Source organism: Pseudomonas sp. SG20052, from assembly GCF_031766055.1.
In the GTDB taxonomy this organism is placed as follows: domain Bacteria; phylum Pseudomonadota; class Gammaproteobacteria; order Pseudomonadales; family Pseudomonadaceae; genus Aquipseudomonas; species Aquipseudomonas mandelii.
Genome location: NZ_CP134498.1, coordinates 4,056,835 through 4,979,580 on the forward strand (window position 1 = coordinate 4,056,835; position 922,746 = coordinate 4,979,580).

Here is a 922,746-nt window from a genome sequence, read left to right on the forward strand (position 1 = left end):
AGGCTGGAAGGAAACTCCTCGTAATCGACTTCGTGGGTCAGCCATTCAAAGCCGACGATGTGCGCTTTGGCCGTTTCACAAGCCTCAGTCAGGGTGACAATCAGGCGACGCTCGATGTGTGCCTGATCGCGTTTGCTTAAACCCATGGGGAATCCTTTGATGGTCGAAATATTAAACCGCTGTCAATCGTTCACGTCTTCGGGCAATCGATGCTCCCTGCCAATCAAACCGATTTCGCCGGACTCCAGGTTCCTGAGTCAGCCCACAAAAGGCCCCGCCAGCCACTGTCTGATGGAAGCGACAAGATCGGCAAAACCCGAAACCCGGTACATTTTCCCCTTGTTGAATAGTCTTCAACAGCTCCAGCCGCAACCCTTCCAGATCCTCTGATCGAGCGCCCATGCGCTTGGCGGTAGCGACCAGGACATCCGGAGGCATCCCGTCGTCCAACAGGGCCCAGATCGTTAGCGCTGATGGTTTTGTTCATGCTATCGAACCCCGACTCACTCGAACGGGATAACCGAAGTGTTCATCATCTAGCCCCGCTCGCCGTTGAGCATGGCCTGATGAAACGTCGGCAATTCTTTCAAAGCATACAACGACGCCTGCTGAAGCACGGACTCCCGACTGCCAGAAAATCGCTGCTTGCGGCTGAATACCGCCATTTCCTGCCCTGCCATGAAGGCCCATGCAAAGCAAACCGTGCCGGCTGGAATACCATCAACATCCTCCGGCCCCAGCAGCCCTGTCGTGGACACCGCCACGTTGGCCGGGCTGTCACGCAGCGCGCCGATGGCCATTTCCCGAGCCACTTCGCAGCTGGTGAGATTAAAGGTCTCGATAGTGATTGCACTGACTGCGAGCAAGCGTTGCTTGGCCTCGGGTGAGTAAACCACGTAGCCGCTTTCAATCAGCTCACCGCTGCCGGGCACCTGGGCCAGCAGCGTGATGATACTGCCCGCCGTGCAGGATTCTGCGGTGGTCAGCCGCAACGACTGTTGACGCAGATAATCGACGACTGTTTCAACGATCGACATCGCACTTAACCCGTTTTCCGTGTTTAACACCGAATCAAACTTCAGCCTCAGCTGTGCACCGGCGAAGCTCATCAACCGCTCCTCTTCCTTAGTGCTCGGTGATAATCCTCGCCCGCGATGGCGCGCAGGTACGCTTGATCGGCCTCAACCCTGAGGTCGCGCCATTCCTGCCAGCTCACGATTCCCAGGCGATCCATCTCGTCAGACTGACGAATCAGTTCCTCGTGATACGCATCGGGGCACTCCATGCGCAGCTTCAAGTCCTCAAGGACAAGATGCCAGGTGTTGAGCGCACGCAGCTTTTGCTCTTGCGCCGGAGTCAGCAGATTGGCAAACGAGTGCATGGCAGCGCCCCCCGAGAGTTCTTTCAGAATGGATCAATCCATCGTGAAAGCGGTTCAGGTGCACCGACCAAAGGCAGTTTTTCAAGGCTGCGCCCCAATGGTGAGACGCAGTCCATTGCCATGGCTTATTTCCCGTTAAGAAACTCGACCGTTTGCGCCGTACTCCACAACGCATTGGCGATGTAGCGATAGTTGATCAGCGCTGCCAGGTAGCCATCGCCCTCGGGAGTCGTCGGGCCGGCGGTGGCGTCCCGAACCACGGCCACTTCGAAGCCAAGCTCCAGCAGTTCACGCAGGTGCGACTCGACACAGAGGTTCGCCGCCATGCCCGCCAGAATGATTTGCGACACGCCGTGCTTGCGCAGCTGTAACGCCAGGTCATTGGTTTCCGGGCCGTACACCTTGTGCGGTGACGCGATGATGGTTTTGCCGTCAAGAATGTAGGGCTTGTACTCGGGCATGAAGTCGGCACCGGAGTTCTCGAAACCGTCGAGGGTCAGCGGCCCCTTGCGATCAAACATGCAGATACTGTGCATGACCTTCTCAAGCGGTCCGCCGAAATGCCAGTCGTGGTCACATGGATAGTAATAGTGCGGCGAAACGGCGACCGTGATGCCCGCGCCCTTGGCGGCCGCAAACAGCTGACCGATGTGCTTGACGGTATCGTGCTCGACGATGCTTTTTCCAAACACGCCCCAGCTCACGCCTTCGGGGCTGAGGAAGTCGATTTGCGGATCGATCACCACCAGCGCGGCCCGCGAGAGATCAAGCTTCATGCCGGGATCGGGCAGCGCAGGCTCTGCCGGGTCTGCATACTGGGGGGCGATGCGGTTCGAATCGTTGCTCATGACAGTGGACTCCGGTCGATAACAGGAAAATCGCTCTGCGCCATGGCGCCCGGGTGGGGCGTTGTCTACCATCGGCGAGAACTTCATCCTATTGCCCTGCCCTGCGCGGCTTTTGCCAGGACGTGCAGAGTCTTTACCCGGTCGTCTCTATCATGGATATCCTGTCCGAATTCTTCGAACGCACCAACCTTCAGGGCAGGCTGTTCTTCTCTGGCAGGGTCGATGGCACGCTGGTGCTCGACAAGCCTCCTGGCATGGCGTTCATCCATGTCATCAGTGAAGGCGGGATCGACATGGTGCAACCCGGCCTGCCGAAGATTTCCATCACCGAACCCAGCGTGTTGTTTTGCCCGAGCAGCTGCCGCTACCAGTTGCGCGCCAGTTCGGCACACGGCGCCGAGCTAATCTGCGCCTCGTTCCAGTTCGGGCGCAACGCCCTGCAACCCTTCCCTCTGGGCCTCAAGGAAACGCTGGTTTTCCCGTTCAGGGAACTGCAGAACATCACGCCCGTGATCGGCTCACTGCTTGCCGAATTCAAGGATCAGGCCCCCGGCAGAACCAAAGCGCTCAACCTGTTGCTTGAGTACATTTTCGTGGTGTTGGTGCGCCGTTCGGTCGTCGAGCAAAAGATTTCCAGCGGCCTGCTTTATGCGCTTCAGGATGGGCGTCTTGGGGCGGTTTTCCAACGTGTTCACCAGGAGCCGGAGGCGCTGTGGACTGTCGAGAAACTTGCTGGCCTGGCGAACATGTCCCGGTCGAAATTCTCTGCGTACTTCACGCAGATCATGGGTGCATCACCAATGGGCTACGTGACGGCCTGGCGGATGAAAGTGGCCCAGGACCTGCTGCGCGACGGGGTTCAGATCAAAGTGGTTGCCGCATCGGTTGGATACAGCTCGCAAGCTTCTTTCTCCCGTACTTTTCTCAACGTGATTGGCTGTCCACCGGCTGAATGGTTGAAACGTGATGCCGCTGGGGAGTGCCGCGGGTGACCGCGCGCGTGCAGCGGGTTCGGTCGGATGACGCGGCAAATGAAACTGCGTGAGCTCGCGCTTTTGTGTCTTCTAGCGCCTTGAGTTTTATACTTCTGTCCCGGTGGCCAATACACCGGGGTGCGGTATCACCACCGCCCATGGAAGACGTCCGCGCACGACAAATCAATCGAATGGAATCCATCACAATGAGTTTCACTGCTATACAAAAAGTCTCCACTAAAGCCTGGTTCGCGCTTGTGGCCCTGGTGACAGTTCTAAGCGGCATTGCAACGATTTACGCCACGTTTCACGAAACCAACCCCAACAATCCCCGCTTCATAGGTCGCTGGACGACCGATTACACCTACCCGATCACCAACGGCACGTTCGAATTCAAGGGAATGACAGAGTACTTCCGCAACGGACGGTACAACGTCAATGGCATTGTCTTTGTAGACGGAACCGTTGAAGCCAAACCTTACCGGCTTGAGTACAGCGTAAACGGAGCCGGCAGCTGGACGGCCGATTCCAGCCTGCTTTCGTTCACATTGGCTGACATGAAATCAATTCCCAAGTCTTACGTAATCAACGGCACAGCCATTTCCCCCTCGCTGGTTGCCAAGTTTGCCGGGCCCTCCTTGCCAAACTTTAGCGACGGCTTAGCGTCCGGCGCTTCCGACGAACTCAAAATCCTGATGATCAATGACAATGAGATAACGCTTGAGGGTAAAGACCCGGCAGGGAATGCCTTCACCCTACAGACGTACAGACAGCACTAGGTTTCAGCAGAAAAAGCGTTTGTGCCTGTGCTGCTGTCTTCGCAGGCAAACCACGCTTCCACAGAGATATAGGTCGATCACGTCTTGTGTGAACGACGCAGGTCAACCGTAGGAGCGTGGCTTGCCCGCGAAGAGGCCGGAACAAACAGCACATATTCCGAAGACGTCCCTGTTACCGCCCCAGCCTTTGCGACCAACGGCGTAAACCACCTCAAGCCCGCCACAATCCCTCTGGCCCGGCAGTCTCCGGCGCTCAATCAAACTGAACGCGACGACATGGCTGGCCGCTACAAATACCTGCTTACAATTTAGCCAGTCATAAAACCCGATCGTGTACTAACGAGTGTTAGTTTGGCCGCCTTATCGGTCCATGAGATGCCAACGTAGTCATGCGCATCAAACTTCCCAGTTTTCCTGCCTTCTGTGCTTACCTTCTAGTGTCCTGCCTGTTTGCGACCGCGTGGATCACCAATCCTGCCAATACGCACTCTTCCTTTGCCCTGATCAGCCCCGTGATGGCAGTGGCCGGCAAAGTGGCCAAGCCCATCTATACCAGCCGTTTCGCCTCCTCCGGGTTGGTGGATTTCGTGCATTCCTCGGCGGTCACCGCACTGCCCGACGGCAGTCTGATGACGGTCTGGTTTGCTGGCTCCCGCGAAGGCGCAGCCGATGTACAGGTGCGCTCCGCCCGGTTCGACTCGAAAACCGGCGAATGGGGTGCTGAACAGGTATTGGCCACTCGGGACTCGACCCAACAGGGCACTCGAAAATACATCCGCAAGCTGGGCAACCCGGTGGTGGCGCTCGCGCCGGATAATCGGGTGTGGTTGTTCTACGTGTCCGTGTCCATGGGTGGCTGGGCCGGTAGCGCGGTCAACGTGATGGTTTCCGATGACTTCGGTGAACATTGGTCCGCTCCGCGCCAACTGATCACCTCGCCCTTTCTGAACATCAGCACCCTGGTCCGGTCGGCACCGGTGTTTCATGCCGACGGTTCCATCGGCCTGCCGGTCTACCATGAGTTCCTGGGCAAGTTTGCCGAGTACCTCTACCTGAGCGCAGACGGCGATGTAATCGACAAATTCCGCATCAGCCACGGCATGAATTCATTGCAACCCGCGGTGGTGCCGCTGGATGGCCAGCGCGGCATCGCCTTGCTGCGTTATGCCGGCAACACCCACCACCGTGTCCTGGCGACCCGCACTGAAGACGCCGGTCAAACCTGGAGCGAACCTTATCCACTCGACCCCTCGAATCCGAATTCCTCGTTGGCTGCGGTCGCAACACCCGAACATGGGTTGCTGGTGGCGCTCAACGACCTGCAGGAGGGGCGCTTCAAGCTGAGCCTGTATGGGACCGACGCCAAAATGGACGATTGGCGCTCATTACGCGACCTGGACAAATCCCCGGATCCACTGGGCGCGCCATTTTCTCCCGAAGCCTACAAGGAGATCATCGGCAGAGAATTCCGCGGTTCCAGCGGCGCACGCCGTCATTCACTGGAAGCGGAGTTCCTGGATAACCTCGACAACCGTGTCTGTAAAAACCAGGGGTGTGAATTCGAATACGAATACCCGTATTTCATCCGCAGTCCTGACGGTATGTATCACTTGGTTTATTCCTGGAACAACACCTTCATCAAGCACGTCACCTTTAACGATGCATGGCTTAGCGAGCGCCTCAAATGATCAGCCTGTGGCAAGCCCATCTCAGCTTCGCAATGATCATCTTCCTGCTGCTGCCGTCGTTCGGCTTGTCCAGGACCTGGCGGATCGCACTGCTGGCCGCCTTGCTGGCCGTCAGCTTCTTCTCGCCGGACGGCTTGTCGTTGGCCGCGTATTTGCGCAGCTACATTGATGACCTTGCGATCACCACCCTGGTGTTCATGGCGTGGGGCTGCTTGCGTCGACTGGACATGCTGCCACCGGCACGGGGAAGGACCGGCGTATTGATCCTCTTCGCCGCGATGGCCCTGGTGTTGTACCCGGCCACTCTGGGCATGAGTGATGTGGACCCCTATCGGTTAGGCTACAGCCCACGCCCCATGTTGATTTTCTTCGCAGTGCTGACGCTGGGCCTGTTTTACCTGCGTAACGGCCTGGCCGTCTTGATGCTGGCCAGCGCAACCCTGGCCTTCATCGCCGGGATCAAACCTTCGCAAAACTATTGGGATTACCTGGTTGATCCGCTGCTGGGTCTGTATTGCTGCGGGGCACTGCTGACGCTTGCCCTGCGCTGGACCTATCGCCGCTCAAGCAAGCGGCGCGGTGCAGTGAGCGACGAACTCAAATCCGTTTGAGATTTAACGACTTTTTAACAGGGGAACAAGGATGGGTTGGCTGCACTCGAGACGTTTACATTATTGGCTAGGCGCTACAGCGATTGCGTTTGCGCTGTTTGCACTGCTGAGGATGGCGTTCTTCTTCGGCTTTTCCGGGTTCGAACCCAAAGCCCTGATCGACACAAAGGGCGTCTGGGAAACCCTGAGCATCGGCTTCAGTTTCGATTTGCGCCTGGCCATCCTGACCATGTTGCCGTTGGCGTTGCTGGCCTGGATGCCTCGCTGGAACCTGCTCCGCAGCCGCCTGCTGCGCCGTATCGCACGCGTCTATCTGGTCGCCGCCCTGAGCGTTTTGCTGCTGATCTACATCATCGACTTTGGCCATTACGCCTACCTGGGTGTGAGGATCAACGCCACCGTGCTGCGCTTCATCGAGGATGCGCAGATCTCCCGCGACATGGTTTGGCAGACTTACCCGGTGATCTGGATTTCACTGGGCTGGCTGGTAACGATCGCGCTGGTGACACTGGCCCTGGTGCGTCTGGAACGCGTCACGCTGGACCGCCCTCGCAAAGCCATTCGCAAGCTCTCCGCGACGTGGGGCGGTGCGTTGATGGTCGTCCTGGTGCTGCTGGGCATTTTGGGTCGTGTCGAAAACATGAACCTTGAAAACCCCGTTCCGTTGCGCTGGAGCGATGCGTTCTTCTCGGGTAATAACCAGATCGCCGCACTCGGCCTGAACCCGGTGCTGTTTCTCTACGATACGGGCAAAGTCGGCCAATCGCGTTATGACGAGGCGCAAGTGCGCGAACATTACGCGGTCATGGCCAACTACCTGGGCGTCGACAAACCCGACCCGCAGACCCTTGATTTCGTGCGGCACCAGGCCCCCCAACCGTACAAAATCCCGGGCTCACGTCCCCCGAACGTGATGTTCATCATGCTTGAATCGCTGGGCACCAGTGCTGTCGGGGCCTACGGCAACCCGATCAATCCGACGCCCAATCTCGATCGGCTGGCCACTCAGAGCTGGTTCTTCGAGCACTTCTACGTACCCGTAACGGGGACCGCGAAAACCGTCTGGGCCAGCATCAGCGGGGTGCCTGATGTCACGCGACAGGAAACCGCGACGCGTAATCCGCTGATCACCCAGCAAAACACGCTGATCAATGCGTTTACCGGTTACGAGAAGATCTACACCATCGGCGGCAACTCCGGCTGGGCCAACATGAATGCCCTGATCCGGCAGAGCATCGACGGCGTGCGTCTGTTCGAAGAGCGGGACTGGAAATCGCCGGTGGTGGACGTCTGGGGTATTTCCGATCTGGACCTGTTCAAGGAAACCGACCAGATCCTGCAAGCACTGCCCAAGGACAAACCGTTCTTTGCCTATGTGCAGACGGCCGGCAACCACCGTCCGTTCACGATCCCAAAAAGCAATGACGGCTTCGAGGTCAAGCACCCTACCCTGGCCGAAGTGCAGGCCGCCGGATCGCGCAGTGTCGAGCAGTACAACGCCGTGCGCCTGCTGGACTTCAACCTCGGCCGCTTGATGGAAATCGCCAAGGCCGGTGGCTGGTACGAAAACACCATCTTCGTGATGTTTGGCGACCACAACACCCGTATCGCGCAGATCCCGTTCCTGGCACCGGCCTACGAGCAACTGGGCCTGGAGAGCAACGCGGTGCCGATGATCATCCACGCACCAGGCTTGATCGGGACGCGCCAGGTCAAGGAAGCGGTCGGCCTGGTGGACCTGCTGCCCACCGTGGCGGGGATGGCCGGCCTTGAGTTTCGCAACAGCGGCATGGGCCGTGATATCCAGCAGCCCGCGCGCGAGGGTGAACGCGTGGTGCCGCTGGTATTGCGTGAGGGCACGTTCCCGCTGATTGCCGGCGTGACTCAACACTACATGGTGCAGATGGAGCACGACGGCAGTTCGCCGACCCTTCACGACCTGGCCTCGATGACGCCACGGGACAACGTTGCCGAGAAAAACCCTGAAGAGTTCAAACGCCTGTCGGCGCTGACCCGCGCCATGCATGAAACCTCACGGTTGATGCTGTACCAGAACGTTCGAAAGTAACCGTTCAAGCCCCGCAAACCCGCGTCTATGCTCCAGATAGACGCGGGCCCTCCCCGCGACACCCGTAAAAGACTCTGTCTATTACTCCCCAATACTCCACCTATTAGCTGACTTCCCAAGTGGGGTCTAACCTGTATCCAGCGCTGGCGGAACAAGCTGGCCGGTTTAGTGCTGATAAGGAGACAGGAATGAGTCCGAAGCTTGACTAGGCCACCTGTGGGCCACCGCGCAGGCAACTCGATTGCCGCAGTTCAGAATTCCCGTGTGGTCCAGACAATCAGTTGATCCAACTGTGGGTCCTGCAGCCTATGTCATTGAATTCGCTCGTTGCTATCTAACGCCCACCCCGGGCCGATAGCCGGATGAAACACGACCAAAGGTAGCTCACACATGGCAAATGAATCGAAATGCCCGTTCAATCACGCCGCTGGCGGTGGCACGACGAACCGCGATTGGTGGCCGAACCAACTGAATCTGAAGATCCTGCACCAGCACTCGTCCCTGTCCGACCCCATGGACGAGGGCTTCAACTACGCCGAAGAATTCAAGACCCTGGACTTTGAGGCGGTCAAGCGCGACTTGACGGCGCTGATGACCGATTCGCAAGACTGGTGGCCGGCGGACTTCGGTCACTATGGACCGCTGTTCGTTCGCATGGCCTGGCACGCCGCAGGCACTTACCGCACAGGTGACGGTCGGGGCGGCGCCGGCTCGGGCCAACAGCGTTTTGCACCGCTCAACAGCTGGCCGGACAACGTCAGCCTCGACAAGGCGCGCCGGCTGCTCTGGCCGATCAAGCAAAAGTACGGTCGCAAAATTTCCTGGGCCGACCTGATCGTCCTTACCGGCAACGTCGCGCTGGAGTCCATGGGCTTCAAGACCTTTGGTTTTTCCGGTGGCCGTGCGGACGTCTGGGAACCCGATGAAGACGTCTACTGGGGCTCGGAAAACAAATGGCTGGGCGGCGACACCCGCTACGGCAAAGACGACAATGCTCCCGTGGAAGCACCCGGTGACGGTCCACTCGTGGCCGAACCCGGCAAAAACGAGGAGAGCCGTACCGAACACGGTCGCAATCTCGAAAACCCGCTGGCCGCCGTGCAAATGGGCCTGATTTACGTCAACCCCGAAGGCCCGGAAGGCGAGCCAGACCCGGTCAGATCCGCCATAGACATCCGCGAGACCTTCGGCCGCATGGCAATGAATGACGAAGAAACCGTGGCGCTGATTGCCGGCGGCCACGCCTTCGGCAAAACCCACGGCGCCGGACCCGCCGACAACGTAGGCGCCGAACCTGAGGCGGCGGGACTCGAAGCACAAGGCCTTGGCTGGAAGAACAGCTTCGGCACCGGCAAAGGCCCGGACACCATCACCAGCGGCCTGGAAGTGACCTGGACCACCACACCCACCCGGTGGAGCAACAACTACCTGGAAAACCTGTTCGGCTTCGACTGGGAACTGAGCAAAAGCCCGGCCGGTGCGCACCAGTGGGTTGCGAAAAACGGCGCGGGCGCCGGCACCATCCCGGATGCTTTCGACCCGTCCAAACGGCGTAATCCCACCATGCTGACCTCAGACCTGGCCCTGCGATTCGACCCGATCTACGAACCGATCTCTCGGCGCTTCCTGGCCAATCCGGATCAGTTGGCCGACGCCTTCGCCCGTGCCTGGTTCAAACTGATCCACCGTGACATGGGCCCCCTCTCCCGCTACCTCGGCCCGGAAATGCCCGGCGAAGAACTGCTGTGGCAAGACCCGATCCCGGAAGTCGACCATGCTTTGGTCAACGACAGCGACGTCGCAGCGCTCAAGAGCAAAGTGCTTGCCTCGGGCCTGAGCGTCTCGCAATTGGTATCAACAGCTTGGGCAGCAGCTTCCACCTTCCGTGGCTCCGATAAACGTGGCGGCGCCAACGGCGGTCGTCTGCGTCTGGCGCCGCAGAAATCCTGGCAAGCCAACCAGCCTGAGCAACTGGCGAACGTGCTGGCGAAACTGGAGAGCATCCAGAGCGAGTTCAACAACAGCGGCAAGAAAATCTCGCTGGCGGATTTGATCGTTCTGGCGGGTAATGCAGGTGTCGAACAGGCCGCAAAAAATGCCGGCCACAGCGTCACCGTGCCGTTCACACCCGGGCGGATGGACGCCTCGCAAGAGCAGACGGATGTCGAGTCTTTCGGCTTCCTCGAACCCATCGCCGATGGCTTTCGCAACTACCTCAAATCCCGTTACAGCGTGTCGGCCGAGCATCTGTTGATCGACAAGGCGCAACAGCTGACGCTCACCGCGCCAGAAATGACCGCGCTCGTGGGTGGTCTTCGCGTGTTGAACACCAACGTCGGGCAAACAAAACACGGCGTGTTCACCCAGCAGCCAGAGGCATTGACCAATGACTTCTTCAAGAACCTGCTGGACATGGGCGTGGAATGGAAACCGACCTCAGAGGCCAACGAGGAGTTTGAAGCACGCGATCGCAAAACCGGCGAATTGAAGTGGACCGGCACGCGGGTTGATCTGGTCTTCGGCTCTCATGCGCAATTGAGGGCGCTGGCTGAGGTGTACGCGAGCAGTGATGCGAAAGAGAAGTTTGTGAAGGACTTCGTGGCGGCGTGGACCAAGGTGATGAACCTGGATCGCTTTGATGTGAAGTGATGCCGTTGTTGAATCTGTGAGCCTGAAAGGGGCCACCTCGATCCAGTGATACGGAGAGACGTGGCCCTTTTGTCATTTGCGGGTGCCTGTCACCCCGCACCGGTCGCAATCATCACAGGATTCAGTAACCCACCCCACGAACACCACCCGATGCCCTGATGGATTCGCCGGTGACCCAATGCGAGTCGTCGGACGCCAGGAAAACGGCCAGCGGCGCAATATCTTCGGGCTCACCGAAACGACCAAGCGGCGTACCGGCGATCAGCTGTTCACCAAACGCTCCGGCGAAGTTGCCCTCCGTCGCCGGCGTATTGGTGTGACCGGGCAAGATCGAGTTGACCCTGATCCCTCGCGGCCCGAGCTCTCTGGCCAAGGCAAACGTCAATGTATCAACCGCGCCCTTGGTGGCCGAATAAACGCTGGAGGCCAAGTAGGGATCGGTGCTGAGAATCGAGCTGATGTTGATGATGCTGCCCGAGGGGCCAAGCAGCTTGACGGCTTCTCGGACCGCCAGGAGATACCCGAGCACATTCAGATTGAATTGCTGGTGGAACGCGTCCTCGGTGAGGTCTTCGATCATTTGAAATACCGCGACGCCCGCATTGTTCACCAGAATATCCAGCGCCCCGAAGTCCGCCTTGACCGTGTCGAACAGGCGGACCACATCGGCTGATTGGCTGATATCCGCCTGAATGGCGACGGCTTTACCGCCCTGTCCCTGAATCTGCGCGACCACCGCATCGGCGTCGGCTTTGCTCGACGCGTAGTTCACAACGACCGTTGCTCCTGCCGCGCCCAATGCTTTGGCAATACCTGCGCCGATGCCTTTCGATGCGCCCGTGACAACAGCAATTTTTCCTTCGAGTTTCATGAGGCTGACCTTTACCTGAGTTGATTGATCCATCGCAGGTCTGCCTGCCATCAGGTTTTGAAGGCCTGAATGCAACCTGCCGCTTGCCCCCAGTATCCGGGCAGGCGAAGGACAAACGGTTGCCAGTTGTTATCGAATGCTTGCCTATTTTTCTCGCATGGCTTGCCCTGCTCGCGGCGATGGCTCATGTTCAGCGCATGAATCCTGCGATCGAAGAACTGCGCCGCCTCGTGATGCGCGCGGAAAACAAGTGGACGGACAGCGGGCTGCCGCGTGTGACGATGGTCCAGGCGGAGGCGTGTGCGAGCCAGGTGTATCAGCCGATGCTGCACCTGGTGCTCCAGGGTGCGAAAACCTTGTCTATCGGCGATCAGGTTTATCAGTATCTGCCGATGACCTACTTCCTCGTGCCGGTGGACGTGCCCGCCACCGGTGAGATACACCCCGGCGGACCAGGCTTGCCCTATCTTGCGATCAGCCTGACCCTGGACCCGAGCGTCATCACGACGCTGCTGACAACCGACATCAAGACGACCGCGCCGCCACCCGCAAGCCGCTTTGCGGCGGTGCCGGCACAGGCTGAAATGATCGACGCCTGGTTGCGCATGATGCGGCTGATGGACCGCCCAAACGAAGCCGCGATACTGGCGCCGATGCTTGAGCGGGAGATTCTGTTTCGAGCCTTGCAAGGACCGCTAGGGCCGATGCTGCGTGAAATCGCTCGCCCGGATGGTCGTCTGGCGCAGATACGCCGCGCCACCCAATGGATCCGTGAGCACTACACCGAACCCTTTCGCGTCGAGCCACTGGCGACCATGACCGACATGAGCGTTGCGGCGTTTTATCGGCATTTCAAATCCATCACAGGCATGACGCCCATTCAATATCAAAAGCGCCTGCGCCTGCTCAGGGCTCGCTGGTTATTGCTGTTCGACCCTCGCGATGCCGCTTCAATTGCCTTCACCGTGGGGTATGAAAGCGCATCACAATTCAGCCGTGAATATGCACGCCTGTTCGGGATGCCTCCGGCGCGTGATGCTGCAAGGTTCAGGGCGCCCGTTGTCCCGGGTGATACTGACATGACAACGCTTGATTTGCGGCTTGAGCTTAGTCCTGCCTGACAATATCGACCGAGGGGTTGGTCGAACCCTATCTTCAATCGAACCCCTCCACGCCTGAAAGGTCTGCTCCTGTAGTACTTCTCTGGAATGAGCTCTCATGTCTGCGCACCAAAGCCTTGTTGTACTCGCTCGGGGAGGCTATGCCGCTCGCGGCGTTCTTTACCTGATCATTGGCATCTTCGCGCTGCTGGCGGCTCAAGATTCGACAAAACCCAAAGACAGTCACAGGAGCCTGGAGGCCGTGTTAAGCCAGCCTTTCGGTTACGTTTTAGTCGGATTGGTGGTCGCAGGCCTGCTCGCCTTCGCCTGTTGGCGAGTGCTGCAAGCCCTGCGCGACGTTGATCATCATGGTCACGAAATGAAGGGGTTGGTCATCCGGGCAGGACTGTTGGCAGGAGGTTTGGTCAACGGCGCGCTGGCGTTTTTTGCGTTGGGCTTGCTCATCAGCGGCATCAGCAGCTCGGGCGATTCCGGCGGCGGGCAGACCAGGGATCTACTGGCGCATCTGTTGTCCTGGGAACACTCGAATGTCGTGGTCTACCTCGTCGCGCTCATCCCTCTGGGCGTAGGCATTGCTCACATCATCAAGGGCTGGAAGTCGTCGTTCGAGAAATATTTCGAAGCGGACGAAGACGTCATGCGCTACGTCCGTCCGGTCTCTCGATTCGGTCTTATCGCCCGTGGCGTCGTGTTCATCGAGATCGCCCTGTTGCTGATCATCAGCGGCTCCCGCTATAAAGCCATGGACCCGCCCGGCATGAAGGAGGCCCTCGATGCGCTGCAGAACCTGCCGGCCGGCGGCGTCATCTTGATGGTGATGGCCCTGGGATTGATCGCCTTTTCGGTGTACAGCTTATCCGAAGCCGCCTGGCGCAAGATCAACATGGATGTGCCTGGCGTACCGGGCGCCTAGCGGCATGAATGGCCGACCGGTTTTTACAACCCCCACACAGCTGACTTCAACGAAGGACTGATGATGACCTTTCTGATTTTTCTTTTAGCCTGCGGCGCGGCGGCCAGTACTGGCCTTCTTTTCAAACCGGGCCAGTGGTACGAATCACTCGTCAAACCGAGCTTCACGCCACCCAACTGGCTGTTTCCCGTCGCCTGGTCGATTATCTATCTGTTGCTCGCCTGGGCCGGTTACCGGTTGTCCCTGATACCTGGAAGTCAGGTGGTGCTGGCGTTATGGGCGGCGCAGATTGCCCTGAATACGCTGTGGACACCGGTGTTTTTCGGCGCACACCGCATTTTTGCCGCGATGGTGATCCTGACGCTGCTCTGGCTGGTGGTCGCAGCGATGGTGGTGATGGCGATGCGGCTAGATGTGATCACAGGCTTGATCCTGTTCCCCTACCTTGTGTGGCTTTGTGTGGCGGCAGCGTTGAATTTTTCCATCTTGCGCAATAACCGCGGATAGCGAACTTCGAGCAGCTAACTCGACTGCTGTTGTTTCACGACTCGCCGTCGACAAGTCTCACCCTGTGGCAGTCAGACGGCCCCAGTTTTTGCCCGCTTGATGAACGAACATCCATCGGCATCAGGGCCTGGCCGGATGCCTTGTCCAACAGCACAGAACGCGTTTCCTGCGGCTGGAACAGGAAACGTTCGCCCCACTGCCTCATGCTGACCACCACCGGAAAGATCTCACGTCCTTTGTCCGTCAGGACGTACTCCTTGTAGGCGCTTCCATCTGACGCCGGTCGAACGTCGAAGACCCCGACCTCAACCAATGCCTTTAGCCGCGAGGCCAGGATATTTTTGGCCACGCCCAGGCTCTTCTGAAATTCGCTGAATCGGCGAATATCGTCAAAGGCGTCGCGAAGGATCATGAGCGACCAGCGATCCCCAATCACCTCCAGTGTTCTTGCTACCGGGCATTCGCTGCTTTGTGGTGAAGTGCCTTCGACCATCGTATCTACCTTTTGGATAACGGTTGCCAAGTCTGCCGACCAAGCTGGTTGCAATTTGAAACTTGATTCAGCAATAATCGAATCCGGTTTTTAATTGCAACCAGCTTAACGCCATGGAGGCGCTTATGACAGCAGATGCCAACGCAATAGCCAAACGTAGCACCGGGCAGCCTGTGGGATTGCCGCCTACGGAAACCGGAGAATGCAGTAGGACTGGCCAATCCTCGGGGCTTTCTCCGTCACTCACGTTATTGTTTTCTGTCACCTGCGCGCTAGCCGTCGCCAATGTTTACTTCGCCCAACCCTTGCTCGCCTCAATGGCTGAAAGCCTGGGGGTCACTTCAGGAGTGATCGGGGTCGTGGTGACGGCCACTCAGGCCGGATACGCGCTGGGGTTGTTGTTCATCGTACCGCTGGGCGACAGGGTCAACCGTAAACGGATGATTTTGACTCAAGTGATGCTGTCTGCCCTCGCGCTGGCGGCCGTCGGCGCTTCACAGCAGTGGCTGGCTCTCTTGGGCGCCATGATTGTGATGGGATTACTCGCAGTGGTGGTTCAGGTGCTTGTAGCCTATGCCGCCGCGCTCGCAACGCCCTCACAACGCGGGCAGGCCGTGGGGACCCTAACAAGCGGAGTTGTCCTGGGCATTCTTCTGGCGCGGTTTATCTCTGGGCTGATCGCCGATCTGGCGGGCTGGCGCGCCGTCTATTTCGTCTCCTCAGGATTGATGCTGACCCTCGCGGCGGTCCTGTGGAAAGTGGTGCCCGCCACGGCGTTGCCACGCAATCAAGACACCTACCCCGCGCTGATCCGGTCGCTCTTCAAGCTGTTCATGACCGAACCGGTTTTGCGGGCCAGGGGCCTGTTGGCCTTGCTGATCTTTGCCGCTTTTTCAGTGCTGTGGACCTCTATGGTGCTGCCGTTAAGCGCTCCGCCGCTGTCGCTTTCACACACGGCCATCGGCCTGTTTGGCCTGGCGGGCGTTGCCGGTGCCCTGGCTGCAAGAAGAGCCGGCCAGTGGGCCGATAGAGGTTGGGGTCAACGCGTGACCGGCCTTTCGCTGGGGCTCCTGACGCTTTCCTGGTTGCCCATCAGTTTTGCCCAGACGTCCCTGATCGCGCTGGTTTTCGGTGTGGTCGTGCTCGACTTCGCGGTGCAAGCCGTGCACGTCACCAATCAGAGCTTCATTTTTGCGGCACGACCCGACGCGCAAAGTCGGATGGTCGGCGCCTACATGTGCTTCTACTCGGTCGGCAGTGCGCTGGGGGCGGTCGCCGCAACCCAGGTTTATGCGCGCTGGGGCTGGATGGCAACAAGCGTGCTTGGCGCCTTGATCAGCGCTGCGGCTTTGGCGCTTTGGGTTTTTACGAGTCATCTATCACCGACCAATCAAGGAAGATCAGCATGAAAGCCAGGCACCTGCTACTCGCCATCTCGATTACGGCCATCTGGGGTGTGAATTTTTCAGTGATCAAACTGGGCCTCACCACCGTTGACCCGCTGATTCTTGCCGGCATTCGCTTTACGCTTTGCGCACTTCCAGCGATCTTTTTCATTCCGAAACCCGATGTACAGTGGCGCTACATCATTGGTTACGGTCTGGTCTTCGGCATAGGACTCTGGGGCGTCGTCAACCTTGGTATCAAGTCGGGCCTCTCCGCTGGCATCGCTTCGCTGGTGCTTCAGTTCAGCGCTTTTTTCACGATTCTGCTGGGCTCATGGGTATTCAAGGAGACCATTTCCCGCTACCAACTGGCGGGCATGGGCATCGCCTTCTGTGGCTTGTTGAGCATCATCTCGATTGTTGACGGGACAGTGACGACGGCAGGGCTGATGCTGGTGCTGCTGGGCGCGGTGGCCTGGAGTGCGGCCAACGTAATCAACAAAAAAGCCAGAACAACTCAGGTCTTTGCTTTCCTGGTGTGGTCCAGTGCTTTTTCGCCCATCCCTCTTTTCGCGCTTGATTACGCGGTCAACGGCTCGACGGGTTACAGCGCATTGGTGAATCAACTCGACTACCGTGCCGTCCTGTCGATCCTGTTCCAGGTCTACCCCAACACCCTGTTCGGCTACTGGGTGTGGAATTCACTCCTGAAACGATACCCAGTGTCTACCGTCGCGCCGTTATCGTTATTGGTGCCAGTATTCGGACTGCTGGGTTCAGTCATGATTTTCAATGAGCCCCTGTCATTCAACAAAATCGTTGCTGTCGTTCTCATCGTATCGGGGCTTGGCGTCGGTTTATACGGACAGCGTTTGCTCAGTGCCGTGCTCAGGCGAGCAGACCGACGCCATAGTGCAGCAGAAGCAAGTGCATCGCTGCCTCATGGACGGGCAACCAAGGCCACACGAAAATTCTTCTAATGCCGAGGCAGCGGTCGTTACCATGGACACGGGTTCAACCGGAGGAATGCAATGGAGCTGAAGTTCAGTCACGTCGATGTGCTGGTCAAGAACCTCGAAGAAGCCTGTGCTTACTACGCACAGATACTGCAAGCCAGGATCTCTAAAACGCTTGTCTGGGAACGCGGTGGTCTGCACGTGCGCTACGCGATTGCGTTGATCGGTGCGGAGCGATTCATACTGGTACAACCGCTGGCGGGGAACCTGAAGGCGCTCCTGGATTGCGCGGGCGAAGGCATGATTTACCGCCACTGCTACTCCACACCGGACATCGAGAAGGCCTATGACGAATTGATCGCCGCGGGTGTTCAGCCAGAAGACGAGAACGGAAAACCACTCGCCCGTGCGAACCTGCAATCTCCGTCCGGGACCCGCATCATCTGGCTGCCCAAGCGCTTCGGGCACTTCTCCATCGAGATATTGGAAGACAAGGCGTTGGAGGCCTTTATCGAGGATGCGTTTGCCTGAATGGGGCTGCGGTGAATGCCCGCTTTCGCCGGTTGGCGATCGATTGTCCCATCCGAGTTGACAGTCAAACCGTTTTCACCCTCTTTTTCCCTTTCCTGTAGATCATTAATCTGAGCCCATGTTGAACGAAGCCACTTACCCCTACAGAGAAAGGATTTCATCATGAGCAACGCCACATACAACCGCCTGAACAAAGACGACGCCGTAGTCCTGATGATCGACCACCAGACCGGTCTGATCTCGCTGGTGCAGGACTTCTCGCCGAACGAGTTCAAGAACAATGTGCTGGCTCTGGCTGACGTGGCCAAGTTCTTCGAACTGCCGACCATCCTGACCACCAGTTTCGAACAAGGCCCCAATGGTCCGCTGGTCCCGGAGCTCAAGGAAATGTTTCCGGACGCGCCCTACATTGCCCGTCCTGGCCAGATCAACGCCTGGGACAACGAAGACTTCGTCAAGGCAATCAAGGCGACCGGTCGCAAACAACTGATCATTGCCGGTGTCGTGACCGATGTGTGCGTGACCTTCCCGACGCTGTCGGCCCTGGCTGAAGGGTTTGAAGTGTTCGTGGTCACGGATTCTTCCGGCACCTTCAACACCACCGTGCAACAGGCGGCGTGGAACCGCATGACGCAAGCCGGTGCGCAAATGATGAACTGGTTCTCGGTCGCCTGCGAGTTGCAGGGCGACTGGCGCAACGACATCGAAGGCCTGGGCAACTTGCTGTCCCAGCGCATTCCGAACTACCGCAACCTGATGAACAGCTACTCGGCCATGGCAGCGCGCCAGGCATAAAGAAAACGGGCGATGATGACCTCATCGCCCGTTATCTTGTCAGCCTCATGGGACAGTCAGACACGCTGCCTTCTATGAATTGGCAGGAGTGGAGCATGACCGTTGTCGAGATCGAAGAGCGGCATTGACGAGGCTGCGGTTGTGTAAGAAGTGAGAATGAAAACAAGGCCGCCTTCGCGGCCTTGTGTGTTTTCAGGTGTTCAAGGCTGTCGCGTGCTGACTCGCTGCCCGCCTTGCTCGAACATCGCTTCGAAACGCGGTTTGTTGGCCGCGTAATAAGCGGCCACGGCCTGGTCAGAGGAGGTTTGGCGTGCCTGCATCATCAGCGCTTCCAGGTCCGCCTGGGGGATCGAGTAATGAGCGAAGAAATACGCCACTTCCGGGTACTGCTGGCTAAAACCTTTGCGCGCCATGGCGTGAATCTGCTCGGCGCCACCAAAGATATGCTTGGGATCATCCAGGTAACGCAGTGACCACTTGGAGAACATCCAGTGTGGGCTCCAGGCATTGACCAGGGACCATTTGTCACGTTTGAGGTTGCGGTCCAGCTCATTGAGCATGCCGGTTTCCGAGGAGGCCACCAGCTTGTACCCGTCGAGCTTGTATTCTTCCATGGCCTTGACCGTGAGCTTGTATTGGCCATTGCCGACTTCAGAGGTGAGGATCTTGCCGTCGAGTTTTTCCCGGACCTGCGGTTTGTTCAGATCCTCGACGCTCGCCACTTCACTGATGGGCACCGAGGTGGGCACGGCCATGCCGATCCGCCCTTCATACAGCACGCCGAGGTCTTCCAGCCGGTCCTTGTACTTGTCGTAAAACGCCTTGTGGGTACTCGGTAGCCACACCATCGGGATCAGGTCGATATTACCGTTGGCCAGCGCCTGGAATTGAATGCCAATGTCGGCCATCACCAGTTTGACCGGTTGCTTGAGATGTTCCTGCAACGCGGTGCTGGCCAGTTTGACGGTGATTTCGGTGTCGGACCAATTGACCCAGCCAATGCGCACGGGCTCGGGTTCAGCAGCCTGTGCCAGTGCTGCACTTGCTCCAAGCGCAAAGCCGAAAAGGCAGGCACAGGCTTTTTTTCGATACGGCGAACGAGCGTTCATCAGGCGTCTTCCTATTGATGTGGGATAGGCAGGTTGTCTTCATTTGAACGGCCTTACGGTCGTGAACAGTGCAGTCTTCGCTGCTTTAAGCCCGGGCAGCGCAGCCCTCTTCTTCTGCCCCTCGCAATCCCATGCATGTCATCCATCCAGAACACTGACGACGGGGTCTCTGCACCCTTTCGAGCTTGATCTTATCGACGAGTTTTGCGGCGCGCAAGAAAAATGTACACCTGTGTCAACGATGATTGACACAGGTGTACAGTTATCCTAATTTCAACTCGCCAAGCCCGATGAAGCCCCACTACGGAGCGCACCACGATGTCCAGCGATCCCTTGCTGCAACCCTACAAGATCAAGCACCTGACCCTGAAAAACCGGATCATGACCACCGCGCACGAACCGGCCTACCCGGTCGATGGCATGCCGCAGGCGTTGTATCGCGCTTACCACGTCGAACGCGCCAAAGCCGGCGTGGCCCTGACCATGACCGCCGGCTCCGCAGCCGTGTCCCGAGACAGCCCTCCGGTGTTCAACAACGTGCTCGCCTACAAGGACGAAGTGGTCAAATGGATGAAAGACCTGACCGACGAATGCCATGAACACGGCGCGGCCGTGATGATCCAGCTGACACACCTGGGCCGCCGTACCCGCTGGGACAAAGCCGACTGGTTGCCCGTGGTATCGCCCTCGCACCGACGCGAGGCTTCGCACCGGTCCTTCCCGAAGAAGATGGAAGACTGGGACATCGAGCGGATCATCAAGGACTACGTGGATGCCGCCGAGCGCATGAAGGCGGCCGGGCTTGATGGCCTGGAATTACAGGCTTACGGGCACCTGATGGATCAGTTCTGGTCACCGCTGACCAATGACCTCGAAGGCCCTTATGGCGGCTCGCTGGAAAACCGCATGCGCTTTACGTTCGACATCCTCAGGGGCATCCGCCAACGGGTCGGCGAAGATTTCCTGCTGGGTGTGCGCTATACGGGTGATGAACAACTGCCGGGCGGCTTCAATGCCAGCGAGGGCATGCAGGTCTCACACATGCTCAAGGACAGCGGGCTGGTGGACTTCCTGAACGTCGTGCGCGGCCACATCGACACCGACGCGGGCCTGACCGACGTCATCCCGATCCAGGGCATGCGCAATTCCCCGCACCTGGACTTCGCCGGCGAGATTCGCTCCGCCACGGGTTTTCCGACCTTCCACGCCGCGAAGATTCCCGACGTTGCCACCGCGCGTTACGCCATTGCGTCAGGCAAGGTGGACATGGTCGGCATGACCCGCGCGCACATGACCGACCCGCACATCGTGCGCAAAATCATCGAGAAGCGTGAAGAGGATATCCGCCCGTGCGTGGGTGCGAATTACTGCCTGGACCGGATCTATCAGGGTGGCGCCGCCTATTGCATCCACAACCCGGCGACCGGCCGGGAAACCACGATGCCCCATGACATTCCCAAAGCGGCGGTGAAGCGCAAGGTCCTGGTCATCGGTAGCGGCCCCGCAGGTCTGGAGGCGGCGCGCGTGGCCGGCGAGCGCGGCCACGATGTCACCGTGCTGGAAGCGGCCGACCGCCCTGGCGGCCAAATCCGGCTGACGGCACTGAGCGAGCGCCGACGCGAAATGATCGGCATCATCGATTGGCGGATGAGCCAGTGCGAGCGCCTGGGCGTCAAATTCCACTTCAACACCTGGGCCGAGGCCGACACGGTATTGGCCCATGAACCGGACGTGGTAATCGTTGCCACCGGCGGCCTGCCCCATACCGAGGTGCTGTCGCAGGGCAATGACCTGGTGGTCTCGACCTGGGACATCATCTCCGGCGATGTAAAGCCTGGCCGCAATGTCCTGATCTTCGATGATGCCGGCGACCACGCCGCCCTGCAGGCGGCCGAAGTCATCGCGCAAAGCGGTGCGACCGTCGAGATCGTCACCCCAGACCGGTCGTTTGCACCCGAAGTCATGGCGATGAACCTGGTGCCCTATATGCGCAGCCTGCAGGACCTGGCCGTCACCTTCACCGTCACCTATCGGGTCGAAGCGGTCGAGAAACGCGATGGCAGGCTCATTGCGACCTTCGGCAGCGATTACGGCAAGGTCCACAAGCAACGCGTGGTCGATCAGGTCGTCGTCAACCACGGCACGATCCCCCTGGATGACCTGTATTTCGACCTTCGTCCTCATTCGAGCAATGAAGGCGCAGTCGAACAGCACGACCTCATCGCGGGCAACGCACAGCACATCGTCACCAACCCGCAAGGGCGTTTCCAGTTGTTCAGGATTGGTGATGCAGTGTCCGCTCGAAATACCCACGCGGCGATCTATGACGCGTTGCGACTGGTGAAAGATATTTGACTCCACAGCCTCCTTCCCTGAGCGGAAGGAGGCGCTTCGGGCGCAAAGTGTGCGCCCAAACCGATCGACTACATGCCTCGCCGGGCCACTTGCGCGCCCTCCTGCACGGCACGCCCCACCATGGCTTCGATGCCCTGATCAGCCATCGACTGCAGCACGGCCGCCGTCACCCCGCGATAAGCCATCAAGTTTTCAATCATTTGCCGGGGATCATGGCTGGCGAGTAATTGACCGCCGCCCACCACCACACCTTGTGCGGCTCGTTGTGCGATCGCGGCCGGGATGCCCGCCGCCACCGCCTGATTCATCAACGCCTGATGCAACATCGCCGCCAAGGCAGGCCCGGTGCCGGACAGCGCGCTGAGGTAATCGATACAGTCCTCATCCGGCACTTCATCCGCCGCGCCCACGCACTCGAACAACCGTTGCACCAGCGCTCGGTCCTGCTCGCACAGGCTGGCAGGACAGCACCAAGGCGTGAACGATTGCCTGATTTCCACCGCCGCATTCGGCATCGCCCGTACCACCACTTCGGCGCCCGTTGCCGCGCGAATAGCCGCCGCCGGAACCCCGGCCATCAGGGAAATCACGAGCTTGCCCTTGGCGTTTATCCGCAGTTCGCGAAATTGTTCTGGCCGGATCGACAGCACAACGATATCGCTGAGATCCACCAGCTGCTGGTTGTCAGCCAGCAGCCGCACCGGTGGTTCGAACGCGTGGGTGCCGGACCGGTTCGAGACCAGCAAACGATCAGGACAGATGAAGCCGGTATCGAGCAGCGCCTGCGCAATCGCGCGGCCCAGCCAGCCGGTGCCACCGATGATGCCCAGGGTTCTATTCTGCATCGGGGGTGGCCTCCTCAAAGCTGTCGACCCGTGACACGAAAACCCCCGGCTCTTTTTCTGCGTAGCCGAATTTCCCATAAAACCGGTCGAGCTCGCGCCGCTTCGGTGCTTTGCCGGTAAATACGGTGACGTACTCAGGGATTCGCCGGAAACGCACGACGATATCCTCAGTGGTTTTCATGGAGATGTAGCCGATCTGGGTGAGATAGATCGTTCTGGCCCGAGCGTCGGCGGCCGCAACCTCATAACCGAACCGTCGGAACATCGCGGCCAGGGCATTGATTCGCGCTTCATCAGCCAGCGCGATTTCGGCGGACACCTCAGCCGATTGCAGCGCCCAGCTGCGCACGGCAAATTCAAACTGCGAGTCAAACAAATCAGGGTTTAACCAGCATTCGAAAACGTTGAGGATCGCTTCGGAAATACTTTCTGAATAACTCTCGCACTGGCCAATCAGGCCGCCGGTGTTCTTGTCCCGCCACCGCGCCAGCAGCGCCGCGAGCAACTGCTCCCGGTCTTCATAAAACCAGTAGAAACTGGTGCGCGACAAATTCAGCCGCTTGGCCAACGGCATCACCCGCACGGCGTCCACACCGGATTCCTTCAGCGCATCGTAAGCCGCGTCCAGCCAGCCATTGACGGAGCCACGCCAACCCGCTTCTTGCGCCTTGATTCGCGTCTTTCCTGCCTGCGGCATTTTGGCTTCCTCTTTGATATCTGATGTCCCGGCAACTGTACGCGGCTGCGTGCAAGGCGTACATAAAATGTACATCAACGTACATTTTTTAGACGGCGGTGGACACTGGAATTATTTTCAAGAGGCGGCATCGGCCTGACTTCACTGCTCACCAGGACGTCACCCTGACAATCGTCGAATCTTGACGTCCGAATTTCACGTAGGAAACCGCCCCCTGTGGCGAGGGAACTTGCTCCCGTTGGACGGCGAAGCAGCCCCAAAATCCGACAACATTTTAAACATGCCCACATCCCGTAGCTGCTGGCGAAGCCTGCGTTCGGCTGCGCAGTAGCCGCAAATCCGGCACGCACGGCTCAGCTGGCATTAAACACGTTCTGATTTTCCGACTGTTATTCAGCTGAATGCAGGATCCGCCATCAGCCACAAAGTAACGATTTTGGTCCTACACACCCGTTTGCAGGCACCAAAATCGCCGCCTATATTCGACCCGTCGCTGACCAAAGTTAGCGATTGGGTTTCGCAGCCCTACAGAAGTGATCACACCGCTAAAAACAACTGTGGCAAACTTTGCCGCCGTTCCGTTTTATGGCGGCTGTGTGTGGGAGACTTTCGGGTCTGCCGGCTTTGATCTCTTCTCCGGTCTGCGAACCCACACATAGCTGCCACCCCTTTGTTTCGCAGCAGAAAGGTGGCGCCTCATAATTCCTTGAAGAGCTCATCCTTATGTCCACAAACAATACGCCTCGCCGCTTCACCCCCATGTCCCAACTCGCCACCGACTACCCCGTCCTGCTCATCGACTACGACGCCCCGCTGCGCGAACTCCATAACTGCCTCAGCGAACGCCTCAACGCCGTCCTCAAATACCTCAACCTCATGGCCTGCACCAGCCTCCCCGACTATGCCGAACACGACATCAACACCGTCACCAACATCGCCCGGATCATGGTCCAGGATGTGAGCGATGTGTTTCGGGTGATTGAGCAGCGCGGGTTTGATGCACCCAAGAGTCAGTGATCAAAGTTGAGTCGTAAAAAAACCCGCACTGAGTTGCGGGTTTTTTGTGTTGTTCAGGCCTGTCGAGTTGGCGAGTGAATTGTCTTCTCTATCAGCGCCGCGACATCCTTCGCACCAAAACACCGGAATTTAACGCTGCCAGCGCCGGTATCCAGACGGATGATCTTCGTCATGAACCCGCCTTCAATAGTGACCTTTCGGATGAATGCCAGTGGGAGCTCAATATCCAGCGTCCCGTCCTGAACAAGACGGTTCATGGCATTGGCACTCAAACGAACCATTTTTTGCGTCAGCTCCATCTTCCCGCCGACCCAAAGTCCTCCGTATGCTTCCTTGAAGGCCTCCAGCACATCGCCCAACGCGTCCACATTGCCAGCCTCAGCCACGGAATATAAATCGTCCACGTTGTCGTAATTCACCTCGGCATCGGCCACCAGAAAATTGACCAACTTCGACTTCAAAACCTGTCCAGTCAACTTTGTCTCTCCATAATTTGAGTCGCAGCCCTGAAATCCAGATGCCTGTTTGTCGGTAAAAACGGCGTTCTATTGGGCGGCCAGCACTCATGCTAATATGCCATCATTCTTTCAATGAAGTACACCTGCATGGATGCCACGTCCCGCCCTTCCAGCTTTTTTTCACTGCTGACCGTTGCCCTGATCCTCTCTGGATGCCAAGCAACAAAACCCGCTCAAATCACAACACCTGAGGCCCAGCCGGGTTTTGCGGTTTTCAACAGTGTGCTGTTCGAAACACCCGAGCCGAACTCGATCGTGCGCGAGGGTGATCGGATCACCTATCTAGTGACTTCGTCCCCAAGTCCGGAACTCCATTATCTGGCCCGTTTCGACGCCCACTGCAGCCAGCCCGATGCGCAGATGGCTTACCGCAGCAAAGCGGGAATGTCGCTATTCGCCGCGAACCCGCGAGGGCGTTCGGAAGACTCCCGACAATTGCCTGCTGAACAAAAAAGCCGGTACCTGCAAAGTGCGCAGTTTAAGCAGGTGTGTGCCCAGACAGCACCTCCTCAATGGCGCGTGTTCTCCGCACCCGAGCATCAGGATTGGCAGATGATCGACCGCAGCAGCCTGAAAGTAACAGGTGATGAGGTGACTTTCTGGACGGCCCGCGTACTGCCCGGCGAGATGTTGATGCCCGGCAAAAACGCCTTGTATGGGCAGGTACGCCAGCGGTGGACGGCCAACTGCGCCCTGCAACAACTGACCGCGTTAAGCCATTTCTACCTTGATACTCACAGTCGTGTACTCGCTGGAAGCATGCAGACAGATCTTAAAGCCATCGGATCGCAAAGCCTCAGCGCCGATGAGCGTCAGCTGGTTCAAGTGGCCTGCGGCAAACCGCAATCGCTAGACCAATACACTCAATTTGAAGGGCGTGAGCAGTCGCCTTTCGAATTACCGGCCCCCGTCGTTGCCGCCCCGGTGTTGAAAGCCATCGAGGCATTGAATATGCCCAAACCGGAGAAAAGCATTCAGCACCTACGCCGGGTGTTCAAGGATAACTCCCAGCCAAGGCAGTATTCAGATGAAGGCGTGCGGCTCAACGGGCGTGACTCGACATACCTTTCAGGCAAGACGGGTAATCAACTGACGGAGCGTTATGAAGACCGACGCGGTCAGTGGGCCAAAGCCACGTTCCGAGGCCTGATTGTCCTGGCTGAAAGTCAATTCAGCAGTCGTGCAGGTGAGATAACGATTGAGGATAAAGCGCTGACGAACCTCAACTTCGAGGGCGATTGGGCGCACATGCCGGTCGGCGCACTCCTGCGATACACGGCGCAAGAAATGCGGCTTCAATACACTAACGGCGGGAAAGGTCCCAGAGCCCTGGTGCCCGTCGACGACAGATACAGCTGTGAGGTGCAGTCGCAGAAACCTGCGAGCACGTATCACCCGAGTTTGACCGGGACTGCCAAGGTACTCAGCTGCATAAAAGATACTTACCAATACAGCACCGACATTTACGTCTACCTCGAGGCGTATGGAATGTTTGTGCCGTTCCAATACGTCACGAAGAACGTGCTGGGCGAATGGACGATTGAGGTGGTGGAATCTTGAGTGGCCCGGCCTTTTGCATTTTTTGCAGCGCTACCCTTGCTCGTGCGAAATTGCGCTCCACTTGACCGCCCGCTTGCGTTCGACTTGACCAATCATTTGCATTGGTTCTGACCACCGATTGCATCGGATTTGACCAGCACGCTTTGTAACCATGATCGGCAGAGCACGGCCAGAAGCAATGGGATGGACTCCTCCTCACCTCGGCATCTTGAGTGCCAGACTGAAGGTACGAACCGCAGTCAACCGTGAGAAGGAGTCCACACATGAAGCTTATGCGCATTGGGGTCGACTTGGCCAAGAACGTGTTTCAGATCCACGGCGTGGATCGTCATGAGCAGCCAGTCTGGCGGCAGCGTCTGCCTCGCGATCGCTGGCTGCAAACGGTGCTGGAGAAGACCGAACCCGGCTGTGAGATCGGCATGGAAAGTTGTAGCGGTGCGCACCATTGGGCGCGGCAGCTACAGGCACGCGGATTTCAGGTGAGGCTGATCGCGCCTCAGTTCGTCAAACCGTACGTCAAGAGCAACAAAAACGACGCCAACGATGCCGAGGCAATCTGTGAGGCGATGAGCCGCCCCAGCATGCGCTTCGTCGCCGTCAAGACCATCGAACAACAGGATATCCAGGCGACGCATCGCATCCGGGCCGGCTTAATTGAACAGCGGACCGCCAAAGCCAATCAGGTTCGTGGGCTGATCGCCGAGTACGGCCTCATTGCGCCGAAGGAGTTACTGATGCTGCGTCGCGCAATACCGTGCTGGCTAGAAGATGCGGATAACGGTTTGACGATACGTTTTCGTCGTCTGCTGAAGGGTTTGTGGGATGACCTGCGCGCACTTGATGAGCGCGTGGGCGAACTCAATGGCGAGATATCTGCGATCGCGGCATGTGAGCCAATGGCCGTCCGTTTACAGCAGCTGCGTGGAGTCGGCCCGATGATTGCCACCGCGCTGGTTGCTGCCATCGGTGATGCCAGTCAGTTTGCCAACGGCCGACAACTGGCCGCCTCGCTAGGGTTGACGCCAAAGCAACACAGCTCTGGCGGCAAGGATCGACTGCTTGGCATTAGCAAACGCGGGGATGCTTATCTGCGAACGCTGATGATCCACGGTGCGCGGTCGGCACTGCGCACAGCAAAATCCAAAGACGATCGACTCAGCCAGTGGGCTGTCCGTTTAGCCGAACGTTCACATCCCAACGTGGCCGCTATCGCACTGGCCAACAAAACTGCACGCATGGCCTGGGCGATGCTGCGCAACGGCACTGATTACCAACCGGATCGGGCAGCGGCCTGAATTATTCACTCCAGGAGAATCCCCCCCACACCACGATTGCGAAGCAACCCGAGCAATGGCAAACCGGTCGAACCGGCGTCGGCAAAACCCTCTAATGTCCAGGTGCGTAAAGCACGTAGAAGCGATTGGGAGCCGACGCGCGAATAGCCCATCATGGCCCTGCATCAAAACGATGCCGTTGTAAGAGGCCGAATATACGTGTGCAGTCGGCACGGGCGCCAAAGCGAAGGAGGCTTGCAACGAGGAGGAGTCCATATACGGACATTCTATTCAGAGTGATTGGCACCGCCAGCCAGTCCGCAACCTCTCGCCTTTTGGGACTCGCATAAACAGCCTAAGATGCGTTTTGAAAACGGCCGGAAAGCTGAGATGAATTCCGAAACTTCAAACGCCCTGCTACCGATGCGGAGAGCCTGTCACTTTGAATTATGGAAAAGACGTTGCGGTTGTAGAGGACTTTCAAAGGCTTGCGCGCAATATAGACATTCAGTTTCCTGAACGCCTCGCGACTCTCATGGGAATAGCGCATACGCATCCAGCGACGGCCGCACTGAGTAGCCTTGAAGATTTTATATGGCTTGATGTCGAAGAGGCCGAGCGAGAAATCAATGAGTGGCTTAATCCTGATGACCAGCAAGGTCGAACCTTTCTTCCCTTTGCGGCTACAGGCGGTGGTGAGCCTTATTGCGTGGTTAGATTGGAAAACGGCGCTTCGGGGATTGCTCAGGTACTTCATTTTGCACAGCCATCTCCACTTGCCCATGCCGATATCTCTTCGTTCGTGACAAGGGAATACGTGCGCGTCGCTAGAGATCTGTCTAGGCTACCACCTAAAGCAGACTTCAGTGTTGCACTGAAAAGTGAAGTGGCATTGATCCAAACGGCTCTGCTACCCGCAGATTATGCACTTCTTGAGGCTATTTTCAGTCGACAGTGTGTTGCCATGAACTACCAGGCAGGGCCTCGAAGTATCCCGAAAATTGTCAAAGCTTTCATTTCTCAAGACGAAGAGGAATCTTTAGCCGCCCGACTGCGCCATCCGAGCCCAATTGAGTTCGAAGCTCTTCGTGCCTGGATGCGCTAATTGTCCATTTCGTGCTCGGGGCCTAAAAATGGGCAAGTTTTGGCCAATAAATGACTGCCGTGAATGGCCGCAATGAGTAGCACTCGGCCCTCTTTTAAAGGCACCGATCGGCCAGAAGCAGTCACTCGAACGAGGTTTTTACCTGATCGGTAGGAGGCATTAAAGACAGCTATGACACTTTCCAAAGGCGACTTCATAAAACTAACCCACGTCGATTCTACGAAGGCTGTGTATGTTGATTGGATAAATGCTCGTGATGCGGCGCCTGGGGATATCGCAGTCGTCAAAGAAACTTTTAGTACGGAGTCCGGACTCATCATCCGTCTACTGTGCGAGCCCCGGTCGGGCTTTCAAGAATGGTGCACCACATTTTATGAAGCCGATTTGACCTACGAACTGTTGCTCGTAAAACCAATTCACGATGACTAAGCTTGAAAGTCCGCTTCGGGTTATGGATTCCTGCCTCTCGCGAAAGGCAGGATTCGGCCAAAAGCGGCCCGTGGACACCCTAATGGCGAAACAGTAGCTTATGTAGCTAGCGGGCGAGAAATACTCAACAGCGGATCATCCCGCCCATGCCGTGTTTCACTTTGGACGATGTCGAGAAATGGGACCGAAAACTGAAGAGCTGATCTGCATTCTTGATCAGCTTGCAATCGTGCTTGAAAGCGATGGAGACACCCACTGGTGCTTTTGGATGCGTAAGGCAAGGGCACTATTGCTGGATTCTGATTACTATGGGATTGAGTATCTACTGTCAGCCTATGGCGGAATGGGCTCATTAAATGATCTCATTCTTGGTCAAAGCTATGTCGATGGCGTCCTTTCTTGGAATCCAGGTCATGTCGAGCTAAACGAAAAATTCATTGAATTGCGCAACAACGCTGAACAGCTCGCCAACGCAATAAAACGGTCTCAAACTTGATCAGGCACCTAAACAACGCCCCCGCAGCCACGTTTCTGTATTCCCTTCGCGCCAAACCTTAGACGGCAATAGATGAACCCAACTCTCGACACGGCAGCTAATGGACATCTGACACTCAGTTTCAACGAGTTGTCAGACGCTTGTTGGCTATTGCTAGCTGAAAACCTGATCAAACTCCGAGGGTTCAAACGATTGGGTTCACCTGTCATAAGCATTGATGAAAAAATTCACCAGAATTTCCAATGTGCTGAGTTCAGCCTCGCAGCCGGCTGGGACAATTGGTCTGGGCATTATTTGCTATCAAACTCAGTGGTGGGCGATGTTTTTCTGCAAAAGCTATTCGATCAGCTCCTGACAGGCGACTCAAGTCATTCGCTCCGCTTACTGGGAATGCGTGCCTGGGCGTTCGGGAACGTCTGCAATGGGTCGTTCTCTGCCGGTCATGGCCACACAGCGGGAGGGTCAAATCCGATGCAAATGATTGGTCAGGTCGAATGCAAATGGGTGGGCAAGTCAGTTCGATTACCCAGCTTGAGGCGGGCTTGAAAGAAAGCAATAAAAAGCCCGGTTGCAGGGCCGGGCTTGTCTAGCTGCGTGGGTTGACCAGCAACTAACCCCCACCCGAGTTTCCTCCGCTACTGCTACCACTCCCCTGCCCCTGTTCACCTGTCTTTTGATCCGGCAGGCGTCGGGCCGTTATCGGTTGTCCCGCCGTCGGCCCCTTTAGGAAGTGAACCTGCGTCGGGGTCTGCGTTGGTGCTTTTAGGTGCAGGGTCGCGGCTTTGACTCGTGCCATCAAGTAGAGGTGGTCCCGGGTGTTGAGTCAGCTGCAATCGCATACAGCGAACTGCCAGACATCATGACTGCGAGCGTCAGCACCGCCATTTGTGATTAATCATGTTGGTTCTTCCTGAGCGTGGGTAACACGACATTGGAAGGATTAGCCGCGAGAACGTGCCGGGCAGTGTACGAGCGGTTGACGTCTGTGCAGAAGTCGCGGCGGCAACCCTGCCCGCCTTCTCCGACCAAGGCTAAAGCCTCTTCACCATTGGCACACACGCCAACTGAAGCCCTGAAGGTGAATGGTAAATAGAAGGTTCGTCACCTACAAAACCGCAGCGCCGGTAAAAATCAGTCGCGTTCAACGTAGCGTCCAGATTGACCGCCTTCAGGCCCAACTCCCGCGCCAGGCATTCCAGATGGCTGAGCATCTTCAAGCCGATGCCTTGTTGCATGAAACCCGGCAGCACAAAGATCGCGCCGATTTCGCTGTTGTCCAGATCAAGCATCCCTGTCGCCACCGGTTCACCTTGAATGCAGCCCAGGTAAAAGTGCTTCTCCATTAAGTCGCTGTAACCGTCCTTGGCCGCGCCTGCCGTCCAGGCAAGCATCTGTTCTGCGGTATAAGCGCCGATGCATTGGTGCCGTATCGCTTGAAGGCGGATGTCGAATGCCATTTGGGCATCGCTAGGTTTGGCGCGTCTGATTTCGAACATTTCTTTCTCCGTTAACCATCGGTGCACGGAGAACTAAAAAGCCCCGTCCATTTCTGGCGGGGCTTTGGGTAACTACGTCAAATCCTGCGAACGCGTGACCTCACGGCCCGCCAGCGGCGGTCATGGAGGAGCACATCATATTCATGCGGGGAATGTAGGTCATGGGGCAATAGTGTTTTGGATGATCGGGCTTGTCAATTTTGAGGGGGAAAATAAATGCGTCCCCTTTTACCTCGTGATAAAGGTGACAGGTCCTTTGTTTAAATAGATCTGTCACCTTTTCCATATAGAAACCACCCTCCGTGGCGAGGGAGCTTGCTCCCGCTGGACGGCGAAGCTGTCCCGGCCTCCCCTCGTCACGAATCTGTACTATTTTTAAGACTCTCTGGATTGACCTGTTCCCGATCAGAACAGGTCGACGGTCATCAATGATCCGTAACAGGAGATTGCATCATGAAGCGCTTGCTTGGGGCTCTTGGATTCTCAACGTTACTGGTGGCATCGACGGTGTTCGCTCATCACGGCTGGAGTGAGTATGACTCGAGCAAACCCTTGCAGTTGAACGGAACGATCGAGGAGTCCGGTTATTCCCACCCGCACGGGTTCATTCGCCTGAAGACCGACGACAAGACCTGGAGTGTCGTGCTTGCGCCGCCATCGCGCATGGAAAACCGGGGGCTTTCCAGGGAAATGCTGAGTGTCGGAAAACGGGCTACGGTGGTGGGCTATCAGAATCGCAACAACCCCGATGAACTGCGCGCAGAACGCATCACGGTCGACAACAAAACCACTGAGTTACGTTGATGCAGACAACTGGCACCCGCGGTGGATCGAGTCTGGACGGCTGGCTGGACGATGTGGGTGACTCGCCACTCGGTTTGGCCATGCGAAGCGAGTTATGGCTGTATCCGATCGTCGAGGTGGTTCACATCATTGGCTTCGTGGTGCTTGTCGGCTCGGTCGTCATGTTCGATCTGCGGGTTCTCGGGCTGTCGAGAGATCTTCCGGTGACGGCACTGGCCCGCCACCTGCTGAGGTGGGGAGTCGCGGCCCTGCTGTTGATCGTCCCGGCGGGGCTGATGATGTTTTCAGCCCATCCGCACGACTTCGCATCTAACAGCGTTTTTATTCTGAAGCTGTGCTTGATCGGTATTGCGGGCCTCAACGCGGCTCTTTTTCATGTGGGCGTCTTTCGGTCAGTAGCCCGGTGGAACACCGACACCGCGGCGCCAGGAATAGCAAAAATCCAGGCGATATTTTCGATTATGTTATGGATCAGCGTGGTGCTCTGCGGACGATTGCTGGCTTACACCTGACTGGGGAGACATGAAAAAAAGTACCAGATCTATGCATCAAATAGATCCGATTTCCGCGTGTACTGGATTGGTCATCGCGATGCTGACCAACGCTTCGGCAGTCAATGTCATTTTCGCTCCTTGAAAGGTGATCGCATCCTTGGCGATCAATACGTTAAACAGCGCTATTGCTAATGACCGAGCATCCGTCCGGCAGCACAACCTTCTTCAGCAACTCGTATAGCCCAGCAGGCACCAACGGCGTTTCGCCAGTAATACTGTCGAGCGCCAGCCACTTCGCTACAAAGGCAGCGCCATCGCTTTCTTGAGCATCCAAGTGGAGCAGTTCATAGACGCTGGCATCCACGAATTTCGCATCGTAGACCTGCACGATTTCGTGCCCGGGCGTGCCGGCATAGGTGAAGATGTTTTCGAGTGTGCCCAACAGGCGAACATCGGTAATGGATAAGCCAAGTTCTTCATCGACTTCACGTAGTACGGCTTGGGCGCTGGTTTCGCCGAACTCGATTCCGCCACCGATTGGGCGCAAGAAGGGCTTTCCAGTAACGGGGTCGAGTGCTTCGTTGACCAGTATCCTGCCATCGTGATGGAAGATGCAGAGTGCGAGGGCTCGGATGCGGGGCGTGGTCATGAGGTGAAGTCCATTTGCTTTGATCAAACCCTGTAGCAGGTGCGTCCATTGGGCATGGCTGTTGGCCGCGGACGCAGCCTTCGGCAGCTGCTAAAGGATGGCGTCCGTTTTGATATCAGAAGTTGGCCGGGGTGTTAGCGCTGATGATTTCCGCTTCATCCTGGCCAATATTGCGGAACTTGTGAGGCAACGTCGTCGGGAAGTAATAGCCGTCGCCAGCGTTGAGCACGCTGATCTGACCATCAACCGTCAACTCAACCGTCCCCCGCGTAACCAGCCCGCACTCCTCGCCTTCCGAATGCACAATCGGCTCTTCCCCCGAACTCGCGCCAGGCGCGTATTGCTCGCGCAACAGGCGCATCTGCCGGCTCGGCACCGAAGCGCCAATCAACAGCAGCCGCAGCCCATGACGCCCAAGATCCGGCTGTTCATTGGCGCGAAACACGTATTGATGCTCACGCGGCGGTTGGTCGAAGGTGAAGAAATCCGCCAAGGACATGGGAATGCCTTCGAGCAGTTTTTTCAGGGAGCTGACGGAGGGACTGACGCGATTCTGTTCGATCAGGGAGATGGTGGCATTGGTGACGCCGCTACGCCGGGCCAGCTCGCGCTGGGACAGTTTGTAGCTTTCGCGTACTAATTTGAGTCGTGAGCCCGTGTCCATGACAGCCTTATGCGAGAAATACTTAAGGGTTATGGGGGTGGATGGCGGGCGACTTTTGGCCGCGAAAGTACCGCTTCCCTGTCCCGGAAATGTGAAAGGCGGGTATTAAATCACGTTTGGTGGTGTTGCTCAGCAGGTTCGATAACTGGTTAGTGAAAAAGCTGAGGGTGCTCATGTCAGACCGTTTGGCGATGTGGGTTCTGGGGGTGTCAGGTGGCGGTGATGGTGGCTGATCTGGCGCCATCGCGAGCAGGCTCACTCCTACAGTTTGGGCCGGGGCGTACACACATTCTGTGCACGCCATAGATCTCCTGTAGGAGTGAGCCTGCTCGCGATGGCGGTGTGTCTGGCGACGTCGATGTTGACTGTGCCGCCGTCTTCGCCAGCAAGCTTGGCTCCTACAGGGATTGCGTTGGGCTTAGATCCCGAACCGATCACGCAGCGCGTAATACGCGGCGCCCATGGCAGTGAGTGGCGCCTGGAAGGTGCGGCCGCCGAGCATCGGCATGTGCGGGAGCGAGGCGAACGCGTCGAAGCGTTCGGCGTCGCCGCGGATCATTTCCGAGATCAGTTTGCCGGCCAGGTGCGAGCAGGTGACGCCGTGGCCGCTGTAGCCTTGCATGTAGTAGGCGTTTTTCTCGATGCGGCCGAATTGCGGCATGCGGGACATGGTCAGCAGGAAGTTGCCGGTCCAGCGGTAGTCGATCTTCACGTCCTTCAGCTGTGGGAAGGTCTTGAGGATTTTCGGCTTGATCAGTTGCTCGATGTCGTCCGGTTCGCGGGCACCGTAGACCACGCCGCCACCGTACAGCAGGCGGTTGTCGGCGGTGAGGCGGTAGTAGTCGAGCAAGTAATTGCAGTCTTCGACGCAGTAGTTGTTTTTGATCAGGCTGCGCGCCACCTTTTCCGACAACGGTTCAGTGACGACGATTTGCGAACCGCACGGCATGCTTTTGCGCGTGACGCGGTTGTCGAGGTCTTGCGGCAGGTAGGCGTTACCGGCGATCAGCAGGTACTTGGCGCGCACGACGCCTTTGGCGGTGCGCACGGTGATCGGTTCGCCGTAGGTGATTTCCACCGCTGCCGATTGCTCGTAGATTTTGCCGCCCAGGCCGATGATGGCCGAGGCTTCGCCGAGGGCCAGGTTCAGCGGGTGGATGTGGCCGCCCTGCATGTCGAGCAAGCCGCCGACGTAGTTGTCGCAACCGACTTCGCGCTTGATGTCCGTCGCGTCGAGCATGGTCAGGTTTTTGTTGCCGTAACGTTCCCAGCTGCTTTTCTGCTCGGCCAGGCCTTTGAGCTGCTTTTTGTTCAGCGCAGCGAAGATGCCGCCCGGCTTGTAGTCGCACTGGATGTCGTAGTGCTGTATGCGCTGACGAATGATGTCGGCGCCTTCGAAGATCATGCTGCCGAGGACTTCGGCGGTTTTGTCGCCGTAGCGTTCTTCGATGACATCGACGTCGCGGCTGTAGGAGTTGACCAGTTGGCCGCCATTGCGACCGCTGGCGCCGAAACCGACTTTGGCGGCTTCGAGCACGGTCACGCTGTAGCCCGCTTCGCAGAGGAACAGGGCCGAGGACAGACCGGTGTAGCCGGCGCCAATGATGCAGACGTCGCAGTCCACAGCTTGTTCCAGGACGGGGAAGTCGCCGGTGAAGTTGCGGGTTGCGGCGTAGTAGCTATTTACATGAGTCTGTTTCATAGGTTTCTCCGATGGTCGCCGACACAAGCCGGCGGCCGCCGTTGTAGAAGTATTAGAGCTTGATCCAGGTCGCTTTGAGTTCGGTGTATTTGTCGAACGCGTGCAGCGATTTGTCCCGACCGTTACCCGACTGCTTGTACCCGCCGAACGGCGCGGTCATGTCGCCGCCGTCGTACTGGTTGACCCAGACACTGCCGGCGCGCAAGCCACGGGCGAAGGTGTGGGCCTTGCTGAGGTTGCTGGTCCACACGCCGGCGGCCAGGCCGAAGATGCTGTCGTTGGCGATGGCCAGCGCTTCTTCCGCGGTGTCGAAGGTGATCAGCGACAGCACCGGGCCGAAGATTTCTTCCCGGGCGATGGTCATGGCGTTGGTCACGCCGTCGAAAATCGCCGGCTCCACGTACAGGCCACCGGTGGCTTCGAGGGTGCGACTGCCGCCCGCGATCAGTTGCGCGCCCTGGTCTTTGCCGACCTGGATGTAGCGCAACACGTTGTCCAGTTGACGCTGATCGACAACCGCACCGACGGTGGTTTCCGGATCGAGTGCGTGCCCCGGTTTCCAGGCTTGCAGCGCTTCCACCAGCAGCGGAATGAACTGCTCGCGAATCGAACGTTCCACCAGCAAGCGCGAGCCGGCGGTGCAGACTTCGCCCTGGTTGAAGGCAATGGCACCGGCCGCCGCTTGTGCTGCCGCGCGCAAATCCGGCGCGTCGGCGAACACCACGTTCGGGCTCTTCCCCCCTGCTTCGAGCCAGACGCGTTTCATGTTGCTTTGCCCGGAATAGATCAGCAGTTGCTTGGCAATCGCGGTCGAGCCGGTGAAGGCCAGCACGTCGACGTCCATGTGCAACGCCAGCGCCTTGCCGACGGTATGACCGTAACCCGGCAGGACGTTGAACACGCCTTTGGGGATGCCAGCGTCCAGTGCCAACTGGGCGATGCGGATGGCGGTCAGTGGCGACTTTTCCGAAGGCTTGAGGATGAACGAGTTGCCGGCCGCGAGCGCCGGGGCGAACTTCCAGCTGGCCATGATCAACGGGAAGTTCCACGGCACGATGGCGGCGACCACGCCCGCTGGCTCGCGGGTGATGAGGCCCAGTTGATCATGCGGCGTGGCGGCGACTTCGTCGTAGATTTTGTCGATGGCTTCGGCGCTCCAGCGGATCGCGTTGGCGGTCGCCGGGATGTCGATGTTCATGGAATCGTTGATCGGCTTGCCCATGTCGAGGGTTTCGAGCAGGGCGAGTTCTTCCTGGTTGGCCAGGATCAGATCGGCGAAGCGGATCAGGATGCGCTTGCGCTCGGCCGGGGCAAGGTTGGCCCAGATACCGGATTCGAAGGTACGGCGCGCGACGGCCACGGCTTCGTTGGCATCGGCTTCGTCGGTGCTGGCGACGTTGGTGAGGAAGCGACCGTCTACCGGGCTCATGCATTCAAAGGTGTCGCCGCTGAGTGCCGGGCGGTATTGGCCGTCGATGAATGCGCGGCCTTCGATAGTGAGGGACTGGAAGCTTTGTTCCCAGTCGCTGCGAGTGTTTGTCATGGTTGTGACTCGACGCAGAGGAATAAGAAGTCGATGGAAGGTGGTGTATCAGGCGAATTGCATCGCTGACTGCGCGGCCGTCTTCGCGGGCAAGCCTCGCTCCTACAGGTATTGCAGCGTGCACGGCTTCTGCGCCAGGCACTTCTCCCTGTAGGAGCGAGGCTTGCCCGCGAAGAGGCCCTCACATTCAATATCGAAAGTAATTGCCCCACCGCTCAACCCATCAAACGGTATGCAGATACCAGTTGTACTCAAGATCGGAGATGGAGTTCTCGAACTCGGCCAGCTCGCTTTCCTTGCACGCCACGAACACGTCGATGTACAGCGGGTCGATGTAACGGGCCATGACTTCGCTGTCGTCCAGCTCGCGCAATGCATCGCGAAGGTTGTTCGGCAGGCTCTGCTCGTTTTGCTCGTAGCTGTTGCCTTCCACCGGGGCGCCCGGCTCGATCTGGTTGGTCAGGCCGTGGTGAATACCGGCCAGCACCGACGCCATCAACAGATACGGGTTGGCATCGGCACCCGCCACGCGGTGTTCGATGCGCACCGAATCGGCGGAACCGGTCGGCACACGCACGGCAACGGTACGGTTGTCGATACCCCAGCTCGGCGAGTTCGGTACGTAGAACTGCGCGCCGAAACGGCGGTATGAGTTGACGTTCGGGCACAGGAAGGCCATCTGCGCCGGCAGGGTCTCGAGCACACCGCCGATCGCGTGTCGCAGCGCGGCGTTCTGCTCGGGATCCTCGCTGGCAAAGATGTTGTTGCCTTCTTTGTCGAGAATCGAAATGTGCACGTGCAAACCGTTGCCCGCCTGGCCCGGATACGGCTTGGCCATAAACGTGGTGTCCATCTCGTGGTCGTAGGCGATGTTCTTCACCAGACGCTTGAGCAACACCGCGTAGTCGCAGGCCTTTATAGGGTCGTTGACGTGATGCAGGTTCACTTCGAACTGCGCCGGGGCGCTTTCCTTGACGATGGCGTCGGCAGGAATGCCCTGCTCTTTCGCGCCTTCAAGGATGTCTTGCAGGCAGTCGACGTATTCATCCAGGTCGTCGATCAAATACACCTGGGTCGACACCGGACGCTTGCCCGAGACCGGCGAACGTGGCGATTGCGGGCGACCGTTCACGTTGTCCTGGTCGATCAGGTAGAACTCAAGCTCGAACGCCGCGCAGATGGTCAGGCCCATGTCGTCGAACTTGCGCACCACATTGGCCAGCACTTCACGCGGGTCAGCGAAGAACGCCTCGCCTTCCAGTTCGTGCATGGTCATCAGCAACTGCGCGGTTGGACGCTTCTGCCACGGCTCGATGCTCAGAGTGCCAGGGATGGGATAGCAGATTCGATCCGAGTCGCCGATGTCCAGACCCAGGCCGGTGCTTTCCACCGTAGAACCATTGATGTCCAGAGCAAACAGAGACGCCGGCAGGTTAATGCCTTTTTCGTAAACCTTATGAAGACTGGTGCGTTCGATGCGCTTGCCGCGCACCACACCGTTCATATCCGCAATCAGAAGGTCGACGTACAAAACCTCAGGATATTTCTTAAGGAATGCGTTTGCTTCGTTGAGTTGAACGGTACGCAGAGGGACCGACATGATGCACCTATTAGCTGTTAATTATTATGTTCACTACCTTGTTGCGAGCCCAGTCAACCCGAACGGCAAAGTGAAGTCAATAGCGAACACTTGGCCTCTCCACCTTTATTTTCGGGCCTTTTTGGGGGGCGAGAGTGCCATAACGGTCTTGAGCACCGCGTAAACCCTGAGGATCGGACGATCGGCGTTTAGAATTTTTTACATGAGAGTTGTTAATTAAAATCAACAAGGCTAAGCTCCGGAAAAGCTCGTTCAAGTGTGAAACTTCGAGGTGATAAAAATGGCATTCAAGCCATTGATCGGCGTTACAGCGTGCGTCAAACAGATTGGCCTGCACCCCTACCACATCAGCGGCGACAAGTACTTGCGTGCTGTCAGCGTTGCGGCTTTGGGGCTGCCCGTCGTTATTCCTTCCCTAGGCGAATTGACCGATATCGACGATCTGCTCGCGCAGCTCGACGGTCTGCTGCTGACCGGCTCGCCCTCGAATGTGGAACCCTTCCACTATCAAGGCCCGGACAGTGCCCCCGGCACGGATCACGATCCGGCGCGGGACGCCACCACCCTTCCTTTATTGCGTGCAGCCATTGCGGCGGGCGTGCCGGTGCTCGGCATCTGCCGCGGCTTTCAGGAAATGAACGTGGCGTTCGGCGGCAGCCTGCACCAGAAGGTGCATGAACTGCCCGGCATGCTCGATCACCGGGAAGCGGACAGTCCCGAGCTGGCGGTGCAATACGCCCCGGCGCATACCGTGACGGTGCAACCGGGTGGCGTGTTCGAAGCGATGGAGTTGCCCGCCGAGTTCAGGGTCAATTCGATTCACAGTCAGGGTATTGATCGATTGGCGCCAGGCCTGCGCGCCGAAGCGGTTGCGCCGGACGGTTTGATCGAAGCCATTTCGGTGGAACACAGCCAGGCGTTTGCCGTCGGTGTGCAATGGCACCCGGAATGGCAGGTCCTGTCGAACCCGCCCTACTTGAGCATTTTCCAGGCGTTCGGTGATGCGTGCCGGCGACGGGCCGCGTTGCGTAAAACCCGCTGACTTAAAACAACCCTTTACTGCCCCCGCGAGTCAGGCGGGCGTGTCTTTGCGCGTCCGTGACTTGCGACAACAACACACTGCGATAACAACAAGTACTACCAGGCAGCCAGGACGGCGGCGCCGAACAAGCCCGAGCGACAGGGACCAGGCGAGCGCAACCTCTTGTAGGAGCGAGGCTTGCCCGCGAAGGCGGTGTATCAGGTATCGATGATGTCGACTGACACTCCGCCTTCGCGGGCAAGCCTCGCTCCTACAGGGTTCGTGCTCCGACTGAACCTGTCCGGGCTAGCAATCCACTCTTAAGTCAGGCCGCGTTGGCCCGACGACTGAAACCTGTTGGGAGTTTCACATGGCAAACGCCTCCAGCATCTACAGGAAGGCTCTTGAGGGTCACCAGGCACCGAAAAAGGTGCTGGTGAAAGTCGACCGCGTCACCAAGAAATTCGACGAAACCACCGCGGTGGATGATGTCTCGCTTGAGATCCATCAAGGCGAAATCTTCGCCCTGCTCGGTGGTTCCGGCTCCGGCAAATCGACCCTGCTGCGCATGCTCGCAGGCTTCGAGCGCCCGACCGAGGGACGGATTCTGCTCGACGGTGTCGACATCACCGACATGCCGCCGTATGAGCGGCCGATCAACATGATGTTCCAGTCATACGCCTTGTTCCCGCACATGACAGTGGCGCAGAACATTGCCTTCGGCCTCAAGCAGGACCGTTTGCCCGCCAGCGAAATCGACGCCCGCGTTGAAGAGATGCTGCGCCTGGTGCACATGACCCAGTACGCCAAACGCAAACCCCATCAATTGTCCGGCGGTCAGCGTCAGCGCGTGGCCCTCGCCCGCTCCCTGGCCAAGCGTCCGAAGCTGTTGCTGCTCGACGAACCGATGGGCGCCCTGGACAAGAAGCTGCGTTCGCAGATGCAACTGGAGCTGGTGGAAATCATCGAACGGGTCGGCGTGACCTGCGTGATGGTGACTCATGACCAGGAAGAGGCCATGACCATGGCTGAGCGCATCGCGATCATGCACCTGGGCTGGATCGCGCAGATCGGCAGTCCGGTCGACATTTATGAAGCACCGGTCAGCCGCATGGTCTGCGAGTTCATCGGCAACGTGAACGCCTTCGAAGGCACGGTGGTGGAAGACCTTGAAGGTCACGCGATCATTCACAGCCCGGACCTGGAACAGAAGATTTACGTTGGTCACGGCGTCAGCACCTCGGTGCAGGACAAGTCGATCACCTACGCGATCCGCCCGGAAAAAATGTTGGTCAGTACCCTCAAGCCGGACACTCGCTACAACTGGTCCCAAGGCAAGGTGCATGACATCGCCTACCTCGGCGGTCACTCGGTGTTTTACGTGGAATTGCCTGGCGGCAAAGTCGTGCAATCGTTCATGGCCAACGCCGAACGCCGTGGCGCGCGACCGACCTGGGACGACAAAGTCTACGTGTGGTGGGAAGACGACAGCGGCGTGGTACTGCGCTCATGAAAACACTCAATCAGCGGTTCATGCGGCTGATGCCGAGTGGTCGAAAGCTCGTCATCGGGATTCCTTTCCTGTGGCTGTGCCTGTTTTTCCTGTTGCCGTTCTTCCTGGTGATGAAGATCAGCTTCTCGGAAGCGGCCCTGGCCATTCCTCCTTACTCCGAGATCTACACCTTCGCGGAGCAGAAATTCCAGCTGCTGCTGAACCTCGGTAACTACTCGCTGCTGACTCAGGATGAGCTGTACATCTCGGCCTACTTCGGCTCGTTGAAGGTCGCGTTTTTAAGCACATTGATGTGCCTGGTGATCGGTTTTCCGATGGCCTACGCGATCACCAAGGCCAACAAGGAAACGCAAAACGTTTTGCTGCTGCTGATCATGATGCCGACCTGGACCGCGATCCTGATCCGCGTGTATGCGTGGATGGGCATCCTCAGCAACAACGGTTTGCTCAACGGTTTTTTGATGTGGACCGGGCTGACCGATCACCCGATCGAGATCCTCAACACCAACACGGCCGTGTATATCGGTGTGGTTTACGCCTACTTGCCGTTCATGGTGCTGCCGCTGTACGCCAACCTGGTCAAGCACGATCAAAGCTTGCTGGAAGCGGCGTCGGATCTGGGTTCGAGCAACTTCAACAACTTCTGGAAAATCACCGTGCCGCTGGCCAAGAACGGGATCATTGCCGGTTGCATGCTGGTGTTCATTCCGGTGGTCGGTGAGTTCGTGATTCCGGAGCTGCTGGGCGGCCCTGAGACGCTGATGATCGGTCGCGTGCTGTGGCAAGAGTTCTTCAATAACCGCGACTGGCCGGTGGCGTCTGCCCTGGCGGTGGTGATGCTGTTGATCCTGATTGTGCCGATTCTGCTGTTCAACCGCAGCCAGGCCAAAGAGATGGAGGCACGGGGATGAAACGCTTCGGATTTTCAAAGTTCATGCTGATTTTCGGCCTGTCGTTTATCTACTTGCCGATGTTGATTCTGGTGATCTACTCGTTCAACGCTTCCAAACTGGTGACGGTCTGGGGCGGCTGGTCGTTCAAGTGGTACGCCGGTCTGCTCGACAACACGCAACTGATGGGCTCGGTGGTGCGCTCGCTGGAAATCGCCTGCTACACGGCGATTGCGGCGGTGGCGTTGGGGACGTTGGCGGCATTCGTGCTGACTCGCGTGACGCGCTTCAAGGGTCGCACCTTGTTTGGCGGTCTGGTGACCGCGCCGCTGGTGATGCCGGAAGTCATCACCGGCCTGTCGCTGTTGCTGCTGTTCGTGGCGATGGCGCAGTTGATCGGCTGGCCGATGGAGCGTGGCATCGTCACCATCTGGATCGCCCACACCACGTTCTGTGCGGCGTACGTCGCGGTGGTGGTCTCGGCGCGTTTGCGTGAGTTGGATTTGTCCATCGAAGAAGCGGCGATGGACCTTGGGGCGAAGCCGTTCAAGGTGTTTTTCCTGATCACCATTCCGATGATCGCGCCGTCACTGGCGGCCGGCGGCATGATGTCGTTTGCCCTGTCGCTGGATGACTTGGTGTTGGCGAGTTTCGTCTCGGGGCCGGGTTCGACGACCTTGCCGATGGAAGTGTTCTCGGCGGTACGTCTGGGGGTGAAGCCTGAGATCAACGCCGTGGCCAGCCTGATTCTGTTGGCCGTTTCGATCGTGACCTTCATGGTCTGGTACTTCAGCCGCCGTGCCGAAGCCACCCGCAAACGTGCGATCCAGGAAGCGATGGACCAGACCGCGAGCGAATCGTGGCAGCAACCTGAAAAGCGAATGGTGGAAGCGACGGTTTAGGTTGTTGAGTTAACTGTGGCGAGGGAGCTTGCTCCCGCTTGAGTGCGCAGCACTCACACAATTGGCAGGGTTGCCAGAATTCTTGGGGCCGCTTCGCAGCCCAGCGGGAGCAAGCTCCCTCGCCACAGGTTGTGTATTGCCCCACAGGTTTTGTGTTTACCGCATTTTTGCTTTGTGTCACTGAATAAAAAGAATGGAGTTGTACCGATGAAAATGTTTGGCAGGACTCTGCTGACACTGTCCTTAGTGGGCGCGATTGCCACCGTTGCCCAGGCCAATGACAAGGTTCTGCGCGTCTACAATTGGTCGGATTACATCGCCCCGGACACCGTCAAGAAGTTCGAAGACGAGACCGGCATCCGCGTGACCTACGATGTGTTCGACAGCAATGAAACCCTTGAAGCACGTCTGCTCGCCGGCAAGTCCGGCTACGACATCGTGGTGCCGTCCAACAGTTTCCTGGCCAAGCAGATCAAGGCCGGGGTCTATCAGGAACTGGACAAGTCGAAGCTGTCGAACTGGAAAAACCTCAACCCGGTGCTGCTGAAAAACGCGTCCGCCAGTGACCCGGATAACGGCCACGCTTTCCCGTACATGTGGGGTTCGATCGGCATTGGCTTCAACCCGACCAAGGTCAAGGAAGTGCTCGGCGCCAATGCACCGACCAACTCCTGGGACTTGCTGTTCAAACCGCAAAACGCGGAAAAACTGAAAGCGTGTGGCATCAGCTTCCTCGACTCGCCTACCGAGATGCTCCCGGCGGCCCTGCACTACCTGGGTTATCCGGTGAACTCCCAGGACAAGGCTCAGATCGCCGAAGCCGAAGCGCTGTTCATGAAAATTCGGCCGTCAGTGGCGTATTTCCATTCGTCGAAATACATCTCCGACCTGGCCAACGGCAACATCTGCGTCGCGGTCGGTTACTCCGGGGACGTGCTGCAAGCCAAGGCGCGCGCCCAGGAAGCGGGCGACAAAGTGAAGATCGATTACAGCATTCCGAAAGAAGGGGCCGGCAGCTTCTACGACATGGTCGCGATCCCCAAGGACGCGGCGAACGTGGAGAACGCCTACCTGTTCATGAACTTCCTGATGCGCCCGGACATCATCGCCGAGATCACCAACAACATCGGCTACAGCAACGCCAATGCGGCGGCCACACCGTTGGTGGATGAGGCCATCCGGGATGATCCGGGGTCGTATCCGCCGCAAGCGGTCATGGCGACGCTGTATGCGATTCCGGATATGCCGATCGGCGTTCAGCGCGTGATGACTCGGGGCTGGACGCGGGTGAAACTCGGGAAATAGTCGCTCAATGATCGTTCCCACGCGTGGGAACGATCACTGTCAAAGTTTCCGTTCACGCAGCGCCTTACCACCGCTGCATCCTCTCTGACGAACGGCCTCACCTGGCTTCCTCGGTTAAGGTGAACTTAGGCGCCCTCCTCGGGCGCCTTTTTTTATGCAAGGGCCAGCGGCCATTCCGCCAGCGCCCGATACCGCCCCTTATGGGATTCAAACAAGACAAAGCGATCAGCCCGCAGGAAAAATTCGGGCGGCGTCGCGGACTCAGGCACAGGCATTCGATAATCACGCATCAACGTCAGGTGCGGCCGAAACGCCTTCGGCGTCTCTTCAACGCCAAACGGCAACATCGCCTGTTCCAGCGCATACACCAGACGCAACAACTCCGGCGGTGCCTGCTCCGGCGCCAGAACCAACACCCCTGCCCGGCGCCAGACCTCCATTCGATCCAGCGCCAACCTCAGCGGTATACCCGGTATGTGGACCTTCCCGGCCGCCGTACAGATCTCGCCAATCTGCGCCACGCCGACAGCCCCCAAAAACAACAATGTCAGGTGAAAGTTTTCCGCCGGCACCGGACGCCCGCTGCGCAGCTCAAGGGCGCTGCGCCATTGAGCAATGGCCTTGCGCTGCTCCGGCGGGCAATTGAGCGCGAAAAACAGCCGCTTGAACGGTTCACGGGATTCGTCAGTCATGCCTGGCAGCTCCTGACATGCACGTTATAGTTGAACCAACCGAATCAACGGGAGGGGGCCATGCGACAGATCATCAGCAAAGAGCCATGGTGGGCAATGCCACCGAAACCGGGGCAGGATGAGTCCGAGCTGGAATGGGGCTGGCTGGTTCACTATAGCGAAGGTGAGCCGCGCTTCGAATTCGTCAGGGAGCGGCCGACGGACAGCGAGATCCGCAACCGCAAAAGCTGCAGGATCACCCCGTCGCCGGAGTGATCCTTTCAACGGGATCAGGCCTTCACGATCATTTCAAAACCACCAAAGACCAGCCGCTGGCCATCGAAGGGCATCGGATTGACGTCCGGCTGCATCCGCGGATCGTTCATCATTTTGTCCATGCCCGCGTTACGGGTGGCCTTGTCCGGCCAGATGATCCAACTGAACACCACGGTTTCATCCTCCTTGAGTTTCACCGCCATGGGAAACGAGGTTACTTTGCCGTCCGGCACGTCGTCGCCCCAGCATTCAGCGACGCTGAGCGCGCCACATTCCTTGAAAATAACGGCGGCGGTTTCGGCGTGTTTCTTGAATTTTTCGCGGTTGGCGGTGGGCACGGCAGCGAGGAAGCCATCAACGTAGGACATGGTGTTTCTCCTTCGGTTATGGAACGGTCTGCTGGGTAGTCGATTCTGTCGGGCTCCAATCGACAGCGCCGCCGCCCGAACTGACCGACGGTATGTCAGCGCTCTCCGCCAGGTTGCCCTCGATCTGCGCCGCCATGTACAGCGTCCCTGCCATGACGCCGGAGGTCGGGTTCTGCACGAGTTTCATCCAGGCCTTGTCGAACGTATTGCCCAGGCTGGCGCGAATCAGCGCTTCGCTGTCCGGCCGGTCATTGGCCTGAATAATCGCCCGAATGCCGGCTACCCCCACCGAAATCAGGGCGCCGGCCAGTTTCCCGGCTGCTGCGGCCACCGCACTGGCCGCGCCTCGCGGGGCCATTTCGGCCTCCATCCGTTGACTGGCGCGCTTGGCCACCGGCGCCATGGCGGTGTCGGTCGAATCAACACCTTTGTCGCCCCCCGCCTTGTGGATCTTCTCGATCAACGCCGCGTAGGCCGGCAACGAATTCAGCGGTTGGGTGTGCACGACCTGATACAGCGACGCATCACGCGCGGGCGGTGGCCCGAGTGCTATCGCGGGGATTTTCTGGATGCGGCCGTTGAGCTGGGCCATCGGCACGCCGTGGCGCTGGGAGATTCGCTGCAGTTCCTCCTGAAGAATGTCCACGTAGAAGGCCGTCGCCAAGCCGAGAATCGCGTCGGGATCGATCTCTACCGCGACCGGCGCCAGCACGCGTTTCTGGTATTGCTCCAGCAGGTAGGCCGCCAGGCGCTTGGCCGAGGCATCCTGCTCACCCTTGGCACTGAGGCTGTACCAGCTGACCTTCACCGATAGCCATTCCTGGGTCCAGTAACTGCTGAACCAGGGAATGAAGTTCTCTTCGGTCAGTTGGTAGACCCGCGTGCGCCAGTAATCCATGGCGCCCCGGGCATAGATTTTGGTCTGCTCGGTCGCGGACTGCGACGCGGCGACAATCTCCTGGTCCACCTGCCGCCAGGTGCTTTGCGACACCACCACGACCGGCGCCACCACCGGGGCACGCACAGGCGTGGCGCATCCCGCCAACACCACCATCACGGGGACGATCAGCGAACGCAGGTTCAAGATCGCGGTTCCTACAGTGTTCCCCGGACGGTATGTCCGGTGTTCAAAGGACTGTTTATTTGAGTATAGGTGGCGGGGTTTGTTCGCTTGGAGCTGGTGGTGTTTTCCAGGGCCTCATCGCGAGCAGGCTCGCTCCCACAGTGGTCTGTGGTGAAACACAGGCTTGCGAACGACGCCAATCCCTGTGGGAGCGCGCCTGCTCGCGATGGGGCCCTGAAGATCACCATCAACGGCGTCGATACTCACCATCGCGACGATTGCCTTCCGCTAAAAAACCGCCAGGCGCAGGATCAACCCATCCCAAGGCAAAAGCCCACACCGGAGGGGAAAATCATGTTGATCCATCTGCTGACCTGCCTGGCCCTGACGGCCGTTACGCTGACTGTCTTTTCCTACATCGTCCTCGCCAAGGAGCGCAGATCATGATCCACGCCATTACCCTTTGCGTAAGCTTCCCGGTGTTCGGCAACAACTTCTATTCGCAGCCATTCGTCTCTCGCAAAGAGTTGTCACTGGTGTTCGACAAAAACTTCGAGGCATTGCTGATACCGGCAGCCGCGAACCACTTCAACAATGAAGTGGTCGGGCTCAACGATCAATTCCGGTTCCTCAATGACGTGTTGGTTGAACACCTGCTGGAGATCGAATTGGCCCAGAGCGCGCCTCGGTCTTCGCGTCAATTCACGTTTTAGGATCAGGCGGGCCGACGAACGGCCCTCACCTTGCCACTATTGCCTCCCCCGCAAAAAAATCGGTCCGCACCGTCGGACTCAAGCCCTGACACGCCGACACCGGTTGGTAGCGTGAGGCTTTCCAGCACCTCGCCGGTGTTCGGATCTACTCGCCGCAATTCACCTTCCTCACCTTCCCAAGTGCCGTGCCAGAGCGCGCCTTCCACCCAGGTCACCCCGGTGACGAAACGGTTGGACTCGATCGTGCGAAGAATCTTGCCGGTGTCGGGGTCGATTTGATGGATCTTGCGTTCGCGATACTGGCCCACCCAAAGCGTGCCTTCAGCCCAGGCGAGCCCTGAGTCACCCCCACCGCCGGGCGCCGGAATGGTGCCGAGTACACGACCATTCGAAGGATCGATCTTCTGAATGCGATCCTCGGCGATCTGGTACAGGTGCCGGCCGTCAAAGGCTGTTCCGGCATGCGCGGCGACATCGATGGAACGAGGCGTCTTACCGCTTACCGGGTCGAGGGCGTTGAGTTTTTCTCCGGAGGCGAACCAGACGTGCTCGCCGTCATAAGAAACGCCATGCACGGCGTCGACGCCCGGAAAGGGTCCGTATTCGTGGATGATCTCGGCAGATGATTGCTTCATGGTTGCATCCTCTTCGTTGGGTGGTGAGATGGATCCTAGTCACCCGGCACCCAAGCTGTGAGTAACAAAGTCGTCGCGAATCCAGGCAGCGGCGGCGTCATCCAGCGTCGGGCGCGCCCGCGACCAAACGATTGCACTTTGCCGGCGCTTGCCAGCGAATCGAGGGCCCGTTGCACCGTGCGTTGACTGGCCTTCAGCGCCAGGGCCAGCGCCGAACTCGACCACGATTCGCCGTCGGCCAGGAAGGCCAGCAGCGCCGCCTGGGGCTCTTCGACGGGCCACGCCAGTACGACAACGTCATCAGCACTCTCTGGTTGCAGCGCAAACCCGCGTTTCGTCGCACTGATACCGGCCAGGGGTTTCAGCGCTTTGCGAAGCCGACCGATTTCGACGCGCAGTCTGGCGCGATGAGATTCATCGGTGAGCTTCTGGCGAAAGGCCTGGGTGATCAGTGTTTCCCGCGCCACATCCTCGGGCCAGGCTTCGGCCAACGCCCGCACGAGGGTGAACAACACCGGTCGTTTGGCCAGGGACACCGACATCCCCGCGCCGCGCACGCCGTATCGGCACGCGTCGACGACCAGAGACGGTGAACTCAGCAATGCTTCCACCTCATCCAGCCTCAGGGGGCGTTCTTCACCCCGGGCAATCAGTCGCGCAGCGGGCGTGTCGAGGACTTGAGCGGCGTGTTCAACCTCGGCGGTGAGCGCGGGAATACCGGCGTCTGAGGCCGCACGTTCGGCCCTTTCGAGCGCAGACCGCGCCCTTCTTGTTTCGAGTCGCCGCACGGCGATCCCGGCCACCACTAATTCATGAACGACGCGCAATGCCGGCGGCAGCGGTGCGGGGTCGAGCTCGGCGAGCAAACGGTCGACCTCATCCAGACGCCCGATCAACAACAAACGTCGAACCTGCAAATACCGCGCATGGGCCGCATTCGCGCCATCGCCATGCGCCTGCAAAGTCACTCGCGCCGCTTCGAGCGCCTTCACCGGCCAGCCGAGATCCCGTGAAGCCAGGGCGATTTCGGCCTCGGCGACCACGCACCGCGCCCGGGCCACAGGCGCTTTCGGACCGAAGGCGCGTGCGGCGCTGCGCACCAACGCCTTGGCCCGGACCAGATCGCCCAATTGCGCCATGGCGATGCCGCGAAGCGCCAGCGCAGGAGCATCGTCGCGCAAGGCAACCCGGTTCAGCGCACCGAGGGGATCGCCCGCCGCGAGTGCGTGCGCTGCGGCGGTGATCAGTGAGTCCATTTAAATTGCGCCACAGGTGTCACTCCCACGGTTCGGTGCCCGTAGATGAGTCTATCTCACGCCCACCCAACCTCTGGGAGCGAGCCTGCTCGCGAAGAGGTCGGCACATCCAACATCGATGGCGACTGATCCAGCGCTTTCGCGAGCAGGCTCGCTCCTACAGGGAACGTGCTTGACCAACGGGGGTGGTCACCGCGGGCGTTTGGCGTCTTGCAACCACTCGCGCGGGCTGGCACCGGTTTTACGACGAAACGCCCGGGCCAGCGCCGAGGGGCTTTCGTAGCCGACTTCATCGGCGATCAGCGCGATGGACTTGCCCTCACGCAAGCGTTTCTGCGCCAGGCTGATCCGCCAGCTCACCAGATAGTCGACCGGCGTCTGCCCCACCACCGAGCGAAAGTAGTCGGCGAAACTGGCCCGGGACATATTGGCTGCCGCCGACAGTTCGGCCACGGTCCAGGCCTTGCCGGGCGCGTCGTGCATCAGGCTCAAGGGGCGCGCCAGGCGTGGGTCGGCGAGACCGGCCATCATCCCGGGCGTCTGGTCACGGCTGGTCAGGATGTGCCGCAACAACTGAATCACCAGCAGTTCGAACAGCCGATCCATCATCGCTTCGCGACCACAAATGCCGCCGAACGCCTCGCTGAACAGCCAGTCCAGCGTGCCAGCCAGGGTCGGGATGCTGTCGAGTTTGAGCACCAGGTATTCAGGCAACGCGGCCGCCAGAGCGTTGCCCGCCCCACCGTCGAACTCCAGAGAGGCGCACACCAATTGAGTGCCCGACGCTTCGCTGGCGAACAAGCGGTGACGATAAGGTCGCGGGAAAAAAATCAGCGTCGGTTCATTGAGCTGCAGGACTCGCTCATCAGCCAGTTTGAGCGTCAGTTCACCAGCCTGAAGCAAATGCAGGTGCCCGGTGGCCTGTTCGCCATCGAAGGACGTGACGCCGCAAAAATCGCCACTGTGGAAAGTGCCGGCACTGACACCGAAATGCGTGAGCAAGGTGGACAAGCGATCCATGGAACGACTCCCCGGGGAACAGATCTGGACGATCTGTCGCATATCCTCGACGATTTGCACCCTTAAAGCCAGCAATGATCCATAGCATGGACCCCGTACCCAGCGCATACCGCGCTTGAATCGACGGAGTCTCAACATGAGCCGCATCGCCCCCCTGAACCTTGAACACGCCACCGACACCACTCGCCCGCTGCTGGAAGGCGTGCAGAAAAAAATCGGCTTTTTGCCCAATGTCTTCAAGACGCTGGCAATCGCCCCCGCCGTCCTGTCGGCCTATCTGCAACAGTCGGTGGCCTTGGGCAAAACATCGCTGAGCGCCCCTGAAAAAGAAGCGATCTTCCTGGCCACTTCGCAGGTCAACGGTTGCGACTACTGCCTGGCGGCGCACACCGTGTTTGCCGGCAAGGCCGGGCTGTCCGCGCAAGACATCGTCAGTGCTCGACACGGCCAACTCAACGCATTTGCCACGCTGGCCCGGCAAATCACCGAAAGTCGCGGCCACCTGAGTAACGAGCAGATTGAAGCGGCGCGTGCAGCCGGCATCACCGATGCCAAGATCATCGAGGTGGTCGCCCACATTGCCTCGCAGACGCTGACCAACTACCTCAACAACCTGGCCCTGACCGACATCGACTTCCCTGCCATCGATGCTTGAGGCGGATGTCTGACCCGAGGAGTACACCCCATGAGCACTGTGACGCTTTACACCACCGACACCTGCCCTTATTGCCGCAATGCCAAGGCGCTGCTGGCCAGCAAAGGCATCGCCAGCCAGGAGATCAATGTTCAATCGGACCCCGGAAAATTCCAGGAAATGCTCACCCGCAGCGGTCGTCGCAGCGTGCCGCAGATATTCATCGGTGACACCCATGTCGGAGGCTTCGACGACCTGGCCAAACTGGACCGTCAAGGTGCCCTGCTATCGATGCTGGCCTGAAGCTGCAATCCAAACCCCCTCCCTTTAACCGGCAAGACTTCTATCAGCCCGTAGAAGTCTTGCCACGTCGTATTGCCACTATTCATTAAATTTCTGCTAGGTTGTACGATGACCGATGAGTCATCCATAACAACAAGGAACTACCCATGAAAAAAGTGAAAGTGCTGATTGGTTTTCTGTGCCTCTTCAGTGGCTACGTGGTGGCAGCCCCTGCTCCGGGCGAGAAGGATGTGGCACAGGCGGTGGACCATCTGACGCAAGCCATGCTCAACAAGAACATCCCCGAACTGAAAGCGCTCACCGCTGAAAACCTGACCTACGGCCACTCGAGCGGCAAGGTCCAGGACAAGAAAGACTTCATCGCCGATATCGAAACGGGCAAGAGCGCTTTCAAAACCCTGGAAATGCAGAACCAGACCATCACCGTCTCGGGTGATGTAGCGCTGGTTCGTCATCATTTTTCGGCACAGGCGATCAAGGGCACCGAGGTGGTCCCGACTGAAATCGAAAACTTCCAGATCTGGCAAAAGAAGTCCGGCAAATGGTTGCTGGTAGGCCGGCAAGCCTTCCGCATCTAAATAAAAAAATCCCGCCCAAGGTGACTTGAGCGGGATTTTTCATACAGGCAGCCTTATCGAGACAGCTGCTTATCAGGCCACAACCGGAATCATCGGGTCCGCAGCCGCCAGCGCAGTTGCGCGGTCAGCGGCCGGCGGATAGATCCACACCGTATTGATCTGGGTCTTCAGCGATTTGCCTTCCTCCTTGACCAGTTTCACCTGGCGATCCCAACCCTCGGTGTACACCGCGCCCCACGCGCCCAGATCCAGACAGGTAACGTACTTGGGCTGGCTGTACGCCTTCGGCGCCACGCCCAGGATTTGCGCAGCGACGTTGTTGCCGGCATGACGGCCCAGCGAGATCGCGTGCTGGCAGGTCATCATGGCGTAGTTGCCGATGTCATCCGCGGCGGCATAAGCCACATCACCGGTGGCAAAGATGTCGTCCTGACCGATGACTTTCAGGTGGGCGTCAACGTGCAGGCGACCGAGGTGGTCGCGTTCGGCCGGGATCTGCTCGGTCAGCGAGCTTGCCCGCACCCCGGTGGTCCAGACCACAGTCTTGGCGTCGATGCGTTGGCCATCGGCCAGGGTCACACCGTTTTCATCGACAGCAACGACCGACGACTTCAAGCGCCATTTCACGCCCAGCTCAGTGCTGGCTTCGGCGATCGACTGGCTGATTTCGCTGCCCATGGACGCCCCGACTTTTTCACCGCGATCGACAATGATCACTTCAATGTCAGCGTCCTCTCCGAGGATGGCCCGCAGACGCGCCGGCATTTCAGTCGCCGTTTCAATCCCGGTAAAGCCGCCACCGGCCACAACCACGGTGTTTCGAGCTGTGCTTTGCGGCAGGTTGGCCAGGGATTTCAGATGGTTTTCCAGGCGTATCGCCTGTTCAATCTGGTCCACGTCAAAGGCGTGTTGGGCCACGCCTGGAGTGTTGGGCAAGGCGAGACCGCTGCCGGTGGCCAGAACGAGTTTGTCGTAGCTGCACACCTGTTCGGCACCCGATGCATCGGTGTAGCCGACTTGTTTTTGCTGCACGTCGATGGATTGCGCTGCGCCCTTGATGAACTTCACACCGACGGCATCGAACAGGTCGCCAAGGGGTGCCGCCAGTTGATGAGCATTCGGCTCGTAGAAGCGTGGACGCACCCGCAGCTCGGCCTGAGGCGCCAGTACCGTGACGTCTACGTGGTTGTGATCATGGATGTCCAACAGGCGCGTGGCGCTCAATGCCGTCCACATGCCACCGAAACCTGCGCCGATGACCAGAATGTGCTGTTTCATTGTTTTAACTCCGAAGAAGACCAAAGACTGAACTCGTCGCCGAGCTGACAACGGCGACTATAGTGATCCGAGTTACAGGACGCAACAACCTTCTATCGATGGTTATCATCACACATTCAGATACCTCGACAATCCAGGCACAAGCTTCGATCCATATGCAGCACAGGACAGGCAGGCGATCAAGGGCATGCCGATGCTTCGTTGCACCCCTGACAATCGGCTGGTAACATTGGCGACTCTTTCAGTCGGAGATAACCATGTCTCTCTACAGCGCGGGCGTTGAGTACGGCATTCACTGCCTGCTTTTTCTGGTAGGCGATTACGGCGACAGCCGTGAGGCAAGCGTGCGCGACCTCGCTGAGCTGCAAGGCGTGCCGCTGGACTACCTGGCGAAAATTTTCACCAAACTGGCCAAGGCCAAACTGGTGGTCGCGACCGAGGGCGTGCGCGGCGGGTTCAAACTTGCTCGGCCGGCGGACGAAATCAGCGTGCTGGACATCGTTAACGCCATTGATGGCCAGAAGCTCATCTTCGATTGCCGTGATATCCGTGGGCGTTGCGCGTTGTTTGAAGGCTCCCCGCCGACGTGGGCAGTGGAAGGTCATTGCTCGGTTCACGCCGTCATGATGACCGCGCAGAAACGCATGGAAGACGCCCTCGCCCAGCAGACCATTCTCGACCTTGCCCGCAGGGTCGGACGTAAAGCCCCGGCCGAGTTCGGCGCCCAGGTGGACAACTGGATCAATGATCGTCGGGAAAGGAAAACGGTGACCGGCACTCAGCCCGACGGCGAACAGATCATCCCGGTGACCGATATTTCCGACTGACGATTCGTCTGGGGCGCTCTATGATTAAGGCCCATGACGACCTCTGCTCCGATCCGCTCACCCTGCCCGCCCGGCGCCTGCATCTGCGGGCGAGACCCGTTGCTGGAAACACCGGGCGCGGACGTGCGCATCCTGTTTCTGACCCGACAGGAAGAAAAGCGTCTGCTCGATCGTCTGGAAAACCTGGAAAGCCTGGCTGACCTCGAACGCTTGCAAAACCGCATGTACGCACAACTGGGCATCCGCGTGGACATCGTCCCCAGCTTCAATGAAGTGCGTACCATGCGCGGCATCGGCATCACCCTCGGCGAGTTGCCGGGCTTGTGCCGCAAGACCCGCCAGTCGATCCCCGCCGCGATTCGCCGCAGCCTGGAGAAACGCCCGGAGATCGCCTTCGAGATCCTCAACGCCAATGACCTGTTGCGCGACGCGTGAGGTCCGTACCGATGAACCCCCTTCTCGAATTCCCCGTGACCGACGAAATACTGACGTCCTACGCCCTGGCGGTCGGTGCCGATTTGTTGGGTTATCGCAATCACATTTACCGGGTGCTGAACTTCTACCGCGCGATCAGCGGCATTGAAGGCCTGCCCTCCGAAGCCGTGCAGATCGCCGGGGCGTTTCACGACCTGGGCATCTGGACCGATCAAACCATTGATTACCTGGAACCCTCGGTGCGCCTGGCCACCGACTACCTCGCCAATCGGCAACTGTCGCACTTGAGCGGCGAAGTGACGGCACTGATCCTCGAACACCACAAAGTGCGGTCCTATGCTGCCGACCATGCGCTCAGCGTCGAGCCCTTCCGACGCGCCGATATCATTGACGTGTCGCTCGGCCTGCTGACGTTCGGCCTGCCGCGGGCCTACATCAAAACGGTGAAGTCGGTACTGCCCAATCATGGTTTTCACGGGATGCTGCTCCGGCAAACCGCACGGCAATTCCTGCGCTCCCCGCTCAAACCGCTGCCAATGTTTCGCTGGTGATGGAGTCGTCGGGCAGGGATTGGTGCGAAAAGATCAGTTGAATCCGGCCGTCGCCGACCATGCTGTAAAGCTCATGAGACAGCTGCACATCACTGTCAATTACTACTGGATATTTCCCAGTTCATACCTACGCTCTTTCGGGGGATACCCATTTAAAAAAGGTCGGGGGGCCTGACTTCGGTACTTATCAGTACGCAGGAGCTGCTCATGAACCAGACACAATTAACCCGGTTGTTTGCTGTTTCAATGTTGTTGTCTGCAATGGTTCTACCCGGCATCACCCAAGCGGCCGACAAACCCGCCCCCAACATCGTGGTCATCATGGGCGACGATATTGGCTGGTCCAATATCGGCGTCTACAACCAGGGCATGATGGCCGGCCGGACCCCCAATCTCGACCAGCTCGCTGCAGAAGGCATGCGCTTTACCGACTACTACGCCGAAGCCAGTTGCACCGCTGGGCGTGCCAATTTCATTACCGGTGAACTGCCGATCCGTACCGGCATGACCACGGTCGGCCAGGCCGGCTCACCTGTCGGTATTCCCGCTGAAGCGGTCACCATTGCCACCGCGCTCAAGGCCATGGGTTACTCCACTGGCCAGTTTGGCAAAAACCATCTGGGCGACTTGAACGAATTTCTGCCCACCGCGCACGGGTTCGACGAGTTCTTCGGTTACCTCTATCACCTCGACGCCATGGAAGACCCGGCACACCCCAATTATCCGCAAGAACTTCTGGCCACCGTTGGCCCGCGCAACATGGTCCACAGCTGGGCGACCACCACCGACGATACGACGGTGATGCCGCGCTGGGGCAAGGTCGGCAAACAGAAAATCGAAGACGCCGGTACGCTCTATCCCGAGCGGATGAAAACCGTCGACGACGAAATCCGCGACAAGGCTTTCACCTTCATCGACAAGGCCAAGACCGATAACAAACCGTTCTTCCTGTGGCTGAACCCGACCCGCATGCACATCGTCACGCACCTGTCCGACAAGTACGAAGCGATGCGCAATTCGCAGAATGGCTGGTCGGAGCAGGAAGCCGGCATGGCGCAGCTCGATGACATCGTCGGCGACGTCATGGCCAAGCTGAAAAAAGACGGCATGGATGACAACACCATCGTGATTTTCACCACCGACAACGGCGCGGAAAACTTCACCTGGCCGGATGGCGGCACCACACCTTTTGCCATGGGCAAAGGTACCGTGATGGAGGGTGGCTTCAGGGTTCCGGCGATCGTCCGCTGGCCTGGCAACGTACCGGCCAACACCGTGGCCAACGGCATCATGTCCGGCCTGGACTGGTTCCCGACCCTCGTTGCCGCCGCTGGCAACCCGAACATCGCCACCGAACTGCTCAAGGGCAAGCAACTGGGCGACAGAACGTACAAGGTCCACCTCGATGGCTATGACCAGACACCGATGATCACCGGTAAAGGTCCGTCGAACCGGCATGAAATTTTCTACTTCGGCGAAAGTACGCTGGGTGCGATCCGTATCGATGACTTCAAGTACCGCTTCATCGATCAGCCCGGCGGCTGGCTGGGGGCTAAGGTCACGCTGGACATGCCGGTCCTGACCAACCTGCGGCTCGACCCGTTCGAACGCGCCGGGTGGCCGGAAAACATGGCAGCCAGTGGCTCACTGGAGTACTTCGAGTGGTTCAAGTTCCAGTTCTGGCGCTTTGTGTTTGTACAGCAGCAGGTGGTCAAACTGGCTGAAACGGCGGTTGAGTTCCCACCCATGCAAAAAGGCGCGAGCTTTAACCTGGAAGCGGTCAAAGCCAGGATCGAAGCAGCCCGGGCGGCCATGGCCAAGTAGACAGGCGAATACACGGGTGGCGGCTGCCAGCCACCCGCGTTCATGACGGACATCCGCTGAGGTGATCCATGCAATTAAAAACAGTCGTCCTACCCGCCTGCACCCTGTTTGCGCTGTGCTGCCAGCAGGCCCAGGCCGGCGGCATCATGCTCTATGAAATCGGCACCGATAACGTGGGGCTTGCCAACGCCGGTGCCGCCGCCCGCGCACAAGGCCCTTCCACCATCGCCAGCAACCCGGCGGGCATGAGTTATCTGCCAGGTACGCAAATTACCGGCGGATTGCAGCTGCTCTACGGCGACCTGAGCTTTGATCGCGACTCAAACACCAACGGCACGGGCAGCGGCAGTGGCAATGCCTTCGACCCGATTCCCGGCGGCAGCTTTTTCATCAGCCATCAATTCGATGACCACTGGAGCGTCGGTTTCGGCAATTACGGCGACTTCGGGTTGGCGGCCAATTACGACAACGACTGGTCCGGGCGCTATTTTGCGCAGAACGTCAGCCTCGCCGGTTTGTCGTTTGTGCCCAGCGTGGCGTATCGCTTCGATGATCAATGGTCGGTGGGCGTCGGTGTGAAAGCCATGTACGGCATGCTGCAAGCGCAAACCGCGATCGATCGTTCACCCTTTGGCTTCACCGACCGCAGCGACGGCCAATTCAAGTACAAAGACAACGATTGGGGTTTTGGGGCGAATGTGGGAGTGATCTACGCCCCGCAACCCGGCACCCGTATTGGCCTGGCCTACACCAGCAAGGTCGATCTGGACTTCGAAGACCGGCTGGATGTGAAAGGCGACGGCCGTTTGCTGGAGCGCGTCAACAACACCAATACCCAACTCGACATGACCGTGCCGCAAACCGCGACCCTGAGCCTGTTCCAGCAACTCGACCCGCGATGGGCCTTGCTCGCCTCCGTCAACTGGCAGGACTGGTCCGAGTTCGGCGATATCGCGGTGCAAGTCGACACCACCGCAGTCGGTTCACAATCGACCACCGTCGACGCCCATTTCAAAGACACCTGGCAACTGGCCCTGGGCGCGCAGTACCAGGCCACCCCGCAGCTGTTGTGGAATTTCGGCGTGGCTTACGACAGCAGCGCCGTTTCCGACGGCAACCGCACGTTTACCGTGCCCATGGACGAATCCTGGCGCATTGCGGCCGGGGCCACCTATGCTCTGAACAAGGTCACCGACATTAACGTCAGCTGGGCCATGGTCTGGCTTGGTGACATGCCGGTGGACCAGACCAAGTCCACGTCGGGCACTCGAACTTCCGGTCAATTCGACAATGCCTGGATTCAAGCGGTGACCGGAAACATGACCTGGCGTTTTTGATGCCTGCAATCGAAAAAAAAAGACAACCCCCATGGAGCACACACCACAATGAACCTGTCCCGGAAATTATTCATCGGCGTCGCATTGACCAGTCTGCTACTCGGGGGCTGCACCTCGAAAGTCACCGAAAAAGACCAGTACTCAGGCTTCCTTACCGACTACAACAACTTGCAGCAAGTCACCACCACCAGTGGCGAAACCGCGATGCGCTGGGTGAGCCCGTCCTGGAATCCAAACGCCTACGACACCGTGGTCTTCAACAAACTGGAGCTCTATCCGGCGCCCAAGCCGACCGAGCGGGTCAATCGGCAAACCCTGGATGAACTGCAGAACTACATGACCAGCAAGGTCAAAGGTGTGTTGGGGCAGAAATACCGCGTGGTATCGAGCGAACAATCAGCGCCGGGCGGTTCAAAAAAACTGATCATGCGCGCGGCGATCACCGGGGTGAATGCCGAAAACGAAGGCATGAGATGGTATGAAGTGGTGCCTGTCGCGGCCGTTGTCGGTGGTGTTTCCGCTGCCAGCGGGCATCGGGATCAGGACTCCACGTTGTTCATCGAGGCCGAGTTTAAAGACGCCAGCACCAACCAGACCGTGGCCAAAGTCGTGCGCAAAGTCTTCGGCAGCACGCTGTCCAATGCCAGCCAGGAAATCACCGCCAAAGACTTCAAAGTGGCGATCGACAAACTGGCCAGCGATTTGCAGGCGTTTGTCCGGTAGCGGCAGCTGCAAAGAACGCGACTAACCAAGACGCTATTTTTTCATTCCGACCCGCCGACGCATGTCGGCGGTGATGGTTTGCCGGGTTTTCTTCAAGTCCGCCCAAGGTTCATCACCCACTTCAGCCAGTCGTTCCTGCACGTTGTGGATATTCCACTGATTACCGCCCTTGAGCTCTGCCACCTCTTCCCGAAAAATCGGCACTGACACCGGCAACCCTTCGCGGGTGCGGGCGGCATAGGCGCAGATGGTAGTGGCACCCAGTCCATTGCGCAGGTAATCGATGAAGATCCGCCCGACGCGATTCTTCGGCCCTGACACCGCCGAAAAGCGCTCCGGCAGCAACTTCGCCATGTGGCTGACAATTGCGTGGCTGAAGTCCTTCACCTCGTCCCAACCGTGCTTTCGGGTCAGCGGCACCACCAGGTGAATCCCCTTGCCGCCGCTGGTCTTGAGGAAGGCCTTGAGCCCCAGTTCATCCAGTACCGACAGCGTCAGCTGAGTCGCCTCGACCATGCTTTTCCACGGCAGCGCCGGGTCCGGATCGAGGTCGAGAACGAAGCGGTCAGGTTTGTCGAGATTCTCCGTGGTAGCGTTCCAGGTGTGCAGTTCCACCGTGCTCATCTGCACGGCGCCAATCAGCGCTTCGGCGTTGTTGATGATCATCACCGGTTGGCCGGTGACGTCCTTGTCCAGCGTGGTGATGCCCGGAATGGCCAGGCGCTCGGCGTTTTTCTGGAAGAACAGCTCGCCGGCGATGCCATCCGGGGCGCGCACCAGCGCCACTGGCCGATCCTTGAGCTCGGGCAGAATCCATTCGGCGACGCTGGCGTAATACTCCGCCAGCTGCACTTTGGTGGTGCCGCTGCTCGCATCGATCACCCGGTCCGGGTGGGTGATGCGCACTTTGCCGTCGCCGAGGCCGACTTGTGAGGGCGCGGGCGCTGCCTTGGCCGGTTTCTTTTTCGTCGCGGTGGCCGGTTTGTCAGCGGCGGATTTCCTGCTGGTCTGGGCTTTCACGGCTTTCGCACGCTCCTCGGTGATGTCTTCAGCGGGCTTGTCATCGCGCAAGCCATGGAATACGGCATGGCGCACCGACCCGTCCTTGGTCATCTCGGCGAACGCGACTTCGGCGAGCAACACCGGTTTGAGCCAATGCACACCCTTGGCGTCGAAACCGGTCGGCGGATTGACCACCGCCGGTTTTTTCACCTGCAACGGTTTGAGCTGTTCATAAATGTGCTTGAGCGTGGTCTCGTTGAAACCGGTGCCGACCTTGCCAGCGTAGCGCAACTCGCCGCTGTCCCGATCATGCAATCCCAACAGCAGCGCGCCGAAGGCATTGCGCGCACCTTGGGGATCGGTGAACCCGACCACGACGAATTCCTGCCGATGTTTGCACTTGAGCTTGATCCAGTCACTGCTGCGCCGCGACACATAAGGCGACCCCAGGCGCTTGCCGATCAGCCCTTCCATCTGCATTTGGCAGGCACTGTTGAGCAAGGCTTCCGGCTCCTCGCCGAACGCGTCGGAGAAGCGCAGCAAAGGAGCTTTATTGGGTTTGAGCACCGTTGCCAGCGCGACCCGCCGCTCCTCGACCGGCACCTCGCGCAGGTCCACGCCATTGAGGTAAGGCATGTCGAACAGGTAATAAAGGATGTTGCCGCTGCGATTGGATTCAAAGGCATTTTGCAGCGCCTGAAAGTCCGGCACACCCTGCTCGTTAGCCACCACCATCTCACCGTCGAGCCAGGCCGACTCCAGGCCCAGAGCGGCCAGCGCCTCGGCCTGTTTCGGCAGTTTGTGGGTCCAGTCGTGGCCGTTGCGGGTGAAGAGTTTCACCTCGTCGTGGTCGATGCGCGCCATGATCCGGTAGCCGTCGAACTTGATCTCATAGCTCCACTCGCCCGGCGGAGCTTTTTCCACCAGCGTCGCCAATTCCGGTTTGAGCTGGTCGGGCAGCCTGGCCTTGTGAGCCCCGGTGAGTTGCGCCGACCGCTGTTTAGCCGCGACCTTGCGCGCCGGCTTCTTCACCGGTTTGGGCTTGACGGCGGTCTTGGCCTTTTTGGGGACAATGGTGCGGTCACTGAGCACGCTGTCGGGCTCGGCGGCGACCACATCGTAATCACTCTCGGGTTTCGCCGCGCTGTCCTGATGTTTGATCAGAAACCACTGCTCCTGCTTGCCCGGCATGTGCGTGCGAACCAGGTTCCACAAGCCGCCGAGTTTCTCGCCTTGCAGCTCGAACTTGAGCTTGCCTTTGGCATAGGCCTTGGCCGGATCTTCCTGGGGGATCCACACGCCCCGGTCCCAGACAATCACATCGCCGGCACCGTAATGCCCTTCGGGAATGCTGCCCTCGAACGTGGCGTAATCGATCGGATGGTCTTCAACGTGGACTGCCAGGCGCTTGACCTTGGGGTCCAGCGAAGGGCCTTTCGGCACGGCCCAGCTTTTCAGTGCGCCATCGAGTTCCAGGCGAAAGTCATAGTGCAACCGCGAGGCATCGTGCTTCTGGATACAGAACTGCAAGGCATGGTCTTTCGCAGTTTTCTTGCCTGAACGTTTCGCGGCGGGCTCAGAGGTCGCCGAAAAATCGCGCATGCGGTTGTAATCGTCCAGATTCTTGTTCATGGCGCACCTGTTGGCTCGACGCGTCCCCCAATGCCGGGGCCGATGCGCGTGACGATCAAGGCCACGACCGCAATCCGCTCCACCCGTTGATAGCCGGGCGTCAGCAACTCTTCACCGAACACATCGGGATCGAGTTCGCGATAGGTCCAGCCGAACATCGGCGATTCAAGGCGCGGGGTCAGTGCCTCAAGAAACGGATCCTGGCCATCGATCATTGCCACCCCGGTGTACAACACCAAAGAGCCACCGGGCGCCAGTCGAAGCAACGCCTGCTCGACAATGCGCAACGATAACTGCGCACCGAGAGCGCCGCCACCATGCCGGTAAGCGCGCTCGGTGGGGTCGGCCATGTAGGGCGGGTTGGCGACGATCAGGTCGAACTGGCCGTCGACGTCCTGCAGCACATCGCTGGCCTCGACCGTGACGTTAGCGACTTCCGCCAGGGCCGCGTTGACCGCCGTCAAACGCAGCGCCGCGGGATTGATATCGACGGCCAGCACCTCGGCTTCACGGCGTGCGCGGGCAATCACAATCGCCCCGACACCCGCGCCGCAACCAATGTCGACGGCGCGCCGGATCGGCGCGAAGGATTGTTGAAGATGAGCGTGGATCAGCTGCGCGAACCGGTAGCTGTCCGGTCCGAAAAACACCGCGTCCGCCGCGTCGGTGGGAAACCCCGAGTGCACGAACAGCAAATCATCGAGGCTGGACCAGCGCACACGGCTTTTCAGTCGGCCGTTGCTTTCTTGCAGCACGCCCGCCTCCTGCAACTGCCGCTGTTCATCGGTCGACAGCAGGCCCGGTTCGAATGCGCGCGACCAGCCGAACACGTCGCGCAAGGTCCGGGCGCTTTGCCCAAAGGCGCGGTCGTTGACCCGCTGGTGCGTGAGCGGCGTCGGGGTGATAAACCGGTAACCATCGGCCTGCAAACGGCGCCCCAGCTGCACCAGCGCCAGATCGGCAGCACCCAGTTGCTCTTCCTGATTCATGCCGTGCTCCTATCGCAGGCTGGATTTGAGTTCGATGAACCGTCGCGTGGCCATCAGGCCGGCCGGATGGGAATGCCGATGGGCCGACAACCACGGGATCAGCACCGGCATCTGCTCGTGTGCGGCAAGCCCCTCCAGCGAGGTTTGCAGGCTCTGGATATCCGGGTCGTTGTCGGGCACTGGCGGTTCTGTCGCGACACTCGTGCCCCGGCGAACCGCTGTGGCTGAGCGCTCAGGCGTCCAGTTGCCGGCAATCCAGTCATGCAGCAGCTGTTTTTCATAGGGGCTGAATACGCCGAACATGGCGGCACCATCCCCCTCGATCAACTGCCAGAAGCGACTGGCCTGAGGATCCTGCCCGCGCTTGATCCAGCCCTTTTTTTCCATGGCGGCAAGGAACCCTGGCAACTGCTCCGGCGCGGACAGCCACTGGTTGACGGTCTTGCCTTCAAAACGGCAGTAGTCGGAATGCATGTGCTGGCCGAACGGACGCTTGCGCTCAAGCATGTTGAGCAGCTCGGCGTCGAGGTCGAACGACTCGATGATCGCGCGACTGCCCTGCCCCAGATCATTGAGTCGATAACCCAGCGCAACCCGACGCAGAAAGTCTTCGCGATCGCCTTCCACCGGCAGCAGTTGCAGCACCGACTGCACGGCTTTTTGCGCGTGGCCGGTGCTGGCGTTGTCGATGGTCACGTGCAGGGTGAAGTAATACGGATCGATGCCCAATTCGCTGAGTTCATAGGCGCTGACCAGCAGGTGCAACGGCAGCTGTTCGTAGCCCAGGTTGTAGCCGATCACCTCCGGCAAAAACTCGTCGGCGGATTCGCCCAGCGCCAGTTGTATCGCGCCCTGCAGGTAATGCTCGTCGGCGATCACCCCAGGGTCTTGCAGACCATGTTCGGCGAGCAGCTTGCGGTAGATCACCACATGATTCTGCGCCGGGTTGCCGTCGCCGAGCTCTTCCAGATAGGTGCAGATCAGCCCTTCGAAACGCGGGTCGCGCCACTGACGCAGCAGGCCGTACAACCAGGCGCCGTCGACCAGTTTGGTCGGGGCCACGGCTTGCAGGAAAAACAGCGCGTGGGCCTTGTTAGTGAAAAACTGCCGGGGCCCGCCTTCTTTGCGTTGTTGCAGGTAGTCGGCGTATTGGCGGGCAACGTCGACGCTGTGGTGTTCGACGAACGATTGCAGGGCCGTCAGGTCCGTTGGCATTTCTTGAGGCAAGTGGGTGGCGCGTTCCAGCTGCACTTCGAGAAAGTTTCGCGCCAGAGCGCGCCGTTGCTCGGGGTCGACGCCCAGCAGCAGGTGTTCATAGGCTTGTTTAAGGCTCCCGGCGGCCGGGATCGGGTGTTCGTGGGCGGGCCGCGATTCAAGTCGGGTCAGGGCAGTCATGGGCGCATCTCTCGGTCTAAGGCCAGTGGCAGGACGTTGAATCAACACGTCTCTACATCAGCAGAGCGATTTGCCCGGAGAAAAATTCAATCGACGTTGAAATCGCCCTGACGGACGGACCTGTGCAGCACCGCCCGCCCGGTGCACGCGGCCTATAATCAGCGGGTGCGGGGTCATCTTCGGAGAGCAATCATGCGAACGGTGCACGTCATCGAGCAATCGCCGGCACCCGTAAATGTCGTGGGCGAGGCGATCACCATCCTCGCGGGCGGCGACCTCAGCAAGCCCTTTGAGATGCATATCCAGGAAGGCGTGCAAGGCGGTGGGCCGCCGCTGCACTTTCATCCGTGGGACGAGGCGTTCTATGTGGTCGACGGCCAGGTCGAAGTGACCGTGGCGGGCAAGTCCGCCACCGTCTCGGCCGGGGGGTATGTGCATATCCCCGGAGGTTCGATCCATGCCTACAAGAACATCAGCCCTACCGCGAAGATGATTGGCGTGGTGTCGGATCCCCGGGGCGGGCAGTTTTTTGCGGCGGTGGATCAATTAAGGGTGCCGGAGGATTTACCGCGGATACTGGAGATTGCCGAAGCGTACGGGGTTATTTTCCTGGTGCCCAAACCGGCAGTTTGATCGCGTTATCGTTCTTCGTAAGCAGGCTAGCGCCCACAGGGACCTTGCGCACACCGCAAATCCACTGTGGGAGCTGGCCTGCTAACGAAGGCGGCCTGAAAGACAACCCGGTTTAAAGGGCCCCTAAACCGCACCACCCTTGGCCTGCTGCTCCAGATGCACTTGCAGCTCAGGGTCAATCTTCAGCGCCGCCGCCAGCTCATCCAGATAGTTGCGCTCGGCATCCTGCTGATCGTCCACCAGCATCACGCTGGCCAGGTACATCTCTGACGCCATGCCAGGATCCGTCGCCGACTGCGCCACATCGGCGGCATCCAGCGGCCGGGCCACTTCGTCATCCAGCCATTGCTGCAATTGCGGGTCGTCGGTGTGGCGGCCCAGTTCGGTACTGATCATCTGTTTCTCGGCGTCGTCAATCCGGCCATCGGCCTTCGCTGCAGCAATCAACGCCCGCAGCACAGCATGGCTGTGCTCCTCGACTTCCGGGCCGGACAAAAGGTCTACAGTACGCGGTGCCTGTTGCGGCGCAGCCGCCTGACTGCGTTGCCACGCCTGATACGCCTGGAAGGCCATCATCCCGAGCGACGCCAGGGCCGCATAGTTGGTGCCGCCACTTGAGCGGGTCCGGGTCGAGCCGCCCAGCGGTGAGCCGCCGCCGAGCAGGCCACCGAGCAAACCACCCAATCCGCCCCCGCCCATGGCTGAACCACCGCCACCGCCCAACAAGCCGCCAAGCAACCCGCCCAGACCGCCGTCGATGCCGCCCTGGGCAGATGCGCCACCCTGTCGCTCCCTGGAGCCCTGGCCGGCCCGCAGGAGTTGTTCGAGCAAATCGCTGGTGTTCATGACGACGTCCTCATCGATGGGAGTGACCCGGTCAGGCAACAATAGTCCTCGCCGGCAAATGCGCCATTACCGTTTGGCCTGTGGCGAGGGAGCTTGCTCCCGCTTGAGTGCATAGCACTCACAAAAACCGGCATTGCTGCCACATTTTTTTGGGGGCCGCTACGCAGCCCGGCGGGAGCAAGCTCTTATCAAACAAAAAATAACCCATTGTTTTTGCTCTTGAAAAATCATGCTGCTTTGACCAGTTGCATGCCTAGCTTGCGCGCTTTTCGCTCCAGAGCGCGCAGCTGTCGGCTGCGGCTTTTTTCTTCAAACTCTTCAATTCCCTTCTCAACATAGGGCTGCCCCTTGGTCAGCATGGCGTAAATCAGCCGCGCCAATTGGTGTGCGGTGGCTTTGATCGCGCAACGGGTGTCCATCCGCGTCAGGCGGGCGCGGTGGCTGGCGCCGATGAAACTCTTGTCCTGTCGCCCATTGGAAGCCGCTTGCTTAAGCGCTTGAGCTGCTCGATTAATGATTTTCGGTGCTTTCCCTGGAAGCGGTTTACCTCCTGATATCCGCGTAGGCGGTGCCACGCCCAGCCAGGAACAAAAGTGCTGAGAGGTGGGAAAACGTGACAAATCCGGCCCCAATTCACTGGCTAATACCAGCGCCGTATCAATCCCGATGGTGGGAATAGCCGTCAGGTCCACACCCATTACCTTGTTCAATGCCCGGTGCAACGCTTGCTGTTGGTCGGTCGAGCGGTGCGGGCTGCGCAGCGGCTTGCCGGGTGCCACTGGTTCATGCTCAAGAACAGGTAGTCGCTCAAGTGCCTGGGCGATGGCCCGGTCACACTCGGCGATCTGGGTTTCCAGAAAGTCATGGCAGGCCAATTCCTGACTCAGAGCATGCAAGTGCTCGGCTCGCCAGTTGCCATGCAAACTGCGGGCAATGGTCGCCTGATCTGCCTTGATGCGCCCGTCTTTCATCGTTGCGAGTTGTTCAGGGTTACGCTCGCCGCCGACAATAGCCCGCAAAATCTTCAGGCCCGTCACCCCGGTGATATCGCTGATGACTTGGGCCAGCTGGATGTTCATCTGGCTCAAGGCTTTTTGCATGCGATTGATGGACTTGGCTTGATCGCAGACTTTATTGGCTCGCTGACGGACCAGAGAGCGCATTGAGCAGATTTCATCCGAAGGGCGAAACGCACCGCTGAGCAGACCATGGGTCATGAGCTGCCAAATCCACTGGCAGTCGAGCACATCGGACTTGCGACCTGAGGTCTGCCGGGTGGCGCGCGAGTTGACGAGGTAAACCTCGAATCCGCGTGCATCCAGCACTTCGAAAAGGGGGATCCAGTAGACCCCCGTCGCCTCCATGGCCACCACGTTGATGTTCAGTGACTGGAGCCAGTCGGCCAAAGCAATCAAGTCGTCGGTGAAGGTGGAGAATTGACGAACAGGTGAATCACATCGCCCTGAATCCACGGCGACCCAGTGTTCGCGAAGGCCGACATCAATGCCGGCACAGTGATGATGGATAATCTCAAAACGCTTTTGGTTCTTGCGCGCCATGACAATTCCTCGCAGGATTGAACAACGCGCGCGGGGTACACGGTGGCGAACGGATTCACTCTCTTATACGAGGTCATGGCTTACGCCATGCCGTCAGCGACTCCACGCCGATACCGTGCAGGCCACTCTCCCTCTCGGGTGCTGTCACACCAGTGCTGGTTACGGCCTTTGCCCCGCGCGCGTTCTTCAAACTTTACGATGAACCTGTTTGCTGCGCGACAGCGCGGCGTCGAAGACGGCGCGGGGCCTCCCTCGCCACAAAAACGGGTAAGCCTGTATGCCAGTGTTCAGTGAACAGCACTGCAGATTAATCCAAAGTATTTTTTGCCGGCCCAGCTAAGATTTACTGGCGGTGAACCTTATTCCCGGATTTCCGGTCGATACCTGCAACCGAACCGGTTTGCCGCCGCCCTTGATAATGAGGGTGATGACTGGCTTGCTTCATCTTTCTGGAGAACGCCCCCCGTGATATCCACCCTACACATCGCCAGACTCAAAGCATGGGGCGCCCATGGTTTTACCGCCACCGGCGTGGTCACTGCCTTCCTCGCCACCCTCGCCTTGCTGGAAAACCAGGCCACCAACTGCTTGCTGTGGCTGGGCGTGGCCCTGATCGTCGATGGGCTGGACGGTGCATTGGCACGCAAGGTCAATGTGCAGTCGGTGTTGCCGAGTTTCGATGGATCGATTCTCGATCTGGTGATCGACTACCTGACGTATGTGTTCATCCCTGCGCTGTTCATCTATCGCTACATCCCCTTGCCGGACTACACGCTGCTGCTGACCGTGTCGCTGATTCTGGTTTCGTCGCTGTTTTGCTTCTGCAACGTCAACATGAAAAGCAAAGACAATTACTTCCAGGGCTTCCCCGCCGCCTGGAACGTCGTGGCCCTGTGCCTGTACATCATCGGCCCGTCGCCGTGGATTACCTTCCTGACGATCATTGGCCTGGCCTTGCTGACCGTGACCCGCATGAAGTTCCTGCACCCGTTCCGCGTGCGCAAGTTCATGCCGATCAACATTGCCGTGACCGCCATCTGGCTGCTGTGCAGCTTGTCGCTGGTGGTCAATCACCCGGTCATCAACCCGATGGTCATGGGGCTTTGGCTGCTAATGTCGGCTTACTTCCTGGGGATCTGCATCTGGCGCACCGCCATGGAGTGGTTCGACGGATCGCGCCAAAAGTAAAGCAGCATGGCCATCCATATCGTTCGACTCGGCTCGCCGCGCCTGCCTGATGAAGGGTTGCGGATCGGCACGGTACGCCGCCCACCTCGTGGTGTACCGAAGGCCGATTTCGCCCGTCGGGACTTTTATGATGTGTGGCAGCCACTGCTGTCGCCGAGTGCGGAACTGGTGGCCGAAGCCAAAGCGGCCACCGATGACAAAGCCTGGGAAGCCTTTCGGCGCAAGTTCAAGGCGGAAATGAACCACCCGGCGCCCAGTCAACTGCTGGATCTGCTGGCCGCCCTCTCCCATCAAACCGCGCTGGCGGTTGGGTGTTATTGCGAGGATGAAGCGCATTGCCATCGTTCTGTGTTGCGGGAGTTGCTGGCAGCACGCGGCGCACAGATTGCCTAGATCCCTGTGGGAGCGAGCCTGCTAGCGATGACTGCTTTCCAGCCGATGTAGATGTCGACTGACACTCAGCCATCGCGAGCAGGCTCGCTCCCACAGGGGAATTGGATGTTCAAAGGACTGAGGTAGCACCATGAAACCGCAAATACGACCCGCCACCGCAGCTGACGCGTCCGCCATCAGCCAGGTCATCATCCAGTCGCTGCGCCAGTCCAATGCACTGGACTACCCACCCGACATCATCGAGCAGGTGGAAAAAAGCTTTTCCACCGAGTCCATTCGCACGCTGCTGACCCAACGCCAGGTGTTCGTCGCAATGATCAACAGTCATATCGTGGCCACGGCCAGCCTTGATCGCGATGTGGTGCGCAGCGTCTTTGTCGACCCGACTCAACAAGGACGCGGCCTCGGGAGGCAATTGATGGCCACGATCGAGTCCATCGCCGCCGAAGCCAAAATCGAGGTCTTGCGCGTCCCCTCCTCCATCACCGCAGAAGCCTTCTACTTCAAGCTGGGCTTTCGAAAAGTCCGCGACGAATTCCACGGAGCCGAGCGCACGATCATCATGGAACGGCGACTGACCTCCCTCTGACTGCCACGCCCACCCAACCTGCGCCGGTCTGACGGACGGGAGGTCGATCATGGTCAATACTTAGGGGATTGAACGACGCGGGAGGTTCGACATGTCTGGTCAATCACGCTTCATGCTGGTCGCCTCGCCACTGATGGAACACAGCCCCGCCTTCGACAGAGCCGCGGCGCTGGCCAAGGCTGAAGATGCGGCGTTGCACATCGTGGCGTTTGATTACCTGGAAGGCCTGGCCACCGCCAGCCTGGTCAACGAAAAGGCCTTGGAACAAATGCGTCTGGGCTACGTTGATCGACACCGCCAGTGGCTCGAAGAACAGGCCCGTCCCCTGCGCAAGATCGGCGTCCACGTCACCACCGAGGTGGCGTGGGTCGAACGCCCGCTGGAAGAAATCCTGATTCACCTCAAAGAGCAGCCGATGGACGTGCTGATCAAGGCGCTGGAGCACGAATCACTGCTGTCGCGGTTGTTGTTTACCCCGCTCGACGTGCATTTGCTGCGTGAATGCCCGGTGCCGCTGCATTTTGTCAGCCATGCCGTTCACGCCCTGCCACGCAAGGTTGTCGCGGCGGTCGATCCTTTTCATCGCGATGATCACTACAAAACGTTCAATGACCGGATCCTGCACGAAGCGTCGAAGCTGGCGAGTGCCTGTAACGCCGAGCTGGACGTGGTCTACGCCTATGACCTTTCCTCGATCAGCGCAGACGAGTTCGGCTTTGACAACGGCTCGGCGTTTTTCAATTCCGGCAAGGCCAAGACCCTGTTCGACTACCAGGAGGACGCCTTCAATGAATTGGCCGAGCGCAACGGCATCGCGCCCGAGCAGCGGCACATGATCATGGGAAACCCGGCCAAGGTCCTGACCCGCTATGTCGACGCCTACGACGTCGACGTGATCGTCATGGGCCGGGTCGGCCATCGCGGTCTGGGCCGGTTGATCGGCAGCACAGTGGAACACCTGCTGTACAAAATGCCCTGCAGCGTGTGGGTGGTGTACACCGAGCGGGTGGATGAGTAACGCTCTTCCAGACACCGCATCCCCCTGTAGGAGCGAGGCTTGCCCGCGAAGACGGAGTATCAGTCGACAACGATGGGCCTGACGCTCCGTCTTCGCGGGCAAGCCTCGCTCCTACAGGGTTTTGTGTTGTCTGGTTAACGTCGGGTGATGACGACCTCCAGGTATTCACTCGGCACCACCACCGATTTCTCTCCCGCTCTGTTCATCCGGTTGATCAGCTCAGTCAGGTCGCTTTCAAAGGCTTGGGCTCCCTCGGGAGACAGCGCCGCGAAGGCCTTGTGGACCGGGCCGTACCAGGTGCGAAACGTGTCGATGAAGTGCGCCGCCGAGCGATAACGGAAGTTGAAGGTGCGGCGCGTCACCTGGACCTGAAAGTCACGCTCATCGAAGTGCGAGTGCAACCAGGCTTCGGTTCCCCAGTTTGAAGGCGGTTGTGCGCCTGGCGGTGGCGGCAGGTGTTTGCCCAGGGTCTTGAACATCTGGCCGACAAAACCTTCAGGTGTCCAGTTGGCCAGGCCGATGCGTCCGCCAGGACGGCAGACCCGCGCCAGTTCTGAAGCCGCTTTGGCCTGATCCGGCGTGAACATCACACCGAAGGTCGAGAGCACCGCATCGAAGCTGGCGTCTTCGAACGGCAGCGCCTCGGCGTCGGCGACCTGGAAGGTCACCTCCAGGCGCTCGGCCCGGGCCCGGTCTTCGCCGCGCTCCAGCAGCGCCGCCACGTAGTCGGTCGAGGTGACGTTGCAGCCTCGGCGTGCAGCGGCGAGCGTCGCATTGCCGTTGCCGGCGGCCACGTCCAGCACGCGTTCGTCGCAGAGCAAGTCACAGGCTTCAGCCAGTTGCTCGCCGACAATTTGCAGGGTAGTGCCGATCACGGCGTAGTCGCCGCTGGCCCAGGAGGCCATCTGGCGGTTTTTCAGGGCAGTGAGATCAAGGGGGGTACTCATTAAATCTGCTCCGTAAGGATTGGAACGCGGGCCCGGCTTACTCCGCCGTGGTCGGATCGATGATGTGAGTGACCTGGGAAATGCGGTTGGCCGGGAAACCGCTCTGCCTGGCGTGCTCCTGGATCAGCGCTTCGCTCGGCGAGATGTATACGCAGTACAACTTGTCACCCGTGACATAACTCTGAAGCCACTGCACCTGCGGCAGGTCGCGCAATGCCCGGCAGGACTTTTGCGAAGCGGCTTTCAAATCCCTTTCTGACAGTGTTCCAGCACCTGGAATCTCGCGCTCTATGACGAACTTTGGCATGGCAACCTCTCATTGTTGTTATTGATGACAGGGTCGGCAGTGGCCCTGTAGGCAAACTATCGCTCCGGCGCGGGCCGGCGTCCTGCCCGATCGTCGGGCAACACTGCCCGATCGTCCGGAGAATTCACGTTACCCGGCAACGCGCTCACAATCAGAAAGCCCTTAGTCGCATGGGAAGTCACCATGGACGCCCTGTCCCAAACCCTGCGCGTCGTCCGCCTGGTCGGCGCGATCTTCATCAATGCCAGGTTCACGGCGCCCTGGTGCTACCAGTCGCCCAGTGCCGACACGGCGGCCCCCTTTCTGGAGCCCGGTGCCGAGCGGGTGGTGATATTCCACCTGATCACCGAAGGCGAGTGCTATGTCGAGATGGGAAACGCTGCGCCGCTGCGCCTGACCGCCGGCGATGTGGTGGTATTCCCCCAGGGCGATGCCCATCGCATGAGCTCGCAACCGGGGCTGACGCCGGTCACTGGCAAGCGGCTGGACGTGGTGCTGGCGCGCCGTCCCCGGCAACTGAGTTACGGCGGAGGCGGCGCGGTCACGCGGCTGGTGTGCGGTTATCTGGCCTGCGATACGCGGTTGGCGGGCATGTTGCTGACGGGATTGCCGGCGGTGGTCCGGGTCAATGTGCGCGGCTCCAATGCCGGAATCTGGCTGGAATCATCGGTCCGTTATGCCTTGGCCGAAGCACGCTCGCCCAGGCCCGGGGGCGAAGGTGTGTTGGCGAAACTGGCCGAGGTGTTGTTCATCGAGGTGTTGCGCCTGTACATGAACGAGCGCGGTGAAGGCCGGACCGGCTGGCTGGCGGGTGTGGGTGACCGGATCGTCGGTGCCGCCCTGAATGCGCTGCACAAAAAACCCTGTCACGCCTGGACCCTGGATGAACTGGCGCGAACCGCCGGCACCTCAAGGTCGGTGTTGGCAGAACGCTTTGCGCAGTTGGTGGGGAGTTCGCCGATGCAGTACCTGACGCAGTGGCGGATGTTGCTGGCGGCGAACCTGTTACGCAGCAGTAACAGTTCGTTGATGCGGATTGCCGAAGAGGTGGGCTACCAGACCGACACGGCCTTCAGCCGTGCCTTTCGTCGAGAGTACGGCGCGCCACCGGCGGCGTGGCGGCGCAATCAGGAGAAAAAACCAATGGCCCGCGGCGCGCAGCCTGTGAGCCATTGATGTCGAGGGTTACGCCGAAGGTGCCTTGGCCTCTTCCAGCAGTTGCTGGATCATCTTTTCCTGGGTTTCGTAGGCGCCTTCACCGAAGTGGGTGTAACGCACCTGACCCTTGGCGTCGATCAGGTAGTGAGCGGGCCAGTACTGGTTGTCGAAGGCGCGCCAGATCGCGTAGTTGTTGTCGATGGCCACCGGGTAGGTGATGCCGAGCTTTTTCACCTGATCCTTGACGTTGTCGATGATGCGCTCGTAACCGTATTCAGGGGTGTGGACGCCGACGACCACCAGGCCATCCTTCTCGTATTTCTTCGCCCAGTCCTTCACATACGGCAGGGTGTGCTGGCAGTTGATGCAGTCGTAGGTCCAGAAGTCCACCAGCACCACTTTGCCTTTGAGCGAATCATTGCTCAGCGCTGGCGAGTTCAGCCACTGGACGGCACCGGACAGCGACGGCATGGCACCCTTGGCGTTGTCCATGGAGTCGGCCCTGACCTTGCTGACGAAGTAGTCAACGACTTTCGGCACGCTTTCCATCACACCCTTCTCGAGGCTGCTGACGCCTTCGGACGAGGTGCCGGCCAACAGTGTCCGGTCGGCACCGGTGGAAATCACCGCCACGGTCGCCAGCACGGCAACACCGGCACCACGACGCAACCAACCAGTGACCGGGATCGACACTTTCAAGCGATTGACCAAACCGCGACCGGCGAAGATCAAGGTCCCCAGGGACAGTGCGCTGCCCAGGCCGTAGGCCAGCAGCAACAGGCTGGTTTGTGCGTTCGCACCCTGGAGCATGGCGCCGGTGAGAATCACCCCGAGGATCGGGCCGGCACACGGCGCCCAGAGCAGCCCTGTGGCCACACCGATCATGACCGAACCCAGCGGGCCGGACATTTTGCGGGTGTCGGGATCAAGGCGATTGCCCAGCGCCACGAACGGGCGGGCCATCCAGTCACCGACACGGGCGGAAATCAGCGACAGAGCAAACAATCCCATCACGAAGAGCGCGACGTGACGACCGGTGTTGTTGGCTTGCACCACCCATTCGCTGCTGACCACCGCCAGGCTGGCGATCAGGGCAAAGGTCAGGACCATGCCGCCAAGGGTCAGCAGAATGGATGAACGGGTGCGTTTGACACCAGCGAACAGGAACGGCACCACCGGGAGGATGCAGGGGCTGAGGACGGTCAATATGCCGCCCAGAAAAGCGATGAGAAACATGGTAATCACCTTGAAAATAGAGAAGAACGACACACCACCTACCCCCTGTAGGAGTGAGCCTGCTCGCGATGGCGGTGTGTCAGATAACACTGATGTCGATTGACACTCCGCCATCGCGAGCAGGCTCGCTCCTACACTGGAATTGTGGTGTTCACAAAACAGGGTTCGGGCATCAGGCCTTCTGGTTTTCCTGTAGCTGACCTTGCGGCGTGCGGCTCGAGCCGTCCTGTGCGAGGAAGGCATGAGCGCCCTGCTCGGCCACCGGCGTCAGCTGGAAGCAGGTCGCACTGCCACAGCTTTTCTGTTCAACAGCGGCATTGGCATGGGCAGCCGCGCCGGCTGCGGAGAAAGCAACAGCGGTCAAAAAGCGGGTGACGTTGTTCATGGTGTTCTTCCTGTTTCAAAGGGGGTTGGCAATCGGTCCGCGAAGGACTCAGTTGTCCGCGTTGCAGCCGTCAGCAAATTTGCGGTAATCCAGCACCTGGGTTTTGTGCTGGGAATCGAGGTAGGTCAGCTGGGCATTCACAACCCCGCAGGAAGGCGCGGCGTCTTCTTTCAACGACACCACTTTCTTGATGTCCAGGTGGGTGCCGTAGGTGTAGGTTTTGGCGCTGACATCGGTGGCTTCGGCGCGGGCCGACAAGGTGCAGATGTTCAGGGCGGCAAACAGGCAAGCGGCGTAGATGGCTTTGGTGTTCATGGCGGTTTCCTCAAGGCTTCAATGGGTAGGTCGTTCGATTGAGCAGAGGCGGTGTGGGTTGCCTCGATGGAACCCATTAGAAGCTCGCGAGGTATCTCGTCTGTGTCGAAAACAGCCGCGTGTAAATCGGTACGTATCAAAGCCGGCCCCTGATACAGAGCGATACAAAACCCCTGGAAAACCGCATTTTTGCCTTTGCATGTATCCGTCGCTACGCCAGATACACTGCAATACAAAGGGCTGCGGGCGAGCGGGCCAAGGCCCGATAGACTGCGCAACATCCCCCATTGATAGAGGCTTGGCCCCCATGGAACACGTCGATCACATTCTCATCGTGGACGATGACCGCGAGATCCGGGAACTGGTAGGCAACTACCTCAAGAAGAACGGCCTGCGCACCACGGTCGTCGCCGATGGACGCCAGATGCGCAGCTTCCTTGAGTCCACGCCGGTGGACCTGATCGTGCTCGACATCATGATGCCGGGCGACGACGGCCTGATGCTCTGCCGCGAGTTGCGCGCCGGCAAACACAAGGCCACGCCGGTGCTGATGCTCACTGCCCGCAACGACGAAACCGACCGCATCATCGGCCTGGAAATGGGCGCCGACGATTACTTGGTCAAGCCATTCGCCGCCCGTGAACTGCTCGCGCGAATCAACGCCGTACTGCGCCGCACGCGGATGCTGCCGCCAAACCTGGTGGTCACCGAAAGCGGTCGCCTGCTGGCGTTCGGGCGCTGGCGCCTGGACACCTCGGCCCGGCACTTGCTGGACGAAGACGGCACCATGGTCGCGCTCAGCGGTGCGGAATACCGATTGCTGCGGGTGTTCCTCGATCACCCGCAGCGGGTGCTCAATCGCGACCAGTTGCTCAATCTGACCCAGGGCCGCGACGCCGATCTGTTTGACCGTTCCATCGATTTGCTGGTCAGCCGCTTGCGCCAGCGCTTGCTGGACGATGCCCGCGAACCGGCCTACATCAAAACCGTGCGCAGTGAGGGCTATGTGTTTTCGCTGCCGGTGGAAGTGCTCGGTGCGCCGTCATGAACCTCACCCTTCGTTGGCCCCGCACCCTGGCCTCGCGCCTCTCGCTGATCTTTCTGATTGGCCTGATCCTGGCGCAGGCGCTGTCCTTCGGCGCGCAGTATTACGAGCGTTACGAAAGCGCGAAAAACACCATGCTCGGCAATCTGGAAACCGACGTCTCGACCTCCATCGCCATTCTTGACCGCTTGCCAGCCGAAGAACGCATGGGTTGGCTGCAACAACTGAACCGCCGCAACTACCGTTATTTGCTCGACGAAGGTTCGCCGGGCGTGGCCATGAGCGACACGCCCATCGCGATGACATCGATCAAGGACGCCATCGGCAAGGATTACCCGATGACCGTGACGGACATTCCCGGCGAACAGAAACACTTTCAGGTGCACCTGAAACTCGCGGACGGCAGCCCGGTGACCATCGACGTCAGGCCATCGATGGTGCCGTTGTCGCCGTGGTTGCCCATCGTTCTGCTGGGCCAGTTGGCGCTGATGATCCTCTGCACCTGGCTGGCGGTGAGAATCGCCATCCGCCCCCTCACCCGCCTTGCCGAGGCCGTGGACAACCTTGATCCCAACACCCACGCGGTGCACCTGGACGAACAAGGCCCGACCGAAGTCGCACACGCCGCCATCGCCTTCAATTCGATGCAGGCACGCATCGCCGCGTACTTGAAAGAGCGCATGCAACTGCTGGCGGCGATTTCCCACGACCTGCAAACCCCGATCACCCGCATGAAACTGCGCGCCGAATTCATGGACGACTGCAGCGAAAAAGACAAACTGTGGAGCGATCTCAGTGAGATGGAACACCTGGTGCGCGAAGGCGTGGCCTATGCCCGCAGCGTTCACGGCGCCACCGAAGAAAGCCGCCGCACCGACCTCGATTCATTCCTCGACAGTCTGGTGTTTGACTACCAGGACGTGGGCAAAGACGTGACCTTGGGTGGCAAAAGTGGCGCGGTGATCGACACCCGGCCCCATGCCTTGCGGCGGGTACTGGTAAACCTGACGGATAACGCTCTGAAGTTCGCCGGCGCCGCCGAGCTGTGGGTGGAAGCGAAAAACGGCGGCCTCTCGGTGAAGATCATGGATCGCGGACCGGGCATTGCCGAAGAGGAACTGGCCCACGTGATGGAGCCGTTTTATCGGGTAGAGAATTCGCGCAATCGCAGCACCGGCGGCACGGGGCTGGGGTTGGCGATCGCGCAGCAATTGGCGTTGGCGCTCGGGGGATCGTTGACGTTGAGCAATCGCGAGGGCGGCGGGTTGTGTGCGGAGTTGAAGTTACCGCTTCGACCTGGCAGTCAGTAAACAGACACAAAGGCCAAGGAAAGCCTTTATATTGTCGGACACCGTCGTGCAGCAGCCGACGGCGATGCCCTGATAGCAACCGACACCTATATGGATATTGGCAAAATGGATGACAACAGAAGGCCCATCAAGACGCGCTCTGCGGGCTGGGCGAAATACATCACCGACCTTCTGGTGAAACGAGACATCTCCCCCAATCAGATCTCCGTCGCCAGCATCGCCTTCGCGCTCGCCGGGGCGGCGGCACTGAATCTCGATAACGGGCTCATCGGCTCGGTCCTCTGCGCCGTCGGCATTCAATTGCGCCTGCTGTGCAACCTCTTCGACGGGATGGTAGCGATCGAGGGCGGCAAGAAATCCGACATCGGCAGCCTCTACAACGAATTCCCCGACCGCATTGCCGACAGCCTGCTGATCGTCGCGCTGGGGTATGCCATCGGCTACGCCGATCTTGGCTGGTTCGCGGCGCTGGCCGCGGCACTGACGGCGTATGTCAGGGTGTTCGGCGGTTCGATTGGCCTGAAGCAGAGTTTCATCGGCCCAATGGCCAAGCAGCATCGAATGGCCGTGATGACTGTGGCCCTTCTGTTGAATGCTGTCGAGGCCAGCGTTTATGGCACTCACTACGTGCTGTTGATCGCGCTGGTCATCATAGCGGCCGGATCCGCCGCGACCTGCGTCACGCGAACCTTGGCCATCTCGCGCCAGCTGAAGGGGAATCACCATGTGGATCAGTAACGCGCTGATTTCTGTTCTTCGCTTTCTGATCGGCGTCACCGCCCGATGGGAAAGCCCGCCGGACCTGACACGCCAGCGCATCTATTTCGCCAATCACTCCAGCCACATGGACACCCTGGCAATCATCGCGGCGCTGCCCCCGGAAGCCCGGGTGAACGTGAAACCGGTCGCCGCTGCGGATTACTGGGGAAAGAACAAATTTCTGTCGTACATCTCGCAAAAAGGCCTGAACGCAGTGCTGATCGAGCGAAACCCGGCGCCCGGCGTTAACGTGCTGGAGCCGATTTTCGATGTGGTGCGCGCCGGCCATTCGATCATCATCTTTCCGGAAGGCACGCGTGGCAGCGAGGCGTTGCCCGGTCCTTTCAAATCAGGGCTGTACCGTTTGGCCGAGACATTCCCCGAGGTGGATCTGGTGCCCATCTACCTGGAAAACCTGCATCGCTCCATGCCGAAAGGCAAACACGTCCCGCTGCCCATTATCTGCACGATCCGTATCGGCGACCCGCTGCCGAGGATAAGCGGCGAGGAAAAACAGGTGTTTCTGGATCGGGCGCGTGAAGCGATTGTGAGGTTGTCGGAATGAATCTTGACGAAAAGTTCTTGTGGTTCTTCGGCGCCATTGCCGTCCTGTTGGCAATCGCTTCGGTCATCGGCCGGATTCTGGCGAAGCGCGCCAAAACAGAAAGCTCGATGTCGACCATCGAGAACCTCAACCAGCGGGTGAATGCCTGGTGGGGCATGGTCATCATCTTCTTCGTGTCCTACCTGCTGGGCGGGAACGCGACGGTTATTCTGTTCGGCTTCATTTCGCTGTTCGCGCTCAGGGAGTTCATTACCCTGACGCCGACCCGGCTGGGCGACCATAACGCGCTGTTTTCGGCGTTCTTCATTCTGATCCCGCTGCAATACGTGCTGATCGGCACGCACTGGTATTCGCTGTTCACCCTGTTGATTCCGGTGTACGCGTTCCTGCTATTGCCGGCGATTGCGGTGCTGAGCCAGGACACCGACGCTTTTCTGGAACGGGCGGCCAAGATTCAGTGGGGAGTGATGATTTGCGTCTACTGCATCAGCCACGCGCCGGCCCTATTGCTGCTGGACCTGGAAGGTTTCAAGGGGCAGAACGCGCTGCTGCTGTTCTATCTCGTGTTCGTCGTGCAACTGAGTGACGTGTTGCAGTACGTGTTCGGCAAACTATTGGGCAAGCACAAAGTTGCGCCGCTGGTGAGTCCGTCGAAAACGGTGGAAGGCTTGGTCGGTGGCGGTCTGTCGGCCACGTTGATTGGCGGGTGCATGTTCTGGATGACCCCGTTCAGTTTCTGGCAGTCGCTGCTGATGTCGCTGGTGATCGTGGTGATGGGTTTTCTCGGTGGGCTGGTCATGTCCGCCATCAAGCGCAGCCTGAGCGCCAAGGATTGGGGGACCATGATCAAAGGGCATGGCGGCATGCTGGATCGGATGGATTCGATTTGTTTCGCGGCACCGATCTTCTTTCACCTGACGCGGTATTTCTTTTCCGCCCCATAAAATGGACACCACCCCCTGTCAGTGATCGTTCCCACGCTCTGCGTGGGAATGCAGCCCGGGACGCTCCGCGTCCCTGAAGCGGACGCGGAGCGACCGGTGAGGCATTCCCACGCAGAGCGTGGGAACAATCATGCAAACCCAATCACCCCTTCCCCATGCATCTGCCGCAACAATGCCGTGCCACTCGCCATAAACTCCGGCGATCCAACGGCCCCCGCCTCCACTGCCAGCCCTTCCAACTGCGCCTGCCCGTCCAGCTCGGGAAATTCCTCGATCCGCTGCAACAACCGCCACGCCAGCGGGCTCAGCTCGGAAAATTTCACACTCCAGTCCTCGGCTCGACGCACCAGCAGCAAAGTCGGTTGAACCGGTGGCGCTTCCGGTTGATGATCCGGCCCCACCAACTGCACCGGCCAGGCATAAGCCAACGGCCACGCCAACGGTGACACCAGCAACGGTCGCGCCAGAATCAACGCCACATCACTCGGCGGCAACGGCTCCGCTTCGGACTGTTGCAACGCCATTTCGACCCACTCGTAATGCGCCAGCTCCACCATGAACGGAGGCCACACACCTTCGCTCAATGCACTCGGTTCCGAGGCCAGGAACTCGACAAACTCCTGGGCGATTTCGCCGAATTTCGGGGTACGCGCACGACAGTCCCGCAGGAAGATCCGTACCAGCGAACGCCAGCGCTCATCACCGAGAATCTTGATCAGCACCGGAAAGGTCCCGCTGAGCAACAACGACAGGTTGGAAAAAATCAGGTCGCGGTAAACCTGTGCCCGCGCCACATCCATCCCGGCTGGCGGCGCGCAATGGTCCGGGTCACGCAGGTACAGACCCAATGTGTTTTGCTGGTCAAACAGGCCTGGCTTATCCACGGTTCACCCCCTCGGCCTGCAAGCGACGAATAGTCTGCAATTCAGTCACCAGTTCAGTGAATGCGGGGAAGTTGAAATCCCGCTCCAGCAATGTCGGTTGCGCGCCAAACCGGGCGTAGGCCTGGGCCAGCAACGACCAGACCACCGGTTTCACCGACGCGCCATGGGTGTCGATTTTCAACGTGTCGGACTCATCGAAGTGCCCGGCCACGTGCATCGCCACCACCCGGCCCGAATCGATGCCGGCCAGAAAGGTCTGCGGATCGAAGCCATGGTTGATCGAGTTGACGTAGACATTGTTGACGTCCAGCAACAGGTCACAATCGGCTTCACGCAGGACCGCGTTGGTGAAGGTCACTTCGTCCATATCCTGCTGGGGCGCGGCGTAGTAGGAGACGTTTTCCACCGCCAGGCGCCGGCCGAGAATGTCCTGGGCCTGGCGAATTCGCGCGGACACGTGGTGCACCGCTTCTTCGGTAAACGGCAACGGCAACAGGTCGTAAAGGTGACCGTCATCGCTGCAATAACTCAAGTGCTCGCTGTACAGCGGCACGTTGTAGTGATCGAGGAACACCCGCACTTCCTGCAAAAACCCGACGTCCAGCGGTGCCGGCCCACCCAGCGACAGCGACAAGCCGTGGCAAGACAACGGAAAACGCTCGGCCAGGGCCCGCAGCGCATGGCCATGGGCGCCGCCGATGCCGATCCAGTTTTCCGGCGCGACTTCCAGGAAATCGAAATCGCCGGTACGGGCGGCCTGAAGGTCCTTCATTAATCCGCGACGCAAGCCAAGCCCGACGGTGGCTTTCGCTGAGGTGATGGAGGTCTGCATGGTGTCGATCTCAAGGGTTGCCAGTACGGAGTCACAGTTAACCGAAGCGATGTATCGGGGCTGTGTTCCGGTTCGGCAGAACATCGTGGCGGTTGTATCGCCGACGGGCCTGTACACACTCCGGTACAGACCCTTCGGCAGGCATTACGCCAGGTCGTATTTCTCGCGTACCAGATGGCCGATGCCGATGCGATCGAGCACGTTCATCGGGCACAGGAAGGTCACGCGCACGGTGCCCGGCAGGCGGCTGATGTCGATCGAGCCGGTGATGGTCGCGCGGTTGAGCACTTCGTCATACGGCAAACCGGTGACCGAAGCGGCACGTTTCAAGCCGTTCTCGACGGCGACGTTGAGGTTCTCGCCGCTGCCGATAAAGGTGATCGGCCCGCTCTGCTCGATTTCATGCTGACCCCAGCGCTCGCCCAGTTCGCGGACTTTCTGCCGTTGTCGGGCATTCATGGGCCGGGCCATCGGCGGCAGATCGTCGAGGTTTTGCAGGAGGATCGGCCCGTCCAGGGTCAGGTTCTTCACCACTTGCACCACCACTTCGGTTTCCCCGGAGCAGTCGGTGGCGTGCCCTGCGATCTCGCCGTTGCCTTGCTGGGCATGCATGTCGCCCATGTACACACCGGCCCCCGGCACTTTCACCGGACAGATCAACACGCAGCCTTCGCGGATCGAGTTGGTGTCCATGTGGCCGTCGGTCTTGGCCGCGTGCAGCTCTTCGCGGGTCATGCCGAAACGGTGTGGGGCGTTGATCAGGTATTGGCCGAAATCGGCGCAGTTGTGCGAATCGGGCAAGTCACGGGACGGCGTGGTGCCGATGTTGCCGAGGAACGGGCGCATCTGCGCGGCAACTCCGGGGATGTCGGCACGGGCCAGAGACAGGATCGAATGCTGGGCGGCGAATTCCGGCAGCGCCGACATCTCAGAGGCATTGCCGGCCAGTCGGTTGGCGACGTCCTGGTTGACGGTCAGGCTGACCTGATTCTGTGCATCGAACACGATCACGTAGCCATGGCTGAAGCGAAACGCACTGACCTCGGCGCCGCAGTTGTTACAGCGAATCGACTCCTCGCCAATGCCTTCGACATGACTGGCCGGGTGGTCGGTGCCGCACTTGGAGCAAAATTTGGCGACAAACGGGTCGCCGTTGTAGCGCCCCTCAACGAAGCTCATGACCCCGGACGACGTCGCCAGCGAGGTGACGCGCATGCTCTTGATCTTGATCGCCACGGCGTCGCCGATTTCCGCGCCAGCGATGGCCACCGGTTGCGTCACTTCGTGGCCGCCCTCGAAGGCGGGCGTGATCATCGGGCCCCAGCAACCCGGCGGTGTGCCGGTGATCAGGGTGCCGCCGTCGGCCAGAGGGCCGAGCATCGGCTGGCTGGGGCCAATGAGACCGTTGGTGTACTGATCGACGCGCAGATGGTTGACGGGAGCGGATTTCAGGTCGGTTTCAGGCACGAGCGTGGTCATTATTGTTCCCTTCACGGAGTCACGAGCAAAGACGGCCGCCTGTTGCGACGACCCTGAAAAGTGCCTCGACAGCCCCGGATTTCGGGCGCTGGTTAGCCTTTACAGTTCATCGCAGGTTTGTATCTGGTCTGTGTTCGGTGGGAGCCGCGAATGAAGTGGAATGTATCGGGACGGCGGCTGGATACAGTGCGATACACGTCGCAAATTCTTGTAGGAGCGAGGCTTGCCCGCGAAGACGGAGTGTCAGGCAATACTTTTGTCGACTGACACGGCGACTTCGCGGGCAAGCCTCGCGCCTACAGGGGATTTGTGTCGGCCAGGGGAATGGCGCTTTCGTCGCTTCAGGCCGCCGCGCACGGGGCTCGGACTAAACTTACTGCACGCGGGACGTGCACAGCGTCCTGTTCATTCCCACGACCACCGCCCAGAGGTGTACGCCTCGATAAACAAGGCCTCTGGACCGTGATCCTGCTGAAGGAGCACATGTGATGGACGAGGCCAGACTCAATGACTTCATGGGCAAACTGGTGAACGACATGGGCGGCGCGGCGATGCTTGCCAACGTCATCCTCGGCGAAGAGCTCGGCCTGTACCGGGCCATGGCCGACAGTCAGCCGATCACCCCTGAAGCACTCGCCGACAAGACCGGCTGCAACCCCCGCCTGCTGCGCGAATGGCTCAGCGCCCACGCCGCTTCCGGTTACATGGAACACGAGGGCGGCCAGTTCCGCCTGCCCGAAGAGCAAGCCCTGGCGCTGGCGATCGAAGACTCGCCGGTCTATATCGCCGGCGGTATCGGGGTGGTCGCGTCGTTTTTCCATGACAAGGACAAACTGGTCAACGCCATGCGCGGCAACGGCGCCCTGGCCTGGGGCGATCACCATCCGTGCATGTTCAGCGGCACGGAGCGGTTCTTCCGCCCAGGGTACAAAGCGCACCTGATCGCCGAGTGGCTGCCGGCCCTGGAAGGCGTGGTCGCCAAATTACAGGCGGGCGCCAAAGTCGCCGACATCGGCTGCGGACACGGCGCCTCCACGGTGATCATGGCCCAGGCGTTCCCGGACTCGCGGTTCGTCGGCTTCGACTACCACGCACCGTCCGTCACCGTCGCGACCCAGCGCGCCGAAGAAGGTGGCGTGTCCGGGCGCGCGCGGTTCTTTCAGGGCACGGCGAAAAGCTTCCCCGGCGACGACTATGACCTGATCTGCTATTTCGACTGCCTGCACGACATGGGCGACCCGGTGGGCGCGGCGAAACACGCCTATGACGCTCTGAAACCGGACGGCACGGTGCTGCTGGTGGAACCGTTCGCCAACGACTCGCTGGACGACAACGTCACCCCGGTTGGCCGGCTGTTCTACGCCGCCTCGACCTTCATTTGCACGCCGAACTCGCTGTCCCAGGAAGTCGGCCTTGGGCTCGGCGCTCAGGCGGGTGAAGCGCGGTTGCGCAAGGTCTTCACTGAAGCAGGGTTCAAGACTTTCCGGCGGGCCACGGAAACGCCGTTCAACCTGATTCTGGAGGCACGAAAATAACCACGCCGCTCAAGGGCTCGCATTCGGCAGGTTGGCAAGTGCTACGCTGCAAACACTCAAGAGACCCGGAGTGTTGAACATGCTTGACCGCCGCATCCGCGAACAACTCGATCGGCTCCAGCAGCTGATGGCCGAGCAGCCGTTCATGGTCCTGACCGGCGCCGGCATCAGCACCCCGTCGGGCATTCCAGACTACCGCGACAACGAGGGCGTTCGGCGTGGCCGGCAACCGATGATGTATCAGGAGTTCCTGTCGGCCCCGGAATCACGGCGCCGCTATTGGGCGCGGGCGATGCTCGGCTGGCCGCGCGTGCGCCAGGCTCAACCGAACGTGGCCCACGAAGCCCTGGCCAGTCTGCAAAGCAGCCGGCAGATCAGCGGGCTGATCACTCAGAACGTCGACACCTTGCACGATCAGGCCGGCAGCCATGATGTGATCGAACTTCACGGCAGCTTGCACCGGGTGCTGTGCCTGGACTGCGGACAGCGCAGCGAGCGGGATTCGATCCAGCACCTGATGGAGGCGCAGAATCCCTATCTGACCGGGGTCGATGCGGTGCAGGCGCCGGATGGCGACACGTTGCTGGATCCGGCGTTCGAGGCGCGGTTCCAGGTGCCGCATTGCCCGCATTGCGCGGGTGAGCGGATGAAGCCGGACGTGGTGTTTTTTGGCGAGAACGTCGCGCAGGTGACGGCGGCCAAGGCCATGGCGGCGGTGGAACAGGCGGCGGGATTGTTGGTGGTGGGCTCTTCGTTGATGGCGTATTCGGCGTTTCGCTTGTGCCGGGTGGTGGCGGATCAGGGCAAGCCGTTGATGGCGATCAATCTGGGCAAGACCCGGGCAGATGACCTCCTGGATATGAAGATTGAGGCCTCGTGCGAACAGCTGTTGCCCTTGCTGGCACAGCACCTCTCCCCCTCATCACCCTAAACCCCTGTAGGAGCGAAGCTTGCTCGCGAAGGCGTCGTGTCAGTCGACTTCAATGTTGAAGGTGCCGGCCTTTTCGCGGGCAATCCTCGCGCCTACAGGGGATTGTGATCAGGGCATGGACACTCGCTCGCCCAGATTCTCGGCTTTGAGGATATCGAACAACGCCTGCGCCGCCGCCGACAGTTCCACTCCTGGCTTGGTCAGCACCCCGATCGCCCGCTCCACCACCGGGTCGCGCAAGGTAATGCACCGTGCGCCCAACTCGCGCATCTGCCCGGCGCACAGGGCTGGCACGGCGCTGACGCCCAATCCGCTGGCCACCATCCTTCCGACTGTCGCCAACTGATGGCTTTCAAACTCCACCGGCAATTTCATCCCCCGGGCCTGCAAGTGTTCTTCCAGCATCACCCGTACCGTCGACGGACGCTGCAAGGTAATGAACGGTTCCTGGAGCAAAGTCTGCCAATCAATGTCGTGCCGTTGCGCCAAGGGAGAGTCGTCCGGCACCACGGCAACGAAACGGTCCATATACAACGGCGTGAATGCCAGCGATGAACTCTGCGACGGCTCAAACGCCACCCCCAGCTCCACCTGCCGGTCGCGCACCATTTCCAGCACTTGCTCGTTGATCACGTCGTTCACCGTGACGTTGACCTTGGGATAACGGGCGCGAAAAGTCTTGAGGATCGGCGGCAGCAGATTGCCGGCAAACGACGGCATTGCCGCCAGGGTCACGCGCCCGCGCTGGAGGGTGAAACGCTGGCGCAGTTCATCCTCGGCGTTGTCCCAGTCCGCAATCAGCCGGCGAGCCAGGGGCACCAGGGATTCGCCTTCCGCCGTCAACGCCACATTACGTGTGTTGCGGGTGAATAGCCGGCCGCCCAGCCCCTCCTCCAGCGCTTTGATGGTCAGGCTCAAGGCCGATTGCGACAGGTGCAACCGCTCGCAGGCCACGGCGAAACTCAGGCTCTGGGCCACGGCCAGGAATGCGCGGATCTGCTTGACTGTCATGGGCGCGGGCTCCAACGTTTTAAAGATAAGTGATTGGTGAGTTTTATCTATCAATCAACCTTAAAAATCAACTTAACAAATAAATCATCCAGCGAGACACTCCTACCCCATACGGCTAGCCAGCCGCCCACAAAGAATAAAAGAGGTGCATATGGCAGGTTTCGACAAGCGCGTGAGTTCCTATGAGGAAGCTCTGGCAGGTCTTGAAGACGGCATGACCGTGATCGCCGGCGGCTTCGGCCTGTGCGGGATCCCGGAAAACCTGATCGCCGAGATCAAGCGCAAGGGCACCCGTGACCTCACCGTGGTTTCCAACAATTGCGGCGTCGACGGTTTCGGCCTCGGCGTGTTGCTGGAAGACCGGCAGATTCGCAAAGTGGTGGCCTCCTACGTCGGTGAGAACAAACTGTTCGAAGACCAACTGCTCAAAGGCGAAATCGAAGTCGTCCTGACCCCGCAAGGCACCCTCGCCGAAAAAATGCGCGCTGGCGGTGCCGGCATCCCCGCTTTCTTCACCGCCACCGGCGTTGGCACTCCGGTTGCCGATGGCAAGGAAGTGCGCGAATTCCATGGCCGCAAGTACCTGATGGAAGAATCCATCACCGGTGATTTCGCCATCGTCAAAGGCTGGAAAGCCGACCACTTCGGCAACGTGATCTATCGCCACACCGCCCAGAACTTCAACCCGCTGGCCGCCACTGCCGGCAAGATCACCGTGGTCGAAGTCGAAGAAATCGTCGAACCCGGCGAGCTGGAACCGTCGCAGATCCACACCCCTGGCATCTACGTCGACCGAGTCATTTGCGGCACGTTCGAGAAGCGCATCGAACAGCGCACCGTGCGTAAGTGATCCCCAGCCCCCGGACCTGAAGGAAAAATAACAATGGCACTTTCCCGCGAACAAATGGCTCAACGCGTCGCCCGCGAAATGCAGGACGGCTTTTACGTGAACCTGGGCATCGGCATTCCGACCCTCGTTGCCAACTACATCCCTGAAGGCATGGAAGTCATGCTGCAGTCGGAAAACGGCCTGCTCGGCATGGGCCCCTTTCCTACTGAAGAAACCATCGATGCCGACATGATCAACGCCGGCAAACAAACGGTGACCGCGCGTATCGGCGCGTCGATCTTTTCCTCGGCCGAGTCCTTCGCGATGATTCGCGGGGGTCATGTCGACCTGACCGTGCTGGGCGCCTTTGAAGTCGACGTGCAAGGCAACATCGCCTCGTGGATGATCCCCGGCAAACTGGTCAAGGGCATGGGCGGCGCCATGGACCTGGTGGCCGGCGCGGACAACATCATCGTCATCATGACTCACGCGTCCAAGGACGGTGAGTCCAAGCTTCTGTCCAAATGCAGCCTGCCGCTGACCGGCGCCGGGTGCATCAAGCGTGTGCTGACCGACCTGGCTTACCTTGAAATCGAAAATGGCGCGTTCATTCTCAAAGAACGTGCGCCGGGCGTCAGCGTCGAAGAGATTGTCGCCAAGACCGCCGGTAAACTGATCGTGCCGGATCACGTTCCGGAAATGCAGTTCGCTGCCCAGTGAGGAATTCTTCCATGCAAGACGTCGTTATTGTTGCCGCCACCCGAACCGCCATCGGCAGTTTCCAGGGCTCGCTGGCCAATGTGTCCGCCGTTGACCTCGGTGCCGCGGTGATCCGTCAGCTGCTGGCGCAAACCGGCCTGGACGTTGCTGAAGTCGATGAAGTGATCATGGGCCAGGTGTTGACCGCCGGTGCCGGGCAGAACCCGGCGCGCCAGTCCGCGATCAAGGCCGGCCTGCCGTTTACCGTGCCGGCGATGACCCTGAACAAGGTCTGCGGCTCGGGTTTGAAAGCCTTGCACCTGGCCACTCAAGCGATCCGCTGCGGCGACGCCGAGGTGATCATTGCCGGCGGCCAGGAAAACATGAGCCTGTCCAACTACGTCATGCCCGGAGCCCGCACTGGCCTGCGCATGGGTCACGCTCAAATCGTCGACACCATGATCAGCGACGGCCTGTGGGATGCGTTCAACGATTACCACATGGGCATCACCGCCGAGAACCTGGCGGACAAGTACAACCTGACCCGCGAGCAACAGGACGCCTTCGCCGCGGCCTCGCAGCAGAAAGCCACGGCTGCCATCGAAGCCGGGCGTTTTGTCGATGAGATCACACCGATCCTGATCCCGCAGCGCAAGGGCGATCCGCTGTCCTTTGCCACCGATGAGCAACCGCGTGCCGGCACCACCGCTGAAGCGCTGGGCAAACTGAAACCGGCCTTCAAGAAGGACGGTTCGGTGACTGCCGGTAACGCCTCGTCCCTGAACGACGGTGCTGCCGCCGTGATCCTGATGAGCGCCGACAAAGCCAAGGCCCTGGGTCTTCCAGTGCTGGCGAAAATTGCCGCTTACGCCAACGCCGGCGTCGACCCGGCAATCATGGGCATCGGCCCGGTCTCGGCCACGCGCCGTTGCCTGAGCAAGGCTGGCTGGTCCATCGACCAATTGGACCTGATCGAGGCCAACGAAGCCTTCGCCGCGCAATCCCTGGCGGTGGCCAAGGACCTGGAATGGGACTTGAACAAGGTCAACGTCAACGGCGGCGCCATCGCCCTCGGTCACCCGATCGGTGCGTCGGGCTGCCGGGTGCTGGTGACCCTGCTGCACGAAATGATCAAGCGCGACGCCAAGAAAGGCCTCGCCACCTTGTGCATTGGTGGTGGTCAGGGCGTGGCTTTGGCGATCGAACGGGCGTAAAGCGTTCAACAGACTGCGCGGGGACCCACGAAGAACCGCGCGGTCTGGTAACACCCCCGGTGTTCCTGCGTTGCAGGCTTTTGTGGCGAGGGAGTTTTGCTCACGCTGGGTTGCGAAACAGCCCAAAAATCCCGGCAATTGTCGAAGATTTTGCGAGCGCTTCGCGCTCGAGCGGAAGCAAGCTCCCTCGCCACAGTCAGTATCTATATGGGCTGACAGTCATCAGAAGCACCGGGGTCTTTTTTGCCCCAGCCTTCAGGCAAATTTCACCAGGTTCAGCGTGGGCAACGGGCCGCCCGGAAAACCGAGTTATCGTTCATCGCGAGCAGGCTCGCTCCCACAGGGTTTTGTGTTCACCTCAGATCCACTGTGGGAGCGAGCCTGCTCGCGATGAGGCCAGCCCAGTCACCCCAAAAATTGCAAGATCAACCAGCTATTCGCTCCACTGATCACCCCAAACAACCCCCACGCCAACACCCGCGTCGGCCAGCGATTCACAAACGGTCCCATCAATTTGTGATCGTTGGTCATGCGAATCAGCGGGTACAACGCAAACGGCAACTGCAGACTCAACACCACCTGACTCAACACCAGCAACTTGCCGATCGCATTGTCACCCATCAGCCAGACGCCGATGAACGCCGGGATCAACGCCAGCCCTCGCGTAATCAGCCGCCGTTGCCAGCAGGGAATCCGCAGGTTCAGATAACCCTCCATGATCACCTGCCCCGCGATGGTCCCGGTAAACGTCGAACTCTGCCCGGACGCCAGCAAGGCCACGCCAAACAACACACTGGCCAAGGCGCCGCCCACCAGTGGGTCGAGCAAGTGATAGGCGTCCTGGATGTCCACCACATCGGTATGCCCGCTCTGATGAAAGGCCGCTGCGGCGAGGATCAGGATCGCCGCATTGACCAGCAGCGCCAACGCCAGAGAGCCAATGGTGTCGATGCGCGCCAGTTTGACCGCGTCCCGCTTGCTGGCCAGGTCCTTGCCGATCATTCGGGTCTGTACGATCGAGGTGTGCAGGTACAAGTTATGCGGCATCACCGTGGCCCCGAGGATGCCAATGGCCAGGTACAGCGGCGCGGCATCGCCAATGGCTGAAAGGGACGGCGTAAACCCACGGGCGACGTCCGGCCAGTACGGCTTGATCAGCAGCAACTCGACGAAGAAGCACACGCCGATGGTGCTCACCAGCACCAGCATGATCGCTTCCAGGCGGCGGAAACCACGGTTTTGCAGGGCCAGCACCAGCAGCGTGTCAAACGCGGTCAGCGCGATGCCGACAGTCAGCGAACAACCCAGGAGCAAGTGGAAGGCCAGCGCGCAACCGAGCACTTCCGCCAGATCGGTGGCGATGATCGAGATTTCCGCCAGCACCCATTGAGTCCGCGCGGTCCGTGTGCTGTAGCGCTCCCGGGACAGCTGCGCCAGATCGCGGCCGGTGGCGATGCCGAGGCGCGAACACAGACACTGCACCACCATCCCCGCCAGACTCGCCAGCAGCACCACGAACAACAGGCTGTAACCAAAACGCGAACCGGCCTCGATGGCGGTCGCCCAGTTGCCCGGGTCCATGTAGCCGATGGACACCAGCAAGCCAGGACCGGCAAAGCGCAGCATGCGTTTGAAAAATGAAGCGTTGGGATCAACTGCAACGCTGCCCGCCACTTCCGGCGGGCAAAATGGCGCAGTGCCAACCTTGGGCAAACTGAATTTCACGGACACATCCGTCGACAGTTGGAAAAGCGCAGCTTAGACGTTTCAGCCCCCGCGCCCAAGGGGCAAATGCCCGGGTATCAGGCGCCGTGGCGGCGGAAGAACAAGGTCACCTGGCCCAATTCAACACCAAACTTGGTCATGGCGGAGCGATTGGCCATGGTGTTTTCGTCCAGCAAGTACATCCAGTCGTCGAAATGCACCTGGTAGACCTTGTCGTCCACCGGCAGGCTCAGTTCATAGCGCCAGTGCAGCGCGTTGCCGGCGACCTCACCGCGAGACTCGCCGACCACATCGCCGGCCGTACCGCGCCAACGGCCAGGGCCGTCCGGGTACAACGTCCAGACACGCGTCTGCTTCGTGCCGTCGCTGTAGGTAAAGGCTTCATGCATGATCAGGTTCTGACCGTCCATTCGGCTGTTGATCAGCACATGAAAGCGTTTGACCACCTCGCCCGAGCGCTTCTGGAACATTCCCCAGCCATCCACTCGCCCGACGAAGAACCCGGGTAGATCGAGCTTGGGGTTTTGCTCGCTGTAATGCTGCACATCGACGCTGCAACCCGCCAGGCAGACGCACAACACCAGCAGCAGATTTTTCAACATGTCATGCACCTCAAGGCTTGGCGCTGCCCAGCAACTGCTGGCGCAACTCCGGATTACGTGTACGTGGGTCGAGCCAGATATCGAAAAAGGCCCGGGCGAATTGCGGGTCTTTCACTTCGTGTTGCGGCTGCTGGCCGACAAAGAACCGCGCGCCCTGCCCCGGCAAATAAACGCCGGTAATGCGCATGCCGGCTTTTACGTCGACGAACGACTGTTGCATCTGCACCTTCCAGCGCTCGAGTTGCTCGGTGCTGACCGAGGCGCCGGACAACCGCTTGATTTCATCGACACTGGCCTGCACCAAATCATCGCGGGAAATGCTGCGCTGATAGATCAGCTCCAGGGCAAACGGCTGATCTGGTGCCAAAGGCCGGGCCGCACTCCAGAGCCGAGCGTTGTAGACATCGAATCCGAACACCCGAAACTCGCCGGCACCGATGATCTGCGCGCCGGGCAATGCCTCCTGCCAATTGGCCAAGGCCTGGGTGCATGACAATCCCAGCAACAACACACCGTGATACAGGCGCAACCGGAGTCTGTTCATCGCGTTTTTCTCACCATGGGCATCTGTTAAAAACTTATACGTAAAGCTTCGTTTTGTACAATTATTTGAGTTGCAAGTTTTGTATACAAAATCCCCTCATTCCTAGAGCAATCCTGCGTCCGCGGTGCTAACGTTGGCGCCTCACTCAGGTCGGAGACGTGTGCGTGCTGATGCTCAAGCTGCTGGTGATTCCAGGCTTCCTCTTATTGATTTCCCTGGCTGGCAAACGCTGGGGCCCCAGCGTGGCCGGTTGGCTGTCGGGATTGCCGGTGGTGGTCGGGCCGATTCTGTTCTTCCTTGCCATCGAACAAGGCCAGGTGTTCGCCGCTCAATCAGCGACGGCGGCGTTGTCGGCGATGTCCGCGATGATTGCCTTCTGCGTAACCTACGCCCAGGTCGCTCAACGGGCAGGATGGCCATGGGCGTTGACCATTTCACTGCTGGTATGGGCCGCCGTGGCCGTGGTGCTCTCGCTGATACCACCCTCGCTGATGTTCTCGGTGATCGCGGCCGCCACCGCGCTGCTGGCGGCGCCGTACCTGTTTCCCAGTGTGCAACCCATCGTTACAGGCCCGGCGCCGAAGTCCGACAGACTGCTGCTGCGCATGATGGCCGGCGCCCTGCTCACCCTCGCCGTGACCTTACTCGCCAGCACCGTCGGCGAAGGCTGGAGCGGTTTGCTCGCGGTGTTCCCGGTACTCGGCAGCGTGATGGCGGTGTTTTCCCAGCAAACCCGCGGCCCGGCGTTTACGGCAGCATTGCTGCGGGCGACGGCGACCGGCATGTATTCGTTCGCGGCGTTTTGCCTGGTGTTGGCGCTGGCGTTGCCCGACATGGGCATGAGCGCCTTTGCCCTCGGTGTTGCGGTGTCCGTGGGGATGTTGGGCATAACCAGGCGCTTGCTGGCGCGACCGATCAACTCGACGACCGAGACTGGACGATCAGCGATCAAACGCTAAGCTCCTTCACATCCAGAGGGCCAGGATGTCGCCCGCTACGTGCTGAAGGAACAGACATGAGTCTCGCATCGTCCCTCGTCCGTCCCCCCCACTCAGCCACCGCCGTTGGCGTGATCGCGATAGTTCTCTGGTCCTGCCTCGCGCTGTTGACCACCCTCACCGAAGGCATTCCGCCCTTTGAACTGCTGACACTGAGCTTCGGCATAGCGTTTGTGGCGAGCCTGGTGATTCTGGGTCGGCGCGGGCTCGCCGGCTTCAGTAGCTGGCGACAGCCCTGGGCGGTATGGGTGACCGGGTTCGTGGGCATTTTCGTTTATCACGCGCTGTATTTTTTCGCGCTCAAAGTAGCCCCGGCGGCCGAAGCCAGTCTGATCAACTACCTGTGGCCGCTGTTGCTGGTGCTGCTCTCGGCGTTCTCGGCCGGGGAAAAGCTGCACAAGCGGCAAATGCTCGGCGCGCTGCTGGGGCTGGCCGGCACCGCGTTCATCATGCAACAACACGGCCCGGAGGCTGGCGCATCGATGCCCATCGCCGGTTATCTCGCGGCCTTCGGCTGTGCGGTGATCTGGGCCGGTTACTCGGTGATCAACCGACGGTTCAACAACGTGCCCAGCAGCATCATCGGCGGGATCTGCGGTATGTCGGCCGTGTCCGGTCTGATTTGCCATCTGGCCTTCGAAACCACGGTACTGCCTGATCCCGGCCAATGGACCGCGATTGTGGTGCTTGGCCTCGGGCCGGTCGGGTTGGCATTTCTTGCCTGGGACCACGCCACCAAACACGGCAGTCTGGCGACGCTGGGGGCGCTTTCCTATCTGGCACCGTTGATATCGACGTTATTGCTGCTTGCCGTGGGACGTAGCCAGGCCGGTCCGATCCTGATCATCCCTGCCGTGTTGATCATCGCGGGGGCGGTGATCGCCACGTCGAGCGCAAGCGATAGAGCGCCCGCAACACGTTCAATTGTTCCGAACGAGTAAAGCTGCCGAACCCGATGAACGTTGCCCTGCTACTTGAAGCGTCTGGCTACGCGCATTACATCCTCGGCGAGAACGGCCTGGCGGCCGACCCGAACGTCAAGCGTCTGTCCGATGAAATCAGCGCCCGCCCGGGCGCCCAGAGTGTGCGGGGTCTGAGGGAGAAATGGGTGTTCAAGGCCGAGTTCAACGAAGAAACCCGTCATAACTGTTTGCGCAAAATCAGGCCTGAGACTGTGGCGAGGATGGCTTTCGGCAGCTGCTACAAATCGTGTTCCATGGGATGATTGCGGCGAATGCGCGATTATCCCTGGAGTTTCCGAATGTCATTGTTGAGTAAAAAAGCCGTTGTCCTGTTACTGACGGCGGCCGCCAGCCTGGGGGCGTTGAATGCCTCTGCCGCCAAGGCCACCGCCAGCGATAAAGCGCCAGCGCAAGTGGTCTCGATGCTCGGCGGCAAGTTCAAGTTCACCCTGCCCAAGGGCTTCATCGCCAACCCGCTCCCGGCCGGCGACGCGGCTACCGGTACAGCCGGGGCAACGGGCACCATGTACACCAACCAGACCACCAAAACCGTCGTAATCGCCGCTGAAAACACCATCCCCGGTGGCGCCAACGTCAAGGATAACGACGGTCCGTTCCTCGACTCCGCAGCGGCCGACTTCGCCTCAGAACAAGCCAAGGCGCTGCCGGACTTCACCAAACTCAGCGAAAAAAGCCTGACGCAGAAAGGCACCGGTCTGGGCTTGCGGCAGATCGACAGCACCGCCACCCAGGGCGGCGGCAAAACCCTCGACACCACAGTGATGGCCGCGTCCAACACGCGCATGGCGATCGTTCAGGTGATTTCCCGCCTCAGCGACAACGGCGGCCACGAGACGCTGGTCAAGCAGATCGTCAGCGGCAAATAAGCTTCAGGGGTTGAGGCGCTGCAACCAGGCGCTCAAATCCTGCATTTCGGTGGCACTGATGCTGTGACCGACACCGGGGTAGGCATGAAATTCAGGCTTGAGAGACAGGCTCTGTAACAGGCTGTTGGCCTCGGTGCCGTCGATGTACGGCAAGCGTTTGTCTGCCGTGCCATGACCGATGAAGATCGCCAGCTTCTGGCGTTTTTCATCCGGTTTGAGTTCGGATTTCAGCACCGGCAGAACCCGCCCGCTCAGCGCCGCAATCCCGCCGACGGCTTCGGGATGACGCAGCGCCACCTCGTAGGACATGATCGCGCCCTGGCTGAAACCCACCAGGAAGACCTTGTCCGGTTCGGTGTGATACTTCTTCGCCGCCTGTGCAATGAAGTCCAGCAGCACCTGGCCGCTGGCCTTCAGATCATCGGTCTCACCGTTGTAGGCAGCGTTGCCCTTCTCGCGAAACCACTTGTAACTGCCCTCCTCCATCACCATCGGTGCCCGCACTGACAGGAAGGTGTATTGCGCAGGCAATTGATCCTTGATATCGAACAGGTCCTGCTCGTTACTGCCGTAACCGTGGAGGAAAATCACCAGGGGCTGGTGGCGGGACTCGGGATGCGCCTGCTCAAGATAATTGAGCGGCAGATCAGTGTGCAGCGGGGATTCAGCGTGGACGGTGGCCGAGGCCAGCAGCGTCAGCAGAGCGAGAAACTTCAACATAAACCTTCCTTCACAAGTGCAGGATTCGGGGGGAGCCTAACACTGTGCGCACAGCAAGGGGATTTGTGGCGCTGTTGATGCCGTCTTCGCGAGCAGGCTCGCTCCCACAGTGGATGTGTGTCGCACATCAAACCTGTGGGAGCGAGCCGGCTCGCGAAGAGGCCTTTGGCAATGGCGACAACCCTCAGTCGTTAACCAGTTTCCCCACCCGAATCACCTCACGCCCCGCCACCTTCGCCTGCCACGTCCCCGGCTGCGTATACCGCCCGCGATCAATCGCAAACAACACACCGCTGGTCCCGGCGCGCACGGTTGTCACGCGGTCGCTCAGCGGATCAACCACCTCAAACAGCGCATCGCCCTTCTCCACCCACTCACCCGAATCACGCAGAAAACTGACGACACCGTGATGCGGTGCAAACAGGTATTCGGTGCCCTCGAACGGCATGCCTTCACAGCACTCGCTGGGTGCCGCAGGCCAGGTGCCCGTGATGAAACCCTGCTCGGCGAGGAACCCCAGGATCGCCTCGCAATTGGCCTGGGCCTGATCGACTCGCGTATCGCCCATGCTGCCCAGTTCCAACGTCGTCGCCAGATTGGCCGGGGGAATCGCCGCCTCGGGGAAGGCCCGCGCCAGGCGCAGCCACGGCGACGAACAGGACTCATCGAATGAACTGCCGCCGGAGTCTTCACAGAGCAACGCCACCCCGGCCTTCAGACGCGCGGCCAGGGATTGCCACTGCGGCCAGTGTTGTGGCAACGCATACAAATGAATCGCCGCATCGAAATCGCAATGCAGGTCCAGCGTGATGTCAGCCTCGCAGGCGTGCCGCAGCAGCAGGCGGTGCATGGCTTCCAGCTGCGAAGCCGGTGCCGGCAAGTCGTCGAGGACTTGGCCCATGGTCTGGCGAATCAGCGCGATGTTGGCCTGCGCATCTTGACCCAACTGGTCGCCAATCAATGCGGCCACCGGGGTGCTGAGTTCAACGAAGGCGCGGTTGAAGTTCTTGCCGCTGCCCAGCTCGAAGCGCCCCATATGGCTGCCTTGCAGGTGCTGGTCAAGACCGATCGGATTGGCCACCGGCACCAGCTCGATCACGCCCTGCAACTGGCCCCGGGTTTCGAGTTCGGCCAGGCGCTTCTTCAGCTCCCAGGCTGTGCGCATGCCGGGCAACTCGTCAGCGTGCAGGCTGGCCTGGATGTAAACCTTGCGAGGACCCGCGCCGTAACGAAACACGCTGAGGGTGCGTTCGGTGCCCAGGTGGCTCCAGGGCAGAGGATGGTCGATGCGTTGCATGGTCACTCCTGAATGGCTGAACGGCGAAAATCACCTGTGGGAGCGAGCCTGCTCGCGAAAGCGGTGTGTCAGTCAACATAAATGCAGCTGACCTACCGATTTCGCGAGCAGGCTCGCTCCCACAAGGGATTTCATTTCAACACAGAGAGGGCATAAAAAATGGCAACCGCGTCAACGGTTGCCACTTTTTTGAACGGCGTGATTACTGGCCGTAAACGTCAAAGTCGAAGTACTTGTCTTGCACTTGCTTGTACTTGCCGTTGGCGCGGATTTCGGTGATGGCGGTGTTGAATTTGTCGGCCAGCGCAGTATCGCCCTTGCGCACAGCGATACCGGCGCCGCCGCCGAAGTACTTGGCGTCTTCGTAGGTCGGGCCGACGAAAGCGAAGCCTTTACCGGCGTCGGTTTTCAGGAAACCGTCGTCCAGGTTGACCGAGTCGGCCAGCAGCGCGTCTACGCGACCGGACACCATGTCCAGGTTGGCTTCCTGCTGGGAGCCGTAGCGAACCAGGTTGATACCGGCCGGAACCAGCACTTCGGTGGCGAAGCGGTCGTGGGTACTGGCGCGCAGCACACCGACTTTCTTGCCCTTGAGTTCGGTCAGCGGGTCCTTGATGTCGGTGCCGGCCTTCATCACGAAACGAGCCGGGGTGTGGTAGTACTTGATGGTGAAATCGACGTTCTTCTTACGATCGTCAGTGATGGTCATGGACGACAGGATCGCGTCGATTTTCTTCACTTTCAGTGCCGGGATCAGGCCATCGAATTCTTGCTCGACCCAGGTGCACTTCACTTTCATCTGCTCGCACAGCGCGTCGCCGATATCGACGTCGAAACCGGTGAGTTTACCGTCAGGGGTTTTCATCGAGAATGGCGGGTAACCGGCTTCGATACCGATGCGGATCGGCTTGGCGTCATCGGCCAAGGCGGTCAGGGACAACATCGACAGTGCCAAGGCACCAAACATCACTAGCTTCTTCATTTATAACTCCTGTGTGCGGAGGCTTTTATTGGCAGCTTTCGAATGACTTTCGGTCGGTGAAGATCGAAGTGGCCGGCAGTCTAGAATGGCTTCTAATGGGCAAATTGTTTTTAAGCGACAAATACTTATAGAAACGTGGCTGCTCCATTCAAAGCCCTTGAAGCGTGCGCCAAGGCGGTGCAAGGACTGTAGGACAAGCCCTTTTTTCAGACAAAACCTACACGCAAAAACTACAGAGAGTACCGATGCCCACCTTGAATCTGATCCAGCACCACCCCGCCGAAGGTCCTGGCGCCATCGCCAATTGGGCGCAATCCAGAGGGCTGGCGCTGGAGGTATTTCGCGCCGACCTCGGCCAGTTACCGCCGGTTAGCGCGGCGCCCGTGATCGTGCTGGGTGGACCTTATGAATCCAACGCCGGGCCGGCGTGGCTGGAAGCAGAACGGCAGTGGCTGGCGGCCAGCCTGGATCAGGGCGCGGCGGTGTTTGCGATTTGTCTGGGGGCGCAGTTGCTGGCGCTGAGTCTGGGCGGAAACGTGCGGCGGATGGATCGGTCCGAAACCGGCTGGACCACCGTGACGTTCGTCGATGGCCGGACGCTGAAGGTGCTGGAGTGGCACGAAGACGCAATCGACTTGCCGCCTGATGCGCAAGTGCTGGCCAGCAGCGATCAATGTGAACAGCAGATGTATCGCGTGGGGCCGACGCGGGTGGGCTTGCAGTTTCATCCAGAGTGGAATGCGGAGTCGGTGGCCATGCTCAATGCGCACTTTGGAGAGGAGTCGCCGTTGCCTCGGGGGCAACAGGACAGCGCCGCCCATGCAGCCGTGTTCGAATGGTTGCAGGCAACGCTGGATGGGTGGCGGGCAGCGTGCTCAAGCAGTCGCTGAACTAAGGATCGACGGGCTCCTGTGGCCAGTGAGCCTTTGTGGCAACGGAGCTTTTGTGGCGAGGGAGCTTGCTCCCGCTAGAGTGCGAAGCGCTCCCAAAAATCTTCGACAATTGCCAAGATTGCGGGGCTGCTGCGCAACCCAGCGGGAGCAAGCTCCCTCGCCACGATGGTTCAGCGGTGTCTGAATATCAACATTCGCAACCGATGGCGGTGGTGGCAGGCCGCTGCACCGCAACACTCAGTTCCAACCCCTCATCCAGCCACCCGGTCGCGCCGCCGATCATCTCCTTGACCGGGTAACCCAGCGCCGCCAGCTTCACCGCCGCCTTGTGCACACCGTTACAGTGCGGCCCGGCGCAATAAACCACAAACAAGGTGGACGTCGGGTAACCCGCCAGGCTCTCGGCGGTGAGCAGGCGTCCCGGAATGTTGATCGCGCCGGGCACATGCCCGCGTTCGAACGCCAACGGTCCGCGAACGTCCACCAGGACAAAATCCACATCGCCGGCCTGCTGGCTGCCGTACACGTCGGAACAATCGGTTTCAAAGGTCAGACGGTTGCTGAAGTGCATCAGGGCAATGGCCGAAGGGGCTGCGGGAATGGCGCGGACCAGGCTGGTCATGGGCTGTACTCCAAAGTCTTGAGTGGGTATGAGAAGACTTTATCCGCCCGACGCTTGCGGCTACAGTGGCGCACAAGACACTTACCGGGAACTTTCCGCCAAATGCAACCGAACCCTGGATTGGTCGCGATTCTGGTCTACGACGGCCTCTGTACGTTCGAATTCGGCATCGCCGTGGAGATCTTCGGCCTGGCGCGGCCGGAGTTCGACTTCCCTTGGTACGAGCATCGTATCGTCGCCGTGGATCAGGGCCCGATGCGCGCCATGGGCGGGATTCAGGTGCTGGCCGATGGCGGCATGGAACTGCTCGAAGAGGCCCGCACGATCATCATTCCCGGCTGGCGCGATCGCAACGCGCCGGTACCGGAACACGTGCTCGCCGCCCTGCGCCAGGCGCATGCGCGGGGAGCGCGGTTGCTGTCGATCTGCTCCGGTGTGTTTGTGCTGGCGGCGACCGGCCTGCTGGACGGTCATGGCGCCACCACCCATTGGCGCTATGCCGCTGAGTTGGCCGAACGTTTTCCGAACATTCGGGTGGACCCGGATGTGCTCTATGTCGATTCCGGCCAATTGATCACCTCGGCGGGCAGCGCGGCGGGGATCGATGCGTGCCTGCACCTGGTGACGCGGGACTTAGGCACGCAGGTGGCCAACTCAGTGGCGCGGCGCCTGGTGATGTCGCCGCAACGCACCGGCGGTCAGGCGCAGTTTATTCCTACGCCCGTCAGCCCGACGCCGCGCAGCGATTTGTCCCGTGTCATGCAGTGGGCCCGGGAACGCTTGCACGAACCGCTGGAGGTTCGCGAACTGGCGAGCGAGGCGGCCATGAGTGAACGCACGTTTCTGCGTCGGTTTACTGAAGCCACCGGCATGCCGCCCAAGGCGTGGTTGCAGCATGAGCGGCTGGCGCGGGCGAAGGAGTTGCTGGAGAGCACCGGGCAAAACACCGACCAGATTGCCGCGCAGTGTGGGTATCGCTCGGTTGAGAGCTTTCGCGTGGCGTTTCGTGGGGTGGTGGGCGTGCCCCCGTCAGTGTATCGGGAGCGGTTTGGGCGTGGGATCAAAGCCATTATTTGAGGTGCGGTTGAGGGCCTCTTCGCGGGCAAGCCTCGCTCCTGCAAAGGCGACGCAATACCTGTAGGAGCGAGGCTTGCCCGCGAAGACATCAGCTCAGGCACCGTTTACCTCAAGGCTTGCGCAACAGGTAAGTATCCATAATCCACCCATTCGCCACCCGCGCCGCCTTGCGCACCCGCTCAATCTCCGGCGCCACGTCCTTGAGCTTGCCGCTGATCAGGATTTCATCCGGCGTCCCCAGATACGCGCCCCAGTAAATCTCCGTCTCCTGATCCGCCACTTGATGGTAGGAATCCTCGGCATCGAGCATCACCACGAGGCTGTCGGCATCGCTCACTTGCCCCGCTGCCAGCCGTCGGCCGGTGGTGATTTCAATTGAGCGGCCGATGCGATTCAGCGGTACCTTGTGTTGCGCCGCCAGCGCCTGAACGCTGGTGATTCCGGGGATCACGTCATACTCGAACGCACAACGGCCCGAGGCCAGGATTGCCTGCAAAATCCGCAGGGTGCTGTCGTACAACGCCGGATCGCCCCACACCAGAAAACCGCCGCACTGGCCGTCGGACAGTTCCTCATTGATCAGCCGCTCGAAGGTCTGCTGCTTGGCGAGGTTCAGATCATCGACACTGGTCTTGTAGTCCACCTCCCCGCGCTCGCGTTCCGGGCTATGGGCTTGGACGAAGCGGTAGTCGTGACCGGTGATGAAGCGCTCGCAGATCTCACGGCGCAGGTCGATCAATTTGTCCTTGCTCTGGCCCTTGTCCATCAGGAAAAACACGTCGACGAGGTTCAGCGCCTTCACGGCCTGCATTGTGATGTAGTCAGGGTTGCCGGCGCCGATGCCGATGACCAGCAGCTTCTTCATCAAATTTCTCCTTCAAGCAAGCGCAGGCGCCAGCGGCCGGTGAACCGCAACTCGACGGCCGACAACGGTTCGACGTCGATCAGGTTGAATGCCTTGGCCTGCAACACCTGCGTCAGTGCTGCGCGAATGACAAAGGGATGGGTGATGGCAAGGACATGCCCCGGTGTTGCCACAAGGGCCTGGAGCCACTGCGCCACGCGTTCACAGAGTTGCGCGACCGACTCACCGCCATGGGGCGCCGAGGTCGGATCATCTAGCCAGGTTTGCAGTGCCTCGGGTTCGGACTTTTGCAGGTCATTGATCCGCACCCCGCTCCACCGTCCGAAGTCACAATCCCTCAGGGCCGAAACGATTTCAACGTTATTGCCAAACAACTCGGCGGTCTGCTGCGTGCGCAACTCCGGCCCACAGAGCACCCGTGGCGCCCCCTCGAACTGACTGCTGCGCGAACCCTTTGCCAATTGGCCATAAAATTCCAACGGCTCATTCGTAGGAAAACTCGCCAATTTTTGTGCGACTGTTCGCGCGTGGCACATCAGGGTCAAACGGGTTGCCTGCACGGTTTATCACCCTGTCGATGAAATGGAAAACGGCTCGATGCCGCCGATAATCACGCAATTGTGCCGCAAGACGCTTGATCCAGGGCGTTTCGTTTGCATCAGCACCGACGGGACGCGAGCTTGTTTAACCCATTAAGTTAGGCAATCTCTGACACCCGTATGGGCGATGGACTACAAAGCCAGTCGACTTCCGTGTAGCCCTCAGCGCACGGGCTTTTCGCCCCATTTTGGGGCCTTGAAAAACCACGGAAAGTTTCGCTAGACATGTAGCATGCGCTACATAAATACTGTTTTAGCGATTTATGAAACAAAACCGACATACCCATCCAGCAGGAGCCCGGATGCCCTCTCTCAGAGACCTGATCACCGATCCCGCCCTGGACCTTACGCCGGCGGAACGCAAAGTCATCCGTGCCTTGCTGGACCAATACCCGCGTAACGGGCTGGGACCGATGTCACGCTTGGCCGAACATGCCGGTGTCAGCGACCCCACCATTGTGCGGCTGGTGAAAAAACTGGGTTTCAGCGGTTACGCCGATTTCCAGGATGCCTTGCTCAGTGACATGGACCACCGCCTCCGGTCCCCCAGCGCCCTGTTGCAGCTTCGTTCTCATGTTCAGAAAGACGACGCCTGGAGCCATTACCTGGCGGACACCCATCGGGCGCTGGTGGATACCCATGCGCTGACCCAACCCGAAGATGTGCGGATTCTGGTGCAGTGGCTGCTCGATACCCGTCATCAGGTTCACTGCTTTGGCGGGCGCTTCAGCAGTTTCCTCGCCAATTATTTGCTCAACCATTTGCGCCTGCTGCGCCCGGGCTGTTTCGCCCTGGAAGACAACGCACAACTGCCGGATCGGCTGTTCGACGTGCAGCGTCAGGACGTGGTGCTGGTGTTCGACTATCGCCGCTACCAGTCACAGGCCCTGCGCGTAGCCAATGCGGCGAAAAGCCGATACGCCCGGGTGGTGTTGTTCACGGACATCTATGCCTCACCGCTGCGGGAAATGGCCGACCTGATTATCAGTGCGCCGGTGGAATCGGTGTCGGCCTTCGACACCATGGTCCCGGCGCTGGCCCAGATCGAGGCGCTGATTGCCTGCCTGACCCTGCGCAGCCCGGAGCTGGCCGATCGCCTGGAAGGCATCGATGCCCTGCGAACCGATTTCGCCACCCACCTGCTGGAGGATAAATAAGGATGTTCATGCTCCCCCACCACTCGCCCCGGGACTTGCCGTTCACTGCCGATCACACCGCGCTGTTGCTGGTGGACATGCAGCGTGCCTGGCTCGAACCGCAGTTCGACCCACACCTCAACGGACCGGATGGCGAGTACTTCCTGACCCGCACCCACATGCAGGTGGTGCCCAATCAACGCCGATTGCTCAGTGCCTTTCGCAGCGCGCAGCAAAATGTGCTGCACACGATCATCGAAAGCCTGACCGCCGATGGCCGCGACCGCTCGCTGGACCACAAGCTCTCGGACATGCACTTGCCCAAGGGCAGCCCCCAGGCGCGGATCATCGACGACCTGACGCCGACAGAAAACGAAATCGTCTTGCCCAAGACTTCTTCCGGGGTCTTCAACTCCACCAACATCGACTACGTGTTGCGCAACCTTGAAACGCGGCACCTGATCATCGCCGGCATCGTCACCGACCAGTGCGTGGACATGGCGGTGCGTGACGCCGCCGACCGTGGCTACCTGGTGACGCTAGTGGAGGATGCCTGCGCGACCTACACGCCGGAGCGTCATCAAGCCTGCCTGAACGCGATCAAGGGTTACTGCTGGATCACCGACACCCAGACCGTGCTCGGCCGGTTGCAGGAGATGCAAGCATGAGCGAACGCCTGTCGCCGCTGCCCATGACCACCCTCGTCACCACCGACCTGATCGGCGTGACACGTGGCCGCTCGTTTCCCACGGACGAACTTGAACATTACCTGGCGACGGGCTGCGGCTGGGTGCCGGCCAACAGCGCCCTGACCCCGCAAGACATCATCGCCTCCACCAACCCGTGGGGCGCCTATGGCGATCTGCGGCTGATTCCCGACCTGAGCAGCCGGGTGACAGTCAGTAACGGCCCGGATGCCACGGCCCCGGCGCTGGACTTCATCCACAGCGACATTCACGAAACCGATGGCCGCCCGTGGGGCGCCTGCCCACGCACGTTGTTGCGCAATGAAGTGCAGCGGTATCGCGCCGAATTGGGCTTGCAGGTCAACGCCGCGTTCGAACATGAATTCAACCTGAGCAGCGGCGCGGCCGATCAGCTGGCGTTCTCCCTTGAGGCCCAGCGTCAGGGCGCCGAGTTCGGTGGCTGGCTGCTCAGCGCCCTGCGCGCCGGTGGCGTCGAACCGGAAATGTTCCTGCCCGAATACGGCAAGCATCAATACGAAATCACCTGCCGCCCCGCCCTCGGCGTGGCCGCTGCGGACCGTGCGGTGAACGTGCGCGAGATCACCCGCGAGATCGCCCGGCAGATGGCCCTGGACGTGAGCTTCGCGCCGAAGACGTCCGAGCATGCCGTGTGCAACGGCGTCCATCTGCATGTCAGCCTGTTGGATCTGGACGGCCAACCGCTGATGTACGACGCCGGCACGATCAATGGCCTGTCGACCCTCGGCCAGCACTGGGCCGCCGGCATCCTTCATTACTTGCCAGCGCTGTGCGCGTTTACCGCACCGACACCGGTGTCCTACGAGCGCTTGCAGCCGCATCACTGGAGCGCCTCGTACGCCTGCCTCGGCCAGCGCAACCGCGAAGCGGCGCTGCGGATCTGCCCGACCGTGAGCCTGGGCGGCAAATCGGTGGCGGCGCAATACAACCTGGAATTTCGCGCCATGGACGCCACGGCGTCGCCGCACCTGGCGATGGCCGCGCTGCTGATCGCCGGTCGCCTGGGCATCGAGCAACGCCTGGCCTTGAACGCGATCACCGATGAAATCCCCGATTCCCTGAACGAAGAACAACGCCAGGCCCACGGCATCGTCGCCCTGCCCGCCTCCCTTGCCGAGGCGCTCGAGTGCCTGCGCAACAGCGAGGCGCTGATCGAAGCCCTGCCGAGCGCGTTGATGGACACCTGGTTCGCCCTTAAAACCGAGGAACTGACGCTGACGGAACAGCTGTCCCCCGCCGAACGCTGTGAGCACTATGCACGCCTGTACTGAATCCGCTGAACTTGGCCTGTACACCGAGCCCGCGTACACCCTGAGCCGCGAAGACTCGGCGCACCCGTTGATTCTGGTGTGTGAACACGCCAGCCGTTTTATTCCACCCGGGTTGAATGACCTGGGCCTGAGTCACGACGCGGCCCGCGAGCATATCGCCTGGGACATTGGTGCGCTGGCGCTTGCTGAAGGTTTGTCCCAGGCACTGGGGGCGACGTTGCTGGCGGCCAATTACTCACGGCTCTTGATTGACCTCAACCGCCCGCGCCATGCCCCGGACAGCATCCCGCTGCAGAGCGAGATTTATCCGATACCGGGTAATCGGGATCTGGACGAAGTCACGCGCGAGTACCGCCGCGAATGCCTGTTCAAGCCGTTTCATGCCCGGCTGCAAACCTTGATCGACCAACGAATCGCCCAAGGGCGGCCGGTCCGGGTGGTCGGCATTCACAGTTTCACCCCGGTTTTCCACGGCCAACCGCGCGCGCTGGAAGTCGGCGTGCTGTTTGGCGAAGCCAGGGACTACGCCCAACGACTGATTGACGGGTTGAGCCAGCACCCCTTGAAGGTTGCCAGTAATGAGCCGTACAAAATCAACCCGCTGGGCGACATGACCGTGCCGGTCCACGGCGATGCACGGGGACTGGAATCGGTGTTGATCGAGGTGCGCAACGATCTGCTGCGCACCGCTGAAAACGTCAGTCGCTGGGCAGGTTATCTGGCTCCGCTGTTGTAAAAAATCGCGTCAAACCCGCAGCATGCAGCTGCTTTCATCCCAAGGAGTAGGGCTTCATGGAATTAGAAGAATTCGGCTACAAGCAAGAGTTGCAACGTAGCCTGTCGCTGACTGACCTGGTGGTGTACGGGATGATATTCATGATCCCCATCGCCCCGTTCGGTGTGTACGGTTACGTCAACGCCGAAGCACCCGGCATGGTGCCGCTGGCCTACATCATCGGCATGGTGGCGATGCTGTTCACCGCCCTGAGTTACGGCAGCATGGCGCGGGCCTTTCCGATTGCCGGCTCGGTGTATTCCTACGCGCAACGCGGCCTCAACCCGCACGTCGGGTTTATCGCCGGCTGGCTGATGCTGCTCGATTACCTGCTGATTCCACCGCTGCTCTACGTGTACGCGGCCATGGCGCTGAATCACCTTTACCCTGACATCCCCAAGGTCGGTTTCATTCTGGCGTTTCTGGTCAGCGCGACGTTCGTCAACCTGCGGGGGATTACATTCACTGCCCGCATGAACATTGTCTTTCTGCTGGCGCAACTGGTGGTGCTGGGGATCTTCCTGTTCTACGCCTGGAATGCGCTGCACAGCGGCGGCGGTAACGGTCAACTGACCCTGGCGCCGCTGTACAACCCGGACACCTTCAATTTCGCCCTGCTGATGCAAGCCGTGTCGATTGCGGTCCTGTCCTTCCTCGGTTTCGATGCGATCTCCACCCTCGCCGAAGAAATCAAGGGCGACCCTGGCCGCAGCGTCGGCAAGGCAGCGCTGATTACGCTGCTGGTGATGGGCGTGATCTTCGTCGTGCAAACCTGGATTGCCACAGACCTGGCGGCCGGCATGGGCTTCACCTCCGCCGACACCGCGTTCTATGAAATCGCCGAAATCGCTGCCGGCAGCTGGCTGGCAACCCTGACTGGCGTGGCCACCGCCCTGGCCTGGGGCGTGGCGGTTGCCATCACCTCGCAAGCGGCGGTATCGCGTCTGCTGTTCGGCATGGCCCGGGACGGCAAGCTGCCGAAAGTGCTGGCCAAGGTTCACCCGAAACACAACACCCCCTACCTGAGCATTTACCTCGTAGCGGTACTGTCGCTGGTGATCTGCTACCTGTTCATCAACTCGGTGGACACCCTCACTTCGCTGGTGAACTTCGGCGCGCTGAGCGGTTTCATGTTGCTGCACCTGACCGTGATCAATTACTACTGGCGTCGGCAGAAGTCCGGCCAGGTGATCCGCCACCTGGTCTGCCCGGTGGTTGGCTTCATCATCGTCGCGGCCATCATGTACAACATGGGGGTCGATGCACAAAAACTCGGACTGATCTGGATTGCCCTGGGCCTGGTGTATCTGTTTTTCCTCAACAAACTGGGCGCCAGCACAGCGTTGCCCGACCCGAGCAACGGCTGACAAGAAAAAGAGCGGCGTCTGACAAGAAATCAGGCGACCGCCGATTTAATGCGTGGAAACCGACAGTGATAGTCAGGTTCGGCACACAGCGCCGAACCCTTTGATACAGGAGTACATCCATGCTGGTCTTACGCCCAGTCGAGTTAGCCGACCTGCCCCAGTTACAGCAACTGGCGCGCGACAGCCTGGTCGGTGTCACGTCCTTGCCGGACGACACTGAACGCCTGCGCCTACGAATTCTCGACTCCTGCGCCTCGTTCGACAAAGACGTGGAAGGTCATGGCCCGGAGAACTATTTCTTCGTGCTTGAGGATCTCGCGGCCCGGCGTCTGGTGGGGTGCTCGGAGATCCTTGCCACCGCCGGTTTCAACGAACCGTTCTACAGTTTGCGCAACCGTCACTTCACCAGCGCCTCCCGGGAGCTGAACATCGAGCACGGCGTACCGGCGTTGTCGTTGTGTCAGGACCTCAGCGGCCACACCTTGCTACGGGGCTTTCACATCGAAACAGCGCTGGTGCGCACAGCGTTTTCGGAGTTGCTGTCCCGGGCGCGCCTGTTGTTCATTGCCGCCCATTCGCAGCGTTTTGCGCAAGCGGTGATCACCGAGATCGTCGGCTTCAGCACCGAGGAGGCGCAATCACCGTTCTGGGATGCGCTGGGCAAGCATTTCTTCGACCTGCCCTACGCCGAAGCCGAGCGGCTCTGCGGTCTGGAGAGCCGGACCTTCCTCGCCGAACTGATGCCGCAATACCCGATCTACGTGCCGATGCTGCCCCAGGCTGCGCAGGATTGCATCGGCCGGATCCACCCCGATGGCCAGGAGGCCTTCGATATTCTTGAGCGTGAGGGATTTGAAACCAACAGCTACATCGACCTGTTTGACGGTGGGCCGACGCTGTACGCGCGCACCTCGAACATTCTCTCCATCGCCCAAAGCCAGACCGGCACGACGCAACGGGCTTCGCTGATCGATGCGTGCGGCCGTTACCTGGTGAGCAATGACGCGCTGAAGGACTATCGCGCGATCGTCGCCGAGTTGAATGTCCAGGCCGGGCAACCGGTGGGGTTGAGCGCCGAGATGTGTGCTGCCCTGAACGTCACCGATGGCAGCCCGATCCGGCTGATTGCCCTGTGAGCAGCACCCGGCCCCATGCCCAACGACAGCGCCCGAACTGGCGCGAAGAAGGAGCTGCATCATGATTGTCCGCCCGGTTCGCATCACCGACCTGCCCGCCTTGATGGATCTGGTGCAACAGGCCGGCCCCGGGTTTACCACCCTGCCCACCAACGAAGAACGCCTGGTGCACCGGGTGCGCTGGGCCCAGCGCACCTTCGCCGAGCAGGTCGAGCGTGCAGATGCCGATTACCTGTTCGTGCTGGAAGATGACGATCAGCAAGTGGTCGGCATCAGTGCGCTGGCCGGTGCCGTTGGCCTGCGCGAACCCTGGTACAACTATCGGGTCGGGCTGACCGTCAGTTCGTCGCCGGACCTGGGTATTCAACGGCAGATTCCGACGCTGTTCCTGAATAATGAAATGACCGGGCAATCGGAAATCTGCTCGCTGTTCCTGCGCCCCGATCAACGCCACGGCAGCAACGGTCGGTTGCTGTCCCTGGGGCGCTTGCTGTTCGTGGCCGAGTTCCCGCACCTGTTCGGCGACAAACTCATCGCCGAACTGCGCGGCAGCGCCGACGAACACGGCTGTTCACCGTTCTGGGACAGCCTGGGCCGGCACTTCTTCAAGATGGATTTCAGCCACGCCGATCACTTGTCGGGGCTGGGCAGCAAATCGTTCATCGCCGAACTGATGCCGCGCCAGCCGCTTTACACGTGCCTGCTCACCGAACAGGCCCAGGCCGTCATCGGCCAGGCCCACCCAAACACCGAACCGGCACTGAAGATCCTCAAGGCCGAAGGTTTTGTGCATCAGGGTTACATCGACATCTTCGACGCAGGCCCGGTGATCGAAGCCCCGGTCGCGAAAATCCGCACCGTGCGCGACAGCCAACCGCTGGTTTTGGCTATCGGCACGCCCGACGAGCAGGCCCCGGTGTGGCTGATCCACAATCGCCGCCTGGAAAACTGCCGCATCACCACCGCCCAGGCCAGGCTGGTGGGCAACAGCCTGGTCGTCGACCGACTCACGGCCAAACGCCTGCAACTGCAACCGGGTAACTCGGTGCGGGCCGTGCCGTTACCCAATCGGCAACAGCAGGCGGTGGCAGCGTGATCAGATCCTGAGTCCTCCCCCACCCTTGTGGTGAGTGCGGTTCACCTGTGGCGAGGGAGCTTGCTCCCGTTGGGCTGCGAAGCGGCCCCAAAACTGCCACCCTAATCTATTTTTCCAGACACACCGCCCCCATCGTTTACGACTGCTGTGCAGCCGAACGGGAGCAAGCTCCCTCGCCACAGGTAAACCCGCTCGTCACAGAGGTCCGCGTCTATCTGAGCCCCCCAGCAAAATTCGTCATCATCTTCCCCTCCTTCGCGTGATAGCCTTTTGTTCCTTCGGCGTTGACACCTTTGCTCAAGCCTTTCCATTCCTTTGTATTGGTGGAACTCATATGTCCAGGCTTTCTCATCAAGATTTGCGCCGTAACTTCCGCGAGCTGTTTGCTTCCAACACCTGCTATCACACGGCGTCGGTCTTCGACCCGATGTCGGCCCGCATTGCCGCTGACCTGGGGTTTGAAGTGGGCATCCTCGGCGGTTCTGTTGCCTCGTTGCAGGTGCTGGGCGCTCCCGACTTTGCCTTGATCACTCTCAGCGAGTTCGCCGAACAGGCCACGCGCATCGGTCGAGTGGCCCAATTGCCGGTCATCGCCGACGCCGACCACGGCTATGGCAACGCGCTCAACGTGATGCGCACCATCGTCGAACTGGAACGCGCCGGCATCGCCGCCCTGACCATCGAAGACACCCTGCTGCCGGCGCAATTCGGCCGCAAATCCACCGACCTGATCGGCGTGGCGGAAGGCGTCGGCAAGATTCGCGCGGCACTGGAAGCCCGGGTCGACTCGGAAATGGCGATCATCGCGCGTACCAACGCCGGGATCCTGCCGGTTCAGGAAGTCATCAGCCGCACCTGTCATTACCAGCAGGCCGGTGCGGACGGGATTTGCATGGTGGGCGTGCGGGACTTCGATCACCTCGAACAGATTGCCGAACACCTGAGCGTGCCACTGATGCTGGTCACCTACGGCAACCCGCTGCTGCGCGATGACAAACGCCTGGCCGAACTGGGCGTGCGGGTGACCATTGATGGTCATGGCGCGTACTTCGCGGCGATCAAGGCGACGTATGACAGCCTGCGCGAGCAACGGCAGATCTTTACCCAGGCGTCGGATTTGAGCGCTACCGAGCTGACTCATACGTATACGCAGCCTGAGGAATATATCCGTTGGGCGGAAGAGTTCATGAGTGTGAAGGAATAGCGCTGCAGCTTGTTGCGCTGTAGGACATCGATTTTACTAACACTAAAAATCCCTGTGGCGATCCGACAAGCCCCCTCGCCACAGGGAACAATTTTCAGCGCTTCGCCAACTCCATGATCATCCGCGACAGCAGATAAATCCGCGGCGCTACGCTCTCTACCTCCGCGTATTCTTCAGGCGTATGAATATTGCCGCCGACAATCCCGAACCCATCCAGTGTCGGCGTACCCACCCCGGCCGAGAGGCTGGCGTCTGCCGCCCCGCCGCTGCCTTCTTCCGTCAACTTGCGCCCGATCTCGCCGTAAATCCCCTGAGCCATGGCCATCAGCCGATCCGATTCCGCCGTTTGCGGCATCGGTGGCAAACCGCGTTGTAGCGTGGTGGTGACTTCGGTATCAGGAATCAGCTTGTCCTTGGACACCCGCGCCAGGTCCTTCTCGATCCGGTCGAACTCTTCGGGTACCGCCGCCCGCACGTCGGCCTTGGCCGTGGCCTGGTCCGGAATCACGTTGGTGCGGTCGCCCGACTTGATCACGGTGAAGTTGATGGTGGTTTTCTTCTCGGCGTCGCCCAGTTTGCCGAGTTGCAGAATCTGGTGCGCCGCCTCCATCGCCGCGTTACGCCCCAGCTCCGGCGCAACACCGGCATGTGCGGCTTTGCCTTTGACTTCCACCACCGCCGTCGCGCTGCCTTTGCGCCACACCACCAGGCCATCCGCCGGGCGGCCCGGTTCGAGGTTGAGGGTCACGTCGTGGGCCTTGGCGGTTTTCTTGATCAGGTCGGTGGCGATGTCCGAGCCGGTTTCTTCGCTGGCATCGAGCAGGAAGGTAATTTGAGCGTAGTCCTTGAAATCGAGGTTTTTCAGGACTTTCAGTGCGTAGATCCCGGCGACGATGCCGCCCTTGTCGTCCATCACGCCCGGCCCGTAGGCGCGGCCGTCCTTGATATGAAAAGGGCGCTCGGCGGCCGAGCCTTCCTTGAACACGGTGTCCATGTGCGCCATCAGCAGGATTTTCGCCTTGCCGGTGCCTTTGAGGGTCGCGATCACGTGGCTGCTTTTGTCCGGTGTGTTGGGTACCAGTTCGATGGTGGCGCCGAGTTTTTTCAACTCGTCGATGGCGATGTCGCGCACTTGCGTCAGGCCGGGTTCATAGCCGGAACCGGAGTCGATGTTTACCAGACGCTCCAACAGTTTCAGGGCTTCACCCTTGTACTGTTCGGCGTCGGCGAGGACTTGTTTGTGGGGTTCGGCGAAGGCTGCAGGGGCGAATGCGCCGAGGGCGAGGGTCAGGCCAAGGCTGGTGGCCAGCAGGGAACGAGGGAGATTGAGCGTCATGAATCGATCCTTGTTTCGTGTCGGGGGTCAAAAACACCCTACCTGACTACGGCGCAAGGCTCTAGACCGAATGCGACGCACACGAACCTGAGGCCGATCCCGCAGGGGGATGTGTGCAGGCCCTCAGACCGGGTCGAGCAGCTCGTGATGGGGTTTGCCGTCTATGCGGTAGATCACGCGGTTGCGGCCGGTGGTCTTGGCTTGGTAGAGCGCCTGGTCGGCATCATTGAGCCACAAGGTGGCGTCGGTGTGTGACGGGTCGAATGCCGCCAGGCCAATGCTCAAGCTGACTTTCAGCGCCGGGTTCTGCTCGTAGCCCAGGGTCGCGAAGCGATCACGCAAGGCGTCCATGGCAGCCGCTGCGCTGTCGAGGGGCAAATCCGGGAGGAGCACGCAGAATTCGTCGCCACCATAGCGCCCTGCCACATCGGTCGCCCGCAGGTTCTGCTTGAGCATTTTGCTCAGTTGCCGCAGCACGATGTCCCCGGCGACATGGCCATAGGTGTCATTGATGGTCTTGAAATGGTCGATGTCGATCAACGCAATCGCCCCACCCTGCTGCTGGCGTTGGCAACGCTGGAATTCAACTTCCAGCTGGTCTTTCCAGGCGCCATGGTTCAGCAGGCCAGTGAGGCTGTCGGTACGGCTCAGGGCCAGCAATTCCCGTTTTTGGCGGCCCAGGGTGGTGGCCTGTTGAAAACAGATCCAGCCCAGCGCCAGCGGATACAGGCTCAGCAAGGGCAGACAGGCGTAGAGCTGCAACGGGCTGGTTTGCGCAACGAAGGCCGGTGTGAACACCAGCAGGCCGACACCCACCCCGAGAATCTGCGCAACCGTGCCCACCAGCAGGAACCGCAAACCGCCGATCGCCACGTTGTTCATGGCCATCATGGACAGCGTCGCCGCGCTCGGCAGTGGATTGAACTGCATGGCGGCGACCCAGAATCCACCGAGAAAGGCGTCGACGAGAATGTTGCGATGTTCGGCGTGAAACGGCACCTTCGCCCGACGCGCCCATTGATAGGCAACATGCGGCCAGAGCACGCCATTGACCACCATCAGCCCCCAGACCCATGACGCCGGGTTGAGTGGATACATCGCCGCGCCTACGCACAGCAGGCCCAAGGCCAGGCCCAGGGTTCGCGATGTATAGAGCCTTCTGGCCAGTGAAAGCCCTTTTCCTCCCGTTTTTCCCATAAGGGCCTCTGCGTCACACAACGGAACCCGACAAAACACGGGGTGCGGGTGTGGTGGGAGTCTATCAGGGCAACGTTAAATAGCCATCACCGGCGGGCAGCCTGAATCCTGCGCAGTCTTTGTGGGCCATGTTTGGGCTATACATGAAGGAAGAGTTGGATAAACAACGATAAAGGAGACCCATGCAGACTTTTCAGGTGTTGATCATCGGCAGCGGTTTTGGCGGTCAGTGCGCGGCGATCAATCTGCTCAAGGCAGGCATCGACGATTTTCGCCTGCTGGAACGACGGGACTTTTTTGGCGGCACCTGGTGCCAGAACACCTACCCCGGCGCGGCCGTCGATGTGCCCTCGCCCCTCTATTCGCTGTCCTTCGCCCCTTACCGCTGGACGCAAATGTTCGCCGGTCAGGCTGAACTGCATCACTACACCCAGTACGTGGTGGAGCACTTCGGCCTGCGGGACAAGGTCGAACTGCAAGCCAATGTCGAGCGCATCGAATGGGACGCCGACGGCCAGCGCTGGGCGGTGCACACCGGCGCCAAAGGCACGTTTTACGCGCAGTTCCTGATCAACGCGACGGGGCCGCTGAGTCAACCGGTGGTGCCTCATTTCGAAGGCCAGGAACGCTTCCAGGGCAAGACGTTTCACACCAACAACTGGGATCACACCTTCGATTACCGGCACAAACGTGTCGCCATCGTCGGCAGCGGCGCCAGTGCGGCCCAGGTCATTCCGACCATTGCTCCAGACGTCGAGCACCTGCATGTGTTCCAGCGTACGCCGCACTGGGTGTTGCCCCGCGCCGACCGTGCCTTCGGGCCTTTCCAGCGTTGGCTGCTGGGCCTCAAACCGGCGTACAAACTGCTGCGTTGGATGCTCTACTGGCAGTTCGAAACCCGGGTGATTGCCTTCAAATACTCGAAACCGGCGATCCGCATGGTCCAGCAACACGCCCTGCGCTTCCTCAAGCGCCAGGTGCCTGACCCCGAATTGCGCCGCAAACTGACACCGGACTTCACCATCGGCTGCAAGCGCGTGATCGTCTCTAGCACCCTCTACCCGGCACTCGGGCGCAGCAACGTGACGCTGCACAGCCGCGAACAAGGCATCGCGTCCATCGACGAAACTGGCATCGTCACTCAGGACGGTCAGCACATCGACCTGGACCTGATCGTCTGGTCCACCGGGTACGACGCCACCGACGGGGTGATTTCCTACCCGGTCACCGGTAAAAACGGTACCCGGCTCAAAGACGTCTGGGCCCAGTACCCGCGGGCTTATCTGGGCACCAGCCTGCCGGACTTTCCCAACTTGTTTATCGTCACCGGGCCCAATACCGGCATCGGCCACACCTCGGCGCTGTTCATCATCGAGTCACAGATGAATTACATCCTCGATTGCATCCGCACGCTGAAAGAAAAGGGTTTGCGCAGCATCGAAGTACGCCCCGAGGCAGAACGTACCTACACTGAGATGATCCACCGTGAAATGGAGCGTACCGTCTGGAAGTCCGGGGGCTGCCACAGTTGGTATCAAAGCAAGAGCGGTCATGTGATCGCCATGTTCCCGGGGTTCAGTTTCAGCTATCACCGGTTGACCCGGACGCTGAAACCCGCCGATCACATTTTGTCCTGATCACGTAAAAGGAAGATGCCTGATGCTTGTGTTGGTTGTCCTTATCGCGGTTTTTGTGGCCTGGAGCTGGCTGAGTTACCCGGCCATCGGCTATTGGCTCTATGACCTGAATATGGCCCTGGAAGCCAAGCTGTATCGGCTGCACAAAATCGTCGTACCCATCACGGAAATGACCGTCTCGACCTGGCAAGGCGGGCCCTATGAAGCGTCCAGCAGTGTGCTGATGCTGCACGGCTACAGCGCCGACAAGAACATCTGGCTGCGCTTCGCCCGGCATTTTGTCGGCAACTATCGGGTGATCATCCCGGACATCGCCGGTCACGGCGAAACCGGCTTCAAGGCCGGTGGCGGCTATGACATCCCGCTGCAGGCCAAGCGGATGATCCAGCTGCTGGACGTTTGCGGGGTCGAGAAAGTCCATGTGATCGGCAATTCGATGGGCGGCTACATCGCCGCGTGGCTGGCGGCGACGTACCCGGACCGGATTGCCTCCGTCGCCCTGATCGACCCGGCTGGCGTCACCGCCCCCGAGGCCAGCGACCTGGAGCGACATCTGGCCAAGGGGCACAACCCGTTTCTGATCAACTCGCGGGAAGAATTCCAGCGCTTCTACGCGATGACCATGGCCGAGCCACCGTGGGTGCCGGGCGTGGTGCTGGACGCCATCGCCCAGCGTTATGAACAGAGTCGTGATGAGCTGGAAGAAATCTTCAACGACTTCCGCGCCAGCCCGCCGATGGAGCCCAAACTCCCAGACATCAAGTGCCCGGCGCTGCTGCTGTGGGGGCGCAAGGACCGTCTGATCGATGTCAGCAGCGTGGCGGTCTGGAGTAAAGGCATTGCTGATTTGCGCGTGGACATCTGGGACCACATTGGCCATATGCCGATGGTCGAACAACCGGCCAATACGGCGCGGTTGTATCGGGAGTTCCTCGGATCGCTGCGTTCGGAGAGCCGTTCGCACCTGTAATCCCCAATCAATCCTGCAGGACCGCCGCCCGCTCGCTCCTACAGGGTTTGTGGGCAACCAATAGTGCGAAGCAGTCCTTGGCAGAATGAAGTCCGTAAGATTCTTCGTTTGTCGGCGTTGCAGAAGGCTGCGATCTTTTCCCCCATCCTTCACGTCACCGCGCCAGGAATTTTTTTCATGAGCCACCCAAGCTTCGTCAGCCCTGACCTGATCCGCCAACGTTTCTCCAAAGCGATGTCCGACATGTACCGCGAAGAAGTGCCGCTGTACGGCGCGCTGATGAAGCTCGTGGAGCAGACCAACCGTCACGTGCTCGACAGCGATCCGCAGGTGGCCCGCCAGTTGAACAGCACCGGCGAAATCGAGCGGCTGGACCTGGAGCGTCACGGCGCAATCCGCGTCGGTACCGCTGGCGAACTGGCCACCCTCGCCCGATTGTTCGCGGTCATGGGCATGCAACCCGTGGGCTATTACGACCTGACCCCGGCCGGCGTGCCGGTGCACTCCACCGCGTTCCGCGCCGTGCATGAAACCGCCCTGCAAGTCAGCCCGTTCCGGGTGTTCACCTCACTGCTGCGCCTGGAACTGATCGAAGACCTGGAGCTGCGAGCCTTCGCTCAATCGGTGCTGGATAAACGCCAGATCTTCACCCCGACAGCCCTTGCCCTGATCGACCGCGCCGAAACCGCAGGCGGTCTGAACGAACAAGAGGCGCAGGACTTCGTCGAACAGGCGCTTGAAACCTTCCGCTGGCACCACAGCGCAACCGTCACCGCCGAGCAGTACCAGAAACTCAGCGCACAGCATCGCCTGATTGCCGATGTAGTCGCGTTCAAAGGCCCGCACATCAATCACCTGACGCCGCGCACCTTGGACATCGACATCGTCCAGGCGCAAATGCCCGCCCACGGCATCACGCCCAAAGCCGTGATCGAAGGCCCGCCCCGCCGTCAGTGCCCGATCCTGCTGCGCCAGACCAGTTTCAAGGCGCTCGACGAACCGATTGCCTTCACCGATCAAGCCGGGACACGCGGCAGCCACAGCGCACGCTTCGGTGAAATCGAACAGCGTGGCGCGGCGCTCACCCCAAAAGGCCGGGCACTTTACGACCGCCTGCTCAACGCAGCCCGTGATGAGTTGCAGGACTTCCCCAACGAGGCCAATGCCGCACGCTACAACGCGCTGATGATGCAGCACTTTGCAGAATTCCCTGACACGTATGAAGGCATGCGCCAACAGGAACTGGCGTACTTTCGTTATTTCGTCACGGAAAAAGGCCTGGAGGCGGATGAGCTGAAATCGTTGTCGCTAGACGATTTGCTCAGCGGCGGGTACTTGCGGGTCGAACCGTTGGTGTATGAAGATTTTCTGCCGGTCAGTGCGGCGGGGATTTTCCAGTCGAACCTGGGGGATGCGGCGCAGGTGAATTATGGCGTGCATTCGAACCAGCAGGCCTTTGAACAGGCCCTGGGGCGGCCGACCATTGATGAATTGGGCTTGTATGCCGAGACGCAGCGGCGTTCGATCGAACAATGTTTTGAGACTTCGAGATTGTCGCGTCTGATTTGACTCAACGAACTGCCAGCCGATTGCAATGTGTGGCGAGGGAGGCCCCGCGCCGTCTTCGACGCCGCGCTGTCGCGCAGCAAACAGGTTCATCGTAAAGTTTGAAGAACGCGCGCGGGGCAAAGGCCGTAACCAGCACTGGTGTGACAGCACCCGAGAGGGAGAGTGGCCTGCACGGTATCGGCGTGGAGTCGCTGACGGCATGGCGTAAGCCATGACCTCGTATAAGAGAGTGAATCCGTTCGCCACCGTGTACCCCGCGCGCGTTGTTCAATCCTGCGAGGAATTGTCATGGCGCGCAAGAACCAAAAGCGTTTTGAGATTATCCATCATCACTGTGCCGGCATTGATGTCGGCCTTCGCGAACACTGGGTCGCCGTGGATTCAGGGCGATGTGATTCACCTGTTCGTCAATTCTCCACCTTCACCGACGACTTGATTGCTTTGGCCGACTGGCTCCAGTCACTGAACATCAACGTGGTGGCCATGGAGGCGACGGGGGTCTACTGGATCCCCCTTTTCGAAGTGCTGGATGCACGCGGATTCGAGGTTTACCTCGTCAACTCGCGCGCCACCCGGCAGACCTCAGGTCGCAAGTCCGATGTGCTCGACTGCCAGTGGATTTGGCAGCTCATGACCCATGGTCTGCTCAGCGGTGCGTTTCGCCCTTCGGATGAAATCTGCTCAATGCGCTCTCTGGTCCGTCAGCGAGCCAATAAAGTCTGCGATCAAGCCAAGTCCATCAATCGCATGCAAAAAGCCTTGAGCCAGATGAACATCCAGCTGGCCCAAGTCATCAGCGATATCACCGGGGTGACGGGCCTGAAGATTTTGCGGGCTATTGTCGGCGGCGAGCGTAACCCTGAACAACTCGCAACGATGAAAGACGGGCGCATCAAGGCAGATCAGGCGACCATTGCCCGCAGTTTGCATGGCAACTGGCGAGCCGAGCACTTGCATGCTCTGAGTCAGGAATTGGCCTGCCATGACTTTCTGGAAACCCAGATCGCCGAGTGTGACCGGGCCATCGCCCAGGCACTTGAGCGACTACCTGTTCTTGAGCATGAACCAGTGGCACCCGGCAAGCCGCTGCGCAGCCCGCACCGCTCGACCGACCAACAGCAAGCGTTGCACCGGGCATTGAACAAGGTAATGGGTGTGGACCTGACGGCTATTCCCACCATCGGGATTGATACGGCGCTGGTATTAGCCAGTGAATTGGGGCCGGATTTGTCACGTTTTCCCACCTCTCAGCACTTTTGTTCCTGGCTGGGCGTGGCACCGCCTACGCGGATATCAGGAGGTAAACCGCTTCCAGGGAAAGCACCGAAAATCATTAATCGAGCAGCTCAAGCGCTTAAGCAAGCGGCTTCCAATGGGCGACAGGACAAGAGTTTCATCGGCGCCAGCCACCGCGCCCGCCTGACGCGGATGGACACCCGTTGCGCGATCAAAGCCACCGCACACCAATTGGCGCGGCTGATTTACGCCATGCTGACCAAGGGGCAGCCCTATGTTGAGAAGGGAATTGAAGAGTTTGAAGAAAAAAGCCGCAGCCGACAGCTGCGCGCTCTGGAGCGAAAAGCGCGCAAGCTAGGCATGCAACTGGTCAAAGCAGCATGATTTTTCAAGAGCAAAAACAATGGGTTATTTTTTGTTTGATAAGAGCTTGCTCCCGCTTGAGTGCGCAGCACTCACAAAATCTCCGTCATACGTAGAATTTTTGGGGCCGCTTCGCAGCCCAGCGCGAGCAAGCTCGCTCGCCACATAGAATCTTCAATCCGCTGAGATTCCGTGTTTAGCGGAGTTTTGCCAACAGCGCCTCAGCGGCAGCCTCGGACGACGCCGGGTTTTGCCCGGTGATCAGCAGGCCATCGGTGAGCACATAACTTGCCCAATCCGCGCCCTTGGAATACTCACCGCCCTTCTCTTTCAGCATGTCCTCCACCAGAAACGGCACGACCTTCGTCAGTTGCACCGCCTCTTCCTCAGTGTTGGTGAACCCCGTCACCCGCTTCCCTTTGACCAACGGCTGGCCATCCGCACCCTTGACGTGACGCAGCACACCCGGCGCATGACAAACGGCCGCGACCGGTTTACCCGCCTTGATGAACGCTTCGATCAGCGCGATCGAGTTCTTGTCTTCGGTCAGGTCCCACAACGGCCCATGACCGCCCGGATAGAAAACCGCATCGTAATCTTGAACCCTCGCGGTGCTCAGCAGCGCGGTAGACGCCAATGCGGACTGGGCTGCGGAGTCTTTGCGAAAGCGATCAGTGGCAGCGGTTTGCGCGTCCGGCTCGTCGCTTTTCGGGTCCAGCGGCGGCTGGCCACCCTTGGGCGAAACCAGGGTCAGTTGAGCGCCGGCATCCTTAAAGGCGAAGTACGGCGCGGCGAATTCTTCCAGCCAGAAGCCGGTTTTCTTACCCGTGTTGCCCAATTGATCGTGGGACGTTAAAACCATCAGGATTTTCATGTCGTTCTCACTCCACTTCCAGGTTGTTTGGACGCTCGACGGCGCTGTTTTTATGGACCGCTCAGCCCATCGATTCGTTGCACTGAGTTCCAGACACCTTCACGTGATGGCGCAAAGCCTTGCTGTGCAAGAAGTTGCGCACTGCTCGGGTCAAACGCGCTTGCAGGATCGCTGATCGCCCGGCCTGCCAGGCTCTCCGGCCAAGTGCGCAAGTTCTTGCGCAGTGCTGCGCAAGAACTTGCGCACATTCATGCGGCGCTCCTTGCAAAAACCTTCCAGGCACTTTAAAAAAAGCCTCAACACCTTGATTTGTATAGCCTTAACCGTTTCTGGCACGGACCTTGATAACAGTCAGGCACCCACCGGGCGATACCGCCTCCCGGGCACTCTCACTATATTCAGCAAGGAGCACATCCATGGCTACTCCAGCGTACATGTCCGTCACTGGCGAAAAACAAGGTCTGATCACCGCCGGCGCATTCACCGCCGACTCGGTTGGCAACACTTATCAAGAAGGTCACGAAGACCAGGTCATGGTTCAGGCTTTCAGCCACGACGTGATCATCCCGCGTGACCCACAGTCCGGCCAGCCAACCGGTCAGCGCGTTCACAAGCCAGTTGTGATCACCAAGGTCTACGACAAGGCTTCGCCACTGCTGCAAGCTGCTCTGACCTCCGGCGAGCGCATGAGCGAAATCGTTATCCAGTGGTACCGCACTTCGGCTCAAGGTACCCAAGAGCACTACTACACCACCAAACTGGAAGACGCGATCATCGTCGCCATCAACAACAAAATGCACAACTGCCAGGATCCGTCGAACTCGCACTTCACTCACCTGGAAGAAGTGCAATTCACCTACCGCAAAATCACCTGGACCCACGAAGTATCCGGTACTTCGGGTTCCGATGACTGGCGTCTGCCGGTCGCCTAAGTCAGGCTGACCGTCACAAGCATCGGCCAGCTCTGCTGGTCGATGTTGTTTCCGCCCTTCCAGAATTTCGCGTCCGTTGACCCGGTTTCCGGGTGTCAGCGCATGCCGCAGCACTGCACGAGGAACAAGGGATGTTCGCGCCGGCCAATCAAACTCACTTTGCCCTGACCATCGAAGGTCTTTCCAGCGACTTCCAGGTCTTTTCCCTGCAAGGTCGGGAAGCCATCAGCCAGCCTTTTGTGTTTGAGGTGGAGCTGGTCAGTGAACAGCCGTCCCTGGACCTCGAGACCCTGCTGCACAAACCGGCCTTTTTGCAGCTCTCGCCTGACGGCAGCGGCATCCATGGCCTGATCTATCGCGCCGCCCAGGGTGATTCCGGCAAACGCCTGACCCGCTACGCGGTGACCCTGCGCCCGCAACTGTCCTACCTTGCGCACCGCATCAACCAACGCATCTTCCAGAACCTCAGCGTGCCGAAAATCATCGGCATGGTCCTTGAAGAGCACGGCATCCAAAGCAATGCCTATGAATTCAAAGTCGGGGCGATCTATCCCGAGCGCATTTATTGCGTTCAGTACGATGAATCGGACCTGCAGTTCATCCAGCGCCTGTGCGAGGAAGAAGGTATCCACTACCACTTCCAGCACAGCGCCACGGCCCACAAACTGGTGTTCGGCGATGACCAGACGGTGTTCCCGAAACTCGCACCCGTGGCCTACCAGCAAGACTCCGGCATGGTCGCCAACAACCCGGTGATCAAGCGCTTCGATCTGCGCCTGGAAACCCGCACCAGCCGCACCACCCGCCGCGACTACGACTTCGAAAAACCGCGCCTGACCCTCGAAAGCGAAAACCGCGGCGACGCCCTGCCCGACCTCGAAGACTACGACTACCCCGGTCGCTTCATCGACCGTGAGCGCGGCAAACACCTGGCCAAGCGCAACCTGGAACGCCACCGCAGCGACTTCCAGCTTGCCGAAGGCAAAAGCGATCAGCCGTTGCTGGTCAGCGGCCATTTCCTGGCCCTGACCCAACACCCTAAGCCTAAATGGAACGACCTGTGGCTGCTGACCGAAGTCCTGCACGAAGGCAAACAGCCTCAAGTGCTGGAAGAGTCGGTGACCAGCGACACCACCCGCCTCAAGGGCGATTTCCACCAGGGTTATCGCAACCGCTTCCAGGCCACCCCGTGGGACGTGCCGAACCGCCCGCCGCTGACGCAGAAGAAGCCACGCATCCTCGGCAGCCAAAGCGCCGTGGTCACCGGGCCCAAGGGTGAAGAGATCCACTGCGACCAGTACGGCCGAGTCAAAGTGCAATTCCACTGGGACCGCGAAGGCCAGGCCGACGACAAGACCAGCTGCTGGCTGCGCGTCTCCTCCGCCTGGGCCGGCGCCCACTACGGCGGCATCGCCATCCCGCGGATCGGCATGGAAGTGCTCGTCACCTTCCTCGAAGGCGACCCCGACCAACCACTGATCAGCGGCTGCCTGTACCACAAGGAAAACGTCGTCCCCTACCCGCTGCCGGCGAACAAAACCCGCAGCACCTTCAAAACCTTGAGTTCCAAGGGTGGTGGCGGCTTCAACGAACTGCGCATCGAAGACAAAAAAGGCCAGGAACAAATCTTCCTCCACGCCCAGCGCGACTGGGACGAAAACGTCGAACACGACCAGAAAATCCGCGTCGGCAACGAACGCCACGACACCGTCGAGCAAAACAGCTACAGCGAATTCAAGGCCGAAGAACACCACACCGTCTACGCCGACCGCAAAGTCGAAGCCCGGGCCAACGACCACCTGACCGTGGGCGTGAACCAGCACATCAAGATCGGCACCGGGCAATTCATCGACGCGGGCCAGGAGATTCACCTGAGCAGCGGCATGAAAGTCGTGCTTGAAGCGGGCAGCGAACTGACCCTCAAGGGCGGCGGCAGCTTCATCAAGATTGATGGCAGCGGCGTCACCCTGAGCGGGCCGGTGATCAACATGAACTCCGGGGGCAGCCCCGGCAACGGGACTGGCGCCGCACCACTGATGCCTGGCGTGCTGAAACAGGCGGATGCCGACAAGGCTGGCGCGGTCCTGACCCCGGCGCAGATCAACACCCTCAAACGCAACGCGCCGTTCTGTGAAGAGTGCGAGAAATGCAAGGCAGGTGCTTGTGCGATCTGATCTTTTGACCCCGCTGGAATGGCTGGCTGAACGGCCGTTGCAGGCTAATGAACGACTTTATTTGATTGTCAGCGCGGCCAGCGATGCCGAGCCACTGAAGGCCTTCTACCAGCAGGAGATGGCGCCGGAGCTGATCCCGATCTGGAGCGGCACGCCGTACGCCGATTGGCAACCAGTGATGCCCTACCTCGCCGAGCTGAAACCCAACGCCGGTTTCCTTCTATGGATTGCTGAAACCGACGCTCAGGATTGGGGCTGGCTGGCGGTGTCCACCAGCACCCCGGACGTGGTGTTCGAACATCTTCGCAGTTTGACTCAAGTGCGGATGCCGGATGGGACCGAGGTGTTCTTTCGGTTTTGGGATGGGCGGCATATTTTCCCGATTCTTGAAGGATTGGGAGCTGGCGCGGGAGAAGTTTTGCCGGTGTTTGACCGCTACCTGATCAATGGCCAGCCACTCGACGTGGGACCGAGGGGAGTGCCACCAGCGAAGGCCTGGCCATGGTGGGAGGTGCCGCAGAAGTTAGTCGACACGCTGGCGAAAAAAGACCACACCACCGTCGTCGACAACCTGATGCAGTGGCTGGGAGAGGACTGCCCGGAACTGTTCTTCGCCTTCCCCGAAAGTAACTTGCGCCATAAGGTCGAGCGCTTCGTGCGCCAACAATCCAATACAGAAGATATGGCAGAGCGTCTTGCTGCTCAGCTGACAAAGGAAGTCACGTCATGAATACCCCGATTGGTACCTTGGTCCTGCGCGTGCTGGACGCCAAAACACCTGACGTGAACCTGATTCTCAAAGACTTCAAGAATTGCCTGAGTGACTACAAAGACTGGGCCGACGGCTTCTGGACCGGTTGGGCGCTGGACGTGGATCAGACTTTCAAGGTCGGTAATGAAGTCAGCATTACCAAGCGCAAGACCAAGACCGGCGCCGTCGAAACCTACGCCACCTGCCCCCTGGCCGGCGATTTCACCGTGATCCACATGTTCGACTCGGCGCGTTTCGTACCGATCGGCAATACGCCGGTACGCTTGGAGCCAGTCACCAAAGGCGTCGTTTACGACGACGTCACCGGTCCGGCGATTGAAACCACCATTGGCCCCAGCGGCATCAAGGTCATCGATGGCTGCAAAAAAGGCCAGATGTATCGCATCACCTTCTTCCCGAACGTGTCCCAGAGCGACGTCAAGGCACTCTACGACTCGTATCAGGGCGTGATCGGCAAACTCAACGGCTGGCTGCAAAGCGAGTGGTCGGGCAAGTTCCAACCGCAGTGGACCAGCTACTCGGCGGCTGACCGCATGGGCCGCTCGGTCATTTTGTTGAAGCGCGCGATGGATGGCCTGGAGCAAGCGTTGCTCCGGCTGTGGGACGACATCAAAAGCCTGTTCGAACTGCTCGCGCACCCGAAGGAAAACCTGGAAAAACTGCGCAAATACCTGTCGGACGTCGAGATCGACAAACTCTATGCCGCGTCCAAGGAATCGATTGCCTCGGGCTTGTTGATCCTCAGCGACGAACCGCTGATGTTCATCTACGTGTCGGCGATTGTGGCCTGGGTCGGTATGCTGCCGCCGCAAGTGGTTGTCGATGTGGTGACCACCATTGCGTCCGAGTTCCTGGTCAACGTGGTGCTGGGTATCTGCCTCACCGGCGGTGCCGGTATCGCAGTGCGCGTGGGGACCAAAGCCCTGTCCACGGTCAAATCCGGTGAGGCCGTCAAATACCTCGAAGAACTGGCCGCGACACTGATGAAGTTGAGTGGCGAGCACAGCTTGCCGGCGCACGCCGAGGTTTCGAAACCGGTGATTGCCAGCGCCAAGAACGTGCCGATGAAACCGACGAAAACAGCGGCGATCAAGATCGACGAGGCGGCGGCCAACGGCTCGAAGAGTCAGGTGCCGAAAACCACGGACACGCCGAAGCAGGAAGTGAAAAATGCTTCTTCGTTTCCGCGAGATAAAAAACAGCAACAGAACAATCTTGAGCCGAAAGAAAAGGTTGACGACGCTTCTAGTCAGTCGAAAACCCCTGACGATAAAAGTGCAACCAGTGCCGAGAAAACCTGCACCAACAACTGCCCGGTATCTATGGTCACTGGCGAAGAGCTGCTAACGCTGACCGATGGCGAACTCGGCGGACTGCTACCTTTCGAGTGGACTCGCCTTTACCGTACCAGCGCCGCGGAAATCGACTGTGGCCTCGGTTACGGTTGGAGCCACGCCTTGGCACAACGCGTGGATGTGAACGGAGAGGAGGTGGTCTGGACCGATCACGAAAATCGTACAACCACCTTTCCGTTACCTAGCCGCAAGCGACCTGCAATCACCAACAGCCTGTCACAAGCAGCCATTTTTGTTGGCGAAGACCCATCTGAGCTAGTTCTCGCACAGGCAGGTGATCGCGCACAGTTCTATCACTTCCGCTACAACAGCAAGGGTTCTACGCTGATCGCAATCAGCGACAAATACGACAACCGCCTACACATCACCCGTGATATTCACGGGCGAATCAAACGGGTCGATAACGGTGCCGGTCGGGCCCTTCTCGTACGATATGACCGCAAACACATCGTTGCTATCGACTATCAGCAGTTCAGCCCGGCAGACAACCTGGAGGATGCTTGGAACACCATCCAGACGATGGTTAGTTACAGCTATGACTCACAACACCGGTTGATTGAGGCAAAGAACGCGGCAGGTGAAGCAGAGCGCTACGACTACGACGATCAGAACGTGATTCTGGAACGGCAACTGACTGGTGGCGCCAGTTTCTACTGGGAGTGGGAAAAAGAAGGCAAGTCGGCTCGTTGTATCCATCACTGGGCGAGTTTTTCGCAGATGGACACGCATTACGCGTGGGACGACAAAGGCTCCGTCGTCGTTACCAATATCGACGGCAGTGAAGAAATTTACACCCACGACGATCAAGCCCGTTTGATTCGAAAATTGGATCCGGACGGTGCGGAGCATCTCAAAGGCTACGACGACAAAGGCCGTTTAGTTACAGAACAAGATCCGCTCGGAGCGGTTACTGAGTACCGTTATAACGAGGCCGGCCGGCTGGTCGCAGTCATTCCCCCAGAAGACGAGCCCACCACTTACTCCTATTACAACGGTCACGTCCGTCTGATGCAGCGTGGTCAAGCGACTTGGACATATTGGCGTAACGATCAGGGTGATATCACCGAACAAATTGATCCGGATGGCCACTCGACCTACTACATCTACGACCAGCAAGGTCGTTTGCTGGAGATCCGCCAACCCGACGGCAGCCGTCATCAACTGGGCTGGAACAACCTCGGGCAATTGCTTGAAGAGCACCTGCCTGACGGTGGTCAGCGCAAGTACCGCTACGATGCGCTGGGCCGTCAAATCACCCGTCAGGACGAAAGTGGTGCCATCACCCAGTACCAGTGGGACGCAGCCAATCGCATCGCACAGATCATCCTGCCCGGCGGCGCCATCCGCGCGTTCACCTACAACGCCTACGGTAAAGTCACCGCCGAGCGCGATGGGCTAGGCCGTATTACCCGCTACGAATACGCCGACAACCTCCACCTAGTCAGTCGTCGCATTAATCCTGACGGCAGCCAACTGCGCTATCGCTATGACAACTCGCGCTTGTTGCTCAGCGAAATCGAAAACGAACGTGGTGAGCGGTATCACCTCGACTACTTCCCTAATGGATTAGTACAACAAGAAATTGGCTTCGACGGACGTCTCACCGCCTATGAATATGACCTCAATGGTCAGTTGTTAAAGAAAACCGAATTCGGCGATGATGGCAGCGAACTAGTCACTGAGTTCCAACGTGATACTGCTGGTCGTTTACTAGTAAAAACATTGGCCGATGGTCAGAAGATCCATTATAGCCACGACTCGTTGGGGCGGCTGGTTAACATTGATGACGGCAATTGGCCGATCGCTTATGAGTACGACCTTCAGGATCGCCTGATTACGGAACATCAGGGCTGGGCCACTTTGCGTTACGAGTACGACGCCGTCGGCCAACTAAAACATTGTCGCCTCCCTGACGGCAGCAAACTCGACTACCGCCATAAACTTGGGGGTAGCCTCAGCAGCATAGATCTAAACGGCTCACGACTGACTACCCACCAATTTAGTGGGGGGCACGAACAACAACGCCAACAGGGACTGTTGCTAAGCGAATATCAATACGATGAACAAGGCCGACTGCAGGCTCACGCAGTCAGTCAGCAAGAGCGAAATTTGTTCCGGCGCAGCTACGCTTACGACGCCAACGGCAATCTCGCCGGCATCGACGACAGTCGTAAAGGCAATCGCAGCTATCACTACGATCCACTTGATCGCCTGATCAACGTCCGTGGCGCAATCCCGGAAAGCTTTGCCCACGACCCAGCCGGTAACCTTCTCGGCCAGGGCGACCAACCTGCCGCCAACCTGGCCAACGTCAAAGGTAACCGCCTGCTAATGCAGGGCGACCGGCACTACGATTACGACGCTTTTGGCAACTTGGTCCGTGAACGTCGTGGCGCCGGTCAGAAACTGGTTACCGAATACCGTTACGACTGCCAGCACCGATTAATCGGCGTTAGCTTGCCAGGCGGCAGTAACGCAACCTACAGGTATGATGCTTTCGGTCGCCGCGTTGCCAAGACCGTCGACGGATTAACGACTGAGTTCCTCTGGCAGGGCAATCAACTGATTGCCGAAAGCGGCGACAATCGTTATCGCAGTTACATCTACGAGCCGGGTAGCTTCCGGCCACTGGCAATGCTGGACGGCGAAGGCCCACTGAAAGCAACGCCGTTCTACTACCAACTCGACCACCTTGGTACCCCACAGGAACTCACCGACTACAGCGGCGAGATCATGTGGTCGGCGAAATACCGCGCCTATGGCAATCTCGCCGCCCTCGATATCGCGGAAATCGACAACCCATTGCGCTTCCAAGGGCAGTACTTCGACGCAGAGACGGGCTTACATTACAACCGGCATCGCTACTACAATCCGAGTAGCGGGCGGTATCTGACACCGGATCCGATCAAGCTGGCGGGTGGGCTGAACAACTACCAGTACGTGCCAAACCCTACCGGATGGGTGGATCCGTTAGGATTGCAAACGCTAAAAGACTGCCCGCCGCCTAAAACGGAAGAGTTGGCAATCCACCAGCAAGCTCAGTCCAAGGGATTTGAGAACGTAAAAGTAACGCCAAATGGCGGCCCTACATTCCGGGATTCTGAATACCTGTATCCCGTTGAACCTGGCCAAAAAAACATTGTGAAAGTCCCGATGACTGGTAGCAGAAGGAACGATTTTAAGTTAGCCAATGAGGAAGCGGGTTTGAAGGATCACATACCTACAGGTATGGACTCTCCACCCGACTATACTTGGCACCATTTGGATGATTATGATCCTGTAACGAATACATCAACATTAGAACTTGTGCAACGGAAAGCTCATAAAGCTACTATTCCTCACAAGGGCTCCGTAAGCCAATATGAAGCGCATCACGACGTAGAATATAAACGCTAGGAGAATTTACAAATGAATTTACAAGACCAAAAGCTACCAGTAACAGACGCAGACATAAAAAACGCAGAGCAACAGCTAAATATAAAATTCCCAAAAGAATTCAAAGAGTTCTACAAAATAAACAACGGAGGCCACTCGGAAGTGAATTTGTTTGAGCTTAATGGTAACGGCTATAAGATAAACGAATTCCTACCTTTGAAATATGGGGGCGACACTATCGAGTCAACCTACAAAGAGACATTCGTTGATAACTCATTAATGCCGAAAAACCTTGTTCCTTTCGCTGCTGATGCGGGTGGGGACTATTTTTGTTTTTCTATCAAAGAAAATGAATATGGCAATATTTACTTCTATGAATCCGAATACTACGACAAACCTGTCAGATCACATGTTTTTTTAGCTAACTCGTTCTCGGAGTTCCTAGAAAAGCTTGTAGTTGATATTTAATTTAGAAAAATAGGGGACAGATTTACTTTCCACGCAATCACGAAAATAAATCTGTCCCCTTTTGGTTCGCTGATTGCCATCAGTGACGATTATGGCAATCGCCTGCACATTACTCGTGACATCCACGGTCGAATCAAACGTGTCGATAACGGTGCCGGTCGCGCCCTCCTCGTGCGTTACGATCGAAAGCACATCGTCGCCATCGACTATCAGCAGTTCAGCCCGGCTGACAATCTGGAAGACGCCTGGAGCACCATCCAAACCTTAGTCACCTACAGCTACGATGCCCACCAGCGTCTGATCGAAGCCAAAAACGCCGCCGGTGAAGCCGAGCGTTAAGGTTACCAACGCTGATGGCAGCGAAGAGGTCTACACCCACGACGATAAGGCTCGACTGGTCGCCAAAGTCGATCCGGACGGTGCGGAACACCTCAAGGCCTACGACGACAAGGGTCGCCTGATCGCCGAAAAAGACCCACTCGGTGCAGTCACCGAATACCAGTACAACGACGCCGGCAGCAAAAAGGGGACAGATTTATTTTCACTAGAGAAAATAAATCTGTCCCTTTTTTCGAAATTGATAACCCGCTGCGCTTCCAGGGCCAGTACTTCGATGCTGAGACGGGCTTACATTACAACCGGCATCGCTACTACAATCCTGGCACTGGACGGTATCTGACGCCGGATCCGATCAAGCTTGCAGGCGGGTTGAACAACTACCAGTACGTGCCTAACCCTACGGGGTGGGTGGATCCATTGGGGTTGGATAACTGTCCGGGAGCGGATGGGTGTAAGCCTCCATCAAGACTTGAGTCTCCTGAAACTGACGCTAAGGTAAATGAAGGTGCACCGGATGCCCCGGGGCCTGAAAGCGGTAAGAATCCAAAGTTCTTTAAAAAAGAGACAACATGGAAAGCCCGAGGCAAAGGAACTGGTAATGAATATAAGGTCTTCCAGCAAGACATTGACTGGGACATGGAAGTAGGAGGAAAGTCAAATTATCAACGAGCTAAGGAAGGCGGGTCTCCGTTTGTGATGAAAGACGGTGTGCCGGAGCAATTGCAACTTCACCACTCTAGACAAAATGGTAAAGGCCCCCTCTTCGAACTGAGCCGAAAGACTCACCTTCAGACGAAGAAAGACAAGGGAGGCAAAGCAATTCACCCTTATGGAAGAAATAAAAACCCTGACGCACCTGTAGACAGAGAGCTATTTGACAAAGAGGTTCCTCAATATTGGAGGGATCGTGCAGCCGAGGTAAAAAAATGATACCCCAAGACTTAGTTAGCCTGATAGAAAAGCAGCCAGACAGCATACATAGAACCGACAAGGACTTGGCTATAAGCGCCCTTGAAAAACTAGGAGTCTCTCCAGACAGCGAGTTCGGTAGTATTTATATAAATTACCTACCTGCTAATTTTAAGAGCTCTGTATCTGATGAGTACATTTGTGACGTATCCGAGCCTACAGAGCAGATCTTGATGGGTACCGAGTTCATTCACGATATGTGGGAGCTACCAGAAAATTACATAGGCTTCACATCCTTGCAAGGTGAGGGAGGTTACTTGCTGGACAAAAATAGTGGTGGCGTTTGGGACTTCGACTTAGCTCAGCAAGAAGACTTCGTATCTGGCCTGATTCCTCCAAAATGGAGTGGATTTTTTGAGTTTATCAGGTGGTACCTTTCGCCAGCAGAATAAAGAAAATAGGACAGGTGTATTTTATATACACTCACGAAAATAACCCCGCTCCCTTTTTGCTTGCTGAATGGGAATGCATCTAGACAAGGTTCGGAAATTGCCCCGCCGAAACGATAGGCTCCCATAAACTTGCACGCTCCCACCGTCTCCAAGAGCAAAAAGGGGACAGATTTATTTTCACTAGAGAAAATAAATCTGTCCCTTTTTTCACCGATTACAGTGGGTCGACGTGAAACCGGAGCATCTACATGCTTGAAAACAAATATGATCGGCTGCCTCACGCAGGTGATGTCGAGAGAGAACCGGGGACTGAGATAGTCTATTTATCACCAAAACCGGTACCGACCGGAGTGCTACCTTTCAGTGCGCGCCAACTGCACCGCTATGCCAATGAAGTTTTCTTAGACTTTGCCATCTCCCGAGGAAGTTTTGAGTTTATGGCCCGAGCAGGAATTGGGGCGGTGATGTTCCTGTTAATTTTTCTTTTTTTTACAACGGGGTTTGCGTCTTGGATAAGAAGAGATGTAGAGCCGTTTTGGAGTAGTTGGCTTGATTTCTTTACAAGCATTGCGGTTTGGGGTTTTGTGGGAGCACTTGCAACTCTTTACCTTTGCGTATTTTTCTTTGCAATTCGCCAAGCCAGCAATCAACCTCCCATACGCTTCAATCGCCAGCGTCGGGAAATTGTTTATGTTCCCAAGAAGGGAATGACCCCTCGTTATGTGCCGTGGGAAGAGGTTATCGCGAGCGTTTCAGTTAGCAAGCTGATCACTCAATATGCTGTAATCCCCGAGTTCAAACTAATGATCGGACTTCGCGACAAAAATGGCGATGTGCTTTGGGTCAGTGTTCCAAGTGGAAATTTGAACCAAGCCATAGCTGAGTGGGAGGCCATACGTGTCTATATGGAGGAAGGGCCTCAAGCGTTACCCATGAAGCAATCAGATGAATTCGAAGCAGGATCAGTCGCGTATTTCCATATGTGTAGACAAGGATACCGTTCTCATCATTCATTCCTACGGTATATCTGGGGATTTTTGATTATTCAGTTTTTCAGTGGCTGGACGATACCTTGTTACATCGCAGCCTGGATCAATAACCGCCCCAAAGCCGCCTTCCCTAAAGAAATCCTGGAATGGTCAAGACCTCTCCCCCTCGAGCAACACGCTATGCCAAGCGAAGCGTTGCTCAAGGAGAGCGCCGAAATCCGGAAGGCCTTCACCAAAGGTCAGAATCTGTTGGATTACTTCAAGGTGAAATTTGCCGAACCGAACCAAGAGACTGAGGCCACCACCTGATGAGCCGTTTTGTTGAAGCATAATTACGATCGACTACCTCATGCCGGACATGCATTTTATGGTTATCCGGCTTGACACCTACTTCTCCACAGTACGACAAGTTCGATATTCGACAGCAGCGCCCCATCGCTGGTGAATATCGACGCTTTACTACTGGCGATGCGGTGTTTTTCTCGCCACTACCCGTTCCGACCGGACAAATCCCAATGGATCTCGGCGGAAGTTTTGTTGAAGTCAACGACACCTATCTGGACTTGGGTAGCAGCAATCTCACCAAGTCTTTCCAAGCACGATTAGCTGTGTCACTCCCAACAGTCGTAGTTATCGTTTGTCTATTTGTTCTCCCAACATTGATGGGCTTCGCAGCATTCATAAACCCATTCGGCAGAAGCTTCTGGTTTTACTTCAACGATTTTTTTGAGTTCGGAATATCACTAGCGCTCTGGTGTGGAGGGGGAGCAGCGCTGATTGGCCTGTACGCGATTATCAGCACCACAAGGAACAAAGCCCGCGCCAGACCCATCCGATTTAACCGTCAACGCCGAGAGGTCTGTTTCTTCCCGAATGGCTCCGACGAAGCCGTGATCCAGCCTTGGGAAGACACGGTTGCGTGGATCTCAGTCAGCACCGGACTCACTGGAGTAGGCGTAATCAGTAGCTACGCCTTTGGCATGGCCATAGATAATCCCAAGGCCGATACGGTGCACTTTCTCACACAGGAGGTCATGACTCCTGTTCATGGACTAGGCAAATGGGAAGCCATACGTGCCTACATGGAAAAAGGACCGGATTTCTGCCCTGGTAAAGCACCCTACGAGGGTCGCCACACCTTCGATAAGGAACGACAAGACATGCACGAGGAATACCAGCACAACGAACGTTCCGCATTAGGAGTTGGTTGGTGGTACCTGACACACCTGATCACTTGGTGGCGCTTTCCTTACTGGGTAGCAGAATGGGACCATCGTTTCAGCATGAAATCTCTACCTGAATCCATTGCTCAGTGGTCCAAACCGTTACCCTCTGAACAATGGGCCAAACCAAGCGCCGCTCTGAAAGAGCAAAGCATGAAGATCGAAAAAGCCTTTGCTCAAGGACATGATTTCATGGCGTACTTTAACACCAACCTAAACGAAACCAAGGCAGAAGAATCAACAAATAATTGAATGGAACTGAACAAACTTTATGGTTTTCTGCATGACACCTACCTCTCCGCAGTACGACGAGTTCGATATACAAAAGCAGCGACCTATAAAGGAAAAGGGGGACGGATTTATCTTCTATGTAACCACGAAAATAAATCTGTCCCGAGATCCGTCCCATTTGATTTCAATACATCTGACAGTCACGTCGGAGATTTCCTGCAAGCTACGGCGTATATTCGAACTTGCGCTCAGCTTCCCATGCCGATAACCTTCGACAGTCGCTGCATATTAGTGACCGGTTTTGACAGACCGAACGTTATCAAGGCATGCAAGTGCCGTCATGTGAACAGTTGGCACTTTTTTATGCCCGCCGTTCCGTATTATGGCGGCTGTGCGTGGGGCACCTTCGGGTGCGCCGGGTTCCTTGATCCTCGGTCTGTCAACCCGCGCACAGCTGCCACCCTTGTTTGACAGCGAGTAGTGGTAGCTCCATTTGATCAAGGAGATTCACCATGAAAAAGATCACCCAAAATCCCCCTGGACTCTCGGATTCGGCTGCCCCTCTAGACACGATAGAACTAAGCAAAGCCACCCAACGCGCCGTCAGCGCCCGCCTCCGCGACCCAAAAAAACCTGACCCCGTCAGCCACGTCTTCACCATCCTCCCCAACATCGACACCGAAACCCTGCTAAGTCATGCCTGCGAAACCCTCGCTTCACTCAACGTTCTCACCACTGACCTGGCCTGTGAACTCGAGGGTTCACACCGCAGCCTCGCGCTGTCGATTCAGCAATTGGCCGTCCTGGGCGAGCTGCTGGTAAACCGAGCGCTGGATAACCTCGATCCACCCGGCGAGGCGTCCGACGTTCCGTCGGGCACTGAGTCTTGAGAGAAAGGAGAATCAGCCATGGCTCGATACATGCCCATCACCGGCATCGACTGCATGATCCCTTCCCTGCTAATTGATGCTGAAGCTCCCCTCGACGTATTGCATGACACGGCGGCACATCGAATCCGCAGCGTGACCCAACTGCTGGAATCAATGGCACTGAATGAATCACTCACTGGCGAAGCCACGCTATTGCGGGATTTCGCTCAGGTAATTGCAACTCAACTACGCGACGGCTGCGATTTGCTGGATGTCATCGGTCGACGATTACAGGCACGAACTTAAACAAACAAAAAACGGGCGATCTTATGATCACCCGTTTTTCATCCATTCACCACCAACAAACTCTCCCCAACCTCACACTTAACAACCACCCAATTCCTATAAAGCCGCTCATTCCCCAACACCTCACTCCCCTGCCCTTTACTCCGCACCTCCCGCCAAATCTCATTCCCCCGAAACACCCGCCCACCCTCGCGCAAAAACCGATGCCAACCTGATAAATGTGATACCAAAAACCCCCGCAGCCGATCACACAACAATTCCCCTTCCAACTGCTGCTCGCCCACGTTCAACTTCAACTTCAACTGAAAATGCCGATCCGTCGGGTTATGCAATACCAGATCAACGTAGTTATAAAAAATCGCCGCCCCTGAACCGAATGGCAGTACCCGACCTTCATCAGGAAACCGATCGAAGCTGTGGTTTGACCGCTCCACCACTAAAAGCGGCGACTGAATGGCTACCAAATGACAGGTCCATACCTTCGACGTAACCGCGTTTGCGGGTCAGTCGGCCGACCAGGCGGCAGAGGGAAAAGTATTCACCCGACGCGATGACTATGCCGTAATTGATGACACGGCCTGTTTGAGGTTGATGACTTTGTTGTGTTGCAGCGCAAAATATCGGAGTTGCCGAGTTTACGGGTCAGCTTGGAGGTGTGTTTGAGGTAGCGAAACGGCAAGCGGGATTCGGCGTTGATGTATTGCTGCAGGTGCGTATCGCACCCGGGAGGTGTTCGCCCAGTGTAATGGCCTCGGCAATCCATGCACTGGTAAAGAGCCTTGCCACTGGGCGAACGGGAAGTATTTTAATGGAAGTTGGCGAAGTTGTCCGCATACATAATCATGAAATTTATCGATACAACATTAATTAAATGTCATCTTAAATATTATTTGTACGACAACAAAAACTCACCAGTTCGACCATTAAAACTGATTGTTCTTATACAAAAAAACTGTACGAGAACAATCAATATATAGAGCTAATACTCAACTTCAGTGTTTACTGGTCACTGTGAGGATATCGGTGTAGGTCACGACGACACTCTGTCCAACTTTCAGGTCTTTCAATTTTGCTTGAACTTCGGGCCGTACAACGTCGATGGTTTTGGACTGACCAGCAGGGTTTTCGAAGGTCAGCTGGTTCTTCTTCAGGTCGATTTTGGTGATTTTCAGCTGAACCTGCACCTGGCGGTAGGCTTGGCCGCCCGGGTTGTCGCTGCCGGGGGCGGCTCGGACTTCGCCGGTGCGCTCGACAGTGCCTGGCAAGCCTTTGTCGACATCGGTGTCGAGGTAGGCGGCGACAGAACTGGTGACCTTGATGTCGACTTGATCGCCGACTTTCAGATTACCGAGGTTTTTCGCCTTATCGGTCAGCTGTACATGGACCTGACGACCTTCCGGCCCTTCCAGGACAACCCGGTGATTAGCCGCGTCGACCGAGACGACTTTGGTGGTGACTTGATCCGCTTCCACAACGGCAGACAGCGGAATATCCGCAGCCATGGCGCCAAGGCTGGTGGCAGACAGCAAGGTAGCGAGGGTGATGGCTTTCGTCAGTGCGTGGAGTTTCATAAGCATACTTTCCCTGTGATTGGGTGGCAGCAGACGGCTCTGGCCCGAGGGTCAGCGCCGACTGTGCAACTCAGCATAGACGCAGTTCAGGGATTTTTTGCAGTTTCTTGCGCGGTGGATTCACCGCTTTGCGTGCCCTTGCCGCTTTCCTTGCGCCGGGTCGGATCGGTGGGGCGCAGGGCATCGTTGTCGCGTTCGACTTCGCCGGGTGGTCGCGGTTCGTCAGTGTGTTCGGCGGTGTCGGGGGATTGGGGTTTCATGGTGGTTCTCCTCAGGCTTCGGGATCATCGACTTCTTGTGCAACGTTCACCGCGGGCGAGTCTTTGTGGGATTGCTCGGCCTTGGCCTTCAAGGTCTGCCACTGTTCCAGGTCAATGGCGCCCTGCCCCAGCAAGTCGTCGGCCACCCGCAGCAGTTCGCTGTAGTGGGCGTCGGGGGATTGCTGCCAGTAGGCCTTGTCTTCGAACAGGCGCTGCCAGGCATCGAGGTCAGGTGGCTTGAGGTCTTCGCTCATGACGGGCTCCATTGAATGGGCTTGTTAACTTAGGAGGCCGTCGCCGAACCGAGAGTTCCGACTCAATACCCGGTCATTTCCAGATAACCCGTGCCGCCGTTGAATTGCACGGGGCCTTCCCAGTAAGGAATGCGCAAATCCATCCAGGCGTTGGGATTGAGGGCGGTGATGGAGATGTCGAGGTGTTTGGCCGGGATTTTGATCGCCCAGCGCACCGGCATTTCACGCCCGGCGACTTTGGCGGTGTCTTGCGGTGTGAGGCTGATGTCCGAGGCGTGCAATGACTGAGCCTGGCCTTGAGCATCGATCCACGTGCCTGTGAGGTAAGGCGCGCCGTCCTTTTGCCGCATGCGATAAAGCATGACCTGTTCGCCGCTGTCCAGGTGCAGCGAAAACCAGTCCCATCCTGTCTGGTTCGCAGTCAGCGGCTGACTGCTCCACTCGCGATCGAGCCAGGCCGGACCGCTGACCTGATAAGTCTTGCCGTCGATTTCCAGCGCGCCGCTGGCCTGGAAAAACGGTTGGCTGTAGTAATACGACGCCTGCCCTTGTTCGGATTTCTGACTGAAACCCTTGTCACCCTGAAGCACCAGCGGGCGGGTGGACGTTAGCCGCAGTTGGTAGCTGAAGCCCTTGTCCCGCGCGCTGAGTTGCAGGTCCGCCAAGGCGTCGGCCCCCTGGCTGCTGAAGCGCCAATCGTCGATCCAGGCATTGAACGGTGCGAGACTCACCCCTGCCTGACCCACGCCACCACGGGCGTAACGTTCGGCCGCGTGATGGGCCGTTGCCGACGTCACGGCTGCGTGCCCCAGCCAAATGGTATGATTGCCCCAACCCGACTGCTCCGGGACAGCTTTCAACGCGCTGCGAAACAACGTCCATTGCACGCCGAACTCGCGGCCCTGATCGTCCTTGAGATTGGCAGTGACGTACCACCATTCGATGCGAAAGCCATCGTGAGGACCGTGATCTGCCGGGAAGCTGAATTCTCGCCCGGGCACTACCGGTGTGAATACGGAGGCGTCACCACCCAGACCTGCGAAGCCCTTCTCGTCAGGCGCGGGGTTGTCGCAGCCGCTCAACAAAACCAATAGCAATACGCCGACCTTAATCCTCATGCGCAAACGTCCTCAGCAGATCCGCCGGTTGCGTGCGGTACAGCGAATACAGCGGCCACGCCGACGCCAGTAACGTTGCGAGCAACGCCAGCCCCATCAATTGCAGCAGCTGCAACGGAAACACCCGCAACGGCAATCGCCAGCCAAACGCTTGCACGTTGATCACCGTGTCCAGGCACCACGCCAACGCGATCCCCAACGGCAATGCCAGCACCAGCGTCAGCACCGCCAGCAGCCAGGTTTGTCCGAGGTTGAGCAGCATCAATTGCCGGCGCGTCACGCCCAGCGCCCACAGCGGCGCGAGTTGGCCGAGGCGGCTCTGGCTTTGGGTCAGCAGGCTGATGAACAACGCCACACCGGCGACGGCCAGGGTCAGGCTGTTGAGCGCCGCGGTGGCGGCGAAGGTGCGTTCAAACACCTGCGTGGACCAGCCCTTGAGGCGCGCCTGATCGACGATACGGCTGTCGTCCAGGGTAAAACGGCTTTGCAGCGTTTTGAGGAATGGTGCAATCAACGCGGGCTCGATGCGCAGGTTGAAACGATTGGGCGTGAGCTGCGGCCACCCGCGCAGCAAATGGTTGGCGTTCACCAGAAGGTGCCCCTTGGGATTGCCGTAGTCGGCGTAAATCCCGACGATCCGAGGTGACCACGGGCCGCCCGGTGTGGGGATGGTCAAATGATCGCCGAGCCGCACCTTCAACCGGCGGGCCAGTTGTTCGCTGAGCATCAGCGCATCGTCCTTGGCCAAACGGTCCCAAGGATTGTCGCCCAAGGCTTCCAGCAGCGGCCAATGCTGGCGATAGGTCGGGTGATCGATCACGCCGAAGATATCCGCCGGCCAGCCTTGCAGCTGGATCGATACCTGCCAGTTGGGCAGCACGGCAGTCAATGAAGGTTGCTGTTTGAGCCAGCTGTGCAGCTCTCGGGACTGGGCCGGGTTTTGCGGATTGACGTAAAGTTCGGCGGTCAGGCGTTGTTCGAGCCAGTCGTTGAAGGTCTGGCGAAAACCGGCGGTCATGCTGCCGGCACCGATGTTCGCCGCCAGCGCCAACAGCAGCGCCATCAGCGCCAGGCTCAGCGCCGGCAGTTGCTGACGGCAGTCGGCGAGAAACCATTGGCCGAGCACCGAATGACTGCGGCTCAGTGCCAGGTTCAAGACCAGATTCAGCACCACCGGCAAGGCCAGTGCGGCACCGATCAGCAGAGTTGCCATCAGCACAAAACCACTGGCCAGGCTGTCCCCCCGGAACAAGGCGATAAGCGCGATGACAGCGGCCAGTGCCGCGACCCAACCCTGACGCCGTAACCAGCGCGCGTGAGCCTGATGCCAGGCTTGCGGATCGGCCAGGGCCAGCAACGGCAGGCGCGCCGCCCGCAGCAGACTGTTGGCCCCGGCCAGCAGCGCACCCAGCAGGCTCAAGCCCACCCCGCTGAACCACCACCACGGACTGAGGCTCAACTGCCCCGCCACTTCGGCGCCGTACAAACCGCGCAGGCTGGCGGCCACGTCCGGCAACAATACGCTGGCCAGCAGGTAGCCGCTGGCGACGCCGGCAATACCGCCGATCATCGCCAGTGCTCCGAGTTCAACCACCAGACAGGTGATCAACATTCGGGCGCTGACCCCACAGGCGCGCAGGGTTCTGAGCAAGCCTCGACGTTGCTCCAACGCCAGCCCGATCGCGGCGTGAACGATGAACAGGCCGACCACGAAGGACAGAAAACCCAAGGCATCGAGATTCAAGTGAAAGCTTTCCGTCAGCCGCGAGAGATTGTTTTCTTCACCGCTGGTTTTGAGCTGCAACTGGCCTTTGTATTGATCGGGCAGTGCGGCGCTGAAATCCTTGGGCAACAACAGGCGCGACAGTTGCTCCGGCAGGCCGAGAATCTGCTGGGCGAAGCCGATGTCCACCAGCAACATGCCGGGGGCCATATCGGTTTGGACGTGCAGCGGTGGCAGAATCTCGCCATTAGAGTTCACTGGCCGTTCACCTTCGTGCAGACCCAACGCCTGCAAGGTCTGCGGTGAGATCCAGGTGCGGCCCGGCGGGGTGAAAAATTCGACAATCTGCTCGATCGCCAACGACCGCCCCGCCACCGCCGAGCCGGCCGGCAGCGACACCGGTTCGATGCCCATCAGCTGCAGACGTTGCTCCTCATGGCCCTTGAGCGTCACCCGCCCTTGCAGCACGGGCGAGACCGGCCAGCCCGCGCGTCGCAGGTCGACAAACACTTGCTGGGAAAAAGTCGCGCCACTGGGCGCACTGAGGCTGGCCTGCGGTTCACCGCCGATCAACTGACTGGCTCGCGCATAACTTTCACGCGCCTGGCTGTTCAGCGCCTCTACACCGGTCAGCAGGCTGGTGGCGAGCCAGAGCCCGGTCAGCACACTGAAAAATTGCACCGGGTGCTGCCACCAATGGCTGAGCAACGCCCGCAGCGTTTCGCGAAAGACGCGCACCTCAGTGTTCGCCCGCGCCAGCCAGACGGCCGCGATGCAGCACCACCTTCTCCGCCAGCCGTGCGGCAACGCGATGACTATGCGTGACCATCAACAAGGTGGTCGGACTGTCGTCGAGCAATTCCAGCAGCAACTTCAACACTTCATCGCTGGTGGCTTCATCGAGGCTGCCGGTGGGCTCGTCGGCCAGCAACAATTTGGGCTTCGACGCCAGGGCGCGGCCCAAAGCGACTCGCTGCTGTTGCCCACCGGAGAGCTGCTCCGGGTAACGCCGCAGCAAATCACTCAAGCCCAGCCGCTGCACCAGGTGCGCCTGCCAGCGCGGATCATGCCGCCCGGCCAGGCGTGCCTGAAAAGCCAGATTGTCCTCGACCCGCAGGCTGCCGATCAGGTTGAACTGCTGGAACACCAGGCCGATTTCAGTCCGTCGCCAGTTCGCCAGCTGCCCTTCGTTCATCTGGTCCAGCCGATGCTCGCCGCTTTGAATGCTGCCGCGATCGACCTTGTCGAGGCCGGCGATCAAGTGCAGCAAGGTGCTCTTGCCACTGCCCGACTCACCCATCAGCGCCAGGCTGCTGCCGGGTTTCAATGTCAGGTCGACACCTTGCAACACCGGCAAAGGACCTTGCGGAGTGGCGTAGCTTTTAAAGACGCCTTGGACCTGAAGCATGAAGGGAGGCTCGCTGAAGTCAGAGCGCCTAGGATAGCCGAGAGTACATCCGAAAACTTCTCTCTGATCTGGCTGACGCCATCGCGAGCAGGCTCACTCCCACAGGGGACTTTTGAACGACACACACCCCTGCAGGAGCGAGTCTGCTCGCGATGAGGCCGGATCAGTCAACCAAAAACCTCACTGCCCCACAGCAACATTTGTAGGCGCCTGCGAAGGCGTCACAATGCTGTTCAGATCAATATACTTCCACTCAGGCTTCGCCCCCAGCCGCGCATTGAACCGATAGTTGAACGTAAAGTCGTCCGCCGTCGGCACACTCAACGGCTTGCCATAAACCGCCTCGATCCCCGCCAGGTCATAGCCCATCAACTGCAACAATGTCGGGAAGATGTTGTAGTGACTCGACCGATCCTTGTTCGCGGCCAGCGCTTTCTGCCAATCCAGCGTGCGCAACTGATCCCCTTGAATCACCACCAGCGGCACCAAGCCCTCCTCCGCCACCGGATCACCGCCGCAGTGCAAATTCAACCCGGGATTGCCCCGTTCATGCAGGTCCTGCCCATGGTCCGAGGTGTAGATCAGCAGCGCATTGCTCATGTCTGCCTGGGCAAACACCCGTGAGAAAAACTCCCCGACGTTCCACAGCAAGGTGTTCTTGTAGGCGTTGCGGTAGAGCACCCAGTCATCCGGCTGACCGTTGAAACCATCGCGCTTGCCGGTGTCCGCGATCTCGACAAACTGCCCCCGAGGCAATGTCGGACGATAGGCCATGAACGCATCCGGGTACTTGTCATGCACCGGAAAATGCGCGCCCACCTTGTTGATCACCACCAGCTCGGGCTTGCCGTCGTTGAGCAGGTCGATCAGTTTCGCCGCGGCCGCCATGTCGCGATCACGCACGCTGGCCTGGTCGAATTGCACAAACTCGTCGATGTCCTTTTTCTCGGCGTCGTTCATCAGGTTCTGCAAGTTGCCCCCGGTGCGCTGGGCATCGATGTAGACGGTGCGCAGGCCGGCCTTCTTCGCGTACTGCCAGATCGACGGCATCGTGCTGTTGATACGCATGTAGTCGGCGCGGGTGCCGCCGTACCGCAGGGTGATGTTGGTGTCGGCGCTGCAATTGGCAATGGACGCGGCGTAACCGTAATTGAAGATCGAGACGCCCGGGCGCGGTTCCTTGAGGTTGCTGTGCACACCGAACGGGGCGTTGATGTCCAGGTAGTTGCCGGAAATGCTTTCGTCGATGATCAGAACGATGTCGTGCCCCGGCGGCGCGTCGTTGCGCGCCAGGCTCACAGGCTCGCGTGGGCCGACGGTGTTGTGCAGGGCTTCATAGGTGAACAGGTTCAAGTAGGCCAGCGGCGTGTACATGATCGGCAGGCCACGGGCGCCTTCGCCGGCTCGCACGAACAACACCGCACTGAGCAGCAGCACTCCGAGCACCGGCGCCGCCACCAGCAACGCACCGGGCAGCGGCATTCGCCGACGCGGTTTGAGCCCGATACCAAACAACAGCAGCAAGCCGCCGACCACCCCGCTGATGATCGCGTCGCGGTACTGGTACGCCGCCTCCTGAATGAACCCGCCGGAATACACCAGCGACACGAAGCTGCTGTAGGTCAGGTAGTCGGCCGTGACGCGGGTATAGACATCGAAAAACACGGCGGACACAAACATCATCAGAGCAAATAGATGACGGATCAGCGTCTGGCGAATGTACGCGGTCATGAACAGCGCCACGGTCAGCCCGATAAACATCCCGCCAAACAGCAGCACCGGCAAACTCATTCCCAACGCGCTCAGGCGCTCCAGGTAATAGTCGTAATTTTTGAATAAATAGAGAACTAAGAGCAGTTCTTTGAGATATCGAATCATAGTATTTCCGATGCTCGCGGCCGTCCGTTGGCCAATAGATTGTCAGCCATTTTTTGACACTAGCACCGGGCCATCAAAGCGCAAGAAATGTCGGGTTTTTACACAAAGCGTCAAAAAAACGTTGACTCAAATCTGACACACCTGACCGGCTACAACCCTTGTGTTTCAAGCCCTACGACCGTTTATCGTTTTCTTCGAATTGTGAAAAACCCGTCAAAACCGCGGCAAATCCAGCAGTGGCAAGCACTTGATGGCAAAACGCCCCAAAAATGGGGCTGTTATAGCTGCGCAACATGTCATTTTGCTGACACGTTTTCCCAACGCTGGGCTATACCCCTTTTGACAGTCTTATTTCAGTTCTTTCAACCGTCTTACGAGGCACGCCAATATGGACGTGAGCGTATTTGGTACGGGCTACGTCGGCCTGATACAAGCAGCGGCACTGGCCGATGTCGGACATCGTGTCTTATGTGTCGACATCGATCCCAACAAGATCAAGCAATTGCAACAGGCCGTGCCGCCGATCAGCGAACCGGGGTTATCCGGCACGCTGGAAGAGAACATCAAGGCCGGCCGTTTGCTGTTCACGACCCAGGCCAGCGATGCGGTCGAACACGCCGAGCTGATTTTCATCGCCGTCGGCACGCCCGCCGATGAAGACGGGTCGGCCGACCTCAGTCACGTACTGAATGTGGCCCGCCAGATCGCCAGTTACATGGAGGCCGATCGCACCCTGATCATCAAGTCCACCGTGCCGGTCGGCACCGCGGACCAGGTGGCCGCCACCGCCCACGAAGAACTGCTTCGTCGCGGCAAGAGCACCCTCAATGTGCGGGTGGTCTCCAACCCCGAGTTTCTCAAGGAAGGCAGCGCCCTCGCCGATTGCATGCGCCCGGACCGGATCATCGTCGGCACCGACGACGAGGAAGCCCGCGGCCAGCTCAGCGAGCTCTATGCGCCATTCTGCCGCAACCATGAAAAGCTCATGTTCATGGACAACCGCAGCGCCGAGCTGACCAAATACGCAGCCAACGCGATGCTCGCCACGCGCATCAGCTTCATGAACGAACTGGCGAACCTCACCGAGCTGCTGGGGGCCGATATCGAAGCGGTTCGCAAAGGCATCGGTTCGGACCCGCGCATCGGTTACCACTTCATCTACCCAGGTTGCGGTTTCGGTGGCTCGTGCTTCCCCAAGGATCTGCGTGCCCTGCTGCATACCGCCGAACACAACGGCATGCCGCTGCGCTTGCTGCGTAGCGTCACCGACGTCAACGACAGCCAACGCCACATTCTTTTCAGCAAACTGAAAGCACAATTCCCCGATGGGCTGGCCGGTAAATCCATCGCGATCTGGGGCCTGGCGTTCAAGCCCAACACCGATGACATGCGCGAAGCCCCCAGCCGTTACCTGATGGATGCGTTATGGGCTGAAGGCGCGAGCGTGCAGGCCTATGACCCGGAAGCCATGTCCGAATGCCGACGCATCTACGGCTACCGCAATGACCTGCACCTGTGCGCCACCCGCGACGACACGCTGGAGGACGCCGACGCCTTGGTGATCTGCACCGAGTGGAAAAACTTCCGTGTGGTCGACTTTGAATTGCTGGCAAGCAAACTGCGTTCGCGGGTGATCGTCGACGGTCGCAACCTCTACAACCCGGAACAGGTAGCGGCCGCCGGTTTGCACTACAGCGGCATCGGCCTGCGGCACATCGTTCCCGAGGCGCCGCGGCCATGAAGATTCTCGTCACCGGAGCGGCCGGTTTCATTGGTGCCCATTGCGTGTTGCGGTTGATCCGTGACGGGCATCAGGTGTTCGGCCTCGACAATTTTAATGATTACTACGATCCGCAACTCAAACACGACCGCGTGAATTGGGTGCAGGAGCAGGTTGGCGCTTTCCAGCTCGCGACGGTTGACCTGGCCGACGGTCCCGCCATCGAGGCCCTGTTTGTCCGTGAAAAGCCCGAGGTGGTGATTCACCTCGCGGCCCAGGCCGGGGTGCGTTACTCCCTGGAGAACCCACGGGCTTACCTCGACAGCAATTTGAGCGGGTTCCTCAACATTCTCGAAAGCTGCCGCAACCACCCGGTCAAGCACCTGGTCTACGCCTCGTCCAGTTCGGTGTATGGCGCAAACCAGCACACGCCTTACTCAGTGAAGGACGGCGTCAACCATCCGCTGTCGCTGTACGCCGCGACCAAGAAAGCCAACGAGCTGATGGCCCACAGCTACAGCCACCTGTTCGGCATTCCCTGCACCGGCCTGCGTTTTTTCACCGTGTACGGGCCCTGGGGTCGGCCGGACATGTCGCCGATCCAGTTCGCCCGGGCGATTGCCGAAGGGCAGCCACTGAAGTTGTTCAACTACGGCGAACACCAGCGCGATTTCACCTACATCGACGACATCATCGAGAGCATCGCACGCCTGATCGACCGTCCACCGCAAGCCAACGCCGAATGGGACCGTGAACAACCGGACCCGGCCAGCAGCATGGCGCCGTGGCGGATCTTCAACATCGGCGGCCAGCACCCGGTGGAACTCAAGGATTACCTGGCGCTGCTGGAAAAACACCTTGGACAAAAAGCCCTCGTCGAGTTGCTGCCACTGCAGCCAGGCGACGTGCTCAACACCTGCGCCGATGCCAGCGACCTGGCTCGGGCAACCGGATTTCAGCCTTGTATCGAGCTGGATGAAGGACTCGGGCGCTTCATCGCCTGGTTCCGCGATTACTACCCACTGCCTATCGCCCACGCGCCGCTAGCGGCTGAACTTCAGCGGAGGATTCTATGACTGGACATGAAAAAACGGTGCCGATGCAACAGATGCGCCGAGACAAGCGCCTGGACCCGGAGCACCGAATGCGCCTCGACACCGCGATCCATATGCAGGGTCGTGGCTGGATGACCGGCCGTGACGGCGGTCGCCCCTGGACGCTGTCGCGCACCAACCGCGTGGTCGCCTGCCTCGGTGCGTTGGTGATTCTGCTGCTGATCTCGCCCATCTTGTTGGGCCTGGCACTGGCGATCAAATTCAGCAGCCCGGGACCGGTGATGTTCGTGCAGAAACGCACGGGCTACCGCGGTCGCATGTTCGGCATGTACAAGTTCCGCACCATGGTGGCCAACGCCGAGGAGCTTAAAGAGTCCCTGCGTCACCTGAACAAGCACGGAGCCGACGCGATCGATTTCAAGATCGACAAGGACCCGCGCATCACCGGCATCGGTGGTTTCCTGCGGCGCAGCAGCCTGGATGAGCTGCCGAACCTGATCAATGTGGTGATGGGCGACATGCGCCTGGTGGGCCCGCGGCCAACCTCGTTCAACGCCTACCGCTACAAGGACAATCACCTTGCACGCCTGAGCATCTACCCCGGCATGACCGGCCTGTGGCAGATCTCCGGGCGCAGCAACATCGACTTCGACCAGCGCGTTGAGTTGGACCTCAGCTATATCGCCGAGCAGAGCCTGTTGCTTGATCTGAAGATCCTGTTGAAAACCCCCTTCAAAGTATTCAGCGGCCACGGAGCGAGTTAAATGGACGGTTCATCAGCCAAAAGCCTAAGCATTGCCAACCCGAGCGAGTCCAACCTGACCTCGACCGTGCTCGATCAAGATCTGCGGATCCTATTTCTAACCGCCGCCAACCCCGGCGCCGGCACCACCACCAGTGCCCTGGCGCTGGCCAGTCAGCTGGCGAAAATGAGCAGCGGCGAAGTGTTGCTGGTCGATGCCAGTCAGTCATCGACCAACCTCACGCAACAGATGGGGCTGACCAAGGAGCGCGGTTTTCGCGACCTGCTGTTCAACACCCAGAGCCCGCCCCTGCTGCAGGACTGCGTGGTGAACGTCTCCAGCCTGCCCTTCCACATCCTGCCCAACGGCCGGTATGTGCGTGGCACCGAGCACCTGACCCCTGAACGCCTGGGCCCGTTGCTCGATCAGCTCGGCAGTCAGTATCGCTTTGTGGTGATCGACGGCGACGCGGTGTATTCCGCCGCCGACACCATGATCATCAGTACCCAGGTGGACGGCGTGATCATGGTCGTGCGCTCCGAAGACACGCGCTGGGAAGTAGCCCAGGCGGCGGTTCAGCGCTTGACCCAGGCCGGCGCGAAACTGGTCGGCAGCGTCTTCAACCGGCGCAAGTACTACATGCCGAAATGGCTCTACAAAAACCTGTGAGCAATCAGAAAAGGATGACGACATGAACGCCAAAATGCTTGTCCTGCTGTTGCTGCCGCTTGCAGGTTGCTCCAGCACTTCCGAAACCCAGAACATGCCGGTGAATATCCTCACGGCCTCACCGGCCAACGCCCAGGCCACTGACATGCCCAAGGTCGAACAGACCTTGCGGCCACAGGATGTGCTGGACGTGATCTTTCACATCAGCACCAGCGGCTCGGACGCCTACCGCATCCAGTCCGGCGACCAGATCGGCCTGAATTTCACCGCTGCCAGCCAGCTCAACGGCAATCAGCTGGTGCTGCCCGATGGCACCATTGAACTGCCGGGCGCCAACACCTCGGTGAAAATCGCCGGGCTGACGTCCGAACAGGCGCGTGAGGAAATCCAGCGCGCCTACCAGCGCAAACAGCTGTTCCAGCCGAACCGCAACCAGTTGTCCGTGCAGGTCATCAGCCCGCTGAGCAACGAGTCGAACCTCAAAAGTGCCCTGAACCACCCCGCTACAGGCATGAGCCGGGAGATCACCGTGGGCACCGACGGTTACGCCAGCTTCCCGGAAATCGGCGCCGTGCCGCTGCAAGGCATGACCGTCAATCAACTGGAAACCTTCCTCAACCAACGCTACGCGAAGCTGCCGGGGCGGATGACCGTCGACGTGCTGCTGAAGTCCACGGCGGGTAACGAAATCTATGTGCTGGGCGAAGTTGGCCAACCGGGGTCCTACCCGATCCGCCGGCCGGTCTCGGTGCTTGAAGCGCTGACCCTGGCCCGTGGCAGCAACACCAAGGCGCGGCTCGATTCGGTAATGATCATGCGCCGCAATGGCAACCAGGTGCAGGCCGTGCGCTACGACGTCGAAAAGGCTTTGGCCGGCGATGCGTCGCAGATTGCGTACCTGCAACCGGACGACATGCTCTATGTGCCGAAGACCAAACTGGCGAGCGCCGGTGAGCTCGCGCGGCAACTGGCAGACGTGGTGTTGTTCCAGGGCGTGGGCTTCAGCTTCGGCTACCGCGTCGACAACAAAGACAGTGACAGCAACTAACTCTCAGGTGACCGACCATGAATCCAAAGGAAAACTACCTGCACGAGTTCTTCAGGATCTTTTTCGCCAACAAGCAGTTGGTGAAACGAGTCTTCCTGGTCTTTGCAGTGATCGCGCTGGTCCTGCCGCTGATGCTCAAACAGAGCTTCGATATCACCGCCCAGGTGATCGTGCAGTCCAAAAAACTCTCACAGGGAGACGCCACAACCTCCCTCAACCAGGAGAACGCCTCGTTCATTCCACCGTCCCTGGCGGACATGGAAACCGAGAGCAATATCCTGCGCTCGCCGGCCTTGATTCGGCAGACCATCAGCGAGTTGCGCGACAAGGGTGAGTACACGCCTACCCCTGGCGCTTTCAACAAACTGGTGACCCAGCCATTCAAACAGTACGTGACCACGCCGCTGCGTGAATACGTGATCAACCCGATGAAAGCCACCCTGGGCCTGGAAACCGACCCGGTACGCGACACGGCGCTGGATGCCCTGACCCAACAGGCGATCGACAGTCTGAAAATCGAGACCCTGCCAGGCTCCAACGTGATCTCCATCATCTACAGCTTCGACAATCCAACCCAAGGCACCCATTTTGTCGCAGCCTTGCTGCAGAACTACCTGACGAGCCGTCAGGCACTGCAATCGATCGATTTGCCGCAGTCGTTCTACGAAACCAAGAAGAAGCAATACCAGGTGCGTCTCGATGGCCTGGAAGGCACTCGGCTGGGCTTGCTTGAAGCGGTCGGCTCGTCCGATCCGAAGGAAGAAATCACCTTCCGCCTCAACGCCATCAACACCGAGGAGCAGGCGCTCAACCTGTACCGCGATCGCCTGCTGCAAAGCCAACGCTGGCTCGACTACCTGAAAACCAGCCTGGCCGCAGCGAGCAACTCGAAACTCAACGACTACACCTTCCCCTACACCTTCACCACCACCGTGGACAATGTGGCGTTCGAGGATCGTGAGATCAAACAGATGGGTGAGGCCCTGACCACACAGGTCAGCCGCTACATGAACGACCTGGCGATCTTCCAGCCAAGCAGCGAACCGATGTTGTTGACCCGCGAGCAAATCGCCCGCACCCGTCAGCAGTTTCTGAAAGTGGTCAGCAACCGGATTCAGGAACGCAACACTGATCTGGCGATTGTCAGCTCGGTGATCGACCAGAAAACCAAGCGCATTGCCGAGTTCAAGGAGCGCATCCACCAGTTGCAGGAAACCCAGAGCAAGCTGCGGCAGATGGACACCGAGATCAACGCGTTGCACGCGGCGTTCTCGACCTATGCCCAACGCTTCGCCGAAAGCAGCAGCGCACGTTCGCTGGACAACGACCTGTCCAACGCACGGGTGCTCAGCCCGCCGTATGAGCCCACCGAAGCGGCGTTCCCGAAACCGATGCTGATCATTCCGTTCGGCTTGTTCACCGGTCTCTTGCTGGCGATTGCCCTGGTCTACGTGCGTGAGTTCTTCGATCACCGTTTCAAACACCCAGCGCAAATCACCCACGAACTGGGCTTGCCGGTGCTGTTGGTCATCAACGATCAGAACATTGAACCCACCAATCCGCACAGCAACTGGTCCGTACCTGGCCTCGTGCATTGGGTGCGCAATTGAACGCGCCTCTCATCCCTTCCCTGCCGATCATTCATTTGCTCAGCAGCGGCGGCTTCTACGGGGCTGAGCGGATGCTGCTGGACCATTGCCTGGCGACGCCGGGGCAGCACCAGGTGCTGTTTCTCGATGCGCCGCCAGACTTGATCGCGCGGTTTCGTCAGGCGGGGGTCGACTGCCGGGGTTGCGCGGGGTTGGGGGAATTACTGGCGCATTTGCGCCAGCGCCGGGCGGAACGGCCGTTGATCAATACGCACAACTTCAAGGGCCTGTTGTTTGGCTGGGTGGGCGCAACGTTGTTGCGCCTGCCGCTGGTGATTACCCAGCACGGTTTCACACCGCGCAGCCGCAAGCAGAAGTTCTACACCTGGCTGAGCCTGCAACTGTGCCGCACCGCGTCGGTGAATCGCGTGGTCTGCGTTGCCGAAAGCATCGCAGTGCTGTGCCGTCAGGCCAGCGTCCGGGCGGAAAAGCTGCAGGTGATTCCCAATGGTCTGCCGGCGACTGACGGACTGTTGCCGCGTCACGCGAAACGCCAGCGTTGGCTGGCCGGTTACGTCGGGCGGCTGAGCAGTGAAAAGGGCCCGGACTTTTTTCTCGATGCGCTGATTCCACTCTGCCGGCAACACCCGCAACTGGACGCCGTGATGCTCGGCGACGGCCCGGAACGGGAGACGCTGCTGGCGCGTATCAACGAAGCGGGTTTACAGGACCGCATCACCCTGCCGGGTTACCAGACCGACATGAGTGTGTGGTGGCGACAACTAGATGCGCTGGTGATCAGCTCGCGCACCGAAGGCACGCCGATGATTCTGCTCGAAGCGATGCAAGCCGGTGTGCCGGTGGTGGCGTTCGGCGTCGGCGGGATTCCCGATGTGCTGCAAGACCGGCACAACGGCCTGCTGGCGACACCCGCCGACAGCGCCGCCCTCGCCCGCCAGATCGGCTCGTTGCTGACTGAACCGGCCATGGCCCGCGACCTGATCGACAACGCAAAACGTACGCAATTGGACCGTTACGACCTCAAGGCCCTGGCCGAACGCTGGTCGCAACTTTATCTCCGTACTGCACGGGAGGCACGCGCGTGATCTTTCCGCTCTCGATCGTCAGTTTGTTTGGCCTGGTCTGCCTCGCTTTGCTGGCCAGCCCTTATCCGTATCTGGCGCCGGGAGCGGTGCTGGGCCTGGTCGGTGTCGCGCTGCTTTACCGAAAACCCACCTGGGGTTTGCTCGGGATCGCGGCGCTGGTGCCGTTCGAAGGTTTCTTCAAGGACAGTTCGCTGTCGGGCACCAAGTTCCTCGGCGCGTCACTGGCCGTGATCCTGATGCTGCAACTGGCCATCCATCAGATTCCCTCGGAACGCCTGCGCAGCAACATCTGGCGTTACCTGATCTGGTTCATGGTCTTGTACCTGCTGAGCGTGATCAACACCGATAACATGGGCATGTCGATGGCGCATCTGCGGGAGCTGAGTGTCGGCCTGGTGCTGTTTGTGATCACCCTGCTGATCGGCCGCGAGCTGAACATGGACCTGTTCGCCAAGATGGTCACCCTCAGTGTCACGGCGACCTGCGTGTTGGCGATGTTCTCCAGCAAATACCAGGACCAGGGGCGCGCCGCCGGCCTGCTGGAAGACCCGAACGCCTTTGCCATGCTGATCGCCTTCGCCGTGCCGCTCGCCTTGCTGCTGGTGGTGCGCAGCCCGCACTTCCTGCATCGGGTGTTCTGGGTCGCTTGCTGCATTTTGCTGCTGGGCGGCATGACCAAGACTGAATCCCGTTCGGGGCTGGTGGTGCTGTTCCTCAGCCTTCTGATCGGCGTCTGGCACTACCGCCTCGAGCTCAAACGCATCCGTCCACGGCATCTGGGGTTTGCCATGCTGGGCCTGGTAATCGTGATTCCGCTGGCCCTTTATGCGATGCCGAAGGGGTATATCGAGCGCATTCAGTCCTTGAGCATCTTGAGCGCCGGCGCCAAGAGCCAGGACCAATCCCTCGGCCGTCGCGCCTCGTACATTGTGGTCGGCAGCGAGATGATCCGCGAGAACCCGTTGCTGGGCACCGGTCCCGGGACGTTCCCGCTGCACTACGCCACCACCGGTTATGCCAAGGCGTTTTCGGCCAACCGCAAGATCGGCGACCTGTACCGCCGCGCCCACAACACCTACCTGGAAATCTTCAGTGAGCTGGGGATTCCCGCCGGCCTGTTGTTCGTCGGCATGCTCGGCCTCGGTTTGTACAACCTGGTCCGCGCCCGTCGTGCATGGATGCAGCGACGCAACCGCGAACAGGCGGATTTGCTGACGCACCTGAGCATGAGTTTCCTGTCGTTGACGCTGTTTTTGATGTTCCTCAGCGCACCCAATCAGAAGTACGTGTGGATCATGCTCGCCCTGACCAGCGTGCTGCGTTTGAAAGCCGAAGAAAGCCCACTCGCGGAGGCCAAGGCATGAGCCGCATCAGTATTGTTATTCCGATGTACAACGAATCTCGCCACATCGCTCGGACCTTGTTGGCTGCGCAACGCGCTGCCATCGCCGCCGGTCTGGAATGCGAGCTGATCGTGGTCGATAACGGTTCCGACGATCAGGGCCCGCAGATAGCCCGGCAATTCGGCGCTCAGGTGCTGGTGCTGCCGGGCGTGCTCATCGGCGCCTTGCGCAATCGCGGTGCGGCCATCGCCACCGGCGATTGGCTGGCCTTCATCGATGCCGACGTCGAGATGCCCGAGGACTGGCTCACGCTGTTGTTGAAAATCGAGCCCGCGGTTCAGGTCGACGTCCTCGGGCTGGACCTGCACACCCCGGCCGAAGCCCCTTGGTATGCCAATGCCTGGCAACGTCGCACCTTGCGTCCGAACAACGAGACGGTGCAGACGGTGCGCTGGCTGCCCAGTTCCAACCTGTTGATGCGCCGCCCCTGGTTCGACAAGGTCGGCGGCTTCGATGAAACCCTGCGCACCGGCGAGGACAAGGATTTCACCATGCGCCTTTCCCACGCTGGCGCGCGCCTGCTGTCAGTCAACCAGACCGTCGCCCTGCATTGGGGGTATGAGTGCAGTTGGCGTGAATGGATGGGCAAGGAATTCTGGCGTCAGGGCAGTCATCTGCAGTTACTGCGCAGTCACGGGATGAGCATGCGTCTGCTGCGCTTCCCGCTGATGTCGCTCGCCGCCTGGATGTTGGATTTCCTGGCAATCTCCGCCCTGCTCGATGGCTTCCCCCACCATGCGGCGCTCATGTTGTTCCTGACCAGCCTACCGGCGCTGGCCTTGAGCATGCGCCAGACCTTAAAACACCGTGATCTGCTGTTGACCCTGCAACTCTGGGGCCTGCATTGGTTGCGTCTGCACCTGGCCGGTGCCGCGTTTGTTCTCAGTTTTTGTCATTGGAAAGCCAGGAGGCCTGCCCGTGGCTGAATTCATTTTCTGGTTGTGCCTGTTGCTGCCGGTTTACGCCTATCTCGGTTACCCCTTGCTGTTGACGCTGCTGGCGCCATTGTTTGCGGCGCGGCGTAACGCAATCGCGGAACCGATGAACATCAGCATCGTGATTGCCGCGCACAACGAAGCGCGGCACATCGAACACAAGTTGCGCACGTTGCTCGCTCAGGATTATGAGCCGGCCTCGCTGCAGATCATTCTGGCCAGCGACGGTTCGACCGATGACACCGTGGCCTGTGCGCGCAAGGTCATCGACCCGCGCATCACCATCCTCGACCTGCCTCGCCAGGGCAAGGCCGCGACCCTGAATGCCGGCGTGGCGTTGAGCACCGGGGATATTCTGGTGTTCACCGATGCCGACAACCAATGGTCCCGCGACACCCTCGGTCACCTGCTGGCGCCGCTGTGCGATCCCCAGGTTGGTGCGTGCGCCGGGCACATGGTGATCCCGGTCACCGGCGGTGGCCTGAGTATCGGCGACAGTCTCTATCGGCATTACGAAGGCTGGCTGCGCAGGGTGGAAAACCGCACCGGCTGCATGGTCTCCGCCGACGGCGCCCTGCTTGCCCTGCGCCGCGAGTTGTTCCAGGAGGTGCCGGCCGAGGTCAACGATGACTTCTTCATCAGCACCTGCGCGCCGGTGGCGTTCAAGCGCATTGTCTATGTGCCCGAAGCGCAAGTAATCGACCAAGGCGTCGATGAAGCAGACAAACAATTCCGCCGCCGTCAGCGGGTTACCGTCGGGGGCTTGCAAAGCCTGGCCCAACGTAGCGAGCTGCTCAATCCGCTGAAACATGGCCTGTATTCGATTGCCTTGATCAGCCACAAGTTGATCCGCCGTCTGGCGCCGATTCTGTTGCTGCCGCTGTTGCTGAGCAATTTCTGGCTGTGGGAAGAACACGGTTTCTATCGCCTGAGCCTGGTCGCGCAACTGCTCGGTTACGCCGTGGCCATCGCCGGTCTGCTGGATTCGCAACACCGTCTGCCCAAACCTTTCCGCCTCGCCGCGTTCCTGCTAGTGACCCTGGCCGGGATGAGTATCGGTCTGTGGCAGTTCCTGCGGGGGCAGCGGTACGCCCAGTGGAACCCTGAGCAAAACCGTTGAGAGGATGGAGCCATGGCGATCAGACAATTATTAAAACGCACCAGTGGCTGGCTGTATCTCAACTCGCCGGTAGGCCGCAATCAACTGCAAGGCGCCGGGGTGATCCTGATGCTGCACCGGGTGCTGGCCAGCGACCACGCCGCCGAACTGCCCCATCGCAATGAGCTCTGTGTCGGGCCAAAAGCCTTCGAACACTTGCTGGTGTGGCTGAAAAAACACTTCGACTGCGTGTCGTTGATGGATATTTTGCAACCCGGCACGGTGAGATCGGATCGCCCGAAAATCACCCTGACCTTCGACGACGGCTGGCGAGATAATGCGCTGAATGCCTTCCCGCTGCTGAAAAAATACCAGGTGCCGGCGAGTATTTTTCTCTCCACAGATTTCATTGGTAGTCGTCAGCGGTTCTGGTGGGAAAGCATCGGCGAAACCCTTTGGGGCAGCTACGGTGAACGGGCCCGGATGCAATTGATCGACTGCCTGAAAGAGCTCGGTCGGCCATTGCCGGTGCCCTTCGATGAACTGGATATGGAGCGTCGCAGCCTGGCCTTGCTGCACTTTCTGCACAGCCTGAAAACCCTCAGCCCTGCTGACCTGAATCGCCTGACCGATGAGTGCCCGGACGAGTCATTGCCCCAGGCGCTGGACTGGCAGCAGGTGCGCATGCTGGAAGGCTCGGGGCTGGTGCGGTTCGGTCCCCACGGCGCCAGCCATGCAATTCTCACCGGCCTCGATGATCAGCGTTTGCATGAAGAACTCAGCCGCAGCCGCGACGCCTTGCACAATGGCTGCAACCGTCCGCTGCCGGTCTACTGCTACCCCAACGGCGACAACGATGCGCGGGTACGCGAACACGTTGCCGATCACGATTACCCGTTCGCCCTGGGCACCGGCACCGGGATCTATCGGGGCACCGATGACCCCTTGAACCTGCCCCGTTTCGGCGTCAGCCAACGGGTGGCGCGCAATCCGCAGCTGCTGTCCTGGCGCTTGTTCCGCGGGGCCCGCACATGAGCCGCAGCCATTACCTCAAGCATCTGGCCCTGAGCATGGGCACCAAACTGGCGATGATCGGTTTGCGGCTGATGCGCAACGTGTTGCTCGCAAGGATCCTCGGGCCGAGCGAACGGGGTTTGTTTGCCCTGCTCAGCACCTTGCCCGACCTGATCAGCGCCGCCACCAGCGGCGGGCTGAATTCGGCGGTGGGTTTTCAGGCGGCCAAGCAACGCCCCATGGGGTTGCTGCTGAGTCAGGTGCTGGTGTTCGGTTGCTTGCTGGCGGGTCTTTTGACTTTGCTGGTGGTCGCCCTGGTGCGTGAGTTCGGCAGTGAACTCGACATCACCACGCAACTGGGCCTGCTCGCCTGGCTGTTGTTGCTGGCGGTGCCGCTGACCGTACTCAAGAGCGGACTGCTGACCTTGCACAACGCCTCCGGCGGCGTGGTGGCCTTCAACGCGTTGCGCCTGGTGGAATCCCTGGCGCCGCTGCTGCTGTTTCTCGCCTTGTTCTGGATGTGGAAAGACGCCGCGCTGGAAGCAGCGCTGATCAGTTGGCTGGCAGGCATCAGCCTGGTGGTACTGGCGGGCTGGTTCTGGCTCAAACGCGCTCAGCCCCTGAAATTGCAATGGGACCGCGCCAGCCAGAACGAGCTGCTGCGCTACAGCGCTCGCAGCCATCCCGACCTGCTGTTCCAGCAAGTGATCCTGCGCTCCGATTACCTGTTCATCGGCGCCCTGCTCGGCAGCACCGCGCTCGGTCATTACGCCATGGCCAGCGCCGCCGCCGAGTTGCTGCTGATTGTCCCGGAAGCCGTGACCACGCCATTGATGAAACGCCTGCTGCAACAGGAAGAAGGCATCGACAAAGTGACGCCTCTGGCCCTGCGCCTGACCGCCACGGTGATGCTCGGCGCCTGCGTGACCATGGCGGTGATCGGCGAATGGCTCATCGTGACGCTGTTCGGCGCGGCCTATCAGCCGGCGTATCCGGCCTTGCTGGCGCTGCTGCCGGGCCTGTTGGGCCTGTGCTACGCGAGCATCCTGCGCCTGGACTTGCTGGGCAAAAACCGTCCCGGCACGATTTCGCTGTTGATGGGGCTGGGCGCCTTGCTGAACCTGGCGCTGAACCTGGTGTTGATTCCGGCCTACGGGATCGTCGGCGCGGCGGCGGCCTCGTCCATCGCCTACCTCGCGGTCACCCTCGCGCTGCTGGTGATGTACTGCCGGTTGAGCGGCGTGCCGGTCTGGCAAACCCTGATCATTCTGCCCAGCGATGTAACGCCGATGCTGCACATGCTGCAACGGAAGTCGGCATGAAACGCCTGGTCCTGCTGTTTAGCCTTGGCCTCGCGCTGAGCGCCCAGGCGGCGCCCATGCGTTGGGCCGATATTCGCGACGGCAGCCTCTACCTGCAACCGGATCGTCCCGACACGCTGACCATTCGCTGGGCGCCGGCGTGGCAGGCGGATGCCAACGAAGAACGCCTGTACCTGCTCGACGGCCAGGGCAAACTCCAGGGCGAGCGCCTGATCGCCGCCAGCGAATCGCGCGGCAGTCAGAGCTGGCCGTTGACCCCGAGTGCCTCCAGCTATCAACTGGAAATTCCGGGCTACAGCTTCCGTCGCTACCGGGTTGAACACGACGAACACACGGTGGCGTTGTTCGCCCCGGCCAAGGTGCATTTCAGCGCCGAAACCCACAATGGCGATGAGCTGTACTTCAAGGTAGCGCCGGGTGAGCGCGCAGTGCTGGCCGGTAAGTTCCATGGCGGTGTCAGCGCCTTGCAAGCGCAGCGCGTGGGCGACGGCAAACAAGTGGCGCTGGCGCTGAAACCGTATCGGGGTTATTGGCAGTTCGACAAGGTCGAGTTACCCGTCGCCACAGAAGCACAGGTCTGGCGCCTGCGCCTGCAAGGCAGCGGCAAGGTGGCGTTCTGGCTAGATGGCACCGCCAACCTCTTCGCCCAGAATCCGCAGCAACTCAAGCCCCTGCGCGAAGACGATGGCCAGGTCCGGCTGACATTGCACAATAAAATGCTGGGGCCGACCCCGAACCTGGGCATCGCCCTGCCCTACGTCAAGGTGCCGGAATCGAGTTATGCCGTGCTCGATGCACTCAAGCCACAGGCGGGCACTTACTACAGTTTCGTCGACATCACGGCGAAGAATCCGCACTACGAAGATGAATTCCGTCGGCTGTATCAGGACCGCTTCGGCATCACCCAGGACATCACGCTGTTGGCCGGGAGCCAGCGCCAGGCTGACTTGCGCGCCGACACCCTGAGCAACGCCGGGCTCGACGCCTGGCTCGCGTCGACCCGGGCCCTGGGTGGCAAAGGCACGCACTACATCGGTTTTGCCGACGAGCCGAACCTCAATTACCCGGACTACGCCAACTACCAAAGCATCTTCAACAGCATGGCCCGGCAAGTGCGTAGCAATCCGGCCAATGCCAAGGCCGGCGTGCGCATCGCCATGCCCGCCAGTTCGCGACTGGTCAACGGCCCGTTTGCCGACAACGCCGCCGACAAGCGCGGCATCGATTGGGCCAAACGCTTGCTGGCCGAATCCGGCGACAACATCGATGCCCTGGCCTGGCACGAATGGATGATTCGCGACCTGCTGGCAACACGGGTCTACCGTGACAGCGTGCGCCGAGCCGCCGACCTGGTCGGCCTCGACGCCCAGGGCCGGCCGCGCAAAGCCTTGCTGCTGGACCAGACCAACATGTCCAGCGGTTCCAGCCTCAGTCCTTACGATCAGGAAACCCACTTCGCATCGTTGTGGTGGACGTCGGTCGTCATCAACTCGTCTCAGGATGGCTTGCTGGAGATGCTGAGCTGGTTCCAGGCCGCCGACGAACCGAACTACCCCAAAGGCATGTTGCGTGTCCTCGGCGAGGATCGCTTCGAGCTCAAGCCCGTGGGCCTGGCTCAGCAGTTCATCCGCCAGCATTGGCTGCACGACGTGATGCTCCTCGATAACGACGCCTTCGAGGTCGACGTGCTGGCCATGGCCGAGGACAAGAAGCGCAGCCTTCTGGGCGTCAATAAAGCCACGCGCTTGCAGCGTGTGGCCCTGACTGGAGTCCAGTGTCCGCTGGCCAACGGTTCATTAAGCTACTTCGGTACCGACAACCGCGCCCGCGACGCACCCTTCAGTTGCCAGGACGGTCGCGTCAGCTTCGAGCTGCCAGGACGGACCCTGTTCAATCTCAGCTGGAGCGCCTCATGAATTGCCAAGTATTGAATAGCGAAATCGGCCATTGGCCGCACCTCGCATCACTCCACTCGCGGCCGAGACCGTCAGGAGTCAATAACATGAGCGTTTTGCAGAAAATCAGCCAACACATCAGACAAAAAGGTTTGCGCGCCACCCTTAGTAAAATCTGGAAGCACTACGTGTTTTTCCATCAGGAACTGTTGTGGATGGAGCGCGACCTGGTCACTCCGGTGCCGCCTTACAAACTCAGGCCCTACCCGCCGCTGCAGGTAGTGCGCATCACCCCGGAAAACGCCGTGGCGTTCACCCGTTACTTCGGTGACCGCGTGGAGACCATGGCCGAACTGGCCCGTGAAGGCTACACCGGGCATATGCACCTGGACGACAAGGGTGATGCGGTGGCCTTCATCTGGGGCGCTGCGCGCAACTATCACGACAAGCACTACTACGGCTGCTGGTTTCCGGTGAAAGAAGGCGAGTTCTTCGAATTCGGCGGCGAGCTGACCCGTGCCTATTGGGGCACCGCACTCTCGATGGACCTGCAGACGGAGTTGTGGAAAGCCATGCTGGCCCAGGGTTGCCACACGGTGGTGGATGTCTGTGAGTTCCACAATGTCCCTGCCCTCAAGCTGCACATACGCACCGGCTACAAGGAACAAGGGCGGATCATGAACGTCTACGAGCTGTTTGGTCGCTGGCGCTTCTACCGCGAAACCCATTACAGCGGCTCACGCCTGGATGCCTTGCGCAAACCGGCACGTGAACCCGCCCCAGCAGCGGTGAGCTGACCCTATGGCAGCACGATTCGAATGGCGCACTTCGTTGTGCGCCGCTGATTTCCCGGAAACGGCTTATGAAGCGTTGCGTCTGCGAGTGACGGACCACACACCGTTCAACACACTGGCCTGGATGCGTGCATCCGAACAGGCCCTGACCACCGGGCAACGCTTGCATGTGTTGCTTGGCTGGCAGGGTCATGAGCTGGTCTTGTGTTTGCCGTTGGTGGCCTCCGTCGAGCGTTTCGCCAGGCTGCCGTTTCGCGTGCTGCATCACCTTGGCTACCCACTTGCCGACCGCCTCGCGCTCCTTGCAAAAACGGACTCGGAGAATATCCGCAAGGCACTGATCGAGATCCGCCGACAACTTCCCCATGCCCTGCTGCAACTCAACGAGTTGTCGGAACCGGTCGGCGAAGAAAGCGTGCTGACCGAGTGGATGGCGCACAGCTCGACCGGTGAACGGCGCCTCAGCTGTCGGGTGCCGGTGCACGTGATCAGCGACGCGGACCACCAGGAAGTTTCGGGTGACCCCCGCTATAAACTGCGCCGCGCACGCAAACGCATCGCAGCCTGTGGTGCCCAGGTTCGACGGATCACCCCCGATGCGTCGACCATGGGCCCATTGTTGCAGGCCATCAGTGAAGTTGAAGCGGTCAGTTGGAAAGGCGATGAAGGCGTCGGGATTTTCGCCGACGAACGTCACCGACAATGGATGGACCGAGCCTTCACCGCCCTCGCCGAACAGGGGCTGGTGCGGGTCGTGGTGCTGGAGCTGGACGGGCGCTGCATCAGCTACCGCCTCGGGTTGCTGGAGCAAGGCCGGTTGTACGATTACAACCTGGCGTTCCTGCCGCAATACGCCGATCTGGGCAGCGGTCGGGTGTTGCTCGACGAGTGGATTCGCTGGGGGCTGGACGAGCACTGGCGCTGGATCGATGCCTCGCGGGTGAGCCTGGAAAATTCCAGCCATCAACTGCACGAACGCATGACCGGGCAACTCGAACACTGGCGCTGGAGTTTCTATTCCTGGCGCCCCAGCGGTCTGGCGCTGGGCCTGGCCCTGAGACTCTGGCAGCGGCTCAAACCCTTGTTGCAGAAATGGCAAGCCAAACGGGCAGCAGCGACCGTTGCCACTGCACCGGCGCCCGTTGCCGCAGTGGTCAAAGCAACGAAGCCAACCGACACAAACAGGGAGGGCGACCATGCCTCGCCAAGTCATAGTCAACGCTGACGATTTCGGTCTCAGCCCGTGCGAAAACGCGGTAATCCTGGGCGCCTTCCAGGCGGGGGTGATCAGCTCCGCCACGGCCATGGCCAATATGCCGGCCTTCGAAGCGGCGTGCGTCATGGCCCAGCATCCGTTGCTCAAGGACCGGATCGGCCTGCATTTCAACCTCACGTATGGGCGTCCGTTGAGTCAGTCGATTCTGGGTCGAAGGAACTTCTGTGACAGCCATGGGGTGTTCGATCTCAACCTGTCCCGCCATCGCCTCTGGCTCAGCCGGGGGGACCGCGACGCAGTGCTGGAGGAGCTCAACGCCCAATGGCAACGCTGCGTGGACAACGGTGTACGGCCCAGCCACATCGATTCCCATCAACACGTTCACAACATCTGGCCCATTGGTGAGATCGTCGCCCGTTTCGCCGCGAGCCAAGGGGTGCCCGTGCGCCTTGCGCGCAATCTGGGGCAAAACCTGAGCTTGCCCAAGCGCGTGTTCAAGACCTTGCTGAATAATCGCTTGCAGAGCCTGGCGGGTGTGACCGCGGATTATGTGTGCACACCGGTGGACCTGCGAAATGAAGCCATGCCGACCGACGGTGTGCTGGAAATCGTGGCTCATCCGACTCAGCTTGGCGCTGATTTCGGTGATGCCTATTTGCAGCCAGAAGAGTCTCTAACCCTTGCTCTAGAGCGGCGTCTTCACGGTGTACCGCGGGCTTCCTATGGTGCTTTGAACGGCCATTTGGTGACCGGTGAAGCCGCGCTCGAATGAGTTACATACATTGCAACATATTCAAAGCTGGCGCTTTGACATGAACTTTCAAGCTTGATCTATACACAACAAAAGCGTTTCCACCCACACCCTGGCCTTGGCTAAGGAGAGCGTCATGAGCATCATCGAAAAGCTTCGCGAACGCATAAAACAAAAGGGCCTGAGCCGCACGTTCAACACGCTGTGGAGACGCTACGTGTTCTTCCATTGGGAGCTTTTATGGATGGAACGGGACCTGATCAGCCCGGTACCGCCGCACAAACTGCGTCCTTATTCGGGCGTGCGCATGGTGACCATCACCCCCGAAAACGCCAGCGCCTTCGGCAAGCATTTTGGTGACCGCGTCGGGACCATGGCCGAACTCGCCACCGAGGGTCACACCGGGCACATGTATCTGGACGAAGAAGGCCACGCTGTTGCGTTCATCTGGGGCAGCGCCCGCGACTACCACGACCGTCACTATTACGGCTGCTGGTTCCCGGTCAAACCTGGTGAGTTCTTCGAGTTCGGCGGCGAAATGGCCCGCCCCTACTTCGGCACCAGCCTGTCGGTGGATGCTCAGGTAGACCTCTGGGCAGCAATGGCAGCCCAAGGCTGCAACAAGGTGGTGGACGTCTGCGAAACCCACAACATCCCTGCCCTGAAGCTGCACATCCGCATGGGCTACCACGAACAGGGTCGCGTTACCCACGTCTACAGCCTTTTCGGACTCTGGCGCTTCTACCGCGAAACCCGCTACACCGGCTCACGGCTTGATCCGCTGCGCAAACCGGGACGGCCAGTGGTAACAGGGGCGGCTAGCGCCTGATATCCGATAGACAGACCGAGTTGCGGCCATCGCGAGCAGGCTCGCTCCCACAGTAGATCCTCAGCGCACGAAGATTTTGTGTCCGACGACGATCCAATGCAGGAGTGAGCCTGCTCGCGATGGCGGCGGCACATTCAGTATTGATGTGACTGACAGAGAGCTATCGCGAGCAGGCTCGCTCCTACAGTGGATCTTCAGCGCATGCGTATTTCGTGTTCGACGACGATCCAATGTAGGAGTGAGCCTGCTCGCGATGGCGGCAGCACATTCGGCATTGATGTGACTGACAGATAGCTATCGCGAGCAGGCTCGCTCCCACAGTGGATCTCCAGCGCACGAAGATTTTGTGTTCGACGACGATCAACTACAGGAGGGCCGGGTGATTTCGCTGCTGAGAGCGTGATACGTCCCACATCTATGGGAAAAACCATCCCTGGCGAAGGAAGCGCCTGACTGCTCATTCGTATCCAAGTGGATACATTTGAGCAATGAATTATATTGTTCAACAAACTATGATCTTCGTGGCATGGCATGCCTCAGTTCGTGACTTGCGGGCGAAGATTGCTATCGCTCGTCGCATTGATCGTGCCTCTGCAGGTAACCTGGGTGATATCAAACCGGTGGGAGACGGCGTTTCCGAAATGCGCGTGGACGTCGGCGGCGGCTATCGGGTCTACTTCACTTTGCGAAACAGTGTCGTCATTGTGCTTTTGGCCGGTGGTGATAAATCTTCGCAAACCGCCGATATCAGGCGGGCTAAAAAATTGGCAAAGGAGGTTTAAACATGAGCCAGACTTTGACTACTTTCGATATGGCGGCACTGCTGGACAGTGACGAAGCCATTAGCGAGTACCTCTCACAAGTGCTCGCAGAGGGCGATAACGAGGAATTTCTTCGTGCTATCGGATACGTGGTGAAAGCGCGCGGAATGACACAGATTGCCAAGGACTCGGGTATGGGTCGCGAAAGCCTGTACAAGGCCTTCGCGCCCGGTGCAAAACCACGCTTTGATACGGTTTTGAAGGTCATCCATGCCCTCGGCATCGATCTCTGTGCGCAGCCAGGTCATTCGATCAATCACTCGGTGCTTTGAGAGATTCTTCTGGCTAGGCTGCTCGCTTCACCCCCACCCACGTAAAACACAACGGCAACTGCGCCGTCTGCCGCTCATACCGGTAATAGAGTTCCTCGCGGTTGGAATGCGGGTACTCCTTGAAATGGCTGATCTGCAGTCCCGCCTCGATGGCGCCGGTGAAGATGGCGCCCAGGGTGTGGACGAACCAGTAGGACGACGCGGTGTGCTGGTCGACTTTGCCTTCGTAGACGATCGGCAGGTCCTGCACGAACGGCTCGCTGCGAAAGTACGAGCTGTCCAGACGATAGGGATCGGCGGCCTCGGGGTCGACCATTTCCAGGAAGGGGTGGGTTTCGTACACCACCAACGCACCGCCGGGCTTGAGGGTCTGCGCGACATGGTGGAAGAATTCGCCGATGTCGGGCATCCAGTTCAAGACGCCGATGGTGATCAGCGCCACGTCGAAGCGGTCATGCAATTCAGCCGGCAGGTGATGAATGTCGGCCTCGATGAATTCGGGCTCATGGGGTGAGAGTCCAGCCAGTTCCCGCGCCTGATCGAGAAACGCGTCGGACTGGTCGACGCCCACCACGCTGCGAGCCCCCAGCGCAAACAGCGAAAGACTTTCCCGCCCGTTGTTGCAGCCCAGTTGCACCACGTCCTTGCCATCGACGCCGACCTGCTCCAGTACACCGCGAAGTGTGTCATCGATGCAGCAAAAATCGCGATGACTGACCACCTTCACCAGAGCCTGCCAATCGGGCGCGTCCTTGTGGTGTCGGGCGGAGTCGTTCCAGGCATCGCGGTTGCTGGCGATGGCATTTTTTTTGGTCGGCATTTCCATTGCACACTCCAGAATCCGGGTCATTGTTGACCGGCACGAGTCTAGATCAGGGTGCTGAAAAACCCCATTGGGCGTTTGTTGGAATGTTGTAATCCGGGCGCCGCGAACGCGTGCCCGTAGGGCAGCTATAGTTAATGGCCTTGGGGAAGTGCGGGAAAACCGATTTCGCAGGTGTTGCCATGAAAAAAACTGATCTGACGCTGTTGCTCGCCCTCAGCCTGACCGCCCTCACCGGCGCCCAGGCGGACGATACCCTGACACCCACCACTGACTACAGCAGTGAGTTCAACTATTACGGGGCCGACCAGCCCTTCGCCCACCCGGTGCCGCCCTCCCTGAGCACCGTGCCGCCTCGGTCATACATCCCGACCGCACCTCAGGATTTCATCCCGATTGCCAGCCAGCATGAGTTCCACGACTCAATATTACCGACCGTCGCGGATGCCTCAGTCCGGGTATTCATCCGCTCCTACGATCCGGTACGTGGCGTCTACGTCAACCAGGAAGTCCTCGACCCCACATGCGTGCTCGAATGCCTCATCCGTCAGGGGGCAACGTTGCAATAAATCTCACCACTGGCGTTTGTCCGGGCGTGCGAGGCCGAGCTTTTCGATCCGGTAACGCAGCATGTCGCGGCTCAGGCCCAGCAAGCGTGCGGACTTGGTGACGTTCCAGTCGGTCTTGTCGAGCATCTTGCGCACCATGTCGCGCTCGACTTCCGGCAGGTTCATCGACTCGGTGCCGTTGTAGGCCGGTCGCGGTTCGTGGTGCTGGGGTTCTTGCAGCACGATCGGATCATCCACCAGGCTCAGGCAGACGTTGAGCTGATGGGCGGCAATCGTATCGCTTTGCGCCAATAACACGGTTTGCTCGAGCATGTTGCGCAATTCGCGCACGTTGCCCGGCCAACTGTAGCTGAGCAGCAACTCTTCAGCCTGGTCACTGAAATGCAGGTGCGGTTTGCCATAGCGTTTGCCGTGGATCGCCAGGAAATGCCGGGCCAGCAGCAGGATATCGGCGCCGCGGGCATACAGGCGCGGCACCTTGATCGAAATAATGCGCAAACGGAAGAACAGGTCACGACGGAACTTGCCCTGTTGCACCATTTGTTCGAGGTTGCAGTTGGTCGCGCTGATTACCCGCAAATCGACCTTGCGTTCCTTGACCGAGCCGACCCGGCGGATGGTCCGGTCTTCCAGCAGCTTCAGCAGTTTGGCTTGCAGCAGCAGGTCCATTTCACCGACTTCATCGAGGAACAGCGTGCCGCCATCGGCCGCTTCCACCAGGCCAACTCGACGGTCCTTGGCGTCGGTGAAGGCGCCCTTCTCGTGGCCGAACAGTTCCGACTCCACCAGATTGGAAGGGATCGACGCGCAGTTGAATTCAATGAACGGACCTTTGCTGCGCGGACCGTCGAAGTGCAGTGCCCGGGCCACCAGTTCCTTGCCGGTACCGGTCTCGCCTTCCACCAGCACGGGCGGCAGGTCGGTGTTGGCCATGCGCCGCTCGGCGTCGAGCAACTGGGTAATGGTGTTTTTCAAGTATTGCATCGGCGCCGATTCGCCGATCAATGCCTGTACGCCTGACTTCTGCGCCTCGCGCTCCTGATAAAACGACAGCGTGCGCTCCATTCGATCAGTGGCCAGGGCCTTGTCCAGCAGCAGCTTGAGTTCCGGCAAGGCCACCGGTTTGGTGACGTAATGAAAAGCGCCCTCTTTCATCGCCACCACGGCATCTTCGACGTTGCCGTAGCCGGTCATCATGATCACCTTCAGATCCGGCGCGCTGATGCGCAGCTTCTGGATCAGGTCGTGACCGCTCATGCCCGGCAGCGAGTTGTCGGTCAGCACCACATCAGGGGTGAACGTACCCAGTTTATCCAGTGCCTCTTCAGCCGAATGGCAGACCGTCACCTCGAAGTCTTTGCGCTCCAGGTAGGTCTGAATATTCTCGGCCAGGAGTTCATCATCCTCGACCAGCAGTATGCTGTGCTCCATATTCCCCTCCCGTTGCCACTTTGAAATTGAGACAGACGCGGGTTCCTTCCTGCTCCTGGCTGGTCAGTTCGACCGAGCCTTCGAAACGCTCCATTATTCGTTTGACGAGGGCCAGGCCTACGCCCAACCCTCCCTGTTTGGTGGTGAAAAACGGCTTGAAGACCATCTGTTGCTGCTGCTTGGTCATGCCTTTGCCGGTATCGCTCAGGGTCATCCGCACCTGAGCGGGCCTGGGGTGCTCAATATCGATACTGAGCAAACCGCCCTTGGGCATGGCCTCAAGGGCATTGGCAATCAGGCTATTAAGAATCTGGGTGAGCAGCACCCGTTGGCTGACGACCGGTGGACAGGTCTGCGGCGTGAAACGCACCTCCACGTTCGAGCGTCGGATCAGCGCGTCGAAAGCGCTCAGGGTGTCGTCGATGGCCAGCACCAGGTCCACCGTTTCGGAGTCGTCGTTTATCGGCCGCAATGACACCAGCAACTCCCGGACCCAGCGCGACATGCGATCGACCTGGTTGATGATGTCGCCGATGTTTTTCTGCGCACTCTGGCTGGCGATTTCCTGGGCCAGTTCGGCGCTGGAGCGTATGTTCGCCAGCGGATTGCGCAAGCTGTGGGCGACGGCCGAGGACATTTCTCCCAAGGCGACGAAGGTCTCGTTAGTGATCAATTGTTTTTGCTGGCTCTGCAGCAACACGGACGCACGCCGCACGATCCAGAACAGCCCAAGGTAGATAAGCAGGCCACCGAGCAAGGTCGCCAGCCAGATCGCCTTGAAGCCACGCTGAATGCGTTCCACCAGGTCCGCCGGTTCCTTGTAGATCTCGACCATGGCAATGACCTTGCTTTTGTCGGCATTGAACATCGGGATGTAATTCTCGATGAACAGGTACTTGGGCTCGCGCAACAGCATCTGTTCGGGGCGTTCCTCGTCGATCTGGTGATAGCTGGTGGAGACCGGTTCCTTCATTTCAAAGGATTCGTCCAGTTCTTCATCACCTTCGACGCGCATGCCGATCATCTGTGGATTAGTCGACCAGACCACCGTGCGATCCAGGGCATACACCACCGCCAACAGCGTGTCCGGCAAGTGTTCGACGTGATCGAGAAACTCAATGCGGGCAGCGGCACGGGCATCTGGGTTTACGTCGGGATAGGCGTTGTCTTCGCGCGGATCGAGCATCTCGCCCATGGTTCTTTTCAGGGTGATGCCGGCGTGGCGAATTTCCGCATCACCGATGACCTGAATGAATTGCGCAGTCAGCATGGAATCACGCTCGATGCTCTCATCGACAACAAACCGCGTGGACACATAACCCAACCCCATCGCCACCGCCGCAATGATGAGAAAGCTTCCCAGCGAAAACCAGCGCAGCAGATTGAACTGTCCACTTCGACTTTGGCCTTCTGCTGCCGGGGCGTCCGGCGCAGGTACTTTTTGTTGTTTCAGTATCTGCATGGGTCTTGTCCAGGGTGCTTGCATCAAGCCTTTTCAGTCACGTTTCGGATCAGTGTAGGTGGCATTGATCGTGGTCGACGGCTTCACTGATAGTATTTCGCCGCTATGGCACCTGCGCCGCTTGTAGCGGTTGCTGGCGATCGGTTTCTTCCTGCAAAAACCCCAGAATTGACTGCGCAGCATTCTCATCCAGACGCAGGTTGGGCATCGGGATTTTGTCGAAACGTTCAAACAGTGCCAGCGCGAGCGGGTCCTTTTCAGCGAGCATGCGGTCCGGTTCGCGAATCCAACGGTTGAGCCAGGCCAGATCCCGTTGGCGCGTCACGCCGACCAGGTCCGGGCCGAACGCCTCAAACAACACCATCTGCTGAGTGAACGGCTGAGCGCCAAAGAGAGGGCTCGGTTTGCCATTGGTGGGGTAGTTGAAACTGGTCTGCATGGCAGGCGGCAGGATGTTTTCCGTGCGCGTCGTGTCTCGGCTGCCTTTGACGCCGTCGGGCAAATCGAAGGAATCTGCGTTGGCCTCGGGCAGGGTCAAAATGGCGTTCAGCGCCGCGGCTTCGTCAGCCGGTTCATCGTAGTAAGCCGAGGGGACGGAAGGTTCTGGCTGTCGCTCGTCATCGATCGGGCTGGCCTGTAGCGTCGTGGTGCCGAGCGTCATTGTCAGGAGGACGCTCGAAGGTGCCAGGAGTCCGAACCACTTGCAGGGGGGCCGCGCGTTTCTGTCCATCACCAGCCGCCTCGACGTCATGAAGGAGGTGGTGGTGGCTTTGCAAGGAACTCGCCAGATCCATAACACTTTTATACAAAAGCATTAACACTCAACAAAACAATGGCTTATCAACAACGATGCACCCCGACCGGCGAAACGACTGGGTCCTGGTACCCGCTAGCGGGGAAAGTTCACACCCATGTTCAGGGAATCCGCCTGAACGACAGACGGACGCAAGTGCCCTCGCCTTCACGGCTACCCAGGCTTACCCCGCCGCCGAAACGCTCCATGATCCGCTTCACCAGCACCAACCCGACACCCAGCCCGCCCTGCTTGGTGGTGAAGAATGGGCGGAACGCCATCCGGCGTTGTTCTTCGTTCATGCCTTTGCCGGTGTCGCACACGGCGACGCCGATGCCCCGGGTATCGGTCGGCTCCAGGGTAATGGTCAGTGTGCCACCCCGTTCCATCGCTTCCACGGCATTGGCCAACAGGCTGTTGAGGATCTGCGTAAGCTGCACCTGCTGGCTCAACACCATCGGCGTCTCCTGCGGCTCGAACACCACCCGCACACCGGCCTTGGCAATCTGATGCTCGAAGGCCATGAGGCTGTCATGCAGGGCCGCCACCAGGTTCACCGGCTCGGCGTCATCATTGAGCGGGCGTAAGGACTGCAGCAACTCCCTGACCCACTTCGACATGCGATCCACCTGACCGATGATGTCGTTGATGTTCTTGTGGGCCAGGCCAGTGTCGAACTCCAGGGCCAGTTCGGCGCTGGAGCGTATGGTCGCCAATGGGTTGCGCAGGCTGTGAGCCACCGCCGAGGACATCTCCCCGAGCGCCACGAAGGTTTCGTTGGTAATCAGTTGTTTTTGTTGCACTGCCAGCAAAATGGCTGCCCGGCGCACGATCCAGTACAACCCGAGATAAATCAGTCCGCCGCCCAGGGCCGTGGCCAGCCAGATCAGTACCAGGCCGCGCTCCATGCGATCGATCAGGTCCCTGGGTTCCTTGTAGATCTCGACCATCGCCGTGACGGTATTGCCATCGGCATCGAACAGCGGGATGTAATTCTCTATGAAGATGTAGTCCGGGGGCGTGATGAACTTCTGCTCCATGCGGCTTTTGTCGACGTTGTGATAACTGGCCGACACTGGAGTCTTGGAAGCGAAGGCCTGGTCCAGGTCTTCGTCGGCATGGATCGTGGTGCCCATCAGTGCCGGGTTGGTGGACCAGATCACCATGCGGTCAGGGGCATAAATGTTCGCCAGAATCACGTCTGGCAAATGCTGGATATGGTCGAGGAATTCACCACGGGCACTGGCGCGGGCCATCGGGTCGACGTCAGGAAAGTCCCTGTCCTTGCGCGGGTCCAGCAGCTCGCCCATGGTTCGCACGTTGGGGATCGAGACATGGCGCACCTCGGCGGAGGCAATCGCTTGAATGAACTGGGAGGTGAGCAAGGCATCGCGCTGCACGCTTTCGGTAATCACGAACCGCGTCGACACCGCGCCCAGCGCCACGGCCACCGTGCCGATCACGGCCATGCTGATCAGCGAGAACCAGCGCAGCAGATTGAACGGCTGTTTGCGCGAGCTCAGGCGGATATCGCCCTCTTCTTTCAGGAGGGTGGTGATCTGACTGGTCATGGACGTTGTTCCCGGAAACTCCCTATAGGGTTATAGCCCACTGTCCGGTCTTTGCCCGACATCGGGTTTTGTCCCCCCCACCCAATTCCCCACATACCCCACTGCCCCCACCTACCCCCAATGCTGGGGACAGTCGCCCGCTTACGCCCTCGCCCCCGCGAAACCGTTTGCGCGCTCCACGCCTTCACTGCGGGCCTCTGCCGGCCGTTTTGAAAGATTGGTATGGAAGTTGCCGAAGCCCTCCCAACTGACCCATCCCTACGGGGCAGGTACTCTGATAGAGGGAATACTCATGCACCCTTTACTGTCCAAAACGGCGGCCGCCCTGGTTGTCAGCGCTCTCGCCCAAAGTGTTGCCCAGGCAGCGCTGTTTGCCGTCGACCCCGGTCCCTATGTGCCAGCCAACGGCTCGTTTGCCGCCTGGTATCAGGACACCCATGGCCGCACCCTTGATCTGTGCCTGTCCAAGGCGCTCAGTTCGCGCGTCCCAAGTGCTCCCGGCGCTCCCTCGTATATGTGCCTGCTGGGGGCGACCCCCGGCGTTTTCGACGACACGCAGCCGATCGTTTTCCCGAGCAACTTTCCCGATGAGGCGTTCTGGTTTACCGGCGACGGCTCAATCGTCGATGCCGCACGGGGCATCGACCTGACCTATGTCAGCGCCGTCGAAGCGGCCTTCGCCGCTGAAGAACCGAAAGAAGGTGACCAGGTCAGTTTTGGCCGCATTCGCATTCGAGTGGATGTGCCCACCGCCGGCGTCTACACCATCACCCACCCCTACGGCGTCGATATCTTTGACGTTCCCGCCGGTGGAACTCGCGCCATCAACATGACCCGCGACATCGGTATCGGCACGCCGAAAACCTACGACGGCGCCCTCAAGAGTGACATCGGCCCGTTCCTGCGCAGCGTCAATGGCCCCTACACCGAGACCAACCCGGTCACAGGGGAGGCCGAGCGATTCGTTGGCGATCCGAACCTGGAAGAAGCCTTCACCGGCAGCCCTTTCAATACCAACTACATCCGCATCGAAGGGCCTAACGGTCTGGACTTGCGCACAACGGTCATGGCCATTTCCGGCAAGTTGTCGACCGTGATCCGGCCCACCCCGATGATCACCGAGCGCAGCACTTACTCGCGCAAGGCCGGTGAAAGTGCACCGGTGGCGCAGCAGGACGTGTTCGTCATGGCCCCGCCGCCGCCAGCCACAGTGACCCTGGACAGTAACAGCCCGGTGCTGAACCTGACCGAGGCTGATACCTCCGGCCACTGGTACGCCCAGTCCTCAACCAACCCGACGTTACCCAGCAATCTGGTGGTGACCGCCGACAACCACCTGGCCATTCCCAGCAGCACCCCGACCACGCTGTCAATGCCACTGACAGACCTGGTGGTGATCCAGACCGCCCAGTACAGCTTGAGCACCGCGCAAATCACGGTAGTGGCTTCGACCAGCGATGAAACCTCGCCGCCGGTACTCACCGCCACCACCGGCACCGGTGTCGCCATTGGCGCCCTGAGTGGCGATGGCGCAGTGAAATCCCTGGCGACCGGCATCTCGCCGATTCCACCCGCCAAGGTTCGAGTGACGTCATCCAATGGCGGCAGCGACATCGAAGAAGTGGTCATCGTGCAATGAACGCACACATGCCCGGATCCTCATCAGGAGGCATCATGAACAAATTGCCACGCCTGGCGCTCAACGCCCTGGGACTGACTCTATCGCTGTCCGGCAGCGCTTTCGCGCAGCTCAATGCCGTCGACCCCGGCCCTTATACCTTCGCCACCGGGAAATTCCCGATGTGGTATCAGGACAACAATCTACTGTCGCTGGAACTGTGCCAGTCGCGGGCAACCAGCTCGCGGTCGCCTGGCGCACCGGGTGCGCCTTCCTACATGTGCATCTTGAATCCGGAACCCGGGGTTTTCGACGACACCCTGCCGATGGTGTTTCCGGATAACTGGCCACCGGAAACGTTCTGGTTCCTTGCCGAAACCACTATCGCCGATGTCGGTGGCTATGGCGTCGACGCCTACGTGGCCGGGATCGAAGCGGCCTTCGCTGCGGAAAACCCTGTCGATGGCGATCAGGCAAGCTTCGCGCGGATTCGTCTGCGGGTGAACGTGCCTATCGCCGGGACTTACACCATCACCCACCCGTATGGCGTGGAAACGGTCAACGTCACCACACCGGGCCGTCGGGCGATCAACATCACCCGCGACATCGGCATCGGCGCACCGGGTAACTTCTCGGGTGCCCTCAACGGGGAGGTCGGGCCATTCCTGCGCAGCGTCAACGGTCCGTACACCGAAGTGAACCCGGACACCGGTTCCATCGAGACGTTCGTCGGCGATCCCAACCTCACCGAAGCGGTCACCGGCAGCCCGTTCAACAACAACTTCCTGCGTGTGCAGGGGCCTGCCGGGACCATCCAGACCACCCTCTTCACCGTGTCTGGCAAAGTCCTCGATAACCGGGCGCAAACCCCAGTGGAAATCGGCCGCGCCACTTACCGCCGCACCTCGTCAGGCTCGGGCAGCAGTACCCGAGTAGAAGTGTTTGGCAAATCGACCAACGGTTCGAGCCTGTGCTTCCGCGAAACCGTGGCTCTGGTGGTTGGACCACCGCAGTCTCCATGCCTGACCACCATGCTCGGCGACAACAATGGCCAGTTCTTCGGCCAGCGCCTGACGGGTACCACCGTGCCTCCGGTGGTGGTCGTCACCGCCACCAACCCGGCCGGCACCACCCGGCCGACGGCGGTATCGAGCAAGGTCACTGACCTGGTGAAAATCCAGACCGCTCGCTACAACTGGAGCGATCACAGCCTGCTGATCGAGGCCACCTCCACGGATGAAGTGGCCGTGCCGGACATGGTTGCGCAAGGTTACGGACGCCTGTCGAAATCCGGCACCCTGCAACGACTGACCATCGCAGACCTGACTCAGCCACCGGCTACCGTCACCGTCAAATCCGCTGCTGGCGGCAGTGACACCGAACCTGTCGTGGTGGTCGGGACGGCTCCGGATACCGGTGAGAACCAGGCGCCGCTCTCAGTCGCCGACACTGGCAGCACCAGCTTCGGCGTGCCGCTGACCCTCAACCTGCTGGCCAACGACAGTGATCCCGATGGCAACACGCCGCTGAGCATTACCGCGCTGACCCCACCGGCTGCCGGGCAAGGCACCGTGGCATTGAGCGGCACGACTTCGGTGGTCTACACCCCGCCAGCCGTGGTCAATGCACCGCTGACAGCGACCTTCACCTACAAGGCTCAAGACGTCAAAGGCCTGGCCTCGACCGCTCCGGCGACCGTGACCATCACCGTGGCGCCGAACCAGTCTCCGGTGGCCGTCGCCGACAGCATCGCGACCCTCGGCGTGGCGATACCGATCAACGTGCTGGCCAACGACACCGATCCGGAAGGCAACGTGCCGCTCGCCGTCGCCAGCCTGACCCAGCCGGCACTCAATCGCGGCAGCGTCAGCACCGACGGCACCATCATCACCTACACCCCACCAGCGACGGTCACCACGGCCTTCACCACAACCTTCACCTACGTCGCCCGGGACAGCTTCGGCGCCCTGTCGGCTCCCGCTACCGTCACGGTGCAAGTCTCGCCACGGCCTGCTGCGGAAACCTTCACGGTCACCACGGCCACGGTGTCGGCGCGCTCCAACAACCGCTTCACCTGGGACTTTGCAGGTACCTCATCGGTGATTACCGGCAACGTCATCACCGTCAAGGTCAGCACCCCGACAGGGCTGGCAACTCTGGGCACCACCACGGTGCCGGTGACCGGTCGCTGGCGGTTGACGGTGAGCAACAGCACCACGGTGATTCCGTCGGCGAACCCGACAGCCACGATCACCTCGTCCCAAGGCACCGTGCGTACCGTGACGGTCATCTCCAACTGAGCCCTCGCCCCACCCGCCGATTCGGTGGGTGGGGCCGGCCTCTTCCCACAGGACAGCGCCATGAAAACGCCGACCGCCGCCCTGCTCTGCCTGCTTCTGCTTTGCAGCAGTGCAGGCGCGCGTGCCGACGATTTGATGGAGAACGACGACCTGGCACCCTCCGCCGACCTCGGCGAGTTGCCTCCACCGGTTGGCCAGCACGCGCTGATCGACCAGAACGGCCAGGCCAACGTGGCGCTGGTGCAACAGAACGGCCAGTCGTTGCTCGGCACCATCGTCCAGTCGGGCAGTAACCAGGAAGCCTGGATCCTGCAACAAGGCAGCGACCTCATGGCATTGATTACCCAGCAAGGTTCCGGCAACGCCGCCTCAATCACGCAAAACGGCAGCCACAACCGCGCGCAGATTTCGCAGAACGGCAATAACAACGACGCCAGCATCGACCAGGCCGGTACGGGACTTTCAAGCGCCGTGACCCAGTCGGGAAATGGCATGAGCGTTTCGGTCAAACAATATCGCTAAAGCACTGCACCACTTGGAGGTTTCATCATGTTCAAACTGACGCCCCTCACCGCTGCCATCCTGGTCATTGTCAGTGCCCAGGCAATGGCCGACGACAGCGTTTCCAACCAGTCCCAGGTCGGCACCGCCAACATTGCCGAAGTGAAACAGACCGCGGCCCCGTTCAGTACCGCAGCCCAACAGCAACTCGGCGAGGGTAACGATGCCATGGCGGTGCAAGACACCGCCACCGGCACCATCACCCAGGATCAGGCCGGCGACTTCAACGCCGGTTACGCTGAGCAACTGTTCGAGAACGGCAGCACCATCGTCCAGCAACAGGTCGGCAGTCTCAACATCAGCCATGCCAGTCAATCGATCGGCATGGGCGAAAACCAGGCGCTGCAACAACAGACGGGCAGCGGCAATTTCTCGTTCCTCTATCAGGACAGCCAGGAAGCCACCAAAGGCCAGACCTTCCAGTTCGGTGACGCCAACGAGGCCAATATCGAGCAGATTCAACTGGGCATCGCCAACAACGCGACGATCATCCAGTACGGCACCGCCAACTACGGCACCACTGAGCAGATCGCGCACATGGGCGGCGAGATCGGCATCAACCAGGCCGGCGAAGGCAACTATGCCTATGGCGACCAACGCGACGGCAACGGCGGCGTCATCACGATCAACCAGTTCGGCGACTTCAACGGCAGTGAAGTCTGGCAAGGCGGGCAAACCGCTAATAGTCAAGCCACCGTCAACCAGTACGGACAGACCAACGAAACCGTGGTCGACCAAAGCTTCGGCCAAAACAACAACGCCCAGGTCCTGCAAGTTGGCGACGTCAACGCCATCTACGCCGACCAGTTCGACTCCGTCGGCTCGGTGCTCGCGCTGTACCAGCAAGGCACCGGCAACGTGCACTTCACCTACCAGAGCGGCGACAGCCATGTGCTGAACGCCACCTCCGTGGGCACTGAAAACAAGGTCTACGCCAGCAACTGGAAAGGCCCGCAACTGGGCGGCCAATTCGGCAGCAACCAGCGTGCGACCGTCACCCAGGCAGGCAATGGCAACATCGCCAGCTTCAACCAGGATGGCGTCGGCCACATCATGACCACCAACCAGACCGGCACTGGCAACAAAACCACCATCAGCCAGGCCGACTCCTATAACGAGCTGTACTTCGACCAGAACGGCAGCGACAACATCCTGATCGCCGACCAGCGCGGCACCACCAACCTGGCCCAGGGCACCACCAACGGCACCGGCAACACCACCGAGTTCGACCAGTCCGGCACGGGCAACCAGGCATTCACCACGCAGCTGTATGGCAGCGACAACATGATCAGCATCAAACAGGCTGACACCATGAACGTCGCCTACGTGACCCAGGGCGGTACCGGGAACATGGCCAGTGTCGATCAGAGCGGCGTGACCCAAATGGCGACGGTTCAGCAGTTGGGCAGTGACAACCGGGCGACTGTGTTGCAGCAGTAATCGCAAGGCATAAAAAACCGTGGCCCTCGGGGGTGGGTCGCGGTTTTTTTGTGTGAGGCTGCGGCGAATTGGATGCCTGACAAGCCGCTTTCGAACGATTCGCGGCCCACTTGATGAACTCATACTGTGGCGAGGGAGCTTGCTCCCGCTGGGCTGCGCAGCAGACCGCAAACGCATCTCCATTGACACACCGCATTCACTGGTTTTACGACGGCTTCGCCGCCGAGCGGGAGCAAGCTCCCTCGCCACAGAAACCCTCCCGCTCCAGACTCAGTGTTTACGCCTGCGGAACGACGTTATCCAGCGCCCGATTCACCGCCAGCTCGCCCAGCATAATGATTTGCTGAAGGGCCAGCATCGTGTTGCGTTGCGGGCCTTCGAGAAACCCGGCGAAGTCGCTGGCCATGACACTGGCTGAAGCCAGGGATTCGCAAGCGTTGACCAACAGGGTTTCGGTGTCGATATCCGGGGCGATGAGGTAAATGGTGCTGGGCTTGCGTGGCGGGATCGCGCTTTTCAGCGGATTGAGATAGTGATCCAGCGCACGGTCGGCGGCTTCGTTGAGCTTTTTGGGGTCGAGGGGATCGTAGGGGGAAACGTCGTCGGAGTGCGGGGGGTTGGGTGTGGCTTTGAACATGGTGAAACTCCATTTATACCTGTTGGAACCACCGGCACCTGTCGCTAAACAAGTAAGGGTGGCGGCTGTACGCAGGTTAGCGAACCGAGAGGTATAAGACCCGGCAGACCCGAGGGTCTCCCGCGCACAGCCACCATATCGAAACTGCAGACATCCGCCTGCAATAAAGATGGAGCGTTGTTGCGCTTATACCTGTTCAGGTCGCTAAACCCGGCCGCTGAATTCAGCGACCCGGAAACGATAAAGACCAGGCACAAAGCGCACAAGCCGGCGGATTCTGGCGCAGTCGTAGGCAACGGCGCAAGGAACTGTAGCTTTCAGGAAGTAACGCTAAACACAATTAAACACACCCCTCAAATCAGCACACATTCCCTGTAGGAGTGAGCCTGCTCGCGATGGCATTGGATCAGCCGACATCAACGTTGAATGACACACCCCCATCGCGAGCAGGCTCGCTCCCACAAGGTTTGGTGCATGCCTGAAAGAAAATGGTCGGCTGTTAGGCCGCCATCGCAGGGCAGATAAACCACCCTCCCCCAAACACCGCGAAAAATTCGGACTTCCCCTACAAGCCAAACCGAATCCGCCGGCATCCACCCACAAGCCCCATCGCCAAAGTGCCCCATTTCCAAGGACCGGGCAAAACGCGTGACAAAACTCATCCCCCAACACCAACTCGGCGGCGAGCGCGGCCAGGTACTCGATAGACATCAAGCTGCCGACGCTCTTCGCCAAGCCCTCAACTACCCGTACGACGTGCAAGGCTTCGACGACCTGCTGAATGCCGTTGGCGCCAACCGCTCCAACTACATGCAAGCCGCCCACCAGCAGAAACTGATCAACGCCGTGAGCAGCGGCGATTGGGCAGTTGTCACGCCTCGCGTCAATCCGGATAACGGGGGCGGCTCATGGAATGGGTTCAAGACCCAACCCGAACCACCCCCGGCGCAACATCTGGTCGAAGATCACGCCTTCACGCAGCCCAAACCGGCGGAGTCGGGGTTTCACATTATTGAGAAGCCCATGAGTCTTGAATCACTGGAACGCTCGCTGTACGAGAACCCGCCCAGCGATGCGTTACGTCGCGAATTCCGTTCGCTCAACCGCCATCTGGGTGAGCACGTGAAGCCGGGGCAAATTGTGATCTTCAGTGACTCACGGCATTACATGTGTCGGCGTGAAGAGGCGCAGATGATGATCGCGGCACAGAAGGTCAACGACGCGCTGAAGGATCTGAGTGATGAAGAGGCTTCGTTCTTGGTTGAGCACCATGAGGTCATAGAACCGTTTCTAGGTATCACTTCCGGTGGACTAGGCGTGGCATCGTTTATGATCAGTCGTCACTTGGAAGACCTCGGAGACACTCTCAAAGAATTGGAACGCCTACATCAAGAGCAGTACCAACAACATCGTCATCTTCATTCACCAGAATTTTTTGCTCGTCGCAAACGCCTGATGGCGAAACTGGACGCCGGATTCGGGCCTTTGGTGCGCAAGGGACTCGGACTCGCCGATCATCCCAAGCTCAAAAAAGCGTTGGGACTTTCGTCTCGTAAAACTATTCATCATTGGAACAAAGCAGGTTCTCCAACTCAGTTACCAGGATACGCAACGAACATCTCAGCAGTTTCTCAAGCCGTTAAATATATGAAGACAGGTGGTTACGTGGCGATTGCTCTGGGAGCAGGTTCAGCGGCAATGAAAATTAGCGAGGCTTGCCGCAGTGGGCGTGAAGAGGAGTGTCGTCAGGTGAAGTTTGTGGAGGGCTCGAAATTGTCTGGCAATGTTTTGGGAGGCATAGCGGCTGGCCGACTGGCCCCTCTGGTTGCCCCTGCAACCTGTGCTGCGATCGGCGCTGGAACGGCAGGGTTAGGTGGACTCGTTTGTATGTTGATGGTGAGTGGGGCCGTGATCGCCGGTACCGCAGACGGGGGGGCCGTTCTCGGTGAAGTTGCCGGCGAAATGCTTTATCAGGTTACCGCTCCATGAGTCAGCATGATTGGGCATTTTTGGCGTCTTGTTTACTTTGGGCGGCAGTGATGTTGGTGAACACAGCGGTATCGGTATACGCAGCCTACGTCAAAGCAGAAGAATGCCAGGCGCACTTTGTGAAATCGAATCTGGTCAAGCAATACCGATTTGAACCGTTCGATAGCTTCTTGAGCCGGCTAGGAAGTATGGGAATGGTCTATTCCCTATTGGTATTCAAATATCAGCGCCGTTTAGATCCCGTCGCAATTGAAGAAGTGAGCACGTTTCCTGCACACCTGCGTCCTTGGATTGTAATTCCTGGCCACATCAATTTGTTCTGCGTTGCCTGGATGTTTGCAATGTGTGGTTGGGCCAAATACACGGGCCTGGTTTAGGGGAGTCAAGGGAGCGGACGGACGCCTGTGTTTAAAAGAACTATGCGATCCGAAACTGCGAGCCGAACTCAGGCTTGAAAAATACAAAGACATCGCCTTTAAGTCGAAGTGAAGCAGTCCAAGTACAAATAAATCTGTCACATATTCTTGATCGCCAATCAACGCGGCACCACCAACCTGGCCCAGGGCACCACCAACGGCACCGGCAACACGGCCAGTGTTGATCAGAGCGGCATGACCCAAAATGGCGACGGTTCAGCAGTTGGGCAGTGACAACCGGGCGACTGTGTTGCAGCAGTAATCGCAAGGCATAAAAAACCGCGGCCCTCGGGGGTGGGTCGCGGTTTTTTTGTGTGAGGCTGCGGCGAATTGGATGCCTGACAAGCCGCTTTCGAACGATTCGCGGCCCACTTGATGAACTCATACTGTGGCGAGGGAGCTTGCTCCCGCTGGACTGCGCAGCAGACCTAAACCCGGCAAACGCATCTCCATTGACACACCGCATTCACTGGTTTTACGACGGCTTCGCCGCCGAGCGGGAGCAAGCTCCCTCGCCACAGAAACCCTCCCGCTCCAGACTCAGCGTTTACGCCTGCGGAACGACGTTATCCAGCGCCCGATTCACCGCCAGTTCGCCCAGCATGATGATTTGCTGAAGGGCCAGCATCGTGTTGCGTTGCGGGCCTTCGAGAAACCCCGCGAAGTCGCTGGCCATGACACTGGCTGAAGCCAGGGATTCGCAAGCGTTGACCAACAGGGTTTCGGTGTCGATATCCGGGGCGATGAGGTAAATGGTGCTGGGCTTGCGTGGCGGGATCGCGCCTTTCAGCGGATTGAGATAGTGATCCAGCGCACGGTCGGCGGCTTCGTTGAGTTTTTTGGGTCGAGGGGATCGTAGGGGGAAACGTCGTCGGAGTGCGGGGGGTTGGGTGTGGCTTTGAACATGGTGAAACTCCTTTGAAAATTGGCGCCACCAAAACCCGTCGCTAAACAAATAAGGGTGGCGACTGTATGCAGGTTAGCGAACCGGTCAAAGGCACCCGGTAGACCCGAAGGTCTCCCGCACACAGTCACCATGACGAAATTGCAGACGTAAAAGCCTGCTAGAAAGTCTGGAGCATTGATGCACTTTGAATGGTCCGAGTCGCTAAACCCGACCGCTGATTGGCAGCGATGCGGAAACGATAAAGACCAGGCACAAAGCGCACAAGCCGGCGGATTCTGGCGCAGTCGTAGGCAACGGCGCAAGGAACTGTAGCTTTCAGGAAGTAACGCTAAACACAATTAAACACACCCCTCAAATCAGCACACATTCCCTGTAGGAGTGAGCCTGCTCGCGATGGCATTGGGTCAGCCGACATCAACGTTGAATGACACACCCCCATCGCGAGCAGGCTCGCTCCCACAGGGAATGACCTACATCTGCAAGTGATTGTTCGGCTGTCAGACCGCCTTCGCGGGCAAGCCTCGCTCCTACAGTGGAATGGGTGTACCTGCAAGAGATTGGTCGGCTGTCAGGCTGCCATCGCGAGCAGGCTCACTCCTACAGTGGAATGTGGGTACCTGCAAGAGATTGGTCGGCTGTCAGGCCGCCATCGCGAGCAGGCTCACTCCTACAGTGGAATGTGGGTACCTGCAAGAGAATGGTCGGCTGTCAGGCCGCCTTCGCGGGCAAGCCTCGCTCCTACAGTGGAATGTGGGTACCTGCAAGAGATTGGTCGGCTGTCAGGCCGCCTTCGCGGGCAAGCCTCGCGCCTACAAGGGGTTCGGTGTACACGCTTCGCTTTTCACCACTCATTAGGCCGAGCGTTAGCTCGCCTGCTTTTGATCTTGATCTGCCCGCCCCTTCGGGAGGCCGAGTGGAGGCGTTCATCTGGGGGTGGGCGCGTAGCGCCGTGCGGCGAAGCCGCACACATCGAGAGGAGGTCGAAGCGAAGCCGACCGGAGGCGATGCCCCCAGATGAATGCCGGAGCGAGGGAACGCCGAGCCTAGGCGAGGGGCCGGACGCTGGGGCGAAGCCTTTTGCTTACTTTTCGGCGTTTGGAAAAGTGAGTCGCTGTAAGAGCGAAACCATAAGCAGCCGTTACCGCAGAAATGGATATGTACTCAGTCAACAAGAACCAGGTCGGCCCGAAGGCCGCCTAGGTTCACTCTTCCTCACCCTCAGGCACAACCTTGTTCTGGGTCAGGTAACGATCCAGCGTCGCATTGTTGTCAGGTGAAGAATTATCCCCCGCCACCTGCCACAAACGCCGTTCGATCCCTTGGGCCAACAGGTGCCCGACAGCCGCCTCGATCGCCGACAACACACACAACTGCGCCGGCTCGTTCGTGGTGTACCCGACCTCAGCCTCAAGCAACTTCTTGAACTCGATAAACTTGAACACCCCGGCACTGCGGCCCACGGAATAAATCGTCTTGCTGGTCATCACATTCGCCAGCACCTGCCCACTGCGTACATCCACCGCCCGCAGGTTGACCGTGACCTGATCTATCCGATACTCCCGGGAAATATCGATCCCCAGGTAGCGCGCCCCTTCCCCGCCACTGCGCACATTGGTGTCGTAGGCGATGATGCCGCCTTCGAGCATCATGTTCGCCGCTTGCAGCGGTGGCAGCTCGCCCTGAATGTTCACCGGCGTATTGGGCTTCTTCTGCGAGGCGCGGATGATCTTGCGCTCGGTCAGCAGGTTTTGCAGCCCTTCACGTTCCAGCACCACAAACCAGCCGCTGGCCTGCAACGCATCCATCAACATGCTCGCCGCGCCCTGGGTCACGCTGGTCGAAAACGAACTGGCCGGGGTCGGTTTGTACTGCCCGGTCTGGTCCCGGAAGCCGTACACCACCGCCATCAACCGGCCCTTGGGTCGTGGCATGTTGATCAAGTCGTAATAGGTCGACGCCCGGGGTGTCAGGGTCGGTGATTCGGTGTCCTGCTCGGCACCCACGTTCTCGCGCAAACTGCACCCTTGCAATGCCGCCAACATCAGCCCCAGCGCTATTATTTTTTTCATGTCCGTCTCTCCCCATCGCCCAGATCCCCGTCAAGGGGCGAGGCCATTCACCTGGATTTCCGAAATTTCACCGGTCGCTCGGTCGGTCACTTCAATGGTCAGTGCACCGGAGTCGTCGACGACGTTGACGATAAAGGCGTCGGTGGACAGGCTCCCGGTGTTGCCCGTGGAGATGTTGTCCAGCAACTGCCCCAGCAGCCGCGACTGCAACTGGCTGGTGAAGCGTTCGAGGGCCGAAGTCCCGGCCACAGACGTGCGGTTTTTCAGGTCAGGATCGTCGTAGTCGTTTTGTGCCTGGGCGTTGTTCAGCAACCAGGTGCCATTCAACGGGTTGCCGCCGAACGAAGGGTTGATGGGCGTGTAAACCAGCTCCGTGGCCTGCACCAGGCTGCAACTGCCCAGCCCGATCAACCAGAGCCCGAGGTTCCGTGAGACCGTTGTCGTTTTCATAATTCGTCCCTCTCAAGGTCCGTAGTGTCCTGCAACAAGGCTTCCAGCTTGCGCTGGACAATCTGTCCGCGAACCCAGTCGGCGGCGTCATAGGCCTCGTCCTTGAGTTCCACGGTGTTCGGCGGCAGGAAGCGTCGATAAACCAGTCGCTGCTGATATTCCACGGTCACCAGACTGCCCCAGCGTGCCGAAGGTCGTTCGCGTACCACCAGGTTGAAATCCATCGGGCTGGTGGCACGCAGGCGTTCACTGAACGAGTAGTAAAAGTCGTGACCGATGTGCGAGATCGTGTCATCGACGATAAAGCCCAGCATCTCGTCCTCCTCGCCGGCGCTGGCGAACGTCGCCACGCATGCGAGGATCAGGGCCGGCAGCCAGTGGCGGTTCATGGCGACACCGCCTGAGGCGATCCGGCCTGGGTTTTCACCGGCCCCGAAGCACCATCGAGGAAGGCTTTCTCGGCCACGAACTGCCAGTCCTTGTAGCTCGCCATGCCGGTGAAGTCCGACCACTGGCTGGGAAAATCCGACTGCTTCAGCGGCAGGTCCGTGGAAGGACTGCTGAGGCCGGTGATGCGTCCGTCGAACCCACGCATCAGCGTCCATTCACCGCCGCCGATCGGGTCCGGGTAGAGCTGGCGAATGTGATGTTTAGGCGTTGGAAAACGCTCGTCCTGCAACAGGTCTTCAAGTTCTTTCGGGTACTGCGCCAGCCCCGGAGAACTGCGGTAATAACTGCGCAACGCCTGGGCGTATTGCGTGCCGACCCACAGCAACTGACGTTCGCGATCACGGCGCGAGGCGGTTGACCACAACTCGCCGGCACTGGCCAGGCCCATGCCCATCAGCATGATCAGAAACAGCACGCCCAGGTACGTGAACCCGGCCTCGTCGGCGGGCTTACCACTCGGAATAAAGGCTGCCATCACGCGCCCTCCCTGTGGCTCCGCTTTTGATATCGGCGACCCCGCCCGGTACGCCGTCAGGCGGCGCGACCAGCACCCAGAGGTCCTTGCGTTCGGAAATCGGGTCCATTGGCGGGTTGCGCAAGTAGCGCTGCTCCACCAGTTGTTCCAGGGAATCGGGATAGCGCCCGGTGTCGCCGTAGTAGTGATCCAGGGCTTCGCGCATGGCCGACAGGCTCTGGCGCAGCGTGGTTTCTTTCGAGGCCTCGAGGCTGTTGAAATAACGTGGCAAGGCGATGGTCATCAGGGTCGCGATGATTGCCATGACCACCATCAGCTCCAGCAGGGTAAAACCCTTTTCCCGACGCATGATTCACCACTCCTTGTACGCTATGCCGTTGAGACCCTTGCCGCGTGCATGGGAGTAAACGTCAAAGACGTCTTCGCCCTCCCGCGGGTTCTGAGCCGTACTGTCGTAAGAGCGCAAGCCCCAACCACCTTCATCGTCACGCTTGACCGGCGTCAGCGGGTCATGGGGCACGCGCCGTAAAAAGTAGAACTTGGCACCCTTGGCGCTGCGCACATCACGCACACCTTCCACCAACACTTGCAGGTTCGGTGGATAGCCGCTGCTGTTCAGCGACTTCTCGATGTAACCGGCGTCGAAGGCGCGTTTGTAGGCGTCGATGGCGTCGCGGATCTGGTACAGCGCCGCACGCAATTCCTGCTCTTTGCCCCGGCGCACCACGGTCTCGGTCAGCGGCGCGGCCATGCCGGCCAGCAGGCCGATCAGGGCCAGCGTCACCACGACTTCGATCAAGGTAAAACCACGTTGCGAGGCGTTCATGATCAAGGCTTCTCGACGACAACAGTGGTGGAATTGACCGCAACCGGCCGATCGATGTGTTCATTCTGAATCGGCGCCTGCATCCGCCGGTCAGGCGCCTGGATGTGCATGCTGGTTTCGGTGCCGGTGGGGAATTCCATGTCCGACGGGCTCTGGTACGGCAGGTTGCGCACGATGCGCGGGGTGATAGAGAGCACCAGTTCCGATTTGCCGACGGTGTCCTTGTTACTGCCGAACAACCGGCCAAGACCGGGAATGTCGCCCAGGCCCGGAATCTTGTTGCCGGTGGCGCCATGGTCGTTACGCACCAGGCCAGCAAGGATCTGGGTTTCGCCGTCATGCAAGCGCAGCGTGGTCTGGGCATTGCGGGTGTCGACCTGAACCGGAATCGTGCCTTGGCGGGTCGGTTCCAGTGGCGTGGCGTTACTGACTTCGAGTGCGATCTTGATCGCCACTTCATTGTTCAGATGGATGGTCGGCTGCACTTCGAGCTTCAGACCGACGTCCAGGTAGGTGACGCTTTCAGTGATCACCGGACCTTGGGTCGACGGCACGGAGGTGGCGCTGATGATGGGCACACGCTGACCGATGTGGATGCGCGCCTGTTCACGGTTGCTCACGCGAATCACCGGGCTGGCCAGGGTGTTGATGTCGTTGTCCTGGGCGTTGATCTTGGCCTGAGGCGATGGCGAGATGGTGATCCGGCTGGAGTTGATGCCTTTGAGTTGATCGAGCAGGGTCACGGCCGAGCCGTCGCTGTTGACCACGCCGAAGGTGTTCGGCCATTGCAGTCCCAGGTCGAGAATCCGCTGAGTCGCGACTTCCATCACCTCCACTTCCAGCACCACTTCAGGATTGGACTGGTCCTGCGACTGCAAGAGTTTTTCGGCCATGCGTATGGCGTCTTCGGTGTCGCGCATGGTCAGGGTGTTGAGGCGTTCATCGACAAACACGTCACGGGTCTTGAGCATGGTCTTGATCATGTTCAGCGCGGTGTTGGCATCGATGCTGGTCAGGTAGAACGTGCGCATCACCAGCTCTTGATAATCCTTGAGCTTCTGCGGCGAGTCCGGGTAGATCAGCAAGGTGTTTTCGTTCACCACTTTCTGATGCAGCTGGTTCTGTTGCAGCAGCAGTTCCACGGCGTCTTCGATGCGCACGTCACGCACGAAGATGGTGGCTTTCATGTCGGGGCGCAGATCCTTGTCGAAGATGAAGTTCAAACCGGCGACCTGGGACAGCACTTCGAAGATGGTTTTCAGGTTGGCGTCGCGAAATTCCAGGGTCACCGGCCGGTCGAGACGGGTGCGCAGTTGCGGATAAGGGATGACGTTGCGGCTTTGCACCAGACGAATATTGTCTTGCAACTCCAGGGCACCGCCATTCTTGGGGTCCAGTTCGAGGATCTGTTTCACCTGACGGTCGGCGCCGTAGATGTCGCCGCGACGCAGGTCACCCCGGGCCAGTTCGAGTTTGTCATCAAGACTGCGCATGTGCTCTAGCTGGCGCATTGAATCCTGGGCGCGGCGGTTGTTGGGTTCAATGGTCAACACCCGGCCATACTCCAGACGGGCCGAAGCGAAATCACGCTGGGCGCGATCCATGTCGGCCTGGGTCAACAATGCCGTCACGGCACGGGCACGGCCGCTGGTCAGCGCCAGGTGCAGCTCGGTATCCCGAGGGTTTTCCTTCAGCCCTTCCTCAATACGCGCCAGGCCGGCTTCGTACTGCCCCGACTCCATCAGGTCGGTTGCTTCCTGCTTGGCGACCTGCGCCGAACTGCACGCAGCCAGCCCTACGCATATACAAAGATTCATCAACAAACGGGAACTGTTCATTGCGTGCTCCCCACAGACAAGGTCTGGGACAAATGCAGAGGCAGGTAGACAAAGCTGAGTTCCACATCGGAAATCCCCTCGATCCGCCAGGTGTCGTCGATCACATCCCCTTTGCGCACGACGTATATTTTCTCGCCGTTCTGCAAAAACACTTGCAGGTCGGAACGGTCATTGAGCTTGCCGACGAACTGGAAAGGCATCGGCGGTACGCTGGGGACTGGCACCACCGGGGTCTGGTTGACGGGTTGTTCGGTGACGCTGGCCAGCATCGGTGCAGCCTTCCAGCTGCGGGCGGCGAACAGATCGCCGGACGGGCTCAGGTCCTTGATCACCGCGGGTTTGCCACTGGCTGAAGCGGCCGGCAGCGTGCCGCGTATTTTGCTTTTGGCGGGCGTAGCAGCGGTCGCAACCGACGCCTCGCCTTCGTCCGAAGGCATGAAGTAATCAGGCCCCCAGGTCAGCGCCGCGGCTACGCCGAAGAACGCCACCCAGCCCACTACGCGTTTGGTATTCATCATGACCTCGACAGGTAAAGGGTCATGCGGATCCGCCCGGTCAGGTCGGTGTCGGCGATTTTTTTACGCTGAAACTCCACGTCCTCCACCACCACGGCCGGCAACTGGCCGAGCAACGCGTGCAGGAAGCGCCGCAGTTGCGGGTAGCTGCCCCGCACCGGCAGCAGAATCTGATAACGGGCCAAGTGGGTCTTGGGGTCGATGCCCAATGAATATTCACCGCGCGCCAGGGTGATGTGTTCCTGGGCCGCCAGCGCGTAGATCTTGTCGATGGCCACCGTGGCCTGGGGCTGCGACGGCAGTTTGCTGCGAAAGTCGTCGAGCTGACGTTGCGGCACCACCGGGGCGGCAACACTGCCGTCTTCAACCTTGGCCAGGTACTCGCCGGCTTCGCGGGTCTGCTGGCTGAGGGTTTGCAACGAATTCCAGTCCGGCATCAGGCTACCCAGGACCCAGGCCAGCGCCAGCAGCAACATCGCCAAGCCTGCCAGGCCGGGCATACCCAGGCCTTGCAGGTATTCGTGGACGATCAATCTAGGGATTCGCATCGCCGATCTCCCAGCTAGCCGACAGGTTGAATTGCACCGGTTGTTCCGGCGATTTCACGACAATTTCGTGGCTGAGCAGCGACACATCCGAGAGCTCGTCGCTGGCTTCGAGACGGCGGTGGAAGTCGAGCATCGCTTCCAGGTCCCGTGCTTCGGCGCTGATGCGCACCTGACCCTTGCGGGCATCCGGGGTCAGTGTCAGCAAAGCGATGTTGTCGCGCGGCATCGCTTCGAGCATGGCGAACAGACGTTCCCAGGGCCGGCGCAGTTGCTGCGAGACCTTGCGCATTTCTGCCAGGTTCTGTGCTTGCTCGCGGGTTTCGGCCGGGCTCAAAGTGACTTTGCTGCCGGTGTCGCCGGTGAGTTCGCGCTGGGCGCTTTGCAGATGGCCTTGCTGTTTCGAGGTCTGTTCGGCGACGTGCTGCTGGGCGACAAAACAGGTCACCACCAGCACCACGCCGCCCGCCAGCAGGCTCCAGCCCAATGGGCCCGAGCGGCGGCGCGGCTGGAAGTCGAGCGTCAGGGCGCGCATATCAGGCCACCGCCCGGGACATCACGTACAAACAATCGTGTACGGCTGTCCGGTCTTCTTCGAGGGTGCGCAAGTGCACACCGGGTACGTCGGGCTGTACCTCGATCCGCGCTGGCGCGTGCAGGTAAACGTTCAGCGGCCGTTCGCTGGTGGAGGCTTGCAACTGGCTTTCCCGGCCGATCAGCGCGGTCAGTGCGGCATCGCTGTCGCTGCTGCCCACCGAACGCACCGAGGTCCATCGCCCTTCCCTGGCCAGCAGCAAGACACTGCGTACCGGCTCGGCGACCACGAACAGGAAGTCACCGGCGTCGAGGCTTTTATCGAAGTGATTGAACGCCGCCATCAGGTACGGCTGTACCGACCGCAGGCGCAGGCCGCGACCGCTGACCAGATTGCGCAAATGCGTCAGCAAGTCTTGCGGCAGCGCGGTGGCGATCCGGTCGTAACCCGCAGGTTCAGCCGACAGCACCATGCTCCAGGGTTGGGCCGGTACACCGTAGAGGTCTTCGAAACACAGTTGGGCAAACCCGAGCAATTCGTCGGGGCTGCTGATCTGTTCGCTCCAGGGCACCAGGCAGAAGCGGCTGAAGTGACCGGAGACCACCACGCTCAGTTCCGCGCCGGCCGGGGCGTGTTCGCCCAGCAAGCGGTCGAGGGTTTCGAGGGCGACGGTCCAGGCATGGAAGCCTTCGTCGATAAAGCCGACGCTGCCCAGCCACAAGGTGTCGCCACCCTTGCGCTGACCCAGGCCGACACCACTGGCGCCGAGTACGGCGACATAACGATCACGAGACAAAAGTGACACGATTGATCTCCTCGAGCGTGGTCCGCCCCTCAGCTACCAGTTCCAGAGCGGACTCGCGCAACAAGCGCAAGCCACGTTTGCAAGCGTGTGCCTTGATTTTCGAAACGGGTTGGCGCTCGACGATCATCTGCCGCAGTTCGTCGTCCAGGTGCAGCAGCTCGGCAATCGCGGTCCGCCCGCGATATCCGGTGCCGCGGCAATGGCCGCAGCCTTTGCCATGGACGAAGCGGTAGTGATCGACCTTTTGCGGATCGAGCCCTGAGAGGCGTAGTTCTTCATCGGTCGGGGTGCTCGGCGCGCTGCAACTGGCGCACACCAGGCGGATCAGCCGCTGGGCGAGCACGGCGTTGAGGGCCGAGACGAGGCTGTAAGGGTCGATTTCCATCTGGGTGAACCGGCCAATCACGTCGAACACGTTGTTGGCGTGAATGGTGGTGAACACCAGGTGCCCGGTCAGGGCCGATTGCACGGCGATCTGTGCGGTGTCGGGGTCGCGGATCTCACCGACCATGATCTTGTCCGGGTCATGGCGCAAGATCGAGCGCAGGCCACGGGCAAAGGTCAGGCCTTTCTTTTCATTGACCGGGATTTGCAGCACGCCCGGCAGTTGGTACTCCACCGGGTCTTCAATGGTGATGATCTTGTCCACGCCGTGGTTGATCTCGGTGATCATGGCGTAGAGCGTGGTGGTCTTGCCGCTGCCGGTCGGGCCGGTCACCAGCACCATGCCGTAGGGTTCGGCGGCCAACCGGCGCAGCTGGCGCAGGGTGTTTTCTTCAAAGCCCAGGGCTTGCAATTGCACGCCGCTGACCTTGTCCGCCAGGTCCTGTTTGTCGAGCACCCGCAGCACCGCGTCTTCGCCAAAAATGCTCGGCATGATCGAGACCCGGAAGTCGATCTGCCGGCCGCTGATGCCGATCTTGAAGCGACCGTCCTGGGGCACGCGTTTTTCGCCGATGTCCAGTTCGGCCATGACTTTGACCCGGGAGATCACCTGCTCGGCGAACTCGCTGCCCTGGATTTTGCTGATGTTGTTCAGCACGCCGTCGATCCGGTACTTGATCACCAGACCGCTGCCGGTGGTGCCCAGGTGGATGTCGCTGGCGTGCATTTTCAGCGCGTCGTAGAGGGTCGAGTTGACCAGTTTGACCACCACGCTGGCGTCTTCACTGATGCTGGTCAGGGACAGGCTTTGCAGGGTGTCGATTTCGACATTGGCGTCGGCCTGGGCGTTGAGCGATTCCACCGCGTGGAAACTCTCTTCGTGACGCGCCAGGTAGGCTTTCAGGTCGTCGGCATGCACCAGGTACAGCGGCGCGCCGTGCAGGCAGTCGTCGATCCACGCCAGACGGGTTGTGTCGAACGGGTCGGCAAACACGCCAATGACCGCTTCGTCATGACGCAGCAGGATGAATTCGCGCTTGAGGCATTGGGCCAGGGTGACCCGGTCGAACACCGGGGTGGCTTGAAACAGGGTGTCGGTGTCGAGCACCGGATAATGCAGGGTAGCGCCGAGGCACTGGATGAAGGGCATGGGGGCCAGTTCGCACAACCCCCCGAGGGCCTCCAGAACCCGCTCGCCGGAACCGGTTGCCAGGGCCCGGGCCTGGGCCAGTTGTTCACTGGAAAAGCGAGACGGTACACATTCCAACTGCGCCGGTTCTACGGCAAGGGATAGACGGTCCATGGCATGCTCTCCAACGCCGGGGGCTTTGAGCCCTGTCGACGCGGCAGGCCATTGCGGCGTATGCCGGAACGTCTTGTCGCGCCACTACTCCCCGGTGAGCAATTGTTGGTCGTCTGGTGCCTTGGAGGTCGATGGAGTTCGTCGACGATCTGCCAGCACCCAACTGCCGTCGTACAACTGCAGCGGGAAGCTTTCGGTCCTGCTCTGGCGTCGTTCGACGAATCCTTCGGACTTGCTCATGCCTGCTTTGGGTTCGCGCTCCATCCCCAAAAGGTCACAGACTGCACGGGCCAATTCCGCCAATGGAAACGGTTTGAACAGGATATGGCTGACTCCCAGTTGCCGGGCCCGCTCACAGACTTCAGCGGTTGGGTGCCCGGTAATCAGCACAAAATGGCAGTTCCTGTTCTGGCGGACGGCATCGAGCACCTGAAAGCCTTCCATGTCTGGCAAGCGGTAATCGAACACCATCACATCGGGTGAAAAACGTTCGGCTTCGCCGATGGCCGTTTCACCGTTGTGAGCTATCCGGACTTCCAGCGCTTGCGCCTGCAGGTATCCCTGGAGGTTTTCCGCCAGCAGCTGTTCGTCTTCAACAACCAGTACTTTGTTTAACAAGGTGGACTCCTTGAAACCGCAGGTCCGATATTCGTGCCTGGGAGTACGCGCCTTAATTAGGCTAACGCACACTTCATGCCAGACTGAGCGCCGGTTTTCGACCGCTTCATCTCTATGATTTTCATGAAAAAACCTTTTCGTTCAGGAACCCCGTCCCCCAAAGGCGGGGAAGCGCTCGGAATTGCCCCTGAAGCTTTCCCCACATTTGGGGGGGAACCTTCAATCGTCGTCAATCCGCTCGATTCGATTGCTTGATCGCAACTGCCCCAGAACTTGTAGACGAGCCTGGGACTTTTGCTGTCGGGCAAGGTAAGCCCGAACCATTTCAAGTCCCTGAGCTTCTGAGACATCGGCCGCCTCCTGGTGGTTCTGTAGGTAGATCAAATGCCAGCCCAACGGTGTGCGCACTGGCGCGCTGACGGCCCCCGGCGCCAGCGCAAATGCCGCGGCTTCGAATTCCGGCATCATGCGCCCACGGGGGAAATAGCCCAGATCCCCGCCTTCGGTGGCGGAAGCATCTTCGGAGCCGGCCCGGGCAATGCTGGCAAAGTCCTCGCCCTGGCTGATTTTCACCCGCATCTCTTCTAAGCGTAGCCGGGCGGCTTCAACGGTGGCGGCATCGGCGCCCTGAGGCACTTTGACCAGGATGTGCCGCGCCTGGATTTGCTCGGGAGTGCTCATTTCGGCGCGGTGTTCCTCGTAGAACGCGCGGACCTGTTTTTCGTCCGGCTCAGCCACCTGGAGCAGGTCGGCGAACACCTTTTGCGCCGCGAGCTCACGGCGCGTGTACTCGATAAAGGTGGCTTCGTCGAAACCGGCGTCTTCCAGCCGACGGGCGAACACCTCGGCACCCCCCATCGCTTGCCGCGTCTGCTCAACCTGGCTTTGTACGACCTCATCGCTAATCTTCACCCCGCGTTTGCGCGCTTCCTGCCACAGCAACTCCTTGTCGATCAGCGCATCCAGTGCTTTCTGGCGCAATTGCTTGTACGCCTTGGGGTTGCGAATGCTGCCCACTGCGCGGCCCTGGTCCTCCAGGTATTCGGCAAAATAGCGCTCGAGACGGAACTCGGAAATTTCCTCGCCATTGACCCGTGCGGCAGCCGGGCCGTTGCTGCAGAAGGCCACGGGGACCCACATCGTCAGCAGAATCAGCAGCGTCTTGAGTTTCATCATCAGCCCTCTTTTCAGGGTGTCACTGCAATCGGTTTGTATGGTGCGACCAGAAAGAAGCGCTGCTCGGGCAAATCTACGGTGACGATGTGGGCACCACTCAAGCCCAGTCGGCGACCCGGACCGAAGCTGAGCAGCGGGGTCAGCCCGGTGTCGAAATCGTGCAACCCTTCCAGGGCACTGATGAGTTTTTCGCGGCTGGCGTCGCGCCCGGCCTGTTTCATGCCTTCGCTGAGCAGCAGCATCGAGCTGTAGGCGCCGACTTGCAGCACCGCGTGCTCACCGCCGAGCCCCTGGTGCTTGCGCAGTTGCGTCAAGGCCAGGCGCCCGGCCAGCGTCCAGTCACTGGGCACGAACGGATAGGCCAGAAACACTCGCCGGGAAAACCCGCTGGGCAATTGAAACAGGTCACCTGCCACCTGATTCGACGCGGCGAACAGGTAAGGCACCTGCCCCGCCGTTTGCAGGCGCTCGGCGAAGCGACTGAAACCGACGCCGCTGCCCAGGTAAAACACCGATCGCGAGCCCAGCGGCAACTCGTCCCGCGCCGAGTTGTAGGCCTGCAGCCGCACTTGCTGCCAGGCGTGATCTTGCAGGTACTGGCCGAGGTGCTGCGCCGCCTCCTGTTGGCTCGGCTCGTCCGGGTAGACAATCAGCGTCGGGCCCTGGAGCAAGCGCAAATTGGCGGCACCGTAGTCGGCCAAGGCGATCAGTTGCTCGCGCAGCCCTGACAGCGGTTCGAAAATCTGCCGACTGGCCGGGGCCATGCCCTGCAACGAGAGCGGCCCGATCAGTGGAATGCCGGCGCGTTCCAGCCGCGTGACCAGTTCGGTGTCGAGCGCAGGTGCCAGTGGTGCGATCAGGGCGAACACCTGTTCCTGCTCAATCAAGCGATCCAGCGCCTGTTTGGCACTGGCGCGGTCCGGGCCCGGATCGAGGATAGTCAGGCGCAATTGCCGGCCATGGATCCCGCCCGCCTCGTTAATCCGCGCCACGCTGCCCTTGAGCACCGCCGCCACCGTGGCGCCCTCCGTGCTCAGCGGCCCCTGCCTCGGCAACAAGGTGCCCAAGTGCAGGCTGTCGGCGGTCAACCCGGGGTCGCGATCATCGGCCACGCGCTTGAGGTAGGCCGTCAGGTTGCGCTGATCATTCATCGACAGCACGAACCGGGGCATCGCCGGGTCGAGCCGATTATTCGCCGAATCGCGCCCATCCTGGATCGCCCGGACCAGTGCGCCCTCGGTGTAGGCCGGGTAGTTGCGACCGTTGATCTGCTGTTGCCCGTAACTGCTGGAGAGCCGCGACCAGCTGATGTCCGGCGGCCGTACCCCGCCTTCGGGTCGCCCCTGGGCATCGGCGCCATGGCAATTGGCGCAGGGCAGGCTGGTGGCGGGCAGCAACATGCCCGCCGCGCCCACCCGAGCCATGATCGGCTCACCGCTTGCCGACACGCCCTCGCGATACAGCCGTTTACCGGCGCTTTCGCTGGGGCTCAGCGGCAACGCATTGGCGGCGAGATTGATGCCGCCAATCAGTAGCAGGCCGAGGACGAGGGCAATGTTCATGGCGCGTGCTCAACGACTGGCCACGGGCATTGTCAGCAACTGCAAGCGCTGGGCAATGGCGGCGGCCGGTGCATCGGGACGGATCTTGCTCCAGCGCTTGTTGGCCACGTCACCGACAATCAGCTGCGTCGAGTGCTGCTCGGGAGTCGGCACAATCTGGCCGATGCGCCCCAGTACAAGGTCCATTTGTGCCTTGTCGCCGGTGAGAAAAAGCCAGTGGGGGCCATCGACGCCCTGCTTCAAGGTGTAAGCCTTGAGTACCGCCGGCGTATCGCGCAGCGGATCACTGGTAAGGGAGATAAAGGTGATGCCATCGGCCTTGTCGCCCAGCACTTCGCGGACTTCCTTGAGCTTTTGGGTGATCAGCGGGCAGGCATCGTTGCAACTGGTGAAAATCACGTTAAGCAACACCACGCGGTTTTGTAGCGCGTCACTGTAGAAACGCAGCGTGTTGCCGTTCTGGTCCTGCAACGGCGTGTCGGTGAACCAGGTTTTCGCATCCCGGGTGCCGGTTGCCGGTTGCGCAGCGGCCACGGTAGGTGCGGGCTCTGTGTGGCCTTCATGGGAGAACGCCATAAAGCTGATGACGCAAAAACACATCGTAAGGAAGATCAAGGCGAGGGCTTTCATGGTTGGTGCTCCATGGCAATGGCCGTGTGTTTGGCGTGGGCGTTGCGCTGGCCGCTGAGTTTCTCGACCTGGCGGGTCAGCACGGTCGGGTCGGTAAAACCGTAATAGCGTGTCCAGTGGCGGCTGTTGCCGTCCCCCACCAGAATCAGCGGTTGATGGCTTTTGAAGTCACCGCTGAAGGAGCCGAGGCCCTTGAGGGTTTCGTTGATCGACTGCGAGCTGCCGGTCAGCCAGCTCCAGCCCGGCCCCTTCTGGAAGCTGCGGGCGTAGTCGTTGAGGCGCTTGGCGTCATCGCGCTGCGGGTCGATGCTGATGGACACCAGTTGCACCTCCTCGCCGACCCGGGCGCCGAGTTGCTTCTGCACCTTGCCCATGATCGAGGACACCACGGGGCACACCGTGGTGCAGCTGGTGTAGATGAAACTCATGACCACGATTTTGTCGGTCACCAGGTCCTTTTCCAGACGCACCGGTTTGCCGTTCTGGTCCACCAGCGCAACGTCGGCGAATTTGACCTGGGCGCTTTCCGAACTGGCACTTTTGGCCGGCATGTCATGCCCGGCGTGTTCATCCGCCGAGTGCGCCAGGGCCTGGCCGATGCCGACGGCCAACAGGCAGAACGTCAGCAGTCCACGGTGTGCGAATCGGTTCATGTCGGTTTCCTCTTCAGTGGGCATCGCCGGGAATCACCCGAACGCTGGCAAAGGTCTTGTCATCGAAACTCGCGCCAAGGGACGCCGCGCGAACGTGCAGGTACCAGGCGCCGTTCTGGTCGAGGGTCACCGGGGCTTCATAGATGCCATTGCCCACGTCAAGGGCCGCGACTTGCTGGGCCCGGGAAGTCGGAGCACGGAAGTAGCGCACCTGAACGTCCTTGACCCCGCTGCGCTGTGCCTTCTGCTGGCCCTGAACAATGCGAAACCGCACGGTGTAAGGGCTGCCGAGGGCGGCCGTGGACTTATCGAGCATGAACTCGACTTTTGGCACGCCGGGGAGCGTGGCGAGGTTCGGGTCTGGCTCAACCAGCGCCGTGAAGCAATGGATGATGTTCGGCTGGTTGAGCAGGAACGCCACGTCGAAACGCCCGGCGGCTGGGAGCTTGATCCGTGAACTGTAAAGCCCTGGCTCGACCTCGCGCAGGCTGCGGTCGATGACCATGGCGGCCCGCGCCACCTGCCCGCGATTGGGGTAGCCGGACATCGGCGCGTTCATGCCTTCGGCGTAGAAATAGGTGGTGTTGTCCACCGGGTTGACCACGAACACCGCGTTGTCGTCCCGCGACACCGCCAGGCTCGAAGCCAGGGGCAAATCACCGGCCAGTCGTGGCGCCTGGGGCCCGGCTTCGAAACCCTGACTGATCGGCGTGCGGCCGGCCCCCAACGACGAAAGGTTGATCATCGTGACCTTGGCCGAGGCCAATCCACGGATGTAGGCGTAGGCCTTGGTGAACACCACTTGGTAGGGTTCGGCGGATACGTCCAGCTCGTGGATCATCGAATCGGTGGCCGCGTCGATCACCGCCACCTGGTTTTCCAGGGTGTTGAGGACGATGCCAAAACGCCCGTCCGCACTGAACCCCATCGGGCCCAGGCCCTGTTTCATTTTGATCACCCGCCGAACCGCGAGGCTGGCGGTATCGACCACGGTCACGCTGCCGTCCTTGCCGTCGGCGACATACACCGCTTGGGACAGCGGCGAGTACGCCACCGACAGCGGGTGCGAGCCGGTCTTGAGTTGCTTGCTGATGGTCAGACTGGCGATGTCGATGATGCTCAGGGTGCCGTCGTCGCGGTTGCTGACGAAGGCAAAACGGCTGTCTTTGCTGAAGGCGATTTCATGGTGCCCGGCCCCGGTGGCCAGGTGTTTGAGTGGCTTGAGGCTGCGGGTGTCGATCACCGTGACCCCCGACTGCTCGGCGGTCTTGGCATTGTTGCCGACCCACAGCAGGCGCTCGTCCGGCTGCAAGGCTACGCGCACCGGGTTGCTGCCAGCGGCGACCGAGTCGACCAGCTTGAACTGCTCGCTGTCGATCACCGCCACTGCATCGGCGGTCGGCATGGAGACGAACACCCGTTTGTTGTCCTTGGGCGTGGTCCAGTCCATCGGCGGTTGCTTGATATCAATCCGCGTCATGGTGCTGGTGATGCCGCCCACCGACACCGACGGGTCGACCACCGAGACACTGGCGTCGCGGTTCATCACCAGCAGGAAGTAGCTGTTCAGGTCGAGCAGCGGCCGCGCGCCAATGCTGGATTTGAGGAAGACCCCGACCCGGGATTTGCAGCTTTGCTCGCGGCCCTGAGCCTTGTCGGCGGCGATGGTTTCCGGGTCCAGCCAGGCGCCGGGATTGACGCCCGACAACGGCTGGCCCGAGGCACTGTCGCTGACGCGGAACTGCACGTCGGCAAACTCGCCTTCACGCAGCACGCCGTCCTGGGCCAATGACTTGACCTCAAGCGCCACCGAAATCCCGTCTCGGGAGAGGTTCTGACCGCTCCAGGTGTCCGGCAGTGCGACTTCGCTCAGCAGGTTGGGCGGCGCGGTGCGCCAGACGCCGAAGCTGATGAGTGCCACTGCGACGACCAGCCCACAACCGGCGATTTTTGTAGTCCTGTTCATTACCCTCTCCCCTTACAGATCTGTGCCTGCCTTGTCCCTTGTAGGTGCGAGCGGTGTCAGCCCCCCAATTCCTGGCTTTACGGTGCCGGTGCCGGTTCTGGCTCGTTGGTCACCCGCAGTAATCCCCAAAGCCCGGCGGTGTTGCCGTAGGCGCCGTAATCACGGAACAGGTAGTCGCCCGGTATTGCGTTGCTGCCCCCGGCGCTCGGGTGCATGAAGCTGAAGTGCGCCGCCGGCAGGATGCTTTCACGAGCGCCGATGTACATCGACATCGGGTTGTAGCCGAACCGCACCGAGCCCACCCCAGGAGTTGCCATCGGATAACCCCCGGTATCGCTCTTCTCCGACTGGAACGGGTTGACCGACCAGACGTGACCGTCCAGTTGGAAGGTCGTGCCGCGACTGCCACCGGTCGGCATCAGGATGTGGGTGCGGAACGGTTGCCCCGGTTTCACATACAGCACCGGTGTCTGAGGATCGCCCCCGATCAGCGCATTGCTGTACGCCATATGCGCGTTAGGCACGTCACCGTAACCGGCGCCATTGGCGTGCCCGAACGGCGCATCCGGCGCCAACCCGAAGCGGAACCAGATCGGCTCGGCCTTGTAGTTGATGGCCATGCTCGAGTTGTCCTGTGGATCGGTCGGCACACCAAAGCCTTCGGCGGCAATACCTTCCACCGGCCGACCGTTGGCCCAGCGGATGTTCAACGCTTTCTGCCAGACCATCGCAAAGTCGCGGTAAGTGGTCTGCCCTGGTGCCGTGACCGTTGCGTTGGTTTTACGCGCATCCTCAACCCAGGTTGCGCCGACCGGCAGGATGGTCATCGCCCCACCCAAGCCTTTCTGCGGTTGTTTGATGAGGTCCGCCGGCGTGATATTCAGTCCGCCGAACTCCACCGCCGTGGCGTTGATGTTGTCGACACTGCGGCCCAGTTGCGAGATCGGCTTGCCTTCACGCTCCAGGTGCCCGGCGTAGTACTGATAAGTACGGGTCGGGTACGCGCCGCTGTTGCCGATGCGCGGTGGCACGGTCTGGATCGGGTTGGCGCCGACATTGGTGCCATCGGATTTGGTGATGTCATACGCCAGCAGTTGTGCATGCAGGCCAACGTGGCTCGACGGCCGCAGCAGGTTGTTGGTGAAGATGGTCGAGCCCTGGCCATTGTTGCGATCTCGCTTGACCAGCCCTTGCATCACGGCAGTCTGGGTCAGGTCGGGCATGACCACAGGCAAGCGGTTTTCCAGGGTGACGTTGATGCAGTCACCCGCCGCCGCGCGTAATACCAGCGGCTCCACCGGTACACCTGGTTTCATTTTTCCAGTGAGCGGATCGAGGTCGGATTTGCGCACGTACAGGATCGCAGTCGGATCATGCAACGGGCCGCTTTGACCGCCGATGGTGATGGTTTCGCCATCTTCAGGATCGACCACGGTGACCTGAGGGATGTTCACCGGCCGCGAGTTGAACACCAGGGTGCCACCCGCCGGGTTCAACGGCCCACCCACGTGTTGCCCGATACCGGCCGGATCGCCGATGGTCAGGTTCAACGGATTGCGCAGGATGTCGTTGGCCAGCGCCGCAACCACTTCATATTTGCGTTGCACGGTCGGCCGGGTGCCGATGCCGTTCGGGTTGGCGCCATACCGTGGGCAGATGCCATCGAACGCCACGGTGTTGCGCATACCGGTCGGTTTCGGGTTGTTTGGCAGTGCGAACAGATCGCTGCGCTGGGTCGTGTAGTTGCGCATCACGCCCCAGATACCGTTCCAGTAACCTTCAATCGAAGCGTCCATCGAGTACAGGTAATCCCCCGTGGCCGCCGCCGAACTGGAGAGCATCGAGACCGGCGCGTTGAAACCCAACTGTTCGGAGATACCGACCATCTGCGACGAGCGCCAGCCGGAGTTGGAGCTGTTGCCGAAGCCGGAACCGCTTTGCAGCCATTTCACGCCGTGCAGGGTCACGTTGTGCTCTTCTTCGTGACCGCCGGCATGCACCCGCAGCCGCACGTTGTCACCGGTGTAAGTGCGCAACATTGGCGTGAACGGGTCACCCGGTTCCGCGCCGCCACGGTTGACGTGTGGCGGGAACAGTGTGGTGCCGCCGGTTGGACCGGTGGCGGCGGTGACCAGGTTCGGTGCCAGGTTCATCGCCGGGATGGCGCGGTCGGTACGGCTTTGCATGGCGTACGCCAGGTCGCCGCCGAGGCCGTCGGCCTGCATGCCGCGCTTGCCGTCCGGGCCGACCTTGTTCGGGTCGTAGACCCGCAGGGCCAGCGGTTCGTTGCGGTAGTTGACCACGAACATGCCGGGGTCATCGACCGAAATCGCCTGTGGGCATGGCCGAGTCGGACAACCCGGCACCATACCGCCCTGCACTTCGATGATGCCGTCGAGCAAGGTGCTGGCGTTGTTGCGCACTGGCGGGTTGATCGCGTAGCGGAAGCTGTCCGCGGTGGCCGGGAAGGTTTGTGGATCAGGCACGCCGTTAGGACCGGCGCCCACATACACTCCGGCTTCATAGGCGTGCTGGAAGTCGCTGTACTCGAGGAAGAACTCACGGAAGCTGTCGTTCTTGCCGTCGCCGTCGATGTCCCCGGTGGACACCACCGCTTGCCACGACGTCGGCCCGCCGTCCTGGCGCGCGCCGCTGTACAAAGGCTCGCCGGTTTCGGCATGGAACCAGGTGGAACCGGCCGGTTCAGCCAGTACGGTGGCGTACAGGCCAATCTGTTGGTGAGTCGATGGGCCCAGGTGGTCATGGGTAAAAATGGTCCCCAGTCCACGGTCGACACCTTTGGCGTTTACCACCGGATCGGCGAACCAGCGCTGCATCGCCGTGCGCGCGCCCACCCAGTCCGCCCGGCCAAATTGGCCGAAGTACGGGTGATTCCTGGCTTTTGGACAGGCCGGTGTGCCGTCACGTGGATCGGTGCCTTCGCACTGGTTGAACTCGCGAATGGCGCGGATGCGTTCTTGCACGGCCCCCGGGGAAAGCACGCCGTCTTCATAGTTCCAGCCGTTGGCCGAACCGTCGGCCGCCGTCAGGTCCCATTTGGGCAGGTGAATGTGCTGACCGATCACGTCGGTCGGCGTGCGCACCTGATAGTCATCCATCTCATAGACGGCCGGCACCAGGTTGGTTTGCTGGTATTGCACGCAGTCGAAGGTGTTCATGCGCATCACCAGCGGCTCTGGTGGACGCTGCTTGGTGATGACCGGCCAGGCGTCTTCCCACAGGGCCAGAATGCGCGCTTGCGGGAAGTGGTAGCCGACCTTGTTGTACACCGCGTCGAACTGGATGTTCGCCGCTTTGTAGACCCGTGGACGGTCGGCGGTAAAGGTCGAAGAGCCGGTATAGGACATGCCGTCGATGCGTTCACCGCTGGCAAACTCGCCGGTGCCGGCGCTGCTGGTCAGGCGTTTTTGCCGGTCGTCCATGCACGGTTCGTAATAAGGCGCGCCGGCAATCGGCAAGGCACCGTTGGTGCGGAAGGCCTTCGCCACGATTTGATTGCCGGGCAGCAAGGCAAAGCTTGGGTGGTCCTTTTTGGCGTGGAAGGCCATGGCCGCCTGTTCGACTTCGGTGCCCTCTTCCGGCATGTAAATCGGTTTGGCGCGGGTCACTTCCTTGGAGAAATCCAGCGACGTGGTAATGGTGTGCGCCACGCCACCGGCGGAGAAACCGTCCAGAGAATGACGCCCCAGGCCGCCATCCCAGCCACCGGACTGCGCCGGGTCGAGGTTGGCCCACAAGGCGTTGCCGCTGGTTTTCAAGGACTGGGCCTTGGCCGCGTCGAGCATGTCCAGCGGTGGCGTCGGCGGACGTTGGCCGACCGAAGTTTCCATGCCGCCGATCCAGAACGGATAGCCAGGGTTTTTCAGGCTGCCGTCGGCATTGCGGTTGGCTTCGCTGCGATCCACCAGGGCCAGGGAACCGATGGCCTGAGCGCCGCCGCTGCTGCCGCTACCGCCGCCGTCGTCATCTTCTTCGTCATCGTCGTCACCACCACCGGCGACCAGGGTCTCGCCGATTTTCGGCACCACCGCGACCTTGCCTGGCATCGGCGCCATGGCTTTGCCCGGCAGCGGCACGACCGCTGGAATCGGCGTACCGGCAATGATTTCGCCATCGGGCAAGGCCCGCGCACCGGCCGCCGGTTTGCCGCTGCGCAAGGCGTAGGGTTCGCTGTGGAACCCGTCGGCACCTTGCTGGGAAACTTCGAGTCGGGTGCCTTCTTCAAACACGTCATGCACCCGCCACATGCTCCACATACCTTGTGCGAAGTGCGGATAGAAGTGGCAGTGGTAAATCGCATCGCCCGCTACGCGGTTACGGTTGCCCGAACCACCGTTGGCGATTTCATAGGTGTAGCCGGCACCCGGGCCGATGCCCTGGGCATCCACATAGTCGGAGTTGTCGTCGTTGGGGTTGAACAGCCATTGATGACCGTGCAGGTGGAAGATGTGCTGCTCGTGGCCGTTGTGGGTGTTGCGGAATTTGACGAAGTCGCCAATGTAGCTGTGGTTGACGTTGGACGGCTCGGACGGATACAGCGCCATGGTCGCCTTGACCCCAATCTGATCGGCGCTCGGTACCTGCCCTGGAAGAATGCCTTCCAGGCCAGCGTTGGCCGGCACGTCCACCAGCATCGCCACGTCGCCGACAGTGTGCGAACTGAGGAAGAATTCTTCATAGGCGCAGGACAGGCAATCGTGCATCGGCCCGACACCCAGCCGGTTGGCCACCACCTCGGCGCCCATGCCGCCGGAGCCATAGTTGATCATGAACGAGTCGCGGGTCGGCTCCAGCACATGGGCCATGACCGGGTCGGCCCAATATGCGGGGAACGCCTGGGTCGCGGCGGTTTCATCCTGGAACTGCGAGGCGAAATCGCGGAACGGTTCCAGCCGGTTCGGAATTGCCGGGTTGCGTTTGCCGACGGCTTCCAGCGGATAGGTCGACGGCGGGAAGCTGCCGTCGGCGTTGCTGCCCATCACAATCGCGTCGCTTTCGCTGGAGATGATTTCATTGCCGTCGACCATGTTGATGATCGGTGTGCCGGCCTTGCCTTCACGGATCCACGGTTCGCGTTGCGGGTAGCGCGCCTGGTAGTCGACGATCGGTTGACCGGCCGGGGTGCGGCCGCTGCTGGCCAGGCGCATCTCTTCTTCGGTCACGGTGTTGCGGTAGCTGCGGCCGCCCTTGGGCACCACCACGACCTGGCCGAACAGGCCGTTGGCAACGTTGCCCGCATCGCCTTCACCACCGAAAGTCGCGCCACGGCTGCTGGCGGCGAATGCACCTTCGCGCTCGGCGAACAAGGTGTAGGAACGGGTGCCGCCGGGGGCGACCAGCGAATTGCCGTTGCGCCCGGTGTACGAGGCGATGTCATCGATGCTGTTGACCGCTTGCATGCCGTTGACCTGGAAGCCGACGTGGCGGTCGGTGACCTGCTCATCGACTTTGAACTGCTCGACGTCACCGATTTCGACCTCCCCCTCGACCCCTTCCTCGCCGTTTTCGTGGCTGCCGGGATTGGCCTGATACGCCAGCAGGTTCTGCAGGTTGATGGTCAGGCAGTCACCGGCGGCCACCCGCAACACCAAGGGACGCGGACGCTTGTCGGGCCGCAGCGAGACTTTGCCCGGCACTGCCGCGCCGCCCTGAGCCAGGGACACATTGTGGTCGTCGACCACGTCACGGCGCAGGGCGAACATCATGCCGTTGGCGTTCTGCGCCCCGAGGCGGTTGAACATCAGCGGCTGATCCAGCGCCACGACGTTCGCCACCAGATTGCGCTCGCAGCGCAGGGCCGCCTCAGCCAGCTCGATGCCGAACATCGACACCACCAACAGCGCGAATTTAAACAAGGACGAAGTGTTGGGTATGCCGGTCATGATCACGGGCCTCGCTGTGGGTGCTCACAGGGAATAATTCTCGACAAATCCGCTTGAGCAATCCGCATGCCATAAATAATTCAGTTAGTTTTCAGCCACTTGAAGCGACGATCTGAGAACCCGGGGGATATTCCCCACTTATTCCCCACTTTTCGGCCCAGTCCTTGTTGCCCCACTATTGGGGGACGTTCCCCACACTCGCCAATCACAGCGGTGCGTCCATGGCCAAGCCTTGCAAGCGCCGGTACTGACGCAAGACGCTGGGCACATAACGCTGGGTTTCAGCAAACGGCGGGACCACTCCGCCACGGCTCAGCACCGCTTGCGGCCCGGCGTTGTAGGCCGCCACGGCGAGGGTGATGTCGTTGTCGAACAGGGTCAGCAGGCGCTTGAGGTATTTGGCGCCGCCCTGGATGTTGGCCTTGGGGTCATAGACGTTTTTCACCCCCATCTCCCGGGCGGTATCGGGCATCAATTGCATCAGCCCGCCGGCGCCTTTGGGGGACGTCGCATCCGAGTTGTAGCGGGACTCTTCGCGGATGACCGCGTGCAACAACGCGGCCGGCAATTCATTGGCCGTGGCGGCCGCCGACACCAGCTCTGCATAGGGTTGCCTGGCAATCATCTGGGGCTGCTGATCAAGACCGACCAGCGAGGATTGGGGCTCGTGAATCACCCGTTCATAGGTGCGGCCGGGACGGTGAACATTGGACAGTACGTAACTGCCCTTGGCGTCCACGGAAACGAACACATCGGCCTGTACGACGCTCGTCAGCAGCAAACAGCCGAGCAGTCCTGTGGTGAGTGTTTTCATTTTTTTGTCTCCCCTGCCCGGCCCCGAAAAATGGGGGTAATGCCCCAATGGCCGGTAGTAAACAAGCCATACGCAAGCACTGTGCCGAAAGCGCAAAGGCCCGGAATACAGGGGTTGTGGAAGAATGACCGGGGGTGAGCATGGCAATTGCATACGCCTCCATGGCGACCCTTCTGCCGACTGTGTGAGGTCATCATGAATCAGCGTTTGCGTTCCGCCCCGCGTCCTCAAGGCGGGTTCACCCTGCTCGAACTGTTGGTGGTGCTGGTGGTGCTGGGGCTGTTGGCCGGCATCGTCGCGCCGAAGTATTTCGCCCAACTGGGCCGCTCCGAAGTGAAGGTGGCCAAGGCGCAAATCGAAGGCTTGGGCAAAGCGCTCGACCTGTACCGTCTGGAGGTCGGTCATTACCCATCGACCGAACAAGGTTTGCAGGCGCTGGTCACTGCGCCAAGCGATGAAACCAAATGGACCGGTCCTTACTTGCAGAAAAAACTGCCGCAGGATCCGTGGGGTCGTAACTACAACTACCGCTACCCCGGCGAAAACGGCGAATACGATCTGCTGTCCATGGGCAAGGACGGCCAACCCGGCGGCGAAGGCGAAAACGCCGAAGTCACCAGCTGGCAATGACGGGGGGGGGCCGACCATGCGCTTTCATCTCAAGGCAGTGGGCAAGGCTGGCGTGGTCTCGATGACCGTCGAGGCCCCCGGCCACAGCGAGGCCCGGCGCATCGTCGAAGACCAGGGCTTGCGGGTAGTCAGCCTGCACGTCGAGCGGCACTGGCGCGCGTTGCGCCTTCGACAGCGCGAGACATTCAATCTGGTGCTGTTCAGCCAGGAACTGACCACCTTGCTCAACGCCGGCCTGCCGTTAATCGATGCGCTGGAAAGCCTCGCAGAAAAAGAGAACGCGCCACAGGCCCGTAAAACGTTGAGCGAACTGGTGCGCCTGCTGTATGAAGGCAAATCGTTCTCCCAGGCATTGGCCCAGCTGTCGACAGTGTTCCCTCCGCTCTACGTCGCGCTGGTGCAGTCCAGTGAGAAGACCGGCGCCGTGGGTGATGCCCTGGGCCGCTATGTCAGCTATCGCCAGCGCATGGACGAGGTTCGGCAAAAAATCGTCAGCGCTTCGATCTACCCCCTGCTGTTGCTGGTGGTGGGCGGTGGCGTGGTGTTGTTCTTGATGGGTTACGTGGTGCCGCGCTTCAGCCTGGTGTTCGAAGGGCTGGGGTCGAATCTGCCGTGGCTGTCGCAAGTGCTGATGAGCTGCGGGATGTTCCTGCACGCCCACCAGGGTGAGTTCTTCGGCGCATTGGCGGCAATCATCGTCGCCCTCGGCTTTCTTCAGCGACAACCGGCTTTTCGTCGGGGCGTCGACCGTGTGATCGAAAAACTCCCGGCGGTCCATCAACGCATCTTCATGTACGAACTCGCGCGCTTCTATCGCTCCCTGGGCATCCTGTTGCAGGGCGGCATTCCCCTCGTCACCGCCATGGGCATGGTTCGCGGCCTGCTCACCCCCGCCTCCCGCGTGCGCCTGGACCAGGCCTGCGAACGGGTACGCGAGGGGCAATCACTGTCGGCCGCGCTGGAGCTCAATCACCTGGTGACCCCAGTCTCCCTGCGCTTGCTTCGAGCGGGCGAACAATCCGGCAACCTCGGCCAGATGATGGAGCGCAGCGCTGACTTCTACGACGAAGAAATCAGCCGCTGGATCGAATGGTTCGTGCGGCTGTTCGAACCCTTGCTCATGACCTTCATCGGCCTGCTGATCGGGGTCATCGTGATCCTGATGTACATCCCGATCTTCGAACTGGCCTCGAGTATTCACTGACCCGCTGGAACAGGGTCGATGTGTACCGTTCATCGTTCATACGCGTTGCCACTGAATTAATCGGCGCGTTGCGGTGTTCTCCCATTGAATCGAGCAGCAAGTTGCATTGTTCATCAACGTTCCAACCTGAATAAGAAGACGGAGAACGACATGCACATCAACAAGCTTTTACTGGCAGTAGCTATTGGCGCAGTTCTGTCGGCGTCTACCGTATTGATCCCGGACAGCTTGTCCGGGGTATCGAGTGCCCAGGCCAAGGATGGTGGTAGTGGTGGCGGCGGTGGATCGGGCGGCGGGGGCGGTGGTGGTGGTCACGGCGGAGGTGGGTCTGGCGGTGGTGGCGGAGGTCACGGCGGCGGTTCTGGTGGCGGTGGCGGCGGTCACGGCGGCGGCGGTTCCGGTGGCGGTGGCGGCGGTCACGGCGGCGGCGGTTCCGGTGGCGGTGGCGGCGGTCACGGCGGCGGCGGTTCCGGTGGCGGAAGCGGGGGCGGCGGCAATGGCGGTGGTCACGGTGGCAGCGGCGGCGGTGGCAATGGCGGCGGCCACAGTGGAAACGGCAGCGGCGGCAACAGCGGCAGCGGTCACAGCAGCAGCGACCATGGTTCGGGACACTCAGGCAGCTCAGCCTCATCCGGGCGCAGCGGCACTCACTCTGAGCCCGGCGACGATCACGGTGTACACCGCGCGGGCGAAATCGGCGACGACCGCGGCGTGCATGTCGATGGCGAGCCAGGCGATGACAAAAGGACCTGACAGAGACTGACCTTCAAGCTCCACAAATCCCTTGTAGGAGCGAGGCTTGCCCGCGAAGGCGTTGTATCAGTCAGCGCTTGTTTTGAATGTCACGACGCCTTCGCGGGCAAGCCTCGCTCCTACAAGGAGATGTGTGATCCGGCGTTCTACAACCCACACTCAACCCGATCCAGCCGCTCGCGCAAAAACTCGATCAACGCCTGCACCGGCCGCGAACTCTGGCGATGCTGCGGATACACCGCCGACAACGTCAGCGGCGGCGGACGAAACTCATCCAGCACCGGCACCAGCCGCCCCTCCTTCAGCGCCGAACCGACAATGAACGTCGGCAAGTAAGTGATCCCCATCCCGGCCACCGCCGCATCCTTGAGCAACTCCCCGTTGTTGACCCGCATCCGGCCCGTCACGTTGACGCTCAGCGGCTTGCCCTGCCCTTCGAAACGCCATTGCACCTGACGCCCGTGGCCGTAAGGCAGGCAGTCATGAGTGTGCAAATCTTCGGGTTTGAGCGGCGTGCCGCGCTCAGCCAGATAGGCCGGACTGGCGCAGTACACGCGCTGGATGGAGGCGATGCGGCGGGCGATCAGGGTCGAGTCCTCCAGGATGCCGATGCGCAACGCCAGGTCGTAACCCTCGCTGAGCAAGTCCACCGGCCGATCGCTCAAGTCCACTTCCACCGTGACATCGCGATAGCGCTGCAAAAACAACGGCAGCAAGCAACCCAGATGCGCCAGCGCAAACGACAACGGCGCACTCACGCGGATGGTGCCGCGAGGCTCGGTGGTCTGGCCGGCGATGCCCTGCTCCACTTGCTCGACTTCACCGAGCAAACGTAACGCGGACTCGTAATAACTCTGGCCCAGCGGCGTGACGTCCAGCCGCCGCGTGGAGCGATTGAGCAGGCGCACGCCCAGACGCTCTTCGAGCTGCATCAAGCGCCGGCTGACAAACTGCTTGGACAGGCCCAATTGATCGGCTGCCGAGGTGAAGCTGCCGGAGTCCATGACCTGGCAAAAAATACGCATATCTTCGAACGGGTTCATTGTCACGCCTTGGTTGACAGTCAAACACTTTATAGCTGCTTTTTCCCTTTTGGGCGACCTATTAATCTGTGTCCACGGTGTTGCTGAGGCCTGACCTACAGCGCCAGCAGCGACCTGACCTCAGGTAATCAAAAATTAATTAATTAAAAAGGATTTGCCCCATGAACATCGTCAAACACACCCTGACCGCTTCCCTTCTCGCCCTTTCCATCGGCAATGCATTCGCCGCTGGCAGCCCGGGCGTCGAACACAATACCCAGGCCTTCCTCGAAGCCCTCGCCGCCGGCAGTGGCAAGCCACTTGAGCAGTTGAGCCCCAAAGATGCCCGTGCGGTGCTGACCGGTGCACAAAACTCGGTGAAGGTTGATCTGTCGGGTGTGGACGTCAGCGATCGTGCGATCAAGGTCGACGGGCAAACCATCAACCTGAAAATCGTCCGGCCGGCCAAGGTCAAAGGTGAATTGCCGGTGTTCATGTTCTTCCACGGTGGCGGCTGGGTGTTGGGCGATTACCCGACTCACCAGCGTCTGATCCACGATCTGGTGGTCGGCTCCGGCGCTGTCGCGGTGTATGTCGATTACACGCCGTCGCCGGAAGCGCATTACCCGACTGCGATCAACCAGGCCTACACCGCGACCCGTTGGGTGGCCGAGCATGGCAAGGACATCGGCGTCGATGGCAAGCGCTTGGCGGTAGCCGGCAACAGTGTCGGCGGCAACATGGCGGCGGTCGTGGCGTTGATGGCCAAGGAACAGAAAGCCCCGGCGCTGCGCTTCCAGTTGTTGATGTGGCCGGTGACCAACGCACAGTTCGAGAGCGGCTCGTACCAGCAATTTGCCGAAGGCCACTTCCTGACCAAGGGCATGATGAACTGGTTCTGGGACAACTACACGACCGACCAGGCCGAGCGTGCGCAGATCCATGCCTCGCCGTTGCAAGCCAGCGCCGAACAGCTCAAAGGCCTGCCCGCCGCCCTGGTGCAAACCGCCGAGTTCGACGTGTTGCGTGACGAGGGCGAAGCCTATGCCCGCCACCTCGACGCCGCCGGTGTGCCGGTCACGGCGGTGCGATACAACGGCATGATCCACGACTTCGGCCTGCTCAACCCGCTGAGCCAGATTCCGGAGGTGAAGGCGGCGGTTCGTCAGGCAGCACTGGAACTCAAGACTCACTTGAACTGAGTCACCTCGCCTCGCCACACAGCAATGTGTGGTGAGGCTGCTTTTTGTAGGAGCCAGGCTTGCCGGCGAAGGCGTACTTGAGGGCGCCTTCGCCGGCAAGCCTGGCTCCTTCAAAAAACTACCGCCAACAACAACCAGTCTGCCGGAGTTCTCCCATGTCTTTTGTCCTCGCTCACCTGCTGTCCTGGAGTGCCCTGCTGCTGGTGATCGACACCGTGCTCTGGCACCTCGCGCCGTTCAAGCATCGCGTCACGCGGGTTGGCGTGCGGCTGGCGTTGTTTGTGCTGTTTAGCGCCCTGGTGATCAATGCCGGTGTGAGCCCGTTGCAGGCACCGTTGTTCGCCGAGGATCGTGTCGCGCAATTGGGCGCCACGGCGTTGGGGATTCTCTGGTGGCTGTACTCCGCGCGGGTGCTCACCGAAGTCATCGGCCTGGTGCTGATGCGCCGCATCGGTCACAGCGGTCGCTTGTTGCAGGACGTCATCGGCGCGCTGGTGTTCCTGATTGCAGTCGTCGCGGCGGCCGGTTACGTGCTGGAGCTGCCGGTGAAAGGCTTGCTGGCGACGTCCGGTGTCGTGGCCATCGTCGTCGGTCTGGCGTTGCAAAGCACCTTGAGCGACGTGTTTTCCGGGATCGTGCTCAACACCACCAAGCCGTATCAGGTGGATGACTGGATCATGATCGATGGCGTCGAAGGCAAAGTCCTCGACATCGACTGGCGCGCCACGCACCTGCTGACCAGCGCCGGCAGCACCGCTGTGGTGCCGAATTCGGTGGCGGCCAAGGCGAAAATCGTCAACCTCAGCCGGCCTACCAACATGCACGGCGTGTCGATCAGCATTCAAGTGCCCAACCACATCCGCCCGCGTCGGGTGCTGGATGCGCTGGAGCGCACGCTTCAAGGCAGCAGCAGCTTGCTGCTCAGCCCGGCGCCGAAAGCCGTGCTCAAAGAGGCTGGCGAAACCATGTCCGAGTACGTGGCCAGCGGCTTTATCGCCGAGCTCGGCAAGAAGAGCGAGGTGCGCAATCAGCTGTTCGACCTGGCGCACCGGCACCTCGAAGCGGCGGGAATTTCCCGGCAGATCGATGGTGTGATTGAACCGACAACCCGCGCACGGGCGTTGCTGGATGAAGTGAAAGTCTTCCGCTCCCTGAGCGAGGACGAGCGTGATCAATTGGCTCAGTCCATGGTCCCGCAGCAATACGCGGCGGGTCAGGTGGTGCTGGAATTGGGCGAAGTGCCGGACAGCCTGATGGTGATCGCCACAGGCGTGGTCAGCGCCACCGTGCCCGATGGCACCGGGCAAACCGAAGCCGGGCGCATGGGGCCGAGTGAGGTGATGGGTGAACAAAGCGTGCTCACCGATACACCGTCCCAGGCCACCTTCACCACCCTGACCTCGTGCATCATTTACCGGATCGACAAATCCCTGACCCGTGGTTGCATGGAACAACGGGTTGAAGTGGGTCGGGCACTGAACAAGCTGCAAGCGGTGCGGCAGCAGAACAGCCGGTTGGCGCTGATGGCCAAACCGGTTCCGATCAAGAAAAACGGCTTCCTCAACTGGCTGCAAAAACGCCAACAGGCCTAGTTTTTGTGGCTGCCTGAATGTTGTGGTGGCGTACTTTTGTGGCGAGGGAGCTTGCTCCCGCTTGAGCGCGCAGCGCTCACCAAAATGGGGCTGCTTCGCAGCCCTGCGGGAGCAAGCTCCCTCGACACAAAAAACCTCACCACCCAATGAGGTTGTCCCAGACATAAAAATGCCCGCACAGTCGCGGGCATTTTTATAGATCGCCGGGCTTACTTCGAAGTCAGCGCCACGTAGCTGTTCATCAAGTTGCGATAGTTCGGAATACGCGGCGACAGCAGGTTCGCCAGGCCTTCCATGTCGTTGCGCCAGTCACCCTGTAGCTCGCACGCCACCGAGAACCAGTTGACCAATTGTGCTCCGGCCGCCGACATGCGTGCCCAGGCCGCTTGCTGCACGGTTTCGTTGAAGGTGCCCGAGGCGTCGGTCACTACAAACACTTCAAAGCCTTCCGCCAGTGCCGACAACGTCGGGAAAGTCACGCATACGTCGGTCACCACACCCGCGATGATCAGTTGCTTGCGGCCAGTGGCTTTAACGGCTTTGACGAAATCTTCGTTGTCCCAGGCATTGATCTGGCCTGGACGCGGGATGTACGGCGCGTCCGGGAACAGTTCCTTGAGCTCAGGCACCATCGGGCCGTTCGGGCCATTTTCGAAACTGGTGGTGAGGATGGTCGGCAATTTGAAGAACTTGGCCAGGTCCGCGAGGGCCAGCACGTTGTTCTTGAATTCGTTCGGCGAGAAATCCTGGACCAGCGAGATCAGGCCGGTCTGGTGGTCGACCAACAGGACTACGGCATCGTCTTTGTTCAGGCGCTTGTACGGAACGTTGCTCATGTGAAACTCCTCGATGGATGGGTATTACGCAAGGCGCCGACGCAGCGCATCGGCGCGTTTTGTGATCGTCAGAACGCGAAGCACGAGCAGCCGAACGCGCCCCAGAAACCGGCGAAATCGCTGACCGGCGCGTTCGACAACCGGGCCTTTTCATGGCTGTGGGCATGCACGCCGCACGGCCCGCTGCAATGGTGAACCTGCGCCTGCATCGGCGACGTCGGACGCCAATGACCCGGCACCTTGACCACCGGCGACCAGTCCGGCAGCACCGGCACGCTGGCAGGTCCCAGTTTTTCGAAATCACCGGCGGCGTACACCACCTTGCCGCCGACCACGGTCAACACCGATTCGATCCACTTGATCGCTTCTTCATCGACGCTGAAAAAGTCAGCGCTGAGCGCCGCGACATCCGCCAGTTGGCCAATCTTGATCTGGCCTTTCTTGCCCTGCTCGGACGAGAACCAGGCGCTGCCGTGGGTGAACAGCTCCAGCGCGGTCTGCCGGGACAGGCCCTCGGCGTGCAGTTCCAGGCCACCGACGGTGCGGCCACTGACCATCCAGTACAACGATGTCCAAGGATTGTAGCTCGACACCCGCGTGGCATCCGTACCGGCGCCGACCGGTACCCCTTCGGCCAACATGCGCTTGATCGGCGGGGTCGCCTCGGCGGCCTTGGCGCCATAACGCTCGACGAAATACTCGCCCTGAAACGCCATGCGATCCTGAATCGCAATACCGCCACCCAGCGCCCTCACCCGCTCGATGTTCTGCGGCGTAATGGTTTCAGCGTGGTCGAAAAACCATGGCAAACCGTTGAACGGAATGTCGCGGTTGACCTTCTCGAACACGTCGAGCATGCGGCTGATGGATTCGTTGTACGTGGCGTGCAGACGGAACGGCCAGCGCTGCTCGACGAGGTGGCGAACCACCGGTTCCAGCTCATCTTCCATGGTCTGCGGCAGGTCAGGACGTGGCTCGAGGAAGTCCTCGAAATCCGCCGCCGAAAACACCAGCATTTCCCCGGCGCCGTTGTGTCGCAGGTAATCGTCGCCCTGATGCAGGGTCACGCTCGACGTCCAGTTCTTGAAGTCGGTCAGCTCTTCTTTCGGCTTCTGCGTGAACAGGTTGTAGGCGATGCGAATGGTCAGCTGCTGGTCCTTGGCCAACTGTTCGATCACCTGATAATCGTCGGGATAATTCTGGAAACCACCGCCGGCATCGATGGCGCTGGTCAGGCCGAGGCGATTGAGTTCGCGCATGAACTGGCGCGTCGAGTTGACCTGATACTCCAACGGCAACTTCGGCCCCTTGGCCAGCGTCGAGTACAAAATCATCGCATTGGGACGGGCGACCAGCATGCCGGTCGGCTCACCGTTGGCATCGCGCACAATCTCGCCACCCGGCGGGTTCGGCGTGTTGCGGGTGTAACCGGCCACGCGCAATGCGGCGCGGTTGAGCAACGCGCGGTCGTACAAATGCAGGACAAACACCGGGGTGTCTGGCGCGGCCTGATTGAGTTCTTCGAGGGTCGGCATGCGCTTTTCGGCGAACTGGAATTCGTTCCAGCCACCGACCACCCGCACCCATTGCGGTGTGGGCGTGCGATCGGCCTGGTCCTTGAGCATGCGCAAGGCATCGACCACCGATGGCACGCCTTCCCAACGCAGTTCGAGGTTGTAGTTCAGACCGCCGCGAATCAGGTGCAAGTGCGAGTCGTTGAGGCCGGGAATGACGCAACGACCCTTGAGGTCGATGACCTGCGTGCCCGACCCGCGCAGGGCCATGGCTTCAGCGTCGGTGCCGACCGCGACGAAGCGACCTTCGCGGATCGCCACCGCGCTGGCGCGTGGGTTTTCACGGTCAACGGTATGAAATTGGCCATTGAATAAAATCAGATCGGCGTTCATCGCGTTTCCTTGGACGGAGTGGATTGAGACAGCCAGGGCGCGAACAGACGCGTCGCCATCGGCATGAACAGGTACACCACCGAAACGACGATGGTCAGCGTGATCAGGAACGTCGCGACCACGTAATTGGACAGGATGGCGTTAAGTTGCAGCAGCGGGCCCCAGAGCAGCGGCACCAGCAAGGTGTGCGGCAGAATCACCAGCAAGGTCACCACGGCCTGCTTCCAGCGCGGCGGCGGTGGCGAAGCGGCGTCGGCCTGCGGCGCGAACCAGAATTCGTTGACCGGATTGACCTCGGTCTGGTCGCCATCGGCGAGCATCGGCGTGGCTTCGTTGACCAACTCAAGGCGCTGCGGCGAATCGAGCCAACGCTGCATCGCGTCGGTGGAACAAAAGCGCAGCACGCAGGTGTACATGTCCAGGCCAGCGTTTTTACCGCGCATCACATCCACGCCCAAGTGCCCTTCCTGCTGCCCGGCGATGCTGACAATGTTGCGCAACCAGGCTTCATAGGGCGCTTCAAAACCGGCCTTGACCCGGTGCTTGATGACCAGGGTCACGACTTCCTCGAAACGATTGGATTCAGGCATAACGCAAAGCTCCGGCAAATCGGACATTGAGCGCCAGCCGTCCCGGCCCGGCGATAAGTAGGCTGGTGAACACAATCAACAGCAGCCAACCGAACTGCCCTTCATCGAGACTCCATTGCGCATGCACCACCAGCAGCGCAATCAGCAACACTGCCAAAATCGGCAGGCACGCCAGACGCACCAACACCCCTGCGATAATCAGCAACGGGCACAGCACCTCGGCAAAAATCGCCAGCATCAGAGTGACATTCGCGCCGAGGTGAAACGGGTCTTCGATGACTTGCAGTTGAGCGCTGAAGTTAAGCAGCTTCGGCAAACCGTGCACCCACAGTAGAAACACACCGCCAGTGACCCGCAAAAACAGCAGTCCGAGATCCTGCGCCCGCTCATCCCATCGCGATGTATTCATGGGCTACCTGCACAAATGAAAAACCACCGACGTTCATACGCCGGGACCTGGTTTGATAGTGCCGGGACGGGAGCGGGGAAAATTGGATGTACGTGCTGTTTTGCGGATGAGCCAGATCTACAACCGACGAAGATCCTGTGGGAGATTCTATGGTTGAGGGGAAACCCTCAACTGACCTTTGACTGATATTCGCTCTGCCCTTTCAGCAAGGCGAATGCCACCCGCGCAAGCTTGCGAGCCAGCATCACCAGCGCCTCAGTAGTGCTGAAGCCCCGGGCTCTTTGGGCTTCGTAAAACCCTTTCCAGGCTTTCGTACGGCTAGCCGACATCGCTGCATTGTGCAGAAGCCGGCGGGCCTCGGGGTCACCGCGCTTGGTCAAACTGCGGCGACCGTCCTTCTGTCCTGATTTAGACACCCGTAAATCCATGCCCAGGAAGGCGATAAACGCATCCGCGTTTCTAAAATCCCCGCGCTGAAATGCAGTTATCAAGCGAGCCCCAGTCAAAAATCCAATGCCTTCAACTTTCAGGCAACGTTTCAGTTGACCGAGTAAACCGGCTTCTTTGAGCTGATCGTTGATCGTCTTTTCGATCAGCGTTTCAAGCTGCTGCATGGACTTCACTTGTTCTGCAAAAGCCGCTTTCAGCAGCGGCTCATTCGACCAACTCTGCACCAGGCCAACCCTAGCCTGGACCAAGGCAGCCCGGCGGCGGAAGAGGCTCAGGAGCTGGCGGTACAGCGGTGATGGAGGGGTCCAGGGGCGCAACTCCTCGGCTTCGTTCTTCAGGTAACGGGCCAGCAACTTGGCGTCCAGCGCGTCGGTTTTGGCGCGGATTTTCACGCCTTCGCGATAATGTTTGAGTTCATAGCCTCCCACCATGTAAATCGCACATCCGGCCTCATAGGCCAGATCAGCAAAGTCCAGGTGATAGATGTTGGTCGCCTCAATGGCAATAGCCACCGTCCCCGGCAACGTATTCAGCCACTGCTTGATGGATGTTTTAGTGTTGGGAATCTCTTTAAGCAAATCGTTATCAGCCTGATAAATCACCAGTTCATTCTTGGCGACATCCACGCCCACGATCGGTTTTGATAGAGAGACCGGCATTGCCATAGGATTTCCTCCGAGATAAGGTTTGAGCACTTGAAGGGCTCACCCAGAGGCGCAGGCTTGTTCCTATCGTCGGTCTAGCCAGATGCATTCTTTATCGGCGCTTGGGTGAAAGGAGGAGGGGCGAAATCTCCCACAGTCTGTACTGCGTCAACAGTCAGAATCGAGCCTTGTCCCTCCTCCTCCCTTCAAGTCCTACCATACAAGCGAGCCTGCTCGCGATAGCGGTGGATAATTCAGCATTGATGGTGGCTGATACGCCGCCATCGCGAGCAGGCTCACTCCTACAATTGGATTGGGTGCATCTGCGAAATATTGATCGGCTGGCAGGCCGCCATCGCTGGCAGGCCAGCTCCCACAATTGGATTGGGTGTATCCGCAAAATGTTGGTCGGCTGTCAGGCCGCCTTCGCGGGCAAGCCTCGCTCCTACAGTGGAATGTGGGTACCTGCAAGAGATTGGTCGGCTGGCAGGCCGCCTTCGCCGGCAAGCCTCGCTCCTACAGTGGAATGTGGGTACCTGCAAGAGAATGGTCGGCTGGCAGGCCGCCTTCGCGGGCAAGCCTCGCTCCTACAGTGGAATGGGTGTATCCGCAAAATGTTGGTCGGCTGGCAGGCCGCCTTCGCGGGCAAGCCTCGCTCCTACAGTGGAATGTGGGTACCTGCAAGAGATTGGTCGGCTGTCAGGCCGCCTTCGCGGGCAAGCCTCGCTCCTACAAGGGGTTCGGTGTACACGCTTCGCTTTTCACCACTCATTAGGCCGAGCGTTAGCTCGCCTGCTTTTGATCTTGATCTGCCCGCCCCTTCGGGAGGCCGAGTGGAGGCGTTCATCTGGGGGTGGGCGCGTAGCGCCGTGCGGCGAAGCCGCACACATCGAGAGGAGGTCGAAGCGAAGCCGACCGGAGGCGATGCCCCCAGATGAATGCCGGAGCGAGGGAACGCCGAGCCTAGGCGAGGGGCCGGACGCTGGGGCGAAGCCTTTTGCTTACTTTTCGGCGTTTGGAAAAGTGAGTCGCTGTAAGAGCGAAACCATAAGCAGCCGTTACCGCAGAAATGGATATGTACACCTGAAAGAGATAGGTCGGCTATCAGGCCGCCTTCGCAAGCAGGCTCGCTCCCACTTGGGGATGGGGTACATCAAGGGGAACCTGGTCGGCCCGAAGGCCGCCACGTTCAAGCCGAAACCACCAAAGGCCTCGACATAAACTCACTGATCCGCGACCGCAACCACCGCTCCGCCGGATCATTGTCATGCACCCCACTCCAGGCCATCGACAACTGCGCCGCATCAATGGGAAACGGCGGATCCTCCGCCCGCAACGCACACCCCTCCACCAGCGCACACGCCGCATAATCCGGCACCGTGGCAATCATCTCAGTCCCGGCCAACAACGCCCGCAACCCGCTGAACTGCGGCACACCCAACACCACCCGACGGCTGCGACCGACCTTGGCCAGATCCAGATCGATATTGCCGCTCAAATCACCCGAGAACGACACCATGGCATGCGGACGTTCACAATATTCGTCCAGCGTCAGCGTCCCCGGCCGCTTGTCCCCGCGCAGCACCTTGCAAGGAATGTCCCGCAACTTCTTGCACTTGGCATTCGCCGGCAAATCCGTGGTGTAACTCACCCCCACGGAAATCTCACCCGAGGCCAGCAACGCCGGCATCAGCAGATAGTTGGCGCGACGCACCACCACCACGATCCCCGGCGCCTCTTCCTGCAATTGCCGCAACAACGGCGGAAACAAACCGAACTCGGCATCGTCAGACAGCCCGATGCGGAACACATCGCTACTGGTCGTCGGATCGAATTCCTTCGCCCGACTGACCGCCCCGGAAATCACATCCATCGCCGGTTGCAGCTCCTTGAGAATAGCCAGTGCCCGCGCCGTCGGCTCCATGGCGCGACCATTGCGCAGCAACAACGGATCGTCGAACAAATCCCGTAACCGCCCCAGCGCCGCACTCACCGCCGGCTGCCCCATGAACAGTTTTTCAGCGACCCGGGTCAGGTTCTTTTCGAACATCAACGCTTCGAAAATCACCAGCAGGTTCATGTCGACGCGACGCAGATCGTTACGGTTCATAGGCACGGTTTCCTTGTGTGTTCAGCCAGGCTTGAGGGTAACGATTGTCTCTGACTTTACGTGAGACTGCCCACCCGGCATGAGGAATTAACAACGTTTAACTCGCCTGACAAGGCCTCGCAACCAAGAATGAAGCTCACCGACACGGACATTTGTCATGGCCCATTCTCAGCAAAACGTCGCCCGTGCTGCAGTCGATGAAGCACCCAGAAAAGCCACCGGCGGCTTGACCCCATGGCGTGAAGAGCTGGCCAAGCAACTGATCCTCGAACGCCTGGGTGAAACCGTTGAAGTCACCGAACTGGCCCGCGCCTGCGCCCTGTCGCGCAGTCATTTTTCCCGAGCGTTCAAGTGCAGCACCGGGCTCTCGCCGCAAGACTGGATTCGTCATCAACGCATCGCCCGGGCCAAGCAATTGATCCAGAACACCGACATGACGCTGACGCAAATCAGCCTCGAATGCGGCTTCTGCGATCAGGCGCATTTCTGCCACATCTTCACCCGGAGCGAAGGCATCAACCCGTTTGCGTGGCGTTGCCGTGCGGTGCGCACCCTTCCCCCACGTCGCGCCTGCACCGCTCAAACTCACGCGTTATAAAGCCTGTTTTATCAGAGCGAAAACCGGCGCGGGTCCATGCCCGCGCCGGGGCACATCACCCCTTGAGAAACGCCAACAGATCAGCATTGAGCTGATCCTTGTGGGTATCCGTCAAGCCGTGGGGCGCGCCGGGGTAGACCTTCAGCTGCGAACCTTTCACCAGTTTTGCTGAGGCGATGCCCGCCGCTTCGAAGGGCACCACCTGGTCCGCGTCGCCGTGCACCACCAGCGTCGGGATGTCGAACTTCTTCAGGTCTTCGGTGAAGTCGGTTTCCGAGAACGCCTTGATGCAGTCGTAGGCGTTCTTGTGACCGGCCATCATGCCTTGCATCCAGAACCAGTCGATCATGCCCTGGGACGGCTTGGCGTCCGGTTTGTTGAAGCCGAAGAACGGCCCGCTGGCGAGGTCGATGTACAGCTGCGAACGGTCGGCCAGAGATGCCTGGCGAATGCCGTCGAACACTTCGATCGGCAGGCCACCGGGGTTGGCTTCGGTCTTGAGCATCAGCGGCGGCACCGCGGAAATCAGCCCGGCCTTGGCCACGCGACCGGTGCCGTGGCGACCGATGTAGCGCGCCACCTCGCCGCCGCCGGTGGAGAAGCCGAACAGCACGGCGTCTTTGAGGTCGAGCAACTCGATCAACTGCGCCAGGTCATCGGCGTAGGTGTCCATGTCGTTGCCGGTCCACGGCTGGCTGGAGCGGCCATGACCACGACGGTCGTGGGCGATCACCCGGTAGCCTTTGGAGGCCAGGAAGATCATCTGCGACTCCCAACTGTCGGCGTTCAACGGCCAGCCGTGGCTGAAGACGATGGGTTGGCCGGTGCCCCAGTCCTTGTAGTAAATCTCGGTGCCATCTCGGGTCGTGAATGTACTCATGCGATGTCTCCTTTGCGAGTGTTGGGGGTGTATCAAAGCGGTGATGGGTTCATTCGTTCAGCCAGCCGCGCCACCCGCTCGCCGAGGTGCGCGGCGGTGCAACGGTCTTCGGGAGGTGGGGCGAGGTCCGGGGTCTGTTCGACATTCGACTGGGCCATGGCGCCGAGCGAGCTGCCGAGGCGATTCATTTGCCCGTCGAAGGCGCCGGTGCTGGAGCGCGCCGGCAGCAGGTCGAGGCCGACCCAGATCATCGAGTGCTGCGCGGCGAATACCGCCATCTGCAGCAAGGTGTTGAGTTTGTCGCCGCACAGGCAGCCGGAATTGGTGAAGCCGGCGGCCAGTTTGTCGCGCCACGGCTGGGCGAGGTAGAACGCCGCCGTGGACTCCATGAAGCCTTTGAACTGCGCCGACGCGCTGCCCATGTAGGTCGGGGCGCCGAAGATGATGGCGTCGGCGCTGTGCAACCGGTCCCAGTGCTGGTCCACTTCATCGACCGGAACCAGCAGGCAGGTGCTGCCCACGTGCCGTTCCACACCCAGGGCCACGGCTTCGGCCATGACCCGGGTGTGCCCGTAGCCACTGTGATAGACCACCACCACGTTGCTCATCCCGGTGTCCTCATGACAAGTTGATCCCTTTGCTACATGCCCCACTCGCCAGCCCGGCACAATTCCCTGTGGGAGCGAGCCTGCTCGCGATGGCGGCGGCACATTCACATCGATGCAAGCTGACCCACCGCTATCGCGAGCTGGCTCGCGCCTACAAGACCAGCGGGTGTTGAAGCAGCAGAGTTTTGGGCGTAGACCAGACGCAGGACGAGTTAAACGTTGTTAATTTTCGTTGGCGCGCCAAAAGCCTCAACAGCGGCTTTGCCAAGGTTGCCCCTCAATAAATGCGGCGCCTGCCAGGGACGCCAGGGACAGGCAGTTGCAGCGGATACCCGACAGTCAGGCGAACACCTCGTTGCGTTGCCGGAAAAACCTGAGGAATATGCTCGGAAACCGCGTACCAGACGGCTGCAAGCAGGAGCGACACGTTGACCCTTTCCCCAGAACAGGCCATCCATTTCGGCCCCTACCGGATCTATCCCGGACAACGCCTGGTGCTGGAGGCCGACCAGCCCCTGCGCCTGGGCCGGCGCGCCATGGATATTCTGCTGATCCTGCTGGAGCACGCCCCAAACGTGGTCAGCAAACAGCAACTGATCGCCGGGGTATGGCCCAAAAGCGTCGTCGAAGACATCAACCTGCGCGTGCACATGGCGGCGCTGCGCAAAGCCCTCGGCGACGGCCAGGCCGGCCAGCGCTATATCGTCACTGTCGCTCAGCGCGGCTACAGTTTTGTCGCGCCCTTCTCCCTCGAGTCCATCGAGCAGCACCCTGCGAGCGAAAGCCTCCAGCCGAGCGCCCATAACCTGCCGATCCGCCGGACGCGCATGATCGGTCGTCAATCGCTGGTCGAAAACCTGGTCACTCAGCTGTCACGCCAGCGCTTCATCACCCTCGTCGGCCCCGGTGGCATCGGCAAGACCACCGTGGCGCTGCGCGTCGCCGAACTGTTGATCGGCCGCTACCGGGACGGTATTCGCCTGCTGGACCTGGCGCCGCTCAGCGATCCGAGCATGATCAGCGCCCAGTTGGCGACGCTGCTGGATTTGTCCCTGCACGATGCCGAATCTACAAACGGACTGGCCGCGTTCCTGCGCGAGCGGCGGATGCTGCTGGTGATCGACAACTGCGAGCACCTGCTCGACGCGGTCGCGCTGCTCTGTGAAAGCATCCTGCGCGCCGCGCCGCACGTGCACATCCTGGCCACCAGCCGCGAGAGCCTGCGGGCCGAAGGTGAGTTCGTCCAGCGTCTCGAATCGCTTGATTGCCCACCCCCCATCGCGGTGCTGGACCGCGCCCAGGCGCTGACCTTTTCCGCATTGCAACTGTTCGTCGAGCGGGCCATGGCGAGCCAGGACAGTTTCGAGCTGAGCGATGACGACCTGCCGTTATTGATTGACATCTGCCACCGCCTGGACGGCATTCCGCTGGCCATCGAACTGGCGGCGGCGCAAGTCAGTCACTTTGGTCTGAGCGGGTTGCTGACGCAGTTGCAAGGCAGTTTTCGCCTGCTCACCCAAGGCTGTCCGTCGACGCTGGGCCGGCACCAGACCCTGCGCGCCACGCTCGACTGGAGTTTCGAACTGCTCAACGCCTGCGAGCAAACCTGCCTGCGCCGACTGGGGGTGTTCAGGGGCGGTTTTACGCTGGAGTCGGCCGCGGCGGTGATCGTCGGCGAACACATCGAGCCCGGCGAGGTGTTTGGCTCGATCACGCAACTGGTGGCCAAGTCGTTGCTGAACGTGGAAGTGGGCGACGAAGAAGTGTTCTACCGCTTGCTCGACACCACCCGCAGCTACGCACTGGAAAAACTCGACCAGACTGTGGACCTGCCGGACACCCGAAAGCGCCACGCCGAACGCTGCCTGGCCTTGATGCATCAGGCTCAAACTGACTGGGAGCTGATTTCCACGGGCCTGTGGATCGAGCGTTACGCCCGCAGTCTGGATGACATTCGTTCGGCCCTCGACTGGGGCTTTAACGCCCAAGGTTCGCAGGCGCTGGCGATCCGGCTGACCGCGACGTCGACGCCGCTGTGGCAGGAGTTGTCGCTGCTCAAGGAACATGGCGTTTACGTGCGCAAGGCGCTGGCCTTGCTGGAGGCCGCGCCCGAGCCCTGTCCTCACCTGCAAATGGCCCTCAAGCTCGCCCTCGGCAGTTCCTGCTACCACACCCAGGGCGGCACGGCCGAAACCATTGCCGCGTTCGTCAGCGCCAGAACCCTGGCCAGACACAACAACGACGTGGCCGGTCAACTGCGAGCGGTGTCCGGGCACATGGCGGTCAATCTCAGTTGCGGCCACTACCAAATGGCGCTGGAGCAGAGCCAGCTGTTCGACCGCCTGGGCGCCCAGGGTGACCCCGTGCTGTCGCTGAGCACGCACCGCTTGCGCGTCCTGGCCCTGCACTTTGCCGGCAATCAGCAACTGGCCCGGGTGAATGCCGAACAGGTCATCCAGCGCATGGCCCAGAGCGGGCACCTCAACCGCTTCACCCACGGCTTTGGCGTGCAATACGATCAGAGCGTGGCCGCCCTGACAATTCTGGCGCGCATCCTCTGGTTGCAAGGTCAGCCGGAGCAGGCGTGGCGCACCGCCCGCCAGGCGCTGGACATCGCGCTGCAGATCAACCACGGCACCTCCATTTGCTACACCCTGGCGCTGGCCGGCTGCCTGATCGCCCACTACAACGGCGACAGTACAACCGCACGCAAACTGTTACGGCTGCTACTGGAACAGGCGCAGAAACATTCGGTGCTGCTGTTTCATACGTGGGCGCAACACTACGCGCAAGTGATCGACCAGGCTGGAGCACCGTCGGCGCCACCGCCGGGTGCCGGGCTGATCAAGGAAATCATGGTCACGCTGGACGCCACGTTCGTCGATGACGCCTTGTGGCAACGGGCCGATACCGGGGCAGCGGGCTGGAGCACGGCGGAGATACTGCGGGCCAGGGCTGATGCGTTGCTGACTGAAGAAAATGCGCAGGCAGTGGATGACCCGAGTGAACGCGTTCGCGAGCAAGCTCGCTCCCAAAAAAGCGAGATGGCGGAGGAGGTATTGCTGCGAGCGTTGAATGTCGCCAGGCATCAGGGCGCCCTGGCCTGGGAGCTGCGCAGCGCCACTTCGCTGGCGCAATTGTGGCAGCGTCAGGGTCGGCATCAGCAGGCTCATGAACTGCTGACGCCGATCTACAACCGGTTCACCGAAGGCTTTGCTACCCCGGACCTGAGCAAAGTCCGTCGGCTACTCGACGAGCTGCATGGGCACCTGAACGCCTGAGACCCAGCGTGCCCGGCTGATGTAATGCGAGTAGCGCTGTTCGAACGTACGCAGGTGGCCGCTGTGTTCGAGTTTCTCCAGGGCATAGGTGCGCGTGGTATTGAGCAAGCGGTACCGCGTGGTGCCGTTGACCTGATCCATCGACAGCAGCGACTTGGCGACCAACCGCTGCACCAGCGTCGCCAGTTGATCGGGTTTGAGCAGCTCGCAACTGCTGACGCCAATCGCCGCCTCCAGGGTGAAGGACATCTTGAACACCGAGAGACGCTGCAACACGGTTTGCTCCCCCTGGCTCAGCCGTTCATAGCTCCAGTCCAGCGCGGCCTTGAGGGTCTGATGCCGGGGCACGGCTGTGCGCCGGCCCTGAGTCAGCAGTTGAAAACAGTTATCCAGTTGAGCCTGCAAGCCGACCAATGCCAGCGCATCGATCTGCGCCGCTGCCAGTTCAATGGCCAGCGGTAAACCGTCGAGCCGTCGACAGATTTCACGCACTGCCTTGAGGTCCTGTTCGCGCAAGGCAAACCCTTGTTGACGGGCTCGGGCGCGACTGACGAACAGCTGCACCGCCGAGTAGCCCATGGACTCGGCTACGCTGTGCAACGCCGACGCGGGCGGCACCGCCAACGACGGCAAGCGCTGGACTGTTTCCCCCGCCGCCATCAGCGGTTCACGACTGGTGACGAGAATCGACAGCCGAGGCGCCGACGCCAGCAAATCGTCGACCAATGCCCGGCAGCGTTCCAACAGGTGTTCGCAGTTGTCGAGCACCAGCAACATATGCCGATTCGCCAACACGTCCAGGGTTGTGCCGACCTCCAGTTCCAGGGTTTGTGTCAGGTGATCCACCACGCGTGCGGGATCATCGAGCACCGCGAAATCCACCAGCCAAACGCCATCTTTATAGTGCTGCAACAGCAGTTCGGCCACGCGGAGCGCCACGGTGGTTTTGCCGATGCCAGCGGGGCCGACCAGGGTCATGAGCCGCCGAACCGGTAATTGCCGGACCAGGCTGCCGACCATCGAGTCCCGTCCGGTCACGGGTGTGAGCCGCGCAGGCAGGTTGTGCTGATGCTTTAGCACGGTCTCGATCGAGACCACGGTGGTCGCCGGCACCGACTCCACCGGGGCGACAAAGCTATAACCGCGCTGGGGGATGTTGACGATGTAGCGCTCACCGTTCTGCCCGTCGCCAAGCGCCCGGCGCAGCGCCGCAATATGCACGCGCAGGTTGATTTCTTCGACCACGGACGTCGGCCAGACGTGGGCAATCAACTCGTCCTTGCTGACCACATGGCCGGCGCGCTCAACCAGCACCTGGAGGATATCCAGGGCGCGACCGCCCATGCGGAGCGGCCGATCACCGTCCAGGATCAGCCGTTGCCGCTGGTGAAAGGCGTAGGGGCCGAACCGCAGCACCGTATCGCTGTTTAAATCTCTGAAGCTGTTCATGCACGTTTGCGTGCTGAAAACCTGGCCCGGCTCACAGTGCAGAAATATCGATCGCACCCACCTTCCAGGCTCCCGCACCTCCATTGCAAAGAGTTCACGGCTATCTTGGCAGGCCTCGGTGACGGTACAACTGCCCTGGGGGGAGCGTCACGGCCATTGCGGTGCGCACAACGGCCAAGAACGCTCTAGCTGAACTGTTCGCGGTATTGCGTCGGGGTCAGACCGAGCTTTTCAGCGAACAGAAAGCGCATATGGCGCACGCTGCCAAAGCCACTTTTGAAGGCCACGGTCTTGAGTGGCAGATCGCTGGTTTCCAGCAGATTCCTGGCGCAATCGATGCGCGCGCTTTGCAGAAACTCCATGGGCGTCATGTTCACGTCCCGGGCAAACATCCGGGCGAAGTGCCGCGTGCTCATGTTCGCCAGGCCGGCCATGCGTTCGATGCTGAAGGCTTCGTCGAGGTGTTCGAGCACGTGATTCTGCACGCGGGTGATCGGCGTTTCCTGCGGCGCGACAGTGGCCATCAACGGACTGAATTGCGCTTGCCCGCCCTGGCGTTTCATCACCACCAGCAACACCTTGGCCACGTCCTGGGCGACTTTCTTGCCGTGGTCTTTGGCGACCACCGCCAGTGCCAGGTCAATACCGGCAGTGACGCCGCCGGAGGTGATGAGGTTGCGGTCCTGCACGTAAATCTGATCGGTCTCCACCGTCGCCTTGGGAAAGCCTTTGATCAGCCGTTCGGTATAATGCCAGTGGGTGGTGACGCGATAACCGTCCAGCAAACCGGCATGCCCCAACACGAACGCGCCGGTGCAGATAGAGCCATAGCGCCCGGCGCGATCGACAGCGGCTTTGAGCCAACACAGCAACGGCGGATGTTTTTCGTTGTACGCGCCCGGGCCGCCCGGCACCAGCAGCAGGTCATAGGCTTGATCGGCCTGATCGATGTGCAGATCGGCCTGCACGCTGACGCCGTTGGAGGCCCGCAGCGCGCCATGCTCGGTGCCGATGGTCGCCAGTTCATAACGGTCATCTGCTGCCAGGTATCGATTGGCGATGGAAAACACTTCCATGGGCCCGGCCATGTCGAGCAGCAGAAAGTCCGGAAACAACACCATAGCCACGGTTTTCATGGGTTCACAGTCACTGAAGTCAAAAGAAGGTCCCTCTAACAAACACCAATCCCCTGTAGGAGTGAGCCTGCTCGCGATAGCGGTGTGTCAGTCAGCATAAATATTGAATGTAATGACGCTTTCGCGGGCAAGCCTCGCTCCTACAGGGTTCTTGCCGGGCATTGCTGTGCATTATGGCCAATGTCCGGCGCCAGCGTCGGATAAGAATACGCAATCGCACGCTTATTACTGTCAACCACAAAGCGACAGTATTTCAATTTCCATCTACTTATTGCACCAGCCAGTAACCATTAACCTTCTCCTCACTCGGACGAATCAACGTCCCCACAGGAGATTTCATCATGCTGACCCTTCGCAAAGCCTCGGATCGCGGCGCCGCCAATCATGGTTGGTTGAAGTCGTTCCACACCTTTTCCTTCGCCAATTACCGCAACCCGAAAGAGCAGGGTTTTTCTGACCTGTTGGTGATCAACGATGACCGTGTGGCGGCCGGTAAAGGCTTCGGCCAGCACCCGCACCGCGACATGGAGATTTTCTCCTACGTGCTCGAAGGTGCTTTGGAACACAAGGACACCCTGGGCACCGGTTCGGTGATCCGTCCTGGCGATGTGCAATTGATGAGCGCCGGCAGCGGTGTGGCCCACAGCGAGTACAACCACTCGGCCACGCGGCCGGTGCACTTTCTGCAAATCTGGATCGTGCCGGACGTCAGCGGCGCCAAACCGCGTTATCAGCAAGAGCACTTCAGCACCCAGAAAAAACGTGGGCGCCTGCAACTGATCATCTCCCCCGACGGGGCCAAGGGTTCGCTGAAGGTGCGTCAGGACGCACGGGTGTATGCCGCGCTGATCGACGGCAAGGAAAGCGCCACACTGGAACTGGCCGCCAACCGCTACGCCTATGTGCACGTGGCCCGTGGCAGCGTCGAACTCAATGGCGTGCAGCTGCAAGAAGGTGATGGCGTGCGGGTTCGTGATGAGCAGGTGCTGGCGTTGAGCAACGGTGTGGATGCCGAAGTGCTGGTGTTTGACCTGCGCCCGCAAGAACTGCCGGAAATGCCATGACCGTGACTGACCTGGGGGCTTCTGTGTCCCCAGGCTTTTACCAGCCAATCACATCATCTGTGGCGAGGGAGCTTGCTCCCGTTGGACTGCGAAGCAGTCCCCTTCTCTTTAGATAGATAGGGGGCCGCTCCGCAGCCCAGCGGGAGCAAGCTCCCTCGCCACAAGGGTTGTGTGAGTCCTTCGATTAGCGACGACTCACTCGCCGGTACCGGAAAACACCGCGACAATTTCATCGATAACCGCCCGAACCCTGGCCGTATGCCGCAAGTCCGCGTGGGTCACCAGCCAGACGTCATAGGGCACCGGTCGCGTGCGCTCCGGCCATAACCTGACCAGCCCGTCCCTCTCCCCCATGTACACCGGAATTTCCCCGACCCCGAGCCCCGTCGCGATGGATCGGCGCACCAGCAGACTGGAACTCAGACTCGCCACAATCCGCCCGCGCCCCAGCGGTTCCGAGACCAGGGTCATGTCTTTATTGCCTTGCAGGTACGGCTGATACACCACCAGGTCGTGCCCTTCGAACGCCGAGCCCGGCGTTGGCACGCCATGGGCATCTACGTAATTCTGAGAAGCAAACAAACCCACCGGCCAGCGTGCGATGCGACGGGCGATCAGGTCCGGGTTGTCCGGTCGGGTGTTGCGCACGGCAATGTCGGCTTCGCGTTTGGCCAGGCTGAGAATCTGCGTGGAGGCGTCCAGTTGCACGCGCACGTCGGGGTGCTGTTCATGTAAGTGGGCAATGGCCGGGATCAGAAAATCGATGGCCAGGGAATCGGTGGTGCTGACCCGCACCAGCCCGGTCAGTCGATCGTCGAGCCCCTGAATCCGACGCTCCAGTTCCAGTGCCGAATGCTCCATTTTTTCCACGGCCGTCAGTGCCGCCTCCCCCACCGCTGTCAGCGCATAGCCTTCAGAGGTGCGCAGAAACAGCGTCGCACTCAACGACTTCTCCAGCGACGTGATCCGTCGACCGACCGTGGCCTGATCGACCCCCAGCACCCGCGCCGCGCCCCGCAGCGTCGACTCTCGGCACACCGCCAGAAACACCCGTGCGTCATCCCAATTCATACGGCTACCCCGCTGATGCAAATTTGCATCACCATAGCGCAAACTCGCCGCGTTATTACATCTACCGATCGGGATAGTCTGAAGGCCAGCGTAAAACCTTCTCAGGACCTTTCCCATGCACAGCACATCGACTACCTCGCGCAGTGCGATCTGGCTGCCGATCTTCGCCGGCCTCAGCGCCAGCCTGGTCAGCATCGGCCTGGCGCGGTTTGCCTACACGCCGCTGATTCCCTCATTGATCCAGGCGCACTGGTTTTCCGCCAGCGACGTGGTGTACCTCGGCGCCGCCAACCTCGTGGGTTACTTGATCGGTGCGCTGATCGGCCGGCCAGTGGCCAACCGCACGTCGAACAAAACCGCGTTACGCCTGATGATGCTGGCCGTGACCTTGTCGTTTTTCGCCTGTGGTTTTCCATTGTCGGTGAGCTGGTTCTTCGGCTGGCGATTGCTGTCGGGGGTTGCCGGTGGCGCAATCATGGTGTTGGTGGCCGCGACGGTATTGCCCCACGTGCCGGCGTCCCGCCGAGGTCTGGCCAGCGGTGCGATTTTCCTCGGCATCGGCCTGGGCATCGCCGGCTCGGGGACGATTGTGCCGCCGCTGCTGAGCCTTGGCTTGCAGCAAACCTGGTTTGGCCTGGGGCTGCTGTCACTGCTTCTGACAGCCACGAGTTGGTTCGGTTGGCCGAAAGAGGCGCATCATCAAGCCGCTGCGGTGTCGATCGAGAAAACCACCACACCAACCGACCCAGGGGTGTACCTGTTGTTCGCCCAATACGCCTTCATGGCCGCCGGGCTGGTGCCGGCCATGGTGTTTTTGGTGGATTACGTGGCCCGCGGCCTCGGCGCCGGCCCGCACATCGGCGCGCTGATCTGGGTGATGTACGGACTGGGCGCGATCATCGGGCCGGTGAGTTACGGTTTTCTGGCCGATCAACTGGGCGCAAAGCTGAGCATCCGCCTGGTGCTGGTGGTGCAGGCGATTGCCGTCGGCCTGCTGTCGATTTCCAGTTCGTTTACGGCGCTGGCCGTGCTGGCCGTGATCCTCGGTTCGTTCCCGCCAGGCATCGTTCCACTGGCGCTGGCGCGGGTGCATGAACTGCTGCCGAACCATCACCAGCAGCAGATTGCCTGGAGCCGTGCGACGGTTTCATTCGCCACCTTCCAGGCGATTGCCGGGTTTGCGTATTCGGCGCTGTTCAATGCCAGCGGCGGGCAGCATGGGTTGTTGTTTGTGATTGCGGCGGGCGCGATTGTGATTGCACTGTTGCTGGAACAGGCCATGCGTTTGCTGAACAGACCCACTGTAGGAGTGAGCCTGCTCGCGAAGACGTAGGCAGATCCTGCAGCAATGTGACTGATATACCGCTATCGCGAGCAGGCTCGCTCCTACAGGGGGTCGGTGGTTTGGACTGAATTATTGGTTCACTGATGCGATCCCATTTACAGACGACTTTCTCGACAGGACTCCAACATGACTTTGCCGCAAACCATGACCCTGATTGAAATCACCGAGCCCGGCGGCCCCGAGGTGTTGAAGCCGCGCCAGGAACCGGTGCCCACGGTCGGCGCAGGCGAAGTGCTGATCCGTGTGCACGCCGCCGGGGTCAACCGTCCCGATGTGATTCAACGCGCCGGCAAGTACCCGATGAAACCCGGCATGAGCCCGATTCCCGGGCTGGAAGTGGCCGGTGAAGTGGTGGCCGTCGGCACCGGCGTCAGCGAATTCATCGTCGGCGACAACGTCTGTGCGCTGACCAATGGCGGTGGTTACGCGCAGTATTGCGTCGCCCCGGCCAGCCAGACGCTGCCGATCCCTGAGGGCATGGATTGGGTGCACGCAGCGGCCGTCCCGGAAACCTTCTTCACGGTGTGGGCCAACCTGTTCGACATGGGCGGCGCCAGCAAAGGCCAGCGCGCGTTGATTCACGGCGGCACCAGCGGCATCGGCACCACGGCGCTGATGCTCTGCCGCGAGTTCGGCGTCAAGGCCTTCGCCACGGCGGGCAGTGAGGAAAAGTGTGCGGCGATCCGCAAGCTGGGCGCCGAGGCGATCAACTACCGCGATCAGGATTTCGTCCAGGTCATCGCGGAAAAAACCGCTGGCAAAGGCGTCAACGTGATCCTCGACATCATGGGCGGTTCGTACCTGAATCAGAACATCGCGGCACTGGGCATGGAGGGGCGCCTGGTGATGCTGGGCTTCCTCGGCGGAGCCCGCGCCAACGATGTCGACCTGATGGCGATCATGGGCAAGCGAGCGACGATCACCGGCTCGCTGATGCGCTCGCGCACCCGTGAAGAAAAAGCCTCGATCGCCGAACAGCTGCGCGAGTATGTGTGGCCGGTACTGGCTGCCGGGCGTTGCCTGCCGATGATCGACAAGGTTTACCCGTACACCGAGGCCGCGCAGGCCCATGCACGGATGGAAGCCGGCGATCACATCGGCAAGATTGTGTTGCAGGTGGACTGATCAGTAACCCTCGCCAGCCGCCAATGCGCCGCCGATGATCGCGATGCCCGAGCTGGTGCCCAGTCGCGTGGCGCCGGCTTCGATCATCGCCAGGGCGGTCGGGTAATCGCGCACGCCACCGGAGGCCTTGACGCCGATGTCGGGGCCGACGGTGCGACGCATCAGCGCAACGTCTTCCACGGTGGCGCCACTGCGGCTGAAACCGGTCGAAGTCTTGACGAACGCGACCTTCAGTTCACGACAAATCTCGCAAGCCTTCACCTTTTCGGCATCGGTGAGCAGGCAGTTTTCCAGGATGACTTTCAGCGGCACCTGGCCGCACGCCTGCAACACCTGGGCGATGTCGTCGCGCACCTGATCAAACAAGCCGTCTTTTAACCAGCCTATGTTCAACACCATGTCGACTTCCCCGGCACCGGCGGCAATCGCCCGCTCGGCTTCGAAGGCCTTGGTGTCGCTCAGGCCGGCGCCCAGCGGGAAGCCGACCACCGCGCAGATATTCACGCGCTGCCCTTCAAGGCACTGAGCCGCATGAGGGACTTGACCCGAATTCACGCACACCGAATAGAAGCCGTGTTCGGCAGCTTCGCGGCACAACGCAGCGATTTGCTCGCGGGAAGCATCAGGCGCCAGCAAGGTATGATCGATGTACTGCGCCAGCGCTTGGGGTTCGAGGTGTGCCATCGCAAAAACTCCTGTTTGTATATTCAAATGCCCCTGCGCCACAATCGAGGGTGATTCGCGCAAAAACGTTACAAAACTCACAAATAATGTTACTTAAATAACATCAACAATCAACCCCGGAATGCCTGTGGACAGTAAAAAAGCCGAGCGTCTCAAGCTGATTCAACAAGCCCTGCAAGACCAGAGCGCCATTCATCTGCGCGAGATGGCGGCATTGCTGGACGTGTCCGAGATGACCCTGCGCCGCGACCTCAGCAAATACACCGACCACCTGCGCCTGCTCGGTGGCTACATCACCAGAATCCACGATGGCAACGAGCCCGGCGATTACCGCGTGGCCGAACAGGACACCCGCCACGTCGAAGAAAAACGCCGCATCGGCAAACTCGCCGCCGGGTTTATCCAACCGGGCGACACGGTGTTCTTCGACTGCGGCACCACCACGCCTTTCGTGATCGATTTCATTCCCGACGAGCTCGAGTTCACTGCGGTGTGCAACTCCCTGAACGTGCTGACCAAACTGTCGCAAAAACCCAACTGCCACATCGTGGTGTGCGGCGGCACGTTCCATCGCAAGAACCAGGTGTTCGAGAACACCCGCGAAACCGGCATCCTCGACAGCGTGCGCCTGACCTGGGCCTTCGTGTCCGCCGCCGGCATCAGCCAGGACTTCGGCGTGACCTGCTTCAATTTCAATGAAGTGGAGGTCAAGCAGAAGGTCCTGCGCCAGGCGCAACAGCGGCTGCTGCTGGCTGACCACAGCAAGTTCGACACGGTGCGTACCGCGCATTTCGCCAACCTCGGGGATTTCCAGTTCGTGGTCAGCGACAAGAAAATCCCCAAGGCCTACCGCGACGCCATCACCGCCAGCGGCGCGCAGTTGATCATCTGATCAAGGCCTGTTGTTCCGCTGCACTCAGGTAACCGGTGGTGACGCGAAAATCCGTCGTCGCCCCTGCCGCCAGCGAACGCACATGGCCCTTGGTGGACTCGGCACGATAGCCTTCCGGCTCGCAAGTGGACGGCAGCACAAACGCTGCCACTTGCTGATCGGGGTTGTGCAGGATCCAGCGCGCGGCGTGGTCGAATTGGTCTGGACGGTAACGGGTGTAGAACGCCGCACCGTCGGGATGGCTCAGCAGAAAATGCGCATGACCGCTGTCGTCCGCCCGCACGCCGTCGAAGAAAAACACAATCTCGGGGTCGTAGAGCCTCGGCTGATCCAGGCAGGTGAACTGCTCCGGGTCTTTGGCTAGCACCTGCATGTATTCAGTCCAGGCCGGCGTCGGTTTGACGTGGGCCGGCACGCTGCTGCGCAAGCGCACGCGCTCGACCCCCAAGGGCTCGATGAAGCGGGCGCCGTCGACATAGGCGTAATTCATGTGCGCCATGTACATCAGGTCCATCGGCTTGCCTGCCAGATTGGTCACCTGCATGGCGATGTCGAACAGCCCGGAATCAGCGCGCAACGTCACGCTGGGTCTGGCCAGGTATCGGTCACCAAACCCCTGCGCATATTCATACTCGCCACCCAGGCGCAGGTATTGACCGCTGCTGTCTTCACCGACCTCCAGCCAGGCACGATCCATCGCTGCGCAAGGCATCTCGCCGTGCAGCGGATGATCGTCCCCGGGGCTCGGGCAACCGTTGCGCAACAGGCCGCTGTGAAACATGAAACAGCCGTAAGTGCCGATCACCGTAGGGCTCGGTCGGGGCTGGCTGAACAGGTTGCTCATGGTCAGGTCGCAACCGTCGAACACGGCGGACCAGATCATCTGTCCCAGATACGGCAACACCACCAGACGGCCACGACTGTTGGCCAACTCCAGCGCCAGCACGCCACTGGGGTAAACCCAGGAACTGACCGTGAACGCCTCCGACTCCAGCAAAGTTTTGCGCGCCTCACCGAACTGCGACGGCTGCAGGTTGATCCGCGTGTTCATGAAGTCACCACCGCACCCACTGGCCTCCGTTCGCTGTCGGAATGACGCAGGCAACGCACCGCGTACATCACGATCACGATGAAGCACAACAACGGCACGCTGTACGCCAGTTGCATGTTGCCGCCGCTGTAATCGGACAGCAGGCCCTGGAAGATCGGGATCACCCCGCCACCGACAATGCTCATCACCAGCAGCGAACCGCCGACGCCGGTGTCTTCGCCCAGGCCGTCAATGGTCAAGCCGTAGATGGTCGGCCAGCAGGGACCGAGGAACACGCTGACGCCAACGGCGGCGTACACCGCCGTGATGTTCGGCACCAGGATCGTATACGCCAGCAACACAATGCAAAGCACGCCATACACCGCCAACACCTTGGCCGGGTGCAGTTTGCGCATCAGCACGTTGGCGATCAGCTTGCCGACGAAATAGGCGGCGAAGGTGGTCAGCAAAAACCACGACGCGCTGCGTTCGTTCATGCCGCCCAACTGCATCGCCAGGCGAATGGTGAAACTCCACACGCCGACCTGTGCGCCGACGTACAGAAACTGCGCCAGCACGCCAAAGGTGAAGCGCTTGTTGCGCCACAGTCGCGACAGGCTCTGGCCGAGACTGGCGGATTTCTTGCTGGCCACCTGATTGCCCTTGCACTTCGGAAACCGGGTGATGGCGATCAGGATGAACATCAGCACCAGCACCGCGATCATCCATTTGTACGGCAGCAAGGTGGACTGGATCATTTGCAGTTGCTGGACCGCCGCGTCCGAAGCGCTCATTTGCGTGAGCTGCTCGCGGGTGGCGTCGGTGTCCTTGAACATCACGAAGCTGCCGACGTAGACCCCGGCCATCGCGCCGAACGGATGGAAGGTCTGGGAAATATTCAGGCGACGGGTGCCGGTTTCACGCGGGCCCATCAGCGTCGAATAGGTGTTGCACGCGGTTTCCAGAAACGACAGCCCCGCCGCGATCACAAACAGCGCCAGCAGGAACATGCCGTACTTGGCGGTCGACGCCGCCGGGAAGAACAGCAGGCAACCGAACATGTAGAGCATCAGGCCAATGAGGATGGTGGTCTTGTAACTGAAACGGCGGACCACCAGCGCGGCCGGGATCGCCACGAAGAAATAGCCCAGGTAAAACGCCGACTGCACGAACGCGGTCTGGAAATCGCTGAGCAGAAAGGCCTTCTTGAAATGCGCGATGAGCACGTCGTTCATGCTCGCGGCGGCCGCCCACAGCGCGAAGATGCTGCACAGCAAAATGAAGGCGAACCAGGGCGTGCGATTCAGGTAGAAACCATCGGCCGTCTGTTGGAGCGGAGGCTTTGTCATTGTTGTTCTCCGTGGTGAGTGTTGAGGGGTGAATCAGCTTGATTTCAAGCGCCGAGCTGGCGCTGGAATTCAGCGAATGCAGTGGCGTCCGGGTAGGAGGTCTGGGTACCCAGGCCGGTGACCGAGCAGGCGGAATACGCCACGGCCTGGGTCATGGCGGCGCGGATGTCGCGGTCGCGGCTCCAGTGATGAATGAAGCAACCGATGAAGGCATCGCCTGCACCGGTGGTGTCGCGCGCGGCAACCGACAGGCCGGGAATCTGGAACTCGCCTTCCTCGCCGACGTACAGCGCGCCTTGCTGGCCGAGGGTCACGATGACGTGGCGAATGCCGTCGGCGACCAAGGTCTGGGCGGCTTTATGGGCCGACGCCGGGGAGTCCACGACCTGGCCAGTGATCAGCGCCAGCTCGGATTCGTTGGGCACCAGGAAATCCAGGTGCGCCAAATGCTCACGGCTCAGGCCGGGCAAGGCTGGCGCCGGGTTGAGCAAGACTGGAATGTCGTGCGCGCGGCCGAATTCGATGGCGTGGTAAACGGTGTCGACATTGATTTCCAGCTGCAGAACGATCAGCGAGCACTCGCGCAACGCCTGGGCCGCCCCGTCGATATCCGCCGGGACCAGATGCGCGTTGGCGCCTTTGACGATGAGGATGCTGTTGTGCGAGTCGGCCTGGACGAAGATCGGCGCCACACCGCTGGACACGCCGGGTACGCGCTGCACGTAACGGGTGTCGATGCCAAAACGCTGGAAATTGGCCAGGGTGTTGTCGGCAAACATGTCATCGCCGACCTTGGTGAGCATCAGCACATCCGCCCCGAGCTTCGCCGCGGCAACCGCCTGATTGGCGCCCTTGCCGCCGCACCCGAGGGCAAACCCCGGCGCTTCGAGCGTCTCACCCTGGGCCGGCATGCGGTCGATGTAGGTGATCAGATCCACCATATTGCTGCCGATGACTGCGATCTTGCTCATTGCTATCCCACCTTGATCCGGCTTGCCAGACTGATGCTGGACGTTGTTGTTTTGTTATTTAAATAACATTTTGTGTGATTATTCAATCTTTTTGTTGAGCGGGGTTTGAGGCAAAGACGAATGGCTTTGCGAGATGCGTGGGCAGAAGGGACGCCATCGCGAGCAGGCTCGCTTACACATTGGAATGCGTTCCCCTGCAGGAGTGAGCCTGCTCGCGATGGGGCCCTACGCATCACCGACTGATCCGTGCCCTTCATACGACTGTCGAATTTATCCCCACCTCCCCCACGCATCTGTTAAAACCCGAACTTTCCTTTTCACCCTCAGGCCGCCTGCATGTTTTCAAACCTGATGAGCCGCATAAGCCGCCGCTGGCTGCCCTGGCTGTGCATGGCCACGCTGGTCGTCGGCTTGCCCGTCGGGTGCGGCGCACTCAAATACAAAGAGCGTGAGCTGTTGTTCCGCATCGAGCCGGGCACCGCCGGCTGGTATCGCGGTTTGCCAACAGACGTCCAGGAATTCGATATCAAGCCTGCCAGTTTCAAGGACGGGCAAAACCTGCATGCCTGGTGGTGGCCGGCCGCGCGTCGCGATGCGCCGTCGATCCTGTATTTGCATGGCGTGCGCTGGAACCTGACCGGTCAGGCGTTCCGCATCGAGCAATTGCGGGCCATGGGTTATTCGGTGCTGGCCATCGACTACCGCGGCTTTGGCCAGAGCAAGGGGGACCTGCCGTCGGAAGCCAGTGTCTACGAGGACGCCCGCGTCGCCTGGGAGCGCTTCAAGACGATGCAACCGGACGCCAACAAGCGCCTGATCTATGGCCATTCACTGGGCGGCGCGGTGGCCATCGACCTCGCGGCAGACCTGGCGGCGCAGGCGAAAAAACAACGCAACCCGATACCGGTGCGCGGTCTGGTGATCGAGTCCACGTTCACCTCGCTGGGCGATGCCGTGGCGCAAGTGGCCGACAGCAACCTGCCGGTGAAATGGTTGCCGGTGCGCTGGCTGCTGTCGCAGAAATTCGATTCCATCGACAAGATCGTCGACATCGACATGCCGCTCCTGGTGGTGCATGGCCTGGCCGACCCGTTCATGCCCTCGCGGTTCAGCCAGCAGCTGTTCAACGCCGCCAGCGAACCCAAGCGTCTGCTGTTGATCCCCGGCGGCACGCACAACAACAGCATGAGCCGGGGTGGCAGCCAATACCGCCAGGCACTCGAAGGTCTGATGAAAGCAAAACCACCGCAGATCGCCGGGCCTAGCGGTAACCCCGGGCTTGCAGGTTGAACAGCTGCGCATAGCGCCCGCCCGCCGCCACCAGACTGCCGTGATCGCCGCGCTCAAGGATCGCCCCCTGATCCAGCACGATGATGTGATCGGCGTTGCGCACGCTGGAAAACCGGTGCGAGATCAGCAACGTCATGCGGCCTTCGGTGTGCTGGCTGAAATGCTCGAACACCGCCGCTTCCGCTGCCGGGTCGAGTGCCGAGGTCGGCTCGTCCAGAATCAGGATGTCGGCGTTACGGCGCATGTAAGCGCGAGACAAGGCAATCTTCTGCCACTGCCCTCCGGACAACTCCTGGCCACCGGCGAACCAGCGGCCCAGTTGAGTGGCGTAGCCTCGATCCAGCCCCTCGATGAACGGCGCGGCCATGCCTTCGGTGGCCGCTTCCTTCCAGCGTTGCTCATCGTTGAACGCCAGCGTGTCGCCGACGCCGATGTTCTCGCCGACGGAGAACTGATAGCGGATGTAATCCTGAAAAATCACGCCGATGCGCCGACGCAGCGCGTCTTCTTCCCAGGCCTGCAAATCGCTGCCGTCGAGCAGAATGCGCCCGTGATCGGGGCGATACAGACGGGTCAGCAACTTGATCAGCGTGGTCTTGCCCGAACCGTTCTCCCCCACCAGCGCCAGGCTGCGCCCCGGCACCAGGTGCAAGTCGATGCCTTCAAGGGCCGCGCGGCTCGCCCCCGGATAACGAAAACCAACGTTCTCGAATCGCAAACCATCGCCGGGCACGGCGCCCACCGTGAGATGCCCGGCATCGGCCACCACCGGCTCGGCGAGGTATTCGTAGAGGCTCGACAGGTACAGACCATCCTCGTAGAGACCGCTGATGGCGCTCAAACTACTGCTCACCGCCGTCTGCCCCTGCTTGAACAGCACCAGGTACATGGTCATCTGCCCGAGGCTGATCTGGCCGTGGACGGTATCGACCACCACCCACGCATAGGCCAGGTAAAACGCCCCCGTGCCGAGCAACCCCAGCACAAATCCCCAGCCATCGCGGCGCAAGGTCAGCCGCCGGTCTTCGGCATACAGGCGAGCAAACGTCTCGCGATAGCGCTTCAACAGCAGGGGCGCGAAGCCGAACAGCTTGACCTCTTTGATGTAGCCCTCGTGGGAGAGCAGCGTCTCGATGTAGTTCTGCTGCCGACTTTCCGGCGCCCGCCGCGTGAACAGCCGGAACGCATCCCCGGAAAAATGCGCCTCGGCGAAAAACACCGGCAACGCACCCACCACCAGCAACACCAGTGCCCAAGGCGAAAAATGCACCAGCAACACGCCGAAGCTGATCAACACGATCAGGTTCTGGACCAGCCCCAACGACTTCATCACCAACGCCAAAGGCCGGGTCGACGCCTCGCGCCGCACCCGCACCAACTTGTCGTAAAACTCGGAATTCTCGAACTGCACCAGCGACAACGTCTGGGCCTTCTCCAGAATCATCGTGTTGACCTTCTGCCCCAACTGCACCCGCAACAACGACTGCTGAACCGACAACGCCCGCTGCGTCCCGGACAACAACGCCAGCACGCCCGCCTCGAACAACACGTAACGCACCACCGGCCACAACGGCGCACTGCCCTGCTGCGCGTGCAATTGCATGGCGAAAACCACTGCGTCAACGATGCGCTGGCCCAGCCACGCGGCCAGCGCCGGAAGGACACCAGCGATCAGGGTCGCCAGCACGAGGCCGAGAAACAGCCCACGAGAAGTGCCCCAGACCAGCAGCAAGGCGCGTCGGGCCTGGTCGAGTAATGAGGTGAAACGGGAAAGTGCCGCAGGCATGGATTGATGAACTCGGCAAAGGAAGTCGCTGAACACTACAAAGACGTCATGGTACTTCAGCCAGAAATCCCACAGGCGAGAAACACCTGTGGCGAGGGCGCTTGCTCCCGCTGGGTCGCGCAGCGGCCCCAAAAAAGGCACCGCTGCACACCCCAACATCAGTTGCCACTCACCCCGACAAACCGCACCTACTTGGACAGATCAATCCTATCCAATACCCGGTTCGCCGTAATCTCCGCCATCATGATGCTGTTGGAAATACCCAACAGCGCATAACGCGACTCACCCTCCAGATGATCCACCAACTGGTGAACCATCACATCGACCGAGGCCAGCGTCTCGACCAGATACACCGCCAGCGTTTCGGCCGTGGCTTCAGGGTCCACGGAAAAGAGGGTACTGCGTGTTCGCGGGGTGGCTTTGATGTCGGCATTCGACGGGAAGTGGAAGTCGAGCGCGCGCTCGGCGGCTTCGTTGAGCTTCTTTGAATCAGGTTCGTAGGGAGAGACCGGATCGGTGTCCGGTGGGTTGGGTGTTACCTTGAACATTGGCTCTAACCTCATCTAAGAGTGAGGCTGCAACCCGTTCGCGACTAAACGAAATGGAGGCAGCTGTGCACAGGTTAGTCGACCGATGAGCCAAGAAATCGGCGCGCCCGAAGGCGCCCTGCGCACAGCCACCATCAGGAGCAGGATGAGATACCCGACTGATAGAGACATCGTGCGACTTGACTACAACGGGCGACTAAACCCGACCACTGATGAGCAGTGGCAGGGAAACGATAGAGTCCGGGGTCAAACCGCACAAGCCGGCGGATTCTGGCGCAGCCGTAGGCAACGGCGCAAGGTTTTGTAGCTTTCAGGACGTAACCTTGACGGGTTTTAAACAAGCCCCGTTTCATGGTTAAACAACCGAGTCAGGTGGCTCACAAAATGCCCGCTCAAAACGCTCACTGGGAATCCTGAAACCGCGCCCGATACCGCCCCGGACTCTCCCCCGTCCACTTCTTGAACGCCCGATGAAACGCGCTCGGTTCCTGAAACCCCAGCTGCTCAGCAATGTCACTGATACTCGCCCGGCTCTCACGCAGCTGCTCAAACGCCACCCCGCGCCGCACTTCATCCTTGATCTCCTGATACGAACAGCCTTCCCGCTCCAGTTTGCGGCGGAAGGTGCTGGGGCTCAGGTGTTGTTCGAGGGCGAACGCCTGTAAGGTCGGCCATTGGCTGTAATGGCTGTTGCGCAAGCGCTGATGGACTTGTGATGCCAGGCCATGCTGGTTGCGGAAGCGGATCACCAGCCATTGCGGTGCCGTGCGCAGGAACACTTTCAGTGAGGCCAGGTCCTGGACCACCGGCAGGCGCAGGTAGTGGCTGGCGAATTCGATTTCGGTGCGTTCGGCACCGAAGGTCAGGTTGGGGCCCCAGAGCAATCGGTCGTCGCTGAGGGACACGCGCTCGTGGCGAAAGTCCGCGCGGTCGATCGGGATGCGCCGCCCGCCCAGCCAGCACAGCAGGCTGATCATCAACACCAGGAACGTCTCTTCACCGAAACGGCTGGCGTCTTCGTTTTGCGCGTGGCTGTCCAGGCTGATGATGGCGCGTTTGCCGCGCACGGTCAGGGTGCCGCGAAAGTCGCGCAGGAACAGGGCGAAGTTGGCCAGGCACTGGCGCATGGCTTTGTGCAGGTCGGGTTCCTGGATCAAGGCGCGGCAGATCAGCGCGAAGCTGCCGGGGGGCATGCCGTGGGAGTCGAGTCGGAAGAACTCATCGTTCAATTCGCGGATCTGAATCAGCCATAGCGCAGCAAACGCGCTCGCCGGCACGCGGGCGGTCGGCTGCTCGATCAATGCCGGGTCGATGCCCGCCTCTTCCAGCGCAGCTCGCGAACGCTGCGGATTGTCCCTCTGCCCATGGATCATCGCCTGCACGAAGTAGGCCGCCACCGAGTCCTTTTCCCGCATTTGAACGCTTCTCTCCCCATCGCCCGAATGGCAAAAAACACCAGCACCGTTGAACAGTTGCGGCATAGGACAACCGCCCTGCCGGTTCTAGACTCACGGCCAATAGTACGCCTTCGGCCGTTACGTCGGCCAAGGTATCGCAGGGTTTGATCGGAAGGACGGAACATGAATCTGCAAAACATCGGCGTGATCGGCGCGGGCACCATGGGCAACGGCATTGCGCAAGTCTGCGCAGTGGCCGGCTTCAACGTGACCTTGATCGACATCTCCGAGAGCGCGCTGCAAAAAGCCCTGGCCACCGTTGGCAAAAACCTCGACCGGCAGATTGCCAAGGAAACCCTGACCGAAGCGCAAAAGCTCGACGCTCTCGCCAGGATCCGCACCAGCACCGATTACAGCAGCCTGCACAACGTGCAGCTGGTGATCGAAGCCGCCACCGAAAACCTCGACCTGAAACTGCGCGTGCTGCAACAGATCGCCGCGCAGGTCAGCGCCGAGTGCGTGATTGCCTCCAACACCTCGTCGCTGTCGATTACTCAACTGGCCGCCAGCGTCAGCCAGCCTGAGCGTTTCATCGGCCTGCACTTCTTCAACCCGGTGCCGGTGATGGGCCTGATCGAAGTGATTCGCGGCCTGCAAACCAGCGACGCGACCCACGCCCTGGCGTTGGATATGGCCACCACCCTCGGCAAAACCGCGATCACCGCCGGTAACCGTCCGGGCTTCGTGGTCAACCGGATTCTGGTGCCGATGATCAACGAAGCAATTCTGGTGTTCCAGGAAGGCCTGGCCAGCGCGGACGACATCGACGCCGGCATGCGCCTGGGCTGCAATCAGCCGATTGGCCCGCTGGCGTTGGCCGACCTGATCGGTCTGGACACCGTGCTGGCCATTCTCGAAGCGTTCTACGACGGTTTCAACGACAGCAAATACCGCCCCGCTCCGCTGCTCAAGGAAATGGTCGCCGCGGGCTACCTGGGACGCAAGACAGGACGTGGCTTCCATGCCTATGCCTGAGCGTTGCTCGCGCTTCGCCGAGTACCGGGACATCGTGCTGGAGTTGTTCGCCAGCAAGGGGTTCGGGCAGGTCGGCATGCGTGAGCTGGCAACGTGCCTGGGGCTGTCCCCGGGCTCGTTGTATCACCATTACCCGAGCAAGCAGCACTTGCTGCTCGACCTGATCGAGGAGTTCTACGAAGAACTGCTGTCGACCCTGGGGCGCATCGACCAAAAAGGCTCGGCGAAACGCGACAAACTGCCTAACCTGATCCGCGCGCATTTGAATCTGCACCGGGAAATGCCGTGGCATTTTCGCCTGGCGGAGCGCGACAGCGGCTGCCTGAACGCCGAGCAGCAAGCGCGTGTTCGACAGTTGCGCGAGCAATACGAGCGCACGCTATTGAAGATGCTCGGCGCCCCGTCCCGCCTCGGCGAACAGGGTTTGATCGCCGCCGGACACGCCATCGCCAACTTGCTCAACAGCGCCCCCGGCTGGCTGGCACATCACCCGCTGGAGGAAGCGCAGCGCGATGAGTTGCTGGAAAGCCTGGTGATCGGCGCCGTCGAGCGTCTGCTGCGCCCATCACCCGCCACGCGTGCGGCGGCCTGAGTGTTCAAGCAATAAGCCTCGCTTCTTCCATAGAAAAAACGTCTAAACAAACCCGGCACGATTCCACGTCTAACGCTTTGCTACTTGGAGTCCATTCAAAGGCCAATGTGGGTCTCCAGACCCACGGTTACCGGGAGCAAAACATGAAAATCAATCCCTACCTCATCTTCAACGGCGACTGCAAAGCCGCCTTCACCTTCTATGAGCAAGCCCTGCCAGGCCAGATCGAAATGATGATGACCTTCGGCGAAAGCCCGGCGCGCGAACACTTCCCCGCCGACTTGCACAACCTGATCATTCATACCCGTCTGGCCGTGGGCGATCAGGCGATCATGGGTTCGGACACCACACCGGATCGCCCCACGGATGACATGAGCGGTTGCTCGGTCTCGCTGAACGTCGACAGCATTGCCGAAGCCGAGCGTGTATTCGGTGCGTTATCGGAAGACGGAAATGTGCAAATGCCCCTGGAAGAGACTTTCTGGGCCGCACGCTTCGGAATGCTGGTGGACCGGTTTGGTGTGTCGTGGATGGTGAATTGCGAAAAGGATCAGTGACGAGTTCCAGACATCCAACAGCCCGACCAGAAAAGGTTGGGCTGGCGCAGTAGCGCCTATCCCTTCACACACACCACCTGCCGCAAAGTGTGCAGCACTTCCACCAGTTCGCGCTGGGCGTGCATGACGTGGTCGATGTTTTTGTAGGCCATGGGGATTTCATCGATCACCGATGCATCTTTGCGGCACTCGACGTGAGCGGTGGCGCGGACCTGATCTTCGACGGTGAACAGGCTTTTCGCTTTGGTGCGGCTCATGACGCGGCCAGCGCCGTGGCTGCAGGAACAGAACGATTGCTCGTTGCCGAGCCCGCGAACGATGAAACTTTTCGCGCCCATCGATCCCGGAATGATCCCCAACTCGCCCTTCTGCGCCGACACCGCGCCCTTGCGGGTGACCAGAATATCCTGGCCAAAATGCCGTTCTTTCTGCACATAGTTGTGGTGGCAGTTGACCGCTTCCAGGGCGACTTCAAACGGTTTGCTGATCACTTTACGTGTGGCCTGAATCACCGCGTGCATCATCAAGGCCCGGTTCTGTCTGGCGAAGTCCTGAGCCCAACCGACGGCTTCGACGTAATCATCAAAATGCCGGCTGCCTTCTTCGAAGTAGGCCAGATCACGGTCCGGCAGGTTGGCGAGGTGCTGGCGCATGTCGGCCTGAGCCAGTTGAATGAACAGGTTGCCGATGGCGTTGCCAACCCCGCGTGAACCGCTGTGCAGCATGAACCAGACGCGGTTGGTTTCATCCAGGCACACCTCGATGAAGTGGTTACCGCTGCCCAGCGTGCCCAGGTGCCCGCGATTGTTGGTGTTGGCGAGTTTCGGGTATTTGTCGGTGATCGCCTTGAACCGCGGGTTCAGTGCGGCCCAGGCCTGATCGGCCTGTTTCGGAACGCTATCCCAAGCCCCTTTGTCCCGCACGCCACGCCCGACTGTGCGGCCATGGGGCACGGCTTTTTCGATTGCGCAGCGCAATCCATGCAGGTTATCCGGCAAGTCAGCGGCGGTCAGCGATGTGCGCGCGGCGATCATGCCGCAGCCAATGTCCACGCCGACAGCGGCGGGAATGATCGCGCCCACCGTCGGAATCACACTGCCAATGGTCGAGCCTTTGCCCAGGTGCACGTCAGGCATCACCGCCAGGTGTTTGAAGATAAACGGCATCTTCGCGGTGTTGATCAATTGCTGCCTGGCTTCGTTTTCGACCGGAACGCCTTCGGTCCAGAGCTTGATCGGTTTACCGTTGGCGACTTCCAGCAGTTGGTAGTTAGGTGCTTGCATGTTTTCGAACAAGTGGCGCCTCGGCCCCTTGAGTTCCTTGGTTATTTCCTGGTTTCCAGGATCTTGTCAGCGAGCGCTTAGGCCCGCTTGATCGACAGGTTGTGCGTGGGCACCGTCTGATGAAAGAAGCGCCTCTATCTTACGCCCGAATATTCCCCTGAAAACCTCAACGTGATCACAGAACCAGTGGGAGCATGGCTGCCCGCGAAGAACGATGACACGCAATACCTGAAAAACCGCGGTGCGTGCTTCGCGGGCAAGCCTCGCTCCCACTGGATTTTCGTCGCTCGTGGACTTAACGGCATCCGCCGAGGCCGCAGATATTGAATGTCGAACGCGCTCTTCAGAGCTTGGCGATGGAGACCTCGGTGGATTTGACGAAGGCAATCACCTCGCTGCCCACGCATTTAAACCGTCGCGCTGAAGCCGACAACCCAGCAGCACGACAACCATTCGTCGCCTATGAAAACCTGGCGCACAACAGGCGGCCCTCTCTGGCTTAGGGATTGCACAAGCCGGTCTTGGCAGCCCCGGAACGACGTAATTCTGACGCGGCGGCCCTCTAATCAATGCTTGGTCAGTCCCCCCGGAGATGTAACGTGTCAACTCTCAATGAAATCGCAGCGAACCACGCGAGAATGGCTATGGCAAAGGCGCAAGAGTCGACCGGACTGAGTGAGCGACATCTTCAAATCGTCGGCAGCGTCGAAATCCGCACCAGCGATGAACAACCGCACGTTCCACTGCACTTCATCATCGTGACGCCGGAAAACCACCTCGCCCAGGCGGCTGGCTACTAACGCCGTCCCCTGACGATAGAACCCGGCGCAATGGCCGGGTTTTTCTGTTAATCAACCCAAGCCCTTGCCCACGATTGGCGCCGACGCGCCTAAACTCAACTGACAACGAACTCGCCCTGCGATTGGAGGATGAGGCACTGTCATGTTTGAAATCTCAGCGGTGGCGCGGGTGAAGCGCTTCGCCGCAAACACGGCCGGCCGGGATTTCGCGGTTGGCGACATCCATGGCCACTTCACTCGGCTGCAGGCTGCGCTGGATGCCGCCAGGTTCACCCCTTCGGTCGATCGCCTGTTCAGTGTTGGCGATCTGATTGACCGCGGGCCCGAATGCCGCGCCGCGCTCGATTGGCTGGACAAGCCGTGGTTCCACGCCGTGTGCGGCAACCATGATGACTACGTGGTTCACTTCGATACCTGTGCCGTCGATAGCTGGATCTTTAACGGCGGCTTATGGTTCACGCACCTGTCGCTGCCCGAACAGAAAACATTCGCCGCGACGTTCGCCGAGTTGCCAATCGCAATCGAAGTCGAAACCGCCCAGGGCCTGATCGGCATCGTGCACGCCGATTGTCCGTTTCCATCATGGGCTCAACTGCGAAACGAACTGCAATCGCCCAAGAGCAGCCAGCGCCTGATGCAAGTCCAGAACCGCTGCCTATGGTCCCGCAGCCGCCTCGAACAACGGGAAACGCATGGCGTTGCGGGCCTGCGTGCGCTGGTGGTCGGGCATAGCCCCATTCCCGTACCCGTCAGGCTTGGCAATGTGATTCATATCGACACGGCGGGATGGAGGCCGGCGGAGGGCTATTTCACCCTGCTGAATCTCGAAACGCTTGAGCCGGCGCCTTGAGCATCCTGTACCGCTCGTCCTGACCGCGGCACGTTCACCTTCCATGCTTTTCCAATGGGTACATTCACTCGCACAGCAGGTGCAAACGATGAACAGCAAAATTGCCCCTCTCATGCTCGCCGGACTTGTCTCGATCTGCCCGCTCTACTCGCTCGCAACCGAGAAAACCACGGAAGACGCCACCCTCCCACCCAGCGCACTTCCCGGGCTCAACCAAGGCGAGTCGAATGCAGAAAAGGCTGACAAAAAGGGCGAGGAAGCATCGGGTTCCAATTCTGGCGCGGAATCGCATGAGATAGAAAAAGACGCCGCTGGTTCGAGTGGTTCAGGGAATGAAGGAGCCAAGTCGAAGCCGCAACAGTAGGCCTGCAGGCGAGTGGTGCACGGGCGTGAGTACGATAAAGGGCATCCCCCACAGCGCGAACTCATCCAGGCACTGACGGTGATTGGCCGAAAACCCGTCACTTTTTGTGGCGGGCTTTTTTGCGTACGGCGCGTCGGATCGACGTTAGTCAGCCATTTTTATATTGAGGACGTCGTGCACATGAGCCATCAGTTGCTCACCATTGAAGGGCTTCCTGAAATAACCCCGCGCACCCAATTCCCGCGCCCTGATTTCCGTGCTCTCTCCCACGCTGGCAGTGATGAAGATGACCGGGAAACGCATCGCACGCGCTTGCAGTGCTTCAACCAATTGAATGCCGTTCATGCCGGGCATCCGGATATCCGAAATAAGGCACGCCGTTAAATCCAGCGCCTTGCAAGCCAGAAACTCTTCGGCACATGAAAAAGTACGACAGGCATACCCCATCGACCTCACCAGGCTGTCCAGTGAAGTACGAACAGTGTCGTCGTCATCAACGATCGAAATGATTGGAATGTTTGACAATTAATTCAACCTTGAAGTGATGGGAGCTAATCGATAAAGCGCCTCTTTTTCTTGAACACGCTCGTTCTGACGGGTGGCGTTGAAACCTGCATCGCTCATGGCCCTCAATGCCTGAATGGTTTCTCTGCCCCCCCTTCATGCTGCTTTAAAAAATCAATGAACACGCGCAGCTTTGGCGGCATGGCGCTGCGGCTGAAATAGTAAAGTGACAAACTGCGCCTGGGGCTCCAGTCCTCCAGCACTCTGACCAGGCGGCCATTGGCAAGGTAGTCCTGAACATAGCGGTCATACACATAGACAAAACCACAGCCATCAAGCGCAGCGCCGAGCAAGGTCATCCCGTCGTTGCTGGAAATGCGCCCTCTTGTCTCGATCTCGACATCCTGCCCCTCGCATGAAAATGTCCACCGCTCGCAGGCACCGGTCACGGCGCTGTTGTAGCGGACGCAATCATGGTCCAGAAGTTCTGCCGGAACCTTCGGTACGCCGTGAGCGTTGACATAGGCGGGCGATGCCACCACAGCCATCTGGATATCGGCGCCCAAAGGAACGGTCACCATGTCCTGTTCCAGCATTTTGTTCACTCTTATGCCGGCATCGAAACCGTCATTGACGATATCGACCACACGACTTTCGATGGCGATATCCAGATTGATGTCTGGATAGGCCGCCAGGAACCTGGGCACCAACGGTTCCAGAAACATCACATAGGCGCTGCGTGACATGGTCAACCGCAGCGTACCTGAGGGGTTCGCCGCGACCTCAGCCAAATCTGAAAAGGCGCTTTTCAGCTCAAGCACCAGCGGCGCAACCTTTCGATAGAACACTTCACCGGCCTCGGTCAGGCCCACGCTGCGCGTCGTTCGGTTGAACAGTCGAACGCCGGCCCGTTTTTCCAACTGGCGGATGGCGTGACTGATCGCTGATTTGCTCACGCCCATCATGACCGCTGCCGCGGTAAAACCGCGCGAATCAGCCACGCAAACGAAGACTGTCAGCAGCTCGAATCCATCCGTATCGATTGTCAAAGCGGGTTCACCTGATAGTCAGAACAGCGCGTCAGGACAGTCGCAGCCCCGTGATGCCTAACATGATCGACAGGCTGGTCAGCACGCCGATAACGGCGCCACTCCACCAACAGATATTGGCTTTAGACAGGGAAACGCCGTGCGCCAGCATCACCACCCTGAGCCCTGAAAACAGGTGAGCAATGATAAAGAACACGCCAATTGCATAATGCGGCAGCAAACGAATGCCCCAAGGGTCATGAATCATTCCCACCGGATCACCGGACGCAAAGTCCCAGCCCGTTTCAATTCCGGCGTAGGTTCTTGCAAATACAAACACGGCGTTGAGGTGGCCCAGGATGAAGATGGACAGGAACACCCCGGAGCCCACTTGGAAAATACGATAGTTATCGCCACCGACCGAGCTCCAGTTCCAGGCAAGGCGCAGGCCGCTGACCACCTGAAACAGCAGAGCAACGACCAGGATCGGTTCGACAAAGGATGAACGATAAACGGTGCGTCCCAGCTCCATGACCTTCGCGTGAACGTCCGGTCCGGCCAGGCCGAACAAATGATTGAACAAGTGAAAGACCACGAACAACAACACGATCACCCCGGCAATGCCGTGGGCCACTCGCAGTGCCGGCATGGAACGAATGGGCTTGATTGGCTGCTCGTTCTTGCCACCGTCTCTACTGAGATAAACTCCCAGCCCTATCCAGGACGCTGCCCAGAACCACTCATCCGGCACTGGGCTGCCCAACATGATCAGATTGACACCGACAAAGCAGTATAGCGTCGGCGCGCACATGATGAAGAGTGCCAAGCGTCTTGCTCTGAGCTGTGCTGCCGCGTTCTGTTGACGCGTAATGCGTTGGCACGCCAAGGCAAACCCCATGGCCGGCACCGCGAAAACGGCCACCATCAAGGCAATGGCCAGAAGCATGGAACCCAGCGGCATCGTCGAGCCCGGTTCAACCGACATGACCTGCGCGTGGAAGGCATTCAGGAAATAAGGGTATACGGCGGTCACCAGCACAGGCACCCAGATAGCCCATTTATGCGGCGCGTTTTGTACCGCCCTTTCGTAAGGGCTGACTGCCCACTTATCGACCATCCAACAACCCTCGAAAATAAGATAGTTATCGCAAGGATTGTTAAAGCCTATTCGCCCTGTGATATTCCAAGCAGAATGCCAGAGAAACGAAAAAACTAATGACTAACTAAGTATAGTCACACTATATGAAGGTATTAATCCTCAGAAAAAAACACACTTACTCTAGCGACTCACAAGTACTGACACACCCGTAAATCCATTCAACCGACGATTGTCCAATTTCATTACACAGTCTGTGCACTGTCAGGATGATTGTCGCCTCAGCGCCAAGCCCTATAATTCGTTTGCCCCTATTGGCTACTTACAAATACCTGACTCCCTGAGTTGGCTGCTCACTCGAGCAGACACACACTCGCAATCATCAAGGAATCCAACATGACTCATCGTGCAAGAGCAGCTCGCATCCATGCTTACGGTCCGCCTGAAGTACTGGTATTTGAAAACATCGAAGTAGCGGAGCCCGGCCCCACTCAGGTATTGATCCGCAACACGGTCATCGGTTTGAATTTCGTCGAGGTTTATTACCGACGCGGGACATTTCCAGTGCCTGCATTCCCAGCCATTCTCGGTAATGAAGCGGTGGGTATCGTCGAGGCCGTCGGCGTCGATGTCGTGGGTATCAAGGTTGGAGACCGGGTCGTTTATTCGGACGATGTGCATGGCGCCTATTCAACGCTGTGCCTTTATCCCGCCGATCGCGTGGCAATCGTTCCGGATGACATCAGCGACAAACAAGCAGCGTCCAGCTTCTTGAAGGGCCTGACCGCACGTTACCTGCTCAAGGAAACCGTCAACCTCAAGGCGGGCGATACAGTGCTTTATCATGCCGCGGCAGGCGGCGTCGGGCAGTTGTTCACCCAGTGGGCAAAGGCGCTCGGTATACGGGTGATCGGTACGGTGTCTTCGGATGAAAAGATGGCCATTGCTTTAGCGGCAGGCTGTTCGCATGTCATCAACTACCGCACGGAAAACTTCGCCCATCGCGTCATGGAGCTCACCAATAATGTCGGCGTGAAAGCCGTATTCGACTCCGTGGGCAAGGACACTTTTGTCGACTCGTTGTCGGTGCTGCAGCCGAGGGGAACGCTTGTGGTATTTGGCAAGGCTTCCGGCAACCCTCCCTTGATCAACCCGTTCGACCTCGCACCGCGATCGCTGAACCTGACCTGGCCGGTATTGCCCGTGTACGTGGCAACAGCCGAACAGTTGGCGGTCGCGGCGCAAGACCTGTTTAACGCAATTACGACGGGAATAATCAATGTTGAGCCTGGGCGGGTTTATCCATTCGATCAACTAGTAGACGCCCACAGAGACCTTGAAGAACGCCGCACTACCGGTGCTACTGTTTTAATCGTTTGAACGACTCAAGTACGCTCATCCCGCCACAGGCCATACCAAGGGATGAGCAACTTATACGAAGATGCCTGCGCAGAGACCGTAGGCATAAGTGACGTCTCTGTTCATTCCTTTACTATTTGAATGGCTCTAACGAAACCAGCTTTTCACACGTTACCCGTTCAACTACATAAATAGCGCCTCGCAAACTTAAGGTTATTTATGAATTGAGCCTACTGACTAATCAGGGTGAATATAATGAAAACTTCCGAATTGGGTCTGGCCATCGCCTTTCTTGCCGCGACGGGTCTGATCGCTACCCAAGCTATCGCCTCCGAAGGGTACGCCGAACAAAATATTGCCGTCGGCCGTGAAAATAATGCACCGGATGATCGTGACCCACCGGTGCAACAACATCGCGCCAGATCGGCGCCAACTCGTGTTGCCGAAGGCGGATCGGATCGCCTGATCGAGCGCCGCAGTGTTGCCGAAGGTGGATCGGATCGCCTGATCGAGCGCCGCAGTGTTGCCGAAGGCGGATCGGATCGTCTGATCGAGCGTCGCAGGGTTGCCGAAGGCGGATCGGATCGTCTGATCGAGCGCCGCAGTGTTGCCGAAGGCGGATCGGATCGTCTGATCGAGCGCCGCAGTGTTGCCGAAGGCGGATCGGATCGCCTGATCGAGCGTCGCAGGGTTGCCGAAGGCGGATCGGATCGCCTGATCGAGCGCCGTGTTGCCGATGTTGGCAATGCATACAACGGCGGGATGGATATCAATGCCCACTTTTCCATGGACTGACAGCTGTCGCGGGGGCGAGGACTCATTTCGCCGCTACGGTTACGCCCAGAAGCGTAAACATTCCGGGCGTAACACGGCGAATGCGAGCGGTGTCAGGTTCAATCCGTCGCAACAGGCAGCGTGAATTGGACCGTGGCCCCGCAAGGTTGATGAGCGCTTGCCCACAACCGGCCACCATGGGCCTCGATGATCGAGCGACAGATCGACAAGCCCATCCCCAGACCCGCAGGCTTGGTGGTGTAAAACGAGGTGAAGATCCGCTCAGCGGTTTCTGCCTCAAACCCGGGGCCCGAATCGCTGACGCTGATCAGCAAGTAGCCTGAGTCGCCCTCACCTGCGCTGATCAACAGTCGACGTTCGCCTTCAGGGTTGCTACTCATGGCTTCCAACGCATTCATGATCAAGTTGAGCAGAACCTGTTGCAGCTCTACCCGATCCCCCTCAATGGATGGCAACCCGTCCATGAGTCGAGTGTCCAACAACACCCCGTTTTTCATCATCTGGCCCCGGGTGAACTCGATCATTTCGCCGACTGCCGAATGAATATCGACTGGCCCCTTGGGCTGCGGCGCCTTGCGAATATGACCGCGGATTCGTCCCAGCACATCAGCCGCGCGATTGGCATCCTTGATGAGGCTGTCGAGTACCTGACGAACCTCGACGAGTTCAGGGGGCTGGGCGTTGAGCCAGCGTTTCGCCGCATTGGCGTTAAGGATGGCGGCGGCAATGGGTTGATTGACTTCATGAGCGATGGACGCCACCAACTGGCCCATGGTCGCCACGCGGTTTGCATGGGCCAACTCCGTCTGCACCTCGCGATAACGACGCTCGCTGTCACGGATTTTTTCTTCCGCCTCCTTGCGCTCGGTGAGATCCAGCACAAAAGCGACCCCTTCCGTGCTGCCAGGTTCGATCATGGCCAGGCCCACGATAACCGGCAGGCGACTGCCGTCCTTTTTGAAGTATTCCTTTTCGAAAGGCTGGGCATGTCCGGTTTGCACCGCCATCACCATCGAGCGTTCGCTGTTGTCGCGAAACTCCGGGACCGTCAGGTCACGCCAACTCAAAAGGCCCTTGTCCAGATCCTCCCGGGCGTAACCCAGCATGCTGAGAAAAGCGTCATTGGTTTCCAGAATGTCGCCGTCGGCGTTCCACACGACGATCCCGATAATGTTGGCATCAACGAGGCGCCGGATCTTCGCTTCGCGCTCCCCGACCTCGCGGTACAAACGGGCGTTTTCCAGTGAAATGGCCGCCTGCGACGCCACCAGTTTGAGAATCGCGACGCGGTCCGGACTGAACACCCGCACGCTCAGATTGTTTTCGAGGTAGAGCGCGCCGACCAGATTGGCCTGGTTCATCAACGGCAAGCACAGAACAGAACGGGTGCGATGCTGACGAATATAAGCGTCTGCGGCGAAGGGCGACTGCGTCACGGCATCGTCCAGAAACACACTCTCCCGGGTGCGCATGACATGGTTCAACACGGATTCGGGCATCAGTTCCATGCTGACCGGCGCATCGCGCAGTTGCGCAGCGCTGTCACCGGCGGTCACCTGCGCGGCGATGCGGTACTCGACACCCTTGCACAGAATCAACAGGCCGCGCTCGGCACCCGCCAATTCAATCGCCGTGCGCATCACCGTATCAATCAGTTTCTCCAGCACGATTTCACTCGACACGGCCTGCGACACCTTGAGAACGGTGGCGAGGTCAAGGTGCTCGACCGGCGTGGCCATGGTCGTTATCGCGCCAGGCGCGTGTTCTTCAGTCCTGAGCGACGGATACTTGGCTTCAAGCTGACGCACCTTGCCATCGCTGCCCCAGCGCAAGTAGCCATATCGGGCATCCTGCAAATAGACACGGGCAATCTTGCCAAGACCGCGGGCCGCGTAGAAGCGTGAGGCAAGTTCGTTGGCCAACGCTTCGATGTGGATGAAACCGCTTTCCTGCGCCGTTTTGATCGCCTGCTCGTACAGCAGCTCGGCCTCAATGAGGCGCCCTTGCAGTCGTGCGATTTCGGCACCGACCAGTGCGGCCCGGCTCGCGAAATTCTCAGGACATTGCTGCTCCCACGTCTGCAGCTGCGCATGGTCGGCCTGCATGGCGAGCAGGTGCTGCGCACGTTGCTCACCCGAAACGCCATCACACGAGGCGGCCCGGGCCAGCGCGTCGTAGAAGTGATACTCGGCTTCCTCGAAAAACGAGTAGGACGTCCAGAGCAACTGCCGCGCCTTGGCGGAAGCGGACATTGCCGCCTCGATTTCGTCGGCCATGTAGTGCGCTTGCAGTTTACGAACCCAGTACCAACAAGCGGCCAATGCCAGGTCCGGACTGCTGGACAGATGGGCTTCGGTCTCACGTTCCTCGAACTGTCCGTCGTCGAAGCAACCGAAGGCAGGCGTCAGGCCTCGGAGCATTCGGATCAGGGCAAGCTGCGTCACCATGAAATCAATGACCAGACCAAAACGGACTTTCCTCGCGTACGCCAGCCCCCGCTCGGCTTCGGCCTGGAGCTCGGGAAGCGAATCCCCGGCGAACAGTGAATCGGAGGTGAGGCAATTGCCTGCATAAGCGCCGTATGGAAGATCGCCTATGCGGTTCGCCGCGACAAAGGCTCGATGCAGCAGGTCGCGACATTGCTCTACGGGTTTCATCCAGCGGACGGCAAAACTCGAGAAGCATAAATAGGTGCTGGCCTCGAATCGCGTCAGGCCGCGTTGCTCCACAAGATCACAGCCGAGCTGCCCAAACCGGAACCCTGCCTGGTAGTCACCGAAGCGCCTTCCGGCCACTCTGAAGACGTTGGCATAAAGCACACATGAGGCGTCGCAGTTACCCCGTTCGAGGCTGAGGCTGACCGCTTTGCAAATCAGCAGGCAAGCCAGGTTCGCGTCCGTCTGCAAGGCGGGTGCGAAGAGCTTGCCCAGTGTGTTGACGGTCATCAGTGACGCCGCATCGTCCATCAACGGCAGGTCGATGAGTGCCTCGATCTGTCGGCTGCCCAGCAACGACCAGATGTGGTCATATTCTTCGCGCACTTCATCGTCGCTCGGATGGGCAGACCACTCGATGCCCACATGCCGCAGGTAAGCGAGGCAGACCGCCACGGCGCCGTCGCTGCGGTCCAGAAGCAAGTAGACGTCCATCTGCAAGCAAGCGACATTGGCTCGTTCGACCGTCGTCGTCGCGTGTGCCGACAGTGTCGTCAGGCGAGTGTCCGCGACGGCCAGTTGCCCGGTCAGGAACTCGCACTCGGCCCGGTTCAACTCCATTTCAAAGCGCAACGTGTGGCGGCGCACCCAACACTCGTCGTCCAGCAACTGGACGCCGGTGGTGAGGTAGTTGAGCGCTGACGCATAGGCGCTAGATGCCTTCGCGCGCTGGCCGGCGATCAGGTTGAACTCGGCCAGTTGTTCCTTTTCACTGGTGTCGGTGAGCAGTGCCGCGCCTTGATTGAGTTGACCCACGATGTCAAAGATCGCCTCATCCAACACTGACACCGGCGTTTGTGCGGCCAGTAACCGCCCTATTCGCAGGTGCGTGTGGGGGCGCAGTTCGACGGGGATCAGCGAATACGCCGCCTCATGGATGCGGTCGTGGACGAAACCGAACGCCCCGTCCAGGCGCTCGACCAGTTCCAGTCGGATCGCCTCCCACATCACCGCACGCAACTGTGACTTCGACAGGCCCAATGCCAGGGAAAGCGTAGCGATTGCAGCGACGTTGCCCAGGCACGCCAGATGCTGCAACGCCCGCTGTGTCTCGGCAGGCAGTCGGGCGAGTTTAGCGACCATCAGGTCTACAACGTTGTCTGTGTAGCCCATGGCGTGGATGCGATTGGGGTCCCAGCACCAGCGGCGTGCGCCATGATCGAAGGTCAGCAACTGCGCTTCGGCGAGTGCCTGCAGAAACTGAATCACGAAAAAAGGATTGCCGGCGGTCTTGTCCTCGATCAGCTGCGCCAAAGGTTCGACTCGCACGATCTCTTCGTGAAGGGTCTCGGCAATCAACTGCTCAATGTGGGTCCTGGCGAGCGGTGCCAGCATGATCTCATGGACCCGGCCCCCAGCCTTGCGGATGGACTTGAGCTTGGTCGTCAGTGGATGCGTGACATCCACCTCATTGCTGCGATAAGCCCCAACCAGCAACAGATGTCGCATGTCGGCGCTGGTGAGCAGATCCTCCAACAGGTCGAGCGTGGCGACGTCGAGCCATTGCAGATCATCAAGAAACAATGCCAGCGGATGTTCGGCCCGGGCGAAAACGCCGATGAAGTTGCGGAACACCACCAGGAAACGCCGTTGCGCCTGTTGCGGATCGAGCGTGGGGACCGGTGGCGGTTCGCCGATGACCAGTTTCAGCTCCGGGATGAGATCGGTCATGAGCCGTGCATTGGCCTCCAGTGCCTTGTGCAACTTCTCACGCCAGTCCGCCAGTTCGGCGTCACTCTTGCCCAATAGCGTACGCACCAGGCTTTGAAAAGCCTGCACCAACGTTGCGTAGGGAACATCACGGCGATACTGATCGAACTTGCCGGACACGAAAATTCCGCGTGGCGGCACTAACACTTTGTGCAGTTCGTTGACCACCGAAGACTTGCCGATGCCCGAATACCCGGTGACCAACACCAGTTCCGGCGCGCCGTTGGCAACGATCCGACCGAATGCGGCAATCAGTGTGTCGACCTCTTGCTCGCGACCGTACAGTTTTTCGGGGATCAGCAGGCGTTCCGAGGTGCCATGCTCGCTCAACGCGAAGGCGTTGATGGTGCCCAGGCGCTCCCAATCCGCCAGGCACTGGCGCAAATCATGTTCCACGCTGGACGCGGTCTGATAGCGCTCCTCGGCGGTCTTGGCGAGCAGCTTCATGACGATATCGGAGATCACTGGCGGTATGGTTTCAACGCGCAAACCAGGCGCCACCGGTTTTTTGGCGATATGGCAATGCACCCATTCCATCGGATCGGTCGCCGTGAATGGCAGCGAGCCGGTCAACATCTGGTAAAGCGTGATGCCAAAGGAATACAGGTCGCTGCGCGAATCGATCGAGCGATTCATCCGGCCGGTCTGCTCCGGTGCCATGTAAGCGAGTGTCCCCGCCATGGTTTCGGGCGCCTGCCGCTCGCGCGGTAACCGCGAGGTCAATCCGAATCCGGTCAGGCGCGCTTGCCCGTCGGCACAGTTCACCAGGATATGGCTGGGCTTGATGTCTTTGTGAACAAGCCCGCGCTGATGGAGCTTGCCCAACGCCACCGCAATGCTGATGGCGTGCTGCAAGAACGGCGACGTTTGCATGGGCGCGGCAAGCAGCTGCACCAGCGGGTCACCGCCGACATCCTCAAGCACCAAGTGCATCTGGCCGGCTTCGCGCACCAGTTCGAGGGGCCTGAGCGCCCAACTCTCGTCCAGTTCGTCCTTCAGGCCGAACTCATGCACGATGCGGCCCAGGCAGGCTGGATGCGGTTGTTCCGCTGCCGCTCGCGCCAGGAGAACCGTGCGATCACTGCCGCCCTGGCAGCGTCGCTCCCGACTGAACGTGCGCTCACCATCGTCCCACAGTATTTGCATTCTGGAATCCATTGGAGTTGGACATGCCGCAGTATGGCCTGCTGCTTTAATCTGTCGACTGATCGTCCAATGAATTCCAGTTGCCGGCACCATCGCACGGACGTGGCTTCCGGGGCTGCCAAGGGTCTGAGTACTGCGCAAGATGGCACTGAACGGCGGCTGCGGCATCAACACCTAAAGGTTAGTCAGTCATACATAGGTATACTTTCCCCCCCATCTGGACTGCGTATCTTGTAGTGACGACAAGTGCTGTCACGAGAAAACCCAATGACGCAAACCACTGCCATCCGTACGACAGCAATTATTGCGATTGTCGACGATGACGACTCCGTACGGAGTGCCCTGCAAAGCCTGTTAAGGTCCGGCGGTTATCAGACCCGAACCTACAGCAGCGCCTTAGCGTTTCTCGACGCAAACGTGTCGGCTGAAACCCATTGCCTGGTGTCCGATATTCAAATGCCGGGAATGAGCGGTGTCGAGATGTGTGAGCGGCTGGTCTCGATGGGCTTTCACATCCCCACGATTCTCATTACCGCCTACCCTGGTGCGGCGCCCGCCCTGAGTGCCCACAATCCAGAGCTGATCGCCTGCCTGTCCAAACCCTGTGACGCCGACAGACTGCTGAGCTGCATCGAAGCCGCCCTGCTCCAGCGGCATTGAGGGCCGACTAAACCTATGGATGATGGTGACGCTGTCCGAAAGATGATGTATTCACGGACAACGCATCTTCCATTCCTGCCTGACGCCGCGACTCACTCGCCAAGGAAGACCAATGTTAATCGGTTCCACCGCATCGAAAAGTGCGATGTCTGCCTACACGACTGCCGTCGACACCCAATCCGCCACTGAAGCTCAGCAGCGCATGGCCCAGGACGAGGCGCCACCGGTCAAAGCGAAAGAGGCCGATTCGGTGAGTCTCTCCAGCACCTCTACCGACTACAGCAAATCGATCGCAGGCAATGCGCCGTATTTCCCCGTGCGCGAGGGCATGAATGCCGATGCCCTGGTGTTAGGCGCCTCCAAGCCGGGCGCGGTCTCGAGTTCGAAGGACAAGACGTTTGAGCAAGTGGCCACCGATGCTCGCAAGCGCATGGATGAGAAATACGCCCAGATGAACGCCAGCGGCAAACCGTACACCGGCAGCGATGAGGACCGTAATGGCCTGATGGGTGATCTGGATCGCCGTTCGCTGAACGCAGTGGCCACCAATGAAGGCGGGATTTTCACGGCGCAGGAACAGGCCTCGGCACAAGCCTTGATGCGTCAGCAGGGGCGGCTTGCCACTGGCTATTACAGTGGCCCGGCGGACCAACAGCAAAACTGGAAAGATCCGTTTGCCAACGACCCTTTTGGTCGCGCCCGGGCGGCACTGGATTTTATGAATAACATGAGCCCGGAAGAAAAGGCCACGCCCGAATGGCTGTCACAACGCCTGTCTCTGGAAGCCGCCTTGAACCTGGGTCACAACACTGGCGCAGACCCAGTGGAAAAGAAAAGCGGACACTTTCACAACCTGGCTGAAATTCTGGCGGGGGTGGTGACCGAGCCGGATACCCGGCAATCCAGCCAAGCCAAATACGGCGATCCCTCCGCGCAGATCTTGAAGAAACTCCAATCGCTGATCGCCTGAGCCAGAGATAACGAAAACGCCGCCTCATCGGGCGGCGTTCTCATTTATCGGACAAAGTCCCCAACCATTGATCTTATGAGCTTCGATGCTCAGGGCACGCTTTCAGCCAGAGGGGCGTCGCTGAGGCCTTGTGTCAGGTCGGTATAACGGGCGACACCCAAGTCGAACAGACCGGCCATACGCGCGGCCTCGAAATCCAGTGGATCTGTATCCAGATCGGATGGCAGCGCCGCATACCGGAGCTGTACGTGATGGCGATGGGCAAACGCCGTGGCCATCGCAACGTGCATGCGCAGGTTGGCGCGACTCAGCGAGTCGAACGAACGCCCCATGATAGCGACGGCACCGCCACTCAATTGATTGTTACGGGGCGCCATCGGCGCGTTGATGATGATGAAAATCTTGCCCGGCATCAGGCTCGGCTGATTGATCTGCCACTGCACCAACGCTTCCGGCAACAGCAGGAAAGGCACATTGACTCCGCCATCGGCATGGATCTCCGAGGTATTACCATCAGCAATCGGTATCGGCGGAAAAATCCCCGGGACGCTGGCTGAAGCGGTCATGATCGTGCGAAACAGCGCCAGCGCCTGGTGTTCGTTTCCGGGTTCTTGAGCGGACAGCGCAATGGCCCCCATGTCCCAGATGTGCGTTTCCTGGGTATCGAGGTTGGTGGTCGCCACCAGCAGACGGCGACCCAGACGGTGCTGATCCGCCACGGCGTGCAACAACGCCGCACTGGTGTAGTGCTCAATGATCGCTGCAAGCGGTTCACCACTGTAAAGCGAGGGTCGCGCCAGCATGCCCAGGCCGCGCTCGGTCAATTGCGTCGCACCGACATTGCGGTAACCCCGAATCAGGCGCGGGTCCCAGTATTTCCCGGCAAAGGCCAGTGGCGCGATCAACGCACCGGTGCTGACGCCGGTCACGAGATCGAAATCAGGGCGGGTGCCACTGCGACTCCAGCCCACCAGAACCCCAGCGCCAAACGCGCCATTGGCCCCTCCCCCGGAGATCGCCAGCGCAGTGATGCTCGTTCTCCCGGCCTTTTTGCGATCCGCCTCCCAGGCTTGCATGAACGCCATGGATTGCTGCGCGTTATCGGCCACAAAACGGAAGCGATTCAACGACGCGAATTCGCGAGTCGGCTGCGGGGTGGAAACCGTATCAATCATCGGGCGGCGGAGCGAGCCGCAGCCGCTCAACATCAATTCGAAAGTGATCATGATCACCAGCAACGGCTGGCGAAATTTCAGGCGTAGTGACTGATCGACCATGACAACGGATCTCTTGGCGAATGCTGGGGAAATTCAGGGAGAGCGCCCTGGTGAAGACAGCGCTCTACATAACAAACGTCAGTTTTTGCCAACCCTGAAAAGAAACAGCCAGACAGGTTTTGGGCGATATCTTTTTAGTTCTTAGTCGCTTAGTGAATTCGGTTACGAATCGTCGACTAACAGGAAATATTATCGATTGGCACCGTTATTCGATATGACATATAACCCTGAATTACGGCCAGGAAAACGGGGCCTGCTCCTGCGTATAACCATTCGCAGATTGAGTGATCGCGAAAACTTGACAGGTTTTCAATACCGGCTTATTTCAGTCGCGCCAGTCAAACCCCTTCATCGCCAATAACAGCGATAACCGAGTCTCGACGCAGCCATGAATTCCATTGTTCACGACACCGCCCCGCTCCATGAATCACTCTCTCAGCCGCGCAGCCTGGTGTTCCTGGCTTACCCCCAGATGGGCTTGCTTGACCTGACCGGCGCGCAAACCGTGTTCTGGGCCGCCTCCAAAGCCATGGCCGAACGCGGTCTGCCAGGCTACTCGCTGCACACGGCAAGCCACGACGGTGGATTGATCGCTACCGCCGAAGGCCTGTCGGTCCACACCACAGCCCTGCATTCACTCAACGGGATGGCGATCGATACGCTGATCGTGCCCGGAGCGCCGAACATCCGTCAGGCCATGATTGACAGCGTCGACCTGGTGAATTGGTTGCGCGAGGCGTCGGTCAAGGCCAAACGCACGGCCTCGGTGTGCAGCGGCACATTTCTGCTCGCCCAGGCAGGGCTACTTGAAGGCTTGCGGGCCGCCACGCACTGGGCAATGTGCGACATGCTCAAGAGCGGTTTCCCGACGATTGATGTCGACATCGATGCGATTTTTGTCCAGCAAGGAACTGTCTGGACATCGGCCGGGGTCACCACCGGCATCGACATGGCGCTGGCGTTGGTCGAGGCCGATTGCGGTCGTGAGGTCGCGTTGCAGGTGGCTCGGGAACTGGTGGTATTTCTCAAGCGCCCCGGTGGTCAGGCGCAGTTCAGCCAACTGCTGCAATCTCAAACGGACGACAGCGCCGGCTTCGACGATTTGCACCTGTGGATCAGCGCGAACCTCAGCGATGCCAGCCTGACGGTTGAAGCACTGGCTCGACAAGCCCAGATGAGTCCGCGCAACTTCTCCCGCGTCTACAAACGCAAGGTGGGACGGACACCAGCGAAGGCACTTGAGCTGTTTCGCATGGAAGCTGCACGGCGGATGCTCGAAGACTCTCAGCGCAACATCGACCAGATCGCGCAGTTGTGCGGTTTCGGCGATGAGGAGCGCATGCGCTACACCTTCCACCGCCACCTCTCGATTTCGCCTCGGGAATACCGCAGCCGCTTCTCACGCTGACGGCAGGCGTTTTTTCTGCAGCCAGCCGAGTAAGCCGCTGCGCTTGATGTGCGGCGTTTTTTTCGCAACCACCGACTCACGAATCTCCTCGCGCTGGTGCTGCAAATTATCCAGCGCGAGCTGCAGATCACTGTGGTGTTCCAATTGCGAGCCGAGAATGGCCTTCTCGATGCGGAACAGACGCCCGCTGGTGAGGCTGCGAAATTCCGCTCTTGAGCGTCCTTGCGCGAGGATGCCCTCCTCGCCCATGACTTCGCCCGGGCCCAGGCGTCCGGCTTCAATGAAACGCTCGCCATCATGGATCGACGCTGAGATCACGCCGGTACTGATGAGCATGAGGCAGTCGGCGATTTCTTCGAACGCAAGAATCACTTGATCGGCCTGATAGTCCACGGCCGTCATGTGGTCGGCGAGTCGGTCACGGTCTTCCATGCTCAACGAACGGAACACTCTCACGTCTTCCAGCAAGCGTCGCGGCCGGCTCCATGCCTGAACGGCCGGCTCTGAAAGCCACGTCACCCCCGCCGCTTCGAGGTGCCGATGCGCGAGGTCGAACATCAGGTTGCGCACTTCGGTCTTGTGCGAAATCGATTCGATAAAGCCTTTGAGCTCGTATTCGTTGTATTCCAGGTGTGAGCTTTTCACCGACACTTTCGGCTTGAATCCGGGGAGCAAGGCGCGGGTGCCCTGCAAGGCTTTTTCCAGCGCGTCCATGGCCCGTCGTGGGCGCACATGACTGGGGATCGCGATGATCACAATGACCCCGTGCACATTGCCGGGACGGCTGAAATTGAGGATTTTGGTTTTCGCCGCCAGTGAGTTGGGCACGACGGCCATACTGCCCAGATCGGTCAGCAGGTGGGTGGAACGCCAGTCAATTTCCACCACTTTGCCTTCAATGCCGTCGATGGAAATCCAGTCGTCCAGGTCGTATGGCTTGGTGGTGTTGAGCACAATGCCGGAAAACACATCACTCAAGGTGCTCTGCAACGCAAGGCCGACAATGATCGCCATCGCCCCGGAAGTCGCCAGCAACCCTTTGACCGGCAACTGCAAGACATACGCCGCAGCGCCGACGATGGCGATCAGGAAAACGCCAGCCCCCATCACGTCATGCAACAAGCGTGCGGTGTGCCCTTCGCGCGAGGTCAGGCCATTGCCCAGAACCACCGTCAACGTCCTGGCCGCAAACAGCCACCAGGCGATGCCCAGAACGGTCGCCGCCAGATTCAGAATGGCGTCGTCAGGCCACAGCGGTGGCTGCAACGGGCTGATGCCGGCTGCCATCAATACCCAAGAGAACGTCACAAACAACACCATTCGTGAACAGATCCGCAACACAGGTTGGGTGGCGTCCAGGCAGTGCCACAGTGACAAGTCCAGCAGCATCAGGACGGCACCGATAATCAGCGGGTGTTCTTGCAAGAACATGAGCATTATTTCTTCCCGGAAGTCTGGATCGTCTCAGGCAACGGCGTAAGTGAAGGCCTCGGCCGACGCCGGGCGGCAGAGCGTTCCATCCTGCTCAGCCAGAAACGCGCTGCAGCGCGAGCGCAACCAGCGTTCGGCGGGGTCGTTGTGCGTCGCTCCGCGCCAGACCATTGAAAGTTCCTGCTGCGGCAGTTCGAGCGGCGCTACTTCGGCCCTCAGGCCACCGATCAAGGCCATGGACCGGGCAATGTAGTCCGGGACGATGGCAATCATGTCGCTGTTGGCCAAGAGCACCGGCAACGCGCTGAATTGCGGCACGGTCAACACGACCTTGCGATGACGGCCCAGGTGACTCAGCGCGCTGTCCGCGTCTTCAATGACATTGCCCATCGACGACACCACGGCATGTGGGCGTCGGCAGAATTCGTCCAACCCCAATTCACCGGCCTGCGAATCGGCGCGCAACAGCATCGGGCGAATCGAGCGCAGCGTTTTGCGCCGGGCATTGGCCGGCAGCTCAAGGGTGTGACTGATGCCCAGGGAGATGTCCCCTGAAGTCAACAGCTGCGGCATCTGCCAGTGATCCGCTCGGCGCACCACCAGCGTCATGTTCGGCGCCTCTGTCCGCAGGCGGCGCAGCAGTGTCGGCAGCAGCGCGTATTCGACATCATCCGAGAGACCGACATGAAAGGTTGCTTCGCTGGTCGCCGGATCGAAGGCCTGGCAACGACTCAGGGCCGCCGCAATGCCGTCCAGTGCTGGCGCAAGGTTGGAAAAGATCTCTTCCGCACGGGAGGTAGGCTCCATGACCCGACCGGACCGGATGAACAGCGGGTCGTCAAACATCAAGCGCAAACGCCCCAGGGCGCTGCTGATGGTGGGTTGGCCCAGAAACAGCTTCTCGCCGACACGACTGACATTTCGTTCGTGCATCATCGACTCGAAAACCACCAGCAGATTGATGTCAGCACGACGCAGGTCATTTCTGTTCATCATGGAAACCGCCCGACCATCAGGTCATTGAGGTTAAAGGATGCGGTGTCACCTCGCCCCTTCAAGCAATCGGAGCAGCGATGCGCGGTGTATGAACAGGTTATGCAAGTGGCCGCAGAACGTCTGTCGTACCTGAGGACAGCGCATTCATCCATGCGTCTAGCGTTCGATACTTGAGTATAGGGAGGGGGCATGAGCGGGAGCGCGGGAAGACTACGCGCGCGCACTTGGCGGTATTTCAGGGGTTTATGTCCTATTAGATGGAAACCATTGCTTTTACGATAGGCATCCATGCTCCGCCCCCATGACATCAGGAATGCATGACCACGATGAAAAACAACAGGTCAGCTACTGCGCGCAAATCGTCGCCATTTTTCTTCAACTTATTCGCCGCCACGCCGCGCACCTCCGACACGAGGACCGTTGACGCGGCCTCCAGCATCAGTCCCAATCCACTGATCAACGCATTGGGTTGGCTGGTCGGCCTGGTGGTGGTCATCGGCATCCTGGTGATCAACTCCGAAACCCGATCCGACTTCGCCCCGACGATTCTTTACATCACCTTGTTGTTGATGGCGGCCAATCTGTTCTCCATTAACGTGGTGATCAACATTGCACTAATGTGCATAGTGCTGCTGACAGCCACGTATTTTTACAACGGCGGTTATGAACGCTGGGAGTCGACCACTGGTTTTTTCCGATGCCTGACGGCGCTCTCGGCAATCACCTTTCTCGCCCTGCGCAGCAAACACGCCGCGGACCGGCTGCGCCATAACGAGCTGTACCTGATCGGCGCGCAGCGCTTGAGCCAAACCGGCAGCGTCGGTTTCTGCGGTGACGACGAAGCAATGAGCTGGTCCGACGAATCGGCGCGGATTTTCGAATACCCCCTGACCCAACATCCGACGGCGGCGATGGTTCTGGCGCGGACTCATCCCGACGATCTGCCCTTGGTGCAGGAGGTGTTTGCCAAAGCAGCGCGCCATGAGCCGCTGCTCGAAATCCAGCACCGACTGCTGATGCCCGACGGGCGCATCAAGCATTTACATATGATTGCCAGCCCACTGTTCGAACAGCAGGACCGTTGTGAATACATTGGCGCGCTGATGGACATCACCGCCAGCAAGGAAGCCGAGACGGCGCTGTTCGGCATGCAGGCGCAATTGGCACATGTCACGCGCGTCACTTCACTCGGTGAGCTTGCTGCTTCCATTGCCCATGAAGTGAACCAGCCACTGACGGCGATCACCAGCAGCGGCGAAGCGTGTCGGCGCTGGCTTGATCGCCCAGTGCCGGATCAGAACGAAGCCCTGCAATCGCTTGATCGCATCATCGCCAGTTCGTGCCACGCCAGCGATGTCATCCGCCGAATCATCGCGCTGGCGCGCAAATCCGATCCACTGCGACAGCGCGAGTCGCTGGAGGACATCGTCAGCCAGACGCTTGGCCTGGTCCAGCATGAGCTGGCCCTGCACAAGATCAGCTTGAAAGTCGAGCTACCGGAGCACTCGAACTACGTGCATGCGGACCGGGTGCAATTGCAGCAAGTCATCATCAATCTGGTCGTCAATGCCTGCCACGCGATGGACGGGGTCAAGGTTGGCGACCGTTTTCTGCAGGTGCGCACGTGGGCAACGGATGATGAGGCCGTGGTGGAAGTGGCGGACCAGGGTTGGGGCATCGCGCCCGACGTTTTGTCTTCATTGTTCAACCCATTCTTCACCACCAAGGAACGCGGGTTGGGCATGGGGCTTTCCATCTGCCGCTCAATCATCGATTTCCATGGGGGACGGATCTGGGTAACCAGTACAGTCGGGCATGGCGCGTCATTCAAATTCGCGCTACCGCTTCTCTCCCAATGCGAATCGGACTAAATTGCTTTGACGCAGAACATTTCGCTTGAATCAGGATTGCTGCTCTCTATGGATGCCTCATGAACGAACATCACCCTATGAACAAAGTCGTGAACCATGAGCCGCTGGTCTATATCGTCGATGATGACGCCCCGCTGCGCGAAGCACTCGGCAGCCTGTTGCGCTCCATCGGATTACAGGTGGCGCTGTTTGGCACGGTTACAGAGTTCATGAACTACGCCCGCCCCGACATCCCCAGCTGCCTGGTGCTGGATGTGCGACTGCAAGGCACCAGCGGGCTGGATTTCCAGAATGAGTTGGTGGCCGCCAATATCAACGTGCCGATCGTCTTCATGACCGGCCACGGCGACATCGCCATGACGGTCCGGGCCATGAAAGCAGGCGCCGTGGATTTTCTGGCCAAACCGTTCCGCGAGCAGGATTTGATTGATGCCGTTTCCGCCGCGCATGCCCGAGACAAACTGCGCCGCGAATCCGAACGTGGCAATGAGGAGTTGCGCAGCCGCTACGCGACACTCACACCGCGCGAGCAAACCGTCATGGCGCTGGCGGCCTCGGGGCTGATGAACAAACAGATTGCGGGAGAGATCGGCCTGAGCGAAATCACGGTAAAGATTCACCGTGGTCAGGCCATGCGCAAGATGTTCGCCCGCTCCTTCGCCGATCTGGTACGAATGGCGCAAGCACTTGGCGTCGATCGTTCTCAGTAAGGTTTTATACGCACGTATAGTACGTCCCCCGGGTGGACGGCGTATCTTGCGCTGATGGCGGGCGCCCTTGATGGGCTGCCTGATATCAGTCCAGGGATTGAAATGCCCCATACCGCTGTTGTTTCCGTTGTCGACGATGATGAGTCCGTGCGCATGGCGCTCGACAGTCTGTTGCGCTCCAACGGTTATACCGTGCGGGTGTATGCCACCGCCGAAGCGTTCCTCGCCGCCACCGGGACGCAAGACACCGGCTGCCTCATCTCCGATATACAAATGCCCGGCATGTCAGGCATTCAAATGTATGACGAGTTATCGGCCAGGGGGATCAGGATGCCGGTCATCTTCATCACCGGCTACCAAGGCTCGCCGCCCCGGGTCAGCGACAGATCCCCCGAGCCCGTCGCTTATTTCCCCAAGCCCTTCCCCTGCGGCGAGCTGATGGCCTGCCTCGAAGACATCCTCGATCGCAAGGCCTGAGCGTCGACGCTCCCTTGCTTTAATACCTTGGTATACACACCCCACACTTAGGCGTGTCGCAAATTACCCTATGTAGAAGTGCCCTGCCCATCCCCCCTCGATACCATCTCCTACAGCGAACCAAGCCGGATTAAGTGTTGCGGTTTTCCATTGAAGCCACGCACCTGGATCAAGCCGCATCACGGTCACGCTTAAACCGACAAACCCTTCAATGATCGACTTTTGTCTTCAGGAGCAACCCCATGAAACAGAACATTTTAGTAATCGGCGCAGGGTTTGGTGGTGTGTGGAGCGCATTGAGCGCTGCCCGTCTGTTAGACAAACATGACCGTAAAGACGTGCAGATCACCGTTTTGGCTCCCCAGGCAGAATTGCGCATCCGTCCGCGCTTCTATGAAGCGGATGTCCACACCATGATGGCGCCGCTCGGCGACCTGTTCGACGCTGTGGGCGTGAAATTCGTCAAAGGCAGCGCTGATCATATTGATGTGGAAAACAAGCAAGTCGCCTACAGCGACGTGTTTGGTACCCAAGGCACGCTGAGCTACGACCGACTGGTGCTCGCCGCTGGCAGCCGCGTGATTCGTCCAGCGCTTGAAGGCATGATCGAACACGCTTTCGACGTCGACCAGATCGAAGAAGCCAGCCGTCTTGAAGCCCACATCAAGTCACTGAAAAACCTTCCGTACAGCACCGCCCGTAACACTGTGGTGGTCGCCGGTGGTGGCTTTACCGGGATTGAAACGGCCACCGAAATGCCCGCCCGTTTGCGTGCCGCGCTGGGTAGCGATGCCTCCATCAGAGTCATCGTGGTGGATCGCGGACCGCAAATTGCCGCCTCGATGGGCGATGGTATTCGTCCATCCATCATCGAAGCGTCGAACCACCTGGGTATCGAATGGGTGCTCAACAGCTCGGTCGCGTCGGTCGATGCCGGCGGCGTGACGCTCGCCGACGGCCAGCGCATTGAATCCAACACCGTGATCTGGACCGTCGGCTTTCGCGCCAGCCCGCTCACCGAACAAGTGGTGGGCACTCGCGACCCGCAAGGCCGTCTGCACGTCGACGGCAACCTGAAGGTGCTGGGCCATGCCGACGTTTTCGCCGCGGGTGACGTGGCGTACGCCGCCACCGACACCCTTGGCAACTTCGCCGGGATGTCCTGCCAGCACGCCATTTCACTGGGCCGCTATGCCGGCAATAACGTCGCGGCGGATTTGCTGGGCGTCGAACCGATAACCTACAGCCAGCCCAAGTACGTGACCTGCCTGGACCTAGGCGCCTGGGGCGCGGTATTCACCGAAGGCTGGGATCGTCAATTGAAACTGGTCGGGCATGAGGCCAAGGAGCTCAAGACCCAGATCAACACCGTGTGGATTTATCCGCCGGCGGCTGATCGCGCGACTGCGCTGGCTGCTGCCGATCCGTTGATTCCAGTGGCCTGAACCTCTTCACAATGACCGCTCGCGGCCTCGGGAGACCGAGCCGCAACTCGGCGAACGACAACGCTGCGAGCGTTCATTGTGCTTCACGACATCCACCAGGGGCTGACCGACATGTATGACTTTTTCGAAAATCCGCACCGTGTGTTGAAGCTGTCGCACCTATTGCTGATCGGCGGGCTGGTGATGCTGTTGGTCGGGATCATCCTGGCGTATGGCTGCGAGGCCTACCTGAAGTTACCCGAACTGATAGGCGCACACGCGATGACGATTCTCGGTCCGACCGCGATCAAGCTGGGTTACGTCATGCGATTGCTGGCTTTCAACCGCTTGCGCCTCGACGGGATCGCGCAAGGCTATGGCGTCGCCGTTTGATCTGAATGTTCTTCCCTGACCGGTTCGGCTCTCTCCTTGCCGAACCGGCACTTCCCAAGCGCCCGCCACTGTTTTTTTTGGCGGGCGTTTTTTTGCCTGGAATTCACCGGTGCTCAGCACTCACCTTTGAGCGCAGGCAACGCGATCGAGAACACCGCCCCTTCACCTTGATTGCTGGTTGCCCAGATGCGTCCGTCGTGGAACTCGATGATGGAGCGGCAGATGGAAAGCCCCATGCCCAGCCCGTCAGCCTTGGTGGTGAAGAACGGATTGAACAACGATGGCAACGCCTCGGCTGTGATACCGGTGCCACAATCCCTGACTTCCAGAATGGCATCGTCGTTGTGCACCCACGTGCGGATCTTCAATATCCGCGTGCGTGGATCCACCTCGGTCATTGCCTGACAGGCATTGATGATCAGGTTCAGGATCACTTGCTGAAGCTGCACCCGGTCGGCGCCGACGTGCACCGGTATCACGGCCAGCTCCACACGCAACTTCACATGGTTGCGGCTCAGTTCGTATTGCACCAGGGCCAGCGTGTCACTGACGATCTCGTTGAAAGATTCACGCTGACGTTCAGGGTCGCCGTTACGCGAAAGCGTGCGGATGCGCCGAATGACTTCGCTGGCGCGATTGGAACTGCTGATCATGCGGTCAAGCGATGTGCGCACTTCACCGAGATCAGGTTCGCTGCGGTCGAGCCAGCGATGACAGGCTTCACCGCTGGTTCTGATCGCGGCAAGTGGCTGATTGACCTCGTGAGCAATGGACGCTGCCAGTTCGCCCAGCGAGGTCACGCGCGTGACATGCGCCAGTTGTGACTGTGATTGGAACAGCGCGTCTTCGGACTTTCTGGCTGCCGTGACATCCATCACCGCGCCGACGTACTCGAAGCCGTTATGTTGAGCCGGCAAGGGGTGAGCAATCATGTGGATGTACTTGATGCGACCATCCGGCATCTGCAACCGATGCTCGACTTCCAGGCGCGGTTCATGATGCGAGACCTGGTCGAAAACGCTTTCGACCAAATGCCGGTCATCGGGGTGCGTGCGCGCCAGAATCTTCAGCATGCTGGGGGTTTCTTTTACTGAGTACTCGAAGATCCTCGCGGTCTCCGCCGACCAGAAAATCTCTGAACGGTCGACCCGAAACCCGACGCTGCCGACCTGGCTGAGCCGTTGGGCACCCACCAGATAAGTCTCGTTACGACGCAACGTGTCCGCCAGTTGCTTGCTGCGCAAGGCTAGAAAAGTGATGGCAGACAACGAAACGATACAACGCACATAAGCCCCCACGGCTTCAGTGTTCAGGTAATCGCGTTCGACGATAAAAATGAAGGTCAGCACTGACAGACACGCCAAAGCGACGCAGATCACCAGTTTCACCGAAAACACATTGGCGGACATCAGCACCAGGGTCACGTACAGGACCGTCGTCGCCACGCTCAAGTTGGTAAAGAATTTGAACACGACGACGAAAGAGGCGACCAGCAAGGCGATCAGCAGCGCCATGGCATCGGTCTGGAAGTAATCTTTTCTAAGGGTCAGGGGCGGCATGAATTGTCCGGGCGTAACGGGTTGGCAACATACCCGCAGCGGACCGTGAGCTCCGCACCGAGCGACTGAAAGTCGACGTATGGAACGTTCGAAATGTGGACCGAATATAGTAAAAACACAGGCCTGGTGACAGGACGAATAACCCTGAAATCAAGACGTGTCAGCGCCCAAGGCGCTGACCTGTTGCACCCACCACGCCTTTCAACTCGATACGCTTTTCCGGATGAGTTTCTTGTCAATCTTCCCGACGCTGGTTTTGGGGATTTCGGCGACGAACTTGAACTGCTTGGGGATCGCCCATTTGTTGATGCGGCCGCGCTCGACAAACCCTTGCAGGTGCGTCTCCAGGATCTTGCGGTCGAGGTACTGCCCCGGTTCGGACACCACCAGCGCCATGGGCCGTTCGCCCCATTGCTCATCGGCGATGCCCACGACCGCGACCGACATCACGGCGGCGTGCTCGCTGATCAGGCTCTCCAGTTCCAGGGAGCTGATCCACTCCCCGCCTGTCTTGATCACGTCCTTGATTCGATCCTTGATTTCCACACCGCCCAACCCGTCGATGGAAGCCATGTCGCCGGTGTGCAGCCAGCCATCGCGCCAAAGTTCTGCACCCTTTTGCGGTTCCTTCAAATAGCCCTGGGTCAGCCACGGTGCGCGCACCACGATCTCTCCCAGCGACTCGCCGTCATGGGCAACGTCTTTGCCACTGGCGTCGATGATTTTCAGGTCGACCATCGGCACCGGCGTGCCCGTCTTGATACGAGCAGTCAGTTGGGCTAGCGGGGATTGTTCGAGGTCTTCGTCACGCAGGTACGTCAGGCACAGCAATGGACAGGTTTCCGACATGCCGTAACCGCTGTGCACCTGCATACCTTTGGCGTTCGCTTCGCTGGCAATGCCTAGGGTCAGCGCGCTGCCGCCCAGGAGCATTTTCCAGCCATCAAAACGGGTGTGTGCCGCTTCCTCACAGCCCAGGATCATTTGCAGAAGGGTCGGCACACAGTGGGAGAACGTGACTTTCTCCTCCCGATACAGCCTGACCAGGCTGTTGGGTTCGTAGCGACCGGGGTACACCTGCTTGATTCCCATCAGGGTGGCAACATAGGGCACGCCCCAGGCATGCACGTGAAACATCGGCGTGATCGGCATGTAGACATCATCCGAGCGCAGCAGCGGCAACCCCTGATAGACGCCCAAAGTGCCCACGGCATTCAAGGTGTGCAGGACCAGTTGGCGATGGGTGAAATACACGCCTTTAGGGTCGCCAGTGGTGCCCGTGGTGTAGAAAAGGGTCGCCACCGAGTGTTCATCGAAATCGGGAAAGTCGTATTGGTCTGCGGCCCCGGACAACAGGTTTTCATATTCCCCCAGCACCGGTAGCGACGTGTCGGTTGCTGTGTCGTCCGTGAGCTGCAGGTAACCTTTGACGGTTTCAAGCCGCCCGTGAATCTGTTCAACCAGCGGCAGGAAATCATCATGCACCAGCACCAGGTCATCCTCGGCATGGTTCATGGTGAAGAGCACCTGATCCGGCGAAAGACGGATGTTCACGGTGTGCAGCACCGCGCCGATCATCGGTATGGCAAAAAAGCACTCCAGGTAGCGATGGCTGTCCCAGTCGAGCAGGGCCACCGTATCCCCGGCCTTGACGCCGGCAGCGGTCAAGGCGTTGGCCAGTCGGCGGATCCGCTGGTTGAGGGTCTGGTAGCTGTAGCGCAGTTTGTCGGCATACACGATTTCCCGGCCCGGCTCGTAGCGCACGCCGGACAGCAATAATTGCTTGATCAGCAAGGGGTAGGCATAGGCGCCGTCGGCGGGCGGAATTATTTTTGTCGCCATCATGGTTGTGGTTCCCCGTCCTTTTTACGTGGGCTCAGAACTGCTCTGCATCCAATTGATAGAGGCATTCGCTGCCCGCCTTGGCCGACGCGCTCAACGAGTGGATACGTGGCAGCAAACGGGCGAAGTAGAAGCGTGCGGTGGCCAGTTTGCTGGCGTAGAAATCGTCTTTGGAATGCGTGCTCATGGCAGCCTTGGCCATTCGCGCCCACATGTAGGCGTACGCGGTGTAGCCGAATACATGCAGGTACTCGACCGACGCCGCACCGATTTCATTCGGGTTGCTCTGGGCTCGGTCCAACAGCCATGCGGTCAGTTCGTCGAGGGTGTCGAGGGCGGCGTTCAACGGTTGGGTGAACTCGGCGAGGTCAGCGCAGGCGTTGGCGGTAAAGTTGCGGATTTCCGAAGCGAACAGCCGGTAGAGCGCCCCGTCGCTGCCGACGATTTTACGCCCGACCAGGTCCAGGGACTGGATACCATTGGTGCCTTCGTAGATCTGGGTGATGCGCACATCGCGCACCAATTGCTCCTGGCCCCACTCGCGAATATAGCCGTGGCCGCCGAGGATCTGCTGACCGTGGAGGGTGGTTTCCAGGCCCATGTCGGTGAGGAATGCCTTGGCCACCGGGGTCAGCAGCGACACCCGTTCCTGGGCGCGACTGCGGATCGCTGCGTCATCACTGTACTTGGCGATATCGAGTTGCAGCGCCACGTAGCTGGAGAACGCCCGCCCGCCTTCGTTCAAGGCCTTCATGGTCAACAGCATGCGGCGTACATCCGGGTGAACGATGATCGGATCGGCCGCTTTGTCCTTGTTCTGCGCGCCCGTCGGCGAACGACTTTGCAGACGGTCACGGGCGTATTCGACGGCGTTCTGGTACGAACGCTCACCCAACGCCAGCCCCTGGATACCCACGCCCAGACGTTCGTAGTTCATCATGGTGAACATCGCCGCCAGGCCCTTGTTCGGCGCATCGATGATCCAGCCGGTCGCCCCGTCAAAGTTCATCACGCACGTGGCCGAGGCCTTGATGCCCATCTTGTGCTCGATGGAACCGCAGGACAGCGCGTTGCGTTCGCCCAGCGAGCCATCGGTATTGACCAGCACCTTGGGCACCAGAAACAGCGAAATCCCCTTGGGACCGGCGGGTGCATCCGGTAACCGGGCCAGTACCAGATGAATGATGTTTTCGGTCAGGTCGTGCTCGCCACCGGTGATGAAGATCTTGCTGCCGCTGATCTTGAAACTGCCGTCGGCCTGAGGTTCGGCACGGGTGCGAATCAGGCCCAGGTCCGTGCCGGCATGCGCCTCGGTCAGGCACATGGAACCGGTCCAGGTGCCGGCGTACATGTTCGGCAGATAGCGTTCCTTGAGCTCCCGACTGGCGTGGGCATTGATCGACAGGCACGCACCGGCGGTCAGCATCGGGTACAGGCCGAACGACAGACTGGCCGAGTTGACCATCTCCTCGACCTGAGCCGAAATGGCCTTGGGCATGCCCATGCCACCGAACTGCGGATCACCACCAACACCCACCCAACCGCCGTCGGCGAATGCCTGGTACGCCGCGACAAAACCGTCCGGAGCCGTGACCGTGCCGTTGCTCCAGGTGCAGCCCTGCTCGTCGCTGCTGCGGTTCAGCGGTGCGATAACCTCACCACTGATTTTGCCAGCCTCTTCAAGGATCGCAGCGGCCGTTTCTTCATCGATCACCTCGCCAAGGCCAGGCAATTTGGCCCACAACCGGGACACCTGGAAGACCTCGTTGAGTACGAAGCGCATGTCGCGCAAAGGAGCTTTGTAATCAGACATCGTTGGCTTACTCGGAAGTGGTCAGGGCATGTGGCATGCCGGGACGTTGAGAGATCGGGGTGTTGTCGGCCTGCGTAACAGGCCCGGGTTCCAGCGCTCGTTCGCGAAGGAGGAAATAAGACAGGGCAGGAATCAGCACCAACGCGCCCAGCATGTTCCACAGGAACATGAAGGTCAGCAGGATGCCCATGTCGGCCTGGAACTTGATCGGCGACCAAACCCAGCACACCACGCCAGCCGCCAGGGTGATGCCCACCAGGCCCACGACCCGTCCGGTAAACGATACGGCGTTGCGGTAAGCCTGAGACAGCGGCAGGCCCTGGCGCTGGTAATGCAGTTGCACGCTGAGCAGATACAACGCGTAGTCCACGCCGATTCCCACGCCCAATGCGATCACCGGCAGGGTCGCGACCTTCACGCCAATGCCCATGGCCACCATCAACGCCTCGCAGAGGATCGACGTCAGCACCAGTGGCAACAGGGCAACCAGAGTCGCGCGCCAACTGCGGAAGGTGATCAGACAGAACAGCGTCACCGCCGCATAGACGTACAACAGCATGGTGCGATTGGCCTCGCGCACCACAATGTTGGTGGCCGCCTCAATCCCGGCCGACCCGGCCGCCAACAGGAACTGGCGATCTTCGCTGTTGTTCTCCCGGGCGAATTTTTCCGCGATGCCGACCACGGCATCGAGCGTCTCGGCCTTGTGGTCCTTGAGGAAGGTGATCACCGGCATCAGCGAACAATCGGTGTTGAACAACTCCGGCGAGTTGACCGAGGCTTGCTGCGCAGCGTAATTGAGCACGTCCTGATTGCGCTGGATGCTGTTGAGCTTGGGGTTGCCTTCATAGGTGCCAGCGGTGATTTGGCGCACCGCGTTCACCAGCGAAGCCGTCGCCTGCACGCCCGGATACTGCTGCAGCTCCCAGGCCAGTCGGTCGGCGAGAATCAACGTCTTGTAGTTCAGACAGCCTTCCGGTGCGGTCTTGATCATCACTGCGAACAGGTCGCTGGACAGCGCGTAGTGGCGGGTGATGTAGGCGTTGTCACGGTTGTAGCGCGAGTCGGCACGCAACTCCGGTGCGCCACTTTGCAGATCGCCGATTTTCAGTTGCAGGCTGACCATGAAGCCGCCGATGCCCATCAGCACCGCGACCAATACCGCCCCCGTGGCCCATTTGCGCGTGGTGAAGCGGTCGAGCACGTCCCACAGTTTGCCGAAGCCTTTGTGCCCTTCTGCGCGCGTGTCGATGTTCAGTGCACGCTCGGCCGCCTTGGCGCCGACGCCGACATAAGACAGCGCCACCGGCATCAACAATAGCGAGGTGAAAATCAGCACCGCCACACCGATACTGGCGGTGATCGCCAGGTCCCGGATCACCGGAATATCGATCAGCATCAGCACCGCGAATCCGACGGCGTCGGCCAGCAGCGCCGTGACGCCGGCAATAAACAGACGGCGGAAGGTGTAGCGTGCGGCGATCAGTTTGTGGGTGCCACGGGCGATGTCTTGCATGATCCCGTTCATCTTCTGCGCCGCATGGGACACACCGATGGCGAAGATCAGAAAAGGCACCAGCACCGAATACGGGTCGATGGCATAGCCGAGCCAGGCGACGATGCCGAGTTGCCAGACCACAGCGATCAACGAGCAGCCGACCACCAGCAGGGTGCTGCGCACGCATCGTGTATAGGCGTAAATGATGACCAGCGAAGTGACCACGGCCAGGCCGAAGAACATCATCACTTGAATCAGTCCGTCGATCAGGTCGCCCATCAGTTTGGCGAAACCGATCACCCGGACTTTGTACGGGCCCTTGCCCTCCTCCCCGGCCTTGCGTGCAGCGCTGTCGCCGGCAAACTCGATCTTGTCGCGCAACTGCTCCTCAAGCATCTGCGAAAAGGCGTGGTAGTCGATGCGCTGACCGCTGGCCGTGGCCTTGTCCAGCAGCGGCACGATCAGCATGCTCGACTTGTAGTCGCTGGCCACCAGACTGCCGACGATACCGGCGCGGGAAATGTTCTGGCGCAGTTGTTCTATTTCTTCAGGCTTGCCCTGGTAGGTATCGGGCATCACCGGACCACCCTGGAAACCTTCCTCCGTCACTTCGGTCCAGCGCACCGCCGGGCTCCACAACGACTTCATCCAGGCGCGGTCGACGCCTTCGGTGAGAAACAATTGATCGTTGACCTGTTTGAGCACGTCCAGGTAAGCAGGGTCGAAGACATCGCCCTGAGTGGTCTCCACCACCACCCGCACCGAGTTGCCCAAACCTCGCAGTGACTGGCGGTTTTCCAGGAAGTTCTGGATGTAGGGCTGGCTCTGCGGAATCATTTTCTCGAAACTTGGACGCAGCTCCAGCCGAGTCGCGGCCATGTAACCGAAGACCAGAGTGGCCAGCGCCATCAACAGCATGAACAGCGGACGGTAGTTGAACACCAGCCGCTCCAGCCGATTGCCGGAATCGCGGTCGAAATCATGCAGATCGCGGATCACCGGCATGGCGTCTTGTTTGATATTGCCCATGTCTGGGTTCTCGCTTTAAGGGTTCGAGGACTTATTCAACGGACAGCGTCCGCGCACCACGGCTGCCGACCACCACCAGCGCACCGTCGGCGGCGCGCGTGACGCCCGTCACTGGCACCGGCTGGGCTTTCTGCACCCAGCGCTTTTGCGCACCGGAGCCCTGGCTCGCCAGCATCTGCCCGCCCTGGGTAAACAAGCGGTAATCGCCATGGGCATCGACAAGGCCGGCGGTGATGCTGACGTGCAGGCCAGTGACCAGCGAGGTCCAACTCAGGCCTGCATCGGTGCTGCGCAGCACATTGCCGCGCAAGCCGTAGACGAGCACTTCGCCGGGTTTGCCGACGACGCCGAAAAAGCTGCCCTGATAAGGTGTTTGCAGGGCGGCGAATCGCTGCTGGGCGTCATCCCACTTCAGCAACAGGCCCTGCTCGCCGGCGATGTAAAGCGCATCGCCGGTGGCGGCGATGGCGTTGAGGTGAAAGCCCTGCGGGTTGTCGGTGCGATCCTGGAACGGCGTCCAGCTCTGGCCGCCATCCTCGGTGCGCAGGATCAGGTTGAACACCCCGACCACATAGCCGAGGCGGTCGTTGGCGAACCAGACATCAAGCAAGGGTTTGTCGGCACCCTGCGCCTCCAGCCGCTGACCTTCGGCGACCCGCAGCGGCCATTGTTCATTGCCAGGTTCGGCACGGGCCAACGCCTGGTAATGCTTGACCAGCAAGGCACCGATCTCGCGCCCGTCGAGTTGCTTGCTCCAGGTTGCACCCGCGTCATTGCTGTGCAACACCACGCCGTCGCCGCCCACCGCCCAGCCCTGAGTGGCGGAAGGAAAACTCACGGCATTGAGGTCGGCACTGACCGGCACAGCGGCCTGCTGCCAGTGCTGGCCGGCATCATCGGAATACAGAATGTGGCCACGCTGCCCGACGGCGACCAAGCGGTCGCCGGCGCGGGCCATGTCGGATAACGGGCTGTTGACGGCCAAGGCGCTGACCCTGGCCGGCAGATCCAGCACGTCGACATAAGCGGACGCCTGGCTCAGGCCCTGCAACACTGCAAGCAGAGCGCCGAGCGCCAGCTGCAGGTAACTTTTGTACGAACACATACCGCGTCCTCTTCGGAAAACTGCGCCGGGACACACGTCCGTGTGCCTGACGTTCCAACCTGGCGTCCGAAACGGTCGGTATGCGCCGACCGTCGCGCGATCCCCTGCCTTGCAGGCAGCGGACCGAATGGACGCTTGTCACGGTTTGCTTAACGAATCCCGCTACCTGCCAGAGACTCCGACGACCATTGCGCCTTGGAAAGCGGATCGGTGTACTTGATGCCGCCATAAGGCCCGACCACGCCGTTGATGTTGTAGGAACCACCCACCAGGTCGTAGATCATGAAGGGCGTGGAATCCGGGATCTGCTTGTCGTAGCTCTGGCTGAGGAACGCGAAGGAGCCACGGTACAACTGACCACGTGCGTCGTATTGATCAGAGGCCAGCGCGGTCCAGCTGTCTTCATCGAGGTAGAAGCGGCGCTTCTGATAGATGTGTCGGGCGCCGGACTTGAGGTTGCCTTCCACCACCCAGACGCGGTGTTTTTCCCAACGCACGTAGTCGGGTGCCAGGTGATTGGCCGTGGTCAGCGATTTGGGATCCTGGGCGTAGGTCAGCTTGTAAGTGTTGTAGGGCACGATCATTTCCTGCTTGCCCACCAGCTTCCAGTCGTAGCGATCCAGCGCACCGTTGAACACGAAGACATCGTCGTAAGTGCCCGCGCCAGCGGTGCCAGGGTTAGGCGTGTCGTAGGCCAGGTTCGGTGCCAGCTTGACCCGACGCTGGCCCGGCAGGTACTGCCAGGCACGGCGCGGTTGTTGCAACGGGTTGGCGGCGTCCTTGAGCATCACCGCTTCGCCGGCCCGGCGCGCAGGGCCGGTGTAGGACAGCTTCATCTGGTAATACACGTCGGCGCTGCTGATCGGCTGCGCGAGGTTTTCGTAGATCGGGTAGGAAATGAACGCCTGCCCAGTGGTCGCCAGGCTTGGCACGCCAGCGGAATCGACGTTCCAGGAGTCGTACTTGGAGCTGATGCTCACGCCCTGATATCGCAGCAGGAAGTTCCACATCGCTTCGTTGCCCGACTGCGGGATCGGGAACGGCACGCCCGGCAGTACGTTGTCGATGGCCAGCCCGTTTTCGAGGGATTTGGCGCCGCTGGCGTTTTTCACGCCGTTATCCAGAATGGCCTGGGGCAGCGAAACGGTGCGGTGGGTCGGGAACACATCGACACGGAAAGTCGGGAAACGCTTGGCCAGTTCAACGGTGGTAGCGCTGAGCATGCCCTTGTACTGCTCGACGTTTTTGCCGTCGATCTGCAGCAACGGTTTTTCACTGGCAAACGGATCCGGACGCATGCTGTCACCGGATTTGAAGCTGGCCGGCGGCGTGGTCAGGCCACCGTTGTAGGCGGGGATGGAACCATCAGCGTTCCCGGCTTTTTCAGCGCCCACCAGGGTCAGGCTGGTGCCCAACCGCGCAGCGTCCTGAGTTGAAACAGCGGCCTGTGCCTGGGCGGCAAGGACCATGGCCAGCGAAGCGGCCAACACGGTTTTTGCGAATGTCATCTTGTTATTCTCCTGCTTGCATTGAGCAAATCAGTGGTGAATCAAAAAGTGGTTTTCATCGTCAGGTAAACGGCGCCACGGTCCTCAGTCGTGGCCCCGCCACCGGAGAAGGCGGAGTAGCCACCGGCGTAACAGGCGTAGTTTTCGTTACCGCTAAAGGCATTCGGCGCAGCGCCGTCGCCTCCGGTCGGGCCGGTACTCACGCCGCTGACGTTGCACTTGTCGGCCTTGCCGAATGAGTCCACGTACTTCAGGTCGACAAAGTATTTGTTGTACACAACGGCCCCGAGGCCGATGGCGTAGTTACCGGTGTCTTTGGCGCCGCCACCGGAGACCGGTGAAACACCATCGAGACCGACGTTGATGGACATCGGTGCGTTGAGGTCGACACCGGGAAACACCTGGTACCAGGTCGGGGTGAAGTTGACCGCGATGCCCCAGTTGTCCCGGGTCGGCTGGTCGATGCCGCGATAGGTGTCCTTGCCCTTGTAGAGCGCCTCGTTGTTGCTATCGAGCTTGAGCAGGTTGCTGTAATACAGCTCGCCCAGCAGAGTGGCCGAATCGAACACAGGCGTTTTAGCAATGGTCATCAGGCCGTTGAGCGTCCAGTGCAAGGTGTCGCCGGTGGCGGCCATGCTGTCGCCCTTCTGCGGGGTGTCATAAACCACGCCGGTGGCAGCCGTGCGCGCAGGCAACAGGCCAAGACCTGCGCCCAGGCCCAGCGGACTGTTAGTGCTGACAACCGCCGGAATACTGGCCAACGGCATATTGTGACGAATGTTCAGGTCCGAACCGACGCTGATCCCGCCCACGTCCTTGGACAGGCTCAGGCCAACGATCTTGATGTTGTCGGCATAGGCCATTTGATAGGTGGCGGTGCTCAGCGAGTTGAGGGTGTTGACCACCGCAGGCACTTGCCCTGCCGGCCGGGTGCCGTTGGGATTGGCCGAACTCAGGCCTCTGGCATCCAGCCAGGCCTGCGGCAGGATTTCCGAGGTTTCGCGGTAGTAAACGCCGAGGGTCCCATCCAGCCAGGCTGGCGACCACTTGGCCATAACCCCCCAGTCTCCGCGCTTGTCCGGCGTCAGGTCGTGACCGCGACGCACATTGGTCAAACCGTTGCAGGGTGCCAGACCACACCCCAGCGGACTGCCCGGCACCACGCCATTGGTATTGCCCAGCAGGAAGGATTGCGCACCGAAACCGACCAGATCGGAACCGCCGTAATAAGTACCGGCTTCCGGCAGGCGCGCGGCGTCCCAATCCAGGAAATACTGAGCGCCTACGGTCAACTCGGGATTGACGGTGAATGACATCGACAACTGGTTACGCGGAACGAACAGTTCCTTGGCTTCGGTACCGGGCGAGGCAGCCAGTTTGGCCAGGTCCAGGCCCGATTGGCCGTAACTGTTCGAGTGCACCGGGTTGAGAATAGTCTCGCCCCAGAACACGTTATGCTGACCGGCCTTGACGCTTAACAGCGACTCCTCGCCCACTTCGGTGCTGTAGAACACGAAGGCGTCGAGGATTTCGCCGGAAGGACCGGTGTAATAACGCTGGGCGTAGTTGCTCAGGTGCGGGCTGCCATTGCCGACGTTGTCACGGGTGACCGCGGCCAGACGTGGGTCGTTGGCGACCAGCCCCGACCTTGCGTCGTTGCCGTTGACGAACGGATTGGAATTGGAACCGGTGTTCTCGTAGGCCTTGTCGTACCAACTGGCAGCGCTCACACGGAAACCCATGTGGTTCTGGTAGACCACATCCATCTCGGTCAACAGGTCGACACGGTGGGTGATGTTGGTCCCGGCCTTGCGGAAGTTGTAGTCGCCGTCGTTGTTGTTCGGCGTTGCCAGCATGCGCTTGTCGGCGCTTTCGGTGCGTACGCCGTAGTTGTACTTCACAGTGTTATCAAAACGCACGGTCCAGTCCGGGTTCCCGGTGTCGAGCTCGATCGCCTGCGCGACCGGCACGCCTGCGGCCAGAATGGCCGAGGCCAACAAGGTGTAACGCGAGGGTGCGAACCCGTGACTCTTATTGTTGTGCATTGCGTTGTCTCCGCCTTTTTGTATTTGTTTTAAGCGCAGCCGCCCTCGCGCAACCCCTTGTTCCAGGGGTTTACGTTTTCAGGAGTGAGGGCAAATGCCGGATGGCGCGGGCCAACCGGCGCCTGAATCAGCGGTCCAGTTCGAGGATGAGAGCTTCGGCTTGTGGCCAGCGCCCATACCCGGCAGCAGGATTGAGATGACCGACTTCGCCGAGATTGAGCAGCTCGCTGCCCCAGCCTTCGGCCATGCGCGTGGCGGCGTCCAGACTGGCGAGGTGGTCGTTGGTACTGGCGGCCAGCAGACTGCGGAACGGCAACCGGCCTTTGGGTAGAGGGTCCCAACCCTGGGTGCGCAGGGTTTCAGCGCAGGGGTAGCCCTGCGGCCATTGGGCATCAAGGTCCGGCGGAGCGGCCAGCAGCGCGCCCTTGATCGGCCGACTGTGACGCGCAGCCCAGTGCGCAACCATTAGCACGCCGGCGCTGTGAGCGACCAGAATCACCGGCCCGTCGATCTGCGCAAGTGTGTGCTGAATGGCTTCGACCCGCTTGCTGCAATCAAGCTTGTCGGTATCAAGCGCCGGCACACTGCGCACCTTGCACAGCCTGGATTCAAGCAACGTTTGCCAATGCTCGGCAACGTGCTCACGCAGACCCGGTACGATCACAACGGTTGCGGCAGTTTGCAGTTTGTCCACGTCAACACCTTCGCTTTCTCGATGACTCGACTGGCTCTATTGGCCAGGGGCTTTTTGTAGGAGTGACATTAAAGAGCGCCCGACCGAGGCGCTTTTCATTGGACGTCAGGCACTTTTCTTTTCATGACAAAATTCCGCGTGTTGTCGCGCAGCGACCATTGGTCGAATATCCCCGCAGCTTCTCTCCAGCTCACTGTAATCAATGGGTGCGTGTCGTTTTTTACACTGTAACGATGTGATTCCGGCCAGCACCAGGCGAGCGCCCTCGACGTTGTCACAACTGTTCAATTGCTGAAGTGCTGGATATAGTCGCCACGCTCATTTGAATCGCAACCGGCCCAGGAAAGACCTTCGCATGCCCAAGCTTGTTCGCGCCGCCGTCTTGACCAACTACCTGGAGGTCACCCAGTACCTGGGGTTCAACCCCCGAGACGTACTGGCCGGCGTCGGTTTGAGTAAAGCCATATTGCAAGCTCCTGAACATCGCATCCCCATCGACGCCGCCGTGCGGTTGCTGGAGGATTCAGCCGCCGCCAGCGGCTGCCAGAGCTTCGGCTTGAGCATGGCCGAGTCGCGCCAGCTCTCGGACTTCGGTGTGGTCAGCCTATTGCTCTCTCATCAGCGAACGCTGCGTGATGCGTTGCAAGTGTTGGTGCACTACCGTCATCTGATGAACGATTCGCTGGCCCTCTTCATCGAGGAGGCAGGCAAGATGGTGATCATTCGCGAAGAGGTGGTCACCGAATCGCCGATGCCCTGCCGACAAGCCAATGAACTGGCCATCGGGGTGATGTTCCGCCTGTGCGCCGCCCTGCTCGGCGCACACTGGCATCCCTACAGCGTCAACTTCACGCACCAGCCTCCCGACAACCTGCAACTGCATCGCCGCCTGTTCGGCTGCAAACTGGAGTTCGGCAGCGAGTTCAATGGCATCGTCTGCCCCAATGCCAGCCTCGACATGACCAACCCCCATGCCGACCCGGCCATGGCGCGCTACGCCCAGAGTTACCTTGACTCGCTGCTCAGCCACGAAGGCCCTTCGATGCTGTTCGAGGTGCGCAAAGCCATCTACCTGTTGTTGCCGATGGGGCGCGCCACCATCGAGCAGATCGCCCAGACCCAGGGCATGAACGTTCGGACCCTGCAGCGCCGCCTCAAAGACGACGGCTGCGCCTTCAACGACCTGATCAACGACGTGCGCCGCGACCTGGTGTTGCGCTACCTGGAAAACCCGAATTACTCGTTGGGGCGCATTGCCGACATGCTCGGCTATTCGATGGCGAGTTCCTTCACCCGTTGGTTCATCACCCAGTTCGGCATGCCGCCAGCGGCTTGGCGCAGTGCGCAAAAGCACACCGTCAAAGCACCGCCGGAGCTGACCACCCGGCCCGGCTCCAGCGAACCCTGAACCGAACGCAACAGACCCGGCGTTTTGCAAAAAAAAAAGCGGCGACTGCTGGTACAGTCGCCGCAAAAGAACCGGTGTCTGTGACACCGGCCGAGGAGTCCTGTGGCGAGGGAGCTTGCTCCCGCTGGGGTGCGCAGCGGCCCCAAAAAAAACGCCGAGTAGTTTCTGAAAAAGCGCGGTGGTCTTTGTGGGGCGCTTCGCTCCCCAGCGGGAGCAAGCTCCCTCGCCACAAGTTTGTGTACCTACATTCCCCAGCGCAGCAACAACAGCACCAGCACGACGAGGAACACCGTCTCCCCCACCATCAACAAAATCGGCTTGATGCCCACCGCCGCCAGCTCCTTGAGTTGGGTTTTCATACCCAGGGCGCTGATGGAAACCACCAGGCACCAGCGCGACAACTCGTTGACCGACCCTTGCACCACCGGGGCCACCCAGCCGGTGCTGTTGATACAGGCCAACAACAGAAACCCGACGGCGAACCAAGGTAGCAGCGGAGGTCGTTTGCCGGTCGGGTCGGCGCCCTGCATGCGGGTGATCATGGCGGCACACACGATCACCGGCAGCAACATGGCAACCCGCATCAACTTGACCACCGTGGCCGTATCGCCGGTCTCGGTCGACATGCTGTAACCGGCACCGACGACCTGGGCGACATCGTGAATGGTCGCCCCCAGAAACACGCCCGCCACTTGTGGCGACAACGACAGCCAGTTGGCAATCATCGGATACACGATCATCGCCAGGGTCGACAGCGCCGACACCCCGATCACCGTGAATAACGTCGCGCGTTCTTTCTGCGGATGATTTGGCAATGCCGCCGCCAGCGCCAACGCGGCCGATGCCCCACAAATCGCTGTGGCGCCGCCGGTGAGCATGCCGAACAAACGCTGAAAGCCCAGCGCCTTGGCTGCGATCACTGAAACGCCGATGGTCACCACCACCAGAATCACCACCAGCGCCACAGGCTTCCAGCCCAGCGCAGCCATCTGTTCGAGGGTGATGCGCATGCCCAGCAGCGCCACACCAATGCGCAACACGGTGCGTGCGGTGAACTCGATGCCCGGCTTGCAAACACCGTCACCGGCCAGGAAGTTCAGCGCCATGCCCAGCAACAAAGCGAACAGCATCACCGGCGCGCCGTAGTGCTCGGACAAAAAGGACGCAGCCGCTGCAACGATCAGACTGACGATAAAGCCCGGCGCCAGTTCGCGCGTTCGGCTGTGGATACGGGTGAGAGCAATGGCGCTCATGGCGCGGCCTCCTCGGGAACGATAACGATGAAAGCCTGGCCGTCGATGATCTCAACCGGGTAGTTGGCGACTTTGACTGCGGTGGAATTGAGCAAGTAACCGCTGCGCAAATCGAAGCGCAGGCCATGGGCGCAGCACTGAATCACCCACCCCTCAAGGCGCCCGCCACACAGCGAGGCGCCTTGATGGGGGCAACTGTCGTCGACGGCGAACACGTCACCTTCGACGTTGAATAACGCCAGGCTTTTGTCATCGAATTCGAACAATGCACGACCGCCCGCCTGCGGGAGCTTTCCGGCAGGCACGGGGATACGTCGGTTCATGCAGGTTGCCGCTCGTGATCACTTTCTTTCAGGGCCTGGTTCATGGCCCCGAGCAGCGCCTGAGCAGGTTGTGCACCGACCATCGTCATGCGACGGTCGAACTGAAAGCCCGGCACCCCACTGGTCGCGCCGGGAAAGCCGTCAAATGGCGTGGCGTCGCCCTTCAGGCAATCGAGCACCACCTGCGCATCAACGCCGCAGGAGCGGGCAATGGCGAGCAAGGTCTCGCGGCACCCCAGGTTTTCGCGTTTGCGGAAATAAGCGGCGAACAGCCGTTCGAGCAACATTTCACGCTGAGTAGCATTGCCCAGTACGCTGACGCGTTCGAACAAACGGTGGGCGTCTGCGGTGTTGGGCATTGTCTCGATGCGGCTGAAGTCGATGGTCAGCCCAACCGCCGCGGCAGCCTGCTGTACCTGGGCCTGGCGCATGGTCATAGCCTCGGCATTGCCCAGGCGTTTGCGGTAGAAATCGGCGAAGGGCTCCCCTTGTACCGGCAACTGAGGCAGCAACTGCACGCCATGCCACACCGTGGTGACCTGCACATCCGGGTGGCGACTGCGAAACTGTACTTGCGCATGCTCCAATTGGCGTTTGCCGATCAGGCACCAGGGGCAGATGAAATCGAAGAACACATCAATACGTAAACGACGACTACTCACAACTTCACCTCTAACACTGCTTTGCTAACCGAATCGTGGACTTGCTCGCCCTTAAGCCGGGCAATGTCCTTGTGGTAATGACACTTGGCATAAAAGAACACGGCCGCAGCCGCGATGCTGACCAGCGGCACCCATTGAAAAGTAGCCTGCAAGCCAATGAGGTCGGAGACCCTGCCGGTAATGAACGGCCCAGGCGCCAGCCCCAGCATGTTGTTGGCCAGGGTCAGCGTGGCGAAGGCTGTGCCATGGACCGAGTAATGGGTCAGGTTGGCAACCATCGCTCCGCAAGGGCCAGTCGTGCCGGCGGCAATCAACATGCCCAGGCAGATCAGCGCCAGCTGCACAGGCCCTGCCGGCAGGGCAAATGCCGCCGACAACAGCAGACAACTGCCCAGGCAATAGGCGATGGCCAAAGTGACTTTGCGCTCCGGCGAATGGCGCGACAGTCGATCGCTGAGCATGCCGCACAGGATCATCCCGGCCCCGCTGCACAGCACGATAATGGCCGCGACGCCGCCCGCCTTGTCCGTGGCCATGCCGTAATAGCGATTGAGGTAACTGGGCATCCACACAATCACTGTGCCGCCGACGAACAGTTGCAAGCCACTGCCGATGTAGGCAGCGATCACCGAACGGCTGGAAAACAGCGTACGCAACGGACGCTTGACCGCTGCCGCCGCCTTGTTCGCCGCCTGGGCGGCACGTTGCGGCGCAATGCGCGCCTCCTTGACGATGACCGGGTAAAGCACGGCCAGCAGCAGGCCGAACAACGCCATGCCGGCAAACGACCAGCGCCAGCCAAGTTTGGCGGCGATTGCACCGCCCAGCGCCATCCCTAATACCGAACCGAACATGCCGCCCGCCATGAAGGCACTGGCCAGCGTTGCACGCAGGTGCTTGGGAAACACCGAAATGACGACTGCGATGCCGACGCTGCCGTACGCCGCTTCGCCAACGCCGACCATGAATCGTGCAATGAACATCTGCTGATAGTCCTGCGCCACGGCGCAACCCAGCGTCGCCAGACTCCACAGCAAGGCCATCAGCGCCAGGCTCTTGACCCGGCCAAAGCGATCCGCCAGCAATGACAGGGGAAATGTCAGCAGCCCCACCATCAGCGCGACAATGCCACTGAGCAAGCCAAGCTGGCCGTCGCTCAGTGCCCATTCGCCCTTGAGCATCGGGAACACCGCGTTCAAGACCTGGCGCGACATGTAATCGGATATCAACAGCCCGAACGTCAGTGCGAAGACGATCCAGGCATACGGTCGCGCAACACCGACAGCACTGTCGTCATCGTCTGCGGCGATTGGGTGAAAGGCCATGCAGCCTCCTCAAAGCTTTGTTTTATTGTTGTTATCAAGCGTGTTGCAGTGCAGCGAGCGGGAGGCCTGACCGCCCGCTGCGTCTGCCGATCAGCCGCGTTGCGGCACACCTTTCTGCCCAGCCTTGCGGTTGGGGGCCATGCCGTTGGCCAACAGCGTTTCTTCGATGCTCTGGTACTGCACGCCGATGCGGTAGATCTCACGGGCTTCTTTGCCAGTGGCGATTTCGCGTCCCAGTTCATGGGCGATACGCACGGTCTGCCTGATCTGCGCAACTGAGCCGAAACGATCGCCCTTGTGATCAATGATAGTGTCTTCATTGCCCACTCGCGGGTGCAGCCCCATGGCCATCGACATGGTGTTGAACGGCATGACGTTCTTGAGCAGCGACTCGGAGGTCAGGGTGCAACCGTCCGGCGCGCGGTGGATGAAGTTGAAGAAGTTGAACGGATTGGGGCCATCGAAACCGCCGCCAATGCCGATCCAGGTCAGGTTCAACGGGCCCTTGTAGACGCCCCTGCGCACCAGACGCTCGAGGGTTTCCATCGCGTGCATGCCGGTCAGCTGGAAGTGCGGCTGGATGCCGTTGTCCATCAGACGCTTGAGGTGTTCGGCGACCCAGGCCGGACCTGCCGGAACGGTCATTTCGCTGTAGGCGGCCTGAAACAGGGGATTGGCCAGGGACGTGCCTTCCAGGTATTGCGGATACAGCAGCTCCATGATGTTCATCTGGGTGGTGTTGATAGCCACCGTGACCTGATCCGGTTTTGGCGTCAGCTCGGCCAGCATGTGTCGCGTATCGTCAGACAGCCACTTGGCGGCTTCGCCATCGCTTTCCGGCGCGAAGGAAATCGAACCACCGACCTGGATGATCATGTCCGGCACGGCTTCACGCACACCGGCGATCAATTCGTTGAATTTGGACAGGCGCTTGGAACCCTTGCCGTCCAGCTCGCGCACGTGCAAGTGCAAGACGGTGGCCCCGGCCTCATAACATTCGACCGCTTTTTGCACCTGTTCATCCATGGTCAGCGGGATGTCTTCGGGGAAGTCTTCCGGCATCCATTCCGGGCCGTACGGGGCCACGGTGATGACCACCTTTTCCATGTTTTCCGGGTGCAGGGAATCGTCAAAAAATTGCATGAGTTACTCCTGTTCTTATGATTGTCGCGCCCACCCGGGATCGTGCCGGGCAGACGCGTTTACGAGTGCGAATGCAGAAGGGGTCGATCAGTAGGTCTTGTCGCCGATGATTCCGGCACGCTCCATCTTGCGATGGCACGGCGGATAATCCATGACGGCGTAGTGCTGGGTGCTGCGGTTGTCCCAGATGGCGATGCTGTTGGGCTTCCAGCGCCAGCGCACCTGATACTCGGGGATGTAGGCCTGGCTGATCAGGTAGCGCAGCAACTCGCTCGCGCCAGGGTTGGCGTCCTGGCCGAAGCGCACCCGCTCGGGGGTGTGGTAGTTGCTCAAGTGCGTCGTGAAGGCGTTGACGAACAGCACCTTTTCCCCGGTTTCCGGGTGGGTGCGAACCACCGGGTGTTCGGCATCGGGATACATCGCCTTGAGCGCCAGACGCTTTTCGATTGGCATGGCAGCACCGAAACTCGCTTCGATGCTGTGGCGGGCGCGCAGGTCGGCAATTTTCACCTTCACGTCCTCCGGCAAACGCGCGTAAGCCTCGACCATGTTGGCCCACATCGTGTCGCCGCCCACCGGCGGGCATTCTACGCAGCGCAGCACGCAGCCCATCGGCGGCGCCTCGCGCCAGGTCGCGTCGGTGTGCCAGGCGTTTTCGTAGCGGTCCATCGGCTGGTCCGGATTCTTGTAGATGCGCACCAGCCCGGGATGATCCGGATCGCTGCCGGCCACCGGATGGTCCTCCAACTCACCGAAGCGGCGGGCGAAGGCCACGTGCTCGGCGCGAGTGATGTCCTGATCACGCAGGAACACCACCCGATGCTTGAGCAACTGAGCACGAATCTCGCAAAAAAGACCGTCGTCATGGACCGCGTCGGCAAGATTTACGCCGATCAGTTCGGCGCCAATGCTGCAGGTCAATTGTTCGACTTTCATGGCAGATCGCTCCTTAGATGACGAAAATCGACGAGCCCGTCGTTTTGCGTGACTCAAGGTCGCGATGGGCCTGTACGGCGTCCTCTAACGCATAATGCTGGTTGATCTCGATCTTGATCCGACCACTGCCGACGTGGTCGAACAGCTCGCCGGCCAGGGCAGCTTTCTCTTCCGGATCGGCGATGTAGTCGGCCAGCGCCGGACGGGTCAGGAACAGTGAGCCCTTCATCGCCAGCATCACCGGGTCGAAAGCCGGAATCGGACCGGATGCGGTGCCAACGCAGACCATCAGTCCCCGACGCTTGAGCGAATCCAGTGATCCCATGAAGGTGTTTTTGCCAACGCTGTCGAACACCACGTTGACTCCCACGCCGGCAGTCAGCTCGCGCACGCGCTGGGCGACATTTTCGTGGCTGTAATTGATGACATGGTCGCAGCCATGGGCCAGGGCAATTTCACCCTTGACCTCGGTGGACACAGTGCCGATGACGGTCAGGCCGAGCAGCTTGGCCCACTGTGAAACGATCAGCCCCACGCCACCGGCAGCGGCGTGCAGCAGAATGCTGTCGCCGGCCTTGAAATCATAAATGCGCCGCATCAGGTACGACGACGTCAGGCCACGCATGGTCATGGCGGCGGCCGTCTCGAAACTGATGGTTTCCGGCAGCTTGATCAGCGGCGCGGCCGCAATCAGTCGTTCGGTACTGTAGGCGCCCAAGGTATTGAGAAATCCGGTGTAGGTGACGCGATCCCCCACCTGAACGTTAGTCACACCCTCGCCGATGGCCTGGACCACACCGGACGCTTCAACCCCCATGCCGTTGGGCATCGGGATCGGATAAGTGCCATTACGAAAATAGGTGTCGGCATAGTTCAGGCCGACCGCCACATGACGAAGACGGACCTGGCCCGGACCGGGTTCGCCGACATCGACCTCTTCATAACAAAGAACGTCGGGACCACCGGGTTCGTAGAAGCGTACGGCTTTGGCCATTTTTTCTTATTCTCCAGTCTGTGCAGCGTCGATTTACGCTGATTGGACTGTAGGACGCCGCCTGGCCAGCTGCTTTTCATCAGACGACAATGGCTTTTCATTTCATGACAATTGGCCCCTGGCGCGCCCTTCTTCGCAAACCCGGTCAGCGCCATAGCGCAAGTCAATTGATGCGCCACGGCCGGCTGTATGGGCTCTCACACTCAAAACCCGGACACAAAAAACCCCGCACACTGGCGGGGTTCTCAAACAGCAGGTGACTTACCAGGTACCCGTGCCACAAGGATTTTCTTTTGAAGCATAAGGCTTGGTCAATTTGCTGAATCCCAACTTTCAATCGACTTAAGGCTTGGGATGCTCGCTCGATACTGAATTATTGGCATCCACATCGGCCATTTCTTCATCGACAGGCGCCTCGTCTCCCCCTGGCAGCGGAACCTCAGGTTCATTCTCCTTTGGATCATGGCCTGTTTCGTTATCAGTCCCGCCCGTGACGCCCTGTTGGGATTTGTTTCCTGGGGCATTTTCATCAATGTCCATGCTGGCTCTCCGTTCTGATGCACGGGATGTCGGTGCATGAACATCAGAGAGAAGCCAAGCCTCGCTAGTGCCGGGCACTGGACGAACGGCAGTGTGAACTCGGATACAAAAGCAGACCGCCGGCATAACAAGCCCGAAAAGTCATAACCCGACCTTTTCACCTACGTCTCACGCTATAGAGGCAGAGGTCGATCTTGCACAATGCGTTTCATGACAAGCGTTGAGGTTAACCGTTGAGCGTTGGGCCCTGACTCCCATTTCGGAGGCTATGGTCGCAGCGTTTCCGGTTGATCGTGATAGCCACCCTGGAGGCGCCCCTGAATCGGTCTTTCAGCACCACATCCTTGAAAATTTTTTCTGCGTGCAACTGATCGAAGTCAAACCCGGTCAACGCACAGCGGATACCATAAAACCTGACCTTAACGCTAAGGATTGAGGGCTCTCCATGGACCTCGTACTGAAGCTATTCAATGGCGGAGCTGGCAGTCTGGCTTCCTACTTGGCAGCCCACGTCCTTCTTTGCCTGTTGCCGGCGTTTTTTATCGCCGGGGCCATGACAGCACTTATTCCTAAAGCCAGCATCACTCACTGGCTAGGTCGACATGCACCTGTTTACGTTTCCTACCCTGCGGCGGCACTAGCCGGGTCACTGATTGCCGTCTGCTCATGCACAATTGTTCCTTTGTTCGCGGGCGTTTACCGCAAAGGAGCAGGTATCGGCCCGGCGATCACCTTCCTGTTTTTTGCTCCCGCTGGAAACATCATGGCCCTGGCCTATACCGGCAATATTCTGGGAGCGGAGTTTGCAATCGCCCGTCTGATCCTCTGCCTGATCTTCGGCATCGGTATTGGCTTGCTGATGGCTACCCTATTCTGGAAAGACGACCTGACCCACGACGCACAGGCGGATGCCCTGTTCGCAGAGAAGGCCAGAGTTTCCGGGCCTGCACTGGGCGTACTGCTATCTTTGGTGGCCTTGCTGATTGCGGGCACCTTGAAACTGTGGCCCCTGACGGCAGATCTGATCAGTTTCAAAGTCCCGCTTTTCTGGCCCCAGGCGTGGCAAGACACCTTGTTTGACTGGGTTCCATACGACGCCAGTAAAGGAGAAGAAGGCGTGAGCTTCCAAGGGTCTGTTCTCATCGCCCTACTCCTGATGATTGCCGCCACGGCCAAACGTGGTCTGGATAACATCACTGAAGGTGCCAACAACTGGACATGGGTTGCGCTGGGGCTGACCGCTAGTACCTTGCTGATCGCGTCAATGCGACTGACGCCAGAACCTGGCACATTAGCCTTTACCTTCACGGGTCGTGTATTCGGTGTCGCATTGACCATGCTGTCTGTTGGGTACTTTGCCCGAAAACTGCCAGCCGAAGACTGGCAAGGCTGGCTGTGGGAAGCCTGGCGCTTCGTCAAGCAGATATTTGTTGTGCTGGTGGTGGGTGTATTCATTGTCGGCATGGTTCGCCAGGTGATTCAACCCGAGTGGATTGAAAGCCTTGCAGGCAGCAACACCGTGCTCGCCAATGCCATAGCGGTAGGGTTCGGCGTGTTCATGTACTTCCCAACCCTGGTAGAAGTGCCCGTCGCCCGCATGTTCCTTGATCTCGGCATGCATCCTGGTCCGCTCTTGGCCTACTTGATGGCGGATCCTGAACTTAGCTTGCAGAGCATGCTCATGGTGGCGGCGGTGATTGGTCGCAAGAAGACCGCAGCCTATGTAGGGTTAGTCGCTTCGTTCAGCATCGTGGCCGGCCTGCTCTATGGTGCCTGGGTCGACGGCACCGGCTGGCTTACCCTTGGTGCAGGAATGGCGGCCTCACTGGCCATAACCGCTGCAATTTACCAGTTGATACGTTATCAGCGTAAACAAACAGCAAGCTGACTTACACACTAAGGAGCTTCCAATGCTGAACATCAAAATCCTCGGTTCAGGGTGCGCCAACTGCAAGAAGCTTGAGGCTGTAGCCCGTCAAGCCACGCAGAATCTAAATATCCAGGCCGAATTCGAAAAGATCACCGACATGGGCAAGATGATGACTTATGACATCCTCGCCACGCCGGCTCTGGTGATCAACGAGAAGGTTGTAAGCAGCGGGAAGATTCCGACTGTTGCGGATATCCAGGGCTGGATTTCGACTGCGCAATGATGCGCTGAAGGAGGATATCCCTCATCCCCCTGGTTATTGCGCCACTCACCTGTAAATCATGTCCCTTCAATCGTCTTGTCCATACCGGACGGACGCTTGGCGGGTGTCTCGCCTTATCACAAGCGCTCAATGCGAACGCTGCAATCACCACGAAAGACAGTGCGGGGATGTGAATAAATTGCCCATGGCGTACCTCCGACAGCTGCTGATTCAGGCTCTACCCGCCCCCCAAACGCACATAGCGCGAAGAGGCTCATCGGCCTGACAGTTTCATATCGCCTCGGCATGCCTTGGCAACCCGATAGAAATCAGTGCTGCGAGCAGAACGAATGCGCTCGATATCCACAAGCACGCTTGCAGCCCATACACCTGATAAACCCACCCGGACAGTACGGTCCCTATCAGCCTTCCCATCGCATTCGACATGTAATAAAACCCCACATCCAGCGACACGCCATCTTCCTTGGCATAGGACACGATCAAGTAGCTGTGCAGCGACGAATTCACCGCGAACAGCGCACCAAAGACCATCAATCCGCCGAGTAGCATCATCTGCTGCGACAAAGCCGTGTTAAGCCCGAGAGCAATTGCCGCAGGCAAGCCTGCCAGTGCAAGGGCCCACAGAAATGCCGCACGACCATCCGGTACGTGGCCGCGTTTCTTGCCAGTGATGTTGGGCGCAAACGACTGCACGATGCCGTAGCCGATCACCCACGCCGCAAGGAAGCCACCCACCTTCCAGAAGTCCCAGCCGAACACGCTGCTCAGGTACACCGGCAAGGCCACCACAAACCAGACATCACGGGCTCCGAACAAGAACATCCGCGCCGCCGAGAGGATATTGATCGCCCGACTCTTGGACAGGATGTCGCGAAACTTGGGTTTGGCTTTCGCTTTGCCCAGGTCCTTCTTCAGCAGTATCAAGCTGCTGATCCAGATCAGCGCCAGAACACCCGCCATGGCCAGCAATGCACCTTTGAAGCCGATCAATGCCAGCAAGGCTCCGCCGAGAAAGAAGCCGACCCCCTTGAGTGCGTTCTTCGAGCCGGTGAGGATTGCCACCCACTGGTAGAGCTTTCCCTGTTGCCCATCCGGAACAAGAAGCTTGATGGAGCTTTTGGCACTCATCTTGTTCAGGTCTTTGGCGATCCCCGACAGCGCCTGTGCGCCCATCACCCATGGGATGGTTAGCCAAGCGACAGGAACCGTCAGCATCAACAGCGCCACGACTTGGATACCCAGGCCGATATTCATGGTTCGATTCAGTCCCAGCCGGGCGCCGAGGTAGCCACCCACCAGGTTGGTGATCACGCCAAAGATTTCGTAGAACAGAAACAACGCCGCGATTTGCAGTGGGCTGTAGCCCAACGCGTGAAAGTGCAACACCACCAACATGCGCAAGGCACCGTCGGTGAGGGTGAAGGCCCAATAGTTGCCCGTGACGAGCAAGTACTGCCGCACTTCCGGAGCGAGGGCTGACAACGCTTTCATGACCGCTCCTTAGTCCGCCAGACTGACCAGTCTGGCCAGTTCGACGGCGCGATTGGCATAGCCCCATTCGTTGTCGTACCAGGCATAGATCTTCACTTGAGTGCCATTGATCACCATCGTCGACAGTGCATCGATGATCGATGAGCGCGGGTCGGTGCGGTAGTCGATGGACACCAACGGACGCTCCTCAAAACCGAGGATGTCTTTCAGCTCGTTCTCGGAGGCGTCCTTGAGGAGTTGATTCACCTCCTCAACAGTGGTGGCACGCTCGACTTCAAAAACGCAGTCGGTCAGCGACGCGTTGGCCAGCGGCACACGAACGGCATGACCATTCAGGCGTCCGCGCAGTTCGGGGAAGATTTCGGCAATGGCGGTGGCCGAGCCGGTGCTGGTTGGAATCAGGCTCATGCCCGAAGCACGCGCACGACGCAGATCCTTGTGCGGTTGATCGAGGATGCTTTGGGTGTTGGTCAGGTCGTGGATGGTGGTGATCGAACCGTGGCGAATGCCCAGTTTCTCGTGGATGACTTTCACCACGGGTGCCAGACAGTTGGTGGTGCACGAAGCGGCGGTAACGATGCGATGTTCAGCCGGTTTGAACAACTGATGGTTGACGCCCATGACGACGTTCAACGCCCCTTTTTCCTTCACCGGAGCGCAAACCACCACACGCTTGACGCCCTGATCCAGGTAGGCTTGCAACACCGCCACGGTTTTCATCTTGCCGCTGGCCTCGATCACCAGATCGCAACCCGACCAGTCGGTGTCGGCAATCGCTTTGTTAGCGGTCACCTTGATGCGCTTGCCGCCAATCACCACCTGATCGCCTTCCGCGCTGGCTTCGTGGTGCCAACGACCATGCACCGAGTCGAAGTTCAGCAAGTGTGCATGCGTCGCCGCGTCACCCGCTGGATCGTTGATCTGCACGAATTCGAATTCTGGCCAGCCCCAGGCTGCTCGCAGCGCGAGGCGACCGATCCGACCGAAACCATTGATGCCAACTTTGATAGTCATGTTGTTGTGCTCTGTATCTGTTGTCAGTGGGAGTTCGACTGGGTGTCGAACTGGCCGATGTATTCGATATGGGCAGGATGTTGAATGGCGCGTGGACGCAACGACTGAACATCGCGGATGGCATCGCTGAATGGCACACCGCTCTCGATCAACCGTTGAGCGGCGACCAAACCGGTACGGCCCGAGCCGCCCTTGCAATGGATGGCGATGGTTCTCCCTTCGGTCAGCCGCTGCGGGGTGAAGATCAATTGGCCATTGAACTGTGCCAAGGGAAGTACGGAATAAGGGTGTTGTTGCACGGTGAAAAATCCTCAGATGGAGCGCTGATTGACACGTTTCATGAGTTCTTCCGCCGACTCTTTGCGCTCGGAATAACGATCAACCAGATAGTCCTGACGGTCGCGAAGCAGCAGCGTGAATTTCACCAACTCTTCCATCACATCCACGATGCGGTCGTAGAACGGAGAAGGTTTCATCCGGCCGTTATCGTCGAACTCCATATAGGCCTTTGGCACGGAGGATTGGTTGGGGATGGTGAACATGCGCATCCAACGTCCCAGCACTCGCAGCTGATTGACCACGTTGAACGACTGCGAGCCACCACACACCTGCATGACGGCGAGGGTTTTGCCCTGGGTCGGGCGTACCGCACCCATTGCGAGTGGCACCCAGTCGATCTGCGCCTTGAAGACCGCGCTCATGGAACCGTGACGCTCCGGGGAACACCAGACCTGCCCTTCCGACCACAACATCAGCTCGCGTAACTCCTTCACGCGCGGATGGTTGTCGGGGGCGTCATCTGGCAGCGGCAAACCGGACGGATTGAAAATCCGCGCCTCGGCGCCGAAGTGCTCCAGCAGTCGAGCGGCCTCCTCTACCATCAGGCGACTGAAGGAGCGCTCACGGGTCGATCCGTACAGCAGCAAAATGCGCGGCTTGTGGATGGAGGTCTTCTCGATGCCCAGCTTGTCAGCCGAGGGAAGATCAACCAGGTCGGTATCGAGTTGGGGGATGTCGTCTTCAAACATAGTCTTTGTCCTGCGCAACAGCGCTCTTGGATTCATCGAACCAACGGCACTTCAACCAGATATCAGTCCAGGAAGGAAAGGCGATTTTTACTCATGGTCATTGTTCCTGTGGTTACAGCATGCCAATCAGGGCCAGTTCTGCCTTGAGCTGTTCGGCACTCAGTCGGGCAAGCGGTAAAGCCAAGAAAGCTTCAATACGGGTTTTGATCTGCTCCAAGGTGGCTTCAAAAGCCGCCTCGATCTCTTCTTGCGTCCCGTGGTATTCCGAAGGGTCAGCCAACCCCCAGTGCGCCTTGGTGGCCGGTCCGAAAAATACCGGACACGCCTCACCGGCAGCCTTGTCGCACACCGTGATGACGAAATCAGGTGCCAAATTTACATGGACATCGCTGGACTTACTGAACAGCCCGAGCGTCGAAATACCAGCGCTTTCCAAAGTTTTGAGGCTCAACGGATGCACTTCGCCTTTGGGTTGACTGCCCGCGCTGTAGGCTTTCATGCCTTGCGGTGCCAAGTGATTGAAGACCGCTTCACAAAGGATGCTGCGGCAGCTATTGGCCGTGCAGAGGAACAGGATTTTCATCGAGCGATCTCGTAGTCGAAGGCGGAATCAGGCGATTTTGCTTTCACAGCACACGGCTGCCCGCTCAGGACGGTCACCCATTTCATCAAGGCGTTTGGAATCAGGGCTCAACCAGTGCTTGTTGCTTTCCAGCACGGTGGTCAGCACTTGATGAACCCAATCAGGGAGATTCGGGTGCAGTCGGTAATACACCCATTGGCCTTGCCGACGGTCCGACAACAGGCCGCAAGTACGCAGTTGCGCCAGGTGCCTGGAGATTTTTGGCTGACTCTCGTTCAACGCGCAGGTCAGCTCGCAAACACAAAGCTCTCCTTCACGGGTGATGAGCATCATCGTGCGGACCCGAGTGTCGTCAGCAAGGCATTTGAAAACAGTGGTCGGTGTCAGATGGTCAGCCATATCGTTTTCTCAGTGCTTGTTTTTGACCAAGACGAACATCTTGATGCGCTCATGAATTTCGTGAAGGGTGTGACGGAAGGCATCGGGTTTGGTGCTGGTGACTGGGTCTTCAAAACTCCAGGCCAATGCCTCACCCGCTCCAGGTAAAGACCGGCATTGCGCAGCGGATTTATCACACAAGGTGATGACGTAATCGAAACGCTCACCATGGAACTCGTCTATCGACTTGCTACGTAATCCTTCGGTGCTCACACCGATGTGTGAAAGTGCCTCGAAGGTGCGCGGATCTACCTGAGTTGGAGTTGTGCCGGCGCTGAACGCCTCGAAATGCTCCGAATCGGTATGCCTCAGCAACGCTTGGGCCAACTGGGAGCGTGCAGCGTTGGCAGTACAGACGAACAGGACACGGGCTTTGCTGGTCATTGTGAAGCCTCAGCTCATATGCGGTTTGACGAATATATGTTTTCCCGTATGTAAGGTAAAGAGCCAACGAACATTAATCCATCAAAACGATTGGACGCCGCCGAGCACCTTCAATAAAAGCTTTGTATCAAGGCGCTAGCCAGCCTTCCGTGTCTCCTCAAATATCTGCGACGATGTATATATGGTTTCTGTAATGAATCTGTCACCCACGCAGAAATAGGTCGCCCTTGGTTCAAGGACTACCTGGACGTGCAAAAGAAAATAAGAAGGTCGCCCCTATGCCGCCCCGGTCATCGGGGGCGGGTCAGGTTGATGCGCACTGGGCTTTGCAACAAACCGGCGAGGTACGCTTTGAGTTGCGGGATCAAGTGCGATACGCAACTCGGCGAGCAGGCTCATGTCAGGTCGGATTCCAGTCGCCACAATGATTGGGTCCACAGGTGGAAGTATCTGGCCTCCCGCCTTCACAACCAACCCTTGATCTATCCTTCTGGCATCAGATCCGGATCAAAAAACAGATCAGCATCTCCAGCAAAAAAAGTATCTTGGAGGACGGCTCGATGGAACGATGGCGACCAAAGGATCTCGGTCTACCCGTTGGATAAACCTCATATCTAATGCTGCCGCTTCCGACTGCGAAACTATCTCGTCACCCAGTGAATCCATGCTCACCGCCCCAGCAAAAACGCTGTTAACACCCAAGCGACTTAGCGCTCGTGCAACGTTCCAGGGAGCACCGCCTGGGTAGCCTTTCCACTGTCCAGGAGCGCCTTGGACAAGGTCGGTCAGGGCTTCGCCAAATACTACTGCGCGAGGCAATACCATCGTCATTTCCTCATTTTTTTTCGTAGGGATAACTGCTGGCTGATCAGTTTTGACCGGTAATCAACTACTCAATACGCTTGGTGAAAAGCAGGGATCGATGAGCTGAAGGCGTGTTGGCCGACGCGTTCAAACATTAAAACCAGGTTTCCATTTGTATCCCGTATTGCCACACACCTCCGGCGTTGAAGTCCGTCTTGCCGAAGGAGTCTGAGGTACTGTATCTGTCCAGATCCGAAGACCAATTCATGAAGCTCGCGAACACACGCAGTTCGGGACGAGTGAGCAGGTCTCCAACGTCAGGTTTGAATGTCGGCGCGATCGTGAATTTCCAGAAGTTACCGTCGACCGCATTACGTTGTAGATAGCCCTTCGGGTCGAGGTTCATGGTTTGCCAGCTCATTTCGTAGGCCATCTCGAAATTGCTGTTGATTGCATTGGCCAAACGCATGTTCAGGGTCATCCAACGGTAATTGTCACCTTTAACGTATCTATCCTTGCTCTGTTCGACCAACAAGCTGGGGCCGATGCGCCAACCAGGCGCTATGGGTGTCTCGCCGTAAAGTGCCAGGCGCAGAGCGCGGGCATCGTCAATCAGTTCACCATCCGAGCCGACGTTCTTGACCTCTGCCCCCAGACCTTGCCCATAGAGCAGTGCCGTTTTGAAGAAGCCTTCTCGGCCGAAAAAGTTTTTCTGGTGATTGGCCAGCATGCTGTTTTTGAAGAAGCCTTCTCGGCCGAAAAAGTTTTTCTGGTGATTGGCCAGCATGCTGTGCAACCCGGAATCTGCTGGTGTCAGCCCCGCTTCATTACTGCGGGTGCCAATGTCGTTTTTCCTGGAGCCAATGGCATTGAACATCCACTGCCACTGACCATTATCGAAGAACTGGTTGGAGGTCAGAATGTAGCTTTCCACGTCTGCGTTGATGCCGCCCTCACTGAAATCCCCGTAGTTACGCCCGACCAAGGAGTAATTCGAGCGCCAACTCTTGTTCATCTGCACATCGTAGATTCCCCCCCCGGTACCAGCCAGATAGACAACGTCCGAGTCCAGCCAGTGGATATCGAAGTTATCTCGATCAAATCGCTTACCTGCCCACAAGGTCGCGTTCTCGAACACTGAATTACCCTTGAATGCAGCGAGATGGTCGAGCTCTGTAAATACCTGACGCACGTTCAGGTTGCTTTCGTCGGCCGTCCAGTCATTGGAGCTTTCCACTCCATCGGCGATGGAAACCGTGAATTTGGAACGGGTGCCGTTCTGCGCATAGGCCTCTTTCGACAGGTCGATGCGCATGTAGGTGTCGTCTTCATTGCCGAGTCGCCCGACGGCGCCACCGACTGAACCGGCCGGGGTTGTATAAGGGCCGCCACGACCACCACCTAGCCCATCGTTGATCAGCAATCCGGAACGGGCATAACCCTTAAAGCTGAAGCCGTCCGTGAGGTGGCCGCTGCTGCCCTGCTTTTCCATGCTTTGCTGACGGGCTTCCAGTTTTGCCAGCCGGGTGTCCAACCCAGGCGCCTCAATGGCTGTCGCAGTGGACGCAACAGGCTGCGCGGCGGGAGTGGCGAGTTTGATCTGCTGCAATTCCCTGGCGAGTGCCTGGGTTTGTTGTTCAGCTGCGGCTGCGCGCTTTTCCGCTGCGCTGGCACGGACTTCAAACGCGGCCATGCGTTCTTCCAGAGTCGCGGCCTGAGAGGTCGCCGCCGAGGTGCCGAGCACACCTGCGAGTAGCCAGCTTGATGCTTTCTGCATGTGGATTCCCTGTTTTGTTTTTATTGTGTAATTCCCGCGACCATCCATTTTTCGTGAGTTGTAAATTGTGGTAATCGACGAAAAAATGGATGCTTCATCGCAAATACGCTGCTACATTTGGCGATGTTAACGTTAACTTTTCTAAAAACAAAAATAAAGGGTGCTCAATGAAACATCTGAAATCTCTCCTTCCAGCAGCACTAATCACCCTCTGTGCCGGACTTCCATCCGTCTCGAGCGCAGCCGATTTGACGATTTCGTGCGGTGCAGTGGGGGCCGAATTACAACTGTGCAAGGAGGCTGTCGAGGCGTGGTCGAAACAGACCGGCAACAACGTCGAGGTGGTTTCCACGCCTAACTCGGCAACCGAGAGGTTGTCGTTCTACCAACAGATCCTCAGTGCTCAGTCCACCGACATCGACATCATTCAAATCGATATGGTGTGGCCAGGGATGCTGGCCAAACATCTGATGGATCTGCGCGAGGTGCTGCCCGCCAACGCGACTCAAGGTTACTTCCAGACACAGGTGGATAACGCCACGGTGAATGGACGACTGGTGACGATGCCGTGGTTCACCGACTCGGGCCTGCTGTATTACCGCAAGGACTTGCTTGAGAAGTACGCCAAGCAGGTTCCCCAGACCTGGGAGGAAATGACCGCTACCGCCAGGGATGTTCAACAAGCAGAGCGCACTGCCGGGAACCCCAATGCATGGGGTTACATCTTTCAGGGACGCGCTTACGAGGGGCTGACGTGTAATGCGCTGGAGTGGATCAGCAGCCAACCGGAAGGCGGACTGGTCAATCCAGCAGGAGATATCGTGGTCAACAGTCAGGCCTCGAGAACTGCTTTGACCCTGGCGAAAAGCTGGGTAGGAGACATCTCCCCGCGTGGCGTACTCAACTACACCGAGGAAGAAGGACGAGGCGTATTCCAGTCGGGAAATGCGTTGTTCATGCGTAACTGGCCTTATGTCTGGGCCTTGGTACAAAGCCAGGATAGTGCCGTAAAAGATAAAGTCGGCGTCGCTCCCTTGCCCCGAGGCGGCATGACCGGCACCCATGCCTCCACCCTCGGTGGCTGGGGCCTGGCGGTATCGCGTTACAGCGCCCATCCAAAACTTGCCGCAGAACTGGTGACCTACCTGACCAGTGCCCGGCAGCAAAAACATCGAGCTTTAGTAGGCGGCTATAACCCGGTTATCGAGTCGCTATATCAAGACCCCGAGCTGCTCGCGGCCATGCCTTATTACAGTCAACTCCTCAGTATTCTCAACGAAGGGGTCATGCGCCCCGCCTCAATAACAGCCGAGCGCTATCCACGGGTCTCCAACGCGTTCTTCGATCGAGTGCATGGCGTGCTGGCAGGCGAGTTGCCGGTCGATCAGGCGCTGGCCGAACTGGAAAGCGAACTCACGCGCATCAAACGCCGGAACTGGTAAGCCACAAGGAAGGAATTCACCATGTCTGTCTCTATTACCCATGCCCCCTGTGACGAGCTCCTGGTCACCAGGGAAACGCCTGTACAGCGTCGCCGAGTGCGCGCCGCCTGGCTGTTTCTGACACCGATGTTGATGTGTCTGGCCCTCGTGGCCGCCTGGCCGCTACTGCGTACATTCTGGTTCAGCCTGACTGACGCCACCCTGACTGACACCCGTGGTGGATCCTTCGTAGGCTTGAGCAATTATCTGTTCCACAACGGTTCCAACTGGTCGGGCATCCTGGTCGATCCACAATGGTGGAACGCTGTGCGCAACACGTTGCATTTCACTGTGGTGTCGGTGGGACTGGAAGTCGTACTAGGGCTACTGGTGGCGTTGCTGTTGAACATCAAGTTCACCGGCCGTTCTTTGGTGCGTGCGTTGATTCTGATTCCGTGGGCGATTCCTACCATTGTCTCGGCGAAGATCTGGTCATGGATGCTCAACGACCAGTTCGGCATCATCAATCACCTGATGCTAAGTATCGGCCTGATTGACGCTCCCCTGGCCTGGACAGCAGACGCGGATCTGTCGATGTGGGCGGTGATCATCGTCGACGTCTGGAAGACCGTCCCTTTTGTCACGCTGCTGATGCTGGCGGCCTTGCAGATGTTGCCGAGCGATTGCTACGAAGCCGCCAGGGTCGATGGCATTCATCCGCTGAAGGTATTCTGGCGTGTCACGCTTCCCCTGCTGATGCCCGCACTGCTGGTGGCGGCGATCTTCCGCATCCTCGACTCGCTGCGGGTTTTCGACGTCATCTATGTGCTGACCTCGAACTCATCGAGCACCATGAGCATGTCGGTCTATGCCCGCCAGCACCTGGTGGAGTTCCAGGATGTTGGCTATGGCAGCGCGGCCTCGACTCTGTTGTTTCTGGTCGTTGCGGTAATCGCCATGCTTTATCTCTACCTCGGACGCCGTCAACTGGAGGTTCGGTCATGAGCCAGCGCCTACTGAAAAAAGCGCTGTGGCGCCTGGGGTTCTGGTGTCTGATCGGGGTGTTGCTGCTGTATGCGGTCTTCCCTTTCTACTACGCCATCGTGACTTCGCTAAAGCCGTCCAGTGCCTTGTTCAAGGTGAGCTACTGGATCGAAAACCCCGACTTCTCCAATTACGCGGCGGTACTCCATCAAGCCTCATTCCTGCGGGCTATCGGTAACTCGCTGCTGGTCGCGCTGTGCGTGGTGACGCTGGCGCTGTTTCTCAGCCTGACCGCCGCCTATGCCTTGGGAAGGGTGAAATTCCGTGGACGTGGCACGGTATTGATGATCGTTCTCGGCGTGTCGATGTTTCCCCAAGTCGCTGTACTGTCGGGGCTGTTCGAAGTGATCCGCGCCCTGGGTCTGTACAACACGTCTTTGGCGTTGATCCTGAGCTACACGATTTTCACCCTGCCCTTCACCGTGTGGGTGCTGACCACGTTCATGGGGCAACTGCCCCATGAACTGGAGGAAGCAGCAATCATGGATGGCGCTTCGCCCTGGGTCACGCTGACCCGCGTGTTGTTGCCGCTGCTCTGGCCTGCACTGGTCACCACTGGCCTGTTGGCCTTTATCGCAGCCTGGAACGAGTTCCTGTTTGCCTTGACCTTCACCCTCACAGACACGCAACGCACAGTACCGGTCGCCATCGCCTTGATTTCCGGCGGTAGCCCCCATGAGTTGCCTTGGGGGCTGTTGATGGCCGCCTCGGTGCTGGTCACCGTCCCACTGGTGATTCTGGTGCTGATCTTCCAGCGCCGAATCGTTTCCGGTCTCACTACCGGCGCGTTAAAGGGTTGATGCCCAACACGTACAAGGAACAGCATCGTGATCAAATTGAAACTGGACAACGTGAACAAACAATTGGGCGGCGTGCGGATTCTTCGCGACGTTAGCCTGGAGATTGCTGCGGGTGAATTCGTGGTGTTCGTTGGCCCTTCTGGCTGCGGAAAGTCGACCCTGCTGCGACTGATTGCCGGACTGGATTCGATCTGTGGCGGCGACCTGCTGATCGACGGGCGACGGGTCAACGACCTGGAACCGCGCGAGCGTGGCGTCGGTATGGTGTTTCAGTCTTATGCGCTGTACCCGCACATGAGCGTCTACGACAACATCAGCTTTGGTCTCAAACTGGCCAAGACTGAAAAGAGCAGCCTGCGCGAGCGCGTGCTGAAAACAGCGCAAATCCTTCAGTTGGACAAACTGCTGCAACGCAAGCCAAAAGAACTGTCTGGAGGGCAGCGTCAGCGAGTGGCAATGGGCAGAGCCATGGCGCGCGAGCCGGACATTTTGTTGTTCGATGAGCCGCTCTCCAATCTGGATGCATCCTTGCGGGTGCAGATGCGCAACGAAATTGCCCGGCTGCATGATCGACTGGGCTCGACGATGATCTACGTCACTCACGATCAAGTGGAAGCGATGACCCTGGCCGACAAAATTGTTGTACTCAACGGCGGTCGCGTAGAGCAGGTCGGTTCACCGCGCGAACTCTATGAACGTCCGGCCAGCCGCTTTGTCGCCGGTTTTCTCGGTTCGCCCAGAATGAACTTTCTGACGGCGCGCCTGCATGCCCCGGGCGAGACCAGCCTGGTCGATACTCCCGTTTTGGGTATGACCTCCCTGCCCTTCGACAGCTCGAACCTGGCGGCAGACGCCCCGCTTAGCCTGGGAATTCGCCCGGAACACATGTCGCTCAAGGCGGCGCAGGGAACTGCCGGCGTCGTCGTTACCGCGGTCGAATACCTGGGCAGTGAAACCTATGTGCACCTGGATACAGGTCAGGACGAGCCACTGATCTGTCGTTGTGAAGTCAACGCCGGATGGCAGGCAGGCGATCAGGTCGAACTGCAGCTGGACTTCGACAACCTGCACCTGTTCGACGCCGACGGCGCGGCCTTGAGGCGCCACCCACAAGTCATTGAAACCCTGCCGGATGACGTCTCTCCACGCTCAGTCCGAGCAGGCGCCCTATGACCTTATCTTTGAATACCATGAGCGATCCAATGTCTTCGTCCCTTGACCTTGCGCAGCGCGCACTGGGAGACAGCCTGTCTCGCGTCATCCAGGATTATCGACCCGGTTATCATATTTCCCCGCCGGCAGGCTGGATGAACGACCCTAATGGGGTAGTGTACTTTCGTGGCGAATATCACGTTTTCTATCAGCACCACCCCTTCGACGCGAAATGGGGCCCGATGTATTGGGGCCACGCCAAGAGTGCCGATCTGGTTCATTGGCAGCACCTGCCCATTGCGCTGGCACCCGGCGATGACTTCGACCGTGACGGATGTTTTTCCGGTAGCGCAGTGGTGTGTGGAGACACCTTGGCACTGATCTACACCGGACACACCTGGCTGGGGGAAGTGGGTGATGAACGCTTGATCCGACAAGTCCAGTGCCTGGCCACCAGCATCGACGGCATCCGGTTCGTCAAGCATGGCGCAGTCATCGAGACCGCGCCGCAAGACACTATCATGCACTTTCGTGACCCCAAGGTATGGAAGGAGGATGACTATTGGTACCTCATTGTCGGCGCACGTCTGGGCGATATGCCGCTGCTTCCGCTGTACCGTTCCACGGATCTGCATACTTGGGAGTTCCTTGATTACGTGTCCAGCGGCAGCGAGGGCGATGGCTATATGTGGGAGTGCCCGGATCTGTTTCGACTGAACGGACGCGATGTGCTGCTGTACTCCCCCCAAGGCATGCTACCCCATGGCTACGAACGGCTTAACAAGTTCCAGACTGGTTACCGAGTGGGCCGACTCGACAACGAGTGGAACTTCACCGGCGGGCCTTTTATCGAGTTGGATAACGGCCACGATTTCTATGCGGCGCAGACGCTATTGGCCGCCGATGGTCGACGCCTCGTGTGGGCGTGGCTCGACATGTGGGAAAGCCCGATGCCGAGCCAGGCCCATCACTGGTGCGGCATGCTCGGATTGCCACGCGAACTTGAACTGTGCGCAGATCGCCTTTTCGTGTATCCGGCACGGGAGCTCACCGCTCTGCGAATGACGCAATTGCCTGGTACGTCGTGGTGGGAGGAGTCGGGAACCCGGTGGGTGCCGGAAGTAAATGGCGATATGCTCGAAATCCATGTGCATCTGGATTTGTTCGGGTGCACCGACGGCCACTTGGGAGTCGCCTTGCGTTGCAGCGACGATGGCCGTGAAGAAACCCTGCTCTACTACGATGCATCACTGAATCGCCTGGTGCTTGACCGCAGCCGCTCGGGTGCGCAAGTCACAGGCCAGCGCAGCGTATCGATAGACCCGATACAAGAGCGACTGGAACTGCGCGTGTTCCTCGATCGCTCGTCCATCGAGGTGTTCGACGAAAACGGGCGATTCAGCCTCAGCAGTCGCCTCTATCCGCGGCCCGACAGTCTGGGCGTGAAGCTGCTAGCAAGCGGGAGTGGCGGGCGTGTCTCGATTCCCAAGGCATGGCCTCTCGACTCGGGATGGCTATGAGCGGCGTCATTCGGGTCGCGAGAAGCGCGGGCCATGTGTCATGATTCTGCGTCAACCTGACCGGCCTCACTTCGCATGACTTCAGTGAAAGACGTTGCACAGCTGGCCGGCGTATCCCTGATGACGGTTTCTCGAGCGCTCAACACTCCGGAAAAACTGAGCCCCGAAACTCTTCTGCGGGTGCGTCGTGCCATTGATGAACTGCAATTCGTACCGAGCCTGTCGGCACGCAAGATGCGCGGCGACAACCTCCAGTCGCGAACCATCGGTGTGTTCGCGCTGGACACCGCGACCACACCATTCGCGGTCGAGCTGCTGCTGTCCATCGAGCAGACCGCGCAGCAAGCCGGCTGGAATGTATTTATCCTCAACCTGTTAAGCAACCCGCCCACCGACCAGAACATCGACCTGATGCTATCGCACCGTCCGGACGGCTTGATCTTCAGCGCCATGGGGTTTCGCCAGGTGTGCATTCCCGAGCGATTGAAGAGCAAACCCCTGGTGCTCGCCAATTGCCTGGCAGATGACAGCCGTCTCGTCAGCTATGTACCAGACGACGAAATGGGGCAGTATCGGGCCGTACACCACGCGTTGAACCTCGGCTATAAGCGCCCTCTGTGTATCAATCTGCCAAAACAGAGTCTGGCCTGGGGCCTGCGACAAAAAGGCATGCAGCGTGCCTGTCAGGCATTCGGACTGGCGCCTGACGCGCTCCTGCAATACGACCTTTCCGATCATGATGCCTATTGTGAAACAGCAGCTATCCTCGACCGGCACGTCATTGATGGTCGTCCCCAATTTGATATTCTGATCTGCGGCAATGACCGCATTGCCTTTTGTGCCTATCAGCTGTTGTTGGGCCGTGGCCTGAAAATTCCCAACGATGTCGCCGTGCTCGGCTACGACAATATGATCGGTATTGCTGAGCTGTTTATCCCGCCGCTGACCACGGTGCAACTGCCGTACTACGAGATCGGTCGCAAGGCTGCACGGCACCTGATAGAGACCCTCGACGTATCGGGAGCCCAGCCAGTTGATTGTCCATTGGTGGTTAGGGCATCGCTATAAGATTTAGTTAATTCGGTGATAGCGCCCCCGCTTGCTTTCGATTTGCCACTGGCCTGTCACCGACCACTTATGGCCCAAAGTGTGCTGCATTTCTGCACTCCAAGCCTCCCCTTCCGCTGTTCCTCTGACTTTCGACGCACAACCTACAGTTACCGCGCCCGCAAGTGCGGTCACTCCGGAACGAATTGGCGGTAACTGGGATTCCAACCCTTGGGTCTGGGCGGTTCCGTTCAAGCAGTCGATTCCGTGATCGTCCCTATCGCCGCCCTCGCCTATATGGCCTGGCTCATCTACAAGGGGCCACGGGGATGAGTGACGCACCTATCGAACCGCAGGACTATTTGTACGGCGTGAATGTGGTGCAGATCGAAGACCTGCGGGTCGCCAAAGGGATGAGTCGACGCCTAGCGTCTTCCTGCCAACACAAGAAATTGGTTTACGACGATAAAGAACGGCGCGTTTGGTGCAGTTGATTGTGAAACAGAAGTGGAGGCCTTCGACGCGCTCATAGGGCTCGTTGAGGTATTCAGCGGTGGTATGAGCTCGATACAGCGACGTCGCCGTTCACTGGAAGAGGCCGAGAAACCCCAGATAAGAAGCTGATAGAAACATGCGCAGACGAAGGACCACTGGACGAAGATTGAAGAGAGGTATTTGACTCGAGGGCTCAAGGACGCCCGGGAGGCGGCAGACTGCTACAAGGGATGGAGGAGGAAAAGTTGCCGGACTTTCACAAAGTGCGAGTGCGCTGTCGCTGCACCTGTACAAGAAAGCCGGAAAGGATGGTCAAAAAATTGCGGGCCATGCGAGCGAGGGCATGACCAGAAACTACCAGCGAGACCACGAGGAAATCGTCTGGTCCGAAGCAATTCCGGACCTGAATATCAGCGAAATCACCGGGTAGTTTTGCGCGGGTTTTGCGCAGGCACAAAAAAGCCGATCTAGCTGATCGGCTTAAGCGTCTGATTTTACTCAGTAAATATGGTCGGGACGGAGTGATTCGAACACTCGACCCCTAGCACCCCATGCTAGTGCGCTACCGGACTGCGCTACGCCCCGACTAGGCGTGAAACTCGTTCCTCTTCTCGAAGAACGCTCAAGAATATATCGCAAGCTTTTGAAAACTGGAAGTATTCAAATGCAGGAAATTATTTCTTGAGGACAACCAACACATCTTCCAACTCAGCAATCATCTGCCGAATCATCTGTTTGTATTGGGTGGTGTCGTCTTTGGCTTCATCGCCGGATAAACGCAAGCGCGCGCCGCCGATGGTGAACCCTTGATCATAAAGAAGCGCGCGGATCTGCCGGATCATCAGCACGTCTTGTCGCTGATAATACCGGCGGTTTCCGCGGCGTTTGACGGGGTTGAGTTGAGGAAACTCCTGCTCCCAATAGCGCAGCACGTGCGGTTTTACGGCACACAGCTCGCTGACTTCACCAATGGTGAAGTAGCGTTTGCCTGGGATGACGGGTAGCTCGTCGTTATGACTTGGTTCCAGCATAAGCCTCAACTCGGGCCTTCAACTTCTGCCCTGGACGAAAGGTGACCACACGGCGAGCCGTGATCGGGATTTCTTCACCCGTTTTCGGATTGCGGCCAGGCCGCTGGCGTTTGTCCCGAAGGTCGAAATTGCCGAAACCGGACAATTTGACTTGTTCGTTGTCTTCAAGAGCGTGCCTGATTTCTTCAAAAAACAGTTCGACCAATTCCTTGGCCTCCCGTTTATTCAGGCCCAGCTCTTCATACAGACGTTCCGCCATCTCAGCTTTCGTCAGAGCCCCCATACGTCACTTCCTTAACGTGGCGTTCAACCTTTGTTCGAGCGAGGTGAGGATGTTTTGCGTCGTGGTATTCACCTCATCGTCATTAAGAGTGCGCGATGGATGCTGCCAGGTCAAGCCGACTGCAAGGCTTTTTCTATCAGGATCAATGCCTTTACCCTGATACACGTCAAATAGCCTGAGGTCTGTGAGCCATTCGCCTGCATTTTCACGGATTACATCCAGTACGGCACTGGCCGCAACGTCTGTGGACGCAATCAGTGCCAGGTCACGACGCACTTCAGGAAAGCGTGATAACTCCTGGAATTTTGGCATTTTTCCCAATGCCACTTCGGCCAGAACCAGCTCGAAGACGAAAACCGGACGGTCGAGACCGAGGGTTTTTGACAACTCAGGGTGGATAGCGCCGACGAAGCCAACCAGACGACCTTCTCGTTCGATGCGCGCGGTTTGACCCGGGTGCAACGCAGGGTGTTTGCCCGGCACGAAAGTGAACGAATCCAGCGCACCGGCAAAGCCCAGCACCGCTTCCACGTCGGCTTTGACGTCGAAGAAATCCACGACATCGCGACCCTGAGCCCAGCCTTCCGGCAGACGGCTACCGCAAACAACACCCGCAATCATCGGCTCTTGCTTCAGGCCTTCCAGCTGACCGACAAAACGCAGGCCGCTTTCGAACAGACGGACGCGATCCTGTTGACGGTTCAGGTTGTGCTGAAGCGCCTTGACCAGACCGGGCCACAAGGACGAACGCATGGCAGCCATGTCGTTGGAAATCGGGTTAGCCAGCAGCAGCGGCTCGACACCCGGATTAAACAACTCGAATTGTTTCGGATCAATGAAGCTGTAAGTGATCGCTTCCTGATAACCACGAGCCACCAGCAGACGACGCAGTTCAGGCAGATCGCTGCGCGCTTCGGCCTTGGCTTGCGGCGCCAGACGGGCTTGCGGGTAGCGAACCGGCAGACGGTTGTAGCCGTACAGACGGGCCAGCTCTTCGATCAGATCGACTTCCAGGCTGATGTCGAAGCGGTGGCTTGGCACTTCAACGCGCCACTGCCCTGCTCCATCTGCAGCAATCTTCAGGCCCAGGCCGCTGAGCAGACGCTCGACTTCGGCCGACTCCATTTCCATGCCCAGCATCTGAGTGATGCGCTGCGCACGCAGGGTGACCGGAGCAATCTTCGGCAGGTGCTGTTCGCTGACGGTTTCGATGATCGGGCCAGCTTCGCCGCCAGTGATTTCCAACAGCAGGCCAGTGGCGCGCTCCATGGCTTCGCGGGCCAATTGCCAATCCACGCCACGCTCGTAGCGGTGCGAAGCATCAGTGTGCAGGCCGTAAGAACGAGCCTTACCAGCGACGGCAATCTGATCGAAGAACGCACTTTCCAGGAATACATCACGCGTGGTCGCGGTGTTGACGCCACTGTGCTCGCCCCCCATGACGCCGGCGATGGCCAAGGCGCGGGTATGGTCGGCAATCACCAGCGTATCGCTACGCAGGCTGACTTCCTGGCCGTCGAGCAGTACCAGCTTCTCGCCTTCTTCGGCCATGCGCACGCGGATGCCGCCATTGATTTCAGCGAGATCGAACGCGTGCAGCGGCTGACCCAGCTCAAGCATCACGTAGTTGGTGATGTCCACGGCAGCGTCGATGCTGCGCACGTCGCCACGACGCAAGCGCTCGACCATCCACAGCGGCGTAGGCTTGGACAGATCGACGTTACGGATCACACGACCCAGGTAACGCGGGCAAGCGGCTGGCGCCAGCACTTCGATCGATCGCACTTCGTCATGCACGGCGGGCACGACAGCCACCACCGGACGGGTGACTTCAGCGTCATACAGCGCGCCGACTTCACGGGCCAGACCGGCCAGGGACAGGCAATCGCCGCGGTTCGGGGTCAGGTCAACCTCGATGCTGGCATCGTCCAGGCTCAGGTACTCGCGAATATCCAGACCGACCGGCGCATCCGCCGGCAATTCCATCAGGCCATCGTTGCCTTCGCCGACTTGCAGCTCGGCTTGCGAGCACAGCATGCCGTTGGACTCAACGCCACGCAGCTTGGCTTTCTTGATTTTGAAGTCGCCTGGCAGTTCGGCACCGATCATGGCGAACGGGATCTTAAGGCCAGGGCGCACGTTTGGCGCTCCGCACACAACCTGGAAGGTTTCCGAGCCATTGCTGACCTGGCAAACGCGCAACTTGTCGGCGTCCGGGTGCTGCTCGGTGCTCAGCACCTCACCCACGACCACGCCACTGAATTCACCGGCGGCCAGCGTAACGCTATCGACCTCAAGACCGGCCATCGACAGACGGGCAACCAGCTCGTCGCGACTTACCTGCGGGCTTACCCAGCCACGCAGCCATTGTTCACTGAATTTCATCCTGCTCTCCTAAGAATTCGTTACGACTAGCGAAATTGCGCGAGGAACCGCAAGTCGTTGTCGAAGAACAGACGCAAGTCATTCACGCCGTAACGCAGCATGGCCAGACGCTCAACGCCCATGCCGAAGGCAAAGCCCGAAAACTCTTCCGGGTCGATTCCGGACATGCGCAGCACGTTCGGGTGAACCATCCCGCAGCCCATGACTTCCAGCCAGCCCGTCTGTTTGCAGACGCGGCAGCCTTTGCCGCTGCACATCACGCATTCCATGTCGACTTCAGCGGACGGCTCGGTGAACGGGAAGTACGAAGGACGGAAACGCACGGCCAGCTCTTTTTCGAAGAACACGCGCAGGAACTCTTCGATGGTCCCTTTGAGGTCGGCGAAGTTGATGTCGCGGTCGACCAGCAGGCCTTCGACCTGGTGGAACATCGGCGAGTGGGTGATATCGGAGTCGCTACGGTACACACGGCCTGGGCAGACGATGCGGATCGGTGGTTGTTTCGATTCCATGGTGCGGACCTGTACCGGCGAGGTATGGGTGCGCAGCAACATGTTGGCATTGAAATAGAAAGTGTCATGCATCGACCGGGCCGGGTGATGGCCTGGGATGTTGAGCGCTTCGAAGTTGTGGTAGTCGTCTTCGACCTCAGGACCTTCGGCGATGCCGTAGCCGATGTGGGTGAAGAACTGTTCGATACGTTCCAGAGTACGAGTAACCGGATGCAGGCCACCCGAGGTCTGGCCGCGGCCAGGCAGGGTCACGTCAATGGACTCGGCAGACAGTTTGGCGGCCAGATCGGCCTCTTCAAACAGCGCCTTGCGGGCATTGAGAACCTCTGTGACACGCTCCTTGGCAACGTTGATCAGGGCGCCGACTTGCGGACGCTCTTCTGCCGGCAAATTCCCCAGGGTCTTCATCACCTGAGTCAATTCACCCTTCTTGCCAAGGTAGTGAACCCGGATTTGCTCCAGGGCATTGATATCTTCAGCGCTTTGCACAGCCTCTAGTGCTTGAGAGACGAGCGCGTCCAGGTTTTCCATGTACAGACTCCAGATACAAAATAGGGGAAGAGCTTGAAGGCTCTTCCCCTATTTATGACGTTTAACACCTGGCCCCACAGAGGTGAGACCGGGTGACTGTCGGGGGTACTTAAGCCAAGGTGGCTTTAGCTTTCTCGACAATCGCAGCAAACGCCGCTTTTTCGTTCACTGCCAGATCAGCCAGAACCTTACGGTCGATCTCGATGGACGCCTTTTTCAGGCCGGCGATGAAACGGCTGTAGGACAGACCGTTGATACGTGCACCAGCGTTGATACGAGCGATCCACAGAGCGCGGAACTGACGTTTTTTCTGACGACGGTCACGGTAGGCGTATTGGCCTGCCTTGATTACCGCTTGCTTGGCAACACGGAATACGCGCGAGCGAGCGCCGTAGTAGCCTTTAGCAAGTTTCAGAATTTTTTTGTGACGTTTACGGGCAATGACGCCACGCTTTACACGAGCCATGAGTTACTTCCTCTATTCTTGACTAAAATTAACGAAGGCGCAGCATGCGCTCGACTTTTGCCACGTCAGACGGATGCAGCAAGCTGCTACCGCGCAGTTGACGCTTACGCTTGGTCGACATTTTAGTCAGAATGTGGCTCTTGAAAGCGTGCTTGTGCTTGATACCGTTAGCAGTTTTCAGAAACCGCTTAGCAGCACCACTTTTCGTTTTCATTTTTGGCATGTTCGGATACTCCGCATTCAGTTGATAAACATAATCAGAAGGCCTGCCGTGCCCTGATGATTACTTCTTCTTTTTCGGGGCGATGACCATGATCAGCTGGCGTCCTTCCATCTTAGGATGCTGTTCGACCGAACCGTACTCGAGCAAGTCACCTTCAACTCGCTTGAGGAGTTCCATCCCCAGCTCCTGGTGGGCCATCTCACGGCCGCGGAATCGCAAGGATACCTTGGCCCTGTCCCCATCACTCAGGAAACGTACCAGGTTGCGCAGTTTTACCTGGTAATCCCCTTCCTCCGTCCCTGGACGAAACTTGATTTCTTTAACCTGAATCTGCTTCTGGTTTTTCTTGGCCGCGGCAATCTGCTTCTTCTTCTCGAAGATCGATTTGCCGTAGTCCATCAGTTTGCAAACAGGGGGTACTGCATCGGCGGAAATTTCCACCAAATCCAGTTTGGCCTCTTCAGCCTTAAGAAGCGCGTCTTCAATTGACACAATCCCAAGCTGTTCACCTTCAGCCCCAATTAACCGAACCTCGCGTGCCGAGATATTCTCGTTGATCGGGGCTTTCGGTGCAGCTCGTTTATCTTGTCTCATTTCACGCTTAATAGTAATTACTCCGAATCTGGGCGACCACGCCGGGAAACCGCTTGCGCGAGAAACTCAGCGAACTGGGCGACGGGCATCGAGCCCAGGTCAGCACCTTCACGAGTACGCACAGCGACAGTCTGCATCTCGACTTCCCGATCTCCGATAACCAAGAGATAAGGAACCTTGAGCAAAGTATGCTCGCGGATTTTAAAGCCGATCTTTTCATTTCTCAAGTCAGACTTGGCACGAAATCCGCTTTCGTTGAGGGTTTTTTCGACCTCGGCGGCAAAATCGGCCTGTTTGTCAGTGATATTCATGATCACTGCCTGGGTCGGAGCCAGCCACGCAGGGAATGCACCCTCGTAGTGCTCGATCAGGATTCCGACGAAACGTTCGAAGGATCCTAGGATCGCCCGGTGCAACATCACCGGGTGCTTTCGACTGTTGTCTTCGGAGACGTATTCGGCTCCCAGACGGACAGGCAGGTTAAAATCGAGCTGAAGGGTACCACACTGCCAGACACGGCCGAGGCAATCTTTCAGCGAGAACTCGATCTTCGGACCGTAGAACGCACCTTCGCCCGGCTGCAAATCATAGGGCAAGCCAGCGCTATCAAGGGCTGCAGCCAATGCGGCTTCGGCGCGATCCCACAGTTCGTCGGAACCAACACGTTTTTCCGGACGAGTGGACAGCTTCATTTCGACGTCTTTAAAGCCGAAGTCGGCATAAACGTCCATGGTCAGCTTGATAAAAGCGGCGGATTCGGCCTGCATCTGCTCTTCAGTGCAGAAGATGTGGGCATCGTCCTGAGTGAACGCACGCACACGCATGATGCCGTGCAGCGCACCCGATGGCTCGTTACGGTGGCAAGCACCGAATTCGGCCAGACGCATCGGCAACTCGCGATAGCTCTTCAGGCCTTGATTGAACACTTGCACATGGCAAGGGCAGTTCATCGGCTTGATCGCGTAGTCGCGGTTTTCCGACTGCGTGGTGAACATGTTGTCGGCGTAGTTGGCCCAGTGCCCGGATTTCTCCCACAGGCTGCGGTCAACGACTTGTGGAGTTTTGATCTCCAGATAGCCGTTGTCGCGCTGAACCTTGCGCATGTACTGCTCGAGCACTTGATACAAAGTCCAGCCGTTCGGGTGCCAGAACACCATGCCCGGCGACTCTTCCTGGGTATGAAACAGGCCCAGGCGCTTGCCGATCTTGCGGTGATCGCGCTTTTCAGCTTCTTCGATGCGCTGGATGTAAGCCGCCAGCTGCTTCTTGTCCGCCCAAGCGGTGCCGTAAACGCGCTGCAACTGCTCGTTCTTGGCATCGCCACGCCAGTAGGCGCCGGACAACTTGGTCAACTTGAAGGATTTCAGGAAGCGCGTATTCGGCACGTGCGGACCACGGCACATGTCGACGTATTCTTCGTGATAGTACAGGCCCATGGCCTGCTCGTTCGGCATGTCCTCGACCAGGCGCAGCTTGTAGTCTTCGCCGCGGGCCTTGAACACTTCGATCACTTCGGCGCGCGGAGTGACTTTCTTGATCACGTCGTAATCTTTCTCGATCAGCTGCTGCATGCGCTGTTCGATGGCTGCCAGGTCGTCCGGAGTGAAAGGACGTTCGAAGGCGATGTCGTAATAGAAGCCTTCGTCGATGACCGGACCGATGACCATCTTGGCGGTCGGGTACAGCTGCTTGACCGCGTGGCCAACCAGGTGGGCGCAAGAGTGGCGAATGATCTCCAGCCCCTCTTCATCCTTTGGCGTAATGATTTGCAGCGTGGAATCGCTGTCGATGATGTCGCAGGCGTCGACCAGCTTGCCATTGACCTTGCCGGCCACGGTGGCCTTGGCTAGACCTGCACCAATGGATGCGGCGACCTCGGCTACGGAAACCGGGTGATCGAATGAACGTTGACTGCCGTCGGGAAGAGTAATAGTTGGCATGGCGCCTCCTCTCCTAGTGGTGACCCCTACCAAAGGTCACGTGGGTTGGGATGAGCCAGTACAAGATCCGATCCAGGCCATTCAATGACGAACGCCTGCCTTACAGCGGCAGGAGCCTTGCGGCCAACCGGAAAACCGAACCAGAGTGACTGGGATTCAAATCAGGGTTATTCGCGCCGTTGCCGCCACCGGGACTGAAGGTCATCCGGAGCCCGCAAAAGCCCGAGCGAGGCATGCTAGCACAGATGAACGGTCATCGATGCAACGAGGCTTATGCCGGGGCAAATCTCGCAATTTATGCCAGAGTGCTGAACTTGAACCCCGCTTTACCCCTCAGATAACAAGACATTGACCCACAAGGAGCATCCCAGCATGCGTCTGAATCGTTTGTTCGCAGTAGTCGCCCCCATCGTTCTGTTGCTGCCACTGGCTGCCCACGCCGATTGGCCCAAGGGCGAGCGCGAAAAATACATGACTCAATGCACAGAGGCTGCGACTCCACAGATCGGTGCGGCTGCAGCGAAGGCCCACTGCGCTTGCGGTGCTGATGCGATCAAATCGTATCCGGCTGGCGATATCCAGGCATTGATGGACAATAAGGCCAGCCCGGAATTGCAGCAGAAAGCTCTGGGTCAGATAGCCAAATGCAAGGCCAATACACCGGCGAAGAAGTGACAAAAAAGTCCTTTTGACTCGGCTTATCGCTGATAAAAACCGCTGCATTTGAGCTTTTTCGTACAATTTATGCAGGTTTTACAGGTTTTTTTATCGTCTTTACTTTCGGCTGAAAGCCTTGTAAAACGGGGCTTTCAGCTACATCAAGCAGCAAACGGAACGCGACTGCACGGCAAACAGCACGTCCGGGGGGCTCCCAAAGCGAACATTTCGACTATGATACCCCGGTGTGCCCAGTTGGCCTGAGCAGCACAGCACTACTGAAAATATATGTTTCTTGGAGATACACCATGTCTAATCGCCAAACCGGCACCGTTAAATGGTTCAACGATGAAAAAGGCTTCGGCTTCATCACTCCTCAAGGTGGCGGTGACGACCTGTTCGTACACTTCAAAGCTATCGAAAGCGACGGTTTCAAAAGCCTGAAAGAAGGCCAAACCGTTTCCTTCGTGGCTGAGAAAGGCCAAAAGGGTATGCAAGCTGCACAAGTCCGCGCTGAGTAATTTTCAGCCGCACTAAAAAAACCCCGTCCATGTGACGGGGTTTTTTATGGGTGAAGCAAAAGCCTGAAGCGATCAGCCGCAGTTGACGCGGGTGACCACCCGGCTGGCATCGGTGTTGAGGTTCAGACGATCGGAGCGGTATTCCAGCGTCACCATATCGTTAGGCGACAGGAACCGTGCGTTCTGTGCGCCTGCGCGGGTACGTGCCTGCTCCAACAGTGCGGGCGAAGCCGGTTTGCCGATGGCGAATTCGGCTGCCTTTGCCTCACAACGGCTGTGACCTGTGTCAGACGTCGCTACAGGGTCTGCCGCCGACTCGGAGGACGTGCTACTGCAACCAGCCAGCAAAGTGACGGCGAACAAAGTACCCAATGACGCGAGCTTCCAAGGCATGAAGCCTCCTTTTTTCCAATAGTTAAACTGAGATATTGCGACCGCCAATCCGGCATTTGGTTTCAAGGTGAGTGCCATCACTCTGCCCTGGAACCGCACGAGCGGCGAGTTTGCCTGAGCATCGCCGCGCCGTTCATCACTCAATCGTGACTGAATATGAACAGCCCTCAATAGACGTCGATGTAATCGAACGGCGGGTTCGGCCAGTTCTCTTTCAGCGCATTGAAGATCTGCATGACCCAGACCTCATCGCTTGCTGCGACCAAGCCTACGTAACCGGAGCCCTTGGCCCACGTCTCCAGCCGAAACAGTAGTCCGTTGATATCGGTGCCGCCCACAACACCCGATGAAATATAGGCAACGCCAGCCTTGGTCACCCGCAGTTGCGTATGCTCGTCATCACTGGCAGAAGCCAGTAACTGGTGCACCGCCTTGAGGGTCAAGCCGTCGGGCGTGTTCAAATCGATCTGCACAGCACGGTCCTTGAAAATTCGTCAAAGACCAAGTGTCGCATAGCCCTCCTCTCATGCCTAAGTCGGAGTGCCAAACGCCGCGCAAAATGGTTAACTCGACACTCAGACTTTCCCGACTTCACGAGCGCCATCATGTCCACCATAAGCATCGACGCCAACATCACCGTCAAGTGGCCGCAGGGTCACAGCTCTTACAGCCCAGGCAGCCCGGAAGAGTTCGCAATCATTGGCATCGATCTATTGGTCAAGGAACTGGGAACTGAAGCGGCCAGGAAATTCATCGCGCAGATATTCGAAAAATACCCCGCCGGCTATATGGGCTTGACAGAGAACGAGCGGGCGTAAAACCCGCAGGCTGGAACCTGCGGGTGTGAAACTTACTTCAGACGAGCCAGACGCTGGGTAAGCAAGTCGAAGAAACCCTGGGCGTCGCCGCTTTCTACCCAGAATGCAATCTTCGGCGCCTTCAGGCCGTCATACCAGTCGACGATGGTTTGACCGAAGGTCGGGCCTTCGCGGCTATCAACGACCACATTGACCGAGCGACCGGTGAACAATTCAGGCTTGAGCAGGTAGGCGATGACGGTGGCGTCATGCACCGGGCCACCCGGAATGCCGTAGTGTTCCATGTCGCCTTTGACGTACTCATTGAGAATATCGCCCACCAGCTTGCTGGCGTTGTTGTTGATCGCGGCGATCTGCTTCAGGCGCGCCTCACTGGTGAGGATCTTGTGGGTCACGTCCAGCGGCAGATAGGTCAGCTTCACGCCGCTCTTGAGCACCACTTCCGCAGCCTGCGGGTCGGCGAACAGGTTGAACTCGGCCACCGGGGTGATGTTGCCGCCGTTGAAATGCGCTCCCCCCATGATCACCACTTCCTTGATGCCCTGAACGATTTCAGGTTCCTGGATCAGCGCCAGGGCCAGGTTGGTCTGCAGACCGAGCATGGCGATGGTGATGCTGTGAGGCTTGGCGGCCTTCAAAGTGTCGATCAGGTACTCGACCGCATTGCCTTCGGCCAGGCCTTTCTTCGGCTCGTGCACGGTGACGCCCGACAAGCCTTCCTTGCCATGGATGTTCTCGGCATAAATCGGTGTGCGCATCAACGGTTTCGGTGCGCCTGCGTAGACCGGCACCTCCTCGCGCCCCGCCCACTCACGGGCCAGTCGCGCATTTCGCGAAGTCTTGTCCAGTCGCACGTTGCCCGCGACGGTGGTCAGCGCACGGATATTCAATTCTTCCGGCGACGCCAACGCAAACAGCAAAGCGACGACGTCGTCGGCACCCGGATCGGTGTCGATGATCAAATCGATCTTTTCCGCAGCCTGGGCGCATGTTGCAGTAATCAGGGACAAAAGCAGCAAACTCCGGAGCAGGTGGTGCAGTTTCTGAGCATAGCGGTGCATATCGCACTCCTTGTGCGTGGGGAAACAGATTGTGTACAGCGGGTCAGAAGGTCACCCCCGAGACCAGCACGATGTTGCAGTACGGCGCACATTCGCCGGTACGGACAATCGCTCGCGCCTGTCGACTGAGGACTTTGAATTGTTCATGGCTGAGCAGCTCACGCTGGCCCAGCGCGCCTTTGGCATTCAGTTCATCCAGAGAGCGCAAGGCGGGTGGTTGTTTGTCCAGAATTTCCTCGGCCAGCACATGGCGCTCAACCTGCATTTCGCTGAGCACGACGTTCAAGGTGCTGACGAAATCCGGAATACCCTGGGTCAGGGCCAGGTCGATCAGTTCGACGCCCGGCGGTACGGGCAGGCCGGCATCGCCGATCACGACCATGTCGCCGTGCCCCAGGGAAGCGATCAGCCGAGACAGCGCGACGTTGAGCAAAGGTGTCTTTTTCATGGTGTTTTGAACGCCTGTACATCGGACAAGGTGGGAATCGAGGGTTGTGCGCCGGCACGGGTGACTGAAAGCGCCGCGGCTACCTGGCCGAAACGGATCGCTTCAGCCTCGGTTTTGCCGGACGCCAGCGCGGCAGCAAAACCGCCGACGAAGGTATCGCCGGCCGCCGTGGTATCGACAGCCTTCACCGTCGGTGCCGGGAAATGTTCGAAGCCTGTACCGTTGGCGAACATTGACCCTTGAGCACCCAGGGTGATGATGACCTTACCGGCACCCAGTGCGATCAATCGGGTTGCGGCGGTTTCGGCGGACGCAAGGGAGTCAACCGGCAAACCGCTCAGCGCCGAGGCCTCGCTTTCATTGGGAATCAGGTAATCGATGGACGCATACCAATCTGCTGGCAGCGGACGACTGGCCGGCGCCGGGTTGAGGATCACGATTTTGCCCAGCTCACGGCCGCGCTTGAGGGCGTGACCCACCGTGGCATCCGGCACTTCCAGCTGACAAATAATCACGTCCGCCGCCTGCAACACGGCATCGAACCGGTCGATCACCTGTGGCGTCAGCGCACCATTGGCACCGGCGACGATCACGATTGCGTTCTGGCTGTTGTCATCGACCACAATCAATGCCACGCCGCTGGAACCCTCGACAGTGCTGACGGCCTGGCAGTCGATCTGCTCGACCATCAGAGCCCCGCGCAGTTCTTCACCGTAAGCATCGCTGCCGACACAACCGACCATCGACACCTGCGCCCCCAGCCGCGCCGCGGCGACCGCCTGGTTCGCGCCCTTGCCGCCGGAAACCGTGGCAAACGACTGCCCGATCAGCGTCTCACCGCCACGGGGCAGCCGTGGAGCCCGGGTCACCAGGTCCATGTTCAGGCTGCCTATCACCACTACTTTTGCTGGCATACATCACTACTCGTCAATTCGGTTTCAGCGGTATTCGTCGAACACACCGGCAAGCGGCGCAGTCGATTCTCGCAGGACAATACTGGGCGTCACGATCCGCTGATCGGTGGCCATGTCGGGTGTTGCGATTCGTCGTAACAGAACCTCGGCCGCCATCTCACCGAGTTGCAGGATCGACTGGCCCACGGTGGTCAGCGCCGGGTAGACATAACGGCTCATCTGGATATCGTCGAAGCCGATCACCGACAGTTCTGTCGGCACACGCACATTGCGCTCGGCAGCCGCTCGCAACACGCCAATGCCAATCATGTCGTTGCCGGCGAAGATCGCGCTGGGCGGGTTCTTTTCCAGCAGAATCGCGGCGGCGTTGTAACCGCCAGTGCTGGTGAAGTCACTTTCCAGCATGCGCTCGCGATGCACTTCCACCCCCGCCTCTTTCAAGGCTCGGCAATAACCGGCCAGACGCATCTGCGCCACACTGGTACCTGCCGGGCCACCGATGGTGGCAATGTCCCGGTGGCCCAGCTCCAGCAGATGCCGGGTGGCCAGGTAGGCACCGTATTCGTGATCGATACGCACCAGGTCGGCATTTACACCTTCCAGCCCGCGGTCGACGATGACCATCGGTGTGCGCACGCCGGCGAGACCTTCTGCCAGCCCCGCGTCGCCACCGGCCGAGGCCACGATCAACCCGTCGATGCGTTTTTCCAGCAGCACGCGCAGGTAACTGCGCTGTTTGTCCGGGTTGTCGTCGGAGTTGCAGAGGATCACGCAATAGCCGTTACGCTCGCAGTAATCCTCAATGCCACGGGCCAGTTCAGCGAAGTACGGGTTGAGGCTGTTAGGCACCAGCAAACCGATGGTCGCCGTGGTCTTGGCTTTCAATGAACGGGCCACGGCGCTCGGCACGTAGTCCAGGGTCTTGATCGCCGCCTCGACTTTGATCCGTACCTCTTCGCTGACCGGCCGGGTCTTGTTCACCACATGGGACACCGTGGTGTAGGAAATCCCCGCGAGTGCCGCTACATCCTTGATCGTTGCCATGACTCAGGTCCGCCGGCTTGCGCGCTGACTGCGATAAGTATCAAGCACCACCGCCACCACGATCACTGCGCCGGTGATGATGCGTTTGGTCGGCTCGGTCGCGCCGATCTGCGCCAGGCCCGCCGCCAGTACGGAAATGATCAGAACCCCGAAGAAGGTGCTGATCACCGAACCACGGCCGCCCATCAGACTGGTGCCACCGATCACCACCGCGGCGATCACTTGCAGCTCCAAACCGGAGCCGGCATTCGGGTCCGCCGCTTCCAGACGGGAAATCTGAAACAGCGCGGCAATACCGGCCAACAGCCCCATCAGACTGAATACCAGGATCTTGTAGGGTTTTGGATTGATCCCGGCCAGACGCACCGCTTCTTCGTTGGTGCCGATGCCGATCAGGTAGCGGCCGAACACGGTACGGGTCAGCACGGCCTGGGCGATGATGATGATCAGCAAGGCAATGATGAACGACGGCGAGATGCCAAAGGCAATCGGGTTGGACAGCCAGGCAAAGGCGTCACCGATGTAAGCCGTGCGCGAGCCGGTCATCTGATACGCCACGCCACGGGCCATTTCCAGCACGCCAAGGGACACGATGAACGACGGAATTCGCCACGCCACGGTGATCGATCCGGTGATGGTCCCGGCCAATGCCGCGATCGCCATGCCGAGCAGCGCTGCAGGCAGGACGCTCCAGCCCCAGCCAAGAATCGCCACGCTGACGGCCGACGCTGCGAGCGCCAACACCGAGCCGACCGACAGGTCGATACCGCCGATGATCAGCACGAACGTCATGCCGACCGCCAGCACCATCAAATCGGGAATCTGGTTGGCCAGGGTGCTGAAGGTGTCGTAGGACAGGAAGTGGCTGCTCAATACCGAGAACAGCGCAACCATCGCCAGCAAGGCACCGGCCAGGCCCAGATAGGTGCCCAGGCCGTAGAAATTGCCACTACGTTTGCCGGCAGGAGATGCAGTTTTCATGGAAGATCCCTAGGCGCTGCTTCGTTGAGCAACGCATCACGTTTTTGGTAGCCGGCGAACGCGGCAGCAAGCAAATCATCCTGGGTCCAGCTGTCGCGCTCGAAAGTGTCGATCAGGCGCCCCGCCGACAACACGCCGATCCGGTCGCAGATCAGCATCAGTTCACGCAGGTCGCTGGACACCACCACCAGCGCCTTGCCCTGCCGGGTCAGTTCACCGAGCAGCGCATAGATGTCGAACTTGGCGCCCACATCGATGCCACGGGTCGGTTCATCGAACAGCATTACCGAACAGTCACGCTCCAGCCAACGGCCGATCACGACCTTCTGCTGGTTGCCACCCGACAGCTCGGAAACCAGTTGCGTCGGGCTCGAACTGCGGATGCGCATGGCGTCGATCTGACGTTGGGCCAGGGACATTTCGTCAGCGTTGTTGACGATGCCGCCACTGGAAATCACCGGCATGTTGCCCAGCGCGATGTTGGCGCTGATCGACTGGGTCAGCAGCAGGCCTTCGCCTTTGCGGTCCTCGGTGATCAGGGCGATGCCGTGACCGACCGCATCGGCCGGCGAGCCGATGCTCACTACCTGAGCCGGTGACCCCAGCGCAACGGTGCCACTGTCCGCGGTGTCGGCACCGAAGATCAGACGCAGCAACTCGGTGCGCCCTGCCCCGATCAATCCGGAAATCCCGTAGATCTCACCGGCGCGGACTTCGAAGGACACGTCGCGAACTTTGTCCGAGCGAGTCAGCCCTCTGACCGTCAAGGCGGGAGCGCCAATGTTGCGCGGCCCCAGGTCGATGTGTTCGCCGAGTTCACGGCCGACCATCAACGTGACCAGTTGCTCGCTGTTGTAATTGGCCATCGGCTCGACGCAGACCAGGTTGCCGTCACGCAACACCGCAATGCGCTGGGCGACCCGCGCCAGTTCTTCGAGCCGGTGGGAGATGTAGATGATCGACACGCCCCGAGCTTGCAGGCGGGTGATCTGCTCGAACAGCATCTCGACTTCACGGGCGGTCAACATGGCCGTCGGTTCGTCGAGGATCAGCACATGGCAATCGCCGATCAGATTGCGCGCGATCTCGACCATTTGTTGGTGGCCGATGCCGAGTTCGCCGACCAGGGTGTCCGGGTCGATCGCGTCGAGCCCTACCTGGGCCATGGCCTCGATCGCGGCTTTGCGCAGTTGTTTGCGGCTGATCCAGCCGCCATTGCTGGGAAGGTTGTCGAGAAACAGATTTTCCGCCACTGACAGGGTCGGCAACAGATTGAGTTCTTGCATGACCATGCGGATGCCCAGGTCTTCGGCCTGGGTGCGGCTGCCAGGGCGGTATTCCTGCCCCTGAAATTGCATGTGGCCGGTGGTCGGCGTGACCAGCCCGCCAATGATTTTCGACAGCGTGCTCTTGCCGGCACCGTTCTCGCCGGTCAGCGCCAGCACTTCACCGCGCATCAGCGTCAGGTCAATGCCGGTCAGGACGGGTTGGGCGTAGGTCTTGCCGATGCCGCTGACCGAGAGGACAGCGTTCGGGGCGGAAACTGACATAAAACTCTCCATGCGCTCGCCCGGACGGGCGAGCGCCGTTGTGTCGCCAGAAGGGTTACTTGGTGACCAGTTCTACCGGCGTTTCGATCACGCCGTTGGCGCCGCTGTCGACCTTCTCGCCCTTGATGATTTTCAGCGCAGTCTCGATACCGAACACGGCTTGCCTGGCGGCAAACTGGTCAGCGGTCGCCAGGACGCGGCCGTCTTTCAACATTGGCTTGATGGCGTTGATGTTGTCGTAACCGACCACTTGCACCTTGCCGGCCTTGCCTGCCGCACGCACGGCGGAAACGGCACCGACGGCCATGCTGTCGTTGCCGGCCAGCAGGGCTTTGATGTCCGGGTATTCGCTGAGGATCGAGGCGGCAACCTTGTTGCCCTTGTCGATCTCCCAGTCACCGGACTGCAACGAGACGACCTTGATCTGCGCCGCTTCCATCGCGTCCTTGAAGCCTGCGGTGCGGGCCTGGGCGTTGGTGGTGGTGGACACACCTTCAATGATGCCGACTTCGTCACCGGCCTTCAGCTGCTTGGCCAGATACTCGCCGACCAGACGAGCGCCTTTGCGGTTATCCGGGCCTACGAACGGGACGGTGATGTTCTTGCTTTTGACCACGGCCGGGTCGAGCTGGTTATCGATGTTGATCACGGTGATACCGGCATCGATGGCTTTCTTGATCACGGGAACCATGGCCTTGGAGTCAGCCGGCGCGATGACCAGCGCATTGACCTTGGCCAGAATCATTTGCTCGACGATGCGCGTCTGGCCCGCAGTATCCGTTTCGTCCTTGATGCCGTTGGAGATCAGCTCGAAATCGCCGGAATGGTCTTTCTGATAAGCCTTGGCACCGTCTTCCATGGTCAGGAAGAACTCGTTGGCCAGGGACTTCATGACCAGTGCGACTTTGGGTTTTTCAGGAGTCTCGGCGAAAGCCGAAGAGACAGGCAGCGCGGCGGATGCGGCGGCCAGCATAGCGACAGCAAGAAGACGTCCAGCGAATGGCAGCTTCATGGGTTCACTCCGATCTTATGATTATTGTGAGCAACGCTTGCGCTGGCGTAAGCTTCATGGCGTCCGACAATGGACGAGCCATCAAGAACAACGCGCAAACGTTTGCGTAGACCGAACTATGCGAACCCTGCTGTGATTTGTCAACGACCTGTTTTGTGTCTCGGTTGGCAAAAACCAACCCACCAGATCACGCCGTCGTGCTGACCAGCGCGCCAGTGCTGGAGTCCTTGGCCAATTCTTTCACCAGATTGCCCGTGACCTGGGCCAACGCGCCATTGGTCTCGGCGATCTGCCCCTGGATCGACATGACAGCGGTGACTTTGGCTTCCTCGGTTGGATAAGACGCTGCCTGAGCAGCGGCCAATTGCTGCTGTTGTTCGCGCAACTGCTGTTGCAGTTCCTGCATGCGTTTGAGCAGCACTTGCACCGCAATACTTTGAGTGCTTTTGCTCTCGGATTTGCTCCCTGATTTGCTTTCGCCTTGAACAGCACCACCGGTTCTGACCTGATTTTCTTCTTTTCCAGTCAGCTGTGTCGACGCTTCTTCCGTCGCTTCGCTCAAGGCATTGATCGTCGACGGTGTCTTGCCACCAATGGTGATTGCGCCCGCATTTGGAAAACCGACAGAAAAAGACATGTGAACTCCCGAAAAAAAATCCTTTGAAGGGACATCGACCTGCGCGCGGGTTTCTTTAGCACCAATTTTCTATCTGGCAAGGCGATGAGTTCGCCAGAGGTCGTAGGCCTTTTCGGAGAGCCGAACGCGAAACCTCAACTAATTCGGAAACCCGGACACGAAGCTGTTTAAGGCCGGTAACCCACTGGGTAAATATTGATATAAATCATCCAGTTAAAATTTTTTCTCATTCAACGTAGGGCTGGTACAGATCCTGCTCTTCACCTAGACCCCAAGCGTTCAGATCTGCCTGGGGCGTATCTAGATGAACTTGCATCAGCACCGTCTCACTACTAGAGAGAAAATAATGAAATCTGCCTTCAACACCTTTATTCCGGGCGCTTTGGCCCTCCTGCTGCTCCTGCCTACCGCTCTTCAGGCAAAAGAAGTCGAAACCCAACAGAAACTGGCCAACGTGGTGATCCTCGCCACCGGCGGCACCATTGCCGGTGCCGGCGCCAGCGCTGCTAACAGCGCGACCTACCAGGCAGCGAAAGTCGGCATCGAGCAACTCATCGCCGGGGTTCCGGAGCTCAGCCAGTTGGCGAACGTTCGCGGCGAACAGGTCATGCAGATCGCCTCGGAAAGCATCACCAACGACAACCTGCTGCAACTGGGTCGCCGCGTCGCCGAACTGGCCGACAGCAAAGACGTCGACGGGATCGTGATCACCCACGGCACCGACACCCTGGAAGAAACCGCGTACTTCCTGAACCTGGTGGAAAAAACCGACAAGCCAATCATCGTCGTCGGCTCCATGCGCCCAGGCACCGCAATGTCGGCTGACGGCATGCTGAACCTGTACAACGCCGTCGCCGTCGCCAGCAGCAAAGACGCCCGCGGCAAAGGCGTGCTGGTGACCATGAATGATGAGATCCAGTCGGGGCGCGACGTCAGCAAAATGATCAACATCAAAACCGAGGCATTCAAAAGTGCCTGGGGCCCGCTCGGCATGGTAGTTGAGGGCAAATCCTACTGGTTCCGTCTGCCGGCCAAGCGTCACACCATGGATTCGGAATTCGACATCAAAACCATCAAGAGCCTGCCTGACGTCGAAATCGCCTATTCCTACGGCAACGTCAGCGACACGGCCTACAAGGCACTGGCTCAATCCGGTGCCAAAGCGATCATCCATGCGGGCACCGGCAACGGTTCGGTCTCCTCGCGTGTGGTCCCTGCCCTGCAAGCCCTGCGCAAGGACGGCGTGCAAATCATTCGTTCGTCCCACGTCAACGCCGGCGGTTTCGTCCTGCGTAATGCCGAACAGCCTGACGACAAGTACGACTGGGTCGTGGCGCATGACCTGAACCCGCAAAAAGCCCGCATCCTGGCCATGGTCGCGCTGACCAAGACCAACGACAGCAAAGAGCTGCAACGGATGTTCTGGGAATACTGATTCGCCCTCGCCCGACCGACTCCGGTCGGGCACTGCATTCACCACTCGCCAGCCTGGGCGAGTGGTTCATACCCCGTCTGATACTCCGATAAAAATTTTCCCTTCTTCCTACACCAAATGGAAAAAACTGCTGTCAGAGGATTTTCTTGAATTTTAAGCAGTTGCGAAAATGCCTACAGTTAAATACTGTATGCACGTACAGCTTAATAAGGATAATTCCGTGGCCTCCACCTCTGCTTCTCCTGATGCCTATCAACGCATGGGCATACGCGTTCAGAAAATCATCAACTCCCCCACCGCTCAGAAAGCCAAAGCCGCACTGATCTTCCGTTTACCGGACGAGCCTGTGGATGAGTGGGAGCAATTGCTCGAAGAAATTGATGAGAACGACAACGTCACCCTCGCCTATCGCGACGATGGCGGTGTGCAGATTTTCTGGGTTGTGCCGAAGGAAGATTGAGTCAATGAGTGTCCGCTGGTTTGCTTTGCTGTTTCTGTTCATCACCCTTGGCGCCCAGGCTGGCGCCCCCCGCACCTTCAACGAAGCCAAGAAAGTCGCCTGGAAGCTTTACGCGCCTCAATCCACCGAGTTCTATTGCGGCTGTAAATACACCGGCAACAAGGTCAACCTCGCAGCCTGTGGGTATGTGCCGCGCAAGAACGCCAAGCGCGCCGCCCGCATTGAGTGGGAGCACATTGTTCCCGCTTGGCAAATCGGCCATCAGCGTCAGTGCTGGCAAGAGGGCGGGCGCAAGAACTGCACGCGGTACGATCCGGTCTATCAAAAGGCCGAGGCTGATCTGCACAACCTGGTGCCGAGCATCGGCGAAGTGAACGGCGATCGCAGTAACTTCAGTTTCGGTTGGCTGCCGGTGCAATCGGGTCAGTACGGTTCGTGCCTGACCCAGGTCGATTTCAAGGCGAAGAAAGTCATGCCCCGTCCCTCCATTCGCGGCATGATCGCCCGGACGTATTTCTACATGAGCAAACAGTACGGTTTGCGCCTGTCGAAACAGGACCGGCAACTGTACGACGCGTGGAACAAGACCTATCCGGTTGAAGCCTGGGAACGTCAGCGCAACCAGAGCGTGGCGTGCGTGATGGGTCGCGGCAATGAGTTTGTCGGGCCCGTGGACATGAAAGCCTGCGGCTGATCGACCGCATAAAACCAAAAAGGCCTCGGGTATTCATGCCCGAGGCCTTTTTACGTTTCTATCCGCCGCTTTTGTTGTAGCGCCAGTAACCCATCAGATTGAGTGACTCCCGAGCGATGCCACGCTCCTTGATCAAGTACTTGCGCAGGCTCATCACAGCCATCGTTTCCCCGGCGATCCAACCGTAGAAACCATGACCGGTCGAGTCGGATGTTTCCCAGAGAATCTCTTGGTCGACATCGACCTTGGCCAGCTCCACTGTTGCGTGAGTCTGCGAGGAAGTAACCGGCAGCTCCGCCCCACGGACCGCTTCAACCATCAGCGAACCTGCTGCCCTACCGGCGGAATGATCCCGGACCAGCCACCGCACTGACAACCCAGGCCATTCAGGAACCGGCAATGCGTCTTCTGCGCTGGCCACCTCGAAAAATGCCTGAGTCGTCGGCGGCTCGGCCAAGGCAGCCATCTCGTCCAGAATGCCGAGAGCGGCGGGCAATGCCGTGGCATCAGCCACCAGCAACAGATGCTTGAGCGTGTGAGGCGGCTTCCATTCGAAACCTCCCGCGTCTTGCGCTGAAAACTGACGATCAGGCGCAACAATCTGGATTGGCTCGCCCACTCCCGACCGGATTGCCCAACGGGAGGCCGGACCGGTTTCACCGTGCAATACGAAGTCGATGTCCACTTCGCCTTGCTCGGCCCGCAGATGCCGGATGGTGTAAGTGCGCATTGCCGGACGCTGGTTGGCCGGCATTGAACGGTAGCGCGCATACCAATCCTGGTCATGAGCCAGTCTGGCAGGCGACCCGTCTTCGGCTGGAAAGAACAGTTTGACGCGCTGATCCGGCGCCCAGGTGGCCATTTCGGTGACCATCGGACCGGCCAGGGTCACGCGCATTAAATGTGGGCTGAGGGTCTTTTTGTGCGCCAGGACCGCGTCGAATATTTTGTAAGGGGTGGCGGAGGCCATGGAGAGCTCCTTCTGGGAATCGACAGTGACTACGCTTAGGGACGAGTCAATGTGGATCCCCTTTAAGGGGCTTCGACGGAAGGCCTGCGTGAAAAGGGCTGTTACTGGGCTACGGGACGATCAAGCACCAGCACTTCGATGTTCTGTTTCTTGGCGCGGGTAAGCGCCGCAGCCACCTCGGCCTGCTTGGCTTCGGCCTCGGCTTTCGAATTGAATGGTCCGAGCAGAATGCGAGTCTTGCCGTTTTCCTTGACGATGCTGGACACAAAGCTGTGCTCGATCAGCCAGCCGCTCAGGTCGCTGACAGCCTGGGGCGTTTCGCCTCGCACTTCGACATCCCATTGCGGCCCGGTGACTGCCGCAGGCGCGGAAACGACTGCCGGTTTCGGCTTTTGAGCGTCAACGCCCTTACCTTGATCGCACCCAACCAGCGCCAGTACTGCGATTACCAAGACCATTTTGCGCACAACGTGTCCCTCTGAATGCTGAAAGCGGCGATTTTAGCATTCATGAATACTTCCCGAGTGCCGCAAAATGGGCGCAAAACAACGAGAATGATGGTTGCGGCCTCTGTATAGTTACGCCTTGGGAATTAATGCAGCATCTGCGCGTCAGAAAGAGGCACCCAAACCGTGAGACTTCGCACTAATCTATACATACCACCGACCTCTGCACTGTTCGAATCAGGTGCCCTACAAAGCAATCAAGGAGAAGACCATGCTGATACTCACCCGCAAAGTCGGTGAAAGCATAAATATCGGTGACGACATTACGATCACCATACTGGGCGTGAGCGGCCAGCAAGTCCGGATCGGGATCAACGCGCCGAAAGACGTCGCAGTGCATCGCGAAGAAATCTATCAACGCATTCAGGCTGGCCTGACCGCTCCAGACAAGCCGCAAACTCCCTGAATCCTGTTGCAGTCAGTAGCCAGCCCGTTCAGTCCCGGACAACGGCTGGCTAAAGATTCAAGCGTAGTATTGCCATCCGTTCGCCCCTGCCCGCCAAAAACGTGAAGCCGATATTAACGACACGTCCCCTGCCCTGACTGTCAGACGTTTCTGATTATCCCCCAGGAAGAACGTGATCCGACTCGGCTAACCAAACGTTACGCCGCGCGCCATGCCCGTGGCCGCCACCACCATCAGCAACACCAGCAGCCCTTCGATATGACTGATCCGCGCAAACAGCTTTGCGCGCCCGGTATCGATCGCCGCGCCACGACTCAGTGCTACCCGCCATTTGATCAGCGTGATCATCGGCGCCACTTCGAGCAGCAAGATCAGCACGAACAGCGTCATCTTGAGATGGAACAATGGCTGGTGAAGGTAGTAATCCGTACCTTTTTCGTACCCACCGAAGGCCCGCATCCCACCGGAGATCAAAAGGATGACGGCAGAGATCCCCCACAGATTATCGGCCATCAACACTCGGCGAGCCTCCCCCGACCCGGCCGCCAGACGGCTGAATGCGGTTCCCCGCGTCAGTACAGCCCAGAACCCCAAGGCGAAAGCCAGCAAGTGAATTGCCGCAAGCGACCAATGAACCAGCATCGATTGACTCCTATCAGACTGAGTTTGAGTTTGGCCAGTCAGTAGTAGTCCAAAAAACCGCGATTCGCCCGGGTTTGCACAGGAGGCGTTTAGCGCTTCTCCATAGAAGCGGCACGGCACACAGGCAACTTTTTCAGAGTGAAGGCAGGCAGCTGAGCTGTCCTTGCGATGTTCGAGCGAACCAGGACAAACCTCAGGCAAAAAAAAATCCCAAGCAGCTGATGGACGCTTGGGACTTAAAAATGCATAAACCGTGGTGGTGAACGCGAAGCAATCTTACCTAAAACCGACACTTGTAACAATATATTTTGAGGACCGTTCGGTTAATTAATTTTATAAGTTCTTAAATATCCACACTATTTTTGTGGAGCTTGAACAATCCTATAACGACCAGTGTCGTAACTGAGCATCTATTAGAGCGCCAAACAGAGAGCCCAGCACGATGGCTGGGCCCTGGTTATTTTCTGTTTTCCATCATCTTATCGGCGAGCGCTTTGGCCCTTTCAATCAATAGATTCTGCCTGTCTTCGTGAGTAGCCCCTCCGACAACGGGTGCCGTCAGATTGCTTTCCGCAATCAACGCAGCGCAGAAGTATTGATCCCAAACAGCCTTGCCCTCAGACGCCTGTTTGTTCATTTGGTCGGCGATCATATGCGGCTCCTTTTGGTGGGATAGCACCGCTATCTTACGCCTGAACCGCAAACAACCTCAGCCGCTGAAGACCAACGCAAACGCGCCAACCCATAAACTTTCCGACACAAGACAGTTTCATTTCCAAGAACTCGTTAACCTTTTGCAAATTCTTGCCGATGTCTCAAGCTTAGGGCATAGGAGCAACACAGATGAGAAACAATCAACCCGTTACACAACGTGAGGTTGCCCTTGGACCTCAACAGAAACTCATCTCGACAACGGACTCACGAGGGGTCATCACTTACTGCAACGACACCTTCGTAGACATCAGCGGTTTCAACAAGTCAGATCTGATAGGCGCGCCTCAAAACATCGTTCGTCATCCTGACGTGCCATCCGCCATATTCGCCCATATGTGGAGCGCCCTCAAACAAGGCAACCCGTGGATGGGCATCGTCAAGAACCGCTCCAGGAACGGCGACCACTACTGGGTCAATGCCTACGTCACGCCCATATTTGAAGGGAGCCAAGTCGTTGGTTATGAGTCGGTCCGGGTAAAACCGAGCATCGAACAAATCCGCCGGGCCGAAGCTCTCTATAAACGAATCAACCGGGGCAAGTCGGCAGTCCCCGGCAGCGACAAATGGCAACCCGTCTTGATGGACTGGCTGCCGTTCCTGGCCATGGGCTTAGCGGGGACTTTGGGCGGTGTTTTCCTCAGTCCTCCCTTGGCAGCATTGGTAGCCGTAGGTGTATCGGCTCCGATGGGCCTGATTGCTTCGCGCCGGCAGAAGCGCGGTGCGCTGCATCTGCTGGAAATGGCAGAGCTTCCACTTCCGACCAACTGATCGCGCAAATGTATAGCGACGAGCGAGGTCATCAGGCGCGTCTTGAAACGGCCTTCGTGAGCCAGGCATCACGCCTCAAGACTTGCCTGACACGCTTACAAGACACCGCAGAGCAGCTCACCGGGCTGGCCGGGAGATCTGATGCTCTCGCCTCCGACAGTTCACGTGGACTTGATCGCCAACGAATCGAAACCGAGCAGGTATCGGCCGCCGTCAATCAGATGGCAGCGACCACGCAAGAGGTCGCAAGCCACGTCCAGCGCACTGCCGACGCCACCCAGGCAGCCAACGTGCTGACAGGCCGCGGACGTGACGTAGCCCGGGACACCCGCGACGCCATTCAGCGGCTCTCCAATGTGGTAGGCGAGACAGGCCAGACCGTCGCGCAACTGGCCAAAGACAGTAACGAAATAGGGACGGTCGTCGATGTGATCAAAGGCATTGCCGATCAAACCAACTTATTGGCGCTCAATGCCGCAATCGAAGCTGCACGCGCGGGAGAAATGGGCCGAGGTTTCGCGGTCGTCGCAGACGAAGTGCGCCAATTGGCACAGCGAACAACCGAGTCGACGACCCAGATTCACGGCCTGATTTCCAAGCTACAGGTCTCTTCAAACAATGCCGTGAAGACTATGGAAAGCGGCCAGCGCCAGGCCGAAGAAGGAGTTGCGTGGGTGCTGGAAGCCGATAAAGCCCTGATCGGCATCAGTGAAGCCGTCGCCAACATCACCGATATGACCACCCAGATCGCGGCCGCGACTGAAGAGCAGTCGGCCGTCGCAGAGGAAATCAGCCGCAACATCACCACCATCGCAACCCTCGCCGATCAGACGTCTGAGCAAGCCAGGCATTCCGCCGAGGTAACCAAGGAACTAACACAGACAGCTAAAACTCAGTATTCGCTGGTTGAGCGCTTTAACCGATAGCCCCTGCTCTTACTGATCAGGGATCTAAATAGAAAAAGCAGGATGATCAATCCTGCTGTTTACGTCAGTTATCTGCTCGACGCTCAAGATTAGCTATGGCGTAAACGGCCGAGAAGCTCACTTGTTCCTCTGCATCCAGCCGATCAACATAAAGGCGAGCCCTGGAATGAGCAGCCCGGGCGCCATGTCACTGAACGTTGCTTCGTTCAACAAGCCGGTCAAGCCAAAGCTGGATCCGCAAATGGCCAGCGGGATGCCGGTTAGAAACATGGGATTTCGAAATGCCTTATCCATAGCAAGATCTCCTTAACAATTTAGCTGACTGAACTATACCGTCTGTAGGTGAGAGGCTGGAATTGCTAAACGCCAGTGTCTAGTCCTGAAATAGGTTTACACCTGTTTCACCCTAACGCCCGATGCACCGCATCGGGCGTTTTGTATTTCAAAGACAGGTGCGGTCGCTCGCCGTTGTAGATCGATACCGACTCACTCACCATCTTCTTCGCTTGCGTCAAATCCTGCGGCCGCTGAAGCATAAGCTCTGTCTTCAGTATCCCGTTGACCCTCTCTGCCAAGGCATTTTGGTAGCAGTCATAGCCATCCGTCATTGAACATCGAATGCCGTATTTCGCGTGCAACGCTTGGTACATCCCCGAGCAATATTGGATACCTCTATCTGAGTGGTGCACCAACGGCTGCTCTGTCCGACGGTGCTTTACCGCCCAGCTCAGCGCGTGTGCTACCGACTCGGCATGAAGGCTTTCATGGACGTGATAGCCCACGATCTTTCGCGAAAAAGCATCCGTCACAAGGCTCAGATAAGCCACACCTTCCTGAGTTGGCAAATAGGTTATGTCAGCCACCCAGACTTGTTCCGGGCCGCAGGGAACAACCTGATCAGGACCTGGTTTGAGCAGGTTCGGGTGGCGGTGAAAGCGATGATGACTATTGGTCGTCTTGTGATAAGCCCGCTTGCGAGCCACCAATAAACGCCGTTCACGCAGAATCGAAAACAGCCGATCTCGCCCCACTTGCAGCTCAAGTTGAGGCTGGCATTGCAGCAAGTAATACAGCTTTCGGGTGCCCAGCCGCGGCTGCCGCAGGCGCTTTTGTTGAACGAAATCGGCAACTTTCTGATCCAGAACCAGACGAGCTGCATCGGCGCGATTGCGTTTGTAGTAAGCCTGGCGGCTTATCCCCATGAACTGGCAAGCCCTGCTGATGCTCAGGTTTTGGATTCGTTTTTGCGCGAGGACTTGCCGGGACGCTTTTTTACGACAGAGAGACCGTAGTCATTTTTCAAGACATCCACGACCGCCTCGAAAAACTGCGCTTTCTGATTGGACAGCGCCAACTGTTCTTCAAGCTCTTTGATGCGTTGTTCTGGCGTTAATGGTCGGTTTTTGTCGGGCATAGACCCCATCCTCGGCGAGCCAATGTATGTGCCTGGGCTCCAATCCTGCCGACCGTGCTTGCGTAACCACGTCAGAACGGTCGTTTTGCCTTGAATCCCGTAGCGCTCCTGAGCCTCTTTATAGCTCAGCTCGCCTTTTTCGACCTGATCGACTACCGACAATTTAAAGGTCAGCGTGTAGTCTCGCTGACTACGCCTTTTTGCTGATTCCATTACGTCCTCCTGAAAAACAGATCAGAAGGTGTAAACCTTATTCAGGACGGGACACAGACAACAAAAAAGGGCCCACCTTTCGGTGAGCCCTTCTAGACCGCCCAGCAGAGCGGATTTTGTTTGGTAGGCGCGATTGGACTCGAACCAACGACCCCCACCATGTCAAGGTGGTGCTCTAACCAACTGAGCTACGTGCCTGCTGTGAGGCGGCATTCTACGGAATTCCGGAGGGGTGTCAACACCTTTTTTCGAGCTAACCCTATGAATATGCAAAATATTTAATTTAGCGGCGGTTAAGAAGATTTTCCGGTGGCTGGCGGTCGATTTTTAACTCGGGTAGGATCGAGGCACTCGTAAAATATATTAAACAGAGGCAGCCGGATGGCGAACACCCCCTACCCCGAATCCTATTACGCCGCGTCGGCCAATGCGGTTCCGCCGCGCCCGGCCTTGCAGGATGACGTAGAGACTGATGTCTGTGTGATCGGTGCCGGTTACACCGGTCTGTCCTCAGCCCTGTTTTTGCTGGAGAACGGTTTCAAGGTCACGGTGCTGGAAGCCGCCAAGGTGGGTTTTGGTGCGTCGGGCCGTAACGGTGGACAGATCGTTAACAGTTATAGCCGTGACATTGATGTGATCGAACGCAGCGTCGGTCCCAAGCAGGCTCAGTTGCTGGGGCAAATGGCGTTTGAAGGCGGGCGGATCATTCGTGAGCGGGTCGCCAAATATAATATCCAGTGCGACTTGAAGGACGGTGGCGTGTTCGCTGCCATCACTGCCAAGCAGATGGGCCATCTGGAATCGCAGAAACGCCTGTGGGAACGTTTTGGTCATACGCAGCTTGAGTTGCTGGATCAAAAGCGCATACGTGAGGTGGTGGCCTGCGAGCAATACGTCGGCGGCATGCTCGACATGAGCGGCGGGCACATTCACCCACTCAACCTGGCATTGGGCGAAGCGGCGGCGGTCGAGTCGCTGGGCGGTACTATTTATGAGCAGTCGCCAGCGGTCCGCATTGAGCGCGGCGCAAATCCGGTGGTGCATACGCCGCAGGGCAAGGTCAGGGCCAAGTTCATTATCGTGGCCGGCAATGCCTATCTCGGCAATCTGGTGCCGGAACTCGCGGCCAAGTCGATGCCTTGCGGCACTCAGGTCATCACCACCGAGCCTTTGGGCGATGAAATGGCCAAGCGTCTGCTGCCGCAGGATTACTGCGTCGAGGACTGCAATTACCTGCTCGATTACTACCGCCTGACCGGCGACAAGCGCCTGGTCTTCGGGGGTGGTGTTGTCTATGGCGCGCGGGATCCGGCGAACATCGAAGCGATCATCCGGCCGAAGATGCTCAAGGCGTTCCCGCAACTCAAGGACGTGAAGATTGATTACGCCTGGACCGGCAATTTCCTGCTGACCCTCTCGCGCCTTCCTCAGGTCGGGCGGATCGGCGACAACATCTACTATTCCCAGGGTTGCAGCGGCCACGGCGTCACGTACACGCACCTGGCGGGCAAGGTGCTGGCCGAAGCGCTGCGTGGCCAGGCTGAGCGTTTCGACGCGTTTGCCGATCTGCCCCACTACCCGTTCCCCGGCGGGCAATTGCTGCGCACACCGTTTGCCGCGCTGGGTGCTTGGTATTACGGGCTGCGGGACAAGTTCGGGTACTAAGAACGACTGAAATCCTTTGTAGGAGCGAGCCTGCTCGCGAAGGCGGCGAAACAGTCAACATGGATGTTGGATGTGCCGGCCTCTTCGCGAGCAGGCTCGCTCCCACAAGGGGAATGGTGTCTAAAGTCGATCCCGTGCGATGCCGCTGCGGATTCGCAGAATGTCGGCGAGCACGGCGAGGGCAATTTCCGCAGGGGTTTTACTGCCCAGATTCAGGCCGATGGGCGCATGAATCCGCGCCAGCTCTGCGTCTCCCAACCCACCAATCCTGCGCAACCGCTCGAAGCGCTTCTGCGAGGTCTGCAGGGAGCCCATCACACCGATGTAAAACGCCTCGGTGCGCACGGCTTCCATCATCGCCAAATCGTCGATGCGCGGATCGTGAGTCAAGGCCACCACCGCGGTGTCGCTGTGGCAGCCGCCATCAGCAATGAACACGGACGGCAATTGACGACGAATCTCAACGTTTTCCAGCACGACACCTTCCAGCACCTCGTCGCGCGGATCACAGAGAATCACCTCGAACCCGAGGCCAACCGCAAACTCCGCGCACACCTGGGCGACGCTGGAATACCCCGCCAACAGCAAACGCTGAGCCGCGCCGATCCGCACGCGCACCCGATCAATCTCCCGTTCGATGCGCACGCCCTGCTCACGATCAGTGAATAGGCTGCGTGCACCGCTGGCCAGATCGATCTCGCGGATCAGCCGCCGCTGGCCGAGCAACGCTGACTCCAGTTCCCGCAAATGAGCCTGAACTTCACACCCGGATTCGAGCTTCTCCACCAGTACATCGAGCACACCACCGCAGGGCAAACTCACACGAGAATGCGGATCGTCGCCTTCGCCATAACGGACCACGCTGACCGCATCAACAAACGCGCCCTCGGCGACGCGTTCGAGAAAGTCTTCCTCGACGCAGCCGCCGGACAGCGAGCCGATCCATTGTCCGTCGGTGTTCACCGCCAACAACGAGCCCGGCGCGCGCGGCGCCGAGCCATAGGTGGCGAGCACCGTGCACAGCCAGATGCGCTGGCCGGCCATCGACCATTCCAGCGCCCGGCGCACGACTTGCAAATCGAGATGCTGCATGTCAGTGCGCCTTGTGCTCGAGTGGCGGTGCATCGGCGCGCAACGTCTGCACGTCGCTCACGGCCAGATCACCTGTCTGACCACCCCACCCTTGACGCAGGTAGTTGAGCAGATCGGTGAGTTGCTCGTGACTGAGCTTCTCAGCGAACCCCGGCATCGGTTGCATGTGTTCGAACCCGGTGAATTTCTGCTCACCAATGCCGTCGTCGATCACCCGCACCAGGTTGCGCGGATCTTCCAGGCGCAGCGTGGTGTTGCCGCGCATGGCCACGGCGATGTGCGGCTTGCCCTCGCCGCCGACCGCGTGGCAACCGGCGCAGACGTTCAGGTAATCCTGACGACCGCGCTGGGCGCTGGCACCGAGCTTGTCCAGCGGCACGTCGGTCAGTACCTTCGCGGTCGGCGGTTGATCGCCGAGCAGGAAGGTTGCCATTGCTGCCAGGTCCGGGTCATTGAGGCCTTGGGTGCTGTTGTGAAACACCGGGAACATCTCGTTGAACATCGTGCCCTGGGCGCTCATGCCGTGTTTGAGGAACGTGCTCAGGTCCTGATGATTCCAGCCCCGAGCGGCCAGGTCGTTGGCCAGCAGGCTAGGCGCCAGATAGCCGTTGAGCACGCCGCCGGTCATGCGTTTGTCCTGCCGCATCGCGCCCGGCAAGCCGCGCGGGGTGTGGCATTCGCCGCAATGACCGAGCACGTCAACCATGTACTGGCCGCGCTTCCAGGCTTCGCTTTTGCCGTCGGCCGGCGCCAGTTTCACGTCCTTGCCGTAGAGCATGTTCCAGCCCGTCAAGCCCAGGCGCACGTTGAACGGAAAGCTCAGGCTCGTGACCGGCGCTGCCCGTTCGATCGGCTCGACGGTTTTCAGGTACGCGTGAATCGCATCGGAATCTGCGCGCGGCATCAAGTGATAGGAGGTGTACGGCATCGCCGGGTACAGGTTCGCACCATCGCGACGCTTGCCCTCGGTGAGCGCGGCGAAGAATTCGTCATCGTTGTACAAACCGATGCCGTGCTCTTTGCTCGGGGTGATGTTGGTGCCGTAGATCGTGCCGAACGGCGAGACGATCGGCAGCCCACCGGCATACGGCGCGCCACCCGGCGCGGTGTGGCAGGCCATGCAATCGGCGGCGCGGGCGAGATAGGCACCACGAACGACTTGATCATCCGCATGAGCCAGCAACACAGACGCAGCCAGACCCACCGCCAACGCCAGACGGGACAGTAAATGCTTCATGCTCAACCCTCCTTGACCAGGCCGAGATCGGTCAGCACGTTGCGCGTCGCGCTGTAATACCGCACGTAGCCGGTGCAGCGGCAGATATGGTGACCGAGGCTGTCCTCGATGACTTTTTCCAGCTGGCTTTTGACGATGGGCTGACGTTGCAGCTTCTCCACCAACACCGTCGCGGCATTTACAAAACCCGGTGCGCAGTAGCTGCACTGGAAGGCAAATTCATCGACGAAGCGCTGCTGGATCGGATTGAGTTCAGTGACCTGGCCCTGTTCATCGCGGGTCGCGTGGCCTTCAATGGTCCGCACTTTTTTGCCTTCGAAATAGTGCGCACCGGTGATGCAGGTGCGTACTTCTTCGCTGGTGCCGTCCGGGTTGTCGACGATCACTACGCAGGCGTGGCAGATGCCCTGGCCGCAGCCCAGGCGCGAGCCGGTGAGGTTTTTGTATTCGTGCAGGTAATCGATCATCGGCAGGTCATCAGGGATGTCCACCGGGCCGACGGATTGACCATTGAGGGTCAGTTGAAGCGGACGGTTAGCCATTGAGGGCCTCCTTGATGCGGGCAGAAGTGATAGGCAGGTCGCGGACCCGTTTGCCGATGGCATGCGCCACAGCGTTACCGATGGCACCGACCACCGGGATCATCACCACTTCGGCGATGCCCTTGGATGGATCGCTCGGCGACAGCGGCGGCAGGATCTCGGCCGTCTGCGTCCACACCGCTACGTGTCGCGCCATTGGCAAGCGGTAGCGGTTGAAATTCCAGTCACCCTCCCCCGGCCCGCCTTCGTACAGCGGCATCTCCTCCATCAGCGCATGGCCGATGCCCATGGCGATCCCGCCTTCGAGCTGGCCCTTGACCAGTTCTTCCACCAGCACCCGACCGCACTCGACCCACGAGTGATGGTTGAGCACCTGCACTTCGGCGGAGCCCTTGTTCACTTTCAGTTCCACCAGCGTCGCCACCGGGCTGTAATAAGTCACCGCCGCGTTGTTCAACTGCGTGTCCGGGTAATGCACGTTCTGGCGATCCAGCAAGTGAAAACCGGCGCTGTTCATCTGTGCCTTTTTCACGCTCGGCGCGCCGTCGCCGTACTTGACCGCCAAGCCGTCCAGCGGCAGACGTTCACGCACGCCGTCGATGCTGAACTCGGCCTCGGCCCAGCTCCAGCGGTTGAAACCGTGCACGGTCGCGCCGGTCACCAGGCCTTTTTCGTGGGCGTGCCTGGCCAGTTGCTCAAAGCTCAGCGGCTGCATGCCGTTGGCGGTGAGTCGGCCGTCGACCCAATGCGCATCTTCACGGCGCACCACATACGGGTTGGCCTGGCCGCCGTAAGGGCCCTGACCCCAGATCTGCAACGCCGCCGGCCACAAACCGTGGTTGAACAACACGCGCGCCGCTTCACGGGTGGCGTGGCTGAAGTAATAGGCGGAGTTGGTCGCCGATGAGGCCGAGGCGAGTTTGCCGACCCAGCGCGGATTGCGCAGCACAGTGTCCTGCTCGGCCTGGCTCATGAGGTACGGGTTGCCGCCGGTGATCAGCTGCAACTCTTTCCATTCGGTCTCGCCGGTCTTCACTTCAGTCGCCGGGACGCCAAGGAAATCCGCCACGACCAAGGCTTGCGAGGTGGACATGCCGGTGCCGATTTCGATACCGATGTGGCGCAGGGTGATGTGCCCATCAGCGGTGAATTCGATGCTGGCCATCGGCGCTTCGGAACCGGTGCCGAAGTCTTTCTGGCAGATGGCAAAACCGACGCCGTACCAGTTGTCCGGGTCCCGGGCTTCGCGCTGCTTTTTGATCGCGTCGCGGTTTTTCCAGACTTCGTGGACAGCGGCTTTATCGAGAATTTCGTGCAGGCGCAACGCGCCTGCCGGCACCGCGCCCTGGGTGTTTTCCATGCCCGAGACCATGGCGTTTTTCTTGCGCAGATCAATGGCGTCAATGCCGAGGCGATCGGCAATCTCATCGACCATCATCTCGGTGGAGGCCATGCTTTGCAGGGTGCCGTATCCACGCATCGACCCCGCTTCAACGGCGCGGGAATGGTAGGCGGTGACCTGCAAATCGTTCTGCGGCATGTAGTAGATCGACTGCGCCGCCGTGGCGCCAACCGCCGCCACAGAGGGGCTGTAGTTGATCCGTCCACCGCCGTCGACGTTCATCTCGGCGCGGAAAATCTTGAAGCTGTGATCGGTCTTGTCCACCGCCAGTTGGTAGCGGATGTCGAACGGGTGACGCTTGATGCCGCTCTGGAACTGCTCGTAGCGATCGTTGGCCAGACGCACCGGCACACCGGCGCCGTACAACGCCGCAAGCGCCGCGTAGTACACGAAAATGTTGTGATCTTTGGAGCCATAACCGACGGTGTAGCCCGGGTGCATGTTCAGGTTGGCCAGGCCGAAACGCGACGGTGCGATCATCTTCGCGGTTTCGGTCGCGGTCTCCAGCGGGCACTGGGTGGCGACGACAAAATGCAGGGTTTTGGTCGCCGGGTCGTACCAGCCGTTGCCGTTGTCCGGTTCCATCGCCGCCGGTTCGATCGACGGGGTTTTGTAACGCTCGTCGAACACCAGCCAGTTGTCTGGCGGCGTGTCGATTTGCTGCTTCATGCGCTCGGCGTAGAACAAGCCGCGCTCGGTCAGGTTGCCGTGCAGGTTCGGTTGGGAATTCCACACCGGACGACGGTTGCGCAGCATTGGGAACAGGATCGAATCCTTCAGGCTGGCGAATTCGTCTTCATCCGCCGAGGTCGCCCCACCGACGCGCACGTAGCGGAAACTGCCGTAGGGATCGCCTTCATAGAACGGCACTTTGTCGCCGTAACGAATCGCTTTGTCATTGAATTTGAGTCTGGCCTTGGCCTGGCGGAAGCGTTCGAAGTCGTTCCAGATCAGGATCGCCACGGGATGGCCGATGAACATCGGCACCTTGCCCTCCGGCAGCAGCGGATCCGGCGCGTGCTCTTCCGGGAAGGCGATGCCGTCCTTGTCCAGGTCGGCGGCGGTGACGATGCGGTCCGGCTGCAAGTCGGCGCCGAGCCACGTCAGGTCGTAACCGGCATAAATGCGATCGGCCTTGGTGGTCTTCAGCAGCATGGCGTGGCCTTGTTGCTGCGGCCAGCCCGGCATGTCCTTGGCGCGGATGTCACGGGCAAACACTTTGCTGCCGCAGACCTTGGACAAGGCATCGTTACGCGAGCGCGCCTTGCCGTTGTTGCCGAGCCATTGCTCGGACGGCACGGTCACGCTGTTTTCCATCAAGGCCGCCAGCGCCTGACTGCTGAGCGGCGTGAGCGTCACGCTCACACCCGCCACCAGCCCGCCCTGAAGGAACGAGCGCCGGGATATTTCACGGTTGGACATGGATCATCCTCTGGGCGGTTATGGGTCCGCCCTTCTGGTTATGTTCTGGGGATCTCGAGTCTTGCAGAAGCCCTTTTTGACGAAGCAAAGGGCTGTGTTGACAGTGCAAAGCTGACCGAAAGGTTAACTTTATAGATATATCGGCTTGTAGAAAACAACTGGCAACAAAAATCTGACCAAATAATCAGAAAACCGCCGCTTTCCGGCGAAGCAAATCGATGAACAAACCCAACTCCCGGCTGATGTGTTCGCCCTTGCGCAGCAACAATCCGAATGGCGCCAGTTGCACATCCAGCTCCACCGGCAGCGCCACCACCAGACCCATTTTCAGGTAGTCGCGCAACGCGGTTTCCGAGAGCACCATGATGGCGTCGGTCAGTTGAATCAGTTGCTGCATCGAGTACACCGAGCTGCATTCGATGATGTCGGCGGGTGTCGGCAAGGCCAGGCGCTGCAAGGCCTGATCCAGCCCGATGCGCGCCGGGCTGGTTTCCGGCTGCAGGATCCACGGCCAGCCGCTGACCAGTTCCGAGAGTTCGAGCGTTTCCCGTTGCACCAAGGGATGACCGGCGTGAACGACAACCAGCAACCGTTCGTTGCCCAGTTGTTCGAACTCGTAATGTTCGCTGTCGGTGGCAGCGTTGCGACGGGCAATGGCGAGGTCGATGCGGCCCTGCTCCAGCAACTGGATCACCTGATCGCTGGTGTCGCCCATGATGCGAATGCGCAACTGCGGATTGAGCGCCTTGATTTCGGCAATCGAATCCATCACCAGGTCCGGTGCGGCGCCCATGATGGTGCCGATGGACAGATAACCGTAACCGCCCTGCTGCCGCGCGATCAGGTCTTCGGCGCAGCGGTCGAGGCCGCTGAGGGCGGATTCGGCGAAACGAATCAACTCGCTGCCCAGTGCTGTTGGCCGCATTCCGCGCGGCAGGCGCTCGAACAGGTCGCAGCCGAACATGTCTTCAATCTCATGCAGCATCCGGGTCGCCGCCGGTTGCGACATGTTCAGGCTTTGCGAGGCGCGGTGCAGGTTCTGGCTGCTGCTGAGCGTCACCAGCATGTGCAAATGCTTGTAGCGCAGACGGTTGAGCAGGCTGCGGGAGATGATCGGCGTGGTCATGGCGGGCCTTTGTTATCGATACCCTCGAGGTATCAGTTGTGAGCTAGATTCGATTTGTAACGCATCGATCCGCGGCCGTACAGTCTTTCCCATAAGAACAAATGCCCTACCAAAGGAAAACTGCGATGAAGACTCTACCTGCGCCTCTGCTCGCCAAAATTTCCTGGCGGCTGCTCCCCTTCCTGCTACTGATGTACATCATGGCCTTCCTCGACCGCGCCAACGTCGGGTTCGCCAAGCAAGCCTTTCAAGCCGACACCAACATCAGCGACGCCGCCTTCGCCTTCGGCGCCGGGGTGTTTTTCGTGGGTTACGCGCTGCTTGAAGTGCCGAGCAATCTGATCCTGCACCGTGTCGGCGCCCGCCTGTGGATGTGCCGGATCATGGTGACCTGGGGGCTGGTCTCCGCCGCCATGGTCTTTGCCCACACCGAAACCAGTTTCTACGTCCTGCGCTTTTTGCTGGGCGTGGCCGAGGCCGGTTTCTTCCCCGGCGTGATCCTTTACCTCACCTACTGGTTCCCCAGCGCCGCGCGCGGCAAAGCCATGGGTTTTTTCTACTTCGGTGCACCGCTGGCGTTCATCTTTGGCAGTCCGTTGTCTGGCTTGCTGTTGGAGCTGGACGGATTTGCCGGCGTCCACGGCTGGCAATGGCTGTTCGCGGTTGAAGGCTTGATGGCCACGGCGGTGGGCGTCTGGGCTTATTGGTATCTGGACAATCGCCCGGCCGACGCGAAGTGGCTGACGGTTGAAGAACGCCAGCAAGTGCAAGGCATCCTCGATCAAGAAGATAGCCACAAACAGAATCATGGCCGCAGCCTGCTCAATGTTCTGTGCCAACCCTCAGTTCTGTACTTGTGCCTGATTTATCTGCTGATTCAGGCCAGCGTCTACGGCGTGGTGTTCTATCTGCCGACCCAGGTCGGCGGGCTGCTGGGCACAAAGGTCGGGCTGATGGTCGGACTGGTCACGGCGATCCCATGGATCTGCGCGATAGTCGCGGCGTACCTGATCCCCGGCTACAGCGACCGCACCGGCGAACGTCGCCGCACCGCCTGCCTGACGTTGCTGATGTCCGCAGCCGGAATCGCCTGCTCGGTGACCTTCGCCAGCCCGTTCCTCGGCATCGTCGCCCTGTGTTTCGCCGCTTCGGGTTTCATCGCTGTGCAACCGGTGTTCTGGACCTTTCCTTCCAGCTATCTCGCCGGCAGCGCCGCTGCAGCCGGGATTGCCCTGATCAACTCGTTCGGCGCCCTCGGCGGCTTCATCGCCCCGGTCCTGAAGAACTGGGCCGAAGGCGCCTTCCATTCACCGGCCGCAGGCTTATACGTACTGGCCGGCACCACCGTCATCGCCGCGTTGCTGGTCCTGGGCATCCGTTCACCCGTCCAGAAACCTTCCAACACACCGGCCACCGTTTAACCTGAGGAGTCACACCATGGGCATTCCAACCATCAAACACGTCCGCGCCTTCACGTTGAGAGGCGGCGGCGCGGATTATCACGATCAGGCGGACGGTCACTGGATCGACGATCACATTGCCACGCCGATGAGCAAATACCCCGAGTACCGCCAGAGCCGCCGCACCTTCGGCATCAACGTGCTCGGCACGCTGGTGGTCGAGATCGAAGCCAGCGACGGCACGGTCGGTTTCGCCGTCACCACCGGTGGCGAGCCTGCCGCGTACATTGTCGAAAAACACTTGGCGCGTTTCCTCGAAGGCGCACGGGTCACCGACATCGAAAAAATCTGGGACCAGATGTACCAATCGACCCTGTATTACGGTCGCAAAGGCATCGTCATCAACACGATCTCCGGGGTTGATCTGGCGTTGTGGGACTTGCTCGGCAAGATCCGCAAAGAGCCGGTGCATCAGTTGCTCGGCGGTGCGGTGCGCGACGAATTGCAGTTCTACGCCACCGGCGCCCGTCCGGACCTGGCGCAGAAAATGGGCTTCATTGGCGGCAAGATACCGTTGCATCACGGCCCGGCCGAAGGCGAGGAAGGCCTGCGCAAGAACCTCGAAGAACTGGCGACCATGCGCGAGCGGGTGGGCCCGGACTTCTGGCTGATGCTCGATTGCTGGATGAGCCTGGACCTCAACTACGCCACCAAGCTGGCGGTCGGCGCCCACGAGTACGGTTTGAAGTGGATCGAAGAGGCTCTGCCGCCGGACGATTACTGGGGCTACGCGGCCCTGCGCAACAACGTGCCCAAAGGCATGCTGGTGACCACCGGCGAACACGAAGCCACTCGCTGGGGTTTCCGCATGCTCCTGGAAATGGGCTGCTGCGACATCATCCAGCCGGACGTCGGCTGGTGCGGCGGGATCACCGAACTGGTGAAGATTTCCGCCCTGGCCGATGCCCACAACGCGCTGGTGATTCCTCACGGTTCTTCGGTTTACAGCTACCACTTCGTCGCCACCCGGCATAACAGCCCGTTCGCCGAGTTTCTGATGATGGCGCCGAAGGCTGACGAAGTGGTGCCGATGTTCCACCCGCAATTGCTCGGCGAACCGGTTCCGGTGAACGGCCGCATGCGCCTCTCGGCACTCGACCAGCCAGGTTTCGGCGTGACCCTGAACCCGGAATGCCAACTGCATCGGCCGTACAACCGCTGAGAAAGGACCCCGCTATGAACATGCCTCACAACGCTTTCAAGGCCGCGCTGAAAAATCCGGCGACCCAGTACGGAATCTGGGCCGGTTTCGCCACCGGCTACGCCGCCGAAATCGTCGCCACCACCGGTTACGACTGGATGCTGATCGACGGTGAACACGCGCCGAACACCGTGCCCGGCGTACTCGCGCAATTGCAGGCGGTGGCGCCCTACTCCACGGCGCCCGTGGTGCGTGCGGTGACGGGCGATGCCAACTTGATCAAGCAACTGTTGGATATCGGTGCGCAGACGCTGATGATTCCGATGGTGGAAACCGCAGAGCAAGCGGCCGCCCTGGTGCGCGCCATGCGTTACCCGCCCCACGGTGTTCGCGGCGTCGGCGGCGGTTTGACCCGCGCCACGCGCTGGGACGGCGTGCCCGATTACCTCAACACCGCCCATGAACAGTTGTGCCTGATCGTTCAGGTGGAATCGCGGATTGGCGTGGAAAACGTCGAAGCGATCGCCGCCGTCGAAGGCGTCGACGCGGTGTTTATCGGCCCGGCGGATTTGTCCATCGGCCTCGGCCATGCCGGCAACCCTGGCCATCCTGACGTTCAGGAACGCATCCAGCACGCAGTGAAAGCAACGCTCGCAGCCGGCAAGGCTTGCGGCATCCTCGCGCCGAACGAAGAAGACGCGCGCCGCTATCAAAGCTGGGGGTGTCAGTTCATTGCCGTGGCCATCGACATCAGCCTGCTGCGCCAAAGCGCCATGGCCACCCTGGCCCGCTATCGCACACCAGCCACCGAACACGCGCCGTCGCGCACTTACTGATCAGCCAAGGAGTCGCCCCAATGTCGTCCGTGCCCGTGTACGAAAACTTCATCAACGGCCAGTTCGTGGCCAGCACCGACCATATCGATGTGATCAACCCGGCCACGGGTGTCGTGCTGTCGAAAGTCCCGGCCTCGACGGCCGAAGACGTCGACCACGCCCTTGCCGCCGCGCGCGCCGCGCAAAAAGACTGGTCGCGCAAACCGGCGATTGAACGCGCCGGGCATCTACGCCGGATCGCCGCCAAGCTGCGGGAGAACGTCCAGCACTTGGCCCGCACCATCACCCTCGAACAAGGCAAGGTCAGCGGCCTGGCGGAAGTGGAAGTCAATTTCACCGCCGACTACCTCGACTACATGGCCGAGTGGGCCCGGCGCATCGAAGGCGAAATCATCACCAGCGACCGGCAGAACGAAAACATCTTTCTGTTTCGCAAACCACTGGGCGTGGTCGCCGGGATTCTGCCGTGGAATTTCCCGTTTTTCCTGATCGCCCGCAAGATGGCGCCGGCCCTGCTGACCGGCAATACCATCGTGATCAAACCCAGTGAAGAAACCCCGAACAACTGCTTCGAATTCGCCCGGCTGGTGGCCGAAACCGATCTGCCGGCGGGCGTGTTCAACGTGGTTTGCGGCGATGGTCGAGTGGGCGCAGCGCTCAGTGCGCACAAGGGCGTGGACATGATCAGCTTCACCGGCAGCGTCGACACCGGTTCGCGAATCATGGCCGCCGCCGCACCGAACATCACCAAACTCAACCTGGAACTGGGCGGCAAGGCGCCGGCCATTGTGCTGGCGGATGCCGACCTTGATCTGGCAGTAAAAGCCATTCGCGATTCGCGGATCATCAACAGCGGTCAGGTGTGCAATTGCGCCGAGCGGGTGTACGTCGAACGCAAGGTCGCCGACTCGTTTATCGAACGCATCGCAGCGGCGATGAGCGCCACCCGTTATGGCGATCCGATTGCCCAGCCAGAGGTGGAAATGGGCCCGCTGATCAACCGTCAGGGCCTGGACAGCGTCAACCGCAAAGTGCGCACGGCCTTGAGCCAGGGCGCGAGTCTGATCAGCGGTGGGCAGATTGCCGATTTGCCGAACGGCTTTCACTTCCAGCCCACGGTATTGGCCGGGTGCAGCGCCGACATGGAGATCATGCGCGAAGAGATTTTCGGCCCGGTGCTGCCGATCCAGATTATCGACGACCTCGACGAAGCCATCGCCCTGGCCAACGACTGCGACTATGGCCTGACTTCGTCGATCTACACCCGCGACCTCAGTAAAACCATGCACGCAATGCGCGAGCTGGATTTTGGTGAGACTTACGTCAACCGCGAGAACTTCGAGGCCATGCAGGGCTTCCATGCCGGGGTGCGTAAATCCGGGATTGGCGGGGCGGATGGCAAGCATGGGCTTTACGAGTACACCCATACGCATGCGGTGTATTTGCAGGGCTGAGTCTTGCGGCGTTGCTGATGCCGCTATCGCGAGCAGGCTCGCTCCCACAGGGGATTGGTGTTGTTGATTAAATCTATGCAACAACACAAAACCAGTGTGGGAGCGAGCCTGCTCGCGATGGCGTCGGGTCAGTCAGCGCGATGCCGTCAGAAGTCGACGGTCGCCGAAAGCAGATAGGTCCGCGGTGTCGACAACGTCAACCCTGGCTCACTGTCATCCGACGCCCCGGCCGAACTCCAGTAGCGCTTGTCGGCCACGTTCTCGATATTGGCGCGCAATGTGATGTTATTTTCCTCGACCTTGAACGCGTAGCGTGCGCCCACGTCGAAACGCTCCCACGAGTCGATCTCCTTGTTGTTGGACTGGTCCAGATACTGCGAACTGGAATAGATGCCCCGGCTGGTGAGGGTCAGGCCCTGCACGGTCGGCACGTCCCACTCGGCGCCCAGGTTGACGTTGTATTTCGGAGTGGCCGGCGCCCGGTTGCCGTCGAAGGTGCCATTGGCGGTGTTGGTCAACTCGCTGTCGATATACATGACGCCGCCGAGCAGGCGGAAACCCTCGAGTGGCTCACCGAACACACTCAGTTCCACACCCGTGTTTTCACGCTTGCCGTTCGGGCCGAAAACCCGCGTGGTGGCGTTGGTCTCATAGGCTGGCTGCTTGATCCGGAACACCGCAGCGGTCATGGCAAACGCGCCGGCGTCATACTTGGCGCCGACCTCGACCTGGCGGCTGATGAATGGCGGGAAAATCTCGTCTTCGTTGATCGAGGTCGACGGCGCGATCTTGCCTTGGCTCAGGCCTTCCATGTAGTTCGCGTACAGCGACAGCTTATCGGTGGCCTTGAACAGGATGCCGCCCGACGGCGAAACCTTTTCCTCGTCGTAGGCGGTGTCGCCTTTGACGTTATCCGACCAGTCGTCGACCTTCACCCGCTGCCAGCGGGCGCCCAGGGTCAGCAGCAAACGGTCATCGAAGAATCCCAGGGTGTCGGACAAGGCCACGCCGCTGAAGCGGTTCTCGGTATAGACCTTCGGATCCTGGCGCGTCGGCCTGACCGGCGTCGGTGTTTCCACAGGGTTGTAGAGGTTGCTGGGGGCCGCCGCGTAACGTGCGCCGCCATTTTCGAAGTCCATGTAGAAATAACTGGCCGCCAGGTTCACCTCATGGCTCACCGGGCCGGTATGAAACCAGTTGCGCACCCCAGCCGTGGCCGTCCGGACGTTTTCGTCACGGGTGAAATCACGGGGTTGAACGCTGAAATCGCCCTTGTCGTTGGTGACCGCGACGGCATGCCGGAGAAAGTCATGATTGCTTTTGCGCGCGCCCACACCGCCGTAGAGCATGACGGAATCGTTGACGTCGAATTCGGCGTTCACCGTGCCAAAGGTGTCGTTGGTACTCGCCTTGCTCCAGGGTTGTGCATAGTTGTGACGCACATCGCTGGCATGTGGAACCTGCGCGTTGGCGTTGACCTGCACCCGCTCCTGCGGCGCGTCGGTATCACGCTCGGTACGGCCGACGTCCGTCGAGAGACGCAGGCGTTCACCGCGAAAATCCAGGCCCAGCACGGCCATCTCGCGGTCGACATTCTGCTGATCCCATTCGGTGTCGCCGGACTGCTTCACGCCATTGAAACGAATGCCGAACTTGTTATCTTCACCAAAGCGCCGGCCAACATCCACTGCGCCGCCGACCTGGCTGTCGGAAGCGTACATACCGGTAAACGAAGTAATGGGCTTGTCGGTGGCGCGCTTGGCCACCACGTTGATCCCGCCACCCACGCTGCCCCGCGGCGAGATGCCGTTGATCAGTTGGCTCGGACCTTTGATCACATCGACACGATCGGCCATCTCCATATCAATCGTATAAGTCGGCAACACGCCGTAGAGACCGTTGTAGGCGACATCACTGTTGAACAGACTCAACCCTCGAATGGTGAACTGCTCATAGCGCCCACCCGCCGGGTTCGTGGCACGAACCGATGGATCGTTGGCGATCAGGTCGCCCAAGGTCCGCGCCTGCTGGTTCTTGACCACCTCGCTGGTGTAGGTGGTCATGCTGAACGGCGTTTCCATGAAATCTTTGGAGCCCAGCAAGCCTTGCGAACCGCGACGCGCGACCTGGCCGCCGGCATACGGATCACCGCCCACCGGGTCGATGGAACCGAGAATCGAGGTGGCGCCGAGTTGCAGACCGCTGCCTTCGGGCGCCGAGGTCAGGATGTAGGCCTGCTCGCCCACCGGTTGCAGTTGCAGACCGGAACCCTGCAACAGCCGCGCAAAGCCCTCCTCCACGGCGAACTCGCCGGACAGACCGGGGCTGTTGCGACCGCTCACCAGCGCCGGGTCCACAGACAGATTGACCCCGGCCAGACCCGCGAAACGGGTCAGCGCTGCACCAAGGCTGCCTGCCGGCACCTGATAACTGCGTCGAGGCGCGTCTTCGGCCCAACCGGCGGTGATAAACAACGGACAGGCACTGAGGCTCAGCAACAGGCTCAAGTGCATTAACGGGCGCAGGCGGGATGAAGCCAAACGCGGACTCGACGGGAACACTGCGGGCATTGAAGAAGCTCTCTTGATTCGTTCACTTGCCTTGAATGACAAGCAACGCGAAAAAAGGGGACACCCTTCAAACACTATTTTTGCGCGGCAGTAGCGTGACCCAATAACGCGTACGCGAATGCACCTCCAGCGGCAAGCTGGCCGCTAACAGCGTGAGGATACGATCGGTGTCTTCCAGGCGAAAACTGCCGGTGACACGCAGGGATTCCAGTTCCGGCTCCCAGCGCAGCACACCCGGGCGATAGGTGCTGAGTTCACGCAGGAAATCCCCCAGAGGCTGGTTCTGTGCCATCAACACACCGTCTCGCCAGCCTGGAGCAAGCACGTCGAAGGGCTCCACAGCGCCGGCACCTGCCGCCTGAAGGCTGACTTGCTGGCCTGCGCGCAGTGAAAAGACCGGTCCGCGCAAAGGCTCCAACTGCACCGCGCCGTTGAGCACCGACACCCGGCAACCCGTCGGCCACTGGCGAACACACACTTCGCTCTGACTGACGACTACCTGGCCGAAGTGAGTCTGGATCGTCAGCGGCGACGAACCGGGGACTTTCAGGGCTATTTCGCCCTCCACGAGCTTCAGTAGCCGAGTGCTCAGATCGATATCGACGGCGCTCGCGGTGTTCAATTGCAGCGAGCTGCCATCGGCCAACCGGACTTTCTTGCCCTCGCCGGTCGCCGTGCGCAGGTCGGCGCCCCAGACATCCAAAGGCAACTGCCGACTGATCAGCCAGGCAGTCGGCACCAACGCCACCGCTCCCACGGCGCGCTTGAGCACCGCACGCCGGCTCGGCTGCGGCCTATCCAGACTGGCCATCGCCAATGCTGACGGCAGGTCGCTAAAACGTTGACGCAAGCGTTGCGCTTTCTGCCAGGCCTGTTCGTGACTGGAATGGCTGTCACGCCAGGTCTGCAACTCGGCACGGTCCTGCTCATTGGCAGTGCCCGATTCCATCAGCGCCAGCCACTGCGCGGCAGCCCGCATGACGTGGCGGGCGTCGGCCGAAGGGGCTGAACCGATCACAGGTCCACCAGCAGGCAGTGTTCGTAGGCTTGGGCCATGTAGCGCTTGATCGTGCGTTCGGAGACTTGCAGGCGCTCGGCGATTTCCTGGTAACCCAGGCCTTCCAGTTGGCTCCAGAGAAATGCCCGTCGTACCGGAGTCGGCAATCCATCGAGCAATTCGTCGAGGGCTTGCAGGGTTTCCAACAGAATCCAGCGCTGCTCGGGGGATGGCACGCAGTCTTCAGGCAGCAGCGCCAGGGCGTTGAGGTAAGCCTGTTCGAGGCTGCGGCGCTTGTAGAAGTTGGTCAGCAGCCGTTTGCCCACGGTCGCCAGGTAGGCGCGGGGCTCTTGCAGGTCAGCAATGTGCTGGGAGCTGGCGAGCACACGCACGAACGTATCCTGGCTCAGGTCCGCCGCATCATGACCATTGCTCATGCGCCGCCTCAACCAGTTTTCGAGCCAGCCGCGATGGTCGCGGTACAAGTCATGGAAGGTTTGCTCCTCCGGCATCGCTGCATCGCTCATTTCAAGAAGCCCTGTGCCAAGGAGTTATCGTAAATGAGAGTGATTCTAATTAATGTCAGGCGTGCGAAGGAAGCCCTTTATGCATCGACTGAGCAGAAAGGTTCATTGGGGAGGGTATGGAGGAGAGAAAAGCCAAATCGCAGACACAAAAAACCCCGGTCTTTCGACCAGGGTCTTTGCTATCGACTCGAAGATTGCCAGCGGCTCTCTTCGTAGCTCCAAGGCGTTCAGCGGGCCTTGAGGCAGATATGGCGCAGCGGACGGGACTCGAACCCGCGACCCCCGGCGTGACAGGCCGGTATTCTAACCGACTGAACTACCGCTGCGTATCGCTTTGAGCTGACGCTCAATTAACTCGTCTGACTGAAAGCTCCGAGACTTTTCAATCTCTCTTTCAATCTCGAATCAGGTCAAGCCTGACTCGGAAAATATGGCGCAGCGGACGGGACTCGAACCCGCGACCCCCGGCGTGACAGGCCGGTATTCTAACCGACTGAACTACCGCTGCGCGTCGGTGGAGGCTTTTAACAGCTTCCATCTTGCTCTCGCAAGACTCTCGGATTTGGTGGGTGATGACGGGATCGAACCGCCGACATTCTGCTTGTAAGGCAGACGCTCTCCCAGCTGAGCTAATCACCCGTTTGCATCTCCGAGGCCGCGAAATTTACGCAGGTAGCGAACCTAAGTCAATAGCAGGATTGAAGTTTTTTCAAAACAGCTCCAAGTACAAGCTTCAAGCGGCAAGTAAAAGCAGGATCGCGTATTCAGGGCTTGCACGGGCTCGCATTTACTTGCCGCTTGTAGCTTGAGACTTGCAGCTTCTACTTGTAGACCATCTTCTTGGTCATGCCGCCATCGACCACAAATTCCTGGCCCGTGACGAACCCGGCATTCTTCGACAACAGCCACGCCACCATCGCCGCGACGTCTTCGACAGTCCCGACCCTGCCCGCCGGATGCTGGGCATGGTCGGCATCGGTCAGGGGGGCTGCACGTCGTGCCGCCGGGTCTCGCGCGTCGATCCAGCCAGGGCTGACCGCGTTGACGCGTATTTCCGGCCCAAGGCTGATGGCCAACGCGTGAGTCAGGGCCAGCAGGCCGCCCTTGCTCGCCGCGTAAGCCTCTGTATCAGGCTCTGATTGCCCGGCACGGGTCGAGGCCAGGTTGACGATCGCACCGCTGTGAGCGCGCAGATACGGCGCACAGTGTTTGGCCAACAGCATTGGCCCACTGAGATTGACCGCCAGCACCCGGTTCCAGTAAGCCAGGTCGAGGCTTTCCAGCGTGATGTTGTGCGGGTCGGCCACCGCCGCGTTGCACACCAGCGCATCCAGACGCCCGAATTGACCCAGCACCTCGGCAACGCCCAGCGCCACTTGCCCCTCGTTCGAGACGTCCATGGCGACGAACCAAGCGTTTGCGCCCAGCACTTTTGTCACCTTCGAACCACGCTCTCGATCAAGATCGGTCAGCACCACCTGCCAGCCTTCGCTGATCAGCCAGGCCGCGATCCCCAACCCGATGCCGCGTGCAGCACCGGTGACCAGTGCAACGCGGCCATGGGTGCCGGTACCCGGCGTCGCCAACTCGATCACAAGGCCGCCAACCCGCGCGCCAGATCGGCTTGCAGGTCTGCCACGTCTTCCAGACCGACAGCGATACGGATCAGGCTGTCACGAATGCCCGCCGCTTCACGCTCTTGCGGCGCCAGACGGCCGTGGGAGGTGGTGCTCGGGTGCGTGATCGTGGTTTTGCTGTCGCCCAGGTTGGCGGTGATCGAAATCAGACGGGTCGCATCGATAAAGCGCCAGGCGCCCTCTTTGCCGCCCTTGACCTCGAAACTCACCACGGCGCCGAAACCTTTCTGCTGGCGCAGCGCCAGTTCGTGCTGCGGATGGCTCTTGAGGCCGGCGTAATGGACTTTCTCGATGCCATCCTGCTGTTCCAGCCACTCGGCCAGTTGCTGGGCGTTGGCGCAATGCGCCTTCATGCGCAGGCTCAGGGTTTCCAGCCCCTTGAGGAAGATCCAGGCGTTAAACGGGCTCAGGGTCGGCCCGGCGGTGCGCAGGAAACCCACCACTTCTTTCATCTGCTCGCTGCGACCGGCGACAACGCCGCCCATGCAACGGCCCTGGCCGTCGATGAACTTGGTCGCCGAGTGCACGACGATGTCCGCGCCCATCTTCAGCGGTTGTTGCAACGCTGGGGTGCAGAAACAGTTGTCGACCACCAGCATCGCGCCTTTGGCATGAGCGATTTTCGCCAGCTCGGCAATGTCTACCAGCTCTGCCAATGGATTGGACGGCGACTCGACGAACAGCAATTTGGTGTTGGCCTTGATGGCTGCGTCCCAACCGGACAGGTCCGCCAAAGGCACGTAGTCGACTTCGATGCCGAAGCGCTTGAAGTACTTTTCGAAGAGACTGATGGTCGAGCCGAACACGCTGCGCGACACCAGCACGTGATCACCAGCGCTGCACAGGCTCATGACCACCGCCATGATCGCTGCCATGCCGGTGGCCGTGGCGACCGCTTGCTCGGCGCTTTCCAGCGCGGCAATGCGCTCTTCGAACGCGCGAACGGTCGGGTTGGTATAGCGCGAGTAAACGTTGCCCGGCACTTCACCGGCAAAGCGCGCCGCCGCATCGGCAGCGGTACGGAATACGTAGCTTGAAGTGAAGAACATCGGATCACCGTGTTCGCCTTCCGGCGTGCGGTGCTGACCGGCGCGTACGGCCAGGGTATCGAACGCTACGCCTTCGAGGTCGCTGTCCAGCCGACCGGCATCCCAATCCTGACTCATGCTGTCACTCCTTGCCTTGTTCTTTATAAGTAGATACAAAACCGGCCCCTCAGGGCCGGTAGTTACTCAGTTGTTGTACAGATCAATGATCGCGCTGACGGCCTGCGTCTTGACCTTGGAGGCATCGTTACGTGCCTGCTCGATCTTGTTCAGGTAAGCCTCGTCGACGTCACCGGTGACGTACTGGCCGTCGAACACCGCACAATCGAACTTCTCGATCTTGATCTTGCCGCCACCGACCGCTTCGATCAAGTCAGGCAAGTCCTGATAGATCAGCCAGTCGGCGCCGATCAGGTCGGCAACGTCCTGGGTCGAACGATTGTGGGCGATCAGCTCGTGAGCGCTCGGCATGTCGATACCGTAGACGTTCGGGTAGCGAACGGCCGGTGCTGCGGAGCAGAAGTAGACGTTTTTCGCGCCGGCTTCACGGGCCATCTGGATGATCTGCTTGCACGTGGTGCCACGAACGATCGAGTCGTCCACCAGCATCACGTTCTTGCCGCGGAATTCCAGTTCGATGGCGTTGAGCTTCTGGCGTACGGATTTTTTCCGTGCAGCCTGGCCCGGCATGATGAAGGTCCGGCCAATGTAGCGGTTTTTCACGAAGCCTTCGCGGAACTTGACGCCCAGGTGGTTCGCCAGCTCCAGGGCCGCAGTGCGGCTGGTGTCCGGGATCGGGATGACCACGTCGATGTCGTGTTCAGGACGTTCGCGCAGGATCTTCTCGGCGAGCTTCTCGCCCATGCGCAGACGGGCCTTGTACACCGACACGCCGTCGATGATCGAGTCCGGACGCGCCAGGTAGACGTGTTCGAAGATGCACGGGGTCAGGGACGGGTTGGTCGCGCACTGACGGGTGTGCAGCTTGCCATCTTCAGTGATGTAGACCGCTTCGCCTGGTGCCAGGTCGCGAATAAGGGTGAAGCCGAGCACGTCCAGGGAGACGCTTTCGGAGGCGATCATGTACTCGACGCCTTCGTCGGTGTGACGCTGACCGAAGACGATCGGGCGGATGCCGTGCGGGTCGCGGAAACCGACGATGCCGTAACCGGTCACCATTGCCACGACCGCATAACCACCGACGCAACGGTTATGCACGTCGGTTACAGCGGCGAATACGTCTTCTTCGGTAGGCTGCAACTTGCCGCGCTGGGCCAGTTCGTGCGCGAACACGTTGAGCAGCACTTCCGAATCGGAGTTGGTGTTGACGTGGCGCAGGTCAGATTCGTAAATCTCCTTGGCCAGCTGTTCAACGTTGGTCAGGTTACCGTTGTGCGCCAGGGTGATGCCGTAAGGCGAGTTGACGTAAAACGGTTGAGCTTCGGCCGAGGTCGAGCTGCCCGCGGTCGGGTAACGCACATGGCCAATGCCCATGTGACCGACCAGGCGCTGCATGTGACGCTGATGGAACACGTCACGCACCAGGCCATTGTCCTTGCGCAGGAATAACCGGCCATCATGGCTGGTCACGATACCGGCAGCGTCCTGGCCGCGGTGCTGGAGGACGGTTAGCGCGTCATACAGCGCCTGATTGACGTTCGACTTACCGACGATACCGACGATGCCACACATGCGACGCAACCCCTACTTAATGGATCTGAACTGAACACAACTCACTGAGGCGTTTTGGCCGTCGGCAAGAGGTGCTCCTTGAACGGTATCTCAGCGGGTACGCTGATACCGCTGGCAAGCCACTGACTGCTCCACCCGAGGATCAGGTTTTTGGACCAGTCTGCGACCAATAGAAATTTTGGCACGAGCTGTGACTGTTGCCACCACCCGTCCTGCTGTACCGGCCCCAGGCTCAACAGCCCGACCGCCACGACCACCAGCAACACGCCACGCGCGGCGCCGAAGGCCATGCCGAGGAATCGATCGGTCCCGGATAGCCCGGTGACGCGTACCAACTCGCCGATAAGATAATTGATCATTGCGCCTACGATTAACGTGACGATAAACATGATGGCGCAGCCCGTGATCACACGAGCTGATGGCGTTTCGATGTATCCGGCGAGGTGCTCGGACAATGCACCACCGAACATCCAGGCGACGACTCCTGCGATGATCCAGGTCACCAGCGATAATGCTTCTTTGACGAAGCCGCGGCTCAGACTGATCAATGCGGAGATGGCGACGATTGCAACGATCGCCCAGTCAACCCAGGTAAATGGCACAGTGCAGCCTACAGACGGATAAGGCGGCGCATTTTAGCAGAGCGCATGGCTATCGGTAAGCTGCGATTGTCAGTGCATTTCAAATCGGGGCGATAGTTTTAGTTGCGCTCAGGCTGGAAACGCACCACAAACCCCTTGAGGTTCTTCTGGCGGCCCAACAAGTCGCGCAGGCGATCCGCTTCGGCGCGCTCGATCAGCGGCCCGACAAACACCCGATTCTTGCCATCGGCCGTGCGGATATAGGCGTTATAGCCCTGACTGCGCAGGTCTTTTTGCAAACTTTCTGCGCTTGCACGGCTCGACAGACTGGCCAGTTGCACCGACCAGCTGACCGACAGGCCATTGGCATCGACGCGGCTTTGAGTCGTGTCTGGCTTGCCCGGCGCGGCCGTAATCGGCTGGGCAGGCGGCGTGGTCGGCTGGGCAGGCTTGACCACAGGCGCGGGAGCGACCGGTTTGGTAGCAGGCGCAGCCGCGGCTGGCGCACTCGGGGTGATCGGCGCCACGGGTGCTTCTTGCTGAGCGATCTCGTCATCGCTTGGCACAGGTTCCTGAGGCAGCGCTTGTGGCTCGGGCACCACCACTGGCTCGACCTGCACTGGCGGCACCGAGGGTGCTTGCGGCGCAGCCGGGGCTTCGACCGTCACTTGACGCTGCTCATCCTGGCGGGAAAACAGCATCGGCAGAAAAATAACCGCCAGCGCCACCAGAACCAGGGCGCCAACCATGCGCTGTTTGTATGCCTTATCCAGCAATGCCATTTGCCGCTTCCTCCGTGGAGCGCCGGGCCAGCCATTCGAGGGCCTCGGCGACACAATAAAATGATCCGAACAACAGAATCTCGTCGTCGCTCGTTGCCAGTGCGCACTGCCCTTCCAGGGCGGCGGCCACACTGTCATAAGACGTTACCGCAGCGCCAAGGTTCTGCAACGCCGCCTGCAAATCGGCCACCGGGCGCGCACGCGGCGAATCCAGCGGCGCGACAGCCCATTGCTGGACACTAGCATTCAATTCACTGACAACACCATCCAGATCCTTGTCCGCCAACAAGCCAAACACCGCCAGACGCTTGCCGACCGGCGGACGAACGGCCAGACGGCGCGCCAGATACTCGGCTGCATGCGGGTTATGCCCCACATCCAGCAACAGGTTCAGACGCTTGCCCTGCCAGTCGATTTGACGGCGGTCAAGACGACCTGCCACCCGCGTCGCTGTCAGCGCATTGATTACTTGCGAATCGACCCACGGCAAACCGAGCAACAGGTAAGCCTGCAAGGCCAGTGCGGCGTTTTCCATCGGCAGATCGAGCAACGGCAGATCATGCAACTCGACCACTCGCCCTTGAGCGTCAAGACCGCGCCATTGCCAATTGTGATCGGTCACACCGAGGTCGAAATCGCGCCCACGCAGGAAAAACGGGCAATTGAGCTCGCGGGCTTTATCCAGCAGAGGTTGCGGAGGATTCAGGTCACCACAGAGCGCAGGCGCGCCCTGGCGGAAGATGCCGGCTTTCTCAAAAGCCACGGATTCGCGGGTATCGCCCAGGTAATCGGCGTGATCGACGCCAATACTGGTGACCAGCGCCATGTCGGCATCGACCACGTTGACCGTGTCCAGACGCCCGCCCAAGCCGACTTCCAGCACCACGGCATCAAGCCCTGCCTGTTGAAACAGCCAGAACGCCGCCAGGGTGCCCATCTCGAAGTACGTCAGGGACGTGTCGCCACGGCCCGCCTCGACCGCAGCAAAGGCTTCGCACAACTCGGCATCCGTCGCTTCGACGCCGTTGACCTGCACCCGCTCGTTGTAACGCAGCAGGTGCGGAGAATTGTAGACACCAACGCTCAGGCCTTGAGCCCGCAGCAACGAGGCCACGAATGCACAGGTGGACCCCTTGCCATTGGTGCCGGTGACCGTGATCACCCGAGGCGCCAGCTTGCCCAGTCCCATGCGGGACGCTACCTGTTGCGAGCGCTCCAGGCCCATGTCGATGGCCGAAGGGTGCAACTGCTCTAGGTAGGCGAGCCACTCGCCAAGGGTACGTTCGGTCATAGGTTGGCAGGTACCGGTGGAACCACGATCGGCTCAATGGGTGCGGCAACGAATTTTGGCGTCGGCAGGCCCATCATTTGTGCCAGCAGGTTGCCCAGGCGCGGACGCAGTTCCTGGCGGTGAATGATCATGTCGATTGCACCGTGCTCCAGCAGGAACTCGCTGCGCTGGAAACCTTCCGGCAGTTTTTCACGCACGGTCTGTTCGATCACGCGTGGACCGGCGAAGCCGATCAGGGCTTTCGGCTCACCGACAATCACGTCGCCCAGCATCGCCAGACTGGCCGAAACGCCGCCGTAGACCGGATCGGTCAGCACGGAGATGAACGGAATGCCTTCTTCACGCAGACGCGCCAGGACCGCAGAGGTCTTGGCCATTTGCATCAGGGAGATCAGGGCTTCCTGCATCCGCGCACCACCGGAAGCGGCGAAACAGATCATCGGGCAACGGTTTTCCAGCGCGTAGTTGGCGGCGCGGACAAAACGCTCACCCACGATGGCGCCCATCGACCCCCCCATGAAGGAGAACTCGAAGGCCGAGACCACCACTGGCATGCCCAGCAGGGTGCCGCTCATGGAGATCAGTGCGTCTTTTTCGCCAGTCTGCTTTTGCGCAGCGGTCAGGCGGTCCTTGTACTTCTTGCCATCGCGGAATTTCAGACGGTCAACCGGCTCCAGGTCCGCGCCCAATTCTGCACGGCCTTCGGCGTCGAGGAAGATGTCGATGCGCGCGCGGGCGCCGATACGCATGTGGTGGTTGCACTTGGGGCAAACGTCCAGGGTCTTTTCCAGCTCCGGACGATACAGCACAGCCTCGCAAGACGGGCATTTGTGCCACAGACCTTCAGGCACCGAGCTCTTCTTGACCTCGGAACGCATGATCGAAGGGATCAGTTTGTCTACTAACCAGTTGCTCATGCTTTCTTTCTCCAGTACCGGCGGCCCGAACGCTCTGGTTCGCAGCCCCGCGTATGCCCTTGAGCTAAATTCATGTGTGTGGCGATGATCGGTGGATGGCCGGGTCAGCGAAACGTGACCTGCGTACAATCCAAAAATCCTCAGCCGTGCCTGCTTTGTGCAGCGCAGTGCATTTTGGGACGGCGGCAGTCTGCCAGCCGTCACATCAACTACGTGCTACTACGTACCGCCTTGATGAATGCCTGAATCTTTGCGTGATCCTTGATGCCCTTGCTCGCTTCTACCCCGCCGCTGACGTCCACCGCATAAGGCCGGACCCGGGCGATTGCCTCAGCCACGTTATCCGGCGTCAGGCCACCAGCGAGGATGATCGGCTTGCTCAAGCCCTGCGGTATCAGAGACCAGTCGAACGCCTCACCGGTTCCACCGGGAACACCTTCGACATAGGCATCAAGCAGGATACCGCTGGCACTTGGAAACGCATTGCAGGCCGCCGCGATGTCGTCGCCGCCCTTGACCCGCAACGCCTTGATGTACGGGCGGTGCCAGCCTTCACATTCGGCTGCGGTTTCGTCGCCATGGAACTGCAACAGGTCCAGCGGTACGGCGTCGAGCAGCTCGCCCAACTCGCAGCGGCTGCTGTTGACGAACAACCCCACGGTGGTCACGAACGGCGGCAGCAACTTGATAATGTCGCGCGCCTGCTGGAACGTGACGGCCCGCGGACTCTTGGCGTAAAACACAAACCCGATGGCATCCGCCCCGGCCTCGACCGCCGCCAACGCATCTTCTATGCGGGTAATCCCACAAATCTTGCTGCGAACGGCTGACATGTCGATAAAACCTCAGGGCAAATCCGAGAAAGTCCCGGATGGTAACAAATGCGTTCGAGGGCGTCAGCCGTCAAGTTCAGAGAAGCCGGTGAGGAAGTGTGGGCCGATGTAACGCTCAGGCAATTGGAACTCGTCGCGATACTCGACCTGCACCAGATACAGGCCAAACGGATGCGCCGTCACCCCGCCAGAACGACGGATCCGACTCTCCAGCACTTCCTTCATCCACTCCACCGGCCGCTCGCCGGCACCGATGGTCATCAAGACACCGGCGATGTTGCGCACCATGTGGTGCAGGAAGGCGCTGGCGCGGATATCCAGGACGATCATCTTGCCGTGGCGCGTGACACGCAGGTGATGCAGTTCCTTGATCGGCGATTTGGCCTGGCACTGACCGGCGCGGAATGCGCTGAAATCATGGGTACCGACCAGGTACTGGGCGGCCTCGGCCATGCGCTCGACATCGAGCGGACGGTGGTTCCAGGTGATTTCTTCGTTGAGGTGCGCCGGGCGGATCTGATCGTTGTAGATCACATACCGATAACGGCGGGCGATGGCCTTGAAGCGCGCATGAAAATGCGCCGGCATGACCTTGGCCCAGCTGACACTGACGTCGTGGGGCAAGTTGATGTTGGCGCCCATGACCCAGGCCTTCATCGAACGCTCGACCTGCGTATCGAAATGCACCACTTGGCCGCACGCATGCACGCCCGCGTCAGTGCGCCCGGCGCAGAGCAGCGACACCGGTGAGTCGGCGACTTTGGATAAGGCCTTTTCGAGGGTTTCCTGCACAGTGAGCACACCGGAGGCCTGGCGCTGCCAGCCGCGATAACGCGAGCCTTTGTATTCAACGCCCAACGCGATCCGGAAAAAGCCGTCGGCCGCCATTTCGGCAGCCGGGTTATCTATATTTGCCAAGGAGTCACAGCCTGCTGATGTGCGCAAAGGCGGGCATTATAAAGCTGTCCGGCGGGGATACCAGCACAACAGAAAGTACGATATTGAATGTTGCAGCCCTTTCGCGGGCAAGCCCGCCCCCACAGTGTTTCGGGGGTGTTCTCAGGTTATGTGACCGCCACAAAACCTTGTGGGAGCGAACCTGCTCGCGATGGCACCCTGACAGACGCCGTCGGACCACCACTGAAACAAAAACGGCAGCCTCAATGGGCTGCCGTTCTGTTTATTGCCTACCGATCACTCAAGCCAGATGCGAAAGCATCTCCTTGGCCTCGCTCTTCTGGCCAGCATTCCCCTCGGCCACAACCTCATTGAGGATGTCCCGAGCACCGTCGTTGTCACCCATGTCGATGTAGGCCTGGGCCAGATCGAGTTTGGTGGCGACTTCATCGGTGCCGGAGAGGAAGTCGAAGTCCGGCTCGTCCGCCGCAGAAGCCATAGCGTCTTCTGCAGTAAAGGTCGGCTCACTCATGCTCTGGGACAAACGATCCAGCTCGGCGTTGACGTCATCCAGTTCAGCGGCAAAGGCGTCCTTGACCTCAGGCTCGGCCGGGGCGGCATCCATTTCATCAGCCAGCGACAGGTCGAAATCGGCTGGCAGCTCCAGATCGTCCTGGGGCACTTCAGGTTTTACAGGCTCCGCAGGCAGGTCCTTCACGCCTTCGTCCAGATCCAGCAGGAAGTCATCTTCAGCGAGGATGGCCGGCGATGGGTCGCCGCCCAAATCCATGTCCAGATCGAAGTCCGACAGGTCGTCGAGGTTTTCCTTGATTTCGGTCTGTTCCTTCAATACCGATTCAAAGCTCAGGTCATCGTCCAGCGGAAACTCGTCAAGGTCAGCCGCAGCTTCCGGCTCTGGCGTGACCACTGCGGGTGACGCGGCTTCCAGGTCATCCAGGCTCAGGTCGAAGGCACTGTCCAGGTCATCGGCCGGTGCTTGCGGCTCGTCCAGCAACAGGTCCTTGACGTACTGCGCGTCCAGCTCGGCAGCGAGGGCGGCGGCAGCAAGACCACCGGCAGCCGCGATAGCCATTGCCGGGAAGCGGCTTTTAAGCTGCTCGACCTGGGCGAAGTTGTCACCGTTGGCGACCAACTGACGCTCCTGGGCAACAAATGCATCGCGATCGCCCTGCTGACCGTAGACTTCCATCAGTTTCAGACGCAGGTCGCTGCGCTGTGGCTCTTGCTTGATGCCGTCTTCGAGCAACGCAGCGGCCTGGTTCAGACGACCGGCGGCAATGTGCGACTGAGCCTTGGTCAGTACGTCGTCATTGCGCTCGGCCGCTGGCGACACCAGCGGCGCGGCGATCGGCGTCGTCATTACATCCGGGGCTGGGGCTGGAGCTGGAGCAGGCGCTGGCGCAGGTGGTGGCGTTGGAATCGGCGCGGTAGCGAGTTTCACGCTCGGCGGCGGAACTTCCAAACCTTCGAAGCTGCTTTCTGGCAGGTCCTGCTCGGCAGAGAATTCCTTCTCTTCTTCCAGGGCACGCGCCATGCGCAGGTGTTTCTCGGCTTCTTGCTGCGCCTTGCGGCGACGCGCCAGCAACAGCAGCAGAAGCAGCAGAACCACTGCCCCACCGCCTACCAGACCCAGCAGGACCGGATTGGTCAGCAGTTCGTTGAATTTCTGCTCGTCGGAAGCTTCCGGTGTCGGCTCGATTGGCGGCTCGGCAGGCACGGGTGCAGGAGCAGTCTCAGGCGCAGACGTTTCCGGAGCAGGAACCACTTCAGTCGGTGCTGCCGCAGGGTTCGCGGCCAGTTCAGCAGACATTGCCGGTGGGGTCGTCGCTGGATTCGAAGCCGACGCTCCCGCTGCGCCTTCAGCCTGCAACTTGGCCAGTTGATTGTTCTTCAGCTCGATCAGGCGCTGCAGCTTATCCAGCTGACTTTGCAGATCGGTCATGCGGCTTTTCAGTTCAGCGTTGTCACGACGGGTCGTGTCGAGGCTTTCCTGGGTCACCGCCAGTTTGTTGTTCAAGGCTTTGGCATCACCTGCAGCGCCTTTGCCCTTGCCGGTTTCGGCAGAAACCAGGCTCAGGTTGTCTTTCGCCGTTTGCGATGGAGCTGCGTCAGCGCGGCCACGCTTGGTGGCATCGAGTTGCTGCTGCCCGGTACCGGGCTTCGCCACATAACGACGACCCTGGCGCCATGCGGTGTTCTGGGCAGCGACCTCAGCGATTGCCTTGGGTTGCGGCAGGCTGGTGCTCTGCGCCTGATCCGGCAAGCGCAGCACCTGACCGGTTTTCAGCCGGTTGATGTTGCCGTCGATGAAGGCATCCGGGTTCAGCGCCTGGATGGCCAGCATGGTTTGCTGGACCGAACCGCCATTACGCGCCTTCGCGGCGATTTCCCACAGGGTATCGCGCGGCGTGGTGGTGTATTGGGACGGCTGGGTGGCACCGGTCACCGGCGCAGTGACCGTTTCGGTCGGCGCAGGCTGCGCAGCCGCTTCAGCGGTCTGCGGGGAGAATTTGGAAGGATCGAGCAGCACGCTGTAATCGCGCAGCAAACGACCGTTGGGCCACATCACCTGAACCAGGAATTTCACCATGGGTTCGGACAGTGGTTTGCTGGACGTTACACGCAGGATACTTTTGCCGCTGGCATTGAGCACGGGCGTGAAGGTCAGGTCGTTGAGAAACGCCTGGCGATCGACACCGGCCTTGGCGAAATCTTCGGGTGACGCCAGGCTCGGCACCACTTCTGCGGCGGTGAGGTCCTTGACGTCGAGCAGCTCGATTTCCGCCACCAGAGGTTGGTTCAGCGTCGACTTCAGGGTCAATTCCCCGAGCCCGAGGGCATGCGCCATACCGGAGGACAGCGCCGAGGCGGCCGCTATTGCTAACACCAGTTTGCGAACTTGAACCATAGCCTCATCCTTTGTTTGAACATTCCTCGGCCAGCGAGAAGGTGTTGATAGCCGCTGCCGTAAGGCATTGCGCGCGGCGACGAAGGGTCGTCACGCGCGATCATTTCATAAATGCCCCGGAAAGCCCCGAAGAGTGGCTTGCCATCAGCAATCCGGCCAAGCATAGCGCTCGACTGGACTCATTCGAAAAATTGTTGCCAAGTATCTTTTACAGCAGGTCTTTTATCAACAATTCAGCCACCTGCACAGCATTGAGCGCAGCGCCTTTACGCACGTTATCTGACGTCAGCCACAAATTAAGTTCCGACGGGTCGTCGATTCCGGCGCGAACCCGACCAACGTAGACCACGTCCTGCCCTACTGCATCGCCTACTGCCGTCGGGTAATCGCCGGCTTCCACCAGTTCGATACCCGGTGCGTCTTCCAGCGCCGCGTTGACTTTCGCCAGGTCCACAGCGCTCGCTGACTGCAAGGTCACGCTAAAGCTATCGCCAAAAAACACCGGGGCTTGAATGCAAGTGACAGAAATCTTTAATAAAGGCAGCGCCATGACCTGACGCAGCTCACGCACCAGGCGTTTTTCCAGCAGCGTATGACCCTGCTCATCAGGCTTGCCGACCTGAGCCAACAGGTTGAAAGCCATCTGCCGATCAAAGAAAGTCGGCTCCAGCGGACGCACATTGAGAAGCTCGGCGGTCTGCCGGGCCAGCTCGGTCACGGCTTCTCGGCCCTGGGCGGAAACGGCCAGACAGGCGGTCAGGTTGATGCGTTGCAGGTCGAGCAAACCGAGCAGCGGCGCCAGCACCACGGCCAGCGTGGTGGCCGACGGGCTTGGGCTGCTGACCTGGAACGGTTTTTTCAAACCGGCCAAGACGTCGGCGTTGGCTTCCGGCACCACTTGCGGCGCTTGATTGGCCGGCAGAGCGCCGGACAGGTCGATCAGCGAACAACCGGCAGCGGTCGCGCGCGAGGCAAAACTCAGGGTCACTGCCGGACCGGCAGCGAAAAACACCAGCTGAACCTTGCTGAAATCGAATTCGTCGACTTCACGCACCCGCACGTTCTTGCCGCGAAACGGCACCGAATGCCCGGCGGATTCGCTACTGGCCAGCAAATGGAGGTTGCCGACCGGGAAGTCGCGTTCTTCGAGAATCTGCACGAGCGTTTCGCCGACAGTACCGGTGGCGCCGATCACGGCAATATCAAAGGACTGGCTCATGGTTCTACCTCTGGCGAAACGGGGGGAGCGGCACTTTACCGGGTGGGTGGCGCGCAGGCAATTCGGCTGGGGTTTTGTGGTGTATGCGCCGGCTTCTTCGCGAGCAAGCCTCGCTTCTACGGGTTGTGTGTCGGTCGCGAAATCTTGAAACAACCGCGATACCTGTAGGAGCGAGGCTTGCCCGCGAAGAGGCCCTTCCTGACGACATACCTTCCCAAAAAAAACCCGCACCTCTTTCAAGGCGCGGGTTCTTTGATTACTTCAATCGATCAACGCTCAAGCAGGATCCGCAGCATGCGACGCAGCGGTTCGGCCGCGCCCCACAGCAGTTGGTCGCCGACGGTAAACGCGCCGACGTACTGCGTGCCCATGTTCAGCTTGCGCAGACGGCCAACCGGTACGTTCAGGGTGCCGGTGACTTTCGTCGGGCTCAGTTCCTGAATGCTGGCTTCGCGATTGTTCGGCACCAGTTTGACCCAAGGGTTGTGCTGGCTGATCAGCCCTTCGATGTCGGCGATCGGCACGTCTTTGTTCAGCTTGATGGTCAGCGCCTGGCTGTGGCAGCGCATGGCGCCGATGCGCACGCAGATGCCATCCACCGGGATCGGGCTCTTGAAGCGACCGAGGATCTTGTTGGTCTCGGCCTGCGCCTTCCATTCTTCGCGGCTCTGACCGTTCGGCAGCTCCTTGTCGATCCACGGGATCAGGCTGCCGGCCAGCGGAACGCCGAAGTTTTCGGTCGGGTACGCGTCGCTGCGCATGGCTTCGGCCACACGGCGGTCGATGTCGAGGATGGCGCTGGCCGGGTCGGCCAGTTGATCGGCGACAGCGGCGTGGGTCGCGCCCATTTGCTTGATCAGTTCACGCATGTTCTGCGCGCCGGCACCGGAGGCCGCCTGATAAGTCATGGCGCTCATCCACTCGACCAGACCGGCTTCGAACAGACCGCCCAGGCCCATCAGCATCAGGCTGACGGTGCAGTTGCCGCCGATGTAGTTCTTGGTGCCCGCGTCGAGCTGCTGGTCGATGACCTTGCGGTTCACCGGGTCCAGCACGATCACCGCGTCATCCTGCATGCGCAGGCTGGAAGCAGCGTCGATCCAGTAACCCTGCCAGCCGGCTTCGCGCAGCTTCGGGAATACTTCGCTGGTGTAGTCGCCACCCTGGCAGGTCAGAATCACGTCGAGGGTTTTCAGCTCTTCAATGCTGTAAGCGTCCTTGAGCGGAGCAATGTCCTTGCCCACGGACGGGCCTTGGCCACCGACATTGGAAGTGGTGAAAAACACCGGCTCAATAAGATCGAAATCCTGCTCTTCCAGCATCCGCTGCATGAGCACGGAACCGACCATACCGCGCCAACCGATCAGACCTACACGTTTCATCGCAACTACACCTTCTTTAAAAAGTGGGCCGCTGCTTTCAAGAGTGAAAGTGGCAGCGGGCCCGAGAGATTACAGATTCCGCAGCGCGGCGACTACTGCGTCGCCCATTTCCTGCGTACCGACTTTAGTGCAACCGGCCGACCAGATGTCGCCCGTGCGCAGCCCCTGATCCAATACCAGACTGACGGCTTTCTCGATGGCATCGGCCGCGTCCTGCAGATTGAAGCTGTAACGCAGCATCATCGACACCGACAGAATGGTCGCCAACGGGTTGGCAATGCCTTTGCCAGCGATGTCTGGCGCCGAACCGTGGCAAGGCTCGTACATGCCCTTGTTGTTGGTATCCAGGGATGCCGAAGGCAGCATGCCGATGGAACCGGTGAGCATCGATGCCTGGTCCGACAGAATGTCGCCGAACATATTTTCGGTAACGATCACGTCGAATTGCTTCGGCGCACGCACCAGCTGCATGGCGGCGTTGTCGACGTACATGTGGCTCAGTTCGACTTCCGGGTAATCCTTGGCCACTTGCTCGACGATTTCGCGCCACAGTTGGCTCGAAGCCAGCACGTTGGCCTTGTCCACCGAGCACAGCTTCTTGCCGCGCACCATGGCCATGTCGAAACCGACACGGGCGATGCGGCGGATTTCGCTTTCGCTGTACGGCAGCGTGTCGTAAGCCTGACGCTCGCCGTTTTCCAGGGTGCGGGTGCCGCGTGGCGCGCCGAAATAGATGCCGCCGGTCAGTTCACGGACGATCAGGATGTCCAGGCCCGAAACGATTTCAGGCTTCAGGCTCGATGCCTCGGCCAGTTGCGGGTAGAGGATCGCCGGGCGCAGGTTGCCAAACAGGCCCAGTTGCGCACGAATCTTCAGCAGGCCGCGCTCAGGGCGGATGTCACGCTCGATGGTGTCCCATTTCGGGCCGCCCACGGCGCCCAGCAGCACAGCGTCGGCTGCGCGCGCACGGTCGAGGGTTTCGTCGGCCAATGGCACGCCGTGCTTGTCGATGGCGGCGCCGCCGATCAGGTCGTGACTCAGCTCGAAGCCCAGGCTGTACTTGTCGTTGGCCAGCTCCAGCACCTTGACCGCTTCGGCCATGATTTCCGGGCCAATACCATCACCTGGGAGAATCAGAATCTGCTTGCTCATGCTTTCCTCATGTCATCAGTCGGTGCGCCCTTGAGCACACCCGGAAAAATTCTATCGTTCGGCCATCAGCACCAGCACATCGGTACTGAACGAGCCATCGGCCTCAATCTCAAAATATTCGCGCACTTCATTGCCCATCGACTGCTGCAACTCGCGGATCGCCGCGCGCATCACTTCTGGCGTGCGCATGCGTTCGACCCAGGAGTTGTACTCCAGCCGCAACCGTTGACGCGTAGTGCTACGGGTATGCAACCCCGCTTCGCTGACCTGACGCAACCACTCGCCGGCGGAATAATCGCGCACATGGCTGGTGTCGCGCAGCACTTCGACGCTTTGCAGGTAAGTGTCAAACAACGGACTGCCCGGTGACAACACGTCGATGAACGCCGCCACCCCACCCGGCTTCAGTACCCGCCGGACTTCGCGCAGGGCCAGGCCGAGGTCGCTCCAATGGTGCGCCGAGTAACGACTGAAGACGAAGTCGAACTCACCATCGGCAAACGGCAGGCGCTCGGCGGCACCGTTGACCGTGGTCACATTGCTCAAACCACGGTCCACAGCGGCGACGGTAACCACGTCGAGCATCTGCTGGGACAAATCGTAGGCCACCACTTCCTTGACCAGCGACGCCACGTGAAAACTGACGTGACCAGCGCCACACCCCAGGTCCAGCACCCGAGCATCGCCCTGCCCGGCCAGTTCGGCCTGTAGCAGCGCAAATTCGGTGCCTTGAGCGTGTACAGCGCTGCTCAGATAGGCCGAGGCCTGTTCACCGAATTGCTTTTGGACTACCTGGTTGTGCTGGGCGGTGCGGGTCATGGGGGACTTCCTTTTGGGGTTTAGCCTTGTGTTGTCTGGGCGGGCCTCTTCGCGGGCGAGCCTCACTCCTACAGGGAGACGTATTTCAGCCGTAGGAGCGAGGCTTGCCCGCGAAGGCGTCATCACGCCTTACGCAAACTTACGCGTCGCGAAACAACCAAGGCTGGCTCGCCCGGTGCTTGGCTTCAAACGTCGCAATCGCTTCATGGTCCATCAACGTCAGACCGATATCGTCCAGACCGTTGAGCAGGCAATGCTTACGGAAGGCGTCAATTTCAAAGCTCAACACCTTGCCATCCGGACGGGTAACGGTCTGGGCCTGCAAATCGACCTGCAACTGATAACCCGGGGTCACTTCCACCTGCTGGAACAGCTCATCCACTTCAGCGTCGCTCAAGATGATCGGCAGCAAGCCGTTCTTGAAGCTGTTGTTGAAGAAGATGTCGGCGTAGCTCGGCGCGATGATGCTGCGGAAACCGTATTCCTCCAGCGCCCACGGCGCATGTTCACGACTGGAACCGCAACCGAAGTTTTCGCGGGCCAGCAACACGCTGGCGCCTTGATAACGCTCGGCGTTGAGGACGAAGTCCTTGTTCAACGGGCGCTTGGAGTTGTCCTGATAAGGCTGCCCGACATCCAGGTAGCGCCACTCATCGAACAGGTTTGGGCCGAAACCCGTGCGCTTGATCGACTTCAAGAATTGCTTCGGGATGATCTGGTCGGTGTCGACGTTGGCACGATCCAGAGGCGCGACAAGACCAGTGTGCTGGGTAAAAGCTTTCATGCTGCGCTCCTTTAGATCAATTCACGGACGTCGACGAAACGACCATTCACCGCGGCGGCGGCGGCCATGGCCGGGCTCACGAGGTGGGTACGGCCACCGGCGCCCTGACGGCCTTCGAAATTGCGGTTGGAGGTCGAGGCGCAATGCTCGCCCGACTCCAAACGGTCCGGGTTCATCGCCAGGCACATCGAGCAACCCGGCTCACGCCATTCGAAACCGGCGTCGAGGAAAATCTTGTCCAGGCCTTCCGATTCAGCCTGGGCCTTCACCAGACCCGAGCCCGGCACCACGATGGCCTGCTTGATGGTCGAAGCGACTTTGCGACCTTTGGCGATCACGGCGGCAGCACGCAAATCTTCGATCCGCGAGTTGGTGCAGGAACCGATGAACACGCGGTCCAGCTGAATGTCGGTAATTGCCTGATTGGCAGTCAAACCCATGTATTTCAAGGCGCGTTCGATGGAGCCGCGCTTGACCAGGTCCATTTCCTTCGCAGGGTCCGGCACGTTCTGATCCACGGCCAACACCATCTCGGGCGAAGTGCCCCAGCTGACTTGTGGCTTGATCTGGGTGGCGTCGAGCTCGACGACGGTGTCGAACGTGGCGTCTTCATCAGTCACCAGGTCTTTCCACGCTTCGACGGCTAAGTCCCATTCCGCGCCTTTCGGAGCGAATGGACGGCCCTTCACGTAGGCGACGGTTTTTTCGTCAGCGGCGACCAGTCCTACGCGAGCGCCAGCCTCGATGGACATGTTGCAAATGGTCATGCGGCCTTCGACCGACAGATCACGAATCGCACTACCGGCGAACTCGATGGCATGGCCGTTACCGCCGGCAGTGCCGATCTTGCCAATGACCGCGAGAACGATGTCCTTGGCGGTCACGCCGAACGGCAATTCCCCTTCGACCGACACCCGCATATTCTTCATTTTCTTGGCGACCAGGCACTGGGTGGCGAGCACGTGCTCGACCTCGGACGTGCCGATACCGTGTGCCAACGCGCCAAACGCGCCGTGGGTCGAGGTGTGGGAGTCGCCGCAAACAACGGTCATGCCCGGCAAGGTTGCGCCCTGTTCCGGGCCGATGACGTGGACGATGCCTTGGCGCACGTCGTTCATCTTGAACTCGACGATGCCGTATTCGTCACAGTTGTCATCGAGGGTCTGGACCTGCAAACGCGAGACCTGGTCGGCAATGGCTTCGATGCCGCCCTTGCGTTCCGGGGTGGTCGGTACGTTGTGGTCCGGGGTCGCGATGTTGGCATCGATGCGCCAAGGCTTGCGCCCGGCCAGACGCAGGCCTTCAAAGGCTTGCGGCGAGGTCACTTCGTGAATGATGTGACGATCGATGTAGATCAAGGCAGAGCCATCGTCGCGCTGCTTGACCAAATGCGAATCCCAGAGCTTGTCGTAGAGCGTTTTGCCGGCCATCAGACGGTTTCCTCATCAGCTTGTTTCTATGCCCCGGGCCGTTTGTATAACCCTTTGGCTTGTGAGGTCGATCCTAGGGGGTTACATTAAATAACTCAAATTCATATTTTTCATGCTTTGGATAACCAACTGGAATACCGCAATGGACCTGGCCAATCTTAATGCTTTCATCGCCATTGCCGAGACCGGAAGCTTCTCCGGCGCGGGAGAACGGCTGCACCTGACGCAACCGGCGATCAGCAAGCGCATCGCCGGGCTGGAGCAGCAATTGAAGGTGCGGCTTTTCGATCGACTGGGTCGTGAAGTCGGCCTGACCGAGGCCGGTCGCGCCCTGTTGCCGCGGGCCTACCAGATTCTCAATGTGCTGGACGACACCCGCCGCGCCTTGACCAACCTGACCGGCGAAGTGACCGGGCGCCTGACGCTGGCCACCAGTCACCACATTGGCTTGCACCGCTTACCGCCCTTATTAAGGGAGTTCACCCGACGCTACCCACAAGTGGCGCTGGATATTCAGTTTCTCGATTCGGAAGTGGCCTACGAGGAAATCCTCCATGGCCGCGCGGAACTGGCGGTGATCACCCTCGCCCCGGAACCTCATACCTTGGTCAAAGCCACGCCGGTGTGGGACGACCCTCTGGATTTCGTGGTCGCCCCGGAGCACTCGCTGATCAGCAACGGCCCAGTCAGCCTGGCGGACATTGCCCTGCATCCGGCGGTGTTTCCCGGCGGCAACACGTTCACCCATCACATTGTCCAGCGCCTGTTCGAGGCTCAGGGACTGACGCCGAACATCGCCATGAGCACCAATTATCTGGAAACCATCAAGATGATGGTCTCGATCGGCCTGGCCTGGAGCGTTTTGCCGCGAACGATGCTCGACGATCAAGTTGCGCGAATACCTTTGCCGGGCATACAACTGACTCGCCAGCTAGGCTATATCCTGCACACCGAACGGACGCTGTCGAATGCGGCACGGGCCTTCATGGCCTTGCTGGATGCACAAATCGATCTGCCAGGGATTCAAGGCTAACGTGTGCTACTGCCATAGAGCCGCGAACCCCTGCGCCTAACGCCCAATTCAGCCCAAGGCCTGCCAATGCCGAAATCTGTTGACCGTATTCCGCCGATGCCACGTATACAGGCGCTTGACCCGAAACGGTCCGAGCAGAGCTGGGAAAGCGCACCACAGTTGCTGGCCGCCCTCAACGGCGCGCGCTTGGGCGCCTGGTATTGGGACATCGAGCGCGGACAGATCAGCTGGTCGCGGGGCACCCAGGCGTTGTTCGGCTTCGATCCCCGACAGCCGTTGCCGACCGATCTGGAATACCTCGACCTGCTGCCTCCGGAGGATCGGGCAAAAACCATTCGCGCCTTTCATGCCGTGATCGCCGGCGCCCCGCTGGAGCAGGCGATGCACCACCGCATCCGCTGGCCCGACGGCAGCCTGCACTGGTTGGAGATCAACGGCAGCTTGCTGCCGGACAAAGACGGTCGGCCACGGATGATTGGGGTCATTCGCGAAATCACCCATCAGCGCCAGCGCGAACAGGCCCTGAGCAGCTCGGAAAAACGCTTTGCCACGCTGTTTCACCTGTGCCCGAACATGGTGCTGCTGACCCGCCAGGAAGATGGCCTGATTACCGAAGCCAATCAGTATTTCGAAAGCCTCTTCGGCTGGCCGGTGCAGGACGCCATTGGCCGAACCACCGTCGAACTGGGCCTCTGGGTGCACCCGGAACAACGGGACGTGCTGGTCAAGGCGACCAAGGCCAAGGGCGAACTGACCAGCATGGAGGTGCAGTTTCGCGCCAGCAATGGCCAGATCCACGACGGCATCCTCAGCGCACAGAAAGTCGAACTCGAAGGCCAGCCCTACCTGCTGAGCACTTTCCTCGACACCACGGAACGCAAGGCCGCCGAACTCGCGCTGAAAGACAGCCAGGAACGCCTCGACCTGGCCCTGGATTCGGCGCAACTCGGCACCTGGGACTGGCACATTCCCAGCGGCATGCTGTACGGCTCGGCGCGGGCCGCGCAGTTGCACGGGCTGGAGGCCATACCTTTCCATGAGTCCTTCGACGCGTTTTTCGAAGGTGTGCCCGACGAAGAACGCGGCAGCATGCGCGACGCTTATCGCAGCCTGCGCGAAGGACCGGCCGGCAATTATCAGCTGACTTATCGCGTGCAGTTGCCGGACGGCAGTTCACGCTACCTGGAAAGTCGTGCCCGCCTCTACCGCGATGAAAACGGCACACCGCTGCGCATGGCCGGCACCTTGCTGGACATCACCGATCAAGTGGAGCGCGAACAACGGCTGGTGGCCTCCGAAGAGAAATTCGCCACGCTGTTTCAAGTCAGCCCGGACCCGATCTGCGTCACGCGCCAGGACACTGGCCAGTTCATCGAGATCAACTCCAGCTTTACCCAGACCTTCGGCTGGAGCGCCGCCGAAGTGATTGACCGCAGCGCCGACGAAATCGGCCTGTGGGACGCGTCAGCGAAAAGCCTGCAACGAATTGAACAAGTCATCCGCGAACAGGGGCTGAACAATGTCGCGATCATCGCCCAACACAAAGACGGGCAAGCCCTGACCTGCGTGATTTCCAGCCGGCAGATCAGCGTGGGCGACCAGCCGTGCATCGTCACGACCCTGCGCGACATTACCCAGCAACAGCGTTCCGAAGCGGCACTCAAGGCCAGCGAAGAGAAGTTTGCCAAGGCGTTTCACTCAAGCCCGGACGCGATCACCATCACCGAACGCGATACCGGGCGCTACCTGGAGGTCAACGATGGTTTTTGTCGCCTGACCGGTTACCGCGCCGACGAAGTGGTCGGCCGCACGGTGTATCAAGTCGGCATCTGGGCAGAAGAGAAACAGCGCTCGGCGCTGCTGGCCGAGTTGCAGCTTAAGGGCCGTGTGCATCACCAGGAAATGCTGGGCCGCAATAAGCGCGGCGAACTGCTGACTGTCGAAGTCTCGGTGGAGCCAATCACCCTCAACGAAACCGCATGCCTGTTGCTGACTGGCCGAGACGTCAGCCTGTTGAAAAATGCCGAAGCGCAGATTCGCCATCTGGCCTACCACGACCCGCTGACCAACCTGCCGAACCGCGCCCTGTTGATGGATCGCCTGAGCCAGCAGATCGCCCTGCTCAAGCGCCACAACCTGCGCGGTGCGCTGCTGTTCCTGGACCTCGATCATTTCAAGCACATCAACGATTCCCTGGGTCACCCGGTGGGCGACACGGTGCTGAAAATCATCACGGCTCGGCTTGAAGCCAGCGTGCGCATGGAAGACACCGTGGCACGCCTGGGTGGCGATGAATTTGTGGTGCTGCTCAGCGGCCTTGAGGGCTCGCGCAACGAAGTCAGCGCCCAGGTTCGGGAGTTGGCGGACACGTTGCGTGAACTGTTGTCGGAGCCGATGTTCCTCGACGGCCAGCGCCTGCAAGTGACACCGAGCATCGGCATCGCGCTGATCCCCGACCACGGCTCGACCCCGACCGACCTGCTCAAACGTGCCGACATTGCGCTTTACCGCGCCAAAGACTCGGGCCGCAACATGGCGCAGATGTATCACAACACCATGCAGAAGGCTGCCAGTGAACGCCTGCGCATGGAAACCGACTTGCGCCTGGCCCTTTCCCGGGGCGAGTTTCATGTGCATTACCAACCCCAGGTCGACGCTCGGGGCAACCGTATTGTCGGCGCCGAAGCGCTGGTGCGCTGGGACCACCCGGAACTCGGCCCGCAATCGCCCACCGAATTCATCAAGGTGCTGGAGGACAGCGGGCTGATTCTGGAAGTCGGCACGTGGATCATCGACGAAGCCTGTGGGGCCTTCAAAAAGCTGGTTGCCAAAGGCCTGGTGAACCCGCTCAGCTTCAGCCTGTGCGTGAACATCAGCCCGAGGCAATTTCGTCAAAACGACTTCGTCGAACGCATCGAATACAGCCTCAGCAGCCACGACCTGCCCTGCTCGTTGCTGAAACTGGAAATCACCGAAGGGATCGTCATCCAGAACCTGGAAGACACCATCAACAAAATGCGCCGCCTGAAAAAACTCGGCGTGAGCTTTGCCATGGACGACTTCGGCACCGGCTACTCCTCGCTGACCTACCTCAAGCGCCTGCCGGTCGACACGCTGAAAATCGATCAGTCGTTCATCCGCGATGCCACCACCGACCCCAACGACGCCGAAATCATCCGCGCCATCGTGGCCATGGCCCGCAGCCTGGAATTGAAAGTGATCGCCGAAGGGGTGGAAACGGCGGAGCAGCTGGAATTTTTGCAGGGGCTGGGGTGCCATTTTTATCAGGGGTATTTGCACAGTCGGCCGCTACCGGTGGAGGAGTTCCAGAAACTCCTCAAATAACGGGTACAAAAAAGGGCGCCGAATGGCGCCCTTCTCATTGCTCTGACTCGTTACTGCAGAGCGGGTTTTTGCGTCCCGTTGATCGGGATGCGTTTGGCTTTTGCCTCTTCCGGTATCACCCGCAACAGGTCGATGCTCAACAAACCGTTGCTCAGGCCGGCAGCCTTGATTTCGATATGGTCCGCCAGACGGAAGGACAGTTTGAAGGCGCGCTGAGCGATGCCTTGGTACAGATAGGTGACGTCTTCATTCGCGTCACGCTTGCCACCACTGATGGTCAGCACCCCTTTTTCCACTTGCAGATCCAGGTCTTCTTCCTGGAACCCGGCGGCCGCCACGACGATGCAGTATTGGTCATCACCGTGCTTTTCAACGTTATAAGGTGGGTAGGTGCTGCCTGGCTCGTTGCGCAGGGCGGTTTCGAACAAGTCATTGAAGCGGTCGAAGCCCACCGAGGAACGGAACAGGGGCGCCATCGAAAATGCAGTACTCATGATTCAAATCTCCCGAAAACAGATCAGCAAGTTTTTTTGTCTCCGCGACCCGAATTCGGCATCGCGTAATCCCTAGATAGGGATCGCCGATTGCTTTTCAAGGGATTATTTTCAGATTTTTTTGCGTTTTTTTCAGGCCGCTTCCGACACCTGGAGCCCCAACAAACGCGAGACTTGATCCAGTTCGGTCTCTCGACGCAACACGGTAAACAGCTCCACCGCCTCAGGATAATTGCGGGTCAACATCGCCAGCCATTGCTTCAAGCGACCCGGCGACTGGCGGGCAGTCATCTGCGCCTTGGCTTGCAGCCAGAAGTCCTGGATCAGTGGCAGCAACTCGGCCCACGTCATCTCGACCACTTCTTCACCGGCCCGCGCCGCCGCGATCTGCCGGGCCAGGTCCGGGCGCGACACCAGGCCGCGACCGAGCATGATGTCTTCCACGCCGCTGATTTCGCGGCAACGGCGCCAATCTTCAACGCTCCAGATGTCGCCATTGGCGAACACTGGAACCTTGACCACGTCCTGCACACGGGGGATCCATTCCCAATGCGCAGGCGGCTTGTAACCGTCGGTTTTGGTCCGCGCGTGCACCACGATGTGCGCCGCGCCGCCTTCGGCCAGCGCTGTTGCGCAGACCAGCGAACCGTCCGGGCTGTCGAAGCCCAGGCGCATTTTCGCGGTAACCGGAATGTGCGCCGGCACAGCGCGGCGGACGTGTTCAACGATTTGGTTGAGCAGTTCAGGTTCTTTCAGCAGGACGGCGCCGCCACGGGACTTGTTGACGGTCTTGGCCGGGCAGCCGAAGTTCAGGTCGATCACCTCGGAACCCAGCTCGCAGGCCAGCGCGGCGTTTTCAGCCAGACACACCGGATCGGAACCGAGCAACTGCACCCGCAGCGGCACGCCGGACGCGGTGCGGGCGCCGGTCAACAATTCCGGGCCGAACTTGTGGTAATAGGCAGGCGTGAGCAGTTGATCGTTGATCCGAATAAACTCGGTCACGCACCAATCGATACCGCCCACTCGGGTCAGCACGTCCCGCAGGATGTTGTCGACCAACCCCTCCATGGGCGCCAAAGCAATTTGCATGAAAAACACACTCAACGAAAAACGTGCGGCAGTTTACTGGATTCTCTGTCGAAAGACTTGCATCTGCCTCTGTGGCGAGGGAGCTTGCTCCCGTTAGAGTGCGTAGCACTCTCCATTGCAAGGGACCGCTTCGCGCTCCAGCGGGAGCAAGCTCCCTCGCCACAGGATCGCGTCAACCTGGAACTTGCAACGCCGGGCCGTAGCCTTCGATGAACTCGGCCGGCATGCGCTTGGGCTTGCCGGTGGACAGTTCGATGCAGACGAAAGTGGTTTGCGCGCGCAGCAACGTGGTGTTATCGCTGGGGCGCTTCAACTGGAAGTGGCGGGTCATTTTCAGGCGCTGATCCCAATCGACAATCCAGGTCGCCAATTGCAACTCATCGCCCTCATAGGCGGCGGCCAGGTAATCGATCTCGTGCCGCACCACCGCCATCGCCCGATCCAGCCGACGATACTCGACCAGGTCCAGCCCCAGCAGCTGCGAGTGGCGCCAGGCGCAGCGTTCGAGCCAGGTCACGTACACCGCGTTGTTCGCGTGCCCCAGCCCGTCGATGTCCTCGGCGCCGACTTCCAGATCAATGATAAATGGCGTTGCCCGATCCCAGCCCATGCCCCACTCCCGGTCAGATGATGTCGACCGGGGCAGTGTAACGGATGCTCAGGCCGATTGGCGCGATTGCAGGCTGCGGCCAGCCAGCAGTGATAACACGCCATCAATCACCCGAGGATCGGCCAGCACGCGTTGATGCCCGCCCTCCTCCAGGCGTAACAGCCGGCTGTCGAACCACGCCTCATTGATCAACTGGGACTCCTTGACCGGAACAAAACAATCATCTTCGGCGTGGACGATCAGCCCCGGCATGTCGAGCTGATAGTGCGCAACATCCAGCGTTGCAGCGCGCATGCCGACGTCTTTCTCGACCTGGCGAATAAACGCCGAACGCGCTTTGGGCGGCAGCCGCACGTAACGGGCAAAACCGCGCAACACCCCGAGAATCCGCGCCGGTGCGGCGATGGTGACCAGGGTTTCGGTGCGCAAACCCAACTGCACGGCGAGCATCGCACTGGCGCCGCCCATGGAGTGGCCAATGACGGCTCGCAGCGGCGGCAACTCGGCGGCCGCTTCGAGCATGGCCCGGGCAAACAGCACCACGTTGGCTTCACTGCCCGGTGAGCGACCATGAGCAGGACCGTCGAGCGCTACGACGGTGTAGCCAGCATCGACCAGCGCCGTGATGAGACTCGCAAACTGTGTCGGCCGCCCTTCCCAACCGTGCATCAGCAACACGGCCGGACCTTGCCCCCAGCGCAGCGCCGAGAGGCCGAAGCGCAAGGTGATCCGTTCGGATTTCGCCAGCAGCGGCAATTCCCAATCACGCGGCGGAAGCTCTCGCGGCGTCATGAACGCCAGTCGCATTTTGCTCGCGACCAGTTTCGGTGCAAACCAGCCCAAGGTGCCATTAACGCCACGAACCCACTTCAACGTGCTCATCGCTCTCACTCCTCAGGCCAATGCCTTCAGGTCATAGCACCGCCGACTTGGCGGCGCGCAGCAATCGATCGGACAACTCTCCTGGCCCCAGCGCCCTAGCCAGAGCCAGACCCCCGACCATCAAAGCCATGTCGGCCAGGGCTTTGTCGGTGTCTTCCGGGCTGGCCGCCAACTGCGCGACCATCATTTCCACATGCTCATTCAGCGCCACGCGAAACGCGTCCGGCAGGCGACCCAACTCACCGACAGACGCCGGGATCGGGCACGCGGAATCCGAGGAATCACGGTGTTTGCGCGACAGGTAAAACGCAGCCACCAACGCGCGACGCTCTTCGCCGGTCAATTCGGCGTCCATGTCGGCGATCAAGCCACGGCGGTGACCGAGCAGTTGCTTGAATGCTTCCAGCATCATGGCGTCCTTGCTTTCGAAGTGCGCATAGAAGCCGCCAACCGTCAGGCCGGCTGCGCCCATCACTTCGCCCACGCTCGGTTCGGCCGGGCCGCGCTGAATCAGCGCTGCGCTGGCGGCCTTGAGAATGCGTTCGCGGGTTTGAGCTTTTTTATCGTTCATCGTTGCCTCCGAATATTACGACTAGAATATTATTCTCATAATAATTTTCCGCAAGTCGTGGATGTGACCGCTGGTCTGAAGAACAGTTTGAAAGAAATGGGGGATTTGGCCAAACGCCAGACAAACAAAAGGGCCATTCAATAATTGAATGACCCTTATAAAATCCCGCAGAGCGGGTAATCGTGGCGTCCCCTAGGGGACTCGAACCCCTGTTACCGCCGTGAAAGGGCGGTGTCCTAGGCCACTAGACGAAGGGGACGCAAAACCTTCTATACAACTGATCAGTGCTGAGAGCTGATCGATTCAAGGCCGGTGTGGCCAGACCTTGAACTGTAAAATTGGTGGAGCTAAGCGGGATCGAACCGCTGACCTCCTGCATGCCATGCAGGCGCTCTCCCAGCTGAGCTATAGCCCCGGATTTTTCGCCTCGCGGCGGAGCGACATCTTGCAACATCGCTTCTGTAAAACTGGCGTCCCCTAGGGGACTCGAACCCCTGTTACCGCCGTGAAAGGGCGGTGTCCTAGGCCACTAGACGAAGGGGACGCAAACCCTTCTATACAACAGATCAACGCTGAGTGTTGATCGCTTCAAGGCCGGTGTGGCCAGACCTTGAAGTGTAAATTGGTGGAGCTAGACGGGATCGAACCGTCGACCTCTTGCATGCCATGCAAGCGCTCTCCCAGCTGAGCTATAGCCCCTCATCGCTGAGGACGGGGCGAATCTTAATGGCGCTTCGGAAAGCTGTCAAACTTATTTTTAACAATTTTCAAAATTTTTTGTCGCCATAACAATCACTTACCGCCCTCCCCCCGGAAAAACGGGGGTGGCGCCGAAGATCACGATCAAATGATCGCCACCTCCGGCAGCCCCTACGAGGTCAAACGTCCTCAGGCGATGTTGCCCAGGAGTTTTTCCCACTCCTTGTTTTCCTTCTTCGACACGCCGCCCAGCAGGTCGATGGCCTGGCGCAGACGGAAACGGGTCAGGTCCGGGCCAAGGATTTCCATCGCATCAAGCACCGACACCGAACTGGCCTGGCCAGTGATCGCGGCGAACATCAGCGGCATGGCGTCACGCAGCTTCAGCTCCAGGGATTCGACCACCGCCTGAATCGTTGCGGTGATGCTGTCCTTCTCCCACTGACGCAGGCTTTCCAGCTTCCACAGAATCAGCTGCATCAACTGACGAACCTGGTCGCCCGAGAGCTTCTTCGATTCGAACAGCTTGGCATCCGGGTTCACGCCACCGGCGAAGAAAAAGCCGGCCAGCGGTGCAACCTGGCTGAAGGTCTCGACGCGACCCTGCACGTGCGGCGCGATCTTCATCATGTATTCCGGGTTCAGCGCCCAGGTTTGCAGGCGCGAAGCGAACTCTTCCACCGGCAAGTCACGCAGCCATTGGCCGTTGAGCCACGACAGCTTCTCGATGTCGAAAATCGGCCCGCCGAGGGACACGCGGCTCAGGTCGAAATTGTCGACCATTTCCTGCAGCGAGAATTTTTCGCGCTCGTCCGGCATCGACCAGCCCATGCGGCCGAGGTAGTTGAGCATCGCTTCCGGCATGAAGCCCATGCGCTCGTAGAACGTCACCGAGGTCGGGTTCTTGCGCTTGGACAGCTTGCTCTTGTCCGGGTTACGCAGCAGCGGCATGTAGCACAGCTCCGGTTGTTCCCAGCCGAAGTATTCATAAAGCAGGATCAGCTTCGGCGCCGATGGCAGCCACTCTTCACCGCGCAGAACGTGGGTAATGCCCATCAAGTGGTCGTCGACCACGTTGGCCAGGAAGTACGTCGGCAGGCCGTCAGTCTTCATCAACACTTGCATGTCCATGCGATCCCACGGGATCTCGACGTCGCCACGCAGCATGTCCGGTACCACGCAAACGCCTTCGCTCGGCACTTTCATGCGGATCACATGAGGCTCGCCAGCGGCCAGGCGCCGGGCGACTTCTTCTTTCGAGAGCAACAGCGCACGGCCGTCGTAACGCGGGGTTTCGCCACGGGCCATTTGTTCGGCGCGCATCTGGTCCAGCTCTTCGGCGGTGCAGAAGCACGGGAAGGCGTGGCCCATCTCGACCAACTGCTGGCAGTACTTCTGATAGATGTCGCCGCGTTCGCTTTGACGATACGGACCGTGCGGGCCGCCAACGTCCGGACCTTCGCTCCAGTCGATGCCCAACCAGCGCAAGGCGTCGAAAATCTGCTGTTCGGACTCCCGGGTCGAGCGCAACTGGTCGGTGTCTTCGATCCGCAGGATGAACTCACCGCCATGCTGCTTGGCAAAGCAGTAGTTGAACAAAGCGATGTAAGCGGTACCTACGTGGGGGTCCCCGGTAGGCGATGGCGCGATGCGCGTGCGGACGGTGGTCATGGCAAGTCTCGAAATGAAGATAAAACAAAGGGCGAATGGTAACAGGCGATACCCGCCCGGCTCCAGTCAGCAGGGCATTTAAGCCAAGGTTGCGTCTACAACGGGCCTGAGCCGAGATGAATGACGGATTATCAGCCGATGGCATTTACCCACTATCGACTGTATGCAAGATTCACCTGCTGATAACTTTCCTTACAATTTCTCGACTACAGTCTGCCCCATGCCTGCCCAACTCAAGCGACGCCTGTTTATTTTCCTGCTGATCGTCCTGCTGATTGCCGGGGGCTTCTTCGCCCAATGGTTCTTCAAGGGGCGGTTTTATGAAAGCACCGACAACGCCTATGTCCAGGGCGAGATCACCCGTGTCTCAAGCCAATTGGGCGCGCGCATCGATCAGGTGCTGGTGCAGGACAATCAGCACGTTGAGAAAGGCCAGTTGCTGATCAAGCTCGAAGGCGATGACTTCCACCTCGCCGTCGACCGCGCCAATGCCACCCTCGCTACCCGACAAGCCGAACGTTTGCAGGCGCAAAGCAAACTGACCCAGCAAGCCAGCCTGATCGCCGCCAGCGAGGCGCAAGTCGCCTCCAGCCAGGCCAGCCTTGGGCGTTCGCAGATCGACTTGTCCCGCGCGCAAACCCTGCGCAAACCCGGCTACGTCTCGGAGGAACGGGTGACCACCCTCTCCGCCGACAACCACATCGCCCGTTCGCAAGTGACCAAGGCCCAGGCCGACGCACAAAGCCAACGCCAGCAAGTCAATTCCTTGAGCGCCGAGATCAAGCGCCTCGACGCGATGATCGCCAATGCCAAAACCGACCTCGCCCAGGCCGAACTTAACCTGACCCGCAGCGAAATCCACGCGCCGATCAGCGGCCTGATCGGCCAGCGCGCGGCTCGACAAGGCCAATACGTGCAGGCCGGCGCTTATCTGCTGTCGATCGTCCCGGACCAGGACATCTGGATTCAGGCCAACTTCAAGGAAACCCAGATCGGCCACATGCAGCCCGGCCAGAAAGCCACGCTGACCTTCGACGCCTACAGCGACACACCGATAGACGCACGGGTCGACAGCCTGTTCGCCGCCTCGGGCGCACAGTTCAGCCTGTTGCCGCCGGACAATGCCACGGGCAATTTCACCAAAGTCGTACAACGGATCCCGGTAAAACTGACGTTCGCTGCGGACAATCCACTGCACGGCAAGATTCGCCCAGGGATGTCGGTCACCGCCAAAGTGAACATCAAAGACGCCCCTGACGATGGCCGGTGATCAACTGATCCGCCCGGCCGGCGAACCGACCCGGCGGGACTGGATTGCGGTGATGAGCGTGATGCTCGGCGCCTTCATGGCCGTGCTGGATATCCAGATCACCAACTCGTCGCTCAAGGACATTCAGGGCGCGCTGTCGGCGACCCTGGAAGAAGGCTCGTGGATTTCCACGTCCTATCTGGTGGCGGAAATCATCATGATCCCGCTGACCGCGTGGCTGGTGCAGCTGCTGTCGGCGCGACGCCTGGCAGTCTGGGTGTCATTGGGATTTCTCGCCGCCTCCCTGCTCTGCTCCATGGCCTGGAGCCTGGAGAGCATGATCATCTTTCGAGCGTTACAGGGATTCACCGGCGGTGCCCTGATCCCGCTGGCCTTCACCCTCACCCTGATCAAACTCCCGGAACACCACCGCGCCAAAGGCATGGCCATGTTCGCCATGACCGCGACGTTCGCGCCCTCCATTGGCCCAACCCTTGGCGGCTGGCTGACGGAAAACTGGGGCTGGGAGTACATTTTCTACATCAACATACCGCCCGGCCTGATCATGATCGCCGGCCTGATGTACGGCCTTGAGAAGAAAGAGGCGCACTGGGAACTGCTCAAAAGCACCGACTACTTGGGCATCCTCACGCTCGGCGTCGGCCTCGGCTGTTTGCAGGTGTTTCTGGAAGAAGGCCATCGCAAGGACTGGCTGGAATCGAACCTGATCGTGACCCTGGGCAGCATCGCGTTGGTGAGCCTGATCACTTTTGTAATCGTGCAGTTTTCCAAGCCCAATCCGCTGATCAACCTCGGCATTCTGGGTAATCGCAACTTCGGTTTGTCGAGTATTTCCAGCCTAGGAATGGGCGTCGGCTTGTACGGCTCGATCTTCCTGTTACCGCTGTACCTGGCGCAGATCCAGAACTACAACGCCCTGCAGATCGGCGAAGTGATCATGTGGATGGGGGTGCCGCAGCTGTTTCTGATTCCGCTGGTGCCCAAGCTGATGAAATACGTGTCGCCCAAATGGCTGTGCGCAATAGGCTTCGGGCTGTTCGGGTTGGCGAGCTTTTCGTCGGGGGTGCTGAACCCGGACTTTGCCGGGCCGCAGTTCAATCAGATCCAGATCATCCGGGCGCTGGGCCAGCCGCTGATCATGGTGACCATCTCGCTGATCGCCACCGCTTACATCCTGCCGCAGGACGCGGGATCGGCGTCGAGCCTGTTCAATATCCTGCGCAACCTCGGCGGCGCGATTGGCATCGCCCTCCTCGCGACCTTGCTGGACGCGCGAACCAAGACCTACTTTGATTACTTGCGTGAATCCATCGTGCCGAGCAATCCGCAGGTGGCGGAGCGAATGGCGTCGATGACGGACCGGTTCGGCAGTGAGACGGCAGCGCTGGGCAAGCTGAGCGAGATTGCGCATCAGCAGGCGTCGATCATGGCGTACAACGATGCGTTTCACTTTGTCGGGATTGCGCTGGGGATCAGCATGATTGCGGTGTTGTTGACCAAAGCGTTGCCGGTGGGGCTCAAGGCTGGCGAGGCGCACTAACCCCGATTGCGGTGGTGACCTTTCGGACGCCTTCGCGGGCGAGCCTCGCTCCTACAAGGTTTGTGGCGCGCCAGCGAGATGTGAACGGCACAAAATCAGAAGGCGCGAGGCTCGTCCGCGAAGGTGCATGCACATTCACCGCAAATCTCAGACAGTAATCAATCGATCCCGCAGCTTGCCAATCTCATCGCGCATCTGCGCCGCCGCTTCAAACTCCAGATCCCGCGCCAACGCGTACATCTTCTCTTCCAGCGCTTTGATGCGCTTGGCGATCTCGCCCGGCGAGCGCAATTCGGCTTCGTACTTGGCGCTCTCTTCGGCGGCCTTGGCCATGCCTTTGCGCTTCTTGCTGCGCGAACCGGGCACGGTGGCGCCTTCCATGATGTCGGCCACGTCCTTGAACACACCCTTCGGCGTGATGCCATTGGCGAGGTTGAAGGCGATCTGCTTGTCGCGACGCCGTTCGGTCTCGCCGATCGCCCGCTCCATGGAACCGGTGATGCGATCCGCATACAGAATCGCCCGGCCATTGAGGTTACGCGCGGCCCGGCCGATGGTCTGGATCAACGAACGCTCGGAACGCAGGAAACCTTCCTTGTCTGCATCGAGAATCGCCACCAGCGACACTTCCGGCATGTCCAGGCCTTCACGCAGCAGGTTGATCCCCACCAGCACATCGAACGTGCCCAGACGCAGATCGCGGATGATTTCGACCCGCTCCACGGTGTCGATGTCCGAGTGCAGGTAACGCACCCGCACGCCATGGTCGGCCAGGTAATCGGTCAAGTCTTCAGACATGCGCTTGGTCAGCGTAGTCACCAGCACCCGCTCTTCCAGCGCCACACGTTTACCGATTTCCGAGAGCAGATCGTCAACCTGGGTCAACGCCGGGCGGATTTCGATCTGCGGGTCCACCAGGCCGGTTGGGCGAACCAGTTGTTCGACCACGCGACCGGCATGTTCCGCTTCGTAATTGCCGGGCGTGGCCGAGACGAAAATCGTCTGCGGGCTGATGCTTTCAAATTCGTCGAAACGCATCGGCCGGTTATCCAGCGCTGACGGCAAGCGGAAGCCGTATTCCACCAGCGTCTCTTTACGGGAACGGTCGCCCTTATACATGGCGCCGACCTGCGGCACGCTGACGTGGGATTCGTCGATCACCAGCAAGGCGTCGGCCGGCAGGTAGTCGAAGAGGGTCGGTGGCGCCTGGCCGGATTCACGGCCCGATAGGTAGCGCGAGTAGTTTTCGATACCGTTGCAGTAACCCAGTTCGAGGATCATCTCCAGGTCGAAACGGGTGCGCTGCTCCAGGCGCTGGGCTTCCACCAGTTTGTTGTTGGTGCGCAGGTAATCCAGGCGCTCCTGCAATTCGACCTTGATCCCTTCGACAGCACCCAGCAGGGTTTCCCGTGGCGTCACGTAGTGGCTTTTCGGGTAGAAAGTGAATCGCGGCAACTTGCGGATTACTTCGCCGGTCAGCGGATCGAAAGCCGACAGGCTCTCGACTTCGTCATCGAACAGCTCGATGCGGATCGCTTCGAAGTCGGATTCCGCCGGGTGGATATCAATCACATCGCCGCGCACCCGGAAGGTCGCCCGGGCGAACTCCATGTCATTGCGGGTGTATTGCAAGTCTGCCAGGCGACGCAGCAACGCACGTTGATCGAGCTTGTCGCCGCGATCCACGTGCAGCACCATTTTCAAATAGGTTTCCGGACTGCCCAAACCGTAGATGCACGACACCGTGGTGACGATGATCGCGTCCTTGCGTTCCAGCAGCGCCTTGGTCGCGGACAGCCGCATCTGCTCGATGTGGTCGTTGATCGAGGCGTCTTTCTCGATGAAGGTGTCCGATGACGGCACATAGGCTTCTGGCTGGTAGTAGTCGTAGTAGGAAACGAAGTACTCGACGGCATTGTTCGGGAAGAACGCCTTGAACTCACCATACAACTGCGCGGCCAGGGTCTTGTTCGGCGCCAGCACCAAGGTCGGACGCTGTACCTGGGCGATCACGTTGGCGATGCTGAAGGTCTTGCCCGAGCCGGTCACACCAAGCAACGTCTGGTGCGCCAGCCCGGCTTCGATGCCCTCGACCATCAGGCGGATGGCTTCCGGCTGATCGCCGGCGGGCTCGAAGCGGGTGACTAGCTGGAATTCAGACATGTATACCTCTGATATCGCGCCAGCGCGGTCAAACCGGCAGCAACGAGAAAGACCGCAAACGACTCACGCCGCCCGAAAAAAAACAGGATTGTGCTCAATGTGGAGCCGATTGCCTGCGCTTTCAAGGCAAACGTCCTACATCCCTTGAAGTCTTTGATGCCGGCATTCGACTAACGGTCGAAAAATAATCGAAAAAACTTACCTGAAAAGCTGATTCGTCTGTCGCCATCAATCGCAGATGGCCTCTATACTAGCTCCCCGTTTGTGCACCGCTCTAGTGCATTCGGCTGGAGCGCGACACGTCCCTCCACACTCCATTCAGAGCCGCCGCAAAAATGAGCCTGTTCTCCGCTGTCGAAATGGCACCACGCGATCCAATCCTGGGCCTCAACGAAGCATTCAACGCCGATACCCGTACCAACAAGGTCAACCTGGGAGTCGGTGTTTACTGCAACGAGGAGGGGAAAATTCCACTCCTGCGCGCCGTTGTCGAAGCCGAGACGATTCGCGTCGCTCAACACGCTTCCCGTGGCTACTTGCCAATCGACGGTATCGCCGCCTACGACCAGGCAGTGCAGAAACTGCTGTTCGGCAATGACTCGCCACTGATCGCCGCTGGCCGCGTCATCACCACCCAGGCTGTTGGCGGCACGGGCGCCCTGAAAATCGGCGCCGACTTCCTCAAGCAACTGCTGCCGAACGCCGTTGTGGCGATCAGCGACCCGAGCTGGGAAAACCACCGCGCCCTGTTCGAAACCGCCGGTTTCCCGGTGCAGAACTACCGTTACTACGACGCCGCGACCCATGACGTTAATCGTACCGGTCTGCTTGAAGACCTGAACGCCTTGCCTTCCGGCTCGATCGTTGTGCTGCACGCCTGCTGCCACAACCCGACCGGCGTGGACCTGAGCCCGGCGGACTGGAAAAACGTCCTGGACGTGGTGAAAGCCAAAGGTCACGTGCCGTTCCTCGACATGGCCTACCAGGGTTTTGGCGATGGCATCGACGAAGATGCCGCTGCCGTGCGCCTGTTTGCTGAATCGGGCCTGACCTTCTTCGTCTCCAGCTCGTTCTCCAAATCCTTCTCGCTGTACGGCGAGCGCGTTGGCGCCCTGTCGATCGTCAGCGAATCGAAAGAAGAAAGCGCGCGCGTGCTGTCGCAAGTCAAACGCGTGATCCGCACCAACTACTCCAACCCGCCGACCCACGGTGCCAGCATCGTCGCCGCGGTCCTGAACAGCCCGAAACTGCGCGCCCAGTGGGAAGAAGAACTGGCCGAAATGCGCCTGCGGATTCGTGGCATGCGCACCCAGATGGTCGACCTGCTGGCGAAAAACGCGCCACAGCGTGATTTCAGCTTCGTCGGTCGTCAGCGCGGCATGTTCTCCTACTCCGGCCTGACGGTTGAGCAAGTCACCCGCCTGCGCAGCGAGTTCGGCATCTACGCCCTGGACACCGGCCGCATCTGTGTGGCGGCGTTGAATCAGAGCAACATTGATGCAGTGACCAAGGCCATCGTTGCGGTGATCTGAGTCTCGCGCAGTACGGAAAACGGGAAGCCTTGGGGCTTCCCGTTTTTTATTCGTCGCAGATAAGTGTCAAAGCGCTATCGGCGCCCTCTAAACTCCACACAACGATGCACCTGCAGGATCGCCGCACCGCTCGCTCCTACAGGTTTTGTGTACACCTGAGAATTCTTACGAGAACCCACATGAAAAACGATGACCTACGCGCCGACCGTGACGAACTGGACCATTTTGTCCCTCGCACACCGGCCAAACGCGGTAACAACCTGGTGCTGCAAGTGGCCGCTGGCGTATTTCTCGGCGGCCTGGCCTTGTGGCTGGTGCAACTGGCCGCCACGATGCTGTACGCCAAGCTGATGCTCGCCACGGTCACCTTCGGCGGTTAAGCCAGTTCGGTCGCACGCTGACTGGCGGCATCGTCATAGGCGACGTAGAGCGATTCGGCGACCTGACTCTTGATCGCTTTGGCGCTTTCCAGACCGAGGACGAAGCCCTCAGCCTTGCCGCCCGCGCGGTTCAGATCGTCAGCGGTGCTGGCCTGAGTGATCGCATCAAACAGCTTCTCTGCATGCGGGCCGACACCTTTGGGCAGGCTGATCTGAGCGATGCTCATGCGAACACCCCGTTGTCTTGAGGGGTGAGGATTGGGTGATTCATGGCACGTACCTTTTCGGCGAATGGCCGGCAGCGCGTGTAACCACTTCCGGGCGGCCATGGTAGACCTCTGAGGCGATTCTGGTAACCGCCCACTGCCGATAAACCACCGTCCGTCTCCATGAATCCATCAAGTTGCTAACAGATGCTTGACTTCTCTTTCTGAATCAGTAACATACGCGCCATTCCGCGATAGCTCAGTTGGTAGAGCAAGTGACTGTTAATCACTGGGTCCCTGGTTCGAGTCCAGGTCGTGGAGCCATACAAGGTTCCAGAGAAGGCTTCAAAAATCTCTGATAGCCCCGAAAAACCCGCCTTATGGCGGGTTTTTTCGTTCTGGCGTTCTGTTGGACTCCGGAGGGGTACCAGCCATTTTAAAGGTAGAGTTTGGGATAAAGGTCAGTTCGATAAAAGGGAGTTCCCTTATGTCGCGCACTACTGCCCCACTCTCCGACGCCGCTTGCCGTTCGGCCAAGCCCACAGACCGCGCCTATAAGCTTTTCGACGGCGACGGCCTTTACCTCTAGTCCAACCCAATGGCCGCAAAGGCTGGCGTCTCAGATACGTCAAACCTGATGGCCGGGAAGGACTGACCTCATTCGGCAACTACCCCATCGTTGGCCTCGCGGCTGCGCGCCGCAAGCGCTTGGAGGCCAAGCGAATGCTGGCGGATGGCATTGACCCTATAGGAGCCAAGAACCAAGCCAAGACGAACGCTCTGATCAAAGACCGCACCTTTGAAAGCGTTGCCCTCGGCTGGCACACGGAAATGTCAGCCAAGTGGGCACCGGACTATTCCAAGACAGTGATGAGTCGCCTCAAAACTCACCTCTTCACACTGATCGGCGCCCGCGCCATTGTCGACCTTGATACCCACGATCTTATGCAGCCCCTGGAAGCGATTAAGAAGCGCGGAACGGTGGACATTGCTTTAAGGGTACAAAACTACCTGCGGAGCATCATGCGCGAGGCAAAGCGCCTCCGGCTTATCACCGTAAACCCTGCTTACGACCTCGTAGGCTCGATCAAAGCCTCGCGGGTCGTCCACCGTCCCGCTCTATCCTTATCGCGTCTGCCTGAATTGCAGGAACGGATCGCCACCTATAAAGGCCGCGCACTTACCCGGCTAACGGTCTTGCTGTTGCTGCACGTGTTTGTACGCTCCAGCGAGCTGCGCTTCGCCCGCTGGAGCGAGTTCGACCTCAAACGTGGCGCCTGGGGAAATACCCGACACGCGACCAGCGTTGGAAGGTGTACCCTTTTCCACAAGAGGTACGAAGATGGCAAGCGATACCAAATCTTGGAAACCAATGTCCGAAAACACGGTGAACAGCGCGCTTCGGAAGATGGGGTACGACACCAAATCCGAGATCTGTGGGCATGGGTTTCGTTCGATGGCCTGCAGCGCATTGATCGAGTCAGGTTTGTGGACGGACACAGCCATCGAGCGGCAGATGAGCCACAAGGAACGCGGTAATCTCTGAAGGTGGGACAGCAGAAACAACTATTGCGCTGAGTTCACTGCACGCCAGGTAAAAATCGCTACGGTCTGGCGAGCCCACAATCCGGCCATGCCTCAAACAACACCGCCTGCAATGACAGGCTGGAGATAGCCCGTCAAACACAGTTCTTCCCTGGAGCCAGTTGGCCGGAGCCACGAAGGGCGCAGCGGATCAAACTGCTAAGTAATCTGGGCCAACGAGCTCATATCGATTTTCCTTTTTGAGACGATCCAGACACGCAGGTATCAAGCAACATGAGTGTTCGCTGCAAGCTCATGCGCGGGCTCAGGCTTGATCTTGAACCAGAGGGCGTACATCGCTGGCAGGAACACCAGGGTCAGCACGGTGCCAGCAAACGTACCGCCAATCAGGGTGTAGGCCAGCGTTCCCCAGAACACCGAATGGGTCAGCGGAATGAACGCCAGCATCGCCGCCAACGCCGTGAGAATCACTGGCCGTGCACGCTGCACAGTGGCTTCGACCACTGCGTCATAAGGCGACAGTCCGGCTTGCTTATTAGAGTGAATCTGGCCAATGAGGATCAGCGTGTTGCGCATCAGAATCCCTGACAAGGCAATCAATCCCACCAAGGCGTTGATCCCGAACGGCTGCTGGAACAGCAGCAGAATTGGCACCACACCAATCAGGCCCAAAGGCGCGGTGGCGAACACCATCATCATTGCCGACATCGAGCGCACCTGAATGATGATGGTCAGCAACATCAGCGCGATCATGATCGGGAACAACGGCAGCAATGCCTTGTTTGCTTTACCCGACTCCTCGATCGCGCCGGCAAACTCAATGCGGTAGCCCGCCGGCAGCTTTTCGATGATAGGTTGCAACTGCGTTATCAAGGCGTTGGAGACATCGGGGGGCTGAAGACCTTCAGCCACGTCACCGCGCACGGTTATTGTCGGCGTACGATCACGACGTCGCAGGATGGGCTCTTCCATGCGCACATCCACCGCCCCTACCTGGGACAGCGAAACGCGCTGGCCTTGGACGCCGTTCAGCGTGAAGGCGGCAATTTTCGATGGATCCAGACGCGTCTCACCAGCTGAGCGAGCGACCACCTGAACCGAACGAATGTCCTCACGCACCTCGGTGACAGGCACCCCCGTGAGCAGAAATTGCAGCTGTTGCGCGACATCGGTCGAGGTCAAGCCGAATGCTTGCAGGCGATCCTGATCCAGCGTGAGATGAAGTGCCGGCACGCGCTCGCCCAAGTCGGTGTTGACGGTTCTCATCATGGGGCTGGCAGTCATGACCTCACGCACCTGCGCGGCGATATCCCGCAACACTGCGGGGTCGGCGCCCATCACCCGAAAGGCCACCGGATACGGTGAGTAAGGACCAAATACCAACTGCGTCACCCGCACGCGGGCTTCAGGCGCCAAACCATCGGCCGTGGCTTGCCTGAGCCGAATCTTGAGCGCCTCACGCTCTTGCTGATTCGCCGTCAGGACGACGATTTTTGCGAAGGATGGATCGGGTAGCTCAGGGGCCATCGCCAAATAGAAGCGTGGCGCGCCCTGGCCAATATAAGCGGTGACGATCTTGGCTTCCGGCTGCTGAGCCAACCACGCCTCGACCTTGGCCGCCGCCACATCAGTCTGTTCGATAGAGGTGCCGTAAGGCATCTGCACCTCAACCAGCACCTCAGGTCGGTCGGATGTTGGAAAGAACTGCTTCTTGACCACGCCCATGCCCAGAATCGCAACTACAAACAAGCCCACGACGGATGTCGCCACCAGGCCTTTGCGGCGGATCACACTGCCCAGCAGGCGCCTGAAACGCTGGTAGTTCGGTGTACCGTAAATCGCCGTATGCCCGCCTTCAGGCACCTTGATCTGCGGCAGCAGTTTGACGCCCAGGTAAGGGGTAAACACCACGGCCACCACCCAGGAAGTGATCAGCGCAATGCCAACGATCCAGAACATGTTCGCGGTGTACTCACCAGCGGTCGACTTGGCAAAACCGTTGGGCATAAAGCCGATCGCCGTCACCAACGTCCCCGACAACATCGGCGCGGCCGTGTGGCTCCAGGCATAAGCGGAGGCCTTGATTCGGTCGTAGCCCTCTTCCATCTTCACCACCATCATTTCAATGGCAATGATTGCATCGTCCACCAGCAGCCCCAGCGCCAGAATCAACGAGCCCAGGGTAATTCGATCGAAGTCTTTGCCCGTGGCCGCCATGACAATGAACACGGCCGCCAGAGTCAGCGGCACCGCTGCGGCAACCACAACGCCAACACGCCAGCCCATGCTGAGAAAACACACCAGCAGCACCACGCCCAAGGCAGCAAAAAACTTCACCATGAACTCGTTGACGGATGCGCCAATATTCACCGCCTGATCCGTGACCTTGGTCAGGCTCATGCCCAAAGGCATCTGCTCATTGATCGCTGTTGCCTCAGCATCCAGCGACTTCCCCAAATCCAGGCCGTTCCAGCCATCGCGCATGACCACGCCGAGCAACAGTGCCGGCTCGCCGTTGTTGCGTACAAGGAATGTCGCGGGGTCCTCATAACCGCGCTTGACCTCAGCCACATCGGACAACTTGAGGGTTCTGCCCTGCACTGTCAGCGGGGTATCGCGAATCTTCTGCAGGTCATCAAACGCGCCATCCAGCCGGATGAAAACCTGGGGCCCCTTCGCTTCTACCGAACCGGCCGGCGTTATCATGTTTTGCGTGTTCAGCGCACTGAAGATGTCTCGTGCAGAAATGCCCAGTGTCGCCAGACGTTCGTAGGACAGCTCGACAAAAACGCGCTCGGCCTGTTCACCGATGATGTTGACCTTCTTCACACCCGCTACATGCAGCAAACGCTGGCGCAAGCTCTCGGCTTCGCGCACCAATAGACGTTGCGGCTCGCCCTTGGCCTTGAGCGCATAGAGCGCGAAGGTGACATCGGAATACTCATCGTTGACCATCGGGCCGATCACCCCAGACGGCAACCCCTTCTGCTCATCCAGAATTTTCTTGCGCGCCTGGTAAAACTCCTCCTGGACCGCTGAGGGCGGCGTGCTGTCGAGCAGGTACACCGTAGTGAATGCCAAACCGGGCCGGGTAAAGGTCTCGGTCCGATCGTACCAACGCAGCTCCTGCATGCGTTTTTCCAGCTTTTCTACCACCTGGTCTTGCATCTCCTGGGCCGTCGCCCCAGGCCAGGCAGTGACCACCGTCATTTGTTTAATGGTGAATGCGGGATCTTCCGCACGCCCCAGTTTGAAGAAGGCGTACAACCCACCCACAGAAATCAGCAGGATCAAAAACAGCGTGATTGAGCGCTCGCGTACGGCCAGCGCCGAAAGATTGAAGCCGCTCATCGACTTACCTCAACCACTGAATTTTGCGGAGCATCGGCGAGTTCAGTCCTGACCTTCTCTCCCTCGCTCAGCAAGTGAGCACCCAATGCGACAACACGATCACCCACCTGCAGATCCCCCGTCACGCGCACGCTGGCCTCATTATTCAGGCCGCGAACCTTGATCGGGCGCCATGCCACCTGCTCAGGTTCCCCGCCCACCACCACCCAGACCCCCGGGCCTTTACCGGCGTCGTAGAGGCCCCCCATGGGCACCTGTAATTCCTTGGCATCAGCAACATCCGTGTCAGCGATAACCACTGAGATCGTCGAACCCAGGGTAGCGTTGGAGAGCGCCCCCTCCAGCACATAACGCGCTTCAAACGTTCGGGTCTGTCGGTCGGCAGAGTCGGACAACTGGCGTAAACGCGCTTTACCTGCAGTCTGGTGCTGGCCGTACAGCTCAACCGTCGCCGCCGAGCCCAGCGCAGGACGTAACGTCTCGGGCAACTGGATCACCGCCTCGCGCTGCCCTGAATGGGCAACGCGTACCACCACCTGCCCTGCGCCAACTACCTGCCCCGGCTCCGCCAAGGTATCCACTACCACCCCGTCAGCATCCGCCAGCAACGTCGAATAACCGGTCGCGTTTTTCGCCACATCAGCCTGGGCCTGGGCAGCGTTGAGTTGGGCTTTCGCCGAGTCGGCAGCAGCTTTGAACCCTGCATAAGCTGAAGCAGATACCGCTCCGACGGACACCAGATCACGGTAGCGAAGCTCGTCATCGGAGGCCTGCCGAGCTCGGGCCATGGCGGCCAGTACCGCTTCTTTCTGTGCCCGCGCGGTCAGCGTCAGGTCGTTGGCATCGATTCGCATAAGGGGCTGCCCGCGCTTGACACTCTGTCCAGCATCCACCAAACGCTCCAAGACCTTCCCTGGCACCCGAAAACCGAGGTCGCTCTGAACTCGGGCCGCGACGATACCGGTGAATATCCGTGCCGCAGGCGCGGAGGGTTGAACCACGCCGATGCGCACCAAGGGCGTTTGAAGGCGAGGATCGGCAGGCGTGGCCTCGTTGCAGGCCGCTAGGGCAAACGGCAACAGGACAATGAAAATGGCTGACATGCGGTGGCGCTGGATCATAAAGACCTCTCGGTAGCGGATGCATTATGCTTATTCAAGTGACCATTTCTGTCAATAGTCACTACCGAGACGAATGAACATCGCCCACTTGATCAGAGCAGAGCAAAGAGGCTCGATATCTAGTTTTTTCAGGCGCACACGCTGATACGGATGCGCAGCGCATCCGTCAGCAGAGGTTTAAGGCATCAGGCTGCGCAGAACAAGATTGGAGATGAGAGAAGGGGCTTCTTCAACAAAATCGAGGTTGTACTGCAATAGCAGAGGATTCATGAAAGGCCGTAGAGCGAGATGAATCGACTCTACCGTCTCGTCCAGCGGAGTCTTGCGTTCAAACTCGCCGAGCTCTCGCCCCTCACGCACGATTTGCAACACGAAGCTCTTAATCTGAGCGTCATAGACTTGTGAGCTGGGCCATCGCTCCGACGCGGAGAACGCTGCGATGTCGTAGAGTTTACGGTCGTTAAAGAACAGGCTCACACCTGTAGCGATTAAGGTTTTGACCAGGCGCCGAAAACGCTCAGTCGGGGAGATGCCGTCTACATTGATGGCTTGCTCCACTGCCGCAACGATTTCAGTCAGGCAATTTGTACAGATTGCTTCACCAATCGCCTGCTTGGATTCAAAGAATTTGTAGATGTAAGCCTTGGAAAAGCCGATGGCCTTGGCTAGGTCAGAAACCGTTGTTTTGCCATAACCGTATTGACTGAAATGTTCGTTGGCCGCCGCAACAATCTGGTCTCGAATGTCGTGATCGGCTGGGCCACGGGCGCTGGGCGAAGAAACTGATGGCTGATTCATGCGAGCAGCTTACTCATCCCAAAGGTGGTTGACAACTTGTGACCAAATTGTAATATCGTCACAAACCGACCCTTTCGCAGGCATCGCATGCACCCTCCTCCTCGTTTCGCCGTCTTACTGTGTTTGGGTATGGTTGCAGGTTGCTCAGTGGGCCCCGACTACTCAGAACCCCGCGTGGAATTGCCCGAGCATTTCTCGGCGCAAACGTCCAAGGCACGGCAAGTGGACGCTGCAAATGCCGATCTCGCCGCTTGGTGGAATGCATTTAATGACCCGATACTCAGTCAACTGATAAATCGAGCACTTGAACAGAACCTCGATTTAGCCCAGGCAAACGCAAGGATCGAGCAGGCTCGCGCCGGTTTGGGCGCAGCTAACGCAGCCCTCCTGCCGTCGGCTACCGTCAATGGTCAGGCGGCCCGAGCCCGTCAGTCTTTGGAGACGCCGTTGGGCCAAGTGCTGAATTCAGCCCCTTCCTATAATCGCTACGGCAGCGCCTATGAGGCGAACTTGAATGCCGGCTGGGAGCTGGATGTGTTTGGCGGGCTGCGCCGAGGTAAAGAAGCGGCTTTCGCCGATTATCAGGCCTCGCAAGCCGGAGCGATTGCCACACGCCTGGCAGTGGTCGCGCAAACAGCCGACCTTTACATCAGCATCCGTGGCCTGCAAGCACGTCTGGAAATTGCCCGGCAGCAAGTAGACACACGACAACAACTGCTCACCACCAACGAACATCTCTACGCAAAAGGCCTGGCGGCTGAACTGCAGTTGAACCAGACCCAAGGCGCGCTGAACCAAGCGCAGGCCACCGTGCCGGTACTGCAAGCAGGCATTGACACGGCAATGAATGCGCTGGATGTCATGTTGGGCAAGGCGCCCGGCACTTACAGTGCGCAGTTGACTAAGCTGGCGCCCATCCCTGAGGTGCCAGGCCTCTCGGACATGGGCGCTCCAGCCGACCTGCTGCGTCGGCGTCCAGACTTGATCGTCGCGGAGCGCCGTCTTGCAGCATCCAGCGCGCGCATCGGCGAAGCCATGTCCGAGTACTACCCCAAACTGTCTGTGGCTGCGCTGCTCGGCAGTGCTACATCGGTATCCAGCGCAAACCTGTTCAGCAACGGCGCCAGTCAGGCTTCGGCGGCACTGGGATTACGCTGGCGGCTGTTTGATTTTGGCCGCATCAACGCCCAGATTGATTTGGCAAAGGGCCAGGAAGCCGAAGCCTTGGCCGCTTACCGCCAGTCCGTTCTGCGGGCCTGCGAAGATGTGGAAAGCGCTGTTTCGGCACGGATCAAACGCGAGCAACAATCGACCCAGCTCGCCCAAGGCGAGTCGGCGTATGCGAAAGCCAGAGCGACATCGTTTGCCGCCTATGAAAAAGGCGTGGTCAGCTTGATCGAAGTGCTGGATGCCGATGAACATCTCCTAGCGGCATCTGATGGCAGAGCCCAGGCACAAACTGAATCGGCTCGCGCTGCAGTGGCCACGTTCAAAGCCTTGGGTGGCGGTTGGCAGCGAGATGACTCAGATGCTCGCGTTGTCTCAAAAAGAGCGGAAACTCGAATGTTTTTTCCTGATCCAGGGATATCGGAAGAACTCCAATAAAATACGGGCTGGATTAGGATAATCGTAGGGATATATATACTAAAAAGCAGAATAATTTCATTGTAGAACAAATGCTTATTTTTCTGTTCGAGTCCAGGTCGTGAGCCAGACAGCAATATCGAAAAGCCCCTGAATCGAAAGGTTCAGGGGCTTTTTTGTGGCCGCTGGAAAAGCAAAAGGCCGATCTGTCTATTCAACAGATCGGCCTGGTTAGCAGGTGCCGCCGTCAGACATGCTCACTGCTTTTAGCATGAGCCGCTCGATGCTCGCTCGATTCATGGGCCGCTTCCACCACCGGAATCTCGTTCCCGTCGCAGTCACGCAGTTTACCTTCGCTGAAGTAATCCCCTTCACGCAACGCCGCCAGATCCTGATATCGAAGAACCCGCTCGGTACCGGCCGCGAACACCGATTGCTGATCCGAGTTACCGGCAGTGAGGTGGTTGAAGGCCAGGTTGAGCACGATGGCCATGATCGCCGAGGAGCTGATGCCCGAGTGGAAGATGGTCGCGAACCAACTTGGGAAGTGGTCGTAGAAATTCGGCGCGGCGATCGGGATCATGCCGAAGCCGATGGAGGTGGCGACGATGATCAGATTGACGTTGTTGCGGTAATCAACCTTGGACAGCGTGCGAATGCCACTGGCTGCCACGGTGCCGAACAGCACGATGCCAGCGCCACCCAGTACCGAGGTCGGTACTGCGGCGATGACCCGGCCCATGAACGGCAGCAGACCGAGTATCACCAGGAACAAGCCGCCGGTGGCGACCACGAAACGACTCTTGATGCCGGTCACGGCCACCAGCCCGACGTTCTGGGCGAAGGCGCTTTGGGTGAAGGAACCGAAGATCGGCGCGATCATGCTCGACAGCATGTCGGCGCGCAGGCCGTTGCCCAGGCGTTTGGAGTCGACCTTGGTGTCGATGATTTCACCGACAGCAAGGATGTCCGCCGAGGTTTCCACCAGGGTCACCATGACCACGATGCACATCGACAGGATCGCGGCAAAATGGAAGGTTGGCATGCCGAAGTGGAACGGGGTCGGGAAGCCGAACATCGGGCCTTGCGTGACCGACGAGAAGTCCGCCATGCCAAGGAACACCGCGAGGATCGTGCCGATGACCATCGCCAGCAGGATCGACAAACGGGAGATGGTCGCGCTGCCAATCTTGCTCAGCAGCAGCACCAACACCAGCGTCACCGCCGCCAGACCGATGTTGGCCATGCTGCCGAAATCCGGGGCATGGCTATTGCCGCCCATGGCCCAGCGTGCAGCCACCGGCATTAGCGTCAAGCCGATGGTGGTGATCACGATGCCCGTCACCAGCGGCGGGAAGAACTTGGTGATTCGCGAGAACACCGGCGTGATCAGTAATCCGATCAACGACGCGGCAATTACCGCCCCGAGAATTGACTGAAAGCCGCCCTCCCCGCCGCTGCTGACAATCGCCACCATCGTCGCGACACCGGAGAAGGACACGCCCTGTACCAGCGGCAACTGACACCCGAAAAACGGTAAACCGAGGGTCTGCAGCAATGTCGCCAAGCCCCCCGCAAACAATGAAGCAGCAATCAACAAACCGATGTCCGCCGGCGAAAGCCCGGCCGCCTGGCCGATGATCAAAGGCACCGCGACGATGCCGCCGTACATGGTCAGAACATGTTGCAGGCCGTAAGCCATATTCGCGCCGACCCCGAGGTTTTCGTCCTCAGGCCGTTGGTGTGAAACATGGGGCGTTTTCATGGTTGGGGGGTTCCCTGGTTTTTTGTTATGCGCACACTGTATGCAAGAGTCAGGACAAATGTCTATAGAGTTGTATACAACTCACCAGTCAGATAATGGACACCTGTCCATGTCGCCCTTTAGCTGCGCGCCTTCCCCTCCAAAAATCTTGAAATACATCCTTCATCTGCCTGCTCCCCTGCCCGCTAGTCTTTTGCATTCCAAGCGACCTCCGGCACGGACGCCCCCTCGCTTATACATATAAAGTATGCATAATGAAGTCATTCGAAATTCAGTATCACAAGGCAAAAAACGCAGCCAACAAATTAAAGCATCGCGGCATCAGCCTCGCCGAAACAGAACCGGTGTTTTACGACGAACGAGCACTGACGATTCGGGACAACCATCACGATGAACAACGGTGGATCGTCATGGGCATGGATGCCAAAGCTCGCTTGCTGGTCGTTGCGTACACCTATCGCGATCCGAATTTCGTACGAATCATTTCCGCGCGCCTCGCCAGCAAAAACGAGCGCCGTCGTTATTTGGAGAATTGAACGATGAAAGACGAATACGACTTCAGCAACGCCAAGCGTGGAGCAGTTGCCTCCAGCAAAGGCAAAACCCGAATTACCATCATGCTCGATGATGTCGTCATCGAAGCAGCACGCGCCATGGCGCAGAGCGAGGGGTATGGCTACCAAACAGTGATCAACAACACGCTGCGCCAGGCGCTGCTCAACACCAAGGAAAAAACCACCGCGCACGATCAGTACGCCACGGTGGCGAATGGCGGGCATTTCAGGGAAGGCGTTACTGCATCTGAACTGAAGAGCCTGGAGAAAAAACTCTCAGAGGTCTTGAGCGAGATCCATCGTGTGATTGAGCCTTGAGGGTGTGCCGTTTCAAGACCCAAGGGGGGAACGGAGCCTGCCCCACGCAAAGAAAAAGGGCAGATGTTTTGAATCTGCCCTCTCGGGACGATGGCTATGTCACCTGAATCAACCGCCCAAGCACCTGCCGCAGCCCCGCATGCTCCGGCACGCGAATCCCGAACTCCCCCTCCAGCAACCCGATCAACTCCTCCACATCTGCAACCTGCCGCCGTTCGCTCTCGGCGCCCACCCGATGAATCGCAAAACTGCCGTTGTTCAACGTGCGCCTCCAGCCATCCCCGGTGCGCGCGACCAACAGTTGCTTGGTAAACGACGATTCCGGATGGGTCGAGACGTACCAGTTACCGAGGACGTAGTCGATGTCTTCCTGGCGTTGCAGATCGAAAATGTACATCGGCCGCCACTCGCCGCCGACGTTGGCGCGCAGGGTGTAGCCGTCTGCATGGCGCTCGATGCGATACGGATCGTGGGGCGTGAGTTGTGCCGCATCGTTGTCGAGCAGGAGCGGTGCGGTCGGCACCATGCCGCCGAAGCCGACGTCGGTGATGTAGCGCACGCCGTCCAGCGTGACCAGGCTCAAGCGGTGCGTGCGGGCAGTCCAGGCGCCTTCGGGCTGACCCATGACGACTCGGCCGGTAATACCGCATGCGTCAAAACCCAATTCCTGAAGCAAGGCTAGAAACGCGTAGTTGAGCTCGTAGCAGTAACCGCCGCGCCCCTCATGCAGGATTTTCCGCTCGATGGATGGCAGGTCGATGCGTACCGGCTCGCCGGACAGCGTGGTGAGGTTTTCAAACGGGAAGGCCCCAGTGTGGCGCAACTGGAGTTGGCGCAAGGTGTCCAGGGTCGGCTCCGGGGGCGCGTCGTAACCCAGGCGCTGCAGGTATGCCGCACGGTTCGTCAGGCGTGGTTCGCTCATTGCTCGGTCCTTATGCAGGGGCCGCGGATCTCTCCGCCGATGGGCGCCATGTATAAGGGAAAAAGCGGTTCGACTGACAATTGATTTAGCCAATCGCCCCCCCCTCTGAACATCAACGCTGTTTGCGCGAACTCAAGCGAATCCACGTCGGCGCATGGTCGCTGGCGTGCGGTTCGTTGCGCACCCAGGCATCGACCCCGGCCTCGTGCAGATAGGGGCTCAGCGCCGGGTTGAGTAGCAAGTGATCGATACGCAACCCCGAGTTCTTCTGCCAGTGCTGGCGGAAATAATCCCAGAAGGTGTAGAGCCGATCCTCCGGGTACAGATGACGCAGGGAATCGGTCCAGCCCTGATCCAGCAAGCGCTGGTAACACTCGCGACTTTCCGGTTGCAGCAACGCGTCCTTGAGCCACGAGCGCGGGTTGTAGATGTCCAGGTCGGTGGGCACCACGTTGTAGTCGCCGGCCAGCACCACCGGATGCTCGCTGCTTTGCAGGTCCTTGGCATAGGCGATCAGCCGTTCGAACCACGCCAGTTTGTAGTCGAACTTCGGCCCGGGTTGCGGATTGCCGTTGGGCAAATACAGGCAGCCCACCAGAATCCCGTGCACCGCAGCTTCCAGGTAGCGACTGTGCGTGTCGGTGTCATCTCCCGGCAGACCGCGCCGACTCTCCAAAGGCAGCGCATCACGGGCCAGAATCGCCACCCCGTTCCACGACGACTGGCCTTGCCAGATAGCGCCGTAGCCAATGGCCTCAAGCTCGGCGGCCGGGAATGCGCTGTCGACCGACTTGAGCTCCTGCAAACAGGCAATGTCCGGTTTTTCTCGCTCAAGCCAGGCCAGCAAATTCGGCAGCCGGGCACGCATGCCGTTGACGTTGAAAGTGGCGATTTTCAGGTTTTTCATAGGCCGGGGCTCGCAACGGATGGACGATATCCAGTTGTGACCGGAGTGCGCCATGGCAGTTGCGACGACAACTGAAGCAGGCGACTAAAGGTCCCCCTCACGAAGGATGCTCATCACGCGACGCCTTGAGCAATGGCAGCAGCGCCTGGTTTTCCATCGGCCTGCTGAGGTAGAAACCCTGCACCTCATGGCACTCGTCCGAGATAAGGAAGTCCAGTTGTTCCAGGGTCTCGACGCCCTCTGCGGTCACCGTCAGCCCCATGGCCTTGCCCAGGTTGATGATCGCCTGCACCACCGCACGGTCGTTACCGGTGCCGCTCATGGACGAGATGAAGCGCTTGTCGATCTTGATCCCGTCGAACGGATACGTGCGCAGATAACCCAGCGACGAATAACCGGTGCCGAAGTCGTCCATGTTCAGTCGCACACCCAGCTCCTTCAGCGAGTTCATGGTCGCAAGCGCGCCATCGACATCGTTGAGCATCACGTTTTCGGTGATCTCCAGCTCCAGTCGACTGGCCGGCAAACGACTCTGGATCAACGCCTCCCTGACATCCTCCACCACGTCACTGCGAACAAACTGCACGGGCGACAGGTTGACCGATACCATCAGCTCACCCGGCCAGGTCAGTGCCGTCTCGCACGCCTCACGTAAAACCCAGCGCCCCAAGGGGACGATCAGATCGGTCTGTTCGGCCAATGGAATAAACGAGTCGGGCCCCAGCAACCCCTGCACAGGATGCTGCCAGCGCAGCAACGCTTCGACCGAGACGATCTGCTTGCCATCGACGTGATAACGAGGCTGATAGTGCATCACGAACTCATTGTTCTTGATCGCCTGACGCAGGTCGTTTTCGAGTTTGCGGCGATGCTGGATCTGGTCATTCATGTGCGGCGCAAAGTAGCACCAGGTTTTCTTGCCGTCGGATTTGGCCTGATACAGCGCGATGTCGGCACATCGAATCAACTCCTCCGGCATGTGCCCCTGACGCCGGCTCAAGGCGATACCGATGCTCGCACCGATGTGCAGTGCGTGATGGTCATAGTGGATCGGCTGGTGCAGGCTCTGGAGGATACGTTCGCATATGCGGTCGATTTCCGTGTGGATGTCCATGCCATTGAGTACCAGCACAAACTCGTCGCCGCCCAGTCGGGCGACCAGGTCAATGTCCCGTGTGCACTCACGCAAACGGGTAGCCACCTCCAGCAACACCGCATCGCCGGCCGGGTGGCCGAGGGAATCATTGATCGGCTTGAAGTTGTCCAGGTCGATCATCAACAACGTCAGCGGCGCCGAATGCTCCTTCAGCACCAAAGCGTCTTCGAGGTAGCGCGCCAGCTTGTTGCGATTGGGCAGGCCAGTCAGCGCGTCGTGCAACGACAGATGCTGGATCTGCGCATGGGCAGCGACTTCATCGGTGATGTCACTGGCCGTGCCGCGGTAACCCACCACCGCGCCTTTGCTGAGTATCGGTCGCGCCGATACCCGACTGATCCGTTGCTGCCCCGACTGTTCGCGATAGGAGCAACGCAGGTGGCTGACGCTGTGCTCTTCGTCGAGCTTGTTCAGCCACAGCGACAAGGGCGTAGTGTCGCAATACAACAACTGCTCGATGCCCTGCCCCAGCCATTGCTGATCGGAAAACCCGGTGACGGCGCCAAAACGCCCCGACAGGTACGTGATGCGATGCTGGTCATCGATTTCCCATATCCAGTCAGACGCGGCCTCGGCCACTGCACGAAAACGTTCTTCACTGGCCTCCAGCGCCTGGTTCGACAAATCGAGTTTGATGTAACTGGCATCCACGTGCCCGGACGTGCGCAACACGTAACGAAAGAAGTAAGCCGTCAACAACGCGAGAATCAACAGCGCGCCGCCCAGTGGCGGCAGCAGTGACCAAAGCAGCTGATGGCCTGGCTGCTCGAGCTGCGAGACCAAACTATAACCGGTGCCCGTGAGTCCGACCGCAGGCTGACCGGGAGCAAGGGTGTTGTCAGGTGTGAGGCTCAAGTCATGCAAACCATAGTCGGCACTCAAGGCGCTGAGCTTCTGCGAACTCAATTGATCGACGAACACCAGCACCGACGTGCTTTGGGGATCGACCGCCGGCCTTTCGTCATTGGGCACGATCGCCGCCGCCGTCAATAGCGCGGGCTGCCCCTCGAAGAGCGTGAACCGGCTGATGGGGGCAAGCAGGCTTTCCTGGCCCTGCACCTCCTCGATCAGTGCTGCCATCGCTATCGACAGCCAGGCCGCCGCGTCGCCCTGGACCTGAAGGCCGCGCACCACGGCGTATTTGGTTCGCTGAGGGTCGACCACAAAAACGCCGTCGTAATGATCCAGGGTGAACAGGGTTTTGCCCATGTTCTGCTCAACGTAAGCCCACTGCGCGTCAACTTCGCCATTCAAATGATCGTAGGCCGTGGTCCAGTTTGCATAACTGGCAACGTAGTTTTTCGAGGCTGAGATGCGGTTTTCCAGCGCGCGCTGGGTGTAGAACGTGGTCTTGGCCAAGTCCTGGGCATCGAGCCGGCCGGCAATGTTGAACAACGCAACCAGAGTAATCAGCACCCCCAATACAAATACCAGCCCGACAGACCAGACCAGGTTCCGTGTGATCGGTGTATGGCGCGCTGGTGCGGCGGCGGTCGTGGCGGTCAATTCCATGCATGGGATCCTGTCAATCGATTGCCTGCGTCCATTGACCATAGCAGCCAGGGTCCAACATCGCGCCACGACTATTGCCAATCGGCAGCCGCTACCCTGTGATGGCGCGCGTCGTCAACCTGCAACAGGAGGGCACCGTGCGCCACGAACGGATCATGCCGGATGGACGAACACGCACTCGCGACGGTCCAGCATCATTGATGAGAAATGGCCGTTGGTGCGGGAGAGTCTTGAGAAGAAGCTGAACGGATACAGCCCTCTCTGACATCTGCAAAACGACTGTGGGTACGAGCCAGTTCGCGAAGACGGTGATCACGCTCGTCGATCGGCCCCACCACTCGTCTTCCAACCGGCACCAACCGCCCCACCCTTCACACCAACATCAGGTAACGACTCATCTTTGGAGACGTACCCTGATGAACCTCAAAATGACTACGATTTTTCTGGCCGGATTGCTGAGCGCCGCTTCGGCGGCCACCTTTGCGGCCTCCGGCGATGGTGCTGATGCGACCGGTACGAAATCCGGCGCTACCAGCGGTTCGACCATGCCGCCCGATAACACCCCCGGCTCGCCCTCCTCCGGAAACAGTACGGATTCGGGTGGTGGCTCCGGTACCGGCACCAGCGGTGGGGCCAGCGGTTCAGGTTCCGGCGCGGGCGGCGGCACCGGTGCTGCCGGCGGTGGTACCGGTGGGGCTGGAGGTGGAACAGGCAGCTGAACGCATAAAAGCAGGCCGTGATGAACATCGCGGCCTGCTTTCATACGACACCTTCATAGCCGCTTGACGGGGGGTGGCTCCCACTTACCGTTAAGCGCCTCGGGCTTGGGTCCGTACAAGCGCATCGTCAAGTTGAACGGACCTTTTGGCGCGGGCAGCCAATTGGCTTCAAGTTCCTTTCCGGGACTTTCGTTCTGGAAGTAAATATCCAACGATTGATCCGCATTGGTCTTGAACGGCATCCAACTGCTGACCGCAAAACGGTTGAGTTCGTTGCCGACCTGGAACCCTTCAGAGTCGTACAGGGTGATCGACCAGAAAGCACTCACGGGCGGCACCTCTCCCTTGTCGAAATGCAGCACGTACTTGTTAGAACCGTCGAGCGGCCTGCCTTTGTCATCGCCGATATTTAACGGATAAATCGCATCCTCGGGCAGGTTGGCGCCGAGCCCGACTTGCGCAACGATGGCGCGTTTAAGGTAGTAGTTACCATAGACGCCCATGGTGTCGGTATTCATCGACCAACCGTTGACCACGCGCGCGAGGGTTGCAACCTTCCACTTCATCAGCGCCTGAGCTTCCTGGGGCACGGTTTGAAGTGCCGCCTGGACATCGGGATCGATTGCATCGAAATCAAACGGCTTGCCGGCCTCGATACCAATGCGCTGCATTTGCGCCAGTATCGGCTGGTCGGTGATGTGGGGCGGATGCACTTTGAGCAGCGCGGCGGCGTAGACGAAGTAATCGGCCGCTGACATCGTATCGATCTGAATTTTTGGCGGCGTCTTCATGTCCACCGCCGGGTCGATGTGCACCTTGATCGGTTCAACCTTTTCGCCTAGCCGCGACAACGGCGTCACAGTATAGCCCGCCTGAATCTTATGCACCGCAGCGTAGTCCGCAACTCCGTCGGTCTTGGTGCGACCAATGACCCAGACAAAAGGTGTGGGGGCGGGTAAATGATTCAATCCGGGCGGCACCGTTCCGGTCCATCCCGGCGGCGTCACCAGAAACTGACTGGCCTCTGTACCTGTCGTGCGCCAACCTGGCGAGGCAAAGACATCGCTCCACATATCAAGCATCGGCAACAAGTAAAATCGCCCGGCGGTGTCCGGTGCACTAATCACCAGCGGCTCCTGGGTCAAGTCGAGCCAGGCGATGGAATACAGGGTGTCGAAGTTCGACCGCACCACTCCCTTGAAATCTGCGGGCGGGTACTGCGGCACACTCACAAACATGTTCATCGGGCCCTTGCCAAACTCTTTGCCGGGTTCGATGTTGGTGAACTGCTTGCGGGTAAGATCCATGGTCAACAGCGGGTAAAAATACAGGTAGGCATCCACGCCGATGGCGTGAGCTTCTTGCTGCGTGATTTTCGATTGAGCCTGGCTGGCCAGCGGAAAGACAGCACAGGCTGCCAGGGTTAGAGCAACGGCTGTCAATGCTTGAGGTATCAACATTTCGGCGATCGTCCGTGCAATGGGGAGGTCTGCCGGGTTCGGCAGAGCTACGGACACTCTAGACGATCAAAACAACTGGATCTGACAGGGAGACCGACGGACGAGCGACTGTTGCACAGCTGAAACAACTGCAACCAATGCTTAACGATCGGAGCGCATCAACGCCTCCACACCGCCCTCAAGCGACAACACGGCCGAACGGTTTCGACCCGAATGCTTGGCCTGATAAAGCGCCGCATCCGCTCGTTCGATGAACAGTTCGATGCTGTCTCGCCCGGTCGGCACGAACGCGTAACAGCCAAGACTGACCGTCACATATCCCGTGGGTGAACCGTTGTGGGTGATGTTCTTGTCCATGACGCTGCGGCGGATCTGTTCGGCAATCACCAACGCACCGTGAATGTCGGTGTCAGGCAGCAGCACCGCAAACTCCTCGCCGCCATAACGCACCGCCAGGTCTGCTTTGCGGTGGCAGCAACCCTTGACCGCACGCGCCACTTCCGCCAGGCAGTGGTCCCCTGCGACGTGGCCGTAAGCATCGTTGTAGCGTTTGAAGTAATCGATATCGAGCATGATCAGGCTCAGCGAACTCGACTGCCGGGCGCCTCGGCCAAACTCGATGTCCAGCGCCTGCTCGAACAGTCGGCGATTGGCCAGGCCCGTCAGGCTGTCATGAGTCGCAATCAGCTTCAGTGCTTCCTTGGCCTTGCGCAAATCGGCCTCGACCCGCACGCCGACGCGCACCTGGCGAACGAACACCCAACCGAACAGACCGACACCCAGCACCACCAAGGCAACGATGACGCAGGACTGAAATGCGGTGTCGTACCAATCCTTGAGAATCGAATCCCTGGACGATGCCGCCGAGACCACCAGCGGATAGGCGTCGAGTTGACGGTAGCCATACAAACGTACAACGCCATCGATCACCGAGCTGATCATCGCGTTGCCGGCGGGCGCGTTGGGCAAGAGTTTATGAAAGATTTCGCCCTTGGCCAGGGATGTGCCGATCTGTGATTCCACAAACGGCCTTCGCGCCAGCAACGTGCCGTCGGTCAGCGCCAAAAACATCGAGCCGTTGTCATCGATGCTGAAGCTTTTGAAGAACTGATCGAAATAGGCCATTTTGATTCCGGCCAACACCACGCCCTGGAAGTTGCCGTTCTTGTCGTTCACCCGTTTGGAGAGCGGAATGATCCACTCTCCATTTTCCCGACTGCGAACCGCCGGCCCGATGTGCGCGAGGGTGGATGCGTTCTGCTGGTGGAACGTGAAGTACTCTCGATCCGACACGCCCGGACCGCGGGTCAAATCATCGAACGACGTCACGACCCACTGCCCTTGCTTGTCGAACAGAAATATCCCGTGCAATTGGTCGAGCGCCTGCGCCCGCCGGGCAAAGGTTTTCTGCAAGCGTGGCTTTTGGGCCGCGCCGTAGCCATCGACCTGAATCCAGTCCACCAGACTGGTCAACACCAAGTCGGCCTTCATGAAAGTGTCTTCGGCCTGCTGTGCCATGGCGCGAGCCAGGTTCGAAGACGCGACTTGCGCCACGTCCAGCGCGTGGCGCCGCGATTGCTCCAGTTGCAGATAAAGCAGACCACAGAGACACAGGCACACCGTCGCGATAAACAGCACCGCTGCCTTGAGCAGAGATAACCGTTTCAAAGCGCCGCCAGGAGTTTGCTGCGGGTCTTGAGTGAGGATAGGCAAAAGCTCGTCCTGTAAGGGCAAGGCATGGGCAAAGGCCCAAAGCCCTTAATTTTTGTGAGCTTAGTCTACCCGCTAGTGCGGGGCAATTGTCCTTTGGCCAGCCGCCGCATCGCACTGTGCAAATGCGCCCGAGCACTTTCGGCATCGCCCAGGCGCATTTGCTCGTAGGCCCGCCGGGCAATGTCGTGGGGCACCGGCTTGAGTTCGCGCTGGGTCGCCATGGCCATCAGTTGCACTTGCGCGGCACGCTCCAGGTAGTACAAATCATCCCAGGCTTCGGCGATGGTCGGCCCGGCGACAATCACCCCGTGGTTCTTGAGGAACAGGATGTCGGCGTTGCCCATGACACTGGCGATCCGGTCGCCTTCGGATTCATCGAGGGCCAGGCCGTTGTAGTTTTCGTCCACCGCCGTGCGGCCGTAAAATTTCAGCGCCGTCTGGCCCAACCACAGCAGCGGCGGACCTTGCAGCAAGCACAACGCCGTGGCGTGAGGCATGTGAGTGTGGAACGCCACTTTCACCCTCGGCAGCTGTTTGTGCAGTCGGGCATGGATGTAAAACGCGGTCGCCTCGGGCTGTCCTTCGCCGTCCACGACATTGCCGTGGAAGTCGCACACCAGCAGATTCTGCGCCGTCACCTCGGCGAATGCGTACCCGTAGGGATTCACAAAAAACAGATCATCCCGACCCGGCACCATCGCCGAAAAATGGTTACAGATGCCCTCCTCCAGGCCATGCAGCGCGGCCAGTTGAAAACACGCGGCCAACTCGGTGCGGGCGGTAATGACGGCATGTGAATCGAGGTTGAGATCGGCATAACGCGCGGAACGCGAACCGCCTGCAAGGGTGTGTGCCATGACGAGGTCTCCGTGTTTTGTTACCAGCCGAGGGATGTGAATAAAGGCACGACCTGATCCAGCGTGCTCAATATCTCATCGGGTCGGTAATCCGGCAGCAATTGCCGACCGGTGCCACGGTCAATCCATACACAACGAAAGTGCATGTCTCGGGCGGCGGTGTGATCCAGTGTCGGGCTGGCGCAGATGTGCACTACTTGATCTCGACTGACACCGAGCTGCTCATGAGCGTAGTCAAACAGGCGCGGATTCGGCTTGTACGCCCCAGCCTGTTGCGCAGTGATGACTCGATCGATATGCCCCCCGAGTTGCGCGACGTTGCCGGCGATGATGTCGTCGTCGGTGTTGGAGACGATGCACAGTTTGAAACCCATTGCCTTGAGTTTCGCGAGGGTCTCGATCACCTCAGGGAACGGCGGCATCCGCAGAATCGCGCCGGCCAACCGCTGACTGTCTTCGGGCCGACTCGTCAGCCCCAACTCCTCCAGGGCGAGCTGCAACCCGAGCGTGCTCAGTTGGCGAAACGAGCGATGCGGTGGAGTCTGCTCCAGCCGATGTTCATGCCGGTCGTAGACCTCGATGAGGCGATCGGCTTCAACGCTGTGGTCGCCCTTGTCGTGCAGGATGTCGGCGACCACGGCCTTGAGGCCTTCATCCCACTGGATCAACGTGCCGTAACAATCGAAGGTTAGCCATTCGGGACGCGGGGTATTTTCGAGTGTCATGTTTGTATCCTCTGAAGGGTGATCTTCAGATTACGAGCCGCTAGTGATAGTGTGAAATTAAATTAATGTCGATTAGTCAGTAGAAAATCAAATATCAAGGAGATCGCCATGCTTGATCTTGAATTGCTCAAGACCTTCGTCTGCGTGGTCGATGAAGGCAGCTTCACCCGCGCTGCCGAACGCGTGCACCGAACCCAATCCACGGTGAGCCAACAGGTTCGCAAGCTGGAAATATTGGTCGGTCACCCCCTGCTCCTGCGTGACCGAACTGGTCAGAACGTCACCGTCACCGAGCATGGCGAACTGTTGATTCACTATGCCCGACGCTTGTTGGCCCTGTCCTCTGAAGCCGTTGAAGCCTTGGCCAGCGACCTGGATCTGGAGATCCTGCGCATCGGCGTACCGGAGGACTTTGATGCGCGGCGTATGGCGCTGATCCTTGCCGGTTTCAATCGCGCCCGCCCGCACGCCCGGCTGGAAACCGTGAGCGGCATGAGCACGGATCTGAAGCAGAAACTCGCATCGGGTGAGATCGACATCGCCTTGGTCAAACGCGAACCGGACAGCGGACCGTGCTGGGCGGCGTGGCCGGAAGTGCTGGTGTGGGTCAAAGGCGCGGGGGTGGACTCGGCCAACGGCGTGTTGCCATTGGCGTTGTTTCCGCAAGGGTGCATTTATCGGCAGCGGGCAATCCGCTTGCTGGACGTGGCACAGCGCCCCTGGCGCGTGGCGTTTGGCAGCCATAGCTTGACCGGTATCCAGGCGGCAGTCGCTTCGGGGCTGGGGGTGTCCGTGCTGCCGGCTTCGGCGGTGTTGCCGGAGCACAGCGTGTGCACCGATCTGCCGGAGTTGCCACCGACGGAGCTGGCGTTGATCAGCCGCGGGGGCGCGTTGACCGGGTTACAGCGGGATTTGGTGGAGTTTTTGCGGGAGGAGTTGGCGGTCTTGGGCAATTGAGTGTGAATAGAAATGATTTGTCACGCTTGTGTCGCTGACATGACGCAGGGCAAAGCGCGGATAGCAGTGAAGGAGCTACGATTACTCTTACACCACGACAGGGAATCGAAATGAGTAAGGCAGACGAACTCGCGGCGAAGTTGAAACAGACCCGGTCTACCAGCGCAGATCAGATGATCGACAGTTGGCCCGGCCAAGTCTACGAGTTGTATGAGCAGATCGAGGCGTGGCTGAAGCCGCTGACTGAGGTAGGCCTGATTCTGCGACGCAATCCGACACATGTCTTCGAGTGCGATTCAGAGGGTGCGACTTTCGATTACGCGATCGACCAGCTTCTGATCGAAGGCAATGAGCACGGCATCACCTTCGACCCTGTTGCGCGCTTCACTGAAGATGGCGCTGGGCGTGTCGAGATTCACTCGACGGGCAAAGAACTCGCGCTGTTGCGCACAGTGGACGCGGATGGCGAGACACATTGGTGGTTGCAGGTGATTGAGCAGGCCGGACAGCAACTGGATGCGGTTGCGTTGACGGAGAACAATTTACTTTCGGTGGTGCAGGAAGGTCTGCAGCTTTAACACCCAGACGAACAACGAAGACAGATCACCCACACCGGAAAGGGGACGGACTTACTATCAAGTCCAATCCCCTACTGCCGCGCCGGTCCCGCCGCCACCACCGACCCCACCGCCGAATGCAAATCCAGCACTGGCATCGGCGACGGCCGATTCAGCGCCCGCAACACCGGCGCATCGTAGCCATACACATCAGGCTTGAACGCCACTCGCCCGTCGCTGCCCAAATCCACGGTCCAGTACGCCAGCAACACCGGCACTTTCACCGGAAGCCGAATGTTCTCGGTCTTGCCGCTGGCCAACTGCTTTTGAATACCTTCGCTGTTCCACCGGACCGGGTCGTTGAACAACAATTCCACAAGCTGCAGCGGATTCTCTACCCGAATGCAGCCCGAGCTGGTCGCGCGGATGGTTTTGGCAAACAACTCGCGGTGCGGTGTGTCGTGGAGGTAAATCGCATAGTCGTTGGGAAAGCGGATCACCACCCGGCCCAGCGAACTTTCAGGCCCGGCGTCCTGGCGCAACGTGAGGCCGCGTGGATTGGTCCAGTCCACACTCGATGGATCGAGCACATTGCCTTCGCGATCAAGCACTCGAATGCGATTGGCGGCGAGGTAGCCCGGGTTGCTCTGGATCTTCGGCAACACGTCCTCCTTGAGGATCGTCGGCGGCACTGTCCAGGTCGGGTTAAACGTGATGTAGGTAATCTGCGCCTGGAAGACTGGCGTATTGCGCGCCGCTTTACCGACCTGCACCCGGGATCGCCAGATCGGCACGCCATCGCGGTACATCGCCACCTTGTAGCCGGCGATATCGACGATGACGAATGTGCCCTGGAGTTTGTAGAGCAGCCAACGTGCACGCTCCATGTTCACACGGACCTGGTCGATGCGTGCATCAACGGGCACGTTCAGCGCTGCCAGTGTTGTCGCCCCTGCCATGCCGTCCGCACTCAGGTATTGCTCGTTCTGATACTTTTTCACCGCGGCGGTGACGGCGCCGTCGTACTGGGTGCCGTGGATCAATCGCGGATCGAGAAAACCGGCCGCGACCATCCTCGCGCGCAATTGCGCGACCGCCGGTTCGTCCATGCCGGGTTTGAGCGAATGGTCGACAATCACTTTCGGCCAGCCGCCCCGGTCCCGAATGCCGCGCAATTGCGCCAGGGCCTGACGCAAACCGACGTACACCGCTTCTTGCGGCGGTGCCTGGGCAAAAGCCTTGGCCACGTCGTGATTGTCGAGTGCGGCGAAGAAAGCATTGAAGTCGTCACGTGGATCGACGCCATTCGAATCAAAATTCCAGTGAATGTCGAGCCGCGAAGGGTCGACCTTGCCCCGCCGCAACTGCAGCAGCGCGGTGATAAACGTATGCGTGGTCGCCAAATCGAAAGCCGCCCGCTGCTCGGGCGTCACCGGTGTCGTCCGCATCGTGGTTTGCGACCGAACCAATTCATCGATATGAAAGTCCGCCGGGGTCAAGCCGTCGGACTCAGTCGCGTTCAGGCTGGCGATCAATTGCGCGACATCGCTGTCATTGGTCCACGCCGCGCGATAGGCACGATGGGTATAAAAATCCATGACCAGACGGCTGACATCCACTCGACGATTGCGTGGTGCGGTCAGCAGCGGAGGAAAAGCGGTTTTCAGCGGTTCAAGCGTGGCCTGAATCGCTTTACCGACGTTATCATCCGCTCCAGCCTCGATAATGGAGGTAGGCGCATTTAGCGGCTCAATCGACGACGTTTGCCCAAGTGCTGTGCCGCTTATCAGAAAGCCCATAAAAAATACGCGGCTTATGACGAATAACCTTGTTAAAAGCACCATGAATAATCCTTAATCCCCCGCATTCAACGCCCGGCTGGCAACGCACTGCTAGACTCGAACTTAACATGATGAGACATCTGTATGGCGCCACTACGTTTTGGCTATCTATTCTCGGCCCTGCTACTGACTGCAATGTCCGTACCGTCAGCCTACGCCGATTCGCTCGCGGCCGCCCTCATCAAAGCGGCCCCGAAAGCTAACGCCAACGTCATCAACCTCGCCGTTCGCGCTTCGCAATGCAGCATCGCTCAAGGCAAAGCGCCTGTCCAAAGACTTGCGGTTATTGATTATTCGCTGCCTTCGACCGAGCAACGTCTATGGGTGTTCGATTTAAAGAAGCGCAAGTTGCTGTTTCATGAACTGGTCGCCCATGGACGCAATAGCGGCGAAAACATGGCCGTCAACTTCTCCAACCAGAATGAAAGCTTCGCCACCAGCCTCGGGTTGTATCGCACCCAGCAGAGCTATGTCGGACAGAACGGTTACTCGCTACGCATGGAAGGCCTGGAGCCGGGTTTCAACGACAACGCGTTTGACCGGGCCATCGTGATTCATGGCGCGCCTTATGTGAGTCCGGTCCTGGCCCGTGCGAATGGACGTATTGGCAGAAGCCTCGGCTGCCCGGCGGTCAGACCCGCGGTTGCTCGTCGGCTGATTGATTCGATGAAGGGAGGCCAACTGTTGTTTTCCTACTATCCGGATCAGCGTTGGTTGAAGTCTTCGTCGTATATCAATTGTGGCAGCGGCACGGTGGCTGATACATCCGCGCCAAAAAAACACCTTTAAGAACAGGCGCCCGTCCAGTGGCGCCTCCCTCCTGCTTCACCGCGCCTACATCGGTGAAACTGTCAAAACTGTAATCTCAGCCTCAGCCTTCTGAAAGGCACCGCTCGTTAGCCTCATCGTCAAGCTAGCTCCAAGCTGACGGACAGGGGACACAACGGCATGCATTCCAACACTACAAGACGCACCTTCGTGAAAGGGCTGGCCGCAGGCGGACTGCTCGGTGGCCTCGGCTTATGGCGCACGCCGGTCTGGGCAATCACCAGCCCTGGCGAACCTCAGGTGTTGACGGGCACCGACTTCGATCTGTCGATCGGCGAAACCCCGGTCAACATCACCGGCAACCCGCGCACCGCCATGGCCATCAACGGCGGCATTCCCGGCCCGCTGCTGCGCTGGCGCGAAGGCGACACGGTGACGTTGAGGGTGAGGAACAAGCTCAAAGTCGACACGTCCATTCACTGGCACGGCATCTTGCTGCCGGCCAACATGGACGGCGTACCGGGCCTGAGTTTTCACGGCATCGAACCGGGCGGCCTGTACGTCTACCAATTCACAGTCCGGCAGAATGGCACCTACTGGTATCACAGCCATTCGGGCTTTCAGGAACAGTCCGGCGTTTACGGCCCGCTGGTCATCGATGCCAAGGAGCCAGAGCCATTCCAGTACGACCGCGATTACGTGGTGATGCTGACCGACTGGACCGACGAAACCGCCGTCGGCCTGATGAAGACGCTGAAAAAGCAGTCGGATTACTACAACTACAACAAGCGCACCGTGGGTGATTTCATCCATGACGTCAGCGAAAAAGGTTGGGGAGCCACCGTCGCGGATCGAACGATGTGGGCCGAGATGAAGATGAACCCCACGGACATCGCCGACGTCAGCGGCGCCACTTACACCTACCTGATGAACGGCCAGGCGCCGGACATGAACTGGACCGGTGTATTCCGCACCGGCGAAAAGCTGCGGCTGCGGTTTATCAATGGCTCCGCCATGAGCTACTTCGACGTGCGCATCCCCGGGTTGAAAATGACGGTAGTCGCAGCCGACGGTTTGCACATCAAACCGGTGAGCGTCGACGAGTTTCGCATCGCAGTGGCAGAGACGTTTGACGTGATTGTCGAGCCGACCGAAGCGGCTTACACGCTGTTCGCGCAATCGATGGATCGCACGGGTTTTGCACGGGGTACGCTGGCAACGAAGCCAGGTTTGTTGGCGCCGATCCCGGCCCTGGACCCTCGACCGTTAGTGACCATGGATGACATGGGCATGGGCGGCATGGACCACAGCAGCATGGGCGATATGGCAGGCATGGATCACAGCAGCATGGCCGGCATGCAGTCTCATCCAGAGACGGAAAAGGACAACCCGCTGGTGGACATGCAAGCCATGTCCACCTCGCCCAAGCTCGACGATCCCGGACTGGGCCTGCGCAACAACGGACGCCGAGTCCTGACCTATTCCGACCTGCGCAGCACCTTCGAAGACCCGGACGGCCGCGAACCCGGCCGCACCATTGAGCTGCACCTCACCGGCCACATGGAGAAATTCGCCTGGTCGTTCAACGGCGTGAAATTCGCGGACGCCGAGCCGCTGCGCCTCAAGTACGGCGAGCGCGTCCGGATTGTGCTGGTCAACGACACGATGATGACCCACCCCATTCACCTGCACGGCATGTGGAGCGACCTCGAAGACGAGAATGGCGAGTTCATGGTGCGCAAACACACCATCGACATGCCGCCCGGCTCCCGGCGCAGCTATCGGGTCACCGCCGATGCGCTCGGCCGCTGGGCCTATCACTGCCATCTCCTGTACCACATGGAAATGGGCATGTTCCGTGAAGTTCGCGTGGAAGAATGAGGCGCATCCCATGACCCGATTGACTCCAATATCTTTAGCACTCGTGACCGCGGGCCTGACGCTCTCTTCGGCAATGGCCGCCACTGACGACATGCAGGGTATGGACCATAGCCAGATGACCGGCATGGACCACAGCCAGATGCAAAGCATGGATGACGGCCAGATGCAGCCCGCCGCGCCGACTGAAAGCCGCACGCCGATCCCGACGCTGACCGATGCCGACCGCGCCGCCGTATATGCCAGCCCGACCGGCCACGGCGTGCATGACACCGCACTCAACTATTATTTCCTTGCCGACAAACTCGAATGGCAGGACGCGGACAACGGCAGCGTCCTGGCCTGGGATCTGTCAGGCTGGATCGGCGGTGACATCGACCGCCTGTGGCTGCGCTCCGAAGGCGAACGCACCAACGGCAAGACCGAAGACGCCGAAATCCAGGCCCTGTGGGGCCATGCGATCTCCCCATGGTGGGACGTGGTGAGTGGCGTGCGCCAGGATTTCAAACCCGGGGCCCCACAAACCTGGGCCGCCTTCGGTGTGCAAGGCATGGCGCTTTACAACTTTGAAACCGAAGCCACTGCCTTCATCGGTGAGGGCGGCCAAACCGCTGCACGACTGGAAGGCGACTACGACATCCTGTTGACCAATCGGCTGATTCTGCAGCCGACCGCCGAACTCAACTTCTACGGCAAAAACGATCCACAACGGGGTATCGGCTCCGGTTTATCCAACACCGAGGCCGGCCTGCGGCTGCGCTACGAAATCCGCCGGGAGTTCGCGCCCTATATTGGCGTGACCTGGAACCGCACTTACGGCAAAACCGCCGATTACGCCAACGATGAAGGTGAGGATCGCAGTGAAGCGCGCCTGGTCCTCGGCGTTCGGCTGTGGTTTTAAACGCTTCAACTCAAAAAACCAAAAACCAACCGTTGAAAACGGTAAGAGGCCTCGCATGCGCATGATCAAAACCACCGTTGTTGCCCTGGGACTGCTGCTGAGCACATTCGCTCAAGCCCACCCGAAATTACTGTCCTCCACCCCCGCTGAAGGTGCAGTCGGCGCAGCACCCGCCAAAATCGAACTGCACTTTTCCGAAAACCTCATGACCCAGTTTTCCGGCGCGAAACTGGTCATGACCGAAATGCCCGGCATGGCCCACGCCCCCATGCCGATGAAAGCCAAAGTCTCCGGCGGCGACCCGAAAACCATGGTCATCACCCCGCTTTCGCCACTGCCCATCGGCACCTACAAAGTCGAATGGCGCGCGGTGTCTTCGGACACTCACCCGATTACCGGCAATGTTACGTTCAAAGTGAAGTGATGAATGAGCGACTCGATCGGCATTGCCCTGCGATTTGGCTTGTATGTGGATTTGATGCTGCTGTTGGGCTTGCCGCTGTTTGGGTTGTACAGCCTTAAAGGGCGGGAACGCGTGTCAGGCGCGGTGTTACCGTTTCGGTTGATGCTGGCGGGGACGGCGGCGCTTGGGTTGCTGTTGTCTATCGCGAGCATGGTAGTGATGGCGAGCGCCATGAGCGGTGAAACGGCCTTTGCCGAGTTACGTCCACACGTCGAGATGATGGTGTTGGAAACGGACATGGGCCTGGCCTGGGTCGTGCGTATCGTCGCACTGGTTGTTGGTGGATTGGCGGTGATGCTCAATCATCGTGCCCCTGGCGTTGGCTTGCTGGTTGCGACGATTGCTGGCGGTATCGCCCTCGCCTCTCTCGCCTGGAACGGACATGGCGCGATGGATGAAGGCATCCGCCGTGTCTGGCATTTCACCACCGACATCCTGCACTTGCTGGCCGCAGGAGTGTGGCTGGGAGCGCTAGTGGCGCTTGCGTTGATTGCGAAAGCCAATGTTCTGCAAACCGAAGAGCGCATCCGGCTGCTGGCCCGCGCAGTGACAAGGTTTGAACTGGTGGGCGCGTTGATTGTGGTCGTCATCACCGTCACGGGTGTTGTGAACTACCTCTTCATCGTTGGGCTGGAGCTTGATGACTTATTTCTAAGCACCTACGGGATTTTGCTGTTTATCAAAGTCACCTTGTTTGCAGGGATGCTGGTGCTCGCCGCGTTGAACCGGTTTCACCTTGGACCGTTTTTGCAGAGGTCGTTGCGCAACGGGCAGTATTGGGTAGCGGCGAATGCACTGCGGCGCAGTGTGGTGATGGAGTTGGCTGCGGCCGTTCTGATTGTTGGGCTGGTGGCCTGGCTGGGGACGTTGAGTCCAGAGATGGAAATGGCCGCGGAGTAACGTAAAGGGCGCCACTTGATATAGATCAACGACAGCCCCCTACACAGGGCTACGCTCAAAATAACCCTCAGATCGGATACCAGACATGCACGGGCTCCGCACCCATCTACCGCTGCTGATCCGCCAAGTGCTCGCACTGTGGCTGTTAGCCTTTGCGGTAGCGGCGAGCCAGGGTTGTCTTAGCCTGCCGCCCCATGATCTGAACGCCGCCCATGAAATCACCAGCAGCACTGGCCATGACAATAGTCATGAGCAGCATGCCAGCGGCTGCCTGCAATACTGCGAACACAGCGCCACAGCACGGCCCCCCGCACAGACCTTGCCCACCTTCGAACACGCCCTTTGGGCCGTCCTGTTTCTGCTGCCTGCGCTGATTCTGAGTGTCCGTTCCCAGACTCCGTTCGCGTTTCTCACCTTACACCGACCGGCGCCACCCCGGCCGCCAGCGCGCCTGCGCTTCGTTCGCTTCAACGATTAAAACCATTCTCCGAGCGTCCGGAGTTCCGGCCGCCCCTCCTTTGGCTTCGCCTCTTTAGCGCGGCTCAATAGTTCCTGTACGTCCCTGACTCACTGGAGATTGCCATGCATACGCACTTCAAAGCACTCGTCGCCGCACTGCTCATCAGTAGCCCACTGGTTGCCATGGCCGTCGAGGAGCATCAACCCGACACACCGCCAACCACACCGGCCACCGCCACCGCCGCCACCACCACGCAAAACAAGGCCATGAGCGAACAGATGGAAAAAATGCAGGCGGCCCACGAAAAAATGATCGCCGCCAAAACCCCGGCCGAACGCCAGGCCGCCATGCAAGAAGGCATGGCCACGATGAAGGACAGCATGGGCATGATGCACAACCATTGCCAAGGCATGGGCATGGGAATGGGTATGGGCAAAGGCATGTCCGGCGACAAGAACCACGCAGAACAGATGATGGACATGATGATGAAAATGATGGAACAGCAGTCGAGCATGATGAAGATGCCGATGGCGCAGTAACCGCCTGAAAGAAGCACTTGACCTTGCCATCGTGGCAAGGTCAACCATCGAACCCTGTCATCACACCACCGCCACTCATGGCGAAAGAGGTTTACGCAATGAACGGTACAGAATTTCAAGTCGAAGGCATGAGCTGCGGCAGTTGCATCAAACACGTCAACGCGGCGTTGCTGCCACTGGCCGGGGTTGGTGAAGTGACTGTCGACCTGGCGTCTGGCCGGGTCAAAGTGACCGGGGACATCGACAGCGATGTCCTGTTATCGGCACTGAATGAGGCAGGGTATCCAGCAAGCGTGTTGAAGGGTGAACGCCCCCAAAGCGTCGAGAAAAAGTCGGGGTGCGGCGGCCCCAGTTGCTGTTGTCACTGAGTCCGAACGGCCAGGATGACATCGAGGCCAGACCGCATTTTGCAAACACAACAATGGGCGCTCCCACAATGAGCGCCCTTTTTCGTCGTGGATAGCAGCCGGGAAACTGTTTCACTACACTCCACTTTTTCTAACCCACCCGGATAAAAGCCCGCCAAAAATGAAAACCATAAAATGCACAATGATGCTCGGTGGCCTGCTCGCTCTATCCTTCGGCGCTCGGGCACAGGACGGCCCTTCGCATCTGGACAGCATCATCCAGCAAAACCAACTGCGCGTGTGTACGACGGGCGACTACAAACCCTATACCTCCAAAGCCGAGAACGGCGAGTACTCGGGGATCGACATCGCCATGGCCCGCACATTGGCCGACAGCCTCGGCGTCAAGGTTGAGTGGGTGCAGACCACGTGGAAAACGCTGATGCCCGACATGCTGGCCGGCAAGTGCGACATCGGCGTCGGCGGCATCTCGGTCACCCTGGAACGCCAGAAAAAAGCCTTCTTCAGTACCACACTGGATGTCGACGGCAAAATCCCGTTAGTGCGCTGCGAAGATCAGGCCCTGTACCAGACCGTCGAACAAATCAACCAGCCTTCGGTTCGCTTGGTTGAACCGGCCGGTGGCACCAACGAAGCGTTTGTCCACGCGTTTCTGCCCAAGGCGCAATTGAGCCTTCACGACAACGTGACGATCTTTCAGGAGTTGCTGGATAAGAGGGCTGACGTGATGATTACCGATGCGTCGGAAGCGTTGTATCAGCAGAAACTTAAACCCGGGTTGTGCGCGGTTAACCCGAGCCAGTTCATGCAGTACGGCGAGAAGGCTTACTTGCTGCCCCGCGATGACATGACCTGGAAGTTATACGTCGACCAATGGCTGCACCTGGCCAAGGTGACCGGTAACTATCAGAAAGTCCTGAGCGAGTGGATAGCAACGCCCGCCCCTAAATAACCGTCACCCATCGTCCCACGCAAGCGCTGGCGAAGCCGCGTCCAGCTGAGAAACAGTCCCTCATTCAGCACTCGCGGTACATCAGGTAACAACGCGCCCCGACGGAAACATCTTCCGTCGGGGGCATTACGCCTTAGTCGTCGCGGAGCAACCCTGAGCTGTACTCGCTGAAATTGCTACCGATAGCGCTTCCGCCAAGGTTCAACTTGTTGGCGCCATGGCCATCGAACGATCGGCAGCCATCTGAAAAACAGGTGCTGGTGCTGACGCCTGAGCAGGCGCTTAAAAGCAAGGCACTGGTGATCATCATGACTTTGAAGAGATTTGAGATCATTTTTCAGGTTCCTGGGGGGCTGGAAGCTTGGTAGTTCGACTACGCCTCATCCTAGGACGCCAATTCGTCAGACATTATGAAACTTGGCTGGGCGACAGGATTGGTTCAGCCAAGGCGGTTTCCTGAGGCAAAAAAGGCGCTCTGTTCTGTTGCAACGCCACCCCAGTAAGACTCGTCTCCACCTCAAAAGCCCATTCCTGATAAACTCCCCACCTCCCAGCCCCATCGATTCCAGACCCCCAATGCCCCCAATCACCGCCACACCCGCCCCGCTCTCCCGCCGATTCTCCGTGGCGCCGATGATGGATTGGACTGACCGCCACTGCCGTTTTTTCCTACGTCTATTATCGAAAAACGCCCTCCTCTACACCGAAATGGTCACCACCGGCGCGCTCCTCAATGGCGATCACGAACGCTTCCTCCGTCACAACGAAGCCGAACACCCGTTGGCCCTGCAACTCGGCGGCAGCGTCCCTCTCGACTTGGCCGCCTGCGCCCGTATGGCTCAGGACCACGGTTACGACGAGGTGAATCTCAATGTCGGCTGCCCGAGTGATCGAGTGCAGAACAATATGATCGGCGCGTGCCTGATGGGGCATCCGCAGCTGGTGGCGGATTGTGTGAAGGCGATGCGCGATGCGGTGTCGATTCCGGTGACGGTGAAGCACCGGATCGGGATTAATGGGCGGGACAGTTACGAGGAATTGGTTGATTTTGTTGGCACGGTTCGGGATGCAGGGTGCACGAGTTTTACGGTACATGCGCGGATTGCGATTCTGGAGGGCTTATCGCCGAAAGAGAACCGTGACATTCCGCCCCTGCGTTATGACGTGGCGGCGCGGTTGAAGGCGGACTTTCCGGAGTTGGAGATTGTTCTTAACGGCGGGATCAAGACGCTGGAAGCCTGTCACGCGCATTTGCAAACGTTTGACGGTGTGATGTTGGGCCGCGAGGCGTATCACAACCCTTATGTGATGGCTGAGGTGGATCAGCAGTTGTTCGGCAGTACGGCGCCGGTGATTAGCCGGGCGGAGGCGCTGGCGAAGTTGCGGCCTTATATAGCGGCGCATATTGATGCGGGCGGTTCGATGCACCATATCACCCGGCACGTGCTGGGGCTGGGCACCGGGTTCCCGGGGGCACGCAAGTTTCGGCAGTTGTTGTCGGTGGATATCCACAAGGCTAAAGAGCCTTTGGCGTTGCTGGATCAGGCCGCTGAGTTGCTTGAAGGGCGTTAATCCGTTTTATCTTTTAAATACCAGGCTGGTGGGTCCGCAGCCTGGTTCACGTGTCAGAGCGCTGCTGCTTCAGTCCAGTTAACCCAACCGAATGCCCATGTGGCCAGGATCACCAGACCGAATGCAATTCGGTAACAGGCGAACGCGGCGTAGCTGTGGCTGGCGATAAACTTGAGCAAGCCGCGCACGGCGATCATGGCGAAAAAGAACGCGGTGACGAAGCCCAAGGTGAAGACTGGCAGGTCGCCAGCCTGGAACAGATCCCGATATTTGTAGCCTGAGTAGACGGCGGCACCGACCATGGTTGGCATGGCCAGGAAGAACGAGAACTCGGTGGCTGCCTTGCGCGACAGTCCAAATAGCAACCCACCGATAATGGTCGATCCTGAGCGTGAGGTGCCCGGTATCATCGCCAGGCATTGAGCGAACCCGACCTTTAACGCGTCGGTCCAGCGCATGTCGTCAACATGGTCGACATACACCCTATGTTCCCGCCGCTCAGCCCACAACATAACGATACCGCCCACTACCAATGCCACCGCCACGGTGATTGGATTGAACAGATATTCGTGAATCTTATCGGCGAACAATACACCTAATACAACGGCAGGCATAAAGCTGATCAATAAGTTCAAGGTAAACCGTTGCGCATTACGTTGGGTTGGCATGCCTGTGACGATCTCGAGGATCTTGCGCCGAAACTCCCAGACCACGGCCAGGATGGCCCCAAGTTGAATGATGATATTAAAAGCCATGGCACGCTCACCGCCGAAGCCGAGCAGGTCCGCGACAATGATTTGGTGCCCTGTACTTGATATGGGTAAAAACTCTGTCAGCCCTTCCACCACGCCTAAAATCAATACCGTTACGGTAGTCCAAAAATCCATTAACCCTCCTCATCCACAAAAGCAAAACCGCTGACGAACTGATGATTTTATCGCCAACGAGTCAGTAAAACGCATTCAGACCTGCATTAAAACTCAACGTTAATAATTGTCCATGAATGTCACCATCAACCAGAACGTTACATAACAAGAAATATCAGCCAGTTCCAAACAAAACACATACTAAAACCGGCACTTAAAGCAGCCTAGTTCTGGCAACTCATAAGGCCTCCATAAAAATCCAACTAAGGCAGCTTCAACCGCCCACCCAGGCTTATTGAACTGGAAAAGCGGGACATTGCGCAAAAAGATGGCACAATGATGCCTATTTGCCACTGTGCATGCCAAGCATCAGGGGCACAAAGGATCTCGCCAGATTGCTCAACAATGTTAAAAAAATTGTGACACCTGCTTGAAAACCCGGGAAATGTTACCAATTGTCAGTCACAAATGAGAATTGGTGCTTTAACATCCAAATGTCAGCACCCAGCCGAGTCAAAGCATGATGCTTACAGGGAAATTAACGAATACCAGCCACAGCCACACAAAGGAGGTGACGGGTATTCTCACCATTGGGCGGACCCATAGTTTAGCTGAGGGTTTCAGGACATTAGTTGCAAGCTATGTAGCGCATGATATACCCGTTGACACTATGTGTTTCAACCACTTGTTTAGAACAAATAAAGGTTTCCATTCATACCGTGCAGTATTCATTGTCATTGACAGCCCTCAGGCGTTTGATGAAAGCATCGCCTTGGTGGAAAATATGCGTGCCGATAACCAGGCCCTTATTATCTTTGTAGCCATCACCGGCAAAGGCACCTACAACAAGATGAGATACTATCTTGCCGGCGCCGACCACTGCATTAAATTCAGTACGCTTCCTGAAGATAACCCGGACGTACTTTCCGAGTTTTTTAATAGCGCAGAATGGCATAAGCAACACAGTTTGCTCTTGGACCCCACGCGTATGTGCCTGATTGGAGACTATAAAAAACTGGATGTTTCGTTTCCGGAAATGAAAATTCTGGAAGCCTTTTCCGAAACAAAAAATCAAATACTGAGCCATGATGAAATCGCCAGAATCATGGGTCTGAATATAACGTTTTATGACCCAAGGGCCTTGGAAAAATCTATCAGCCGCCTGCGCGGCAAGATAAAAGGCATGTATGGCACCAACGCCATTCAAAGTATTCGTGGGCATGGATATCGTCTCGTCAGGGGTCTCATCTCGACCGCCTGATGATTAATATGCAGGGAGTTATTGCATTATGAATGCAACGATGAGCGCGTCACACATCTATCGTGCGAGTCATTATCTGTCTCGACAATTGATCCTCACTCGTGATGACTGCCCATTTGGCAGCGAGATCAGAATACAGTTTGACGACAGTCCGGATCAGCCAGCCCATGCATCTTTTGCGGCATCCATGCAGCAGATGAGCGGCATCTACAGTGAAGTGCTCATGCAGACCCGGTTGATTGCCTTTTCGCTGAAAGACCATAATATATCCAGCAAAAACAAATACTTAAGTCGTAGATTTGTCTGCGTCGGACAATCAGACCTCGCCGATTCAGCACTCGCGGAAGAGTTGATACAGTCCAGCGACGCCCTGTGCAACTTTGGCCAGACGCTGGTTATCGCTTTCAATGAACTGCCTCTTTCGGCGGTCAGTTTCAGTGAAAAAAAGAAGATTCTCAACAATGTGTATCTGTTGAAAGATCACGGCATAGAAATCGCGTTCGATGGTTACAACATCGATAATGAAAGTATCGAAATCTTTACAACCCTGAATCTTTTCGACTATATCAAGATCCCTCTTTCAACCCTAGACTTAAGCCTTAAACTCACGGGCAACCCCGAATTATTCAATCGTCTCCACGAACGCATGACCATGTTGACCCACACCACTAAAGTCGCCTTCATAGCTGACAGAGTGGAGCATGCCGCGAGCCATATACTGGCGCGCGCGCTGCCGTTTGAATACTTTCAAGGGAGCCATTACTCCCCTGCCGACAACCTTTTGAATTAAAAACTGAGTATGCCCTTCAGGAGAGAGACATGGAAAGCAGTACACCCCTCCCCAGAAAATATTTTGTCGTCGTTACTCACAGCCCGGCATTACAACTAGAGCTTGAGGCATTATTATCGAGCGAGCGATATAACTCATTTGGTACGTCGCAGGCAAAGATGTTTGTCGAGGGTGTTTCCCTACCCTCATCAGCCCCTAAACTAATGGAATTTATTTCCCCTCACCTGGACAGAATTGTCCCTCCCGTTATCAGACATGATACACAGCGCATTCTCTCTTCATTCGAATCCGAGTGGCGAGCGGCCCAGTCCGATACGCGGTTCAGCAACATATCCTCACGGGCAGATGAAGACCGGGAAAACACCCAGGATTCACTCCTCAATGAGGCGGTAAAACCGCATTATCCCTATACAGAAGCCTGGCGATTGAGTCATGGCAATGGTGCGTTGATCAAAGATGACGTAGAGGTTGTCTTGACCGGGCTAGAAGCCACACTGGTCAAGAAAATGCTGCACCATGATGAGCGAGTCGTAAGTAAAGATGATCTTATTCGGAGCATCGGCAGAGAACCCGAGCATTATCGAGGCCTGGAAATGTGCTTGAGCAGGCTACAGGAAAAGTTCAAGAGTGCCAGCAATGGTGAACGTTTGTTCCGGGCCGTGAGGAATCGTGGCTATTGCCTGATTCAAAAAATAGTACGGGGGAAAAGTCTCACCTGAATCAATAAGATTGATCGCAATGGTAGTGCATACAAAAACAAAAAAGCACCCCACCATTTCACCCTCCGCCCCCTCCCCCCTCCGCAGAAAATCTCGCTTGCCCCTCCTGAAATCAACTTTCATTATCGACTATTTCTAACACTTCGCCGCCTCAATATAACCAGGACACCAACTTACCACTCGTTAAAAGTCGTCAGACAGCTTTCTGCCCAATAAATTAATCTATTCACTGACGAGCACGCCGCACAGTGGCATTTCGACCGTCAATGTTTTGCCCTCTTATAAAAATAATAATGCTTACCACATCAACTTGGCTCTTGTCTGTCGACACGCGAATGGACGTATTTTGGGGATATCGCATGGTTAACAATCTTCGTATCAATCGAAATACCCACCTCAAAGGATTGACCTTCTGGGGACAATGGGCACTGGGTCAGGGCTTTGTTGTAGCCCTGTTGTTTCTATTGGTTTATTACCACACCGGGACGGTGGAGTTCTATTACCGAGTGTGCGCAATTCTAACGGTACTTGCCTCGGTGCCCGCCTATACCTGGTGTGGCGTCTATGCAAAGAAAGATAATTACCTGGAGGGATTGGGGCGTTTGTTGGTGGGCTGGACAATGACCCTGGCGGCATTGGCCTGTGTGGCATTCATCTGCAAGGCCGATGGACTGTTTTCCCGTCAACTGATCCTGATATGGGCAGCCTGCGGTTATCTCGGGCAGGCACTGTTGTACGTGCCGCTGCACGGATTCTCGCAATACTATCAACGGTCACTTCAAAGCAAGCATAAAACCCTGATCGTCGGTACGGGCGAGTTGGCGCTGGGTCTTGCCCGGAAGCTGCGTAGCCTTGAACACTTCCCGCTGGTGGGGTTGGTCAGCACCGACACAACGCTCCCGCTGGCGATGGGCTCACCGCCGATCGTAGGCCCGCAAGAGCATCTGCTGGCGCTGATCAAAACCCATGACATCCGCCGTTTGTACATCACGCTACCCCTGAGTGAAGCGGCAAACATTGAAGCCATGTATATCGATTTGCTGGGGGCCAACGTCGATGTGGTCTGGGTGCCGGACTTGAACAGCCTGATGCTGCTCAATCACTCGGTAAGGGTCGTGGACGGCTTGCCGGCGATCTACTTGAATGAAAGCCCGTTGACCAGCCAGCCAACCGCCGCACTGAGTAAAAGCCTGTTGGAAAAGAGCGTGGCGCTGTTGGCCCTGGTTCTTCTAAGTCCGTTGCTGTTACTGATTGCCCTGGCCGTTAAACTCAACTCTCCCGGCCCGGTGTTCTTCAAGCAGGACCGCCACGGCTGGAATGGCAAGGTGATCCAGGTCTGGAAGTTTCGCTCGATGCGCGTGCACGATGACCTTGAGGTCAAGCAGGCCAGCCGTAACGATTCTCGGATCACTCCGGTGGGACGCTTTATCCGCCGTACTTCGCTCGACGAACTGCCGCAGTTGATCAATGTGCTGCAAGGCCATATGGCTCTGGTCGGACCACGTCCCCACGCCGTTGCGCACAACGATTACTACTCCGGGAAGATTCTCGCCTACATGGCTCGCCACCGAATCAAACCGGGGATTACCGGGTTGGCTCAAATCAACGGTTGCCGTGGCGAGACCGACACCATCGACAAGATGCAAAAGCGTGTGGAGATCGATCTCAAATACATCAATAACTGGTCGTTGTGGCTGGATTTGAAGATCCTGGTGAAGACGCCTTTTACCTTGCTGTCAAAAGACATCTATTGATCACTTGAATACCAGGCACCGCAAAATGACAAGGGGACGCAAGTCCCCTTTTTCATGGGCGTCTATCAGGCGCTGAGTCGCACTTACGCCCCTGCCACACCAGGCTCCCTGACACACGGCAACACTTGTTCAAGCCGGGAGCTGAGTCAGCCCCCGGCTTATCATTGCAAGTGTGTCGTTTTAACGCAGAGAACCCTGCGCAAGATGGCGCTGCTTACTAAAAGACCTTCGAGGTTGTTCCCTTCCGGTCGACCGCGATGCGATCTACAGCGCTAGTCGCCCTGCAGATCGCCCGCGTTCACTCAGTGATCTTGTCGAAGTTACGGTAGAACAAGTCGCTGTCACGGCTATCGGTCATCGAGTGCAGCCAGTAGCTGCGATTGAGCCGTGCACCGCCGTCCCGGGTCAGCGGCGACCAGACGATATTGGCCCGACGCATGGTCGACATGCTCATCAGTTCATCGAACGGAATGGAGATGTAGATACCCTTGTCGAAACTGCCTTCACCGTATTCCGCTGTTGTCGCGGTGGTCAGCGTGGCCCAGGCACCGAATCGCACACCATTGCGGAACTCCCGTGACAGATCGACTGTGGCGCCCCAATCCCGCGCCAGGTAACGGCCGACACTGACGGCGGCCTGGGTATCGAAAGGCAAGTCGGTATAACCGGTGATATGGCCGGTCACGGTCGAGTAATCGCGCAAGCCAAAACCTTGGTTGAACTCGCGCTGACGCACGTAGTTCAGGTCTGCACCCACCGACCAACGCTGGCCTGCCGGACGGAACAGTACCTCACCGCCCACACCGGCAAACATCGACTCCAGATAGCCGCCGTAGACCATGCCATACAGGTCTTTATCCAGTTGCTCGGCGTGGCTGAACTGGAACGTGGGCATGGTGACGTCAGAGGTCGTCAGGTACTTGCGCAGGTCGGTCCGCACCCGGGGCAAACCACTTGGTGCGTCGTAGGTAAAGTTGTCGTAGTTGTTCACCAGGTTGGCGCTCAGCAGGCCGCTCCACCAGGTATTGCGCGTGAAACGATACTCGGCGTCCGCATCGGCACTCAGCTGATAGAGCAAACCATCAGGGCCGCCGACGTTCTGTTTGTAGCCCAGCCCGACACCATAGATGAAGGGATCGCGCGCGGCAGTATAGAGCGTGGTCTCGGTATGCGGCATCGCCCCGTTGACCTCAGTGGTTCGGTGCAAGGTTTGCAGCGGCTCCTCATTGTTGACCACTTCGCGGAAGGTCTCGCGCGGCACGCTGGTTTCTTCCAGCGGCATGTCGTAGCGCTTGTTCACCAGGGTGAACCAGTCGATATCGTCGTTGACGCTGTTGTCCAGAATCCGGCTGGCGCGGCCGACGGCTTTGGCCGAATGGAAATAGTTCGTCTGCTCGCCGTACACAAACAACTCGGGACCGCGCTGAGCAATACGTTCGACTTTATAACCCGCATTGTTCTGCAGGCGTTGCGATACGTTGGCCCAGTTGACCTGATCCGGCGGTGTGGCGGGTGCCTGTGTCGGCAGACGCTCCGCGGGCGGATCGTAAGTCTTGGCCGGCGCCTTGCGGCTGACGAAGTTGGTGTGCAGGGTGATGCCGAACATCGCAGTATTGCCGCGCTCCCAACCCGCGCTGAGATCGACCGAATCGGTCAGCTTGAACACGGCGCCGATGTTGATGGGCGAGTCCTGCTTGATGGCATTGTCTTTCGGCTCGTTTTTGTAGTCGTTGCCTTCGTACTCAAGCTTCAGGCTGAGCGGCTCCCAGGGGGTCTGGTAGGTCACGCCGCCAAACAATGAAGGTCGCCCACGAAAATAGGCATTGGTGTTGACGTCACCGGTGCCCTCGCCGTCCGGCCGGGTATTGAAGCGATCAGCCGCCCAGCCCAACGGGTTATCGAAATCGCCTCGATTGCCGATGTATCCCCAGGCAATACCTGCACTGAAATCAAAGTCGTCATAGCGTTTGTTGGCGACCAGGAATTCGCTGGAGAACAGTCCGGTCCCCCCGACGTCGCGAAAGCCCAGGGCCAGTTCAGGTGCCCAGTGGCTTTCTTGCCAAAGGCGTAGCTTGAGGTCCACAGCCTTGTCTTTATAACTCTGGTCGCCACTCAACGACTCGGGGCCATACCGGCGGTTGGTGATCGCTGTATAGCGAAACGAGCCTTCCAGCCATTCAAATGGCTGCAATGAAACGCTGTAACGGGTATAGGGCTCGGTTCGACTGGCATTCACACTCAACTCGCCGGCCGGTGCCATTCGAGCCGTCGGCGTTTGCATCAAGCCCACCCCGCCGAAATCATTTTGAGTCAATCGCGGCTCTGCATGAGCCAAACCACACGGCAACAACAGCACTGCAGCAAAACGTAAATTCAAGGAACCACCTCAGCCAGTTGCGTGGCAAGAAATTCGGCCAACTGCTGATTCAGTTCAGGTATAGGCGGATTAAGATCATCGGTTTTGACAGGGACCAGGATTTTGCTGCCGGCGGCAGGCACCTGCCCGCTTTCACGATTCCACGGAGCAATGCCGACACGGCGGGTGACCCCGTCAGGCTGAACGATCCAGAGGTAATCGGCTTCGGCATCGGTCAGCGATGAACACCCTTGCAGGTAATCCCGCGCCTCTTGCAGCGGGCGAAAGGCGAGCCGGCACGGTTCGGCGACAGCGCCCAGCACTTCAACCACATCGGAACGCTTGGGGTAGATCAGGCTGTCGCCGTCATCGAGGCGGAAGTTGCGAGCGAAGCCGACCTCCACCGCGATCGGATCAAGGACCGCCACCTGGCGCCCGGTAACCGGCATGCGGCTGACTTGCTCGTACAACTGCAACGCCAATGCCGCCCGGCTAGGCCGATCGAAGAGCAATGCGGTGCGTTGCAGCACCTTCAAGTCGAACAGGACCCCGGTCTTGAGTCGGGTCTGCTCCTCAAGCAATGGTTGTCGCAGCCAGGCGGCCGCCAGCCAGTAGCTTTCAGGATTGGGTTGCGCCAAACGCATCACGTCCAGCACGCGCCCCCCGGGTTGCAGCTCGACCGGCCCCGGATTGCGCACATCACCGCTGACGTTGACTGCCGCATTCACGCCACCGCAGATCAACAACAGGCACGTCCATAACACCTTGGGAAACTTCAACGGACAGCCCCGCGCTCAGAGGTCAACTGCACGATCTTCACCCTGAGTTGCCCTGTCAGTTGCTGTTCACTCTGGAGGATGAAACCGTTATCCGGATCGACCCAATAATGATTGGTCGCGCGCAGGCCAATAGCCGGTGCCTCTATCTGCTCATCGACACGCAGCACGGCGTATTCCTTGTCCAGGATCCTGAGGGTTTCCATGGGTTTTCGGGTAAAGCGGCTGCTCACGGCAACACCCACTTCGTAACCTCGATAGAGATCGATCCAGCGCTGGCTGGTGTATCCATCGGGCAATCGGTGAAGGCCTTGCTTGAACGGCGATTGCGTTTCGATACGGGTCCCGTCCAGGTCACCTTCAAAGCCCAGGCCGACAGTGCGAACCGCCAGGCCGTCGCGCAGCAACAACACCTGCTTGCCGGACGCGACCCAGTACTGCAAGTCACCTCGCTCACGCACCATCGCCAACACCCCTTCGCCGGAAGGGGTCGTCAGCTTGAGTTGCGGATACTGAACCTCGGCCACTTGCGCCGGAGTCAACTCCAGGTCGTCAGGCCCGGTGGCCACGGCTTTGAAGTTCGCCAGCGTGGCCTTCATCAGCGGATTACATCCACACAACAGCAATGCCGCCATCAAGCAGACGCTAACGTTCAACGTTCTCACAGTGGGACCAGACCTTATCTGCTGTTGGCTTCACTTAAGTTGTTTTGTGCCGCCGCGCCCATACCGAGAATCGAGGCCGATGGCACCAATTGACTGATGAAGCGGTTCCAGCGGGTAACGTTGGCAGGGCCTACATAAACAATGTCCTGAGGGCGGACATCGAAGTGAGTGGCGAGCGCCATGGCGGACGGCGACTCGGCTTGTAATTGATAGATTTTGGCGGGTTCGACATCGAGGCTTTCTACACCGCGAATGACGTACACAGCGTTGCCGTTCGAGGTGGTCTGGTTCAACCCTCCTACCGAACCAATGACGTCGGAAAGATTCATGGTGCGGGTCTTGAAGGTCAATGCACGCGGCTGATTGACCTCGCCCATCACGTAGATCTTCTTGCTGTCGTTGTAGGGCAAATACAACTGATCGCCGCCTCTGAGGTAGACCTTCTGCAACTCGGCATTCTGTTGATTAAGCGCGTCTAGATTCAGCGGATAAACCCGCCCGTTTCGCGTCAACAGCAACCCGGACAAGTCCGCATTCAACGGATCTACACCGGCCGAACCCAAGGCTTCAACCACATTGAGCGGATTGGTGGAAATCGCTTGAGGGCCTGCTTTCAATACGGCGCCCGACACCACCACTTTCTGACTGGCAAAGCGCAACACGGCGACATCCACTTGCGGGTCCGAGATGAAGGTCGACAACTTCTCGGCAATATCGGATCGCAGTTGCTGGATGGTCTTTCCGGCGGCCTGGACTTCTTTGATGTAGGGGTAATACAGCGTGCCATCGGACCGAACAAGACGGCCGTTTGCATCGATCTGCTGTTGCGCGCCAGAAGGTGCGGTCAGCTCGGGGTGATCCCATACCGTGATGTACAAGACATCGTTGTTACCGATGCGGTATTCGTCGGGCGTGGTCAACAATTCCGGGGGTAATGACTCATGTACCTGAGTGGCCCTGTCCATGGCGATAAGCTTGGGGGTAATAGGAATAAGCTCGACCCGACTGTTTTCGCTTGAGCCTTCGCGAGTGATATCGCTGGTGCTCATATGTTGGCCCGGCGAAAACATACAACCTTGCAAAGCAATACTTGCCAGCATTAAAAAAGGAACGCTACGAATCATAATGGCACTACGCTATTCAAGGGCAAACCCAAAACAAGATCACCCAGTGTTAGCCGGGCAATCTTGTATGACACCTGCAGTATTTATCAGTGTGTGCCGGTGGTACCGGTAGTGCCTGTTGTGCCGGTACTTCCGGTTGTTCCGCCGTTGGAACTTCCGCCGCTGCTGGAGGCAGCCACTGCGCCTGAAACAATCGCAGTGCTGGCCAATGCAGCTTGTGCCGCCGTTACATCACCCAGCACTTTTGTATCCAGCGAAAGAGGTACTTCTACTGCGAAAGCCCCGCTGCTCATCATGGACAATACGGCAATCACCATCATCTTTTTCATATCAAACTCCTTCCTGCGTGTTCTTTATATCTACGGACTTGCGGGACGTGTTTCCAGTCAATTTTCCCGACCATAATTAACATTGCGTCCTGATATAACAGTTCAGCAGAAAAACCAGGGGCTGACGGCCTGTTTCAAGCCCTACTCGACGTAACCCCTGGGATGATTCGATTGCCAACGCCAGGTGTCTGTCATCATCTCCTGTAGATTTCGCGTGGCCTTCCAGCCGAGCTCCTTCGCCGCTTTGGAAGGATCGGCCCAACACTCGGCGATGTCGCCCGAGCGTCGTGGCATCACGCGATAAGGCACTGGACGCCCCGACGCCTGCTCGAACGCCCGCACTACCTCCAGAACGCTGTAACCATCGCCCGTGCCCAGGTTCCAGATATTGATTCCGGTACGCGTCGAGATCGTCTGTAATGCCTTGAGGTGCCCGTCCGCCAGATCCACCACGTGGATGTAGTCGCGCACGCCGGTGCCATCGACGGTGGGGTAATCGTCACCAAATATCGACAACTCCTTGAGACTGCCGACGGCCACCTGGCTGATGTAAGGCACCAGGTTATTGGGAATCCCGCTGGGGTCTTCACCCATGTGGCCACTGGCATGAGCGCCGATCGGGTTGAAGTAACGCAACAGCGCGATGCTCCAGCGCGGCTCTGCCGCACACAGATCCTGCAGCACGTTTTCGATGAACAGCTTGGATTGCCCGTAAGGATTGGTTGGCGTGCCGGTGGGGAAATCTTCCCGGATCGGCATCTGCTCAGGCGCGCCGTACACCGTGGCCGATGAACTGAACACCAACCGGAACACGCCCGCCGCCGACATCGCCTGGCACAGCGTAATGCTCCCGCAAACATTGGCCTCGTAATAATCAAGCGGCTTGCGCACGCTCTCGCCTACGGCCTTGAGCCCGGCAAAATGCAGGACAGCATCAATGGAATGCTCCTGAAAAATCCGGTCCAGCAATGCCCGGTCGCACACATCCCCGCGAATCATCGATGCGGACTTGCCGCAGAGGGCTTCAATGGCGTGCAGGGACGCGTCAGAGCTGTTGCAAAGGTTGTCCAGCACAACCACATCGAAGCCCGCCTCAAGCAGCGCAAGTGTAGTGTGAGAACCGATATAACCGGTTCCACCCGTTACCAGAATCTTCATAGAGCGGTCCATAGTGGGGTATTGAAGTGCTCAATTACAGGCAATGTTAAATGTGCACATCACCCATTGACGCCAAACCTTATTAGCACTTCAGAACAACCAACACTATTAACAGACCCCGACTAAAATTAACTAAAAGGCATCAGCCCCGACAACTAATAACATTTACCCCACTCTACACCTGCTAATAATTGCCAATAAAGCCTCACTCAGGTATTAAAGTACAACCTCAGTAATACTTCAAAACTCACAGCCACACTCGATATTGTTTCTGCGTGGATGTGAATAATGACTTTCCAGGATATATCTATGATTCGTAAATGCTTGTTCCCCGCCGCCGGTTATGGCACGCGCTTCTTGCCTGCTACTAAAGCCATGCCGAAGGAAATGCTGCCGATCGTCAACAAGCCTTTAATCCAGTACGCCGTTGAAGAGGCACGGGACGCCGGTCTGCAGCACATGGCAATTGTGACCGGCCGGGGCAAGCGTGCGCTGGAAGACCATTTCGATATCAGCTATGAACTGGAACACCAGATTCGCGGCACCGAAAAGGAAAAATTTCTGGCCGGCACTCGGGAGCTGATTGAAACCTGCACGTTCGCCTACACCCGTCAGGTCGAAATGAAAGGCCTGGGGCACGCGATTCTCAGCGGTCGTCCCTTGATCGGTGACGAACCGTTCGCCGTGGTGCTGGCGGATGACCTGTGCCTGAACCTGCAAGGTGACGGCGTACTGGCGCAGATGATCCAGCTCTACAAAAAATTCCGCTGCTCGATCGTGGCCATTCAAGAAGTGCCTCGAGATCAGACTCATAAATATGGCGTGATCGCCGGCGAGTTGATTTCCGAAGGGATCTACCGGGTCAACAGCATGGTCGAGAAGCCGGCACCCGAGGACGCACCGTCCAACCTGGCGATCATTGGCCGCTACATTCTGACCCCCGATATTTTTGATTTGATCGCCGACACCCAGCCGGGCAAGGGTGGCGAAATCCAGATCACCGACGCACTGATGAAGCAGGCCCAAAACGGCTGCGTGCTGGCCTACAAGTTCGAAGGCCTGCGCTTTGATTGTGGCGGTGCAGAAGGCTATATCGACGCCACCAACTTTTGCTATGAGCATCTGTATCTCAACGGTCTTTGACCCACTCACTCATCCAGGCAAGCCACTATGACCACTGCAAAACGCTCGGTAGACATCGAACAGAAAGCGGGCAACGTCGGGGTGATGGCCTGGCTGTCAAAAACCCCGTCGTTATCCTCCACTTCGGCGGCCTGGTTTGGCACAGCCTTGTTGGTTGAGCGCATCGGGGTGTTCCCCTCTTCGGGCGATATCCATCGCCCGGTCAGGGACCCTTTTGCACTCTTGAACCATCTGAAAAATCTGTACGCCCACCAGGCCCTGGATATCGATGAAAGCGACGGGCTTAAAGTGATTTTCAATGATTGGCGATTCCGGGTTCGCGTGCGCTATAGCGACCCGGCAATTGTTATCAATATTGAAACGCGATGTGATCCTGACTTGATGCCTGTGAAAACCGCAGAGCTGCTGAGCCATCTGGAACGCTTTGAACGGTGAATGATTATTTCAAAGCGGAACCACACTGGCCCGGCGACTCACCGCCCCCTCCGACAATCAGGCGATACACGTAATCGGCAATAAGCCGACCGCCCGAACCCGGGATAGGGTGGATTTTGTCCGGACCGATCATGGGCGTCGGCCCGTCATTGGCGTAGCGCTTGAAGTCGGGACCGAACGTGCACTGCAAACTCGAATACACGATGTGCTCCGAACGCGCCCAAGGCTCAAGCACCTGGGCGTACTCCGACATCGGATACGCACTGGAGCGCGTTGTGTCCTGACGCAGGATGACGTTGATGCTCGCCGCCGGATGAACTTCGCGAATCATCCGCACCAACCCTTTCATGTTCTCCAGATAGTCATTGGGCTTGACGCCAAACCCCTGGTCATTACCGCCTAACATGATCAGGTAAACGTCCGCCGGTATCTTGGAAACGATGGCCTTCCATTGGGTTTGCCATAGACGGTCGTTTTTATAAAAGTCACCTGAGGCGCCACCGGAAGCGGCGAGTTTGGAGATCCTGACGCCGCCCTGATTATTGGCCAGCCACAGACCAAACAACGTCGGCGCACCTTTCACTACTTCGAGCTTTAACGACCATTCAGCATTGGCGGGGATACTGAGCTGCACTTCCTGCCCCCCGGAACCGGCCAACGTCAAAGGCCGCCAGGTGTCTGAAGGTGTCCACCGATAGCGCATCTCACTGGTTTTTCCATTGCCCAGGTAGAGCAACTTGGCGTCGGTAATGGCTGTATTGATGGATGCCGTTTCTTTGGAATCCACTTCAAGAAAAGCGCCCGCCTGCCCGGTCACGGTGCGGCTGTCCGGACTCGCCTGGCCAAGACTGGAAACGTCCCAATCCCCACCGAAGTACTTCTTGCTGCTGCGGGTGTATTTGAAATTCGTACCGCCGAGCGCGGCACCGTGATTGAACCCGACATAACCAGGCCCGGCGAAACCAAAATCTTTCGCCAAGTGCTGAGTGAGGGCATTGAGATAAAAATCCTGCCCCGCGCTGTAACTGTCGCCAATTACCGAGATGGCCAGCACCTCCCCCGCTTTACCCTTGGTCATTGCAGCAAGCCGATCACGTGAACTTCTCACTTCGACAACCTGAGCAGGAACGGGGCGTACATCATCGACATCTACCACTGGCTCATTCCTCTATCAGTAAGCCGGCTGAATGGGTACTCAGGATTGAGGCACCTTCAACCCGACCGCTGGAGTCTTTTTGCGGGTAACTCGCTCGCCCAGGAACAGAACGGAAGTCAGGGTGAAGCGGCTGAAAATGTTCGACAACAGCACGGGGCCCAACAATCCGCACAGCACGCCGCCTGCGACCAGAACGCTGTCATCCGTGACGCCCAAACGGCCCAAGGCAAACCGCGAACTGGCAGCAAACAGCACGTGAAAAAGGAAAATGGCGTAAGAATATCCACCCAACCAGATCAGGGCTTTAGAGCGCATGTCAGTCGACAGTAGCGCGACACAGGACATACAGCCAACGAGCAAACCGACAACGCTTCTGCGATCGACAATGAGTTCGCGATCCACGGCGGCGACATACAGCAGCACAGCCGATATCAAGACGAACACGACCGGCCCGATCACTTTCAGCGATTGCTTCAAGGCACTGACCTTTTCGTGGCAAATCATCCCTGTCACGAAAAACGGCAGCAAATAGACCGCGCCATTGATGCCAAACGCGTCAACCGAAAAAGGCGGCAACAAGAACACCAGCGCCGAAAACAAGAACAGCAGATACAGCCGCGTCGCCGTCTGCAACAGACCGCGCCACTGCAGAAAACCGACAAACACAAAGATGATGAAGACGGCCTGCAAAAACCAGAAATGGTTAACCGGTATGTAGAACGACAACAAGGCGTCGATTAACCCGACCTCCTTGTTAACGCCAGGCCCTACAACCTGCAGCACCGAAAATGGAATACCGACAAAAAACAACGGCACGATCAACCGTCTCACCTTGCCAACGCAGTAAGCGGAGAAGTCATTGCCTCTGATCTTGTATATCGAATAGATGTAGCCCGATATGAAGGTGAACAGCGGCATCCTGACGTACACCATCGAATCCGCCAACACCCGAAAAGGTGACCCCAGGTCGATTTTCAGTCCGCCGCCCAGCGGACCTATCACGTGATAGAGCACCAGCAGCAGGCATGCCAGACCTCTGAGCGTTTCTATTTCCAACGATTTTTTCTTGCTTTGCATAGACCACAAACCTCAGCGCTGAACGCTTGATTCAACCGACTCGGGTTTCTTTGAGCGCAGCTGCAATCCCAGCCCCAGAAACAGCACCGGAACCACCATGGAGAAATGTCGGGCAAACGAGCCGAAGTCAGGCTCGAACAACCCCTGCACCAATAAAAAGGACAGAGGGATCGCAATCAGCTCTTTGACTTTCGGCTCGATGGTTGAGCCCTTGTAGTGACTCGACGTCATCATTTTGAACATCAGCAACGAGGTCATCATCATCAGGACGACGAATATGATCTGCCCCAGGCCGGAGAGCAGGATCAACTCCACCGGGAAAGACAGCCTGAAAAAGATGCTCATCGAGTCCACTGCCTGGGACACGAAGTCTCCGCCGTTAATCCATGAAACGATCAATGACTTCGAGCCTTCTTCACCCAAAGTCCGCTGTTCATTGTTACTGGCGCGAATGGATGAAACCGAATAGCCGACCAGCAACTGAATGGCCGTCGCGATCACCAGGTAGAACATGAACAACATCACGAAAAAGCTGAAACGCGATACATGCTTCTTCATCACGCACACACCGACCCAGACCAGCGAAAACAATATCCAGTAGGGCCGGATCAGCACACCGTAAAACAGCGCAGAGAGGAAAAAGCCCGCGCGGTAGCGTTTCGAAAAGGAGAAAAACAGAATGGCGATCACCGCCACCGAGACAATGATTTCCTTGGTCAGGTTATCGAGAAAAAACGACCTGACTACCCCCCACAGGCACAAGGTCAGGAAGATCGTTATCGGTATTCTTTTGAAGATGAAGATCGGGATAGAGGTCAGAAACAGGTTGCACAACATCCCGTAGGCCCACGCATTGGTCAGGTTGATACCGGTGGGACGCAGCAGGTAAGCGGAGCACTCATAAGAGGACCGGTCTGGTGAAAACGGATTCCAGAAATTGCAGTTGTCTGAACGAACGTATGACGTCCACAAGGTCATCGCATCCGGGCCAGGATCGCGGTGCATCAGCAGCGGCATCGCAATAGACAGAAAAAGACCACACAGCAGAATCAGGAATGAAATGGGTGAATCGAGTTTTCTTCCGCGAAACTCTATGGACGGTAGCGAGATGGCCATTACAAGGCCCCCTTTGACCGGGCAAACCTGGTCAGCAAAGCAATGACGGCCAACTGCACCGTGATCGAAAAGACATTGCCCCACGCCGCGCCATAAATTGAATAGTGCTTGATGAGCACATAGCTGACGGGCAGTGAAACCGCCAAACAGATCGCTGCACTGGCTAACGAAACCCGACTGTTCTTCGAGGCAATAAGGCCGCCCCAGACGATATCGCCGACGGCGCGCAGGGCACAAGAGAAAATCAGAATCGCTAAAATCCGGTTATCCGGACGCGGGACTGCTGCGTCCACATAATCGAGCAAGATATTGAAGAACGCATAAATCAGCACAGCCACCGCGCAGGAAACCATCAGGGAGCGCAGCACCCATTGATTACGAACAATTGCCGGACCGTCAGCGCCTGCTGGCTATTTTTATAACGCTTGGCGAGCACGGGAATGCCCACCACCGCAACAACAGCGTAGGACAGTGCTTGCAACGTGTTGGCGGCAGACCAGGAGTAAACGTATTTGCCGAGGCTGGCATACGGTTCAATGTCCAGAATCAGAAAACGTTCAGCGTACTGACTTAATGCGATCAGCCCGCCTCCCAGATAAAAGGGCAACCCTGCTCTCCAGACCGAAACCGTGGTGACGGCACTGACGCCCCGGCCCTTATGTACGTCAACCACAATGAAGTAACCGGCCACGATGACCAACAGGTTGGTGGCCACCCATAACCAAAGCACACTGGCGATGGTGGACACTACGCCGGTCATCAGTCCGCCCACGGCAAGGAGCGCCCAGAGGCCGGTCTTGATGAAAAACAACAACGCGCCCCAGTTGGCCTTTTGTGCGGAAAAGACAAACGAGTTTATTTCGAAGGACAGATGCTCGGTGAGCAGCAACAGCGTGACGCACGCGATCAACGCGGCACTCGCCTCAACATCACTGAACAGTGAGTAGAGCGCGACCGTGACCACCGATAACAGCAAACCAACGGCCAGGTACAGAATCAGTACCTTATCAACGACAAGCTTCGAACTGCCCCCCACGCTGATCAGCCGGTTGATTTCAGAACTGAACCCGACGCTGTAAAACTTGGAAGCGATCAATGAAGCGGCCACCACCACCCCGTAGAAACCCAAAGCCTCATAACCCAGGTAATGCGTGATGGCCAACACCAGCAAGAACTTTGCGCCTAAAGCACCTCCGCGTAGCAACAGCCGAAATATCATCGAACAATCCCTTTGATGATCGTGTCCATCAGCTCCGTTTTGGCTTCGATTTCTTTGCAGGTGTCCGTCAGTTTTTTACCGAATCTGGACAACGCATTCGGCGCGTAAACAGTGTCGATGATGGTGTCGACATTGATGTCCCCGCCGTTGATCACCCAATCTTCCACGCCCATATCCTGATAGGCGCCAAAACCTTTGCGTTCATAGCTGATATGAAACGCAGGCACGCCGGCGAGCAGAGACTCGATGGCTCCGTGCAGCCTTACGGAAATGACCAGGTCGGGCTGATACTTGGACAGGGTCGCCTTCAAGGGCAAGAGATCCTCGGTAATGCCAAGTTCCCGATAGAACGCCCCGTCATCGTTGCCACGAACGGCGCTTTGAACAGCGCAGACCACTTTGCTTTTCGCCCTTAGTCTCTTCAAAAGAAGCTTCAAGTTGGCAACGTAGGCGATCTTTTTCTCTTTGCTCCATTCCGGCGGCTTGCGTAAAACCACGCAGACCACGGCCGGCGATGACGCACAGCGGGTGAACTTGGGTTGCACCAGAATCTTTTTCGCCAACGCCTGGACCGCCAGGTCTGGCGCTCGATAGACATTTTCATTGGATTGGAAAATGGCCGACGACCTGTTGTCACGGACAAACACCGCATCGGCACTGGCGTAGTGTTTTACGATCGCGCTGCTCTCGCCGTGGAACGGGCCGATACTTTGCGGCAGGTAAACCGACGGCACCTTACTCAAGATCGCCGTTTCGAGCTGTTTGGCATGGCCCAGTTTCAGCTTGATGTGTTCAAAGGCGCTCTTTGACCGCATGTACCCACCGCCCACCCCGACGATCAGATCGCTGGTGCTCAAGAGATCGGCGAGTGGCGCGTAAGACTGTTTAAGGAAAACCGCTTCCTTCACGCGTCCCAGTCCTTTAGCCGCCATGACCGGCGCGTCATACCGCTTATAGGGAAGGTAACTAAATGATTGGGGGTCTGACGCAACGACATTGATTAACGTGTCAGCACCAAAGTTTCGCAGCACCAAGGCGATTGCCAAATCCACCAGGAGGCCATCACCGGAATTGGATGCACTGTAGCCATGCAAAATAGTTACGTTCATATCTTGATATCTACTTAATAAGTTTGAGCGGAATACACGTCATAGGTTTTCTGGATCATCAGCGTTGCGCTGAACCGTTCGCGCACCCGCTTGCGGCTTTCGGTGCCGAGTTCCAGCAACTTCTGTTTCTTGATGTTCACTAAGATGTTACTGAGCGCCTGGTGATCGCCCGTCGAAAATATGTAGCCCGTGACGTTGTGCGTGACCAGTTCAGGGAGCGAAGTGCAGTCACTGGCAATAACGGGCACGCCCATGGCCATGCCCTCAAGGGGAACCATGGCAAAACCTTCCCAGCGGCTGGGGACAATCAGGGCATCGGCGGTTTTATAGAGGGCATTGACTTCGGCCGGGGTCACCCAAGGCAGGTATTCAACAGCGTCAATGACGGGGCACTCTACCGGTTCCTCATTCACCGCACTGCCAACCACAGTCAGTTTCAAGTCGGTGCGCTCAACTTCCGTGAATGCCTTGAGCAAGACATCAAAGCCCTTCTGATAGTCCAGTCGACCGACAAATAAAAGTTGAATATCCGTGCACTGACTGGACAGGCTCTCATCGTTTTTATAATGAATGCCGTTGTAGATCAGTTTCATACGGCGGCGGTCGATACCAAACGAGGCCGCTTTATCCAGTTCATACTGGCTGACACAGATAATGACATCCGTGACTTTTTGCAAAAGCCGCTCAATCAGAGAATACACTTTCTGTTTGGCAGGAGAACTTTCCATCAAGAACGAAAACGCATGCGGGCAGTAGATGATTTTCGGAGACCGCCAAGGCCGCAAGATTAAACACACGCATCGGCCAATGACCCCGGAAAACGTGCTGTGCAAGTGCACGACATCCGGTTTTTCCTTGAAGATCACTCGAATGAGTTGCCAGGCAAAGCGCAGCAGGGAGACGACATCTCTCTTGTTTCGGGAGAAGGTCCTGATGTCTTTTTCATCAATGCCATGCAGTTCTTTCTTCTGGTCGAACGGAATCAAATACACCAGTTCATACTGCTGGGCGTCGCCCTTGGGAGGGGTTGATATCGTCCGGATGACCGTCGCAACGCCACCTTTAATCGTTTCCGCCACATGTAGTATTTTTTTCACAGTTCACCCAACTCCATTATCGTAGTCGCAAGGCGACAGGGACCGGAGAATGGTGAGTCCACTCTCAGTCCATGACCTGGCAAATAGAACCCGCATTTACGACTTGTCAGAGGCGTACTCGTAGTTGTAATAGCCATAACTGCCATTACCGTAATAGCTGGACGCTCGCTTCTCGACACCGTTGAAAATCGCGCCTTTCAATTCGATGCCGTTTTGAGCAAACCGACGAATCGTCAATTCGATCTCTTTGGCCGGATTGACGCCGAAGCGCGTCACGATCAGATTAATGGCGGCTTCACGTCCAACGATGGCCGCATCTGTCACGGCCAGAAGAGGTGGCGTGTCGATGATTACCACGTCGTAGAGTTCACTCAGTTCAGCGAGGAGTTCTCTGAAGTTGGCATGCATCAACAGTTCGGACGGGTTGGGCGGTACTTGTCCCCGACTGATGAAATGCAGGTTATCGACTTCGAGTTTATTGATCGCTTGCTCGATGCTGCAGCGCTTGGTCAACAGATCGGACAAGCCATTGCTGATCGGTGTCGCCAAGGTCTTGTGCAGATGACCTTTGCGCATATCGGCATCGATCAGTACGACCGTCTGCCCACTTTGAGCGATGACCGCGGCCAAGTTGGAAGAGACAAATGTTTTGCCTACCTGAGGACTCGGACCGGAGATCATGATCCGGTTGTTGGTGGCATCCAGCCCTGCAAAATGCAGACAGGTCCGCAAGCTGCGGATCGATTCGATGGACAGGTCCGTGGGGTTACGCAGGGCCAATAGGAAAGACTGGCTGTTGGCTCCGTCGCCCTGTCTGACTTTTTTAGTATCTTCTTCTTGTTGCAGGGTGCTGTAAGGAATGGAGGCATAAACCGGCAGCCCCAGTTGCTCGATGGCTTCCGGTCCTTCGAGTCCTCTGCTCAGCGATTTACGCACTAACACCAGCGCTACACCGACAAAGCCACCCAGCAACGTCGCAATCAATACGATCAGGGCTTTGCGCGGTTTGACCGGGGTGGTGATGTCGACGTCCGCCGTATCAATCAGCCGCGCATTGCCGACCGCCCCGGCCCTGACAATGTCCAGCTCCTGGGATTTGTTCAGCAACTGGGTATAAATCTGTGTCGCCACTTCCACATCACGGGTCAGGTTTAACAGCTCCTGCTGTGTCGCCGGAAGTCCTTGGACTTTCTTTTCCAACCCTTGTCGCTGTTTGTTCAAATCCCCCATCTGCGCCATCAATGCGCGGTAGGCCGGATGCTCCCGGGTGAACTTTCGGTCCATGTCGGCTTGCTGGAGTTTGAGATCCGAGATGCGCGTATCCAGCACCACCATCTGTTCCAGCACAGACTTGGTTTCGAGGGAGATGTTGACCGTATTTCCGTGGGTCTGATAGCTGTTCAGCGCGTTGCTGGCCTTGACCAGATCGTCTTTGACTTGCGGGAGTTGCGCCTGCAGGAACTCAAGGCTCTGGGCCGCCTCGGCAGAGGTGCGTTGCACATTCTGCTGCACATAAAGCCTTGAAATCTTGTTGAGAATCTTCACCGCCAAGGCGTAGTCGGTGCTGGCCAGGGCCAGACTTATAATGCCCGACTCTTTACCTTGCTCGGATACATCGAGGGCGTCCTGGTAATTCTGAATGGTGACAATGCGTGGATTGCGCACGACTTCGAATTTAGTGCCCGGATTCGCGGCCATGCTCGCGATAAGGACTTCGACACCCTCCTGTGCGATGGCTTCGCCTGTTGCGCCTTCGACCAACAAACCGCCGTTGTCATCGTAGAGCTTGAATCGATTGCGCTCTTCGGCGACCAACATCAATTTCTTGCCCAACAGTTCAGCCGGCAGATCGAGCTGTTCGATATAAAGGCGCTCGCCGCCCCAGGCATAACTGTTCATGCCAAAGCGCGGTGGCGAGACACTTTCCGCAGGGCTGCTTTTATAGCGCCGAGCAAGAAAGCCGCCGATAACGGGAAAGGTGTTGGGCGTAATCACAATATCAAGATGCAGATCATCGACCGTTTTACCGATAACCGCACGAGACTTGATAATGCCGATCTCGGTAGCCGCCGGTGATTGTCCACCGAGCATGCTGCTGATATCCGAGAACCCCAGCATGTCGTTCTTTTTCGGCTCGACCTGGACCAGGGCGTTCGCCAGATACACGGGCGGCGATAAAATCGAATACGCGGCACCGGTCACCATGAACGCCCCGGTGATGGCGCCTATTAACCATTTATGGTCAATCAATGTGCCTAATAAACCGAGCAGATCAATCTCGTCTCTGTCTTTATCCCGGGTGCTGACTACTGACGGTAACTGCATAAGGTCTATTCTTTTACCATTATTACTAATCTGAAAATCATCCATCAACGTCCGAGGCGCTGCGCCCATGAGCAAACGGCATCTTCAATCAATGCATGGGCATGGACAAACGCAGCTTTTCCTTGACGATACGGGTCCTTTATTTCGCGTTCACTCTGCCACTTCCCCAGAAGAAACACTTTGCCCCTGGCGTGTGATGCAATCTTTAGTACGCCCTGTACATGCTCTTTTTCCATGACTAGGATGAGGTCTGATTCATTGACAATGGCAGGCGTAATCTGCCGCGCTTTAAACCCTTGGTCTTCGTGACCCTGTTCTTCAAGAACCCGAAGTGCGTCGGGCTCAATAGACTCACCCACCCGCGCGTTCAATCCCGCGGAGGTCACTGAGATACCTGAAGGTTGCAGCGCATGGCGAAGCAACAGTTCAGCGGTCGGGCTTCGGCATATATTGCCGACGCAGACCACAAGAATCTTTCTGAACAAGGCTACTCTTCCCGTGTAGTGTCGATTCGGCCCACGTATAACGAGGCTATAAGTGAGCCAACAAGACCGTCCCGCATTCAGAGTGGGATCCATCATGAAAATACTTTCGTATTAAATACCACGACACACAAAAAACGCCCAACCAGAAAACCGGACCATAAATAACACTCACGATAGGAAAGTTATTTATCCGACCAATATTAACAATGGACGTCTGGGCGGGAAGATTAATGGTATCGCTGTATTAACTGACTAATGCTATGTTCCCCTGCCCTCTACTCTGGACGACTACAGGAACTGCCCGTTATGCCCTCCATGTGTTTTCGACTGATTGCCACTTCAACGCTATTTATACTTGGCGCCTTCAGCCCTGTTTACGCCAGTCAGGCTTTTTCAGCGCTGGCCCAGGACAACAAGACAATAGGCGTTCAGGTGAAGATCCAGAATTTCTCGACCGCCGACGCCCATGAGATCAAGGCGTCAGGGTTTGGATTCGTGCGCTTTGGCGTATGGACGAATAGCCTGGGTAACCCGGCGTATCAACAACAGATCAGTGAAGCCTTCGCAGCGGCCAAATCCGCCGACCTGCCAGTATTGATGACCGTTCGCTCCACCAAAGCGTTAACCCACAAAACGCAAAGCAGTGAGATAGATCTCGCCGCTGCGGGAGATTCATTCGCCAACTCGGTGATCGGTCTGGAAAACGCCTTCAGTGCGCAGCTTGTCGCCATTGAAATCTGGAATGAACCGGACTTGCCAAAATACTGGCCTACCCAGGATTTTGAAGTAACGTTTGTGCCGTTCATGAGCGCAGTGTGCAACGCGTTACAAAAGCGGGATCACTCAACACCCCTGATCGGCTTTGGATTCGCGAAGGCACCCACCAAAGACTCCAAGGCGACCGTCGCACTGACTGAGATCCTGAGGGAACACCCACGGTGCCTCAGCGCTGTTTCTTATCACCCGTATGGCATGTCGGGCACCGAAATCAGCCGTACTCAAGCGTTTATCCTTGATAACTTCCATGTGCCGGGGGTCATTACCGAATGGGGAGTGCCATCGCTCAGTTCCATCGGAGGCACCGCCGGACAAGCATCACGCATTACAAGATTTATCTCGGACGTCAAAAAACTGAATATACCGCTGACATCCCTTTACGAATGGAAAAACAGCGACTCTGGCAGCAATGATCGCGAACGAAGTTTTGGATTAAAGTCGTCCGATGGAACATCAAAACCTGCGGAAGCTGCCGTCAAAATGTTATTGAAGTAACCCTGATGAATGACCGCGCCCACCATCAACCGGCGCTTTTATTAATCCACTCTGCATAACTTGCGGCGTCCATTGCCAGCGACTCTTCCATCAGCACCTCGAACAATACGGCTTGCGCTTCAAGCCGCAGGTCATGTTTGGACTTCTGTGAGTCGCTCATTTGTTCCAGCAACACGCGAGTGACTTGGCTGGGCATGCTGTGTTTCACTCGATTGAGCCAACCGGGAATTTTCTTTGCGGCTTTCACCCTTCCCATTTCAACCAGACCCGTCACATTGTCCGGATGGTTCTTCTTTGATGCGGCCATCAGCGCTTCAAATACTTCGGTCAATTTTTTCAAGACATAACCGAGAATAATGTCATCAAAGGCCTCCACAATTGCAGACACCCGCTCACCTTGTGAAGTCATTTCCCCATCCAATACCTACATTTATCCGCGCCACATTACACGCCATCCGAGTGGCACTAATTGACATCTTATAACGGCTGAACCTGACCCTTTTTAACACCCGTTGGCGTGCGAATGCAGGCATGCCAGCTCAGGCGCCAGAGTTGCCATAGAGCCGTCAACGGTCAGTTGCTTTGAACCTGCGCGCGGTTTTGGCATCGTATTTACCGAGACCCGCGCCCCACCTTTCAAACATCCGTTCTCCGGTTGTTGCCAACGGGGCCACCGATACGTACATGCGCCCTTGAGTGGCTGTCAGCGCTCGGGTAATGTCATTAGACCCATAGGACAGAGCACGCCCATGACTTCCAAGCTGGAACAACTCAAACAAATGACCACCGTAGTTGCCGACACCGGCGACTTCGAAGCTATCGCTCGCGTAAAACCCGTCGACGCTACCACCAACCCTTCCCTGCTGCTGAAAGCGGCGGCCATTCCCGGTTATGCCGAGTTGCTGAACGCCTGCGTCCACGACTGCAAGGGCGATGTGGGCCTGGCCAGCGACCGCTTCGGCGTGGCGGTAGGCCAGGAAATCCTGAAGGTTGTACCGGGCCGCATTTCCACTGAAGTGGATGCACGCCTTTCGTTCGACACTGACGCCGTATTGAAGCGTGCGCACCGTCTGATCGAGCTGTACGACAAGGCCGGCATCGGCCGTGACCGCGTGCTGATCAAAATCGCCTCCACCTGGGAAGGCATTCGCGCCGCCGAGAAGCTTGAAAAGGAAGGCATTCAGACCAACCTGACGCTGCTGTTCTCGTTTGCTCAGGCGGCGGCATGTGCTGACGCCGGGGTGTTCCTGATTTCGCCATTCGTAGGCCGCATCTACGACTGGTACAAGAAAGCCAACGGCAACGACTACACCGGCGCGGATGATCCGGGTGTGCAGTCGGTGACGCGTATCTACAACTACTACAAGGCCAATGACTACAAGACCGTGGTCATGGGTGCGAGCTTCCGCAATCTGAATCAGATTGAGCAGTTGGCCGGGTGTGATCGCCTGACCATCAGCCCGGACCTGTTGGAAAAGCTGGCGGCAGACACTGGCAAGCTGGAGCGCAAGTTGGCCCCGGGGCATGCGGGTGAAGGGCGCTTGAGCCTGAATGAAGCGCAGTTCCGCTGGTTGTCCAACGAGGACGCGATGGCGACCGAGAAACTGGCTGAGGGGATTCGTCAGTTCGCTCGCGACCAGGAAAAACTCGAAGCACTGCTGCAAGCCAAGCTGTGATCTAGTCCAGCGCAATGCAAAAAGGGCGACCCCTTACAGGGTCGCCCTTTTTCATGCTTTGGATTCGGGGATTCGCGATGGAGCCCGCCTTCCCTACATCCCCCTCAGGGGATCAATGACGCTCTAAAGCATTCACCAGGTCATGGAAGGCTTCACGATTGGAGTCGTTCAGGCCCATGAGGATTTTGTGTGCCTCGAGCACTTTGATCCGCACGACTTCCTCGGACTGATCCTGGTCTGGCAGGTCGGTCAGGCATTCAGGGCACGGGATCGGGCGGTCAACGATGTTGAACACTTGCTCGAAGCCCATGGACTGCAGCAGACGGGTGATGTCTTCGTGGGTGGTGACGACGGTCGGCAGCAGGCCGACCTTTTGCCGCGACAGGATCGACAGTTTGGCCAGCAGGCCCAGGGTGGTGCTGTCGATGCTGCGGGTTTCGGTCAGGTCGATCACGATCGCGTTGAAGTTCAACGCGGTGAAGATCCGCTCAATAGTCGCATCCAACGCCGAACACAGGGTCAGGCGAACTTCACCGACGAACTTCAGGACGAAGGTGCCATCCTGCTCGGCGAACTGGATTCTACCGGTACTCATTAAAGATTCCTGCTCAACACCAACAGGGCGATATCATCCGGCATCTCCCCTAGCGTGGCCAATCCAAAAACCTGCCGCAGACCATCCAGGCTGCCGCCCGCTGCCTTGACCCGTTGGGGCAAAGCCGCTTCTTTTTCTTTGAGTGTAGGTTCTGGCAAAAGGTCCAGAATGCCATCGGACATCAGCGTCAGGCTGAACGTCGGCGGCAGTTCCAACACGTGGTCTTCATAGGTGGCTTCATTGAAGAGGCCCACCGGCAGGCCACGACCTTCCAGATAACGAACACTGTCTGGCGTGTACAACACAGGCAACGGCAAATGACCACCGATGCTATAGGTCAACAAACCTGTCTCCTCGTCGATGACACCACCGACCATTGTGACGTGTTTACCCAGCTTACAACTGATCAGGCCTCGGTTGATATGACCAAGGACCTCTGAAGGCTTGAATTCCGGCAATGTGCCGCTGCGCTTGGACTCGAACAGCAAGCGCGTGGTCATGAACTTCAGCAGCACGGTGACGAAGGCTGAAGAGGCGCCATGGCCGGAAACGTCGGCCAGGTAGAAGGCTACGCGACGCTCGTCGACCCGAAAGTAGTCAACGAAATCACCCGACAGGTACAGCGACGGGATGATCTGGTGGGCGAACTGGAACTCGTCGATGGTCCAGGGGCTGACCGGCAGCATGTTCATCTGCACCTGGCGACCGGCGTTCTGGTCTTCCTGGAGCAGGTTCAAGCTGGCGGCGAGCTCGCGGTTGGCCTTTTCCAGCTTCTCGCGGTAGCGCTGGTTCTCCAGCAGCAGGCGCGCACGATCCAGGGCACGGCGCACAGAGTGCTCGAGCACAGCCAGATCTTCGAGAGGCTTGATCAGGTAATCCGCCGCACCCAGGCGCAAGGCCTCGACCGCGTCGTTCATCACGCCGGCACCCGAAACCACGATCACCGGGGTTTGCGGCGACAGCTCGGTGACCTGGCGAATGAGTTCGAGTCCGCCCATCTGCGGCATGCGCAGATCGCAGATGACCAAGTCAGGCTTGTCTTGCTCGAATACCTGAAGACCCTGCTGGCCATTGCTGGCTTGCAGGACACTGAAACCACTGTCTTCCAAGTAGGCCGCGAGGCTCGCGCGCACTACTTCGTCATCATCGATTATCAGCAGCGTGGCACTGGTTTTTGGCATGTGGGCAAACGGCGCCAGAATTAGGTTGGCGTAGCAGGCACGGAGTTTAGCCCGGCTCACACTACTGGATTCGCTTTCTAGCCTCTCTGTCGCACCGTTATCGGGCATTTGCCCTACACACAGGTACACCAGAGGTGCCCTTCTAAGGCGCAGACGGTACTCCCATCCGCGGGGCGTTTCAAGCTCACGCCGATGGTCGCTTGACGTCTTTACTTGTCAAATCACCGGGAGTTATAAGAACAGGCAAAACCGTAACCCAATGGAAGGATGAAGCCCATGAGTCAAACCGATCGGGACTACAGCGAAAAGCGCGATTTCATCCGCATGCGGGTCGATGCCGATGTGTCGCTGATTCACGAAGGCGATGAGGTGCCAGCCGTCTGCATCGACCTTTCCAGCAGTGGCATGCAGGTGGAGGCACCCCGCCTGTTCAAGGTCGGAGACCGGCTCAGCGTGCGCATCGATTCCGACCACGCAGCGCTCAAAGGCCTTGAAGCCGACACCGAAGTGGTCTGGGTGAAGGAACAGGACGGTGGCAGTCAGAAACTCGGGCTTACAATCTTGAAGATGAAATAAGCCCTGATCCAAACGAAAGAAGGCGGCCAATCGGCCGCCTTCTTCATTTCATGGGTAGAGATCAAAAATCGTCTTCGACCTGGCCGTCTTTGACCTTGAACTCGCGGTTCTGCAAATACGCATTGCGAATGAACGTGTATTTGTCGCCAGTGATCAACTTCTCGCTCGACAGCAAGCTGGCGCGGGTGTCGACGATGTTCAGACCGAAGATCGAGTTACGCACGGGCACGTCGTTGATATAGCGATACGGGCCGGTGTAGCCGTCGACGTACTTGGATGGCGCATCACGCAACGTGCTTGGGCCCAACAGCGGCAACATCACATACGGGCCGCTGCCCAAGCCCCAGTAACCGAGCGTCTGGCCGAAGTCTTCGTCGCTACGATTCAGGCCCATTTTGGTGCCGACGTCGAAGAAGCCCAGCAGGCCGAAGGTAGTGTTGAAGATCAGACGCGCAGTATCGACGCCAGCCGCGGCCGGTTTAGCCTGCAAGACGTTGTTGGCAAGGTTGGTGACATCACCGACGTTGCGGAACATGTTGTGAATGCCGTCTTCCAGAAACTGCGGCGTCACGAACTGGTAGCCTTGAGCGATTGGCTTGAGTGCATAGGTGTCGACGAAGTCGTTGAACTGGAAGATTGGACGGTTGACGCTTTCCCAAGGGTCTTCTTCCGTGGCAGCCTGGGCTGCGAACGGAACCAGCAACACGCTGGCACACACACAAAGCTGAGCTAGACGATTGCTCCAGCGCATAGAAAACTCCTTGGATTGTACTGGCATGGGCACTTGGCCCAGGCGATAAGCTGGCTAGTATAAGACGGAAAAGCCGGTTTAGGGCAGCCTCGCGCGTGAGGACTTACAGATGATTCGTCCTGACTGAGCGCGCTTCACATCAGTGTCATGCAACTGTCACCGGCAACACATAGCCTTGTCGTTATTTCAGGGACGTTGATATGCCGCACGCCGAAGCCTTGCCCGTTGCCGCACCCAGCCTGACCGCCGTACTGTTCGGGCTCAGCGGTTGCCTGGTGGATTTCGGCGCCCGGATGCGCCAGCACGATACTCACACACCAGCGCATGCCGAGGTCACCCCCGGCGCGCTGGACAGTCTGAACAGCTTGCAGCGCCAGCAGATTCCTTGCGCCTGGCTCGACGAGTTGCCCCCCGCCCTCACCCATTCGCTGGCCGGCGCCCTGCCTGCGTGGATCAAACCTTCGCAACACCCCGCAACACTCAATCCATGGCCGGCGCCGAACGCTTGCTGGCAAGCCTTGATGGCATTGAATGTCGAACGACTCGATGGTTGCGTGCTGGTCAGTGGCGAACCGCGACTGCTGCAATCGGGACTGAATGCCGGGTTATGGACGATCGGCCTGGCGTCCTGCGGTTCGCTCTGCGGGTTGGCGCCCAACGAATGGCAGGCCTTGAGCCAAAAGGAGCGCGAACACCTGCGTGGTAAAGCGACCGTGCAGTTGTTCAGCCTGGGTGTGCATTCGGTGATCGATCACCTCGGCGAGCTCGACACCTGCCTGGCGGACATCAGCCTGCGTCGGCTCAAGGGCGAAAAGCCCTGATCGAGATCATGCAGGTTGCGCGGGAGTGGATTAATCTAAAGGCAAGCCATAGACCTTTGGCACGCTGCTGCGGTCTATGCCAGTGCCTATCGATAAAAGGAAGAACGCCATGCCTGCCCGCGAACTGCAACAACAGCTCAATACTCTGCGCGAGCAATTGGAACAGAATCCGCCGCTGACGGAAGCCGAGCGCGAAGACCTGCACGCGCTGATGCAACAGATCGAACTGGAGCTTGAGCTCGAAACCAAAACCCAGGATTCCAGCCTCGTCGACGGCGTCAACCTGGCCGTCGAACGCTTTGAAGTCGAACACCCCACCCTCGCTGGCACCTTGCGCAACATCGTGCAAGCCTTGGCCAACATGGGGATCTGAATACGCCAGATGCAAAAAAGCCCCGCCAGTGATGGCGGGGCTTTTTCATACCCGGGAAGTGCACTGCAATCCCTTGTAGGAGCGAGCCTGCTCGCGATGACGGCAGCACATTCAACATCGATGGTGCCAGACACTCCGCCATCGCGAGCAGGCTCGCTCCTACAGGAGTATTTTACTGACGGACCAGACGATGGTTCGGCAGCTGCACGTCTTCAGTGCTGCGATACGGGTTGATGTCCAGCCCACCACGCCGCACATACCGCGCATACACCGTCAACCTCTCCGGTTTCAACAACCGCTGCAAGTCGAGAAAAATCCGCTCCACGCACTGCTCGTGAAAGTCCGAGTGCTGACGGAAACTCACGATGTACTCCAGCAAACTCGCGTGATCCAGGGCCGCGCCACGGTATTCAACCGCCACGCTGCCCCAGTCCGGCTGGCTGGTGACCGGGCAGTTGGATTTGAGCAGATGACTGTGCACGCTCTCTTCGACAATGCGCGAATCATCGCAACGCAGCAGCTCCGGGCGCGGATGTTCGTAGTTGCTGACGCTGATCTCCAGATCATCGATACACACACCCGGCAACGCCACGACGCCTTCGGCTTCGACATCCTTGAGGCTGCGAATCCGCACGCCAACCGGCTTGCCAGCAGCGGCCGACAGGTCTTTGACCAGCGTCGCTTCAAGGGTCGCGCTATCGGCAAACGGTGTCTGGTTCAACGAGTTCAGGTACAGCTTGAACGACTTCGACTCGATGATGTTCGGCGAATCCGCCGGGATGCTGAATTCGCCAATCGCCACCACCGGCTTACCGGACGGCAACAGCCACGACAGCTCGAAGCAGTTCCAGAAGTCCACACCCTTGTAAGGCAGGGTTTGCGCCGTCAGGCCCAACTCGGCCCATTTCGCGGTGCGCGGGATCGGGAACAGCAAGGACGGCGTATAAGTGGCGATGTATTCGCTGGATTTGCCCAGCGGCGAGTGTTCGGCTGCGGGATGCATGGCGGAAACCTGACTGAAGAATCAGCGGATTCTACCAGCCTTTGCGCCCGCCTTTGAGTGCTTACTGACTGACAGTCAGTTTGCCGACCATGCCCGCCTGGTAATGGCCGGGAATGTTGCAGGCAAATTCCAGGTTGGTGGCCTTCGTGAAGGTCCAGGTCAGCTCGGCCGTTTTTCCCGGCTCGACGAGGACACTGTTCGGGTCATCGTGCTTCATCATCCCGTGATCCATGCCTGCCATCGAACCGTGGTCCATTTCCTTCATGCCTGTAGGCGTGAGCATGCCGCTCTGCTGCATCTTCATCATTTCCTGCTGATGACGGGCATGCATCGCCGCATCGCCGAGGTTGAATTCGTGCAACAACTGGCCTTTATTCACCAGCACAAAACGAATCGTCTCACCCGTTTTGATATCGATCGCCTTGGCCGTGAATGACATGTCATCCATCACCACCTCGACACTTCGGGTAGCCTTGGTTGCCGGGGCCGGCTGACCGAAATCCCGGAGCTGCGCCGACGAGGCCCACACTGGCGAGCTTAACGCCAACAAACACGCGGCCAGCCCCTGATATTTACGCAAAAACATAGTCGTACTCCAACAAGATAAGGTTCAGCCTGTGGAAAACTCTAAACTGTCGCCACTGCCCGCGACCTGACAGCCAAATTACAACTTTGTCAGGTTGGTCTGTATCAACGCTGCCCACGGTATAAAGCCTTCGTTCCACTTGCCTCGAGTTGCCCATGAAGCTGCTGATCGTCGAAGACCAACCGAAAACCGGCCACTACCTGCGCCAGGGCCTGACTGAGGCCGGTTTCAACACCGAACTGGCGGCCGACGGCATCACCGGCCAACAACTGGCCTTGAGTGGTGATTACGCGTTGTTGATCCTTGATGTGATGCTACCCGGTCGCGATGGCTGGCAAATCCTGCAGGCGGTGCGTGGCGCCGGTCTCGATACACCAGTCCTTTTTCTGACGGCGCGAGATGCGGTTGAGGACAGGGTCCACGGCCTCGAACTCGGCGCAGACGATTACCTGGTCAAGCCGTTCGCCTTTTCCGAATTGCTGGCTCGGGTCCGCAGCCTGTTGCGACGCGGCAGCGCTTCGCCTCAGGAAACCAGCCTGCAACTGGCCGACCTGCGCCTGGATTTGATCCGCCGCAGGGTGGAGCGCGGCGGTCAACGCATCGACCTGACCGCCAAGGAGTTCGCCCTGCTGGAAATGCTCCTGCGGCGCCAGGGTGAGGTGCTGCCCAAATCACTGATTGCCTCCCAGGTCTGGGACATGAATTTCGACAGCGACACCAATGTCATCGAGGTCGCGATCCGCCGTTTGCGCCTGAAGATCGACGATGAATTCCCCAACAAGCTGATTCATACCGTGCGCGGCATGGGTTATGTCCTTGAAGAGCGACCTGCCTGATGCGTCGACTCTCGTTGAGCAGTCGCCTGGCGCTGCTGTTTGCGGCCTGTACCGCCGTGGTTTCATTGTTTGCCGGAGTGTTGTTCAGTCGCGCCAGCGAGGCGCACTTCGTCGAACTGGATCAGCAGTTGCTGGACGGCAAATTGATGGGTTTACGCCGCGCGCTGCATGACGTTCAGCCGAGTGAAAGCGATGTCAGACTGACGGATGAACTGAGTCGGCAGGCCGACCTGTCGCTGCGAATCACTGGCAGCGATGGCCAGCGCTGGTATGACAGTTCGGCGCACCTGCCCCGGGAATTACCTACCCAGGCGGGTTTGTCCACGGTGAGTAGCGAAGGTACCGACTACCGCGTCCTCAATGCTCCGTTGTATCTCGACAAACCTGACTCACCGCAATTGACCTTGCTGCTGGACATCACCCATCACCAGCACTTTCTGCAACGCATGCAGCGCCTGATCTGGATGACCGTCGGCTTGTCGGCGCTGGCCACCGCGTTGCTCGGTGCATGGGCGGCACGCAGTGGTTTGCGCCCGTTGCGACGCATGAGCGCGATCGCCAGCGGCGTTTCAGCGCAATCGCTCAATGCCCGGCTGCCCGACGAGAATATGCCGTCGGAGCTCGAGGAATTGGCCCACAGCTTCAACGCCATGCTCGGACGCCTGGACGACTCATTTCAACGGCTCTCGGCGTTTTCCGCTGACATCGCCCATGAGCTGCGCACGCCGTTGTCGAACCTGCTGACCCACACTCAGGTCACCCTCACCCGCCCTCGGCCTATCGAGGACTACCGCGAAGCGCTGCACAGCAACCTCGAAGAACTGCAATGGATGGCGCAACTGGTCAACGACATGTTGTATCTGGCCAAGGCTGACCATGGGTTGTTGATGCCCAAGCGCGAACCGCTGGAGCTGGCGGGAGAAGTGGATCTGTTGCTGGAGTTTTTTGCGCCGTTGGCGGAGGACGCGCAGGTCAGGTTGAGTCGTGAAGGCAGTGCGCGCATGGAGGGTGATCGCAGCATGTTGCGTCGGGCACTTTCCAATCTGCTGGACAACGCGTTGCGGTTTACACCAGCCGAAGGCGAGGTTCGGGTGCGGATTGTCGATCAGGTCAAAGCCTTGAGTTTGACGGTTGAGAACAGTGGGGACGGGATTGACGGGGCGTTGCTGCCGCGATTGTTTGACCGGTTTTATCGGACCGATCCGGCGCGCCAGGAAGGCAGTAGTGAACATGCGGGATTGGGATTAGCGATCACTCAGTCAATCATCCGCGCCCATGGCGGACAGATTCATTGCGAATCGAATAATGGGTGGACGCGTTTTGTGATTGAGTTGCCAAAGGGAGATTAAGGCCAGCAGAGCCGGCCCCATCGCGAGCAGGCTCGCTCCCACCGTGACCGAGTTGAATCAGATCCAATGTGAGCGAGCCTGCTCATGACGGCGGTGTAACGACTTACGAATACCGCAACGCGTGTGCTGGCTCGATCTTCGCCGCACGCCAGGCCGGGTAGACCGTCGCCAGGAAGCTCAGGACGAACCCCGCCGAGCAGATCAACAACACATCCCCACCCTGCAACTCCGACGGCAAGTTACTGACGAAATACACGTCAGAACTGAAGATGTGCTGGCCACTGACCCGCTCCATCCACCCCACCAGCTCGCTGACGTTCAGCGCCGCTATCACGCCGAGCACGCCACCGATCAAGGTGCCGACAACCCCGATCACCGTGCCCTGCACCATGAAGATCGCCATGATCTGCCGCGGTGTGGCGCCAATGGTGCGCAGGATCGCGATGTCCGCGCCCTTGTCGTTCACCACCATGATCAACGTAGCGATGATGTTGAACGCCGCCACGGCGACGATCATCAGCAACAGCAGGCCGATCATGGTTTTTTCCATCTTCATCGCACTGAACAGACTGCCCTGGGTGTGGGTCCAGTCATCAGCCTTGTAAGCGGTGCCCAGCCCGCCAGCGATATCGCTGGAGACCTTCGGCGCCGCGTACAAATCCTTCACCGCCAATCGCACGCTCTGCACCTGGTTCGGTTCCCAGTGCTGCATCTGCGCGGCATCGGCGACGTGGATCAGCGCCATCGAGCCATCCAGCTCGGCACCGACCTTGAACACGCCCACTACGTTCAGCCGCTGCATGCGCGGGGTAATGCCGCCCGGTGCGTTGCTGACTTCCGGCACGATCAGGGTGATCTTGTCGCCGACATTCAAGCGGAAACGCCGCGCGGTGATTTCGCCGATCACCACGCCGAACTCGCCCGGTTTCAACGCATCGAGACGTCCCTGAACGATATGCTGGGCAACGATCGACACCTTGCCTTCCAGTGCGGGATCTACACCGCTGACCTGAATTGGCTGCATCGTGCCTTTATAGGAGAGCATGCCTTCCATCTCGGTGAACGGCACGGCGGCAGTGACTTCCGGGTTTTTCATCGCGGCGGCGGCCACGGGCTGCCAATCGTCGATCGGCTTCACGCCGACGATGGTCGCGTGCGGCACCATACCGAGGATGCGCGAGCTCATTTCGCGCTGAAAGCCGTTCATCACCGACAGCACCACGATCATCGCCAGCACGCCGAGGGCGAGGCCGATCATCGAGGTCATCGAGATGAAGGAAACAAAGCGATTGCGGCGCTTGGCGCGGGTATAGCGCGTGCCGATAAAGATCGATAACGGTCTGAACATTCGCTGGGGCACCGTATAAAAATAAAAGACCCGACGTACTGTTCAGCACGCCGGGTTTCGGCCAATCAGATGGGCGTCAGGCAACCTTCCTGCAAATGCAGGACGCGATCCATCTGGCGAGCCAGGTTCATGTCGTGAGTCACCACCAGGAACGCCGTGCGCATCGAGGTGCTGAGTTCCAGCATCAAATCCTGAATGCCCTGGGCGGTGTGGGAGTCGAGGTTGCCGGTCGGCTCGTCGAGCATCACCAGGCCTGGCTTGTTCACCAGGGCGCGAGCGATGGCAACGCGCTGACGTTCGCCGCCGGACAGTTCAGACGGTTTGTGCTCCAGACGATGGCCAAGCCCTACCCGCTCCAGCAACGCAGTCGCACGCTGGCGCGCTTCCGGAATCGCAGTCTTGCCGATCAGCAGCGGCATGCAGACGTTTTCCAGTGCGGTGAACTCAGGCAGCAAATGGTGGAACTGGTAGACGAAACCCAGCGACCGGTTGCGCAGCAGGCCGCGATTCTTCTCGCTCAGGGCCGACAGCTCTTCGCCATCGAGCCAGACGCTGCCCTTGGTCGGCGTGTCGAGACCGCCCAACAGGTTGAGCAAGGTACTTTTGCCCGAACCCGAGGTGCCGACAATCGCCACGCGCTCACCCGGATGCAACTCCAGTTGCAGACCGGCCAGCACTTCTACCGACTCCGGGCCTTCCTCGTAGGACTTGCCCAGGTTGCGGCAGCTCAAGATTGCTTTATCACTCATACCCAACTCACTCATAACGTAGCGCCTCCGCAGGCTGGGTGCGCGCGGCACGCCAGGCTGGATACAGGGTGGCGAGGAAACTCAGGACCAACGCGGCGGCGCAGACCATCAACACGTCCTGGCTCTGCACTTGCGACGGCAGGTAATCGATGAAATACACGTCGGCGTTCAGGAATTTGTGGCCGATCAACCCTTCGAGGGCCGAGATCGCAGCGCTGACGTTCAACGCGGCGAAGATCCCGACCACGGCGCCGATCAGCGTGCCGATCACGCCAATGACCGTGCCCTGGACCATGAAGATCGCCATGATCTGCCCCGGCGTGGAGCCCAGGGTTCGCAGAATCGCGATGTCACCCTTCTTGTCGTTCACCACCATCACCAGCGTGGAAATGATGTTGAAGGCCGCAACGGCGACGATCAGCAGCAACAGCAGGCCGATCATGGCTTTTTCCATGCGGATCGCCTGATACAGATTGCCGTGGGTACGGGTCCAGTCGCGGGCGTAGAAATGGTCCTCACCGAGTTGCTGGGCGATATTCCACGCCGTGCGCGGGGCCTGGAACAGGTCATCGAACTTCAGGCGGATGCCCTGGACCTGATCCGGCTTCCAGCGATGCATTTTCGCCAGATCCTGCAGGTTGGTGACACCCAGGTACCCGTCGATCTCACCGGCGCCGACATGGAAAATACCGACCACGGTAAAGCGTTTCATGCGCGGGAACATCCCGGCCGGGGTCACCGTGACTTCCGGTGCCACGAATGTCAGCTTGTCGCCAACCGCGGCGCCAAGCTTGGCGGCCGCCTTGTCACCGATGACAATGCCGAAGCTGCCCGGCGTGAGGTCGTCGAGTTTGCCCTGCTGCATGAAGTTATCAATGATCGAGACCTGGCGTTCCAGCGCAGGGTCGATGGCATTGAGCAGGACTTTGGAGACCTTGCCGTTGTTGGTCAGCAAACCCTGCATCTGGGTGAACGGCGCAACGGCCGTCACCTGCGGGTTCTGCTTGACCTTGGCGGCCAGGCTTTGCCAGTCGCTGATCGGTTCACCGGACTCGATGGTCGCGTGGGGCACCATGCCCAGCACGCGGGTGCGCATCTCATGATCGAAGCCGTTCATGACCGAAAGCACGACGATCATCACGACCACGCCGAGGGCGAGTCCGATCATCGAGGTCAGGGAAATGAATGACACAAAATGATTGCGGCGCTTTGCACGGGTATAACGCGTGCCAATAAATACGAAGAGAGGTCTGAACATGTCGGGGCTTGTTCGGAGGGAAAAGGAACGTCCTTGTGGCGGGGGTCGATAACCAGCTTTACACTCAGACCACCGCCGCTACCATGGGTTCGCCATGTCGACATTAGATGAAGAAGATCGCCGCGAATACTACCGTATCGAGGACACGATCGCACTGGAAATTCGGCCCCTGTCCGCTCCCGAAGCCGCAGGCCAGGAAGTGTTGCAGGATGCTTCCCCACTGTTCAACTTGCTCAGCGAACTGCACCTGAGCGAATTCGAGTCGCAACACCTGCTGCGCCAGATCAGTGAGCGCGACCGCAACCTCGCTGCGTTCCTGAAATCCCAGAACAAACGCATCGATCTGCTGAGCCAGGTGATCGCCATCACCGTACTCGGGCAGATCGGCGAGCCGCAGCCGGTGATCATTTCCGAAGGCGGTATCGACTTCCAGCACCCGACGCCCATCGCCGTGGGCGCGCACCTGTCGGTCAAACTGGTGCTGATGCCACAAGCCCTCGGCCTGTTGCTGCGGGCCAAGGTCACGCATTGCGATCGCAAGGCTGGCGCCTACGACGTTGGCACCGAGTTCGAATACCCGACCGACGCCCAGCGCCAATTGCTGGCCCGCTACATTTTGCAGAAGCAGGCCCAGGAACGACGTCTGGCCCGCGAAAACGAATCAGGCATTTAATTTAAGGAAGAACCGTGACCCTCATCTACGGCCATCGCGGCGCCAAGGGCGAAGCACCGGAAAACACGCTGACCAGTTTCCAGCAATGCCTCAAGCATGGCGTGCGCCGCTGTGAACTGGACCTGCACCTGTCCATGGACAACGAGTTGATGGTCATCCACGACCCGACACTCAAGCGCACCACCGACCGACGCGGCAAGGTCGTCGAGCACACGGCGGCCGAGCTGGTGACCTACGACGCACGCAAGGGCGGGCCGGGCTGGATCAAGCCTTGCCCGATCCCCACGCTGGAAGAGTTGTTCGAGAAATGCGATTTCGAGCATTGGCAGCTGGAAGTCAAAAGCGCATCTCGCACCCGTGCCGCAACGACCGTGCTGGCGATACGCGAAATGGCTCAGCGTTTCGGCCTGCTCGACAAGGTCACGATCACGTCGAGTTCACGCGAAGTGCTGAAAGCCGCGCTGGACCTGGTGCCGGACGTGTCTCGTGGATTGGTGGCTGAATATGCATGGCTCGACCCGTTGAAAGTCGCCCAGAGTTACGGCTGTGAGATTCTGGCGCTGAACTGGACCCTGTGTACGCCGGAACGCCTGCAGAAGGCGCAGCGTCAGGGGCTGCATGTGTCGGTATGGACAGTCAACGAGCCCGCGCTGATGCGCAGACTCGCCGACTTCGGCGTTGACAGCCTGATTACAGACTTTCCCGGTTTGGCCAGCGCCACCCTCGAGAATTGCTGAAATCGGTCTCCCCGGCCGGCTCAGGCCACCGGCCGGAGCCACTCAAAAAAGCCGGTTGAGGCCATCGTAAGCCGCTACCCGATAGGCTTCGGCCATGGTCGGGTAGTTGAACGTCGTGTTGACGAAGTACTTCAGGGTGTTCAGTTCGCCCGGCTGGCTCATGATCGCCTGACCGATGTGAACGATCTCCGAGGCCTGATAACCGAAGCAGTGAACGCCCAGCACTTCCAGGGTCTCGCGGTGAAACAGGATTTTCAGCATGCCCTGGGGCTCGCCGGCAATCTGTGCACGCGCCATGCCCTTGAAGAACGCCTTGCCCACTTCGTAGGGCACCTTGGCCTGAGTCAGCTCCTGCTCGTTCTTGCCGATCGAGCTGATCTCCGGAATGGTGTAGATACCGGTCGGCACGTCGTTGACGAAGCGCCAGCTGTTGTTATCGACGATGCTGCCAGCGGCCGAACGACCCTGGTCGTGGGCGGCACTGGCCAGGCTCGGCCAGCCGATCACGTCACCGGCACCGTAAATGTTCGGTACGCAGGTGCGATAGGCTTCGTCGACTTCGATCTGGCCACGGCTGTTGACCTTCACGCCGATGTTTTCCAGACCCAGCTGGTCGGTGTTGCCGGTACGACCGTTGCACCAGAGCAAGGCATCGGCCTTGATCTTCTTGCCGGACTTGAGGTGCAGGATCACGCCGCTGTCCACGCCTTCGACGCGGTCGTAGTCTTCGTTGTGGCGAACCGTGATGTTGTTGTTGCTGAAGTGGTAGCTCAGGGCCTGGGAAATTTCCGAGTCCAGGAAACTCAGCAACTGACCGCGGTTGTCCACCAGTTCAACCAGCACACCCAGGCCACTGAAGATCGACGCGTATTCGCAACCGATCACGCCAGCGCCGTAAACGATGAGTTTGCGCGGGGTGTGGCCGAGGCTGAGGATGGTGTCGCTATCGTAGATGCGCGGGTGATGGAAATCGATGTCCGCCGGGCGATAAGGACGCGAGCCGGTGGCGATGATGATGTGCTTGGCCACCAGTTTTTCGACCACACCGTTGGCGCAGACCACTTCGATGGTTTGCTCGTCGGCGAAGCTGCCGGTGCCAAAGAACACGTCGACGCGATTACGGGCGTAGTAGCCGGTGCGCGAGGCGACTTGTTTGGAAATGACTTTTTCGGCGCTTTTCAGCACGTCCGGAAACGAGAACCAGCGCGGCTCACCAATGGCCCGGAACATCGGGTTGGTGTTGAACTGCATGATCTGCCGGACCGAGTGACGCAGTGCCTTGGACGGGATGGTACCCAGGTGGGTGCAGTTGCCGCCGACCTGGCGACGGCTATCGACCATCGCCACCTTGCGCCCTGCTTTGGCGGCGTTCATTGCCGCGCCTTCTCCCGCCGGGCCGGAACCCAGTACCACCACGTCGTAGTTGTAGACAGCCATGCGTACTCCTCAGAACAGGCCGCAGTGCCCTCGGCACCTGCGGCTAAATCACGCCGATCTGTGGCGTGAAGGAACAATTTGGGGCCAATGCAGAACCCGGACACAGTCTATAGAAGCGTCAACGCCGGGCACATTAACCCTTGGTCGCGTCGTAGGCTAGTTTTGCCTGCACTACAACGCCAGTCTTCGATGCGCGAACCGTCGCAATCATTCAGTTTTGCCGCCACTGAGGCGCTCAAAAGCCTGATTGGTTCGTGTGACGAAACCTGTATCGGCACGGATCACAAAAAATGCGCCGATATCGTGTTTTTCTGCGTAGTTCCAACCGCGCTCCGGTCCGAGAATCAGCAACAGCGTCGATAAGCCATCGGCCATTAACGCTGAAGGATTAATCACTGTGACCGACGCCAGGGTGTGTGAGACCGGCGCACCGGTGCGGGCATCGAAGGTGTGGGAATAGCGCCGACCGTCCTGCTCGAAATAGTTACGGTAGTCGCCGGAAGTGGACACTCCGTAGCCGTCGACAACAATCACACGTTCGGCCACTTGCTGATCATCCCGAGGCTCTTCCAGAGCGATGCGCCATGGCGAGCCGTCGTGTTTCTTGCCGGCCGCCTTTAGTTCGCCGGTGACCTCGACCAGGTAGCTGCGGATGCCCATCGCTTCGAGTTTTTCGGCAATGGTATCGACGGCGTAACCGGCGGCGATGCTGTTGAAGTCGACTTCGACGGCGGCGTCCTTGCACAGCTGATCGCGATCGATGCGCAGGTGTTGGTAGCCAACCCTCTGCCTTACTTCGGCGAGCGACTGGGCGGTGGGGACTTTTTCCTCACGGGCTTGCGGGCCGAACCCCCAGAGATTGAGCAGCGGTTCCACAGTCAGGTCGTAGGAGCCTTCGCTTTGTTCCGACAGCAGCTGAGCAACGCGGATCAGTTTGAGGATCGGCGTGGGCATTTTCTGACAGCGATTGGCGGGGAGATCGTTGAAGCGCTCGACGTCCGAATCGCTGCGGTAGGTCGAGAATTGTCGATCCACTTCAGCGAGGATATTTTCTACTTCAGCCTGCACCGCTTTCGGCGCGAGCGTGTAGGAATGCCTCACGTATTGAATGGAATAACGACTGCCCATGGCTGGGCCGTCGAAGCGTTCCAGACTGTCGCCGTTGCCACAACCGGACAAAACACCGACCAGCATCACAATCCCAGTCCACCGTCCAGTTAACAAATCTTCATCCCCCCCAAAACCGCGCCCGCCATTATGGGCTTCAGAGCGCATGGGAGCCAGACCTGCCTCATCTGCCTGTCAGACGCAAAACCTGTGGGAGCCTCACTTCGCCACACAGGCTCGTGCAAGTGCAGCGCGTTCAAACAAGACGTACCAGAGTGAGTATCTACAAATGTCCTCCAACACGAGCAAAGGCAAGGCGATTTTTCGCGTTGTCAGCGGTAACTTTCTCGAAATGTTCGACTTTATGGTCTACGGCTTTTACGCCACGGCCATCGCGAAAACGTTCTTTCCTGCCGACAGCGCTTTCGCCTCCCTGATGTTGTCGCTGGCCACTTTCGGTGCTGGATTCCTGATGCGCCCGCTGGGCGCGATTTTCCTCGGTGCCTACATCGACCGTCATGGCCGCCGCAAAGGCCTGATCATCACCCTGGCGATGATGGCTGCCGGCACGGTGCTGATTGCCTGCGTGCCGGGTTACGCCACCCTCGGCGTGGCCGCGCCGCTGCTCGTGCTGTTCGGCCGCCTGCTGCAAGGCTTCTCGGCCGGCGTGGAACTGGGCGGCGTGTCGGTGTACCTGGCAGAGATTTCCACGCCGGGTCGCAAGGGCTTCTTTGTCAGTTGGCAATCCGCCAGTCAGCAAGCCGCGGTAGTGTTCGCCGGTCTGCTGGGAGTCGGTTTGAACCATTGGCTCAGCCCCGAAGAAATGGGTGACTGGGGCTGGCGTGTTCCATTCCTGATCGGCTGCATGATTGTGCCGGTGATTTTCGTGATTCGTCGTTCGCTTGAAGAAACCCCGGAATTCCAGGCGCGCAAACACCGCCCTACCCTGCGGGACGTCGTCCGCTCGATCCGTCAGAACTTTGGCATCGTCATCGCCGGCATGGCGCTGGTGGTGATGACCACCGTGTCGTTCTACCTGATCACCGCCTACACCCCGACCTTCGGCAAAGCCGAATTGCATCTGTCGGATCTGGATGCGTTGCTGGTGACGGTCTGTATCGGTCTGTCGAATTTTTTCTGGCTGCCGGTCATGGGTGCCGTGTCCGACAAGATCGGGCGCAAACCCCTACTCCTGGCGGCGACCGTTCTGGCGATCCTTACGGCCTACCCCGCCCTGTCATGGCTGGTGGCGAACCCGAGCTTCAGCCATTTGCTGATCGTCGAGTTGTGGCTGTCGTTCCTGTACGGCTCGTACAACGGCGCCATGGTGGTGGCGCTGACCGAGATCATGCCGGTGGAAGTTCGTACCACCGGCTTCTCCCTGGCCTACAGCCTGGCGACTGCAACGTTCGGCGGGTTTACACCCGCGGCGTGTACGTACTTGATCCATGTGCTGGATAACAAGGCAGCGCCGGGGATCTGGCTCACTGGCGCGGCGGTGCTGGGGTTGATTGCGACGCTGGTGTTGTTCAAAGGCAATCGGCATGAACTGCGGACTGCGCAAGCCGCGGTGGTCGGCGGCGCCTGACAAATCGCTTTCGCGGGCAAGCCTCGCTCCTACAGGTCATTTGCCAGTTTTGAGCGGGCGCATGCCCGCGTAAAGGCCGGCACAAACCACACCTCTGGAAACTGACAAATTGCACAAACAAAAACGCCCCGACCAAAGTCGGGGCGTTTTCATGTGCAGCTAAGGCTTAGCGCGGGAATGCTGGCGGGTTTACACCGGCCATGTCTTCCATCACGCGAACCACCTGGCAGCTGTAACCGAACTCGTTGTCGTACCAGACGTACAGAACAACGCGGTTGTCTTGGGTGATGGTCGCTTCAGCGTCCACAACGCCTGCGTGGCGCGAGCCAACGAAGTCAGTGGACACCACTTCCTGCGAATTGACGTAGTCAATTTGCTTATGCAGATCGGAGTGCATGGCCATCTGGCGCAGGTACTCGTTGATCTCCTCACGAGTGGTGGCTTTCTCAAGGTTCAGGTTGAGAATGGCCATCGACACGTTTGGCGTCGGAACGCGGATCGCGTTACCGGTCAGCTTGCCGGCCAGCTCAGGCAGTGCCTTGGCAGCAGCAGTGGCAGCACCGGTCTCGGTGATCACCATGTTCAGCGCGGCACTACGGCCACGGCGATCGCCTTTGTGGAAGTTGTCGATCAGGTTCTGGTCGTTGGTGTACGAGTGAACAGTTTCAACGTGACCATTTACGATGCCGAACTTGTCGTTCACAGCTTTGAGCACCGGCACGATGGCGTTGGTGGTGCAGGAAGCGGCGGAAACGATCTTGTCGTCAGCAGTGATATCACCGTGGTTGATGCCGTGAACGATGTTCTTCAGCTTGCCTTTACCCGGCGCGGTCAGAACAACGCGGTCGATACCTGGGCAAGCCAGGTGTTGACCCAGGCCCTCGGCGTCACGCCAAACACCGGTGTTGTCCACCAGCAGCGCGTCTTTGATGCCGTACTGGGTGTAATCCACTTCAGTCGGGTTCTTCGCGTAGATCACCTGGATCAGGTTGCCGTTGGCGGTGATGGTGTTGTTGGCTTCATCAATAGTGATGGTGCCATCGAACGGACCATGAACCGAGTCACGACGCAGCAGGCTTGCACGCTTGACCAGATCGTTCTCGGCGCCCTTGCGGACAACGATGGCGCGCAGACGCAGGCCGTCGCCACCACCGGTTTTCTCGATCAGGATGCGCGCCAGCAGACGGCCGATACGACCGAAGCCGTACAGGACAACGTCGGTGCCTTTGCGAGCGGAAACGTTCTGCTGACCAACGACATCAGCCAGTTCTTCGCGGACGAACTGCTCGGCAGTGCGGCCATTGCCTTCGGCTTTGAACTTGACCGCAAGCTTGCCCAGGTCAACCGAAGCGGCGCCGAGCTTGAGCTCGCTCATCGCCTTGAGCAGCGGGAATGTTTCGTGGACGGACAATTCGCTGTCATCGGACTGACGATGACGAGCAAAGCGGTGAGCTTTGAGAATCGCAATGACTGAACGATTGATCAGGCTGCGGCCATAGATCGAGCTCACCACGTTGTTATTGCGGTAGAGCTGACCGATAAGCGGAATCATCGCTTCTGCGAGTGCTTCACGGTCGATCCATTCACCAAGACACTGGTCGGGCTTCTGAGTCACGGGAACCTTCCACATGTAGGGGCAGAAAAAAGGGGCTACATTATGCCGCCGAGTGCCTCCCGTAGCAATGCGCGCCTGTCGTGCGATCCGTAACAAAATCGAGTTCAAAAAAATCACGCAGCGACGCAGCCCAGTAAAACCGGGGCTTTCAGCGCAGTCAATTTTTTGGAGATACCGCTGTCTTATCCGTAACCCTCCGTAACACTCGGTCGTTTTGCCACTACATAATCATCAATTTCCGGTAAAAAACCGGCGAATTTTGTCTTTACCACTACATTTCGCCAAACCTGCGTAATAGACACAGTCTGCAACTGACAGGCGGCACCCGGGGCCGCTACAATTACCGACTTTGTCGCAACGCTTGGAGCTCAACCTTCCGTGCCCGTTCTGCGTCTACCGCTTCTCCCTGCCGCGGCAGGTAAACAGCACTGGGGCAATCTGCCCGGTGCCGCCCTTAGCCTGGCCATCGCCGAGGCTGCCAGCGCTGCCAAGCGCTTTACCCTGCTGCTGACCGCCGACAGCCAAAGTGCCGAACGGCTGGAACAGGAGCTGAGTTTCTTCGCCCCGGATTTGCCTGTGCTGCATTTCCCGGACTGGGAAACCCTGCCTTACGATCTGTTTTCACCCCACCAGGACATCATTTCCCAGCGCATCGCGGCCTTATATAGGTTGCCGGAGCTGAGCCATGGCGTATTGGTCGTGCCGATCACCACCGCGCTGCACCGCCTCGCGCCGACCAAATTCCTGCTAGGCAGCAGCCTGGTGCTGGACGTTGGCCAGAAGCTCGACGTCGAGCAAATGCGCACCCGACTTGAAGCCAGTGGCTATCGCTACGTCGACACAGTGTACGAGCACGGCGAGTTCACGGTGCGCGGCTCACTGATCGACCTGTTCCCGATGGGCAGCAAACTGCCCTTCCGTATCGACTTGTTCGACGACGAAATCGAAACGCTGCGTACCTTCGACCCGGAAAACCAGCGCTCCATCGATAAAGTCGACACCGTTCGCCTGCTGCCCGCGCGGGAATTCCCGCTGCAGAAAGATGCGGTCACCCGCTTCAAGGCACGCTTTCGCGAGCGTTTCGATGTCGACTTCCGTCGCTGCCCGATCTTTCAAGACCTGAGCAGCGGGATTACACCGGCCGGTATCGAGTACTACCTGCCGCTGTTCTTCGACGAAACCTCGACGCTGTTCGATTACCTGCCCCAGGACACACAAGTGTTTTCCCTGCCGGGCATCGAGCAGGCGGCGGAAAACTTCTGGAACGACGTGCGCAATCGCTACGAAGAACGCCGCGTCGATCCGTCCCGTCCGTTATTACCTCCGGCCGAACTGTTCCTGCCGGTGGAAGACTGCTTTGCGCGCCTGAAGAACTGGCCGCGGGTAGTGGCCAGTCAACAGGACGTGGAAACCGGCGTCGGTCGCGAGCGCTTCCCGGCGCGCGAACTGCCGAACCTGGCCATCGAAGCCAAGGCCACCCAGCCGTTGGCGGCGCTGGCCGGCTTCCTCGACGAGTTTCCCGGGCGCGTGCTGTTTACCGCCGAGTCCGCGGGTCGTCGTGAAGTGCTGCTGGAATTGCTCGAACGCCTGAAGCTGCGACCGAAAACCGTCGACAGCTGGCCGGACTTTGTCGCAAGCAAGGAGCGGCTGGCGATCACCATCGCGCCGCTCGACGAAGGCCTGGTACTCGACGACCCGGCCCTGGCGCTAGTGGCCGAAAGCCCGTTGTTCGGTCAGCGGGTGATGCAACGTCGTCGCCGCGAAAAACGCGCCGATGCCAACAACGATGCAGTCATCAAGAACCTTACCGAGTTGCGCGAAGGCGCGCCGGTGGTGCATATCGATCACGGCGTCGGTCGCTACCTGGGTCTGGCGACCCTGGAAATCGACGATCAGGCTGCCGAGTTCTTGACCCTGCAATACGCAGAGGGCGCCAAGCTCTACGTGCCAGTGGCCAACCTGCACCTGATTGCTCGCTACACCGGTAGCGACGATGCCCTGGCCCCGCTGCACCGCCTCGGCTCGGAAACCTGGCAGAAAGCCAAACGCAAAGCCGCCGAGCAAGTGCGCGACGTCGCGGCCGAGCTGCTCGACATCTATGCCCGTCGCGCCGCTCGCGAAGGTTATGCCTTCGAAGACCCGAAAGCCGACTACGCAACCTTCAGTGCCGGTTTCCCGTTCGAAGAAACCCCGGATCAGCAAACCACCATCGACGCCGTCCGCGCCGACATGCTGGCACCGAAGCCGATGGACCGCCTGGTCTGCGGCGACGTGGGCTTCGGCAAGACCGAAGTGGCGATGCGCGCGGCGTTCATTGCGGTGCATGGCGGTCGCCAGGTGGCGATCCTGGTGCCGACTACCCTGCTCGCCCAGCAGCATTACAACAGCTTCCGCGACCGCTTCGCCGACTGGCCGGTGAGCGTGGAAGTGATGAGCCGCTTCAAGTCGACCAAGGAAGTCAACGCTGCAGTGGCGGACCTCGCCGAAGGCAAGATCGACATCGTCATCGGCACGCACAAGTTGCTGCAGGACGACGTGAAAATCAAAAACCTCGGGTTGGTCATCATCGACGAAGAGCATCGTTTTGGTGTCCGTCAAAAAGAACAGCTCAAGGCCCTGCGCAGTGAAGTCGACATTCTTACCCTGACCGCCACGCCGATTCCGCGCACGCTGAACATGGCGGTGTCGGGCATGCGCGACCTGTCGATCATTGCCACGCCGCCAGCCCGTCGCCTGTCGGTGCGGACCTTCGTCATGGAGCAGAACAAGAGCACGGTCAAAGAGGCCCTGCTGCGTGAGTTGCTGCGCGGCGGTCAGGTCTATTACCTGCACAACGACGTCAAGACCATCGAGAAGTGCGCCGCCGACCTCGCCGAACTGGTGCCGGAAGCGCGGATCGGCATCGGCCACGGGCAGATGCGCGAACGCGATCTCGAACAGGTGATGAGCGACTTTTATCACAAGCGCTTCAACGTGCTGATTGCCTCGACCATCATCGAGACCGGCATCGACGTGCCGAGCGCCAACACCATCATCATCGAGCGTGCCGACAAATTTGGCCTGGCGCAGCTGCACCAATTGCGCGGTCGCGTCGGTCGCAGTCACCACCAGGCTTACGCTTATTTGCTGACCCCGCCACGCCAGCAGATCACTCCCGACGCCGAAAAACGTCTGGAAGCGATCGCCAACACCCAGGACCTCGGCGCAGGCTTCGTGCTCGCCACCAACGACCTGGAGATCCGTGGCGCCGGCGAACTGCTGGGCGACGGTCAGAGCGGTCAGATCCAAGCGGTCGGTTTCACCCTGTACATGGAAATGCTCGAACGCGCGGTGAAGTCGATCCGCAAGGGCGAACAACCGAACCTTGATCAACCGCTGGGCGGTGGTCCGGAAGTCAATCTGCGCGTCCCGGCGTTGATTCCCGAAGCCTACTTGCCGGACGTGCATGCCCGACTGATTCTCTACAAACGCATTGCCTCGGCCACCGATGAGGAAGGCCTCAAAGACCTGCAAGTGGAGATGATCGACCGTTTCGGCCTGCTGCCGGAACCGACGAAGAACCTGATGCGCATCACGGCATTGAAGCTGCAAGCCGAACTGCTGGGCATCAAGAAAGTCGACGGTGGCCCGCAAGGCGGCCGGATCGAGTTCGCCGCGCAGACGCCGGTCGACCCGCTGACCCTGATCAAACTGATCCAGGGTCAGCCCAAACGCTACAAATTCGAAGGGGCCACGATGTTTAAATTCATGGTCCCGATGGAGCGCCCGGAAGAGCGCTTTAATACTGTAGAGGCGCTGCTTGAGTGCCTCATTCCGAAAACTGCTTGAAGGACGCCGCATGCGCCTGTTTTGTTTACTGACCTTGCTGACCACCCTGGTCGCTCCTACGGCGTTTGCCGATGACCTGTACCAGGTTGAAATGATCCTGGTGCGGCAAAACGCCGTGCCAGCCATTGTCAGCAAAGCCGCACCGGAAGACTGGGCTGCCGGTGCAAAAAGTATCAGCAAGGACAACCTGCGCACGCCGAGCCTGAATAATGAAGTGCAAAAACTCAGCGCCAGCAGCGATTACACGGTGTTACTGCACAAGGCCTGGCAACAGAATCTGGGCGAAGATGCCCGCAAGATCGCCATCAGTGAGGGCAAGGAACAGTTCGGCCAGTTCCCGATAGAGGGCACGTTGAGCTTGAAACTGGGACGTTTTACCGACGTCGACGCGGATTTCTGGGTCAACCAGATCGACGCCAATGGTTTGGTCACCGCCAGCGAACGCCTGAAGCAGGAAAGCCACACCAAGAACGGCCAGCTGAACTTCCTCGACAACGGCCACCTCGGCCTGCTGATCAAGATCACCTCGCTCACCGCCCCTGCGCCTCGGCCAGTCCCCGATGAAATTCCGGACTGATTGAGTCCCTATGTCAGCGACCCTGAGCAAACCCCTGGCACCTTCCTGGGTCAGCCGATTCAAGGAACAGAGCCTGGAGCGTGGCCGTCGCTACGCGCTGGAGAACCGCGTCAGGATCGTCGAGGCTGGCGATGCCACGATCGTCGCCGCTTGCGAAGGCTCTGGCGGTAACGTGTACCGCCAGACCATTCGCCTGCGGGAGTCGGCCAAAGCGACCTTGCTGATGGTCGACGCCACGTGCACATGCCCGGTTCACGTCAACTGCAAACATTGCGCGGCGGTGCTGCTGAAGGTGCAGGAAACCCTCGCCTACCCCGCCGCCGCACAAGACGCCGAACTGCTGGAAAAACTTCAGGCGGTATTGGAAAACCGCAGCCCAAAGGCGCCACCCCAAGTCCTTGTGGACAACGTGCAACCGATACCGCGCCTGTGGCTGGCGAGCATCGAGTTCAGCGCCTTCGAACCACGCAACGGCAAGATGCAGCGCTACATCCAGCATCGGGCGGCGCTGTCGTTCAGCTATCTGGACGAGTACGTTTCCGGGCAGAAGAACGCCGATGTACTGATTCGCCAGGAAACCCAGACGCTACGGATAAAACGCCACCCGGAAGTCGAACAGGCCTACCGGGAGCAGCTGCGAATTCTCGGTTTCAAGATCGCCACCCGACAAAGCAAGGCCTTGCCGGAAAGCGCTGGCGAACTCTATGAAATGGTCAACGACAGCGCCTGGCTGACCTTCACCCTCAATGAATTGCCGAAACTGCGCACTCAAGGTTGGGAGCTGCAGATCGATGAAGATTTCGGCTTCGACCTGACCGCCGTGGACGATTGGTACGCCACCGTCGAGCAGGCACCGGAGCGCGACTGGTTTGATCTGGAGCTGGGGATCATCGTCAACGGCGAGCGCTTGAGCTTGCTGCCGATCCTGCTGAACCTGATGCGCTCCCACACCGAAATCCTCAATCCGGAACGCCTCGCCCGCCGACGCGACGACGAACTGATTCTGGTGAACATTCCCAACCGCCCGAATTCCCAGCACGGCCCCTTGCAGGTCGCCCTGCCCTTCGGCCGCTTGAAACCGGTGCTGGCGACGCTTGGCGAGTTCTACCTGCAAGAGCCCGGCGAAACCACGCTACGCCTGAGCAAGGCCGACGCCACGCGCCTGAATCCGCTGGAAGGCATGCCGCTGCTTTGGGAAGGTGGCGAGCAGATCCGCACGTTTGCCCAGCGCCTGCGGGACATCAAGGATTACACCGCAACAGCCCCCGAAGGCTTGAACGCGACCTTGCGCCCATATCAGCTGGAAGGCTTGAGCTGGATGCAGTCGCTGCGGCAACTGGAAGTCGGCGGAATTCTCGCGGACGACATGGGCCTGGGTAAAACCCTACAGACGCTAGCGCATATTCTTAGTGAGAAGAACGCCGGACGCCTCGACCGGCCGTGCATGGTGGTGATGCCCACCAGCCTGATCCCGAACTGGCTCGATGAAGCCGCGCACTTCACGCCACAGCTCAAAGTGCTGGCGCTGTACGGCGCCAGTCGCAAAAAACACTTTGATCACCTGGTCGATTACGACCTGATCCTCACCACCTATGCACTGCTGCCAAAGGACGTCGAACGCCTGGCCGCGCAGCCGCTGCACGTGCTGGTACTGGACGAAGCGCAATACATCAAGAACCCCAACAGCAAGGCCGCCCACGCCGCCCGCGAGCTGAATGCGCGCCAGCGCCTGTGCCTGAGTGGCACGCCGCTGGAAAACCACCTCGGCGAGCTGTGGTCGCTGTTCCACTTCCTCTTGCCTGGCTGGCTTGGCGACGTGAAAAGCTTCAACCGCGATTACCGCGTACCGATTGAAAAACGCGCCAGTGAAGTCAGACTTCAGCACCTCAACGGTCGGATCAAACCGTTCCTGCTGCGCAGGACCAAGGAGCAGGTCGCGACGGAATTGCCGCCGAAGACCGAGATCATCCATTGGGTCGAGCTCAACGAAGCCCAGCGCGATGTGTATGAAACCATGCGCCTGGCGATGGACAAGAAAGTCCGCGACGAGATCACTCGCAAAGGCGTGGCGCGCAGCCAAATCATCATTCTTGAAGCGCTGCTGAAACTGCGCCAGGTGTGCTGCGACTTGCGCCTGGTCAACGATGCCGTGCCGCCGACTCGCGGCAGTACCTCGGGCAAGCTCGACAGCCTGATGGAAATGCTGGATGAGCTATTTGAGGAAGGTCGGCGGATTTTGCTGTTTTCGCAATTCACGTCGATGCTGGCGTTGATCGAGGTCGAACTGAAGAAACGCGGTGTTGAATACGCGTTGCTGACGGGACAGACCCGTGACCGCCGCGCCCCCGTGAAGGACTTTCAGAGCGGCAAGCGTCAGATCTTTCTGATCAGCTTGAAGGCAGGCGGTGTCGGTTTGAACCTGACGGAAGCGGATACGGTGATCCACTACGATCCTTGGTGGAACCCGGCGACGGAAAATCAGGCGACAGATCGGGCGTATCGCATCGGCCAGGAGAAGCCGGTGTTCGTCTACAAGATGATTGCCCGCGGCACGGTGGAAGAGAAGATTCAGCACCTGCAAAAGGAAAAATCCGACCTGGCGGCCGGTGTGCTGGATGGGCGCAAGACTGGCGACTGGAAGTTGCAGAGCGATGATATTGAAGCGTTGTTTGCGCCGTTGCCGGATAAGCTCGAGAAGCGCTGAGGTCTGCGGCGCCCGGCAGATCGATTTCGCGGGCAAGCCACGCGCCCACAGGTTCAGCGATCATCCTGTGGAAGCGTGTCTTGCCCGCGATAGGGTCAATTCGTTTTCAGTCAAGAGATCGGAAATCAGGACTTGAGATTTGGCAACGGCGCAAACAGCGCTTCAATGTCACTCTGCTCAAGCTTCCAGCCACCCGTCGCTCCACCTTCAAGCACCGCCCCGGCCAGCGCGGCCTTCTCCAACTGCAATGCCTGAATTTTTTCTTCTACGGTGCCACGGGCTATCAGCTTGTAGACGAACACAGGTTTGTTTTGCCCGATCCTGTAGGCCCGATCAGTCGCCTGGTTTTCGACCGCAGGGTTCCACCAGGGATCAAAATGGATGACTGTATCCGCAGCTGTCAGGTTCAGACCTGTGCCGCCAGCCTTCAAACTGATCAGAAACAGCGGCACTTTACCGCTCTGAAAGTCCTTGACCGGTGTGCGCCGATCCGTCGTCTCACCCGTCAACAACGAGTAACCCCGACCACGTTGCTGCAACTCGTCCTCAATCAAGGCGAGCATCGAAGTGAACTGTGAAAACAGCAGCACCTTGCGGCCTTCGCTGAGCAACTCTTCCAGCATCTCCATCAGGCTGTGCAGTTTCCCACTGCCAGAACGAAGGGCTTTGGCGGTGAGCGGCGCTTTGATCAACCGCAGATCGCAACACACCTGACGCAGCTTTAGCAATGCATCGAGGATGATGATTTGACTGCGCCCGACACCACTGCGGGCAATTTCGTCACGCACCTTCTTATCCATTGCTACGCGCACGGTCTCATACACATCCCGCTGCCCATCGCTGAGATCAACCCAATGCACAATCTCGGTTTTCGGTGGTAATTCGGTTGCCACCTGATCTTTCTTGCGACGTAGCAAAAAGGGCTTTATCCGGGCCGTCAGATGTTGCATCCGTTCGTTATTGCCTTGCTTCTCGATCGGCGTGCGGTAGTCGCGATTGAAGGTTTTGCTGTCGCCAAGCCAGCCCGGCAGCAAAAAGTGAAATTGCGACCACAACTCGCCGAGATGATTTTCCAGCGGGGTGCCGGACAGACACAATCGCTGGCGGGCCTGCAGGTCTCGGGCTGCTTGAGCCGCTTTGCTGACCGGATTCTTGATGTTCTGCGCCTCATCGAGAATCAGCACACTCCAGACCTGAGGCTGTAAAACCTCCAGATCGCGCGGCAACAGCGCGTAGGTGGTCAATACCAAGTCGTATTCGGCAAGACTGGCAAAGTCTTTTTGCCGCGCCGCACCATGCAGTGCCAAGACCTTCAACTGCGGGGTAAAGCGCTGCGATTCGTCAAGCCAGTTGGGGATCAGACTGGTGGGCATCACAGCCAGTGCCGGACGATCAAGCCGCCCGGCCTGTTTTTCTGTCAGCAGATGAGCCAGGGTTTGCAGGGTTTTCCCCAGGCCCATGTCGTCGCCGAGAATACCGCCGACCTCCAGTTCTCGAAGGGTTTGCATCCAGTTCAGCCCTTCCAGCTGATAAGGTCGTAGCGTCGCGTTCAGGCCCTCGGGCGCCGGGACATGAGCATGGATCGACTCCCGTAAACGCTTTGCAAAACTGCGCAGTCGTTCACCGCCCTGCCAGACCAGCGGAATGCCTTCCAGCGCACTCAGCCGCGCCGCATCCGGAGCACTCAAACGCAACGAGTCGCCCAGATGTTTACCCAGGTACAACTCGCCAAGGGTCGCCATCAGCGGTTTTATCCGGCCAAAAGGGAGTGCGACTTTGCCATGGGATTTACCACCGAAACGCCCATCGCCAAGTTCAATCAGTAGCTGTTCGTCATCATTGCGCTGGGCCAAGCTCGCAGGTTCCATCAACTGTGGCTGGCTACGTAGCAAATGCAGCAGGATGGGCAACAGGCTATGACGCTCGCCGTTGACGACGATGCCCAGCTGCAAATCGAACCACTGGCGCCCCGACTCCTCCTCGACTTCTGCATACCACTGTTCGACGGGGTGCACGTTGAACTCAAAGTTATCGCTGATATCGATCAGCCAGTTTTTCTCCCGCAGCGCCGGGATGCCATGGTGCACAAAAGCAAGCCAGGCCGCGTCATCCGGCAGGGCGAACATTTCGCCTGGACGATCCAGGTTGCTTTTGCGTGTGGCCTTTTTAAAGCCATGTTTTTGCAGGGCTTGGCGCAAGGCTTTTTCAGCGACAGGGTTGCGCTGGATGCGCTGGATTTCGGTACCCGAAAGGATCAGCACCTCCGGGTTTCGGTCCGACGTCGGATGGCCGTTGTAGGTAAACGCCAATGCAGCCCGGTGCTCTGGCTCGTACTGCCAGCGGACGTAACGCTTGCCGCTGGCGAGCGTCAGGCGAGCCTGAGGAAAAATGCCTTCGACGACCCGTTCCGTCAGGGCGTACGGAGGTGGTGCTGCCCGGGTCGCAGCGGTCATCCGCTGGCTGAACTGCATCGCCTGACCTGCAGGAATATCGGGAGCCAATGACAAGTGACGGGCCAGCTTTTCGTCCAGCTCGCTGAACAGCGGACCGACTTGCAGCCGCTCGCGATCCAGATAATACAAGGGTTCCAGGGCCAGGATCGTTTCCACTGGCGCTTCGTCGCTGCTCCATTGAGGGCGAAAACTGCCATTGGATTGTTCGGCCCAGGAAAATTGACCTGTTCTTCTCATTCCCGGCGTCAGGGGTTGTGGCTGTTCGAGGTCAAGGAAAAGGCGCGAGGTTCGCAACAGCATTTCGATAAGTTCCACCCCACTGCTGCCTTCCAAGGGGTAGCCGGCGTAATGGGCGTGGTGGGAGTGAACGGCGACCAACAATCTGGCGATCCGCAGATCCAGTTCGGTCAGGTAACCGGGTTGCCGAATCAGCGTATCCGACAGCGAGTACACCGGCTTGATGTCTTGCAGGCGGCCGTCCTTGAGCTGATGGGCCTTGAAAATTTCCAGCGTCCATTTCCCGGCAGAGGATGTTGCCCTGAGTTTGTAAAACAGGCGCGTGCCTGCTCCCTGCGCCGACTCGTCAGGGGGATTGCTTGCAGAAGGAATACCGTCGATCCAGCGTTCCAGTTCACGATTCAAGTGAACCTGGACGGCACTTTCAGGCGCGTTAACGGGATGTTCTTGCAGGTGATAGATGACTGCGGCGCAGTGCTTGCAATTGAACATGACAGGACAGGAGCAAACGCATTGGAGCTGCGCTTGCCCACGCCGATCTTCAGTGAGCTCAATGACCTGCTCGTATGCCTGCGCCTGGGAGCCGATGCACGTAGCGATAACCATGAGGTCATCAATTTGACGGATCGTTATCCGATCCTCATCCGCGTACCTGCGAGCTTTTTCCAGAGCACGATGGCTGAACACCTCCGCCCAGGGTAGCGCATGAAGTTGCTCAGTTATTGTGGTCACGACATCAACACCGCTTGAAACTCATTGAATCGTAAAGCAGCCAGGCACCTAATCCGACCGCTGATACTCAACCCGCCAACACCCGCGCCAACGTGGACTTGACCTTGCCCATCCCGTCCTGCAACGCCTGCTCGATCTCGGCCATGGTGATCACCGCCGTGGACTTGCCGGCTGCCGGGTTCACTACCAGCGCCAGACACGCATAATCCAGTTCCAGCTCACGGGCCAACGCCGCTTCCGGCATGCCGGTCATGCCGACGATGTCGCAGCCGTCGCGTTCCAGTTTTGCGATTTCAGCGACGGTCTCCAGACGTGGGCCCTGGGTGCAGGCGTAGATGCCCTGACTGCTGTAATCGACGCCTTCAGCCGCCAATGCCGCGATCAATTGCTGGCGCAGTGGTTCGCTGTAGGGATAGCTGAAATCGATGTGGGTGACGTGATCCAGGTCGCCAGCGAAATAGGTGTGCTCGCGACCGCTGGTGTAGTCGATCAACTGATGAGGCACACAAAAGTGCCCAGTACCCATTGCAGCATGAATTCCGCCCACGGCGTTGACCGCGAGGATCGCCTCGGCACCCGCCTGTTTCAGCGCCCAAAGGTTGGCGCGGTAATTCACCTGATGCGGCGGAAAACGGTGCGGGTGACCGTGGCGGGCGAGGAACAGCACTTCCTTGCCGGCGTATTCACCAATCTGCACGTCGGCCGAAGGCGCGCCATAGGGCGTGTCCACCGCCAGCGACTGACGAATGTTCAGGCCTTCGAGTTGGGTCAGGCCGGTGCCACCGATAATCGCGTAAACCGTCATAACGAAAAGTCCTTATTCAATCAGTTGAGCTTCTTTAAGCGCGCCTATGGCAGTCAGCCAGCGCGGGTTCTGACGGTATTCAGTGTTGGCATACGACTGGCCACGCATCCGCGCAATGCGCTCGGATGGCTTGACCTTCAAGCGCTGGGCAGCGCTCAAGGCCAGCTCCGCTGCAGCGCGGTCGTTACACACCAGGCCCATGTCGCAGCCAGCGGTCAGCGCGGCCTCGATACGGCTGGCGGCATCGCCTACCACGTGGGCACCGGCCATGGACAGGTCGTCACTGAAGATCACACCATCGAATTGCAGCTCACCGCGCAAAATGTCCTGCAACCAGCGGCGGGAAAACCCGGCCGGCTGGGAATCGACTTGCGGGTAAATAACGTGGGCTGGCATGACGGCGGCCAGTTGTTTGCTCAATCTGGCGAACGGCACCAGGTCGTTGGCGCGGATTTCATCGAGGCTGCGTTCGTCGTTCGGGATCGCGACGTGGGAATCCGCCTCGGCCCAGCCGTGACCGGGAAAATGCTTGCCGGTGGCAGCCATGCCGGCGCTGTTCATGCCGCGAATGAATGCACCCGCCAGCAGCGCTGCGCGCTCCGGGTCACCTTCAAACGAACGGGTGCCGACGACGGCGCTGCGCTGGTAATCCAGGTCCAGCACCGGGGCGAAACTCAGATCGAGGCCAACGGCCAGCACTTCGGTGGCCATGATCCAGCCGCACTGCTCGGCCAGGTATTCGGCGTTCGGATTGTCGGCGATGGCGCGCATGGCCGGCAGCCGCACGAAGCCTTGGCGCAGACGCTGAACGCGACCGCCTTCCTGATCCACCGCCAGCAGCAGGTCGGGACGAATGGCGCGGATCGCAGCGCTCAACTCGCGCACCTGACGCGGATTTTCGATGTTACGGGCGAAAATGATCAGGCCACCCACTTCGGGCTGACGCAACAATTGGCGATCTTCGGCCGTCAGCCAGGTACCGGCGACGTCCACCATCAACGAGCCTTGCAGGCCAGCAGTCATAGAGATTCCTTGATAACGAAAAACCCGGCGCGCACGCGTTCGCCGCCTTGGGCTGTGCCCGGCAGGTCGGCGACATCAATGGGAAGCGGGTTCAGAACGAGAGTCGGCATGGGCGGCTAGCTTAGCGGATGTCAGTCGCCGCGCCCACCCGTGCGCGGCTAAACCTTGGCGGCAGCCGGGGCCGACTTGCTGCGCGGACGCAGTTGTGCGGTGGCCATGGCCACATCGGTGACGCCGGTTTCGGCACGCATGCCTGCGGCCAGGAACGGCACCATCAGACGCATCACTTGCTCAATGGAGGTGTTAACGCCGAAATCGGTCTCGGCAATGGCGCGCAACGCCTTGATACCGGACATGCTGAACGCCGCAGCGCCGAGCATGAAGTGCACGCGCCAGAACAGTTCGATCGGCGGAATACGCGGCGCGGCTTCGTTGACCAGCATCATGTAGCGGCGGAACACCTTGCCGTACATGTCTTCCAGATAACGACGCAGGTGGCCCTGGCTTTGACTGAACGCCAACCCCAGCAAGCGCATGAAGATAGACAGATCGTTGCCGCTGCGCGGCTGCACGACGAGGGCTTGCTCAACGAGAATCTCGAGCAACTCTTCGAGTGTCGGCTTGTTTTCAGGCTTGGACTGACGCCGCTCCAGCTCTTTATCAAGGCTCAGGCAAAATGGCCCGAGAAAGCGCGAGAAGACAGCCTGGATCAGCGCCTTCTTCGAACCGAAGTGATAATTCACCGCCGCCAGATTGACACCGGCTTTGCTGGTGATCAGACGCAACGAGGTTTCGGCGAAACCTTTTTCCGCGAACAACTGCTCGGCAGCATCAAGAATGCGTTCAACGGTTTCCGACTGGGCCATGGCTACTCCGCCTGACAAACACTTGTTTGAAACATACGTTTCAGCCTGTGCATTGTCAAGCCTGCCGGTTCGTTTTGGGAATGGTCGGTCAGCTATTTAACCATACAACGGCGAGGCTTTAATCAGCTGGCTGATCGACCGTCCAGCGGCCGGCGAAAAAAGGGGCATTGCCAAGACCGTTCCACTGTATATAATCCCAGTCACTGTATAAAAAGACAGAGCGATCAATATGCTAAAGCTGACGCCACGCCAAGCAGAGATTCTGGCCTTCATCAAACGCTGCCTCGAAGACAACGGCTACCCGCCGACCCGTGCGGAAATCGCTCAGGAACTGGGTTTCAAGTCGCCTAACGCGGCGGAAGAACACCTCAAGGCGCTGGCCCGCAAGGGTGCAATCGAGATGACCCCGGGCGCTTCCCGTGGCATCCGCATTCCGGGCTTCGAAGCCAAGGCCGACGAGTCTACTCTGCCGATCATTGGCCGAGTGGCTGCCGGTGCGCCGATTCTGGCCCAGCAGCACATCGAGGAGTCCTGCAACATCAACCCTGCCTTCTTCCATCCGCGTGCTGACTATCTGCTGCGCGTTCATGGCATGAGCATGAAGGACGTCGGCATTTTCGACGGCGACCTGTTGGCCGTCCACACCACCCGGGAAGCCCGCAATGGCCAGATCGTCGTGGCGCGGATCGGTGACGAAGTGACCGTCAAGCGCTTCAAGCGAGATGGCAGCAAGGTCTGGTTAATTGCCGAAAACCCTGAATTCGCCCCTATCGAAGTCAACCTGAAAGATCAGGAACTGGTGATTGAAGGCTTGAGTGTCGGCGTCATTCGCCGCTAAAGGAGGCTTTATGCAGTTCCCACACACATCGCAGCAAGCACAACTGCCGTTGTTCGAGGCATTCATGGTGCAGCCGTTGGCCCCGATCCTGAAAGACGTGGTCGAGTCGCCCTGGAACGCCGAACCCGAAGTCTTCAGCGAGCTTTCACTACGTGGTGCGGCCGGGAATTGCTTGAACCTTTTGGCGCCGATTCTTCGTGAATTGAGTCAGGATCAAGACGCGCGGTGGCTGACACTGATCGCCCCGCCCGCCAGCCTGACTCAGACGTGGTTGCGGGACGCCGGTCTTAACCGCGAACGCATCCTGCTGCTGCAACCTCGCGGCACTCAGAGCGCTCAGCAGTTGACCTGCGAAGCCTTGCGCCTGGGCCGCAGCCATACGGTTGTCAGTTGGCTCAACCCATTGAACGCAAACTCACGGCAACAGTTGATCAGCGCAGCCCGTACCGGAGATGCGCAGAGCCTGAATATTCGCTTGGGTTAATGTATCAATAATGCGCGCAACGCAAAGCGCGGGGCTTCTCAAAGGATAGAGAAGCCGGTTCGTAACCGTATTAACAGAAAGCGACGAATGGGATCAGTGGAGGACCCGCGAACTCTCATCCGTATTAAATTCGCCTTCAACCAGGCGTCCTGCCATCTGAACACCCACGCTCAACATCGCCTTGGCGACTTCCACGTGTTGGCCCTGCAGGAAAGCCTTGGCATCCTCGGAGAAATCCAAAGTAACCAGAGAACCCTCGTCCTCGGCCCTGCGCAGCTCAATCCGGCCGTCTGGTAACTCGACAATTTCTAGAAAGGACGTTGGCATAAAGGTCTGTTCTCCACGAAAGGCGGGGATTATATAGGCATCGGCCAGGCTTCGCTCGGTAACTTGACCAGCAGCGCTTTTAATCGCGCCGCCGGCTCTCAGTCGATCAGCACTCGTTCAAACCTTCGCGAAACCGGATCGCCAACCCTTTGAGGTTCTGACGCCAGCTCTCCAGCTCTTCGCGACTCAATTCCTCAGGCACGTCTTCCTCATCCAGGTTAACGGCCAGGATGAGCGGCTGAGTCACGTCGCCCTTGGGCTTATGCGGAGCGCGAGGCGGTTGAAACATCGCCGCGTGAGCCGCCAGCAGCTTCGCCAGCCAGGTTTCCGGATTCTGGGCCAGCTCGAACATCTCAGCCATCTCGGGAATGGCGATGGCTTCCAGCACTTCGCGTGTCAGCAACATTTCTGCCCGAGGTGCATTGGCCTGAGGCAAGCGGTAGAAGCCGGCGATTTCATGGCACAGCCCCAGCAACGCACCGTACAGGTGAAACAACGTCGACTCGCGCCCAGCCTGAATCAGCGCCAGGGAGTTCATCGCCCGCCCCTCTTCGGCCTTGGCTAGCGCTTCCAGCGACAGGCCGGCGAAATAAATCTTCTGGTTGGTACGGGTATAGAGTTCGTGGGCCATGACGGCAGCCTCCACAACGAAATAATTGCTTCACGCAGGTCAGACAGTGTCGTGGATCCGCCGATCCTACCGCAAGCACAAAACAAAAAGGCCGCATGAAAACCAGTAGGTTGTCATGCGGCCTTTTCAGTACAGCACCTGTTAAGCCTTAGCGACCTTCGCTGGACGCTTGTCTTCGACCGTCCATTTGCCGCCGTCGTAGTACGCCTTCCAGCCAGTCGGCTTACCGTCGACTTCAGTCTGCACGTACTGCTCTTTGGTCTTGCGGCTGTAGCGGATCACCGCAGGCAGGCCGTCCGGATCTTTCTTCGGCGCTTCGCAGAGGAAGTGATACTTCGGATCGATCTCATCCTTGTGCGGCACAATTTCCATGACCAGCGGAGCACGCGTCTCGCGGTTTTTCGGGAATTGACTGGCCGCCAGGAACAGGCCGGAAGCACCGTCGCGCAGGATGTAGGTGTCGTTGACCTTTTCGCATTTCAGCTCAGGCATCTTCACCGGATCCATCTTCGGCGGCGCCGCATCACCGCTTTTCAGCAGTTTGCGGGTGTTCTTGCACGTCGCGTTGGTGCAACCGAAGAACTTGCCGAAACGGCCGGTCTTGAGCTGCATCTCGCTGCCGCACTTGTCGCATTCCAGGCTCGGACCTTCGTAGCCCTTGATGCGATAGGTGCCCTCTTCGATTTCATAACCAGCGCAATCCGGGTTGTTACCGCAGATGTGCAGCTTGCGCTTCTCATCCAGCAGGTAGGCGTCCATCGCCGTGCTGCAGATCGGGCAACGGTGCTTGCCGCGCAGTACCAGGGATTCCGATTCACCCTCGTCGTCCGCCGCGATTTCATCGCCCGGTACCAGGTTGACAGTGGCCTTGCAGCGTTCTTTCGGCGGCAGGCTGTAACCCGAGCAACCCAGGAACACGCCGGTCGATGCGGTACGAATCTGCATCGGACGCCCGCACAACACGCACGGGATATCAGTCATCACCGGCTGGTTGGCGCGCATGCCGCCTTCGGCGCTTTCGGCTACTTCGAGTTTCTTCTTGAAGTCGCCGTAGAATTCGTCGAGCACGTTTTTCCAGTCGCGTTCGCCCTGGGCCACGTCATCGAGGTTCTCTTCCATGCCGGCGGTGAAGCCGTAGTCCATGAGATTGGAGAAGCTCTCGGCCAGACGCTCGGTCACGATGTCGCCCATCTTTTCCGAGTAGAAACGACGGTTGTGCAGCGCAACGTAGCCACGGTCCTGGATGGTGGAAATGATCGCGGCGTAGGTCGAAGGACGACCGATGCCGCGTTTTTCCATCTCCTTGACCAGGCTCGCTTCCGAGTAACGCGCCGGCGGCTTGGTGAAGTGCTGGGTCGGATCAAGCTTGATCAGCTTCATCGCGTCGCCCTGGGCCATGTCCGGCAGCACGTCGTCATCGCCAGGCTTGGCAATTTGCGGCATGACCCGGGTGTAGCCGTCGAACTTCAGGATGCGACCCTTGGCGCGCAGCTCGAAATCGCCGGCACCGACGGTGACCGTGGTTGACAGGTATTGGGCTGGCAGCATCTGGCACGCGAGGAACTGGCGCCAGATCAGCTCGTAGAGCCGCTCTGCATCACGCTCCATGCCCGACAGCTTGCTTGGCTCGGTATTGGCGTCAGACGGACGAATCGCTTCGTGAGCCTCTTGTGCGCCTTCCTTGCTGCTGTAGACATTCGGGTTTTCCGGCAGGTACTTCTTGCCGAACTCGCCTTCAATATAGGTGCGCGCCATCGTCACGGCATCGGCCGAGAGGTTGGTGGAGTCGGTACGCATATACGTGATGTAGCCGGCTTCATACAGACGCTGGGCCATCATCATGGTTTTCTTCACGCCGAAGCCCAGGCGGTTACTCGCAGCCTGTTGCAGGGTGGACGTGATAAACGGCGCCGACGGCTTGCTGCTGGTCGGCTTGTCTTCGCGCTTGACGATGCTGTAGCTGGAAGCCTTGAGCTTCTCCAGCGCGGCCATGGCCTGGGCTTCGTTGAGCGGCTTGAAGGCTTCGCCTTTCTCGCGAGCCACGTCGAAGCGCACGGTGGCGCCCTTGGCGGTGCCGAGGTCGGCGTGGACTTCCCAGTATTCTTCGGGGTTGAACGCGCGGATTTCACGCTCACGCTCGACCACCAGCTTCACGGCAACCGATTGGACGCGACCGGCGGACAGGCCACGGGCGACTTTGGCCCACAGCAGTGGCGAAACCATGTAACCCACCACGCGGTCCAGGAAACGACGCGCCTGTTGTGCGTTGACACGGTCAATGTCCAGCTCGCCCGGTTTGGAGAAGGCTTCCTGAATCGCTTTCTTGGTGATTTCGTTGAACACCACGCGCTTGTAGCGGCTGTCGTCACCACCGATGGCTTCGCGCAGGTGCCAGGCAATGGCTTCCCCCTCGCGATCCAAGTCGGTTGCGAGATAGATGGTGTCAGCATCTTTGGCGAGCCGGCGCAGCTCTTCGATGACCTTTTCCTTGCCCGGGAGGATCTCGTACTTGGCTTTCCAGCCATGATCGGGATCGACACCCATGCGCGAGACCAGCTGCTTGCGCGCCTTCTCTTTCGGCGTGAGCACCGGACCTTCACCCGCGGCGGCCTTGCCGCGCTTGGCGGCAGGCTCTTTGCTGGCGCTAGCCGAACCGCTGGTGGGCAGGTCTCGGATATGGCCGATACTCGACTTCACCACGTATTGGTTACCCAGATACTTGTTGATGGTCTTGGCCTTAGCCGGGGATTCCACAATGACCAGCGATTTGCCCATGGATCAGAAAATTCCTGAATTCTAGAAGTGAAAGGCGGTTGGCGCCTGACGCGGCACCGCTATATATAGTGGCTACAAGGTGAGGTCAAGCGCAGGGTCCTGCGCGCACTCAGCTTATGCCTTCGAAAAAAGGCTCGGTTCGGCTTGCACCAAAGCAAAGCGTGGCACCTGTTCGCCGTCAACCTCGACCGACTCCAGGAACATGCTCAAGGGACGCACCCAAAAGCCGTAATCGCCATACAGGGCTTGGTAGAAGACCACTTCTTCCTCGGTTTCCGAATGCCGCGCAATGCTGAATACGCGGTACTGCGGACCTTTGTAATGCTGGTAGAGCCCAGGTTGTATCGGCATGGTTTGGCCCTCACTCAAATCTTTTAAAAATAAAAACAAAAAATAAATTCAGAAAAACAAAAACCGGGGCACTTGGCCCCGGCTTCCGTCAACGAAACGCTTAAACGCGTTCGAAGACGGTGGAGATGCCTTGGCCGAGACCAATGCACATGGTGGCAACCCCGAAGGTGCCGCCATTCTGCTTCATCACGTTCAGCAGAGTGCCGGAAATACGGGCACCGGAGCAACCGAACGGGTGACCCAGGGCGATCGCGCCGCCGTGCAGGTTAACCTTCTCGTTCATCTTGTCGAGCACTTTCAGATCTTTCAGCACTGGCAAGGCCTGTGCAGCGAAAGCTTCGTTGAGCTCGAAGAAGTCGATATCGTTAATGCCAAGGCCCGCACGTTTCAGTGCTTTCTGAGTGGCCGGTACTGGACCATAGCCCATGATTGCCGGATCCACACCTGCCACCGCCATCGAGCGGATAACCGCCAGCGGCTGGATGCCCAGGTCCTGTGCACGCTGTGCCGACATCACGATCATGCACGAAGCACCATCGGTGATCTGCGACGAAGTACCGGCTGTCACGGTGCCGCCCTTGGGGTTAAACGCTGGCTTCAGAGCCGCCAGGCTTTCCAGGGTAGTTTCCGGACGAATGGTTTCGTCGTAATCGAACAGTTTCAGGAAACCGTTCTCGTCGTAGCCTTGCATCGGGATGATTTCGTCTTTGAACTTGCCTTCCAGGGTCGCCTTGTGAGCGAGCTGGTGGGAGCGCACGCCGAAAGCGTCCTGTTGTTCGCGAGTGATGCCGTGCATTTTACCCAGCATTTCAGCGGTCAGGCCCATCATGCCCGAGGCTTTTGCCGCGTACAGCGACATGTGCGGGTTCGGATCGACACCGTGCATCATGCTCACGTGGCCCATGTGCTCGACGCCGCCGACGACGAACACGTCACCGTTGCCAGTCATGATCGCTTGTGCGGCAGTGTGCAGCGCGCTCATCGAAGAACCACACAGACGGCTGACGGTCTGGCCGGCAGCAGTGTGCGGGATCTGCGTCATCAGGGACGCCATGCGAGCGATGTTCCAGCCCTGCTCCAGGGTCTGGTTTACGCAGCCCCAGATCACGTCTTCGACTTCGTTCGGATCAACCTTGACGTTGCGTTCCAGCAATTTGCTGATCAGGTGCGCCGACATGTCTTCGGCGCGGGTGTTGCGGTGCATGCCGCCCTTGGAGCGGCCCATCGGAGTACGACCGAAGTCGACAATCACGACGTCTCTTGGATTCAAGCTCATAAAATTTCACTCTCGCTCAAGTGTTGGGACGCTTAACCGAAGAACCGTTGGCCGGTTTTGGCCATTTCACGCAGTTTTGCGGTCGGGTGGTACAGCGCGCCCAAATCAGCGTACTGGTCAGCCAGGGCAACGAACTCGGCAACACCGATCGAATCGATGTAGCGCAGCGCACCGCCACGGAATGGAGGGAAACCAATACCGTAGACCAGGCCCATGTCGGCTTCGGCGGCGGTTTCAACAATGCCGTCTTCCAGGCAACGCACGGTTTCCAGGCACAGCGGGATCATCATCCAGTTGATGATGTCTTCGTCAGTGACTTCGCGCTGCTCGTAAACGATCGGCTTGAGCACTTCCAGCACCGACGGATCGGCCACTTTCTTTTGCTTGCCTTTCTTGTCGGTCTCGTAAGCGTAGAAACCCTTGCCATTCTTCTGGCCCAGGCGCTTGGCTTCGTAGAGCACATCGACAGCCGAGCGACGGTCGTCTTTCATGCGGTCCGGGAAACCTTCAGCCATCACGTCACGACCGTGGTGACCGGTGTCGATGCCGACCACGTCCATCAGGTACGCCGGGCCCATTGGCCAGCCGAATTTTTCCATGATCTTGTCGATACGGACGAAGTCCACACCGGCGCTGACCAGCTTGGCGAAACCGCCGAAATACGGGAACAGGACACGGTTGACCAGGAAGCCCGGGCAGTCATTGACGACGATCGGGTTCTTGCCCATTTTCTTGGCGTAGGCAACGGTGGTGGCCACGGCCAGCTCGCTGGACTTCTCGCCACGAATCACTTCAACCAGCGGCATCATGTGCACCGGGTTGAAGAAGTGCATGCCGACGAAGTTTTCCGGACGCTTGAGGGCTTTGGCCAGCAAGGTGATGGAAATGGTCGAGGTGTTGGACGCGAGGATGGTGTCCTCTTTGACCTTGTCTTCGACTTCGGCCAGAACGGCTTGCTTGACCTTCGGGTTTTCGACGACTGCCTCGACGACCAGGTCAACGTGACCGAAATCACCGTAGGACAGGGTCGGACGGATACCGTTGAGCACTTCAGCCATTTTCGCCGGGGTCATGCGACCTTTATCAACGCGGCCGACCAGCAGCTTGGCGGCTTCAGCCAGGCCTTGCTCGATACCGTGCTCGTTGATGTCCTTCATCAGGATCGGCGTACCTTTGGAGGCCGACTGATAAGCGATACCGCCACCCATGATGCCTGCGCCCAATACGGCGGCCTGCTTCACATCCTTGGCGATTTCATCGTAGGCCTTGGCCTTTTTCTTCAGCTCCTGATCATTCAGGAACAGACCGATCAAGCTCTGCGCAGCAGAGGTCTTGGCCAGTTTGACGAAACCGGCGGCTTCGATTTCCAGCGCCTTGTCACGACCGAAGTTCGCGGCTTTCTGGATGGTCTTGATCGCTTCGACCGGTGCCGGGTAGTTCGGACCGGCTTGACCGGCCACGAAACCCTTGGCGGTTTCGAAGGCCATCATTTGTTCGATGGCGTTCAACTTCAGCTTTTCCAGCTTCGGCTGACGCTTGGCCTTGTAGTCAAACTCGCCAGAGATGGCGCGCTTGATCAGCTCCAGGGCCGCTTCCTGCAATTTCTCAGGGGCAACCACGGCATCGACGGCGCCTACTTTCAGCGCGTCTTCAGGACGGTTTTCCTTGCCGGCGGCAATCCACTCGATAGCGTTGTCGGCACCGATCAGGCGCGGCAGACGCACGGTACCGCCGAAGCCCGGGTAGATGCCCAGCTTGACTTCCGGCAGACCGATCTTGGCCTTGGTGGACATGACGCGGTAGTCCGCCGCCAGGCACATTTCCAGACCGCCACCCAGAGCGATGCCGTTGATCGCGGCGACAGTCGGGACGTTGAGGTCTTCGAAATCGCTGAAAATCTTGTTGGCTTCCAGGTTGCCAGCAACAAGCTCTGCATCAGGCAGCTTGAAGTTCTCGACAAATTCGGTGATGTCGGCGCCGACGATGAAGACGTCCTTGCCACTGCTGACGATCACACCCTTGATCGAAGCATCTGCCTTGATGGTGTCTACGGCCTGACGCAGTTCGTTCAGGGTTAGACGGTTGAACTTGTTGACGGACTCACCCTTGAGGTCGAATTTCAATTCGACGATGCCACTTTCAAGAGCCTTAACCGTGATGGCTTTACCTTCGTAAATCATCAACTGATCTCCACGATATGGAAGCTGAACAGTACACGTCGGACGCAGGCAAATGGCTTGGCAGGGACGCTTAACGTCAATGCTACGCCCATCTGCCCGGCACACCCGCCAACGCGATAGTCGGGATTCTGTAGGAGCGATGTTAAATACAAACGCTCAATTCATACGCCCGTTTGATTTGGGTACGCCACCTTCACGGAATTTCCGGCAATTGTCAATCGCCCAAAATGCGGGTTCAAACGCGACTTTGCGGTCACTTCCGTACTACGAAGATCTTCAACACGCCCCTGCATGTGAAGCCATTCATAGAATCAATAGTTAGAAAAGTCGCCCTAATTCTCTGCAGCCTTTGTTTAACAGACTACGCTGGCGGGACCTTGAGAAAAAAAATTGAACACTTTTGGCGAACGCCAAGCGTAAGATCGGCGGCACAAAGAATTACCGGCCTGCCTGGCCAACCCCAGCCCGATGATGATGTCGGGCTTTTTATTGCCTGTCTGTCGGAGGTTCCGCGCCATTGCAGCGCGAAATGTCCGTGAGTCACGCCAGTGCTTTCAGCACCGCATCGATGTCTTGCAAAACCGTCGCTTCGCCCTTCTCGCCCCAATACAGAGTGATCATCTGTTTGTCCGCCTCAACCTTGTAGACGTTGGCTGGCAATTTTTCGAAATGATTGAGCAGCGCTCGATCTTCGCAAATCTCCTGCCACTGGTTCACCCATATACCCGGCGACTTTTGCCAGTAACTCCAGCACGCCGGTTGATTGCCACGACGTGGCCGATGGTACTGGGCGCAAGGGCTCGGCGGCTCCTGGCTCAGCCAGTGCGGCCACTCCTGGGGCGCAAGCTGCATGGCGAGGCCGATACGCCGCGCTTCCATGCGCAGAGCCATGCGCCCGCTCTGTCCACGGGACGGTCGCAACCATGCCAGCGGACTCAGCACCACCAGCAGGATTGACACCACTATCCAGACCGTCATATCTGTACTCCCGATTCTTGATGAGCGCTTTGAGTCACTTTGGAACCATTGCGCTTGAAACCAGCCATACTTACCAATATTGCAATCCTCAGGAGGAGCACCTCATGCCCTACCACCATATTCTGGTCGCTGTAGATCTAACCGAAGAGTGCGACCCTGTAATCCACCGTGCTCGTGAGCTTTCAGTGAGCAATGGCGCGAAACTGTCCCTGGTCCATATCGTCGAACCGATGGCCATGGCCTTTGGCGGCGACGTCCCCATGGACCTGTCACAACTGCAACAGCAGCAGTTCGATCAGGCCAAGGAACGCCTGGACCGACTGATCGTGAAGTATCCGGAACTCTCCAAAGAATACAGCCACCTGACCTACGGCCAGCCACGCCAGGAGATTCACCACCTGGCCAAGGAACAGACCTGCGACCTGATCGTGGTGGGCAGCCATGGCCGACACGGCCTGGCATTGCTGCTGGGCTCGACGGCCAACGACGTGCTGCACGGCGCTCCGTGTGATGTGCTCGCGGTGCGCCTGATCAAAAGCTGAAAACCCGTACCCTGCGGGAGCGACCCTGCTCGCTCCTACAGGGCTCTATAGCAACGTGTAGATCGCATTCCATACGAAAAGCCCGGCGCTCATCACTGAACGCCGGGCTTTTTTGTTACAGCATCAATCAGGCATCCAACTCAGCCCAACGCTCGACCATCACGTCGAGTTCAGCCTGCAACTGCTCAAGCTGAGCGATCACGGCAGCGGTCTCGACCGCAGGACGCTGATAGAAACCGGCATCGGCCATCTGGGCCTCGACGGCAGCGATCTGCTGTTCCATGGCTTCGATCTGGGCCGGCAACATTTCCAGCTCACGCTGCAATTTGTAGCTGAGCTTCTTCTTCGCCACCGGCGCTTCGACTACCGCAGCAACCGGTGCCGCTTCCGCCGTCACGACCGCAGAGGTCAGGTCGGCCTTGCCGGATTTGCTCTCGGTCACGCCCAGCAGGCGCGGCGAGCCGCCCTGACGTAGCCAGTCCTGATAACCACCGACGTACTCGCGCACCTTGCCTTCACCTTCGAAGACCAGGGTGCTGGTGACCACGTTGTCGAGGAATGCCCGGTCGTGGCTGACCATCAGCACGGTGCCGTTGAAGGTCAGCAAGACCTCTTCCAGCAGCTCGAGGGTTTCGACGTCGAGGTCGTTGGTCGGTTCGTCGAGAACCAGCAGGTTCGCTGGTTTGCTGAACAGTTTCGCCAGCAACAGACGCGCACGTTCACCACCCGACAGCGCCTTGACTGGCGTGCGGGCACGCTGAGGGCTGAACAGGAAGTCGCCGAGGTAACTCAGCACGTGACGGCTCTGGCCATCGATATCGATGAAGTCGCGACCTTCGGCCACGTTGTCGATCACGGTCTTTTCCAAGTCCAGCTGATGGCGCAACTGGTCGAAGTAGGCCACGTCGATGCGCGTCCCCTCTTCCACTGTGCCGCTGGTTGGTTGCAGACCGCTGAGCATCAGCTTCAGCAGCGTGGTTTTGCCGGTACCGTTGGCGCCGAGCAGACCGATACGGTCGCCCCGCGTCAGGACCATCGAGAAATCCTTGATCAGGAACGGACCGCCCGGGTGAGCAAAGCTCACGTTCTCGAGGACCATCACCTGTTTGCCGGACTTGTCAGCGGTGTCCAACTGAATGTTGGCCTTGCCGGTGCGCTCACGACGCTCACTACGCTCGACACGCAGGGCTTTCAATGCGCGGACGCGGCCTTCGTTACGGGTACGACGGGCCTTGATGCCCTGGCGGATCCAGACTTCTTCCTGGGCCAGCTTTTTGTCAAACAGCGCATTGGCGGTTTCTTCAGCGGCCAGGGAGGCTTCTTTGTGCACCAGGAAACTGGCGTAGTCGCCGTTCCAGTCGATCAGGCCGCCGCGATCCAGTTCCAGAATGCGGGTCGCGAGGTTTTGCAGGAATGAACGGTCGTGCGTGATGAACAGCACGGCGCCCTGGAAGTCCTTCAGCGCTTCTTCGAGCCAGGCGATTGCACCGATGTCCAGGTGGTTGGTCGGTTCGTCGAGCAGCAGCAGGTCCGGTTCGGAAACCAGGGCCTGGGCCAGCAGGACGCGACGACGCCAGCCGCCGGACAATTCGGCGAGAGTCTTGTCGGCCGGCAACTGCAGACGGCTCAAGGTGCTGTCGACCAGTTGCTGCAAACGCCAGCCATCGCGGGCTTCGAGGTCGTGCTGGACGTGCATCAGCTTGTCCAGGTCGGCGTCGGTGACGATGTTCTGGCTCAGGTGGTGATACTGCGCGAGCAGCTCGCCGACACCGTCCAGGCCTTCAGCCACTACGTCGAACACGGTCCGCTCGTCGGCTACCGGCAGTTCTTGCGGCAATTCGCCAATCTTGAGGCCGGGCGCGCGCCAAACGGAGCCTTCGTCGGGCTTCTGGTCGCCCTTGACGAGCTTCATCATGCTGGACTTGCCAGTGCCGTTGCGGCCGATGATGCACACCCGCTCACCACGGGCGATCTGCCAGGACACCTTGTCCAACAACGGCATAGCGCCGAAAGCAAGGGACACATCGCTGAATTTGAGCAGGGTCATGAGCTTCTCCAAAAACCGGGCGCGCATTCTACCTGACTTGAGGCTTCAGAAGGCCGGCAATTTCAATGTCGAAGCACTCTGCATGACAATTGTTGCGAACTTGTGCCGAGAGGCCCGCAAAGCTTTCGCCCGTTGCTGGCAAAAGGCTAAGCTACAGATAATTCGGTGCAGGTTAAGTCTGCACTTGTCGTGATTTCTATGCCCGGACGTCTCATGCGCAGCCGCCTCTTCAGTTTTTTATCTTGCTTGCTTCTTTCTGCCGCTGCCGCTCAAACCGCCCAGGCGGTGGACCTGTCCACCCAGCGCCAATATTACGATGAGGCCAAGCGAGCCTTGGCCAAGGGCGATACCGGCCCATATTTTCGCTACAGCCAGGCCCTTCGTGATTATCCACTGGAGCCGTACCTGGCCTACGACGAACTGACCGCTCGGCTGAAAACGGCCAGCAATGCCGAAATCGAAAAATTCCTCGCCGAACACGGTGACCTGCCCCAGGCCAACTGGATGAAATTGCGCTGGTTGCGCTGGCTGGCCGAACGCGGCGACTGGGCGACCTTCGTCAAATACTACGACCCCAAGCTCAATTTCACCGAACTGGACTGCCTCAACGCGCAGTACCAGATTGGTCACAACCAGAAAGCCGAAGGCTACGCCAACGCCAATAAACTCTGGCTGACCGGCAAATCCCAACCCGCCGCCTGCGACGCGCTGTTCGGGCAATGGGCCGCCGAAGGTCAACTGACCGAACAGAAACGCTGGGAGCGCACGAAGCTTGCCGCCCAGGCGCGCAACTATCCGCTGGCCAACAGCCTGGTCAATGGCCTGACCACCCTCGCCCCTCGCGGTCGTTTGCTGGTGGATGTGGCGCAAAAACCTGAACTGCTGAATCAGCCGTCGCGCTTCACCCCGGCCGACGAACCGATGTCCGACGTGGTCAGTCTCGGTCTGCGCCGCCTGGCCCGCCAGGACCCGGACAAAGCCATGAACCTGCTCGACGGCTATGCCAGCAGCATGCACTTCTCCCGCGACGAAAAAGTGGCGATCGCCCGTGAAATCGGGTTGACCCTCGCCAAACGTTTCGACCCTCGCGCACTGGAAATGATGACCAGGTACGACCCGGAACTGCGCGACAACACCGTGTCCGAATGGCGCATGCGCCTGCTGTTGCGTCTGGCCCGCTGGGACGATGCCTATCAGCTGACTCGGCGCTTGCCGCAGGACCTGGCGACCACCAACCGCTGGCGCTACTGGCAGGCCCGCAGCCTGGAACTGGCGCAGCCGCAGAACCCGGAAGTACAAAACCTGTACAAGAACCTGGCCCGTGAGCGCGACTTCTACGGTTTCCTTGCCGCTGACCGTTCACAATCGCCCTACTCGCTAAACAACAAACCGCTGGTACTGAGCCAGGCGCTGATCAACAAGGTGCGCAACACGCCAGGCATTCGTCGCGCCCTCGAGTTCCACGCCCGCGGGCAGATCGTCGACGGTCGTCGCGAGTGGTACCACGTCAGCCGTCACTTAAACCGTGATGAAATGGTCGCCCAGGCAAAACTGGCCTACGACCTGAAATGGTATTTCCCGGCGATTCGCACCATCAGTCAGGCGCAATACTGGGACGATCTGGACATCCGCTTCCCGATGGCCCACCGCGAAACCCTGGTGCGTGAAGCCAAGGTCCGTGGCTTGCACTCGAGCTGGGTGTTCGCCATTACCCGCCAGGAAAGCGCCTTCATGGCCGACGCCCGTTCCGGCGTCGGCGCCAGCGGCCTGATGCAGCTGATGCCCGGCACCGCCAAGGAAACCGCACGCAAGTTCAGCATTCCGCTGGCCTCGCCGCAGCAAGTGCTCGACCCGGACAAGAACATCCAGCTCGGCGCCGCGTACCTGAGCCAGGTCCACAGCCAGTTCAACGGCAACCGCGTCCTCGCCTCCGCCGCCTACAACGCCGGCCCCGGCCGTGTACGCCAGTGGCTGCGCGGTGCGGATCACCTGAGCTTCGACGTGTGGGTGGAAAGCATCCCGTTCGACGAAACCCGCCAGTATGTGCAAAACGTATTGTCGTACTCGGTGATCTACGGCCAGAAACTCAACTCGCCACAGCCGCTGGTGGATTGGCATGAGCGGTACTTTGACGATCAGTGATCCTGATGTTGAAGTCCGAATAAAAATGCCCGCATCGATTGATGCGGGCATTTTTTTGGCGTATCCAGAACGTCTATGCAGACTTGAATCGTGCGGCAGTCTGTTTGCCATGCCGGGTCAGACGATATTTTTGAGCCGGACTGCTTGGTGTCTCGGGGCTGGTCATTTCAATCAAATCGGCAGCCAATGCGGGCCTGAGGTAGTTAGCCCGAAAGGTCGCCTTGTGAGCCAAACCGACCTCAACCATCAAGTCGCTGATTTTAAGCGGACCATTAACCTGGAGTGCTGAAAGCAATCTCCCTACTGGGTCGGTTACTGGGTCGGTTACTGGGTCGATTATTGATTCGGTATTGCCTGCCTCTTCAAGCGCAATACTCAACGCTTGCAGCATGAACTCGACAAAAGGCGTCGACTCAGCCAACTGGTCCGCAGCCGACAACGCCGCGTAATAAGCGTCTTGCTGCTCTCGAATCACCGCTTCGACTGGCAGATAAGCCAACACCGGCCGCCACTGACTGAGTATCAAGGTTTGCCAGAGTCGCCCCATCCGCCCATTTCCGTCGGCGAAAGGATGAATAAACTCGAACTCGTAGTGGAAGACGCAGCTGACGATCAATGGGTGCCAATCCGATTGACTGAGCCACGCCAGCAAATCGTCCATCAAATGCCCAACACGACTCGGCGGCGGTGCCATGTGGACTAATTTTTCACCACGATAAATACCGACACCGGCTTGGCGAAACCGCCCACAGTCGTCAATCAATCCGCCCATCAGCAACTCATGCGCCCGCAGCAGGTCGGCCCGGTTGCTCGACCGCCACTCAGGCATGGCTTCATACGCCGCAAAAGCGTTACGCACTTCCTGGATTTCTCGCGGCAGGCCAAGTACTCGTCGCCCAGCCAGGACTGCGGTCACCTGCTCGATGCTGAGCGTGTTGTTCTCGATCGCCAAGGAAGCCTGAATCGTGCGAATTCGATTACTACGACGCAGTTGAGGCGTCTGCAGGCGTTCGTCCACAGCCGTCAGCTGACCGATTTGTTCGCTGATCCCGGCGATCAACGCCAGCATTCTGGTGGTCAGGGTCAACGGTGGTTGATAACGGCTCATATCCTCATCCAGGCTCGCAACTGAGGCCGACATAATGCCCGAACCTCGCAGTGTTCAGCAGCTCTCATTCATGCCGCGTCGTGCCCGTCACTGAATTGCAACGCCGCCAACCGCGCATACAGCGCATTGCTCGCAATCAATTCCTGATGCGTCCCTATTGCCACCAGTTTCCCATGATCCATCACCGCGATCCGGTCGGCATTTTTTACCGTGGCCAAGCGGTGAGCGATGACCAGGGTGGTGCGGTTTTTCATCAGGCTCGGCAGGGCTTGCTGGATCAGGTGTTCGCTTTGGGCGTCGAGGGCGCTGGTGGCTTCGTCCAGCAACAGGATCGGCGCGTCCACCAGCAGCGCCCGTGCGATGGCCAGGCGTTGGCGCTGGCCGCCGGACAAACCGAGGCCACCGTCGCCAAGGTGGGTCTGATAGCCGTTAGGCATCTGCTCGATAAAGTCGTGGGCGTAGGCGATTTTCGCCGCTTCCTGAACCTGGGCCAGGGTCGCCGACGGGTTGCCGTAGCGGATGTTCTCTTCGATGCTGCCGAAGAACAGGGCCGGGTTTTGCGAGACCAGAGCGAAGCAGCGACGCAGGTCGAGCGGATCGAGTTGGGTCAGTGGCACGCCATCCAGCAGGATCTGCCCCGAGGCAGGATCGTAAAAACGCAGCAGCAGGTCATACACGGTGGATTTCCCGGCACCGGACGGGCCGACCAGGGCGAGGGTTTCGCCTGCATTGATGGTCAGATTCAAGCCATCGACGGCGTAACTTTCTGGACGTGAAGGGTAGGAAAAGCGCACGTCTTGCAGCGTCAGATTGCCCTTCACCCGATCAGGCAAGGTCACCAGCCCTGTGGTGGGCGGCTGGATGATGTTCTCGGAGCGCAGCAATTCGGCAATCCGCTCGGCCGCACCCGCCGCTCGCTGCAATTCGCCGATCACCTCACTCAACGTGCCAAAGGCGCTGCCGACGATCAGGCTGTAGAAGACGAAGGCTGCCAGTTCGCCCGCCGAGATCCGTCCGGCGATCACGTCCATGCCGCCGACCCACAGCATAACGCCCACCGCGCCCAGCACGAGCACGATCACCAGCGTAATCAGCCAGGCGCGCTGAAAAATGCGTTTGCGCGCCGTGTCGAACGCCTCCTCCACGGTCACGGCGAAGCGTTGCTCGTCCTGGACCTGATGGTTGTAGGCCTGCACGGTTTTGATCTGGCCGAGAGTTTCGGAGACGTAGCTGCCGATGTCGGCAATCCGGTCCTGACTCAGGCGCGACAGACTGCGAACCCGACGGCCGAAAACAAGGATCGGCGCGATCACCAGCGGCAACGCCACGACCACGATGCTGGTGAGTTTGGGGTTGGTGATAAACAGCAAGACGATCCCGCCGATGACCATCAGCAAATTGCGCAAGAACAGCGACAACGAAGAGCCGATCACTGATTGCAGCAACGTGGTGTCGGCGGTCAGCCGTGACTGGATCTCGGAGCTGCGATTGTCTTCATAGAAACCCGGATGCAGATAAACCAGGTGGTTGAATACTTGCTTGCGGATGTCCGCGACCACACGTTCGCCGATCCACGACACCAGATAGAAGCGCGCAAAGGTGCCGATCGCCAGCCCGACCACCAGCACCATGAACAAGCCGATGGTCTGGTTGAGCAAATGCGCCGATTGGGTCATGAACCCTTGATCCACCAGCAAGCGAATGCCCTGCCCCATCGACAAGGTGATGCCGGCGGTGATGATCAGCGCGAGCAATGCGCCAAGGGCCGGCCAGCGATAAGGTGCAAGAAAGCGGCTGGTCAGGCGAATCGCACGGCGGTGACGGGCAGAGAGCATCGGGTTATCCAGTACGCAAATGATGGGACCAGCTATACCGCTTAAATGGGGTGGAACTCTGTAAATCACAATGAGTCAGGTTAATTATGACCACAAAGACTAGCCGCTAGACGCTATTGGTCTAATGTCCGGGTGGCAACACTGCGGTATTTCTGGTGGACTGATGTTGCCGCCTTGGAGAGATCGCAGGGAGTTGTCACAGCCTGGTCACCTGGCGGTTTTAAAGTAGGCACACAACCTGATGAGGAGACAGGCCATGTCCTTGCAAAACAGCAGCGAAGACAAGATTCAAGTGATCCGCACACAACCAGACCAGTCTCTGGGTTGCTCAATTATTGATAAGGATGGGCGTGAAGTACCGATCACTGAAGACATGATCCAGCAAGCCTGCAGCGAACTGGAAAAGCGATTGGTCAAGCCTGCCGAACAAGAGTGATTAGCCACCGTCTTCTTGACCCGGCCCTGATGGCCGGGTTTTTTGTGGGTGCTTATCCGGGAAATGCGGGGCAGCGATTCGCGGGCAAGCCTCGCTCCTACAGATTTTGCGTCGTCAACCTACTTAGCGAACACCCAAATCCTGTAGTAGCCAGGCTTGCCCGCGAAAGGGTCAACCCGGTCTCTAGACCGCCGTTGCGCCCAGTGCCGCCACTATCTTCAGCAACTCAGGCGAATCCCCCTCAATCCGCACCTGCAACCCGTCAATCTCCCTGCGCGCAGGATAGTTCTTGCGCAACGCATCAAACGCCGCACGCTGCTCGCTCACATTGCCTACAAGGCTGCGACGGAAATCCGCATCGTCACGACGCGGGTCGTACACGCCGCGGCACAGCATCGCCAGCGCCCAGGCCGGATCGCTCTTCGCGTGAAGGGTCACGTGCGACAACCACGGCGCCGGCAGCAGATCGCTCAAGCTGACCTGGGCCGGTTGCCCGATGAATTCGCAATACGCCTGATAGATCTGCGCCGTCCCCCGTTGTTTGCCATCCAGGCTATAACCGGCAATGTGCGGCGTCGCCAGCACGCAGAGTTCGGCCAGCGCCACATCGACTTCAGGTTCGCCTTCCCACACGTCGAGCACCGCTTGCAGGTCTTCGCGCTGCAACAACACCTGGCGCAGGGCGGCGTTGTCCACCACCGGGCCACGGCTGGCGTTGATCAGCCAGGTGCCAGGCTTGAGTTGGTTCAGGCGTTGTTTATCGAACAGATGCCAGGTCGACTGTGAGCCGTGTTTCTTCAAAGGGGTGTGCAGACTGATGACATCGCACTGCTCGATGATCTGCTCGAGGCTGACGTAATCGCCACCTTCGGCCGCTTGCCGTGGCGGATCACACACCCGCACGTTCCAGCCCAGCCCCTTCAAGACCTTGACCAGGCGACCGCCCACTTCGCCGGCACCCACGATGCCGTAAGTGCGCTGAGTCAGGTCGACGCCTTCGATTTCGGCCAGGGTCAGCAAACTGCCGAGCACATAATCGACCACGCCCCGGGCATTGCAGCCGGGCGCGCTCGACCAGGTGATGCCGGCCTGCTGAAAATAATCCAGATCCAGGTGATCCGTGCCGATGGTGCAAGTGCCGACAAAGCGCACCTTGCTGCCTTCGAGCAACGCGCGATTGACGTTGGTCACCGAGCGCACCAGCAGCACATCGGCCTGCTCGACGGTGGCGCGGTCGATGGAACGTCCCGGCACCCGGCGAATTTCGCCGAAAGTTTCGAAGAAGGCATCGAGCAGCGGGATATTTTCGTCGGCAACAATCAACATGGCAGGCTCCTTTGGCGGGTTGGCAGTGTAGGCGGAGATGACTGTGGTGGGCCAGCGGGCATTAAGGTCACTCCATACCCTGTGGTGAGGGAGCTTGCTCCCGCTGGGTCGCGCAGCGGCCCCAACCCTAGCGATCCGGTTTTGACAGGCTTATCACTTGCAAGGCTATGGAACTGCTGCGCAGTCCAGCGGGAGCAAGCTCCCTCGCCACATAGTGTTCAGCATTAACCCGGATCGGTAATTACAAATAGCTAACACAGGATTTTTCCTGACCACTGCGTCAGGGCGTAGAATGCGCCGCCTTGCGCATCAACATCTCTGGACGTTTCGCCCTTGAATTCCGTGACTGACCGCCCCGCCGCTACTTCCCTCACACGCCCGGCCCGGGTTCGCCTGGAGCTGAAAAACCTGCTTGGCCTGGCGCTGCCGATCATGATCGCGCAACTGGCGACCACCGCCATGGGCTTCGTCGATGCGGTGATGGCGGGACGGGTCGGCCCGCGCGACTTGGCGGCCGTGGCGCTCGGCAACTCAATCTGGGTTCCAGTGTTTTTGTTGATGACCGGCACCTTGCTGGCCACTACTCCGAAAGTCGCCCAGCGCTTCGGTGCCGGCACCCACAGCGAAATCGGCCCGATTGTGCGTCAGGCACTGTGGCTGGCCTTGGTGGTGGGTTTGATGGCGACCGGCATGCTGTTCAGCGCCGAACCAATCCTGCACATGATGAAGGTCGATCCCGAGCTGATCGGCCCGTGCATGCAGTATCTGCACGGCATCGCCAGCGGTCTGCCCGCCGTCGCCTTCTATCATGTGTTGCGTTGCTTCAGTGACGGCCTGGGACGCACACGTCCAGCGATGGTGCTGGGCCTCTGCGGATTGGCGTTGAACATTCCGCTGAACTACATCTTCATCTATGGCCACTTCGGCGTGCCGGCCATGGGCGGGGTCGGGTGCGGCTGGGCCACGGCGATCGTGATGTGGGTGATGGCGCTGGGCATGGCCGGTTGGGAGCGTTGGGCACCGGCGTACCAGTCGAGTCAGTTGTTCAGCCGTTTCGACTGGCCGCAATGGTCGGTAATCAAACGCCTGCTCGGTATCGGCCTGCCGATCGGCATCGCAGTGTTCGCCGAGTCGAGCATTTTCGCCGTAATCGCCCTGCTGATCGGCAGCCTCGGCGCCACCGTGGTGGCGGGACATCAGATCGCCCTGAACTTCAGCTCGCTGGTGTTCATGATCCCTTACTCCCTCGGCATGGCCGTCACGGTGCGGGTCGGCCAGGCGCTCGGCCGCCAGGAGCCGCGCGAAGCACGCTTCGCTGCCGGGGTCGGCATGGGCACCGCACTGGCGTATGCCTGTGTTTCGGCGAGCATGATGCTGTTGCTGCGCGAGCACATCGCAACGATTTATACCGCCGACCCGACGGTCATACGCGTGGCAGCGATGCTGATTGTGTATTCGGCGCTGTTCCAGTTCTCCGACGCGATCCAGGTCACGGCGGCCGGCGCACTGCGCGGTTACCAGGACACTCGGGTGACGATGATCCTGACCCTGTTCGCCTATTGGGGCATCGGTTTGCCGGTGGGCTACGCCTTGGGCCTGACCGACTGGTTCGGCACGCCGAGCGGCCCGAGCGGGCTGTGGCAGGGTTTGATCGTGGGCTTGAGTTGCGCGGCGCTGATGCTGTCGATCCGCCTGACGCGCAGTGCACGCAAGCGAATCCGCATCAGTCATTCGGCGGGTTAAGCGAGTTTCTTGCGGATCCAGTAGAGGTAGGTGCCGGCCTCTTCGTGCTGCGCGACCAGTTCGTGGTCGAGGAATACGCAGAACTTGGGAATATCGCGACGGGTCGAGGGATCGGTCGCGATTACCTTGAGCAGGCCACCGGGCACCAGGTCACGGATGTGCTGGTGCAGCATCATCACCGGTTCCGGGCAGTTGAGGCCGGTGGCGTCGAGGGTGCCGTCTACCGGCGTATCAATCATTTCACTCATGATTCACTCCTGAAGCTGGCCGGCATTGTCGCGCATTGCCGGGGTTCGGTCATCTGTGTCGTACACCGCCCGTCTGTAGGAGCGAGGCTTGCCCGCGAAGGAGCCCTTGAGGACGCCAAAAGCTTCGCGGGCAATCCTCGCTCCTACAAGGGGGGCGGTGTGTATCAGCGGGGGTGCGGTGTGTATCAGCGGGATTTCGGTTTCTTCACGTCGATCCGGCGCAAGTGGCACGTCACCTCTTCACGGTCGTGATACAGCTGCTTGCAGCCGATCTCGACCCGGATGCCGCGCTCCTTGAAGCCCTCGGCAATGCGTTCCAGCAGGCGTTTCACTTCGGCGTAACGCTGTTTCATCGGCAACTTCAGGTTGACCACCGCTTCGCGGCAATGTCCCTCGCCAATCCATTCTTCCAGCATCGCGGCGTTGCGCGCCGGTTTCTCGACGATGTCGCAGACCATCCAGTCCACCGGTTGCTTGGGCTTGAAGGTGAAACCGTCGGCCATCAGGTGCTGCACTAAACCAGTGTCCATCAAGCTTTCGGCCATCGGACCGTTGTCAATCGCCGTCACCAGCATGCCGCGGTTGACCAGTTGCCAGGTCCAGCCGCCGGGGGCGGCACCGAGGTCGACGCCGGTCATGTCGCTGTGCAGGCGCTCATCCCACTGATCGCGGGGGATAAAGTGGTGCCACGCCTCTTCCAGCTTCAACGTCGAACGGCTCGGCGCCTCACGAGGAAACTTCAGGCGCGGAATGCCCATCGGCCACATCGCCGAGTTGTTGGACTCGGCCAGCCCCATGAACACTTCGCGGCCGCTTTTGAAGGTCAGCAGCAGGCGCGGCTTGTGCGCATCCTCGACCAACTTGCCGGCCGCCATCAGCGCCTTGCGCAGGTGCCCTTCGAATTTCTTGCAGAAGTTCGACAGCTCCTTGCCGTCGTTGGTGTCGACCATTTCCAGCCACAGGCTGCCGCACAGCGGGAAGTCCGCCATGTGCGCAAGGATCACGCTGATGCGGTCGGTTTCCGGCAGGTCGATGAAAATTCCGCGCGCCCATTGGCGCGGGAAGATCAGCTCGGCGAAACGCTGGCCACGCATCAGCCGCTCGGCGCCGTCTTCTTCGGTGCAGATGAATTCAGCGCAGGCGCTGGCGGTCTTGGCTTTGGCATAACCGGCCACGTTCAGCCGCGCGGCGTGTTCGGAAATCTCGGAACAGACTTCGCCTTCGAAGCCCGGCCGGCAATGCATAAAGAGGGTGTTCATTCTTACTCCTGGGCAGTTGGCGAAGAATTCAGCCACTGCGCGATGCCCAGACTTGCGTTGAAGCAAAGCCTGTCACGAAAACCGGCGCATGATAGCCGAGTTCGGAACCTTGGACTTGGCCATAGAGTCCAGTTATTAGCTTTAACATTCAAACAGGGCTAGGTTGAAAGCTCTGTCCGTCCCCTCAGTCCGTAGCCGTGCGGACTCAAAGGAGTGATCGCAATGCCGTCCCTCGATAGCCTGAACACCCTTAAAACCCTGCAAGTCGACGACAAGACCTATCACTATTTCAGCTTGCCCGATGCCGCCAAAAGTCTGGGCGACCTGGACAAGCTGCCGATGTCGTTGAAAGTGCTGCTGGAAAACCTGCTGCGCTGGGAAGATGAAAAAACCGTCACCGGCGCCGACCTCCGGGCGATTGCCGCCTGGCTCAAGGAGCGTCGCTCCGACCGAGAAATTCAATACCGCCCCGCACGAGTATTGATGCAGGACTTTACCGGCGTGCCTGCCGTGGTCGACCTGGCCGCCATGCGCGCCGCCATGGCCAAGGCCGGTGGCGACCCGCAGCGGATCAATCCGCTCTCCCCTGTGGATCTGGTGATCGACCACTCGGTGATGGTCGACAAATTCGGCAGTTCCAGCGCCTTCGAACAGAACGTCGACATCGAAATGCAGCGCAACGGTGAGCGCTACGCGTTCCTGCGCTGGGGCCAGAGCGCCTTCGACAACTTCAGCGTGGTGCCACCGGGCACGGGCATTTGCCACCAGGTCAACCTGGAATACCTCGGTCGCACGGTCTGGACCAAAGACGAGGATGGCCGCACCTACGCCTTCCCCGACACCCTGGTCGGCACCGACTCCCACACCACCATGATCAACGGTCTCGGCGTACTCGGCTGGGGCGTCGGCGGGATCGAAGCGGAAGCGGCGATGCTCGGCCAGCCGGTATCGATGCTGATTCCGGAAGTGATCGGCTTCAAACTCACCGGCAAGCTCAAGGAAGGCATCACCGCCACCGACCTGGTGCTGACCGTCACGCAGATGCTGCGCAAGAAAGGCGTCGTCGGCAAGTTCGTCGAATTCTATGGCGACGGCCTTGCCGACCTGCCGCTGGCCGACCGCGCGACCATCGCCAACATGGCCCCGGAATACGGCGCCACCTGCGGCTTCTTCCCGGTCGACGACATCACGCTGGAGTATCTGCGGCTCTCGGGTCGCCCACTGGCCACCGTGAAACTGGTCGAGGCCTACAGCAAAGCTCAGGGCCTGTGGCGACTGCCGGGCCAGGAACCGGTGTTCACCGACACCCTGGCACTGGACATGGCCAGCGTCGAAGCCAGCCTGGCCGGGCCTAAACGCCCACAGGACAGGGTTTCGCTGCCAAATGTCGCGCAAGCGTTCAGTGATTTCATCGACCTGCAATTCAAACCCACCAGCAAGGAAGTCGGTCGCCTCGAAAGTGAAGGCGGCGGTGGCGTCGCGGTGGGCAATGCCGATCTGGCGGGCGAAGCCGACTACGAATACGACGGCCAGACCTATCGGTTGAAAAACGGCGCGGTGGTGATCGCCGCGATCACCTCTTGCACCAACACCTCCAACCCGAGCGTGATGATGGCCGCCGGTCTGGTGGCGAAAAAAGCCGTGGAAAAAGGCCTCAAGCGCAAACCGTGGGTCAAGAGTTCGTTGGCCCCTGGCTCGAAAGTGGTCACCGACTACTACAAGGCTGCCGGCCTGACCCCGTATCTGAATGAGCTGGGTTTTGACTTGGTCGGCTATGGCTGCACCACTTGCATCGGCAACTCCGGCCCCTTGCCGGAGCCGATTGAAAAAGCCATCCAGGCCGCAGACCTGACCGTCGCCTCGGTGCTGTCGGGCAACCGCAACTTCGAAGGCCGCGTGCATCCGCTGGTGAAAACCAACTGGCTGGCCTCCCCGCCGCTGGTCGTCGCCTATGCGTTGGCCGGCACGGTGCGGACCGACATCAGCAGCGAACCGCTGGGTAACGACAAGGATGGCAATCCGGTGTACCTGCGGGACATCTGGCCGAGCACCCAAGAGATTGCCGACGCCGTGAGTCAGGTCAACACCGCCATGTTCCACAAGGAATACGCCGAGGTGTTTGCCGGCGACGAGCAATGGCAAGCGATTGAAGTGCCGCAGGCAGCGACGTATGTCTGGCAGGACGATTCGACTTACATCCAGCATCCACCGTTCTTCGATGACATCGGCGGTCCACCGCCGGTGGTCAAGGACGTTTCCGGCGCCAGGGTCCTTGCGCTGCTGGGCGACTCGGTGACCACCGACCACATCTCCCCCGCCGGCAACATCAAGGCGGACAGTCCGGCCGGTCAATACCTGCGCGATAAAGGCGTGGAGCCGCGGGACTTCAACTCCTATGGTTCCCGTCGCGGCAATCACGAAGTGATGATGCGCGGCACTTTCGCCAACATCCGCATTCGCAACGAAATGCTCAGCGGTGAAGAAGGCGGCAACACGATCTACATCCCGACCGGGGAAAGGATGCCGATCTACGACGCGGCCATGCGCTATCAAGCGTCGGGCACGCCGCTGGTGGTGATCGCCGGTCAGGAATACGGCACCGGTTCGAGCCGCGACTGGGCGGCCAAGGGCACTAATCTGCTGGGCGTGAAAGCGGTCATCGCCGAAAGCTTCGAGCGGATTCACCGTTCCAACCTGGTGGGCATGGGCGTGCTGCCGTTGCAGTTCAAGCTGGATCAGAACCGCAAGAGCCTGAACCTGACCGGCAAGGAGACGCTGGATATCCTTGGGTTGACCGGCGTCGAGTTGACGCCGCGGATGAACCTGACACTCATCATCACCCGCGAGAACGGCAGCCGCGAGAAAGTCGAGGTGCTGTGCCGGATCGATACGCTCAATGAAGTGGAATACTTCAAGTCAGGGGGGATTTTGCATTACGTGTTGCGGCAGTTGATTGCGTCGTAACCGCCTGCCGACACAGACACCGCCTTCGGGCGGTGTTTTTGTTGGGGCCTGTTTATAATCGCGCCCCGCAAACAGTGCACACTTTGTGGCGAGGGAGCTTGCTCCCGCTCGACTGCGAAGCAGTCGTAAAACAGCCGATGCGATCTGATTGAAGTATCGGGTCACCGGGTTTGGGGCTGCTTCGCACCCCAGCGGGAGCAAGCTCCCTCGCCACAAAAGCGCTTCAGCCTCAAAGGACTAATTTATGCTCGCCCTGCCATGGACATACCTGGCCCTTCTCTCCCTCGGCTACACCCTCGCCCTGACCTACGGCCACCTCGGCTGGCTGGCCGGCATCTCCGTCGCATTGCTGCTCGTCGCTGGTTTCGCGGTCCGTCAGCAAAAAATCCCCATCGCTCGCTTCCTCGGTCACGGCGTGTTCATCATCCTCGCCGTGGCCCTGGCGATGCATTGGCTGCCCGGTTTCTACAACGGTCGTGGCATCGACCCGCATCGCATCACCGACGATGCCGCGCCGTTTACCATGTACCTGAATCAGGACAAGCCCCTGATCGGCTTTTGGCTGTTACTGGTGTGTCCGTGGATTGTCGGCCGGCGCTCTTTGCGCCTTTCGGTTTATGCCACCGCACTCGCCCTGCCCCTGAGCGCCGTCCTGGCCTTGGGTGGCGCACTCTTGCTGGGGATGATCAGTTGGGCGCCGAAGTGGCCGGACCAAGCCGGGCTGTGGGTGCTGAACAATCTGCTGCTGGTGACGCTGGTCGAGGAAGCGCTGTTTCGCGGTTACGTCCAGGGTGGGCTGAGCCGGCACTTCAAACACCTGCCCTACGGTGAAAACCTGGCATTGCTGCTCGCCTCGCTGTTGTTCGGCGTGGCGCATGCGGGCGCGGGTTGGCAATGGGTGCTGCTGGCGGGTCTGGCAGGTGTCGGCTATGGTCTGGCCTACCGTTTCGGCGGATTGGGGGCGGCCATCGCCACCCATTTCGGCTTGAACCTGCTGCATTTCGCACTGTTCACGTACCCGATGCTCGCCGGCTGATGCAATGGCCGTTTTGCGACGCGCCACTGATTATTGAAAAATATTTTCAATAAATTCCTGACGCCGCCGACAACCTCTCAAAGCCTTGCGGATTGAAAAAGCCATGCGTAACAACCAGCCCACCACACAACGCGAACGGACCTTTCCGGCTCAGCAACGGTTGATTTCCACCACCGATGCCAAGGGCGTGATCACCTACTGCAACGACGCCTTCGTCGAAATCAGCGGATTTTCTCGTGAAGAACTGATCCGTGCGCCGCATAACCTGGTCCGTCACCCCGACGTTCCGGCGGCGGTGTTCGCGCACATGTGGGGCACACTGAAACAAGGCTTGCCATGGATGGGCATTGTCAAGAATCGCTGCAAGACCGGTGACCACTACTGGGTTAACGCCTATGTCACACCGGTGTTCGAAGGCAATCAGGTGATCGGCTACGAATCGGTGCGGATCAAACCCACCGCCGAGCAGATCCGCCGTGCCGAGGCGCTCTACCAACGCATCAACCAGGGCAAGTCGGCCATTCCTTCGACAGACAAATGGCTGCCAGTCCTTCAGGACTGGGTGCCGTTCATTCTGGTCAGTCAACTGAGCTTCATGATCGGTGCGTCGCTCAACTCCCACTGGGGTTTCGCCCTGGCCGCCGGCCTGTCGGTGCCGCTGGGTTTGCTGGGCTTGAGCTGGCAACAGCGCGGCCTCAAGCGCTTGCTGGTGCTAGCGGGGCAAACCACCTCCGACCCGTTGATCGCGCAGATGTACACCGACAGTCGTGGCGCCCAGGCACGTCTGGAGATGTCGATTCTCAGCCAGGAAGCACGTCTGAAAACCTGCCTGACCCGCCTGCAGGACACCGCCGAGCACCTGACCGAACAAGCCAGGCAGTCCGACACCCTGGCCCACAACAGTTCCACGGGCCTGGAACGTCAACGCGTCGAAACCGAGCAAGTGGCCACCGCCGTCAATCAGATGGCCGCCACCACGCAGGAAGTCGCCAGCCACGTGCAGCGCACCGCCGATGCGACCCAGGAAGCCAATCGCCTGACCGGTCGCGGTCGCGACATCGCCGGGGAAACCCGCGAAGCCATCCAGCGCTTGTCGGTGGTGGTCGGTGAAACCGGGATGACCGTAACCCAGCTGGCCAAGGACAGCGACGAAATCGGTGGCGTGGTCGATGTCATCAAGGGCATCGCCGACCAGACCAACCTGCTGGCCCTGAACGCCGCCATCGAAGCGGCCCGTGCCGGCGAGATGGGCCGTGGTTTTGCCGTGGTGGCTGACGAAGTGCGTCAACTGGCGCAACGCACCAGCGAATCCACCGGACAGATTCACGCCCTGATCGCCAAGCTGCAACAAACCGCCAGCACCGCAGTGCAAACCATGGAAGCCGGGCATCGTCAGGCTGAAGAAGGCGTGGCGCGGGTACTGGAAGCGGATCAGGCGCTGGTAGGGATCAGCGAAGCGGTGGCCAACATCACCGACATGACCACCCAGATTGCGGCGGCGACCGAAGAGCAAAGTGCGGTGGCTGAAGAGATCAGCCGCAACATCAGCAACATCTCGCAGCTGGCTGACCAGACGTCGGAACAGGCACAGCACTCGGCGCTGTTGAGTGAAGAGCTGACCAAGACGGCGAATACCCAGTATTCGTTGGTGGAGCGGTTTAACCGCTGACAGTCACTGGAAAGACAAAAACCCGGACGGTGAAAACCTCCGGGTTTTTTTATTTTTGCAAATCGTGAAATGTTTTCAAGGAGGCACCTGTCAGTTCTGACAGTAGTCGAAAAAACCCAGGAGGCTTATCAAGGAGACGGTCGCTTTGTCCATCGGACAATGGCTACCGAACTCTTACCAGCAAAAGGATTTCATCATGACAACCCACGCGACCTTTATCCCTAAAAAATGCGCAACGTTCGCAAACGAAAACATCTTTCAGTGGAAATACGGAACCATCAAGAAAACTGCAGAATTCAGTGATTTTTACCAAGGTGAATTTTTCGGTGAGTTTTATTGGTCTATTGGTGGAGGAATGGGTACGGCTGCGGAGGAAAACACGTTTGTTTTCAGTATGACGCTACCCTACAACGGTGACGATGCACTGCCAGGTGTCTATACGCTAGATAACGGGCTGAGCTTTCTCCATGGCCACTGGATTCCCGCGCCTCCCGGCTTCAATGGCTTTCGAACGGTGGATGCAGACTCTGCCACGCTGAACATTATCAACTACGATCCCGTGACAGACATCGTCGAAGGCACATTCGAAGCCCTGTTCAAAAGCCATGGTTATCGTCTGAATCCAAAAGGCACATTCACCATGAAAAGACTGCGGCCTTCAACGCAAATGCCAGACGCACAAAGGGAAAGCACTCCGTGACTTTTAAACACTCAAAATAATCAGACACAACCCCGCCCCCATAAGTTTTCGGTGTTGAAGATCTCACTCACAACACAATAAAAAGTGGGGAGCGGGTTTGCCCGCGAAGCGGCCCAAACGGGCACCACCTCTTTCACTGAAGAAATGCAGCCACCCGACTCGCCGCCGAAGCCAAATGCTGCTCATGGGTCAACCCGGAAGCCTTCAACGGCTTCAAGTCATGATCCCCTGCCACCAGCCAGAACACCTCGATGCCCGGCGCCAACGCATAACCTTCGACCGCCTCGCGATTGCCCAGGGCATCGCGCTCGCCCTGTACGATCAACGTCCGGGTCTTGAGCCCGGCCAAATGTTCGACCCGAGGTTTCTCCGGTTTACCCACCGCATAAAACGGATAACCCAGGCACACCAACGCATCCGCCCCCAGCTCATCCGCCAAAAGACTGGCCATCCGCCCGCCCATGGACTTGCCGCCAATCGCCAGACGCCCAGCGGCATGGCGTCGCACCTCGGCGTAGACCTCACGCCAGCACTCCAGCAGTTTCGGCGCCGGATTCGGTGGGCGCTTGCCCCCGTCGACACGCCGCTGCGCCATGTACGGAAACTCGAAGCGCAACACGTTGACGCCTTGATCGGCGAGGCGTGCAGCCATGTCGTTCATCCAGACGCTGTCCATTGGCGCACCGGCGCCATGGGCGAGAATCAGCGTCACAGGATCCGCCGAAGACTTTGAAGCCGCCTCATTCCACAACCATCCATGTTCCCGCACACACCGCGCCCATTGATCCCCGTCAATACTGGCCTTGTGCTCTTTGTCCATGCTTGCCTCGCTTTTAGTCTGCCTATAACTCCAGGCGAAGGGAGCGTTGCCTTGCGCAAACGCCTTCACTTCGGCTGAACCGTGGATGGGGAACCATGAACACTTCTATCAGTACCGCCTACAACTACAAGGTGGTCCGCCAATTCGCCATTATGACGGTGGTGTGGGGCATCGTCGGCATGGGGCTCGGGGTTTTTCTCGCAGCCCAATTGGTCTGGCCTGAACTCAACTTCGATTTGCCGTGGACCAGTTTCGGCCGGTTGCGCCCTCTGCACACCAACGCGGTGATCTTCGCCTTCGGCGGTTGCGCCCTGTTCGCCAGTTCGTTCTATTCGGTGCAACGCACCTGTCAGACCCAGTTGTTCGCGCCGAAAATCGCCGCGTTCTGCTTCTGGGGCTGGCAACTGGTGATCCTGCTGGCGGCCATCAGCCTGCCGCTGGGTTACACCAGCTCCAAGGAATACGCCGAGCTGGAGTGGCCGATCGACATCCTGATCACCATCGTCTGGGTCGCCTATGCCATTGTGTTCTTCGGTACGCTGGCCAAGCGCAAGACCAAGCACATCTACGTCGGCAACTGGTTCTTCGGTGCGTTCATCATCACCGTGGCGATTCTGCACATCGTCAACAACGTTGAGCTGCCGGTGAGTTTCACCAAGTCCTACTCGGTCTATGCCGGTGCCACCGATGCCATGGTCCAGTGGTGGTACGGCCACAACGCCGTGGGCTTTTTCCTCACCGCCGGTTTCCTCGGGATGATGTACTACTTCGTGCCGAAACAGGCTGAGCGCCCGGTGTACTCCTATCGCTTGTCGATCGTGCACTTCTGGGCGCTGATCACCCTGTACATCTGGGCCGGTCCGCACCACTTGCACTACACCGCGCTGCCAGACTGGGCACAGTCGCTGGGCATGGTGATGTCGCTGATCCTGCTGGCACCAAGCTGGGGCGGGATGATCAACGGGATGATGACGCTCTCGGGCGCCTGGCATAAATTGCGCAGCGACCCGATCCTGCGCTTCCTTGTCGTGTCCCTGGCGTTCTACGGCATGTCGACCTTTGAAGGGCCGATGATGGCCATCAAAACGGTCAACGCCCTCTCCCACTACACCGACTGGACCATTGGCCACGTTCACGCCGGCGCCCTCGGTTGGGTGGCGATGATTTCCATCGGCGCGCTGTACCACATGATCCCGAAAATCTTCGGTCGCCCGCAGATGTACAGCATCGGCCTGATCAATGCGCACTTCTGGCTCGCGACCATCGGCACCGTGCTCTACATCGCTTCGATGTGGGTCAACGGCATCGCCCAGGGCCTCATGTGGCGCGCAGTCAACGAAGACGGCACGCTGACCTACTCCTTCGTCGAAACCCTGGTGGCCAGCCACCCAGGCTTCGTCGTGCGACTGGTGGGCGGTGCGATCTTCCTCAGCGGGATGTTCCTGATGGCTTACAACACCTGGCGCACCGTGCGGGCCTCGCAGCCTGCCGAAGTCGCCGCTGCCGCGCAGATGGCCTGAGGAGTCCGCCATGAAACACGAAACAATCGAGAAAAACGTCGGCCTGCTGATGCTGCTGATGGTTCTGGCGGTGAGCATCGGCGGTCTGACCCAGATCGTCCCGCTGTTCTTCCAGGACGTGACCAACAAACCGGTGGAAGGCATGAAGCCCTACACCGCCCTGCAACTGGAAGGTCGCGACATTTACATCCGCGAAGGCTGTGTCGGTTGCCACTCGCAGATGATCCGGCCGTTCCGTGCCGAGACCGAACGCTACGGGCACTACTCGGTGGCAGGGGAAAGCGTGTGGGATCACCCGTTCCTCTGGGGCTCCAAGCGTACCGGTCCGGATCTGGCCCGGGTCGGCGCACGTTACTCGGATGACTGGCACCGTGCGCACTTGTACAACCCGCGCAACGTGGTGCCTGAGTCGAAAATGCCTGGCTACCCATGGCTGGTCACGCAAGCGGTCGACAGCAGCCACACCGAAACCAAGATCCGCACCATGCGCACCCTTGGCGTGCCATACAGCGATGACGACATCAGCGGCGCGGTCGCCAGCCTCAAGGGCAAAACCGAAATGGACGCACTCGTTTCTTATCTGCAAGTGCTCGGCACTGCCATCAAGAGCAAGAGGTGAGCCATGACCATGCCCTTCGAAATAGTGAGCGAGATAAGCAGTGGAATGATCCGCGGCCTGGGCACGGTCGTGGTGTTCGTGGCCTTCGTCGGCCTGACGCTATGGGTGTTCAACAGCAAGCGCAACCCGGAATTCGCCGAAGCGCGTTTGCTGCCGTTCGCCGATGAACCCTTGGCCGACGACGCCACCCAAGAACCTGAAACAAGGAGTACCCGGCCATGACCACCTTCTGGAGTACGTGGATCTGCGTACTGACTATCGGCAGCCTGATCGGCCTGACCTGGCTGCTGGTCGGCACCCGCAAGGGTGAAACCAAGGGCAGTGTCGACCAGACCATGGGCCACAGCTTCGACGGCATCGAGGAGTACGACAATCCGCTGCCGCAGTGGTGGTTCATGCTGTTCGCCGGCACGCTGGTGTTTGCCGTGGGCTACCTGATTCTTTATCCGGGCCTGGGCAACTGGAAAGGCGTCCTGCCGGGTTACGAGGACGGCTGGACCGGCGTCCACGAATGGGAAAAGGAGATGAACAAGGCAGACGCCAGGTTTGGGCCGATCTTCGCCAAATTCGCGGCCATGCCCGTTGAAGAAGTGGCGAAGGACCCGCAAGCGCTGAAAATGGGCGGTCGTCTGTTCGCGTCCAACTGCTCGGTGTGCCACGGCTCGGATGCCAAGGGCGCTTTCGGCTTCCCGAACCTGGCCGATAGCACCTGGCGCTGGGGCGGTGACGCCGAGATGATCAAGACCACGATCATGGGCGGTCGCATGGCGGCAATGCCGGCCTGGGGGGAAATCCTCGGTGAGGCCGGTGTGAAGAACGTGGCCGCGTATGTACGTCATGAACTGGCGGGCCTGCCATTGCCGGCTGGCGACACCGCCGACCTGCAAGCCGGACAGCAAGCGTTCAGCACCACGTGCGTAGCCTGTCATGGTGCAAACGGCAAAGGTACTGAAGCCATGGGCGCGCCGAACCTGACGCAACCGGCCGGGTTCATCTACGGTACAAGCCTGGCGCAACTTCAGCAGACCATCCGCCATGGCCGTCAGGGCCATATGCCGGCGCAGAATGAACTGCTCGGCAACGACAAGGTGCAACTGTTGGCCGCTTACGTTTACAGCCTGTCCCACGGTCTGAGCACCGAGCGTTTGCAAGCAGAAGGCAAACGCGAATAAATCTCGACCGCTCTACTGCCGCATTCGCCCGGATGCGGCAGTTCCCTGCCTCTTTGCGACCAAGTGTCGCACCCCTCCGTTGGTCCTCCTTTCGGTTCACCAGATTCGGGTCTAAGCTTGCTCCGATGCGGACTGGCATGAGCCGGTTCCAGGTCGACCTTGCCCGATGTGTTCAACGAATCTGCTCGATGACAGGCCGCAAAGGCTGGTAGATACCGGCTGTCGTGCCAATTGCCGTCGGTCACCCGATCGTTGTGTTTGAACACACCCCGTAACAACTGACCTGCCCCCCTCACCCTTTTCGTTCGCTGCGACATTTTGTCCGAGGTCAATTTTGTCCTTACGCGGCGCATGGAAAGGCCGCAGAATCAGCTTTTGAAAGCATTGACCCAGGTCATGGCGCGTTGCAATGACCCCCCGCTTTCTACATACTTGCGGCCGATTTTTACTCCTAATAAAACACCCAAACCGTGGAACCTTAGAATGAGCACAGCAATCAGTCCGACTGCTTATAACTATAAGGTAGTCCGCCAGTTCGCCATCATGACGGTGGTCTGGGGGATCCTTGGCATGGGGCTTGGTGTCTTCATCGCCTCACAGCTTGTATGGCCGGAATTGAACTTCGGTCTGCCGTGGACGACTTTTGGACGCTTACGCCCGTTGCACACCAACCTGGTGATTTTCGCCTTCGGTGGTTGTGCTCTGTTTGCCACTTCTTATTACGTCGTGCAGCGAACCTGCCAAACGCGACTGATTTCCGACAGCCTCGCGGCCTTCACCTTCTGGGGTTGGCAAGCGGTGATCGTCGGCGCGATCATTACCTTGCCGCTGGGTTACACCACCACCAAGGAGTACGCGGAACTGGAATGGCCCCTGGCTATTCTGCTGGCCATCGTCTGGGTGTCCTACGGTCTGGTGTTCTTCGGCACCATCACCAAGCGCAATACCAAGCACATCTATGTGGGTAACTGGTTCTACGGTGCCTTCATCGTCGTGACGGCGATGCTGCACATCGTCAACCACGCGTCCCTGCCGGTCAGTTTCTTCAAGTCCTACTCGGCCTACGCCGGTGCGACTGACGCAATGATCCAGTGGTGGTACGGCCACAACGCGGTCGGTTTCTTCCTGACCACCGGCTTCCTGGGGATGATGTACTACTTCGTTCCGAAGCAGGCCGAGCGTCCGATCTACTCCTATCGCCTGTCGATCGTGCACTTCTGGGCGCTGATCACCCTGTACATCTGGGCCGGTCCGCACCACCTGCACTACACCGCGCTGCCGGACTGGGCTCAGTCGCTGGGCATGGCGATGTCGATCATCCTGCTGGCGCCAAGCTGGGGCGGCATGATCAACGGCATGATGACCCTCTCGGGCGCCTGGCATAAGCTGCGCACCGACCCGATCCTGCGCTTCCTGGTGGTGTCGCTGGCCTTCTACGGCATGTCGACCTTTGAAGGCCCGATGATGGCCATCAAGACCGTGAACTCGCTGTCGCACTACACCGACTGGACCATCGGCCACGTACACGCCGGTGCCTTGGGCTGGGTTGCGATGATCTCGATCGGCGCCATCTACCACATGATCCCGAAACTGTTCGGTCGCGCGCAGATGCACAGCATCGGCCTGATCAACACGCATTTCTGGCTCGCGACCATCGGTACCGTTCTGTACATCGCTTCGATGTGGGTCAACGGCATCACCCAGGGTCTGATGTGGCGTGCAATCAACGACGACGGCACCCTCACCTACTCGTTCGTCGAAGCCCTGCAAGCCAGCCATCCTGGTTTCATCGTTCGCGCCCTGGGCGGTGCGTTCTTCGCCAGCGGCATGCTGTTCATGGCCTACAACGTATGGCGTACCGTACGTGCCTCGAACCCGGCTGAAGCCAAAGCTGCTGAACAGATTGCTGTAGTTGGAGCTCACTGATGAAGCATGAAGCAGTCGAGAAGAATATTGGCCTGCTGGCCTTCTTCATGGTTATCGCCGTCAGCGTCGGCGGCCTGACCCAGATCGTTCCGCTGTTTTTCCAGGACGTCACCAACAAGCCGGTCGAAGGCATGAAGCCTCGCACCGCCCTTGAACTGGAAGGCCGCGACATTTACATCGCCAACGGTTGTGTCGGCTGCCACTCGCAGATGATCCGCCCGTTCCGTGCTGAAACCGAACGTTACGGCCACTACTCGGTAGCCGGTGAAAGCGTCTGGGACCACCCGTTTCTGTGGGGTTCCAAGCGTACCGGTCCGGACCTGGCCCGTGTCGGCGGTCGTTACTCCGATGACTGGCAGCGTGCGCATTTGTACAACCCGCGCAACGTAGTGCCCGAGTCGAAAATGCCGGCCTACCCGTTCCTCGTGGAAAACAAGCTCGACGGCAAAGACACCGCCAAGAAAATGGAAGTCTTGCGCACGCTCGGCGTCCCTTACACCGACGAAGACATCGCCGGCGCCAAGGATGCTGTGAAGGGCAAAACCGAAATGGACGCGCTGGTGGCCTATCTGCAAGGCCTGGGCACCATCATCAAAAGCAAACGGTGATTTAGATGGATATCGGGATGATTCGTGGCCTGGGCACCGTTGTTGTGATGGTGGCCTTCATCGGTCTGGCGTTGTGGGTATTCAGCCCCAAGCGCAAGTCGGAGTTTGAAGACGCGACCTTGCTGCCTTTCGCGGATGATCCCGAAGCCATCAAGCACGTCGAGCAAGCTTCTAGGAGTAACAAAGAATGACTACGTTCTGGAGTCTGTACGTCACAGTCCTCAGTCTCGGCACGATCTTCGCCCTGACCTGGCTGCTGCTGTCCACCCGCAAGGGCCAGCGCAGCGAAGCCACCGAAGAAACGGTTGGCCACTCCTTCGACGGGATCGAGGAGTACGACAACCCACTGCCGAAATGGTGGTTCATGCTGTTCGTGGGCACCATCATCTTCGCCCTGGGCTATCTGGTGCTGTACCCGGGCCTGGGTAACTGGAAAGGCCTGTTGCCGGGTTACAACTACCTGGATAACGAGAAGCAGACCGCGTTCGCCAACGGCCAGACCGGCTGGACCGGCGTTCACGAGTGGGAAAAGGAAATGGCCAAGTCGGACGCCAAGTTCGGCCCGATCTTCGCCAAGTTCGCTTCGATGCCGATTGAAGAAGTCGCCAAGGACCCGCAAGCCCTGAAGATGGGTGGCCGCCTGTTCGCCTCCAACTGCTCGGTCTGCCACGGCTCCGACGCCAAGGGCGCTTATGGCTTCCCTAACCTGACCGACGCCGACTGGCGCTGGGGCGGTGAGGCAGAAACCATCAAGACCACCATTATGGGTGGCCGCCACGCGGTCATGCCGGCATGGGCTGACGTGATCGGCGAGCAAGGCGTTGCGGACGTTGCTTCGTTCGTACTGATCAACCTCGATGGCCGCAAGCTGCCGGAAGGCACCAAGGCCGATCCGGTTGCCGGTCAGAAGCTGTTCGCCGCCAACTGCGCGGTGTGCCACGGTCCGGAAGGCAAAGGCACGCCAGCCATGGGCGCGCCGAACCTGACTCACCCGGCTGCGTTCATCTACGGTTCGAGCTTCGCTCAACTGCAGCAGACCATCCGTTACGGCCGTCAGGGCCAGATGCCTGCGCAAGAACAGCTGCAAGGCAACGACAAGGTTCACCTGCTGGCCGCTTACGTCTACAGCCTTTCTCACGGTGAGAAAGCGCCGGCGGAAGACGCTCAGTAAGGCCAACGCCTGACGTAACAAACAAGGCCCCGCCAGTGATCTGGCGGGGCCTTTTTCATGGGCGACTGGCCCAGATCGATTTTACCGGTACCGTATCCAACAGCTTTCGGCTCTGCCATTGGTTGTCCTTCACCAGGTTGATCTGCAACTGCTTGCGATCCTCCGAGAAACTGGCAACCAGGTAGGTTTGCTGAGAAGTGGCACCGCTCAGGTACATCGGCACGCCATTCACTTCATAGGCATCACCACCTTGATCATGGAGATGGCCGGCGAAGATGGCCGTGACCTCATACTTCCTGATCATCTGATAAAAGCGCCGTGTTTGCTCACTGTCACCCATCATTTCGTGTGGCTTGTGCATGTTGATAATGATGGCGTAACCCTGAGTCCGAGCGACTCTCAAATCGTTTTCAAGCCAATCCAGGGTACTGGTGATGTCGAACGTCGTCGGGTTTAACGCATGAGCAATCCTGGTGGCATAGGTCGGCTCATTATTGAGTTGCACCATATGGACGTCCCCTATGTTCTTGGAATAGGCGAGACTGCCGGAATACAGCCGACTCAGAAAATTGCCGGTAATTTTCAAATCAAAATTATCAACCTTATTTTCATGGTGCTCTTTAAACTCCACGATACTGCCGGCCGCACAGTTATTGCTGAAGCAATCATCCACGTTGTTCTCATAGTCGTGGTTACCCAGGCCATACAAGAAATCGCCATTGAAGTATTTTTTCAACATCGAGTTCATGTAAGAGCGCTGCCAGCCGTGACCGAAAGCGGTGATGTCGCCATTGATCATCAGCGGCACGTGGGATTGCGCATGGTTCTTGCGGAAGTCGGCAATACTCGCAAACTGAGTCTCCACCAGCCATTTTGAACGTGTATTGAAATCCGCATCGGACTCGGGTTCCCTGCGGTCGAGTTTGTCCGTCCACGGGTACTGCGTATCCGAAGCGAAGATCATATGACGTGGGGCACCTTCGATTGAATAGGCCAAAGGCGCCATAGACAGCAGGCACACGCCCAGCACAAACCGCTTAACTTTCTTAGAAATCATAGAATTCCGTTTCCATTAGTATTAGATAAAGTGCGCAACTAACAAACCGCACCCAATCAACTTATTAGAAACAGACAAAAACTTCAAACAACTCATAAAGACCAATTAAATAAATATATTTCCGCTGCACGCCAAAAACAACAACTTACCCAACCTCAAGTTGATTAGTTCAACGCATTGCAAGTTTCAAAACGGCGCCTGAAATGACGGCGACCATGGCGTAAAGTGCTGCGGCAGGCTTGTGGCATGACTGAGGTCAGCAGTTCTGCTCCCGTCGGCCACGCACCGGCCAGGAATCGCCCCTTCCTCTGACTCTACATCACGAAAAACCGTCCATAATCCACAAGTCAATTGATTCAAGTCACTACACCATCAATTGAATTTGCCCAACGCGACCAAAGGTCGCACCCTTGAGCCAGAGCGACAGGCGTATCATTGCGCCACTGCAACACCTCTTTTTGACCGCGGTCGGCATGTACTGACCGAGGCATTTTTCCACTGCCGTGGGATGCAATGATGAGCAATCAGATTCCGGTACACGACGTCACACCGCCTGCCAAAGACGCAAACAACAGCGTCGATCTTTACGCCTCTCGAGAAAAAATCTACACCCGTGCCTTCACCGGCCTGTTCCGCAACCTGCGGATGATGGGCGGTGCCGGGTTGTTTCTGCTGTATTTCGGTACGGTCTGGCTGAACTGGGGCGGTCATCAAGCCGTCTGGTGGAACCTGCCGGAACGCAAATTCTTCATCTTTGGCGCGACCTTCTGGCCCCAGGATTTCATCCTGCTCTCCGGGATCCTGATCGTCAGCGCCTTCGGCCTGTTCTTCATTACCGTGTACGCCGGTCGGGTGTGGTGCGGTTATACCTGCCCGCAAAGCGTCTGGACGTGGATTTTCATGTGGTGCGAAAAGGTCACCGAAGGCGACCGCAACCAGCGCATCAAGCTCGACAAGGCGCCGATGAGCGCCAACAAATTCCTGCGCAAACTCAGCAAACACTCGATGTGGCTGTTGATCGGCTTCGTCACCGGCATGACCTTCGTCGGGTACTTCTCGCCCATTCGCGAACTGACCATCGACTTCTTCACCGGCGAAGCGGATGGCTGGTCGTATTTCTGGGTCGGTTTCTTCACCCTCGCCACCTACGGCAACGCCGGCTGGTTGCGTGAGCAAGTGTGCATTTACATGTGCCCGTATGCGCGCTTCCAGAGCGTGATGTTCGACAAGGACACGCTGATCGTGTCCTACGATCCTCGCCGTGGTGAAAGCCGCGGCCCGCGCAAGAAAGGCGTCGACTACAAGGCTCTGGGCCTGGGCGATTGCATCGATTGCACCATGTGTGTCCAGGTCTGCCCGACCGGCATCGACATTCGCGACGGTCTGCAAATTGAATGCATCGGCTGCGCGGCGTGCATCGATGCCTGCGACAGCATCATGGACAAGATGGACTACCCGCGCGGGTTGATCAGCTACACCACCGAGCACAACCTGTCCGGGCAAAAAACCCATAAACTGCGCCCACGGCTGATCGGCTATGCCCTGGTGTTGCTGGCCATGATGGGCTTGCTGGCGGGCGCGTTCTTCATGCGTTCACTGGTCGGTTTCGACGTCAGTAAGGACCGCGTGCTGTATCGCGAGAACGCCGAAGGCCGGATCGAGAACGTCTACAGCCTGAAGATCATGAACAAAGACCAGCGCGACCATACCTATGTACTGGAAGCCTCCGGTCTGCCGGACCTCAAGCTGCAAGGCAAGCGCGAGATCAAAGTCGCCGCCGGGGAGATTTTCAGCCAGCCAGTGGAACTGTCCATGGCACCGGAAAAACTGCCGTCGAGCACCAACGAGGTGAAATTCATCCTCAAGGATGCCGACGACGACAGCATTCACGTTGAAGCCAAGAGCCGATTCATCGGCCCACAAATTCGTTGAGAGAAGTGATCATGCCCGCAGCAAACGCCGCAAGCCCTTGGTACAAGCATCTTTGGCCATGGATCATCATCGCCATCCTGGCTTGTTCCGTGACGTTGACCCTGTCCATGGTGACCATCGCGGTGAACAACCCGGACAACCTGGTCAACGACAACTACTACGAGGCCGGCAAAGGCATCAACCGCTCGCTTGATCGTGAGCTGCTGGCCCAGACCCTGTTGCTGCGGGCCAGCGTTCACCTGGATGACGTGACCGGCGAAGTCGACCTGCGCCTGAGCGGCAACAGCCAACCTGAAACCCTTGAGCTGAACCTGATCTCGCCGACCCAGCCGGAAAAGGATCGCAAGATCACCCTTGCCCGCAGTGAAACAGAGCAGGGTCGCTACATCGGTCAATTGAGCGACAAGATTGAAGGCCGTCGTTTTGTCGAATTGCTGGGCACTCAGGACGACCACATCTGGCGCATGTTCGAAGAAGAGCTGGTCAGCCATGATAAGGACCTGCTGCTCGGGGATGAGCCGCTGCAAGGCGCGGAAGACCTGAAGAAGTAAGTTCCAGTGAACACGGTCAACTGTGGCGAGGGAGCTTGCTCCCGCTGGGTGCGAAGCGCCCCCTGAAACCAGCAAACCGATTCTTTCAGTCATAGCGCGTTCGCAGGTTTACGACTGCTGCGCAGCCGAGCGGGAGCAAGCTCCCTCGCCACAATGGTTTCCATGGCAGCACAGATGACCACGCCAACCCCCTGCTACCACTGCGCCCTGCCCGTCCCGGCCGGCAGCCGCTTCACCGCTGCGGTCCTCGGTGAAACCCGCGAGTTCTGCTGCCCGGGGTGCCAGGCCGTGGCTGAGGCGATCGTGGCCGGCGGGCTGGAAAGCTATTACCAGCACCGCAGCGAGTCATCGGCCAACCCCGAAGCCTTGCCAGTGCAGTTGGTGGATGAGTTGGCGCTCTACGACCGCGCCGATGTGCAGAAGCCTTTCGTGCGCCACGACGGCGAACTCGCCGAAACCACCCTGTTGATGGAAGGCATCAGCTGCGCCGCCTGCGGCTGGCTGATCGAAAAACACCTGCGCGCCTTGCCGGCGGTGGCAGAGGCGCGACTGAACCTGTCCAACCATCGTCTTCACGTGCGCTGGGCCGACGCGCAATTGCCATTGAGTCAGGTGCTCAGCGAACTGCGCCACATCGGCTACGCCGCGCACCCGTACCAAGCCGACCGCGCCAGCGAACAACTGGCCAGCGAAAACCGCCTGGCCTTGCGCCAACTGGGCGTCGCCGGGTTGCTGTGGTTCCAGGCGATGATGGCGACCATGGCCACTTGGCCGGAATTCAACATCGACTTGAGTCCCGAGCTGCACACCATCCTGCGCTGGGTCGCACTGTTCCTCACCACGCCGATCGTGTTCTACAGCTGTGCGCCGTTCTTCAAAGGGGCGATGCGCGATTTGCGCACCCGACATCTGACCATGGACGTGTCGGTGTCGCTCGCCATCGGCAGTGCCTACATCGCCGGAATCTGGACCTCGATCACTGGCGTCGGCGAGTTGTATTTCGACGCGGTGGGAATGTTCGCGCTGTTCCTGCTGGCCGGTCGATACCTGGAACGCCGCGCCCGGGAGCGCACCGCCGCCGCCACCGCACAGCTTGTCAACCTGTTACCGGCCTCGTGCCTGCGCCTGAGTGCCGACGGCCAGAGCGAACGAATCCTGCTCAGCGAACTGCGTGTCGGCGATCAGGTGCTGGTGCATCCGGGCGCCATTCTGCCGGCCGACGGCAAGATCCTCGATGGCCAGTCGAGCATCGACGAATCGCTGCTGACCGGCGAATACCTGCCGCAACCGCGCACCCAGGGCGACGCGGTCACCGCCGGCACCCTGAACGTCGAAGGCGCGTTGACCGTGCAAGTGCTGGCGCTGGGTCAGGACACGCGGCTGTCGGCCATCGTCCGCCTGCTGGACCGCGCCCAGGCCGAAAAGCCGCGACTGGCGGAAATCGCTGACCGCGCTGCGCAATGGTTCCTGCTGCTGTCATTGATCGCAGCAGCGGCAATCGGCCTGTTGTGGTGGGAGCTGGATTCGTCGCGAGCCTTCTGGATTGTCCTGGCGATGCTGGTTGCGACGTGCCCGTGCGCATTGTCGCTGGCCACGCCGACCGCCCTCACGGCCGCCACCGGCACGTTGCACAAACTCGGTTTACTGCTGACCCGTGGCCATGTGCTGGAAGGCCTGAACCAGATCGACACGGTGATTTTCGACAAGACCGGCACGTTGACCGAGGGGCGATTGGCCTTGCGTTCGATCCGCCCGCTCGGCGCGCTCGACAGCGATCAATGCCTGAGTCTTGCCGCTGCCCTGGAAAACCGCTCCGAACACCCGATTGCCCGGGCATTTGGCCGAGCGCCGCTGGCGGCCGAAGAAGTCCTCAGCACGCCGGGGCTTGGCCTCGAGGGCCTGGTCGGCACGCAACGCCTGCGCATCGGCCAGCCGGGTTTTGTCTGCGAACTCAGTGGCGCGGCCGCACCGGCCATGCCCGATGAAGCCGGGCAATGGCTGCTACTCGGCGACAGCCAGGGGCCGCTGGCGTGGTTTGTCCTCGATGACCGTTTGCGTGCCGATGCCCCGGCACTATTGGAAGCCTGCAAGGCCCGTGGCTGGCGCACCTTGCTGCTGTCGGGCGATACCTCACCGATGGTCGCCAGCGTGGCCGCCGAATTGGGCATCGACGAAGCCCGGGGCGGTTTGCGTCCGGATGACAAATTGCAGGTCCTGCAACAGTTGCACAAGGAAGGCCGCAAGGTGTTGATGCTCGGTGACGGCGTCAATGACGTGCCTGTGCTGGCCGCAGCCGACATCAGCGTGGCGATGGGTTCAGCGACCGACCTGGCGAAAACCAGCGCCGATGCGGTGTTGCTGTCCAACCGCCTCGATGCGCTGGTGCAGGCCTTCAGCCTGGCGCGGCGCACCCGTCGGGTAATCATCGAGAACCTGCTGTGGGCCGGGCTGTACAATGGCCTCATGTTGCCGTTCGCCGCCCTCGGCTGGATCACACCGGTATGGGCCGCGGTCGGCATGTCCATCAGTTCGTTGACCGTGGTGCTGAACGCCCTGCGCCTGACTCGCCTGCCGAGCGCGCCTGGCGCCCGGCCCACGCCAGAAACCCGCCCGCTGCCGGCCTGAGCCGCGCGGGCATGGAGTCCAGATGCCAGCTCTCTACGTGATGATCCCGGCCGCGCTGCTGATCGTGGCCATCGCTATCTATATCTTCTTCTGGGCGGTCGACAGCGGTCAGTACGATGACCTCGACGGCCCGGCCCACAGCATTCTGTTCGACGACCAGGATCCGAACCACCAAGCCGCAGTCGACGAAGCCAGCGGCCATCCGGCCAAACCGGACGACAAGGCGCCTCCGCATGCTTGAGTTGGCGCCACTGCTGGTGTCTGCGGTGATTCTCGGCCTGCTCGGCGGTGGGCATTGCCTGGGCATGTGCGGCGGCTTGATGGGCGCGCTCACCCTGGCGATTCCCAAGGAACAGCGCAGCCGCCGTTTTCGCCTGCTGCTGGCGTACAACCTGGGGCGAATTCTCAGCTATGCAACGGCCGGTCTTTTGATCGGCCTGGCGGGTTGGGCAGTGGCCAACAGCCCGGCCGCCATGTTCATGCGCGTGATCGCCGGATTGTTGCTGATCGCCATGGGCCTGTACCTCGCCGGCTGGTGGAGCGGCCTGACCCGTATTGAGAGCCTTGGCCGCGGCCTGTGGCGGCATATCCAGCCGGTCGCCAACAAACTGCTGCCGGTGTCGAGCCTGCCCCGCGCCTTATTGCTGGGCGCGCTGTGGGGCTGGTTGCCGTGCGGGTTGGTTTACAGCACGTTGCTGTGGGCGGCGAGCCAGGGCAATGCGCTGGACAGTGCGCTGCTGATGCTCGCGTTCGGGCTCGGCACCTGGCCGGTGCTGCTGGCCACGGGGTTGGCGGCTGAGCGGGTCACGGCGTTGTTGCGCAAGCGCAGTGTGCGAATGACCGGTGGGTTGCTGGTGATCCTGTTTGGCATCTGGACTTTGCCGGGGCCGCATCAGCATTGGCTCATGGGGCATTAGATCGGTGGTGCGGCCTTCGCGGGCAAGCCTCGCTCCTACATTGAAATGCATTCCCCTGCTCGCGAAGAGGCCCTGACTGGCCACACATATCCTGACCGTTGATGCAAATCAAGATGCCCCGGCGTCGCCCCCCATAGACTTGCGAACACTGCCAGCCTATCCGGGGGAATGCCCGCATGATGCTCGACGCCATTCGTTGGGATACCGATCTGATCCGCCGTTACGACCTGGCGGGGCCGCGCTACACCTCTTACCCCACTGCCGTGCAATTCGACGGGCAGGTCGGCACGTTTGACCTGTTCCACGCCCTGCGCGACAGCCGTAAGGCCCAGCGCCCATTGTCGCTGTACGTGCATGTGCCGTTCTGCGCGAACATTTGTTACTACTGCGCGTGCAACAAAGTCATCACCAAGGACCGAGGCCGCGCCCTGCCCTATTTGCAGCGTCTTGAGCAGGAAATCCAGCTGATCGCCTGCCACCTCGACCCGGCGCAAAAAGTCGAACAACTGCACTTTGGCGGCGGCACCCCGACCTTTCTCAGCCACGACGAACTGCGCCAGTTGATGGCTCAGTTGCGCAAGCACTTCAACCTGCTGGACGACGATTCCGGCGACTACGGCATCGAGATCGACCCTCGCGAAGCCGACTGGTCGACCATGGGACTGCTGCGTGAACTGGGTTTCAACCGGGTCAGCATTGGCCTGCAAGACCTCGACCCGGCGGTGCAACGGGCGGTCAATCGCCTGCAAAGCCTGGAAGAAACCCGCGCCGTGATCGACGCCGCCCGGACCCTGCAATTCCGCTCGATCAACATCGACCTGATCTACGGCTTGCCGAAGCAGACCCCGGAAAACTTCGCGCGCACGGTCGACGAGGTCATTGCGCTGCAACCGGATCGGCTTTCGGTGTTCAACTACGCGCACCTGCCGGAACGCTTCATGCCGCAGCGGCGAATCAACAGCAACGAGTTGCCGACACCGGCGCAGAAGCTGGAAATGCTGCAGCGCACCATCGAACAACTGACCGCTGCCGGCTACCGCTACATCGGCATGGACCACTTCGCCTTGCCCGACGATGAGCTGGCGATTGCCCAGGAAGAATCGACCCTGCAGCGTAACTTTCAGGGCTACACCACTCACGGTCATTGCGATCTGATCGGGCTGGGGGTCTCGGCCATCAGTCAGATCGGCGACCTCTACTGCCAGAACAACAGCGATTTGAACCAGTACCAGAACACCTTGGCCACCGCGCAACTGGCAACCAGCCGAGGCCTGATATGCAATGCTGATGACCGCGTGCGACGGGCGGTAATTCAGCAGTTGATCTGCACGTTCAATCTGGAGTTCGCGCAGATCGAACAGGCCTTCAACATCGATTTTCGCGGTTACTTCGGCGACCTGTGGCCTCAGCTACAGACCATGGCCGAGGACGGCTTGATCAGCCTCGACAATGAGCGGATCAGCGTACTGCCCGCCGGTCGCTTGCTGGTGCGCTCGGTGTGCATGGTGTTCGATGCCTATTTGCAACAGCACAATCACCAGCGATTTTCGCGAGTGATTTAGTCATCCATTCACTTGTCGGTTAACAAAATGCTGGCTTTATGACCCTGCGGCAAAATCGCCGCGTGCCTGAATGTCCTCCCGTGAGTTACCCTTACGGCTTATGTGTGTTTTCCCACAAGGATTGAAGAAATGTCCGAGCCAGTAAAACTGCGCGCTAACGGCCAGGCCCATTGCAAGGATTGCAGCCTGGCCCCCCTCTGCTTGCCACTTTCTCTGAATCTGGAAGACATGGAAGCGTTGGACGAGATCGTCAAACGGGGTCGCCCGTTGAAAAAAGGCGAGTTCCTGTTCCGCCAAGGCGATACTTTCGATTCCGTTTATGCCGTGCGCTCCGGCGCCCTCAAGACCTTCAGCCTCAGCGATGGCGGTGAAGAACAGCTCACTGGCTTCCACTTGCCGAGCGAACTGGTTGGCCTGTCGGGCATGGACACTGAAAAGCACCCGGTTTCGGCGCAAGCCCTGGAAACCACGTCGGTGTGCGAAATCCCCTTCGAACGCCTCGACGAACTGGCCCTGCAACTGCCACAACTGCGCCGTCAGTTGATGCGGGTGATGAGCCGCGAGATTCGCGACGATCAGCAAATGATGTTGCTGCTGTCGAAAAAAACCGCCGACGAGCGCATCGCCACGTTCCTGGTCAACCTCTCGGCACGTTTCCGCGCCCGGGGCTTCTCGGCCAACCAGTTCCGCCTGAGCATGTCGCGTAACGAAATCGGCAATTACCTGGGCCTGGCGGTGGAAACCGTGTCCCGGGTGTTCACACGCTTCCAGCAAAACGAACTGATCGCCGCCGAGGGCAAGGAAATCCACATCCTCGACCCGATCCAGCTCTGCGCCCTGGCCGGTGGCTCGCTCGAAGGCTGACGGACATAATTGCGGCTGAGCGAAACGGTTCAGCCGCCGTTATACTGCGACGTTTGCAGCCTGCCAGGACACCTCGACGATGCTCATCGAATCCTTCGACATCAAATCCCTGATCCGCCCCGTGATCGACTTCCCCAAGCCGGGCGTGATCTTTCGTGACATCACCCCGTTGTTCCAGTCGCCTACGGCCCTGCGCCTGGTGATGGACAGCTTTGCCCACCGTTATGTCGAAGCGGACTTCACGCACATCGGTGCGATGGATGCGCGCGGCTTCCTGATCGGCTCGGTCCTGGCCTATCAGCTGAACAAGCCGTTGGTGCTGTTCCGCAAGCAAGGCAAACTGCCGGCCGACGTGTTGGCCGAAGGTTATGCGACCGAATACGGCGAAGCCTTTCTCGAAGTGCACGCCGACAGCTTGTGCGAAGGTGACTCGGTGGTGATGTTTGATGATTTGATCGCCACCGGCGGTACGCTGATTGCGGCGGCGAACCTGATTCGGCGCATGGGCGCGCGGATTCATGAAGCGGCGGCAATCATTGACCTGCCGGAGCTGGGTGGGTCGCAGCGGCTGCAAGAGCAGGGAATTCCTACGTTTTGCCTGACGCAGTTTGCGTTGAGCGAGAAGTAAGGCGGCGTTCTCACTGACGCCTTCGCGGGCAAGCCTCGCTCCTACATTGGATTTGCGGCGTTCACAAGTCCCCTGTGGGAGCGAGCCTGCTCGCGATGGCGTCAGCCGCTACATCGCCGATTAAAGCCCCATCTGCTTGCTGATGATCTCGTTCATCACTTCCCGCGTCCCGCCGCCGATCGACAGAATCCGGTTATCCCGATACAGCCGCTCCACCAGGCTCTCGCGCATATACCCCAAACCACCCAAAATCTGCACCGCATCCGTGGTAATCCGGTCTGCCGTGTCGGTCGCGAAGTTCTTGGCCATGGAAATCTCCTTGATCACGCTCTGCCCCGCTGCCATCTTCGCCGCCTGACGGTAAGTGAACTCGCGCGACACCTCCAACGCCGTGGCCATTTCCGCAAGGCGATGCTTGAGTACCTGGAACTTGCCGATGGGTTTGCCAAAGGCTTCGCGCTGACGCGCCCATTTCAGGCTTTCCTCCAGCGCCAGCTGCGCCGTCATGTTGGCCATCAGCGCCAAGGCCAGGCGTTCGCTCTGGAAGTTGCCCATGATGCAGGCGAAGCCCATGTTCTCGGCGCCAATCAGATTTCCCACAGGCACCCGGCAATCATCGAAGAACAATTCGGCCGTGTCCGACGCCCACCAGCCCATCTTCTTCAACTGCCGGCCGACGGTGAAACCGGGTGTACCTTTTTCGATCAGCAGCAGACTGATGCCACCAAAACCCGGCTCACCGGTGCGCACCGCCACGGTGTAGAAATCCGCGCGCACACCACTGGTGATAAAGGTTTTGCTGCCGCTGACCCGGTAAAAGTCGCCGTCACGCACAGCGCGGGTTTGCAGGTTGGCCACATCGGAGCCGCCGCTGGGCTCGGTGACCGCCAGCGCGCTGATCTTCTCGCCGGCCAGCACTTGCGGCACCACACGATCACGAATTTCGGGGCGGGCCCACTTGAGAATCGGCGGCAGTCCGATGTCCAGCGAACCGAGGCCGGCCACCAGACCGCCGGAGCCACAACGCATCAACTCTTCGCTGGCGGCGACCTTGGCAAACAGATCGCCTTCGTGACTGCCGCCCAGGGAGTCGGGATAGCCGATCCCGAGGATGCCCGCCGCACCGGCCTTGAGATAGAGTTCGCGGGGAAAGCTCTCCGCTTCTTCCCACTGATCAATGTCGGGAAGGATCTCGCGCTCGACGAAACGTCTGACGCTGTCGCGGACCAATTGGTGGCTGGGATCGAAGTATTCCTGAAAGGCAGGCATCGGCGAACTCCACTGAAGGTTCAGCGAAGTTAACCGAGCGCTTGCTTGGTTTTCAACAGGATTGTTGTGAATCTGATGGACCGAGGCGCTTGGCTTGCTGGCGATGGCGTCGGTTCAAATACTACAAGGCGATCGGCTTACGCCCGGCAAACGAATGCGCCAACGTCCCGCCATCCACCAGTTCCAGCTCGCCACCCAACGGCACGCCGTGGGCAATACGCGAAGCGACCAGGCCTTTGTTACTCAACAACTGCGCGATGTAATGCGCCGTCGCCTCACCTTCCACGGTCGGGTTGGTGGCCAGGATGACTTCAGTAAAGGAGCCCGCCTCTTCAATCCGCGCCAACAGCTGCGGAATGCCAATGGCCTCAGGACCCAGGCCGTCGAGCGGCGAGAGATGGCCCTTGAGCACAAAGTAGCGACCCCGGAACCCGGTCTGCTCCACGGCGTAGACGTCCATCGGACCCTCCACCACGCAGAGCAAGGTGTCGTCCCGGCGCGTATCGGCACATTGCGGGCACAGGTCGTCTTCGGTCAGCGTGCGGCATAACCGGCAATGGCCCACCCCTTCCATGGCCTGGCTCAGTGCCGACGCCAGTCGCGAACCCCCGCTGCGATCACGCTCAAGCAGTTGCAGCGCCATGCGCTGAGCGGTTTTCTGACCGACACCTGGCAAAATTCGCAGGGCATCGATCAGTTGGCGAATCAAAGGGCTGAAGCTCATGGGGAAACGTCCGACAAAACAACGAGACGCGGTTTATACCCGCGCCTCTGATTAGCGTCAATTATTCAGTCCTGGGCGACGCGCACCACCAGTTTGCCGAAGTTGCGTCCTTCCAGCAGACCGATGAAGGCCTCCGGCGCGTTCTCAAGGCCATCAACCACGTCTTCGCGGAACTTGACCTTGCCATCGCGCACCCACGGCGCCATGGCACTGACGAACTCCGGCTGGCGATCACCGTAGTCGTCGAACACGATAAAGCCCTGAATGCGCACGCGCTTGGTCAGCAAGGTGCGCTGCAATTGCGGCAGGCGATCCGGGCCGGTCGGCGCTTCGTGGGCGTTGTAGGAAGCGATGAGGCCGCACAGTGGAATCCGCGCCTTGGCATTGAGCAACGGCACCACCGCATCGAACACCTTGCCACCGACGTTCTCGTAGTAAATATCGATACCCTCGGGACACGCCTGGGCCAGTTCATCGGCGAAGTTCGGGCTCTTGTGGTCGACGCAAGCGTCGAACCCCAATTCCTCCACCACGTAGCGGCATTTTTCCGCACCGCCCGCCACACCCACGACGCGCAGGCCTTTGATCTTCGCCACCTGGCCGACCACCGAACCCACCGCGCCCGAGGCGGCCGCGACCACCAGGGTTTCGCCGGCCTTGGGCTGACCGATGTCCATCAGGCCCATGTACGCAGTCATGCCCGGCATGCCCAGCACACCCAGGGCCATGGACGGGGACGGCAAACCGCTTGGCACCGGAATGATGTTGCGACCGTCGCTGATGCTGTGGCTCTGCCAACCGGTGGCGCCCACCACCAGATCGCCTTCGTGGAATTTCGGATTCAGCGAGCGCTCGACGCGGCTGACAGCGCCTCCGGTCATGACCTCGCCGATTTCCACCGGTGCGGCGTAGGAAGGCGCGTCACTCATGCGGCCGCGCATGTAGGGGTCCAGCGAGAGGTATTGAGTCTTGAGCAGGACCTGGCCTTCGGCAAGTTCCGGCAGTGCTTCCCGTTCCAGGCGGAAATTCTCCGGTGTCGGCGCGCCTACGGGGCGGGACGCCAGGACGATACGTTGGTTGAGGGTCAATGCGTCTGGCATGTGAGCGTCTCCTGTGATCGATGAATTTCGGCGGTATAGGGAGCAGACCGTTGTGGAGGTGTGGCGTTCGATGTTTCGTCCGTTGGACCGAGGTGACTTCTTCGCGGCACCTGCAAGGTCAGCGATGCTTCTGTAGGAGCGAGGCTTGCCCGCGAAGGCTGCCTCACAGGCACCGCGTTTCCAACGGGCAGAAACAAAAATGCCAGGCGCGATGCCTGGCATTTTTTTGTAGCTCATCCGACGCGCTTTGGCGAATCAGAACGGCAGTTTCATACCCGGTGGCAGTTGCATGCCAGCGGTCATGCTGCCCATTTTGTCCTGGCTGTTGGCTTCGATCTTGCGCACGGCGTCGTTGACGGCGGCGGCGAACACCGCTTCGAGCATCTCTTTGTCGTCTTCGCTCAGGCCTTCAACCAGGCTCGGGTCGATGGTCACGCGCTTGACGTCGTGACGACCGGTCATCACCACGGTGACCATATCGCCGCCGGCTTTACCGGTGACTTCAGCGTTGGCCAGTTCTTCCTGCATCTTGGCCATTTTTTCCTGCATCTGCTGTGCCTGCTTCATCAGGCCGGCCATGCCACCTTTCATCATGGGAATCACCTCAAAAGTACTTGGATTTAAACAGCGCCCGGCCCTTGGGGCCAAACACCTTCAGTTATTAGCCCTGACTGACCAGGGCTTCGACAGGTTCAATAGTATCGTTGCGAACCACCGCACCGAACTGCTGCATCATTTGCTGGATGAACGGATCACCGTGAATCGACTCCTCCGCCTCGCGCTGACGGTTCGCACGACGACGGGAAGCGGCCTGGGCCGGGGTTTCCTGCTCCGGCTTGATCAGTTCCATGCTCAGGGTCAGGGTGCGCCCGTGAAACTGGTTCAACGCATCGTTGAGACGCCGTTGCTGGGTGGCGTTGAACAAGGCGCTGTGGGCCGGGTCCAGATGCATCAGCCAGTGGTCACCATCGACGGCGATCAGCGTGCAGTTGGCGGCGATGCTGCCGGTCATGCCAGAGATCGGCAGTTTCGGGAACAGTTCCAGCCATTGCAGGGCCAGGCCGGTGGCGGGCATGGCAGCCGGCTCAGGCTCGGGTTCCGGTGCTGGCTCGGCAGCATGTTCACTGGCCAGTTCATCGAGGTAGCTGTAGGCCGAATCCATGTCCGGCTCGATGTAGTCTTCGTCCAGCGGCGGCTCGTCATCCAGGTCCACGCCCGGGGTGGCGGCATCGACGTCGGCCACCGACGGTTCCGGGATCGGCGCTGCGGCCCACTCCGCCGCGTCCGGCACCACGCTGTCCGGCGTTGGCAACGGCATGGGCGGCAGATCAGGTTGTTCGCTGGCGGTTTCCAGGACCGGCTCGACGGCGTGTTGCTGGACGGGTTCCGGCTCGACCGGGTCATTCCACGGCAAGTCGACCGCCGCCTCGACCGCGACCGGCTCAACCACAGGCTCGGCCACCACAACGGGCGCCACCGGTTCAGGCGCTGGGGCAGGAATCGCCGCCGCGACGGGCTCAGGCGCTGGCGCAACGGGTGCAACGGGTGCAACTGCCGCAGCGACTACCGGTGCCACCACCGGCGCGGCAGCCACTGAATTTGCGGAATCAACTGTGGCCTGGCTGATCCCCACTGGCTTTAGCGGTTGCCTCGGGGCGTCCGCGGTGTCCGCCGGTCGGAACGCGAGCATTCGCAGCAGGACCATTTCGAAGCCACCACGAGGGTCCGGCGCCAGCGGCAAGTCGCGGCGGCCGATCAGCCCCATCTGGTAATAGAACTGCACATCTTCGGCCGGCAAGGCCTGGGCCAGTGCCAGCACCCGATCGCGGTCGCCATGACCGTTGTCGACGCCTTCAGGCAATGCCTGGGCGATGGCGACACGGTGCAGAACGTTGAGAATTTCCGAGAGCACACCATTCCAGTCCGGGCCTTGTTCCGCCAGATGGCGGACACCTTCGAGCAAGGCCTTGGCGTCGCCTTCGATCAGCGCATGCAGAACGTCGTAGACCTGACCATGATCGAGCGTGCCCAGCATCGCCCGCACGTCGGCAGCCATGACCTTGCCTTCACCGAAGGCGATAGCCTGGTCGGTCAGACTCATGGCGTCACGCATCGAGCCGTCGGCGGCGCGGCCCAGCAGCCACAGTGCGTCGTCTTCGAACGGCACGTTCTCGACGCCCAGGACGTGGGTCAAATGCTCGACCACACGCTCCGGGGTCATGTTCTTGAGAGAGAACTGCAGGCACCGCGACAGAATGGTTGCAGGAAGTTTCTGCGGGTCGGTCGTCGCCAGGATGAACTTGACGTAGGGCGGCGGCTCTTCAAGGGTTTTCAACAGCGCATTGAAGGAATGGCTGGAGAGCATGTGCACTTCGTCGATCAGGTAGACCTTGAAGCGGCCACGGCTCGGCGCGTATTGCACGTTATCGAGCAACTCGCGGGTGTCCTCGACCTTGGTCCGGCTCGCGGCGTCGATCTCGATCAGGTCGACAAAGCGGCCCTCATCGATTTCGCGGCACACCGAACACTCGCCGCACGGCGTCGAAGTGATACCTGTTTCACAGTTCAGGCATTTGGCGATGATCCGTGCGATGGTGGTCTTGCCGACCCCGCGCGTACCGGTGAACAGGTAGGCGTGGTGCAGCCGCTGGCTGTCCAAGGCATTGATCAGAGCCTTGAGCACATGGGTCTGGCCGACCATTTCGCGGAACGAGCGCGGACGCCATTTACGTGCAAGAACCTGATAACTCATCGAAAACCGTCGCAACGAAGGAACAGAAGCGGCTAATGCTAGCGGAGCAAGGCCAAAATTGCATCCGGTGCGCTCGTCTAATCTGGCTAAGATGCACTTTGGGGGGCTTTTATCGGCTCAGGTTTGCGACGTACCGGAGCGTTTATGCGTTTTGCCTTGGGGGCACTGCTGTGGATAAGTCTGAGCGTCGCCGCCGCCGAAGCGCCGCTGCGTTTTGTGGTGCCCGACAGTTGGGCGATGCCGATGGTGCAACTGGAACGCGGGCAAGTGACCCAGGGCATCCTGTATGACGTGATGCTCAGCCTGGCGACCCAGGTCGGCTTGCCGGCCGAATTTCATGTGTTGCCCCGGGCGCGAGTGCAAAGCGCCATGGAACACGGCGAGGTCGATATCCGCTGCTATGCCGCGCAGTCCTGGCTGCCGAATCAGTCCGGCGACTACCTCTGGAGCATTCCCCTCTGGTTTCAGCGCGACATGCTGATCAGCCGGCAGGATCCGCAGCCTTTGGTGGTGCCTGCGAACTTGTCGCGGCAAGCCATCGGTACCGTGCTCGGCTACTCCTACCCCACCTTGCAACCGCTGTTCAATGCCGACCGTTTGCACCGCGAAGACGCGCGCAACCAGGAACAAGTGCTGGAAAAACTCCACGCCGGGCGCTATCGCTATGCCGTGAGCAATCAATGGACACTGGACTGGTTCAATCAGCGCCTGTTACCCGACAAGCAACTCAAAGGCGTGGCGGTGCTGGAAGAACAGAGCGTCGGCTGCTACGTGCGCAATGACCCCAAGGTGCCGGTGCAACGCATACTGCGCACGTTGCTGCGAATGAAAATGTCGGGGGAGATTGATGACATTATCCGGCTTTATATCGGTTCGGGGCCTGGCACACTTTAAGCAAATCTTCTGATCAACACGAACCCCGTGGAAGCGAGCCTGCTCGCGATTGCGGTTTGCCATTCAACACTGATGGCGACTGCCAGATTGCTATCGCGAGCAGGCTCGCTCCTAAAGGGGATAAGTGTCGATTACAGAACTTCAGCCAACCTGATCCAGCGCTTGCCATTGCGGCGGCGCGACGAACCCCGCGACCCAACCCGGCACGTCGGCGGGGGGCATTGGCCGGGCGATGAAATAGCCTTGAGCCACTTCACACCCCAGTCGCAACAACAACTCACCGTGCTCGATACTTTGCAGTCCTTCAGCAATCACCTGCCGGCCAAACGCCCGGGCCAGACCGATCACCGCCGTGGCCAGCGCCAGATCATCGCGATCGTCCAGAATGTCACGCACAAACGACTTATCGATCTTGATGGTTTGGGTGCGCAATCGCTTGAGGTAGCTCAGCGACGAATAGCCAGTGCCGAAGTCGCCCAGTGAAAACTGCACCCCCAGCGCCTGACAGGCCTGCAAACAGTCGCTCACGTGCTGGATATTCTCGACCGCCACCGACTCGACGATTTCCAGGTCGAGCATCTGCGGCGCAATGTCGGCATGCCGGGCGAGGACGTGCCTGAGCCGGTCGACGAAATCCGCGCGCTGAAAATGCCGTGCCGCGATATTAATGCTGATCGGCCAGCCCTGCCCCGCCTGCTGCCAGTGGTGCAACTGCGTCAGCACCTGATCCATCACCCATTCACCGATGTCGACGATCAGGTCCGTCTCTTCCACAAACGGCAAAAACTCCCGGGCCGGCACCATGCCGTTTTGCGGGTGTTCCCAGCGCAACAGCGCCTCGAAGCCGACCACCACGCCAAGGCGCATGTTGACCTTGGGCTGGAAATGCAGACGCAACTCATCGGCGGCCAGCGCCTGGCGCACGCGTTCGACCGTCTGGTGAGTGGCCTTGACCTCCTGATCCCTGGACACGTCGAACAGATGGAATCGGTTGCGCCCGCGCTGCTTGGCCACGTACATGGCTTGATCGGCGTGACGCAGCAGGGTTTCGGCATCTTCATGGTCGAGTGGGAACAGCGTAACGCCGATGCTGGCGAACACATTGATGTCCTTGCCGTGCAAGGTATACGGCGCCGAAATCGCCCCCAGCACTCGGTTCAGCGCCGCGCGCAACTCCGGCAGATCCCGCACGTAACGCAACACCAGCACGAACTCGTCGCCGGCCAGCCGCGCCACGACATCTTCGCCACGCACGATGTGGCGCAAACGCTTGGCCACTTCAACCAATAATTGATCGCCACTGGCGTGACCGTAGCCGTCGTTGACCGCCTTGAACCCGTCAAGGTCGAGCATGCACACGGCGAGCGGGATGTTTTCCTTTCGGGAGAACTCCAACGCCTGATCCAGCAGATCCGAGAGGAACGCGCGATTGGGCAGCCCGGTCAGCACGTCGTGCCCGACCCGCCATTGCAGGGAATGCAACAACTGGCGTTTTTCGCTGATGTCGAAACGAATCGACAGGTATCGGTCGACCCGTCCGGTGTCGTCATTGAGCACGGGCACCATGGTGCTTTCGACCCAGTACAGACTGCCATCCTTGGCGCGATTGCAGATTTCGCCCTTCCAGACGTTGCCCAGCGCGATGGTGCGCCACATACCGGCGAAGAAATCAGCGGTGTGCACGCCGGAGTTGAGGAGACGGTGGTTCTGCCCGAGCAACTCGTCGCGGCTATAACCGGACACGGCGCAGAACTGATCATTGACGTGGGTGATCCGGCCACTCAGGTCCGTCTCGGAAAAAATGGCGGCGGCATCCACGGCCCTGCGGTATTTCTCATCCATGAATCAGGCTCGCTGTCGCTAGCGGTGGGACTGCGCAAACACGTGTTCACTCCATGACCCGCATTTGATGACCGCGCAGAACCGAAGATCGGCTAGTCTCAAAAACCTCGTGCAAGGCCGGCAAAGGAGCGCAATGCTGGCGGTTTGGCGTTGCCCATTTTCTGGAAACAGATCACCAATCACCCCTTATTGGCGGCGATTCTACGAAACGCATCACATTTTGCAAAGCAAGGTGATGGATCATGCGGTTGTCTAATGCGAAAATCTATCGTTAAGTTCTTGATTCTAAATGGGAATTGAGCGATGCAAATTTCAAGTTTGGGTCCGGCCATCCGACGCTACCGCAAGGTCGCGGGGCTTACTCAGGCTGAACTCGGCGAAAAAACCGGTTTTGACCCCAAAACCATCAGCCGCTTTGAAACCGGAACCTATACCCCCAGCGTCGAAGCCTTGTTCTTGCTTGCCGACGTGCTGGACGTAAAGCTGAAAGCCTTTTTCGCCGATATGGGTGATGAAGATGAACAGCGGGCGTATCTGTTCGGTGTCATCCATAAAGCCACCCCGAAGGATCTGGGAAAGCTGATCGCAGCGGTTGACCAGGCCTTGTCCAAGCCTTAGTGGTGGAAATGAAAAAGGAGGCCGACGTGTCTGATACGACACATCGGCCTCCTTTTTTATATTCATTCTAAAAATCAGGAACGACAAAAAACCGCCTGGATCAAGGGCCATGGCAGCAACACACACTAAGTATTTTCAGACCGAAAACGCGAGAGAGGGCTCGCGGTGCGTTATGGAGGCAACCCCACCAGCCACACCCCGGCACACAATGTTCCCGCTGTGGCTGCTTCCTTCCGGATCTGACCAGGTTCACGGGTAATCGTTGCGGGGGGACCGATGGGGTCACCATAACGACGCTCACCTGACGGCGAGCCGCGCCATTGTACCTATCTGGGACGAAGTTACAACCGTTGGGCGTAGATAAAAAATATGAGCGGGTTCAAGGACATGCAAAACCTTCGTTAAAGACGAATCTATTGCATGGTCGCTGCGCTTATCCAGACTGAACCTGGCTACAAAATTGGTTTTGCCCCCAAAACCATCAACGGCTTCAAAACCGGCATCTATATATCTGGCGTCGAAGCACTTTTTGCTTGCCAACGGCTGGGCGTGAAGCTGAAAGCCTTTTTCGCAGGACTGCGCGACGAAGCAGAGCAGCGGACATATCTGTTCTACGTCAGTTCAATCCATCTATACCGCTCATCTGAACTGTCAGAAATGACAGTAGACAAGAGTTGTACCGAAAACCACTTTAGTACCACGGATCGCCGCAGAGCTTTCTGCAGAACAAACAACCATAATTTATTGCTGGATACCCAAATGAAAAACGAATCACTGATCGCTTCAAACAAGACCCCCTTCAGTGTATTAACTTTAGAGACGCTTTCGTTATCACAGATCCTGTATACGCGAACCAGCATGACAGATCCGACCTGGAAGGTTATTGACACATGGCACGGCGGCGGCTTTAGCGGCCCATCAACAACTGAAATCCACTCAAATCTTTATGATTTAAATGTCCCCTATATCTCAAAATCAACCATCTTCGAGATGACCAACGCCACAACAAAAGGCGTATTTAATATAGAAAAAAATGGCAACCAGATTACTTACACCTCTATGAATTCACAGGGATCGGTCCATGCCCAATGGTACTGGGGCATTCCCGCACATGTAACACTTACAATCGGTAACCTGGAGCACCTTCCCTATGAAAATCCAACAAAATTCCATGAAGAGCACGGCATCCAATACCTGATAGCAGGGGGAGAGGTAAATAGCACTACCTCTACTGAGGGAAAAAAATCCATTGTAGTTCCAGACAACACTTATTTTTCTTTCATAACCAATACCAGCATGTACTTTTCAATAGTGGATAATCAGAGAGCGGCCATTTATCAGTTGATCAATGATAAATTGGTACAAATAGAAGACCGCATACTGCAAGGCTACGCATCTTCTGGCGGAAGTTACGGCCTTACCAGCAACAAAAACGTCCTTTACCCTGACGGCATATCGACTCTGCGCGTAAATGACGGCTTTTCGGAAAGCATGGCAGAAATCGAGTTTAATCATAATATCTACGATAGAACTGTTAAGATCTCGGTTAAATCACATACAGCTCGAATCTGTGAACTCAGAGATTCCACGATTATATTTGCGCTATAACTTTTCTGGTGAAATACGTCGTCAAAACAAGCGGTATTTTAACCGGGCAACAAGTACGTTGCCCGGTTAAAACTTAAACAGCAAAAAAAACCGCTCGACGCTAAATCAGCTAAGGAGACGCTGAACAATTAACCCGTCCGCACCGCCTCCATTTCCAGGCCAGTTTTTTCAACCTACCGGCCTTATTTTGCATTTTTAGGGCCGATTTTCGCCCTCATTTTGCAGATTTGCGGGTCAACCCCGCCTTTCAGAAGGATTTATCCCGCCGCCCGTTGCAAATACCGCTTGGCCAGCATCAGATTGGCCAACCCAAACAGACTGAACAACTGCGCCGTATTCTTTTCCAGCCCACGGTAGCGAACCTTGCGATGATTGAAGCGCACCTTGATTACCTGGAATGGATGCTCGACCTTGGCACGCAGCTGCGCCTTGGTGTATTCGATCTTGCGCTTGACCCGGTACAGCACACTGCCTTCGCCGTGCTGCTTGTAACTGCTTGGCCGGGCTGCAATCGACCAGATAACGTCCCGTTCGGCATGCTCCGGTCGCTTGGCCGCACCGGTGTATCCAGCGTCACCCGAAACATAGGTTTCGGCACCGTGCAGCAGTTGGTCGACCTGGGTGACATCGGCCACGCTGTGCACCAGCCCCGACGTGGCGTCGACACCAATGTGGGCCTTCATCCCGAAGTGCCATTGATTGCCTTTCTTGGCCTGATGCATCTCAGGATCACGCTTGCCTTCTCGGTTCTTGACCGAGGGCGGCGCGGCGATCAGGGTAGCATCGACGAAAGTGCCTTCCTTGAGCAGCAGACCCCGGCTGGCCAGATGCAGGTTAATCGTTTCAAACAGCACCCGCGTTAGCTGATGGGTTTCCAGCAAGCGGCGAAAATGCAGCAAGGTAGTGGCATCCGGTGCCGACTCGCGGCCCAGGTCGATGCCCATAAAACCACGGATGGCCTGGCTGTCGTAGACGGCAATCTCGCAACCTTCATCGGAGAAACCGAAACACTGCTGCACGACATACATGCGCAGCATGCGTGACAACCCAATCGCAGGGCGTCCGCGCTTGCCTGTGGTGTCGCTATAGAACGGCGCCACTTGCGCCTCCAGCTGTGCCCAGGGCACCAGCTGTTCAAGGTCAGCCAGGAAGCGATCTCGGCGAGTCTGCTTTTTCTTGCTGGTGTATTCGAGTTCGGAGAAGGTCTTCTGCACGCGCGTAACGCTCACGGAGAGGGTGGCTGGTTGAAGGTACTCAGTGTGCCAAGGGTGGGGGCGGTTGGCTATTTTTGCAGCGTCTCCCTAACAAGGAGAAACAAGCTAAATTTGGCAGACCTGCGAACGAAGGCCTGGCCGTTAGAGAGGCAGCTCCACCAGCCACACCCTGACATACAATGTCCCGCGATGGCTGGTCCCTTCCGGGCCTGATCAGGTTCACGGGCAATCGATGCAAAGGGAGCGACGGGGTCACCAAAACACAGAAGGTTGCGGTCTTTTGATCTTATTGCGCCAACACCTCATCCGCCCTGCCGCCCTCTTGCTGGATCACCAGGTGGATAAAGTGCAGTTTGGCGATGACCGCTGGTGGCAGGACGAACGGATAGAAATCCGGCTGACCCATGCTGCGCGACAGTTCATTGAGCATGCCGGCCAGTTCGATCCATGCGTTGACGAACGACAGGAACGCCGCGCCGCCGGGATGCTGTGGATCGTAGAGCGTGTCGAGCGGGAATGGCTGGTAGTCGAAATCCATCTCGCGCGCGCTCATGCCAAACCCCAGCGCCGTGTCCACCGCGTCCATCATGTGCAGGTAATGCGCCCAGGTTTCCGCCCAGTCTTCCCATGGATGCATGGTGGCGTAGGCGCTGACACATTGCTGCTGCCAGTCGAGCGGTGCGCCTTGCTGATAATGGCGTTCGAGGGCGTCGGCGTAGCTGAGACGCTCGTCGCCGAACAGGTTGCGGAACGGTTCCAGCCAATGACTGTTGGCGATCAGCCGGTCCCAGTAGTAATGCCCGACTTCATGACGAAAATGCCCGAGCAGCGTGCGATAAGGCTCGTGCATTTGCACCCGGACCTTTTCGCGGTGGGCGTCATCGGCTTCCTTGATATCGAGGGTGATCAGGCCATTGGCGTGCCCCGTGGTCGGCGGTTTGCCTTCCAGGTCAACACCGATGAAATCGAAGGCGAGACCGGTCTGTTCGTCGACGCTTTTGGGAATCACCTGCAATCCCAGGCTGATCAACTGCGCGACCAGACGCCGCTTGGCGGTTTCGACCTGACGCCAGCGTTCGTGGTTTTCGGCAATTGAGAGGTCAGGGATGGTGCGATTCAGGCTACAGGCGATGCACAGCGCATCATGGTCATTGGCGGCCAGCAGCCAATTACACGCCGCCGGGGAATCGAGGTTGGCGCAGCGCCGGAACAGGCCGGCTTCGGGGTCGGCGTCAAGCAACCAGGTATCCGCCAGCACACCCGGCTGCAGCGAGGACAGGCGACTCTGCTCCGGCTGATAGCCCAAGGCTGCCGAACAGGCCAGGCACTGGCTGTTGCGAAAGAAAAGCGACTGCCCGCAGCGGCACTGCCAGACCTTGCTGTTGCGCGAACTTCCACCCATGAAGGGCGCGGCGATGCGTGAGCTGAGCTGTTCGAAGAAGCGGTACATGGCGATCTCTCCCTGGGGCTTGCCAAGACTAGATCATTCCCCAGCGAGGATCGTTCCGTTTTCTGTGGCGAGGGAGCTTGCTCCCGCTCGGCTGCGAAGCGCTGCCCGAAGTCTTGGCGACTGCTGCGCAGTCGAACGGGAGCAAGCTCCCTCGCCACAGGTTGGGTGTCAGACAGAGATGCCGTGTTTTTTCAGGAAATCGACAAACGCCTCTTCATCTAGCACTTTCAGTCCCAATTCATTGGCCTTGGCCAACTTCGAACCGGCACCCGGCCCGGCCACCACGCAATGGGTCTTGGCCGACACCGAACCGGCCACCTTGGCCCCGAGGCTTTCGAGTTTGTCCTTGGCGATATCACGGCTCATCAATTCCAGCGAACCGGTCAGCACCCAGGTCTGCCCAGCCAGCGGCAGGCCTTCGACGACTTTTTTCTCGCTCTGCCAATGCATGCCGAAATCACGCAACTGCTGTTCAGCCGCCTCAGCTATCTGACGGTTTTCAGCAACCGCGAAAAACGCTCGAACCGAATTCGCCTGCTTCTCCGGCAAGGCCTGGCGCATGTCCAGCCAATCGGCGTTCATGACCGATTCCAGCGAACCAAACTTGTCCGCCAGCTTCTGCGCCCCGCCCGGCCCGACCGACGGAATGTTCAGCTTGTCGAGGAAACCGCCCAGCGTCGTGCTGGCAGCAAATTCGGCCCCCAGCTCGCCCTGATCCTGAATCTGCAGGCCGTGCTCGAGCAACTTCGCAATAACCTGCTGGTTATGCGCATCTTCAAAGAAGCTGTGAATCTCGTGAGCCACTTCCAGGCCGACATCCGGCAAGTACGTGAGCACTTGCGGCAACGCCTGCTGAACCCGCTCCAGTGAGCCGAGAGAGCGCGCCAGGACCTTGGCCGTCTCTTCGCCGACGTCAGGAATACCGAGGGCATAGATGAACCGTGCCAGGCTCGGTGTCTTGCTGTCCTTGATCGCGGCGAGCAGTTTATTGCTCGACAGCTCGGCAAAGCCTTCGAGATCGACAATGTCCTCGAACTTCAAGGCATACAGATCGGCGGGAGAACTCACCAGCCCCTCATCGACCAATTGCTCAACGCTCTTGTCGCCCAGGCCTTCAATGTCCATCGCACGACGGGAGACGAAGTGAATGATCGCCTGCTTGAGTTGCGCACCGCAGGCCAGACGACCGACACAGCGGTAAACCGCCCCTTCGCTGACGGTCTCGCGACCCTTGCTGCGCTTGACCAGTTGCGTGCGCTCGACATGCGAGCCGCACACCGGGCACTGCTGCGGAATCTGTACCGGACGCGCGTCGTCCGGACGGCGATCCATGATCACTTGCACCACTTGCGGAATCACGTCGCCCGCGCGGCGGATGATCACGGTGTCGCCGATCATCAGGCCCAGGCGAGCCACTTCGTCCATGTTGTGCAACGTCGCATTGGCCACGGTGACACCGGCGACCTTGACCGGCCTCAAGCGCGCTACGGGCGTCACGGCACCGGTGCGGCCGACCTGGAATTCGACGTCGAGCAGTTCGGTGAGCTCTTCCATGGCCGGGAATTTGTGGGCAATTGCCCAACGCGGTTCGCGCGCGCGAAAACCGAGCTCACGCTGGGACGCGATGCTGTTGACCTTGAACACCACGCCATCGATTTCATAGGCCAGGCCATTGCGGCGCTCACCGATGTCGCGGTAGTAATCCAGGCATTCATCAATGCCGTGCGCCAGTTTCAGCTCGCGACTGATCGGCAGGCCCCAGGTCTGCAGCTGCTTGAGATTACCGATGTGCGTATCGGCGATGTCCGCCGAAATCTGGCCGATACCGTAGCAGCAGAACTCCAGCGGACGGTTGGCGGTGATCTTCGAATCCAGCTGCCGCAAGCTGCCCGCCGCCGCGTTGCGCGGGTTGGCGAAGGTCTTGCCGCCGACCTCCAGCTGCGTGGCGTTCAGGCGCTCGAAACCGGCCTTGGACATGAACACTTCGCCGCGCACTTCCAGGGTCGCCGGCCAGCCGGTTCCCTGTAGCTTCAGCGGGATGTTGCGCACGGTGCGCACGTTGACGCTGATGTCTTCGCCGGTGGTGCCGTCGCCGCGCGTCGCACCGCGCACCAACATACCATCCTGATAAAGCAGGCTGACCGCCAGGCCATCGAGCTTGGGTTCGCAGCTGTATTCCACCGCCGCGCCGCCGCCAAACAGGTCGCCGGCCGGCAAGTCGAGACCTTCCGTTACCCGGCGATCGAACTCGCGCATGTCGCTTTCTTCGAAGGCGTTGCCGAGGCTGAGCATCGGCACTTCGTGGCGTACCTGGGTGAACGCCGACAGCGCCGCGCTGCCGACGCGCTGGGTCGGCGAGTCGCTGGTGACCAGCTCGGGATGGGCGGCTTCAAGGGCCTTGAGTTCATGGAACAAACGATCGTATTCGACGTCCGGAACGCTTGGCTCGTCTAGTACGTGGTAACGGTAGTTGTGCTGATCCAGCTCAGCGCGCAGCTCGAGAATACGGGTTTTGGCGGCGGTCATGGGTGTTCTCTCATAAAGCAAAAGAGCAGCCGAGGCTGCTCAATCTATTTTGCTGATCGTCCCGCGCACGGCGCGGGGACAACCTTTTGAATCAACGCTTCTGGGTCAGGGCGCGACGTTCGAATTCGACGATGCGCTGACGGTAATGCTCGATCGTCTGGGCGGTCAGCACGCTGCGCTGGTCGTCTTTCAGTTCGCCGTTCAGCTCCTGGGACAATTTGCGCGCCGCGGCCACCATCACGTCGAAGGCTTGCTTCGGATGACGCGGGCCTGGCAGGCCGAGGAAGAAGCTCACCGCCGGCGTGCTGAAGTGGTCGATGTCGTCCAGATCGAAGACGCCCGGCTTGACCGCATTGGCCATGGAGAACAACACCTCACCGTTGCCGGCCATGCTCTCGTGACGGTGGAAAATATCCATTTCGCCGAAACGCAGACCGCTCTCCAGAATGTTCTGCAACAACGCCGGGCCCTTGAAGCCGGCAGCGTCACGGCAGATCACGCTGATCACCAGCACTTCTTCGGCTTGCGGTTGTTCCTTGTCGCTGACCGACGGCGAGGACTTGGTGTCATCCGGGAAGTCGTCGTCACGGCTGCTGAAGCTCGGGCCGCCGTCCAGGTCCAGGCTGAGGTTCATGTCGCCCTGGGAAGGCTCGCCATGGCCACGCTTGCCGCGCTTGGAACCCGATTCACGCGGTTCACGGGCAGGCATGCTCACCGACGGCAGATCATGCTCGTCCAGTTGCGGTTCCTTATGCGTGTCCAGCACGCGGGGCGGGCCCAACAGCTCGGCGCTGGTGTCCTCGTCCGGCAGGTTGGACAAACTTCGGTCAAGACGGAATTTCAGTTTTCCCTTGCCGCCGCGCATGCGACGCCAGCCATCGAAAAGAATACCGGCAATGACAATAATGCCGATGACGATCAGCCACTCGCGCAGACCGATTTCCATGTAATCCCGTGCCTCTATAAAAAATGCTGAAAAATAAGGGGTTTACAACTCGTAAACCGCTTTAAAACGTGGCGCCAACTCTATGTTCTGACAGGCGTTTTGCCCACGTATACGAAAAATTGACATTAAACTAGCACGACCAAAGGCAACTTTACACCGTCTGTCACAATGGCTCGCGCGAATATGTCGATTGGCCAGCAAGTCAAGACAGGTAAAAAAGTCCTACAGACCAAAAATACTTGCCCTACAAGCACCGGCTCAGGCCTCCACCATCGCCATCGCCTCCTCGACATCCACTGCCACCAGACGCGAACAACCCGGTTCGTGCATCGTTACCCCCATTAGTTGATCGGCCATTTCCATGGCGATCTTGTTGTGGGTGATGTAGATGAACTGAACCGTCTGCGACATCTCTTTGACCAACCGTGCGTAGCGTCCAACGTTCGCGTCGTCCAGCGGCGCGTCAACTTCATCGAGCATGCAGAACGGTGCCGGATTCAACTTGAAGATCGCAAAAACCAGGGCCAATGCGGTCAGGGCTTTTTCGCCACCGGAGAGCAAATGGATGGTGCTGTTCTTCTTTCCTGGCGGCTGCGCCATGATCGTTACCCCTGTATCGAGTAGATCTTCGCCCGTCAGTTCCAAATACGCGCGCCCTCCACCGAAAACTTTTGGGAAAAGGGCCTGTAATCCGCCATTGATCTGATCAAAGGTATCTTTGAAGCGGTTTCGGGTTTCCTTGTCGATCTTGCGAATCACGTTCTCAAGCGTATCCAGCGCTTCCACCAGATCGTCGTTCTGCGCATCCAGATAACGTTTACGCTCGGATTGTTGCTGGTATTCGTCGATGGCCGCCAGGTTGATCGCACCGAGGCGCTGAATGCGCGCGGCAATGCGTTCGAGTTCTTCTTCAGCGTCTTTCTCGCTGGCCTCGGCGGTCAGCGTGGCGAGCACGCCATGCAGGTCGTAGCCATCCTCAAGCAACTGATCTTCGAGGGTCTTGCGTCGCACGGTCAGGGCTTGCCATTCCATGCGCTGGGTTTCCATCTGGCCACGGATCAACTGCGATTGCTGCTCGGCCTGGCTGCGTCGTTTTTCCGCATCACGCAATTCACGGTCAGCGTCTTCCAGAGCGATCTGAGCCGACTTCATTTCTTCGTCGACCGTCATGCGCTTATCGAGCAACTCTTCGAGTTTCAGGCGCAGCTCTTCCAGCGGTGCCTCGCCCTCCTCCAGATTGAGGCTCAGCTGTTCGCGTTTCTCGGTCAGGCGCTCGGACTGCATCTCCAGGCGTTCCAGCGCCTGACGCGTCGAGTCATGTTGCGCCTTGAGCGAGCCGAGGCGTACCGCCAACTGATGGGCGTGATCCTTGTGTTGCCGGGCTTCCTGACGCACGCGATCGAGTCGCTCGCGCAAGCTGTCGCGCTGGGCCAGCAGCAACTCGCGCTGCTCGGTGTCCAGCGCCATGGCGTCGAGGGCTTCCTGCAATTGCAGGCGCGCTTCGCCGATGTTTTCGTGCTCCAGTGCCCGTTGCTCAGCCAGCTCGGTGAGTTCTTCATCAAGGCGGGTTCGACGCAACGTCAGCTGCTCAACCTTGGCCTTGCCGGCCGACAACTGAGCTTTCAATTCACCTTGCTGACGCGCTTCGTCTTGCAGCAAACGGCGCAAATGTTCGCGACCGTTTTCCTGCTGGCGCTGCTGCGCCCTGAGCGTCTGAAGTTGGGTTTCCAGGGTTTCGACCGTGGCCTCGCGCTCTTCGCGCTCGATGCTCAGACGCTGGATTTCCTGCCCACGGGCGAGCACGCCGCTTTCCGCTTCGCTGGCACGGCGAACACGTAGAAAGTGTCGGCCAACCCAATAGCCGTCGCGACTGATCAAGCTCTGGCCGACACTCAGCTGACTGCGCAGGGCCAACGCTTGCTCAAGACTCTCAACCGGTTTGACCTGTCCCAGCCAGGGCGACAGATCGATCTGCGCTTCAACCTTGTCAAGCAGGCTGCCCGGTACGCGCACGCCATCACTGGCCGGGCTGAGCAAACGCAAATCGCCTTGGGCAAAACCGGCCAGATCGAAATCGCCGAAGTCGTCCACCAGCACCGCTTGCAGGTCGGCACCGAGCACGGTTTCCACCGCCAGCTCCCAACCCGCCTCGACTTTCAGTCCTTCGGCCAGACGCGGGCGGTCCGCCAGGTGCTGTTCGCGTAGCCATTGCGCGGTGCCGGTGCCCGGATCGAGCGCGGCTTGCTGCAAGGCTTCAAGGGACGCAAGGCGACCGTTGAGGCGCTGCAAATCACCCTGAGCCTGCTGCTGATTTTGCAGCGCTAATTGCAGTTCCTGACGCAGTTGCTCAAGGCGTTCGACCTGGGCCTCTTCGCTGGCCTGTAAATCTTCAAGCGTCGCTTCGCTCGCGGCCAGTTGCTCACTGAGCTCCATGATCGCCGCATCTTCCGGGTCCGCCGAGAGCAACGCGCGCTCTTCGCCAAGTCGCTTCTGGCGATCGGCCAGACGCTCCATGCTGGTTTCGAGTTGCTGAATGCGTGACTGCTGGACCTCGGACTGGCGACGCGGCTCGGCGGCCGTGAGGTTGAAGGTGTCCCACTGCTCCTGCCAGCCGTGCATGGTGGTTTCGGATTCTTCCAGCGCAGCGGCGGCTTCTTCGGCGGCGGCGCTGGTGACTTCCTGCTCCGGCGTGAGCATGTCCAGCTCTTCACCGAGGGTCAGCAGCAAGGTGCGGTCGTGGCCGAGGTGAGATTCGGTTTCCAGTCGCGCACGCTCGGCTTCTTTAAGATCATCCTGCAACTGCCGCAAACGCTGCTGACCGTGCTGGATGCTCTGCTCGACCCGGGCGATGTCGCCGCCGACCGAATAGAAGCGTCCCTGCACCAGATTGAAGCGCTCGGACAGATCATGGTGCCCGTCACGCAAGCGCTCGATGGCCGCATCGGCGTTGCGCTGTTCAGCGACCAACGCTTCGAACGTGACTTCCTGATTGCCAATGACTGCTTCGCGCTGCCCGACCTGTTCGTTCAAAGCCTGCCAGCGCAGGGCCGACAGCTGGGCCTTGAGCTGACGCTCCTCGCCTTTGTATTCCTGATACTTCTTGGCGGCCTCGGCCTGGCGATGCAAACGCTCAAGCTGACGCTCGAGTTCTTCACGCAAATCGGTCAGGCGGGCCAGGTTTTCATGGGTGCGACGGATACGGTTTTCGGTCTCGCGCCGACGCTCCTTGTACTTGGAGATGCCCGCCGCTTCTTCGATGAAGTTGCGCAGGTCTTCGGGCTTGGACTCGATCAGCTTGGAGATCATCCCCTGCTCGATGATCGAATAGCTGCGCGGGCCCAGGCCTGTGCCCAGAAAGATGTCGGTGATATCGCGACGACGGCATTTGGTGCCGTTGAGGTAGTAGGTGGTCTGGCTGTCGCGGGTCACTTTGCGGCGAATGGAAATTTCCGCATAGGCGGCGTATTCGCCAAGCAGCGTGCCGTCGGAGTTATCGAACACCAGCTCGATACTCGCCTGACTCACGGGCTTACGGCTGGTCGAACCGTTGAAGATGACGTCGGTCATCGACTCGCCACGGAGGTTCTTCGCCGAACTTTCGCCCATCACCCAGCGAACGGCGTCGATGATGTTCGACTTGCCGCAGCCATTGGGCCCTACCACGGCCGCCATGTTGCTGGGGAAGTTCACGGTGGTCGGGTCGACGAAGGATTTGAACCCGGCCAGTTTTATGCACTTGAGCCGCACGCTTAAGCGTCCGTCAGGGCAGAAACCACCAGATCGCAACTGCGCTGGGCATAGGCCGTCAGCACTTCGCGGATCAGCGGAAAGTCACGGGCCAGCACGGCGGCCAGCAAACGTTCGAACAACTCCAGGAACTCGCTCATCGACGCCTTGCGCTGGTCCAGGGCGAGGAAGTACGCACGGCTCATCGCCGGTTGCAGGTTCTCGACGGTTTCCTGCAAGTACGGATTGTTGGCAAACGGGTACGCGGCGCGCATCACATTGAAGCTGTCGTCGACGAAGGTGCGGATGTCCTGACGCTCATAGCTGGCGGCCAGGCGCTGCTGGATCTGCACGAACGGCGCCATGTCAGACTGGACCTGCCAGCCTTTGGCGACGGCGTTGCCGAGCAAGATGTACAGCTCGCTCATCAGCGTGCACAGGCTCTGCACCTTGTGTGCGGTGAGTTCGGTAACGTGGGCACCGCGGCGCGGCAGGATCGCGATCAGGTGGCGGCGCTCGAGGATCAGCAAGGCTTCGCGGACCGAACCGCGGCTGACATTGAGGGCCAGCGTGACCTTCTGTTCCTGGATGCGCTCCCCGGGCTTCATTTCGCCACGAATGATGCGTTCGGCGAGGTGGTGAGCAATTTGCTCGGCGAGGCTGTCCGGCGCCTTGAACGTCATGGTTGTCCTTCAAACTCTTCGATCTGCACAAGCGGCGCAGTGTAGCGCACATGAAGGGTCATGGCGGAGTGCCCACTCAGCGGTTTTTGGCACGAATCAAGCAAAAAGCAGGCTAACCCGCGAGGGTCAATAATGAAGGAACGAGTCGTTGATCGACAAAATGGCGTTTCCTGACCTTTAAGTCAGAAAATCATTGACCGCAAAGTCAGACCTGATAAATTCGGGCCAAGTCGGTTAACAACAATAATGAGTCTGCGAGGCCTTCCGTGATCCAGTTTTTACTTAACCAGGAACTCCGTAGCGAGCACGCCCTGGACCCAAACCTGACCGTGCTCAATTATCTGCGCGACCATGTGGGCAAACCCGGCACCAAAGAAGGCTGCGCCAGCGGTGACTGCGGCGCCTGTACCGTGGTGGTCGGCGAGCTGCAAACGGATGACGATGGCCGCGAATACATTCGCTATCGCAGCCTCAACTCGTGCCTGACGTTCGTGTCGTCATTGCACGGTAAACAACTGATCAGCGTCGAAGACCTCAAGCACCAGGGCGAGCTGCACAGCGTGCAGAAAGCCATGGTCGAGTGCCACGGCTCGCAATGCGGCTTCTGCACCCCGGGCTTCGTGATGTCGCTGTTCGCGCTGCAAAAGAACAGCGATCAGCCCGACGCCCACAAGGCCCACGAAGCGCTGGCCGGCAACCTCTGCCGCTGCACCGGCTATCGGCCGATTCTGGCCGCCGCCGAACAATCCTGCTGCGGCAAGCAAGCGGATCAGTTCGATGCGCGCGAAACCGATACCATCGCCCGCCTGAAAGCCATCGCCCCTACCGACATCGGCGAACTCAACAGTGGCGACAAGCGCTGCCTGGTGCCGCTGACCGTGGCCGATCTGGCCGACCTCTACGATGCTTATCCACAGGCCCGGCTGCTGGCCGGCGGTACGGATCTGGCATTGGAAGTCACCCAATTCCATCGCACGTTGCCGGTGATGATCTACGTCGGCAACGTCGCCGAAATGAAGCGCATCGAGCACTTCGATGATCGTCTGGAAATCGGCGCCGCCACCGCCCTCTCCGATTGCTACGAAGCCTTGAAAGCCGAATACCCGGACTTCGGCGAATTGCTGCAACGCTTCGCCTCCTTGCAGATCCGCAACCAGGGCACCCTCGGCGGCAACATCGGCAACGCCTCGCCGATTGGAGACTCGCCACCGCTGCTGATTGCCTTGGGCGCGCAGATCGTTTTGTGCAAAGGCGAAACCCGTCGCACCCTGGCGCTGGAAGATTACTTCATCGATTACCGCGTCACCGCGCGCCAGGAAAGCGAGTTCATCGAGAAGATCATCGTGCCGCGTGCCAGCGCCGAACAATTGTTCCGCGCCTACAAAGTGTCGAAACGTCTGGACGATGATATTTCCGCTGTTTGCGCCGCGTTCAACCTGCGCATCGACAACGGCGTGATCGCCGACGCCCGCGTGGCGTTCGGCGGCATGGCCGCGATTCCGAAACGTGCGAATAACTGCGAAACCGTGTTGCTCGGCGCGCCGTTCAATCACGCCACCGTCGAACGCGCCTGCGCCGCACTGGCCGAAGATTTCACGCCGCTCTCGGACTTCCGCGCCAGCAAGGAATATCGCCTGCTCAGCGCGCAGAACCTGCTGCGCAAATACTTCATCGAACTGCAAACACCGCACATCGAGACTCGGGTGACCGCTTATGTCTAACCATCACGCCGTAGAGAAGACCCAGGCCGAACTGGCTGAACTGTTCGCCAAGGACCTGACCACCGGTGTCGGCCGCAGCGTCAAGCACGACAGCGCCGCCAAACATGTGTCTGGGGAAGCGCAGTACATTGACGACCGTCTGGAATTTCCGAACCAGCTGCACGTTTACGCACGCCTCTCGGACCGCGCCCACGCGAAAATCATCAGCATCGACACCAAGCCCTGCTACGCCTTCGAAGGCGTGCGCATCGCCATCACCCACAAAGACGTGCCAGGCCTGAAAGACATCGGCCCATTGCTGCCGGGCGATCCATTGCTGGCCATCGACGATGTGCAATTCGTCGGTCAACCCGTACTGGCCGTTGCCGCAAAAGACCTGGAAACCGCACGCAAAGCCGCCATGGCGGCGATCATCGAATACGAAGATCTCGAGCCGGTGCTGGACGTGGTCGAAGCCCTGCGCAAACGCCACTTTGTGCTCGACAGCCACACCCATCAGCGCGGCGATTCGGCCGGCGCATTGGCGACTGCCGAACACCGCATTCAAGGCACGCTGCACATAGGCGGCCAGGAACACTTCTATCTGGAAACCCAGATCTCGTCGGTGATGCCGACCGAAGACGGCGGGATGATCGTCTACTGCTCGACCCAGAACCCCACCGAAGTGCAGAAACTGGTGGCTGAAGTGCTGGACGTGTCGATGAACAAAATCGTCGTCGACATGCGCCGCATGGGCGGTGGTTTCGGCGGCAAGGAAACCCAGGCTGCGAGCCCGGCGTGCCTGTGCGCAGTCATCGCCCACCTCACCGGCCAGCCGACCAAGATGCGCCTGCCGCGGGTCGAAGACATGTTGATGACCGGCAAGCGTCACCCGTTCTACGTCGAGTACGACGTCGGCTTCGACAGCACCGGTCGCCTGCACGGCATCGCCCTGGAACTGGCCGGCAACTGCGGTTGCTCGCCGGACCTCTCGGCGTCGATTGTCGACCGCGCGATGTTCCATGCCGACAACTCGTACTACCTGGGCGATGCGACCATCAACGGTCACCGCTGCAAGACCAACACCGCGTCGAACACCGCATACCGTGGCTTCGGTGGCCCGCAAGGCATGGTCGCCATCGAAGAAGTGATGGACGCGATTGCCCGCCATCTGGGCCTCGATCCGCTGGCGGTGCGCAAGGCCAACTACTATGGCAAGACCGAGCGCAACGTCACCCATTACTACCAGACCGTCGAGCACAATATGCTCGAGGAAATGACCGCCGAACTGGAAGAAAGCAGCCAGTACGCCGAACGCCGCGAAGCGATTCGTCGCTACAACGCCAACAGCCCGATCCTGAAAAAAGGCCTGGCGCTGACCCCGGTGAAATTCGGTATTTCCTTCACCGCCAGCTTCCTCAACCAGGCCGGTGCGCTGATCCACGTCTACACCGATGGCAGCATCCACCTGAACCATGGCGGCACGGAAATGGGCCAGGGTTTGAACACCAAGGTGGCGCAAGTCGTAGCCGAAGTGTTCCAGGTGGAAATGGACCGCGTGCAGATCACCGCGACCAACACCGACAAGGTGCCGAACACCTCGCCGACCGCTGCCTCCAGCGGTGCCGACCTCAACGGTAAAGCCGCACAGAACGCCGCGGAAATCATCAAGAAACGCCTGATCGAATTTGCCGCCCGGCAGTACAAGGTCAGCGAAGAAGACGTGGAGTTCCACAACGGTCACGTGCGGGTTCGCGATCACATCCTGACCTTCGAAGCGCTGATCCAGCAGGCGTATTTCGCCCAGGTGTCGCTGTCGAGCACCGGCTTCTACAAGACCCCGAAAATCTTCTACGACCGCAGTCAGGCCCGTGGTCGACCGTTCTATTACTACGCCTTCGGTGCAGCCTGTTGCGAGGTGATCATCGACACCCTGACCGGCGAGTACAAAATGCTGCGCACCGACATCCTCCACGACGTCGGCGACTCGCTGAACCCGGCCATCGACATCGGCCAGGTCGAGGGCGGTTTCATCCAGGGCATGGGCTGGCTGACCATGGAAGAACTGGTGTGGAACAACAAAGGCAAACTGATGACCAACGGCCCGGCCAGCTACAAGATCCCGGCCGTGGCCGACATGCCGCTGGACCTTCGGGTGAAGCTGGTAGAAAACCGCAAGAACCCGGAAGACACGGTGTTCCATTCCAAGGCTGTGGGTGAGCCGCCGTTCATGTTGGGTATCGCATCGTGGTGTGCGATCAAGGACGCCGTGGCCAGTCTGGGCGACTACAAGCATCAACCGAAAATCGACGCACCGGCGACTCCGGAGCGGGTGTTGTGGGGCTGTGAACAGATGCGGCAGCTGAAGGCGGCGAAGGCCGTCGAGGCAGAGCCGGAGTTGGCTTCGCTCTAGACCGAGGCGCGCCCTTCGCGAGCAGGCTCGCTCCCACAGTTGATCGCATTCCCCTGTGGGAGCGGGCTTGCCCGCGAAGAGTCCCGAACAGACAACAAAGATGTCGAGGTGAAACATGTACAACTGGATCGACGCCCTCGCCGACCTGCAATCCCAGGGTGAACCCTGCGTGCTGGTGACCATCATCGAAGAGCTCGGCTCGACGCCGCGCAATGCCGGATCGAAAATGGTCATCAGCGCCACCCAGGCCTACGACACCATCGGTGGCGGGCACCTGGAATACAAAGCCATGCAGATCGGCCGCGAGATGCTGGCCAGCGGCAAGCAGGACACGCACCTGGAGCGCTTCAGCCTCGGCGCCAGCCTCGGCCAGTGCTGCGGCGGCGTGACCGTGCTGCTGTTCGAACCGATGGGCCAGGTCCAGGCGCAAATCGCTGTGTTCGGCGCCGGCCATGTCGGCCGGGCGCTGGTGCCGCTGCTCGCCAGCCTGCCCTGCCGGGTGCGCTGGATCGATTCGCGGGAAGCGGAATTCCCCGAGCAGATCCCCCACGGCGTGCGCAAAATCGTCGCCGAAGAACCGGTGGATGAAATCGACAATCTGCCCGCCGGCAGCTACTGCATCGTCATGACCCACAACCACCAGCTCGATCTCGAACTCACCGCCGCGATCCTCAAGCGCAACGACTTCGCCTACTTCGGCCTGATCGGTTCGAAGACCAAACGGGTGAAGTTCGAACACCGCCTGCGGGACCGTGGTTTCGACAGCGCCGTGCTGCAACGCATGCGCTGCCCGATGGGCATCGGCGAAGTCAAAGGCAAGTTGCCTGTGGAAATCGCCATCTCCATCGCCGGCGAAATCATCGCCACCTATAACGCCAGTTTCGGCCAGCAAACTGCCCGCGCCGGATCATCGATCGCCAAACTACTGCCTGCATCACGCCGCAGCCAAGCCTCCCACTGAGAAAGCTCATGCCTCTGACTCGCAAAGCCTACCGCGCCGCCATCCTGCACAGCATCGCCGACCCCGCCGAAGTGGGCATCGAAGCCTCGTATGAGTATTTCGAAGACGGCCTGCTGGTGGTCGATAACGGCCAGATAAGCGCCCTTGGTCACGCCAGCGACTTGCTGCCGACCCTGCCCGCCGATATCGAGATCACTCATTACCAGGACGCGCTGATCACCCCGGGTTTCATCGACACTCACATTCATTTACCGCAAACCGGCATGGTCGGCGCTTACGGCGAGCAGCTGCTGGACTGGCTCAACACCTACACCTTCCCGTGTGAAAGCCAGTTTGCTGACAAGACTCACGCTGATGAAGTCGCGGACATTTTCATCAAGGAACTGCTGCGTAACGGCACCACCACGGCGCTGGTGTTCGGCAGCGTTCACCCGCAATCGGTGAACTCGTTTTTTGAAGCCGCCGAGCAGCTGGACCTGCGGATGATCGCCGGCAAGGTGATGATGGACCGCAACGCCCCGGACTACCTGACCGATACCGCCGAATCCAGCTACGTGGAAAGCAAGGCGCTGATTGAGCGCTGGCACGGCAAGGGCCGCCTGCATTACGCGGTGACCCCGCGCTTCGCCCCCACCAGCACCCCGGAACAACTGACCCTCGCCGGCCAGTTGCTCAGCGAGTACCCCGACCTGTACATGCAGACCCACATCAGCGAAAACCTCAAGGAAATCGAGTGGGTCAAGGAACTGTTCCCCGAGCGCAAGGGCTACCTCGACGTTTACGACCACTACCAATTGCTCGGCGAGCGCTCGGTATTCGCCCACGGCGTGCACCTGTGCGATGACGAGTGCGCGCGGCTGGCGCAGACGGGTTCGGCGATTGCTTTCTGCCCGACCTCGAACTTCTTCCTCGGCAGCGGCCTGTTCAATTTGCCGATGGCCGAGAAGCACAAACTCAATGTAGGCCTGGGCACCGACGTGGGCGGCGGTACCAGTTTCTCGCTGCTGCAAACGTTGAACGAAGCCTACAAGGTCATGCAGCTGCAAGGTGCGCGCCTGAGTCCGTTCAAATCGCTGTACCTGGCGACCCTGGGCGGTGCGCGTGCGCTGCGCCTGGAAGACAAGATCGGCACGCTGAATCCGGGCACCGACGCGGACTTCCTGGTGCTGGACTACAATGCCACGCCGCTGCTGAGCTATCGCTTGAAGCAGGCCAATAACATTGCCGAGACGTTGTTTGTATTGATGACGCTGGGGGATGACCGGACTGTGCTGCAGACCTATGCGGCGGGGAATCAGGTGCATCAGCGCTAAGCTATTCCGGGCATAAAAAATCCCCCGCAATCGATGGTTGCGGGGGATTTTTTTTGCTTTTGAAGCCGCCTTCGCGGGCAAGCCTCGCTCCTACAAGGGCTTCGCGTTAAACCTGTAGGAGCGAGGCTTGCCCGCGAAGGCCGCACCTCGATCTTTCAAAGCTTGACCGCTGGCCGCCCTGGCTTTTTGGTCTGCAATAAATGCGAGAACACCGCATGCAAATCATCCGACGCGCTTTCCTCGTCGAGGTTGAGTTTGCTGTCGATGTGATCCATGTGATGCATCATCAGGTTCACCGCCAACTCGCCGTTGCGCGCTTCGATGGCGTCGATCAGTTGGGTGTGCTCGTCGTAGGAACAGTGGGAGCGGTTGCCGCTTTCGTACTGGGCGATGATCAACGACGTCTGGGACACCAGGCTGCGCTGAAAGCTGATCAGCGGCGCATTCTTCGCCGCTTCCGCCAGCTTCAGGTGGAATTCGCCCGACAGGCGGATGCCGGCGCCGCGATCGCCACGGGAGAAGCTGTCGCGCTCATCGTTGACCATTTGCCGCAACTCGGCAATCTGCTCGGCGGTCGCGTGTTGAACCGCCAGTTCAGTGATCGCCCGCTCCACCAGACGCCGCGCCAGGAACACCTGGCGGGCCTCTTCAACACTGGGGCTGGCAACCACGGCGCCACGGTTCGGACGCAGCAGCACGACGCCTTCATGAGCCAGGCGCGACAGTGCACGGCGAATGATGGTGCGACTGACCCCGAAAATTTCCCCCAGCGCTTCTTCGCTCAACTTGGTGCCGGGCGCCAGACGCTGTTCGAGGATGGCCTCGAAGATATGCGCGTAGACAATATCGTCCTGGGTACCGCTGCGGCCGGCTTTGCCTGCTCGCGGTTGTTTCTTTAGGGGCTGCAACTGTTCGTTCATGGGCACTCGAGTCGGGAGAACTGCGGCGAATTGACCGTGACTGTAATACGGCACAGTGGGTCGCTGGCAAGTATCGCGTAATAAACAGCACGATTGTACACAATGGATGGTGGCAACACGACTGTACGGCTGTTTGTCGCGTCTGCTGTATCGCAACGGTTGGTTACTTTTGAGTTTAGGCTTGAATCCATAAATTTGAGATCCGTACAAACTCAGTGGCGAGGGAGCTTGCTCCCGCTGGGCTGCGAAGCGGCCCCAAAACCAACCTGATCGCAGCTTCAATCAAAACGTGTCAGCAGGGTTTACGACGGCTTCGCCGCCGAGCGGGAGCAAGCTCCCTCGCCACAAAAGCCACGCTGAAGTCACCGTTAGCCATAAGGAACACCGCTGTCATGAACGACGCCACGCACACGCAGCTTCGCCCCTTGGCCGATACGTCACCGTCGGCGATTGTCGCCGGCTTCATCGCGATGATGACCGGCTACACCAGCTCCCTGGTCCTGATGTTTCAAGCCGGACAAGCGGCGGGCCTGACCAGCGGGCAGATTTCGTCGTGGATCTGGGCGATCTCGATTGGCATGGCGGTGTGCTCGATCGGCCTGTCCCTGCGTTATCGCACGCCGATCACCATCGCCTGGTCGACCCCCGGCGCGGCGTTGCTGATCACCAGCCTGGGCGGCGTGAGTTACGGCGAGGCCATCGGTGCCTACATCACGTGCGCGGTGCTGGTGACGATTTGCGGCCTGACCGGCAGCTTCGAACGGCTGGTGAGAAAGATTCCGGCATCATTGGCCGCCGCCCTGCTGGCGGGGATTCTGTTCAAGATTGGCAGTGAAATCTTCGTCGCCGCGCAGCATCGCACCGGGCTGGTGCTGGGGATGTTCTTCACTTATCTGCTGGTCAAGCGCCTGTCGCCTCGCTACGCGGTGCTCGCAGCGTTGCTGATCGGCACGGCGCTGTCCGGGTTCATGGGGCTGCTGGACTTCAGCGGTTTCCATCTGGAAGTGGCGACGCCGGTCTGGACCACGCCGCACTTCTCCCTGGCCGCGACCATCAGCATCGGTATTCCGTTATTTGTGGTGGCGATGACTTCGCAGAATATGCCCGGCATCGCGGTATTGCGCGCCGACGGCTACACCGTGCCCGCCTCGCCATTGATCACCACCACCGGCATCGCCTCGCTGCTGCTGGCGCCGTTCGGCTCCCACGGGATCAACCTGGCAGCCATCAGCGCGGCGATCTGCACCGGGCCGCATGCCCATGAGGATCGCAACAAGCGCTACACGGCGGCGGTCTGGTGCGGGATTTTCTACGGGATTGCCGGGGTGTTCGGCGCAACGCTGGCAGCGTTGTTCGCGGCGCTGCCTAAAGAGCTGGTGCTGTCGATTGCGGCGCTGGCACTGTTCGGCTCGATCATCAATGGCCTGAGCATTGCCATGACCGAAGTGAAAGAGCGGGAGGCGGCGTTGATTACCTTTATGGTCACGGCGTCGGGGCTGACGCTGTTTTCCATTGGGTCGGCGTTCTGGGGGATTGTCGCGGGGGTGTTGACGCTGGTGATTCTGAATTGGCGCAAGGGCTGAGGGACCCGACATCGACTTCGCAGGCCAAGCCATGCACCTGCAAAAAGCAGGCATAAAAAAACGGCGACCCTTGGGTCGCCGTTTTTCATGACATCAAGCTACCGGATTGATCGGCTTTTCCGGGTACCAGACGTCGATCAGCGGGCTGACGGTTGCTTCGGTCAGTTCGCTGCGGCCCTTGAGCCAGGCTTCAACAGCAGCGCGCTGCTCTTCGGACACCGAGCCACGCTTCTGCAGGCAAACCAGACCGAAGTCGTCGCCGCCAACATAACCCAGACCGTTGGCTTCCATGGCTTCTTTCAGGAACGCGTCGAGGAAAGCATCAATGGCTTCATCAGCCAAATCTTCTTTGAAATCCAGGTTCAGTTCGAAACCCAGCTCTTGAAATTCATCGACGCACAGTTTTTTGCGCAGACGCTGGGAACGGTTAGTCGCCATTGGAACAATCCTCATAAGTAATAACGGGCGGCACTTTAGCAGTTTAAGCCGCTAATTGCCCGACTCTCTGGGGCGCGTCGCTGACCGTCGGTAAAAAAATTGCGGATTAGAAGGCCACGGCAAGGCACAAGCCGTTGCACCTTGGGGCATAATGCCGACACTTTCATGACCACTGAGGGAATTTATTTTCATGCCCTCGCCTTTTTTCCCCTCGAATGCAGGGTTCAATTTCACATGATCAAATCTTTGCGTCCCTTGTTACTGGCCGGTTTCCTTCTTCCTCTGGCCTTCTCCGTTTCCGCCGCCACCATCAACACCGGTCTGTCACCCAACGTAGAAAAGGCCCTGAAGGCCAGCAAGCTTCCGGACAACGCCCTGTCGCTGGTGATGATCCCGCTGAACGGCCCGGGTACACCGACCATTTACAACGCTGACGTTTCGGTCAACCCGGCTTCGACCATGAAGCTGGTAACCACCTATGCGGCGCTGGAAATGCTCGGCCCGAACCATCAGTGGAAAACCGAGTTCTACACCGACGGCACCCTCAGCGGCGGCATCCTCAACGGCAACCTCTACCTCAAGGGTGGCGGCGATCCGAAACTGAACATGGAAAAGCTCTGGCTGCTGATGCGTGATTTGCGCGCCAACGGCGTGACGCAAATCACCGGCGACCTGGTGTTGGATCGTGGCTTCTTCGTGCAACCGCAACTGCCTGAGTTCAACGACGATGGCAATGACGACAACAAGCCGTTCCTGGTCAAGCCTGATTCGCTGATGGTCAACCTCAAGGCCTTGCGCTTCGTGGCACGCAACGACAATGGCCGGGTCCTGGTGTCGGTCGAACCGCCGATTGCCAGCATCAAAGTTGAAAACCAGGTCAAAGCAGTCAATTCCAAGCAATGTACCGGTGGCGTGCGTTACAACCCGGTGACCCAGGCCGATGGCAGCGTGACGGTGACGGTCGGCGGTCAGTTGGGCGAAGGCTGCAGCTCGCAGACTTATCTGTCGCTGCTTGACCACGCCACCTATACCGCGGGTGCCGTGCGGGCGATCTGGAAAGAACTGGGTGGCAGCATCCAGGGCAGGGACCGTCTGGCGCCAACGCCGAGCAACGCCAAGGTGCTGGCCCGGGCCTACTCGCCGGATCTGGCGGAAATCATTCGCGACATCAACAAATACAGCAACAACACCATGGCTCAGCAGTTGTTCCTGAGCCTGGGCCAGAAATTCCGCACCGACGCCGACGGTGACGACGCCAGGGCTGCCCAGCGTGTGGTGCGTCAGTGGCTGGCGAAGAAAGGCATCACCGCGCCGCACCTGGTGATGGAGAACGGCTCCGGCCTGTCTCGCGCCGAACGCGTGAGCGCTCGTGAAATGGCGGCGATGCTGCAAGCCGCGTGGCGCAGTCCCTATTCCGCCGAATTCATCAGCTCGATGCCGATTGCTGGCACCGACGGCACCATGCGTAAACGCCTGAAAACCACGGCAATGCGCGGCGAAGCTCACGTCAAGACCGGCACCCTGAACACCGTGCGCGCGATCTCCGGTTACAGCCGTGACGTCAACGGCAACACCTGGGCGGTGGTGGCGATCCTCAACGACAAGGCCCCGTTTGGCGCATCGTCGGTGCTGGATCAGGTGCTGCTGGACCTGTATCGCCAGCCGAAAGTGCCGGAAACGGCTTCGGTGCTCTGACCCGATCTACGCGACACCACAGATCCAATGCAGGAACGAGCCTGCTCGCGATGACGGCGGCACATCCAGCAATGATGTGACTGACAGACCGCCATCGCGAGCAGGCTCACGCCCACAGGGGTCAGCATGAAGGCTTAGTTCATCTCTGCTTCAACGCGATCCCGTCCCGCCTGCTTCGCCGCATAAACCCCAGAATCCGCCCGCAGCAACAGCGCATCCGCGCCCTCCCCGACTCGCCAACTGGCGATCCCGAAACTCGCGGTCACGACCCCGACGCCTTCGATCGGTGAACTGCGCAAGGCTTGCCACAGTTGCAAGGCCAGCACGTGGGCCTGTTCGCCGCCGATGTCCGGGCACAGCACCATGAATTCTTCGCCACCCAGGCGGCAGAACACGTCGGTACGTCGCAGACGATGGCCGATGCGCTCGCACACGGCCTGCAACACCCGATCACCCACGGCGTGGCCATGCTGGTCATTGATGCGCTTGAAGTGGTCGATGTCGAGCATGATCACCGACAACTCGCCACCCCCGCGCTCGACCCGAGCCATTTCGGTGGTCAGGCGCTCTTGAAAGTAACGGCGGTTGTGAATTCCGGTCAGGGAGTCGGTAATCGACAGCGCCCGCAGTTCTTCTTCCACCCGTTTCAGGTCGGAAATGTCCGAGATATAGCCATGCCAGAGCACGCCGCCGCCCGGCAGTTCCTCCGGGGTCGCCTCGCCGCGAACCCAGCGCAGACCGCGCTGCGGCAGTTGTACCCGGTACTCCTCGCGCCACGGGCTGAGCGTATTCGCCGATGCGCGTATCGAGTCGCGAACGCGGGTTGAGTCCTGGGGATGAATCCGCGTGAAAATCGCTTCGGCGTTGAGCAGCAAAACGTCCGGCTCGAGTTCATAGATCTCGCGAATCCCGTCGCTGGCGTAGATCACACTGAAACGGCCGTCGAATTCCATCTTGAATTGATAAATGCCACCGGGCACATGGGCGCTGAGCTTTTTCAGCAACAGGTCTCGGGCGGCCAGGGCCTCGTGGACACGCTTGCGTTCGGTGATGTCGATGCAGATCGCCAGATGCCCGACCCACAGGCCTTGCTCGTCGAGCACCGGGGTCGCGAGCATGTTCACGGTCAAATGGCTGCCGTCCTGACGGACCAGCGTCCACTCCCGCGCTTCATGACCGCCCTCTTCTCCACCTTCGACCAACATCGCCTGGCAGGTCGGAATTGGCTTGCCATAGCGCGCACTCAATTCCGCCGAGCGTGCGACCAGCTCTCGGGGAAAGTGAAGGTTTTCCAGGGTCATGCGCCCCACCACTTCAGCGCTGGAGTAACCCAGCATTTGCTCGGCCCCGGCGTTGAAGGTGTTGATGACACCTCGCAGGTCAGTGGCGATGATCGCCACTTGCGTCGCAGCATCCAGCACGCCGCGCAACTGGCCGTGAGTGCCGCGCAATTCCTGCTCGCGGGCGTGCAGCTCCTGGGTGCGCTGCTCGACCATTTTCAGTGCGCGCTGGCGTTGGCTGACCAGCACGTAGAGCAACGCACTGAGCAGCACACTGAGCAAGCCACCGAGCACCACCAGGCTGGTCACCGAGGAATGGTTGGCTTTCAGAAAGGCTTCGCTGGGCAGGATATCGACTTGATAATCGTGGTCGGCCATACGCAACAGGCGTGTCGCGGACAATTCACTGGGCGCAGGCGGGTTAGAGGACTCGTAAAGCACTTCATGCTGATCGTCGGTGGACAGATCGAGGATGCGTACCGAGAGATAGTCATAACTGGCCTCCGGCAACCCGTCCGCCAGCAACTGGCGCATGCTGATCACGGCCATGACATATCCGTAGGGTTTCATGTCCGCCGTCGCCGCATCACGCTGACGCTTCACCGGCGCCACCAGCAGCACGCCACGCGCATACGCCGGCTCGATGCCGACCAGATGCATCGGCTGCGAGACGGCCATGCTGCCCAGTTTGTCCGCCCGATCAAGGGTGGCGCGGCGTAACGGCTGGGCAAACAAGTCGTACCCCAGCGGCGAGCCGAGTCGGCTTCGGGTCTGGCTGTAGCGCACCGCCACGTATTCATCCCGCTCGGCAGCCAATTGCAGCTGGCCCTCGGCATTGAGCTCACGCAGAGTGAAGTCGCTCAAACCGTCTTCTTCACGCACCTTGCGCTCGAACGCCGCCCGCTCGGCACGGGTGACCCGCGCCGCGAATGAATACGCCTGCGTGCGGTGCAGCAGCGGTTGGGTGTAACCGTCGAACTCCGCGCGGGAGACTGACTCGGAATTGGCGAAGAACCGGCGCAGGCCGTCGAGGCGCTGCTCCTGATCTTCGAAACGTTCTTCGATGCGGCTGTAACGTTCGCTGGCGAGCAGCTGGAAACGTTGCCGTAATTGATGGTGATACAGATTCAGCGTCGACCAGGCCAGCAATCCAGTGAGAATCCCACCGACGAGCAATACCAGCAGCGCGACCAGCCAGGCCGAGACATCTTCACTGATAAAACCCAGGATCTTGGGGCGCACGGCGTGCAACGACATAAACGCAACTCAAAACGCCAGGTGCGGGAAAGCCCATTGGCCATGCGTTGAGTTATAGCTATTAGCCATCAATTTGACCAGCACAGAAAGAAGCCAAGAGCCTTTAAAATCAAGGCTCTGTGGATCCAATCCCTGCAAGTGTCAACGAGCCGTGATTTTCCAGGCACGGTGGATCTTGCCATTACGGGCGAAATCCGGATCGATGGTCTGGGCGGTGATTTCTTCAACGGCATAACGCGCGCTGAGGTTTTCCTCGAGCGTGAACTTGCGGAAGTTGTTGGAGAAGTACAACACGCCACCCGGCGCCAGGCGCGCCATGGCCAGGTCGATCAACTGCACCTGGTCGCGCTGCACGTCGAAGATCCCTTCCATGCGCTTGGAGTTGGAGAACGTTGGCGGGTCGATGAAGATCAGGTCGTACTCGTCTCGGCAGGCATCGAGCCACGCCATCACGTCACCCTGCTCCAGACGGTTCTTGTCGGAGAAACCGTTCAGTGACAGGTTGCGACGCGCCCAGTCCAGGTAGGTTTTCGACAGGTCGACGCTGGTAGTGCTGCGCGCGCCGCCCTTGGCCGCGTGAACGCTGGCGGTCGCGGTGTAGCAATACAGGTTGAGGAAGCGCTTGCCGGCCGCCTCTTTCTGGATGCGCATACGCATTGGGCGGTGGTCGAGGAACAGTCCGGTGTCGAGGTAGTCGGTGAGGTTGACCAGCAGCTTCACGCCGCCTTCGTTAACCTCGACAAACTTGCCCTGGGCCGCTTGGCGTTCGTATTGCTTGGTGCCGCTCTGACGCTCGCGGCGCTTGACCACCACGCGGCTCTTGTCGATGTTCAGGGCCTGCGGAATCGCCGCCAGGGCATCGAACATGCGCGCCGAGGCTTTTTCCGGGTCGATGGACTTCGGCGCGGCGTATTCCTGGACGTGGACCCAATCGTGATACAGGTCGATGGCCATGGAATATTCCGGCATGTCGGCATCGTAGACGCGGTAGCAATCAATGCCCTCACGCTTGACCCACTTGCCCAACGCCTTGAGGTTCTTTTGCAGGCGGTTGGCGAACATCTGCCCGCCTTCGCTCAAGCGCGGTTGCTCGATCACTACCGGGGCCGGTTTGATCGGGTTTCCGTTCTTGTTGTACTTCTCGTATTTGCCCGGCGCTACGTCGTTGTCGGCGACTTCGACTTCGGCTTGAACTTGTTCACGCTCGACCTGACGCTGTTCCGGGGTGCGACGCTCGCCGGTGACGAACTGGTCCGGCGTGACTTTGATCAGCAGCAATTTGCACGGCAAGGCGCCGTTCCAGAACGAATACTGTTTGTGGCTGCGGATGCCCATGCGCTTGCCCAGGTCCGGCGCGCCGGTGAACACCGCCGCTTCCCAGTTCAGGCAGGCCTGACGCAGACGCTCGCCAAGGTTCTGGTAGAGGTAGAGCAGGCTCGCCTCGTCGCCCAGACGCTCACCATATGGCGGGTTGCAGATCACCAGACCTTTCTGGTTCTGGTCCGGACGTGGCTCGAACGTGCCGACTTCGCCCTGGTAGATCTTGATCCACTCGCTCAGGCCCGCACGTTCGACGTTGTTGCGGCCCGGTTGAATCAGGCGCGGATCGGCTTCGTAACCGCGAATCCACAGCGGTGGCTTGGCCAGGCCGGCGGCGGCGCGTTCGGTGGCTTCTTCGTGGAGCTTTTTCCACAGCGCCGGCACGTGGCCGAGCCAGGCGGTGAAGCCCCACTGTTCGCGACGCAGGTTCGGCGCCATGTCGGCGGCGATCATCGCCGCTTCGACGAGGAACGTACCAACACCGCACATCGGGTCAGCCAGTGCGCCGCCTTCGGCCGCAATGCGTGGCCAGCCGGAACGGATCAGGATCGCGGCCGCGAGGTTTTCCTTCAACGGCGCCGCGCCCTGCTGCAAACGATAACCGCGCTGGTGCAGGCTGTGACCGGAGAGGTCGAGGGAGAGAATCGCTTCGCCACGGTCCAGGCGCAGGTGAATGCGCAGGTCCGGGTTGAGCTTGTCGATGGACGGACGATCGCCCTGCGGAGTGCGCAGTTTGTCGACGATGGCGTCTTTGACTTTCAGGGCGCCGAAGTGCGTATTGTCGATGCCCGAGCCGTGGCCGCTGAACTCGACGGCCAGGGTGCCGTCATTGAGCATGTGGTCTTGCCACTCGATGTCGAGTACGCCGTGGTACAGGTCTTCGGCGTCCTTCATCGGGAAACGCTTGAGCACCAGCAGCACCCGGTTCGCCAGACGCGACCACAGGCACAGGCGATAAGCGGTTTCCATGGTGGCCATGCCGCGCACGGCAGAGGTGTGCTCACGTGCTTCTTCAAGGCCAAGCCCGACGGCTTCCTCGATCAGCAGGCCTTCAAGGCCTTTGGGACAAGTGAGGAAGATTTCGAATTGATCGGACATTGGAATCTCAGAGCCTTTAGCTAAGTGAACCGGCAACGCATTGCCGGCCCGGTTTTCAATCAGGCGCTTTTCTAAAAGAGCGCCCGCGTGGCACGAAGGTGTGCCGTCCCACCTGTGCTGCTCAGGTTAGAAGAGCTTAGATGCACAGGCAGATAAAAAAGTTGATGCAACAAAATGTCATAAGTCGACCCTTCGTCGAATAATCGTCCTGCTTAACAGGAGCCATTCTCACAAAGGATTAACTCCATCATTCTGTGGGGGGCCGATCATACAGGGCTTTGACCAAGAAACACGGGACAAACATCGAGTTACTTATGGCCGTAGCATCTTTATGGTTACGTTCTTATGACAAAACGATCATTCCCTCGATGTGACGCATTGGTTAGAACTCAACACAGGTTGACGCCGCAACGACGTCAACACCTTGGCTCGCGACGCCGGCAGCGAGCCCCAACGGCAGGAGTTTTTTTCTGCCAGACCTCAATTGAGGTCGACGCGATAAATACAGTCAACAAGTGAGGGCAACACCCTATGAGAAGACTTAAGCGTGATCCGTTGGAAAGAGCATTTTTGCGCGGATATCAATATGGCGTTGGTGGCAAATCCCGTGAGCTTTGCCCATTTACTCTACCGTCGGTACGCCAAGCCTGGATTAACGGCTGGCGAGAAGGACGCGGCGACAACTGGGACGGTATGACCGGCACTGCGGGAATCCACAGACTCAACGAACTTCACGCCGTCGGCTAACACAGGGCACAACACTCCGACACGACAATCTGATTACGTAACGACTTACCACGCACGCCCCATCCGGGCGGCGGGCTCCGGCCCAGGGGCTCCTTCGAGGAGCCCTTTTTTATGCCCGCCAATTACCTGGAATCTGAACACTGCTTTTGTGGCGAGGGAGCTTGCTCCCGCTGGGCTGCGAAGCGGCCCCAGAACCAGCCACAACTCGGAGTGTCAGGTAAAACGCGGTTGCGGGGTTTACGACTGCTTCGCAGCCGAGCGGGAGCAAGCTCCCTCGCCACAAAAAACCTCAACGCCAGGACCTGCTCAACCCTTCAGCGCAGCGCCGCGATTGCGTCGACGGACTCGCGAATCAGCGCCGGGCCTTTGTAGATGAAGCCGGAATAGAGCTGCACCAGGCTAGCACCCGCAGTGATTTTCTCAGCCGCATGCTTGCCTTCGGTGATGCCGCCCACGGCGATGATTGGCAAGCGACCCGCCAGTTCCGCCGCCAATACCTTCACGGTGTGGGTGCTCTTGTCGCGAACCGGTGCGCCGGACAGACCGCCCGCCTCATCACCATGCTCCATGCCTTCAACGCCCACACGGCTCAGGGTGGTGTTGGTGGCAATCACTGCGTCCATCCCGGTTTCGATCAGCGCTTGCGCGACCTGAGCGGTTTCTTCATCGGTCATGTCCGGCGCGATCTTGATCGCCAGCGGTACATGTTTGCCGTGGCGCAGGGCCAGTTCCGCGCGACGGGTCGCCAGATCAGCCAGCAATTGCTTGAGCGAATCGCCGAATTGCAGGCTGCGCAGGCCCGGGGTGTTCGGCGAGCTGACGTTGACCGTCACGTAACTGGCGTGGGCGTAGACCTTGTCCAGGCAGATCAGATAATCGTCGACCGCGCGCTCAACCGGCGTATCGAAGTTCTTGCCGATGTTGATGCCCAGCACGCCCTTGTACTTGGCCGCCGCCACGCGTGCCAGCAGGTGATCGACGCCGAGGTTGTTGAACCCCATGCGGTTGATGATCGCCTCGGCCTCCGGCAGACGGAAAATCCGTGGCTTGGGGTTACCCGGCTGCGGACGCGGGGTGATGGTGCCTATTTCGACAAAGCCGAACCCCAGCTGGGCAAATCCGTCGATGGCCGCACCGTTCTTGTCCAGACCCGCCGCCAAACCTACCGGGTTCGGAAACTCCAGGCCCATGACGTTCACCGGCATTTTCGCCGGCGCCTTGCACAGCAGACTGTTGAGGCCCAAACGCCCGCCCGCGCCGATCAGGTCCAGGGACAGATCGTGGGAGGTTTCCGGGGAAAGTTTGAACAACAGCTGACGGGCCAGGGTGTACATGGGCGGTTTTGACTCGAATGGCGGCGAAATGAGGCGGCGATTATAGCCGGGCATCGGTGCCGCAAGCGAGGCGCGCAACAAAATCAGCGGACGATGGCATATGCCTTGCACCCTCACTGACATCAGCACTCATGCCAACGGCGGGATGAGTCGAAAGACAAAGGCGTCGTCACTTGGCCTTGCCCTGGCAAGCAGCCCGGTACGACGCTTTTTTTTGGAAGGTGTTTAACCATGAATGAAACCACAGCGGGCCCACTGGCCTGGGTCAATGGCAGCGATGCCCCGGAAAAGACTGAGATCAACCTCGGCTTCATGGCCCTGAGTGACTGTGCCTCGGTGGTGGTCGCGGCCACGCAGGGTTTCGCGCAGCCTTACGGCCTGACCCTGAACCTCAAGCGCCAGTCGTCCTGGGCCAACCTGCGGGACAAGCTGGTCAGCGGCGAACTCGACGCCGCCCACAGCCTGTACGGCTTGATCTACGCCGTGCACCTGGGCATCGGCGGCGTGGCGCCGACCGACATGGCGGTGCTCATGGGCCTGAACCAGAACGGCCAGAGCATCAACCTTTCTCATGGCTTGCAGGCCTTGGGGGTGACCAGTCCTGAAGCACTGGACCGGCACGTGCACCAAAGTCGCCCAAAACTGACCTTCGCCCAGACATTTCCGACAGGCACCCACGCCATGTGGCTGTATTACTGGCTCGCGAGCCAGGGCATTCATCCGTTGCAGGACGTCGACAGCGTGGTGGTGCCACCACCACAGATGGTCGCGCACCTGCAAGCCGGACGCATCGACGGTTTCTGCGTCGGCGAACCGTGGTCCGCCAGCGCGGTGAAGCAGAATCAGGGGTTCACCATGGCAACGACCCAGACCATCTGGCCTGATCACCCGGAAAAAGTCCTCGGCTGCACTCGCGCCTTTGTCGAGCAGTACCCCAACACCGCCCGGGCATTGGTGATGGCGATCCTCGAAGCCAGCCGCTTCATTGAAGACGGCAGCGAGAACCGCCGTAGCACCGCGAAGCTGTTGAGCGCGCCCGAATACCTTGATGCACCGCTCGATTGCATCGAACCGCGCTTGCTTGGCGACTACGCCGATGGCCTCGGCAATCGCTGGCAGGACCCGCACGCGCTGCGTTTCCATGCGGGCGGTGAGGTCAACGTGCCGTACTTGTCCGATGGTATGTGGTTCATGACCCAGTTCCGCCGCTGGGGCTTGTTGCGCGACGACCCGGATTACCTCGGCGTGGCCCGTGAGGTCCAGCAACTAGACTTGTATCGTGAGGCCGCCAGCGCAGTCGGTGTTGCCGCCGAGGGTGAGGACATGCGCAGCAGCCAATTGATCGACGGCAAAGTCTGGGACGGCTCCGACCCGACCGGCTATGCCCGCAGTTTCAAGCTGCACGCCATGAGCGAAAGCTCGCACCGAATCGCCAGCCGCTGACAGGAGACTGCGAATATGTTGCGTATCCTGCTGATCAACGACACCGCGAAGAAAGTCGGTCGCCTGAAAGCAGCCCTGACCGAAGCCGGGTTCGAGGTGATCGACGAATCCGGCCTGACCATCGACCTGCCCGCGCGCGTCGAAACGGTGCGTCCGGATGTGATTTTGATCGATACCGAGTCACCCAGCCGCGATGTGATGGAGCAAGTGGTGCTCGTGAGCCGCGACCAACCGCGACCGATTGTGATGTTTACCGATGAACATGACCCCGATGTGATGCGCCAGGCAATCAAGTCCGGGGTCAGTGCCTACATCGTCGAAGGCATTCACGCACAACGCTTGCAGCCGATTCTCGACGTGGCCATGGCGCGCTTTGAAAGCGACCAGGCCCTGCGCGCCCAGCTCAACGCCCGCGACCAGCAACTGGCCGAGCGCAAGCGCATCGAGCTGGCCAAGGGGCTGTTGATGAAGATGAAGGACTGCAACGAGGAAGAGGCTTACACCCTCATGCGCCGCCAGGCCATGAGCCGGCAGCAGAAACTGATTCAGGTGGCGGAGCAGATTATTGCCATGAGTGAATTGCTCGGCTGACCTCTTACCCTTTGTGGCGAGGGAGCTTGCTCCCGCTGGGCTGCGAAGCGGCCCCAAAAAACCCGCCAGCCTAACCGATTTTGTGAGTGCTGCGCACTCAAGCGGGAGCAAGCTCCCTCGCCACAAAAATCTCCTCAACCCACATTCCCGAGGGTTGGCACAGATCTGGCTAAGTAATCCATACAGGTAACCAACGGCGGTTGCCCCACCTACGACAAAGACGTCGCTCACCTCATTTGCCCACGGCGAATCGGGTGGCGGCGTTTTTTCGTTTTGGCCCCAGAGATCGGGGCCGGTGGTGCGGCCGAGGCGGCGCCCCACCTGCAAGCTTCTGACTCCTTCTCGAGACTCCCTACAGCTGAGGTGCGCGATGAATTCAAGCTTCTGGAAATCTGGCCATACCCCGACATTGTTCGCGGCCTTCCTCTATTTCGACCTGAGTTTCATGGTCTGGTACCTGCTAGGCCCACTGGCGGTGCAGATCGCTACCGACCTGCAACTGACCACCCAGCAACGCGGGCTGGTGGTGGCCACGCCGATTCTGGCCGGGGCCATACTGCGCTTTTTGATGGGCTTGCTGGCTGATCGCCTGTCGCCCAAGACCGCTGGCCTGATCGGCCAGGTGATCGTCATCTGCGCCCTGTTCGTTGCCTGGAAACACGGCATCCACAGTTACGAACAAGCGCTGCTATTAGGCTTGTTTCTCGGTGTGGCCGGCGCATCCTTCGCCGTCGCCCTGCCGCTGGCCTCGCAATGGTATCCGCCGCAACACCAAGGCAAGGCCATGGGCATCGCCGGTGCCGGCAACTCGGGCACCGTGCTTGCCGCATTGATCGCCCCGGTGCTGGCGGCCGCCTTCGGTTGGAGCAACGTGTTCGGTTTCGCCCTGATCCCGCTGATCCTGACCATCATCGTGTTCGCCTGGCTGGCCAAAAACGCCCCTGAACGGCCGAAAGCCAAGTCCATGTCCGACTACTTCAAGGCCTTGGGCGACCGCGACAGTTGGTGGTTCATGTTTTTCTACAGCGTGACCTTCGGTGGCTTCATCGGCCTGGCCAGCGCCCTGCCCGGCTATTTCAACGACCAATACGGCCTGAGCCCGGTCACCGCCGGCTACTACACCGCAGCCTGCGTGTTCGGTGGCAGCCTGATGCGCCCATTAGGCGGCGCGCTGGCCGACCGATTCGGCGGGATTCGCACGTTGCTGGGGATGTACACCGTTGCAGCGATCTGCATCGCGGCGGTGGGTTTCAACCTGCCGAGTTCCTATGCAGCGCTGGCACTTTTCGTCTGCACCATGCTCGGTTTGGGTGCGGGTAACGGCGCGGTCTTCCAATTGGTCCCGCAACGTTTTCGTCGGGAAATCGGTGTAATGACCGGCCTGATCGGCATGGCCGGCGGCATCGGCGGTTTCGCACTGGCGGCGGGCATGGGCGCGATCAAGCAAAGCACTGGCAGTTATCAAATGGCCCTGTGGTTGTTCGCCAGCCTTGGCGTGCTCGCCTGGTTCGGCCTGCACGGGGTGAAACGTCGCTGGAGAACCACCTGGGGTTCGGCCGCTGTGACCGCTGCCCGGGTCTGAGACCGCAATGAGCCTGCAATTGAGTTTTGCCGAAGCGAGCGCCATCGGCCCTCGCGAGGAAAATCAGGACGCCCTGCGCCTGGTCACTCCGGCCCCGGCGCTGGCGGCAAGCAAGGGTTACCTGTTCGCCATCGCCGACGGGGTCAGCCAGTGCGCCGACGGCGGTCTCGCTGCCCGTTCGACCTTGCAGGCCCTGGCGCTGGACTATTACGCCACCCCGGAAACCTGGGGTGTCGCGCAAGCACTGGATCGCCTGCTGCTGGCGCAAAATCGCTGGTTGCAGGCCAATGGCGGTGGGCAACCATTGCTCACCACTGTCAGTGCTTTGGTCATGCGCGGCAGGCGTTTTACCTTGGCCCATGTCGGCGATTGCCGGGTGTATCGCTGGCACGCCGACACCTTGCAACGGGTCAGCGAAGATCACGTCTGGGACCAGCCGGGCATGCAGCATGTGCTCAAGCGAGCGCTGGGGCTCGATCAGCATCTGGTCCTGGATTTTCTTGACGGTGAACTTCGCCTCGATGAGAGCTTTGTGCTGCTCAGCGACGGCATCTGGGCGGTGCTGGGCGACACCGCCATTGCGGCGATTCTGCGCGACCAACCGGACCTGCACAGCGCGGCGCAAACCCTGGTCAGCGCAGCGCACCTGGCGGGCAGTCAGGACAATGCCAGCGCCCTGTTGGTCCGAGTCGATGCCCTCGGTGAGACGAGCATTGGCGATGCGCTGATTCATCTGCAGCAATGGCCACTGCCACCCGCACTGAAACCGGGCCAGATGTTCGAGGGCTGGCAGGTCGAAGGGATGCTCGGCCAGAGCCAGCAGTCGCTGCTCTATCGGGTTCGCGACAGCCAACAACACCCCTGGCTGCTGAAAACCTTGCCCGGCGCACTGCGCGACGATCACCTCGCCGGGCAGGCTTTGCTGTCGGAGGAATGGTTTCTCAAGCGCGTGGCCGGACGGCATTTCCCTGAAGTTCATGCCGCCAGTCAGCGTCAGCATTTGTATTACGTGATGCGCGAGTATTCCGGCTCCACTCTGGCGCAGTTGCACGAACGGGTTGCCGCGCTGCCGCTGGCGCAATGGCAGGATCTGGCCGAACGTCTGCTCAAGGCCGTCGGCATGCTGCATCGCCGGCAGATTCTTCATCGCGACATCAAACCGGAGAACCTGTTGCTGGGCGACGACGGTGAATTGCGCTTGCTGGATTTCGGCCTCGCCTACTGCCCCGGTCTGTCAGAAGATCAACCCACGACCTTGCCCGGCACGCCGAGCTATATCGCGCCGGAAGCCTTTGCCGGTGAGGCACCGACACCGCAACAGGATCTGTACGCAGTCGGTGTCACCCTGTATTTGCTGCTGACCGGGCATTATCCCTACGGCGAAATCGAAGCCTTCCAGCGTCCACGCTTTGGCGTGCCCGTCAGCCCCAGCCGTTACCGCCCCGACCTGCCGGACTGGATCGCGCAAAGCCTGGAGCGCGCGGTCGCGGCGGATCCGGGTCAACGGTTTGAAACGGCGGAAGAATGGTTGCTGTTGCTGGAGCAGGGAGAGCGACGCAGTTTGAGTGTGCGGCCCAGACCGCTGCTGGAGCGCGAGCCGTTGAAGGTCTGGCGGACACTGGCGCTGGTGATGTTGGTGGTGAATCTGGTGCTGCTGGTTTTGCTGTTTCATGGCTGATTCCGCGTCGCGCCCATCGCGAGCAGGCTCGCTCCCACAGGGGATCTCCAGCGTCCGGGAGACCATTGTGGGAGCGAGCCTGCTCGCGATGGCGGACTGACAGCCCCGCCAGCCCCATCAGCAACTCGCTCCATTAATGGGCAACGCGCTTTGATTCGGTGCAATAAATCGGACGCTTTGACTCAAAACTGTTATTTCCCGCTCTAAACCCGGGTTCTGACGACTTGGCACAACCACTGCATTACCTCTCCCAACAGACATAAAGCCCAGCCTTCAACGATGAAGGGTGTGCTTCCCGAGAGAACGGGACCAGGACAAAGGCGTCCTCGCTAGGCAACTAGCGGGACGCCTTTTTTTGTTTGCGCAAAATATGTCGAGCAAGACCTGACAGCCCTGATGAGGCGGGTCCGAGCTCCCCGGAGAACCTGATGAAAAAACTAAAACTGGTGATGATCGGCAACGGCATGGCCGGGGTTCGTACCCTGGAAGAACTGCTCAAGTTGAGCAACGAGCTGTACGACATCACGGTCTTCGGCGCCGAACCCCATACCAACTACAACCGCATCCTGCTGTCACCGGTACTGGCCGGTGAACAGACCTTCGACGAGATCGTACTGAACGATCTCGACTGGTACCTGGACAACAACATCAAGTTGCTGCTCAACCGCAAAGTAGTGGAGATCGACCGGATCAAACGCCGCGTGATCGCCGACGACGGCACCGAAGCGGAATACGATCGCCTGCTGATCGCGACCGGCTCGACCCCGTTCATCCTGCCGATCCCCGGCAACGCTTTGCAGGGTGTGATCGGCTATCGCGACATCGCCGACACCCAGGCCATGATCAACACCGCGAAAACCCACAAGCACGCCGTGGTGATCGGTGGCGGTCTGCTCGGCCTGGAAGCTGCAAACGGTCTGATGCTGCGCGGCATGCACGTCACCGTGGTGCACATCGGTGAGTGGCTGCTGGAGCGGCAGCTGGACAAAACCAGTGGCCAACTCCTGCAAACCGCCCTGGAAGCCCGCGGCCTGCATTTTCGTCTGAGCGAACAGACCCAGGCCCTGCACGATGCCGGCAACGGCCGGGTCGGCTCGGTTGAATTCAAGAATGGCGACATCATCCCCGCCGACCTGGTGGTCATGGCCGCCGGCATCCGCCCAAGCACCGAACTGGCGGAAAAATCCGGCATCCCCTGCCATCGCGGGATTCTGGTCAATGACACCCTGCAAACCTATGACCCACGGATCTACGCCATCGGCGAATGCGCCAGCCACCGCGGAACCGCCTACGGCCTGGTCGCGCCGCTGTTCGAGCAAGCCAAGGTCTGCGCCAACCACCTCGCGCAACTGGGCTTCGCCACCTACAAAGGCTCGGTGACCTCGACCAAATTGAAAGTCACAGGCATCGACCTGTTCTCCGCCGGCGACTTCATGGGCGGCGAAGGTACCGAAACCATCACCCTCTCCGACCCGATCGGTGGGGTCTACAAAAAACTGGTGATCAAGGATGACGTGCTGGTCGGCGCCTGTCTGTACGGCGACACGGCCGATGGCGGGTGGTATTTCCGGCAGATTCGTGAAAATCACGACATCGACGAGATCCGCGATCACCTGATGTTCGGCGACGCTTCGTTCATGGAACAGGCCATCGGCGACGCAGGACACTCAGGCAGGGAAGCAAGCTGATGAACCAGATTACCGCTTCCACCTGCTGCTACTGTGGGGTCGGCTGCGGCGTGCTGATCGAGCATGACGGCGAGCGCATTCTCGGCGTCAGCGGCGATCCGAGCCACCCGGCGAACTTCGGCAAGCTGTGCAGCAAGGGTTCGACCTTGCACCTGACGGGCGACTTGACCGCGCGAGCGTTGTACCCCGAACTGCGCCTGGGCAAAGGCCTGGCCCGCAGCCGCACCGACTGGGACACCGCCCTCGACCACGCGGCCAATGTCTTTGCCCGAACCATCGCCGAACACGGCCCGGACAGCGTGGCGTTCTACATTTCCGGGCAGTTGCTGACCGAGGACTATTACGCCTTCAACAAACTGGCGCGAGCGCTGGTGGGCACCAATAACATCGACAGCAATTCGCGGCTGTGCATGTCATCCGCAGTGGTCGGCTACAAGCGCAGCCTCGGGGCCGATGCGCCGCCATGCAGCTACGAAGACCTGGAACTGAGCGACTGCGTGATGATCGTCGGCAGCAACATGGCCTACGCCCACCCGGTACTGTTTCGTCGCCTGGAAGAAGCCCGGTCCCGCCGCCCGCAGATGAAAGTCATCGTCATTGACCCCCGTCGTACCGACACCTGCGATTTGGCCGACCTGCACCTGGCGATTCTTCCCGGGACCGATGTCGCCTTGTTCCATGGGATTTTGCACCTGCTGCTGTGCGAAGACTGGGTCGACCGCGATTTCATCCAGGCTCATACCGAAGGTTTGGCCGAACTGACCAATCTTGTACGCGATTACACGCCGTCAATGGTGTCGCAGCTGTGTGGGATCGAGGTCGAGCAATTACAGGAATGCGCCAGATGGGTCGGCACCTCCACGAGTTTTCTGTCGCTGTGGTGCATGGGATTGAACCAGTCCACCGCCGGTAGCGCCAAAAACAGCGCACTGATCAATCTGCACCTGGCCACCGGGCAAATCGGCCGTCCCGGCGCAGGACCGTTCTCCCTGACCGGTCAGCCAAATGCCATGGGTGGACGGGAAACCGGCAGCCTGTCGAACCTGCTGCCGGGCCATCGCGAAGCGGCCAATGCCGAGCATCGCGCGGAAGTGGCGGCCTATTGGGGCGTTGATCAACTTCCGGAAAATGCCGGGCTTACCGCGATCGAGTTGTTTGAACAGGTTCGCAGCGGAAAAATCAAAGCCCTGTGGATCGCCTGCACCAACCCGGCCCAATCGTTGCCGGACCAGACCGCCGTGCGCGCTGCCCTGGAGGCCTGCCCGTTCGTGGTGTTGCAGGAAGCCTTTCGCACCACCGAAACCGCCGCGTTCGCCGACCTGCTGTTGCCTGCCGCCAGTTGGGGCGAAAAGGACGGTACGGTGACCAACTCCGAACGGCGCATTTCCCACGTTCGCCGGGCCATCGTCGCACCGGGTGAAGCGCGTTCCGACTGGGCGATCACGGTGGATTTCGCACAACGCCTGGAAAAACAGCTGCGCCCCGGGCAAAACAGCCTGTTTGCCTTTGAAACGCCGGCGCAGGTCTTCGACGAATACAAACACCTGACCCGCGGGCGTGATCTGGACTTGTCCGGCATCAGCCATGAGCTGATCGACCGCCTCGGCCCACAGCAATGGCCCTTCCCCACTGGCGCCAGCGAAGGCACTGCACGCCTGTATCTCGACGGTATTTTCCCGACCGCCAGCGGACGTGCTCAGTTTGTGGCCGATCCGTATCGCACGGCCAGGGAACAACGCGACGCACACTTCCCCCTGACGCTGATCACCGGTCGCTTGCGCGATCAATGGCACGGCATGAGCCGCACCGGCACCGCCGCGCAGCTGTTCGGGCATGTCAGCGAGGCCGTGTTGAGCCTGCATCCGGATGAAATGCGTCGGCATCGTCTGCAACCCGGCGATCTGATCAGCCTGAAAAGTCGGCGCGGTGCGGTAATCGTGCCGGTCGCCAGCGACGACAGCGTGCAGCCTGGCCAGGCCTTTCTGCCCATGCATTTTGGTGACCGTTTCCTCAAGGGCGGCGTGAACACCCTCACCCTGCCCGCTTTTGATCCGCTGTCAAAACAACCGGAACTCAAACACAGCGGCGTGCGACTTGAGCCGGTGCAGTTGCCGTGGCAGCTGTTCGCCCTGGTCGAAGGCAATGTTCAACAACATTTTGAGACGCTACGACCGCTCTGCGAGGCGTTTTCCTACGCCAGCCTCAGCCTGGTCGGCCGTGAACGCCCTGCGCTGCTGATACGCGCTGCCAGCGCCACCGCGCCTGATCCGCAACTGCTGCGTGACATCGATCAGTGCCTGGCGCTCAACGACGGTCCCGTACTGGCCTACGACGACCCACGACGCTCCATCGGCAAACGCGTGCGGATCGAGAACGGTCGGATTACCGCGATTCGCCTGGCCGGCGAAACACTCACCCAACACTGGCTGCAAAACCTCTGGCTTGAGGGACGCGTCGACGAACAACTGCGGCGTTGGCTGCTGGCTCCGCTGAGCGCGCAGCCGGGTAACGCGGGTACGGCGGCAGCGGGCACCAAAACCCTTTGCAACTGCAAGAACGTCAGTCAACGCGCGGTCTGCGCCGGCATCAGCCGTGGCCTGGACTTGCAGGGCCTGAAACAAGAATTGGGCTGCGGCACGCAATGCGGCTCCTGTGTACCTGAAATCAAGCGTCTGCTGGCTGCCGCTGCGCAGCCGATCGCCGTTATCGCGTGAGGAAAATACGATGAGCGCAAAAGTCTGGCTGGTGGGTGCAGGTCCCGGCGACCCTGAATTGCTGACCCTCAAAGCTGTTCGGGCATTGAGAGAAGCAGATGTGGTGCTGATCGACGATCTGGTCAATGACGCGGTGCTGGAGCATTGCCCCGGCGCGCGGATCATTCCTGTGGGCAAACGCGGCGGCTGTCGTTCCACGCCTCAAGCCTTCATTCATCGCCTGATGCTGCGTTATGCCCGCCACGGCAAATGCGTGGTACGGCTCAAGGGCGGCGATCCGTGCATCTTCGGTCGCGGCGGTGAAGAGGCACAGTGGTTGCGCGAGCACGGCGTTGAAGTCGAACTGGTCAACGGCATCACTGCCGGGCTGGCGGGTGCGACGCAATGCGATATTCCGCTGACCCTCAGAGGCGTTGCCCGCGGTGTGACGCTGGTCACCGCCCACACTCAGGACGGCAGCAGCCTGAACTGGCAGGCCCTGGCCCAGGGCGGCACGACGCTGGTGATTTATATGGGCGTGGCGAAGCTGAGCGAGATCCGCGAGCAGCTGCTGGCCGGGGGGATGGCGGCGGATATGCCGGTGGCGATGATTGAAAACGCGTCCCTGGCGCACCAACGGGAATGTCGGAGCAATTTGACGGCCATGGAACAGGATGCCTCAGCATTCGAATTGAAAAGCCCGGCGATCCTGGTCATTGGCGCGGTAGCAGCCCGCTCTGCGCTTTACTGTGGGAACGAGTCTGCTCGCGAAGCGGATTTGTGTGTCGACATCAATGCTGGATATCAACGCGCCTGACGGCTCGCCCCTCACCAAATCGCAGACAAAGAAAAGCCCGGCCTAAGCCGGGCTTTTCTCAGAGCTGCGGGCTAATTACTTAGCTTGAGCTTCAACCTGCGCTTCTACGCGACGGTTTACAGCGCGGCCAGCTTCAGTTTTGTTGTCAGCAACTGGGCGGGATTCGCCGTAGCCAACAGACTGAACGCGGGACGATTCAACACCGTACTGGTTGGTCAGAACTTGCTTAACGGCGTTTGCACGACGCTCGGACAGTTTCTGGTTGTAAGCGTCAGGACCGACGGAGTCAGTGTGACCTTCAACAGTGGTGCTGGTGGATGGGTACTGTTTCATGAAATCAGCGAGGTTTTTGATGTCGCCGTAGCTGTTAGGCTTGACTACCGACTTGTCGAAGTCGAATTTCACGTCCAGTTCAACACGAACAACTTCAGCAACTGCTGGGCAGCCATCAGCGTCAACAGTTACGTTGGCTGGGGTGTCCGGGCACTTGTCAACGTTGTCGCAAACGCCATCGTTGTCGCTGTCGGAGCAGACTTCAGCTGGTGCTGGAACTGGAGCAGCAGCAGGCTTGGAGCCGCCACCGAAGTTCACACCGATACCGACGCTTGGAGCCCACTCGGTGTCGCCTTGGTCGATGTTGTACTGAGCTTCAACGCCAGCACGGGCATAGAAGTTGTCAGTGAAGTACAGCTTGGCACCGCCGCCAACGTTGGCGAAGGTCGAACGGTTGCGGCCGTTGCTGCCATTCTGGTCGATGCTCTGGTCCGAGAAACCGGCAGAGACGTAAGGACGCAGCATGTCACCTGGGTTGTTGAAGTGGTACAGAGCGTCCAGAGCGGTGTTAGCGCCCTTGATGTTCTTGCCGTCGTCGGAACGAACGTTGTGCACTTCGTCGTAGCCCAGACGCAGTTCAACGTCGTCGGTCAAGAAGTAACCGATCGAGCCGCCGAACAGGTTGCCGTTGTTCTTGAAGTTACGAGCGCTGTCGAATTGTTCTTTCTTAGCGAAGCCTTCGATTTCAACTGCGCCTTGGCCTTGTGCCAGAGCGCCGAACGAAGTGGCGGCAATCAAAGAACCAATGGCCAAGCCCAAGGTGTTTTTCAGTTTCATCCGTTAAATCCCCATCTGGTGATTGTGAAGCAGTCCCGCAAACCGGGGGACAACTCGGCGGCAAGTCTATCAGAACTTGCCTACACGTAAGAGATATTTGCGCCGAACTAAGTTTCAGCAATACCTGCAAATTTCTCACGCAATTTGTCTAGAGCGCGTTTGTACCGCATTTTTGTTGCACTCAAACCCATGTGCATGATGTCTGCGATCTCCTGAAACTCCAGCTCTGCGACAAATCGTAGCACCAGAATTTCACGGTCAATCGGGTTCACATACACCAGCCAGCGATCAAGTCCACCCTTATCCTCGGGTTTCGGCGTCTTTTCTTCAGACGCTTCCTCGAGGGGGTCCAGACTCAAAGCGTCCATCAAGCGACGCTTTCGCCGTTCCTTCCGATACTGTGTGATGCATTCGTTGTACGTGATGCTGTAGAGCCACGTTTTGAACTTCGATTTTCCCTCGAAGTTCTTCAGGCCATACAACACCTTCAACATCACTTCCTGACAGACATCGTCCGCGTCGCGATCGTTCCCCAGATATCGTGCACAGACGTTAAATAATGTTCGTTGGTAACGCCGCATCAGTTCTTCATAGGCGCGTGTTACGTGAAACAGCTCGGTATGCGAGCGCGCGACCAACTCCTCATCAGAGAGCTCGCGGGGGTCGTAGCGCGTGGAGAGCGATTGAGCTTTATTCAAAACAAGTCGGGCCGACAGTCAGGTCAATGTCCGCCGCAGCCCTTACAGGGCACTTTGCGGCGGCATACATTAGCAGGGTTTGCCGGGTTAGCGGCTACTCACATGCTGCTCCAGGAGGATCCGATTGGAGAGAGAGACTAGCTCACCCTCATCGGTCAGCAATGTGGTTTTAACCGTGCCGATCTCTTCGATCTGACCTTCGACCTCGCCAACACGCACTTGTTGCCCAACCTGATACAACTCACGCACATAGATTCCCGCAAGAATCTGACCGGCAATTTCCCGGCTTCCCAACCCCATGGCCAGCGCAACTGCCAGACCAACGGTAATCAAAACGATCACAATCACGTGGTTGAGCAGGTCAGTCTTGACCTCCAACTGGCTGATGGCGACCGAAATACTGATGATGATTACCAGCCCCTGGGCAATTCGCCCCAGGCCCGCAGCGTAATCCAGCCCTACGCCCTCTGCGGCACCACGCACCAGCCCATTGGCCAGTTGCGCCAGCAACACACCCACCAGCAGCACCAGCGCGGCGCCAAATACTTTCGGCAAATACAGCGCAAGCATGTCAAGCGTAGCCGAAACTCGCTCAAGTCCAAGAGACTCTGCGGCAGAAACCAGAAAAATCAGCAGAACGAACCAATAGACAATCTTTCCGATCAGGGTCGAGATCGGCACTTGCAAGCCGGCCCGGGACAGCAATTTAGTCAGACCGGTGCCGCCCATCAGGCGATCAAGGCCCAGCTTGGCGAGCAACTTCGACAGCAAAGTATCCAAAAGTTTCGCAACGACGAAACCCAACAGCAGCACAACCAGCGCGCCGAACAGGTTCGGGATGAAATTGGCCACCTTGGTCCATAACGCAGTCATTGCAGTGACGAGGCTCTGTGTCCAGAGATCAAGTTCCATATTCAATCAGCCTTATCAGCGGTGCGAACGGTAGGTTTACGGTGGCGGGATACCGGCGAGACGTGGGCCGAGCCGTTATTGAGGGCAATCATCAGCGCGGGCAACCAGCGGCCCAGCAGGCTGAACAGATCGCCAGCGCCGACCTGGCGGTTGGCGGTTTTCAGGACACGCCCAAGGCACGCATCGTCGTCACGGGTGGACGGCGAGGCGTTCAGCATGTCGCGCAAAGACTGTTCAAACGGATCGTGCATACGCACCTCTCGTGATGTCTGTGAAAGACGCGGTCAAATTTGCCCGGGTCACATGGCTCATCGTCACACCCAGCGCAAACGTCTAAATAACCACCACTGTCCGAGCGCTACCGAAACCATCATCAGGCACGCGATCAGGAACCCATAAGGGCTGGCGGAGAATGGAATTCCACCGACGTTGATGCCCAGAAGACCGGTCAGAAAACTCATCGGCAAAAAGATCCCGGTGATGATCCCGAAGCGGTACATCGTGCGATTCATGCGCACGCTCAAACGTCGGTCTTCAGCCTCGAGGACCAGCCCCACCCGCTCCCGGGTCAATTCCAACTCCTCAAGATATCGGGTCAGGCTGTTGTTCAATTCGTTCCAGTAATCGCCATCGTCTTCGACGAACCAGGGCAGTTTTATCCGCGTCAGCTGTCCGAAAATTTCCCGCTGCGGAGCAAGGAAACGTTTCAGTGCAGCAGCCCGTCGACGGATCTGCAAAATGGCGCCGTGCTCGGGTGTATACCGTTCGTCGGCATCCAGCTTTTCTTCTTCCTCATCGACCACTTCCGAGAGGCAACTGACCAGATCCTGCACCTTGTGGGTGAGGTACTGAGCCATATAAAGGATGAGTTCGGAGGCGGTTTTCGGCCCTTTGCCTTCGGCCAGCGTCACCAGCAACTCATCAGTGGCGCGCAATGGACGCAGGCGAAGGGAAATCACACGCTGGGCTGAGGCGAAGATACGCACCGAGACCATGTCTTCCGGTTCTGCGCCCGGGTTCAGGTTGACCCCGCGCAGAAACAGCAGGAGTTCGGAGTCCGGCAGCGGCAGAAGGCGCGGACGGGTGTTCTCTTCGAGCAGCAGGTCACAGCTGAATTCACTCAGACCGCTGGATTTGCGCAGCCAGGTCTGGGTTTGCGGGTGACTGCGATCCCAGTGCAGCCACAGGCTTTCATGGGCCTGTAGCTGCAAATCATCGAGTTCAGTCCGGGCTATCGAACGCGCACCGCCTTTACCATCCAGCACCAGGGCATGCACCAGCCCCCACTGCGCGTTTTCTTCCTCGAACATCCTCACCCCTTTGTTGATCTTGCGCTTTATTCAGGCATCTTCAGCGGGCTTGGCGAGATGATCACGCCGTTGTTGTCCGCGTAGATGTAATGGCCTGGATGGAAGGTCACGCCCGCAAAGGTCACCGCCACGTTGAGATCGCCGATACCACGCTTGTCGGTCTTCATGGGATGGCTCGCCAGCGCCTGAACCCCCAGGTCGGTTTGCGCAATGACGTCGACGTCACGGATGCAACCATAGATCACCAGCCCTTCCCAGCCGTTGTTCGCGGCTTTCTCGGCGATCATGTCGCCCAGCAGGGCACGACGCAGGGAACCGCCACCGTCGACCACCAGCACCTTGCCATTGCCCTTGAGCTCGGCTTGTTCCTTGACCAGCGAGTTGTCTTCGAAGCACTTGATGGTCACGATTTCGCCGCCGAAAGAATCACGGCCGCCGAAATTGCTAAACATCGGTTCCAGCACCTGCACCAGCTCCGGGTAGGCGTCGCACAGGTCAGGCGTGAGGTAATGGTTCATCGAGAAACTCCTGTAGAGAGGAAGACAATCGAGTGTGTCGCAAAGTGACCGGAACAGCTCTATGCGTCATATCTTAGCCTCAAGCCGAACAGAGCGAAATGCCCTTGTTAGAGCATCAGGCTCAGATTGCCGTGGCCAAATCCGGCTTTTCTCCCAGTAAAGGCGTTTGCTGATCAGCCAGCCAGCGCGCTACCAACGGCCAGACTTCAGTTTGGGCGGCTTTGCTGACGAGCATTTCCACGTGACCGAAATTATCGCCAAAGCCCTGCTCGCGGCCAAGGTTGATGAATTGCTTGTGTTCGGAACCCATTTGATCGAACAACTTGCGGCACGCCCATGCCGGATCCTGGTGATCGCCAGCGGCACTCACGGCCAGCACCGGTATTTGAACGTCGGCCAATCCCGCCCACCAGTCCTTCTGCGCATCGCCGAAGCGCCCGAACAGGCCATACCAGCGCATGCTTTCCAGGGCCAGGCCAATCGGCTCGTCTTCCGGGCCACGCTTGAGCCGCGAACCGGACAGTTGGGCGAAACGCTTGAGAATGAAGCGCCCGCTCCACTCCACCGGTGGAATTTTCAACGGCCAGTAGGTGCGACTGACCTGCGTGCCGAAGAACGCCGCCGACGCCACGACAGGCTCGCCGATGTATTCCCCACCCAGTGCCGCCGCCAATGTGATGCCGCCCAGCGAGTGACCGATCCAGTGCGGGACCTGACCGCTCTGCTCGCGCACGAACGCGCCAATGGCCGGCAGATCGTAACGGGCGTAGTCGGCAACACGGTTCTTGCGGTAGTTCTGATTACGCTGGGACAGGCCGTGACCGCGCATTTCGGGAATCCAGACATCGAATCCCAGGCGCGTCAGGTAGGCGCCCAGCCCAAGTCCTTTCGGCGAGAACCAGAACCGGCGATTGGAAAAGCTGCCGTGCAACAAAATCACCGGCACGCCACGCACGGACGATTCATCAGCCATGCCAAGACGCGTCACAGCCAGTTCGACGGTGCCGTCAGGGCTGTTGCCAGGTTTCAAACGATAGACATCTTCGCTCAGATCGCCGCGACGCTCGGCGCTGATCAGGGCGACAGGAAATAGGTTGCTGCTGCTTTGCATAATGCTCTTGCACAAAAAAGGGCGGCTTCCAGAGGAGCCCGCCCTACTTGAATCTTAAAGCCCCAGCCACTAAAGCGGCCGGGGCTTCACTCACACCATCAAGCCGAAGCCTGACCTTCAGCCAGGAAGAACCAGGTTTCCAGCACGGAATCGGGGTTCAGCGAAACGCTTTCGATGCCCTGCTCCATCAGCCACTTGGCCAGATCAGGGTGGTCCGAAGGGCCCTGACCGCAAATGCCGATGTACTTGCCAGCCTTGTTGCAGGCCTGAATCGCGTTGGACAGCAGCTTCTTGACCGCCGGATTACGCTCGTCGAACAGGTGCGCGATGATCCCGGAGTCACGGTCCAGGCCCAGGGTCAGCTGGGTCAGGTCGTTGGAGCCGATGGAGAAGCCGTCGAAGAACTCGAGGAACTCTTCAGCGAGGATGGCGTTGGACGGCAGCTCGCACATCATGATGATGCGCAGACCATTTTCGCCACGCTTCAGACCGTTCTCCGCCAACAGATCGATGACCTGGCTGGCTTCGCCGAGGGTACGGACGAAGGGCACCATGATTTCGACGTTGGTCAGGCCCATCTCGTTGCGCACGCGCTTGAGGGCACGGCATTCGAGTTCGAAGCAGTCGCGGAACGATTCGCTTATGTAACGCGAGGCGCCACGGAAACCCAGCATCGGGTTTTCTTCTTCCGGCTCGTAGAGCTTGCCGCCGATCAGGTTGGCGTATTCGTTGGACTTGAAGTCCGACAGACGCACGATGACCTTTTTCGGCGTGAACGCAGCGGCCAGGGTGCTGATGCCTTCAACCAGCTTCTCGACATAGAAACCGACCGGATCGTCGTAACCGGCAATGCGCTTGTCGACGCTGTCCTTGATGTCCTGCGGCAGCCCGGCGTAGTTCAGCAGCGCCTTGGGGTGCACGCCGATCATGCGGTTGATGATGAATTCCAGACGGGCCAGGCCCACACCGGCGTTCGGCAGTTGCGCGAAGTCGAATGCACGGTCCGGGTTACCGACGTTCATCATGATCTTGAACGGCAGATCAGGCATGGCATCGACGGAGTTTTTCTTGATGTCGAAGCCCAGTTCGCCTTCGAAGATGTAACCGGTGTCGCCTTCAGCGCAGGAAACAGTCACGCCCTGGCCGTCTTGCAACAGCTGGGTGGCGTTGCCGCAACCGACCACGGCCGGGATGCCCAGCTCGCGAGCGATGATCGCCGCGTGGCAAGTACGGCCGCCACGATTGGTGACGATGGCGCTGGCGCGCTTCATGACCGGTTCCCAGTCCGGGTCGGTCATGTCGGACACCAGAACGTCGCCTGGCTGGACCTTGTCCATCTCGGACACGTCCTTGATGATGCGGACCTTGCCGGCGCCGATGCGCTGGCCGATGGCGCGACCTTCAACCAGCACGGTGCCGGTTTCTTTCAACAGGTAACGCTCCATGACGTTGGCCTGGGTGCGGCTCTTCACGGTTTCAGGACGGGCCTGAACGATGTAGAGCTTGCCGTCGTCGCCGTCTTTGGCCCATTCGATGTCCATCGGGCACTTGTAGTGCTTCTCGATGATCATGGCTTGCTTGGCCAGTTCGCTGACTTCGGCGTCGGTCAGGCAGAAACGGGCGCGATCGGCCTTGTCCACGTCGATGGTCTTGACCGACTTGCCGGCCGTGGCGACTTCGCCGTAGATCATCTTGATGGCCTTGCTGCCCAGGTTGCGACGCAGGATGGCCGGACGACCGGCGGCCAGCGTGCCTTTGTGGACATAGAACTCATCCGGGTTCACCGCGCCTTGTACGACGGTTTCACCCAGGCCGTAGGCGCCGGTGATGAACACCACGTCACGGAAGCCCGATTCGGTATCGAGGGTGAACATCACGCCGGCGGTGCCGGTTTCGGAGCGGACCATGCGCTGCACGCCAGCCGACAGGGCAACCAGCTTGTGGTCGAAGCCCTGGTGGACGCGGTAGGAAATCGCGCGGTCGTTGAACAGGGAGGCGAACACCTCTTTGGCGGCGCGAATAACGTTTTCGACACCACGGATGTTCAGGAAGGTTTCCTGCTGACCGGCGAAGGAAGCGTCCGGCAGGTCTTCGGCGGTAGCGGAAGAACGCACGGCCACGGCCATGTCAGGGTTGCCGGCCGACAGCGTGGCGAACGCAGTGCGGATCTCGGCGTTGAGTTTCTCGGGGAATTCGGCTTCCATGATCCATTGACGGATCTGGGCGCCAGTCTTGGCCAGGGCGTTGACATCGTCGACGTCCAGGGCGTCGAGGGCGGCGTGGATCTGATCGTTCAGGCCGCTCAGTTCCAGAAAATCACGATAAGCCTGAGCTGTCGTGGCGAAGCCACCGGGCACCGATACACCGGCACCTGCGAGGTTACTGATCATCTCGCCCAGGGATGCGTTCTTGCCCCCTACGTGCTCTACATCATGGACGCCGAGCTTATCGAGGGAAACTACGTACTCTACCAAGGTGATCTCTCCACTAACTGTGTTGGAAAAGCTCAGAAGCCGGGCGCTCGGGGGAGCGTTTGCCAGCTGTATGGCCTGGACCTGGAAAATAAGTGAGAATGCGGGCCACTGGCGGCCGGCAAATCGCGCCTATCATATCCAAGATTCGTCACTAGCTTAAGGCCCAAGGTGCAAATGAAACGATCTGCTTTCTTTATTTCCGACGGCACCGGCATCACAGCCGAAACCCTCGGCCAAAGCCTCCTGGCGCAGTTCGAAAACATTACCTTCAGCAAATTCACGCGTCCGTACATCGACAACGTGGATAAAGCGCGGGCCATGGTACAACAAATCAACAAAGCCGCCGAAACCGACGGTTTCCGGCCGATTATCTTTGACACCATCGTCAATCAGGACATCCGTGAGATCCTCGCCACGTCCAATGGTTTCATGATCGACATTTTCTCGACCTTCCTGGCGCCGCTTGAACAGGAACTGACCGAGCATTCTTCCTACACCGTCGGCAAATCCCACTCCATCGGCACCAACTCCAATTACATGGAGCGGATCGAGGCGGTGAACTTCGCCCTCGACAATGACGACGGCGCGCGCACGCATTATTACGACAAGGCCGACCTCATCCTAGTGGGCGTGTCGCGTTGTGGTAAGACACCGACGTGCCTGTACATGGCGATGCAATTCGGCATCCGCGCGGCCAACTACCCGCTGACCGAAGACGACATGGAACGCCTGCAACTGCCCACCGCCCTGCGCGCCCACCAGCACAAGCTGTTCGGCCTGACCATCGACCCGGATCGTCTCACCGCGATCCGCAACGAGCGCAAGCCCAACAGCCGCTATTCGAGCTACGCCCAGTGCGAGTTTGAAGTGCGCGAGGTGGAGAACCTGTTCCGCCGGGAGAACATTCCGAACATCAACTCCACGCATTTTTCGGTGGAAGAGATTTCGGCGAAAATCCTGGTGGAGAAAGGGGTGGAGCGGCGGTTCAAATAGTTCTGCGGCGCCCGTTATAGCGCATTCGCGAGCAGGCTCGCTCCCACAGTTGATCTCCAGTTGACACAAAGTTTGTGTACGACAGAGATCCACTGTGGGAGCGAGCCTGCTCGCGAAGAACGATTACACGGTCTCTGCCAATGCCCTCGCCAATGCTTCAAACCCCTGCAGCAACAACCGATCATCCCCCGCCGAATGACACACACTCGCCCGAATGAATTGCGGCACTGCGGCATGCCCGACCGCAAACGCCTCCGCGGTGGCCACCAGGTAATTGTTCTGCTTGAGTTCCGCCGCAATCTGCGATGCTCGCCACGGTTCGGGTACTTCAATCCAGAAGTGTGGGCTGTGGGGATGAGTCTTGTACCCGACCTCTTCTAACATGGGGCAGACCAAACGCTTGCGGCGACTGATTTCAGTAATCTGCTGCCCCAGCAACTGCTCGGCGATACCGTTTTCGATCCACGCCGTCGCCAGCTCCATCGACAGCGGACTCGCCATCCAGCACGTCCCGCGCACCGCCGCGCTCAAACGTCCGATCAACGGTTGCGGCGCATGCAGATAACCCGCCCGTAAACCCGCCGAAACCGCTTTGCTCAGACTGCCGATCAACACCGAACGCTCCGGGGCAAAGTGGCTCAAGGGCAACGGACGCTGCTGCGCGAGCACGGCGTGGGCTTCGTCCTCGATGATCAGCAGATTATGTTGGCGACAGACCTCGGCAATCGCCTCACGTCGTGGGACGGACATCACCGCCGCCGTAGGATTCTGGAGGGTCGGCGTGCAGTACACCGCCGATACCCGATGATGCTGGCAAACCTCCGACAAAGACTCGGGCAACAATCCTTCGTCATCCATCCCGACACCGATCAGCTTGATGCCGAGCATGCGGGCGACACTGATCAGCCCGGGGTAAGTCAACTGCTCGGTGACCAGAGTGTCGCCGGGCTTGAGCAGCGCCATCAACACGCAGAGCAAGCCGTGCTGGCCGCCATTGACGCAAATAACCTGCTCGGCGCTCGGTACGAAGGCCTGATGCCGCAGCCAATGGGCACCTGCCGCACGATGGCGCGGCAACCCGGCATCGGCCGTATAACCGCTAAGCAGTTGCAAGGTGTATGGATCGCTGGCCAAGGCCTGCAGGCTTTGACTCAGAAAAGCGCCTTCCCGCCCCGGAATCGGCTGATTCCGACTCATATCGAAGTAAGGCTGTGGGTCGTCGCTGACATTGCGAAAGCCGCCATCCCGCACCCGCTCCATCCCGCGCTGACGCACATAGGTGCCATCTCCTACACGAGCCACGACCAACCCTACCCGTTCCAGTTCGCCATAGGCACGGCTGATGGTGCCGATGGTCACTCCCAGGCTGTCCGCTAACAGACGATGGGGCGGCAGCTTGCTGCCGGGTTCGATCAAACCTTCGCCGATACTCTTTTCCAGGGCTTCGGCGAGGCGCTTGTACTTCACGCCGCGCCCCTGAGCCAGGCCTTCGCGCAAGATTGACACCGTGGCAATACTTACTTTGACAGTCATTTCCATCCCGAATAGCGTGCTGAAAACAGGTTCAATCAGGGATAGACCTATTTGGTAACGGGGTCAATTTCGACGACGAAGGAGCACGATCATGTCCACGGCCCTCAGCGCCTTTTCCAGTATCCGAAAACCGTGGCTGGCCGGAGGGGTCACCAGCGTGCTGTTCCTGATCGTTTGCCTGAGTTGGGGCACGACGTGGCTGGGCATCAAGATTGCCGTCGAAAGTGTGCCCCCGCTGACCGCCGCCGGGCTGCGTTTTCTGATCGCCTTTCCGCTGTTTTTGAGCTTCGCCCTGCTGCGTCGCGAGCCGCTGCTGTTTCCCCGGCAAAGCCGCTGGTTTTTCGTGTTCGTCACCCTGTCGTATTTCAGCCTGCCGTATTACTTGCTCAACTACGGCGAGATGCACGTGTCGTCCGGCCTGACCGCGCTGCTGTTCAGCTGCATGCCGGTGTTCATCCTGCTGTTTTCCGCCGTGTTTCTGCGGCAGAAAATCTACCCTTCGCAAGTGATTGGCATCGCCATCGGTTTTGGCAGTCTGTTCATGATTATCCGCAGCCAGGGGCTGCACCTGGACCATGCCGAATTATTCGGGGTGCTGGCGATTCTGGCGGCGGCGGTCATGCACGCGCTGTGTTACGTCATCACCAAGAAGCAAGGCAGTGCGATCAGTGTGATTACTTACAACACGCTGCCCATCGGCCTGGCCGGTTTGATGCTGTTTGTGGCGGGACTGAGCGTTGAGGCTCCGGTGTTCGATGACATCACTGCGCGTTCGTGGGGCGCCTTGCTGTATCTGGGACTTGTGGCCTCGGTGGGCGGGTTTATCGTTTACTTTTTGCTGCTCAAACGCTTGAGTCCGATCATTCTGTCGTTCGTGTTTATTATTTTTCCGGTGTTCGCGGTGGTGATTGGCGCGTGGTATGAGGGGCACAGTCTGACCCGGGAGTTGATGGGGTATTCGGCGGTGTTGCTGACCGGGTTTGCCATCACCAAATTACCCGTCGAAAAATGGCTCAAGGGTTGACGCCGGCCGCCCCTGCAGGAGCCAGGCTGCCGGCGAAGGCGTCTTCAAATACGCCGTCGCCAGCAAGTCGGATCGCCGCCCCCCTGTCTTTTGCAGGAATTCGTGTCAGATCACGAACAGGTCGACGAAGCGATTGACCGGGGTTGCCTCCAGCGCAGCCTGATCCTTGCACAACGCAAAAATCTCCGCACTGCGCTGGGCGGTGAAGCGCGTCGCCAGGTTGGCCTTGAACTTGTCCTCCAGCAACGGAATGCCATCGGTGCGGCGACGGCGATGCCCGATCGGATATTCCACCACGACCTTCTCGGTGCTGGAGCCGTCCTTGAAAAACACCTGGATCGCGTTGGCGATGGAACGCTTGTCCGCCTCCAGGTACTCGCGGGTGTACTGCGGGTCTTCGACGATGACCATTTTCTCGCGCAATACATCAATGATCGGGTGCGCCGCGTGGAAACTGTCTTCGTACTGCTCGGCGACCAGATTGCCGAAAGCCAGCGGCACCGCCGTCATGTACTGAATGCAGTGGTCGCGGTCGGCAGCGTTGGCCAGCGGGCCCACCTTGGAAATGATCCGGATCGCCGACTCGTGGGTGGTGATGACGATTTTGTCGATCTCATGCAGACGATTTCTAACCTGTGGATGAAGCGTCACTGCCGCTTCGCAGGCGGTTTGTGCGTGGAATTCAGCGGGGAAACTGATTTTGAACAGCACGTTTTCCATCACGTAGGTGCCGTATGGGCGGGAGAAGCTGAAGGCGCGTTTGTCTTCGGGCTTGAGCGCCAGATCGTTGTTGGTGTGGCTGAACAATACATCGTAAAAGCCCCACTGCTTCGCCGTCAGCACGCCGGGAATACCCATCTCGCCGCGCACCGCCATGTCCGCCAGGCGCACACCGCGACTGGACGCATCGCCCGCCGCCCAGGACTTGCGCGACCCGGCATTCGGCGCATGCCGATACGTGCGCAGCGCCTGGCCGTCGGCGAAGGCGTGGGACAACGCTGACAGCAACTGCTCGCGATTGGCGCCCATGAGTTTGGCGGTGACGGCGGTCGAGGCGACTTTCACCAGGATGACGTGATCGAGCCCTACCCGATTGAAGGAGTTTTCCAGTGCGATCACGCCTTGAATCTCGTGGGCCATGATCATGGCTTCGAGCACTGCGCGAACGGTCAGCGGCGCATCGCCATTGGCCAGACGCTTTTGCGACAGGTGATCGGCCACTGCAAGAATGCCGCCGAGGTTATCGGACGGATGGCCCCATTCAGCGGCGAGCCAGGTGTCGTTGTAGTCGAGCCAGCGCACGATGCAGCCGATGTCCCAGGCCGCCTTGACGGGATCGAGCCGGAATGGGGTGCCTGGCACGCGTGCACCGAACGGGACGATGGTGCCTTCCACGATAGGGCCCAGGTGTTTGGTGCATTCGGGGAAGCGCAGGGCCAGCAGGCCGCAGCCGAGGGTGTCGATCAGGCAGTTGCGGGCAGTGTCGAGCGCTTCGGCGGACTCGATCTTGAAGTTGAGGACGTAATCGGCAATGTCCTGCAGGACGGTGTCGTAGTCGGGGCGGTTGTTCAGGTCGACGTTGGCGCTCATGTTCGATTCACTCTTGAAGTGGTTCGTTGATGGGACCTCGGTTCAGGGATCAATCTCGATGGGTTACAACATTCTTATTGTTGAAATCGGACCTGTAGGAGCCAGGCTTGCCGGCGAAGGCGATCTTGAGGGCGCCTTCGCCGGCAAGCCTGGCTCCTACAGGCGTTAGATGTTGTTAGAAGGAATCGCCCGGCACGCGGACGTAACCTTCCATCAACACCCGCGCACTGCGGCTCATGATGGCCTTGTTCACTTTCCATTCACCGTTCACCAGGCTAGCTTCAGCGCCCACCCGCAAGGTGCCGGACGGATGCCCGAAGCGCACGGCATTGCGTTCGATTCCACCCGCCGCGAGGTTGACCAAGGTGCCGGTAATCGCCGCTGCCGTGCCGATGGCAACGGCCGCCGTGCCCATCATCGCGTGGTGCAATTTACCCATCGACAACGCACGTACCAGCAGGTCGACATCCCCTGCCGCAATGGCTTTGCCGCTGGACGACACGTAGTCCGCCGGCTTTGCCACAAAGGCCACCTTAGGTGTGTGCTGACGCTTGGCCGCTTCGTCCAGGTCCTTGATCAAGCCCATGCGCAACGCGCCATAAGCACGGATCGTCTCGAACATCAGCAGCGCTTTCGGATCGCCATTGATCGCCCCCTGCAACTCGGTGCCGGTGTAGCCAATGTCTTCGGCATTGACGAAAATCGTCGGGATGCCGGCATTGATCATGGTTGCCTTGAAGGTCCCGACGCCGGGCACTTCCAGGTCATCCACCAGATTGCCGGTGGGGAACATCGAACCGCCGCCACCCTCTTCTTCCGCGGCAGGGTCCATGAATTCGACCTGCACTTCAGCGGCGGGAAAGGTCACGCCGTCGAGTTCGAAATCGCCGGTTTCCTGCACTTCACCGTTAGTGATCGGCACGTGGGCGATGATGGTCTTGCCGATGTTGGCCTGCCATACACGCACCACGGCGATGCCGTTCTGCGGAATGCGGCTGGCGTCCACCAAACCATTGCTGATGGCGAACGAACCGACCGCTGCCGACAGGTTGCCGCAATTACCGCTCCAGTCGACGAAAGGCTTGTCGATCGAGACCTGACCGAACAGGTAATCGACGTCGTGATCAGCCTTGGTGCTTTTCGACAGGATCACGGTTTTGCTGGTGCTGGACGTCGCGCCGCCCATACCGTCGATTTGCTTGTCGTAGGGGTCGGGGCTGCCGATCACGCGCAGCAACAAGGCATCGCGCGCCGGGCCGGGAATCTGTGCCGCTTCGGGCAGGTCTTTGAGGCTGAAAAACACGCCTTTGCTGGTGCCGCCGCGCATGTAGGTGGCGGGGATTTTGATCTGAGGTGCGTGAGCCATGATGGTCCTTTTAGGATCGAGCGGGACCGCAGGGTCCCGCCCGAACTCATCGTGTTAAACGGCAACCGCCGATTCTTCGAGGAAGTCCTGAGCGAAACGCTGCAACACGCCGCCGGCCTCGTAGATCGACACTTCTTCAGCGGTGTCGAGGCGGCAGGTCACCGGCACTTCGACGCGTTCGCCGTTCTTGCGGTTGATCACCAGCGTCAGTTCGGCACGCGGCGTGCGCTCACCGATCACGTCGTAGGTTTCGCTGCCGTCGATGGCCAGGGTGTGACGGTCGGTGCCCGGCTTGAACTCCAGGGGCAACACGCCCATGCCCACCAGGTTGGTGCGGTGGATGCGCTCGAAACCTTCAGCGGCAATCGCCTCGACACCCGCCAGACGCACGCCCTTGGCCGCCCAGTCGCGGGACGAACCCTGACCGTAATCGGCACCGGCAATGATGATCAGCGGCTGCTTGCGCTCCATGTAGGTTTCGATGGCTTCCCACATGCGCATCACTTTGCCTTCCGGCTCGACGCGAGCGAGAGAACCCTGCTTGACCTTGCCGTTTTCCTGAACCATTTCATTGAACAGTTTCGGGTTGGCGAAGGTGGCGCGTTGCGCGGTCAGGTGGTCGCCACGGTGAGTCGCGTAAGAGTTGAAGTCCTCTTCCGGCAAGCCCATTTTCGCCAGGTATTCACCCGCCGCGCTGTCCAGCATGATCGCGTTCGACGGCGACAGGTGATCGGTGGTGATGTTATCCGGCAGCACCGCCAATGGGCGCATGCCCTTGAGCGGACGTGCGCCGGCCAGCGCGCCTTCCCAGTACGGCGGACGGCGGATGTAAGTGCTCATCTCGCGCCAGTCGTACAGCGGCGTGACTTTCGGGCCGGTGTCTTCATGGATGGCGAACATTGGAATGTAGACCTGACGGAACTGCTCCGGCTTGACCGACGCCTTGACCACGGCGTCGATTTCTTCGTCGCTCGGCCAGATGTCTTTCAGGCGGATTTCCTTGCCTTCGGCGTCCAGGCCCAGCACATCTTTTTCGATGTCGAAACGGATGGTGCCGGCGATGGCGTAAGCAACCACCAACGGCGGCGAAGCAAGGAACGCGTTCTTGGCGTACGGGTGAATCCGGCCGTCGAAGTTGCGGTTACCGGAGAGCACGGCGGTGGCGTACAGGTCGCGGTCGATGATCTCTTGCTGGATCACCGGATCCAGCGCACCGGACATGCCGTTACACGTGGTGCAAGCGAACGCCACGACGCCGAAACCAAGTTGCTCCAGCTCAGTCGTCAGGCCGGCTTCGTCCAGGTACAGCGCCACGGTTTTGGAACCCGGCGCCAGGGACGATTTGACCCACGGCTTGCGGGTCAGGCCGAGCTTGTTGGCGTTGCGCGCCAGCAGGCCGGCGGCAATCACGTTGCGCGGGTTACTGGTGTTGGTGCAGCTGGTGATGGCGGCGATGATCACCACGCCATCCGGCATCTGGCCAGGAACGTCGTCCCACTGACCGGAGATGCCTTGGGCGGCGAGATCCGAGGTGGCGACGCGGGCGTGCGGGTTGCTCGGGCCGGCCATGTTACGCACGACGGTGGACAAGTCGAACGTCAGGCCGCGCTCGTATTGCGCGCCTTTCAGGCTGTCAGCCCACAGGCCGGTTTGCTTGGCGTAGTTCTCGACCAACTGCACCTGCTCGTCTTCACGGCCGGTGAGTTTGAGGTAGTCGATGGTTTGCTGGTCGATGTAGAACATCGCCGCCGTGGCGCCGTATTCCGGGGCCATGTTGGAGATGGTTGCGCGGTCGCCGAGGGTCAGCGCGGCGGCGCCTTCACCGAAGAATTCCAGCCATGCGCCGACCACTTTTTGCTTGCGCAGGAACTCGGTCAACGCCAGCACCATGTCGGTGGCAGTGATGCCCGGTTGCAGCTTGCCGGTCAGTTCAACGCCGACGCTTTCCGGCAGACGCATCCACGACGCACGGCCGAGCATCACGCTCTCGGCTTCCAGACCACCGACACCAATGGCGATCACGCCCAGTGCATCGACGTGCGGGGTGTGGCTGTCGGTGCCGACGCAAGTGTCGGGGAACGCCACGCCGTCACGTACCTGGATCACCGGAGACATTTTCTCCAGGTTGATCTGGTGCATGATGCCGTTGCCCGGTGGAATCACATCAACGTTCTTGAAGGCCTTTTTGGTCCAGTTGATGAAGTGGAAACGGTCTTCGTTGCGACGGTCTTCGATGGCGCGATTCTTCTCGAACGCCTCCGGGTCGAAGCCTCCGCGCTCGACGGCCAGGGAGTGGTCGACGATCAACTGCGTCGGCACCACCGGGTTCACTTGCGCCGGGTCACCACCTTGCAGGGCGATGGCGTCACGCAGGCCGGCGAGGTCGACCAGCGCGGTCTGGCCGAGGATGTCGTGGCACACCACGCGAGCCGGGAACCACGGGAAGTCGAGGTCGCGTTTGCGCTCGATGAATTGCTTCAGGGATTCGGTGAGCGTGGCCGGGTCGCAGCGACGTACCAGGTTTTCCGCCAGCACGCGAGAGGTGTACGGCAGAGTGTCGTAGGCGCCAGGCTGGATGGCCTCGACAGCCGCGCGGACGTCGAAGTAATCCAGATGGCTGCCGGGCAGCGGTTTACGGAATTCAGTGTTCATCGTCAGGACTCGGTCACGGTAGTTTCAAAAGGTGGGGCCTGGCACAGCACCTGAAATGCACACAATCCACTGTGGGAGCGAGCCTGCTCGCGATAGCGGTCAATCAGTCGACATCCATTTTGAATGTCAGTCCGTCATCGCGAGCAGGCTCGCTCCTACAGGGATCTGCGTAGAGTTCAGATCCCGGTGCAGGCCTTCACCATTCAGCGTTGTTCGATTGGCACGAACTTGCGCTGTTCGACGCCGACATACTCGGCGCTCGGGCGGATGATGCGGTTGTTGGCGCGTTGTTCGAACACGTGCGCCGCCCAGCCGGTCAGGCGCGAGCAAACGAAGATCGGTGTGAACAACTTGGTCGGGATGCCCATGAAGTGGTACGTCGATGCATGGTAGAAGTCGGCGTTCGGGAACAGTTTCTTCTGTTCCCACATGGTCGCGTCGATGGCTTCGGAAACCGGGAACAGCACGGTGTCGCCCACTTCTTCAGCGAGTTTTTTCGACCAGCCCTTGATCACTTCGTTACGCGGATCGTTGTCTTTATAGATCGCGTGGCCGAAGCCCATGATCTTGTCCTTGCGCGCCAGCATGCCGAGGGTGCCCTCGACGGCCTCTTCAGGCGACGAGAAGCGCTCGATCATTTCCATCGCCGCTTCGTTGGCACCGCCGTGCAGAGGGCCGCGCAACGAACCGATGGCCGCGGTGACGCAGGAATACATGTCCGACAGCGTCGAGGCGCACACCCGTGCGGTGAAGGTCGAGGCGTTGAACTCGTGTTCCGCGTAGAGGATCAGCGAAACGTTCATCACCTTGACGTGCAAATCGCTCGGTTTCTTGCCGTGCAGCAAGTGCAGGAAGTGGCCGCCGATGGATTGTTCGTCGCTCACGCAGCTGATGCGCTTGCCGTCATGGCTGAAGCGATACCAGTAGCACATGATCGCCGGGAACGCGGCGAGCAGGCGGTCGGTCACGTCGTGTTGTTCGGAGAAGTCTTTCTCCGGCTCGATGTTGCCCAGGAACGAGCAACCGGTGCGCATCACGTCCATCGGGTGGGCGTCGGCAGGAATGCGTTCCAGCACTTCTTTGAGCGCTTGCGGCAGGTCGCGCAGCTTGCCCAGTTTGCTGATGTAAGCGGCGAGTTGTGCCTTGGTCGGCAATTCACCGTAAAGCAGCAGATAAGCCACTTCTTCGAATTGCGCGTCGGCTGCCAGTTCGCGAACGTCGTAGCCGCGATAGGTCAGGCCTGCGCCCGATTGGCCCACGGTGGACAGAGCGGTTTGCCCGGCAACCTGGCCACGGAGCCCGGCGCCACTGAGTACTTTTGCTTCGGCCATTGCTGTCTCCAGTTTTTCTTGAATTTGTCAGGGAAACTTGTAGGAGCGATGCTTGCTCGCGAAAGCGCTGATCAGACGACATTAATGTGAATGTCAGTGCGTCTTCGTCGGATCGCCGCCCAGAGCAAGCTTCGCTCCTACAGGGCTTTCGTTACTTCTTCGCGGCAAACAACGCATCGAGCTTCTGCTCGAAGGTGTGGTAGTCGATGCGATCGTAGAGCTCCATGCGGGTCTGCATGGTGTCGATCACGTTCTGTTGCGTGCCGTCGCGACGGATTGCGGTGTAGACGTTTTCCGCCGCCTTGTTCATCGCGCGGAAAGCGGACAGCGGGTACAGCACCAGCGACACATCGGCAGCGGCGAGTTGCTCGGTGGTGTACAGCGGCGTCGCGCCGAATTCGGTGATGTTAGCCAGGATCGGCGCTTTCACGCGGTTGGCGAACAGCTTGTACATGTCCAGTTCGGTGATGGCTTCCGGGAAGATCATGTCGGCGCCGGCTTCGATGCAGGCGGCGGCGCGATCCAGCGCGGATTCCAGACCTTCCACTGCCAGGGCGTCGGTGCGAGCCATGATCACGAAGCTGTCATCGGTGCGCGCATCGACGGCGGCCTTGATCCGGTCGACCATTTCCTGCAGCGACACGATCTCTTTATTCGGACGGTGACCGCAGCGCTTGGCGCCGACCTGATCTTCAATATGAATCGCCGCCGCGCCGAACTTGATCATCGACTTGACGGTGCGCGCGACGTTGAACGCCGAGGAACCGAAACCGGTGTCCACGTCCACCAGCAGCGGCAGGTCGCACACGTCGGTAATGCGACGCACGTCGGTCAGCACGTCATCCAGGCCGGTGATGCCCAGGTCCGGCACGCCGAGGGAGCCGGCAGCCACCCCGCCACCCGACAGGTAAATCGCCTTGAAACCGGCGCGCTTGGCCAGCAGCGCGTGGTTGGCGTTGATCGCGCCGACCACTTGCAGCGGATGTTCGCTGGCGACCGCATCGCGGAAACGCTGGCCTGGAGTGCTCTTGTTGGAACTCATGACTCACCTCGTTCAGTGGCTGTCTGGTTAGCGCCGTCCTGGTAGTGACGGGCGATATTGCGTTTGGAGGCGCCGATGTGACGGCGCATCAACAACTCGGCGAGCTCACCGTCACGGTCGGCGATGGCGTCGAGAATTCGGTGGTGCTCGGCAAAGGCCTGGTGCGGGCGATTGGGCGTGGTGGAAAACTGGATGCGGTACATGCGCACCAGTTGGTAGAGCTCGCCGCACAGCATCTGCGTCAGGGTGCGGTTGCCGCTGCCCTGGATGATCCGGTAGTGGAAATCGAAGTCGCCTTCCTGCTGGTAATAGCCAACGCCGGCCTGAAACGCCTCATCGCGCTCGTGGGTTTCGAGGACCCGGCGCAGTTCGTCGATTTCTTCGACGGTCATGCGTTCGGCCGCCAGCCGACAGGCCATGCCTTCGAGGGATTCGCGAATCTCGTAGAGCTCCAGCAGCTCGGCATGGCTCAGCGAAACCACCCGCGCCCCGACGTGCGGTACGCGGACCAGCAGGCGCTGGCCTTCCAGTCGATGGATCGCCTCGCGCAACGGCCCGCGGCTGATGCCGTAGGTGCGTGCCAGCTCCGGCTCGGAGATCTTGCTGCCCGGGGCGATCTCGCCTTTGACGATGGCCGCCTGAATGCGGCGGAAGACGTTTTCGGAAAGCGTCTCCGACTCGTCTTGCGTAACCACCGGGGGATCGAGTTGATCCAGCATATTGTCGACACCTTGAAAGCCAATGCCGCAAAAACTAGCGAAAACAGCCGCAACAGTCAAAGGATAAATAGGTATTGTCGACAATCGTCTAATAACCGACTGCACCACAACAAAGCAGCCCTTCTGTTTATAGCCCCCCGCCAGCGCTGGCGCCATAAACCCACCGTGCTAGAATGCCGCCCGCATTTGTCTGTGACATCTGCACGGCTTGTCATAAATAGTTGATAGGCATACGAGGGAGCTTGCGCAGCGATGCCAGGGCCTTGAATTGAAGTACGGACCGCTGCGCACCAGGATTTATGAGACTCAAGCCCCTCCCGACATTCCTTTATCTTCTTTGCCTGCCCGGTTTCGCCGTGGCGGGGGAAAAGACCGTGTACGGCCTCAACGAGTATGCTTCCCTGGACGGCATCAACCTGGAAGTCGCCGCCAAACTCGACACCGGGGCGAAAACAGCGTCCCTGAGTGCCCGCGACATCAAACGTTTCAAACGCAATGGCGAGTCCTGGGTGCGCTTCTATCTGGCCATCGACGCAGCGCATTCGCACCCCATCGAACGGCCACTGGCCCGCGTCAGCAAGATCAAGCGTCGTGCCGGCGACTACGACCCGGAAGAGGGCAAGAAGTACACCGCCCGTCCGGTGATCGAGCTGGATATCTGCATGGGTTCGGCTTTACGCAGTATCGAAGTGAACCTAACCGACCGTAGCGCCTTCCAATACCCGCTCTTGATCGGCTCCGAAGCGCTGAAACGCTTCGACGCGCTGGTCGACCCCAGTCTTAAATACGCTGCTGGCAAACCCGCCTGCGCCACCGACGCACATACCGCAGAGTAATTCCAATGCGCGCTCTTACCCTCCATCTGAAACTGCTGATCGCCATCCTGGTGGTGCTGGGCATTTCAGTTACGGCCTATCAGATTTTCGTGCTCGGCATTCCCGTGACCGAGGACGCCACCGACGACTTGTGGAATATCGACGCCAAGGTCGAGTTCGTCGCCAGTGCCAAAGACCCGGTCAAGATCCAGATGTTCGTGCCGCCGCTGAGCCGCGACTACGTCAGCCTCAACGAGAGTTTCATTTCCAATAACTACGGCGTGGCCGTAAACCGTGTCGACGGCAACCGCAAGGTGACCTGGTCGGCGCGCCGGGCCAAGGGCAACCAGACCCTTTATTACCGCCTGGTGCTGACCAAGCGCTACACCGGCGAAAAATCCAAGGTCAAGGGCCCGACCTTCCGCGACAGCATCGCCGTCGAAGGTGCGGAAAAAATCGCCGCCGAAGCCTTGCTCGCGCCGATCCGCCAACACTCGGCCGACGTCGAAACCTTCATCGGCGAAGCCATCAAGCGTGTCAACAATCTCAACGATGACAACGTGAAGCTGCTGCTAGGCGGCGATACGTCCCCCGGGCACAAGGCGAAAATCGTCGAGCTGGTCCTGTCCATCGCCCACGTGCCGGTGGAAAAGGTCCACACCATCCGTCTAGTGGCCGATCAGCCGCAAACGCCGGAACTCTGGCTGCGCAGCTTCAACGGCACCGACTGGCTGTACTTCAACCCGGAAACCGGCGAACAAGGTCTGCCGTCCGACCGCCTGCAGTGGTGGACCGGCGACGAAAGCCTGATCACCGTCGATGGCGGCAAGAAAGCCAACGTGACGTTCAGCCTGAACAACAGCGAAATGAACGCGATTCGACTGGCCAAGCTGACCGACGAAAACACCGACGCCAACTTCCTCGAATACTCGCTGTACGGTTTGCCCCTGCAAACCCAGCAGACCTTCATGATCATGGTGATGATCCCGATCGGCGTGCTGGTGATCCTGATCCTGCGCAACCTGATCGGCCTGCAGACCCTCGGCACCTTTACCCCGGTGCTGATCGCCCTCGCCTTCCGCGAAACCCAGCTTGGCTTCGGCATCGTGCTGTTTACGGTCATCACGGCGCTCGGGCTGTCACTGCGCTCCTACCTTGAACACTTGAAGTTGCAGATGCTGCCGAGGCTGTCGGTGGTGCTGACCTTCGTGGTGGTGCTGATCGCGGCGATCAGCCTGTTCAGCCATAAACTCGGCCTGGAACGCGGGCTGTCGGTGGCGCTGTTCCCGATGGTGATTCTGACCATGACCATCGAACGCCTGTCGATTACCTGGGAAGAACGCGGTTCCGGGCATGCGATGAAAGTGGCGATCGGTACGCTGTTTGCCGCCTCCCTGGCGCACCTGATCATGAGCGTGCCGGAGCTGGTGTACTTCGTGTTCACCTTCCCGGCGATCCTGCTGATCCTGGTGGGTTTCATGCTGGCGATGGGGCGTTATCGCGGTTACCGCCTGACCGAACTGGTGCGCTTCAAGGCTTTCCTCAAGAAGGCTGACTCTTGATGTTCGGCTTCTGGAAGACCTGGAAGGCCCTGGAAGCCCGGGGCATCATGGGGATCAATCGGCGTAACGCGGACTACGTGCTCAAGTACAACAAGCGCAGCCTGTACCCGATTGTCGATGACAAGATCATCACCAAGGAACGCGCGATCGCCGCCGGTATTCATGTGCCGGAACTGTACGGCGTGATCTCCACCGAGAAGGAAATCGATAACCTCGACAAGATCATCGGCGAGCGCACCGACTTCGTGATCAAACCGGCCCAGGGCGCGGGCGGCGACGGCATCATTGTGGTTGCCGACCGTTTCGAGGGCCGCTATCGCACGGTGTCCGGCAAGATCATCAGTCATGAGGAGATCGAGCACCATGTCTCCAGCATCCTCACCGGCCTGTATTCCCTGGGCGGTCACCGTGACCGCGCACTGATCGAATACCGCGTGATCCCGGACCAGATCTTCAAAAGCATCAGCTACGAAGGCGTCCCGGACATTCGCATCATCGTGTTGATGGGCTATCCGGTGATGGCGATGTTGCGCCTGCCGACGCGCCAGTCCGGCGGCAAGGCCAACCTGCACCAGGGCGCTATCGGCGTCGGCGTCGACCTCGCAACCGGGCAGACGCTGCGCGGCACCTGGCTGAACAACATCATCACCAAACATCCGGACACCACCAACGCGGTGGACGGCGTGCAACTGCCCTACTGGGACGGTTTCATGAAACTCGCTGCCGGCTGTTATGAGCTGTGCGGGCTGGGCTACATCGGTGTCGACATGGTGCTCGACCAGGAAAAAGGCCCGCTGATTCTTGAGCTCAATGCCCGGCCCGGGCTAAACATCCAGATTGCCAACGATTGCGGCCTGACGCTGCGCACCCATGCGGTTGAAGCGCGGCTGGAAGAGCTGAAAGCGCGCGGGGTTGTTGAGTCGGTTCAGGAGCGGGTCGAGTTTGTTCAGGAGATGTTTGGGCATATTCCTGCCGTCGAAGGCTGATCCGAAACCGAGTCGCTGCCTTCGCGGGCAAGCCTCGCTCCTACAGATCTAGCGTCGTTCACATTCTCGGCGAACGGCACAAACCCGTAGGAGCGAGGCTTGCTCGCGAAGACTGACTAACAGTCACCAAACCTCGCAACCCTGTCCCCAATCTGCCAATCCCCGACATCCCCTCTAGGAGCAAATCCTGCAGAGGACTACAATCGCACCCCCGCCTCGATGGCTGATCTGCCCCGCCCATGTTGACCTGTTCCGTACACCCGCTGCCCTATCGCGCCAACCCCGCCGAGTACTTCGCGGCGATTCGCCATGCCCCCGGTGCCGTGCTGCTCGACAGCGGCCGGCCCACTGCTGATCGCGGGCGTTATGATCTGCTCAGCGCCTGGCCGCTGCAGCAAATAGCGGTATTGCCTGACGAAAGTGGCAGCGATTTCCTGCAACGCCTTCGCGACCATCTGGCACGACTGGGTGAAGCGGCAGTCTCCGATGAACTGCCATTCGCCGGCGGGCTGATCGGTTATCTGAGTTATGACTTCGGACGACATCTTGAACACCTGCCGAGCCAGGCGCAGGACGACCTGCAATTGCCGGATGCGCGTTTCGGGCTGTACGACTGGGCATTGATCAGCGATCACCATTTGGCTACCAGTCAACTGGTGTTCCACCCGACACTGATCGACAGCGAGCGCCAGCGCTTGATCGCCTTGTTCAGTCAGCCTGCGGTTGAGCCGATCGAGCCGTTCAGTTTGAAAGCCCCGATGAAGGCCGACCTGAGCGCTGACGAGTATCGCCACGCACTTGAGCGCATTCAGCAGTACATCCAGGCGGGCGATTGTTATCAGGTGAACTTCGCCCAGCGCTTTCGTGCGCAATGTGCGGGTGATCCGTGGGCCGCGTATGTCGCGCTGCGGGCCGCGTGCCCGACACCGTTTTCCGGTTTCCAGAGCCTGCCCGACGGCGGTGCGGTGTTGAGTCTGTCGCCTGAGCGCTTCGTCAAAGTCAGTGAACGTCATGTGGAAACCCGCCCGATCAAAGGCACCCGTCCGCGTGGCCTGACGGCTGCCGAAGACGCCGCGAACGCTGCCGAACTGCTGGCCAGTCCCAAGGACCGTGCCGAGAACCTGATGATCGTCGACCTGCTGCGCAATGACCTCGGTCGCACTTGCCGCATCGGCTCGGTGCGGGTGCCGGAGTTGTTCAGTCTGGAAAGCTATCCGAATGTGCATCACCTGGTGAGCAGCGTGACCGGCGAACTGGCGGATGACCGGGATGCGCTGGATCTGATCGCTGGCAGTTTTCCGGGCGGATCGATTACCGGTGCACCGAAGATTCGCGCCATGCAGATCATCGACGAGCTGGAGCCGACCCGACGTGGGTTGTACTGCGGCTCGTTGCTGTACCTGGACGTGCGCGGCGAGATGGACAGCTCCATCGCCATTCGCAGCTTGCTGGTCAAGGATGGGCAGGTGTGCTGCTGGGGCGGTGGCGGGATTGTCGCGGACTCGGAATGGCAGGCGGAGTATCAGGAATCAATTACCAAGGTGAAGGTTCTGCTCGACACCCTGCAAAACCTTTGATTCCGGGCTTTTGTGGCGAGGGAGCTTGCTCCCTCGCCACAGGTTGTGTTTACAGACTTAGGGCCCGATTCGAAGCCTTGATGAACTCCTGCTTCAAGTCCTCAAAGGTATGCACCGCCGGGAACTGCGGAAACTCGCGAATCACATTATCCGGCGCATGAAACAGAATCCCCGCATCCGCCTCACCGAGCATGGTGGTGTCGTTGTAGGAATCCCCTGCCGCAATGACCCGATAGTAAAGACTCTTGAACGACAGAACCGACTGCCGCTTCGGATCTTTCTGACGCAACTGATAGCTCGTCACCCGTCCCGAATCGTCGGTGATCAAGCGATGGCACAGCAAGGTCGGGAAGCCCAGTTGACGCATCAGCGGCTGGGAAAACTCGTAGAACGTATCCGACAGAATCACCACCTGGAACCGCTCACGCAGCCAGTTGACGAACTCGATGGCGCCGTCCAGCGGCTTCAGCGTGGCGATCACTTCCTGGATATCAGTGAGTTTCAAGCCGTGCTCGTCGAGAATCCGCAGGCGCTGCTTCATCAGCACGTCGTAGTCGGGAATGTCCCGGGTGGTCGCCCTCAGGGATTCAATACCGGTTTTTTCAGCGAACGCGATCCAGATTTCCGGGACCAGCACACCTTCGAGATCCAGACAGGCAATTTCCACAAGACACTCCCATTTGTATTGATTATTGAGTCGAGCGAGTAAAAGACTGCCGAACTCTAGCGACTCAGGCTGCCCCGCGCAACGCACAGGGCGCGCCCGCCGCCGCAGGATTTTGTTACCATCAGCCCCATATAGAGCGCCCAGCGCCACCGACCTGTAGGAAGCCGCCCTGATGAGCCCATCGTTCGATGTTGTGGAACTCGCCACGACCTATGCCAACAAATCCGCCCAGGACATCCTGAAACTCGCGTTTGCCGAGTTTGGCGATGACCTGTGGATATCTTTCAGCGGCGCCGAAGACGTGGTGCTCGTGGACATGGCCTGGAAGCTGAACAAGAACGTCAAAGTGTTCAGCCTCGACACCGGCCGCTTGCACCCGGAGACCTACCGCTTCATCGATCAGGTGCGCGAGCACTACAAGATCGACATTGAGCTGGTGTCCCCGGACTACACGAAACTGGAGCCGTTCGTGAAGGAAAAAGGCCTGTTCAGTTTCTATAAGGACGGCCATGGCGAGTGCTGCGGCATCCGCAAGATCGAACCGCTGCGTCGCAAACTGTCGGGCGTGAGCGCCTGGGCCACCGGCCAGCGTCGGGACCAGAGCCCGGGTACCCGCAGCGCCGTAGCGGTGATGGAAATCGACACCGCGTTTTCCACCCCGGAACGCACCCTCTACAAATTCAACCCGCTGGCGCAGATGACCAGCGAAGAGATCTGGGGTTACATTCGCATGCTCGAACTGCCGTACAACAGCCTGCACGAACGCGGCTTCATCAGCATTGGCTGCGAACCCTGCACCCGCCCGGTCCTGCCGAACCAGCATGAACGTGAAGGCCGTTGGTGGTGGGAAGAAGCGACGCAGAAAGAATGCGGGCTGCATGCGGGGAATATCATCAGCAAGTCCAAGGCCTGAGCCCGAGCCGGGTGAATTCCCCTGTGGGAGCGAGCCTGCTCGCGATAGCGGTGTAACAGTCAACAATACTGTTGAATGCCCCGCCAAGCCGGTCTCACTCCCACAGGCTTAGTGTTCTGTTTTATAAATGTGTACACACGAATGTCACCATAGGTGCCATTTATGTGTGCACTTTTGTTTTCTGCGCCCCAAAAAGTTACACCCTCTTTTCCTGACTTCCCCAGTCGAGTTTTCCCACCTCCTCCGACGAAAAATAAATACCTGTTCAACCGGTCAATTTATATCGCCTTTTTTTCAGTTACTTATCGTGATTCATCAACAAAACGAAATGAGAACCTATTTTTATAGATCGGTAGCTGGCATGGATCTGGCTTAAGTGCATACATGTTTTGTATACAATCAACTCAAAACATACACACACTTAGATCCGCAAGCCTGAAGCGCCCTATCCCGTACAGGCTGCAGATGCCCCGTAACCAATGATGCTTTTGCCCGCGACGAAGATTTGTCGAGCTCACGCTCATGCACAGTCATCGCGACGCCAAGCTCGGAGCCTGCCGGAATGCGTACTAGCCTCTCCAATAACAACATCGCACTGGATCTGCCCTCCTTTCCACCCACCGCTCAAGATCAAACTGTTCAAGAACCCGTGGTGCTCAGCCCGCGCCTGCACAACAAGGACCTGGCGCCGACCAAGGCCGAAGGCCGACGCTGGGGCCGCTACAGCATCTTCGCCCTGTGGACCAACGACGTTCACAACATCGCCAACTATTCCTTCGCCATTGGCCTGTATGCGCTGGGTCTGGGTGGCTGGCAGATTCTGTTGTCCCTGGGGATCGGCGCGGCGCTGGTGTATGGCTTCATGAACCTTTCCGGCTACATGGGGCAAAAGACCGGCGTGCCGTTTCCTGTCATCAGCCGGATCAGTTTCGGTATCCACGGGGCGCAAATTCCTGCGTTGATCCGCGCCATTATCGCCATCGCCTGGTTCGGCATTCAGACGTACCTGGCGTCCGTAGTGTTTCGCGTGCTGCTGACGGCGGTGCATCCCGGCTTCGCCGACTACGACCACAACTCGATCCTTGGTCTGTCGAGCCTGGGCTGGGTATGTTTCGTGGCGATCTGGCTGGTGCAACTGGGCATCCTCGCCTACGGCATGGAAATGGTACGGCGCTATGAAGCGTTCGCCGGGCCGGTGATTCTGCTGACCGTTGCCGCGCTCGCAGCCTGGATGTACACCCAAGCCGACGCAACCATCGCCTGGTCGATCCGCGAGCCGCTGACCGGTGGCGAGATGTGGCGCAATATTTTTGCCGGCGGCGCATTGTGGCTGGCGATCTACGGGACGTTGATCCTCAACTTCTGCGACTTCGCCCGTTCATCGCCGTGCCGCAAAACCATCAAGGTCGGAAATTTCTGGGGCTTGCCGGTGAATATTCTGGTGTTCGCGGCCATCACCGTCCTGCTTTGTGGTGCGCAATTTCAGATCAATGGCCGGATCATCGAAAGCCCGACTGAAATCATCGCCTCGATCCCCAACACCTTCTTCCTGGTGCTCGGCTGCCTGGCGTTCCTGATCGTCACCGTAGCGGTGAACATCATGGCCAACTTCGTCGCCCCGGCGTTCGTGCTCAGTAACCTGGCGCCTAGATACCTGACCTTCCGCCGCGCCGGGCTGATCAGCGCAACCATCGCGGTGCTGATCCTGCCGTGGAATCTCTACAACAGCCCACTGGTGATCGTGTATTTCCTGTCCGGCCTCGGCGCCCTGCTAGGCCCGTTGTACGGCGTGATCATGGTCGACTACTGGCTTGTACGAAAAGGCCAGGTCAACGTGCCGCAGTTGTACAGCGAAGATCCCAATGGCGCTTATTACTACAGCCGCGGGGTCAATTTACGCGCCGTAGCGGCGTTCATTCCTGCCGCATTGATTGCCATCGTCCTGGCGCTGGTGCCGGGCTTCCACCTCGTTTCACCGTTCTCGTGGCTGATCGGCGCCGGGATTGGCGCAATGCTCTACCTGATCATCGCCAAGCGACAGCCCCATTACGCCGACGTCAGCGGTGAAAGCATCGCAGTCGACAACGTCTGCCACTAATCCACTCGCGGCCCGCCAGCGCCGGGCCGCAGAACCGCCCTGCAATAAGGACTACTCATGCGAATTCTCGTGGTCAACGTCAACACCACCGAGTCCATCACCCAGGCCATCGCCCGATCCGCCCAGGCGGTGGCCGCGCCGGGAACGGAAATCGTCGGCCTGACGCCCTACTTCGGCGCCGACTCCATCGAAGGCAATTTCGAAAGTTATCTGGCCGCCATCGCCGTAATGGACCGGGTCATGGCCTACGACCAGCCCTTCGATGCGGTGATCCAGGCCGGCTACGGCGAACACGGTCGCGAAGGCTTGCAGGAATTGCTCAACGTGCCGGTGGTGGACATCACCGATGCAGCGGCCAGTACGGCGATGTTCCTCGGCCATGCCTATTCGGTGGTCACCACCCTGGACCGCACCGTGCCCCTGATCGAGGACCGGCTAAAACTGTCGGGGCTGTGGGACCGCTGCGCGTCGGTGCGGGCCAGTGGTCTGGCGGTGCTGGAACTGGAATCCGATCCGCAACGGGCGCTGGAGGCGATTGTCCGTCAGGCGGAACTGGCGGTGCAGGAAGACAAGGCCGAAGTGATTTGCCTGGGCTGCGGCGGCATGGCCGGGCTGGATGAACAGATTCGCCAGCGCACCGGGGTTCCGGTGGTGGATGGCGTGACGGCGGCGGTGACCATTGCCGAATCGCTGGTGCGATTAGGGTTGTCCACTTCCAAGGTGCGGACGTATGCGACGCCACGGCCAAAGAACATTATTGGTTGGCCGGGGCGGTTCGGGCGGTAGACCGCGTTATCGTTCATCGCGAGCAGGCTCGCATTGGATCTGTGTCGTTCACAAATCCCCTGCTCGCGAAAGCAGCGACTCGGTCTCAAGCCAGGCTCAAACCGCACTGAACCGCTGCACCCACCCCCGCTCCGCAAACTGCTCAATAATGAAATCCACAAACGCCCGGGTCTTGCCCGGCAGCAGTTTGTGTTCCGCGTAATAGATAGAAATGTTGCCGTCGTCGACATACCAGTCCGGCAACACCCGGTGTAACGTCCCGGCTTCCAGATACCCCACAGCAAACGGCATGCTCACCAACGCAATGCCCAACCCCTGCGCCGCCGTCGCACACGCCGCTTCCGAATCGCTCATGGTCATGCGCGCCTTCAGCGCCAGCGGGTTGTGTTGCTGAGTACGACTGGTCAATTGCCAGGAACGCACCCGACCGGTCTGTGGGGAGCGGATCAGGATGCCGTCGTGGTCCTTGAGTTGATCGGGCTCGACGATCACAGGCCGCGCCGCCAGATACTCCGCCGACGCCACCAGCACCCGATGCGCCGGCGTCAGCTTGCGCGCCACCACGCCTTGAGGCAGCTCAAATCCCCCACCAATCGCCGCATCGAAGCCCTGAGCGATCAGATCGACCTGCCGGTTGTCGAAATGCCAATCCGGGTTGATCGCCGGAAAACGCCGCAGAAACTCACCCAGTAAGGGCACCACATATAAACGCCCGAACACCGTGCCCATGCTGACTTTCAGTGTTCCCGCTGGCCGACCCTCAGCGCTGGCGAGGTTGGCCACCGCATTCTGGATCGTGTGAAGGCTGGAACTGACTTCGCCGAGAAACAGGTGACCTGCCTCGGTCAGCGTCAGGCTTCGCGTGCTGCGCTGGAACAGCCGCACACCCAGCCGGGCCTCAAGCTTGGCAACACTTTTGCCCACCGCCGCCGGGGTCAGGCTCAAGCGTCGCGCAGCTTCGGCGAAGCTGCCAACCTCGGCGCTGCGCACGAAGCATTCGATACTGCTGAAGGTTTCCATAGGCGCCACTATAAACTTCTGGTTTACACAGACTATCGTAATTGCCGTCTACACAGCGTGTAATCCGCAATCAATACTAGGCTCCATCAACCGAGGCATCTCGCCTCGGGACTTCGGAGATCGTTATGACTACTCAGAACCTCAGCGGCAAAGTGGCTTTGATTCAAGGCGGGTCCCGCGGCATCGGCGCCGCCATTGTCAAACGCCTGGCCGCTGAAGGCGCAACCGTTGCCTTCACCTATGTCAGCTCCACGGCCAAAGCCGAAGCCTTGCAAGACAGCATCACCGGCAATGGCGGCAAAGCCCTCGCCATCAAGGCCGACAGCGCTGACGCCGAGGCCATTCGCCGCGCCGTGACCACCACCGTAGACACCTTTGGCCGCCTCGATATCCTCGTCAACAACGCCGGCGTGCTGGCCGTTGCGCCACTGGAGGATTTCAAACTCGAAGATTTCGACCAGACCCTGGCCATCAACGTGCGCAGCGTGTTCATCGCCACCCAGGCCGCCGCCAAACACATGACTGAAGGCGGTCGCATCATCAACATCGGCAGCACCAACGCCGACCGCATGCCCTTCGCCGGTGGCGGCCCTTACGCCATGAGCAAATCAGCGCTGGTAGGTCTGACCAAAGGCTTGGCCCGCGACCTCGGCCCGCGCGGCATCACCATCAACAACGTGCAACCGGGCCCGGTCGACACCGACATGAACCCGGCCGACGGTGACTTCGCTGACAGCCTGATCCCGCTGATGGCGGTGGGCCGTTACGGCACTTCCGAGGAAATCGCCAGCTTTGTGGCCTATCTGGTCGGGCCGGAAGCCGGTTACATCACAGGGGCGAGCCTGACCATCGACGGTGGTTTTGGCGCCTGATGCGCTAGACGCAATCACAATGTGGGGGCGAGCCTGCTCGCGAAGACGGTGCGTCAGGCGACATTGATGTCGTCTGACCTTCCGCTTTCGCGAGCAGGCTCGCTCCCACACTTTTTACTTCAAGCCCATTCGAGGGCTGGCAAACCACAAGCACTCGGCTTGAACGCCTTCAACGAACGAAGAATGCCATCGGCATGCGCATACTTTTCGTCAGCCATCGCCGCGTCGGGAATCGCAATCGCCGTCATCCCCGCCGCTTTCGCCGCCGTGACACCGAACGGCGAGTCTTCGAACACCAGGCAGTCTTCGGGCGCAACGCCCAGGCGCCGCGCCGCCGTGAGGAAGATGTCCGGCGCCGGTTTGGCCGCGCCCACTTCAGGGTCATCGGCCGTCACGACAAAGTCGAACAGCGCAAACCAATCGCGGTGCAAGGTGGTTTTCTGGCCGAACGACTGACGCGAAGAACTGGTGCCGACCGCGATCGGAATGTTGTTGGCTTTCAAGTGCCTGACCAGTTCCTCGGCGCCAGGCATCGCCAGCGCTTGCGGAAAACGCTCGCGCATCAGCGGTTCGCGGATCACCAGAAACTCTTCGGCGGTGATCGGCAAGTCCAGAGCCTCGACCACGTACCGCGCCAGATCACCTGCGCCACGGCCGATGATGTTCTGTTTGATGCTCCAGTCGAAGACCCGTCCGTAGCGCTCGGCAATCATGGACGTGACCTCGGTATAAATGCCCTCGGTGTCCAGCAGCAAGCCGTCCATATCAAAAATCACGGCCTTGATCGGGCCGTATTCATTCAGCGGTGCATTCATCGCATCTGATCCGTTTTCTAATGACATCCCAGAGGCGGCTCAGGTGCGGCCGGGTCCGTGATCGATTAAAGGATTCAGCAGCATAGCGAGCGCGCCGGCCATCGAGCAACGGGCAATCCCTGACAGATACAAAAAGTGCTCGTCGTCATTTAGCGATTTTCCCTACATAAAACGCCTCCTTTCCCGACTTCTTTACCCGTTGATCCCAAGCAAAGTCCCGCGCTCAAACTTGATCTGCGCGAGGGACTGCGAATGTTCGTACCTGACAAGGTACTGGCCTTGAATAACGCCATCGGCCTGCTGGTGGTTGCCGCCATGGACCCCGAGCGGCCGGATGTCGAAGCGCTGTTCGCTGACTTCCGGCTTTGCCTCAATGACTACGACGCCTGGGCCGAAAGTTTCTGGACCGGCAAGGCGCTGGATATCGAGCAGGTGTTCAAGGTGGGGCACGACGTTCGCCTGGTCGCGCCGAAAAACTCCACCACCCCTGTCAGCTCGACCGTCGCAGCATGCCCGGCAGCGGGTCCCCTGACCCTCGTGCACATGTTCGACGCTGCGCGGTTCGTGCCGATCGGCAACACCCCGGTGATGCTTGAGCCTTTGAACGCTGACGGTACGTTCGGCAAGCCGGTTTATGACGAGATCGGCCCTAGCGGCATCCTCGAAATCCGCGAGTGCGAACGCAGCCTGCGTTATCGCATCACCTTCTTCCCGAATGTTTCCGCTGAGCATGTCAAAGCGCTTTATGCCTCCTATCAAGGCGTCATCAGCGGTCTGGAAGGCTGGCTGCGTAACGAGTGGACGACCGAATTCGAACCCTCATGGGCCGAGTTCGCCGAGGCCGGTTTCATCAAGCGTTACGGCCTGCTGCAACAGGCCGACTGGCGCGGTTTCGAGAATTCGCTGAACGGGTTGTGGGATGACGTGAAGCAGATTTACGCGCTGATCGCGGACCTGCAAGCCAACAGTGAAAAACTCCTTGAATACCTGACCGAAACTGAACTTGAAACGCTGCTGGAGGCTTCAGCGGAATCCATCGCCAACCTGCTGCTGGTGTTGAGTGATGAGCCGCTGATGTTCATTCATCTGGCGGCGATCACCAGTTGGCTGAGGATGTTGCCGCCGCAGTTCATCGCCGAAGTTGTGGCGCAGATTCGCACAGGCATATTGATCGGCTTCCTGCTGGCGCGCTTCACAGGCCCTGCCGGGTTGAAGCTCGGCATCAGCACCAAGGTGCTGGACAAGATCAAATCCGAGCGCGCGCGCAAATGGCTGGCTGCCGCGAGCCTGAGGTTGGCCGAGCTCGGCACCCAGTCCGACCTGACGCCCCACGCGGGCGTACTCAAACCCCTTGCGGTCAATGTCCGAAATGCTCCGCTAAACCCCGCACCCGCCGTGCCGTTGCAGATCAACATGGGCACTGCACCGGTTTTGACAGTGCAGAATCCAGTCGCCATTGCTCGCGACAAATCCGCAGCCATGACCCGATTGGGTCGGCAAGAGCACCGTGACGACGTTTCCGATCAAGCGAAAAATCCCAACGGCGATAGTGCCGATTGCGGGCCGCTGACCTGCACCAACGGTTGCCCGGTGTCGATGGTCACCGGCGAAGAACTGCTGACACTGGACGATGGATCGCTTAACGGCTTGCTGCCTTTCGCGTTTACCCGGTTGTACCGAACCAGCGCCGTGGAAATGGATTGCGGGCTGGGTTGGGGCTGGAGTCATTCGCTGGCGCATCGCCTGGAGCTGGACGCAGAACAGGTCGTCTGGACCGACCATGAAAACCGTCGCACGACGTTTCCACTGCCCAGCATTTTGCGTCCGGCGATTCATAACAGCCTGTCCCGCTCGGCCATTTATCTCGGAAACAAACCCGAGGAGCTGATTGTTGCGCTGGCGGGTGAGTCTCCACGGTTCTATCACTTTGAAAATGGTCGCCTGACGTCCATCAGTGATGCCTACGACAACCGGCTGCATATCACCCGCGACCGTCAGGATCGCATTCAACGCGTCGATAACGGCGCGGGACGTTCACTGCTGTTGCGTTACGAGCGCCGGCACATCGTTACGGTCGAGTATCAGTCGTTTCACCCCGCCGACGGATTGATGGACGCCTGGCGTACAGAGCAAACGCTGATTGCCTACCGCTACGACGCCCGTCACCGCCTGATCGAAGCGACCAATGCTGCCGGCGAAAGCGAGCGATACGACTACGACGACCAACACGTGATTCTCCAGCGACAACTGGCCGGTGGGGCCAGTTTCTTCTGGGAGTGGGAAAGGTCTGGCAAGGCGGCCAGATGTGTCAGGCACTGGGCGACTTTTTCGCAGATGGATACGCGATATGCCTGGGATGACGACGGCGCAGTGCTGGTTAAAAACGCCGATGGCAGCGAAGAAGTTTACGTCCATGACGATAAGGCCCGATTGGTGCGCCGGGTTGAGCCGGATGGCGCAGAGCATCTCAACACCTACGACGACCACGGCCGATTGACAACCGAGCGCAGTCCGTCAGGGACGATCACCCAGTATCGCTACGACGAGGTCGGGCGGCTGATCGCGCTGATTCCACCGGAAGACGAGCCAACGTCCTACGAATATCGCAACGGTTTCCTGCATGCGCGATATCGCGGTAAAGCGGTGTGGAAATACCGACGCAATGCTCAGGGGGATGTCACCGAGGCCATCGATCCCGACGGCCACATCACTCACTACCACTACGATGCTCAAGGCCGGCTGCTGTCTATCCGTTACCCGGACACCAGCCGTCATGTGTTCGTGTGGGATGCCATCGGCCAACTGGTTGAAGAGACGTTGCCGGACGGCAGTCAGCGGCGGTTTTCCTACGATGTATCGGGTCGTCAGATTGCCCGTCAGGACGAACATGGAGCCGTCACTCAATACCAATGGGACGCCGTTGGCCGACTGATCCAGACGGTTCTTCCCTCAGGCGCCAGCCGCGCCTTCAGTTACAACGCCTACGGCAAAATCACCGCCGAACGCGATGAACTGGGGCGCGTCACCCGTTTTGAATACGACGATGACCTGCATCTGGTCAGCCGCCGAATCAATCCCGACGGCACGCAGCTGCGTTATCGCTACGACAACGCCCGGCTGCTACTGACGGAAATCGAAAACGAATCCGGCGAACGCTATCGACTGGACTACACACCTGGCGGACTGATCCGACAGGAAACCGGCTTTGACGGCCGTAGCACAGCGTATGCCTACGACCTCAACGGCCACCTGCTGGAAAAAACCGAATTCGGTGATGAAGGCTCGCAGCTGTTTACGAGTTACCAACGGGATACGGCCGGACGCCTGCTGGTCAAAAACCTGCCCGATGGCGTCAACGTCGAATATCGCTATGACAGCCTCGGTCGATTGGTCAGCGTCGATGACGGCCACGACCATCCGCTGGAGTTCGCGTACGACAAGCAAAACCGCCTGATCACCGAACATCAAGGTTGGGGCACGCTGCGCTACGGCTATGACGCTTGCGGCAAGCTCAACCATCTGCGTCTGCCGGACAACAGCCAACTCGACTATCACCACGCCAAGGGCGGTGCGCTGACAGCCATCGACCTTAACGGCACACGACTTACAAGCCACACGTATAAAGCCGACCGCGAACTGCAACGTCAGCAAGGCATGTTGTCGAGCCGGTACGACTACGATGAACAGGGTCGCCTGAAAGCTCACGCTATCAGCCAACCCCAGCATCCGCTGTATCGGCGCGACTATACCTACAGCGCCAACGGCAATCTCGAACACATCGCCGACACCCGTCATGGCCAACGCAGCTATCAATACGATCCGCTTGACCGCCTGATCCGCGTCCGCCACTCCCGCGACCAGCAGCCCGAAAGTTTCGCCCATGACCCCGCCGGCAACCTGTTGATGCAGGACCGGCCAGGCCCAGCCACCCTCAAAGGCAATCGCCTGCTGATGCAGGGCGATCGCCATTTCGACTACGACGCCTTCGGCAACCTGATCCGCGAGCGCCGCGGCGCCGCCCAAAAACTCGTCACCGAGTACCGCTACGACTGCCAGCATCGATTAATCGGCGTCACCCTGCCGAGCGGCAACACCGCCAGCTACCGCTACGATGCCTTCGGCCGCCGCATCTGTAAAACCGTCGACGACCACATCACCGAGTACTTCTGGCAGGGCGACAACCTCGTTGCCGAAAGTGGCCGCGAACATTACCGCAGCTATGTCTACGAACCCGGCACCTTCCGCCCGCTGGCCATGCTCGACGGCAAAGGCCCGTACCAGGCCTGCCCGTTCTACTACCAACTCGACCACCTCGGCACACCACAAGAACTCACCGACTACAGCGGCGACATTATCTGGGCCGCCCAATACACAGCCTATGGCCGCCTGACACGCCTAAACCGCGATACCCATCAGGTTCTGGATCAGCCATTGAGGTTTCAGGGGCAGTATTACGATGCGGAGACGGGACTGCATTACAACCGGCACCGGTACTACAACCCAGATCTGGGACGGTATCTGACGCCGGATCCGAGTAAGTTGGCGGGTGGGTTAAACGGGTATCAGTACACGCGCAATCCAACGGGGTGGGTTGATCCGTTGGGGTTGAATGATTGTCCTGGAGGGGACGGGTGCAAGAGGCCTTCGTTTGGGGATGAGGATCCGACAGGGACGGCGAAGGTTGATGAGGGGGAGGCCACTCTTCCTACTCCGAAAGCAGAAATCGATTATCTTTACCGTGGTGATCTTCGTCGTCCCGATGAAATCTTTGACACTGGTTTTTTAAGCTTAGGCAAAAGTACCGATCTATTGCTCCATATATGGGACAACCGAAATCCACCAAGCAATTTCGTAAGTACATCGACTGATCGGGAAGTAGGCATCGATTTCGGCACAAGATACAGAACTACCAAGGGTTACTTGTACACCCTGAAAAAAATCTATGGCCACGACGTGAACAAAGAATTACATCCTGACGACATTCCTTATAGTTATGAGTCTGAAATTGCAATACCTAACGGAATAGAAAGCAAAAATATTCTCGGTGCCACGCCCCTGAAAAAAGATGGTAGTTATGTTGGGTATTCCATTCCGAATCCATCAAGGAATCTGAAAAATGACAATTAAGAAAATACCTATAGTGGTGGGTGGAAAACCCGAAACTGCGACCTTGGATTATGACGAGCGGGTACCTGTGATCCGCTTGACACTTGAAAATGGTTGGAGCGAAGAATTCAAAGGCTTAGACATCTATGAGTGTCTGGGAAAAATAATTAAATCACTCCCTGAAATTAAATTTCTTTGTAAAGGAGCGAAGATAAACGTTAGACCATCTAGCATGTCGTCGCAGATGACATCCGGAATAATGGCATACGAGCACAAAATAGGCGTCCGCGCCACAAGAAAAGATATCGTCAACATCTTCGACTTTGATGACAAAGAAATAATCAACGAACCAAGACTACAGACCGAATTCTTTCATCGCTGGTTAGAGTCCATAAAAAAAATTAAACACTAGAGCGCATACAGAGCAGCGATTTTTTAATAAAAAACACAGCCCCCTAAACATCTCTGTTATTTAAAAAAGCGCCTGAAGAGCCCAGTTCGTACTGGGCTCTTCTTCTGGAATACTTGGATTAACCATCCGAACCACCACCTCCTCCCGCACTCCCCAAACTCCCACCGCCACTCATCCCTGAACCACCAGAACTACCGGACCCTCCATTCCCACTCCCAGACCCATTCCCGATCGGGTTAAGGGGACGGGCTCAGGGGACAGATTTATTTAGGACGGATGGCAGCTACAAGGGCTACTCAACTCCCAACCCACGCAGGAAGTGATCGTGAACAAAACAATAGAAATATCCATAAACTCCTGCGGAGTCACCGAGAAAATTTCAATCGAATGCGACCGAAAAAATCTGACATTGGTTTTCACAACAAAAAATGGCTTGAGAAAAACTTACACGGCTTTTGATCTTTACGAATGCTTTGGGCTGTTGCGAGCCGATTTTCAGGAAATGAATTTTCTATGCAAAGGCGCCAAACTCAACGTATATCCCTCGCGTATGGCCTCGCAAATGGCCGGCGGCATAGTGGCGTATGAGCTCCATATGGGACGCGCAACTGAAACTGAAGACGTGGTTAATATCTTCGATTTTGAAGACAAAGACATCACAACTGATATTCAACAACAAAGGGACTTCTATAACCGTTGGCTGCAACAGTTCACGCACTAACCACGAAGGTTAACAATCATATTTAGCCAAAGCACTTTATTAGCAAAAAAGCCCAGTTCGGACTGGGCTTATCCTCCAAGAACAACCTGGATTAACCGCCGGAACCACTCGTCCCCCCACCAGCACCACCCGTCCCTCCTCCCGCACTTCCCGAACTCCCACCACTCCCACCACCGCTCATCCCGGAACCACCAGAGCTACCGGATCCTCCAGACCCACTCCCAGAACCACTCCCCATCGAACTTCCACCACTCATCGACCCGCTTCCCGCTCCCGGGCTGGTGCTACTCCCGCTCGCATCACCCGCATTCCCACCACCAATGGAGCCAGGCGGCAACGCCTTCCCGTCTCCAGAACCCGCGTTCATTTCAGTAGACGGCGGCATCCCGCCCTTATCGACCGGTGCATCGTTGCCGGAAGACTGAGCAAACGCCGCCATTGAACTGATCGACAACACGCTGCTCACCGTCAGGACCATCAATGTTGACCTGATCATGGTGCATCTCCTCTAAAAAGGTGCGTACCTGATTTCTGGCAGCGTTGGCTTTTTAAAGGTGCCGCTCAATCGACGAATGGTTTTTCAGCTGGGCTCACCGGAGCCATCGTTACCGGCAATATCCGGGTCTTCGGGGGAGGCCTCAACATCGCCACGTTTCACATCATCAGTCGGCACTTGCTCGACCGCAGTGTCGTCGTCAGGCGGACGGTGATCGCGACTCAGGGAATCGGTGGGCGAAGGCAGAGGGTATTCAGGGGTGTCGTCGTCATCGTCGACTTTCGGATCAGCATTCATAAATCACCTCTCGAAGGGCCTGAAAAGCAGGCCCTGAAATTTCGAGGGCTGGGCAATGCTTGCGTTCGATCAGTGAGACGATCGGTCGATAGCACATCAACGCCGGTCAATCGTCGTCTTCTTCCTCTTCTTCGTACTCGGCGTTTCCCACATCCCCAGCGTCATCGGAGTCGTTGAGCGGGACCGTTGCATCATCCATCAAAGAACCCGGATCTTCGTTACCTGGGTCATTGATGAACGGAAGCCCACTTGGGCCTTTTTCTTCCTTGCCTTCGGTTTCAGGAGTCATGGCAGTCCTCGCAACGTTGGGGTGTATGACGTTCGAGGCGGCTTGCGACCAAACGTTCCGGGGACTACCAGGCAGATACGAAAAAACCCGGCCTGGGCCGGGTTTCTGATATCACTCGATGTCGAATCAGTGATGTTTATTCTTGTGTTTGTTTTTGTGCTTATTCTTATGACCGCCTCCAGAATGGGAGCCGCCGTTGTCGTTGCCAAGGTTGTTGCCGACCGCACCACCCGCTGCGCCACCCAGGCCTGCGCCAATGGTCGAACCGGTAGAACCGCCGAGGCTGTTGCCGATCACGGAGCCGCCTGCCGAGCCTAACCCACCACCAATCGCGGCCTCTGTGCGACTGCCCTTGTTCGCGCCAACAGCGCTGCCCGCAGCACCGCCAACGCCGGCGCCAATCGCTGCGCCTGTGCTGCCGCCCATTTGCTGACCCACTACGTTACCCAGTGCGCCGCCAAGACCGCCACCAACTGCAGCAGTGCCATCACCGGCAGCCATTGCACCTTGAGCGACCAAAAGTCCCAGAAACAACGTGGACAATGTCAAACGCATGATATGAACCTCAAATTCCGCATTGGGGGTAAGAGTACGCATTGCGGATGGGCGTGAGTCTAGCACCTGCACTCACTGAATCCGGCCAGCGATGGAGGTTGGACATCTGCAAATTCAAAGTCTGTGAAAAACGAAACATCCAGATACGAAAAGCCCGGCATTTAGCCGGGCTTTTCGAGGTTATCGCTCAGGATCAGTGACGCTTGTGACCTTTGGCCAGATTGCTGCCCACGCCGCCGCCCAATGCGCCGCCCAAGCCTGCACCAATGGTCGAACCAGTCTTGCCGCCCAGGCTGTTGCCGATCACCGAACCACCGGCCGCACCGACGCCGCCACCAATGGCCGCTTTGGTGCGGCTGCCTTTACGTGCTGCCACGGCACTGCCGGCTGCGCCCGCAACACCCGCGCCGATTGCCGCGCCGGTGCTGCCGCCCATGCTCTGGCCGACTACGTTACCCAACGCACCACCCAGACCACCACCGATCGCAGCAGTGCCATCACCGGCAGCCATCGCACCTTGAGTCACCAGAAGTCCCAGAACCAGAGCAGGCAGTGTTAAACGCATGACGAAAAACCTCAAAAATAGGGAATACCGAAAAGCCGGGGATTGAATGCTTTCGAGGAGGAAACGTCCACACAAAAGCCGCCGCTCCTCGCAATTGGCGACGTTTGGACAGCTTTTATGGAAAAGGTTTTATGACAGGCAAAAAAAAGCCCGCTGGGGAACGGGCTAGGGTACTGCTTTCTAACGGATGAGCTGAGACTACGTACTTGGGTGTGAAAACTTTGTGAAAAAACATCAACAGAAAATTCTCGCTTGTCGGTCGACCATTTTTTGGGGTGTCGAGCCCCTCTAAAAATAAAAAAACCCCACTCATTGGCGGGGTTTGTCCGTTTGACCATTACTTCCTGGATGTCACTCTTTTTGGCAAAAACTTCGACCTGAGCACCTTGGTTGCTGCGGATCTGACTTTGCTGGTTTCGACCTGATCTTCACCGAAGCTCGCCACATACTCCGTCTGGCCACACTGCACGCAATTGTTGATTGGAAATTCTGCCCCGTCGTCTTCGATATACGGATCAGTCATAGCGCTTCCCCTCTCAAAGCGGGATCGATACCGGCAAGCCCTATTGCCTGAAAAATATCGACCACCAAGGCTTTTGAGACTAGCCGGTCATTACCAGACTTGTAGTTCAGATCTCCGCATGCCCGACGAATGGCCCCCGCCGTTTCCTACAAAATCAGCCGGCGATCAAACAGATTCATTCCGTCACTCACCTCAACTTGACCGCCGTCCCGGTTACAAACACCACGACCATCCCACCCTTGCCGGCCGGCATGCTGATCTCAAAATCGAGCCCCACCACCGCATCCGCCTGAAGCGCCCGCGCCCGCTCCTTGATCTCGTCGGTCGCCTGAATCCGCGCTTCCTTCAACGCCCGCTCCAGCGTCTGGGAACGCCCACCGAAGAAATCCCGCATGCCGGCGAACACGTCGCGAATAACGTTGACGCCCTGCACCGATTCGGCGCTGACGATGTCCAGATAGGCTGTGATTTGGCGGCCTTCGATGGCGTGGGTGGTGGTGGTGATCATGGGGATTCCTTCTTCATAGAGGCGCGCATTATTCCTCTGCCGCCAATCGTTGAAAACAAAAAGCCCAGCAACGGCTGGGCTTCGATAATCGGGTATCACAGTTCTTCAGGCATATTTACAGAGTCAAAGAAGCTTGCCGTCGGAAGCCCCCATCCGCCTGGCGCTCCTGCGTTACTTCCCACACGCCTTTCACTATTCCTACACCATTTTCAGAAGCGACTTCGCTTATTCGCTTGAGCCAACAACGGTGCCATGATTCAAATACTAACGCCAGAAACCACAAAACCCCTGATTTCTCTCGAAATCAGGGGTTCTGGTTACATCGAATTTGGCGGTGAAGGAGAGATTCGAACTCTCGATACAATTTCTTGTATACACACTTTCCAGGCGTGCTCCTTAAGCCACTCGGACACTTCACCGTATCTCTTCAAACATGTTCTGTCTGTCGAGGCGCGCTAATGTAGTCGAAAGCTTTTCTGATGGCAAACTTTTTTTGCAGAATTTTCATGCGCTTAGCGTTTCAGTCGATCCTGTCGGTTCCGGGCGATGGCAAACCTGCCAATCTCCGGCTTCGCGCCCTCTTCTATAAGCAGAGGAATGCGCGGCGGGAGTGGCGAGCTACGCTTGCCCGGCGGGGAAAGGGTGACTGGCGGGTCAGTCACGGCGCTTTACCTGGCCTGCGGCGGTGGGTAACGTCTGCCCAACTTTCATACAAGGAATAGCGTCATGAGTGAGTTGATTTCCTACCATCTCGAAGACGGTATCGCGACCCTGACTTTGAGCAATGGCAAGGTCAATGCCATTTCCCCGGACGTGATTGCTGCGTTTAATGCTGCGCTGGATCAGGCGGTGACTGATCGTGCAGTGGTGATCATTACCGGTACGCCGGGGATTCTGTCCGGCGGTTATGACTTGAAGGTGATGACGTCCGGCCCGAAAGAAGCGGTCGCGCTGGTGACGGCCGGCTCGACGCTGGCCCGTCGTCTGTTGTCGCATCCATTCCCGGTGATTGTGGCGTGCCCTGGGCATGCGGTGGCCAAGGGCGCGTTCCTGCTGTTGTCGGCGGACTACCGCATTGGTGTCGACGGCCCGTTCAGCATTGGCCTGAACGAAGTGCAGATCGGCATGACCATGCACCATGCCGGTATCGAGATCGCGCGTGATCGTCTGCGCAAGTCGGCGTTCCACCGCTCCGTCATCAACGGTGAGATGTTTAATCCACAGAGCGCCGTGGATGCCGGCTTCCTCGATCTGGTGGTGTCGGCCGAAGAGCTGCAAAGTGCTGCGCTGGCGGCGGCGCGTCAGTTGAAGAAGATCAACATGACCGCGCACAAGAACACCAAGCTGAAAGTGCGCAAGGCGCTGCTGGATACGCTGGACAACGCGATCATCCTGGATCAGGAACACATGGGTTAAGCCCGGACAGGCTGCACAGAAAAGCCCGACCGTCGTGTCGGGCTTTTTCATACGCACGCTGTTGAAAAATCAACAACCGCTCTAGCACGTGTCTGACCCTCAAGTCGGAAACATGCGCACAAACATCGCCTATCTCCTTCCTCTATAGCGGCAATTGCCGAAAACAGTGCACATCCGTACACTGCGCCACCTTTTGTCCCGGTGGGGCCTGTAAATGCTGTTTGCGTTTCGTATGTTATTGATGGGCCTGCACTTTATTTTGGCCGGTGTGCTTGGGGTGATTCTGGGCCTGTGCCGCCCGTTCAACCCGGACAACAGCCGGTTGTGCGCGCGCCTGTATGCTTGGCCGGCGATGTGTATTTTGCGTTTGCGGGTGAAGGCCGATGTCGGGCCGTTGATGGATAAGCCCGACAGCTGCGTGATCATCGCCAACCACCAGTCCAACTACGATCTGTTTGTGTTCGGCAACGTGGTGCCCCGCCGCACCGTATGCATCGGCAAAAAGAGCCTGAAGTGGGTGCCGCTGTTCGGGCAGTTGTTCTGGCTGGCCGGCAATGTGTTGATCGACCGCGGCAATGCGCACAAGGCGCGCCAGTCGATGTTGACCACCACGCACACCTTGCAGCATCAAGACACATCGATCTGGGTCTTCCCCGAAGGTACGCGCAACCTCGGTGAAGATCTGCTGCCGTTTAAGAAAGGCGCGTTCCAGATGGCGATCGCCGCGGGCGTGCCGATCGTGCCGGTGTGTGTCAGCAGTTACGTCAAACACATGCGATTGAACCGCTGGCGCAGTGGGAAAATTCTGATCCGCTCGCTGCCAGCAATTCCTACGGCGGGATTGAGCCTGGATGACATGCCCCGGCTGATGGCACAGTGCCGCGAGCAGATGCGCGAATGCATCGAGTCGATGGACCGACAACTCCAAGCCGTTTGACAATAAAACCCGCCTAGTGCGGGTTTTTTTCGCCTGTGAACTTCTGCCGGCGAACTCGGCAGATTTCATTGACTCTCAAGCAGCAGACAAGGCTAAGCTGAGCACGGCTCGCCACTGGGTCTTTGTTAATCAAAAGCGCTAATAAGAAGTGAACCAAAATCATGGGTAGAGTTGTTGCTGCTGCGGTTTATAGCGCCGGTAAAAAAGTCACCAATATCACCCTCGACGAAGGCGCGGCCTGGGCAGCAAAGCCTGGCCACTTTGTCTGGATCGGCCTTGAAGAGCCGAACGCGCAGGAACTGACCAACCTGCAACGCCAGTTCAACCTGCACGAGCTGGCCATCGAAGACGCCTTGGAAAAACACAGCCGACCGAAGCTCGAAACCTTCGGCGATGCCTTGTTTATCGTCACGTATTCACCGGTCCGGCATGAAGGCAAACTGGAGTTCATCGAGACTCATATCTTTGCCGGCAACGGTTACATCATTACCGCGCGCAACGGTCATTCGGCGTCCTACGCCCTTGTCCGCCAACGTTGTGAGGCGCGTCCGCTGTTGTTGGAGCACGGGGAAGATTTCGTCCTCTATGCCATCCTCGATTTCGTGATTGAAAACTACCAGCCGGTGGGCGAAGCGATCCATGCCGAGATCGATGAGCTGGAGCGCAATGTGTTGTGCAGCGCGCTGAATGAACATGACATCCAGAAGCTGCACGGCCTGCGCCGGGACGTCTTGCGCTTGCGGCGTTATGCGGCGCCGATGGTGGAGATCGGTGAGGAACTGCAGAAGCTGAGCTTTCCGTTTATCGACAAGAACATGCGCCCGTACTTTCGCGATGTGCAGATTCACGTCACACGGCAGATGGAAGACCTGACGACCCTGGCGGACATTGCCAGCCAGACCATCGAGGTCGGTGTGTTGCTGGAGGCGTCACGGCAGAGCGTTGTGCAGCGCAAGTTTGCGGCGTGGGCGGCGATCCTGGCGTTTCCGACGGCGGTGGCGGGGATTTACGGGATGAACTTCCAGAACATGCCGGAGTTGACCTGGCATTACGGGTATTTTGCGGTGCTGGGGTTTATTGCGGTGGGGTGTGTGAGTTTGTGGGCAAGTTTCAAAAAGTCCGGGTGGCTTTGAAACGCTTGTGTGGCGAGGGCGCCTGCTCCCTCGCCACACATTCACTGCAATGTTTTAAACCGCTTTAGCTTCTGGCTTATGCGCCACAAACCGCATCATCCACTCCGCAACGGTCGTGCCGTGATGCTCTTGCTCAAGGCTCGCCACACCTTTCGTATAAACCTGCTGACCCAGTGCCTCCTGTCGAATCTCCAGCAGCGCACGGGAATAATCGTGAATGAACTCCGGGTGCCCCTGGAAGCACAGCACCTGATCGTTGATGTGGTACGCGGCGAACGGACAGAAATCGCTCGAGGCGATAACCGTGGCGTTTTCCGGTAGCGACGTCACCTGGTCCTGGTGGCTGATCAACAAGGTCAGTTCTTCACGCACCGGACTCATCCATGGCGCCTTGGCAGCGAGTTTGTATTTGTGAGTGCCAACGCCCCAACCTTGGGTCGCACGTTCGCTCTTGCCGCCCAGCAGCAGCGCCAACAACTGATGGCCGAAGCACACGCCCAGCAACTTGTCGCCGCGTTCATAACGCTTCAGCAAGTAAGCCCGCAGGGTTTCGATCCACGGATCGGTGCCGAAGGAATCGGCCTTGCTGCCGGTGACGAGGTAGGCATCGAAGGTCAGATCGTCACTGGGGTACTCGCCCTGCATCACGTTGTACACGGTGAACTCGGCAGCGATGGGTTGCTGCGAAAACAGATTCTGGAACATCTGCCCGTAACCCTGATATTGATCGACCAGTTCCGGACGCAGGATGTCGGTTTCCAGAATGCAGATGCGTAACGACATAAAAAATACCTGACACGTGATGGGAATAATGCACACCCCAGAGCCTGCCTCGAAACACGGTGACAAGGCAAGCCCCGGAAGGCGTCATACGTCCCTTAGAACGCCTCCCCTTTGGCCGCTTTCTCCAGCAATAACGCAGGCGGCGCGAAACGCTCGCCATACTGCTGAGCCAGGTACTGGGCGCGGGCGACGAAGTCTTTCACCCCGTACTGGTTGATGAACTGCAGCGCGCCGCCGGTCCAGGCCGCGAAGCCGATACCGAAGATCGAGCCGACGTTGGCGTCCGCCGTCGAGGTCAGCACACCCTCCTCCACACAACGCACGGTTTCGATGGCTTGCACGAACAGCAGGCGATCGCGCACATCCTTTGGCGAAATCTGCCCGTCGGCTTTCTCGAAACGGCTTTTCAGCTCAGGCCACAGATGTTTCTGGCCACCGACCGGGTACTCGTAGAACCCGCCCCCTGCGGCTTTACCGGGCCGCTTGTATTCGTTGAGCAGCAAGTCAATCACGGCGAACGCAGGGTGCTCAATCAGCAGTTTCCCTTCTGCTTGCAGGTCTTTGGCGGTCTGCTGGCGGATATGACTCATGAGGCTGAGGGAAACTTCGTCGGAGATCGCCAGAGGCCCGACCGGCATACCGGCCTTGCGCGCTTCCGTCTCGATCATCGGTGCACTCACGCCTTCGCCGAGCATGGCGATGCCTTCGTTGGTGAAGGTGCCAAACACCCGGGAAGTGAAGAAACCACGGCTGTCGTTGACCACAATCGGCGTTTTCTTGATTTGCAGGACGAAATCGAACCCGCGTGCCAGGGTTTCGTCGCTGGTGTTGGCGCCCTTGATGATTTCCACCAGCGGCATTTTCTCCACCGGGCTGAAGAAATGCAGACCGATGAACTTCGTTTGATCCGGCACGGCGGTGGCCAGGCCGCTGATCGGCAAGGTCGAGGTGTTGGAGGCGATCACTGCGGCCGGGCCGACGACCTTTTGTGCCGCCGAGGAGACTTTGGCTTTCAGCTCGCGATCTTCGAATACCGCTTCAATGATCAGGTCGCAACCGGCCAGGTCGGCATCGTTTTCGGTGGTGCGGATCCGCGCCAGGATCGCCTCTCGCTGTTGCGGGAGCATCTGGGCGCGTGCGACTTTCTTGTCCAGCAGCGCCGCCGAGTGGGCCTTGCCCTTCTCCGCTGCTGCGAGGTTGATGTCCTTGAGCACCACTTCAATGCCGGCCGAAGCGCTGACAAAGGCGATGCCCGCGCCCATCATCCCGGCGCCCAGCACGCCGACTTTTTGCGTGACACAAGGTGCAAACCCCTTGGGCCGCGAGCCGCCGGCGTTGATCTCGTTGAGCTGGAACCAGAAGGTGCCGATCAGGTTTTTCGAAATTTGCCCGGTGGTCAGTTCCGTGAAATAGCGGGTTTCGATCAGGTGCGCGGTGTCGAAATCCACTTGAGCGCCTTCGACAGCGGCACAGAGAATCTTCTCCGGCGCAGGCATGCAGCCCTGGGTTTTGCTGCGCAGGATCGACGGTGCGATGGCGAGCATTTGCGCGACTTTCGGGTTCGACGGCGTGCCGCCGGGTATCTGATAACCCTTCACGTCCCACCGCTGTGCGGCGGCCGGATTGGCAATAATCCAGGCGCGCGCCTTGCTCAGCAATTCATCGCGATCTGCGGCCAGTTCATCGATCAAACCCGCTTGCAAGGCCTGTTGCGGCCGGACTTTCTTGCCTTCGAGCAGGTACGGCAAGGCTTTTTCAATGCCCAGCATGCGCACCATACGGACTACCCCGCCACCGCCCGGCAGCAAGCCAAGGGTGACTTCCGGCAGGCCGAGTTGCACGGATGGATTGTCCAGCGCGACGCGGTGATGGCAGGCGAGGCAGATTTCCCAGCCACCGCCCAACGCCGCGCCATTGATCGCGGCCACCACCGGTTTGCCGAGGGTTTCCAGGGTACGCAACTGGCCTTTGAGCGTCAGGACCATGTCGTAAAAGGCCTTGGCCTCGGGTTTGCCGACCTTGATCAGTTCATTGAGGTCGCCGCCGGCAAAGAAGGTTTTCTTGCCCGAGGTGATGATGACCCCGGCAATGCTGTCCTTTTCGGCCACCAGGCGGGCGACGCAGGCGGCCATGGCCTCGCGATAGACCGCGTTCATGGTGTTGGCGCTCTGGCCCGGCATGTCGATGGTCAGGACGACGATCTGGTCCTGACCTTTTTCGTAACGAATGGCTTCAGTCATGTCACTTGTTCCTTAAGGTCGGGGCTCAGAGGCGTTCGATGATGGTGGCAATGCCCATGCCGCCGCCGACACACAGGGTCGCGAGGCCATAGCGCAGACGCCGGGTTTCCAGTTCATCGAGCAGCGTGCCGAGAATGGCGCAGCCAGTGGCGCCCAGCGGATGGCCCATGGCGATGGACCCGCCGTTGACGTTAACCTTGTCCGGGCCGATGGCCATGTCCTTGATGAATTTCAGTACCACCGAGGCGAAGGCTTCGTTGACCTCGAACAGATCGATGTCTTCAACCCGCAGCCCGGCCTTGGCCAGTGCTTTGCGGGTGGCCGGCGCCGGGCCGGTGAGCATGATGGTCGGGTCGGTGCTGGTGACTGCGGTGGCGACAATCCGCGCCCGAGGCTGCAGACCCAGCGCACGGCCCTTGGCTTCGGAGCCAATCAGCATCAGGGCGGCACCATCGACGATCCCGGAGCTGTTGCCCGGTGTGTGAACGTGGTTGATCCGTTCCACCTGGCTGTAAACGCGCAACGCGGTGGCGTCGAAGCCCATCAGCCCCATCATCTCGAAGCTGGGCTTGAGTTTGCCCAGTCCTTCCAGGGTGGATTCGGCGCGGATGAACTCATCGTGATCGAGCAGGATGATGCCGTTCTGATCCTGCACCGGCACCAGTGATTTGTTGAACGAACCGTTGGCCCGCGCCCGCGCTGCCTTTTGCTGGGAATGCAGCGCGTAGGCATCGACGTCCTGGCGGCTGAAACCTTCAATCGTGGCGATCAGGTCGGCACCGACGCCTTGCGGGGTGAAATGGCTGTGCAGATTGGTTTCCGGGTCCAGCGCCCAAGCACCGCCGTCGCTGCCCATGGGCACACGGGACATGGATTCGACGCCGCCGACCACCACCAGGTCTTCGAAACCGGAACGGACCTTCATCGCGCCCAGGTTCACGGCTTCAAGCCCCGAAGCGCAGAAGCGATTGATCTGCACGCCAGACACGCTGACGTCCCAATCGGCGACTTGTGCCGCCGTCTTGGCGATATCGGAGCCCTGATCGCCTATTGGCGTGACGCAACCGAGCACCACATCATCGACCTGACGGGTGTCCAGCGACGTGCGCTGCTGCAACGCCGTGAGCAACCCGGCCACCAGATTTACTGGTTTGACGCTGTGCAAGGCGCCATCGGCCTTGCCTTTGCCACGGGGCGTGCGTAACGCGTCGAAAATCAAAGCTTGGGTCATGACGTCCTCGAACCTGGGCGGTGAGTAAATACTGAGCTTCCACCTTAGGCCGAGCCGCCATGGATTCAATGACCGCAATGCTCACTGGCGTTGACGGACACGCTCAGACGGACGGTCACTCGGGTGCGGATTAACCGATTAACGTCACCAAGCTGTCTAGCAAACGGGCGCCCAAGAAGCTGGCTATAGGCCTCATGCCTTTTTAAAAGCTTTAAGTAAGCAAACCATACGAAATGGATCTAAACCAAGCGTGACGCGGGCTCTAAGGTGAACATGTACGAAGTTGTCGTCGGGTTTTGCCGAGGCACTCGTCTTACAGGAAGTTCAGCGCTCTGCCGTCATGGAGATATGCAGGCAGGCATCAGGAAATAACAAAAAAGGCGGTCAAGCCATGTTCAAGCATTCGAAAGTACGTCAAGCCGGGCTCATTCTTTTCGCCACTACGCTGTTGTTGATTTTGCCGAACTTGACCAAGGTGATCGGTTAAGCGGTCTTCAAATAATACGGCGCCAGGTTTTTACATCGCCCTCTTAAAAATGTGACTGGCTCGCTACCCGGGCCAGCGTGGGTGTGCCAACCTTTGCGGCACTTCCACGACATGGACGGCGATCATTTGAAAACGCTCATTCTCTTTGGGGCCTTGCTGCTCAGCACGCCCTCGTATGCCGCACAGCTGAACCTTGAGCTGGGCGCGAGCAGTCGCACCTGGCAGACCGAGGAATTGCTCAAGCATCCTCAGGTCCAGACCATCACTATCAGCGACGACGTTTCCTACAAGCGGGACATGAGTTATCGCGCAGTTCCGTTGGCGGCGTTGTTGACCGGCATCAAGCCTGAAGACCATCTGCAAGCCGTGGCGCTGGACGGATTTGCCGCTGAACTGTCGGCGGCGCCGTTGCTGAACGCCAAGGGCGCGCGCGCGTGGCTGGCGATTGAAGACCCGGCGAAACCGTGGCCGGCGTTATCTGAAGGGAAACCGGGTGCCGGGCCGTTTTATCTGGTGTGGGTCGATCCGCAAGCCGGCAACATCAGCCCGGAGCAATGGCCGTTTCAAGTGGCGAGTATCAAGCGCATGGCGCCCGTGGCCGAGCGCTTTCCTGCGCTGCTGCCGGATCCGGCCTTGAAGGCGGATGATCCGGTGAACAAAGGCTTTGCGCTGTTTCAGAAGAATTGCCTGGCATGTCATCGATTGAACGGTGCTGGGGATGCGCAGTTCGGGCCGGATCTGAATATTCCGTTTAGCCCGACCGAGTACTTCGGGGCGGATTTTCTGAAGCGCTACATTCGAGATCCGCAGAGTTTGCGCCAGTGGCCTCAGGCGAAGATGCCGGGTTTTGCGCCGACGGTGTTGCCGGAGGGGGATCTGGAAATGCTGGTGGGGTATTTGAAGCATATGGCTGGGCGCAAAGCTAAGCCCTGACCCATTCCCTGTAGGAGCGAGGCTTGCCCGCGAAGGCGTAGTGTCAGTCGACATCAATGTGAATGACACTACGCCTTCGCGGGCAAGCCTCGCTCCTGCAAGGGGGCCGTGGTGTTCCGGTTATTGCTGCTGAACGGAGATAATCGGCGCTGGCATCGGCGAAACAAACACCTTCGCGTGCATTTGCTCACACCCACCGCCCCGGCGCATCCCGCGTACAGGGCAGGCATCCAGGTAATCCAGGCCCACCGCCAGTTTCAAATGCCGTTCCGGCCGGGCCAATTCGTTGGTCACATCGAAGCTGTACCAAGCGTCATCGAGCCAGGCTTCGGCCCAGGCGTGACTGGCCAGGTGTTCGCTATTCTCGCTGTACAAATACCCCGACACATAACGTGACGGAATGCCCAGGCTGCGGGCGCACGCGAGAAACGCGTGCGTGTGGTCCTGACAGACACCGGAACGCCCGGCGAAGGCCTGGGCGGCGCTGGTGTCCACTTCGGTGGAGCCCGGCGTGTAGGTCATGTGCGAATTGAGGCCATGCATCAAGTCGATCAACGCCGTGCGATCCCGGCGTTTCTTGCATTCCTTCTCGGCGAACGCACGCAGAGCCTCGTCGGCTTCGGTCAGGCGCGTGAAACGCAGGAACGGCAGTGCCGACTGGCTTTCATGTTCGGCTTCGCGCAGCTCGTCGATGTCCACCTGGCCACGGGCGCCGATGATGATCGCCTCGTGGGGCTCGTCCATGGTCAGCACATGCAGGATGTTGCCGAACGGATCGAGTTGCGCGCGTACCGGGCGCGGCAGGTCGAGTTGCCAGCTGAGCACATGCTGACGCTCGCTGTCGTGGGGTGTCAGTCGCAGGTACTGGATGCTCGCCCGCACCTGATCTTCGTAGTGATAGGTGGTTTCGTGGCTAATGGAAAGTCTCATGCAGCCTCCAGGTAGGAACTGTGAATGGCGTTACCCAACTGGCGCACCAGCGGGATGAATTCGGTCAGCCAGGCGTGCAGGCCTTCGTCGAGAATTTCGTTGATGCCGGTGTAGCGCAGGCGCGCGTCCATCTCCGCCGCCAGACGTTGCGCGGGACGGCCATTGGCCCCCGGCAACTGGGCAAGGATCTGGTCGATTTCTTCGGTGCAGGCACGCAGGGAACGTGGCACATCGGCGCGCAGCAACAGCAACTCGGCCACATGCCGGGCACCGGGTGCATCGCGATAGATCTCGGTGTAGGCCTCGAACGACGACAACGCCCGCAACAACGCGCTCCACTGGTAATACGCGTGAGCAGTGCCGTCGCTGACCGCTTCGGCCTGATCGCCGGCCATTTCGTAGCGGGCGTCGAGCAGGCGCAACGTGTTGTCGGCCCGTTCGATAAACGTCCCCAGGCGAATGAAGCGGAACGCATCATTACGCATGATCGTGCCGTAGGACGCGCCACGGAACAGGTGGGAACGTTCCTTGATCCACTCGCAAAAACGGCTCATGCCGTAGCGACTCAGGCCTTGCTCGGCGATCCCGCGAATTTCCAGCCAGGTGGCATTGATGTTTTCCCACATGTCGGCGGTGATTCGCCCACGCACCGCATGGGCACTGGCCCGCGCCGCGCCCAGGCAGCTGTAGATGCTCGCCGGGTTGGCCGCGTCCAGTGCGAAGAAATGCAGCAGCCGCTCGGCGTGCAAATCACCGTGGCGCTCCAGGTAATCGTCCAGGGTGCCGGTAATCAGCAGCGGCATGGCCAGTTCGTGCAGACCGTCACCGCGACCGTCCTGCGGCATCAGCGACAGCGAATAACTGATGTCGAGCATCCGTGCGAGGTTTTCCGCCCGCTCCAGGTAACGCGACATCCAATACAAATCCGAGGCAGTTCTACTTAACATGGCAGGCTTCCTTCAATCCTCGACCACCCAGGTGTCCTTGGTTCCGCCGCCCTGGGAAGAATTCACCACCAGAGAGCCTTCACGCAGGGCCACACGGGTCAAACCGCCGGGCACAACCCGGGTTTCACGGCCAGACAATACAAACGGACGCAGGTCGATATGGCGTGGCGCAATGCCGTTTTCGACAAAGGTCGGACAGGTCGACAGGGATAACGTCGGTTGCGCGATATACGCATGAGGCTTGGCTTTGATTCGCGCGCGGAACGACTCGATTTCCGCCGCGGTCGCCGCCGGCCCCACCAGCATTCCGTAACCGCCGGAGCCCTGGGTTTCCTTGACCACCAGGTCTGGAAGATTGGCCAGCACGTGGGACAGTTCAGAAGGATTGCGACACTGGAACGTCGGCACGTTCTTCAGGATCGGCTCTTCGTCCAGGTAGAAACGGATCATGTCCGTGACAAACGGATACACCGATTTGTCGTCCGCGACCCCGGTGCCGATGGCATTCGCCAGCACCACGTTGCCGGTTCGGTAGGACGACAGCAGCCCTGGAACGCCAAGCATCGAGTCCGGGTTGAACGCCAGCGGGTCGAGGAATGCATCGTCGAGGCGACGGTAAATCACGTCGACCGCCTTCGGCCCGTCCGTGGTGCGCATGAACACCTTGTCGTCGCGCACGAACAGGTCCGCGCCTTCCACCAGCTCCACGCCCATCTCTCGCGCCAAAAAGGCGTGCTCGAAAAACGCGCTGTTGAAGCGACCCGGCGTCAGCACCACCACGCTCGGATTATCGATCGGGCTGGAGCTTTTCAGAGTGTCGAGCAGCAGGTTCGGATAATGGTCGATTGGCGCGATGCGCTGAGCCGAGAACAACTCGGGAAACAGTCGCATCATCATCTTGCGGTCTTCGAGCATGTAGCTCACGCCGCTGGGTGTACGCAGGTTGTCTTCGAGCACGTAGTACGTGCCGTCGCCATCGCGTACCAGATCGACACCGGAAATGTGCGAATAGATATCGCGGTGCAGATCGAGCCCTTGCATCGCCAGCTGGTATTGCTCGTTGGCCAGCACCTGCTCGGCCGGAATGATGCCGGCCTTGATGATGCGCTGCTCGTGGTAGAGGTCGGCGAGGAACATGTTCAACGCCTTGACCCGCTGGATACAGCCGCGCTCGACGATCCGCCATTCACTGGCGGGGATGCTGCGCGGGATGGTATCGAAGGGAATCAGGCGCTCTGTCCCCTGCTCATCACCGTAGAGCGTGAAGGTAATCCCGGCGCGATGAAATAACAGATCGGCCTCGCGTCGCCGTTGTGCCAAGAGCTCGTCAGGCGTCTCGGCCAGCCAACGGGCAAACTCCCGATAATGCGGGCGGACCTGGCCGCCGGCATCGTACATCTCATCAAAATAGGTGCGGATCATGCCGTACTCCTTGTCACCCGGACATCTAGGCATCGCAAGGCCCGTGCCATCGGCAGAAACGCTTTGTTATCAATCAGTTGGAGAATCACGCCGTTTGCACCGCACCAATCCTGTGCAGCAAACGCCCCACGCTGATCGCCCCCGCTTCATTGCAAGGCGACGTTGTCACCTATCACCAGCATAGTCAGAGTTGATTTCACTGCCCGGCCGGCGGTGCGGATAATCCGCGCATCCGCTGCAAAACCTGACCGAACTTCCCTTTAGCCGCCTGCTCAGGCGGTTTTTTTTGCCTCGGGATTCTTGTTTCAGGGTTTTGCCAAGGGGCGGATGCCACAAACGAAAACGGCCAACCCGAAGGTCAGCCGTTGCTGAGCGTTGTCACTGTTCATAACGTTATGCGAGACGCCCTCGTATTTCCTGCTTGACGCCCCACCCTTCGAGGATGCCGCCCAGAGGCTCAACCACCGCCTCGAAACCCTGTTCGAAATCGCCGATGTCATCGTAGGTGGCGTACATGACTTTGCTCAGTTCGAGCGCCCATGCGCCGTCATCGCGCACACTGATTTGCGCGTTCAAGGATTCACCTTTGTATTGCCCTGCCGCCCTGCGTGCCCGCTCCTCGTCCGGGAAAATGGCGTAGAACTCGATGGGATGGAACCGTGAAAAATCGAAACCGCCTTCTTTCATGCGGCGCAACACGCTGCTGCTGATGTCTTCTTGATAGGCTGTGCTCATGAAACGTCCCCCTCAATCATGATGGATAGACTTTCCGTATTCCCGGCACGCGCAACCGATTGGTGCGAGCGATGCGGCAACCAGGTCGCCGGTGGGAAGCAAGCATGTAGCTGACAAGTCCAGACCTTAGCGATCCGTTCGCTGATCTCGATTGCAGAGTAGCCCCAAGACGGAGGCGCTGCCAAGGCCTGGATAAGAATGAGACAGGTGTTGTTCAGATTGGCGTGATAACGAGGATTTGAATGCTGTTCTGCGCTTTGAGACTTTTTACGCCGGCATCAGCGGTGCGCCCTTCCAGATCATTCAGATCCAGCTCAGCGGCGACAGGAAGGAGCCGGCCTTTGATGAGTTTCGCGGCTTGCTCGTTATCCGGGCACTTGTCGCACTCAAAGACTTCATCGACTCTTTCACCGTGATCATCCACGAAAGTGATTTTCCACTTTTGCATCAGTGCCTCCTCGAACAAACCCGCAAATGGGCTTACAAGCATCTGGACGTTTGGCCTGAGTGATCGTTCAAACGGATTACCGCATGCAGGTATGAAAAACATACAGGAACCTGCAGGAGCGAAGCTTTCGCGAGCAAGCTTCGCTCCTGCAAGGGGGCTATGCGTACATCTTCAGTTTAGTCGTTGCTTGGCTTGTTGATCGCTTGCAGCACGTATTGCGGCAAGGCGAAGGCGCCGATGTGGATTTCCGGGTTGTAGTAGCGGGTGATGATGCCGCTGCCGGCGAAACGCTGTTGCAGGGTTTCGCGGGACAACTTGCGATAGGCGGTGTTGGTCGCCCCCCAAGCAAAGGTCATCGAGCCGCCGATGTAGGTCGGCACCGCGGCCTGATAGAAGTGCCAGTCCGGGAACAGACTGCGCAGGCGACCCGCGGTGGTTTTGACTTCTTCGATCTGCATGAACGGCGTGCCGTTCTGCGTGACCAGGATGCCGCCCTCGTTCAGGCAGCGACGGCAGGCCTGGTAGAAGTTTTCGGAGAACAGCACTTCACCCGGACCGATCGGGTCAGTGGAATCGGAAATGATCACGTCGAATTTTTCGGTGGTGGTGGCGACGAAACGCATGCCGTCATCGATTACCAGATTCAAGCGAGGATCATCGAACGCACCCTTGGAGTGGTTCGGCAGGAATTCCTTGCACATGTCGACCACGGTGCCGTCGATCTCGACCATGGTGATGTGCTCAATGCTGCGGTGCTTGGCCACTTCACGCAGCATGCCGCCGTCGCCACCACCGATGATCAGTACACGTCTGGCGGCGCCATGCGCCAGGATCGGCACGTGGGTGAGCATCTCGTGGTAGATGAATTCGTCGGCCTCGGTGGTCTGGATGACGCCGTCCAGCGCCATGACCCGGCCCATGCGCGGGTTCTCGAAAATCACCAGGTGCTGGTGTTCGGTGCGCACTTCGTGCAGCAGTTTTTCCATGCGAAAACGCTGGCCGTAGCCTTCGTAGAGGGTTTCCAGGTATTCGCTGGTGGTGATGTTGCTCATGGGAAGTGCTCCGATGAATGCGGTGGCAACGGACGGTTACCCGCCCATGATGGCCAATCGATCGGCTCGATTAACCGGGAAAGGCGCGCATTCTACGTTGCGGAAGATGACAGGTCGAACCTTCTGACACCCACATACCTGTAGGAGCGAGGCTTGCCCGCGAAGAACGATAACTTGGTCTCTCTGTTAAACCGTTTAATCGTTCTTCGCGGGCAAGCCTCGCTCCTACAGGGGGGCGGTGTTGGGGTCAGATCCGCACATTGCCCCGGGGCCCGGCGATAGCCCAGATGATCAGGCCCAGGACAGGCAGCAGCAGAATCAGCAGCACCCAGATGATTTTCATCCCTGTGTCAGCGCCACTTTTGAGCACGTTGATGATTGCCCAAATGTCCAGGACAAGAATAATCAGGCCGATCAGGCCATTGAACGTGGAACCCATGGTGTCGCTCCCTAAGAGTGGTGTGCACTCTTAGGATAGCCGGGCCTTGCAAGGGTTCCGTTTTTTAAACGTGGACCGCTATTTTCAGGGCTTCGAGCGATGGCGCGGCGGTGATACCCACTTGCGCGCACAACTCGAGCACGCGCGGTACGTCGTTGCCGTAGACCAGCACCACTTGCAGTTCGTCGTCGAGCAACTGGCTGAAGTTCATCAGCGTGTAACCGCCGTTTTCCTTGTTCATGCTGCCCATCTGCACCTGAATGCGGTTGAGCGCTGTCAGGGCTTCGGTCTTGGCCAGTTGCTTGGGCTTGATGTTGAAATCAACGCCGGGGCCGAACGAGGCGACGATCTGGGCGAACAGGTCAACGTAGGTGTCGGCCTGGAACAGCACGGTTTCGGGCAGGCTGCCCACTACAACCCACTCGCCCAGTGGAATCGGGAAGGAGTCGTCGTAGTTGATATCCGGATTGGCCGTCAGAAAAGCCTCGGGATCGGCGTAGGCCTGAGCCGCTTCGTCAGCGACTTTCAGGATTTCGTCATCGCTCATGCACCCGGAGCTGATTTTAGTGATGAGTTCGACGAGTGCGGCTTTCATGGGGCGGATCCTGTAGCGAGTGAATTTTGAGGGCGCGAAGGATAGCGCATTCGGAGAGAGTTACCGAGCAGACCAAAACTGCGTGGCGAGGGCGCTTGCTCCCGCTCGGCTGCAAAGCAGTCGTCAATCAGGTGAAAGCGGTCGACCTGATCTACTGCGGTGAATGGTTTTGGGGCCGCTTCGCAGCCCAGCGGGAGCAAGCTCCCTCGCCATAAAAGCCTCGATACCACAGGGGAGCGTGCGTATTCAGGCCAGCAATTTTTGCAACTGCGCGGTGGTGTCGACCGCGCCCATGGTTTTAGCGGCGTCCAGCGCGGTGACGCCATTGGCATCCTTGGCTTTCGGATCGGCGCCTTTGCTGATCAGGTAATCGACGATTTCAACGCGGTTGAACATCGCCGCCATCATCAGCGCGGTGCGGCCGTCGAAGGATGAGCCTTCCACTTGTGCGCCACCCTCGACCAACGCCTTGACCACCGCCAGGTCGCCCTTGAACGCGGCGCCGGCAATCGGGCTCTGGCCATTGTCGTTGCGGATTTCCGGGTCGGCCTTGTGTTCCAGCAGCACTTTCACCGTCTCCTCGTGGCCGTGGTAGGCGGCGAGCATCAGCAAGGTGTCGCCCTTGTGGTTGCGCAGGTTCGGCGGCAGGCCTTTGGTCAGCAACGCAGCCATCATGGCCGCATCGCCCTCGCGTGCCTTGTTGAATACCTGTTCGGCAAATTCAGCGGCTTCTTCGGGGGTCATCTGGCGGCTTTGGTCTGACATCGGGGACTCCACTGTCTGTCATTCGGAAAGCCGACAGTTTCCCGAGCAGGCCCAAGGCTGTCACTTCTTTTTTCTCAAGAGCCGCCATAGCCACATTCAATAGCGGTACTTGCCGCCGCGAATATCCGCCAGAATCTGGTCGGTGACTTGCACGTAAGTCTGGGTGCCGGGCAGCCAGGCGTAGATCGGGTCATCGCCGGTTTTGCCGGGGTCGAAGGCTTCGTCCTTGAGCCGGGTTTTCTGGTATTTGAAGGTCCCGGTGGTTTCCATTTTCACTTTCACCCGCAGGAAAAGCGGCACCGCATACGCGGGCATCTGCTGGCGGGCAAACGCCAACAACTCGCTGAAATCCAGGGTTGCCAAGGATTCGGCTGGCGTGATCGCGGCCATGCCGGCACGTCCGTTGGTGTTCAGGATTTCCACGCCATACGCCACGGCTTCTGAAATATTCGGGTGTTGCAGCAAGATGTTCTCGACCTCGGTCGTCGAGACGTTCTCACCCTTCCAGCGATAGGTGTCCCCCAACCGATCAACAAACTGCGCATGGCCAAAACCGATATTGCGCAGCAGATCGCCCGTATTGAAGTAACGGTCGCCCAGGGTGAACACGTCGTGGAGCACGACTTTTTCAGTCTTCTGCGGATCGGTGTAACCGTCCAGCGGCGCCTTGTCGTCGATTCTCGCCAACAACAGACCCTGCTCGCCTTTGGCGACTTTGCGCATGAAGCCCTTGGCGTCACGAATCGGCTGGCCGCTGTCGTGGTCGTAGGCCACCAGCTCCCAGGCCATCAGGGAAAAACCGATGGTGTTGTCGAAGTTGAGGATGTTGGTGAAGCCGATATTGCCGTCGCTGGCGGCGTACAGCTCACAAATGTGCTCAACCGCAAAGCGCGTCTTGAACTCGCGCCAGGCGCCGGGCCGCAGGCCATTGCCGATCATCTTGCTCACGCGGTGTTTGCTGTCCTCGGCCGTGGGTGGTTGATCCACCAGGTAGCGGCATAATTCGCCGACGTAACCAAGGGTGGTCGCCTGGTATTTGCGCACGTCGTTCCAGAACTGGCTGGCGCTGAATTTGCGGCGGATGGCAAATCCTGCGGCGCCGCTGATCGCCGCCCCCCAACACACGCAGAGCCCGGTGGCGTGATACAGCGGCAAGGTGCAATACACGACATCCTCGGGCTGCATATTCAGGGCGATCTGACCGAAGCTCGCCGAGCTGCGCATCCAGCGACCGTGTTTGAACACGCCCGCCTTGGGCAACCCGGTGGTGCCTGAGGTGTAGATATAGAAACAAGGATCGTCTAAGAAAACCTGCTGGCTGCTGGCCGGATTTTCACTGGACGCCTGGGCGCTGGCGCTCATCAGATTGATGAAACCGTCGGGGGCATGGCCGGGATGTCGATAGGTGTCTTGATCGGCGACGAACCAGGTGCGCGTCGGCTCGATCGACACCCGCTCGCGGACGGCACTGAAAGCCGGGACCAGTTCTTCGCCCACAATGATCGCCGCAGGCGCCACGAGGTTCAGGCTGTGGGCCAGGGTGTCGCGGGTTTGCGAGGTATTGAGCAAGGCACTGATCGCGCCGACCTTGGCCACTGCCAGAATCGTCACCAGCAGTTCTGGACGGTTCTCGAGAAAAACCGCCACCACATCACCCTTGCGGATGCCTTGGGTAATCAAGTGATGGGCGATGCGATTGGCCCACTGATTGACCTGTGCATAACTCAGCGTCACGTCGCCTTGCAGCAACGCGGGCCCATCGGGATTGCGCAAGGTCGCTTGCTCGAACGTCCAGCCGAGGCCACACGCTTGGGTCGGATCCTTGACGTTGGCAACCTTCATGCCCTTCACCACCCGAGGAATGGCTTTGGCAATGGAAGGCAGTTTGCGGAGCATCATGCTCCAGGTAATCGTGTCGCTCATGCTTGCTCCCGTTCGATCTTTTTATTGTCGGGCGGCGGTCTATGAGTCCGAAAATACGTCAGCGGTTCTTGAGCTGTACACGCGGTTTTTGAAATGTTTTGTATCCGCGCCCCGAGCGTTCGAGATCGCGAACCTCAGCGCGGGTGATTGGTTCCATCCAATCGAGGCCAACCCCGCAAAATGCAGGATGCACGATGGCCATTCATGCAGATTGCACGAAAGCGAAAATCCACCAAAAATATAACTCATTGATTTATAAGGATTTTAAAAATATCAGGTGCTGGCACAATCACTGCAACTACCTCTCCATGCTTGCCAATCAAGTGCTAACGGAGCTGATAGACATGAGCCTGATCCAAGAAAAATTTACCTCCCTGTTCTCCAACTTCGAAGTGAACACCCAACCACGTCCGGATGGTGGCATTCTGCTGACCCTGCGCAGCACCGAAGGCAAAGTGTTCAAGCGTTCGATTTCGTACCAGCAATTGCATGCCGGCGATCAGTTGTCGTGGGTGATCAGTGCAATTCGCCGTGATCTGGCCGAACAGGCCAGCGAACTGCCGCAGATCTCCATGCTGCAGAGCCAGCAGCGGTTTGCCCTGCCGACCTATCACTCGGCGTGAACCTTGCGGTTGTGTAAATAAACGCGCTGTAAAAAAACAGGCCGTGAGAGCTTTCGCTCCACGGCCTGTTTTGTTTTTGAAGCTGCACTGAGCCTTTGTAGGAGCGAAGCTTGCTCGCGAAGGCGATGGAGCAGATGTCAATAATGTTGACGGACACGCCGCCTTCGCGAGCAAGCTTCGCTCCTACAGGTAAGTCGTTTCGACGTTAAAAGGTGGAAAGATCAATCCGGGCAAAACTGTCGACGGTGACATGCCCTGCCAGCGCCCCGCCTTCCCGGGCCAGTCCGCAAGTGGCCATGCCAGCGGCGCGCGCCGCGTCCAGTTCCTCGACGATATCGGACAGAAACACAATCTGCGCAGCCTCCAGCCCGATCGCCTGGGTGATGCGCTCGTAAGAGTGTGCTTCACGCTTGGGCCCCGACGTGGTGTCGAAATAGCCGCTGAACAAGGGCGACAAGTCCCCCGCCTCCGAGCAACCGAAGATCAGCTTTTGTGCCTGGATCGAGCCCGAGGAATACACAAACAGTTTAAAACCGTCCTGATGCCAGCGCTTGAGCGCTTCAACGGCGTCCGGGTAAACGTGACCTTTCAACTGTCCGGCCTGATAGCCCTGCTCCCAGACCATGCCTTGCAATGCTTTCAGCGGCGTGGCCTTGCGGTCTTCGGCAATCCAGCCCAGCAGGATTTCGATCACCCGCTCAACGTCGGCGTCCGCTTCGTTGCTGTCACGGCGCACGGCGGCCAGTTGCTCGGCCACATCTGCGCGCCCGGCGTGCTGGCGAACAAAGTCCGGCAGGTGTTTGGCGGCATACGGAAACAGGACGTCGAACACAAAACTCACCGCGCTGGTGGTGCCTTCGATGTCGGTGAGAATCGCTTTGATCGGCATCGGCTCAGTCCTCAAGACGCGGGAAGCGGCTGGCGATGTCTTCGCCGGTGAAGTTGGCAACCCAGCCTTCAGGGTTGTTGAACAGTCGGATCGCGACGAAGTGCGGATGCTCGCCCATGTCGAACCAGTGCGGCGTGCCGGCCGGTACGGAGATCAGGTCGTTCTTCTCGCAGAGCACCGCGTAAACGTAATCGTCGATGTGCAGGGTGAACAGCCCACGGCCGGCGACGAAAAATCGGACTTCGTCTTCGCCATGGCGGTGTTCGTCGAGGAACTTGGCGCGCAGTTCGGCTTTTTGCGGGTGATCGCTGTTCAGGCTGATCACGTCGACGGTGACGTAACCGCGCTCGGTCATCAGTTTGTCGATCTGTTCCTGGTACGCCGCGATCACTTCTTCCTGACTGGCGCCCGGCTGGATTTTCGCGGTAGCTTGCCAGCGGTCGAAACGCACGCCCTGCTCGGCCAGGGTCGAGGCGATGTCTTCGAAATGGGTCAGCACCTTGTTCGGAAGATCAGGGTTTGAGACGTGGTAAACGGACAGGCTGCTCATCAGGGCAACTCCTTAACGGTTCATGCGTTGCGGTTCATGCTTGACGGTTCAAAACCGCGCGCATCTTCAACTCGCATTCGAACAAAAATTCAAACGCTTCGATCTGCCGCAGGGCGTCGCTCATGCGCGCGCCCCAGGTGTAGAGGCCGTGGCCGCGAATCAGGTAGCCGACGCAATCGGGATGGGCTTCTAGCCAAGGCTGCACCTTGGCGGCGAGGCGCGCAATGTCCTGGTCGTTGTCGAAAATCGGCACGCGCACCCGGGACTCGTGGGTCGAGACGCCGCTGAAAGCTTTTTGCAGTTCGTAATCTTCGAACTCGATGAAATCTTCTGGCGTCAGGCGCGACAGCACCGTGGCGTTCACCGAATGGGTGTGCAGCACCGCGCCGATCTCCGGGCGCCAGCTGTAGAGCTGGGTGTGCAGCAGGGTTTCGGCGGACGGTTTTTTGCCCGGTTCCAGGCTGTTGCCCGACAGGTCGGTGACCAGCACATCATCCACACCCAGCTGGCCTTTGTGCTTGCCGGACACGGTCAGCAGAGCTTCGGTCGGCGACAGGCGGGTCGAGTAGTTGCTGCTGGTGGCCGGCGACCAGCCGCGACCGTACAGAAAACGCCCGGCGTCGATGATTTCCTGGGCGAGGTGTTCACGGGTAAGGCTCATGGCCTGTCCTCTTGCATGCGTGTGGCAATGATAACGGCAGCGGCGAAGGCTGCGAGACTGGCAATACTAAAGGTGAACGTGGCCCCGAGGGCGTTCCAGCTGTAGCCGGAATACAACGCGCCCAATGCGCCGCCAGTGCCGGCGAGCGCGGCGTAAAGCGCCTGGCCCTGACCTTGCTGACGCGCACCGAAGCTACGTTGCACGAACTGGATGGCAGCGGCGTGAAAGCTGCCGAATGTTGCAGCGTGCAGCACCTGGGCAAACAGCAGCACCCAAAGGAATTCGGCCAGCGAGCCCAGCAGCAACCAGCGCACGGCCGCCAGCAGGAAACTCACCAGCAGCACCCGACGCACCGAGAAGCGCGCGAGGATTTTGCTCATGGCCAGAAACATCAGGACTTCGGCAACCACGCCGACCGCCCAGAGCATGCCGATCACGCCTCGACTGTAACCGAGCTGTTCGAGGTGCAGGGTCAAAAAGGTGTAATAAGGCCCGTGGCTCACCTGCATCAGCGCCACGCAAGCGTAAAACGCCAACACGCCGGGATTGCGCAATTGCCTGAGAAAACCGTCTCCGGCAATGCGTTCACCCTGAACCGGTTGAGCGTTGGGCACCCACAGGCTGCTGACGACGATGCCGGCCATGATCAGCACAAGCGCCACCGGGTAAATGTCGAGGCTCAGCCATTCGAACATCCGGCCGAGCGCGACCACGGTGATGATGAAACCGATGGACCCCCAGAGGCGGATCTGACTGTAGCGCGACGTCTGCCCTTTCAAGTGCGCCAGGGTGATGACTTCGAACTGCGGCAACACCGCGTGCCAGAAGAACGCATGCAGCGCCATGACCATCGCCAGCCAGGCGTAGGTCTGGCTGACGAAAATCAGCGAAAACGTCAGCAGGGTGCAGACGGCGCCGAAGCGCACGATGGCCAGGCGCCGGCCGGTGTAGTCCCCCAGCCAGCCCCAGATGTTCGGTGCCACGCAACGCATCAGCATCGGGATCGCCACCAGTTCGCCGATGCGCGCGCTGGAGAAACCCAGGTGATCGAAGTACAGCGCCAGAAACGGCGCTGTCGAACCGAGCAAGGCGAAATAGAACAGATAGAAACTGGAGAGCCGCCAGTATGGGAGCGCCGCCACGTCGTCAGACCGCAGCGGCGTTGAGGTCAGCCATTAAAGCTGACCCAGCACCGGCGTGCTCACACGCACGTCGGCATTCTGCCCGCGATGACGCAACAGGTGATCCATCAGCACAATGGCCATCATCGCTTCGGCGATCGGCGTGGCGCGGATGCCGACGCAGGGGTCATGTCGGCCCTTGGTGATGACGTCCACCGGGTTGCCATGAACGTCGATCGAGCGGCCCGGCGTGGTGATGCTCGAGGTCGGCTTGAGGGCCAGGTGCGCAACGATCGGCTGACCGGAGGAGATCCCGCCCAAAATGCCGCCCGCGTTGTTGCTGAGGAAGCCTTCCGGGGTCATTTCGTCGCGGTGTTCAGTACCGCGCTGGGCGACGCTGGCGAAACCGGCGCCGATTTCCACGCCTTTCACGGCGTTGATGCTCATCAGCGCATGGGCCAGTTCGGCGTCGAGGCGGTCGAAGATCGGCTCGCCGAGGCCTGGCATCACGCCTTCGGCGACGACGGTGATCTTGGCGCCGACCGAATCCTGATCGCGGCGCAACTGGTCCATGTAGGCTTCCAGCTCCGGCACCTTGTCCGGGTCCGGGCTGAAGAACGCGTTCTCTTCCACCGAATCCCAGGTCTTGAACGGGATCTCGATCGGGCCGAGCTGGCTCATGTAGCCGCGAATGACGATGCCCTGGGTGGCCAGGTATTTCTTGGCAATCGCACCAGCGGCTACACGCATGGCGGTTTCGCGGGCGGAACTGCGTCCGCCACCGCGGTAATCGCGCTCGCCGTATTTGTGGTGATAGGTGTAGTCGGCGTGGGCCGGGCGGAACAGATCCTTGATCGCCGAGTAGTCCTTGGACTTCTGGTCGGTATTGCGGATCAACAGGCCGATGGCGCAACCGGTGGTGCGACCTTCGAACACGCCGGAGAGGATTTCGACTTCGTCGGCTTCCTGGCGCTGCGTGGTGTGGCGGCTGGTGCCGGGTTTGCGGCGATCCAGATCGCGCTGCAGATCCTCAACGGAAATCTCCAGCCCCGGCGGGCAGCCGTCGACAATGGCGACCAACGCCGGACCATGGCTTTCGCCCGCGGTGGTGACAGTGAACAGCTTGCCGTAGGTATTGCCGGACATGCAGGACGCTCCGTGAAATGAACCTGAATACGTAATGCGCGCCAGTATACGCAGGCTACCCAAGTAGTTCATCCTCGAACCTTATGGGTGCCCGCGAGTCCAACCGGCACCTTTGTGAATGATGGCGTGATGATGCTGCGAGTTCTAGCCTTGAGCCTTACCCTGTTTACCGGCTTTGCCCAGGCCACTGTCCTGCAACGCCCGATCACTTTGGATACCGGCACCGGGGAGCTTTTCGGCTCGCTGTTGCTGCCTAAATCCGACACCCCCGTGCCCGTTGTCCTGATCATTTCCGGCTCCGGTCCTACGGATCGTGACGGAAACAACCCCGACGGCGGCCGTAACGACAGCCTCAAGCGGCTGGCCTGGGTGCTGGCCAAACACAACATCGCCAGCGTGCGTTACGACAAGCGCGGCGTGGCGGCGAGCCTCGCAGCGACGCCGGACGAGCGCAATCTGTCGGTGGAAGCTTATGTCGCCGACGCCGAGGCCTGGGGCCGCAAGCTCAAAACCGACCCGCGCTTTGGCCAGCTGATTCTGCTGGGCCACAGCGAAGGCGCCTTGATCGCCAGCCTTGCGGCACCCAGCGTCGATGCCGCCGCGGTCATCTCCATGTCGGGCAGCGCCCGGCCGATCGACCAGGTGTTGCGTCAGCAATTGAGCAATCGCCTGCCACCGCCGTTGATGCTGCGCAGCAATGAGCTGCTCGACAGCCTCAAGGCCGGCAAAACCGACGACAACGTGCCGCCGCAGTTACAGGTGATTTTCCGCCCGAGCGTGCAGCCGTATCTGATTTCGCTGTTCCGTCAGGACCCGGAGGCAGCGTTCGCCAAATTGAAAATGCCGGCGTTGATCATCCAGGGCAGCAACGACATTCAGGTCGGCGTCGGTGACGCCAGGATGCTCAAGGCGGCCAAACCGGACGCCGAACTGGCGCTGATCGAAGGCATGAACCACGTCATGCGCATCGTGCCCAACGACGTGAAACGACAAATGGCCTCTTACAAGGACCCGCAATTGCCGTTGGCCGCCGAACTCGGCGCGCGAATCCTCGAGTTTATTGACGGACTTCGCACCAGTTAGCCACTACTCACCCTCCAGTCCTGAAAAAAACGGCCGATAAGCCTTTGTCGCCAGCGCTATGACTGACGACAAGCAGAGCTTGGACAGGATCTCGCCGTTATGACTGATACCCAGACTTCACCCGACACGACCGCTGAAAAAGACGCACCGCCAGCGGTCGAGCTGCCGTGGGCGGACGTTCACGTCGAGCACCACAAGATGCTCCGCCTGGCGCCGCTGCAAACCGACCGCAATACCGGTGGGCGGCCATTGCGCTTTGTCGAATTCGGTTACGCCGACCGCCACAGCAAGGACCACAGCCTGATGCGCATGAGCATCAAGCTGCCCGGTCAGCGCGTGCGCAAAGAGCAGAACCATCTGGACGTGTGGGTCGATCACACCGCCAAGCGTGTGCATTTCGAGCCTGAAAGCGGTTTGCAGATTGAACCGATGAACCGTGGCATCGGCCGGTTCATGGCCGCCCAGGGCATCACTTGGGCGAAGAAGCGTTGGCCTGGCTACACCGTCGACGGCACGGATCTGAACAATAAAGATGCGTTGAACGAAGACACGCGCCTGCGCCGCGATCAGTTTCTCAAGGCCCATGGTTTTGAAGTGGTCTACGCCGACGCCCAGCATTTGAAAGGCAGCGTCAAAGAAGTAAAGGTCGAAGACCTGCTGGGTGACTGGAACAGCGAAAAGCTGCAAGTGGTGGAAATACTCGAAGCCGCGCAGATGCTTCAACAGGCCGAGCAGAACCTGGCCGAGCAGGAAGTGAAGCTGAAGAAACACGAAGAGAAGGTCAGCAAGTACAAGCGTGAAGACGCCGGTCTGCGCTTTACCATTACGTGCCTGGTGGCGTTTGCGGTGTTTCAGGCGGGATTACTGATCTGGATTGCTACGCACCGGTAACGATCCGAGACCGCGGCGCGGTCTGCGCGGGCAAGCCACGTTCCCACCGATTTTGCGTCGTGCCCAAATGATGCGGCACACACAAGACCTGTAGGAGCAAGGCCTGCCTGCGAAAGCGCCCTATAGTCAGACGCGGGAAGCGAACAGGGCCTGATGATCGCGGCACTGCTCCGCACTCAACATGAACACACCATGCCCACCGCGCTCGAAATCGAGCCAGGCGAAGTCGACTTCCGGGTACAGCGCCTCAACGTGAACCTGGCTGTTGCCCACTTCAACTATCAGCAAGCCCTTCTCGGTCAAATGATCCGCTGCTTCAGCGAGCATCCGTCGCACCAGGTTCAAACCATCATCACCGCAGGCCAGGCCCAGTTCAGGTTCATGCTGATATTCGTCCGGCATGTCGGCAAAATCTTCCGCGTCAACGTAAGGCGGGTTCGACACGATCAGGTCGAAACGCTGACCCGGCAAGCCGTCAAACCCATCACCCTGAACGGTGTACACCCGCTCATCAACGCCATGGCGCTCGATGTTCTGGTTGGCCACTTCCAGCGCTTCGAACGACAGATCGGCCAGCACTACTTCAGCATTCTGGAATTCGTAGGCGCAGGCGATACCGATGCAACCGGAACCGGTGCACAGGTCGAGAATCCGCGCCGGCTCGGCCCCCAGCCACGGCTCGAAACGCTTTTCGATCAGCTCGCCAATCGGCGAGCGCGGGATCAGCACACGTTCGTCGACAATGAACGACATCCCGCAAAACCAGGCTTCGCCCAGCAGGTAGGCGGTCGGAATGCGGTCTTCGATGCGGCGTTTGAGCAAGCGTTGCAGATTGACCAGTTCGTCATCTTCCAGGGCGCAATCGAGGTAGCTGTCAGCGATCTCCCACGGCAAGTGCAAGGCACCCAACACCAGTTGACGGGCTTCGTCCCAGGCGTTGTCGGTCCCATGGCCGAAAAACAGATCCTCCCCATGGAAGCGGCTGACGGCCCAACGGATATGGTCACGCAGGGTACGGAGGCGGGAAGTGATCACGGGGGTAAACTCCAGAAAAAACGACTGGCGATTCTAACAGCCAAAACGCGCCACGACGACGCGGGAAAACAGCAGATCAGATGTAGGACATGTCCATTTTCACTGTTGGCTATTGAACAAAACCTGCATCTTGACAAGGCTGCACGCCAGCAACGACGGCGCCTGCGATAGTAGCGATTCACAGAACCGCTCAGCCAGAGGACAATGTCGCAAAAGCCCCACTCCAAGGAGCCCCAGAATGTCCGTTCCAAAAACGATGTTTCAACTCAGCGGCCGCGGTTACGCAGCAGCCAATCTGGGTCATGCGACCCTTGTCATCATCGATGCCCAGAAAGAATACCTCAGCGGCCCGCTGGCCCTGACCGGCATGGATGCTGCCGTCGCGAACATCAAGCAACTGGTGGCCGCTGCCCGTGCCGCCGGTCGTCCGATCGTGCATGTGCGCCATCTCGGCACCGTGGGCGGGCTGTTCGATCCACAGGGCGAGCGCGGTGAGTTTATCCCGGGCCTGGAGCCGCTGGCGGACGAAACCATTATCGGCAAACTGCTGCCGAGTGCGTTTCACGGCACCCCATTGTACGATCGACTGCAAGAACTCGGCTCCCTGGACCTGATCGTGTGCGGCTTCATGAGTCACTCCAGCGTCAGCACCACCGTGCGTGCCGCAAAGAACCTGGGCTTTCGCTGCACCCTGGTTGAAGACGCCTGCGCGACTCGCGATCTGCCCTACAAAGGTGGCGTACTCACAGCCGAGCATGTTCAGCACACCGAAATGGCGATCATGGCGGACAACTTCGCCACCCTCGCGCTCACTCATGAACTGATCTGATCGGCCTCGAAGAGCGGTCAATACCGCCGCTCATCCGCAAAAGCCTCTCATTTGCTGCAATTGACTTAGCCTCAGGAACAACCCGGACAACTCCCGGTCGAAGGGCCGATACCCATTGAGGAAGGTCGGAATGAAGTTATCCGATGGTTTTGACGCACGCCGCTTGCGGCCCAAGGGCCAACGCAACTGGCGTTTTCGATTCGGCGCAGCCTTTGCTGCCTTGCTGGCGACGTGCGGTGTGTTGCTGGCAATGGCCGGCGCCGCCAGCCTGCTCGGCCGCCCTCCGGCCCTGGGCGAATTGAATGCCAGCCCGCTGGGCTCGGCGATCATACTGGCCGTTGGCCTGTTCGTGCTTTATATCGGTGTGTGGCTTTGGCGTCGTTGCCGGCGTCGTTCGCGCCAATCGCGAGAGCTGAACATGTCCCCGCACCTGATGAAAAAACACGATTGAATTGAAGGCCCGGCTTTTAGGCGGGCCTCAATTGTTATGGATAGTGCCTCGACTTGGGTAAACTGGCCGCCCTTCGCGGAGGCTGACATGCAAGACGACGATTTTTCCCTGTTCAAAAGTGCGATCCAAGGCGTCAAGCCGATCAAGCACGATCGCGCCGAAACCGGCAAACCCAAGGCCGACCGCGCGCAAATCGCCAAGTTGCGTCAGGCCGCGACCGTTCGCACCGATGCCACCACCGTTGATGGTCTGTCCGATCAGTTCGTGATCGACGTCGGCCCGGAAGACGAGTTGATGTGGGCCCGTGACGGCGTTCAGGAAAGCCAGATACGCAAGCTCAAGATCGGACAGATTCCGTTCGAAGGCAGCCTCGACCTGCACGGCATGACGGTGGAAAAAGCCCGGGAAACCCTCTGGGCGTTCCTGGCTGAAGCAACCAAATTCGAAATCCGCTGTGTGCGTGTCACCCACGGCAAAGCCGTGCGTCTGGACGGCAAGCGGCCGATGATCAAAAGCCACGTCAACACGTGGTTGCGTCAGCATTCCCAAGTACTCGGCTTCACCTCTTGCCAACCGAAACATGGCGGTGCCGGCGCGGTGTATGTGATGCTCAAACGGACCATGATGGAAGGTCGCGACGAGTAAAGCTGTCGCTTCACGCTTGCAGCGCCGTGTTTGCCACCGTACCCTTGCCCTTTGCGAAAATCCCCACAGGTAGTTTCATGTCCCTGGAACAGAATTACACCGCGATTCTCGGCCAATTGGGCGAGGACGTCTCCCGCGAGGGCCTGCTCGACACGCCAAAGCGTGCCGCCAAAGCCATGCAGTACCTTTGCCGCGGCTATGAACAGACACTGGAAGAAGTCACCAACGGTGCCTTGTTCAGCTCCGACAACAGCGAAATGGTGCTGGTCAAGGACATCGAGCTTTACTCGTTGTGCGAACACCACCTGCTGCCGTTCATCGGCAAGGCTCACGTCGCCTACATCCCGAGCGGCAAAGTATTGGGCCTGTCGAAAGTCGCGCGGATCGTCGATATGTACGCTCGCCGCCTGCAGATCCAGGAAAACCTCAGCCGCCAGATCGCCGATGCGGTCCAGCAAGTCACCGGTGCCCTGGGCGTTGCGGTGGTGATCGAGGCCAAGCACATGTGCATGATGATGCGCGGTGTGGAAAAGCAGAATTCGTCGATGATCACGTCGGTGATGCTGGGTGAGTTCCGCGAAAACGCCGCGACACGCAGCGAGTTTCTCAGCCTGATCAAGTAATTCGTTACACGAAGAAAACCGGCATTCATCGCCGGTTTTTTTTCGTCTGTGAAAAATCAGGTAAGCTGCGCGCCTTCCGTTCGCCCTGTGAGGCTTATTCCGTGTTCGTAAAAGCGCTTCGTGTCGGCCTTGGCCAACTGATCATCTTCATCGACTTCATTACTCGCCCAAGCAAGAAGCAGCGCCCCGCCGCCGCTCAGGCTCAGGTCGAAACAGCGGCCAAGGACCTGACGCTGTATCAGTTCCACGCCTGCCCGTTCTGTGTGAAAACCCGTCGCACCCTGCGTCGTCTGAATGTGCCGGTAACGTTGCGCGATGCGAAGAACAACGAACAGGATCGCCAGACCCTGCTGGAGCAAGGCGGCAAGATCAAGGTGCCGTGCCTGCGCATTGAAGAAAATGGGCAGACCACCTGGATGTATGAGTCCAAGGTGATTATTGATTATCTGGATAAGCGGTTCGCAGCTGCCTGACACGGCGGATCTCGAACAAAAATAAACCGGCCCATTGGCCGGTTTATTCGTTTCTACCCTCCCCCCAGTCGTTTCCCGGCTTGCTTGTGATGCGAGCCGGGCTCGGTCAGCGGTACGACGAAGGCCTCCCTCCCGGCGATATATCCCTATTGCCAAACTTTTCGTCTACAAAATCAAAAACATTATTTGCTTTATTTGTATACAAAAGCATAATCCACTTCGTGCGAGTTTCTGACCAGCCGGTCAACAAATTCGCAAATGCCTCAAAGGGCCGCTGCCACCCTCATGGGTCCGGCCCTGGAAATAACAATAAAACTCTTGAGGAGTATTCGCTGTGGAAAGCCGCAAATCCGAAGCCCCGACGCTGGAACTCTCGCCGCCGTTACGCAATGGCTTGCTTGAGCGCATTTTCAAACTCAGTTTGCACGGCACCACGGTGAAGACCGAGCTGATTGCCGGTCTGACAACCTTCATCACCATGGCCTACATCATCTTCGTCAACCCCAACATCATGGCCGACGCCGGGATCGATCACGGTGCCGCGTTCGTCGCGACCTGTATCGCTGCTGCGCTCGGTTGCCTGTTAATGGGCCTGTATGCCAACTGGCCGGTCGGCCTGGCACCGGGCATGGGGCTGAACGCCTTCTTCACTTACACCGTGGTCGGCACCATGGGCTACAACTGGGAAACCGCCCTTGGCGCGGTGTTTGTTTCCGGTGTGTTGTTCATGTTCCTGACCTTTTCGCGGATTCGCGAATGGTTGCTCAACAGCATTCCTGTGAGTCTGCGCTACGCCATGGGCGCCGGCGTGGGGCTGTTTCTTGGGTTGATCGGCCTGAAAACCGCCGGCATTGTCGTTGATAGCCCGGCCACCCTGATCAAGCTCGGCTCCCTGCGCGAGCCCGGCCCGTTGCTGGCCGCCATCTGCTTCCTGATGATCGCCGTGCTCAGCTACCACAAAGTGTTCGGTGCGATCCTCATCAGCATCATCACCGTGACTCTCGCGGGCTGGGGCCTGGGCCTCGTCCACTACGAAGGCATCATGTCTGCCCCGCCAAGCCTGGCGCCCACCTGGATGGCCATGAATGTTGCCGGCGTGTTCAACGTCAGCATGATCAGCGTGGTGCTGGCCTTCCTCTTCGTGCACATGTTCGACACTGCCGGCACCCTGATGGGCGTCGCCCAGCGCGCCAACCTGGTGAACGCGGACGGCCGGATTGAAAACCTTTCTCGCGCCATGAAAGCTGACAGTGCTTCCAGCGTGTTTGGCGCTGTAGTCGGCGTCCCACCCGTCACAAGCTATGTGGAAAGTGCCGCTGGCGTAGCGGCGGGTGGTCGGACTGGTCTTACCGCTGTGACCGTGGGTGTGTTATTTGTTGCAGCCATGTTCTTCGCTCCACTGGCGGGCATGATCCCTGCTTATGCAACAGCGGGTGCGCTGATTTATGTGGCGATGCTGATGATGGGCGGCATGGCGCACATCGAATGGGACGAAGCGACCGACAGCATTCCGGCGATCGTCACTGCGATCATGATGCCGCTGACGTTCTCGGTTGCCGATGGCATCGCGCTGGGCTTTATCACCTACGTGGTCCTGAAAGCCTTCACCGGCAAGCACAAGGAAATTTCCGTCAGTCTGTGGGTGTTGTGCGCGATCTTCATCGCCAAGTTTATTTTCTTGTAAGCGTTACGGCGTCAGTGTTTCAAATCAGCCTCACCCCGTCGGGTGGGGCTTTTGCACAAATGGAGGAAAGTGATGAGTCTGGAAACCTGGCTGCTGTTCAGCGGCGCTGCGCTGGTGGTGATCCTGATCCCGGGGCCCCTGTCTTTGCTGATGATCAGCAACAGTCTGAATTACGGTTTGCGCCGCTCTTACCCGGCGTTCCTGGGGGGCGTTATTGCCTCGATCTGCCTGCTCAGTGCCTCGGCGCTGGGCCTGGGCGCCCTGTTGCTGGCATCGGAACAGTTGTTTAGCGCGCTGAAAATCGTTGGTGCGCTGTACCTGTTCTACCTCGCCTGGCAGAGCTGGCAGCAATCGCGCCAGCCATCGGTTGGCGCTGAAGTGCCCCAGGCTGCACCGGTGCCACGTTTTCGTGCCCTCTTCGGACGCGCATTCGTGTTGGGCGCGAGCAATCCGAAGGATATTTTGTTCTTTGCTGCTTTCCTGCCGCAGTTTCTGAGCGCCGAACAACCGTTCCTGCCGCAGTTGCTGATGATGATTGCGACCTGGACTGTGCTGGATCTGCTGTGCAAATTAGCTTATGGGCTGGGCGCTCATGGTGCGGCCAGGTATTTACGCAGTGGCAAAGGACAAAGTTGGTTTAACCGGGTGAGCGCAGGACTCTTCAGTGGAGCGGGCGCAGCCTCCTTACTAAGCAACCACTGATCGTATTGCCCTATTACTTGAACTCTTGATTTCATTAGATGTTATCAACGCCAACGCACTAAGAAGTGTTTGCCAAGGATGGCAACACTTCAACCCCGCCCCGCAACAAACCGCAACACGCGATATAAATATATATAGTTGTCTTTTCAGAACTCCCCCTACCATGGCGCTGCGATTTTGCACACGACGCCTGGAAAAGGAAGTTCCTATGGCAATGGTTTTCCAAACCCCCGATCCCGATCACTACAATGCCGTCGAAGTGACGGATATTGAACTGCAAGCCAATGAGTACTCCCCTACCACTATTGATTTCGATAAAGAAAGCATCGCCTCCGCCCCGCAACAAACAAATGCCAATAAAAGCCAGCTACGCGTTATTGATGAGCTGTTCGGCCCTATAAAAATAGGTACCCACTCGATTACCCGGTGTGCACTGGATGCACTGGGCGCGACATCAAATGGTCAGGATTGAACGCTCAAAACACGTTCTTGCGACACCCCAAGCGGTCTTTTATCAACGCCTTGCAATTTGACCCTTTATTTATTGAAGCGCGTATGCGATTCACCGGCACCCGGGATGATTACGCACTGCCTTCCTTGCTGTTTGAAATGGCGTCGCAACGCCCACTAACGGCTCCGCCCCTGCTAAGAGAATTACCTGATCCCGCTGCCGATCCTGAACAGTACCGCCACAAACTGGACAAATTGCTGAACGCGGCGCAGAGGCTTGATATACGCCACGCGCACTTGTCCAAAACCACACCTCCCTGGGTGAATCGGGTCAAAAGTAGCAGCATGGTCAGCATGGGGACCGGGCTTCAGGCCTTCGGTATTTACAGCGGGCTGCGCGGCCTGCAAGACGCCATTGCAAGAAAAGATCATGGCGAAGTTGTATTCAACAGCCTCAGCACTTCAGCGGAAGTCACTTCATTAGCCGTCGAAGTGGCGGTCACCAAGCAAGCAAAATACATGATCGAAGCCGGGCAAAAAGCCTACAGGGATTTTGCCAAAACCAGCTTCGGCGTTCGACTGGGGCGTGGCGCGGGGCTGATCGCGAGCGCACTGACGTTGCCCTTCGATGTCATGTCCGCCGTCAAATCCTTTAATAGCGCAGCGGCAACCACAGGCAAAGAAGCCACGGATCACTATGTCGCTGCTGGCTTGAGTGTGACCAGCGCGGCCATGACGTTGATTCTGGGTGCCGCCGCACTGGCAGGTTTCTCCTTTATCGGCCCGGTGGGGCTGACGGCCGGACTTCTGCTGGTGGCAGGTTCTCAGGTCTATGCGGCGGTACGCGTTGTCGACGATATCGATGATTACATCGAACTCACTACCCATGAGCGCCTGCGCACGGGCTGGTTCGCCTTTTGGGGAATTCTCCCCGACGACGACATACAAACCCGCCACGCGATTGCCAAATCAACGGTTGAACATTCGAGATTGTTACAAGCGACCGCCCGAAAATTACTGGAAGGAAAATTAAAAGACAGTACAGAAGTCATTGTAAACGGCAAGTTCAAGGTCGAGCTAAAGCCGACACAGGTGCCTAGCTTCGATTGGGAGGCGCAACAGTACCTATATAAAACCATACAAAAACCGCACGTCATTGATAGTAACGACACGATTGATGCTCGGAACGGTGTGACTGACGACATGCCCGGCGCGGAGTTCGGAACGCCAGGAGAGAACAAAGGTGCGGTGTGGTTTATGGGTGGCGGCGACGACACCATCGTGGGTGTTGAAAAAAAGCCAAACAGATTCTATTACGGCGCAGGTATCAAGCATCTGACCGGGGGAGAGAAAGACGATGAATTCATCTTCGAAGGCGCCGCCGAACTTCTCAAAAACGGTCCAAAAGACCCTCTACCCACTCTTCTGAAAGGTGGTTTGGGCAGCGATACGCTAGTAGTTACCGGGAGCTATCCTGAGGGCAACCGCCAAAGATTCGGGTATTTCATCGACCTGAACGAAGGACGACTGTCCATCATCACCCGTGACCAGACCAATGAGGGCCGTTTCAACTATCGGCACACGCTTCTGGAGAGCATTGAGAACGTCGAAACCCTGGCCGGTGCGCAAAACAAGGTCATCGGTACGGGCGGCCCGAATGTCATCAAGTCGCGCGGTCGCGACACCATTGAGGCGGGCGCCGGGGATGACAAAATCTATCTCCTGAACAATGAAGGTACAGCCGCCGGAGGTCCCGGAAAGGATCACTACGCGGTGGCCCATAAACCCGGCAACGTATTCATTACTGAAGATGGCGTGGAGGAGAGCGTCATTGCACTTGACTGGAGAATGGACCTGATAAAGAGCTGGAAAATCGACAATCACGAACTGGTCATCACCTCAGGCTTTGATCTCGACGATCTTAAAGAGCGGGATGTCTACATCAAGGGCGTCTATAAAACAGCCAACGATCGACGGCAACTGCAGAACAGGAAACTGACTTTCGTTACAAAGGACGGGTTTCATTTGATGCCTGAACTTCCTGAAACCATAGAGGCTGCCGGCTCCCTCGAGATTAAAACAGTCATTACTGAACAGGGAAAAACCCAAAACCCGGTCATCCTTTACAACCGTGAATACACGATCGCACACGACAAAAACACGAGTTATTTTGTTTCGCGACTCAATAAACATACGATCCTTACAGTAAAACAACGAAGCACAAACACGCTGGCAACCCTTTATCTGGAGTATGCCAGCCATGAACTGACGCGGGTCGAGGCTTACTTCAAGGTAGACCTGATGCGCCAACGTGACTTTGATCGCATCATGTACAAAGAATGTGGTCTGACCTTTCACTTTGACAGTCAGCGATTGACTATCAACAACCTGGCCAGCTCTATCTGGGGCGGCGACCAGAGAATCACAAGCCGACTGACGCGCCCCACCAACGTGTTGAACCAAGCTGTTCTTCTGATCATGAATGACGGTGTTTCTTATAGAGTCGATCCACCCTCCTTGCCCGATTCAGCTTTTTCCAACGATCAGTTCGAAATAAACGGTCCAATGGAGCGCACCCGCCAAGTGCCGCTGCCACTCGTGGCCAGAGAAGGAGCGCCTGTTTTTTGTCAGCCCTTGGACAACGAGGCCCATCACCTGGGCAACCGGGAGAAGTGCGTCCAACTGGTCGCTTACCCTGAACAAACAACCATCGAACATCTGGAGGGTGACGGCTCGACGTACCTTGTCCACCTCAGCTCCGAAATGACGCTAGGCATTTCAACGCCAGGCGCTCGAGCGAACGCCCTACTCAAATCGCCATCGGCGTCTACCTGGGAATTCGATGCAACGAGCCTCGCCTACACCAGAATCAAACGGGTGGACGACTGTCTGCTGATCGGACATACCGTCATTCACCTTCCGCACTACGACGACCCACAAGATTTGATCGATCAGATACGGGTCATCACGCCAGACGGCGTTGTCTATAAAGTCGATCTGGATTTCGACGAAGTCTATATCGACTCACTGGATGGCCGGTATTTCAAAGGCGATGTTCTGAACGAGGGCGCCCTATTGGCAGACCTGAGAGCCTTGGAAATGGAGGACCTCGCCGTTCGAAACATAGCCCTGAGAGACGGTACTGTCGGCAGTCTGTCTTACAACCTGTCGGACCGTCGTTGGATACTTGATACAGACACGTCCCGCACGGTCCTTTACGCCGACCTGGTGCCTTTACACCGGTGCGCCCACCAACTCGAACACTGTTATGAGTTGATGGCGTTTGGCACTCGTTCCACCCCTCCGGTAAGCGCCGCCGATCTGCGGATACTTTTAGACACCTGCAAACTTCTATAGCGCCTACGCAAGACTTCAAACCTCAGGATAGGCAGACGTCTTTTGTAGCAAATACCGCCACACCCTATACATATTTATCGCCTCTCGACGGCTGATCCAATCAAAACTAACCACCGTGTTTTCCAGGGCCGTGCTTCTTCACGAGCCCTGCTTTTCACCCAACTAATTTTTCGTCTGTATCAGCGGCCAGTCCTGATTCAGACCTTCACCTGATTATTATCGGATCTACGGCCATGGCTAAACCACCCAAGAAAATTCCAAACCCTAATACGCCTGGCACTTCATCATCCTCCACCAGACTCTCTCCTGAGGATGACGTGGCCAGGGTCGGCCCGTCCGGCCGCAATGACACGCCCGTGCAGGGAGAACTCACTCCCCTTGTCCCTGCCTCAAATACGTTGCCAGGCGACACTTCCCAGCAACAGCCCGTGGTTGTCACCCACATGCCTGCTCGCACTCCTCACCCCTCTTTGCAACCGGAGAACAGGGTGTCCTGGCCTCTTGAGCAGGTTGATCAACTGATACGCATCGGTGACACCGGGCTCTTCATGAGCAAAGAGCAAAGGTTATATGCCCACATTGAATACGCAGGCATTGGCAGAGTGGAACCGAACGCCAACGGAGACTACCAAGTCTATTTCCCTTTCGCCCCTGACCATGCCGGACCGGTGCTGAAGAAGGTTGAAGGCAAGCCGCTGTGGTCCATTTTTCCGTCAACTCCAGGCGAACAAAAAGTGGGTTCGCGCGTGACCGCTTCGACCTTCGCGGCCCCCGTCCATCTGATCAACAATCCACTGGTGATCAGAAAACTACCCGCCGCTGACAGGCTTGGAATTCGTTGGCACAACCTGAGAAGTTATGTCGAGTTGCTCGACGAAGGCATTGTTCAAGTCGTCAGAAACGCGAATGGCGATTATCAGGCGACCTTCGGCCAGGAATGGACACCTTCCGGCCCCGTACTCGAGAGGGTTGGACTGACACGATTCTGGCGACGTAAAGCTCCGACGCAAACCACTGATCAACTGACGGCTCGTCAACCGTCCTCCACCGTCGAAGAAGCCGGTCCGAGCAAGCGCCAGCGCCTTGAGGAACATGAACAGCAGCCAGGCCCCCGTGGGCCCGAGCAACAGGTTATTCCTCTCTACCCCGCCCACCCGACCAATGAAAACCCCTACCTGTGGGCATCCTGGGGAAAGGTCAACAAGCCGCATTCAACGGAATCCATACAGATCGGTGAACTGCATTATGAAACGGTACCCAAGGTCAAAAACGTACCAAAAGTCTTGAATTACCTCCAGCATCCCCAATTCCAGCCTTCTCGTTTCGACTTGTTTGAACAGATGTTGCACGCGAAACCCTGGTTGCAGCCCGTACCGGTAGTCCTGAACAGCGATGGCAAGTGGATTGTGAATAGCACCCGCCGATTGTTTGAAAAACCGATGACAGAGTCTGTTTCAACTACCTTCCCGGACTTTTCACCGGTCACCTCGCGCGCTGTCGCAAAACGACTATTCGAATATTCGGGGGGATCCGAGGTAATCGCCCGCGACGGCTTGTACACCACCATATTGACGCTGGATCACTGGAAGGAACGGGCGGGCATCTTTGATGCAAAGTTCGAAAATCCGATTGATTTATTGCCTGTCGCTTCACGCATGGATGATGAGGGGACAATCATTTCCATGGTGCCTCCGGCATTTGGCGAACCCTTGCGCAGGCTGGACTTCCTCCCCAGGCATTTCCAGATGGAATGGGACAGCTTTGTCGCGGATCGCTCTGACTACAACCTCAAACGGTTAGTCAGCACCGCATTGATCCGCAACGGGTATGACGTGTTTCCTTTATTGAATGAACATCGCAATCCCAAGTTGATATTCAAACGCGAGGGTCATGACAAGGTTTACTTCCTGAAACTCGGTATCGTCGAGAAAAATGCGATTGGACTAAAACCGTCTCTTGCGCCCGAACTTGCCTACCAGGCGTTAGCTTCACAGGTGGGGAATGAAGCCCGGCAAGCTCTCATTACCGCCAACCAACAAAACAACATTGTCTGGTTATTAGGCGGCGTTCAAACAACGCCGTCTGGATGGCAGTCTGTTTTTATTATCAGAGAGCGCTGATACCGCCTTTCTTCAGTGATAGCCGCACATCATTAAACGCCCCTTATCGGGCCTCAGATACTTATTGTTTAAACATTACCCACTTATATAAACATCCAGGAATACGACCGATGGCCAAACCACCAAAAAGAGTTTCAACTTCCAATACACCTGATACCTCGACAACACTTCCAAGGTCTTCGTCAGACGACAGCCGGGTACGAGGCGGCCATCAGGCCGCAACGGTTGGCACATCGCGGGGAGACGCCAATCCCGTTTCAGACGCCAATGTGCCAGGTTCATCGCAAAGTACCTTGCCTCGTCAGCCTGTCGTCGTTAGCGACATGTCGGCTAACCCTACAAACGATGCCGAGATGGCTACCCGCATGATTTCCTGGCCTCGGAACAAGGTCGACGAACTATTCAGCATCGCCGACACCGGGCTTTTCATGAGCCGCCAGCAGCAGCTTTACGCCGATATTGGAGAGGAAGGCATTTTTCTGATCAGGGCAAACGCGAGAGGCGACTACCAGGTGCCTCTTCCGTTTGCCCCGGGCCAACCCGGGCCGATCCTCACGAAGGTGCCTGGCCAGGCGCAGTGGAAAATCACTCGCGAGGGCATGGTCCTTCCCATCGCAAGCGTTCCCGTGAGGCCGGAAACGCTGGAGATCATTCCTCGGCACCTGGCCGACAAACTGACGTCACCCGATGCCAACGGTCTTCGTTACGACAAGCTGAAGAGAACCTATGTCGACGTGACGGAAGAAGGCACGGTCATGGTCCGCAAAAATACGGACGGCCACTATCAGGCCTCCTCGACGAGCGAATTGATCCCTTCGGGCCCGTTACTCGAAAACATTGAAGGGATGACACTTTGGCAACGCAAGGCAACCAACACACCGGCCTCAGACGCTGAAGATTCAGGACCCACCCCAGGCAAGCGCCCTCGTCTGGACGAACCGGTCGAGGCGGCCAACCCCGTGGCCGATAACAACCCTCCTGCTGCCACCCTGAATGACAACCCGTATTTATGGGCCTCCTGGGGGAAAATAACCAAGCCTGATTCGGTGGAATCCATCATGATCGGCCAACTCCATTATCCGATCGTGCCAAAGGGGCCAATGGCCGATCAGCTCCCCCTCGTGTTCATTCAACACCCGGAATTTGCGCCCTCACGCTTCGAGGCCTTCGAGCGCATGTTGCAAGAGGCACCTTCGTTGCAACCCGTCGCCACCAGCCACCACGCCGCAACAAATACCCGGAAAGTCGACGGCGCTGCTCGGCTCTTTGAGAAAACACTGACGCAACAGGTCGCGGATGTTTACAAGGGTTTCACCGAGCCGACATCCCGCGCCGTCGCCAAGCGACTATTTGAGCTATCCAACGAGTCAGCGGAGTTCAACGGCAGCGGTTTGGCCCGAATGAAGCAAACCTTTCGCTACTGGGAGGGCAAATCGAACCTGGGCGTGCCACGGCTCGGCGACCCATTGGACATGTTGCCTGTTGCGTCCAGTAATGATGGCGCCCGACGAATCGTCGAATTACACGCTCCGGATTCCGTGACGCCCTTACAGCAGTTGAACTTCAACCCCGAGAGCACTCATGCCTGGCAGTTCTACACCGAGTTGCCCAACGCGCCGGGACGACTTTCGTTGTTGCTCGCGTCGATACTGGGCCACAGCGGTTACAAGGTCTTCCTTCCCGCAAACGTAGAGAATGTTCAGCTCACGCCTCCAACGCTGGTATTTAAAAGGCCCAATCACGACAAGGTGTACTTTTTGAAAGTGGGACGTGTGGAGACCGATGCGATTGAAATTCTGCCGCCGTCCATGGCAGAGCTTGACGACCCTCATCTGAAGACGCGAATCGGCGACGAAGCGCACCAGTCACTGGTTGCCGCCGATGCGAAGGGTGATGTGGTATGGCTGATGGGCGGCGTCCAGCACCTGCTCGCAGGAAGCCCTTCGGTGTTCATCATCAAGGAACGCTGATAGCGAAACGTGCGCACCTCGCCGTCCATCAGCGGGGTGCAACCCAAGGTATCCGTGTCAAACACAAGACAAAAAAAAGCCCGCAGTGTGAGCGGGCGAAAGACCAAAGAAGCTATATGCGCAGTCGCTTCCAGGTTGAGGCAGCTGCTTGGGGGATCAGCTGCCGCGGTACGTGGAATAGCTGTAAGGCGAAATCAGCAATGGCACGTGATAGTGATCCTGTTCCGCAGAGATGCCGAATCGCAGCACCACCACGTCCAGGAACGCCGGCTCCGGCAGCTGAACGCCTCGGGCGCGGTAGTAATCGCCCGCATGAAACTGAACCTGATAGACCCCGGAACGGTAGTCATCGCCTTGCAGCAGCGGTGCGTCGACACGGCCGTCGCTGTTGGTGATCGCGCTGGCGACCAATTCCAGCTGCGAGCCTTCAACGCGGTACAGCTCGACCTTGATCGAGCTGCCCGGGCAACCGTGTGCAGCGTCCAAAACGTGTGTAGTCAAACGTCCCATTGATTCTGCGCGCCTGCCTGCATGGAGCAGTCAGACCTCGCGCCTCCCGAAGTCAGTTGAAAGGAGACCGCACCGGTTCGGAGCACGAAACGCTGCGGCGAGCGACTGATTAAGACACTTTTCAAAAAAATTGTACACAATAAAAACGACATTTTTCCAACCAGTGTCGCCATCCAGGATTTCATAACAAATCTGACGCCAAACCATGCGCTAAAAGGTCCTTCCATCCATTAGCTGACCATTCGGGCAGGTTTCTTGCAATAACATGCAAAGATGACAGCTCATCAAAAATGCAAAAAATCAGGCTTACAAAGTGAACATAAAGTTGTATACAATCAGCCCATCGCTGTGACGCCAGCCTGTCATCTCACCGCCAGGCCGCCACACAACCTGTCAACGAACAAGAAGGAAGACTGCAGTGAGCGCTGACTACCCACGCGATCTGATCGGTTACGGCAGTAACCCTCCTCACCCACACTGGCCCGGCAATGCCCGCATCGCCCTGTCGTTCGTGCTCAATTACGAGGAAGGTGGCGAGCGCAATATCCTGCACGGCGATAAAGAATCCGAAGCCTTCCTCTCGGAAATGGTCTCGGCGCAGCCGCTGCAAGGCGCGCGCAACATGAGCATGGAATCCCTTTACGAGTATGGCAGCCGCGCCGGCGTCTGGCGGATTCTGAAACTGTTCAAGGAATTCGACATTCCGCTGACCATCTTCGCCGTGGCCATGGCCGCCCAGCGTCACCCGGACGTGATTCGTGCGATGGTCGATGCCGGCCACGAGATCTGCAGCCACGGCTACCGCTGGATCGACTATCAGTACATGGATGAGGCGCAGGAACGCGAGCACATGCTCGAAGCGATCCGCGTCCTCACCGAAATCACTGGCGAACGCCCGCTGGGCTGGTACACCGGCCGCACCGGCCCGAACACCCGTCGCCTGGTGATGGAAGAAGGCGGTTTCCTCTACGACTGCGACACCTACGACGACGACCTGCCCTACTGGGAACCGAACAACCCGACCGGCAAGCCGCACCTGGTGATTCCTTACACCCTGGACACCAACGACATGCGTTTCACCCAGGTCCAGGGTTTCAACAAGGGCGACGATTTCTTTGAATACCTCAAAGACGCGTTCGACGTGCTGTATGCCGAAGGCGCCGAAGCACCGAAGATGCTGTCGATCGGCCTGCACTGCCGCCTGATCGGCCGCCCGGCGCGCCTGGCCTCGCTCAAGCGCTTTATCGAATACGCTAAAAGTCATGAACAGGTGTGGTTCAGCCGTCGCGTCGACATCGCTCGCCACTGGCACGAAACCCACCCGTACCAAGGGGCTGCCCAATGAGCACCTTCCAGACCGTCAAACCTTCGAGCCTGAGCCGCGACGCGTTTGTCGCTGCGTTCGCCGATATCTACGAACATTCGCCATGGGTGGCCGAGAAGGCCTTTGACCTGGGGCAGGACGCCTCGATCGATGAGATCGAAACCCTGCACCAGCGCATGAGCGACATCCTGTTGAGCGCCGATCATCAAAGCCAACTGGCCCTGATCAACGCTCACCCGGACCTGGCCGGCAAAGCCGCTGTCCAGGGCCAGCTTACCGCGGCCAGTACTGAAGAACAGTCGGGCGCGGGGATTCACCAATGCACGGCCGAAGAGTTTCAACGCTTCACCGAGCTGAACGACGCCTACAAGGCCAAGTTCAAGTTTCCCTTCATCATGGCGGTAAAAGGCAGCAACCGGCATCAGATCCTCGCGGCGTTCGAAACGCGCATCCACAATTCGGCGGATACCGAATTCAAATGCGCGCTGGCGGAGATTAACAAGATCGCCCTGTTCCGTTTACTGACTCTCTAGCAAGCTTGGCCCGAGAAACCTCTAGAACGCTTGCGTTTCCCAGGGCCCTGCAAGCATCCCAAGCCAACTTATTAAAGGCAGACAAGAAGAATGAAAGCTTACGCCGTACCTTTCGAGAAGTTCGTCAACCTGGCCGACGCCCGCCTGGGCACCAAAATCATCTCGGTCACCGATGACTGGTTCGCAGACGCCAACCGTCTGTTCCAACCGACCCCGGCCGTATGGAAGGAGGGCGTGTTCGATGACAACGGCAAGTGGATGGACGGCTGGGAGTCGCGCCGCAAGCGCTTCGAAGGCTACGACAGCGCCGTCATCCGCCTGGGCGTTCCGGGATCGATTAAAGGCGTGGACATCGACACTTCATTCTTCACCGGCAACTTCCCGCCGTCGGCCTCCCTGGAAGCCTGTTTCCTGGCCTCGGGCGAGCCGGACGACAACACCCAGTGGACTGAAGTGCTGTCCGCCGTCGAGCTGCAAGGCAACAGCCACCATTACCACGAAATCAGCAATGACCAGGCCTTCAGCCACCTGCGTTTCAACATCTACCCGGATGGTGGCGTGGCCCGTCTGCGTGTCTACGGTATTCCGTTCCGCGACTGGTCCGCTGTCGGCGACAACGAACAGGTTGACCTGGCCGCAGCCCTCAACGGTGGCCGCGCCCTCGCCTGCTCCGACGAACACTTCGGCCGCATGAGCAACATCCTCAACCCGGGCCGTGGCATCAACATGGGCGACGGCTGGGAAACCGCACGTCGTCGCACGCCGGGTAACGACTGGGTCATCGTCGCGCTGGGTCATGCCGGCGAGATCGAAAAAGTCATCGTCGACACCCTGCACTTCAAGGGCAACTACCCGGACACGTGCTCGATCCAGGGCGCGTTCGTGAAGGGCGGCACCGACAGCCAGATCGAAACCCAATCGCTGTTCTGGCGTGAACTGCTGCCGGCGCAGAAACTGGAAATGCACGCCGAACACACCTTCGCCGAACAGATCAAGGCCCTGGGCCCGATCACCCACATCCGCCTGAACGTGTTCCCGGATGGGGGCGTGAGCCGCCTGCGGGTATTGGGCAAGGTCGCTAAGTAAGCGGCGCGCCCTTCGCGGGCAAGCCTCGCTCCAACAGGTATCACCGACCGTAGGAGCGAGGCTTGCCCGCGAAGACGCCAGAACAAACAACATTGAATTCGGAAAAGAAGACCAGCATGCGCACATTGACGATTGAACCGCTGACCAAAGAAGCCTTCGCCCCTTTCGGTGACGTGATCGAAACCGACGGCAGCGATCACTTCATGATCAACAACGGTTCGACCATGCGCTTTCACAAACTGGCGACGGTGCAAACCGCCACGCCAGAGGACAACGCGATCATCAGCATTTTCCGCGCCGACGCGCAGGACATGCCGCTGACCGTCAGCATGCTGGAGCGTCACCCGCTGGGCAGCCAGGCGTTCATTCCGCTGCTCGGCAACCCCTTTCTGATCGTGGTCGCGCCACTTGGCGATGAACCTGTATCAGGCTTGGTCCGCGCCTTCGTCACCAACGGCAGGCAGGGCATTAATTACCATCGCGGCGTTTGGCACCATCCGGTGCTGACGATCGAAAAGCGGGATGACTTCCTGGTGGTTGATCGCAGTGGCACAGGCAATAACTGCGATGAGCATTTTTTCAAAGAGGATGAGCGTTTGATCCTTGCCCCCCACCAATAAGAGAAGGTCTGATCACTCGACAACAGAGTGACAGGCGAGAGGTAAAGACTGTGGAAGCACATCTGTTGGAATGGCTGAACCTGAGCGTGCGCTGGGTTCACATGATTACTGGCGTGGCCTGGATCGGTGCGTCGTTCTATTTCGTCTGGCTGGAAAACAACCTCAATCGGGTCAACCCGAAAAGTGGTCTGGCGGGCGATCTGTGGGCGATCCACGGCGGCGGTATCTACCACCTGGAAAAATACAAACTGGCCCCGCCGACCATGCCGGACAACCTGCACTGGTTCAAATGGGAAGCCTACTTCACCTGGTTGTCGGGGATCGCGCTGCTGTGCGTGGTGTTCTACTCCAACCCGACGCTGTACCTGCTGGCACCGGGCAGCAGCCTGACCGGCCCTGAAGGGGTCGCACTGGGCATCGCCTCGTTGTTCGTCGGCTGGTTCATCTACTCCTTCCTCTGCGACTCGGCCCTGGGCAAACGCCCTGCCCTGCTAGGCTTCATCCTGTTCGTGCTGATCATTGGCGCCGCTTACGGCTTCAGCAAAGTGTTCAGCGGTCGTGGTGCGTACCTGCACGTCGGCGCGATCATCGGCACCATCATGGTCGGCAACGTGTTCCGCATCATCATGCCGGCGCAACGAGCATTGGTGGCGGCGATTGCCGAAAATCGCACGCCGGACCCGGCACTGCCGGCCAAAGGCTTGCTGCGTTCGCGTCACAACAACTACTTCACCTTGCCGGTGCTGTTCATCATGATCAGCAACCACTTCCCGAGCACCTACGGCAGCCAATACAACTGGCTGATCCTGGCCGGGATCGCGGTGCTGGCGGTGTTGGTGCGTCACTACTTCAACACCCGTCATGACAGCCACAAGTTTGCCTGGACCCTGCCTGTCGCGGCTGTTGGCATGATCTGCCTGGCTTACGTCACCGGCCCGGCGCAAATGCCGAGCGCACCTGAAGTGGCCAAGGCGCCTGGCACCATCGAGTACCAGCCGCTGCCGGAAACCGCCATCGGTGGTGGTGCCAAACCTGCCGCTGCGAAGCCTGCAGAAGCACCGGTCCAGGCGTCCAACGCCGGCCCGAGTTTCGACAAGGTGCACAGCGTGATCCAGGAACGTTGCTCGGTGTGCCATTCGGCCAAACCGACCAGCCCATTGTTCAGCGCGGCTCCGGCCGGTGTGATGTTCGACACCCCCGAGCAGATCCGCCAGAACGCCGCGCGCATCCAGGCTCAGGCCGTTACCAGCCAGATCATGCCACTGGGCAACATCACCCAGATGACCCAGCAGGAACGTGACCTGATCGGGGCGTGGATTGTTCAGGGCGCTCCGACCAACTAACCGTTGAAAAGCTTCGCGGGCAAGTCGGATCGCCGCACCGCGGTCAATCCTGATGCACAAAATCACAAGAATAAAAAAGATCCGAGGTGTTGCATGTCCGAGCTATCCGAAGCACGCATCCCCGACGCACCCGCAATTCAGCGTTTGCCCCTTTTGCAACTGATCCTGGTCGGCCTGCAACACGTTCTGTTGATGTACGGCGGCGCCATCGCGGTGCCGCTGATCATCGGGCAGGCCGCCGGCCTGAGTCGTGAAGAAATCGCCTTCCTGATCAACGCCGACCTGCTGGTGGCCGGGATCGCGACCATCGTGCAATCGCTGGGCATCGGCCCGATGGGCATCCGTATGCCGGTGATGATGGGCGCCAGTTTCGCCGCCGTCGGCAGCATGGTCGCCATGGCCGGCATGCCCGGGATCGGCCTGCAAGGGATCTTCGGTGCAACCATCGCGGCCGGTTTCTTTGGCATGATCATCGCGCCGTTCATGTCCAAGGTCGTGCGCTTCTTCCCGCCGCTGGTGACCGGCACGGTCATCACCTCGATCGGTTTGTCGCTGTTCCCCGTGGCCGTCAATTGGGCGGGCGGCGGTGCCGGCGCCACTCAATTCGGCTCACCGATTTACCTGGCCATTGCCGCGCTGGTGCTGGCCACCATTCTGCTGGTCCACCGCTTCATGCGCGGGTTCTGGGTCAACATTTCCGTGTTGATCGGCATGTGCCTGGGCTACGTAATCTGCGGGCTGATCGGCATGGTCGACCTCAGCGGCATGGCGGATGCGCCCTGGGTGCAGATTGTCACCCCGCTGCACTTCGGCATGCCCACGTTTGAACTCGCACCCATCCTGTCCATGTGCCTGGTGGTGGTGATCATCTTCGTCGAGTCCACCGGGATGTTCCTCGCGCTGGGCAAAATCACCGGCCAGGAAGTCTGCCCACGGATGCTGCGCCGCGGCTTGCTGTGTGATGCCGGCGCCTCGTTCTTCGCCGGTTTCTTCAACACCTTCACCCACTCTTCGTTCGCGCAAAACATCGGCCTGGTGCAGATGACCGGCGTGCGTTGCCGCTCGGTGACCATCGTTGCCGGCGGTTTGCTGGTGGTGTTGAGCCTGTTGCCGAAAGCGGCGTTTCTGGTGGCCTCGATTCCACCGGCGGTACTGGGCGGCGCAGCGATTGCGATGTTCGGCATGGTGGCCGCCACCGGGATCAAGATTCTTCAGGAAGCCGACATCGGTGACCGTCGCAACCAGTTGCTGGTGGCGGTGAGCATCGGCATGGGACTGATTCCCGTGGTGCGTCCGGAGTTCTTCGCGCACTTGCCGTTGTGGATGAGTCCGATCACCCACAGCGGCATTGCGATGGCGACGTTGAGTGCGCTGTCGCTGAACCTGCTGTTCAACATTCTTGGCGGCAAAGAACGCGCCGCGATCAACGACTGTCACGCCCACTCGCATTAAACCAGCAACGCACGAACCCTTTAGGAGCCGGTTTGCTGGCGAAGGCGGCGTGTCAGACGACATCAAAATTGGATGTTCTGACCTCATCGCCAGCAAGCCAACTCCCACAAGGTCGGGGACTGCCTGCGCCTTGCAAAAATAAAAACAAGAGGGAGCAACAGATGATTCGGACACAGAAAAAACTGCTGTTGGGCGGTGGCCTTCTGGCCGCAAGCCAGGCCATGGCTGGCGATTTACTGCTGTGGCAGACCAACAGTCTGAGCTATTTGTACGGCAAGGATTTTGCGGTCAACCCGTCGATCCAGCAGACGATAACCTTTGAGCATGCCGACCGCTGGAAGTACGGCGACAACTTTCTGTTCGTCGACAGCACTTACTACAACGGCGAGAAAGACAGGAACAAAGGCGTTCACGCCTATTACGGCGAGTTCAGCCCGCGCCTCTCCTTCGGCAAAATCCTCGACCGCCGTTTCGAGTTCGGCCCGATCAAGGACGTGTTGCTGGCCATGACCTACGAGAATGGCGAAGACGACACCGAGGCCTACCTGATCGGCCCCGGTTTCGACCTCGCGGTTCCCGGCTTCAACTTTTTCACCTTGAACTTCTACTATCGCCAGACCGAAGGCTCGCGCCCTGGCGACGATGTCTGGCAGATCACGCCGGCCTGGTCCTACTCCCTGCCATTGGGCAACTCGAACCTGTTGATCGACGGCTACATCGACTGGGTCGTGGATAACGACCAGAACTCACAGGGCACCTACCACGCCAACTTGCACGTCAACCCGCAGATCAAGTACGACCTTGGCAAGGCCCTGGGCTGGCGGGAGAAACAGGTGTACGTCGGCGTCGAGTACAGCTATTGGAAAGACAAGTACGGCATCGAAAACAACGGCAACTTCGACACCAATGAAAACACCACCAGCCTGCTGGTGAAGGTGCACTTTTAAGATGGCCCGCAACCGTGCTCCAAACCTGTCGTCGGTGCGCTGTTGCGGGGCACTTGAGACCTGGCCAAGGAGTCAGTATTCTCCGCGGCCGCCTGAATCCGCTTTAAAAAAAAGCCCGGATTTAATTCCTGACCAGAAAGCCAACTTATCCCGGCTCTGCACGGTTCCAAGGCACTCCAAAACCCCTCTCAATCGACTGCTCTTGAGCAGCCGAGCGGGAGTTTTTTGGCTTTTCGAACGCCTTGGCTCAGCTCTTGCTATCAGCACTGAAGCTGACCGACTGGATGATTTTTTACCGCTACAGAAAAAGGCGCCACACCAGAGCGTCGACCTTAGAAAAATAACGTGGAACCACCTACTTTTTGGGAGCAACCGAATGAAACGTACGTGCACCAGCCTGATGCTCGCGGGATCGTTACTGGCCGGGGGCCAGGCCATGGCCGGCGACTTGCTGCAATGGCAGGACAACAGCCTGACTTATCTGTATGGCAAGGACTTCCAGGTCAACCCGCGCATTCAGCAGACGGTGACCTTCGAACACGCCGACGGCTGGAAATATGGCGACAACTTCTTCTTCATCGACAAGATCTTCTACAACGGCAAGGAAGACGCCTTCGCCGGTGAGAACACCTACTACGGCGAATTCAGCCCGCGTCTGTCGTTCAATAAGATCTTCGACCAGAAGCTCACGTTTGGCCCGGTCAAAGACGTGCTGCTGGCCATGACTTACGAGTTCGGGGAAAACGATACCGAGTCCTACCTGATCGGTCCCGGTTTCGACCTGGCGATCCCTGGGTTCGACTACTTCCAGCTGAACTTCTACAACCGCCATACCGAAGGCGACCGTCCGGGTGACAACATCTGGCAGGTCACCCCGGTCTGGTCCTACACCATTCCGGTCGGCGACTCGAACATCCTGATCGATGGTTTCATGGACTGGGTGGTCGACAATGACGTCAACAAAAAAGGCGAATATCACGCCAACCTGCACTTCAATCCGCAGGTCAAATACGACCTGGGCAAGGCACTGAACCTGGGCGAAAAGCAGTTGTACGTCGGCGTCGAGTATGACTACTGGAAAAACAAGTACGGCATCGAAGACAGCCAGGGTTTCAAGACTGATCAGAGCGTGACCAGTTTCCTGGTCAAGGTTCACTTCTGATCCGGCGGCGTCTCTAAGGACGCCATCGCTAGCAGGCTAGCTCCCACAGTTGATCTTCGTCGCGCTGAAGATCCCCTGTGGGAGCTAGCCTGCTAGCGATAGCAACACCGCCGATCTCAGGCCGTAACCACAGGCTCCGCCAACCCGAGAAACCGGCACAACTCCCCGCGCTTGGCCAACGCATCCCGTCGCCCCAGATCAATAAGCTCGCTGCAATACCCCGCCTCGAACAGCAGATAACTCAACACCCCCGCCCCGCTCGTCTTGGTCGCCCCCGGCCCGCGCAGAAACAGGCGCAACGCCGCCGGCAATTCCTGCCGATGCCGCGCGGCAATTTCATCGATCGGCTGACTCGGCGAAATCACCAACACGTCCACTGGCGCCACGCCCAACGCGCGCATCGGCGTGCCATCGGGCAGCAAGTGACTGAACTGATTCAGACGCTGCAGCAACTCGATGTCACTTTCCAGACTGTCAATGAACGTGCTGTTGAGCATGTGCCCGCCGATCTGCGCGAGGGTCGGCTGCTGACCGGTGTAGGCGCGTTGCAGCGGTTGCTCCGGGTCGACCCCGCGCGGGTTGCCGCTGACGCCCACCACCAGCACGCGGCTGGCGCCCAGGTGCAGGGCCGGGCTGATCGGTGCCGATTGGCGCACCGCGCCATCGCCGAAATACTCTTCGCCGATTTTTACCGGTGCGAACAACAAGGGAATCGCTGAACTGGCCAGCAAGTGATCGACGGTCAATTGCGTGGGCACGCCGATCCGCCGATGGCGCAACCAGGCATCGATGGTGCCGCCGCCCTGATAGAACGTGACGGCCTGCCCGGACTCGTAACCGAACGCCGTGACCGCCACCGCCTGCAACTGCTTCTGGGCGATGGCCTCGGCGATGCCGTTCATGTGCAATTTGTCGTTGAGCAACCCGCGCAGCGGCGAACTGTTGAGCAAGGCCACCGGAACCTGAGCGCCGATGCCGAGCAAACTGTGGCTGACGAAGCGGCTGGCCTGATGGATCACGCCCGGCCAGTCGCTGCGCAGCACCAAGTGACTGCGAAAACCCTGCCAGAACGCAGTCAGGCGCTCGATCGCGCCACGAAAGTCCATCGCCCCGCTGGCCAGGCTCACTGCATTGATCGCCCCGGCCGAGGTACCGACAATCACCGGAAACGGATTCGCCGCGCCCACTGGCAGCAACTCCGCAATCGCCGCCAGCACGCCCACCTGATACGCCGCCCGAGCCCCGCCGCCGGAAAGAATCAACCCTGTAACCGGTTCAGCAGGACTCATCGCAACACTCCATGGTGCAAAAAAGGGATCAGCCGCGTTTCTTGTACAGCTTCGGCTCGCCCGGTGGACGGCTCTTGAAGCGCCGATGGGCCCAGAGGTATTGCTCGGGGCACTCACGCAGAGCGCCTTCGACCCACTGATTGATGCGCAGGCAATCGGCCTCTTCGGTCTCGCCAGGGAAACCTTCGAGCGGTGGGTGGATCATCAACCGATAGCCGCTGCCGTCCGCCAGACGCTCCTGGGTGAACGGAACCACCAGCGCCTTGCCAAGCCGGGCGAATTTGCTGGTGGCCGTTACCGTCGCGGCCTGAATCCCGAACAGCGGCACAAAGATGCTCTGCTTGGCGCCGTAGTCCTGATCCGGTGCGTACCAGATCGCCCGACCGGCCCGCAGCAATTTGAGCATGCCGCGCACGTCGTCGCGCTCCACGGCCAGCGAATCGAGATTGTGCCGCTCGCGGCCCCGGCGCTGGATGTAGTCGAACAAAGGATTCTTGTGTTCGCGGTACATGCCGTCGATGGTGTGCTGCTGCCCCAACAGCGCCGCGCCGATTTCCAGCGTGGTGAAATGCACCGCCATCAGGATCACGCCCTTGCCTTCGCGCTGGGCCTTTTTCAGATGCTCCAGGCCTTCGACATGGGCCAGCTTCGCCAGACGCTGACGCGACCACCACCAGCTCATGGCCATTTCAAAGAAAGCGATGCCGGTGGAAGCGAAGTTTTCCTTGAGCAGGCGCTTGCGCTCGTCGGCGGACTTTTCAGGGAAACACAGTTCCAGATTGCGTTTGGCAATGCGCCGTCGGTCGCCGGCCAGCCGATACATCAAGGCGCCCAACAAGCGACCGATGAACAGCAGCGCCGGATATGGCAACTGAACAATCAGCCACAACAGCCCCAAGCCACACCACAGTGGCCAGAAACGCGGCATAAGAAATGTTTTTCGAAAACGCGGGCGATCCATTAAAGGTTCCGGAAAGACAATGGCCGCGCATTCTACATCGTTCGACCCGGCTTGCGGCTTGCGGGCGTTCTCGTTATAAGTCTCGGCACTTTTAGTGACAAGCCGTTGTATGCCGACCATGAGCCAAACCGAACCGCAAGACCAGGATCCCGTGTTCCAGTTGAAGGGCAGCATGCTCGCCATTACGGTGCTGGAACTGGCCCGCAACGACCTCGAGAACCTTGATCGGCAACTGGCCGCCAAGGTCGCCCAGGCGCCTAATTTCTTCAGCAATGCGCCGCTGGTGCTGGCCCTGGACAAACTCCCGGCCAGCGAAGGCGCGGTCGATCTGCCGGGCCTGATGCGCGTGTGCCGCCAGCATGGCCTGCGCACCCTGGCGATCCGTGCCAGCCGCATCGAAGACATCGCCGCCGCCATCGCGGTGGATTTGCCGGTGCTGCCGCCGTCCGGCGCCCGTGAGCGTCCCCTCGACCCGCTCGAAGGCCAGGTGAAGAAAAAGCCGGAAAAGCCGCCAGAGCCGACCATCAAACCGACGAAAATCATCACGTCGCCAGTACGTGGTGGCCAGCAGATTTATGCCCAGGGCTGCGACCTGGTGGTGATCTCCTCGGTCAGCCCGGGTGCGGAACTTCTCGCCGATGGGAACATCCATGTATACGGTCCGATGCGCGGTCGCGTGCTGGCCGGGGTCAAAGGCGACACGAAAGCCAGGATTTTCTGTCAGCAGATGAGCGCTGAACTGGTCTCCATCGCCGGCCACTACAAGGTTTCCGAGGATTTGCGCCGTGACCCTTTGTGGGGGGCGGGCGTGCAAGTCAGCCTGTCAGGCGACGTGTTGAACATCATTCGGCTTTAACGGATACTGCCGCATTTTCCAAGCATCTCTAAAACGTAGCGAAAACGGCTCAAACGAAGTAGGAAAAAGGCCAAAAGCAGTGTTTAACGCTGTTCTGGACCGGATTCCAGCCAAGGCTGTCCGACTGCAGTAGTTTTTCAAGAGATGTTTTTCAGGGGCTAAAAGTCCTTTTTCCTTAGGGGTGAAACACCTTGGCCAAGATTCTAGTGGTTACATCCGGCAAGGGTGGTGTGGGTAAGACCACCACCAGCGCCGCTATCGGTACCGGCCTCGCACTGCGCGGCCACAAAACAGTGATCGTCGACTTCGACGTCGGTTTGCGTAACCTCGACCTGATCATGGGTTGCGAGCGCCGTGTGGTGTATGACTTCGTCAACGTTGTGAACGGCGAAGCCAACCTGCAACAAGCCCTGATCAAAGACAAACGCCTGGAAAACCTCTACGTCCTGGCCGCCAGTCAGACCCGCGACAAAGACGCGCTGACCGTGGAAGGCGTGGAAAAAGTCCTGATGGCGTTGAAAGAAGACTTCGAATACGTGGTCTGCGACTCCCCGGCCGGCATCGAGAAAGGCGCCCACCTGGCCATGTACTTCGCTGATGAAGCGATTATCGTGACCAACCCGGAAGTGTCCTCGGTACGTGACTCGGATCGCATGCTGGGCCTGTTGGCCAGCAAATCCCGTCGCGCCGAAAACGGCGAAGACCCGATCAAGGAACACTTGCTGCTGACCCGCTACAACCCGCAGCGCGTCAGTGACGGCGAAATGCTGGGTGTCGAAGACGTCAAGGAAATCCTTGCGGTTGCCCTGCTGGGTGTCATCCCGGAATCCCAAGCGGTACTCAAGGCTTCCAACTCGGGCGTGCCGGTGATTCTCGACGACCAGAGCGACGCCGGTCAGGCGTACAGCGATGCAGTCGATCGTCTGCTGGGCAAGGAAAAGCCGCATCGATTTATCGATATCACGAAGAAGGGCTTCTTCGAGCGCCTGTTTGGAGGTAGATAATGAATCTTTTTGACTTCTTTCGTGCCAGCAAAAAGGTCAGCACCGCGTCGGTAGCGAAAGAGCGTCTACAGATCATCGTGGCGCATGAACGCGGCCAACGCAGTACGCCGGACTACTTGCCAGCCTTGCAGAAGGAACTGGTGGAAGTGATCCGCAAGTACGTCAATATCGGGTCCGACGACGTGCATGTCGCGCTGGAAAACCAGGGCAGCTGCTCGATCCTGGAACTCAATATCACCCTGCCGGATCGCTAGTCGGTCCAGCGGGAGCCACGGCGGCTCAGGCCCTTACGCTTTTGTAGGAGCGAAACTTGCTCGCGAAGCAGGCAACTCGGTGTATCTGATAAACCGAGATGATGTGTTCGCGAGCAAGCTTCGCTCCTACGGATGCGGGGGCCTGAGTCGCCGTTGGCGTTTGTTACGAGGCTGTTTTAATGCCGTTGTCCAACATCCGCATCATCCATCAGGACGCCGCCGTACTGGTGGTGGATAAACCGACCCTGCTGCTCTCTGTCCCTGGCCGGGCCGATGACAACAAGGACTGCCTGATCACCCGCCTGCAAGAAAACGGCTACCCGGAAGCGCGAATCGTCCATCGCCTGGACTGGGAAACGTCCGGCATCATCCTGTTGGCCCGTGACCCGGACACTCATCGCGAGTTGTCTCGGCAATTTCACGACCGCGAAACCGAAAAAGCCTACACCGCCCTGTGCTGGGGACAACCGGAACTGGACAGCGGCAGCATCGACCTGCCCTTGCGCTACGATCCGCCGACCAAGCCACGCCACGTAGTGGACCACGAGTTCGGCAAACACGCCCTGACCTTCTGGCGAGTGCTGGAACGTTGTGGCGACTGGTGCCGCGTCGAACTGACGCCGATCACCGGCCGTTCCCACCAGCTACGCGTACACATGCTTTCCATCGGCCACCCGCTGCTGGGTGACGGGCTCTACGCCCACGAACAGGCCCTGGCCGCCTGGCCACGCCTGTGCCTGCACGCCAGCATGCTCAGCTTCACCCATCCGCAAACCGGTGAACGCTTGCGCTTCGAATGCCCCGCACCGTTTTAAGCACTGCCTGACACGCAGTCGCCCGTTTTGAAAGGATCCCCATCCGGATGCGTTTTACCGATTCCCTGGCAACACCCGTCAAGAAAACCCGACACCAACTGCTCTACCTGATCTACGGCAACCAGGACGTTTACCGGCGCGAAGCCAAGTTCAGTATCTTGACCGCGCTGTCCCACGCGAAGAACGGCAAGCTCCCGAGCATCCGAATCCTCACGGATCGTCCTCAGGACTACGCCGGCTGGCCGGTCGAAACGGTCATGCTGACCCAGGAAACCCTGACCCTGTGGCAAGGCGAAAACGGCTATCACCATCGTCGCAAGGCCTGCGCGATTGCCGCCGGCCTGCAGCTTGCTGAAAAAACCCTGTTCGTCGACACCGACACGCTGTTCACCAGCGACCCGAACCTGATTTTCAACCAGATTCAGCCGCAGCACTACTTGATGGATCGCTTCGAGTACGACTGGCAGGACGTGTGTGAACGTCCCGACTATGTGAAGCTCGGCGGTTGCCTGCAGGCTCACGGCGTCAGCGCGGACAATGGTTTCAAGCTGTACAACAGCGGATTGTGCGGCGTGACCGACCGCGACAGCGCCCTGTTCGAAGAGTCGATCACGCTCATCGACGAATGGACCCGGGACGGCTTCGACATCCACACCATCGAGCAGATCGCCCTGTCGTTCGCGATGCGTGACAAACCGGTTCATGAAGCGAAAAAATACATCTATCACTACTTCGCGGAAAAACGCTTTTTCCATGCGATGCAAGCGTATTTCTTTTCTCAGCATGGCGAGCGGTTCAGCCAGCAGTTGGTCGAACTGTGCCAGGACGTGCCGCGGGTCAAACCCTTCCCATCGGCCTGGCAGCGCCTGAAAATCAAATGGAAGCTGCGTAACCAGAGTGGCGCCCTACGCAAAGTCGGCCGCGATCTGCTTTACGGCAGCGCGGCACCCGATCATCCGTACTACACGGCCTGCCGCCACGAATGGTGGGAATGTGCCTCGCGGGAGATCCTTCGCTGGGACAAGGCTCAACAGAAAAAGCTACTGGAGACTCATCAGAACGCCTGGACCCCGCAATTGCCCAAGCCAGAAAAGCCAGAAGATGAGCGGATTATCATGAAGTACCTGAAAAAGCGGGTAGAGGCTGCCAGCTGACGTGACCGGTTCACGTCATGCCCAAAGGCCTCGGCCAATACGTTAAACTCCCGCCCACTGCTGTCTGGAGCTTCTTATGCGCGAAGAGTTGAACCAAGGCCTGATCGACTTCCTCAAGGCCTCCCCTACCCCGTTCCATGCCACTGCCAGCCTCGTTCAGCGTCTGGAAGCGGCGGGTTTTGTGCGCCTTGACGAGCGCGAGCCCTGGACCACTGAAGCCAACGGTCGTTACTACGTCACCCGCAATGACTCGTCGATCGTCGCGATCAAGATGGGACGGCATTCACCGCTGCATGGCGGCATTCGCCTGGTCGGTGCCCACACCGACAGCCCGTGCCTGCGGGTCAAACCCCAGCCGGAATTGCAGCGCCAGGGTTTCTGGCAACTGGGCGTCGAAGTCTACGGCGGTGCGTTGTTGGCGCCGTGGTTTGACCGCGATTTGTCCCTGGCCGGCCGCGTGACGTTCCGCCGCGACGGCAAGGTCGAGAGCCAACTGATCGACTTCAAGGCGCCGATCGCCACCATCCCGAACCTGGCGATCCACCTCAATCGTGAAGCCAATATGGGTTGGGCCATCAACGCCCAGACCGAACTGCCCCCGATCCTCGCGCAATTTGCCGGTGACGAGCGCGTGGACTTCCGCGCCGTGCTCACCAATCAGCTGGCGCTGGAACATGGCCTGAATGCCGACGTGGTGCTCGACTACGAGCTGAGCTTCTACGACACTCAGAGCGCCGCCATTATCGGTTTGCATGGCGACTTCATCGCGGGCGCGCGCCTGGACAACTTACTGTCGTGCTATGCCGGCCTGCAAGCCTTGCTGACCGCGGAAACCGACGAAACCTGCGTGCTGGTGTGCAACGACCACGAAGAAGTCGGTTCCTGCTCGGCGTGCGGGGCCGATGGTCCGATGCTCGAGCAAACCTTGCGTCGCCTGCTGCCTGAAGGTGACGAATTCGTGCGCACCATTCAGAAATCCTTGCTGGTCTCGGCCGACAATGCCCACGGCGTGCACCCCAACTATGCGGAAAAGCACGACGCCAACCACGGCCCGAAACTCAACGCCGGCCCGGTGATCAAGGTCAACAGCAACCAGCGCTACGCCACCAACAGCGAAACCGCCGGGTTCTTCCGCCATCTGTGCATGGCCGAAGAGGTGCCGGTGCAAAGCTTCGTGGTGCGCAGCGACATGGGCTGCGGCTCGACTATCGGCCCGATCACCGCCAGCCACCTGGGCGTGCGCACCGTGGACATCGGCCTGTCGACGTTCGCCATGCACTCGATCCGTGAACTGTGCGGCAGCCACGACCTGGCCCACCTGGTCAAAGTGCTGAGCGCGTTCTACGCCTGCCAGGAATTGCCGTAATTTCGCGCCAATGAATGGCCGGAATGCTATCTGTGGCGAGGGAGCTTGCTCCCGCTCGACTGCGCAGCAGTCGCAACCCCCGGTGAATGCGTGCTGTCTGATAGATCGCGATAGCTGGGTTTGGGGTTGCTTCGCAACCCAGCGGGAGCAAGCTGCCTCGCCACAATGATCACGCCGCATTCATGATTGATCTCTGACCACCGGTCGCCCAAAAGCCACCTAGACTTAAGCTATCCCCTTCGACAAGGCAGTCACCCATGATCTCGATGTCTTCATTCCATGCCATGCTGATCCCCATTCTCGCCGGGATGATCTTGCTGGCAATCGGCTTCAACTTCCGCGACAAAAACGCTGGCGTGTTCGCCATGTGGATCGGCATGCTGACGATCCTTGCCACCGTGGTGTTCAAGATCCTCGCCAAACTCAACGAATAAATCCTGCCCCTGGCTCGCATTGATTTTGACGGGCTCGTACACTCGGCCGATCCGTCCCCCCCGAGGTTGACCGCCTAGTGTTCGCTCGTCTTTTCGCCCTGCCGTGTTTCTTCCTTGTCTGCCTGATGACGCTGCTGCCGATGGCGCCTGCCCAGGCGGTCGGTTTGCCGGGCTTGCTCAACAGTTCGGCAAAGGCCCAGCCAGAAGCGCAAGAACCGCTGGGCCAATCACTGGACGAAGTCATCAAGTCGCTGGAGAACGATCAGCAGCGGAGCAAACTGCTGGCGGACCTGAAAAAGCTGCGCGACGTCACCAAAAAAGCTCAGCCGGCCGCCGAAGAAGGCGTGCTCGGCCTGATCGGCGGCACACTGGCCACCTTCGAAAAACAGTTTTCCGGTGCCGACAGCCCGCTCACGCGCTGGTCCGAAGAATTTGACCTGGCCAAAGACGAACTGACCGCGCTGATGCTGCCGGCCAACGAGTGGCTGCCGATCATCTTTGCCTTCGCCATGATTCTGATGGTCTGGAGCCTGCTGGCCGCTGCGCTGATCTGGGTCAGTCACCGGGTGCGCATGCGCTTCGGCCTCACCGAAGAACTGCCGCAACACCCCAAGGCCCTGGACATGTTGCGCTTCGCCCTGCGCAAACTCGGGCCGTGGCTGATTGCCTTGGTCATCACGGTCTACATGAGCTATGCCCTGCCCTCATCCTTGGGCAAAAGCCTGGCCATGGTGCTGGCCTACGCGCTGGTGGTCGGCACCTGCTTTTCGGCGATCTGCGTGATCGCGTTTTCCTTGCTCGACGGCCCGCATCGTCACCGGGCCTTGTACATCCTGCGCCATCAAGCCTTTCGACCGTTGTGGCTGATCGGCAGTTTCGCCGCATTCGGTGAAGCACTGAGCGATCCGCGCCTGGTCGCCAGCCTGGGCAGTCACCTGGCCCACTCCGCCGCCACCGTCGCCAACGTCCTGGCGGCGCTGTCCACCGGGCTGTTCATCCTGCGTTTCCGCCGCCCCATCGCCCACCTGATCCGCAACCAGCCGTTGTCCCGACGTCTGACGCGCCGCGCGCTCAGCGACACCATCGAGATTCTCGGCACCTTCTGGTACGTGCCCGCGCTGGTGCTGGTGGGCATCTCGCTGTTCGCCACCTTCGTCTCGGCGGGCGACACCAGCACCGCACTGCGCCAGGCGCTGATCTGCACCGTGTTGCTGGTGTTGTGCATGGTCATCAACGGCCTGGTTCGTCGTCATTCGCTTAAACCGCAAAAGGGTGTGAAGCGTCATGCGCTGTATTCAGAGCGCCTGAAAAGTTTCTTCTACACCCTCGCCCATCTCGTGGTCTGGCTGGTCTTCATCGAACTGGGCCTGCGGGTCTGGGGCATGTCGCTGATTGCCTTCACCGAAGGCGAAGGCCATGAAGTCAGCGTCAAACTGTTCAGCCTCGCCGGTACGCTGATTTTTGCCTGGCTGATCTGGATCCTCAGCGACACCGCGGTGCACCACGCCCTCACCCGCTCGCGCAAAGGCCTGGCCAACGCCCGCGCGCAGACAATGATGCCGCTGATCCGCAACGTGCTGTTCGTGGCGATTTTCATCATTGCGCTGATCGTCGCGCTGGCGAACATGGGCATGAACGTCACGCCACTGCTGGCCGGTGCCGGCGTGATCGGCCTGGCCATCGGTTTCGGTGCGCAATCGCTGGTCGCGGATTTGATCACCGGCCTGTTCATCATCATCGAAGATTCCCTGGCTATCGATGACTACGTGGATGTCGGCGGCCACCTCGGCACTGTCGAAGGCCTGACCATCCGCACCGTTCGCCTGCGGGACATCGACGGCATCGTCCATACCATTCCGTTCAGCGAAATCAAAAGCATCAAGAACTACTCCCGGGAATTCGGCTACGCGATCTTCCGGGTGGCGGTGCCCGCCAGCATGGACATCGACGAGGCGATCAAACTGATGCGCGAAGTCGGCCAGAAAATGCGCGCCGACCCGCTGCAACGGCGCAATATCTGGTCGCCACTGGAGATCCAGGGTGTCGAAAGTTTCGAGTCGGGCAACGCGATTCTTCGGGCGCGGTTCAAGACTGCACCGATCAAGCAGTGGGAGGTTTCACGGGCGTTCAATCTGTCGCTGAAGCGGCATCTGGATGAGGCCGGGATGGACCTGGCGATGCCGCGAATGAGTGTGCAGGTGATTACGGCCGGTGGTGGGCCGCAGAAGGATGTATCTGCTACTTGATTGATAGGGTGGCTGTGAGGACGCCATCGCGAGCAGGCTCACTCCTACATTTGAAATGCATTCCAATGTAGGAGTGAGCCTGCTCGCGATGGGAGCGACGCGGTCTCCCTGGCTAAACCACATCCACCCCGACATGAATCGCATCATGCCGCCAAAACTCCAGGTCGCAATCGATCAACCGCTCGTGCTGATCGTAGTTGACCCGAGCAATCCGCAACCCCGGGCTCCCCACCGACACCCGTAACGCTGCCGCCGCATCCACCGACAACGCCGTCGGCACGATCTCGAAACGCACCCGACCATAGTGCAAGTCGTAATGCCTGGCGTACAACTCGGTGATCGACTGATTCAGATCGAAATCCAGAATCCCCGGAAAGTACTGCGGATTCAGGTAGTGCTCCACATAGAGCACCAGCCGCTCATCAATGCGCCGCGCCCGGCAGATCTGAATCACACTGGACAGCGCCGGCAACTGCAACCACGCACACACCGCCGCCGACGCCGGTTGCAACCGCGCCGAAATCACCTCGGTGGACGGCACCCGCCCCTGCGCGCTGACCATCGCGTGAAAGTGACTGCGCTGCATCAAGTTGTAAGCCAGGCGCGGTGGCGACACGAACCAGCCACGGCGTTCCTCCCGATAAATCTGCCCTTGAGCTTCCAGTTGCAACAAGGCTTCACGCACCGTGATACGCGTGGTGCCGAACAACTCACTGAGCTTGCGCTCGGCCGGCAGTTTGCTCCCGGGCGCCAACAGGCCATGGTCGAGCTGTTCTTGCAGAACCTGCCCGATGGCTGTCACCGCTTTGGTTGTCTCGATGCGCATCAACGTTACCTATCTGGACTAGACCAGCACTGTTTCGGGGCAGAACCGTGATTCAAACTGGCTCCATCAACTCCCTGCAAGCCTAGGCACTGCTTGTGACTGGCAGATGACAAAGCCGCCGAACGGTTGCGCCAGACACCTGCAAATTCACGGCCAAGTCCTTTCGTATCAGCCCTTTAGCCATGGTCTACGCTTACTCGCAAGCCTGAGCATCACCGCTCGAAAAATGTAGGCCGACCGATCGTCGACATCAAAATGTCATCAGCGGCGCCTAAATTGGCTCAGGTATTGCTGACCTAGACCAACACAACCGCAATCGCAGCGTTGAAAACGCCCAAAGGAGCTTCGGATGAAAAAGCTTTTCCTGGCATCACTGTTAGGCTCGACCATTGCCATGTGCAGCGCCGCCATGGCCGCTGATGATATGAAAACCCTGGAAGCCGCTGCGAAAGCGGAAGGTGCGGTCAATAGCGTCGGCATGCCCGATGACTGGGCCAACTGGAAAGGCACCTGGGCAGACCTGGCCACGAAATACGGCTTGAAACACATCGACACCGACATGAGCTCGGCGCAGGAAATCGCCAAGTTCGCCGCCGAGAAGGACAACGCCAGTGCCGACATCGGCGACGTCGGCGCAGCCTTCGGCCCGATCGCGGTCAAACAAGGCGTGGTGCAACCCTACAAGCCAAGCACCTGGGACCAGATCCCGGACTGGGCCAAGGACAAGGACGGCAACTGGGCACTGGCGTACACCGGCACCATCGCGTTCATCATCAACAAGAAGCTGCTGCACGGTTCCGAAGCTCCGACCAAGTGGGCGGATCTGAAAACCGGTAAATACAAGGTGTCGATCGGTGACGTGAGCACCGCCGCCCAGGCCGCCAACGGTGTACTGGCCGCCGCACTGGCCAACGGTGGCGACGAAAAGAACCTGCAGCCAGCGTTGTTGCTGTTCGCAGATATCGCCAAGCAGGGCCGCCTGTCCATGGCCAACCCGACCATCGCCACGATGGAAAAGGGTGAAATCGAAGTCGGCGTGGTCTGGGACTTCAACGGCCTGAGCTACAAGGCCAAGATGGCGAACCCCGATGACTACGTGGTGCTGATCCCTTCCGACGGTTCGGTGATTTCCGGCTACACCACCATCATCAACAAATACGCGAAGAACCCGAACGCCGCCAAGCTGACCCGCGAATACATCTTCAGCGATGCCGGTCAGATCAACCTGGCGAAAGGTAATGCCCGTCCAATCCGCGCCGAGCACATCAAGCTGCCGGCTGACGTCCAGGCCAAGCTGCTGCCAAACGAGCAGTACAAAAAGGTCACGCCGATCAAAGACGCGGATGCGTGGGAAAAGACTTCCAAGGCTTTGCCGCAGAAGTGGAACGAAGAAGTCCTCGTCGAAATGAAATAACCCTGTAGCCCGACTTCTGTCGGGCTGATGGAGATCCAAATGCAGGAGCGAGCCTGCTCGCGAAAAGCGGACTGACATTCAACACCTGTGTTGACTGACCCGGCGCCTTCGCGAGCAGGCTCGCTCCCACAGTGGACCGTGGTGAATTCAAGTTTTATGAATGTCTGTTTCGCGGAGTTTTTGCCCCTATGAAGCACAACGTCATCCTTGTCGTGCTCGACGGCCTCAACTATGAAGTCGCGCGCCACGCCTTGGGGCACCTGCAGGCTTACGTCGGCGCAGGACGCGCGGCACTCTACAAACTGGAGTGCGAACTGCCGGCCCTGTCCCGACCGCTTTACGAATGCATCCTCACCGGCGTCCCGCCCATCGAGAGCGGCATCGTCCACAACAACGTCGCGCGCCTGTCCAACCAGCGCAGCATTTATCACTACGCCACGGATGCCGGCCTGACTACCGCCGCCGCGGCCTATCACTGGGTCAGCGAGTTGTATAACCGCTCGCCGTTCGAGGCCGCCCGGGATCGTCACACCGACAACCCCGACCTGCCGATCCAGCACGGTCACTTCTACTGGAACGATCACTACCCGGATTCGCACCTGTTCGCCGACGCTGAAAACCTGCGTCTGCGCCACGCGCCCAACTTTTTGTTGATCCACCCCATGAACATCGACGACGCCGGGCACAAGCACGGCCTCGACACCCCGCAATACCGCAACAGTGCCCGCTCGGTGGACATTATCCTGGCCGACTACCTGCAAACCTGGCTCGACGCCGGCTACCAAGTGCTGGTGACCGCCGACCACGGCATGAACAACGACCGCTCGCACAACGGCCTGCTGGCGGAAGAACGGGAAGTGCCGCTGTTTGTCCTGGGCGATGCCTTCAGCTTCAACACCAGCGCCGCGCCCAAACAGACTGACATCTGCGGCACGGTCTGCGAACTGCTGGGCGTGGCCCACGACAAACCTGTCTGCCGGGAGCTGCTCAAGTGAATGCCATGACCCGTGGTAAATGGCTGGCAGCGTTGTGCCTGGTGCCTTTCGCTCTGTTTTTTATCGTGTTCGAGATCGCGCCGCTGGTTTGGGTAATGATCAACAGCCTGCAATCGGAAGAGTTCGGCTGGGGCTTGGCCAACTTCACCAAGATCTTCAATTCGAAGTTCTATCTGCAAGCGATCCAGTACAGCCTCGAGATCAGTTTCTGGTCCAGCGTATTCGGGATCATCATCGCGGTGCTCGGCGCCTATTCCCTGCGCCGGGTCGACTCGAAACTGCGTAACTTCGTGAATGCTTTCGCCAACATGACCAGCAACTTCGCCGGCGTGCCCCTGGCCTTTGCCTTCATCATTTTGCTGGGGTTCAACGGCAGCTTCACCATCATGCTCAAGCAGGCCGGGATCATTCAGGACTTCAACCTGTATTCGAAGACCGGGCTGATCATTCTCTACACCTACTTCCAGATTCCATTGGGCGTGCTGCTGCTTTATCCGGCGTTCGATGCCTTGCGCGAAGACTGGCGTGAGTCCGCCGAACTGCTCGGCGCCAACGGCTGGCAGTTCTGGCGCCACATCGGTTTGCCGGTGCTGACCCCTGCGCTGCTCGGCACTTTCGTGATTTTGCTGGCCAACGCGCTTGGCGCCTACGCCACGGTTTACGCGCTGACCACCGGCAACTTCAACGTACTGCCGATCCGCATCGCGGCGATGGTGTCCGGCGACATTTCCCTGGATCCGAACCTGGCCAGCGCCCTGGCCGTGGTACTCGTGGCGTTGATGACCCTGGTGACCATCGTGCATCAGCTGCTGTTGAAGAGGAGCTACCATGTCTCGCGCTGAACTGGGCCCCGCCGGTGTCTATCACCGGGTGGTGGTGTACGTGCTGTTTGCCATTCTGTTGTTGCCGCTGGCCGGGACGTTGATCTACTCGATCGCCAGCAGCTGGTCGGCGACCATTCTGCCGAGCGGCTTTACCTTCAAGTGGTACATCCAGCTGTGGAGCGATCCGCGCTTTCTGCATGCCTTCGGGCAGTCGCTGCTGGTGTGCGTCGGCGCGTTGATTCTGTCGGTGGTGCTGATTCTGCCGCTGCTGTTCGTGGTGCATTACCACTTCCCCAAACTCGATGCGCTGATGAACATCCTGATCCTGCTGCCCTTCGCGGTGCCGCCGGTGGTGTCCTCGGTGGGGCTGTTGCAGCTCTACGGTTCCGGGCCATTTGCGATGGTTGGTACGCCGTGGATTCTGATCGGCTGCTACTTCACCATCGCGCTGCCGTTCATGTACCGGGCGATCACCAACAACCTGCAAGCGATCAACCTGCGCGACCTGATGGACGCCGCACAACTGCTCGGTGCCAGCACCTGGCAAGCCGCGTTCCTGGTGGTGCTGCCGAACCTGCGCAAGGGGTTGATGGTGGCATTGCTGCTGTCGTTCTCGTTCCTGTTCGGTGAATTCGTGTTCGCCAACATCCTGGTCGGCACCCGCTACGAAACCTTGCAGGTCTACCTCAACAACATGCGTAACAGCAGCGGCCACTTCACCAGTGCGCTGGTGATTTCCTACTTCTTCTTTGTGCTGGTTCTGACCTGGGCGGCCAATATCTTGAACAAGGACAAAAGCGAATGAGCTATGTCAGCGTCCAACATCTTCAAAAAAATTACGCGGGCACCACCGTCTTCAGCGACATCAACTGCGAAATCCAGAAAGGTGAGTTTGTCACCCTCCTCGGCCCGTCCGGTTGCGGCAAGTCCACGCTGTTGCGTTGCATCGCCGGCCTGACGTCGGTGGATGGCGGCAAGATTCTGCTGGAGGGCGTCGATCTGGTTCCGATGAGCCCACAGAAACGCGGGATTGGCATGGTGTTCCAGAGTTATGCACTGTTCCCCAACATGACCGTGGAGCAGAACATCGCCTTCGGTCTGCGCATGCAAAAGGTCAACGCCGACGACAGCCAGAAGCGTGTCGCCGAAGTGCTGAAACTGGTGGAGCTCAATGACTTCGCCGCGCGCTACCCGCATCAATTGTCGGGCGGCCAGTGCCAGCGCGTGGCCCTCGCCCGCTCACTGGTTACCCGTCCGCGGCTGTTGTTGCTGGACGAACCGCTGTCGGCCCTCGATGCGCGGATTCGCAAGCATCTGCGCGAACAGATCCGTCAGATCCAGCGTGAACTCGGTCTGACCACGATCTTCGTCACACACGATCAGGAAGAAGCCCTGACCATGTCTGACCGGATTTTCCTGATGAATCAGGGAAAGATCGTACAGAGCGGCGACGCCGAAACCCTCTACACCGCGCCCGTGGATGTGTTTGCCGCCGGTTTCATCGGCAACTACAACCTGCTGGACGCCGACAGCGCCTCGAAACTGCTGCAACGGCCGATCAACCACCGCATCGCGATTCGCCCGGAAGCCATCGAGCTGAGCCTCAATGGCGAGCTTGATGCGCAAGTACGCAGCCACAGTTTGCTGGGCAACGTGATTCGCTATCGGGTCGAAGCCCGGGGCGTGGAATTGGTGGTGGATGTGCTGAACCGCTCGGCGGCCGATCTGCACCCCGATGGTCAGCGCCTGGCACTTTCCATCGATCCGACTGCCCTGTGTGAAGTAGCTTGAAAACAGCTGCAAGCTGCAAGCTGCGAGCGACAAGTTGTAAACTGCTCACCACCTCAATCACTTCTTGCGGCTTGAAACTTGCCGCTTGAAGCTGTTCTCGGAGAGAACCGCACTAATGGCCTTGGCAATTTTTGATCTGGACGAAACCCTGATCCACGGCGACTGCGCCACCCTCTGGAGCGCGCAAATGGGCCGCCTGGGCTGGGTCGATCCCGAGTCGTTCATGCGTCAGAACAACGAACTGATGGACGCTTACAGCCACGGCAAACTGCGCATGGAGGAGTACATGACCTTCAGCCTGGAGCCGATGATCGGGCGCACACCGGAAGAGGTCGAGCATTTGGTCGGGCCTTGGGTGGAAGACTTCATCGAGCCGATCATCTTCAGTGACGCTACTAAAGCCATCGCCGCCCATCGCAAGGCCGGTGACCGGATTCTGGTGATCTCGGCCTCGGGCACGCACCTGGTCAAGCCGATTGCCGACCGTCTGGGCATCGACGAGATTCTCGCCATCGAACTGGAAGTGACGCATGGCGTTTATAGCGGTCAGACCGTCGGCACCCTGACCTACCGCGAAGGCAAGATCGTCCGGTTGCTGGAGTGGCTGGATGCGGAAGAGGAGAATCTGGAAGGTGCGAGTTTCTATTCCGACTCGCGTAACGATTTACCGCTGCTATTGAAGGTGGATTTCCCACACGTGGTGAACCCGGATCCGGTGTTGCTTGAGCACGCCGAAAAAGCCGGCTGGCCAATCCATATCTGGAAGTAACCGATACCCCTGTAGGAGCGCCGCCCGCTCGCTCCTACAGGTTCAGTGTGTCCTTCAGGTCAGGCTTGGGTCGATTATCAGGACCAGCTTCCCCGCCACCTTATTACTCGCCAACGCCGCAAACGCCGCTTCGGCGTCCTTGATCGGGTAGGTCTTCGCCAACTGGGGACTCAACCGCCCTTCAGCAAACAACGGCCACACATGCTGGCTCAAATCACTGAACAAATCCGCCTTGAACTGCTCATCACGACTGCGCAACGTCGAGCCCAGCAGTTGCACGCGCTTGGCCAGAACCTGCGCCAGATCCAGGTTCGCGTCACGACCGCCCATCAAGCCGATCAGCACCCAGCGACCATCCAGAGCCAGCATTTTCAGGTTCAGCGCGGCGTAGTTGCCGCCGACCGGATCGAGAATCACATCGAACGGTCCCAGGTCGCGCAAGCTGTCCAGGTCGCCCGTGCGCACCACACCCCCCTGCGCACCCAGCGCTTCGCAATAAGCCAGACGCTCGGCGGAACCGACGCTGACCCAGCACGGGTTGCCAAAGGCCTTGCATAGCTGAATGGCCGCTGAACCGATTCCACTTGCTCCGGCGTGCAGAAGAACTTTCTCACCCGGTTTGAGCGCAGCGAGTTGAAACAAATTCAGCCAGACGGTCGCGTACACTTCCGGCAACGCCGCCGCCTCGGCCAGGGACAAACCTTCGGGGACCGGCAGCACATGCCGTCCGTCGACAACTACCTCTTCGGCCATCCCGCCCCCGGCCAGCAAGGCGCAGACCCGATCGCCGACCTGCCAGGACGAGCCCGGGCCGACTTCGCTGATCACCCCCGAACACTCAAGACCCAGTACCTGACTGGCTCCCGGCGGTGGCGGATAAAGCCCTGCTTTCTGTAACAAATCGGCGCGATTGAGGCCTGCTGCCGCCACTCGAATCCGAACTTGTCCTACATCGCATGTAGGACTGGGCTCTTCAACCCACTCCACTTGACCTTCCACGCCTTGCAATGCTTTCACAGTGCCTCCATAGTGAGTCTGGACTGAGCCCGTAGCTGTAGCGCCGGGCTTTCTTGCATTATGTGACCGGCCCTTTGTGGAACCGGCGACTTCAAAGACGGCCTAATATGCGTGATCAATTGTCTCCGCGTCGAATCAGCATGAAGCATTTTTTCCCCAGCACCGCCCTAGCCCTATTCATTGGTATCGGCCTGTTGCCGATGTCGAGCAATACATTCGCAGCCAATAGCTGGGACAAGCTTCAGCCTGATCGTGACGAAGTGATCGCCAGCCTGAACGTCGTCGAACTGCTCAAGCGCCATCACTACAGCAAGCCGCCGCTCGATGACGCGCGCTCCGTGATCATCTATGACAGCTACCTCAAGCTGCTGGATCCGTCGCGCAGCTACTTCATGGCCAGCGACATTGCCGAATTCGACAAGTGGAAGACCCAGTTCGACGACTTCCTGAAAAGCGGCGATCTCAACGCCGGGTTCACCATCTACAAGCGCTACCTGGACCGCGTCAAAGCGCGTCTGGACTTTGCCCTTGCCGAGCTGAACAAGGGCGTCGACAAAATCGACTTCAATACCAAGGAAACCTTGCTGATCGATCGCAAGGACGCCCCTTGGCTCAAGTCCACCGCAGAACTCGACGACCTGTGGCGCAAACGCGTCAAGGACGAAGTCTTGCGGCAGAAGATCGCGGGCAAGGATTCCAAGCAGATTCAGGAAACCTTGACCAAGCGCTACAAAAACCAGTTGGCGCGCCTGGACCAGACCCGTGCGGAAGATATCTTCCAGGCGTACATCAACACCTTCGCCATGTCCTACGACCCGCACACCAACTATCTGTCGCCGGATAACGCGGAAAACTTCGACATCAACATGAGCCTGTCCCTCGAGGGCATCGGCGCCGTGTTGCAGAGCGATAACGACCAGGTGAAAGTCGTGCGACTGGTGCCTGCCGGCCCGGCCGACAAGACCAAACAGGTTGCACCGGCCGACAAGATCATCGGCGTTGCCCAAGGCAACAAAGAGATGGTCGACGTGGTCGGCTGGCGCCTGGACGAAGTGGTCAAGCTGATCCGTGGTCCGAAAGGCACCGTGGTGCGCCTGGAAGTGATTCCGGCCAGCAATGCGCCAAACGACCAGACCAGCAAGATCGTGCCGATCACCCGCGAAGCGGTGAAGCTTGAAGACCAGGCAGTGAAGAAGTCGGTGCTCAACCTGAAACAGGATGGCAAGGACTACAAGCTCGGCGTCATCGAGATCCCGGCCTTCTACCTCGACTTCAAGGCGTTCCGTGCTGGCGATCCGGATTACAAGAGCACCACTCGCGACGTCAAGAAACTGCTGACCGAGCTGCAGAAAGAGAAAGTCGACGGCGTGGTCATCGACTTGCGCAACAACGGCGGCGGCTCTCTGCAGGAAGCCACCGAGCTGACCAGTCTGTTCATCGACAAAGGTCCGACCGTGCTGGTGCGTAATGCCGACGGCCGTGTCGATGTGCTGGAAGATGAAAACCCGGGCGCATTCTACAAAGGCCCGATGGCGTTGCTGGTCAACCGCTTGTCCGCCTCGGCTTCGGAGATTTTTGCCGGCGCCATGCAGGACTACCACCGTGCACTGATTATCGGTGGCCAGACCTTCGGTAAAGGCACCGTGCAGACCATTCAGCCGTTGAACCATGGCGAGCTGAAACTGACCCTGGCCAAGTTCTACCGGGTTTCCGGCCAGAGCACCCAGCATCAGGGCGTACTGCCGGACATCGATTACCCGTCGATCATCGACACCAAGGAAATCGGCGAAAGCGCCCTGCCGGAAGCCATGCCGTGGGACACCATCCGCGCGGCCATCAAGCCGGCGGCCGACCCTTTCAAACCGTACATCACGCAGCTCAAATCCGAGCATGACGTGCGCACGGCCAAAGACGCCGAATTCGTGTTCATTCGCGACAAGCTGGCCTTGGCCCAGAAGCTGATGACGGAGAAAACCGTCAGCCTCAATGAAGCCGATCGCCGTGCGCAACACGCCGATATCGAAGCCAAGCAACTGGTGATGGAAAACATCCGTCGCAAGGCCAAGGGCGAAGAGCCGCTCAAGGAGCTGAAGAAAGAAGACGAAGACGCCATCGCGGCCGAGCCGGACAAGACCAAGCCAGAAGACGATGCCTACTTGAGCGAGACCGGGCGGATTCTGTTGGACTACCTGAAACTCAACACCGCGGTCGCCAAGCACTAAAATGATGGCAATTTAATGCTGACGCTCCCCGGAGCGTCATCAAACAGTCATCATTCTGTCGTGAAATAAAGGACTGGGAGCTCATGGCTCCCAGTCCTTTATTTATCGCCAGAGATCGCCATGACCACCACTGAACAGCTGAGTGCATTGAGTTCCATTCTGGCTCAAAGCGGTTTGCACAGCCTGTTCCAGCCGATCATTTCCGTCTCTGAGCGACGCATTGTCGGCTTCGAAGCCCTCACTCGCGGCCCCTCGAACAGTCCGCTGCACTCCCCCATCGCATTGTTCGCGGTTGCCCGCCAGGCCGGTCGCTTGAGCGAGCTGGAAATCGCCTGCCGTGAAAGTGCCTGCCGACGCTTCAATGAACAACAGCTGCCGGGCAAACTGTTTCTCAACGTCTCTCCGGAATCCCTGTTGGAAGCCGCTCACCAACCGGGTCGCACCCTGCAATTGCTGCAGGACTTCGGCATCCCGCCGAGCCAGGTGGTGATCGAACTCACCGAACAAACCCCGACCGACGACTTCCAGTTGCTGCAAAATGCCCTGCATCACTACCGGGCGATGGGTTTTTCCATTGCGCTCGATGATCTGGGGGCAGGTTATTCGAGTTTGCGGCTCTGGTCCGAGCTGCGGCCGGATTACGTGAAAATTGACCGGCACTTTATCGACGGCATTCACCAGGATGCCCTCAAACGTGAATTCGTCGGCTCGATCCTGCAAATCGCCAAAGCCTCACGGGCACAAGTGATCGCCGAAGGCATCGAATTGCCGGAAGAGCTCGCGGTGTTGACCGAGATGGGCGTCGATCTGGTGCAAGGCTACTTGCTGTGTCGGCCTCAAGAGCATCCACCTCGCGACGCCCGAGTCTTGATGCCAAAACGGGAAAGCACAGCAGTGGCTTTGAATGATGACGCCAGTGACCTCAGCGCCTTGCTCAACGACCAACCGGCCGTGGCCCGGGACACACCGACGGCCACGGTGCTGGAAGCCTTCCGCCGCCAGGCCAACCTGAACTCACTGGCGGTGCTTGACGAGCAAGGCCATCCCTGCGGCATCGTCCATCGGCATTCGCTCTCGGACGCACTGCTCAAGCCCTTTGCTACCGACCTGTTCGCACGCAAGCCCATCAGCCGCTTGATGAACGACGACTTCCTCGCCGTCGAGATGAGCCAGTCACTGCAACAAGTCAGTCGCTTGATCACCAGCCGCGCGCGCCAGCGCATCGAGGAGGACTTCATCATCACCCTCAACGGCGGCTATCTGGGCCTGGGCCGGGTGATCGATGTACTCAAGCTGATTACCGAACTGAAAATCCAGCAGGCTCGCTACGCCAACCCGCTGACCTTGTTGCCAGGCAACGTGCCCATCCAGCAATGCCTGACGCGGCTGCTGCAACAGGAGCGGGAATCGGTGATCTGTTACGTCGACATCGACAGTTTCAAACCCTTCAACGACATCTATGGCTACGGCCGTGGGGACGAAGTCCTGCTGTGTCTGGCTCAATGCCTGAACGATCGGGTGGACCCGGCCCGCGACTTCGTTGGCCATATCGGCGGGGATGACTTCCTGCTGGTGCTCGGCCCGGAAGACTGGCGCAAACGTCTGAACCAGTTGCTGGACGACTTCCAGAGCCAGTGCCGACGTTTCTACCGCAGCGAACACCTGGAAGCCGGCTGCTTTATCGCACCGAATCGCCAGGGCATGCGCCAGGAGTTTCCACTGCTGTCATTGTCGATCGGCGTCGTGCATTTACACCCACAGGCCTGTGGACAACTCGATGCGAGCCAGTTGGCAGAGATGGCTTCGCAGGCCAAGCATCACGCGAAGAATGTGGCGGGGTATAGCGTGTATGTGATTGATAGTTTGGTGGTGCCGGTGCAAAACGAGGATTTGATCATCGGGCAGCGGTGATTGAACGGACGCCTTCGCGGGCAAGCCTCGCTCCTACAGGGGTTTTGTCGTTCACAACTATTGTGGACTACCCATCTCCCGTAGGAGCGAGGCTTGCCCGCGAAGAGGCCAGACCACACAACAAAAATCTCTGGATTCAATCCGCTACTGACCACGCCCCCAGCCGCCGCCCAACCACATCCAGCACATCACAGCCATCGCGCAACGGAATGGCGCAGAGCAACGCGAAGTCGCTGAGGATCATGGAATCGCATTCAACTGAACCGCGCATGGAGAGGTTCTCCAGCACTTGGGTGACGGCTCGGATTCGGTAGCGGGCGGCGTCGGTCAGAATATCGAGTGGCGCATGGGTGTCGACGAACAAGGTGGGCATGTCGCTGCAGTTGCTTGTCAGCGCCATGAAGCGGTTTTTCGGATGGGAAACTGGCTTTTCGTAGGGTGGATCAGGATGAAGTGTTGGCATTTGAGACCTTCCGATGACAATGGGAGCTGCCAAAAACCTTCCTACAGGCTTGGGTGGCAGCTATACGCGGGGTAGGAATACCGAGCATCGGAGACTCGACCACGCCGAAGCGTGCCCGCGCACAGCCGCCGCAATAGATGTTACGGACGCACATTAACGGCCGCAAATCAGGTTTCGACGCTTACGCAATACCGATGCCGAAAGGGTTCCTACACCCCACCACTGAGTGTTCAGTGACCATCAAAGGCTATCGGGTGAACTTCCTTCGCACCAGTTCATGAAAGCCGCCACAACTCGAAGGAAATCTCCGATGGTTTTCCACAGCATTAAACGCGCAGCACTTTGCGGGGGAATAATCAGGAAAGAAGTCAGGAGAAGCTGAGAACTGCGTAGGGTAAATCCCTGATCAGCCATGACTGGCTACAAAAACCACCCACGCCTACTTCGCGTCCTCCCGAGACGCCAGCTCTTTAAGCTTCATCTCAGCCAACGGATGCCCCGCCTTCGCCGCCATCTCCCAGAATCTCGCCGCTTCCACCGGATCCGGCGCCTTGCTCGGCGTCCCCGCCAAACTGATCACTCCCACCTGATACGCCGCTTTGCCATCCCCCGCCAAAGCCGCCAGGCGCAGCAATCGCACACCCTCCTCGCGAGCCCCAAGGCCAACGCCACGAAAGGCCAGGATGTGGCCATAGAAGCTTTGCGCGCCGACATCACCGAGATTGGCCATCCGTGCGAACTGGCCTTCGAACCAGCTCCAGCCGCGGGGCTGTCGCACGAACCATGACCAGTGAAACAACCGGCGGGCCAGCCAGTAACTGGCCCGTGCCTTGAGGCGTAAAAACACTCAGGCCTCCGCCGATTCCGGGTATTCGTATTCGAACACGCGCACCACTTCCGAAGCGTGCCATGAGGCGGCGGCGACACCGTCGGACGGTCCCGAGAAACGCCCCAGACGCTCGACGCATTCGAAGAAACCGGTGCGTGGCAGGCGGCTGGCACCCTGGCTGATCACCAGCGAGCTGCGCAGCGGCTGCTCGGCCTTGGCGTCCAGCGCTGCCAGATGCTCCAGCGCAGCGGTGAGGGTTTGCATGGCCGGCGTGGGCAACTGCAAACGTTCAAGCAAGGCTCGATAAGTCAGCAGATGCCGTTGGCGGCGGGCCTGATCCAGCTCACCCAACAACCCGTCCCAATGTTGACGACTGATGCGGACGCTCACGATTCATCCCTCCACCCTGGCACCGTCAGTTCCCAGGCCAGACTGCGGCGAATTGCAGCGTCGGGTAGACGCTCGCCACTTTCGATCAGGGCCAGATAAGACGGGCTGATGCCTACCGTGCGGGCCAGCGCCTCGATGGCGATGCCCTTCCCTTCGCGCAAACTGCGTAGTTGATCCAGACCTGGAAGAATCGGGTCTGGTGATGTTGCGTGACGCACCGGCGCGTCGGGCGCCGGTTGTTGGTTGATGCCTGCTGCTTTCAGTAGAGCCTGATACTGAGCCCACGGCAAAACCGCATATTCGGGCTCGCCTTCGCGTGTGATTATCTGAATATCCATGACTTCCCCGTAGGACAACGACACTTAGCGAGTCGGCACTTTTCCCTAGAAGTGTAATCCTAACAGCGGCCACGGTCGCGGGGGGTATGAATATAAGGACGATCCTCAATCGAATCAGGTTTTTTTCGGGCCTTGAAGCTGAAGTTGCTCAGGTGTATCGGGGAGCCGCTCCACCACCGCAAGCTTCTCCGGCAACTGACGTTTGCGCCAGGCACGGAACGCATTGAGTTCATCGTCGAGGACTTTCATCAACCAGGCCAGCACGGCAATGTCATCCAGCATGCCGAATACCGGGATGAAGTCGGGGATCGCATCCACCGGACTGAGGAAGTACATCAGGCCGGCCACCACCGAGATCAGCGCCTTCGGGCTGATGGCGCGGTACTCCCCACGCCAGTAGGCCAGGCACAGTGCCTGCATCAGGCGCAGATCGTCTTTGAGTTTGCCCAATCGGTTGCCCTGACTGGCCCCTTTGCTGGCGACGGCGAACAGCAGGGTCGGCAAACGTCCACGGGCAAGCAGGCGTCCGGCGAGTGGCAGGAAACGAGCGAAATTCCAAGGTGCTTTCATCATTCCTCCCGCTGAAATGTTATCCACACAAATTGTGGATAACCTTGTGAACAGAGCTATATTTCACGGCTGAAAGCCCCGTTTCATAAGGGCTCAACTCAGATCGGGCGTTTTTTACTCACATAAAAAAACCCAAGATTTCATTGACTTGGCGCGCCGGCGCGGCTAGCACGGCGTCCTCAATGGCTATGACTGCACCGTACAGCATCCGTTCGCTTTGTTTACCCTCGCTGAACGCCAGATGCAACAACGCCCCGCATAAAGCGAGGCGTTGTTTTTAAAGCAGACGCTGATTACTTGGCGGCGTCTTCTTTTGCTGGATCCTTGATCGCCAGCAGTTCCAGGTCGAATACCAGCACCGAGTTGGCTGGAATCGCCGGGCTTGGGCTTTGGGCGCCGTAGGCCAGCTCGCTAGGAATGTACAGCTTGTACTTCTCGCCAACGTGCATCAGTTGCAGGCCTTCGACCCAACCCGGAATCACGCCGCTGACCGGCAGATCGATCGGGCTGCCACGGTCGACGGAGCTGTCGAAGGTAGTGCCGTCGGTCAGCTTGCCGGTGTAGTGAACAGTCACTACGTCAGTCGGCTTTGGCTGTGCGCCATCAGCTTTCTTGACCACTTCGTATTGCAGGCCCGAAGCAGTGGTGGTGACACCCGCTTTCTTGGCGTTTTCTTCGAGGAATTTCTTGCCGGCGGCTGCCGACTCTTCGCTCATTTTGGCCATACGCTCTTCAGCACGCTTTTGCAGTGCTGCGAAGGCTTCGACCAGTTCTTCATCCTTCAGCTTCTGTTCTTTCTTGCCGACGGCGTCTTCGATGCCTTGGGCTACGGCTTTGGAGTCCAGGTCATCCATGCCTTCCTGAGCCAGGCTCTTGCCCATGTTCAGGCCAATCCCGTAGGAAGCTTTTTGCGCCGGGGTTTTCAGCTCTACGCTGGTCTGCGAGTCACAACCCGCAAGTACCAGGCTAACCAGGGCCACCGCCGCCGCCAACCGATGCTGTTTCATGCTATTTCCTTGTTCATGCGCCTAAAGGGCAATCGAGTAAAGCCGCGAGCTTATCAGGCGGCCACGACCAATGGCTACCGGCATGAGAGCAGGAAACTTCTGATAAGTTCAGGTGTTTTAACGCATTTCGGGATTGCAGCGATGAAGCTTCTGTCATCTTGGGCCCCACAGAGACGAATACCGGATCCCACAGCATCTGGCGTAATGGCCACTTGCCGCACCTCAAGCACTGAGGCATAAGAGAGCTACAAAATCGACAAGGATGTTTATCTTGCGCCTCTTATTCCGCCTGCTGGCGTTGTTCGCTGTGCTGCTGGGGCTGGGCCTCGCCGTGGTGCTGTACTACGTCGCCAACCCGAAATTGCCGACCTGGTCCCCCGCACAACAGGTGCATTACCTGGAACAGTGGAGCGCCGCCGACCGCCAGACTTACTACTTCACCCCCCAGGGCACTCAGGTCAAAGGCTTGCGCTATGACTGGTTCAAGGAACTCGAACTGCCCTTCTCGGAACATCGCTTCGCCGCCCCGGAATACCTCGCACGCTTTGGTTTCCTGATCGACCCCGAGCAGAAACCCACACCGAACAACCCTGCCAACTTGCCCGTGGGGTTTGCCCGCCATCAAAACCCCGGCAGCCAGGACGAGTTCCTCGACATCACCTGCGCCGCCTGCCACACCGGTGAACTGCGTTTCAATGGCCAGGCCGTGCGGATCGACGGCGGTTCGGCGCAGCATGTCCTGCCTTCCAGTGTTCCTACACTACGCGGTGGCAGTTTCGGACAAGCACTTGTCGCCAGTCTGGTCTCGACTTATTACAACCCGTGGAAATTCGAACGTTTCGCCCGCAACGTGCTGGGCGAGGACTACGACACCCGCCGCCAACAGTTGCGCCAGGACTTCAAAGCCTCCCTCAATACGTTCGTGAAAGTGGCCTGGAACGATACCCATCGCGGGCTCTATCCCACCGAGGAAGGCCCCGGCCGCACCGACGCTTTCGGGCGCATTGCCAATGCCAGCTTCGGCGATGCGATTTCACCTGATAATTACCGCGTGGCGGATGCGCCGGTGGACTACCCGCAACTGTGGGACATGTGGACCTTTGACTGGGTGCAATGGAACGGCTCGGCGCAGCAACCGATGGCCCGCAACATCGGCGAAGCGCTGGGCGTCGGTGCCACCCTGGATTTCTTCGACGCCAATGGCCAGCCGCTCAAAGGTGACGAGCGCTATCCGTCGAGTGTCCGCTTGCGCGACTTGCACCAGATCGAACAAACCCTGCAACGGCTCAAACCACCGGCCTGGCCCGAAGCGCTGCTCGGCGCTGTCGATAAGCCTCTGGCCGTCAAAGGTCGCGAATTATTCAGCGAAAACTGCGCAGGGTGCCACGTGCCTCGATCGGTCCAGACCAACGGGCGTTGGGTGCAACACCTGAAAATGCTGCCGGTGGATTACATCGGCACAGACCCGGGCGCGGCCAATAACATCGCCGACCATCGCTTCGACCTCAGCGCCTTGCAATGGGACCCGGCGGAGCTGGCGAAACTGGATGTGCAGTTGCAGCCGCCGCCCGCCGAACCGCTGGACATGAGCAAACTCTCGTCAGCCAAAGGCCTGGCCTACGTCACCGCATTCGTCGGAAACCGTGCTTATCGCGAGGCGAAAATCCCCGAGGCCGAGCGTCCGGAGATGGATGGCTTCGGCCTGCCGATTGGCGTGCGTGAATTGCGCGCCTACAAGGCCCGTCCGTTGGCCGGCGTCTGGGCAACGGCGCCGTTTCTGCACAACGGTTCGGTGCCAAGCCTCTATCAACTGCTCTCGCCCCAGGATGAACGCGCAACGACCTTCTTCAAAGGCACGTTCGAGTACGACCCCAGGCACCTGGGCTATCGCACCGAGGCCTTTACCAATGGCTTCAAGTTCGACACGCGCATCACCGGCAATCACAACAGCGGCCACGAATTCCGTGCTGGCAAGTTGGGTAACGGCGTCATCGGTCGCCTGCTGCAACCGCAGGAGCGCTGGGCGCTGCTGGAGTATCTGAAAGTGTTGGGCGGCCCGTTGGAGGCACAATTACCATGAGCAGACTGTGGATGTGGTTGGGCGCCTTTCTCGGCAAAACCCTGTTGTGGTTACTGGGCCTGGGAGTGCTCGGCTGGGCGCTGGCCACGGCGTGGTTTGCCTGGCAGCACAGTGGACCGGTATCCGCTGAAGAACTGATCCCGAATGGCGAGGCGGCGATGACTCAGGACATCATCCAGACGGCCGTGCGCATCGTCGATCAGCACCGGGAAAGCACCCGCTACCTGCGTGATGCGCACGCCAAGGCCCATGGCTGCGTGAAGGCCGAAGTCCAGGTCCTGCCGGATCTGACGCAAGCGCTGCGTCAGGGCGTATTCAGCGAACCCGGCAAAACCTGGCAAGCGACGATGCGGCTGTCCAACGGCAATGCCTATCCACAGTTCGACAGTATCCGCGATGCCCGGGGCATGGCGATCAAGTTGCACGACGTGCCCGGCAACCAACTGCTCACCGATCAACAAAGCCGTGGCGAACAGGACTTTGTGATGTTCAGCCATCCGAATTTCTTCGTCAGCGATGTCGCCGAATACCGCCAGAATGTGGCCGCCCAGGCCGATGGCAAGAAGCTGATGGCGTTTTTCCCCGGATGGGATCCGCGCACGTGGCAGGTCCGTCATCTGTTTATCGCTTTGGCGACACTCTCCCCTGCGCCGGAAAGTCCGACACAGACGACGTACTTTTCGGTCTCGCCCTACAAGTTCGGTAACGCCAATGCGAAGTTTCGGGTGACGCCCGACCCTGACAGTTGCCCGGCCTACCCGTTGCCGGCGCAGAACCAGAAGCTGCCGAATTTTTTACGCAATGCGCTGAATCAGCAGTTGTCGACGGATCGGGTGCCCGCGTGCTTTGTCTTGCAGATCCAGCGCCAGGATCCGGGCAAGTACATGCCGATCGAGGACACGAGTATCCAATGGAAGGAAAAGGATGCGCCGTTCGAAACCGTGGCACGGATCAGGCTGCCCGCCCAGGACTTCGACACGCCAGCGCTAAACGTGCAATGCGATAACCAGTCGTTCAACCCGTGGTTCGGGCTTGAGGCTCATCGCCCGATTGGCGGGATCAACCGTCTGCGCAAGGCGGTGTATGAAGCGGTCAGCGATTACCGCCACAGCCGCAACGCCGAGCAATAAAGCCAAACCCCGGACAGCAAAAAGCCCGCATAAAGCGGGCTTTCTGTGTGGTGACCTGGCGTTCAGCGTTCCAGATTACCGAATATGGCGCAGCGGACGGGACTCGAACCCGCGACCCCCGGCGTGACAGGCCGGTATTCTAACCGACTGAACTACCGCTGCGCGTAGCGTTGAAAGTAAGTGGTGGGTGATGACGGGATCGAACCGCCGACATTCTGCTTGTAAGGCAGACGCTCTCCCAGCTGAGCTAATCACCCTTTACCTTCGTTGCGGGGCGCATTGTGCCACAGATTTTCGTAAAGTGTTGATTTAATTGAATAAATCTTCAAAAAAATCTGAAAACCGGTGAAACAACACATTCCGCAGGAACAACAGACAGAAAAAAACCCGCATTGAGCGGGCTTTTCCGTGGTGACCTGGCGTTCAGCGTTCCAGGTTACCGAATATGGCGCAGCGGACGGGACTCGAACCCGCGACCCCCGGCGTGACAGGCCGGTATTCTAACCGACTGAACTACCGCTGCGCGTAACACTAAAGCGAATGGTGGGTGATGACGGGATCGAACCGCCGACATTCTGCTTGTAAGGCAGACGCTCTCCCAGCTGAGCTAATCACCCTTCACTTTCGGTGTGGCGCGCATTCTACGGAGCGACCCAACCTCTGGCAAGCACTTTTTACAATAATTTTTGCAGGCCTTCCAAAGGCTTAGAGAAGGGTTGGCCTATGGCTTCGCTAAGAGAATAATGCCCCCCTTTGTATAAAGGAGAGACTCGCCCCATGTGGTTCAAAAACCTGCTTATCTATCGCCTGACCCAAGATCTGCCTTTTGATGCCGAGGCGTTGGAAACTGCACTGGCCACCAAACTGGCGCGTTCATGTGCAAGCCAGGAGTTGACCACCTACGGTTTCGTCGCGCCCTTCGGCAAAGGCGAAGATGCCCCCCTGGTGCACGTCAGCGGCGACTTCCTGCTGATCTCCGCCCGTAAGGAAGAGCGCATCTTGCCGGGCAGCGTCGTGCGTGACGCTGTGAAGGAAAAGGTCGAAGAGATCGAAGCCGAACAAATGCGCAAGGTCTACAAAAAGGAACGCGACCAGATCAAGGATGAAATCATCCAGGCGTTCCTGCCGCGTGCCTTTATCCGTCGTTCGTCGACCTTCGCCGCCATCGCGCCGAAACAGGGCCTGATCCTGGTGAACTCGGCCAGCCCGAAACGCGCCGAAGACCTGCTGTCCACCCTGCGCGAAGTGATCGGCACACTGCCGGTACGTCCGCTGACCGTTAAAATGTCGCCAACCGCGACCATGACCGAATGGGTCACCACCCAGAAAGCCGCGGACGACTTCTTTGTGCTGGACGAGTGCGAACTGCGCGACACCCACGAAGACGGTGGCATCGTGCGTTGCAAGCGTCAGGACCTGACCAGCGAAGAAATCCAGTTGCACTTGAGCACCGGCAAAGTGGTGACTCAGCTGTCGCTGGCCTGGCAAGACAAGCTGTCTTTCGTCCTCGACGACAAGATGGTGGTCAAGCGCCTGAAGTTCGAAGACCTGCTGCAAGACCAGGCCGAACAGGACGGCGGCGAAGAAGCCCTCGGCCAGCTGGACGCCAGCTTCACCTTGATGATGCTGACGTTCGGCGACTTCCTGCCGGCGCTGGTTGAAGCGTTGGGCGGTGAAGAGCTTCCGCAAGGGATCTAAAAGCGTGTGATATCACTGTGGGAGCAAGCCTGCTCGCGAAGGCGTTGTGACAGTCGGCATTTATGTCGACTGATACACCGCATTCGCGAGCAGGCTCGCTCCCACATTGGTTTTTGTGGTGTTACTTAATAATAAGGATCAGGCCATGCGCGCCCTCGCTGCATTGAGTCGTTTTGTCGGCAACACCTTCGCTTACTGGGTACTGATTTTCGCGGTCGTGGCGTTCTTGCAGCCGACGTGGTTTATCGGCCTGAAAGGCGCGATCGTGCCGCTGCTGGGCCTGGTGATGTTCGGCATGGGCCTGACACTCAAACTCGAGGACTTCGCCGAAGTCGCTCGCCATCCGTGGCGCGTGGCGCTGGGCGTGGTTGCACATTTCGTGATCATGCCCGGTGTGGCGTGGTTGCTCTGCCAGGCGTTTCACCTGCCACCGGAACTCGCCGTCGGCGTGATCCTGGTCGGCTGCTGCCCAAGCGGCACCTCGTCGAACGTGATGACCTGGCTGGCACGCGGTGACCTGGCGCTGTCGGTGGCCATCGCCGCCGTCACCACCCTCCTCGCTCCGCTGCTGACCCCGGCGCTGATCTGGCTGCTGGCCTCGGCGTGGCTGCCGGTGTCCTTCTTGGAGCTGTTCTGGTCGATCCTGCAAGTGGTGCTGTTGCCGATCGTGCTGGGTGTGGTTGCCCAGCGTTTGCTCGGCAGCCGGGTGCGTCATGCGGTGGAAGTATTGCCGCTGATTTCGGTGGTGAGCATCGTGATCATCGTCACCGCCGTCGTGGCCGCCAGCCAGGCGAAGATTGCCGAGTCCGGCCTGCTGATCATGGCTGTGGTGATACTGCACAACAGCTTCGGTTATCTGCTGGGTTACTTCACCGGGCGCCTGTTCAAGTTGCCGCTGGCCCAACGCAAATCCCTGGCGCTGGAAGTCGGCATGCAGAACTCCGGCCTCGGTGCTGAGTTGGCCAGTGCGCACTTCTCGCCACTGGCGGCGGTGCCTAGTGCGTTGTTCAGCGTCTGGCACAACATTTCGGGGGCGTTGCTCTCGACGTATTTCCGTCGCATGAGCGAAAAACAAGACCGGGAAACCGCAGTTCAGCAAGCGGCCGAGTAATCCGCAAACTTGATCCCCGGGTTAATGATGGGCACTCTATGGCGCAACGCGAGGACGACCTCGCGGCTCGATCGAGTCATTAATCTGGGGACGACCCCGTCAATCGATGGAGGTCTTTCATGTCCTGGATCATTCTGTTTTTCGCCGGCCTGTTCGAAGTCGGCTGGGCCGTCGGCCTGAAATATACCGACGGTTTCAGCCGCCCTCTCCCCACCGCATTGACCGTTGCCGCCATGGCGATCAGCCTTGGCTTGCTGGGCCTTGCCATGAAGGAATTGCCGCTGGGCACGGCCTATGCGATCTGGACCGGTGTGGGTGCGGTGGGCACGGTGATCGCCGGGATCATTTTGTTTGGTGAATCCATGGCGCTGTTCAGGCTGGCCAGTGTGGCGTTGATTATTGCCGGGTTGATTGGGCTGAAGGTCAGTGCCTGACCTTTAGATCGCCTTCGCGGGCGAGCCTCTTTCCTGCAGGGTTTCTGGCGCATCCCGAATGATGGATATGCCACAAACCCCGCAGGAGCGAGGCTTGCCCGCGAAGAGGCCCTCACAGTCACCGACTATCTAACGGCCCCACGCAAATCCCCGACCATCGCCTGCAACGTCGCCGGCTCCGCCGCCTCAACCGCCACCGCCGGCCCCGCCACCAACGTCACCCGCGACCACAACCGACGAAACAACCCCTTGCCCGGATCGCGGCTGAAGAAACTCCCCCACAACCCTTGCAACGCCAGTGGAATCACCGGCACCGGCGTCTCTTCGAGAATGCGCACCAGCCCGCCCTTGAACTCACTCATCTCCCCGTCAGCGGTCAACTTGCCTTCCGGGAAGATGCACACCAGTTCACCGTCCTTCAGGTATTGAGCGATACGCGTGAAGGCTTTTTCGTAGATTTGAATGTCTTCCTGGCGCCCCGCAATCGGAATCGTCCCCGCCGTGCGAAAGATAAAGTTCAGCACCGGCAAGTTGTAGATCTTGTAGTACATGACAAAGCGAATCGGCCGACGCACCGCACCGCCAATCAGCAACGCATCCACAAACGAAACATGGTTGCAGACTAGTAATGCCGCGCCTTCATCCGGGATCAAATCGAGATTTCGATGCTCCACGCGGTACATCGAATGGCTGAGCAGCCAGATCAGGAAACGCATGGTGAACTCAGGCACGATGCTGAAGATGTAGGCGTTGACGCCGATGTTCAGCAGTGACACCACCAGAAACAGCTGCGGAATCGACAGCTCGACCATGCTCAGGAGCACGATCGAGACAATCGCCGACACCACCATGAACAGTGCGTTGAGAATGTTGTTGGCGGCAATCACCCGCGCCCGCTCGTTCTCGGGGGTGCGCGACTGAATCAGCGCATACAGCGGCACAATGTAGAAACCGCCGAAAATCCCCAGGCCCAGAATGTCGATCAGCACCAGCCAGGCGTGACCAAAACCAAGGATTTCGATCCAGCCGTGGCCGGCAACGCTGTCTGGGATACCGCCGGAATGCCACCACAGCAGCAAGCCAAAGACCGTCAGGCCGAACGAGCCGAACGGCACCAGGCCAATCTCGACTTTGCGTCCGGAGAGCTTCTCGCAGAGCATCGAACCGAGGGCGATGCCCACCGAGAACACCGTCAGAATCAGCGTCACCACGGTCTCGTCGCCGTGCATCCATTCCTTGGCATAGGCCGGGATCTGCGTCAGATAAATCGCCCCGACAAACCAGAACCACGAGTTGCCGACGATGGAACGCGACACCGCAGGCGTCTGCCCCAGGCCCAGTTTCAAGGTGGCCCAGGATTGGCTGAAGATGTTCCAGTTCAGGCGCATTTGCGGCGACGAGGCCGCCGCCCGGGGAATGCTGCGACTGGCCAGGTAGCCGAGCACCGCGACTGCGATGATCGCGGTGGACACGATGGGCGCGTAATGACTGGACGACATCATGATCCCGGCGCCGATAGTCCCGGCGAGGATCGCCAGGAACGTGCCCATTTCCACCAGCCCGTTGCCGCCCACCAACTCTTCTTCACGCAGGGCCTGGGGCAGGATCGAATATTTCACCGGCCCGAACAGCGCCGAGTGCGTGCCCATGGCAAACAGCGCCACCAGCATCAGCGACAGGTGATCGAACAGGAAACCCACGGCGCCGACCGCCATGATGGCGATTTCCCCGAGCTTGATCAGTCGAATCAGCGCGTCCTTGGCGAACTTTTCCCCGAACTGGCCGGCCAGCGCCGAGAACAGAAAGAACGGCAGGATAAACAGCAACGCGCACAGGTTGACCCAGATCGAACGGTCACCGTCGATGGTCAGCTTGTACAGAATGGCGAGGATCAACGACTGCTTGAAGATGTTGTCGTTGAACGCCCCGAGGGACTGCGTGACAAAGAACGGCAGGAAGCGCCGGGTGCGAAGCAAGGTGAACTGTGAGGGGTGGCTCATCTTCCATGGGTCCCTGAGATTGGGTAAAGAGTGGCTTGGCGATTTGCTATTGGAATGTCGAACGTCGATCCAGGCCACACATTACCTAATCTTTGCGGCTTATTTCTTTAATCCTGCAATGCACGGCGAGACAAACAACTCACCCCGCCACGCGCCCTGCACTGTGCGTTTGGAGACAATCAGCCACATCACCGCCAGCATCGCCACCAGCACGCAGCCAAAGACATTGAAAAACGCCAGGTTCAAGGTGCTGCCCAGTTTCAACGTCGTCAGAGAATAGACGCCCAGCGGGAAGGTGAAGCCCCACCAGCCCAGGTTGAACGGGATACCGTCGCGCAGGTAACGCACGGTGATCAGCACCGCCATCAGCATCCACCAGAAGCCGAAGCCCCACAGTGTGATCCCGGCCACCAGGCCCAACCCGGCTGCAATCTCACCGATACCCGGCAGGCCGTTGGCCGCAAAGATGGCCGGCGCATCGGCGCCCAGCAGCAACATGCCCAACGCCCCGGTGCCGATCGGCCCCAGCGCCAGCCAGCTGGAGGCGGCCATGTTTTCGTGAGGCAGTTTATGCAGCGCCATGCGCAGCAACAGAATGGTCAGAATGCTGAACGCCACCGGCAGGGAAAAGGCCCACAGCACGTAGCTGGTTGTCAGCACGACCAGTTGCGAATGGGCATCGGTCAAGTGCGGTGCCAACAGGCCCCCACTGGCGGCCGCCACTTCCGCCGCGACCACAGGCAACAGCCAGACCGCTGTCATCTGGTCGATGCTGTGCTCCTGACGGGTGAACATCATGTAGGGAATCAGCACACCGCAGGCCAGCGACATGACCACATCAAGCCACCACAGCACCTCGGCGACATGAATCACTCCATCGCCCCAGCGCGGCAAGCCGAACACCAGGAAGCCATTGATGATGGTCGCCAACCCCATGGGGATGGTGCCGAAGAACATCGAGACCGTGGAGTGACCGAAGATCCGCCGAGCCTCATCGAAGAACAGCACCCAGCGTGCCGTGTACGCGGCGGTGAATAATACGAACAAGCAGATATTGAGCAGCCAGAGACCTTCGGCCACCGCGTTCAGTCCAGGAATGGCGACGGGCAATTGCGCCAGTGCCAATGCCAGCACGCCCGTGCCCATGGTCGCGGCGAACCAGTTGGGCGTGAATTGGCGAATCGCCTCAAGCGGGTGCTGCAAATGGCTGAACGGTCTTGAACCGAGGGTGCTGCTGTTGGGGCATGTCATGGTGAATTCCTCTCCTCTTGTGAGGTGGAATCCATGGTAGATCCGAATCGAATATCTATATAACGGGTAATATCTCTAACTGTTATCTGTTTTGCAGATATGCGTCAGACGCTACCTTCCGTCTCGATCACCAGGATCCGCGCCGCACCTTGTGGATGGGCAACGTGTTCGGTGCCCACCGAGGCGTAGAAAATGTCGCCGATGTCGAGCAGCGTGTCCTTTTCAACGCCGTCTTCGCGATAGCGCATCTGCACTTGGCCATCGAGTACGACGAACACTTCCTGCCCATCGTTGACGTGCCATTTATACGGCTGATCGGTCCAGTGCAAACGGGTGGTGATGCCGTTCATTTTGGCGATATCCAAGGCGCCCCAGGCGCGGTCAGCAGTGAAGGATTTGCTGCGGATGATCTTCATCGGGTGGTCCGTTGAAATGGGTGGCGACGCCAAGGCTAGCGGTCATCGAGCATCGGCGCCACAGACTTTGGCAGGCTGTTGACGCATCAACGCGGGCAGAGCACTGACCGCCAGGATAATCAGCACCGCGCCATAACCATCAGTCGTGGTCACCAGCCCAAAGGCCCGCGTCAGATTCCCCGCCAGCAACGATGGCAGGCAGAACGCCAGATAACTGAGCACATAAAACGCCGACATCAACCCGGCCCGTTCATGAGGCAAGGCTAGCGGCACGACACTGCGCAACGCGCCGAGGAAACTCGCGCCAAAACCGCAACCGGCGACTAGCGTCCCGATGAAAAACAACGGCAGGCTGGCGCTGTGAACCGCCAGTAAAATCAGCGCCACACCGACGGGCAGAATGCTCGCGCCGACCCGCAAGACTTTGTCGGCCGGGCGACTGCGCAAGGTGTAGATCATCAGCGCGCCGGTGACGGTCAGCACCGCCACTGTCGCACCGCCAATCAGATTTGAAGTCGATCCGGTGGCCGTCCGCACAAGGGATGGAGCGAGGGACGCGTAAAAACCGCCGAGCGCCCAGGCGGCGGTGTTGATCGGCAACACCAGCCACAACGCACGCCTTGCCTGGATGGGCACATGCAGAGTCGGGCGCAGCGACGCCAACGCGCCACGTTGCGCACTGACGCTTTCCGGCAGACGCCAGACGTACAGCGCCTGCAACCCGAACATCGCGAGCAGCACCCAGAAAGTCAATTGCAGTGGCAGCGGCGCAAACTCGGCCAACAAACCGCACCCCATGGCGCCGGCTGCCATACCGAGCAGCGGCGCGACGCTATTGACCAGCGGACCTTGCTGGCGATCCGTGTCGAGCAGCGCGGCGCCCAACGCAGCCGTGGCCATCCCGGTAGCAAAACCCTGAAGCACCCGGGCACTGATCAACCAGGCGACGCTGTCGGCATTGATAAATAGCAGCATGGCCAGCATGTTCAGCGCCACAGCGGTGAAAATCACCGGTTTGCGTCCCAGGTAATCCGAGAGCGAACCGACGGTGAGCAGCGCGGCGAGCAAGCTGATGGCGTAGACGCCGAAGATCAGGGTCAGGGTCGCCGCCGAAAATTGCAGGTGTTCCTGATACAAGTGATACAGAGGCGTTGGTGCAGTGGAAGCGGCGAGAAAACTCAGTAAAGTGATCGCCAGGAACCACAGGCTGGAACGGTTTGATATCGAGCTGGACATGCGCACACTCCGCAAAAGCTAATTTATTGCTTTTGCGGAGTGTGCTACTGGCCCGCGCTTAAAGCAAATTCTTTGTGTTAAGGTCCGCCGTATGGCTATTAAAGAAGGTTTACGCCCGGGCGGTCGAAGCGCCCGGGTGCAAGAGTCGATTCATTCGGCTGTCCGGGCTCTGCTTGAAGAGCAGGACCGCTCGACCGTGACCGTCCCGCAAATTGCTGCGCGCGCGGGTGTAACGCCGTCGACCATTTATCGGCGCTGGGGCGATTTGTCGGTGTTGCTGGCAGACGTCGCGCTGGCGCGCATGCAACCCGACAGCGAACCCGCCAATACCGGCAGTCTGCGCGGTGACGTGCGAGCCTGGGCCGAGCAATACCTGGACGAGATGAGTTCCGAGCCTGGCCGCAACATGCTTCGCGACGTGCAATGCAGCCTCACACCGGTCTATTGCACGACGATCATTGGCGGGCAGTTGCAGACGATTCTGGACCGTTACCCGGATCAGCCGAAGCCGAGTGTTGATCGATTGATCAACCTGGTGGCGGCACCGACGGTGTTTCGGATCCTGTTTTCAGCGGCGGCACTGGAGGTTGAGGAGTTGCATCAGTTGATCGAGATTGCTTTGAATCAGTGAGGCCGCTTTCGCGGGCGAGTCGGGTCGCTGCATCTCACGCTCCTACAGGCTTTTTTGTCGTTCGCAGATTATGTAAACGACACATAACCTGTAGGAGCGAGGCTTGCCCGCGAAGAGGCCAGCACAAACACTAAAAATCCAACTGACAAACACCCTGCGACACCCCACCACGCCACGACCTTGGTCGACACTGACTATCCCCGGCCATCGTGCGAGACTGTCTGACCGGGCGGGAGTCCCGGGTGTCTTTTGTCGGGAGTTCCCATGTCGCTGTCCAGCGGGCTGATCGCCGCCGTCGCCCTGGCCTATATGGCCATCATGTTCGCCATCGCCTTTTACGGCGACCGTCGCAGCACACCGTTGCCGCCGCGAGTGCGCGCCTGGGTATACAGCCTGTCGCTGGCGGTCTATTGCACCAGCTGGACCTTCTTTGGCGCCGTCGGCCAGGCCGCCGAGCAACTCTGGTCATTCCTGCCAATCTACCTCGGGCCGATCCTGCTGCTGGTCTGCGCGCCGTGGGTCCTGCAAAAAATGGTGATGATCAGCAAGCAGGAGAACATCACCTCCATCGCCGACTTCATTGCCGCCCGCTATGGCAAATCCCAATCGCTGGCGGTGGTGGTGGCGCTGATCTGCCTGGTGGGCGTGTTGCCCTACATTGCACTGCAACTCAAGGGCATCGTCCTCGGGGTGAACCTGCTGATCGGCGCCGGTGCCGACGCCATGGGCACCCGCGCCCAGGACACGGCGCTGATCGTGTCGCTGGTGCTGGCGCTGTTCACCATTGTCTTCGGTACCCGCAACCTCGACGCCACGGAACACCACCGTGGCATGGTGCTGGCGATTGCCTTTGAATCGCTGGTCAAGCTGTTCGCGTTTCTCGCGGTCGGCGCGTTCGTGACTTACGGCCTGTACGACGGATTCGACGACCTGTTCAACCAGGCCATGCTCGCCCCGCGCCTGGAGGCGTACTGGAAGGAAACCATCAACTGGCCGTCGATGGTGGTGCAGACCGGTGTGGCCATGATGGCGATCATCTGCCTGCCCCGGCAGTTCCACGTGACGGTGGTGGAAAACATCGACCCTCAGGATTTGCGCCTGGCGAAATGGGTGTTCCCTGCCTACCTGGCGCTGGCAGCGCTGTTTGTCGTGCCTATCGCCCTCGCCGGCCAGATGCTGCTGCCCAGCTCGGTCCTCCCGGACTCTTTCGTCATCAGCCTGCCACTGGCCCAAGCCCATCCGGCCCTGGCGATGCTGGCCTTTATCGGTGGCGCCTCGGCGGCGACCGGCATGGTGATTGTCGCCAGCGTGGCGCTGTCGACCATGGTTTCCAACGACATGTTGCTGCCGTGGCTGCTGCGCCGAAACAACGCCGAGCGACCGTTCGAAGTGTTCCGCCAGTGGATGCTGTCGGTGCGCCGGGTCAGCATCGTGGTGATTCTTTTGCTGGCTTACGTCAGTTATCGCCTGCTCGGCTCCACAGCGAGCCTGGCGACCATCGGCCAGATCGCCTTCGCTGCCGTGACCCAATTGGCCCCGGCCATGCTCGGCGCGCTGTACTGGAAACAGGCTAACCGCCGGGGCGTGTTCGCCGGTCTCGCCGCCGGGACATTCCTCTGGTTCTACACCCTGATTCTGCCGATCGCGGCCCACAGCCTCGGTTTGTCCTTGAACAGTTTCCCGGGGCTGGCCTGGTTGCACAGCAACCCGCTGAACCTGCCGCTCACCCCGCTGACCCAAGGCGTCGTACTGTCGCTGGCGGCCAACTTCACGCTGTTCGCCTGGGTGTCGGTGCTGTCACGCACGAGGGTGTCGGAGCACTGGCAGGCCGGTCGTTTCATCGGTCAGGAAATCAGCGCGCGCCCCAGCGCCCGCTCGATGCTGGCAGTGCAGATCGACGACTTGCTGCAACTGGCCGCCCGCTTCGTCGGAGAAGAACGAGCGCGGCAGAGCTTCATCCGTTTTGCCTACCGCCAAGGCAAAGGCTTCAACCCGAACCAGAACGCCGACGGTGAATGGATCGCCCACACCGAACGCTTGCTGGCGGGTGTACTCGGTGCTTCTTCGACGCGTGCGGTAGTCAAGGCCGCCATCGAAGGTCGGGAAATGCAACTGGAGGATGTCGTGCGGATCGCCGACGAGGCCTCGGAAGTACTGCAGTTCAACCGCGCCCTGTTGCAAGGCGCCATCGAAAACATCACCCAAGGCATCAGCGTGGTCGACCAGTCGCTGAAACTGGTGGCCTGGAACCGGCGTTATCTGGAACTGTTCAATTACCCCGACGGGCTGATCAGGCTTGGCCGCCCGATTGCCGACATCATTCGCTACAACGCCGAGCGCGGACTGTGCGGCCCCGGTGAAGCCGAAGTGCACGTCGCCCGCCGCCTGCACTGGATGCGTCAGGGCCGCGCCCACACCTCTGAAAGACTGTTTCCCAACGGACGTGTGATCGAGCTGATCGGCAACCCGATGCCCGGCGGCGGTTTCGTCATGAGTTTCACGGACATCACCGCGTTCCGTGAGGCCGAGCAGGCGCTGACCGAAGCCAACGAAGGCCTGGAGCAGCGGGTCACCGCGCGGACCCACGAACTGTCCCAACTGAACGTGGCCTTGACCGAAGCCAAGGGCACCGCCGAATCGGCTAACCAGTCGAAAACCCGCTTTCTGGCGGCGGTCAGCCATGACTTGATGCAACCGCTGAATGCCGCACGCCTGTTCTCCGCCGCCCTTTCCCATCAAGAGGACGGTCTGTCCAGCGAGGCGCAGAAACTGGTGCATCACCTCGACAGCTCGTTGCGCTCGGCCGAGGACCTGATCAGCGATCTTCTGGATATTTCCCGCTTGGAGAACGGCAAGATCAACCCGGACCCCAAACCCTTCGTGCTCAACGAGTTGTTCGATGCGCTCGGTGCCGAGTTCAAGGCGCTGGCTCAGGAACAAGGGCTGAAATTCCGTGTTCGGGGCAGCACATTACGGATCGACAGCGACATCAAACTGCTGCGTCGGATCCTGCAGAATTTCCTGACCAACGCGTTCCGCTACGCCAAGGGGCCCGTGCTGCTCGGCGTCCGGCGGCGAAAGGGCGAGTTGTGCCTGGAGGTGTGGGACCGTGGACCGGGAATCCCTGAAGACAAGCAGCTAGTGATTTTCGAAGAATTCAAACGCCTCGACAGCCACCAGACGCGCGCCGAGAAAGGCCTGGGACTGGGGCTGGCGATTGCCGACGGGCTGTGTCGCGTTTTGGGTCACACTTTGCGTGTAAGGTCCTGGCCGGGGCGCGGCAGTGTGTTCAGCGTCAGCGTGCCGCTGGCGCGGGCTCAAGTCGTCGCGCCAACCCAGGTCAGCGAGCTCAATGGCCATGTGCTGAGCGGCGCGCAGGTGCTGTGTATCGATAACGAAGACAGCATCCTGATCGGCATGAACAGCCTGCTGACACGCTGGGGTTGCCAGGTCTGGACCGCACGCAACCGCGACGAATGTGCAGCGCTGCTGAAGGACGGTGTACGCCCGCAATTGGCGCTGGTGGATTACCACCTGGACCATGGCGAGACCGGGACCGAGTTGATGGCGTGGTTGCGCACCCAACTGGGTGAGCCGGTGCCGGGGGTGGTGATCAGTGCCGATGGCCGGCCGGAGACGGTGGCCCAGGTGCATGCGGCGGGCCTGGAGTACTTGGCCAAACCGGTGAAACCGGCGGCGTTGCGGGCGTTGTTGAGCCGGCATTTGCCGTTGTAAGGGCGGGTTTTAATCCCGTAGTGATTGAACCGACGCCTTCGCGAGCAGGCTCGCTCCCACGGTGGATCGGTGTTGTTGCCTACATCGAGTGAAGAATACGAAACCCTGTGGGAGCGAGCCTGCTCGCCATGCTTTCAGCTATTCAGGCAACTCGGCCAAGCCATCGACGTCGGTCATCGCTCGCTCCAGCAGATCAGCCGGCAAGCTCTTGCTGGCACGCGCTCCCAGCAGCTTCAACTGCTCACTGCGACTGACCAGGTTGCCGCGCCCTTCTGTCAGCTTGTTGCGCGCTGAGCTGTAGGCCTTGTCCAGTTGCTGCAAGCGATTGCCGACTTCATCCAGGTCCTGGATGAACAACACGAACTTGTCGTACAGCCACCCGGCGCGCTCGGCAATTTCCCGGGCGTTCTGGCTCTGGCGCTCTTGCTTCCACAGGCTGTCGATGACCCGCAGGGTCGCCAGCAACGTGGTCGGACTGACGATGACGATGTTGCGGTCGAAGGCTTCCTGGAACAGCGTCGGCTCAGCCTGCAACGCAGCGGAGAACGCCGCTTCGATCGGCACGAAAAGCAAGACGAAATCCAGGCTGTGCAAGCCGTCGAGTCGCTTGTAATCCTTACCTGACAGGCCTTTGACGTGATTGCGCAGCGACAGCACGTGCTGCTTGATGGCGATCTGGCCGATGGCATCGTCGTCGGCCGACACGTATTGCTGATAGGCCGTGAGGCTGACCTTGGAATCGACCACCACCTGCTTGTCGCCCGGAAGATAAATGATCACGTCCGGCTGGAAACGCTCACCGTCCGGCCCCTTGAGAGTGACCTGAGTCTGGTACTCGCGACCCTTTTCCAGCCCGGCGTGTTCAAGCACGCGCTCAAGAATCAACTCGCCCCAGTTGCCTTGGGTTTTCTGCCCTTTCAACGCACGAGTGAGGTTGGTGGCTTCGTCGCTCAGGCGCAGGTTCAGTTGCTGCAGGCGTTCCAGCTCTTTGGCCAGGGAAAACCGTTCACGGGCCTCGGCCTGATAGCTTTCCTCAACGCGCTTTTCGAAAGACTGAATGCGTTCTTTCAAAGGATCGAGCAACTGGCCCAGGCGCTGCTGGCTGGTTTCGGCGAAACGCTGCTCGCGCTCGTCGAAGATCTTGCCCGCCAGTTCGGCGAATTGCGCTCGCAGCTCGTCACGCGAGCCTTGCAGGTCGTTGAGGCGTTGTTGATGGCTGTCCTGCTGCTCACGCAGCTCGGCCTGGAGCGAGGCCGCTTGAGAGTCCAGACGCCGCAGTTCGGCTTCTTTGCCGGCGCGCTCGATGTTCCAGGCGTGAGCCGCATCGCGGGCATCGTCGCGCTCTATCTGTAGCAGTTCGATTTCGCGGCGCATGGCGGCCAGCTCTGCCTGCTTGGCGGCGTTGGCCTGGCCAAGATCACCGATTTCATCGCGGCAGGCTTCGAGCTGAGCGTTCAAGCCGTCCTGCGCCATTAGCGACATGGCCAGACGCTCTTCCAGCAAAGCCACCTCGGCTTGCCCCACGCTCGCCCGACGCTGGATTTGCCAGGCCAGTACCAGCAAGGGCAGTGCGGCACCCGCCAGACCCAGCAAAATGCTGGTCAAGTCCATAGCCATAGCGACTCCTGCCGATGAGATAAAGCTTGAAGGGTAACCAAGGCGTCAGGACTTGGACAGCTCAGTCTTCGACCAGGCCCAGTTCCTGTTGAGCACGCCGGTCCCCTGCCCGCGCCGCCTGGCGCAACAGGTCCTGGCCAATGCGGCGATCGCGGGCATTGCCGCATTCGCGGCACATCAGCTGGCCGAGACGACTTTGCGCGGCCACCACGCCTTCACGGGCAGGCTGTTTGAGCAAGCGTCCGGCGAAATGTTTGACGTTGGTGTTTTCACCCAGGCGCGGGCTATCGAGCAGCCACTCCGCCACGCGCATCGAAAAGCGTTTGGGAGGGGTAACACTGGGAGGTGTTGAGGTAGCAGAAACTGATACGGAGCGAAACTTCATAAAGCACTGTGGGGCAGATCGGAAGGCGCGCCACTCTACTCTTTTTTTCTTACAGGTAAAGCCTAAAAAAACCCGGCACGCCCGTCCTAGAGCAAGCGCTCGGGACAATCCACAGAAGCTGTGGATAACTCAGTGGACAACCGCCCTTGAACTCGCGCAAAGCCCTGTGGAATGGGGCTCGCAGTCAAACTGACGATTTTTTCACCAGTAAAAAAAAGCGATGTTTTTCATTGACTTAAATTTTCAATACAGGCACTCACTGGGGTCGTGGCGTGGATGACAGTCCGGTTACAGTCTGCGCAACTTATGTGCACAAGTACCTTCGCGGCAGTTATATCGATGCGTTTTTTCGGAGCGCTTTGTAGGCATTTTCTGGGGATAACCTTGGCAAACCCTTGTCCCAGGCGTTTGCCCGAGCGACGACCAATGGTCGGAAATGGTCCCGTTACCCAGCGTGTCAGCAGGGCGTGGCAATTATTTTGCTTTAACGCTTCCCTTCGCCCATTCAATTCGTTACTATCCGCGGCGTTAGTACCAAGCTGAAAGTCAATTCTGGTCGAACAAATCCTCCCGGTCAGCCTTCCCAACGGAAGCCTCTACCGAACAAGCGGGATCGACCACCTCGATGGTTTCCAGGTAAACCTTGCGCCAACACTGCCTTTGAATCGAATGCAAAGGGTGTTGCGAAGCTCACTTACTCTGACCGAACCAGCCTGCAAATTGATCAGGATCTTCACCCCGGGCCCAGAACCTTTGCCCTTGATGTGCTGCCTGCCCTCCTAAGTACCTACCTGCCAGCCCAAGCGCGCCAATTATCAGCGCTTCAAACTGGCTGCTTTGTTCCAGTCGGGTTCTTCGTTCGACCAATGGTGGTCGTCGTCACTGGAACGTTTTAATTTTGCACGGCTCTTATCCGTGTCGCTTGTAGGAACACCCAATCATGACTACTCAAATCCACACTCAGGATGCAATCCGCACCCTAACCAACGCTTTTGCTCCAATGAACTGCCTGATCATGGCCGCTCGCAAAGGCTGCTTCAGCTTCACCCTGGTCAACGAACACGGAATCGCTCGTCACAGCGAACGCCTGTACCCCGATCAATACTCCAGCGCAGAACCGCTGCAGGCCGTGATCGAGCGTACCCGTCAGGCACTGGTTGCCTGATACGCCAGAAAGACTGAAAACCTCAAAAGCCCTGCTCAAAAAGCGGGGCTTTTTATTGCCCGATATTTCTCATTGCGCAGCCTTCGACTAAGTTCCAAACGATATAACGGTTATAACTCGAAGCCGGAAATATTTTAAAAACAGGCCTTTACAGCGCGAATATGACACTACACTTCAACTCAAGCGGCTTGATCCGCTTCCGGCGAGCCTGAGTCGATCCACCTGCTGCCAACGCTCCCTTCAGGTATCGCCGCCCATTTGATGTTTCGAGGGCTTTATGGGTATCGCTGCCAGCGAACTGTGCCGTTATGTGATCCGTCCGACATTGATTTACCTCGGGCGCCATAGCGCAACTGCCGAATCCCTTCTGCTGGGCATTGCCGCCAGCCAGTCAGCCCTTGGTTCCGCCCTGCATGACCGCCGTGGACACGGCCTGTACCGAATTGCCGAACCCCGCCACCAGGCTCTCTGGGATCACTACCTGGCGTTGGACCCGGAGCGCGCGAGCCTCGTGCGCGGCCTCGCCAGTCAGCATGCCTTTCTCAGCGGGCCTCACCTGGAATTGATCGTCAACCTGCGTTACGCCACTGCCATCGCCTGGCTGCTGGTAGAAGAACAGAACACTCCCCTCCCCGCCGCGGATGACTTGTTGGGTATGGCCCGAATCTGGCGCCAGACTTTTCAACCTCAAGGACGCCTGCGCGATTTCACCTACGCCTGGCAAACCTGTGTTTCACCCCTGAATCAGGTTGCCTGCTGATCCACCGATTTCCAAAGATCCCGCAACGGGACGCGAATCTGGTCGGATTGTCCTACAAAACCGCTCTAACTCAAGCCATACAGCCTATAGCGCTGGGACGAAAATGTTGGTAATTTTCGCCCCGGTGATCACCAGGAGTTCTAATAATGAAAAAAGTAATGCTCAAAACCACACTTAGCCTCGCTGTTACCTTGGCATCCACCCAGATTTTCGCAAGTGGCTTCGCCATCAACGAACAGAGCATCAGCGGGATGGGTACAGGTTTTGCCGGGCGATCTTCCTCTGCCGATGACGCAAGCACAATTTTTGGCAACCCTGCCGGCATGTCCCGCCTCAAGCGCGAACAAGTCACCGGCGGTGCTGCATTTCTCGACGCACACACTGACATCAGCCACGCCAGCTCCAGCCCGAACAGCGGCAGCAACGACGGCGACATGGTTCCGTTCATCGCCGTGCCTATGGGCTACTACGTCAAGCCAATCGACGACCACTGGGCTTTCGGTATCGGCATGTACGCGCCATTCGGCCTGGTGACCGACTACGAGAACGGCTTCGCCGGCCGTTACTTCGGCAGCAAGAGCGAAGTCAAGATCGTCACCCTGCAACCGACTGTCAGCTACGCCTTCAACGACAAGGTCTCCATCGGTTTCGGCCCGACCATCAACCGCATCGACGGCACCCTGGAATCGAACCTGTCGATTACCCAGGCCGCACCGGACGGCAAGGTCAAGATCAAAGGTGACGACACCGCACTGGGCTACAACATCGGCGTGCTGGTGCAAGCCACCGACAGCACTCGCGTCGGCCTGACCTACCACTCGAAAGTGAAGTACAAGCTCGAGGGTGACACCAAGGTCAACTACAACGTCCTGGGCCTGGTCGGCCAGAACCCAAGCCAGAAGTACGACGCCTCGCTGGACCTGACCACGCCTGAATCGGTGGACTTCTCGGTGACTCATAAGCTGGACGACCAGTGGACACTCTACGCAGGCAGCACCTGGACGCGCTGGAGCCGCCTGAAAGAAATCACCGTCGATAACAAAGGTGTTCCGGCCATCCTGAACGGTCAGTTCGGGACCATCACCGAAGATCAGAACTGGCACGACACCTGGGCTCACGCCATCGGCGCGTCCTACCAGTTGAACAAGCAATGGGTATTGCGTACCGGTCTGTCCTTCGACCAGGCGCCGACCAACAACGTCGACCGTTCCCCACGCATCCCGACGGGCGATCGCAAGATTTTCAGCGTGGGCGCCGGCTGGAGCCCGACCGACGACCTGACCATCGACGTAGCGTATTCGTACCTGCGTGAAGAGTCGGTCAAGGTCACCAACAGCAACGACCGTGGCCAGAACTACAACGCCAAGTATGAAAACTATGCGAATGGTTTCGGCGTAGGCGCGACCTACCGCTTCTGATGAAGCCCGGCGAGCCTGAAACGCTCGCCGCCTGAATCAAAAAAGCCCCGCTCTCTTGTACAGAGGCGGGGCTTTTTCATGGGCGTTCAATCAGGGTTGCGAGGCGAGGGCTTTTTCCACCGCGGCAATGAACTCGGGATCGTCGGGCTTGGTCAGGCTGGAGAAATTGGCGATCACCTTGCCTTTGCGATCGACCACGTATTTGTAGAAATTCCACTTCGGCGCGCTGGTCTGTTTGGCGAGGACCTTGAACAGGTGAGTCGCGTCATCGCCGCGGACTTTCTGCGGCTCGGTCATGGTGAACGTCACCCCATAGTTCACGTAGCAGACCTTGGCGGTCTCAGCGCCGTCCTTGGACTCCTGCTTGAAGTCATTGGACGGAACACCGATCACCTCCAGCCCCTGATCCTTGTAACGCTGATTCAGAGCCTCAAGGCTTTTGAACTGTGGGGCAAAGCCACAGAAGCTTGCGGTATTGACCACCACCAGCGGCTTACCCTCAAACCGCTGGCACAGGTCGATGGATTCCTTGGCGCGCAGCTTGGGCAACGAGCCCTGCAACAGCTCCGGGCACTCGGCCGCTTGTGCCAATCCGGTAAACGCCACCAGCAACGCGGGGACTGCAATCCAGCGCATCAGCATGTCGGTGCATCCTTGATTAATAGTCACAAACGAAGTTACTCGCCCTCGCCTGTTCCTAGCAAGCGCCCATGCCCAACTGCATCAGTGCCAATCCGCCCTGATGCCAGCCCCACCAGGCCAAGGCCAGCAGCAAGGCACCGACAGCGACCACCGCCACTCGCGGCCAGAGACGGTTCATATCGCACTCAACCGGGTTTGCAGACGCGCCACCGGCTGCTCACGCACCGGCCAGTTCAAGGCGGCGGCCAACAGACTCAAGAGAATCGCTACTTGCCAGATCAAGTCATAGCTCCCGGTTCGGTCATACACCACGCCACCCAACCAGCCGCCGAGGAACGAACCGAGTTGGTGGAAGAGGAAAACAATCCCGCCGAGCATGGACAGGTTTCGCACGCCAAACAAGGTCGCCACGGTGCCGTTGGTCAATGGCACGGTCGACAACCACAGGAAGCCCATCGCCATGCCGAACAGGTACGCGGTAGTCGTGGTCACCGGCGCCCACAGAAACAGCGCAATCACCACCGCCCGCAGCAGGTACAGACCGGTGAGCAAGCGCGGCTTGGACATGCGACCGCCGAGCCATCCTGCGGTGTAGGTGCCGAAGATATTGAACAGCCCGATCAGCGCCAGCACCGTGGTGCCCACTGTGGCCGGGAGGTGCTGATCCACCAGATAGGCCGGCAAATGCACGCCGATGAACACCACCTGGAAACCGCAGACAAAAAAGCCGAACGCCAACAGCCAGAACCCCGAATGGGAGCAGGCTTCCCGCAGCGCTTCAGAGAGGGTTTGTTCATGGCCGAGCACTGGCAGCGGTTTGTCCTTGAGCATGCTCACCAGCGGGATAATCAGCGCCACCAGCAAGCCCAGGACCAGCAATGCCGCGGACCAGCCCAGCCAGCCGATCAGCCCCAGCGTACCGGGCAACATGGCGAACTGACCGAAAGAGCCGGCAGCGCTGGCGAGGCCCATGCCCATGCTGCGTTTCTCCGGGGGCACGGCGCGACCGACCACGCCAAGGATCACCGAGAACGAAGTGCCCGACAGGCCGATGCCGATCAACAGGCCCGCACTCAGGGACAACGTCACCGCCGAGTCGGACAAGCCCATGAACACCAGGCCCAACGCGTACAGCACACCGCCGACCAACACCACTTTCGCCGCGCCAAAGCGGTCGGCCAGCGCGCCGGTGAACGGCTGCGCCAGACCCCAGATCAGGTTTTGCAGTGCGATGGCAAAAGCGAACGTCTCACGCCCCCAGCCGAATTCGGCACTCATCGGTGCCAGGAACAGCCCGAAGCCGTGTCGCACGCCCAACGACAATGCCAGGATCAGCGCACTCCCCACCAACACCCAACCGCATGTACGCCACATCGAGGTCATTCTTATTCTCCGGTAGCGGGTATATACCCGCTTAAGATCGGAAAAACCGGCATCACGCCAGTTCGTCCAGCAGTCGCAACAAGGTTTCGCGTTTTTCGGCGCCCAGACGATCGACCAGCCGCTGCTGCGCCGCCTCCCACGCAGGCAAGGCAGCGGCCAGGCGAGCTGCGCCCGCCTCGGTCAGCCGGACAATGCGATTACGCATGTCCTCACCCTCGACCAGCGCCACCAGGCCCTCACCTTCCAGCACCCGAAGATTGCGCCCCAGGGTGCTGCGGTCCAGCCCCATGGCTTCGGCCAGAGTGGAAATACTCGGTTCATTCAGACGCTGCAGATTACACAGCAAAGAATACTGGGCAACGTTGATCCCGAAGCCATCGAGAGCGCCGTCGTAATGCCTGCTGACGCCACGGGCGGCGCGACGCAGGTTGATGCATAAACATTGAGAGTCGAGCATGGTGCGTGTATATACCCGCGAGTGTGTTAAATCAAGTTACAGATGGGTTCATTGATAAATATTCGAGGTGCTTGGTCGACCGCCTTCGCGAGCAGGCTCGCACACAGTGGATCTTCAGTGGGCGTTAAATTTATGTAAGACGCCATCAACGTGGGAGCGAGTCTGCTCGCGATGAGACCGGCACATCCTGCCCACAAACCATCAGACCAACGCCCATCCCACCAGCACCACCATCTCCAGCAATTCCAGCATCGCCCCGGCCGTATCCCCCGTCGTGCCGCCCAATCGCCGCAGCATCACCTGCCGCAACCAAACGAACATCCCCCCCGCCAGCACAAGCGCCCAGGCACCACTGAACCCTGCGATCAGCACACACGCCAACGCGCTGACTGCCAGCACCCGCTTACCCGCCAAACGCGGCAAATGATCCGCCAGCGCCTGCCCCAACCCGCCGGCACGCACATACGGCGTGGTCAGGAACAATCCCAGCATCGCGCTGCGGCCAATCAGCGGAACGATCATCAGAAAAAGACTGTGCTGCTGCTCGATCAATGCCAGCAACGCGGCGAATTTGAGCAGCAACACCAACACCAGCGTCACCACCGCAATCGGTCCGCTGCGCGGGTCTTTCATGATGGTCAGCGTGCGCTCGCGGTCGCCGAAGCCCCCGAGCCACGCATCGGCGCTATCGGCGAGACCGTCGAGGTGCAACGCGCCGCTGAGCAATACCCAAGCGCTCAGCAGAAGCGCGGCGTGAAGCAACAAAGGCGTGCCCAGTAGCAGCCAGTTCAGTGCCCATAACAGCGCGCCGAACAGCAGCCCCACCAGCGGATAAAACAGCAGCGACCGACCCAGTTCCTGAGGCGCCGGCATGCCCGGCAGACGAATCGGCAAACTGCTGAGAAATTGCAGGGCGATCCAGAAGGGCAGCATGGTCAGATCGCTTCCTTGAGGAGGACGCCTGACTCGACGTTCAACGAAAACAGCGAGCCATGCCCGACCTCGACATTCAGCAACTGCTCACGGGGCAAGCCACGTGCCTGAGCCAGCAACAAACGCATGACACCGCCATGACTGATCAGCAAGATCCGTTCACCCGCATACGCCGCGTGCAGACGCGCTACCGCCGTCAGCACCCGCGTTGAGAAATCCTCGACCGGCTCACCTTCCGGCGGCGTAAAGGCATACGGATCGGCCCAGAACAGCCCCAACCCCTCGGCGTCAGTCTCCATCAGCGCCGCCGCGCTCTGCCCTTCCCAGGCACCGAAATGCAGTTCTTGCAGATCCTTGTCCAGGTGCACAGGCAATTCCAACTGCGCACCGAGCTCATGCGCAAACCGCGCACATCGTTGCAGCGGCGAACTGATCAACCGATCCCATGGCCCTTGCTCGACCACCGCCGCGCGCATCTGCGCCCAGCCCTTGTCGGTCAGCGCATCGTCGAGGCTGCCGCGCAAACCGCCGCCGAGTTCGGTTTCCCCGTGGCGCAGAAGATCCAGTCGCAACGTCATGCCGGACGATCCGCCACCGCCGCTTCGGCGAAGGTTGCCATCTGCCCGTGAAGATCGCAGGCCAGACGCAGCAACGGCACGGCCAACGCGGCGCCACTGCCCTCGCCCAGACGCAGCCCCAGATCCAACAGCGGCTCGGCATTGAGGGTTTCCAGCACATGACGATGACCCGGCTCGGCACCGCGATGGCCGAACAACAGCCATTCGCGGCAGCCAGGGTTCAAGCGCACCGCCACCAACGCGGCGACGCTGCAGATAAAGCCGTCCACCAGCACCGCAACGCCCTCCTGGGCGCACGCCAGATACGCGCCGACCAGCGCCGCAATCTCAAAACCGCCGATATTGAACAGGGTTTGCAACGCATCACCGCGCTGAGCACCGTGTAATGCCAGGGCACGCTCGATGACTTGGGCTTTGTGGCTGACCCCCGCCGCGTTCAAACCGGTGCCCGGCCCGGCCAGATGCACCACCGGGCAATCGAGCAAGGCACAGGCCAGCGCGCTGGCCGCCGTGGTGTTGCCGATGCCCATCTCGCCGCCGATGAACAGCTGCGCGCCATTGGCGACCGCACGTTGCACGCTGTCGCGACCAGCCTGCAAGGCGAGTTCGCCCTGAGTAGCCGTCATGGCCGGGCTTTCGACGAAATTGGCGGTGCCCGCGCCGATATTGAGGTGACGCACGCCTGGCAGATTCAACGACGGCGTTACCGTGCCGAGGTCGACCACTTCGAGGGAAGCCCCGAGCTGGCGCGCCAACACGCTGATCGCTGCACCGCCGCTGACGAAGTTGTGCAGCATCTGCCCGGTGACTTCCTGAGGGAACGCCGACACGCCTTCTGCAACCACACCATGATCGCCGGCAAAAATGGCAATCCACAGCTGATCGAGACTCGGTTTGACCTGCCCTTGCAGCCCCGCCATTTGCACGGCCACCGATTCCAGTCGGCCAAGGGAGCCAGCGGGTTTGGTCAGTTGCTGTTGACGTGCCTGCGCCTGCTCGACGGCTTGCGCGTCGATCGGCTTGCACGGGTTCAGCCACCAGGATTGAGTCATAACGCGGTTCCTTTCAAAGTCAGGGGCAGGCCGGCGACGGTCAGGACGACTCGTTGGCAGCGCTCGGCCAGGGCTTGATGCAGCCAACCGGCTTCATCGACATAGCGGCGAGTCAATTCGCCCAGCGGCACGACACCCATTCCAGTCTCGTTGCTGACAAAAATGATTTCGCCCGGCAAGGAGGCCAGGCAGTCCAACAGGGCTTCGCGTTCGACGTCGAGACGTTTGGCGTCGTCGAGCATCAGCAGATTGGTCATCCACAGGGTCAGGCAATCCACCAGCAGGCAACGCTCGGCGCGGGCGCTTTCGCGCAATACGCGGGCGAGTTCGATTGGCTCTTCGATCAACCCCCATTCGACTGGACGACGGGCCCGATGATGGGCGACCCGTTCGTTCATTTCACCGTCCAGCGGTTGGCTGGTGGCGATGTAAGTCACTTGGAGGTGACTGTCTAACGCAAGTTTTTCAGCCAGTCGGCTTTTGCCGGAGCGGGCGCCGCCGAGGATCAGTTGCAGCATGGTTCATTCCTTAAATATGCGGTGTAGCTGCTGGCCTATTCGCGGACAAGCCTCGCTCCTTCGGGGCTGAGCCGCTCTTGACCTTGTAGGAGCGAGGCTTGCCCGCGAAAGCGTCCTCTCAAAAACCGCAAAGCTCACGCAACAACGCGGTATCCAAATGCTTCTCCACCAGATCCGCCAACCGCTCGATATCCCGCTCGCGCAACCCGTGGTAATCCACGTCCTGCACCTCCTGCAAACCCGCCCAGCGCAGCAGCGCACTGCACGCCGCCGGGGATTCAAACAGGCCATGCAAGTAGGTGCCGAAAATCTGCCCGTCAACACTTTGCGCGCCATCGCAGCGACCATCGTCCAGCTGCACCGCAGCGTTTTCCAGCGCTGGCCCGGTGGTCACCCCGGCATGGATTTCATAGCCACTGACCTGCGCATCCTCCAGCGCCAGACGACCGCGCACATTGCGCAATTGCTTCTCTTCTTCGAGCTGTGTTTCGAACGCCAGCAAGCCCAGGCCAGCACTGGAACCCGGCGCGCCTTCGAGGCCCAGCGGATCGTGCACCTGCTCACCGAGCATCTGCAGACCGCCGCAAATCCCCAGCACTTTTCCGCCATAGCGCAGATGGCGATTGATGGCCGCGTCCCAACCATTGGCCCGCAGGTAAGCAAGATCACTGCGCACACTTTTCGAGCCGGGAAGAATGATCAGATCAGCCGGCGGGATTGCCTGGCCGGGGCCGATGAATTGCAGGTCGACTTGCGGATGCAGGCGCAGCGGATCGAAATCGGTGTGGTTGCTGATGCGCGGCAGCACCGGCACCAGCACTTTGAGCACGCGTTCAGCCTTGTCGGCCTGGCGCTGATCGATGCCGTCCTCGGCTTCCAGGTGCAAATCCATCACATACGGCAGTACGCCGATCACCGGTTTGCCGGTGCGCGCTTCCAGCCAATCGAGGCCGGGTTGCAACAAGGCGAGGTCACCGCGAAAACGGTTGATGATGAAGCCTTTGACCCGCGCCTGCTCGGTCGGCGACAGCAGTTCCAGCGTGCCCACCAGATGCGCGAACACCCCGCCGCGATTGATGTCGGCGATCAACACCACCGGACAATCCACCGCTTCGGCAAAGCCCATGTTGGCAATGTCGCCGGCACGCAGATTGATCTCGGCCGGCGAGCCCGCGCCTTCGACCATGACCACCGGATACGCCGCGCTCAATCGTTCATGGGAAGCCAGCACGGCTTGCATGGCGATGGCTTTGTAGTCGTGATAGGCGACGGCGTTCATGGTCGTGACCGCGCGACCATGGATGATGACCTGTGCGCCGGTGTCGCTGTTGGGCTTGAGCAGCACCGGATTCATGTCAGTGTGCGGTTCCAGGTTGGCCGCCTGGGCCTGCACCGCCTGGGCGCGGCCGATCTCGCCGCCGTCGGCGGTCACGGCACTGTTGAGGGCCATGTTCTGCGGTTTGAACGGCACGACGCGCACGCCCTGACGCGTGACCCAGCGACACAACGCCGTCACCAGCGTGCTTTTACCGGCGTCGGAGGTGGTGCCCTGCACCATCAATGTTGTCATTGGGCTTCCTTTACGAAGGCTTGAAGCGCTTGCTCAAGACGCAGCCAATCGGCTTCATCCGCCGGCAAGCCGAAACGCACGCTGCTGTTGTGGGCGAACAGCCGCAGCAAGATGCCGCGCCTGGCCATGAACTCGTGAAGCGCTTCGGCATGCTCGGTCATCAGCCATTGAAACAAGGCGCAGCCACCCTGCGGCTGCAAACCATACTGCCCAAGCAAAAGTGCCAGGCGTTTGCCGGCCTCTTCGCTGCGTGCGCGCTGCCTTGCATGGCCTTCGGTGTCCAGCAAACAGGCTTGGCCCAACACCCGTGTCGGCCCGCTGACCGCCCACGGGCCCACCTGCTCTGCGAGCAGTTTGAGCAACTTGCGCTCAGCCAGCACAAAGCCCAACCGCACACCGGCCAAGCCAAAAAACTTGCCGAAGGAACGTAGCACGATCAGGCCGACCTGATGGGCAAACGGCGCGAGGCTCAACGCCGGCGTGTTGTCCATGAACGCTTCGTCCACCACCAGCCAGCCGCCGCGCGAGGCCAGTCGGGCATGCCAGTCGAGCAAGCGACTCGGGCTCAGGCTCAAGCCTGTCGGGTTGTTCGGGTTGACCACCACCAGCACGTCGAGGCTGTCGATATAGAAGTCGACTTCCTGCTCCAGCACCTCGCGCACGATGTAACCATTGCTGCGCCATGCGTGCGCGTGTTCGGCGTAACACGGCGACAGCACGCCGACCTTACCGGCCCGACGCAAACGCGGCAGTAACTGGATGGCCATTTGCGAACCGGCCACCGGCAGCACCTGTCCGGTGCCGTAATAATCGCAAGCAGCCTGCTCCAGACCATCATCGGTTTCCGGCAAGCGCGCCCAGGCGCGCAACGGAATGTCCGGGATCGGGAAGGGCCACGGCGCGAGACCGCTGGACAGATCCAGCCAGTCAGCTTCGGCAATGCCGTATTCGAGCGCGGCCTTGCGCAAGCGACCTCCGTGCTCAAGCATAGAATTCAGCTCCCACGCAGAGAATCAGCAGCCATAACCATACCCCGCGCTGAACCAATTGCCAGCCACGGTCGATGGAATCGGCATCCGCCGGCACGCCTTCGCCCAGTTGCGGGCGCTGATGCAATTCACCGTGATAGATCGCCGCCCCGCCCAACTCGACGCCGAGCGCACCGGCACCGGCCGCCATGACGGGCCCGGCGTTGGGACTGTCCCAGGTCGGGCCCTGGGTGCGCCAGCATTTCAAGGCCAGCCGGGTTTTGCCCAGCAGCGCGTAGGTCAACGCCACCAGGCGTGCAGGCATGTAGTTGAGGACATCGTCGATCTTCGCCGCCGCCCAACCGAAACGTTCGAAGCGTTCGTTGCGGTAACCCCACATGGCATCGAGGGTGTTACTCAAGCGATAGAGCACCACACCGGGCGCACCGGCCACGGCAAACCAGAACAGCGCAGCAAATACCGCGTCGCTGCCGTTCTCCAGGACAGATTCAGTGGCGGCACGGGCCACTTCGGTTTGATCCAGTTCGCTGGTCTGACGGCTGACCAAATAACCCACGCGCTTGCGGGCTTCGTCCAGATCATCGCTGCGCAAAGCCTTGGCCACCGGCTCGACGTGCTCACCGAGGCTACGCATGCCGAGGGCGCAATAGAGCGCGAGAATCTCGACAATCCAGCCCACATACGGTGCCCAGGAAAAAGCCGTGGCAAGCAAGGTCAGCGGCACGACCGCGATCACCCACGCGGTGACGCCATGGCTTCGCCAGCCACGTCCCTCACCGTTGAAACGTTGCTCGATACGGTCGGCAAAACGGCCGAACGCCACCAGCGGATGCCAGCGTTTGGGTTCACCCAGCAGCGCGTCCAGCGCAACCGCGGCGACACTCAATAACGCCACACTCATTGACTCACTCCCCAATAATTTTCATACAGCAACTCACTGAGCGGACGCGCCTGCGCCCACCCTTCGAGTACCAGCATCGGCGCCGCATAGAATTCCTTGACCGGGCCGAGGCAAAGAACCGCCAACGGCTTGGCCCCGGGTGGCAAACCCAGCAGGTCCGCCAGCGCTTGCGGTTCGAACAGCGACACCCAGCCCATGCCCAGACCTTCGGCGCGGGAGGCCAGCCAGAAGTTCTGGATCGCGCAGGACAGCGAGGCCATGTCCATTTCCGGCAAGGTGCGACGACCGAAGATGTGGCGCTCGCGATCGTCCATGAGCGCGGCGACCAATACCTCGGCGCAGTCGTTGATGCCTTCGACCTTGAGCTTCATGAATTCGTCAGTGCGCTCGCCGAGGGCTTCGGCGGTGCGGATGCGTTCTTCTTCCACCAGTCGCTGGATGTTGCCTCGCAGGGCCCGGTCGCTGATGCGGATGAAGCGCCAGGGCTGCATCAGGCCGACGCTCGGGGCCTGGTGGGCGGCTTCGAGCAGACGCCGCAACAACTCGGGCTCGACGGTGCCGCCGCTGAAGTGGCGCATGTCGCGACGTTCGGCGATGGCTCGGTAGACCGCTTCGCGTTCGGCTTCGGAGAATGCGTTGTCGGTCATGGCCTCTTCGCGAGCAGGCTCGCTCCTACAGGGGTTAGGTGATCCATTGTAGGAGCGACGGTGCGACGATTCGGCCTGCTCGCGAAGGCGGCATCAAGGTCAGGCGCAAAAAGCGCGGCGACTGCGGTGGGATTGGACGGAAAATAAAAATGCACATAAGAGGCGGTCATCCGCCCCTCTCGGTAAACCGCCTCCGCCCCACGCCCGCCGTTCGGACTGAGTCCACGGGCAATCGGCTCAAGTTCGGTGCTGGTCAAGGAATGGTGATAGGTGTGCCCACGCAGTGAACCTTCCGGCAACTCAACCGCTTGCAACGCCAGCGCGGCCAGACGCTTTTGCATCACCGCATCACCTTTGAGCAAGCCCACCAGTTCGGCGCGAGTACCCTCGACATCAGTCAACGAATCGAGCAGGTACAACATCCCGCCGCACTCGGCCAGCAACGGTTTGCAGGCGGCATGATGGGCGCGGATCGCGTCGAGCATCGAGGTGTTCTGTGACAGCGCCACATGGTGCAGTTCCGGATAACCGCCCGGCAGATAAAGGCTGTCAGCTTCCGGTAGATCAGCATCGCGGATCGGCGAGAAGAACAGCAACTCGGCGCCCATGGCCCGCAGCAAGTCCAGGCTCGCGCCGTAGGTGAAGGCAAACGCTTCATCACGGGCCACGGCAATTCGGATGCCTTTAAGCAAAGGCTCGGCGGCGATCACGTCGGGCCCGGCGAACTCCACGGCAGGCGGCAGCGCCACATCGCAACTGCTGGCCAGCGATTCAGCCGCCGCATCGAGGCGCAGGTCCAGATCATTCAACTCGCTGGCCTGGACCAGACCGAGGTGCCGACTGGGCAATTCGATCCCGGTTTCCCGCGACAAGGCGCCGTACCAGCGCAAGCCTTCCGTCAGGCTGCCTTCGAGCAATTGCGCATGACGCAGCGTGCCCACGCGGTTGGCCAGTACACCGGCAAACGGCAAGTCCGGCTGATACTTCGCCAGCCCCAACGCCAACGCACCAAAGGTCTGCGCCATGGCCGTGCCGTCGATCACGCCGAGCACCGGCACACCGAAGTGCCGCGCCAGGTCGGCGCTGGACGGCGTGCCGTCGAACAGGCCCATGACGCCTTCTATCAGGATCAGGTCGGCTTCCCCGGCCGCTTCCCATAACAGACGACGACTTTCCTGCTCGCCGACCATCCACATGTCCAGTTGATACACCGGCGCACCGCTGGCGCGTTCGAGAATCATCGGATCGAGAAAGTCCGGGCCACATTTGAACACGCGGACCTTGCGCCCCTGATTGCGGTGCAAACGGGCCAGCGCGGCGGTGACGGTGGTCTTGCCCTGACCGGAGGCCGGCGCGGCAATCAATACCGCCGGGCAATGACGATGACTATTCATAAAGTGCGGCTCACAACTCGACGCCTTTTTGCGCTTTGATGCCGGCCTGGAACGCGTGCTTGATCACGCCCATTTCGGTGACTGTGTCGGCCAGTTCGATCATCTCTGGCTTGGCGCCGCGACCGGTGACCACCACGTGCTGCATCGGCGGACGCGCCTGCAAATCACTGAGAACCTGATCGAGGTCGAGGTAGCCGTGCTTGAGGGCGATGTTCAACTCATCCAGCACCACCAGACCGATCGACGGGTCACGCAGCAGTTCCTGAGACACCGCCCATGCGGCCTCGGCGGCGGCGATGTCACGCTGGCGGTCCTGGGTTTCCCAAGTGAAGCCCTCGCCCATCACATGAAAACGCACCTGCTCCGGGAAGCGGCGGAAGAACAGCTCTTCGCCAGTGCTGTTACGGCCCTTGATGAACTGCACCACGCCGCACTGCATGCCGTGGCCCATGGACCGGGCAAGCATGCCGAAGGCCGAGCTGCTCTTGCCTTTGCCGTTGCCGGTCAGCACCAGCAGCAGGCCGCATTCGTTCGGGGAGTTGGCGATGCGTTCGTCGATCACCGCTTTTTTGCGCTGCATGCGCGCCAGGTGGCGTTCGTCACGATCAGGGGAATCAGTCATGGGGAGCTCTCCGTTGAGGCTGGATAACGGCGGGCAGGCACAAGAATAGACGGCAACAAGCCTGGCATCGCCCACCGTGATGCCGTTGGATGAATCAGGCCGGTCTCCGGGCTCATGAGCGGCTTGCGCCGGACTGCGCGCCTTCCCATATCGACAGTCGACACAGTGGCTCAAGACGCAGTCTTTACTCATTTACCGTTGCGGGGGCAGCGCCGGGATCATGACTCTTCGTCGCTTGAAGAGAGTCACTCACCGGCTTCCCTGTTTCACTCTGTCGGCTTCGCCACAGAGCACCTGAAACAAGCCGCGAAGGTTAGAGGGTTGGGGGGGGAGCGTCAATTGAAGACAGGGCACGGATTCTCGATAGACTGCCGCCCATCAATAACCTGACGTCAATCTTGCGCCATACTGCCAGCAGTGATATCAAAGCGCCATAAACCCAACAACACAATTACAAGGGTGAGCGACATGCAAGGCATGATCATCAGTAATCCGAAGCTGGAATTCCTGCGACCGGTGCTGGAACGCTGGTTTGACTGTATCGACCGCTTTAACGCCGTGCGCGGCGATAACGACACGCCTTATTGGTACGACGAGAAAGCCAACCTTGGCCTGCTCTGCGCCGCGGCCTGGATGGCGGAAATGGTCACGCTGCAACAAACGCCGACCCGTAAACAGAACGAAGAAGGCGAACGCAACAGCCGCGCCGACCTGTTTATCGCCACCGCCGAAGAACGCGCCTACCTTCAGGCCACTCAACGCTGGCCGAAGGTCAACAGCCTGAACCTGAGCCAGGCGCTGCAGGACATCACCAGCGACGCCAAACGCATCAGCTACGCCAGCGACCTGAAACTCGGCTGCCTGTTCGTTGCGCCACAAAAGGCCCAACAGAGCGCGACCCCGGAAGAACTCCAGGACATGGTCGACGACCTGCAAAAGGAACACAGCTGCGCCGTGGCCTGGTATTTCCCGTACGCCTATCGCAAGTTGCGCAACGAAGCCGGTCACTATCACCCCGGCATCGCCGTGCTGCTCAAGGAAGCCCGCGGCTGACCGGTTGAACCATAGTGTGTCTAAGCTTCTCTATGACTAAGTCAATGCATTCATAGGGAAGTCCAGCATGCGCAAGCCTCAGCTCGTTCTCGTCATCGCGCTCGCCGGAGGGCTCGCCGCCTGTGGTGAAACCTCCAGCCTGCAAGTCTCCGACGGCACCGGCCCGTCACCCAAGCTGCCCGAGCCGAACAAGACCCTGATCCCGACGGTGAATATCGCCCCGGCGATCGGCTGGCCGGAGGGTGCAAAACCCACCGCTGCGGCAGGCACTCAGGTAGCGGCATTTGCCGAAGGGCTCGATCACCCGCGCTGGCTCTACGTGCTGCCCAACGGCGATGTATTGGTGGCGGAAACCAATGCCCCTCCCAAACCCGATGACGGCAAAGGCATTCGCGGCTGGGTGATGGGCAAAGTCATGGGCCGTGCCGGCGCCGGCGTCCCTAGCCCCAACCGCATCACGCTGCTGCGGGACAAGGACCACGACGGCATCGCCGAAACCCGCACGGTGTTCCTGGAAAACCTCAATTCGCCCTTCGGCATGACCCTGGTCGGCAATGACCTGTATGTCGCCGATACCGACCGCTTGCTGCGCTTTCATTATGAAAATGGCGACACCGCAATCAAGTCGCAGCCGATCAAGGTGGTCGATCTGCCGGGCGGCACGCTGAATCACCACTGGACCAAAAACGTCATCGCCAGCAAGGACGGGAGCAAGCTGTACGTCACCGTCGGCTCCAACAGCAACGTCGGCGAAAACGGCCTGGATCAGGAGGAAGGTCGTGCGGCGATCTGGGAAGTGGATCGCGCCACCGGCAATCACCGGATCTTCGCCTCGGGGATTCGTAATCCGAACGGCCTGGCCTGGGAACCTCAGACCGGCGCCCTGTGGACGGCGGTCAATGAGCGCGACGAAATCGGCAGCGACCTGGTGCCGGACTACATCACGTCGGTGAAGGATGGCGGGTTCTATGGCTGGCCCTTCAGCTACTACGGCCAGCACGTCGATATCCGCGTCGAGCCGCAAAACCCAGATCTGGTGGCCAAGGCCATTGCCCCGGATTATGCGGTCGGCCCACATACCGCATCGCTGGGCCTGTCGTTTGCCGAGGGCAACACACTTCCCGCGCAATTCAAGGAAGGCGCCTTCATCGGCCAGCATGGCTCCTGGAATCGCAAGCCGCACAGTGGCTATAAAGTGATTTTCGTCCCGTTCGCGGGTGGCAAGCCGACCGGCCAACCGGTTGATGTACTGACAGGCTTCCTCAACGAAGATGAAAAAGCCATGGGTCGGCCCGTAGGCGTGGTGATTGATCAGCAGGGCGCTTTGCTGGTGGCCGATGATGTGGGGAACAAGGTGTGGCGCGTTTCGGCCGCTAAATAGCCGCCCTGCAGGGGCGAGGCTTGCCCGCGAAGGCTGTAGGACAGGCAACATCAATGTTGGATGTGCCGATACCTTCGCGGGCAAGCCTCGCTCCTACAAGGGTCAGCGTTTACGACAGAGCGTGAGCCCATCACCCAACGGCAACAACGACAGATCCACACGCACGTCATTCTTCAAGGCGCGATTGAGCGCCTGGATGGCTCGGGTGTCTGCACTCTCGGGACTCTCCTCAAGCACCCTCCCACTCCACAGCGTGTTATCGAACACCGCCAGCCCGCCGACGCGCAGCAGACGCAGTGCATGCTCCAGATAGTTCGGATAGTTGGACTTGTCGGCATCAATGAAGATCAGGTCGAACGCCTCCGGCTGATCCAGCATGGCGAGCGTTTCCAGTGCAGGGGCCAGCCGCAGGTCAATTCGCTCGGCCAGCCCTGCTTCCTGCCAATAACGGCGTGCGATAGCGTTGTAGTCGCCGGGAATGTCGCAGCAAATCAGCGAACCGCCCTGCGGCAATGCAGCGGCCATGCACAGGGCGCTGTAACCGGTAAACGTACCGACTTCCAGCAAGCGCTTGGCACCAATGAGTTTGACCAATAACGCGAGGAACTGCCCCTGCTCCGGCGCTACCTGCCAGCGCGCCATTGGCATCGCCTGGGTTTCGTCGCGCAAGCGCTTGAGCAGCGGCGTTTCCCTCAGGGAAACGTCGAGCAGGTATTGATACAGGGCATCGTCGAGATTGAGAGTGCGAGCGGTCATGACAACCTCTTCGGACAGGACGCTACGGATTACGCGCCAGGTGTTCAGGCTGCAGAACGCGCTTGGCGCTCAGATAAGCCTTCTGCCAGTAAGCCTTGGACAGGCTGTCGAGCTTCACCGTGCCGCCAGTGGCCGGCGCATGAACGAAGCGACCTTCACCGACGTAGATACCGGCATGACTGACCTGGGATCCACCATTGGTGGCGAAGAAGATCAAGTCACCGGTTTGCAGGCCTTCCTTGCCGACGTTGGCCGCCTGCATGCTGATCATTTCTCGGGTGGTACGCGGCAGGGAAATACCGGTGACGTCATGGTAGACGTAACCGATCAGGCCGCTGCAATCGAAACCCGAATCCGGCGTGTTGCCCCCCCAACGATACGGCGTGCCCACCAGGCCCAGCGCGCGGAACAGCACGTCTTCTGCCTCGGGGGAAAAGGGTTGCGGGTTACCGAAAACAATGGGTGCACGAACCACCGGCGCAGGCGGCGGTGTGCGACTGGCGCAGGCGCTGAGCAGCGCTGCGAAGAACATGATTGCGAGGCGGGCCGACATCGTCATAAGCAGAACATCCTGATCTGGCTGCGGCTTTTTCTGCCGGGAAGGCAGAAAAGAAAACCGCCTGCGCAGGACGCAGGCGGTTTGCCATCAATAATAGATCTGGATTCTAGCGGCTATGGGCCAAACTTCAAGTAAGACTTTAAGTTCGCCTTACAAAGTGTCCGCCTACTTCGTTGCGAAGAGGTAGTTGTCGCCACCCACGTGGCGACAGGTTAAGCCTTATTTGCGTGCAGTGACCACGGTCGGAGCCATCGCGAGGGCGCGTTTGGCTTCGATGAAGGTCTTGCTCCAGTAGCTGTCGCCCAGGCTATCGACCCGGACACCACCGCTTTTGCGGCTGCTGGAGTGGATGAACTGGTTGTCACCCAGGTAGATCCCGGCGTGACTGACACGACCACGACGACCATTGGTGGCGAAGAACAGCAGATCACCCGGCTTCAGCGCGCTGCGAGCTACCAGCGGAGCGTCGACGTTGATCATTTCGCGAGTGGAGCGCGGCAGGTTCATGCCGGCTTCTTCACGAAACAGATAACCGATGAAACCGCTGCAATCGAAGCCAGCCTCGGAGGTGCCGCCGAAACGGTAACGGGTACCGATCAGGGACATGCCACGCTCGAGGATGCTGTCAGCCAGAACCGGAAGCTGGTACGACTTGCCATCGGCGAAGTTTGCCAGTTCTTTATCGGTGGCTAGCTCTTCCTGGAAAAGAACGGAAGAAGACTGCGCAGTAACTGAATTCTTGACCTGCTGTTGTTGCTCTTGCTGAGTCACTGGGGAGTGGGCAGCGCAACCGAACAACAGGGTGACGAGTGCGAGAGGCACGAGGGGTGCGAAGCGCTTTAGCATGGGCACGACCGTGGCTGATAGTTGTAAAGAAGCCGAGACTATGCCCGCTATCATCCTCATTTGCAAATTCAATCGAACTTTATGTGACTTCCCGGTTTCGTGATTACATCTAAGCGCTTAAGCCCCATTTAGACACTCGCGCAGCCTGCACCCTGTAGGAAAGCAGATTTTCTGGCGCCTGAAATATGCCAAAACCCCCGCCAAGCTTAGGTTTTACCAGCCTAAAGTTTCTTTCAGGAACGGGATCGTCAGCTTGCGCTGAGCTTGAAGGGAGGCCTGATCGAGACGCTCAAGCAGCTCGAAAAGCGCGCTCATGCTGCGGGTACCCCGAGTCAAAATAAAATGCCCGACTTCATCGGTCAGGTGCAGGCCGCGACGGGATGCTCGCAGTTGCAAGGCGCGCAATTTGTCTTCGTCAGAGAGCGGACGCATCTGGAAGATCAGTGCCAGGGTCAGGCGCGATTTCAGGTCAGCCAGTTTCACCGGCAATTCACGCGGCGAGGTTGATGCAGCAATCAACAGACGCCGACCGCTGTCGCGCAGACGATTGAACAGATGGAACAACGCCTCTTCCCAATCCGCCCGGCCGGCCACGGCCTGCAAATCATCCAGGCAGACCAGTTCGTATTGTTCGAGGTTGTCGAGGATCGAGATGCCGCGGTCCAGCAGCTCGGCCAGCGGCAGATACACCGCCGGCTCCCCCAGTTGTTCGAAGCGCAGGCAGGCGGCCTGCAACAAGTGCGTGCGCCCTACCCCGTCCTTGCCCCAGAGATAAATCAGGCTTTCTGTCCAGCCGGCGTCGGCTTCGCATAGCCGCTCGACATAGCCGAGTGCAGCGGCATTGGCGCCTGGGTAGTAATTGATAAAGGTAGCGTCATCACGCAGACGCACACCTAGGGGCAGCTGAATCGGTTTCATGCTGACTGAACAGTTCCAAAGGAACCGTTAGTGGCCTCTGTGTAAAGTTTGCGAAGTTTATACCCGTGAGGCGGGTCGCACAATGCGACAGACCACAAGCAAAATCAAAGGTTTGCGTTAACGCCCTGGTTTCATGACAGTTTCTTTGGCGGCGCATGTGACAGCCGCGCGAGGGATACGGGCCGACCTGGCATGGAACCAGGCCGCCCGCCACAGGACTTCAACGACTCTTACAGCTCCAGTTCGTCGACACCACTGTAGATATCAGAATCCTTATACAAATCATGCACATGGCGCACCAGCACCATGATCACTGCCGCCACCGGCAACGCCAGTAACACGCCGGTAAAGCCGAACAGTTCGCCCCCCGCCAGAATCGCGAAGATCACCGCCACCGGGTGCAGACCGATACGATCGCCCACCAGCAACGGCGTTAGCACCATGCCTTCCAGTGCCTGCCCGACCATGAACACCGCAACGATGCCGATCATGGGATACAGATCGCCACCGAACTGGAACAGGCCGGCGATCAACGCCGCGCCGATCCCGATGACAAACCCCATGTACGGCACAATGGCCGCCAGGCCTGCGATCAGACCGATCAACAACCCCAGCTCCAGACCCACCAGCATCAAGCCCGCAGCGTAGATCACGCCCAGCGCCAGCATCACCAGCAACTGCCCGCGCACAAATGCCCCCAGCACCTCATGGCATTCGCCCGCCAGGGTCACGACGCGTTCTTCACGATCACGGGGAAGCAGGCTGCGGATCTTGGCCATCATCAGGTCCCAGTCCCGCAGCAGGTAGAAACTCACGACAGGGATCAGCACCAGATTCGCCAGCCAGCCGATCAACGCCAGCCCGGACGCCGTCGCCTGACTCAGCACCACCCCGACGATGTCGGTGGTCTGGCCCATGTGTTCGCTAATCGCGGCCTTGAGCTTGTCGAACTTCCAGAAGTTATCCGACAGTCCGAATTTTGATTGCGCCCACGGCAGTGCGGTGTGCTGCAGCCAGTCGAGCATCTGCGGCGCCAGTTCATACAAGCGAAATAACTGCTTGGCGAGCATCGGCACCAGCACCAGCAGCAATGTGGTGAAGATCAAGGTGAACAGCGCAAACACCGCCACCACGCCCCAGGTGCGCGACAGACCGGCCTTTTCCAGCCGATCCACCAGCGGATCGAACAGATAGGCCAGCAGCAACGCGACCAGAAAGGGCGTCAGGATCGGATGCAACAACCAGACAAACACGCAGAGCAGAACCACCCCACCCAACCAGAACCAACGCCGCGTATCCGCCATGTACCACTCCATATGCATCTATATAAAGAAAGAAAACCTTACCAACGGAATCTCAGCTGTGGCACCGGTGCCGGGGTTGGTGCTACGACCGGCGCCGCACCCTCGGCTGGCTGCGCAGGCGCTGCCGGTGCAGGCGCCTCACCGGCTGGAACTTCCTGCAACTTCGCGAGGGACAGCTGCGAACGTAACTGCTCGGCGCTGCCATTGACCCGATAGAGAATGCGCTCGCCATCAACCGTTTGCAGGCGCGCCCTAAAGGGCTCCAGCAAGCGTCCAAGGGCGGCGTAGCGTTCCAGGTTCATGCCCTGCACTTCCAGCAATTGTTCGCCCGAAGCGCCCGGCTTGACGACAAACCGCGGTGCCAGTCGCTCACTGACCGCCAGCATCACCGCATCGGCCACAGCAGCCTGATCCACCCCTTGTACGCTGCCCGCCTCTTTCTTGTCGCCCAGCCACATGTTCCATTTGGCCTGCCACTGGCCACCCTCTTCCCGGGCATGCACCGCGAGCAAGGCATCGGCGTTGTAACGGTCCGAGGCAGCGCGCAACGGCGTTGCATCTGCCCCTTCAAGGTTGGGTGCCGTAGCCACCAGTTGCTCACTCAGGTCCGCCAACGGCAACCGCAACGGCAGACCACGATGCTGGGCTGCGCGACGCAACGGCGCGGCGCTGGACTGGCCATCGCCCACCAGGCTCGATCCCTCGGCGGAGTCGTTCAACCACCAACTCAGGATCGACGGCCGATTCGTCCCCCACAAAGACAACCCGGCGCGGCGCAAGGCTTGTTCGGTGCTGGCCGGGTCGAAATCGACTTTCAGCACTTCCGGCGGACCGGCGTCGAAACCGTATTGACTGATGATCTGTTGCGGGTCTTTGCGCAGCGCCGCCAACCCCGGACTTTGCGCCGCCTTGGGATCACCGGTCAGGCGCAGCACCAGGGTGTCCAGCGCGCGCTGGGTCGCCTGGTCGCGCTCCTCAGACGATTGACTGCTGACAGGCTCACGCACTTGATACAGGCCTTTGACGGTTTCGGCATGACTCGCCAGGCTGACCAGTGAAAAACAGCCTGCAAATAAAAATCTGGAAAAAAAACGCATGGGAGATTCCTGACGACGAGAGCGGCTGGAACAGACCGCATGAAGATGATCGAGCAAGGCTGTGACCACATCCCTGCGCAAAACATTCACCACGATCTGACTAAGTTTTTCGCACTGTCATAACGATAGACGGTTAATCGCGATACCTTATACAGCCATCGAGGCGGCGACCAACACGGGCAATAGAGGTTTTTTTCAGCCGATATGCCCCTGCCGTCGGCGTGAGGATGGCCGCTGCCCTTCAAGCCTGATAAAATCGCGCGCCTTCGCAGACCGGCAACAGCCGGGCACCCTGAAATTCGTGCAAGGCGCTCGCCTTCGTTTATTTCAGCGGTCCCACTGGACTCGGTCGTTACCCCTGAATCCCCCCTAAAGGCCTGGATCATGAGCAAGCAACCCTCCCTGAGCTACAAGGACGCCGGTGTAGACATCGACGCCGGTGAAGCATTGGTCGAACGCATCAAGAGCGTCGCCAAGCGCACTGCGCGCCCGGAAGTCATGGGCGGCCTGGGCGGTTTCGGCGCCCTCTGCGAAATCCCGGCCGGCTACAAGCAGCCCGTACTGGTTTCCGGCACCGACGGCGTGGGCACCAAGCTGCGCCTGGCTTTGAACCTGAACAAGCACGACAGCATCGGCATCGACCTGGTGGCCATGTGCGTGAACGACCTGGTGGTCTGCGGCGCCGAGCCGCTGTTCTTCCTCGACTACTACGCCACCGGCAAGCTGAACGTCGAAACCGCGACCCAGGTCGTGACCGGCATCGGCGCTGGCTGTGAACTGTCCGGCTGCTCCCTGGTCGGCGGCGAAACCGCTGAAATGCCTGGCATGTACGAAGGCGAAGACTACGACCTGGCCGGCTTCTGCGTCGGCGTCGTGGAAAAATCCGAAATCATCGACGGTTCGAAAGTCGCTGCCGGCGATGCCCTGCTCGCCCTGCCGTCTTCCGGCCCGCACTCCAACGGCTACTCGCTGATCCGCAAGATCATCGAAGTCTCCGGTGCCGATATCGAAAACATCCAGCTCGACGGCAAACCGCTGACCGACCTGCTGATGGCCCCGACCCGCATCTACGTGAAACCGTTGCTCAAGCTGATCAAGGACACCGGCGCGGTCAAAGCCATGGCCCACATCACCGGTGGCGGCCTGCTGGACAACATCCCGCGCGTACTGCCAAAAGGCGCCCAAGCCGTGGTTGACGTCGCAAGCTGGACCCGCCCTGCCGTGTTCGACTGGCTGCAAGAGAAAGGCAACGTCGACGAAAACGAAATGCACCGCGTGCTGAACTGCGGCGTGGGCATGGTCATCTGCGTGGCTCAAGAGCACGTTGAAACTGCCCTGAACGTCCTGCGTGAAGCCGGCGAGCAGCCATGGGTTATCGGTCAGATCGCCACCGCTGCCGAAGGCGCAGCCCAGGTTGAACTGAAGAACCTCAAGGCTCATTGATGTCCCAGACCTGTGATGTGGTGGTGCTGTTGTCCGGCACCGGCAGTAACTTGCAGGCCCTGATCGACAGCACGCGGACCGGCGACAGCCCGGTCCGCATCGCCGCGGTGATTTCCAACCGCGCCGACGCTTACGGCCTGCAACGCGCCAGGGACGCGGGTATCGACACCCGCTCCCTGGATCACAAGGCTTTCGAAGGCCGCGAAGCCTTCGATGCCGCGCTGATCGAACTGATCGACGCCTTCAACCCCAAACTCGTGGTACTGGCCGGTTTCATGCGCATTCTCAGCGCTGACTTCGTGCGCCACTACGCGGGTCGCCTGCTCAACATCCATCCCTCGCTGCTACCCAAATACAAAGGGTTACACACTCATCAGCGCGCGCTGGAAGCCGGCGACACGGAACATGGCTGCTCCGTGCACTTCGTCACCGAGGAACTCGATGGCGGACCACTGGTCGTACAGGCAGTAATACCGGTAGAGTTGCACGATTCGCCGCAGAGTCTGGCGCAGCGAGTCCATGTTCAGGAACACCTGATCTACCCGATGGCTGTACGCTGGTTTGCCGAAGGTCGTTTATCGCTCGGTGAGCAAGGTGCTTTACTGGATGGAAAGTTACTCGCGGCCAGCGGCCACTTGATTCGAAACTAGGAGATTTTATGCGTCGCGCCCTGCTCTTCGCTTGCGCTCTGTTTGCCCTGCCTTTCGCGCAGGCTGCAGACCTTCAACCTTTCTCCGCCAGCTACACCGCCGACTGGAAGCAGCTGCCCATGAGTGGCACGGCTGAACGCAGCCTGACCCAGGGTGCCAACGGTGTCTGGAAGCTCAGCTTCAAGGCCTCGATGATGATCGCCAGCCTGACAGAAGAAAGCACCCTGACCCTGGACAAGGACACGTTGCTGCCCCAGTCCTACCACTTCGAACGCGGTGGTCTGGGTAAAGCCAAGAAAGCCGACCTGGACTTCGACTGGACCAACAAAATGGTCACTGGCACCGATCGCGGTGATGCGGTCAAGATCCCGCTGAACCGTGGCATGGTCGACAAATCCACCTATCAGCTGGCCCTGCAACACGATGTGGCCGCCGGCAAAAAAAGCATGAGCTATCAGGTCGTCGATGATGGCGAAGTCGATACGTATGACTTCCGCGTGCTGGGTTCGGAGAAAGTCGACACCAAGGCCGGCCAGATCGATGCGATCAAGGTCGAGCGCGTGCGCGACCCGACGCAAAGCAAGCGCATCACCGTCCTGTGGTTCGCCAAGGATTGGGATTACCTGCTGGTTCGCCTGCAACAGGTCGAAACCGATGGCAAGGAGTACAACATCATGCTCCTCGACGGTACGGTCAACGGCAAGGCTGTCAAAGGCAGCTGATCCGGGCATGAACAAAAATCCGGAATCCCTCAGGGATTCCGGATTTTTTTATGCCTGCCGAACGTCAAATCCGCGCCAACGCCTGAGCCAGGTCAGCGCGCAGATCCTCGACATCCTCGACCCCCACGGACAAACGCACCAGCGCATCGCCGATCCCGAGTTGTGCACGAGTGTCTGCGGGGATGGTGGCATGCGTCATGATTGCCGGATGCTCGATCAGGCTTTCCACCCCGCCCAGGCTCTCGGCCAGGGCAAATATCTGCACATTTTCAAGGAAGCGTCTGGCGCCAGCCAGGTCGCTGTTCAGGTCTAGGGAAATCATCCCGCCGAATCCACGCATCTGCTGCCGCGCCAATTCGTGCTGCGGGTGCGACGGCAAGCCCGGATAGTAAACGCGTGCCACTTGCGGCTGACGGTCCAGCCATTGCGCAAGCTCCAGCGCGTTACTGCAATGACGCTCCATGCGCAACGCCAGGGTCTTCACGCCGCGCAGGGTGAGGAACGCGTCAAACGGCCCGGCGATGGCACCTACCGCGTTCTGCAAAAAACCCAGGCGCTCGGCCAGTTCGGCGTTCTGCCCGACCACCGCAATGCCGCCGATCACGTCGGAGTGGCCGTTCAGGTACTTGGTCGTCGAGTGCACCACGATATCGAAACCCAACTCCAGCGGGCGCTGGATCCATGGGCTGGCGAAGGTGTTGTCGGCGACACAGAGGATGCCGCGCTCGCGGCAGATACGCGCAATGGCGGCGAGATCAGAAAGGCGCAGCAAAGGATTGCTCGGCGTCTCGACACAGACCATCCGCGTGTCGTCCTGCAACGCCGCTTCGAAGGCGGACAGGTCGGTCAGGTCGACGTAGCTGAAGCGATGCCCGGCACTGCGCTGACGGACTTTGTCGAACAGGCGAAACGTTCCGCCGTACAGGTCGTTGCCGGAGACGATGTGCGCGTTGGCATCGAGCAGTTCGAGCACCGTGGAAATCGCCGCCAGCCCGGAGGCAAAGGCGAAGGCCCGGGTGCCGCCCTCGAGGTCCGCCACGCAACGCTCCAGCGCAAAGCGCGTCGGATTGTGCGAGCGGCCATAGTCGAGGCCCTTATGCACGCCGGGGCTCTGCTGCAAGTAAGTGGAGTTGGCGTAGATCGGCGGCATCAGCGCCCCGGTGGAAGGATCCGGCGTCTGTCCGGCATGGATCACACGGGTGCCGAAGGCGCGGGGCGCGCCGGATTCATCGTGCTGACTCATGTAAGCGATCTCCGTAAGTGATTGAGCAGGTCGACTCGCGTAATCAGGCCATGGAAGCCCGAGGCATCGGCGATGATCGCCACCAGACCACGATCGAGCTCCGCCTGCAGTTCGGCCAGACTGGCGTTTGCCGGCAGGGTTTGTAACTTGTCAGTCATGGCGCTGGCTACGGGCATGCGCAAGTGCGAAGCGTCTTCGTGCACGCCCAGCAGAATATCGGATTCGTCGATCACGCCGACCAGCCGCTTGCCGTCCGCCAGCACCGGCAATTGCGATACATCCGCCAGGCGCATGCGCTGGAAGGCGGTGAGCAGCGTGTCGTCGGGGCCGACGCTGATGACGCGGCCATCCTCGAAACGCCGCGCGATCAGGTCGCGCAGATCGCCGTAGCGCTTGTATTGCAGCAGGCCCTGATCGTTCATCCACTGGTCGTTGTAGACCTTCGACAGGTAACGGGTGCCGGTGTCGCAGACGAAGCTGACCACCCGTTTCGGCTCGGTCTGCTCGCGGCAATAACGCAGCGCCGCCGCCAGCAAAGTGCCAGTCGAGGAACCGCCGAGAATGCCTTCGGCACGCAGCAGTTGACGGGCGTGATCGAAGCTTTCCTCGTCGCTGATCGAATAGGCGTGGCGCACGCTGGAAAGGTCGGCAATCGATGGAATGAAGTCTTCGCCGATGCCTTCCACCGCCCATGAACCGGCCTTGCCGAGGGTGCCGCTGCGGCTGTACTCGGCCATCACCGAACCGACCGGATCGGCCAGCACCATTTCCAGGTTCGGTTGCACACGTTGAAAGAAGCGCGTCAGCCCGGTCAGGGTGCCGGCCGAACCGACGCCGACGACAATGGCATCCAGATCATGCTGGGTCTGTGCCCAGATCTCCGGCGCGGTGCTGCATTCGTGGGCCAGCGGATTGGCCGGGTTGTTGAATTGGTCGGCGAAGAACGCATCGGGAATCTCCTGCGCCAGCCGCGCCGCCACGTCCTGATAGTAATCGGGATGACCCTTGCCGACGTCGGAACGGGTGATGTGCACCTCGGCGCCCATGGCCTTGAGGTGCAACACCTTCTCGGTGGACATTTTGTCCGGCACCACCAGCACCACTCGATAGCCTTTGGCACGGCCGACCAGGGCCAGGCCGAGGCCGGTGTTGCCGGCGGTGGCTTCGACGATGGTGCCGCCGGGTTGCAGACGGCCATCGCGTTCGGCGGCGTCGATCATCGCCAGACCGATGCGGTCCTTGATCGAACCGCCGGGGTTCTGTGATTCGAGTTTGAGAAACAGCGTACACGGGCCGGTATCGAAACGGCTGACGCGCACCAGCGGCGTATTGCCAATCAGTTCAAGCACGGCAGGGCGGGAGTCGTTTGGCATGTCGTTACCTCGCTGCGAGAATCCGCACTGGATGGACAGCAACCGGCATCGGGTCTTCGTGCGCCAGTCACCAGTAATGCCTCGCAAGGAACATAGGCAGGGAATGCGCTATCCGCAACCGTGCGCAGCCAACCGGTAGCGTCGCAGCCTTAACGGTTGCGAGGCAGAATCGACAGAAAATTGTCCCGCGCGACTTTTCTCGCCACCTGCTCAGGCAAGGCGTCGAGAAACGGGTCGAAGCTGCGCATTTCCTTACCCAGCTTGTTGAAACGTCCCACCACATCAGAGCCGAGCATGAAGCGATCCGGGAAGCGCTCCACCAGTCCCCGCCAGGCTTCAGAAGGCTTGCCCTGCTCATCCAGCAGGTAAGGCGTCAGCATGCTCCAGGACAGGTCGATGTACAGATTGGGGTAGGCCTCGAGCATTCGGCTCAGGGTCGGCAACAGAAAATCCAGTCGGGTTTGATGCCGATGGACCTCGGCGCTGGTGCCTGCGTGCGCCCAAATGAATCGTGTATGCGGATGATTACGCAACGGCTCCTCGACTTCCGACAGGTACAGCGGATTTTTCTCACGCTTGGAGGTGATGTTGGAGTGCAGCATCACCGGCAAGTCGTTCTCCGCCGCGAGGTGATAGATCCGCGTCATCGCTTCGTTGTTGGCCCGTGGCGTGTCGCCAGCGGTCAGCGCGGTCAGGTCATCGTGCCGGGTAAACACTTCGCCGATCCCCTGCCACAGCCCCGGATTGAGATCGAGCATTCGCTGGATGTGCGCTGCGGAGTTTTTGTCGTTGGGGTTGAAACCGGACAGGAACGGGTGAAAGCGCTGACGCTGCTCGGGGGTCAATTTGTTTACCGCTGCCGCGACGATCACATCCGTCGCGCTGTACCAATAGGCATCGGCGTCATCACCGGCGTAATAGCGCGGGCGCTTCGGTTCGTCTTCGTGCCATTTCTTCGCCACCGGGATCCCGGAAATCATCACATGATCAATGGCATTGTCGTCCATGGCCTTGAGCAATGTCGGCATGCCGGCGGTTTCCTGAAAAAAGTCCACGTAATGCAGGTGCGCATCGCTGTAGGCGTATTCGCGTGCATTGACGTAAGCACTGGATAGCACCAGCAAACAGGCAAGGCTCAAACGGAACAGGGGCACGGGCATTCTCCGGGGGCAGGAAAGACGTAGACCTTTGCACACTCAAGACGGTTCAGCCGGTAAGAAAGTGGAACGCGCATCATCAGGAATGCTCTATAACTTCGAGGTCTGTTTTGATCGAATGACTTTTTAGCCTGGGAGGCTCCCAATGACCGTTACCGTCAATACCGTTTCCGCCGAAGGTTTTCGCCACAGCGTCCAGATCGATGACCACGAGCTTTTTGCCGATGTGCCGACCACGTCTGGCGGCGAAGGCTCGGCCCCTGAGCCACACGACTACTTCGACGCGGCCCTGGGTGCCTGCAAGGCCCTGACACTGAAGCTGTACGCAAAGAAGAAAGACATTCCGCTGACCGGCGTCACGGTTGAAGTCAAACGTGACAACAGCGAAGAGCAGAAAGGCAAATATGCCCTGCACGTCAAACTGACCCTCAAGGGCGTGCTCACCGACGCCCAGCGCGACGAGTTGCACCGCGTGGCCGACCGCTGCCCGGTACACAAGCTGATGACCAGCACCGAGGTGAGCATCGAAACCCATCTCTCCGAAGGTGCCTTCAGCCAATAGCGGCAAGGGCTGCGCAAGCGGGTTATGCTCCACGCGTCACCCGCTCAGCCTGGAATGCACCATGAACACGCCACTCGTGATCCGCCCTCGCGCCGAAGATGTCGAGGGCCAACCGATTCTGCGCCCGCTGCCGTCAGCCAAATGCCGCAGCGTCGGACCATTCGTCTTTTTCGACCACATGCTCGAAACCCGTTATGCGGCGGGAACAGGCATGAACATCCGTCAGCACCCGCACATTGGCCTGTCCACCCTCACGTATTTGTTCGAAGGAAAAATCCAGCACAAGGACAGCCTCGGCTCCGATCAGGTGGTCGATGCCGGCGATGTCAGCTGGATGACGGCGGGCAGTGCAATTGCTCACGTTGAACGCACGCCTGAAACCTTGAAGCAAAGCGGCTTCACGATGCACGGTTTGCAGGTTTGGCTCGCCTCCCCCAAGACGCAGGAACAGGGGCCCGGCCACTACAGCCATCATCCGGCGGCGACGTTGCCGGTCAGCGATAACCTTGGCGTGAAGATCCGCATGATTGCCGGGTCAGGCTTTTGCCTGGAATCGCCGGTGCCGGTGCTTTCTCCTACGCTGTATGCGGAATTGAACCTGCAAACGGCGACCACCTTGCTGATCCCGACCGAGCATGAAGAGCGGGCACTGTACGTGCTCAGCGGCGACGCACAGCTTGATGGCGAGCTGCTGGAGCCGCATGCGCTGGTGGTGCTGCCTGCCGGAGAGGAAATGACGTTGTTCGCCGAGAGCGACTGTCATGCCGTGCTCTTTGGCGGGGCACCGCTGGACGGGCCGCGGCGAATCAACTGGAATTTTGTGGCAAGCGATCCGGCGGCGATCGATGAAGCGCGACGACGCTGGGCGGCTGGGGATTGGCCGACGGTGCCGGGGGAAAGCGAGCGGATCGAGCTGCCTTAGCATCGTCGGTAACAGTTACACCGCCATCGCGAGCAGGCTCACTCGTACAAGGGAGAATGCATTCCAATTGTAGGAGTGAGCCTGCTCGCGATGAGGTCGGCCCTGACACCGAGAGTGTCAGGGCGGAATCAGCTATCAGTCTTTAAAAACTTCATCCAGCAGATTGTGCATCGAAGTAAACGCCCGAGCCGCCGTCTTCGCGTCATACATCATCTTGCCCGGCACATTCGCATGCGGGTCAGTAAACGAATGCACCGCGCCGCCGTAACTCAGCAGTTGCCAATCCACGCCCGCCGCATTCATTTCCTCTTCAAACGCCGGCAATTGCTCTTTCGGCACCAGCGGGTCGGATGCACCGTGCAACACCAGCACCGAGCCCTTGATGGTTTTAGCATCGTTGACGTTCGGCGTATCCAGCGTGCCATGGAACGAAACCGCCGCTTTTACCGGCGCGCCCGTGCGGGCCAGTTCCAGTGCGCAGCAACCGCCGAAGCAGAAACCGAAGGTCGCCAGTTTCGAGGTATCAACCGCCGCCTCGCCCTGCCCTTGCAACTGTTCGAACGCCGCTTGCATGCGCTTGCGCAGCAAGGCGCGGTCGTTCTTGAGCGGCATCATCGCTGCACCCGCCTCGTCGCCATTCTGTGGACGCACCGACTGGCCGTACAGGTCGGCGATCAACACCACATAACCCTTGGCCGCCACCGATTTGGCGATCTCCTCGGCACCGGCGCTGACACCCATCCAGTTCGGCGCCATCAACAGACCGGGGCGCGGGCCTTTGTGGTCGGCATCGAACGCCAGACGGCTTTCATACGACTGGCCATCAAGCTGATAAGCGACGGAACGAACAGTGATTTGGCTCATGACTAACTCCCAGTAAAAGACACCAGAATGAAAAAACCCGCCGAAGCGGGTTTTTTTACAACTCGGTTAAACCGACAGTTCAACCAGCAGCTTGTTGAGGCGGCGCACATACGCGGCCGGGTCTTTCAAGCTGTCGCCGGCTGCCAGTGCCGCCTGATCGAAGAGAATGTGCGACAGGTCGCCGAAGCGCTCGTCGCTCTGCTCGTTGTCGAGTTTCTCGATCAGCGGGTGAGCCGGGTTGAATTCGAAGATCGGCTTCGAATCCGGAACCTTCTGACCGCTGGCTTCGAGGATCTGACGCATCTGCATGCCCAGGTCCTGCTCGCCGATGGCCAGGATCGCCGGGGAATCGGTCAGACGGTGGGAAACCCGTACTTCAGCGACGGATTCGCCCAGTGCAGTTTTCAGACGCTCAACCAGGCCCTCTTTGGACTTGGCGACTTCTTCCGCGGCTTTCTTGTCTTCTTCCGAATCCAGGTTGCCCAGGTCCAGGTCACCGCGCGCCACGTCGACAAAGCTCTTGCCGTCGAAGTCGCTGAGGTAGCTCATCAGCCACTCATCAATGCGGTCGGTCAGCAGCAGCACTTCGATGCCTTTCTTGCGGAAGACTTCCAGGTGCGGGCTGTTCTTGACTTGCGCGTAGGTTTCGCCGGTCAGGTAGTAGATCTTGTCCTGACCTTCCTTGGCGCGAGCCAAGTACTCGGCCAGACCCACCACTTGCTCACCTTCATCACCGCTTGTCGATGCAAAACGCAGCAGCCCAGCGATTTTCTCTTTGTTGGCGAAGTCTTCTGCCGGGCCTTCTTTCATGACCTGACCGAAGTTCTTCCAGAAGCCTTTGTATTGCTCAGGCTCGTTCTTCGCCAGTTTTTCCAGCATGTCGAGAACGCGCTTGGTCAGCGCCGACTTCATGGAATCGATAATCGGGTCTTTCTGCAGGATTTCCCGCGACACGTTCAGCGACAAGTCGTTGGAATCGACCACACCTTTGATGAAGCGCAGGTACAGCGGCAGGAACGACTCGGCCTGATCCATGACAAATACGCGCTGTACATAGAGCTTCAGGCCTTTCGGCGCTTCACGCTGGTACAGGTCGAACGGAGCACGGGTCGGCACGTACAGCAGCGAGCTGTATTCGAGCTTGCCTTCGACCTTGTTATGGCTCCAGCTCAGCGGATTTTCGAAGTCATGAGCGATGTGCTTGTAGAACTCCTGGTATTCCTCGTCCTTGATCTCGGTGCGAGGACGAGTCCACAGGGCGCTGGCGCGGTTGACGGTTTCCCATTCAACTGCAGGCTTCTCTTCACCTTCGACAGCTGCCACTTCTTTCGGCAACTCGATCGGCAGAGCGATGTGGTCGGAGTACTTCTTGATGATGTTGCGCAGACGCCAGCCATCGGCGAATTCGTCTTCACCGGACTTCAGGTGCAGGACGATACGGGTGCCGCGCTCGGCTTTCTCAACGGTGGCAACTTCAAAATCGCCTTCACCTTTGGACGACCAATGCACGCCTTCGCTGGCAGCAGAACCGGCACGACGGCTGAACACGTCAACTTTGTCAGCGACGATGAAGGCCGAGTAGAAACCGACACCAAACTGACCGATCAGGTGCGAGTCTTTCTTCTGATCGCCAGACAGGTGTTTCATGAAATCAGCAGTGCCGGATTTGGCGATGGTCCCCAGGTGGGTAATCGCGTCTTCACGGCTCATGCCGATGCCGTTGTCTTCGAGGGTGACGGTCTTGGCGTCCTTGTCGAAGCTCACACGGATTTTCAGTTCGGCGCCACCTTCCAGCAGTTCAGGCTTGGACAGGGCTTCGAAACGTAATTTGTCGACAGCGTCAGAGGCGTTCGAGATCAATTCGCGAAGGAAAATTTCCTTGTTGGAATACAGCGAATGGATCATGAGGTGCAGCAGTTGCTTCACCTCGGTCTGGAAGCCCAGGGTTTCCTTTTGAGTTTCCACACTCATGGTCATCAAACTCCAATCAGATGGCAGTGGCCGCGACCTGAAGGGTCGGCGGCGGGTTGTCATCAGAGTTTGGGGCTGAGTTCAGGATTTCAAGGGCTCTTCAATTTTGAAATGGCCGCGGGCGGTGGCAATCGGCTCGGCTTCGGTGGTTTGCCAGGCTGTAATCGCCACGTTTGCCACGCGTCGGCCCTGGCGGCAAACCTGACATTTGGCCCAGGTATCGCGAAACTGCCCGGCTCGCAGGTAGTCGAGGGAGAAATCGATGATCTTCGGTACACCGGGCGAGCCGGTGAAAATCAGCAGGTGCAGCGCTGCGGACAGCTCCATGAACCCGGCGATCACCCCGCCATGGATGGCCGGCAGTAAAGGGTTACCAATGTTGTCCTTGTTGGCCGGCAAGCGAAACAGCAGCTCATCCCCGACACGGGAACACTCGATGCCGATCAGTTTGGCGTAAGGCAGCAGGTGCAGCAGCGAGGCATAGTCCCCCTGCGCGTGGGCTTGCTGGAGTTGCTCCTTGAAAGAGTCAGTCATTTCGCACCTCCGGCGATTGCACCGCCAAAACCCTTGGCGCCTTTGACGGCTTTGCCCATGCGCATGAACGTGCCGACGACATGGGCGATGGGCTGCTCGGGATCGTCCTGGTAGGCAAAGCCTCGGGCGAAGATCACGTCGGTGGTCACCCGGTAGCATTGGGCGAAACCGTAGACATCCTTATGCGGCTCGGCGGCATGCATGTAGTCGATGCGCAAATCGAGGGTCGGGCAGACTTCAAATTCGGGCAGGACGCAGAGGGTCGACATGCCACACGCGGTGTCCATCAGCGAGGTCAAAGCCCCGCCATGGATCACACCGGTCTGCGGGTTGCCGACGATTTGCGGGCTGTACGGCAGGATGACCGTCAGCCCTTCGTTGCTGGCGCTATGAACCCGCAAACCCAGCACCTGACAATGCCTGAGTGCCGAAAGAAATCGCGTCGCGCGCTCAAAAACGGGGTTTTCGGCCATGTGATAAACACTCTTCTTAATAGTCGGAAATCGTATTCGGCGTATTCGTAAAAGTTCCCGCAGGAATATTCTTATATATCTGAACGATTTGAGGAACTTAACCCTAGGGGCTGTGCTCGAAAGGCCAGTAGATATTTTCCATAAGGAGATACACCCCATGCGTAAGACTTTAGCTATTGCCTTGATGTTGACCGCTTCCCTCGGTCTCGCTGCTTGCGATAAAAAATCCGAGGACAAAGCTCAAGATGCTAACCAACATGCTGAGCAAGCCCAGCAAGACATGAACAAAGCTCAGGATAAAGTGAACGACGCTGCGAAAGAAAACGCCGAAGCTGCCAAAGCTCAGGCCGAATCGAACAAAGCCGCTGTTCAAGAGTCGGCTCCAGCCGCTCCTGCTGAAGCACCTAAAAACTAAAACAGTTTTTAGCGTGATAAAAGAAAACCCGCCAAGTGCGGGTTTTCTTTTGTCTGTCATTCGAACCTTTAGAGCAAAACAGTTCTAAAAGTCGGACTAATCATCAACAGCAACGAACACACTAGTCCGACGATCCATACCAGGCTGCGCTGCCAGGCAAGATCCGCCCAATAGCACAGTAAATAAATGATTCGGGAAATCACAAAGATGATGGCCAGCGAATCGATCAGCCACCCCGCCGTCTGCGTGGTGTGCGCCATCAACACCCCCACCGCAAACAATATGAACGCCTCGAAGCTGTTTTGATGCGCCGCCACTGCACGGGCGCCGAAACCTGTGAGTTGCGCCTGTTGCTGACGCGGCAGGTGATTGTTGTAACCGCCCTGCTCTTTCATGGCCTTGGTCACGGGCATGCGGGCCACGTAGATCAGCAAGGCGCTGATAAACACGCACCAGAACGGAATACTCATCAAGCGGCCTCTTTATTGGCTTCGGGCAATGGCGCCTCTGTAGGGGTATAGACCATCACATCGAGAACGTCGGAATGAAACTCCCGGCGATACAACACCAGCACCACGCCAGCACTCATCAACATGAACAGCCATGGGCTGACGAACCAGGCCAGCATGGTCATGCCAAAGTAGTAAGAACGCAGGCCAAAGTTGAACTGGTTGGCCGCCATGGAAATTACCCGGGCGGCTCGGGCGGCGAAGGCTTTGCGCTCTTGTTCGGACACGTGACGTTCGCCAATCATCGGCGCCGACCCGATCAAAATGGCAGCGAAGTTGTACTGGCGCATGCACCAGCTGAAGGTGAAGAACGCATAGACAAACACCAGCGCCAGGCACAGTAACTTGATCTCGGACATCCCCTGCGACGCCTGTTGCACCATTGGAATATCCGCCAGCAACGACACGGCCCGTTCCGACGCACCGAGTACGGTGAGAATGCCAGCCAGGATAATCAGCGTGCTGGAGGCAAAGAACGAGGCGTTACGCTCCAGGTTGCCGACCACGCTGGCGTCGGCGATGCGGTTGTCGCGCAAGAGCATGCGGCGCATCCAGTCTTCACGGTACAGGTGCAGCACACTGGCCAGGCATGCGGTGTCGCGGCCCTTCCATGAGGCATAGCGGGTGTAACCGCCCCAGCAGATGACAAACCACAGCGCGGCAACGATGTGGATGATATTGGCGTGGATGAACGACATGCAGGTCCTTAAACGTGGGCTGAAGCTGAGTTTTCAATACGAATTGGCTGTGCAAGGCAACCACTACCTCTCGCGTTCAACGTTACATAAGCGCTTGTTCAATGCAAAGTCGAAAAAGGGCGCACTTCATTAAATTCTATCGATTGAACATCATCAATAGCTGTCATATTTGACAGCTATTCAGTCTTATTTTTACCGGTTAGCCTCCAAGGTATCGCTCGTAGCCTCTTGAACTTTATCAATCGGCACCTGGAGAATTCCTATGCTCAGCCCCCAAAAAAAATCAGCCGCGGCTCCTGATGAACAATGGCTTGATCCGTTTTTTGGGGAGGCTGGCGTAGCCTATCAATTTTCTGCAGGAAGTGACCCACTGCAAATTGTTTCCAGAAGACCCGACGAGAAGTTACTTCTGGCAGGCGGCGTCTACTGGGAAGGTCATCAAGACTTCCAGCTTGTACAACTGCTGGAAGATGGCAGCCGGGATCCTGATTTTGCGGATGACGGAATACTCAAGGGCGGGTTTAAGGTTGGATCTCGGGCCTCTCTACACGGCGCCCAACTTTACAAAGATGGGAAGATCCTGGTCATTGGTACACACCGCGACGATATTGAGTATCTTGCTTTCGCGCGCTTTCTCGAAAACGGCAAACCTGATTACACGTTTGGCGATGAAGGTCTGGTACTGAATCCCTACCCAACCCACTTGAGTAACCTGGCCGTTTCAACCAGACCCCATCTTTCAATGACTCAACCAACCTCCAACACTGCAATCGGTCCAAATGGCGAAATCATAATGGCGGGTTGGACGAGCATCTTTCGATACGACCCAGACGGCAAACTTGATCTGTCATTTAACGGAAGCGGCAGCATCAATGTCGATTTCGTCATCCATGCAGTCGGCGCGTCCGCTGATGGCGCCATTACTGTCGTCGGATCCAGCTCCGTAGGCTTTAGCCCTCAGAACGAAGGTATCGTCGCCCGCTTCAAAGCTGATGGAACTCCAGACAATTCCTTTGGGACGAGCGGCATCACGAGAATCCGCATCGACGAAGCCGATACAGTATTTTCAGGCCTGTTACTGCGCGAAGATGGCAGTACGTTCGTGACTGGCTCGTTGGACCGAACCCCGAACGATGTTTGGGGCAACGGCCGCCGGGGAGTGCTTGCAGCGTTTAATGGAAATGGTTGGCCGAATCTTGTTTTCAACGGTGGCAAAGCGGTGGTGTCCGAGTTGCCATCAAGCGCAGCCAACGCATGGTCTGACATTGGCGGAGACCCTGCACATGGAATTGTCGTCGTTGGCCTGTCAGGCGCGAGAAGCAGGGAGAGTACGCTGATCGCCCGTTATGAGGCTACGGGAAAACTCGACATCACGTTCGGCGACGAAGGCTTTCTGAATACCCGCTTTGGAAAAGATTACGAGTTCTGGAAGTCGGTGGTTGTGCAACCCGATCAAAAAATCATTGCTTCGGGTGATTGCCGGTATTTTTTTGACAGGGCGACTGTAGCGCGGTTTCTAGCCACCAGAGAGTAGTAACTGGTGATAAAAAAATGCCCCGTATCGATTGATACGGGGCATTTCTATAGCGACTCAAGACCCGCTTGTGGCGGGCCATGAAGCAACTTAAGCCAGCACTTCTTCGCGCTTGCCCAGCAGACGATCGCAAACCACCGCAACCACCAAGGTCATCACCGACGGCACCAGCCACGCCAGACCTTGCTCGCTCAACGGCAGGTGGGACAGCTGAGCTGGCATCCAGTCCGCCAGCCCCGCCCCCTTGAGCGCATCGATCATGCCGAAGATGAACGACACCAACATCACCGGGCCAACGATACGGCCCTGTTCATGCCAGAAGTCTTTGCAGAAGCTCAGCGCGACCAGGGCGATGCAGGGTGGGTAAATCGCCGTCAGTACCGGGATCGAGAACGCAATCAGCTTGGTGAGGCCCAGGTTGGACACAAACAGGGAGAACACGGCGAGGATGATGACCAATGTCTTGTAGGACAGTGGCAGCACACGGCTGAAGTATTCGGCGCATGCACACGTCAGACCGACCGCGGTGACCAGACAGGCCAGGGAGATCAGCACCGCCAGGAAACCGCTGCCCAGCGAACCAAAGGTGTGCTGAACATAGGCGTGCAACACCGCGGCACCGTTGGCTGCACCGGCCGCCACTTCATGACTGCCGGAACCGAGACGAAACAGGCTGACATACACCAGCGCCAGGCCCACGCCGGCAATCAGCCCGGCAATGATCGCGTAGCGGGTGATCAGCGCTGGTGACTCGACGCCACGGGAGCGGATCGCGTTGACGATGACGATGCCGAACACCAGCGCGCCAAGGGTATCCATGGTCAGGTAACCGTTGATAAACCCTTGGGAGAACGGCGCCGCGACATACTCAGGCGTCGCCACGCCGATGTCACCGGCAGGCAGCGCGAATGCGGCGATGCCGAGTGCGGCCAGGGCGATGATCTTCAGGGGGGCGAGGAAACGTCCTACGGTATCCAGCAAACGGCCCGGATAGAGCGAAATGAAGAACACCAGCAGGAAGTACACCGAGCTGTAGAGGAACAGCGCCAGCGGGCTTTCGCCGGTCAGCGGCGCCAGACCCACTTCGAACGATACGGTCGCGGTACGCGGCGTGGCGAACAGCGGGCCGACCGCGAGGTAGCACGCAGCGGCCAGCAGGCCGCCGGCGATTTTGCCGATCGGGCTGCTCAAGGCATCCATCGCACCACCGACCTTGGCCAACGCAACCACGGTGATCACCGGCAAACCGACTGCCGTGATCAAGAAGCCTAGCGCCGCCATCCAGACATTGGGCCCGGACTGCAAACCGACGATAGGCGGGAAGATGATGTTGCCAGCCCCGACAAACAGGGCAAACGTCATAAAACCAAGTGCCAGGATGTCCTGACCTTTCAAGACTTTCATTAAGGAAATACCACACTACTGAATCGGAATTTAGAGAGGGATTTCCCTGAGGGGTGAGGGAAATGCTGTCGGTCCGTATAGGACTGACCCGTTTAGCGCGACGCTTCCTTGTGGGACGCAAACGCAAAAATGGCGGCTAGCCTAACGAATTTGCCCGACAAACGCACTGTTAAGGGGCGATCTATCCGATACGCGACATTTCCGTGTCGCGTTTACATATCTAATTTACCTAAGAAGAGCCCCGTGGCGAGGGAACTTGCTTCCGCTCGGCTGCGCAGCAGTGGTAAATCCATTGCATGCGGCGTACCGGACAATCTTCGACGGCCTGTTTTGGGGCCGCTTCGCAGCCCAGCGGGAGCAAGCGCCCTCGCCACAAAAAGCACTGCAAGTATCTCAACACCAGAAACGACAAAGGCCACCCGAAGGTGGCCTTTGTTTGGTGAAGCGTCAGCTAAGCGCGAGGCTTATTTGATCGCCCAACCGGTCAGCTCGGACAATGCCTTGCCGATGTCTGCCAGCGAACGCACGGTTTTAACGCCTGCGTCTTCCAGGGCAGCAAACTTCTCGTCTGCAGTGCCTTTGCCGCCAGAGATGATTGCGCCAGCATGGCCCATGCGCTTGCCCGCAGGGGCAGTCACACCAGCGATGTAGGAAACAACCGGCTTGGTCACGTGTGCCTTGATGTAGGCAGCCGCTTCTTCTTCAGCCGAACCGCCGATCTCACCGATCATGACGATCGCTTCGGTCTTCGGGTCTTCCTGGAACAGCTTCAGGATGTCGATGAAGTTCGAACCCGGGATCGGGTCACCACCGATGCCGACGCAAGTCGACTGACCGAAACCGGCGTCAGTAGTTTGCTTCACAGCTTCGTAGGTCAGGGTGCCGGAACGGGAAACGATACCGACCTTGCCTGGCAAGTGAATGTGACCTGGCATGATGCCGATCTTGCATTCGCCTGGGGTGATCACGCCTGGGCAGTTAGGACCGATCAGGACTACGCCCAGCTCGTCGCACTTAACTTTAGCGTCCAGCATGTCCAGAGTAGGAATGCCTTCGGTGATGCAGACGATCAGCTTGATGCCGCCGAAAGCAGCTTCCAGGATCGAATCCTTGCAGAAAGGAGCCGGAACGTAGATCACGCTGGCGGTAGCGCCAGTGGCAGCTACAGCGTCTTTCACGGTGTTGAACACTGGCAGGCCCAGGTGCTCGGTGCCGCCTTTGCCTGGAGTTACACCACCAACCATCTTGGTGCCGTATTCGATGGCTTGCTGGGTGTGGAAACTACCTTGCGAACCGGTAATACCCTGGCAGATAACTTTGGTGTCTTTATTGATCAGGACGCTCATTATTTGCCCTCCGCAGCTTTAACGACTTGTTGAGCAGCGTCGGTCAGGCTGGTAGCAGCGATGATGTTCAAACCGCTTTCTGCCAGTACTTTAGCGCCCAGCTCAGCGTTGTTGCCTTCAAGGCGAACAACAACCGGGATTTTCACGCCGACTTCTTTCACAGCGCCGATGATGCCTTCGGCAATCATGTCGCAACGAACGATGCCGCCGAAGATGTTGACCAATACTGCAGCGACGTTAGTGTCGGACAGGATGATCTTGAACGCTTCGGTAACGCGTTCTTTGGTAGCACCGCCGCCCACGTCGAGGAAGTTGGCTGGTTTGCCGCCATGCAGGTTGACGATGTCCATGGTACCCATGGCCAGGCCAGCACCGTTGACCATGCAACCGATGTTGCCTTCCAGCGCTACGTAGTTCAGTTCGAACTTGGCAGCGTGCGCTTCGCGCGGATCGTCTTGCGACGGATCGTGGAAAGTCTTCAGCTTAGGCTGACGGTACATGGCGTTGGCGTCGATGTTGATCTTGGCGTCGAGGCAATGCAGATCGCCGTCAGCCTTGATCACCAGCGGGTTCACTTCCAGCAGAGCCAGGTCGTGATCCTTGAACAGCTTGGCCAGACCTACGAAGATCTTGGCGAACTGAGCAACTTGCTTGCCTTCCAGACCCAGCTGGAATGCCAGCTCGCGACCCTGGAATGGCTGGGCGCCAACCAGTGGATCGATCGTGGCTTTCAGAATTTTTTCTGGAGTGTCGTGAGCGATTTTCTCGATGTCCACGCCACCTTCGGTGGAAGCCATGAACACGATGCGACGGCTCGAACGGTCAACGACAGCGCCCAGGTACAGCTCTTTAGCGATATCAGTGCACGATTCAACCAGGATCTTGGTGACTGGCTGGCCATTGGCGTCAGTCTGGTAAGTCACCAGGCGCTTGCCCAGCCACTGCTGTGCGAATGCCTTGGCGTCTTCTTTGCTGCGAACCAGCTTTACGCCGCCCGCTTTACCGCGACCACCAGCGTGGACCTGGGCTTTGACAACCCACTCGGTGCCGCCGATTTTGTCGCAAGCTTCTGCTGCTGCTTCCGGGGTGTCTACTGCGAAACCCTGGGATACTGGCAGGCCGTACTCAGCGAACAGCTGCTTACCCTGATACTCGTGAAGATTCATGCTTATTACCGTCTTCGTTAGGTACTGCGCATTCGGTGCTGCACTTGTTCAAGTGCCGCACCACCTGTGACTGCTGCTTGCGTAGCCTTTCCGGACAACCGGTGCAGCTACGCAAGACTGCGTCCAGCGGATATTCCGCGGTGAGTCTTGCATGCAAGGCTCACGACGGGCCATACCGCCGTGGTTTCTTATTGTCTTAACGCTTCTTGCGGTTGGCGATGTGGATGGCGCCGCCATTCACAGCCAGAGCAGCTTCGTGCAAGGCTTCAGACAGGGTCGGATGGGAGAAAACCATCATGCCCAGGTCTTCAGCGCTGGTGCCGAACTCCATGCCGATCGCGCCCTGCTGAACCAGTTCTGCAGCGCTCGGGCCAATCACGTGGACGCCCAATACGCGGTCAGTCTTGGCATCAGCAATGACTTTCACGAAACCGCCGGTGTCGTTGGCTGCCATGGCACGGCCACTGGCTGCGAACGGGAAGGTGCCAACGTTAACTTCAACGCCTTCAGCCTTCAATACCTGCTCGGTCTTGCCGACCCACGCGATTTCCGGGTGAGTATAAATAACAGACGGGATAAGGTCATAGTTGATTTGGGCTTTGTGGCCCTTGATGCGCTCAACCACCATGATGCCTTCTTCGGACGCCTTGTGCGCCAGCATCATGCCGCGAACCACGTCACCGATCGCGTAAACGCCCGGTACGCTGGTGGTGCACTGGTCGTCAACGAATACGAAACCGCGCTCGTCGATGTTCACACCGCTGTCGGCAGCCAACAGTTCGGTGGTCACTGGACGGCGACCAACGGCAACGATCAGCTTGTCGAAGGTGATGTTCTGTTCGCCGTTGGCATCGGTGTAGTTCACCACGACTTCGTCGCCGTTCACTTTGGAACCGGTAACGCGAGCGCCCAGTTTGATGTCCAGACCTTGTTTGGTCAGGGTCTTGAAGGCTTCTTTGGAAACGGCTTCGTCAGCGGCTGGCAGGAACTTTTCCAGCGCTTCCAGGACAACCACTTGCGAACCCAGACGCGACCAGACCGAACCCAGTTCCAGACCGATGACGCCAGCGCCGATCACGCCCAGACGCTTGGGAACGGATTGGAATTCCAGCGCGCCGGTCGAATCGACGATGACGTTCTGGTCAACCGGAGCCGGTGGAATGTCGATCGGACGCGAGCCCGAAGCCAGAATCACGTTCTCGGCTTCGATGATTTCAACGGTGCCGTCTGGCTTGGTCAGCTCGACTTTCTTGCCAGCCAGCAGCTTGCCGTGGCCTTGCAGGGAAGTGACGCCGTTCGCCTTGAACAGGGTGGCAACGCCAGAGGTCAGGCCTTTGACGATATTGGCTTTACGGCCAACCATTGCCGCCACGTCCATGGTCACGCCAGCGTGATTGATGCCGTGGATCGCGAAGCCTTCTTTGGCTTCCTTGTACTTCCAGGAGCTGTCCAGCAGCGCCTTGGATGGAATGCAGCCGACGTTCAGGCAAGTACCGCCGAGGGCCAGTTTGCCTTCCTTGTCGGTGTATTTCTCGATGCAGGCAGTGGAGAGGCCCAGCTGCGCTGCTTTAATGGCAGCCACGTAGCCGCCAGGGCCCGCGCCAATCACTACCACGTCGAATTTCTGAGTCATAACAAAGGTTCCCTTTTAGCAGCAAGCTTCAAGCCGCGAGCTGCAAGTTGAAGCCCATTCGCATGTTTTGCGCTTGAGGCTTGCAGCTTGCAGCTTGCAGCTGCTTTTTAGATATCCAGCAGCAAACGAGCCGGGTCTTCCAGCAGGTTCTTGATGGTAACCAGGAAGGTCACAGCTTCTTTGCCATCGATCAGACGGTGATCGTAGGACAGAGCGAGGTACATCATCGGACGGATCACGACCTGACCGTTGATCGCCATAGGACGCTGCAGAATGTTGTGCATGCCCAGGATGGCCGCTTGCGGCGGGTTGACGATCGGAGTCGACATCATCGAACCGAAGGTACCACCGTTGGTGATGGTGAACGTACCGCCGGTCATTTCGTCCATCGACAGTTTGCCGTCGCGAGCCTTCTTGCCGAAGGTGGCGATGCCGCCTTCGATTTCAGCCAGGCTCATCAGTTCGGCGTTACGCAGAACCGGTACAACCAGGCCGCGGTCGCTGGAAACAGCCACGCCGACGTCGGCATAACCGTGGTAAACGATGTCGGCACCGTCGATCGATGCGTTGACAGCCGGGAAGCGTTTCAGCGCTTCAGTGGCAGCCTTGACGAAGAACGACATGAAGCCCAGGCGCACGCCGTTGTGGGACTTCTCGAACAGGTCTTTGTACTTCGAACGCAGGGCCATGACTTCAGTCATGTCGACTTCGTTGAAGGTGGTCAGCATCGCCATGTTCGACTGGGCTTCTACCAGGCGCTTGGCCACGGTAGCGCGAACGCGGGTCATCGGAACGCGCTTCTCGATGCGGTCGCCAGCGGCGAACACAGGAGCAGCGGCAGCCGGAGCAGCAGCCTTGGCAGGCGCGGCAGCCGGAGCGGCTTTCTTGGCAGCAACGGCTGCAACCACGTCTTCCTTGGTCACACGACCGCCTTTGCCAGTGCCGGCAACGGAAGCGATGTTGATGCCGTTTTCTTCAGCCAGCTTGCGAGCAGCCGGTGCAGCAACAGGATCGTCTTCGCCTTCGGCGGCTGGCGCAGCAGCTTGTGCAGCAGCCGGAGCCGCGGCAGCAGCTGGAGCGGCAGCAGCGCCGCCCGCTTCGATGGAGCCCAGCACTTCGTCGGACAGAACGGTGTCGCCTTCGTTCTTGACGATAGCGCCCAGCACGCCGTCAGCGGTAGCCAACACTTCCAGCACAACCTTGTCGGTTTCGATGTCGACGATCAGGTCGTCACGCTTTACAGCGTCGCCCGGTTTTTTGTGCCAGGTGGCAACGGTGCCATCGGCAACCGATTCCGGGAAAGTGGGGGCTTTGATTTCGATAGCCATTATCTGTGGGTCCTTAAATTCGGTTTCAGGTGCGCGAAGGCGTTAAACAGTAAAGGCGTCTTGCAGCAGTTTTTCCTGCTGCTCAGCGTGCATCGATGCATAACCACAAGCAGGTGCAGCAGAAGCATCACGGCCGGCGTACTCGAGAACGAGTGCCTTGTTGTGATTGCCCACGATGCGGCGCATGTGGTGCTGGCTGCAGTACCAGGCACCCTGGTTCATCGGCTCTTCCTGACACCAAACGATATGTTTGAGGTTGGTGTACGGAGCCAGGACTTCATTCAAGTCGTCCTCAGGGAACGGGTACAGCTGCTCGATACGCACGATGGCGATGTCATCACGACCTTCGGCACGGCGTTTTTCCAGCAGGTCGTAGTAGACCTTGCCGCTACACAGAACAATGCGCTCGACCTTTTTCGGGTCTTGAACATCGATTTCCGGGATCACGGTCTGGAACGAACCTTCGGCCAGATCTTCCAGGGTCGATATGGCCAGTTTGTGACGCAGCAGCGACTTCGGAGTCAGAACGATCAATGGCTTGCGCAGCGGGCGAATCACCTGACGACGCAGCAAGTGGTAGATCTGGGCCGGCGTGGTCGGTACGGCTACCTGAATGTTGTGCTCGGCGCACAGTTGCAGGTAACGCTCCAGACGCGCCGACGAGTGCTCCGGCCCCTGACCTTCATAACCGTGCGGCAGCAGCATGGTCAGACCGCAAAGACGGCCCCACTTGTGCTCGCCGCTGGTGATGAACTGGTCGATAACTACCTGGGCACCGTTGGCGAAGTCGCCGAACTGGGCTTCCCAGATCACCAGCGCCTCAGGCGTGGTGGTCGAGTAACCGTATTCGAACGCCAGCACGGCTTCTTCGGACAGGAACGAATCGTACAGGTCGAAACGTGGCTGGCCCTTGTACAGGTTTTGCAGCGGGACGTAGGTCCCCGCGTCTTTCTGGTTGTGCAAGACAGCGTGACGGTGCGAGAACGTGCCGCGACCGATGTCCTGACCCGTCATGCGAATCGGGTGACCTTCGAACGCCAGGGTCGCGTACGCCATGGTTTCGGCGTAACCCCAGTTGATCGGCAGGCCGCCGGCTTGCATCTTCTGACGGTCTTCGTAGATTTTCGAGACCTGGCGCTGAACCACGAAGCCTTCCGGGATTTCCAGCAGCTTGGCGGACAGTTCCTGCAAGGTTTTCAGATCGAAACGCGTGTCGTGACGCGCGGTCCAGGCGTGGCCCAGATACGGACGCCAGTCCACGAACAACTCTTTGTTCGGCTCTTTGACCAGGCTTTTTACAACATGCAGGCCGTTGTCCAGCGCGTTGCGGTATTCGTCGACTTTCGCCTGAACACGCTCTGCGTCGAGTACACCGCCCTGGGTCAGACGATCGGCGTACAGCTCACGGGTGGTGCGCTGCTTGGTGATCTGCTGATACATGATCGGCTGGGTGCCACTTGGCTCGTCGGCCTCGTTGTGGCCACGACGACGGTAGCAGACCAGGTCGATTACCACGTCACGCTTGAACTGCATGCGGTAGTCGATGGCCAACTGGGTCACGAACAATACGGCTTCCGGATCATCACCATTCACATGGAGGATCGGCGCCTGGATCATTTTCGCAACGTCGGTCGCGTACTCGGTGGAACGCGAGTCCAGCGGGTTGCTGATGGTGAAACCGACCTGGTTGTTGATCACGATGTGCACGGTGCCGCCGGTCTTGAAACCGCGGGTTTGCGACATCTGGAAGGTTTCCATCACCACGCCCTGACCGGCGAATGCCGCGTCACCGTGGATGGAGATCGGCAGAACCTTCTCGCCGGTAGGGTCGTTACGACGATCCTGACGGGCGCGAACCGAACCTTCGACCACTGGAGATACGATTTCCAGGTGGGACGGGTTGAAGGCCATCGCCAGGTGAACTTCACCGCCGGTGGTCATGACGTTGGACGAGAAGCCCTGGTGATACTTAACGTCACCGGAACCCAGCTCGACCTTCTTCTTGCCTTCGAACTCGTCGAACAGCTCGCGCGGGTTCTTGCCGAAGGTGTTGACCAGCACGTTCAGACGACCACGGTGGGCCATGCCGATAACGATTTCCTTGGTGCCGTAGGAACCGGAACGCTGGATCAATTCGTCGAGCATCGGAATCAGGCTCTCGCCGCCTTCCAGGCCGAAACGCTTGGTACCCGGGTATTTGGTGCCCAGGTATTTTTCCAGGCCTTCGCCGGCGGTGACGCGCTCGAGCAGGTGGCTCTTGATGTCGGCGGAGTACGTCGGACGACCACGCACGCTTTCCAGACGCTGCTGGAACCACTGGCGCTGCTCGGAATCGGTGATATGCGTAAATTCAGCGCCGATGGTGCGGCAATATGTCTGCTGCAACGCTTCGTGAATTTCGCGTAGGCTCGCCTCCTCTTTGCCGATGAACAGGTCGCCGGCACGGAAGGTCGTATCAAGATCGGCATTGGTCAAGCCGTAATGATTGATCGACAGGTCTGCAGGTGCAGGACGCTGCCACAGCCCCAGCGGGTCAAGCTGGGCTGCCTGGTGGCCACGCATACGGTAGGCCTGGATCAATCGCAGCACTTCAACTTGCTTCTTCTCGTGCTCACTGCTCACGCTGCCGGCGGAAACCGGTTGGGCGCGGCGCTGGTTCTTTGCCAGCAAGACGAAATGATCGCGAATTGTGGAGTGCGAAACATCGGTGGCAGAGCTGCCGTCAATAGGCAGCTTCTGAAAGTAGGTGCGCCACTCTTCTGGCACAGCGTTAGGGTCGTGCAGGTAGAGCTCATAAAGCTCTTCCACATAGGCAGCGTTTCCACCTGAAAGGTAGGCGCTGTTCCACATGCGCTGCATCACGCTTTCTTGCATGCTTGGTCACCCTCGGTTAGGGGAACACCACCGGCGTCGACACCGAGCAAACTTGCAGAAGTCCGAATGCAGCGACCAAAACAAGCCACTTAGGATCACGCTGATAGTCCGGGTACCAGCCCGGATGCCCCTGCTTGTCTCATTTCTTCAAAATAAGAGCCGCAGCCTTGTAAGCTGCTGCCCAGGTTAAAACTACGGCGCCGGTTGAAGCCTGCGCCGTAGCATCTACGGGTACAGCGGTCTTGCAGTTACAGCTGAATCACACGCCGCTTTGCAGCAGCATGTTACGCACGTGACCGATGGCCTTAGTCGGGTTCAGGCCTTTCGGACAGACGTTGACGCAGTTCATGATCCCGCGGCAGCGGAATACGCTGAACGGGTCATCCAGCGAAGCCAGACGCTCGGCAGTCTTGGTGTCGCGGCTGTCTGCCAGGAAGCGGTACGCTTGCAGCAGTGCAGCCGGGCCCAGGAACTTGTCCGGGTTCCACCAGAAGGACGGGCAAGAGGTCGAGCAGCAAGCGCACAGGATGCACTCGTACAGACCGTCGAGCTTTTCACGCTCTTCCGGGGTCTGCAGACGTTCGATGGCCGGAGCCGGCGTGTCGTTCTGCAGGTATGGCTTAACCTTCTCGTATTGCTTGTAGAAGATGCTCATATCGACGACCAGGTCACGGATAACCGGCAAACCTGGCAGCGGACGAACAATCAGCTTGTTACCTTTTACGACAGAAGACAGCGGCGTGACGCAGGCCAGGCCGTTTTTGCCGTTGATGTTCATGCCGTCGGAACCGCAAACACCTTCACGGCAAGAGCGACGATAGGAGAAACCTTCGTCCTGCTCTTTGATCAGGGCCAGCACGTCCAGCACCATCAGGTCTTTACCACCGGTGTCGACCTGGAATTCCTGCATGAACGGCGCAGCGTCCTGATCAGGGTTGTAGCGATAAACACTGACTTGCAACATGGCGGCCACCCTTAATAAGTCCGAATCTTAGGTTCAAAAGTCGGAACAGTTTTCGGCGAGAAGTTCACGGCACGCTTGGTCACGCGCTTGTCACCCGGGAAGTACAGGGTGTGGCACAGCCAGTTTTCGTCGTCGCGATCTTCGTAGTCTTCACGGGCGTGAGCGCCGCGGGACTCTTTGCGGATCTCTGCAGCGATGGCGGTGGCTTCGGCCACTTCCAGCAGGTTTTGCAGTTCCAGGGCTTCGATTCGAGCGGTGTTGAACGCCTGGCTCTTGTCGTTGATCTTGACGTTGGCGATACGGCCACGCAGGTCAGCCAGCTGGGCAATACCCTTCTGCATGTATTCACCGGTACGGAATACACCGAAGTAGTTCTGCATGCAGCTTTGCAGTTCTTTACGCAGAGTGGCGACGTCTTCGCCTTCTGTACGCGAGTTCAGGCCATCGAGACGAGCCAGGGCTGCGTCGATGTCGGACTGGCGAGGACGGGCGTAATCAACGCCTTCTTTCAGGGTCTGCTCCAGGAACAAACCGGCCGCACGGCCGAATACCACCAGGTCGAGCAGCGAGTTGCCACCCAGACGGTTGGCACCGTGAACCGATACGCAGGCCACTTCGCCCACTGCGAACAGACCAGGAATGATCTGGTCGACGCCGTCGGCGTCCTGGGTGATTGCCTGGCCATGAATGTTGGTGGCAACGCCGCCCATCATATAGTGGCAGGTTGGAACGACCGGAATCGGCGCCACGGCTGGATCGACGTGGGCGAAAGTCTTGGACAGTTCCATGATGCCTGGCAGACGACTGTGCAGAACTTCTTCACCGAGGTGATCGAGTTTCAGCATTACGTGGTCGCCATCCGGACCGCAACCGTTGCCGGCGATGATTTCTTTAACCATCGAACGGGCAACAACGTCACGACCTGCAAGGTCTTTGGCGTTCGGAGCATAACGCTCCATGAAACGCTCGCCGTGCTTGTTGATCAGGTAACCGCCTTCACCGCGGCAACCTTCAGTCACCAATACACCGGCGCCGGCGATGCCGGTCGGGTGGAACTGCCACATCTCAATGTCTTGTACCGGCACGCCAGCACGCAGAGCCATGCCGACGCCGTCACCGGTGTTGATCAGGGCATTGGTGGTGGACGAGTAGATACGACCTGCACCGCCAGTCGCCAATACGGTGGCGTTAGCGCGTACGTAGGAAGTTTCGCCGGTTTCGATGCAGATGACGATCATGCCGACAAAGGCACCGTCTTCGTTCTTCACCAGATCCACACCGTAGTATTCGTTGAGGAATACGGTGCCAGCCTTGAGGTTGGCCTGGTACAGGGTGTGCAGCAGTGCGTGACCAGTACGGTCGGCAGCGGCGCATGTACGTGCAGCCTGGCCACCTTTACCGAAGTCTTTCGACTGACCGCCGAACGGACGCTGATAGATGCGGCCCTGTTCGGTACGGGAGAACGGCAAACCCATGTGCTCGAGTTCGAAAACGGCTTCCGGGCCTACGGAACACATGTACTCGATAGCGTCCTGGTCACCGATGTAGTCGGAACCCTTGACGGTATCGTACATGTGCCAGCGCCAGTCATCGTTCGGATCTGCCGAGGCGATGGCGCAGGTGATGCCACCCTGGGCGGATACGGTGTGCGAACGAGTCGGGAAAACCTTGGTAACTACGGCAGTCTTGTGACCACCTTGTGCCAGTTGCAGCGCAGCGCGCATGCCAGCACCGCCGCCGCCAATGATGATGGCGTCGAACGAAAGCGTATTAACTGTAGTAGACATGAATCAGATACCCCAGAGAATCTGCACACCCCAGACGAAGTAAGCGAACATCGCAACGCCGCATACCGCCTGAAAAAGGAAACGTATTGCAGTTGCGGACTTGCCGAACGCCATTGGCGTCAGGTAGTCGGTCGCGATGGTCCACATGCCGACCCAGGCGTGAGCGCCGAGGGCAACGAGGGCCAGGAGACTGAAAATACGCATCCAGTTGCTTGCGAACAGTTCATGCCATTGGGCGTAGCCGATGCCAGGGTTGGCGACGACGTATCCGATCAGGAAAATGAAATAAGCCGCGAGAACGACCGCAGACACACGTTGTGCCATCCAGTCATAGAGGCCCGAACGGGACAGGTTCGTGACGTTAGTTACCATATCCAAACTCCTGCCAGAACGATTACCACCACGGAAACGGCGATAACGATTTTCGAGCCCAGTTTGCCGCCTTCAAGCGACTCGCCGATGCCCATGTCCATGATCAAATGGCGCACACCGGCAACCAGGTGATACAGCAAGGCGGACAGGATGCCCCAAATCACTAGCTTGGCTAGCGGACTGGTCAGACACGCTTTCACCTGACCGAAGCCTTCTTCCGAGTCGAGCGACTTGTCCAATGCATAAAGCATGATGGCCAGGCTGACAAAGAGGATGATTCCGGAGATTCGGTGAAGAATGGACGTGTAAGCAGTGACTGGGAGTTTGATGGTCCTTAGGTCTAGGTTTACAGGTCGTTGGCTATTCACGGCTTTTTTTCACACTGAAGAGCCCCTAACAATCAGGGCAAAGTTGTTGGGGAGTGCACTGGTCAGGTACCCACTACCCAGGGAGTGCGACCCCCAGTAAAGCAGGCCCAAAAGCCCCTGGCGGTCGGAGGCCGAGTATAGACAGTTAGGCTACTAATGACAACGCGTTCACCTTCCCCTAATAGCTCATTGCACAAGTTGGATAAAAGGCGTAAATGGCAGTCAATTTCGAGGAAAAAGTCCGGTTAAAGCCTTCTGGAGCAAGACTTTAGGCAAATTGACATTCGAATTTATCTCACTATAGTGGTGCGGGCCCTGCGTGGGGGGTCTGTCTGATGATTTCAAGCATAAATAGGAGGCCACATGGCTGACAAAAAAGCGCAGTTGATCATCGAGGGCGCAGCCCCCGTCGAGCTGCCCATTTTAACCGGCACCGTTGGTCCCGATGTTATCGACGTTCGGGGCCTGACGGCCACGGGCCGTTTCACCTTTGACCCTGGTTTCATGTCGACAGCTTCCTGCGAGTCGAAGATCACCTATATCGACGGCGACAACGGCATTCTGCTGCACCGCGGTTACCCGATCGAACAGCTCGCTGAAAAATCGGACTACCTGGAAACCTGCTATCTGCTGCTCAACGGCGAATTGCCGACCGCAGAACAGAAGGCCCAGTTCGTCAGCACCGTGAAGAACCACACCATGGTTCACGAGCAGCTGAAGACCTTCTTCAACGGCTTCCGTCGCGACGCTCACCCAATGGCCGTCATGTGCGGCGTAGTCGGCGCCCTCTCGGCCTTCTACCACGACTCCCTCGACATCAATAACCCGCAGCATCGCGAAATTTCCGCGATCCGCCTGGTTGCCAAGATGCCGACCCTGGCAGCGATGGTTTACAAGTACTCCATGGGCCAACCCATGATGTACCCGCGCAACGACCTGACGTACGCGGAAAACTTCCTGCACATGATGTTCAACACCCCGTGCGAGATCAAACCGATCAGCCCGGTACTCGCCAAGGCCATGGACCGGATCTTCATCCTCCATGCCGACCACGAGCAGAACGCATCGACTTCCACCGTACGCCTGGCCGGTTCTTCGGGTGCCAACCCGTTCGCCTGTATCGCCGCCGGCATCGCTGCACTGTGGGGCCCTGCCCACGGCGGCGCGAACGAAGCTGTTCTGACCATGCTCGATGAAATTGGCGATGTGTCGAACATCGACAAGTACATTGCCAAGGCCAAGGACAAGAACGATCCGTTCAAGCTGATGGGCTTCGGTCACCGGGTTTACAAAAACCGCGACCCACGCGCTACCGTCATGAAGCAGACTTGCGACGAAGTGCTGAAGGAACTGGGTATCAAGCACGACAAGCAACTCGAACTGGCCATGCGCCTGGAAGAGATCGCGCTGACCGACCCGTACTTCATCGAACGCTCGCTGTACCCGAACGTCGACTTCTACTCGGGGATCATCCTCAAGGCGATCGGCATTCCAACCAGCATGTTCACCGTGATCTTCGCCCTGGCGCGGACTGTCGGCTGGATCTCCCACTGGAAAGAAATGCTCTCCAGCCCGTACAAGATTGGCCGTCCTCGCCAGCTGTACACCGGCTACGAGTCGCGTGACATCACCAAGCTGGAAGACCGCAAATAAGACCTGTCTTGCGATGACGTCTTAAGCTGTACCGGGAACGGCCTCTATTTATATAGAGGCCGTTTTTGTTTGTGCGGTCTCAGCGGCCTAGGGGCCGACTGGTATTTTGGTTGTGTACATATCCGTTTCTGCGGTAACGGCTACTTATGGTTTCGCTCTTACAGCGAGTCCTTTTTTCAAACGCCAAAAGGGAACCAAAAGGCTTCGCCCCGACGTACGGCGCCTCGCTGAGGCTCCGCGATCCCTCGCTACGGCGTCCATCAGGGGGCATCGCCTAAGGTCTGCCGAAGGGGCGAGAGAACAAGATCAACGTCAAAAGCCAAAGCCAAAGCCAAAGCCAAAGCCAAAAGGATCACTGCCTTTGGAAAGCTTGCGTACATCCGCAAGAACAGGTCGGCTGTCAGGCCGCCTTCGCGGGCAAGCCTCGCTCCTACAAGGGGTTCGGTGTAAACGCTTCGCTCTTCACCACTCATCAGGCCGAGCGTTAGCTCGCCTGCAGCTTGGCCGTCATCGCTGGCAGGCCAGCTCCCACAGGGTCAAGTGTTCACCTGCAAGTCATTGGTCGGCTGTCAGGCCGCCTTCGCGGGCAAGCCTCGCTCCTACAAGGGGTTCGGTGTACACGCTTCGCTCTCACCACTCATCAGGCCGAGCGTTAGCTCGCCTGCAGCTCTTGATCTTGATCTACCCGCCCCTTTCGGGAGGCTGAGTGGAGGTGTTCATCCGGGGAGTGGCGCGCAGCGCCGTTCGACGCAGTCGAACACGCTGCATGTAGGTCGTCGCGAAGCAGACCGGAGGGCAGTGTCCCCGGATGGATACCGGAGCGAAGGAACGCCGAGCCTTAGCGAGGGGCCGGACGCTTGGGGCGAGACTTTTTGGTTCCTTTTGGCTGGGCCGGCACTCCGGGCGTTTGACAAAAGGGACTCGCCGTAAGGGCGAAACCATAAGTGGCCGTTACCGCAGGAATGGATATGTACACCCGAGAGAGACAGGCCGCCTTCGCGGGCAAGCCTCGCTCCTACACCAAATACCATCGCCAACAAAAAAAATGCCCCGATCTCTCGACCAGGGCATTTTTCGTTTAACGCAACTTACACAGACAAACCCGAAGCCTTAGTGAGAAACCGCCCCACTCGCCCCCAAACCGGTCTGCGAACGAACAAACTGCGGGAAGAACAGCGCACGCTCATTAACGCCAGCCGCCGACTTGTCAGTGATCGAGAAGAACCAGATCCCGATAAACGCAATGGCCATCGAGAACAGCGCCGGGTACTCATACGGGAAGATAGCCTTCTCGTGATGCAGGATCTGCACCCAAATGGTTGGCCCAAGGACCATCAAACCAACGGCACTGATCAGGCCCAACCAGCCGCCGATCATCGCACCGCGAGTGGTCAGCTTCTTCCAGTACATGGAAAGCAACAGCACCGGGAAGTTACAGCTCGCTGCGATGGAGAACGCCAGGCCCACCATGAACGCGATGTTCTGGCTTTCGAACAGAATGCCCAAGCCGATCGCCAGCACTGCCAAAGCGATGGTGGTGATTTTCGAGACACGGATCTCGTCCTTCTCGTTGGCCTTGCCTTTCTTGATCACGCTGGCATACAGGTCGTGAGACACCGCCGAAGCACCGGCCAGGGTCAAACCGGCAACCACCGCCAGAATGGTCGCAAACGCTACCGCCGAGATAAAGCCCAGGAAAATACTGCCACCCACCGCGTTGGCCAGGTGCACCGCCGCCATGTTGTTGCCGCCCAAAAGCGCGCCAGCAGCATCTTTAAAGGCCGGGTTGGTGCTGACCAGCAGGATCGCGCCGAAGCCGATGATGAAAGTCAGGATGTAGAAGTAGCCAATGAAGCCGGTTGCATACAGCACGCTCTTGCGAGCTTCTTTTGCGTCACTCACGGTGAAGAAGCGCATCAGGATGTGCGGCAGGCCAGCGGTACCGAACATCAATGCCAGGCCAAGGGAGAACGCCGAGACCGGGTCTTTCACCAGACCGCCGGGGCTCATGATCGCTTCGCCTTTGGCGTGAACCTTGATCGCCTCGGAGAACAGTGTGCTGAAGTCAAAGTTGACGTGCTTCATCACCATCAGCGCCATGAACGAGGCACCAGACAGCAACAGCACAGCCTTGATGATCTGCACCCAAGTGGTCGCCAGCATGCCGCCAAACAGCACGTACATGCACATCAGGACGCCGACCAGGATCACTGCTACGTGGTAATCCAGACCGAACAGCAACTGGATCAGCTTGCCGGCCCCGACCATTTGCGCGATCAGGTAGAACGCCACCACCACCAGCGAACCGCAAGCGGACAGCGAGCGAATCTGGGTTTGCCCAAGGCGGTAGGACGCCACATCGGCAAAGGTGTACTTACCCAGGTTACGCAGGCGCTCGGCGATCAGGAACAGAATGATCGGCCAACCCACCAGGAAGCCGATCGAGTAGATCAGGCCATCGTAGCCGGAAGTGAACACCAGGGCGGAAATACCCAGGAAGGACGCCGCGGACATGTAGTCACCGGCAATCGCCAGACCATTCTGGAAACCGGTGATCTTGCCACCGGCCGCATAGTAGTCGGCCGCCGAGTTATTTTTCTTGGAAGCCCAGTAGGTGATATACAAAGTCGCGCCGACGAACGCCACGAACATCAGGATCGCGGGGACGTTCAGCGGTTGTTTCTGAACCGCGCCGGTCAGGGCTTCAGCCGCCCAGGCACCCGGTGCGAATGCTGCAACGCTCAATAGAGCCAATAGACGCCGGATCATTGCTGAGCCTCCTTGAGAATCAGATTGTTCAGGTCGTCGAATTCGCCATTGGCGCGTCGTACATAGATTGCTGTCAGGATAAAGGCCGAGAGAATCAGCCCGACACCAATCGGTATCCCCCAGGTAATCGAAGAATCGGGGCTGATTTTCGCTCCCAGAATATGCGGCCCGTAAGCAATCAAAAGGATGAATCCGGAGTAAAGCCCAAGCATGATCGCCGAAAGAATCCAGGCGAACCTTTCTCGCTTACTAACCAGCTCCTTGAAGCGCGGGCTGTTTTGAATCGAGAGGTAAATGCTGTCGTTCATTGTTTTTATCCTCGCAGCACAGATTAAAGTTGGAACGTTATCCACTCTATGCGGCTGCGGGGCAGGTTCCAGACGACCTTAGTATTAGAACGACATGACAGAATCGCCATTTTCTGGTGTGACGCAACTTTTGTAGGAGCCAGGCTTGCCGGCGAAGGCGTCCTCACGATCGCTTTCGCCGGCAAGCCTGGCTCCTACAAAAAAAAACAAAAGGCCCGTTGGCAATATGCCAAGGGGCCTTGAGAGGTGCTGACTAGAGCCGTCAGCTCAAATCACTTGATCCAGTCTGCAACGCGCTCAGGGTGTTTTGCCACCCAATCTTTCGCCGCGGCGTCAGGCTTGGCGCCGTCTTGGATCGCCAACATGACTTCGCCGATTTCGTCTTTCGAGGCCCACTGGAAGTTCTTCAGGAACTTGGCAACTTCCGGCGCCTTGGTGGCCAGTTCTTTGCTGCCGATGTTGTTCACGGTTTCAGCCGCGCCATAAACGCCTTTCGGGTCGTCCAGGAAGCGCAGTTTCCACTTGGCGAACATCCAGTGCGGTACCCAACCGGTCACAGCGATGGATTCGTTTTTCTTCTCGGCACGGGTCAGCTCGGCAATCATGCCGGCGCCGGAACTGGCCTTGAGTTGATACCCGGTCAGATCGTAATCCTTGATCGCCTGCTCGGTTTTAAGCATCACGCCCGAACCGGCGTCGATGCCGACGATGCGTTTTTTGAAGGTGTCGTCAGTTTTCAGGTCATCGATGGTTTTAGCCTTGACGTACTCCGGCACGATCAAGCCGATTTTTGCATCCTTGAAGTTCGGACCGTAATCGACGACTTGATCCTTGTTCTTGGTCCAGTATTCGCCGTGAGTCACCGGCAGCCAGGCGGACAACATGGCGTCGAGTTTGCCGGTGGCCACACCCTGCCACATGATCCCGGTGGCGACGGCTTGCAGTTTCACGTCATAACCCAGCTTTTGCTTGATCACTTCGGCGGCCACATGCGTGGTCGCGACGCTGTCGGACCAACCGTCAACGTAACCGATGCTCAGGGTTTTGCTCTCGGCATTGGCCATTGTGGAGCCAATCGCGAGCACCAGAGCGGCACCTGCGCCTAAAAGTCGTCGCATCTTCATCGTTACTTCCCCGAAAGTGCTGCGCTCGACGGGTGCCGAGTCGCGTCAACGTATTGTTATGGTGCACAGCGCCCCCATCACGCTCACCGCAAACTCGTTCGAACATCAGCGTGATTTTCCATGGGAGCACTGATGCCTCGATAATCAACCTGACGACAACCGGAACCTGTGCTGTCAGCGACCTCAAGGCATCGAGAAACGACATCAGAACGCCATTAATCACGACCGCCTGGAGCGCGCCGACCAATCCGCCCGAACTTTGCATGTCAAAATCATGCAAGCCCCCTAGCGCGGGGCAAATGAAGGTAACATGCGCGGCTTTGCTCCCAGACGGCCTGACCATGCCCGCGACCTCCCGCTTTCCTTTTCTGGCTTATCTCTTCGCTTGCCTGCTGGGGCTGTTTGCCCTTGGCGGCTTTTGGTACGGCCTTGGCAAACCGGTGATTCTGCCGGACGTGGCCAGCGCGACGCACAAGCTGCAATGCGCCTCCTACACCCCGTTCGACAAGGACCAGTCGCCGTTCGACGTGCCGTTCAAGTTGCGCCCCGAGCGCATGGACGCCGACCTCGCGCTGCTGGCCAAAAGCTTCGAGTGCATCCGCACCTATTCCATGACCGGCCTCGAGGCGTTGCCCGACCTGGCGCGCAAGCATGGTTTGAAACTGATGATTGGCGCCTGGGTCAACAGCAACCCGGTGGACACCGAGAAAGAAGTCGACCTGCTGATCGCCTCGGCCAACGCCAACGCGGACGTGGTGACCTCGGTGATCGTCGGCAACGAAACCCTGCTGCGCAAGGAAGTCACGGGTGCGCAGTTGGCAAAGCTGATCAATAAAGTCAAAAGCCAGGTCAAGCAACCGGTGACTTACGCCGATGTCTGGGAGTTTTGGCTCAAGCACCCGGAAATCGCCCCGGCAGTGGATTTCCTGACCATCCATTTGCTGCCGTACTGGGAAGATGATCCCTCGAACATCGATGCCGCGCTGCAGCATGTGGCCGAAGTGCGTCAGGTGTTCGGCAACAAATTCGCGCCCAAGGACGTGGTGATTGGCGAAACCGGCTGGCCGAGCGAAGGCCGTCAGCGCGAAACCGCCCTGCCGAGCCGGGTTAACGAAGCCAAGTTCATTCGCGGTTTTGTCATCATGGCCGAGCAGCAAGGCTGGCATTACAACCTGATCGAAGCTTTCGACCAGCCCTGGAAGCGCGCCAGCGAAGGTGCGGTCGGTGGTTACTGGGGGCTGTTCGATGCCGATCGCCAGGACAAGGGCGTGCTGGCCGGTCCCGTGTCGAACGTGCCGTACTGGTCGCAGTGGCTGGCCGTTGGCGGTTTGATTTTTCTTGGCACGCTGATCCTTGGCGGGCGTGTACGCACCACCCGCGCTGCACTGGTGCTGCCGCTGCTCGGCGCACTGGCGGCGTGCTCGATTGGCGCCTGGGGTGATCTGGCGCGAGTCACGACGCGCTTTGCCAGTGAATGGTTGTGGGTGGCGTTGCTGACGGGGTTGAATCTGTTGGTGCTGGCGCATGCTGCATTGACGCTGAGCGCTCGTACCGGTTGGCGTGAGCGGGCGTTCAATGCACTGGAGCGTCGAGCAGGCTGGCTGGTCGCCGGAGCAGGTTTTGCGGCGGCGGTGATGATGCTTGAACTGGTGATCGACCCGCGTTATCGCAGCTTTCCAAGTGTCGCCTTCATACTGCCGGCGCTGGTTTACCTGTGCCGCCCAGTGAGCGCGGCGCGCCGTGAAATCGCCCTGCTGACCTTCATCATTGGCGCCGGCATTGCACCGCAGCTGTTCCGTGAAGGGTTGCAGAACCAGCAAGCCTGGGGTTGGGCGCTGGTGAGTGTTTTGATGGTGGCGATGTTGTGGCGCTGTTTGCGGGTTCGCAAGGCGTAATCTTCAGCGCAGCTGGTGGCCTCTTCGCGCGCAAGCCACGCTCCCACAGGTTCGGCGAATACAGATGTTGTGTACGACGAAGATCCTGCAGGAGCGAGGCTTGCCCGCGAAGACGGACTATCAGGCGCTACGGGAGTCCCGGACCAGCCGCAACCCGGCAATCACCACCGCAAAAACGGCCAAGGTCGTGTTGTACAACGCCAGCGCCGGAAACCCGAACACCAGCGCCAGCACTGCCAGCCACCACCCTGCCCGGCCCGGCACCACAAACCCGATGATCGCAGCGGCCAGTGCAGCAAAGCCCAACACCTTGAAGTGAATCATCAAGCCCAGGTTCGAACGAATCTGGCATTCCCAGCGGCTCGCCTCGTCCACGCAGATGCCAACCCACTGCGCATCCTCCATAAAGCCATAACGCGCGCCATAACTGGCGGCCAGCCATAATGGCAGCAGAACGAGTAGCAGAATCACGGGCAGACGGCGGGACATGAAGCACTCCAATAAACGAAAACGGCGGCCAGCTTAATCCTCCGGCAGCGCTAAGCAAACGCGCGTAACAGATAATTAGTCACGAAATAGCTGCAAAGTGTATCGTCCAGCTACTATTGATCCGAAATTCGCCCAGATTGGTGCCGCAGCATGGCACTTTGGCGCAAACCCCGTGGTCATAGCCTGCGAACTTCATTCGGCACCTTCCTCTAAGGGATCTAGTCATGCTCCGTTCCTTGCGCTTCGCCGCCCTGTTTGGCGGCCTTATTTTGAGTGCGTCCGCACTGGCGGTCGATATCGACGCCGCCAGTTATGGCTACCCCTTGACCAACCCGTTCGAGGCGACCATTGCCACGACTCCGCCGGACCTGCGCCCGGAGTTACCGCTGGACGACGACATCGATCAGCAGACTCGCAGCGTGACTCTGCGCCCGGAGCGTGCATTCGAACTGCCAGACAATTTCTGGCCGGTCAAAAAGCTGACCTATCGTATTGCCACTCAGGACAAGGCTGCGCCGCTGATCTTCCTGATCGCCGGCACCGGTGCGCGTTATGACAGCAGCCTCAATGAATACCTGAAAAAGCTCTACTACAAGGCCGGTTATCACGTGGTGCAACTGTCGTCGCCCACCAGTTTCGACTTTATGAGCGCGGCCTCACGCTTTGCCACACCGGGTATCACCAAGGAAGACGCCGAAGACATGTACCGGGTGATGCAGGCCGTGCGGGCGCAAAACCCGCACGTTGCCGTCACCGATTACTACCTGACCGGTTACAGCCTGGGCGCGCTGGACGCGGCCTTCGTCGCGCACCTGGACGAAACCCGTCGCAGCTTCAACTTCAAGAAAGTCTTGCTGCTCAACCCGCCGGTCAACCTCTACACCTCGATCACCAACCTGGACAAGCTGGTCCAGACCGAGGTCAAGGGCATCAACAACAGCACCACGTTTTATGAACTGGTGCTGAACAAACTGACTCGCTACTTCCAGCAAAAAGGCTACATCGACCTCAACGATGCCCTGCTCTACGACTTCCAGCAGTCCAAGCAGCACCTGACCAACGAGCAGATGGCCATGCTGATCGGCACTTCGTTCCGCTTTTCGGCGGCCGACATTGCCTTCACCTCGGACCTGATCAACCGCCGCGGCCTGATCACCCCGCCGAAATACCCGATCACCGAAGGCACCAGCCTCACGCCGTTCCTCAAGCGTGCGCTGCAATGCGACTTCGACTGCTACATCACCGAGCAAGTGATCCCGATGTGGCGCGCCCGCACCGACGGCGGCAGCCTGCTGCAACTGATCGACCAAGTCAGCCTGTATGCCCTCAAGGATTACCTGCACGACAGCCCGAAAATCGCCGTCATGCACAACGCCGACGACGTGATCCTCGGCCCTGGCGACCTCGGTTTCCTGCGCAAGACCTTTGGCGACCGTTTGACCGTTTATCCACTGGGCGGCCATTGCGGCAACCTAAATTACCGCGTCAACAGCGACGCTATGCTGGAGTTCTTCCGTGGCTAAATACCTCCTGCTTATCGCTGCGTTACTCTGTGCAGGCGTCGCCAATGCCGACAACAGCAAAGCCAACGCACCTGTCGTGGTCGACAGTGACGGTTTCAAGGAACCGCTGAGCAAACTCAAGTTCAACCCGGGGCTGGATCAGCGCGAGTTCGAACGATCCACGCTCAATGCGCTGAACGTCTACGACCCGCTGGAAGAGTGGAACCGCCGGGTTTATCACTTCAACTACCGCTTCGACCAATGGGTGTTCCTGCCGGTAGTCGACGGTTATCGCTACATCACCCCGAGTTTCCTGCGCACCGGAGTGAGCAACTTCTTCAATAACATCGGCGATGTGCCGAACCTGATGAACAGCCTGCTGCAGTTCAAGGGCAAGCGTTCGATGGAAACCACCGCACGCCTGTTGCTCAACACCACCATCGGCATCGCCGGCCTGTGGGACCCGGCCACGGCCATGGGCCTCCCGCGCCAGAGCGAAGACTTCGGCCAGACCCTGGGCTTCTACGGTGTACCGGGCGGCGCTTATTTCGTGTTGCCGATCCTCGGCCCGTCGAACATCCGCGACACCGGCGGCCTGGTGGTGGACTTCAGCGCCGAATCGGCGATCAATTTCCTGAACGTCTCGGAAGTCAGCTCCAACCATCCTGAGGTCTGGGCCCTGCGCGGCGTCGACAGGCGCTACCAGAACAGCTTCCGCTACGGCCAGCTGAACTCGCCGTTCGAGTATGAGAAGGTGCGCTACGTGTACACCGAGTCACGCAAGTTGCAGATCGCCGAGTAATTTCATCGGCAACAAAAAAGGCCATTCGATTCGCGTCGAATGGCCTTTTTTATGAGGTCTCTCAAACACCACAAAACCAATGTGGGAGCGAGCCTGCTCGCGATGGGGCCAGCACAGTCAACATCTATGCTGACTGAAACACCGCTATCGCGAGCAGGCTCGCTCCCACACTTGGAAAGTGCCCAGCTTCTAGCCTTTCAGAGTTTTCCAGATTTTGCTGGCGACCATCACACCCGCCAGCACCACAGCTCCGGCCACAATCCCCGCCACCGCATTCAGCAACGTCGGCACGATAAACCCGGCACCGCCCGCCCCTGCACTGACGCTCTCAATCCAGTGATGAACCACCGGCACGCCATGGGTCAGAATCCCGCCGCCCACCAGGAACATTGCTGCCGTGCCGATCACCGACAGGCCTTTCATCATGTACGGCGCTGCGCGCAGAATCCCGCCGCCGATGCTTTTGGCCATCTGCCCGGGCTTCTGGGTCAGCCACAGGCCGAGATCATCAAGCTTGACGATACCCGCCACCAGGCCATAGACACCGATAGTCATGACGATGGCAATACCCGACAGCACGATAACCTGCTGAGTCAACGACGCATCTGCCACGGTGCCGAGGGTGATGGCGATGATTTCCGCCGACAGGATGAAGTCGGTGCGGATAGCGCCCTTGATCTTGTCTTTCTCGAACGCCACCAGATCAACGGCCGGATCGGCCACGGCTTCGACCAGCTCGGCATGTTCGGCCTGATCTTCAGCCTTGCTGTGCAGGAATTTGTGGGCGAGTTTCTCGAAACCTTCGAAACACAGGTAGGCGCCACCGACCATCAACAGTGGGGTGACCAGCCACGGGATGAACACGCTGATCGCCAGCGCCGACGGCACCAGGATCAGTTTGTTGAGAAACGAGCCCTTGGCCACGGCCCAAACGACCGGTATTTCCCGTTCGGCACGCACGCCGCTGACCTGCTGGGCATTGAGCGCCAAATCGTCGCCGAGCACGCCGGCGGTCTTCTTGGCGGCCATTTTGGTCATCAACGCCACATCGTCGAGAACGGCGGCGATGTCGTCGATCAGCATCAGCAAACTGCTTCCTGCCATAAATCAGGTTTCCTTCTTGAATGAATGCCGCGCAGCATAGCGCGACCGAGCGCCACACGGGGCATTCTTGAGCGCCGCGCGAGGCCGGTGATACCATGCGCAACCGCCAGAACAGGCAAGGAACCCCCTGGTTTATGAGCACTATCCGCGAGCGCAACAAAGAACTGATCCTGCGTGCCGCCAGTGAAGAATTTGCCGACAAGGGCTTCGCAGCGACCAAAACCAGTGATATCGCAGCCAAGGCGGGATTGCCCAAGCCCAACGTCTATTACTACTTCAAATCCAAGGAAAACCTCTACCGCGAGGTCCTGGAAAGCATCATCGAGCCGATTCTGCAGGCGTCGACGCCGTTCAACGCCGACGGTGTGCCCAGCGAAGTGCTGAGTGGCTACATTCGCTCGAAAATCCGCATCTCCCGCGACTTGCCTTTCGCCTCCAAGGTATTCGCCAGCGAAATCATGCACGGCGCCCCGCACCTGAGTGCCGACCTGGTCGAACAGCTCAACGGCCAGGCCAAGCACAACATCGACTGCATCCAGACCTGGATCGACCGCGGCCAGATCGCCCCGATCGACCCTAACCACCTGATGTTCAGCATCTGGGCCGCGACGCAGACTTATGCTGACTTTGACTGGCAGATCACGGCCATTACTGGCAAGGCCAAGCTGGATGAAGAGGACTATGAAGCGGCGGCGCAGACGATAATTCGGCTGGTGCTGAAGGGGTGTGAGCCGGATCAGTGAGACTGCGCTGCGGCTTATCGTCAGCAGGCTCACTCCTGCATTTGGAATGTATTCCCCTGTAGGAGTGAGCCTGCTCGCGATCGAGGCGATTCGGTCCCAACTCAAACCCAAATCGCATCCCACAACGGATAATCGCCCAGTTTCTCCACCAGTCCAGCCCGCAACGGGTTGGCCACGACATACCTCGCCAACTTCACCAAATCCTCCTCCCGCCGAAGTGCCCGATCATGGAATCCTCTCTGCCAGAGGCTAATATTTCGACCGGTACGCTGCTTCACCGCTTTGGTACTCATCGACTTGGTCTTTTGCATCAACTCGCTCAAAGAGCCCTGCTGTAATTCAATCAACCAATGAAAATGATCGGGCATGACTACCCACGCCAGTGAGTTCGCCAAGCCTAGACTCTGAGCATTTCGAAATTGATCGACGACCAGCCTGCCCAAGGCAAAATCCTTGAAAACCGGGATCCTGTGAAGTGTATTGCTGGTTAACAAATAAATCCGGCTGGCTTCGGCATAGCGCCCGACTCGCAATCGGTGTGCAGCAGGTAAATCCGGCATTCCTTGCCTCCCATGATCAGGTCAGGAGAAGGCTAGTCCTGTGGATTAAGGAAGACGGGACAAACTTTTGGCTGGATGTGTCAGGTAGATAGCTATCGCGAGCAGGCTCACTCCTACAGGGGATTTGTGGTGTTCAGACATTTTGTGTCCAACCCGATCCTTGTAGGAGTGAGCCTGCTCGCGATAGCGATTAATCAGTCACCCCAAATCAAGCAGTAACCCCCGCATCCGCCCTCAACCCCACCGCCTCGATCGCACTGATCGCGCACTGCTCGTCAACATCCGACAGATCCCCGCTGATCCCCACCGCCCCCAGCACATTCCCGTCCTGATCCCGAATCAACACGCCGCCCGGTGCCGGCACGACGCTGCCTTGCCCCAGGCTGTTCAGCGCGGCGAAGAACGCCGGTCGTTGTTGGGCGTCCAGCGCCAGCAGGCGTGAGCCTTTGCCGAGGGCGATGGCGCCCCAGGCTTTGCCGATGGCGACTTGCGGGCGCAGCAGGCTGGCGCCGTCTTCGCGCTGCAAGGTAATCAAGTGCCCGCCGGCATCCAGCACCGCGATGGTCAGTGGAGCCGCGGAGATAGCACGCCCAGCGGTGATGGCCTGATCGATCAGGTTGACTGCAACTTTCAAGGTTAAAGCGCTCATGGTGCCGTCCTCATTTTGTTATAGGGAAAGCCAGTGGACTGCGCGCTTGCGTCGCAGTCCGATGCAACAAATAGAACACAATGAATTATTTTTTTGTATACAATAATTCTCGAAAAGCGCCACATGCGACGAAAAGCCACAGCAGAACGGGCTTCCGACGAATGAAACAGTCGCTTGAGAAAATGGATTGACCTGCGCCGTCCGCCGTGAATACACTCTGCGCAAAGCCACTTGTATACAATTACAAAACGTAAGAGGCACAAAACCATGAGCAAAATGAGAGCAATCGAAGCCGCCGTTCTGGTGATGCGCCGTGAAGGGGTTGATACCGCTTTTGGCATCCCGGGCGCCGCGATCAACCCGCTGTACTCCGCCTTGCAGAAGGTTGGTGGCATCGATCACGTCCTCGCGCGCCACGTTGAAGGTGCCTCGCACATGGCCGAGGGCTACACCCGCACCAAGGCCGGCAACATCGGCGTGTGCATCGGCACCTCCGGCCCGGCCGGCACCGACATGGTCACCGGGCTCTACAGCGCCTCGGCCGACTCGATCCCGATTCTTTGCATTACCGGCCAGGCCCCCCGCGCCCGTATGCACAAGGAAGACTTCCAGGCTGTCGACATCACCGCGATCGTCAAACCAGTGACCAAGTGGGCAACCACCGTCATGGAACCGGGCCAGGTGCCTTACGCGTTTCAGAAAGCCTTCTATGAAATGCGCTCCGGCCGTCCAGGCCCGGTGCTGATCGACTTGCCGTTCGACGTGCAGATGGCTGAAATCGAATTCGACATCGATGCCTACCAACCACTGCCGCTGGCCAAGCCAACCGCTAACCGTGTGCAAATCGAGAAGGCCCTGGCCATGCTCGATCAGGCCGAGCGTCCATTGCTGGTGGCCGGTGGCGGCATCATCAATGCCGATGCCAGCGAGTTGCTGGTGGAGTTCGCCGAGCTGACCGGTATCCCGGTGATCCCGACCCTGATGGGCTGGGGCACCATCCCGGACGATCACCCGCTGATGGTCGGCATGGTCGGCTTGCAGACGTCGCACCGTTACGGCAACGCCACCCTGCTCAAGTCCGACGTGGTGTTGGGCGTCGGTAACCGTTGGGCCAACCGCCACACCGGTTCGATCGATGTGTACACCGAAGGCCGCAAGTTCATTCACGTCGACATCGAGCCGACGCAAATCGGCCGCGTATTCAACCCGGACCTGGGCATCGTCTCCGACGCCGCGGCCGCGTTGACCGTGTTCATCGAAGTCGCTCGCGAATGGCAAGCCGCCGGCAAGCTGAAAAACCGCAGCGCCTGGCTGCAAGACTGCCAGCAGCGCAAAGCCAGCCTGCAGCGCAAGACTCACTTCGACAACGTGCCGGTCAAGCCGCAACGGGTTTACGAAGAGATGAACCAGGTGTTCGGCAAAGACACCTGTTACGTCAGCACCATCGGCCTGTCGCAGATTGCCGGCGCGCAGTTCCTGCACGTCTACAAGCCTCGTCACTGGATCAACTGCGGCCAGGCCGGCCCGTTGGGCTGGACCATTCCGGCAGCACTGGGCGTGGTCAAGGCCGATCCGACCCGCAAGGTCGTGGCGCTGTCGGGCGACTATGATTTCCAGTTCATGATCGAGGAATTGGCGGTGGGCGCGCAGTTCAAGCTGCCGTACATCCACGTTGTGGTCAACAATTCGTACCTGGGGCTGATTCGTCAGGCCCAGCGCGGTTTCGACATGGACTACTGCGTACAGCTGTCCTTCGATAACCTGAACGCCCCGGAACTCAATGGTTACGGTGTCGACCACGTCGCGGTGGCCGAGGGCCTCGGTTGCAAGGCGCTGCGGGTGTTCGAACCGGGTCAGATCCAGCCTGCCCTGCGCAAGGCTCAAGAGCTGATCGAAGAGTTCAAGGTGCCGGTGATCGTCGAGATTATTCTGGAGCGCGTGACCAACATTTCCATGGGCACCGAGATCAACGCCGTCAATGAATTCGAAGACCTGGCGCTGGTCGGCAACGACGCGCCAACGGCGATTTCGCTGCTCGATTAACTGCTGATCGTTCCCACTGTGGGAGCGCGCCTGTGTGGCGAGGGAGCTTGCTCCCGCTGGGTCGCGAAGCGGCCCCAAAAGCTTTGCGACTGCTTCGCAGCCGAGCGGGAGCAAGCTCCCTCGCCACACAGGCTCGCACCCACAGGGGACTGCACAAATTTACGGGAGACCACCATGCCGCGTTTCGCAGCCAACCTGTCCATGCTGTTCACTGAGCAGGATTTTCTTGCCCGTTTCGAAGCGGCCGCCAAGGCCGGCTTCAGTGGTGTCGAGTACCTGTTCCCCTACGACTTCAGCTCTGCCGAGATCAAGGCCAAGCTCGACGCCAACGGCCTGACCCAAGTGCTGTTCAACCTGCCGGCCGGTGACTGGGCAAAGGGCGAACGCGGTATCGCGTGCCTGCCGGACCGGGTTGAAGAGTTCCGCGCCGGTGTCGATCTGGCGATCGCTTACGCAAAAGTGTTGGGCAACACCCAGGTCAACTGCCTGGCGGGTATTCGTCCACAAGGTGTCGACGATGCCACCGTGGAAAAAACCTTCGTCGCCAACCTCAAGTACGCCGCCGACAAGCTGCAAGCGGCGGGCATCAAACTGGTGATGGAAGCGATCAACACCCGCGACATTCCGGGTTTCTACCTGAACAACACGGCGCAAGCCCTGTCGATTCGCGAACAGGTCGGCAGCGCCAATCTGTTCCTGCAATACGACATCTATCACATGCAAATCATGGAGGGCGACCTGGCCCGCACCATGGCTGCGCATCTGGGCGAGATCAACCACATCCAGTTGGCCGATAACCCGGGGCGCAACGAACCGGGCACCGGTGAAATCAACTACCGCTTCCTGTTCGAACACTTGGACCGCATCGGTTATCAGGGTTGGGTTGGTTGTGAATACAAACCGCTGACCACCACTGAAGCGGGCCTGGGCTGGCTGAAAACCCACAACGCGATCTGACCTGATACCGCGTCATCGTTCTTCGCGGGCAAGCCTCGCTCCTACAGGATCAGGTTGATACGCAACAAGGCGACAGACACGTACCCGTAGGAGCGAGGCTCGCCCGCGAAGGCGTCCTCGCCGACACCCAAGAATTTTGCGAACAGAGCAATAAAAACAAGAGGAATTTCTCATGGCTAAAATCGGATTTATCGGCACCGGCATCATGGGCCACCCAATGGCGTTGAACCTGCAGAAAGCCGGTCACAGCCTGTTCCTGTCGGCGCACCACGATGCCGCCCCGGCCGACCTGATTGCCGGTGGCGCCGTCGCCCTGGCGAACCCGAAAGAAGTCGCCCAGGAAGCTGAAGTCATCATCATCATGGTGCCGGATACCCCGCAGGTCGACGACGTGCTGTTCCGCGCCGATGGCGTTGCGGCCGGCGTGGGCAAAGGCAAAATCGTTATCGACATGAGCTCGATCTCGCCGACGGCTACCAAGGCATTCGCGGCCAAGGTCAACGAAAAAGGCGCTCAATACCTCGACGCGCCAGTGTCCGGCGGTGAAGTCGGCGCCAAGGCCGCGACCCTGAGCATCATGGTCGGCGGTGATGCCGATGCCTTCGAACGCGCGCTGCCGCTGTTCCAGGCCATGGGCAAGAACATCACCCTGGTCGGTGGTAACGGCGACGGTCAGACCGCGAAAGTGGCGAACCAGATCATCGTCGCGCTGAACATTCAGGCCGTGGCCGAAGCACTGCTGTTCGCCGCGAAAAACGGTGCCGATCCCGCCAAGGTCCGTGAAGCGCTGATGGGTGGTTTCGCCTCCTCGAAGATCCTCGAAGTGCACGGCGAGCGCATGATCAAAGGCACCTTCGACCCGGGCTTCCGCATCAGCCTGCACCAGAAGGACCTGAACCTGGCCCTGCAAGGCGCCAAAGAGCTGAACATCAACCTGCCGAACACCGCCAACGCCCAGCAAGTGTTCAGCACCTGCGCAGCCATCGGCGGCAGCAACTGGGACCACTCGGCGCTGATCAAGGGCCTGGAACACATGGCGAACTTCTCGATTCGCGATAAGTAAGCCCTGCCCAAAACCCTGTGGGAGCGAGCCTGCTCGCGAAAGCGGTTTCACATTCAACATCTATGTTGGCTGACACACCGCATTCGCTAGCAGGTTAGCTCCCACAGGGATCTGAGTTGCACCTTCAAATAACAAGAATTCCGGGAGCCCGCCATGTCGGTCGATCCGCAACAATTCCTGCGCGAGCTGTTCGCCACAGCCATCGACGCCGCCCATCCGCAGCAAGTCCTCGAAGCCCATTTGCCCACAGATCGCAGCGGTCGGGTGATTGTCATTGGCGCCGGCAAAGCCGCGGCCGCCATGGCGCAGGTGGTCGAGCGTTGCTGGCAGGGTGAAGTCAGCGGTCTGGTGGTCACCCGTTACGGCCACGGCGCCCCATGCGAAAAAATCGAAGTCGTCGAAGCGGCTCACCCGGTGCCGGACGCAGCCGGTCAAGCCGTCGCCAAGCGCGTGTTTGAACTGGTCAGTAACCTGAGCGAAGACGACCGCGTGATCTTCCTGCTCTCGGGCGGCGGTTCTGCCCTGCTGGCCTTGCCGGCCGCCGGCATCACCCTCGCCGACAAGCAGTCGATCAACAAAGCCCTGCTCAAATCTGGCGCGACCATCGGCGAGATGAATTGCGTGCGCAAGCACCTCTCGGCGATCAAAGGCGGCCGCCTCGGCAAAGCCTGCTGGCCGGCCACTGTTTATACCTACGCGATTTCCGATGTGCCGGGCGACCTCGCCACCGTCATCGCGTCCGGCCCCACCGTGGCCGACCCGAGCACTTCGGCCGAAGCCCTGGCGATCCTCAAACGCTACGGCATCGACGTCCCTGCCTCGGTCCGAACCTGGCTGCAGAGCCCGGAATCGGAGACGGTCAAGCCCGGCGATCCGAGCCTGGCGCGCAGCCATTTCCAACTGATCGCCCGCCCCCAGCAATCGCTTGAAGCGGCGGCCGTGAAAGCGCGCCAGGCCGGTTTCAGCCCGCTGATCCTCGGCGACCTGGAAGGCGAATCCCGCGAAGTGGCCAAGGTTCATGCCGGCATCGCCCGGCAAGTGGTCTTGCATGGCCAGCCATTGGCGGCGCCCTGCGTGATTTTGTCGGGCGGAGAAACCACCGTCACCGTGCGCGGCAATGGCCGTGGCGGGCGCAACGCCGAATTCCTGCTGAGCCTGACCGACAGCCTCAAAGGCCTGCCCGGTGTCTACGCCCTGGCCGGTGACACCGACGGCATCGACGGTTCCGAAGACAACGCCGGCGCGATCATGACCCCGGACAGCTACGCCCGCGCCGCCGCTCTCGGCCTGAGCGCCAGCGACGAGTTGGACAACAACAATGGCTACGGCTATTTCGAGGCGCTGGACGCATTGATCGTCACCGAACCGACCCGCACCAACGTCAACGACTTCCGCGCCATCCTGATCCTCGAGAGCCCTAACAATGACGCCTGATAAAAAGGTCAAAATCCTCGCCACCCTTGGCCCAGCCACCGACGGGATCGATGACATCCGTGAGCTGGTGCAGGCCGGGGTCAACATCTTTCGCCTGAACTTCAGCCACGGCGATCACGCTGACCACGCTCAGCGCTATCAGTGGATTCGTGAAGTCGAGCGCCAGCTCAATTACCCCTTGGGCATTCTGATGGACCTGCAAGGCCCGAAGCTGCGGGTCGGCAAATTCGCCGAGGGCAAGGTGCAACTGCATCGCGGCCAGGCCCTGCGCCTGGACCTCGACCCGACGCCGGGCGATCAGCGCCGGGTCAACCTGCCGCATCCGGAAATCATCGCCGCACTCGAGCCCGGCATGGACCTGCTGCTGGACGACGGCAAGCTGCGTCTGCGCGTGGTCACCAAGTACGCCGACGCCATTGACACCACGGTGCTCAACGGCGGCGAACTCTCGGACCGCAAAGGCGTGAATGTGCCCCAAGCGGTGCTGGAACTGAGCCCGCTGACCGCCAAGGATCGCCGCGATTTGAGCTTCGGTCTGGAGCTGGGTGTGGACTGGGTTGCGCTGTCGTTCGTGCAGCGTCCTGAAGACATCCGCGAAGCCCGCGAACTGATCGGCGACAAGGCGTTCTTGATGGCCAAGATCGAGAAGCCATCGGCGGTGACTCAGCTGCGGGAAATCGCCGAGTTGAGCGATGCGATCATGGTCGCTCGCGGTGACCTGGGCGTGGAAGTGCCGGCGGAAAGCGTGCCGCAGATCCAGAAAAACATCATCAGCCTCTGCCGCGAACTCGGCAAACCGGTGGTGGTGGCGACGCAGATGCTCGAATCGATGCGCTTCTCCCCGGCCCCGACCCGCGCCGAAGTCACGGATGTGGCCAACGCCGTGGCTGAAGGGGCCGATGCGGTGATGCTGTCGGCGGAAACCGCCTCGGGCGAGTACCCGCTGGAAGCCGTGCAAATGATGAGCAAGATCATTCGCCAAGTGGAAAACGGCCCGGATTATCAGGCGCAACTGGACGTGAGCCGGCCTAAGGCCGAGGCGACGGTTTCCGATGCGATCAGCTGTGCGATTCGTCGCATCAGTAACGTGCTGCCGGTGGCGGTGCTGGTGAACTACAGCGAGTCCGGGACGTCGAGCCTGCGTGCGGCGCGGGAACGGCCGACGGTGCCGATCCTGAACCTGACGCCGAACCTGCAAACGGCGCGCCGCTTGACGGTGGCGTGGGGGGTGCACTCGGTGGTCAATGACAGGCTGCGGCAAGTGGACGAAGTGTGTTCGACGGCGCTGGAGATCGCGCAGGCCCAAGGCATGGCGCAACGCGGGGATACCTTGTTGATCACGGCTGGTGTGCCGTTTGGGCAACCGGGGTCGACTAACTCGTTGCGTATCGAGACCTTGATTTAGCGTCCTTACCGGCCTTTTCGCGGGCAAGCCTCGCTCCTACAGGATTTGCGTGATCCCGATATTTGGCACGATGCAAACCCTGTAGGAGCGAGGCTTGCCCGCGAAGAACGATTACTCGCGCCTCCTGACTCACAAAAAAATGCCTGCCAACCACTTCAACACCCACTGCCCCGATTGGGCGACTGCCCTGCTCAATGGTTTCAGCCAGATCTTCCTCCAGCGCCATCCGCTGTTTGGTCTGCTGTGCCTGTTGGCGATTCTTTTCACCGCACCTACCCTGCTCGGCGGTGCGCTGCTGGGCGGCGTCGCCGGGTTGCTCACCGCGCAACGACGCGGTTACGCCAAGGCCGATCGTCAGGCCGGACTGTTCAGTTACAACGGTGTCTTGCTCGGTCTTTTGCTGAGCCTGTATTTCCCTTGGTCAGCACTGTTGCCGCCGCTGATCATTGCTGCGGGCGGACTGAGTGCGATGCTGACTCAGCAATGGCTCAAACGCGTCCGGGTCAGCCATTACCTGCCTGCCTATACGGCGCCCTTCGTTGGGTTGGGCTGGGTGCTTCTGTGCTTCGCCACTCCCTCGACAAAAGCGCATCTGATCGAAATCAACACGCTGAACATGCTCGCCGCACCGCTGAAAGGCTTCGGCCAGGTGATGTTCCTCGGTCATCCGCTGGCCGGGGCGATGATTGCCGTGGGTTTGCTGATCGCTGATCGTCGCGCCTTTTGCTGGGCGTTATTGGCGTCTGTCGCGGGCATGGGCTGGAGCCTGTTGCATCACGATTTCTATACCGCATTGATCGGCCTCGGCGGCTATAACGCCGTCCTCACCGCCCTCGCCTTGAGCTCGCTGCGCCAGCAGCCGTGGCTGCCGCTGGCTGGCATCGCATCAGCGTTGTTGCTGACGCCGGTGTTTTCCGCCATCGGCCTGCCGACGCTGACCGCGCCGTTCATCCTCGCCTGCTGGCTGGTCCGCACGGTTGTTCAACTGCTCGGCATCACCGCTGTCACCCGTGCGCCTTGCGCTATTGAGGAGAATCAACCTAGGCTTCGCTGATCATTGGTTCAGGCGGTATCCATGGACAGCAGCAAAAACTGGCGTGAAGAGCTTTACGTCATGGTTTTCCAAAGCGACACCAAGGCGGGGCGGCGCTTCGACGGCATCCTGCTGTTGATTATCCTCGCCAGCATCGTGATCGTGATGCTCGACAGCATCGACACGATCCACAAGAACTACGCCGACGTGCTGGCGTACATCGAGTGGGGCTTCACCGTCATCTTCGCCATCGAATATGGCTTGCGCCTGTATTGCTCGCCCAAGCCGTTACGCTATGCGTTCAGCTTTTACGGGCTGGTGGATCTGCTGGCGATCGTGCCCGGCATCCTGGCGCTGTATTACGCCGATGCGCAGTACCTGCTGATCATCCGGATCATTCGGATGCTGCGGATTTTCCGCGTGCTCAAGCTCAGCCCCTACCTCAAGCAAGCCAACTATTTGATGTCGGCGCTGCGCGGCAGCAAACAGAAGATCGTGGTGTTTCTGGTCAGCGTGTGCACGCTGGTGACGGTGTTCGGCACGTTGATGTACGTGATCGAAGGCCCGGAACACGGCTTCACCAGCATTCCCAAAGGCATCTACTGGGCGATCGTCACGCTGACCACGGTGGGCTTCGGCGACATCGTGCCCAAGACGCCACTAGGCCAGGTGATTTCGTCGCTGGTAATGATCACCGGTTACTCGATCATCGCCGTGCCGACCGGTATTTTCACCGCCGAACTGGCCAATGCCATGCGTGGTGAACAGCTGCAACACGACTGCCCGGTGTGCAAGAAAACCAGTCACGAACACGGTGCGGCATTCTGCTCGCGGTGCGGCAACGCTCTGTTTAAGAAACGGGAATAAGCAAAGAGCTTTTTAATCTTTAAGGGTCTATGCGAGCCCGGCTATAGTCGCTGGCAAATTGCCTCACTTTTAAATCAGAACAAGGACTGCGCAGTGAAAAAACTCTTTGGCGCCTCACTTCTGGCCGCTGGCCTGGCATTGACCAGCGTGGCTCAGGCCGCACCGACCCTGCTCAACGTTTCCTACGACGTGATGCGCGATTTCTACAAGGACTACAACACTGCGTTCCAGAAACACTGGCAAGCCGAGCACAACGAGAACATCACCCTGCAGATGTCCTTCGGCGGCTCCAGCAAACAGGCGCGTTCGGTGATCGATGGCCTGCCGGCTGACGTCATCACCATGAACATGGCCACCGACATCAACGCCCTGGCGGACAACGGCAAACTGATCCCGGACAACTGGGTCACCCGCCTGCCGAACAACAGCGCACCGTTCACCTCGGCCACCGTGTTCATCGTCCGCAAAGGCAACCCGAAAGCCCTGAAAGACTGGCCCGACCTGCTCAAGGACGGCGTGCAAGTGATCGTGCCGAACCCGAAGACCTCGGGTAACGGTCGCTACACCTATCTGTCTGCCTGGGGGTATGTGCTGAAAAACGGCGGTGACGAGAACAAGGCCAAGGATTTCGTCGGCAAGCTGTTCAAGCAAGCGCCGGTGCTCGATACCGGTGGCCGTGCCGCGACGACCACGTTCATGACCAACCAGCTCGGTGACGTGCTGGTGACCTTCGAAAACGAAGCGGAAATGATTGCCCGTGAGTTTGGTCGTGACCAGTTTGAAGTGATCTACCCAAGCGTCTCCGCTGAAGCCGAGCCGCCGGTGTCGGTGGTCGACAAAACCGTCGACAAAAAAGGCACCCGCGCCGCAGCCGAAGAATACCTGAAGTACCTGTGGTCCCCGGAAGGTCAGGAAATTGCAGCGGCCAACTACCTGCGTCCGCGTGACCCGGCGGTGCTGGCCAAGTACACCGATCGCTTCCCGAAAGTGGACTTCCTGTCGGTGGAGAAGACCTTTGGTGACTGGCGCACCGTGCAGAAGACCCACTTCAATGATGGCGGGGTCTTTGATCAGATCTACAGCGGCCAGTAATTCCTGAGCCCAACGAGAAAGGCGACCTGAGAAGGTCGCCTTTCTCGTGGTCGAACACAAAACCCAAGTTCACTGAAGATCCCCTGTAGGAGTGAGCCTGCTCGCGATAGCGAAGTGTCATTCAACATTGATATCAACTGACATTCCGCTATCGCGAGCAGGCTCACTCCTACAGGGTTTTTGCCCTGCCTTCACATCGGCGGTGTGACACCATCCTTGCCCGCCGAGATCGATTGCGCAGTCAGTGTCCCGTCTGCACTTTGGGTGACGAATGTCACGATCTTCACCCCCACCTTCAGCAAACTCCTGTCCCCCGGCATCAAATTCACGATCGGCACATCCTCCGGCACCAGGATCTTCTGCTGCCCGCCCTTGTAATTGACGGTCAACATCCGGCCATTGCTGACCACCAGATCGCCCACGCTGCCATTGGTCATGCTACTGCCCTTGACCAGATCGAACGGCCGATGCCCGTCTCCGCTGCCCGCCAGTTCCGGTGGAAAGACGTGGACTTCCAGAATACGCCCCGTTACCCCAGTAAACACCGTATCTATTGACCATAAACACCACCAGTAGTAGAAAATAGTAATAGACTAGACTCTACCACTCACGCTTTGGTGCTGCGCATGGCTGACCACATAATCCAGAAGAAAAACGAGTCAACATGGTATGTCCGTCTGGATGTGCCGAAGGATGTCCGCCGTACGTTGGGCAATCGAACAGTCCTGATCCAGTCACTCAAAACCGGCATGAGATCAGAGGCGATGGTGAGGCGTCTGCCAATCCTTGCGCAATGGAAAGCTGCTATTGATGCAGCAAGGGCGGCAAAAGTTAACAGCGGGGATGAATGGAGACTTGCTCAACATGAGCTTGGAAAACAATTGCAGAGGAAGCAAAACGATGGCGTATCTTTGTTATTCACCCCGATAAATCTAGATATTGTTCCTGATCGCCCTGACGACTCATTCCTTGAAAAACTATTGGAATGGGCGAAAGCCGCAGAATTAATGGGAGAGCATAAATTAGCTTCTCGTATCACCGACCATATAAAGAAATTCAATGACGCCTGTGAAAGAGGTATGACACCTGCCGACGGCATAGTCCTACATCACAATCTTCTATCGATCCAAGCGGATGGTGAAGCCTCAATTGCTGCATATGAATATAACTTGTCTGACGAAGAACGTCAGGAAGCTCAAGCGATTGCACATAACCCGACATTGTACAAACCACGCTCACCAATCAGTAAATCAATGATTGAACAATGGTCCAAACATCTGGTGACGCAAATCAAGACAGAGAAGACGCGAGACGTTCACAAAGCCCGCATTGAGAAAATATCAAAGTATCTTACAGACGAAGGTGCACCATTAAACTTTGACACTATCCACAATTTCATAACAGAACAATCTGGCGCCCGCAAAACTCTTACTAACTATTTGTGGTCTGGACGAGACTTCTGGAAATGGGCAAACAAATACAGCATTCAGTTTCGTGAGCAATTCATAGGTCAACCATGTCCGTTTGATGGTCATGACTTGCCGAAGGTTGGTAAAGATGCGGGTGAATCCTATATCCCCTTCACCCGCAAAGAAGTTGAACAACTGTACAAGAAAGCAAAAGAAGACGGTAAAGACAATCTAGCCAACTTGATTGTATTTGGTGCGTACACTGGTTCACGGCTGGAAGAAATCGGTAGAACAAAAACAGCAGATACCATTTACGACAACGATGGCGAACCAATTGGCTTTAAAATATTGGAATCAAAGACAGGTGCAGGCGTGAGGGAAGTTCCTATTCACCCTTCCCTTGTACCATTGTACAAACAACTATGTTCACAAGCATCATCCAACGATGGTTATTTGTTCAAAGGTGGTAATAACAAGTATGGCAATCGACTTGATTATCTGGCCAAGCAGTTTAGCCAGTTGAAAAACAAAGCTGAGTTCTCAGACCTTCACGTATTCCACAGCATCCGTAAGACAACAACAACTGAACTGCATCAAGCCGGTGTAGGCTTGGAAGTATTGCCATACATACTTGGGCATGAAAACAAGTCATTTACACTCAGTTACTACAGCAAAGGCTGCTCATTTGAACAGAAGGTAAAAGCTATACAACTACTAAACTTTGAGTTTAAAAATAGTTGAACAATAGTGTTCAAAACATGCGCAACGCTATTGACAATCATTCTTATCTGTGGGATAATGTCTATATTGGAGTTTGAACAGATCATGCCGATTCCCTCCGGTTGCTGCTGCTATTAGTGGCACATCTAAAACAAACCTTGCCTCCTTCTCGGTTTGTAAAGTGGTCTGATCCTCCAACCAATCTCTCCTAAACAAAAAACCCATACTCGTTAAAGAGTATGGGTTTTTTGTTCGTCTGTGCCGAACACTAACAAACACTAACTAATCACATGCCGAGGTACATCTTATGCGTACAACCCATTGCATCGCCTGCAATAAAGAACTAATTAATCGACGTCCGCAAACACTGACCTGTAACGCCGCTTGCCGTGCGCGTCACTGGCGTCACGCAAGAATCACAATGATTCCAGTATCTATCATGTTGAATCTAACCAATTATGCACTGGTTAAAAATGCTGCTGAATCTGCTGGCAAGTCAATCAACGACTATGTGCATGATCATGTAATCAGTGAGCGTGCATGATGCGAATATCATTAAATGAAAAGGCTGTGCAACAACTTCAGATGATCATGAAAGCAACGGGATATACAAATCATACGCATTGCATTCAGACAATGCTGACCCAAGTGAATAGCAAGCTACAAATTTCTAATGAAAAGAAAGTAGCAAAGAAAGCTTCAAGCATCTAACCCACCATTTAATCCCAATACTTTACCCAAGTCTGAGGATCACAAACCTATCGAACAAAGGAAAACCAATGAGCAACTACATATGCATTCACGAGCCTTCGCAATTGATACAAAAAATCATCACAAGCTCAACACCACCAACGGCAGACAGCAACCATAGTTTTCACGAAGTCTCAGTCATCGTGTTGAACAGCTACTACGCTCTTTACAAGAAGGCTCTTGCAAAAGGTGTACAAGTTTCAGTCGGTGAGCTTATGAATCGCTCCCCAAGCTTCATGAGTCAAATCAGTAAAGGTAAACAGAGCAAGGTGCAACTTATTACCACCCGCATTCGTAAAGAGTGTGTAGTAGCAGCACCATCAGCAGCAGATGAACGCCAGTTAACCATTCGTGATTGGATAGTCGGCAATCCAGACGCTAGCGCACATGATCTATCTGACAAGTTTTTAACTGGTACTTTCGTTGCGTCAGCATATCTAAACAAGTATCGGTAGCGCCCCCCCTTATGGTGCGTTAAAGCCCTCAATATCTGCCACCTGGGGCTACCCCCTGAGGTGTCACTTTCACGCGTCTACACACCTTGATTAATATGGGTTGAATTTGCCAAATCAGGCATATTTCAGCCTAGTTTCAATACAACAAACCAAAGGATAAACAATGAATAGTAGTCGAGATTATTTTATGGCTGGGTTCCTGCGAGCAGTTGAACGATCTAAACATCAAGCGAAGCAATCTGTACAGAAGGTTAACAGTCACATCGCTGAATCAAATGCAGATGCCCTACCTGCTGCCCCTTCAATATCATATGTAAAAAAATTCGATGCGGAACAGTACAGAGCAAAGATCATCAGCCATATGATTGCTTTGATTGTCAAAAATAGAAGCATCACTGCAAATCACAGCCAGTGATGACTACTGCCAACTCCATCACTAAGCTCAGTGAGGAACAACATTAAACAACAATCATTCAGAAGATGCTGAATGATATTAACCAGAGAAAGGAAGAAATAAACCATGACTAATGCAAAGATTACTATTACTGGAGTTCCACCTAAGTGGAGTGATGCTGAATTCGAAGCTCGTGTTGATAGCTGGGTAAATGTTTATCGGGGTACCACGCAGTGTATGGAGTTTATACGATCACCATTGCCGCATGACTTCCTCGAATCGGTAGCTTCGAAAGTCGCAGAGGGCTATACAGTCGCTCGCAATCAAGGTGTTACACATGAAGCCCTAAATCATTCTTGCTGGATGATAAAGCCAGATAAAAAACAGCAGAAAGATATTGATGACATTCGAGTGCGAGTGAAAGCTGAGTATGTTGAATTCCTGCAAGGTGAACACGTTCGATATCAAGATTTGCTACGTCAACAGCTTACTCAAGCCGCCGAAGCGAAAGAACAAAAGAAGATCGATGACGCTCGCAACAAGCGAATGATAGAGATTGACGTGGAAGTGAGCAATACATTTACTCCGTTGGTTATTCCTGGGTAACCGAGTGATCCAGTGACAGACGCCGACGGCGATACCAGCCAGAACCTCCTGTAACGCGTTCTGAGTACATTCCTCATGCAACCCTACCCAACATAGCCCCGACAGCTTACCCAAGGCTGTGCGGGGCTTTTGTTTGCGTGTAGGAAAGGTGGTGAACTGTTCCACTTTTCTAAACGAGACTGATCACCAAATGAGAATAGGTCTTGACAAAATACGTTTTGATGTGTAGAATAGGGCTTATCCGCCGAGCGAAGCGAGGTGGGTAAGTCAAAAGCTCTATATTAGAAGATATGTATTTATGTCGTATACGACATAGTATTTATATAAGAATATGTAAGAGAAAGAGGTAGGAGTAAACCTACCTACAAAGAGTATTATCTTTAAATAATAACTATTCTATCGTATACGATAGTAAGTATATATTCAGAAGTATCAATATTCTGTCGTACACGACGGGTAGTCACTATTCTGTATTTACAGAAGACAAATCAAAAGCGAGATGGCTTCGCTTATCATCTCTTCTGAAAAGCACTTCACTACGTTCAGTTTGCGGACATGTCTTTGTATATATAGAGATAACAAACTTCTATAGAACCATTCCTGATTGTCAATCAGATGTAGCAATCTCTGTGTAAACTTACACAGCAATACAACTGGTGAGCATTCAGAAGACAGGAACGAAAGTGACCAAACACCAGATAGTTGATTGCCATCTATTGATGGTAGTTGTAACAGCCTGTGGTCGCACCTGAGAGTATTCCTAGTTAAAGTAATACCAACGCCAAGCCTGCAAGCCTCTGACTGCTCACGCAGCGTCAGGGGCTTTTCTATGCGTGGTGATATTTCATCATGTAAATAATGTAATCAACACTCGACAATTAACAGGAGCGTATCAGGGTTACCACTACAGTATGAAACTTGAATTTATTCACACACCTTCGCTACAGGGTGCATTTTATAAGGGGATGAGCCATATTGGGTTAAGCACGTTTAACAATCCCCTCCCGATTTCCTCACAGGATGAATGCAATTCTACTGAATTCTGGAATAAACCATGGGGAACCCAGCAGATGTCCGCCAGCACAAACGCCGTGCAGATTTCCTCACACGATCTACCTGGTGCATTCGCACCACGCCAACCCTGACCGGAATGTCAACCTAACGACAAGTGCCACCACACCGTCTTCCAATTATATGTCAGCAATAATTGAACATTCACAACAGACGTTGGCGACGACACCAACCACTTTCAAATGAAACTTACCACACTGGTCAGACCCACAATCCAATGAGAAATACAAGTGGTGCAAAACTATTTTGCGAAGTCATAACATATTGTTGATGGTCGCCTGCAATATGTTATGATGACCGCCTGACCAACGATGACAGGTGAAAACAATGAAACAGATAGTGGCTTACGCAAGGGTTTCAACAGAAGACCAATGTCTCTCGGTCGCTGGTCAGTTCGCCGCTATCAAGATTGCCGCTGAAGCAAATGGTTGGGAGATTGTTGCCCAGTTCACAGACGAAGGCGTGTCAGGTTCCATTGATCCTCTGGAACGTCCTCAGTGCCGTCTTGCTCTGGCAATGGCGAAAGGTTTGGAATGTCCGGTAGTGGTTCACCGCCTTGACCGTCTTGGTCGTGACCATGCCCACTTTGTAACACTGCAAAAGAAATACACTTTCATTGAAGCTGAAGACGTACATGGCAGTGGTCTGGTACGGAACATTAAATCTCTGTTGGCCGAAGAAGAGTTGATCAAGATTCGCCAACGTACAAAGGATGGTCTTGCAGAGTTGAAAGTGAAGGCACTTCTTGATACGCCTGAAGGTGAAGAAGCTCGCCAGAAGATCGCACGCCGGGACGCTGGCCGTAAGGCTGCATGGGCTGTTGGTAATGGTGCTGCAATGCAGGCGAAAGCAGGCAACGCAAACAATCGTGCAAAGTCATTGGAAGCTGAATTGAAAGCTTGTTTGTACGATGGTCAACCAACATTCGCAGCAATCGCCAAATGCTTGAACGCCAAGGGTGTAACCACCGAACGTGGTAGTAAGTTTGCACCAATGACAGTTAAACGCATGATGGAACGTCTTAACCTTCCTTTTCCTGTAACGCCCACAGCGCAACGATAAACGGCAAGTCTGCGCACGATACTCGCAACGAGTTAAAACAGCCTGTACGCGATCCTACGCAGCCTCAAGGGGATTTTATAATCATCCCCCTACTCGGCACTCATAAATCTACCTGGGTGTTGGATCGGTCAGACCAATATCCGAAAGACACCCACGGATTTCGCACCATCACCACGACCACGCGGTTCAAAACCGATTGGCAAACGTATTTTTTGACAGAACATTGTTAAATAATGCTCACTTTGCTAGCGCAGGATCATTGTGTCATCACGAAAGAGGTTGTTATGGACGCTATGGATGTGGAAAGTGATTATAAAAAGTCTAGGGCTTTCCTGTTAACTTACTCTACATTGCTCTTGCTTCTGTGGTACTTCTCTGTGGATTTGAGAGCTTTTAGTTTTCTAGGAGTATCTATCAGTATTGGAGACAACATTCAAAATATACACTTAATAGCGGCACTAGGAAATCTATATCTTCTTATTCGCTTCTTCCAAAAGTCGCCTCGGGATTGTTTTAAACCAAATGATGATATGATCTCTGTCTTTGAATCTACTTTAAAGACAATAGCACCACATGTTTACATTAGAAAATTAGCCGCTGCCATGTACAAAACCACTGGCCAAACTGATGACAATATTAAATTTCTGAAAATTTATAAGCAGGTCACGATGGGGCATCAGTTGTCCGGCGCTCGGCCGTCTATTTTGAACTATATTCAGTATCGAAATCCTGATCTAGCTATACGAACAGAATTGTCTTTTGATATTTCATTTTCATTCATTGCTAACGAAAAAGAACGTTCATGCATCATTAGGGAAGAGCTGATAGTTCCTAATATTTGGCTGGTTCGTATTTGCCAAGCATATGCACTTGTCAAAGGTTCTTTCATCACCTCTTGGTTTACAGACTACATTTTCCCTATAGCCTATGCGTTACTCGCAATTGTTCTATTTATAAACACATGGTGGCAGAAAAACACTATCGATCATATCGTATTCAAAAATGCGTTTAATCAACTGCTTATTTCTATATGAGCATCAGGGACTCGCCTTCAATATTACGCATACTAAAGCCTGACCATCTAAACATAGGCGTTTAGTGCAAATTCCGATTTCGACTTTAGGGGTGGGTGTTAATAACCGTATATGGTTACACGCTGGCGAATTACACCCAAAGACATTTATGGATTTCCCCGGCGCCAGCACGCGGCTGGAGACCGAATGCCAACTCCATTTTGGTAGATTGTTTTTGCCCCCTCTATGGTTTCGCCGTGTCCCACTTACATTCTTTCAGCCGTTCTACATCTGTGCCGCTTCCCTTGCTCATATCAATGTTGCCATCCGCATCTAAATAGATGTCTGTGTTGGGCCACTTCGGTGTGATGCTGATGCAATGCCAGCGGCCTTTTTCGGTGTGCCATGAAAATTCCATGAAGAACTCACTATCTGTGGATAGAAGCCCTTTGTCTGCAACGCTGCTACCGGGTGCAAACCGCCCCCTGTATATCTGATCGTTGACGTTCCAGACATATCGCAATTCTTCCTGACCATTCTTGTGATAATGGACGGTCGCAGTGGGCAGGGCGCTACGCCAGAAGACAAACGCCAGCACCGGTATTGACGGAATCAACAACCACCGCATGTATCGTGTTCGGGCTTTACTTACAGACGTGGACACTGATTCCCTCTCCCCAATTTTGCGGTGCAACGGCAAGCACTTCATCCATTACCATCTTCGCCGTTATCCCACCATGGGGATGTTGATTGGCGAGCTTCACACCAATACTGATCGATACTCTGTCTGCAACATCATCAAATGCTCGTAGTCCATCAGATAGACTCGCCGTCAAATGTGGGCCGGGGAGCGCCCAATCCGTTTTCGGCCTCTCCCACATTTCATCGGCCTTCCTTACAGAGTCTGAGACGATTTGCTCAGCCCCGGCACCATCTAGAAGAACACTCTCGGATAGCCCGCCTATGATTCCAACGTACCCGTAATGGATATTCGACCAGATGTCATAGTAGTAATCGTACTGCCCCTGCTTGTGCCTTACGCCGGGGAATAGCTTGCGAAGCTTTGGCTTGTGGTCCCAGTCTAGACCCTGACCCACTTTCTTAGTCCAGATTGTCGCCGCTGCAACCTTGTGAGCTTTTGCAATGTTTCCAAAATTTGGTGGTCCGCCCATGCGTGCGAGCAGCGGTAGTTCTGCAAACTTTTTCGCCGCCACGTCGGGATCGTAGTCAATGAGCCTTTTCATCTCCAACACAGCCGGGTCTAGGATGTTGCGATTCATCTCACCGGCTATATAGCTGGCCAGCCCTTCCATCTGGTCAGGGTGATTGCAAACAACAGATTCTGTCTTCTCTTCTTTCGATACATTCGGATCAACCAAGGCATTTGCAGCAGTAGCTTTCTCCGTAAGATTCGGATCAGCCAGCAGCGTTGCCATGCGCTCATCGTCAACCGTTCCATCAGGACGGATAGCACCCAGTAAAGCAAAGTTGATGATCGTAGAACCGGGAGCCATTCCCATAACAAACCCGCCGCCGACATCACCTGATCCGGTGATGATCGTTCCGCCGTGACTGGTAGGGCTACCCAGATGAGCCATAGGGCGACCATTCACTTGAATCGAGGGAAACCCTGTGGTGATAACAGCACCGCACCCGCAAACGTCACCAACACGAGCAGAGCCCATGAAGTTTATATTTACGTCGGCGCTGGCTGAAGCAATCGGAGTGGTGCCATGACCTGGCAACGGGCAGACATGTTTGTCACCCAGACGTGCAGAAGAGATCATTCATCATCCTTGAGTCGTTTACGAAAGATTCCAGCCTGTAGCTGGGCGGGATCGACGTTACCGAAAAGCTCGAGCGCAAGCTGTAGGACGAATCCCAAATGCAGTGCTGAGTATTTTCCTATCCATGTCATTTCCTGAGCGCGAAGGATAGCGTGTTGAGGATGTTCGCTGAATGGCGGCATTTAGCCATGTCGAATTCCCGTTCGCACGCCTTCCTGCGATCAGTGGCAGATCACCTACCTAATAACGAGTAAAGAATAATACCCATGAAGATTGTTAGTAGGCTACCCCGAGCTACCCACAACTTAATCGTTTCCCTGTCCATAGGCTCTACTATTGGACGGACATCACCTCCGCCGTTTCCATTGTTGATGCTTTCCACTTCTGAGCCACAGTGTTTGCACTTCAAAGCCGCGCATTTAATAGTCTCAGCACAAATCGGACAGGCTCGACCGTCGTTGGAGCTACCGATGACTTCCTTCTGGCGCTTTCCGGCAATAGCCATAATTACACCAACTAGCAACATCAATCCGCCGATTAGAATGAGATTCTGCCGTTCAGCCATCAAACCAATATTGTTGACCCGCCCTGCTCCCGCCGATACCGAGACATCCATAGCCAACGCGCCCACTATGCAAAGCATTCCTACAACAAGTACAAAATAACCAAAGTTCCGCATAGCGATTTCCCTAAAAATTGAACGGCACCAGCTGAGACCTAACAGATTATCCCAAATTCAGATATCTGAAAACCGGATATAGCTTGCAAGGCTACCCTTCGTAGCAAGCCGACTATGTCCAAGACCATTTATCGCCATGAGTACGATGTGCTGCTGACACTAATCAAGAAGCACAGGAAAGATTCAGGACTGACTCAGGTAGCCTGCTCAAAGGCTCTTGGGCGCCCACAATCCTTCATGAGCGATGTTGAAACTGGATCGAGGCGATTAGACATCGTGCAGCTTCGAGACCTGTGCAACGTCCTGGGAATTGATTTCCAAGTATTGATTGCAGAGTTTGAAACGTCTCTGTCAGCAGATGCTGGAACGACAGAGCGATGATGGCCCGTCTCGATAAAGAAATGAGAGTGGGGTGAATCAATCAGGGTTTTGCTAACAAGCCTGCTGCTGATCCGATGTGGAGCAAGGTTATGACGCTGAGGCGAAGAACCAAGAAAATGAATGCCGACAAAGATGGTTGATTCCTATACCTCGCACCAGATAACATTCAGATGTTTATTATTTCCACGGTACTAGTTCTTGCCACGGCCTGCTTAAATTTTACTGTTCCCGGCATATGTCTCATGATGAATTTTTTTACATCATCTTGCATCCGACAACCGAAAATAATCGATTCTACAAAATTTTCGTTATACGGTATTTTGATAAATTTCTTACCCTTGGGTATACGCCCCATTGCGTTATTAGCTTGAAACCTGTACTCAGACTCATACTCCCACTCGTCAAGTTTTGTTCTCAAAGCACGCCAAATTTGATGACCTATATCGTCACCCTCATAAATTTTAAAATGTAGGCGATGCAAGTCTATTGTATTGAGTTTCGGGATGACTTTTTGATAGCTTACTTTTTCAGCCTTCATAAACTCCGATCTAAATTCAATGCAGAATCCTTTATGAGAGTCAGCATAATGCGACCACATCAAATTACTGACAGGATTTTTCGAAACCGACATAAAACCGTAACTATCTATTGTTTCATTGAAAGATTCCTCAAAACCATTAATTAAGGCAAGTCCTGCGGGAGTAAACAATCCTTTATGTATGCATTCGGATAAAAGCCGTCTATCATCTTTTCCAACAAGAGATTTAATTTCTTTAAATTCTCGAGGTGTTGGTTTTATCAATTCTATACTAGAGTCAAAAAGGTCGTTGAAGTTTTTTCTACTTGAAAAAATCGCCTGATTTCTTAATAGAGCATCAATTGCATAATCTTTAGATAGATCGTCTGAATTTGAAACAGCACGATATTTATAAAAATACTTTGGATAATCTTCGTTCACTAAACGCGTCCTTCCAACTTCTTATAACAGAATTTGTGGGGGGAGTGCTCAAACTGACAGTTCAAATTTTCAACGCAACCTTTATCTTTTCCCACTCTGTGGATAACGACGGATTTAACTTACCAAAAAGTTTTGAGGATAAGGTGACTGCGGCGTTAGCCTTAGCTGTTTCATACATTGAAAATGTGGTTAGAGCCATGGCATTAAACTTTTCCACCGGTGGCTGCGACTGAAATAGATTGTAGACGTCGTCGAAAGTCCTTTCAAAGCGCATCCGCAACCATTCTAATCGAAACCACTTCGCTAGCACTTGCTCACTGAACACCGCCTGAGTTGCGGCGAGCACGACGCCAAGATCACTGCGTCGGTACAACAAACAGACCAACCACAAGATTGTATAAATTACAATTTTCGCCCGCTCTGCCTTAACCATCCGCAATGCAATAGTTTTACTGAAGTGACTGTTCTCAAGTACCTGTGCCGCCATGCGCTTAATGGGATCAACAAAGTCGTTGTTATAATATCCATCCGTTTTTTGATGCGTTAGGTTGACACCACAAGCATTGCTGAAAAAATCTTGTCGACGCTTATCCTCTGCCCTTGGAATAAGGTACAGACGGGAAACCAACCCGATTAAAAAAATCGCGAGAACAAATATTACATATGCAATCAAAATTGCATCGTACGGCTCGGGGTATTTTTCCCGCTCAACAAACAACGCAGCAATGGAAAGCAACGCACCGCCATAAAACAACCAGTTAGAAGCTGTATCAGCCGCTTCGACCGAGTCATAGTAGTCTTTGCGAATTGGGTCAAAACGAGGCATATGGGTTATCCGTAGTCAGGGAACTCGTTACCGAAAATTTGTTGCCAGAGTTCGATAGCACCTTTGTCATCGTAGTTACTTCCGCATGTTTTGTACCAAGCCATTCGACTTTTTTCGATCGTTTTGTCAAATCGCTTGAGAACTTCCTGACGATCATTCCAAGACAAGTAATCATCAACAAAGCCTGTATCATACCAGAGGAAACTAGCAAGCAGCTTTCGAGCCTCTAAAAAAAACAAAAATACATTCCACGGCATATCACCTAGATATCCATTAAAGACTTTCATCGCCAACACTTCAATGTGGTAACTACTAAGAAAATCACCATGAAAACGATTCCAGTGTTTTATCATTTTTATGATTCTTCTGAAGTATTTGCCACACTCAGTCGACTTTGCCTCAATGGTTAACGCAAAAGACTTCGGACGAGATTTTATCCAGTTATTGGTATTCGAATCCGGTACATTGTAATGCGAGAAAGAACCGTCAGCGTACGTTACTTCGCATACGGGCACGATATCTACATTTGGCCAAGTCTTGTAGTGCAACGTTACGGCTTGCCCATTGCGACGCGCTCCAGTTCTCCACTCGGCCAACGCGTCACGAACGGATTGCAACACCTGAGTTGGTGTTTTGTTCTGTATATGCTTTCCATAATGCAAAACAACCATCACATCCATATCTGCATGCTGCTTCAAGGCTGTGTACTTTGGAATTGATCCGGTGCTGAAGGCTTCTAGGATATCGAACGATTTACTCAGCTTGACAACAATGTCATCACGGCGTGTATTCGCTGTTTCACGGTGCTTGCCTGCCAGATTTATGTTCTCGTAAAAGCGGTCGAATGAAACAGCAACTGTGTATGGCATTCATGCCTCGAATTAATGTTGTCCAAAACAATGTAACCCTTCACCAAACGCTTTGTCATTTCACTTTCTTCGTTGTTAACGCAATCGCCTAAACTAGATCAACGTTCACTCTTACCATGATCGCCGTAGGCGTACGTCATTCGTGATGTCTCCCGCTCCGTCTCCCTTCGGTACAGGTCACTCAGCGTCCAGCGTAGACGCTCATGCTCAAGCCGCAACGCCGCCAACTCCTTGGAACTGGTACGCCACATGCAAATCATCCCAGCAAGGTTCTTGTGAGCTAGTCGAAGGTCACGCCGCGTTACATCCAATTCAGAACAAAGCAAATCACATTGATGCTCAAGCATTTCTTCACGAGAAGGAAGACCTAGCTCAAATCCAGAATCATCGATCAAATCGTCTGTCATCACGCACATCGCACGCTGTATGTATGACCAGTATAACCGAGAATGGCAATGTTCAACCTGTTCACGATCGGTGGCAGATGAACCATACGGAGACCTGTATTCCCAACCACCGTCAACGCCGAGACGTACCAATTCGGGACCAAAAGTAGTAGAACGAAGTAGTAGAATATGCAAATCAGCAGATTGATAAAACTCTATAAAATCAATCGTTTAAATCAATTCACAAATCAAAGCGGAAAGACGTGGACTTCCAGCGCCTTCAAGGTGCCATCGTCTTGCGGAATGGCCGCCGATCCAACGTAGCTGCCGGGTTTGATGTCTTCGATATTGGCCAGGGTAACGGCGCGGACTTTGGTGTCGTTGGTCAGGTTGATTACCACGTTTTCGCCAGTGTTGACGTGGACTTTCAAGACGTCGGGGCTGACCCCAGTGATCTCGCCGCGCACGCCAATGCGCAGGCCCGGCGCGTCGGCGGCCTGGGCCAGACCCGCCGTGAACACGCCGACCAAGGTAACCACTGAAGCACCGCGTATAAGGTGACGAAACATCGCATTCATGGAAGTGCCTTCCGGTTATGAATCGTGAAGGAGAACATAAGCACGCTATCGAACAGGATGTAAGTGAATGTATCATCGGAGCTCGATATTTTGACGCAAGGTTTATCGATGGACAGCACTCCTGTCCGTCACTCATTCCGCAAAGGAATGATTGCTATCACTCCAATCCCTCTTCTGCCGAATCCGATACCTCTTTAGCCTGCGCGCATTCCCTTCTGTTCAGCGAGACACGTTATGAACCCAGCGACTCAGGTGCCCCACGGCACCGCGACAATGACCAAAGGCATGGTGCTGCTGTTCGCCTTCTGCTGCGGCGCGATTGTGGCCAACATCTACTACGCCCAGCCGATCATCGGCCTGATCGCGCCGGACATCGGCCTGACCAGCACCATGGCCAGCCTGATTGTTTCGCTGACCCAGATTGGTTACGCACTTGGCTTGTTCTTCCTGGTGCCGCTGGGTGATCTGCTGGAAAACCGTCGACTGATGATCATCACCACCGTGGTGGCGATTGCCAGCCTGTTGGGCGCGGCGTTTACCGATCAGCCGAACGTGTTTTTGCTGATCTCGTTGCTGGTGGGTTTCAGTTCGGTGTCGGTGCAGATCCTGATTCCGCTGGCGGCGCACCTCGCGCCGGAAGAGTCACGCGGTCGGGTCGTCGGCGGGATCATGGGCGGTTTGCTGCTGGGGATTCTGTTGGCGCGGCCGGTGTCCAGCGTCGTGGCGGACCACTTCGGCTGGCGCGCGATGTTTGTGATCGCGGCGGCGTTGATGGCGGCGATCAGCATCGTGCTGGCGTTGACCATTCCCAAGCGTCAGCCGGATCACAGCGCCTCTTATGGCCAGTTGCTCGGTTCGCTATGGACGCTGCTGCGCCAGCAACCGGTGTTGCGTCAGCGCGCGTTCTACCAGGGTTGCATGTTCGCCACGTTCAGTCTGTTCTGGACCGCCGTGCCGCTGGAGCTGGCGCGCAATCACGGCCTGTCGCAAACCCAGATCGCGATCTTCGCCCTGGTCGGTGCCATCGGTGCGATCGCCGCGCCGATTGCCGGTCGACTGGCCGATGCCGGCCACACCCGCATCGCCTCCTTACTGGCCCTGCTGTTCGCCAGCCTGAGCTTCCTGCCAGCGTTCATCCATCCGGTCTACAGCGTCATCGGTCTCGCGGTCACGGGCGTGGTCCTCGACTTCTGCGTGCAGATGAACATGGTCCTCGGCCAACGCGCGGTCTACGCCCTCGACGCCAAAAGCCGCAGCCGCTTGAATGCGTTGTACATGACCAGCATCTTCATCGGCGGCGCGTTCGGTTCATCGGTGGCCAGCGCAGTGTATGAGCATGGCGGCTGGCTGTGGATCGTGATCGTGGGCAGCGCGTTTCCACTGTTGGCATTGTTGCGGTTTTTGAGTGTTTCGCCGAAGGCTGCGTTGGCGGCTGCATAAGGTCAAAAAGCATCGCGGGCAAGCCACGCGCCCACAGGAATCTGGCTTGCTCGTGACTGATGTGCGACTGATGTTCCACACTTCAAATCTTGTTCACAGATGGCGGCACCGGAAGATCCAGCCCCTGTGCTTCCATTTGTTGCAGAAGTATCTGCGCGATTTCGACAGCTGCGTCGTATGCCTCCTCGAACGTATCCCCGACAGTCACAGCACCCGGGATATCCGGTATTTGAATACCCACTCGATCCTCATTCCCCCAAGCATGAATCCTATAACTTCACCTGAGCGCATTTCGCCCCTGCGGTCAGGATGGATCTCACCTGATTCGTTACCGCCAAGGCCAACCCGGATTACACTCAGCGTCCAAAGCCTGAAGCGATGCTGGATGCGATTCGCGGCTGACCCGTTCAACGGCCGCCCGCCCCGGCGGCCTGTGCTTTCAAGGAGTGTGCAATGACTCGACGTACCTTTCTCATTACCGGTGCCAGCAAAGGCATCGGTCGGGCAGTGGCCGAACATCTGGACCGTGCGGGGCATCGGGTGGTCGGGATTGCCCGGACCCCGGACCTGTCGTTCCCCGGCATTCTGTTTCCGCTGGATTTGAGCGACAGGGCGCTGACCCAGGAAGTGCTGGCGGATCTGTCCAGGACGTATGAATTTGATGGGCTGGTCAACAACGTCGGCCTGGTTCGCCCGCAAGTGTTGGGCGAAATCGACCTCGACACCTTTGATGACGTGATGCGGGTCAACCTGCATTCGGCGTTGCAGGCCACTCAGGCGTTGCTGCCAAATATGCGCGCCAAGGGCTGGGGTCGAGTGGTCAATATTTCCAGTCTGACTGTACTCGGCATCACCCAGCGCACGGCCTACGCGGCGGCCAAGGCGGCGTTGATCAGCTTCACCCGCTCCTGGGCGCTGGAACTGGCGCAAACCGGCGTGACCGTAAATGCCGTGGCGCCGGGGCCGACCGAGACCGAGCTGTTTCGCGCCAACAATCCGCCGGGCAGCGAAGGTGAAGCTCGGTATCTGGCGGGTGTGCCGATGGGACGACTGGGGCAGCCACAAGAGATCGCGGCGGCCATTGCGTTTTTGTTGTCCGAGCAAAGCGGGTTTATCACCGGGCAGACCTTGTTTGTCGACGGCGGCTCCTCCATAGGCAAAGCCGCGTTCTGACTCGCCCCCACTGGGGTCTCGACAGTATTTAGAATCGCAAAAAGGACTTGAGATGGACCGCCTCGGCGCAATGGAAACCTTCGTCTACGTGGTGGAAACCGGCTCGTTTTCCGCCGCCGCCCGGCGCCTGAATATCGGCCAGCCCGCCGTATCGAAAACCATTGCGCAACTGGAGTCGCGTCTCGCGGTTCGACTGCTGTTGCGCTCGACTCGCGGTCTGACGCCCACCGAAGCCGGGCTGGCCTTCTTCGAACGCGCCAAGCGCGCCATCGAAGAAGCCAATGAGGCCGACAACGCAGCACGCGGCGCCGCCAGCGGTCTGACCGGCAACCTGCGGATCTGTGCTGCCGTGACCTTCGGCCGACTGCACATCGTTCCGCACCTCGGGCCGTTTCTCGATCAGAACCCGGACCTGAACATCGACCTGATGCTCGATGACCGCAACGTCAATCTGGTCGAGGAAGGCATCGACATCGCCCTGCGCATGGGCACCCTGAGCGACTCCGGCCTCACCGCTCGTAAAATTGCCGAATGCCGGCGCGTCGTGCTGGGCACCCCCGCCTATTTCGAAAAACACGGTGAGCCCACTTGCCCGACCGACCTGAGCAACCACCAGGCAATCGCCTACACCTTGGGTGGCGGTGGCAACTGGCAGTTCAGCAACGGAACAGATGAGCAGTCAGTCATCATCAGCGGGCGAATCCGCGTCAACGCCGCCGAAGGCCTGCGTGCAGCCGTGCTCGCCCATCAAGGGCTGACCCTGGCGTCGGAATGGATGTTTGCGCCGGAACTGGCCAACGGTGCGGTCAGGGAAGTGATGAAGGAGTGGGCCCTGCCGAATCAGGACCTGTGGGCGGTATTTCCCACCGGCAGAATGGCCAGCGCGAAGGCTCGGGCGTTTGTGGAGTTTGTGCAGGGGTTGATGGCCAAGGAGACCTGAATCACCGGGGATCCTTGCAAACTCCAGACAGCAAAACGGCGATCCGAAGATCGCCGTTTCTGTTTATTCCCCGAATTGCCGCCCCAACCCACCCGGCACACCATGGATATTGGTCTCTTCCCATGGCCCGTCCGGGCTGATCGACCGGCTCCAGCCGTTGTTCCAGCGGTAGTAGGTGCGCTGGCGGTAGAAGGTGTTGGGCTGGTCATCAAGCACGTACACGCCAAGCTTGGCATCCCAATGGCTGTTGCCACCCGGTGGCGGCGCGAAGCTGGCGGAGGTGCGTGGCAAAGGTTTGGCGGGCTTGGCCGGAATGCTCGGCTTGCTCGGTGTCGGTGTGGGGGACGGCGTCGGACGCGGCTGCGACGGCGGGATCGGTGGCAGCCGTTCAGGCGGCTGCGGTTGGACCACACAAGCGCTTAACCCCAAAACCATACTGAGCAGGGTGATACGAGCGATGGTGGTCATAGTGGCGTTTCCTGTCATTTATCCGGGCTGTCGATGGTCAGTTTTTGCGCTGCGGTGGTGCTGCTGGCCAGGGGCTGGCTGCGACCGATCCATTCGCCGGCAGTCGGTTGGCCGGCGCGGGAGATGCGCGCAACCAGTTGGACTTCAGGGAAGTTCGACAGTTTCAACTGCGGCATCATTGCGTCGGCATCGCCCAGTTCGACGGTGGCCGGCAGATCGGCCACGGTCAGGCGTTTGGCGGCCAATGGGGCCGGTGGACCTGAGGTGGCGCGGGCGAAGATGAACACGCTGTCGCCGGGCTGGACCTTGGCTTTGAGCTCAGGTGCCAGATCGACGGTGACCTTAAGCTTCGCTGCCGCTTTGGCCACTGGTGCCTGGGCGACTTTGCCGCCGCTGGCTTCGAGTTTCTCGGTGGCTCGCGTGATCCCGCCTTGCAGCGCGGCACGGGAACTGTCCTCCGGCGGCAGTTGCGCCAACAGGCGATTCCAGTAGTCGATGGCGTCCTGATACCGCTGGCTTTCAAACGCCGCGATGCCCAGCAGGCCAAGGCTGGTGACTTCTTTCGGATCGGCTTTCAGTGCTTCGTCAGTCAACGCCTGAATCTTGTCCGACCACTTTTTGCCATCGGCGAAGTACTGGGCCTGGGCCCATTGGCCGAGCAGTTCCGGCTGACGACCGGCCAGGTTCACCGTGCGCTCGAAGATCTTCGCCGCGTCTCCCGGACGGTCCTGAGCCATGTAGGTGCGACCGAGGAAGTACAAGCCTTCAGCCGAATCCGGCTGCGCCGCGACCGCGCGCTCCAGACGCTGGGTCATCTCTTCCATCGACTGCGGCGCCTGGGCGAATTCGCGAGTCAGTTCAACCTTGTCGCTGGCACCGTAATGCAGGTACAAGCCAAGCCCAAGGACCGGCACCAGAATCGCCGCCAGCAAGGGTAACGGTTTGCCCAGGCGCGCCACGCGCGGTGCCTCGACGCCTTCGGTGTCGGCGAGCAACTCACGGGCAGCTTCGGCGCGACCGGTTTCCAGTTGCGCCGCGTTGAGCACGCCCTCCTCCTGCTCGGTTTGCAACTCAGCCACGCGCTCCTGATACAGCGCAACGTTCAGGGCAGTACGATCCTCTTCAAGCTGTGCACGACGGCCACGCAAAACGGGGATCAGCAGAAAACTCAGGGCAACCAGAAGCAGCAGACCTGCAGCGAGCCAGAAATCAATCATTCTTGGTTTTATCCAACAGGTGGTCGAGGCGCTCACGCTCCTCGGCAGAGAGCTCATCCTTGGTGTCAGCGCGCTGCACGCGACGACGGCGGACGATCACGGCGATGATCACAAAACCGCCCAGCAACAGGCCGGCGGGGCCGAACCAGAGCAGAGCGGTCTTGGCGTTCAGAGCGGGTTTGTAGCGGACGAAATCACCGTAGCGATCAACCATGAAGTCGATGATCTGCTGATTGTCCTTGCCCTCGCCCAACATGCGGAAAATCTCTTTGCGCAAGTCGGCGGCGATCGGTGCGTTGGAATCGGCGATGTCCTGGTTCTGGCACTTGGGGCAACGCAGCTCTTTGGTCAGCTCGCGAAAACGCTCGCGATCGCCTTCTTTGGCGAACTCGTAGGTGTCAATGGCGGCGTGGGCAACACCGGCCATGCTCAAACCCAATACAAGGGCGGCTATCCAGCGCTTCATGGTTTGGCCTCATCGACCAGCGCCTGATACCGGGCCGCCAGTTTTTCGCGCCAGACCTGTTCGTCGATCACCCCGACGAACTTGTCTCGGATGATGCCTTTGGCGTCGATGAAAAAGGTTTCCGGGGCGCCGTAGACACCGAGGTTCAGGCCCAGCGAGCCGTCCGCGTCACTGATCCCCAACTGGTACGGGTTGTGGAACTCCACCAGCCACTTCTTAGCGTCGGCGTTGACGTCCTTGTAGTTGATGCCATAAATCGTTACGCCCTGCTGGGCCAGCTTGTTCAATACCGGATGCTCGACCTTGCAGGCGATGCACCAGGTGGCCCAGACGTTGACCAGCGCCGGTTTACCGAGAATGTCGGCCTTGGTCAGGGTCTTGTCGCCTTCCACGGTCGGCAGGGAAAACGCCGGGAACGGCTTGCCGATCATCGCCGAAGGCAACTCGGCCGGGTCCAGGTACAACCCGCGATACAGGAAAACAGCCACCACCAGAAAAATCGCCAGTGGCAACAGCATTAACCAACGTTTCATGCAGTGGCTCCCGACATACCGAGTGCTTCCCGCACGCGGCTTTTTACCTTGACCCGATAACGGCGATCCAGCGCCGCCAGCAACCCGCCGAAACCTGTCAGCAGCCCGCCGAACCAGATCCAGCGCACGAACGGCTTGACGTGCACGCGCACGGCCCAGGCGCCATCGCCCAGCGGTTCGCCGAGTGCGACGTAAATGTCACGGGTGAAACCGGCGTCGATCCCGGCTTCGGTCATCACCGAGTTCTGCACGGTGTACAGGCGTTTTTCCGGGTGCAACACGCTGACTTCCTTGCCGCCCTTGATCACCCGGACGGTGCCCTTGTCGGAGGTGAAGTTCGGGCCTTCGTAGTGCTTGGCGCCTTCGAACACGAAGTGATAACCGGCCAGGTCCATGGACTCGCCCGGCGCCAGGCGCAAATCGCGTTCGGCACTGTTCTGGCTCGACAGCACGACGCCAAGGGCGCACACGGCGATGCCCAAGTGCGCGATCTGCATGCCCCAGTAGCTGCGGGTCAGGGTCGGCAGGCCTTTGATCAGGCCTTTGTGGCGGGTCTTGTCGAGGATGTCGCGCACACCGGCCAACAGCACCCAGGCCGCGAGCATGAACGTGGCGAGCACCGCCCAGTTGAAATCGCCATAAGCGACGCCGGCCACCACGGCCAACGCGGCACTGCCAAGCAACACCGGGGTCAGCATGCTTATCAGCCATTTGACCGGGGTGTCTTTCCAGCGCACCAGCATGCCGACGGCCATCACCATCATCAGCAACGCCATCAACGGAATGAACAGTGCGTTGAAGTATGGCGGGCCGACGGACAGCTTGGCGCCGGTCATCGCATCGAGAATCAGCGGATACAAGGTGCCCAGCAGAATCATCGACGCCGCCACCACCAGCACCAGGTTGTTGCCCAGCAGCAGGGTTTCCCGGGACCACAGGTTGAAGCCGACGTGGCTTTTCACCACCGGGGCGCGCAGGGCGAACAGCGTCAGCGAACCGCCGACCACGAACAGCAGGAAAATCAGGATGAACACGCCGCGCTCCGGGTCGGAGGCAAAGGCGTGAACCGAGGTCAGCACGCCGGAACGTACCAGGAACGTACCGAGCAAGCTCAACGAGAACGCGGCAATGGCCAGCAACACGGTCCAGCTTTTGAACACGCCACGTTTTTCCGTGACCGCCAACGAGTGAATCAGCGCCGTACCGACCAGCCAAGGCATGAACGAGGCGTTTTCCACCGGGTCCCAGAACCACCAGCCGCCCCAGCCGAGTTCGTAGTAGGCCCACCACGAACCCAGGGTGATGCCGATCCCGAGGAAAGCCCAGGCAACGATGGTCCATGGACGCGACCAACGCGCCCACGCCGCATCAAGACGACCGCCCATCAGCGCCGCGATGGCGAAGGCGAAGGCCACGGAGAAACCGACGTAACCCATGTACAGCATCGGTGGGTGAACGATCAAGCCGATGTCTTGCAGCAACGGATTGAGGTCGGCGCCATCGCTGGGCACTTGCGGCAGGATGCGCTTGAACGGGTTGGACGTGAGGATCAGGAACAGCAGGAAACCGGTACTGATCATGCCCATCACCGCCAGCACCCGGGCCAGCATCACTTGCGGCAACTGCCGGGAGAATACCGACACCGCAAAGGTCCAGCCGCCGAGGATCAAGGCCCAGAGCAGCAGCGAACCTTCGTGAGCGCCCCACACCGCGCTGAACTTGTAGTACCACGGCAAGGCGCTGTTGGAGTTGCTGGCCACGTAGGCGACGGAAAAGTCATCAGCCATGAACGCGTAGGTCAGGCAACCGAAGGCGAACAGCAAAAAGGCGAACTGGCCCCAGGCCGCTGGTTGCGCGAGGCTCATCCACAAACGATCACCGCGCCAGGCGCCGAGCAACGGCACGATGGCCTGGACCAGCGCGAAACACAGCGCCAGGATCATGGCCAGGTGGCCGAGTTCAGGGATAAACAGTGCGGATGTCATCGATCAACCCTCCTTCACGGGCGTTGGAGCAGATTGACCGCTGTCTTTCAAAGCCTTGGTCACTTCCGGCGGCATGTACTTTTCATCGTGCTTGGCCAGCACTTCGTCGGCCACCACCACGCCGTCGGCGTTCAGTTTGCCCAGCGCCACGATGCCCTGCCCTTCACGGAACAGGTCCGGGAGGATGCCGCGGTAGCTGATGGTCACGGACTTGTTGAAGTCGGTGACGATGAATTTCACGTCCAGCGAATCGCCGGAACGTTGCAGCGAGCCCTTCTCGACCATACCACCGGCGCGGATGCGCGTGTCTTGCGGGGCTTCGCCGTTGGCGATCTGGGTCGGGGTGTAAAACAGATTGATGTTCTGCTGCAGGGCGCTCAGGGCCAGGCCGACGGCAGCGCCGACACCCGCCAGGATCGCGAGAATGATGATAAGACGCTTTTTGCGCAGCGGATTCACTTGCCGTTCTCCCGGCGCAAACGACGCGCCTCTTGTTGCAGATACCGCTTGCGGGCCAGGATCGGCGCCGCCACGTTGAGGATCAGCACCGCCAGGCAGATGCCATAGGCTGACCAGACATACAGGGCATGATGGCCCATGGCGAGGAAGTCGCCGAATGAAGCAAAACTCATCGAACGGCCTCCAGACTGTTCTGCACTTCAGCTTTCACCCAACTGGCCCGGGCTTCGCGCTTGAGCACTTCAAGGCGCATGCGCAGCAACAGCACCGCGCCGAAGAAACAGTAGAAACCCAGCACCGTCAGCAATAATGGCAGCCACATCTCGGCGGGCATCGCTGGTTTTTCGGTGAGGGTGAAGGTCGCCCCCTGGTGCAGGGTGTTCCACCACTCCACCGAGTATTTGATGATCGGGATGTTGATTACGCCGACGATCGCCAATACCGCGCAGGCCTTGGCCGCACTGTCACGATTGCTGATCGCGTTGCCCAGTGCAATGAGACCGAAGTACAGGAACAGCAGAATAAGCATGGACGTAAGTCGCGCATCCCAGACCCACCACGAGCCCCACGTCGGCTTGCCCCAGATCGCGCCGGTGACCAGCGCCACGGCGGTCATCCAGGCACCGATGGGCGCCGCGCATTGCAGGGCGACGTCGGCCAGTTTCATTTTCCAGACCAGCCCGACGATGCCGCACACCGCCAGCATGACGTAGACGGACTGCGCCAGCATGGCGGCCGGAACGTGGATATAAATGATGCGAAAGCTGTTGCCTTGCTGGTAGTCAGGCGGCGCGAAGGCCAAGCCCCAAACGACACCGACGCCGATCAGCAGCACTGCGGCAATGCTCAGCCACGGCAGCAATTTGCCACTGATGCCGTAAAACCATTTGGGCGAGCCGAGCTTATGAAACCAGGTCCAGTTCATTACTGTTTCCATCACGGTTGCTCTTCGCTATGAAGAGCCAAAGGGTCTTTACTGATCAAAAAATGACCAGACCTCATTATTCGCCGACGCTGATCTTCAGGCCAGCAGCTATTGCAAACGGTGTCAGGGTTATCGCCAGGGCGGTCAGGCTACCAAGCCACAAGAGATAACCGGTCGCCGGCATGCCCTGCAGGGCCGCCTGCAAGGCGCCACTGCCGAGAATCAACACCGGGATGTACAGCGGCAGAATCAGCAGCGCCAGCAACAGGCCGCCTCGCTTCAATCCCACCGTCAGGGCTGCGCCCACCGCACCGAGCAGGCTCAGCACCGGTGTACCCAGCAATAAAGAAAGCAGCAACACCGGCAGACAGGCGGTTGGCAAACCGAGCATCAATGCCAGCAGTGGAGCGAGCAAAACCAGTGCCAGGCCAGAGAAGGCCCAGTGTGCCAGTACTTTGGCCAAAACCAGAAGAGGCAGGGGGTGCGACGAAAGGACCCACTGTTCCAGCGATCCGTCCTCGAAATCACTGCGGAAGAGCCCGTCCAGCGAGAGCAGGACCGATAAAAGTGCCGCGACCCACACCAGTCCCGGAGACAAGGTTTGCAACAATTGAGACTCGGGACCGACCGCCAACGGGAACAGCGAAACGACGATCGCGAAAAAAACCAGCGGATTGGCCAGCTCAGCCGGACGGCGGAACAGCAGACGGGACTCACGGGCGACCAGCAGGCCGAAAACACTCATACGGCCCACTTCCCCAGATCGATATCGCGATAGCTGGCCGGCATCCGGCTCAGCGTGTGGTGAGTGGTCAGCACCACCATGCCGCCGCGCTCACAGTGGGCGGCCAGGTGTTCTTCGAGTTGCGCCACGCCTTGTTTATCGAGCGCGGTGAACGGCTCGTCGAGGATCCACAGCGGCGGACTGTCGAGGTACAGGCGCGCCAATGCCACACGGCGTTTCTGCCCGGCGGACAACGTATGGCAGGGAACATCCTCGAAACCGCGCAATCCGACATCGGCCAGCGCTTGCCAGATCGCCTCGTGGGGAGCCGGTTGATGCAGGGCGCAGAGCCAGATCAGGTTCTCCTCCGGCGTCAGCAAGTCCTTGATCCCGGCGGCATGGCCGATCCACAGCAGGTTGCGCGCCAGTTCAAGGCGCTGATCGTTCAGCGGCTTACCGTTGAGCAGCACTTGACCGGCGGTCGGCTGCATCAGGCCGGATAACAGCCGCAGCAGGCTGGTCTTGCCGCTGCCGTTGGGGCCACTGATTTGCACCATTTCGCCACTGGCCAGTCTCAATTCGAGATTTTCGAAGAGCAGCCGAAGGTCTCGCTCACAAGCAAGGGCAACGGTTTGCAGGACAGGACTGGTCAAGAGATCACGGGCCTTTTGCGGTTCAAGTCGGCGGCGGAGCGGCCGCTAAAGAGATGCAGCATAGATGCATTGGCGGCCTGTTCTAGAGAGCTGCGTCAAACAAATGCAATGTTTTCGCCACTCCCCGAAGGACGGGCGGCATTATACATGCCATACCCTACTCTAAAGAGTGCATTTTCCTCAGGTTGTGACCGCGTATGACAGGCGAAATGAACATCCTCCCGGTACCGCAGACCACGCCCGCGACTTCGCGGCCGCTGGTAGTGAGCGGCGATCTGCTCAAGCTGCTGTCGCCGTTGGAGGGCCTGATCACCCCCGGCCAGACCGCCAAGGCTGAAGTGCTGTCGCTCAAGCAGGCGGATCAGACCTTTCAACTGTTGCTTAAAGTCACCCTCGACAGCGGCCGCCAGACCACGGTCCAGGCCACCAGCACCCAGCCGCTGCCCCAAGGTACCAGTCTGTCGATCACCCAACCGTCAGCGAGCAATCTGGCGATCACGGTGCAACAGGCCATTGCTTCCAGCGTCGCCACCCTCACCCGCATCGACACCGCGCAATTGCCGGTCGGGACGTTGTTGCAGGGCAAAGTACTGACCTCGCAAGTGCTGCCGCAGGTGCCGGGCCAGCCGACGGTGTTTCGTTCGATGGTGAGCCTGCTCAACACCGCGTTGAGCGGCAGCACGCTGAGCATCGACAGTCCGACGCCGCTGCGCATCGGCACGCTGTTGAGTGCCTTGGTGCAGGACACGCAAACGCTGAAATTCGTGCCGTTGAGCAACCGTCAGGAGCAACTGGCGATCACCCAGCAATTGGTCAGTCAGCAGAGCCGCCAAGGCTCGCTGGATGGTTTGATCAAGCTGCTGCAAAACCTGCCTCCGTCGGATCAGACTTCCAGCGACCTGCGGGCCGCTGTGGAAAAACTGCTGGCCGGTTTACCGGACGTTCAGCAACTGAGTACGTCAAAAGGCCTCGCTCAGGCGCTGGCCAATAGCGGGCTATTCCTAGAAGCGAAATTGCTGACCGGGCAAAATCCGACACTGGCGCCCGACATGAAAGGCGATCTGCTCAAGCTGATTGCGCAATTGACGCCAGGGCTGCCGGCCAACACCAATCTCAATGCAATCATTGCCGCCAACACGCTGGTCCAGTCCATGCCGAGTTTCGTGCGCAGCGCCCTGGGCATGCTCGGCCAGGTCAGCGCCAAGCCGTTGCCGACCAGTTTCCCGCTGCCCGAACGGCTGCTGCAAAGCCAGGACGGTGAAAACGATCTGGAGCATTTGCTGCGTCTGGCTGCGGCGGCGGTCTCGCGCCTGCAAAGCCATCAGTTGTCGAGTCTTGAGCAGACTGGCGTCACTGATGATGGCCGCCTGCTCAGCACCTGGCAGCTGGAAATCCCCATGCGCAACCTGCAGGACATCGTGCCGCTGCAGGTCAAGTTCCAGCGCGAAGAAGCGCCGGAGAAAGAACAACCCCATGAACGCCGGGACGAACGCGAACCGAAGCAGCAACTGTGGCGCGTGGACCTGGCGTTCGACATGGAACCGCTGGGCCCGATGCAGATTCAGGCGCAGCTGATCAAGGGCAGCCTGTCCAGCCAGCTCTGGGCCGAACGGCCGTACACCGCCAGCCTGATCGAAAGCAATCTGGCCGCGCTGCGCCAGCGCTTGCTGGATTCCGGGCTGAACGTCGGCGATCTGGATTGCCACCTCGGTAAACCGCCACAAGGCCCACAAACCCGCCTCGAACAACGCTGGGTCGACGAAACCGCATGAGAAACCCCAACACCCCACGCCAGGCCATCGCCCTCAAATACGACGGCACCCACGCCCCTACCCTCACGGCCAAAGGCGACGAAGCACTGGCCGAAGCCATTCTGAAGCTTGCCCGGGATTACGAAGTGCCCATCTACGAAAACGCCGAGCTGGTGAAGCTGCTGGCGCGGATGGAACTGGGGGAAAGTATTCCGGAAGAGTTGTACCGCACGATTGCCGAGATTATTGCGTTTGCGTGGAATTTGAAGGGTAAGTTTCCGGCGGGGCATGATCCGGAGGCGACCATGGTTGAGAAGGACATCACTGATCGCGGTGACGACTACTGATCGTTCCCACGCTCTAAGTGGGAATGCAGCCCGTGACGCTCTGCGTCACATTCAACAGCGGGATGCGGAGCGTCCCCAGAGATCGTTCCCACGCGGGGAACGATCTCTGGCAGGCGTCAGTTCTTGTGAAGCTTGCGCATTAACTCCGCCTCAGCCTGGGTCAACCCGCAGGACTGAGTCAGTTCATCAACGGTAGCCCCCATGCCGACCAGGCGCGCCGCCTGGGCAAACGACAGGCTCGACGGATCGCGCTGTTCCAGTTGGGCCAGTTTGTCCGGCAAGGGACTGACGACGGCGCGCAGTTCGTGCAGGTCTTCACCCATGCGCACGTTGCCGCTTTGATAGTCGTCGACGCGTTTGGCCAGGTCCTTGATGCGCTGATCGCGCAGCGCATCACCCTGGGCCTGTTGCGCGGCAATTTGCCGTTGAGCGCGAATGTACGCCAGAAACATTGCCAGCGTGCCTGCCCAGAAAAGGAACAGGACAATGACCGCTACCTCAAGAATCAATCAGATGTTCTCCAGGTCCGACCATTCTTCTTCGCTCATCATCTTGTCCAGTTCGACCAGGATCAGCAGTTCATTGTTCTTGTTGCACACGCCTTGAATGAACTTGGCGGACTCTTCGTTACCGACGTTTGGCGCGGTTTCGATTTCCGACTGACGCAGGTAAACCACTTCGGCCACGCTATCGACCATGATCCCGACCACTTGCTTGTCGGCTTCGATGATGACGATACGGGTGTTGTCGCTGATCTCGGCATTCATCAGGCCGAAGCGCTGACGGGTGTCGATCACGGTGACCACGTTGCCGCGCAGGTTGATAATGCCCAGCACGTAGCTCGGGGCACCCGGGACCGGGGCGATTTCGGTGTAACGCAGGACTTCCTGAACGCGCATCACGTTGATGCCGTAGGTTTCATTGTCCAGTTTGAAGGTTACCCATTGCAGGATCGGATCTTCGGAACCTTTTGCATTCGTCGCTTGACTACTCATACCCTGACCCCTCGAAAAACCGCTTCTAGCGGTGTGTGTTCTGTGTGGCGGCATTCAACAATGCCGTCGCATACTTGTTATGTCGGCAGCTATGTCGGTTTGTGTAGCGGCTTGCTGCCGCCCATGTGCTTTGCCCCACCGCTGGCGATCAACTCGGCCAGGGCGGAAACGTCCAGCAGCGCACACATGTGCTCAATCACCGTGCCGGCGAGCCATGGCCGCTGACCTCGATGACTTCTCCATTTGATTTCGTTCGGGTCCAGGCGCAACGAGCGGCTGACCTGATGCACCGCCAGCCCCCACTCGTAGCCCTGAACCGAAATAACGTATTGCAGGCCCTGGCGGAAATCGTCGCGGTAGCGGTCGGGCATGACCCACCGCGCGGTGTCCAGGACTTTCAGGTTGCCGGCCTGACTCGGCAGGATCCCGAGGAACCATTCCGGCTGGCCGAACAGTGGCGTCAGCTCGTGACCGGCCAGCGAATAAATCGAGCCCAGGCACACCAGCGGCACCGCCAGGGTCAACCCGGCGACATCGAACAGCAGGCATTCGAACGGCTCGGCGGCCCACGCCGGGCGACCGTCGGTTTCCACCGGTGGCGGCGTGTTGCTCGGCGGCAGATGGACTTCGACCAGCGGCGGCACCAGGGTTTGCAGCAACGGTGCGAGGGTCGAGACCGGCGCCAGGATCGGTGCCGGCGCATCTTCGATCACCACCGGGGCTTTTGCGACCGCAGTGACCACTGGCGCGACAACAGGTGCAGCTGCCACAACGGACTTCTGCGCATCACGCGCCTGCTCTTCAAGCACGGCTGCCTGGAACTCGTCCAGCGCAGCCTCAACCTCTACCGCTTCAACGACCTCGATGACTTCAGCCACCGCTTCCACTTCCAGCGGCAACTCTTCAGTCGCTTCCATCAGCAAGCTGTCCAGATAAGACTGGAGCGCCAGTTGCGGACGCGAGGTGATTTTCACCGGCCGATTCATCTCAGGCCACCTGCGGGACAAGTTGTGCCGCCAGCAAATGCTTGAGCAAGGCGCGATAAGCGAGAACCCCACGGCTCTTGCCGTCGAATTGCGAAGGCGTCAGCCCGGCCCGGCTCGCATCCCGCAGGCGCGTGTCGATCGGGATGTAGCCTTGCCAGATTTCTTCCGGGTATTTGTCGCGCAGCACGCGAAGGGTCCCGAGGGACGCCTGGGTGCGGCGGTCGAACAAGGTTGGAATGATGGAGAACGGCAAGGCCACTTTGCGTGAGCGGTTGATCATCGCCAGCGTATTGACCATGCGCTCCAGACCTTTGACGGCCAAGTGCTCGGTCTGCACCGGAATCACTAATTGCTGGCTCGCCGCCAAGGCATTGACCATCAGTACGCCGAGCAACGGCGGGCTGTCGATCACGGCGTAATCGAAGTCCTGCCACAGTTGCGCCAGGCTCTTGGCAATCACCAGACCCAAACCACTCTGGCCCGGCGACTGACGTTCAAGCGTGGCCAGAGCGGTGCTCGACGGCAACAACGAAATGCGTTCGTCGCTGGTCGGCAACAGCAACTGCCCGGGCAAGCCTTGCGGCACGCTGCCCTTGTGCAGGAACAGGTCGTAGCTGCTGTGCTCCAGGCTGTCGGGATCGTAGCCGAAGTAGCTGGTCATCGAGCCGTGCGGATCGAGATCGACCACGACCACGCGCTTGCCCGCCTCGGCCAGCAAGCCGGCTAAAGCGATAGAGGAAGTGGTTTTACCAACACCACCCTTTTGATTGGCAACGGCCCAGACTCTCATTCGGATTGTTCCTCCCGGTCGATATGCTCGACCGAGAAATAGCTCAACGTGTTAATGCAGGTGACGGAGAATTGACGGCGCTCTCTCGTACCGGCGACTTGACCGGGGTCGGTGCAGTTTGTGTGCCAGCACGCTTCAACGCGGCATCCGGTTGCGCATGGGCGGTCCCGGTGCCGGTGAGGCTGCGACGTACATCAAGATTTCGCGACACGACCAGCACCACGCGACGGTTACGCGCCCTGCCCTCAGCGGTGGCGTTGTTGGCCACCGGCTGGAACTCGCCGTAACCCACCGACGCCAGGCGGCCAGGGTTTACGCCCTGCATCGCCAGCATGCGCACGATGCTCGCCGAACGGGCCGAAGACAGCTCCCAGTTGGTCGGGTATTGCGCGGTGCGGATCGGCTGATCGTCGGTGAAGCCTTCGACGTGGATCGGGTTGTCGAACGGCTTGAGGATTGCGGCCACCTTGTCGATGATGTTGAACGCCATGTCACTGGGCATCGCATCGCCGCTGCCGAACAACAGGCTGGAATTGAGTTCGATCTCGACCCACAGCTCGTTGCCGCGCACGGTCATCTGATTGGACTTGATCAAGTCGCCGAATGCCGCGCTGATGTCATCGGCAATGCTTTTCAATGGATCACTGGCACCGGCCACGCCGGCATCGACCTGCTCGCTGTCCTTGACCAGGGGCTTGGCCGGGGTCACGGTCTTCGGCCGCTCTTCACCGATCGGGATCGGCTTGAGGGCGCGATCGCTGTCGGTAAACACCCCGATCAGCGCCTCGGAAATGACTTTGTACTTGCCCTCGTTGATCGACGAGATCGAGTACATGACCACGAAGAATGCGAACAGCAACGTGATGAAGTCGGCGTAGGAAACGAGCCAGCGTTCGTGATTGACGTGTTCTTCAGGTTGCCGACGACGAGCCATAGTCCGTTACTCCCATCAATCCATGAAGCCCTGAAGCTTCAACTCAATAGAGCGAGGGTTTTCACCTTCGGCGATCGACAGGATTCCTTCCAGCAACATTTCGCGATAACGCGACTGGCGCAAGGCAACGGACTTGAGCTTGGCGGCAATCGGCAGCAACACCAGGTTGGCACTGGCCACACCGTAGATGGTGGCGACGAAGGCGACGGCGATGCCGCTGCCCAGTTGCGTCGGATCGGCCAGGTTGCCCATGACATGGATCAGGCCCATCACCGCACCGATGATGCCGATGGTCGGCGCGTAGCCGCCCATGCTTTCAAAGACTTTGGCCGCTTCGATGTCGCGGGCTTCCTGGGTGTAGAAATCCACTTCCAGAATGCTGCGAATCGCTTCCGGCTCGGCGCCGTCGACCAGCAGTTGCAGACCTTTGCGCGAGTAACTGTCAGGTTCGGCATCGGCCACCCCTTCCAGACCGAGCAGGCCTTCCTTGCGCGCGGTCAGGCTCCAGTTGACGACGCGGTCGACGCCACCGGCCAGGTCAACGCGAGGCGGAAACAGAATCCAGCCAATGATTTGCATGGCACGCTTGAAGGCGCTCATCGGTGATTGCAGCAATGCCGCGCCGATAGTCCCACCGAGTACGATCAGCGCCGCCGGGCCGTTGGCCAATGCGCCGAGATGACCGCCTTCAAGGTAGTTGCCGCCAATGATGGCGACAAACGCCAAGATGATCCCGATAAGGCTTAGAACATCCATCAGATACACGCCTCGACCAAGTGCCTGCCAATATCGTCCAGACCGTAGATCGCGTCGGCGAGGTCAGCTTTGACGATGGCCATCGGCATGCCGTAGATCACGCAGCTGGCTTCATCCTGAGCCCAGATCGCGCTGCCGCCCTGCTTGAGCAGGCGTGCGCCTTCACGACCGTCGGCGCCCATGCCGGTCAGTACGACCGCCAGAACTTTGTCGCCGTAGGACTTGGCTGCCGAACCGAAGGTGATGTCCACGCACGGTTTGTAGTTCAGACGCTCGTCGCCCGGCAGGATTTTCACCGCGCCACGGCCGTCGATCATCATTTGCTTGCCACCCGGCGCCAGCAGCGCCAGGCCCGGACGCAGAATGTCGCCATCCTCCGCTTCCTTGACGCTGATGCGGCAGAGCTTGTCCAGACGTTCGGCGAAGGCCTTGGTGAAGGCCGCCGGCATGTGCTGGATCAACACGATCGGCGCCGGGAAGTTGGCCGGCAACTGGGTCAACACCCGTTGCAGGGCAACCGGACCGCCCGTGGACGTACCGATAGCCACCAGTTTGTAGGCTTTGCGTTTTGGTGCGGGCGACGACTGCCCGGACGATGCCGGGGACGATGCCGGGGCGTAGCTACGCGCCGGAATTGGTGCCGGAGCCGGACGCGCAGGCGTGCTGCTGCCGTAACTGCTGACGCTCGAAGGCGCAGGCGTCGGGGCTGGCGCGGCGACCGGGGCCGGTGCGCTGTAGGTGTTGGCACGACGGTTACTGCGCGAGATGCTGAGAATCTTCTCGCACAGCAGTTGCTTGACCTTCTCCGGGTTACGGGAGATGTCTTCGAAATTCTTCGGCAGGAAATCCACCGCGCCGGCGTCCAGCGCGTCGAGGGTTACCCGAGCGCCTTCGTGGGTCAGCGAGGAGAACATCAACACCGGGGTCGGGCAACGCTGCATGATGTGCCGCACTGCCGTGATGCCATCCATCATCGGCATCTCGTAGTCCATGGTGATCACGTCTGGCTTGAGGGCCAGCGCCTGATCGATCGCCTCTTTTCCGTTGGTCGCCGTACCGACGACCTGGATATTCGGATCCGCTGAAAGAATTTCCGAGACGCGGCGGCGGAAAAACCCCGAATCGTCCACCACCAGGACTTTGACTGCCATAAACACTCCGTTAGGACGGAGCGAGGCTTAGTCGCCCCGCTCCACCAGAATCAAATACGCCGTGCGGCGTAACGCTTGAGCATGCTCGGAACATCGAGAATCAGCGCGATGCGACCGTCACCGGTAATGGTGGCGCCCGACATGCCCGGGGTTCCCTGGAGCATTTTGCCCAATGGCTTGATGACCACTTCTTCCTGGCCCACCAGCTGGTCGACGACGAAGCCGATCCGCTGAGTACCCACCGAAAGGATCACCACGTGGCCTTCGCGCTGCTCTTCGTGAGCGGCGGAGCTGACCAGCCAGCGCTTGAGGTAGAACAATGGCAGTGCCTTGTCCCGCACGATCACCACTTCCTGGCCGTCCACCACGTTGGTGCGCGACAGGTCGAGGTGGAAGATTTCGTTGACGTTCACCAGCGGGAACGCGAACGCCTGGTTGCCGAGCATGACCATCAGCGTCGGCATGATCGCCAGGGTCAACGGGACCTTGATGACGATCTTCGAGCCTTTGCCCTTGGTCGAATAAATATTGATGGTGCCGTTGAGCTGGGCGATTTTGGTTTTCACCACGTCCATGCCCACGCCGCGTCCGGAGACATCGGAAATTTCGGTCTTGGTCGAAAAACCCGGCGCAAAGATCAGGTTGAAGCAGTCGGACTCGCTGAGGCGATCCGCGGCATCCTTGTCCATCAGCCCTTTCTTCACGGCAATGCCGCGCAGAACATCGGCGTCCATGCCCTTGCCGTCATCGGAGATGGACAGCAGGATGTGGTCGCCTTCCTGTTCTGCGGACAGGATCACCTTGCCGCTGCGAGGTTTGCCCATCGCTTCGCGCTCGGCCGGCTCTTCAATGCCGTGGTCGACCGAGTTGCGCACCAAGTGGACCAGCGGGTCGGCCAGGGCCTCGACGAGGTTCTTGTCGAGGTCGGTTTCTTCGCCGACCAACTCCAGGTTGATCTCTTTCTTGAGCTGGCGAGCCAGGTCGCGAACGAGGCGCGGGAAGCGCCCGAAAACTTTCTTGATCGGTTGCATCCGGGTCTTCATGACCGCGGTCTGCAGGTCGGCCGTGACCACGTCGAGGTTCGACACAGCCTTGGACATGGCTTCGTCGCCGCTGTTGAGGCCCAGACGGACCAAGCGGTTACGCACCAATACCAGTTCGCCGACCATGTTCATGATTTCGTCGAGACGCGCGGTATCAACCCGCACGGTGGTCTCGGCTTCACTGGCCGGTTTTTCCGGTGGCGGCGCGGACGGTGCGCGGGCTGGAGCCGGTGCAGCGGCAGCCGCCGGTTTCGGCGCTTCGGCTTTCGGCTCGGGAGTCTTGGCAACCGGTTTCGGTGCAGCAGCCTTGGCGGCTGGAGCAGCCACCGCAGCACCTGTGCCGACTTCAGTGAATTTGCCTTTGCCATGCAATTCGTCGAGCAGCGACTCGAACTCGTGATCGGAGATCAGATCACCACTGGCCGCTTTCGCGGTTGGCGCAGCCGAGGCGGGTACGGCGGCAATGGCCGACTCCAGCGCGTCCACCGCAAAGTTGCCCTTGCCGTGCAACTGGTCAAGCAGTGCTTCGAATTCGTCGTCGGTAATATCAGAGCTGTCGCCGGCCGCTTTCGGAGCAGCCGGTGCAGTGGACGGTGCCACCGCGTCGACGGCGAACTGGCCTTTGCCATGCAGTTGATCGAGCAACGACTCGAACTCGGCATCGGTGATTTCGTCGCCGGCCGCCGAATCGGCAGCCGCCACTGGAGCAACCGCCGGCGCTTCGGCTTGAGCCTTGACGGCGTTCAGCGAGTCCAGCAATTGCTCGAATTCGTTATCAGTGATGTCGCCCGACTCTTCAGCAGCAGGTGCTTCGACCACTTCAGCAACCGGTGCAGATTCATCAGCCGTTTGCGGCTCGGCCAGACGGGCCAGTGCCGCGAGCAATTCAGGCGTGGCAGCCGTAATCGGGCTGCGTTCGCGGACCTCGGTGAACATGCTGTTCACCGCATCCAGCGCTTCGAGAACCACGTCCATCAGTTCCGAGTCGACGCGACGCTCACCCTTGCGCAGGATGTCGAACACGTTCTCGGCGATGTGACAGCACTCCACCAGCTCGTTGAGCTGGAGGAAGCCGGCGCCCCCTTTTACAGTGTGAAAACCGCGAAAAATTGCATTGAGCAAGTCCGCATCATCCGGTCGGCTTTCAAGCTCGACCAGCTGTTCGGACAGTTGCTCTAGAATCTCGCCGGCCTCAACCAGGAAATCCTGAAGGATCTCTTCATCGGCGCCGAAGCTCATTAAGGGGGTGCTCCTGAGGTCTAAAAACCTAAAAAACCTAAAATGCTAAAACTCTAAAATCCTAGGCTGGATAACAAATCGTCCACATCGTCCTGACCGGACACAACGTCTTCTCTTTTATCGGCATGAATCTGCGGACCTTCACCCTGAGAGAGATGTTTTTGCGGATCTTTTTCAGCGAGCATCGCTTCACGGTCATGTTCGATACCCGCAAAGCGGTCTACCTGACTGGCCATGAGCACAAGCTTGAGCAGGTTGCTTTCAACTTCGGTGACCAATTGGGTCACGCGTTTGATCACCTGACCGGTGAGGTCCTGGTAATCCTGGGCCAGCAATATGTCGTTGAGGTTGCTCGACACCGTGCGATTGTCTTCGCTGCTGCGTGTCAGGAAACCGTCGACTCGCCGGGCCAGTTCGCGAAACTCTTCAGCCCCGACTTCGCGACGCATGAAGCGCCCCCAGTCGGCGCTCAATGCCTGAGCTTCATTGCTCAGGCCATTGACCAGCGGCGTGGCGTTTTCCACCAGGTCCATGGTGCGGTTGGCCGCAGCCTCGGTCAGCTTGACCACATACCCCAGGCGCTCGGTGGCGTCCGTGATCTGCGACACTTCCTCGGCTTGCGGCATGTTCGGGTCAATCTGGAAATTGACGATCGCGCTATGCAGCTCGCGAGTGAGCTTGCCCACTTCCTGGTACAGGCCGCGGTCACGGGTCTGATTGAGCTCATGGATCAGTTGCACAGCGTCGCCGAACCTGCCCTTTTCAAGGCTTTCGACCAGTTCGACCGCGTGTTTTTTCAGGGTCGATTCAAAATCGCCCTGTGAAGATTCTTTGTGGTCCATAGCTCCCCCGTGGCGCAGTTTCTCAACCGATGCGTTCGAAAATCTTCTCGATTTTGTCTTTCAACGCCTGGGCCGTGAAGGGTTTCACCACATAGCCGTTTACACCGGCCTGGGCTGCTTCAATGATCTGCTCGCGCTTGGCTTCAGCGGTCACCATCAGCACTGGCAGGTGCTTGAGTTTTTCATCGGCGCGCACGTGACGCAGCAGGTCGATACCGGTCATGCCCGGCATGTTCCAGTCCGTTACCAGAAAGTCGATGCTGCCGCTGTTGAGAACCGGAATGGCGGTAATTCCATCGTCAGCCTCGACGGTGTTGGTGAACCCCAGATCGCGCAGCAGGTTCTTGATGATCCGCCGCATCGTTGAGAAGTCATCAACGATGAGGATTTTCATGTTCTTGTCCAATTCGACCTCCAAGCAGTCTTAAACGCGCCCAGCACCTGGACGCGCCATTTCAATCAATCCGGCAATGCACTCGATGACTGTCTGGAGCACAACAGATCGCGACCGGTGCAGTTCAACACCCCACCGGCCTCGTTCGCAGTGTCCCCACACTGCCTTCAGCGCGCTCGCCACTCCCCCAAACGCCCCCGCAAACGGGCCGCGCACTGGCTATGTAACTGGCTGACCCGCGATTCGCTGACCCCCAGGACCTCACCGATTTCCTTGAGGTTCAGCTCTTCGTCGTAGTACAGCGCCAACACCAGTCGCTCACGCTCCGGCAAATTGGCAATCGCGTCCGCCAGCGCGGCCTGGAAGCGTTCATCTTCCAGATCGCGTGACGGCTCCAGATGTGCACTCGCGCCATCCTCGTGCAGCCCTTCGTGTTCGCCGTCCTGCAACAGATCGTCGAAACTGAATAACCGGCTGCCCAGGGTGTCGTTCAAAATCCCGTAATAATCGTCGAGACTCAATTGGAGTTCGGCCGCAACTTCATGATCTTTAGCGTCACGACCTGTTTTAGCTTCAATCGAGCGAATTGCGTCACTGACCATGCGGGTATTGCGGTGAACCGAGCGTGGCGCCCAGTCACCCTTGCGCACTTCATCGAGCATCGCGCCGCGGATTCGAATGCCCGCGTACGTCTCGAAACTCGCGCCTTTGCTGGCGTCATATTTGGTCGATACTTCCAGCAGGCCGATCATCCCGGCCTGGATCAGGTCTTCAACCTGAACACTGGCCGGCAGACGGGCCAGCAAGTGGTAAGCAATGCGTTTGACCAGTGGCGCGTAACGCTCGATCAGCTCGTACTGCGCGTCACGTGCCGACTTCTTGTAGAGGTTGTAGCCACTGGCTGTCATAGGACGGGTCCTGCGGTCTGTTGCACGAGGCGCTCAACGAAAAACTCCAGGTGCCCACGCGGGTTGGCAGGCAGCGGCCAGGTGTCGACCTTCTGCGCGATGGCCTTGAACGCCAGGGCGCACTTGGAACGCGGGAAGGCTTCGTAGACGGCACGCTGTTTCTGCACGGCCTTGCGCACGCTTTCGTCGTAAGGCACCGCGCCGACGTATTGTAAGGCGACGTCAAGGAAGCGGTCCGTGACCTTGGTCAACTTGGCGAACAGGTTGCGACCTTCCTGCGGGCTCTGGGCCATGTTGGCCAGGACGCGGAAGCGGTTCATGCCGTAATCGCGGTTCAGCAGCTTGATCAGCGCGTAGGCGTCGGTGATCGAGGTCGGCTCGTCGCACACCACCAGCAAGACCTCTTGCGCTGCGCGGACGAAACTGACTACCGAGTCACCAATACCTGCAGCGGTGTCGATCACCAAGACATCGAGGTTGTCGCCGATATCGCTGAAGGCCTGGATCAGGCCGGCGTGTTGAGCCGGGCTCAGATGAACCATGCTCTGTGTGCCGGACGCGGCCGGGACAATGCGAATACCGCCGGGGCCCTGCAACAGAACGTCGCGCAGCTCACAGCGGCCTTCGATCACGTCGGCCAGGGTACGTTTGGGTGTCAGCCCCAAGAGGACGTCGACGTTCGCCAGCCCCAGATCGGCGTCCAGCAGCATGACGCGCCGGCCGAGCTCAGCTAGAGCCAGGGACAAGTTCACTGACACGTTAGTCTTCCCGACGCCACCTTTGCCGCCGGTCACCGCGATCACCTGTACGGGATGCATGCTGCCCATGTTATTTCTTTACCTTGTCTTGCATAGACGGAGGCCACATTACTGGCTGCGCGCTCAATAACTGAACAATGCATGGCAGACCATCGATGTAGGTACAAAAACGGTTCATTAGCACCTCAGCCAACCTGCTTGGTCGGGCTGTGGTAAATATCAGCGAACATGTCAGCCATGGCTTCTTCGCTGGGTTCTTCTTGCATTTGCACGCTGACGGCACGACTGACCAACTGATGACGACGCGGCAGATGCAAATCATCCGGAATACGCGGGCCATCGGTCAGGTAAGCCACCGGCAATTCATGACTGATCGCCAGGCTCAACACCTCGCCCAGACTTGCCGTTTCATCCAGTTTAGTCAGGATGCAGCCAGCGAGCCCGCAGCGCTTGTAACTATGATAAGCGGCCGTTAGAACCTGTTTCTGGCTGGTGGTTGCCAGAACCAGATAATTTTTTGACTTGATGCCCCGTCCGGCCAGGCTTTCGAGCTGCATGCGCAGGGCTGGATCGCTGGCCTGGAGGCCGGCGGTATCGATCAACACCACGCGCTTGCGCAGCAAGGGGTCCAGCGCCTGCACCAGAGATTGGCCCGGATCGACGTGGGTTACCGACACGTTGAGAATCCGGCCCAGGGTCTTCAATTGTTCCTGAGCACCGATACGGTAGCTGTCCATGCTCACCAGCGCGATGTTTTGCGCGCCGTATTTGAGCACGTAGCGGGCCGCGAGCTTGGCCAGGGTGGTGGTCTTGCCCATGCCGGCTGGGCCGACCATGGCAATCACGCCGCCCTCTTCCAGTGGTTCGACTTCCGGTGTGGCAATCATCCGTGCCAGGTGCGCCAGTAACATGCGCCAGGCCTGACGGGGTTCGTCAATGTCGGTAATCATCGCCAGCAAGTCGCGGGACAACGGGCCGGACAGGCCGATGCGTTGCAGGCGACGCCAAAGATTGGCCTGGGCTGGACGGCTGCCTTGCAGCTGATTCCAGGCCAGGGAGCCGAGTTGTACTTCCATCAATTCGCGCAGGCTGTTGAGTTCGAAACGCATCGAATCGAACGCCCGCGGATCGACGCCGCCAGCGGCAGGTGCCGGGGCTGGTGCCGAGCGACGAGGTTCGGCATACGTCGGCTCGATCAGCGGCTCGGCGGCGGTCAACGGCAGGCCGGCGAACAATTGGCGATTGGTGGTCTTGTCGCCTTCGGTTTCGCCTTCGCCACGCAGGCTCAATTCGGCCTGGGCGGTGACGATCCGCGACTGGGTCTTGCGCAGCTCATCCTCGAGTTCCATGTTCGGAACACGCGGGGCCAGCGCCGACAATTTGTAATCCAGGGCAGCCGTCAGCTCGACACCACCGGCGATCCGGCGATTGCCAATAATGGCGGCATCAGCGCCCAGCTCATCACGAACCAGTTTCATGGCCTGACGCATATCGGCGGCGAAAAAACGCTTAACTTGCATAAACCACTACCTCAGCCGTTGGGCCCTACTGTCGCAACGATGGTCACTTGCTTGTTGTCAGGAATTTCCTGGTAAGCCAACACATGCAAACCCGGCACTGCCAGTCGGCCGAATCGCGACAGCATCGCGCGAACCGGACCGGCTACCAGCAGAATCACCGGCTGACCTTGCATTTCCTGACGCTGCGCCGCATCGATCAACGAACGTTGCAGTTTCTCAGCCATGCTTGGCTCCAGCAGAACACCCTCTTCCGAGCCTTGTCCTGCCTTCTGAAGACTATTGAGCAATATCTGTTCCAACCTTGGCTCCAGCGTGATAACTGGTAGCTCGGAGTCAGTCCCTACAATGCTTTGGACGATTGCGCGGGATACGCCGACGCGCACCGCGGCCACCAAAGCGGCAGTATCTTGACTCTTGGCAGCATTGTTGGCGATGGCCTCGGCGATGCTGCGAATGTCCCGCACCGGCACCTGTTCGGCCAACAACGCTTGAAGCACCTTGAGCAACTGCGACAGCGAGACCACACCCGGCACCAGCTCTTCGGCCAGCTTCGGCGAGCTTTTGGCCAGCAATTGCATGAGTTGCTGGACTTCTTCGTGACCGATCAGTTCGCTGGAGTGTTTGTACAGAATCTGGTTCAAGTGCGTCGCCACGACCGTACTGGCGTCCACCACGGTGTAACCCAGCGATTGCGCCTGGGCACGCTGGCTGATTTCGATCCAGACCGCTTCCAGGCCAAAAGCCGGATCTTTGGCGGTTATGCCGTTGAGCGTGCCGTAGACCTGCCCCGGGTTGATCGCCAGTTCGCGATCCGGGTAAATCTCGGCTTCTGCCAGGATCACGCCCATCAGGGTCAGGCGGTAAGCACTCGGGGCCAGGTCGAGGTTGTCACGAATGTGCACAGTCGGCATCAGGAAGCCCAGGTCCTGGGACAGCTTCTTGCGCACGCCCTTGATCCGCGCCAACAACTGACCACCCTGATTGCGATCCACCAGCGGAATCAGGCGATAGCCGACTTCCAGCCCGATCATGTCGATCGGCGTCACGTCGTCCCAACCCAGCTCCTTGGTTTCCATCGCGCGAGCCGGCGATGGCAGCAGCTCCTGTTGACGCTTGACCTCTTGCAGGGCCTGAACCTTGACCACGTTCTGCTTCTTCCAGAACAGGTACGCGCCGCCAGCAGCCAAGGCCGCCATGCTGAGAAAGGAGAAGTGCGGCATGCCGGGCACCAGGCCCATCACTGCCATCAAACCCGCCGCCACGGCCAACGCTTTCGGCGAGGCGAACATCTGGCGATTGATCTGTTTGCCCATGTCTTCCGAACCGGAAGCACGGGTCACCATGATTGCCGCCGCTGTCGACAACAGCAGTGATGGCAATTGCGCCACCAAACCGTCACCGATGGTCAACAAGGCGTAAACCCGGCCGGCATCACCAAAGGTCATGCCGTGCTGGAAGATACCGACCGCCACGCCGCCGATCAGGTTGATGAACAGAATCAGCAGGCCGGCGATGGCGTCACCGCGCACGAATTTGCTGGCACCGTCCATCGAACCGTAGAACTCGGCTTCCTGGGCGACTTCCATCCGGCGCAGTTTGGCCTGGTTCTGGTCGATCAGGCCGGCGTTCAAGTCGGCGTCGATTGCCATTTGTTTGCCGGGCATCGCATCGAGGGTGAAACGTGCGCTCACCTCGGAAATCCGCCCGGCGCCCTTGGTCACCACGACGAAGTTGATGATCATCAAGATCGCGAAAACTACGATACCGACCACGTAGTTACCGCCGATCACCACCTCGCCGAAGGCCTGGATCACCTTACCGGCGGAAGCGTGACCGTCCTGTCCGTGGAGCATCACCACTCGGGTGGAGGCCACGTTCAGCGCCAGTCGCAACAACGTTGCCACAAGCAGAATGGTTGGGAACACCGCGAAATCCAGCGGCCGCAAGGCGTAGACGCAAACCAGCAAGACGACAATCGACAACGCGATGTTGAACGTGAAAAACACGTCCAGCAGGAACGGCGGGATCGGCAACATCATCATTGCCAACATGACCAGCAGCAACAACGGCACACCCAGGTTGCCCCGACTTAAGTCGGCAACGTTTGTGCGTGCAGTGTTGAGTAACTGAGAGCGATCCACCGGTTTTCCCCGTTCCTTTAAAGCAAACTTTTGACGCCTGAAGCAGGCGCAGAGCGGCTACTGCAAGAAGCCTTCCAACTTTTGCCGGAGCGGGGAATACGTAGTGGATTGCAGGCGCATCCTTTGTGACCACTGATCCAAAAAGCATTCGTACCTGTTAGTTCTGACAGTAGCCGTGTGCCGCGCATTGACCTTCAATGAAAGCCCCATCGCAGCGACAGGAATTGCCCCATGAACAGCACACGCACGCCGCTGACTGCGCCGTCGGTGAAAGTTAATCTCGACACTCTCGACTGGAAAGCCACCGGAATCAGGCTTGCCTCCCGCGAAGACTACTTTCCCTACAATGGGGTGAACGTAACCATTGCCGACCCGTGCTTAGCGCCAGACAACGAACTGGAGCTACTGCTCGACGACAAAGTCATTGCTCGACACATCATCACAACAGCGGATGCCGGATCGCCTTTGACGATCCATGTGAAGCCCGAGGACCTCACCGATGGCCGACATGAACTGAGCTATCGAGTAAAAATCAACAACCAACCATTTCAAACATGCGAGCAACGCGCAGAGATTCACGTTGCACTCAGGTCTCTGACAGACCTGCGCCTGGAAAAGGCGCCCTCCCGTCACCACGGCCCATTTGCGCAGATCCAGATAAGCTACCCGCACGCTGCCCCCCTGGCGACGCGGGCGAACGACAATATACAGATGGTCCAGGGCATCCACGGCCTCACCCTCAACCGGGATGCTTCACGGCTGTATTTCGTTCAATCCCCGGATGGCAGCGTCAGTTATGTCCGCGCAATGGATACCCGTACTCAGACAATCGTTCACAGCTACTCACCTGAAACGGGAGGCGAAACGTTAGGTGGCCTAAGCCCGAACGGTGACGATGCTTACGTCAACAGTCGTTACTCGAATTACATTTGGGAGATCGACACTAAAACTCACGACATCAAGAAAGGCGCCGACCTCGAATCCGGCTCACCTTACATGGTGGTGAGTTCAAGCGGCGAACGTCTCTATGCCTGTAGCACTCAGGGCATCAACGGGTACTTGAAAGCAGTCGATACAAGCACTCAGTCCGTTGTCCTGTCGATGCCGATCAATCCGTGGCCTTTTGGCCTCGCTATCAATTCCAGCGGTACGCGTGTGTACCTTGCCCACGGGGGCGACGCGGAGTCGGACTCCGATCCAACCGCTATTGACGTCATTGACACTGAAAAATTGAAAACTGTCGCAAGAATACCGATCACTGGATCTGCCTACTCGATGGCCATGAACCACGACAGTACTCGCCTTTATGTGGCCGATATCAGTGCTAGCGAAATTGCGGTAATTGATACGGCTACCAACAAAATCATCAATGTTGCCCGGAGCGAAAAATCGCCGAGACATGTGTCGCTGAGCGCCGACGGTAAGCACCTCTATGTCGTTACCTTTACCTCCGCGTTCATCTGGGTTCTGGATGCTGTAAGCCTGGTGGTTATCCAGAAAATCGATACAGGAAAGAACAACCTGAGAGAGGTGCTTGCGCGGCCTGACAACGGCATCTTTGTGCTTTATTTCTATTAGAATCCCAGGCTAAAAGCCTACTCACCTGCAGTTTTCCAACTGCAGGTCTCCCTTCGCAACTTTTGCGCAGGGAGGTTCGGAACAGAAGGGCTCACGTCAGCGGAGTCAGGCACAAAAACATCACACACCAGCGCTCAATCATCCCGCCGTCAGAATCTGCGCCTCACGGATGGCACCAAAATCAAGCGTTCTGCCAACCATGTACCGTGTACCTTTATTCATCTGCAATCCCTCCGCCTCCACCAACTCCTCCCAGGCATAGCCAAGTATGACGACTGTCCCCGGCGCGAGGGGATCACCCGCCATGTTGTGCCCCTGCAACAGGTCTAATGCCCATTGAAATTTAATGACCGGCAAATCACTCACCAGAATCGGGCGTTTTTTCGAATGGCGATAATCTACTGTGGCGACCACTTGCAGTTGCCCATCGACAAATGAGAATTCAGGTTTGTGAGGGCGTCGCTGCAAGACCCCGGCGGACCACTGATCGTTGTAGTTTTCTGGATCAGTAAAAAGGCGGCACAACGCCTCTGTGCTACCGATTTTTCCGGCCGAATCTTCTAAATAGTTGAAGCTGTCATGGCTGGCGAACCCTTCCAACGAGGGCCTGATGGCATTTTTTGGAAAGTTTAAATATCCAGGTATATGAGCATTGGCCATCTGCACAAAACACGCGAAATCCAGCGACATTCTGAATGTGACCGAATAACCGATAGCGCTTTCTGTCGGCTTATCCTTCAGAACACCCGAAACAAACTTCAACTCCATACCCTGCAGTTTTCGATAGAGACGCTCGGTCATGATTATTCCCTCTAGGACAGACGCAAACACCAATCCTTGGCGCTCCAGCCGAATGATCAGAACACCACTGCAAGGACGTTGATCGGGAGAATTCCCACGGGTATGACAGCGCAACAGGGTGCTGATCGTCTACTGTCAGAGCTAACAGGGTTTCAGAGTTTTCAGATGAACGGGATCAGGAATCGCGGCGCAGATCCGGTGGGATCGGCAAGTTGTCCTTGAGCGGATCCGGGCGCTTGCCCTTGCCCGCGCGGTACTGGCGGATCTGGTAAACGTAGGCCAGCACCTGTGCGACCGCCAGGTACAACCCACCAGGGATTTCCTGCTCCAGTTCCGTGGAGTAGTAGATCGAACGCGCCAGGGCCGGCGATTCGAGCAGCAGCACATTGTTGGCCACGGCGATTTCACGAATTTTCAAGGCCAGAAAGTCACTGCCCTTGGCCAGCAGCACCGGCGCGCTGCCCTTGTCGGGATCGTACTTGAGGGCGACGGCGTAGTGAGTCGGGTTGGTAATCACCACGTCGGCCTCAGGGATGGCCGCCATCATCCGCCGCTGCGACATCTCGCGCTGCAACTGGCGAATGCGCTGTTTGACCTCCGGCCGCCCTTCCTGATCCTTGTGTTCGTCACGCACTTCCTGCTTGGTCATCAGCAGTTTCTTGTGGCTTTCCCACAGCTGCACCGGCACGTCGACGGCAGCGATGATGATCAGCCCGCAAGCCATCCACAAAGTGCTCCAGCCGACCACTTGCAGGCTGTGAATGATCGCCATGTCCAACGGCTCATGAGCAATGCGCATCAGATCGTCGATGTCGGCAGACAACACCGCCAGCGCCACGAACAGCACAATGAAAAACTTCGCCAGGGCCTTGAGCAGTTCGACCAGCGCCTTGGCCGAGAACATTCGCTTGAGCCCCGCACCGGGGTTCATGCGACTGAATTTCGGTGCCAGGGAGCCTGCCGCGAACAGCCAGCCACCCAGGGAGATCGGGCCGATCAACGCGGCCAGCAACAAGGTGATCATCACCGGCTGAATCGCCAGCAGGGCGATCTGCCCCGAGTGCAGCAGGAAGGCGCCCATGTTGCGCTGATCCAGAATCACTTCCCGCGACAGCGTGAAGTTCATGCGCATCAGCTCCATCATGTCCTGCGCCAGGGCTCCACCGAAAATCAGCAGCCCGCCAGCGCCGGCGAGCATGACAGCCAGGGTGTTGAGCTCCTTGGAGCGCGCAATCTCGCCCTTTTCCCGGGAGTCCTTTTTACGTTTCTCCGTGGGGTCTTCTGTTTTGTCCTGACCGCTTTCGCTCTCAGCCATGACTCAGCGCGCCCGTGCCAGTTCGCGTAACAACTGCAAGGCCTCGGAGGCCAGCGGTTGATACTGATTGATGATGTCCGCCAACCCGACCCAGACGATGAACAGCCCGAGCACCAGGGTCAGCGGGAAACCGATGGAAAAAATGTTCAGTTGCGGCGCGGCCCGGGTCATCACGCCGAACGCAATGTTGACCACCAGCAACGCGGTGATCGCCGGCAGTACCAGCAACAGTGCAGCACCCAGAACCCAGCCCAGCTTACCGGCCAGCTCCCAGAAATGATTGACCATCAAGCCACTGCCCACCGGCATCGTGGTGAAGCTTTCGGTCAGGACTTCGAAGACCACCAGATGGCCATTCATGGACAGGAACAACAGCGTCACCAGCATGGTGAAGAACTGCCCGATCACCGCCACCGAGACGCCGTTGGTGGGGTCGATCATCGACGCGAAGCCCATGCCCATCTGAATGGAGACGATCTGCCCCGCCACCACGAACGCCTGGAAGAACAGCTGCAAGGAGAAACCCAGCAACGCACCGATGAGGATCTGCTCGGCGATCAGCAGCAGCGCACTCAGATCCAGCGCATTGATCGGCGGCATCGGCGGAAGGCCCGGCGCAATCACCACCGTGATCGCCAGGGCGAAATACAGGCGCACGCGAGTGGGCACCAGGGTTGTGCCGAACACCGGCATGACCATCAGCAAGGCGCCGATGCGAAACAGCGGCAACATGAACGTCGCCACCCAGGTACTGATCTGGGTATCGGTCAGCTGCAGCAGCGACGGCATGGTTTAGCCGATGACCTGAGGAATATTGCCGTACAGCTGCAGGATGTATTCCATGAACGTCTGCACCAGCCACGGGCCGGCGACGATCAGCGTGACCAGCATGACCAGCAAGCGCGGCAGGAAGCTCAGGGTTTGTTCGTTGATCTGCGTGGCGGCCTGGAACATTGCCACCAGCAGGCCCACCAGCAGACTCGGAATCACCAGCACAGCCACCATCATGGTGGTCAGCCACAGCGCTTCGCGAAAAATGTCTACCGCCACTTCCGGCGTCATGGCGACACACCGCCGAAGCTGCTTGCCAGGGTGCCGATGATCAACGCCCAGCCATCCACCAGCACGAACAGCATGATCTTGAACGGCAGGGAAATGATCAGCGGCGAGAGCATCATCATACCCATGGCCATCAGCACACTGGCCACGACCAGGTCGATGATAGGAACGGAATGAAGATCATGAAGCCGATCTGGAACGCGGTTTTAAGCTCGGAGGTGACGAAGGCCGGCACCAGAATGGTCAGCGGTGCCTGATCCGGCGAAGCGATGTCGGTGCGTTTGGACAGGCGCATGAACAGCTCGAGATCGCTGCTGCGCGTCTGCGCCAGCATGAAGTCCTTGATCGGCACCTGAGCCTTGGCCACGGCATCCTGAGCGGTGAGTTTCTCCGCCAGGTACGGTTGCAAGGCGTCCTGATTCACCCGGTCAAACACCGGTGCCATGATAAACAGGGTCAGGAACAGCGCCATGCCGGTGAGGATCTGGTTCGACGGCGTCTGCTGCAGGCCCAGGGCCTGACGCAGGATCGAGAACACAATGATGATCCGGGTGAAACTGGTCATCAGCATGACGAACGCCGGGATGAAACTCAGCGCGGTCATGATCAGCAAAATTTGCAGGCTGACCGAGTATTCCTGAGCGCCATTGGCGTTGGTACCCAGGGTGATCGCCGGGATCGACAACGGATCGGCGGCGAACGCCAGCGGCGCGACCAGCATCAGGGCCAGCGTCAAGACGATGCGTAACGCACCCATTACTTCTTATCCTTCTGATCCTTGCCGAGTATCTTCAACAGATGCTGGGCAAACTCCGGGGTCGCTTTCTCGGTGGTGGTCGGCACTTCAATCGGCTCTTTAAGCACATGCAGTGCAGTGATCGTGCCGGGGCTCAGGCCAAGCAAGATCTGCTCATTGCCGACTTGCACCAGCATCAAACGGTCGCGGGGGCCCAAGGCACGGGAACCGACAATCTCGATCACCTGCCCCTTACCGGTCGGCCCGGCCTGCTGGACCCGGCGCAGCAGCCAGGCGAGGAAGAAGATCAACCCCAGCACCAACAGCAAGCCGAACACCAACTGCGTCAGTTGCCCGGCCACACCGCTACTGACTGCCGGCGCGGCCGCCGCCGTCGCAACCGGCTCGGCGGCCAGAACGCTGAACGGCAACACCAATAAAAACCCGAGTACCCTCTTCACTTAGCGCAGCTTCTTGATACGTTCGCTTGGGCTGATCACGTCGGTCAGGCGGATGCCAAACTTCTCGTTGACCACAACCACTTCGCCGTGGGCGATCAGGGTGCCGTTGACCAGCACGTCCAGCGGCTCACCGGCCAGTCGGTCCAGCTCGATCACCGACCCCTGGTTGAGTTGCAGCAGGTTGCGGATGTTGATGTCGGTGCTGCCCACTTCCATGGAAATCGACACCGGAATGTCGAGGATCACGTCGAGGTTCGGACCGTCCAGGGTGACCGGGTCGTGGTTCTTCGGCACGCTGCCGAACTCTTCCATCGGCAGACGGTTAGACGACGAGCTGCCGACGTCAGCGGCCAGCAACGCGTCGATATCGGCCTGGCCGGCATCACCGGTTTCTTCCAGGGCGGCAGCCCATTCGTCAGCCAGTGCCTGGTCGTCCTGGGCGTTCATATCGTCGTTCATCATTTGTCCTCGGCGGGCAACTGCTCAATCAAGAGCAGCCAATTAATAGGGGGTTGGAGCGCCAATCAGCGGCGCTCGATCGGCTCGATCACCTGCAACGCGAGGTTGCCTTTATGCGAGCCCATCTTGACCTTGAAGGCCGGCACGCCGTTGGCGCGCATGATCATCTCTTCCGGCATCTCGACCGGGATCACGTCACCCGGCTGCATGTGCAGGATGTCGCGCAAACGCAACTGGCGACGGGCAACCGTGGCACCGATCGGCACGTCGACGTCCAGCACGTCCTGGCGCAGGGCGTTGACCCAGCGCTCGTCCTGATCGTCCAGATCCGACTGGAAGCCGGCGTCGAGCATTTCGCGCACAGGCTCGATCATCGAGTACGGCATGGTCACGTGCAGGTCGCCGCCACCCCCATCGAGTTCGATGTGGAAAGTGGACACCACCACCGCTTCGCTCGGGCCGACGATATTGGCCATGGCCGGGTTCACTTCCGAGTTGATGTACTCGAAGTTCACTTCCATGATCGCCTGCCAGGCTTCCTTCAAATCGACGAAGGCCTGCTCCAGCACCATGCGCACCACACGCAGCTCGGTGGGGGTGAATTCACGCCCTTCGATCTTCGCGTGACGGCCGTCGCCGCCGAAGAAGTTGTCCACCAGCTTGAACACCAGTTTGGCGTCGAGGATGAACAGCGCGGTGCCGCGCAACGGCTTGATCTTGACCAGGTTGAGGCTGGTCGGCACGTACAGCGAGTGCACGTATTCGCCGAACTTCATCACCTGCACACCACCGACGGCAACGTCCGCCGAGCGGCGCAGCATGTTGAACATGCTGATGCGGGTGTAGCGGGCGAATCGCTCGTTGATCATTTCCAGGGTCGGCATGCGTCCACGGACGATGCGATCCTGGCTGGTCAGGTCGTAGCTTTTGACGCTGCCGGGTTCGGCAGCGTTATCGGTCTGTACCAGACCATCGTCGACGCCATGCAACAGCGCATCGATCTCATCCTGGGACAGCAGGTCCTGCACGGCCATGTCGTGTTCCTACTGCAGTACGAAATTAGTAAAAAGCAGCTGTTCGATAACCACTTTGCCGAGTTCTTTCTGCGCCACTTCCTGGACGCTGGCCGTGGCCTTCTGACGCAACATCTCCTGGCCAACCGGGGTCGCCAGCGTGGCGAAGTCCTGGCCGGAGAACAGCATGACCAGGTTGTTGCGGATCACCGGCATGTGCACTTTGAGCGCTTCCAGATCAACCTGATTGCGGCCTTGCAGGGTGATGCTCACCTGCATGTAGCGCTGGCGACCGCTCACGTTGTAGTTGGCCACGAAAGCCGGGGCCATGGGCTCGAAAATCGCTGGCTGCTTGCCGACCACAGCGGTTTCGGCGGCGACAGGCTTGCTCTGGGCACTGTGCATGAAGAACCAGGTCGCCCCCACGGACATGCCGACCGCCAGCAACAGGGCCACCACGATCGCAATGATCAGCTTGACCTTGCCTTTGGTTGCGGGTTCTTTTACTACTGCGTCGCTCTTCGCCATGCCAATAATCCGTCACTATTCGGGTTTTCACAGTCGCACGGCAAGGCAAGAGCAAGTGTTATGCCAGAAGTGTCGAGGAGGTATGGGAGACAGCGAAAGGCAATCAATTGTAGAAGCGAGGCTTGCCCGCGAAACAGGCGCCGCGGTTTATCAGCCATACCGCGTTATTGTTCTTCGCGGACAAGCCTCGCTCCTACAGGAGAGGTGTGATCAGGCGTAGTAGTCGACCGCGCTGGAGCCGATCACGCTGGTAGCGGTTGCCGCCACTTCGGCGACGGCGGTTGCGACCTCTTCATCCATGGAGTCAAGACGACCTCCATTGGCGCTGGTCCGACCGCCCTGCCCCTGCTGAGCCTGATCCTGGCCCTGGCCTTGCCAGCCACGAGACTGGTCGGACACATTGACGTCGACCTGGCCCATGCCCTGTTGCGCGAACATGTCACGCAGGCGTTGCATCTGACTGTCCAGCGCTTCACGAACGCTTGGATGGGCGCTCATGAAGGTAACCTGGGTCTGCTGGTCGGGAACCATGTTCACCCGGATATCGAGACGCCCCAGTTCAGCCGGTTGCAACTGGATGTCGGCCGCCTTGAGGTTGGCGCTGGAAAGGTACATGACGCGGTTGACCACTTCCTCGGTCCAGCCGCTCTGATGCATGGCGATCGGTTGGTTGACCGGCAAGGCATTGGCGGTTTTTGGGGTGGCCGCCTGGGTCAGTGCCGCCAGACGGTTGGCGAAGTCATCGACACGGGTATCGCTGCTGGCGGACGTCAAATCCTTGAGGCCGCTATCAATCAGACCGCTGAAGGCTTTCTCGCCACCCTGACTGGTGCTGTCCTTGTCGGCTTGCACGTCGAGCATGCTGGCCATGCCAGCTGCAAAGTTCTGCGCCGCCGTCAGCTCACCGTCAGCCTGGGTCTGGGCAGCCGTGGCTTTGGACTGGGCCTGGCTGCTGGCGGATACGTGGCCGCTCTGCTCCATGGCCATGCGCACGGCGGGCAATGCGTCGAGCGGATCAGCTTCGGGATCAAAATCGCCGTCAGTGGCCGTCTCCACTGGCACAGACGCGGCAACCGGCGCTTCAGCCTGCGGCTGTGCGGTCGTGACAACTGGCGCTGCTGTTTGCGCGGCCGGTACGGTTACCGACGGCTGCACTGCCTGCATCAACGCAGGATCAAGGGCCGGGTCGAGGCTCGGATCGACAGGCGCCGTATCGGCGACCGGAGTTTCAGCCGTCTCGGGTTGGTTGTCGCTGGCAGCTGTGTCATCGGTCGGCGCCGGTTTATCGGCGGGCAAGGAATTGCCGCTATCGGCAACCGCCCGTTCCGGGGCGGCAGGCTTGTCAGTGCTGACATCCGGTTTGCCGTGGGTTTTCGAGACATTTTCGGTAGCCGGTTTAGCCGCTTTATCGGCGACCACATAAGGCTTGTTCCGGGCTTGATCGGCGTAAACATCAGCGAAGCTGGACGCCTTGCCCCCTGGCTCAGCGGCCAGCGCCGGGGTATTGGCGGAGGCGACTTGAGTCTTGGCCGTCGCGGCGGCCTGAAGAAGCGAATGGGGGGTAACGGGCATAAAACGGTCTCCGCTGCACTGGGATCGTAGGTACAGTTGAGTGAGTTGATTGCAAAGGTCGAGCCAGTTCGGCTCGACAAAGGTTAAAAGCGCCGGACGGTTGCGTCAGTCCGCTAGAGAGCGCTGTCGCTCCGCCTCATACAGCGGTCGGACAATGGCGAATTCGCCGTCGATTTCCCCGACCAGTTTTTCAATACCGGCGAGGCTTTTTTGCTTGGCGCGTTGCTCAAGCTCATTGCACAGCTCAGCGAGACGAACGGCCCCCATATTGCTGCTGCTGCCCTTGAAACTATGGGCGGTGCTCATGAGTTGCGCGGCATCTTCAGCCTCTCGCAACACGCACAAGCGCTTTTCGGAATCGGCAATGAAGGTATCCAGCAACATCGGATAATCACCCTCCATGACCTCTTGCAACGCGCTCAGCACGGCACGGTCCAGATGTGTGTCAGCCACTTGCTCACTCCTTGATCAAGAATGGGTGAATTATGCCAGAGCCTCCCAGAAAAACTCTACGCGAGCACTACGACCATCGTCGGACCAGCTCGCGCTACGGCTCAATTGGCGGATCAGACTGACGCCGCGCCCCGACAGACGGCCACCGTCGACGGGACGCTCCATTACCCGCGCCACATCGAAACCTTTGCCACTGTCTTCGACCCGTACAATCAGGCTGCCGCCCTTGCCCGTCGGCACGATCTGCAAATGCACCCGCACAAAGCCGTCCTGCAACGCCTCCAGCCGCTCATTGCGCGTTTGATAATAGCGCGCAAAACCCGAAGCATCGCGCTTGAGGCTTGAATCCAGCCCCAGCACGCCGTGCTCAAGGGCGTTGGAATACAGTTCTGCCAACACGCTGTGGAGCGCCCCACTCTGAGCCCGCAGACCATGGACCTCAAGCAACAATTGCAACAGGTACGGCAGCGGATTGAAACGTTTGAGTGTCGCGGCGCGAAACTCGAAACTCACCGACCAGTCCAGCGGACACGACTGGCCGCTGTCGGAATACACCGGCGCCGGAGGGCTCAATTGCTCGGCCTCCAGCAGACTGATCTCGACCATGCTCACATCATCGCGGGCCTCGCCACGAAAATCTCGCAGTGCCTGCTCGATGTCCTCGAACAGCGCGTCTGGCTGACGATTGGCCGCAAACACCTGCTGCAAGCGCTCTACACCGAACAACTGATCGTTGGCATCGCAGGTATCGATGACCCCGTCGGACAGCAAGAAAACCCGATCGCCAACGGCCATCGGAAACACTTCGGTGCGGTCATTGAAGGTTTGCGGGCTCAGTATGCCCAACGGCAAATGCCGGGCCGTCAACGGCGTGCGCTCACCGCTGACGATGTTGTGCAGATAACCGTCCGGCATCCCGCCGTTCCAGACTTCCACCGAGCGCCGCTGAAAGCTCAGGCACAGCAAGGTGGCGCAGCAGAACATGTCCACCGGCAGAATGCGCTTGAGCTTGGCGTTCATCTCACGCAGGGTTTCAGCCAGGCCATACCCTTTGGCAGTCATGCCATAGAAGACTTCAGCCAAGGGCATCGCGCCCACCGCGGCCGGCAGCCCGTGACCGGTGAAATCACCCAGTAGCACATGCATGTCGCCGGCCGGGGTGAACGCCGCCAGCAGCAGATCGCCGTTGAACAGCGCATAAGGTGATTGCAAGTAGCGGATGTTTGGCGCACTCAGGCAGCCCGAATGCGCCACCTTGTCGAATACGGCCTTGGCCACCCGCTGCTCGTTGAGCAAGTAGTCATGATGTTTGGCGATCAGGTCACGCTGCTGCAGCACCGTGGCCTGCAATCGGCGCAAGCGATCCATGGCCTTGATCTTGGCGGCAAGGATCACCTGGTTGTAGGGCTTTGCCAGAAAGTCGTCACCACCGGCCTCCAGACACCGGGCCAGGGCCTCGCTTTCGGTCAGCGAGGTCAGGAAGATGATCGGCACCAGGGTTTCCCCGGCCAGCGCCTTGATCTGTCTGGCCGCTTCGAAACCGTCCATGACCGGCATCATCGCGTCCATCAGAACCAGGTGCGGCCGCTGCTGGCGAAACGCTTCGACGGCTTCGGCGCCGTTGGCGGCCGTCAATACCTGGTGGCCCTGACGACGGACAATGCTCGACAGCAGCATGCGATCGGCCGCGCTGTCTTCGGCGATGAGGATGGTCAGCGCTTCAAGCGACGGCTGCATGGCGGTCAAGTGATGTCGAACAGCTTGTCGAAATTGGAGATGGCGAGGATCTTGCGCACATCTGAATTGCTGTTAACGACGCGAATATCGGAACTGTCGCCACCGGCGTGATCACGGAGCAGAAGCAGCATCCCCAGCGCCGAGCTATCGAGATACGTGGCCTTCCTTAAGTCCACCACAACAGATTCCGGTTTTTTTTCGAGTTTCTCGTAAGACTCGCGAAACTCCTGATGCCGACCAAAATCGAATCGTCCTTCGATCGAAATCGTCAGCTTTTTCCCATCCGGAGATACATCTGTAACAACTGACATTTATCGGCTTCCTTGTCATGGGTAAACGTACGTGTACAAGGTTTAGCACTTGGCGGAGATGGGAGCAAGGCGGGAAGTTGTCACGCCTGTCAGACCGCCTTCGCGGGCAAGCCTCGCTCCTACGGGTTATGCGTCTACATTACTCGCAAACGACACAAAACCTGTAGAGCGTGGTTTGCCCGCGAAGAACGGTAACGCGATCCCACTGATTCAATACGGATCGTGCCGCGGCAACCGCTGGGACAATTCGTCCAGCAGCTTCTGCTCGCGCTTGTCTTCGAGCTTGCGCGCCTCGTCCATGTAGCGTTGTACAAGTTTGCGCAAACCTTCGACCCGGGCAAACGCCTGCTGCCAGGACTCGCGCGCCTTGTTCAGGTTGTTCTGGTGCCAGTTCAGGCTTTGGCGCTGCTGATCGATGGCGGTGCCCAGTTGCGCAAGAAACCCCTGATAGCCAAGCAACCACTGGCCGGAAACGCCAGTGCTACCGCGCACAATCCATTGTTCCTGGTATTCGAGACGGAAGTTTTCGAGGTCGGCGAGCTTGCTTTCCGCCACACGAACCTGGCCCTGGAAGTGCCCGAGGCGCATGACCGCGGTTTTTTCGGCCTTTTCGGCCATTTCCACCACGGGTGCCAGGCGTGCCGCGCGGCTCAGGGCCATGGCCGGTTAGCCGCCCGCTGCCGGAGCGAAGATCGAGGCGAGGTGGTTTTCGCTGGCGCCCATGCCGATGTTGTCGTTCAAGCCCTGACGCAGATAAGTGGTCATGGCGGGCTGCAAGGAAATCGCGACGTCGGTTTCACGATCACCGCCCGGCACGTAGGCACCGACGCTGATCAAGTCGCGGCTCTGCTGATAGCGCGACCAGTACTGTTTGAACATCTGCGCCCGGGCCATGTGCTCGGGGCTGACCACCGACGGCATGACCCGGCTGATGGAGGCTTCGATATCGATGGCCGGGTAATGACCTTCTTCGGCCAGGCGCCGGGACAGCACGATGTGCCCGTCGAGCACGCCTCGCGCCGAGTCGGCAATCGGGTCCTGCTGGTCATCGCCTTCGGACAACACGGTGTAGAACGCAGTGATCGAACCGCCGCCCTTCTCGGCGTTACCGGCCCGCTCCACCAGTTTCGGCAACTTGGCGAACACCGACGGCGGATAGCCTTTGGTCGCGGGCGGCTCGCCAATGGCCAGGGCGATTTCCCGCTGGGCCTGGGCGAAACGGGTCAGCGAGTCCATGAGCAACAGGACGTTCTTGCCCTTGTCGCGGAAATACTCGGCGATGCGCGTGCAGTACATCGCGGCGCGCAGACGCATCAGCGGTGCATCGTCCGCTGGCGAGGCGACGACCACCGAACGCTTGAGCCCTTCTTCACCGAGAATGTGCTCGATGAATTCTTTAACTTCACGACCCCGCTCACCGATCAGCCCGACCACGATAATGTCGGCCTCGGTAAAGCGGGTCATCATGCCCAGCAGCACGGATTTACCGACGCCGGTACCGGCAAACAGACCGAGACGCTGACCGCGACCGACCGTCAACAAACCGTTGATGGTGCGAATGCCCACATCGAGCGGTTCACTGATCGGTTCACGCTTGAGCGGGTTAATGGTCGGGCCGTCCATCGGCACCCAATCTTCGGCTTTCATGCCGCCCTTGCCATCCAGCGCACGGCCGGCGCCGTCCAGCACCCGCCCGAGCATGCTCATGCCCATCGGCAAGCGGCCAGTGTCTGCCATAGGCACCACACGGGCACCGGGCGCAATGCCGGCGACGCTGCCGACCGGCATCAGGAACACCTTGCTGCCGGAGAAACCCATGACTTCGGCTTCGACCTGCACCGGTTGATAACTGTCGTCGTTGATGACCATGCAGCGGCTGCCCATTGCCGCGCGCAAACCTTCGGCTTCGAGGGTCAGGCCGACCATGCGCAGCAGACGGCCTTCGAGGATTGGCGCCCCCGCCAGCGTAGTGACCTCGGCGTAACTGCCCAGGCGTTTGGCGAAGCTGGTGCGATCAAGGCGCATCAGGTTCGTCCAGCGTCGGCTCGACCGCAGGTTTTTCGTCGACCGGCAGTTCCAGGCTCAGATCCGGAGCGGCCGGGTGCAAGGCCTGGTCATGCAACTGATCGAACAGCTTGGCCATGACTTGGGCGACGCGGGTTTCAACGGTGGCGTCAATGCGACTGTGTTCGGTCTCGACCCGGCAACCGCCGGGCAGCAGGGATTCGTCTTCGACGATGCGCCAGGTTTCTTCATGGCGCTCGCGCAGGGCTTTGACCTGTTCGAAGTCCTGCGGATTGATGTGCAGCCGCACGTTACCCACGCCCAGCGGCAAGAGCTTGAGGGCTTCGCGCATGACGTGTTCGATTTGCGTCGAGTCGATGGCCAATTCGCGCTGAATCACCTGTTTGGTGATGTGCTGCACGAGGTCGACCAGGGATTTCTCGATCTGGGTGTCCTGCTCGGCAATGGGCTCGAACAGGTTGGCCATCAGCTGTTCCAGGCCGGCAACCTTCGGCGCCAGGACGGCTTCAGCTTCCTGACGGACCTTGAGCGTGGTGCTGTGGAAGCCTTCTTTCTCGCCGATGGCGAAGCCTTCGTTGTAAGCCTCCTGACGGATGCTTTCGAGTTCTTCGAGGGTCAGTGGCTGGACTTCATCCAGCGGCACTTCTTCCATTTCCGGCGGTTCGGGCTCGGGTTCCGGCTCGGGCTCCGGCACAAACGGATCGAAACTGGGCAACGCCCAGACATCGAAACCGGCGACGGCCTTGCCTCGGATCAGGTCGGTCTGGGACTCATCATGTTTGGACGACATAGTGACCTTAGATCATCTCTTCGCCGCCCTTCCCGCCGAGAACGATTTCTCCGGCTTCGGCCATACGGCGGGCAATGGTGAGGATTTCTTTCTGCGCGGTTTCCACGTCGCTGACGCGCACCGGGCCTTTGGCCTCGAGGTCGTCGCGCAACAGTTCGGCCGCTCGTTTGGACATGTTCTTGAAGATCTTTTCCTTGACGCCTTCGTCCGAACCCTTGAGGGCCAGCACCAGCACGTCGGAGGACACTTCGCGCAGCAACGCCTGAATCCCGCGGTCGTCGACATCGGACAGGTTGTTGAACACGAACATGAGGTCTTCGATCTGACCGGACAGGTCTTCGTCGACTTCGCGGATCGAGTCCATCAGCTGGCCTTCGATCGAGCTGTCGAGGAAGTTCATGATGTCGGCCGCACGCTTGATGCCACCCAGGGTGGTGCGCGAGGCATTCGAGTTGCCGGAGAACTGCTTCTCGAGAATCTGGTTGAGTTCTTTCAGGGCCGCTGGCTGCACGGTGTTCAGCGAGGAGACCCGCAGAATGATGTCCAGACGCACCTTGTGGTCGAAGTTGCCAAGCACTTCACCAGCCTGATCCGGGTCGAGGTAGGCCACGACGATCGCCTGGATCTGCGGGTGCTCGTAACGGATCACATCAGCGACGGCGCGCGGTTCCATCCACTTCAGGCTGTCGAGGCCGCTGGTGTTGCCGCCCAGCAGGATGCGGTCGATCAGGCCGTTGGCCTTGTCTTCGCCCAGTGCCTGGGTGAGCATTTTGCGCACGTAGTCGTCGGAGCCGACGCCCAGGCTGGTCTGGTCGCCGACGATGTCGACGAACTCGCTCATGACCTGTTCGACCTGCTCGCGATGGACGTTGCCCATCTGCGCCATGGCCACGCCGACTCGCTGGACCTCTTTGGGCCCCATGTGGCGCAACACTTGGGCAGCATCGGTCGAACCCAGGGACAGCAGCAGAATCGCGGCTTTGTCGACCTTGGTCAGTTTGGCGGCAACGGCTCGGTTATCACTCATCTGCGTTAATCCACTCTTTCACGACCTGGGCCACGCGACCCGGATCTTCTGCCACCAGACTCTTGATTGCATTCAACTGTGCGTCATAGCCTTCGCTCGGGCTCGGCAGCAGGATGCTTTGCGGACCACCGAGGCTGACGCGGTCGTTGCCCAGTTCGCCGTCCAGGCCGCCCATGCCACCGAGTTCCACGTCGCTGCCAATGCCGGCCAGTTGCTTGCCTTTGCCGCCACCGGTGATGTTGTTGAGCACCGGACGCAGCACACCGAACACCAGCACCAGGATGAACAAGACACCCAGCACTTGCTTGACGATGTCCCAGAACCAAGGCTGGGAGTAGAACGGAATATCGGCAATCACTTCACCGCGCTCGGCGGAGAATGGCATGTTGATCACGCTGACGCTGTCACCCCGGCTCGCGTCGAAACCGACGGCGTCCTGCACCAGGCGAGTGAAGCGCGCCAATTCATCGGCGCTCCACGGCGCACGGGTGGTCTCGCCATTGGCGGCGTTGATCTTGACCTGATCATCCACCACCACCGACACCGACAGGCGATTCAAACGGCCCTGCTGTTGTTTGGTGTGGCTGATCGAACGGTCGAGTTCGAAGTTCTTGGTGGATTGTTGACGCTTGTCCGCCGGATACGGCGCCAGCATCGGCTGGCCGGTGGCCGGGTCCATGATTTGCTGACCGTTGGCATCGATCAACGGCTGGCCTGGCTGAACCATGCCGGCTGCCGCGGTGCTGCCACCGGTGGTCTGCGGCGCGGAAGCTGGCGATGGCGGCTGGTTGCTCAGGGCACCCGGCACACCTTGCGGGCCATTGCTGGCAGTGCGTTGTTCGTTGACCGACTGCTCGCTGCGCAACGCCGGTTGATCCGGGTTGAACTGCTCGGAGGTCGACTCGACAGCGCTGAAGTCCACGTCGGCCGAGACTTCGGCTTTGTAGCGGTCGTTGCCCAGCACCGGTTGCAGAATATTGTGCACGCGCTGGGTCAGCATGCTTTCCATGCGACGGCTGTAGTCAAATTGCTTGCCGGCCATGGTCAGTTCGGAATTTTCCGCCTGATCCGACAGCAGGTTGCCCTTCTGGTCGACCACGGTGATCTGGGATTTGCTGAGTTCGGGAACGCTGGTCGCGACCAGATTGATGATCGCCACCACCTGACCCGGCTCCAGCGAGCGGCCGGAATACAGTTCAACCAGCACCGAAGCGCTTGGCTTGCGTTCGTCACGCACGAACACCGAGCTTTTCGGAATCGCCAGGTGCACGCGAGCGCCCTTGACGTTGTTCAGGCTGGAAATGGTCCGCGCCAGTTCGCCTTCGAGGCCGCGACGATAACGGGTCGCTTCCATGAACTGGCTGGTCCCCAGGCCCTGGTCCTTGTCGAGGATTTCAAAACCGATGTTGCCATCGCTGGGAGTGACACCAGCGCCCGCGAGCTTGAGCCGTGCACGGGACAGGTCTTCGGCCTTGACCAGCAAGGCACCGGAGTTGGGTTCAACAGTGTAGGGAATATCGGCGGCGGCCAGGGTATCCATGACCTGCTTGGCGTCCATACCGGCGAGACTGCCGTACAGAGGCCGGTAGTCCGGCTGCTGCGACCACAGCACCACGGCAAAACCAATCGCCACGCTCGCAGCCAGGCCGACCAACAGGCCCACCTGACGCAACATGGTCATCTCGGAGAGGTTTTCCAGGAAGGACAACCCGAACAGCGGCGGTTTGCCGTCTACTGGGGTGGCCTTGGCCGGAACGTTATCGGCGACTGCTTCTGCCATGACTCAATTCGTCCTTAAACCGGCATCTGCATGATGTCTTGGTATGCCTGAACCAGCTTGTTTCGCACTTGGGTCAACGCTTGAAAAGACACGCTGGCCTTCTGCGAGGAAATCATGACATCCGTCAGGTCGACGCCACTTTTGCCGATCTCGAAGGCACTGGCCAACTGACTGGACGCTTGCTGGGTGTCGTTCACTTTATTGACAGCCTGACCGAGCATGTCGGAAAAGCTGCTGCCACCCAGTTCAGGGACTGCGGCAGTCGATTTAGGCGCAGACATGGCATCCATTTGCATGGAGCGCATGTCCAGCATCAACCGATTAAATTCAATACCTTGGCTCATGGTCTACTCTCGTTGGCGACCCGCAATTTTTTGACACTCACTCGGCGGGTAGTGAGGTGTTAGCAACAAGGGTGCCAGCTCCGTGGCTGCTCTGAACAAAAGCGCTTCCCGGGCTTTGTTGGCGAACGAATCAAGTCGCGAACAAATAAGCTTCCACATCCATCCCGGCATCGCGCATCTGCGCCAGCTTGTAGCGCAAGGTGCGTGGGCTGATGCCCAATCGCTCAGCCGCTTCTTTGCGACGGCCGCGCTCGGAACGCAAGGTGTCGATGATCATCTGGAATTCACGGCGACGCAGGTCATCACCCAACGCCCCGGCCGATTCAGCCTCGACCTCCACGACCCGCACCGGCGCCAACGCCGGCAACGGCGCACAAGCCACCGGTCCGGACAGGCAGAAATCCTGGGGCTGGATCAAACCACCCTGCTGCAGAATCAAGGCGCGCTGGATCGCGTTATCCAGTTCACGCACGTTGCCCGGCCACGGGTAACCGATCAGGCACGCCTGCGCCTCGGGCGACAGTTTCGCAGCGGCATGCTTCATTTTATTGACGTGTTTGGCCAGCAGACGCTCGGCCAGCGGCAGGATGTCGGCGGTACGCTCGCGCAGCGGACGCCAGGCCAGCGGAAATACCGACAATCGATAGAAGAGATCTTCACGGAACCGCCCCGCCGACACCTCACCGGACAGGTCACGGTTGGTGGTCGCCACGACCCGTATATCCAGGGAGATCGGCTTGCGTGCGCCGACCCGTTCGACTTCACGCTCCTGCAACACCCGCAGCAATTTGGCCTGGAGCCCGAGGGGCATTTCAGAAATTTCGTCGAGCAGGATCGTTCCGCCATCGGCCTGCTCGAACTTGCCGGCCTGCGCCGCGATGGCGCCAGTGAATGAACCTTTTTCGTGACCGAACAAAGTGGCTTCGAGCATGTTGTCGGGGATCGCCGCGCAGTTGATCGCAATGAACGGCTGACTGGCGCGATGGGAGTGCTGATGGATATAACGCGCCAACACTTCTTTACCGGTCCCGGACTCGCCGGAGATCAATACCGTCGAATCGCTGCGCGCGACCCGCGCGGCCAGTTCCAGCAATTGCACACTGGCCGGCTCGAAGGCGATCGGCCCTTCGCTCTCGGTCGCACCGAGCGTGCCCAGTGCGTGCCGTGCCACGAGGTCGAGCAAGGCTTTGGGCTCGAACGGCTTGACCAGATAATCCGCCGCGCCCTGGCGCATCGCATCGACGGCCCGCTCGACTGCGCCATGAGCGGTCATCAGCAACACCGGCAATTGCGGCTGACGCGTTCGCAGCAAACCGAGCAGTTGATGGCCGTCCATGCCCGGCATATTGACGTCGCTTATCACCAGGCTGAAGGCCTCATTGCCAACCGTCGCGAGCGCCTCTTCAGCCGAACCGACGGCCGTGTAATCGTGCCCCGCGAGCAGCAGCGTATCGGCCAGTGCTTCGCGTAGCGCGCGGTCGTCCTCGACCAGCAAAACCTTGATTGCCATGTCCCTCACTCCGCTCCCTGAGCATTAGGCTGTTCACCGGAAAAAAGTGGCAGGATGACCTGCGCGCAGGTGCCGCGACCCGGCCGCGAGCGCAACTGCAATTCTCCCTGATGAGCACGGGCCACGGCCTTGACCACGGTCAGGCCCAGGCCAGTCCCGGTGGTTTTAGTGGTGAAAAACGGCTCACCCAAGCGCGCCAGTACTTTGCCGTCGATGCCGCTGCCGTTGTCACTGATGCACACCCGCAGGTTGTTTCCCCTGGCATAGAAATGCACTTTCAAGCGGACATCACCGGCACTGGCCTGAACGGCGTTCTCGATCAGATTAAGGATTGCGCCGACCAAGGTGTCGCGGTTGCACAGCAGTTCTCCGGCATGACTGTCGCACTGCCAGCGAATCGGCAAATCCTGAACATGAGTCAGTGCCGCCGATTGCAGCGACTGCATCAATTGCTTGGGCGTGACGCGGTCGGTCAACGGCAGCTCGCCCCGCGCGAACACCAACATGTCGCGAACCTGATGTTCCAGCTCATGCAACCGCTCTTTCAGGCGCCCGGCAAAACGTTGCTGCGTGGCGACCGGCAATTCCTGCTCAGTCAAATGACTGGCGTAGAGCAACGCGGCGGACAACGGCGTCCGAATCTGATGGGCCAGCGAGGCGACCATTCGGCCGAGAGACGACAGGCGCTCGTGGCGAGCCAGCTGATCTTGCAGATGACGGGTTTCGGTCAGGTCGTTGAGCAACACCAACTGCCCGGGCTCGGCATCCAGCGAACGAGTGGCGATCGACAGACGTCGACCGTCCTTCAGAGAGATTTCGTGACCGTCGTCTTCGCGAGGAGCAAAGCAACGGGCAATGACATGGCGCCAGAGCTCGCCTTCGAGGGGCAGGCCGAGCAACTCGCAGGCCGCCGGGTTGGCTTCACGCACAATGCCCTGGGCATCGATGACGATGACGCCGCCAGGCAACAGATCGAGGAGGTTTTGCAGACGGTTGGCCAGACGTTCCTTTTCCGCCAGCTCTTGCATGCGCTGAGCGCTGACCACCGCCAGCTCACCCTTGAGCTCGGTGACCCGGGCTTCCAGCATGCTGTAGGAATCAGTCAGCTGGCTCGACATTTGGTTGAACAGCGAGAACGCCTGCTCAAGTCCAAGCCGGCTTGCCTGCTCTACGGACGACGGTTGCCCCGAAGCATCAGGGACAGGAGACATCTGGGCGGCTTGGGGCATCGTGCTCTCTCGCTAGGCTGACCGTCAGTTAAACGGAACGTTGCGAGGGATGTAGCAATACCCGTGCCTAAAAAAAACCGCCTACAAATGAACAACTTGAAAAACAGGCGTCAATCATCCGCCTGTTCATCACCGTCGCGACGGCTCATGCCGTACTTGCGCATCTTCTCCACCAGCGTGGTACGACGAATACGCAGGCGTTCTGCGGCACGCGCCACGATCCCATTGGCATCATCCAGCGCCTGCTGAATCAAGCCCTGCTCCAGACCACCGAGGTAGTCTTTGAGGTCCAGGCCTTCCGGCGGCAGCATGGCGTTGGCGGTGAAGTCCGGGGTATGACCGTTGATGGCCACCCGCTCTTCAAGATCACTGCGCAGGCTGTCGACCAGTTGCTCGTCTTCATCATCGACGTAGCGGAATTTCTTCGGCAGCTCGACCACGCCGATCACCCCGTAGGGGTGCATGATCGCCATGCGTTCCACCAGGTTGGCGAGTTCGCGAACGTTGCCCGGCCAACCGTGACGGCACAGCGACATGATCGCCGCCGAGTTGAAGCGGATCGAACCACGCTTCTCGTGCTCCATGCGCGAGATCAACTCGTTCATCAGCAACGGGATGTCTTCGACACGTTCGCGCAGCGGCGCCATCTCGATCGGGAACACGTTCAGGCGGTAGTACAAGTCTTCGCGGAACGTGCCGATCTCGATCATGCTTTCGAGATTCTTGTGAGTCGCCGCAATGATGCGCACGTCGACACTCTGGGTCTTGTTGCTGCCCACGCGCTCGAAGGTGCGCTCCTGCAACACGCGCAGTAACTTGACCTGCATCGGCAACGGCATGTCGCCAATTTCGTCGAGGAACAGGGTGCCGCCATTGGCCAACTCAAAACGCCCGGCGCGGCTGGTGATCGCCCCGGTGAAAGCGCCTTTCTCGTGGCCGAACAATTCGCTTTCCAGCAACTCGGCCGGGATCGCCCCGCAGTTGACCGGAACGAACGGCGCGTCACGACGCTTGGAGTGGTAGTGCAGGTTGCGCGCGACCACTTCCTTGCCGGTGCCGGACTCGCCAAGGATCAACACACTGGCGTCGGTATCGGCCACTTGCTGCATCATCTGACGGACGTGCTGAATCGCCCGGCTGGTGCCGACAAGGCTACGGAAAAGGTTGGGTTCACGATGACGACCGCGCTCGCGGGCCTGGTCGTACATCTCGCGATAGACCTGCGCACGGTGCAGCGAGTCGAGCAATTTGCTGTAGCTGGGTGGCATTTCGAGGGTCGAAAGCACTCGGCGACGCTGGTCTTCAGGCAAGTCAATGGAAGAATTATCGCCCATTAACAAAACCGGAAGGAACTCATCCCAGGTTGCGAGTGTCTTTAACAGGCCCGGAAGTGCGCCAGGAGCATTGACCGTCCCGATGAGGACACAGATCACTTCACGACTTGAGGACAAAGAGCCGACAGCCTGCTGCCAGTCATGGCTACCGCAGGGTAAATTTTCTTCGCCAAGAAAATTTAAAATCACCGCCAAATCGCGGCGGCGGACGCTATCGTCGTCAATCAGCAGAATTTTGGTTTCACGCCACATGCAATAGCAACTTCCCTAGTCAACTCAATGCCCAAAATGAGGGGGCAAGCTAGACGCTTGCAGACACGTTATGCCTGTAGACGACTGAAATCTGGTACCAGCCACTAGTTAAGTCAAAAAACCGTGCACAGTCAAATTTATGGCGCACTATGTTTGGATTAACTGAGGGTTAATTAACCAAACAGATGGTAAACCTTTGCCGCGCTCTGTGCTTGATGGATCTGCGACATCTCGTCGACTATCGCCTGGCGCTCCCCTGTCGCCGCCTCCAGAAGCTGTTTATACACGCCCAGCAACTCCTCAAGGTTGTCGCGCAACGCGACCTCATCCACCGAAGCTTCACTCAAGACGTCTTCCATGCAGGAACGGCAAGCCAGGTCCAATTCACTAATAGCCTCCCAGTTGCGCTCGGCCAATGCACCGACGAGGGCATCGCGGGTTAGTTCGATTCGCTGCAAGACAAGACTCATGGTGCTCTCCTTAAAACTGCGGACCCGGCGCGGCAATGGCATCCCAACCGTCTTTGACCGTGCGAAGCAGGTCGGCGACTTCGTCGAGGATTTTTGGATCGGTCTTGATATTGGCTTCAGCCAGACGCTTCATCATATAGGTATAGAGATTATCCAGCTCGCCTACCGATTCAGCCTGATTTTCCAGATCCAGACCTTCCCGCAGACCGCCGATGATGCCGATGGCCTTGCCGATCAGAACACCCCTGTTGCCGACATCCTTGCGCTCCATGGCACCTTTGGCCTGAGCGATGCGATCCAGAGCGCCTTCCATAAGCATTTGCACCAGACGATGAGGACTGGCCTCGGAAGTCTGGGCTTGCGCGCCAATCTTCTGATACTGCCGAAGGGCTAACATCGGGTTCATGCTGTACCTCATCAAAACTCTGTGATTCGTATAGCCAGTGTATCGACACGGCGTCAAAATTCTTTAGACCCCCCCAAAAAAAAGCCCGACAAGCGGAATCCGCTGCCGGGCTTTTGGCGCTTATGCGCTATGAGGCGTTTTTCTGCGCATTCATTGCCTCAAACATCGAGGTGATGTTGCTGGCAGTGGCCTTGAGTTTACCGACCAGAGAATCCATGTCGTTGTACTTTTTGGTCAGCACGGCCGTCAGGGTCTCGATACGGCGATCCAGCGCCGCCTGCTGGTTGGCAAGACTGGATTTGACCTTGGCCAGGCTAGTCGAACGGGCATCGAGGACACCCTCATTGCCAGTGACCGTGTATGGGGTGATTGCATCGTTCATGCGCGTTAACAGGCCTTTGGCGGCATCGCCAGTCGCCGTCGGGTCGCCCAGGAACAGCTTCTGAACCTCGCCACCGAGTTTCTGGGTATCCATCGCGGTTGTGAACTTGGCGCTATTGAAATCCAGCGCACCGGTTTTCTGATTGGTGGTGATACCCAATTGCGACAGAACAGTGAGTTTGTCACCCGCACCGGTAGTGACCAACGGCGAACGAATCGATGCCAGAATGCCGCGCGCCAACGGGTCACCGGTCAGTGCAGCAGCAATGGTCGGTTTGCCGTCGTCATCCAGGGAGGGCTTGGTCAGCGCGTTAACACTGGTCACAACCTGGTTATAAGCATCAACAAAAGCTTGAATGGACTTTTTCAGACCATCACTGTTCGGGCCGACCGTTACCGTCGTGGTTGCATCACCACCGGCGACCAGATTCAGGGTCAAGCCGGAAATGGCCGCGTCAACCTTGTTGCCGTCAACCTTGTTGCTTTTGCTGCTCAGCGCGAGCCCGTCCACAGTGAACTTGGCATCCACCGCGAATTCGCCGATGGCACCCGCCGAAGTAGCTGTCGGTGTTGCACCCATTTGCTGGCCGGCATTGATCTCCAGACCCGCGATACCGCTGAGGGTGATATCGGAACCGGCACCGGTCACCGTGGAACCCATCACCAGACGCGAGCCAAACGAGTCGGTCACGATGTTGGCACTGAAGCCGTTTGCGCCCTGCTGGGTGTTAATCGCATCTCGAACCGACTGTAACGTCGCGCCTGCCGGAATGGTTACAGAACTGGAAACGCCGTTTTGCGTGATATTGAGCGTGCCGCTCGCAATGGCACTGCTGGTACCGCCAGCAAAGGCTGCAGTAGCTACTTTGGACGAGGTCGCAATATTAGAGACCTTGATCACGTAAGTGCCGTTGACGGCCGTGTTGGTGGCTACAGCGGTCAATACTTTCGCGTCTGCAGAGATGGCGTTGTAACCCAGGAATTGCGGAGTTTGCGTATTGCCCAGATTCTTGATTGCAGTCTGGAAATTCGCCAGGACGCTTTTCAGACTACCGATACCGGAAATCTGCGCGGTATTGGAGGTCGTCTGACGATCGATCTGGCTCTGCTTGGCTACTTTGTCGGCATTGACCAAGGCTTTGACAATAGCACCGGTATCAAGGCCGGAGCCTAAACCCGTGCCCGGTAGAATTGGACTTGCCATGTATATCTCCCTTCAGTGTGTCGCCGGTCTTTTGACCACTACAACGTCCAAAAGAACATGGCAACAATATTCATGCCAGCTGTCAGACTTTCGCGCTGAACAACAGGCTGCTTGCATCATTTAAACTATTAGCCAGTTTCAGGACTTCTTCATTGGGGATTTGGCGAACCACCTCACCCGAGTCACTGGCAATAACCTTGACGATTACTTTGCCTGAAGGCTCGTCGATCGAGAACTCCAGATTGCGTTTGACCGACTGAACGAACTTTTCAATTTCCTGAACGGCCATCTTGAGCTTGTCCCGTTCGGATACCGAGTCTTGCTTTTGTTCATCCTTGACCGGCGCCACCACAAGGGCATCGGCTCGAGGCTTCTCCACCGGCTTGTCAGCAACGGTCGTCGCCGGCTTCGCAGCTGGATAAGACAAGTTCAGCTTAACGCTCATATCCATGTCCATCACCTCTTAAACTGAAAAAGCGAGAGAGCACGTATACGCACTCCCCCGCCAAAACTCATCCGGCTATTACTGAAGCAGTTTCAGTACAGCGGATGGCAGTTGGTTGGCCTGAGCCAGAACTGCGGTGGAAGCTTGTTGCAGAGTTTGTTGCTTGGTCAGCTGTGCAGTTTCAGCAGCGAAGTCGGTATCTTGTACGCGGCTCAGTGCAGCACTGGCGTTTTCGTTGATGTTCTGCAGGTTGGAAATGGTAGTCGAGAAACGGTTCTGAGCAGCACCCAGGTCAGCGCGAGTGGCGTTGATGTTATCCAGAGCAGCGTTGATAGCCGAGATAGAGGCATCAACGTTAGTGTGGTTAGTTGCGTTATCAACACCGGAAATGACAGTACCGGTCATGCCCAGGGCGCTGGCGTCGAAGCTGGTCGACAGGGTCAGAGTGATCTGGTTGTCGGAAGTAGTGTTAGAACCTACCTGGAACTCCATCGCACCAGCAGAACCGTCGATCAGCGCCTTACCGTTCAGGTTGGTCGACTGAGCGATACGGGTCAGCTCAGCGATCGACTGTTGGTATTCTTTGTCCAGAGCGGTACGGTCAGCAGTGCCGTTGGAATCGTTTCGCGCTTGCAGTGCGATTTCACGCATACGCTGCAGAATGTTGCTCGACTCTTGCAGAGCGCCTTCAGCGGTCTGAGCGATCGAAACACCGTCGTTGGCGTTTTTGATAGCCATGTTCTGACCACGGATTTGCGAAGTCATACGGGTAGCGATTTGCAGGCCGGCGGCGTCGTCTTTGGCGCTGTTGATTTTCAGGCCGGAAGACAGGCGAGTCATCGAAGTCGACAGAGCATCGGAAGCACGGTTCAGGTTTTTCTGAACGTTCAGCGAAGTAGTGTTGGTGTTTACTGTTAAAGCCATGACGAATTCCTCGTTGGTTGGGTACTGCGGCTTCCGGCCCTGGCAACCGCCCGGTATGGCCTAGAGAACCTTCGTAATAGTTATCGTCGCCAACTCAGGTTGCTTTAGGGGATTTTGAAAATTTTTTGCCATCACCCTGCCACCCCCTTTAAAACCGGGGCCTAGCGACGATCCAACCACCAAAAAATGACGCCAGAGAACTGCCACAACCCATTCTTACAGCTCCGCTCCCGCTGATCCGCCACGGCATTACGCAGAATTGACAGCCGCCAGCAAATCAACCAGTTCGTATTCAAGGTAGTCCGCCAGTGCCAACCAATCCTGTCGTTCCTGGCTATCCAGTATGCTTGTCAGCAACTCCACCCACCGGGACGCGAGCTGGCTGTCTGCCCCGCCGACCCGCGACTGCACCCGCTCCGCTACCTCGACCATGACCAGCGCCGCCTCGACATCTCTTCCCAGGCGAAACAACGCTGAACATTGCCGGGCCTGATCAACGAGTGGCACTTCGGTCATCGACTGAACTCCGGATGAAATGTCGTACCGGCAATCATGGCCCCGGCCCGACTGCTGTTGTAGAAGACTACTTGTGACTGCGCAGCGATATAGCGCTCCAGCTCACTCAGGTAGCTGCGGAAATTGAGCTGTGTCTTGACCCGCTGCCCATTCCCGTCCAACACCCAATGGCGAGCTGCGCCCAATTGCGGGCCAAGCTCGCCATCATTCCAGCCGGCATGGGTCTTGTTATTGGGGAACGCGAAGTCAGCCCCGAACAGCGTGATCTGACTGGCACCCATTTTCACCGCCAGGTCCACCGCCGGATGAATCACGCTGCCGCCTGCAAACAGCCCGGCGCGAGGGAGTTGCTCGCGCAGATCCCGAAAAACAGGGCTTGCCGAGTAGGCGACATAGCGTTTGCCTTGCCAGGCCTGCAACACGACAGGGTCCACCAGCGGCATGTAGACCAGTGTGGTATTTGCGCTGTCCTCGGGTGGCAGGTGACGCTGCGAGATACGCTGATCAATCGTGACGACCACATCCGGCTTGATGCCATGCTCGATCAGCGGCCGGTAAGCGGTATCGACACAAACGAACAGGGGTCGCGGAGTCTGACCGCGAATTGATCGCAAGGTCACAAAGTGCTGTTCCAGGCTCGGGCCGGTGGCAATGACGAACATCGGCTGACCAGCGTGTGTTGCGAACAACTGCGCGGCGTCGTTATCAATGCGGATCTGTTCGACACTTTCCAGCAGGCGTGCCGCTATTTCCGGATTGTCCGGATCGAACTCACGGTTGTTGAACGTCAGATGGGTTTCGCTGATCAAGCGGTCGCGGATCCTGGCGTTGTAGTCATCGGCCAGCACCAGCTCTGAAGGCAGGGCAAAGAACGGCAAACAGATTTCAGCCAAATCACCAGCGTAGTGCAGCTGGACACGTGAATCACTGAGCCACGGCTGCTGATCGAGCAATTGCAAGACCAACGCAAACACTGCGCCGTTGAGGATATGCACATGCAGCTGAATCAGCGCCGAACGCTGCAGCAGTTCCAGTTGCAGATCACCCAGCCCCGCGCCGTAAACATGCAACACCGGACTGTCGACCGGCAGGCTTTCAGCCTGAAGCTGTGCTTCGCGGGTGCGGTCATGGCGACTGGTCAGCTGGATACCGTTGATGCTCAGGGTCGAGCCGAGCCCTTCCACCAGATCGGCCTGCAACGGGCCCGGATCTTCGGTCAGCAGACGCTCGGCCACGGCTGGCCAGCGGCGCTGTATGACCTCAGCGTTGCGCTCAAAGAACTCGCTCATGAAGCCTCGCTTTTCATTCGGGCAAAAAAATAGCGCTCAAGGTTACACCTTGAACGCTTTTTTTGTGTCTGGCTTTTAGAAGCTCAAGGGCGGTAGAGGATCGCCGAGCCCCAGGACAGGCCAACGCCGAAACCGCTGAGCGCAACGCGCTTCCAGTCGGAGTCCAGCACGTGTTTTTCCAACAGCAGCGGAATGCTCGACGACACGGTGTTGCCAGTCTCGACCATGTCCTTGATGAACTTCTCCGGCTCGCCTTCGAAGCGGCGCGCCACGGCGTCGACAATCGCGGCGCTGCCTTGGTGAATGCAGAAGGCGTCGATGTCATCAGCGGTCAGTTGCGAGTCAGCCAGCAGCTCATGCAAGTGCGCCGGGACTTTGAGCAGTGCAAAGTTGAACACCTGGCGACCGTTCATGTAGAACACGCCGTCGGTGACTTTCAAGTGCGGCGCACCGGAACCGTCGGTGCCGAACTTGGCTTTGCCCAGCTGCCAGGGCGCGTTTTCGCCCATCCAGGTCGCGGTGGCGGCGTCGCCGAAGAGCATGGTGGTGTTGCGGTCTTCCGGGTCGACGATCTTCGAATAAGGGTCGGCGGTGATCAGCAAGCCATTCTTCAGGCCAGCGGCTTCCATGAAGCCTTTGATCGCGTAGATGCCGTAGACGTAGCCGGAGCAGCCCAGGGAAATATCGAACGCCGCCACGGTAGTCGGCAGGCCCAGCTTGTCCTGAACGATGGCGGCCGTGTGTGGCAAACCTTCTTCGTCGCCGTTCTGGGTGACGACGATCAGCACATCGACGGATTCACGCTTCAAGTCAGGGTTGTTGGCGAACAGCGCGTTGGCTGCTTCGACACACAGGTCCGACGTTTCCTGCCCGGCGTCTTTACGCGGCAGGAAGGCCGAACCGATTTTGCCCAGGATGAACTCTTCATCCTTTTCGAATTTTGCACCTTGTGCGTAATTGTCCACGCCGGCTACAGGAACGTAGCTCGCAATGCTTTTTATGCCAATCATTACGGCTTCCCAATAATAAACAGCCCAATACCACCGCTCGTAATGATTCGAGGGGCGCCGACAAACAGTGAAAAACGTCGCCCCATGGAGGCGACAACGGGAAGAATAAAAGGCTATCACTGGGCCAAACAGAGACCAGGCGCCACCTCCCCGATTTATACAATACAGTGAAGATGCGCGTTATGACTCGCAGGTCACGCTATTTTGCCGAAACAGACCGACAAGGCGTTATTCGACCAACGACCAGTCCAGCGCGGTTCCACGCTGGATGGCGTGGCGGGCGCGGCGGCCCAGAAGGATTTCGGCGTGTTTGGGCGCCAGCCCCAGGCCAGGACGGATGGCACGCAGATTGGCGACGGTAAACGGCTCTCCGGCCGCCATATCTTGCGTGACATAGAGCGAGCGTCGGTACACCAGGGACTTGCGCTCGGCCTCGGTCACCCCGTAATGCACCTGGCCCATAGCCTGCCAGGCACGCTCGGTTTCGATCACCAGGCTTTCCAGTTCGGCCGGCTCCAGGGAGAAACTGGCGTCCACCCCCCCGGCCGCACGGTCGAGGGTGAAGTGCTTTTCGATCACAGTCGCTCCCAGCGCCACGGCGGCCACAGAAACGCCGACGCCCATGGAGTGATCGGACAGGCCGACCTCGCAGCCAAACAATTCACGCAAATGTGGAATCGTGCGCACATTGCTATTGGCCGGTGTTGCCGGGTACGTGCTGGTGCATTTGAGCAGCACCAGGTCCTTGCATCCCGCCTCACGGGCAGCGCGCACGGTTTCGTCGAGCTCGGCGATGCTGGCCAAGCCGGTGGAGATAATCAATGGCTTGCCGGTGGCCGCGACCCGGCGAATCAGCGGCAGGTCGGTGTTTTCAAAACTGGCGATCTTGTACGCCGGCACATCGAGGCTTTCGAGGAAGTCGACGGCGCTGTCATCAAACGGCGTGGAGAACGCCAGCATGCCCAGTTCGTTGGCCCGGGCGAAAATCGGCGCGTGCCATTCCCACGGCGTATGCGCTTTCTCGTACAACGCGTACAACGAGGTTCCGGCCCACAGACTCTTGGGGTCCTTGATGAAGAACTCACCTTCGGCCAGGTCCAGGGTCATGGTGTCCGCGGTGTAGGTTTGCAGCTTCAAGGCATGCGCACCGGCCTTGGCCGCCGCTTCGACGATTTGCAGCGCCATGTCCAGCGACTGGTTATGGTTGCCGCTCATCTCGGCGATGATGAACGGCGGCGCGTCGGCACCGATGGAGCGGTTGCCGATCTTGAAGCTAGTCATTGCTGCGTTCCTTTAATACGCGCGTGAACGCGCAAGCACTCTGAGTAAAACCGGCTTCGCGAAACACCTTCAGCGAAGGCTGGTTGTCCGGCAACACTTGGGCGGTGATGGCCGTCAGTTGCGGCCAGTGAGCCGTCACGAACGTCTCGCCGCGGACCAGCAGCGCCCTGCCCCAGCCCAGGCCGATGCGATCTTCAAACAGATAAATCGAGACTTCGGCTTCAAAACCGCGCACGTCATAACGCAACACCCCCACCGGACCGTCATCGGTTTCGGCGATCAACAGCAAGCGCCGCGCATTATTCAAACTGGCGGCCAGCCAATGTTGATGCGACGACCATTCAATCGCCCCGGCGTCCAGCGACCAGCGCCGAACCGCCTCGGCGTTGCGTCCGTGGAACAGAAGCCGTGCATCGTCTGCGGTCGCGAGACGGATCTGCAACACCGCACCGGCCAACGCTGCTGCCACCCGCTGCGCCCCCCGACCATCCACCAATTGCCGCGAATGATCGGCCAGGCTCTGGCGTATCCCCTGATTGCCCGCGACAAAACCGATGGCCTGGCGCAGTTGCTCGATGCTCACCTGCTCACGAGGGCCCAGGTAGACATGGGCACCCGAAGCGGCCATGACCTCGCCATTGGCCTGCTGATTGTTCGAGACCGCAATGCAAATCGTCGGCAGCCCCATGGCCGCCCGCTCCCAACTTGTCCCGCCACCGGCACCGACAAACAGGTCGGCCTCGGTCATCAGCCGGTAGAAGTCGCTGACAAAACTGTGCAAGCGCCAGTTCGGCCGAGTCGCCGCCATGGCCTGCATATCGTCCCAGGCCGGGTTGTCGGCTCCGGCAACGAAATCGACTTCCAGCGCATCGAAATCCGCCATGGCCAGCATCGCGTGATGAGTCTGCATCGCCGCATCGAAGCCGCCGAAATTCACCAACACCCGCTTGGCCTGCGGTTTGATCGGGATCGCCGGGCAACGGAACTCATCGCGCAGCATCGCGAAACGTGGGCCGAACAAGGTGTGGCAGCCAGGCGTGAGCAGTGAGTCATAGGCCGCTGGTGTGCCCGACAGGTTCTGGTTGAGCAGCAGGTCGACGGCGTACTGGCGAGTGGCAAGATCATCCACCGCAGCGATCCGTAGCGCCCAGCGCCGGGCCGCCGTTTGCCAGTGATGGTCGAGGCCGTAGTGATCGACGATGATCCAGTCGAACGGCGGATGGCTTTCCAATGCCTGCGCCAACGCGTCGATGTCCGCCTGCCACGGCAGCATGGATTCGATGCCTTGCTGCGGGTCTTCATCGGGATAACGCCCTGGCAGCGCGAAGGTTTCAAAACCTTCGGCCGCCAGACTGTCCAACCGATGACCCGGCAGCAGGCGACAGGCAAAGGCAACATGTGAACCCTGCTTGCGCAAGGTTCTGGCCAGGGGCAACAAGCGAGCGATATGCCCGCTGCCAATGGTCGGCGATGCGTCGGAGCGAATCAGCACCCTCATTGCAGCTCGCCTCCAGCCTTCAACGCGGCGTAAAGGTATTCAGCGCGTTTCCAGTCTTCGAGGGTATCGATGTCCTGCACCAGATGCCGCGGCAGAATCACCGGCAGGCTCGCCGGGGAAAACAATACATCGCCGCGCAACCAGGCCTCGCTGCGCCCCCAGTAGAACTGCCCCGCATCTTGAAAGGCTTCGGCCAGGTCCTGCGAGCGGGTGTTGCGAAATTCCGGGTACAACGACGTCAACGCGCCGTGTTCGTCGAGGGTCAAGGCACGCTGCACGGGAAAGCCGAAACCGGCCACGGAAAACGCGAAGGATTTATCCGGGTTCTGCTCCAGCAATTCAAAGCCCTGACGCAGAAACCGTGCCTGCAAGAGGGGTGCGGTCGCGTAGATACAACAGGCATAGTCGAACGCCGCAAGCTCATTCAAGGCATGCACCATCACCGCCGCCGTGCCGGTGAAATCGTCGGCCAACGACGCCGGACGCATGAACGGCACCTGAGCACCGTGCACCCGCGCGACCTCGGCGATGTCTTCATCGTCGGTGCTGACGACCACCTGATCGAACAGCTGCGAATCCAGCGCCGTACAGATCGAGCGGACGATCATCGGCACGCCGTCGAACGGTTTGAGGTTCTTGCGCGGGATTCGCTTGCTGCCGCCCCGGGCCGGAATGATGGCTATGCAGCTCAAGATTCACTCCTGTTCAAGGCACTACTCTTCAAGAGTCAGTCGCCGCAGTTGCTCGATCACATAGTCCTGCTGTTCGTCGCTCAGCAAGGGAAACATCGGCAGGCTGATGGCCTCGGCGTAATAACGCTCGGCTTGCGGAAAATCACCTTCGGCAAAACCCAGGTCGCGATAGTACGGCTGCAAGTGCACCGGAATATAGTGCAGGTTCACACCGACACCCGCCGCTCGCAAACCTTCGAATACTTGTCGATGGCTGAGATTGATGCGATCTGTCTGCAACCGCACCACGTACAAATGCCATGCCGATCCGGCCTCGGGTTGCGCACTGGGCAAGGTCAGCGGCAAGTAGGCCAACAACCGGTCATAACGCGCCGCCAGCTCACGACGGCGTTCGATGAAGTCGTTGAGTTTGTTCAGTTGTGATAACCCGAGGGCCGCTTGCAGGTCGGTGATCCGGTAATTGAAACCCAGCTCGACTTGCTGGTAGTACCAGGGACCGTGGCTCGGCTCTGTCATCTGCTGCGGATCGCGGGTCATGCCGTGGCTGCGCAAGCGCTGCAAGCGCTCGGCCAGGTCCAAACGATTGGTGAGGATCATTCCCCCTTCGGCGCTGGTGATGATCTTCACCGGATGAAAACTGAACACTGTCATTGCCGCGAATTCACAGCACCCCACTGGACGTCCGGCATAGGATGCACCCACCGCGTGGGAGGCGTCTTCGATGACGGTGAAGCCATAGCGCTCAGCCAGTTCAGCGATCTTGCGCATGTCGCAGCTTTGGCCAGAAAACGCCACGGCCACCAAAACCTTCGGCAGCGTACCGTCACGCTCGGCGGCTTCAAGTTTCGATTCCAGCGCGAAGGTATCGAGGTTCCAGGTCAGCGGATCGATGTCGACGAAATCCACCTCCGCTCCGCAGTAGCGACCGCAATTGGCGGAGGCCAGAAAGGTGTTCGGCGTGGTCCACAAACGGTCGCCCACCGCGAGCCCAGCCGCCAGGCAAGCGATGTGCAGCGCGGCCGTGGCGTTGCACACCGCCACCGCGAAATCGGCCTGGCAGCGCTCGGCCATGGCCTGTTCAAAACGCTCGATGGTTGGCCCTTGAGTCAGCCAGTCAGACTGCAACACAGCAACCACCGCGTCGATGTCTGCCTGATCTAGACTTTGCCGACCGTAGGGAATCATGCCTGCAACCCGGCGTGCAGGTCGGCAATCTGGCCCACCGAAAGGAAGTGTGGGTTGGTGTCGGAGCGGTACTCGAAGTCTTCGCTCACCGGCCGGCCCTGCTCGCCCAGTTTGTCGACGGCAAAATCCACGTCGACGCTGGTGAAACGAATCGACGGCTGGATGGTGTAGTGATCGACGAACTCCAGGGTCATTCGCGCGTCGTCCAGAGGCACCATCAACTCATGCAGTTTTTCACCCGGGCGAATGCCGACGTTCTTGTGCGGCAAGTGTTCAGCCATGCCCAACGCCAGATCAACGATGCGAATCGATGGAATCTTCGGCACAAACACTTCACCACCGTGCATGCGGGCGAAGCTGTCGAGCACAAACTGCACACCGTGATCGAGCGTGATCCAGAAGCGCGTCATGCGCTCATCGGTGATGGGCAGTTCGGTTGCGCCTTCGGTAATAAGCTTACTGAAGAATGGCACGACCGAACCCCGCGAACCCGCCACGTTGCCGTAGCGGACCACGGCAAATCGAGTCTGCTGTTCACCGGCAATGTTATTGGCGGCCACGAACAGTTTGTCCGACAGCAATTTGGTCGCGCCGTAAAGGTTGATCGGGCTGGCTGCCTTGTCGGTAGACAGCGCGACGACTTTCTTCACGCCGTTATCGATGGCCGCGGCAATGATATTTTCCGCGCCATTGACGTTGGTACGAATGCATTCGGTGGGGTTGTATTCCGCCGCCGGCACTTGTTTCAAGGCCGCGGCGTGCACCACGTAATCGATGCCGCGCATGGCCTGACGCAAACGGTCGGCGTCGCGCACATCACCGATGAAGTAACGCATGCACGGCGCATTGAACGTCTGCTGCATCTCGTACTGCTTGAGCTCATCGCGGGAAAACACCACCACGCGCTTGGGCTGGTATTGCTCCAGCAAGCGGCGGATGAAGTTGCGCCCGAACGAACCAGTGCCGCCAGAGATGAAAATCGATTTACCGTTGAACATGCCTTGAGTCCTTTTACCTGTCAGCCAGGCTTATGCGAGCAACTGCGCCCAATTCACACTGGAAGCGTCGCCGAGGGTAAAGCCCTTGCCGGTCAAGGCCAGGTTCTGGTTGTAGGCTGAATCCTGTTCGAAGCGCGATTGCCACTTGTCGCGCAGAGCGGCTGCCGCCTGCGGGTGATCCGGTAAAGTGCCGGGGTGGGCAATTTGCACTTGTGGGGTCCATACGGTCAGCAACCCGGCATCGGCGACTTTCAGGCACAAGTCGACATCGGCATACGCGTGTTCGAAATGTGCTTCGTCAAACCCGCCCAGTGCGTCGAACACCTCCTTGCGCACCATCAGACAAGCATCGGAAACGGCCGAATAGTTCTGCTCGACCAGCAGGCGATGCATATGCCCCGGCGCATCTTTTTTCTCGCCGATGAACGCAGAAGCCACGCCATCGTTCAGCCCCAGAATCAAACCGGCGCCGGTCACGCTGCCTTCGCGATCAACCAGTTTGGCACCCACCACACCCACTTCAGGACGCTGAGCCTGGTTAAGCAAAACTTCGATCCAATTGGCATTGACCACCTCCGCGTCCGCCGCGAGCAGTATCAGATACTCACCTTGCGCCTGCGCGACAGCCTGGTTGAGCAACGCCGACGAACTCACACGCTGCTCGTTCTTGATCAGACGAATCCGTCCGCGACCGTTCTGCTCCAGACTGTCGAGCCATGTCAGCAGGTCGGCTGACTGACTGTGATTGTCGGCGATGATAATTTCGTTGTTCTGATAGCGTGTACGCTGCAATACGCTCACCAGGCAGCGCTGCAATTGCTCCTGACTGCCTTCGCTGCGCACGATGATCGACACCTTAGGACGCGCGGCATGGCGGTAGTCGATCCGCAAGCCACCAAATGCCTCGGCACTCACCTGAGCCTGATAGCCACGGGTTGCCAAATGGCGCACCAGGGTCTGACGTTGGTGCTCGTTCGGTGCCAGGTCCACCGCCGGGGTGATGAGCAATGGCTCGGCCAAATGCGCCAGACCCGCCAGCCCGCCGGTTTCGATCAGGCGCAGCAGCAGGTCGAATTCCAGTGCATCGCTGAACTCGCGGGCATAACCACCGACATCCACTAACACCTCACGTCGGATCAGCCAGTGCCGGGCGGTCAACGCCGGCAGACTTTGCAGCAGGTCAAGGTTGAAGGCCGGGCGGAAAACCTCGGTCAATGTGCCGTTACTACGACGCTGAATCTCATCCATCGCCACCGCACGGCAACCTTCGGCGTTCTGCAACTCCAGGCTGGCGCGCAGGAGGCCGGCAGCGGTGAATTCGTCACCGGCCTCGGCCAACAGCAGCCAGTCCGAAGTCGAGCGCTGGGCAATCTGGTTCAGTCTATCAACATAGTTGCTTGCGCTGACCTTTACAAAATGCACCGTATTTTGTTCGGTGGTGACCTCGGGTAAATCACCGGTGGTGAAGACCACCACCTTGAAGGCGCGCAAAGCGCTTTCCATCAGACTGTCGAAGGTGACCTGCAACTTGTCCATGTCGGCTTCAAGATCCAGCAACAGAATGCCGAACTGAGGCCCGCCCTCGTTGGCCGCCAGGTGTTGATTGATTTTCCGTACTGCGGTGTCGTTCGGCTGGCGTGCCTGCAACCAGTTCAACAGCCGGCCGGAAGGCATGCTGTCCAGCAACTGACGGCTGTCGTAAGTCGGTAGGCTGCCGAGGCGGGCAATCCAGTCGGTCAATATTTTCGCATCGGCGCTCTCGCCCATGTCCAACAGCTGCTGTGCCAGTTTTTGCACGACCTGACGGTTGAAGGCGCCCAACTGCACGGCATGCAGCAAACGGGTCTGGATGGTCTCGGGCGTGTCATTGGAATAGGTGCGCTGCAACGTGTGCTGCTGAAGTAACGCACCTTCCATCTCTTCCAGCTGCAAACGTCCGGCAGGCATCGCATGGAGCAGGAATTCGCACTCGGTCAGTTGATCAAAAAACGCCTGGTTGTAGAACGGCATCTCGACATACTGCTGAGTCCCGAATGCGCGTTTCGGGCCGATGGTGGGGTCTTTCCAGTAGGACTCGAAGATCGGCTCGATAGTCAGTGCATTGCGCGCGGCCAGACTATCGGCCAGCGCCTGGAAACTTTGCAGGGCGAACTCTGCGGTCTGCGCCTGGTTCAGGCCATTGATGCCAGTCGGCAGCGTGGCGAGGAAACCGGCAAAGCGCTCACGCTCGGCGACGGAGCGGGCGTCCTTGAAACTCAGGACGTGAATGATTTCGGTGTTGTGATCGGAACGGCCGTAGTTGACCTCCCGCACCACATAAGGCATTGGCAGAATCCGCGCCTTGGCCCGCGCGAGCATGTAATACACGTGGCCGATTTCCTGCCACTCGAAAATCGTGCCTTCCGGCATGGACGCGTACCAGTCCTGCAACAGTGAAGTGCGGTGCACCGCATAGAACGGAGGAATGTACTGGCCCATATAGTCGAGCACACGATCCTGCGCGCGCTCGGCGTTGTAATCCTCTTTCACCTTCTTGTCGCGACGGTAGTACTGCACGTAGTTGGAGTGCGCCAGGTACATCAGGCAGTAGCCGTGGCACATACCGTAATCGGAGTTGGCCTCGAGGAAGTTCACCGATTCGGTCAGGGCATCATGAAGCAGGAAGTCATCGTCGGAAGCCAACACCATGTACGGCGTGGTGACCTGGCTGGCGCCATACGCGAGTTTTTGCTGAAACCCTGTGTAGCTGAACTGCGGCAAATGGCGATAGTCGACCGACGGAAAGTCGGTTGCGATGCGTTCCTCGCCCTGCACGGACGAATCCAGCACCAGCACCTTGGCGGAGTAACGGCTGTAGTACTGCAAGGCGCGTCGCAGGAACGCACTGCGGTTGTGGGTGATTAAAACCACCGTGAACAGCTCGTTCAGCGGTGTCACGTTGTTTTGAGCACTGTTTTGAACCTGCATCTTCCTATCCCCACAACCGGCCAATCGCCAAGAACCTGAAACCACTTTTGATTAACGAACGCGACGCAGATAGCCGTCTGGCGCCACGGTGATCAGCAGTTTGTTTTGCATCTGCTGGTCGATCTCGAAGTCCTTGTTTTCTTCCAGGTACTTCCACACTGCGGTTTTCGGGTTATCGCCCGGGCCCCAAGGACGATCCGGGAAGAAGTCCGCCGGCATGTCTTCAACCACGGTGTCCATCACCACGCAGTAGCTGTCCACCGAGACCAGCGGCGCGTAAAGACGCAGCTCTTCGAGCACGTGATCGTGAGTGTGGTTAGAGTCCAGCACCAGAATGACTTTCTTGCCTTCGGCCGCGGCGCGCACTTGCGCAGCGATCGCAGGATCAATGCTCGAACCTTCGATCATCTTGATGCGCTTGCTCATCGGGTGGCTTTCGATGGCTTCGCGGTTGTGCGGACGGATGTCGAGGTCAATACCCAGCACTTCGCCGTGGCCTTGCAGCTCAAGCAACGATGCGTAGTAGATGATCGAACCGCCGTGGGCGATGCCGCACTCGATGACCAGATCCGGTTTGACCTGCCAGATGATCTCTTGCATCGCCATCATGTCTTGCGGCAGCTGGATGATCGGACGGCCCATCCACGAAAAGTGGTAGCTGTATTTGTGCTTGGCCGATTCGTTGAAGAAGTCCCGGGCCAGGCCGGTGAGTTTCTGGTCATCACCTTGCTGGGCGATCTGTTCCCGGCATTCGGCTTCGAAGGCTTTATTGATGCTGTTGTCGGTCATTTCAAAATTCTCAATGGTCACTGGAACGAAGCGCTGTCGACGGCGTGATAGACGTAGCGTCCATCGGTCATCCGCTTGATTTCTTCGAGGTAGTTGGAGTTCATCACAAACAGGTTGGCGCCTTCGGGTAACGCATCCATGGCTTCTTGTGGCGAGGACACCCGCACGCCACTCAGGGGCAGATACCGACCCTGTTTGGCCGGGTTGATATCCACCACACGATCCACCGCCACGCCGGCCCGTTGCAGGAACAGCGAATAGATCACGCCCTTGGACGACGCGCCCCAGATCGCCGAACCTTGCTCGGGCGCGGCCTGAATGATCTGCACGGCTCGGTCGAGGCTGGTGGTGAAATCTTCGGGCAGCGTCAGGCGCGACACCGGTTGATCCGGGGTCAGGCGCAAGGTCGCCAGGTCGGCGACGATGTACAGGTATTGGCCACCGAACAGGTGACCGGCCTCGTGGACGGTGCCGAACATCCGGCGCAGGTCGTCGAGGCGGAAATAATTGACGTGCTCGTAGAACAGGTCGAACCAGGCACAATGCTCGAGGATCCAGTCGAAGCACGGCACTTCGATGTAGATCTGCCCGCCCTGATTGGCGTCGGCCATTTCGGCGAGGAAACTCACCGGGTCCTGAATGTGCTCCAGCACATGCCGCAGCACAATGGCGTCCGCCGCCAGCCCCAGGCCGCGGGTGAACGGCGCCTTGATCACGTCAGCGTTGTTGCCTTCGTAGGCCGGGTCAATGCCGGTGATGGCGTAGCCCAGGCTTTTCAGCAACTCCAGGAAGTACCCTTTGCCGCAGCCGACTTCGATCAGTTCCTGACCCTTGAAGTGACGGGCAATGATGCCTTCGACATCGCTCAAGTGCTTCTGGAACTGACCCGAGTGCGCCTGTTCGTTCTGGTAGTCAGCGTCGTAGCTGAGCTTGTCGGCATCGAAGGCCTGGTTGAAGATCAACCCGCTCTTTTCGTCCTGCACCAAGACCATGTCGGCGCACGCCGACGCTTTCGCCGACGCAGGGTCGGCAAAGGTGCGGTTCTGCAACACCGGCAGGTCGGCGGCCCGATACAACTCATGCCTCATGCTCTGCTCCCAGTAGCTGTTGCAAACGGTCCGCCACGCCCCAGAACGCCATCGGTTCGTGGGTCGGGTATGGGTAATGACCGAGGTTCAGGCGGATCGCCGCGCCACGCTCGCGCAGGCGCTGCTCGACCAGCGCCCGAACCGAAACCGGTTGGCCGCTGGAACAATTGATCACGCCGTCGAATTCACGCTGTTGCACGATGGCGGCGAGGTAGCCGGCGGCCGTGTCGATGGCCAGGTAATCGCGCAGCTGCTCGCCGGCCGACATGTTGAAACTGGCATCGCCGGCATCGATGGCCCGGTCCAGCGCCGCCAGCAAACTGTTCGGGTTTTGCCCCTCGCCGTGCAGGTAAAACAGCCGCGCCCATTGCAGGGTGAACGGTTGAACCCGCTGCAGATTCTCAAGGAACAGGCGCAAGGTGTTCTTGGCCAGGCCGTAAGGATTACTCGGCAGAGGCGCGGTCTGCTCGCTGAGCGGTCCGCTCTGCAAGCCATATTCAAAACAGGTGCCGGTGACCAGCACTTGCGAGACGCCCGCCTCCACCGCGCCCTTGATGAACCGATAGTCGGCCATCAGGTTGTGCTCGAAGTGAAACAGCGCCTGATAGTTCGGCAACCCTGGCCAGGCCAGGTGCGCCAAGGCATCGATGCCATCAGTCAGTGCGGCAATGTCGAGGTCGGCGGCGTGAATATCGGCCGCAACGAATTCCACGGACTTGATCCACGGCAAGTTCGCGGCGGTCTCGGCGTTACGCGCTACGGCGCGGACTTCGCAGCCACGGGCGAGCAAGGCCTCGACCAGATGCCTGCCGACGAACCCGGTCGCCCCGGTGACCAGGACTTTCACAGGACGGTCAACTCAGGCACGGCGATGACAAAGCGGCCGTCCCACTCGCGCACCTGGGCCAGTTGCTGACTGACTTCGTGCAGCAAGTTCCACGGCAGCACCAGGACGTAATCCGGCTTTTCCAGATCGATCTGCGCGGGCGAAACAATCGGGATGCGGCTGCCCGGCAGGTACTTGCCCTGTTTGTGAGGATTGGCGTCGGCCACCCAGGCCAGCAGGTCCGGCTTGACCCCGGCGTAGTTGAGCAAGGTGTTGCCCTTGGCCGCCGCGCCGTAACCGACCACGCGCTTGCCATCGGCCTTGGCCTGCAACAGGAAACGCAGCAATTCGTGCTTGATGCGTTCGGCAGCGGGCGCGAGGGTCGCGTAGTACTCGGGCGTTTTCACCCCGGCGGCGAGTTCGGCTTGCAGCTGCTGAGCCACCGCTGGCTGCACCTCGCGGCGCACACCATCGGCGCGCTGGACAAAGACCCGCAGCGATCCGCCATGGGTCGACAGCTGGCTGACGTCGAACACTTCCAGACCGTTGCGCGCGCACAGGGTCTGGACAGCGGTCAGCGACAAATAGGAATAGTGCTCGTGATACAGCGTATCGAACTGCTGCCCGGCCATCAGGGTCAGCAACTGCGGAAACTCGAACGTCGCCACGCCGGTCGGCTTGAGCAATGTCGCGAAACCGCCAAGGAAATCATTGATGTCCGGCACGTGGGCCAGCACGTTATTGGCCGCCATCAGGTCGGCGGACCAACCGTCGGCGATCAGTTGCGATGCCGTGTCGCGGCCGAAGAACAGCTCGCGGATCTCCAGGCCTTTTTCCCGCGCCGCTTGTGCGGTGCTGCGGGTCGGCTCGACGCCCAGGCATGGGATGCCGCGCCCGGCCACGTACTGCAACAGGTAACCGTCGTTGGCCGCAATTTCCACCACGCGGCTGTCGGCGGTCAGACCGAAACGCTCGACCATTTCGGCGACGTATTTGTCGGCATGGGCCAGCCAGGTGCTGGAGAACGAACTGAAATACGCATACTCGGCGTCGAACAGGCTGTCGGCGCTGGTGTAATCCTCGGTCTGCACCAGCCAGCATTGCTGACACACCGCCACTTTCAGCGGTACCCATTGCTCGGCTTGTTCCAGCTGATCGGCGCGCACATACGCGTTGGACGGCGGCGAGGTGCCGAGATCGATCAGCGGCAAGGCCAGAGAAGTCCCGCAACCACGGCAGTTCATACACGTACTCCAGCGAAGTGTTCATCAAGCAAAGGATGGCTGGAATCCCGTGCCGACAGATTATTGACAGGCAACGGCCAGGCAATCGCCAGCCGTGGATCGTTCACGCTCAAACCACCCTCGTGCACCGGCGTGTAATCCGCGCTGTGCAGGTAGAGCAATTCAGCGTCGTCGGTCAGGGTCTGGAAGCCATGGGCGAACCCGGCCGGGATCAACAGGCTGCGACCGTCGCCGGCCCGCAGGTGTTCGGCGTGCCAGTGCAGAAAGGTGTCGGAGTCGGGGCGAAGATCCACCGCGACGTCCCAGACTTCACCGCGCAGGCAAGTGATCATTTTGGCTTCCGGCGCGCTGGCGTTCTGGTAATGCAGACCGCGCACACTGCCGCGTTCGCGGGTGCAGGAATGGTTGATCTGGCGGATATGAAACGGCTCACCGAATGCACTCAGGCTGCCTTCACAAAACAGCCGCGCAAAGTGCCCGCGCTCATCTTCGAAGCGTTTGTGCTGCACGCTGAACAGTCCGGCGAGCGGCAATGGCTGCAACAGAAACTCGCTCACAGCGCGCCTCGGTACAGGTTCAACTGGCTCAGCGTGATGGCGCGCATGTCGTCACCGTTCCGCCACGCCAAATGCCAGTCGAGGGTCTGGGTCAGGCACTGCTGCAACGACCAGCGTGGCTGCCACGCCAAGAGTTGACGGGCGCGGCTGCTGTCCAGGCGCAGCAGACCGGCCTCATGCAAATCACTTGGTTCGATGCGCAGGCCACGGGCTTGCGGCCAGCGGCTGGCAAGCAGTTCGACGACTTCGCCGACGCTGCACATATCCGCTTCGCTCGGGCCGAAGTTCCAGGCGCCGGCAAATGCCGGGCCTTTTTCATAGAGCCCGGCGGCCAGTTGCAGGTAACCGGCCAACGGCTCCAGCGCGTGCTGCCACGGGCGTACGGCCTGTGGGTAACGCAGGGTCACCGGTTCGTCGGCGGACCAGGCCTTGAGCACATCGGGAATCAAACGCTCCGGCGCAAAATCACCACCGCCCAGCACATTGCCGGCACGCGCCGTGGCCAGGGCCAGACCGTGTTCGGCATGTTTGTCGGCCGGGAAGAACGACGCCGCGTAAGACTGCGCCAGCAACTCGCAGCAGGCTTTACTGCTGCTGTAGGGATCGTGTCCGCCGAGGGCTTCGTTTTCGCGGTACGGCCACAGCCATTCCTGATTGGCGTAGACCTTGTCGGTCGTCACCAGCACACAGGCGCGCACGCCGCCGACCTGGCGGATCGCTTCGAGCAAATTGAGGGTGCCCATGACGTTGCTGGAGTATGTCCCCAGCGGGTCGCGATAACCTTCGCGCACCAGCGGCTGGGCTGCCAGGTGCAGGACGATTTCCGGTTGGGTTTCGGCGATCAGCTCCAGCAGCGCGCCGAGGTCACGCAGGTCGCCGCGCTGATCGTTGATGCCTTCGTGCACCCGCGCCAGCTCGAACAGGCTCGGCTCGGTCGACGGGTCCAGCGAAAAACCGCTGACCTCGGCGCCGAGGCTTTGCAGCCACAACGTCAGCCAACTGCCTTTGAAACCGGTGTGGCCGGTCAGCAGGACCCGCTTGCCGCGCCAGAACTCCGGACTCAGTCCCATTGTTTCCATGGGGCCTCCCCGCTCTGCCACAACGCTTCGAGGTGGTTCTTGTCACGCAGGGTGTCCATCGGATGCCAGAAACCTTCGTGCTCGAAGGCCTTCAACTGTTCATCCTGGGCCAGACGGGCCAAGGGCTCGGCTTCCCAGGTGGTCTCGTCACCGCCGATGTAAGACAGCACTTTCGGTGAAAGCACAAAGAAGCCGCCATTGATCCAGCCACCGTCGCCACGGGGCTTCTCGGTGAAACCGAGCACCTGATCGCCGTGACGCTCCAGGGCACCGTAACGGCCCGGCGGTTGTACGGCAGTGACGGTCGCCAGGCGACCGTGGGCGCTGTGGTAGTCCACCAGTTGACGGATATTGATATCGGAGACGCCGTCGCCGTAGGTAAAGCAGAAGGCTTCTTCATCCTTGAGGTAACGGCCGGCGCGCAGCAAGCGGCCACCGGTCATGGTTTCTTCACCGGTGTCGATGAGGGTGACGCTCCACGGCTCGCTGTAGTTCTGGTGCACGTCCATGCGGTTGTTGCGCATGTCGAAAGTGACGTCGGAAGTGTGCAAGAAGTAGTTGGCGAAGAAGTCCTTGATCGCATAGCCCTTGTAGCCAAGGCAGATCACGAAGTCATGAATTCCGTGGGCGGAGTACTGTTTCATGATGTGCCAAAGAATTGGCTTGCCGCCGATCTCGATCATCGGCTTTGGCTTGAGGTGCGACTCTTCGCTGATCCGCGTACCGAGACCACCTGCCAGAATTACTGCCTTCATCGTCTCCCCTCTTGTTCTTCACAGAGCTAGCCAAGCTATTTCAGCTTGTGCGGGCTGTCTGGCTAAAACGCTCTGCCGTGTCAGGCGCTGGCGTACTGGCCGCAGCGCTCGTTTTATGGCGATATGAGGGGGACTTGCAGGAAACGCGCCAGCTCATGAATCCAAATAAAAGGCACAAAAAAGGGACGAATCCGGATCATGCCGATCGGATTCGTCCCCAAGCGTAAAGCGGGCACCTTCAATCCCGTTGCGGGAGAGGAGGTGCCTGATTCAGGTATCAGCCGAACATGGCAAACGCATCGCTGTTGGCCGGCCAGCTGAAGAGCTGTCCGTCCGCCGTCTGGATTTGCTCGATGGTATCGGAGCCGGCAAACCAGTCCTTGAGCTGGACACCTTCCTGCGGAACCTGCCCTGGATTAACACTCGACCTGTGCAGGTAGAGGTCATCACCGACACGATCAACCAGCAGTTCGGCACTGCTGATGTACGACAGCACTATTTTGTCGAAGCGGCTGGCGCCATCGTCCTGGATCGTCACCAGTGCCGAGGTGTTGACGTTGTAGGTATCGTCACCCTCACCACCAAAGGCGGACCCGCTGGCTTGCAGCACCAACTTGTCATCGCCAGCACCGCCCAACAGCGAGAAACCGGAGCCCGTGCCGGTCAGCAGATCGCCACCTTCCCCACCGTCGGCCATGCCGTGAACCACTGTGATGACATCGCCCCCCGCTTCACCATAGGCCCGACTGCCCTCATCGTTGGCAGCGGTGACGATGGTGTCGTTGCCATTGCCGCCATACAAGGTGTCAGCCTGCGGCCCATTGATCAGACCATCCAGTGTGAATGGCCCGATCTGGGACACCAGCCCGCCATAGAGGTAATCGTTGCCGTCGCCACCGTAGATGATGTCGTTACCCAACCCGCCTTCAAGGTAGTTGACGTTGGCATCACCGGTCAGGGTGTCATTGAAGTAGCTACCCACTACACGCTCGATGTTGCTCAATACGTCGCCTTGCGCATCGCCGCCTTGATTGACCCCGGTCAGCAGGTTGATGTTCACGGCGCTGGCACTGGTGATGTACCAGGCACTGTCCAGCCCTTCTCGCCCATCGATCACATCCGCACCGGCACCACCGATCAAAATGTCGACGCCGGTCGATCCGGACAACGTGTCGCCAAAGTTGCTGCCCTGGAAAATCTCGATCCCGGTGTAGGTATCGCCAGTGGCGTCGCCAGTGTTGGCTTTGGTTTTCAGGTCGATGTTCACGGCGCTGTCGGATTGCTCATAGGTGACCAGATCCTGGCCGCCTGCACCATCCAGCCCCATCGCAGTGGTACCGCCATAGAAGGTGTCGTTGTAGTTCGACCCCCTGATCACCTCAATTGCGGTGAAGGTGTCGCCTGCCGCGATCCCGGAATGCACACCCGTCTTCAGGTTGATACTCACCGCCACGGTACTGTCGAGATAACCCGCAGTGTCGAGGCCGGCGCCGCCGATAAACTGGTCGGCACCCGCGCCGCCGTACAGTGTGTCGTTGCCAGAACCACCGGTGATGATGTTGTCGCCGGCATTGCCCCAACCGGTGTACGCGCCAGTACCGACGAAGGTCAGACGCTCGATATTGGCTGCCATGTACGTGTGGCTGGGGTTGACCACCGACACGCGCATTTCATCGTTGCCGCCACCGGCCAGTTCGACGATGGACGCTGTAGCGCCATTGTTGATGTAGTAGATATCGTCGCCGGCACCGCCTTCCAGCCTGATCGTGGGTGCTGTGTGATCCGGGCCGACGGCGAACGTGTCATTGAATGCCGAACCGATAACGGTTTCGATATTGGTCAGGGTGCTGCCAGCGGCATCCCCTCCTGTACCAGCGATGCCTGTGCCGAAGCGGACCTCAACGTTTACTCCGGCGGCCGACGTCGAGTAGTCGACCGTATCGGTACCGACTCCACCATCAAAGTCCATGCCCTGGCCATCGCCGACAAAGGTGTCGTTGTAGTTCGAACCCTTGATCGCCTCGATGTCGGTGTAGGTATCGCCCGCCGCAATGCCGGTATTCACACCGGTTTTCAGATTGACGGTCACGCCGGCCGTACTGTCGGTGTAGCCCACGGTATCCAGCCCGGCACCGCCGATGAACTGGTCGGCACCCGCGCCGCCATATAGCGTGTCGTTGCCCGAGCCACCAGTGATGATGTTGTCGCTGGCATTACCATAACCGGTGAAGGCGTTGCTGCCGGTATAGGTCAAACGCTCGATGTTCGCCGCCAGGACGGTGCCGACAGGGTTGATCACCGACACGCGCACTTCGTCATTGCCGCCACCGGCCAGTTCGACGATGGATGCTGTAGCGCCATTGTTGATGTAGTAGATATCGTCGCCGGCACCGCCTTCCAGCCTGATCGTGGGTGCTGTGTGATTCGGGCCGACGGCGAACGTGTCATTGAACGCCGAACCGATGACGGTTTCGATGTTGGTCAGGGTGCTGCCAGCAGCATCCCCGCCGGTGCCGGCCATGCCCGTACCGAAGCGGACCTCAACGTTTACTCCGGCGGCCGACGTCGAGTAGTCGACCGTATCGGTACCGACTCCACCATCAAAGTCCATGCCCTGGCCATCGCCGACAAAGGTGTCGTTGTAGTTCGAACCCTTGATCGCCTCGATGTCGGTGTAGGTATCGCCCGCCGCAATGCCGGTATTCACACCGGTTTTCAGATTGACGGTCACGCCGGCCGTACTGTCGGTGTAGCCCACGGTATCCAGCCCGGCACCGCCGATGAACTGGTCGGCACCCGCTCCGCCATATAGCGTGTCGTTGCCCGAGCCACCAGTGATGATGTTGTCGCTGGCATTACCATAACCGGTGAAGGCGTTGCTGCCGGTATAGGTCAAACGCTCGATGTTCACCGCCAGGACGGTGCCGACAGGGTTGATCACCGACACGCGCACTTCGTCATTGCCGCCACCGGCCAGTTCGACGATGGACGCTGTAGCGCCATTGTTGATGTAGTAGATATCGTCGCCAGCACCGCCTTCCAGCCTGATCGTGGGTGCTGTGTGATTCGGGCCGACGGCGAACGTGTCATTGAACGCCGAACCGATGACGGTTTCGATGTTGGTCAGGGTGCTGCCAGCAGCATCCCCGCCGGTGCCGGCCATGCCCGTACCGAAGCGGACCTCAACGTTTACTCCGGCGGCCGACGTCGAGTAGTCGACCGTATCGGTACCGACTCCACCATCAAAGTCCATGCCCTGGCCATCGCCGACAAAGGTGTCGTTGTAGTTCGAACCCTTGATCGCCTCGATGTCGGTGTAGGTATCGCCCGCCGCAATGCCGGTATTCACACCGGTTTTCAGATTGACGCTCACGCCGGCCGTACTGTCGGTGTAGCCCACGGTATCCAGCCCGGCACCGCCGATGAACTGGTCGGCACCCGCGCCGCCGTACAGTGTGTCGTTGCCAGAACCACCGGTGATGATGTTGTCGCCGGCATTGCCCCAACCGGTGTACGCGCCAGTGCCGACGAAGGTCAGACGCTCGATATTGGCTGCCATGTACGTGTGGCTGGGGTTGATCACCGACACGCGCATTTCATCGTTGCCGCCACCGGCCAGTTCGACGATGGACGCTGTAGCGCCATTGTTGATGTAGTAGATATCGTCGCCAGCACCGCCTTCCAGCCTGATCGTGGGTGCTGTGTGATCCGGGCCGACGGCGAACGTGTCATTGAACGCCGAACCGATGACGGTTTCGATGTTGGTCAGGGTATCCCCCTCCGCATCGCCACCGGTGCCGGCCATGCCCGTACCAAAACGGACCTCAACGTTTACTCCGGCGGCCGACGTCGAGTAGTCGACCGTATCGGTACCGGTGCCGCCATCCAGCTTGTCCGCACCGGCACTCCCCATGATCACATCATTGCCACCCAACGCATTGATCTCATCATCCCCACTGGTACCTGTCAGCGTATCCACGCCATTTGTCCCGTTTATCACTGCCATTTCGACTTCTTCCTTGCCATGTTGTAGAACCAGATACCTTTCCGTCGCGATGTGCAAACGCGCATCGCAGAAGGGGTTTTCTTATAAACGAAGCTGTGGAGCCTATATCGACACAAACCAATTCGGGCTTTAGCCGGCCATCGCAAACTTGTAACGCGCTCGGTACAAATCGGCATAGGGGACGGCCTTCACAGGCCGCTCCCCTGCCACACCACCCGGCATACGGGTCCGCGCCGGGCGGTTCGATTCATCTTGCGGGCGATTGACCTCGTCGCTGACGGAGCTTCTCACGGCTTCACCGTTCGCAGTCTCCATCCGCCCCGCGTTTGGCAGGCATCTGACTTCCGGTTTCTCGCATCAACATGGCCTATAACGCTTTCTCTCGTTCGGCCCTTCGTCAAAAAAAGACTACTACGGCCTCTGCTGACTTCTCGCTCCGGCTTGCACCGTCGCCCTTTCAGGCACAAAGCACCACACAACCGCCGGATTTACCCAGCCTGATCCTTGACCACAAGAGCTTCGCGGTTTTGTGCCCGCTCGCCCTGATCGGCCGCGCCTTTATCCGGTTCTTGTACACCGGCTCATGGCTTCGATTCACGCTTCCTCCCCACACTCGGTCGCCCTCATGCAGTTGCGCTTCACTTCGTTCGCCGTGGTCAGCTTACGGTGGGACTCTCACCCACAAGATGGCGCCCATGCTGGGCGCACACAAAACAGGCGGCACAAGGCCGCCTGCTGGTAGACATCCATGCTCGATCAGTTCGGCAACCAACCCTCGATCCAATAGTTGAGGTTGTTGCCCTTGAGCATATAATCGCGCAGCACCTCCTCTCGCAGTGCATCACCCATGCGATAGCTCGCATCAGGGTCGGACAGGTGCATGCGGATTGCCTCAAGCCATTCCTCGGTACTGTTGCTCACAACCTTGGTGCAGGGTAAATAGCCGCGATAGGCTTCAGTGTCGGTGCAAATCACCGGGTAACCACAAGCGCCGTATTCCAACAGGCGCAGGTTGCTCTTGCAGTCGTTGAAGATGTGAAATTCCAGCGGCGCCAGTGCCAGATCGAGGTTCAGGCTGGCCAGTTTCGCCGGATAGGCCTCCAGGCCGATGCTGGGATGGAACTCATGGACAAACGGACGCAAAGCCTGCGGACACATGCCGAAGAACACCCATTCGACTTCGTCGGCAAGCAGGCGTACCACGTCGGCAATGATGGCCAGATCTCCATCATGGCTCGTCCCGCCGCCCCAACCCACGCGAGGTTTGCGAGAAGTACGGCGCTGACTGTTGAGGCCGACCCAGAGGTGCGGCGCAAGCATGTTCGGGACCACCCGGATATCGTGATGCATGTCCCGCAATGCCTCGGCCAAAGGTTGGGTCGAGACCACCACCCGATCACACAGCCCTACGCCACGTCGCACTATTTTATCGACCCCTACCTCGGCCTTGCGCAGGTGCGCGTTCTTTTTCGGAACATCAATCACATAATCGTCAAGTTCGAAGATGCGGAAAGCGTGCGAGCAGTTTTTGACTCGTTCAACCTCATCGACCGCATTCTGGCTATAGCGCCCCTGCAACACGATCACGTCGGGAGAGCTCCGCTCAAGTTCAATGCCTGTCGGCGTGTGATAACTCAAGTGCCCCACCACGCGCCCGGCCGCCTCCAACTCACGGAACGGCTGGGCAACCCGATAATGGCCCACTGCGGTGGTATTGATTGGAATCGCCAGGATTTTGGGCAAAAGCTGACGCGAGAACGGGTCCCAGCCATCCTTGAATCCCGGTTCCAGACTGAAGTTGCTGGTACCCAGACTCAGATTGGGGTTGTAGGCAGGATCCCTGGCTATCACCGGCAACCATCGCTGGTAAAAACTTTGTTGTTCTGCTTGCGACACCCGGGGAGCGGGATTGAAAGCAGAGGATGGAACCACTCGCATCAATTCGGCATAGGGAGTCCACACCACCAGGTATCCGTTTTGCTTCACACGCAGGCAAAAGTCAGCGCCATTGAGTGCTTGCGCCAGATTTTGCTCGTCCAGGCCATGCAACTCGTCAAAAACCTTCTTGCGCACAAGCAGGCAATCGATGCCCACGGCACTGAAATTCTGCACCGTCTGCTGGCGCTGCATGTAACCCGGCGTGTTGAGCGGCTCGCCACGATTGGGAACACCGACGGCCCCCCGCAACCCCAGTACCTGAGCCGTTCCCTCGATACGTCCTTGCGGACTCACCAGTCGACCGCCGACCACGCCGACTTCCGGACGCTGAGCATGATTGAGCAACTCATCAAGCCAATCAGGGTTCACAACGACACTGTAGGGGCTGAGAAACAACAGATAGTCGCCGCGGGCGTGTTCGGCAGCGAAGTTCTGCACGGCCGCCAGATTGTCACCATGACCACAGCGCAACACCCGAAGTTTGTCACTGCCCATTTGCTCCATGGCCGACAGCCAGTTACAGGCATCAACGGCAATACTGCCATTGTCGACAATGAGAACTTCATAGCGTTGGCAGGCGGTTTTCTCCAGCAGACTTTCGACGCAACGCTCCAGGGAGACCAGTTCATCGCGGGTCGCAATGACGATCGAGACCATGACCCGCTCATCATGCAGGTAGTCCACACGATTGATCATCGGCTGGCTGCCAGGGCGAATCCGGTGCGGTGCGCCGAGCCGCTGCAGATGCGCGGCCAGCACCCGAGGGTTCTGCTCGATAATCTGCGGCTGCGTCAGCCACTGGGAGAGACGCAGAGCAGACTCCACGAGAATTTCAGCAATGTGCCCGATTGCGTGCGGCCCGTTACTCTCCACCAGACGCCAGACCAGGTCATGCCCCCCCAGCTCGCCAAAACCGTCTTGCATGCCACCCAGCTCGATCATCCGCTGCCGCTGCAGGGCCAACACACGGCCGACATAAGGATAGCTGCGCATCAGATCCAGGTTGAAATCCGGTTTGAATACCGGCTCGATCGACACCTCATCGCGCAATCCGCCCTCGTCACTGTAGAGGCAGCGCACGTCAGGCATTTCCACCATGCGCTCTGCCAGCAACAGTAAAGCCAGTTCATTCAAGCGATCGCCCGCGCGAACCAGATAAATCCAGTCTGCGTTGTCCAACTGGGTCAGCAGTCGATTGAACTGGGCAACCGAATCATCTTCCAGACGCACATGACGCACGCCGTCGCATGGCGTGTGCTGCAAATCAGACAGCACCACCACCTGCTCGGCGGCATAGGTTTGCTGACGAATACTCTTGAGCGTTTCCTCCAGTGCCGGAACATCGCCTTCGTTGTCGAGAACAATCGGCACGATGCGCGGACGCCAGCTCCAACTCTGCAAACGGGTGTCGAGCAAACGTTGCTGGGCCGGTTTCAAACGACGGCAGGATAACCATTCCCGGTACATGTCGGCAAAGCTGTCGCACTCGACACCTACCCGGGTGTGCACCATCGTTTGAATGAAGCCCAGCTGCCTGCCCAGCGCGGTTTCTTCCCAGGCATAGGCTTGCCCCTCTATCGCATCGGCCAGTGCCAGATAACGTACCCAGCCCGGCGCAGGCGCCGGCTCACCACTGCGCAAGACAAGCATTTGCTTGAGCCAGTCGAGTTCTGTCATTCGCGCAGCCCTGACTAACGCCTGATCGCTCAGCCGCGCCGGATGCAAACGCTCAAGACTCATCACCTGACTCACCACCACCAGATTTCCACGGCGTAGCAGGCAGGCAAACAAGGCGAAGTCCAGACAAGCGATAAAACCTTCGCCTATCTGAGTCAGGGCCGGCAAATATTCCAGCGCATGCCGGGTTCGCAACAACGCCCCGCTGAGGCCACTGAGGAAATTGACCGGACTGCTTTCCAGAATGCCCAGCAGATCCTCCCCCTTGAACAAGGTGATACCCGTGGAAAAACAGCAGTTTTCCACACGGTCGGAAAGCAGGATGTAATCCGCGTCGTAAAACTGCCGCTGGCCGATCACCAGGTTGACATCGTCGTGATCAATGAAGCCGACGATCTGCTGAGCGATGCATTCAGGGAGCAGTTGGTCGTCGTCACACAGCAACTTCAAATAGTCACCGCTGGCCTCCTGCGCACAGGCCATGAGATTGGCCTGAAAACCCAGGCGCTGGGGATTGCGCACATAGCGCAGGCGAATCGAGGCAGGTACCTCACAGGCATCGATGATCTCGCGGATCTCATCACCGCCACTGTCATCGCAGACGATCACTTCAAGATTGACGTAGGTCTGACTCAGCGCGCTTTGCAGCGCCGTCTGGAAGAACTGTGGTTTGAAGGCGGGAATGGCGATGGTGACAAGAGGTGCTGGTTTCACGGCGGGAGAACTCGCGAGCGGCGGGAGCTGACTTCAACGAAGTGAAACTCCCCGAACCGCTGAATAAAGACGGTTTGCACTCGGCAGTCGCAAGCCTTCGCAAAATCATCGCGAAGGCCCTGACTCAGACTTTGTTGAACAGCCCCAATTGAGCGATCTTGCTGAACGCCAGCTGCGAAGCTTGCAGCATGGTCTGCTGCAGAGTCAGACGGGTCATCACTTCAGCCGGATCGGAATCGCGAATGGCCGACTGGGTCTGGGTGTTGGCGAGTGCCAGGCTCTGGTTGATATCGGTCTGAGTCAACAATGACGAACCGCGACCACCTACAGAACTGATACTTGAAGCAAGTTGATCCATACCGCTGGACAGGTTACCCATACCGGCAGTGACCGCAGCGTTCATTTTCTGAATGGCAATCGGATCATTGTTGGTTGGCGTCGACAGGGCTGTTTTCAGCTGGTTGACGGTGTCCAGAATGTTCTGGGTCTGGTGCGTATTGACCGCCACAGAGAACTGATCGCCTGTACCCGGCGTACCAGCCACAGTGAACGAAACACCCGACGCTGTCGCGGTCGTACCGGCCATGGTACCGGTGGACACCGGTTTACTGTTGGCGGTCAATGGCGCGGCGTAGAGTTCGAAGTTCGTGGCACTGGTGAACTTAAGGATCGCCCCGCCGCCCGGGAAGCTGGCGTGGTAGTCGGTGCTGTTGGTCACAGAGGCATCAGTCACCAGTGCAGTCGACGGGTTGCCCGGGCTGCGCGAAGTGTTGAAGCTGTCCGGCTTGGCTGCCAGCGTGAAGCTGTGCCCGGCGATGACCGCGTCAGGGTTGGTATCACCCGTCTTGAGGTTGATATTGAGTTTCAGGTCAACGCCACGAAAGCTCACGGATTGACTGGCTGCGTTAGTAGAAGAGAACACACCGTTCTGACTGGCTTCGGCCGTCACGTCGTTACCCAGCGCATCGGTGATTTGCAACTGCGTGCTGCTCAGGAACGACACGGTGTAAGGTTCGCCGCTGCGGAACTTGGCGTTGTAGGTGACATCGGAGCCGACCTGACCGTTGGACAACACCACACGACCGTCATCGACCGCAGGCGTGGTGAGCGTGGCTTGAGTCCGGGTAGTGTTGATCGCCTGCTGGAACACCTCCCAACCAGTGCTGTTGGTGGCCATCGACTGGGTATCGCCAATCGGCAGATCCAGCGTGACCTGATCACCGTTGTAGGTGTAGCTGCCATCGGTATTGCGGGTGAACGGCACGACATCGCCCTTGGATCCGGCGAAGATGTACTTGCCGTTTTCATCCTTGGTGTTCATCAGGCTGAGCAGTTGCTCTTCAATCTGCCCCAGTTCGGAAGCGTTCGCCTGGCGGTCGGCATCGGTATAGCCGGCGTTGCCCGCACCCAGCGCCAGCTCTTTGGCGCGTTGCAGCACGTTGCCAATGCTGGTCATCACCGCTTCGGTCTGGCCGAGGGTGCCTTTGATGGTGGTCATGTTGGCTTCGTATTGATCAAGCATCGAAGCCTGCTGACCCAACTGCAGCAAACGCGAAGCGCCGACCGGATCATCAGCCGCCGTGTTCACACGAACCAGGCTGCTGGCCTCTTCGCTGCTCTTGACCACGTTGGCGAAATTCTTCTGATAGTTGGCAGCAGAGGACTCGTAAAACTGGGCGGTAGAAATGCGCATGGGCTACGACTCCTTAAAGACTGTTGATCAGTGTGCTGAAGATTTCCTGCGCAGCCTTGATGATCTGCGAAGACGCGGTGTAGTACTGCTGATACTTGACCAGGTTGCCGGTTTCCTCGTCGAGGTCGACACCTGACAGCGAGTCCCGAGCTCCCTTGGCGTTAGCCAGAATCGCTTCGGTGGCAGCACTATCGAGTTTGCCTTGGGCCGCCTTGGCACCAACACCCGAGACCAGTTTTCCGTAGGCATCGTTCAGGGAAATACCGTTACTGGCCGACCCGGTATCCACGGTCTGCTTAGTCTGCAAACCGGCCAGTGCAGTGCCGTTACGGTTGTCCAGCGAGCCCGGCTGGCTGAGCGAGACGTTGATCGCGGTACCGTTACTCGGCGAACCGGCCACAGTCATGTCGAACGATACAGTGCGCTGCACGATGGGCGGTCCCGGATCATTGATCGCGGCACCGCTGGCGTCGACCAGTGGAATGGTCAGGCTCAGCGTATTGTTCTGGCCCGGCACGATGGTGCCGCTGCTGAGCGGGTTGCCTTGGGCATCGAGCATTTGGTAAGTCTGAGTCGTACCACCCGCCGCACCAAACACGATCTTGACCGGCGTCGAAGTCTTCAGACCATTCTGGATCGCTGTAGTGGTGGCCGAGTCATAAATATCGAACTGCGTAGTCAGGGTCGGTTGACCGCTGGCCGGAATCGTCAATGTGCCGCTGCCGCCAGCAGCAATTGCCGCACCCAACGGTGCCGCGATGGCCAGACGCTTGGAGTCGGTCATCTCGGTCTTGATGTTGGTGGCCGCGTTGCGGGTCGGGGTGATCTTGAAAGTGTCGCCAGCGGCGGCGGTGCCACCGGTGAGCTTCATGGAGAAACCATCGACCACTGGCGGCGGCGTGGTCAGCGTGCTGAACGCGCCCATGGCGGTGCCTTCAGGCAGGCGCTGCAAGGTGTAGTCAGTGGCGCTGGTGAACGTCACCTTGTAATCGTTGATGGTCAGCTTGCCGCTGTCCTCGATGGTCACATCGAAATTGCCCGAGCCCGCGCTGTTGCCGACTGTGGCAATACTGCGCTGGGCCATTTGCGCGGCACTGTTGATGTTGTTGAACAGGTTCGAACCGAAGTCACCGTTTTTGTCGATGCCTTGGGCCTGAATGGTGTTCATCTGATCGGCAACGACCAGGGCCACGCGGCCCAGTTCGTTCATCGCCGGGTCCAGTACGGTGCTGCGATAGCGCAGCAAACCACCCATTTCACCACCGGTCATCACCGACGTGATGTCAACGGTGCTGCCGGCGCGATTGAGCTGAATGCCCATGCGCGAAGGGTCGTTCAGGCTCGACGCAACAGACAGGGTGCTGGCGGTGCCGCCGATGACCAGCGGCTGGCCGCTGCCCAGATAAACGTCGAGGTTACCGTCGCGCTCGATGACCTGCGCACCGGTGAAGGTGGAGAGCTGACGCACGGTTTCGTTACGCGCATCGAGCAGCTCGTTCGGCATGCCGCCGGACTTGGAAATCTCGGAAATCTTCTGGTTCAACTGCGCCACGGTGGCGGCCAGTTTGTTGACCTGATCGGCCATGTCCGCCAGGTTGCCGTTGACGTTGGCGTTCTGCTGCGTCAGCTGGCTGGAGATCGAGTTGAAACGATTGCTCAAGGCCTGGGCATCGCTGAGCAGCAGCTGGCGCGACGCGTCATCACCCGGCTTGGCGTTGACGTTCTGCACCGAGGCGAAGAACTTGGTCAGGGCGCCGTTGAGGCCGGTGCCGCTGTCCGAGAGCAAGGCGTCGAGCGGGCTGATCTGCCCGGCATACGCAGCCGCATCGCTGTTGAGCGAGGTGGTGGTCTGCAGTTGCGCATCGAGGTAGCTGTTGTAGACGCGACGCACATCGGCCAGGGTCGTACCGGTGCCGATGTAGACATTGCCGAACTGATTCGAGGCTTTGGTGCCCTGCACGGTTTGCTGGCGTGAGTAACCGGCGGTGTCGGCGTTGGCAATGTTATTGCCGGTAGTCATCAACGAGGATTGGCTAGCAGCCAGACCCGACATCCCGATATTGAGCAAACTCATGGTTCAGACCTTATGCCTTGTGCCTATAGAGGCGTAGTAGAAGCGCCCGCCGCAGCGTAGTTTTGGTAACTCGTCATCTGCTTGGCTATCTGCGAAATCTTGCTTGCGTAGGCCGGGTCTGTCGCATACCCGGCTTTCTGCAGCTCGCGTACAAACTGTTCTGGGTTATCGGCAGACTTCAGAACATCTTGATAGCGATTATTGGTTTGCAGCAAAGTCACCAGGTCATGGAAGCTGTCTTTGTACGAATCGTAGGAGCGGAACTCTGCCGTCTCCTTGACCATCTCGCCATTCCTGAATTCGCTGGTGATCGCTCGCGCCGATTCACCCTTCCAACTGCTGCTGGCCTTGATGCCAAACAGGTTGTGACTGCTGCTGCCATCCTGGGCACGCATGACCGATTTGCCCCAACCGGTTTCCAGGGCCGCCTGGGCCACCAGGTAACGCGGATCGACGCCGATACGGTCGGCGGCTTCCTTGGCCATCGGCAGCATGGTGTTGACGAATTCGTCGGCGGAACTGAAGGCTTTCTTCGGTGGCGCCAGCGGAATCTGCGCCATCGCACGGCCGTAAACCTGCAGACGTCCGCTCGACTTGTTATCGGTTGGCGAGGGCAGCCAGTCGCCATTGAACAGCGGGCCGGCACCGGTCACGACCGGAGTCGCGGCGCGCTCAGGCAGCAAGGCTTTGTTCGGGGTTGTAGCGGCAGTCGTTGCCGAAGGCACCAGGCCGGCGAGCAATCGGTCGGCCAGTTTCGGCGGCAAGGCCAGACGGCGCTGATTGATCAGCTCCATGTCATTGTGATGCGTGCCCTCGCCTGTTGGCGCTTTCACCGAACGCGAGGCCCACAACGGACGCTGACCATTGAGCCGCGACAGCGGACCGTCGGTGGCCGCGGTGCCTGCGGCAACCGGTGTCGGCACGGCCGCTTTCGCCGCTTCCTGCTTGGCGGCGGACGCGGCTGCAGCCTCGCCCGGCGCCAGCGGTTTGTTCTTCGACATCTGGCGCATCAGCACGTCCGCCAGACCGATACCGCCGCCCTCGCGGGACATGGAAACGGCCAACTGCTGGTCGTACATTTCCTGGTACTGCTTGGCCGCTGGAGTGTTGAGCGGATTGTCCTTGCCCAGCGCATCGGTGGCCGAGCGCATCGACTTGAGCATTTCACCGAGGAACAGCGACTCGAATTCCTGCGCCACTTTGCGCATGTTCGCGTCACTGTCCTTGTCGCCGACCTTGAGCTGATTCAAACGATTCAAGTCCGAATAGGACCCCGAATCGTTGCTGCTGACACCCAGGCCGCCCTTGCGCATATCCATGGTCGCTGTCCTCAGATCACAATCAGGTCGGCTTGCAACGCGCCAGCCTGTTTCAATGCTTCGAGGATCGCCATCAAGTCACCCGGTGCCGCGCCGACCTGGTTCACCGCCCGCACAATTTCGTCGAGGGTGGTGCCCGGGCCGAACTTGAACATCGGCTTGGCTTCTTGCTGAGCGTTGACCCGCGAGCGCGGCACGACGGCGGTCTGGCCATTGGACAGAGGGCCGGGCTGGCTGACAATCGGGTCTTCGGTGATGGTCACTGTCAGGCTGCCGTGAGTCACGGCGGCCGGTGAAACCTTGACGTTCTGGCCGATCACGATGGTGCCGGTGCGCGAGTTGATGATGACTTTCGCCACCGCCTGACCCGGATCGACTTCAAGGTTTTCGATGATCGACAGATAGTCGACGCGTTGACTTGGATCGAGCGGCGCGCTGACCCGAATCGAACCGCCGTCGATGGCCTGGGCAACGCCAGGGCCGAGCATGTCGTTGATCTTGTCGACGATGCGCTTGGCGGTGGTGAAGTCCGAACGGTTGAGGTTCAGGGTCAGGCTGTTGCCCTGGTTGAAACCGCTTGGCACCGAACGCTCCACCGAGGCACCGCCCGGGATACGACCGGCCGACGGAACGTTGACGGTAATCTTCGAACCGTCGCGGCCTTCGGCATCAAAACCGCCGACCACCAGGTTGCCTTGGGCGATTGCGTAGACGTTGCCGTCGATACCCTTGAGGGGTGTCAGCAGCAAGGTGCCGCCGCGCAGGCTCTTGGAGTTACCGATGGACGAAACGGTGATATCGACCTGCTGACCCGGCTTGGCGAACGCCGGCAGATCAGCACTGATCGACACGGCGGCGACGTTCTTCAACTGCACGTTGCCCGAACCCGGCGGCACCTTGATGCCGAACTGCGAGAGCATGTTGTTGAAGGTCTGCAGAGTGAACGGGGTTTGCGTCGTCTGGTCGCCGGTGCCATTAAGCCCGACCACCAGGCCGTAGCCGATCAATTGGTTGGAGCGCACGCCGGAAATACTGGCGATATCCTTCAGCCGCTCGGCTTGCGCGTTGAACGCAGCCGAGAGCATCAGGGCAGCCACCATCAGGTGTTTAAGATTCAACGTGGCCACCTAGAAAGGGAACAGCGGGCTGAGGAAGAAACGGTCGAACCAGCCTGGCTGACTCGCATCGGCAAACGCACCGGTGCCCGAGTAGGTGATGCGTGCATCGGCGACGCGGGTCGACGACACGGTGTTGTCGGTGGAGATGTCATCGGCGCGCACCATGCCGGCAATCCGCACCAGCTCATCGCCGGTGTTGAGCGTCAGCCACTTCTCTCCGCGCACGGCGATGATGCCGTTGGGCAGCACGTCAGCGACGGTCACCGTGATCGAGCCGGTCAGGCTGTTGCTCTGCCCGGACTTGCTGTCGCCCTTGGTCGCGCGATCACCTTCGTAGCCAACGTCCAGGCTCAGGCTACCGCTGCCCACAGGGTCGCTGGTGCTCAGGCCACCGCCAAAGAACGAGCTCAGGCCGATGTCGGTCTTGCTGTTCTTGCCGATTTGCGAGTTGGCGTTCTTGCTGGCCTGGGTGCGCTCGTTCAGGGTGATGGTGATGATGTCACCGACCCGGAACGCCTTGCGGTCGCTGTACAGGTTCTGTTCAAAGCCGGCCTGATAGATCGAGCCGTTATTGGCGGCAGCCGGCAACGGCGTGCGCGGCAACACCGGGGCGTAGTAAGGGTCATTGGGCTTGGGTGGCGGAGCGACGCAGCCCGCGAGCACGACGACCCCACTCAGTGCCAGAACAGATACAAAGCGATTCATGACCCTACCTCACGGTGTTGCAGACGACCTCATGGCCGCCTCATAGACTGATTACAGATTCTGCGTTACGAACGAGAGCATCTGGTCGGCGGTGGAGATCACCTTGGAGTTCATCTCGTAAGCGCGCTGAGTGGTGATCATGTTGACCATCTCTTCAACGGTGCTGACGTTGGACGTTTCCAGGGTGTTCTGCAGCGTGGTACCGAAACCGTTCAGGCCCGGGGTGCCGACTTGCGGCGCGCCGCTGGCAGCGGTTTCCAGGAACAGGTTGTTACCCACGGCTTGCAGGCCGGCCGGGTTGATGAAATCGGCGGTTTGCAGGTTGCCGATCACCTGGCTGGCCGGGTTACCCGGAACGGTGACCGACACGGTGCCGTCGCGACCGACCGTGAAGGTCTGCGCGTCGTTCGGAATGACGATGGCCGGTTCCAGGGCGAAGCCGCTGGCATTGACGATCTGGCCATTGGAATCGAGGTGGAACGTGCCGTCACGGGTGTAGGACGTGGTGCCGTCCGGCTGCAGAATCTGGAAGAAACCGCGACCATCGACGGCCAGGTCCAGCGGCTGCTCAGTGGTTTGCAGGCTGCCGGCGGTGAAGTTTTTCTGGGTGCCGACGATGCGCACACCGGTACCCACTTGCAGACCCGACGGCAGTTCGCTGTCCTGGGTCGACTGGGCGCCTGGCTGGCGTTTGATCTGATAGAGCAAGTCCTGGAACTCGGCACGGTCACGTTTGAAACCCGTGGTCGACACGTTGGCCAGGTTGTTGGAAATGGTCGTCAGGTTGGTGTCCTGGGCGGACAGACCTGTTTTGGCAACCCATAGAGCCGGAAGCATTCGATTCTCCTCGTGCGCCTGTTTTACGGCGCGACGTTCTGATAATTAGCTGATCTGCAAGACCCGAGCCATGGCCTGGTCATCGTCTTTGGCGGTGTTCATCATCTTGATGTGCAGCTCGAACTGCTTCGACAAAGCCAGTACCGAGGTCATTTCTTCCACGGCGTTGACGTTGCTCGACTCAAGGAACCCGGACACCAGTTTGACGCCTGCATCGGCTTGCGCCGGCTTGCCGTCCTTGGTGTGGATCGAACCATCCAGGCCTTTGGTCATGTTCTTCAGGTCAGGGTTGACCAATTTGATACGGTCGACTTCAGCCATCACACGCGGGCCTTCGCCCATCGCACGGATGCTGATGGTGCCGTCTTCGCCCACTTCGATCTGCTGCTCGGGCGGCACGGCGATCGGTCCGCCATTGCCCATCACCGGCATACCGTTGCCGGCACGCAGCACGCCCAAGGCGTCCACGTTCAGGCTGCCGGTGCGCACGTAGCTTTCAGCGCCATCGGGTGTCTGCACGGCGATCCAGCCATTGCCTTGCACCGCGACATCGAGGTCGCGACCGGTTTCCACCAGCGAACCTGGTGAGAAGTCGGTGGCCGGACGCTCGGTCATGGCAAACGCACGCGCCGGAAAGCTGTCACCAAACACCGGCATCGAACGGGCCTGTTCCAGGTCCTTCTGAAAACCGTTGGTAGAGATGTTTGCCAGGTTGTTGGCATGAGCCTTCTGCGCCAGTGCATTCTGGCTGGCGCCGGTCATTGCCACATAAAGGTACTTGTCCACACTCTTTCCTCTGCATGCCGGACGTTTGCCGCCCACCGCTGTACTGTTGAGCGATAAGCAATTTACAGACCAACTTTTTTCTGGCGGTGCGAGGCCCGGCAAACAAAGGACTTGAGGGGTTTTGCGGGGATTGAGGAATTGTATCGGAGACGAAAAACCGGCGGTGTTATGCCGGTTGGTGGCAAGTGCTGGCCTTTGCAGCCAACAGGATCCCCTGTGGCGAGGGAGCAAGCTCCCTCGCCACAAAGTTGTCATTGCTTCAGCTTAAGCGTCGGGGTCTTTGCCGACATCATATTCACGCAACTTGTTGGCAATGGTCGTATGCGAAACCCCCAACCGCTTGCCCAGCTGCCGACTGCTCGGATGCTCGGAATACAACCGCTCCAGCACCGCTTTCTCAAAGCGCCCGACGATCGCATCCAGCCCGCCTTCGAGGGAGAAATCGCCAAGCGGCTGACGCACGCCGTAATCCGGCAAGCGAATGTGCTCGGCCTTCACGGTCCCGCCTTCGCACAACGAAACCGCCTGGAACAACACGTTTTCCAATTGCCGGACATTGCCCGGCCAATGGTAATGACTGAGCCGCTCCATCGCCGCTGGCGCCAGCTTCGGCAGCGGGCAACCGATCTGACGACTGGCCTGGTCGAGGAAGTGCTCCACCAACGGCGTCAAACCATCGAGGCATTCACGCAGCGGCGGAATGTGCAGTGAGAGCACGTTCAAGCGGTGATACAAATCCTGGCGAAACTCGCCCCGCGCGCATAACTCGGACAAGTCCACCTGCGTCGCGCAGATCACCCGCACATCCAGATAGACCTCTTCATCACTGCCCACACGACGGAAGCAACCGTCCTGCAAGAAGCGCAGCAATTTCACCTGCAAGCGCGGGCTCATTTCCCCGACGCCATCGAGAAACAACGTACCGCCCGCCGTCAGCTCCAGCAGCCCAAGCTTGCCTTCGGCACGCGCGCCTTCGAAGGCGCCGGGGCCGTAGCCGAACAGCTCGGTCTCCGCCATCGATTCCGGCAGGCCGGCGCAGTTGAGTGCCATCAAGGGTGACTGGCCGCGTGGGCTGGCGAGGTGGCAGGCGCGGGCCAGCAATTCTTTACCGGTGCCGGTTTCGCCTTCTATCAATAGCGGTGCATCCAGTGGCGCCATGCGCCGCGCTTCGCGGACCACCGCGGCCATGACTTTCGAGCTTTGGAAGATGCTGTCGAACCCGCGCAGTTCCTGCTTGCGCACGTTATAGATGCGCTCCCCCACCCGATCAGCGCGGTGCAACGTCAGGACTGCACCGGCCATGGCTTCGCTGTCGTCATGCTCGGATTGCAGCGGCGCGATGTCGGCGAGGAACACATCGCCCTTGACCTTGACCCGCAGCCCGTTGATCCGCGACTTGTTGGCACGCACCAGTTCCGGCAAATCAAAATCCTCGGCGTAACGCGACAGCGGAATCCCCGGCACCTCATCCACCCGCACCCCGAGCAACTGCGCCGCCGCCCGGTTAGCCGCCACGATGGAGCCGCCCATGTCGATCGACAACACCGGAAACTCCAGGGCGCCGAGCAAGGCATTGAGCTCCATGTGCCGACGCTCGCTGGGCATCAGCCCTACACGCTTGACGCCAAATACCCCGGCAATCGACTCGAATTTCGGACGCAACGCCTGGAACTGAATATTGATCAGGTTCGGGCAGTGCAGGTAGATCGCATTGCCATGCTCACCGCCGACCTCGCCGCGAGCGACGTTGATTCCGTACTCGACCAGCAAGTTGAGAATGTCGCGCAGGATGCCGATGCGGTTCTGGCAGTGGACTTTGATACGCATATAAAGGCCCAAGAAAAACGGTCAATAGGTTGGATGCCCGAGGTACAACCCTGTGGGAGCGAGCCTGCTCGCGAATACGTCGGTGCATTCGGCATTGATGTGTCAGGCAGAACGCTTTCGCGAGCAGGCTCGCTCCCACAGGGTATTTTTTTGCTGGCACGCTCAGATAGCCGTCAAGATTATGTGACAGGCGCAACGCTTTTCAAACCCGAAAAACTCAATACCTGCGCCACTGCGATCCATTCGTAACGAAATCTTTACGAAAACTGGAGAGATTTCCTACGCAGGGCACGATTCACCTACTGCAACGCGGCACGCCTTGGAGTATTTCTAAGTCCATAGCAGCACATAACAAGAATGAAATCCCCTAGCAGGAGAGCAGCATGAAGCAGACGCAGTACGTGGCTCGCGAGCCCGATGCGCAAGGTTTTATCGACTACCCCGCTGAAGAACATGCGGTGTGGAACACGCTGATTACTCGCCAACTGAAAGTGATCGAGGGGCGTGCGTGCCAGGAATACCTGGACGGTATCGAAAAACTCGGTCTGCCCCACGACCGCATTCCGCAACTCGGTGAAATCAACAAAGTCCTCGGTGAAACCACCGGTTGGCAAGTAGCCCGAGTGCCGGCGCTGATCCCCTTCCAGACCTTTTTCGAATTGCTGGCCAACAAGCAGTTTCCGGTGGCGACCTTTATTCGGACCCGCGAAGAGCTGGATTACCTGCAAGAGCCGGATATTTTCCACGAGATCTTTGGCCACTGTCCGCTGCTGACCAACCCTTGGTTCGCGGAATTCACCCACACCTACGGCAAGCTTGGCCTACAGGCCACCAAGGAAGAACGCGTGTACCTCGCGCGTCTCTACTGGATGACCATCGAGTTCGGCCTGGTCGATACACCAGAAGGCCTGCGCATTTACGGCGGCGGCATTCTCTCCTCGCCGAAAGAAACCGTTTACTGCCTGTCGGACGAACCTGAGCATCAGGCCTTCGATCCGCTGGAATGCATGCGCACGCCTTACCGCATCGACATCCTGCAGCCGCTGTACTTTGTCCTGCCGAACCTCAAGCGTCTGTTTGATGTGGCTCATGAAGACATCATGGCCATGGTCAAGCAAGGCATGCAGCTCGGTTTGCACGCGCCTAAATTTCCACCCAAAAAAGCCGCGTGATCCGCAGCTTTTAGAATCAAGTGAGCCTGTCAGGACACGACGCTTTGCTATAGCGTGGTGAAACTGACGGCCGATTTCCAATCATTCGATTTCAGGAACCCATCATGTCCACATTGAATCAAGCCCATTGCGAAGCCTGCCGCGCCGATGCCCCTCAGGTCAGCGACGAAGAATTGCCGATCCTGATCAAGCAGATCCCGGACTGGAACATCGAAGTGCGCGACAGCGTGATGCAACTGGAAAAAGTGTTCCTGTTCAAGAATTTCAAGCACGCCCTTGCATTCACCAACGCAGTCGGTGAAATCTCCGAGGCCGAAGGCCACCACCCTGGCCTGCTCACCGAGTGGGGCAAAGTCACCGTGACCTGGTGGAGCCACTCCATCAAGGGTCTGCACCGCAACGACTTCATCATGGCCGCTCGCACTGATGAAGTGGCCAAGAACGCCGAGGGCCGCAAATAATGCATTTCGACGCCATCGGTCGAGTACCCGGCGATCCGATTCTCGGCTTGATGGAAGCCTATGCGCAGGACCCGAACCCGCGCAAATTCGACCTTGGCGTGGGCGTCTATAAAGATGCCCAGGGCCTGACGCCGATTCCCCAGTCCGTGAAGCTGGCCGAGCAGCGCCTGGTGGATCGCCAGACCACCAAAACCTACATCGGTGGTCACGGCGAACCGGCGTTCGGCAAGGCGATCAGCGAGCTGGTACTTGGCGCCGACTCCCCGCTGATCGCCGAACAACGGGCCGGCGCCACCCAGACACCGGGCGGCACCGGCGCGCTGCGCCTGAGCGCCGACTTCATCGCCCAGTGCCTGCCGGGCCGTGGCGTGTGGCTGAGCAACCCGACCTGGCCGATCCACGAAACCATCTTCGCGGCGGCCGGGGTCAAGGTCAGTCATTACCCCTACGTCGGCAGCGACAACCGCCTCGACGTTGAAGCCATGCTGGCAGTGCTCAAAGACGCGCCGAAGGGCGATGTGGTGTTGCTGCACGCCTGCTGCCACAACCCGACCGGTTTCGATCTGTCCCATGACGATTGGCGCCGCGTGCTGGACGTGGTGCGCAGCCGCGATCTGCTGCCGTTGATTGACTTCGCCTACCAAGGCTTCGGCGACGGCCTGGAACAGGATGCCTGGTCGACCCGTCTGTTCGCGGCCGAGTTGCCGGAAGTGCTGATCACCAGTTCCTGCTCGAAAAACTTCGGGCTGTACCGCGATCGCACGGGTGCGCTGATTGTCTGTGCGAAAACCGCTGAGAAGCTGGTGGATATCCGCAGCCAACTGGCAAACATCGCCCGCAATCTGTGGTCGACGCCGCCGGATCATGGCGCTGCCGTGGTCGCGACGATTCTTGGCGATCCCGAGTTGAAAAGCCTCTGGGCCGACGAAGTGGAAGCCATGCGTTTGCGCATCGCCCAATTGCGCAGCGGCCTGATGGAAGCGCTTGAACCCCATGGTTTGCGTGAGCGTTTTGCGCATATCGGTGTGCAACGCGGGATGTTTTCCTACACCGGCTTGTCGCCGGAGCAAGTGAAACAGCTTCGTGATCATCACAGCGTGTACATGGTCGGCACCGGCCGTGCGAACGTGGCCGGGATCGATGCAACCCGCCTTGATCTGCTGGCCGAGGCCATCGCCGAAGTCTGCAAGTAACCTCAAGCCCTGCACATTCCCACCTGTGGGAGCGGCGGTGCGGCGATCCGACTTGCTCGCGAAAGCGGTGTGTCAGGCGACATAGATGTCGGCTGACACTCCCTCTTCGCGAGCAGGCTCGTTCTCACATTTGTTTTGCTGACCCTTCCAACGAACCAATCGCTGAAGTTGCGCCCGGCCGCGTCAGCGGCGAGAGGGTTGCAACCTCACCAGAGTGGGAGCAAGCCTGCTCGCGAAGGGGCCAGTCAGAGCAACCCATCACTCTCGGGCAACTCATACTCCGCCGCAACCTTCCCAGCCCTCCCCGGCTTGCTCAGGGTCGGCTCCTTCTCCAGACACTCCACCAGATAATCAATAAGCACCCGCAATTTCGGCGGCAAATAGCGCGTCGGCGAATGCAGCAACCAGGCGCCGCCATGGTAGGACGCGAGGAAGGTCCAGTCCGGCAGCACCTGCACAATCAACCCTTGCTCCAGCGCATAACGCGCCGTGAAATACGGCAGACTGCCAATCCCGATGTGCTGCAACACCGCCCCCAGCCGCACGCCTGTGTGATTCGCCGCATACCGACCGCGCACACCGACCGTCACAGCCTTGCTGCCTTTCTTGAATTTCCAGCGCGCATCGCTCGGGGTTTCACCCAGGTAGATACAGCTGTGGTTGAGCAAGTCGTGGGGGTGCGTCGGCGTGCCATGTTCGGCGAGGTATTGCGGTGTAGCGCAGAGCAAATGGTCGATGGTGAGCAATTGCCGCCCGACCAACCCTGCGGGCGGTCGATCGGTAATCCGAATCGCCAGATCAACGTTGTCGTCGATCAGATCCACCTGCCTATCCTCAAGCAACAACTCCACATCCACTTTGGGATAACGGCGCAGAAATTCCGGCATATGCGGGTGAATCACAAATCGACCGACCGCCTTGGGCACGCTGACCCGAACCAGCCCTTCCGCCTCATGGGTGAACTGCCCGCTGATTTCCATCACGGACTTGGCCGCACTGACCATTTCCTGGCAACGCTTGAACACCTCTTCGCCACCGTCGCTCAAGCGCAGCTTGCGCGTGGTTCGCTGCAGCAGACGCGTGGCCAACGCTTTTTCCAGACGCGAAATACTGCGACTCACCGCCGAGGGTGAAGAACCCATCTGACGAGCCGCTTCGGAAAAGCTGCCGGTCTCGACAACCTTGACGAAAATCGCCATTTCACCCAGTAACGGCAGTGGAAGATTTATGCTCACAGCGCAACAGTCCTTTGATGTTTGAACGGATTATCACGCAATTCCACGATTCATATAATAAAAAGAGAAACTTTAATGAGGACATGGAATATGACGCTTCGCCTCTTTTTCCATAGTGATGACCTCAAGGCCAATGTGGAAGTCCTGGATTGCACGCCCCAGGAAAACGAGTTTGCGGTGGTGCTGCGCGCCACGTTGTTTCACCCCCAGGGTGGCGGCCAGCCTTTCGATACCGGCTGGATCGGCGAAAGCCAAGTGCTGCGCGTGGTCCAGGACCCGGACCGAATCATTCATTTTGTCGACCGGCCAATAAAACCCGGCATGACCCAGATCAGGATTGACGAGCAACGCCGCCGGTTCAATTCGCGCATGCATTCGGCCGGCCACCTGATCGGCCATTTTGTCCAGGCACTGGGCTGGATGCCGGTCAAGGCTCATCACTGGCCGGGCGAAGGACGCGTGCAATTCAAACCGTTGGAGTCGGCAAAAGAGATGGATGCCGAGATGATTCAGCACGGCATCGAGCAATGGGTCGCCCATGACCTGCCGCGCCTGACATCGATGCGCGAAGGCGCCCGGGAAATTGGTTTCGGTGAGCTGCCCGCCTACGGCTGCGGCGGCACCCATGTACGTAGCCTGAAGGATTTGGGCACGGTCACGATCGCTTCCCTTTCACTGAAAAAGGGAATGCTGTCAGTCCACTACAGCGTGGATTGAGCTTTCGGCGATGTCGTCCCCGGCATCGCCCGACGCCCGGGGGAGCCCGCATTCGCGGGTTCTGTTGACTATCTAATAGATGGACCTAAGACATGATGCTTGACGTCGAGCGTCTCGATGAGACGTGCATAAAAAAACTGGCCAATGAAGAAGTCCTCGCCATCCGCGTCAAAGGCCTGTTGCCCCAGCCGCTGGCGATTCAGATTGGCGACAAGATCCTCGCCCCGGGTTTCGAAGGCTATATCAATGCGCCGAGCATCGGTCGCATCGGCATGGCGTTTTATGAGGCGGAAAACCAGCCGCTGCTGATCGAAGATTATTTCGAGCATGCCTCGCGCAACATCGCGGAATTACGCAAACGTTGCGCGCCCTACTCGTCCCCGGTCGACACCTTGCGCTGCATGCTCGATGAGTCCTGGCCGGCGGGTGCGCACCTGGAAAATCTCTACGGCCGCAAGATGTATGTCGGCCTGTCCCGCGTGGTGAAACCAGGGGTGTGCTTCCTGGCCCATCACGACATTTTCGCCAAGGATGCCCCCGACAGTTACCAGGCCAGAAGCCTGGAAGCGCAGTTCGCCTGCAACGTCTACCTGAACATGCCCTCCGAGGGTGGCGCCTTGCAGATGTGGGACCACGATATTTCTCCGGATCAATTCGACGAGATGCGTGGCGACAGCTACGGCATCGACCCGGCCTTGCTCGGCACGCCGGCCCTGGAGATTCGTCCTGAGCCGGGTGATTTCATCATGTTCAATTCGCGCTGCATGCACTCGGTAACACCCGGCGTGGCGGATCCGCGATTGAGCCTTTCGTTCTTTGTCGGCTATCGCGGCAATGCTTCACCCCTTACTTTCTGGAGTTGAAATGCTTTCGAATTACCTGGGCGAGTTCCTTGCGCTGGCGACTATTCACTTTCTGGCTGTGGTCGCACCTGGACCGGACTTCGCTGTCACCATCCGTCAAAGTGTGCGTTTCGGCCGGTTGGTCGGGATCTGCACGGCCCTGGGCATCGGTGCGGGGATTTCCGTGCACGTGCTCTACACCCTGCTCGGGGTCGGCGCGTTGATGCACACGACGCCCTGGTTACTGACGGTGGCCAAGGTGGTGGGCGGCGTTTACATTTTGTACCTCGGTGTCAGCCTGCTACGCAGTAAACCCAAATCCGCGCTTGAGGGGGACAAAGTCGCCAACGAGCCCGTCGTCGAACAAACACTGTTGAAGGCGTTCACCACCGGCTTTTTGACCAACGCGACCAACCCCAAGGCAACGCTGTTTTTCCTGGCAATTTTCACCACGCTCATCAGCGCTACGACACCCTTGAAGATCCAGGCGCTGTATGGGGCCTGGATGTGTTTTGTGAACGCGCTGTGGTTCGTGATCGTCGCGCTGTTCTTTTCCAGCGCCCGGGTGCGATTGCTGTTCATGCGCATGGGGCATTGGTTCGAACGCACCATGGGGGTGATTCTGATCCTGTTCGCCGGGCGTTTGATTCTCTCGATGTAATAGCGCCTCAAACGCAAAAGGCCCGCTCAGTCTGACTGACGGGCCTTTTTCGTATCTGCTCCGCTTTTGCATTTCTGTGCGACAGATCCCACATCAGGGACTCCCGTAACACTCCGTTACAGTGTTAGCTTGGAACCGTTTCTGTCTCATCGATCAGAAACTTCTCACTCCACTGCCTGCAAAGGAATGCCAACAGCAATGAATTTCTCACTCAAGCACCTGGCTGCGTCAACCCTGATACTGGCCAGCCTTTCGTCGTTCACCCTGACAGCGCAGGCCAACATCACCCCGCAACAGAGTGCGGCGATCCTCAAGACGTTCAGTGACACCTCCGTAACGGATTTCAGGCAATTCCTGGGAGGCCTGGCCAAGAGCGACCTCGGCAAAACCGACAATCTCGGCCCCGCCATCAGCGCCTTCCTCGACAACAAGACCCTCACTCCAGACCAGCAGAACGAAATCCATCGCCTGCTTGGTCTCTACGCACGGGTGAAATACGGTGCCGCCGCCACCGAGACCCTGCGCGAGCTGGTGGCTATCCCGACCTTCCGCGTCGAGGGCGTTGAACAACACGACAATCCCGAATTCATCAAGATCGCCGACAAGATCAAGGGCCTCGCCCAGGCGTTCAACCTGAACTTCCGCAACATTGACAACCGCGTCTATGAAATATCCCTTGAGGGCAGCGGCGACGAAGTCGTGGGCATTCATGCGCATGCCGATGTGGTGCCCGTAACGCCGGAGAACTGGGTTCTGAAAGACGGCACCAAACTTGATCCATTCAAGGTCACCCTGATCGGCGACCGCATGTATGGCCGGGGCACCGAAGATGACAAGAACGGTATCGTGGTAGCGCTTTATGCGATGAAGGTCATCAAGGAAGAGAAGCTGCCGCTGGCGCGCAATTTCAAGCTGCTGGTCGATACCACCGAAGAAACCACCGGCGACGCCATCCCTTATTACTTCGAACACAACCCGACACCCAACTACAACCTGGCGCTGGATGGCGGCTACCCGGTAGTGATTGCGGAGAAAGGCTACGGCACCGTGATGGCGAACTTTGCCAAACGCAAGGCTGAGGGCAAGGGCGCCGAGATCATCTCGATGACCGGTGGCATGGCCACCAACCAGATCCCGTCGACATCGGTCGTCACCCTTTTGAGTGAGAAGCCTGTCGAGTTGGCCGCCAGCCTGCAGAAGGCCGGCGCCGAATATGCCAAAAGCAATGGCGGCAACTTCGACGTCACCGCCAAAGTTGATGGCAAGGATGTCAAATTGACGGTCACCGGCGTTTCCGCCCATTCCTCCGAGCCCGAATCCGGCATCAACCCGGTGTCGAGAATGCTGGGCTTCATCAATAGCCTCGACGGCAAGGTTGCGCTCAAGCACAACCACATCACCGACGCCGCCCGCTACGCTGCCGACAACTGGGGCCTGGATTACCTGGGAGGCAAATTGGGGGTCGGTTTTTCCGACGCCTTCATGGGACCGTTGACCGCTTCGCTGACCTATGTCGGGATGGACGATAAAGCCTTCAAGCTCGCGGTCAACCTGCGAGTGCCGAAGGGCAAGTCGCCGGAAACGCTCAAGTCTGAAATCGCCGATAAGCTTGATGCCTGGAGCAAAAAGACCCACGTCGCGGTGGCCTTCGACTACTCGATCGCCGAGCCGATGTACCGCAACCCTGAAGGTGAATGGGTCAAGGCCTTGCTCGCCGTGGCCAGCGAAAACCTGGGCATGGAACACAAGTACGGCACCTCTGCGGGCGCCACTTCGGTCCATGAACTGCCCAATGGCGTGCAATTCGGCCTGGCCAGGCCCGAGGTCAAGTACACCGGCCACACCGACAACGAGTTCAAGACGGTCGACCAGTTCCTGCTGGACCTGCAGATCGTGACGGAAATGATGGGGCGGATCGGGCAGTTGTCGAAACTCTGATCGCCTTTTCGGACCCGCTGTTGTGGCGGGTCCGACGCGTTGATCATCTTGATGCCGGCACTGACAAAAAAGGACCGTCGGTCCTTTTTATAAATGACACACAAACAAAAACGCCGCTCATTGCTGAGCGGCGTTTTTGTTGAATATGGAGCGGGAAACGAGACTCGAACTCGCGACCCCGACCTTGGCAAGGTCGTGCTCTACCAACTGAGCTATTCCCGCAAATGGCGTCCCCTAGGGGACTCGAACCCCTGTTACCGCCGTGAAAGGGCGGTGTCCTAGGCCACTAGACGAAGGGGACACGCTAACTGAAACACATGGTGTGTATTTCAGTGCCCAAATCCGCATCCGAAGATGTCGGCTCTGGCTTCACTCAGCCCTGCCCGAAAGCAACGCTGCTTAAAATTGGAGCGGGAAACGAGACTCGAACTCGCGACCCCGACCTTGGCAAGGTCGTGCTCTACCAACTGAGCTATTCCCGCATATGGCGTCCCCTAGGGGACTCGAACCCCTGTTACCGCCGTGAAAGGGCGGTGTCCTAGGCCACTAGACGAAGGGGACACACGTACAACATTCACTCCCTACCGCGTTTCGCTGTGTGCTTTACGCTGTAAGTGGCGCGCATTCTATGGATGGATTGAGGGGTCGTCAACCCCCAGATATAAATTTATTTAAATCAATGACTTCGCCCCGCTTTCAGCCGGGTTTCCGGCTTTTGCGCCTGCTGACCTTTGGCGACTATATTCTGATAACCACCAAGACGTTATAGTCCGTCGCTGAAGATGATGGCAATCTGAACCACGATTGCCAGTATTTATATAAGTCGAACCCCGGCCGATATAAAGATAGCCACAACCGATTCAACTCGTCGAGCGGTCCTATGCGCCCAAATGCCAAGCCACTACACTCGATCGCGAACCCTATAAAGAGGTCTTACCGGTGACACCACTCATGATCACCCTGCTAGTCGTAGCCGGGATCGCACTATTGATCGCCATTGGCTACATGAACCATGTGGTGGAAAACAACAAGCTGGAAAAGGCCCGTACCAAGGTTGAACTCAACGACCGCCTGCGTCGCTGCGGCGAAATCACCGAGACCTTCCCCGGTCAGCTGATGACACCTGGCCTCAAGCTGCTGCTGACCCGCCTGGAACTCAATGTCTGCAAGCGTTTGCTCAACCTGGAAAAAACCAGTTCCAACCTCAGGGCCCGGATTACCGAACTCGAAGCCCTGGTCGCGCAAGGCGAATCGATCCCGGTCAACAACCCGCCGGCACCGATCCAGACCGAGGCCAAGGCCAAGGACGTGCGTTTCCTGCTCGAAGCCCTGCACGGCCAAATCACCCGCGCCGCACAGGATGGCTTCCTGCCGACCAACGAAGCCAAGCGCTGGATCCGCGAAGTGCGCCACATTCTGGTCCTGCTGCACATTGAGTTCTTCAATAACCTGGGCCAGCAATGCCTGCAACAAAACCAGCCAGGCCAGGCCCGCCTCGCCTTCGAGCGCGGTGTGCAATACCTGCGTAAACAGCAGGAACCACAGATCTACGCCGAACAGCTCGAATACCTGGAAAAACTCCTGGCGCGAGCCAACGCCATGGTGATGGACAACATCGCGGCCGTTGAAAGCGAGACCAACCAGTTGAACGCCGGCCTCAAAGAAGTTGAAGCGGATGCGGACTGGAAGAAAAAAGTGATCTACGACTGATCGGAAGAATCAAGGAAGCCACCGCGAGGTGGCTTTTTTTTTGGACGGGGTTTGGCGGGTGAGTACTGCCGGTCAAGATGGGTTGGCGGCGAGGCCCTCATCGCTGGCAGGCCAGCTCCCACAGGGTCAGGTGTTCACCTGCAAGTCATTGGTCGGCTGTCAGGCCGCCTTCGCGGGCAAGCCTCGCTCCTACAAGGGGTTCGCTGTACACGCTTCGCTCTTCACCACTCATCAGGCCGAGCGTTAGCTCGCCAGCAGCTTGGTCGTCATCGCTGGCAGGCCAGCTCCCACAGGGTCAGGTGTTCACCTGCAAGTCATTGGTCGGCTGTCAGGCCGCCTTCGCGGGCAAGCCTCGCTCCTACAAGGGGTTCGCTGTACACGCTTCGCTCTTCACCACTCATCAGGCCGAGCGTTAGCTCGCCTGCAGCTTGGCCGTCATCGCTGGCAGGCCAGCTCCTACAGGGTTAGGTGTTCACCTGCAAGTCAGTGGTCGGCTGTCAGGCCGCCTTCGCGGGCAAGCCTCGCTCCTACAAGGGGTTCGCTGTACACGCTTCGCTCTTCACCACTCATCAGGCCGAGCGTTAGCTCGCCAGCAGCTTGGTCGTCATCGCTGGCAGGCCAGCTCCCACAGGGTCAGGTGTTCACCTGCAAGTCATTGGTCGGCTGTCAGGCCGCCTTCGCGGGCAAGCCTCGCTCCTACAAGGGGTTCGGTGTAAACGCTTCGCTCTTCACCACTCATTAGGCCGAGCGTTAGCTCGCCTGCTTTTGATCTTGATCCACCCGCCCCTTTCGGGAGGCTGAGTGGAGGTGTTCATCCGGGGAGTGGCGCGCAGCGCCGTTCGACGCAGTCGAACACGCTGCATGCAGGTCGTCGCGAAGCAGACCGGAGGGCAGTGTCCCCGGATGGATACCGGAGCGAAGGAACGCCGAGCCTTGGCGAGGGGCCGGACGCTTGGGGCGAGACTTTTTGGTTCCTTTTGGCTGGGCCGGCACTCCGGGCGTTTGACAAAAGGGACTCGCCGTAAGGGAGAAACCGCCGGCCGCCGTTACCGCAGGAATGGATATACACCCGGTCAACAGCAGCATGGTCGGCTATCAGGCCGCCATCGCGAGCAGGCTCACTCCCACATTAGATCTGTGCACATACGCAGGGAGACAAATCAGAGCCGGAAGTGTCCGACCATCCCCTTCAACTCAACCCCCAACTGCGCCAATTCAATGCTCGACGCCGCATTCCCCCGCATCGCCAACGAAGACTGATCCGCACTCGCACGAATACTCGTCACACTGCGATTAATCTCCTCGGCCACCGAACTCTGCTCCTCGGCGGCCGCCGCAATCTGCTGGTTCATCTGCTGAATCAACGACACCGCCGCCGCAATACTTCCCAGCGCACTCTCAGTCTGCAACGCGTCACTCACCGCCAGCTTCACCAGCTCACCACTGTTCTGAATCTGCTGCACCGACGACTGCGCCGCCGAACGCAAGGCGCTCACCAGACGCTCAATCTCCTCGGTCGATTGCTGAGTGCGCTTGGCCAACGCCCGAACCTCATCCGCCACAACCGCAAACCCCCTGCCCTGCTCGCCGGCCCGTGCTGCCTCGATCGCCGCATTGAGCGCCAACAGGTTGGTTTGCTCGGCGACACTCTTGATCACACTGAGCACCGTGCCGATGTTCTGGATTTCTGCACTCAGGCTTTCGATGCTCGAACTGGCCGACGTCGCCGAATCCGCCAGCTGCTCGATCCGCGCCATGCTTTGACGCACCACCTGCTGGCCACTTTCCACCTTGCCGTCCGCCGTTTGCGCAGCCTGAGCGGCTTCCTCCGCGTTACGCGCCACATCGTGCACCGTCGCCGTCATCTGATTCATTGCCGTGGCGACCTGCTCGGTTTCTTCCTTCTGGCTGCTGACCTCCAGGTTGGTCTGCTCGGTCACCGCCGACAAGGATTGCGCCGAACTCGCCAACTGCTCGATACCGGCCTGCAAACCGCTGACGATGGTGCTCAGCCCCGCCCCCATCTGTTGCATGGCCTGCATCAACTGGCCGATTTCGTCACGGCGCGTCACTTCAACCGTCGCACTCAAATCACCCGCGGCGATCTGCTGCGCAACACGAATCACACTGCGCAGCGGCGCCACGATCAATCGGGTAATGACCCACGCCGCGATCAACCCGACCAGCAACGCCAGGGCCGAGGAGCCGATGATCAGCATCGAGTTCTTTTTCAATTCGGCCTGCATCGACTGGTCTTCGGCGACATACGCCTGATCGACCCGCTCCACCACCTGCGCAGCACGCTGGTGCAGTTGCTCATAGACGGTTTTTTCCTGGGCTAACAGACCGGTGTATTCGGTCAGTTTCTCGCTGAAACTGGTGATGTGACCCGCCACTTCATTGAGGACAGTCTGATAGCCCTCATCCTTGACTGTGGTTTTCAACTGCTCGGCCTGAACCTGCGCCTGATCGGCCTGCTCGATCTTGCCCTGAGCTGCGCTGTCATCGCCCTTGCGGCTCTGATCCAGACGCACACGTGCTTCGTTCATGGCCTGCAGCATCAACCGCGACACCTGGCTGACCTGATTGGCTTGCTCGATGAACTGCCCACCGTCCTTGCCTTCGGACTCCTTCAAGGTATAGGCGCCATCGTCGGCAAGCCCGGCTTGCAGGACATCCAGATTATTGGCCACGCTGGACACCGACCAACTGGCCATTTCCAGGGCCAGGTCCTTGGCCTGACTCAGCGAGACGAATTCGTCGAAGGCCTTGCGATAAGCCGCCAGGGACTGCTCGACGTCATTCATCACTGGCACGTTGGCCGCTGAAGCAGCCTTGAGCTGCGTCGCCAAGGCGATCAGGCCATCAACCCCCTGGCGCAGGGCATCCGCGGTTTTCGGGTTGCCGTGCAAGGCGTATTCCTGCTCAAGCAGTCGCACCTTGAGCAAACCGCTGTTGAGCGACGACATCTGCTTGAGCCCGTCGAAGCGCTGACTGATGGTTTGCAGGGACCAAACGCCGATGGCTGCCACCAGGGCCGTCAACAGCAGCACCAAGACAAACCCGACACCCATTTTTTTTGCCATACCGAGGTTGGCAAAACGTCCTTGCACGGCCGAAATCATTGCACTTAGTCCCCTGACATAGTCTGTTGACGCAGATTCGCAATGGGCATGGGCCAGCACAAGTCTCTGGCGTCGGAATAATGGCAAAAAGCTACGTCCACGTCGTTTTCAGAACGCTTTAGGTCGATTCGCAGCGGTCGCCTGAAAAAATGCCCGGGCACGAGGATCGCAGGCATAAGCGACGTTGATGCGCTGCCAATCTTTCGCCTGGCCGTCAGGACTGAAGGCCGTGGCAGAAGACAGCAGCACACCGCAGCGCCGGGCCTGTTTGCGCACCTGAGCGTAGTCGGACATCCGCGATCGCGCCCAGATAAACAGGCCACCAGCCGGCTTGCCGAAAACTTCCCACTCGGCGTCTTCGAGCACTTGCAAGGCCGCCTCTCTGTCCGTATTCAAACGCTGGCGCTGACGCTGTACCAGTTTGCGGTACGCGCCGCTGGCCAACAGGCAAGTCAGCACCGATTCGCAGAACCTTGAGGCGCCCATGCTGCTGATCATCTTGACCTCGGCCAATCGCGATATGACCCCTTCGCTGGCCACGACAAAGCCGACCCGCAATGAACTGCTGAGGGTTTTCGAGTAACTGCCAACGTAGATCACGTTGTCATCCCCCCCCAATGCAGCGAGGCGCGTGCCGGGGCCGTAGTGCAAATCCGCATAGACGTCATCTTCAATCACCAGAACGCCATGGGACTTGGTCAATTGCAAAACCTGCTGCGCCATCGCAGGCGTCAGGCAACTGCCCGTCGGGTTGTGGTAGAAACTGTTGATGAATAGCGCGCGGGGCCGGTGCTTTAACAATAGTAATTGCAGTTGCTCCGTGTCGGGCCCGCGCGGGGTACGAGGCACCTCGATCATCGTCACGCCGTGCAGCCTGAGCAGGTCAAACAACAGTGGATACCCCGGACTTTCCACCACCACGCAATCTCCCGGCTTGAGCAAGGTGCGCACGATCAGGTCGAGCCCCTGACTGGCACCTGCGGTGGTCAGGATACGGTTTTCATCCACTTCGATACCGAGCCGTCCAAGGCGTTTGAGAATTTGCAGACGCAAGGCAGGCAGGCCTCGTGAAGTGCTGTAGTTGAACAACCCGGCCATGTCGGTACGGCTGACCTGACGAATCGCGTAGCTCAGGTCGTCAGTTTCGCGCCAGCTCTCCGGCAACCCGCCACAGCCCAGCTTAAGTTCGCCCGAGCAGCCGCCCTGTTTCAGTTCCGCCCCTTCGAACCAGAGGCAATCCTGTTGCCCCTGGGCGACCAGCGTTGGCGTGGCGACAATGAAACCGGCGCCATGACGCGGCGCCAGCACACCTTGAGTCACCAGCCGCTCACAGGCTTCGACGACGCTGGACTGACTGAGCAGATTGACCCGCGCGATGTGCCGCGCAGAAGGTAAACGCGTCCCTGGCTGCACCTCGCTCTGACGGAGCCAGACGGCCAACCCATCGACGATTTGCTGTACGACCGGCACCAATGCCTGTCGATCGATTCTCAATTCCATGAGCAAGCAAACTCCTGTCCATTTGCGGGGAGCAGTTAATCACAGGTGCGCAGGATCGGATGTGCGACAACGCCGCCAAAAGCCTCGGTTCTAACCATTTGAAACACATTGTCCGCCGCCCTTCGCGACACCATGAAAAAGCCCGCACGTGTGCGGGCCTTTTCCTACGAGGCAGGTCTTGATGGGTCAGAACGCCGTGACACCACCGTCCACTGCCAGCGAGTGACCGGTGGTGAACGCCGCGCCGTCGCTGCACAGATACAGCACGGCACTGGCGATTTCCTCGACCTTGCCGATGCGGCCGACCGGGTGCATGGCGTTGGCGAACTCGCCCTTCTTCGGGTCCGCTTCATAGGCGCGACGGAACATGTCGGTGTCGATCACCGCCGGGCATACCGCGTTTACGCGAATCTTTTTCTTGGCGTATTCGATCGCCGCCGACTTGGTCAGGCCGATCACCGCGTGTTTCGACGCCGCGTAAATGCTCATCTTCGGCGCCGCACCAAGGCCCGCCACCGAAGCGGTGTTGACGATCGCGCCGCCACCCTGGGCCAGCAGCAACGGCAACTGGTACTTCATGCACAGCCAGACGCCTTTGACGTTGACGCCCATGATCGCGTCGAACTCATCAAGGGTGCCTTCAGCCAGTTTGCCTTTTTCGATCTCGATGCCGGCATTGTTGAAGGCGTAGTCCAGACGGCCGTAAGTATTCACCACTTCGTCCATCAGATTTTTTACATCGCTTTCCAGCGTGACGTTGCAGCGCACGAAGGTCGCTTCGCCGCCCGCTGTACGAATCAGCGCCACAGTGCCTTCGCCCCCGGCCGTGTCCATGTCGGCCACCACCACTTTCAACCCTTCAGCGGCGAATGCCTGGGCGGTCGCGCGGCCAATACCGTTGGCAGCGCCGGTCACCACGGCGACCTGGCCGGAAAACGTCATGCTCATTGTTATGCCCTCAAAGAGAAGAATGCGGGGGATCGTGTGTTTCCAGTCTAGCCACAGGGGCATGGGACACGGCAGCACTATCAGAAGCCCGGTTGAGTGACCATGAGTGGCAGTGATAGAACTGCGGCACCGACTATCACTGCACTGGATCGACGTCCATTCGCCGCATCAGCCAAACTTGCGGCATCGATCATGAAGGTCTATCAACAAGGCTTCATTCATCTTGAGTGCCTGTCATGACTACCCAGACCAATCGCCAGTTCCTGCTCGCCAAACGTCCGGTGGGCGCGGCTACCCGCGAGACCTTTACCTATCAAGAAGTGCCAGTCGGTGAACCGGCTGCGGGTCAGATCCTGGTCAAAAACGAATACCTGTCCCTGGACCCGGCCATGCGTGGCTGGATGAACGAGGGCAAGTCCTACATTCCGCCGGTCGGTATCGGCGAAGTCATGCGCGCATTGGGTGTAGGCAAAGTCGTTGCCTCGAACAATCCTGGTTTTGCGGTCGGGGACTACGTCAACGGAGCCTTGGGCGTACAGGATTATTTCCTCGGCGAGCCACGAGGTTTCTACAAAGTCGATCCGAAACTGGCACCGCTGCCCCGTTACCTGTCCGCGCTGGGCATGACCGGGATGACCGCCTACTTCGCGCTGCTTGATGTCGGCGCACCGAAGGAAGGTGACACCGTGGTGCTATCCGGCGCGGCCGGTGCGGTGGGCAGCATTGCCGGGCAGATCGCCAAGATCAAAGGCTGCCGCGTGATCGGCATCGCGGGCGGCGCGGACAAGTGCAAATTCCTGATCGACGAACTGGGGTTTGACGGCGTCATCGACTACAAGAACGAAGACGTGCATGCCGGCCTTAAGCGTGAATGTCCAAAAGGTGTCGACGTGTATTTCGATAACGTCGGCGGCGATATTCTCGACGCGGTGCTGGGTCGCCTGGCCATGAAAGCGCGCGTGGTGATTTGTGGCGCCATCAGCCAGTACAACAACAAGGAAGCGGTCAAGGGCCCGGCCAACTACCTGTCGTTGCTGGTCAACCGCGCGCGAATGGAAGGCTTCGTGGTGATGGACTACGCTGCTCAGTTCGCCGCCGCCGGGCAGGAAATGGCCGGCTGGATGGCCAAGGGGCAGCTCAAGAGCAAGGAAGACATTGTTGAAGGACTGGAGACCTTCCCGGAGACGCTGATGAAATTGTTCAGCGGCGAGAATTTCGGGAAGTTGGTGTTGAAGGTTTAACCCAACAGTTGAATTCACCCCAAAACCAATGTGGGAGTGAGCCTGCTCACTCCCACATTTTTGATCTTCGGTGTTTGATCAGGCGATTTCGGCTACAACTTCGGCCAACGCCTTCGCTGGATCCGCCGCCTGGCTGATCGGACGGCCAATGACCAGGTAATCGGAACCGGCATCCAGCGCCTGACGCGGGGTCAGGATACGGCGCTGATCGTCCTGGGCGCTGCCCGCCGGGCGAATCCCCGGGGTCACCAGTTGCAGCGTCGGGTGCGCCGATTTCAGGGCACGGGCTTCCAGGGCCGAGCACACCAGACCGTCCATTCCGGCTTTTTCTGCCAGTGCCGCCAGACGCAGCACCTGTTCCTGCGGCTCGATGTCCAGGCCGATACCCGCCAGATCCTCACGTTCCATGCTGGTCAGCACGGTCACGCCGATCAACAGCGGTTTGGGGCCGGTACGCTGATCCAGCACTTCACGGCAGGCGGCCATCATGCGCAGACCGCCGGAGCAATGAACGTTGACCATCCACACGCCCATTTCCGCCGCGGCTTTAACCGCCATCGCGGTGGTGTTCGGGATGTCGTGGAACTTGAGGTCCAGGAACACTTCAAAGCCCTTGTCACGCAAGGTGCCGACGATTTCCGAGGCGCAGCTGGTGAACAGCTCCTTACCGACTTTGACCCGGCACAGTTTAGGGTCCAACTGGTCGGCCAGCTTCAGTGCGGCGTCACGGGTGGGGAAATCCAGGGCGACGATGATAGGAGTCTGGCAGACGGACATGTGCGGGCTCTCAGGCAGGACGAAATCGGCGCGCATTGTAGCGGAACCAGCGCCACTGCGGGACCCGATGATCGGTAAATCGTCCCGAAGACTCCAGCAAGACTAGTCCCTGCGCCGATTGTGTCGAGTTCGATACACACACGACACGCCCACTACACCCTTCCTCGCTACCCTCGGCAGCCGCAACACGTCCTTACAGCACTTCCCGCCTCCGGGCCGGACGCCTATGCTGGAACCACAACCTCGCAGCCCATCTTTGTGGTTGGCAGCCTACCTGGCAGATGAACGCACGCATGCACAGCACCCCAGCACCTCTGAACGACGATCAAAAAGCACCCGCTGACGACAAACGCTGGAGCATTCGCGCCCTGATCGTCGACGATGACGTCCCGATCCGCGAACTGATGATCGACTACCTGGCCCGGTTCAACATTCACGCCAGCGGCGTCACCGATGGCGCTGCCATGCGCCTGGCGTTGCAAGCGGAGCATTTCGACGTGGTGGTGCTCGACCTGATGCTGCCCGGTGAAGACGGGTTGTCCCTGTGCCGCTGGCTGCGCGCCGAATCGGACATTCCGATCCTGATGCTCACCGCACGCTGCGAACCCACCGACCGGATCATCGGCCTGGAACTGGGCGCCGACGACTACATGGCCAAGCCCTTCGAACCAAGGGAACTGGTCGCGCGGATTCAGACCATTCTGCGTCGGGTGCGCGACGATCGCACCGAACAGCGTGCGAATATTCGCTTCGACAACTGGCGCCTGAACAGCGTGCTGCGGCAATTGATCGCCGCCGACGGTCTGGTGGTGCCGCTGTCCAACGCCGAATTCCGCCTGCTGTGGGTGTTCATTGAGCGTCCGCGCCGGGTGCTCAGCCGTGAACAACTGCTGGACGCTGCCCGTGGTCGTTCCATCGAAGCGTTTGATCGCAGCATCGACTTGCTGGTCTCGCGCCTGCGCCAGAAGCTCGGTGATGACCCGAAAGCCCCGCAGTTGATCAAGACCGTTCGCGGTGAGGGTTATCTGTTCGACGCACGAGACATCGGCTGATGCGGGCGCGCTTCGATACGCTGTTCGGCCGCCTGTTTGGCGTGCTGCTGCTGGCGATCATCCTGGCGCACCTGTTGGCGTTTGCCTGGTTTCACCATTACGGTCCTCCCCCGCCTCCACCGCCGCCGGGATTTTCCGAAGGCATGGGCGGACAGCGCCCGCCGATGGACCCGCGCTTTGAAAACCGGCCACCGCGGCCTTGGTTCGGCGGCCCCTTGGTGCCGCTGACGTTCCAGTTTGTCACGCTGATCATTGCCGCCTGGTACGGCGCCAAACTGCTCAGCCGGCCGATCCAGCGGCTGAGCGACGCCGCCGAACGCTTGAGCGAAAACCTCGACAGCGCGCCGCTGGATGAATCCGGCCCACGGGAAGCTCGACAAGCGGCCTACACCTTCAATTTGATGCAGAAACGCATTATCGAACAGGTGCAGCAGCGCTCACGGATGCTCGGCGCGGTGTCCCACGACCTGCGCACGCCGCTCTCTCGCCTCAAGCTGCGGCTGGAGCAGATCGAAGACCACAAGCTGCAGGGCCAGATGCGCCAGGACTTGGACGACATGATCAGCATGCTCGATGCCACCCTCACCTATTTGCACGAGCAGCGCACCAGCGAAGCCGGGCAATGGATGGACGTGCAGGCGCTGGTGGAATCCTTGAGCGAAAACGCCCAGGACCAGGGGGCAGATGTTCAGGCCAGCGGCCACTGCGCGCCGCTGCAAGTGCAGCCGATGGCGTTGCGCTCGTGCATCAATAATGTGCTGGACAACGCCCTGCGCTATGCCGGGCACGCGCGGATCACGCTCGAAGACAACCGTGAGCAACTGGTGATCCGCGTCATCGACCACGGCCCGGGTATTGCGGCGGACAAACGTGAAGCGGTGTTCGAGCCGTTCTTTCGGCTGGAAGGTTCGCGTAATCGCAATTCGGGCGGCGTCGGGCTCGGTATGACCATCGCTCGCGAGGCGGCGGAACGACTGGGTGGGCAGTTGAGCCTGGAAGAAACACCCGGCGGCGGTCTCACCGCCGTCATCCGCCTGCCCCGCGCCTGAACCACACACCAATCCCTGCAGGAGTGAGCCTGCTCGCGAAGCGGTCGATCATTCAACATTGATGTCGACTGACCCGCCGCTTTCGCGAGCAGGCTCACGCCTACATGATCCGAGCCTGGCCTGAGACTTGTGTGTACCAATCGGTACAAACCTCACACACCCACGACACCTTGCCCCTTGACGCTGCATAAGCCGGTGCACCCACCGGTTTTCCATTCCAGGGAGTGAGTCCAATGATTGGTAGTGTCAGCAACTACACGAGCTATACCAGCACCAGCAGCACCTCGACCAACAGCGCCCGCAGCCAGCAATTCCAGAAAGAACTGTTCGCCAAGCTCGACAGCAACAGCGACGGCGCGGTGGATCAGGGCGAACTTGAAAGTGCCCTGTCGCAGAAAACCGATGACGGCCTGCTGGTCAGTCTGAGCAAAAACTTTGGTGATCTGGACAGTGACGACAGCGGCAGCTTGAGCAGCGAGGAAATGGCGGCAATGGCACCGCCGCCACCACCGCCGCATGACCAGGCACCCAACACCGAACTGGCCGACGCGCTCGTCAGCGCCCTGGACGCCGACGGTGACGGCGCCATCAGCAGCGACGAATTGAGCAACGGCCTGAACAACGCTGGCAGCAGCGCCGACAGTACAGAAATCTTCTCGGCCCTGGACAAGAACCAGGACGGCACCGTCAGCAAGGACGAACTCGCCGCCAGCCTGACCCCGCCGCCACCGCCACCGCAGCAGGTGTCCAGCGAAGAATTGTTCAGCCAGCTGGATACGGACAGCGATGGCAGCGTAACCACCACCGAACTGAGCAGCGTGCTGCAGGCCAGCAACAGCACCTCATCGACCAGCACCGACACCAGCGCTGCGTTGCTCAAGGAGTTGGACAGTGACGGCAGCGGTGAGGTCAGCAGCGATGAACTGAACGCGGCGCTGCAAGCAGGTCGCGAGAAAACCAGCGACAACTCCACCGCTCAATTCAACGTCAATGAAGCGCTGAACAAAATGATCGCCAACCTGAGCAAGCAGTATTCGATCGATAACGTGGCGAGCGTGGGTAAATATTTGAACGTATCGACCTGAGTCAAAAGCTTCGCGAGCAAGCCCGTTCCCACAGTGGATCTGCGCCCTTCACAAATCCCCTGTGGGAGCGAGCCTGCTCGCGATGAGGCCCTCAGCCCCGCCGAAAATCTCAGGGCCGGCGATCGTCTACCCGCGCATGACTCTTGCTCCAGTCCGTCAACAGACTGTACGCAACCGCCAGCAACGTAGGCCCGATGAACAGCCCGATAAACCCGAACGCAATCAACCCGCCAAACACGCCGAGCAACACGATCACCAATGGCAGATTCCCGCCCCGGCTGATCAGGTAAGGCTTCAGCACGTTGTCGACGCCGCTGATGATGAACGTGCCCCAGCAGCCGAGGAACACCGCCATCCCGTACTCACCCTTCCAGGCCAGCCACACGGTGGCCGGAATCCATACCAACGGTGGCCCCATCGGAATCAGACTGAGCATGAACGTCACGATGCCCAGCACCAGCGCCCCGGGCACCCCGGCAATCAGGAACCCGATCAATGCCAGGACCGCCTGCGCCGCCGCTGTGCCGATCACCCCGTTCACCACACGCTGCACCGTCCCGGCCACGAGTTCGATGTAGTACCCGGCGCGATCACCGATCAGGCGCTCCAGCAGCCCATGGACAAACGCCGCCAGCCGCGGCCCGTCACGGTAGAAAAAGAACACGAACACAATGCTCAATGTCAGCTCGAGAATTCCGCCGCCAATCTGCGCACTGCGTGCCAGCAGCCAGTTGCCGACCTGACCCAGATACGGTTTGACCGCCACCATCATCGCCGCGCCTTGCTCATCGATGCTGTTCCAGATCACCATCAACCGCTCGCCCACCAAAGGAACGCCGCCCAGCCAGGTCGGTGCTTCGGGCAAACCGTCCATCTGCACATCCTTGATGAACGCAGTGGCATCACGCACGTGATCCGCCAGGTTGAACCCGAGCCAGACCAGCGGCACCGCCACCAGCAACATCCAGCCCAGTGTCAGCACCAGCGCGGCCAGGGATTCCCGGCCGTTGAGCCAGCGGGTCAACAACCGCATCAGCGGCCAACTGGCGAACGCCAGCACCGCGCCCCAGAACAAGGCCGACCAGAACGGCGCCATCACCCAGAGGCTCGCGCCAAACAGCACCAGGAGCAGGATCTGCACCAACAGCCGATCGTTATTGAGCATGTAGGTTCTCGAAAAAATCAGTCAACAAAGAGCAGGCAAACGCGCCAGCCGCGTTTGCCTGATGAAGCTTATCGCAACAGTTCGATGTGCAGGCCAGGGCTTTTGGCGCTGCCGGCTTCCATTCGCGCCGCCCGCACGCCCTGCCCGATCAGCGCCTGGCGCCACGCTTCGGCGTTTGGCCCGGAAACACTGACCCGCAAGGTGGTGTCGAGGTTCAAGCCGCGAGAAATGAGGCGCAGCCAGGTGGCATCAGGATCGGCGCTCAATGTGGGGAAATCGAGTTCGCCCGTGCTTTTCAGCTCTCGCAGCAAGGTCGCCGACGTCGGCAGCAAATCACCCAGCGGCGCGGCAGCGTCGAACTGCTCGACGTGCAGGTAGGCTTTGCGATTGCCGCGAGTGATGCTGTAAAGCGCCACCAACGTATTGTCCCGGGGCGCCGCGAGACGCAAGAGCAAGTACGCCTGTTGATCGTCGGCACCGTACAACTTGGCGTTACCGAAGACCTCATTGGCCCAGAGGCTGCTTTCACCGCAATCACGTGCCTGACACCAGAACAGCAAGCCGGCGCCCTGCTCTTGCAACGCTTCACGCGCGGCAGTGAAGGCGTCGGTTGACGAATGCTCCGGCGGCAACTCATAGGTCACCGATGTCGCCGTTCCCCGGGCGCTGACCTGACCATCGAAGCGCAACTGGCCGCTGATCTTACGGATCGAACCCAGCGGATAAATCCGCTCGAGCTCAACGCCGGGGCGATAGTCGACGATCTGCGCGTCGGCCATGCGCGGCACGATCGGCAAGTCCTGACTGCCCGGGACATCGGCGGCAAATAACAAGGGACTGAAACAACACAGCACCAGCACATTGAATGAACGCATGGATAGACTCATCGGATCAGCATGGCCTGGGCACCCTTGACGACACTGGCATCATCGAAGCGCTCGGGCACCAGCAAACCACGCTGGACCGCCGGACGCGCTTCCATGGATGCCATCCAGCGCTGCAAGGCCGGCAAACCGTCAACCTCGACGCCCGACCACTCATGGCCACGCACCCACGGATAGGTGGCAATGTCGGCAATGCTGTACTCGCCCGCGAGAAACTCCACGGCTTGCAGGCGTGTATCGAGCACCTCATAGAGGCGACGTGTTTCATGTTGATAGCGGTCGATGGCGCCCTGGAGTTTTTCTGGAAAGTAACGGAAAAACACGTTGGCCTGCCCCTGCATCGGCCCGATTCCCCCCATCTGGAACATCAGCCATTGCAGGACGACCGAGCGCCCTTTCGGGTCCTGGGGCAGCAGTTTGCCGCCCAGCTCAGCGAGGTAAATCAGGATGGCGCCGGATTCGAACACGGCAAAATCGCCGTTGGCGCGGTCGACAATGGCCGGAATCCGGCCATTGGGATTGATCTTGAGGAAGTCAGGTGACTTCTGTTCCTTTTTGTCGAAACTCAAGGCGTGCACCGTGTAGGGCAGGCCGAGTTCCTCGAGCACGATAGAGACCTTGTGGCCATTCGGGGTCGCAGCGGTGTAGAGATCTATCATGGTTGTCTCCCATTTCAACCCGCCCAGCCTCGACAGTTGCCCGGCGCAAGTCAAGGAACGGCGAAGAACCGATTGAAACAGTCTGCGACAAGGTCGGCGCCGGGTTCGTCATTCAGGTGCAAATGATGGCCGCCAGGCAGCTGTTCACGGCTAAAGGGTAGACGCTCCAGCAACTCGGGATGTTTGGCGAGCATGCCGTCAGCTGCTACCACTAATAACGCAGGGCAACTGACCCGCTGGACGAAGGCCATCGCCTGTTCGGTTGTCAGACGCAGGGGCGATGGCAGCGTGAGTCGGTTGTCAGTGCGCCAGGTGTAACCCCCCGGCACCGGCATGAGTCCACGCTGGGCCAACAGCTCGGCGGCTTCGCGACTGACCGCCACCAGGCCTTTCATGCGTGCCTCAATGGCTCGATCCAGGGTGTTGTAGACCGGTTTGCGCTTTTCCCTCAGATCCAGCTGGGCTTGCAGGGCCATGCCCATGCGTTCGGCGGTATTTTCGCCTTTGTCTGTCGGAGGAATGATGCCGTCGATCAACGCCAGATGCGTGACACGTTCCGGCATCGACCCGGCAATAATCAACGAAGCGATCGCCCCCATCGAGTGCCCCATCAGTGCAAAACGCTTCAGGCCCAACTGCTCGGCGACTTGCAGCACATCGTGAGCGTAGTCCCACATCGCGTAACCGGCGCCGGTCGGGCGATGCCCGGAATGTCCGTGACCGGCCATGTCCAGGGCGATGATGCGCAGGCCTTTGAGCTTCGGTGCCAGCCGGGCGAAGCTGTTGGCGTTGTCCAGCCAGCCGTGCAGGGCGATCACCGGCAGGCCGTCTTCGGGACCGAACAGGTGCGCGGCCAGCTCGATGTGCGGCAGGCTCAGGCGAACTTCTTCGACAACGTGGCTCATGCGCAATCCTGTTGGCGACGACCTTCCCAGCGGCTGAACAGGTTTTTCAGCAGCGTGGCGGTGTCTTGCGGACGTTCGAGGGGGAACATGTGGCCACCGGGCATGGTCAGGGACTCACCCAGCGGCATACGCCCGACGGAGCTTGCATGGTGACGCATCACCACCCGGCTCTTGTGCCCGCGCACCACAGCCAGCGGCACTTTCAACTGGCGTGCCTGGCCTGGACTGGTGTGCGGGACGCCACGGTAGATGCTGATCTCCGTGGCCGGGTCGAAACGCAGGCGCAGCTTGTCGCCGACTTTTTGCAAACCGTGTTGCAGGTAAGCGTCGAAGCACTCGGGATCAAAGCTGCGGAACAGGGTTTTGCCGGCGAAATAGAGCCGTGCCGCGTCCAGGTCGGCGAACTCTTCCCGGCGCCCCAATGTACGGCCGGCGGGGGTCAGGCGGTCGATGAAACCGAAACGCTTGGCCGCACGGATCACCCATTGATCGGCGCGGGTCAGCACCGGCGAATCGAGCATCACCACGCCCCGATACAGTTCAGGGCAACGTAACGCCGCGTGCAGGTGCAGCACGCCGCCGAAGGAATGGCCGACGCCCCAGACCGGCTCCGGTTGCTCTTTGAGGTGATGGATCAGCTCATCCACCAGGTTGCGCCAATTGTCGTCCGCCGGAAAACGCGGATCGTGGGCGTGCTGTTCCAGATGCGTCACCTGGTACTCGGGCGCCAGCGCCGCGAACAACTTGCCGTAGGTGCCCGAAGGAAAGCCATTGGCGTGGGCGAAAAATATCTGTTGCGACATACCGGCAAATCCATGAGCGAAAACAAGGGTTGATTGTCCGTAAGACGCGAGGCGGCGGCAATGACTGTAAGTGCCAGGAATGATGACAGTCCGGTCAGGGGCATGAGCATTCAGACATCGCCGAACCCTGTGGCGAGCGAGCTTGCTCGCGTTCGGCTGCGCAGCAGGCGCAAAACCGGTGCACGCCGCGAGAGGCGTGCCGGCAAGGGCTGCTGCCGCAGCCAACGGGAGCAAGCTCCCTCGCCACAGGTAATCATCGGGCCGGAAGATGTGGTTCGCTCGACAATCAGCGGGCCGGTGGATTCTCGCCCAACGGCACGACCGCCATGGTCAACCGCGACACGCAACTGGCCTTGCCCTCGTCACTGCTCAAACGGATATCCCAGACATGAGTCGTGCGCCCAATGTGAATCGGCTTGGCCACTGCCGTCACTCGTCCGCTGCGCAATCCGCGCAAGTGATTGGCGTTGATTTCCAGACCCACGCAATAGAATTTGCTGGCATCGATGCACAAGTAACTGGCCATGGAACCGACCGTCTCGGCCAGCACCACCGACGCGCCGCCGTGCAGCAAACCGTAAGGCTGGTGGGTGCGGTGGTCGATGACCATGCTCGCGGTCAGGGACTCGTCATCAAAGGCTTCGAAGCGAATATCCAGCACTTCGCCAATGGTGTTTTTCTGGATTGCGTTCAACTGCTCGACGTTGGGAATGGTACGCCACAGACTCATCTTGCTTTCCTTTGTTGGTTTTATTGGTGGCTCAATCCTGCCACAGCACCGTCTCGCTGCGCTCGCTCCATTCTTCGAACCGAGCGCCGTAAGACGCTTCGATCACGTTGCGCTTGATCTTCAGGGTCGGTGTCAGGAAGCCGTTTTCCACCGCCCAACTGTCCTTGACCACCACCAACTGGCGCAAGCGTTCGTGTTTGTCGAGCCCGCCATTGACCTCCTCCAGCAGCTTTTCCAGGCTTGCATGCAACCCTGCCCGCGCCGTTCCCCCGGCGTCCTGCTGACCGACCGCCGAGAGCACGCACAGCCCCAGCGGCGCACTCAAGCCATCGCCGACCACGCACACCTGTTCGATCCGCGAATGCACCGCCAGCCGATTTTCGATCGGCGCCGGCGCGACGTATTTGCCTTTGCTGGTCTTGAAGATCTCCTTCAGTCGCCCGGTCAGGCGCAGGTTGCCTTCGGCATCTTGTTCGCCCTTGTCGCCGGTGCGCAGGAAGCCGTCCTCGGTGATGGTTTCTGCGGTTTTCTCGGGCTCCTTGAAATAGCCAAGCATGGTCGCACCGCTGCGCACCATGACTTCGCCCGAATCGGCGATCCGCACTTCAACCTCCGGGCAAGGCTTGCCGATCCAGCCGGGTTTGTTCTCGCCGGGCCGGCCGATGTGGGAGTAACCACAGCTTTCGGTCATGCCGTAGACCTCCAGCACATCCAGTCCAAGCTTGCGGTACCACAACAGCAAGGTCTGCGGCACAGGCGCGGCGCCGGACAACGCCACGCGCAACGCATCCAGCCCCAACCCGACGAGCACTTTGTGCCCGACCCGTTTGCCGATAAAGGGCAGGCCGAGCAGGAAGTCGAGCCGTTTTGCCGCAATCTTGCTGTACACGCCCATCTGGAATTTGGTCCAGATCCGCGGGACGCCGAACAACGCGGTCGGCCGCGCGCGCTGCAAATCGGTGAGAAAGGTGTCGAGGCTTTCGGCAAAGAACACCGTTTGCCCGGTGTAGATCGACGCCAGCTCGACGAACATCCGCTCGGCGACATGGCACAGCGGCAGGTAAGACAGCAGTCGATCCGACTCGTTGAGACCGAACAGCTGAGTGCCGCGCGTGGTGGCAAAGCCCAGATTGCCGAAGCTGTGCATCACGCCTTTGGGCACCCCGGTGGTGCCGGAGGTGTAAATGATGGTCGCCAACTGGTCGGCGGACGGCTTGGGATCGTCCTGGATCGGTGAGCTCTTTTGCAGATCGGCCCAGCTGTAATCGAAGGTGCCGGGCGGATGCAATGGCAGGCTGATGGTCGGCAGATCGGCACTGACCCCGCGAGACATGCCTGGCCAGTCATCGAGCTTGCCGATGAACGCCAGCGCCGCTTCCGAGTGTTCGAGCACTTGCGCCACCGACTCGGCGGTGAGGTTGGGGTACAACGGCACCGAAACGTGCCCGGCCATCCAGATTGCCAGGTCGGCGATGATCCAGTGCGCGCAGTTTTTCGAGATCAGGGCGATGTGACTGCCTTGGGGCAGTTCGCGTGCGCGCAGCCAATGCGCGGCGCAGCGAGCCTGATGGCCGACGTCGGCCCAGGTCAGGGTCTCGACGTGTCCGCCGCCGGTAGGTTGGACCAGAAATCGCTGGCGGGGATGACGGGCTTCACGCTCGTAAAAGACGTCCAGCGGCAAACGAAAAGCAGCAGACATGCGACTCGCTCCTTTATTTTTGGTCTGGAGCAAGCGTAGTCAACCAAGCGGTTGCTTGGTTGACTATTTCACACAAAATCCCGGAACACCGCCGCCCCCTGTAGGCGCGAGGCTTGCACGCGAAGGGCTTTCAACGACGGCAACAGCTTCGCGGGCAAGCCTCGCGCCTGCAAAAAGCCAAAGCAAATGCGGTTACGGGTGTTTGATGCTGTTGAGCTTCATCGAACCTATCAGCAGTTCAGCGTTCTCGAGCTCGGCCAGGCCAGCGGTGCTGACCCTCTCTGGTGGATAGCCGGCGCCATGCTGCAAGTAACTCAACAAGTTCCCCACCAACGGGTTGTGACTGACCAGAAGGACGTCACTCACCGACACGAGTTGCTCGGCCACCTTGTCTGGATCAGTGTCCGGGGTCAGCCACTCGACAGTGCGAATCTCCGGTTCGAAACCCAGCGCCTCGCGCACCAGCTGCGCGGTCTCCTGCGCTCGCAGAAACGGGCTGGCATAGATGGCTGTAATCGGCTGACCGATCAGTTCAGCAGCGATGCTCAGCACCTCTGAACGACCATGTTCCGTCAGTGCGCGCTCCGAATCGTGTGGCTTGGAACCGTGTGGCTCGGCTTCACCATGACGCAATACCCAGAGTTTCATAGTTTCGGCTCCTCATCTCGGGCCGGATGTGGCGCTGGCGGCACGGCGTGCGGCGCTTCGCCTTCCGGTGTACGCGGCGTCGGCCAGTCGGCGAACGGCCAGGGTTTCTGGTCGCTGTGGAAGGTGCCGAAACGACCGATCTGCGCCAGGAACTGGCTCAGGCTGTCGCCGAAGTTCATCAGGCTGGCGCTCGGGGCGCCATAAATCAAACGATAGATCAGTTGCACCAGCACCACCGCCCCCAGGATGAACTGCGCCACTTGCCAGACCAGCAAGAAGACGATCATCCATAACACCCGCAGCAGAATGGACTCGTAGGTGGCCTCTGTTTTCGGATCGTTCATGTGCAACTCCCTGCTTTATCTCGAAAGCGTGATCAGTTGAAACCGCTGGTGGAAATGAAGTCCACATCGGTTTTGGGTTCGCCGCGCATCAACAGTTCAATCACTTGATTGAGCGTGCGCCCTTCGAACAGAATCGCGTGCAACCCGGCGACCAGCGGCATATAGACGCCCACTTCCTGAGCCTTGGCCTTGAGCACCTTCAGCGTGTTCACGCCTTCGGCGACTTCGCCCAGGCGGGTCACCGCCTCTTCCAGGCTCAACCCCTGGCCGAGGGCAAAACCGACCTGGTAATTGCGGCTTTTCGGCGACGAACACGTGACAATCAAGTCGCCCACGCCCGCCAACCCAAGGAAGGTCATCGGGTTGGCGCCCTGATTCACCGCGAAGCGGGTCATTTCCGCCAACGCCCGGGTGATCAGCATGCTCTTGGTGTTTTCACCCATGCCAAGCGCCACCGCCATGCCGGCGATGATCGCGTACACATTTTTCAGCGCCCCGCCCAACTCCACACCGAAGCGGTCGGCGCTGGCGTACACGCGAAAGGTCCGGCCATGCAACGCCTCCTGGACCCGCTGGCAGAGTTCTTCGTCTTCGCTGGCGACCACGGTGGCGGTCAGGGCGTGTTCGGCGATTTCACGGGCCAGGTTCGGCCCGGACAGCACGCCGATGCGCGCTTGCGGGGCGATTTCTTCGAGGATCTCGCTCATCAGCTTGAACGTGTGGGCTTCGATGCCTTTGGTCAGGCTGACCAGCAATTTGCCGCTCAACCGTGCGGCGTGCGGAACCAATACCGAACGCAGCGCGCTGGACGGCAGCGCAACAAAGCACAGGTCGCAAGCGTCCAGGGTCGCTTGCAAATCAGTCACCGGTTCTACCAGGGGAAGAATCTTGATGCCTTTGAGGTAACGCGGGTTTTCGCGATTGACCCGCATGGACTCAGCCTGCTCGGGGTCACGCATCCACTGCCGGACCTGATGCCCGTTCTCGGCCAACAGATTAGCCACGGCGGTACCAAAACTTCCGCCTCCCAGGACCGCAATTGGGCGCTGTTCAGTCATATGCAATCCGTTAATCCATACCAGTGGCGATGTCGGCATTATACGGAGCGTCCCAGTGGCGGCCAGCCCCCGTATCAATTACCGGCACTTGTAGGAAGAAGACCAATAAATCCTAGGAAAATGCCGGCATCGTGAATGGAAAAGTCGAACAGCTCGGTTAACATGCGCGCCATCTCATCGTTATCAAGGACGTTTCGTGTCGTTTGGCTCTCCTTCACCCTCCTCTCCGCTGGTTCTGGCATTGCTTTTCAGCTCGCCATTGCTGGCCGACGACTTGTTCCTCGACAACGAATCGCTGCCGCAAGTGCTCACGGCCACCCGCCTGAAGCAGTCGCCGGCCGCAGTCCCGGGAAGCATGACGGTGATCGACAGCGAACTGATCAATGCCAGCGGTGCACGGGACATCAGCGAATTGCTGCGCCTGGTGCCGGGCATGATGGTCGGCAATATCAGCGGTAATCAGGCGGCGGTGAATTACCACGGCACCAACGCCACGGAAGCGCGGCGCATGCAGGTGCTGATCGACGGCCGCTCGGTGTACCGCGCTGGCCTGGCCACGGTGGACTGGAGTGATATCCCGGTGGCCATGGAAGACATCGAGCGCATCGAGGTTTTCCGCGGCCCCAACACGGTCAGCTACGGCGCCAATGCGTTGATGGCGGTGGTCAACATCATCACCCGCAACCCGGCCGACAGCCACGGCACGCGGATGAAAGTCACCCGTGGCCAGCGCGGCATCGATGATTTTTACGCCAGCCAGGGTGTGGGCTGGGACGGCGGCGACCTGCGTCTGTCACTGTCCGGCCAGCAGGACGACGGCTTCGACACCGACAGCAACGGTGCTGATTATCGCGACAGTCGCCGCTTGAACCGCTTCAACCTTGCCGTCAGCCAGACCCTGAGTGAAAACCAGAGCATCGACTGGCAGTTGAACGCCAAGGACGGAACCAACCAGCGGCCTTATACCTACCGCCCGGTGTTCTCCGGGATTACCGCAGCCGGGAACAATTCCGACGTCGTTGCCAAGGACTACGCCGGTTCGTTGCGCTGGAACCTGGACATCAATCCTGATCACAGCCTTTATATCCAGGGTTCGGCTCAGCACTGGGACCGTCAGCAGACCTGGCGCGCCTGTGATGCGGAAGTTTCGTTCAGCCCGCAACTGACCGAGCTCTGGCAGCTCAACCCGAACTACACCGAACGCCTGGCGCGCAACATCGAGCGCTTCACCGGTCCCGGCGCGCCGGCCGGCACGGCGGCGGAACAAGCGCTGGGCAATCAAGTGCTGGCGCAATGGCGCAACGGTGCCCGGCAAACCCTCTGTGGCGACATCGACCAGAGCGCCCGGGAAACTCGCTACGACCTGGAACTGCAAGACACCCTCAGCCTGTCCGACAGTCTGCGACTGGTCAGCGGCATGAACTATCGTTACGACCGGGCAAATTCCGAGACCTACTTCAATGGCACGCTCGACGACACCACTTGGCGCGCATTCGGCCAACTCGAGTGGCGCGCCACCGAGCACTGGTTGCTGCAGGGCGGCGCCATGTTCGAAGACACGCAATTGACCGGCAGCTCGCTGACCCCGCGGGTAGCGGTCAATTACCTGATCAACCCGCGTCACGGCTTGCGCGCGGTGTATTCGGAAGCCATCCGCTCACCGGACATGTTCGAGAACAACGTCAACTGGAGTTACCAGGTGACCAACCTGCGGCCCAGTGCCTACGGCCAGACCAGCGCCCGGTATTTCGTCAAGACCCGCGGTCCCGGCGACCTCGAACAAGAACGCATGCGCTCGCGCGAGCTGGGCTACAACGGCTACTTCGCGGAGCTTGGGCTGACGGTCGATGTGAAACTGTTCTACGACGAAATCAGCGGCATGATCAGCGAACCCCTGCGCAACAATCAGTACATCGCCAGCAATTCCAACAGCTCGCGCTTCAAGGGCACGGAAACCCAGCTGGACTGGCGCCTGAGCAGCGCCGACCGGCTGCGCCTGACTTACGCCTACGTCGACGCCGAGGCGAGCAATCCGCAGGATGAGCGACTGACGGCGCGCAACAGCGGTTCCGCCGGTTGGCTGCGCAACTGGGGCCACGGCTGGAACAGCGCCCTCTTCTATTACGGGGACGACGCCCTCAACGGTTACCGCTTCGAACGCGTCGACACGCGCATCGCCAAACGCATCGGCCTGGGCAAGGCCAATCTGGAACTGGCCGGCGTGCTCCAGCAGCGCCTCGACCATCAACCCACCACCTTCGTCGACAACAACTATGACGAGCGTCGGGTGCTCTACTTCAGCGCGGAGCTGACGTTTTAAATGCTGCATCGCCTGTCGCGAAAGTCGCCAACCCTTGGCCGCCTGCTGGCAGGGGTGTGTCTGGTGTTTGCCGGCCTGCTTGGCAGCCTGACGATTCAGGCCGCCGACATTCTGCTGACCGGCGCCGAAGACAGCCCGGGCGTGCAATCCTTTGTGCAGGCGCTGAGCGGCATGCGCCCGGCCGACAGCGTTCGCTTCCAAGTACTGGACAGCTTGCCGAGGCCGGGCGCACTGCCCGGCGATACCCGTTTGATCCTGCTCGATCTGCCAAGCCTCGACTGGCGCCTGCAAGAGACACAAGGTCCGCCGACGCTGGTACTGCGCATCAGTCGCCTGCAAGCCCATCATCGTTTCGGCGCTGACTTTCCATCGCACCTCAGCCTGCTCTGGAGCGATCCGCCGCTGGATCGGCAATTGCGCCTGACCCGGCTCATCCTGCCCGAGGCCCGACGCATCGGCGTGCTGTACGACAGTCACAGCGAATTCCTGCTCAAGGAATTGCGTCTGTCGGCACAAGCGTTGGGCCTTGAAGTGATCGCCGAGCGATGGGACAACACCAACGACAGCCGCCCTTTACAGAATTTGCTGAAGAACTGCGACGTGCTGCTGGGCCTCGACGACGCCGATCTGTACAACCCGAAAACCGCAAAAAACCTGCTGTTGAGCAGCTATTCGCGACAACTGGCGCTGGTCGGCCCGAACGCTGCGTTCGTCAAGGCTGGTAGCCTGGCCAGCACCTACAGCGATCAGAACGATTGGCTGGAAGTGCTCGACGAATTGCTCGATCGGCCGCAGACAGGCTGGCCCCGTGCGTTGTATCCAAAACACTTCAAAGTGTTAAGTAATCCGCAGGTGGCTCGTTCATTGGGTATTGAACAGGTGACTGAAGCATTTGTCGCAGCACAGTTGGCCGAAGGAGAAAGCCGCCCATGACCTTCCGTCGCGGTTGGGACATCAACACCCGCACGCAGATCATCAGCCTCGGCCCCGCCCTGTTGCTGACGTTGCTGCTGATCAGTTTCTTCACCTTCGTGCGGATCCAGGACCTGCGCCAAGAGCTCAACCACACCGGCCAGCTGATCGCCAACCAATTGGCCCCCGCCACGGAATACGGGGTGATCTCGGGCAACAACGAGGTACTCGAAAGTTTGCTCAAGGCGACGCTGGCCACGCCCAACGTGCGCTTTCTCGAAGTCCAGGACAGCGCCAACCGGATTCTGGTGTACGTCGAGCAACCGTCGGAAACCCATGCCCGCTCGCATCAGGTCGAAGTGTTCCAGGCGCCGGTACGGCTGCAACGGATCGCGCTGAACAATGATTTCTTCCAGGGCAGCAACGTCGCCAACACGGCCCCGCCCGAGGACTATCTGGGCCGGGTGATCGTCGGCTTGTCCAATGACGCCTTCAGCCAGCGTCAGCAGGAAATCCTGTTCAAGGCCGGGATTCTCGCCTTGTTCGCGCTGCTGCTTACCTTTCTGGTGGCCCGACGCCTGGCCGGCAGCCTCTCGCAGCCGATCCGCGACATCGGCCACGCCGTGAAGGCGATTCAGGAGGGTGATTACAAAACGCCGCTGCCGATCGTCGATGACACTGAGTTGGGCGCGTTGTCGCAGCACATCAATAACCTCGCGCAGGGCCTCGAGCAGGCCAGCCGTGAGCAGCAGCAGGCCATGGCGCAATTGATCCAGACCCGCGAAGAAGCGGAAAAGGCCAACAACGCCAAATCCGACTTCCTGGCGATGATGAGCCACGAACTGCGCACCCCGATGAATGGCGTGCTGGGCATGCTGCAACTGCTGGAAACCACCGACATGACCGAGGAGCAGATCGAGTATGCGGCGCTGGCTTCGGAGTCGACCGAACACCTGCTCAAAGTGATCAACGACATTCTCGACTTCTCGCGCATCGAGCGTTCTGAACTGGAGCTGGAACACATTCCGTTCAACCTCGCTGACCTGATCAGCAGCTGCGCCCAGTCGTTCCAGCACAGCGCGGCGCAACGCGGGCTCGATCTGGCCCTGGCGATTCCCGAGGACATGCGCGCCTTGCAGGTTCAAGGCGACCCGACGCGGATCCGGCAGATTCTGGTCAACCTGGTGGGCAATGCGCTGAAGTTCACCGAGCAAGGCCGCGTCAGTATCGAACCGCAATGGCAGTCACTGGATCACGAACTGCTGTGGTTCACCTGCACCGTGCGCGACAGCGGCATTGGCATCTCGGCCGAAAGCCTGGAGTTGATGTTCAACGCGTTCCAGCAGGCCGACAGTTCTATTTCAAGGCGTTACGGCGGCACCGGGTTGGGATTGCCGATTGCCCGCACCCTGGCCGAACGGATGGGCGGCACCTTGCGCGCCCAGAGCGAAGAAGGCCGGGGCTCGGTGTTTACCCTGGAAATTCCGTTGGCCCTTTATAAGCAGTCGCTGCCGGAGTTGAAACCACGGACACAGAGCGGCGACGGCCATGGTGAAGGACGCAATGTGCTGCTGGTGGAGGACAACCCGGTCAACCAGACGGTGATCGAAGCAATGTTGCGCAGTCTGGGCTTTACTGTCAGCGTCGCGACCGATGGCGCGCAGGCGGTGCAAAGCGCCAAAAGCCTGATATTTGAAGCGATTCTGATGGATTGCCGACTGCCGATCATCGACGGCTACGAAGCAACCCGCCAGATCCGCCTGCTCCCCGGCTGCGCAGACTTGCCGATCATCGCCCTGACCGCCAATGCCTTGCAGGGCGACCGTGAAGCGTGTTTATCGGCTGGAATGAACGATTACCTGGCCAAGCCCTTCAAACGCACTGATCTGCAGCAAATTTTGCAGCGCTGGGTGCAGTAGTACAGGCCTTTCGACCATCTGCGACTGGCGTGAAAGGCGAAAGTGCGGCAGTCTTAGGCACCCGAACAGGCCCGAAAAGGGGCTTGAATAATAATTTCAGTGCACAAGTGTACATTCATGTCCTTGGTGCTGTGACTTTCACCACAACGCAATAGTCTATGAGTAGGCTGCTGACTCGAGGCATGAACGCCTCGGTCGGCCGGGAAGATTTGCCCCACCCTGCCGCATGGGACTATTGAGGAGCTCGCATGACCCAACAAAACGCCTTTACTCGGGAAGACCTGCTGCGCTGCAGTCGCGGTGAGCTGTTCGGCCCGGGTAACGCACAACTGCCCGCCCCGAACATGCTGATGGTGGATCGCATCACCCATATCAGTGCCGAGGGTGGCAAGTACGGCAAAGGTGAATTGGTAGCCGAGCTGGATATCACTCCTGACCTGTGGTTTTTCGCCTGCCACTTCGAAGGTGATCCGGTGATGCCAGGCTGCCTGGGCCTCGACGCCATGTGGCAACTGGTCGGTTTCTTCCTCGGCTGGCAAGGTCTGCCGGGCCGTGGCCGTGCGCTGGGTTCGGGCGAAGTGAAATTCTTTGGCCAGGTCCTGCCGACCGCCAAGAAAGTCACCTATAACATTCAGATCAAGCGCGTGCTGAAGGGCAAGCTGAACCTGGCCATCGCCGATGGTTCGGTCAGTGTCGACGGCCGCGAGATCTACACCGCCGAAGGCCTTCGGGTCGGCGTTTTCACCTCCACTGACAACTTCTAAGGGTTATCCGCATGCGCCGCGTCGTTATCACTGGTCTGGGCATCGTATCGTGCCTGGGCAATGACAAAGAGACCGTCTCCGCTAACCTGCGTGCAAGCCGCCCTGGCATCCGGTTCAACCCGGAATATGCCGAAATGGGTCTGCGTAGCCAGGTTTCCGGCTCCATTGACCTTCCCCTCGAAGAGCTGATCGATCGCAAGATCTATCGCTTCGTCGGCCACGCGGCGGCGTACGCCTACCTGGCCATGAAAGACGCCATCGCAGACTCCGGCCTGACCGATGAGCAAGTCTCCAACCCGCGTACCGGCCTGATCGCCGGTTCCGGTGGCGCCTCCACGCTGAACCAGATGGAAGCGCTGGACATCCTGCGCGAGAAAGGCGTGAAGCGCGTTGGCCCATACCGCGTCACGCGGACCATGAGCAGCACCGTTTCCGCTTGCCTGGCCACACCGTTCAAGATCAAGGGCCTGAATTACTCCATCGCTTCTGCCTGCGCCACCAGTGCTCACTGCATCGGCAACGCCATGGAACAGATCCAGATGGGCAAGCAGGACGTCGTGTTCGCCGGCGGCGGTGAAGAAGAGCATTGGAGCCAATCGTTCCTGTTCGACGCCATGGGCGCACTGTCCAGCCAGTACAACGAAACCCCGGAAAAAGCTTCCCGTGCCTACGACGCCAAGCGTGACGGTTTCGTCATCGCCGGCGGTGGCGGCA

Annotated in this window: 825 protein-coding genes, 19 tRNA genes, 2 other RNA genes, 21 pseudogenes and 1 riboswitch (2 of these 868 cut by a window edge); of the genes and pseudogenes, 368 read left to right on the forward strand and 499 right to left on the reverse strand. The window is 59.2% G+C overall.

Annotated elements, in window-relative coordinates; all coding sequences use genetic code 11:
• The 4 genes from RHP74_RS18555 to RHP74_RS18570 form a co-directional block, all read right to left on the reverse strand.
• Positions 1–146, reverse strand: partial view of a hypothetical protein gene (locus RHP74_RS18555; protein WP_311096027.1) — the start only. The gene continues 214 nt to the left of window position 1, outside the view; the window shows 146 of its 360 coding nt (coding positions 1–146); the start codon lies at positions 144–146; its stop codon lies off the left edge, out of view.
• Positions 147–536: 390 nt separating this feature from the next.
• Entirely contained in the window at positions 537–1,037 is a 501-nt protein-coding gene (locus RHP74_RS18560) for a CinA family protein (protein ID WP_077749509.1), read from the reverse strand.
• A gap of 71 nt (positions 1,038–1,108) precedes the next feature.
• Positions 1,109–1,381 carry a hypothetical protein gene (locus tag RHP74_RS18565; protein WP_077749485.1) on the reverse strand — a complete coding sequence of 91 codons (273 nt, stop codon included), beginning with the start codon at positions 1,379–1,381 and terminating at the stop codon, positions 1,109–1,111.
• Between the two features lie 125 nt (positions 1,382–1,506).
• Entirely contained in the window at positions 1,507–2,229 is a 723-nt protein-coding gene (locus RHP74_RS18570) for a cysteine hydrolase family protein (RefSeq protein ID WP_010455367.1), read from the reverse strand.
• 152 nt (positions 2,230–2,381) lie between these two features.
• On the opposite strand from RHP74_RS18570, the pseudogene RHP74_RS18575 reads away from it, so the two are divergent.
• From RHP74_RS18575 to katG, 6 genes and pseudogenes are all read left to right on the forward strand, one after another.
• Positions 2,382–3,274 (forward strand): annotated as a pseudogene (locus RHP74_RS18575) (AraC family transcriptional regulator).
• 135 nt (positions 3,275–3,409) lie between these two features.
• Positions 3,410–3,982 (forward strand): hypothetical protein, encoded by a 573-nt coding sequence (locus tag RHP74_RS18580; RefSeq protein WP_311096028.1) that lies wholly within the window; start codon positions 3,410–3,412, stop codon positions 3,980–3,982.
• Positions 3,983–4,371: 389 nt separating this feature from the next.
• Positions 4,372–5,670 carry a sialidase family protein gene (locus tag RHP74_RS18585; RefSeq protein WP_311096029.1) on the forward strand — a complete coding sequence of 433 codons (1,299 nt, stop codon included), beginning with the start codon at positions 4,372–4,374 and terminating at the stop codon, positions 5,668–5,670.
• On the forward strand, positions 5,667–6,281 hold the full coding sequence (locus RHP74_RS18590) for a hypothetical protein (RefSeq protein WP_311096030.1): 615 nt from the start codon (positions 5,667–5,669) through the stop codon (positions 6,279–6,281). Before RHP74_RS18585 ends, RHP74_RS18590 begins: the two co-directional genes overlap by 4 nt.
• Before the next feature lie 31 nt (positions 6,282–6,312).
• Positions 6,313–8,349, forward strand: a complete 2,037-nt coding sequence (locus RHP74_RS18595; protein WP_311096031.1) for a sulfatase-like hydrolase/transferase — start codon at positions 6,313–6,315, stop codon at positions 8,347–8,349.
• Between the two features lie 390 nt (positions 8,350–8,739).
• A complete protein-coding gene (gene katG / locus RHP74_RS18600) occupies positions 8,740–10,998 on the forward strand; it encodes a catalase/peroxidase HPI (RefSeq protein ID WP_282410387.1) in 2,259 nt (752 codons plus the stop codon).
• A gap of 121 nt (positions 10,999–11,119) precedes the next feature.
• Here the strand turns inward: katG and RHP74_RS18605 are convergent, their stop codons facing one another.
• Positions 11,120–11,869 carry a glucose 1-dehydrogenase gene (locus RHP74_RS18605; protein ID WP_077749510.1) on the reverse strand — a complete coding sequence of 250 codons (750 nt, stop codon included), beginning with the start codon at positions 11,867–11,869 and terminating at the stop codon, positions 11,120–11,122.
• A gap of 197 nt (positions 11,870–12,066) precedes the next feature.
• On the opposite strand from RHP74_RS18605, the gene RHP74_RS18610 reads away from it, so the two are divergent.
• The 3 genes from RHP74_RS18610 to tspO all read left to right on the forward strand — a co-directional run bounded on the left by RHP74_RS18610 (position 12,067) and on the right by tspO (position 14,410).
• Complete coding sequence (locus RHP74_RS18610; protein WP_311100514.1) at positions 12,067–12,990, forward strand: AraC family transcriptional regulator; 924 nt, start codon at positions 12,067–12,069, stop codon at positions 12,988–12,990.
• Between the two features lie 97 nt (positions 12,991–13,087).
• Complete coding sequence (locus tag RHP74_RS18615; protein ID WP_311096032.1) at positions 13,088–13,903, forward strand: DUF1206 domain-containing protein; 816 nt, start codon at positions 13,088–13,090, stop codon at positions 13,901–13,903.
• Between the two features lie 63 nt (positions 13,904–13,966).
• Positions 13,967–14,410 (forward strand): tryptophan-rich sensory protein TspO, encoded by a 444-nt coding sequence (tspO, locus tag RHP74_RS18620; RefSeq protein WP_083377295.1) that lies wholly within the window; start codon positions 13,967–13,969, stop codon positions 14,408–14,410.
• A 34-nt stretch (positions 14,411–14,444) separates the two neighbouring features.
• On the opposite strand, the gene RHP74_RS18625 is transcribed toward tspO, so the two are convergent.
• Positions 14,445–14,903 (reverse strand): helix-turn-helix domain-containing protein, encoded by a 459-nt coding sequence (locus RHP74_RS18625; protein ID WP_311096033.1) that lies wholly within the window; start codon positions 14,901–14,903, stop codon positions 14,445–14,447.
• 125 nt (positions 14,904–15,028) lie between these two features.
• Between RHP74_RS18625 and RHP74_RS18630 the strand changes: the two genes are divergently transcribed.
• The 4 genes from RHP74_RS18630 (at position 15,029) to ycaC (RHP74_RS18645) (ending at position 18,570) form a co-directional block, all read left to right on the forward strand.
• Complete coding sequence (locus tag RHP74_RS18630) at positions 15,029–16,312, forward strand: MFS transporter (RefSeq protein ID WP_311096034.1); 1,284 nt, start codon at positions 15,029–15,031, stop codon at positions 16,310–16,312.
• Positions 16,309–17,268 carry an EamA family transporter gene (locus RHP74_RS18635; RefSeq protein ID WP_077749495.1) on the forward strand — a complete coding sequence of 320 codons (960 nt, stop codon included), beginning with the start codon at positions 16,309–16,311 and terminating at the stop codon, positions 17,266–17,268. Before RHP74_RS18630 ends, RHP74_RS18635 begins: the two co-directional genes overlap by 4 nt.
• A 51-nt stretch (positions 17,269–17,319) precedes the next feature.
• Positions 17,320–17,775: a VOC family protein gene (locus RHP74_RS18640; RefSeq protein WP_311096035.1), complete on the forward strand. Its 456-nt coding sequence runs from the start codon at positions 17,320–17,322 to the stop codon at positions 17,773–17,775.
• A 162-nt stretch (positions 17,776–17,937) separates the two neighbouring features.
• Positions 17,938–18,570, forward strand: coding sequence for an isochorismate family cysteine hydrolase YcaC (gene ycaC, locus RHP74_RS18645; RefSeq protein ID WP_077749496.1), 633 nt, complete (start codon positions 17,938–17,940; stop codon positions 18,568–18,570).
• Between the two features lie 200 nt (positions 18,571–18,770).
• On the opposite strand, the gene RHP74_RS18650 is transcribed toward ycaC (RHP74_RS18645), so the two are convergent.
• Positions 18,771–19,679, reverse strand: coding sequence for a glycine betaine ABC transporter substrate-binding protein (locus RHP74_RS18650; protein WP_010455394.1), 909 nt, complete (start codon positions 19,677–19,679; stop codon positions 18,771–18,773).
• Between the two features lie 318 nt (positions 19,680–19,997).
• On the opposite strand from RHP74_RS18650, the gene RHP74_RS18655 reads away from it, so the two are divergent.
• Complete coding sequence (locus tag RHP74_RS18655; RefSeq protein ID WP_221106323.1) at positions 19,998–22,034, forward strand: NADH:flavin oxidoreductase; 2,037 nt, start codon at positions 19,998–20,000, stop codon at positions 22,032–22,034.
• Between the two features lie 68 nt (positions 22,035–22,102).
• Here RHP74_RS18655 and RHP74_RS18660 read toward each other — a convergent pair whose 3' ends face one another.
• Positions 22,103–22,879: a pyrroline-5-carboxylate reductase dimerization domain-containing protein gene (locus RHP74_RS18660; protein ID WP_311096036.1), complete on the reverse strand. Its 777-nt coding sequence runs from the start codon at positions 22,877–22,879 to the stop codon at positions 22,103–22,105.
• Positions 22,869–23,576, reverse strand: a complete 708-nt coding sequence (locus RHP74_RS18665; protein ID WP_010455399.1) for a TetR/AcrR family transcriptional regulator — start codon at positions 23,574–23,576, stop codon at positions 22,869–22,871. The genes RHP74_RS18660 and RHP74_RS18665 overlap by 11 nt, the downstream gene beginning before the upstream one ends.
• 723 nt (positions 23,577–24,299) lie before the next feature.
• On the opposite strand from RHP74_RS18665, the gene RHP74_RS18670 reads away from it, so the two are divergent.
• Positions 24,300–24,593, forward strand: a complete 294-nt coding sequence (locus RHP74_RS18670) for a fructose-bisphosphate aldolase (protein WP_311096037.1) — start codon at positions 24,300–24,302, stop codon at positions 24,591–24,593.
• Between the two features lie 53 nt (positions 24,594–24,646).
• Here the strand turns inward: RHP74_RS18670 and RHP74_RS18675 are convergent, their stop codons facing one another.
• Complete coding sequence (locus RHP74_RS18675) at positions 24,647–25,069, reverse strand: hypothetical protein (RefSeq protein WP_145308309.1); 423 nt, start codon at positions 25,067–25,069, stop codon at positions 24,647–24,649.
• 129 nt (positions 25,070–25,198) lie between these two features.
• On the opposite strand from RHP74_RS18675, the gene RHP74_RS18680 reads away from it, so the two are divergent.
• The 4 genes from RHP74_RS18680 (at position 25,199) to RHP74_RS18695 (ending at position 29,975) form a co-directional block, all read left to right on the forward strand.
• The gene (locus tag RHP74_RS18680; protein WP_311096038.1) at positions 25,199–26,671 is read left to right on the forward strand and encodes a hypothetical protein; all 1,473 of its coding nucleotides are present in this window, start codon (positions 25,199–25,201) and stop codon (positions 26,669–26,671) included.
• A gap of 263 nt (positions 26,672–26,934) precedes the next feature.
• A complete protein-coding gene (locus RHP74_RS18685) occupies positions 26,935–27,966 on the forward strand; it encodes an IS110 family transposase (RefSeq protein WP_311095896.1) in 1,032 nt (343 codons plus the stop codon).
• Between the two features lie 421 nt (positions 27,967–28,387).
• Positions 28,388–29,050, forward strand: a complete 663-nt coding sequence (locus tag RHP74_RS18690) for a hypothetical protein (RefSeq protein ID WP_311096039.1) — start codon at positions 28,388–28,390, stop codon at positions 29,048–29,050.
• 607 nt (positions 29,051–29,657) lie between these two features.
• Positions 29,658–29,975: a DUF6966 domain-containing protein gene (locus RHP74_RS18695; RefSeq protein ID WP_172790723.1), complete on the forward strand. Its 318-nt coding sequence runs from the start codon at positions 29,658–29,660 to the stop codon at positions 29,973–29,975.
• A gap of 1,031 nt (positions 29,976–31,006) precedes the next feature.
• Here the strand turns inward: RHP74_RS18695 and RHP74_RS18700 are convergent.
• Positions 31,007–31,471, reverse strand: coding sequence for a GNAT family N-acetyltransferase (locus RHP74_RS18700; RefSeq protein WP_311096040.1), 465 nt, complete (start codon positions 31,469–31,471; stop codon positions 31,007–31,009).
• A 453-nt stretch (positions 31,472–31,924) separates the two neighbouring features.
• Between RHP74_RS18700 and RHP74_RS18705 the strand changes: the two genes are divergently transcribed.
• Positions 31,925–32,275, forward strand: coding sequence for a DUF6152 family protein (locus tag RHP74_RS18705; RefSeq protein WP_077749504.1), 351 nt, complete (start codon positions 31,925–31,927; stop codon positions 32,273–32,275).
• On the forward strand, positions 32,275–32,787 hold the full coding sequence (locus tag RHP74_RS18710) for a DUF6644 family protein (RefSeq protein ID WP_311096042.1): 513 nt from the start codon (positions 32,275–32,277) through the stop codon (positions 32,785–32,787). Before RHP74_RS18705 ends, RHP74_RS18710 begins: the two co-directional genes overlap by 1 nt.
• 154 nt (positions 32,788–32,941) lie before the next feature.
• On the opposite strand, the gene RHP74_RS18715 is transcribed toward RHP74_RS18710, so the two are convergent.
• The 5 genes from RHP74_RS18715 to RHP74_RS18735 all read right to left on the reverse strand — a co-directional run bounded on the left by RHP74_RS18715 (position 32,942) and on the right by RHP74_RS18735 (position 38,927).
• Entirely contained in the window at positions 32,942–33,418 is a 477-nt protein-coding gene (locus RHP74_RS18715; RefSeq protein WP_083376438.1) for an NUDIX hydrolase, read from the reverse strand.
• 115 nt (positions 33,419–33,533) lie between these two features.
• Positions 33,534–34,082, reverse strand: a complete 549-nt coding sequence (locus RHP74_RS18720) for a cupin domain-containing protein (RefSeq protein ID WP_007946335.1) — start codon at positions 34,080–34,082, stop codon at positions 33,534–33,536.
• Positions 34,083–34,500: 418 nt separating this feature from the next.
• Positions 34,501–35,784 carry an FAD-binding oxidoreductase gene (locus RHP74_RS18725; protein ID WP_010455430.1) on the reverse strand — a complete coding sequence of 428 codons (1,284 nt, stop codon included), beginning with the start codon at positions 35,782–35,784 and terminating at the stop codon, positions 34,501–34,503.
• Positions 35,785–35,836: 52 nt separating this feature from the next.
• A complete protein-coding gene (locus RHP74_RS18730; RefSeq protein ID WP_311096043.1) occupies positions 35,837–37,327 on the reverse strand; it encodes an aldehyde dehydrogenase in 1,491 nt (496 codons plus the stop codon).
• Positions 37,328–37,550: 223 nt separating this feature from the next.
• Entirely contained in the window at positions 37,551–38,927 is a 1,377-nt protein-coding gene (locus RHP74_RS18735; RefSeq protein WP_010455434.1) for a glutamine synthetase family protein, read from the reverse strand.
• Between the two features lie 280 nt (positions 38,928–39,207).
• Between RHP74_RS18735 and RHP74_RS18740 the strand changes: the two genes are divergently transcribed.
• The 5 genes from RHP74_RS18740 (at position 39,208) to RHP74_RS18760 (ending at position 44,558) form a co-directional block, all read left to right on the forward strand.
• A complete protein-coding gene (locus tag RHP74_RS18740) occupies positions 39,208–39,969 on the forward strand; it encodes a gamma-glutamyl-gamma-aminobutyrate hydrolase family protein (RefSeq protein ID WP_077749123.1) in 762 nt (253 codons plus the stop codon).
• A gap of 349 nt (positions 39,970–40,318) precedes the next feature.
• On the forward strand, positions 40,319–41,461 hold the full coding sequence (potA, locus tag RHP74_RS18745) for a polyamine ABC transporter ATP-binding protein (protein ID WP_311096044.1): 1,143 nt from the start codon (positions 40,319–40,321) through the stop codon (positions 41,459–41,461).
• Between the two features lie 29 nt (positions 41,462–41,490).
• The gene (locus RHP74_RS18750) at positions 41,491–42,372 is read left to right on the forward strand and encodes an ABC transporter permease subunit (RefSeq protein WP_167362304.1); all 882 of its coding nucleotides are present in this window, start codon (positions 41,491–41,493) and stop codon (positions 42,370–42,372) included.
• Entirely contained in the window at positions 42,369–43,253 is an 885-nt protein-coding gene (locus tag RHP74_RS18755; RefSeq protein WP_010455442.1) for an ABC transporter permease subunit, read from the forward strand. The genes RHP74_RS18750 and RHP74_RS18755 overlap by 4 nt, the downstream gene beginning before the upstream one ends.
• A 207-nt stretch (positions 43,254–43,460) precedes the next feature.
• The gene (locus RHP74_RS18760) at positions 43,461–44,558 is read left to right on the forward strand and encodes a polyamine ABC transporter substrate-binding protein (RefSeq protein WP_311096045.1); all 1,098 of its coding nucleotides are present in this window, start codon (positions 43,461–43,463) and stop codon (positions 44,556–44,558) included.
• A 152-nt stretch (positions 44,559–44,710) separates the two neighbouring features.
• Here RHP74_RS18760 and thpR read toward each other — a convergent pair whose 3' ends face one another.
• The gene (gene thpR, locus RHP74_RS18765; protein ID WP_200666477.1) at positions 44,711–45,250 is read right to left on the reverse strand and encodes an RNA 2',3'-cyclic phosphodiesterase; all 540 of its coding nucleotides are present in this window, start codon (positions 45,248–45,250) and stop codon (positions 44,711–44,713) included.
• A gap of 60 nt (positions 45,251–45,310) precedes the next feature.
• Between thpR and RHP74_RS18770 the strand changes: the two genes are divergently transcribed.
• On the forward strand, positions 45,311–45,505 hold the full coding sequence (locus RHP74_RS18770; protein WP_010455448.1) for a hypothetical protein: 195 nt from the start codon (positions 45,311–45,313) through the stop codon (positions 45,503–45,505).
• Between the two features lie 14 nt (positions 45,506–45,519).
• On the opposite strand, the gene RHP74_RS18775 is transcribed toward RHP74_RS18770, so the two are convergent.
• Positions 45,520–45,873, reverse strand: a complete 354-nt coding sequence (locus tag RHP74_RS18775) for a DUF1428 domain-containing protein (RefSeq protein WP_010455450.1) — start codon at positions 45,871–45,873, stop codon at positions 45,520–45,522.
• Between the two features lie 16 nt (positions 45,874–45,889).
• A complete protein-coding gene (locus RHP74_RS18780) occupies positions 45,890–46,957 on the reverse strand; it encodes a hypothetical protein (RefSeq protein WP_311096046.1) in 1,068 nt (355 codons plus the stop codon).
• A gap of 422 nt (positions 46,958–47,379) precedes the next feature.
• Between RHP74_RS18780 and RHP74_RS18785 the strand changes: the two genes are divergently transcribed.
• Positions 47,380–47,649: a hypothetical protein gene (locus tag RHP74_RS18785; RefSeq protein WP_010455456.1), complete on the forward strand. Its 270-nt coding sequence runs from the start codon at positions 47,380–47,382 to the stop codon at positions 47,647–47,649.
• A gap of 2 nt (positions 47,650–47,651) precedes the next feature.
• Here RHP74_RS18785 and RHP74_RS18790 read toward each other — a convergent pair whose 3' ends face one another.
• The 3 genes from RHP74_RS18790 to RHP74_RS18800 form a co-directional block, all read right to left on the reverse strand.
• Positions 47,652–48,284 (reverse strand): DUF5074 domain-containing protein, encoded by a 633-nt coding sequence (locus RHP74_RS18790; protein WP_010455457.1) that lies wholly within the window; start codon positions 48,282–48,284, stop codon positions 47,652–47,654.
• Positions 48,285–48,319: 35 nt separating this feature from the next.
• Positions 48,320–49,540, reverse strand: coding sequence for a helix-turn-helix domain-containing protein (locus tag RHP74_RS18795; RefSeq protein WP_311096047.1), 1,221 nt, complete (start codon positions 49,538–49,540; stop codon positions 48,320–48,322).
• Positions 49,541–49,729: 189 nt separating this feature from the next.
• On the reverse strand, positions 49,730–50,560 hold the full coding sequence (locus RHP74_RS18800) for an AraC family transcriptional regulator (protein WP_077749113.1): 831 nt from the start codon (positions 50,558–50,560) through the stop codon (positions 49,730–49,732).
• 136 nt (positions 50,561–50,696) lie between these two features.
• Here RHP74_RS18800 and RHP74_RS18805 point away from each other — a divergent pair, with 136 nt between their 5' ends.
• From RHP74_RS18805 to RHP74_RS18815, 3 genes are all read left to right on the forward strand, one after another.
• Positions 50,697–51,215 (forward strand): carboxymuconolactone decarboxylase family protein, encoded by a 519-nt coding sequence (locus RHP74_RS18805; RefSeq protein ID WP_311096048.1) that lies wholly within the window; start codon positions 50,697–50,699, stop codon positions 51,213–51,215.
• Positions 51,216–51,245: 30 nt separating this feature from the next.
• The gene (gene grxC, locus RHP74_RS18810) at positions 51,246–51,497 is read left to right on the forward strand and encodes a glutaredoxin 3 (protein ID WP_010455465.1); all 252 of its coding nucleotides are present in this window, start codon (positions 51,246–51,248) and stop codon (positions 51,495–51,497) included.
• Between the two features lie 146 nt (positions 51,498–51,643).
• Positions 51,644–52,075 carry a nuclear transport factor 2 family protein gene (locus tag RHP74_RS18815; RefSeq protein ID WP_010455466.1) on the forward strand — a complete coding sequence of 144 codons (432 nt, stop codon included), beginning with the start codon at positions 51,644–51,646 and terminating at the stop codon, positions 52,073–52,075.
• A gap of 72 nt (positions 52,076–52,147) precedes the next feature.
• Here RHP74_RS18815 and RHP74_RS18820 read toward each other — a convergent pair whose 3' ends face one another.
• Complete coding sequence (locus RHP74_RS18820) at positions 52,148–53,353, reverse strand: NAD(P)/FAD-dependent oxidoreductase (RefSeq protein ID WP_083376426.1); 1,206 nt, start codon at positions 53,351–53,353, stop codon at positions 52,148–52,150.
• 257 nt (positions 53,354–53,610) lie between these two features.
• On the opposite strand from RHP74_RS18820, the gene RHP74_RS18825 reads away from it, so the two are divergent.
• The 6 genes from RHP74_RS18825 to RHP74_RS18850 all read left to right on the forward strand — a co-directional run bounded on the left by RHP74_RS18825 (position 53,611) and on the right by RHP74_RS18850 (position 59,050).
• Positions 53,611–54,180: an Rrf2 family transcriptional regulator gene (locus tag RHP74_RS18825; protein ID WP_102595026.1), complete on the forward strand. Its 570-nt coding sequence runs from the start codon at positions 53,611–53,613 to the stop codon at positions 54,178–54,180.
• Between the two features lie 33 nt (positions 54,181–54,213).
• Positions 54,214–54,615, forward strand: a complete 402-nt coding sequence (locus RHP74_RS18830) for a hypothetical protein (RefSeq protein ID WP_010455472.1) — start codon at positions 54,214–54,216, stop codon at positions 54,613–54,615.
• Positions 54,616–54,626: 11 nt separating this feature from the next.
• Positions 54,627–55,166, forward strand: coding sequence for an HD domain-containing protein (locus RHP74_RS18835; RefSeq protein ID WP_311096049.1), 540 nt, complete (start codon positions 54,627–54,629; stop codon positions 55,164–55,166).
• Between the two features lie 207 nt (positions 55,167–55,373).
• A complete protein-coding gene (locus RHP74_RS18840) occupies positions 55,374–56,990 on the forward strand; it encodes an arylsulfatase (RefSeq protein ID WP_311096050.1) in 1,617 nt (538 codons plus the stop codon).
• A gap of 68 nt (positions 56,991–57,058) precedes the next feature.
• The gene (locus RHP74_RS18845) at positions 57,059–58,327 is read left to right on the forward strand and encodes an outer membrane protein transport protein (RefSeq protein WP_311096051.1); all 1,269 of its coding nucleotides are present in this window, start codon (positions 57,059–57,061) and stop codon (positions 58,325–58,327) included.
• Positions 58,328–58,375: 48 nt separating this feature from the next.
• On the forward strand, positions 58,376–59,050 hold the full coding sequence (locus RHP74_RS18850; RefSeq protein ID WP_010455479.1) for a DUF3313 domain-containing protein: 675 nt from the start codon (positions 58,376–58,378) through the stop codon (positions 59,048–59,050).
• A 33-nt stretch (positions 59,051–59,083) separates the two neighbouring features.
• Here the strand turns inward: RHP74_RS18850 and ligD are convergent, their stop codons facing one another.
• From ligD to RHP74_RS18865, 3 genes are read right to left on the reverse strand one after another with little or no spacing between them, the layout of a single operon-like run.
• Positions 59,084–61,684, reverse strand: a complete 2,601-nt coding sequence (gene ligD / locus RHP74_RS18855; protein WP_311096052.1) for a DNA ligase D — start codon at positions 61,682–61,684, stop codon at positions 59,084–59,086.
• Positions 61,681–62,673: a class I SAM-dependent methyltransferase gene (locus RHP74_RS18860; RefSeq protein ID WP_311096053.1), complete on the reverse strand. Its 993-nt coding sequence runs from the start codon at positions 62,671–62,673 to the stop codon at positions 61,681–61,683. The genes ligD and RHP74_RS18860 overlap by 4 nt, the downstream gene beginning before the upstream one ends.
• A gap of 9 nt (positions 62,674–62,682) precedes the next feature.
• Positions 62,683–64,068, reverse strand: a complete 1,386-nt coding sequence (locus RHP74_RS18865) for an iron-containing redox enzyme family protein (protein ID WP_311096054.1) — start codon at positions 64,066–64,068, stop codon at positions 62,683–62,685.
• Positions 64,069–64,260: 192 nt separating this feature from the next.
• Between RHP74_RS18865 and RHP74_RS18870 the strand changes: the two genes are divergently transcribed.
• Positions 64,261–64,701, forward strand: a complete 441-nt coding sequence (locus RHP74_RS18870) for a cupin domain-containing protein (RefSeq protein WP_311096055.1) — start codon at positions 64,261–64,263, stop codon at positions 64,699–64,701.
• A gap of 123 nt (positions 64,702–64,824) precedes the next feature.
• Here RHP74_RS18870 and RHP74_RS18875 read toward each other — a convergent pair whose 3' ends face one another.
• A complete protein-coding gene (locus tag RHP74_RS18875; protein ID WP_077749100.1) occupies positions 64,825–65,547 on the reverse strand; it encodes a tellurite resistance TerB family protein in 723 nt (240 codons plus the stop codon).
• A gap of 227 nt (positions 65,548–65,774) precedes the next feature.
• Complete coding sequence (locus tag RHP74_RS18880) at positions 65,775–67,106, reverse strand: IS110 family transposase (protein ID WP_304875483.1); 1,332 nt, start codon at positions 67,104–67,106, stop codon at positions 65,775–65,777.
• 465 nt (positions 67,107–67,571) lie between these two features.
• Between RHP74_RS18880 and pcsA the strand changes: the two genes are divergently transcribed.
• The 4 genes from pcsA to RHP74_RS18900 all read left to right on the forward strand — a co-directional run bounded on the left by pcsA (position 67,572) and on the right by RHP74_RS18900 (position 70,294).
• Complete coding sequence (gene pcsA / locus RHP74_RS18885) at positions 67,572–68,294, forward strand: phosphatidylcholine synthase (RefSeq protein WP_311096056.1); 723 nt, start codon at positions 67,572–67,574, stop codon at positions 68,292–68,294.
• Between the two features lie 6 nt (positions 68,295–68,300).
• Positions 68,301–68,687 carry a DUF488 domain-containing protein gene (locus RHP74_RS18890; protein WP_154501179.1) on the forward strand — a complete coding sequence of 129 codons (387 nt, stop codon included), beginning with the start codon at positions 68,301–68,303 and terminating at the stop codon, positions 68,685–68,687.
• 130 nt (positions 68,688–68,817) lie between these two features.
• Positions 68,818–69,276, forward strand: coding sequence for a GNAT family N-acetyltransferase (locus tag RHP74_RS18895; protein ID WP_102595019.1), 459 nt, complete (start codon positions 68,818–68,820; stop codon positions 69,274–69,276).
• 91 nt (positions 69,277–69,367) lie between these two features.
• A complete protein-coding gene (locus tag RHP74_RS18900; RefSeq protein WP_010455496.1) occupies positions 69,368–70,294 on the forward strand; it encodes a universal stress protein in 927 nt (308 codons plus the stop codon).
• A gap of 134 nt (positions 70,295–70,428) precedes the next feature.
• Here RHP74_RS18900 and RHP74_RS18905 read toward each other — a convergent pair whose 3' ends face one another.
• Together RHP74_RS18905 and RHP74_RS18910 are read right to left on the reverse strand one after the other, a co-directional pair.
• Positions 70,429–71,241, reverse strand: coding sequence for a class I SAM-dependent methyltransferase (locus RHP74_RS18905; protein WP_077749098.1), 813 nt, complete (start codon positions 71,239–71,241; stop codon positions 70,429–70,431).
• 37 nt (positions 71,242–71,278) lie between these two features.
• Positions 71,279–71,548, reverse strand: a complete 270-nt coding sequence (locus tag RHP74_RS18910; RefSeq protein ID WP_077749097.1) for a DUF4242 domain-containing protein — start codon at positions 71,546–71,548, stop codon at positions 71,279–71,281.
• A gap of 183 nt (positions 71,549–71,731) precedes the next feature.
• Here RHP74_RS18910 and RHP74_RS18915 point away from each other — a divergent pair, with 183 nt between their 5' ends.
• Positions 71,732–72,724 carry an AraC family transcriptional regulator gene (locus RHP74_RS18915; RefSeq protein WP_083376418.1) on the forward strand — a complete coding sequence of 331 codons (993 nt, stop codon included), beginning with the start codon at positions 71,732–71,734 and terminating at the stop codon, positions 72,722–72,724.
• Between the two features lie 9 nt (positions 72,725–72,733).
• On the opposite strand, the gene RHP74_RS18920 is transcribed toward RHP74_RS18915, so the two are convergent.
• From RHP74_RS18920 to RHP74_RS18930, 3 genes are all read right to left on the reverse strand, one after another.
• The gene (locus RHP74_RS18920; RefSeq protein WP_311096057.1) at positions 72,734–73,942 is read right to left on the reverse strand and encodes a cytochrome c biogenesis protein DipZ; all 1,209 of its coding nucleotides are present in this window, start codon (positions 73,940–73,942) and stop codon (positions 72,734–72,736) included.
• A gap of 172 nt (positions 73,943–74,114) precedes the next feature.
• Positions 74,115–74,327, reverse strand: coding sequence for a hypothetical protein (locus RHP74_RS18925; RefSeq protein ID WP_010455503.1), 213 nt, complete (start codon positions 74,325–74,327; stop codon positions 74,115–74,117).
• 48 nt (positions 74,328–74,375) lie between these two features.
• The gene (locus tag RHP74_RS18930) at positions 74,376–74,642 is read right to left on the reverse strand and encodes a DUF2790 domain-containing protein (protein ID WP_311096058.1); all 267 of its coding nucleotides are present in this window, start codon (positions 74,640–74,642) and stop codon (positions 74,376–74,378) included.
• Between the two features lie 307 nt (positions 74,643–74,949).
• Between RHP74_RS18930 and RHP74_RS18935 the strand changes: the two genes are divergently transcribed.
• The 5 genes from RHP74_RS18935 to RHP74_RS18955 all read left to right on the forward strand — a co-directional run bounded on the left by RHP74_RS18935 (position 74,950) and on the right by RHP74_RS18955 (position 79,265).
• Positions 74,950–75,690, forward strand: a complete 741-nt coding sequence (locus RHP74_RS18935) for a response regulator (protein WP_010455506.1) — start codon at positions 74,950–74,952, stop codon at positions 75,688–75,690.
• Positions 75,687–76,997 (forward strand): HAMP domain-containing sensor histidine kinase, encoded by a 1,311-nt coding sequence (locus tag RHP74_RS18940; RefSeq protein WP_311096059.1) that lies wholly within the window; start codon positions 75,687–75,689, stop codon positions 76,995–76,997. The genes RHP74_RS18935 and RHP74_RS18940 overlap by 4 nt, the downstream gene beginning before the upstream one ends.
• 105 nt (positions 76,998–77,102) lie before the next feature.
• Complete coding sequence (locus RHP74_RS18945) at positions 77,103–77,735, forward strand: CDP-alcohol phosphatidyltransferase family protein (RefSeq protein ID WP_311100515.1); 633 nt, start codon at positions 77,103–77,105, stop codon at positions 77,733–77,735.
• Complete coding sequence (locus RHP74_RS18950; protein WP_077749092.1) at positions 77,722–78,321, forward strand: 1-acyl-sn-glycerol-3-phosphate acyltransferase; 600 nt, start codon at positions 77,722–77,724, stop codon at positions 78,319–78,321. The genes RHP74_RS18945 and RHP74_RS18950 overlap by 14 nt, the downstream gene beginning before the upstream one ends.
• Positions 78,318–79,265, forward strand: coding sequence for a phosphatidate cytidylyltransferase (locus tag RHP74_RS18955; RefSeq protein ID WP_010455511.1), 948 nt, complete (start codon positions 78,318–78,320; stop codon positions 79,263–79,265). Before RHP74_RS18950 ends, RHP74_RS18955 begins: the two co-directional genes overlap by 4 nt.
• Before the next feature lie 128 nt (positions 79,266–79,393).
• On the opposite strand, the gene RHP74_RS18960 is transcribed toward RHP74_RS18955, so the two are convergent.
• The 3 genes from RHP74_RS18960 to RHP74_RS18970 all read right to left on the reverse strand — a co-directional run bounded on the left by RHP74_RS18960 (position 79,394) and on the right by RHP74_RS18970 (position 82,460).
• Positions 79,394–80,149 carry a DUF2063 domain-containing protein gene (locus RHP74_RS18960; RefSeq protein ID WP_172791268.1) on the reverse strand — a complete coding sequence of 252 codons (756 nt, stop codon included), beginning with the start codon at positions 80,147–80,149 and terminating at the stop codon, positions 79,394–79,396.
• Complete coding sequence (locus RHP74_RS18965; RefSeq protein WP_311096060.1) at positions 80,142–80,981, reverse strand: DUF692 domain-containing protein; 840 nt, start codon at positions 80,979–80,981, stop codon at positions 80,142–80,144. Before RHP74_RS18965 ends, RHP74_RS18960 begins: the two co-directional genes overlap by 8 nt.
• Before the next feature lie 144 nt (positions 80,982–81,125).
• Positions 81,126–82,460, reverse strand: a complete 1,335-nt coding sequence (locus RHP74_RS18970) for an acetamidase/formamidase family protein (protein WP_311096061.1) — start codon at positions 82,458–82,460, stop codon at positions 81,126–81,128.
• 488 nt (positions 82,461–82,948) lie between these two features.
• Between RHP74_RS18970 and RHP74_RS18975 the strand changes: the two genes are divergently transcribed.
• Positions 82,949–83,995 (forward strand): class I SAM-dependent methyltransferase, encoded by a 1,047-nt coding sequence (locus RHP74_RS18975; RefSeq protein ID WP_010455519.1) that lies wholly within the window; start codon positions 82,949–82,951, stop codon positions 83,993–83,995.
• Between the two features lie 79 nt (positions 83,996–84,074).
• Positions 84,075–84,926, forward strand: coding sequence for an NAD-dependent protein deacetylase (locus RHP74_RS18980; RefSeq protein ID WP_200666507.1), 852 nt, complete (start codon positions 84,075–84,077; stop codon positions 84,924–84,926).
• A 108-nt stretch (positions 84,927–85,034) separates the two neighbouring features.
• Here the strand turns inward: RHP74_RS18980 and RHP74_RS18985 are convergent, their stop codons facing one another.
• Entirely contained in the window at positions 85,035–85,937 is a 903-nt protein-coding gene (locus tag RHP74_RS18985) for a LysR family transcriptional regulator (RefSeq protein ID WP_102595014.1), read from the reverse strand.
• A 151-nt stretch (positions 85,938–86,088) separates the two neighbouring features.
• Here RHP74_RS18985 and RHP74_RS18990 point away from each other — a divergent pair, with 151 nt between their 5' ends.
• From RHP74_RS18990 to RHP74_RS19000, 3 genes are read left to right on the forward strand one after another with little or no spacing between them, the layout of a single operon-like run.
• Positions 86,089–86,787 (forward strand): CoA transferase subunit A, encoded by a 699-nt coding sequence (locus RHP74_RS18990; RefSeq protein WP_010455522.1) that lies wholly within the window; start codon positions 86,089–86,091, stop codon positions 86,785–86,787.
• A 33-nt stretch (positions 86,788–86,820) separates the two neighbouring features.
• Entirely contained in the window at positions 86,821–87,486 is a 666-nt protein-coding gene (locus RHP74_RS18995; protein WP_010455523.1) for a CoA transferase subunit B, read from the forward strand.
• Between the two features lie 11 nt (positions 87,487–87,497).
• The gene (locus tag RHP74_RS19000) at positions 87,498–88,679 is read left to right on the forward strand and encodes an acetyl-CoA C-acetyltransferase (protein ID WP_077749087.1); all 1,182 of its coding nucleotides are present in this window, start codon (positions 87,498–87,500) and stop codon (positions 88,677–88,679) included.
• A 405-nt stretch (positions 88,680–89,084) separates the two neighbouring features.
• Here the strand turns inward: RHP74_RS19000 and RHP74_RS19005 are convergent, their stop codons facing one another.
• The 3 genes from RHP74_RS19005 to RHP74_RS19015 form a co-directional block, all read right to left on the reverse strand.
• Positions 89,085–90,404, reverse strand: a complete 1,320-nt coding sequence (locus RHP74_RS19005) for an Nramp family divalent metal transporter (protein WP_077749086.1) — start codon at positions 90,402–90,404, stop codon at positions 89,085–89,087.
• Positions 90,405–90,481: 77 nt separating this feature from the next.
• Positions 90,482–91,006 (reverse strand): DUF3833 domain-containing protein, encoded by a 525-nt coding sequence (locus RHP74_RS19010; RefSeq protein WP_010455527.1) that lies wholly within the window; start codon positions 91,004–91,006, stop codon positions 90,482–90,484.
• Between the two features lie 10 nt (positions 91,007–91,016).
• Positions 91,017–91,550, reverse strand: a complete 534-nt coding sequence (locus tag RHP74_RS19015; RefSeq protein ID WP_010455529.1) for a chalcone isomerase family protein — start codon at positions 91,548–91,550, stop codon at positions 91,017–91,019.
• A gap of 164 nt (positions 91,551–91,714) precedes the next feature.
• Between RHP74_RS19015 and RHP74_RS19020 the strand changes: the two genes are divergently transcribed.
• Genes RHP74_RS19020 through RHP74_RS19035 form a run of 4 tightly spaced genes read left to right on the forward strand, consistent with a single transcriptional unit; the run spans position 91,715 to position 94,397 of the window.
• Positions 91,715–92,509 (forward strand): hypothetical protein, encoded by a 795-nt coding sequence (locus tag RHP74_RS19020; protein WP_010455532.1) that lies wholly within the window; start codon positions 91,715–91,717, stop codon positions 92,507–92,509.
• 56 nt (positions 92,510–92,565) lie between these two features.
• Positions 92,566–93,489, forward strand: a complete 924-nt coding sequence (locus RHP74_RS19025; RefSeq protein ID WP_010455534.1) for a DMT family transporter — start codon at positions 92,566–92,568, stop codon at positions 93,487–93,489.
• A gap of 14 nt (positions 93,490–93,503) precedes the next feature.
• On the forward strand, positions 93,504–93,773 hold the full coding sequence (locus RHP74_RS19030) for a hypothetical protein (protein WP_311096065.1): 270 nt from the start codon (positions 93,504–93,506) through the stop codon (positions 93,771–93,773).
• 36 nt (positions 93,774–93,809) lie between these two features.
• Positions 93,810–94,397: a hypothetical protein gene (locus tag RHP74_RS19035; RefSeq protein WP_010455538.1), complete on the forward strand. Its 588-nt coding sequence runs from the start codon at positions 93,810–93,812 to the stop codon at positions 94,395–94,397.
• Positions 94,398–94,400: 3 nt separating this feature from the next.
• Here the strand turns inward: RHP74_RS19035 and RHP74_RS19040 are convergent, their stop codons facing one another.
• The 3 genes from RHP74_RS19040 to RHP74_RS19050 form a co-directional block, all read right to left on the reverse strand.
• Entirely contained in the window at positions 94,401–95,117 is a 717-nt protein-coding gene (locus tag RHP74_RS19040; protein WP_311096068.1) for an alpha/beta hydrolase-fold protein, read from the reverse strand.
• 184 nt (positions 95,118–95,301) lie between these two features.
• Complete coding sequence (locus RHP74_RS19045; RefSeq protein ID WP_154912682.1) at positions 95,302–96,414, reverse strand: succinylglutamate desuccinylase/aspartoacylase family protein; 1,113 nt, start codon at positions 96,412–96,414, stop codon at positions 95,302–95,304.
• Between the two features lie 202 nt (positions 96,415–96,616).
• Positions 96,617–97,396, reverse strand: a complete 780-nt coding sequence (locus RHP74_RS19050; protein ID WP_311096070.1) for an ABC transporter substrate-binding protein — start codon at positions 97,394–97,396, stop codon at positions 96,617–96,619.
• 245 nt (positions 97,397–97,641) lie between these two features.
• Here RHP74_RS19050 and RHP74_RS19055 point away from each other — a divergent pair, with 245 nt between their 5' ends.
• Positions 97,642–98,286, forward strand: a complete 645-nt coding sequence (locus RHP74_RS19055; RefSeq protein WP_311096071.1) for a type 1 glutamine amidotransferase — start codon at positions 97,642–97,644, stop codon at positions 98,284–98,286.
• Between the two features lie 190 nt (positions 98,287–98,476).
• Here RHP74_RS19055 and RHP74_RS19060 read toward each other — a convergent pair whose 3' ends face one another.
• Entirely contained in the window at positions 98,477–98,911 is a 435-nt protein-coding gene (locus tag RHP74_RS19060) for a rhodanese-like domain-containing protein (protein WP_311096073.1), read from the reverse strand.
• A 102-nt stretch (positions 98,912–99,013) separates the two neighbouring features.
• On the opposite strand from RHP74_RS19060, the gene ftrA reads away from it, so the two are divergent.
• Positions 99,014–99,988 (forward strand): transcriptional regulator FtrA, encoded by a 975-nt coding sequence (gene ftrA / locus RHP74_RS19065; RefSeq protein WP_311096075.1) that lies wholly within the window; start codon positions 99,014–99,016, stop codon positions 99,986–99,988.
• A gap of 109 nt (positions 99,989–100,097) precedes the next feature.
• Here the strand turns inward: ftrA and cobF are convergent, their stop codons facing one another.
• Both cobF and RHP74_RS19075 read right to left on the reverse strand, forming a co-directional pair.
• Positions 100,098–100,853, reverse strand: a complete 756-nt coding sequence (gene cobF, locus RHP74_RS19070) for a precorrin-6A synthase (deacetylating) (protein ID WP_145308246.1) — start codon at positions 100,851–100,853, stop codon at positions 100,098–100,100.
• A complete protein-coding gene (locus RHP74_RS19075; protein ID WP_311096077.1) occupies positions 100,853–101,413 on the reverse strand; it encodes a histidine phosphatase family protein in 561 nt (186 codons plus the stop codon). Before RHP74_RS19075 ends, cobF begins: the two co-directional genes overlap by 1 nt.
• Positions 101,414–101,754: 341 nt before the next feature.
• Here RHP74_RS19075 and RHP74_RS19080 point away from each other — a divergent pair, with 341 nt between their 5' ends.
• The 8 genes from RHP74_RS19080 (at position 101,755) to RHP74_RS19115 (ending at position 110,162) form a co-directional block, all read left to right on the forward strand.
• Positions 101,755–102,609 (forward strand): MurR/RpiR family transcriptional regulator, encoded by an 855-nt coding sequence (locus RHP74_RS19080; RefSeq protein WP_010455555.1) that lies wholly within the window; start codon positions 101,755–101,757, stop codon positions 102,607–102,609.
• A gap of 2 nt (positions 102,610–102,611) precedes the next feature.
• Positions 102,612–103,256 carry an isochorismatase family cysteine hydrolase gene (locus RHP74_RS19085; protein WP_311096078.1) on the forward strand — a complete coding sequence of 215 codons (645 nt, stop codon included), beginning with the start codon at positions 102,612–102,614 and terminating at the stop codon, positions 103,254–103,256.
• A complete protein-coding gene (locus RHP74_RS19090) occupies positions 103,253–104,584 on the forward strand; it encodes a glutamine synthetase family protein (RefSeq protein ID WP_311096079.1) in 1,332 nt (443 codons plus the stop codon). Before RHP74_RS19085 ends, RHP74_RS19090 begins: the two co-directional genes overlap by 4 nt.
• Complete coding sequence (locus RHP74_RS19095) at positions 104,568–105,320, forward strand: N-formylglutamate amidohydrolase (protein ID WP_311096080.1); 753 nt, start codon at positions 104,568–104,570, stop codon at positions 105,318–105,320. The genes RHP74_RS19090 and RHP74_RS19095 overlap by 17 nt, the downstream gene beginning before the upstream one ends.
• A gap of 56 nt (positions 105,321–105,376) precedes the next feature.
• Positions 105,377–106,726 (forward strand): APC family permease, encoded by a 1,350-nt coding sequence (locus RHP74_RS19100; RefSeq protein WP_077749072.1) that lies wholly within the window; start codon positions 105,377–105,379, stop codon positions 106,724–106,726.
• Between the two features lie 119 nt (positions 106,727–106,845).
• Complete coding sequence (locus tag RHP74_RS19105) at positions 106,846–107,862, forward strand: arginine N-succinyltransferase (RefSeq protein ID WP_010455565.1); 1,017 nt, start codon at positions 106,846–106,848, stop codon at positions 107,860–107,862.
• 61 nt (positions 107,863–107,923) lie between these two features.
• Complete coding sequence (astA, locus tag RHP74_RS19110) at positions 107,924–108,958, forward strand: arginine N-succinyltransferase (protein ID WP_311096081.1); 1,035 nt, start codon at positions 107,924–107,926, stop codon at positions 108,956–108,958.
• A 334-nt stretch (positions 108,959–109,292) separates the two neighbouring features.
• Entirely contained in the window at positions 109,293–110,162 is an 870-nt protein-coding gene (locus tag RHP74_RS19115) for an oxaloacetate decarboxylase (protein ID WP_010455567.1), read from the forward strand.
• Between the two features lie 94 nt (positions 110,163–110,256).
• On the opposite strand, the gene RHP74_RS19120 is transcribed toward RHP74_RS19115, so the two are convergent.
• Together RHP74_RS19120 and RHP74_RS19125 are read right to left on the reverse strand one after the other, a co-directional pair.
• A complete protein-coding gene (locus RHP74_RS19120; protein ID WP_172791276.1) occupies positions 110,257–111,498 on the reverse strand; it encodes a M20/M25/M40 family metallo-hydrolase in 1,242 nt (413 codons plus the stop codon).
• A 123-nt stretch (positions 111,499–111,621) separates the two neighbouring features.
• Positions 111,622–112,695 carry a diguanylate cyclase gene (locus RHP74_RS19125; RefSeq protein WP_221106417.1) on the reverse strand — a complete coding sequence of 358 codons (1,074 nt, stop codon included), beginning with the start codon at positions 112,693–112,695 and terminating at the stop codon, positions 111,622–111,624.
• Between the two features lie 182 nt (positions 112,696–112,877).
• On the opposite strand from RHP74_RS19125, the gene RHP74_RS19130 reads away from it, so the two are divergent.
• The 4 genes from RHP74_RS19130 to RHP74_RS19145 all read left to right on the forward strand — a co-directional run bounded on the left by RHP74_RS19130 (position 112,878) and on the right by RHP74_RS19145 (position 118,491).
• Positions 112,878–114,332: an NAD(P)/FAD-dependent oxidoreductase gene (locus RHP74_RS19130; RefSeq protein WP_311096083.1), complete on the forward strand. Its 1,455-nt coding sequence runs from the start codon at positions 112,878–112,880 to the stop codon at positions 114,330–114,332.
• Positions 114,333–114,354: 22 nt separating this feature from the next.
• Positions 114,355–115,302: an alpha/beta fold hydrolase gene (locus RHP74_RS19135; RefSeq protein ID WP_010455571.1), complete on the forward strand. Its 948-nt coding sequence runs from the start codon at positions 114,355–114,357 to the stop codon at positions 115,300–115,302.
• Between the two features lie 177 nt (positions 115,303–115,479).
• On the forward strand, positions 115,480–116,871 hold the full coding sequence (locus RHP74_RS19140; RefSeq protein ID WP_311096085.1) for a VOC family protein: 1,392 nt from the start codon (positions 115,480–115,482) through the stop codon (positions 116,869–116,871).
• Between the two features lie 288 nt (positions 116,872–117,159).
• Positions 117,160–118,491, forward strand: coding sequence for an IS110 family transposase (locus tag RHP74_RS19145; RefSeq protein WP_304875483.1), 1,332 nt, complete (start codon positions 117,160–117,162; stop codon positions 118,489–118,491).
• Positions 118,492–118,666: 175 nt separating this feature from the next.
• Here the strand turns inward: RHP74_RS19145 and RHP74_RS19150 are convergent, their stop codons facing one another.
• On the reverse strand, positions 118,667–119,344 hold the full coding sequence (locus tag RHP74_RS19150) for a type 1 glutamine amidotransferase domain-containing protein (protein WP_311096087.1): 678 nt from the start codon (positions 119,342–119,344) through the stop codon (positions 118,667–118,669).
• Between the two features lie 416 nt (positions 119,345–119,760).
• Here RHP74_RS19150 and RHP74_RS19155 point away from each other — a divergent pair, with 416 nt between their 5' ends.
• The 13 genes and pseudogenes from RHP74_RS19155 (at position 119,761) to RHP74_RS19215 (ending at position 133,738) form a co-directional block, all read left to right on the forward strand.
• Positions 119,761–120,276, forward strand: a complete 516-nt coding sequence (locus RHP74_RS19155; RefSeq protein ID WP_033058787.1) for an Hcp family type VI secretion system effector — start codon at positions 119,761–119,763, stop codon at positions 120,274–120,276.
• 131 nt (positions 120,277–120,407) lie between these two features.
• A complete protein-coding gene (gene tssI / locus RHP74_RS19160; protein ID WP_311096090.1) occupies positions 120,408–122,450 on the forward strand; it encodes a type VI secretion system tip protein TssI/VgrG in 2,043 nt (680 codons plus the stop codon).
• A complete protein-coding gene (locus tag RHP74_RS19165; RefSeq protein ID WP_311096092.1) occupies positions 122,440–123,180 on the forward strand; it encodes a DUF4123 domain-containing protein in 741 nt (246 codons plus the stop codon). Before tssI ends, RHP74_RS19165 begins: the two co-directional genes overlap by 11 nt.
• On the forward strand, positions 123,177–127,973 hold the full coding sequence (locus RHP74_RS19170; protein WP_311096093.1) for an RHS repeat-associated core domain-containing protein: 4,797 nt from the start codon (positions 123,177–123,179) through the stop codon (positions 127,971–127,973). Before RHP74_RS19165 ends, RHP74_RS19170 begins: the two co-directional genes overlap by 4 nt.
• Positions 127,974–127,985: 12 nt before the next feature.
• Positions 127,986–128,420 (forward strand): SMI1/KNR4 family protein, encoded by a 435-nt coding sequence (locus tag RHP74_RS19175; protein ID WP_311096095.1) that lies wholly within the window; start codon positions 127,986–127,988, stop codon positions 128,418–128,420.
• Between the two features lie 66 nt (positions 128,421–128,486).
• Positions 128,487–128,937: pseudogene (locus tag RHP74_RS19180) on the forward strand (hypothetical protein); the annotation flags it as partial.
• A 56-nt stretch (positions 128,938–128,993) separates the two neighbouring features.
• Positions 128,994–129,227 (forward strand): annotated as a pseudogene (locus RHP74_RS31435) (RHS repeat-associated core domain-containing protein); the annotation flags it as partial.
• 249 nt (positions 129,228–129,476) lie between these two features.
• A pseudogene (locus tag RHP74_RS31440) lies at positions 129,477–129,689 on the forward strand (HNH/ENDO VII family nuclease); the annotation flags it as partial.
• Positions 129,686–130,120, forward strand: a complete 435-nt coding sequence (locus RHP74_RS19195) for an SMI1/KNR4 family protein (RefSeq protein ID WP_311096098.1) — start codon at positions 129,686–129,688, stop codon at positions 130,118–130,120. The pseudogene RHP74_RS31440 and the gene RHP74_RS19195, both read left to right, overlap by 4 nt.
• Positions 130,121–130,368: 248 nt before the next feature.
• The gene (locus tag RHP74_RS19200; RefSeq protein WP_245006759.1) at positions 130,369–131,418 is read left to right on the forward strand and encodes a DUF6708 domain-containing protein; all 1,050 of its coding nucleotides are present in this window, start codon (positions 130,369–130,371) and stop codon (positions 131,416–131,418) included.
• A gap of 71 nt (positions 131,419–131,489) precedes the next feature.
• Entirely contained in the window at positions 131,490–132,584 is a 1,095-nt protein-coding gene (locus RHP74_RS19205) for a DUF6708 domain-containing protein (RefSeq protein ID WP_311096099.1), read from the forward strand.
• Between the two features lie 491 nt (positions 132,585–133,075).
• Positions 133,076–133,453: a DUF6124 family protein gene (locus RHP74_RS19210; RefSeq protein ID WP_311096101.1), complete on the forward strand. Its 378-nt coding sequence runs from the start codon at positions 133,076–133,078 to the stop codon at positions 133,451–133,453.
• Positions 133,454–133,471: 18 nt separating this feature from the next.
• Positions 133,472–133,738, forward strand: coding sequence for a hypothetical protein (locus RHP74_RS19215; RefSeq protein ID WP_311096102.1), 267 nt, complete (start codon positions 133,472–133,474; stop codon positions 133,736–133,738).
• A gap of 38 nt (positions 133,739–133,776) precedes the next feature.
• On the opposite strand, the gene RHP74_RS19220 is transcribed toward RHP74_RS19215, so the two are convergent.
• From RHP74_RS19220 to RHP74_RS19255, 8 genes are all read right to left on the reverse strand, one after another.
• Positions 133,777–134,202 (reverse strand): VanW family protein, encoded by a 426-nt coding sequence (locus RHP74_RS19220; RefSeq protein ID WP_311096104.1) that lies wholly within the window; start codon positions 134,200–134,202, stop codon positions 133,777–133,779.
• Between the two features lie 528 nt (positions 134,203–134,730).
• Positions 134,731–135,309: a hypothetical protein gene (locus RHP74_RS19225; protein WP_311096105.1), complete on the reverse strand. Its 579-nt coding sequence runs from the start codon at positions 135,307–135,309 to the stop codon at positions 134,731–134,733.
• Between the two features lie 86 nt (positions 135,310–135,395).
• The gene (locus tag RHP74_RS19230) at positions 135,396–135,569 is read right to left on the reverse strand and encodes a hypothetical protein (RefSeq protein WP_311096107.1); all 174 of its coding nucleotides are present in this window, start codon (positions 135,567–135,569) and stop codon (positions 135,396–135,398) included.
• A gap of 11 nt (positions 135,570–135,580) precedes the next feature.
• Positions 135,581–135,823 carry a hypothetical protein gene (locus RHP74_RS19235; RefSeq protein ID WP_145308208.1) on the reverse strand — a complete coding sequence of 81 codons (243 nt, stop codon included), beginning with the start codon at positions 135,821–135,823 and terminating at the stop codon, positions 135,581–135,583.
• 62 nt (positions 135,824–135,885) lie between these two features.
• A complete protein-coding gene (locus RHP74_RS19240) occupies positions 135,886–136,941 on the reverse strand; it encodes a lipocalin-like domain-containing protein (protein WP_311096109.1) in 1,056 nt (351 codons plus the stop codon).
• Positions 136,931–139,402 (reverse strand): FtsX-like permease family protein, encoded by a 2,472-nt coding sequence (locus tag RHP74_RS19245; RefSeq protein ID WP_311096110.1) that lies wholly within the window; start codon positions 139,400–139,402, stop codon positions 136,931–136,933. Before RHP74_RS19245 ends, RHP74_RS19240 begins: the two co-directional genes overlap by 11 nt.
• A gap of 1 nt (position 139,403) precedes the next feature.
• Positions 139,404–140,072, reverse strand: coding sequence for an ABC transporter ATP-binding protein (locus RHP74_RS19250; protein ID WP_077749058.1), 669 nt, complete (start codon positions 140,070–140,072; stop codon positions 139,404–139,406).
• 180 nt (positions 140,073–140,252) lie between these two features.
• Complete coding sequence (locus RHP74_RS19255; RefSeq protein WP_311096111.1) at positions 140,253–141,950, reverse strand: sulfatase-like hydrolase/transferase; 1,698 nt, start codon at positions 141,948–141,950, stop codon at positions 140,253–140,255.
• A gap of 388 nt (positions 141,951–142,338) precedes the next feature.
• Between RHP74_RS19255 and RHP74_RS19260 the strand changes: the two genes are divergently transcribed.
• From RHP74_RS19260 to RHP74_RS19325, 14 genes are all read left to right on the forward strand, one after another.
• Positions 142,339–143,691 (forward strand): UDP-glucose/GDP-mannose dehydrogenase family protein, encoded by a 1,353-nt coding sequence (locus RHP74_RS19260; RefSeq protein WP_010455615.1) that lies wholly within the window; start codon positions 142,339–142,341, stop codon positions 143,689–143,691.
• Complete coding sequence (locus RHP74_RS19265; RefSeq protein ID WP_010455617.1) at positions 143,688–144,746, forward strand: NAD-dependent epimerase; 1,059 nt, start codon at positions 143,688–143,690, stop codon at positions 144,744–144,746. Before RHP74_RS19260 ends, RHP74_RS19265 begins: the two co-directional genes overlap by 4 nt.
• A complete protein-coding gene (locus tag RHP74_RS19270; RefSeq protein WP_010455619.1) occupies positions 144,743–145,489 on the forward strand; it encodes a sugar transferase in 747 nt (248 codons plus the stop codon). The genes RHP74_RS19265 and RHP74_RS19270 overlap by 4 nt, the downstream gene beginning before the upstream one ends.
• Entirely contained in the window at positions 145,490–146,137 is a 648-nt protein-coding gene (locus tag RHP74_RS19275) for a CpsD/CapB family tyrosine-protein kinase (RefSeq protein WP_010455621.1), read from the forward strand.
• Between the two features lie 22 nt (positions 146,138–146,159).
• Entirely contained in the window at positions 146,160–147,185 is a 1,026-nt protein-coding gene (locus tag RHP74_RS19280; RefSeq protein WP_010455623.1) for a polysaccharide biosynthesis/export family protein, read from the forward strand.
• A 17-nt stretch (positions 147,186–147,202) separates the two neighbouring features.
• A complete protein-coding gene (locus RHP74_RS19285) occupies positions 147,203–148,795 on the forward strand; it encodes a Wzz/FepE/Etk N-terminal domain-containing protein (RefSeq protein ID WP_311096113.1) in 1,593 nt (530 codons plus the stop codon).
• Positions 148,792–149,880, forward strand: a complete 1,089-nt coding sequence (locus tag RHP74_RS19290; protein WP_083376386.1) for a glycosyltransferase family 4 protein — start codon at positions 148,792–148,794, stop codon at positions 149,878–149,880. The genes RHP74_RS19285 and RHP74_RS19290 overlap by 4 nt, the downstream gene beginning before the upstream one ends.
• The gene (locus RHP74_RS19295; RefSeq protein ID WP_102594875.1) at positions 149,877–151,244 is read left to right on the forward strand and encodes an O-antigen ligase; all 1,368 of its coding nucleotides are present in this window, start codon (positions 149,877–149,879) and stop codon (positions 151,242–151,244) included. The genes RHP74_RS19290 and RHP74_RS19295 overlap by 4 nt, the downstream gene beginning before the upstream one ends.
• A complete protein-coding gene (locus RHP74_RS19300) occupies positions 151,241–152,209 on the forward strand; it encodes a glycosyltransferase family 2 protein (RefSeq protein ID WP_010455631.1) in 969 nt (322 codons plus the stop codon). The genes RHP74_RS19295 and RHP74_RS19300 overlap by 4 nt, the downstream gene beginning before the upstream one ends.
• A complete protein-coding gene (locus tag RHP74_RS19305; protein ID WP_145308197.1) occupies positions 152,202–153,338 on the forward strand; it encodes a glycosyltransferase in 1,137 nt (378 codons plus the stop codon). The genes RHP74_RS19300 and RHP74_RS19305 overlap by 8 nt, the downstream gene beginning before the upstream one ends.
• Before the next feature lie 12 nt (positions 153,339–153,350).
• Complete coding sequence (locus tag RHP74_RS19310) at positions 153,351–154,352, forward strand: polysaccharide deacetylase family protein (RefSeq protein WP_311096116.1); 1,002 nt, start codon at positions 153,351–153,353, stop codon at positions 154,350–154,352.
• A complete protein-coding gene (locus RHP74_RS19315; protein WP_077749050.1) occupies positions 154,349–155,653 on the forward strand; it encodes a lipopolysaccharide biosynthesis protein in 1,305 nt (434 codons plus the stop codon). The genes RHP74_RS19310 and RHP74_RS19315 overlap by 4 nt, the downstream gene beginning before the upstream one ends.
• The gene (locus RHP74_RS19320) at positions 155,650–157,569 is read left to right on the forward strand and encodes a hypothetical protein (RefSeq protein WP_311096117.1); all 1,920 of its coding nucleotides are present in this window, start codon (positions 155,650–155,652) and stop codon (positions 157,567–157,569) included. Before RHP74_RS19315 ends, RHP74_RS19320 begins: the two co-directional genes overlap by 4 nt.
• Positions 157,570–157,655: 86 nt before the next feature.
• Entirely contained in the window at positions 157,656–158,345 is a 690-nt protein-coding gene (locus RHP74_RS19325; RefSeq protein ID WP_311096118.1) for an N-acetyltransferase, read from the forward strand.
• Positions 158,346–158,408: 63 nt separating this feature from the next.
• On the opposite strand, the gene RHP74_RS31445 is transcribed toward RHP74_RS19325, so the two are convergent.
• A complete protein-coding gene (locus RHP74_RS31445; RefSeq protein ID WP_224795531.1) occupies positions 158,409–158,495 on the reverse strand; it encodes a hypothetical protein in 87 nt (28 codons plus the stop codon).
• 277 nt (positions 158,496–158,772) lie between these two features.
• Between RHP74_RS31445 and RHP74_RS19330 the strand changes: the two genes are divergently transcribed.
• From RHP74_RS19330 to RHP74_RS19350, 5 genes are all read left to right on the forward strand, one after another.
• Positions 158,773–159,567 carry a GNAT family N-acetyltransferase gene (locus RHP74_RS19330; RefSeq protein ID WP_353852379.1) on the forward strand — a complete coding sequence of 265 codons (795 nt, stop codon included), beginning with the start codon at positions 158,773–158,775 and terminating at the stop codon, positions 159,565–159,567.
• Entirely contained in the window at positions 159,539–160,330 is a 792-nt protein-coding gene (locus RHP74_RS19335; RefSeq protein ID WP_311096120.1) for a ChbG/HpnK family deacetylase, read from the forward strand. The genes RHP74_RS19330 and RHP74_RS19335 overlap by 29 nt, the downstream gene beginning before the upstream one ends.
• A gap of 115 nt (positions 160,331–160,445) precedes the next feature.
• A complete protein-coding gene (locus tag RHP74_RS19340) occupies positions 160,446–161,138 on the forward strand; it encodes an N-acetyltransferase (protein WP_311096122.1) in 693 nt (230 codons plus the stop codon).
• A 488-nt stretch (positions 161,139–161,626) separates the two neighbouring features.
• Positions 161,627–161,920, forward strand: coding sequence for a type II toxin-antitoxin system RelE/ParE family toxin (locus RHP74_RS19345; RefSeq protein WP_145308185.1), 294 nt, complete (start codon positions 161,627–161,629; stop codon positions 161,918–161,920).
• 2 nt (positions 161,921–161,922) lie between these two features.
• Complete coding sequence (locus RHP74_RS19350) at positions 161,923–162,231, forward strand: addiction module antidote protein (RefSeq protein ID WP_010455651.1); 309 nt, start codon at positions 161,923–161,925, stop codon at positions 162,229–162,231.
• 13 nt (positions 162,232–162,244) lie between these two features.
• On the opposite strand, the gene RHP74_RS19355 is transcribed toward RHP74_RS19350, so the two are convergent.
• Positions 162,245–163,057 carry a class I SAM-dependent methyltransferase gene (locus RHP74_RS19355; RefSeq protein ID WP_311096123.1) on the reverse strand — a complete coding sequence of 271 codons (813 nt, stop codon included), beginning with the start codon at positions 163,055–163,057 and terminating at the stop codon, positions 162,245–162,247.
• 179 nt (positions 163,058–163,236) lie between these two features.
• Between RHP74_RS19355 and RHP74_RS19360 the strand changes: the two genes are divergently transcribed.
• Complete coding sequence (locus RHP74_RS19360; protein ID WP_010455655.1) at positions 163,237–163,623, forward strand: hypothetical protein; 387 nt, start codon at positions 163,237–163,239, stop codon at positions 163,621–163,623.
• A 3-nt stretch (positions 163,624–163,626) separates the two neighbouring features.
• On the opposite strand, the gene RHP74_RS19365 is transcribed toward RHP74_RS19360, so the two are convergent.
• The 5 genes and pseudogenes from RHP74_RS19365 to RHP74_RS19385 all read right to left on the reverse strand — a co-directional run bounded on the left by RHP74_RS19365 (position 163,627) and on the right by RHP74_RS19385 (position 168,880).
• Positions 163,627–165,054, reverse strand: a complete 1,428-nt coding sequence (locus RHP74_RS19365; RefSeq protein ID WP_077749041.1) for a sigma-54 dependent transcriptional regulator — start codon at positions 165,052–165,054, stop codon at positions 163,627–163,629.
• Positions 165,023–166,516, reverse strand: coding sequence for a HAMP domain-containing sensor histidine kinase (locus tag RHP74_RS19370; RefSeq protein WP_311096124.1), 1,494 nt, complete (start codon positions 166,514–166,516; stop codon positions 165,023–165,025). The genes RHP74_RS19365 and RHP74_RS19370 overlap by 32 nt, the downstream gene beginning before the upstream one ends.
• Before the next feature lie 103 nt (positions 166,517–166,619).
• Positions 166,620–166,862: pseudogene (locus RHP74_RS19375) on the reverse strand (electron transporter SenC); the annotation flags it as partial.
• Positions 166,836–167,246 (reverse strand): annotated as a pseudogene (locus RHP74_RS19380) (copper oxidase); the annotation flags it as partial. The pseudogenes RHP74_RS19375 and RHP74_RS19380, both read right to left, overlap by 27 nt.
• A gap of 185 nt (positions 167,247–167,431) precedes the next feature.
• Positions 167,432–168,880, reverse strand: coding sequence for a HAMP domain-containing sensor histidine kinase (locus RHP74_RS19385; protein WP_311096125.1), 1,449 nt, complete (start codon positions 168,878–168,880; stop codon positions 167,432–167,434).
• A 292-nt stretch (positions 168,881–169,172) separates the two neighbouring features.
• On the opposite strand from RHP74_RS19385, the gene RHP74_RS19390 reads away from it, so the two are divergent.
• Genes RHP74_RS19390 through RHP74_RS19405 form a run of 4 tightly spaced genes read left to right on the forward strand, consistent with a single transcriptional unit; the run spans position 169,173 to position 174,799 of the window.
• Positions 169,173–170,519, forward strand: coding sequence for a hypothetical protein (locus tag RHP74_RS19390; protein WP_311096126.1), 1,347 nt, complete (start codon positions 169,173–169,175; stop codon positions 170,517–170,519).
• A gap of 35 nt (positions 170,520–170,554) precedes the next feature.
• On the forward strand, positions 170,555–172,798 hold the full coding sequence (locus tag RHP74_RS19395) for an Ig-like domain-containing protein (RefSeq protein WP_311096127.1): 2,244 nt from the start codon (positions 170,555–170,557) through the stop codon (positions 172,796–172,798).
• A 60-nt stretch (positions 172,799–172,858) separates the two neighbouring features.
• The gene (locus tag RHP74_RS19400) at positions 172,859–173,320 is read left to right on the forward strand and encodes a curlin (protein ID WP_077750527.1); all 462 of its coding nucleotides are present in this window, start codon (positions 172,859–172,861) and stop codon (positions 173,318–173,320) included.
• A gap of 27 nt (positions 173,321–173,347) precedes the next feature.
• Positions 173,348–174,799 carry a curlin gene (locus RHP74_RS19405; protein WP_311096128.1) on the forward strand — a complete coding sequence of 484 codons (1,452 nt, stop codon included), beginning with the start codon at positions 173,348–173,350 and terminating at the stop codon, positions 174,797–174,799.
• Positions 174,800–175,076: 277 nt separating this feature from the next.
• On the opposite strand, the gene RHP74_RS19410 is transcribed toward RHP74_RS19405, so the two are convergent.
• Complete coding sequence (locus RHP74_RS19410) at positions 175,077–175,436, reverse strand: DUF6124 family protein (protein ID WP_010455672.1); 360 nt, start codon at positions 175,434–175,436, stop codon at positions 175,077–175,079.
• Positions 175,437–176,084: 648 nt separating this feature from the next.
• On the opposite strand from RHP74_RS19410, the gene RHP74_RS19415 reads away from it, so the two are divergent.
• The 3 genes and pseudogenes from RHP74_RS19415 to RHP74_RS19425 all read left to right on the forward strand — a co-directional run.
• Positions 176,085–177,425 (forward strand): hypothetical protein, encoded by a 1,341-nt coding sequence (locus tag RHP74_RS19415; RefSeq protein WP_311096129.1) that lies wholly within the window; start codon positions 176,085–176,087, stop codon positions 177,423–177,425.
• Positions 177,422–177,802 (forward strand): hypothetical protein, encoded by a 381-nt coding sequence (locus RHP74_RS19420; protein WP_154501219.1) that lies wholly within the window; start codon positions 177,422–177,424, stop codon positions 177,800–177,802. Before RHP74_RS19415 ends, RHP74_RS19420 begins: the two co-directional genes overlap by 4 nt.
• A 147-nt stretch (positions 177,803–177,949) precedes the next feature.
• Positions 177,950–178,103 (forward strand): annotated as a pseudogene (locus RHP74_RS19425) (curlin); the annotation flags it as partial.
• A 285-nt stretch (positions 178,104–178,388) separates the two neighbouring features.
• Here the strand turns inward: RHP74_RS19425 and RHP74_RS19430 are convergent.
• From RHP74_RS19430 to RHP74_RS19530, 21 genes and pseudogenes are all read right to left on the reverse strand, one after another.
• Positions 178,389–178,747, reverse strand: a pseudogene (locus RHP74_RS19430) (DUF6124 family protein).
• Positions 178,748–179,950: 1,203 nt separating this feature from the next.
• Positions 179,951–180,817, reverse strand: coding sequence for a CsgG/HfaB family protein (locus RHP74_RS19435; protein WP_010455674.1), 867 nt, complete (start codon positions 180,815–180,817; stop codon positions 179,951–179,953).
• Positions 180,818–180,847: 30 nt separating this feature from the next.
• Positions 180,848–181,267: a curli assembly protein CsgF gene (locus RHP74_RS19440; protein WP_010455676.1), complete on the reverse strand. Its 420-nt coding sequence runs from the start codon at positions 181,265–181,267 to the stop codon at positions 180,848–180,850.
• Positions 181,264–181,656 (reverse strand): curli production assembly/transport protein CsgE, encoded by a 393-nt coding sequence (csgE, locus tag RHP74_RS19445; RefSeq protein WP_077750410.1) that lies wholly within the window; start codon positions 181,654–181,656, stop codon positions 181,264–181,266. Before csgE ends, RHP74_RS19440 begins: the two co-directional genes overlap by 4 nt.
• Positions 181,653–182,192 carry a type II secretion system protein gene (locus RHP74_RS19450; protein ID WP_010455681.1) on the reverse strand — a complete coding sequence of 180 codons (540 nt, stop codon included), beginning with the start codon at positions 182,190–182,192 and terminating at the stop codon, positions 181,653–181,655. Before RHP74_RS19450 ends, csgE begins: the two co-directional genes overlap by 4 nt.
• The gene (locus RHP74_RS19455) at positions 182,167–182,541 is read right to left on the reverse strand and encodes a type II secretion system protein (RefSeq protein WP_042932745.1); all 375 of its coding nucleotides are present in this window, start codon (positions 182,539–182,541) and stop codon (positions 182,167–182,169) included. The genes RHP74_RS19450 and RHP74_RS19455 overlap by 26 nt, the downstream gene beginning before the upstream one ends.
• 3 nt (positions 182,542–182,544) lie before the next feature.
• On the reverse strand, positions 182,545–183,018 hold the full coding sequence (locus RHP74_RS19460; RefSeq protein ID WP_042932743.1) for a type II secretion system protein: 474 nt from the start codon (positions 183,016–183,018) through the stop codon (positions 182,545–182,547).
• A 2-nt stretch (positions 183,019–183,020) separates the two neighbouring features.
• The gene (locus tag RHP74_RS19465; protein ID WP_010455685.1) at positions 183,021–184,856 is read right to left on the reverse strand and encodes a type II secretion system protein GspD; all 1,836 of its coding nucleotides are present in this window, start codon (positions 184,854–184,856) and stop codon (positions 183,021–183,023) included.
• Positions 184,853–185,371: a hypothetical protein gene (locus RHP74_RS19470; protein WP_010455686.1), complete on the reverse strand. Its 519-nt coding sequence runs from the start codon at positions 185,369–185,371 to the stop codon at positions 184,853–184,855. The genes RHP74_RS19465 and RHP74_RS19470 overlap by 4 nt, the downstream gene beginning before the upstream one ends.
• Positions 185,371–185,919 carry a GspMb/PilO family protein gene (locus tag RHP74_RS19475; RefSeq protein ID WP_311096133.1) on the reverse strand — a complete coding sequence of 183 codons (549 nt, stop codon included), beginning with the start codon at positions 185,917–185,919 and terminating at the stop codon, positions 185,371–185,373. Before RHP74_RS19475 ends, RHP74_RS19470 begins: the two co-directional genes overlap by 1 nt.
• Positions 185,906–186,451, reverse strand: coding sequence for a PilN domain-containing protein (locus RHP74_RS19480; protein WP_311096134.1), 546 nt, complete (start codon positions 186,449–186,451; stop codon positions 185,906–185,908). The genes RHP74_RS19475 and RHP74_RS19480 overlap by 14 nt, the downstream gene beginning before the upstream one ends.
• Before the next feature lies 1 nt (position 186,452).
• Positions 186,453–187,256 carry a hypothetical protein gene (locus RHP74_RS19485; RefSeq protein ID WP_145306334.1) on the reverse strand — a complete coding sequence of 268 codons (804 nt, stop codon included), beginning with the start codon at positions 187,254–187,256 and terminating at the stop codon, positions 186,453–186,455.
• Positions 187,237–188,943, reverse strand: a complete 1,707-nt coding sequence (locus RHP74_RS19490) for a GspE/PulE family protein (protein WP_311096135.1) — start codon at positions 188,941–188,943, stop codon at positions 187,237–187,239. The genes RHP74_RS19485 and RHP74_RS19490 overlap by 20 nt, the downstream gene beginning before the upstream one ends.
• An 84-nt stretch (positions 188,944–189,027) precedes the next feature.
• On the reverse strand, positions 189,028–189,561 hold the full coding sequence (locus RHP74_RS19495) for a response regulator (RefSeq protein ID WP_145306330.1): 534 nt from the start codon (positions 189,559–189,561) through the stop codon (positions 189,028–189,030).
• A 219-nt stretch (positions 189,562–189,780) separates the two neighbouring features.
• Positions 189,781–190,734: a peptidylprolyl isomerase gene (locus RHP74_RS19500; protein ID WP_311100516.1), complete on the reverse strand. Its 954-nt coding sequence runs from the start codon at positions 190,732–190,734 to the stop codon at positions 189,781–189,783.
• Between the two features lie 14 nt (positions 190,735–190,748).
• Complete coding sequence (locus tag RHP74_RS19505; RefSeq protein ID WP_311096136.1) at positions 190,749–192,299, reverse strand: ABC transporter substrate-binding protein; 1,551 nt, start codon at positions 192,297–192,299, stop codon at positions 190,749–190,751.
• A gap of 9 nt (positions 192,300–192,308) precedes the next feature.
• Positions 192,309–192,929, reverse strand: a complete 621-nt coding sequence (locus tag RHP74_RS19510) for an SCO family protein (protein WP_169857023.1) — start codon at positions 192,927–192,929, stop codon at positions 192,309–192,311.
• A complete protein-coding gene (locus RHP74_RS19515; protein WP_042932740.1) occupies positions 192,926–193,582 on the reverse strand; it encodes an SCO family protein in 657 nt (218 codons plus the stop codon). The genes RHP74_RS19510 and RHP74_RS19515 overlap by 4 nt, the downstream gene beginning before the upstream one ends.
• A 13-nt stretch (positions 193,583–193,595) precedes the next feature.
• On the reverse strand, positions 193,596–195,548 hold the full coding sequence (locus tag RHP74_RS19520; protein WP_077750402.1) for a cytochrome D1 domain-containing protein: 1,953 nt from the start codon (positions 195,546–195,548) through the stop codon (positions 193,596–193,598).
• A 77-nt stretch (positions 195,549–195,625) separates the two neighbouring features.
• Positions 195,626–201,451: a manganese-oxidizing multicopper oxidase MnxG gene (gene mnxG, locus RHP74_RS19525; RefSeq protein WP_311096137.1), complete on the reverse strand. Its 5,826-nt coding sequence runs from the start codon at positions 201,449–201,451 to the stop codon at positions 195,626–195,628.
• A gap of 205 nt (positions 201,452–201,656) precedes the next feature.
• Complete coding sequence (locus tag RHP74_RS19530; RefSeq protein WP_010455720.1) at positions 201,657–202,265, reverse strand: lytic transglycosylase domain-containing protein; 609 nt, start codon at positions 202,263–202,265, stop codon at positions 201,657–201,659.
• A 195-nt stretch (positions 202,266–202,460) separates the two neighbouring features.
• Between RHP74_RS19530 and gspG the strand changes: the two genes are divergently transcribed.
• The 3 genes from gspG to RHP74_RS19545 all read left to right on the forward strand — a co-directional run bounded on the left by gspG (position 202,461) and on the right by RHP74_RS19545 (position 204,852).
• Positions 202,461–202,895: a type II secretion system major pseudopilin GspG gene (gene gspG, locus RHP74_RS19535; RefSeq protein WP_077750400.1), complete on the forward strand. Its 435-nt coding sequence runs from the start codon at positions 202,461–202,463 to the stop codon at positions 202,893–202,895.
• Between the two features lie 16 nt (positions 202,896–202,911).
• Complete coding sequence (locus tag RHP74_RS19540; protein WP_311096138.1) at positions 202,912–204,099, forward strand: type II secretion system F family protein; 1,188 nt, start codon at positions 202,912–202,914, stop codon at positions 204,097–204,099.
• 150 nt (positions 204,100–204,249) lie between these two features.
• Complete coding sequence (locus tag RHP74_RS19545) at positions 204,250–204,852, forward strand: hypothetical protein (protein ID WP_311096140.1); 603 nt, start codon at positions 204,250–204,252, stop codon at positions 204,850–204,852.
• A gap of 146 nt (positions 204,853–204,998) precedes the next feature.
• On the opposite strand, the gene RHP74_RS19550 is transcribed toward RHP74_RS19545, so the two are convergent.
• Positions 204,999–205,895 (reverse strand): LysR family transcriptional regulator, encoded by an 897-nt coding sequence (locus RHP74_RS19550; protein WP_288113924.1) that lies wholly within the window; start codon positions 205,893–205,895, stop codon positions 204,999–205,001.
• Between the two features lie 161 nt (positions 205,896–206,056).
• Here RHP74_RS19550 and RHP74_RS19555 point away from each other — a divergent pair, with 161 nt between their 5' ends.
• Complete coding sequence (locus RHP74_RS19555) at positions 206,057–207,076, forward strand: alpha/beta hydrolase (RefSeq protein ID WP_311096141.1); 1,020 nt, start codon at positions 206,057–206,059, stop codon at positions 207,074–207,076.
• A 155-nt stretch (positions 207,077–207,231) separates the two neighbouring features.
• Positions 207,232–208,668, forward strand: a complete 1,437-nt coding sequence (locus tag RHP74_RS19560) for a mechanosensitive ion channel family protein (protein WP_311096142.1) — start codon at positions 207,232–207,234, stop codon at positions 208,666–208,668.
• Between the two features lie 209 nt (positions 208,669–208,877).
• On the opposite strand, the gene ycaC (RHP74_RS19565) is transcribed toward RHP74_RS19560, so the two are convergent.
• From ycaC (RHP74_RS19565) to RHP74_RS19590, 6 genes are all read right to left on the reverse strand, one after another.
• Positions 208,878–209,504 carry an isochorismate family cysteine hydrolase YcaC gene (gene ycaC / locus RHP74_RS19565; protein WP_010455729.1) on the reverse strand — a complete coding sequence of 209 codons (627 nt, stop codon included), beginning with the start codon at positions 209,502–209,504 and terminating at the stop codon, positions 208,878–208,880.
• A gap of 68 nt (positions 209,505–209,572) precedes the next feature.
• The gene (locus RHP74_RS19570; RefSeq protein WP_010455731.1) at positions 209,573–211,411 is read right to left on the reverse strand and encodes an amidohydrolase; all 1,839 of its coding nucleotides are present in this window, start codon (positions 211,409–211,411) and stop codon (positions 209,573–209,575) included.
• Complete coding sequence (locus RHP74_RS19575; RefSeq protein WP_102595898.1) at positions 211,408–212,001, reverse strand: antibiotic biosynthesis monooxygenase; 594 nt, start codon at positions 211,999–212,001, stop codon at positions 211,408–211,410. Before RHP74_RS19575 ends, RHP74_RS19570 begins: the two co-directional genes overlap by 4 nt.
• The gene (locus tag RHP74_RS19580) at positions 211,994–212,410 is read right to left on the reverse strand and encodes a DoxX family protein (RefSeq protein ID WP_200666567.1); all 417 of its coding nucleotides are present in this window, start codon (positions 212,408–212,410) and stop codon (positions 211,994–211,996) included. Before RHP74_RS19580 ends, RHP74_RS19575 begins: the two co-directional genes overlap by 8 nt.
• Before the next feature lie 167 nt (positions 212,411–212,577).
• The gene (locus RHP74_RS19585; protein ID WP_042932411.1) at positions 212,578–213,525 is read right to left on the reverse strand and encodes an IS110 family transposase; all 948 of its coding nucleotides are present in this window, start codon (positions 213,523–213,525) and stop codon (positions 212,578–212,580) included.
• Between the two features lie 1,168 nt (positions 213,526–214,693).
• Complete coding sequence (locus RHP74_RS19590) at positions 214,694–215,614, reverse strand: LysR family transcriptional regulator (RefSeq protein WP_145306316.1); 921 nt, start codon at positions 215,612–215,614, stop codon at positions 214,694–214,696.
• A 157-nt stretch (positions 215,615–215,771) separates the two neighbouring features.
• On the opposite strand from RHP74_RS19590, the gene RHP74_RS19595 reads away from it, so the two are divergent.
• Complete coding sequence (locus RHP74_RS19595) at positions 215,772–216,212, forward strand: helix-turn-helix domain-containing protein (protein WP_010455736.1); 441 nt, start codon at positions 215,772–215,774, stop codon at positions 216,210–216,212.
• 55 nt (positions 216,213–216,267) lie between these two features.
• Here RHP74_RS19595 and RHP74_RS19600 read toward each other — a convergent pair whose 3' ends face one another.
• Both RHP74_RS19600 and RHP74_RS19605 read right to left on the reverse strand, forming a co-directional pair.
• Entirely contained in the window at positions 216,268–217,092 is an 825-nt protein-coding gene (locus tag RHP74_RS19600; RefSeq protein WP_077748146.1) for an alpha/beta fold hydrolase, read from the reverse strand.
• Positions 217,093–217,124: 32 nt separating this feature from the next.
• Positions 217,125–217,700 carry a flavodoxin family protein gene (locus RHP74_RS19605; RefSeq protein ID WP_102595815.1) on the reverse strand — a complete coding sequence of 192 codons (576 nt, stop codon included), beginning with the start codon at positions 217,698–217,700 and terminating at the stop codon, positions 217,125–217,127.
• 428 nt (positions 217,701–218,128) lie between these two features.
• Between RHP74_RS19605 and RHP74_RS19610 the strand changes: the two genes are divergently transcribed.
• Complete coding sequence (locus RHP74_RS19610) at positions 218,129–220,981, forward strand: winged helix-turn-helix domain-containing protein (RefSeq protein WP_311096143.1); 2,853 nt, start codon at positions 218,129–218,131, stop codon at positions 220,979–220,981.
• On the opposite strand, the gene RHP74_RS19615 is transcribed toward RHP74_RS19610, so the two are convergent.
• The gene (locus RHP74_RS19615; protein ID WP_311096144.1) at positions 220,946–222,430 is read right to left on the reverse strand and encodes a winged helix-turn-helix domain-containing protein; all 1,485 of its coding nucleotides are present in this window, start codon (positions 222,428–222,430) and stop codon (positions 220,946–220,948) included. The two genes, RHP74_RS19610 and RHP74_RS19615, sit on opposite strands and share 36 nt — an antisense overlap.
• 185 nt (positions 222,431–222,615) lie before the next feature.
• Entirely contained in the window at positions 222,616–223,566 is a 951-nt protein-coding gene (locus RHP74_RS19620; protein WP_042932737.1) for a GlxA family transcriptional regulator, read from the reverse strand.
• A 341-nt stretch (positions 223,567–223,907) separates the two neighbouring features.
• Between RHP74_RS19620 and RHP74_RS19625 the strand changes: the two genes are divergently transcribed.
• Entirely contained in the window at positions 223,908–224,630 is a 723-nt protein-coding gene (locus tag RHP74_RS19625) for a pirin family protein (RefSeq protein ID WP_010455748.1), read from the forward strand.
• A 195-nt stretch (positions 224,631–224,825) separates the two neighbouring features.
• On the opposite strand, the gene RHP74_RS19630 is transcribed toward RHP74_RS19625, so the two are convergent.
• Positions 224,826–225,701: a LysR family transcriptional regulator gene (locus RHP74_RS19630; RefSeq protein ID WP_311096145.1), complete on the reverse strand. Its 876-nt coding sequence runs from the start codon at positions 225,699–225,701 to the stop codon at positions 224,826–224,828.
• A 115-nt stretch (positions 225,702–225,816) separates the two neighbouring features.
• Between RHP74_RS19630 and RHP74_RS19635 the strand changes: the two genes are divergently transcribed.
• Together RHP74_RS19635 and RHP74_RS19640 are read left to right on the forward strand one after the other, a co-directional pair.
• Positions 225,817–227,034, forward strand: coding sequence for a YbfB/YjiJ family MFS transporter (locus RHP74_RS19635; protein ID WP_311096146.1), 1,218 nt, complete (start codon positions 225,817–225,819; stop codon positions 227,032–227,034).
• Between the two features lie 138 nt (positions 227,035–227,172).
• Positions 227,173–228,171, forward strand: a complete 999-nt coding sequence (locus tag RHP74_RS19640) for an NAD(P)H-quinone oxidoreductase (protein WP_010455755.1) — start codon at positions 227,173–227,175, stop codon at positions 228,169–228,171.
• Here RHP74_RS19640 and deoC read toward each other — a convergent pair whose 3' ends face one another.
• Complete coding sequence (gene deoC, locus RHP74_RS19645) at positions 228,172–228,855, reverse strand: deoxyribose-phosphate aldolase (protein WP_077748138.1); 684 nt, start codon at positions 228,853–228,855, stop codon at positions 228,172–228,174.
• Between the two features lie 127 nt (positions 228,856–228,982).
• Here deoC and deoR point away from each other — a divergent pair, with 127 nt between their 5' ends.
• Positions 228,983–229,747, forward strand: coding sequence for a DNA-binding transcriptional repressor DeoR (gene deoR / locus RHP74_RS19650; RefSeq protein ID WP_010455758.1), 765 nt, complete (start codon positions 228,983–228,985; stop codon positions 229,745–229,747).
• Here deoR and RHP74_RS19655 read toward each other — a convergent pair.
• From RHP74_RS19655 to rbsK (RHP74_RS19665), 3 genes are read right to left on the reverse strand one after another with little or no spacing between them, the layout of a single operon-like run.
• Positions 229,740–230,798: an aldose 1-epimerase family protein gene (locus RHP74_RS19655; RefSeq protein WP_311096147.1), complete on the reverse strand. Its 1,059-nt coding sequence runs from the start codon at positions 230,796–230,798 to the stop codon at positions 229,740–229,742. The genes deoR and RHP74_RS19655 overlap by 8 nt on opposite strands.
• Entirely contained in the window at positions 230,795–232,126 is a 1,332-nt protein-coding gene (gene fucP / locus RHP74_RS19660) for an L-fucose:H+ symporter permease (RefSeq protein ID WP_010455761.1), read from the reverse strand. Before fucP ends, RHP74_RS19655 begins: the two co-directional genes overlap by 4 nt.
• Positions 232,127–232,170: 44 nt before the next feature.
• Positions 232,171–233,097, reverse strand: coding sequence for a ribokinase (gene rbsK, locus RHP74_RS19665; protein WP_311096148.1), 927 nt, complete (start codon positions 233,095–233,097; stop codon positions 232,171–232,173).
• A 336-nt stretch (positions 233,098–233,433) separates the two neighbouring features.
• Between rbsK (RHP74_RS19665) and RHP74_RS19670 the strand changes: the two genes are divergently transcribed.
• Positions 233,434–234,387 (forward strand): alpha/beta hydrolase, encoded by a 954-nt coding sequence (locus tag RHP74_RS19670; protein WP_154501241.1) that lies wholly within the window; start codon positions 233,434–233,436, stop codon positions 234,385–234,387.
• On the opposite strand, the gene RHP74_RS19675 is transcribed toward RHP74_RS19670, so the two are convergent.
• The 3 genes from RHP74_RS19675 to RHP74_RS19685 all read right to left on the reverse strand — a co-directional run bounded on the left by RHP74_RS19675 (position 234,359) and on the right by RHP74_RS19685 (position 238,136).
• Positions 234,359–236,173, reverse strand: a complete 1,815-nt coding sequence (locus tag RHP74_RS19675; protein ID WP_311096149.1) for an ABC transporter ATP-binding protein — start codon at positions 236,171–236,173, stop codon at positions 234,359–234,361. The two genes, RHP74_RS19670 and RHP74_RS19675, sit on opposite strands and share 29 nt — an antisense overlap.
• A 188-nt stretch (positions 236,174–236,361) precedes the next feature.
• Entirely contained in the window at positions 236,362–236,721 is a 360-nt protein-coding gene (locus RHP74_RS19680) for a DUF6124 family protein (protein ID WP_311096150.1), read from the reverse strand.
• 401 nt (positions 236,722–237,122) lie between these two features.
• Positions 237,123–238,136, reverse strand: coding sequence for an AraC family transcriptional regulator (locus RHP74_RS19685; RefSeq protein ID WP_077748133.1), 1,014 nt, complete (start codon positions 238,134–238,136; stop codon positions 237,123–237,125).
• Between the two features lie 165 nt (positions 238,137–238,301).
• On the opposite strand from RHP74_RS19685, the gene RHP74_RS19690 reads away from it, so the two are divergent.
• The 3 genes from RHP74_RS19690 (at position 238,302) to RHP74_RS19700 (ending at position 240,302) form a co-directional block, all read left to right on the forward strand.
• Entirely contained in the window at positions 238,302–239,153 is an 852-nt protein-coding gene (locus RHP74_RS19690; RefSeq protein ID WP_010455783.1) for a 3-hydroxybutyryl-CoA dehydrogenase, read from the forward strand.
• Positions 239,140–239,745: a TetR/AcrR family transcriptional regulator gene (locus RHP74_RS19695; RefSeq protein ID WP_077748131.1), complete on the forward strand. Its 606-nt coding sequence runs from the start codon at positions 239,140–239,142 to the stop codon at positions 239,743–239,745. Before RHP74_RS19690 ends, RHP74_RS19695 begins: the two co-directional genes overlap by 14 nt.
• Before the next feature lie 143 nt (positions 239,746–239,888).
• Positions 239,889–240,302 carry a VOC family protein gene (locus RHP74_RS19700; protein ID WP_311096151.1) on the forward strand — a complete coding sequence of 138 codons (414 nt, stop codon included), beginning with the start codon at positions 239,889–239,891 and terminating at the stop codon, positions 240,300–240,302.
• 56 nt (positions 240,303–240,358) lie between these two features.
• On the opposite strand, the gene RHP74_RS19705 is transcribed toward RHP74_RS19700, so the two are convergent.
• Positions 240,359–241,585: an RtcB family protein gene (locus tag RHP74_RS19705; RefSeq protein ID WP_172791322.1), complete on the reverse strand. Its 1,227-nt coding sequence runs from the start codon at positions 241,583–241,585 to the stop codon at positions 240,359–240,361.
• A 599-nt stretch (positions 241,586–242,184) separates the two neighbouring features.
• On the opposite strand from RHP74_RS19705, the gene RHP74_RS19710 reads away from it, so the two are divergent.
• From RHP74_RS19710 to RHP74_RS19720, 3 genes are all read left to right on the forward strand, one after another.
• Positions 242,185–242,385 carry a hypothetical protein gene (locus RHP74_RS19710; RefSeq protein WP_042932734.1) on the forward strand — a complete coding sequence of 67 codons (201 nt, stop codon included), beginning with the start codon at positions 242,185–242,187 and terminating at the stop codon, positions 242,383–242,385.
• A 142-nt stretch (positions 242,386–242,527) separates the two neighbouring features.
• Positions 242,528–243,235, forward strand: a complete 708-nt coding sequence (locus tag RHP74_RS19715) for a metallophosphoesterase (RefSeq protein WP_311096152.1) — start codon at positions 242,528–242,530, stop codon at positions 243,233–243,235.
• A gap of 88 nt (positions 243,236–243,323) precedes the next feature.
• Positions 243,324–243,599 (forward strand): hypothetical protein, encoded by a 276-nt coding sequence (locus RHP74_RS19720; protein ID WP_010455793.1) that lies wholly within the window; start codon positions 243,324–243,326, stop codon positions 243,597–243,599.
• Positions 243,600–243,743: 144 nt separating this feature from the next.
• Here the strand turns inward: RHP74_RS19720 and RHP74_RS19725 are convergent, their stop codons facing one another.
• The 3 genes from RHP74_RS19725 to RHP74_RS19735 form a co-directional block, all read right to left on the reverse strand.
• Entirely contained in the window at positions 243,744–244,124 is a 381-nt protein-coding gene (locus RHP74_RS19725) for a response regulator transcription factor (RefSeq protein ID WP_200666595.1), read from the reverse strand.
• 104 nt (positions 244,125–244,228) lie between these two features.
• On the reverse strand, positions 244,229–245,152 hold the full coding sequence (locus RHP74_RS19730; RefSeq protein ID WP_311096153.1) for a LysR substrate-binding domain-containing protein: 924 nt from the start codon (positions 245,150–245,152) through the stop codon (positions 244,229–244,231).
• Positions 245,153–245,183: 31 nt separating this feature from the next.
• The gene (locus RHP74_RS19735; RefSeq protein ID WP_010455798.1) at positions 245,184–246,248 is read right to left on the reverse strand and encodes a hypothetical protein; all 1,065 of its coding nucleotides are present in this window, start codon (positions 246,246–246,248) and stop codon (positions 245,184–245,186) included.
• Positions 246,249–246,623: 375 nt separating this feature from the next.
• Between RHP74_RS19735 and RHP74_RS19740 the strand changes: the two genes are divergently transcribed.
• Positions 246,624–247,607, forward strand: a complete 984-nt coding sequence (locus RHP74_RS19740) for a quinone oxidoreductase (RefSeq protein ID WP_010455799.1) — start codon at positions 246,624–246,626, stop codon at positions 247,605–247,607.
• A gap of 234 nt (positions 247,608–247,841) precedes the next feature.
• Positions 247,842–248,381: a phage infection protein gene (locus tag RHP74_RS19745; protein WP_311096154.1), complete on the forward strand. Its 540-nt coding sequence runs from the start codon at positions 247,842–247,844 to the stop codon at positions 248,379–248,381.
• Between the two features lie 98 nt (positions 248,382–248,479).
• On the opposite strand, the gene RHP74_RS19750 is transcribed toward RHP74_RS19745, so the two are convergent.
• Positions 248,480–253,951: an AAA family ATPase gene (locus RHP74_RS19750; RefSeq protein ID WP_311096155.1), complete on the reverse strand. Its 5,472-nt coding sequence runs from the start codon at positions 253,949–253,951 to the stop codon at positions 248,480–248,482.
• Between the two features lie 267 nt (positions 253,952–254,218).
• Between RHP74_RS19750 and RHP74_RS19755 the strand changes: the two genes are divergently transcribed.
• Together RHP74_RS19755 and RHP74_RS19760 are read left to right on the forward strand one after the other, a co-directional pair.
• The gene (locus tag RHP74_RS19755) at positions 254,219–254,611 is read left to right on the forward strand and encodes a response regulator transcription factor (protein WP_010455803.1); all 393 of its coding nucleotides are present in this window, start codon (positions 254,219–254,221) and stop codon (positions 254,609–254,611) included.
• A gap of 145 nt (positions 254,612–254,756) precedes the next feature.
• Positions 254,757–255,581, forward strand: a complete 825-nt coding sequence (locus RHP74_RS19760; RefSeq protein ID WP_311096156.1) for a hypothetical protein — start codon at positions 254,757–254,759, stop codon at positions 255,579–255,581.
• An 89-nt stretch (positions 255,582–255,670) separates the two neighbouring features.
• On the opposite strand, the gene RHP74_RS19765 is transcribed toward RHP74_RS19760, so the two are convergent.
• On the reverse strand, positions 255,671–256,858 hold the full coding sequence (locus tag RHP74_RS19765) for a patatin-like phospholipase family protein (RefSeq protein ID WP_010455805.1): 1,188 nt from the start codon (positions 256,856–256,858) through the stop codon (positions 255,671–255,673).
• Positions 256,859–257,246: 388 nt separating this feature from the next.
• On the opposite strand from RHP74_RS19765, the gene RHP74_RS19770 reads away from it, so the two are divergent.
• Positions 257,247–258,266, forward strand: coding sequence for a GlxA family transcriptional regulator (locus tag RHP74_RS19770; RefSeq protein ID WP_010455806.1), 1,020 nt, complete (start codon positions 257,247–257,249; stop codon positions 258,264–258,266).
• Here RHP74_RS19770 and RHP74_RS19775 read toward each other — a convergent pair.
• Together RHP74_RS19775 and RHP74_RS19780 are read right to left on the reverse strand one after the other, a co-directional pair.
• On the reverse strand, positions 258,258–259,703 hold the full coding sequence (locus RHP74_RS19775; RefSeq protein ID WP_311096157.1) for a mechanosensitive ion channel family protein: 1,446 nt from the start codon (positions 259,701–259,703) through the stop codon (positions 258,258–258,260). The two genes, RHP74_RS19770 and RHP74_RS19775, sit on opposite strands and share 9 nt — an antisense overlap.
• A gap of 27 nt (positions 259,704–259,730) precedes the next feature.
• Positions 259,731–260,693 carry a LysR family transcriptional regulator gene (locus RHP74_RS19780; RefSeq protein WP_049870754.1) on the reverse strand — a complete coding sequence of 321 codons (963 nt, stop codon included), beginning with the start codon at positions 260,691–260,693 and terminating at the stop codon, positions 259,731–259,733.
• A 326-nt stretch (positions 260,694–261,019) separates the two neighbouring features.
• On the opposite strand from RHP74_RS19780, the gene RHP74_RS19785 reads away from it, so the two are divergent.
• The 5 genes from RHP74_RS19785 (at position 261,020) to RHP74_RS19805 (ending at position 265,568) form a co-directional block, all read left to right on the forward strand.
• Positions 261,020–262,564 carry an ATP-binding protein gene (locus tag RHP74_RS19785; RefSeq protein ID WP_311096158.1) on the forward strand — a complete coding sequence of 515 codons (1,545 nt, stop codon included), beginning with the start codon at positions 261,020–261,022 and terminating at the stop codon, positions 262,562–262,564.
• Positions 262,565–262,623: 59 nt separating this feature from the next.
• Entirely contained in the window at positions 262,624–263,274 is a 651-nt protein-coding gene (locus RHP74_RS19790; RefSeq protein WP_042932731.1) for a response regulator transcription factor, read from the forward strand.
• A gap of 102 nt (positions 263,275–263,376) precedes the next feature.
• Positions 263,377–263,751 carry a response regulator transcription factor gene (locus tag RHP74_RS19795; RefSeq protein ID WP_042933056.1) on the forward strand — a complete coding sequence of 125 codons (375 nt, stop codon included), beginning with the start codon at positions 263,377–263,379 and terminating at the stop codon, positions 263,749–263,751.
• Between the two features lie 242 nt (positions 263,752–263,993).
• Positions 263,994–265,196 (forward strand): NAD(P)/FAD-dependent oxidoreductase, encoded by a 1,203-nt coding sequence (locus RHP74_RS19800; RefSeq protein ID WP_010455816.1) that lies wholly within the window; start codon positions 263,994–263,996, stop codon positions 265,194–265,196.
• Positions 265,197–265,307: 111 nt separating this feature from the next.
• A complete protein-coding gene (locus RHP74_RS19805) occupies positions 265,308–265,568 on the forward strand; it encodes a hypothetical protein (RefSeq protein WP_010455820.1) in 261 nt (86 codons plus the stop codon).
• A gap of 113 nt (positions 265,569–265,681) precedes the next feature.
• Here the strand turns inward: RHP74_RS19805 and RHP74_RS19810 are convergent, their stop codons facing one another.
• The 8 genes from RHP74_RS19810 to RHP74_RS19845 form a co-directional block, all read right to left on the reverse strand.
• Entirely contained in the window at positions 265,682–267,127 is a 1,446-nt protein-coding gene (locus RHP74_RS19810) for an ATP-binding protein (RefSeq protein WP_311096159.1), read from the reverse strand.
• Between the two features lie 201 nt (positions 267,128–267,328).
• Positions 267,329–268,972 (reverse strand): fatty acid--CoA ligase, encoded by a 1,644-nt coding sequence (locus RHP74_RS19815; protein WP_154912631.1) that lies wholly within the window; start codon positions 268,970–268,972, stop codon positions 267,329–267,331.
• Positions 268,973–269,003: 31 nt separating this feature from the next.
• On the reverse strand, positions 269,004–270,782 hold the full coding sequence (locus RHP74_RS19820) for an acyl-CoA dehydrogenase C-terminal domain-containing protein (protein ID WP_083376326.1): 1,779 nt from the start codon (positions 270,780–270,782) through the stop codon (positions 269,004–269,006).
• Positions 270,783–270,789: 7 nt separating this feature from the next.
• Entirely contained in the window at positions 270,790–273,309 is a 2,520-nt protein-coding gene (locus RHP74_RS19825) for an RND family transporter (RefSeq protein ID WP_083376325.1), read from the reverse strand.
• Between the two features lie 31 nt (positions 273,310–273,340).
• On the reverse strand, positions 273,341–274,414 hold the full coding sequence (locus RHP74_RS19830; protein ID WP_311096161.1) for a YCF48-related protein: 1,074 nt from the start codon (positions 274,412–274,414) through the stop codon (positions 273,341–273,343).
• A gap of 149 nt (positions 274,415–274,563) precedes the next feature.
• On the reverse strand, positions 274,564–275,922 hold the full coding sequence (locus RHP74_RS19835) for a DUF1329 domain-containing protein (RefSeq protein ID WP_010455826.1): 1,359 nt from the start codon (positions 275,920–275,922) through the stop codon (positions 274,564–274,566).
• A gap of 41 nt (positions 275,923–275,963) precedes the next feature.
• The gene (locus tag RHP74_RS19840; protein ID WP_311096162.1) at positions 275,964–277,967 is read right to left on the reverse strand and encodes a DUF1302 domain-containing protein; all 2,004 of its coding nucleotides are present in this window, start codon (positions 277,965–277,967) and stop codon (positions 275,964–275,966) included.
• Between the two features lie 127 nt (positions 277,968–278,094).
• Complete coding sequence (locus tag RHP74_RS19845) at positions 278,095–278,661, reverse strand: alpha/beta hydrolase (protein ID WP_169856909.1); 567 nt, start codon at positions 278,659–278,661, stop codon at positions 278,095–278,097.
• A gap of 355 nt (positions 278,662–279,016) precedes the next feature.
• On the opposite strand from RHP74_RS19845, the gene RHP74_RS19850 reads away from it, so the two are divergent.
• The gene (locus tag RHP74_RS19850) at positions 279,017–280,069 is read left to right on the forward strand and encodes an AraC family transcriptional regulator (protein ID WP_010455830.1); all 1,053 of its coding nucleotides are present in this window, start codon (positions 279,017–279,019) and stop codon (positions 280,067–280,069) included.
• 242 nt (positions 280,070–280,311) lie between these two features.
• Here RHP74_RS19850 and RHP74_RS19855 read toward each other — a convergent pair whose 3' ends face one another.
• The 8 genes from RHP74_RS19855 to RHP74_RS19890 form a co-directional block, all read right to left on the reverse strand.
• Complete coding sequence (locus RHP74_RS19855) at positions 280,312–281,322, reverse strand: YeiH family protein (RefSeq protein ID WP_083376323.1); 1,011 nt, start codon at positions 281,320–281,322, stop codon at positions 280,312–280,314.
• Positions 281,319–281,645, reverse strand: coding sequence for a Rieske 2Fe-2S domain-containing protein (locus RHP74_RS19860; protein WP_010455834.1), 327 nt, complete (start codon positions 281,643–281,645; stop codon positions 281,319–281,321). The genes RHP74_RS19855 and RHP74_RS19860 overlap by 4 nt, the downstream gene beginning before the upstream one ends.
• Complete coding sequence (locus RHP74_RS19865) at positions 281,642–282,307, reverse strand: DsbA family oxidoreductase (RefSeq protein WP_077748122.1); 666 nt, start codon at positions 282,305–282,307, stop codon at positions 281,642–281,644. The genes RHP74_RS19860 and RHP74_RS19865 overlap by 4 nt, the downstream gene beginning before the upstream one ends.
• Positions 282,304–283,632, reverse strand: a complete 1,329-nt coding sequence (locus tag RHP74_RS19870; protein WP_311096163.1) for an MFS transporter — start codon at positions 283,630–283,632, stop codon at positions 282,304–282,306. The genes RHP74_RS19865 and RHP74_RS19870 overlap by 4 nt, the downstream gene beginning before the upstream one ends.
• Positions 283,633–283,722: 90 nt before the next feature.
• The gene (locus tag RHP74_RS19875) at positions 283,723–284,775 is read right to left on the reverse strand and encodes a 3-keto-5-aminohexanoate cleavage protein (RefSeq protein ID WP_077748120.1); all 1,053 of its coding nucleotides are present in this window, start codon (positions 284,773–284,775) and stop codon (positions 283,723–283,725) included.
• An 87-nt stretch (positions 284,776–284,862) separates the two neighbouring features.
• On the reverse strand, positions 284,863–285,711 hold the full coding sequence (locus RHP74_RS19880; protein ID WP_083376320.1) for a TauD/TfdA family dioxygenase: 849 nt from the start codon (positions 285,709–285,711) through the stop codon (positions 284,863–284,865).
• A 13-nt stretch (positions 285,712–285,724) separates the two neighbouring features.
• A complete protein-coding gene (locus tag RHP74_RS19885; RefSeq protein WP_311096164.1) occupies positions 285,725–286,705 on the reverse strand; it encodes a quinone oxidoreductase in 981 nt (326 codons plus the stop codon).
• A 342-nt stretch (positions 286,706–287,047) separates the two neighbouring features.
• Positions 287,048–287,245 carry a hypothetical protein gene (locus RHP74_RS19890; protein WP_010455843.1) on the reverse strand — a complete coding sequence of 66 codons (198 nt, stop codon included), beginning with the start codon at positions 287,243–287,245 and terminating at the stop codon, positions 287,048–287,050.
• A gap of 445 nt (positions 287,246–287,690) precedes the next feature.
• Here RHP74_RS19890 and RHP74_RS19900 point away from each other — a divergent pair, with 445 nt between their 5' ends.
• Both RHP74_RS19900 and RHP74_RS19905 read left to right on the forward strand, forming a co-directional pair.
• The gene (locus RHP74_RS19900; protein WP_311096165.1) at positions 287,691–289,133 is read left to right on the forward strand and encodes a permease; all 1,443 of its coding nucleotides are present in this window, start codon (positions 287,691–287,693) and stop codon (positions 289,131–289,133) included.
• A 22-nt stretch (positions 289,134–289,155) separates the two neighbouring features.
• Positions 289,156–289,398, forward strand: a complete 243-nt coding sequence (locus RHP74_RS19905) for a thioredoxin family protein (protein ID WP_010455847.1) — start codon at positions 289,156–289,158, stop codon at positions 289,396–289,398.
• Between the two features lie 270 nt (positions 289,399–289,668).
• Here the strand turns inward: RHP74_RS19905 and arsJ are convergent, their stop codons facing one another.
• From arsJ to RHP74_RS19950, 9 genes and pseudogenes are all read right to left on the reverse strand, one after another.
• The gene (gene arsJ / locus RHP74_RS19910) at positions 289,669–290,889 is read right to left on the reverse strand and encodes an organoarsenical effux MFS transporter ArsJ (RefSeq protein WP_077748115.1); all 1,221 of its coding nucleotides are present in this window, start codon (positions 290,887–290,889) and stop codon (positions 289,669–289,671) included.
• A gap of 9 nt (positions 290,890–290,898) precedes the next feature.
• Positions 290,899–291,903, reverse strand: a complete 1,005-nt coding sequence (locus RHP74_RS19915; protein WP_077748114.1) for an ArsJ-associated glyceraldehyde-3-phosphate dehydrogenase — start codon at positions 291,901–291,903, stop codon at positions 290,899–290,901.
• A 23-nt stretch (positions 291,904–291,926) separates the two neighbouring features.
• The gene (locus RHP74_RS19920) at positions 291,927–292,202 is read right to left on the reverse strand and encodes a protein phosphatase (protein ID WP_311096166.1); all 276 of its coding nucleotides are present in this window, start codon (positions 292,200–292,202) and stop codon (positions 291,927–291,929) included.
• A 12-nt stretch (positions 292,203–292,214) separates the two neighbouring features.
• Positions 292,215–292,931: an arsenical resistance protein ArsH gene (gene arsH / locus RHP74_RS19925; protein WP_010455860.1), complete on the reverse strand. Its 717-nt coding sequence runs from the start codon at positions 292,929–292,931 to the stop codon at positions 292,215–292,217.
• Positions 292,932–293,043: 112 nt separating this feature from the next.
• Positions 293,044–293,514 carry an arsenate reductase ArsC gene (locus RHP74_RS19930; RefSeq protein ID WP_311096167.1) on the reverse strand — a complete coding sequence of 157 codons (471 nt, stop codon included), beginning with the start codon at positions 293,512–293,514 and terminating at the stop codon, positions 293,044–293,046.
• 27 nt (positions 293,515–293,541) lie between these two features.
• Positions 293,542–293,913, reverse strand: coding sequence for a metalloregulator ArsR/SmtB family transcription factor (locus tag RHP74_RS19935; RefSeq protein WP_083376317.1), 372 nt, complete (start codon positions 293,911–293,913; stop codon positions 293,542–293,544).
• 9 nt (positions 293,914–293,922) lie between these two features.
• Positions 293,923–294,336, reverse strand: coding sequence for an arsenate reductase ArsC (locus tag RHP74_RS19940; protein ID WP_311096168.1), 414 nt, complete (start codon positions 294,334–294,336; stop codon positions 293,923–293,925).
• Between the two features lie 485 nt (positions 294,337–294,821).
• A pseudogene (locus RHP74_RS19945) lies at positions 294,822–295,161 on the reverse strand (PfkB family carbohydrate kinase); the annotation flags it as partial.
• Positions 295,162–295,294: 133 nt separating this feature from the next.
• A complete protein-coding gene (locus tag RHP74_RS19950) occupies positions 295,295–296,917 on the reverse strand; it encodes a carbohydrate porin (protein ID WP_311096169.1) in 1,623 nt (540 codons plus the stop codon).
• Between the two features lie 167 nt (positions 296,918–297,084).
• On the opposite strand from RHP74_RS19950, the gene RHP74_RS19955 reads away from it, so the two are divergent.
• The 8 genes and pseudogenes from RHP74_RS19955 to RHP74_RS19990 form a co-directional block, all read left to right on the forward strand.
• Complete coding sequence (locus RHP74_RS19955; protein ID WP_077748152.1) at positions 297,085–298,359, forward strand: ABC transporter substrate-binding protein; 1,275 nt, start codon at positions 297,085–297,087, stop codon at positions 298,357–298,359.
• Between the two features lie 21 nt (positions 298,360–298,380).
• The gene (locus RHP74_RS19960; RefSeq protein WP_077748108.1) at positions 298,381–299,343 is read left to right on the forward strand and encodes a carbohydrate ABC transporter permease; all 963 of its coding nucleotides are present in this window, start codon (positions 298,381–298,383) and stop codon (positions 299,341–299,343) included.
• Positions 299,340–300,182 carry a carbohydrate ABC transporter permease gene (locus RHP74_RS19965; protein WP_311096170.1) on the forward strand — a complete coding sequence of 281 codons (843 nt, stop codon included), beginning with the start codon at positions 299,340–299,342 and terminating at the stop codon, positions 300,180–300,182. The genes RHP74_RS19960 and RHP74_RS19965 overlap by 4 nt, the downstream gene beginning before the upstream one ends.
• Positions 300,183–300,209: 27 nt before the next feature.
• Positions 300,210–301,355 (forward strand): sn-glycerol-3-phosphate ABC transporter ATP-binding protein UgpC, encoded by a 1,146-nt coding sequence (locus tag RHP74_RS19970; protein WP_311096171.1) that lies wholly within the window; start codon positions 300,210–300,212, stop codon positions 301,353–301,355.
• The gene (locus RHP74_RS19975; RefSeq protein WP_311096172.1) at positions 301,352–302,854 is read left to right on the forward strand and encodes a sucrose-6-phosphate hydrolase; all 1,503 of its coding nucleotides are present in this window, start codon (positions 301,352–301,354) and stop codon (positions 302,852–302,854) included. The genes RHP74_RS19970 and RHP74_RS19975 overlap by 4 nt, the downstream gene beginning before the upstream one ends.
• Before the next feature lie 75 nt (positions 302,855–302,929).
• Entirely contained in the window at positions 302,930–303,922 is a 993-nt protein-coding gene (locus tag RHP74_RS19980; RefSeq protein WP_154501260.1) for a LacI family DNA-binding transcriptional regulator, read from the forward strand.
• A 308-nt stretch (positions 303,923–304,230) separates the two neighbouring features.
• The gene (locus RHP74_RS19985) at positions 304,231–304,395 is read left to right on the forward strand and encodes a hypothetical protein (RefSeq protein ID WP_229801681.1); all 165 of its coding nucleotides are present in this window, start codon (positions 304,231–304,233) and stop codon (positions 304,393–304,395) included.
• Between the two features lie 133 nt (positions 304,396–304,528).
• Positions 304,529–304,826: pseudogene (locus tag RHP74_RS19990) on the forward strand (integrase); the annotation flags it as partial.
• A 78-nt stretch (positions 304,827–304,904) separates the two neighbouring features.
• On the opposite strand, the gene RHP74_RS19995 reads toward RHP74_RS19990, so the two are convergent.
• The 9 genes from RHP74_RS19995 to thrS all read right to left on the reverse strand — a co-directional run bounded on the left by RHP74_RS19995 (position 304,905) and on the right by thrS (position 312,361).
• Positions 304,905–304,981: transfer RNA gene (locus tag RHP74_RS19995), tRNA-Pro, on the reverse strand.
• Positions 304,982–305,070: 89 nt separating this feature from the next.
• Positions 305,071–305,427: a MerR family transcriptional regulator gene (locus tag RHP74_RS20000; RefSeq protein WP_003179985.1), complete on the reverse strand. Its 357-nt coding sequence runs from the start codon at positions 305,425–305,427 to the stop codon at positions 305,071–305,073.
• A complete protein-coding gene (gene ihfA, locus RHP74_RS20005; RefSeq protein WP_002553164.1) occupies positions 305,408–305,710 on the reverse strand; it encodes an integration host factor subunit alpha in 303 nt (100 codons plus the stop codon). The genes RHP74_RS20000 and ihfA overlap by 20 nt, the downstream gene beginning before the upstream one ends.
• Positions 305,711–305,713: 3 nt before the next feature.
• The gene (gene pheT / locus RHP74_RS20010) at positions 305,714–308,095 is read right to left on the reverse strand and encodes a phenylalanine--tRNA ligase subunit beta (protein ID WP_083376302.1); all 2,382 of its coding nucleotides are present in this window, start codon (positions 308,093–308,095) and stop codon (positions 305,714–305,716) included.
• A 26-nt stretch (positions 308,096–308,121) separates the two neighbouring features.
• A complete protein-coding gene (gene pheS, locus RHP74_RS20015) occupies positions 308,122–309,138 on the reverse strand; it encodes a phenylalanine--tRNA ligase subunit alpha (protein WP_007905876.1) in 1,017 nt (338 codons plus the stop codon).
• Positions 309,139–309,247: 109 nt separating this feature from the next.
• On the reverse strand, positions 309,248–309,604 hold the full coding sequence (gene rplT, locus RHP74_RS20020) for a 50S ribosomal protein L20 (protein WP_007905879.1): 357 nt from the start codon (positions 309,602–309,604) through the stop codon (positions 309,248–309,250).
• A gap of 28 nt (positions 309,605–309,632) precedes the next feature.
• Positions 309,633–309,827, reverse strand: coding sequence for a 50S ribosomal protein L35 (rpmI, locus tag RHP74_RS20025; protein WP_002553160.1), 195 nt, complete (start codon positions 309,825–309,827; stop codon positions 309,633–309,635).
• Between the two features lie 60 nt (positions 309,828–309,887).
• Positions 309,888–310,439 (reverse strand): translation initiation factor IF-3, encoded by a 552-nt coding sequence (gene infC, locus RHP74_RS20030; protein WP_169857083.1) that lies wholly within the window; start codon positions 310,437–310,439, stop codon positions 309,888–309,890.
• Positions 310,439–312,361, reverse strand: coding sequence for a threonine--tRNA ligase (gene thrS, locus RHP74_RS20035; RefSeq protein WP_311096173.1), 1,923 nt, complete (start codon positions 312,359–312,361; stop codon positions 310,439–310,441). The genes infC and thrS overlap by 1 nt, the downstream gene beginning before the upstream one ends.
• Positions 312,362–312,733: 372 nt before the next feature.
• On the opposite strand from thrS, the gene RHP74_RS20040 reads away from it, so the two are divergent.
• Together RHP74_RS20040 and RHP74_RS20045 are read left to right on the forward strand one after the other, a co-directional pair.
• The gene (locus RHP74_RS20040) at positions 312,734–313,036 is read left to right on the forward strand and encodes a hypothetical protein (RefSeq protein WP_083376301.1); all 303 of its coding nucleotides are present in this window, start codon (positions 312,734–312,736) and stop codon (positions 313,034–313,036) included.
• 290 nt (positions 313,037–313,326) lie between these two features.
• Complete coding sequence (locus RHP74_RS20045) at positions 313,327–313,539, forward strand: cold-shock protein (protein WP_007905882.1); 213 nt, start codon at positions 313,327–313,329, stop codon at positions 313,537–313,539.
• 72 nt (positions 313,540–313,611) lie between these two features.
• Here RHP74_RS20045 and RHP74_RS20050 read toward each other — a convergent pair whose 3' ends face one another.
• Positions 313,612–313,932, reverse strand: coding sequence for an I78 family peptidase inhibitor (locus tag RHP74_RS20050; protein ID WP_077748043.1), 321 nt, complete (start codon positions 313,930–313,932; stop codon positions 313,612–313,614).
• Between the two features lie 167 nt (positions 313,933–314,099).
• Entirely contained in the window at positions 314,100–314,405 is a 306-nt protein-coding gene (locus tag RHP74_RS20055) for a hypothetical protein (protein ID WP_288111213.1), read from the reverse strand.
• Between the two features lie 132 nt (positions 314,406–314,537).
• Here RHP74_RS20055 and RHP74_RS20060 point away from each other — a divergent pair, with 132 nt between their 5' ends.
• Positions 314,538–314,750, forward strand: coding sequence for a hypothetical protein (locus RHP74_RS20060; RefSeq protein WP_010455943.1), 213 nt, complete (start codon positions 314,538–314,540; stop codon positions 314,748–314,750).
• A 32-nt stretch (positions 314,751–314,782) separates the two neighbouring features.
• On the opposite strand, the gene RHP74_RS20065 is transcribed toward RHP74_RS20060, so the two are convergent.
• The 8 genes from RHP74_RS20065 to RHP74_RS20100 form a co-directional block, all read right to left on the reverse strand.
• Positions 314,783–315,811 (reverse strand): nucleoside hydrolase, encoded by a 1,029-nt coding sequence (locus RHP74_RS20065; RefSeq protein ID WP_311096174.1) that lies wholly within the window; start codon positions 315,809–315,811, stop codon positions 314,783–314,785.
• A 43-nt stretch (positions 315,812–315,854) separates the two neighbouring features.
• A complete protein-coding gene (rbsD, locus tag RHP74_RS20070) occupies positions 315,855–316,259 on the reverse strand; it encodes a D-ribose pyranase (protein ID WP_102595446.1) in 405 nt (134 codons plus the stop codon).
• The gene (gene rbsK, locus RHP74_RS20075) at positions 316,256–317,173 is read right to left on the reverse strand and encodes a ribokinase (protein ID WP_221106670.1); all 918 of its coding nucleotides are present in this window, start codon (positions 317,171–317,173) and stop codon (positions 316,256–316,258) included. Before rbsK (RHP74_RS20075) ends, rbsD begins: the two co-directional genes overlap by 4 nt.
• 24 nt (positions 317,174–317,197) lie before the next feature.
• Positions 317,198–318,217: a LacI family DNA-binding transcriptional regulator gene (locus RHP74_RS20080; protein WP_010455951.1), complete on the reverse strand. Its 1,020-nt coding sequence runs from the start codon at positions 318,215–318,217 to the stop codon at positions 317,198–317,200.
• Between the two features lie 3 nt (positions 318,218–318,220).
• Positions 318,221–319,198 (reverse strand): ABC transporter permease, encoded by a 978-nt coding sequence (locus tag RHP74_RS20085; protein WP_102595445.1) that lies wholly within the window; start codon positions 319,196–319,198, stop codon positions 318,221–318,223.
• Positions 319,195–320,748, reverse strand: a complete 1,554-nt coding sequence (locus RHP74_RS20090; protein ID WP_154912763.1) for a sugar ABC transporter ATP-binding protein — start codon at positions 320,746–320,748, stop codon at positions 319,195–319,197. Before RHP74_RS20090 ends, RHP74_RS20085 begins: the two co-directional genes overlap by 4 nt.
• A 55-nt stretch (positions 320,749–320,803) precedes the next feature.
• The gene (locus RHP74_RS20095) at positions 320,804–321,760 is read right to left on the reverse strand and encodes a sugar ABC transporter substrate-binding protein (RefSeq protein WP_311096175.1); all 957 of its coding nucleotides are present in this window, start codon (positions 321,758–321,760) and stop codon (positions 320,804–320,806) included.
• A gap of 187 nt (positions 321,761–321,947) precedes the next feature.
• Positions 321,948–322,397 (reverse strand): hypothetical protein, encoded by a 450-nt coding sequence (locus tag RHP74_RS20100; RefSeq protein WP_102595442.1) that lies wholly within the window; start codon positions 322,395–322,397, stop codon positions 321,948–321,950.
• A gap of 346 nt (positions 322,398–322,743) precedes the next feature.
• Between RHP74_RS20100 and RHP74_RS20105 the strand changes: the two genes are divergently transcribed.
• From RHP74_RS20105 to RHP74_RS20115, 3 genes are all read left to right on the forward strand, one after another.
• Entirely contained in the window at positions 322,744–323,832 is a 1,089-nt protein-coding gene (locus RHP74_RS20105) for an asparaginase (protein WP_010455963.1), read from the forward strand.
• 169 nt (positions 323,833–324,001) lie between these two features.
• Positions 324,002–324,292: a DUF1654 domain-containing protein gene (locus tag RHP74_RS20110; protein ID WP_042932723.1), complete on the forward strand. Its 291-nt coding sequence runs from the start codon at positions 324,002–324,004 to the stop codon at positions 324,290–324,292.
• 4 nt (positions 324,293–324,296) lie between these two features.
• Positions 324,297–324,986 carry an endonuclease gene (locus tag RHP74_RS20115; RefSeq protein WP_010455967.1) on the forward strand — a complete coding sequence of 230 codons (690 nt, stop codon included), beginning with the start codon at positions 324,297–324,299 and terminating at the stop codon, positions 324,984–324,986.
• A 58-nt stretch (positions 324,987–325,044) separates the two neighbouring features.
• Here RHP74_RS20115 and RHP74_RS20120 read toward each other — a convergent pair whose 3' ends face one another.
• Together RHP74_RS20120 and RHP74_RS20125 are read right to left on the reverse strand one after the other, a co-directional pair.
• Positions 325,045–325,956 (reverse strand): siderophore-interacting protein, encoded by a 912-nt coding sequence (locus tag RHP74_RS20120; RefSeq protein WP_311096176.1) that lies wholly within the window; start codon positions 325,954–325,956, stop codon positions 325,045–325,047.
• Between the two features lie 101 nt (positions 325,957–326,057).
• Entirely contained in the window at positions 326,058–326,423 is a 366-nt protein-coding gene (locus tag RHP74_RS20125; protein ID WP_311096177.1) for an SPOR domain-containing protein, read from the reverse strand.
• 250 nt (positions 326,424–326,673) lie between these two features.
• Here RHP74_RS20125 and csrA point away from each other — a divergent pair, with 250 nt between their 5' ends.
• On the forward strand, positions 326,674–326,868 hold the full coding sequence (csrA, locus tag RHP74_RS20130) for a carbon storage regulator CsrA (protein ID WP_007938114.1): 195 nt from the start codon (positions 326,674–326,676) through the stop codon (positions 326,866–326,868).
• Between the two features lie 186 nt (positions 326,869–327,054).
• Here the strand turns inward: csrA and RHP74_RS20135 are convergent, their stop codons facing one another.
• Together RHP74_RS20135 and RHP74_RS20140 are read right to left on the reverse strand one after the other, a co-directional pair.
• Positions 327,055–327,510: a DUF2214 family protein gene (locus tag RHP74_RS20135; protein ID WP_077748036.1), complete on the reverse strand. Its 456-nt coding sequence runs from the start codon at positions 327,508–327,510 to the stop codon at positions 327,055–327,057.
• A gap of 457 nt (positions 327,511–327,967) precedes the next feature.
• A complete protein-coding gene (locus RHP74_RS20140; RefSeq protein WP_010455982.1) occupies positions 327,968–328,162 on the reverse strand; it encodes a hypothetical protein in 195 nt (64 codons plus the stop codon).
• A gap of 191 nt (positions 328,163–328,353) precedes the next feature.
• Between RHP74_RS20140 and RHP74_RS20145 the strand changes: the two are divergent.
• A pseudogene (locus RHP74_RS20145) lies at positions 328,354–329,918 on the forward strand (methyl-accepting chemotaxis protein).
• 117 nt (positions 329,919–330,035) lie between these two features.
• Here the strand turns inward: RHP74_RS20145 and RHP74_RS20150 are convergent.
• The 3 genes and pseudogenes from RHP74_RS20150 to RHP74_RS20160 form a co-directional block, all read right to left on the reverse strand.
• Positions 330,036–330,212 carry a hypothetical protein gene (locus tag RHP74_RS20150; RefSeq protein ID WP_172791342.1) on the reverse strand — a complete coding sequence of 59 codons (177 nt, stop codon included), beginning with the start codon at positions 330,210–330,212 and terminating at the stop codon, positions 330,036–330,038.
• 79 nt (positions 330,213–330,291) lie between these two features.
• Positions 330,292–331,545: pseudogene (locus RHP74_RS20155) on the reverse strand (IS3 family transposase).
• A 121-nt stretch (positions 331,546–331,666) separates the two neighbouring features.
• Positions 331,667–331,743, reverse strand: a tRNA-Val gene (locus tag RHP74_RS20160).
• A gap of 183 nt (positions 331,744–331,926) precedes the next feature.
• Between RHP74_RS20160 and RHP74_RS20165 the strand changes: the two genes are divergently transcribed.
• On the forward strand, positions 331,927–333,210 hold the full coding sequence (locus RHP74_RS20165; protein WP_102594073.1) for an FAD-binding oxidoreductase: 1,284 nt from the start codon (positions 331,927–331,929) through the stop codon (positions 333,208–333,210).
• Between the two features lie 120 nt (positions 333,211–333,330).
• On the opposite strand, the gene RHP74_RS20170 is transcribed toward RHP74_RS20165, so the two are convergent.
• The 5 genes from RHP74_RS20170 to RHP74_RS20190 all read right to left on the reverse strand — a co-directional run bounded on the left by RHP74_RS20170 (position 333,331) and on the right by RHP74_RS20190 (position 340,031).
• Positions 333,331–334,302, reverse strand: coding sequence for an XdhC family protein (locus RHP74_RS20170; protein ID WP_282410135.1), 972 nt, complete (start codon positions 334,300–334,302; stop codon positions 333,331–333,333).
• Between the two features lies 1 nt (position 334,303).
• Positions 334,304–335,539, reverse strand: coding sequence for a cytochrome c (locus RHP74_RS20175; RefSeq protein ID WP_311096178.1), 1,236 nt, complete (start codon positions 335,537–335,539; stop codon positions 334,304–334,306).
• 2 nt (positions 335,540–335,541) lie between these two features.
• The gene (locus tag RHP74_RS20180) at positions 335,542–336,081 is read right to left on the reverse strand and encodes a (2Fe-2S)-binding protein (RefSeq protein WP_010455997.1); all 540 of its coding nucleotides are present in this window, start codon (positions 336,079–336,081) and stop codon (positions 335,542–335,544) included.
• On the reverse strand, positions 336,074–338,905 hold the full coding sequence (locus RHP74_RS20185; protein ID WP_311096179.1) for a xanthine dehydrogenase family protein molybdopterin-binding subunit: 2,832 nt from the start codon (positions 338,903–338,905) through the stop codon (positions 336,074–336,076). Before RHP74_RS20185 ends, RHP74_RS20180 begins: the two co-directional genes overlap by 8 nt.
• Before the next feature lie 184 nt (positions 338,906–339,089).
• Positions 339,090–340,031 (reverse strand): LysR family transcriptional regulator, encoded by a 942-nt coding sequence (locus RHP74_RS20190; protein WP_010456001.1) that lies wholly within the window; start codon positions 340,029–340,031, stop codon positions 339,090–339,092.
• A 125-nt stretch (positions 340,032–340,156) separates the two neighbouring features.
• On the opposite strand from RHP74_RS20190, the gene RHP74_RS20195 reads away from it, so the two are divergent.
• From RHP74_RS20195 to aldA, 4 genes are read left to right on the forward strand one after another with little or no spacing between them, the layout of a single operon-like run.
• A complete protein-coding gene (locus RHP74_RS20195; protein ID WP_304818766.1) occupies positions 340,157–341,452 on the forward strand; it encodes an MFS transporter in 1,296 nt (431 codons plus the stop codon).
• 16 nt (positions 341,453–341,468) lie between these two features.
• Complete coding sequence (rhmD, locus tag RHP74_RS20200; RefSeq protein ID WP_311096180.1) at positions 341,469–342,653, forward strand: L-rhamnonate dehydratase; 1,185 nt, start codon at positions 341,469–341,471, stop codon at positions 342,651–342,653.
• Between the two features lie 14 nt (positions 342,654–342,667).
• Positions 342,668–343,468 (forward strand): aldolase/citrate lyase family protein, encoded by an 801-nt coding sequence (locus RHP74_RS20205; protein ID WP_010456008.1) that lies wholly within the window; start codon positions 342,668–342,670, stop codon positions 343,466–343,468.
• A gap of 20 nt (positions 343,469–343,488) precedes the next feature.
• Positions 343,489–344,922: an aldehyde dehydrogenase gene (gene aldA, locus RHP74_RS20210; protein ID WP_311096181.1), complete on the forward strand. Its 1,434-nt coding sequence runs from the start codon at positions 343,489–343,491 to the stop codon at positions 344,920–344,922.
• A gap of 146 nt (positions 344,923–345,068) precedes the next feature.
• On the opposite strand, the gene RHP74_RS20215 is transcribed toward aldA, so the two are convergent.
• The 22 genes from RHP74_RS20215 to leuC form a co-directional block, all read right to left on the reverse strand.
• On the reverse strand, positions 345,069–347,492 hold the full coding sequence (locus tag RHP74_RS20215) for a TonB-dependent receptor (RefSeq protein ID WP_311096182.1): 2,424 nt from the start codon (positions 347,490–347,492) through the stop codon (positions 345,069–345,071).
• A 67-nt stretch (positions 347,493–347,559) separates the two neighbouring features.
• Positions 347,560–348,510, reverse strand: coding sequence for a FecR domain-containing protein (locus RHP74_RS20220; protein ID WP_311096183.1), 951 nt, complete (start codon positions 348,508–348,510; stop codon positions 347,560–347,562).
• Positions 348,507–349,016 carry a sigma-70 family RNA polymerase sigma factor gene (locus RHP74_RS20225; RefSeq protein ID WP_077750333.1) on the reverse strand — a complete coding sequence of 170 codons (510 nt, stop codon included), beginning with the start codon at positions 349,014–349,016 and terminating at the stop codon, positions 348,507–348,509. Before RHP74_RS20225 ends, RHP74_RS20220 begins: the two co-directional genes overlap by 4 nt.
• A gap of 249 nt (positions 349,017–349,265) precedes the next feature.
• Positions 349,266–349,342: transfer RNA gene (locus RHP74_RS20230), tRNA-Asp, on the reverse strand.
• A 105-nt stretch (positions 349,343–349,447) separates the two neighbouring features.
• A tRNA-Asp gene (locus RHP74_RS20235) sits at positions 349,448–349,524 on the reverse strand.
• Positions 349,525–349,579: 55 nt separating this feature from the next.
• A tRNA-Val gene (locus RHP74_RS20240) sits at positions 349,580–349,655 on the reverse strand.
• Between the two features lie 182 nt (positions 349,656–349,837).
• Positions 349,838–350,611 (reverse strand): SDR family oxidoreductase, encoded by a 774-nt coding sequence (locus tag RHP74_RS20245; RefSeq protein WP_010456018.1) that lies wholly within the window; start codon positions 350,609–350,611, stop codon positions 349,838–349,840.
• Positions 350,608–351,819: an O-succinylhomoserine sulfhydrylase gene (locus RHP74_RS20250; protein WP_010456020.1), complete on the reverse strand. Its 1,212-nt coding sequence runs from the start codon at positions 351,817–351,819 to the stop codon at positions 350,608–350,610. Before RHP74_RS20250 ends, RHP74_RS20245 begins: the two co-directional genes overlap by 4 nt.
• Positions 351,820–351,885: 66 nt before the next feature.
• Positions 351,886–353,391 (reverse strand): amidophosphoribosyltransferase, encoded by a 1,506-nt coding sequence (purF, locus tag RHP74_RS20255; protein WP_010456022.1) that lies wholly within the window; start codon positions 353,389–353,391, stop codon positions 351,886–351,888.
• A 41-nt stretch (positions 353,392–353,432) separates the two neighbouring features.
• The gene (locus RHP74_RS20260) at positions 353,433–353,993 is read right to left on the reverse strand and encodes a CvpA family protein (protein ID WP_311096184.1); all 561 of its coding nucleotides are present in this window, start codon (positions 353,991–353,993) and stop codon (positions 353,433–353,435) included.
• 98 nt (positions 353,994–354,091) lie between these two features.
• Entirely contained in the window at positions 354,092–354,754 is a 663-nt protein-coding gene (locus RHP74_RS20265; RefSeq protein WP_311096185.1) for an SPOR domain-containing protein, read from the reverse strand.
• Positions 354,738–356,045, reverse strand: a complete 1,308-nt coding sequence (gene folC / locus RHP74_RS20270) for a bifunctional tetrahydrofolate synthase/dihydrofolate synthase (RefSeq protein ID WP_304818762.1) — start codon at positions 356,043–356,045, stop codon at positions 354,738–354,740. The genes RHP74_RS20265 and folC overlap by 17 nt, the downstream gene beginning before the upstream one ends.
• On the reverse strand, positions 356,042–356,962 hold the full coding sequence (gene accD, locus RHP74_RS20275) for an acetyl-CoA carboxylase, carboxyltransferase subunit beta (RefSeq protein WP_010456031.1): 921 nt from the start codon (positions 356,960–356,962) through the stop codon (positions 356,042–356,044). Before accD ends, folC begins: the two co-directional genes overlap by 4 nt.
• Before the next feature lie 209 nt (positions 356,963–357,171).
• Positions 357,172–357,795 carry a phosphoribosylanthranilate isomerase gene (locus RHP74_RS20280; RefSeq protein WP_311096186.1) on the reverse strand — a complete coding sequence of 208 codons (624 nt, stop codon included), beginning with the start codon at positions 357,793–357,795 and terminating at the stop codon, positions 357,172–357,174.
• A 63-nt stretch (positions 357,796–357,858) separates the two neighbouring features.
• On the reverse strand, positions 357,859–358,683 hold the full coding sequence (truA, locus tag RHP74_RS20285; RefSeq protein ID WP_010456035.1) for a tRNA pseudouridine(38-40) synthase TruA: 825 nt from the start codon (positions 358,681–358,683) through the stop codon (positions 357,859–357,861).
• Between the two features lie 310 nt (positions 358,684–358,993).
• Complete coding sequence (locus tag RHP74_RS20290) at positions 358,994–361,621, reverse strand: FimV/HubP family polar landmark protein (protein ID WP_311096187.1); 2,628 nt, start codon at positions 361,619–361,621, stop codon at positions 358,994–358,996.
• Positions 361,622–361,829: 208 nt separating this feature from the next.
• Positions 361,830–362,840, reverse strand: coding sequence for an aspartate-semialdehyde dehydrogenase (locus tag RHP74_RS20295; protein ID WP_010456038.1), 1,011 nt, complete (start codon positions 362,838–362,840; stop codon positions 361,830–361,832).
• A 269-nt stretch (positions 362,841–363,109) separates the two neighbouring features.
• A complete protein-coding gene (gene asd, locus RHP74_RS20300; RefSeq protein WP_054052925.1) occupies positions 363,110–364,222 on the reverse strand; it encodes an aspartate-semialdehyde dehydrogenase in 1,113 nt (370 codons plus the stop codon).
• Positions 364,223–364,291: 69 nt separating this feature from the next.
• Positions 364,292–365,374: a 3-isopropylmalate dehydrogenase gene (gene leuB, locus RHP74_RS20305; RefSeq protein ID WP_083376276.1), complete on the reverse strand. Its 1,083-nt coding sequence runs from the start codon at positions 365,372–365,374 to the stop codon at positions 364,292–364,294.
• 51 nt (positions 365,375–365,425) lie between these two features.
• Complete coding sequence (locus tag RHP74_RS20310) at positions 365,426–366,193, reverse strand: class I SAM-dependent methyltransferase (RefSeq protein WP_077750382.1); 768 nt, start codon at positions 366,191–366,193, stop codon at positions 365,426–365,428.
• A 139-nt stretch (positions 366,194–366,332) separates the two neighbouring features.
• Positions 366,333–366,977, reverse strand: a complete 645-nt coding sequence (gene leuD / locus RHP74_RS20315) for a 3-isopropylmalate dehydratase small subunit (protein WP_010456042.1) — start codon at positions 366,975–366,977, stop codon at positions 366,333–366,335.
• Between the two features lie 11 nt (positions 366,978–366,988).
• Positions 366,989–368,407, reverse strand: a complete 1,419-nt coding sequence (gene leuC / locus RHP74_RS20320; protein ID WP_311096189.1) for a 3-isopropylmalate dehydratase large subunit — start codon at positions 368,405–368,407, stop codon at positions 366,989–366,991.
• Positions 368,408–368,549: 142 nt separating this feature from the next.
• Here leuC and RHP74_RS20325 point away from each other — a divergent pair, with 142 nt between their 5' ends.
• Both RHP74_RS20325 and RHP74_RS20330 read left to right on the forward strand, forming a co-directional pair.
• Positions 368,550–369,440 carry a LysR family transcriptional regulator gene (locus RHP74_RS20325; protein ID WP_010456044.1) on the forward strand — a complete coding sequence of 297 codons (891 nt, stop codon included), beginning with the start codon at positions 368,550–368,552 and terminating at the stop codon, positions 369,438–369,440.
• Between the two features lie 66 nt (positions 369,441–369,506).
• Positions 369,507–372,785 carry a PAS domain S-box protein gene (locus tag RHP74_RS20330; protein WP_311096190.1) on the forward strand — a complete coding sequence of 1,093 codons (3,279 nt, stop codon included), beginning with the start codon at positions 369,507–369,509 and terminating at the stop codon, positions 372,783–372,785.
• A 50-nt stretch (positions 372,786–372,835) separates the two neighbouring features.
• Here the strand turns inward: RHP74_RS20330 and RHP74_RS20335 are convergent, their stop codons facing one another.
• From RHP74_RS20335 to gltX, 10 genes are all read right to left on the reverse strand, one after another.
• Entirely contained in the window at positions 372,836–373,279 is a 444-nt protein-coding gene (locus RHP74_RS20335) for an Hsp20 family protein (protein WP_311096191.1), read from the reverse strand.
• Between the two features lie 132 nt (positions 373,280–373,411).
• Positions 373,412–374,371, reverse strand: coding sequence for a tRNA-dihydrouridine synthase (locus RHP74_RS20340; RefSeq protein ID WP_172791357.1), 960 nt, complete (start codon positions 374,369–374,371; stop codon positions 373,412–373,414).
• Positions 374,372–374,543: 172 nt separating this feature from the next.
• Positions 374,544–374,981: a thioesterase family protein gene (locus tag RHP74_RS20345; RefSeq protein WP_311096192.1), complete on the reverse strand. Its 438-nt coding sequence runs from the start codon at positions 374,979–374,981 to the stop codon at positions 374,544–374,546.
• Between the two features lie 48 nt (positions 374,982–375,029).
• Complete coding sequence (locus RHP74_RS20350) at positions 375,030–375,863, reverse strand: alpha/beta fold hydrolase (RefSeq protein WP_010456049.1); 834 nt, start codon at positions 375,861–375,863, stop codon at positions 375,030–375,032.
• Between the two features lie 31 nt (positions 375,864–375,894).
• The gene (locus RHP74_RS20355; RefSeq protein ID WP_008151286.1) at positions 375,895–376,434 is read right to left on the reverse strand and encodes a TetR/AcrR family transcriptional regulator; all 540 of its coding nucleotides are present in this window, start codon (positions 376,432–376,434) and stop codon (positions 375,895–375,897) included.
• Positions 376,435–376,617: 183 nt separating this feature from the next.
• Positions 376,618–376,693, reverse strand: a tRNA-Glu gene (locus RHP74_RS20360).
• Between the two features lie 80 nt (positions 376,694–376,773).
• Positions 376,774–376,849, reverse strand: a tRNA-Ala gene (locus RHP74_RS20365).
• A 53-nt stretch (positions 376,850–376,902) separates the two neighbouring features.
• Positions 376,903–376,978: transfer RNA gene (locus RHP74_RS20370), tRNA-Glu, on the reverse strand.
• A gap of 79 nt (positions 376,979–377,057) precedes the next feature.
• Positions 377,058–377,133, reverse strand: a tRNA-Ala gene (locus tag RHP74_RS20375).
• Between the two features lie 189 nt (positions 377,134–377,322).
• Complete coding sequence (gltX, locus tag RHP74_RS20380; RefSeq protein ID WP_008037650.1) at positions 377,323–378,804, reverse strand: glutamate--tRNA ligase; 1,482 nt, start codon at positions 378,802–378,804, stop codon at positions 377,323–377,325.
• Positions 378,805–379,024: 220 nt separating this feature from the next.
• Here gltX and RHP74_RS20385 point away from each other — a divergent pair, with 220 nt between their 5' ends.
• Complete coding sequence (locus tag RHP74_RS20385) at positions 379,025–380,074, forward strand: HlyD family secretion protein (RefSeq protein WP_010456052.1); 1,050 nt, start codon at positions 379,025–379,027, stop codon at positions 380,072–380,074.
• 49 nt (positions 380,075–380,123) lie between these two features.
• A complete protein-coding gene (locus tag RHP74_RS20390) occupies positions 380,124–381,614 on the forward strand; it encodes an MDR family MFS transporter (RefSeq protein ID WP_311100519.1) in 1,491 nt (496 codons plus the stop codon).
• Positions 381,615–381,761: 147 nt separating this feature from the next.
• Here the strand turns inward: RHP74_RS20390 and uvrB are convergent, their stop codons facing one another.
• Positions 381,762–383,777: an excinuclease ABC subunit UvrB gene (uvrB, locus tag RHP74_RS20395; protein ID WP_010456056.1), complete on the reverse strand. Its 2,016-nt coding sequence runs from the start codon at positions 383,775–383,777 to the stop codon at positions 381,762–381,764.
• A gap of 335 nt (positions 383,778–384,112) precedes the next feature.
• Between uvrB and RHP74_RS20400 the strand changes: the two genes are divergently transcribed.
• Together RHP74_RS20400 and RHP74_RS20405 are read left to right on the forward strand one after the other, a co-directional pair.
• Positions 384,113–385,309 carry an amino acid aminotransferase gene (locus tag RHP74_RS20400; RefSeq protein ID WP_010456058.1) on the forward strand — a complete coding sequence of 399 codons (1,197 nt, stop codon included), beginning with the start codon at positions 384,113–384,115 and terminating at the stop codon, positions 385,307–385,309.
• 179 nt (positions 385,310–385,488) lie between these two features.
• Complete coding sequence (locus tag RHP74_RS20405; RefSeq protein ID WP_010456060.1) at positions 385,489–385,689, forward strand: hypothetical protein; 201 nt, start codon at positions 385,489–385,491, stop codon at positions 385,687–385,689.
• On the opposite strand, the gene RHP74_RS20410 is transcribed toward RHP74_RS20405, so the two are convergent.
• The gene (locus tag RHP74_RS20410) at positions 385,686–385,916 is read right to left on the reverse strand and encodes a hypothetical protein (protein WP_010456061.1); all 231 of its coding nucleotides are present in this window, start codon (positions 385,914–385,916) and stop codon (positions 385,686–385,688) included. The two genes, RHP74_RS20405 and RHP74_RS20410, sit on opposite strands and share 4 nt — an antisense overlap.
• Before the next feature lie 227 nt (positions 385,917–386,143).
• Between RHP74_RS20410 and RHP74_RS20415 the strand changes: the two genes are divergently transcribed.
• Both RHP74_RS20415 and RHP74_RS20420 read left to right on the forward strand, forming a co-directional pair.
• Positions 386,144–386,219, forward strand: a tRNA-Asn gene (locus tag RHP74_RS20415).
• Positions 386,220–386,382: 163 nt separating this feature from the next.
• Positions 386,383–387,438 (forward strand): annotated as a pseudogene (locus tag RHP74_RS20420) (tyrosine-type recombinase/integrase); the annotation flags it as partial.
• Between the two features lie 266 nt (positions 387,439–387,704).
• Here RHP74_RS20420 and RHP74_RS20425 read toward each other — a convergent pair.
• The 3 genes from RHP74_RS20425 to RHP74_RS20435 all read right to left on the reverse strand — a co-directional run bounded on the left by RHP74_RS20425 (position 387,705) and on the right by RHP74_RS20435 (position 392,710).
• Positions 387,705–390,791, reverse strand: a complete 3,087-nt coding sequence (locus RHP74_RS20425) for an efflux RND transporter permease subunit (protein ID WP_077750246.1) — start codon at positions 390,789–390,791, stop codon at positions 387,705–387,707.
• Positions 390,788–391,912, reverse strand: coding sequence for an efflux RND transporter periplasmic adaptor subunit (locus RHP74_RS20430; protein WP_311096193.1), 1,125 nt, complete (start codon positions 391,910–391,912; stop codon positions 390,788–390,790). The genes RHP74_RS20425 and RHP74_RS20430 overlap by 4 nt, the downstream gene beginning before the upstream one ends.
• 177 nt (positions 391,913–392,089) lie before the next feature.
• Complete coding sequence (locus RHP74_RS20435) at positions 392,090–392,710, reverse strand: TetR/AcrR family transcriptional regulator (protein WP_010456071.1); 621 nt, start codon at positions 392,708–392,710, stop codon at positions 392,090–392,092.
• Between the two features lie 87 nt (positions 392,711–392,797).
• Here RHP74_RS20435 and RHP74_RS20440 point away from each other — a divergent pair, with 87 nt between their 5' ends.
• Positions 392,798–394,315, forward strand: a complete 1,518-nt coding sequence (locus tag RHP74_RS20440; RefSeq protein ID WP_311096194.1) for an efflux transporter outer membrane subunit — start codon at positions 392,798–392,800, stop codon at positions 394,313–394,315.
• 226 nt (positions 394,316–394,541) lie between these two features.
• On the opposite strand, the gene RHP74_RS20445 is transcribed toward RHP74_RS20440, so the two are convergent.
• Positions 394,542–396,059 carry a nucleobase:cation symporter-2 family protein gene (locus RHP74_RS20445; protein WP_010456075.1) on the reverse strand — a complete coding sequence of 506 codons (1,518 nt, stop codon included), beginning with the start codon at positions 396,057–396,059 and terminating at the stop codon, positions 394,542–394,544.
• 254 nt (positions 396,060–396,313) lie between these two features.
• Between RHP74_RS20445 and RHP74_RS20450 the strand changes: the two genes are divergently transcribed.
• The gene (locus RHP74_RS20450) at positions 396,314–396,595 is read left to right on the forward strand and encodes a BrnT family toxin (protein WP_010456077.1); all 282 of its coding nucleotides are present in this window, start codon (positions 396,314–396,316) and stop codon (positions 396,593–396,595) included.
• 3 nt (positions 396,596–396,598) lie between these two features.
• A complete protein-coding gene (locus RHP74_RS20455) occupies positions 396,599–396,931 on the forward strand; it encodes a BrnA antitoxin family protein (RefSeq protein WP_304874235.1) in 333 nt (110 codons plus the stop codon).
• 94 nt (positions 396,932–397,025) lie between these two features.
• On the opposite strand, the gene RHP74_RS20460 is transcribed toward RHP74_RS20455, so the two are convergent.
• The 3 genes from RHP74_RS20460 to RHP74_RS20470 all read right to left on the reverse strand — a co-directional run bounded on the left by RHP74_RS20460 (position 397,026) and on the right by RHP74_RS20470 (position 401,428).
• A complete protein-coding gene (locus RHP74_RS20460; RefSeq protein WP_311096195.1) occupies positions 397,026–397,853 on the reverse strand; it encodes an arylamine N-acetyltransferase in 828 nt (275 codons plus the stop codon).
• 112 nt (positions 397,854–397,965) lie between these two features.
• Positions 397,966–398,760, reverse strand: a complete 795-nt coding sequence (locus RHP74_RS20465; RefSeq protein ID WP_083376269.1) for an exodeoxyribonuclease III — start codon at positions 398,758–398,760, stop codon at positions 397,966–397,968.
• 97 nt (positions 398,761–398,857) lie between these two features.
• Positions 398,858–401,428, reverse strand: coding sequence for an EAL domain-containing protein (locus RHP74_RS20470; RefSeq protein WP_311096196.1), 2,571 nt, complete (start codon positions 401,426–401,428; stop codon positions 398,858–398,860).
• A gap of 122 nt (positions 401,429–401,550) precedes the next feature.
• Here RHP74_RS20470 and RHP74_RS20475 point away from each other — a divergent pair.
• Positions 401,551–401,693 (forward strand): annotated as a pseudogene (locus RHP74_RS20475) (GNAT family N-acetyltransferase); the annotation flags it as partial.
• A gap of 151 nt (positions 401,694–401,844) precedes the next feature.
• Positions 401,845–402,147 (forward strand): hypothetical protein, encoded by a 303-nt coding sequence (locus RHP74_RS20480; protein ID WP_409201915.1) that lies wholly within the window; start codon positions 401,845–401,847, stop codon positions 402,145–402,147.
• A 53-nt stretch (positions 402,148–402,200) separates the two neighbouring features.
• Here RHP74_RS20480 and RHP74_RS20485 read toward each other — a convergent pair whose 3' ends face one another.
• From RHP74_RS20485 to RHP74_RS20500, 4 genes are all read right to left on the reverse strand, one after another.
• Entirely contained in the window at positions 402,201–403,607 is a 1,407-nt protein-coding gene (locus tag RHP74_RS20485; RefSeq protein ID WP_145306016.1) for a DUF1254 domain-containing protein, read from the reverse strand.
• 141 nt (positions 403,608–403,748) lie between these two features.
• The gene (locus RHP74_RS20490; protein ID WP_154912795.1) at positions 403,749–405,320 is read right to left on the reverse strand and encodes a GGDEF domain-containing protein; all 1,572 of its coding nucleotides are present in this window, start codon (positions 405,318–405,320) and stop codon (positions 403,749–403,751) included.
• A gap of 65 nt (positions 405,321–405,385) precedes the next feature.
• Positions 405,386–406,177: an aldolase gene (locus RHP74_RS20495; RefSeq protein WP_311096197.1), complete on the reverse strand. Its 792-nt coding sequence runs from the start codon at positions 406,175–406,177 to the stop codon at positions 405,386–405,388.
• 20 nt (positions 406,178–406,197) lie between these two features.
• Complete coding sequence (locus RHP74_RS20500) at positions 406,198–406,902, reverse strand: haloacid dehalogenase type II (RefSeq protein WP_311096198.1); 705 nt, start codon at positions 406,900–406,902, stop codon at positions 406,198–406,200.
• 108 nt (positions 406,903–407,010) lie between these two features.
• On the opposite strand from RHP74_RS20500, the gene RHP74_RS20505 reads away from it, so the two are divergent.
• Together RHP74_RS20505 and RHP74_RS20510 are read left to right on the forward strand one after the other, a co-directional pair.
• Positions 407,011–407,859: a LysR substrate-binding domain-containing protein gene (locus RHP74_RS20505; protein ID WP_282410640.1), complete on the forward strand. Its 849-nt coding sequence runs from the start codon at positions 407,011–407,013 to the stop codon at positions 407,857–407,859.
• A gap of 110 nt (positions 407,860–407,969) precedes the next feature.
• The gene (locus RHP74_RS20510; protein WP_077750256.1) at positions 407,970–408,437 is read left to right on the forward strand and encodes a hypothetical protein; all 468 of its coding nucleotides are present in this window, start codon (positions 407,970–407,972) and stop codon (positions 408,435–408,437) included.
• Between the two features lie 71 nt (positions 408,438–408,508).
• On the opposite strand, the gene RHP74_RS20515 is transcribed toward RHP74_RS20510, so the two are convergent.
• Positions 408,509–410,260: a L,D-transpeptidase family protein gene (locus RHP74_RS20515; RefSeq protein WP_311096199.1), complete on the reverse strand. Its 1,752-nt coding sequence runs from the start codon at positions 410,258–410,260 to the stop codon at positions 408,509–408,511.
• A gap of 81 nt (positions 410,261–410,341) precedes the next feature.
• Here RHP74_RS20515 and RHP74_RS20520 point away from each other — a divergent pair, with 81 nt between their 5' ends.
• From RHP74_RS20520 to RHP74_RS20560, 9 genes are all read left to right on the forward strand, one after another.
• A complete protein-coding gene (locus RHP74_RS20520; RefSeq protein ID WP_010456104.1) occupies positions 410,342–411,046 on the forward strand; it encodes a murein L,D-transpeptidase catalytic domain family protein in 705 nt (234 codons plus the stop codon).
• Between the two features lie 159 nt (positions 411,047–411,205).
• Positions 411,206–412,906, forward strand: a complete 1,701-nt coding sequence (locus RHP74_RS20525) for a copper resistance system multicopper oxidase (RefSeq protein WP_311096200.1) — start codon at positions 411,206–411,208, stop codon at positions 412,904–412,906.
• Between the two features lie 10 nt (positions 412,907–412,916).
• Positions 412,917–413,804 carry a copper resistance protein B gene (locus RHP74_RS20530; protein ID WP_042932716.1) on the forward strand — a complete coding sequence of 296 codons (888 nt, stop codon included), beginning with the start codon at positions 412,917–412,919 and terminating at the stop codon, positions 413,802–413,804.
• 55 nt (positions 413,805–413,859) lie between these two features.
• On the forward strand, positions 413,860–414,228 hold the full coding sequence (copC, locus tag RHP74_RS20535; RefSeq protein WP_311096201.1) for a copper homeostasis periplasmic binding protein CopC: 369 nt from the start codon (positions 413,860–413,862) through the stop codon (positions 414,226–414,228).
• Positions 414,229–414,231: 3 nt separating this feature from the next.
• Entirely contained in the window at positions 414,232–415,167 is a 936-nt protein-coding gene (copD, locus tag RHP74_RS20540; RefSeq protein ID WP_311096202.1) for a copper homeostasis membrane protein CopD, read from the forward strand.
• A gap of 85 nt (positions 415,168–415,252) precedes the next feature.
• Positions 415,253–415,645, forward strand: a complete 393-nt coding sequence (locus tag RHP74_RS20545; protein WP_311096203.1) for a hypothetical protein — start codon at positions 415,253–415,255, stop codon at positions 415,643–415,645.
• Positions 415,646–415,749: 104 nt separating this feature from the next.
• Positions 415,750–416,166: a hypothetical protein gene (locus RHP74_RS20550; RefSeq protein WP_311096204.1), complete on the forward strand. Its 417-nt coding sequence runs from the start codon at positions 415,750–415,752 to the stop codon at positions 416,164–416,166.
• Positions 416,167–416,264: 98 nt separating this feature from the next.
• Positions 416,265–416,534 (forward strand): heavy-metal-associated domain-containing protein, encoded by a 270-nt coding sequence (locus tag RHP74_RS20555; protein WP_311096205.1) that lies wholly within the window; start codon positions 416,265–416,267, stop codon positions 416,532–416,534.
• Positions 416,535–416,694: 160 nt separating this feature from the next.
• Positions 416,695–417,486, forward strand: coding sequence for a transporter substrate-binding domain-containing protein (locus RHP74_RS20560; RefSeq protein WP_311096206.1), 792 nt, complete (start codon positions 416,695–416,697; stop codon positions 417,484–417,486).
• 133 nt (positions 417,487–417,619) lie between these two features.
• On the opposite strand, the gene RHP74_RS20565 is transcribed toward RHP74_RS20560, so the two are convergent.
• Positions 417,620–417,820, reverse strand: coding sequence for a hypothetical protein (locus tag RHP74_RS20565; RefSeq protein WP_083376258.1), 201 nt, complete (start codon positions 417,818–417,820; stop codon positions 417,620–417,622).
• Positions 417,821–418,062: 242 nt separating this feature from the next.
• Here RHP74_RS20565 and dusA point away from each other — a divergent pair, with 242 nt between their 5' ends.
• A complete protein-coding gene (dusA, locus tag RHP74_RS20570; protein ID WP_169856847.1) occupies positions 418,063–419,058 on the forward strand; it encodes a tRNA dihydrouridine(20/20a) synthase DusA in 996 nt (331 codons plus the stop codon).
• Positions 419,059–419,111: 53 nt separating this feature from the next.
• On the opposite strand, the gene RHP74_RS20575 is transcribed toward dusA, so the two are convergent.
• Positions 419,112–419,945, reverse strand: coding sequence for an undecaprenyl-diphosphate phosphatase (locus RHP74_RS20575; RefSeq protein WP_311096207.1), 834 nt, complete (start codon positions 419,943–419,945; stop codon positions 419,112–419,114).
• A gap of 499 nt (positions 419,946–420,444) precedes the next feature.
• Between RHP74_RS20575 and RHP74_RS20580 the strand changes: the two genes are divergently transcribed.
• The 4 genes from RHP74_RS20580 to RHP74_RS20595 all read left to right on the forward strand — a co-directional run bounded on the left by RHP74_RS20580 (position 420,445) and on the right by RHP74_RS20595 (position 424,448).
• Positions 420,445–421,185: a winged helix-turn-helix domain-containing protein gene (locus tag RHP74_RS20580; protein ID WP_311096208.1), complete on the forward strand. Its 741-nt coding sequence runs from the start codon at positions 420,445–420,447 to the stop codon at positions 421,183–421,185.
• Between the two features lie 28 nt (positions 421,186–421,213).
• The gene (locus tag RHP74_RS20585; RefSeq protein ID WP_311096209.1) at positions 421,214–421,975 is read left to right on the forward strand and encodes an EAL domain-containing protein; all 762 of its coding nucleotides are present in this window, start codon (positions 421,214–421,216) and stop codon (positions 421,973–421,975) included.
• 29 nt (positions 421,976–422,004) lie between these two features.
• The gene (locus RHP74_RS20590) at positions 422,005–422,694 is read left to right on the forward strand and encodes a helix-turn-helix domain-containing protein (RefSeq protein ID WP_311096210.1); all 690 of its coding nucleotides are present in this window, start codon (positions 422,005–422,007) and stop codon (positions 422,692–422,694) included.
• A 359-nt stretch (positions 422,695–423,053) separates the two neighbouring features.
• Positions 423,054–424,448, forward strand: coding sequence for an undecaprenyl-phosphate glucose phosphotransferase (locus tag RHP74_RS20595; RefSeq protein WP_311096211.1), 1,395 nt, complete (start codon positions 423,054–423,056; stop codon positions 424,446–424,448).
• 298 nt (positions 424,449–424,746) lie between these two features.
• On the opposite strand, the gene RHP74_RS20600 is transcribed toward RHP74_RS20595, so the two are convergent.
• From RHP74_RS20600 to galE, 6 genes are all read right to left on the reverse strand, one after another.
• Positions 424,747–426,825, reverse strand: coding sequence for a YjbH domain-containing protein (locus RHP74_RS20600; protein ID WP_311096212.1), 2,079 nt, complete (start codon positions 426,823–426,825; stop codon positions 424,747–424,749).
• A complete protein-coding gene (locus RHP74_RS20605; RefSeq protein WP_083376203.1) occupies positions 426,822–427,583 on the reverse strand; it encodes a capsule biosynthesis GfcC family protein in 762 nt (253 codons plus the stop codon). The genes RHP74_RS20600 and RHP74_RS20605 overlap by 4 nt, the downstream gene beginning before the upstream one ends.
• Entirely contained in the window at positions 427,580–428,245 is a 666-nt protein-coding gene (locus tag RHP74_RS20610; protein ID WP_083376202.1) for a YjbF family lipoprotein, read from the reverse strand. The genes RHP74_RS20605 and RHP74_RS20610 overlap by 4 nt, the downstream gene beginning before the upstream one ends.
• 14 nt (positions 428,246–428,259) lie before the next feature.
• Positions 428,260–429,315: a polysaccharide biosynthesis/export family protein gene (locus RHP74_RS20615; protein WP_311100523.1), complete on the reverse strand. Its 1,056-nt coding sequence runs from the start codon at positions 429,313–429,315 to the stop codon at positions 428,260–428,262.
• A gap of 140 nt (positions 429,316–429,455) precedes the next feature.
• Positions 429,456–429,698: a hypothetical protein gene (locus RHP74_RS20620; protein WP_083376201.1), complete on the reverse strand. Its 243-nt coding sequence runs from the start codon at positions 429,696–429,698 to the stop codon at positions 429,456–429,458.
• Between the two features lie 141 nt (positions 429,699–429,839).
• Positions 429,840–430,856 (reverse strand): UDP-glucose 4-epimerase GalE, encoded by a 1,017-nt coding sequence (gene galE, locus RHP74_RS20625; RefSeq protein ID WP_083376200.1) that lies wholly within the window; start codon positions 430,854–430,856, stop codon positions 429,840–429,842.
• Between the two features lie 309 nt (positions 430,857–431,165).
• On the opposite strand from galE, the gene galU reads away from it, so the two are divergent.
• The gene (galU, locus tag RHP74_RS20630; RefSeq protein WP_010456264.1) at positions 431,166–431,999 is read left to right on the forward strand and encodes a UTP--glucose-1-phosphate uridylyltransferase GalU; all 834 of its coding nucleotides are present in this window, start codon (positions 431,166–431,168) and stop codon (positions 431,997–431,999) included.
• A 27-nt stretch (positions 432,000–432,026) separates the two neighbouring features.
• The gene (locus RHP74_RS20635) at positions 432,027–432,434 is read left to right on the forward strand and encodes a mannose-1-phosphate guanylyltransferase (protein WP_145305982.1); all 408 of its coding nucleotides are present in this window, start codon (positions 432,027–432,029) and stop codon (positions 432,432–432,434) included.
• 4 nt (positions 432,435–432,438) lie between these two features.
• On the opposite strand, the gene RHP74_RS20640 is transcribed toward RHP74_RS20635, so the two are convergent.
• The 8 genes and pseudogenes from RHP74_RS20640 to RHP74_RS20675 all read right to left on the reverse strand — a co-directional run bounded on the left by RHP74_RS20640 (position 432,439) and on the right by RHP74_RS20675 (position 442,018).
• Positions 432,439–433,590 (reverse strand): SGNH/GDSL hydrolase family protein, encoded by a 1,152-nt coding sequence (locus RHP74_RS20640; RefSeq protein WP_311096214.1) that lies wholly within the window; start codon positions 433,588–433,590, stop codon positions 432,439–432,441.
• A 39-nt stretch (positions 433,591–433,629) separates the two neighbouring features.
• Complete coding sequence (locus RHP74_RS20645) at positions 433,630–434,667, reverse strand: acyltransferase family protein (RefSeq protein ID WP_010456270.1); 1,038 nt, start codon at positions 434,665–434,667, stop codon at positions 433,630–433,632.
• Positions 434,668–434,679: 12 nt separating this feature from the next.
• Positions 434,680–435,783 (reverse strand): hypothetical protein, encoded by a 1,104-nt coding sequence (locus RHP74_RS20650; RefSeq protein WP_010456273.1) that lies wholly within the window; start codon positions 435,781–435,783, stop codon positions 434,680–434,682.
• Positions 435,783–437,002: pseudogene (locus RHP74_RS20655) on the reverse strand (polysaccharide biosynthesis C-terminal domain-containing protein). The gene RHP74_RS20650 and the pseudogene RHP74_RS20655 overlap by 1 nt, the downstream one beginning before the upstream one ends.
• Positions 436,999–438,111: a polysaccharide pyruvyl transferase family protein gene (locus RHP74_RS20660; RefSeq protein WP_042932696.1), complete on the reverse strand. Its 1,113-nt coding sequence runs from the start codon at positions 438,109–438,111 to the stop codon at positions 436,999–437,001. The pseudogene RHP74_RS20655 and the gene RHP74_RS20660 overlap by 4 nt, the downstream one beginning before the upstream one ends.
• A 14-nt stretch (positions 438,112–438,125) precedes the next feature.
• Positions 438,126–439,208, reverse strand: coding sequence for a glycosyltransferase (locus RHP74_RS20665; protein WP_010456278.1), 1,083 nt, complete (start codon positions 439,206–439,208; stop codon positions 438,126–438,128).
• Positions 439,209–439,304: 96 nt separating this feature from the next.
• Positions 439,305–441,533 carry a polysaccharide biosynthesis tyrosine autokinase gene (locus tag RHP74_RS20670; protein ID WP_311100525.1) on the reverse strand — a complete coding sequence of 743 codons (2,229 nt, stop codon included), beginning with the start codon at positions 441,531–441,533 and terminating at the stop codon, positions 439,305–439,307.
• 44 nt (positions 441,534–441,577) lie between these two features.
• Complete coding sequence (locus tag RHP74_RS20675) at positions 441,578–442,018, reverse strand: low molecular weight protein-tyrosine-phosphatase (RefSeq protein ID WP_102594406.1); 441 nt, start codon at positions 442,016–442,018, stop codon at positions 441,578–441,580.
• A 306-nt stretch (positions 442,019–442,324) separates the two neighbouring features.
• Here RHP74_RS20675 and RHP74_RS20680 point away from each other — a divergent pair, with 306 nt between their 5' ends.
• The gene (locus RHP74_RS20680; protein ID WP_311096215.1) at positions 442,325–443,290 is read left to right on the forward strand and encodes a glycosyl hydrolase family 5; all 966 of its coding nucleotides are present in this window, start codon (positions 442,325–442,327) and stop codon (positions 443,288–443,290) included.
• 25 nt (positions 443,291–443,315) lie between these two features.
• Here the strand turns inward: RHP74_RS20680 and RHP74_RS20685 are convergent, their stop codons facing one another.
• Positions 443,316–443,699: a hypothetical protein gene (locus RHP74_RS20685; protein WP_311096216.1), complete on the reverse strand. Its 384-nt coding sequence runs from the start codon at positions 443,697–443,699 to the stop codon at positions 443,316–443,318.
• Between the two features lie 340 nt (positions 443,700–444,039).
• On the opposite strand from RHP74_RS20685, the gene tal reads away from it, so the two are divergent.
• Positions 444,040–444,966 (forward strand): transaldolase, encoded by a 927-nt coding sequence (gene tal, locus RHP74_RS20690; RefSeq protein ID WP_010456288.1) that lies wholly within the window; start codon positions 444,040–444,042, stop codon positions 444,964–444,966.
• Positions 444,967–445,078: 112 nt separating this feature from the next.
• On the opposite strand, the gene rssC is transcribed toward tal, so the two are convergent.
• Positions 445,079–445,561 carry an anti-sigma factor antagonist RssC gene (gene rssC / locus RHP74_RS20695; protein WP_007935262.1) on the reverse strand — a complete coding sequence of 161 codons (483 nt, stop codon included), beginning with the start codon at positions 445,559–445,561 and terminating at the stop codon, positions 445,079–445,081.
• Positions 445,561–446,742 carry a two-component system response regulator RssB gene (rssB, locus tag RHP74_RS20700; protein ID WP_010456296.1) on the reverse strand — a complete coding sequence of 394 codons (1,182 nt, stop codon included), beginning with the start codon at positions 446,740–446,742 and terminating at the stop codon, positions 445,561–445,563. The genes rssC and rssB overlap by 1 nt, the downstream gene beginning before the upstream one ends.
• Positions 446,743–447,018: 276 nt before the next feature.
• Here rssB and RHP74_RS20705 point away from each other — a divergent pair, with 276 nt between their 5' ends.
• Entirely contained in the window at positions 447,019–447,318 is a 300-nt protein-coding gene (locus tag RHP74_RS20705) for a PilZ domain-containing protein (RefSeq protein ID WP_010456298.1), read from the forward strand.
• Positions 447,319–447,379: 61 nt separating this feature from the next.
• On the opposite strand, the gene RHP74_RS20710 is transcribed toward RHP74_RS20705, so the two are convergent.
• Positions 447,380–448,069 (reverse strand): VacJ family lipoprotein, encoded by a 690-nt coding sequence (locus RHP74_RS20710; RefSeq protein WP_010456300.1) that lies wholly within the window; start codon positions 448,067–448,069, stop codon positions 447,380–447,382.
• A 200-nt stretch (positions 448,070–448,269) separates the two neighbouring features.
• Between RHP74_RS20710 and RHP74_RS20715 the strand changes: the two genes are divergently transcribed.
• Both RHP74_RS20715 and RHP74_RS20720 read left to right on the forward strand, forming a co-directional pair.
• Entirely contained in the window at positions 448,270–448,890 is a 621-nt protein-coding gene (locus tag RHP74_RS20715) for a phosphatase (RefSeq protein WP_077748234.1), read from the forward strand.
• Positions 448,891–448,999: 109 nt separating this feature from the next.
• Positions 449,000–449,263 (forward strand): DUF4404 family protein, encoded by a 264-nt coding sequence (locus RHP74_RS20720; protein WP_102594409.1) that lies wholly within the window; start codon positions 449,000–449,002, stop codon positions 449,261–449,263.
• A gap of 172 nt (positions 449,264–449,435) precedes the next feature.
• Here the strand turns inward: RHP74_RS20720 and queF are convergent, their stop codons facing one another.
• Together queF and RHP74_RS20730 are read right to left on the reverse strand one after the other, a co-directional pair.
• Positions 449,436–450,266: an NADPH-dependent 7-cyano-7-deazaguanine reductase QueF gene (gene queF / locus RHP74_RS20725; RefSeq protein ID WP_077748233.1), complete on the reverse strand. Its 831-nt coding sequence runs from the start codon at positions 450,264–450,266 to the stop codon at positions 449,436–449,438.
• Between the two features lie 61 nt (positions 450,267–450,327).
• On the reverse strand, positions 450,328–450,852 hold the full coding sequence (locus RHP74_RS20730) for a cupredoxin family protein (RefSeq protein ID WP_311096217.1): 525 nt from the start codon (positions 450,850–450,852) through the stop codon (positions 450,328–450,330).
• Between the two features lie 155 nt (positions 450,853–451,007).
• On the opposite strand from RHP74_RS20730, the gene RHP74_RS20735 reads away from it, so the two are divergent.
• Both RHP74_RS20735 and RHP74_RS20740 read left to right on the forward strand, forming a co-directional pair.
• Complete coding sequence (locus RHP74_RS20735; RefSeq protein WP_010456310.1) at positions 451,008–451,688, forward strand: heavy metal response regulator transcription factor; 681 nt, start codon at positions 451,008–451,010, stop codon at positions 451,686–451,688.
• Complete coding sequence (locus RHP74_RS20740) at positions 451,688–453,037, forward strand: heavy metal sensor histidine kinase (protein ID WP_311096218.1); 1,350 nt, start codon at positions 451,688–451,690, stop codon at positions 453,035–453,037. Before RHP74_RS20735 ends, RHP74_RS20740 begins: the two co-directional genes overlap by 1 nt.
• A 103-nt stretch (positions 453,038–453,140) precedes the next feature.
• Here RHP74_RS20740 and RHP74_RS20745 read toward each other — a convergent pair whose 3' ends face one another.
• The 3 genes from RHP74_RS20745 to RHP74_RS20755 all read right to left on the reverse strand — a co-directional run bounded on the left by RHP74_RS20745 (position 453,141) and on the right by RHP74_RS20755 (position 456,392).
• Positions 453,141–454,385, reverse strand: a complete 1,245-nt coding sequence (locus tag RHP74_RS20745) for a lipoprotein-releasing ABC transporter permease subunit (protein ID WP_010456313.1) — start codon at positions 454,383–454,385, stop codon at positions 453,141–453,143.
• A gap of 65 nt (positions 454,386–454,450) precedes the next feature.
• Positions 454,451–455,134: a lipoprotein-releasing ABC transporter ATP-binding protein LolD gene (gene lolD, locus RHP74_RS20750; RefSeq protein WP_167360488.1), complete on the reverse strand. Its 684-nt coding sequence runs from the start codon at positions 455,132–455,134 to the stop codon at positions 454,451–454,453.
• A 7-nt stretch (positions 455,135–455,141) separates the two neighbouring features.
• The gene (locus tag RHP74_RS20755) at positions 455,142–456,392 is read right to left on the reverse strand and encodes a lipoprotein-releasing ABC transporter permease subunit (protein WP_010456317.1); all 1,251 of its coding nucleotides are present in this window, start codon (positions 456,390–456,392) and stop codon (positions 455,142–455,144) included.
• 94 nt (positions 456,393–456,486) lie between these two features.
• Here RHP74_RS20755 and RHP74_RS20760 point away from each other — a divergent pair, with 94 nt between their 5' ends.
• Positions 456,487–457,065, forward strand: coding sequence for a PilZ domain-containing protein (locus RHP74_RS20760; RefSeq protein ID WP_010456319.1), 579 nt, complete (start codon positions 456,487–456,489; stop codon positions 457,063–457,065).
• 14 nt (positions 457,066–457,079) lie between these two features.
• On the forward strand, positions 457,080–457,802 hold the full coding sequence (locus RHP74_RS20765; protein ID WP_010456321.1) for a glycerophosphodiester phosphodiesterase family protein: 723 nt from the start codon (positions 457,080–457,082) through the stop codon (positions 457,800–457,802).
• Between the two features lie 42 nt (positions 457,803–457,844).
• On the opposite strand, the gene sthA is transcribed toward RHP74_RS20765, so the two are convergent.
• Positions 457,845–459,239, reverse strand: a complete 1,395-nt coding sequence (gene sthA / locus RHP74_RS20770) for a Si-specific NAD(P)(+) transhydrogenase (protein ID WP_010456323.1) — start codon at positions 459,237–459,239, stop codon at positions 457,845–457,847.
• A gap of 207 nt (positions 459,240–459,446) precedes the next feature.
• A complete protein-coding gene (locus RHP74_RS20775; RefSeq protein ID WP_311096219.1) occupies positions 459,447–460,433 on the reverse strand; it encodes an FAD:protein FMN transferase in 987 nt (328 codons plus the stop codon).
• Between the two features lie 202 nt (positions 460,434–460,635).
• Here RHP74_RS20775 and RHP74_RS20780 point away from each other — a divergent pair, with 202 nt between their 5' ends.
• On the forward strand, positions 460,636–461,934 hold the full coding sequence (locus tag RHP74_RS20780) for an MFS transporter (RefSeq protein ID WP_311096220.1): 1,299 nt from the start codon (positions 460,636–460,638) through the stop codon (positions 461,932–461,934).
• Between the two features lie 166 nt (positions 461,935–462,100).
• On the opposite strand, the gene RHP74_RS20785 is transcribed toward RHP74_RS20780, so the two are convergent.
• Positions 462,101–463,564 (reverse strand): glyceraldehyde-3-phosphate dehydrogenase, encoded by a 1,464-nt coding sequence (locus RHP74_RS20785; RefSeq protein WP_042932690.1) that lies wholly within the window; start codon positions 463,562–463,564, stop codon positions 462,101–462,103.
• A 363-nt stretch (positions 463,565–463,927) separates the two neighbouring features.
• On the opposite strand from RHP74_RS20785, the gene mfd reads away from it, so the two are divergent.
• Genes mfd through RHP74_RS20800 form a run of 3 tightly spaced genes read left to right on the forward strand, consistent with a single transcriptional unit; the run spans position 463,928 to position 470,658 of the window.
• Positions 463,928–467,377, forward strand: coding sequence for a transcription-repair coupling factor (gene mfd, locus RHP74_RS20790; protein ID WP_010456331.1), 3,450 nt, complete (start codon positions 463,928–463,930; stop codon positions 467,375–467,377).
• A gap of 10 nt (positions 467,378–467,387) precedes the next feature.
• Entirely contained in the window at positions 467,388–467,954 is a 567-nt protein-coding gene (locus tag RHP74_RS20795; RefSeq protein ID WP_010456333.1) for a CsiV family protein, read from the forward strand.
• A 10-nt stretch (positions 467,955–467,964) separates the two neighbouring features.
• Positions 467,965–470,658 (forward strand): DEAD/DEAH box helicase, encoded by a 2,694-nt coding sequence (locus RHP74_RS20800; RefSeq protein WP_010456335.1) that lies wholly within the window; start codon positions 467,965–467,967, stop codon positions 470,656–470,658.
• A gap of 125 nt (positions 470,659–470,783) precedes the next feature.
• Here the strand turns inward: RHP74_RS20800 and RHP74_RS20805 are convergent, their stop codons facing one another.
• Positions 470,784–473,840 carry a DEAD/DEAH box helicase gene (locus tag RHP74_RS20805; protein WP_311096221.1) on the reverse strand — a complete coding sequence of 1,019 codons (3,057 nt, stop codon included), beginning with the start codon at positions 473,838–473,840 and terminating at the stop codon, positions 470,784–470,786.
• A 21-nt stretch (positions 473,841–473,861) separates the two neighbouring features.
• Here RHP74_RS20805 and RHP74_RS20810 point away from each other — a divergent pair, with 21 nt between their 5' ends.
• Positions 473,862–474,050 carry a hypothetical protein gene (locus tag RHP74_RS20810; RefSeq protein ID WP_311096222.1) on the forward strand — a complete coding sequence of 63 codons (189 nt, stop codon included), beginning with the start codon at positions 473,862–473,864 and terminating at the stop codon, positions 474,048–474,050.
• 97 nt (positions 474,051–474,147) lie between these two features.
• Here the strand turns inward: RHP74_RS20810 and RHP74_RS20815 are convergent, their stop codons facing one another.
• From RHP74_RS20815 to RHP74_RS20825, 3 genes are all read right to left on the reverse strand, one after another.
• Positions 474,148–474,885, reverse strand: coding sequence for an S-methyl-5'-thioinosine phosphorylase (locus RHP74_RS20815; protein WP_083376188.1), 738 nt, complete (start codon positions 474,883–474,885; stop codon positions 474,148–474,150).
• 12 nt (positions 474,886–474,897) lie between these two features.
• Positions 474,898–475,896 (reverse strand): beta-N-acetylhexosaminidase, encoded by a 999-nt coding sequence (nagZ, locus tag RHP74_RS20820; protein ID WP_169857079.1) that lies wholly within the window; start codon positions 475,894–475,896, stop codon positions 474,898–474,900.
• 170 nt (positions 475,897–476,066) lie between these two features.
• Entirely contained in the window at positions 476,067–476,774 is a 708-nt protein-coding gene (locus RHP74_RS20825; protein WP_010456345.1) for a TetR/AcrR family transcriptional regulator, read from the reverse strand.
• A gap of 229 nt (positions 476,775–477,003) precedes the next feature.
• Between RHP74_RS20825 and lexA the strand changes: the two genes are divergently transcribed.
• Both lexA and sulA read left to right on the forward strand, forming a co-directional pair.
• Entirely contained in the window at positions 477,004–477,612 is a 609-nt protein-coding gene (gene lexA, locus RHP74_RS20830; RefSeq protein ID WP_007944149.1) for a transcriptional repressor LexA, read from the forward strand.
• Between the two features lie 10 nt (positions 477,613–477,622).
• Positions 477,623–478,096: an SOS-induced cell division inhibitor SulA gene (sulA, locus tag RHP74_RS20835; RefSeq protein ID WP_010456350.1), complete on the forward strand. Its 474-nt coding sequence runs from the start codon at positions 477,623–477,625 to the stop codon at positions 478,094–478,096.
• Positions 478,097–478,189: 93 nt separating this feature from the next.
• Here sulA and RHP74_RS20840 read toward each other — a convergent pair whose 3' ends face one another.
• From RHP74_RS20840 to RHP74_RS20870, 7 genes are all read right to left on the reverse strand, one after another.
• On the reverse strand, positions 478,190–478,423 hold the full coding sequence (locus tag RHP74_RS20840; RefSeq protein WP_010456352.1) for a hypothetical protein: 234 nt from the start codon (positions 478,421–478,423) through the stop codon (positions 478,190–478,192).
• Between the two features lie 106 nt (positions 478,424–478,529).
• Complete coding sequence (locus RHP74_RS20845; protein WP_083376185.1) at positions 478,530–479,054, reverse strand: DUF6586 family protein; 525 nt, start codon at positions 479,052–479,054, stop codon at positions 478,530–478,532.
• Between the two features lie 141 nt (positions 479,055–479,195).
• Positions 479,196–481,829 carry a type I DNA topoisomerase gene (topA, locus tag RHP74_RS20850; protein ID WP_010456356.1) on the reverse strand — a complete coding sequence of 878 codons (2,634 nt, stop codon included), beginning with the start codon at positions 481,827–481,829 and terminating at the stop codon, positions 479,196–479,198.
• Between the two features lie 114 nt (positions 481,830–481,943).
• Positions 481,944–482,180 carry a DUF1653 domain-containing protein gene (locus tag RHP74_RS20855; protein ID WP_017337558.1) on the reverse strand — a complete coding sequence of 79 codons (237 nt, stop codon included), beginning with the start codon at positions 482,178–482,180 and terminating at the stop codon, positions 481,944–481,946.
• A gap of 100 nt (positions 482,181–482,280) precedes the next feature.
• Positions 482,281–483,456, reverse strand: coding sequence for an acetyl-CoA C-acyltransferase FadA (gene fadA, locus RHP74_RS20860; protein ID WP_010456360.1), 1,176 nt, complete (start codon positions 483,454–483,456; stop codon positions 482,281–482,283).
• Positions 483,457–483,488: 32 nt separating this feature from the next.
• Positions 483,489–485,636 carry a fatty acid oxidation complex subunit alpha FadB gene (gene fadB / locus RHP74_RS20865; protein ID WP_083376184.1) on the reverse strand — a complete coding sequence of 716 codons (2,148 nt, stop codon included), beginning with the start codon at positions 485,634–485,636 and terminating at the stop codon, positions 483,489–483,491.
• A 540-nt stretch (positions 485,637–486,176) separates the two neighbouring features.
• Complete coding sequence (locus RHP74_RS20870) at positions 486,177–486,614, reverse strand: hypothetical protein (protein ID WP_083376183.1); 438 nt, start codon at positions 486,612–486,614, stop codon at positions 486,177–486,179.
• A gap of 104 nt (positions 486,615–486,718) precedes the next feature.
• On the opposite strand from RHP74_RS20870, the gene RHP74_RS20875 reads away from it, so the two are divergent.
• The gene (locus RHP74_RS20875; RefSeq protein WP_010456367.1) at positions 486,719–487,156 is read left to right on the forward strand and encodes a universal stress protein; all 438 of its coding nucleotides are present in this window, start codon (positions 486,719–486,721) and stop codon (positions 487,154–487,156) included.
• Between the two features lie 127 nt (positions 487,157–487,283).
• On the opposite strand, the gene RHP74_RS20880 is transcribed toward RHP74_RS20875, so the two are convergent.
• A complete protein-coding gene (locus tag RHP74_RS20880) occupies positions 487,284–489,203 on the reverse strand; it encodes an ATP-binding cassette domain-containing protein (protein ID WP_311096224.1) in 1,920 nt (639 codons plus the stop codon).
• A gap of 213 nt (positions 489,204–489,416) precedes the next feature.
• Here RHP74_RS20880 and RHP74_RS20885 point away from each other — a divergent pair, with 213 nt between their 5' ends.
• The gene (locus tag RHP74_RS20885; RefSeq protein WP_077748221.1) at positions 489,417–491,345 is read left to right on the forward strand and encodes a transglycosylase SLT domain-containing protein; all 1,929 of its coding nucleotides are present in this window, start codon (positions 489,417–489,419) and stop codon (positions 491,343–491,345) included.
• A gap of 73 nt (positions 491,346–491,418) precedes the next feature.
• On the opposite strand, the gene RHP74_RS20890 is transcribed toward RHP74_RS20885, so the two are convergent.
• Both RHP74_RS20890 and RHP74_RS20895 read right to left on the reverse strand, forming a co-directional pair.
• Positions 491,419–492,453 carry a Fic family protein gene (locus RHP74_RS20890; protein ID WP_311096225.1) on the reverse strand — a complete coding sequence of 345 codons (1,035 nt, stop codon included), beginning with the start codon at positions 492,451–492,453 and terminating at the stop codon, positions 491,419–491,421.
• 68 nt (positions 492,454–492,521) lie between these two features.
• On the reverse strand, positions 492,522–494,288 hold the full coding sequence (locus RHP74_RS20895; protein ID WP_010456377.1) for an ABC transporter transmembrane domain-containing protein: 1,767 nt from the start codon (positions 494,286–494,288) through the stop codon (positions 492,522–492,524).
• 256 nt (positions 494,289–494,544) lie between these two features.
• On the opposite strand from RHP74_RS20895, the gene RHP74_RS20900 reads away from it, so the two are divergent.
• Entirely contained in the window at positions 494,545–494,724 is a 180-nt protein-coding gene (locus tag RHP74_RS20900) for a PA1571 family protein (RefSeq protein WP_010456379.1), read from the forward strand.
• 183 nt (positions 494,725–494,907) lie between these two features.
• On the opposite strand, the gene pdxB is transcribed toward RHP74_RS20900, so the two are convergent.
• Positions 494,908–496,050 carry a 4-phosphoerythronate dehydrogenase PdxB gene (pdxB, locus tag RHP74_RS20905; protein ID WP_311096226.1) on the reverse strand — a complete coding sequence of 381 codons (1,143 nt, stop codon included), beginning with the start codon at positions 496,048–496,050 and terminating at the stop codon, positions 494,908–494,910.
• A gap of 333 nt (positions 496,051–496,383) precedes the next feature.
• Between pdxB and RHP74_RS20910 the strand changes: the two genes are divergently transcribed.
• The gene (locus RHP74_RS20910; protein WP_304875644.1) at positions 496,384–497,793 is read left to right on the forward strand and encodes an MATE family efflux transporter; all 1,410 of its coding nucleotides are present in this window, start codon (positions 496,384–496,386) and stop codon (positions 497,791–497,793) included.
• Here the strand turns inward: RHP74_RS20910 and tusA are convergent.
• Together tusA and rlmM are read right to left on the reverse strand one after the other, a co-directional pair.
• Positions 497,790–498,041 (reverse strand): sulfurtransferase TusA, encoded by a 252-nt coding sequence (gene tusA / locus RHP74_RS20915; protein WP_007907805.1) that lies wholly within the window; start codon positions 498,039–498,041, stop codon positions 497,790–497,792. The genes RHP74_RS20910 and tusA overlap by 4 nt on opposite strands.
• 185 nt (positions 498,042–498,226) lie before the next feature.
• A complete protein-coding gene (gene rlmM / locus RHP74_RS20920) occupies positions 498,227–499,300 on the reverse strand; it encodes a 23S rRNA (cytidine(2498)-2'-O)-methyltransferase RlmM (protein ID WP_010456393.1) in 1,074 nt (357 codons plus the stop codon).
• A 222-nt stretch (positions 499,301–499,522) separates the two neighbouring features.
• Here rlmM and acnA point away from each other — a divergent pair, with 222 nt between their 5' ends.
• The 4 genes from acnA (at position 499,523) to RHP74_RS20940 (ending at position 505,669) form a co-directional block, all read left to right on the forward strand.
• Entirely contained in the window at positions 499,523–502,264 is a 2,742-nt protein-coding gene (acnA, locus tag RHP74_RS20925) for an aconitate hydratase AcnA (protein ID WP_311096227.1), read from the forward strand.
• Between the two features lie 244 nt (positions 502,265–502,508).
• Positions 502,509–503,300 (forward strand): CPBP family intramembrane glutamic endopeptidase, encoded by a 792-nt coding sequence (locus RHP74_RS20930; protein WP_288109767.1) that lies wholly within the window; start codon positions 502,509–502,511, stop codon positions 503,298–503,300.
• A gap of 103 nt (positions 503,301–503,403) precedes the next feature.
• Positions 503,404–504,969 (forward strand): PAS domain-containing methyl-accepting chemotaxis protein, encoded by a 1,566-nt coding sequence (locus RHP74_RS20935; protein WP_010456398.1) that lies wholly within the window; start codon positions 503,404–503,406, stop codon positions 504,967–504,969.
• 196 nt (positions 504,970–505,165) lie between these two features.
• Positions 505,166–505,669, forward strand: coding sequence for a hypothetical protein (locus RHP74_RS20940; protein ID WP_311096228.1), 504 nt, complete (start codon positions 505,166–505,168; stop codon positions 505,667–505,669).
• Between the two features lie 133 nt (positions 505,670–505,802).
• On the opposite strand, the gene RHP74_RS20945 is transcribed toward RHP74_RS20940, so the two are convergent.
• Positions 505,803–506,489: an alpha/beta family hydrolase gene (locus RHP74_RS20945; RefSeq protein WP_311096229.1), complete on the reverse strand. Its 687-nt coding sequence runs from the start codon at positions 506,487–506,489 to the stop codon at positions 505,803–505,805.
• A 95-nt stretch (positions 506,490–506,584) separates the two neighbouring features.
• Between RHP74_RS20945 and ccoN (RHP74_RS20950) the strand changes: the two genes are divergently transcribed.
• The 8 genes from ccoN (RHP74_RS20950) to ccoP (RHP74_RS20985) all read left to right on the forward strand — a co-directional run bounded on the left by ccoN (RHP74_RS20950) (position 506,585) and on the right by ccoP (RHP74_RS20985) (position 513,505).
• A complete protein-coding gene (gene ccoN, locus RHP74_RS20950) occupies positions 506,585–508,009 on the forward strand; it encodes a cytochrome-c oxidase, cbb3-type subunit I (protein ID WP_010456403.1) in 1,425 nt (474 codons plus the stop codon).
• Between the two features lie 10 nt (positions 508,010–508,019).
• Positions 508,020–508,628, forward strand: coding sequence for a cytochrome-c oxidase, cbb3-type subunit II (ccoO, locus tag RHP74_RS20955; protein WP_010456405.1), 609 nt, complete (start codon positions 508,020–508,022; stop codon positions 508,626–508,628).
• Between the two features lie 21 nt (positions 508,629–508,649).
• Positions 508,650–508,850: a cbb3-type cytochrome c oxidase subunit 3 gene (locus RHP74_RS20960; RefSeq protein WP_102594714.1), complete on the forward strand. Its 201-nt coding sequence runs from the start codon at positions 508,650–508,652 to the stop codon at positions 508,848–508,850.
• Positions 508,847–509,800, forward strand: coding sequence for a cytochrome-c oxidase, cbb3-type subunit III (gene ccoP / locus RHP74_RS20965; protein WP_010456408.1), 954 nt, complete (start codon positions 508,847–508,849; stop codon positions 509,798–509,800). The genes RHP74_RS20960 and ccoP (RHP74_RS20965) overlap by 4 nt, the downstream gene beginning before the upstream one ends.
• Positions 509,801–510,283: 483 nt before the next feature.
• On the forward strand, positions 510,284–511,726 hold the full coding sequence (ccoN, locus tag RHP74_RS20970; protein WP_010456410.1) for a cytochrome-c oxidase, cbb3-type subunit I: 1,443 nt from the start codon (positions 510,284–510,286) through the stop codon (positions 511,724–511,726).
• The gene (gene ccoO / locus RHP74_RS20975; protein WP_010456412.1) at positions 511,726–512,334 is read left to right on the forward strand and encodes a cytochrome-c oxidase, cbb3-type subunit II; all 609 of its coding nucleotides are present in this window, start codon (positions 511,726–511,728) and stop codon (positions 512,332–512,334) included. Before ccoN (RHP74_RS20970) ends, ccoO (RHP74_RS20975) begins: the two co-directional genes overlap by 1 nt.
• 5 nt (positions 512,335–512,339) lie before the next feature.
• Entirely contained in the window at positions 512,340–512,525 is a 186-nt protein-coding gene (locus RHP74_RS20980) for a CcoQ/FixQ family Cbb3-type cytochrome c oxidase assembly chaperone (protein ID WP_003175465.1), read from the forward strand.
• Entirely contained in the window at positions 512,522–513,505 is a 984-nt protein-coding gene (gene ccoP / locus RHP74_RS20985; protein WP_010456414.1) for a cytochrome-c oxidase, cbb3-type subunit III, read from the forward strand. Before RHP74_RS20980 ends, ccoP (RHP74_RS20985) begins: the two co-directional genes overlap by 4 nt.
• A gap of 55 nt (positions 513,506–513,560) precedes the next feature.
• On the opposite strand, the gene RHP74_RS20990 is transcribed toward ccoP (RHP74_RS20985), so the two are convergent.
• Positions 513,561–514,562: a metallophosphoesterase gene (locus tag RHP74_RS20990; RefSeq protein WP_311096230.1), complete on the reverse strand. Its 1,002-nt coding sequence runs from the start codon at positions 514,560–514,562 to the stop codon at positions 513,561–513,563.
• A 516-nt stretch (positions 514,563–515,078) separates the two neighbouring features.
• Between RHP74_RS20990 and ccoG the strand changes: the two genes are divergently transcribed.
• From ccoG to RHP74_RS21030, 8 genes are all read left to right on the forward strand, one after another.
• The gene (ccoG, locus tag RHP74_RS20995; protein ID WP_282411112.1) at positions 515,079–516,494 is read left to right on the forward strand and encodes a cytochrome c oxidase accessory protein CcoG; all 1,416 of its coding nucleotides are present in this window, start codon (positions 515,079–515,081) and stop codon (positions 516,492–516,494) included.
• A gap of 11 nt (positions 516,495–516,505) precedes the next feature.
• Positions 516,506–517,045, forward strand: coding sequence for a FixH family protein (locus RHP74_RS21000; protein ID WP_010456420.1), 540 nt, complete (start codon positions 516,506–516,508; stop codon positions 517,043–517,045).
• A gap of 174 nt (positions 517,046–517,219) precedes the next feature.
• Positions 517,220–519,670, forward strand: a complete 2,451-nt coding sequence (locus RHP74_RS21005; RefSeq protein WP_311096232.1) for a heavy metal translocating P-type ATPase — start codon at positions 517,220–517,222, stop codon at positions 519,668–519,670.
• Positions 519,671–519,692: 22 nt separating this feature from the next.
• Positions 519,693–519,911, forward strand: coding sequence for a cbb3-type cytochrome oxidase assembly protein CcoS (gene ccoS, locus RHP74_RS21010; protein ID WP_042932684.1), 219 nt, complete (start codon positions 519,693–519,695; stop codon positions 519,909–519,911).
• On the forward strand, positions 519,904–520,587 hold the full coding sequence (locus tag RHP74_RS21015) for a sulfite exporter TauE/SafE family protein (protein ID WP_042932683.1): 684 nt from the start codon (positions 519,904–519,906) through the stop codon (positions 520,585–520,587). Before ccoS ends, RHP74_RS21015 begins: the two co-directional genes overlap by 8 nt.
• Before the next feature lie 179 nt (positions 520,588–520,766).
• Positions 520,767–522,149, forward strand: coding sequence for an oxygen-independent coproporphyrinogen III oxidase (gene hemN / locus RHP74_RS21020; RefSeq protein WP_010456429.1), 1,383 nt, complete (start codon positions 520,767–520,769; stop codon positions 522,147–522,149).
• A 129-nt stretch (positions 522,150–522,278) separates the two neighbouring features.
• Complete coding sequence (gene fnr, locus RHP74_RS21025) at positions 522,279–523,013, forward strand: fumarate/nitrate reduction transcriptional regulator Fnr (RefSeq protein WP_010456431.1); 735 nt, start codon at positions 522,279–522,281, stop codon at positions 523,011–523,013.
• A gap of 79 nt (positions 523,014–523,092) precedes the next feature.
• Complete coding sequence (locus RHP74_RS21030; protein WP_102594706.1) at positions 523,093–523,641, forward strand: adenine phosphoribosyltransferase; 549 nt, start codon at positions 523,093–523,095, stop codon at positions 523,639–523,641.
• 120 nt (positions 523,642–523,761) lie between these two features.
• On the opposite strand, the gene RHP74_RS21035 is transcribed toward RHP74_RS21030, so the two are convergent.
• The 5 genes from RHP74_RS21035 to dnaX form a co-directional block, all read right to left on the reverse strand.
• Positions 523,762–524,910, reverse strand: a complete 1,149-nt coding sequence (locus RHP74_RS21035) for an acyl-CoA dehydrogenase family protein (protein ID WP_010456435.1) — start codon at positions 524,908–524,910, stop codon at positions 523,762–523,764.
• Between the two features lie 121 nt (positions 524,911–525,031).
• A complete protein-coding gene (gene recR, locus RHP74_RS21040; RefSeq protein WP_010456436.1) occupies positions 525,032–525,634 on the reverse strand; it encodes a recombination mediator RecR in 603 nt (200 codons plus the stop codon).
• A 65-nt stretch (positions 525,635–525,699) separates the two neighbouring features.
• Positions 525,700–526,734, reverse strand: a complete 1,035-nt coding sequence (locus RHP74_RS21045; RefSeq protein ID WP_077748210.1) for an NADP-dependent oxidoreductase — start codon at positions 526,732–526,734, stop codon at positions 525,700–525,702.
• Between the two features lie 255 nt (positions 526,735–526,989).
• Positions 526,990–527,328, reverse strand: a complete 339-nt coding sequence (locus RHP74_RS21050; protein WP_007933349.1) for a YbaB/EbfC family nucleoid-associated protein — start codon at positions 527,326–527,328, stop codon at positions 526,990–526,992.
• Between the two features lie 67 nt (positions 527,329–527,395).
• Positions 527,396–529,486 (reverse strand): DNA polymerase III subunit gamma/tau, encoded by a 2,091-nt coding sequence (gene dnaX / locus RHP74_RS21055; protein WP_311096234.1) that lies wholly within the window; start codon positions 529,484–529,486, stop codon positions 527,396–527,398.
• A 144-nt stretch (positions 529,487–529,630) separates the two neighbouring features.
• Here dnaX and RHP74_RS21060 point away from each other — a divergent pair, with 144 nt between their 5' ends.
• A complete protein-coding gene (locus RHP74_RS21060; RefSeq protein ID WP_083376171.1) occupies positions 529,631–530,380 on the forward strand; it encodes an ABC transporter substrate-binding protein in 750 nt (249 codons plus the stop codon).
• Positions 530,381–530,521: 141 nt separating this feature from the next.
• Here the strand turns inward: RHP74_RS21060 and RHP74_RS21065 are convergent, their stop codons facing one another.
• Positions 530,522–532,222 (reverse strand): bifunctional diguanylate cyclase/phosphodiesterase, encoded by a 1,701-nt coding sequence (locus RHP74_RS21065; RefSeq protein ID WP_083376170.1) that lies wholly within the window; start codon positions 532,220–532,222, stop codon positions 530,522–530,524.
• Positions 532,223–532,525: 303 nt separating this feature from the next.
• On the opposite strand from RHP74_RS21065, the gene RHP74_RS21070 reads away from it, so the two are divergent.
• Positions 532,526–532,840 carry a helix-turn-helix domain-containing protein gene (locus RHP74_RS21070; RefSeq protein WP_010456454.1) on the forward strand — a complete coding sequence of 105 codons (315 nt, stop codon included), beginning with the start codon at positions 532,526–532,528 and terminating at the stop codon, positions 532,838–532,840.
• A 182-nt stretch (positions 532,841–533,022) separates the two neighbouring features.
• Here the strand turns inward: RHP74_RS21070 and ffs (RHP74_RS21075) are convergent.
• Positions 533,023–533,119: signal recognition particle sRNA small type (gene ffs / locus RHP74_RS21075), an RNA gene on the reverse strand.
• Positions 533,120–533,260: 141 nt separating this feature from the next.
• On the opposite strand from ffs (RHP74_RS21075), the gene RHP74_RS31450 reads away from it, so the two are divergent.
• Positions 533,261–534,448, forward strand: coding sequence for a hypothetical protein (locus RHP74_RS31450; protein ID WP_370654442.1), 1,188 nt, complete (start codon positions 533,261–533,263; stop codon positions 534,446–534,448).
• A 257-nt stretch (positions 534,449–534,705) separates the two neighbouring features.
• Here RHP74_RS31450 and RHP74_RS21085 read toward each other — a convergent pair whose 3' ends face one another.
• The 7 genes from RHP74_RS21085 to RHP74_RS21115 all read right to left on the reverse strand — a co-directional run bounded on the left by RHP74_RS21085 (position 534,706) and on the right by RHP74_RS21115 (position 544,993).
• Positions 534,706–535,662 carry an IS5 family transposase gene (locus RHP74_RS21085; protein WP_221106854.1) on the reverse strand — a complete coding sequence of 319 codons (957 nt, stop codon included), beginning with the start codon at positions 535,660–535,662 and terminating at the stop codon, positions 534,706–534,708.
• Positions 535,663–535,815: 153 nt separating this feature from the next.
• Positions 535,816–535,911: signal recognition particle sRNA small type (ffs, locus tag RHP74_RS21090), an RNA gene on the reverse strand.
• 37 nt (positions 535,912–535,948) lie between these two features.
• Positions 535,949–537,112 carry a putative zinc-binding metallopeptidase gene (locus tag RHP74_RS21095; protein ID WP_311096235.1) on the reverse strand — a complete coding sequence of 388 codons (1,164 nt, stop codon included), beginning with the start codon at positions 537,110–537,112 and terminating at the stop codon, positions 535,949–535,951.
• Between the two features lie 168 nt (positions 537,113–537,280).
• Positions 537,281–539,638, reverse strand: coding sequence for an NAD-dependent DNA ligase LigA (gene ligA / locus RHP74_RS21100; RefSeq protein WP_282411499.1), 2,358 nt, complete (start codon positions 539,636–539,638; stop codon positions 537,281–537,283).
• A 91-nt stretch (positions 539,639–539,729) separates the two neighbouring features.
• Positions 539,730–540,584 (reverse strand): cell division protein ZipA, encoded by an 855-nt coding sequence (zipA, locus tag RHP74_RS21105; RefSeq protein ID WP_010456461.1) that lies wholly within the window; start codon positions 540,582–540,584, stop codon positions 539,730–539,732.
• A gap of 258 nt (positions 540,585–540,842) precedes the next feature.
• On the reverse strand, positions 540,843–544,331 hold the full coding sequence (gene smc / locus RHP74_RS21110) for a chromosome segregation protein SMC (protein WP_311096236.1): 3,489 nt from the start codon (positions 544,329–544,331) through the stop codon (positions 540,843–540,845).
• A 2-nt stretch (positions 544,332–544,333) separates the two neighbouring features.
• Positions 544,334–544,993: a GntR family transcriptional regulator gene (locus tag RHP74_RS21115; RefSeq protein ID WP_010456464.1), complete on the reverse strand. Its 660-nt coding sequence runs from the start codon at positions 544,991–544,993 to the stop codon at positions 544,334–544,336.
• Positions 544,994–545,259: 266 nt separating this feature from the next.
• Here RHP74_RS21115 and xdhA point away from each other — a divergent pair, with 266 nt between their 5' ends.
• The 4 genes from xdhA (at position 545,260) to guaD (ending at position 551,380) form a co-directional block, all read left to right on the forward strand.
• On the forward strand, positions 545,260–546,714 hold the full coding sequence (gene xdhA / locus RHP74_RS21120) for a xanthine dehydrogenase small subunit (RefSeq protein WP_311096237.1): 1,455 nt from the start codon (positions 545,260–545,262) through the stop codon (positions 546,712–546,714).
• Entirely contained in the window at positions 546,707–549,106 is a 2,400-nt protein-coding gene (gene xdhB / locus RHP74_RS21125) for a xanthine dehydrogenase molybdopterin binding subunit (RefSeq protein ID WP_311096238.1), read from the forward strand. Before xdhA ends, xdhB begins: the two co-directional genes overlap by 8 nt.
• A 115-nt stretch (positions 549,107–549,221) precedes the next feature.
• A complete protein-coding gene (xdhC, locus tag RHP74_RS21130) occupies positions 549,222–550,067 on the forward strand; it encodes a xanthine dehydrogenase accessory protein XdhC (RefSeq protein ID WP_010456471.1) in 846 nt (281 codons plus the stop codon).
• 8 nt (positions 550,068–550,075) lie between these two features.
• The gene (gene guaD / locus RHP74_RS21135) at positions 550,076–551,380 is read left to right on the forward strand and encodes a guanine deaminase (RefSeq protein ID WP_010456473.1); all 1,305 of its coding nucleotides are present in this window, start codon (positions 550,076–550,078) and stop codon (positions 551,378–551,380) included.
• Between the two features lie 155 nt (positions 551,381–551,535).
• Here guaD and RHP74_RS21140 read toward each other — a convergent pair whose 3' ends face one another.
• Entirely contained in the window at positions 551,536–552,300 is a 765-nt protein-coding gene (locus tag RHP74_RS21140) for a GntR family transcriptional regulator (RefSeq protein ID WP_010456474.1), read from the reverse strand.
• Positions 552,301–552,692: 392 nt separating this feature from the next.
• Between RHP74_RS21140 and RHP74_RS21145 the strand changes: the two genes are divergently transcribed.
• A complete protein-coding gene (locus RHP74_RS21145) occupies positions 552,693–553,883 on the forward strand; it encodes a benzoate/H(+) symporter BenE family transporter (RefSeq protein ID WP_077748202.1) in 1,191 nt (396 codons plus the stop codon).
• A 93-nt stretch (positions 553,884–553,976) separates the two neighbouring features.
• Here RHP74_RS21145 and RHP74_RS21150 read toward each other — a convergent pair whose 3' ends face one another.
• Positions 553,977–554,321, reverse strand: coding sequence for a YggL family protein (locus RHP74_RS21150; protein WP_007896965.1), 345 nt, complete (start codon positions 554,319–554,321; stop codon positions 553,977–553,979).
• Between the two features lie 234 nt (positions 554,322–554,555).
• Here RHP74_RS21150 and dacB point away from each other — a divergent pair, with 234 nt between their 5' ends.
• Complete coding sequence (gene dacB, locus RHP74_RS21155; RefSeq protein WP_010456483.1) at positions 554,556–556,016, forward strand: D-alanyl-D-alanine carboxypeptidase/D-alanyl-D-alanine-endopeptidase; 1,461 nt, start codon at positions 554,556–554,558, stop codon at positions 556,014–556,016.
• Between the two features lie 134 nt (positions 556,017–556,150).
• Here dacB and RHP74_RS21160 read toward each other — a convergent pair whose 3' ends face one another.
• Positions 556,151–558,553 (reverse strand): diguanylate cyclase, encoded by a 2,403-nt coding sequence (locus RHP74_RS21160; RefSeq protein ID WP_311096241.1) that lies wholly within the window; start codon positions 558,551–558,553, stop codon positions 556,151–556,153.
• 141 nt (positions 558,554–558,694) lie between these two features.
• The gene (gene rlmKL / locus RHP74_RS21165; RefSeq protein WP_010456487.1) at positions 558,695–560,971 is read right to left on the reverse strand and encodes a bifunctional 23S rRNA (guanine(2069)-N(7))-methyltransferase RlmK/23S rRNA (guanine(2445)-N(2))-methyltransferase RlmL; all 2,277 of its coding nucleotides are present in this window, start codon (positions 560,969–560,971) and stop codon (positions 558,695–558,697) included.
• 531 nt (positions 560,972–561,502) lie between these two features.
• Between rlmKL and rmf the strand changes: the two genes are divergently transcribed.
• Positions 561,503–561,718: a ribosome modulation factor gene (gene rmf, locus RHP74_RS21170; protein WP_003223300.1), complete on the forward strand. Its 216-nt coding sequence runs from the start codon at positions 561,503–561,505 to the stop codon at positions 561,716–561,718.
• A gap of 314 nt (positions 561,719–562,032) precedes the next feature.
• Here the strand turns inward: rmf and RHP74_RS21175 are convergent, their stop codons facing one another.
• Entirely contained in the window at positions 562,033–563,052 is a 1,020-nt protein-coding gene (locus RHP74_RS21175; protein ID WP_145305908.1) for a quinone-dependent dihydroorotate dehydrogenase, read from the reverse strand.
• Positions 563,053–563,283: 231 nt separating this feature from the next.
• Here RHP74_RS21175 and RHP74_RS21180 point away from each other — a divergent pair, with 231 nt between their 5' ends.
• The 7 genes and pseudogenes from RHP74_RS21180 (at position 563,284) to cobA (ending at position 573,544) form a co-directional block, all read left to right on the forward strand.
• Positions 563,284–564,495, forward strand: coding sequence for a CmpA/NrtA family ABC transporter substrate-binding protein (locus tag RHP74_RS21180; RefSeq protein WP_311096245.1), 1,212 nt, complete (start codon positions 563,284–563,286; stop codon positions 564,493–564,495).
• 15 nt (positions 564,496–564,510) lie between these two features.
• Positions 564,511–565,086 carry an ANTAR domain-containing response regulator gene (locus tag RHP74_RS21185; RefSeq protein WP_008146285.1) on the forward strand — a complete coding sequence of 192 codons (576 nt, stop codon included), beginning with the start codon at positions 564,511–564,513 and terminating at the stop codon, positions 565,084–565,086.
• Between the two features lie 370 nt (positions 565,087–565,456).
• Entirely contained in the window at positions 565,457–566,668 is a 1,212-nt protein-coding gene (locus tag RHP74_RS21190) for a NarK/NasA family nitrate transporter (RefSeq protein WP_077748200.1), read from the forward strand.
• A 7-nt stretch (positions 566,669–566,675) separates the two neighbouring features.
• On the forward strand, positions 566,676–568,346 hold the full coding sequence (locus tag RHP74_RS21195; RefSeq protein WP_102594098.1) for a bifunctional protein-serine/threonine kinase/phosphatase: 1,671 nt from the start codon (positions 566,676–566,678) through the stop codon (positions 568,344–568,346).
• Positions 568,347–568,774: 428 nt separating this feature from the next.
• A pseudogene (locus RHP74_RS21200) lies at positions 568,775–570,031 on the forward strand (NAD(P)/FAD-dependent oxidoreductase); the annotation flags it as partial.
• A complete protein-coding gene (locus tag RHP74_RS21205; protein WP_311100531.1) occupies positions 570,031–572,748 on the forward strand; it encodes a molybdopterin-dependent oxidoreductase in 2,718 nt (905 codons plus the stop codon). The pseudogene RHP74_RS21200 and the gene RHP74_RS21205, both read left to right, overlap by 1 nt.
• Before the next feature lie 10 nt (positions 572,749–572,758).
• Positions 572,759–573,544, forward strand: coding sequence for a uroporphyrinogen-III C-methyltransferase (cobA, locus tag RHP74_RS21210; protein WP_311096246.1), 786 nt, complete (start codon positions 572,759–572,761; stop codon positions 573,542–573,544).
• Between the two features lie 75 nt (positions 573,545–573,619).
• On the opposite strand, the gene RHP74_RS21215 is transcribed toward cobA, so the two are convergent.
• The 8 genes from RHP74_RS21215 to ppsA form a co-directional block, all read right to left on the reverse strand.
• Positions 573,620–574,654: an OmpA family protein gene (locus RHP74_RS21215; RefSeq protein ID WP_145305900.1), complete on the reverse strand. Its 1,035-nt coding sequence runs from the start codon at positions 574,652–574,654 to the stop codon at positions 573,620–573,622.
• A 107-nt stretch (positions 574,655–574,761) separates the two neighbouring features.
• Complete coding sequence (gene sigX / locus RHP74_RS21220) at positions 574,762–575,352, reverse strand: RNA polymerase sigma factor SigX (protein WP_010456518.1); 591 nt, start codon at positions 575,350–575,352, stop codon at positions 574,762–574,764.
• An 87-nt stretch (positions 575,353–575,439) separates the two neighbouring features.
• Positions 575,440–576,264, reverse strand: a complete 825-nt coding sequence (locus RHP74_RS21225) for a mechanosensitive ion channel family protein (protein ID WP_008027407.1) — start codon at positions 576,262–576,264, stop codon at positions 575,440–575,442.
• A 2-nt stretch (positions 576,265–576,266) separates the two neighbouring features.
• Positions 576,267–576,515, reverse strand: a complete 249-nt coding sequence (locus tag RHP74_RS21230; protein ID WP_007944521.1) for a hypothetical protein — start codon at positions 576,513–576,515, stop codon at positions 576,267–576,269.
• 63 nt (positions 576,516–576,578) lie between these two features.
• A complete protein-coding gene (locus RHP74_RS21235; RefSeq protein WP_083376059.1) occupies positions 576,579–577,574 on the reverse strand; it encodes a zinc transporter ZntB in 996 nt (331 codons plus the stop codon).
• A gap of 26 nt (positions 577,575–577,600) precedes the next feature.
• The gene (rraA, locus tag RHP74_RS21240) at positions 577,601–578,092 is read right to left on the reverse strand and encodes a ribonuclease E activity regulator RraA (RefSeq protein WP_010456528.1); all 492 of its coding nucleotides are present in this window, start codon (positions 578,090–578,092) and stop codon (positions 577,601–577,603) included.
• A 121-nt stretch (positions 578,093–578,213) separates the two neighbouring features.
• On the reverse strand, positions 578,214–579,203 hold the full coding sequence (locus tag RHP74_RS21245) for an alpha/beta fold hydrolase (RefSeq protein ID WP_304817376.1): 990 nt from the start codon (positions 579,201–579,203) through the stop codon (positions 578,214–578,216).
• A gap of 98 nt (positions 579,204–579,301) precedes the next feature.
• The gene (gene ppsA, locus RHP74_RS21250) at positions 579,302–581,677 is read right to left on the reverse strand and encodes a phosphoenolpyruvate synthase (RefSeq protein ID WP_311096247.1); all 2,376 of its coding nucleotides are present in this window, start codon (positions 581,675–581,677) and stop codon (positions 579,302–579,304) included.
• 174 nt (positions 581,678–581,851) lie between these two features.
• Between ppsA and RHP74_RS21255 the strand changes: the two genes are divergently transcribed.
• Entirely contained in the window at positions 581,852–582,670 is an 819-nt protein-coding gene (locus RHP74_RS21255; RefSeq protein WP_077748193.1) for a pyruvate, water dikinase regulatory protein, read from the forward strand.
• Positions 582,671–582,793: 123 nt separating this feature from the next.
• Here the strand turns inward: RHP74_RS21255 and RHP74_RS21260 are convergent, their stop codons facing one another.
• Positions 582,794–584,203, reverse strand: a complete 1,410-nt coding sequence (locus tag RHP74_RS21260) for a PLP-dependent aminotransferase family protein (protein ID WP_311096248.1) — start codon at positions 584,201–584,203, stop codon at positions 582,794–582,796.
• A gap of 136 nt (positions 584,204–584,339) precedes the next feature.
• Between RHP74_RS21260 and RHP74_RS21265 the strand changes: the two genes are divergently transcribed.
• Positions 584,340–585,227, forward strand: a complete 888-nt coding sequence (locus RHP74_RS21265; protein ID WP_162179701.1) for a DMT family transporter — start codon at positions 584,340–584,342, stop codon at positions 585,225–585,227.
• Positions 585,228–585,332: 105 nt separating this feature from the next.
• On the opposite strand, the gene prpD is transcribed toward RHP74_RS21265, so the two are convergent.
• The 6 genes from prpD to RHP74_RS21295 form a co-directional block, all read right to left on the reverse strand.
• Complete coding sequence (prpD, locus tag RHP74_RS21270; protein WP_311096249.1) at positions 585,333–586,817, reverse strand: 2-methylcitrate dehydratase; 1,485 nt, start codon at positions 586,815–586,817, stop codon at positions 585,333–585,335.
• Between the two features lie 175 nt (positions 586,818–586,992).
• Entirely contained in the window at positions 586,993–588,183 is a 1,191-nt protein-coding gene (gene prpF / locus RHP74_RS21275; protein WP_010456542.1) for a 2-methylaconitate cis-trans isomerase PrpF, read from the reverse strand.
• 54 nt (positions 588,184–588,237) lie between these two features.
• Positions 588,238–590,835: a Fe/S-dependent 2-methylisocitrate dehydratase AcnD gene (acnD, locus tag RHP74_RS21280; RefSeq protein WP_311096250.1), complete on the reverse strand. Its 2,598-nt coding sequence runs from the start codon at positions 590,833–590,835 to the stop codon at positions 588,238–588,240.
• A 203-nt stretch (positions 590,836–591,038) separates the two neighbouring features.
• Positions 591,039–592,166 (reverse strand): 2-methylcitrate synthase, encoded by a 1,128-nt coding sequence (gene prpC, locus RHP74_RS21285; RefSeq protein ID WP_077748190.1) that lies wholly within the window; start codon positions 592,164–592,166, stop codon positions 591,039–591,041.
• A 151-nt stretch (positions 592,167–592,317) separates the two neighbouring features.
• A complete protein-coding gene (gene prpB, locus RHP74_RS21290; protein WP_010456549.1) occupies positions 592,318–593,208 on the reverse strand; it encodes a methylisocitrate lyase in 891 nt (296 codons plus the stop codon).
• Positions 593,205–593,927, reverse strand: coding sequence for a GntR family transcriptional regulator (locus RHP74_RS21295; RefSeq protein WP_010456551.1), 723 nt, complete (start codon positions 593,925–593,927; stop codon positions 593,205–593,207). The genes prpB and RHP74_RS21295 overlap by 4 nt, the downstream gene beginning before the upstream one ends.
• 299 nt (positions 593,928–594,226) lie before the next feature.
• Here RHP74_RS21295 and RHP74_RS21300 point away from each other — a divergent pair, with 299 nt between their 5' ends.
• The 4 genes from RHP74_RS21300 to pabB all read left to right on the forward strand — a co-directional run bounded on the left by RHP74_RS21300 (position 594,227) and on the right by pabB (position 598,867).
• On the forward strand, positions 594,227–594,763 hold the full coding sequence (locus tag RHP74_RS21300) for an ATP-dependent zinc protease (RefSeq protein WP_010456553.1): 537 nt from the start codon (positions 594,227–594,229) through the stop codon (positions 594,761–594,763).
• 5 nt (positions 594,764–594,768) lie between these two features.
• Positions 594,769–596,304 carry an inactive transglutaminase family protein gene (locus RHP74_RS21305; protein WP_311096251.1) on the forward strand — a complete coding sequence of 512 codons (1,536 nt, stop codon included), beginning with the start codon at positions 594,769–594,771 and terminating at the stop codon, positions 596,302–596,304.
• A complete protein-coding gene (locus RHP74_RS21310) occupies positions 596,304–597,290 on the forward strand; it encodes an alpha-L-glutamate ligase-like protein (RefSeq protein ID WP_200666717.1) in 987 nt (328 codons plus the stop codon). The genes RHP74_RS21305 and RHP74_RS21310 overlap by 1 nt, the downstream gene beginning before the upstream one ends.
• Before the next feature lie 239 nt (positions 597,291–597,529).
• A complete protein-coding gene (gene pabB / locus RHP74_RS21315; protein WP_102595491.1) occupies positions 597,530–598,867 on the forward strand; it encodes an aminodeoxychorismate synthase component I in 1,338 nt (445 codons plus the stop codon).
• A 49-nt stretch (positions 598,868–598,916) separates the two neighbouring features.
• Here pabB and thrH read toward each other — a convergent pair whose 3' ends face one another.
• Positions 598,917–599,534 (reverse strand): bifunctional phosphoserine phosphatase/homoserine phosphotransferase ThrH, encoded by a 618-nt coding sequence (gene thrH / locus RHP74_RS21320; protein ID WP_010456561.1) that lies wholly within the window; start codon positions 599,532–599,534, stop codon positions 598,917–598,919.
• Positions 599,535–599,706: 172 nt separating this feature from the next.
• Between thrH and RHP74_RS21325 the strand changes: the two genes are divergently transcribed.
• The 3 genes from RHP74_RS21325 (at position 599,707) to RHP74_RS21335 (ending at position 603,331) form a co-directional block, all read left to right on the forward strand.
• A complete protein-coding gene (locus RHP74_RS21325) occupies positions 599,707–600,447 on the forward strand; it encodes a phosphoadenylyl-sulfate reductase (protein WP_010456562.1) in 741 nt (246 codons plus the stop codon).
• Positions 600,448–601,009: 562 nt separating this feature from the next.
• Positions 601,010–602,545, forward strand: a complete 1,536-nt coding sequence (locus RHP74_RS21330; protein ID WP_311096252.1) for an NCS1 family nucleobase:cation symporter-1 — start codon at positions 601,010–601,012, stop codon at positions 602,543–602,545.
• Positions 602,546–602,602: 57 nt separating this feature from the next.
• Positions 602,603–603,331: an aspartate/glutamate racemase family protein gene (locus tag RHP74_RS21335; protein WP_010456567.1), complete on the forward strand. Its 729-nt coding sequence runs from the start codon at positions 602,603–602,605 to the stop codon at positions 603,329–603,331.
• 96 nt (positions 603,332–603,427) lie between these two features.
• On the opposite strand, the gene RHP74_RS21340 is transcribed toward RHP74_RS21335, so the two are convergent.
• Entirely contained in the window at positions 603,428–604,351 is a 924-nt protein-coding gene (locus RHP74_RS21340) for a LysR family transcriptional regulator (protein ID WP_077748184.1), read from the reverse strand.
• Positions 604,352–604,476: 125 nt separating this feature from the next.
• On the opposite strand from RHP74_RS21340, the gene RHP74_RS21345 reads away from it, so the two are divergent.
• Positions 604,477–605,223 (forward strand): 3-oxoacyl-ACP reductase family protein, encoded by a 747-nt coding sequence (locus RHP74_RS21345; RefSeq protein ID WP_010456571.1) that lies wholly within the window; start codon positions 604,477–604,479, stop codon positions 605,221–605,223.
• Positions 605,224–605,342: 119 nt separating this feature from the next.
• Here the strand turns inward: RHP74_RS21345 and RHP74_RS21350 are convergent, their stop codons facing one another.
• The gene (locus tag RHP74_RS21350) at positions 605,343–606,038 is read right to left on the reverse strand and encodes an HAD-IA family hydrolase (RefSeq protein ID WP_010456572.1); all 696 of its coding nucleotides are present in this window, start codon (positions 606,036–606,038) and stop codon (positions 605,343–605,345) included.
• Positions 606,039–606,290: 252 nt separating this feature from the next.
• On the opposite strand from RHP74_RS21350, the gene RHP74_RS21355 reads away from it, so the two are divergent.
• From RHP74_RS21355 to RHP74_RS21365, 3 genes are all read left to right on the forward strand, one after another.
• Positions 606,291–611,165 (forward strand): RHS repeat-associated core domain-containing protein, encoded by a 4,875-nt coding sequence (locus RHP74_RS21355; protein ID WP_311096253.1) that lies wholly within the window; start codon positions 606,291–606,293, stop codon positions 611,163–611,165.
• Positions 611,155–611,556 carry a hypothetical protein gene (locus RHP74_RS21360; protein ID WP_102595493.1) on the forward strand — a complete coding sequence of 134 codons (402 nt, stop codon included), beginning with the start codon at positions 611,155–611,157 and terminating at the stop codon, positions 611,554–611,556. The genes RHP74_RS21355 and RHP74_RS21360 overlap by 11 nt, the downstream gene beginning before the upstream one ends.
• 325 nt (positions 611,557–611,881) lie before the next feature.
• Positions 611,882–612,277, forward strand: a complete 396-nt coding sequence (locus tag RHP74_RS21365) for a hypothetical protein (RefSeq protein WP_169856733.1) — start codon at positions 611,882–611,884, stop codon at positions 612,275–612,277.
• Positions 612,278–612,857: 580 nt separating this feature from the next.
• Here RHP74_RS21365 and RHP74_RS21370 read toward each other — a convergent pair.
• The 7 genes from RHP74_RS21370 to RHP74_RS21400 all read right to left on the reverse strand — a co-directional run bounded on the left by RHP74_RS21370 (position 612,858) and on the right by RHP74_RS21400 (position 615,929).
• A complete protein-coding gene (locus RHP74_RS21370; RefSeq protein WP_311096254.1) occupies positions 612,858–613,070 on the reverse strand; it encodes a hypothetical protein in 213 nt (70 codons plus the stop codon).
• Between the two features lie 106 nt (positions 613,071–613,176).
• Positions 613,177–613,359: a hypothetical protein gene (locus RHP74_RS21375; RefSeq protein ID WP_145305867.1), complete on the reverse strand. Its 183-nt coding sequence runs from the start codon at positions 613,357–613,359 to the stop codon at positions 613,177–613,179.
• 126 nt (positions 613,360–613,485) lie between these two features.
• Positions 613,486–613,914, reverse strand: a complete 429-nt coding sequence (locus RHP74_RS21380) for a glycine zipper domain-containing protein (protein WP_010456581.1) — start codon at positions 613,912–613,914, stop codon at positions 613,486–613,488.
• Between the two features lie 193 nt (positions 613,915–614,107).
• The gene (locus RHP74_RS21385) at positions 614,108–614,479 is read right to left on the reverse strand and encodes a hypothetical protein (protein ID WP_010456583.1); all 372 of its coding nucleotides are present in this window, start codon (positions 614,477–614,479) and stop codon (positions 614,108–614,110) included.
• A gap of 337 nt (positions 614,480–614,816) precedes the next feature.
• Positions 614,817–615,002 carry a hypothetical protein gene (locus RHP74_RS21390; RefSeq protein WP_010456584.1) on the reverse strand — a complete coding sequence of 62 codons (186 nt, stop codon included), beginning with the start codon at positions 615,000–615,002 and terminating at the stop codon, positions 614,817–614,819.
• A gap of 187 nt (positions 615,003–615,189) precedes the next feature.
• Positions 615,190–615,510, reverse strand: coding sequence for a YbjQ family protein (locus RHP74_RS21395; RefSeq protein ID WP_010456586.1), 321 nt, complete (start codon positions 615,508–615,510; stop codon positions 615,190–615,192).
• Positions 615,511–615,839: 329 nt separating this feature from the next.
• Positions 615,840–615,929 (reverse strand) — tRNA-Ser (locus RHP74_RS21400).
• A gap of 307 nt (positions 615,930–616,236) precedes the next feature.
• Between RHP74_RS21400 and RHP74_RS21405 the strand changes: the two genes are divergently transcribed.
• The 3 genes from RHP74_RS21405 to RHP74_RS21415 all read left to right on the forward strand — a co-directional run bounded on the left by RHP74_RS21405 (position 616,237) and on the right by RHP74_RS21415 (position 618,996).
• Complete coding sequence (locus tag RHP74_RS21405; RefSeq protein ID WP_010456588.1) at positions 616,237–616,926, forward strand: crotonase/enoyl-CoA hydratase family protein; 690 nt, start codon at positions 616,237–616,239, stop codon at positions 616,924–616,926.
• Positions 616,927–617,140: 214 nt separating this feature from the next.
• Positions 617,141–617,863: a 1-acyl-sn-glycerol-3-phosphate acyltransferase gene (locus RHP74_RS21410; protein WP_077748178.1), complete on the forward strand. Its 723-nt coding sequence runs from the start codon at positions 617,141–617,143 to the stop codon at positions 617,861–617,863.
• Between the two features lie 161 nt (positions 617,864–618,024).
• Positions 618,025–618,996 carry a magnesium and cobalt transport protein CorA gene (locus tag RHP74_RS21415; RefSeq protein WP_145305861.1) on the forward strand — a complete coding sequence of 324 codons (972 nt, stop codon included), beginning with the start codon at positions 618,025–618,027 and terminating at the stop codon, positions 618,994–618,996.
• 54 nt (positions 618,997–619,050) lie between these two features.
• On the opposite strand, the gene RHP74_RS21420 is transcribed toward RHP74_RS21415, so the two are convergent.
• The 3 genes from RHP74_RS21420 to RHP74_RS21430 all read right to left on the reverse strand — a co-directional run bounded on the left by RHP74_RS21420 (position 619,051) and on the right by RHP74_RS21430 (position 623,250).
• A complete protein-coding gene (locus tag RHP74_RS21420; protein WP_010456594.1) occupies positions 619,051–619,779 on the reverse strand; it encodes an amidotransferase in 729 nt (242 codons plus the stop codon).
• A gap of 95 nt (positions 619,780–619,874) precedes the next feature.
• Positions 619,875–622,019, reverse strand: coding sequence for a 3-hydroxyacyl-CoA dehydrogenase NAD-binding domain-containing protein (locus tag RHP74_RS21425; protein ID WP_311096255.1), 2,145 nt, complete (start codon positions 622,017–622,019; stop codon positions 619,875–619,877).
• 25 nt (positions 622,020–622,044) lie between these two features.
• Positions 622,045–623,250, reverse strand: coding sequence for an acetyl-CoA C-acetyltransferase (locus tag RHP74_RS21430; RefSeq protein ID WP_311096256.1), 1,206 nt, complete (start codon positions 623,248–623,250; stop codon positions 622,045–622,047).
• Between the two features lie 598 nt (positions 623,251–623,848).
• On the opposite strand from RHP74_RS21430, the gene RHP74_RS21435 reads away from it, so the two are divergent.
• A complete protein-coding gene (locus RHP74_RS21435) occupies positions 623,849–624,670 on the forward strand; it encodes a cytochrome c (RefSeq protein ID WP_010456607.1) in 822 nt (273 codons plus the stop codon).
• Between the two features lie 120 nt (positions 624,671–624,790).
• Here RHP74_RS21435 and RHP74_RS21440 read toward each other — a convergent pair whose 3' ends face one another.
• The 10 genes from RHP74_RS21440 to RHP74_RS21485 form a co-directional block, all read right to left on the reverse strand.
• The gene (locus tag RHP74_RS21440; RefSeq protein ID WP_311096257.1) at positions 624,791–625,600 is read right to left on the reverse strand and encodes a transglutaminase family protein; all 810 of its coding nucleotides are present in this window, start codon (positions 625,598–625,600) and stop codon (positions 624,791–624,793) included.
• Positions 625,597–626,547: an alpha-E domain-containing protein gene (locus tag RHP74_RS21445; RefSeq protein WP_010456611.1), complete on the reverse strand. Its 951-nt coding sequence runs from the start codon at positions 626,545–626,547 to the stop codon at positions 625,597–625,599. Before RHP74_RS21445 ends, RHP74_RS21440 begins: the two co-directional genes overlap by 4 nt.
• A gap of 12 nt (positions 626,548–626,559) precedes the next feature.
• A complete protein-coding gene (locus RHP74_RS21450) occupies positions 626,560–627,969 on the reverse strand; it encodes a circularly permuted type 2 ATP-grasp protein (RefSeq protein WP_010456613.1) in 1,410 nt (469 codons plus the stop codon).
• Between the two features lie 393 nt (positions 627,970–628,362).
• Positions 628,363–628,704 carry a ribonuclease E inhibitor RraB gene (locus RHP74_RS21455; RefSeq protein ID WP_010456615.1) on the reverse strand — a complete coding sequence of 114 codons (342 nt, stop codon included), beginning with the start codon at positions 628,702–628,704 and terminating at the stop codon, positions 628,363–628,365.
• Between the two features lie 214 nt (positions 628,705–628,918).
• Positions 628,919–629,152, reverse strand: coding sequence for a hypothetical protein (locus tag RHP74_RS21460; protein ID WP_145305856.1), 234 nt, complete (start codon positions 629,150–629,152; stop codon positions 628,919–628,921).
• Positions 629,153–629,328: 176 nt separating this feature from the next.
• Positions 629,329–630,204, reverse strand: a complete 876-nt coding sequence (gene speE, locus RHP74_RS21465) for a polyamine aminopropyltransferase (RefSeq protein ID WP_010456619.1) — start codon at positions 630,202–630,204, stop codon at positions 629,329–629,331.
• Between the two features lie 247 nt (positions 630,205–630,451).
• Positions 630,452–630,643: a PLDc N-terminal domain-containing protein gene (locus RHP74_RS21470; RefSeq protein WP_010456621.1), complete on the reverse strand. Its 192-nt coding sequence runs from the start codon at positions 630,641–630,643 to the stop codon at positions 630,452–630,454.
• Positions 630,644–630,707: 64 nt separating this feature from the next.
• Positions 630,708–631,238 carry a hypothetical protein gene (locus RHP74_RS21475; RefSeq protein WP_010456623.1) on the reverse strand — a complete coding sequence of 177 codons (531 nt, stop codon included), beginning with the start codon at positions 631,236–631,238 and terminating at the stop codon, positions 630,708–630,710.
• Between the two features lie 246 nt (positions 631,239–631,484).
• Entirely contained in the window at positions 631,485–632,003 is a 519-nt protein-coding gene (locus RHP74_RS21480; RefSeq protein ID WP_311096258.1) for an ankyrin repeat domain-containing protein, read from the reverse strand.
• 96 nt (positions 632,004–632,099) lie between these two features.
• A complete protein-coding gene (locus RHP74_RS21485) occupies positions 632,100–633,926 on the reverse strand; it encodes a long-chain-acyl-CoA synthetase (RefSeq protein WP_311096259.1) in 1,827 nt (608 codons plus the stop codon).
• Positions 633,927–634,270: 344 nt separating this feature from the next.
• Here RHP74_RS21485 and RHP74_RS21490 point away from each other — a divergent pair, with 344 nt between their 5' ends.
• Positions 634,271–634,549 (forward strand): DUF3509 domain-containing protein, encoded by a 279-nt coding sequence (locus tag RHP74_RS21490; protein WP_010456630.1) that lies wholly within the window; start codon positions 634,271–634,273, stop codon positions 634,547–634,549.
• A 205-nt stretch (positions 634,550–634,754) separates the two neighbouring features.
• Here RHP74_RS21490 and mtnC read toward each other — a convergent pair whose 3' ends face one another.
• From mtnC to aroC, 5 genes are read right to left on the reverse strand one after another with little or no spacing between them, the layout of a single operon-like run.
• A complete protein-coding gene (gene mtnC / locus RHP74_RS21495; protein ID WP_311096260.1) occupies positions 634,755–635,438 on the reverse strand; it encodes an acireductone synthase in 684 nt (227 codons plus the stop codon).
• A gap of 4 nt (positions 635,439–635,442) precedes the next feature.
• Positions 635,443–635,988, reverse strand: a complete 546-nt coding sequence (locus RHP74_RS21500) for an acireductone dioxygenase (protein ID WP_102595319.1) — start codon at positions 635,986–635,988, stop codon at positions 635,443–635,445.
• 34 nt (positions 635,989–636,022) lie between these two features.
• On the reverse strand, positions 636,023–636,649 hold the full coding sequence (locus tag RHP74_RS21505; RefSeq protein ID WP_010456636.1) for a methylthioribulose 1-phosphate dehydratase: 627 nt from the start codon (positions 636,647–636,649) through the stop codon (positions 636,023–636,025).
• The gene (locus tag RHP74_RS21510) at positions 636,646–637,791 is read right to left on the reverse strand and encodes an MFS transporter (RefSeq protein ID WP_311096261.1); all 1,146 of its coding nucleotides are present in this window, start codon (positions 637,789–637,791) and stop codon (positions 636,646–636,648) included. Before RHP74_RS21510 ends, RHP74_RS21505 begins: the two co-directional genes overlap by 4 nt.
• Positions 637,792–637,824: 33 nt before the next feature.
• On the reverse strand, positions 637,825–638,916 hold the full coding sequence (gene aroC / locus RHP74_RS21515; protein WP_083376042.1) for a chorismate synthase: 1,092 nt from the start codon (positions 638,914–638,916) through the stop codon (positions 637,825–637,827).
• Positions 638,917–639,045: 129 nt separating this feature from the next.
• On the opposite strand from aroC, the gene RHP74_RS21520 reads away from it, so the two are divergent.
• Together RHP74_RS21520 and RHP74_RS21525 are read left to right on the forward strand one after the other, a co-directional pair.
• Positions 639,046–639,999, forward strand: coding sequence for an alpha/beta hydrolase (locus RHP74_RS21520; protein WP_010456642.1), 954 nt, complete (start codon positions 639,046–639,048; stop codon positions 639,997–639,999).
• Between the two features lie 99 nt (positions 640,000–640,098).
• Positions 640,099–640,890 carry a hypothetical protein gene (locus RHP74_RS21525; protein WP_311096262.1) on the forward strand — a complete coding sequence of 264 codons (792 nt, stop codon included), beginning with the start codon at positions 640,099–640,101 and terminating at the stop codon, positions 640,888–640,890.
• A 126-nt stretch (positions 640,891–641,016) separates the two neighbouring features.
• On the opposite strand, the gene prmB is transcribed toward RHP74_RS21525, so the two are convergent.
• Positions 641,017–641,925: a 50S ribosomal protein L3 N(5)-glutamine methyltransferase gene (gene prmB, locus RHP74_RS21530; RefSeq protein ID WP_010456646.1), complete on the reverse strand. Its 909-nt coding sequence runs from the start codon at positions 641,923–641,925 to the stop codon at positions 641,017–641,019.
• A gap of 238 nt (positions 641,926–642,163) precedes the next feature.
• Between prmB and RHP74_RS21535 the strand changes: the two genes are divergently transcribed.
• The 11 genes from RHP74_RS21535 to RHP74_RS21585 all read left to right on the forward strand — a co-directional run bounded on the left by RHP74_RS21535 (position 642,164) and on the right by RHP74_RS21585 (position 655,229).
• The gene (locus RHP74_RS21535; protein WP_010456648.1) at positions 642,164–642,754 is read left to right on the forward strand and encodes a cysteine hydrolase family protein; all 591 of its coding nucleotides are present in this window, start codon (positions 642,164–642,166) and stop codon (positions 642,752–642,754) included.
• A gap of 130 nt (positions 642,755–642,884) precedes the next feature.
• A complete protein-coding gene (locus RHP74_RS21540; RefSeq protein ID WP_010456650.1) occupies positions 642,885–643,205 on the forward strand; it encodes a hypothetical protein in 321 nt (106 codons plus the stop codon).
• A gap of 87 nt (positions 643,206–643,292) precedes the next feature.
• Entirely contained in the window at positions 643,293–643,850 is a 558-nt protein-coding gene (locus tag RHP74_RS21545) for a Smr/MutS family protein (RefSeq protein WP_010456652.1), read from the forward strand.
• A gap of 77 nt (positions 643,851–643,927) precedes the next feature.
• Positions 643,928–644,473 carry a GTP cyclohydrolase I FolE gene (folE, locus tag RHP74_RS21550; RefSeq protein ID WP_003204506.1) on the forward strand — a complete coding sequence of 182 codons (546 nt, stop codon included), beginning with the start codon at positions 643,928–643,930 and terminating at the stop codon, positions 644,471–644,473.
• 101 nt (positions 644,474–644,574) lie between these two features.
• Positions 644,575–644,946, forward strand: a complete 372-nt coding sequence (locus tag RHP74_RS21555; protein ID WP_311096263.1) for a glutathione S-transferase N-terminal domain-containing protein — start codon at positions 644,575–644,577, stop codon at positions 644,944–644,946.
• Positions 644,947–645,280: 334 nt separating this feature from the next.
• Positions 645,281–646,630 carry an NCS2 family permease gene (locus RHP74_RS21560; protein WP_172791410.1) on the forward strand — a complete coding sequence of 450 codons (1,350 nt, stop codon included), beginning with the start codon at positions 645,281–645,283 and terminating at the stop codon, positions 646,628–646,630.
• A 72-nt stretch (positions 646,631–646,702) separates the two neighbouring features.
• Positions 646,703–647,332, forward strand: coding sequence for a LysE family translocator (locus RHP74_RS21565; RefSeq protein ID WP_010456665.1), 630 nt, complete (start codon positions 646,703–646,705; stop codon positions 647,330–647,332).
• 208 nt (positions 647,333–647,540) lie between these two features.
• A complete protein-coding gene (locus RHP74_RS21570; RefSeq protein ID WP_311096264.1) occupies positions 647,541–647,804 on the forward strand; it encodes a hypothetical protein in 264 nt (87 codons plus the stop codon).
• Positions 647,801–651,139: a calcium-binding protein gene (locus RHP74_RS21575; protein WP_311096266.1), complete on the forward strand. Its 3,339-nt coding sequence runs from the start codon at positions 647,801–647,803 to the stop codon at positions 651,137–651,139. The genes RHP74_RS21570 and RHP74_RS21575 overlap by 4 nt, the downstream gene beginning before the upstream one ends.
• Positions 651,140–651,372: 233 nt before the next feature.
• Complete coding sequence (locus RHP74_RS21580; protein ID WP_311096267.1) at positions 651,373–653,259, forward strand: hypothetical protein; 1,887 nt, start codon at positions 651,373–651,375, stop codon at positions 653,257–653,259.
• A 110-nt stretch (positions 653,260–653,369) separates the two neighbouring features.
• Positions 653,370–655,229, forward strand: a complete 1,860-nt coding sequence (locus RHP74_RS21585; protein ID WP_311096268.1) for a hypothetical protein — start codon at positions 653,370–653,372, stop codon at positions 655,227–655,229.
• Positions 655,230–655,385: 156 nt separating this feature from the next.
• Here the strand turns inward: RHP74_RS21585 and uraH are convergent, their stop codons facing one another.
• Entirely contained in the window at positions 655,386–655,739 is a 354-nt protein-coding gene (gene uraH / locus RHP74_RS21590) for a hydroxyisourate hydrolase (RefSeq protein WP_010456673.1), read from the reverse strand.
• 418 nt (positions 655,740–656,157) lie between these two features.
• Here uraH and puuE point away from each other — a divergent pair, with 418 nt between their 5' ends.
• The 8 genes from puuE to RHP74_RS21630 all read left to right on the forward strand — a co-directional run bounded on the left by puuE (position 656,158) and on the right by RHP74_RS21630 (position 664,206).
• A complete protein-coding gene (gene puuE, locus RHP74_RS21595) occupies positions 656,158–657,084 on the forward strand; it encodes an allantoinase PuuE (protein WP_008031461.1) in 927 nt (308 codons plus the stop codon).
• Positions 657,081–657,596, forward strand: coding sequence for a 2-oxo-4-hydroxy-4-carboxy-5-ureidoimidazoline decarboxylase (gene uraD / locus RHP74_RS21600; RefSeq protein ID WP_010456677.1), 516 nt, complete (start codon positions 657,081–657,083; stop codon positions 657,594–657,596). The genes puuE and uraD overlap by 4 nt, the downstream gene beginning before the upstream one ends.
• 90 nt (positions 657,597–657,686) lie before the next feature.
• Positions 657,687–658,682 (forward strand): allantoicase, encoded by a 996-nt coding sequence (gene alc / locus RHP74_RS21605; RefSeq protein WP_059404692.1) that lies wholly within the window; start codon positions 657,687–657,689, stop codon positions 658,680–658,682.
• 116 nt (positions 658,683–658,798) lie between these two features.
• Positions 658,799–659,302: an ureidoglycolate lyase gene (locus RHP74_RS21610; RefSeq protein WP_010456681.1), complete on the forward strand. Its 504-nt coding sequence runs from the start codon at positions 658,799–658,801 to the stop codon at positions 659,300–659,302.
• 50 nt (positions 659,303–659,352) lie between these two features.
• A complete protein-coding gene (locus RHP74_RS21615; RefSeq protein ID WP_010456683.1) occupies positions 659,353–660,645 on the forward strand; it encodes a urate hydroxylase PuuD in 1,293 nt (430 codons plus the stop codon).
• A 93-nt stretch (positions 660,646–660,738) separates the two neighbouring features.
• Positions 660,739–662,097, forward strand: a complete 1,359-nt coding sequence (locus RHP74_RS21620) for a nucleobase:cation symporter-2 family protein (RefSeq protein ID WP_010456685.1) — start codon at positions 660,739–660,741, stop codon at positions 662,095–662,097.
• A gap of 161 nt (positions 662,098–662,258) precedes the next feature.
• Positions 662,259–663,044, forward strand: coding sequence for an outer membrane protein OmpK (locus RHP74_RS21625; protein WP_311096269.1), 786 nt, complete (start codon positions 662,259–662,261; stop codon positions 663,042–663,044).
• Positions 663,045–663,420: 376 nt separating this feature from the next.
• Positions 663,421–664,206, forward strand: a complete 786-nt coding sequence (locus tag RHP74_RS21630) for an outer membrane protein OmpK (protein WP_010456690.1) — start codon at positions 663,421–663,423, stop codon at positions 664,204–664,206.
• Positions 664,207–664,322: 116 nt separating this feature from the next.
• Here the strand turns inward: RHP74_RS21630 and RHP74_RS21635 are convergent, their stop codons facing one another.
• Both RHP74_RS21635 and RHP74_RS21640 read right to left on the reverse strand, forming a co-directional pair.
• Positions 664,323–665,495 (reverse strand): patatin-like phospholipase family protein, encoded by a 1,173-nt coding sequence (locus RHP74_RS21635; RefSeq protein WP_010456692.1) that lies wholly within the window; start codon positions 665,493–665,495, stop codon positions 664,323–664,325.
• A 28-nt stretch (positions 665,496–665,523) separates the two neighbouring features.
• Entirely contained in the window at positions 665,524–666,456 is a 933-nt protein-coding gene (locus RHP74_RS21640) for a lipid A biosynthesis lauroyl acyltransferase (RefSeq protein ID WP_010456694.1), read from the reverse strand.
• 118 nt (positions 666,457–666,574) lie between these two features.
• On the opposite strand from RHP74_RS21640, the gene minC reads away from it, so the two are divergent.
• The 8 genes from minC (at position 666,575) to RHP74_RS21680 (ending at position 674,585) form a co-directional block, all read left to right on the forward strand.
• Positions 666,575–667,312 carry a septum site-determining protein MinC gene (minC, locus tag RHP74_RS21645; protein ID WP_010456696.1) on the forward strand — a complete coding sequence of 246 codons (738 nt, stop codon included), beginning with the start codon at positions 666,575–666,577 and terminating at the stop codon, positions 667,310–667,312.
• A 191-nt stretch (positions 667,313–667,503) separates the two neighbouring features.
• A complete protein-coding gene (gene minD, locus RHP74_RS21650; protein ID WP_010456697.1) occupies positions 667,504–668,316 on the forward strand; it encodes a septum site-determining protein MinD in 813 nt (270 codons plus the stop codon).
• Positions 668,316–668,570, forward strand: coding sequence for a cell division topological specificity factor MinE (gene minE / locus RHP74_RS21655; protein ID WP_007898843.1), 255 nt, complete (start codon positions 668,316–668,318; stop codon positions 668,568–668,570). The genes minD and minE overlap by 1 nt, the downstream gene beginning before the upstream one ends.
• 179 nt (positions 668,571–668,749) lie before the next feature.
• The gene (locus RHP74_RS21660; RefSeq protein WP_030131660.1) at positions 668,750–669,385 is read left to right on the forward strand and encodes an RluA family pseudouridine synthase; all 636 of its coding nucleotides are present in this window, start codon (positions 668,750–668,752) and stop codon (positions 669,383–669,385) included.
• Between the two features lie 47 nt (positions 669,386–669,432).
• Entirely contained in the window at positions 669,433–670,539 is a 1,107-nt protein-coding gene (locus RHP74_RS21665) for a hypothetical protein (protein ID WP_311096270.1), read from the forward strand.
• A gap of 76 nt (positions 670,540–670,615) precedes the next feature.
• Positions 670,616–671,905, forward strand: a complete 1,290-nt coding sequence (locus RHP74_RS21670; protein ID WP_311096271.1) for a M18 family aminopeptidase — start codon at positions 670,616–670,618, stop codon at positions 671,903–671,905.
• Positions 671,906–672,162: 257 nt separating this feature from the next.
• Positions 672,163–672,339, forward strand: a complete 177-nt coding sequence (locus RHP74_RS21675; protein WP_008031437.1) for a hypothetical protein — start codon at positions 672,163–672,165, stop codon at positions 672,337–672,339.
• A 77-nt stretch (positions 672,340–672,416) separates the two neighbouring features.
• A complete protein-coding gene (locus RHP74_RS21680; RefSeq protein WP_077748163.1) occupies positions 672,417–674,585 on the forward strand; it encodes a mechanosensitive ion channel family protein in 2,169 nt (722 codons plus the stop codon).
• Positions 674,586–674,697: 112 nt separating this feature from the next.
• Here the strand turns inward: RHP74_RS21680 and RHP74_RS21685 are convergent, their stop codons facing one another.
• The gene (locus RHP74_RS21685; protein WP_010456716.1) at positions 674,698–675,411 is read right to left on the reverse strand and encodes a UTRA domain-containing protein; all 714 of its coding nucleotides are present in this window, start codon (positions 675,409–675,411) and stop codon (positions 674,698–674,700) included.
• 349 nt (positions 675,412–675,760) lie between these two features.
• Between RHP74_RS21685 and RHP74_RS21690 the strand changes: the two genes are divergently transcribed.
• The 6 genes from RHP74_RS21690 (at position 675,761) to RHP74_RS21715 (ending at position 681,204) form a co-directional block, all read left to right on the forward strand.
• Positions 675,761–676,825: an ABC transporter substrate-binding protein gene (locus tag RHP74_RS21690; protein WP_077748162.1), complete on the forward strand. Its 1,065-nt coding sequence runs from the start codon at positions 675,761–675,763 to the stop codon at positions 676,823–676,825.
• Positions 676,826–677,013: 188 nt separating this feature from the next.
• Positions 677,014–677,820 (forward strand): alkaline phosphatase family protein, encoded by an 807-nt coding sequence (locus RHP74_RS21695; protein WP_010456720.1) that lies wholly within the window; start codon positions 677,014–677,016, stop codon positions 677,818–677,820.
• 5 nt (positions 677,821–677,825) lie between these two features.
• Positions 677,826–678,662 carry an ABC transporter permease subunit gene (locus tag RHP74_RS21700; protein ID WP_154501365.1) on the forward strand — a complete coding sequence of 279 codons (837 nt, stop codon included), beginning with the start codon at positions 677,826–677,828 and terminating at the stop codon, positions 678,660–678,662.
• Complete coding sequence (locus RHP74_RS21705; protein ID WP_010456724.1) at positions 678,649–679,449, forward strand: ABC transporter permease; 801 nt, start codon at positions 678,649–678,651, stop codon at positions 679,447–679,449. The genes RHP74_RS21700 and RHP74_RS21705 overlap by 14 nt, the downstream gene beginning before the upstream one ends.
• A complete protein-coding gene (locus RHP74_RS21710) occupies positions 679,446–680,435 on the forward strand; it encodes an ABC transporter ATP-binding protein (protein ID WP_010456726.1) in 990 nt (329 codons plus the stop codon). Before RHP74_RS21705 ends, RHP74_RS21710 begins: the two co-directional genes overlap by 4 nt.
• Positions 680,436–680,550: 115 nt before the next feature.
• Positions 680,551–681,204, forward strand: coding sequence for an HAD family phosphatase (locus RHP74_RS21715; RefSeq protein ID WP_083376031.1), 654 nt, complete (start codon positions 680,551–680,553; stop codon positions 681,202–681,204).
• 54 nt (positions 681,205–681,258) lie between these two features.
• Here RHP74_RS21715 and RHP74_RS21720 read toward each other — a convergent pair whose 3' ends face one another.
• Complete coding sequence (locus tag RHP74_RS21720) at positions 681,259–682,221, reverse strand: zinc-binding dehydrogenase (protein WP_200666753.1); 963 nt, start codon at positions 682,219–682,221, stop codon at positions 681,259–681,261.
• 140 nt (positions 682,222–682,361) lie between these two features.
• Here RHP74_RS21720 and RHP74_RS21725 point away from each other — a divergent pair, with 140 nt between their 5' ends.
• The gene (locus RHP74_RS21725; RefSeq protein WP_010456732.1) at positions 682,362–684,443 is read left to right on the forward strand and encodes a carboxy terminal-processing peptidase; all 2,082 of its coding nucleotides are present in this window, start codon (positions 682,362–682,364) and stop codon (positions 684,441–684,443) included.
• Positions 684,444–684,563: 120 nt separating this feature from the next.
• A complete protein-coding gene (locus RHP74_RS21730) occupies positions 684,564–686,354 on the forward strand; it encodes a bifunctional diguanylate cyclase/phosphodiesterase (RefSeq protein WP_311096272.1) in 1,791 nt (596 codons plus the stop codon).
• 136 nt (positions 686,355–686,490) lie between these two features.
• Here the strand turns inward: RHP74_RS21730 and RHP74_RS21735 are convergent, their stop codons facing one another.
• The 6 genes from RHP74_RS21735 to RHP74_RS21760 form a co-directional block, all read right to left on the reverse strand.
• Entirely contained in the window at positions 686,491–686,817 is a 327-nt protein-coding gene (locus tag RHP74_RS21735) for a hypothetical protein (protein ID WP_200666754.1), read from the reverse strand.
• A 439-nt stretch (positions 686,818–687,256) separates the two neighbouring features.
• Complete coding sequence (locus tag RHP74_RS21740) at positions 687,257–687,664, reverse strand: sel1 repeat family protein (RefSeq protein ID WP_311096273.1); 408 nt, start codon at positions 687,662–687,664, stop codon at positions 687,257–687,259.
• Positions 687,665–688,036, reverse strand: a complete 372-nt coding sequence (locus RHP74_RS21745; RefSeq protein ID WP_003223109.1) for a hypothetical protein — start codon at positions 688,034–688,036, stop codon at positions 687,665–687,667.
• The gene (locus tag RHP74_RS21750) at positions 688,033–688,374 is read right to left on the reverse strand and encodes a helix-turn-helix transcriptional regulator (protein ID WP_311096276.1); all 342 of its coding nucleotides are present in this window, start codon (positions 688,372–688,374) and stop codon (positions 688,033–688,035) included. The genes RHP74_RS21745 and RHP74_RS21750 overlap by 4 nt, the downstream gene beginning before the upstream one ends.
• Positions 688,375–688,488: 114 nt before the next feature.
• A complete protein-coding gene (locus RHP74_RS21755) occupies positions 688,489–688,944 on the reverse strand; it encodes a YkvA family protein (protein ID WP_010456751.1) in 456 nt (151 codons plus the stop codon).
• Between the two features lie 293 nt (positions 688,945–689,237).
• Positions 689,238–689,951: an FKBP-type peptidyl-prolyl cis-trans isomerase gene (locus RHP74_RS21760; protein ID WP_010456752.1), complete on the reverse strand. Its 714-nt coding sequence runs from the start codon at positions 689,949–689,951 to the stop codon at positions 689,238–689,240.
• A gap of 271 nt (positions 689,952–690,222) precedes the next feature.
• Between RHP74_RS21760 and RHP74_RS21765 the strand changes: the two genes are divergently transcribed.
• Both RHP74_RS21765 and RHP74_RS21770 read left to right on the forward strand, forming a co-directional pair.
• Complete coding sequence (locus tag RHP74_RS21765) at positions 690,223–692,031, forward strand: di-heme-cytochrome C peroxidase (protein ID WP_200666756.1); 1,809 nt, start codon at positions 690,223–690,225, stop codon at positions 692,029–692,031.
• Entirely contained in the window at positions 692,028–693,161 is a 1,134-nt protein-coding gene (locus tag RHP74_RS21770) for a catalase family protein (RefSeq protein WP_311096277.1), read from the forward strand. Before RHP74_RS21765 ends, RHP74_RS21770 begins: the two co-directional genes overlap by 4 nt.
• An 85-nt stretch (positions 693,162–693,246) precedes the next feature.
• Here the strand turns inward: RHP74_RS21770 and RHP74_RS21775 are convergent.
• The 4 genes from RHP74_RS21775 to RHP74_RS21790 form a co-directional block, all read right to left on the reverse strand.
• A tRNA-Asp gene (locus RHP74_RS21775) sits at positions 693,247–693,323 on the reverse strand.
• Between the two features lie 19 nt (positions 693,324–693,342).
• Positions 693,343–693,418 (reverse strand) — tRNA-Val (locus RHP74_RS21780).
• 189 nt (positions 693,419–693,607) lie between these two features.
• A tRNA-Asp gene (locus RHP74_RS21785) sits at positions 693,608–693,684 on the reverse strand.
• 18 nt (positions 693,685–693,702) lie between these two features.
• Positions 693,703–693,778, reverse strand: a tRNA-Val gene (locus RHP74_RS21790).
• 160 nt (positions 693,779–693,938) lie between these two features.
• Between RHP74_RS21790 and rdgC the strand changes: the two genes are divergently transcribed.
• The 3 genes from rdgC (at position 693,939) to sugE (ending at position 696,404) form a co-directional block, all read left to right on the forward strand.
• Positions 693,939–694,859: a recombination-associated protein RdgC gene (rdgC, locus tag RHP74_RS21795; RefSeq protein ID WP_077749804.1), complete on the forward strand. Its 921-nt coding sequence runs from the start codon at positions 693,939–693,941 to the stop codon at positions 694,857–694,859.
• Positions 694,860–695,004: 145 nt separating this feature from the next.
• A complete protein-coding gene (locus tag RHP74_RS21800; RefSeq protein WP_311096278.1) occupies positions 695,005–695,970 on the forward strand; it encodes a bile acid:sodium symporter family protein in 966 nt (321 codons plus the stop codon).
• A gap of 119 nt (positions 695,971–696,089) precedes the next feature.
• Positions 696,090–696,404, forward strand: a complete 315-nt coding sequence (sugE, locus tag RHP74_RS21805) for a quaternary ammonium compound efflux SMR transporter SugE (RefSeq protein WP_010456757.1) — start codon at positions 696,090–696,092, stop codon at positions 696,402–696,404.
• Positions 696,405–696,529: 125 nt separating this feature from the next.
• Here the strand turns inward: sugE and RHP74_RS21810 are convergent, their stop codons facing one another.
• The 4 genes from RHP74_RS21810 to RHP74_RS21825 all read right to left on the reverse strand — a co-directional run bounded on the left by RHP74_RS21810 (position 696,530) and on the right by RHP74_RS21825 (position 701,307).
• The gene (locus RHP74_RS21810; RefSeq protein ID WP_010456758.1) at positions 696,530–698,404 is read right to left on the reverse strand and encodes an MFS transporter; all 1,875 of its coding nucleotides are present in this window, start codon (positions 698,402–698,404) and stop codon (positions 696,530–696,532) included.
• 99 nt (positions 698,405–698,503) lie between these two features.
• On the reverse strand, positions 698,504–699,655 hold the full coding sequence (locus RHP74_RS21815) for a TDT family transporter (RefSeq protein ID WP_221106995.1): 1,152 nt from the start codon (positions 699,653–699,655) through the stop codon (positions 698,504–698,506).
• A 104-nt stretch (positions 699,656–699,759) separates the two neighbouring features.
• The gene (locus RHP74_RS21820; RefSeq protein WP_154912303.1) at positions 699,760–700,071 is read right to left on the reverse strand and encodes a cupin; all 312 of its coding nucleotides are present in this window, start codon (positions 700,069–700,071) and stop codon (positions 699,760–699,762) included.
• 42 nt (positions 700,072–700,113) lie between these two features.
• Positions 700,114–701,307, reverse strand: a complete 1,194-nt coding sequence (locus RHP74_RS21825; RefSeq protein WP_077749801.1) for an MFS transporter — start codon at positions 701,305–701,307, stop codon at positions 700,114–700,116.
• 91 nt (positions 701,308–701,398) lie between these two features.
• Here RHP74_RS21825 and RHP74_RS21830 point away from each other — a divergent pair, with 91 nt between their 5' ends.
• Together RHP74_RS21830 and RHP74_RS21835 are read left to right on the forward strand one after the other, a co-directional pair.
• Entirely contained in the window at positions 701,399–701,938 is a 540-nt protein-coding gene (locus RHP74_RS21830) for a TetR/AcrR family transcriptional regulator (protein ID WP_010456762.1), read from the forward strand.
• 264 nt (positions 701,939–702,202) lie between these two features.
• Positions 702,203–705,673, forward strand: a complete 3,471-nt coding sequence (locus RHP74_RS21835) for a hybrid sensor histidine kinase/response regulator (protein ID WP_077749800.1) — start codon at positions 702,203–702,205, stop codon at positions 705,671–705,673.
• A 138-nt stretch (positions 705,674–705,811) separates the two neighbouring features.
• Here the strand turns inward: RHP74_RS21835 and rmuC are convergent, their stop codons facing one another.
• On the reverse strand, positions 705,812–707,176 hold the full coding sequence (gene rmuC / locus RHP74_RS21840) for a DNA recombination protein RmuC (RefSeq protein WP_311100534.1): 1,365 nt from the start codon (positions 707,174–707,176) through the stop codon (positions 705,812–705,814).
• A 175-nt stretch (positions 707,177–707,351) separates the two neighbouring features.
• Complete coding sequence (locus RHP74_RS21845; RefSeq protein WP_077749798.1) at positions 707,352–707,675, reverse strand: sel1 repeat family protein; 324 nt, start codon at positions 707,673–707,675, stop codon at positions 707,352–707,354.
• Positions 707,676–708,615: 940 nt separating this feature from the next.
• On the opposite strand from RHP74_RS21845, the gene RHP74_RS21850 reads away from it, so the two are divergent.
• From RHP74_RS21850 to RHP74_RS21860, 3 genes are all read left to right on the forward strand, one after another.
• Positions 708,616–708,840, forward strand: a complete 225-nt coding sequence (locus RHP74_RS21850; protein WP_008031832.1) for a hypothetical protein — start codon at positions 708,616–708,618, stop codon at positions 708,838–708,840.
• Positions 708,841–709,117: 277 nt separating this feature from the next.
• Complete coding sequence (locus RHP74_RS21855) at positions 709,118–709,600, forward strand: hypothetical protein (protein ID WP_010456766.1); 483 nt, start codon at positions 709,118–709,120, stop codon at positions 709,598–709,600.
• A gap of 146 nt (positions 709,601–709,746) precedes the next feature.
• Positions 709,747–711,018 (forward strand): OmpP1/FadL family transporter, encoded by a 1,272-nt coding sequence (locus RHP74_RS21860; protein WP_077749796.1) that lies wholly within the window; start codon positions 709,747–709,749, stop codon positions 711,016–711,018.
• Between the two features lie 90 nt (positions 711,019–711,108).
• Here the strand turns inward: RHP74_RS21860 and RHP74_RS21865 are convergent, their stop codons facing one another.
• The 14 genes from RHP74_RS21865 to cobO form a co-directional block, all read right to left on the reverse strand.
• On the reverse strand, positions 711,109–711,660 hold the full coding sequence (locus RHP74_RS21865; RefSeq protein WP_010456770.1) for a glutathione peroxidase: 552 nt from the start codon (positions 711,658–711,660) through the stop codon (positions 711,109–711,111).
• A 55-nt stretch (positions 711,661–711,715) separates the two neighbouring features.
• A complete protein-coding gene (locus tag RHP74_RS21870; RefSeq protein WP_010456772.1) occupies positions 711,716–711,838 on the reverse strand; it encodes a hypothetical protein in 123 nt (40 codons plus the stop codon).
• Entirely contained in the window at positions 711,835–713,043 is a 1,209-nt protein-coding gene (locus RHP74_RS21875; RefSeq protein ID WP_102595109.1) for an MFS transporter, read from the reverse strand. The genes RHP74_RS21870 and RHP74_RS21875 overlap by 4 nt, the downstream gene beginning before the upstream one ends.
• Before the next feature lie 52 nt (positions 713,044–713,095).
• Positions 713,096–713,500: a MarR family winged helix-turn-helix transcriptional regulator gene (locus RHP74_RS21880; protein WP_010456776.1), complete on the reverse strand. Its 405-nt coding sequence runs from the start codon at positions 713,498–713,500 to the stop codon at positions 713,096–713,098.
• Between the two features lie 201 nt (positions 713,501–713,701).
• A complete protein-coding gene (locus RHP74_RS21885; RefSeq protein ID WP_311096282.1) occupies positions 713,702–714,433 on the reverse strand; it encodes an adenosylcobinamide-GDP ribazoletransferase in 732 nt (243 codons plus the stop codon).
• Between the two features lie 2 nt (positions 714,434–714,435).
• Positions 714,436–715,011, reverse strand: a complete 576-nt coding sequence (cobC, locus tag RHP74_RS21890; RefSeq protein ID WP_311096284.1) for an alpha-ribazole phosphatase family protein — start codon at positions 715,009–715,011, stop codon at positions 714,436–714,438.
• Entirely contained in the window at positions 715,008–716,063 is a 1,056-nt protein-coding gene (gene cobT, locus RHP74_RS21895) for a nicotinate-nucleotide--dimethylbenzimidazole phosphoribosyltransferase (RefSeq protein ID WP_102595113.1), read from the reverse strand. Before cobT ends, cobC begins: the two co-directional genes overlap by 4 nt.
• The gene (gene cobU / locus RHP74_RS21900; RefSeq protein WP_311096285.1) at positions 716,060–716,581 is read right to left on the reverse strand and encodes a bifunctional adenosylcobinamide kinase/adenosylcobinamide-phosphate guanylyltransferase; all 522 of its coding nucleotides are present in this window, start codon (positions 716,579–716,581) and stop codon (positions 716,060–716,062) included. Before cobU ends, cobT begins: the two co-directional genes overlap by 4 nt.
• A gap of 118 nt (positions 716,582–716,699) precedes the next feature.
• A complete protein-coding gene (locus RHP74_RS21905; protein WP_311096286.1) occupies positions 716,700–718,151 on the reverse strand; it encodes a cobyric acid synthase in 1,452 nt (483 codons plus the stop codon).
• Complete coding sequence (gene cobD / locus RHP74_RS21910) at positions 718,148–719,140, reverse strand: threonine-phosphate decarboxylase CobD (protein WP_010456784.1); 993 nt, start codon at positions 719,138–719,140, stop codon at positions 718,148–718,150. The genes RHP74_RS21905 and cobD overlap by 4 nt, the downstream gene beginning before the upstream one ends.
• Positions 719,133–720,041 (reverse strand): adenosylcobinamide-phosphate synthase CbiB, encoded by a 909-nt coding sequence (cbiB, locus tag RHP74_RS21915; protein WP_145305820.1) that lies wholly within the window; start codon positions 720,039–720,041, stop codon positions 719,133–719,135. Before cbiB ends, cobD begins: the two co-directional genes overlap by 8 nt.
• The gene (gene bluB, locus RHP74_RS21920) at positions 720,038–720,688 is read right to left on the reverse strand and encodes a 5,6-dimethylbenzimidazole synthase (protein WP_172791427.1); all 651 of its coding nucleotides are present in this window, start codon (positions 720,686–720,688) and stop codon (positions 720,038–720,040) included. The genes cbiB and bluB overlap by 4 nt, the downstream gene beginning before the upstream one ends.
• Entirely contained in the window at positions 720,685–722,082 is a 1,398-nt protein-coding gene (locus RHP74_RS21925; RefSeq protein WP_311096287.1) for a cobyrinate a,c-diamide synthase, read from the reverse strand. Before RHP74_RS21925 ends, bluB begins: the two co-directional genes overlap by 4 nt.
• 10 nt (positions 722,083–722,092) lie before the next feature.
• Entirely contained in the window at positions 722,093–722,704 is a 612-nt protein-coding gene (gene cobO, locus RHP74_RS21930) for a cob(I)yrinic acid a,c-diamide adenosyltransferase (protein WP_010456792.1), read from the reverse strand.
• A gap of 79 nt (positions 722,705–722,783) precedes the next feature.
• A riboswitch (cobalamin riboswitch) is annotated at positions 722,784–723,017 on the reverse strand.
• A 155-nt stretch (positions 723,018–723,172) separates the two neighbouring features.
• Between cobO and RHP74_RS21935 the strand changes: the two genes are divergently transcribed.
• Positions 723,173–723,757, forward strand: coding sequence for a hypothetical protein (locus tag RHP74_RS21935; protein ID WP_077749786.1), 585 nt, complete (start codon positions 723,173–723,175; stop codon positions 723,755–723,757).
• Between the two features lie 67 nt (positions 723,758–723,824).
• The gene (locus RHP74_RS21940) at positions 723,825–725,138 is read left to right on the forward strand and encodes a sorbosone dehydrogenase family protein (RefSeq protein ID WP_077749785.1); all 1,314 of its coding nucleotides are present in this window, start codon (positions 723,825–723,827) and stop codon (positions 725,136–725,138) included.
• A gap of 102 nt (positions 725,139–725,240) precedes the next feature.
• Here the strand turns inward: RHP74_RS21940 and RHP74_RS21945 are convergent, their stop codons facing one another.
• The 6 genes from RHP74_RS21945 to RHP74_RS21970 form a co-directional block, all read right to left on the reverse strand.
• Entirely contained in the window at positions 725,241–725,894 is a 654-nt protein-coding gene (locus RHP74_RS21945; RefSeq protein ID WP_311096288.1) for a class I SAM-dependent methyltransferase, read from the reverse strand.
• A 22-nt stretch (positions 725,895–725,916) separates the two neighbouring features.
• Positions 725,917–726,453: a C40 family peptidase gene (locus RHP74_RS21950; RefSeq protein ID WP_010456801.1), complete on the reverse strand. Its 537-nt coding sequence runs from the start codon at positions 726,451–726,453 to the stop codon at positions 725,917–725,919.
• A gap of 219 nt (positions 726,454–726,672) precedes the next feature.
• Positions 726,673–727,299, reverse strand: a complete 627-nt coding sequence (locus tag RHP74_RS21955; RefSeq protein WP_010456802.1) for a C40 family peptidase — start codon at positions 727,297–727,299, stop codon at positions 726,673–726,675.
• 213 nt (positions 727,300–727,512) lie between these two features.
• Positions 727,513–728,217, reverse strand: coding sequence for a DnaA regulatory inactivator Hda (hda, locus tag RHP74_RS21960; protein WP_010456804.1), 705 nt, complete (start codon positions 728,215–728,217; stop codon positions 727,513–727,515).
• A gap of 230 nt (positions 728,218–728,447) precedes the next feature.
• A complete protein-coding gene (locus RHP74_RS21965; RefSeq protein ID WP_311096290.1) occupies positions 728,448–729,521 on the reverse strand; it encodes an AI-2E family transporter in 1,074 nt (357 codons plus the stop codon).
• Between the two features lie 38 nt (positions 729,522–729,559).
• Positions 729,560–730,618 (reverse strand): DUF2066 domain-containing protein, encoded by a 1,059-nt coding sequence (locus RHP74_RS21970; protein ID WP_010456808.1) that lies wholly within the window; start codon positions 730,616–730,618, stop codon positions 729,560–729,562.
• Positions 730,619–731,002: 384 nt separating this feature from the next.
• Between RHP74_RS21970 and purM the strand changes: the two genes are divergently transcribed.
• Genes purM through RHP74_RS21985 form a run of 3 tightly spaced genes read left to right on the forward strand, consistent with a single transcriptional unit; the run spans position 731,003 to position 733,433 of the window.
• Complete coding sequence (gene purM, locus RHP74_RS21975) at positions 731,003–732,061, forward strand: phosphoribosylformylglycinamidine cyclo-ligase (RefSeq protein WP_010456810.1); 1,059 nt, start codon at positions 731,003–731,005, stop codon at positions 732,059–732,061.
• Complete coding sequence (purN, locus tag RHP74_RS21980; protein ID WP_077749781.1) at positions 732,061–732,711, forward strand: phosphoribosylglycinamide formyltransferase; 651 nt, start codon at positions 732,061–732,063, stop codon at positions 732,709–732,711. Before purM ends, purN begins: the two co-directional genes overlap by 1 nt.
• 8 nt (positions 732,712–732,719) lie before the next feature.
• On the forward strand, positions 732,720–733,433 hold the full coding sequence (locus RHP74_RS21985) for a DUF3108 domain-containing protein (RefSeq protein ID WP_077749780.1): 714 nt from the start codon (positions 732,720–732,722) through the stop codon (positions 733,431–733,433).
• A 64-nt stretch (positions 733,434–733,497) separates the two neighbouring features.
• Here RHP74_RS21985 and RHP74_RS21990 read toward each other — a convergent pair whose 3' ends face one another.
• From RHP74_RS21990 to RHP74_RS22000, 3 genes are all read right to left on the reverse strand, one after another.
• Complete coding sequence (locus tag RHP74_RS21990; RefSeq protein ID WP_311096291.1) at positions 733,498–734,676, reverse strand: PLP-dependent aspartate aminotransferase family protein; 1,179 nt, start codon at positions 734,674–734,676, stop codon at positions 733,498–733,500.
• Complete coding sequence (locus tag RHP74_RS21995; RefSeq protein WP_077749778.1) at positions 734,673–736,049, reverse strand: pyridoxal-phosphate dependent enzyme; 1,377 nt, start codon at positions 736,047–736,049, stop codon at positions 734,673–734,675. Before RHP74_RS21995 ends, RHP74_RS21990 begins: the two co-directional genes overlap by 4 nt.
• 149 nt (positions 736,050–736,198) lie before the next feature.
• Positions 736,199–737,209, reverse strand: a complete 1,011-nt coding sequence (locus RHP74_RS22000) for an amidohydrolase family protein (RefSeq protein WP_409201916.1) — start codon at positions 737,207–737,209, stop codon at positions 736,199–736,201.
• Between the two features lie 142 nt (positions 737,210–737,351).
• Between RHP74_RS22000 and RHP74_RS22005 the strand changes: the two genes are divergently transcribed.
• Together RHP74_RS22005 and RHP74_RS22010 are read left to right on the forward strand one after the other, a co-directional pair.
• Positions 737,352–737,768 carry an OsmC family protein gene (locus tag RHP74_RS22005; protein ID WP_010456822.1) on the forward strand — a complete coding sequence of 139 codons (417 nt, stop codon included), beginning with the start codon at positions 737,352–737,354 and terminating at the stop codon, positions 737,766–737,768.
• A gap of 61 nt (positions 737,769–737,829) precedes the next feature.
• Positions 737,830–738,690: a pirin family protein gene (locus tag RHP74_RS22010; protein ID WP_221107012.1), complete on the forward strand. Its 861-nt coding sequence runs from the start codon at positions 737,830–737,832 to the stop codon at positions 738,688–738,690.
• Positions 738,691–738,825: 135 nt separating this feature from the next.
• Here RHP74_RS22010 and RHP74_RS22015 read toward each other — a convergent pair whose 3' ends face one another.
• From RHP74_RS22015 to RHP74_RS22030, 4 genes are all read right to left on the reverse strand, one after another.
• Entirely contained in the window at positions 738,826–739,554 is a 729-nt protein-coding gene (locus RHP74_RS22015; RefSeq protein ID WP_010456825.1) for a dienelactone hydrolase family protein, read from the reverse strand.
• A gap of 66 nt (positions 739,555–739,620) precedes the next feature.
• Positions 739,621–741,525 (reverse strand): molecular chaperone HtpG, encoded by a 1,905-nt coding sequence (htpG, locus tag RHP74_RS22020; RefSeq protein WP_083377278.1) that lies wholly within the window; start codon positions 741,523–741,525, stop codon positions 739,621–739,623.
• 81 nt (positions 741,526–741,606) lie between these two features.
• A complete protein-coding gene (locus tag RHP74_RS22025; protein WP_010456830.1) occupies positions 741,607–742,059 on the reverse strand; it encodes a PaaI family thioesterase in 453 nt (150 codons plus the stop codon).
• Positions 742,056–742,532, reverse strand: coding sequence for a PaaI family thioesterase (locus RHP74_RS22030; RefSeq protein ID WP_077749774.1), 477 nt, complete (start codon positions 742,530–742,532; stop codon positions 742,056–742,058). The genes RHP74_RS22025 and RHP74_RS22030 overlap by 4 nt, the downstream gene beginning before the upstream one ends.
• 157 nt (positions 742,533–742,689) lie before the next feature.
• Here RHP74_RS22030 and RHP74_RS22035 point away from each other — a divergent pair, with 157 nt between their 5' ends.
• Complete coding sequence (locus RHP74_RS22035) at positions 742,690–742,947, forward strand: hypothetical protein (RefSeq protein WP_054049624.1); 258 nt, start codon at positions 742,690–742,692, stop codon at positions 742,945–742,947.
• A gap of 68 nt (positions 742,948–743,015) precedes the next feature.
• Here RHP74_RS22035 and RHP74_RS22040 read toward each other — a convergent pair whose 3' ends face one another.
• Entirely contained in the window at positions 743,016–743,417 is a 402-nt protein-coding gene (locus RHP74_RS22040; protein WP_010456836.1) for an MAPEG family protein, read from the reverse strand.
• Complete coding sequence (locus tag RHP74_RS22045; RefSeq protein ID WP_010456838.1) at positions 743,417–744,154, reverse strand: DUF599 domain-containing protein; 738 nt, start codon at positions 744,152–744,154, stop codon at positions 743,417–743,419. Before RHP74_RS22045 ends, RHP74_RS22040 begins: the two co-directional genes overlap by 1 nt.
• A 262-nt stretch (positions 744,155–744,416) precedes the next feature.
• On the opposite strand from RHP74_RS22045, the gene RHP74_RS22050 reads away from it, so the two are divergent.
• Positions 744,417–745,688, forward strand: coding sequence for a hypothetical protein (locus RHP74_RS22050; RefSeq protein WP_311096293.1), 1,272 nt, complete (start codon positions 744,417–744,419; stop codon positions 745,686–745,688).
• 90 nt (positions 745,689–745,778) lie between these two features.
• Here the strand turns inward: RHP74_RS22050 and brnQ are convergent, their stop codons facing one another.
• The 10 genes from brnQ to sdhC all read right to left on the reverse strand — a co-directional run bounded on the left by brnQ (position 745,779) and on the right by sdhC (position 758,930).
• On the reverse strand, positions 745,779–747,092 hold the full coding sequence (gene brnQ, locus RHP74_RS22055; protein ID WP_010456842.1) for a branched-chain amino acid transport system II carrier protein: 1,314 nt from the start codon (positions 747,090–747,092) through the stop codon (positions 745,779–745,781).
• 464 nt (positions 747,093–747,556) lie between these two features.
• Positions 747,557–748,438, reverse strand: a complete 882-nt coding sequence (gene sucD, locus RHP74_RS22060; RefSeq protein WP_008148605.1) for a succinate--CoA ligase subunit alpha — start codon at positions 748,436–748,438, stop codon at positions 747,557–747,559.
• A complete protein-coding gene (gene sucC, locus RHP74_RS22065; protein ID WP_008148602.1) occupies positions 748,438–749,604 on the reverse strand; it encodes an ADP-forming succinate--CoA ligase subunit beta in 1,167 nt (388 codons plus the stop codon). The genes sucD and sucC overlap by 1 nt, the downstream gene beginning before the upstream one ends.
• A gap of 196 nt (positions 749,605–749,800) precedes the next feature.
• Positions 749,801–751,237, reverse strand: a complete 1,437-nt coding sequence (gene lpdA, locus RHP74_RS22070) for a dihydrolipoyl dehydrogenase (RefSeq protein WP_010456846.1) — start codon at positions 751,235–751,237, stop codon at positions 749,801–749,803.
• A gap of 107 nt (positions 751,238–751,344) precedes the next feature.
• Entirely contained in the window at positions 751,345–752,565 is a 1,221-nt protein-coding gene (odhB, locus tag RHP74_RS22075; RefSeq protein ID WP_010456848.1) for a 2-oxoglutarate dehydrogenase complex dihydrolipoyllysine-residue succinyltransferase, read from the reverse strand.
• A gap of 42 nt (positions 752,566–752,607) precedes the next feature.
• Positions 752,608–755,439: a 2-oxoglutarate dehydrogenase E1 component gene (locus RHP74_RS22080; RefSeq protein ID WP_102595535.1), complete on the reverse strand. Its 2,832-nt coding sequence runs from the start codon at positions 755,437–755,439 to the stop codon at positions 752,608–752,610.
• Positions 755,440–755,698: 259 nt separating this feature from the next.
• Positions 755,699–756,403, reverse strand: a complete 705-nt coding sequence (locus tag RHP74_RS22085) for a succinate dehydrogenase iron-sulfur subunit (protein ID WP_010456852.1) — start codon at positions 756,401–756,403, stop codon at positions 755,699–755,701.
• Between the two features lie 11 nt (positions 756,404–756,414).
• Positions 756,415–758,190 carry a succinate dehydrogenase flavoprotein subunit gene (gene sdhA, locus RHP74_RS22090; RefSeq protein WP_008032662.1) on the reverse strand — a complete coding sequence of 592 codons (1,776 nt, stop codon included), beginning with the start codon at positions 758,188–758,190 and terminating at the stop codon, positions 756,415–756,417.
• A 3-nt stretch (positions 758,191–758,193) separates the two neighbouring features.
• Positions 758,194–758,562: a succinate dehydrogenase, hydrophobic membrane anchor protein gene (gene sdhD / locus RHP74_RS22095; protein ID WP_007945134.1), complete on the reverse strand. Its 369-nt coding sequence runs from the start codon at positions 758,560–758,562 to the stop codon at positions 758,194–758,196.
• Positions 758,556–758,930, reverse strand: a complete 375-nt coding sequence (sdhC, locus tag RHP74_RS22100) for a succinate dehydrogenase, cytochrome b556 subunit (protein WP_010456855.1) — start codon at positions 758,928–758,930, stop codon at positions 758,556–758,558. The genes sdhD and sdhC overlap by 7 nt, the downstream gene beginning before the upstream one ends.
• Positions 758,931–759,293: 363 nt before the next feature.
• On the opposite strand from sdhC, the gene gltA reads away from it, so the two are divergent.
• Entirely contained in the window at positions 759,294–760,583 is a 1,290-nt protein-coding gene (gltA, locus tag RHP74_RS22105) for a citrate synthase (RefSeq protein WP_010456856.1), read from the forward strand.
• 260 nt (positions 760,584–760,843) lie between these two features.
• On the opposite strand, the gene RHP74_RS22110 is transcribed toward gltA, so the two are convergent.
• The 4 genes from RHP74_RS22110 to RHP74_RS22125 all read right to left on the reverse strand — a co-directional run bounded on the left by RHP74_RS22110 (position 760,844) and on the right by RHP74_RS22125 (position 764,784).
• Positions 760,844–761,056 carry a hypothetical protein gene (locus RHP74_RS22110; RefSeq protein WP_311096295.1) on the reverse strand — a complete coding sequence of 71 codons (213 nt, stop codon included), beginning with the start codon at positions 761,054–761,056 and terminating at the stop codon, positions 760,844–760,846.
• Between the two features lie 637 nt (positions 761,057–761,693).
• Positions 761,694–763,352 (reverse strand): cation acetate symporter, encoded by a 1,659-nt coding sequence (locus RHP74_RS22115; protein WP_311096296.1) that lies wholly within the window; start codon positions 763,350–763,352, stop codon positions 761,694–761,696.
• On the reverse strand, positions 763,349–763,660 hold the full coding sequence (locus tag RHP74_RS22120; protein ID WP_010456859.1) for a DUF485 domain-containing protein: 312 nt from the start codon (positions 763,658–763,660) through the stop codon (positions 763,349–763,351). Before RHP74_RS22120 ends, RHP74_RS22115 begins: the two co-directional genes overlap by 4 nt.
• Positions 763,661–763,932: 272 nt before the next feature.
• Positions 763,933–764,784 carry a glycine betaine ABC transporter substrate-binding protein gene (locus tag RHP74_RS22125; RefSeq protein WP_010456861.1) on the reverse strand — a complete coding sequence of 284 codons (852 nt, stop codon included), beginning with the start codon at positions 764,782–764,784 and terminating at the stop codon, positions 763,933–763,935.
• Between the two features lie 299 nt (positions 764,785–765,083).
• On the opposite strand from RHP74_RS22125, the gene RHP74_RS22130 reads away from it, so the two are divergent.
• Positions 765,084–766,679, forward strand: a complete 1,596-nt coding sequence (locus tag RHP74_RS22130; RefSeq protein WP_083376006.1) for a beta (1-6) glucans synthase — start codon at positions 765,084–765,086, stop codon at positions 766,677–766,679.
• Positions 766,680–766,799: 120 nt separating this feature from the next.
• Here the strand turns inward: RHP74_RS22130 and RHP74_RS22135 are convergent, their stop codons facing one another.
• Positions 766,800–767,168 (reverse strand): hypothetical protein, encoded by a 369-nt coding sequence (locus RHP74_RS22135; RefSeq protein ID WP_311096297.1) that lies wholly within the window; start codon positions 767,166–767,168, stop codon positions 766,800–766,802.
• A 224-nt stretch (positions 767,169–767,392) separates the two neighbouring features.
• Between RHP74_RS22135 and RHP74_RS22140 the strand changes: the two genes are divergently transcribed.
• Positions 767,393–768,691 (forward strand): serine/threonine protein kinase, encoded by a 1,299-nt coding sequence (locus RHP74_RS22140; RefSeq protein WP_077748649.1) that lies wholly within the window; start codon positions 767,393–767,395, stop codon positions 768,689–768,691.
• Positions 768,684–769,472, forward strand: coding sequence for a VacJ family lipoprotein (locus tag RHP74_RS22145; protein ID WP_154912284.1), 789 nt, complete (start codon positions 768,684–768,686; stop codon positions 769,470–769,472). Before RHP74_RS22140 ends, RHP74_RS22145 begins: the two co-directional genes overlap by 8 nt.
• Before the next feature lie 189 nt (positions 769,473–769,661).
• On the opposite strand, the gene RHP74_RS22150 is transcribed toward RHP74_RS22145, so the two are convergent.
• Positions 769,662–770,576 carry a DUF808 domain-containing protein gene (locus RHP74_RS22150; protein ID WP_010456870.1) on the reverse strand — a complete coding sequence of 305 codons (915 nt, stop codon included), beginning with the start codon at positions 770,574–770,576 and terminating at the stop codon, positions 769,662–769,664.
• Positions 770,577–770,710: 134 nt separating this feature from the next.
• Between RHP74_RS22150 and RHP74_RS22155 the strand changes: the two genes are divergently transcribed.
• A complete protein-coding gene (locus RHP74_RS22155; RefSeq protein ID WP_083376004.1) occupies positions 770,711–771,319 on the forward strand; it encodes a TetR/AcrR family transcriptional regulator in 609 nt (202 codons plus the stop codon).
• Between the two features lie 101 nt (positions 771,320–771,420).
• Here the strand turns inward: RHP74_RS22155 and RHP74_RS22160 are convergent, their stop codons facing one another.
• Positions 771,421–771,879: an REP-associated tyrosine transposase gene (locus RHP74_RS22160; RefSeq protein ID WP_311096298.1), complete on the reverse strand. Its 459-nt coding sequence runs from the start codon at positions 771,877–771,879 to the stop codon at positions 771,421–771,423.
• A gap of 208 nt (positions 771,880–772,087) precedes the next feature.
• Positions 772,088–772,528, reverse strand: a complete 441-nt coding sequence (locus RHP74_RS22165; protein ID WP_010456876.1) for a heme-binding protein — start codon at positions 772,526–772,528, stop codon at positions 772,088–772,090.
• Positions 772,529–772,795: 267 nt separating this feature from the next.
• Here RHP74_RS22165 and gcl point away from each other — a divergent pair, with 267 nt between their 5' ends.
• The 8 genes from gcl to RHP74_RS22205 all read left to right on the forward strand — a co-directional run bounded on the left by gcl (position 772,796) and on the right by RHP74_RS22205 (position 782,422).
• Complete coding sequence (gene gcl, locus RHP74_RS22170; RefSeq protein ID WP_010456878.1) at positions 772,796–774,571, forward strand: glyoxylate carboligase; 1,776 nt, start codon at positions 772,796–772,798, stop codon at positions 774,569–774,571.
• A gap of 174 nt (positions 774,572–774,745) precedes the next feature.
• Complete coding sequence (gene hyi / locus RHP74_RS22175) at positions 774,746–775,528, forward strand: hydroxypyruvate isomerase (RefSeq protein WP_010456880.1); 783 nt, start codon at positions 774,746–774,748, stop codon at positions 775,526–775,528.
• Positions 775,529–775,700: 172 nt separating this feature from the next.
• Positions 775,701–776,591, forward strand: a complete 891-nt coding sequence (locus tag RHP74_RS22180; RefSeq protein WP_010456882.1) for a 2-hydroxy-3-oxopropionate reductase — start codon at positions 775,701–775,703, stop codon at positions 776,589–776,591.
• Between the two features lie 153 nt (positions 776,592–776,744).
• Positions 776,745–778,025 carry a glycerate kinase gene (locus RHP74_RS22185; RefSeq protein WP_102593828.1) on the forward strand — a complete coding sequence of 427 codons (1,281 nt, stop codon included), beginning with the start codon at positions 776,745–776,747 and terminating at the stop codon, positions 778,023–778,025.
• A complete protein-coding gene (gene pyk, locus RHP74_RS22190) occupies positions 778,015–779,430 on the forward strand; it encodes a pyruvate kinase (protein ID WP_010456886.1) in 1,416 nt (471 codons plus the stop codon). Before RHP74_RS22185 ends, pyk begins: the two co-directional genes overlap by 11 nt.
• A 139-nt stretch (positions 779,431–779,569) precedes the next feature.
• Positions 779,570–780,484 (forward strand): urea transporter, encoded by a 915-nt coding sequence (locus RHP74_RS22195; protein ID WP_077748654.1) that lies wholly within the window; start codon positions 779,570–779,572, stop codon positions 780,482–780,484.
• A gap of 21 nt (positions 780,485–780,505) precedes the next feature.
• Complete coding sequence (locus RHP74_RS22200; RefSeq protein ID WP_311096299.1) at positions 780,506–781,330, forward strand: ion transporter; 825 nt, start codon at positions 780,506–780,508, stop codon at positions 781,328–781,330.
• A gap of 93 nt (positions 781,331–781,423) precedes the next feature.
• On the forward strand, positions 781,424–782,422 hold the full coding sequence (locus RHP74_RS22205) for a sulfate ABC transporter substrate-binding protein (protein ID WP_010456892.1): 999 nt from the start codon (positions 781,424–781,426) through the stop codon (positions 782,420–782,422).
• Positions 782,423–782,613: 191 nt separating this feature from the next.
• On the opposite strand, the pseudogene RHP74_RS22210 reads toward RHP74_RS22205, so the two are convergent.
• Positions 782,614–782,952 (reverse strand): annotated as a pseudogene (locus RHP74_RS22210) (hypothetical protein); the annotation flags it as partial.
• Positions 782,953–783,048: 96 nt separating this feature from the next.
• On the opposite strand from RHP74_RS22210, the gene RHP74_RS22215 reads away from it, so the two are divergent.
• From RHP74_RS22215 to RHP74_RS22240, 6 genes are all read left to right on the forward strand, one after another.
• Positions 783,049–784,572: a tyrosine-type recombinase/integrase gene (locus RHP74_RS22215; protein WP_311096300.1), complete on the forward strand. Its 1,524-nt coding sequence runs from the start codon at positions 783,049–783,051 to the stop codon at positions 784,570–784,572.
• Positions 784,573–785,330: 758 nt separating this feature from the next.
• Entirely contained in the window at positions 785,331–785,756 is a 426-nt protein-coding gene (locus tag RHP74_RS22220) for a hypothetical protein (protein ID WP_311096301.1), read from the forward strand.
• Between the two features lie 163 nt (positions 785,757–785,919).
• Complete coding sequence (locus tag RHP74_RS22225; RefSeq protein WP_311096302.1) at positions 785,920–786,171, forward strand: hypothetical protein; 252 nt, start codon at positions 785,920–785,922, stop codon at positions 786,169–786,171.
• Between the two features lie 105 nt (positions 786,172–786,276).
• On the forward strand, positions 786,277–786,756 hold the full coding sequence (locus RHP74_RS22230; RefSeq protein ID WP_311096303.1) for a hypothetical protein: 480 nt from the start codon (positions 786,277–786,279) through the stop codon (positions 786,754–786,756).
• A gap of 1,398 nt (positions 786,757–788,154) precedes the next feature.
• Complete coding sequence (locus RHP74_RS22235) at positions 788,155–788,889, forward strand: recombinase family protein (protein WP_311096304.1); 735 nt, start codon at positions 788,155–788,157, stop codon at positions 788,887–788,889.
• 284 nt (positions 788,890–789,173) lie between these two features.
• Positions 789,174–789,923 carry a hypothetical protein gene (locus RHP74_RS22240; RefSeq protein ID WP_311096305.1) on the forward strand — a complete coding sequence of 250 codons (750 nt, stop codon included), beginning with the start codon at positions 789,174–789,176 and terminating at the stop codon, positions 789,921–789,923.
• A 223-nt stretch (positions 789,924–790,146) separates the two neighbouring features.
• Here the strand turns inward: RHP74_RS22240 and RHP74_RS22245 are convergent, their stop codons facing one another.
• The 3 genes from RHP74_RS22245 to RHP74_RS22255 form a co-directional block, all read right to left on the reverse strand.
• The gene (locus tag RHP74_RS22245; protein WP_311096306.1) at positions 790,147–790,530 is read right to left on the reverse strand and encodes a hypothetical protein; all 384 of its coding nucleotides are present in this window, start codon (positions 790,528–790,530) and stop codon (positions 790,147–790,149) included.
• Positions 790,531–790,546: 16 nt separating this feature from the next.
• Positions 790,547–791,689: a polymorphic toxin type 44 domain-containing protein gene (locus tag RHP74_RS22250; RefSeq protein ID WP_311096307.1), complete on the reverse strand. Its 1,143-nt coding sequence runs from the start codon at positions 791,687–791,689 to the stop codon at positions 790,547–790,549.
• 232 nt (positions 791,690–791,921) lie between these two features.
• Positions 791,922–792,368, reverse strand: coding sequence for a zinc ribbon domain-containing protein (locus RHP74_RS22255; protein WP_311096308.1), 447 nt, complete (start codon positions 792,366–792,368; stop codon positions 791,922–791,924).
• Between the two features lie 114 nt (positions 792,369–792,482).
• Here RHP74_RS22255 and RHP74_RS22260 point away from each other — a divergent pair, with 114 nt between their 5' ends.
• The gene (locus RHP74_RS22260) at positions 792,483–792,749 is read left to right on the forward strand and encodes a helix-turn-helix transcriptional regulator (protein WP_311096309.1); all 267 of its coding nucleotides are present in this window, start codon (positions 792,483–792,485) and stop codon (positions 792,747–792,749) included.
• 166 nt (positions 792,750–792,915) lie between these two features.
• Here RHP74_RS22260 and RHP74_RS22265 read toward each other — a convergent pair whose 3' ends face one another.
• The 4 genes and pseudogenes from RHP74_RS22265 to RHP74_RS22280 form a co-directional block, all read right to left on the reverse strand.
• The gene (locus RHP74_RS22265; protein WP_311096310.1) at positions 792,916–793,707 is read right to left on the reverse strand and encodes a DUF2971 domain-containing protein; all 792 of its coding nucleotides are present in this window, start codon (positions 793,705–793,707) and stop codon (positions 792,916–792,918) included.
• A gap of 61 nt (positions 793,708–793,768) precedes the next feature.
• The gene (locus tag RHP74_RS22270; RefSeq protein WP_311096311.1) at positions 793,769–794,533 is read right to left on the reverse strand and encodes a hypothetical protein; all 765 of its coding nucleotides are present in this window, start codon (positions 794,531–794,533) and stop codon (positions 793,769–793,771) included.
• 5 nt (positions 794,534–794,538) lie between these two features.
• The gene (locus RHP74_RS22275) at positions 794,539–795,402 is read right to left on the reverse strand and encodes a nucleotidyltransferase (RefSeq protein ID WP_311096312.1); all 864 of its coding nucleotides are present in this window, start codon (positions 795,400–795,402) and stop codon (positions 794,539–794,541) included.
• 640 nt (positions 795,403–796,042) lie between these two features.
• Positions 796,043–796,366, reverse strand: a pseudogene (locus tag RHP74_RS22280) (hypothetical protein); the annotation flags it as partial.
• A gap of 234 nt (positions 796,367–796,600) precedes the next feature.
• On the opposite strand from RHP74_RS22280, the gene RHP74_RS22285 reads away from it, so the two are divergent.
• On the forward strand, positions 796,601–797,806 hold the full coding sequence (locus tag RHP74_RS22285) for an MFS transporter (protein WP_010456896.1): 1,206 nt from the start codon (positions 796,601–796,603) through the stop codon (positions 797,804–797,806).
• A 97-nt stretch (positions 797,807–797,903) separates the two neighbouring features.
• Here RHP74_RS22285 and RHP74_RS22290 read toward each other — a convergent pair.
• Positions 797,904–798,074: pseudogene (locus tag RHP74_RS22290) on the reverse strand (type II toxin-antitoxin system HicB family antitoxin); the annotation flags it as partial.
• 185 nt (positions 798,075–798,259) lie between these two features.
• Between RHP74_RS22290 and RHP74_RS22295 the strand changes: the two are divergent.
• Together RHP74_RS22295 and RHP74_RS22300 are read left to right on the forward strand one after the other, a co-directional pair.
• The gene (locus RHP74_RS22295; RefSeq protein ID WP_010456900.1) at positions 798,260–798,979 is read left to right on the forward strand and encodes an SDR family oxidoreductase; all 720 of its coding nucleotides are present in this window, start codon (positions 798,260–798,262) and stop codon (positions 798,977–798,979) included.
• Between the two features lie 52 nt (positions 798,980–799,031).
• Entirely contained in the window at positions 799,032–799,919 is an 888-nt protein-coding gene (locus tag RHP74_RS22300) for a LysR family transcriptional regulator (RefSeq protein ID WP_200666783.1), read from the forward strand.
• A 63-nt stretch (positions 799,920–799,982) separates the two neighbouring features.
• Here the strand turns inward: RHP74_RS22300 and RHP74_RS22305 are convergent, their stop codons facing one another.
• The 10 genes from RHP74_RS22305 to ccmA form a co-directional block, all read right to left on the reverse strand.
• A complete protein-coding gene (locus RHP74_RS22305) occupies positions 799,983–800,387 on the reverse strand; it encodes a hypothetical protein (RefSeq protein ID WP_010456904.1) in 405 nt (134 codons plus the stop codon).
• Positions 800,388–800,401: 14 nt separating this feature from the next.
• On the reverse strand, positions 800,402–801,604 hold the full coding sequence (gene ccmI, locus RHP74_RS22310; protein WP_077748640.1) for a c-type cytochrome biogenesis protein CcmI: 1,203 nt from the start codon (positions 801,602–801,604) through the stop codon (positions 800,402–800,404).
• Complete coding sequence (locus RHP74_RS22315) at positions 801,597–802,070, reverse strand: cytochrome c-type biogenesis protein (RefSeq protein WP_010456908.1); 474 nt, start codon at positions 802,068–802,070, stop codon at positions 801,597–801,599. Before RHP74_RS22315 ends, ccmI begins: the two co-directional genes overlap by 8 nt.
• Positions 802,067–802,603, reverse strand: a complete 537-nt coding sequence (locus tag RHP74_RS22320; RefSeq protein WP_010456909.1) for a DsbE family thiol:disulfide interchange protein — start codon at positions 802,601–802,603, stop codon at positions 802,067–802,069. The genes RHP74_RS22315 and RHP74_RS22320 overlap by 4 nt, the downstream gene beginning before the upstream one ends.
• The gene (locus RHP74_RS22325) at positions 802,600–804,588 is read right to left on the reverse strand and encodes a heme lyase CcmF/NrfE family subunit (RefSeq protein ID WP_010456911.1); all 1,989 of its coding nucleotides are present in this window, start codon (positions 804,586–804,588) and stop codon (positions 802,600–802,602) included. Before RHP74_RS22325 ends, RHP74_RS22320 begins: the two co-directional genes overlap by 4 nt.
• Positions 804,589–804,591: 3 nt before the next feature.
• The gene (ccmE, locus tag RHP74_RS22330) at positions 804,592–805,047 is read right to left on the reverse strand and encodes a cytochrome c maturation protein CcmE (protein ID WP_311096313.1); all 456 of its coding nucleotides are present in this window, start codon (positions 805,045–805,047) and stop codon (positions 804,592–804,594) included.
• The gene (gene ccmD / locus RHP74_RS22335; RefSeq protein WP_010456915.1) at positions 805,044–805,220 is read right to left on the reverse strand and encodes a heme exporter protein CcmD; all 177 of its coding nucleotides are present in this window, start codon (positions 805,218–805,220) and stop codon (positions 805,044–805,046) included. Before ccmD ends, ccmE begins: the two co-directional genes overlap by 4 nt.
• On the reverse strand, positions 805,217–805,972 hold the full coding sequence (locus RHP74_RS22340; protein ID WP_010456917.1) for a heme ABC transporter permease: 756 nt from the start codon (positions 805,970–805,972) through the stop codon (positions 805,217–805,219). Before RHP74_RS22340 ends, ccmD begins: the two co-directional genes overlap by 4 nt.
• Positions 805,973–806,048: 76 nt before the next feature.
• Complete coding sequence (gene ccmB / locus RHP74_RS22345) at positions 806,049–806,717, reverse strand: heme exporter protein CcmB (protein WP_010456919.1); 669 nt, start codon at positions 806,715–806,717, stop codon at positions 806,049–806,051.
• A complete protein-coding gene (gene ccmA / locus RHP74_RS22350; protein ID WP_010456921.1) occupies positions 806,714–807,349 on the reverse strand; it encodes a cytochrome c biogenesis heme-transporting ATPase CcmA in 636 nt (211 codons plus the stop codon). The genes ccmB and ccmA overlap by 4 nt, the downstream gene beginning before the upstream one ends.
• A 197-nt stretch (positions 807,350–807,546) precedes the next feature.
• Here ccmA and RHP74_RS22355 point away from each other — a divergent pair, with 197 nt between their 5' ends.
• Complete coding sequence (locus RHP74_RS22355; protein ID WP_311096314.1) at positions 807,547–809,121, forward strand: flagellar hook-length control protein FliK; 1,575 nt, start codon at positions 807,547–807,549, stop codon at positions 809,119–809,121.
• On the forward strand, positions 809,118–809,447 hold the full coding sequence (locus RHP74_RS22360; protein ID WP_010456924.1) for an EscU/YscU/HrcU family type III secretion system export apparatus switch protein: 330 nt from the start codon (positions 809,118–809,120) through the stop codon (positions 809,445–809,447). Before RHP74_RS22355 ends, RHP74_RS22360 begins: the two co-directional genes overlap by 4 nt.
• A gap of 116 nt (positions 809,448–809,563) precedes the next feature.
• Here RHP74_RS22360 and RHP74_RS22365 read toward each other — a convergent pair whose 3' ends face one another.
• The 14 genes from RHP74_RS22365 to flhA form a co-directional block, all read right to left on the reverse strand.
• Positions 809,564–809,956, reverse strand: coding sequence for a DUF2802 domain-containing protein (locus tag RHP74_RS22365; protein ID WP_010456926.1), 393 nt, complete (start codon positions 809,954–809,956; stop codon positions 809,564–809,566).
• On the reverse strand, positions 809,957–810,442 hold the full coding sequence (locus RHP74_RS22370; RefSeq protein ID WP_010456928.1) for a chemotaxis protein CheW: 486 nt from the start codon (positions 810,440–810,442) through the stop codon (positions 809,957–809,959). It abuts the gene before it with no gap.
• Between the two features lie 89 nt (positions 810,443–810,531).
• Positions 810,532–811,428, reverse strand: coding sequence for a CheW domain-containing protein (locus RHP74_RS22375; protein WP_154912279.1), 897 nt, complete (start codon positions 811,426–811,428; stop codon positions 810,532–810,534).
• Position 811,429: 1 nt separating this feature from the next.
• The gene (locus RHP74_RS22380) at positions 811,430–812,218 is read right to left on the reverse strand and encodes a ParA family protein (protein WP_010456932.1); all 789 of its coding nucleotides are present in this window, start codon (positions 812,216–812,218) and stop codon (positions 811,430–811,432) included.
• A 43-nt stretch (positions 812,219–812,261) separates the two neighbouring features.
• The gene (motD, locus tag RHP74_RS22385) at positions 812,262–813,152 is read right to left on the reverse strand and encodes a flagellar motor protein MotD (protein WP_010456934.1); all 891 of its coding nucleotides are present in this window, start codon (positions 813,150–813,152) and stop codon (positions 812,262–812,264) included.
• A gap of 15 nt (positions 813,153–813,167) precedes the next feature.
• Complete coding sequence (locus tag RHP74_RS22390) at positions 813,168–813,908, reverse strand: flagellar motor protein (RefSeq protein ID WP_010456935.1); 741 nt, start codon at positions 813,906–813,908, stop codon at positions 813,168–813,170.
• Positions 813,908–815,059: a chemotaxis response regulator protein-glutamate methylesterase gene (locus RHP74_RS22395; RefSeq protein ID WP_311096316.1), complete on the reverse strand. Its 1,152-nt coding sequence runs from the start codon at positions 815,057–815,059 to the stop codon at positions 813,908–813,910. Before RHP74_RS22395 ends, RHP74_RS22390 begins: the two co-directional genes overlap by 1 nt.
• A gap of 50 nt (positions 815,060–815,109) precedes the next feature.
• Positions 815,110–817,341: a chemotaxis protein CheA gene (locus RHP74_RS22400; RefSeq protein WP_311096317.1), complete on the reverse strand. Its 2,232-nt coding sequence runs from the start codon at positions 817,339–817,341 to the stop codon at positions 815,110–815,112.
• Between the two features lie 53 nt (positions 817,342–817,394).
• Positions 817,395–818,183: a protein phosphatase CheZ gene (locus RHP74_RS22405; RefSeq protein WP_282410249.1), complete on the reverse strand. Its 789-nt coding sequence runs from the start codon at positions 818,181–818,183 to the stop codon at positions 817,395–817,397.
• Positions 818,184–818,205: 22 nt separating this feature from the next.
• Positions 818,206–818,577: a chemotaxis response regulator CheY gene (locus RHP74_RS22410; RefSeq protein WP_008072643.1), complete on the reverse strand. Its 372-nt coding sequence runs from the start codon at positions 818,575–818,577 to the stop codon at positions 818,206–818,208.
• A gap of 167 nt (positions 818,578–818,744) precedes the next feature.
• Entirely contained in the window at positions 818,745–819,485 is a 741-nt protein-coding gene (gene fliA, locus RHP74_RS22415; protein ID WP_007894214.1) for an RNA polymerase sigma factor FliA, read from the reverse strand.
• Positions 819,482–820,312 carry a flagellar synthesis regulator FleN gene (gene fleN / locus RHP74_RS22420; protein WP_003222917.1) on the reverse strand — a complete coding sequence of 277 codons (831 nt, stop codon included), beginning with the start codon at positions 820,310–820,312 and terminating at the stop codon, positions 819,482–819,484. The genes fliA and fleN overlap by 4 nt, the downstream gene beginning before the upstream one ends.
• 116 nt (positions 820,313–820,428) lie before the next feature.
• The gene (flhF, locus tag RHP74_RS22425; protein ID WP_010456940.1) at positions 820,429–821,763 is read right to left on the reverse strand and encodes a flagellar biosynthesis protein FlhF; all 1,335 of its coding nucleotides are present in this window, start codon (positions 821,761–821,763) and stop codon (positions 820,429–820,431) included.
• Between the two features lie 11 nt (positions 821,764–821,774).
• Positions 821,775–823,904, reverse strand: a complete 2,130-nt coding sequence (gene flhA / locus RHP74_RS22430) for a flagellar biosynthesis protein FlhA (RefSeq protein ID WP_311096319.1) — start codon at positions 823,902–823,904, stop codon at positions 821,775–821,777.
• Between the two features lie 231 nt (positions 823,905–824,135).
• Here flhA and RHP74_RS22435 point away from each other — a divergent pair, with 231 nt between their 5' ends.
• The gene (locus tag RHP74_RS22435) at positions 824,136–825,482 is read left to right on the forward strand and encodes a YncE family protein (protein ID WP_311096320.1); all 1,347 of its coding nucleotides are present in this window, start codon (positions 824,136–824,138) and stop codon (positions 825,480–825,482) included.
• A 138-nt stretch (positions 825,483–825,620) separates the two neighbouring features.
• Here the strand turns inward: RHP74_RS22435 and RHP74_RS22440 are convergent, their stop codons facing one another.
• The 53 genes and pseudogenes from RHP74_RS22440 to RHP74_RS22700 all read right to left on the reverse strand — a co-directional run bounded on the left by RHP74_RS22440 (position 825,621) and on the right by RHP74_RS22700 (position 886,516).
• Positions 825,621–826,283, reverse strand: coding sequence for a hypothetical protein (locus RHP74_RS22440; RefSeq protein WP_311096321.1), 663 nt, complete (start codon positions 826,281–826,283; stop codon positions 825,621–825,623).
• A gap of 175 nt (positions 826,284–826,458) precedes the next feature.
• The gene (gene flhB, locus RHP74_RS22445) at positions 826,459–827,598 is read right to left on the reverse strand and encodes a flagellar biosynthesis protein FlhB (RefSeq protein WP_083375988.1); all 1,140 of its coding nucleotides are present in this window, start codon (positions 827,596–827,598) and stop codon (positions 826,459–826,461) included.
• 3 nt (positions 827,599–827,601) lie between these two features.
• Positions 827,602–828,387, reverse strand: coding sequence for a flagellar biosynthetic protein FliR (gene fliR / locus RHP74_RS22450; RefSeq protein WP_077748632.1), 786 nt, complete (start codon positions 828,385–828,387; stop codon positions 827,602–827,604).
• A 3-nt stretch (positions 828,388–828,390) separates the two neighbouring features.
• Entirely contained in the window at positions 828,391–828,660 is a 270-nt protein-coding gene (fliQ, locus tag RHP74_RS22455; RefSeq protein ID WP_010456946.1) for a flagellar biosynthesis protein FliQ, read from the reverse strand.
• A pseudogene (gene fliP, locus RHP74_RS22460) lies at positions 828,657–829,414 on the reverse strand (flagellar type III secretion system pore protein FliP). The gene fliQ and the pseudogene fliP overlap by 4 nt, the downstream one beginning before the upstream one ends.
• On the reverse strand, positions 829,414–829,854 hold the full coding sequence (fliO, locus tag RHP74_RS22465) for a flagellar biosynthetic protein FliO (RefSeq protein WP_311096322.1): 441 nt from the start codon (positions 829,852–829,854) through the stop codon (positions 829,414–829,416). Before fliO ends, fliP begins: the two are co-directional and overlap by 1 nt.
• Positions 829,855–830,313, reverse strand: a complete 459-nt coding sequence (gene fliN / locus RHP74_RS22470; RefSeq protein WP_042933032.1) for a flagellar motor switch protein FliN — start codon at positions 830,311–830,313, stop codon at positions 829,855–829,857.
• Positions 830,314–830,378: 65 nt separating this feature from the next.
• On the reverse strand, positions 830,379–831,347 hold the full coding sequence (fliM, locus tag RHP74_RS22475) for a flagellar motor switch protein FliM (RefSeq protein WP_010456950.1): 969 nt from the start codon (positions 831,345–831,347) through the stop codon (positions 830,379–830,381).
• A gap of 9 nt (positions 831,348–831,356) precedes the next feature.
• Positions 831,357–831,854, reverse strand: coding sequence for a flagellar basal body-associated protein FliL (gene fliL, locus RHP74_RS22480; protein ID WP_311096323.1), 498 nt, complete (start codon positions 831,852–831,854; stop codon positions 831,357–831,359).
• 210 nt (positions 831,855–832,064) lie between these two features.
• Complete coding sequence (locus tag RHP74_RS22485) at positions 832,065–833,426, reverse strand: flagellar hook-length control protein FliK (RefSeq protein ID WP_311096324.1); 1,362 nt, start codon at positions 833,424–833,426, stop codon at positions 832,065–832,067.
• A 105-nt stretch (positions 833,427–833,531) separates the two neighbouring features.
• A complete protein-coding gene (locus tag RHP74_RS22490) occupies positions 833,532–833,879 on the reverse strand; it encodes an Hpt domain-containing protein (RefSeq protein ID WP_010456953.1) in 348 nt (115 codons plus the stop codon).
• Between the two features lie 30 nt (positions 833,880–833,909).
• On the reverse strand, positions 833,910–835,616 hold the full coding sequence (locus RHP74_RS22495; RefSeq protein WP_311096325.1) for a fused response regulator/phosphatase: 1,707 nt from the start codon (positions 835,614–835,616) through the stop codon (positions 833,910–833,912).
• 5 nt (positions 835,617–835,621) lie between these two features.
• Positions 835,622–835,927, reverse strand: a complete 306-nt coding sequence (locus RHP74_RS22500) for an STAS domain-containing protein (RefSeq protein WP_010456955.1) — start codon at positions 835,925–835,927, stop codon at positions 835,622–835,624.
• A gap of 210 nt (positions 835,928–836,137) precedes the next feature.
• Positions 836,138–836,587, reverse strand: a complete 450-nt coding sequence (fliJ, locus tag RHP74_RS22505; protein WP_010456956.1) for a flagellar export protein FliJ — start codon at positions 836,585–836,587, stop codon at positions 836,138–836,140.
• Positions 836,588–836,593: 6 nt separating this feature from the next.
• Complete coding sequence (fliI, locus tag RHP74_RS22510) at positions 836,594–837,952, reverse strand: flagellar protein export ATPase FliI (RefSeq protein WP_077748627.1); 1,359 nt, start codon at positions 837,950–837,952, stop codon at positions 836,594–836,596.
• Positions 837,942–838,742, reverse strand: a complete 801-nt coding sequence (gene fliH / locus RHP74_RS22515) for a flagellar assembly protein FliH (protein ID WP_010456958.1) — start codon at positions 838,740–838,742, stop codon at positions 837,942–837,944. Before fliH ends, fliI begins: the two co-directional genes overlap by 11 nt.
• Before the next feature lie 7 nt (positions 838,743–838,749).
• Positions 838,750–839,769 (reverse strand): flagellar motor switch protein FliG, encoded by a 1,020-nt coding sequence (gene fliG, locus RHP74_RS22520; protein ID WP_007894195.1) that lies wholly within the window; start codon positions 839,767–839,769, stop codon positions 838,750–838,752.
• Positions 839,762–841,549, reverse strand: a complete 1,788-nt coding sequence (fliF, locus tag RHP74_RS22525; RefSeq protein ID WP_169856637.1) for a flagellar basal-body MS-ring/collar protein FliF — start codon at positions 841,547–841,549, stop codon at positions 839,762–839,764. The genes fliG and fliF overlap by 8 nt, the downstream gene beginning before the upstream one ends.
• Before the next feature lie 14 nt (positions 841,550–841,563).
• Positions 841,564–841,893 (reverse strand): flagellar hook-basal body complex protein FliE, encoded by a 330-nt coding sequence (gene fliE / locus RHP74_RS22530; RefSeq protein ID WP_010456962.1) that lies wholly within the window; start codon positions 841,891–841,893, stop codon positions 841,564–841,566.
• A 130-nt stretch (positions 841,894–842,023) separates the two neighbouring features.
• The gene (locus RHP74_RS22535) at positions 842,024–843,403 is read right to left on the reverse strand and encodes a sigma-54 dependent transcriptional regulator (protein ID WP_010456964.1); all 1,380 of its coding nucleotides are present in this window, start codon (positions 843,401–843,403) and stop codon (positions 842,024–842,026) included.
• Between the two features lie 5 nt (positions 843,404–843,408).
• Positions 843,409–844,614, reverse strand: a complete 1,206-nt coding sequence (locus RHP74_RS22540) for a PAS domain-containing sensor histidine kinase (protein ID WP_172791447.1) — start codon at positions 844,612–844,614, stop codon at positions 843,409–843,411.
• 128 nt (positions 844,615–844,742) lie between these two features.
• Complete coding sequence (locus RHP74_RS22545) at positions 844,743–846,218, reverse strand: sigma-54 dependent transcriptional regulator (RefSeq protein ID WP_010456968.1); 1,476 nt, start codon at positions 846,216–846,218, stop codon at positions 844,743–844,745.
• 173 nt (positions 846,219–846,391) lie between these two features.
• The gene (locus RHP74_RS22550; RefSeq protein ID WP_010456970.1) at positions 846,392–846,688 is read right to left on the reverse strand and encodes a hypothetical protein; all 297 of its coding nucleotides are present in this window, start codon (positions 846,686–846,688) and stop codon (positions 846,392–846,394) included.
• Between the two features lie 10 nt (positions 846,689–846,698).
• Positions 846,699–847,094, reverse strand: coding sequence for a flagellar export chaperone FliS (gene fliS / locus RHP74_RS22555; protein ID WP_288113257.1), 396 nt, complete (start codon positions 847,092–847,094; stop codon positions 846,699–846,701).
• Between the two features lie 127 nt (positions 847,095–847,221).
• Positions 847,222–848,679, reverse strand: coding sequence for a flagellar filament capping protein FliD (gene fliD, locus RHP74_RS22560; protein WP_311096326.1), 1,458 nt, complete (start codon positions 848,677–848,679; stop codon positions 847,222–847,224).
• An 82-nt stretch (positions 848,680–848,761) separates the two neighbouring features.
• On the reverse strand, positions 848,762–849,130 hold the full coding sequence (locus RHP74_RS22565) for a flagellar protein FlaG (protein WP_221107052.1): 369 nt from the start codon (positions 849,128–849,130) through the stop codon (positions 848,762–848,764).
• Positions 849,131–849,202: 72 nt separating this feature from the next.
• The gene (locus RHP74_RS22570; RefSeq protein ID WP_221107054.1) at positions 849,203–850,048 is read right to left on the reverse strand and encodes a flagellin domain-containing protein; all 846 of its coding nucleotides are present in this window, start codon (positions 850,046–850,048) and stop codon (positions 849,203–849,205) included.
• A 249-nt stretch (positions 850,049–850,297) separates the two neighbouring features.
• On the reverse strand, positions 850,298–850,564 hold the full coding sequence (locus tag RHP74_RS22575) for a hypothetical protein (protein ID WP_221107055.1): 267 nt from the start codon (positions 850,562–850,564) through the stop codon (positions 850,298–850,300).
• Complete coding sequence (locus RHP74_RS22580; protein WP_288113255.1) at positions 850,561–851,853, reverse strand: motility associated factor glycosyltransferase family protein; 1,293 nt, start codon at positions 851,851–851,853, stop codon at positions 850,561–850,563. Before RHP74_RS22580 ends, RHP74_RS22575 begins: the two co-directional genes overlap by 4 nt.
• An 83-nt stretch (positions 851,854–851,936) precedes the next feature.
• Positions 851,937–852,863, reverse strand: a complete 927-nt coding sequence (locus RHP74_RS22585; protein WP_010456985.1) for a ketoacyl-ACP synthase III — start codon at positions 852,861–852,863, stop codon at positions 851,937–851,939.
• A gap of 228 nt (positions 852,864–853,091) precedes the next feature.
• Positions 853,092–854,144, reverse strand: coding sequence for a pseudaminic acid synthase (gene pseI, locus RHP74_RS22590; RefSeq protein ID WP_311096327.1), 1,053 nt, complete (start codon positions 854,142–854,144; stop codon positions 853,092–853,094).
• Entirely contained in the window at positions 854,137–855,642 is a 1,506-nt protein-coding gene (gene pseG, locus RHP74_RS22595) for a UDP-2,4-diacetamido-2,4,6-trideoxy-beta-L-altropyranose hydrolase (protein WP_311096328.1), read from the reverse strand. Before pseG ends, pseI begins: the two co-directional genes overlap by 8 nt.
• Entirely contained in the window at positions 855,639–856,334 is a 696-nt protein-coding gene (pseF, locus tag RHP74_RS22600; protein WP_311096329.1) for a pseudaminic acid cytidylyltransferase, read from the reverse strand. The genes pseG and pseF overlap by 4 nt, the downstream gene beginning before the upstream one ends.
• Positions 856,335–856,355: 21 nt before the next feature.
• Positions 856,356–857,519, reverse strand: coding sequence for a UDP-4-amino-4,6-dideoxy-N-acetyl-beta-L-altrosamine transaminase (gene pseC / locus RHP74_RS22605; protein WP_311096330.1), 1,164 nt, complete (start codon positions 857,517–857,519; stop codon positions 856,356–856,358).
• A complete protein-coding gene (pseB, locus tag RHP74_RS22610) occupies positions 857,516–858,517 on the reverse strand; it encodes a UDP-N-acetylglucosamine 4,6-dehydratase (inverting) (protein ID WP_311096331.1) in 1,002 nt (333 codons plus the stop codon). The genes pseC and pseB overlap by 4 nt, the downstream gene beginning before the upstream one ends.
• Before the next feature lie 30 nt (positions 858,518–858,547).
• Positions 858,548–861,484, reverse strand: a complete 2,937-nt coding sequence (locus RHP74_RS22615; RefSeq protein WP_311096332.1) for a TIGR00180 family glycosyltransferase — start codon at positions 861,482–861,484, stop codon at positions 858,548–858,550.
• A gap of 51 nt (positions 861,485–861,535) precedes the next feature.
• A complete protein-coding gene (locus RHP74_RS22620; protein WP_010456998.1) occupies positions 861,536–862,273 on the reverse strand; it encodes a cephalosporin hydroxylase family protein in 738 nt (245 codons plus the stop codon).
• A gap of 17 nt (positions 862,274–862,290) precedes the next feature.
• A complete protein-coding gene (locus tag RHP74_RS22625; RefSeq protein ID WP_311096333.1) occupies positions 862,291–863,361 on the reverse strand; it encodes a class I SAM-dependent methyltransferase in 1,071 nt (356 codons plus the stop codon).
• Entirely contained in the window at positions 863,351–864,208 is an 858-nt protein-coding gene (locus RHP74_RS22630) for an NAD(P)-dependent oxidoreductase (protein WP_311096334.1), read from the reverse strand. Before RHP74_RS22630 ends, RHP74_RS22625 begins: the two co-directional genes overlap by 11 nt.
• A complete protein-coding gene (locus RHP74_RS22635) occupies positions 864,205–865,431 on the reverse strand; it encodes a class I SAM-dependent methyltransferase (RefSeq protein WP_083375975.1) in 1,227 nt (408 codons plus the stop codon). The genes RHP74_RS22630 and RHP74_RS22635 overlap by 4 nt, the downstream gene beginning before the upstream one ends.
• Entirely contained in the window at positions 865,428–865,988 is a 561-nt protein-coding gene (locus RHP74_RS22640) for a dTDP-4-dehydrorhamnose 3,5-epimerase family protein (protein ID WP_010457005.1), read from the reverse strand. Before RHP74_RS22640 ends, RHP74_RS22635 begins: the two co-directional genes overlap by 4 nt.
• Entirely contained in the window at positions 865,985–867,067 is a 1,083-nt protein-coding gene (gene rfbG / locus RHP74_RS22645) for a CDP-glucose 4,6-dehydratase (protein WP_169856630.1), read from the reverse strand. Before rfbG ends, RHP74_RS22640 begins: the two co-directional genes overlap by 4 nt.
• Positions 867,049–867,822 (reverse strand): glucose-1-phosphate cytidylyltransferase, encoded by a 774-nt coding sequence (gene rfbF / locus RHP74_RS22650; RefSeq protein ID WP_008072576.1) that lies wholly within the window; start codon positions 867,820–867,822, stop codon positions 867,049–867,051. The genes rfbG and rfbF overlap by 19 nt, the downstream gene beginning before the upstream one ends.
• 277 nt (positions 867,823–868,099) lie before the next feature.
• Positions 868,100–871,801 carry a calcium-binding protein gene (locus RHP74_RS22655; protein WP_311096335.1) on the reverse strand — a complete coding sequence of 1,234 codons (3,702 nt, stop codon included), beginning with the start codon at positions 871,799–871,801 and terminating at the stop codon, positions 868,100–868,102.
• 783 nt (positions 871,802–872,584) lie between these two features.
• Positions 872,585–876,157 (reverse strand): glycosyltransferase, encoded by a 3,573-nt coding sequence (locus RHP74_RS22660; RefSeq protein ID WP_311096338.1) that lies wholly within the window; start codon positions 876,155–876,157, stop codon positions 872,585–872,587.
• 124 nt (positions 876,158–876,281) lie between these two features.
• On the reverse strand, positions 876,282–877,850 hold the full coding sequence (locus tag RHP74_RS22665) for a flagellar hook-associated protein 3 (protein WP_221107069.1): 1,569 nt from the start codon (positions 877,848–877,850) through the stop codon (positions 876,282–876,284).
• Between the two features lie 13 nt (positions 877,851–877,863).
• Positions 877,864–879,924, reverse strand: coding sequence for a flagellar hook-associated protein FlgK (gene flgK / locus RHP74_RS22670; protein WP_304872966.1), 2,061 nt, complete (start codon positions 879,922–879,924; stop codon positions 877,864–877,866).
• A 23-nt stretch (positions 879,925–879,947) separates the two neighbouring features.
• A complete protein-coding gene (gene flgJ, locus RHP74_RS22675) occupies positions 879,948–881,243 on the reverse strand; it encodes a flagellar assembly peptidoglycan hydrolase FlgJ (RefSeq protein WP_010457011.1) in 1,296 nt (431 codons plus the stop codon).
• Between the two features lie 11 nt (positions 881,244–881,254).
• A complete protein-coding gene (locus tag RHP74_RS22680) occupies positions 881,255–882,343 on the reverse strand; it encodes a flagellar basal body P-ring protein FlgI (protein WP_010457013.1) in 1,089 nt (362 codons plus the stop codon).
• Between the two features lie 27 nt (positions 882,344–882,370).
• Positions 882,371–883,066 carry a flagellar basal body L-ring protein FlgH gene (gene flgH, locus RHP74_RS22685; protein ID WP_010457015.1) on the reverse strand — a complete coding sequence of 232 codons (696 nt, stop codon included), beginning with the start codon at positions 883,064–883,066 and terminating at the stop codon, positions 882,371–882,373.
• A gap of 51 nt (positions 883,067–883,117) precedes the next feature.
• The gene (gene flgG, locus RHP74_RS22690; protein ID WP_010457017.1) at positions 883,118–883,903 is read right to left on the reverse strand and encodes a flagellar basal-body rod protein FlgG; all 786 of its coding nucleotides are present in this window, start codon (positions 883,901–883,903) and stop codon (positions 883,118–883,120) included.
• Between the two features lie 45 nt (positions 883,904–883,948).
• Positions 883,949–884,689 (reverse strand): flagellar basal body rod protein FlgF, encoded by a 741-nt coding sequence (locus RHP74_RS22695; RefSeq protein ID WP_010457018.1) that lies wholly within the window; start codon positions 884,687–884,689, stop codon positions 883,949–883,951.
• A 264-nt stretch (positions 884,690–884,953) separates the two neighbouring features.
• Positions 884,954–886,516 carry a sigma-54-dependent transcriptional regulator gene (locus RHP74_RS22700; RefSeq protein WP_311096339.1) on the reverse strand — a complete coding sequence of 521 codons (1,563 nt, stop codon included), beginning with the start codon at positions 886,514–886,516 and terminating at the stop codon, positions 884,954–884,956.
• 383 nt (positions 886,517–886,899) lie between these two features.
• Between RHP74_RS22700 and phhA the strand changes: the two genes are divergently transcribed.
• The 3 genes from phhA to RHP74_RS22715 all read left to right on the forward strand — a co-directional run bounded on the left by phhA (position 886,900) and on the right by RHP74_RS22715 (position 889,342).
• A complete protein-coding gene (gene phhA, locus RHP74_RS22705; RefSeq protein ID WP_010457022.1) occupies positions 886,900–887,688 on the forward strand; it encodes a phenylalanine 4-monooxygenase in 789 nt (262 codons plus the stop codon).
• A 104-nt stretch (positions 887,689–887,792) separates the two neighbouring features.
• Entirely contained in the window at positions 887,793–888,149 is a 357-nt protein-coding gene (locus RHP74_RS22710) for a 4a-hydroxytetrahydrobiopterin dehydratase (protein ID WP_010457024.1), read from the forward strand.
• Positions 888,149–889,342, forward strand: coding sequence for an amino acid aminotransferase (locus tag RHP74_RS22715; protein ID WP_010457025.1), 1,194 nt, complete (start codon positions 888,149–888,151; stop codon positions 889,340–889,342). Before RHP74_RS22710 ends, RHP74_RS22715 begins: the two co-directional genes overlap by 1 nt.
• A 245-nt stretch (positions 889,343–889,587) precedes the next feature.
• Here the strand turns inward: RHP74_RS22715 and RHP74_RS22720 are convergent, their stop codons facing one another.
• On the reverse strand, positions 889,588–890,577 hold the full coding sequence (locus RHP74_RS22720) for a LysR family transcriptional regulator (protein WP_010457027.1): 990 nt from the start codon (positions 890,575–890,577) through the stop codon (positions 889,588–889,590).
• Between the two features lie 90 nt (positions 890,578–890,667).
• Here RHP74_RS22720 and RHP74_RS22725 point away from each other — a divergent pair, with 90 nt between their 5' ends.
• The 4 genes from RHP74_RS22725 (at position 890,668) to RHP74_RS22740 (ending at position 894,735) form a co-directional block, all read left to right on the forward strand.
• Positions 890,668–891,294: a hypothetical protein gene (locus RHP74_RS22725; RefSeq protein WP_010457029.1), complete on the forward strand. Its 627-nt coding sequence runs from the start codon at positions 890,668–890,670 to the stop codon at positions 891,292–891,294.
• Between the two features lie 92 nt (positions 891,295–891,386).
• The gene (locus tag RHP74_RS22730) at positions 891,387–892,157 is read left to right on the forward strand and encodes a 2OG-Fe(II) oxygenase (protein ID WP_010457032.1); all 771 of its coding nucleotides are present in this window, start codon (positions 891,387–891,389) and stop codon (positions 892,155–892,157) included.
• Between the two features lies 1 nt (position 892,158).
• Entirely contained in the window at positions 892,159–892,797 is a 639-nt protein-coding gene (locus tag RHP74_RS22735) for a LysE family translocator (protein WP_077748608.1), read from the forward strand.
• Positions 892,798–892,995: 198 nt separating this feature from the next.
• Positions 892,996–894,735, forward strand: a complete 1,740-nt coding sequence (locus RHP74_RS22740; RefSeq protein ID WP_311096340.1) for a dipeptidase — start codon at positions 892,996–892,998, stop codon at positions 894,733–894,735.
• 146 nt (positions 894,736–894,881) lie between these two features.
• Here the strand turns inward: RHP74_RS22740 and RHP74_RS22745 are convergent.
• The 4 genes from RHP74_RS22745 to RHP74_RS22760 all read right to left on the reverse strand — a co-directional run bounded on the left by RHP74_RS22745 (position 894,882) and on the right by RHP74_RS22760 (position 895,296).
• Positions 894,882–894,957: transfer RNA gene (locus RHP74_RS22745), tRNA-Gly, on the reverse strand.
• A gap of 3 nt (positions 894,958–894,960) precedes the next feature.
• A tRNA-Glu gene (locus RHP74_RS22750) sits at positions 894,961–895,036 on the reverse strand.
• A 105-nt stretch (positions 895,037–895,141) separates the two neighbouring features.
• Positions 895,142–895,217: transfer RNA gene (locus RHP74_RS22755), tRNA-Gly, on the reverse strand.
• Positions 895,218–895,220: 3 nt separating this feature from the next.
• A tRNA-Glu gene (locus RHP74_RS22760) sits at positions 895,221–895,296 on the reverse strand.
• Between the two features lie 378 nt (positions 895,297–895,674).
• Here RHP74_RS22760 and RHP74_RS22765 point away from each other — a divergent pair.
• Positions 895,675–896,445, forward strand: a complete 771-nt coding sequence (locus tag RHP74_RS22765; protein ID WP_010457037.1) for a hypothetical protein — start codon at positions 895,675–895,677, stop codon at positions 896,443–896,445.
• A gap of 1,160 nt (positions 896,446–897,605) precedes the next feature.
• Here the strand turns inward: RHP74_RS22765 and RHP74_RS31455 are convergent.
• The 4 genes and pseudogenes from RHP74_RS31455 to RHP74_RS22780 all read right to left on the reverse strand — a co-directional run bounded on the left by RHP74_RS31455 (position 897,606) and on the right by RHP74_RS22780 (position 902,018).
• Complete coding sequence (locus RHP74_RS31455; protein WP_370655173.1) at positions 897,606–898,487, reverse strand: methyl-accepting chemotaxis protein; 882 nt, start codon at positions 898,485–898,487, stop codon at positions 897,606–897,608.
• A gap of 27 nt (positions 898,488–898,514) precedes the next feature.
• Positions 898,515–899,570, reverse strand: a pseudogene (locus tag RHP74_RS31460) (HAMP domain-containing protein); the annotation flags it as partial.
• 108 nt (positions 899,571–899,678) lie between these two features.
• Positions 899,679–901,070, reverse strand: a complete 1,392-nt coding sequence (locus RHP74_RS22775) for a PLP-dependent aminotransferase family protein (RefSeq protein WP_221107073.1) — start codon at positions 901,068–901,070, stop codon at positions 899,679–899,681.
• 186 nt (positions 901,071–901,256) lie between these two features.
• Positions 901,257–902,018, reverse strand: a complete 762-nt coding sequence (locus RHP74_RS22780) for an SDR family oxidoreductase (RefSeq protein WP_077749218.1) — start codon at positions 902,016–902,018, stop codon at positions 901,257–901,259.
• Positions 902,019–902,254: 236 nt separating this feature from the next.
• On the opposite strand from RHP74_RS22780, the gene RHP74_RS22785 reads away from it, so the two are divergent.
• Positions 902,255–903,259: an NADP-dependent oxidoreductase gene (locus RHP74_RS22785; RefSeq protein WP_010457045.1), complete on the forward strand. Its 1,005-nt coding sequence runs from the start codon at positions 902,255–902,257 to the stop codon at positions 903,257–903,259.
• A gap of 78 nt (positions 903,260–903,337) precedes the next feature.
• Here the strand turns inward: RHP74_RS22785 and pyrF are convergent, their stop codons facing one another.
• Entirely contained in the window at positions 903,338–904,036 is a 699-nt protein-coding gene (gene pyrF / locus RHP74_RS22790; protein WP_167362277.1) for an orotidine-5'-phosphate decarboxylase, read from the reverse strand.
• 293 nt (positions 904,037–904,329) lie between these two features.
• Between pyrF and RHP74_RS22795 the strand changes: the two genes are divergently transcribed.
• From RHP74_RS22795 to xopAW, 3 genes are all read left to right on the forward strand, one after another.
• A complete protein-coding gene (locus tag RHP74_RS22795) occupies positions 904,330–905,088 on the forward strand; it encodes a response regulator (protein ID WP_077749216.1) in 759 nt (252 codons plus the stop codon).
• Positions 905,088–906,137 carry a HAMP domain-containing sensor histidine kinase gene (locus RHP74_RS22800; RefSeq protein ID WP_311096342.1) on the forward strand — a complete coding sequence of 350 codons (1,050 nt, stop codon included), beginning with the start codon at positions 905,088–905,090 and terminating at the stop codon, positions 906,135–906,137. The genes RHP74_RS22795 and RHP74_RS22800 overlap by 1 nt, the downstream gene beginning before the upstream one ends.
• A 233-nt stretch (positions 906,138–906,370) precedes the next feature.
• Positions 906,371–907,222 carry an EF-hand domain-containing protein gene (xopAW, locus tag RHP74_RS22805; RefSeq protein WP_311096343.1) on the forward strand — a complete coding sequence of 284 codons (852 nt, stop codon included), beginning with the start codon at positions 906,371–906,373 and terminating at the stop codon, positions 907,220–907,222.
• Between the two features lie 109 nt (positions 907,223–907,331).
• Here the strand turns inward: xopAW and RHP74_RS22810 are convergent, their stop codons facing one another.
• The 10 genes from RHP74_RS22810 to RHP74_RS22855 form a co-directional block, all read right to left on the reverse strand.
• Positions 907,332–908,387, reverse strand: coding sequence for an AI-2E family transporter (locus tag RHP74_RS22810; protein WP_010457056.1), 1,056 nt, complete (start codon positions 908,385–908,387; stop codon positions 907,332–907,334).
• Between the two features lie 68 nt (positions 908,388–908,455).
• Positions 908,456–909,262 (reverse strand): DUF4892 domain-containing protein, encoded by an 807-nt coding sequence (locus tag RHP74_RS22815; RefSeq protein ID WP_311096344.1) that lies wholly within the window; start codon positions 909,260–909,262, stop codon positions 908,456–908,458.
• Between the two features lie 8 nt (positions 909,263–909,270).
• Entirely contained in the window at positions 909,271–909,930 is a 660-nt protein-coding gene (locus RHP74_RS22820; protein ID WP_077749213.1) for a glutathione S-transferase family protein, read from the reverse strand.
• Between the two features lie 50 nt (positions 909,931–909,980).
• Positions 909,981–910,835 carry an alpha/beta hydrolase gene (locus RHP74_RS22825; protein ID WP_311096345.1) on the reverse strand — a complete coding sequence of 285 codons (855 nt, stop codon included), beginning with the start codon at positions 910,833–910,835 and terminating at the stop codon, positions 909,981–909,983.
• Positions 910,832–911,638, reverse strand: a complete 807-nt coding sequence (locus tag RHP74_RS22830; protein ID WP_010457066.1) for an alpha/beta fold hydrolase — start codon at positions 911,636–911,638, stop codon at positions 910,832–910,834. Before RHP74_RS22830 ends, RHP74_RS22825 begins: the two co-directional genes overlap by 4 nt.
• Before the next feature lie 286 nt (positions 911,639–911,924).
• Positions 911,925–912,368, reverse strand: coding sequence for a hotdog fold thioesterase (locus RHP74_RS22835; RefSeq protein WP_094471174.1), 444 nt, complete (start codon positions 912,366–912,368; stop codon positions 911,925–911,927).
• A gap of 31 nt (positions 912,369–912,399) precedes the next feature.
• Positions 912,400–914,067 carry an AMP-binding protein gene (locus tag RHP74_RS22840; RefSeq protein ID WP_154501406.1) on the reverse strand — a complete coding sequence of 556 codons (1,668 nt, stop codon included), beginning with the start codon at positions 914,065–914,067 and terminating at the stop codon, positions 912,400–912,402.
• Between the two features lie 192 nt (positions 914,068–914,259).
• Complete coding sequence (gene sixA / locus RHP74_RS22845) at positions 914,260–914,715, reverse strand: phosphohistidine phosphatase SixA (RefSeq protein WP_145309691.1); 456 nt, start codon at positions 914,713–914,715, stop codon at positions 914,260–914,262.
• Positions 914,712–915,059, reverse strand: a complete 348-nt coding sequence (locus tag RHP74_RS22850) for a DUF4389 domain-containing protein (protein WP_010457073.1) — start codon at positions 915,057–915,059, stop codon at positions 914,712–914,714. The genes sixA and RHP74_RS22850 overlap by 4 nt, the downstream gene beginning before the upstream one ends.
• 32 nt (positions 915,060–915,091) lie before the next feature.
• Positions 915,092–916,117 carry an NAD(P)H-dependent glycerol-3-phosphate dehydrogenase gene (locus tag RHP74_RS22855; RefSeq protein ID WP_010457075.1) on the reverse strand — a complete coding sequence of 342 codons (1,026 nt, stop codon included), beginning with the start codon at positions 916,115–916,117 and terminating at the stop codon, positions 915,092–915,094.
• A gap of 196 nt (positions 916,118–916,313) precedes the next feature.
• On the opposite strand from RHP74_RS22855, the gene RHP74_RS22860 reads away from it, so the two are divergent.
• From RHP74_RS22860 to fabB, 5 genes are all read left to right on the forward strand, one after another.
• Complete coding sequence (locus RHP74_RS22860) at positions 916,314–918,437, forward strand: TonB-dependent siderophore receptor (RefSeq protein WP_145309693.1); 2,124 nt, start codon at positions 916,314–916,316, stop codon at positions 918,435–918,437.
• Complete coding sequence (locus RHP74_RS22865) at positions 918,438–919,370, forward strand: ABC transporter substrate-binding protein (RefSeq protein ID WP_010457078.1); 933 nt, start codon at positions 918,438–918,440, stop codon at positions 919,368–919,370. It begins immediately after the preceding gene.
• A complete protein-coding gene (locus RHP74_RS22870) occupies positions 919,367–921,268 on the forward strand; it encodes an ATP-binding protein (protein ID WP_311096347.1) in 1,902 nt (633 codons plus the stop codon). Before RHP74_RS22865 ends, RHP74_RS22870 begins: the two co-directional genes overlap by 4 nt.
• 248 nt (positions 921,269–921,516) lie before the next feature.
• Entirely contained in the window at positions 921,517–922,032 is a 516-nt protein-coding gene (fabA, locus tag RHP74_RS22875; protein WP_008148022.1) for a 3-hydroxyacyl-[acyl-carrier-protein] dehydratase FabA, read from the forward strand.
• An 11-nt stretch (positions 922,033–922,043) separates the two neighbouring features.
• Positions 922,044–922,746: the 5' portion of a beta-ketoacyl-ACP synthase I gene (gene fabB / locus RHP74_RS22880; protein WP_010457084.1), read on the forward strand. The gene runs 518 nt beyond the window's last position; the window shows 703 of its 1,221 coding nt (coding positions 1–703); its start codon is at positions 922,044–922,046; its stop codon lies off the right edge, out of view.

Bases quoted from the DNA above. Each gene is read 5' to 3' on its own strand.
- RHP74_RS18560 (WP_077749509.1), bottom strand. From the start codon at position 1,037: ATGTCGATCGTTGAAACAGTCGTCGATTATCTGCGTCAACAGTCGTTG.
- RHP74_RS18565 (WP_077749485.1), bottom strand. From the start codon at position 1,381: ATGCACTCGTTTGCCAATCTGCTGACTCCGGCGCAAGAGCAAAAGCTG.
- RHP74_RS18570 (WP_010455367.1), bottom strand. From the start codon at position 2,229: ATGAGCAACGATTCGAACCGCATCGCCCCCCAGTATGCAGACCCGGCA.
- RHP74_RS18580 (WP_311096028.1), top strand. From the start codon at position 3,410: ATGAGTTTCACTGCTATACAAAAAGTCTCCACTAAAGCCTGGTTCGCG.
- RHP74_RS18585 (WP_311096029.1), top strand. From the start codon at position 4,372: ATGCGCATCAAACTTCCCAGTTTTCCTGCCTTCTGTGCTTACCTTCTA.
- RHP74_RS18590 (WP_311096030.1), top strand. From the start codon at position 5,667: ATGATCAGCCTGTGGCAAGCCCATCTCAGCTTCGCAATGATCATCTTC.
- RHP74_RS18595 (WP_311096031.1), top strand. From the start codon at position 6,313: ATGGGTTGGCTGCACTCGAGACGTTTACATTATTGGCTAGGCGCTACA.
- katG (WP_282410387.1), top strand. From the start codon at position 8,740: ATGGCAAATGAATCGAAATGCCCGTTCAATCACGCCGCTGGCGGTGGC.
- RHP74_RS18605 (WP_077749510.1), bottom strand. From the start codon at position 11,869: ATGAAACTCGAAGGAAAAATTGCTGTTGTCACGGGCGCATCGAAAGGC.
- RHP74_RS18610 (WP_311100514.1), top strand. From the start codon at position 12,067: ATGAATCCTGCGATCGAAGAACTGCGCCGCCTCGTGATGCGCGCGGAA.
- RHP74_RS18615 (WP_311096032.1), top strand. From the start codon at position 13,088: ATGTCTGCGCACCAAAGCCTTGTTGTACTCGCTCGGGGAGGCTATGCC.
- tspO (WP_083377295.1), top strand. From the start codon at position 13,967: ATGACCTTTCTGATTTTTCTTTTAGCCTGCGGCGCGGCGGCCAGTACT.
- RHP74_RS18625 (WP_311096033.1), bottom strand. From the start codon at position 14,903: ATGGTCGAAGGCACTTCACCACAAAGCAGCGAATGCCCGGTAGCAAGA.
- RHP74_RS18630 (WP_311096034.1), top strand. From the start codon at position 15,029: ATGACAGCAGATGCCAACGCAATAGCCAAACGTAGCACCGGGCAGCCT.
- RHP74_RS18635 (WP_077749495.1), top strand. From the start codon at position 16,309: ATGAAAGCCAGGCACCTGCTACTCGCCATCTCGATTACGGCCATCTGG.
- RHP74_RS18640 (WP_311096035.1), top strand. From the start codon at position 17,320: ATGGAGCTGAAGTTCAGTCACGTCGATGTGCTGGTCAAGAACCTCGAA.
- ycaC (WP_077749496.1), top strand. From the start codon at position 17,938: ATGAGCAACGCCACATACAACCGCCTGAACAAAGACGACGCCGTAGTC.
- RHP74_RS18650 (WP_010455394.1), bottom strand. From the start codon at position 19,679: ATGAACGCTCGTTCGCCGTATCGAAAAAAAGCCTGTGCCTGCCTTTTC.
- RHP74_RS18655 (WP_221106323.1), top strand. From the start codon at position 19,998: ATGTCCAGCGATCCCTTGCTGCAACCCTACAAGATCAAGCACCTGACC.
- RHP74_RS18660 (WP_311096036.1), bottom strand. From the start codon at position 22,879: ATGCAGAATAGAACCCTGGGCATCATCGGTGGCACCGGCTGGCTGGGC.
- RHP74_RS18665 (WP_010455399.1), bottom strand. From the start codon at position 23,576: ATGCCGCAGGCAGGAAAGACGCGAATCAAGGCGCAAGAAGCGGGTTGG.
- RHP74_RS18670 (WP_311096037.1), top strand. From the start codon at position 24,300: ATGTCCACAAACAATACGCCTCGCCGCTTCACCCCCATGTCCCAACTC.
- RHP74_RS18680 (WP_311096038.1), top strand. From the start codon at position 25,199: ATGGATGCCACGTCCCGCCCTTCCAGCTTTTTTTCACTGCTGACCGTT.
- RHP74_RS18685 (WP_311095896.1), top strand. From the start codon at position 26,935: ATGAAGCTTATGCGCATTGGGGTCGACTTGGCCAAGAACGTGTTTCAG.
- RHP74_RS18695 (WP_172790723.1), top strand. From the start codon at position 29,658: ATGGGACCGAAAACTGAAGAGCTGATCTGCATTCTTGATCAGCTTGCA.
- RHP74_RS18700 (WP_311096040.1), bottom strand. From the start codon at position 31,471: ATGTTCGAAATCAGACGCGCCAAACCTAGCGATGCCCAAATGGCATTC.
- RHP74_RS18705 (WP_077749504.1), top strand. From the start codon at position 31,925: ATGAAGCGCTTGCTTGGGGCTCTTGGATTCTCAACGTTACTGGTGGCA.
- RHP74_RS18710 (WP_311096042.1), top strand. From the start codon at position 32,275: ATGCAGACAACTGGCACCCGCGGTGGATCGAGTCTGGACGGCTGGCTG.
- RHP74_RS18715 (WP_083376438.1), bottom strand. From the start codon at position 33,418: ATGACCACGCCCCGCATCCGAGCCCTCGCACTCTGCATCTTCCATCAC.
- RHP74_RS18720 (WP_007946335.1), bottom strand. From the start codon at position 34,082: ATGGACACGGGCTCACGACTCAAATTAGTACGCGAAAGCTACAAACTG.
- RHP74_RS18725 (WP_010455430.1), bottom strand. From the start codon at position 35,784: ATGAAACAGACTCATGTAAATAGCTACTACGCCGCAACCCGCAACTTC.
- RHP74_RS18730 (WP_311096043.1), bottom strand. From the start codon at position 37,327: ATGACAAACACTCGCAGCGACTGGGAACAAAGCTTCCAGTCCCTCACT.
- RHP74_RS18735 (WP_010455434.1), bottom strand. From the start codon at position 38,927: ATGTCGGTCCCTCTGCGTACCGTTCAACTCAACGAAGCAAACGCATTC.
- RHP74_RS18740 (WP_077749123.1), top strand. From the start codon at position 39,208: ATGGCATTCAAGCCATTGATCGGCGTTACAGCGTGCGTCAAACAGATT.
- potA (WP_311096044.1), top strand. From the start codon at position 40,319: ATGGCAAACGCCTCCAGCATCTACAGGAAGGCTCTTGAGGGTCACCAG.
- RHP74_RS18750 (WP_167362304.1), top strand. From the start codon at position 41,491: ATGCCGAGTGGTCGAAAGCTCGTCATCGGGATTCCTTTCCTGTGGCTG.
- RHP74_RS18755 (WP_010455442.1), top strand. From the start codon at position 42,369: ATGAAACGCTTCGGATTTTCAAAGTTCATGCTGATTTTCGGCCTGTCG.
- RHP74_RS18760 (WP_311096045.1), top strand. From the start codon at position 43,461: ATGAAAATGTTTGGCAGGACTCTGCTGACACTGTCCTTAGTGGGCGCG.
- thpR (WP_200666477.1), bottom strand. From the start codon at position 45,250: ATGACTGACGAATCCCGTGAACCGTTCAAGCGGCTGTTTTTCGCGCTC.
- RHP74_RS18770 (WP_010455448.1), top strand. From the start codon at position 45,311: ATGCGACAGATCATCAGCAAAGAGCCATGGTGGGCAATGCCACCGAAA.
- RHP74_RS18775 (WP_010455450.1), bottom strand. From the start codon at position 45,873: ATGTCCTACGTTGATGGCTTCCTCGCTGCCGTGCCCACCGCCAACCGC.
- RHP74_RS18785 (WP_010455456.1), top strand. From the start codon at position 47,380: ATGATCCACGCCATTACCCTTTGCGTAAGCTTCCCGGTGTTCGGCAAC.
- RHP74_RS18790 (WP_010455457.1), bottom strand. From the start codon at position 48,284: ATGAAGCAATCATCTGCCGAGATCATCCACGAATACGGACCCTTTCCG.
- RHP74_RS18795 (WP_311096047.1), bottom strand. From the start codon at position 49,540: ATGGACTCACTGATCACCGCCGCAGCGCACGCACTCGCGGCGGGCGAT.
- RHP74_RS18800 (WP_077749113.1), bottom strand. From the start codon at position 50,560: ATGGATCGCTTGTCCACCTTGCTCACGCATTTCGGTGTCAGTGCCGGC.
- RHP74_RS18805 (WP_311096048.1), top strand. From the start codon at position 50,697: ATGAGCCGCATCGCCCCCCTGAACCTTGAACACGCCACCGACACCACT.
- grxC (WP_010455465.1), top strand. From the start codon at position 51,246: ATGAGCACTGTGACGCTTTACACCACCGACACCTGCCCTTATTGCCGC.
- RHP74_RS18815 (WP_010455466.1), top strand. From the start codon at position 51,644: ATGAAAAAAGTGAAAGTGCTGATTGGTTTTCTGTGCCTCTTCAGTGGC.
- RHP74_RS18820 (WP_083376426.1), bottom strand. From the start codon at position 53,353: ATGAAACAGCACATTCTGGTCATCGGCGCAGGTTTCGGTGGCATGTGG.
- RHP74_RS18825 (WP_102595026.1), top strand. From the start codon at position 53,611: ATGTCTCTCTACAGCGCGGGCGTTGAGTACGGCATTCACTGCCTGCTT.
- RHP74_RS18830 (WP_010455472.1), top strand. From the start codon at position 54,214: ATGACGACCTCTGCTCCGATCCGCTCACCCTGCCCGCCCGGCGCCTGC.
- RHP74_RS18835 (WP_311096049.1), top strand. From the start codon at position 54,627: ATGAACCCCCTTCTCGAATTCCCCGTGACCGACGAAATACTGACGTCC.
- RHP74_RS18840 (WP_311096050.1), top strand. From the start codon at position 55,374: ATGAACCAGACACAATTAACCCGGTTGTTTGCTGTTTCAATGTTGTTG.
- RHP74_RS18845 (WP_311096051.1), top strand. From the start codon at position 57,059: ATGCAATTAAAAACAGTCGTCCTACCCGCCTGCACCCTGTTTGCGCTG.
- RHP74_RS18850 (WP_010455479.1), top strand. From the start codon at position 58,376: ATGAACCTGTCCCGGAAATTATTCATCGGCGTCGCATTGACCAGTCTG.
- ligD (WP_311096052.1), bottom strand. From the start codon at position 61,684: ATGAACAAGAATCTGGACGATTACAACCGCATGCGCGATTTTTCGGCG.
- RHP74_RS18860 (WP_311096053.1), bottom strand. From the start codon at position 62,673: ATGAATCAGGAAGAGCAACTGGGTGCTGCCGATCTGGCGCTGGTGCAG.
- RHP74_RS18865 (WP_311096054.1), bottom strand. From the start codon at position 64,068: ATGACTGCCCTGACCCGACTTGAATCGCGGCCCGCCCACGAACACCCG.
- RHP74_RS18870 (WP_311096055.1), top strand. From the start codon at position 64,261: ATGCGAACGGTGCACGTCATCGAGCAATCGCCGGCACCCGTAAATGTC.
- RHP74_RS18875 (WP_077749100.1), bottom strand. From the start codon at position 65,547: ATGAACACCAGCGATTTGCTCGAACAACTCCTGCGGGCCGGCCAGGGC.
- RHP74_RS18880 (WP_304875483.1), bottom strand. From the start codon at position 67,106: ATGGCGCGCAAGAACCAAAAGCGTTTTGAGATTATCCATCATCACTGT.
- RHP74_RS18890 (WP_154501179.1), top strand. From the start codon at position 68,301: ATGGCCATCCATATCGTTCGACTCGGCTCGCCGCGCCTGCCTGATGAA.
- RHP74_RS18895 (WP_102595019.1), top strand. From the start codon at position 68,818: ATGAAACCGCAAATACGACCCGCCACCGCAGCTGACGCGTCCGCCATC.
- RHP74_RS18900 (WP_010455496.1), top strand. From the start codon at position 69,368: ATGTCTGGTCAATCACGCTTCATGCTGGTCGCCTCGCCACTGATGGAA.
- RHP74_RS18905 (WP_077749098.1), bottom strand. From the start codon at position 71,241: ATGAGTACCCCCCTTGATCTCACTGCCCTGAAAAACCGCCAGATGGCC.
- RHP74_RS18910 (WP_077749097.1), bottom strand. From the start codon at position 71,548: ATGCCAAAGTTCGTCATAGAGCGCGAGATTCCAGGTGCTGGAACACTG.
- RHP74_RS18915 (WP_083376418.1), top strand. From the start codon at position 71,732: ATGGACGCCCTGTCCCAAACCCTGCGCGTCGTCCGCCTGGTCGGCGCG.
- RHP74_RS18920 (WP_311096057.1), bottom strand. From the start codon at position 73,942: ATGTTTCTCATCGCTTTTCTGGGCGGCATATTGACCGTCCTCAGCCCC.
- RHP74_RS18925 (WP_010455503.1), bottom strand. From the start codon at position 74,327: ATGAACAACGTCACCCGCTTTTTGACCGCTGTTGCTTTCTCCGCAGCC.
- RHP74_RS18930 (WP_311096058.1), bottom strand. From the start codon at position 74,642: ATGAACACCAAAGCCATCTACGCCGCTTGCCTGTTTGCCGCCCTGAAC.
- RHP74_RS18935 (WP_010455506.1), top strand. From the start codon at position 74,950: ATGGAACACGTCGATCACATTCTCATCGTGGACGATGACCGCGAGATC.
- RHP74_RS18940 (WP_311096059.1), top strand. From the start codon at position 75,687: ATGAACCTCACCCTTCGTTGGCCCCGCACCCTGGCCTCGCGCCTCTCG.
- RHP74_RS18945 (WP_311100515.1), top strand. From the start codon at position 77,103: ATGGATGACAACAGAAGGCCCATCAAGACGCGCTCTGCGGGCTGGGCG.
- RHP74_RS18950 (WP_077749092.1), top strand. From the start codon at position 77,722: ATGTGGATCAGTAACGCGCTGATTTCTGTTCTTCGCTTTCTGATCGGC.
- RHP74_RS18955 (WP_010455511.1), top strand. From the start codon at position 78,318: ATGAATCTTGACGAAAAGTTCTTGTGGTTCTTCGGCGCCATTGCCGTC.
- RHP74_RS18965 (WP_311096060.1), bottom strand. From the start codon at position 80,981: ATGCAGACCTCCATCACCTCAGCGAAAGCCACCGTCGGGCTTGGCTTG.
- RHP74_RS18970 (WP_311096061.1), bottom strand. From the start codon at position 82,460: ATGACCACGCTCGTGCCTGAAACCGACCTGAAATCCGCTCCCGTCAAC.
- RHP74_RS18975 (WP_010455519.1), top strand. From the start codon at position 82,949: ATGGACGAGGCCAGACTCAATGACTTCATGGGCAAACTGGTGAACGAC.
- RHP74_RS18980 (WP_200666507.1), top strand. From the start codon at position 84,075: ATGCTTGACCGCCGCATCCGCGAACAACTCGATCGGCTCCAGCAGCTG.
- RHP74_RS18985 (WP_102595014.1), bottom strand. From the start codon at position 85,937: ATGACAGTCAAGCAGATCCGCGCATTCCTGGCCGTGGCCCAGAGCCTG.
- RHP74_RS18990 (WP_010455522.1), top strand. From the start codon at position 86,089: ATGGCAGGTTTCGACAAGCGCGTGAGTTCCTATGAGGAAGCTCTGGCA.
- RHP74_RS18995 (WP_010455523.1), top strand. From the start codon at position 86,821: ATGGCACTTTCCCGCGAACAAATGGCTCAACGCGTCGCCCGCGAAATG.
- RHP74_RS19000 (WP_077749087.1), top strand. From the start codon at position 87,498: ATGCAAGACGTCGTTATTGTTGCCGCCACCCGAACCGCCATCGGCAGT.
- RHP74_RS19010 (WP_010455527.1), bottom strand. From the start codon at position 91,006: ATGTTGAAAAATCTGCTGCTGGTGTTGTGCGTCTGCCTGGCGGGTTGC.
- RHP74_RS19015 (WP_010455529.1), bottom strand. From the start codon at position 91,550: ATGAACAGACTCCGGTTGCGCCTGTATCACGGTGTGTTGTTGCTGGGA.
- RHP74_RS19025 (WP_010455534.1), top strand. From the start codon at position 92,566: ATGAGTCTCGCATCGTCCCTCGTCCGTCCCCCCCACTCAGCCACCGCC.
- RHP74_RS19030 (WP_311096065.1), top strand. From the start codon at position 93,504: ATGAACGTTGCCCTGCTACTTGAAGCGTCTGGCTACGCGCATTACATC.
- RHP74_RS19035 (WP_010455538.1), top strand. From the start codon at position 93,810: ATGTCATTGTTGAGTAAAAAAGCCGTTGTCCTGTTACTGACGGCGGCC.
- RHP74_RS19040 (WP_311096068.1), bottom strand. From the start codon at position 95,117: ATGTTGAAGTTTCTCGCTCTGCTGACGCTGCTGGCCTCGGCCACCGTC.
- RHP74_RS19045 (WP_154912682.1), bottom strand. From the start codon at position 96,414: ATGCAACGCATCGACCATCCTCTGCCCTGGAGCCACCTGGGCACCGAA.
- RHP74_RS19050 (WP_311096070.1), bottom strand. From the start codon at position 97,396: ATGAAGAAGCTAGTGATGTTTGGTGCCTTGGCACTGTCGATGTTGTCC.
- RHP74_RS19055 (WP_311096071.1), top strand. From the start codon at position 97,642: ATGCCCACCTTGAATCTGATCCAGCACCACCCCGCCGAAGGTCCTGGC.
- RHP74_RS19060 (WP_311096073.1), bottom strand. From the start codon at position 98,911: ATGACCAGCCTGGTCCGCGCCATTCCCGCAGCCCCTTCGGCCATTGCC.
- ftrA (WP_311096075.1), top strand. From the start codon at position 99,014: ATGCAACCGAACCCTGGATTGGTCGCGATTCTGGTCTACGACGGCCTC.
- cobF (WP_145308246.1), bottom strand. From the start codon at position 100,853: ATGAAGAAGCTGCTGGTCATCGGCATCGGCGCCGGCAACCCTGACTAC.
- RHP74_RS19080 (WP_010455555.1), top strand. From the start codon at position 101,755: ATGCCCTCTCTCAGAGACCTGATCACCGATCCCGCCCTGGACCTTACG.
- RHP74_RS19085 (WP_311096078.1), top strand. From the start codon at position 102,612: ATGTTCATGCTCCCCCACCACTCGCCCCGGGACTTGCCGTTCACTGCC.
- RHP74_RS19090 (WP_311096079.1), top strand. From the start codon at position 103,253: ATGAGCGAACGCCTGTCGCCGCTGCCCATGACCACCCTCGTCACCACC.
- RHP74_RS19095 (WP_311096080.1), top strand. From the start codon at position 104,568: ATGCACGCCTGTACTGAATCCGCTGAACTTGGCCTGTACACCGAGCCC.
- RHP74_RS19100 (WP_077749072.1), top strand. From the start codon at position 105,377: ATGGAATTAGAAGAATTCGGCTACAAGCAAGAGTTGCAACGTAGCCTG.
- RHP74_RS19105 (WP_010455565.1), top strand. From the start codon at position 106,846: ATGCTGGTCTTACGCCCAGTCGAGTTAGCCGACCTGCCCCAGTTACAG.
- astA (WP_311096081.1), top strand. From the start codon at position 107,924: ATGATTGTCCGCCCGGTTCGCATCACCGACCTGCCCGCCTTGATGGAT.
- RHP74_RS19115 (WP_010455567.1), top strand. From the start codon at position 109,293: ATGTCCAGGCTTTCTCATCAAGATTTGCGCCGTAACTTCCGCGAGCTG.
- RHP74_RS19120 (WP_172791276.1), bottom strand. From the start codon at position 111,498: ATGACGCTCAATCTCCCTCGTTCCCTGCTGGCCACCAGCCTTGGCCTG.
- RHP74_RS19125 (WP_221106417.1), bottom strand. From the start codon at position 112,695: ATGGGAAAAACGGGAGGAAAAGGGCTTTCACTGGCCAGAAGGCTCTAT.
- RHP74_RS19130 (WP_311096083.1), top strand. From the start codon at position 112,878: ATGCAGACTTTTCAGGTGTTGATCATCGGCAGCGGTTTTGGCGGTCAG.
- RHP74_RS19135 (WP_010455571.1), top strand. From the start codon at position 114,355: ATGCTTGTGTTGGTTGTCCTTATCGCGGTTTTTGTGGCCTGGAGCTGG.
- RHP74_RS19140 (WP_311096085.1), top strand. From the start codon at position 115,480: ATGAGCCACCCAAGCTTCGTCAGCCCTGACCTGATCCGCCAACGTTTC.
- RHP74_RS19145 (WP_304875483.1), top strand. From the start codon at position 117,160: ATGGCGCGCAAGAACCAAAAGCGTTTTGAGATTATCCATCATCACTGT.
- RHP74_RS19150 (WP_311096087.1), bottom strand. From the start codon at position 119,344: ATGAAAATCCTGATGGTTTTAACGTCCCACGATCAATTGGGCAACACG.
- RHP74_RS19155 (WP_033058787.1), top strand. From the start codon at position 119,761: ATGGCTACTCCAGCGTACATGTCCGTCACTGGCGAAAAACAAGGTCTG.
- tssI (WP_311096090.1), top strand. From the start codon at position 120,408: ATGTTCGCGCCGGCCAATCAAACTCACTTTGCCCTGACCATCGAAGGT.
- RHP74_RS19170 (WP_311096093.1), top strand. From the start codon at position 123,177: ATGAATACCCCGATTGGTACCTTGGTCCTGCGCGTGCTGGACGCCAAA.
- RHP74_RS19175 (WP_311096095.1), top strand. From the start codon at position 127,986: ATGAATTTACAAGACCAAAAGCTACCAGTAACAGACGCAGACATAAAA.
- RHP74_RS19195 (WP_311096098.1), top strand. From the start codon at position 129,686: ATGATACCCCAAGACTTAGTTAGCCTGATAGAAAAGCAGCCAGACAGC.
- RHP74_RS19200 (WP_245006759.1), top strand. From the start codon at position 130,369: ATGCTTGAAAACAAATATGATCGGCTGCCTCACGCAGGTGATGTCGAG.
- RHP74_RS19210 (WP_311096101.1), top strand. From the start codon at position 133,076: ATGAAAAAGATCACCCAAAATCCCCCTGGACTCTCGGATTCGGCTGCC.
- RHP74_RS19215 (WP_311096102.1), top strand. From the start codon at position 133,472: ATGGCTCGATACATGCCCATCACCGGCATCGACTGCATGATCCCTTCC.
- RHP74_RS19225 (WP_311096105.1), bottom strand. From the start codon at position 135,309: ATGAAACTCCACGCACTGACGAAAGCCATCACCCTCGCTACCTTGCTG.
- RHP74_RS19230 (WP_311096107.1), bottom strand. From the start codon at position 135,569: ATGAAACCCCAATCCCCCGACACCGCCGAACACACTGACGAACCGCGA.
- RHP74_RS19235 (WP_145308208.1), bottom strand. From the start codon at position 135,823: ATGAGCGAAGACCTCAAGCCACCTGACCTCGATGCCTGGCAGCGCCTG.
- RHP74_RS19240 (WP_311096109.1), bottom strand. From the start codon at position 136,941: ATGAGGATTAAGGTCGGCGTATTGCTATTGGTTTTGTTGAGCGGCTGC.
- RHP74_RS19250 (WP_077749058.1), bottom strand. From the start codon at position 140,072: ATGCTTCAGGTCCAAGGCGTCTTTAAAAGCTACGCCACTCCGCAAGGT.
- RHP74_RS19255 (WP_311096111.1), bottom strand. From the start codon at position 141,950: ATGATTCGATATCTCAAAGAACTGCTCTTAGTTCTCTATTTATTCAAA.
- RHP74_RS19260 (WP_010455615.1), top strand. From the start codon at position 142,339: ATGGACGTGAGCGTATTTGGTACGGGCTACGTCGGCCTGATACAAGCA.
- RHP74_RS19265 (WP_010455617.1), top strand. From the start codon at position 143,688: ATGAAGATTCTCGTCACCGGAGCGGCCGGTTTCATTGGTGCCCATTGC.
- RHP74_RS19270 (WP_010455619.1), top strand. From the start codon at position 144,743: ATGACTGGACATGAAAAAACGGTGCCGATGCAACAGATGCGCCGAGAC.
- RHP74_RS19275 (WP_010455621.1), top strand. From the start codon at position 145,490: ATGGACGGTTCATCAGCCAAAAGCCTAAGCATTGCCAACCCGAGCGAG.
- RHP74_RS19280 (WP_010455623.1), top strand. From the start codon at position 146,160: ATGAACGCCAAAATGCTTGTCCTGCTGTTGCTGCCGCTTGCAGGTTGC.
- RHP74_RS19285 (WP_311096113.1), top strand. From the start codon at position 147,203: ATGAATCCAAAGGAAAACTACCTGCACGAGTTCTTCAGGATCTTTTTC.
- RHP74_RS19300 (WP_010455631.1), top strand. From the start codon at position 151,241: ATGAGCCGCATCAGTATTGTTATTCCGATGTACAACGAATCTCGCCAC.
- RHP74_RS19310 (WP_311096116.1), top strand. From the start codon at position 153,351: ATGGCGATCAGACAATTATTAAAACGCACCAGTGGCTGGCTGTATCTC.
- RHP74_RS19315 (WP_077749050.1), top strand. From the start codon at position 154,349: ATGAGCCGCAGCCATTACCTCAAGCATCTGGCCCTGAGCATGGGCACC.
- RHP74_RS19320 (WP_311096117.1), top strand. From the start codon at position 155,650: ATGAAACGCCTGGTCCTGCTGTTTAGCCTTGGCCTCGCGCTGAGCGCC.
- RHP74_RS19325 (WP_311096118.1), top strand. From the start codon at position 157,656: ATGAGCGTTTTGCAGAAAATCAGCCAACACATCAGACAAAAAGGTTTG.
- RHP74_RS19330 (WP_353852379.1), top strand. From the start codon at position 158,773: ATGGCGCACAGCTCGACCGGTGAACGGCGCCTCAGCTGTCGGGTGCCG.
- RHP74_RS19335 (WP_311096120.1), top strand. From the start codon at position 159,539: ATGCCTCGCCAAGTCATAGTCAACGCTGACGATTTCGGTCTCAGCCCG.
- RHP74_RS19340 (WP_311096122.1), top strand. From the start codon at position 160,446: ATGAGCATCATCGAAAAGCTTCGCGAACGCATAAAACAAAAGGGCCTG.
- RHP74_RS19345 (WP_145308185.1), top strand. From the start codon at position 161,627: ATGAATTATATTGTTCAACAAACTATGATCTTCGTGGCATGGCATGCC.
- RHP74_RS19350 (WP_010455651.1), top strand. From the start codon at position 161,923: ATGAGCCAGACTTTGACTACTTTCGATATGGCGGCACTGCTGGACAGT.
- RHP74_RS19355 (WP_311096123.1), bottom strand. From the start codon at position 163,057: ATGGAAATGCCGACCAAAAAAAATGCCATCGCCAGCAACCGCGATGCC.
- RHP74_RS19360 (WP_010455655.1), top strand. From the start codon at position 163,237: ATGAAAAAAACTGATCTGACGCTGTTGCTCGCCCTCAGCCTGACCGCC.
- RHP74_RS19365 (WP_077749041.1), bottom strand. From the start codon at position 165,054: ATGGAGCACAGCATACTGCTGGTCGAGGATGATGAACTCCTGGCCGAG.
- RHP74_RS19370 (WP_311096124.1), bottom strand. From the start codon at position 166,516: ATGCAGATACTGAAACAACAAAAAGTACCTGCGCCGGACGCCCCGGCA.
- RHP74_RS19385 (WP_311096125.1), bottom strand. From the start codon at position 168,880: ATGACCAGTCAGATCACCACCCTCCTGAAAGAAGAGGGCGATATCCGC.
- RHP74_RS19390 (WP_311096126.1), top strand. From the start codon at position 169,173: ATGCACCCTTTACTGTCCAAAACGGCGGCCGCCCTGGTTGTCAGCGCT.
- RHP74_RS19395 (WP_311096127.1), top strand. From the start codon at position 170,555: ATGAACAAATTGCCACGCCTGGCGCTCAACGCCCTGGGACTGACTCTA.
- RHP74_RS19400 (WP_077750527.1), top strand. From the start codon at position 172,859: ATGAAAACGCCGACCGCCGCCCTGCTCTGCCTGCTTCTGCTTTGCAGC.
- RHP74_RS19405 (WP_311096128.1), top strand. From the start codon at position 173,348: ATGTTCAAACTGACGCCCCTCACCGCTGCCATCCTGGTCATTGTCAGT.
- RHP74_RS19410 (WP_010455672.1), bottom strand. From the start codon at position 175,436: ATGTTCAAAGCCACACCCAACCCCCCGCACTCCGACGACGTTTCCCCC.
- RHP74_RS19420 (WP_154501219.1), top strand. From the start codon at position 177,422: ATGAGTCAGCATGATTGGGCATTTTTGGCGTCTTGTTTACTTTGGGCG.
- RHP74_RS19435 (WP_010455674.1), bottom strand. From the start codon at position 180,817: ATGAAAAAAATAATAGCGCTGGGGCTGATGTTGGCGGCATTGCAAGGG.
- RHP74_RS19440 (WP_010455676.1), bottom strand. From the start codon at position 181,267: ATGAAAACGACAACGGTCTCACGGAACCTCGGGCTCTGGTTGATCGGG.
- csgE (WP_077750410.1), bottom strand. From the start codon at position 181,656: ATGAACCGCCACTGGCTGCCGGCCCTGATCCTCGCATGCGTGGCGACG.
- RHP74_RS19450 (WP_010455681.1), bottom strand. From the start codon at position 182,192: ATGGCAGCCTTTATTCCGAGTGGTAAGCCCGCCGACGAGGCCGGGTTC.
- RHP74_RS19455 (WP_042932745.1), bottom strand. From the start codon at position 182,541: ATGCGTCGGGAAAAGGGTTTTACCCTGCTGGAGCTGATGGTGGTCATG.
- RHP74_RS19460 (WP_042932743.1), bottom strand. From the start codon at position 183,018: ATGAACGCCTCGCAACGTGGTTTTACCTTGATCGAAGTCGTGGTGACG.
- RHP74_RS19465 (WP_010455685.1), bottom strand. From the start codon at position 184,856: ATGAACAGTTCCCGTTTGTTGATGAATCTTTGTATATGCGTAGGGCTG.
- RHP74_RS19470 (WP_010455686.1), bottom strand. From the start codon at position 185,371: ATGAATACCAAACGCGTAGTGGGCTGGGTGGCGTTCTTCGGCGTAGCC.
- RHP74_RS19475 (WP_311096133.1), bottom strand. From the start codon at position 185,919: ATGCGAATCCCTAGATTGATCGTCCACGAATACCTGCAAGGCCTGGGT.
- RHP74_RS19480 (WP_311096134.1), bottom strand. From the start codon at position 186,451: ATGCGCGCCCTGACGCTCGACTTCCAGCCGCGCCGCCGCTCGGGCCCA.
- RHP74_RS19490 (WP_311096135.1), bottom strand. From the start codon at position 188,943: ATGGACCGTCTATCCCTTGCCGTAGAACCGGCGCAGTTGGAATGTGTA.
- RHP74_RS19500 (WP_311100516.1), bottom strand. From the start codon at position 190,734: ATGAAACTCAAGACGCTGCTGATTCTGCTGACGATGTGGGTCCCCGTG.
- RHP74_RS19505 (WP_311096136.1), bottom strand. From the start codon at position 192,299: ATGAACATTGCCCTCGTCCTCGGCCTGCTACTGATTGGCGGCATCAAT.
- RHP74_RS19510 (WP_169857023.1), bottom strand. From the start codon at position 192,929: ATGAAAGCCCTCGCCTTGATCTTCCTTACGATGTGTTTTTGCGTCATC.
- RHP74_RS19515 (WP_042932740.1), bottom strand. From the start codon at position 193,582: ATGAACCGATTCGCACACCGTGGACTGCTGACGTTCTGCCTGTTGGCC.
- RHP74_RS19520 (WP_077750402.1), bottom strand. From the start codon at position 195,548: ATGAACAGGACTACAAAAATCGCCGGTTGTGGGCTGGTCGTCGCAGTG.
- mnxG (WP_311096137.1), bottom strand. From the start codon at position 201,451: ATGACCGGCATACCCAACACTTCGTCCTTGTTTAAATTCGCGCTGTTG.
- RHP74_RS19530 (WP_010455720.1), bottom strand. From the start codon at position 202,265: ATGAAAACACTCACCACAGGACTGCTCGGCTGTTTGCTGCTGACGAGC.
- gspG (WP_077750400.1), top strand. From the start codon at position 202,461: ATGAATCAGCGTTTGCGTTCCGCCCCGCGTCCTCAAGGCGGGTTCACC.
- RHP74_RS19540 (WP_311096138.1), top strand. From the start codon at position 202,912: ATGCGCTTTCATCTCAAGGCAGTGGGCAAGGCTGGCGTGGTCTCGATG.
- RHP74_RS19545 (WP_311096140.1), top strand. From the start codon at position 204,250: ATGCACATCAACAAGCTTTTACTGGCAGTAGCTATTGGCGCAGTTCTG.
- RHP74_RS19550 (WP_288113924.1), bottom strand. From the start codon at position 205,895: ATGAACCCGTTCGAAGATATGCGTATTTTTTGCCAGGTCATGGACTCC.
- RHP74_RS19555 (WP_311096141.1), top strand. From the start codon at position 206,057: ATGAACATCGTCAAACACACCCTGACCGCTTCCCTTCTCGCCCTTTCC.
- RHP74_RS19560 (WP_311096142.1), top strand. From the start codon at position 207,232: ATGTCTTTTGTCCTCGCTCACCTGCTGTCCTGGAGTGCCCTGCTGCTG.
- ycaC (WP_010455729.1), bottom strand. From the start codon at position 209,504: ATGAGCAACGTTCCGTACAAGCGCCTGAACAAAGACGATGCCGTAGTC.
- RHP74_RS19570 (WP_010455731.1), bottom strand. From the start codon at position 211,411: ATGAACGCCGATCTGATTTTATTCAATGGCCAATTTCATACCGTTGAC.
- RHP74_RS19575 (WP_102595898.1), bottom strand. From the start codon at position 212,001: ATGCCTGAATCCAATCGTTTCGAGGAAGTCGTGACCCTGGTCATCAAG.
- RHP74_RS19580 (WP_200666567.1), bottom strand. From the start codon at position 212,410: ATGAATACATCGCGATGGGATGAGCGGGCGCAGGATCTCGGACTGCTG.
- RHP74_RS19585 (WP_042932411.1), bottom strand. From the start codon at position 213,525: ATGGCAATGCCGGTCTCTCTATCAAAACCGATCGTGGGCGTGGATGTC.
- RHP74_RS19590 (WP_145306316.1), bottom strand. From the start codon at position 215,614: ATGAACCGTAACGATCTGCGTCGCGTCGACATGAACCTGCTGGTGATT.
- RHP74_RS19595 (WP_010455736.1), top strand. From the start codon at position 215,772: ATGGCCCATTCTCAGCAAAACGTCGCCCGTGCTGCAGTCGATGAAGCA.
- RHP74_RS19600 (WP_077748146.1), bottom strand. From the start codon at position 217,092: ATGAGTACATTCACGACCCGAGATGGCACCGAGATTTACTACAAGGAC.
- RHP74_RS19605 (WP_102595815.1), bottom strand. From the start codon at position 217,700: ATGAGCAACGTGGTGGTGGTCTATCACAGTGGCTACGGGCACACCCGG.
- RHP74_RS19615 (WP_311096144.1), bottom strand. From the start codon at position 222,430: ATGAACAGCTTCAGAGATTTAAACAGCGATACGGTGCTGCGGTTCGGC.
- RHP74_RS19620 (WP_042932737.1), bottom strand. From the start codon at position 223,566: ATGAAAACCGTGGCTATGGTGTTGTTTCCGGACTTTCTGCTGCTCGAC.
- RHP74_RS19625 (WP_010455748.1), top strand. From the start codon at position 223,908: ATGCTGACCCTTCGCAAAGCCTCGGATCGCGGCGCCGCCAATCATGGT.
- RHP74_RS19630 (WP_311096145.1), bottom strand. From the start codon at position 225,701: ATGAATTGGGATGACGCACGGGTGTTTCTGGCGGTGTGCCGAGAGTCG.
- RHP74_RS19635 (WP_311096146.1), top strand. From the start codon at position 225,817: ATGCACAGCACATCGACTACCTCGCGCAGTGCGATCTGGCTGCCGATC.
- RHP74_RS19640 (WP_010455755.1), top strand. From the start codon at position 227,173: ATGACTTTGCCGCAAACCATGACCCTGATTGAAATCACCGAGCCCGGC.
- deoC (WP_077748138.1), bottom strand. From the start codon at position 228,855: ATGGCACACCTCGAACCCCAAGCGCTGGCGCAGTACATCGATCATACC.
- RHP74_RS19655 (WP_311096147.1), bottom strand. From the start codon at position 230,798: ATGAACACGCGGATCAACCTGCAGCCGTCGCAGTTCGGTGAGGCGCGC.
- fucP (WP_010455761.1), bottom strand. From the start codon at position 232,126: ATGACAAAGCCTCCGCTCCAACAGACGGCCGATGGTTTCTACCTGAAT.
- rbsK (WP_311096148.1), bottom strand. From the start codon at position 233,097: ATGAGCAAGATCGCAGTCATCGGCAGCAATATGGTGGATCTGATCACC.
- RHP74_RS19670 (WP_154501241.1), top strand. From the start codon at position 233,434: ATGTTTTCAAACCTGATGAGCCGCATAAGCCGCCGCTGGCTGCCCTGG.
- RHP74_RS19675 (WP_311096149.1), bottom strand. From the start codon at position 236,173: ATGCCTGCGGCACTTTCCCGTTTCACCTCATTACTCGACCAGGCCCGA.
- RHP74_RS19680 (WP_311096150.1), bottom strand. From the start codon at position 236,721: ATGTTCAAGGTAACACCCAACCCACCGGACACCGATCCGGTCTCTCCC.
- RHP74_RS19685 (WP_077748133.1), bottom strand. From the start codon at position 238,136: ATGCGGGAAAAGGACTCGGTGGCGGCCTACTTCGTGCAGGCGATGATC.
- RHP74_RS19690 (WP_010455783.1), top strand. From the start codon at position 238,302: ATGAATCTGCAAAACATCGGCGTGATCGGCGCGGGCACCATGGGCAAC.
- RHP74_RS19695 (WP_077748131.1), top strand. From the start codon at position 239,140: ATGCCTATGCCTGAGCGTTGCTCGCGCTTCGCCGAGTACCGGGACATC.
- RHP74_RS19700 (WP_311096151.1), top strand. From the start codon at position 239,889: ATGAAAATCAATCCCTACCTCATCTTCAACGGCGACTGCAAAGCCGCC.
- RHP74_RS19705 (WP_172791322.1), bottom strand. From the start codon at position 241,585: ATGCAAGCACCTAACTACCAACTGCTGGAAGTCGCCAACGGTAAACCG.
- RHP74_RS19715 (WP_311096152.1), top strand. From the start codon at position 242,528: ATGTTTGAAATCTCAGCGGTGGCGCGGGTGAAGCGCTTCGCCGCAAAC.
- RHP74_RS19720 (WP_010455793.1), top strand. From the start codon at position 243,324: ATGAACAGCAAAATTGCCCCTCTCATGCTCGCCGGACTTGTCTCGATC.
- RHP74_RS19735 (WP_010455798.1), bottom strand. From the start codon at position 246,248: ATGGTCGATAAGTGGGCAGTCAGCCCTTACGAAAGGGCGGTACAAAAC.
- RHP74_RS19740 (WP_010455799.1), top strand. From the start codon at position 246,624: ATGACTCATCGTGCAAGAGCAGCTCGCATCCATGCTTACGGTCCGCCT.
- RHP74_RS19745 (WP_311096154.1), top strand. From the start codon at position 247,842: ATGAAAACTTCCGAATTGGGTCTGGCCATCGCCTTTCTTGCCGCGACG.
- RHP74_RS19750 (WP_311096155.1), bottom strand. From the start codon at position 253,951: ATGCAAATACTGTGGGACGATGGTGAGCGCACGTTCAGTCGGGAGCGA.
- RHP74_RS19755 (WP_010455803.1), top strand. From the start codon at position 254,219: ATGACGCAAACCACTGCCATCCGTACGACAGCAATTATTGCGATTGTC.
- RHP74_RS19760 (WP_311096156.1), top strand. From the start codon at position 254,757: ATGTCTGCCTACACGACTGCCGTCGACACCCAATCCGCCACTGAAGCT.
- RHP74_RS19765 (WP_010455805.1), bottom strand. From the start codon at position 256,858: ATGGTCGATCAGTCACTACGCCTGAAATTTCGCCAGCCGTTGCTGGTG.
- RHP74_RS19770 (WP_010455806.1), top strand. From the start codon at position 257,247: ATGAATTCCATTGTTCACGACACCGCCCCGCTCCATGAATCACTCTCT.
- RHP74_RS19775 (WP_311096157.1), bottom strand. From the start codon at position 259,703: ATGCTCATGTTCTTGCAAGAACACCCGCTGATTATCGGTGCCGTCCTG.
- RHP74_RS19780 (WP_049870754.1), bottom strand. From the start codon at position 260,693: ATGATGAACAGAAATGACCTGCGTCGTGCTGACATCAATCTGCTGGTG.
- RHP74_RS19785 (WP_311096158.1), top strand. From the start codon at position 261,020: ATGAAAAACAACAGGTCAGCTACTGCGCGCAAATCGTCGCCATTTTTC.
- RHP74_RS19790 (WP_042932731.1), top strand. From the start codon at position 262,624: ATGAACGAACATCACCCTATGAACAAAGTCGTGAACCATGAGCCGCTG.
- RHP74_RS19795 (WP_042933056.1), top strand. From the start codon at position 263,377: ATGCCCCATACCGCTGTTGTTTCCGTTGTCGACGATGATGAGTCCGTG.
- RHP74_RS19800 (WP_010455816.1), top strand. From the start codon at position 263,994: ATGAAACAGAACATTTTAGTAATCGGCGCAGGGTTTGGTGGTGTGTGG.
- RHP74_RS19805 (WP_010455820.1), top strand. From the start codon at position 265,308: ATGTATGACTTTTTCGAAAATCCGCACCGTGTGTTGAAGCTGTCGCAC.
- RHP74_RS19810 (WP_311096159.1), bottom strand. From the start codon at position 267,127: ATGCCGCCCCTGACCCTTAGAAAAGATTACTTCCAGACCGATGCCATG.
- RHP74_RS19815 (WP_154912631.1), bottom strand. From the start codon at position 268,972: ATGATGGCGACAAAAATAATTCCGCCCGCCGACGGCGCCTATGCCTAC.
- RHP74_RS19820 (WP_083376326.1), bottom strand. From the start codon at position 270,782: ATGTCTGATTACAAAGCTCCTTTGCGCGACATGCGCTTCGTACTCAAC.
- RHP74_RS19825 (WP_083376325.1), bottom strand. From the start codon at position 273,309: ATGGGCAATATCAAACAAGACGCCATGCCGGTGATCCGCGATCTGCAT.
- RHP74_RS19830 (WP_311096161.1), bottom strand. From the start codon at position 274,414: ATGTGTTCGTACAAAAGTTACCTGCAGCTGGCGCTCGGCGCTCTGCTT.
- RHP74_RS19835 (WP_010455826.1), bottom strand. From the start codon at position 275,922: ATGACATTCGCAAAAACCGTGTTGGCCGCTTCGCTGGCCATGGTCCTT.
- RHP74_RS19840 (WP_311096162.1), bottom strand. From the start codon at position 277,967: ATGCACAACAATAAGAGTCACGGGTTCGCACCCTCGCGTTACACCTTG.
- RHP74_RS19850 (WP_010455830.1), top strand. From the start codon at position 279,017: ATGCCCAAGCTTGTTCGCGCCGCCGTCTTGACCAACTACCTGGAGGTC.
- RHP74_RS19855 (WP_083376323.1), bottom strand. From the start codon at position 281,322: ATGAGCGCCATTGCTCTCACCCGTATCCACAGCCGAACGCGCGAACTG.
- RHP74_RS19860 (WP_010455834.1), bottom strand. From the start codon at position 281,645: ATGAACCGACGTATCCCCGTGCCTGCCGGAAAGCTCCCGCAGGCGGGC.
- RHP74_RS19870 (WP_311096163.1), bottom strand. From the start codon at position 283,632: ATGGCCTTTCACCCAATCGCCGCAGACGATGACGACAGTGCTGTCGGT.
- RHP74_RS19875 (WP_077748120.1), bottom strand. From the start codon at position 284,775: ATGCAATTTTTTGACGATTCCCTGCACCCGGAAAACATGGAAAAGGTG.
- RHP74_RS19880 (WP_083376320.1), bottom strand. From the start codon at position 285,711: ATGAAAGTCGAACAATTGACCTGCAGCATTGGCGCCGAACTGATCGGC.
- RHP74_RS19885 (WP_311096164.1), bottom strand. From the start codon at position 286,705: ATGGCCAAAGCCGTACGCTTCTACGAACCCGGTGGTCCCGACGTTCTT.
- RHP74_RS19890 (WP_010455843.1), bottom strand. From the start codon at position 287,245: ATGGACATTGATGAAAATGCCCCAGGAAACAAATCCCAACAGGGCGTC.
- RHP74_RS19900 (WP_311096165.1), top strand. From the start codon at position 287,691: ATGGACCTCGTACTGAAGCTATTCAATGGCGGAGCTGGCAGTCTGGCT.
- RHP74_RS19905 (WP_010455847.1), top strand. From the start codon at position 289,156: ATGCTGAACATCAAAATCCTCGGTTCAGGGTGCGCCAACTGCAAGAAG.
- arsJ (WP_077748115.1), bottom strand. From the start codon at position 290,889: ATGAAAGCGTTGTCAGCCCTCGCTCCGGAAGTGCGGCAGTACTTGCTC.
- RHP74_RS19915 (WP_077748114.1), bottom strand. From the start codon at position 291,903: ATGACTATCAAAGTTGGCATCAATGGTTTCGGTCGGATCGGTCGCCTC.
- arsH (WP_010455860.1), bottom strand. From the start codon at position 292,931: ATGTTTGAAGACGACATCCCCCAACTCGATACCGACCTGGTTGATCTT.
- RHP74_RS19930 (WP_311096167.1), bottom strand. From the start codon at position 293,514: ATGAAAATCCTGTTCCTCTGCACGGCCAATAGCTGCCGCAGCATCCTT.
- RHP74_RS19935 (WP_083376317.1), bottom strand. From the start codon at position 293,913: ATGGCTGACCATCTGACACCGACCACTGTTTTCAAATGCCTTGCTGAC.
- RHP74_RS19940 (WP_311096168.1), bottom strand. From the start codon at position 294,336: ATGACCAGCAAAGCCCGTGTCCTGTTCGTCTGTACTGCCAACGCTGCA.
- RHP74_RS19950 (WP_311096169.1), bottom strand. From the start codon at position 296,917: ATGCAGAAAGCATCAAGCTGGCTACTCGCAGGTGTGCTCGGCACCTCG.
- RHP74_RS19955 (WP_077748152.1), top strand. From the start codon at position 297,085: ATGAAACATCTGAAATCTCTCCTTCCAGCAGCACTAATCACCCTCTGT.
- RHP74_RS19960 (WP_077748108.1), top strand. From the start codon at position 298,381: ATGTCTGTCTCTATTACCCATGCCCCCTGTGACGAGCTCCTGGTCACC.
- RHP74_RS19965 (WP_311096170.1), top strand. From the start codon at position 299,340: ATGAGCCAGCGCCTACTGAAAAAAGCGCTGTGGCGCCTGGGGTTCTGG.
- RHP74_RS19975 (WP_311096172.1), top strand. From the start codon at position 301,352: ATGACCTTATCTTTGAATACCATGAGCGATCCAATGTCTTCGTCCCTT.
- RHP74_RS19980 (WP_154501260.1), top strand. From the start codon at position 302,930: ATGACTTCAGTGAAAGACGTTGCACAGCTGGCCGGCGTATCCCTGATG.
- RHP74_RS19985 (WP_229801681.1), top strand. From the start codon at position 304,231: ATGAGTGACGCACCTATCGAACCGCAGGACTATTTGTACGGCGTGAAT.
- RHP74_RS20000 (WP_003179985.1), bottom strand. From the start codon at position 305,427: ATGCTGGAACCAAGTCATAACGACGAGCTACCCGTCATCCCAGGCAAA.
- ihfA (WP_002553164.1), bottom strand. From the start codon at position 305,710: ATGGGGGCTCTGACGAAAGCTGAGATGGCGGAACGTCTGTATGAAGAG.
- pheT (WP_083376302.1), bottom strand. From the start codon at position 308,095: ATGAAATTCAGTGAACAATGGCTGCGTGGCTGGGTAAGCCCGCAGGTA.
- pheS (WP_007905876.1), bottom strand. From the start codon at position 309,138: ATGGAAAACCTGGACGCGCTCGTCTCTCAAGCACTAGAGGCTGTGCAA.
- rplT (WP_007905879.1), bottom strand. From the start codon at position 309,604: ATGGCTCGTGTAAAGCGTGGCGTCATTGCCCGTAAACGTCACAAAAAA.
- rpmI (WP_002553160.1), bottom strand. From the start codon at position 309,827: ATGCCAAAAATGAAAACGAAAAGTGGTGCTGCTAAGCGGTTTCTGAAA.
- thrS (WP_311096173.1), bottom strand. From the start codon at position 312,361: ATGCCAACTATTACTCTTCCCGACGGCAGTCAACGTTCATTCGATCAC.
- RHP74_RS20040 (WP_083376301.1), top strand. From the start codon at position 312,734: ATGCGTCTGAATCGTTTGTTCGCAGTAGTCGCCCCCATCGTTCTGTTG.
- RHP74_RS20045 (WP_007905882.1), top strand. From the start codon at position 313,327: ATGTCTAATCGCCAAACCGGCACCGTTAAATGGTTCAACGATGAAAAA.
- RHP74_RS20050 (WP_077748043.1), bottom strand. From the start codon at position 313,932: ATGCCTTGGAAGCTCGCGTCATTGGGTACTTTGTTCGCCGTCACTTTG.
- RHP74_RS20060 (WP_010455943.1), top strand. From the start codon at position 314,538: ATGTCCACCATAAGCATCGACGCCAACATCACCGTCAAGTGGCCGCAG.
- RHP74_RS20065 (WP_311096174.1), bottom strand. From the start codon at position 315,811: ATGCACCGCTATGCTCAGAAACTGCACCACCTGCTCCGGAGTTTGCTG.
- rbsD (WP_102595446.1), bottom strand. From the start codon at position 316,259: ATGAAAAAGACACCTTTGCTCAACGTCGCGCTGTCTCGGCTGATCGCT.
- rbsK (WP_221106670.1), bottom strand. From the start codon at position 317,173: ATGCCAGCAAAAGTAGTGGTGATAGGCAGCCTGAACATGGACCTGGTG.
- RHP74_RS20080 (WP_010455951.1), bottom strand. From the start codon at position 318,217: ATGGCAACGATCAAGGATGTAGCGGCACTCGCGGGGATTTCCTACACC.
- RHP74_RS20085 (WP_102595445.1), bottom strand. From the start codon at position 319,198: ATGAAAACTGCATCTCCTGCCGGCAAACGTAGTGGCAATTTCTACGGC.
- RHP74_RS20090 (WP_154912763.1), bottom strand. From the start codon at position 320,748: ATGTCAGTTTCCGCCCCGAACGCTGTCCTCTCGGTCAGCGGCATCGGC.
- RHP74_RS20095 (WP_311096175.1), bottom strand. From the start codon at position 321,760: ATGAAGCTGCCATTCGCTGGACGTCTTCTTGCTGTCGCTATGCTGGCC.
- RHP74_RS20100 (WP_102595442.1), bottom strand. From the start codon at position 322,397: ATGTCTTTTTCTGTCGGTTTTCCAAATGCGGGCGCAATCACCATTGGT.
- RHP74_RS20105 (WP_010455963.1), top strand. From the start codon at position 322,744: ATGAAATCTGCCTTCAACACCTTTATTCCGGGCGCTTTGGCCCTCCTG.
- RHP74_RS20110 (WP_042932723.1), top strand. From the start codon at position 324,002: ATGCCTACAGTTAAATACTGTATGCACGTACAGCTTAATAAGGATAAT.
- RHP74_RS20115 (WP_010455967.1), top strand. From the start codon at position 324,297: ATGAGTGTCCGCTGGTTTGCTTTGCTGTTTCTGTTCATCACCCTTGGC.
- RHP74_RS20120 (WP_311096176.1), bottom strand. From the start codon at position 325,956: ATGGCCTCCGCCACCCCTTACAAAATATTCGACGCGGTCCTGGCGCAC.
- csrA (WP_007938114.1), top strand. From the start codon at position 326,674: ATGCTGATACTCACCCGCAAAGTCGGTGAAAGCATAAATATCGGTGAC.
- RHP74_RS20135 (WP_077748036.1), bottom strand. From the start codon at position 327,510: ATGCTGGTTCATTGGTCGCTTGCGGCAATTCACTTGCTGGCTTTCGCC.
- RHP74_RS20140 (WP_010455982.1), bottom strand. From the start codon at position 328,162: ATGATCGCCGACCAAATGAACAAACAGGCGTCTGAGGGCAAGGCTGTT.
- RHP74_RS20150 (WP_172791342.1), bottom strand. From the start codon at position 330,212: ATGGATAAGGCATTTCGAAATCCCATGTTTCTAACCGGCATCCCGCTG.
- RHP74_RS20165 (WP_102594073.1), top strand. From the start codon at position 331,927: ATGGCGAACACCCCCTACCCCGAATCCTATTACGCCGCGTCGGCCAAT.
- RHP74_RS20170 (WP_282410135.1), bottom strand. From the start codon at position 334,302: ATGCAGCATCTCGATTTGCAAGTCGTGCGCCGGGCGCTGGAATGGTCG.
- RHP74_RS20175 (WP_311096178.1), bottom strand. From the start codon at position 335,539: ATGAAGCATTTACTGTCCCGTCTGGCGTTGGCGGTGGGTCTGGCTGCG.
- RHP74_RS20180 (WP_010455997.1), bottom strand. From the start codon at position 336,081: ATGGCTAACCGTCCGCTTCAACTGACCCTCAATGGTCAATCCGTCGGC.
- RHP74_RS20185 (WP_311096179.1), bottom strand. From the start codon at position 338,905: ATGTCCAACCGTGAAATATCCCGGCGCTCGTTCCTTCAGGGCGGGCTG.
- RHP74_RS20190 (WP_010456001.1), bottom strand. From the start codon at position 340,031: ATGACCACGCCGATCATCTCCCGCAGCCTGCTCAACCGTCTGCGCTAC.
- RHP74_RS20195 (WP_304818766.1), top strand. From the start codon at position 340,157: ATGAAGACTCTACCTGCGCCTCTGCTCGCCAAAATTTCCTGGCGGCTG.
- rhmD (WP_311096180.1), top strand. From the start codon at position 341,469: ATGGGCATTCCAACCATCAAACACGTCCGCGCCTTCACGTTGAGAGGC.
- RHP74_RS20205 (WP_010456008.1), top strand. From the start codon at position 342,668: ATGAACATGCCTCACAACGCTTTCAAGGCCGCGCTGAAAAATCCGGCG.
- aldA (WP_311096181.1), top strand. From the start codon at position 343,489: ATGTCGTCCGTGCCCGTGTACGAAAACTTCATCAACGGCCAGTTCGTG.
- RHP74_RS20215 (WP_311096182.1), bottom strand. From the start codon at position 347,492: ATGCCCGCAGTGTTCCCGTCGAGTCCGCGTTTGGCTTCATCCCGCCTG.
- RHP74_RS20225 (WP_077750333.1), bottom strand. From the start codon at position 349,016: ATGAGCGATGCAGCGATGCCGGAGGAGCAAACCTTCCATGACTTGTAC.
- RHP74_RS20250 (WP_010456020.1), bottom strand. From the start codon at position 351,819: ATGAGTCAGGATTGGGATGCCGGTCGGCTGGACAGCGACCTCGAAGGC.
- purF (WP_010456022.1), bottom strand. From the start codon at position 353,391: ATGTGTGGCATCGTCGGTATCGTCGGTAAGTCGAACGTCAATCAGGCG.
- RHP74_RS20265 (WP_311096185.1), bottom strand. From the start codon at position 354,754: ATGGCATTGCTGGATAAGGCATACAAACAGCGCATGGTTGGCGCCCTG.
- folC (WP_304818762.1), bottom strand. From the start codon at position 356,045: ATGACCGAACGTACCCTTGGCGAGTGGCTCGCCTACCTAGAGCAGTTG.
- accD (WP_010456031.1), bottom strand. From the start codon at position 356,962: ATGAGCAACTGGTTAGTAGACAAACTGATCCCTTCGATCATGCGTTCC.
- RHP74_RS20280 (WP_311096186.1), bottom strand. From the start codon at position 357,795: ATGTCAGCCGTTCGCAGCAAGATTTGTGGGATTACCCGCATAGAAGAT.
- truA (WP_010456035.1), bottom strand. From the start codon at position 358,683: ATGGCGGCCGACGGCTTTTTCCGGATCGCGTTGGGCGTTGAATACAAA.
- RHP74_RS20290 (WP_311096187.1), bottom strand. From the start codon at position 361,621: ATGGTTCAAGTTCGCAAACTGGTGTTAGCAATAGCGGCCGCCTCGGCG.
- RHP74_RS20295 (WP_010456038.1), bottom strand. From the start codon at position 362,840: ATGAGCCAGTCCTTTGATATTGCCGTGATCGGCGCCACCGGTACTGTC.
- asd (WP_054052925.1), bottom strand. From the start codon at position 364,222: ATGAAACGTGTAGGTCTGATCGGTTGGCGCGGTATGGTCGGTTCCGTG.
- leuB (WP_083376276.1), bottom strand. From the start codon at position 365,374: ATGAGCAAGCAGATTCTGATTCTCCCAGGTGATGGTATTGGCCCGGAA.
- RHP74_RS20310 (WP_077750382.1), bottom strand. From the start codon at position 366,193: ATGACCCGCACCGCCCAGCACAACCAGGTAGTCCAAAAGCAATTCGGT.
- leuD (WP_010456042.1), bottom strand. From the start codon at position 366,977: ATGAAAGCTTTTACCCAGCACACTGGTCTTGTCGCGCCTCTGGATCGT.
- leuC (WP_311096189.1), bottom strand. From the start codon at position 368,407: ATGGCCGGCAAAACGCTCTACGACAAGCTCTGGGATTCGCATTTGGTC.
- RHP74_RS20325 (WP_010456044.1), top strand. From the start codon at position 368,550: ATGGACCTGGCCAATCTTAATGCTTTCATCGCCATTGCCGAGACCGGA.
- RHP74_RS20330 (WP_311096190.1), top strand. From the start codon at position 369,507: ATGCCGAAATCTGTTGACCGTATTCCGCCGATGCCACGTATACAGGCG.
- RHP74_RS20335 (WP_311096191.1), bottom strand. From the start codon at position 373,279: ATGAGTACTGCATTTTCGATGGCGCCCCTGTTCCGTTCCTCGGTGGGC.
- RHP74_RS20340 (WP_172791357.1), bottom strand. From the start codon at position 374,371: ATGCAAATTGCTTTGGCGCCCATGGAGGGGTTGGTCGACAACATCCTG.
- RHP74_RS20345 (WP_311096192.1), bottom strand. From the start codon at position 374,981: ATGGGCTGGGATCGGGCAACGCCATTTATCATTGATCTGGAAGTCGGC.
- RHP74_RS20350 (WP_010456049.1), bottom strand. From the start codon at position 375,863: ATGAGCACGTTGAAGTGGGTTCGTGGCGTTAATGGCACCTTGGGCTGG.
- RHP74_RS20355 (WP_008151286.1), bottom strand. From the start codon at position 376,434: ATGAACGATAAAAAAGCTCAAACCCGCGAACGCATTCTCAAGGCCGCC.
- gltX (WP_008037650.1), bottom strand. From the start codon at position 378,804: ATGACCACCGTCCGCACGCGCATCGCGCCATCGCCTACCGGGGACCCC.
- RHP74_RS20385 (WP_010456052.1), top strand. From the start codon at position 379,025: ATGCCTGCCCAACTCAAGCGACGCCTGTTTATTTTCCTGCTGATCGTC.
- uvrB (WP_010456056.1), bottom strand. From the start codon at position 383,777: ATGTCTGAATTCCAGCTAGTCACCCGCTTCGAGCCCGCCGGCGATCAG.
- RHP74_RS20400 (WP_010456058.1), top strand. From the start codon at position 384,113: ATGAGCCTGTTCTCCGCTGTCGAAATGGCACCACGCGATCCAATCCTG.
- RHP74_RS20405 (WP_010456060.1), top strand. From the start codon at position 385,489: ATGAAAAACGATGACCTACGCGCCGACCGTGACGAACTGGACCATTTT.
- RHP74_RS20410 (WP_010456061.1), bottom strand. From the start codon at position 385,916: ATGAGCATCGCTCAGATCAGCCTGCCCAAAGGTGTCGGCCCGCATGCA.
- RHP74_RS20425 (WP_077750246.1), bottom strand. From the start codon at position 390,791: ATGAGCGGCTTCAATCTTTCGGCGCTGGCCGTACGCGAGCGCTCAATC.
- RHP74_RS20430 (WP_311096193.1), bottom strand. From the start codon at position 391,912: ATGATCCAGCGCCACCGCATGTCAGCCATTTTCATTGTCCTGTTGCCG.
- RHP74_RS20435 (WP_010456071.1), bottom strand. From the start codon at position 392,710: ATGAATCAGCCATCAGTTTCTTCGCCCAGCGCCCGTGGCCCAGCCGAT.
- RHP74_RS20440 (WP_311096194.1), top strand. From the start codon at position 392,798: ATGCACCCTCCTCCTCGTTTCGCCGTCTTACTGTGTTTGGGTATGGTT.
- RHP74_RS20445 (WP_010456075.1), bottom strand. From the start codon at position 396,059: ATGAAAACGCCCCATGTTTCACACCAACGGCCTGAGGACGAAAACCTC.
- RHP74_RS20450 (WP_010456077.1), top strand. From the start codon at position 396,314: ATGAAGTCATTCGAAATTCAGTATCACAAGGCAAAAAACGCAGCCAAC.
- RHP74_RS20455 (WP_304874235.1), top strand. From the start codon at position 396,599: ATGAAAGACGAATACGACTTCAGCAACGCCAAGCGTGGAGCAGTTGCC.
- RHP74_RS20460 (WP_311096195.1), bottom strand. From the start codon at position 397,853: ATGAGCGAACCACGCCTGACGAACCGTGCGGCATACCTGCAGCGCCTG.
- RHP74_RS20465 (WP_083376269.1), bottom strand. From the start codon at position 398,760: ATGAAAAACCTGAAAATCGCCACTTTCAACGTCAACGGCATGCGTGCC.
- RHP74_RS20470 (WP_311096196.1), bottom strand. From the start codon at position 401,428: ATGGAATTGACCGCCACGACCGCCGCCGCACCAGCGCGCCATACACCG.
- RHP74_RS20480 (WP_409201915.1), top strand. From the start codon at position 401,845: ATGAACCTCAAAATGACTACGATTTTTCTGGCCGGATTGCTGAGCGCC.
- RHP74_RS20485 (WP_145306016.1), bottom strand. From the start codon at position 403,607: ATGTTGATACCTCAAGCATTGACAGCCGTTGCTCTAACCCTGGCAGCC.
- RHP74_RS20495 (WP_311096197.1), bottom strand. From the start codon at position 406,177: ATGGCACACACCCTTGCAGGCGGTTCGCGTTCCGCGCGTTATGCCGAT.
- RHP74_RS20500 (WP_311096198.1), bottom strand. From the start codon at position 406,902: ATGACACTCGAAAATACCCCGCGTCCCGAATGGCTAACCTTCGATTGT.
- RHP74_RS20505 (WP_282410640.1), top strand. From the start codon at position 407,011: ATGCTTGATCTTGAATTGCTCAAGACCTTCGTCTGCGTGGTCGATGAA.
- RHP74_RS20510 (WP_077750256.1), top strand. From the start codon at position 407,970: ATGAGTAAGGCAGACGAACTCGCGGCGAAGTTGAAACAGACCCGGTCT.
- RHP74_RS20515 (WP_311096199.1), bottom strand. From the start codon at position 410,260: ATGGTGCTTTTAACAAGGTTATTCGTCATAAGCCGCGTATTTTTTATG.
- RHP74_RS20520 (WP_010456104.1), top strand. From the start codon at position 410,342: ATGGCGCCACTACGTTTTGGCTATCTATTCTCGGCCCTGCTACTGACT.
- RHP74_RS20525 (WP_311096200.1), top strand. From the start codon at position 411,206: ATGCATTCCAACACTACAAGACGCACCTTCGTGAAAGGGCTGGCCGCA.
- RHP74_RS20530 (WP_042932716.1), top strand. From the start codon at position 412,917: ATGACCCGATTGACTCCAATATCTTTAGCACTCGTGACCGCGGGCCTG.
- copC (WP_311096201.1), top strand. From the start codon at position 413,860: ATGCGCATGATCAAAACCACCGTTGTTGCCCTGGGACTGCTGCTGAGC.
- copD (WP_311096202.1), top strand. From the start codon at position 414,232: ATGAGCGACTCGATCGGCATTGCCCTGCGATTTGGCTTGTATGTGGAT.
- RHP74_RS20545 (WP_311096203.1), top strand. From the start codon at position 415,253: ATGCACGGGCTCCGCACCCATCTACCGCTGCTGATCCGCCAAGTGCTC.
- RHP74_RS20550 (WP_311096204.1), top strand. From the start codon at position 415,750: ATGCATACGCACTTCAAAGCACTCGTCGCCGCACTGCTCATCAGTAGC.
- RHP74_RS20555 (WP_311096205.1), top strand. From the start codon at position 416,265: ATGAACGGTACAGAATTTCAAGTCGAAGGCATGAGCTGCGGCAGTTGC.
- RHP74_RS20560 (WP_311096206.1), top strand. From the start codon at position 416,695: ATGAAAACCATAAAATGCACAATGATGCTCGGTGGCCTGCTCGCTCTA.
- RHP74_RS20565 (WP_083376258.1), bottom strand. From the start codon at position 417,820: ATGATCTCAAATCTCTTCAAAGTCATGATGATCACCAGTGCCTTGCTT.
- dusA (WP_169856847.1), top strand. From the start codon at position 418,063: ATGCCCCCAATCACCGCCACACCCGCCCCGCTCTCCCGCCGATTCTCC.
- RHP74_RS20575 (WP_311096207.1), bottom strand. From the start codon at position 419,945: ATGGATTTTTGGACTACCGTAACGGTATTGATTTTAGGCGTGGTGGAA.
- RHP74_RS20580 (WP_311096208.1), top strand. From the start codon at position 420,445: ATGATGCTTACAGGGAAATTAACGAATACCAGCCACAGCCACACAAAG.
- RHP74_RS20585 (WP_311096209.1), top strand. From the start codon at position 421,214: ATGAATGCAACGATGAGCGCGTCACACATCTATCGTGCGAGTCATTAT.
- RHP74_RS20590 (WP_311096210.1), top strand. From the start codon at position 422,005: ATGGAAAGCAGTACACCCCTCCCCAGAAAATATTTTGTCGTCGTTACT.
- RHP74_RS20595 (WP_311096211.1), top strand. From the start codon at position 423,054: ATGGTTAACAATCTTCGTATCAATCGAAATACCCACCTCAAAGGATTG.
- RHP74_RS20615 (WP_311100523.1), bottom strand. From the start codon at position 429,315: ATGTTTTCGCCGGGCCAACATATGAGCACCAGCGATATCACTCGCGAA.
- RHP74_RS20620 (WP_083376201.1), bottom strand. From the start codon at position 429,698: ATGAAAAAGATGATGGTGATTGCCGTATTGTCCATGATGAGCAGCGGG.
- galE (WP_083376200.1), bottom strand. From the start codon at position 430,856: ATGAAGATTCTGGTAACGGGTGGAACCGGTTATATCGGTTCTCACACT.
- galU (WP_010456264.1), top strand. From the start codon at position 431,166: ATGATTCGTAAATGCTTGTTCCCCGCCGCCGGTTATGGCACGCGCTTC.
- RHP74_RS20635 (WP_145305982.1), top strand. From the start codon at position 432,027: ATGACCACTGCAAAACGCTCGGTAGACATCGAACAGAAAGCGGGCAAC.
- RHP74_RS20645 (WP_010456270.1), bottom strand. From the start codon at position 434,667: ATGCAAAGCAAGAAAAAATCGTTGGAAATAGAAACGCTCAGAGGTCTG.
- RHP74_RS20650 (WP_010456273.1), bottom strand. From the start codon at position 435,783: ATGGCCATCTCGCTACCGTCCATAGAGTTTCGCGGAAGAAAACTCGAT.
- RHP74_RS20660 (WP_042932696.1), bottom strand. From the start codon at position 438,111: ATGAACGTAACTATTTTGCATGGCTACAGTGCATCCAATTCCGGTGAT.
- RHP74_RS20670 (WP_311100525.1), bottom strand. From the start codon at position 441,533: ATGCAGTTACCGTCAGTAGTCAGCACCCGGGATAAAGACAGAGACGAG.
- RHP74_RS20680 (WP_311096215.1), top strand. From the start codon at position 442,325: ATGCCCTCCATGTGTTTTCGACTGATTGCCACTTCAACGCTATTTATA.
- RHP74_RS20685 (WP_311096216.1), bottom strand. From the start codon at position 443,699: ATGACTTCACAAGGTGAGCGGGTGTCTGCAATTGTGGAGGCCTTTGAT.
- tal (WP_010456288.1), top strand. From the start codon at position 444,040: ATGACTTCCAAGCTGGAACAACTCAAACAAATGACCACCGTAGTTGCC.
- rssC (WP_007935262.1), bottom strand. From the start codon at position 445,561: ATGAGTACCGGTAGAATCCAGTTCGCCGAGCAGGATGGCACCTTCGTC.
- rssB (WP_010456296.1), bottom strand. From the start codon at position 446,742: ATGCCAAAAACCAGTGCCACGCTGCTGATAATCGATGATGACGAAGTA.
- RHP74_RS20705 (WP_010456298.1), top strand. From the start codon at position 447,019: ATGAGTCAAACCGATCGGGACTACAGCGAAAAGCGCGATTTCATCCGC.
- RHP74_RS20710 (WP_010456300.1), bottom strand. From the start codon at position 448,069: ATGCGCTGGAGCAATCGTCTAGCTCAGCTTTGTGTGTGTGCCAGCGTG.
- RHP74_RS20715 (WP_077748234.1), top strand. From the start codon at position 448,270: ATGCCGCACGCCGAAGCCTTGCCCGTTGCCGCACCCAGCCTGACCGCC.
- RHP74_RS20720 (WP_102594409.1), top strand. From the start codon at position 449,000: ATGCCTGCCCGCGAACTGCAACAACAGCTCAATACTCTGCGCGAGCAA.
- queF (WP_077748233.1), bottom strand. From the start codon at position 450,266: ATGCATCCCGCAGCCGAACACTCGCCGCTGGGCAAATCCAGCGAATAC.
- RHP74_RS20730 (WP_311096217.1), bottom strand. From the start codon at position 450,852: ATGTTTTTGCGTAAATATCAGGGGCTGGCCGCGTGTTTGTTGGCGTTA.
- RHP74_RS20735 (WP_010456310.1), top strand. From the start codon at position 451,008: ATGAAGCTGCTGATCGTCGAAGACCAACCGAAAACCGGCCACTACCTG.
- RHP74_RS20740 (WP_311096218.1), top strand. From the start codon at position 451,688: ATGCGTCGACTCTCGTTGAGCAGTCGCCTGGCGCTGCTGTTTGCGGCC.
- RHP74_RS20745 (WP_010456313.1), bottom strand. From the start codon at position 454,385: ATGTTCAGACCGTTATCGATCTTTATCGGCACGCGCTATACCCGCGCC.
- lolD (WP_167360488.1), bottom strand. From the start codon at position 455,134: ATGAGTGATAAAGCAATCTTGAGCTGCCGCAACCTGGGCAAGTCCTAC.
- RHP74_RS20755 (WP_010456317.1), bottom strand. From the start codon at position 456,392: ATGTTCAGACCTCTCTTCGTATTTATTGGCACGCGTTATACCCGTGCA.
- RHP74_RS20760 (WP_010456319.1), top strand. From the start codon at position 456,487: ATGTCGACATTAGATGAAGAAGATCGCCGCGAATACTACCGTATCGAG.
- sthA (WP_010456323.1), bottom strand. From the start codon at position 459,239: ATGGCTGTCTACAACTACGACGTGGTGGTACTGGGTTCCGGCCCGGCG.
- RHP74_RS20775 (WP_311096219.1), bottom strand. From the start codon at position 460,433: ATGCTGGTCGGTGTTTTGTCCGGTTGTGGCAACGGCGACAGTCTGGAA.
- RHP74_RS20780 (WP_311096220.1), top strand. From the start codon at position 460,636: ATGTCCTCCAACACGAGCAAAGGCAAGGCGATTTTTCGCGTTGTCAGC.
- RHP74_RS20785 (WP_042932690.1), bottom strand. From the start codon at position 463,564: ATGTGGAAGGTTCCCGTGACTCAGAAGCCCGACCAGTGTCTTGGTGAA.
- RHP74_RS20795 (WP_010456333.1), top strand. From the start codon at position 467,388: ATGCGCCTGTTTTGTTTACTGACCTTGCTGACCACCCTGGTCGCTCCT.
- RHP74_RS20800 (WP_010456335.1), top strand. From the start codon at position 467,965: ATGTCAGCGACCCTGAGCAAACCCCTGGCACCTTCCTGGGTCAGCCGA.
- RHP74_RS20805 (WP_311096221.1), bottom strand. From the start codon at position 473,840: ATGTTCAATTGCAAGCACTGCGCCGCAGTCATCTATCACCTGCAAGAA.
- RHP74_RS20815 (WP_083376188.1), bottom strand. From the start codon at position 474,885: ATGACGGTTTACGCGATTATCGGTGGCACCGGCCTGACCCAACTCGAA.
- RHP74_RS20825 (WP_010456345.1), bottom strand. From the start codon at position 476,774: ATGGCCCAGTCGGAAACCGTTGAACGCATTCTTGATGCTGCCGAGCAG.
- lexA (WP_007944149.1), top strand. From the start codon at position 477,004: ATGCTAAAGCTGACGCCACGCCAAGCAGAGATTCTGGCCTTCATCAAA.
- sulA (WP_010456350.1), top strand. From the start codon at position 477,623: ATGCAGTTCCCACACACATCGCAGCAAGCACAACTGCCGTTGTTCGAG.
- RHP74_RS20840 (WP_010456352.1), bottom strand. From the start codon at position 478,423: ATGCCAACGTCCTTTCTAGAAATTGTCGAGTTACCAGACGGCCGGATT.
- RHP74_RS20845 (WP_083376185.1), bottom strand. From the start codon at position 479,054: ATGGCCCACGAACTCTATACCCGTACCAACCAGAAGATTTATTTCGCC.
- topA (WP_010456356.1), bottom strand. From the start codon at position 481,829: ATGGGCAAATCGCTGGTCATTGTGGAATCCCCGGCTAAGGCCAAGACC.
- RHP74_RS20855 (WP_017337558.1), bottom strand. From the start codon at position 482,180: ATGCCGATACAACCTGGGCTCTACCAGCATTACAAAGGTCCGCAGTAC.
- fadA (WP_010456360.1), bottom strand. From the start codon at position 483,456: ATGAGCTTGAATCCAAGAGACGTCGTGATTGTCGACTTCGGTCGTACT.
- fadB (WP_083376184.1), bottom strand. From the start codon at position 485,636: ATGATTTACGAAGGTAAAGCCATCACGGTTAAGGCTCTTGAAAGTGGC.
- RHP74_RS20870 (WP_083376183.1), bottom strand. From the start codon at position 486,614: ATGACGGTCTGGATAGTGGTGTCAATCCTGCTGGTGGTGCTGAGTCCG.
- RHP74_RS20875 (WP_010456367.1), top strand. From the start codon at position 486,719: ATGCCCTACCACCATATTCTGGTCGCTGTAGATCTAACCGAAGAGTGC.
- RHP74_RS20880 (WP_311096224.1), bottom strand. From the start codon at position 489,203: ATGACCCTGCTCAAATTCAGCGATGTGTCCCTTGCTTTCGGCGCTATG.
- RHP74_RS20885 (WP_077748221.1), top strand. From the start codon at position 489,417: ATGCGCAGCCGCCTCTTCAGTTTTTTATCTTGCTTGCTTCTTTCTGCC.
- RHP74_RS20890 (WP_311096225.1), bottom strand. From the start codon at position 492,453: ATGAGCCGTTATCAACCACCGTTGACCCTGACCACCAGAATGCTGGCG.
- RHP74_RS20895 (WP_010456377.1), bottom strand. From the start codon at position 494,288: ATGCTCTCTGCCCGTCACCGCCGTGCGATTCGCCTGACCAGCCGCTTT.
- RHP74_RS20900 (WP_010456379.1), top strand. From the start codon at position 494,545: ATGTCCTTGCAAAACAGCAGCGAAGACAAGATTCAAGTGATCCGCACA.
- pdxB (WP_311096226.1), bottom strand. From the start codon at position 496,050: ATGTTGATTGTTGCCGACGAAAATATCCCGCTGCTCGATGCCTTCTTC.
- tusA (WP_007907805.1), bottom strand. From the start codon at position 498,041: ATGAGTGAAATGATTGATACGCCGGTAGACGGCACCCTCGACGCCACC.
- rlmM (WP_010456393.1), bottom strand. From the start codon at position 499,300: ATGAACACCCTCTTTATGCATTGCCGGCCGGGCTTCGAAGGCGAAGTC.
- acnA (WP_311096227.1), top strand. From the start codon at position 499,523: ATGCCGTCCCTCGATAGCCTGAACACCCTTAAAACCCTGCAAGTCGAC.
- RHP74_RS20930 (WP_288109767.1), top strand. From the start codon at position 502,509: ATGCTCGCCCTGCCATGGACATACCTGGCCCTTCTCTCCCTCGGCTAC.
- RHP74_RS20935 (WP_010456398.1), top strand. From the start codon at position 503,404: ATGCGTAACAACCAGCCCACCACACAACGCGAACGGACCTTTCCGGCT.
- RHP74_RS20940 (WP_311096228.1), top strand. From the start codon at position 505,166: ATGACAACCCACGCGACCTTTATCCCTAAAAAATGCGCAACGTTCGCA.
- RHP74_RS20945 (WP_311096229.1), bottom strand. From the start codon at position 506,489: ATGGACAAAGAGCACAAGGCCAGTATTGACGGGGATCAATGGGCGCGG.
- ccoN (WP_010456403.1), top strand. From the start codon at position 506,585: ATGAACACTTCTATCAGTACCGCCTACAACTACAAGGTGGTCCGCCAA.
- ccoO (WP_010456405.1), top strand. From the start codon at position 508,020: ATGAAACACGAAACAATCGAGAAAAACGTCGGCCTGCTGATGCTGCTG.
- ccoP (WP_010456408.1), top strand. From the start codon at position 508,847: ATGACCACCTTCTGGAGTACGTGGATCTGCGTACTGACTATCGGCAGC.
- ccoN (WP_010456410.1), top strand. From the start codon at position 510,284: ATGAGCACAGCAATCAGTCCGACTGCTTATAACTATAAGGTAGTCCGC.
- ccoO (WP_010456412.1), top strand. From the start codon at position 511,726: ATGAAGCATGAAGCAGTCGAGAAGAATATTGGCCTGCTGGCCTTCTTC.
- RHP74_RS20980 (WP_003175465.1), top strand. From the start codon at position 512,340: ATGGATATCGGGATGATTCGTGGCCTGGGCACCGTTGTTGTGATGGTG.
- ccoP (WP_010456414.1), top strand. From the start codon at position 512,522: ATGACTACGTTCTGGAGTCTGTACGTCACAGTCCTCAGTCTCGGCACG.
- RHP74_RS20990 (WP_311096230.1), bottom strand. From the start codon at position 514,562: ATGATTTCTAAGAAAGTTAAGCGGTTTGTGCTGGGCGTGTGCCTGCTG.
- ccoG (WP_282411112.1), top strand. From the start codon at position 515,079: ATGAGCAATCAGATTCCGGTACACGACGTCACACCGCCTGCCAAAGAC.
- RHP74_RS21000 (WP_010456420.1), top strand. From the start codon at position 516,506: ATGCCCGCAGCAAACGCCGCAAGCCCTTGGTACAAGCATCTTTGGCCA.
- RHP74_RS21005 (WP_311096232.1), top strand. From the start codon at position 517,220: ATGACCACGCCAACCCCCTGCTACCACTGCGCCCTGCCCGTCCCGGCC.
- ccoS (WP_042932684.1), top strand. From the start codon at position 519,693: ATGCCAGCTCTCTACGTGATGATCCCGGCCGCGCTGCTGATCGTGGCC.
- RHP74_RS21015 (WP_042932683.1), top strand. From the start codon at position 519,904: ATGCTTGAGTTGGCGCCACTGCTGGTGTCTGCGGTGATTCTCGGCCTG.
- hemN (WP_010456429.1), top strand. From the start codon at position 520,767: ATGCTCGACGCCATTCGTTGGGATACCGATCTGATCCGCCGTTACGAC.
- fnr (WP_010456431.1), top strand. From the start codon at position 522,279: ATGTCCGAGCCAGTAAAACTGCGCGCTAACGGCCAGGCCCATTGCAAG.
- RHP74_RS21030 (WP_102594706.1), top strand. From the start codon at position 523,093: ATGCTCATCGAATCCTTCGACATCAAATCCCTGATCCGCCCCGTGATC.
- RHP74_RS21035 (WP_010456435.1), bottom strand. From the start codon at position 524,910: ATGCCTGCCTTTCAGGAATACTTCGATCCCAGCCACCAATTGGTCCGC.
- recR (WP_010456436.1), bottom strand. From the start codon at position 525,634: ATGAGCTTCAGCCCTTTGATTCGCCAACTGATCGATGCCCTGCGAATT.
- RHP74_RS21045 (WP_077748210.1), bottom strand. From the start codon at position 526,734: ATGCCAGACGCATTGACCCTCAACCAACGTATCGTCCTGGCGTCCCGC.
- RHP74_RS21050 (WP_007933349.1), bottom strand. From the start codon at position 527,328: ATGATGAAAGGTGGCATGGCCGGCCTGATGAAGCAGGCACAGCAGATG.
- dnaX (WP_311096234.1), bottom strand. From the start codon at position 529,486: ATGAGTTATCAGGTTCTTGCACGTAAATGGCGTCCGCGCTCGTTCCGC.
- RHP74_RS21060 (WP_083376171.1), top strand. From the start codon at position 529,631: ATGCGTTTTGCCTTGGGGGCACTGCTGTGGATAAGTCTGAGCGTCGCC.
- RHP74_RS21065 (WP_083376170.1), bottom strand. From the start codon at position 532,222: ATGGATGAGAAATACCGCAGGGCCGTGGATGCCGCCGCCATTTTTTCC.
- RHP74_RS21070 (WP_010456454.1), top strand. From the start codon at position 532,526: ATGCAAATTTCAAGTTTGGGTCCGGCCATCCGACGCTACCGCAAGGTC.
- RHP74_RS31450 (WP_370654442.1), top strand. From the start codon at position 533,261: ATGGTCGCTGCGCTTATCCAGACTGAACCTGGCTACAAAATTGGTTTT.
- RHP74_RS21095 (WP_311096235.1), bottom strand. From the start codon at position 537,112: ATGTACCGCTTCTTCGAACAGCTCAGCTCACGCATCGCCGCGCCCTTC.
- ligA (WP_282411499.1), bottom strand. From the start codon at position 539,638: ATGACCGCCGCCAAAACCCGTATTCTCGAGCTGCGCGCTGAGCTGGAT.
- zipA (WP_010456461.1), bottom strand. From the start codon at position 540,584: ATGGAAATCGGTCTGCGCGAGTGGCTGATCGTCATCGGCATTATTGTC.
- RHP74_RS21115 (WP_010456464.1), bottom strand. From the start codon at position 544,993: ATGACGTTCAAGGCGCCGGACAGCCTCGCCGAGCAAATTGCTCACCAC.
- xdhB (WP_311096238.1), top strand. From the start codon at position 546,707: ATGTCTAACCATCACGCCGTAGAGAAGACCCAGGCCGAACTGGCTGAA.
- xdhC (WP_010456471.1), top strand. From the start codon at position 549,222: ATGTACAACTGGATCGACGCCCTCGCCGACCTGCAATCCCAGGGTGAA.
- guaD (WP_010456473.1), top strand. From the start codon at position 550,076: ATGCCTCTGACTCGCAAAGCCTACCGCGCCGCCATCCTGCACAGCATC.
- RHP74_RS21140 (WP_010456474.1), bottom strand. From the start codon at position 552,300: ATGAACGAACAGTTGCAGCCCCTAAAGAAACAACCGCGAGCAGGCAAA.
- RHP74_RS21145 (WP_077748202.1), top strand. From the start codon at position 552,693: ATGAACGACGCCACGCACACGCAGCTTCGCCCCTTGGCCGATACGTCA.
- RHP74_RS21150 (WP_007896965.1), bottom strand. From the start codon at position 554,321: ATGGCGACTAACCGTTCCCAGCGTCTGCGCAAAAAACTGTGCGTCGAT.
- dacB (WP_010456483.1), top strand. From the start codon at position 554,556: ATGATCAAATCTTTGCGTCCCTTGTTACTGGCCGGTTTCCTTCTTCCT.
- RHP74_RS21160 (WP_311096241.1), bottom strand. From the start codon at position 558,553: ATGTCGTTGCACGCCGTGCGCCCCAAGATCCTGGGTTTTATCAGTGAA.
- rlmKL (WP_010456487.1), bottom strand. From the start codon at position 560,971: ATGTCCGATCAATTCGAAATCTTCCTCACTTGTCCCAAAGGCCTTGAA.
- rmf (WP_003223300.1), top strand. From the start codon at position 561,503: ATGAGAAGACTTAAGCGTGATCCGTTGGAAAGAGCATTTTTGCGCGGA.
- RHP74_RS21175 (WP_145305908.1), bottom strand. From the start codon at position 563,052: ATGTACACCCTGGCCCGTCAGCTGTTGTTCAAACTTTCCCCGGAAACC.
- RHP74_RS21180 (WP_311096245.1), top strand. From the start codon at position 563,284: ATGAATGAAACCACAGCGGGCCCACTGGCCTGGGTCAATGGCAGCGAT.
- RHP74_RS21185 (WP_008146285.1), top strand. From the start codon at position 564,511: ATGTTGCGTATCCTGCTGATCAACGACACCGCGAAGAAAGTCGGTCGC.
- RHP74_RS21190 (WP_077748200.1), top strand. From the start codon at position 565,457: ATGAATTCAAGCTTCTGGAAATCTGGCCATACCCCGACATTGTTCGCG.
- RHP74_RS21195 (WP_102594098.1), top strand. From the start codon at position 566,676: ATGAGCCTGCAATTGAGTTTTGCCGAAGCGAGCGCCATCGGCCCTCGC.
- cobA (WP_311096246.1), top strand. From the start codon at position 572,759: ATGAGCGCAAAAGTCTGGCTGGTGGGTGCAGGTCCCGGCGACCCTGAA.
- RHP74_RS21215 (WP_145305900.1), bottom strand. From the start codon at position 574,654: ATGAAACTGAAAAACACCTTGGGCTTGGCCATTGGTTCTTTGATTGCC.
- RHP74_RS21225 (WP_008027407.1), bottom strand. From the start codon at position 576,264: ATGGAACTTGATCTCTGGACACAGAGCCTCGTCACTGCAATGACTGCG.
- RHP74_RS21230 (WP_007944521.1), bottom strand. From the start codon at position 576,515: ATGCACGATCCGTTTGAACAGTCTTTGCGCGACATGCTGAACGCCTCG.
- RHP74_RS21235 (WP_083376059.1), bottom strand. From the start codon at position 577,574: ATGTTCGAGGAAGAAAACGCGCAGTGGGGGCTGGTGCATGCCCTGGTG.
- rraA (WP_010456528.1), bottom strand. From the start codon at position 578,092: ATGAACCATTACCTCACGCCTGACCTGTGCGACGCCTACCCGGAGCTG.
- RHP74_RS21245 (WP_304817376.1), bottom strand. From the start codon at position 579,203: ATGCAAAGCAGCAGCAACCTATTTCCTGTCGCCCTGATCAGCGCCGAG.
- RHP74_RS21255 (WP_077748193.1), top strand. From the start codon at position 581,852: ATGAAACGATCTGCTTTCTTTATTTCCGACGGCACCGGCATCACAGCC.
- RHP74_RS21260 (WP_311096248.1), bottom strand. From the start codon at position 584,203: ATGACTGTCAAAGTAAGTATTGCCACGGTGTCAATCTTGCGCGAAGGC.
- prpD (WP_311096249.1), bottom strand. From the start codon at position 586,817: ATGAGCGCCAACGTCGACCTGAACAACCGCCCCGACTACGACACCGTC.
- prpF (WP_010456542.1), bottom strand. From the start codon at position 588,183: ATGGCTCACGCACCTCAGATCAAAATCCCCGCCACCTACATGCGCGGC.
- acnD (WP_311096250.1), bottom strand. From the start codon at position 590,835: ATGAACACTGAATTCCGTAAACCGCTGCCCGGCAGCCATCTGGATTAC.
- prpC (WP_077748190.1), bottom strand. From the start codon at position 592,166: ATGGCCGAAGCAAAAGTACTCAGTGGCGCCGGGCTCCGTGGCCAGGTT.
- prpB (WP_010456549.1), bottom strand. From the start codon at position 593,208: ATGAGTTCCAACAAGAGCACTCCAGGCCAGCGTTTCCGCGATGCGGTC.
- RHP74_RS21295 (WP_010456551.1), bottom strand. From the start codon at position 593,927: ATGCTGGATCAACTCGATCCCCCGGTGGTTACGCAAGACGAGTCGGAG.
- RHP74_RS21300 (WP_010456553.1), top strand. From the start codon at position 594,227: ATGAGACTCAAGCCCCTCCCGACATTCCTTTATCTTCTTTGCCTGCCC.
- RHP74_RS21305 (WP_311096251.1), top strand. From the start codon at position 594,769: ATGCGCGCTCTTACCCTCCATCTGAAACTGCTGATCGCCATCCTGGTG.
- RHP74_RS21310 (WP_200666717.1), top strand. From the start codon at position 596,304: ATGTTCGGCTTCTGGAAGACCTGGAAGGCCCTGGAAGCCCGGGGCATC.
- pabB (WP_102595491.1), top strand. From the start codon at position 597,530: ATGTTGACCTGTTCCGTACACCCGCTGCCCTATCGCGCCAACCCCGCC.
- RHP74_RS21325 (WP_010456562.1), top strand. From the start codon at position 599,707: ATGAGCCCATCGTTCGATGTTGTGGAACTCGCCACGACCTATGCCAAC.
- RHP74_RS21330 (WP_311096252.1), top strand. From the start codon at position 601,010: ATGCGTACTAGCCTCTCCAATAACAACATCGCACTGGATCTGCCCTCC.
- RHP74_RS21335 (WP_010456567.1), top strand. From the start codon at position 602,603: ATGCGAATTCTCGTGGTCAACGTCAACACCACCGAGTCCATCACCCAG.
- RHP74_RS21340 (WP_077748184.1), bottom strand. From the start codon at position 604,351: ATGGAAACCTTCAGCAGTATCGAATGCTTCGTGCGCAGCGCCGAGGTT.
- RHP74_RS21345 (WP_010456571.1), top strand. From the start codon at position 604,477: ATGACTACTCAGAACCTCAGCGGCAAAGTGGCTTTGATTCAAGGCGGG.
- RHP74_RS21350 (WP_010456572.1), bottom strand. From the start codon at position 606,038: ATGAATGCACCGCTGAATGAATACGGCCCGATCAAGGCCGTGATTTTT.
- RHP74_RS21355 (WP_311096253.1), top strand. From the start codon at position 606,291: ATGTTCGTACCTGACAAGGTACTGGCCTTGAATAACGCCATCGGCCTG.
- RHP74_RS21360 (WP_102595493.1), top strand. From the start codon at position 611,155: ATGACAATTAAGAAAATACCTATAGTGGTGGGTGGAAAACCCGAAACT.
- RHP74_RS21370 (WP_311096254.1), bottom strand. From the start codon at position 613,070: ATGAATGCTGATCCGAAAGTCGACGATGACGACGACACCCCTGAATAC.
- RHP74_RS21375 (WP_145305867.1), bottom strand. From the start codon at position 613,359: ATGACTCCTGAAACCGAAGGCAAGGAAGAAAAAGGCCCAAGTGGGCTT.
- RHP74_RS21380 (WP_010456581.1), bottom strand. From the start codon at position 613,914: ATGCGTTTGACATTGTCCACGTTGTTTCTGGGACTTTTGGTCGCTCAA.
- RHP74_RS21385 (WP_010456583.1), bottom strand. From the start codon at position 614,479: ATGCGTTTAACACTGCCTGCTCTGGTTCTGGGACTTCTGGTGACTCAA.
- RHP74_RS21390 (WP_010456584.1), bottom strand. From the start codon at position 615,002: ATGACTGATCCGTATATCGAAGACGACGGGGCAGAATTTCCAATCAAC.
- RHP74_RS21395 (WP_010456586.1), bottom strand. From the start codon at position 615,510: ATGATCACCACCACCACCCACGCCATCGAAGGCCGCCAAATCACAGCC.
- RHP74_RS21405 (WP_010456588.1), top strand. From the start codon at position 616,237: ATGAGTGAGTTGATTTCCTACCATCTCGAAGACGGTATCGCGACCCTG.
- RHP74_RS21410 (WP_077748178.1), top strand. From the start codon at position 617,141: ATGCTGTTTGCGTTTCGTATGTTATTGATGGGCCTGCACTTTATTTTG.
- RHP74_RS21415 (WP_145305861.1), top strand. From the start codon at position 618,025: ATGGGTAGAGTTGTTGCTGCTGCGGTTTATAGCGCCGGTAAAAAAGTC.
- RHP74_RS21420 (WP_010456594.1), bottom strand. From the start codon at position 619,779: ATGTCGTTACGCATCTGCATTCTGGAAACCGACATCCTGCGTCCGGAA.
- RHP74_RS21425 (WP_311096255.1), bottom strand. From the start codon at position 622,019: ATGACTGAAGCCATTCGTTACGAAAAAGGTCAGGACCAGATCGTCGTC.
- RHP74_RS21430 (WP_311096256.1), bottom strand. From the start codon at position 623,250: ATGACCCAAGCTTTGATTTTCGACGCGTTACGCACGCCCCGTGGCAAA.
- RHP74_RS21435 (WP_010456607.1), top strand. From the start codon at position 623,849: ATGGACGGCGATCATTTGAAAACGCTCATTCTCTTTGGGGCCTTGCTG.
- RHP74_RS21440 (WP_311096257.1), bottom strand. From the start codon at position 625,600: ATGAGACTTTCCATTAGCCACGAAACCACCTATCACTACGAAGATCAG.
- RHP74_RS21445 (WP_010456611.1), bottom strand. From the start codon at position 626,547: ATGTTAAGTAGAACTGCCTCGGATTTGTATTGGATGTCGCGTTACCTG.
- RHP74_RS21450 (WP_010456613.1), bottom strand. From the start codon at position 627,969: ATGATCCGCACCTATTTTGATGAGATGTACGATGCCGGCGGCCAGGTC.
- RHP74_RS21455 (WP_010456615.1), bottom strand. From the start codon at position 628,704: ATGAGCACAGCCTATCAAGAAGACATCAGCAGCAGCGTGTTGCGCCGC.
- RHP74_RS21460 (WP_145305856.1), bottom strand. From the start codon at position 629,152: ATGCAAAAGTGGAAAATCACTTTCGTGGATGATCACGGTGAAAGAGTC.
- speE (WP_010456619.1), bottom strand. From the start codon at position 630,204: ATGAGCAACATCACCACCAGCGAATACCTGGAAACCCTCTACGAAGGC.
- RHP74_RS21470 (WP_010456621.1), bottom strand. From the start codon at position 630,643: ATGGGTTCCACGTTCAATGGCCTGATCGGCCTGATTATTCTTGTCCTG.
- RHP74_RS21475 (WP_010456623.1), bottom strand. From the start codon at position 631,238: ATGAAAGCCGCACTCGTCGAACTCATCACTAAAATCAGCTCCGGGTGC.
- RHP74_RS21480 (WP_311096258.1), bottom strand. From the start codon at position 632,003: ATGTCAGACCAAAGCCGCCAGATGACCCCCGAAGAAGCCGCTGAATTT.
- RHP74_RS21485 (WP_311096259.1), bottom strand. From the start codon at position 633,926: ATGAGCGACACGATTACCTGGAGCATGATGCTCCGCAAACTGCCTTCC.
- RHP74_RS21490 (WP_010456630.1), top strand. From the start codon at position 634,271: ATGAGCCTGATCCAAGAAAAATTTACCTCCCTGTTCTCCAACTTCGAA.
- mtnC (WP_311096260.1), bottom strand. From the start codon at position 635,438: ATGCCGATCAAAGCGATTCTCACCGACATCGAAGGCACCACCAGCGCG.
- RHP74_RS21500 (WP_102595319.1), bottom strand. From the start codon at position 635,988: ATGAGCAGCCTGTCCGTTTACCACGTCTCAAACCCTGATCTTCCGAAC.
- RHP74_RS21505 (WP_010456636.1), bottom strand. From the start codon at position 636,649: ATGAGCCTTACCCGTGAACACCTCGCCCAGGAAATCATCGACGCCGGG.
- aroC (WP_083376042.1), bottom strand. From the start codon at position 638,916: ATGTCCGGCAATACCTACGGCAAGCTGTTCACTGTCACCACCGCGGGC.
- RHP74_RS21520 (WP_010456642.1), top strand. From the start codon at position 639,046: ATGATGCTGCGAGTTCTAGCCTTGAGCCTTACCCTGTTTACCGGCTTT.
- RHP74_RS21525 (WP_311096262.1), top strand. From the start codon at position 640,099: ATGACTGATACCCAGACTTCACCCGACACGACCGCTGAAAAAGACGCA.
- RHP74_RS21535 (WP_010456648.1), top strand. From the start codon at position 642,164: ATGTCCGTTCCAAAAACGATGTTTCAACTCAGCGGCCGCGGTTACGCA.
- RHP74_RS21540 (WP_010456650.1), top strand. From the start codon at position 642,885: ATGAAGTTATCCGATGGTTTTGACGCACGCCGCTTGCGGCCCAAGGGC.
- RHP74_RS21545 (WP_010456652.1), top strand. From the start codon at position 643,293: ATGCAAGACGACGATTTTTCCCTGTTCAAAAGTGCGATCCAAGGCGTC.
- folE (WP_003204506.1), top strand. From the start codon at position 643,928: ATGTCCCTGGAACAGAATTACACCGCGATTCTCGGCCAATTGGGCGAG.
- RHP74_RS21565 (WP_010456665.1), top strand. From the start codon at position 646,703: ATGAGTCTGGAAACCTGGCTGCTGTTCAGCGGCGCTGCGCTGGTGGTG.
- RHP74_RS21570 (WP_311096264.1), top strand. From the start codon at position 647,541: ATGGCAATGGTTTTCCAAACCCCCGATCCCGATCACTACAATGCCGTC.
- RHP74_RS21580 (WP_311096267.1), top strand. From the start codon at position 651,373: ATGGCTAAACCACCCAAGAAAATTCCAAACCCTAATACGCCTGGCACT.
- RHP74_RS21585 (WP_311096268.1), top strand. From the start codon at position 653,370: ATGGCCAAACCACCAAAAAGAGTTTCAACTTCCAATACACCTGATACC.
- uraH (WP_010456673.1), bottom strand. From the start codon at position 655,739: ATGGGACGTTTGACTACACACGTTTTGGACGCTGCACACGGTTGCCCG.
- uraD (WP_010456677.1), top strand. From the start codon at position 657,081: ATGAGCACCTTCCAGACCGTCAAACCTTCGAGCCTGAGCCGCGACGCG.
- alc (WP_059404692.1), top strand. From the start codon at position 657,687: ATGAAAGCTTACGCCGTACCTTTCGAGAAGTTCGTCAACCTGGCCGAC.
- RHP74_RS21610 (WP_010456681.1), top strand. From the start codon at position 658,799: ATGCGCACATTGACGATTGAACCGCTGACCAAAGAAGCCTTCGCCCCT.
- RHP74_RS21620 (WP_010456685.1), top strand. From the start codon at position 660,739: ATGTCCGAGCTATCCGAAGCACGCATCCCCGACGCACCCGCAATTCAG.
- RHP74_RS21625 (WP_311096269.1), top strand. From the start codon at position 662,259: ATGATTCGGACACAGAAAAAACTGCTGTTGGGCGGTGGCCTTCTGGCC.
- RHP74_RS21630 (WP_010456690.1), top strand. From the start codon at position 663,421: ATGAAACGTACGTGCACCAGCCTGATGCTCGCGGGATCGTTACTGGCC.
- RHP74_RS21635 (WP_010456692.1), bottom strand. From the start codon at position 665,495: ATGAGTCCTGCTGAACCGGTTACAGGGTTGATTCTTTCCGGCGGCGGG.
- RHP74_RS21640 (WP_010456694.1), bottom strand. From the start codon at position 666,456: ATGGATCGCCCGCGTTTTCGAAAAACATTTCTTATGCCGCGTTTCTGG.
- minC (WP_010456696.1), top strand. From the start codon at position 666,575: ATGAGCCAAACCGAACCGCAAGACCAGGATCCCGTGTTCCAGTTGAAG.
- minE (WP_007898843.1), top strand. From the start codon at position 668,316: ATGAATCTTTTTGACTTCTTTCGTGCCAGCAAAAAGGTCAGCACCGCG.
- RHP74_RS21660 (WP_030131660.1), top strand. From the start codon at position 668,750: ATGCCGTTGTCCAACATCCGCATCATCCATCAGGACGCCGCCGTACTG.
- RHP74_RS21665 (WP_311096270.1), top strand. From the start codon at position 669,433: ATGCGTTTTACCGATTCCCTGGCAACACCCGTCAAGAAAACCCGACAC.
- RHP74_RS21670 (WP_311096271.1), top strand. From the start codon at position 670,616: ATGCGCGAAGAGTTGAACCAAGGCCTGATCGACTTCCTCAAGGCCTCC.
- RHP74_RS21675 (WP_008031437.1), top strand. From the start codon at position 672,163: ATGATCTCGATGTCTTCATTCCATGCCATGCTGATCCCCATTCTCGCC.
- RHP74_RS21685 (WP_010456716.1), bottom strand. From the start codon at position 675,411: ATGCGCATCGAGACAACCAAAGCGGTGACAGCCATCGGGCAGGTTCTG.
- RHP74_RS21690 (WP_077748162.1), top strand. From the start codon at position 675,761: ATGAAAAAGCTTTTCCTGGCATCACTGTTAGGCTCGACCATTGCCATG.
- RHP74_RS21695 (WP_010456720.1), top strand. From the start codon at position 677,014: ATGAAGCACAACGTCATCCTTGTCGTGCTCGACGGCCTCAACTATGAA.
- RHP74_RS21700 (WP_154501365.1), top strand. From the start codon at position 677,826: ATGACCCGTGGTAAATGGCTGGCAGCGTTGTGCCTGGTGCCTTTCGCT.
- RHP74_RS21705 (WP_010456724.1), top strand. From the start codon at position 678,649: ATGTCTCGCGCTGAACTGGGCCCCGCCGGTGTCTATCACCGGGTGGTG.
- RHP74_RS21710 (WP_010456726.1), top strand. From the start codon at position 679,446: ATGAGCTATGTCAGCGTCCAACATCTTCAAAAAAATTACGCGGGCACC.
- RHP74_RS21715 (WP_083376031.1), top strand. From the start codon at position 680,551: ATGGCCTTGGCAATTTTTGATCTGGACGAAACCCTGATCCACGGCGAC.
- RHP74_RS21725 (WP_010456732.1), top strand. From the start codon at position 682,362: ATGAAGCATTTTTTCCCCAGCACCGCCCTAGCCCTATTCATTGGTATC.
- RHP74_RS21730 (WP_311096272.1), top strand. From the start codon at position 684,564: ATGACCACCACTGAACAGCTGAGTGCATTGAGTTCCATTCTGGCTCAA.
- RHP74_RS21735 (WP_200666754.1), bottom strand. From the start codon at position 686,817: ATGCCAACACTTCATCCTGATCCACCCTACGAAAAGCCAGTTTCCCAT.
- RHP74_RS21750 (WP_311096276.1), bottom strand. From the start codon at position 688,374: ATGGATATTCAGATAATCACACGCGAAGGCGAGCCCGAATATGCGGTT.
- RHP74_RS21755 (WP_010456751.1), bottom strand. From the start codon at position 688,944: ATGAAAGCACCTTGGAATTTCGCTCGTTTCCTGCCACTCGCCGGACGC.
- RHP74_RS21760 (WP_010456752.1), bottom strand. From the start codon at position 689,951: ATGAAACAGCATCGGTTGGCGGCGGCGGTGGCCCTGGTTAGCCTGGTA.
- RHP74_RS21770 (WP_311096277.1), top strand. From the start codon at position 692,028: ATGAGCAGACTGTGGATGTGGTTGGGCGCCTTTCTCGGCAAAACCCTG.
- rdgC (WP_077749804.1), top strand. From the start codon at position 693,939: ATGTGGTTCAAAAACCTGCTTATCTATCGCCTGACCCAAGATCTGCCT.
- RHP74_RS21800 (WP_311096278.1), top strand. From the start codon at position 695,005: ATGCGCGCCCTCGCTGCATTGAGTCGTTTTGTCGGCAACACCTTCGCT.
- sugE (WP_010456757.1), top strand. From the start codon at position 696,090: ATGTCCTGGATCATTCTGTTTTTCGCCGGCCTGTTCGAAGTCGGCTGG.
- RHP74_RS21810 (WP_010456758.1), bottom strand. From the start codon at position 698,404: ATGAGCCACCCCTCACAGTTCACCTTGCTTCGCACCCGGCGCTTCCTG.
- RHP74_RS21815 (WP_221106995.1), bottom strand. From the start codon at position 699,655: ATGACATGCCCCAACAGCAGCACCCTCGGTTCAAGACCGTTCAGCCAT.
- RHP74_RS21820 (WP_154912303.1), bottom strand. From the start codon at position 700,071: ATGAAGATCATCCGCAGCAAATCCTTCACTGCTGACCGCGCCTGGGGC.
- RHP74_RS21825 (WP_077749801.1), bottom strand. From the start codon at position 701,307: ATGTCCAGCTCGATATCAAACCGTTCCAGCCTGTGGTTCCTGGCGATC.
- RHP74_RS21830 (WP_010456762.1), top strand. From the start codon at position 701,399: ATGGCTATTAAAGAAGGTTTACGCCCGGGCGGTCGAAGCGCCCGGGTG.
- RHP74_RS21835 (WP_077749800.1), top strand. From the start codon at position 702,203: ATGTCGCTGTCCAGCGGGCTGATCGCCGCCGTCGCCCTGGCCTATATG.
- RHP74_RS21845 (WP_077749798.1), bottom strand. From the start codon at position 707,675: ATGAAGTTTCGCTCCGTATCAGTTTCTGCTACCTCAACACCTCCCAGT.
- RHP74_RS21850 (WP_008031832.1), top strand. From the start codon at position 708,616: ATGACTACTCAAATCCACACTCAGGATGCAATCCGCACCCTAACCAAC.
- RHP74_RS21855 (WP_010456766.1), top strand. From the start codon at position 709,118: ATGGGTATCGCTGCCAGCGAACTGTGCCGTTATGTGATCCGTCCGACA.
- RHP74_RS21860 (WP_077749796.1), top strand. From the start codon at position 709,747: ATGAAAAAAGTAATGCTCAAAACCACACTTAGCCTCGCTGTTACCTTG.
- RHP74_RS21865 (WP_010456770.1), bottom strand. From the start codon at position 711,660: ATGCTGATGCGCTGGATTGCAGTCCCCGCGTTGCTGGTGGCGTTTACC.
- RHP74_RS21870 (WP_010456772.1), bottom strand. From the start codon at position 711,838: ATGAACCGTCTCTGGCCGCGAGTGGCGGTGGTCGCTGTCGGTGCCTTG.
- RHP74_RS21875 (WP_102595109.1), bottom strand. From the start codon at position 713,043: ATGACCTCGATGTGGCGTACATGCGGTTGGGTGTTGGTGGGGAGTGCG.
- RHP74_RS21880 (WP_010456776.1), bottom strand. From the start codon at position 713,500: ATGCTCGACTCTCAATGTTTATGCATCAACCTGCGTCGCGCCGCCCGT.
- RHP74_RS21885 (WP_311096282.1), bottom strand. From the start codon at position 714,433: ATGCTGCCCTTCTGGATCGCCCTGCAATTTCTCAGCAGTTTGCCGATT.
- cobC (WP_311096284.1), bottom strand. From the start codon at position 715,011: ATGACGTTGCGACTGGATCTTCTGCGCCACGGGGAAACCGAACTCGGC.
- cobT (WP_102595113.1), bottom strand. From the start codon at position 716,063: ATGACTCAATCCTGGTGGCTGAACCCGTGCAAGCCGATCGACGCGCAA.
- cobU (WP_311096285.1), bottom strand. From the start codon at position 716,581: ATGCTGCAACTGATCCTCGGCGGCGCCCGCTCCGGCAAAAGCCGACTG.
- RHP74_RS21905 (WP_311096286.1), bottom strand. From the start codon at position 718,151: ATGACAACATTGATGGTGCAGGGCACCACCTCCGACGCCGGTAAAAGC.
- cobD (WP_010456784.1), bottom strand. From the start codon at position 719,140: ATGCTTGAGCACGGAGGTCGCTTGCGCAAGGCCGCGCTCGAATACGGC.
- cbiB (WP_145305820.1), bottom strand. From the start codon at position 720,041: ATGAGTGTGGCGTTATTGAGTGTCGCCGCGGTTGCGCTGGACGCGCTG.
- bluB (WP_172791427.1), bottom strand. From the start codon at position 720,688: ATGACCGACAACGCATTCTCCGAAGCCGAACGCGAAGCGGTCTACCGA.
- RHP74_RS21925 (WP_311096287.1), bottom strand. From the start codon at position 722,082: ATGAATAGTCATCGTCATTGCCCGGCGGTATTGATTGCCGCGCCGGCC.
- cobO (WP_010456792.1), bottom strand. From the start codon at position 722,704: ATGACTGATTCCCCTGATCGTGACGAACGCCACCTGGCGCGCATGCAG.
- RHP74_RS21935 (WP_077749786.1), top strand. From the start codon at position 723,173: ATGCAAGGCATGATCATCAGTAATCCGAAGCTGGAATTCCTGCGACCG.
- RHP74_RS21940 (WP_077749785.1), top strand. From the start codon at position 723,825: ATGCGCAAGCCTCAGCTCGTTCTCGTCATCGCGCTCGCCGGAGGGCTC.
- RHP74_RS21945 (WP_311096288.1), bottom strand. From the start codon at position 725,894: ATGACCGCTCGCACTCTCAATCTCGACGATGCCCTGTATCAATACCTG.
- RHP74_RS21950 (WP_010456801.1), bottom strand. From the start codon at position 726,453: ATGACGATGTCGGCCCGCCTCGCAATCATGTTCTTCGCAGCGCTGCTC.
- RHP74_RS21955 (WP_010456802.1), bottom strand. From the start codon at position 727,299: ATGCTAAAGCGCTTCGCACCCCTCGTGCCTCTCGCACTCGTCACCCTG.
- hda (WP_010456804.1), bottom strand. From the start codon at position 728,217: ATGAAACCGATTCAGCTGCCCCTAGGTGTGCGTCTGCGTGATGACGCT.
- RHP74_RS21965 (WP_311096290.1), bottom strand. From the start codon at position 729,521: ATGGCGGATACGCGGCGTTGGTTCTGGTTGGGTGGGGTGGTTCTGCTC.
- RHP74_RS21970 (WP_010456808.1), bottom strand. From the start codon at position 730,618: ATGCGTTTTTTTTCCAGATTTTTATTTGCAGGCTGTTTTTCACTGGTC.
- purM (WP_010456810.1), top strand. From the start codon at position 731,003: ATGAGCAAGCAACCCTCCCTGAGCTACAAGGACGCCGGTGTAGACATC.
- purN (WP_077749781.1), top strand. From the start codon at position 732,061: ATGTCCCAGACCTGTGATGTGGTGGTGCTGTTGTCCGGCACCGGCAGT.
- RHP74_RS21985 (WP_077749780.1), top strand. From the start codon at position 732,720: ATGCGTCGCGCCCTGCTCTTCGCTTGCGCTCTGTTTGCCCTGCCTTTC.
- RHP74_RS21990 (WP_311096291.1), bottom strand. From the start codon at position 734,676: ATGAGTCAGCACGATGAATCCGGCGCGCCCCGCGCCTTCGGCACCCGT.
- RHP74_RS21995 (WP_077749778.1), bottom strand. From the start codon at position 736,049: ATGCCAAACGACTCCCGCCCTGCCGTGCTTGAACTGATTGGCAATACG.
- RHP74_RS22000 (WP_409201916.1), bottom strand. From the start codon at position 737,209: ATGCCCGTGCCCCTGTTCCGTTTGAGCCTTGCCTGTTTGCTGGTGCTA.
- RHP74_RS22005 (WP_010456822.1), top strand. From the start codon at position 737,352: ATGACCGTTACCGTCAATACCGTTTCCGCCGAAGGTTTTCGCCACAGC.
- RHP74_RS22010 (WP_221107012.1), top strand. From the start codon at position 737,830: ATGAACACGCCACTCGTGATCCGCCCTCGCGCCGAAGATGTCGAGGGC.
- RHP74_RS22015 (WP_010456825.1), bottom strand. From the start codon at position 739,554: ATGAGCCAAATCACTGTTCGTTCCGTCGCTTATCAGCTTGATGGCCAG.
- htpG (WP_083377278.1), bottom strand. From the start codon at position 741,525: ATGAGTGTGGAAACTCAAAAGGAAACCCTGGGCTTCCAGACCGAGGTG.
- RHP74_RS22025 (WP_010456830.1), bottom strand. From the start codon at position 742,059: ATGACTGACTCTTTCAAGGAGCAACTCCAGCAAGCCCACGCGCAGGGG.
- RHP74_RS22030 (WP_077749774.1), bottom strand. From the start codon at position 742,532: ATGGCCGAAAACCCCGTTTTTGAGCGCGCGACGCGATTTCTTTCGGCA.
- RHP74_RS22035 (WP_054049624.1), top strand. From the start codon at position 742,690: ATGCGTAAGACTTTAGCTATTGCCTTGATGTTGACCGCTTCCCTCGGT.
- RHP74_RS22040 (WP_010456836.1), bottom strand. From the start codon at position 743,417: ATGAGTATTCCGTTCTGGTGCGTGTTTATCAGCGCCTTGCTGATCTAC.
- RHP74_RS22045 (WP_010456838.1), bottom strand. From the start codon at position 744,154: ATGTCGTTCATCCACGCCAATATCATCCACATCGTTGCCGCGCTGTGG.
- RHP74_RS22050 (WP_311096293.1), top strand. From the start codon at position 744,417: ATGCTCAGCCCCCAAAAAAAATCAGCCGCGGCTCCTGATGAACAATGG.
- brnQ (WP_010456842.1), bottom strand. From the start codon at position 747,092: ATGAAAGTCTTGAAAGGTCAGGACATCCTGGCACTTGGTTTTATGACG.
- sucD (WP_008148605.1), bottom strand. From the start codon at position 748,438: ATGAGCGTCCTGATCAATAAAGACACCAAAGTTATCTGCCAGGGTATT.
- sucC (WP_008148602.1), bottom strand. From the start codon at position 749,604: ATGAATCTTCACGAGTATCAGGGTAAGCAGCTGTTCGCTGAGTACGGC.
- lpdA (WP_010456846.1), bottom strand. From the start codon at position 751,237: ATGACTCAGAAATTCGACGTGGTAGTGATTGGCGCGGGCCCTGGCGGC.
- odhB (WP_010456848.1), bottom strand. From the start codon at position 752,565: ATGGCTATCGAAATCAAAGCCCCCACTTTCCCGGAATCGGTTGCCGAT.
- RHP74_RS22080 (WP_102595535.1), bottom strand. From the start codon at position 755,439: ATGCAAGAAAGCGTGATGCAGCGCATGTGGAACAGCGCCTACCTTTCA.
- RHP74_RS22085 (WP_010456852.1), bottom strand. From the start codon at position 756,403: ATGTTGCAAGTCAGTGTTTATCGCTACAACCCTGATCAGGACGCTGCG.
- sdhA (WP_008032662.1), bottom strand. From the start codon at position 758,190: ATGTCTACTACAGTTAATACGCTTTCGTTCGACGCCATCATCATTGGC.
- sdhD (WP_007945134.1), bottom strand. From the start codon at position 758,562: ATGGTAACTAACGTCACGAACCTGTCCCGTTCGGGCCTCTATGACTGG.
- gltA (WP_010456856.1), top strand. From the start codon at position 759,294: ATGGCTGACAAAAAAGCGCAGTTGATCATCGAGGGCGCAGCCCCCGTC.
- RHP74_RS22110 (WP_311096295.1), bottom strand. From the start codon at position 761,056: ATGAGTGGTGAAGAGCGAAGCGTTTACACCGAACCCCTTGTAGGAGCG.
- RHP74_RS22115 (WP_311096296.1), bottom strand. From the start codon at position 763,352: ATGATCCGGCGTCTATTGGCTCTATTGAGCGTTGCAGCATTCGCACCG.
- RHP74_RS22120 (WP_010456859.1), bottom strand. From the start codon at position 763,660: ATGAACGACAGCATTTACCTCTCGATTCAAAACAGCCCGCGCTTCAAG.
- RHP74_RS22125 (WP_010456861.1), bottom strand. From the start codon at position 764,784: ATGAAGATGCGACGACTTTTAGGCGCAGGTGCCGCTCTGGTGCTCGCG.
- RHP74_RS22130 (WP_083376006.1), top strand. From the start codon at position 765,084: ATGAAGGTAACATGCGCGGCTTTGCTCCCAGACGGCCTGACCATGCCC.
- RHP74_RS22135 (WP_311096297.1), bottom strand. From the start codon at position 767,168: ATGTCCCGCCGTCTGCCCGTGATTCTGCTACTCGTTCTGCTGCCATTA.
- RHP74_RS22140 (WP_077748649.1), top strand. From the start codon at position 767,393: ATGCTCCGTTCCTTGCGCTTCGCCGCCCTGTTTGGCGGCCTTATTTTG.
- RHP74_RS22150 (WP_010456870.1), bottom strand. From the start codon at position 770,576: ATGGCAGGAAGCAGTTTGCTGATGCTGATCGACGACATCGCCGCCGTT.
- RHP74_RS22155 (WP_083376004.1), top strand. From the start codon at position 770,711: ATGAGCACTATCCGCGAGCGCAACAAAGAACTGATCCTGCGTGCCGCC.
- RHP74_RS22160 (WP_311096298.1), bottom strand. From the start codon at position 771,879: ATGCCGGATTTACCTGCTGCACACCGATTGCGAGTCGGGCGCTATGCC.
- RHP74_RS22165 (WP_010456876.1), bottom strand. From the start codon at position 772,528: ATGAGCGCTTTAACCTTGAAAGTTGCAGTCAACCTGATCGATCAGGCC.
- gcl (WP_010456878.1), top strand. From the start codon at position 772,796: ATGAGCAAAATGAGAGCAATCGAAGCCGCCGTTCTGGTGATGCGCCGT.
- hyi (WP_010456880.1), top strand. From the start codon at position 774,746: ATGCCGCGTTTCGCAGCCAACCTGTCCATGCTGTTCACTGAGCAGGAT.
- RHP74_RS22180 (WP_010456882.1), top strand. From the start codon at position 775,701: ATGGCTAAAATCGGATTTATCGGCACCGGCATCATGGGCCACCCAATG.
- RHP74_RS22185 (WP_102593828.1), top strand. From the start codon at position 776,745: ATGTCGGTCGATCCGCAACAATTCCTGCGCGAGCTGTTCGCCACAGCC.
- pyk (WP_010456886.1), top strand. From the start codon at position 778,015: ATGACGCCTGATAAAAAGGTCAAAATCCTCGCCACCCTTGGCCCAGCC.
- RHP74_RS22195 (WP_077748654.1), top strand. From the start codon at position 779,570: ATGCCTGCCAACCACTTCAACACCCACTGCCCCGATTGGGCGACTGCC.
- RHP74_RS22200 (WP_311096299.1), top strand. From the start codon at position 780,506: ATGGACAGCAGCAAAAACTGGCGTGAAGAGCTTTACGTCATGGTTTTC.
- RHP74_RS22215 (WP_311096300.1), top strand. From the start codon at position 783,049: ATGGCTGACCACATAATCCAGAAGAAAAACGAGTCAACATGGTATGTC.
- RHP74_RS22220 (WP_311096301.1), top strand. From the start codon at position 785,331: ATGAGCAACTACATATGCATTCACGAGCCTTCGCAATTGATACAAAAA.
- RHP74_RS22225 (WP_311096302.1), top strand. From the start codon at position 785,920: ATGAATAGTAGTCGAGATTATTTTATGGCTGGGTTCCTGCGAGCAGTT.
- RHP74_RS22230 (WP_311096303.1), top strand. From the start codon at position 786,277: ATGACTAATGCAAAGATTACTATTACTGGAGTTCCACCTAAGTGGAGT.
- RHP74_RS22235 (WP_311096304.1), top strand. From the start codon at position 788,155: ATGAAACAGATAGTGGCTTACGCAAGGGTTTCAACAGAAGACCAATGT.
- RHP74_RS22240 (WP_311096305.1), top strand. From the start codon at position 789,174: ATGGACGCTATGGATGTGGAAAGTGATTATAAAAAGTCTAGGGCTTTC.
- RHP74_RS22245 (WP_311096306.1), bottom strand. From the start codon at position 790,530: ATGCGGTGGTTGTTGATTCCGTCAATACCGGTGCTGGCGTTTGTCTTC.
- RHP74_RS22250 (WP_311096307.1), bottom strand. From the start codon at position 791,689: ATGATCTCTTCTGCACGTCTGGGTGACAAACATGTCTGCCCGTTGCCA.
- RHP74_RS22255 (WP_311096308.1), bottom strand. From the start codon at position 792,368: ATGCGGAACTTTGGTTATTTTGTACTTGTTGTAGGAATGCTTTGCATA.
- RHP74_RS22260 (WP_311096309.1), top strand. From the start codon at position 792,483: ATGTCCAAGACCATTTATCGCCATGAGTACGATGTGCTGCTGACACTA.
- RHP74_RS22270 (WP_311096311.1), bottom strand. From the start codon at position 794,533: ATGCCTCGTTTTGACCCAATTCGCAAAGACTACTATGACTCGGTCGAA.
- RHP74_RS22275 (WP_311096312.1), bottom strand. From the start codon at position 795,402: ATGCCATACACAGTTGCTGTTTCATTCGACCGCTTTTACGAGAACATA.
- RHP74_RS22285 (WP_010456896.1), top strand. From the start codon at position 796,601: ATGAACCCAGCGACTCAGGTGCCCCACGGCACCGCGACAATGACCAAA.
- RHP74_RS22295 (WP_010456900.1), top strand. From the start codon at position 798,260: ATGACTCGACGTACCTTTCTCATTACCGGTGCCAGCAAAGGCATCGGT.
- RHP74_RS22300 (WP_200666783.1), top strand. From the start codon at position 799,032: ATGGACCGCCTCGGCGCAATGGAAACCTTCGTCTACGTGGTGGAAACC.
- RHP74_RS22305 (WP_010456904.1), bottom strand. From the start codon at position 800,387: ATGACCACCATCGCTCGTATCACCCTGCTCAGTATGGTTTTGGGGTTA.
- ccmI (WP_077748640.1), bottom strand. From the start codon at position 801,604: ATGATTGATTTCTGGCTCGCTGCAGGTCTGCTGCTTCTGGTTGCCCTG.
- RHP74_RS22315 (WP_010456908.1), bottom strand. From the start codon at position 802,070: ATGAAGCGCTGGATAGCCGCCCTTGTATTGGGTTTGAGCATGGCCGGT.
- RHP74_RS22320 (WP_010456909.1), bottom strand. From the start codon at position 802,603: ATGAAACGTTGGTTAATGCTGTTGCCACTGGCGATTTTTCTGGTGGTG.
- RHP74_RS22325 (WP_010456911.1), bottom strand. From the start codon at position 804,588: ATGACATCCGCACTGTTTATCCCTGAACTCGGCCACCTGGCCATGATC.
- ccmD (WP_010456915.1), bottom strand. From the start codon at position 805,220: ATGAGTTTTGCTTCATTCGGCGACTTCCTCGCCATGGGCCATCATGCC.
- RHP74_RS22340 (WP_010456917.1), bottom strand. From the start codon at position 805,972: ATGAACTGGACCTGGTTTCATAAGCTCGGCTCGCCCAAATGGTTTTAC.
- ccmB (WP_010456919.1), bottom strand. From the start codon at position 806,717: ATGAGTGTTTTCGGCCTGCTGGTCGCCCGTGAGTCCCGTCTGCTGTTC.
- RHP74_RS22355 (WP_311096314.1), top strand. From the start codon at position 807,547: ATGACAGGCGAAATGAACATCCTCCCGGTACCGCAGACCACGCCCGCG.
- RHP74_RS22360 (WP_010456924.1), top strand. From the start codon at position 809,118: ATGAGAAACCCCAACACCCCACGCCAGGCCATCGCCCTCAAATACGAC.
- RHP74_RS22370 (WP_010456928.1), bottom strand. From the start codon at position 810,442: ATGAGTAGTCAAGCGACGAATGCAAAAGGTTCCGAAGATCCGATCCTG.
- RHP74_RS22375 (WP_154912279.1), bottom strand. From the start codon at position 811,428: ATGAATCGGCCGGTGAAAATCACCTCGCGTCCGCAACTGGCGCTCCAG.
- RHP74_RS22380 (WP_010456932.1), bottom strand. From the start codon at position 812,218: ATGAGAGTCTGGGCCGTTGCCAATCAAAAGGGTGGTGTTGGTAAAACC.
- motD (WP_010456934.1), bottom strand. From the start codon at position 813,152: ATGGCTCGTCGTCGGCAACCTGAAGAACACGTCAATCACGAACGCTGG.
- RHP74_RS22390 (WP_010456935.1), bottom strand. From the start codon at position 813,908: ATGGATGTTCTAAGCCTTATCGGGATCATCTTGGCGTTTGTCGCCATC.
- RHP74_RS22395 (WP_311096316.1), bottom strand. From the start codon at position 815,059: ATGGCAGTCAAAGTCCTGGTGGTGGACGATTCGGGGTTTTTCCGCCGC.
- RHP74_RS22400 (WP_311096317.1), bottom strand. From the start codon at position 817,341: ATGAGCTTCGGCGCCGATGAAGAGATCCTTCAGGATTTCCTGGTTGAG.
- RHP74_RS22405 (WP_282410249.1), bottom strand. From the start codon at position 818,183: ATGGACCACAAAGAATCTTCACAGGGCGATTTTGAATCGACCCTGAAA.
- RHP74_RS22410 (WP_008072643.1), bottom strand. From the start codon at position 818,577: ATGAAAATCCTCATCGTTGATGACTTCTCAACGATGCGGCGGATCATC.
- fliA (WP_007894214.1), bottom strand. From the start codon at position 819,485: ATGACAGCCAGTGGCTACAACCTCTACAAGAAGTCGGCACGTGACGCG.
- fleN (WP_003222917.1), bottom strand. From the start codon at position 820,312: ATGGGCAGCATGCATCCCGTACAGGTGATCGCGGTGACCGGCGGCAAA.
- flhF (WP_010456940.1), bottom strand. From the start codon at position 821,763: ATGCAAGTTAAGCGTTTTTTCGCCGCCGATATGCGTCAGGCCATGAAA.
- RHP74_RS22435 (WP_311096320.1), top strand. From the start codon at position 824,136: ATGAACAGCACACGCACGCCGCTGACTGCGCCGTCGGTGAAAGTTAAT.
- RHP74_RS22440 (WP_311096321.1), bottom strand. From the start codon at position 826,283: ATGACCGAGCGTCTCTATCGAAAACTGCAGGGTATGGAGTTGAAGTTT.
- flhB (WP_083375988.1), bottom strand. From the start codon at position 827,598: ATGGCTGAGAGCGAAAGCGGTCAGGACAAAACAGAAGACCCCACGGAG.
- fliR (WP_077748632.1), bottom strand. From the start codon at position 828,387: ATGCCGTCGCTGCTGCAGCTGACCGATACCCAGATCAGTACCTGGGTG.
- fliQ (WP_010456946.1), bottom strand. From the start codon at position 828,660: ATGACGCCGGAAGTGGCGGTAGACATTTTTCGCGAAGCGCTGTGGCTG.
- fliN (WP_042933032.1), bottom strand. From the start codon at position 830,313: ATGAACGACGATATGAACGCCCAGGACGACCAGGCACTGGCTGACGAA.
- fliM (WP_010456950.1), bottom strand. From the start codon at position 831,347: ATGGCCGTGCAGGACCTGCTGTCCCAGGATGAGATCGATGCGCTGTTG.
- fliL (WP_311096323.1), bottom strand. From the start codon at position 831,854: ATGGCGAAGAGCGACGCAGTAGTAAAAGAACCCGCAACCAAAGGCAAG.
- RHP74_RS22485 (WP_311096324.1), bottom strand. From the start codon at position 833,426: ATGCCCGTTACCCCCCATTCGCTTCTTCAGGCCGCCGCGACGGCCAAG.
- RHP74_RS22495 (WP_311096325.1), bottom strand. From the start codon at position 835,616: ATGCAGCCGTCGCTTGAAGCGCTGACCATCCTCATCGCCGAAGACAGC.
- RHP74_RS22500 (WP_010456955.1), bottom strand. From the start codon at position 835,927: ATGTCAGTTGTTACAGATGTATCTCCGGATGGGAAAAAGCTGACGATT.
- fliJ (WP_010456956.1), bottom strand. From the start codon at position 836,587: ATGGCCCTGAGCCGCGCGGCACGCCTGGCACCCGTGGTGGAAATGGCC.
- fliI (WP_077748627.1), bottom strand. From the start codon at position 837,952: ATGCGCCTTGATCGCACCAGCTTCGCCAAACGCCTGGGCAGTTACGCC.
- fliH (WP_010456958.1), bottom strand. From the start codon at position 838,742: ATGTCGTCCAAACATGATGAGTCCCAGACCGACCTGATCCGAGGCAAG.
- fliG (WP_007894195.1), bottom strand. From the start codon at position 839,769: ATGAGTGATAACCGAGCCGTTGCCGCCAAACTGACCAAGGTCGACAAA.
- fliF (WP_169856637.1), bottom strand. From the start codon at position 841,549: ATGGCAGAAGCAGTCGCCGATAACGTTCCGGCCAAGGCCACCCCAGTA.
- fliE (WP_010456962.1), bottom strand. From the start codon at position 841,893: ATGAGCCAAGGTATTGAATTTAATCGGTTGATGCTGGACATGCGCTCC.
- RHP74_RS22535 (WP_010456964.1), bottom strand. From the start codon at position 843,403: ATGGCAATCAAGGTTTTGCTGGTCGAGGACGACCGCGCGCTACGCGAA.
- RHP74_RS22540 (WP_172791447.1), bottom strand. From the start codon at position 844,614: ATGTCTCCTGTCCCTGATGCTTCGGGGCAACCGTCGTCCGTAGAGCAG.
- RHP74_RS22545 (WP_010456968.1), bottom strand. From the start codon at position 846,218: ATGTGGCGTGAAACCAAAATTCTGCTGATTGACGACGATAGCGTCCGC.
- RHP74_RS22550 (WP_010456970.1), bottom strand. From the start codon at position 846,688: ATGAGTCTTGTCTTGCAGCGAATCGAACTAACCCGCGATGCCCTCGTC.
- fliS (WP_288113257.1), bottom strand. From the start codon at position 847,094: ATGAACCCGATGTTAGCCCTTCGGCAGTATCAGAAGATTGGCGCGCAA.
- fliD (WP_311096326.1), bottom strand. From the start codon at position 848,679: ATGGCAAGTCCAATTCTACCGGGCACGGGTTTAGGCTCCGGCCTTGAT.
- RHP74_RS22565 (WP_221107052.1), bottom strand. From the start codon at position 849,130: ATGGATATGAGCGTTAAGCTGAACTTGTCTTATCCAGCTGCGAAGCCG.
- RHP74_RS22570 (WP_221107054.1), bottom strand. From the start codon at position 850,048: ATGGCTTTAACAGTAAACACCAACACTACTTCGCTGAACGTTCAGAAA.
- RHP74_RS22575 (WP_221107055.1), bottom strand. From the start codon at position 850,564: ATGACCGAAGTGCCACTCGTTGATCAGGCCCGGCAATGTTCAGCGTTG.
- RHP74_RS22580 (WP_288113255.1), bottom strand. From the start codon at position 851,853: ATGAGCGAGTTCTTTGAGCGCAACGCTGAGGTCATACAGCGCCGCTGG.
- RHP74_RS22585 (WP_010456985.1), bottom strand. From the start codon at position 852,863: ATGATTGGCATAAAAAGCATTGCGAGCTACGTTCCTGTAGCCGGCGTG.
- pseI (WP_311096327.1), bottom strand. From the start codon at position 854,144: ATGACTAGCTTCAAGATCGGCAACCGCTCCATCGGTGCCGACGCGCCG.
- pseG (WP_311096328.1), bottom strand. From the start codon at position 855,642: ATGAGGGTGCTGATTCGCTCCGACGCATCGCCGACCATTGGCAGCGGG.
- pseC (WP_311096330.1), bottom strand. From the start codon at position 857,519: ATGATTCCCTACGGTCGGCAAAGTCTAGATCAGGCAGACATCGACGCG.
- pseB (WP_311096331.1), bottom strand. From the start codon at position 858,517: ATGTTCAACGGTAAATCGATTTTCATCTCTGGCGGCACTGGTTCGTTC.
- RHP74_RS22615 (WP_311096332.1), bottom strand. From the start codon at position 861,484: ATGCAGGTTCAAAACAGTGCTCAAAACAACGTGACACCGCTGAACGAG.
- RHP74_RS22620 (WP_010456998.1), bottom strand. From the start codon at position 862,273: ATGACCGACAACAGCATCAATAAAGCCTTCGAAGCCGAATGCCGGGAA.
- RHP74_RS22625 (WP_311096333.1), bottom strand. From the start codon at position 863,361: ATGAGGCATGAGTTGTATCGGGCCGCCGACCTGCCGGTGTTGCAGAAC.
- RHP74_RS22635 (WP_083375975.1), bottom strand. From the start codon at position 865,431: ATGAACTGCCGTGGTTGCGGGACTTCTCTGGCCTTGCCGCTGATCGAT.
- rfbG (WP_169856630.1), bottom strand. From the start codon at position 867,067: ATGGAAACAATGGGACTGAGTCCGGAGTTCTGGCGCGGCAAGCGGGTC.
- rfbF (WP_008072576.1), bottom strand. From the start codon at position 867,822: ATGAAGGCAGTAATTCTGGCAGGTGGTCTCGGTACGCGGATCAGCGAA.
- RHP74_RS22665 (WP_221107069.1), bottom strand. From the start codon at position 877,850: ATGCGCATTTCTACCGCCCAGTTTTACGAGTCCTCTGCTGCCAACTAT.
- flgK (WP_304872966.1), bottom strand. From the start codon at position 879,924: ATGAGTTTGCTCAATATCGGGATGTCGGGTCTGGCTGCTAGCCAATCC.
- flgJ (WP_010457011.1), bottom strand. From the start codon at position 881,243: ATGGATATGCGCAAGGGCGGCCTGGGTGTCAGCAGCAACGATTCGGGG.
- RHP74_RS22680 (WP_010457013.1), bottom strand. From the start codon at position 882,343: ATGGTGGCTGCCCTGATGCTCTCGGCTGCGTTCAACGCGCAAGCCGAG.
- flgH (WP_010457015.1), bottom strand. From the start codon at position 883,066: ATGAATCGCTTTGTATCTGTTCTGGCACTGAGTGGGGTCGTCGTGCTC.
- flgG (WP_010457017.1), bottom strand. From the start codon at position 883,903: ATGCTTCCGGCTCTATGGGTTGCCAAAACAGGTCTGTCCGCCCAGGAC.
- RHP74_RS22700 (WP_311096339.1), bottom strand. From the start codon at position 886,516: ATGCGTATCAAAGTCCACTGCCAGAACCGCATCGGCATCCTGCGCGAC.
- phhA (WP_010457022.1), top strand. From the start codon at position 886,900: ATGAAGCAGACGCAGTACGTGGCTCGCGAGCCCGATGCGCAAGGTTTT.
- RHP74_RS22710 (WP_010457024.1), top strand. From the start codon at position 887,793: ATGTCCACATTGAATCAAGCCCATTGCGAAGCCTGCCGCGCCGATGCC.
- RHP74_RS22715 (WP_010457025.1), top strand. From the start codon at position 888,149: ATGCATTTCGACGCCATCGGTCGAGTACCCGGCGATCCGATTCTCGGC.
- RHP74_RS22725 (WP_010457029.1), top strand. From the start codon at position 890,668: ATGACGCTTCGCCTCTTTTTCCATAGTGATGACCTCAAGGCCAATGTG.
- RHP74_RS22730 (WP_010457032.1), top strand. From the start codon at position 891,387: ATGATGCTTGACGTCGAGCGTCTCGATGAGACGTGCATAAAAAAACTG.
- RHP74_RS22735 (WP_077748608.1), top strand. From the start codon at position 892,159: ATGCTTTCGAATTACCTGGGCGAGTTCCTTGCGCTGGCGACTATTCAC.
- RHP74_RS22740 (WP_311096340.1), top strand. From the start codon at position 892,996: ATGAATTTCTCACTCAAGCACCTGGCTGCGTCAACCCTGATACTGGCC.
- RHP74_RS31455 (WP_370655173.1), bottom strand. From the start codon at position 898,487: ATGCAGGCCATGCAACAGATGGGGGCGGGGCTGAGCACCATCGTCAGC.
- RHP74_RS22775 (WP_221107073.1), bottom strand. From the start codon at position 901,070: ATGGAATTGAGAATCGATCGACAGGCATTGGTGCCGGTCGTACAGCAA.
- RHP74_RS22780 (WP_077749218.1), bottom strand. From the start codon at position 902,018: ATGAGCATGACGTTTTCCGGCCAGGTCGCCGTGGTGACCGGCGCTGCC.
- RHP74_RS22785 (WP_010457045.1), top strand. From the start codon at position 902,255: ATGACTACCCAGACCAATCGCCAGTTCCTGCTCGCCAAACGTCCGGTG.
- pyrF (WP_167362277.1), bottom strand. From the start codon at position 904,036: ATGTCCGTCTGCCAGACTCCTATCATCGTCGCCCTGGATTTCCCCACC.
- RHP74_RS22795 (WP_077749216.1), top strand. From the start codon at position 904,330: ATGCACAGCACCCCAGCACCTCTGAACGACGATCAAAAAGCACCCGCT.
- RHP74_RS22800 (WP_311096342.1), top strand. From the start codon at position 905,088: ATGCGGGCGCGCTTCGATACGCTGTTCGGCCGCCTGTTTGGCGTGCTG.
- xopAW (WP_311096343.1), top strand. From the start codon at position 906,371: ATGATTGGTAGTGTCAGCAACTACACGAGCTATACCAGCACCAGCAGC.
- RHP74_RS22810 (WP_010457056.1), bottom strand. From the start codon at position 908,387: ATGCTCAATAACGATCGGCTGTTGGTGCAGATCCTGCTCCTGGTGCTG.
- RHP74_RS22815 (WP_311096344.1), bottom strand. From the start codon at position 909,262: ATGCGTTCATTCAATGTGCTGGTGCTGTGTTGTTTCAGTCCCTTGTTA.
- RHP74_RS22820 (WP_077749213.1), bottom strand. From the start codon at position 909,930: ATGATAGATCTCTACACCGCTGCGACCCCGAATGGCCACAAGGTCTCT.
- RHP74_RS22825 (WP_311096345.1), bottom strand. From the start codon at position 910,835: ATGAGCCACGTTGTCGAAGAAGTTCGCCTGAGCCTGCCGCACATCGAG.
- RHP74_RS22830 (WP_010457066.1), bottom strand. From the start codon at position 911,638: ATGTCGCAACAGATATTTTTCGCCCACGCCAATGGCTTTCCTTCGGGC.
- RHP74_RS22835 (WP_094471174.1), bottom strand. From the start codon at position 912,368: ATGAGTCTGTGGCGTACCATTCCCAACGTCGAGCAGTTGAACGCAATC.
- RHP74_RS22840 (WP_154501406.1), bottom strand. From the start codon at position 914,067: ATGTCTGCTGCTTTTCGTTTGCCGCTGGACGTCTTTTACGAGCGTGAA.
- sixA (WP_145309691.1), bottom strand. From the start codon at position 914,715: ATGAAACTCTGGGTATTGCGTCATGGTGAAGCCGAGCCACACGGTTCC.
- RHP74_RS22850 (WP_010457073.1), bottom strand. From the start codon at position 915,059: ATGAACGATCCGAAAACAGAGGCCACCTACGAGTCCATTCTGCTGCGG.
- RHP74_RS22855 (WP_010457075.1), bottom strand. From the start codon at position 916,117: ATGACTGAACAGCGCCCAATTGCGGTCCTGGGAGGCGGAAGTTTTGGT.
- RHP74_RS22865 (WP_010457078.1), top strand. From the start codon at position 918,438: ATGCTGCATCGCCTGTCGCGAAAGTCGCCAACCCTTGGCCGCCTGCTG.
- RHP74_RS22870 (WP_311096347.1), top strand. From the start codon at position 919,367: ATGACCTTCCGTCGCGGTTGGGACATCAACACCCGCACGCAGATCATC.
- fabA (WP_008148022.1), top strand. From the start codon at position 921,517: ATGACCCAACAAAACGCCTTTACTCGGGAAGACCTGCTGCGCTGCAGT.